Annotated in this window: 834 protein-coding genes, 3 tRNA genes, 18 pseudogenes and 3 riboswitches (2 of these 858 cut by a window edge); of the genes and pseudogenes, 354 read left to right on the plus strand and 501 right to left on the minus strand. The window is 72.2% G+C overall.

What is annotated here, in order from left to right; genetic code table 11:
• On the minus strand, nt 1-454 hold the 5' portion of the coding sequence (locus FHU36_RS01925) for an ArsB/NhaD family transporter (protein WP_312891389.1). 719 nt of this gene lie to the left of the window's left edge; the window shows 454 of its 1,173 coding nt (coding positions 1-454); its start codon is at nt 452-454; the stop codon falls past the left edge of the window.
• 57 nt (nt 455-511) lie between these two features.
• On the opposite strand from FHU36_RS01925, the gene FHU36_RS01930 reads away from it, so the two are divergent.
• The gene (locus FHU36_RS01930; protein WP_185082086.1) at nt 512-6,139 is read left to right on the plus strand and encodes a WD40 domain-containing protein; all 5,628 of its coding nucleotides are present in this window, start codon (nt 512-514) and stop codon (nt 6,137-6,139) included.
• Here the strand turns inward: FHU36_RS01930 and FHU36_RS01935 are convergent.
• The 7 genes from FHU36_RS01935 to polA form a co-directional block, all read right to left on the minus strand.
• Entirely contained in the window at nt 6,091-7,035 is a 945-nt protein-coding gene (locus tag FHU36_RS01935) for a pentapeptide repeat-containing protein (protein ID WP_185082087.1), read from the minus strand. The two genes, FHU36_RS01930 and FHU36_RS01935, sit on opposite strands and share 49 nt — an antisense overlap.
• A 190-nt stretch (nt 7,036-7,225) precedes the next feature.
• Nucleotides 7,226-7,828 (minus strand): dephospho-CoA kinase, encoded by a 603-nt coding sequence (gene coaE / locus FHU36_RS01940; RefSeq protein ID WP_185082088.1) that lies wholly within the window; start codon nt 7,826-7,828, stop codon nt 7,226-7,228.
• A 9-nt stretch (nt 7,829-7,837) separates the two neighbouring features.
• Complete coding sequence (locus tag FHU36_RS01945) at nt 7,838-8,305, minus strand: GNAT family N-acetyltransferase (RefSeq protein ID WP_376774106.1); 468 nt, start codon at nt 8,303-8,305, stop codon at nt 7,838-7,840.
• Nucleotides 8,306-8,454: 149 nt separating this feature from the next.
• Nucleotides 8,455-9,591 (minus strand): epoxide hydrolase family protein, encoded by a 1,137-nt coding sequence (locus tag FHU36_RS01950; protein WP_185082089.1) that lies wholly within the window; start codon nt 9,589-9,591, stop codon nt 8,455-8,457.
• Between the two features lie 133 nt (nt 9,592-9,724).
• Nucleotides 9,725-11,215: a 30S ribosomal protein S1 gene (gene rpsA / locus FHU36_RS01955; protein ID WP_185082090.1), complete on the minus strand. Its 1,491-nt coding sequence runs from the start codon at nt 11,213-11,215 to the stop codon at nt 9,725-9,727.
• A gap of 213 nt (nt 11,216-11,428) precedes the next feature.
• Complete coding sequence (locus FHU36_RS01960; RefSeq protein WP_312891390.1) at nt 11,429-12,550, minus strand: polysaccharide deacetylase family protein; 1,122 nt, start codon at nt 12,548-12,550, stop codon at nt 11,429-11,431.
• Between the two features lie 365 nt (nt 12,551-12,915).
• Entirely contained in the window at nt 12,916-15,606 is a 2,691-nt protein-coding gene (polA, locus tag FHU36_RS01965; RefSeq protein ID WP_185082091.1) for a DNA polymerase I, read from the minus strand.
• 131 nt (nt 15,607-15,737) lie between these two features.
• Between polA and FHU36_RS01970 the strand changes: the two genes are divergently transcribed.
• The 6 genes from FHU36_RS01970 to FHU36_RS01995 all read left to right on the plus strand — a co-directional run bounded on the left by FHU36_RS01970 (nt 15,738) and on the right by FHU36_RS01995 (nt 21,174).
• Entirely contained in the window at nt 15,738-16,082 is a 345-nt protein-coding gene (locus FHU36_RS01970) for a PaaI family thioesterase (protein ID WP_185084554.1), read from the plus strand.
• 710 nt (nt 16,083-16,792) lie between these two features.
• Nucleotides 16,793-17,944 (plus strand): branched-chain amino acid ABC transporter permease, encoded by a 1,152-nt coding sequence (locus FHU36_RS01975; RefSeq protein ID WP_312891391.1) that lies wholly within the window; start codon nt 16,793-16,795, stop codon nt 17,942-17,944.
• 11 nt (nt 17,945-17,955) lie between these two features.
• The gene (locus tag FHU36_RS01980) at nt 17,956-18,942 is read left to right on the plus strand and encodes a branched-chain amino acid ABC transporter permease (RefSeq protein WP_185082093.1); all 987 of its coding nucleotides are present in this window, start codon (nt 17,956-17,958) and stop codon (nt 18,940-18,942) included.
• Complete coding sequence (locus FHU36_RS01985) at nt 18,932-19,870, plus strand: ABC transporter ATP-binding protein (protein WP_185082094.1); 939 nt, start codon at nt 18,932-18,934, stop codon at nt 19,868-19,870. Before FHU36_RS01980 ends, FHU36_RS01985 begins: the two co-directional genes overlap by 11 nt.
• Complete coding sequence (locus tag FHU36_RS01990) at nt 19,867-20,679, plus strand: ABC transporter ATP-binding protein (RefSeq protein ID WP_185082095.1); 813 nt, start codon at nt 19,867-19,869, stop codon at nt 20,677-20,679. The genes FHU36_RS01985 and FHU36_RS01990 overlap by 4 nt, the downstream gene beginning before the upstream one ends.
• Before the next feature lie 66 nt (nt 20,680-20,745).
• The gene (locus tag FHU36_RS01995; RefSeq protein ID WP_185082096.1) at nt 20,746-21,174 is read left to right on the plus strand and encodes a hypothetical protein; all 429 of its coding nucleotides are present in this window, start codon (nt 20,746-20,748) and stop codon (nt 21,172-21,174) included.
• An 84-nt stretch (nt 21,175-21,258) separates the two neighbouring features.
• Here FHU36_RS01995 and FHU36_RS02000 read toward each other — a convergent pair whose 3' ends face one another.
• Nucleotides 21,259-22,551 carry an ABC transporter substrate-binding protein gene (locus FHU36_RS02000; RefSeq protein WP_185082097.1) on the minus strand — a complete coding sequence of 431 codons (1,293 nt, stop codon included), beginning with the start codon at nt 22,549-22,551 and terminating at the stop codon, nt 21,259-21,261.
• A 185-nt stretch (nt 22,552-22,736) separates the two neighbouring features.
• Here FHU36_RS02000 and FHU36_RS02005 point away from each other — a divergent pair, with 185 nt between their 5' ends.
• Nucleotides 22,737-23,597 (plus strand): hypothetical protein, encoded by an 861-nt coding sequence (locus FHU36_RS02005; protein ID WP_185082098.1) that lies wholly within the window; start codon nt 22,737-22,739, stop codon nt 23,595-23,597.
• Nucleotides 23,598-23,748: 151 nt separating this feature from the next.
• Here FHU36_RS02005 and FHU36_RS02010 read toward each other — a convergent pair whose 3' ends face one another.
• Entirely contained in the window at nt 23,749-24,333 is a 585-nt protein-coding gene (locus tag FHU36_RS02010; RefSeq protein ID WP_312891392.1) for an ANTAR domain-containing response regulator, read from the minus strand.
• A 91-nt stretch (nt 24,334-24,424) separates the two neighbouring features.
• Between FHU36_RS02010 and FHU36_RS02015 the strand changes: the two genes are divergently transcribed.
• The 4 genes from FHU36_RS02015 to dapD all read left to right on the plus strand — a co-directional run bounded on the left by FHU36_RS02015 (nt 24,425) and on the right by dapD (nt 27,014).
• Nucleotides 24,425-24,501 (plus strand) — tRNA-Leu (locus tag FHU36_RS02015).
• A gap of 60 nt (nt 24,502-24,561) precedes the next feature.
• Nucleotides 24,562-25,332 carry a helix-turn-helix domain-containing protein gene (locus FHU36_RS02020; RefSeq protein WP_185082099.1) on the plus strand — a complete coding sequence of 257 codons (771 nt, stop codon included), beginning with the start codon at nt 24,562-24,564 and terminating at the stop codon, nt 25,330-25,332.
• 118 nt (nt 25,333-25,450) lie between these two features.
• The gene (locus FHU36_RS02025) at nt 25,451-25,870 is read left to right on the plus strand and encodes a pyridoxamine 5'-phosphate oxidase family protein (protein ID WP_185082100.1); all 420 of its coding nucleotides are present in this window, start codon (nt 25,451-25,453) and stop codon (nt 25,868-25,870) included.
• Nucleotides 25,871-26,051: 181 nt separating this feature from the next.
• Nucleotides 26,052-27,014, plus strand: coding sequence for a 2,3,4,5-tetrahydropyridine-2,6-dicarboxylate N-succinyltransferase (dapD, locus tag FHU36_RS02030; RefSeq protein WP_185082101.1), 963 nt, complete (start codon nt 26,052-26,054; stop codon nt 27,012-27,014).
• A gap of 326 nt (nt 27,015-27,340) precedes the next feature.
• Here the strand turns inward: dapD and FHU36_RS02035 are convergent, their stop codons facing one another.
• Both FHU36_RS02035 and FHU36_RS02040 read right to left on the minus strand, forming a co-directional pair.
• A complete protein-coding gene (locus FHU36_RS02035) occupies nt 27,341-28,672 on the minus strand; it encodes a globin domain-containing protein (RefSeq protein WP_185082102.1) in 1,332 nt (443 codons plus the stop codon).
• Between the two features lie 65 nt (nt 28,673-28,737).
• Nucleotides 28,738-29,217, minus strand: coding sequence for an RrF2 family transcriptional regulator (locus tag FHU36_RS02040; RefSeq protein WP_185082103.1), 480 nt, complete (start codon nt 29,215-29,217; stop codon nt 28,738-28,740).
• 174 nt (nt 29,218-29,391) lie between these two features.
• On the opposite strand from FHU36_RS02040, the gene FHU36_RS02045 reads away from it, so the two are divergent.
• Nucleotides 29,392-30,855: a nitronate monooxygenase gene (locus FHU36_RS02045; protein ID WP_246501920.1), complete on the plus strand. Its 1,464-nt coding sequence runs from the start codon at nt 29,392-29,394 to the stop codon at nt 30,853-30,855.
• Between the two features lie 375 nt (nt 30,856-31,230).
• Here FHU36_RS02045 and FHU36_RS02050 read toward each other — a convergent pair whose 3' ends face one another.
• The 4 genes from FHU36_RS02050 to FHU36_RS02065 form a co-directional block, all read right to left on the minus strand.
• Nucleotides 31,231-33,495 carry a transglycosylase domain-containing protein gene (locus FHU36_RS02050; RefSeq protein WP_185082104.1) on the minus strand — a complete coding sequence of 755 codons (2,265 nt, stop codon included), beginning with the start codon at nt 33,493-33,495 and terminating at the stop codon, nt 31,231-31,233.
• Nucleotides 33,496-34,143: 648 nt separating this feature from the next.
• Nucleotides 34,144-35,574 carry a pyruvate kinase gene (gene pyk / locus FHU36_RS02055; protein WP_185082105.1) on the minus strand — a complete coding sequence of 477 codons (1,431 nt, stop codon included), beginning with the start codon at nt 35,572-35,574 and terminating at the stop codon, nt 34,144-34,146.
• Between the two features lie 141 nt (nt 35,575-35,715).
• Nucleotides 35,716-37,419, minus strand: coding sequence for a S8 family peptidase (locus FHU36_RS02060; protein ID WP_185082106.1), 1,704 nt, complete (start codon nt 37,417-37,419; stop codon nt 35,716-35,718).
• Nucleotides 37,420-37,508: 89 nt separating this feature from the next.
• Complete coding sequence (locus FHU36_RS02065) at nt 37,509-38,708, minus strand: cytochrome P450 (RefSeq protein ID WP_312891393.1); 1,200 nt, start codon at nt 38,706-38,708, stop codon at nt 37,509-37,511.
• Nucleotides 38,709-38,946: 238 nt separating this feature from the next.
• On the opposite strand from FHU36_RS02065, the gene FHU36_RS02070 reads away from it, so the two are divergent.
• Complete coding sequence (locus FHU36_RS02070) at nt 38,947-40,026, plus strand: pectate lyase family protein (protein ID WP_185082107.1); 1,080 nt, start codon at nt 38,947-38,949, stop codon at nt 40,024-40,026.
• A 76-nt stretch (nt 40,027-40,102) separates the two neighbouring features.
• Here the strand turns inward: FHU36_RS02070 and FHU36_RS02075 are convergent, their stop codons facing one another.
• Both FHU36_RS02075 and gltB read right to left on the minus strand, forming a co-directional pair.
• Nucleotides 40,103-41,581, minus strand: a complete 1,479-nt coding sequence (locus FHU36_RS02075; protein ID WP_185082108.1) for a glutamate synthase subunit beta — start codon at nt 41,579-41,581, stop codon at nt 40,103-40,105.
• Between the two features lie 14 nt (nt 41,582-41,595).
• A complete protein-coding gene (gene gltB, locus FHU36_RS02080; protein WP_185082109.1) occupies nt 41,596-46,104 on the minus strand; it encodes a glutamate synthase large subunit in 4,509 nt (1,502 codons plus the stop codon).
• Between the two features lie 277 nt (nt 46,105-46,381).
• Here gltB and FHU36_RS02085 point away from each other — a divergent pair, with 277 nt between their 5' ends.
• Genes FHU36_RS02085 through FHU36_RS02095 form a run of 3 tightly spaced genes read left to right on the plus strand, consistent with a single transcriptional unit; the run spans nt 46,382 to nt 49,619 of the window.
• Complete coding sequence (locus tag FHU36_RS02085) at nt 46,382-46,936, plus strand: ABC transporter ATP-binding protein (RefSeq protein WP_185082110.1); 555 nt, start codon at nt 46,382-46,384, stop codon at nt 46,934-46,936.
• An 8-nt stretch (nt 46,937-46,944) separates the two neighbouring features.
• On the plus strand, nt 46,945-49,056 hold the full coding sequence (locus FHU36_RS02090) for a YhgE/Pip family protein (RefSeq protein ID WP_246501921.1): 2,112 nt from the start codon (nt 46,945-46,947) through the stop codon (nt 49,054-49,056).
• Nucleotides 49,053-49,619, plus strand: a complete 567-nt coding sequence (locus tag FHU36_RS02095) for a TetR/AcrR family transcriptional regulator (protein WP_185082112.1) — start codon at nt 49,053-49,055, stop codon at nt 49,617-49,619. The genes FHU36_RS02090 and FHU36_RS02095 overlap by 4 nt, the downstream gene beginning before the upstream one ends.
• Here FHU36_RS02095 and FHU36_RS02100 read toward each other — a convergent pair.
• Entirely contained in the window at nt 49,612-50,304 is a 693-nt protein-coding gene (locus FHU36_RS02100; protein WP_185082113.1) for an aspartate/glutamate racemase family protein, read from the minus strand. The genes FHU36_RS02095 and FHU36_RS02100 overlap by 8 nt on opposite strands.
• Before the next feature lie 76 nt (nt 50,305-50,380).
• Here FHU36_RS02100 and FHU36_RS02105 point away from each other — a divergent pair, with 76 nt between their 5' ends.
• Nucleotides 50,381-51,352, plus strand: a complete 972-nt coding sequence (locus tag FHU36_RS02105) for a LysR family transcriptional regulator (RefSeq protein ID WP_185082114.1) — start codon at nt 50,381-50,383, stop codon at nt 51,350-51,352.
• Nucleotides 51,353-51,464: 112 nt separating this feature from the next.
• On the opposite strand, the gene FHU36_RS02110 is transcribed toward FHU36_RS02105, so the two are convergent.
• From FHU36_RS02110 to FHU36_RS02180, 15 genes are all read right to left on the minus strand, one after another.
• Complete coding sequence (locus FHU36_RS02110; RefSeq protein ID WP_185082115.1) at nt 51,465-52,058, minus strand: hypothetical protein; 594 nt, start codon at nt 52,056-52,058, stop codon at nt 51,465-51,467.
• On the minus strand, nt 52,058-52,894 hold the full coding sequence (locus tag FHU36_RS02115) for a hypothetical protein (protein WP_185082116.1): 837 nt from the start codon (nt 52,892-52,894) through the stop codon (nt 52,058-52,060). The genes FHU36_RS02110 and FHU36_RS02115 overlap by 1 nt, the downstream gene beginning before the upstream one ends.
• Nucleotides 52,891-53,595 carry a VIT1/CCC1 transporter family protein gene (locus tag FHU36_RS02120; protein ID WP_185082117.1) on the minus strand — a complete coding sequence of 235 codons (705 nt, stop codon included), beginning with the start codon at nt 53,593-53,595 and terminating at the stop codon, nt 52,891-52,893. Before FHU36_RS02120 ends, FHU36_RS02115 begins: the two co-directional genes overlap by 4 nt.
• Complete coding sequence (gene lgt, locus FHU36_RS02125) at nt 53,592-54,737, minus strand: prolipoprotein diacylglyceryl transferase (protein WP_185082118.1); 1,146 nt, start codon at nt 54,735-54,737, stop codon at nt 53,592-53,594. Before lgt ends, FHU36_RS02120 begins: the two co-directional genes overlap by 4 nt.
• Nucleotides 54,738-54,763: 26 nt before the next feature.
• Nucleotides 54,764-55,516, minus strand: coding sequence for a DsbA family protein (locus FHU36_RS02130; RefSeq protein ID WP_185082119.1), 753 nt, complete (start codon nt 55,514-55,516; stop codon nt 54,764-54,766).
• A complete protein-coding gene (locus tag FHU36_RS02135; protein WP_185082120.1) occupies nt 55,513-55,998 on the minus strand; it encodes a MauE/DoxX family redox-associated membrane protein in 486 nt (161 codons plus the stop codon). Before FHU36_RS02135 ends, FHU36_RS02130 begins: the two co-directional genes overlap by 4 nt.
• Before the next feature lie 181 nt (nt 55,999-56,179).
• Nucleotides 56,180-56,980 carry a tryptophan synthase subunit alpha gene (gene trpA, locus FHU36_RS02140; RefSeq protein WP_185082121.1) on the minus strand — a complete coding sequence of 267 codons (801 nt, stop codon included), beginning with the start codon at nt 56,978-56,980 and terminating at the stop codon, nt 56,180-56,182.
• A 210-nt stretch (nt 56,981-57,190) separates the two neighbouring features.
• On the minus strand, nt 57,191-58,414 hold the full coding sequence (trpB, locus tag FHU36_RS02145; protein WP_185084558.1) for a tryptophan synthase subunit beta: 1,224 nt from the start codon (nt 58,412-58,414) through the stop codon (nt 57,191-57,193).
• Between the two features lie 14 nt (nt 58,415-58,428).
• On the minus strand, nt 58,429-59,274 hold the full coding sequence (gene trpC / locus FHU36_RS02150; protein ID WP_185082122.1) for an indole-3-glycerol phosphate synthase TrpC: 846 nt from the start codon (nt 59,272-59,274) through the stop codon (nt 58,429-58,431).
• Between the two features lie 119 nt (nt 59,275-59,393).
• Nucleotides 59,394-59,840 (minus strand): DUF2752 domain-containing protein, encoded by a 447-nt coding sequence (locus FHU36_RS02155; RefSeq protein WP_185082123.1) that lies wholly within the window; start codon nt 59,838-59,840, stop codon nt 59,394-59,396.
• Nucleotides 59,841-59,853: 13 nt separating this feature from the next.
• Nucleotides 59,854-60,378 carry a CD225/dispanin family protein gene (locus FHU36_RS02160; protein WP_185082124.1) on the minus strand — a complete coding sequence of 175 codons (525 nt, stop codon included), beginning with the start codon at nt 60,376-60,378 and terminating at the stop codon, nt 59,854-59,856.
• A 143-nt stretch (nt 60,379-60,521) separates the two neighbouring features.
• Entirely contained in the window at nt 60,522-61,148 is a 627-nt protein-coding gene (locus FHU36_RS02165; protein WP_185082125.1) for a DUF4190 domain-containing protein, read from the minus strand.
• A 114-nt stretch (nt 61,149-61,262) separates the two neighbouring features.
• On the minus strand, nt 61,263-61,937 hold the full coding sequence (locus tag FHU36_RS02170; protein WP_185082126.1) for a Trp biosynthesis-associated membrane protein: 675 nt from the start codon (nt 61,935-61,937) through the stop codon (nt 61,263-61,265).
• A complete protein-coding gene (hisI, locus tag FHU36_RS02175; RefSeq protein WP_185082127.1) occupies nt 61,934-62,284 on the minus strand; it encodes a phosphoribosyl-AMP cyclohydrolase in 351 nt (116 codons plus the stop codon). The genes FHU36_RS02170 and hisI overlap by 4 nt, the downstream gene beginning before the upstream one ends.
• 71 nt (nt 62,285-62,355) lie before the next feature.
• Nucleotides 62,356-62,691: an STAS domain-containing protein gene (locus FHU36_RS02180; protein ID WP_185082128.1), complete on the minus strand. Its 336-nt coding sequence runs from the start codon at nt 62,689-62,691 to the stop codon at nt 62,356-62,358.
• Between the two features lie 169 nt (nt 62,692-62,860).
• Here FHU36_RS02180 and FHU36_RS02185 point away from each other — a divergent pair, with 169 nt between their 5' ends.
• Together FHU36_RS02185 and FHU36_RS02190 are read left to right on the plus strand one after the other, a co-directional pair.
• A complete protein-coding gene (locus FHU36_RS02185; protein WP_185082129.1) occupies nt 62,861-63,697 on the plus strand; it encodes an MEDS and STAS domain-containing protein in 837 nt (278 codons plus the stop codon).
• Nucleotides 63,690-64,079, plus strand: coding sequence for an ATP-binding protein (locus FHU36_RS02190; protein WP_185082130.1), 390 nt, complete (start codon nt 63,690-63,692; stop codon nt 64,077-64,079). The genes FHU36_RS02185 and FHU36_RS02190 overlap by 8 nt, the downstream gene beginning before the upstream one ends.
• 58 nt (nt 64,080-64,137) lie before the next feature.
• Here the strand turns inward: FHU36_RS02190 and FHU36_RS02195 are convergent, their stop codons facing one another.
• Nucleotides 64,138-65,925 carry an ABC transporter ATP-binding protein gene (locus FHU36_RS02195; RefSeq protein ID WP_312891394.1) on the minus strand — a complete coding sequence of 596 codons (1,788 nt, stop codon included), beginning with the start codon at nt 65,923-65,925 and terminating at the stop codon, nt 64,138-64,140.
• Nucleotides 65,922-67,724, minus strand: coding sequence for an ABC transporter ATP-binding protein (locus FHU36_RS02200; protein ID WP_246502125.1), 1,803 nt, complete (start codon nt 67,722-67,724; stop codon nt 65,922-65,924). Before FHU36_RS02200 ends, FHU36_RS02195 begins: the two co-directional genes overlap by 4 nt.
• 117 nt (nt 67,725-67,841) lie before the next feature.
• On the opposite strand from FHU36_RS02200, the gene FHU36_RS02205 reads away from it, so the two are divergent.
• Entirely contained in the window at nt 67,842-68,471 is a 630-nt protein-coding gene (locus tag FHU36_RS02205) for a TIGR03085 family metal-binding protein (RefSeq protein WP_312891395.1), read from the plus strand.
• Nucleotides 68,472-68,537: 66 nt separating this feature from the next.
• Here the strand turns inward: FHU36_RS02205 and FHU36_RS02210 are convergent, their stop codons facing one another.
• Nucleotides 68,538-69,245 (minus strand): MerR family transcriptional regulator, encoded by a 708-nt coding sequence (locus FHU36_RS02210; protein WP_185082133.1) that lies wholly within the window; start codon nt 69,243-69,245, stop codon nt 68,538-68,540.
• Between the two features lie 137 nt (nt 69,246-69,382).
• On the opposite strand from FHU36_RS02210, the gene FHU36_RS02215 reads away from it, so the two are divergent.
• The 4 genes from FHU36_RS02215 to FHU36_RS02230 all read left to right on the plus strand — a co-directional run bounded on the left by FHU36_RS02215 (nt 69,383) and on the right by FHU36_RS02230 (nt 72,536).
• The gene (locus tag FHU36_RS02215; protein ID WP_185082134.1) at nt 69,383-70,381 is read left to right on the plus strand and encodes a hypothetical protein; all 999 of its coding nucleotides are present in this window, start codon (nt 69,383-69,385) and stop codon (nt 70,379-70,381) included.
• Nucleotides 70,378-70,848 (plus strand): ABA4-like family protein, encoded by a 471-nt coding sequence (locus FHU36_RS02220; RefSeq protein WP_185082135.1) that lies wholly within the window; start codon nt 70,378-70,380, stop codon nt 70,846-70,848. The genes FHU36_RS02215 and FHU36_RS02220 overlap by 4 nt, the downstream gene beginning before the upstream one ends.
• Before the next feature lie 103 nt (nt 70,849-70,951).
• Nucleotides 70,952-71,113 (plus strand): hypothetical protein, encoded by a 162-nt coding sequence (locus tag FHU36_RS02225; RefSeq protein ID WP_180903143.1) that lies wholly within the window; start codon nt 70,952-70,954, stop codon nt 71,111-71,113.
• 61 nt (nt 71,114-71,174) lie between these two features.
• A complete protein-coding gene (locus FHU36_RS02230) occupies nt 71,175-72,536 on the plus strand; it encodes a glutamine synthetase family protein (protein ID WP_185082136.1) in 1,362 nt (453 codons plus the stop codon).
• Nucleotides 72,537-72,593: 57 nt separating this feature from the next.
• Here the strand turns inward: FHU36_RS02230 and hisF are convergent, their stop codons facing one another.
• From hisF to hisD, 9 genes are all read right to left on the minus strand, one after another.
• Entirely contained in the window at nt 72,594-73,355 is a 762-nt protein-coding gene (gene hisF / locus FHU36_RS02235) for an imidazole glycerol phosphate synthase subunit HisF (RefSeq protein ID WP_185082137.1), read from the minus strand.
• Nucleotides 73,352-73,747 (minus strand): Rid family hydrolase, encoded by a 396-nt coding sequence (locus tag FHU36_RS02240; RefSeq protein ID WP_185082138.1) that lies wholly within the window; start codon nt 73,745-73,747, stop codon nt 73,352-73,354. Before FHU36_RS02240 ends, hisF begins: the two co-directional genes overlap by 4 nt.
• Nucleotides 73,748-73,767: 20 nt before the next feature.
• A complete protein-coding gene (gene priA / locus FHU36_RS02245; RefSeq protein WP_185082139.1) occupies nt 73,768-74,496 on the minus strand; it encodes a bifunctional 1-(5-phosphoribosyl)-5-((5-phosphoribosylamino)methylideneamino)imidazole-4-carboxamide isomerase/phosphoribosylanthranilate isomerase PriA in 729 nt (242 codons plus the stop codon).
• Nucleotides 74,496-74,825: a hypothetical protein gene (locus FHU36_RS02250; protein WP_185082140.1), complete on the minus strand. Its 330-nt coding sequence runs from the start codon at nt 74,823-74,825 to the stop codon at nt 74,496-74,498. The genes priA and FHU36_RS02250 overlap by 1 nt, the downstream gene beginning before the upstream one ends.
• A gap of 67 nt (nt 74,826-74,892) precedes the next feature.
• Nucleotides 74,893-75,525, minus strand: coding sequence for an imidazole glycerol phosphate synthase subunit HisH (hisH, locus tag FHU36_RS02255; protein ID WP_312891396.1), 633 nt, complete (start codon nt 75,523-75,525; stop codon nt 74,893-74,895).
• A complete protein-coding gene (locus FHU36_RS02260; protein WP_185082142.1) occupies nt 75,519-75,674 on the minus strand; it encodes a CG2302 family histidine operon protein in 156 nt (51 codons plus the stop codon). The genes hisH and FHU36_RS02260 overlap by 7 nt, the downstream gene beginning before the upstream one ends.
• Nucleotides 75,671-76,264, minus strand: coding sequence for an imidazoleglycerol-phosphate dehydratase HisB (gene hisB / locus FHU36_RS02265; protein WP_185082143.1), 594 nt, complete (start codon nt 76,262-76,264; stop codon nt 75,671-75,673). Before hisB ends, FHU36_RS02260 begins: the two co-directional genes overlap by 4 nt.
• Entirely contained in the window at nt 76,261-77,331 is a 1,071-nt protein-coding gene (locus FHU36_RS02270) for a histidinol-phosphate transaminase (protein WP_185082144.1), read from the minus strand. Before FHU36_RS02270 ends, hisB begins: the two co-directional genes overlap by 4 nt.
• 31 nt (nt 77,332-77,362) lie before the next feature.
• Nucleotides 77,363-78,670: a histidinol dehydrogenase gene (gene hisD / locus FHU36_RS02275; protein WP_185082145.1), complete on the minus strand. Its 1,308-nt coding sequence runs from the start codon at nt 78,668-78,670 to the stop codon at nt 77,363-77,365.
• Nucleotides 78,671-78,771: 101 nt separating this feature from the next.
• On the opposite strand from hisD, the gene FHU36_RS02280 reads away from it, so the two are divergent.
• Nucleotides 78,772-79,233: a nucleoside deaminase gene (locus tag FHU36_RS02280; RefSeq protein WP_185084560.1), complete on the plus strand. Its 462-nt coding sequence runs from the start codon at nt 78,772-78,774 to the stop codon at nt 79,231-79,233.
• 50 nt (nt 79,234-79,283) lie between these two features.
• Nucleotides 79,284-79,775 (plus strand): Cys-tRNA(Pro) deacylase, encoded by a 492-nt coding sequence (ybaK, locus tag FHU36_RS02285; RefSeq protein WP_185082146.1) that lies wholly within the window; start codon nt 79,284-79,286, stop codon nt 79,773-79,775.
• 29 nt (nt 79,776-79,804) lie between these two features.
• On the opposite strand, the gene FHU36_RS02290 is transcribed toward ybaK, so the two are convergent.
• Both FHU36_RS02290 and murA read right to left on the minus strand, forming a co-directional pair.
• Complete coding sequence (locus FHU36_RS02290; protein WP_185082147.1) at nt 79,805-82,090, minus strand: transglycosylase domain-containing protein; 2,286 nt, start codon at nt 82,088-82,090, stop codon at nt 79,805-79,807.
• 77 nt (nt 82,091-82,167) lie between these two features.
• Nucleotides 82,168-83,481: a UDP-N-acetylglucosamine 1-carboxyvinyltransferase gene (gene murA / locus FHU36_RS02295; protein WP_185082148.1), complete on the minus strand. Its 1,314-nt coding sequence runs from the start codon at nt 83,479-83,481 to the stop codon at nt 82,168-82,170.
• Between the two features lie 63 nt (nt 83,482-83,544).
• Here murA and FHU36_RS02300 point away from each other — a divergent pair, with 63 nt between their 5' ends.
• Nucleotides 83,545-84,054 carry a hypothetical protein gene (locus tag FHU36_RS02300; protein ID WP_312891398.1) on the plus strand — a complete coding sequence of 170 codons (510 nt, stop codon included), beginning with the start codon at nt 83,545-83,547 and terminating at the stop codon, nt 84,052-84,054.
• On the opposite strand, the gene FHU36_RS02305 is transcribed toward FHU36_RS02300, so the two are convergent.
• A complete protein-coding gene (locus tag FHU36_RS02305; RefSeq protein WP_312891399.1) occupies nt 84,051-85,421 on the minus strand; it encodes an amidase in 1,371 nt (456 codons plus the stop codon). The genes FHU36_RS02300 and FHU36_RS02305 overlap by 4 nt on opposite strands.
• A gap of 111 nt (nt 85,422-85,532) precedes the next feature.
• Nucleotides 85,533-85,970: a MarR family winged helix-turn-helix transcriptional regulator gene (locus FHU36_RS02310; protein ID WP_185084561.1), complete on the minus strand. Its 438-nt coding sequence runs from the start codon at nt 85,968-85,970 to the stop codon at nt 85,533-85,535.
• A gap of 107 nt (nt 85,971-86,077) precedes the next feature.
• Between FHU36_RS02310 and FHU36_RS02315 the strand changes: the two genes are divergently transcribed.
• Nucleotides 86,078-87,109, plus strand: a complete 1,032-nt coding sequence (locus FHU36_RS02315; RefSeq protein ID WP_185082151.1) for an SMP-30/gluconolactonase/LRE family protein — start codon at nt 86,078-86,080, stop codon at nt 87,107-87,109.
• Between the two features lie 192 nt (nt 87,110-87,301).
• Here FHU36_RS02315 and dnaE read toward each other — a convergent pair whose 3' ends face one another.
• Nucleotides 87,302-90,829 (minus strand): DNA polymerase III subunit alpha, encoded by a 3,528-nt coding sequence (dnaE, locus tag FHU36_RS02320; RefSeq protein WP_185082152.1) that lies wholly within the window; start codon nt 90,827-90,829, stop codon nt 87,302-87,304.
• A 185-nt stretch (nt 90,830-91,014) separates the two neighbouring features.
• Nucleotides 91,015-92,019, minus strand: coding sequence for a chorismate mutase (locus FHU36_RS46170; protein ID WP_185082153.1), 1,005 nt, complete (start codon nt 92,017-92,019; stop codon nt 91,015-91,017).
• 285 nt (nt 92,020-92,304) lie between these two features.
• On the opposite strand from FHU36_RS46170, the gene FHU36_RS02330 reads away from it, so the two are divergent.
• The 6 genes from FHU36_RS02330 to FHU36_RS02355 are packed head-to-tail and all read left to right on the plus strand — an operon-like array spanning nt 92,305 to nt 99,497.
• Complete coding sequence (locus FHU36_RS02330) at nt 92,305-94,308, plus strand: serine/threonine-protein kinase (protein ID WP_185082154.1); 2,004 nt, start codon at nt 92,305-92,307, stop codon at nt 94,306-94,308.
• A 10-nt stretch (nt 94,309-94,318) separates the two neighbouring features.
• Nucleotides 94,319-96,133, plus strand: a complete 1,815-nt coding sequence (locus tag FHU36_RS45405) for a protein kinase domain-containing protein (RefSeq protein WP_185082155.1) — start codon at nt 94,319-94,321, stop codon at nt 96,131-96,133.
• A 12-nt stretch (nt 96,134-96,145) separates the two neighbouring features.
• On the plus strand, nt 96,146-97,006 hold the full coding sequence (locus FHU36_RS02340) for an AraC family transcriptional regulator (protein WP_312891400.1): 861 nt from the start codon (nt 96,146-96,148) through the stop codon (nt 97,004-97,006).
• Between the two features lie 29 nt (nt 97,007-97,035).
• On the plus strand, nt 97,036-97,698 hold the full coding sequence (locus FHU36_RS02345) for an AzlC family ABC transporter permease (RefSeq protein WP_185082156.1): 663 nt from the start codon (nt 97,036-97,038) through the stop codon (nt 97,696-97,698).
• Entirely contained in the window at nt 97,695-98,006 is a 312-nt protein-coding gene (locus FHU36_RS02350; RefSeq protein ID WP_185082157.1) for an AzlD domain-containing protein, read from the plus strand. The genes FHU36_RS02345 and FHU36_RS02350 overlap by 4 nt, the downstream gene beginning before the upstream one ends.
• Nucleotides 98,007-98,033: 27 nt before the next feature.
• Complete coding sequence (locus FHU36_RS02355) at nt 98,034-99,497, plus strand: protein kinase domain-containing protein (RefSeq protein ID WP_246501923.1); 1,464 nt, start codon at nt 98,034-98,036, stop codon at nt 99,495-99,497.
• Nucleotides 99,498-99,507: 10 nt separating this feature from the next.
• Here the strand turns inward: FHU36_RS02355 and FHU36_RS02360 are convergent, their stop codons facing one another.
• From FHU36_RS02360 to FHU36_RS02370, 3 genes are read right to left on the minus strand one after another with little or no spacing between them, the layout of a single operon-like run.
• On the minus strand, nt 99,508-100,437 hold the full coding sequence (locus tag FHU36_RS02360) for an RluA family pseudouridine synthase (protein WP_185082159.1): 930 nt from the start codon (nt 100,435-100,437) through the stop codon (nt 99,508-99,510).
• A complete protein-coding gene (locus FHU36_RS02365; protein ID WP_312891401.1) occupies nt 100,434-101,027 on the minus strand; it encodes a signal peptidase II in 594 nt (197 codons plus the stop codon). Before FHU36_RS02365 ends, FHU36_RS02360 begins: the two co-directional genes overlap by 4 nt.
• Nucleotides 100,991-101,380: a TraR/DksA family transcriptional regulator gene (locus FHU36_RS02370; RefSeq protein WP_185082160.1), complete on the minus strand. Its 390-nt coding sequence runs from the start codon at nt 101,378-101,380 to the stop codon at nt 100,991-100,993. Before FHU36_RS02370 ends, FHU36_RS02365 begins: the two co-directional genes overlap by 37 nt.
• Before the next feature lie 472 nt (nt 101,381-101,852).
• On the opposite strand from FHU36_RS02370, the gene ileS reads away from it, so the two are divergent.
• Nucleotides 101,853-104,999: an isoleucine--tRNA ligase gene (gene ileS, locus FHU36_RS02375; RefSeq protein ID WP_185082161.1), complete on the plus strand. Its 3,147-nt coding sequence runs from the start codon at nt 101,853-101,855 to the stop codon at nt 104,997-104,999.
• 138 nt (nt 105,000-105,137) lie between these two features.
• Here the strand turns inward: ileS and FHU36_RS02380 are convergent, their stop codons facing one another.
• From FHU36_RS02380 to mraZ, 18 genes are all read right to left on the minus strand, one after another.
• Nucleotides 105,138-107,243, minus strand: a complete 2,106-nt coding sequence (locus FHU36_RS02380; RefSeq protein ID WP_185082162.1) for a hypothetical protein — start codon at nt 107,241-107,243, stop codon at nt 105,138-105,140.
• A 41-nt stretch (nt 107,244-107,284) separates the two neighbouring features.
• Nucleotides 107,285-108,151, minus strand: coding sequence for a DivIVA domain-containing protein (locus FHU36_RS02385; RefSeq protein ID WP_185082163.1), 867 nt, complete (start codon nt 108,149-108,151; stop codon nt 107,285-107,287).
• Nucleotides 108,152-108,257: 106 nt separating this feature from the next.
• Nucleotides 108,258-108,548 (minus strand): YggT family protein, encoded by a 291-nt coding sequence (locus FHU36_RS02390; protein ID WP_185082164.1) that lies wholly within the window; start codon nt 108,546-108,548, stop codon nt 108,258-108,260.
• An 80-nt stretch (nt 108,549-108,628) separates the two neighbouring features.
• A complete protein-coding gene (locus FHU36_RS02395) occupies nt 108,629-109,129 on the minus strand; it encodes a cell division protein SepF (protein ID WP_185082165.1) in 501 nt (166 codons plus the stop codon).
• A gap of 142 nt (nt 109,130-109,271) precedes the next feature.
• The gene (locus FHU36_RS02400) at nt 109,272-109,964 is read right to left on the minus strand and encodes a YggS family pyridoxal phosphate-dependent enzyme (RefSeq protein ID WP_185082166.1); all 693 of its coding nucleotides are present in this window, start codon (nt 109,962-109,964) and stop codon (nt 109,272-109,274) included.
• A 534-nt stretch (nt 109,965-110,498) separates the two neighbouring features.
• Nucleotides 110,499-111,890, minus strand: a complete 1,392-nt coding sequence (gene ftsZ / locus FHU36_RS02405) for a cell division protein FtsZ (protein ID WP_185082167.1) — start codon at nt 111,888-111,890, stop codon at nt 110,499-110,501.
• A 365-nt stretch (nt 111,891-112,255) separates the two neighbouring features.
• A complete protein-coding gene (locus FHU36_RS02410) occupies nt 112,256-112,918 on the minus strand; it encodes a cell division protein FtsQ/DivIB (RefSeq protein WP_185082168.1) in 663 nt (220 codons plus the stop codon).
• 168 nt (nt 112,919-113,086) lie between these two features.
• On the minus strand, nt 113,087-114,487 hold the full coding sequence (gene murC / locus FHU36_RS02415; RefSeq protein ID WP_185082169.1) for a UDP-N-acetylmuramate--L-alanine ligase: 1,401 nt from the start codon (nt 114,485-114,487) through the stop codon (nt 113,087-113,089).
• Nucleotides 114,484-115,557 (minus strand): undecaprenyldiphospho-muramoylpentapeptide beta-N-acetylglucosaminyltransferase, encoded by a 1,074-nt coding sequence (gene murG, locus FHU36_RS02420; RefSeq protein ID WP_185082170.1) that lies wholly within the window; start codon nt 115,555-115,557, stop codon nt 114,484-114,486. Before murG ends, murC begins: the two co-directional genes overlap by 4 nt.
• Before the next feature lie 9 nt (nt 115,558-115,566).
• Entirely contained in the window at nt 115,567-116,865 is a 1,299-nt protein-coding gene (gene ftsW / locus FHU36_RS02425; protein WP_185082171.1) for a putative lipid II flippase FtsW, read from the minus strand.
• Nucleotides 116,862-118,235: a UDP-N-acetylmuramoyl-L-alanine--D-glutamate ligase gene (murD, locus tag FHU36_RS02430; RefSeq protein WP_185084564.1), complete on the minus strand. Its 1,374-nt coding sequence runs from the start codon at nt 118,233-118,235 to the stop codon at nt 116,862-116,864. The genes ftsW and murD overlap by 4 nt, the downstream gene beginning before the upstream one ends.
• Entirely contained in the window at nt 118,232-119,287 is a 1,056-nt protein-coding gene (gene mraY, locus FHU36_RS02435; RefSeq protein ID WP_185082172.1) for a phospho-N-acetylmuramoyl-pentapeptide-transferase, read from the minus strand. Before mraY ends, murD begins: the two co-directional genes overlap by 4 nt.
• Nucleotides 119,284-120,723: a UDP-N-acetylmuramoyl-tripeptide--D-alanyl-D-alanine ligase gene (locus FHU36_RS02440; protein WP_185082173.1), complete on the minus strand. Its 1,440-nt coding sequence runs from the start codon at nt 120,721-120,723 to the stop codon at nt 119,284-119,286. Before FHU36_RS02440 ends, mraY begins: the two co-directional genes overlap by 4 nt.
• Nucleotides 120,720-122,252 carry a UDP-N-acetylmuramoyl-L-alanyl-D-glutamate--2,6-diaminopimelate ligase gene (locus FHU36_RS02445; protein ID WP_185084565.1) on the minus strand — a complete coding sequence of 511 codons (1,533 nt, stop codon included), beginning with the start codon at nt 122,250-122,252 and terminating at the stop codon, nt 120,720-120,722. The genes FHU36_RS02440 and FHU36_RS02445 overlap by 4 nt, the downstream gene beginning before the upstream one ends.
• A 37-nt stretch (nt 122,253-122,289) precedes the next feature.
• Nucleotides 122,290-124,020 carry a peptidoglycan D,D-transpeptidase FtsI family protein gene (locus FHU36_RS47025; RefSeq protein WP_446685845.1) on the minus strand — a complete coding sequence of 577 codons (1,731 nt, stop codon included), beginning with the start codon at nt 124,018-124,020 and terminating at the stop codon, nt 122,290-122,292.
• A gap of 1,172 nt (nt 124,021-125,192) precedes the next feature.
• Entirely contained in the window at nt 125,193-126,185 is a 993-nt protein-coding gene (gene ftsL / locus FHU36_RS02455) for a cell division protein FtsL (protein WP_185082174.1), read from the minus strand.
• Nucleotides 126,169-127,140, minus strand: a complete 972-nt coding sequence (rsmH, locus tag FHU36_RS02460) for a 16S rRNA (cytosine(1402)-N(4))-methyltransferase RsmH (protein ID WP_185082175.1) — start codon at nt 127,138-127,140, stop codon at nt 126,169-126,171. The genes ftsL and rsmH overlap by 17 nt, the downstream gene beginning before the upstream one ends.
• 219 nt (nt 127,141-127,359) lie before the next feature.
• Nucleotides 127,360-127,791, minus strand: a complete 432-nt coding sequence (mraZ, locus tag FHU36_RS02465) for a division/cell wall cluster transcriptional repressor MraZ (RefSeq protein ID WP_185082176.1) — start codon at nt 127,789-127,791, stop codon at nt 127,360-127,362.
• Between the two features lie 463 nt (nt 127,792-128,254).
• Here mraZ and FHU36_RS02470 point away from each other — a divergent pair, with 463 nt between their 5' ends.
• Genes FHU36_RS02470 through FHU36_RS02480 form a run of 3 tightly spaced genes read left to right on the plus strand, consistent with a single transcriptional unit; the run spans nt 128,255 to nt 132,908 of the window.
• Nucleotides 128,255-129,232 carry an AAA family ATPase gene (locus FHU36_RS02470; RefSeq protein WP_185082177.1) on the plus strand — a complete coding sequence of 326 codons (978 nt, stop codon included), beginning with the start codon at nt 128,255-128,257 and terminating at the stop codon, nt 129,230-129,232.
• Nucleotides 129,229-130,488, plus strand: coding sequence for a DUF58 domain-containing protein (locus tag FHU36_RS02475; RefSeq protein ID WP_185082178.1), 1,260 nt, complete (start codon nt 129,229-129,231; stop codon nt 130,486-130,488). The genes FHU36_RS02470 and FHU36_RS02475 overlap by 4 nt, the downstream gene beginning before the upstream one ends.
• Nucleotides 130,485-132,908, plus strand: coding sequence for a transglutaminase TgpA family protein (locus FHU36_RS02480; protein WP_185082179.1), 2,424 nt, complete (start codon nt 130,485-130,487; stop codon nt 132,906-132,908). The genes FHU36_RS02475 and FHU36_RS02480 overlap by 4 nt, the downstream gene beginning before the upstream one ends.
• A 322-nt stretch (nt 132,909-133,230) precedes the next feature.
• Here the strand turns inward: FHU36_RS02480 and FHU36_RS02485 are convergent, their stop codons facing one another.
• From FHU36_RS02485 to FHU36_RS02530, 10 genes are all read right to left on the minus strand, one after another.
• Nucleotides 133,231-133,623 (minus strand): SCO2097 family morphological protein, encoded by a 393-nt coding sequence (locus FHU36_RS02485; protein WP_185082180.1) that lies wholly within the window; start codon nt 133,621-133,623, stop codon nt 133,231-133,233.
• A 204-nt stretch (nt 133,624-133,827) separates the two neighbouring features.
• On the minus strand, nt 133,828-135,069 hold the full coding sequence (locus FHU36_RS02490; protein ID WP_185082181.1) for a DNA polymerase IV: 1,242 nt from the start codon (nt 135,067-135,069) through the stop codon (nt 133,828-133,830).
• A gap of 39 nt (nt 135,070-135,108) precedes the next feature.
• Complete coding sequence (locus tag FHU36_RS02495) at nt 135,109-135,861, minus strand: methyltransferase domain-containing protein (protein WP_185082182.1); 753 nt, start codon at nt 135,859-135,861, stop codon at nt 135,109-135,111.
• A 132-nt stretch (nt 135,862-135,993) separates the two neighbouring features.
• Nucleotides 135,994-136,275: a hypothetical protein gene (locus tag FHU36_RS02500; RefSeq protein WP_185082183.1), complete on the minus strand. Its 282-nt coding sequence runs from the start codon at nt 136,273-136,275 to the stop codon at nt 135,994-135,996.
• Nucleotides 136,276-136,370: 95 nt separating this feature from the next.
• Nucleotides 136,371-136,781 (minus strand): transcription antitermination factor NusB, encoded by a 411-nt coding sequence (gene nusB / locus FHU36_RS02505; protein ID WP_185082184.1) that lies wholly within the window; start codon nt 136,779-136,781, stop codon nt 136,371-136,373.
• A 1-nt stretch (nt 136,782) separates the two neighbouring features.
• A complete protein-coding gene (efp, locus tag FHU36_RS02510) occupies nt 136,783-137,343 on the minus strand; it encodes an elongation factor P (protein WP_185082185.1) in 561 nt (186 codons plus the stop codon).
• Nucleotides 137,344-137,369: 26 nt separating this feature from the next.
• Entirely contained in the window at nt 137,370-138,410 is a 1,041-nt protein-coding gene (locus FHU36_RS02515) for a M24 family metallopeptidase (protein ID WP_185082186.1), read from the minus strand.
• Between the two features lie 58 nt (nt 138,411-138,468).
• Entirely contained in the window at nt 138,469-139,917 is a 1,449-nt protein-coding gene (locus FHU36_RS02520; protein ID WP_185082187.1) for a serine/threonine-protein kinase, read from the minus strand.
• Nucleotides 139,918-140,085: 168 nt separating this feature from the next.
• Nucleotides 140,086-141,378: a dicarboxylate/amino acid:cation symporter gene (locus tag FHU36_RS02525; protein WP_185082188.1), complete on the minus strand. Its 1,293-nt coding sequence runs from the start codon at nt 141,376-141,378 to the stop codon at nt 140,086-140,088.
• A gap of 244 nt (nt 141,379-141,622) precedes the next feature.
• Nucleotides 141,623-142,663 (minus strand): LLM class F420-dependent oxidoreductase, encoded by a 1,041-nt coding sequence (locus FHU36_RS02530; RefSeq protein ID WP_185082189.1) that lies wholly within the window; start codon nt 142,661-142,663, stop codon nt 141,623-141,625.
• Between the two features lie 105 nt (nt 142,664-142,768).
• Here FHU36_RS02530 and FHU36_RS02535 point away from each other — a divergent pair, with 105 nt between their 5' ends.
• Nucleotides 142,769-143,656, plus strand: coding sequence for an endonuclease/exonuclease/phosphatase family protein (locus FHU36_RS02535; RefSeq protein WP_185082190.1), 888 nt, complete (start codon nt 142,769-142,771; stop codon nt 143,654-143,656).
• A 69-nt stretch (nt 143,657-143,725) separates the two neighbouring features.
• Here the strand turns inward: FHU36_RS02535 and FHU36_RS02540 are convergent, their stop codons facing one another.
• The 4 genes from FHU36_RS02540 to FHU36_RS02555 are packed head-to-tail and all read right to left on the minus strand — an operon-like array spanning nt 143,726 to nt 147,423.
• Nucleotides 143,726-144,385 (minus strand): nucleotidyltransferase family protein, encoded by a 660-nt coding sequence (locus FHU36_RS02540; protein ID WP_185082191.1) that lies wholly within the window; start codon nt 144,383-144,385, stop codon nt 143,726-143,728.
• A gap of 9 nt (nt 144,386-144,394) precedes the next feature.
• Nucleotides 144,395-145,495 carry an XdhC family protein gene (locus FHU36_RS02545; RefSeq protein ID WP_185082192.1) on the minus strand — a complete coding sequence of 367 codons (1,101 nt, stop codon included), beginning with the start codon at nt 145,493-145,495 and terminating at the stop codon, nt 144,395-144,397.
• On the minus strand, nt 145,488-146,564 hold the full coding sequence (locus FHU36_RS02550; RefSeq protein WP_185082193.1) for a vWA domain-containing protein: 1,077 nt from the start codon (nt 146,562-146,564) through the stop codon (nt 145,488-145,490). The genes FHU36_RS02545 and FHU36_RS02550 overlap by 8 nt, the downstream gene beginning before the upstream one ends.
• The gene (locus FHU36_RS02555; RefSeq protein ID WP_185082194.1) at nt 146,557-147,423 is read right to left on the minus strand and encodes an AAA family ATPase; all 867 of its coding nucleotides are present in this window, start codon (nt 147,421-147,423) and stop codon (nt 146,557-146,559) included. Before FHU36_RS02555 ends, FHU36_RS02550 begins: the two co-directional genes overlap by 8 nt.
• Nucleotides 147,424-147,518: 95 nt before the next feature.
• On the opposite strand from FHU36_RS02555, the gene FHU36_RS02560 reads away from it, so the two are divergent.
• Together FHU36_RS02560 and FHU36_RS02565 are read left to right on the plus strand one after the other, a co-directional pair.
• A complete protein-coding gene (locus tag FHU36_RS02560) occupies nt 147,519-148,412 on the plus strand; it encodes a hypothetical protein (protein WP_185082195.1) in 894 nt (297 codons plus the stop codon).
• Nucleotides 148,413-148,535: 123 nt separating this feature from the next.
• Entirely contained in the window at nt 148,536-148,898 is a 363-nt protein-coding gene (locus tag FHU36_RS02565; protein WP_185082197.1) for a YybH family protein, read from the plus strand.
• Between the two features lie 255 nt (nt 148,899-149,153).
• On the opposite strand, the gene FHU36_RS02570 is transcribed toward FHU36_RS02565, so the two are convergent.
• Nucleotides 149,154-150,065, minus strand: a complete 912-nt coding sequence (locus tag FHU36_RS02570; protein WP_185082198.1) for a glutaminase — start codon at nt 150,063-150,065, stop codon at nt 149,154-149,156.
• A gap of 268 nt (nt 150,066-150,333) precedes the next feature.
• On the opposite strand from FHU36_RS02570, the gene FHU36_RS02575 reads away from it, so the two are divergent.
• The 5 genes from FHU36_RS02575 (at nt 150,334) to FHU36_RS02595 (ending at nt 154,334) form a co-directional block, all read left to right on the plus strand.
• Nucleotides 150,334-151,068 (plus strand): FadR/GntR family transcriptional regulator, encoded by a 735-nt coding sequence (locus tag FHU36_RS02575; RefSeq protein ID WP_221495743.1) that lies wholly within the window; start codon nt 150,334-150,336, stop codon nt 151,066-151,068.
• Complete coding sequence (locus FHU36_RS02580; protein ID WP_185082200.1) at nt 151,065-151,298, plus strand: hypothetical protein; 234 nt, start codon at nt 151,065-151,067, stop codon at nt 151,296-151,298. Before FHU36_RS02575 ends, FHU36_RS02580 begins: the two co-directional genes overlap by 4 nt.
• Before the next feature lie 95 nt (nt 151,299-151,393).
• Nucleotides 151,394-152,341: an asparaginase gene (locus FHU36_RS02585; RefSeq protein ID WP_312891403.1), complete on the plus strand. Its 948-nt coding sequence runs from the start codon at nt 151,394-151,396 to the stop codon at nt 152,339-152,341.
• A 16-nt stretch (nt 152,342-152,357) separates the two neighbouring features.
• The gene (locus FHU36_RS02590; protein WP_221495744.1) at nt 152,358-153,062 is read left to right on the plus strand and encodes a lyase family protein; all 705 of its coding nucleotides are present in this window, start codon (nt 152,358-152,360) and stop codon (nt 153,060-153,062) included.
• 213 nt (nt 153,063-153,275) lie between these two features.
• Nucleotides 153,276-154,334 carry an ATP-binding cassette domain-containing protein gene (locus FHU36_RS02595; protein ID WP_185082202.1) on the plus strand — a complete coding sequence of 353 codons (1,059 nt, stop codon included), beginning with the start codon at nt 153,276-153,278 and terminating at the stop codon, nt 154,332-154,334.
• A 119-nt stretch (nt 154,335-154,453) separates the two neighbouring features.
• Here FHU36_RS02595 and FHU36_RS02600 read toward each other — a convergent pair whose 3' ends face one another.
• The 14 genes from FHU36_RS02600 to FHU36_RS02665 all read right to left on the minus strand — a co-directional run bounded on the left by FHU36_RS02600 (nt 154,454) and on the right by FHU36_RS02665 (nt 166,043).
• On the minus strand, nt 154,454-154,906 hold the full coding sequence (locus tag FHU36_RS02600) for a PH domain-containing protein (protein ID WP_185082203.1): 453 nt from the start codon (nt 154,904-154,906) through the stop codon (nt 154,454-154,456).
• 20 nt (nt 154,907-154,926) lie between these two features.
• A complete protein-coding gene (ribH, locus tag FHU36_RS02605; RefSeq protein WP_185082205.1) occupies nt 154,927-155,397 on the minus strand; it encodes a 6,7-dimethyl-8-ribityllumazine synthase in 471 nt (156 codons plus the stop codon).
• Nucleotides 155,394-156,611, minus strand: a complete 1,218-nt coding sequence (locus FHU36_RS02610; RefSeq protein WP_185082206.1) for a bifunctional 3,4-dihydroxy-2-butanone-4-phosphate synthase/GTP cyclohydrolase II — start codon at nt 156,609-156,611, stop codon at nt 155,394-155,396. The genes ribH and FHU36_RS02610 overlap by 4 nt, the downstream gene beginning before the upstream one ends.
• Nucleotides 156,608-157,276 (minus strand): nicotinamide mononucleotide transporter family protein, encoded by a 669-nt coding sequence (locus FHU36_RS02615; RefSeq protein WP_185082208.1) that lies wholly within the window; start codon nt 157,274-157,276, stop codon nt 156,608-156,610. The genes FHU36_RS02610 and FHU36_RS02615 overlap by 4 nt, the downstream gene beginning before the upstream one ends.
• On the minus strand, nt 157,273-157,863 hold the full coding sequence (locus FHU36_RS02620; RefSeq protein ID WP_185082209.1) for a riboflavin synthase: 591 nt from the start codon (nt 157,861-157,863) through the stop codon (nt 157,273-157,275). Before FHU36_RS02620 ends, FHU36_RS02615 begins: the two co-directional genes overlap by 4 nt.
• Nucleotides 157,863-159,299, minus strand: coding sequence for a bifunctional diaminohydroxyphosphoribosylaminopyrimidine deaminase/5-amino-6-(5-phosphoribosylamino)uracil reductase RibD (gene ribD / locus FHU36_RS02625; protein WP_312891404.1), 1,437 nt, complete (start codon nt 159,297-159,299; stop codon nt 157,863-157,865). The genes FHU36_RS02620 and ribD overlap by 1 nt, the downstream gene beginning before the upstream one ends.
• A 102-nt stretch (nt 159,300-159,401) precedes the next feature.
• A riboswitch (FMN riboswitch) is annotated at nt 159,402-159,532 on the minus strand.
• An 89-nt stretch (nt 159,533-159,621) separates the two neighbouring features.
• Nucleotides 159,622-160,431, minus strand: coding sequence for an oxygenase MpaB family protein (locus tag FHU36_RS02630; RefSeq protein ID WP_185082211.1), 810 nt, complete (start codon nt 160,429-160,431; stop codon nt 159,622-159,624).
• A 54-nt stretch (nt 160,432-160,485) separates the two neighbouring features.
• Complete coding sequence (locus tag FHU36_RS02635) at nt 160,486-160,986, minus strand: S26 family signal peptidase (protein WP_185082212.1); 501 nt, start codon at nt 160,984-160,986, stop codon at nt 160,486-160,488.
• Nucleotides 160,983-162,815 carry an ABC transporter ATP-binding protein gene (locus tag FHU36_RS02640; RefSeq protein WP_185082213.1) on the minus strand — a complete coding sequence of 611 codons (1,833 nt, stop codon included), beginning with the start codon at nt 162,813-162,815 and terminating at the stop codon, nt 160,983-160,985. The genes FHU36_RS02635 and FHU36_RS02640 overlap by 4 nt, the downstream gene beginning before the upstream one ends.
• The gene (locus tag FHU36_RS02645; protein WP_185082214.1) at nt 162,812-163,330 is read right to left on the minus strand and encodes a peroxiredoxin family protein; all 519 of its coding nucleotides are present in this window, start codon (nt 163,328-163,330) and stop codon (nt 162,812-162,814) included. The genes FHU36_RS02640 and FHU36_RS02645 overlap by 4 nt, the downstream gene beginning before the upstream one ends.
• Nucleotides 163,330-163,836 (minus strand): MauE/DoxX family redox-associated membrane protein, encoded by a 507-nt coding sequence (locus FHU36_RS02650; protein WP_185082215.1) that lies wholly within the window; start codon nt 163,834-163,836, stop codon nt 163,330-163,332. Before FHU36_RS02650 ends, FHU36_RS02645 begins: the two co-directional genes overlap by 1 nt.
• Before the next feature lie 66 nt (nt 163,837-163,902).
• Nucleotides 163,903-164,061 (minus strand): hypothetical protein, encoded by a 159-nt coding sequence (locus FHU36_RS02655; protein WP_185082216.1) that lies wholly within the window; start codon nt 164,059-164,061, stop codon nt 163,903-163,905.
• Nucleotides 164,062-164,342: 281 nt separating this feature from the next.
• The gene (gene rpe / locus FHU36_RS02660) at nt 164,343-165,005 is read right to left on the minus strand and encodes a ribulose-phosphate 3-epimerase (protein WP_185082217.1); all 663 of its coding nucleotides are present in this window, start codon (nt 165,003-165,005) and stop codon (nt 164,343-164,345) included.
• 90 nt (nt 165,006-165,095) lie between these two features.
• Nucleotides 165,096-166,043: a helix-turn-helix transcriptional regulator gene (locus FHU36_RS02665; protein ID WP_185082218.1), complete on the minus strand. Its 948-nt coding sequence runs from the start codon at nt 166,041-166,043 to the stop codon at nt 165,096-165,098.
• 86 nt (nt 166,044-166,129) lie between these two features.
• On the opposite strand from FHU36_RS02665, the gene FHU36_RS02670 reads away from it, so the two are divergent.
• Together FHU36_RS02670 and FHU36_RS02675 are read left to right on the plus strand one after the other, a co-directional pair.
• The gene (locus FHU36_RS02670) at nt 166,130-166,828 is read left to right on the plus strand and encodes an alpha/beta fold hydrolase (RefSeq protein ID WP_185082219.1); all 699 of its coding nucleotides are present in this window, start codon (nt 166,130-166,132) and stop codon (nt 166,826-166,828) included.
• Nucleotides 166,825-167,892 carry an epoxide hydrolase family protein gene (locus FHU36_RS02675; protein ID WP_185082220.1) on the plus strand — a complete coding sequence of 356 codons (1,068 nt, stop codon included), beginning with the start codon at nt 166,825-166,827 and terminating at the stop codon, nt 167,890-167,892. Before FHU36_RS02670 ends, FHU36_RS02675 begins: the two co-directional genes overlap by 4 nt.
• A 146-nt stretch (nt 167,893-168,038) precedes the next feature.
• Here FHU36_RS02675 and FHU36_RS02680 read toward each other — a convergent pair whose 3' ends face one another.
• The 6 genes from FHU36_RS02680 to FHU36_RS02705 all read right to left on the minus strand — a co-directional run bounded on the left by FHU36_RS02680 (nt 168,039) and on the right by FHU36_RS02705 (nt 176,963).
• Nucleotides 168,039-169,541: an RsmB/NOP family class I SAM-dependent RNA methyltransferase gene (locus FHU36_RS02680; RefSeq protein WP_185082221.1), complete on the minus strand. Its 1,503-nt coding sequence runs from the start codon at nt 169,539-169,541 to the stop codon at nt 168,039-168,041.
• 178 nt (nt 169,542-169,719) lie between these two features.
• Nucleotides 169,720-170,649, minus strand: coding sequence for a methionyl-tRNA formyltransferase (gene fmt, locus FHU36_RS02685; RefSeq protein ID WP_185084570.1), 930 nt, complete (start codon nt 170,647-170,649; stop codon nt 169,720-169,722).
• Between the two features lie 2 nt (nt 170,650-170,651).
• A complete protein-coding gene (gene def, locus FHU36_RS02690) occupies nt 170,652-171,200 on the minus strand; it encodes a peptide deformylase (RefSeq protein ID WP_185082222.1) in 549 nt (182 codons plus the stop codon).
• Between the two features lie 25 nt (nt 171,201-171,225).
• Nucleotides 171,226-172,560, minus strand: coding sequence for a hypothetical protein (locus tag FHU36_RS02695; RefSeq protein WP_185082223.1), 1,335 nt, complete (start codon nt 172,558-172,560; stop codon nt 171,226-171,228).
• Between the two features lie 37 nt (nt 172,561-172,597).
• Nucleotides 172,598-174,163 (minus strand): hypothetical protein, encoded by a 1,566-nt coding sequence (locus FHU36_RS02700; RefSeq protein WP_185082224.1) that lies wholly within the window; start codon nt 174,161-174,163, stop codon nt 172,598-172,600.
• 49 nt (nt 174,164-174,212) lie between these two features.
• The gene (locus FHU36_RS02705; RefSeq protein ID WP_185082225.1) at nt 174,213-176,963 is read right to left on the minus strand and encodes a primosomal protein N'; all 2,751 of its coding nucleotides are present in this window, start codon (nt 176,961-176,963) and stop codon (nt 174,213-174,215) included.
• Nucleotides 176,964-177,153: 190 nt separating this feature from the next.
• Between FHU36_RS02705 and FHU36_RS02710 the strand changes: the two genes are divergently transcribed.
• Nucleotides 177,154-177,579 (plus strand): SRPBCC domain-containing protein, encoded by a 426-nt coding sequence (locus tag FHU36_RS02710; protein WP_185082226.1) that lies wholly within the window; start codon nt 177,154-177,156, stop codon nt 177,577-177,579.
• 60 nt (nt 177,580-177,639) lie between these two features.
• Here FHU36_RS02710 and metK read toward each other — a convergent pair whose 3' ends face one another.
• The 14 genes from metK to pyrR all read right to left on the minus strand — a co-directional run bounded on the left by metK (nt 177,640) and on the right by pyrR (nt 192,686).
• Nucleotides 177,640-178,827 (minus strand): methionine adenosyltransferase, encoded by a 1,188-nt coding sequence (gene metK, locus FHU36_RS02715; RefSeq protein ID WP_185082227.1) that lies wholly within the window; start codon nt 178,825-178,827, stop codon nt 177,640-177,642.
• Nucleotides 178,828-178,961: 134 nt separating this feature from the next.
• On the minus strand, nt 178,962-179,330 hold the full coding sequence (locus FHU36_RS02720; RefSeq protein WP_185082228.1) for a hypothetical protein: 369 nt from the start codon (nt 179,328-179,330) through the stop codon (nt 178,962-178,964).
• 96 nt (nt 179,331-179,426) lie between these two features.
• The gene (coaBC, locus tag FHU36_RS02725) at nt 179,427-180,614 is read right to left on the minus strand and encodes a bifunctional phosphopantothenoylcysteine decarboxylase/phosphopantothenate--cysteine ligase CoaBC (RefSeq protein WP_185082229.1); all 1,188 of its coding nucleotides are present in this window, start codon (nt 180,612-180,614) and stop codon (nt 179,427-179,429) included.
• A gap of 8 nt (nt 180,615-180,622) precedes the next feature.
• The gene (gene rpoZ / locus FHU36_RS02730; protein WP_101783051.1) at nt 180,623-180,892 is read right to left on the minus strand and encodes a DNA-directed RNA polymerase subunit omega; all 270 of its coding nucleotides are present in this window, start codon (nt 180,890-180,892) and stop codon (nt 180,623-180,625) included.
• 5 nt (nt 180,893-180,897) lie between these two features.
• Complete coding sequence (gene gmk / locus FHU36_RS02735; protein WP_221495985.1) at nt 180,898-181,470, minus strand: guanylate kinase; 573 nt, start codon at nt 181,468-181,470, stop codon at nt 180,898-180,900.
• Nucleotides 181,471-181,609: 139 nt separating this feature from the next.
• Entirely contained in the window at nt 181,610-181,933 is a 324-nt protein-coding gene (gene mihF, locus FHU36_RS02740) for an integration host factor, actinobacterial type (RefSeq protein ID WP_020541698.1), read from the minus strand.
• Nucleotides 181,934-182,823: 890 nt separating this feature from the next.
• The gene (gene pyrF, locus FHU36_RS02745) at nt 182,824-183,519 is read right to left on the minus strand and encodes an orotidine-5'-phosphate decarboxylase (protein ID WP_185082231.1); all 696 of its coding nucleotides are present in this window, start codon (nt 183,517-183,519) and stop codon (nt 182,824-182,826) included.
• Entirely contained in the window at nt 183,516-184,493 is a 978-nt protein-coding gene (locus FHU36_RS02750) for a dihydroorotate dehydrogenase (RefSeq protein ID WP_185082232.1), read from the minus strand. The genes pyrF and FHU36_RS02750 overlap by 4 nt, the downstream gene beginning before the upstream one ends.
• Before the next feature lie 89 nt (nt 184,494-184,582).
• Nucleotides 184,583-185,434, minus strand: coding sequence for a dihydroorotate dehydrogenase electron transfer subunit (locus tag FHU36_RS02755; RefSeq protein ID WP_185082233.1), 852 nt, complete (start codon nt 185,432-185,434; stop codon nt 184,583-184,585).
• A 37-nt stretch (nt 185,435-185,471) separates the two neighbouring features.
• Nucleotides 185,472-188,762, minus strand: coding sequence for a carbamoyl-phosphate synthase large subunit (gene carB, locus FHU36_RS02760; protein WP_185082234.1), 3,291 nt, complete (start codon nt 188,760-188,762; stop codon nt 185,472-185,474).
• Nucleotides 188,749-189,855 (minus strand): glutamine-hydrolyzing carbamoyl-phosphate synthase small subunit, encoded by a 1,107-nt coding sequence (carA, locus tag FHU36_RS02765; protein ID WP_185082235.1) that lies wholly within the window; start codon nt 189,853-189,855, stop codon nt 188,749-188,751. The genes carB and carA overlap by 14 nt, the downstream gene beginning before the upstream one ends.
• Nucleotides 189,852-191,156 (minus strand): dihydroorotase, encoded by a 1,305-nt coding sequence (locus tag FHU36_RS02770; protein ID WP_185082236.1) that lies wholly within the window; start codon nt 191,154-191,156, stop codon nt 189,852-189,854. Before FHU36_RS02770 ends, carA begins: the two co-directional genes overlap by 4 nt.
• A 67-nt stretch (nt 191,157-191,223) precedes the next feature.
• A complete protein-coding gene (locus FHU36_RS02775; protein WP_185082237.1) occupies nt 191,224-192,144 on the minus strand; it encodes an aspartate carbamoyltransferase catalytic subunit in 921 nt (306 codons plus the stop codon).
• Entirely contained in the window at nt 192,141-192,686 is a 546-nt protein-coding gene (gene pyrR, locus FHU36_RS02780; protein ID WP_185082238.1) for a bifunctional pyr operon transcriptional regulator/uracil phosphoribosyltransferase PyrR, read from the minus strand. Before pyrR ends, FHU36_RS02775 begins: the two co-directional genes overlap by 4 nt.
• A 190-nt stretch (nt 192,687-192,876) precedes the next feature.
• On the opposite strand from pyrR, the gene FHU36_RS02785 reads away from it, so the two are divergent.
• From FHU36_RS02785 to bldD, 6 genes are all read left to right on the plus strand, one after another.
• Complete coding sequence (locus FHU36_RS02785; protein WP_185082239.1) at nt 192,877-193,164, plus strand: DUF3040 domain-containing protein; 288 nt, start codon at nt 192,877-192,879, stop codon at nt 193,162-193,164.
• Between the two features lie 63 nt (nt 193,165-193,227).
• Nucleotides 193,228-194,472 carry an arginine deiminase gene (locus FHU36_RS02790; protein WP_185082240.1) on the plus strand — a complete coding sequence of 415 codons (1,245 nt, stop codon included), beginning with the start codon at nt 193,228-193,230 and terminating at the stop codon, nt 194,470-194,472.
• A 4-nt stretch (nt 194,473-194,476) separates the two neighbouring features.
• On the plus strand, nt 194,477-195,412 hold the full coding sequence (gene arcC, locus FHU36_RS02795) for a carbamate kinase (protein ID WP_185082241.1): 936 nt from the start codon (nt 194,477-194,479) through the stop codon (nt 195,410-195,412).
• A 48-nt stretch (nt 195,413-195,460) separates the two neighbouring features.
• Nucleotides 195,461-196,861, plus strand: coding sequence for an amino acid permease (locus tag FHU36_RS02800; protein ID WP_185084571.1), 1,401 nt, complete (start codon nt 195,461-195,463; stop codon nt 196,859-196,861).
• 2 nt (nt 196,862-196,863) lie between these two features.
• Complete coding sequence (locus FHU36_RS02805; RefSeq protein WP_185082242.1) at nt 196,864-197,742, plus strand: universal stress protein; 879 nt, start codon at nt 196,864-196,866, stop codon at nt 197,740-197,742.
• A gap of 291 nt (nt 197,743-198,033) precedes the next feature.
• A complete protein-coding gene (gene bldD / locus FHU36_RS02810) occupies nt 198,034-198,528 on the plus strand; it encodes a transcriptional regulator BldD (RefSeq protein WP_026214021.1) in 495 nt (164 codons plus the stop codon).
• 434 nt (nt 198,529-198,962) lie between these two features.
• Here the strand turns inward: bldD and FHU36_RS02815 are convergent, their stop codons facing one another.
• The gene (locus tag FHU36_RS02815; protein ID WP_185082243.1) at nt 198,963-199,409 is read right to left on the minus strand and encodes an SAV_6107 family HEPN domain-containing protein; all 447 of its coding nucleotides are present in this window, start codon (nt 199,407-199,409) and stop codon (nt 198,963-198,965) included.
• A gap of 479 nt (nt 199,410-199,888) precedes the next feature.
• On the opposite strand from FHU36_RS02815, the gene FHU36_RS02820 reads away from it, so the two are divergent.
• A complete protein-coding gene (locus FHU36_RS02820) occupies nt 199,889-200,443 on the plus strand; it encodes an NUDIX domain-containing protein (RefSeq protein ID WP_312891405.1) in 555 nt (184 codons plus the stop codon).
• A 313-nt stretch (nt 200,444-200,756) separates the two neighbouring features.
• Here FHU36_RS02820 and FHU36_RS02825 read toward each other — a convergent pair whose 3' ends face one another.
• Both FHU36_RS02825 and FHU36_RS02830 read right to left on the minus strand, forming a co-directional pair.
• Entirely contained in the window at nt 200,757-200,948 is a 192-nt protein-coding gene (locus FHU36_RS02825) for a ferredoxin (RefSeq protein WP_185082244.1), read from the minus strand.
• Nucleotides 200,949-200,957: 9 nt separating this feature from the next.
• Nucleotides 200,958-202,157, minus strand: a complete 1,200-nt coding sequence (locus FHU36_RS02830) for a cytochrome P450 (RefSeq protein WP_185082245.1) — start codon at nt 202,155-202,157, stop codon at nt 200,958-200,960.
• A 97-nt stretch (nt 202,158-202,254) separates the two neighbouring features.
• Here FHU36_RS02830 and FHU36_RS02835 point away from each other — a divergent pair, with 97 nt between their 5' ends.
• Nucleotides 202,255-202,866 carry a TetR/AcrR family transcriptional regulator gene (locus FHU36_RS02835; protein WP_185082246.1) on the plus strand — a complete coding sequence of 204 codons (612 nt, stop codon included), beginning with the start codon at nt 202,255-202,257 and terminating at the stop codon, nt 202,864-202,866.
• 43 nt (nt 202,867-202,909) lie between these two features.
• On the opposite strand, the gene FHU36_RS02840 is transcribed toward FHU36_RS02835, so the two are convergent.
• A complete protein-coding gene (locus FHU36_RS02840) occupies nt 202,910-204,763 on the minus strand; it encodes a hypothetical protein (protein WP_185082247.1) in 1,854 nt (617 codons plus the stop codon).
• 93 nt (nt 204,764-204,856) lie between these two features.
• Nucleotides 204,857-205,879, minus strand: a complete 1,023-nt coding sequence (locus tag FHU36_RS02845) for a LysR family transcriptional regulator (protein WP_185082248.1) — start codon at nt 205,877-205,879, stop codon at nt 204,857-204,859.
• A 73-nt stretch (nt 205,880-205,952) separates the two neighbouring features.
• Here FHU36_RS02845 and FHU36_RS02850 point away from each other — a divergent pair, with 73 nt between their 5' ends.
• Nucleotides 205,953-206,360: a RidA family protein gene (locus FHU36_RS02850; protein WP_185082249.1), complete on the plus strand. Its 408-nt coding sequence runs from the start codon at nt 205,953-205,955 to the stop codon at nt 206,358-206,360.
• An 83-nt stretch (nt 206,361-206,443) separates the two neighbouring features.
• Nucleotides 206,444-207,445 (plus strand): aldo/keto reductase, encoded by a 1,002-nt coding sequence (locus FHU36_RS02855; RefSeq protein WP_185082250.1) that lies wholly within the window; start codon nt 206,444-206,446, stop codon nt 207,443-207,445.
• Nucleotides 207,446-207,556: 111 nt separating this feature from the next.
• Here FHU36_RS02855 and FHU36_RS02860 read toward each other — a convergent pair whose 3' ends face one another.
• On the minus strand, nt 207,557-208,405 hold the full coding sequence (locus tag FHU36_RS02860) for a L,D-transpeptidase family protein (RefSeq protein ID WP_312891406.1): 849 nt from the start codon (nt 208,403-208,405) through the stop codon (nt 207,557-207,559).
• Nucleotides 208,406-208,498: 93 nt separating this feature from the next.
• Between FHU36_RS02860 and FHU36_RS02865 the strand changes: the two genes are divergently transcribed.
• Together FHU36_RS02865 and FHU36_RS02870 are read left to right on the plus strand one after the other, a co-directional pair.
• Nucleotides 208,499-208,999: a YbaK/EbsC family protein gene (locus tag FHU36_RS02865; protein WP_185082251.1), complete on the plus strand. Its 501-nt coding sequence runs from the start codon at nt 208,499-208,501 to the stop codon at nt 208,997-208,999.
• Nucleotides 209,000-209,009: 10 nt separating this feature from the next.
• Nucleotides 209,010-209,588 carry a GNAT family N-acetyltransferase gene (locus FHU36_RS02870; protein WP_312891407.1) on the plus strand — a complete coding sequence of 193 codons (579 nt, stop codon included), beginning with the start codon at nt 209,010-209,012 and terminating at the stop codon, nt 209,586-209,588.
• A gap of 211 nt (nt 209,589-209,799) precedes the next feature.
• On the opposite strand, the gene metF is transcribed toward FHU36_RS02870, so the two are convergent.
• Nucleotides 209,800-210,723, minus strand: coding sequence for a methylenetetrahydrofolate reductase [NAD(P)H] (gene metF / locus FHU36_RS02875; protein WP_185082252.1), 924 nt, complete (start codon nt 210,721-210,723; stop codon nt 209,800-209,802).
• Between the two features lie 91 nt (nt 210,724-210,814).
• On the opposite strand from metF, the gene FHU36_RS02880 reads away from it, so the two are divergent.
• Nucleotides 210,815-211,882, plus strand: a complete 1,068-nt coding sequence (locus FHU36_RS02880) for a polyprenyl synthetase family protein (RefSeq protein WP_185082253.1) — start codon at nt 210,815-210,817, stop codon at nt 211,880-211,882.
• Nucleotides 211,883-211,913: 31 nt separating this feature from the next.
• On the opposite strand, the gene thiE is transcribed toward FHU36_RS02880, so the two are convergent.
• Genes thiE through FHU36_RS02895 form a run of 3 tightly spaced genes read right to left on the minus strand, consistent with a single transcriptional unit; the run spans nt 211,914 to nt 214,095 of the window.
• Nucleotides 211,914-212,549 carry a thiamine phosphate synthase gene (gene thiE, locus FHU36_RS02885; RefSeq protein WP_185082254.1) on the minus strand — a complete coding sequence of 212 codons (636 nt, stop codon included), beginning with the start codon at nt 212,547-212,549 and terminating at the stop codon, nt 211,914-211,916.
• Nucleotides 212,527-212,901, minus strand: coding sequence for an Rv2175c family DNA-binding protein (locus FHU36_RS02890; RefSeq protein WP_185082255.1), 375 nt, complete (start codon nt 212,899-212,901; stop codon nt 212,527-212,529). The genes thiE and FHU36_RS02890 overlap by 23 nt, the downstream gene beginning before the upstream one ends.
• A 30-nt stretch (nt 212,902-212,931) precedes the next feature.
• A complete protein-coding gene (locus FHU36_RS02895; RefSeq protein WP_312891408.1) occupies nt 212,932-214,095 on the minus strand; it encodes an NAD(P)/FAD-dependent oxidoreductase in 1,164 nt (387 codons plus the stop codon).
• Nucleotides 214,096-214,152: 57 nt separating this feature from the next.
• Nucleotides 214,153-214,267: riboswitch (TPP riboswitch) on the plus strand.
• Here FHU36_RS02895 and FHU36_RS02900 point away from each other — a divergent pair.
• From FHU36_RS02900 to FHU36_RS02910, 3 genes are all read left to right on the plus strand, one after another.
• Entirely contained in the window at nt 214,257-215,411 is a 1,155-nt protein-coding gene (locus FHU36_RS02900) for an FAD-dependent oxidoreductase (protein ID WP_185082257.1), read from the plus strand. Its footprint overlaps the riboswitch before it by 11 nt.
• A 50-nt stretch (nt 215,412-215,461) precedes the next feature.
• Complete coding sequence (gene thiS / locus FHU36_RS02905; RefSeq protein WP_185082258.1) at nt 215,462-215,662, plus strand: sulfur carrier protein ThiS; 201 nt, start codon at nt 215,462-215,464, stop codon at nt 215,660-215,662.
• Nucleotides 215,655-216,410 carry a thiazole synthase gene (locus FHU36_RS02910; protein ID WP_185082259.1) on the plus strand — a complete coding sequence of 252 codons (756 nt, stop codon included), beginning with the start codon at nt 215,655-215,657 and terminating at the stop codon, nt 216,408-216,410. Before thiS ends, FHU36_RS02910 begins: the two co-directional genes overlap by 8 nt.
• 49 nt (nt 216,411-216,459) lie before the next feature.
• On the opposite strand, the gene FHU36_RS02915 is transcribed toward FHU36_RS02910, so the two are convergent.
• Nucleotides 216,460-217,650, minus strand: a complete 1,191-nt coding sequence (locus FHU36_RS02915; RefSeq protein ID WP_185082260.1) for an RNA-guided endonuclease InsQ/TnpB family protein — start codon at nt 217,648-217,650, stop codon at nt 216,460-216,462.
• Between the two features lie 22 nt (nt 217,651-217,672).
• Between FHU36_RS02915 and tnpA (FHU36_RS02920) the strand changes: the two genes are divergently transcribed.
• Together tnpA (FHU36_RS02920) and pknB are read left to right on the plus strand one after the other, a co-directional pair.
• Entirely contained in the window at nt 217,673-218,089 is a 417-nt protein-coding gene (tnpA, locus tag FHU36_RS02920; RefSeq protein ID WP_185082261.1) for an IS200/IS605 family transposase, read from the plus strand.
• A 255-nt stretch (nt 218,090-218,344) separates the two neighbouring features.
• Nucleotides 218,345-220,405, plus strand: coding sequence for a Stk1 family PASTA domain-containing Ser/Thr kinase (pknB, locus tag FHU36_RS02925; RefSeq protein ID WP_185082262.1), 2,061 nt, complete (start codon nt 218,345-218,347; stop codon nt 220,403-220,405).
• 26 nt (nt 220,406-220,431) lie between these two features.
• On the opposite strand, the gene alc is transcribed toward pknB, so the two are convergent.
• From alc to uraD, 9 genes are all read right to left on the minus strand, one after another.
• A complete protein-coding gene (gene alc, locus FHU36_RS02930; protein ID WP_185082263.1) occupies nt 220,432-221,385 on the minus strand; it encodes an allantoicase in 954 nt (317 codons plus the stop codon).
• Complete coding sequence (gene allB, locus FHU36_RS02935) at nt 221,382-222,740, minus strand: allantoinase AllB (RefSeq protein ID WP_185082264.1); 1,359 nt, start codon at nt 222,738-222,740, stop codon at nt 221,382-221,384. Before allB ends, alc begins: the two co-directional genes overlap by 4 nt.
• Nucleotides 222,737-223,930 (minus strand): glycerate kinase, encoded by a 1,194-nt coding sequence (locus tag FHU36_RS02940; protein ID WP_312891409.1) that lies wholly within the window; start codon nt 223,928-223,930, stop codon nt 222,737-222,739. Before FHU36_RS02940 ends, allB begins: the two co-directional genes overlap by 4 nt.
• A gap of 112 nt (nt 223,931-224,042) precedes the next feature.
• Complete coding sequence (locus tag FHU36_RS02945) at nt 224,043-225,446, minus strand: 8-oxoguanine deaminase (protein ID WP_312891410.1); 1,404 nt, start codon at nt 225,444-225,446, stop codon at nt 224,043-224,045.
• Nucleotides 225,443-225,913, minus strand: a complete 471-nt coding sequence (locus FHU36_RS02950) for a (2Fe-2S)-binding protein (protein WP_185082265.1) — start codon at nt 225,911-225,913, stop codon at nt 225,443-225,445. Before FHU36_RS02950 ends, FHU36_RS02945 begins: the two co-directional genes overlap by 4 nt.
• The gene (locus FHU36_RS02955; RefSeq protein ID WP_185082266.1) at nt 225,913-226,773 is read right to left on the minus strand and encodes an FAD binding domain-containing protein; all 861 of its coding nucleotides are present in this window, start codon (nt 226,771-226,773) and stop codon (nt 225,913-225,915) included. The genes FHU36_RS02950 and FHU36_RS02955 overlap by 1 nt, the downstream gene beginning before the upstream one ends.
• A gap of 4 nt (nt 226,774-226,777) precedes the next feature.
• A complete protein-coding gene (gene pucL / locus FHU36_RS02960) occupies nt 226,778-227,644 on the minus strand; it encodes a factor-independent urate hydroxylase (RefSeq protein WP_185082267.1) in 867 nt (288 codons plus the stop codon).
• Nucleotides 227,645-227,944, minus strand: a complete 300-nt coding sequence (gene uraH, locus FHU36_RS02965) for a hydroxyisourate hydrolase (protein WP_185082268.1) — start codon at nt 227,942-227,944, stop codon at nt 227,645-227,647.
• Entirely contained in the window at nt 227,941-228,486 is a 546-nt protein-coding gene (uraD, locus tag FHU36_RS02970) for a 2-oxo-4-hydroxy-4-carboxy-5-ureidoimidazoline decarboxylase (protein ID WP_185082269.1), read from the minus strand. Before uraD ends, uraH begins: the two co-directional genes overlap by 4 nt.
• Nucleotides 228,487-228,694: 208 nt before the next feature.
• Here uraD and FHU36_RS02975 point away from each other — a divergent pair, with 208 nt between their 5' ends.
• Nucleotides 228,695-229,534 carry a deoxyribonuclease IV gene (locus tag FHU36_RS02975; RefSeq protein ID WP_185082270.1) on the plus strand — a complete coding sequence of 280 codons (840 nt, stop codon included), beginning with the start codon at nt 228,695-228,697 and terminating at the stop codon, nt 229,532-229,534.
• A gap of 655 nt (nt 229,535-230,189) precedes the next feature.
• On the opposite strand, the gene FHU36_RS02980 is transcribed toward FHU36_RS02975, so the two are convergent.
• Both FHU36_RS02980 and FHU36_RS02985 read right to left on the minus strand, forming a co-directional pair.
• Nucleotides 230,190-230,933, minus strand: a complete 744-nt coding sequence (locus tag FHU36_RS02980) for a LytR/AlgR family response regulator transcription factor (RefSeq protein WP_185082271.1) — start codon at nt 230,931-230,933, stop codon at nt 230,190-230,192.
• A 108-nt stretch (nt 230,934-231,041) separates the two neighbouring features.
• Nucleotides 231,042-231,638 (minus strand): molybdopterin-dependent oxidoreductase, encoded by a 597-nt coding sequence (locus FHU36_RS02985; protein WP_312891411.1) that lies wholly within the window; start codon nt 231,636-231,638, stop codon nt 231,042-231,044.
• Between the two features lie 264 nt (nt 231,639-231,902).
• Between FHU36_RS02985 and aroF the strand changes: the two genes are divergently transcribed.
• Entirely contained in the window at nt 231,903-232,931 is a 1,029-nt protein-coding gene (gene aroF, locus FHU36_RS02990) for a 3-deoxy-7-phosphoheptulonate synthase (protein WP_185082273.1), read from the plus strand.
• 96 nt (nt 232,932-233,027) lie between these two features.
• Here aroF and thiI read toward each other — a convergent pair whose 3' ends face one another.
• Entirely contained in the window at nt 233,028-234,230 is a 1,203-nt protein-coding gene (gene thiI, locus FHU36_RS02995; protein ID WP_185082274.1) for a tRNA uracil 4-sulfurtransferase ThiI, read from the minus strand.
• Between the two features lie 206 nt (nt 234,231-234,436).
• Between thiI and FHU36_RS03000 the strand changes: the two genes are divergently transcribed.
• Entirely contained in the window at nt 234,437-235,495 is a 1,059-nt protein-coding gene (locus FHU36_RS03000) for an MHYT domain-containing protein (RefSeq protein ID WP_246501928.1), read from the plus strand.
• A gap of 351 nt (nt 235,496-235,846) precedes the next feature.
• On the opposite strand, the gene FHU36_RS03005 is transcribed toward FHU36_RS03000, so the two are convergent.
• Nucleotides 235,847-236,872, minus strand: a complete 1,026-nt coding sequence (locus tag FHU36_RS03005) for a 6-phosphofructokinase (protein ID WP_185082275.1) — start codon at nt 236,870-236,872, stop codon at nt 235,847-235,849.
• 132 nt (nt 236,873-237,004) lie between these two features.
• The gene (locus FHU36_RS03010) at nt 237,005-238,291 is read right to left on the minus strand and encodes an RNA-guided endonuclease InsQ/TnpB family protein (RefSeq protein ID WP_246501930.1); all 1,287 of its coding nucleotides are present in this window, start codon (nt 238,289-238,291) and stop codon (nt 237,005-237,007) included.
• Between the two features lie 20 nt (nt 238,292-238,311).
• Between FHU36_RS03010 and tnpA (FHU36_RS03015) the strand changes: the two genes are divergently transcribed.
• Nucleotides 238,312-238,608, plus strand: a complete 297-nt coding sequence (gene tnpA, locus FHU36_RS03015; protein WP_185082276.1) for an IS200/IS605 family transposase — start codon at nt 238,312-238,314, stop codon at nt 238,606-238,608.
• A gap of 409 nt (nt 238,609-239,017) precedes the next feature.
• On the plus strand, nt 239,018-239,695 hold the full coding sequence (locus FHU36_RS03020; RefSeq protein WP_185082277.1) for an SDR family NAD(P)-dependent oxidoreductase: 678 nt from the start codon (nt 239,018-239,020) through the stop codon (nt 239,693-239,695).
• Between the two features lie 101 nt (nt 239,696-239,796).
• On the opposite strand, the gene FHU36_RS03025 is transcribed toward FHU36_RS03020, so the two are convergent.
• Together FHU36_RS03025 and FHU36_RS03030 are read right to left on the minus strand one after the other, a co-directional pair.
• The gene (locus tag FHU36_RS03025; protein ID WP_185082278.1) at nt 239,797-241,332 is read right to left on the minus strand and encodes a N,N-dimethylformamidase beta subunit family domain-containing protein; all 1,536 of its coding nucleotides are present in this window, start codon (nt 241,330-241,332) and stop codon (nt 239,797-239,799) included.
• A 400-nt stretch (nt 241,333-241,732) separates the two neighbouring features.
• Nucleotides 241,733-242,638: a lactonase family protein gene (locus tag FHU36_RS03030; protein ID WP_185082279.1), complete on the minus strand. Its 906-nt coding sequence runs from the start codon at nt 242,636-242,638 to the stop codon at nt 241,733-241,735.
• Between the two features lie 118 nt (nt 242,639-242,756).
• On the opposite strand from FHU36_RS03030, the gene FHU36_RS03035 reads away from it, so the two are divergent.
• Nucleotides 242,757-243,581 carry a bifunctional helix-turn-helix transcriptional regulator/GNAT family N-acetyltransferase gene (locus FHU36_RS03035; protein ID WP_312891412.1) on the plus strand — a complete coding sequence of 275 codons (825 nt, stop codon included), beginning with the start codon at nt 242,757-242,759 and terminating at the stop codon, nt 243,579-243,581.
• 234 nt (nt 243,582-243,815) lie between these two features.
• On the opposite strand, the gene FHU36_RS03040 is transcribed toward FHU36_RS03035, so the two are convergent.
• Together FHU36_RS03040 and FHU36_RS03045 are read right to left on the minus strand one after the other, a co-directional pair.
• Complete coding sequence (locus FHU36_RS03040; RefSeq protein ID WP_185082281.1) at nt 243,816-244,850, minus strand: alkaline phosphatase PhoX; 1,035 nt, start codon at nt 244,848-244,850, stop codon at nt 243,816-243,818.
• Nucleotides 244,851-245,066: 216 nt separating this feature from the next.
• A complete protein-coding gene (locus FHU36_RS03045) occupies nt 245,067-245,534 on the minus strand; it encodes a Dps family protein (protein WP_185082282.1) in 468 nt (155 codons plus the stop codon).
• Between the two features lie 103 nt (nt 245,535-245,637).
• Here FHU36_RS03045 and FHU36_RS03050 point away from each other — a divergent pair, with 103 nt between their 5' ends.
• The 3 genes from FHU36_RS03050 (at nt 245,638) to mmuM (ending at nt 249,778) form a co-directional block, all read left to right on the plus strand.
• On the plus strand, nt 245,638-246,375 hold the full coding sequence (locus FHU36_RS03050; protein ID WP_185082283.1) for a helix-turn-helix domain-containing protein: 738 nt from the start codon (nt 245,638-245,640) through the stop codon (nt 246,373-246,375).
• Complete coding sequence (locus FHU36_RS03055; RefSeq protein WP_185082284.1) at nt 246,372-248,789, plus strand: VIT domain-containing protein; 2,418 nt, start codon at nt 246,372-246,374, stop codon at nt 248,787-248,789. The genes FHU36_RS03050 and FHU36_RS03055 overlap by 4 nt, the downstream gene beginning before the upstream one ends.
• Nucleotides 248,790-248,911: 122 nt before the next feature.
• Nucleotides 248,912-249,778: a homocysteine S-methyltransferase gene (mmuM, locus tag FHU36_RS03060; RefSeq protein ID WP_185082285.1), complete on the plus strand. Its 867-nt coding sequence runs from the start codon at nt 248,912-248,914 to the stop codon at nt 249,776-249,778.
• A 103-nt stretch (nt 249,779-249,881) separates the two neighbouring features.
• Here mmuM and FHU36_RS03065 read toward each other — a convergent pair whose 3' ends face one another.
• Nucleotides 249,882-250,310 (minus strand): DoxX family protein, encoded by a 429-nt coding sequence (locus tag FHU36_RS03065; RefSeq protein ID WP_185082286.1) that lies wholly within the window; start codon nt 250,308-250,310, stop codon nt 249,882-249,884.
• A gap of 83 nt (nt 250,311-250,393) precedes the next feature.
• Between FHU36_RS03065 and FHU36_RS03070 the strand changes: the two genes are divergently transcribed.
• Nucleotides 250,394-250,849, plus strand: coding sequence for a MarR family winged helix-turn-helix transcriptional regulator (locus FHU36_RS03070; RefSeq protein WP_185082287.1), 456 nt, complete (start codon nt 250,394-250,396; stop codon nt 250,847-250,849).
• Nucleotides 250,850-250,942: 93 nt separating this feature from the next.
• On the opposite strand, the gene FHU36_RS03075 is transcribed toward FHU36_RS03070, so the two are convergent.
• Entirely contained in the window at nt 250,943-251,644 is a 702-nt protein-coding gene (locus FHU36_RS03075; RefSeq protein ID WP_185082288.1) for a lysophospholipid acyltransferase family protein, read from the minus strand.
• 147 nt (nt 251,645-251,791) lie between these two features.
• Between FHU36_RS03075 and FHU36_RS03080 the strand changes: the two genes are divergently transcribed.
• Together FHU36_RS03080 and FHU36_RS03085 are read left to right on the plus strand one after the other, a co-directional pair.
• Nucleotides 251,792-252,550 (plus strand): alpha/beta hydrolase, encoded by a 759-nt coding sequence (locus FHU36_RS03080; RefSeq protein ID WP_185082289.1) that lies wholly within the window; start codon nt 251,792-251,794, stop codon nt 252,548-252,550.
• A 46-nt stretch (nt 252,551-252,596) separates the two neighbouring features.
• Nucleotides 252,597-253,052 (plus strand): hypothetical protein, encoded by a 456-nt coding sequence (locus FHU36_RS03085; protein ID WP_185082290.1) that lies wholly within the window; start codon nt 252,597-252,599, stop codon nt 253,050-253,052.
• A gap of 4 nt (nt 253,053-253,056) precedes the next feature.
• Here the strand turns inward: FHU36_RS03085 and FHU36_RS03090 are convergent, their stop codons facing one another.
• The 7 genes from FHU36_RS03090 to FHU36_RS03120 are packed head-to-tail and all read right to left on the minus strand — an operon-like array spanning nt 253,057 to nt 258,955.
• Nucleotides 253,057-254,193, minus strand: a complete 1,137-nt coding sequence (locus tag FHU36_RS03090) for a hypothetical protein (protein WP_246501932.1) — start codon at nt 254,191-254,193, stop codon at nt 253,057-253,059.
• A 38-nt stretch (nt 254,194-254,231) separates the two neighbouring features.
• A complete protein-coding gene (locus FHU36_RS03095; protein WP_185082291.1) occupies nt 254,232-255,011 on the minus strand; it encodes an endonuclease/exonuclease/phosphatase family protein in 780 nt (259 codons plus the stop codon).
• An 18-nt stretch (nt 255,012-255,029) separates the two neighbouring features.
• A complete protein-coding gene (locus tag FHU36_RS03100) occupies nt 255,030-255,962 on the minus strand; it encodes an ROK family glucokinase (RefSeq protein WP_185082292.1) in 933 nt (310 codons plus the stop codon).
• A 12-nt stretch (nt 255,963-255,974) separates the two neighbouring features.
• Entirely contained in the window at nt 255,975-256,454 is a 480-nt protein-coding gene (locus FHU36_RS03105; RefSeq protein ID WP_185082293.1) for a DUF5304 family protein, read from the minus strand.
• Nucleotides 256,455-256,488: 34 nt separating this feature from the next.
• The gene (locus tag FHU36_RS03110) at nt 256,489-257,691 is read right to left on the minus strand and encodes an ArsA family ATPase (protein WP_185082294.1); all 1,203 of its coding nucleotides are present in this window, start codon (nt 257,689-257,691) and stop codon (nt 256,489-256,491) included.
• Between the two features lies 1 nt (nt 257,692).
• Nucleotides 257,693-258,130, minus strand: a complete 438-nt coding sequence (locus FHU36_RS03115) for an SRPBCC family protein (RefSeq protein WP_185082295.1) — start codon at nt 258,128-258,130, stop codon at nt 257,693-257,695.
• A gap of 57 nt (nt 258,131-258,187) precedes the next feature.
• Nucleotides 258,188-258,955, minus strand: coding sequence for a metallophosphoesterase family protein (locus FHU36_RS03120; RefSeq protein ID WP_185082296.1), 768 nt, complete (start codon nt 258,953-258,955; stop codon nt 258,188-258,190).
• Nucleotides 258,956-259,093: 138 nt separating this feature from the next.
• Between FHU36_RS03120 and FHU36_RS03125 the strand changes: the two genes are divergently transcribed.
• A complete protein-coding gene (locus tag FHU36_RS03125) occupies nt 259,094-260,875 on the plus strand; it encodes an AMP-dependent synthetase/ligase (RefSeq protein WP_185082297.1) in 1,782 nt (593 codons plus the stop codon).
• A 24-nt stretch (nt 260,876-260,899) separates the two neighbouring features.
• Here the strand turns inward: FHU36_RS03125 and FHU36_RS03130 are convergent, their stop codons facing one another.
• From FHU36_RS03130 to FHU36_RS03165, 8 genes are all read right to left on the minus strand, one after another.
• Nucleotides 260,900-262,030 carry a glycosyltransferase family 4 protein gene (locus tag FHU36_RS03130; protein WP_312891413.1) on the minus strand — a complete coding sequence of 377 codons (1,131 nt, stop codon included), beginning with the start codon at nt 262,028-262,030 and terminating at the stop codon, nt 260,900-260,902.
• Nucleotides 262,027-263,298, minus strand: coding sequence for a M48 family metallopeptidase (locus FHU36_RS03135; protein ID WP_185082298.1), 1,272 nt, complete (start codon nt 263,296-263,298; stop codon nt 262,027-262,029). The genes FHU36_RS03130 and FHU36_RS03135 overlap by 4 nt, the downstream gene beginning before the upstream one ends.
• Nucleotides 263,299-263,310: 12 nt before the next feature.
• The gene (locus FHU36_RS03140) at nt 263,311-264,231 is read right to left on the minus strand and encodes a hypothetical protein (protein ID WP_185082299.1); all 921 of its coding nucleotides are present in this window, start codon (nt 264,229-264,231) and stop codon (nt 263,311-263,313) included.
• A gap of 134 nt (nt 264,232-264,365) precedes the next feature.
• Nucleotides 264,366-264,782, minus strand: a complete 417-nt coding sequence (locus tag FHU36_RS03145) for a C40 family peptidase (protein WP_246501933.1) — start codon at nt 264,780-264,782, stop codon at nt 264,366-264,368.
• 193 nt (nt 264,783-264,975) lie between these two features.
• Nucleotides 264,976-265,136, minus strand: a riboswitch (cyclic di-AMP (ydaO/yuaA leader).
• A gap of 336 nt (nt 265,137-265,472) precedes the next feature.
• Nucleotides 265,473-266,450 carry a C40 family peptidase gene (locus FHU36_RS03150; RefSeq protein ID WP_312891414.1) on the minus strand — a complete coding sequence of 326 codons (978 nt, stop codon included), beginning with the start codon at nt 266,448-266,450 and terminating at the stop codon, nt 265,473-265,475.
• An 82-nt stretch (nt 266,451-266,532) separates the two neighbouring features.
• Complete coding sequence (locus FHU36_RS03155; protein ID WP_185082301.1) at nt 266,533-267,855, minus strand: NYN domain-containing protein; 1,323 nt, start codon at nt 267,853-267,855, stop codon at nt 266,533-266,535.
• A 144-nt stretch (nt 267,856-267,999) separates the two neighbouring features.
• Nucleotides 268,000-268,647 (minus strand): response regulator, encoded by a 648-nt coding sequence (locus FHU36_RS03160; RefSeq protein ID WP_185082302.1) that lies wholly within the window; start codon nt 268,645-268,647, stop codon nt 268,000-268,002.
• Entirely contained in the window at nt 268,644-269,903 is a 1,260-nt protein-coding gene (locus FHU36_RS03165; RefSeq protein ID WP_185082303.1) for a sensor histidine kinase, read from the minus strand. Before FHU36_RS03165 ends, FHU36_RS03160 begins: the two co-directional genes overlap by 4 nt.
• 111 nt (nt 269,904-270,014) lie before the next feature.
• Between FHU36_RS03165 and FHU36_RS03170 the strand changes: the two genes are divergently transcribed.
• Both FHU36_RS03170 and FHU36_RS03175 read left to right on the plus strand, forming a co-directional pair.
• Nucleotides 270,015-270,545, plus strand: coding sequence for a PH domain-containing protein (locus FHU36_RS03170; RefSeq protein ID WP_185082304.1), 531 nt, complete (start codon nt 270,015-270,017; stop codon nt 270,543-270,545).
• Nucleotides 270,542-272,179 carry a PH domain-containing protein gene (locus FHU36_RS03175; protein ID WP_185082305.1) on the plus strand — a complete coding sequence of 546 codons (1,638 nt, stop codon included), beginning with the start codon at nt 270,542-270,544 and terminating at the stop codon, nt 272,177-272,179. Before FHU36_RS03170 ends, FHU36_RS03175 begins: the two co-directional genes overlap by 4 nt.
• Nucleotides 272,180-272,423: 244 nt before the next feature.
• On the opposite strand, the gene FHU36_RS03180 is transcribed toward FHU36_RS03175, so the two are convergent.
• Nucleotides 272,424-273,866, minus strand: a complete 1,443-nt coding sequence (locus FHU36_RS03180) for a hypothetical protein (protein WP_185082306.1) — start codon at nt 273,864-273,866, stop codon at nt 272,424-272,426.
• A gap of 1 nt (nt 273,867) precedes the next feature.
• Between FHU36_RS03180 and FHU36_RS03185 the strand changes: the two genes are divergently transcribed.
• Entirely contained in the window at nt 273,868-274,302 is a 435-nt protein-coding gene (locus FHU36_RS03185) for a hypothetical protein (RefSeq protein WP_185082307.1), read from the plus strand.
• A gap of 101 nt (nt 274,303-274,403) precedes the next feature.
• Here the strand turns inward: FHU36_RS03185 and FHU36_RS03190 are convergent, their stop codons facing one another.
• Together FHU36_RS03190 and FHU36_RS03195 are read right to left on the minus strand one after the other, a co-directional pair.
• On the minus strand, nt 274,404-275,843 hold the full coding sequence (locus FHU36_RS03190) for a serine/threonine-protein kinase (protein ID WP_185082308.1): 1,440 nt from the start codon (nt 275,841-275,843) through the stop codon (nt 274,404-274,406).
• Entirely contained in the window at nt 275,833-277,335 is a 1,503-nt protein-coding gene (locus FHU36_RS03195; protein ID WP_185082309.1) for a serine/threonine-protein kinase, read from the minus strand. Before FHU36_RS03195 ends, FHU36_RS03190 begins: the two co-directional genes overlap by 11 nt.
• A 73-nt stretch (nt 277,336-277,408) precedes the next feature.
• On the opposite strand from FHU36_RS03195, the gene FHU36_RS03200 reads away from it, so the two are divergent.
• Both FHU36_RS03200 and FHU36_RS03205 read left to right on the plus strand, forming a co-directional pair.
• Entirely contained in the window at nt 277,409-279,145 is a 1,737-nt protein-coding gene (locus FHU36_RS03200) for a DEDD exonuclease domain-containing protein (protein WP_221495747.1), read from the plus strand.
• 131 nt (nt 279,146-279,276) lie between these two features.
• On the plus strand, nt 279,277-279,564 hold the full coding sequence (locus FHU36_RS03205) for an Lrp/AsnC family transcriptional regulator (protein ID WP_185082311.1): 288 nt from the start codon (nt 279,277-279,279) through the stop codon (nt 279,562-279,564).
• Nucleotides 279,565-280,251: 687 nt separating this feature from the next.
• On the opposite strand, the gene qcrB is transcribed toward FHU36_RS03205, so the two are convergent.
• From qcrB to ctaE, 4 genes are read right to left on the minus strand one after another with little or no spacing between them, the layout of a single operon-like run.
• Entirely contained in the window at nt 280,252-281,913 is a 1,662-nt protein-coding gene (qcrB, locus tag FHU36_RS03210) for a cytochrome bc1 complex cytochrome b subunit (protein ID WP_185082312.1), read from the minus strand.
• Complete coding sequence (qcrA, locus tag FHU36_RS03215; RefSeq protein WP_185082313.1) at nt 281,910-283,037, minus strand: cytochrome bc1 complex Rieske iron-sulfur subunit; 1,128 nt, start codon at nt 283,035-283,037, stop codon at nt 281,910-281,912. Before qcrA ends, qcrB begins: the two co-directional genes overlap by 4 nt.
• Nucleotides 283,034-283,843, minus strand: coding sequence for a cytochrome bc1 complex diheme cytochrome c subunit (gene qcrC / locus FHU36_RS03220; protein WP_185082314.1), 810 nt, complete (start codon nt 283,841-283,843; stop codon nt 283,034-283,036). The genes qcrA and qcrC overlap by 4 nt, the downstream gene beginning before the upstream one ends.
• A gap of 14 nt (nt 283,844-283,857) precedes the next feature.
• Complete coding sequence (ctaE, locus tag FHU36_RS03225; protein WP_185082315.1) at nt 283,858-284,511, minus strand: aa3-type cytochrome oxidase subunit III; 654 nt, start codon at nt 284,509-284,511, stop codon at nt 283,858-283,860.
• Between the two features lie 197 nt (nt 284,512-284,708).
• Here ctaE and FHU36_RS03230 point away from each other — a divergent pair, with 197 nt between their 5' ends.
• Both FHU36_RS03230 and trpD read left to right on the plus strand, forming a co-directional pair.
• On the plus strand, nt 284,709-285,107 hold the full coding sequence (locus FHU36_RS03230; protein WP_185084581.1) for a response regulator transcription factor: 399 nt from the start codon (nt 284,709-284,711) through the stop codon (nt 285,105-285,107).
• A 9-nt stretch (nt 285,108-285,116) separates the two neighbouring features.
• Nucleotides 285,117-286,154 (plus strand): anthranilate phosphoribosyltransferase, encoded by a 1,038-nt coding sequence (gene trpD, locus FHU36_RS03235; protein WP_185082316.1) that lies wholly within the window; start codon nt 285,117-285,119, stop codon nt 286,152-286,154.
• 234 nt (nt 286,155-286,388) lie between these two features.
• On the opposite strand, the gene FHU36_RS03240 is transcribed toward trpD, so the two are convergent.
• From FHU36_RS03240 to ctaC, 4 genes are all read right to left on the minus strand, one after another.
• Nucleotides 286,389-287,591 carry a L,D-transpeptidase gene (locus FHU36_RS03240; RefSeq protein WP_312891415.1) on the minus strand — a complete coding sequence of 401 codons (1,203 nt, stop codon included), beginning with the start codon at nt 287,589-287,591 and terminating at the stop codon, nt 286,389-286,391.
• 137 nt (nt 287,592-287,728) lie between these two features.
• On the minus strand, nt 287,729-288,142 hold the full coding sequence (locus FHU36_RS03245; protein ID WP_185082317.1) for a cytochrome c oxidase subunit 4: 414 nt from the start codon (nt 288,140-288,142) through the stop codon (nt 287,729-287,731).
• Nucleotides 288,142-289,803 carry an aa3-type cytochrome oxidase subunit I gene (gene ctaD, locus FHU36_RS03250; RefSeq protein WP_185082318.1) on the minus strand — a complete coding sequence of 554 codons (1,662 nt, stop codon included), beginning with the start codon at nt 289,801-289,803 and terminating at the stop codon, nt 288,142-288,144. The genes FHU36_RS03245 and ctaD overlap by 1 nt, the downstream gene beginning before the upstream one ends.
• Nucleotides 289,800-290,594 carry an aa3-type cytochrome oxidase subunit II gene (gene ctaC, locus FHU36_RS03255; RefSeq protein WP_246501934.1) on the minus strand — a complete coding sequence of 265 codons (795 nt, stop codon included), beginning with the start codon at nt 290,592-290,594 and terminating at the stop codon, nt 289,800-289,802. The genes ctaD and ctaC overlap by 4 nt, the downstream gene beginning before the upstream one ends.
• A 237-nt stretch (nt 290,595-290,831) precedes the next feature.
• Between ctaC and FHU36_RS03260 the strand changes: the two genes are divergently transcribed.
• From FHU36_RS03260 to FHU36_RS03270, 3 genes are all read left to right on the plus strand, one after another.
• The gene (locus FHU36_RS03260; RefSeq protein ID WP_185082320.1) at nt 290,832-291,974 is read left to right on the plus strand and encodes a cysteine desulfurase family protein; all 1,143 of its coding nucleotides are present in this window, start codon (nt 290,832-290,834) and stop codon (nt 291,972-291,974) included.
• Nucleotides 291,971-292,216, plus strand: coding sequence for a sulfurtransferase TusA family protein (locus FHU36_RS03265; protein ID WP_185082321.1), 246 nt, complete (start codon nt 291,971-291,973; stop codon nt 292,214-292,216). The genes FHU36_RS03260 and FHU36_RS03265 overlap by 4 nt, the downstream gene beginning before the upstream one ends.
• 85 nt (nt 292,217-292,301) lie before the next feature.
• On the plus strand, nt 292,302-292,736 hold the full coding sequence (locus FHU36_RS03270; RefSeq protein WP_185082322.1) for a CBS domain-containing protein: 435 nt from the start codon (nt 292,302-292,304) through the stop codon (nt 292,734-292,736).
• 117 nt (nt 292,737-292,853) lie between these two features.
• Here FHU36_RS03270 and FHU36_RS03275 read toward each other — a convergent pair whose 3' ends face one another.
• On the minus strand, nt 292,854-293,840 hold the full coding sequence (locus FHU36_RS03275; protein ID WP_185082323.1) for a carbohydrate kinase family protein: 987 nt from the start codon (nt 293,838-293,840) through the stop codon (nt 292,854-292,856).
• A gap of 134 nt (nt 293,841-293,974) precedes the next feature.
• Nucleotides 293,975-294,328, minus strand: a complete 354-nt coding sequence (gene erpA, locus FHU36_RS03280; RefSeq protein ID WP_101783153.1) for an iron-sulfur cluster insertion protein ErpA — start codon at nt 294,326-294,328, stop codon at nt 293,975-293,977.
• Nucleotides 294,329-294,490: 162 nt separating this feature from the next.
• Here erpA and nadA point away from each other — a divergent pair, with 162 nt between their 5' ends.
• Nucleotides 294,491-295,642: a quinolinate synthase NadA gene (nadA, locus tag FHU36_RS03285; protein WP_185082324.1), complete on the plus strand. Its 1,152-nt coding sequence runs from the start codon at nt 294,491-294,493 to the stop codon at nt 295,640-295,642.
• Between the two features lie 96 nt (nt 295,643-295,738).
• On the opposite strand, the gene FHU36_RS03290 is transcribed toward nadA, so the two are convergent.
• The 7 genes from FHU36_RS03290 to FHU36_RS03320 form a co-directional block, all read right to left on the minus strand.
• Nucleotides 295,739-296,356 (minus strand): SIMPL domain-containing protein, encoded by a 618-nt coding sequence (locus FHU36_RS03290; protein WP_312891416.1) that lies wholly within the window; start codon nt 296,354-296,356, stop codon nt 295,739-295,741.
• A gap of 37 nt (nt 296,357-296,393) precedes the next feature.
• Nucleotides 296,394-298,580, minus strand: a complete 2,187-nt coding sequence (locus tag FHU36_RS03295; protein WP_185082325.1) for a serine/threonine-protein kinase — start codon at nt 298,578-298,580, stop codon at nt 296,394-296,396.
• Nucleotides 298,581-298,723: 143 nt separating this feature from the next.
• Nucleotides 298,724-300,175, minus strand: coding sequence for an alpha/beta fold hydrolase (locus tag FHU36_RS03300; protein WP_185082326.1), 1,452 nt, complete (start codon nt 300,173-300,175; stop codon nt 298,724-298,726).
• 25 nt (nt 300,176-300,200) lie between these two features.
• Nucleotides 300,201-300,761 carry a PspA-associated protein PspAB gene (gene pspAB / locus FHU36_RS03305; RefSeq protein ID WP_185082327.1) on the minus strand — a complete coding sequence of 187 codons (561 nt, stop codon included), beginning with the start codon at nt 300,759-300,761 and terminating at the stop codon, nt 300,201-300,203.
• A gap of 2 nt (nt 300,762-300,763) precedes the next feature.
• On the minus strand, nt 300,764-301,621 hold the full coding sequence (gene htpX / locus FHU36_RS03310; protein ID WP_221496011.1) for a zinc metalloprotease HtpX: 858 nt from the start codon (nt 301,619-301,621) through the stop codon (nt 300,764-300,766).
• Nucleotides 301,622-301,666: 45 nt separating this feature from the next.
• A complete protein-coding gene (gene pspAA, locus FHU36_RS03315) occupies nt 301,667-301,945 on the minus strand; it encodes a PspA-associated protein PspAA (RefSeq protein WP_185082329.1) in 279 nt (92 codons plus the stop codon).
• A complete protein-coding gene (locus FHU36_RS03320; RefSeq protein ID WP_185082330.1) occupies nt 301,942-302,760 on the minus strand; it encodes a PspA/IM30 family protein in 819 nt (272 codons plus the stop codon). The genes pspAA and FHU36_RS03320 overlap by 4 nt, the downstream gene beginning before the upstream one ends.
• 153 nt (nt 302,761-302,913) lie before the next feature.
• On the opposite strand from FHU36_RS03320, the gene FHU36_RS03325 reads away from it, so the two are divergent.
• Nucleotides 302,914-303,498, plus strand: a complete 585-nt coding sequence (locus FHU36_RS03325; protein ID WP_312891417.1) for a DUF3043 domain-containing protein — start codon at nt 302,914-302,916, stop codon at nt 303,496-303,498.
• A 52-nt stretch (nt 303,499-303,550) separates the two neighbouring features.
• On the opposite strand, the gene FHU36_RS03330 is transcribed toward FHU36_RS03325, so the two are convergent.
• A complete protein-coding gene (locus FHU36_RS03330; protein ID WP_185082331.1) occupies nt 303,551-304,753 on the minus strand; it encodes an SMI1/KNR4 family protein in 1,203 nt (400 codons plus the stop codon).
• 67 nt (nt 304,754-304,820) lie between these two features.
• On the opposite strand from FHU36_RS03330, the gene FHU36_RS03335 reads away from it, so the two are divergent.
• A complete protein-coding gene (locus FHU36_RS03335) occupies nt 304,821-305,822 on the plus strand; it encodes an aldo/keto reductase family protein (RefSeq protein ID WP_185082332.1) in 1,002 nt (333 codons plus the stop codon).
• A 43-nt stretch (nt 305,823-305,865) separates the two neighbouring features.
• On the opposite strand, the gene FHU36_RS03340 is transcribed toward FHU36_RS03335, so the two are convergent.
• Nucleotides 305,866-306,072, minus strand: a complete 207-nt coding sequence (locus FHU36_RS03340) for a hypothetical protein (RefSeq protein ID WP_185082333.1) — start codon at nt 306,070-306,072, stop codon at nt 305,866-305,868.
• A gap of 136 nt (nt 306,073-306,208) precedes the next feature.
• Between FHU36_RS03340 and FHU36_RS03345 the strand changes: the two genes are divergently transcribed.
• Nucleotides 306,209-307,201: a bifunctional adenosylcobinamide kinase/adenosylcobinamide-phosphate guanylyltransferase gene (locus FHU36_RS03345; protein WP_185082334.1), complete on the plus strand. Its 993-nt coding sequence runs from the start codon at nt 306,209-306,211 to the stop codon at nt 307,199-307,201.
• Between the two features lie 48 nt (nt 307,202-307,249).
• Here FHU36_RS03345 and FHU36_RS03350 read toward each other — a convergent pair whose 3' ends face one another.
• Nucleotides 307,250-308,050 (minus strand): ABC transporter ATP-binding protein, encoded by an 801-nt coding sequence (locus FHU36_RS03350; RefSeq protein WP_185082335.1) that lies wholly within the window; start codon nt 308,048-308,050, stop codon nt 307,250-307,252.
• A gap of 34 nt (nt 308,051-308,084) precedes the next feature.
• Here FHU36_RS03350 and FHU36_RS03355 point away from each other — a divergent pair, with 34 nt between their 5' ends.
• The gene (locus FHU36_RS03355; protein WP_185082336.1) at nt 308,085-308,828 is read left to right on the plus strand and encodes an aminoglycoside 3'-phosphotransferase; all 744 of its coding nucleotides are present in this window, start codon (nt 308,085-308,087) and stop codon (nt 308,826-308,828) included.
• Nucleotides 308,828-309,781: an adenosylcobinamide-GDP ribazoletransferase gene (locus FHU36_RS03360; protein WP_185082337.1), complete on the plus strand. Its 954-nt coding sequence runs from the start codon at nt 308,828-308,830 to the stop codon at nt 309,779-309,781. The genes FHU36_RS03355 and FHU36_RS03360 overlap by 1 nt, the downstream gene beginning before the upstream one ends.
• Nucleotides 309,782-309,811: 30 nt before the next feature.
• On the opposite strand, the gene FHU36_RS45410 is transcribed toward FHU36_RS03360, so the two are convergent.
• From FHU36_RS45410 to FHU36_RS03375, 3 genes are all read right to left on the minus strand, one after another.
• Nucleotides 309,812-309,940 carry a hypothetical protein gene (locus tag FHU36_RS45410; protein WP_281394145.1) on the minus strand — a complete coding sequence of 43 codons (129 nt, stop codon included), beginning with the start codon at nt 309,938-309,940 and terminating at the stop codon, nt 309,812-309,814.
• Complete coding sequence (locus tag FHU36_RS03365; RefSeq protein WP_376774109.1) at nt 309,937-310,335, minus strand: hypothetical protein; 399 nt, start codon at nt 310,333-310,335, stop codon at nt 309,937-309,939. The genes FHU36_RS45410 and FHU36_RS03365 overlap by 4 nt, the downstream gene beginning before the upstream one ends.
• A 330-nt stretch (nt 310,336-310,665) precedes the next feature.
• On the minus strand, nt 310,666-311,127 hold the full coding sequence (locus FHU36_RS03375; RefSeq protein ID WP_312891418.1) for a DoxX family protein: 462 nt from the start codon (nt 311,125-311,127) through the stop codon (nt 310,666-310,668).
• Nucleotides 311,128-311,209: 82 nt separating this feature from the next.
• On the opposite strand from FHU36_RS03375, the gene FHU36_RS03380 reads away from it, so the two are divergent.
• Entirely contained in the window at nt 311,210-311,791 is a 582-nt protein-coding gene (locus FHU36_RS03380; protein ID WP_185082338.1) for a TetR/AcrR family transcriptional regulator, read from the plus strand.
• Nucleotides 311,792-311,943: 152 nt separating this feature from the next.
• On the opposite strand, the gene FHU36_RS03385 is transcribed toward FHU36_RS03380, so the two are convergent.
• Both FHU36_RS03385 and FHU36_RS03390 read right to left on the minus strand, forming a co-directional pair.
• Nucleotides 311,944-312,909, minus strand: a complete 966-nt coding sequence (locus FHU36_RS03385; RefSeq protein WP_185082339.1) for an SdpI family protein — start codon at nt 312,907-312,909, stop codon at nt 311,944-311,946.
• Entirely contained in the window at nt 312,906-313,253 is a 348-nt protein-coding gene (locus FHU36_RS03390) for a GntR family transcriptional regulator (protein ID WP_185082340.1), read from the minus strand. The genes FHU36_RS03385 and FHU36_RS03390 overlap by 4 nt, the downstream gene beginning before the upstream one ends.
• A 95-nt stretch (nt 313,254-313,348) precedes the next feature.
• Between FHU36_RS03390 and FHU36_RS03395 the strand changes: the two genes are divergently transcribed.
• The 10 genes from FHU36_RS03395 (at nt 313,349) to FHU36_RS03440 (ending at nt 324,077) form a co-directional block, all read left to right on the plus strand.
• Complete coding sequence (locus FHU36_RS03395; protein ID WP_185082341.1) at nt 313,349-314,830, plus strand: leucyl aminopeptidase; 1,482 nt, start codon at nt 313,349-313,351, stop codon at nt 314,828-314,830.
• Nucleotides 314,831-314,881: 51 nt separating this feature from the next.
• Entirely contained in the window at nt 314,882-316,246 is a 1,365-nt protein-coding gene (lpdA, locus tag FHU36_RS03400) for a dihydrolipoyl dehydrogenase (protein ID WP_185082342.1), read from the plus strand.
• 32 nt (nt 316,247-316,278) lie between these two features.
• Nucleotides 316,279-317,739: a 2-oxoglutarate dehydrogenase, E2 component, dihydrolipoamide succinyltransferase gene (gene sucB, locus FHU36_RS03405; protein ID WP_185082343.1), complete on the plus strand. Its 1,461-nt coding sequence runs from the start codon at nt 316,279-316,281 to the stop codon at nt 317,737-317,739.
• A gap of 168 nt (nt 317,740-317,907) precedes the next feature.
• A complete protein-coding gene (locus FHU36_RS03410) occupies nt 317,908-318,795 on the plus strand; it encodes a TIGR01777 family oxidoreductase (protein ID WP_185082344.1) in 888 nt (295 codons plus the stop codon).
• A 41-nt stretch (nt 318,796-318,836) separates the two neighbouring features.
• On the plus strand, nt 318,837-319,574 hold the full coding sequence (locus FHU36_RS03415) for a Type 1 glutamine amidotransferase-like domain-containing protein (RefSeq protein WP_185082345.1): 738 nt from the start codon (nt 318,837-318,839) through the stop codon (nt 319,572-319,574).
• A 38-nt stretch (nt 319,575-319,612) separates the two neighbouring features.
• A complete protein-coding gene (gene lipB, locus FHU36_RS03420; protein ID WP_185082346.1) occupies nt 319,613-320,350 on the plus strand; it encodes a lipoyl(octanoyl) transferase LipB in 738 nt (245 codons plus the stop codon).
• 190 nt (nt 320,351-320,540) lie between these two features.
• Nucleotides 320,541-321,524: a M48 family metalloprotease gene (locus FHU36_RS03425; protein WP_185082347.1), complete on the plus strand. Its 984-nt coding sequence runs from the start codon at nt 320,541-320,543 to the stop codon at nt 321,522-321,524.
• A 72-nt stretch (nt 321,525-321,596) separates the two neighbouring features.
• Nucleotides 321,597-322,526, plus strand: coding sequence for a lipoyl synthase (lipA, locus tag FHU36_RS03430; protein ID WP_185082348.1), 930 nt, complete (start codon nt 321,597-321,599; stop codon nt 322,524-322,526).
• An 85-nt stretch (nt 322,527-322,611) separates the two neighbouring features.
• Entirely contained in the window at nt 322,612-323,292 is a 681-nt protein-coding gene (locus FHU36_RS03435) for a DUF4191 domain-containing protein (protein ID WP_185082349.1), read from the plus strand.
• Complete coding sequence (locus FHU36_RS03440) at nt 323,292-324,077, plus strand: class I SAM-dependent methyltransferase (RefSeq protein ID WP_185082350.1); 786 nt, start codon at nt 323,292-323,294, stop codon at nt 324,075-324,077. The genes FHU36_RS03435 and FHU36_RS03440 overlap by 1 nt, the downstream gene beginning before the upstream one ends.
• 98 nt (nt 324,078-324,175) lie before the next feature.
• On the opposite strand, the gene FHU36_RS03445 is transcribed toward FHU36_RS03440, so the two are convergent.
• Nucleotides 324,176-327,334, minus strand: coding sequence for an AfsR/SARP family transcriptional regulator (locus FHU36_RS03445; protein ID WP_185082351.1), 3,159 nt, complete (start codon nt 327,332-327,334; stop codon nt 324,176-324,178).
• Here FHU36_RS03445 and FHU36_RS03450 point away from each other — a divergent pair.
• Nucleotides 327,314-328,603, plus strand: coding sequence for a HesA/MoeB/ThiF family protein (locus FHU36_RS03450; RefSeq protein ID WP_312891419.1), 1,290 nt, complete (start codon nt 327,314-327,316; stop codon nt 328,601-328,603). The two genes, FHU36_RS03445 and FHU36_RS03450, sit on opposite strands and share 21 nt — an antisense overlap.
• 152 nt (nt 328,604-328,755) lie before the next feature.
• Nucleotides 328,756-329,961 (plus strand): hypothetical protein, encoded by a 1,206-nt coding sequence (locus FHU36_RS03455; RefSeq protein ID WP_185082352.1) that lies wholly within the window; start codon nt 328,756-328,758, stop codon nt 329,959-329,961.
• Here FHU36_RS03455 and FHU36_RS03460 read toward each other — a convergent pair.
• From FHU36_RS03460 to FHU36_RS03480, 5 genes are all read right to left on the minus strand, one after another.
• Nucleotides 329,940-330,131, minus strand: a complete 192-nt coding sequence (locus tag FHU36_RS03460) for a hypothetical protein (protein WP_185084865.1) — start codon at nt 330,129-330,131, stop codon at nt 329,940-329,942. The two genes, FHU36_RS03455 and FHU36_RS03460, sit on opposite strands and share 22 nt — an antisense overlap.
• A gap of 81 nt (nt 330,132-330,212) precedes the next feature.
• Entirely contained in the window at nt 330,213-330,926 is a 714-nt protein-coding gene (locus FHU36_RS03465; protein ID WP_246501938.1) for a glycoside hydrolase family 113 protein, read from the minus strand.
• 222 nt (nt 330,927-331,148) lie between these two features.
• Nucleotides 331,149-331,796, minus strand: a complete 648-nt coding sequence (locus FHU36_RS03470; protein ID WP_246502154.1) for a TetR/AcrR family transcriptional regulator — start codon at nt 331,794-331,796, stop codon at nt 331,149-331,151.
• 58 nt (nt 331,797-331,854) lie between these two features.
• A complete protein-coding gene (locus FHU36_RS03475; RefSeq protein ID WP_185082353.1) occupies nt 331,855-332,769 on the minus strand; it encodes an NADP-dependent oxidoreductase in 915 nt (304 codons plus the stop codon).
• 125 nt (nt 332,770-332,894) lie between these two features.
• A complete protein-coding gene (locus FHU36_RS03480) occupies nt 332,895-333,356 on the minus strand; it encodes an RDD family protein (RefSeq protein WP_185082354.1) in 462 nt (153 codons plus the stop codon).
• Between the two features lie 128 nt (nt 333,357-333,484).
• On the opposite strand from FHU36_RS03480, the gene FHU36_RS03485 reads away from it, so the two are divergent.
• Complete coding sequence (locus tag FHU36_RS03485; RefSeq protein WP_185082355.1) at nt 333,485-333,697, plus strand: hypothetical protein; 213 nt, start codon at nt 333,485-333,487, stop codon at nt 333,695-333,697.
• Nucleotides 333,698-333,814: 117 nt separating this feature from the next.
• Here the strand turns inward: FHU36_RS03485 and FHU36_RS03490 are convergent, their stop codons facing one another.
• Nucleotides 333,815-334,327 (minus strand): nuclear transport factor 2 family protein, encoded by a 513-nt coding sequence (locus tag FHU36_RS03490; protein WP_185082356.1) that lies wholly within the window; start codon nt 334,325-334,327, stop codon nt 333,815-333,817.
• Nucleotides 334,328-334,504: 177 nt separating this feature from the next.
• On the opposite strand from FHU36_RS03490, the gene glnA reads away from it, so the two are divergent.
• The 6 genes from glnA (at nt 334,505) to FHU36_RS03520 (ending at nt 340,930) form a co-directional block, all read left to right on the plus strand.
• Nucleotides 334,505-335,929 (plus strand): type I glutamate--ammonia ligase, encoded by a 1,425-nt coding sequence (gene glnA / locus FHU36_RS03495; protein WP_185082357.1) that lies wholly within the window; start codon nt 334,505-334,507, stop codon nt 335,927-335,929.
• A gap of 185 nt (nt 335,930-336,114) precedes the next feature.
• Complete coding sequence (locus FHU36_RS03500; RefSeq protein WP_185082358.1) at nt 336,115-336,666, plus strand: Pycsar system effector family protein; 552 nt, start codon at nt 336,115-336,117, stop codon at nt 336,664-336,666.
• 47 nt (nt 336,667-336,713) lie between these two features.
• Entirely contained in the window at nt 336,714-337,361 is a 648-nt protein-coding gene (locus FHU36_RS03505) for a Crp/Fnr family transcriptional regulator (RefSeq protein WP_185082359.1), read from the plus strand.
• A 102-nt stretch (nt 337,362-337,463) separates the two neighbouring features.
• Entirely contained in the window at nt 337,464-338,222 is a 759-nt protein-coding gene (locus FHU36_RS03510) for a hypothetical protein (protein ID WP_185082360.1), read from the plus strand.
• A 3-nt stretch (nt 338,223-338,225) separates the two neighbouring features.
• A complete protein-coding gene (locus FHU36_RS03515) occupies nt 338,226-340,157 on the plus strand; it encodes a hypothetical protein (protein ID WP_185082361.1) in 1,932 nt (643 codons plus the stop codon).
• Nucleotides 340,158-340,264: 107 nt separating this feature from the next.
• The gene (locus FHU36_RS03520; RefSeq protein ID WP_185082362.1) at nt 340,265-340,930 is read left to right on the plus strand and encodes a hypothetical protein; all 666 of its coding nucleotides are present in this window, start codon (nt 340,265-340,267) and stop codon (nt 340,928-340,930) included.
• A 4-nt stretch (nt 340,931-340,934) separates the two neighbouring features.
• Here the strand turns inward: FHU36_RS03520 and FHU36_RS03525 are convergent, their stop codons facing one another.
• Entirely contained in the window at nt 340,935-341,252 is a 318-nt protein-coding gene (locus FHU36_RS03525; protein ID WP_185082363.1) for an ArsR/SmtB family transcription factor, read from the minus strand.
• Nucleotides 341,253-341,342: 90 nt separating this feature from the next.
• Between FHU36_RS03525 and FHU36_RS03530 the strand changes: the two genes are divergently transcribed.
• Entirely contained in the window at nt 341,343-342,341 is a 999-nt protein-coding gene (locus FHU36_RS03530) for a zinc-dependent alcohol dehydrogenase family protein (RefSeq protein ID WP_185082364.1), read from the plus strand.
• Nucleotides 342,342-342,348: 7 nt separating this feature from the next.
• Here FHU36_RS03530 and FHU36_RS03535 read toward each other — a convergent pair whose 3' ends face one another.
• On the minus strand, nt 342,349-343,398 hold the full coding sequence (locus tag FHU36_RS03535; RefSeq protein ID WP_312891420.1) for a hypothetical protein: 1,050 nt from the start codon (nt 343,396-343,398) through the stop codon (nt 342,349-342,351).
• Nucleotides 343,399-343,466: 68 nt separating this feature from the next.
• Nucleotides 343,467-346,418, minus strand: a complete 2,952-nt coding sequence (locus FHU36_RS03540) for a bifunctional [glutamine synthetase] adenylyltransferase/[glutamine synthetase]-adenylyl-L-tyrosine phosphorylase (protein ID WP_185082365.1) — start codon at nt 346,416-346,418, stop codon at nt 343,467-343,469.
• Nucleotides 346,419-346,498: 80 nt separating this feature from the next.
• On the opposite strand from FHU36_RS03540, the gene FHU36_RS03545 reads away from it, so the two are divergent.
• On the plus strand, nt 346,499-347,098 hold the full coding sequence (locus tag FHU36_RS03545) for an HXXEE domain-containing protein (protein ID WP_185082366.1): 600 nt from the start codon (nt 346,499-346,501) through the stop codon (nt 347,096-347,098).
• Nucleotides 347,099-347,187: 89 nt separating this feature from the next.
• Here the strand turns inward: FHU36_RS03545 and FHU36_RS03550 are convergent, their stop codons facing one another.
• Entirely contained in the window at nt 347,188-347,871 is a 684-nt protein-coding gene (locus FHU36_RS03550) for a type 1 glutamine amidotransferase (protein WP_185082367.1), read from the minus strand.
• Nucleotides 347,872-347,922: 51 nt separating this feature from the next.
• On the opposite strand from FHU36_RS03550, the gene FHU36_RS03555 reads away from it, so the two are divergent.
• Both FHU36_RS03555 and FHU36_RS03560 read left to right on the plus strand, forming a co-directional pair.
• A complete protein-coding gene (locus FHU36_RS03555) occupies nt 347,923-351,471 on the plus strand; it encodes a serine/threonine-protein kinase (RefSeq protein WP_185082368.1) in 3,549 nt (1,182 codons plus the stop codon).
• A gap of 9 nt (nt 351,472-351,480) precedes the next feature.
• A complete protein-coding gene (locus FHU36_RS03560; protein ID WP_185082369.1) occupies nt 351,481-352,329 on the plus strand; it encodes an alpha/beta fold hydrolase in 849 nt (282 codons plus the stop codon).
• 69 nt (nt 352,330-352,398) lie between these two features.
• Here the strand turns inward: FHU36_RS03560 and FHU36_RS03565 are convergent, their stop codons facing one another.
• The 4 genes from FHU36_RS03565 to FHU36_RS03580 all read right to left on the minus strand — a co-directional run bounded on the left by FHU36_RS03565 (nt 352,399) and on the right by FHU36_RS03580 (nt 356,616).
• Nucleotides 352,399-353,112, minus strand: coding sequence for a PaaI family thioesterase (locus FHU36_RS03565; protein ID WP_185082370.1), 714 nt, complete (start codon nt 353,110-353,112; stop codon nt 352,399-352,401).
• A gap of 511 nt (nt 353,113-353,623) precedes the next feature.
• Nucleotides 353,624-354,796, minus strand: coding sequence for a GDSL-type esterase/lipase family protein (locus tag FHU36_RS03570; RefSeq protein WP_185082371.1), 1,173 nt, complete (start codon nt 354,794-354,796; stop codon nt 353,624-353,626).
• 41 nt (nt 354,797-354,837) lie between these two features.
• Entirely contained in the window at nt 354,838-355,407 is a 570-nt protein-coding gene (locus tag FHU36_RS03575) for a TetR/AcrR family transcriptional regulator (RefSeq protein WP_185082372.1), read from the minus strand.
• Between the two features lie 144 nt (nt 355,408-355,551).
• Nucleotides 355,552-356,616: a beta family protein gene (locus FHU36_RS03580; protein WP_185082373.1), complete on the minus strand. Its 1,065-nt coding sequence runs from the start codon at nt 356,614-356,616 to the stop codon at nt 355,552-355,554.
• A gap of 545 nt (nt 356,617-357,161) precedes the next feature.
• Between FHU36_RS03580 and FHU36_RS03585 the strand changes: the two genes are divergently transcribed.
• Nucleotides 357,162-358,043, plus strand: coding sequence for an aminoglycoside phosphotransferase family protein (locus tag FHU36_RS03585; protein ID WP_185084590.1), 882 nt, complete (start codon nt 357,162-357,164; stop codon nt 358,041-358,043).
• On the plus strand, nt 358,043-358,819 hold the full coding sequence (locus tag FHU36_RS03590; RefSeq protein ID WP_185082374.1) for an endonuclease/exonuclease/phosphatase family protein: 777 nt from the start codon (nt 358,043-358,045) through the stop codon (nt 358,817-358,819). The genes FHU36_RS03585 and FHU36_RS03590 overlap by 1 nt, the downstream gene beginning before the upstream one ends.
• A 118-nt stretch (nt 358,820-358,937) precedes the next feature.
• Here the strand turns inward: FHU36_RS03590 and glnA2 are convergent, their stop codons facing one another.
• Nucleotides 358,938-360,299, minus strand: a complete 1,362-nt coding sequence (gene glnA2 / locus FHU36_RS03595; protein WP_185082375.1) for a gamma-glutamylpolyamine synthetase GlnA2 — start codon at nt 360,297-360,299, stop codon at nt 358,938-358,940.
• 155 nt (nt 360,300-360,454) lie between these two features.
• On the opposite strand from glnA2, the gene FHU36_RS03600 reads away from it, so the two are divergent.
• Both FHU36_RS03600 and FHU36_RS03605 read left to right on the plus strand, forming a co-directional pair.
• Nucleotides 360,455-361,000 carry an EF-hand domain-containing protein gene (locus FHU36_RS03600; protein ID WP_185082376.1) on the plus strand — a complete coding sequence of 182 codons (546 nt, stop codon included), beginning with the start codon at nt 360,455-360,457 and terminating at the stop codon, nt 360,998-361,000.
• Between the two features lie 7 nt (nt 361,001-361,007).
• Nucleotides 361,008-362,051: a terpene synthase family protein gene (locus tag FHU36_RS03605; protein WP_185082377.1), complete on the plus strand. Its 1,044-nt coding sequence runs from the start codon at nt 361,008-361,010 to the stop codon at nt 362,049-362,051.
• 80 nt (nt 362,052-362,131) lie between these two features.
• On the opposite strand, the gene FHU36_RS03610 is transcribed toward FHU36_RS03605, so the two are convergent.
• A complete protein-coding gene (locus FHU36_RS03610) occupies nt 362,132-363,094 on the minus strand; it encodes a DUF5937 family protein (RefSeq protein WP_312891421.1) in 963 nt (320 codons plus the stop codon).
• 66 nt (nt 363,095-363,160) lie between these two features.
• On the opposite strand from FHU36_RS03610, the gene FHU36_RS03615 reads away from it, so the two are divergent.
• The 3 genes from FHU36_RS03615 (at nt 363,161) to FHU36_RS03625 (ending at nt 367,844) form a co-directional block, all read left to right on the plus strand.
• Nucleotides 363,161-364,396, plus strand: a complete 1,236-nt coding sequence (locus FHU36_RS03615) for an MDR family MFS transporter (protein WP_185082378.1) — start codon at nt 363,161-363,163, stop codon at nt 364,394-364,396.
• A gap of 117 nt (nt 364,397-364,513) precedes the next feature.
• Complete coding sequence (locus FHU36_RS46180; RefSeq protein WP_312891422.1) at nt 364,514-366,022, plus strand: BTAD domain-containing putative transcriptional regulator; 1,509 nt, start codon at nt 364,514-364,516, stop codon at nt 366,020-366,022.
• 52 nt (nt 366,023-366,074) lie between these two features.
• The gene (locus FHU36_RS03625) at nt 366,075-367,844 is read left to right on the plus strand and encodes an NAD+ synthase (protein WP_185082380.1); all 1,770 of its coding nucleotides are present in this window, start codon (nt 366,075-366,077) and stop codon (nt 367,842-367,844) included.
• A gap of 191 nt (nt 367,845-368,035) precedes the next feature.
• Here the strand turns inward: FHU36_RS03625 and FHU36_RS44035 are convergent.
• A pseudogene (locus FHU36_RS44035) lies at nt 368,036-368,167 on the minus strand (MBL fold metallo-hydrolase); the annotation flags it as partial.
• Between the two features lie 12 nt (nt 368,168-368,179).
• On the opposite strand from FHU36_RS44035, the gene FHU36_RS03635 reads away from it, so the two are divergent.
• Together FHU36_RS03635 and FHU36_RS03640 are read left to right on the plus strand one after the other, a co-directional pair.
• A complete protein-coding gene (locus FHU36_RS03635; RefSeq protein ID WP_185084866.1) occupies nt 368,180-368,446 on the plus strand; it encodes a hypothetical protein in 267 nt (88 codons plus the stop codon).
• Nucleotides 368,447-368,643: 197 nt separating this feature from the next.
• A complete protein-coding gene (locus FHU36_RS03640; RefSeq protein WP_185082381.1) occupies nt 368,644-369,441 on the plus strand; it encodes an SDR family oxidoreductase in 798 nt (265 codons plus the stop codon).
• Here FHU36_RS03640 and FHU36_RS03645 read toward each other — a convergent pair.
• The 9 genes from FHU36_RS03645 to FHU36_RS03685 all read right to left on the minus strand — a co-directional run bounded on the left by FHU36_RS03645 (nt 369,376) and on the right by FHU36_RS03685 (nt 379,662).
• A complete protein-coding gene (locus FHU36_RS03645) occupies nt 369,376-370,371 on the minus strand; it encodes a CDP-alcohol phosphatidyltransferase family protein (RefSeq protein WP_246501939.1) in 996 nt (331 codons plus the stop codon). The two genes, FHU36_RS03640 and FHU36_RS03645, sit on opposite strands and share 66 nt — an antisense overlap.
• 14 nt (nt 370,372-370,385) lie before the next feature.
• Nucleotides 370,386-371,633, minus strand: coding sequence for a CU044_5270 family protein (locus tag FHU36_RS03650; RefSeq protein WP_185082382.1), 1,248 nt, complete (start codon nt 371,631-371,633; stop codon nt 370,386-370,388).
• Nucleotides 371,626-372,222: an RNA polymerase sigma factor gene (locus FHU36_RS03655; protein ID WP_185082383.1), complete on the minus strand. Its 597-nt coding sequence runs from the start codon at nt 372,220-372,222 to the stop codon at nt 371,626-371,628. The genes FHU36_RS03650 and FHU36_RS03655 overlap by 8 nt, the downstream gene beginning before the upstream one ends.
• Nucleotides 372,223-372,327: 105 nt before the next feature.
• On the minus strand, nt 372,328-373,548 hold the full coding sequence (locus FHU36_RS03660; RefSeq protein WP_185082384.1) for a hypothetical protein: 1,221 nt from the start codon (nt 373,546-373,548) through the stop codon (nt 372,328-372,330).
• Complete coding sequence (locus tag FHU36_RS03665; protein WP_185082385.1) at nt 373,545-373,949, minus strand: cupredoxin domain-containing protein; 405 nt, start codon at nt 373,947-373,949, stop codon at nt 373,545-373,547. The genes FHU36_RS03660 and FHU36_RS03665 overlap by 4 nt, the downstream gene beginning before the upstream one ends.
• On the minus strand, nt 373,946-376,003 hold the full coding sequence (locus FHU36_RS45415; RefSeq protein ID WP_185082386.1) for a right-handed parallel beta-helix repeat-containing protein: 2,058 nt from the start codon (nt 376,001-376,003) through the stop codon (nt 373,946-373,948). Before FHU36_RS45415 ends, FHU36_RS03665 begins: the two co-directional genes overlap by 4 nt.
• A gap of 76 nt (nt 376,004-376,079) precedes the next feature.
• Nucleotides 376,080-376,682: a TetR/AcrR family transcriptional regulator gene (locus tag FHU36_RS03675; RefSeq protein ID WP_185082387.1), complete on the minus strand. Its 603-nt coding sequence runs from the start codon at nt 376,680-376,682 to the stop codon at nt 376,080-376,082.
• A 7-nt stretch (nt 376,683-376,689) separates the two neighbouring features.
• Nucleotides 376,690-378,240 carry an MFS transporter gene (locus FHU36_RS03680; protein WP_185082388.1) on the minus strand — a complete coding sequence of 517 codons (1,551 nt, stop codon included), beginning with the start codon at nt 378,238-378,240 and terminating at the stop codon, nt 376,690-376,692.
• Between the two features lie 204 nt (nt 378,241-378,444).
• On the minus strand, nt 378,445-379,662 hold the full coding sequence (locus FHU36_RS03685) for an MFS transporter (RefSeq protein WP_185082389.1): 1,218 nt from the start codon (nt 379,660-379,662) through the stop codon (nt 378,445-378,447).
• 133 nt (nt 379,663-379,795) lie between these two features.
• Here FHU36_RS03685 and panB point away from each other — a divergent pair, with 133 nt between their 5' ends.
• Nucleotides 379,796-380,644 carry a 3-methyl-2-oxobutanoate hydroxymethyltransferase gene (gene panB / locus FHU36_RS03690; RefSeq protein WP_185082390.1) on the plus strand — a complete coding sequence of 283 codons (849 nt, stop codon included), beginning with the start codon at nt 379,796-379,798 and terminating at the stop codon, nt 380,642-380,644.
• Between the two features lie 98 nt (nt 380,645-380,742).
• Here panB and FHU36_RS03695 read toward each other — a convergent pair whose 3' ends face one another.
• Nucleotides 380,743-381,747 carry a threonine/serine dehydratase gene (locus tag FHU36_RS03695; RefSeq protein ID WP_312891423.1) on the minus strand — a complete coding sequence of 335 codons (1,005 nt, stop codon included), beginning with the start codon at nt 381,745-381,747 and terminating at the stop codon, nt 380,743-380,745.
• A 37-nt stretch (nt 381,748-381,784) separates the two neighbouring features.
• The gene (locus FHU36_RS03700) at nt 381,785-382,957 is read right to left on the minus strand and encodes a trans-sulfuration enzyme family protein (protein WP_185082391.1); all 1,173 of its coding nucleotides are present in this window, start codon (nt 382,955-382,957) and stop codon (nt 381,785-381,787) included.
• 74 nt (nt 382,958-383,031) lie between these two features.
• On the opposite strand from FHU36_RS03700, the gene FHU36_RS03705 reads away from it, so the two are divergent.
• The 6 genes from FHU36_RS03705 (at nt 383,032) to FHU36_RS03730 (ending at nt 388,803) form a co-directional block, all read left to right on the plus strand.
• Nucleotides 383,032-384,504, plus strand: coding sequence for an aminotransferase-like domain-containing protein (locus tag FHU36_RS03705; protein ID WP_185082392.1), 1,473 nt, complete (start codon nt 383,032-383,034; stop codon nt 384,502-384,504).
• Between the two features lie 152 nt (nt 384,505-384,656).
• A complete protein-coding gene (locus FHU36_RS03710) occupies nt 384,657-385,391 on the plus strand; it encodes an alpha/beta fold hydrolase (protein WP_185082393.1) in 735 nt (244 codons plus the stop codon).
• A gap of 45 nt (nt 385,392-385,436) precedes the next feature.
• Nucleotides 385,437-386,324 carry an ABC transporter ATP-binding protein gene (locus FHU36_RS03715; RefSeq protein ID WP_185082394.1) on the plus strand — a complete coding sequence of 296 codons (888 nt, stop codon included), beginning with the start codon at nt 385,437-385,439 and terminating at the stop codon, nt 386,322-386,324.
• Nucleotides 386,321-387,046 carry an ABC transporter permease gene (locus tag FHU36_RS03720; protein ID WP_185082395.1) on the plus strand — a complete coding sequence of 242 codons (726 nt, stop codon included), beginning with the start codon at nt 386,321-386,323 and terminating at the stop codon, nt 387,044-387,046. Before FHU36_RS03715 ends, FHU36_RS03720 begins: the two co-directional genes overlap by 4 nt.
• Before the next feature lie 39 nt (nt 387,047-387,085).
• Entirely contained in the window at nt 387,086-388,201 is a 1,116-nt protein-coding gene (locus FHU36_RS03725; RefSeq protein WP_185082396.1) for a sensor histidine kinase, read from the plus strand.
• Nucleotides 388,198-388,803: a response regulator transcription factor gene (locus tag FHU36_RS03730; RefSeq protein WP_185082397.1), complete on the plus strand. Its 606-nt coding sequence runs from the start codon at nt 388,198-388,200 to the stop codon at nt 388,801-388,803. The genes FHU36_RS03725 and FHU36_RS03730 overlap by 4 nt, the downstream gene beginning before the upstream one ends.
• A gap of 166 nt (nt 388,804-388,969) precedes the next feature.
• On the opposite strand, the gene npdG is transcribed toward FHU36_RS03730, so the two are convergent.
• Nucleotides 388,970-389,623 (minus strand): NADPH-dependent F420 reductase, encoded by a 654-nt coding sequence (gene npdG / locus FHU36_RS03735; protein WP_185082398.1) that lies wholly within the window; start codon nt 389,621-389,623, stop codon nt 388,970-388,972.
• Nucleotides 389,624-389,809: 186 nt separating this feature from the next.
• Entirely contained in the window at nt 389,810-390,964 is a 1,155-nt protein-coding gene (locus tag FHU36_RS03740; RefSeq protein ID WP_185082399.1) for a lipase family protein, read from the minus strand.
• A gap of 215 nt (nt 390,965-391,179) precedes the next feature.
• On the opposite strand from FHU36_RS03740, the gene FHU36_RS03745 reads away from it, so the two are divergent.
• Entirely contained in the window at nt 391,180-391,758 is a 579-nt protein-coding gene (locus FHU36_RS03745) for a hypothetical protein (protein WP_185082400.1), read from the plus strand.
• A 25-nt stretch (nt 391,759-391,783) separates the two neighbouring features.
• Here FHU36_RS03745 and FHU36_RS03750 read toward each other — a convergent pair whose 3' ends face one another.
• The gene (locus FHU36_RS03750) at nt 391,784-392,725 is read right to left on the minus strand and encodes a LysR family transcriptional regulator (protein WP_185082401.1); all 942 of its coding nucleotides are present in this window, start codon (nt 392,723-392,725) and stop codon (nt 391,784-391,786) included.
• A 72-nt stretch (nt 392,726-392,797) separates the two neighbouring features.
• Between FHU36_RS03750 and FHU36_RS03755 the strand changes: the two genes are divergently transcribed.
• Nucleotides 392,798-393,049 carry a CBU_0592 family membrane protein gene (locus FHU36_RS03755; protein ID WP_185082402.1) on the plus strand — a complete coding sequence of 84 codons (252 nt, stop codon included), beginning with the start codon at nt 392,798-392,800 and terminating at the stop codon, nt 393,047-393,049.
• Nucleotides 393,046-393,696 carry a cyclase family protein gene (locus tag FHU36_RS03760; RefSeq protein ID WP_185082403.1) on the plus strand — a complete coding sequence of 217 codons (651 nt, stop codon included), beginning with the start codon at nt 393,046-393,048 and terminating at the stop codon, nt 393,694-393,696. The genes FHU36_RS03755 and FHU36_RS03760 overlap by 4 nt, the downstream gene beginning before the upstream one ends.
• Nucleotides 393,697-393,734: 38 nt before the next feature.
• Here FHU36_RS03760 and FHU36_RS03765 read toward each other — a convergent pair whose 3' ends face one another.
• A complete protein-coding gene (locus tag FHU36_RS03765) occupies nt 393,735-393,911 on the minus strand; it encodes a hypothetical protein (RefSeq protein ID WP_185082404.1) in 177 nt (58 codons plus the stop codon).
• A gap of 32 nt (nt 393,912-393,943) precedes the next feature.
• Between FHU36_RS03765 and map the strand changes: the two genes are divergently transcribed.
• Complete coding sequence (gene map / locus FHU36_RS03770) at nt 393,944-394,792, plus strand: type I methionyl aminopeptidase (protein WP_185082405.1); 849 nt, start codon at nt 393,944-393,946, stop codon at nt 394,790-394,792.
• A gap of 3 nt (nt 394,793-394,795) precedes the next feature.
• On the opposite strand, the gene FHU36_RS03775 is transcribed toward map, so the two are convergent.
• From FHU36_RS03775 to FHU36_RS03795, 5 genes are all read right to left on the minus strand, one after another.
• Nucleotides 394,796-395,197, minus strand: coding sequence for a sensor histidine kinase (locus FHU36_RS03775; protein ID WP_185082406.1), 402 nt, complete (start codon nt 395,195-395,197; stop codon nt 394,796-394,798).
• A 207-nt stretch (nt 395,198-395,404) separates the two neighbouring features.
• The gene (locus FHU36_RS03780) at nt 395,405-397,393 is read right to left on the minus strand and encodes a bifunctional copper resistance protein CopD/cytochrome c oxidase assembly protein (protein ID WP_185082407.1); all 1,989 of its coding nucleotides are present in this window, start codon (nt 397,391-397,393) and stop codon (nt 395,405-395,407) included.
• Nucleotides 397,390-397,992: a copper resistance CopC family protein gene (locus FHU36_RS03785; RefSeq protein ID WP_185082408.1), complete on the minus strand. Its 603-nt coding sequence runs from the start codon at nt 397,990-397,992 to the stop codon at nt 397,390-397,392. The genes FHU36_RS03780 and FHU36_RS03785 overlap by 4 nt, the downstream gene beginning before the upstream one ends.
• A 44-nt stretch (nt 397,993-398,036) precedes the next feature.
• Nucleotides 398,037-399,320, minus strand: coding sequence for a helix-turn-helix domain-containing protein (locus FHU36_RS03790; RefSeq protein WP_312891424.1), 1,284 nt, complete (start codon nt 399,318-399,320; stop codon nt 398,037-398,039).
• A 344-nt stretch (nt 399,321-399,664) separates the two neighbouring features.
• Entirely contained in the window at nt 399,665-401,302 is a 1,638-nt protein-coding gene (locus FHU36_RS03795) for a PucR family transcriptional regulator (protein WP_185082409.1), read from the minus strand.
• 93 nt (nt 401,303-401,395) lie between these two features.
• Between FHU36_RS03795 and FHU36_RS03800 the strand changes: the two genes are divergently transcribed.
• On the plus strand, nt 401,396-403,591 hold the full coding sequence (locus tag FHU36_RS03800; protein ID WP_185082410.1) for a molybdopterin cofactor-binding domain-containing protein: 2,196 nt from the start codon (nt 401,396-401,398) through the stop codon (nt 403,589-403,591).
• 141 nt (nt 403,592-403,732) lie between these two features.
• The gene (locus FHU36_RS03805; RefSeq protein ID WP_185082411.1) at nt 403,733-403,966 is read left to right on the plus strand and encodes an EF-hand domain-containing protein; all 234 of its coding nucleotides are present in this window, start codon (nt 403,733-403,735) and stop codon (nt 403,964-403,966) included.
• Nucleotides 403,967-403,996: 30 nt separating this feature from the next.
• On the opposite strand, the gene FHU36_RS43355 is transcribed toward FHU36_RS03805, so the two are convergent.
• Complete coding sequence (locus tag FHU36_RS43355) at nt 403,997-404,959, minus strand: excalibur calcium-binding domain-containing protein (protein ID WP_221495749.1); 963 nt, start codon at nt 404,957-404,959, stop codon at nt 403,997-403,999.
• 170 nt (nt 404,960-405,129) lie between these two features.
• Between FHU36_RS43355 and ald the strand changes: the two genes are divergently transcribed.
• Complete coding sequence (gene ald, locus FHU36_RS03815) at nt 405,130-406,254, plus strand: alanine dehydrogenase (RefSeq protein ID WP_185082412.1); 1,125 nt, start codon at nt 405,130-405,132, stop codon at nt 406,252-406,254.
• Between the two features lie 21 nt (nt 406,255-406,275).
• On the opposite strand, the gene FHU36_RS03820 is transcribed toward ald, so the two are convergent.
• Entirely contained in the window at nt 406,276-406,974 is a 699-nt protein-coding gene (locus FHU36_RS03820; RefSeq protein WP_185082413.1) for a thioredoxin-like domain-containing protein, read from the minus strand.
• 131 nt (nt 406,975-407,105) lie between these two features.
• Here FHU36_RS03820 and FHU36_RS03825 point away from each other — a divergent pair, with 131 nt between their 5' ends.
• Both FHU36_RS03825 and FHU36_RS03830 read left to right on the plus strand, forming a co-directional pair.
• On the plus strand, nt 407,106-407,738 hold the full coding sequence (locus tag FHU36_RS03825) for a DUF305 domain-containing protein (RefSeq protein ID WP_185082414.1): 633 nt from the start codon (nt 407,106-407,108) through the stop codon (nt 407,736-407,738).
• Nucleotide 407,739: 1 nt separating this feature from the next.
• The gene (locus tag FHU36_RS03830) at nt 407,740-409,155 is read left to right on the plus strand and encodes a phytoene desaturase family protein (protein WP_185082415.1); all 1,416 of its coding nucleotides are present in this window, start codon (nt 407,740-407,742) and stop codon (nt 409,153-409,155) included.
• On the opposite strand, the gene FHU36_RS46185 is transcribed toward FHU36_RS03830, so the two are convergent.
• From FHU36_RS46185 to FHU36_RS46190, 6 genes are all read right to left on the minus strand, one after another.
• On the minus strand, nt 409,152-410,915 hold the full coding sequence (locus FHU36_RS46185; protein WP_221495750.1) for an amylo-alpha-1,6-glucosidase: 1,764 nt from the start codon (nt 410,913-410,915) through the stop codon (nt 409,152-409,154). The genes FHU36_RS03830 and FHU36_RS46185 overlap by 4 nt on opposite strands.
• A complete protein-coding gene (locus FHU36_RS03840) occupies nt 410,879-412,858 on the minus strand; it encodes a glycoside hydrolase family 127 protein (protein ID WP_185082416.1) in 1,980 nt (659 codons plus the stop codon). The genes FHU36_RS46185 and FHU36_RS03840 overlap by 37 nt, the downstream gene beginning before the upstream one ends.
• Nucleotides 412,859-412,896: 38 nt before the next feature.
• Entirely contained in the window at nt 412,897-413,715 is an 819-nt protein-coding gene (locus FHU36_RS03845; RefSeq protein WP_185082417.1) for a carbohydrate ABC transporter permease, read from the minus strand.
• Complete coding sequence (locus FHU36_RS03850) at nt 413,712-414,701, minus strand: carbohydrate ABC transporter permease (protein WP_185082418.1); 990 nt, start codon at nt 414,699-414,701, stop codon at nt 413,712-413,714. The genes FHU36_RS03845 and FHU36_RS03850 overlap by 4 nt, the downstream gene beginning before the upstream one ends.
• Nucleotides 414,702-414,735: 34 nt before the next feature.
• Entirely contained in the window at nt 414,736-416,010 is a 1,275-nt protein-coding gene (locus tag FHU36_RS03855; RefSeq protein ID WP_185082419.1) for a sugar ABC transporter substrate-binding protein, read from the minus strand.
• Between the two features lie 66 nt (nt 416,011-416,076).
• Nucleotides 416,077-417,114 (minus strand): LacI family DNA-binding transcriptional regulator, encoded by a 1,038-nt coding sequence (locus FHU36_RS46190; protein WP_185082420.1) that lies wholly within the window; start codon nt 417,112-417,114, stop codon nt 416,077-416,079.
• Between the two features lie 518 nt (nt 417,115-417,632).
• On the opposite strand from FHU36_RS46190, the gene FHU36_RS03865 reads away from it, so the two are divergent.
• Complete coding sequence (locus FHU36_RS03865; protein WP_185082421.1) at nt 417,633-421,268, plus strand: LamG-like jellyroll fold domain-containing protein; 3,636 nt, start codon at nt 417,633-417,635, stop codon at nt 421,266-421,268.
• Between the two features lie 56 nt (nt 421,269-421,324).
• On the opposite strand, the gene FHU36_RS03870 is transcribed toward FHU36_RS03865, so the two are convergent.
• From FHU36_RS03870 to FHU36_RS03905, 8 genes are all read right to left on the minus strand, one after another.
• The gene (locus FHU36_RS03870; RefSeq protein ID WP_185082422.1) at nt 421,325-423,409 is read right to left on the minus strand and encodes a beta-galactosidase; all 2,085 of its coding nucleotides are present in this window, start codon (nt 423,407-423,409) and stop codon (nt 421,325-421,327) included.
• Between the two features lie 170 nt (nt 423,410-423,579).
• Nucleotides 423,580-424,566: a LacI family DNA-binding transcriptional regulator gene (locus FHU36_RS03875; RefSeq protein WP_185082423.1), complete on the minus strand. Its 987-nt coding sequence runs from the start codon at nt 424,564-424,566 to the stop codon at nt 423,580-423,582.
• Nucleotides 424,567-424,813: 247 nt separating this feature from the next.
• Complete coding sequence (locus tag FHU36_RS03880) at nt 424,814-425,875, minus strand: threonine aldolase family protein (protein WP_185082424.1); 1,062 nt, start codon at nt 425,873-425,875, stop codon at nt 424,814-424,816.
• Nucleotides 425,857-426,486: an SDR family NAD(P)-dependent oxidoreductase gene (locus FHU36_RS03885; RefSeq protein WP_185082425.1), complete on the minus strand. Its 630-nt coding sequence runs from the start codon at nt 426,484-426,486 to the stop codon at nt 425,857-425,859. Before FHU36_RS03885 ends, FHU36_RS03880 begins: the two co-directional genes overlap by 19 nt.
• Nucleotides 426,483-428,549 (minus strand): DUF6421 family protein, encoded by a 2,067-nt coding sequence (locus tag FHU36_RS03890; protein WP_185082426.1) that lies wholly within the window; start codon nt 428,547-428,549, stop codon nt 426,483-426,485. The genes FHU36_RS03885 and FHU36_RS03890 overlap by 4 nt, the downstream gene beginning before the upstream one ends.
• 87 nt (nt 428,550-428,636) lie before the next feature.
• Nucleotides 428,637-429,293, minus strand: a complete 657-nt coding sequence (locus FHU36_RS03895; RefSeq protein ID WP_185082427.1) for a response regulator — start codon at nt 429,291-429,293, stop codon at nt 428,637-428,639.
• A gap of 86 nt (nt 429,294-429,379) precedes the next feature.
• Entirely contained in the window at nt 429,380-430,891 is a 1,512-nt protein-coding gene (locus FHU36_RS03900) for a serine/threonine-protein kinase (RefSeq protein WP_185082428.1), read from the minus strand.
• Nucleotides 430,891-432,387, minus strand: a complete 1,497-nt coding sequence (locus FHU36_RS03905) for a zinc ribbon domain-containing protein (protein ID WP_185082429.1) — start codon at nt 432,385-432,387, stop codon at nt 430,891-430,893. Before FHU36_RS03905 ends, FHU36_RS03900 begins: the two co-directional genes overlap by 1 nt.
• Before the next feature lie 107 nt (nt 432,388-432,494).
• Between FHU36_RS03905 and FHU36_RS03910 the strand changes: the two genes are divergently transcribed.
• Both FHU36_RS03910 and FHU36_RS03915 read left to right on the plus strand, forming a co-directional pair.
• Nucleotides 432,495-434,513, plus strand: a complete 2,019-nt coding sequence (locus tag FHU36_RS03910) for a hydantoinase/oxoprolinase family protein (RefSeq protein WP_185082430.1) — start codon at nt 432,495-432,497, stop codon at nt 434,511-434,513.
• Nucleotides 434,506-436,191, plus strand: coding sequence for a hydantoinase B/oxoprolinase family protein (locus tag FHU36_RS03915; RefSeq protein ID WP_185082431.1), 1,686 nt, complete (start codon nt 434,506-434,508; stop codon nt 436,189-436,191). The genes FHU36_RS03910 and FHU36_RS03915 overlap by 8 nt, the downstream gene beginning before the upstream one ends.
• Here the strand turns inward: FHU36_RS03915 and FHU36_RS03920 are convergent.
• The 9 genes from FHU36_RS03920 to FHU36_RS03960 form a co-directional block, all read right to left on the minus strand.
• Nucleotides 436,188-436,805 (minus strand): Uma2 family endonuclease, encoded by a 618-nt coding sequence (locus FHU36_RS03920; RefSeq protein ID WP_185082432.1) that lies wholly within the window; start codon nt 436,803-436,805, stop codon nt 436,188-436,190. The genes FHU36_RS03915 and FHU36_RS03920 overlap by 4 nt on opposite strands.
• A gap of 27 nt (nt 436,806-436,832) precedes the next feature.
• Entirely contained in the window at nt 436,833-437,474 is a 642-nt protein-coding gene (locus tag FHU36_RS03925; protein WP_185082433.1) for an adenosylcobinamide amidohydrolase, read from the minus strand.
• Nucleotides 437,471-438,244, minus strand: a complete 774-nt coding sequence (locus tag FHU36_RS03930) for an ABC transporter ATP-binding protein (RefSeq protein WP_185082434.1) — start codon at nt 438,242-438,244, stop codon at nt 437,471-437,473. Before FHU36_RS03930 ends, FHU36_RS03925 begins: the two co-directional genes overlap by 4 nt.
• A complete protein-coding gene (locus tag FHU36_RS03935; protein ID WP_185084597.1) occupies nt 438,241-439,212 on the minus strand; it encodes a FecCD family ABC transporter permease in 972 nt (323 codons plus the stop codon). Before FHU36_RS03935 ends, FHU36_RS03930 begins: the two co-directional genes overlap by 4 nt.
• Before the next feature lie 62 nt (nt 439,213-439,274).
• Complete coding sequence (locus tag FHU36_RS03940) at nt 439,275-440,246, minus strand: ABC transporter substrate-binding protein (protein WP_185082435.1); 972 nt, start codon at nt 440,244-440,246, stop codon at nt 439,275-439,277.
• 213 nt (nt 440,247-440,459) lie between these two features.
• Nucleotides 440,460-441,305: a Gfo/Idh/MocA family protein gene (locus FHU36_RS03945; protein WP_312891425.1), complete on the minus strand. Its 846-nt coding sequence runs from the start codon at nt 441,303-441,305 to the stop codon at nt 440,460-440,462.
• 172 nt (nt 441,306-441,477) lie between these two features.
• Nucleotides 441,478-442,671, minus strand: a complete 1,194-nt coding sequence (locus FHU36_RS03950) for a cytochrome P450 (RefSeq protein ID WP_185082437.1) — start codon at nt 442,669-442,671, stop codon at nt 441,478-441,480.
• Nucleotides 442,668-443,624 carry a phosphotriesterase family protein gene (locus FHU36_RS03955; RefSeq protein ID WP_312891426.1) on the minus strand — a complete coding sequence of 319 codons (957 nt, stop codon included), beginning with the start codon at nt 443,622-443,624 and terminating at the stop codon, nt 442,668-442,670. Before FHU36_RS03955 ends, FHU36_RS03950 begins: the two co-directional genes overlap by 4 nt.
• Entirely contained in the window at nt 443,609-444,376 is a 768-nt protein-coding gene (locus FHU36_RS03960) for a phytanoyl-CoA dioxygenase family protein (RefSeq protein ID WP_185082438.1), read from the minus strand. The genes FHU36_RS03955 and FHU36_RS03960 overlap by 16 nt, the downstream gene beginning before the upstream one ends.
• A gap of 88 nt (nt 444,377-444,464) precedes the next feature.
• Between FHU36_RS03960 and FHU36_RS03965 the strand changes: the two genes are divergently transcribed.
• The gene (locus tag FHU36_RS03965) at nt 444,465-445,376 is read left to right on the plus strand and encodes a TIGR03621 family F420-dependent LLM class oxidoreductase (RefSeq protein ID WP_312891427.1); all 912 of its coding nucleotides are present in this window, start codon (nt 444,465-444,467) and stop codon (nt 445,374-445,376) included.
• A gap of 37 nt (nt 445,377-445,413) precedes the next feature.
• A complete protein-coding gene (locus tag FHU36_RS03970) occupies nt 445,414-446,004 on the plus strand; it encodes a histidine phosphatase family protein (protein ID WP_185082439.1) in 591 nt (196 codons plus the stop codon).
• Here FHU36_RS03970 and FHU36_RS03975 read toward each other — a convergent pair.
• The 4 genes from FHU36_RS03975 to FHU36_RS03990 all read right to left on the minus strand — a co-directional run bounded on the left by FHU36_RS03975 (nt 445,991) and on the right by FHU36_RS03990 (nt 448,222).
• Nucleotides 445,991-446,764 carry a hypothetical protein gene (locus tag FHU36_RS03975; protein ID WP_185082440.1) on the minus strand — a complete coding sequence of 258 codons (774 nt, stop codon included), beginning with the start codon at nt 446,762-446,764 and terminating at the stop codon, nt 445,991-445,993. The genes FHU36_RS03970 and FHU36_RS03975 overlap by 14 nt on opposite strands.
• A 51-nt stretch (nt 446,765-446,815) precedes the next feature.
• Complete coding sequence (locus FHU36_RS03980; protein ID WP_185082441.1) at nt 446,816-447,076, minus strand: hypothetical protein; 261 nt, start codon at nt 447,074-447,076, stop codon at nt 446,816-446,818.
• Nucleotides 447,077-447,163: 87 nt separating this feature from the next.
• A complete protein-coding gene (locus FHU36_RS03985; RefSeq protein WP_101783248.1) occupies nt 447,164-447,400 on the minus strand; it encodes a DUF397 domain-containing protein in 237 nt (78 codons plus the stop codon).
• On the minus strand, nt 447,401-448,222 hold the full coding sequence (locus tag FHU36_RS03990; protein WP_185084600.1) for a Sco1979 family transcriptional regulator: 822 nt from the start codon (nt 448,220-448,222) through the stop codon (nt 447,401-447,403).
• A gap of 230 nt (nt 448,223-448,452) precedes the next feature.
• Between FHU36_RS03990 and FHU36_RS03995 the strand changes: the two genes are divergently transcribed.
• Together FHU36_RS03995 and FHU36_RS04000 are read left to right on the plus strand one after the other, a co-directional pair.
• Entirely contained in the window at nt 448,453-448,947 is a 495-nt protein-coding gene (locus FHU36_RS03995) for an ATP-binding protein (RefSeq protein ID WP_185082442.1), read from the plus strand.
• 79 nt (nt 448,948-449,026) lie between these two features.
• Nucleotides 449,027-451,591 (plus strand): helicase-associated domain-containing protein, encoded by a 2,565-nt coding sequence (locus tag FHU36_RS04000; RefSeq protein WP_246501940.1) that lies wholly within the window; start codon nt 449,027-449,029, stop codon nt 451,589-451,591.
• On the opposite strand, the gene FHU36_RS04005 is transcribed toward FHU36_RS04000, so the two are convergent.
• Nucleotides 451,575-452,603, minus strand: coding sequence for an ABC transporter substrate-binding protein (locus FHU36_RS04005; protein ID WP_185082443.1), 1,029 nt, complete (start codon nt 452,601-452,603; stop codon nt 451,575-451,577). The two genes, FHU36_RS04000 and FHU36_RS04005, sit on opposite strands and share 17 nt — an antisense overlap.
• A gap of 86 nt (nt 452,604-452,689) precedes the next feature.
• Here FHU36_RS04005 and FHU36_RS04010 point away from each other — a divergent pair, with 86 nt between their 5' ends.
• Genes FHU36_RS04010 through FHU36_RS04020 form a run of 3 tightly spaced genes read left to right on the plus strand, consistent with a single transcriptional unit; the run spans nt 452,690 to nt 455,633 of the window.
• Entirely contained in the window at nt 452,690-453,754 is a 1,065-nt protein-coding gene (locus FHU36_RS04010; RefSeq protein ID WP_185082444.1) for a FecCD family ABC transporter permease, read from the plus strand.
• Entirely contained in the window at nt 453,751-454,815 is a 1,065-nt protein-coding gene (locus tag FHU36_RS04015) for a FecCD family ABC transporter permease (RefSeq protein WP_185082445.1), read from the plus strand. Before FHU36_RS04010 ends, FHU36_RS04015 begins: the two co-directional genes overlap by 4 nt.
• Nucleotides 454,815-455,633, plus strand: coding sequence for an ABC transporter ATP-binding protein (locus FHU36_RS04020; protein WP_185082446.1), 819 nt, complete (start codon nt 454,815-454,817; stop codon nt 455,631-455,633). Before FHU36_RS04015 ends, FHU36_RS04020 begins: the two co-directional genes overlap by 1 nt.
• 110 nt (nt 455,634-455,743) lie before the next feature.
• On the opposite strand, the gene FHU36_RS04025 is transcribed toward FHU36_RS04020, so the two are convergent.
• Entirely contained in the window at nt 455,744-456,997 is a 1,254-nt protein-coding gene (locus tag FHU36_RS04025) for an ArgE/DapE family deacylase (RefSeq protein ID WP_185082447.1), read from the minus strand.
• A 134-nt stretch (nt 456,998-457,131) separates the two neighbouring features.
• On the opposite strand from FHU36_RS04025, the gene FHU36_RS04030 reads away from it, so the two are divergent.
• On the plus strand, nt 457,132-457,452 hold the full coding sequence (locus tag FHU36_RS04030; RefSeq protein WP_185082448.1) for a GroES family chaperonin: 321 nt from the start codon (nt 457,132-457,134) through the stop codon (nt 457,450-457,452).
• On the opposite strand, the gene FHU36_RS45435 is transcribed toward FHU36_RS04030, so the two are convergent.
• A complete protein-coding gene (locus FHU36_RS45435; RefSeq protein WP_185082449.1) occupies nt 457,453-457,908 on the minus strand; it encodes a TIGR02611 family protein in 456 nt (151 codons plus the stop codon).
• Nucleotides 457,909-458,071: 163 nt separating this feature from the next.
• Here FHU36_RS45435 and FHU36_RS04040 point away from each other — a divergent pair, with 163 nt between their 5' ends.
• Both FHU36_RS04040 and FHU36_RS04045 read left to right on the plus strand, forming a co-directional pair.
• Entirely contained in the window at nt 458,072-458,968 is an 897-nt protein-coding gene (locus FHU36_RS04040; RefSeq protein WP_246501941.1) for a phosphotriesterase family protein, read from the plus strand.
• Nucleotides 458,969-458,982: 14 nt separating this feature from the next.
• Nucleotides 458,983-459,585, plus strand: coding sequence for a P-loop nucleotide/nucleoside kinase family protein (locus FHU36_RS04045; RefSeq protein ID WP_312891428.1), 603 nt, complete (start codon nt 458,983-458,985; stop codon nt 459,583-459,585).
• A 65-nt stretch (nt 459,586-459,650) separates the two neighbouring features.
• Here FHU36_RS04045 and FHU36_RS04050 read toward each other — a convergent pair whose 3' ends face one another.
• Complete coding sequence (locus FHU36_RS04050; protein WP_185082450.1) at nt 459,651-460,271, minus strand: TetR/AcrR family transcriptional regulator; 621 nt, start codon at nt 460,269-460,271, stop codon at nt 459,651-459,653.
• A 48-nt stretch (nt 460,272-460,319) separates the two neighbouring features.
• On the opposite strand from FHU36_RS04050, the gene FHU36_RS04055 reads away from it, so the two are divergent.
• Nucleotides 460,320-462,521 carry an ATP-binding cassette domain-containing protein gene (locus FHU36_RS04055; protein WP_185082451.1) on the plus strand — a complete coding sequence of 734 codons (2,202 nt, stop codon included), beginning with the start codon at nt 460,320-460,322 and terminating at the stop codon, nt 462,519-462,521.
• Here FHU36_RS04055 and FHU36_RS04060 read toward each other — a convergent pair.
• Nucleotides 462,511-462,927 (minus strand): winged helix-turn-helix transcriptional regulator, encoded by a 417-nt coding sequence (locus FHU36_RS04060; RefSeq protein ID WP_185082452.1) that lies wholly within the window; start codon nt 462,925-462,927, stop codon nt 462,511-462,513. The two genes, FHU36_RS04055 and FHU36_RS04060, sit on opposite strands and share 11 nt — an antisense overlap.
• Nucleotides 462,928-463,021: 94 nt before the next feature.
• On the opposite strand from FHU36_RS04060, the gene FHU36_RS04065 reads away from it, so the two are divergent.
• Nucleotides 463,022-463,954, plus strand: coding sequence for an NADP-dependent oxidoreductase (locus tag FHU36_RS04065; protein ID WP_185082453.1), 933 nt, complete (start codon nt 463,022-463,024; stop codon nt 463,952-463,954).
• 18 nt (nt 463,955-463,972) lie between these two features.
• Here FHU36_RS04065 and FHU36_RS04070 read toward each other — a convergent pair whose 3' ends face one another.
• Nucleotides 463,973-464,209 carry a helix-turn-helix domain-containing protein gene (locus tag FHU36_RS04070; RefSeq protein ID WP_185082454.1) on the minus strand — a complete coding sequence of 79 codons (237 nt, stop codon included), beginning with the start codon at nt 464,207-464,209 and terminating at the stop codon, nt 463,973-463,975.
• Nucleotides 464,209-464,424, minus strand: a complete 216-nt coding sequence (locus tag FHU36_RS04075; protein WP_246501942.1) for a DUF6158 family protein — start codon at nt 464,422-464,424, stop codon at nt 464,209-464,211. Before FHU36_RS04075 ends, FHU36_RS04070 begins: the two co-directional genes overlap by 1 nt.
• Nucleotides 464,425-464,530: 106 nt before the next feature.
• Here FHU36_RS04075 and FHU36_RS04080 point away from each other — a divergent pair, with 106 nt between their 5' ends.
• The gene (locus FHU36_RS04080) at nt 464,531-465,463 is read left to right on the plus strand and encodes a LysR family transcriptional regulator (protein WP_185082456.1); all 933 of its coding nucleotides are present in this window, start codon (nt 464,531-464,533) and stop codon (nt 465,461-465,463) included.
• Nucleotides 465,464-465,570: 107 nt separating this feature from the next.
• Here FHU36_RS04080 and FHU36_RS04085 read toward each other — a convergent pair whose 3' ends face one another.
• On the minus strand, nt 465,571-466,146 hold the full coding sequence (locus FHU36_RS04085) for a histidine phosphatase family protein (protein WP_185082457.1): 576 nt from the start codon (nt 466,144-466,146) through the stop codon (nt 465,571-465,573).
• Nucleotides 466,147-466,299: 153 nt separating this feature from the next.
• On the opposite strand from FHU36_RS04085, the gene FHU36_RS04090 reads away from it, so the two are divergent.
• Nucleotides 466,300-466,373 (plus strand) — tRNA-Ile (locus FHU36_RS04090).
• A gap of 201 nt (nt 466,374-466,574) precedes the next feature.
• Here the strand turns inward: FHU36_RS04090 and FHU36_RS04095 are convergent.
• Nucleotides 466,575-467,414 (minus strand): tyrosine-type recombinase/integrase, encoded by an 840-nt coding sequence (locus FHU36_RS04095; protein ID WP_281394149.1) that lies wholly within the window; start codon nt 467,412-467,414, stop codon nt 466,575-466,577.
• On the opposite strand from FHU36_RS04095, the gene FHU36_RS04100 reads away from it, so the two are divergent.
• Complete coding sequence (locus FHU36_RS04100; protein ID WP_185082458.1) at nt 467,314-468,846, plus strand: ISL3 family transposase; 1,533 nt, start codon at nt 467,314-467,316, stop codon at nt 468,844-468,846. The two genes, FHU36_RS04095 and FHU36_RS04100, sit on opposite strands and share 101 nt — an antisense overlap.
• A gap of 8 nt (nt 468,847-468,854) precedes the next feature.
• Here the strand turns inward: FHU36_RS04100 and FHU36_RS44060 are convergent.
• Nucleotides 468,855-469,604, minus strand: a pseudogene (locus tag FHU36_RS44060) (IS5 family transposase).
• Nucleotides 469,605-469,672: 68 nt separating this feature from the next.
• Here FHU36_RS44060 and FHU36_RS04110 point away from each other — a divergent pair.
• Nucleotides 469,673-469,965 (plus strand): annotated as a pseudogene (locus FHU36_RS04110) (integrase core domain-containing protein); the annotation flags it as partial.
• Nucleotides 469,966-470,243: 278 nt separating this feature from the next.
• On the opposite strand, the pseudogene FHU36_RS04115 reads toward FHU36_RS04110, so the two are convergent.
• From FHU36_RS04115 to FHU36_RS04130, 3 genes and pseudogenes are all read right to left on the minus strand, one after another.
• Nucleotides 470,244-471,125: pseudogene (locus FHU36_RS04115) on the minus strand (IS481 family transposase); the annotation flags it as partial.
• Nucleotides 471,126-471,190: 65 nt separating this feature from the next.
• On the minus strand, nt 471,191-471,973 hold the full coding sequence (locus FHU36_RS04125; RefSeq protein ID WP_185082461.1) for a transposase family protein: 783 nt from the start codon (nt 471,971-471,973) through the stop codon (nt 471,191-471,193).
• Between the two features lie 875 nt (nt 471,974-472,848).
• Entirely contained in the window at nt 472,849-473,058 is a 210-nt protein-coding gene (locus FHU36_RS04130) for a DUF397 domain-containing protein (RefSeq protein ID WP_185082462.1), read from the minus strand.
• A gap of 264 nt (nt 473,059-473,322) precedes the next feature.
• Here FHU36_RS04130 and fxsT (FHU36_RS04135) point away from each other — a divergent pair, with 264 nt between their 5' ends.
• From fxsT (FHU36_RS04135) to FHU36_RS44065, 3 genes and pseudogenes are all read left to right on the plus strand, one after another.
• Nucleotides 473,323-475,743, plus strand: coding sequence for an FxSxx-COOH system tetratricopeptide repeat protein (fxsT, locus tag FHU36_RS04135; RefSeq protein WP_185082463.1), 2,421 nt, complete (start codon nt 473,323-473,325; stop codon nt 475,741-475,743).
• A 337-nt stretch (nt 475,744-476,080) separates the two neighbouring features.
• Nucleotides 476,081-477,298: pseudogene (locus FHU36_RS04140) on the plus strand (IS3 family transposase).
• A gap of 50 nt (nt 477,299-477,348) precedes the next feature.
• Nucleotides 477,349-477,775 (plus strand): annotated as a pseudogene (locus FHU36_RS44065) (IS701 family transposase); the annotation flags it as partial.
• A gap of 558 nt (nt 477,776-478,333) precedes the next feature.
• On the opposite strand, the gene FHU36_RS04150 reads toward FHU36_RS44065, so the two are convergent.
• From FHU36_RS04150 to FHU36_RS04170, 6 genes are all read right to left on the minus strand, one after another.
• Nucleotides 478,334-478,729, minus strand: coding sequence for a peptidase inhibitor family I36 protein (locus FHU36_RS04150; protein WP_185082464.1), 396 nt, complete (start codon nt 478,727-478,729; stop codon nt 478,334-478,336).
• Between the two features lie 35 nt (nt 478,730-478,764).
• The gene (locus tag FHU36_RS04155) at nt 478,765-479,565 is read right to left on the minus strand and encodes a hypothetical protein (RefSeq protein ID WP_185082465.1); all 801 of its coding nucleotides are present in this window, start codon (nt 479,563-479,565) and stop codon (nt 478,765-478,767) included.
• 369 nt (nt 479,566-479,934) lie between these two features.
• Complete coding sequence (locus tag FHU36_RS04160; protein WP_185082466.1) at nt 479,935-480,075, minus strand: hypothetical protein; 141 nt, start codon at nt 480,073-480,075, stop codon at nt 479,935-479,937.
• Between the two features lie 1,269 nt (nt 480,076-481,344).
• On the minus strand, nt 481,345-481,839 hold the full coding sequence (locus tag FHU36_RS43380) for a helix-turn-helix domain-containing protein (protein WP_221495757.1): 495 nt from the start codon (nt 481,837-481,839) through the stop codon (nt 481,345-481,347).
• 7 nt (nt 481,840-481,846) lie between these two features.
• Entirely contained in the window at nt 481,847-482,311 is a 465-nt protein-coding gene (locus FHU36_RS43385) for an AraC-like ligand-binding domain-containing protein (RefSeq protein WP_221495758.1), read from the minus strand.
• A 442-nt stretch (nt 482,312-482,753) separates the two neighbouring features.
• Nucleotides 482,754-483,152, minus strand: a complete 399-nt coding sequence (locus tag FHU36_RS04170) for a winged helix-turn-helix transcriptional regulator (RefSeq protein ID WP_185082467.1) — start codon at nt 483,150-483,152, stop codon at nt 482,754-482,756.
• A gap of 131 nt (nt 483,153-483,283) precedes the next feature.
• Here FHU36_RS04170 and FHU36_RS04175 point away from each other — a divergent pair, with 131 nt between their 5' ends.
• On the plus strand, nt 483,284-484,060 hold the full coding sequence (locus FHU36_RS04175) for an alpha/beta fold hydrolase (protein ID WP_185082468.1): 777 nt from the start codon (nt 483,284-483,286) through the stop codon (nt 484,058-484,060).
• A gap of 84 nt (nt 484,061-484,144) precedes the next feature.
• Here the strand turns inward: FHU36_RS04175 and FHU36_RS45440 are convergent, their stop codons facing one another.
• The 20 genes and pseudogenes from FHU36_RS45440 to FHU36_RS04260 all read right to left on the minus strand — a co-directional run bounded on the left by FHU36_RS45440 (nt 484,145) and on the right by FHU36_RS04260 (nt 505,779).
• Nucleotides 484,145-484,351: an ATP-binding protein gene (locus tag FHU36_RS45440; RefSeq protein ID WP_312891429.1), complete on the minus strand. Its 207-nt coding sequence runs from the start codon at nt 484,349-484,351 to the stop codon at nt 484,145-484,147.
• A gap of 16 nt (nt 484,352-484,367) precedes the next feature.
• Nucleotides 484,368-484,937 (minus strand): annotated as a pseudogene (locus FHU36_RS45445) (ATP-binding protein); the annotation flags it as partial.
• Nucleotides 484,938-484,948: 11 nt separating this feature from the next.
• A pseudogene (istA, locus tag FHU36_RS04185) lies at nt 484,949-486,585 on the minus strand (IS21 family transposase).
• A 270-nt stretch (nt 486,586-486,855) separates the two neighbouring features.
• Nucleotides 486,856-487,374, minus strand: coding sequence for a hypothetical protein (locus FHU36_RS04190; protein WP_185082469.1), 519 nt, complete (start codon nt 487,372-487,374; stop codon nt 486,856-486,858).
• Between the two features lie 340 nt (nt 487,375-487,714).
• Nucleotides 487,715-487,987: a hypothetical protein gene (locus FHU36_RS04195; protein WP_185082470.1), complete on the minus strand. Its 273-nt coding sequence runs from the start codon at nt 487,985-487,987 to the stop codon at nt 487,715-487,717.
• Between the two features lie 59 nt (nt 487,988-488,046).
• Nucleotides 488,047-488,238 carry a hypothetical protein gene (locus FHU36_RS04200; RefSeq protein ID WP_185082471.1) on the minus strand — a complete coding sequence of 64 codons (192 nt, stop codon included), beginning with the start codon at nt 488,236-488,238 and terminating at the stop codon, nt 488,047-488,049.
• Between the two features lie 1,920 nt (nt 488,239-490,158).
• Nucleotides 490,159-490,740, minus strand: a complete 582-nt coding sequence (locus tag FHU36_RS46735) for an endonuclease domain-containing protein (RefSeq protein WP_376774135.1) — start codon at nt 490,738-490,740, stop codon at nt 490,159-490,161.
• 533 nt (nt 490,741-491,273) lie between these two features.
• Nucleotides 491,274-492,173: pseudogene (locus FHU36_RS46740) on the minus strand (phage minor head protein); the annotation flags it as partial.
• The gene (locus FHU36_RS43390) at nt 492,056-492,952 is read right to left on the minus strand and encodes a hypothetical protein (RefSeq protein ID WP_221495759.1); all 897 of its coding nucleotides are present in this window, start codon (nt 492,950-492,952) and stop codon (nt 492,056-492,058) included. The gene FHU36_RS43390 and the pseudogene FHU36_RS46740, both read right to left, overlap by 118 nt.
• Nucleotides 492,953-492,967: 15 nt before the next feature.
• The gene (locus FHU36_RS43395; protein WP_221495760.1) at nt 492,968-493,732 is read right to left on the minus strand and encodes a hypothetical protein; all 765 of its coding nucleotides are present in this window, start codon (nt 493,730-493,732) and stop codon (nt 492,968-492,970) included.
• Nucleotides 493,729-494,070: a DUF1360 domain-containing protein gene (locus tag FHU36_RS04215; protein WP_185082473.1), complete on the minus strand. Its 342-nt coding sequence runs from the start codon at nt 494,068-494,070 to the stop codon at nt 493,729-493,731. Before FHU36_RS04215 ends, FHU36_RS43395 begins: the two co-directional genes overlap by 4 nt.
• A 262-nt stretch (nt 494,071-494,332) precedes the next feature.
• The gene (locus FHU36_RS04220) at nt 494,333-494,617 is read right to left on the minus strand and encodes a YidH family protein (RefSeq protein WP_185082474.1); all 285 of its coding nucleotides are present in this window, start codon (nt 494,615-494,617) and stop codon (nt 494,333-494,335) included.
• A gap of 464 nt (nt 494,618-495,081) precedes the next feature.
• Nucleotides 495,082-495,546, minus strand: coding sequence for a hypothetical protein (locus tag FHU36_RS04225; protein ID WP_185082475.1), 465 nt, complete (start codon nt 495,544-495,546; stop codon nt 495,082-495,084).
• Nucleotides 495,547-495,643: 97 nt separating this feature from the next.
• Nucleotides 495,644-501,151, minus strand: coding sequence for an RHS repeat-associated core domain-containing protein (locus tag FHU36_RS45450; RefSeq protein ID WP_185082476.1), 5,508 nt, complete (start codon nt 501,149-501,151; stop codon nt 495,644-495,646).
• Nucleotides 501,151-501,396: a DUF6531 domain-containing protein gene (locus FHU36_RS46745; RefSeq protein ID WP_376774136.1), complete on the minus strand. Its 246-nt coding sequence runs from the start codon at nt 501,394-501,396 to the stop codon at nt 501,151-501,153. The genes FHU36_RS45450 and FHU36_RS46745 overlap by 1 nt, the downstream gene beginning before the upstream one ends.
• Nucleotides 501,397-502,523: 1,127 nt before the next feature.
• The gene (locus tag FHU36_RS04240) at nt 502,524-503,030 is read right to left on the minus strand and encodes a hypothetical protein (RefSeq protein WP_185082478.1); all 507 of its coding nucleotides are present in this window, start codon (nt 503,028-503,030) and stop codon (nt 502,524-502,526) included.
• A pseudogene (locus FHU36_RS04245) lies at nt 503,027-503,582 on the minus strand (protein-L-isoaspartate O-methyltransferase family protein). The gene FHU36_RS04240 and the pseudogene FHU36_RS04245 overlap by 4 nt, the downstream one beginning before the upstream one ends.
• Before the next feature lie 407 nt (nt 503,583-503,989).
• The gene (locus FHU36_RS04250) at nt 503,990-504,403 is read right to left on the minus strand and encodes a hypothetical protein (RefSeq protein ID WP_221495762.1); all 414 of its coding nucleotides are present in this window, start codon (nt 504,401-504,403) and stop codon (nt 503,990-503,992) included.
• A gap of 309 nt (nt 504,404-504,712) precedes the next feature.
• Nucleotides 504,713-505,090 (minus strand): tyrosine-type recombinase/integrase, encoded by a 378-nt coding sequence (locus tag FHU36_RS46195; RefSeq protein ID WP_221495763.1) that lies wholly within the window; start codon nt 505,088-505,090, stop codon nt 504,713-504,715.
• A 272-nt stretch (nt 505,091-505,362) separates the two neighbouring features.
• Nucleotides 505,363-505,779 (minus strand): carboxymuconolactone decarboxylase family protein, encoded by a 417-nt coding sequence (locus tag FHU36_RS04260; protein WP_221495764.1) that lies wholly within the window; start codon nt 505,777-505,779, stop codon nt 505,363-505,365.
• Between the two features lie 275 nt (nt 505,780-506,054).
• Between FHU36_RS04260 and FHU36_RS04265 the strand changes: the two are divergent.
• A pseudogene (locus FHU36_RS04265) lies at nt 506,055-506,171 on the plus strand (IS630 family transposase); the annotation flags it as partial.
• Between the two features lie 804 nt (nt 506,172-506,975).
• Here FHU36_RS04265 and FHU36_RS04270 read toward each other — a convergent pair.
• Nucleotides 506,976-507,434, minus strand: a complete 459-nt coding sequence (locus tag FHU36_RS04270; RefSeq protein WP_185082480.1) for a winged helix-turn-helix transcriptional regulator — start codon at nt 507,432-507,434, stop codon at nt 506,976-506,978.
• Nucleotides 507,435-507,519: 85 nt separating this feature from the next.
• Between FHU36_RS04270 and FHU36_RS04275 the strand changes: the two genes are divergently transcribed.
• Entirely contained in the window at nt 507,520-508,746 is a 1,227-nt protein-coding gene (locus FHU36_RS04275) for an MFS transporter (protein ID WP_185082481.1), read from the plus strand.
• 70 nt (nt 508,747-508,816) lie between these two features.
• Here FHU36_RS04275 and FHU36_RS04280 read toward each other — a convergent pair whose 3' ends face one another.
• A complete protein-coding gene (locus FHU36_RS04280) occupies nt 508,817-509,344 on the minus strand; it encodes a hypothetical protein (protein WP_185082482.1) in 528 nt (175 codons plus the stop codon).
• The gene (locus tag FHU36_RS04285) at nt 509,341-509,616 is read right to left on the minus strand and encodes a hypothetical protein (RefSeq protein ID WP_185082483.1); all 276 of its coding nucleotides are present in this window, start codon (nt 509,614-509,616) and stop codon (nt 509,341-509,343) included. Before FHU36_RS04285 ends, FHU36_RS04280 begins: the two co-directional genes overlap by 4 nt.
• Nucleotides 509,617-510,043: 427 nt before the next feature.
• Here FHU36_RS04285 and FHU36_RS47030 point away from each other — a divergent pair.
• Nucleotides 510,044-510,175 (plus strand): annotated as a pseudogene (locus tag FHU36_RS47030) (ISAs1 family transposase); the annotation flags it as partial.
• 126 nt (nt 510,176-510,301) lie between these two features.
• On the opposite strand, the pseudogene FHU36_RS47035 reads toward FHU36_RS47030, so the two are convergent.
• The 3 genes and pseudogenes from FHU36_RS47035 to FHU36_RS04295 form a co-directional block, all read right to left on the minus strand.
• A pseudogene (locus FHU36_RS47035) lies at nt 510,302-510,602 on the minus strand (transposase family protein); the annotation flags it as partial.
• A 301-nt stretch (nt 510,603-510,903) separates the two neighbouring features.
• Nucleotides 510,904-511,161: a hypothetical protein gene (locus FHU36_RS04290; protein WP_185082484.1), complete on the minus strand. Its 258-nt coding sequence runs from the start codon at nt 511,159-511,161 to the stop codon at nt 510,904-510,906.
• A 65-nt stretch (nt 511,162-511,226) separates the two neighbouring features.
• Nucleotides 511,227-511,898, minus strand: coding sequence for a nitroreductase family protein (locus tag FHU36_RS04295; protein ID WP_185082485.1), 672 nt, complete (start codon nt 511,896-511,898; stop codon nt 511,227-511,229).
• A gap of 68 nt (nt 511,899-511,966) precedes the next feature.
• Here FHU36_RS04295 and FHU36_RS04300 point away from each other — a divergent pair, with 68 nt between their 5' ends.
• Nucleotides 511,967-512,344 (plus strand): winged helix-turn-helix transcriptional regulator, encoded by a 378-nt coding sequence (locus tag FHU36_RS04300; protein WP_185082486.1) that lies wholly within the window; start codon nt 511,967-511,969, stop codon nt 512,342-512,344.
• Here FHU36_RS04300 and FHU36_RS04305 read toward each other — a convergent pair.
• Nucleotides 512,230-513,543: an IS630 family transposase gene (locus FHU36_RS04305; protein ID WP_312891430.1), complete on the minus strand. Its 1,314-nt coding sequence runs from the start codon at nt 513,541-513,543 to the stop codon at nt 512,230-512,232. The genes FHU36_RS04300 and FHU36_RS04305 overlap by 115 nt on opposite strands.
• Between FHU36_RS04305 and FHU36_RS45455 the strand changes: the two genes are divergently transcribed.
• A complete protein-coding gene (locus FHU36_RS45455) occupies nt 513,523-513,654 on the plus strand; it encodes a hypothetical protein (RefSeq protein ID WP_281394151.1) in 132 nt (43 codons plus the stop codon). The two genes, FHU36_RS04305 and FHU36_RS45455, sit on opposite strands and share 21 nt — an antisense overlap.
• 369 nt (nt 513,655-514,023) lie before the next feature.
• Here the strand turns inward: FHU36_RS45455 and FHU36_RS04310 are convergent, their stop codons facing one another.
• From FHU36_RS04310 to FHU36_RS04335, 6 genes are read right to left on the minus strand one after another with little or no spacing between them, the layout of a single operon-like run.
• A complete protein-coding gene (locus FHU36_RS04310; RefSeq protein WP_185082488.1) occupies nt 514,024-514,965 on the minus strand; it encodes an endonuclease/exonuclease/phosphatase family protein in 942 nt (313 codons plus the stop codon).
• Nucleotides 514,965-516,218 carry a Gfo/Idh/MocA family protein gene (locus FHU36_RS04315; protein WP_185082489.1) on the minus strand — a complete coding sequence of 418 codons (1,254 nt, stop codon included), beginning with the start codon at nt 516,216-516,218 and terminating at the stop codon, nt 514,965-514,967. Before FHU36_RS04315 ends, FHU36_RS04310 begins: the two co-directional genes overlap by 1 nt.
• Nucleotides 516,219-516,228: 10 nt before the next feature.
• Nucleotides 516,229-517,395: an ROK family transcriptional regulator gene (locus tag FHU36_RS04320; protein WP_185082490.1), complete on the minus strand. Its 1,167-nt coding sequence runs from the start codon at nt 517,393-517,395 to the stop codon at nt 516,229-516,231.
• A 43-nt stretch (nt 517,396-517,438) separates the two neighbouring features.
• Nucleotides 517,439-518,257, minus strand: a complete 819-nt coding sequence (locus FHU36_RS04325) for a carbohydrate ABC transporter permease (RefSeq protein WP_185082491.1) — start codon at nt 518,255-518,257, stop codon at nt 517,439-517,441.
• Complete coding sequence (locus tag FHU36_RS04330) at nt 518,254-519,057, minus strand: carbohydrate ABC transporter permease (RefSeq protein WP_185082492.1); 804 nt, start codon at nt 519,055-519,057, stop codon at nt 518,254-518,256. The genes FHU36_RS04325 and FHU36_RS04330 overlap by 4 nt, the downstream gene beginning before the upstream one ends.
• Nucleotides 519,058-519,098: 41 nt before the next feature.
• The gene (locus FHU36_RS04335; RefSeq protein ID WP_185082493.1) at nt 519,099-520,358 is read right to left on the minus strand and encodes an extracellular solute-binding protein; all 1,260 of its coding nucleotides are present in this window, start codon (nt 520,356-520,358) and stop codon (nt 519,099-519,101) included.
• A gap of 117 nt (nt 520,359-520,475) precedes the next feature.
• Between FHU36_RS04335 and FHU36_RS04340 the strand changes: the two genes are divergently transcribed.
• Entirely contained in the window at nt 520,476-521,993 is a 1,518-nt protein-coding gene (locus tag FHU36_RS04340; RefSeq protein ID WP_185082494.1) for a phosphodiester glycosidase family protein, read from the plus strand.
• Between the two features lie 581 nt (nt 521,994-522,574).
• Here the strand turns inward: FHU36_RS04340 and FHU36_RS04345 are convergent.
• A pseudogene (locus FHU36_RS04345) lies at nt 522,575-522,790 on the minus strand (transposase); the annotation flags it as partial.
• Nucleotides 522,791-522,893: 103 nt separating this feature from the next.
• Between FHU36_RS04345 and FHU36_RS04350 the strand changes: the two are divergent.
• Complete coding sequence (locus FHU36_RS04350; RefSeq protein ID WP_185082495.1) at nt 522,894-523,865, plus strand: helix-turn-helix domain-containing protein; 972 nt, start codon at nt 522,894-522,896, stop codon at nt 523,863-523,865.
• 203 nt (nt 523,866-524,068) lie between these two features.
• Nucleotides 524,069-524,473 (plus strand): hypothetical protein, encoded by a 405-nt coding sequence (locus FHU36_RS04355; protein WP_185082496.1) that lies wholly within the window; start codon nt 524,069-524,071, stop codon nt 524,471-524,473.
• A gap of 378 nt (nt 524,474-524,851) precedes the next feature.
• Here FHU36_RS04355 and FHU36_RS04360 read toward each other — a convergent pair whose 3' ends face one another.
• Complete coding sequence (locus FHU36_RS04360) at nt 524,852-525,607, minus strand: metallophosphoesterase (RefSeq protein ID WP_185082497.1); 756 nt, start codon at nt 525,605-525,607, stop codon at nt 524,852-524,854.
• Nucleotides 525,608-525,775: 168 nt separating this feature from the next.
• Here FHU36_RS04360 and FHU36_RS44100 point away from each other — a divergent pair.
• Together FHU36_RS44100 and FHU36_RS04365 are read left to right on the plus strand one after the other, a co-directional pair.
• Nucleotides 525,776-525,970: pseudogene (locus FHU36_RS44100) on the plus strand (GntR family transcriptional regulator); the annotation flags it as partial.
• A 74-nt stretch (nt 525,971-526,044) separates the two neighbouring features.
• Nucleotides 526,045-527,172, plus strand: coding sequence for an aminotransferase-like domain-containing protein (locus FHU36_RS04365; protein ID WP_246501944.1), 1,128 nt, complete (start codon nt 526,045-526,047; stop codon nt 527,170-527,172).
• 343 nt (nt 527,173-527,515) lie between these two features.
• Here the strand turns inward: FHU36_RS04365 and FHU36_RS46755 are convergent, their stop codons facing one another.
• The 3 genes and pseudogenes from FHU36_RS46755 to FHU36_RS04375 form a co-directional block, all read right to left on the minus strand.
• Nucleotides 527,516-528,316: a site-specific integrase gene (locus FHU36_RS46755; protein ID WP_376774137.1), complete on the minus strand. Its 801-nt coding sequence runs from the start codon at nt 528,314-528,316 to the stop codon at nt 527,516-527,518.
• 39 nt (nt 528,317-528,355) lie between these two features.
• A pseudogene (locus tag FHU36_RS46760) lies at nt 528,356-529,567 on the minus strand (RNA polymerase sigma factor); the annotation flags it as partial.
• A 17-nt stretch (nt 529,568-529,584) separates the two neighbouring features.
• Nucleotides 529,585-529,899, minus strand: coding sequence for a YciI family protein (locus FHU36_RS04375; RefSeq protein ID WP_185082499.1), 315 nt, complete (start codon nt 529,897-529,899; stop codon nt 529,585-529,587).
• Between the two features lie 93 nt (nt 529,900-529,992).
• Here FHU36_RS04375 and FHU36_RS04380 point away from each other — a divergent pair, with 93 nt between their 5' ends.
• The 4 genes from FHU36_RS04380 (at nt 529,993) to FHU36_RS04395 (ending at nt 532,315) form a co-directional block, all read left to right on the plus strand.
• A complete protein-coding gene (locus FHU36_RS04380) occupies nt 529,993-530,640 on the plus strand; it encodes a DUF998 domain-containing protein (RefSeq protein WP_185082500.1) in 648 nt (215 codons plus the stop codon).
• A gap of 32 nt (nt 530,641-530,672) precedes the next feature.
• Entirely contained in the window at nt 530,673-531,209 is a 537-nt protein-coding gene (locus FHU36_RS04385) for a dihydrofolate reductase family protein (protein WP_185082501.1), read from the plus strand.
• Between the two features lie 11 nt (nt 531,210-531,220).
• Complete coding sequence (locus tag FHU36_RS04390) at nt 531,221-531,580, plus strand: DUF1801 domain-containing protein (RefSeq protein ID WP_185082502.1); 360 nt, start codon at nt 531,221-531,223, stop codon at nt 531,578-531,580.
• A gap of 153 nt (nt 531,581-531,733) precedes the next feature.
• Nucleotides 531,734-532,315: a helix-turn-helix domain-containing protein gene (locus tag FHU36_RS04395; RefSeq protein WP_221495766.1), complete on the plus strand. Its 582-nt coding sequence runs from the start codon at nt 531,734-531,736 to the stop codon at nt 532,313-532,315.
• A 9-nt stretch (nt 532,316-532,324) separates the two neighbouring features.
• Here the strand turns inward: FHU36_RS04395 and FHU36_RS04400 are convergent, their stop codons facing one another.
• The 3 genes from FHU36_RS04400 to FHU36_RS04410 all read right to left on the minus strand — a co-directional run bounded on the left by FHU36_RS04400 (nt 532,325) and on the right by FHU36_RS04410 (nt 535,235).
• Nucleotides 532,325-533,113 carry an IclR family transcriptional regulator gene (locus FHU36_RS04400; RefSeq protein ID WP_185082504.1) on the minus strand — a complete coding sequence of 263 codons (789 nt, stop codon included), beginning with the start codon at nt 533,111-533,113 and terminating at the stop codon, nt 532,325-532,327.
• A gap of 97 nt (nt 533,114-533,210) precedes the next feature.
• On the minus strand, nt 533,211-534,521 hold the full coding sequence (locus FHU36_RS04405; protein WP_185082505.1) for an MFS transporter: 1,311 nt from the start codon (nt 534,519-534,521) through the stop codon (nt 533,211-533,213).
• Between the two features lie 138 nt (nt 534,522-534,659).
• Entirely contained in the window at nt 534,660-535,235 is a 576-nt protein-coding gene (locus FHU36_RS04410; RefSeq protein WP_221495767.1) for an XRE family transcriptional regulator, read from the minus strand.
• A 121-nt stretch (nt 535,236-535,356) separates the two neighbouring features.
• Between FHU36_RS04410 and FHU36_RS04415 the strand changes: the two genes are divergently transcribed.
• Nucleotides 535,357-536,139: an IclR family transcriptional regulator gene (locus FHU36_RS04415; RefSeq protein ID WP_185082506.1), complete on the plus strand. Its 783-nt coding sequence runs from the start codon at nt 535,357-535,359 to the stop codon at nt 536,137-536,139.
• A 5-nt stretch (nt 536,140-536,144) separates the two neighbouring features.
• Here the strand turns inward: FHU36_RS04415 and FHU36_RS04420 are convergent, their stop codons facing one another.
• From FHU36_RS04420 to FHU36_RS04455, 8 genes are all read right to left on the minus strand, one after another.
• Nucleotides 536,145-536,504 (minus strand): hypothetical protein, encoded by a 360-nt coding sequence (locus FHU36_RS04420; RefSeq protein WP_185082507.1) that lies wholly within the window; start codon nt 536,502-536,504, stop codon nt 536,145-536,147.
• 1 nt (nt 536,505) lies between these two features.
• Nucleotides 536,506-538,092 carry an acyl-CoA synthetase gene (locus FHU36_RS04425; RefSeq protein ID WP_185082508.1) on the minus strand — a complete coding sequence of 529 codons (1,587 nt, stop codon included), beginning with the start codon at nt 538,090-538,092 and terminating at the stop codon, nt 536,506-536,508.
• Nucleotides 538,093-538,103: 11 nt separating this feature from the next.
• Entirely contained in the window at nt 538,104-538,919 is an 816-nt protein-coding gene (gene hcaB / locus FHU36_RS04430) for a 3-(cis-5,6-dihydroxycyclohexa-1,3-dien-1-yl)propanoate dehydrogenase (RefSeq protein ID WP_185082509.1), read from the minus strand.
• Nucleotides 538,916-539,749: an alpha/beta fold hydrolase gene (locus FHU36_RS04435; protein ID WP_221495768.1), complete on the minus strand. Its 834-nt coding sequence runs from the start codon at nt 539,747-539,749 to the stop codon at nt 538,916-538,918. The genes hcaB and FHU36_RS04435 overlap by 4 nt, the downstream gene beginning before the upstream one ends.
• A gap of 11 nt (nt 539,750-539,760) precedes the next feature.
• Nucleotides 539,761-540,324: a 3-phenylpropionate/cinnamic acid dioxygenase subunit beta gene (locus tag FHU36_RS04440; RefSeq protein WP_185082510.1), complete on the minus strand. Its 564-nt coding sequence runs from the start codon at nt 540,322-540,324 to the stop codon at nt 539,761-539,763.
• Nucleotides 540,325-540,409: 85 nt separating this feature from the next.
• On the minus strand, nt 540,410-541,561 hold the full coding sequence (locus FHU36_RS04445) for an NAD(P)/FAD-dependent oxidoreductase (protein WP_185082511.1): 1,152 nt from the start codon (nt 541,559-541,561) through the stop codon (nt 540,410-540,412).
• A complete protein-coding gene (locus FHU36_RS04450) occupies nt 541,558-541,893 on the minus strand; it encodes a non-heme iron oxygenase ferredoxin subunit (protein WP_185082512.1) in 336 nt (111 codons plus the stop codon). The genes FHU36_RS04445 and FHU36_RS04450 overlap by 4 nt, the downstream gene beginning before the upstream one ends.
• The gene (locus FHU36_RS04455) at nt 541,890-543,212 is read right to left on the minus strand and encodes an aromatic ring-hydroxylating dioxygenase subunit alpha (protein ID WP_185082513.1); all 1,323 of its coding nucleotides are present in this window, start codon (nt 543,210-543,212) and stop codon (nt 541,890-541,892) included. Before FHU36_RS04455 ends, FHU36_RS04450 begins: the two co-directional genes overlap by 4 nt.
• Before the next feature lie 101 nt (nt 543,213-543,313).
• Between FHU36_RS04455 and FHU36_RS04460 the strand changes: the two genes are divergently transcribed.
• The 7 genes from FHU36_RS04460 (at nt 543,314) to FHU36_RS04490 (ending at nt 549,110) form a co-directional block, all read left to right on the plus strand.
• Nucleotides 543,314-544,291, plus strand: a complete 978-nt coding sequence (locus FHU36_RS04460; protein ID WP_185082514.1) for a zinc-binding dehydrogenase — start codon at nt 543,314-543,316, stop codon at nt 544,289-544,291.
• Nucleotides 544,288-545,229 (plus strand): 3-carboxyethylcatechol 2,3-dioxygenase, encoded by a 942-nt coding sequence (locus FHU36_RS04465; protein ID WP_185082515.1) that lies wholly within the window; start codon nt 544,288-544,290, stop codon nt 545,227-545,229. The genes FHU36_RS04460 and FHU36_RS04465 overlap by 4 nt, the downstream gene beginning before the upstream one ends.
• Nucleotides 545,226-545,999, plus strand: a complete 774-nt coding sequence (locus FHU36_RS04470) for a 2-keto-4-pentenoate hydratase (protein ID WP_185082516.1) — start codon at nt 545,226-545,228, stop codon at nt 545,997-545,999. The genes FHU36_RS04465 and FHU36_RS04470 overlap by 4 nt, the downstream gene beginning before the upstream one ends.
• Nucleotides 545,996-546,910 (plus strand): acetaldehyde dehydrogenase (acetylating), encoded by a 915-nt coding sequence (locus FHU36_RS04475; protein WP_185082517.1) that lies wholly within the window; start codon nt 545,996-545,998, stop codon nt 546,908-546,910. Before FHU36_RS04470 ends, FHU36_RS04475 begins: the two co-directional genes overlap by 4 nt.
• Complete coding sequence (gene dmpG, locus FHU36_RS04480) at nt 546,907-547,908, plus strand: 4-hydroxy-2-oxovalerate aldolase (RefSeq protein ID WP_185082518.1); 1,002 nt, start codon at nt 546,907-546,909, stop codon at nt 547,906-547,908. The genes FHU36_RS04475 and dmpG overlap by 4 nt, the downstream gene beginning before the upstream one ends.
• A 174-nt stretch (nt 547,909-548,082) precedes the next feature.
• Entirely contained in the window at nt 548,083-548,616 is a 534-nt protein-coding gene (locus FHU36_RS04485; RefSeq protein WP_185082519.1) for a flavoprotein, read from the plus strand.
• Between the two features lie 326 nt (nt 548,617-548,942).
• Nucleotides 548,943-549,110, plus strand: coding sequence for a hypothetical protein (locus tag FHU36_RS04490; RefSeq protein WP_185082520.1), 168 nt, complete (start codon nt 548,943-548,945; stop codon nt 549,108-549,110).
• A 221-nt stretch (nt 549,111-549,331) separates the two neighbouring features.
• Here the strand turns inward: FHU36_RS04490 and FHU36_RS04495 are convergent, their stop codons facing one another.
• A complete protein-coding gene (locus FHU36_RS04495) occupies nt 549,332-550,171 on the minus strand; it encodes a helix-turn-helix domain-containing protein (protein ID WP_185082521.1) in 840 nt (279 codons plus the stop codon).
• A gap of 121 nt (nt 550,172-550,292) precedes the next feature.
• Complete coding sequence (locus FHU36_RS45465; protein ID WP_281394152.1) at nt 550,293-550,421, minus strand: hypothetical protein; 129 nt, start codon at nt 550,419-550,421, stop codon at nt 550,293-550,295.
• A 39-nt stretch (nt 550,422-550,460) separates the two neighbouring features.
• Between FHU36_RS45465 and FHU36_RS04500 the strand changes: the two genes are divergently transcribed.
• Together FHU36_RS04500 and FHU36_RS04505 are read left to right on the plus strand one after the other, a co-directional pair.
• Nucleotides 550,461-553,046 carry a DUF7824 domain-containing protein gene (locus FHU36_RS04500; RefSeq protein ID WP_185082522.1) on the plus strand — a complete coding sequence of 862 codons (2,586 nt, stop codon included), beginning with the start codon at nt 550,461-550,463 and terminating at the stop codon, nt 553,044-553,046.
• Nucleotides 553,047-553,048: 2 nt separating this feature from the next.
• Nucleotides 553,049-553,981 carry a hypothetical protein gene (locus FHU36_RS04505; RefSeq protein WP_185082523.1) on the plus strand — a complete coding sequence of 311 codons (933 nt, stop codon included), beginning with the start codon at nt 553,049-553,051 and terminating at the stop codon, nt 553,979-553,981.
• A gap of 61 nt (nt 553,982-554,042) precedes the next feature.
• Here FHU36_RS04505 and FHU36_RS04510 read toward each other — a convergent pair whose 3' ends face one another.
• Genes FHU36_RS04510 through FHU36_RS04520 form a run of 3 tightly spaced genes read right to left on the minus strand, consistent with a single transcriptional unit; the run spans nt 554,043 to nt 557,477 of the window.
• Nucleotides 554,043-554,669: a TetR/AcrR family transcriptional regulator gene (locus FHU36_RS04510; protein WP_185082524.1), complete on the minus strand. Its 627-nt coding sequence runs from the start codon at nt 554,667-554,669 to the stop codon at nt 554,043-554,045.
• 8 nt (nt 554,670-554,677) lie between these two features.
• The gene (locus FHU36_RS04515; RefSeq protein ID WP_185082525.1) at nt 554,678-556,303 is read right to left on the minus strand and encodes a hypothetical protein; all 1,626 of its coding nucleotides are present in this window, start codon (nt 556,301-556,303) and stop codon (nt 554,678-554,680) included.
• Nucleotides 556,296-557,477, minus strand: a complete 1,182-nt coding sequence (locus FHU36_RS04520) for an FAD-dependent monooxygenase (protein ID WP_221495769.1) — start codon at nt 557,475-557,477, stop codon at nt 556,296-556,298. Before FHU36_RS04520 ends, FHU36_RS04515 begins: the two co-directional genes overlap by 8 nt.
• A 387-nt stretch (nt 557,478-557,864) precedes the next feature.
• Between FHU36_RS04520 and FHU36_RS04525 the strand changes: the two genes are divergently transcribed.
• Nucleotides 557,865-558,284, plus strand: a complete 420-nt coding sequence (locus tag FHU36_RS04525; RefSeq protein ID WP_185082527.1) for a peptidase inhibitor family I36 protein — start codon at nt 557,865-557,867, stop codon at nt 558,282-558,284.
• Nucleotides 558,285-558,347: 63 nt separating this feature from the next.
• Here FHU36_RS04525 and FHU36_RS04530 read toward each other — a convergent pair whose 3' ends face one another.
• From FHU36_RS04530 to FHU36_RS04540, 3 genes are all read right to left on the minus strand, one after another.
• The gene (locus FHU36_RS04530; protein WP_312891431.1) at nt 558,348-561,248 is read right to left on the minus strand and encodes a M36 family metallopeptidase; all 2,901 of its coding nucleotides are present in this window, start codon (nt 561,246-561,248) and stop codon (nt 558,348-558,350) included.
• A 201-nt stretch (nt 561,249-561,449) separates the two neighbouring features.
• On the minus strand, nt 561,450-562,280 hold the full coding sequence (locus tag FHU36_RS04535) for a glycerophosphodiester phosphodiesterase (protein WP_185082528.1): 831 nt from the start codon (nt 562,278-562,280) through the stop codon (nt 561,450-561,452).
• 100 nt (nt 562,281-562,380) lie between these two features.
• Nucleotides 562,381-563,184 (minus strand): NAD-dependent protein deacetylase, encoded by an 804-nt coding sequence (locus FHU36_RS04540; protein WP_221496038.1) that lies wholly within the window; start codon nt 563,182-563,184, stop codon nt 562,381-562,383.
• A 295-nt stretch (nt 563,185-563,479) separates the two neighbouring features.
• Here FHU36_RS04540 and FHU36_RS04545 point away from each other — a divergent pair, with 295 nt between their 5' ends.
• From FHU36_RS04545 to FHU36_RS04560, 4 genes are all read left to right on the plus strand, one after another.
• Complete coding sequence (locus FHU36_RS04545) at nt 563,480-564,223, plus strand: phosphatase PAP2 family protein (RefSeq protein WP_185082529.1); 744 nt, start codon at nt 563,480-563,482, stop codon at nt 564,221-564,223.
• Nucleotides 564,216-564,905 (plus strand): phosphatase PAP2 family protein, encoded by a 690-nt coding sequence (locus FHU36_RS46200; protein WP_185082530.1) that lies wholly within the window; start codon nt 564,216-564,218, stop codon nt 564,903-564,905. Before FHU36_RS04545 ends, FHU36_RS46200 begins: the two co-directional genes overlap by 8 nt.
• Before the next feature lie 76 nt (nt 564,906-564,981).
• Nucleotides 564,982-566,157, plus strand: coding sequence for a flavin-dependent oxidoreductase (locus FHU36_RS04555; RefSeq protein ID WP_185082531.1), 1,176 nt, complete (start codon nt 564,982-564,984; stop codon nt 566,155-566,157).
• Nucleotides 566,158-566,331: 174 nt separating this feature from the next.
• Complete coding sequence (locus FHU36_RS04560) at nt 566,332-566,514, plus strand: hypothetical protein (protein ID WP_185082532.1); 183 nt, start codon at nt 566,332-566,334, stop codon at nt 566,512-566,514.
• A 133-nt stretch (nt 566,515-566,647) separates the two neighbouring features.
• On the opposite strand, the gene FHU36_RS04565 is transcribed toward FHU36_RS04560, so the two are convergent.
• Complete coding sequence (locus tag FHU36_RS04565) at nt 566,648-567,175, minus strand: DoxX family membrane protein (RefSeq protein ID WP_185082533.1); 528 nt, start codon at nt 567,173-567,175, stop codon at nt 566,648-566,650.
• A gap of 280 nt (nt 567,176-567,455) precedes the next feature.
• Between FHU36_RS04565 and FHU36_RS04570 the strand changes: the two genes are divergently transcribed.
• Nucleotides 567,456-568,163: a CBS domain-containing protein gene (locus FHU36_RS04570; RefSeq protein ID WP_185082534.1), complete on the plus strand. Its 708-nt coding sequence runs from the start codon at nt 567,456-567,458 to the stop codon at nt 568,161-568,163.
• A 118-nt stretch (nt 568,164-568,281) separates the two neighbouring features.
• Complete coding sequence (locus FHU36_RS04575) at nt 568,282-570,582, plus strand: phosphoketolase family protein (protein ID WP_185082535.1); 2,301 nt, start codon at nt 568,282-568,284, stop codon at nt 570,580-570,582.
• A gap of 324 nt (nt 570,583-570,906) precedes the next feature.
• Here the strand turns inward: FHU36_RS04575 and FHU36_RS04580 are convergent, their stop codons facing one another.
• The 3 genes from FHU36_RS04580 to FHU36_RS04590 form a co-directional block, all read right to left on the minus strand.
• Nucleotides 570,907-571,563 carry a CBS domain-containing protein gene (locus FHU36_RS04580; protein ID WP_185082536.1) on the minus strand — a complete coding sequence of 219 codons (657 nt, stop codon included), beginning with the start codon at nt 571,561-571,563 and terminating at the stop codon, nt 570,907-570,909.
• A gap of 81 nt (nt 571,564-571,644) precedes the next feature.
• The gene (locus FHU36_RS04585; RefSeq protein ID WP_185082537.1) at nt 571,645-572,517 is read right to left on the minus strand and encodes a universal stress protein; all 873 of its coding nucleotides are present in this window, start codon (nt 572,515-572,517) and stop codon (nt 571,645-571,647) included.
• Nucleotides 572,518-572,607: 90 nt separating this feature from the next.
• Nucleotides 572,608-573,255: an adenylate kinase family protein gene (locus FHU36_RS04590; RefSeq protein ID WP_185082538.1), complete on the minus strand. Its 648-nt coding sequence runs from the start codon at nt 573,253-573,255 to the stop codon at nt 572,608-572,610.
• Nucleotides 573,256-573,455: 200 nt separating this feature from the next.
• On the opposite strand from FHU36_RS04590, the gene kstD reads away from it, so the two are divergent.
• Nucleotides 573,456-575,294 carry a 3-oxosteroid 1-dehydrogenase gene (gene kstD, locus FHU36_RS04595; RefSeq protein WP_185082539.1) on the plus strand — a complete coding sequence of 613 codons (1,839 nt, stop codon included), beginning with the start codon at nt 573,456-573,458 and terminating at the stop codon, nt 575,292-575,294.
• A 44-nt stretch (nt 575,295-575,338) separates the two neighbouring features.
• On the opposite strand, the gene FHU36_RS04600 is transcribed toward kstD, so the two are convergent.
• The 5 genes from FHU36_RS04600 to fxsA form a co-directional block, all read right to left on the minus strand.
• Nucleotides 575,339-575,809, minus strand: coding sequence for a PPOX class F420-dependent oxidoreductase (locus FHU36_RS04600; protein ID WP_185082540.1), 471 nt, complete (start codon nt 575,807-575,809; stop codon nt 575,339-575,341).
• Between the two features lie 83 nt (nt 575,810-575,892).
• A complete protein-coding gene (locus FHU36_RS04605) occupies nt 575,893-577,329 on the minus strand; it encodes an MFS transporter (protein WP_281394153.1) in 1,437 nt (478 codons plus the stop codon).
• Between the two features lie 96 nt (nt 577,330-577,425).
• A complete protein-coding gene (locus FHU36_RS04610) occupies nt 577,426-579,399 on the minus strand; it encodes a tetratricopeptide repeat protein (RefSeq protein WP_185082542.1) in 1,974 nt (657 codons plus the stop codon).
• On the minus strand, nt 579,392-580,324 hold the full coding sequence (locus FHU36_RS04615; RefSeq protein ID WP_185082543.1) for an SIR2 family NAD-dependent protein deacylase: 933 nt from the start codon (nt 580,322-580,324) through the stop codon (nt 579,392-579,394). The genes FHU36_RS04610 and FHU36_RS04615 overlap by 8 nt, the downstream gene beginning before the upstream one ends.
• Nucleotides 580,325-580,483: an FxSxx-COOH cyclophane-containing RiPP peptide gene (gene fxsA, locus FHU36_RS04620; protein WP_185082544.1), complete on the minus strand. Its 159-nt coding sequence runs from the start codon at nt 580,481-580,483 to the stop codon at nt 580,325-580,327.
• Between the two features lie 246 nt (nt 580,484-580,729).
• Between fxsA and fxsT (FHU36_RS04625) the strand changes: the two genes are divergently transcribed.
• Entirely contained in the window at nt 580,730-583,186 is a 2,457-nt protein-coding gene (fxsT, locus tag FHU36_RS04625) for an FxSxx-COOH system tetratricopeptide repeat protein (protein WP_246501946.1), read from the plus strand.
• An 8-nt stretch (nt 583,187-583,194) separates the two neighbouring features.
• On the opposite strand, the gene FHU36_RS04630 is transcribed toward fxsT (FHU36_RS04625), so the two are convergent.
• Together FHU36_RS04630 and FHU36_RS04635 are read right to left on the minus strand one after the other, a co-directional pair.
• Complete coding sequence (locus FHU36_RS04630) at nt 583,195-584,511, minus strand: HEXXH motif domain-containing protein (protein ID WP_185082546.1); 1,317 nt, start codon at nt 584,509-584,511, stop codon at nt 583,195-583,197.
• Nucleotides 584,512-584,576: 65 nt separating this feature from the next.
• On the minus strand, nt 584,577-585,788 hold the full coding sequence (locus tag FHU36_RS04635; RefSeq protein WP_185082547.1) for an FxsB family cyclophane-forming radical SAM/SPASM peptide maturase: 1,212 nt from the start codon (nt 585,786-585,788) through the stop codon (nt 584,577-584,579).
• Nucleotides 585,789-585,996: 208 nt separating this feature from the next.
• Between FHU36_RS04635 and FHU36_RS04640 the strand changes: the two genes are divergently transcribed.
• Nucleotides 585,997-587,124: a macro domain-containing protein gene (locus tag FHU36_RS04640; protein ID WP_185082548.1), complete on the plus strand. Its 1,128-nt coding sequence runs from the start codon at nt 585,997-585,999 to the stop codon at nt 587,122-587,124.
• Nucleotides 587,125-587,172: 48 nt separating this feature from the next.
• Here the strand turns inward: FHU36_RS04640 and FHU36_RS04645 are convergent, their stop codons facing one another.
• Nucleotides 587,173-588,036: an N-acetylmuramoyl-L-alanine amidase gene (locus FHU36_RS04645; protein ID WP_185082549.1), complete on the minus strand. Its 864-nt coding sequence runs from the start codon at nt 588,034-588,036 to the stop codon at nt 587,173-587,175.
• A gap of 121 nt (nt 588,037-588,157) precedes the next feature.
• On the opposite strand from FHU36_RS04645, the gene FHU36_RS04650 reads away from it, so the two are divergent.
• From FHU36_RS04650 to FHU36_RS04675, 6 genes are all read left to right on the plus strand, one after another.
• Nucleotides 588,158-588,562 (plus strand): GntR family transcriptional regulator, encoded by a 405-nt coding sequence (locus tag FHU36_RS04650; RefSeq protein ID WP_185082550.1) that lies wholly within the window; start codon nt 588,158-588,160, stop codon nt 588,560-588,562.
• Entirely contained in the window at nt 588,559-589,455 is an 897-nt protein-coding gene (locus FHU36_RS04655; protein ID WP_185082551.1) for an ABC transporter ATP-binding protein, read from the plus strand. Before FHU36_RS04650 ends, FHU36_RS04655 begins: the two co-directional genes overlap by 4 nt.
• On the plus strand, nt 589,452-590,471 hold the full coding sequence (locus FHU36_RS04660; protein ID WP_185082552.1) for an ABC-2 membrane transporter-related protein: 1,020 nt from the start codon (nt 589,452-589,454) through the stop codon (nt 590,469-590,471). The genes FHU36_RS04655 and FHU36_RS04660 overlap by 4 nt, the downstream gene beginning before the upstream one ends.
• Before the next feature lie 39 nt (nt 590,472-590,510).
• Nucleotides 590,511-591,764 carry an alpha/beta hydrolase family protein gene (locus FHU36_RS04665; protein ID WP_185082553.1) on the plus strand — a complete coding sequence of 418 codons (1,254 nt, stop codon included), beginning with the start codon at nt 590,511-590,513 and terminating at the stop codon, nt 591,762-591,764.
• Between the two features lie 46 nt (nt 591,765-591,810).
• The gene (locus FHU36_RS04670) at nt 591,811-592,188 is read left to right on the plus strand and encodes a hypothetical protein (RefSeq protein ID WP_185082554.1); all 378 of its coding nucleotides are present in this window, start codon (nt 591,811-591,813) and stop codon (nt 592,186-592,188) included.
• A gap of 99 nt (nt 592,189-592,287) precedes the next feature.
• The gene (locus FHU36_RS04675; protein ID WP_185082555.1) at nt 592,288-592,959 is read left to right on the plus strand and encodes a DUF6766 family protein; all 672 of its coding nucleotides are present in this window, start codon (nt 592,288-592,290) and stop codon (nt 592,957-592,959) included.
• Here the strand turns inward: FHU36_RS04675 and FHU36_RS04680 are convergent.
• A complete protein-coding gene (locus FHU36_RS04680; protein WP_185082556.1) occupies nt 592,884-593,750 on the minus strand; it encodes a 1-aminocyclopropane-1-carboxylate deaminase/D-cysteine desulfhydrase in 867 nt (288 codons plus the stop codon). The genes FHU36_RS04675 and FHU36_RS04680 overlap by 76 nt on opposite strands.
• 44 nt (nt 593,751-593,794) lie before the next feature.
• On the opposite strand from FHU36_RS04680, the gene galK reads away from it, so the two are divergent.
• Nucleotides 593,795-594,916, plus strand: a complete 1,122-nt coding sequence (gene galK / locus FHU36_RS04685; protein ID WP_185082557.1) for a galactokinase — start codon at nt 593,795-593,797, stop codon at nt 594,914-594,916.
• A gap of 18 nt (nt 594,917-594,934) precedes the next feature.
• Here the strand turns inward: galK and FHU36_RS04690 are convergent, their stop codons facing one another.
• The 4 genes from FHU36_RS04690 to FHU36_RS04705 all read right to left on the minus strand — a co-directional run bounded on the left by FHU36_RS04690 (nt 594,935) and on the right by FHU36_RS04705 (nt 598,611).
• A complete protein-coding gene (locus FHU36_RS04690; RefSeq protein WP_185082558.1) occupies nt 594,935-595,753 on the minus strand; it encodes an SAM-dependent methyltransferase in 819 nt (272 codons plus the stop codon).
• 105 nt (nt 595,754-595,858) lie between these two features.
• Nucleotides 595,859-596,632 carry an enoyl-CoA hydratase-related protein gene (locus FHU36_RS04695; RefSeq protein ID WP_185082559.1) on the minus strand — a complete coding sequence of 258 codons (774 nt, stop codon included), beginning with the start codon at nt 596,630-596,632 and terminating at the stop codon, nt 595,859-595,861.
• Nucleotides 596,633-596,672: 40 nt separating this feature from the next.
• Nucleotides 596,673-597,845, minus strand: coding sequence for a nitric oxide synthase oxygenase (locus FHU36_RS04700; protein ID WP_312891432.1), 1,173 nt, complete (start codon nt 597,843-597,845; stop codon nt 596,673-596,675).
• 691 nt (nt 597,846-598,536) lie between these two features.
• Nucleotides 598,537-598,611: transfer RNA gene (locus FHU36_RS04705), tRNA-Asn, on the minus strand.
• A 139-nt stretch (nt 598,612-598,750) separates the two neighbouring features.
• Between FHU36_RS04705 and FHU36_RS04710 the strand changes: the two genes are divergently transcribed.
• Nucleotides 598,751-599,092 (plus strand): YtxH domain-containing protein, encoded by a 342-nt coding sequence (locus FHU36_RS04710; protein ID WP_221495770.1) that lies wholly within the window; start codon nt 598,751-598,753, stop codon nt 599,090-599,092.
• Nucleotides 599,093-599,132: 40 nt separating this feature from the next.
• On the opposite strand, the gene FHU36_RS04715 is transcribed toward FHU36_RS04710, so the two are convergent.
• Genes FHU36_RS04715 through FHU36_RS04725 form a run of 3 tightly spaced genes read right to left on the minus strand, consistent with a single transcriptional unit; the run spans nt 599,133 to nt 601,068 of the window.
• Nucleotides 599,133-599,606, minus strand: a complete 474-nt coding sequence (locus FHU36_RS04715) for a hypothetical protein (RefSeq protein ID WP_185082561.1) — start codon at nt 599,604-599,606, stop codon at nt 599,133-599,135.
• Nucleotides 599,603-600,898: an amylo-alpha-1,6-glucosidase gene (locus tag FHU36_RS04720; protein ID WP_246501950.1), complete on the minus strand. Its 1,296-nt coding sequence runs from the start codon at nt 600,896-600,898 to the stop codon at nt 599,603-599,605. The genes FHU36_RS04715 and FHU36_RS04720 overlap by 4 nt, the downstream gene beginning before the upstream one ends.
• A gap of 11 nt (nt 600,899-600,909) precedes the next feature.
• The gene (locus tag FHU36_RS04725) at nt 600,910-601,068 is read right to left on the minus strand and encodes a hypothetical protein (RefSeq protein ID WP_185082562.1); all 159 of its coding nucleotides are present in this window, start codon (nt 601,066-601,068) and stop codon (nt 600,910-600,912) included.
• Between the two features lie 160 nt (nt 601,069-601,228).
• Here FHU36_RS04725 and FHU36_RS04730 point away from each other — a divergent pair, with 160 nt between their 5' ends.
• The 7 genes from FHU36_RS04730 to FHU36_RS04760 are packed head-to-tail and all read left to right on the plus strand — an operon-like array spanning nt 601,229 to nt 609,624.
• Nucleotides 601,229-602,416: a hypothetical protein gene (locus FHU36_RS04730; protein ID WP_185082563.1), complete on the plus strand. Its 1,188-nt coding sequence runs from the start codon at nt 601,229-601,231 to the stop codon at nt 602,414-602,416.
• Nucleotides 602,413-604,572 (plus strand): serine/threonine-protein kinase, encoded by a 2,160-nt coding sequence (locus FHU36_RS04735; protein WP_185082564.1) that lies wholly within the window; start codon nt 602,413-602,415, stop codon nt 604,570-604,572. The genes FHU36_RS04730 and FHU36_RS04735 overlap by 4 nt, the downstream gene beginning before the upstream one ends.
• The gene (locus FHU36_RS04740; protein ID WP_185082565.1) at nt 604,569-605,435 is read left to right on the plus strand and encodes a PP2C family protein-serine/threonine phosphatase; all 867 of its coding nucleotides are present in this window, start codon (nt 604,569-604,571) and stop codon (nt 605,433-605,435) included. Before FHU36_RS04735 ends, FHU36_RS04740 begins: the two co-directional genes overlap by 4 nt.
• Nucleotides 605,428-606,720 carry a vWA domain-containing protein gene (locus FHU36_RS04745; protein WP_185082566.1) on the plus strand — a complete coding sequence of 431 codons (1,293 nt, stop codon included), beginning with the start codon at nt 605,428-605,430 and terminating at the stop codon, nt 606,718-606,720. The genes FHU36_RS04740 and FHU36_RS04745 overlap by 8 nt, the downstream gene beginning before the upstream one ends.
• Nucleotides 606,720-607,367, plus strand: coding sequence for an FHA domain-containing protein (locus FHU36_RS04750; protein ID WP_185082567.1), 648 nt, complete (start codon nt 606,720-606,722; stop codon nt 607,365-607,367). Before FHU36_RS04745 ends, FHU36_RS04750 begins: the two co-directional genes overlap by 1 nt.
• Entirely contained in the window at nt 607,364-608,818 is a 1,455-nt protein-coding gene (locus FHU36_RS04755; protein WP_185082568.1) for a GlnX family signal transduction membrane protein, read from the plus strand. Before FHU36_RS04750 ends, FHU36_RS04755 begins: the two co-directional genes overlap by 4 nt.
• Nucleotides 608,815-609,624, plus strand: coding sequence for a transporter substrate-binding domain-containing protein (locus tag FHU36_RS04760; RefSeq protein ID WP_185082569.1), 810 nt, complete (start codon nt 608,815-608,817; stop codon nt 609,622-609,624). Before FHU36_RS04755 ends, FHU36_RS04760 begins: the two co-directional genes overlap by 4 nt.
• 86 nt (nt 609,625-609,710) lie before the next feature.
• Here the strand turns inward: FHU36_RS04760 and rpoD are convergent, their stop codons facing one another.
• Nucleotides 609,711-610,814 carry an RNA polymerase sigma factor RpoD gene (gene rpoD / locus FHU36_RS04765; protein WP_376774138.1) on the minus strand — a complete coding sequence of 368 codons (1,104 nt, stop codon included), beginning with the start codon at nt 610,812-610,814 and terminating at the stop codon, nt 609,711-609,713.
• A 352-nt stretch (nt 610,815-611,166) separates the two neighbouring features.
• Nucleotides 611,167-611,412, minus strand: a complete 246-nt coding sequence (locus FHU36_RS43405) for an ABC transporter permease family protein (protein ID WP_376774139.1) — start codon at nt 611,410-611,412, stop codon at nt 611,167-611,169.
• A gap of 299 nt (nt 611,413-611,711) precedes the next feature.
• Between FHU36_RS43405 and FHU36_RS04775 the strand changes: the two genes are divergently transcribed.
• Entirely contained in the window at nt 611,712-612,209 is a 498-nt protein-coding gene (locus tag FHU36_RS04775) for a DUF3592 domain-containing protein (protein ID WP_185082570.1), read from the plus strand.
• 257 nt (nt 612,210-612,466) lie between these two features.
• Here FHU36_RS04775 and dnaG read toward each other — a convergent pair whose 3' ends face one another.
• Nucleotides 612,467-614,308, minus strand: coding sequence for a DNA primase (dnaG, locus tag FHU36_RS04780; RefSeq protein ID WP_185082571.1), 1,842 nt, complete (start codon nt 614,306-614,308; stop codon nt 612,467-612,469).
• A gap of 202 nt (nt 614,309-614,510) precedes the next feature.
• Between dnaG and FHU36_RS04785 the strand changes: the two genes are divergently transcribed.
• Nucleotides 614,511-615,353, plus strand: a complete 843-nt coding sequence (locus tag FHU36_RS04785; RefSeq protein WP_312891433.1) for a M23 family metallopeptidase — start codon at nt 614,511-614,513, stop codon at nt 615,351-615,353.
• Between the two features lie 134 nt (nt 615,354-615,487).
• On the opposite strand, the gene FHU36_RS04790 is transcribed toward FHU36_RS04785, so the two are convergent.
• The 3 genes from FHU36_RS04790 to FHU36_RS04800 all read right to left on the minus strand — a co-directional run bounded on the left by FHU36_RS04790 (nt 615,488) and on the right by FHU36_RS04800 (nt 618,136).
• Nucleotides 615,488-616,708, minus strand: coding sequence for a deoxyguanosinetriphosphate triphosphohydrolase (locus FHU36_RS04790; protein WP_185082572.1), 1,221 nt, complete (start codon nt 616,706-616,708; stop codon nt 615,488-615,490).
• Between the two features lie 178 nt (nt 616,709-616,886).
• Nucleotides 616,887-617,570 (minus strand): RNA-guided endonuclease InsQ/TnpB family protein, encoded by a 684-nt coding sequence (locus FHU36_RS04795; protein ID WP_312891434.1) that lies wholly within the window; start codon nt 617,568-617,570, stop codon nt 616,887-616,889.
• Nucleotides 617,567-618,136, minus strand: a complete 570-nt coding sequence (locus FHU36_RS04800; protein ID WP_185082573.1) for an IS607 family transposase — start codon at nt 618,134-618,136, stop codon at nt 617,567-617,569. The genes FHU36_RS04795 and FHU36_RS04800 overlap by 4 nt, the downstream gene beginning before the upstream one ends.
• A 76-nt stretch (nt 618,137-618,212) precedes the next feature.
• Between FHU36_RS04800 and FHU36_RS04805 the strand changes: the two genes are divergently transcribed.
• A complete protein-coding gene (locus tag FHU36_RS04805; protein WP_185082574.1) occupies nt 618,213-619,718 on the plus strand; it encodes a M48 family metallopeptidase in 1,506 nt (501 codons plus the stop codon).
• A 100-nt stretch (nt 619,719-619,818) separates the two neighbouring features.
• Nucleotides 619,819-620,775: a DUF5996 family protein gene (locus FHU36_RS04810; RefSeq protein WP_185082575.1), complete on the plus strand. Its 957-nt coding sequence runs from the start codon at nt 619,819-619,821 to the stop codon at nt 620,773-620,775.
• Here FHU36_RS04810 and ppdK read toward each other — a convergent pair.
• Complete coding sequence (gene ppdK, locus FHU36_RS04815) at nt 620,772-623,465, minus strand: pyruvate, phosphate dikinase (protein ID WP_185082576.1); 2,694 nt, start codon at nt 623,463-623,465, stop codon at nt 620,772-620,774. The genes FHU36_RS04810 and ppdK overlap by 4 nt on opposite strands.
• A 334-nt stretch (nt 623,466-623,799) precedes the next feature.
• Here ppdK and FHU36_RS04820 point away from each other — a divergent pair, with 334 nt between their 5' ends.
• Both FHU36_RS04820 and FHU36_RS04825 read left to right on the plus strand, forming a co-directional pair.
• The gene (locus tag FHU36_RS04820) at nt 623,800-624,279 is read left to right on the plus strand and encodes a hypothetical protein (protein WP_185082577.1); all 480 of its coding nucleotides are present in this window, start codon (nt 623,800-623,802) and stop codon (nt 624,277-624,279) included.
• Between the two features lie 54 nt (nt 624,280-624,333).
• Nucleotides 624,334-625,242 carry a dienelactone hydrolase family protein gene (locus FHU36_RS04825; protein ID WP_185082578.1) on the plus strand — a complete coding sequence of 303 codons (909 nt, stop codon included), beginning with the start codon at nt 624,334-624,336 and terminating at the stop codon, nt 625,240-625,242.
• A gap of 66 nt (nt 625,243-625,308) precedes the next feature.
• Here the strand turns inward: FHU36_RS04825 and FHU36_RS04830 are convergent, their stop codons facing one another.
• Together FHU36_RS04830 and FHU36_RS04835 are read right to left on the minus strand one after the other, a co-directional pair.
• Nucleotides 625,309-626,694, minus strand: coding sequence for a glycine--tRNA ligase (locus FHU36_RS04830; RefSeq protein WP_185082579.1), 1,386 nt, complete (start codon nt 626,692-626,694; stop codon nt 625,309-625,311).
• A gap of 97 nt (nt 626,695-626,791) precedes the next feature.
• On the minus strand, nt 626,792-627,079 hold the full coding sequence (locus FHU36_RS04835) for an antibiotic biosynthesis monooxygenase family protein (RefSeq protein WP_185082580.1): 288 nt from the start codon (nt 627,077-627,079) through the stop codon (nt 626,792-626,794).
• Nucleotides 627,080-627,149: 70 nt separating this feature from the next.
• Between FHU36_RS04835 and FHU36_RS04840 the strand changes: the two genes are divergently transcribed.
• From FHU36_RS04840 to FHU36_RS04860, 5 genes are read left to right on the plus strand one after another with little or no spacing between them, the layout of a single operon-like run.
• A complete protein-coding gene (locus tag FHU36_RS04840; protein WP_312891435.1) occupies nt 627,150-627,554 on the plus strand; it encodes a DUF6703 family protein in 405 nt (134 codons plus the stop codon).
• Nucleotides 627,555-627,611: 57 nt separating this feature from the next.
• Nucleotides 627,612-628,574 carry a metal ABC transporter substrate-binding protein gene (locus tag FHU36_RS04845; protein WP_185084612.1) on the plus strand — a complete coding sequence of 321 codons (963 nt, stop codon included), beginning with the start codon at nt 627,612-627,614 and terminating at the stop codon, nt 628,572-628,574.
• Between the two features lie 38 nt (nt 628,575-628,612).
• Nucleotides 628,613-629,416 (plus strand): metal ABC transporter ATP-binding protein, encoded by an 804-nt coding sequence (locus tag FHU36_RS04850; protein ID WP_185082581.1) that lies wholly within the window; start codon nt 628,613-628,615, stop codon nt 629,414-629,416.
• Nucleotides 629,416-630,285, plus strand: coding sequence for a metal ABC transporter permease (locus FHU36_RS04855; RefSeq protein WP_185084613.1), 870 nt, complete (start codon nt 629,416-629,418; stop codon nt 630,283-630,285). Before FHU36_RS04850 ends, FHU36_RS04855 begins: the two co-directional genes overlap by 1 nt.
• Nucleotides 630,282-630,671 carry a Fur family transcriptional regulator gene (locus FHU36_RS04860; RefSeq protein ID WP_185082582.1) on the plus strand — a complete coding sequence of 130 codons (390 nt, stop codon included), beginning with the start codon at nt 630,282-630,284 and terminating at the stop codon, nt 630,669-630,671. The genes FHU36_RS04855 and FHU36_RS04860 overlap by 4 nt, the downstream gene beginning before the upstream one ends.
• Here FHU36_RS04860 and FHU36_RS04865 read toward each other — a convergent pair.
• Nucleotides 630,611-631,528, minus strand: coding sequence for a DMT family transporter (locus FHU36_RS04865; RefSeq protein ID WP_185082583.1), 918 nt, complete (start codon nt 631,526-631,528; stop codon nt 630,611-630,613). The two genes, FHU36_RS04860 and FHU36_RS04865, sit on opposite strands and share 61 nt — an antisense overlap.
• Nucleotides 631,529-631,601: 73 nt before the next feature.
• Here FHU36_RS04865 and FHU36_RS04870 point away from each other — a divergent pair, with 73 nt between their 5' ends.
• A complete protein-coding gene (locus FHU36_RS04870; RefSeq protein ID WP_185082584.1) occupies nt 631,602-632,150 on the plus strand; it encodes a CGNR zinc finger domain-containing protein in 549 nt (182 codons plus the stop codon).
• Nucleotides 632,151-632,208: 58 nt separating this feature from the next.
• Here the strand turns inward: FHU36_RS04870 and tsaA are convergent, their stop codons facing one another.
• Genes tsaA through recO form a run of 3 tightly spaced genes read right to left on the minus strand, consistent with a single transcriptional unit; the run spans nt 632,209 to nt 634,126 of the window.
• Complete coding sequence (gene tsaA / locus FHU36_RS04875; RefSeq protein WP_185082585.1) at nt 632,209-632,616, minus strand: tRNA (N6-threonylcarbamoyladenosine(37)-N6)-methyltransferase TrmO; 408 nt, start codon at nt 632,614-632,616, stop codon at nt 632,209-632,211.
• 5 nt (nt 632,617-632,621) lie between these two features.
• A complete protein-coding gene (locus tag FHU36_RS04880) occupies nt 632,622-633,449 on the minus strand; it encodes an isoprenyl transferase (RefSeq protein ID WP_185082586.1) in 828 nt (275 codons plus the stop codon).
• Nucleotides 633,392-634,126 carry a DNA repair protein RecO gene (recO, locus tag FHU36_RS04885; RefSeq protein ID WP_101783381.1) on the minus strand — a complete coding sequence of 245 codons (735 nt, stop codon included), beginning with the start codon at nt 634,124-634,126 and terminating at the stop codon, nt 633,392-633,394. The genes FHU36_RS04880 and recO overlap by 58 nt, the downstream gene beginning before the upstream one ends.
• 139 nt (nt 634,127-634,265) lie before the next feature.
• On the opposite strand from recO, the gene FHU36_RS45470 reads away from it, so the two are divergent.
• The 3 genes from FHU36_RS45470 (at nt 634,266) to FHU36_RS04900 (ending at nt 638,259) form a co-directional block, all read left to right on the plus strand.
• Nucleotides 634,266-635,783 carry a CDP-alcohol phosphatidyltransferase family protein gene (locus FHU36_RS45470; RefSeq protein ID WP_185082587.1) on the plus strand — a complete coding sequence of 506 codons (1,518 nt, stop codon included), beginning with the start codon at nt 634,266-634,268 and terminating at the stop codon, nt 635,781-635,783.
• On the plus strand, nt 635,780-636,499 hold the full coding sequence (locus tag FHU36_RS45475) for a DUF5941 domain-containing protein (RefSeq protein WP_185082588.1): 720 nt from the start codon (nt 635,780-635,782) through the stop codon (nt 636,497-636,499). Before FHU36_RS45470 ends, FHU36_RS45475 begins: the two co-directional genes overlap by 4 nt.
• A 359-nt stretch (nt 636,500-636,858) precedes the next feature.
• Entirely contained in the window at nt 636,859-638,259 is a 1,401-nt protein-coding gene (locus tag FHU36_RS04900; protein ID WP_185082589.1) for a glycoside hydrolase family 16 protein, read from the plus strand.
• Nucleotides 638,260-638,405: 146 nt separating this feature from the next.
• On the opposite strand, the gene FHU36_RS46205 is transcribed toward FHU36_RS04900, so the two are convergent.
• Nucleotides 638,406-640,760: a GH1 family beta-glucosidase gene (locus FHU36_RS46205; protein WP_185082590.1), complete on the minus strand. Its 2,355-nt coding sequence runs from the start codon at nt 640,758-640,760 to the stop codon at nt 638,406-638,408.
• Between the two features lie 82 nt (nt 640,761-640,842).
• Between FHU36_RS46205 and FHU36_RS04910 the strand changes: the two genes are divergently transcribed.
• The 3 genes from FHU36_RS04910 (at nt 640,843) to rocD (ending at nt 643,555) form a co-directional block, all read left to right on the plus strand.
• Nucleotides 640,843-641,328, plus strand: a complete 486-nt coding sequence (locus FHU36_RS04910; protein WP_185082591.1) for an Lrp/AsnC family transcriptional regulator — start codon at nt 640,843-640,845, stop codon at nt 641,326-641,328.
• 217 nt (nt 641,329-641,545) lie between these two features.
• Nucleotides 641,546-642,343 (plus strand): dimethylargininase, encoded by a 798-nt coding sequence (gene ddaH, locus FHU36_RS04915; protein WP_185082592.1) that lies wholly within the window; start codon nt 641,546-641,548, stop codon nt 642,341-642,343.
• Nucleotides 642,344-643,555: an ornithine--oxo-acid transaminase gene (gene rocD / locus FHU36_RS04920; protein WP_185082593.1), complete on the plus strand. Its 1,212-nt coding sequence runs from the start codon at nt 642,344-642,346 to the stop codon at nt 643,553-643,555. It begins immediately after the preceding gene.
• Nucleotides 643,556-643,669: 114 nt separating this feature from the next.
• On the opposite strand, the gene FHU36_RS04925 is transcribed toward rocD, so the two are convergent.
• From FHU36_RS04925 to FHU36_RS04940, 4 genes are read right to left on the minus strand one after another with little or no spacing between them, the layout of a single operon-like run.
• A complete protein-coding gene (locus FHU36_RS04925; RefSeq protein ID WP_185082594.1) occupies nt 643,670-644,971 on the minus strand; it encodes a CU044_5270 family protein in 1,302 nt (433 codons plus the stop codon).
• On the minus strand, nt 644,964-645,575 hold the full coding sequence (locus tag FHU36_RS04930) for an RNA polymerase sigma factor (protein ID WP_185082595.1): 612 nt from the start codon (nt 645,573-645,575) through the stop codon (nt 644,964-644,966). Before FHU36_RS04930 ends, FHU36_RS04925 begins: the two co-directional genes overlap by 8 nt.
• Before the next feature lie 43 nt (nt 645,576-645,618).
• The gene (locus FHU36_RS04935; protein ID WP_185082596.1) at nt 645,619-646,335 is read right to left on the minus strand and encodes a class I SAM-dependent methyltransferase; all 717 of its coding nucleotides are present in this window, start codon (nt 646,333-646,335) and stop codon (nt 645,619-645,621) included.
• 20 nt (nt 646,336-646,355) lie between these two features.
• Nucleotides 646,356-647,903: an alkaline phosphatase D family protein gene (locus tag FHU36_RS04940; RefSeq protein ID WP_185082597.1), complete on the minus strand. Its 1,548-nt coding sequence runs from the start codon at nt 647,901-647,903 to the stop codon at nt 646,356-646,358.
• Nucleotides 647,904-648,136: 233 nt separating this feature from the next.
• Between FHU36_RS04940 and FHU36_RS04945 the strand changes: the two genes are divergently transcribed.
• Both FHU36_RS04945 and FHU36_RS04950 read left to right on the plus strand, forming a co-directional pair.
• The gene (locus FHU36_RS04945; RefSeq protein ID WP_185082598.1) at nt 648,137-649,414 is read left to right on the plus strand and encodes a Glu/Leu/Phe/Val family dehydrogenase; all 1,278 of its coding nucleotides are present in this window, start codon (nt 648,137-648,139) and stop codon (nt 649,412-649,414) included.
• Nucleotides 649,415-649,588: 174 nt separating this feature from the next.
• Nucleotides 649,589-650,413 carry a trypsin-like serine peptidase gene (locus tag FHU36_RS04950; RefSeq protein ID WP_185082599.1) on the plus strand — a complete coding sequence of 275 codons (825 nt, stop codon included), beginning with the start codon at nt 649,589-649,591 and terminating at the stop codon, nt 650,411-650,413.
• 24 nt (nt 650,414-650,437) lie between these two features.
• On the opposite strand, the gene FHU36_RS04955 is transcribed toward FHU36_RS04950, so the two are convergent.
• The 3 genes from FHU36_RS04955 to FHU36_RS04965 are packed head-to-tail and all read right to left on the minus strand — an operon-like array spanning nt 650,438 to nt 652,589.
• A complete protein-coding gene (locus FHU36_RS04955) occupies nt 650,438-651,325 on the minus strand; it encodes a Gfo/Idh/MocA family protein (protein WP_185082600.1) in 888 nt (295 codons plus the stop codon).
• On the minus strand, nt 651,322-652,233 hold the full coding sequence (locus tag FHU36_RS04960) for an NAD-dependent epimerase/dehydratase family protein (protein ID WP_185082601.1): 912 nt from the start codon (nt 652,231-652,233) through the stop codon (nt 651,322-651,324). Before FHU36_RS04960 ends, FHU36_RS04955 begins: the two co-directional genes overlap by 4 nt.
• Nucleotides 652,234-652,235: 2 nt before the next feature.
• Nucleotides 652,236-652,589, minus strand: coding sequence for a YrdB family protein (locus tag FHU36_RS04965; RefSeq protein WP_185082602.1), 354 nt, complete (start codon nt 652,587-652,589; stop codon nt 652,236-652,238).
• A 117-nt stretch (nt 652,590-652,706) separates the two neighbouring features.
• Here FHU36_RS04965 and FHU36_RS04970 point away from each other — a divergent pair, with 117 nt between their 5' ends.
• A complete protein-coding gene (locus tag FHU36_RS04970; RefSeq protein ID WP_185082603.1) occupies nt 652,707-653,405 on the plus strand; it encodes a TetR/AcrR family transcriptional regulator in 699 nt (232 codons plus the stop codon).
• On the opposite strand, the gene FHU36_RS04975 is transcribed toward FHU36_RS04970, so the two are convergent.
• The 3 genes from FHU36_RS04975 to FHU36_RS04985 are packed head-to-tail and all read right to left on the minus strand — an operon-like array spanning nt 653,399 to nt 657,907.
• Nucleotides 653,399-653,995 (minus strand): TetR/AcrR family transcriptional regulator, encoded by a 597-nt coding sequence (locus FHU36_RS04975; RefSeq protein WP_185082604.1) that lies wholly within the window; start codon nt 653,993-653,995, stop codon nt 653,399-653,401. The two genes, FHU36_RS04970 and FHU36_RS04975, sit on opposite strands and share 7 nt — an antisense overlap.
• Nucleotides 653,996-654,005: 10 nt before the next feature.
• Nucleotides 654,006-656,513 (minus strand): PEP/pyruvate-binding domain-containing protein, encoded by a 2,508-nt coding sequence (locus tag FHU36_RS04980; RefSeq protein ID WP_185082605.1) that lies wholly within the window; start codon nt 656,511-656,513, stop codon nt 654,006-654,008.
• The gene (locus FHU36_RS04985; protein ID WP_185082606.1) at nt 656,510-657,907 is read right to left on the minus strand and encodes an MFS transporter; all 1,398 of its coding nucleotides are present in this window, start codon (nt 657,905-657,907) and stop codon (nt 656,510-656,512) included. Before FHU36_RS04985 ends, FHU36_RS04980 begins: the two co-directional genes overlap by 4 nt.
• A 176-nt stretch (nt 657,908-658,083) precedes the next feature.
• Here FHU36_RS04985 and FHU36_RS04990 point away from each other — a divergent pair, with 176 nt between their 5' ends.
• From FHU36_RS04990 to FHU36_RS05000, 3 genes are read left to right on the plus strand one after another with little or no spacing between them, the layout of a single operon-like run.
• Nucleotides 658,084-658,326, plus strand: a complete 243-nt coding sequence (locus FHU36_RS04990) for a hypothetical protein (protein WP_185082607.1) — start codon at nt 658,084-658,086, stop codon at nt 658,324-658,326.
• Nucleotides 658,323-660,527 carry a hypothetical protein gene (locus FHU36_RS04995; protein WP_185082608.1) on the plus strand — a complete coding sequence of 735 codons (2,205 nt, stop codon included), beginning with the start codon at nt 658,323-658,325 and terminating at the stop codon, nt 660,525-660,527. The genes FHU36_RS04990 and FHU36_RS04995 overlap by 4 nt, the downstream gene beginning before the upstream one ends.
• Entirely contained in the window at nt 660,524-661,114 is a 591-nt protein-coding gene (locus FHU36_RS05000; RefSeq protein WP_185082609.1) for a hypothetical protein, read from the plus strand. The genes FHU36_RS04995 and FHU36_RS05000 overlap by 4 nt, the downstream gene beginning before the upstream one ends.
• Before the next feature lie 133 nt (nt 661,115-661,247).
• Here FHU36_RS05000 and leuA read toward each other — a convergent pair whose 3' ends face one another.
• Complete coding sequence (gene leuA / locus FHU36_RS05005; RefSeq protein WP_185082610.1) at nt 661,248-662,954, minus strand: 2-isopropylmalate synthase; 1,707 nt, start codon at nt 662,952-662,954, stop codon at nt 661,248-661,250.
• A 163-nt stretch (nt 662,955-663,117) separates the two neighbouring features.
• Nucleotides 663,118-663,703, minus strand: a pseudogene (locus tag FHU36_RS05010) (N(G),N(G)-dimethylarginine dimethylaminohydrolase); the annotation flags it as partial.
• A gap of 752 nt (nt 663,704-664,455) precedes the next feature.
• Here FHU36_RS05010 and FHU36_RS45480 point away from each other — a divergent pair.
• From FHU36_RS45480 to FHU36_RS05025, 4 genes are all read left to right on the plus strand, one after another.
• Nucleotides 664,456-664,590, plus strand: coding sequence for a hypothetical protein (locus FHU36_RS45480; RefSeq protein WP_281394155.1), 135 nt, complete (start codon nt 664,456-664,458; stop codon nt 664,588-664,590).
• 572 nt (nt 664,591-665,162) lie between these two features.
• On the plus strand, nt 665,163-668,858 hold the full coding sequence (locus FHU36_RS05015) for an Ig-like domain-containing protein (RefSeq protein WP_185082612.1): 3,696 nt from the start codon (nt 665,163-665,165) through the stop codon (nt 668,856-668,858).
• Between the two features lie 98 nt (nt 668,859-668,956).
• Nucleotides 668,957-669,550 carry a hypothetical protein gene (locus FHU36_RS05020; RefSeq protein WP_185082613.1) on the plus strand — a complete coding sequence of 198 codons (594 nt, stop codon included), beginning with the start codon at nt 668,957-668,959 and terminating at the stop codon, nt 669,548-669,550.
• Nucleotides 669,551-669,617: 67 nt separating this feature from the next.
• Nucleotides 669,618-669,788 carry a hypothetical protein gene (locus FHU36_RS05025; RefSeq protein ID WP_185082614.1) on the plus strand — a complete coding sequence of 57 codons (171 nt, stop codon included), beginning with the start codon at nt 669,618-669,620 and terminating at the stop codon, nt 669,786-669,788.
• A 125-nt stretch (nt 669,789-669,913) separates the two neighbouring features.
• Here the strand turns inward: FHU36_RS05025 and FHU36_RS05030 are convergent, their stop codons facing one another.
• Nucleotides 669,914-670,195: a hypothetical protein gene (locus FHU36_RS05030; protein ID WP_185082615.1), complete on the minus strand. Its 282-nt coding sequence runs from the start codon at nt 670,193-670,195 to the stop codon at nt 669,914-669,916.
• A gap of 452 nt (nt 670,196-670,647) precedes the next feature.
• Between FHU36_RS05030 and FHU36_RS05035 the strand changes: the two genes are divergently transcribed.
• From FHU36_RS05035 to FHU36_RS05080, 10 genes are all read left to right on the plus strand, one after another.
• Nucleotides 670,648-670,866 (plus strand): hypothetical protein, encoded by a 219-nt coding sequence (locus FHU36_RS05035; protein ID WP_185082616.1) that lies wholly within the window; start codon nt 670,648-670,650, stop codon nt 670,864-670,866.
• A gap of 151 nt (nt 670,867-671,017) precedes the next feature.
• Nucleotides 671,018-671,263: a DUF2630 family protein gene (locus FHU36_RS05040; protein ID WP_185082617.1), complete on the plus strand. Its 246-nt coding sequence runs from the start codon at nt 671,018-671,020 to the stop codon at nt 671,261-671,263.
• A 37-nt stretch (nt 671,264-671,300) separates the two neighbouring features.
• Nucleotides 671,301-672,032, plus strand: a complete 732-nt coding sequence (locus FHU36_RS05045) for a Mut7-C RNAse domain-containing protein (RefSeq protein ID WP_312891436.1) — start codon at nt 671,301-671,303, stop codon at nt 672,030-672,032.
• Nucleotides 672,033-672,119: 87 nt separating this feature from the next.
• Complete coding sequence (locus FHU36_RS05050; protein WP_185082619.1) at nt 672,120-672,422, plus strand: urease subunit gamma; 303 nt, start codon at nt 672,120-672,122, stop codon at nt 672,420-672,422.
• Nucleotides 672,419-672,730 (plus strand): urease subunit beta, encoded by a 312-nt coding sequence (locus tag FHU36_RS05055; protein WP_185082620.1) that lies wholly within the window; start codon nt 672,419-672,421, stop codon nt 672,728-672,730. The genes FHU36_RS05050 and FHU36_RS05055 overlap by 4 nt, the downstream gene beginning before the upstream one ends.
• Nucleotides 672,723-674,429 (plus strand): urease subunit alpha, encoded by a 1,707-nt coding sequence (locus tag FHU36_RS05060; RefSeq protein ID WP_185082621.1) that lies wholly within the window; start codon nt 672,723-672,725, stop codon nt 674,427-674,429. Before FHU36_RS05055 ends, FHU36_RS05060 begins: the two co-directional genes overlap by 8 nt.
• A complete protein-coding gene (locus FHU36_RS05065) occupies nt 674,429-675,232 on the plus strand; it encodes an urease accessory protein UreF (protein WP_185082622.1) in 804 nt (267 codons plus the stop codon). Before FHU36_RS05060 ends, FHU36_RS05065 begins: the two co-directional genes overlap by 1 nt.
• Nucleotides 675,233-675,245: 13 nt before the next feature.
• Nucleotides 675,246-675,917: an urease accessory protein UreG gene (gene ureG, locus FHU36_RS05070; protein WP_185082623.1), complete on the plus strand. Its 672-nt coding sequence runs from the start codon at nt 675,246-675,248 to the stop codon at nt 675,915-675,917.
• A 1-nt stretch (nt 675,918) separates the two neighbouring features.
• Nucleotides 675,919-676,659, plus strand: coding sequence for an urease accessory protein UreD (locus tag FHU36_RS05075; RefSeq protein WP_185082624.1), 741 nt, complete (start codon nt 675,919-675,921; stop codon nt 676,657-676,659).
• A gap of 122 nt (nt 676,660-676,781) precedes the next feature.
• Nucleotides 676,782-677,252, plus strand: coding sequence for a hypothetical protein (locus FHU36_RS05080; protein ID WP_185082625.1), 471 nt, complete (start codon nt 676,782-676,784; stop codon nt 677,250-677,252).
• A 30-nt stretch (nt 677,253-677,282) separates the two neighbouring features.
• Here the strand turns inward: FHU36_RS05080 and era are convergent, their stop codons facing one another.
• The 8 genes from era to FHU36_RS05120 form a co-directional block, all read right to left on the minus strand.
• The gene (gene era, locus FHU36_RS05085; protein WP_312891437.1) at nt 677,283-678,191 is read right to left on the minus strand and encodes a GTPase Era; all 909 of its coding nucleotides are present in this window, start codon (nt 678,189-678,191) and stop codon (nt 677,283-677,285) included.
• Between the two features lie 17 nt (nt 678,192-678,208).
• A complete protein-coding gene (locus tag FHU36_RS05090) occupies nt 678,209-678,679 on the minus strand; it encodes an NUDIX domain-containing protein (protein ID WP_246502188.1) in 471 nt (156 codons plus the stop codon).
• A gap of 9 nt (nt 678,680-678,688) precedes the next feature.
• On the minus strand, nt 678,689-679,006 hold the full coding sequence (locus FHU36_RS05095) for a cytidine deaminase-like protein (RefSeq protein WP_185082627.1): 318 nt from the start codon (nt 679,004-679,006) through the stop codon (nt 678,689-678,691).
• 10 nt (nt 679,007-679,016) lie between these two features.
• Complete coding sequence (locus FHU36_RS05100) at nt 679,017-679,682, minus strand: hypothetical protein (RefSeq protein WP_185082628.1); 666 nt, start codon at nt 679,680-679,682, stop codon at nt 679,017-679,019.
• 315 nt (nt 679,683-679,997) lie between these two features.
• Nucleotides 679,998-681,293: a hemolysin family protein gene (locus FHU36_RS05105; RefSeq protein WP_312891438.1), complete on the minus strand. Its 1,296-nt coding sequence runs from the start codon at nt 681,291-681,293 to the stop codon at nt 679,998-680,000.
• Nucleotides 681,294-681,295: 2 nt separating this feature from the next.
• Nucleotides 681,296-681,766: an rRNA maturation RNase YbeY gene (gene ybeY, locus FHU36_RS05110; protein WP_185082630.1), complete on the minus strand. Its 471-nt coding sequence runs from the start codon at nt 681,764-681,766 to the stop codon at nt 681,296-681,298.
• Entirely contained in the window at nt 681,763-682,812 is a 1,050-nt protein-coding gene (locus FHU36_RS05115) for a PhoH family protein (RefSeq protein ID WP_185082631.1), read from the minus strand. Before FHU36_RS05115 ends, ybeY begins: the two co-directional genes overlap by 4 nt.
• Before the next feature lie 125 nt (nt 682,813-682,937).
• Complete coding sequence (locus FHU36_RS05120) at nt 682,938-683,282, minus strand: histidine triad nucleotide-binding protein (RefSeq protein ID WP_185082632.1); 345 nt, start codon at nt 683,280-683,282, stop codon at nt 682,938-682,940.
• Between the two features lie 319 nt (nt 683,283-683,601).
• On the opposite strand from FHU36_RS05120, the gene FHU36_RS05125 reads away from it, so the two are divergent.
• Nucleotides 683,602-684,081 carry a SigE family RNA polymerase sigma factor gene (locus FHU36_RS05125; protein ID WP_113704031.1) on the plus strand — a complete coding sequence of 160 codons (480 nt, stop codon included), beginning with the start codon at nt 683,602-683,604 and terminating at the stop codon, nt 684,079-684,081.
• Entirely contained in the window at nt 684,078-684,728 is a 651-nt protein-coding gene (locus FHU36_RS05130; protein WP_185084867.1) for a hypothetical protein, read from the plus strand. Before FHU36_RS05125 ends, FHU36_RS05130 begins: the two co-directional genes overlap by 4 nt.
• A 44-nt stretch (nt 684,729-684,772) precedes the next feature.
• Here the strand turns inward: FHU36_RS05130 and FHU36_RS05135 are convergent, their stop codons facing one another.
• The 3 genes from FHU36_RS05135 to hrcA are packed head-to-tail and all read right to left on the minus strand — an operon-like array spanning nt 684,773 to nt 687,673.
• Entirely contained in the window at nt 684,773-685,498 is a 726-nt protein-coding gene (locus FHU36_RS05135; protein ID WP_185082633.1) for a 16S rRNA (uracil(1498)-N(3))-methyltransferase, read from the minus strand.
• 10 nt (nt 685,499-685,508) lie between these two features.
• On the minus strand, nt 685,509-686,648 hold the full coding sequence (gene dnaJ / locus FHU36_RS05140) for a molecular chaperone DnaJ (RefSeq protein WP_185082634.1): 1,140 nt from the start codon (nt 686,646-686,648) through the stop codon (nt 685,509-685,511).
• 11 nt (nt 686,649-686,659) lie between these two features.
• A complete protein-coding gene (gene hrcA, locus FHU36_RS05145) occupies nt 686,660-687,673 on the minus strand; it encodes a heat-inducible transcriptional repressor HrcA (RefSeq protein ID WP_185082635.1) in 1,014 nt (337 codons plus the stop codon).
• Between the two features lie 146 nt (nt 687,674-687,819).
• Between hrcA and FHU36_RS44125 the strand changes: the two genes are divergently transcribed.
• From FHU36_RS44125 to FHU36_RS05160, 3 genes are read left to right on the plus strand one after another with little or no spacing between them, the layout of a single operon-like run.
• Nucleotides 687,820-689,514 (plus strand): hypothetical protein, encoded by a 1,695-nt coding sequence (locus FHU36_RS44125; RefSeq protein ID WP_246501951.1) that lies wholly within the window; start codon nt 687,820-687,822, stop codon nt 689,512-689,514.
• A 17-nt stretch (nt 689,515-689,531) separates the two neighbouring features.
• The gene (locus tag FHU36_RS05155; RefSeq protein ID WP_185082636.1) at nt 689,532-690,338 is read left to right on the plus strand and encodes a DUF3097 domain-containing protein; all 807 of its coding nucleotides are present in this window, start codon (nt 689,532-689,534) and stop codon (nt 690,336-690,338) included.
• A complete protein-coding gene (locus FHU36_RS05160; protein ID WP_185082637.1) occupies nt 690,335-691,117 on the plus strand; it encodes a DUF4870 domain-containing protein in 783 nt (260 codons plus the stop codon). Before FHU36_RS05155 ends, FHU36_RS05160 begins: the two co-directional genes overlap by 4 nt.
• Here FHU36_RS05160 and hemW read toward each other — a convergent pair.
• From hemW to lepA, 5 genes are all read right to left on the minus strand, one after another.
• Complete coding sequence (gene hemW / locus FHU36_RS05165) at nt 691,110-692,330, minus strand: radical SAM family heme chaperone HemW (protein WP_185082638.1); 1,221 nt, start codon at nt 692,328-692,330, stop codon at nt 691,110-691,112. The genes FHU36_RS05160 and hemW overlap by 8 nt on opposite strands.
• A gap of 324 nt (nt 692,331-692,654) precedes the next feature.
• Nucleotides 692,655-692,969, minus strand: a complete 315-nt coding sequence (locus tag FHU36_RS05170; protein ID WP_185082639.1) for a hypothetical protein — start codon at nt 692,967-692,969, stop codon at nt 692,655-692,657.
• A gap of 195 nt (nt 692,970-693,164) precedes the next feature.
• Entirely contained in the window at nt 693,165-693,800 is a 636-nt protein-coding gene (locus tag FHU36_RS05175) for a TetR/AcrR family transcriptional regulator (protein WP_312891439.1), read from the minus strand.
• Nucleotides 693,801-693,914: 114 nt separating this feature from the next.
• Nucleotides 693,915-695,135 (minus strand): MFS transporter, encoded by a 1,221-nt coding sequence (locus FHU36_RS05180; RefSeq protein ID WP_185082641.1) that lies wholly within the window; start codon nt 695,133-695,135, stop codon nt 693,915-693,917.
• A 523-nt stretch (nt 695,136-695,658) separates the two neighbouring features.
• A complete protein-coding gene (lepA, locus tag FHU36_RS05185) occupies nt 695,659-697,491 on the minus strand; it encodes a translation elongation factor 4 (RefSeq protein WP_312891440.1) in 1,833 nt (610 codons plus the stop codon).
• Nucleotides 697,492-697,546: 55 nt separating this feature from the next.
• On the opposite strand from lepA, the gene FHU36_RS05190 reads away from it, so the two are divergent.
• The 6 genes from FHU36_RS05190 (at nt 697,547) to FHU36_RS05215 (ending at nt 706,490) form a co-directional block, all read left to right on the plus strand.
• On the plus strand, nt 697,547-698,548 hold the full coding sequence (locus tag FHU36_RS05190) for a glycoside hydrolase family 18 protein (protein ID WP_185082643.1): 1,002 nt from the start codon (nt 697,547-697,549) through the stop codon (nt 698,546-698,548).
• Between the two features lie 129 nt (nt 698,549-698,677).
• Nucleotides 698,678-698,947 carry a 30S ribosomal protein S20 gene (rpsT, locus tag FHU36_RS05195; protein ID WP_185082644.1) on the plus strand — a complete coding sequence of 90 codons (270 nt, stop codon included), beginning with the start codon at nt 698,678-698,680 and terminating at the stop codon, nt 698,945-698,947.
• 221 nt (nt 698,948-699,168) lie between these two features.
• Nucleotides 699,169-702,255, plus strand: a complete 3,087-nt coding sequence (locus FHU36_RS05200; protein WP_185082645.1) for an FtsX-like permease family protein — start codon at nt 699,169-699,171, stop codon at nt 702,253-702,255.
• Nucleotides 702,252-704,867, plus strand: coding sequence for an FtsX-like permease family protein (locus FHU36_RS05205; protein WP_185082646.1), 2,616 nt, complete (start codon nt 702,252-702,254; stop codon nt 704,865-704,867). Before FHU36_RS05200 ends, FHU36_RS05205 begins: the two co-directional genes overlap by 4 nt.
• Entirely contained in the window at nt 704,864-705,802 is a 939-nt protein-coding gene (locus tag FHU36_RS05210; RefSeq protein WP_185082647.1) for an ABC transporter ATP-binding protein, read from the plus strand. The genes FHU36_RS05205 and FHU36_RS05210 overlap by 4 nt, the downstream gene beginning before the upstream one ends.
• Complete coding sequence (locus FHU36_RS05215; RefSeq protein WP_185082648.1) at nt 705,792-706,490, plus strand: ABC transporter ATP-binding protein; 699 nt, start codon at nt 705,792-705,794, stop codon at nt 706,488-706,490. The genes FHU36_RS05210 and FHU36_RS05215 overlap by 11 nt, the downstream gene beginning before the upstream one ends.
• 112 nt (nt 706,491-706,602) lie before the next feature.
• Here the strand turns inward: FHU36_RS05215 and FHU36_RS05220 are convergent, their stop codons facing one another.
• Entirely contained in the window at nt 706,603-707,799 is a 1,197-nt protein-coding gene (locus tag FHU36_RS05220; protein ID WP_185082649.1) for an MFS transporter, read from the minus strand.
• 67 nt (nt 707,800-707,866) lie between these two features.
• On the opposite strand from FHU36_RS05220, the gene FHU36_RS05225 reads away from it, so the two are divergent.
• Nucleotides 707,867-708,352 carry a MarR family winged helix-turn-helix transcriptional regulator gene (locus FHU36_RS05225; RefSeq protein ID WP_185082650.1) on the plus strand — a complete coding sequence of 162 codons (486 nt, stop codon included), beginning with the start codon at nt 707,867-707,869 and terminating at the stop codon, nt 708,350-708,352.
• A gap of 69 nt (nt 708,353-708,421) precedes the next feature.
• Here the strand turns inward: FHU36_RS05225 and holA are convergent, their stop codons facing one another.
• Nucleotides 708,422-709,393, minus strand: coding sequence for a DNA polymerase III subunit delta (gene holA / locus FHU36_RS05230; protein WP_246501953.1), 972 nt, complete (start codon nt 709,391-709,393; stop codon nt 708,422-708,424).
• A 101-nt stretch (nt 709,394-709,494) separates the two neighbouring features.
• A complete protein-coding gene (locus FHU36_RS44130) occupies nt 709,495-710,127 on the minus strand; it encodes a TetR/AcrR family transcriptional regulator (RefSeq protein WP_185082652.1) in 633 nt (210 codons plus the stop codon).
• Between the two features lie 66 nt (nt 710,128-710,193).
• Here FHU36_RS44130 and FHU36_RS05240 point away from each other — a divergent pair, with 66 nt between their 5' ends.
• Nucleotides 710,194-710,703 carry a DUF1453 domain-containing protein gene (locus tag FHU36_RS05240; protein ID WP_185082653.1) on the plus strand — a complete coding sequence of 170 codons (510 nt, stop codon included), beginning with the start codon at nt 710,194-710,196 and terminating at the stop codon, nt 710,701-710,703.
• 286 nt (nt 710,704-710,989) lie between these two features.
• On the opposite strand, the gene FHU36_RS05245 is transcribed toward FHU36_RS05240, so the two are convergent.
• The 6 genes from FHU36_RS05245 to FHU36_RS05270 form a co-directional block, all read right to left on the minus strand.
• Nucleotides 710,990-713,707, minus strand: coding sequence for a ComEC/Rec2 family competence protein (locus FHU36_RS05245; RefSeq protein ID WP_246501955.1), 2,718 nt, complete (start codon nt 713,705-713,707; stop codon nt 710,990-710,992).
• 1 nt (nt 713,708) lies between these two features.
• Nucleotides 713,709-714,926, minus strand: a complete 1,218-nt coding sequence (locus FHU36_RS46210) for a ComEA family DNA-binding protein (RefSeq protein WP_312891441.1) — start codon at nt 714,924-714,926, stop codon at nt 713,709-713,711.
• A gap of 105 nt (nt 714,927-715,031) precedes the next feature.
• Nucleotides 715,032-715,850, minus strand: coding sequence for a DegV family protein (locus tag FHU36_RS05255; RefSeq protein ID WP_185082654.1), 819 nt, complete (start codon nt 715,848-715,850; stop codon nt 715,032-715,034).
• 13 nt (nt 715,851-715,863) lie between these two features.
• Nucleotides 715,864-717,072 (minus strand): imidazolonepropionase, encoded by a 1,209-nt coding sequence (gene hutI / locus FHU36_RS05260; RefSeq protein ID WP_185082655.1) that lies wholly within the window; start codon nt 717,070-717,072, stop codon nt 715,864-715,866.
• 416 nt (nt 717,073-717,488) lie between these two features.
• Nucleotides 717,489-718,901 carry a GTPase HflX gene (gene hflX / locus FHU36_RS05265; RefSeq protein ID WP_185084618.1) on the minus strand — a complete coding sequence of 471 codons (1,413 nt, stop codon included), beginning with the start codon at nt 718,899-718,901 and terminating at the stop codon, nt 717,489-717,491.
• A gap of 84 nt (nt 718,902-718,985) precedes the next feature.
• Nucleotides 718,986-719,672: a DUF4097 family beta strand repeat-containing protein gene (locus FHU36_RS05270; protein WP_185082656.1), complete on the minus strand. Its 687-nt coding sequence runs from the start codon at nt 719,670-719,672 to the stop codon at nt 718,986-718,988.
• Nucleotides 719,673-719,829: 157 nt separating this feature from the next.
• Here FHU36_RS05270 and aceB point away from each other — a divergent pair, with 157 nt between their 5' ends.
• From aceB to FHU36_RS05305, 7 genes are all read left to right on the plus strand, one after another.
• Nucleotides 719,830-721,407: a malate synthase A gene (aceB, locus tag FHU36_RS05275; RefSeq protein ID WP_185082657.1), complete on the plus strand. Its 1,578-nt coding sequence runs from the start codon at nt 719,830-719,832 to the stop codon at nt 721,405-721,407.
• A 10-nt stretch (nt 721,408-721,417) separates the two neighbouring features.
• Nucleotides 721,418-722,890, plus strand: coding sequence for an FAD-linked oxidase C-terminal domain-containing protein (locus FHU36_RS05280; protein WP_246501958.1), 1,473 nt, complete (start codon nt 721,418-721,420; stop codon nt 722,888-722,890).
• Nucleotides 722,890-724,068, plus strand: a complete 1,179-nt coding sequence (locus tag FHU36_RS05285) for an FAD-binding oxidoreductase (protein ID WP_185082658.1) — start codon at nt 722,890-722,892, stop codon at nt 724,066-724,068. Before FHU36_RS05280 ends, FHU36_RS05285 begins: the two co-directional genes overlap by 1 nt.
• A 1-nt stretch (nt 724,069) precedes the next feature.
• Entirely contained in the window at nt 724,070-725,272 is a 1,203-nt protein-coding gene (locus FHU36_RS05290; RefSeq protein ID WP_185082659.1) for a (Fe-S)-binding protein, read from the plus strand.
• Nucleotides 725,273-725,274: 2 nt separating this feature from the next.
• Nucleotides 725,275-726,018: an IclR family transcriptional regulator gene (locus tag FHU36_RS05295; protein WP_376774140.1), complete on the plus strand. Its 744-nt coding sequence runs from the start codon at nt 725,275-725,277 to the stop codon at nt 726,016-726,018.
• Nucleotides 726,019-726,047: 29 nt separating this feature from the next.
• Complete coding sequence (locus tag FHU36_RS05300; protein WP_185082661.1) at nt 726,048-726,260, plus strand: DUF2277 domain-containing protein; 213 nt, start codon at nt 726,048-726,050, stop codon at nt 726,258-726,260.
• A gap of 78 nt (nt 726,261-726,338) precedes the next feature.
• Entirely contained in the window at nt 726,339-728,264 is a 1,926-nt protein-coding gene (locus FHU36_RS05305) for a hypothetical protein (protein WP_185082662.1), read from the plus strand.
• A 38-nt stretch (nt 728,265-728,302) separates the two neighbouring features.
• On the opposite strand, the gene FHU36_RS05310 is transcribed toward FHU36_RS05305, so the two are convergent.
• Complete coding sequence (locus FHU36_RS05310) at nt 728,303-728,749, minus strand: septum formation initiator (RefSeq protein WP_185082663.1); 447 nt, start codon at nt 728,747-728,749, stop codon at nt 728,303-728,305.
• Nucleotides 728,750-728,841: 92 nt separating this feature from the next.
• Between FHU36_RS05310 and FHU36_RS05315 the strand changes: the two genes are divergently transcribed.
• Together FHU36_RS05315 and FHU36_RS05320 are read left to right on the plus strand one after the other, a co-directional pair.
• A complete protein-coding gene (locus FHU36_RS05315; protein ID WP_185082664.1) occupies nt 728,842-729,519 on the plus strand; it encodes a response regulator transcription factor in 678 nt (225 codons plus the stop codon).
• Nucleotides 729,516-730,769, plus strand: coding sequence for a sensor histidine kinase (locus tag FHU36_RS05320; RefSeq protein WP_185082665.1), 1,254 nt, complete (start codon nt 729,516-729,518; stop codon nt 730,767-730,769). Before FHU36_RS05315 ends, FHU36_RS05320 begins: the two co-directional genes overlap by 4 nt.
• A gap of 117 nt (nt 730,770-730,886) precedes the next feature.
• Here the strand turns inward: FHU36_RS05320 and FHU36_RS05325 are convergent, their stop codons facing one another.
• A complete protein-coding gene (locus tag FHU36_RS05325; RefSeq protein ID WP_185082666.1) occupies nt 730,887-731,240 on the minus strand; it encodes a MerR family transcriptional regulator in 354 nt (117 codons plus the stop codon).
• A gap of 66 nt (nt 731,241-731,306) precedes the next feature.
• On the opposite strand from FHU36_RS05325, the gene FHU36_RS05330 reads away from it, so the two are divergent.
• Together FHU36_RS05330 and FHU36_RS05335 are read left to right on the plus strand one after the other, a co-directional pair.
• The gene (locus FHU36_RS05330; RefSeq protein WP_185082667.1) at nt 731,307-732,167 is read left to right on the plus strand and encodes an NmrA family NAD(P)-binding protein; all 861 of its coding nucleotides are present in this window, start codon (nt 731,307-731,309) and stop codon (nt 732,165-732,167) included.
• Between the two features lie 154 nt (nt 732,168-732,321).
• Nucleotides 732,322-732,693, plus strand: a complete 372-nt coding sequence (locus FHU36_RS05335; protein WP_185082668.1) for a PepSY domain-containing protein — start codon at nt 732,322-732,324, stop codon at nt 732,691-732,693.
• Nucleotides 732,694-732,795: 102 nt separating this feature from the next.
• On the opposite strand, the gene FHU36_RS05340 is transcribed toward FHU36_RS05335, so the two are convergent.
• Nucleotides 732,796-733,434: an HNH endonuclease family protein gene (locus tag FHU36_RS05340; RefSeq protein WP_312891442.1), complete on the minus strand. Its 639-nt coding sequence runs from the start codon at nt 733,432-733,434 to the stop codon at nt 732,796-732,798.
• Between the two features lie 284 nt (nt 733,435-733,718).
• Here FHU36_RS05340 and FHU36_RS05345 point away from each other — a divergent pair, with 284 nt between their 5' ends.
• Entirely contained in the window at nt 733,719-734,426 is a 708-nt protein-coding gene (locus FHU36_RS05345) for a hypothetical protein (protein WP_185082670.1), read from the plus strand.
• 197 nt (nt 734,427-734,623) lie between these two features.
• On the opposite strand, the gene FHU36_RS05350 is transcribed toward FHU36_RS05345, so the two are convergent.
• The 6 genes from FHU36_RS05350 to FHU36_RS05375 all read right to left on the minus strand — a co-directional run bounded on the left by FHU36_RS05350 (nt 734,624) and on the right by FHU36_RS05375 (nt 740,700).
• Nucleotides 734,624-734,986: a phosphomannose isomerase type II C-terminal cupin domain gene (locus FHU36_RS05350; RefSeq protein WP_185082671.1), complete on the minus strand. Its 363-nt coding sequence runs from the start codon at nt 734,984-734,986 to the stop codon at nt 734,624-734,626.
• Nucleotides 734,987-735,190: 204 nt separating this feature from the next.
• The gene (locus FHU36_RS05355; protein WP_185082672.1) at nt 735,191-737,467 is read right to left on the minus strand and encodes a tetratricopeptide repeat protein; all 2,277 of its coding nucleotides are present in this window, start codon (nt 737,465-737,467) and stop codon (nt 735,191-735,193) included.
• Nucleotides 737,468-737,486: 19 nt separating this feature from the next.
• Nucleotides 737,487-738,242 (minus strand): SCO6745 family protein, encoded by a 756-nt coding sequence (locus FHU36_RS05360; RefSeq protein WP_246501961.1) that lies wholly within the window; start codon nt 738,240-738,242, stop codon nt 737,487-737,489.
• Between the two features lie 51 nt (nt 738,243-738,293).
• Complete coding sequence (gene dapF / locus FHU36_RS05365; RefSeq protein ID WP_185082673.1) at nt 738,294-739,106, minus strand: diaminopimelate epimerase; 813 nt, start codon at nt 739,104-739,106, stop codon at nt 738,294-738,296.
• Nucleotides 739,107-739,115: 9 nt separating this feature from the next.
• Nucleotides 739,116-740,018 (minus strand): tRNA (adenosine(37)-N6)-dimethylallyltransferase MiaA, encoded by a 903-nt coding sequence (gene miaA, locus FHU36_RS05370; RefSeq protein WP_185082674.1) that lies wholly within the window; start codon nt 740,016-740,018, stop codon nt 739,116-739,118.
• Nucleotides 740,019-740,187: 169 nt separating this feature from the next.
• Complete coding sequence (locus FHU36_RS05375; RefSeq protein WP_185082675.1) at nt 740,188-740,700, minus strand: methylated-DNA--[protein]-cysteine S-methyltransferase; 513 nt, start codon at nt 740,698-740,700, stop codon at nt 740,188-740,190.
• Here FHU36_RS05375 and FHU36_RS05380 point away from each other — a divergent pair.
• The 4 genes from FHU36_RS05380 to FHU36_RS05395 all read left to right on the plus strand — a co-directional run bounded on the left by FHU36_RS05380 (nt 740,699) and on the right by FHU36_RS05395 (nt 743,981).
• Nucleotides 740,699-741,601 (plus strand): ribonuclease Z, encoded by a 903-nt coding sequence (locus FHU36_RS05380; protein ID WP_185082676.1) that lies wholly within the window; start codon nt 740,699-740,701, stop codon nt 741,599-741,601. The genes FHU36_RS05375 and FHU36_RS05380 overlap by 2 nt on opposite strands.
• Nucleotides 741,602-741,827: 226 nt before the next feature.
• Nucleotides 741,828-742,793 (plus strand): TIGR04222 domain-containing membrane protein, encoded by a 966-nt coding sequence (locus FHU36_RS05385; RefSeq protein ID WP_185082677.1) that lies wholly within the window; start codon nt 741,828-741,830, stop codon nt 742,791-742,793.
• On the plus strand, nt 742,790-743,602 hold the full coding sequence (locus tag FHU36_RS05390) for an MbnB/TglH/ChrH family RiPP precursor modification enzyme (RefSeq protein WP_312891443.1): 813 nt from the start codon (nt 742,790-742,792) through the stop codon (nt 743,600-743,602). Before FHU36_RS05385 ends, FHU36_RS05390 begins: the two co-directional genes overlap by 4 nt.
• A complete protein-coding gene (locus tag FHU36_RS05395; protein WP_185082679.1) occupies nt 743,595-743,981 on the plus strand; it encodes an SCO6045 C-terminal-like domain-containing protein in 387 nt (128 codons plus the stop codon). Before FHU36_RS05390 ends, FHU36_RS05395 begins: the two co-directional genes overlap by 8 nt.
• Nucleotides 743,982-743,990: 9 nt before the next feature.
• Here FHU36_RS05395 and FHU36_RS05400 read toward each other — a convergent pair whose 3' ends face one another.
• The 3 genes from FHU36_RS05400 to miaB form a co-directional block, all read right to left on the minus strand.
• Nucleotides 743,991-744,734 (minus strand): isocitrate lyase/PEP mutase family protein, encoded by a 744-nt coding sequence (locus FHU36_RS05400; RefSeq protein WP_185082680.1) that lies wholly within the window; start codon nt 744,732-744,734, stop codon nt 743,991-743,993.
• 84 nt (nt 744,735-744,818) lie between these two features.
• Nucleotides 744,819-745,388 (minus strand): hypothetical protein, encoded by a 570-nt coding sequence (locus tag FHU36_RS05405; protein ID WP_185082681.1) that lies wholly within the window; start codon nt 745,386-745,388, stop codon nt 744,819-744,821.
• Nucleotides 745,389-746,271: 883 nt separating this feature from the next.
• Nucleotides 746,272-747,765 carry a tRNA (N6-isopentenyl adenosine(37)-C2)-methylthiotransferase MiaB gene (gene miaB / locus FHU36_RS05410; protein ID WP_221495776.1) on the minus strand — a complete coding sequence of 498 codons (1,494 nt, stop codon included), beginning with the start codon at nt 747,763-747,765 and terminating at the stop codon, nt 746,272-746,274.
• A gap of 136 nt (nt 747,766-747,901) precedes the next feature.
• Between miaB and FHU36_RS05415 the strand changes: the two genes are divergently transcribed.
• From FHU36_RS05415 to FHU36_RS05435, 5 genes are all read left to right on the plus strand, one after another.
• On the plus strand, nt 747,902-748,657 hold the full coding sequence (locus FHU36_RS05415) for an amino acid ABC transporter ATP-binding protein (RefSeq protein WP_185082682.1): 756 nt from the start codon (nt 747,902-747,904) through the stop codon (nt 748,655-748,657).
• Between the two features lie 28 nt (nt 748,658-748,685).
• The gene (locus FHU36_RS05420) at nt 748,686-749,543 is read left to right on the plus strand and encodes a glutamate ABC transporter substrate-binding protein (protein WP_185082683.1); all 858 of its coding nucleotides are present in this window, start codon (nt 748,686-748,688) and stop codon (nt 749,541-749,543) included.
• Between the two features lie 61 nt (nt 749,544-749,604).
• A complete protein-coding gene (locus FHU36_RS05425; RefSeq protein ID WP_185082684.1) occupies nt 749,605-750,276 on the plus strand; it encodes an amino acid ABC transporter permease in 672 nt (223 codons plus the stop codon).
• Nucleotides 750,273-751,145 (plus strand): amino acid ABC transporter permease, encoded by an 873-nt coding sequence (locus FHU36_RS05430; protein WP_185082685.1) that lies wholly within the window; start codon nt 750,273-750,275, stop codon nt 751,143-751,145. Before FHU36_RS05425 ends, FHU36_RS05430 begins: the two co-directional genes overlap by 4 nt.
• A gap of 83 nt (nt 751,146-751,228) precedes the next feature.
• Nucleotides 751,229-753,061 carry a S9 family peptidase gene (locus FHU36_RS05435; protein WP_246501962.1) on the plus strand — a complete coding sequence of 611 codons (1,833 nt, stop codon included), beginning with the start codon at nt 751,229-751,231 and terminating at the stop codon, nt 753,059-753,061.
• Between the two features lie 2 nt (nt 753,062-753,063).
• On the opposite strand, the gene FHU36_RS05440 is transcribed toward FHU36_RS05435, so the two are convergent.
• From FHU36_RS05440 to FHU36_RS05450, 3 genes are all read right to left on the minus strand, one after another.
• Nucleotides 753,064-753,864 (minus strand): SDR family oxidoreductase, encoded by an 801-nt coding sequence (locus FHU36_RS05440; RefSeq protein ID WP_185082687.1) that lies wholly within the window; start codon nt 753,862-753,864, stop codon nt 753,064-753,066.
• A 271-nt stretch (nt 753,865-754,135) separates the two neighbouring features.
• Nucleotides 754,136-755,752: a ribonuclease Y gene (gene rny / locus FHU36_RS05445; protein ID WP_185082688.1), complete on the minus strand. Its 1,617-nt coding sequence runs from the start codon at nt 755,750-755,752 to the stop codon at nt 754,136-754,138.
• A gap of 469 nt (nt 755,753-756,221) precedes the next feature.
• Nucleotides 756,222-761,096, minus strand: coding sequence for an Lhr family helicase (locus FHU36_RS05450; protein ID WP_312891444.1), 4,875 nt, complete (start codon nt 761,094-761,096; stop codon nt 756,222-756,224).
• 88 nt (nt 761,097-761,184) lie between these two features.
• Here FHU36_RS05450 and FHU36_RS05455 point away from each other — a divergent pair, with 88 nt between their 5' ends.
• Nucleotides 761,185-761,673 carry a VOC family protein gene (locus FHU36_RS05455; RefSeq protein WP_185082690.1) on the plus strand — a complete coding sequence of 163 codons (489 nt, stop codon included), beginning with the start codon at nt 761,185-761,187 and terminating at the stop codon, nt 761,671-761,673.
• Nucleotides 761,674-761,692: 19 nt separating this feature from the next.
• Here the strand turns inward: FHU36_RS05455 and FHU36_RS05460 are convergent, their stop codons facing one another.
• Nucleotides 761,693-761,881 carry a hypothetical protein gene (locus tag FHU36_RS05460; RefSeq protein WP_185082691.1) on the minus strand — a complete coding sequence of 63 codons (189 nt, stop codon included), beginning with the start codon at nt 761,879-761,881 and terminating at the stop codon, nt 761,693-761,695.
• 43 nt (nt 761,882-761,924) lie between these two features.
• Between FHU36_RS05460 and FHU36_RS05465 the strand changes: the two genes are divergently transcribed.
• Nucleotides 761,925-762,119 carry a DUF3046 domain-containing protein gene (locus tag FHU36_RS05465; RefSeq protein ID WP_185082692.1) on the plus strand — a complete coding sequence of 65 codons (195 nt, stop codon included), beginning with the start codon at nt 761,925-761,927 and terminating at the stop codon, nt 762,117-762,119.
• Nucleotides 762,120-762,124: 5 nt separating this feature from the next.
• Here the strand turns inward: FHU36_RS05465 and FHU36_RS05470 are convergent, their stop codons facing one another.
• Entirely contained in the window at nt 762,125-762,400 is a 276-nt protein-coding gene (locus tag FHU36_RS05470; protein ID WP_185082693.1) for a hypothetical protein, read from the minus strand.
• A 500-nt stretch (nt 762,401-762,900) separates the two neighbouring features.
• Between FHU36_RS05470 and FHU36_RS05475 the strand changes: the two genes are divergently transcribed.
• From FHU36_RS05475 to FHU36_RS05490, 4 genes are all read left to right on the plus strand, one after another.
• Entirely contained in the window at nt 762,901-763,326 is a 426-nt protein-coding gene (locus FHU36_RS05475; RefSeq protein WP_221496066.1) for a VOC family protein, read from the plus strand.
• A 334-nt stretch (nt 763,327-763,660) separates the two neighbouring features.
• Nucleotides 763,661-764,752, plus strand: coding sequence for a recombinase RecA (gene recA / locus FHU36_RS05480; RefSeq protein WP_185082695.1), 1,092 nt, complete (start codon nt 763,661-763,663; stop codon nt 764,750-764,752).
• A gap of 314 nt (nt 764,753-765,066) precedes the next feature.
• Nucleotides 765,067-766,215, plus strand: coding sequence for a RecX family transcriptional regulator (locus tag FHU36_RS44140; protein WP_185084622.1), 1,149 nt, complete (start codon nt 765,067-765,069; stop codon nt 766,213-766,215).
• Nucleotides 766,216-766,824: 609 nt separating this feature from the next.
• Nucleotides 766,825-767,439 carry a GNAT family N-acetyltransferase gene (locus FHU36_RS05490; RefSeq protein ID WP_221495778.1) on the plus strand — a complete coding sequence of 205 codons (615 nt, stop codon included), beginning with the start codon at nt 766,825-766,827 and terminating at the stop codon, nt 767,437-767,439.
• 97 nt (nt 767,440-767,536) lie between these two features.
• Here FHU36_RS05490 and FHU36_RS05495 read toward each other — a convergent pair whose 3' ends face one another.
• The 6 genes from FHU36_RS05495 to FHU36_RS05520 form a co-directional block, all read right to left on the minus strand.
• Nucleotides 767,537-768,613 (minus strand): carboxylate-amine ligase, encoded by a 1,077-nt coding sequence (locus FHU36_RS05495; RefSeq protein WP_221495779.1) that lies wholly within the window; start codon nt 768,611-768,613, stop codon nt 767,537-767,539.
• Between the two features lie 632 nt (nt 768,614-769,245).
• Nucleotides 769,246-769,665 (minus strand): hypothetical protein, encoded by a 420-nt coding sequence (locus FHU36_RS05500; protein WP_185082697.1) that lies wholly within the window; start codon nt 769,663-769,665, stop codon nt 769,246-769,248.
• A gap of 118 nt (nt 769,666-769,783) precedes the next feature.
• Entirely contained in the window at nt 769,784-770,941 is a 1,158-nt protein-coding gene (locus tag FHU36_RS05505) for a cation:proton antiporter (protein ID WP_185082698.1), read from the minus strand.
• 4 nt (nt 770,942-770,945) lie between these two features.
• Nucleotides 770,946-771,422 (minus strand): cation:proton antiporter regulatory subunit, encoded by a 477-nt coding sequence (locus FHU36_RS05510; RefSeq protein ID WP_185082699.1) that lies wholly within the window; start codon nt 771,420-771,422, stop codon nt 770,946-770,948.
• 85 nt (nt 771,423-771,507) lie between these two features.
• Nucleotides 771,508-772,164 (minus strand): M15 family metallopeptidase, encoded by a 657-nt coding sequence (locus FHU36_RS05515; protein ID WP_185082700.1) that lies wholly within the window; start codon nt 772,162-772,164, stop codon nt 771,508-771,510.
• Nucleotides 772,165-772,334: 170 nt separating this feature from the next.
• The gene (locus FHU36_RS05520; protein ID WP_185082701.1) at nt 772,335-773,531 is read right to left on the minus strand and encodes an ROK family transcriptional regulator; all 1,197 of its coding nucleotides are present in this window, start codon (nt 773,529-773,531) and stop codon (nt 772,335-772,337) included.
• A 167-nt stretch (nt 773,532-773,698) separates the two neighbouring features.
• Between FHU36_RS05520 and FHU36_RS05525 the strand changes: the two genes are divergently transcribed.
• The 4 genes from FHU36_RS05525 (at nt 773,699) to FHU36_RS05540 (ending at nt 778,452) form a co-directional block, all read left to right on the plus strand.
• A complete protein-coding gene (locus tag FHU36_RS05525; RefSeq protein WP_185082702.1) occupies nt 773,699-775,012 on the plus strand; it encodes an extracellular solute-binding protein in 1,314 nt (437 codons plus the stop codon).
• 2 nt (nt 775,013-775,014) lie between these two features.
• Nucleotides 775,015-776,028 (plus strand): carbohydrate ABC transporter permease, encoded by a 1,014-nt coding sequence (locus tag FHU36_RS05530; RefSeq protein ID WP_185082703.1) that lies wholly within the window; start codon nt 775,015-775,017, stop codon nt 776,026-776,028.
• Entirely contained in the window at nt 776,025-776,876 is an 852-nt protein-coding gene (locus FHU36_RS05535; protein WP_185082704.1) for a carbohydrate ABC transporter permease, read from the plus strand. Before FHU36_RS05530 ends, FHU36_RS05535 begins: the two co-directional genes overlap by 4 nt.
• A 115-nt stretch (nt 776,877-776,991) precedes the next feature.
• Nucleotides 776,992-778,452, plus strand: a complete 1,461-nt coding sequence (locus tag FHU36_RS05540; RefSeq protein ID WP_185082705.1) for a glycoside hydrolase family 3 protein — start codon at nt 776,992-776,994, stop codon at nt 778,450-778,452.
• Here the strand turns inward: FHU36_RS05540 and FHU36_RS05545 are convergent.
• Nucleotides 778,442-779,620, minus strand: coding sequence for an ROK family transcriptional regulator (locus FHU36_RS05545; protein WP_185082706.1), 1,179 nt, complete (start codon nt 779,618-779,620; stop codon nt 778,442-778,444). The two genes, FHU36_RS05540 and FHU36_RS05545, sit on opposite strands and share 11 nt — an antisense overlap.
• A gap of 235 nt (nt 779,621-779,855) precedes the next feature.
• On the opposite strand from FHU36_RS05545, the gene FHU36_RS05550 reads away from it, so the two are divergent.
• The 4 genes from FHU36_RS05550 to FHU36_RS05565 all read left to right on the plus strand — a co-directional run bounded on the left by FHU36_RS05550 (nt 779,856) and on the right by FHU36_RS05565 (nt 783,047).
• Nucleotides 779,856-780,305 carry an RrF2 family transcriptional regulator gene (locus FHU36_RS05550; protein WP_185082707.1) on the plus strand — a complete coding sequence of 150 codons (450 nt, stop codon included), beginning with the start codon at nt 779,856-779,858 and terminating at the stop codon, nt 780,303-780,305.
• A gap of 43 nt (nt 780,306-780,348) precedes the next feature.
• Entirely contained in the window at nt 780,349-780,927 is a 579-nt protein-coding gene (locus FHU36_RS05555; RefSeq protein ID WP_185082708.1) for a TetR/AcrR family transcriptional regulator, read from the plus strand.
• Nucleotides 780,928-781,005: 78 nt separating this feature from the next.
• Nucleotides 781,006-782,190, plus strand: a complete 1,185-nt coding sequence (locus FHU36_RS05560; protein WP_185082709.1) for an MFS transporter — start codon at nt 781,006-781,008, stop codon at nt 782,188-782,190.
• A gap of 74 nt (nt 782,191-782,264) precedes the next feature.
• The gene (locus FHU36_RS05565; RefSeq protein WP_185082710.1) at nt 782,265-783,047 is read left to right on the plus strand and encodes a DNA-formamidopyrimidine glycosylase family protein; all 783 of its coding nucleotides are present in this window, start codon (nt 782,265-782,267) and stop codon (nt 783,045-783,047) included.
• Here FHU36_RS05565 and FHU36_RS05570 read toward each other — a convergent pair.
• From FHU36_RS05570 to FHU36_RS05595, 6 genes are all read right to left on the minus strand, one after another.
• Nucleotides 783,044-783,400, minus strand: a complete 357-nt coding sequence (locus FHU36_RS05570; RefSeq protein ID WP_185082711.1) for a helix-turn-helix domain-containing protein — start codon at nt 783,398-783,400, stop codon at nt 783,044-783,046. The two genes, FHU36_RS05565 and FHU36_RS05570, sit on opposite strands and share 4 nt — an antisense overlap.
• 286 nt (nt 783,401-783,686) lie before the next feature.
• Nucleotides 783,687-784,178, minus strand: a complete 492-nt coding sequence (locus tag FHU36_RS05575; protein WP_185082712.1) for a CinA family protein — start codon at nt 784,176-784,178, stop codon at nt 783,687-783,689.
• A 69-nt stretch (nt 784,179-784,247) separates the two neighbouring features.
• Nucleotides 784,248-784,820 (minus strand): CDP-diacylglycerol--glycerol-3-phosphate 3-phosphatidyltransferase, encoded by a 573-nt coding sequence (gene pgsA, locus FHU36_RS05580; protein ID WP_185082713.1) that lies wholly within the window; start codon nt 784,818-784,820, stop codon nt 784,248-784,250.
• The gene (gene rimO / locus FHU36_RS05585) at nt 784,817-786,226 is read right to left on the minus strand and encodes a 30S ribosomal protein S12 methylthiotransferase RimO (RefSeq protein WP_185082714.1); all 1,410 of its coding nucleotides are present in this window, start codon (nt 786,224-786,226) and stop codon (nt 784,817-784,819) included. The genes pgsA and rimO overlap by 4 nt, the downstream gene beginning before the upstream one ends.
• 46 nt (nt 786,227-786,272) lie before the next feature.
• Nucleotides 786,273-787,019 (minus strand): helix-turn-helix domain-containing protein, encoded by a 747-nt coding sequence (locus tag FHU36_RS05590; protein WP_185082715.1) that lies wholly within the window; start codon nt 787,017-787,019, stop codon nt 786,273-786,275.
• Between the two features lie 78 nt (nt 787,020-787,097).
• On the minus strand, nt 787,098-789,461 hold the full coding sequence (locus FHU36_RS05595; RefSeq protein ID WP_246501964.1) for a DNA translocase FtsK: 2,364 nt from the start codon (nt 789,459-789,461) through the stop codon (nt 787,098-787,100).
• Nucleotides 789,462-789,847: 386 nt separating this feature from the next.
• Between FHU36_RS05595 and FHU36_RS05600 the strand changes: the two genes are divergently transcribed.
• A complete protein-coding gene (locus FHU36_RS05600) occupies nt 789,848-793,024 on the plus strand; it encodes a SpoIIE family protein phosphatase (protein ID WP_185082717.1) in 3,177 nt (1,058 codons plus the stop codon).
• A gap of 82 nt (nt 793,025-793,106) precedes the next feature.
• Here FHU36_RS05600 and FHU36_RS05605 read toward each other — a convergent pair whose 3' ends face one another.
• On the minus strand, nt 793,107-794,048 hold the full coding sequence (locus FHU36_RS05605) for an aldose epimerase family protein (protein WP_185082718.1): 942 nt from the start codon (nt 794,046-794,048) through the stop codon (nt 793,107-793,109).
• Nucleotides 794,045-795,016 (minus strand): LacI family DNA-binding transcriptional regulator, encoded by a 972-nt coding sequence (locus tag FHU36_RS05610; protein ID WP_185082719.1) that lies wholly within the window; start codon nt 795,014-795,016, stop codon nt 794,045-794,047. Before FHU36_RS05610 ends, FHU36_RS05605 begins: the two co-directional genes overlap by 4 nt.
• 226 nt (nt 795,017-795,242) lie before the next feature.
• Here FHU36_RS05610 and FHU36_RS05615 point away from each other — a divergent pair, with 226 nt between their 5' ends.
• The 4 genes from FHU36_RS05615 to FHU36_RS05630 are packed head-to-tail and all read left to right on the plus strand — an operon-like array spanning nt 795,243 to nt 799,939.
• Nucleotides 795,243-796,130 carry an NAD-dependent epimerase/dehydratase family protein gene (locus tag FHU36_RS05615; RefSeq protein WP_185082720.1) on the plus strand — a complete coding sequence of 296 codons (888 nt, stop codon included), beginning with the start codon at nt 795,243-795,245 and terminating at the stop codon, nt 796,128-796,130.
• A complete protein-coding gene (locus FHU36_RS05620; protein WP_185082721.1) occupies nt 796,127-796,999 on the plus strand; it encodes a 5-dehydro-4-deoxyglucarate dehydratase in 873 nt (290 codons plus the stop codon). Before FHU36_RS05615 ends, FHU36_RS05620 begins: the two co-directional genes overlap by 4 nt.
• Entirely contained in the window at nt 796,996-798,045 is a 1,050-nt protein-coding gene (locus FHU36_RS05625; protein ID WP_185082722.1) for a mandelate racemase/muconate lactonizing enzyme family protein, read from the plus strand. Before FHU36_RS05620 ends, FHU36_RS05625 begins: the two co-directional genes overlap by 4 nt.
• Nucleotides 798,046-798,049: 4 nt before the next feature.
• Nucleotides 798,050-799,939: a DUF6807 family protein gene (locus tag FHU36_RS05630; protein ID WP_185082723.1), complete on the plus strand. Its 1,890-nt coding sequence runs from the start codon at nt 798,050-798,052 to the stop codon at nt 799,937-799,939.
• On the opposite strand, the gene FHU36_RS05635 is transcribed toward FHU36_RS05630, so the two are convergent.
• From FHU36_RS05635 to FHU36_RS05660, 6 genes are all read right to left on the minus strand, one after another.
• The gene (locus FHU36_RS05635; protein ID WP_185082724.1) at nt 799,929-801,059 is read right to left on the minus strand and encodes a dienelactone hydrolase family protein; all 1,131 of its coding nucleotides are present in this window, start codon (nt 801,057-801,059) and stop codon (nt 799,929-799,931) included. The two genes, FHU36_RS05630 and FHU36_RS05635, sit on opposite strands and share 11 nt — an antisense overlap.
• A complete protein-coding gene (locus FHU36_RS05640; protein WP_185082725.1) occupies nt 801,052-802,332 on the minus strand; it encodes a Gfo/Idh/MocA family protein in 1,281 nt (426 codons plus the stop codon). The genes FHU36_RS05635 and FHU36_RS05640 overlap by 8 nt, the downstream gene beginning before the upstream one ends.
• A 103-nt stretch (nt 802,333-802,435) precedes the next feature.
• Nucleotides 802,436-803,719, minus strand: a complete 1,284-nt coding sequence (locus tag FHU36_RS05645) for an ABC transporter substrate-binding protein (RefSeq protein ID WP_185082726.1) — start codon at nt 803,717-803,719, stop codon at nt 802,436-802,438.
• A gap of 42 nt (nt 803,720-803,761) precedes the next feature.
• Nucleotides 803,762-804,640 (minus strand): carbohydrate ABC transporter permease, encoded by an 879-nt coding sequence (locus tag FHU36_RS05650; RefSeq protein ID WP_185082727.1) that lies wholly within the window; start codon nt 804,638-804,640, stop codon nt 803,762-803,764.
• The gene (locus tag FHU36_RS05655; protein ID WP_185082728.1) at nt 804,624-805,601 is read right to left on the minus strand and encodes a carbohydrate ABC transporter permease; all 978 of its coding nucleotides are present in this window, start codon (nt 805,599-805,601) and stop codon (nt 804,624-804,626) included. The genes FHU36_RS05650 and FHU36_RS05655 overlap by 17 nt, the downstream gene beginning before the upstream one ends.
• A 310-nt stretch (nt 805,602-805,911) precedes the next feature.
• A complete protein-coding gene (locus tag FHU36_RS05660) occupies nt 805,912-806,733 on the minus strand; it encodes an NAD-dependent epimerase/dehydratase family protein (protein WP_246501966.1) in 822 nt (273 codons plus the stop codon).
• 107 nt (nt 806,734-806,840) lie between these two features.
• Between FHU36_RS05660 and FHU36_RS05665 the strand changes: the two genes are divergently transcribed.
• The 5 genes from FHU36_RS05665 (at nt 806,841) to FHU36_RS05685 (ending at nt 811,769) form a co-directional block, all read left to right on the plus strand.
• Nucleotides 806,841-808,151, plus strand: coding sequence for an ABC transporter substrate-binding protein (locus FHU36_RS05665; RefSeq protein WP_185082729.1), 1,311 nt, complete (start codon nt 806,841-806,843; stop codon nt 808,149-808,151).
• Between the two features lies 1 nt (nt 808,152).
• Nucleotides 808,153-809,163 carry a carbohydrate ABC transporter permease gene (locus tag FHU36_RS05670; RefSeq protein ID WP_185082730.1) on the plus strand — a complete coding sequence of 337 codons (1,011 nt, stop codon included), beginning with the start codon at nt 808,153-808,155 and terminating at the stop codon, nt 809,161-809,163.
• Nucleotides 809,160-810,023, plus strand: coding sequence for a carbohydrate ABC transporter permease (locus tag FHU36_RS05675; RefSeq protein WP_185082731.1), 864 nt, complete (start codon nt 809,160-809,162; stop codon nt 810,021-810,023). The genes FHU36_RS05670 and FHU36_RS05675 overlap by 4 nt, the downstream gene beginning before the upstream one ends.
• A 66-nt stretch (nt 810,024-810,089) precedes the next feature.
• Nucleotides 810,090-810,851, plus strand: a complete 762-nt coding sequence (locus FHU36_RS05680; protein ID WP_185082732.1) for an IclR family transcriptional regulator — start codon at nt 810,090-810,092, stop codon at nt 810,849-810,851.
• Between the two features lie 12 nt (nt 810,852-810,863).
• The gene (locus FHU36_RS05685) at nt 810,864-811,769 is read left to right on the plus strand and encodes a 5-dehydro-4-deoxyglucarate dehydratase (RefSeq protein ID WP_185082733.1); all 906 of its coding nucleotides are present in this window, start codon (nt 810,864-810,866) and stop codon (nt 811,767-811,769) included.
• An 887-nt stretch (nt 811,770-812,656) separates the two neighbouring features.
• Here the strand turns inward: FHU36_RS05685 and FHU36_RS05690 are convergent.
• Nucleotides 812,657-814,132: an aldehyde dehydrogenase (NADP(+)) gene (locus tag FHU36_RS05690; RefSeq protein ID WP_185082734.1), complete on the minus strand. Its 1,476-nt coding sequence runs from the start codon at nt 814,130-814,132 to the stop codon at nt 812,657-812,659.
• A gap of 102 nt (nt 814,133-814,234) precedes the next feature.
• Here FHU36_RS05690 and FHU36_RS05695 point away from each other — a divergent pair, with 102 nt between their 5' ends.
• Nucleotides 814,235-815,491 (plus strand): glucarate dehydratase family protein, encoded by a 1,257-nt coding sequence (locus FHU36_RS05695; RefSeq protein WP_185082735.1) that lies wholly within the window; start codon nt 814,235-814,237, stop codon nt 815,489-815,491.
• A gap of 227 nt (nt 815,492-815,718) precedes the next feature.
• On the plus strand, nt 815,719-816,996 hold the full coding sequence (locus FHU36_RS05700; RefSeq protein ID WP_185082736.1) for a hypothetical protein: 1,278 nt from the start codon (nt 815,719-815,721) through the stop codon (nt 816,994-816,996).
• A 20-nt stretch (nt 816,997-817,016) separates the two neighbouring features.
• On the opposite strand, the gene FHU36_RS05705 is transcribed toward FHU36_RS05700, so the two are convergent.
• The gene (locus FHU36_RS05705) at nt 817,017-817,658 is read right to left on the minus strand and encodes a response regulator (protein ID WP_185082737.1); all 642 of its coding nucleotides are present in this window, start codon (nt 817,656-817,658) and stop codon (nt 817,017-817,019) included.
• Complete coding sequence (locus tag FHU36_RS05710; protein ID WP_185082738.1) at nt 817,655-818,989, minus strand: sensor histidine kinase; 1,335 nt, start codon at nt 818,987-818,989, stop codon at nt 817,655-817,657. Before FHU36_RS05710 ends, FHU36_RS05705 begins: the two co-directional genes overlap by 4 nt.
• Before the next feature lie 111 nt (nt 818,990-819,100).
• On the opposite strand from FHU36_RS05710, the pseudogene FHU36_RS05715 reads away from it, so the two are divergent.
• From FHU36_RS05715 to FHU36_RS05730, 4 genes and pseudogenes are all read left to right on the plus strand, one after another.
• Nucleotides 819,101-819,754, plus strand: a pseudogene (locus FHU36_RS05715) (ABC transporter ATP-binding protein); the annotation flags it as partial.
• A gap of 65 nt (nt 819,755-819,819) precedes the next feature.
• Nucleotides 819,820-820,584: an ABC transporter permease gene (locus tag FHU36_RS05720; RefSeq protein WP_185082740.1), complete on the plus strand. Its 765-nt coding sequence runs from the start codon at nt 819,820-819,822 to the stop codon at nt 820,582-820,584.
• Between the two features lie 49 nt (nt 820,585-820,633).
• Nucleotides 820,634-821,410, plus strand: coding sequence for an ABC transporter permease (locus FHU36_RS05725; protein ID WP_185082741.1), 777 nt, complete (start codon nt 820,634-820,636; stop codon nt 821,408-821,410).
• Between the two features lie 714 nt (nt 821,411-822,124).
• Nucleotides 822,125-822,433, plus strand: a complete 309-nt coding sequence (locus FHU36_RS05730) for a GNAT family N-acetyltransferase (RefSeq protein ID WP_185082742.1) — start codon at nt 822,125-822,127, stop codon at nt 822,431-822,433.
• 241 nt (nt 822,434-822,674) lie between these two features.
• Here FHU36_RS05730 and FHU36_RS05735 read toward each other — a convergent pair whose 3' ends face one another.
• Nucleotides 822,675-824,360 (minus strand): ribonuclease J, encoded by a 1,686-nt coding sequence (locus tag FHU36_RS05735; RefSeq protein WP_185082743.1) that lies wholly within the window; start codon nt 824,358-824,360, stop codon nt 822,675-822,677.
• A 54-nt stretch (nt 824,361-824,414) separates the two neighbouring features.
• Entirely contained in the window at nt 824,415-825,332 is a 918-nt protein-coding gene (gene dapA, locus FHU36_RS05740) for a 4-hydroxy-tetrahydrodipicolinate synthase (protein ID WP_185082744.1), read from the minus strand.
• A 367-nt stretch (nt 825,333-825,699) separates the two neighbouring features.
• On the opposite strand from dapA, the gene FHU36_RS05745 reads away from it, so the two are divergent.
• Nucleotides 825,700-826,416, plus strand: a complete 717-nt coding sequence (locus FHU36_RS05745; protein ID WP_185082745.1) for a GntR family transcriptional regulator — start codon at nt 825,700-825,702, stop codon at nt 826,414-826,416.
• Nucleotides 826,417-826,437: 21 nt separating this feature from the next.
• Here FHU36_RS05745 and FHU36_RS05750 read toward each other — a convergent pair whose 3' ends face one another.
• Nucleotides 826,438-828,171, minus strand: a complete 1,734-nt coding sequence (locus FHU36_RS05750) for a pyruvate dehydrogenase (RefSeq protein ID WP_185082746.1) — start codon at nt 828,169-828,171, stop codon at nt 826,438-826,440.
• A 265-nt stretch (nt 828,172-828,436) separates the two neighbouring features.
• On the opposite strand from FHU36_RS05750, the gene FHU36_RS05755 reads away from it, so the two are divergent.
• From FHU36_RS05755 to FHU36_RS05765, 3 genes are all read left to right on the plus strand, one after another.
• Nucleotides 828,437-829,132: a JAB domain-containing protein gene (locus FHU36_RS05755; RefSeq protein WP_185082747.1), complete on the plus strand. Its 696-nt coding sequence runs from the start codon at nt 828,437-828,439 to the stop codon at nt 829,130-829,132.
• A 1,281-nt stretch (nt 829,133-830,413) separates the two neighbouring features.
• Nucleotides 830,414-830,902, plus strand: coding sequence for a GntR family transcriptional regulator (locus FHU36_RS05760; RefSeq protein WP_312891445.1), 489 nt, complete (start codon nt 830,414-830,416; stop codon nt 830,900-830,902).
• Between the two features lie 41 nt (nt 830,903-830,943).
• Nucleotides 830,944-831,423 carry a GntR family transcriptional regulator gene (locus FHU36_RS05765; protein ID WP_185082748.1) on the plus strand — a complete coding sequence of 160 codons (480 nt, stop codon included), beginning with the start codon at nt 830,944-830,946 and terminating at the stop codon, nt 831,421-831,423.
• Here FHU36_RS05765 and FHU36_RS05770 read toward each other — a convergent pair.
• Nucleotides 831,413-831,811: an ASCH domain-containing protein gene (locus FHU36_RS05770; RefSeq protein WP_185082749.1), complete on the minus strand. Its 399-nt coding sequence runs from the start codon at nt 831,809-831,811 to the stop codon at nt 831,413-831,415. The two genes, FHU36_RS05765 and FHU36_RS05770, sit on opposite strands and share 11 nt — an antisense overlap.
• A gap of 246 nt (nt 831,812-832,057) precedes the next feature.
• On the opposite strand from FHU36_RS05770, the gene FHU36_RS05775 reads away from it, so the two are divergent.
• Complete coding sequence (locus tag FHU36_RS05775) at nt 832,058-832,489, plus strand: hypothetical protein (protein ID WP_221495782.1); 432 nt, start codon at nt 832,058-832,060, stop codon at nt 832,487-832,489.
• Between the two features lie 387 nt (nt 832,490-832,876).
• Here the strand turns inward: FHU36_RS05775 and FHU36_RS45485 are convergent, their stop codons facing one another.
• Nucleotides 832,877-833,842: a DMT family transporter gene (locus FHU36_RS45485; protein WP_185082751.1), complete on the minus strand. Its 966-nt coding sequence runs from the start codon at nt 833,840-833,842 to the stop codon at nt 832,877-832,879.
• On the opposite strand from FHU36_RS45485, the gene FHU36_RS05785 reads away from it, so the two are divergent.
• Complete coding sequence (locus tag FHU36_RS05785) at nt 833,841-835,250, plus strand: aminotransferase-like domain-containing protein (RefSeq protein ID WP_185082752.1); 1,410 nt, start codon at nt 833,841-833,843, stop codon at nt 835,248-835,250. The genes FHU36_RS45485 and FHU36_RS05785 overlap by 2 nt on opposite strands.
• Here FHU36_RS05785 and FHU36_RS05790 read toward each other — a convergent pair.
• Nucleotides 835,226-835,531, minus strand: coding sequence for an ABM domain-containing protein (locus FHU36_RS05790; protein WP_185082753.1), 306 nt, complete (start codon nt 835,529-835,531; stop codon nt 835,226-835,228). The genes FHU36_RS05785 and FHU36_RS05790 overlap by 25 nt on opposite strands.
• A 44-nt stretch (nt 835,532-835,575) precedes the next feature.
• On the opposite strand from FHU36_RS05790, the gene FHU36_RS05795 reads away from it, so the two are divergent.
• Genes FHU36_RS05795 through FHU36_RS05805 form a run of 3 tightly spaced genes read left to right on the plus strand, consistent with a single transcriptional unit; the run spans nt 835,576 to nt 837,651 of the window.
• The gene (locus FHU36_RS05795) at nt 835,576-836,109 is read left to right on the plus strand and encodes a CGNR zinc finger domain-containing protein (protein WP_185082754.1); all 534 of its coding nucleotides are present in this window, start codon (nt 835,576-835,578) and stop codon (nt 836,107-836,109) included.
• 44 nt (nt 836,110-836,153) lie between these two features.
• On the plus strand, nt 836,154-836,762 hold the full coding sequence (locus FHU36_RS05800; protein WP_185082755.1) for a GNAT family N-acetyltransferase: 609 nt from the start codon (nt 836,154-836,156) through the stop codon (nt 836,760-836,762).
• 13 nt (nt 836,763-836,775) lie between these two features.
• The gene (locus FHU36_RS05805) at nt 836,776-837,651 is read left to right on the plus strand and encodes a 1,4-dihydroxy-2-naphthoate polyprenyltransferase (RefSeq protein WP_185082756.1); all 876 of its coding nucleotides are present in this window, start codon (nt 836,776-836,778) and stop codon (nt 837,649-837,651) included.
• A 17-nt stretch (nt 837,652-837,668) separates the two neighbouring features.
• Here FHU36_RS05805 and FHU36_RS05810 read toward each other — a convergent pair whose 3' ends face one another.
• The 7 genes from FHU36_RS05810 to FHU36_RS05840 all read right to left on the minus strand — a co-directional run bounded on the left by FHU36_RS05810 (nt 837,669) and on the right by FHU36_RS05840 (nt 844,822).
• Nucleotides 837,669-838,601 carry a quinone oxidoreductase family protein gene (locus FHU36_RS05810; RefSeq protein ID WP_185082757.1) on the minus strand — a complete coding sequence of 311 codons (933 nt, stop codon included), beginning with the start codon at nt 838,599-838,601 and terminating at the stop codon, nt 837,669-837,671.
• 23 nt (nt 838,602-838,624) lie between these two features.
• A complete protein-coding gene (locus FHU36_RS05815) occupies nt 838,625-839,122 on the minus strand; it encodes a GNAT family N-acetyltransferase (RefSeq protein ID WP_185082758.1) in 498 nt (165 codons plus the stop codon).
• A 138-nt stretch (nt 839,123-839,260) separates the two neighbouring features.
• The gene (gene dapB / locus FHU36_RS05820) at nt 839,261-839,998 is read right to left on the minus strand and encodes a 4-hydroxy-tetrahydrodipicolinate reductase (RefSeq protein WP_185082759.1); all 738 of its coding nucleotides are present in this window, start codon (nt 839,996-839,998) and stop codon (nt 839,261-839,263) included.
• A gap of 54 nt (nt 839,999-840,052) precedes the next feature.
• Nucleotides 840,053-841,366 carry a M16 family metallopeptidase gene (locus FHU36_RS05825; protein WP_185082760.1) on the minus strand — a complete coding sequence of 438 codons (1,314 nt, stop codon included), beginning with the start codon at nt 841,364-841,366 and terminating at the stop codon, nt 840,053-840,055.
• Nucleotides 841,363-843,693 carry a polyribonucleotide nucleotidyltransferase gene (locus tag FHU36_RS05830; RefSeq protein ID WP_185082761.1) on the minus strand — a complete coding sequence of 777 codons (2,331 nt, stop codon included), beginning with the start codon at nt 843,691-843,693 and terminating at the stop codon, nt 841,363-841,365. Before FHU36_RS05830 ends, FHU36_RS05825 begins: the two co-directional genes overlap by 4 nt.
• Before the next feature lie 275 nt (nt 843,694-843,968).
• Nucleotides 843,969-844,238, minus strand: coding sequence for a 30S ribosomal protein S15 (gene rpsO / locus FHU36_RS05835; RefSeq protein WP_185082762.1), 270 nt, complete (start codon nt 844,236-844,238; stop codon nt 843,969-843,971).
• A gap of 176 nt (nt 844,239-844,414) precedes the next feature.
• Nucleotides 844,415-844,822: a VOC family protein gene (locus tag FHU36_RS05840; protein ID WP_185082763.1), complete on the minus strand. Its 408-nt coding sequence runs from the start codon at nt 844,820-844,822 to the stop codon at nt 844,415-844,417.
• Nucleotides 844,823-844,904: 82 nt separating this feature from the next.
• On the opposite strand from FHU36_RS05840, the gene FHU36_RS05845 reads away from it, so the two are divergent.
• Nucleotides 844,905-845,498 (plus strand): TetR/AcrR family transcriptional regulator, encoded by a 594-nt coding sequence (locus tag FHU36_RS05845; protein WP_312891446.1) that lies wholly within the window; start codon nt 844,905-844,907, stop codon nt 845,496-845,498.
• Here FHU36_RS05845 and FHU36_RS05850 read toward each other — a convergent pair.
• Complete coding sequence (locus tag FHU36_RS05850) at nt 845,495-846,415, minus strand: bifunctional riboflavin kinase/FAD synthetase (protein ID WP_185082765.1); 921 nt, start codon at nt 846,413-846,415, stop codon at nt 845,495-845,497. The two genes, FHU36_RS05845 and FHU36_RS05850, sit on opposite strands and share 4 nt — an antisense overlap.
• Before the next feature lie 134 nt (nt 846,416-846,549).
• Between FHU36_RS05850 and FHU36_RS05855 the strand changes: the two genes are divergently transcribed.
• Complete coding sequence (locus FHU36_RS05855; RefSeq protein ID WP_185082766.1) at nt 846,550-847,566, plus strand: TRM11 family SAM-dependent methyltransferase; 1,017 nt, start codon at nt 846,550-846,552, stop codon at nt 847,564-847,566.
• A 32-nt stretch (nt 847,567-847,598) separates the two neighbouring features.
• Here the strand turns inward: FHU36_RS05855 and truB are convergent, their stop codons facing one another.
• From truB to rimP, 8 genes are all read right to left on the minus strand, one after another.
• Nucleotides 847,599-848,468, minus strand: coding sequence for a tRNA pseudouridine(55) synthase TruB (truB, locus tag FHU36_RS05860; protein ID WP_185082767.1), 870 nt, complete (start codon nt 848,466-848,468; stop codon nt 847,599-847,601).
• Nucleotides 848,465-849,637: a DHH family phosphoesterase gene (locus tag FHU36_RS05865; RefSeq protein WP_312891447.1), complete on the minus strand. Its 1,173-nt coding sequence runs from the start codon at nt 849,635-849,637 to the stop codon at nt 848,465-848,467. The genes truB and FHU36_RS05865 overlap by 4 nt, the downstream gene beginning before the upstream one ends.
• Nucleotides 849,634-850,083 (minus strand): 30S ribosome-binding factor RbfA, encoded by a 450-nt coding sequence (gene rbfA / locus FHU36_RS05870; RefSeq protein ID WP_185082768.1) that lies wholly within the window; start codon nt 850,081-850,083, stop codon nt 849,634-849,636. Before rbfA ends, FHU36_RS05865 begins: the two co-directional genes overlap by 4 nt.
• Before the next feature lie 41 nt (nt 850,084-850,124).
• The gene (locus FHU36_RS05875) at nt 850,125-850,421 is read right to left on the minus strand and encodes a DUF503 domain-containing protein (RefSeq protein WP_101788804.1); all 297 of its coding nucleotides are present in this window, start codon (nt 850,419-850,421) and stop codon (nt 850,125-850,127) included.
• Nucleotides 850,422-850,540: 119 nt separating this feature from the next.
• The gene (gene infB / locus FHU36_RS05880; protein ID WP_185082769.1) at nt 850,541-853,624 is read right to left on the minus strand and encodes a translation initiation factor IF-2; all 3,084 of its coding nucleotides are present in this window, start codon (nt 853,622-853,624) and stop codon (nt 850,541-850,543) included.
• A 112-nt stretch (nt 853,625-853,736) separates the two neighbouring features.
• Nucleotides 853,737-854,051: a YlxR family protein gene (locus tag FHU36_RS05885; RefSeq protein ID WP_185082770.1), complete on the minus strand. Its 315-nt coding sequence runs from the start codon at nt 854,049-854,051 to the stop codon at nt 853,737-853,739.
• Nucleotides 854,035-855,039, minus strand: a complete 1,005-nt coding sequence (nusA, locus tag FHU36_RS05890) for a transcription termination factor NusA (RefSeq protein WP_185082771.1) — start codon at nt 855,037-855,039, stop codon at nt 854,035-854,037. Before nusA ends, FHU36_RS05885 begins: the two co-directional genes overlap by 17 nt.
• Before the next feature lie 12 nt (nt 855,040-855,051).
• Nucleotides 855,052-855,555 carry a ribosome maturation factor RimP gene (gene rimP / locus FHU36_RS05895; protein WP_185082772.1) on the minus strand — a complete coding sequence of 168 codons (504 nt, stop codon included), beginning with the start codon at nt 855,553-855,555 and terminating at the stop codon, nt 855,052-855,054.
• A 1,096-nt stretch (nt 855,556-856,651) separates the two neighbouring features.
• On the opposite strand from rimP, the gene FHU36_RS05900 reads away from it, so the two are divergent.
• The gene (locus FHU36_RS05900) at nt 856,652-857,242 is read left to right on the plus strand and encodes a hypothetical protein (RefSeq protein WP_185082773.1); all 591 of its coding nucleotides are present in this window, start codon (nt 856,652-856,654) and stop codon (nt 857,240-857,242) included.
• Between the two features lie 86 nt (nt 857,243-857,328).
• Nucleotides 857,329-857,910, plus strand: a complete 582-nt coding sequence (locus FHU36_RS05905; protein WP_312891448.1) for a ferritin-like domain-containing protein — start codon at nt 857,329-857,331, stop codon at nt 857,908-857,910.
• A gap of 273 nt (nt 857,911-858,183) precedes the next feature.
• Here the strand turns inward: FHU36_RS05905 and FHU36_RS05910 are convergent, their stop codons facing one another.
• The 3 genes from FHU36_RS05910 to FHU36_RS05920 all read right to left on the minus strand — a co-directional run bounded on the left by FHU36_RS05910 (nt 858,184) and on the right by FHU36_RS05920 (nt 862,215).
• Nucleotides 858,184-858,975 (minus strand): class I SAM-dependent methyltransferase, encoded by a 792-nt coding sequence (locus FHU36_RS05910; RefSeq protein ID WP_185082774.1) that lies wholly within the window; start codon nt 858,973-858,975, stop codon nt 858,184-858,186.
• A gap of 494 nt (nt 858,976-859,469) precedes the next feature.
• Entirely contained in the window at nt 859,470-861,212 is a 1,743-nt protein-coding gene (locus FHU36_RS05915; protein ID WP_185082775.1) for a proline--tRNA ligase, read from the minus strand.
• A gap of 331 nt (nt 861,213-861,543) precedes the next feature.
• Nucleotides 861,544-862,215, minus strand: a complete 672-nt coding sequence (locus FHU36_RS05920) for a hypothetical protein (RefSeq protein WP_185082776.1) — start codon at nt 862,213-862,215, stop codon at nt 861,544-861,546.
• Nucleotides 862,216-862,345: 130 nt separating this feature from the next.
• On the opposite strand from FHU36_RS05920, the gene FHU36_RS05925 reads away from it, so the two are divergent.
• Complete coding sequence (locus FHU36_RS05925; RefSeq protein ID WP_185082777.1) at nt 862,346-863,302, plus strand: acyl-CoA dehydrogenase family protein; 957 nt, start codon at nt 862,346-862,348, stop codon at nt 863,300-863,302.
• 6 nt (nt 863,303-863,308) lie between these two features.
• Here FHU36_RS05925 and FHU36_RS05930 read toward each other — a convergent pair whose 3' ends face one another.
• On the minus strand, nt 863,309-863,782 hold the full coding sequence (locus tag FHU36_RS05930) for a hypothetical protein (RefSeq protein ID WP_185082778.1): 474 nt from the start codon (nt 863,780-863,782) through the stop codon (nt 863,309-863,311).
• Nucleotides 863,783-863,877: 95 nt separating this feature from the next.
• On the opposite strand from FHU36_RS05930, the gene FHU36_RS05935 reads away from it, so the two are divergent.
• From FHU36_RS05935 to FHU36_RS05955, 5 genes are all read left to right on the plus strand, one after another.
• The gene (locus tag FHU36_RS05935) at nt 863,878-864,945 is read left to right on the plus strand and encodes an LLM class flavin-dependent oxidoreductase (protein ID WP_185082779.1); all 1,068 of its coding nucleotides are present in this window, start codon (nt 863,878-863,880) and stop codon (nt 864,943-864,945) included.
• Nucleotides 864,942-866,030, plus strand: a complete 1,089-nt coding sequence (locus tag FHU36_RS05940) for a hypothetical protein (protein ID WP_185082780.1) — start codon at nt 864,942-864,944, stop codon at nt 866,028-866,030. The genes FHU36_RS05935 and FHU36_RS05940 overlap by 4 nt, the downstream gene beginning before the upstream one ends.
• Nucleotides 866,031-866,128: 98 nt before the next feature.
• Nucleotides 866,129-867,709, plus strand: a complete 1,581-nt coding sequence (locus FHU36_RS05945) for an AMP-binding protein (RefSeq protein WP_312891449.1) — start codon at nt 866,129-866,131, stop codon at nt 867,707-867,709.
• Nucleotides 867,710-867,765: 56 nt separating this feature from the next.
• A complete protein-coding gene (locus FHU36_RS05950; protein WP_185082781.1) occupies nt 867,766-869,073 on the plus strand; it encodes an FAD-dependent oxidoreductase in 1,308 nt (435 codons plus the stop codon).
• 9 nt (nt 869,074-869,082) lie between these two features.
• Complete coding sequence (locus tag FHU36_RS05955) at nt 869,083-870,279, plus strand: DUF6986 family protein (protein ID WP_185082782.1); 1,197 nt, start codon at nt 869,083-869,085, stop codon at nt 870,277-870,279.
• Between the two features lie 13 nt (nt 870,280-870,292).
• Here FHU36_RS05955 and FHU36_RS05960 read toward each other — a convergent pair whose 3' ends face one another.
• The 5 genes from FHU36_RS05960 to FHU36_RS05980 all read right to left on the minus strand — a co-directional run bounded on the left by FHU36_RS05960 (nt 870,293) and on the right by FHU36_RS05980 (nt 874,799).
• On the minus strand, nt 870,293-870,973 hold the full coding sequence (locus FHU36_RS05960) for a copper homeostasis protein CutC (protein ID WP_185082783.1): 681 nt from the start codon (nt 870,971-870,973) through the stop codon (nt 870,293-870,295).
• Between the two features lie 194 nt (nt 870,974-871,167).
• Complete coding sequence (locus tag FHU36_RS05965; RefSeq protein ID WP_185082784.1) at nt 871,168-871,782, minus strand: GNAT family N-acetyltransferase; 615 nt, start codon at nt 871,780-871,782, stop codon at nt 871,168-871,170.
• A 200-nt stretch (nt 871,783-871,982) separates the two neighbouring features.
• Complete coding sequence (locus FHU36_RS05970) at nt 871,983-872,720, minus strand: GntR family transcriptional regulator (RefSeq protein WP_312891450.1); 738 nt, start codon at nt 872,718-872,720, stop codon at nt 871,983-871,985.
• A gap of 507 nt (nt 872,721-873,227) precedes the next feature.
• The gene (locus FHU36_RS05975; protein ID WP_185082786.1) at nt 873,228-873,635 is read right to left on the minus strand and encodes a Zn-ribbon domain-containing OB-fold protein; all 408 of its coding nucleotides are present in this window, start codon (nt 873,633-873,635) and stop codon (nt 873,228-873,230) included.
• A gap of 6 nt (nt 873,636-873,641) precedes the next feature.
• Complete coding sequence (locus tag FHU36_RS05980; RefSeq protein ID WP_185082787.1) at nt 873,642-874,799, minus strand: thiolase C-terminal domain-containing protein; 1,158 nt, start codon at nt 874,797-874,799, stop codon at nt 873,642-873,644.
• Between the two features lie 165 nt (nt 874,800-874,964).
• Between FHU36_RS05980 and FHU36_RS05985 the strand changes: the two genes are divergently transcribed.
• From FHU36_RS05985 to FHU36_RS06010, 6 genes are all read left to right on the plus strand, one after another.
• Nucleotides 874,965-875,567, plus strand: coding sequence for a flavin reductase family protein (locus FHU36_RS05985; protein WP_435829351.1), 603 nt, complete (start codon nt 874,965-874,967; stop codon nt 875,565-875,567).
• The gene (locus FHU36_RS05990; RefSeq protein ID WP_185082788.1) at nt 875,564-876,691 is read left to right on the plus strand and encodes an acyl-CoA dehydrogenase family protein; all 1,128 of its coding nucleotides are present in this window, start codon (nt 875,564-875,566) and stop codon (nt 876,689-876,691) included. The genes FHU36_RS05985 and FHU36_RS05990 overlap by 4 nt, the downstream gene beginning before the upstream one ends.
• An 11-nt stretch (nt 876,692-876,702) precedes the next feature.
• Nucleotides 876,703-877,476: an SDR family oxidoreductase gene (locus tag FHU36_RS05995; RefSeq protein WP_185082789.1), complete on the plus strand. Its 774-nt coding sequence runs from the start codon at nt 876,703-876,705 to the stop codon at nt 877,474-877,476.
• A 38-nt stretch (nt 877,477-877,514) separates the two neighbouring features.
• Nucleotides 877,515-878,006, plus strand: a complete 492-nt coding sequence (locus FHU36_RS06000; protein ID WP_312891451.1) for a PadR family transcriptional regulator — start codon at nt 877,515-877,517, stop codon at nt 878,004-878,006.
• Nucleotides 878,003-879,001, plus strand: coding sequence for a hypothetical protein (locus FHU36_RS06005; protein ID WP_185082790.1), 999 nt, complete (start codon nt 878,003-878,005; stop codon nt 878,999-879,001). The genes FHU36_RS06000 and FHU36_RS06005 overlap by 4 nt, the downstream gene beginning before the upstream one ends.
• A 75-nt stretch (nt 879,002-879,076) precedes the next feature.
• Complete coding sequence (locus FHU36_RS06010; RefSeq protein WP_185082791.1) at nt 879,077-880,372, plus strand: DUF2252 domain-containing protein; 1,296 nt, start codon at nt 879,077-879,079, stop codon at nt 880,370-880,372.
• 4 nt (nt 880,373-880,376) lie between these two features.
• On the opposite strand, the gene FHU36_RS06015 is transcribed toward FHU36_RS06010, so the two are convergent.
• From FHU36_RS06015 to FHU36_RS06025, 3 genes are read right to left on the minus strand one after another with little or no spacing between them, the layout of a single operon-like run.
• On the minus strand, nt 880,377-881,192 hold the full coding sequence (locus FHU36_RS06015; RefSeq protein WP_185082792.1) for an ATP-grasp domain-containing protein: 816 nt from the start codon (nt 881,190-881,192) through the stop codon (nt 880,377-880,379).
• Nucleotides 881,193-881,236: 44 nt separating this feature from the next.
• Nucleotides 881,237-881,497: a hypothetical protein gene (locus FHU36_RS06020; protein ID WP_185082793.1), complete on the minus strand. Its 261-nt coding sequence runs from the start codon at nt 881,495-881,497 to the stop codon at nt 881,237-881,239.
• An 11-nt stretch (nt 881,498-881,508) separates the two neighbouring features.
• Nucleotides 881,509-881,757, minus strand: a complete 249-nt coding sequence (locus FHU36_RS06025; RefSeq protein WP_185082794.1) for a hypothetical protein — start codon at nt 881,755-881,757, stop codon at nt 881,509-881,511.
• A 115-nt stretch (nt 881,758-881,872) separates the two neighbouring features.
• Here FHU36_RS06025 and FHU36_RS06030 point away from each other — a divergent pair, with 115 nt between their 5' ends.
• Entirely contained in the window at nt 881,873-882,532 is a 660-nt protein-coding gene (locus FHU36_RS06030) for an NIPSNAP family protein (protein WP_312891452.1), read from the plus strand.
• 52 nt (nt 882,533-882,584) lie between these two features.
• Here FHU36_RS06030 and FHU36_RS06035 read toward each other — a convergent pair whose 3' ends face one another.
• From FHU36_RS06035 to FHU36_RS06045, 3 genes are all read right to left on the minus strand, one after another.
• Complete coding sequence (locus tag FHU36_RS06035; protein WP_376774113.1) at nt 882,585-883,157, minus strand: TetR/AcrR family transcriptional regulator; 573 nt, start codon at nt 883,155-883,157, stop codon at nt 882,585-882,587.
• A gap of 12 nt (nt 883,158-883,169) precedes the next feature.
• A complete protein-coding gene (locus FHU36_RS06040; RefSeq protein WP_185082796.1) occupies nt 883,170-884,711 on the minus strand; it encodes an MFS transporter in 1,542 nt (513 codons plus the stop codon).
• Nucleotides 884,712-885,019: 308 nt separating this feature from the next.
• On the minus strand, nt 885,020-885,868 hold the full coding sequence (locus FHU36_RS06045; protein WP_185082797.1) for an SDR family oxidoreductase: 849 nt from the start codon (nt 885,866-885,868) through the stop codon (nt 885,020-885,022).
• Nucleotides 885,869-885,916: 48 nt separating this feature from the next.
• Between FHU36_RS06045 and FHU36_RS06050 the strand changes: the two genes are divergently transcribed.
• Genes FHU36_RS06050 through FHU36_RS06065 form a run of 4 tightly spaced genes read left to right on the plus strand, consistent with a single transcriptional unit; the run spans nt 885,917 to nt 889,200 of the window.
• Nucleotides 885,917-886,654, plus strand: coding sequence for an enoyl-CoA hydratase family protein (locus tag FHU36_RS06050; RefSeq protein ID WP_185082798.1), 738 nt, complete (start codon nt 885,917-885,919; stop codon nt 886,652-886,654).
• 8 nt (nt 886,655-886,662) lie between these two features.
• Complete coding sequence (locus FHU36_RS06055) at nt 886,663-887,436, plus strand: CoA transferase subunit A (RefSeq protein ID WP_185084632.1); 774 nt, start codon at nt 886,663-886,665, stop codon at nt 887,434-887,436.
• Nucleotides 887,423-888,154 carry a CoA-transferase subunit beta gene (locus FHU36_RS06060; protein ID WP_185082799.1) on the plus strand — a complete coding sequence of 244 codons (732 nt, stop codon included), beginning with the start codon at nt 887,423-887,425 and terminating at the stop codon, nt 888,152-888,154. The genes FHU36_RS06055 and FHU36_RS06060 overlap by 14 nt, the downstream gene beginning before the upstream one ends.
• Nucleotides 888,151-889,200 carry an NAD(P)H-dependent flavin oxidoreductase gene (locus FHU36_RS06065; RefSeq protein WP_185082800.1) on the plus strand — a complete coding sequence of 350 codons (1,050 nt, stop codon included), beginning with the start codon at nt 888,151-888,153 and terminating at the stop codon, nt 889,198-889,200. Before FHU36_RS06060 ends, FHU36_RS06065 begins: the two co-directional genes overlap by 4 nt.
• Here FHU36_RS06065 and FHU36_RS06070 read toward each other — a convergent pair.
• The 3 genes from FHU36_RS06070 to FHU36_RS06080 are packed head-to-tail and all read right to left on the minus strand — an operon-like array spanning nt 889,187 to nt 892,590.
• Nucleotides 889,187-889,858, minus strand: coding sequence for a pentapeptide repeat-containing protein (locus tag FHU36_RS06070; RefSeq protein WP_185082801.1), 672 nt, complete (start codon nt 889,856-889,858; stop codon nt 889,187-889,189). The two genes, FHU36_RS06065 and FHU36_RS06070, sit on opposite strands and share 14 nt — an antisense overlap.
• A gap of 11 nt (nt 889,859-889,869) precedes the next feature.
• On the minus strand, nt 889,870-891,378 hold the full coding sequence (locus FHU36_RS06075) for a glycoside hydrolase family 3 N-terminal domain-containing protein (RefSeq protein WP_185082802.1): 1,509 nt from the start codon (nt 891,376-891,378) through the stop codon (nt 889,870-889,872).
• Between the two features lie 60 nt (nt 891,379-891,438).
• Nucleotides 891,439-892,590 carry an acetyl-CoA C-acetyltransferase gene (locus tag FHU36_RS06080; protein ID WP_185082803.1) on the minus strand — a complete coding sequence of 384 codons (1,152 nt, stop codon included), beginning with the start codon at nt 892,588-892,590 and terminating at the stop codon, nt 891,439-891,441.
• 89 nt (nt 892,591-892,679) lie between these two features.
• Here FHU36_RS06080 and FHU36_RS06085 point away from each other — a divergent pair, with 89 nt between their 5' ends.
• The gene (locus FHU36_RS06085) at nt 892,680-893,357 is read left to right on the plus strand and encodes a TetR/AcrR family transcriptional regulator (protein ID WP_221495785.1); all 678 of its coding nucleotides are present in this window, start codon (nt 892,680-892,682) and stop codon (nt 893,355-893,357) included.
• On the plus strand, nt 893,354-894,034 hold the full coding sequence (locus FHU36_RS06090; protein WP_185082805.1) for a DNA alkylation repair protein: 681 nt from the start codon (nt 893,354-893,356) through the stop codon (nt 894,032-894,034). The genes FHU36_RS06085 and FHU36_RS06090 overlap by 4 nt, the downstream gene beginning before the upstream one ends.
• Nucleotides 894,035-894,056: 22 nt before the next feature.
• Here FHU36_RS06090 and FHU36_RS06095 read toward each other — a convergent pair whose 3' ends face one another.
• Nucleotides 894,057-894,896, minus strand: a complete 840-nt coding sequence (locus tag FHU36_RS06095; RefSeq protein WP_246502212.1) for a LysR family transcriptional regulator — start codon at nt 894,894-894,896, stop codon at nt 894,057-894,059.
• Between the two features lie 85 nt (nt 894,897-894,981).
• Between FHU36_RS06095 and metE the strand changes: the two genes are divergently transcribed.
• Entirely contained in the window at nt 894,982-897,243 is a 2,262-nt protein-coding gene (metE, locus tag FHU36_RS06100; protein WP_185082807.1) for a 5-methyltetrahydropteroyltriglutamate--homocysteine S-methyltransferase, read from the plus strand.
• Here the strand turns inward: metE and FHU36_RS06105 are convergent.
• The 7 genes from FHU36_RS06105 to FHU36_RS46215 are packed head-to-tail and all read right to left on the minus strand — an operon-like array spanning nt 897,232 to nt 903,666.
• Nucleotides 897,232-897,831 carry a GNAT family N-acetyltransferase gene (locus FHU36_RS06105; RefSeq protein ID WP_221495786.1) on the minus strand — a complete coding sequence of 200 codons (600 nt, stop codon included), beginning with the start codon at nt 897,829-897,831 and terminating at the stop codon, nt 897,232-897,234. The genes metE and FHU36_RS06105 overlap by 12 nt on opposite strands.
• Before the next feature lie 40 nt (nt 897,832-897,871).
• Nucleotides 897,872-898,756, minus strand: a complete 885-nt coding sequence (locus FHU36_RS06110; RefSeq protein ID WP_185082808.1) for a phosphotransferase family protein — start codon at nt 898,754-898,756, stop codon at nt 897,872-897,874.
• An 18-nt stretch (nt 898,757-898,774) separates the two neighbouring features.
• Nucleotides 898,775-899,689 (minus strand): carbohydrate ABC transporter permease, encoded by a 915-nt coding sequence (locus FHU36_RS06115; protein WP_246501968.1) that lies wholly within the window; start codon nt 899,687-899,689, stop codon nt 898,775-898,777.
• Complete coding sequence (locus FHU36_RS06120) at nt 899,689-900,600, minus strand: carbohydrate ABC transporter permease (RefSeq protein WP_185082809.1); 912 nt, start codon at nt 900,598-900,600, stop codon at nt 899,689-899,691. The genes FHU36_RS06115 and FHU36_RS06120 overlap by 1 nt, the downstream gene beginning before the upstream one ends.
• A complete protein-coding gene (gene ngcE / locus FHU36_RS06125) occupies nt 900,600-902,042 on the minus strand; it encodes an N-acetylglucosamine/diacetylchitobiose ABC transporter substrate-binding protein (RefSeq protein ID WP_185082810.1) in 1,443 nt (480 codons plus the stop codon). The genes FHU36_RS06120 and ngcE overlap by 1 nt, the downstream gene beginning before the upstream one ends.
• Before the next feature lie 19 nt (nt 902,043-902,061).
• Nucleotides 902,062-902,796, minus strand: coding sequence for a sugar isomerase domain-containing protein (locus FHU36_RS06130; protein ID WP_185082811.1), 735 nt, complete (start codon nt 902,794-902,796; stop codon nt 902,062-902,064).
• Nucleotides 902,797-903,666: a MurR/RpiR family transcriptional regulator gene (locus FHU36_RS46215; RefSeq protein ID WP_185082812.1), complete on the minus strand. Its 870-nt coding sequence runs from the start codon at nt 903,664-903,666 to the stop codon at nt 902,797-902,799.
• 78 nt (nt 903,667-903,744) lie between these two features.
• On the opposite strand from FHU36_RS46215, the gene FHU36_RS06140 reads away from it, so the two are divergent.
• Nucleotides 903,745-904,833 (plus strand): N-acetylglucosamine kinase, encoded by a 1,089-nt coding sequence (locus FHU36_RS06140; protein WP_185082813.1) that lies wholly within the window; start codon nt 903,745-903,747, stop codon nt 904,831-904,833.
• Here FHU36_RS06140 and FHU36_RS06145 read toward each other — a convergent pair.
• Nucleotides 904,794-905,209, minus strand: the 3' portion of a protein-coding gene (locus FHU36_RS06145) for a hypothetical protein (protein WP_185082814.1). It continues 514 nt past the right edge of the window; 416 of the gene's 930 nt are visible here — the last part of the coding sequence; its start codon lies off the right edge, out of view — the gene reads right to left on this strand; it ends in the stop codon at nt 904,794-904,796. The genes FHU36_RS06140 and FHU36_RS06145 overlap by 40 nt on opposite strands.

Here is a 905,209-nt window from a genome sequence, read left to right on the forward strand (position 1 = left end):
TCTTCTCCATGCCCAGCAGGTTGGTCAGGTTGGAGACGGGCAGCAGCAGGCTCGCCGTGTTGGCCAGCCAGATCGTGGTCATCGCCAGCGGCAGCGCGGCGATGCGGGCCTTGGGCGCGAGGGCCAGCATGACCGGGGTGAGCAACACCGCGGTCGTGTCGAGGTTCAGAAATATCGTGACCAGGGACGCGAAGGCCGTACACAACACGAAAAGCGCGGCATAGTTGCCGCGCCCGAGCACCGCCATCCTCGCCGCCATGGCGTCGAAGACCTGCGCCTCCTTGGTCAGCTCCGCCAGCACGATGATGCCCACGAGGAACACCAGCAGCGGCGCTATGTCGCTCAGGCTCTCCTCGGCCTCCCGCACCGGCAGCAGCCCGGTCGCCACGAAGACCAGCCCGAGCACCAGCAGCCCGATCCTGATCCAGTCGAGCACGCCCAGTCGCCGCCACACGCGACGATGATCGCACATCGCCCTCCAAACCCCGATGCCACGGGGGATACTGAGCAGATGGCACGTGACGGCAGGCCGACCGACATCTTCGTCAGCTACTCCCCGGCCGACACGGCGTGGGCGACGTGGATCGCCTGGGAGCTCGAGGCCGCGGGCTACAAGACCATGATCCAGGCGTGGGACTTCGTTCCCGGCACCAACTTCATCGACTTCATGGACCGGGGCGTCAGCGAGGCGCAGATCGTCGTGGCGGTGCTCTCCCGCAACTACCTGACGTCCCGCTACGGCCGCCTGGAGTGGCAGGCCGCGCTACGGGCCGACCCCGACGACCCCGCCAACAAGCTGGTGACGATCCGGCTGGAGGACGTCCACCTCGAAGGGCTGCTGTCCACGATCACCTGGGTCGACCTGCTCGGCGTGGCCGACGCGGGCCAGGCCAGAAGCCTGCTGCTGGACCGGGTGAAGGAGGCGATGGCCGGGCGCGCCAAGCCCGTCGCCGCGCCGGCGTTCCCGGCCGGCGTCTCCCCCGGGCCCGTGGCGCCGCCGCCCGCACCCGATCTGGAGCCGCCCGTGGACCGGTCCCGCACCCGGCGCGCCCCGGTCACCGCCCCGAGGTTCCCACCCGCGGCGACGGCCGAGCGGGGGCGCGAGTCGCTGACCGTGCTGCACATCGGCGGACCGCGGTTCGGCCGGGCGCTGCCCGACCCCGGCGAGCCGTTCACGCCCGAGGACATGCAGGCGCGCATCTGGGCCGACCTGACCTCCATGTACGACCGGGGCATGCCCCGGCCCGACCTCATGCTGATCGGCGGCGACCTGACCGAGTCGGGCAGCCTCGGGCAGTTCGGGCAGGCCACCCGGTTCCTCACCGGGCTGCGGCTGCTGCTCGGGCTGGAGCCGCACCGGCTGGTCGTCGTGCCCGGCCCGCGCGACGTCACCAAGGCCGCCGCCAGCGCCTACTTCCTGACCTGCGAGGCCGACGACGTCAGCCCGCAGGCGCCCTACTGGCCGAAGTGGCGGCACTTCGCCGGCCTGTTCGGCGAGGTCTACCAGGGGCTCGACGACCGCGTGTTCGACGGCGGACAGCCGTGGACGCTGTTCGAGGTGCCCGACCTGAAGGTGGTGGTGGCCGGGCTCAACTCCACCATGGCCATGAGCCACCTGGAGCGCGACGCGTACGCGCAGCTCGGCGAGACGCAGGCCGCGTGGTTCGCCGAGCGGCTGCGCCCGTACGAGGAGCGGGCCTGGCTGCGGCTCGGCGCGATGGGCCATCCACCGGCGGCGCTGCGCGACGCGGCCGCCTACCAGCGGCTGCTGGCCCACCGCGTCAACCTGCTCTTCCACGGCAACGCCGAAACGGCCGGCGGGGCAGGCGACCGCCCGGCCGCCGGGGCCGCCGGGGCCGCCGGCGGGATCGTGGCCGCGCCCCGCGCGGGCCGCCACCAGGTCGTCGAGATCACCTCCGGCGGCGTACGGACGTGGCTGCCCGACGAGCAGCCCCGGCGCGTCTCGCACGCCTGGCGGGCCGCGCGCTCCACGTTCACCGGCGAGACGCGCCCGGCCCCACCGCCCCGGCCCGACGCGACCGGACGCGAGCCGAGCCCCGTGGAGCTGCTGCTCGACCGCATCGTGGAGGTGTGCGAGGCCCGGCACGAGCGGGCCCGGATCCGCCGGTTCCCCGCCCACCTGGTGGTGACCCATCCCGACGACGGGTTCGTCCGCCAGACGATGATCGGCGCCCACGTGGGCGAGGTGACCGCCGCCGACGCCGACGGCTTCGTCCGGCAGGCCCACGCGTCCGGCCTCGCGGCGGAGCTGGTCTACCAGGGGCCGCCCCCGGCCCGCCCGCTGCGCGACGACCTCATGCGCAGGGGCGTGCGGCTGCGCAGCTTCACGGAGTTCCAGGGGCTGCTCGACCTGTCCGGCTACGTGGCCGAGCAGACCGCCAGGCTCACCGCCGACCGCCGCTACCCGCCCAGCCTGTACGTGCCGCAGCGCTACCGCGAGCTCGACCGGCCCGGCAGCCACATCAGGGAGGGCCTGACCGACGAGCTGGTGCGGCTGCTGTCGGCCGACCACGGCAGGTTCCTGCTGCTGCTCGGCGACTTCGGCCACGGCAAGACGTTCGCCCTGCGCGAGCTGGCCCGGCGCATCCCGGCCGAGCTGCCCCACCTGACGCCGATCCTCATCGAGCTGCGCGCGCTGGACAAGGCGCACTCGGTGGACGCGCTGGTGGCGGCCCACCTGGCCGGACACGGCGAGGAGTTCATCGACCTCAAGGCGTTCCGCTACCTGCTGCGCCAGGGTCGCATCGTGTTGCTGTTCGACGGGTTCGACGAGCTGGTCACCCGGCTGACCTACGACCGGGCGGCCGACCACCTGACGACGTTACTCGCCGCCGCCGAGGACAAGGCGAAGATCGTGGTGGCCAGCCGCACCCAGCACTTCAAGTCGCACAGCCAGGTGCTGACCTCGCTCGGCGAGATGGTGGGGGTGCTGCCGCAGCGGCGGGTCCTCGCCGTCGAGAACTTCTCCCGCTCCCAGATCGGCTCCTACCTCGCCAACCGGTTCGACGACCACGGCGAGGCGGACGCGCGCATGACGCTCCTGGAGAGCCTGGAGGGCCTGTTCGATCTGGCGCAGAACCCGCGCATGCTGAGCTTCATCGCCGACCTCGACCCCGAGCGGCTGCGCACCGCCGTCCGGGCCCGCCACACGATCAGCCCGGCCCTGCTGTACGAGGAGATCCTCGGCACCTGGCTCGCCTACGAGGAGCAGCGGGCCACCATACCCGGCTCGGCCACGCCGCTGACCGCCGCCGAGTTGTGGGAGGCGGTGACGGCGCTGGCGCTGCGGCTGTGGGATGCGGGCGAGGCGCTGCTCGGCGTGGAGGAGCTGACCGAGTTCGCCGAGACGCTCACCGGGCTGGCCGGCGGCCAGCTCTCCCCCGCGCACACCGCGTACACGATGGGGTCCGGCAGCCTGCTGGTGCGCACCGACGAGGGGATGTTCGGCTTCATCCACTCCTCGGTGGGCGAGTGGCTGATCGCCCGGCACATCGCGGCCACCCTGGACAACCCCGTCATGCTCGCACGACGCCCGCTGTCGGGGCTGACCGTCGAGTTCCTGTGCGACCTGGCCGACGTGCGCGCGCTGCGGGAGTGGGTGGCCGACCCGCCCGCCGACGACCTGGCACGCGCCAACGCCGTCAAGATCGCCGCCAGGCTGCGCACTCCCGCGCGGGCCGACCTGCGCGGCGCCGACCTGAAGGGCGAGGACCTGTCGGCGCGCGACCTGCAGGAGGTCGATTTGACCGGCGCCGACCTGACCGACACCACGCTCGCCGGCACCAACCTGTCCCGGGCGATCCTGCGCGGCGCCAAGCTGGCCGGGGCGCGCCTCGACGGGGCCCGGCTGACCGGCGCCGACCTGAGCGGCGCCGACCTGTCGGGAGCGCGGCTGGCCGAGACCGACCTCAGCGACGTGTCCGTCGAGGGCGCCCGCTGGCACCGGGCCACGCTGATCAACGTGGCGGGCACCCTGCCCCACCTGCCGGGCGCGGCCGTGGTGCCCGGACGGCCGGTCGAGGTGCAACTCGCGCCCGCGGCCATCGGCGTCCCGTACGGCTACCACGACCAGACCAGCCGCCTGCCCGAGCCGCTCGCCTACAGCCCCGACGGGGCCGTCATCGCGATCGGCAGCGAGGACGGCGGCGTGCTGCTGTGCGTCGGCGGCTCGCCCGCGCGCACCCTGCAGGGCCACCGGGGCCGCGTCTACGCCGTCACCTTCGCCGGCGACCTGCTCGCCACCGGCGCGAGCGACGGCAGCGTCCTGCTGTGGAACGCCTCCACCGGCGAGCGGCTACGCGAGCTGACCGGGCATCCCGACGGCGTCTGGCCGCTGCGGCTCAGCTCCGGCGGCGACCTGGTGGCCGCCGGCGGCGGCGACGGCGTGGTCCGCCTGTGGGAGACCTCCACCGGGCGGCCGGTCCACCGGCTCGCCGGGCACCAGGCGCCGGTCTACACCGCCTCCTTCGGCCACGCGGCGCTGGTGACCGGCGACTCGGCGGGCGTGGTGCGGGTGTGGGACCTCGCCTCCGGCGAGGTGGCGGCGACCCTCGGCGGGCACCGCGGCTCCGTCTTCCGCGCCGTGCACAGCCCCGACGGGTCGCTGCTGGCCACCGGCGACGAGTCGGGCACCGTACGGGTGTGGGAGACCGCGTCGTGGACGCTGCGGCACGCACTGGCCGGCCACGCGGGCAGCGTCTACTGCGTGACCTTCTCCCCCGACGGCACGCTGCTGGCCACCGGCGACACGGCCGGCTCCGTGCGGCTGTGGGACCCGGTGGCGGGCGAGCCGCGCGGCGTGCACACCACCCACGCGGCGGCCGTCTACCAGGTGACGTTCAGCCCCGACGGGCGCACCCTGGCCAGCGGCGACTCCGGCGGGATCGTCCGCCTGCAGGAGCCCGGCAGCGCCACCCGCGTCGAGCTGACCGGGCACCGCAGCTCGGTCTGGCCGTTCGCGTTCCGGCCCGACAGCGGGCAACTCGCCACCAGCAGCAACGACGGCACGATCCGGTTGTGGGACCCGACCTCCGGCGCGTGCCAGCGGGTGCTGCGCGGCCACGGCCGGCGCATCTCGTCCGTGCGGTTCAGCGCCGACGGCTCGATGCTGGCCACCAGCGGCAACGACGGGGTCGTCCGGGTGTGGGAGCCGCGCGCCGCGCGGCGGCTGCGCGAGTTCACCGGCACCTCCGACCGGCTGCTGTCCGCCCTGTTCTCCCCGGCCGGACCGGTGCTCGCCGCCTCCAGCAACGACGGCGGCGTGCACTTCTGGAACGCCACCACCGGCGACTACGAGCGCGAGCTGAACGTCGAGACCGACCACGTGTGGGCCGAGGCGTTCAGCCCCGACGGTTCGCTGCTGGCCACCGCCAACGACGACGACAGCGTCCGGATCTGGTACCGGGCGACCGGCCGGCTGGTGAGCAACCTGGCCGACCACCGCGGCCGGGTCCGCTCGATCGCGTTCAGCCCCGACGGCCGCTACGTGGCGACCGGCTGCGACGACCGGCTGGCGCGCATCTGGCACGTCGAGTCCGGCGGCCGGATCGCCACCCTGGAAGGGCACACCGACCGGATCTACTCGGTGGTGTTCTCGCCGTCGGGCCGCCACCTGGCCAGCGCCGCCAACGACGGGCTGGCCAAGGTGTGGGAGCTGCGGCCCGGCCAGCCGTGGCAGCCGGTGCTGCGGCACACGCTCGACCGGCACACCGGGCGCCTGTGGTCGGTGGCGTTCGACTCCACCGGCACCCGGCTGGCCACCGGGGGCGACGACCTGACCGTGCGGGTGTGGGACGCCGCCACGGGCGCGGAGCTGCACACCTTGACCGGCCACTCCCGGCGGGTGTGGTCGGTGGCCTACAGCCCCGCCTCAGACCTGCTCGCGAGCGCGGGCGACGACGGCGTGGTCATCCTCTGGGAGAACGGCCAGCGCCGGGCCACGTTGCTGGGGCTGCCCGAGGGGTGGGCGGCGCTCGCCCCCGACGGCAGGTACAAGGTGCAGGGCGAGGTCGCCGGACAGTTCTGGCACGTCATCGGGATGTCCAGGTTCGAGCTGGGCGAGCTCGACCCCTACCTGCCCGGCGTCCGCCAGGTGCCCTTGGACGCGCCCTTCTTCTGACGGCCGCCCTTGGCCGCCGGCTTGCGCGGCCCCGCCTTGCCGGAGGTCCGCTCCCCCGGTGCCGCCGCCCGTGCGGCGGGCCAGTGGCCGGGGCGGGTGAGCGAGGGCGGCAGCCTGGTGGCGCCATCGCCCTTGGCGGAGTCGACCTGCGGCTGGGTGAGGAAGACGCTGCCGGTCAGGTCGGCGCCGGCCAGATCGGCGCCGCGCAGGTCCGCCCCGATGAGGTCGGCGTCCCTCAGATCCGCGCCCGCCAGGTCGGCGCCGATGAGGTAGGCGCCCCGCAGGTCGGCGCCCCGCAGGTCGGCCTTCCTGAGGCGGGCGCCGATGAGGTCGGCGCCCCGGCGGCTCCTCGCCCGGTGCGGGGCCCGTACCAGCTCGCTGGCGCGCAGCAGCAGCGGGTTGACGGCCTGCCGCCGGGCGGCCACGTCGAGCTCGGCGAGGGCGGCCGGGTCGCGGCGGGTGAGGGCCTCGGTCTCGTCGAGCGCCCGGCGCGCCTCGTCGTGGACCGGGCGGGCCTCGGTGCGGGCGAGGATCTCCGTGAGGTAGAACAGCAGCTCGTGAAGCTGCCGCATGACCGGGAACACCGCGAACATGACGCTCGCCGTCTCCCGGTCCTGCCGCCAGTCACGGCCGCCGAACGTCACCTGCGACACCTTCTGGCCGGCGCCGAAGCAGTCATAGACGGTGCAGCCGGGGAAGCCCTCCTGGCGCAGGCGGTCGTGGATGCCGCACCGGAAGTCGGCCCGCAGGTTGTGGCACGGGCTGCCGGCGGCCTTGTCGACGGCGAAGTCGGCGGAGGCCGAGAAGGGCAGCGCCACGCAGCACAGGCCGAAGCAGCTCGCGCAGTCGCCCCGCAGGTCGTGCCGCTGCTCGGCGGCCGGCCGCCCATCGCTCATGCGTCAAACCGCCACATCGCTCGCCCCCAGCAGAACCGCCGCTCATCCTACCGCCGGGGCCGGCGCGCCAAACGTCACGCATCCCGGCACGCATCACGCCGCGGATCCCGGCAGAGGTCCGGACGTGGATCTCCGGGCGCAGACGCCGGCAGAGGTCCCGCCGCGGATCCCGGCAGAGGTCCGGGCGCGGTCAGCCGCGGGCGGCGCGGGCGCGCAGGTCGTCCCACACGTCGCCGACCCGCGCCTCCAGCTCGTCCAGCGAGCCCTCGTTGGGGATCACGACGTGGGCGACCCTGAGGCGTTCGTCCCGGCCGGCCTGGGCGGCGATGCGGGCCCGCGCGTCGGGCTCGGACATGCCGCGGTGCTCGGCCAGGCGCGCGATCCGGACCTCGTCCGAGGCGTCGACGACGATGACGACGTCGTACATGGGCGCGAGGTTGTTCTCCACCAGCAGCGGCACGTCGTAGACGACGATCGCGTCGTCGGGCGCCCGCTTCTGCAGCTCGGCCACCCGCTCGCCGACGAGCGGATGGACGATCGAGTTGAGGACGGCGAGCCGGTCGGGGTCGGCGAACACGATGGCGCCGAGCCGCTCCCGGTCGAGGGACCCGTCGGGGCGCAGCACGTCGTCGCCGAACGCCGCCACCACCCGGGCGAGCCCCACCGTGCCCGGCTCGACCACCTCGCGGGCGATCCGGTCGGCGTCGATCACCACGGCGCCGCGGGCGGCGAGCCTGCGCGACACCTCGCTCTTGCCCGAGCCGATGCCGCCGGTGAGTCCGATCTTCAGCACCCGGCAAGCCTATCCAGTGGCGGGCGCACCCGGGCGGCGCAGGTGGACCAGCGTCAGGTGGTCGTCCATCCGTTCGCGGCCGGTCTCCCGGTAGCCCAGGCGCCGGTAGAGCCGCAGGTTGCCCTCCGACAGGTGGCCGGTGAACAGGTCGAACGCCGTCGCCTGCGGCACCTGCTCGTGCAGCGCGGTGAGCAGCGCCGAGCCGAGGCCGCGCCCCTGCCGGTCGGGGGCGACCACGAGCCGCCCCACCAGGCAGGTCGTGCCGGACAACCGGCCGCGCACGGAGCCGACGATCCGCCCGGCGTCGGTCGCCTTGAGCACGACGGCGCCGCCGATCGTGGCGCGGACCTGCTCCATCGACTCCACCAGGGGCGGCAGGAACGGGTCGCCGTAGAGCTGGGCCTCGGTGACGTACGCGGCGCGCTGCACGGTGAGAATCTCACCCGCGTCCGCCGGCACGGCCCGCTCGATCTCCACGGCCAGCACCCTACTTCAGGCAGGGGGCGTGCCGTCCAGCCCTTGGCGGACCCGCCACTGGCGGACGCGGTGCCGCCGCGGACCGGGGACGGGGCCCGGGCGGCGGCGGGGATCGGCCCCCGCCCCCCACCCGATCCAGCGACCCGGTCTCAGCGCACCACGGCGAAGAACTCGCGGATGCCGGCCACGACCGACTCCGGCGCCGCCATGGACACCATGTGGCTGGGGCTGTCCGCCTTCCCCCAGCAGACGATCCGGTTGCGGCGTCCGGCGAGGCGGCGGAACAGGTCCGGGCCGCCGTGCGACACCCCGGTCGGCACGCTGTCCTGGTCGATCGGCAGGCCGGCCGCCCCCTCGTAGTAGGGCCAGGAGGACGAGCCGCCCGTGCCGGTCAGCCAGTAGATCGTCGCGTTGGTGAGCAGCAGGTCGCGGTCGACGGGCTCGGCCACCTCGTCCTTGCCGCCGGGCCAGCCGTCGAACTCCTTGAACCGTTCGACCAGGTAGGCGAGCTGCATGACGGGCGAGTCGGCGAAGCCGAAGGCGAGCGTCTGCGGCCGGTTGGACAGGTAGGGGCCGTAGCCGCTGCCGCCCGCCCACATCTCGGCGATGTGAGCCGCCGTGGCCCGCTCCTCCTCGCTCGCGTCCTCCAGCTCGGCGGGGTCTCCGGTCGGTATGCCGATCCCGCCGGTGATGTGCGAGCCGATCACGTGGTCGCTGTCGAGGGCGGCGAGCTGCGGGGTGACGAGGGCGCCGGCGTCGTTGCCGTGCGCGCCGTACCGCTCATAGCCGAGGCGGCTCATCAGCTCCGCCCAGGTGCGGGCGACGCGCTCGATGCTCCACGGACGCTCGTCGGCGGGCTCGGGGAACGGCGAGAAGCCGAACCCGGGCAGCGACGGCGCCACGACGTGGAAGGCCATGGCGGGGTCGAGCCCGTGGGCGCGCGGGTCGGTGAGGGGGCCGATGACGTCGAGGAACTCTGCGAAGGAGTTCGGCCAGCTGTGCGTCATGATCAGCGGGACCGCGGCCGGTTCGGGCGAGCGGACGTGCGCGAAGTGGATGCTCTGGCCGTCGATCTCGGTCGTGTACTGGGGGAAGGCGTTGAGCTTGGCCTCCTGAGCCCGCCAGTCGAATCCGTCGGCCCAGTACGCGGCCAGCTCGCGCAGGTGCTCGACGGTCACTCCCCTGCTCCACCCGCCCGGCAGCTGCCGGGCCCAGCGGGTGCGGCGCAGCCGCTGCTTGAGGTCGTCGAGGTCGGTCTGGGGGATGGCGATGCGGAAGGACTTCATGCCTCCGACAGTAGGGAGGAATGCGGAAAATGCCGTTCCGCAATTGCCCGGGACGGACCGTATCCACGAAAAAGGCCCCGCACGATGATCGTGCGGGGCCTTTTTACGGGCTTACGGCTACAGCCGCCTCAGGTCAGCTCTGACCGCCGGCGAGCTTCTCGCGCAGAGCGGCGAGAGCCTCGTCGGAGGCGAGGGCACCGCCGGCCGGAGCAGACGAGGACGAGGACGAGCTGCTGGCCTGCGCCGGCGACTCACCGCTGTAGGACGAGGGAGCGGCCTCGCCGGCCTCCGCCTCGGCCTTGCGGGCCTCCTCGATCTGCTTGCGGTGCGCCTCGAAGCGGGTCTGGGCCTCGGCGTACTGCCGCTCCCACTCCTCGCGCTGCTTGTCGAAGCCCTCGAGCCACTCACCGGTCTCCGAGTCGAAGCCCTCGGGGTAGATGTAGTTGCCCTGGTCGTCGTAGGTCGCCGCCATGCCGTAGAGCGTGGGGTCGAACTCGACCTCGGTGCCGACACCCTCGTTGGCCTGCTTCAGCGAGAGGCTGATGCGACGGCGGTCGAGGTCGATGTCGATGATCTTGACGAAGATCTCGTCGCCGACCTGGACGACCTGCTCCGGGATCTCCACGTGACGCTCGGCCAGCTCGGAGATGTGGACCAGACCCTCGATGCCCTCCTCGACCCGGACGAACGCGCCGAACGGCACCAGCTTGGTGACGCGGCCCGGCACGACCTGGCCGATCTGGTGGGTGCGGGCGAACTGCTGCCACGGGTCTTCCTGGGTGGCCTTGAGCGACAGGGAGACGCGCTCGCGCTCCATGTCGACGTCGAGGACCTCGACCGTGACCTCCTGGCCGACCTCGACAACCTCGGAGGGGTGGTCGATGTGCTTCCAGGACAGCTCGGACACGTGGACCAGACCGTCGACGCCGCCGAGGTCCACGAACGCACCGAAGTTGACGATCGAGGAAACGACGCCCTTGCGGACCTGACCCTTCTGGAGGGTGTTGAGGAACGTCTGGCGAACCTCGGACTGCGTCTGCTCAAGCCAGGCGCGGCGCGACAGAACCACGTTGTTGCGGTTCTTGTCGAGCTCGATGATCTTCGCCTCGAGCTCGCGGCCGACGTACGGCTGCAGGTCGCGGACACGGCGCATCTCGACCAGGGACGCCGGGAGGAAGCCACGCAGGCCGATGTCGAGGATGAGACCACCCTTGACGACCTCGATGACGGTGCCCGTGACGATGCCGTCCTCGTCCTTGATCTTTTCGATCGTGCCCCAGGCGCGCTCGTACTGAGCCCGCTTCTTGGACAGGATCAGGCGACCCTCCTTGTCCTCCTTCTGGAGAACGAGGGCTTCGACGTGCTCGCCGACCTCCACGACGTCAGCAGGGTCGACATCGTGCTTGATCGAAAGCTCGCGCGAGGGGATGACACCCTCGGTCTTGTAGCCGATATCGAGAAGGACCTCGTCTCGATCGACCTTGACGACGGTGCCCTCGACGATGTCGCCGTCGTTGAAGTACTTGATGGTCTCATCGATCGCGGCGAGGAAGGCTTCCTCGGACCCGATGTCGTTGACCGCTACCTGCGGGGTGCTCGAGGTGGCCTCAGTGCTGGACGTCATGTGTGGAATTGCTCCGAACGCGGACAGGATGTCGATGTGGCGGACGCGCGGCAGGCCCTCTTCCGCATCAAGCCGAGGAGTTACGACATCGACGTGACCGAGCGCGAGCCCGCTCCGTCTGAGGCGCGCGCGAGCCCACAGCGCAGCGATCAGGATATGAGACAAGGAGCCGGGGGTCAATCCACGGTGCGTGGCAATCCGCCGAACCGCTGATCAATAAGCGTTGACAAGGGCCCCCCGCTTCGCCTCGATCTTACCCCGAAGTCGCTCCGGCACGGAGATCCGTTGCGGGTCGCCGTCGGAGACGAACCGCTCACGCGGGTGCTTGTTCAGCCATTCGAGCCAGTACTGCGAGCACCACTTGCGACACTCGCCCTTCTTGCCGTTGCTCTGGATCCGCTGGATCGCGCCACGGTCGAAATTTTTCGCGTAGGGCGAAATCGACGGCTCGGCGCCCGCGAGGAAAACTCCGGCGAAGTCGTAACGCGTGCCGTCCCAGCCTCCGGTGCGCGCCGCCTTCCGCACGCGCGGCAGGTTCCCGAACGGCAGCGCCATGGTCGTGGACGGTCCGGCGCCCAGTTTCGCCAGCAGGCGCTCCAGCCTGACGATCTGCCGGCGCACCTGCGAGGTCGGCAGCGCGCGCAGGTTGGGGTGTGCCCAGGTGTGGTTGGCCACCTCGAACCCCCGCCCGGCCAGCCACCGCACGGCCGTCTCCTGCGCCGCCCGGTCACGCAGCCCGAACGGCTCGCGGTTGACCCACAGCGTGGCGACGGGCCGGAAGCCGGGATACTTCCTGGCCACATCGAGGATGATGCCGACCGCCGTGTCCGGCCGGAGGTTGCCCGCGGCGTCGAGGCCGAAGTGGCTCGGATGCCCGTCGTCGAACGTCAGCACCACGGGGAACTTCCCGGCGGGCACCCGGATGTCGCCGGTGGCGAACTCCTTGGCGGTGATCGGCACGTACCCCTGCCGGGCCAGCTTCTCCAGTTCCTGCCGGAACTGCTTGGGGGTGCGGTCGATGGCGGCGTGCCGCTTGGCGACGATCCGGTGGTACATCAGCACCGGCACCAGGCCCGCCTCGTTCGCCTTCACCTGACGGGCGAACTCGGGCGTCGCCACCGCACCGGGAGGCTGCCCCGTCCCCTGCGAGACCGACGGCTGCGGCTCCAACGGCCGCGAGGTCTGCTGTGGGGCCTGCCGTGTCGCGGCACCGCCGCGGGGACCTGCCGGGGTCTCCCCCGAGGAGGGGACCACCATGAGACCGACCACGGCCACGGCCACCACCACCGCGTTCGCGATGCCGATGATCGGCGTGAGAGACGCTGCGGACCGCACAGAACTCCCGTGCCACTCGGGGAAACAACCTGATCAAGCCTAGTGCAGAACCACCACAGGGTGCCCCTTCACGTTATGCCGGACCTGCCCGGCCACTTCCCACCAAAACCCACGAGATCGGCCTCCCCGAAACCCGGCAGCGGCGGAACGCCCTCCGTCGCAGGACCTGGCGGGGCGCCGCAGGGCCCCGCCGCCCTCCCGCGCACCTGGAGCAGGCCCGGCGACGGCCTGCCCGCCCTCCGTGGCAGGACGCGGCAGGCGTGGCTGCCTCCTACACCCTCCGTGGCAGGGTCCGGAGGGTGTGGCGCGCACCCCGGTGGCAGGGCAGGCCGCCCATGGTCTCCCGTGGTGTCCTCGGCGGACTCTCAGTGGCCCGCGTCCTCCCACGTGCGGCCGACGCCGACCGAGACCTCCAGCGGGACGCGCAGGTGGTAGGCGGCGTTCATCTGGTCGCACACCACCTGACGCAGCCGCTCAAGCTCACCGGGCGCCACCTCGAACACCAGCTCGTCGTGCACCTGCAGCAGCATCCGGGAGGTCAGCCCCTCCTCCCGCAGCGCCTGGCGGACGTGCAGCATGGCGACCTTGATGATGTCGGCGGCCGACCCCTGGATGGGCGCGTTGAGCGCCATCCGCTCGGCCATCTCCCGGCGCTGGCGGTTGTCGCTGGTCAGGTCGGGCAGGTAGCGACGCCGGCCCATGATCGTCTCGGTGTAGCCGTCGTTGCGCGCCTGCCGGACGATGTCGTGCAGGAAGTCGCGGACGCCGCCGAACTCCTGGAAGTACTCCTCCTTCAGCGCCCGCGCCTCGGCCACCGGGATGTTGAGCTGACCCGCGAGGCCGAAGTCGGACAGGCCGTAGGCCAGGCCGTAGTTCATCGCCTTGATGCGAGCCCGCAACTCGCCGTCGATCTGCTCGGGCGGCAGGTTGAACACCCGGGCGGCCGTGGCCTGGTGGAAGTCATGGCCCGACTCGAACGCCGCGATCAGCGACTCGTCGCCCGACAGGTGGGCCATGATGCGCAGCTCGATCTGGCTGTAGTCGGCCGTCAGCAACGTCTCGTAGCCCTCGCCCACCACGAAGCCCTGCCGGATGCGGCGGCCCTCGGCGGTGCGGATCGGGATGTTCTGCAGGTTGGGCTTCTCCGACGACAGGCGGCCCGTCGCGGCGATGATCTGGTTGAAGGTGGTGTGGATGCGACCGTCGTCGGCGACCTCCTTGATCAGGCCCTCGACCGTGGTGCGCAGCTTCTGCTGGTCGCGGTGGCGCAGCATGATCGTCGGCAGCTCGTGCTCGGTCTGCGTGGCGAGCCAGGCGAGCTGGTCGGCGTCGGTGCTGTAGCCGGTCTTGATCTTCTTGGTCTTGGGCAGGTTGAGCCGGCCGAAGAGGATCTCCTGCAACTGCTTGGGCGAGCCGAGGTTGAACTGCTCGCCGACGACCCGGTGGGCCTCCTCGGTGGCGTGCTTGACCGCCGCGCCGAACTCCGACTCCAGGGCCGCGAAGTATTCGCTGTCGACGGCGATGCCGGCCCGCTCCAGCTCGGCCAGCACGGTCAGCAGCGGCAGCTCCACGTCGCTCATCAGCTGGGTGCCGCCGCGGCCCGCCAGGAAGCCCTCCAGCGACTCGGCCAGCTCGCGCACGGCGTGGGCGCGCAGCGCCAGCTCCTTGGCCGGGGCGTCCTCGTCGTCGCCGAACAGGGCGGCCTGGCCGCCGGGCGCCTCCTCGGCCCGCAGGTCGCGGTTGAGGTAGCGGCGGGCGAGGTCCTCCAGCGCGAACGTGCGCTGCCCCGGCATCGCGAGGTAGGCGGCCAGAGCGGTGTCGCACGACAGCCCCTTGAGCTCCATGCCCTGCTGCCACAGGGCGAGGATGGGCCCCTTGGCGTCGTGGACGGCCTTGGGCCGGTCGTCGTCGGCCAGCCAGGCGCGCAGCGCCGCCTCGTCGGCCTCGGTGAGCTTGGTCGGGTCGATGTGCGCGGCCGTGCCGTCGGGCGAGGCCACGGCGATGGCGTCGATGCGCCCGGTGCCGCTGCCGTAGACGCCGCGGAAGGCCAGCCCGGCGCGGCCGGCGGGCATCGCCGACAGCCAGCCGGAGACCCGGTCGGGGCCGAGGATCACGGTCTCGACCTCGAAGCCCTGGTCGGGCTCCTGCTCGCCGGTGCCGAGCACCTTGAAGACACGCTCACGCAGCTCGCCGCGGATCTGCAGCGTGTCGAACAGCTTGTTGATCTCCTCGCGCTCCCACGTGCCCTGTTTGAGGTCGCCCAGCTCGACCTCGACGGGGACGTCGCGCAGCAGCTCGGTGAGCCGGCGGTTCATCAGCACCTGGGCGACGTGCTCGCGCAGCTTGTCGCCGACCTTGCCCTTGACCTCGTCGACCCGGTCGACCAGCGCGGTCAGCGAACCGAACTCGCGCACCCACTTGGCCGCGGTCTTCTCGCCGACGCCGGGGATGCTCAGGAGGTTGTCGCTGGGATCGCCGCGCAGCGCGGCGAAGTCGGGATACTGGACCGGGGTGAGGCCGTACTTCTCCTGCACCGCCTCCGGCGTGAAACGCGTCATGTCGCTGATGCCGCGGCGGGTCATGAGCACGGTGATCTGCTCGTCGACGAGCTGCAGCGCGTCGCGGTCACCGGTGACGACCAGCACGTTCATGCCCTCGGCGGCGGCGCGGGTGGCCAGCGTGGCGATCACGTCGTCGGCCTCGAAGCCCGCCTTGGACAGGTGTGGGATGCGCAGCGTGTCGAGCAGCTCGTAGATGAGCTGCATCTGGCCGCGGAAGTCTTCGGGCGTCTCGCTCCGGTTGGCCTTGTAGTCGGCGTACTCCTCGTGCCGGAACGTCGGCTCCGACCGGTCGAAGGCGACGGCCACGTGCGACGGCTGCTCATCGCGCAGGATGTTGGTCAGCATCGAGGTGAACCCGTAGACCGCCTCGGTGTGCTGACCGTCGGTGGTCATGAGGTTGGCGTCCTTGAGCGCGTAGAACGCGCGATAGGCCAGCGAATGCCCGTCGAGCAGCAGCAGGCACGGGCGGCTGGGGGTCACTTCACTCTTCGGCACACCCGCAGCCTAGTCTGCGGGTGCGACAGAAAACCCGAGCCCGGAAGAGTGGAGGCGTCCCCTTGACGCAGACCAACCCCGACGAACTCGCCCTCTTCACCGGCGTGCACGAGGGCACCCTGGCCCACCGCATGGGGATCGAGTTCCTCGAGGCCAGCGCGGAACGGGTCGTGGCCAGGATGCCGGTGGAGGGCAACACCCAGCCGTACGGCCTGCTGCACGGCGGCGCCTCCGTCGTGCTGGCCGAGACGATCGGCTCGACGGGCGCGGCCATCCACGCCGGTCCCGAGCGCATCGCGGTCGGCATCGAGATCAACGCGACGCACCACCGCTCGGCCACCTCCGGTCACGTGACCGGCGTGGCCACCCGGCTGCACGGCGGCCGGACGCTGGCCACGTACGACATCGAGATCACCGACGACGAGGGGCGGCGCGTCTGCACGTCGCGGCTCACCTGCATGCTGCGCGACCGCTGACGCCGATGCTCCCGCCCGCACGACGGGCGGGGGCATGGCGGCCCGGAACACGACGGCCTTGGACGTGACGGCCTGTGACACGACGGCCTTGGACGTGACGGCTTGCGAAACGACGGCCTGTGACACGACGGTCTCGGACGCGACACGCCGGAGACACGCCACGCGGTCGGCGTCTCCCTTTGCACAGGGCACCCACGGGTCGCTACGGTGGTCCGAGCAGAGCCCGCGGGGGGCGACCGAGTAGATAACGTGTGAGGCCGGGGAAGCCGCACACGGCCCCAAAGGTCACCCCTCGGGCTCGTTCTCTCCCTCGGGGCCCCTCCCCCTCCGGTCAGTCCCGCATCATCACCGAGTCATGACGCGAGCGCTCCGACGTTTTCGGCAAAGTAGGCCTTGACCTGCTCTCTTGGTTGCTCACGCGAGTGACACGCCGATGTCACTAATTGGTGACGAACGATAGTGAACCGGTCGTACGAGGAATAAGCTCCCGCAACAGCATCCCAGTTGTGCCTGCGATGCCCGCGTGTCGAGATGGAGGGGCATAACCCCGCCTTGACCTATCTGAGGGAGCACCATTGCGCAGAGCCGTGATCGCGTTCACGGCCTTCCTGAGTGGACTCGTCCTCTTGCTCGCGTCACCCGCCGCTGCGGCGGCGCCGGAACAGGGCTTGAGAGGGACACTCACATTCCAAGGCCAGCCAGTGAACGGCGTGAAAATCGTCGTGACCACCGAAAGCGGACAACCCGTTGCGGAGGTTACAAGTAACGCCCAAGGCACGTGGCAGGTCCCGGTCGAGAAGCCGGGCAAATACAAGGTCACGCTGGATGCCAACACGCTGCCGCAGAACGTCGCGGTCCGGGGTGGCAACAACGTACGCACACCCACCGTGTACGACGGCAACATGTCGACCGTGCTGTTCGCCCTGCAGGCCAAGGGCGTACCCGGCCAGCCACAGGAGGAGGAGGCCGGGCAGAGCAGCTTCTGGACACAGGCGGCGCAGCTCGCCTTCGAGGGCCTGAACCTGGGCCTCATCATCGCCCTCGCCGCGCTCGGCCTGTCACTCATCTACGGCACCACCGGCCTGACCAACTTCGCCCACGGCGAGCTGGTCACCCTGGGGGCCATCCTGGCCTACGCGTTCAACGCGGGCGTCGGGCTGCACCTCATCCCCGCCGCCGTCATCGCGGTGATCCTCGCGGGCGGCTTCGGATACGCCCAGGACAGGTTCTTCTGGGGCCAGCTGCGCAAACGCGGCACCGGCATCATCGCCATGATGATCGTCTCGATCGGTGTGGCGCTCTTCCTGCGCTACCTGTTCCTCATCGTCTTCGGCGGCCAGACCGAGGTCTACACCCAGTACACCGGCCAGGCCGGCATCCAGGTCGGCCCCATCACCGCCGCCCCGAAGAACTTCGTCGCCATGGCCATCGAGCTCGCGGTCCTCGTCGTGGTCAGCATGGCGCTGCTGCGCACCCGCACCGGCAAGGCCGCCCGCGCCGTGGCCGACAACCCGGCGCTCGCCTCGTCGTCCGGGATCAACGTCGACCGGGTCATCCGCATCATCTGGACCATGGGCGGCGCCATCGCCGCGCTGGCCGGCATCATGCTCGGCGTCTCGCAGAGCCTGAAGTTCAACATGGGCCAGGACATCCTGCTGCTCATCTTCGCCGGCGTCACGCTCGGCGGGCTCGGCACCGCGTGGGGCGCGCTCGTCGGCTCGCTCATCGTCGGCCTGTTCATCCAGTTGTCCACCCTCTGGGTGCCGCCGGAGCTCAAGAGCGTCGGCGCGCTGGCCGTACTCATCATCGTGCTCCTCTTCCGGCCGCAGGGCATCCTCGGCCGCCGCGAGCGGATCGGCTGACGGGGGGAACCATGGACTGGAACACGATCATCTCCACCACCGTCAAGGCCGCCATCGGCGTCGAGACGGTGCTCTACGCGCTCGCCGCGATCGGGCTGAACGTCCACTTCGGCTACACGGGCCTGCTCAACTTCGGTCAGGCGGCGTTCATGGCCGTCGCCGGCTACGGCCTCGCCGTCACCGTCACCGTGCTGGGCCTGCCGTTCTGGGCCGGCATCGTGGTGGGCCTGCTGGCCGCGGCGCTCCTGGCGCTCCTGCTGGGCATCCCGACGCTGCGCCTGCGCGCCGACTACCTGGCCATCGTCACCATCGCCGCGGCCGAGATCATCCGGCTGATCTTCCGGTCGGTGGCGTTCAAGGACGTCTTCGGCGGTTCCGACGGCCGGCGCGGCTTCTCCGACGGCTTCTACGCGATCAACCCCTTCCCCGCGGGCGAGTACGGATTCGGCTGGTTCACCTTCAACCACCGCCTGCTGTGGGTCCTGGTCGTCGGCTGGCTTCTCATCGGCCTGTCGTGCCTGCTCGTCTACATGCTCATGAAGAGCCCCTGGGGCCGCGTGCTCAAGGCCATCCGCGAGGACGAGGACGCCGTGCGCAGCCTCGGCAAGAACGTCTTCTCGTACAAGATGCAGTCGCTGGTACTCGGCGGCGTCATCGGCGCGCTGGGCGGGTTCGTCTACGGCCTGGCGTTCGCCTCGGTCCAGCCGGACATCTTCGGCACCGAGACGACCTTCTTCGCGTACACGATCCTCATCCTCGGCGGCGCGGCCCGCGTGTTCGGACCCGTCGTCGGCTCGATGATCTTCTGGGTGCTGCTGGTGCTCGTCTACGGCGTGCTGAGCGGAGCGGTCGAAGCCGGGTACATCACCTTCATGACCTCCACTCAGGTCGGCCAGTTCCGCTTCCTTCTCGTCGGGCTGGGACTCATCCTCCTGGTCGTCTTCCGGCCACAGGGGATCTTCGGTGACAAGAGGGAGATAGCGATCGATGCACGCTGAGACCACGGCCACCGACCGCAAGGCCGCGGCGCTGGCCGCCTTCAAGGACCTGGCCCGCGACCCCGGGGTGGCCAAGCCCGACCCGATCCTCGTGGTCGACAAGGTCGTGCGCCGCTTCGGCGGCCTCACCGCGGTCGACGTCGACCACGTCGAGGTCCAGCGCGGCTCCATCACCGCGCTGATCGGCCCCAACGGCGCCGGCAAGACGACGTTCTTCAACCAGCTCACCGGCTTCGACACCGCCGACGCCGGCCAGTGGGCGTTCAACGGCCGCAACATGAACGGCGTGCCCCCGCACAAGGTGGCCCGGGCCGGCATGGTGCGCACCTTCCAGCTCACCAAGGCGCTGTCCAAGCTGACCGTCATCGAGAACATGCGGCTCGGCGCCCAGGACCAGAAGGGCGAGAGCTTCTGGCGTGCCCTCGTGCCCGGCTTCTGGCGTGAGCAGGAGGACGAGATCACCGAGCGGGCCGAGGAACTGCTGGCCCGCTTCAAGCTCGACAAGAAGCGCGACGACTTCGCCGGGTCGCTGTCCGGCGGCCAGCGCAAGCTGCTGGAGATGGCCCGCGCGCTCATGGTCCAGCCGGAGCTCGTCATGCTCGACGAGCCGATGGCCGGCGTCAACCCGGCGCTCACCCAGTCGCTGCTCGGCCACGTCAAGGACCTGCGCGAGCAGGGCATGACCGTGCTGTTCGTCGAGCACGACATGGACATGGTCCGCGACATCAGCGACTGGGTGATCGTCATGGCCCAGGGCGCCGTCATCTCCGAGGGCCCGCCGGACACGATCATGTCCGACCCGCGCGTCATCGACGCCTACCTCGGCGCGCACCACGACGCCCCCCTGTCGGAGAGCGAGCTCGAGGCGCAGCTGCACGAGGCGGAGGCGGCGCTGGAGGAAGAGATCGTAGAGGAGACGCAGAAGTGAACGCCGTCCCCGAATCCACTCCCGACGAGGCGGAGGCCGGCTCCGAGCGGGCCGTCACCGACCGCGGCGACCACCTGGCCGGCGCCGAGGGCGCCGTGCTGCGGTGCGACGAGCTGATCGCCGGCTACCTGCCGGGCGTCAACATCCTCAACGGATGCGACCTGTACGTCCAGCAGGGCGAGCTGATCGGCATCATCGGCCCCAACGGCGCCGGCAAGTCGACGCTGCTCAAGGCCATGTTCGGGCTCGTCAACATCCGCAGCGGCACGGTGAAGCTGAAGGGTGAGGACATCACGAACATGAAGGCGCACGAGTTGGTCTCCCGCGGGGTCGGCTACGTCCCGCAGACCAACAACGTCTTCCCGAGCCTCACCATCGAGGAGAACCTCGAGATGGGCGCCTTCCAGGTGCCCGCCAAGTTCAAGGAGCGCTTCGAGTTCGTCGCCGAACTGTTCCCCGCCCTGAAGGAGCGGCGCAAGCAGCGCGCCGGATCCCTGTCGGGCGGCGAGCGGCAGATGGTGGCGATGGCCCGGGCGCTCATGACCGAACCGTCGGTGCTACTGCTGGACGAGCCGTCTGCCGGCCTGTCGCCCAAGCTGCAGGACCTGGTCTTCATCCAGGCCCAGCAGATCAACAAGGCGGGCGTCACGGTCGTCATGGTCGAGCAGAACGCCCGGCGCTGCCTGCAGATCTGCCACCGCGGCTACGTGCTGGACCAGGGCCGCAACGCCTACTCCGGCACCGGCCGCCAGCTCGCCGACGACCCCAAGGTGATCGAGCTCTACCTCGGCACCCTGGCCAAGGCGTAACAGCACCACCTCCGAAACGGCGAAGGGGCCTCCCGCGGGGGCCCCTTCGCCGTTTCCATGGACGGCATGAGAGCCATCGTTCCCCCCGGCGCCGTCGCCCGGCGCCTGAGCGTGCTCGTCCTGATGCTGCCGCTGCTGACCGCCTGCCAGAACTCCCCTGCGACCGCGGGCCGGTACAGCACCGGCGGCGATCCCTCCGACGACCCGTGCGCGCGCGTCGTCTCCGCCATCGGGTACGCCGACCTCCTGCTGGAGCCCAGAGGCGCCGAGGAGGCCCAGAACTTCGAGAGCGCGGTCCTGGGTCGCCTGGCGGAGGCTCGGGGCGTCACGCTGCAGTACGGCCCCGCCCTGCCCCCCTCCCTGGCTCCGGCCGTCCGGGCGCTGGAGACCTCCACCTCGGGGCTGTCGCGGGCGGACGTGCCGCGTGAGCGCCAGGTGAGGCTGCTGCGGGAGTACCGGGCCGCGGCCGAGCAGATCAGGACCGGCTGCGCCTGAAGCCCCCGAGGCCGGGCGCGCGAAAGGGCCCGGTCCGATGGACCGGGCCCTTCTTTTGCCGCTGTCAGGTCAGGGAGCGGATCGTCAGCCGGCGATGTTGCCGGTGCGGTACTCCAGGGCCTTCGTCGGGTACTTGTTGTCGTCGCCGTACTGGTAGATGCCGATGGTGGCCACGGCGGGGTCACCGGCCTCGTTGAACTCGACCGGGCCGCTCACGCCCTCGTAGTCGATGTCCTTGCCGGCCTTGAGCAGCTCGACGCAGGTCTTGAAGTCGTTGCACTTCTCACCGGTCTTGCTGACCTCGGCCAGCTTGGCCGCGACGTCGACGCCCGCGTCGCTCTTGGCGGCCTCGGCGGCCAGCGCGAGCAGGTTGGCGGCGTCGTAGGACTCGGGAGCGTAGCTGAAGTCCTCGAGCTTGGGGTTGACGGCCAGAAGCTTCTTCTGGAACTCCTCCGGCGACGCGGCGCCGGGGATGGTGCCCTTGACGCCCGTCAGCGTGCCCTTGGGCAGCTTGACGTAGTTGGTGTTGGAGGTGTTGCCGTCGACCATGTACCACTTGTGCTTGCTGGCCGGCATGCCCTGCTTGATGAGCTCCTGGATGACCTTGGAGGTCTCCTCGAAGCCGATCAGCACGATGCCCTTCGGGTTCTTGGCCTTGAGCTTGGCCACGTCGGCCGAGAAGTCGGCGGCCTTCGGGTCGTAGTCGACCCGCTCGACGACCGTGCCGCCGCCGTCGGTGACGGTCTTGGCGACCTGGTCGGCCAGGCCGGTGCCGTACGAGTCCTGCATCGCCAGGATGCCGACCGTGTCGTTGCCGTCGGCCACGATGAGGTCGCCCAGCACGCGGCCCTGCAGCTTGTCCGGCGGCGAGGTGCGGAAGTAGAGACCCTTGTCCTCGATCGTGGTGAACTTGTCGGAGGTGTTGGCCGGCGAGAAGTGGATCACACCGGCGCCCGTGATCTTGTCGATCACGGACTCCGACACCGACGAGGACGCCGCGCCGATGATGGCGTCGGCCTTCTGCGCCAGCAGCTTGTCCACCGACTGCGAGGCGATGTTCGTGGTGGTGTCACCGGAGTCGGTGTCGAACTTGGCGACCGGCTTGCCGAGCACGCCGCCGGCGTCGTTGATCTCCTTGATCGCCGCGTCGACACCAGCGAACTCGGGCGGGCCGAGGAAGGCGAGCGAGCCCGTCTGCGGAAGCAGCGTGCCGAGCGTCAGAGTGCCGTCACCCTTCGCCGCGGGAGCCGCGGCGGATGACGCGGCCGATTCGGATGGCTGGGTAGCGGTATCGCTGCCACCACCGCAAGCTGTCAGGGCGAGGCTGGTGGCAGCCACAACAGCCAGCGCCCGCCCCACGGGAGCAATGCGGACCATGAAGTGTCTCCTTCATCTCCAGGCCGGGACCGGTCAGCGCCGACGTTCCCGATCGAATGACGGAAAGGTATAAAACCACCGCGGGTTCCAACCAGATGCCGGGATGAACTGTCGGCACTTGGATGCGGAGTCGTAATCAGTCCTCAACTTACGAGAGGGCCTCTAGCTTGCCTAATGTGCCAGAAGTGAAGCGCTTTAGGGTCCCCCTGGTCCTCTTCGTCGCCGTCGCGACCGCGCTCGCCGGCTGCGGTGCCGCCGACAAGCGCGCCGAGCCCGCGACGCGGCCCCCGGACGGCGTCTCGGTCTCGCTGGCCCAATGGCGTTCGGACGAGCCCGTGCACGCCCTGCAGATCGCCGTGCGCAATACCACCACCACGCCCGTGTATTTCGCCGACGTCCAACTGGTCACGGCCTCTTTCAAAACGCTACCGCCGCAAAGCGCGGACGCCACGATCCGCCGCACCGAGCGCACCGACCTGCCCGTCACCTACGGCGAGGCCAACTGCTTGCCGTCCGGCCTGCCCGAGGTCCGGCCGGCGACGGTCGTGGCCCGCCTCCGCACGGGCGACGAGCCCCTGCGCAAGGTCGTCTTCACCGTGCCGCACCCCGACCCGCTGCTGTCGCGGCTGCTGCGCGACGAATGCTCGGCGTTCCTGGTCAAGCAGGCCGCCGACCTGTCGTTCGGGCCCGACTGGAAGCAGGACGGCGAGGTGATGCGGGGCTCGCTGGTGCTCACCCGGCGAGGCACGGGAGCGGTGAGCGTCGCCTCCGTCGACGGCACCACCCACTACATGGTCACACCTGGCACCAAGCGCCGGCCCCTGGTGAAGCTGGAGACCGACGCCCAGCGGGCCGAGGCGCCCATCGCGCTGTCGCCCGGCCGCTGCGACCCGCACGCGTTCGCGGAGGCCAAGAAGGCGTTCCTGTTCCCCGTGCGGGCGTCGGTCGACGGGGGCGAGGAGCGGATCGTCATCGTGGAGCCGCCCAAGCCCCTCCAGGACCGCCTGATCGACTACGCCCTGCGTGTGTGCGGTCTGGGCGGGTGAGCTCATGCTGCGTCTCCGTCCGGATGGGCGAACCTGCTGCCGCCCTCAGCATGCGCGCGGACGCCCGCGCCGGAAGGCTCCGAGGCCGGTTGGATGCCCAGTCGTGACCGGACCAAGACCCGCGACCCCAAATCCGGTGATATAGGACCTTTCAGTCGGTCTTTTCCGTGTCGTCGATAACGATCTGGGCAACCTCGCGCATGCTCAGCCGCCGATCCATGGACGCCTTCTGGATCCACCGGAACGCCTGCGGCTCGGTCCAGCCGTGCGCGGCCATCAGCAGCCCCTTGGCCCGCTCGACCAGCTTGCGCGTCTCCAGCCGGTCGGACAGGTCGGACACTTCCTTGCTGAGCGCCACCATCTCCTCGTGCCTGCTGACCGCCATCTCGATCGCCGGCACCAGGTCGGCCTTGGTGAACGGCTTGACCAGATAGGCCATCGCACCCGCGTCCCTGGCCCGCTCGACCAGGTCACGCTGGGAGAACGCGGTGAGGATGAGGCACGGGGCGATCCGGTCGGCCACGATCCGCTCCGCGGCGGAGATCCCGTCGAGCACCGGCATCTTGACATCGAGGATCACCAGGTCGGGCTTCAGTTCGGCGGCCAGGCGGATGGCCTGCTCGCCGTCACCGGCCTCGCCCACGACGACGTAGCCGTCCTCCTCGAGCATCTCCTTGAGGTCGAGGCGGATCAGTGCCTCGTCTTCCGCGATCACCACTCGCCGCTGCGTACTCACGAGCAGAAGAGTACCGATGTCCGCTAGATTAGAGCCACGTCGGCGCCGTCCTGCTGCATCAGGCTGCGGGTTCGGGCACCGTACGGATGCCGCCCCGATAGACCAACCGGCAGAGTCGATGGCCTCAAAATCCATTCAGTGTGGGTTCGAATCCCACTCGGGGCACCAGCGGACGCCCGGCCTTCCCGGCCGGGCGTTTTTGTCGCACCCTCCTGCCACACTCTGCGCATGTACGATCTCACGGTCCGTCACCATGTGCTGCGCCTGCTGCGGTCCGGGCTCAGCGTGAGCGAGGCGAGTCGCCAGAGCGGCGTCAGCAGGTCCACGATCCGCGAGTGGCGCGACCGGCGGGTGCCCGACTCCCCCATGACCGGGACCTGTCCCCGCTGCGCCGACCCGCCGCACGCGCCTTCCCCGGCGCCCGCCTACGCCTACCTCCTCGGCCTCTACCTCGGTGACGGCTGTCTCAGCCGCGTCGGCGACCCGGCCAAGGATGTCTGGTCCCTGCGCATCATCTGCGCCGACGCCTGGCCCGGCCTGATCCGCGAATGCGTCGACGCGCAGCGGGCCGTCCGCCCGACCAACAAGGTGCGCGTCGTGCCCAAACAGGGCTGCCGTGAGGTCAATTCCTACTCCAAGCACTGGCCGCATCTCCTCCCCCAGCACGGGCCGGGCATGAAACACCAGAGGACGATCGCCCTTCACGGCTGGCAGCGGGAGATCGTCTCGGCGCAGCCCGGATGGTTCGTGCGGGGGCTGATCCACTCCGACGGCTACCGGGGCGACAACCATGTCCGCCGCGCCCTGCCCGGCGGCGTGCGCTGCTACTCCTATCCGCGCTACCTGTTCAAGAACGAGTCGGCCGACATCCTGGGCCTGTGCGGGGAGGCGCTCGACCTGCTCGGGGTGGCCTGGCGGCACAACAAGCGCAACGAGATCTCCGTCGCCCGCCGGGAGGCCGTCGAACTGCTGGACCTGTTCGTCGGCCCCAAGTACTGATGACCCGCCGTGGTGTCCGCTGTGGTGTCGGCTGGGGCGAAAAGTGGGCAAAGAATGCGCATCCGCGTCTGCAGGCCGCCCCGGACCGGTGATGTAACCGGTGAGGGGGGTGGGGCCGATGTCGTTGAGCGTGGCCGAGCGGGAGGCGTTCCTGGCCGACGCGCACATCGCCGCGGTTGCCGTGAACGCCGGTGCGGAGCGGGCACCGCTGAACGTGCCCGTCTGGTACGACTACCGGCCGGGCGGTGAGGTGCGGTTCCTCACCGACGGCGAGTCGCTGAAGGCGCGGCTGATCCTCAAGGCGGGCCGGTTCTCGCTGCTCGTCCAGCGGGTCAGCCCGACCTACCGCTACGTCAGCGTCGAGGGGCCCGTCGTCGGCTCCACGCCCACGACGCTGGAGGAACTGGCCCGGATCGCGGCGCGATACCTGCCGGCCGACGCCGTGCCCGGGTACGTGGACAGCTCGGACCCGCGGGCGCTGGTGACGTTCCGGATGCGGCCGGAGCGGTGGCTCTCTGCCGACCTGGGCGTGCTGTGAGCCGGCCCGGCCATCCGGCAAGCGGTCGGTGGCGGGCAGGCAGCGGGTGGCCGGTGGCTGGCGGACGAGCAGCGGATGGTCGGCGGGCAGCGGGTGGCGGGCGGGCGGCGGGTGGTCGGCGGGTGGTGCGTGGGGTGGTCGGCGGGTGGATGGTGGGCGGGGTGAGGGTATTTTGAGGGCCGTGACTGCTACAGATCCCACCGTGACCGGCGCGCATGGCCTCGGCCTGGCCACCGTCGCCGCCGACGGCACCGTTCTCGACACCTGGTTCCCCGCGCCGGAGCTGGGCGACCCGCCCGCCACGGGCACCGAGCGGATCGACGCCGCCGAGGCCGGCGAGCTGGCCGCGCTCGTCGGCGCCGACGAGGCGCGGGGCGTCGAGGTGGTGGCTGTTCGCACCGGCATCGCCAAGCTCTCCGAGCCGCCGGTGGACGCGCACGACGCCTACCTGCGGCTGCACCTGCTCTCGTCCCGCCTGGTCAGGCCGCACGGGCTGAACCTGGACGGCGTGTTCGGCCTGCTGGCGAACGTCGTGTGGACCAGCCACGGGCCGTGCGCCGTGGAGGGCTTCGAGCGGACGCGCCTGCGGATGCGCGCCCGGGGCCCGGTGGCGGTGTACGGGGTGGACAAGTTCCCCCGGATGGCCGACTACGTGATGCCGTCGGGGGTGCGCATCGCCGACGCCGACCGGGTACGGCTCGGCGCCCACCTGGCGCCCGGCACCACGGTGATGCACGAGGGCTTCGTGAACTTCAACGCCGGCACCCTCGGCGCCTCCATGGTGGAGGGCCGCATCTCGGCCGGGGTCGTGGTGGGCGACGGCTCCGACGTGGGCGGCGGGGCCTCGATCATGGGCACCCTGTCGGGCGGCGGCAAGGAGATCATCTCCATCGGCGAGCGCTGCCTGCTGGGGGCGAACGCCGGGGTGGGTGTCTCGCTGGGCGACGACTGCGTCGTGGAGGCGGGTCTGTACGTGACGGCCGGGACGAAGGTGGCCCTGCCGGACGGGCGTACGGTCAAGGCCAGGGAGCTGTCGGGCGCCGACGGGTTGCTGTTCCGCCGCAACTCGCAGACGGGCGCCGTCGAGGTCGTTCCCCGCACGGGCCGCGGCATCGAGCTCAACACCGCTCTGCACCAGAACTGAGTGTCTTTTCACGGCAGGCACGGGAGGGCCCACCCGCCGCACGTGGCCGGGCGCCCTCCAGGGTCACGCTCCTCGTGCGACCACCGTGCCCGCCGTGACGCGCGCCTTCCGGGCCACCTCCGTGGCCCGGGGTGCGCCATGGCCGCTCACGCAGGCGGGCCGCCTCCCCGTCGGCCAGAGGGCGACCCGGGCCCCCTGGCCGCCTCGAGACGACCCGCTTCGAGGTGACGTTCCCCGGAAGCGCCGGGGGCAGGCTCTGACGGGCCGCTGCAGCGGAGCGAGGGCCCGCCGGGGCCGACGCCCGGCGCCAGCCGGGTGGGGCGGGGTCAAGAGGCGTGGGCCAGCCAGAGGTCGGGGCCGAAGACCTCGTAGTGGATGTCGCGGGGTGCCACGCCCGCCTGGATGAGCTGGCCGCGCGCGTGCCGCATGAACGGCAGCGGCCCGCACAGGTAGGCCACGGCCCCAGAGGGGATCTCCAGGCCGGCCAGGTCCATCAGGCCGGTCCGGACGGCGCCCTCGGTCCCGCCGGTGACGCCCTCCGGCGCCTCCTCGTACCAGAACACCCGCGAGCCGCCCGGCAGCGCGTCGGCCAGTGCGGCCATGTCGGCGCGCAGGGCGTGGGCGGGCTCCGAGATGTCGGCGTGCAGGAGCAGGACGCGGCGGGCGGAGCCGGCGTCGGCCAGGTGCTGGAGCATCGCGGTGATGGGCGTGCAGCCGATGCCCGCGGAGACGAGGACGAGGGGCGCGTCCTCGTCAGCGCCCTCACCGGCGTCTCCCCTCGTGCTCCCGGCGGCGAGTCCCTCCGCGCTGCCGGCGGCGGCTTCCTGGGCGGTCCCGCCGGTGACGTGAGCGGTGGTGTGGGGGGTGCCGTCATCGAGGGTCACGTCGCCGAACGGGGCCGACAGCGTCAGCTCGTCGCCCTCGCTGACCGTGGCGTGCAGCAGCGTGGACACCTCCCCCTCGGGCTGCTCGCCGCCGCGTACCCGCTTGACGGTGATGCGGCGCAGGCCGTCCTCGCCGAACCCCGACAGCGTGTACTGGCGCAGTTGCCGCACCCCGTCGGGCATCTCGACGCGGACGCTGACGTACTGGCCGGGCCGGGCGGGCGGGACGGGCCCGCCGTCGACGGGCCGCAGTGTGAAGGAGACCACGTCGGCCGTCTCCTCACGCCGTTCGACGACCCGCCACTGCCGCCAGATCTCGCCCTGACGGGCTCCTGCCTCGGCGTAGAGCCGGGCCTCGGCGGCGATGAGGGCGCCGGCCATCAGCCAGTAGACCTCGTCCCACGCGGCCGCCACCTCGGGTGTCACGGCCTCGCCCAGCACTTCGGCGATCGCGGCGAACAGGTACTTGTGCACGATGACGTACTGGTCGTCGGTGATGCCGACCGCGGCGTGCTTGTGCGCGATGCGGTTGAGCAGCTCGTCGGGCCGCTCGTCGGGACGTTCGAGCAGCATGCCGGCGAAGGCGGCGATCGAGCCGGCCAGGGCCCTGCGCTGCTCGCCGCTGCGCTGGTTGCCGCGGTTGAACAGCCCGTCGAGGAGTTCGGGCCGGTCGGCGAACATCGTCTCGTAGAACCGCGCGGTGATGGTGTCCAGCGCGGCGCCGACGACGGGAAGCGTGGCTCGGACGACGGCGGCGCTCTCCACGGACAGCATGTGTACCTCCTGCTCCAGGGCAGCCCAAGACCGACCCAAGGGAAAATTGGAATCTGAGATACATATTAAAGAGCGGTCTCGGCGGTCTCCGCACGGGGAGGGGTCATCGCCTCGGGACGGGTGAGCGACAGCAGCACGGGGCCGGTGGGCGAGGCCACGAGTGAGTCGATCGGGACCGTGTCGAGCGAGGCGTAGAAGGCCTCCTGGGCCTCGCGCAGCGCCGACCGCAGCCGGCAGGCGGCCCGCAGCGGGCACGGCGGGCTGTCGTCGCAGCCGACCACGTCGCCGCCGCCCTCCAGGCTGCGCACGATGCCGCCGACCGAGGCGTGCCGGCCGGCCTCGGTGAGCTGCAACCCGCCGCCCCGCCCCCGCCTGGCCTCCACCAGGCCGAGCTCGCCGAGGCGCGCCACCGCCTTGGCCGCGTGGGTGTAGGGCACCGCGAGCAGGTCGGCGACCGCGCGGGTGGTCGTCAGCTCGTCGCGGCCGGACACGGCCAGCCGCATGACGATGCGCAGCGAGATGTCGGTGAAGGCGGTCAGCCGCATACCCCTACGGTAGGCGGTTCCGGGCTCCGGCCGGGAGCGGTGGGAAAGGGCCGGGCGCCCCTTCGATCAGGGACCTTCGTCACTACGGCCGGAGGGTGCCGCGGTGATGGACTCCTCCGGGGCCGGCCCGGACCCCAGGCACCACCGGGCCGGCCGGAGAGGGAGGTCTTCACTTTGTCCACCGCCGAGTCGATCAGCGAACCCCTGGCCGGCGACCGCCGCCACCTGCCCGAGCCGCCCGTCCTCATCCAGGGCGGGATGGGCGTCGGGGTGTCCGGGTGGCGGCTGGCCAGGGCCGTCGCCCTGGCCGGGCAGCTCGGGGTGGTGTCCGGGACGGCGCTGGACGCCACTCTGGCGCGGCGGCTCCAACTCGGCGACCCGGACGGCCGGCTGCGCCACGCGCTGGCGAGCTTCCCGGTACCCGAGGTCACCGAGCGGATCCTGCGGCGCTACTACGTGGCGGGCGGCGCCGGCGCCGGCGCGCCGTACCGGCCCGTGCCCCGGCTGGGGCTGCGGCCGAACCCGGCCCGCGACGAGCTGACGGTGGCGGCGAACTTCGCGGAGGTGTTCCTGGCCAAGGAGGGCCACGACGGCCTGGTCGGCGTCAACTACCTGGAGAAGATCCAGCTCGCCACGCCCGCCGCGGCCTACGGGGCGATGCTGGCCGGGGTGGACTACGTCCTGGTCGGCGCCGGCATCCCGGCCGAGATCCCGCGGCTGCTCGACGACCTGGCGGCGCACCGGGCGGCGGAGCTCACGGTCGCCGTGGCGGGCGAAGACGACCCGGCCCGGCGGCACACGGTCCGTCTCGACCCGGTGGCGCTGCTCGGACGCGAGGTGCCGCCCCCGGCCCGGCCGCGGTTCCTGGCGATCGTGTCCTCGCACGTGCTGGCCGCCTACCTGGCGCGGTCGGAGGCGACCCGGCCGGACGGGTTCGTGGTGGAGTCGCCGGTGGCCGGCGGCCACAGCGCGCCGCCGCGCGGGCGGCTGCGGCTGGACGAGGAGGGCGACCCGGTGTACGGGCCGCGCGACGAGGTGGACCCGGCGCGTCTGGTGGCGCTCGGACTGCCGTTCTGGCTGGCCGGCGGGTACGGCACGCCCGGCGGGGTGGCGCGGGCACGGGCGGCGGGGGCCGCGGGCGTCCAGGTGGGTTCGGCGTTCGCGCTGTGCCGGGAGTCGGGGCTGGACGCCGGGCTGCGGGAGCGGATGCTGCGGAGCGCCCGGGCGGGCACGCTGCGGGTACGCAACGACCTGCGGGCCTCCCCCACGGGCTTCCCGTTCAAGATCGCGGACGTGCCGGGGACGATGTCCGATCCCGACGTCCACGCGGAACGGTCCCGGCTGTGCGACCTGGGCTACCTGCGCACGCCGTTCGTCAAGCCGGACGGCGCGATCGGCTACCGCTGCCCGGCCGAGCCCGTCGACACCTACGTTCGCAAGGGCCGCCCGGCAGAGGAGACCGCCGGGCGGCAGTGCCTGTGCAACGGGCTGCTCGCCGCGGTCGGGCTCGGGCAGAACCGCCCGGACGGCTACCGCGAGCCGCCGCTGCTCACGCTCGGGCAGGACACGGGGTTCCTGGACGGGCTGCCCGACGACCACGGCGCCGCCGACGTGATCGCGCGCCTGCTCGCGGAGTGACCGCCGGTGTTGCCGACGTCCCAGGTCTTCGGCGGTCCCGCGCGGATCCGGCCGAGCCCGTCGCGTTGCGGCGCAGCCAGCCGATCAGCCGGGCGCGGTCGTGCGGGCCGAGCGCGTTCCCGGCCGTGACCACCCGCAGGGCATGTCCCGTCCCGGCGGGCGTCGTCCCCGTCCCCACGTGGTCCTCGGTACTGGGAGAGTGCCGGGACAGGTCGCTCGCGGTGTAGCGGCGGGACCGGGTGGTGCCGAGCGGGCGCCGGGACCGCAGGCTGGTCGGGGACGGCGCAGCCGGCACCGGCGATCATCGTCGTGGAGGCTGCGACGACGGCGCCGTGAACGCCGCGGTCCCCTGGCGCGAAGGCGCACGTGCGGGTCCTAACCTCTGGTCGTGGCGTCGTCGTCGCCCGGGACGCCCTGCGCGTCCGGGTCGGGGTCGACGTTCACGTCGTCCTGGCAGCACTCGGCGTCGTCCTCCGACGGCTCGTCAAGGGGCGCGGTGGTCGTGGGGGTAGTGGTCGTGGGGGTGGCGGCGGGGGCCGGCGTGGGGCCGGGCGTGAGGACAGGGGTGGGGACGGGGGTGGGTGTGGCCGCCGGGGCGGGTTCGGGCGCCAGGTTCTCCGTCAGACCGATGTCGGCGCGGGGCGGAAACCCCTCCACGGGCAGGTTCTTCATCGCCTTGGTCATGAACGTGCGCCAGATGGCGGCCGGGTAGGTGGCGCCCTCGAACGCGGCGCCGAGCGGCACCTCGTACGGGCGGCTGTAGGGGTTGCGGTCAGTGTGGCGCATGCTCCTGCCGTCGGTCACCGGGCAGTTGTCGTGGACCGGCGGGACGACCTTTCCGGTCCTGGTCCGGCACTCCTGCCGGAACATGCCGACGGCGGTCGAGAGCTGCGGGGTGAAGCCGACGAACCAGGCTTCCTTGTTGTCGTTGTTGGTGCCGGTCTTGCCGGCGACGGGCCGGTCGTGGAGCGCGGCGCCGCGTCCGGTGCCCGACTTGACCACGGCCTGCAGCGCGGCGGTGGCGTCGGCGGCCGCCTCGGGCGAGATGACCTTGGTGGCGGTCCTCACCTCGGGGAACTTGAGCTTCCCGTCCCGGTTCCTGACCTCGGTGATGACGTGGTTGGGGACGTGCTTGCCCTCGTTGGCGAAGATCGAGTAGCCGCCGGCCTGTTCGACGGCGGTCACCTCGCTGGAGCCGATGGTGAGCAGATAGTTCTGCTCGTCGCGGGTGCGCTCCAGCCGCTGCCTGCTCAGCCCCGCCTTGGCGGCGATCTCGATGACCTTGTCCAGGCCGACCTTCTCCCCCATCTTGGCGTACGCGGTGTTGACGGACCCCGCCGTGGCGGCGACCACGTCGACGGCCGAGGCGGCGGAGGGGTGGTCGTTCCTGATGGGGGTGGTGCCCTCCAGCTTCAGCGGGCTCCGGGCGGGGACGTAGCTGCGCAGGCTGTAGCCCTGGTCGAGCCAGGCCGCCAGGACGTACGGCTTGAAGGCCGAGGCGGCCTGCTTGCGCGACTGGAAGGCGTCGTTCCAGGCGTCCTTGGCGTAGTCGTCGCCGCCGTAGAAGGCACGGATCCGGCCGTTGCGCGGGTCGACGACGGCCAGGCTGGCCTGGATCTCCTTCAGCAGGCTCCCGGTGTGGCGCTCCACCGCGTCCCGCGCCGCCTCCATGAGCCGCTTGTTCAAGGAGGTGTGGATCCGGTAGCCGCCCTTGTCCACGTCCTCCTTGCTGACGCCACGGCTCTTCAGCTCGTCGAGGACGACCTGGACCATGTAGCCGTTCAGGCCCCGGTAGTAGTCCTTCGTGGTGTTCTTCACCCGTCTGGGGGACTTCGGCGACCTGCCGGGCAGCGAGCCATAGGTGGCGCGGTCGAGTTCGGCCATCTCGCCGATCGCGTACGTGTAGCGGAACTCCGTCGGGCCCGTGTCGCCCGAGGCCTCGGCCCGGTCGAAGGCGTCGGGGTTCTGGATGCGGCCGGCGAGGTAGGCGCCCTGTTCGGGCGTCAGGTTCGCCACCTTCCTCCCGAAGAAGGCCTCGGCCGCCGCGCCGATGCCGTGGGCGCCCCGGCCGAAGTAGATGGTGTTGAGGTACTGCTCGAGGATCTGGTCCTTGGACAGCTCCTTGTTGAGCTTGACCGCGACGAGGATCTCCTTGAGCTTGCGCTCGACGGTGCGCTCCTGGGACAGGCCGTCGTAGTAGTTGCGGGCCATCTGCTGGGTGATGGTGGAGGCGCCCTGCACCTGCCGGCCGCTGACCGTGTTCCACACCGAGCGGAGCATGCCGGAGAACGAGATGCCGGAGTCCTCGCGGAAGGAGGCGTTCTCGGCGGCGATCACGGCGTCCTGCACGTGGCGGGGGATCTGACCGATCTTCACCGGGACGCGCTTGACGCCCAGCTTGGCCAGCACCTTCCTGTCGTCGAAGTAGATGACGCTGCCCTGGTCGTCGACGTTGTCCTGCACCTGTTCCCGGGTCGGCACGGGCATCTCGGCGTAGGCCACGGCGATCATGCCGAAGACGCCGGCCCCGATCACCGCGAAACCGGCCATGACGATCTTCCAGCTCGGCAGGAAGCGGCGCGGGCCGGGCCGGTCGCTCTCGCGGGCGGTGCGGGCGCGTGGACGCCGGGACGGTCGCACAAGTCCTCCGGTTCGACGAGGGAAGGCCCCACTGGCGAGGGCGGGTCCTCGTCCGGCTGCTGAACGGTCTCCCCCAGGCCGGACATGGCGGCCATGACAGCACAGCCGCGTACATACTGTCCAAGACTGATATGTATCGCCCGCCGATACTCGAACCGATATCAGCACACGTCAGCGCGCCCTTCCAGGGCAGAACCGGTTATACCCGGGCAAGCCAGTCGGCGTGCGTGAGGCCGCGACGAGGGTCGACGCGGTGCAGGAGAGCCTGCCCGGAGGGATGTGCGGACACCCAGGCCGCGGTCGACGTGGGCGATCTCGTCGTCGCCCACACGAGGTCGCACGGCAACGCCGCCAACCGCGCCCCGTGGCGGGGGTCGATCCTGGCGAGCAGCGGGTGCGAACCCGGCGGCAGCGGCTGCGGCGCTGCCCGGTGTCGGGGTGCTCCGAACGGGATGAGCGGTCCGTCGACGTCAAGGAACAGCAAGGGGCGGTTCGCGGAACCGGGCATCGCCGAAGGACAGCCGTGGGCGCATGCGAAGGCGCCACCAGTCGACAGGGCGGGCGCGGCCCTCCGCTCGCGCCGGCCGGGCCGTGTGCCCACGGCGGAATCCTCGCCCGGCCGTGGCTGCGGCCGGGCGGGGTGGGTCGTCAGCTGGCGTGGGAGACGGCGGAGCCGATCGTGTGGACGCGCAGGGCGTTGGTGGAGCCGGGGGTGCCGGGCGGGGAGCCGGCCACGATGACCACCTTGTCGCCCTTCTCCAGGCGGCCGAGCGACAGCAGCGACGCCTCCACCTGGCGCACCATGTCGTCGGTGTGGTGCACGAACGGCACCTGGAACGTCTCCACGCCCCACGTCAGCGAGAGCTGCCCGCGCACGTGCGGGGCGGAGGTGAAGGCCAGCAGCTGGATGGGCGAGCGGTAGCGGGCCAGGCGCCGGGCCGTCTCACCGGACATGGTGAACGCCACCAGCGCCTTGGCGCCGACGATGGCGCCCACCTCGGCGGCGGCGCGGGCGATGGCGCCGCCCGTGGTCTCCGGCATGCGCTCCAGGGTGTGGGTGGCGTACAGCGAGGCCTCCTCCGCCGCACAGGCGATGCGGTCCATCGTGGAGACGGCCTCGATGGGGTAGCTGCCCACGGAGGTCTCGCCGGACAGCATGACCGCGTCGGCGCCGTCCATGACGGCGTAGGCGACGTCGGAGGCCTCGGCGCGGGTGGGGCGGGGGGCGCTCATCATCGAGTCGAGCATCTGGGTGGCGACGATGACCGGGCGGGCCTTCTCGCGGCACAGCTCGATGATGCGCCGCTGTACGATCGGCACCTGCTCCAGCGGCAGCTCGACGCCGAGGTCGCCGCGGGCGACCATGATGCCGTCGAACGCCTCGACGATCTCGGGGAGCCGCTCGACCGCCTGCGGCTTCTCGATCTTGGCGAGCAGCGGGAGGCGGACGGCCTCCTGCTCCATGATGTTGCGGACCACGTCGGCGTCGGACGGACGGCGCACGAACGACAGGGCGATCATGTCGAACCCGGTGCGCAGCGCCCAGCGCAGGTCGGCCTCGTCCTTGTCGGTGAGCGCCGGGGCGCTGACGTTGACGCCGGGCAGGTTGAGGCCCTTGTTGTCGGAGATCATGCCGCCGATGACGACGCGGGTGGTGACGCGCTGGCCGTCGACGCGGGTGACCTCCAGCACCAGGCGGCCGTCGTCGACCAGGATGGTGTCGCCGGGACGGACGTCGCCGGGCAGGCCCTTGTAGGTGGTGGAGACCTGGTCGCGGTCGCCGGGGACGTCCTCGGTGGTGATGGTGAAGACGTCGCCGAAGCCGAGCCGCACCGGGCCCTCCTCGAACCGGCCGACGCGGATCTTGGGACCCTGCAGGTCGGCCAGCACGCCTACACCGCGGCCGAGGTCGGCCGCCACCTCCCTGACCCGGTCGTAGACCTCTTTGTGCAGGTCATGGTCACCATGGCTCAGGTTGAACCGTGCCACGTCCATGCCGGCGGAGATCAACTCACGCAGGCGTTCAGGAGAGGACGTGGCGGGGCCGAGGGTGCAGACGATTTTCGCGCGACGAGTCACGAGTCCTACCTTAATTGGTACAGACCACTTGGCGTCACCGATGACGGAGAACAGCGTGGCCACGGTCCCGTCCACGGCCGCGGTCGGCGGGCCTGCGACACCGGTCGCGACGGATGGCACCGCCCAGCCTACGACGGCACGTCACCGGTTGACGGTGGCGGCCTTCCAGGCGTCGACGATGCCGTGCCCGTAGAAGCCGTTCTTCGACTTGCCGCCCTGGCAGACGTGCTTCTCGGTCTCGCCGTAGATCTTGTAGCCGTACGCGCGGGGCCTGGGGCACGCCCTGGGCGTGGCGGTGCGGTAGAGGAGGCGTTCGACGGTGGCGGGGTCGAGCGCGACGCCGCCCTTGCCGGGCTTGCCGAAGCGGCTGACCAGGATGGCGGCCACGCCGGTGGCGTGCGGGGCGGCCATGGAGGTGCCTTCCAGGTACTGGTAGTAGGAGCAGGCGCCGTCGCGGCAGTCGCGGACGACGTCGGCCGTCTTCGGCTTGCCCGACTTGTCGAGCTTGCCGCCGCGGCGCAGCGCGTCCTCCGGCACCGCGGCCAGGATGGCGCGGGTGGCGGAGGCGTCCTTGCCGTCCAGCAGGTCGCCGCCGGGCGCCGCCAGGTCGGTCTGCTCGACGCCGTAGTCGCTGTAGAGGGCCTTGCGGCCGGACGGGCCGACGGAGGAGACGGAGATGACGCCCTTGGACTCGGCGGGGACGTTCAGGCAGGCGTTGGTCACCTTGCGGACCCGTTCCTGGCCGCGCGGGTAGCCGGGGCTGTCCCGGTCGATCGTGGGCCTGCCGAGGTCGGTGGCGCCGTTGCCGAGCGCGGAGACGAGCGTGACGCCCTTCTTGCGCGCGTAGTCGAGCGCCCGCTGCATGCCGGTGATGATGGCGCGCTGTTCGAGCTGCTGCTTCTTGCTGTCGGCCGGGTTGTTCGCGCAGTTGAACAGCCACGGGTCGACGTAGTAGCTCATGTTCACCACGTCCACGCCGATGTCGGCGGCGTAGGTGAGGGCGTCGAGGCTGGGCTTGAGGAAGAAGTACCCCGAGTCCTGCCCGGCCCTGATGTTGACGAGCTGGACGCGGGGGGCGACGCCCGCGATGCCGATGCCGTTGACGGGCGAGCCGATGGTGCTGGCGACGTGGGTGCCGTGGCCGTCGTCGTCCCGGTCGACGGGGTCCTTGCAATCGCTGACCTCGCACGGGCCGTCGAGTGTGTCGCCGTCGGGGTCCTCGGGCCGGTCGGTGACGAAGTTGCGGCTCAGCTCGCGGTTGAAGTTGGGGGCGATGTCGGGGTGCCTGCCGTCGATGCCGGTGTCGATGACGCCGACGAGGACCTTCCGGGTGCCGGGCGCCTTCTTGTTGGCGCGGTCGGCGCCGATCATGCGCATGTCCCACTGGCGGCCCGCGAGCGGCTCGCCGGCCGTCTGCTCGGAGGCGAGCGCCGTCGCGTCGGGATACGCGGCGTGCCCCGTCGTGGGGTCCGCCACACCGCCGGCCGGGCCGGCCGCACGTGCGGTCCGGTCCACAGGGCGGGCGGCCGGGTGGGCGGAGGCGAAGCCGATGCGCCGGTCGGTGGAGACGCCGACGATGGACGGGGACGCGCCGAGCGCGGTCACGAAGGCGTCTCCCCCACCCCTGGCCAGCGCGTAGCCGAGCCTGAGGTCGGTGGAGACCGTGGTGCCGCCGGCGCGCTCGATGGCGGCCAGCGCCTCGCCGCGCCCGCCGTCGGCGTAGAAGACGAGGTACTCGCCGGCCGCGGCGGCGGCGGGCACCGCGGCCGGTGGCGTTGCGAGCCCGCATGCGGCCAGTGCGGCTGCCGTGGTCAGGGCCGCCAGGCCGGACGCGACTCGCCGCATTCTTCCCCCATCCGCCGCGTTTGCGCAGATTCTGCATCTTCCCGGCAGTTTTCCAATGATGCAACTCACGCCGGGCACGGGAAGATCATCTAGGCGCCGACCGGTGGCGACGGGGTGAAGCGCACCGGCATCGACTCGTACCCGGAGACGAAGTTGGCCGGCCGGCAGGCGGGCTCCCGCGCCTCCACCGGCTCCATGTCGGGCAGGCGCGCCAGCAGCCGTTCGAGCATGGTGCGCAGTTCCAGCCGGGCCAGGCTGTTGCCCAGGCAGAAGTGGCTGCCGAAGCCGAAGGCCAGGTGGTCGTTGGGGGTGCGCGTCACGTCGAAGCGGAACGGGTCGGCGAAGACGGTCTCGTCACGGTTGGCCGACGGGTAGAGCAGCAGCACCTGCTCCCCCTCGCGCAGCCGCCGGCCGCCGAGCACGGTGTCGGCCGTGACGGTGCGGGCCATGTTCTTGATGGGCGAGACCCAGCGCAGCATCTCCTCCACCGCCACCGGGATGCCGGACGGGTCCTCGATGAGCGCGTGGCGCTGCGCGGGGTGGGTGAAGAGCTGGTACGCGCCGCCGGACAGGACGTGACGGGTGGTCTCGTCGCCGCCGATGAGGATGAGCAGCGACTCGTAGACGAGGGAGTCGTGGTCGAGGCGCTCCCCCGCGACCTCCGCGTGCACGAGCGTGCTGATGAGGTCGTCGCGGGGGCATGCGCGCCGGTCGGCGACGACCCGGCCGGCGTAGGCCGCGTACTGCTCGAACGCCTCGGCGGCCCGGACCAGCAGGTCGCTGTCGGCCTGGCCGACGAGGCCGCGCAGCATGTCGTCGGACCAGCGCATGAGCGCGTCCCTGTCCTCGGGGGCGACGCCGAGGGCGTCGCCGATGACGATCAGCGGGAGCGGCGCGGCGATGTCCCAGACGAAGTCGCACGCGCCGCGCTCGCAGACCCGGTCGAGGATCCGGTCGCACAGCCGGCGGATGCGCTCGCCCTGCGCGGCGACCCGGCGCGGTGTGAACCCTCTACTGACGAGCCTGCGCCGGAGCAGGTGGGCGGGGTCGTCCATGTCGATCATCATGGGCAGGGCGGCGGCGTCCGGCCGGATGCCGCGCGCGCTGGAGAACGCCCGGGGGTGCAGGGAGACGTGGCGGACGTCGCGGTGGGAGGCGACGCCCCACACGCGGCCGTCCCAGTAGACGGGGGCGTTCTCGCGCATCCACCGCAGCTCCGCCTGCGGGTCACGGCCCCAGAACTCCCCGCTCACCAGATCGATGGCCTTGTTGACCGGCTGCTCTGTCACGTGTCCATCGAACCAAGCAAGCGATAGCTTAACAAGCGTCGGCCGTGAAAGTTTCAGCCGCCATCGGGGCGGCGTACCCGTCCTTCCACCGGTCGGCGGCAAACGGCCGGGCCGCGAAGCCCCCATGCGGGCGGCCGCAACCACGGGGGCGTTCGTCGCCGGACCGGCGCCCTCGTACGATGCAGACATCGGGAAAACGCTTTCCCATTTCCCGTTCGCGAAAGGACGGCGAGCCCCCATGCCCTGGAACCCGACGGCACTACGGCGAGCGGCGATCGTCTGCTCCCTCGCCCTCACCGCCCTGGCGGGCGCCGGCCCGGCCCTCGCCCGGCCCGCCACCGGACAAGCCGGCACGAAGCAGGTCGCCGACCAGGCCGGCACAGGGCGGGTCGGCGCCGCCGACGCGCCGATCGGCTTCGCCTCCGTCAACGCCCTCGGCCTGAACGGCACCACCGGCGGCGCCGGCGGCCGGACCGTCACCGCGCGCGACGCCGAGGAGTTCCTGGCATACATCGACAGCCTCGAACCCCTGGTCATCCAGGTCGCGGGCACCATCGCGATCACCAGCAAGCAGGGCGTGCGGCCGAACAAGACGATCGTCGGCGTGGGCGCCTCCGGCCACATCACCGGCGGCGGCCTGGACTTCTACCGCTCCTTCAACGTGATCGTGCGCAACATCCGCTTCACCGGGGCGGAGGACGACGCCATCAACATCGGCCAGCAGTCGCACCACATCTGGATCGACCACAACACCTTCTCCGGCGCGGTGGACGGCTCGATCGACGTCGTGCGCGGTGCCGACTACGTCACCGTCTCCTGGAACCACTTCGACCACGCCGACAAGAGCATGCTGATCAGCCACTCCGACGGCGCGGCGGGCACCGACGTCGGCCGGCTCAAGGTGACCATCCACCACAACTTCTTCGACCACAGCCGCCAGCGGCACCCGCGCGTCCGGTTCGCCGAGCCGGTGCACGTCTTCAACAACTACTTCCTGGGCAACGAGCTGTACGGGGTGGCCTCGACGGAGAACGCCGGGGTCGTGGTCGAGGGCAACTACTTCGAGAACGTGCCGCACCCGCTCCACTCGGCCGGCGGCTACGCCGACAGCGGGCCGGGGCGGGCCGTCCAGCGCGGCAACGTCTTCGTCGGCTCCGGCACCCCCGAGACGGCGGGCACGGTCGTGGAGCCGCGCACGTACTACCCGTACGCGATGGAGCCCGCGCAGAGCGTCCCGGCGGCGGTGCGGGCCGGCGCGGGCGCGGGGAAGATCATCACGACGGGCGAGCCCGCCTCTGACGGCACAACCCCGGCCTGAGCGGCTGCTCCCGCACACGCCGAGCGCCCGCCCGGACCAGGTCCGGACGGGCGCCGCGTGCGTGTCGGGGCGCGCGTCAGACGAGCGGGCGCGCCGTGGGCAGGATCGGGTACGGCAGCGCCGTGTCCCCCGTCAGGTAGCGGTCCACGCCGGAGGCGGCGGCCCGCCCCTCGGCGATCGCCCACACGATGAGCGACTGGCCGCGGCCCATGTCGCCCGCCACGAAGACGCCGTCCACCTTCGACATGTACGTCTTGTCGCGCGAGACGTTGCCGCGGGCGTCGTAGAAGCCGTCGCCGCCCGTCTCGGCCAGGTCCTGGAGCAGGGCGCCCTTCTCCGGGCCGACGAAGCCCATCGACAGGGTGACCAGCTCGGCCGGGATCTCCCGCTCGGTGCCCGGGACGGGCTTGAAGCCGTTCTGCGGCCCCTCGACCTCGACCAGGCGCAGCGCGCGGACGTTGCCGGCCTCGTCGCCGACGAACTCCGTCGTCGAGACGGCGTAGACCCGGTCGCCGCCGCCGTCCGCCAGCTCCTCGTGGGCGCTCTCCATCTTGAACAGGATGGGGAACGTCGGCCACGGCTGGTTGCCCGAGCGCGACGCGGGCGGGCGCGGCATGATCTCCAGCTGGGTGACGGACGCGGCGCCCTGCCGGATCGCGGTGCCGATGCAGTCGGCGCCGGTGTCGCCGCCGCCGATCACCACCACGTGCTTGCCCTCGGCCGAGAGGGGCGAGACGGCGAGGTCGCCCTCCTGCACCTTGTTGGCCGGCGGCAGGTACTCCATCGCCTGGTGGACGCCGTTCAGCTCGCGGCCGGGGACCGGCAGGTCGCGCCACTGGGTGGCGCCGCCGGACAGCACGACCGCGTCGAACTGCTCGCGGAGCTGGGCGGCGGTGATGTCGACGCCGACGTTCACGCCGGTGCGGAACTCGGTGCCCTCGGCCCGCATCTGGGCCAGCCGGCGGTCGATGTGCCGCTTCTCCATCTTGAACTCGGGGATGCCGTAGCGCAGCAGGCCGCCGATGCGGTCGGCCCGTTCGAACACCACGACGTCGTGCCCGGCGCGGGTGAGCTGCTGGGCGGCGGCCAGCCCGGCGGGGCCGGAGCCGACCACCGCGACCCGCTTGCCCGTCTTGCGGGCGGGCGGCTGGGGGGTGACCCAGCCCTCGGCGAACGCCCGGTCGATGATCTCGACCTCGACCCGCTTGATCGCCACCGGGTCGGCGTTGATGCCGAGGACGCACGCCGCCTCGCACGGAGCCGGGCAGAGCCTGCCGGTGAACTCCGGGAAGTTGTTGGTGGCGTGCAGCCGCTCGATCGCCTCGCGCCAGTCGGTGCGGAAGACCAGGTCGTTCCACTCGGGGATGAGGTTGCCGAGCGGGCAGCCGTTGTGGCAGAACGGGATGCCGCAGTCCATGCAGCGGGCGGCCTGCTTGGTCAGCTTCTCGGGTGAGAAGTCCTGGTAGACCTCACGCCAGTCGCTGATGCGGACGTCCACCGAGCGGCGCGCCGGCAGCTCGCGGTCGTAGGCGAGAAACCCCTTGGGGTCAGCCATCGGTTACGCCTCCCTTAACCCTGAACCGCGGCCGCCATGACGGCCTCGTCGATGTCACGGCCCTCGATGCGGGCGGCCTCGGCCGCCTCCAGGACCCGCTTGTAGTCGGTGGGCATGATCTTGCCGAACCGGCCGAGCGCGGCCTGCCAGTCGGCCAGCAGTTCCTTGGCCGCCGGCGATCCGGTCTCGGCGAAGTGCTGCTCGACCGTCTCGCGCAGGAACTCGGCGTCCTGCTCGGTCAGCTCCTCGATCGCGACCATCTCCCGGTTGACCCGCTCGGCCCGCAGGTCGAGCAGGTAGGCGACGCCGCCGGACATGCCGGCCGCGAAGTTGCGCCCGGTCGGGCCGAGCACGACGACCCGGCCGCCCGTCATGTACTCGCAGCCGTGGTCGCCGACGCCCTCGACGACCGCGGTGGCGCCGGAGTTGCGCACGCAGAACCGTTCGCCGACGACGCCGCGGACGAACACCTCGCCGGAGGTCGCGCCGTACAGGGCGACGTTGCCGGCGATGATGTGCCCGTCGAGCGGCGCCTCCTCGTGCGGCCGGACGGTGATGCGGCCACCGGACAGGCCCTTGCCGAGGTAGTCGTTGGCGTCGCCGGTCAGCCGCAGCGTGAGGCCGCGCGGGATGAACGCGCCGAACGAGTTGCCGGCCGAGCCGGTGAAGGAGATGTCGATCGTGTTGTCGGGCAGGCCGGCGCCGCCGTGGCGCTTGGTCACCTGGTGGCCGAGCATGGTGCCGACCGTGCGGTTGACGTTGCGGATCGGCAGCTCCAGCGTGACCGGGGTGCCGTCCTTGAGCGCGCCCTCGGCGAGCTGGATGAGCGTGTTGTCGAGGGCGTGCCGCAGGCCGTGGTCCTGCTCGCTGACCCGGCGCAGCGGCGTGCCCTCGGGCAGCTCCGGCCGGTGCAGGATCGGCGTCAGGTCGAGGCCGCCGGCCTTCCAGTGGCCCTCGGCCGCCGTGGTGTCGAGCAGCTCGACGTGCCCGATCGCCTCGTCCAGCGAGCGGAAGCCGAGCTGGGCGAGGTACTCGCGGATCTCCTCGGCGACGAACTCGAAGAAGTTGACCACGAACTCCGGCTTGCCGCTGAAGCGCTTGCGCAGCTCGGGGTTCTGCGTGGCGACGCCCACGGGGCAGGTGTCGAGGTGGCAGACCCGCATCATGACGCAGCCGGAGACGACCAGTGGAGCGGTGGCGAAGCCGAACTCCTCGGCGCCGAGCAGTGCGGCGATGATCACGTCGCGGCCGGTCTTGAGCTGGCCGTCGACCTGCACCACGATGCGGTCGCGCAGGCCGTTGAGCAGCAGCGTCTGCTGGGTCTCGGCCAGACCGAGCTCCCAGGGGGCGCCCGCGTGCTTGAGACTGGTCAGCGGGGAGGCGCCGGTGCCGCCGTCGTGCCCGGAGATGAGCACCACGTCGGCGTGGGCCTTGGACACGCCCGCCGCGACCGTGCCGACTCCGACCTCGGCGACGAGCTTGACGTGCACGCGCGCCTGCGGGTTGGAGTTCTTCAGGTCGTGGATGAGCTGCGCCAGGTCCTCGATCGAGTAGATGTCGTGGTGCGGCGGCGGCGAGATGAGGCCGACACCGGGCGTGGAGTGCCGGGTCTTGGCGATCCACGGGTAGACCTTGTGACCGGGGAGCTGGCCGCCCTCGCCGGGCTTGGCGCCCTGCGCCATCTTGATCTGCAGGTCGTCGGCGTTGACCAGGTATTCGCTGGTGACTCCGAAGCGGCCGGAGGCCACCTGCTTGATGGAGCTGCGCCGGGCCTGGTCGTAGAGGCGCTCGGGGTCCTCGCCGCCCTCGCCGGTGTTGGACTTGCCGCCGAGCCGGTTCATCGCGATGGCGAGCGTCTCGTGCGCCTCCATCGAGATCGAGCCGTACGACATGGCGCCGGTGGAGAACCGCTTGACGATCTCGGAGACCGGCTCGACCTCCTCGATCGGCACCGGGGCCCGGTCGCTCTTGAACTTGAACAGGCCGCGCAGGGTCATGAGCCGCTCGGCCTGGGAGTCCACCATGCCGGTGTACTCCTTGAAGATCTCGTAGCGGCGGGTGCGCGTGGCGTGCTGCAGCTTGAAGACGGTCTCGGGGTTGAACAGGTGCGGCTCGCCCTCGCGCCGCCACTGGTACTCGCCGCCGACCTGGAGCCTGCGGTGCGCGTTGGGCACGCGCGGGTAGGCGTGGCGGTGCCGCTCGGCGGTCTCGCGGGCCAGCACGTCGAAGCCGACGCCGCCGAGCCGGGAGGTGGTGCCGGTGAAGCAGGTGTCGATGACCTCCTGGCTCAGGCCCAGCGCCTCGAAGATCTGCGCGCCGGTGTAGGAGGCCACCGTGGAGACGCCCATCTTGGACATGACCTTGATGACGCCCTTGCCGTACGCCTTGATCAGGTTGCGTACGGCCTTGCGCTTGTCGACCTGCAGGACACCGGTGTCGACCAGGTCCTCGACGGTCTCGATCGCGAGGTAGGGGTTGACCGCGCCGGCGCCGTAGCCGATGAGCAGCGCCATGTGGTGGCACTCGCGGGCCTCGCCCGTCTCGATGACCAGGCCGATCTTGGTGCGGGTCTTCTCCTTGATGAGGTGGTGGTGCACCGCGCCGGTGAGCAGCAGCGACGGGATCGGCGCCAGTTCCTCCGAGGAGCCGCGGTCGGACAGCACGATGATGCGCGCGCCGCCGGCGATGGCCTCGGACACCTCGGCGCGGATCTCCTCCAGGCGGTGCAGCAGCGCCTCGCCGCCGCCCGACACCTGGTAGAGACCGGAGATCACGTGGGGGTGGAAGCCGGGCAGGTCGGACTCGTCGTTGATATGGATGATCTTCGCGAGCTCGTCGTTGTCGATCACCGGGTACGGCAGGACGAGTTGCCGGCAGGAGGAGGGTCCGGGGTCGAGCAGGTTGCCCTCGGGGCCGAGCACGCTGGCCAGCGAGGTGACCAGTTCCTCGCGGATGGCGTCCAGCGGCGGGTTGGTGACCTGCGCGAACAGCTGGGAGAAGTAGTCGAACAGCAGCCGGGGCTTCTCGCTGAGCACGGCGACGGGTGTGTCGGTGCCCATGGAGCCGATCGGCTCGATGCCGGTCCTGGCCATCGGCGACAGGATGATCCGCAGCTCTTCCTCGGTGTAGCCGAAGGTCTGCTGCCGCTTGACCAGCGCCTCGTGCGTGGGGATCTCGTGCTGGCGCGCCGGCAGCTCCTCGAAGCGGACCAGGCCGGCGTGCAGCCAGTCCTCGTACGGCAGCTCGGCGGCCAGCTCGGCCTTGATCTCGTCGTCCTCGATGATCTTGCCGCGGGCGGTGTCGATGAGGAACATCCGGCCGGGCTGCAGGCGGCCCTTGCGCACCACGTCGCCGGGGGCGAAGTCGAGCACGCCGGCCTCGGAGGCGAGGACCACCAGGCCGTCGGCGGTCACCCAGAACCGGCCGGGGCGCAGGCCGTTGCGGTCGAGCACGGCACCGGCGAGGGTGCCGTCGGTGAAGGTGATCGAGGCGGGGCCGTCCCAGGCCTCCATCATCGAGGAGTGGAACTCGTAGAAGGCCCGGCGGGCCGGGTCCATCTCGGTGTGGTTCTCCCACGCCTCGGGGATCATCATGAGCACGGCGTGCGGCAGGCTCCGGCCGCCGAGGTGCAGCAGTTCCAGGACCTCGTCGAAGGAGGCGGTGTCGCTGCCGTCGGGGTCGCAGATCGGGAAGAGCCGGCTCAGCTCGCCGGGGATCAGGTCGGAGGCGAGCATCGCCTCGCGGGCGCGCATCCAGTTGCGGTTGCCCTTGACCGTGTTGATCTCGCCGTTGTGCGCGACGTAGCGGTAGGGGTGGGCGAGCGGCCAGCTCGGGAAGGTGTTGGTCGAGAAGCGCGAGTGCACCAGCGCGATGGCGGTCGCGTAGCGTTCGTCGGACAGGTCGGGGAAGAACGGCTCGACCTGCTCGGGCGTGAGCATGCCCTTGTAGACGATCGTGCGCGAGCTCAGTGAGGGGAAGTAGACCTTCGCCTCGTGCTCGGCCCGCTTGCGCAGGCAGAACGCCAGGCGGTCGAGCTCCAGCCCGGACACGGCGTCAGGTCCGGCCACGAACAACTGGGCGAAGTGCGGCATGGCGGCCCGGGCGCTGGGACCGGGCAGCTCGCGGTCGACCGGCACCTCGCGCCAGCCGAGCACGGTCAGGCCCTCCTCCGCGGCGATCTCCTCGATCCGCCGCACGGCCTCCGCGCGAGCCTGCTCGCCGACCGGCAGGTAGGCCATGCCGGCCGCGTACCGGCCGGCCTCGGGCAGGTCGAAGGGCAGGCTCGCACGCAGGAAGGCGTCGGGGATCTGCGTCAGGATCCCCGCTCCGTCACCGGTGTCCGGCTCGCTACCCTTGGCCCCCCGGTGGTCCAGGTTGAGCAGCGCCGTCAGCGCCTTCACCACGATCCCGTGCCCGCGACGTCCCGCGACGTCGGCGACCATGGCGACACCGCAGGCATCGTGCTCGTTGGCGGGGTGGTAGAGGCCCTGGGGCTCGGGGAACCCGAGGTGGGCAGCAGGCATTGAATCCCTCCCGTCGTCTTCGTCTGTTCAGAACTGCTCAACAGGCGGGGACGACGTTGGCCCTGCTGCATGTTGTGCGTAGAGATTACCGCACCTACGTGGAGTGGTGCCCGCTCTGTCCGTATTGCGAACATTCCCAGCGTCTTGACATGCGGACTTCTCCGTTTCGAACAGCGGAATCACTCCCGCCATTCCCGGCCGCGACGGCTTTTCCTCCTTCCTGGCGCGTACGCTATCTTTTGCACTGACCAGTCAGTTCAAGAGAGGGAGGGGTGCCGTGATCGTCGCCAGGGGCCTGACGGTCGAGGGGGTGTTCGCGGACGTCTCGTTCACGGCCGGGCCCGGCACGCTCACCGTCGTCGCCGGCCCGGCGGGCAGCGGGCGGACGAGCCTGCTCCTCACCCTCGCCGGCCGGATGCGACCGGCGAGGGGCACGCTGAGCGTGCACGGCCACACCCGGCCGCGCGCCATCCGCAAGGTCGCCGCGCTGGCGCTGGTCGACGGGGTGACCGACCTCGACCGGTCGCTCACGGTCCGCGAGCACCTGCGCGAACGGCGGCGGGCGCCCTACCGCGAGACGCTGCGGAAGGCCGGGCTGGACGCGGCGGAGACGACCCTCGTCAGCGAGCTGGACCGGGAACGGCAGGTGCGCCTCGGCGTCGCCCTGGCGCTGCTCGACGACCCCCGAGTGATCGTCGCCGACAACGTCGACCAGGGGCTGCCGCCGGACCGGCAGCAGGCGCTGTGGACCCTGCTGGGCGGGCTGGGCCGGACCGTGGTGGCGTCCTGCGTGCTCCGGCCCGCCCGTTACGACCGGCTGGTGGAGCTGTGATGCGAGGAATGCTGCGATCCAGGCTGACCCGGATGGCGCTGGCCGCCGTCGTGCTGCTGCCGCTGCTGTACGCGGGACTGTACCTGTGGTCGTTCTGGGACCCGCAGGGCAACCTCGACCGGGTGCCCGTCGCGCTGGTCATGGAGGACCGGCCCGCCACCCTGACCGGCACAGCGTCCGGCACCGCGTCCGGCACAGCGTCCGGCACCGGCACCCGGTCCGGCCGGACCCTGCACGCGGGCCGCGACCTCGCCGCCGAGCTGCGGGAACGCCGCGTCTTCGGCTGGCACGAGGCGACGGCGCGGCAGGCGGCCGACGGCGTGCGGGACGGCAGCTACTACCTGGCCCTGACGATCCCCGCCGACTTCAGCGCCCGCCTCGCCTCGCCCTCCGACGACCGCGCCACGCCCGCGCCCGCCCATCTCGGGCTGCGCGTGGACACCGGCCGCAGCTACATCGTCGGCAGCATCTCCGACGCGGTGTTCAACGAGGTACGGGCGGCGGCCGAGCGCACGGTCATCAACGACTACTTCGACCGGGTCTTCGTCTCCATCGGCGACATCCACGACCAGACCTCCAAGGCCGCCGACGGCGCCGGCGAGCTGCACGCCGGCACGCTGCGGGCCGGCGACGGCGTCGCCAAGCTGGCCACGGGCCTCGGCACCGCCGAGGACGGCGCGCGCAGGCTCTCGGCTGGCCTGGACACCGCCGCCTCCTCCACCGAGCGGCTGCGCGCCGGCTCCGCCAAGGTCACGGGCGGCCTCACCCAGGCCAGGAAGGGCATCGGCGAGCTGAGCGACGGCCTGACCAAGCTGCGCCGCGACGGCACGGCCGAGCTGCGCAAGGGCGCCCGGCAGGCCTCCGAGCAGGTGCACGCCCAGACCGGCGCCGTCGACCGGATCGCCGACACCTACGTCCCCGTGCTCGACGAGTGGGGACCCCGGGTCGCGCAGGCGGCGGACAGGGTCGCCGAGCAGGCCGGGCGGATCGACGACCCGCAGGCCCCCGAGCTGAGCTCCGCCGCCCGCGAGCTGGCCGACGCCGCCCGCAAGGTCTCCGCCGTGGCCCCCGAGCTGGGACCCCGGCTGGACGAGGTCCGGCGTCAGGTGAACGCGCTGGACGCCGGCCTGGCCAAGCTCGCCGACGGCGCCGACACCGTCGACGCCAAGCTCGGTCAGGCCGGCCAGGGGGCCAGGAAGCTGCACCAGGGCGCCACCAGGCTGCGCGACGGCTCCGCCCAGGTCACCGGCGGCCTCACCAGGCTCGGCGGCGGCCTGGCCGAGCTGGGCGCCGGCGCCGACCGGCTCACCTCCGGCGTCGACCGGCTGCAGAACGGCGCCGGCCGGGTCGACAAGGGCCTCACCCGGCTGGCCGAGGGCTCCAAGGACCTGGCCGACGGACTCGGCGACGGGGCCGAGCAGATCCCCGACTACAACCGCCAGGAGCGCGAGGCCCGCGCCGGCATGATGAGCGACCCCGTACGCCTGGCCAAGCAGGTCGACAACGAGGTGCCCGACTACGGCACCGGCTTCGCCCCGTTCTTCCTGCCCCTGGCACTCTGGGTCGGCGCGATGATCGCGTACATGGTGCTCAGACCGCTCAACCCGCGCCGCCTGGCGGGCACCGCGGGAGCGGTGCGGATCGCGCTGTCGGGCTGGCTGCCCGCCGTGGCGCTGGGCGCGGCGCAGGTCGTCGTGCTGGTGGCGGTGATGAGGTTCGGCCTCGGCATGCGGGCCGCGCACTGGGCCGGCGTCGCGGGGCTCCTCCTGCTGACGGCGGCGGCGTTCCTCGCGGTGGTGCAGGCGGTCAACGCGCTGCTCGGCCCGCCGGGCCGGGTCGTGGCGCTGGCGCTGCTCATGCTCCAGCTCACCTCGGCCGCCGGCACCTACCCGATCGAGACCTCGCCCGGCTTCTTCCAGACCGTCTCGCCGTGGCTGCCGATGAGCTGGGTGGTCTCGGCGCTGCGCCGGCTGATCAGCGGGGGCGATCCCACCGTCGTGTGGCAGGCTTGCGGGGTGCTGATCACGTTCCTCGTCGCCGGGCTCGCGCTCACCACCCTCGCCGTCGAGCGCGGCCGCACCTGGTCGGTCAGGCGGCTGCACCCGGAGCTGTCGCTGTGAGCCGGCAGGACACCAGGGCCAAGGTGTTCGCCGCGGCGATCGACCTCATGGCCGAGCAGGGCTACACCGCCACCACGGTCGAGGCCATCGCCGAGCGGGCCGGGGTGGCCAAGGGCACCGTGTTCTACAACTTCGGCAGCAAGGAGGCGTTGTTCGCCGCACTGCTGGAGCACTCGGTCGCCAGGCTGGCCGAGGCGCTGTCGCGGGCCGCCACCGGCGACAGCGCCCTCGCCGCGCTCGACAACGTGGTGCTCGGGCAGCTGCGCTTCTTCGACGAGCACGGGCCGCTCGCGCGGGTGCTGCTGGCCGAGATGTGGCGCACGGCCTGGCAGGAGGCGGTGGCCCAGCTGCGCGAGCACGCCCTCGGCGTCTACACCCGCGTGCTGCGCGACGCCGTGGCCGCCGGGGACATCAGGCCGGACCTCGACGTGGAGACCGCGGCCACGGCCCTGTTCGGCATGGTGCTGACCGTCGCCATCGAACGCCGGGCCCTCCACCCCGACCGCCCCCTGGAACAGGCCCACGCGACGCTGCTGGAGCTGATGCACGGCCGCCTCAGGTGAGGGCCAGGTCCAGCGCGGTCTCCACGTGGACGCGGGTGGAGTCGACCACCGGGACGGGGCTGTCCTCGGGCCCCACCAGCAGCGTGATCTCGGTGCAGCCCAGCACGATCCCCTCGGCGCCACGGTCCGCCAGCCCGGCCATGATCCGCCGGTAGGCGTCGCGGGAGGAGCTCTCGACCTGGTTGCGGGTGAGCTCCTGGTAGATCACGTCGTGGACGAGCGTGCGCTCCGGCTCGTCCGGCACCACCACCTCCACGCCGTGCCGGCGCATCCGGTCGCGGTAGAAGTCCATCTCCATCGTGAACCGGGTGCCCAGCAGCCCCACCCGGGTCAGGCCGGCGGCCACCACCCGCCGCGCGGTCGCGTCGACGATGTGCACCAACGGCACACCCAGCGCCGCCTCGACGGCGTCCGCGACCTGGTGCATCGTGTTGGTGCACAAGAGCACCAGGCCGGCGCCCGCCCGCTCCACCGTCGTGGCCGCCTCGGCGAGCACCCGTCCCGCGCCGGCCCAGTCGCCCGCCCGCTGCATCGCCTCGATCTCGGCGAAGTCGACGGTCAGCAGCACGCTCCTGGCGCAGTGGTGGCCACCCAGCCGCCGCCGCGCCTCCTCGTTCAGCAGCCTGTAGTACTCGGCGGAGGACTCCCAGCTCATGCCGCCGATCAGGCCGATCGTTCGTCTCATGCGGCAAGCCTGACCTGCCGGCCGGCTCATAGGTAGCCCTGAAGGTCTTGGCGCGGACCCAAGCAATACTTATGGCATGGCCTCCGGTCTGGACGTGCAACGGCTGCTGATCTTCCGGGAGATCGCGCGGGCCGGCTCCATCGCGAGCGCCGCCCGGTCGCTCGGCTGGACCCAGCCCGCCGTCAGCCAGCACCTGCGCCACCTCGAACGTCAGGCGGGCACCCCGCTCGTGCTGCGCCGTCCGCGCGGCGTGCAGCTCACCGAGGCAGGTCGGACGCTCCTGCGCCACGCCGAGGCCATCGCCACCCGGCTGCGCCTGGCCACGGACGAGCTCGACGCGCTGGTGCGGCTCCGTGCCGGGAGCGTGCGGCTGGCCGCCTTCCCGTCGGCGGGCGCCACCATCGTGCCCGCCGCGATGGGCCTGCTCGCGGGCCGCCACCCCGGCCTCGATGTCCGGCTCCGCGAGGCCGAACCACCGCAGGCCCTCGGCCTGCTGGCGGCGGGTGAGGTGGACCTCGCCGTGACCTTCGCCCACCCCACCTCCGCCCCACATCCCCGCGCCGGCTTCCCCTCGGGCCCGGAGCCGGTGGAGGTCGGCGCCTCGGATCTGGTGCGGGTGGTGGTCGGGGCGGATCCGCTGGTGCTCGTCCTGCCCCGCGCCCACCCGTACGCGCAGCCGGCGGACGTGCCCCTCCCCCTGAACGCGCTGGCCGGCGAGAAGTGGGTCGGCGGCTGCGACCGGTGCACGGCGAACCTGCTCGCCCTGTGCGCGGACGCCGGCTTCGTCCCTGACATCCGGCACAGCTCCGACGACTACGTCCTCACCCAGGCCCTGATCGCCCGGGGCCTGGCCGTGGGGCTGCTCCCCCGGCTCGCCCTCGACGCCTCACGCGACCCGGGCATCGCCGTCCGCCCGGTCGCCGGGCTCGGACACCGGATCCTGTACGTGTCCCACCATCGCGACGCCGACCGCGTCCCCGCCGTCCGCGGTGCCATCCAGGCCCTCCTCGACACCATGGCACCCACCCTCGACCACACCCCCACGTAGGCTCCCGGCACGCCGACCGGGCCCGTGTCAGGCGGCGCGGCGAATCGGTCAGGGTCTTGTGCTGGTCAGGGTCTTGTGCTGGGGCCGGCGCTCGGACCGGGCCTCCAGGGGGTCAGGTGGCTGCCAGGACCCGGGACTGGACGACATGGCCGAGGCCGTCGAGGGCGACGAGGGTCTTGACCGGGTCGGCGCCGGGGCCGCTCGCGCCCGCCCAGGCGACCGTGACGTAGTGGCCCAGCGCCCGCGCCGCCGCCCGGCTGCGGGACGCCTCGAACGGGACCGCCTGCCGGACGAAGCCGTCCTTGGCGAGCGCGGCCACCAGCGCGTCGGCCGCGCGCCCGTCCGGGAGGTTGAAGATGACGAACTGCCCGGCATCGCCCGACGCGCTCGTGTACGTGGCGCGCAGCGCCTGGGTGCAGCCCGTCGCGGAGGCGCCCCACAGGGCGTCGTCGCAGTCGTCGAGCTGCTCGGCCGAGGCGCGGCTGAGCGTGCCGAGGGTCCGGGTGGCGGGGGTGAAGACCTCGTCCAGCCGTAGCGGCGCCGCGTCGGCCTGCCGGGAGTCGATCAGCGCGTACAGGGCCGAGGTGGGCTCGCCGCTGAAGGCGGCAGGACGGGGTTCGCCGCGGCCGAGCCACAGCCAGGCACCGGCGGCCAGAACCGCGAGCCCGGCGACGGCCGCCAGCGGGACGGTGAGCCGGCGCGCCATCAGGACGCCGGTCCGGTGATCGTGACGACGCGCCGGTAGACGGCCTTCTCGGCGCCCCTCAGCGTGATCGCCAGGGAGACGAAGTCGTCGCGGGCGGACGGCTGGGCGCCGTCGGCCCTGCCGTACCAGACGAGCCCGACGTAGTGGCCGAGCGCGTAGCCGGCCGCCTCGGTGTGCCCGTCGGCCGGGAAGGCGGCGCCCGGCGTGGTCAGGGGCCGGGTCCAGCCGCCCCGGTAGCCGGTCTTCAGCTCCTCGACGAGCTCGGCGGCGGCCTGGGCGTCGCGCAGGTTGAGCAGGGTGTACTGGCCGACGTAACGGCCGTCTGCGGTGGTGTAGAGGCCGCGGGCGGCCTGGCTGCATTCGGCGTCGGCGACGAGCTGCAGGAGGGCCTCGCCCCACAGGGCCGCCGCGCAGTCGGCGTCGAGCTGCTTGGCGGCTACTTTCAGCCTGAACTTCTTCTCGCCCGCCAGCGTCCTGGTCGCGAAGACCTCCTTCTCGGTGAGCGGCTTGGCGTCCTTGGCCCGGTCGGCGATCGGGTCGAACAGCTTGGACGCGGCCCAGCCCTGGTAGGAGGCGGGGATCCCGGTGCCGCCGGCGCCCACGGCGGCGCTGGCCCGGCGTTCGGAGACGTAGTCGCCGCCGACCGAGAGGAGGACGGCGGCCAGCCCGCAGGCTCCGGCGACGACGCCGAGGACCGAGGCGATGATGACGAGCAGCCGCTGCTGCTCCGGTCTGAGCCCCCAGTCGGTGAGCAGGGGGAACTGCCAGTCGGAGCGTGGCGTCCTGCGTCGCTTGCGCGAGGCCGTCCGGGTGGGGGGCTGTCCGGTGCCGGTCACAGGCCCGCCGCCCCGATCAGGTTGCCGAGCGCGAACGTGAGCCCGGCCGCCAGCGCGCCGACGAGGAGCTGGCGCAGGCCGGAGTACCACCAGCTACGGGCCGTCACCGTGGAGACCAGCGCACCCGCGCCGAACAGCGCGACGCACGACACCACCGCCGACACCCACAGGTCGGCCACGCCGAGCAGGTAGGGCACGAGCGGCAGGATCGCCCCCACGGCGAACGACAGGAACGACGAGACGGCGGCCAGCCTGGGCGAGGGCAGGGCGGTGGGATCGACGCCGAACTCGGTCTGGGTGTGCACGCGCAGCGCGCGTTCGGGGTTGCTGGAGATCTGGGCGGCCACCTGGGCGGCGGTGTCGGGGGCGGCCCCCTGGTCGACGAGGGCCTGGGCCAGCTCGGCCTGCTCCTCCTCAGGGTGACGCTGCAGCTCGCGCCGCTCGATGGCGATCTCGGCCAGGGCCAGCTCGCGCTGGCTGGCCACGGAGACGTACTCGCCGCCGGCCATGGAGAACGCGCCCGCCGCCAGTCCGGCGCCGCCCGCGAGCAGGATGATCTTGGTGTCGGAGGTGCCGCCGGCGACACCGGCGATGAGCGCGAAGTTGGACACCAGCCCGTCCATCGCGCCGAACACCGACGGCCGCAGCCAGCCGCCGGTGACGTCACGGTGCTGGTGGTGCTGCTCCGCGCGCCCGCTCATCGCGCGTTCTTCTCCTCCGGCACGGCGAGCCTGTCGGTCGCCGGCGGCGCCTCGGCGTCGTCGTCACTGCCGGCAATGTCGGGGTCGTCCGCGCCGGCGGCGCCCTTCGGGCTCTCGGGGCTCTTCGGACCTTCCACGCTATCCGCACCCTCGGGGTGATCAGTGCCCGAGGAGGCGCCCGAGGAGTCGTCCGAGTCGCCGGACGAGCCCGCCGACCGGCCCACCTCGTCCTCGTCGGCCCGGTCGGCCTGGTCGGCCTGGTCGGCAGGGTGGGCCGGATCGGCCGCCTGCCCGCCGTCGCCCTGCGCCGTGGCGGGGACCACGATCTCCACGGTGTCCTTGTTGCGCGTCGCCCAGAGGTAGACCAGCGCACCGGCGAACACGACGATCGACGTCCACTGGTTGAGCCGCAGCCCGAGGAACGTCACCGCATGGTCGACGCCGCCGACCGGGTCGATCCGGAGCCCCTCGATCCAGAACCGGCCCAGCGTGTAGCCGGCGACGTAGAGGGCGAACAGCCGGCCGTGCCGCAGCGTGAACCGCTTGCCGACCAGGAGCAGCGCGAAGCCGAGCGCCACGTTCCAGATCGACTCGTACAGGAAGGTCGGGTGGTAGAGGACGCCCGGCTCCCCGCCGTGCCGCGCGTCGATCTCCAGGCCCCACGGGAGCGTGGTCGGGCCGCCGTACAGCTCCTGGTTGAACCAGTTGCCCCAGCGGCCGATGGCCTGGGCGAAGGCGATGCCGGGCGCGACCGTGTCGGCCATGGCGCCCAGCGACAGGCCGCGTCGGCGGCAGGCGAGCCACACGCCCACCCCGCCCAGGGCGACGGCCCCCCAGATGCCGAGCCCGCCCTCCCAGATGAACAGCGCCTGGTAGGGCTCCTTGATCGCACGCTCGCCGAAGTAGGTCTGCCAGTCGGTGATGACGTGGTAGAGGCGGCCACCGATCAGTCCGAAGATCACCGCGGGGACCGCGATGTCGATGATCGTGCCGCTCTGGCCGCCTCGGGCGCGCCAACGGCGCTCGCTCAGCCAGACGGCGACGATGACACCGAGGACGATGCACAGGGCGTAGGCCCGGATCGGGATGAACCCGAGATACCAGACCCCCTCGGCGGGGCTGGGAATCGAGGCAAGGGGCATGTCAGGTGAGGGTAGCGGACGCAGGGCTACTTGGCCGCCCCCGTGACCTGTTCGCGCAACTCCTGCGGCGCGAAGATGACCTGGTTGTCCATGTTGATGCCGTCAAGCTTGACGGTGGGCGTGCCCTCGATCTTCGCCTCCTTGCCGGTCTTGTCGCTGAAGGAGATCTGGGCGTTGGCGTACTTCTGGTCCCTGACGCAGCTCTCGAACTCGGGCGAGGTCACCCCCGCCTCCTTCCCCCAGGCCACCAGATCGTCGATCTTGAAGCCCTCGGCGGCCTCGCTCGGCTGGTTCTCGAAGAGCAGGTCGTGGTAGGCCGCCCACTGCTTGCCGTCGGCCACGCAGCGCGCGGCGGCGCCCGCGCGGACGGAGTTGCCGCGCGTGGGCTCCTGGCTGAAGATCGTGATCGGGTGGAAGACGACCTTGGCCTTGCCCTCGGCGGCGAGGTTTCTGAACGTCTGGCCGCTGACGGCCTCCAGTTGCTTGCACGCGGGGCACTGGAAGTCTTCGTAGATGTCGATGACGGGCTTGGTCACGCCCTGCTTGGCCATCACGACCGAACCGTCGGGATCCACGGTGATCGGGGCCAGCGCGCCGGCCGCCTCCTCCGACTGCGACTGGCTGAACGACCACAGCCAACCGGCGCCGACGGCCGCCACCGCGACCACGCCCGCGGTCACGTAGGTGACGACGCGCTTGCGCTTCTCGCGTGTCCGGTCGGCCGCCTGCTGCTCCTTGATCCGCTCGCGGGCCGTCTTCTGGCGCTCGCCCTTGCTCATGAGCCTGTCTCCTCCTCGTCGTCGTGTCGTCTGGCCGCGCCGGTCAGGCCGAGGGCCGAGTCGAGCGCGAAGCGCCCCGGCGGGAACCGCACCGCCCAGACACCCGCCAGCACGAGGCCGAAGTCGCGCACGATGTCGAGCAGATAGGTCGGCTCCTGCCCGGCCCCCAGCTCGCCGCCGCCACCGAAGCAGCCGCAGTCGATCCGCAGCCCGTTGGCCCACGCCCAGGCGATGCCGAGGACGAACGCGAGCATGAGCAGCGTCGCGACGACCCCGGCCACCCTGGTCATCAGGCCGAGCACCAGCAGCACGCCGAGCACGATCTCCAGCATCGGCAGGGCGTAGCCCACCGTCGTGGCGAGGCCCTCGGGCAGCAACTGGTACGCCTTGACCGCCACGACCGAATCCCACGGTTTGTCCACCTTCAGCCCACCGGCTGCGAGCAGCACCCCGCCCAGGACCAACCGGGCGACCGTCGTCACCCAGGGTATCGTCCAACTGGCACTGGGTGACGCAGCGAAAGCTGCCACGGCTCAACTCCTTGTCCTCGGCACCCGGACGGCACAGTATCCGCAGAACATCCGATCACGGGCCGAATAAGCGTCAGCTAAGGGGGAAATCGCCAGGCCGGAGGCCGGAAACAGGGCAGACCGGGGCAGGCGCTCAGGCGCGGGTGCGGACGCCCTGAGCCATCTCACGGGCCAGCTCCCCGATCGAGGCGCGACCGGCCTGCTCGTCGGGCGCGTCGAGCATGCGGCGGATGAACGCCGAGCCGACGATGACGCCGTCGGCGTACGCGGCCACCTCGGCCGCCTGCTTGCCGGTGCCGACGCCCAGGCCCACGCACACCGGCAGGTCGGTGTGCGCCCGGGTGCGCTTGACGAGGTCACCGGCGGCCACGTTGACGCTCTCCCGGGCGCCCGTGACGCCCATCAGGGACGCCGCGTAGACGAACCCGGTGCAGCACTCCACGACGGCCTGGATGCGCTCCTCGGTAGAGCTGGGGGCCACCAGGAAGACCGTGTCGATGCCCGCGGCGGCCGACGCCTCGCGCCAGGGACCCGCCTCCTCGGGGGTGAGGTCGGGCGTGATGGTGCCGACGCCGCCCGCGTCGGCCAGGTCGCGCGCGAAGCGGTCGGCGCCGTAGCGGTCGATCGGGTTCCAGTAGGTCATGACGAGCGTCGCCGCGCCCGTGGCCGCCACGCCCTCGACCGTGCGCATGACGTCGGCGATGCGGGTGCCGTTGGTCAGCGAGCGGTGCACCGCGTCCTGGATGGTCGGGCCGTCCATGAGCGGGTCGGAGTAGGGCAGGCCGATCTCGATCACGTCGCAGCCGGCCTCGACCAGGGCGGCGGCGGCGGCGATGGCGCCGTCCTTCGACGGGAAGCCCGCGGGGAGGTAGCCGACGAGCGCCGCGCGGTTGTCCGCCTTCGCCTTGGCGAACACCGTCTGAAGAGTTGTCATGATCGTCCGTTCTCAGTGGTCGAGGCCGCTACGCCGCCGTCGCGCTCCATGGTGCCATCGGCCGCCGTGCCGCGGCCGGCGGCGCCACCGGTGTCGCCCCCGGACCGTCACCGGCGTCGCGGCCGGTGACGGCCCCGGTGGCGTTGCCGGTGTCGTCGCCGGGGCCCGCCCGGCGCCGTACGGCGGCCGCCGCGCGTCGCGGCCGAGGCGCTAGAGGTTGAAGTACTTCATCGCCGTGCCCATGTCCTTGTCACCGCGCCCGGAGAGGTTGACCAGGATGGTCGCCTCGGGGCCGAGCTCGCGGCCCAGCTCCAGCGCGCCGGCGAGGGCGTGGGACGACTCGATGGCCGGGATGATGCCCTCGGTCCTGGCCAGCAGCGAGAACGCGGCCATCGCCTGGTCGTCGGTGACGCCGTGGTAGGTGGCGCGCCCGCTGTCCTTGAGCCAGGCGTGCTCGGGGCCCACCCCGGGGTAGTCGAGCCCGGCCGAGATCGAGTGGGACTCGATCGTCTGGCCCTCGTCGTCCTGCAGCACGTACGTGCGCGCGCCGTGCAGCACGCCGACCGAGCCGGCGGTGAGCGTGAGCGCGTGCTCACCGCTCGCCAGGCCGTGGCCGCCCGCCTCGTAGCCGTGGAGCTGGACGTTCGCGTCGTCGATGAACGCGTGGAAGATGCCGATCGCGTTGCTGCCGCCGCCGACCGCCGCGCACACGGCGTCGGGCAGCCGGCCGGTCAGCTCCAGCATCTGGCGGCGCGCCTCGACGCCGATGATCCGCGCGAAGTCGCGGACGATCTCGGGGAACGGGTGCGGCCCGGCGACGGTGCCGAACAGGTAGTGGGTGCTGTCGACGTTGGTGACCCAGTCGCGGAAGGCCTCGTTGATGGCGTCCTTGAGGGTCTTGGAGCCGTTGTGCACCGGGACCACGGTGGCGCCGAGCAGCTTCATCCTGGCGACGTTGAGCGCCTGCCGCTCGCAGTCGACGGCGCCCATGTAGATGACGCACTCCAGGCCGAGCAGGGCGGCGGCGGTGGCGGTGGCCACACCGTGCTGGCCGGCGCCGGTCTCGGCGATGACCCGCTTCTTGCCCAGCCGCTTGGTGAGCAGCGCCTGCCCGATCACGTTGTTGATCTTGTGGGCGCCGGTGTGGGTGAGGTCCTCGCGCTTGAGCACGACCCGCGCGCCGCCGGCCTGCTCGCTGAAGCGCGGCACGTCGGTCAGCGTGGTCGGCCGCCCCGCGTACGTGCGCAGCAGGTGGTCGAACTCGCGCAGGAACTGCACGTCGTTGCGGGCCTGCTCGTAGACCTTGGCGACCTCGTCGAGCGCCGGGATGAGTGCCTCGGGCACGTAGCGCCCGCCGAAGACGCCGAACTTGCCGCGCAGGTCGGGATCGTCGCCGTGGGGGCCGTTGCCCGCCAGGTCGGCGGCGGTGAGGATGGAGCCGTCGTGTGTCACTGCTGTCCCTCTGCTCCGTGGTCGGGGCGCGTCGCCGGGTGGGCGCCGGCCGTCACCAGCGCCTCCACCGCCTTGCGCGGGTCCTTGCCGGTGACCAGGCTCTCGCCCACCAGCACGGCGTCCGCGCCGCACCGGGCGTAGGCGAGCAGGTCGTGCGGCCCACGGACACCCGACTCCGCGATCTTGATGACATTGTCCGGGATCTTAGGCGCGATCTTGGCGAAGACGTCGCGGTCGACCTCGAGTGTCTTCAGGTTACGCGCGTTGACCCCGATGACGCGGGCACCGGCCGCCACGGCGCGGTCGAGCTCGTCCTCGGTGTGCACCTCGACCAGCGGGGTGAGCCCGATCGACTCGGCCCGCTCGATCAGCGACACCAGCGCCTCCTGCTCCAGGCAGACGACCATGAGCAGCGCGAGGTCGGCGCCGTGGGCCCTGGCCTCCCACAGCTGGTAGGAGGTGAGGATGAAGTCCTTGCGCAGGATCGGGATGTCGACCCGCGCGCGGACCGCGGCGAGGTCGTCGAGGCTGCCACCGAACTTGCGCCGCTCGGTCAGCACGCTGATGACGTGGGCGCCGCCCTCTTCGTAGGATGCGGCCAGCGCGGCGGGGTCGGCGATCGCGGCGAGCGCGCCCTTGGACGGGCTGGACCGCTTGACCTCGGCGATCACCGAGACCCTGTCGCCGCCGAGCGCGGCCAGCGCGTCTCGGGGGCCGGGAGCCCGCTCGGCCCGCCGCTTGAGCTCGTCGAGCGAGACGGCCTGCTGACGTGCAGCGAGGTCGGCGCGCACCCCGTCGAGGATGTCGTCGAGGACACTCGGTCCTTCGGTACGCTCACTCACGCGCTTGGGATCCCTCCGGTCGGCAGTAGGGGATGGCTGAGAGTTCGCGTCGCGTCCGCTCCCGGCCTGTCCTGCGATGGTATCGGCCCCACCGGCCTCGCCCGGCCACAGGCCCCCTGCTACGGCGCCAGAAAAGCCCCGAACGGAAGATTGCGCACCACCCAGTAGACCAGTACGACGCCGAGGAACGCCCACAACCAGGCCGGATGCGCCAGCGTGGTCCTCCTGGGCCTGCCCTGCCAGGCGCGCACCAGCCAGCGGCCCCACCAGAACACCAGGAAGGGGACCATCGCCACGGCCAGTGGGTTGAGGCCGAGCGCGGCCATCGGGTCGAGATGCGCCAGCGCGTGGATGGTGCGCAGCGTCCCGCAGCCGGGGCAGTAGAGTGGCAGGCCGATCTTACGGGTGGCCCACAGGAAGGGGCACGCCGGGTAGTGGCCGGGCTCGTTGGGGTCGACGGCGCCGACGAACGCCAGCACGGCGCCGGTGCCCGCCGCGACGCCGAGCGGCGCCAGCACCGACCGCAAACGTCCGGTGCCGCGCCGCTCGATGTTGGCGATGCCCATCAGGCCTGCCCCGTCAGTAGTAGCTCGGCGTGTTCGCCGCGATGATCACGAACAGCAGGATGTAGCCGACGATGACCACCACCCACCAGATGGCACCCGCGATCAGCGAACGCTTCCACCAGGTCTTGGCCTCCTCGGAGGCCTGCACCGCGCCCTGATAGTCGCCCATCTGCCACTTCTGGTTGACCTGCGACGACTTGACGATCGACACGATGCCCAGGGGGAGACAGCAGAACAGCGTGGTCAGGATGGCCGCGACCAGGTGGTTGTCCGGCGGGGTCTGCGGGGCGCCGTAGCCGCCCGGCTGTCCGTAGCCGCCGCCACTCGGCGGCTGCTGACCATAACCGCCGCCACTCGGCGGCTGCTGGCCGTAACCACCCTGGCCGTAGCCGCCGCCACTCGGGGGCTGCTGGCCGTAACCGCCGCCGCCACTCGGGGGCTGCTGACCGTAACCACCACCGCTCGGCGGCTGCTGACCGTAACCGCCGCCGGGCGGCTGGGCGCCGTAACCTCCGTCACCCTGGTTTCCGTAGCTCATGCTCGTTGACTCCTCATGTCCTCATTGTCTGGCGAGTTGCGCGCGGCAGCCTAGCGACAAACCTTTGGCGACATGGACGAACATCCAATCTAAGGACATTTCGTGATCGGACTGCAACGGTCTGCATACTCGGCGGTGGCGCGTCAGTACGTCGGCGTCGTCGCGGCGGCGGTGAGGCCGAACAGAGCGAGCCACATGCCACCGAAGATCACCCAGAGGACCAGCCACAACACGATCGTGATGTAGGAGGTGACCAGGCCGCCCATCGCCATGCCGTGGCCCTCCTCGCCCGTCTTCTTGATCCGGTTGAGCGCGATGTGGCCGACGATGGCGCCGGGGATGCTCGTGAGACCGCAGAAGACCAGCCCGACGATGCCCAGGACCAGCGACGTCACCGCCATGCCGTTGGTCGTCCTCGGGGGTTGCGGCTGTCCGTATCCGGCATAGCCCTGCTGCCCGTAACCCGGCCCGTAGTCGGGGTTCGGCTGGCTGTATCCGCCGGACCCGTAGCCCTGCTGGCCGTAGCCCTGCTGGCCGTAACCCTGCGGCTGCTGCTGCCCGTAGCCACCGCTGGCCGGCTGACCGCCGTAGCCGCCGCCGCTGGGCGGCTGCTGGCCGTAGCCGCCGCCGCTCGGCGGCTGCTGACCGTAGCCACCCTGGCCGTAGCCGCCCTGGCCGTAGCCACCGCCGCTCGGCGGTTGCTGACCGTAACCGCCGCCGGGCGGCTGCGCGCCGTAGCCCCCGCTGCCGCCCTGGTCCCCGTACGTCATGCCTTCGGCTCCTCCGTGGTCTGGCGTGTGACGTGGCCAGCTTATTGATCTGACGCCCGGCCGGTCCGGGTTCGTGACAGACCGTCGGCCTTTCGTGACCTCCGGGGCGGGCGGTCAGGAGGTCGGGTCGTCCCCCCGGTCGAGGGCGTCCCACAGCGCGCGGTCGCCGGCGTCCGGGGAGGGCCGCCGCGCGGGGTCGCGCTCGTAGCGGTCGGACATGCCCGCCCACCGGCCGCCGCGCACGACCGCGACCACCCCGCCGGCGGCCGTCAGGGCCGCGCCGAGCCCGGACAGGGCCGGCCACAGCGCCACGGTGTCCCACTGCAGGGCGTCGGCCGCCTGGAGCACGTTGTGCTCGCGCAGCCAGCCCAGCACCGTCTGGCCGCCGGCCGCCAGCCAGGTGGCGAACCCCGCCACGAAGCCGCACAACGCCACCAGCGCGCCGATCACCCGCCGGGCGACGCCCTTGGCGGCCAGCGCCGCCACCACGCCGGCCAGCCCGGCGAGCGCCACCGGGACCAGGGCGGGGCCGAGGTCTCCCCCGGTGGGCGTGGCCGGCGCGCCACCGTGCGCTCCCGCTCCGCGCACGCCGGACACCCAGGGCCGGGTCGTCGCGAACAACACGAGGACGCACCCGAGCGCGGTGACCAGGACCCACGCGCCGAGCTCCCGCCCGCTCCCGGACCGCCGCCGCTGCCCGGCACGCTCAGCCGCGCCCCCGCCGGGCCCCGCCGCTCCCGGAGCGGGGACGCCCGCAGGAGGGGCGGTGGGCCTGTCGGGCGGGGTCATGGCGCGACCGACACCTCCAGCGGGGCGGCGTCGAAGCAGGTGCGGTCACCGGTGTGGCAGGCAGCGCCCACCTGGTCGACCTTGAGCAGCACCGTGTCGCCGTCGCAGTCGAGCGCGACGGCCCGGACGTGCTGCACATGACCGGACGTGTCGCCCTTGACCCAGTATTCGCCCCGGCTGCGCGACCAGTAGGTCGCCCGGCCGGTGGTGAGGGTGCGATGCAGGGCCTCGTCGTCCATCCAGGCGAGCATGAGGACCTCGCCCGTGTCGTGTTGCTGGACGATCGCGGGCACCAGCCCGTCGCCGTTGCGCTTCAGCCGCGAGGCGATCTTGGAATCCAGGGGCATGCCGCCATTCAACCAGCCTCACCGGCCGCCTCCCACACCGGACGCCGCCGGTCGCCTCGAGCCGCGGCGGATCAGGCGAGCGCCTGGGAGAGCGTGTCGTAGATCGGGAACAGCGGCGCCAGATTGGTCCTGCGCAGCCGCCTGAGCACCTGCCCGTCGGGGGCGACGAGGGCCATGGTGCCCTCCCGCTCGCTCAGCTCGGCCCGCAGCCGCACCAGCACGCCGAGCCCCGTCGTGTCGATGAACCTCAGGTCGCTCAGGTCGACGACGAGCCGGGAGCCGCGCGTCGCCGCGGCCTCGCCCAGGCACCGGCGCACCTTGGCCGCGTTGTCGGCGTCGACCTCGCCCGCGATGCTGACGACGACCATCTCCCCGTGCCTGCGTCGCGTCATCTCCAGCACGTCCACGCCCGCTCCTCACGGCCCGCCCCGTCATGGCCCGCGTCGGCCCCGACCGAAAAGGTACACCGGCCGGACCGATGTCACCGTGAGTTTTGCAGAGAACGCGTTACGTGACGGCGTCCCGCAGAGTACCTTCTACGCGACAGACGGCGTGGAGGGTCCATGGAGGGTCATCGTGGTTCACATCGCCGGGCCGCTGCTCGATCCGGATCTGGGCGATCACGTCTGCCTGCCGTTCCGTGGCGACGACGAGCGGATGGCCGCCGCCCGCGCGTTCACGCTGAACGGGCTGCGCCGCCGGGCCAAGGTCCTGATCGTCACGCACACCGACACGCCGGAGGCGACGCGGGGGTGGCTGGCACCGCTGGTGCCGGGGTTCGCGGCGGCGGAGGCGGCGGGGCGGGTCACGATCATGGCGAGCGCCGACACGCACCTCAGCGGCGGGCGGCTCGACGCGGCCCGGGTGCTGAGGTCGCTGTGCGCGGCGGGCGAGGAGGCCCGCCAGGAAGGGCACCACGGGGTCTACGCGCTGGTGGACGCGGCGTGGGGGGCGCACGACGCGGCGGCCCACACCGCGTTCGAGGCGGCCGCGAACACCCTGTTCGGCGAGCGGTGGCTGGCCGCGGTCTGCCAGTACGACCGGGGCCGCTTCTCCCGTGAGGCGCTGGAGCGGGCGGCCGCCGTCCACCCGATCACGCCGGAGCAGGCGCCGCTGCGGTTCGCCACCACGTGCGCGCCGCCCGGGCTGCGGCTGTCGGGCGCCATCGACCTGACCAACCGGCAGGCGTTCGCCTCGGTGCTGGCGCCGCTGGAGCAGGAGGGCGCCGAGGTCGTCATCGACGCGCGGGGGCTCGGGTTCATCGACGCCGGGTCGGCCGCGCTGCTCACGGCGACCGCCGTGGCCCGCAGGGAGCGACGCACCATCGTGGTCTGCGACGACGCGGTCGCCCGGGTGCTGCGCCTGGTGCGGGCGGACGAGTGGCTGACCGTCCACCGGGCCGGCGATGTGTAGGCGGGCGCTCGTCGCCGACTTCGCGCGGGGCCGCATCACCGTCCTGCGCAGGGCCGTCACGACGTACGCGGCGGGCATGGGGCTGACCGGGCGGAGGCTGGAGGACTTCGTGCTGGCCGTCAACGAGATCACCACGAACGCGGTGCTGCACGGTGGCGGCCGGGGGCGGCTGCGGCTGTGGGCGCGCGACGGCCGGCTGTGGTGCGAGGTCACCGACGAGGGGCCGGGGCTGCCGCCGGGGTGGATGGGGTCGGCGCGGACGCCGTCGCGGTACGACCCGGGCGGCAGGGGGCTGTGGCTGACCCGCATGCTGTGCGACCACGTGACGATCGTCTCGACGCCCGGCGGCACCAGCGTGACGTTCTCGGCCGGCACGCGCTGAGAGCCCCGGCGGCCGGGAGCGGGCGGCCGGGCGGCCGGAAGGCGTGCCGGGGGCGGCGTCAGGAGCGGGCGGCCGACACCCAGGAGGCGTGCAGGTCGGCGTAGACGCCCGGCTGCCGCACGAGCTCCGCGTGCGGCCCGCGCTGGACGAGCCGTCCGCCGTCGAACACCAGCACCTCGTCGGAGTTCTCCGCCGTGGACAGCCGGTGGGCGATGGAGACGGCGGTGCGTCCGCGCGTGACGCCCTCCAGGGCCCGCGCGAGCCGGACCTCCGTGGCCGGGTCGACGGCGGAGGTCGCCTCGTCGAGCAGCAGCAGGTCCGGGTCGGCCAGGTAGGCGCGGGCCAGCGCGACGAGCTGCCGCTCCCCCGCCGACAGCGACTCGCCGCGCTGCCCCACCGGCGTGTCGAGCCCGGCGGGCAGGCCCTCCACCCAGTCGGCCAGGCCCAGCTCGGTCATCGCGAGCGCGATCTCCTCGCGGGTGGCGGCCGGCCGGCCGTACCGGATGTTCTCCTCCAGCGTGCCGTCGAACAGGAAGCCGTCCTGCGGCACCATCACGATGCGTTCGCGCAGCGAGGAGAAGCGCACCTGGCGCAGGTCGTGCCCGTCGACGGTGACCCGGCCCGAGGCGGGGTCCATGAGCCGGGTGAGCAGCTTGGCGAACGTCGTCTTGCCGGACCCGGTCTCCCCCACGATCGCGACGCGCGAGCGCGGCGGGATCTCCAGGGACACCTCGCGCAGCACGGGCGCGCCGCCAGGGTAGGCGAAGTGGACGTTCTCGAACGCCACGGAGATCGGGCCGCGTGGCAGCTCCACACCGTCGGGGCCGGGGTCGGCCACGTCGGGCGGGGTGTCGAGGACGCCGAGGATGCGCCGCCAGCCGGCGACGGCGTTCTGGGCCTCGTTCAGCACCTCGGTGGCGGTCTGCAGCGGCGAGACGAACAGCGTGACGAGGAAGAGGAACGCCACGAGGCGGCCTTCGCTGATGTCGCCCGACAGGCCCAGCCGCACGCCCAGCAGCACGATGCCGGAGATGGCGACCGCGGCCACGATCTCGGTGAGCGGGAAGACGAACCCCACGATGGTCTGCGCCCGGACCTGGGCCGCCTTGTTGGCGTCCACGGCGGCGTCGACGCGCTCGGCGGTGCGCCGCTCGGAGGCGTACGCCCGGATGACGGTCGCGCCCACGACCGACTCGCTGACGGCCGACAGCATGTCGCCGGTGCGCTCGCGCACCCGCGTGTAGGCCCGCGACAGCCAGCGCTGGAAGCGCGGCAGCGCGACCATGAGCGGCAGGAAGCACGCCCACACCAGCAGCGTGAGCTGCCAGGAGTAGACGAGCATGAGAACGCTGGCCACGAGGAGCTGGCCGGCGGCCACGATGATCATCAGCCCGCCCCACTGCATGAACGTGCTGATCTGGTCGACGTCGTTGGTGACGCGCGAGACCAGGGCGCCGCGCCGTTCGGTGTTCTGGGTGAGCACCGACAGGTCGTGCACGTGGCGGAAGCCGCGCACGCGCAGCGAGGCGAGGGACGACTCGGTCGCCTTGTAGAGGCGGACGTTCATGACGTAGCCGGCGATCGCCGTCAGCACCACCGCAGCCGCGCACACCAGGACGGCCGTGGTGATGTACGAGACGTCGGCGCCGCCGCCCCCCAGACCGGTGTCGATGGTCTGCTGCACCGCGATCGGCACGATGATCTTTCCGGTCGTGGCGACGACGGCCAGCGCGAGCGTGCCGGCGAGACCCTTGCGGAACTCCGGCGTGAGCGACAGGCCGTGCCGGACGGTGGCCAGGGCCGACCGTTCGGCGTTGCGGCCGATGCCGCCCGAGATGACGCTCACGCGCTGACCCCTTCTTCCTCTTCGGCGTCTTGTTCCGCTTCGGCGGCGAGGGCGGCCCGCTCGGCCTCCTCGCGCTCGTAGGCGGTGACCAGGTTGCGGTAGCCGGGGCAGCGCTCCAGCAGCTCCGCGTGCGTGCCGTGGTCCTCGATCCGGCCGCGTTCGAGGTAGACGACCTCGTCGGCGAGGGCGATCGTGGCCAGCCGGTAGGCGACGACCACCACGGTCGACGCCTGGGCCGCGTCGCGCAGGCCGTGCAGGATCCTGGCCTCGACCTGCGGGTCCACGCTGGAGGTGGCGTCGTCGAGAACGAGCAGGCGCGGCCGGCGCACGACCGCGCGGGCCAGCGCGAGGCGCTGGCGCTGACCGCCCGACAGGGTCGCGCCGCGCTCGCCGACACGGGTGGCGAGGCCGTCGGGGAGCCTCGCGACGAACCCGTCGGCCTGCGCGAGCCGCAGCGCCGCCCACACGTCCTCGTCGCCCGTCTCCAGGCCGAGCGCGATGTTGCCGCGCACGGTGTCGTCGAACAGGAACGTCTGCTGTGGCACCAGCGCGACCGACTCGGCCACGCCGCCGTACGGGAGCTCGCGCAGGTCCACCCCGTCGAGGAGGACCCGGCCGGAGTCGGGGTCGACGAGCCGGGCGAGGAGCTGAACGAGCGTGGACTTGCCGGAGCCGGTCGGCCCGACCAGGGCGACCGTGCGGCCCGCCGGCACGTCGAAGCCCACCTCGTGCAGCACGTCGCCGGAGCCGTAGGAGTAGGACACGCCCTCCACCTCGAGCCGGGCGGGCGCGGTGGTGTCGGGGACGCGGGTCCCGCCGTACTCCATGGAGCCCTCGGCCTCCAGCACTGCGCGTACCCGCTCCCAGCCCACGACGCTGCGCGGAAGTTCGGCCAGCACCCAGCCGAGCGCCCGGATGGGGAAGGCGAGCAGCGTGAACAGGTAGGCCACCTGCACCAGCTCGCCGGCGTCGATGGAGCCGGACGTCAGGCGCACCGAGCCGACGGCCAGCACGGCGAGAACGCCGAGGGTGGGCAGCGCCTCCAGCATCGGGTCGAACAGGCCGCGCACCCGGCCGACGGCGATGTTGGCGTCACGCAGCTCGTGGGCGCGGCGCTGGAACCGCTCGGCCTCCAGCGCCTCGCGGCCGAGGGTCTTGACGACGAGCGCGCCGTCGAAGCTCTCGTGCGCGATCTCGCTGACCTCGGCCCGCAACTGCTGGGCGCGGGTGGCGAGCGGGCTGAGCCTGCGCTGGTAGACCAGGTTGAGCACGGCGATGGCCGGGAAGATCAGGAATCCGACCAGGGCCAGCACGGGGTCGGTGACGAGCATCGCGACGGCCGCAGTCACCAGCATGACGACCACGCCGACAGCCATCGGCAGGGGCGCGAGCGGCGCCCAGGCGGCCTCGGCGTCGGAGCTGGCGTTGGACAGCAGTTGCCCGGTCGGGTGGCGGTGGTGCCAGGCGAGCGGGAGCCGGAGGTACTGCTTGGTGACGTCACGCCGCGAACGGGCCTGCATGCGATATTGCATGAGACCGGCGAGGATGCGCCGCCCGGCGACGCCGACGGCCTTCAGCAGCGCGGCACCCACGATGAACAGGACGGCCGTCCGCAGCGCGCCCGCGCTGACGTCGCCCTGGCGGAAGGCGGGCAGCACGACGTTCTCGGTGGCCCAGCCGATGGCCCATGCCGATCCGACGGTCATGCCGCCGTAGACCGCGCTGGCCAGGACGGCCGACGTGAACACCGCCTTCTCCGCGCGAATGGCGACTCCGAGAACGCGGAGCCCCTGACGCATGACGGCCGAGGTGACCTTGCTCGCCACTCGCTGGACGTCCTTCCCTAGCGGATGAATTACTCCTATGAGCCAATCACGGTCGATCATCACGTTATTCCCCTGGGTAGGGTGGTGGACGTGACTCACGCTCGTGGCGAACGATCCGCCCTCTGTGATCTGTTCGACCGGCTCGGCCCCGACGCCCCGACCCTGTGCGCGGGGTGGACGACGTACGACCTGGCCGCCCACCTGGTGTTGCGTGAGCGCCGGCCCGACGCGCTGCCGGGCATCGCGCTCAGGCCGCTGGCCCGGCACACCACCTCGGTGCAGGAGGGGCTGAAGGCCCGCCACCCGTATCCCGAACTGGTCGGCCTCGTCCGCAAGCCGGGCGGGGTGTACGGGCTGCTGCCGTTCCTGGACGAGGCGGTCAACACGCTGGAGCTGTTCGTGCACCACGAGGACGTGCGCCGCGCGCAGCCCTCCTGGGAGCCGCGCGAGCTGCTGGAGGACTTCGAACGGCTCATGTGGAAGCGGGTGTCGGCCGGGGGGCGGCTGATGCTGCGGCGGTCGCCGGTGGGCGTGGTGCTGCACCGGCTGGGCGGCGGCGTGGCGCTCGGCGGGCCGCAGATCGGGCCGAAGGTGGAGGTCACCGGGAAGGCGGGCGAGCTGCTGCTGTTCTGCTTCGGGCGGCAGTCGCACGCCAGGGTGGAGCTGAGGGGCGACCCTGACGCGATCGAGCGTCTCAGAGGCGCCCGGCTGGGCCTCTGACCGGCCCGCCGGCCCGGCCGTGATCGGACGGCGCGGGACGCGGGCGCGGCAGGCGGGGCAGGACGGTCAACCGGACCAGGTCCCCGCGCTCGGGAACGGCCCACACGGGGCCGGTCCGCTGGGGGACGACCCGCTCGGCGACTGCCCGCTCGGCGACGGTCCGTGGATGCGTTGGGCGACGTGCGCCTGGGCCAGCCTGCGCAGCGAGGTGATGATCGTGTCGCCGAGCTGGGTGCCGAGCACCACGATCTCCAGCACCCGTTCGCGGTCGCGCAGCTCGCCGACGATCCGCAGGTCGGCCTCGGCGATCTGTTCGGCCGCCACGGCGTAGTCGTCCAGTACGTCCAGCATGTCCTCGCGGCCCAGCTCCGTTAGGCTCGTCACCAGCCCGATCATGGTCTGCCGCGACGGATGCCGTTCGAGGTCGTGCCACCCGTGGCGGGCCATGAAGTCGTCGATGATCCGCTCGGCCCTGTCCCTGCCGGGACCCGGTGGCGGGTCGTGCCGCGCGGTGACCGTGAGCTGGGCGGCCCCCAGCAGGTCGCCGCCGCTGACATCCGGGTCGTCCAGGTGCCGGACCAGGTCGCGGATGACGGCGATGCTGAGGCCGCCGTACGCGACGAGCGCGCGGACGAGCCTGAGCCTGCGGACGTGTGCCTGACTGTATTCGGCCTGGTTGCGGCCTATGGGCCGGCCGGGAGGCAGCAGCCCCTCCCGCAGGTAGTACTTGATCGTCGGGACCGGGACGCCCGTCTCCCTCGTCAGGTCCGCCATCCGCACGTTCTCGTCTCCTCCTCTTGTGGACAGTGGAGAGTTTAGCTATAGATAGTGAGAAGTGACACTATCCACTATCCGATCCGGAGGGACCCGTGCTTCGCTGGCACCGACCGTTAATGCTCGCGACGGGGATCATGACGCTCCTCGCAATGGCGCTGATCGTCACGTTCGCCGTGGACCAGCGCACCCTCGACGGCATGCCCCTGTGGGCCAAGCCGCTGAAGTTCGCGATCTCCGTCGCCGTCTACTCCTTCACCTGGGCCTGGCTGCTCTCCCTGCAACGCGAGGAGCGCCGCTGGGGCCGGTGGGCCGGCACCGTCCTCGCGGTCGCGGGGGTGACCGAGGTCGCCGTCATCGTCTTCCAGGCGGCGCGCGGGCACCGCAGCCACTTCAACGCCTCCAGCCCGCTGGACGCCGCCCTCTTCGGCGCGATGGGCCTGATGATCATGGCTCTCATGCTGGCGAACCTCGTCGCCGCGGTCGCCGTGCTGCTCGACCGCCAGGCCGACCGGCCCACCACCTGGGGCGTGCGGATCGGCCTGGTCATCTCCTCGCTCGGCCTCGCCAGCGGCGGCCTCATGCTCGGGCCTCGCCCCGGCCAGAGCGTCGCCGGCGGCGTCATCGGCGCCCACACCGTGGGCCTGCCCGACGGCGGCCCGGGTCTGCCCCTGCTGGGCTGGAGCACCGCCGGCGGCGACCTGCGGGTGGGGCACTTCGTCGGCATGCACGCCTTGCAGCTGCTCCCCCTGCTGCCGCTCGCCCTCACGGCCCTGTCCCGCCGCCTGCCCGTCCTCGCCCCCGAGTCCGTACGGCTGGGCCTGACCCTCACGGCGGGCGGCATGTACGCGGGCGTGTTCGCGCTGACCGTCTGGCAGGCCCTGCGCGGCCAGCCGCTGATCCACCCCGACGGCGTCACCCTCGCCGCCGCCGGCGCCCTCCTCCTGGCCGGGCTCGCCGGAGCGGCACTCGCCCTCCGCGGCGGCTCGCCGGCCCCTGGCGCACCGGCCGGCGACGCGCCGAGCACGTACGCGACAGGCGCGGACGCGGGCACGGGCATGACGGGCGCAGGCATGACGGGCGTGGGAGTGTCGGGGGTCAACGGGCCGGGTGCGACCGTGGGGGCCGCGCGATGAGCACCGAGACCCTGTTCGACCTGAGCTTCTACCTCGCCGCCCCGTTCTGGGCGCTGATGATCCTCACCCCCACCCGGTCCGTCACCCGCAGGGTGGCCGCCTCCCCGCTCATCGTGCTGCCCACCCTGGCCGTCAACCTCGTCCTGCTGGTCCCGTTGATCGCCGACTTCTGGCCGGTGGTCACCAGACCCTCCCTGGCCGGACTCCAGACGCTGGTCGCGAGCCCGGCGGCGCTGGCCGCGTTCTGGGCGCAGATCATCGCCTGGGACCTGTTCCTCGGCCGGTGGATGTACCTCGACAGCAGGCGGCGCGGCGTCCACCCCCTGCTCATGGCCCCGATCATGGTGCTGACGATCCTGCTCTCGCCAATCGGGCTGCCGATCTACCTCCTCGCCCGCCTGCCATACCCGGAGAAACCGGGCGCGTCTCCCGAGTCAAGCGCGGTTCAAGCCCGTACCATGGCATAGAAAAGACGCCCCCCGGTTAGGATCAAGAACATCTTCATAGAAGATGCCAGTGATCGCCCAGATCCGGGTATATACGGCTGGGAATGGACTGCAGGAGGCCCCCATGCAGGTCAAGAAGGTAGCCACGTACGTGCTCGTGGCCTTCGTGATCTTCTACCTGTTCACCCGGCCGGCCCAGGCCGCCGCAGCGGTCAACGGCGTGTTCGACGGCATCATCCAAGGAGCCAACCAACTTTCCGTCTTCTTCACCAACGTACTGACCTGACATCACCCGCTTCCTGCGTTGAGCGCTTCCCCGAGGTCGCGGATCGTGTTACGCAGGCAGGATGACCGATCGTCAGAGTGTCACCCGGCCACACCAGCCTGACCCCCACGTCCGGCGCATCCTGGAACGGGCCGAGCTCGAAGGCGTCGAGCTCATCCGCTTCCTCTACGCCGACCACGGGGGCGTGATCCGCGGCAAGGCGGTATCCCGGTCCAGGCTGGCCGAACGCCTCACCACGGGCATCGGGCACACGGTGGCCATGATGGCGATGAACATGCTCGACCAGCTCCAACCGGTCGAGCACCTGGGTCCGGTGGGCGAGGTTCGCATCGTCCCCGACCCCACGACCTACATCCCGCTCCCCCACGCACCGGGAGCCGCGGCGATGCTGTCCGATCTGCGGCGGCTCGACGGCTCCCCCTGGGACGCCTGTCCGCGCACCTTCCTCAAGGACGCCGTCGCCGCACTCGCGGCCGAGGGCTACACGATGGTGGCGGCGTTCGAGCCGGAGTTCACGCTCGGACGGCGTCTGCCCGACCACGCGGGCGGCCCGGACCGGCTGGTGCCGCTCGACGACACCCTCTGCTACGCCGGCACCGGGTTCGACACCGCCCACGACTACACGATCGCCCTCGTCAAGGCCCTGGAGAGCCAAGGACTGCGGGTCGAGCACTACCACCCCGAGCTGGGCCATGGCCAGCAGGAGCTGTCGATACGCCACGCGCCCGCGCTGCGTGCCGCCGACAACCACGTCCTCTACCGCGAGACCGTGCGCGGCGTGGCCATGCGCATGGCGCTGTGGGCCACGCTGGCCCCCAAGCCGCTGGCCGACCAGGCGGGCAACGGCACCCACCTGCACATGTCGCTGTGGGACGAGACGGGCAACATCTTCGCCCGCGACGGCGGGGTGCTGGAGAGCTTCGTCGCCGGGCTGCTCGCCCACCTGCCCGCGCTGACCGCCATCACCTGCGGCAGCGTCAACGGCTTCCGGCGGCTCGCCCCCCGTTCCTGGGCCGGCGCGTACGCCGTGCACGGCCTCGACAACCGGGAGGCGGCCGTGCGCATCTGCTCACCGCTGGGCGAGACCGGCGAACCGAACGTGGAGCTCAAACCCTCCGACTCCACGGCCAACCCCTACCTCGCGCTCGGCGCGGTCATCCACGCCGGCCTCGACGGCATCCGCCGCCGGCTGGAGCCGGGCGAGGCCGTCGACGTCGACCCCGACACCCGGCCCGGCCGCTACCCGAAGCTGCCGGCCACGCTGGACGAGGCGCTCGACGCGCTGGAGGCCGACGAGCTGCTCATGGAGGCGCTGGGCCCGCTGCGGCGTGCCGCCTACCTGGCCGTCAAGCGGTCAGAGGCGGCGGCGTTCGCCGGCATGGACGCCAGGTACGAGCTCTTCCACCACCTGCGCGTCTTCTGACACGGGTCGCCCGGAAGCCCGCCGTACGGGGCGCACGGAGATCCGCCGGACGCTCCGTCAGCGGACCGGGTAGCCCGCCTGCCGGAGGGTCTCCTTGACATCGGCGATCTTCAGGGTGCCGAAGTGGAACACCGACGCGGCCAGCACCGCGTCGGCGCCCGCCGCCACCGCCGGCGGGAAGTCCTCCAGCCGGCCCGCGCCGCCACTGGCGATCACCGGCACCCGCACCGCCGCCCGGACCGCGCGCACCATCTCCAGGTCGTAACCCTCGCGCGTGCCGTCGCCGTCCATCGAGTTGAGCAGGATCTCCCCGACGCCCAGCTCCTCGCCGCGCGCCGCCCACTCCACCGCGTCGATGCCCGTGCCGCGCCGCCCGCCGTGGGTCGTCACCTCGAAGCCGCTCGGCGTGCCCGGCGCCCGGCGCGCGTCCAGCGACAGCACCACGCACTGCGCGCCGAACCGCTGCGACGCCTCGGTCAGCAGCTCCGGCCGGGCGATGGCCGCCGTGTTGAGCGACACCTTGTCGGCGCCCGCCCGCAGCAGCCGGTCGACGTCCTCGACCGAGCGGATGCCGCCGCCCACGGTCAGCGGGATGAACACCTGCTCGGCCGTGCGCCGCACCACGTCGAGCATGGTCTCGCGCTCGCCCGAGGAGGCGGTGATGTCGAGGAAGGTCAGCTCGTCGGCCCCTTCCGCGTCGTAGCGCCTGGCCAGCTCGACGGGGTCGCCCGCGTCGCGCAGGTTGGCGAAGTTGACGCCCTTGACCACACGGCCCGCGTCCACGTCCAGACAGGGGATCACCCTGACGGCTACCGTCATGCCCGTAGTGCCTCGATTTCGATCTCGACCAGCATTCTCGGGTCGACCAGCCCGGCCACCCGTACGCCCGTGCACGCCGGCCGGACGTGCCCGAACACCTCCGCGATGGCCTGCCCCACCGGGTCGAAATGGCGCTGGTCCACCACGTAGTAGCGCACCATGACCACGTCCTCCCGCGTCAGCCCGCCCAGTTCGACGGCCTCGACGGCGATGCCCATCGCGGTCACGCTCTGCAGGTAGGGGTCTCCGACGTGGCGGACCTCGCCGTCGACCGTGGCGGTGCAGCCCGACACGATGACCCGGTCGCCCACGACGACCGCGCGGGCATAGCCGTAGCGTTCCTCCCAGATGCCGCCGGAAAACACCCGCGAACCGGTGATTCCCAAGCTCATCCCGCCCACCACGGCCCCTCCTACGATCGACCGCGCACTGCGGCCAGTGCGCTCTCGAGCGTGAACGCCTGGGCGTAGAGGGCCTTGCCGACGATGGCGCCCTCCACGCCGAGCGGCACCAGCGACGCCAGGGCCACGAGGTCGTCGAGCGAGGAGACGCCGCCGCTGGCGACGACCGGGCTGTCGGTCCGGGCGCACACCTGCTTGAGCAGGTCGAGGTTGGGTCCGCGGAGCGTGCCGTCCTTGGTGACGTCGGTGACCACGTAGCGGGGGCAGCCGTCGGCCTCCAGCCGGTCGAGCACCTCCCACAGGTCGCCGCCCTCCTCGGTCCAGCCGCGCGCCGCGAGCGTGGTGCCGCGCACGTCCAGACCGACCGCGATCCTGTCGCCGTGCTCGGCGATGATCTTGCGGCACCACTCGGGGTTCTCCAGCGCGGCCGTGCCGATGTTCACCCGGCGGCAACCGGTCGCCAGCGCCGCGGCCAGCGACTCGTCGTCGCGGATGCCGCCCGACAGCTCCACGTTCACGTCGAGCCGGCCGATCACACCGGTGATCAGCTCCCGGTTGGAGCCGCGGCCGAAGGCCGCGTCGAGGTCGACCAGATGGATCCACTCCGCGCCCGCCTCCTGCCAGGCCAGCGCCGCGGCCAGCGGCTCACCGTAGCCGGTCTCGGTGCCGGCCTCACCCTGGACCAGCCGGACGGCCTGGCCGTCGGCCACGTCAACAGCGGGGAGCAGTACGAGAGACATCAGATCCTCCGGTCGAAGGCAAGAGTCACGACAACAGGTATCAGCAGCAGGGACAGCACGACCGCGCCGAAGCTCACCAGCGCAGAGCCCCACAGCAGCCACACCAGCACCTGGACGAGCACGAAGCCCAGCGCCACCACGGCGTTCTGGGCGCGCCGGCGCCGGGCCAGCAGGCCGCCCTGCCGCGCGACGCGCACCGGGCGCGGCACCAGCCGGGCGAGCAGCGCGCGGCGCCGGGCCGTGCGCGCCTGGCGGCGCTCGTTGAGCCGGATCGCGCGCTGCCGCTCCGCCTCACGTACGGCCCGGCGGCGCGCCCGCTCCTTGCTCACGGCACCCCACCGGACGCCCGGGCCCGGCGGCCCTGCGTGGTCCCGCCGGGCGAGCCGGCGCGGCCGCTCACAGGATGCCGAGCCAGTTCTGCAACAGCGCGGCCCCCGCGTCGCCGGACTTCTCCGGGTGGAACTGGGTGGCCATGAGCGGGCCGTTCTCGGCGGCGGCCACGAACGGCACGCCGTGCTCGGCCCAGGTGACCAGCGGCTCGGCGAAACCGTCACCGGGCCGCAGCTCCCACTCGCGCACCCCGTAGGAGTGCACGAAGTAGAAGCGCGTCTCGGCGTCGAGCCCGTCGAACAGCACGCTGCCCGCCGGCGCCTTGACGGTGTTCCAGCCCATGTGCGGCAGCACCGGCGCCTCCAGCCGCTCGACCGTGCCGGGCCACTCGCCGCAGCCCTCGGTCTCGACCCCGTGCTCCACGCCCCGCGCGAACAGGATCTGCATGCCGACGCAGATGCCCAGCACCGGCCGGCCGCCGGCCAGGCGCCGCCCGACGGCGCGCTCGCCGCGCACCCGGCGCAGGCCCGCCATGCAGGCCGCGAACGCGCCGACGCCGGGCACCACGAGCCCGTCGGCCGCCATGGCCGCGTCGAGGTCGGACGTGACGGTCACGTCGGCGCCCACCCGGGCCAGGGCACGCTCCGCCGATCGGAGGTTGCCCGACCCGTAGTCGAGCACGACGACCTTCTTCACCACCACATCACCCCCGCTGTGATCGCCATCGCCGCGCCGACCGCGCAGACGACGGCGCCGATCTTGAGCCCCTGCTTGGCGAGCGAGATCACGCCGCCGATCAGGAAGAGCCCGACGAACACCATCGCGACCGCGATCATGTTCTCGGTCATAGAACGCCCTTGGTGCTGGGCACCCCCGTGGCCCGCGGGTCGAGCTCGGACGCCTCGCGCAACGCCCTGGCCAGCGCCTTGAACTGGGCCTCGACGATGTGATGGGCGTTGCGCCCGTAGGGCACGTGGACGTGCAGGCAGATCGCCGCCTGCGCGACGAGCGACTCGAGGATGTGCCGGGTCATCGTCGTGTCGTACTCGGGGCCGATCATCGGCGCCATGCCCTCGGGCTCGCTGTGCACGAGGTAGGGCCGGCCCGACAGGTCGACGGTGACCTGGGCGAGGGACTCGTCCAGCGGGCATGACGCACTACCGAAGCGCCTGATGCCCGACTTGTCGCCCAACGCCTGGCGGAAGGCCGCTCCCAGCGCGAGCGAGGTGTCCTCGATCGTGTGGTGGGAGTCGATGTGCAGGTCGCCCTCCGTCTTGACGGTCAGGTCGAACAGCCCGTGCTTGCCGAGCTGGGCCAGCATGTGGTCGAAGAAGCCGACCCCGGTCGACACGTCCACCCGGCCCGTGCCGTCGAGACCCACCTCGACCAGGACCGACGTCTCCTTCGTCGTACGCTCGACGCGGCCTACGCGACTCACAGAACTCCCTCCAGCGCGGCACGGAACGCCGCCATTTCCTCGCCGGTGCCGATCGACACCCGCAGCCACTCCGGCGGCCCCACTTCACGGACCAGCACGCCTCTCGCCAGCAGACCCTCCCAGACCTGCCGCCGCTCGGGAAACTTCCCGAAGAGTACGAAATTCGCGTCGGAGTCGGCGACCGTCAGACCCTTGCCCCGCAGCCAGGACACAGTGTCGTCACGCTCGCGGCGCAGCGCGTCGACCGTGCCCAGCAACTCCGCGCGATGCCGCAGCGCCACCCGCGCCGCCGCCTGCGTGAGCGTCGACAGATGGTACGGCAGCCGCACCAGCAGCAACGCCTGCACCACGGCCGGATGCGCGGCGAGGTAGCCCAGCCGGGTGCCGGCCATGGCGAACGCCTTGGACATGGTGCGCGTGACGATCAGCCGCGGATGAGCGGGCAACAGGCTGAGCGCCGACGGCGTGCCCTCCCGGGCGAACTCGGCGTAGGCCTCGTCGACCACCACCATGCCCCTGGCCGCCTCCAGCACCCGGGCGATGGTCTCCAGCGGCAACGCGGTGCCGGTCGGGTTGTTGGGCGAGGTCAGGAAGACGATGTCGGGCCGGTGCTCCGCCACCGCCGCCGCGGCCTTGTCCGCGTCGAGGGAGAAGTCGTCCTCGCGCACCCCGCCGATCCACTCGGTGCTGGTGCCGGTGGTGATGATCGGGTGCATGGAGTAGGACGGCTCGAACCCCAGCGCCGTGCGCCCGTGGCCGCCGAAGGCCTGCAGGATCTGCTGGAGGATCTCGTTGGAGCCGTTGGCCGCCCAGACCTGGTCGGGCGCCAGCCCGTGACCGAGATAGCCGGCCAGGTCGGCGCGCAGCGCCTCGGCGTCGCGGTCGGGGTAGCGGTTGAGCCCGGCCGTGGCCCGGCGCACCTCCTCGGCCAGGTCGTCGACCAGGGCCTTGGACGGAGCGTACGGGTTCTCGTTCGTGTTGAGCCGGACCGGGACGTCGATCTGAGGCGCGCCGTACGGCGTCTTGCCTCGCAGATCGTCGCGGATCGGCAGATCGTCCAGGTTCACGAGGACGGACTCCCCCAACGGGTCGGCGCGATCATGAGGGGATCCGCCAGTCGAAGCGGGCACGGACGGCGGCGCCGTGCGCGGGCAGGTCTTCGGCGTCGGCGAGCACCGACACGTGCGCGGCGGCGCCGGCCAGCGCCTCACGGGTGTAGTCGACCACGTGGATGCCGCGCAGGAACGACTGCACCGACAACCCGCTGGAGTGACAGGCGCAGCCGCCCGTGGGCAGCACATGGTTGGACCCGGCGAGGTAGTCGCCCAGCGAGACCGGCGCGTACGGGCCGACGAAGATCGCCCCGGCGTTGCGGATCCGGCCGGCCACCTCCGCGGCGCCCGCCGTCATGATCTCCAGGTGCTCGGCGGCGTAGGCGTTGACCACCTCGACCCCGGCGTCGAGGTCGTCGACCAGCACGATGCCCGACTGCCGGCTGGCCAGCGCCTCGGTGATGCGGGCGGTGTGCTTGGTGGCCTCCACCTGGCCCGGCAGCTCCTTGGCGACCGCCTCGGCCAGGTCCACGCTGTCGGTGACCAGCACGGCGGCGGCGATCACGTCGTGCTCGGCCTGGCTGATCAGGTCGGCGGCCACGTGCACGGGGTCGGCCGTGTCGTCGGCCAGGATCGCGATCTCGGTGGGGCCCGCCTCGGAGTCGATGCCGATCCGGCCCTTGAGCAGCCGCTTGGCCGCGGCCACCCAGATGTTGCCGGGGCCGGTGACCATGGTGGCGGCGGGGCACTCCTCGGTGCCGTAGGCGAACATGGCCACGGCCTGCGCCCCGCCCACCGAGTAGACCTCGTCGACGCCCAGCAGCGCGCAGGCGGCCAGGATCGTCGGGTGCGGCAGCCCGCCGAACTCCTTCTGCGCGGGGCTCGTCACGGCGAGCGACGGCACCCCGGCCTCCTGGGCGGGGACGACGTTCATGACCACGCTGGAGGGGTAGACGGCCCGGCCGCCCGGCACGTAGAGCCCGACGCGCTCGACCGGCACCCACCGCTCGGTGACCGTGCCGCCGGGCACGACCTGGGTCGTCACCTCGGCACGGCGCTGGTCGCGGTGCACCAGCCGGGCGCGGCGGATCGACTCCTCCAGCGCCGCGCGCACCTCGGGCCGCAGCTCGGCCAGCGCCCGCTCCAGAGCCTCCACGGGCACCCTGGCCTGCTCGATCTCGACCCCGTCAAATCTGGCGGTCAGCTCCCGCACGGCGACCGCCCCGCGATGGCGCACCTCGTCGCAGATCGGCCGCACCTTCTCCAGGGCGGCCTCGACGTCGAGCTCGGCGCGGGGCAGCACGTCGCGCAGGTCGCCCGGCAGGGACCCGCGCAAGTCAATACGGGAAATCACCCTCCCTAGTCTACGGAGTCCAGCACGTGAGTCCCGTTTCGTCCATCATCCGGACATGCGCGCGTCGCCGATAGCATGGCGCCGTGATCGACCAGAAGGACATGTCGCACCTGCGCCGCTGCGTGGAGCTGGCCGCCCGTGCCCTCACCGTGGGCGACGAGCCCTTCGGCTCGGTGCTCGTGGCCGCCGACGGCGCCGTGCTGTTCGAGGACCACAACCACGTGGCGTCCGGCGACCACACCCGGCACCCGGAGTTCGAGCTGGCCCGCTGGTCCGCGGCCCATCTGACACCCGAGGAGCGGGCCGCCGCGACCGTCTACACCTCCGGCGAGCACTGCCCCATGTGCGCGGCGGCGCACGGCTGGGTCGGGCTGGGCCGCATCGTCTACGTCAGCTCGTCGCAGCAGCTCGCCACCTGGCTGGCGGAGCTGGGCGTGCCCGCCCCGCCCGTGCGGACGCTGCCGATCAACGACGTGGTGCCGGGTGTCGTGGTGGAGGGACCCGTCCCGGGGCTGGACGACGAGGTGCGGGAGCTGCACCGCCGCTTCCACGGGCGCGACTGAGCGGGCGCCTTTACAATGTAGATTTCTTGAGTACGCGGAGGAGCGAACACGTGGGCAAGCCGAAGGCGCACGGGGGCACCCCGGCCACGGTGGCACTGACCAGGGCCAAGGCCGAGTTCACCCTCCACCCCTACGACCACGACCCCGCCGCGCAGGCCTACGGCGAGGAGGCCGCCGACGCGCTCGGCGTGCCGTACGAGCGGATCTTCAAGACGCTGGTGGCCGAGGCGGAGAGCGGGCTCGCGGTGGCCGTCGTCCCGGTCGCGGCCAAGCTCGACCTCAAGGCGCTGGCGGCGGCCCTCGGCGGCAAGCGCGCCGCGATGGCCGACGCGGCGAAGGTGGAGCGGGTCACGGGCTACGTGGTCGGCGGCATCAGCCCGCTGGGCCAGCGCAGGCAACTGCCGACCGTGGTCGACTCCTCGGCGCTCGACTTCGAGACGATCTACTTCTCGGCCGGCAGGCGCGGCCTGCAGGTCGAGACGGCCCCGGCCACCCTCGTCAGCCTCACCCGCGCCACCACCGCCGCGATCGCCAGGCGCTAGCCACGGAGCGGGGCTCCCGTCCGCCCAGGTCAGCCGGGAGAGCGGTCCGCCGGCGGGCCCGGGAGGACGTGGGTGCCGTGGCCGGCGGCCGGGTGGCGGCGGCGCGGCCAGATGTAGCGGGGCCGGTCCCCGCGCGGCCGGTCCCAGCGGGGCCGGTTCCAGCGGCGCTCCCAGCCGGGGTCCCAGCCGAGCCGTTCCCGGAGGCGGCGCCACAGGGCGCGGCGGGCCTCGGCGGCCTCCTTCTCCTTCAGGCCCGGCGTGTGGCCACCACCGAAGCGGGACATGTCCGGACCCGGGAACCCGCGTGACGGGGTGTCGCGCAGCGCCGAGCTCATCGACTGCACCCAGATCGGCCCCGGCAGCGACGCCCCCTGAACCGAGCCGTAGTAGTTCCCGCCGATGGTCACCCCGCGCAGCGGGTGGCGGTAGGAGCCGCGGATGTCGCCGACGCTGACCGCGGCGGCCAGGTCGGGCGTGTAGCCGGCGAACCAGGCCGAGGTGTAGCCGTTGTTCGTGCCGGTCTTGCCCGCCGCCGGCCGGCCGATGCCCTGCCCGCGCATGGTGCCCTTGTCGAACACGCCCTCCAGGACGTGGTTGACGGCGTCGGCCACGCCCCGGTCCAGCACCTGGCGGCAGGCGGGCGGCACGTGGGTGCGCCGTCCGTCCCCGGAGACGATCTCCACGATGGCCTGCGGGCGGCAGTACCGGCCGCGGCCGGCGAACGTCGCGAACGCCGACGCGACCGTCACCGGGTCCATCTCGTTGACGCCCAGCGTGAACGTGGGCACCTCGCGCAGCGGCTTGCCGTCGGCCCGCGCGACGCCGAGGGCCTTGGCGGTCCTGACCACGTTGCACAGGCCGACCTTGCGCTCCAGCAGCATGAAGAAGACGTTCACCGACTTCCAGGTGCCGGTCTCGATGCTGTGCGGGCCGCCCTCGCCCTCGCCGCCGGCGTTCTGCACGCGGACGTTCGGAGAGTTGACGGGCCTGCCCCGGCAGTCGCGGTAGCCCTGCGCGGGCACCATCGAGCCGGGCGTCATGAAGCCCTGGCCGAACCGCCAGCCCTGCTTGAGCGCCGTGGCCAGGGTGAACACCTTGAACGTCGAGCCGGCCTGCATCCCCATCCCGCCGCCGTGGGCCGTGTCGGCCACCAGGTTGTAGGTGGTGCGGGCGCCGTTCTTGCGGTCGCCGGGGTTGCGGCCGAACTTCTTGCTGGCCGCCATCGCCCTGATCCTGCCGGTGCGCGGCTCGACCATCGCCTCGGCGGCCACCTCGGTGTCCTCGGGGTCCACGCGGGCGCGGATGGCCTTCTCGGCCGCCTCCTGCGCCACCGGGTCGAGGCCGGTGCGGATCGTCAGCCCGCCCCGCGCCAGCCTGGCCCGCCGCTCGCGGGCGGTGTTGCCGAACGCCACGTTGGTGAGCAGCTCGCGCTGGACGTACAGGCAGAAGTACGGGTAGTCGCTCTGCGCGCAGCCGCCGGGCTCCGGCCGGAGCCTGAGGCCCAGGGGGGCGCGCTTGGCCGCCTCGGCCTGCGCCGGGGTGAGGTTCCCCAGCTCGGCCATCCGGTCGAGGACGAGGTCGCGGCGTTCCTTCAGCCGCGCCTGCCGCGCCGGGCCGAGCGAGGGGTCGGTCGAGTACGGCATGCGCACCGCCCCGGCGAGGGCGGCCGCCTGGGTGAGGGTCAGGTTCGCGGCCGTGGTGGAGAAGAAGCGCCGGGCGGCCGCCTCGACGCCGTGCGCGCCGGCGCCGAAGTAGGCGATGTTCAGGTACTTCTCCAGGATCTGGTCCTTGGTGTACTTCTTCTCCAGGGCCAGCGCCAGCCGCAGCTCGGTGATCTTGCGGGCGAGGTTGAGCGCCCGGGCCCGCTCGCGTTCCTCGTCGGTGCCGGCGCCCTCCACCAGGATGTTCTTCACCAGCTGCTGGGTGAGCGACGAGCCGCCCTGCTTGATGCCGCCCGCCTGGGTGTTGGTGAGCAGCGCCCGCAGGGTGCCCCGGACGTCGAGGCCGCCGTGCTCGTAGAAGCGGGCGTCCTCGACGGCCAGGATGGCCTGCCGCATGACGGGCGCCACCTCGGCCAGCCGCACCTGCGTCCGGTTGGCCTCGTAGAACTGCGCGAAGGGCCTGCCGTTGCGGTCCAGCAGCCTGGTGACCTCCGACAGCGGCTCCTCACGCGGCGCGGGCGGCAGGTCGAGGAACGTGGCCGCCACGTCCTTGGCGGCGAGCCCGGCGCCGGTGACGGCGGGCGCGACCAGTGCCGCTGCCAGCACTCCCCCGAGCGCCGCGGCCGTGCCGAGACCACCGATGCATCTGAGCACACTCACTCAGGTGATCTGCGACCGGCGGGCCCCCGGGAAACGCCCTGTGCCGACTCCTTTACCGTTCGCCCCGGATGTCAAGACCGATCTCTGCGGATGTCCAGACCCAGCGAGGCGAACTGCTCGAACGGCCGGTGGTAGCCGCGCTCGATGTGGTGCACGCCGCGCAGCGTGGAGACCCCGTCGGCGACGGCGGCGGCCAGCACGGCGGAGAACCCGGCCCTGATGTCGGGCAGCGTCACGTCGGCGCCCTTGAGCTTCGACACGCCGCGCACCACGGCCGAGTGCCGGGCGTTCGTGTCGTGGTAGCGGCAGGCGGGCCCGCCCAGGCACTGGTCGAACACCTCGATCTCGCAGCCCATCCGCTGCAGCGCGGGCACGTACACCAGGCGGTTCTCGAAGACCGTCTCGTGCAGCACCGACATGCCCTGGCTCTGGGTGAACAGCACCATGAGCGGCGTCTGCCAGTCGGTCATGAACCCCGGATGGGTGTCGGTCTGCACGGCGGCCGACCGCAGCCCCTCGGGCGGGGCGGTGGCGCACAGGTACTCGTCGTTGATCTCGAACCGGGCGCCCATCCGGGCCAGCGTGGTGATCGCGGTGACCAGCCGGTCCTGCGGGCAGCCGTGCACGCGCACCTCGCCGCCGGTGATCAGCCCGGCGGCCAGGTAGGAGAACGCCTCGATGCGGTCGCCGGCCAGCCAGGTGGAGGCGCCGTGCAGCCGGTCGACGCCCTCGATGACGATCCTGCGGTCGGGCGACAGCTCGATCCTGGCCCCCATGCGCTGCAGGAACAGCGCCAGCTCGACCACCTCGGGCTCCATCGCCGCGTTCTTCACCACGGTCTTGCCCTCGGCCAGCACCGCCGACATGAGGATCGTCTCGGTCGCGCCGACGCTCGGGTAGGGCAGCTCCAACCGGGTGCCGTTGAGCCGCTTGGCCTTGGCGTAGATGCCGGTCTCGCCCACCTCCACCTCGGCGCCCATCGCGCGCAGCGCCTCCACGTGGAAGTTCACCGGCCGCCGCCCGATCGGGTCGCCGCCGACGAGCGGCACGAACGCCTCGCCCGCCAGGTGCAGCAGCGGGCCGAGCATGAGGATGGGGATGCGGTTCAGGCCGGTGAACGCGTCGGGCACCCGGGGCCGGATCTCCGGGCCGGGCCCGAGGCGGATCTCCGTCCTGCTGATCTCCACGTTGATGCCGAGCGCCTCCAGCATCGCCGCGGTGATGCCCACCTCGCCCACCTCCGGGGCGTTGTGGATGGTGCTCTCGCCGCTGCCGAGCATGGCGGCGACCATGTGCTTGGACACGCCGTTCTTCGAACCGCGGACCACCACGTCCCCGCGCAGCGGACCGGACGGTTCGATCAGCCAGACCTCTTCATGATTCACGAAGTGAGCCTAACCGGGAGATAGCATCGAGCTGATCCGGACGGCGAGATGAGGGGGAGTCACGTGGCGCGGCACGTGCGGGCTTTCGCGGTGACCGTCCTGATCCTCACCGCTTCGGCGGTCCTCGCCGGGCTCGCCTGGTCGTGGGTGTCGCCGCGCGCGCCGTACCAGGTCACGGGGCGGGGACAGGTGCTGGCCGACCCGGGCACGCAGGCGCTGATCGCCGCCGACGGCTGGTTCGCGGTGATCACCGGCGGGCTGGGGCTGGCCTGCGGGGCGCTGGGCTGGTTCCTCGGGCGGCGCCACCAGATCGCCGTCCTGCTGGGGCTGGGCGCGGGCGGGGTGCTGGGGGCGTTCGTGACGTACTGGGTGGGCTCGGCGTTCACGCTGGGCGTGGTCACGGTCGAGGCCGCCGCCTCGCCCGGGGCGACGGTGGTGCCCGGCACGCTGCTGCTGACCGCCAAGGGCGTGCTGGTGTCGTGGGCGCTGTGCGCGGTGGCGTTCTTCGGGCTGCTGGAGGCCATGCACGGCTACCGCGAGTCGCCGCTGCGCAAGCCCTACGGGGTCGGCTAGAGCGGCGGGCGGCGGGTGCCGTAGCCGGTGGCCTGCTCGAACGCGCGGGCGGCGCGCAGCACCCTGGCGTCGGCGAACGGCCGTGCGACGATCTGCACGCCGACCGGCAGCCCCTCCGGGGTGAACCCCGCCGGCACGGACGCGGCGGGCGCGTGCAGCACGCTGATCCAGTACGCCGAGCGCATCCAGGCCAGGTAGTCGGGCAGCTCGACGCCGTTGATCTCGCTGACGTACGGGTGCTCGACGGGGAACGGCGGCACCTGGCTGACCGGCGCGATCAGCACGTCGTAGCCGTCGAAGAAGTCGGCCATCCGCTGGTAAAGGCCGCTGCGCAGCCGCTCGGCGCGCGCCAGGTCGGCACCGGTGACCTGGCGGCCCTGCTCGACGTTCCAGGCGGTGTTGGGGCCGAGCCCCCGCAGGTCGCCGAACGACAGGGCGTAGTGCCAGGCTCGGTAGACGCGGAAGGCCTCCTCGGCGTCGGACAGGTCCAGGTCCACCTGCTCGACATGGGCGCCGAGCCGCTCGAACACGCCGGGCGCCGTCGCCGTGACCGCCGCCGTCGCCTGATCCACCGGCAGCCCGCCGAGGTCGGGGCTCCAGGCCACGCGCAGCCCCGCCACCCCCTCCTCCGGGTCGGCGGCGAAGCGCTCCGTGATCGAGTACGGCGAGCGCGGGTCGAACCCCGAGATGACCGACATCATCAGCGTGACGTCCTCGACCGTCCGCGCCATCGGCCCGAGCACGGACAGCGTGTACCAGGCGGACGTCTCGGACGGGGCCGGCACCCGGCCGGGGGTGGGCCGCAGGCCGACCACGTTGCAGAACGACGCCGGGTTGCGCAGCGAGCCGCCCATGTCGGAGCCGTCGGCCAGCGGCACCATCCCGCTGGCCAGCGCCGCCGCCGCGCCGCCGCTGCTGCCGCCCGCCGAGCGGGACAGGTCGTAGGGGTTGCGGGTGGCGCCGAACACCTCGTTGACGGTGTGCGACCCGGTGCCGAACTCGGGGGTGTTGGTCTTGCCCAGGCTGATCGCCCCGGCGGCCTTGAGCCGCCGCACGATGGGCGCGTCCGTGCCGGGGACGTGTTCGGCGAACAGCGGCGAGCCGTACGTGGTGCGCAGGCCGGCGGTGTCCACGAGGTCCTTGTGCGCGACCGGCACCCCGTGCAGCGGTCCGGCCGGCTCGGCGGCGTCGGCGGCCTTGGCGGCGTCGAGCGCCTGCTCGGCGGCGAGCGTCACGATGGCGTTGACCCGCGGGTTGACCTGCTCGATCCGGTCGAGGCAGGCCCGCAGCAGCTCGACGGCGCTCACCTGCCGGGTCCGGACCAGGCGGGCCATCTCGGTGGCGGTCAGGTAGTGCAGTGCGGTCACGCTCCGATCCTCCCCCGGGTGCCGGTGACGGGCGACGGCGAGGGTTGCCATGCGCGCCCGGTGGCGCTGGTCAGGCCGGGCCCTTCCGCCCGCCGCTCCCGGCGTGCGCGGTCAGTCGCGCCCACGCGTGCCGTCCAGGAAGTCCGCGCAGCGGGCCAGCAGGGCGACCAGCGTCTCCCGCTCCTCGCCGGTGAACTCGGCGGCCAGGCCCCGTTCGACCCTGACGGCCGCGTCGTCCGCGGCGGCCAGCACCTGCTCGCCCTTCTCGGTCAGCCGCGTCTGCAGGATGTTCTTGTGCCACTCGTGAGGGGTGCGCGTGATGAGGCCCTGCTCCTGGAGGTTCTTCAGCACCGTGGTCATCGTGGGCGGGGTCACCCCGCACGCCCTGGCCAGCGCGGCGGCCGAGATGCCGGGGTTGTCGGCGAGGTGGAGCAGCGCGGCGTACTGGGGAACGGTCACGCCGGCCGGCCTGAGCGCGGCGTGCTTGGCCGCGTCGAGCGACTGCACCGTGCGCTTGAGGTGGGCACCCAGGCGTTCGGAGATGGGCATGGACGTCACTTCTGCATGGTAGCGGCCACGGGTGCGAAGACTTGCATTAGTGTTCTAACTATTATTAGTGTGCACACTAATAATCCCTCCATCCATCCGGAGATCTGATGCCCTCCATCCCCTTGTCCCTCGGCGTCACGGGAGCGGTCCTCGCCGCGACACTGTCCGCCCCGCCCGCGCTCGCGGCTCCAGCGGCCACACGGCCCGCCACCCTTGCCGCACATGCCGCCCGCACACCTGCCGCCACCGCACGCGTCACCACCGCGTACGCGCTGCCCGGCGAGCGCGTCTACCCGGAAGGGGTCACCGCCGACCCGCGGACCGGCGCCCTCTACGCGGGCTCCTTCACCGACGGCACGATCTACAAGACCACGCCCGGCAGGCGGATCGCCGAGGTGTTCCTGCCGGCGGGGGCCGACGGACGCGACACCGCCAACGGCCTTGAGACCGACCGGGCCGGGCGGCTCTGGGTGACCGACTCCACCAGCGGAGTCCAGGTGTACGACATGCGGACCCGCGCCCGCCTCGCCGGATTCACGGTGCCCGGCGAGGAGTCCCGCTTCGTCAACGACGTGGCCATCACGCCGGACGGCACCGCCTACCTCACCGACAGCGTGCGCGCCGTGGTCTATCGCGTGACGCCCCGCCAGCTCGCCGAGGCACGCGGCGGGACGGCGACGCTCACCCCGTACGCCGACCTCCGCGACGCCCTCGACCCGCACGCCCCCGACGGGTACACGATCAACGGGATCGCGGCCGACCCGGCGGGACGGTTCCTGCTCGTCGTGGACATGACCGGGGGCGACCTCTTCCGTCTCGATCCGGCCACCGGCGCGGTCCGCAGGGTCACGCTGCGCGGCGGTGACCTCCGGCACGCCGACGGGCTCGAACTGCGAGACGGCACCCTGTGGGCGGTGCACAACACCGTCAACACCATCAGCCGGTGGCGGGTAGCGGGAGACGGCGCCTCGGCACGCCTCGAACGCCGGCTGACCGACGAGGCGCTGCAACTGCCCACCACGCTGGTGCGCCACCGGGGGACGCTCTACGTGACACGCTCGCAGTTCGACAAGGGCGGGCCGCTGGGGCCGGGCACTCCGCGCCTGCCCTTCAGCATCGCCGCGGTCCGGGGGATCTGACGCGGGGGCGGATCATCGCGATCCCGTCTCCAGGATCGCGCCGTCGCGTGGGCGGCCCGGTCCGGGGGCGGGCTCGCGGGCTCTTCCGCGCGTCAGGGGGCGGGGCGAGCAGGACAGCCCCGGCCCGCGTAACCCCCGGGGCAGGACAGCCCCGGCCGGGGCGAGCGTCCGGCCGGGGCGAGCGGTCCGGTGTCAGCCGCCGAGGCAGGCCGGGCCGAGCAGCTCCTTGAGGTCGCCCATGAGGGCCGGCGACTGCGTCACGCGGAGCCGGTCCTCGACCCGCATGACCGTCGTCCTGGGCCCGTTGTGCACCTGCAGGTGCACCTCCGAGGTGCCCGGGTGGGTGGTGAGGATCTCCTTGAGCCGGCCGACCACCGGCGGCGTGCACCGGTTGAGCGGCAGGCTGACCAGCAGCGGGCCGCCCGCCTCCTGGGTCAGGTCGGGCGCCGCCACCTCCATGGCGATGATCTTGGCGACGTCCTCCCGCTTGTCGATGCGCCCCTTGACGAAGACGATCGCGTCCTCGGCCAGGATCGTCGAGCAGAGCTGGTAGGCGGACGGGAAGACCATCACCTCGATCGCGCCTTCGAGGTCCTCCAACTGGGTCAGCACCCAGGTGTCACCCTTTTTGGTGATCTTGCGCTGCACGCCGCTGAGGATGCCGCCCACGGTGACGATCTGCCCGTCGGGGCGGCTGTCGTCCTGCAGGGCGGCGATCGTGCAGTCGGCGCCCGAGGCGAGGATGTGCTCCACGCCGAACAGCGGGTGGTCGGAGACGTAGAGGCCGAGCATCTCCCGCTCGAACTGCAGCAGGGTGTTCTTGTCCCACTCGCCCACCGGGATCTGCACGTCGAAGGTCTGGTCCTCGCCGCCGTCGACCGCGCCGAACAGCGAGTCCTGGCCGATGGCCTCGTTCTTCTTGATGTCGATGATCGCGTCGACGGCCTGCTCGTGCACCATGACCAGGCCCTTGCGCACGTGGCCCAGGGAGTCGAACGCGCCGGCCTTGATCAGCGACTCGATCACCCGCTTGTTGCAGACGATCGCCGGCACCTTGCGCAGGAAGTCCTTGAAGTCGGCGAAGCGGCCCTTCTCCTTGCGGGCCGCGATGATGCCGTCGACGACGTTGCCGCCGACGTTGCGGACCGCCGACAGGCCGAAGCGGATGTCGGTGCCGCGCGGCGTGAAGTCGAAGTCGGAGTCGTTGACGTCCGGCGGGTAGACCTTGATGCCCATGCGCCGGCACTCGTTGAGGTAGAGGGCCGACTTGTCCTTGTCGTCCTTGACGCTGGTCAGCAGGGCCGCCATGTAGGCGGCCGGGTGGTTGGCCTTGAGGTAGGCGGTCCAGTAGGCGACGAGGCCGTAGCCGGCGGTGTGCGCCTTGTTGAAGGCGTAGTCGGAGAACGGCAGCAGGATGTCCCACAGGGCCTTGATGGCAGCGGCCGAGAAGCCGTTGTCCTTCATGCCCTTCTCGAAGAACTCGTACTGCTTGTCCAGCTCGGACTTCTTCTTCTTGCCCATGGCGCGGCGCAGCAGGTCGGCGCCGCCGAGCGAGTAGCCGGCGACCTTCTGCGCGATGGCCATGACCTGCTCCTGATAGACGATCAGGCCGTGGGTCGTGTCGAGGATCTCCCTGAGCGGCTCCTCGAGCTCGGGATGGATCGGGATGATCTCCTGCTGCCCGTTCTTGCGCAGCGCGTAGTTGGTGTGCGAGTTGGCGCCCATCGGGCCGGGCCGGTAGAGGGCGAGGGCCGCGGAGATGTCCTCGAAGTTGTCGGGCCGCATCAGCCGCATGAGCGAACGCATGCCGCCGCCGTCGAGCTGGAAGATGCCGAGCGTGTCGCCGCGCGCCAGCAGCTCGTAGGTCTTGGCGTCGTCGAGCGGCAGGTCGAGCAGCTCGATCATCTCGCCGGTGGTGGCCTCGATGGCCTTGAGGCAGTCGTCGATGATCGTGAGGTTGCGCAGGCCCAGGAAGTCCATCTTCAGCAGGCCGAGCGTCTCGCAGGTCGGGTAGTCGAACTGCGTGATGATCGCGCCGTCGGAGTCGCGGCGCATGATCGGGATGTAGTCGGTCAGCACCTCCGCCGACATGATCACACCGGCGGCGTGCACGCCGGTCTGCCGGATCAGGCCCTCCAGGCCGCGGCCGAGGTCGATCGTCGACTTGACGTCGACGTCCTCGTCGTAGAGCTTGCGCAGCTCGCCCGCCTCGTTGTAGCGCGGGTGGTCCTTGTCGAAGATGCCGGACAGCGGGATGTCCTTGCCCATGACGGCGGGCGGGAACGCCTTGGACACCCGGTCGCCGAGCGCGTAGGGATAGCCGAGGACGCGGCCGGCGTCCTTGATGGCGGCCTTCGCCTTGATGGTGCCGAACGTGGCGATCATGGCGACCTTGTCGGCGCCCCACTTCTCGGTCACGTAGCGGATCACGTCGGCGCGCCGGCGCTCGTCGAAGTCGATGTCGACGTCGGGCATGGAGACGCGCTCGGGGTTGAGGAAGCGCTCGAAGATCAGGCCGTGCGGGATGGGGTCGAGGTCGGTGATGCCCAGGGCGTAGGCCACCAGCGAGCCGGCCGCCGAGCCACGTCCGGGGCCGACGCGGATGCCGTTGTTCTTGGCCCACATGATGAAGTCGGCGACCACGAGGAAGTAGCTCGGGAACCCCATCTGGATGATGACGCCGAGCTCCTTCTCGACCCAGGCCCGGTGCTCGTCGTCCACGCCGTCGGGGAAACGGCGCTCCATGCCCTTCCAGACCTCCTGGCGGAAGAACTGCTCCTCCGTCAGGTCCTCGGGGACGGGGAAGGTGGGCATGAGGTTCTTGAACTCGAAGAACCCGGCCGGGTCGACCTTCTCCGCCACCAGCAGCGTGTTGCGGCAGCCCTCGGCCCACAGGTCGGAGGAGTCGACGGCGCGCATCTCGTCGGCGGTCTTGATGTAGTAGCCGGAGCCGTCGAACCGGAACCGGTCGGGGTCGGACAGCTGCTTGCCCGTCTGGATGCACAGCAGGGCGTCGTGGGAGGCGGCGTCGGACTCGTAGGTGTAGTGGGAGTCGTTGGTGACCAGCGGCGGGATGGCCAGGTCCTTGCTGATCCTGGTCAGCCCGTCGCGGACGCGGCGCTCGATGTCGAGCCCGTGGTCCATGATCTCGAGGAAGTAGTTGTCCTTGCCGAAGATCTCCTGGTAGCGCGCCGCCGCCTGCAGCGCCTGGTCGTACTGGCCGAGCCGCAGCCGCGTCTGCACCTCGCCCGACGGGCAGCCGGTGGTGGCCATCAGGCCCTCGGAGTGCTCGGCGAGGATCTCGGCGTCCATCCGCGCCCACTTGCGCACGAACCCCTCGGTGTAGGCGCGCGAGCTGAGCTTCATCAGGTTGTGCAGGCCCGCCTTGTTGCGCGCCCAGATCGTCATGTGGGTGTAGTAGCCGCCCGCCGAGACGTCGTCCTTCTTCTGGTGCGGCTCGCCCCACAGCACCGGCTTCTTGTTGTGCCGCAGCTCGGGCGCGACGTACGCCTCGATGCCGATGACCGGCTTGACGCCCGCGGCGGTCGCCTGCTTGTAGAAGTCGTAGGCGCCGTGCATGTTGCCGTGGTCGGTGATGGCGATCGCGGGCATGCCCAGCTCGCCGACCTGTTTGAACATCTGCTTGAGCCGTGCGGCCCCGTCGAGCATGGAGTATTCGGTGTGCACGTGCAGATGGACGAACGAGTCGCTGGACGACATGGAGCGGCGCCTCCGGGTCTGCGGGCCTGCGGGCCGGCCCGCGGTGCGGCCGGCCGATGGTGTGCTCCGACTCTAGTGCTCCGCACCGACAACCCGCGTCCGTACGAGGGGCGGCGCGTCACACGTCCACGACCTCCTGACACCCTGTCGGATCACCGGGGTGCCAGGGGCGCGCCGAGGCGCGTCTACCGGCCCGCGCGGCGTTCCTCCGCCAGGTGCAGGCCCGCCTCGATGACCGCGTTCATGACGGCGGCCAGCCGCTCCTCCCCCAGCTCGGGCGCGCGCCGGGCCATCCGCGCCACGAGCGCCCGCTCCCGTGCCGCGTCGCGCCCGGCGAATCCGCCGACGGGCTTGAGCGTCTGCACGATGCCGGCCAGCGCGGCCCGCCGCTCCAGCAGCGTGGCCAGGGCGGCGTCCACCCGGTCGATCGCCTCGCGGCACTCCCCCAGCGTGCCGGGCGTCTCCGGCCGCAGCAGCGCCCCCACGAGCGTCACCGCCTCCTCGGCGGCCCGCCGCCCGCCGTCCCTCCCGCCTGCCACACCACCGCACTCGACACCGCCGTCAACACCACGCTCGACGCCGTCCACACCACCGTCCATGCCGCCGTCCACGCCGCCGTCCATGCCGCCGACCGCGCCGCCGTGCGACCTCCCGGAGGGGACGCCGTCCGGCCCCGCGCCGCAGTGGTCCGCCACGATCAGGCCGTCGGCCCCGGCCGCCACCGCCGCGGCGGACAGCCCCGGGTCGGCGCGCACGTCGGCCACCACCGGACGGCCGGACGCCGCCCGCGCGGCCCGCAGCAGGCCGAGGTCGAGCCGCCCGCCCTCGCACAGGATCACCTGCTCGTCCGCCTCGGCCGCACAGTAGCCGGCCAGCGTGAGCCACTCCTCCAGCGACGCCGACGGGCGGCGCTCCACCACCACGGGCAGCCCCAGCCCGGCGGCGGCGCGCACCAGGGGGATGTCGCGGGTCCAGGCGGCGCCGACCACCACGCCGTCGGCCCGCTCCGCGATCAGCGGCAGGTCGCCGGCACCGGAGGGCTCCACCAGCCTCGCCCGTCCGGGCAGGGTCGCGGCCGCGTCGCCGCGGCGCTCGCGCAGGCTCACCCGGCCGCCGATCACCACGGCCGGTCCCGCGCCGACGGGCGTCCCGCCCAGGGTGACCACGCGGCGTTCCAAGGTCGATGACATCTCGGCTCCTCAGTAGGGCCGGCCCTTCGGGGAGCCGGCGGAAAACCAAAAAGGCAGAGACGGGCGTCTCTGCCTTTGCCGACTCCAGGTGGTCGCTACCCGACGACCGGCCCTCCCGGAGCCGGCTCGGTAAACGTGTAGCGACAGGTCATGTCAGAAACTCTACACCTGCCTTCCACCTGCTGGACGCCCTTCTCATATGACGGACTGTCCTTCGCGCGAGTCGCCGATGATCCCTCGCTATGGGAGTATTTCTTGGCCTAGAGGGAGGGTTTGAGGCCGTTGATGTCGGATCGCAAGCGGGACGGACGCCGCATCGCCGGCCGCTACCAGCTGCTGGAACCCATTGGCAAGGGTGGCATGGGCATCGTCTGGCGCGCCCATGACGAGCTGCTGGATCGCACGGTGGCGGTCAAGGAAGTCCGTTATGCCGCCGCTCTGGGTGACGAGGTGCAGCTGCTCAACCGGCGCACGATGCGCGAGGCGAGGGCCGCGGCCAGGTTCGAGCATCCCAACGTGATCGTCGTGCACGACGTGATCGAGGAGGACGACCGCCCCTGGATCGTGATGCAGCTCGTCCAGTCGCGCTCGCTGGGCGCGGTCATCAAGCAGGACGGGCCGCTGAAGCCCAAGCGGGTGGCCGAGATCGGCCTGGCGGTGCTCGACGCCCTGCACCGCGCGCACGAGTCGGGGGTGCTGCACCGCGACGTCAAGCCCGAGAACGTGCTGCTGGCCGACGACGGCCGGGTGGTGCTGACCGACTTCGGCATCGCCACGCTGGAGACCGAGACCCAGCTCACCGTGACGGGCCTGGCGGGCACTCCGGCGTTCATCGCGCCCGAGCGGCTCAAGGGGCTGCCCGCGCGGCGCGAGTCGGACCTGTGGTCGCTGGGCGCCACCCTCTACACCTCCGTGGAGGGCCGCTCGCCGCACGAGCGCGGCATGGCGCTGGCCACCATGCACGCGGTGCTGACCGACCCGCCGGACCCCGCGCCCAACGCGGGGCCGCTGGCCGAGGTGATCGACCTGCTGCTGGCCAAGGAGCCGGTGCAGCGTCCCTCGTACGAGGAGACCGAGCGGCTGCTGCGCGAGGCCATCGCCGCCTCCACCCCCCGGCAGGTGAGCAGGCCGTCTCCGCGGGCCACCGCGGTGATGCCCGCCCAGCGGCCGGGCGTCGAGCGGGCCCCGGTGGAGGACGACACCCCGACGGACCCCGACCTCGTGGCGCCCGGGGCGGCCGGTCCGCCCGCCTCGCAGCCCGCGCCCAAACCGGCGGCCAGGCCGTCGCGGCCCATCTCCGCGCGTCCCCTCTCCGCGCGGCCCGGTTCGGCCCGGTCCGATTCCGGGCGACCCGAGCCCGCGCGGTCCGAGTCCGCACGGTCCGCCTCCCAACGGCCCGACCCCGCGTGGCCCGAGCCCGCGCGGGCCGAGCCCGCACGATCCGCGTCGGCGGCGGAGCCGGCCGGCCCGTGGGCTCCCGAGCCCGCCCACGAGCTGCCCGAGACCGGCGCACGGCTCAGCCCGGCGACCGCGGACCCCGACGATCTCCTCCCACCGACCGCCCGATCGTCCCGGTCGGACCTGCGCGGCCGGCCCTGGCCGGTCGTCGCGGCGGCCGGCGCGGTCGTGCTGGTCGCGGCGATCGGCGGCTACCTGGGGCTCAACTCCGCCCCCGACCGCTCGTCCGGCTCCGAGCGCACCGGCGCCGTCACCACGCCGGCCACATCCGGGTCCGAGCCGTCCGACGGCGCCACGGGGTCGCCGACGGCCGAGCCGAGCCCGAGCGCGAGCCCCACCGGGTCGCCGAGCCCGAGCGCGTCACCCAGCGAGCCGGCGGACGCGCTGCCCGAGGGCTGGAAGATGTACAAGGACAAGAAGATGGGCTTCTCGGTCGGCCTGCCGAAGGGCTGGGACGTGCACACCCGCAGCGGCCGCCAGGTCACCTTCCGCGGCCCGGGGGCGGGCCCCAAGTCCTACCTGCTGATCGAGGAGGCCGCGGACCCGGGTTCCGACCCGTACAAGGACTGGATCAAGCAGGAGCCGACACTCAAGCACAACTTCGGCGGCTACAAGAAGTTGTCCATCAAGAAGGTCGACTACCAGAAGGCCGCCGCCGACTGGGACTTCACCTGGAACGCCGACTCGGGTCCGTCGCGGGTGCGCAACCGGGGCTTCGTCACCGAGAACGGCCGCGGCTACGCCATCTACTGGCACACCCTCAACAGCCGCTGGAAGAAGGACCTGCACTTCTTCGAGGGCTTCTGCGCGACCTTCAAACCCCGCAAGTAGGCTTCCCGACGTGGAAAGGCAGGTCGGCAACCGCTACCGCCTCGTCGAGCCGATCGGCGAGGGCGGCATGGGCGTGGTCTGGCGCGCCTACGACGAGCTGCTCGACCGCACGGTGGCGATCAAGGAGGTCCGCTACACCGGGATCGGCGACGACCAGCGGGCCCAGCTCAACCGCCGCACCATCAGGGAGGCCAGGGCCGCGGGCCGGCTCGACCATCCCTCGGTGGTCGTCGTGCACGACGTCGTCGAGGAGGACGGCCGCCCGTGGATCGTGATGCAACTCGTCCGGTCGCGCTCGCTGGGCCAGGTGATCCGCGAACACGGGCCGCTTCCGGTCGGGCAGGTCGCGGCGATCGGCTGGCAGGTGCTCGACGCACTGCGCGCCGCGCACGCCACCGGCGTGCTGCACCGTGACGTCAAGCCCGAGAACGTGCTGCTGGCCGACGACGGCCGGGTGGTGCTGACCGACTTCGGCATCGCCTCGCTGGAGGCGGAGGCGGGGCTGACCGCCACCGGCGGCCTGGTGGGCACGCCCGCCTACATGTCGCCCGAGCGGCTGCACGGCGATCCGGCCCGGCCCGAGTCCGACCTGTGGGCGCTGGGCGCGACGCTGTACGCGGCGGTGGAGGGCGCGCCGCCGTACAAGCGCGACTCGTGGGCGGCGACAGTCGCGGCGGTGCTGCGCGACGAGCCCGAGCCGCCCCGGCGGGCGGGCCCGCTGGCGCCGGTCGTCATGGGGCTCCTCCACCGCGACCCGGCCGCCCGGCTGCCCGCCGCCGAGGCCGCGGGCCTGCTGCGCGCCGCCGCGGGCCACGCCCTCGCTCCGGGGGCCGGGCCCGTGCCCGGTTTCCCCGCGTACCCGCCACCGGCTCCCCACCCCGCGGCTCCCGGTATCCATGCCGTTCCCGGTGTCCATGCCGCTCCCGGTGTCCATGCTCCCGGTGTCCAGGCCGCCCCCGACCACGCCGGTCGCACCGCCCCCGACCACGGCGGCCGCACCGCTCCAGGCCACGACGGCCGCACCGTCCAGGGCCGCGGCGGCCGGCCGGTTCCCGGTCCCCCGGCGGAGTCCGGCGCCGGTCACCCGGCACCGCCCGGGGGCGGGAGGCGGTGGCCCACCGCCGTGGTGCGGGTGGCCGCCGCCGTGGCCGCGGCGGCCGCGCTCGGTGTGGGCGCCGTGCTGCTGGCCGACCGTACGGACTCCCCGGCGAGCAGCGCCTCCACCGCCGACCGGCCGGGCGCGGCGACCCCCGCCGCGTCGAACGGCACCCGGCCGATCACCACGGACAACGCCACACCCGACACCACCTCCGGCGCCACACCGGGCGCCACGCCACGGTCCACGCCGTCCGCCACGAGGCGGGTCGTCCCGCCCGCCGGGTGGCGCTCCTACACCAGCGCGGCCGGACGCTTCTCGGTCGCGATCCCCCGCGGCTGGCAGGCCGTCCAGAGCGACACGCGGGCCAGCGTGACCGTCCGGGCCCCCGGCTCCCCCAGCAGGCTGATCATCGAGTGGACCGTCGCCGAGCGCCCCTGGACCGATCCTGCGCGACACTGGGCCGACCTGGAGAAGGAGATCCTGGCCAAGGGCGAGTTCACCGGCTACCGGCGCCTGTCCATCGAGCCCACCACCTACCTGGGCCGTCCCGCGGCCGACTGGGAGTTCACCCGCGCGGCCAACGGCACCGTGATCCACGTGGTCAACCGCGGCTTCCGCACCGCCGCCGGCCGCCCGTACGCGATCTACTGGGAGACCACCGAGGCCCGCTGGCCGCGCGAGCGCCGCTTCTTCGAGACGTTCGCCAAGACCTTCACCCCCCGTTGAGGTGAGCGGCGCGTGAAGGAGCAGGCGAGGTTCTGGCGGCATCCGGCGGTGCCGGGCGTCGACCTGCTCAAGGCCCGCTACGTCACCCACCGCTTCACCCGGCACGCCCACGCGGAGTTCGCGATCGGGCTGATCCTCGACGGCGTCGAGGAGTTCGATCACGGCGGCTCGCTGCGCCGGGCCGGCGCGGGCGAGATCGTGCTGGTCAACCCGGAGGTCGCGCACACCGGCCACCCCGGCACACCCGGCGGCTGGGCCTACCGGATGCTCTACCCGTCGCTGGAGTCGATGGCCGAGATCGCCGCCGACCTGGGCCGGCCGCGCGGGACCCCCTGCTTCCCCGAGCAGGTGGTGGGCGACCCGGCACTCGCCGCGCTGCTGAGCCGGGCGCACCGGGCGGCCGAGCTGGGTGACGACCTGGCGGCCTCGACGCTGACGCGCACGCTGTTCGGCCGGCTGCTGGCCCGCCACGGCGCGCCGCGCCCCCTGGCCGATCCCGTGGCCGATCCCGTGGGCGCTCCCGGGGCGGAGCTCGCGTCGGCGGGGCGGCGGGCCGTCCAGGAGGCGATCGAGCTGCTCGGCGAGAGCCTGCTCGACCCGCCGACGCTCGACCGGCTGGCGCAGAGCGTGCGGGCCAGGCCGTTCCCGCTGCTGCGGGCGTTCAAGGCCGAGACGGGGCTGCCGCCGCACGCCTACCTCATCTCGCTGCGGGTACGGCGGGCGCGCCGGCTCCTGGCGTCGGGCAGGACGCCCGCGGAGGTGGCGGCCGAGGTGGGCTTCACCGACCAGGCCCACCTGACCCGGCATTTCAAACGGATCGTGGGCGTGCCGCCCGCGGCGTACCAGCGAGCCGCAGGAACGTACAAGACCTGACATCTGCCCAGGTCATAGCCTCAGGTGGTATGGAAGAGACATCGCACCGTGCCGCCGCCATACGGGACGGGCTCGGCGTGGGCGTGGCCGTGGGGCTGGCCGGGCTCGCCTTCGGGGCCGCGGCCGTCACCGCGGGGATGAGCATCGCCCAGGCCTGCGTCCTGAGCCTGCTGGCGTTCACCGGGGCCTCGCAGTTCGCGCTGGCCGGAGCCGTGGGGGCGGGCGGCGACCTGGCCGCGTCCGCCGCCGGCGCGCTGCTGCTCGGCGGCCGCAACACCCTGTACGGCCTGCGCCTGGCCGGGCTGCTGCAGGCCCAAGGGCCACGCAAGCTGCTCGTCGCCCAGGGCGTGATCGACGAGACCACCGCGGTCGCGCTGGCCCAGCCCAGCCCGGCGGCGGCGCGGGCCGGGTTCACCGCCACGTTCGCCGCCGTGTACGTCACCTGGAACCTCACCACCCTGGGCGGCGCCGTCGGCACGTCCTTCCTGGGCGACCCGCGCATGCTGGGGCTCGACGTGGTCGGACCGGCCACGTTCCTGGCGCTGCTGTGGCCCCGGCTGGTGCGCAGTGCCGAGCTGAGGTGGCTGGCGGCGGGCGGCGCGGCGATCGCGCTGACCGCAACGCCGTTCCTGCCGCCGGGCGTGCCCGTGCTGCTGTCGGCGGTGGCCGTGCTGGTGGTGATGGTGCGATGACGCTGTGGTGGGCGATCGCCGTGGTCTGTGTGGGCTGCTACGCGTTCAAGCTGGCCGGGCTGGCGGCTCCGCGCTGGGTCCTGGAGCATCCGGTGGTGAGCCGGTTCGCCGAGCTGGTGCCGGTCGCGCTGCTCGCGGCGCTGGTGGCGGTGCAGATGTTCAGCGAGCAGGGCCGGCTCCATTTCGACCCGGCCCGTACGGCCGGCCTGGCCGCGGCGGTGGTCGCCCTGCTGCTCCGCGCCCCTTTTTTGGTGGTCCTGGCCATTGCCGCCGTTATTACTGCGCTTGTCCGGGTCTTTAGCGGGTAGTCGCCCCGCATGTCCGAATCAGCGGGGATGGTCGGTGGACGATACCGGCTGCTCAGGACCATTGGCCAGGGCGGCATGGGAACGGTGTGGCAGGCGCACGACGAGGTGCTGGGCCGCGACGTCGCGGTGAAGGAGGTGCACCCGCCGCCGGACCTGACCGGCGCGGAGCGTGAGGTGTTCAGCGTGCGCACCTTCCGCGAGGCGAGGGCGGCCGGGCGGGTGGCGCACCCGGGCGTCGCCACGGTCTACGACGTGCTGGAGGAACACGGTCACCCGTGGATCGTCATGCAGTTCGTCCGTTCGCGCACCCTGGGCGAGTTCGTGCGCGAGGAGGGGCCGCTGCCGCCCGCCAGGGCTGCGGCCGTGGGGCTGCAACTGCTGGAGGCGCTGCGCGCGGCGCACGCCGCGGGCGTTCTGCACCGCGACGTCAAGCCCGACAACGTGCTGCTGACCGACGACGGCAGGGCGGTGCTGACCGACTTCGGCATCGCCACCACCGAGGACGAGACTCCGGTCACCCGGACGGGCATCCTGCTCGGCACGCCCGCGTTCATCTCCCCCGAACGGGCCGCCGGCGCCCAGGCGAGCCCCGCCTCGGACCTGTGGTCGGTCGGGGTGACGCTGTACGTCGCCGTCGAGGGCCACTCGCCGTTCCAGCGCCCGCACGCCCTGGCCACGCTCGGCGCGGTCATGCACGACGAGCCAGCGCCGCTGGCCCGAGCGGGCGTGCTGGGGCCGGTCCTGCTGGGGTTGCTGCGCAAGAACCCCGCCGAGCGGATGACCCTGGACGAGGCGCGGCTGCGGCTGCACGCCGTCGTCTCGGGCAGCGCCCCGGAGCCGACGGCGCCGGTGGCCGTCCCGCCGATCCCGCGGCAGGCGCCGTCCGTCACCGCCACGCCCACCGCCACGCCCACCGAGCCGCCGAAGCCGCCCGCCGGGCAGCACGCGCGGCCGCCCGCCCCGCGTCGCGGGGCCCCGCTGGCCGCCCTGGCGGCCGGGGTGATCGCCGTCGGGCTGGCCGCGGGCGGCCTCGCCTGGTGGGCGCAGCGGGGCGAGGACGACCGGCCGCCGGCGACCGTACCGGCCGTCGTCAGCTCCGGCGGCCCGAAGGCGTCCACCGAGGACTCGCGGACCCCTTCGGGGACGCGCCCCACCGAACCCGCCGTCGTTCCCGACGAGCCACGCGCGGGGCGGGGCACCCCGCCCTCGGGCGGAACCCGGCAGCCCGCCCGTGACCGTTCGGGCGAGCCCACCCGCGAGCCCACCCGGGAGCCGACGGGACAACCCACGCGGGAGCCCACAGCGAAACCCACCGCGAAGCCCACCGGGAAGCCCACGAAGGAGCCGGCCAAGGAGCCCTCCTCGCGCGCCCCCGGCCAGGTCGATCCGGCCGGCGACGGCGAAAGCGACGGTAGGCAGGCGCAGGACGACAACGGCACGAAGCCGAAGCAGGTCGCCGCGAAGGGCCCCAAGAGCGGCAGGAAGTCCTGAGGGCGGCGGGTCAGGACTCGGCGCGCACCAGGTCGAGGGCCTTCTGCAGATCCTCGGGGTAGTCGGTGCCGAACGACACCCACTCCCCCGTGCTCGGGTGCTCGAACGCGAGCGACACGGCGTGCAACCACTGACGGCCGACGCCCAGCCGGGCCGCGATCGTCGGGTCGGCGCCGTACATGAGGTCGCCCACGCAGGGGTGGCGTAGCGCCGACATGTGCACGCGGATCTGGTGGGTGCGCCCGGTCTCCAGCTTGATGTCGAGCAGCGACGCCGCGCGGAAAGCCTCGATCGTGTCGTAGTGGGTGACCGACGGCTTGCCGCCCGCCACGACCGCGAAGCGGCCGTCGCCCGACGGGTGCCGGTCGATGGGCGCGTCGACCGTGCCCCGGAACGGGTCGGGATGCCCCTGCACCAGCGCGTGGTAGCGCTTGTCGACCGTGCGCTCCTTGAAGGCGCGCTTGAGCCAGGAGTAGGCGTGCTCGCTCTTGGCCACCACCATCACGCCGGTCGTGTTGGCGTCGAGCCGGTGCACGATGCCCTGGCGTTCGGCCGCGCCGCTGGTGGCGATGGTGTGGCCGGCGCCGAGCAGGCCGCCGAGGACGGTGGGCCCGGTCCAGCCGACGGTCGGGTGGGCCGCCACGCCGATGGGCTTGTCGACCACGACGATGTCGTCGTCCTCGTGGACGACGCGCATGCCGGGCACCGGCTCGGCGACCGGCACGGGGGCGCTGACCGGGGGCGGGAGCGTCACGTCGAGCCAGGCTCCGGCGTGCACCCGGTCGGACTTGGCGGGCGACCGGCCGTCGACCAGCACCTCGCCGGCCGCGATCAGCTCGGCCGCCCGGGTGCGGGAGAAGCCGAACAGCCGGGACAGGGCGGCGTCGAGGCGCTCGCCTTCGAGCCCGTCGGGCACGGGCAGGCTCCGCTGCTCGCTCATGCCTTGCCCTCCTTCGTGCCGTCGATCTGGTAGCCCCGCCAGGCCAGGATCACCGCGAGGATCCCGCCGCAGACGATCGCCGAGTCGGCGATGTTGAAGATGGGGAAGTAGTCGATCACGGGGAAGTGACCGGGCAGGACCTCGATGAAGTCGACCACGTGCCCCTGGAACTGCGTGCTCCTGCCGAATCCCGAAGGATGGCGCAGCAACCGGTCGGTCAGGTTGCCGAACGCGCCGCCCAGGAGCATGCCCAGGGTGATGGCCCACGGCCGGCTCCGCAGGCTGCGCGCCGTGCGCAGGATGGCGATCACCACGCCGGCCGCGATGAAGGTGAAGACGATCGTCATCCCGGTGCCGATGCTGAACGCGGCGCCGGAGTTGAAGATCAGCCTGAACTGCAGGACGTCCGGAACGACCACCAGAGGACCCTGGCGGTTCTCCAGAGTCGCCAGCGCCCACGTCTTGGTGAGCAGGTCGCTCACGTAGATGACCGCCGCCAGCACGCCGAGGACGACGAACAGGCGGCGGTCACGCGGCGGCGCGGCCTTCGGCGCTACCGGCGTTCCTCCTTCTGCTTGCAGGTCACGCACAGCGTCGCCCTCGGGAACGCCTGAAGGCGTTCCTTGCCGATCGGCTTGTGGCACGATTCGCACACTCCATAGGTCCCTGCGTCGATCCTGGCGATCGCACGTTCGTTCTGCGCGAGCAGGTCGCGCGCATTCAGGGTAAGGGCGATCTCGCGTTCGCGCTCGTACGTCTTCGCGCCGGCATCCGCCTGGTCGTCGCCCGCCCCCTGGGTGACGTCCCCCGAGGCGATCTCCATCTCGTGCCGCAGGATGTCGGCGTTCAGCTCGTCGGCCTCCTGCTGCAGCACGCCGCGTACCTCGGCCAGTTCCTCGTCCGACCACATCGTGGGTGTAGCGGTCTGCGTGACTGCCGTCATGGCTGCCTCCTGGTGACAAGGCCGCTGATCAAGGCCTGAATGGTGCGGGCAGCTTAGGTGCCCCCCTAACAGAGCGGCAAACGACCCACCGGCCGATTTACCTCTCCGGTACTATCCCGCCGCGCTGGTTCAACTCCTCCCGAGTCCAAGTCCATTCCCCAACTTTGTCGCCGTTTGCGAGTTGCCGACCGGAGCCAGGGCTCTCACCAGCAAAACCTGGAAGCCTTACGTCCCGCTCTGCGTTAAGGTGTGAAGCACTGCAAGGCGTCGATGGGGCCCTCACTGTGAGGGATATCACCCCGGAGCCGCCGGAAGAACGGCTCCGCGCGGAGCTCACTAGACCCGGCAGCAGGCCCGAACGAAGTGGGTCTCGGTCGCCCGAGGCCAAGAAGGGTGGTACCGCGGGGCCGCGTCAGGCTTCGTCCCTTCACGCCGATCTGTCGCCCAGTGACCGCGTGGAGGCTCGCCCGAGATGACGTCCCCTACTTTCCGCTCTCTTCCCGCGCAGGTCGACCTGCCCGCGCTCGAGCGCGAGGTCCTCGCCCGGTGGCGGGACGGGAAGGTCTTCGAGCGCTCCGTCGAGCAGAACGACGGCAACCCCGCCTGGGTGTTCTACGAGGGCCCGCCCACCGCCAACGGCCTGCCCGGCGTGCACCACGTCGAGGCCCGCGTCTTCAAGGACCTCTTCCCCCGCTACAAGTCGATGCAGGGTTTCAGCGTGCCGCGCAAGGCCGGCTGGGACTGTCACGGCCTGCCGGTCGAGGTCGGCGTCGAGAAGGAGCTCGGCCTGTCCGGCAAGAAGGACATCGAGGCGTACGGCATCGCCGAGTTCAACGCCAAGTGCCGCGACTCGGTGCTGCGGCACGTCGACGCGTTCGAGCAGATGACCGAGCGGATGGGCTACTGGATCGACCTGTCCACCGCCTACCGCACCATGGACCCGTCCTACGTCGAGTCGGTGTGGTGGTCGCTGAAGGTCATCTTCGACAAGGGCCTGCTGTTCCGTGACTTCCGCATCACGCCCTACTGCCCGCGCTGCGGCACCGGCCTGTCCGACCACGAGCTGGGCCAGCCGGGCGGCTACGAGACCGTCTCCAGCCCGTCGGTCTACGTCCGCATGCCCGCCACCTCCGGGCGGCTGGCCGAGCTGGGCGCGTCCCTGCTGATCTGGACGACGACGCCGTGGACGCTGGTGTCCAACACCGCGGTGGCCGTGCACCCCGACGTGACGTACGTGGCGGCGCGCACCGCCGACGGCGAGGTGCTGGTGGTGGCCGAGCCGCTGCTGCACGTGCTGGGCGAGGGCGCCACCGTGGCGGCCCGCTTCACCGGGCGGGAGCTGGAGCACACCACCTACACCCGGCCGTTCGAGCTGGTCGACATCCCCGACGCCCACCACGTGGTGCTCGGCGACTACGTGACGGTCGAGGACGGCACCGGCCTGGTGCACCAGGCTCCGGCGTTCGGCGCCGACGACCTGACCGTGATCAAGAAGTACGGCCTGCCGGTCGTCAACCCGATCGGCCCCGACGGGCGTTTCCACGACGACGTGCCCCTGGTCGGCGGCATGTTCTTCAAGGACGCCGACGAGCCGCTGACCGAGGCCCTGCGGGCCCGCGGGCTGCTGTTCCGCGGCGGCCACTTCGAGCACAGCTACCCGCACTGCTGGCGCTGCCACACGCCGCTGCTCTACTACGCGCTGCCGTCCTGGTACATCCGCACCACCGCGGTCAAGGACGCGATGCTGGAGGAGAACGCCAAGACCAACTGGTACCCCGAGACGATCAAGTGGGGCCGGTTCGGCGAGTGGCTGCGTAACAACGTCGACTGGTCGCTGTCACGCTCGCGCTACTGGGGCACGCCGCTGCCGCTGTGGGTGTGCTCGGCCGACGAGAGCCACGTGACGTGCGTCGGCTCGATGGAGGAGCTGGGCCGGCTCGCCGGCCGCGACGTGTCGGCGCTCGACCCGCACCGCCCGTACGTGGACGACGTCACCTTCGGCTGCCCGGAGTGCGGCGAGACGGCCGTGCGGGTGCCCGACGTGATCGACGCCTGGTACGACTCGGGGTCCATGCCGTTCGCCCAGTGGGGCGCGCGCGGCAGGCCCGAGGGCGTCTACCCGGCCCAGTTCATCTGCGAGGCGACCGACCAGACGCGCGGCTGGTTCTACTCGCTGATGGCGGTCGGCACCCTGGTGTTCGGCCAGTCGTCCTACGAGAACGTGCTCTGCCTCGGCCTCATCCTGGCCGAGGACGGCCGCAAGATGAGCAAGCATCTCGGCAACGTGCTGGAGCCCATCCCCCTGATGGACCAGCACGGCGCCGACGCGCTGCGCTGGTTCATGGCCTGCTCCGGCTCGCCGTGGGCGGCCCGCCGCGTGGGACACCACGCGCTGGAGGAGATCGTCCGCAAGGTCCTGCTGACCTACTGGAACACCGCGTCGTTCTTCACCCTCTACGCGGGCGCCGAGTCGTGGTCGCCGGCGATGCTGGCCGACGCGCCGCCCGCGGCCGAGCGCCCGCTGCTCGACCGGTGGGCGCTGGCCGAGCTGCACCGCACGGTCGCCGAGGTCACCGCGTCGCTGGACGAGTACGACACACAGCGGGCCGGCCGCAGGCTCGCCGAGTTCCTCGACGACCTGTCCAACTGGTATGTACGCCGCTCCCGCCGCCGCTTCTGGCAGGGGTCGCGCGAGGCGTTCGCCACGCTGTACGAGTGCCTGGAGACGGTGACCCGGCTGATGGCGCCGATCGCGCCGTTCGTCACCGACTACCTGTGGGACGTGCTGCGCTCCCCCGAGGCGCCGCCGTCGGTGCACCTGACGTCGTGGCCGGCGACCCGCGAGGACCTGCTCGACCCGGCGCTGTCGGAGCAGATGGCGCTGGTCCGCCGCCTGGTGGAGCTGGGCCGCTCGGCCCGCGCCTCGTCCGGCGTCAAGACGCGTCAGCCGCTGCGCCGGGCGCTCGTCGGCGCCCACGGCTGGCCGTCGCTGCCGGCGGAGCTGCGCGACCTCATCGCCGACGAGCTGAACGTGCAGGCCCTGGAGGACATGTCGGGCTTCAGCGCCGACCTGGTGTCCTACACGGTCAAGCCGAACTTCCGGGCGCTCGGCAAGCGGTTCGGCTCGCAGACGAAGCTCGTGGCCGCCGCCGTGGCCGCCGCCGACCCGGCCTCACTGGCCCCGACTCTGCGCTCCGGCGGCACGGTGACGGTCGAGGCGGGCGACCTCGGGCCGGTCTCCCTCGGCTCCGACGACGTGATCGTCACCGAGCACCCCCGTTCCGGCTGGGCGGTGGAGACGGGCGCCGTCGACACGGGCACCGGCGAGACGGTCGCGCTCGACCTGGAGCTGACCGACGAGCTGCGCCGCGCGGGGCTGCTGCGCGAGGTCATCCGCCTGGTGCAGGAGGCCCGCAAGGCCACCGGCCTGTCAATCACGGACCGGATCGACCTGTGGTGGACCACCACCAACGCCGACCTGGCGCAGGCGCTGGCCTCGGACGGCGCGCCGGTGGCGGAGGAGGTGCTGGCCGCGTCCGTCACGCAGGGTGCCCGGCCGGACCTGCCCGAGCACACGGACGCGGACCTGGGCCTGACCTTCCAGCTCCGCCGCGCCTGACCATCCGGGGCGGGACGTCTCACGACGCCCGCCCCGATCAGCCTCAGGAACGCCCCCAGGGGCGCGGCTCTCCTCAGACGCCTGGCCCCTTCTTCGGGGCCAGGCGATCTTGATGCCCGGTGGCCGGGGTGGGCCTTGCTAGGCGATGGACTCGTGGTCGTGCTGGCAGACCGAGCAGCTGGTCAGGCCCGCGTCCTCGGCCTGGGCGAGCGTCATGGTCTCGACCCCGCCATCACCGGCGCCCTGGATGAGCGGGCAGTCGGTGCTGTGGTAGCGCCGGGTGCCCACGATGACCTTGACGGTGTGGCGCCGCTCCTTGCCGACGGCGTCACCCTTCGGGCGGGCCTTCTCATCCTTCGCGGCGGCCTGGCCCTTGCCCGCCGCCGGGGTCCTGCCCGCCTCCTTGGACGGCGCCTTCCCATCGTCGGACTCCGGAGACGGGCCGCCACCGGTCGCACCACCGGGCAGCGGTCCCCGGGGCTTGGCCACCGACTCGGACGCCGACGCGGGCCGCTCCGGCACCACACGCCCGCTCGCGGGCCGCTCGCCCTTCGCTTCCCCGCCCGCTCCCTGCTCCCGGGACACGGACCCGGGCCGCGCTCCGGCCGGCCGAGGCGCGGCGGAGCCAGGCTTCCCTTCGGACGCCGAAGGCACGGCAGCCGAACCGGCCTTCCCCCCGGACGGCCGAGGCGAGGTGTCCGAACCAGGCTTCCCTTCGGACGCCGGAGGCGAGGCAGCCGAACCGGACTTCCCCCCGGACGGCCGAGGCGAGGCAGCCGAACCGGACTTCCCCTCGGCGGGGCGGGTGGGCTTGGACGAGGGCTCGATCGGCTCGCCCGACGCGGACACGGCCCGCTGGGGCCGGGTCGCCGGACCCGAGTCGTCGGCATCCTCCCCGCCGGCCCGGGACGCACCGGCTTCGGCCCGGGACGCACCTGGTGCAGGACGGGACGTGCCCGCTTCAGGGCGGGACGTGCCCTGTTCGGGGCGGGAGGGGCCGGGGCGTCCGGACGCCTTACCCGCCTCAGCCTCGGGACGCTTGCCGGAGGGCCTCCCGGTCGTGGCCGCGGCGGGAGGCGTGATGTTCAGGACCGTCTCGTTCTCGTCCTCGGCGGACGGGCTGGAGGGGCGCTTGCCGGCGCCCTCGGGACGCTTGCCGGTGCCGGTCGCCGGCCGCTTGGCCGAGCCGGGCTCGCCGGGCCTGGTGCCGCCGGCGGACGGTGGGGAGATCTTGGGGTCAGTCTCGTCCTCGCCGGCCGTGGAACCGGAAGAGGCCGGGGATGAGGAAGGGGTGCGCTCGGCCGGGCCGCCGGAAGGGGCGTCGAGGGACGCGGGACGGTCGAACCAGCTCGCGGCACCGTCCTTCTCCTCGGAGGTGGCGGGGGTGGGCCCCGAGCCGGAGGCCGGGGAACCGGGCTTCGGGCGCGCGGCGGTCTGCTTGCCCGCACCGGTGGAGGCCGGGGGGCGCAGGTCGCGCGTGGGCTCGGCGGGCTCGGCGAGGCTCGCGGCCTTGGAGGCCCCGGAGGCCGGGGAGCCCGAGGCGGCGGCTGCGTCCCTGGCGGAGCCGGTGCCGGAAACGGCCGAATCCTTGGCGGAGCCGGTGCCGGTGGCCGCGGCGCCTGAGTGCTCAGCGCCGGCGGCGGGCTCGGGGTCGGCGGCAGGGGGCAGTTGCCGTCCGCCGAGCGCGGCATCGGGCAGGCACGCCGTGCAGGGCGTGAAGCCCTCCTCGCGTGCCTCCTCGTAGGTCAGCTCCTCGTGATCCCGGCCGATCAGCTGGCGGCATCCCGGGACGTGGTAGCGCTTGCGCCCGGGGATCACCAGGACGATCGCGTCCGGGGCGATCCCCCTTGCCGGGGGACGGCGCGGGGCGGTCGCGGGCACGGTCACCGTCTGCTGCAAGGTGCGCGGACGCTGGGACGGCGGCGCTCCCACCGGGCCGGTCTGACCGGGCGGCCGGCTCTGTGGGCCGGTCGGGGCGTGCGGGCCGGATCGGCCCGTCGGGCCGGCCTGAGCGTGCGGGACGCCGGGTGGCACGAGCCCGGCCGGTGGGGTGGCCGGCCCTGCCGCCTGCCCACCACCGGGGAACAGCTCGTGACGCCGCAGGAACGCCCCGATCACCAGGAACAGCGCCGACAGCACACTGACCACGATGGACCACATGATCAGGTATGCCTTGGCCAGTACGAAGCCCGCGATCAGCAGAATGACCGCCGCGAGCACCAGACCAGCACTGATTAGGATCACAGAGGGCTCTTTCGAGTGACGGGTCCTGTTGACCCGCTACTTTACCGGCGGTCGTTGTGAGGACCGTCACCGCCGGGGAAAACGCCCTGGGGGGCCTCGCCGCCGAAGGGGTTGGGACCGCCGGGCAGAGGCGGCTGCCCGCCCTGGGGAACGGCGTGCGACATGGCCGGAGCGGAGGGACCACCCGACATCACCGGGAAGGCACCGCTGCCCTCGGCGGAGACGTTGAGCTCGGCGAGCTGGTTCTCCAGGTAGAGCTTGAGCCGGCTGCGGTATTCGCGCTCGAAGCTGCGCAGCTCCTCGACCTTGCGCTCGAGCTCGTCACGCGTCTGCACGAGGGAGCCCATGGCCTGGCGGTGGCGCTCCTGCGCGTCGCGCTCGAGCGTCTCGGCGCGGGCACGGGCGTCGCCGATGACCTGCTCGGCCTGACGGCGAGCCTTGGTCAGGATCTCGTCGGCCTCGCGGCGGGCGCGGGTGACGGTCTCGTCGGCCTCACGTCGGGCGTCGGCGATGGCCTGGTCGGCCGTCTGCTGGGCCAGGGCGAGCACGCGAGCCGCGGTGTCCATGTTGTCCTCGGCGGGCGGCATGTTCATCGCCACGGGGACCGGCTGCTGCTGCTGCGGCGGCTCGGGCGCCTTCATCGGCTCCGGCTGCGGCGGCATCATCATCTCGGGCTTGGGCTGCTCCTGCACCGGGGCGGAGGCCATGGGCATGTTCATGCCGCCCGGCACCTTCCCACGCAGGCACTCGGCCAGCTTGGCCCGCAGCTCCTCGTTCTCCTGGATCAGGCGGTCAAGCTCGGCTTCGACCTCGTCGAGGAACGCATCGACCTCTTCCTCGTCGTAGCCCGGGCGCAACCGGGTGGTACTGAACTGCTTGTTCCGCACGTCAGCGGGCGTCAGCGGCATCTTTTGGTCTCCTTGGCGCGCGTGGAGTCTGTCCGGAGGGACTGTGGACCCGAATCACTTCAGCGCGGACACGAGTTGGCTCTCGACCGGTGCCCCGCGGCCCCCGTCACCGTCCCAGCCATCCAACGATCTGGATGAGGAGGAGGACGATGATGAAGAGGACAGTGAAGCTTAGGTCAAAGGCCACCGTACCCAACCGGAGCGGAGGAATGAAACGGCGGAGGAACTTCAGGGGTGGGTCTGTTGCGGTGTAGGTGGCCTCCGCCAGCACCAGCACGACCCCGGAGGGATGCCACTGCCGGGCGAACGCCTGCACCGTCTCGAAGATCATCCTGCCGATGAGCAACACCAGATAGAGCGACAGGACTACGACCAAGATCTGACTTACGATCCCCACGGTCTGGCCGCGCCTCCACTTCCGGTGTGCCCTCCGGGCCTCGGTGAGACCTGGTTGGGTTCGATAGACATACAGAGACTCTAACTCTGGTTGAAGAACCCGCGTTCCGCGATTCGGGCCTTGTCCTCGGCGGTCACCTCGACATTGGCTGGGGACAACAGGAATACCTTGTTGGTAACACGTTCGATGCTGCCGTGTAGGCCAAAGACCAGACCTGCCGCGAAATCCACAAGGCGCTTGGCGTCGCTGTCAACCATCTCGGTCAGGTTCATGATGACCGGGGTGCCGTCGCGGAAGTGCTCGCCGATCGTGCGGGCCTCGTTGTAGGTGCGGGGGTGCAGCGTGGTGATGCGGGCCAGATCGGTCGTGCGGCGCTCCAGGACCGTCGTGGTGGGCCTGGGGGCGGGCACGCCCACCTCGGCCTCCTCCTCGCGCTCCTGGACGGCCACGGGACGCTCCTCGCCGGTGCGCGCCGGCTCGTCCTCGTAGGCGTAGTCGTCGGGGTAGGTCTCGTACCTCTCGTAGCGGTCGTCCTCCACGAGACCGAGGTAGACCGCCATCTTGCGCATCGCGCCGGCCATCGCTACGTCGTCCTCCCGCTCATGGTCGCACTCGCTCGGGCCTGTCGCGAGGGCCCGAGGCGGCAGCCGCACCCCCCTTTGAAGCTCACCGCTGATCGACCTCTACCGTTAGTGCGGGCCTGAAGGCCCACTTGAGGGGACATTACCTGACGAAGAGCTTGCGGCGGCCGAGCAACGCCGTACCGACCCGCACGTGTGTCGCGCCGTGCGCGATGGCCTCGGCCAGATCGTCGCTCATCCCCGCCGAGATCATCGTGGCGCGCGGGTGGCGCTCCCGCACGGCCAGGGACACCTCGCGCAGCCGCGCGAACGCCTTGCCCGGGTCCTCCCCCAGCGGGGCGACGGCCATGACGCCGCCCAGCCAGACGTTGCCGAGCGCGGCGATCTCGTCGGCGAGCGCCGGCACGTCGGCCGGCGCGGCGCCGCCCCTGCCGGGGTCGTCGTCCAGCGCGACCTGCACCAGGCAGCCGACCTCGCGGCCGAGCCGCCCGGCCTCCCTGCTGATCGCGGCAGCCAGCCTGAGCCGGTCCACCGAGTGGACCACGTCGGCGTAGCCGGCCACGGAGCGCGCCTTGTTGGTCTGCAACTGGCCGACGAAGTGCCAGGTGAGAGGGAGTCCGGCGAGCTCGCGCGCCTTGACGGCGGCCTCCTGGTCGCGGTTCTCGCCGACGTCGCGCACGCCCAGCTCGGACAGCAACCGCACGTCCTCGGCGGGGCGGGTCTTGGTGACGGCGATCAGCGTGACCTCGCCGCGGTCACGGCCGGCCGCCCGGCACGCCTCCGCGATCCGTCCCTCGACCTCGGCCAGCCCGGCCGCGATCTCATCCCGCCTCATCGCGCCTGTCCCCTCTCGTCCGCGCTGCCCTCATTCTGCCGCTCCTCGCCGGGCAGGGCACGCCCGGCCGCTCACCCGGGAACGTGCCACGACCGCCCGGCCGCGGTCCGCGGGAGCCCGAGTTGACACGTCCGGTCCGCCGCGGTCCGCAGGAGCCCGAGTTGACACATCCGGCCCGCCCCGGTCCGCGGGGAAGCCGGACGCCGTACGGCCACCTGGCCGCGGTCCCCAGGGAGCCGGACGCGGTACTCGCGGTCCGGCGGGCCATGGGAACCCGCGGGCCTCGCGGATCCGGCCTGACCACTTGCCCGGCACCCCGCGGGGCCCGTTGCGGCGAACGGGTCAGGCCGGGCGGCGCCGCGGTCCTGCCGTCGTGGAGTGGTGGTGTCGCGGTGTGACGGCCCTCGGCGGGTCCGTCGATGTGACCATCCTCACCCGGCGACCGGCCGGTCACGGTCCGGCCGCCGACGCCCCGCCCCACACACGGCGACGCCGCTCCGCCGTGCCCGGACGGAGCGGCGAGGGGCGGGACGGTCACTTGAGGAAGTCGGGGACGTCCAGCTCCTCCTCCTGCTCCTCGAAGACCACCGGGCGACGCTTGGTGGGCTCCGACATGCGGGAGGTGATGGGCGTGGGCGGGTTGGTCGGCTCGGGCGTCGGCCGGGGGATCGAGACGGGGCTCGGCGGCTCCTCGGCGACCGGCTCGGGGGCCGGGGCGGGCTCCGGGACGCTCTCGACGGGCCGCACCGGCTCGGGCCGGAACTCCGTGCGCGACTCCACCTGCGGCTCGGGGCGGGGCTCGGGAAGCGGCTCGGACCGGAACTCGGGCCGGGCCTCCGGACGCGACTCGGGCCTGAAGTCGGCGCGCGGCGCCGCCTCGGCCTTCACCGTCGGCTGGGCCACGCTGGGCCGCGAGGGCGAGGAGACCGGCGAGGCGGCGGGCCGGCTCTGCGGGCGCGGCATCTGCTTCTCCACCGGCGGCATGTCGTCGAAGCCCGCGGCGATGACGGTGACCCGCACCTCGTCGCCGAGCGCGTCGTCGATGACCGTGCCGAAGATGATGTTGGCGTCGGGCGCCGCGGCCATGGAGACGAGCTGGGCCGCCTCGTTGATCTCGAACAGGCCGAGGTCTGAGCCGCCCGCGATCGACAGCAGCACGCCGTGGGCGCCGTCGATGCTGGCCTCCAGCAGCGGGCTGGAGACGGCCATCTCGGCCGCCGCGACGGAGCGGTCGTCGCCCCGGGCGTGGCCGATGCCCATGAGGGCCGAGCCGGCGCCGGACATGACGGACTTGACGTCGGCGAAGTCGAGGTTGATCAGGCCGGGCGTGGTGATGAGGTCGGTGATGCCCTGCACACCGGACAGCAGCACCTGGTCGGCCGCCTTGAACGCGTCGAGCACGCTCACCTGCCGGTCGGAGATCGACAGCAGCCGGTCGTTGGGGATCACGATGAGGGTGTCGACCTCGTCGCGCAGCGTCTCGATGCCCGCCTCGGCCTGCATGGCCCGGCGGCGGCCCTCGAAGCTGAAGGGCCGGGTGACGACGCCTATGGTCAGGGCGCCCAGGGAACGTGCGATGTTGGCCACGACGGGCGCGCCACCGGTGCCGGTGCCGCCGCCCTCGCCGGCCGTGACGAAGACCATGTCGGCCCCCTTGAGGACCTCCTCGATCTCCTCGCGGTGGTCTTCGGCCGCCTTGCGCCCCACATCGGGGTTGGCGCCAGCGCCCAGTCCGCGCGTGAGCTCTCGGCCCACGTCGAGTTTGACGTCGGCGTCACTCATCAGCAGCGCCTGGGCGTCGGTGTTTATCGCGATGAACTCGACGCCCTTGAGTCCCTCCTCGATCATCCGGTTGACGGCGTTGACTCCGCCGCCGCCGATGCCGACGACCTTGATGACCGCGAGGTAGTTCTGCGGTGCTGCCACGACGAGGGGCCTTTCCGCTCGTGTACTTGCCATTTCGGTGCGGATCTCTCCGCGTTTCTCACTTCGAGTAACTCTCAACCTCAAGTTGAGATTCAGATTTATGTCAACCTGAGGATTGATACGGACAGTAGGAGTTACGCTCCGGGCGGGTCAACTAACCGCGCCGCAAGCACGTCCGGCGTGTCGCGGGCTGTCCGTTTCGCTCTGTGGTCACGCCTGGTCGGGGCACTCCTCGGCCGTACGCCCTCGTACAGGCTCTCACGCCGCGGCCCCCACCACGCACAGGCGCGCGAGACCGTGGCGCCCGGACCACGATCGCCCCTTGCGCGCCCCGAACCCCTTGCCGGCCGCCGGGTGCGCCGGGCTCAGCGCAGGGTCACCACGTCCGGGGAACTGACGTCGTAGACCTCGGCCTTGCGCCGCAGCAACCGCGTGAGGATGCGGCCCTTCTCCTCGCCCCGGTCGGTGCCGCCCCAGACGACGCTGCGGCCGTCGGAGAGCGTGAGCGACACGCCCTCGGCGGTGGTGGCCCGCACCTGCCGGATCCGGCCGACCAGCGCGTCGGGGAGGTTCTGGATCACCTGGAGCGCGGCCATGGTCGCCGGCTCGCCGGCGGCGGGCCGGTCCACGACGAGGACGGGCAGCAGCGGCGGCACCGTGTCCTTGATCTCGATGACCACGCCCTGCTTGTCGACGACCGCCGCCTTGCCGCTCACCTGGAGGGCGGCGACGGGCTCGCGCTCGACCACCTCGATCTTGAGCGTGCCCGGCCACACCCGCTCGGCCTTGGCCGTGGCGAGGCGGCGGATGCCCAGCACCCGCGACTCGACGGCGGCCAGGTCCACCGTGGCGAGCGGGTGCAGCGCGGGCACCCCCGCCTGCTGCCTGATGTTACCGGTGGGAACTGTGAGATTTCCCACGATCTCGATCGAACGGACACCGAGCACGGGCGAGAAGAACACCAGCCACGCGGCGGTGCCGACCACACCGGCGGTGAGCAGCACCAGCAGTGCCGTGCGCGCCTTCATCACTCCCCCGGGGTCGTCGCGGCGGCGCCGCCGGGGCGCCGGACATGATCGTGCCACCGACCCTACGCCGCCTCCACCCTCCACCGCCCGCGCCGCGCGCGGGCGGGTCGGGGTGGTCGCGCCGGTGCGGCACTTCGAGCCCTCGGCCCGTGGAACCGGTCGGGCCGGTCAGTGGGCGGAGAGTTCGGCCAGGATCTGCGAGCCCAGCTCGGTGACGTCGCCGGCGCCCATGGTGAGCACGATGTCGCCCGGCCGCGCCCGCGCGGCCGCCAGCGCCGGCACCGCGGCGCGGTCGGGCGCGTACGCCACCCGCTCGGCCGGCAGCGGCACCCGCTCGGCGACCATCGCGCCGGACACCCCCGGCTCCGGGTCCTCACGGGCGCCGTAGACGTCGAGTACGACGGCCTCGTCGGCCAGCCCGAGCGCCGCGCCGAACTCGTCGGCGAAGAACCTGGTGCGCGAGTAGAGGTGAGGCTGGAAGATCGCGATGACCCGGCCGGTGCCGGAGAAGGAGGCCACCACGTCGCGCGCGGCCCGCAGGTCGGCGGCCAGCTCGGTGGGGTGGTGGGCGTAGCTGTCGAAGACGGCGACCCCGCCGGCCTCGCCCTTGGCCTCGAAGCGCCGCTTGGCCCCCGTGAAGGCCGCCAGACCGTCCCTGATCTCCTCGAAGGGCAGCCCCAGCTCGTCGGCCACGGCGATCACCGCGGTGGCGTTGAGGGCGTTGTGAGCCCCGGGAACGGCCAGCCTGACGTCGCCGCGGCCCTCGACGGTGAACGTGGTGCCGAAGCCGTCGGGCCGCACGTCGGTGACCCGGACCTCGCCCGCGGCGCCGTAGGTGCGCACCCGGATGCCGCGCGAGCGCGCGATCTCGGCCAGTTCGACGGCGCCGGGGTCGTCTGCGCAGGCGATGAGCACCGACCCGACGCGGTCGGCGAAGCGGGCGAAGGTGTCGTGGACGGCCCGCGGGTCGCCGTAGTTGTCGAGGTGGTCGGCCTCGACGTTGGTGACCACGGCGATGTCGGGCGCGAGCATGAGGAACGACCCGTCGCTCTCGTCGGCCTCGGCCACGAAGACCTGGCCGGAGCCCTCGTCGGCACCGAGCCCGGTGGTGACGAGCTGGCCGCCCACGCAGTAGGACGGGTCGGCGCCGCACTTCTGCAGCGCCACGGTCAGCATGGAGGTGGTCGTGGTCTTGCCGTGGGTGCCGGCGATGGCGACGGCGGTGCGGCCGGCCATCACGGAGGCGAGGGCGGCGGCGCGCGGGATGACCCGCAGCCCCTGCCTGAGCGCCTCGCCCAGCTCGGGGTTGGAGTCGCGGATCGCGGTGGAGACGACCACGGTGTCGGCGTTCTTGACGTGGGAGGCGGCGTGGCCGATGTGCACGGTCGCGCCCAGCCGGCGCAACTCGTTGAGCAGGTCGCTGCCGCGGGCGTCGCTGCCGGAGACGCGTACGCCCCGCTTGAGCAGGATGCGCGCGATGCCCGACATGCCGGCGCCGCCGATGCCGATGAAGTGCACCCGCCCCAGGTCCTCGGCGGAGACGGGATCGACCAGCTTGACCAGACTCATCGGGCTATCTCCAAGACTTTCCTTGCCAGCATGATATCGGCGTCCTTGCGCCCCAGCCGGGAGGCGGCCTCGGACATGACGGCGACCCGCTCGGGGTCGCGCAGGATGGGCAGCACGTTACGGATGATCCAATCGGGTGACAGCTCGGCGTCGTCGCCCACCAGGCCGCCGCCGCCCGCGACGATGCGCTCGGCGTTGATCCGCTGCTCGCCGTTGCCGTGCGGCAGCGGCACGTACGCGCCGGGCAGGCCGACGGCGGTCATCTCGGCGCAGGTGAGCGCGCCGCTGCGGCACAGCGCCAGGTCGGCCGCCGCGTAGGCGAGGTCCATGCGGTCGACGTACGGCAGCAGGACGTACTGGGGATCGCCGGGTGGCGGCTCCCGCTCGGCGGAGTTGCCCGGCCCGAGCACGTGCAGCACCTGGACGCCTGCCGCGCGCAGCGCGGGCGCGGCGGCCAGGGCGGCCTGGTTGATCGACCGGGCGCCGCGAGAGCCGCCGAAGACGAGCAGGGTCGGCCGGTCGTTCTCCAGCCCGAACCAGGAACGGGCCTTGTCGCCGGTGGACAGCCGGTCGAGGGTGACGATCTCGCGGCGCAGCGGGGTGCCGATGTAGTCGCCCCTGAACGCCGCGTCGGGGAAACCGGCGAAGACGTGGTCGGTGAGCTTGGCGCCGAGCCGGTTGGCCAGGCCCGGGCGCGGGTTGGCCTCGTGGACGACGATCGGCAGGCCGCGGCGCTTGGCCGCGAGGTAGGCGGGGGTCGCCACGTAGCCGCCGAACCCGACCAGGACGTCGGCGCGGACCCGGTCGAGGACGGCGGCCACGGCGTTGACCGCCACGGCGAGCCGGCCGGGCATGGTCAGCAGCTGCGGGGTGAGGGCTCGGGGCAGCGGCACGGCCGGCACCAATTCCAGGTCGTAGCCTCTGGCCGGGACGAGACCGGTCTCCAGCCCGCGCTCGGTGCCGACGCAGGTGATGCCGATGCTCGGGTCGAGATGGCGCAGCGCGTCGGCAAGGGCGAGCGCCGGCTCGATGTGGCCGGCCGTCCCTCCCCCGGCGAGGACCACCCTCATGTCCACTCCCTAACGTCTCGCTCTGCCTCTGGTCATTCCTCCCAGGCCAAGCCAGCTTAGGGCCCGTAGGGCCGGCCCGGGGCCGCGTGCGGCCAGAGCTTCGCGTGCACCCGGCTCCCTCTTGGCGAAGGACAGGAGCATCCCGAGCGCCGCCAGGGTCGGCAGCAGCGCCGAGCCGCCGTACGACACCAGGGGCAGCGGGATGCCGGTGATCGGCAGGACGCCGAGCACGGCGCCCATGTTGACGACGGCCTGTCCGGCGATCCAGGCGACCACGGCGGCGGCGGCCAGGCGGACGAACGGGTCGTTGACCCGCGTGGCGACGCGCAACCCCGCGTAACCGAGCAGCCCGAACAGCGCCACCACGACCAGGGTGCCCATGAGGCCCAGTTCCTCGCCGAGGATGGCGAAGATGAAGTCGCTCTCGCCGTGCGGCAGCCAGTTCCACTTGGCCCGGCTGCTGCCCAGGCCGAGGCCGAACCAGCCGCCGGAGCCCATCGCGATCTGGCCCTGCACGGCCTGGTAGCCGGCGCCCTGCGCGTCGGCCCACGGGTCGAGCAGCGCGCCGACGCGGGCCATGCGGTACGGCTCGACCCTGATCATGATGACGGCGGCGAGCACGGCGAGCGCCAGGATACCGCCGAACAGCCGGATCGGCGCGCCCACCACCCACAGCAGCGCCAGGAAGATCATGAAGAGCACGAGAGTGGTGCCGAGGTCGCGGCCGAGCATGACCATGACGGCCAGGATCGCCGTGCCGGGCATGAGCGGGATGAGCATGTGGCGCCACTCGATGCGGCCCTGGCGCGCCCGCCGCGCGAGCAGGTCGGCCCCCCACAGGGCGAGGCCGAGTTTGGCGGGCTCCGACGGCTGGATCGTCAGCCCGCCCGGCAGGTAGATCCACCGCTGGGCGCCCAGCTCGGAGGAGCCGATGAACAGCACCATGACCAGCGCGATGATCGACAGCGCCATCAGCGGGTAGCCGGCCCAGCGGAAGAACTTGTGCGGCAGCCGCGCGCAGGCCCACATGACCAGCACGCCGACCGCGGCCGACAGCGACTGCTTGATGAACCACGAGTAGGGGCTGCCGGTCTTCTGCATCGACTCGATGCTGGAGGCGGACAGCACCATCATCAGCCCGAGGGCCAGCAGCAGCCCGCTGCACCCGAGGATCAGGTAGTAGGTGGTGAGCGGCTTGGCGAGGAGCTCCTTGAGCGTGCCGAGCTGCTCGCGGGCCCAGCCGGTGGGGCCCTCGACGGGGCCGCGGCGCGGGGTGTCCTCGGCGGTCGCGCCCCCGGCGCTGCTCACGGGGCCGCCTTCAGCTCGCGGACGGCTCGGGCGAACGCCTCCCCCCGGGCCGGGTAGCCGGCGAACATGTCGAGCGACGCGCTCGCCGGGGAGAGCAGCACGGTGTCCCCCGGCGAGGCCAGGCGGGCGGCTTCGGAGACGACTCGGTTCATCACTCCAGTGTCTTGGCCGGAGATGTCGACGACGGGGACATTCGGGGCGTGTCGCGCGAGTGCTTCGGCGATCGCGGCGCGGTCCGCGCCGAGGAGCACCGCGCCGCGCAGCCTGGGGGCGGCCCGGCGCACCAGGTCGTCCACGTCGGCGCCCTTGAGCTGGCCCCCGGCGATCCACACGATCGAGCGGTAGGCCGACAGCGCGGCGGCGGCCGCGTGCGGGTTGGTGGCCTTGGAGTCGTCGACGTAGTCGACCTCGCCGATCCGCTCGACGTGGGCCAGGCGGTGCGGGTCGGGTGTGAAGTCGCGCAGCCCCTGCCGTACGGCGGAGGCGGGCACGCCCAGGGAGCGGGCGAGCGCGGCGGCGGCCAGGGCGTTGGCCACGTTGTGGGGCGCGAGGGGGCGCACGTCGGCCAGGGTCGCCAGCTCCTCGGCCGCCTCGACGGGGTCGGCGACGAACGCCCGGTCGACGAGGAGGTCCTCGACCACGCCGAGCTGGCCGGGCCGGGGGACGCCGAGCGTGAAGCCGACGGCTCCGGCGTAGGGCTCGGCCAGGCGGGTGGCCTCAGGGTCGTCGGCGTTGTGCACGACGGTGCCGGCGCGTTCGTAGATGCGGCCCTTGGCCTCGGCGTAGGCCTCCATGGAGCCGTGCCAGTCGAGGTGGTCGGGCGCCACGTTGAGTATCGCCGCGGCGTGCGGGGCCAGGCTGCTCGACCAGTGGAGCTGGAAGCTCGACAGCTCGACGGCGAGCACGTCGTAGGGCTCCGTCACCGCCTGGATGACCGGGACGCCCACGTTGCCCACGGCGAGCGCCTCGCGGCCGGCGGCCCGCAGGATGGCGGTGAGCATGCGCACGGCCGTGGTCTTGCCGTTGGTGCCGGTCAGGGCCAGCCAGGGGGCGGCGTGGGCGGGCCGCAGCCGCCAGGCCAGCTCCACCTCGCCGACCACCTCGACGCCCGCGGCGAGGGCGTCGGCGATGAGCGGGTGGTGCGGCGCCCAGCCGGTGGTGACGAGGCGGGTGACGCCCTCGGGCAGCTCCATCGGCCCGAAACGCACCTCGACGTCCTGGCGGGCCAGCTCGGCGGCGGCCTCGCGCTGCCGGTCGCCCTCGACGGCCTCCACCACCACGACGCGCTCGCCACGCCCGGCGAGCGCCCGCGCCACGGCGGTGCCGGACACGCCGAGCCCGGCGACGCAGGTGCGGCCCGGCGAGGTCATCTCGGCATCCACTCGACGTAGAACAGCCCGAGCCCGAGCGCGGAGCAGAGCATCGCGATCAGCCAGAAGCGGACCACGATCGTGGTCTCGGCCCAGCCCTTGAGCTCGAAGTGGTGCTGCAGCGGCGCCATCCGGAAGACCCGTTTGCCGGTCATCTTGAAGAAGCCGACCTGGATGATGACCGACAGCGTGATGATCACGCAGAGGCCGGCCAGAATGATCAGCAGGAGCTGGGTGCGGGTGGCGATGGCCAGGCCCGCCAGCACGCCGCCGAGGGCCAGCGAGCCGGTGTCGCCCATGAAGATCCGGGCGGGCGGGGCGTTCCACCACAGGAACCCGATCAGGGCTCCGAGCACGGCCGCTGCCACCACGGCGAGGTCGAGCGGGTCGCGCACCCAGTAGCAGTTGGGGCCGAGCTGGTCGATGCAGTTGTTGCGCAGCTGCCAGTTGCCGATCAGCACGTACGCGGCGAGCACGACGCCGGTGGCGCCGCTGGCCAGGCCGTCGAGGCCGTCGGTGAGGTTCACGGCGTTGGAGAAGCCGACGATCATGATCAGGACCCAGATGGTGAACCCGATGAGGCCGATCGACGGCCCGAAGTCGCGCAGGAAGGACAGTCTGGGCTCGGCGGGGGTGATGCCGTAGACGTTGGCATGCTGGGTGACCATCACGGCGAAGACCGCGCCGACGACGAGCTGGCCGAGCGCCTTGGCGCCGCTGCGCAGGCCGAGGCTGCGCTGCTTGTAGATCTTGATGAAGTCGTCGAGGAAGCCGACCGCGCCGAGCCCGGTCATCAGGAACAGCACGAGCAGCCCGGAGACGGTCGGTGGGGTGAGCGTGGCCGCGCGGGAGCCGCCGTAGGCGAGCAGGGAGGCCAGCACGATGACGGTGCCGCCCATGGTGGGGGTGCCGCGCTTGTCGTAGTGGCCGGACGGGCCCTCCTCGCGGATCTCCTGGCCGTAGCCCCGCCGGGAGAACAGCCGGATGGCCAGGGGCGTGCCGAGCATCGACAGGATGAGCCCCACCGCGCCGGCGATGATGATGTCGGTCACTGGGGGGCACCCCCGAGCAGCAGCTCGGCCGTTCTCTCGAGACCCATCGCCCGCGGGCCCTTGACGAGCACGACGTCGCCGGGCCGGAGCCAGGCGCCGATCTGGGCCGCGGCGGCCTGCGCGTCGGGGACGTGGACGATCGGGAGTGCCTCACCGTTCCCGGGCGACAAATCGGAAATGTCCGGCGAGATGGCGGGCGGAGCCCCGGTGGCCGCGGCGGCCCCCTCCAGGACCGGGCCCGCGTCGGGACCGGCGACGACGAGACCGGCCAGGCCCGAGCCGCCCGCCAGGCGGCCCAGCTCCTCGTTGAGCGCCGCGCCGTCCTCGCCCAGCTCGCGCAGGGCGGCGATGACGGCGAAGCGCCGCCGTCCCTTGCCGAGCGCCCCCAGCGCCTCGAACGCGGCCCGCATCGAGTCGGGGTTGGCGTTGTAGGCGTCGTTGACGACCGTGACGCCGTCGGGCCGGTCGGTCACCTCCATGCGCCACCGGCTGCGCGGGGTGGCCTCCGACAGCTCCTCGGCGATGGTGGCGACGGGCAGGCCCAGCTCGTAGGCGGCGGCCGCGGCGGCCAGGGAGTTGGCGACGGCCGGGGCGCCGTACAGCTTCAGCTTGACCGGGGCGGCGCCGGAGGGGGTGTACAGCGTGAAGGAGGCGCGTCCGCGCTCGTCCACGGTCACGCCCTCGGCGCGGATGGCGGCGTCCTCGCCGAGCCCGTACAGGGTGACGCGGGCGGCGGTGCGCGAGGCCATCGCCCGCACGAGCGGGTCGTCGGCGTTGAGCACGGCGACCCCGTCGGCGGGCAGCGACTCGACCAGCTCGCCCTTGGCCCGCGCGATGGCCTCCTTGCCGCCGAACACGCCGAGGTGGGCGGTGCCGACGTTGAGGACGACGCCGATGCGCGGCGGCGCGATGCGGGTCAGCGCCTCGATGTGGCCGATGTTGCGCGCGCTGAGCTCCAGCACCATGAAACGGGTGTCGAGGTCGGCCCTGAGCACGGTCAGCGGGTGGCCGATCTCGTTGTTGAACGAGCCGACCGGCGCGATGGTCGGGCCGATGCGCGCCGTGATCCTGGCCAGCAGGTCCTTGGTGGTGGTCTTGCCGGCCGATCCGGTCACGCCGATCACGGTGGCGTCCGGCAGCGCGGCGGCCTGCACCGTGGCCAGGCCGGCGAGCGCGGCGGCCGCGTCGGGCACGATCACCGCGGGCGCCTCGACCGGCCGGCTCGCCAGCACCGCGACGGCTCCGGCCCGGATCGCCTGGGCGGCGTAGTCGTGGCCGTCCACCCGCGCGCCCTTGAAGGCGACGAACAGGGATCCCGGCCGGACGTCGCGCGAGTCGATCACGACGGGACCGCGGACCACCGCCCGGGGGTCGGCCATGCCTGACAGGGCGCCCGAGGTGATCTCGGCGATCCTGGCCAGAGGCAACGGGATCATGCGTGCTTCCTGCTTTCCTTGCGTGCGGCGATCGCCTCGGCGACGACCTCACGGTCGTCGAAGGGGATCACTTCGCCTGAGATGTACTGGCCCTGCTCGTGGCCCTTGCCTGCCACGACCACCACGTCGCCGCGCTCGGCCCGGCCGATCGCCAGGTCGATCGCGGCCGCGCGGTCAGGCTCAATGATCACATGAGCGCGGTCGTGCTGCGGAACGCGGAGCGCTCCCTCCATCATCGCGGCCAGGATGGACAGCGGGTCCTCGGAGCGTGGATTGTCGCTGGTGAAAATCGCCACATCGGCCAGCCGCGCCGCGGCCTCGCCCATCAGCGGGCGTTTGCCGGTGTCGCGGTCGCCGCCGCAGCCCAGCACGACGGTGAGGCTCCCCGCTGTCACCTCGCGCAGTGAGCGCAGCACCGACTCGACCGCGCCCGGCTTGTGGGAGTAGTCGACGACGGCCTGGAAGTCCTCGCCGGGCCCGGTCACCCGCTCCATCCGGCCGGGCACGCCGGTCAGGGAGGCGATGCCGTGGACGGCCGTCTGCAGCGTCACCCCGGCCTCGACCAGCGTGACGACCGCGCCGAGCGCGTTGGCGACGTTGAACGGGCCGGGCAGCGCGATCTGCGCGTCGGCCTCGACCCCGCCGGGGCCGACCACGCGGAAGGTGCTGCCGTCGGCGCCCAGCCGGGTGTCGAGCGCCCGCCAGTCGGCCGCCGGATCGCCCAGCGCGGAGAAGGTGGTCATCGGCACCTTGGCCCGCGACAGCAGCTCGCGGCCGTACGGGTCGTCGAAGTTGGTCACGCCCACGCGGCTCATCTCCGGCTGGAACAGCCGCGCCTTGGTCGCGAAGTAGTCGTCGAGGTCCTTGTGGAAGTCGAGGTGGTCCTGCGACAGGTTGGTGAACAGGGCCACGTCGTAGAAGACGCCATCGACCCGGCCGAGCGCCAGGGCGTGGCTGGAGACCTCCATGGCGGCGGCGGTCACGCCGCGCTCGCGCATGAGAGCGAACAGGCCGTGCAGGTCCGACGCCTCGGGCGTCGTCAGCCGGGCCGGGAAGCGGTCGTCGCCCACGCGGATCTCGACGCCGCCGACCACGCCCGCCGTGTGCCCGGCCGCGCGCAGGCCCGCCTCCAGCAGGAACGTGGTGGTCGACTTGCCGCTGGTGCCGGTGACACCGAGCACCTGGACGTCGTGCGCCGGCTGGCCGTACACCCAGGAGGCGACCTGCCCGAGGAGGGCGCGCGGGTCGGGCACGACCAGCACCGGCAGCCCGGTCGCGGCCGCCTCCTCGCGGCCGGCGGGGTCGGTGAGCACGGCGACGGCGCCGCGCGACAGCGCCTCGCGCGCGAAGCTCGCGCCGTGCACCTGCTGGCCGCGCACGGCCACGTAGAGGTCTCCGCGCGTGACCTGGCGGGAGTCGATGGTGACGCCGGTCAGCGCGGCGTGGGGCGACCTGGCCGAGCCCGGCTCGGCGTCGAGCATGGTCGCGAGCCCCGTCAGCGGACGGGGCGGGGTGGTCGTGGGACGCATGGACGGGGGACGCACGGCGGCAGCGTACCTTTCCCTGTCACTGTCCCGCGCGTGTCCGCGCTGGAAGCGCGGCCGAACCGGTCGGCGGGATCTTCTCGCTCTTGATGGCGAACGTCATCACATCCTTGAACACGGGCGCGGCGACCTGCCCGCCGAAATGACCGTTCTTCGGGTTCTGCAGCACCGACAGCACCACCAGCCGGGGCGCGTCGGCGGGGCTGAAGCCCGCGAAGGAGGCCGTGTAGCCGTCGTAGCGGCCTAGTTGCTGATCGTAGCGGTCGGCTGTGCCGGTCTTGCCCGCGACCCGGTAACCCGGGATGGCGGCCAGCTCGCCGGTGCCCTGGGCGCTCACCGCGGCCTCGAGCATGGTCGTGATCTCCTTGGCGGTCTTCTCGCTCACCACCCTGGTCTGCTTACCGGGAGGCGCGGCGACGAACCTGCCGCTCGGGTCGGTGGTGCCGGCCACGATCTGGGGCTCCACCTTGACGCCGCCGTTGGCGATGGTCTGGTAGACGCTGGCCATCTGCAACGCGGTCACCGACACGCCCTGGCCGTAGGCGACCGTGCAGCTCTGGCTGCCCGACCAGTTCTTGTGATCGGGCAGCAGGCCCGCGCCGGCGCCGGGCACGCCGCCGCCCGGCCGGCTGCCGAAGCCGAACGCCCTGAGCATGTCGTAGAGGCGCTGGTCGCCGATCTTGCGGGCGGCCATGATGGTGGCGACGTTGCTGGACTGGGCCATCGCCTCCTGGAACGTCATGGCCTGAGCCGGATGCGCGTGCGCGTCGCGCAGCACCCGGTCGGCGCACTTGATGTTGTCCTTGACCTGGAAGACCGTGCCGGGCGTGACCGCGCCCGCCTCCAGGGCCGCCGCCGCGGTGATCACCTTGTTGGTGCTCCCGGGCTCGAACACGTCGGAGGCGGCCCGGTTGACGTACAGGCTGGGGGACGACTGGCGCCAGTTGTCCAGGTCCAGCTCGGGGGCGTTGGCCATGGCGAGGATCTGGGCGGTGCGGACGTCCATGACGATGACGGTGCCGCTGCTCGCGCCCGACTTGTCGACCTGCTCGGCGAGGGTGCGCTGGGCGGCCCACTGGATGTCGCGGTCGATGGTCAGCCGCACGTCGCGGCCGTCGACGGGGGCCGTGCGCTGGCTGCTGGTCATGGGGATGCGCTGCCCGTCGCGGCCGGTCTCGGCACGCAGCTCGCCGTCGCGGCCGGCCAGCAGGGAGTTCTTGGCGGCCTCGATGCCGCCGAGGCCCTTGCCCTCGTCGCCGACGAACCCGACGAGGCTGCCGGCCAGGTCGCCCGCCGGGTAGAGACGCCGGTAGGTCCTCTTCTCGGTCAGCGCGGGCACGCCGGCCTTCAGCAGGCGGCCGGCCACGACCGGGTCCACGTCCCGGGCCAGGAGCTGGTAGCGGGTGTCGACCCTGGCGAGCTTGGCGGTCATCTCCGCCTCGGACTTGCCGAGGTGCCTGGCCAGGATCGCCGCGACCTTGGGGCGGACGTCCGCGGGCACCTTGCTGGGGTCGACGGCGATCTCGCGCGCCTCGACGGTCACGGCCAGGTCGTGGCCGCCGGCGTCGGTGATCGTGCCGCGCTTGGCCGGGATGACCTCCTTCTGCAGGCGCTGCCCCGCGGCGGCCGCCTCGTAGACCTTGGAATCGAGGCCCTGCATCTGGATGAGCCGCCCGGCGAAGATCGACAGGATGAAGGTCATGCCGATCAGGCCGATGTTGATGCGCCGACGGGGGTTGCCGAGGCGCAGCACGAGCGGCGGCTTGGGCGGGCGCGGGGGCGCCGGGGGCCTGCGGGGCGGCCGGAGGCCGTCGCCGCCGCGCCCCGGCCGACGCTCGTCGCCGCCCGCCCACGCGCGCCAGGCGTTCCAGCCGCGGCGGGCACCGTCCTGCGCCCGCCTCTCCCGGCCGAGGGGGTCGTCGGAGCGGGCCCGCCCGGCGCGGGCGTCGTCCGATCGGGCCCGCCCGTCGCCGGCCCGTCCGTCGCCGGGCCTGGTGCGCGTGCCGCGGGACCGCCCGGCCTCGTCGTCCGGCCGCGCGCGGCCGTCACGGGGCCGGCCCGAGGCGCCTTCCGACCGCAGGCGGCTGTCACGGGACCGGCCCGAAGCACCGTCGCGGGCGCCGTCCGCGCGCTCCGGCGCGTCGTCGGGGTGCGTGGCGCGGGTGCGGGATCGTGCCTCGCCCTGGCGGGCGCGGGCGCGCGGGCCGTCGGCGTCCTCGCGCAGGGCACGCTCGCGCCCGCGGTCGTGCCCGTCCTCGCGGCCTCGTCCGTCCCGGCCTGCACGACCGCGGGAGCCGTCGCCGCTCTCCTGCCGGGAGCGCCCGCGCGGCCCGGCGTCGTCGATCCTGGGCAGCCCGCGCGGGCCGCCGTCGTCGCCCTGCCGGGAACGCCCGTCCCTGGTGCGGCCCGGGGCGTCGTCCTGCCTGACCCGGCCACGGGCGCGCTCGTCGCGCGTCTGCGGGGTGCGCGCCCCCGGCCGGCCCGCCTCGCCGCCCCTGCGGGCGCCCTCGGGGCCGTCCTGGCGCGGGCGCCCGCCGGAGGAACCCTGCGCGTCGTCGTCTCCCGAGCGGGGCCGCCGCCCGGACGCACCTGGCGGCTCGTCGCCGGCGCCGGGCCGCCGGCCGCCGGCCGCGCGTGGCTCGTCGTCCTCGTCCGGGCTCCGGCGCCCGCCCTGGGACGGCCGGAGGCGCTGGGCGTCGGCCGCGGGGCCGCTGCCGAAGGGCAGGTCGAACGGGTCGGGCTGTTTCCTCGGATTGCGGGGGTCGCGCCGCTCCTCGGACGGCGGCCGGCCCGTGCCCTCCGAGCGTGCCGAACCGCCCTGCCGCCCGGGACCGCCCGGCCGACGACGAACGGCGCCGGCCCCTCCTTGAGAGCCGGCGCCGCCAGCGCCGCGGCCGGGCCCCGGGCCCCTGCCGCCTGTCTCCCTCACCGCGTCCGGCCCACCGAACCGGACTCCGTGCCGGACTCCGTGGTCGCGGCCGTGCCGGTCTCTGTGCCGGACTCGGTGCCGCCCGACGTGCCGGACTCGGTGCCGGATTCCGCGCGGGGCTCGGCGGCCGAGCCGGGCAGCGGCGCGTCGTCGTTCAGGGGCAACGGGTTGATGCCCGTGTCACGGGTCAGGCCCTGCTGCTCGGCCTGCGTGGCGATGGCGTCGGGCTGCGTGGCCCGCTCGTTCTCCTGGCGCAGGTACTCGTTGTGCCGGTGCGCGTTGGCGATGTCCTCGCGCAGCTCGCCCGCGGTGATCGAGTCGCGCGCGAGCACGGTGTTGAGCAGCAGCAGGCTCATCAGGCCGCCGCACAGCAGGCCGACGACGAGCAGCACGAACGGCGCCCGCTGACGCCGCCGCGCGGGACGGCGCTGGGCCGCCGGACGGGTGGCGCGCACCCGCGCGGCACCGGTCCCGCCGCGGGCGGCGGTGTCGGCGGCCGGTCGCGGCGGCGGCACGGGACGCGACCCGGCGCCCGTTCCGGGCCCCTGCGCGGGACGCGTGTCCGGCTTCTGGGCCGGACGCGTGCCGGAACCCGACGCGGGACGCGTGCCGGAAGGGGTGCGCCTGCCCGACGCCGCGGGCGTGCCCGACTCCGGTGCTGTCCGCGAACCGGATGCGGAACGCGTGCCGGACGCGGTGCGCGTGCCGGACGCGGTGCGCGAGCCGGAGACCGAGGTGGGGCGCGTGCCCGGCGCGGGGCGGGCGCCGGCCTCAGGGGCGGGACGCGCGGTGGACTCCGGGGCGGGGCCGGTGACCGGGTTGGGCGTGGCCTGGTGCGGCGCGGCGGGCCGGCGCCGGCCGGTCCGGGGCGTGGCCGCGGGGCCGGGCTTGGTCCCGCCGCCGCCGGGCCCGGGCTTGAGACCGGTCTTGGGCAGGCCGCCGCGGGCGGGCGTGTCCCGCCCGGTCTCCTGCTCAGTCGTGGTGGTCAACACGGATCCTCTCTGCCGCCCGTAGCCGGGCCGAGGCGGCCCGCGGGTTACGGGCCACCTCCTCTTCGCTCGGGAGCTCGGCTCCCCTCGTCAGCAGGCGGAACCGCGGCTGGTGAGCCGGCAGCGGGACGGGCAGCCCGGGCGGGCTGGTGTCCTTGGTTCGCGCCGTGAGGACCTGCTTGGTCAGCCGGTCCTCGAGGGAGTGGTAGGAAAGCACGACGACTCGCCCACCGAGCGCGAGCGCGTCGAGGGCCGCGGGAAGCGCCGCCTCCAGGGCGGCGAGCTCCGCGTTCACCTCGATGCGCAGCGCCTGGAAAGTCCTCTTGGCGGGGTTGCCCCCGGTGCGCCGGGTCGCGGCCGGGATCGCGTCACGAACGATCTCCGCGAGCCGCTTAGTCGACGTTATGGCCTCCTTGGCCCGTTCCCTGACAATGAAGCCCGCGACACGCGGTGCGAACCGTTCCTCCCCGTAATCGCGGAGGATGCGCGTTAGGTCCCCTGCGGAGTAGGTATTGACGACCTTTTCCGCGGTCAGCTCCTGGCTGGTGTCCATCCGCATGTCGAGGGGGGCGTCGTAGGAGTAGGCGAAGCCGCGCCCGGCCTCGTCGAGCTGCGGCGAGGACACGCCCAGGTCGAACAGAGCGCCGTCGATCGCCGGACGGCCCGCCTCGGCGAGCACGTCGGCCAGCCGGTCGGAGGTGGCGTGCACCAGGGTGGTCCGGCCGGCGTAGGGCGCGAGCCTGCGCGTGGAGAACTCGATCGCGAACGGGTCGCGGTCGATGCCGATGAGATGAAGTGACGGGTGGGCCGCGAGCAGGGCCTCCGAGTGGCCACCGAGGCCGAGGTTGGCGTCGACGACGACCGGGCTCGCGCCCGTCAGTGCCGGGGCCAGCAGTTCCAGTACGCGGTCGAGCATGACCGGAACGTGACCGCCCGTGCCTGTGGTGTCGTGCATCTCCAACCCCCCCTCTCGCGTCCTTGCTCGCGGATGACGCGTCCGGCGATCGATCGGACCTTCCTGGGTCCCCACCCGGCGCCGCCCGGCCAGGTCCCCATCCGCACCCTCTTCGTGAACGCCCTCCATCTGACACCGGGGAAGGTGCATCAGCCGGCGGGCAGTGGTTGCGGGTGGAGACCTCGCCGAACGACTTATCCGACGGATCGACCGTGGCTACTACAAGATCCCTGGCAGCACCTCCTCCGACAGATCGGCGAACGCCTGCTCCTGCGCTTGGAGATAGGTGTCCCAGGCCTGTGCGTCCCAGATCTCCAGCCGGGTGTTGGCCCCGATGACCACGCAGTCACGCTGCAGGCCGGCGTACTGGCGCAGGCTCTGCGGGATCGTGATGCGTCCCTGTTTGTCGGGAGTCTCGTCGGACGCGCTGGCGAAGAAGACGCGGCTGTAGTCACGCACCGCCTTGGCGGTGACCGGGGCGGTGCTGAGAGCCTCGGTAATGCGCTGGAACTCCTCCACGGGAAAGACGTAGAGGCATCGCTCCTGGCCTTTGGTGATCACAAGACCCTCCGCCAGCTCCTCACGGTACTTAGCCGGCAGGAACAGCCGTCCCTTGTCGTCGAGGCGCGGCTGATGGGTGCCGAGGAACATCGGCCCCACCTCCCGTGCCTAGCGAAGCGCCCAGCGCTGACGCACCGTGCCCTCCACTGCGCACCACCATACTCCACTTCTCCCCACCGTCAACTAATTCAACAGCATGTCGCCGCCTGTTCGGCGAACGTTTTCGCAGGTCAGAGCGGTGGAGCGGAGAGGGGGGCGCGGAGGGGCACGCGGGCGGTCACGGGCGTGTCGAGGATCGCGGAGGCCGCCGGATCCGGCGGCGGGCGGCGCGGGTGGAGGAAGGTGGAGCGGACGAAGCGGGGTGTGTGACCGCATCGGCACGCGTACGCCACAAGAACCGGACACTGACCAGATTCTGTGGGAAATCCTCAAAAGTCGCCCAAGAACCCGCAGCGTCGTAGGGTCGTACAGACAATGGAAAAGGAAAGGCATGGCTCCCGCAATGGCACCCACGCCGCCGGGACACCCGTAGCACTTCTCTCATGGAGGCCTGGTGGCAGTTACCCATGACGTCCCTCACCGGCTCGACGAGCTGGTCTCCACCGCACACCGGATCCGCGAGGCGGTCGAGTCTGTGGTCGAGGGCAAGAGCGACGCCGTGCGTCTCACCCTCACCGTATTGCTCGCCGAGGGCCACCTGTTGATCGAGGACGTACCCGGGGTCGGCAAGACCATGCTCGCCAAGGCGCTCGCACGGTCCATCGACTGCCCGGTCCGCAGGGTGCAGTTCACGCCCGACCTGCTGCCCAGCGACATCACCGGGGTCAGCGCCTACAACCAGCAGACGCGGGAGTTCGAGTTCAAGCCCGGGCCGGTGTTCGCGAACATCGTGGTGGGCGACGAGATCAACCGTGCCTCCCCCAAGACCCAGTCGGCGCTGCTGGAGTGCATGGAGGAGCACCAGGTCACCGTCGACGGCGTGACGTACCAGCTCGACATGCCCTTCATGGTCATCGCCACCCAGAACCCCATCGAGATGGAGGGCACCTACCCCCTCCCCGAGGCGCAGCGCGACCGCTTCACCGCGCGCGTCGCGATGGGCTACCCGGAGCCGTCCGCCGAACTGGAGATGCTGGACGTCCACGGCGGCGCCTCCCCCCTGGACAAGCTGCAGCCGGTGGCGACGACCGCAGAGGTGCGCGCGCTCATCGAGGCGGTACGCGGCGTCTACGTCGCGCAGCCGGTCAAGAAGTACGCCATCGACCTGGTGGTCGCCACCCGCCACTCCCCCGACCTGCGGCTGGGCGCCTCCCCGCGCTCGACGCTGCAACTCGTCCGCGCGGCCAGGGCGCACGCGGCGCTGTCCGGGCGCGACTACGTCATCCCCGACGACCTGCAGGACCTGGCGGTGCCCGTGCTCGCCCACCGGCTGCTGCCGAGCGTCGAGGCGCAGGGGCAGCGCCGCCTGCCCGAGCAGGTGGTGACCGACCTGCTCAGGCGCGTGCCCGTCCCGGAGACGCGGGCGTCGTGAGGGACGGGCTTCGGGCGCTCACCTCCCGGGGCAGGTCGTTCCTGGCCTCCGGGATCGCGGCGCTGCTGATGGCGCTGCTGCTGGGAGAGAACGACCTGTTCAGGATCGGCGTGCTCGTGACGGCGCTGCCGCTGCTGGCGGCGATGGTCGTGGCGCGCACCCGCTACCGGCTGAGCTGCGCCCGTCGGCTCGACCCGGCCAGGAGCGAGGTGGGCGGGGAGGCCACCGTGACCCTGCGCCTGGAGAACGTCACCCGGCTGCCGACCGGTCTGCTGCTCATCGAGGACACCGTGCCGTACGCGCTGGGCGTGCGACCCCGGTTCGTGCTGGACCGGGTGGAGCCTCGGGGCATCCGCGAGATCGACTACCGGGTCCGCTCCGACCTGCGGGGCCGCTTCACGATCGGCCCGCTGTCGGTGCGCATCGCCGACCCGTTCGGGCTGGTGGAGCTGACCCGGTCGTTCACGATCAGCGACACCCTCGTGGTGACGCCGCAGGTGGTGGCGCTGCCCCACGTACGGCTGTCGGGTGAGTGGACGGGCGGCGGCGACAGCCGCACCCGCAGCGTGGCCGCGGCGGGCGACGACGACGTGGCGCCGCGCGAGTACCGGCAGGGCGACGACCTGCGCCGGGTGCACTGGCGCTCGACCGCCCGGCGCGGCGAGCTGATGGTGCGGCGCGAGGAGCAGCAGTGGCAGAGCCGCGGCGCTCTGCTGCTGGACACCCGCCGGCACGCGCACCGGGGCGAGGGCCCGCGCTCGTCGTTCGAGGTGGGCGTCTCGGCGGCGGCGTCGATCGGCGTGCATCTCTCGCGCGAGGGGCTCGGCCTGCGCCTGGTCACCGACCAGGGCTCCGAGCACCTGACGGACACGGGGGCGAGCCACTCGCTGCTCGACACGCTGTCCGTCATCCGTCACAGCCCCGCCCGCTCGCTGGAGATCGGCGTCGCGGCGCTGCGTCAGGGCGGCGGCGACGGCCTCGTCGTGGCGGTCCTCGGGGCGCTCGACCCGGAGGAGGCCAGGGAACTGGCCCGGGTGCGGCACACCGGCATCACCGGGGTGGCCGTGCTGCTCGACGTGGAGACGTGGGACGGCGCCGAGCCCGGCGCGTCGGACGACTACCGGGCGGTGCAGGGCGTGCTCGCCGGCTATGGCTGGCGCATCGTGCGTCTGCCCGCCGGCACGTCCATCGCCTCGGTGTGGCAGGACGCCGCCAACCGCGGCAGGTACGCACTCGGCCAGGGAGGGGCGGCATGAGACTGTCCGTCGCCGCCGCGGCGGCCACGATGTCCGCGGCCATCCTGCTCTACGCGCTCTTCGACGCGGCCTCGTGGTTCTGGGGGTCGGCGGGGGCGGTGCTCGCGGTGCTGGCGGCGAGCCTGCTGTCCGGCCGTCTGTCGCTGCCCGCCTGGGCGGCGCCGCCGGTCGCGCTGGTCGCCCTGTGGGTCTACCTGACCGCCTCGTACGCCTCGCAGGAGGCGTGGGCGTACGTCGTGCCGACCAAGGGGTCGGTGGTGGAGCTGGCGCGGCTGGTGGCGGCGGCCTGGACCGACATCCAGCGGTTCGCCGCCCCGGTGCCGGCCAACGAGGGCATCTCGCTGCTGACCGCGGGCGGTGTGGGGCTCATCGCGGTCCTGGTGGACCTGTTCGCCGTGCGGCTGCGGCGGGCGGCGCTGGCCGGGCTGCCGATGCTGGCGCTGGCCACGGTGCCGGCCACGATCCTGGCCGAGCCGATCAGCTGGCCGGCGTTCATCATCGCCGCGCTCGGCTTCACCGGCCTGCTGGTCGCCGACGGCCGCGAGCGGCTGGGCCACTGGGGCCGGGCCGTGCTGGTGCGCCGGACCCGGATGGCCGCCACCCCCGACCGGCCGGGCGGCTCGCGCCCGGCGATGGACACCCGGGGGCTGCGCCTGTCGGGCAAGCGCATCGGGTTCGCCGCGATCGCGCTGGCCGTGCTGCTGCCGGCCGCGCTGCCCGCGATGGAGCCGGTGTCGTTCTTCACGTTCGGCGTGGGCGGCCGGGGGTCGGGCACGGGCAACTCGATCAGCATCCCCAACCCGATCGCCAACCTGAAGGGCCAGCTGGAGCTGCCCGAGCGGCGGACCGTGCTGACCTACACCAACAGCGACGACCAGCCGCGCTACCTGCGGATCTACGCGCTCGACACGTTCGACGGCGAGCAGTTCGGCATGACCGAGCCGAAGGGCTCGCCGGACAACCGCACCGACAACGGCCCGCTGCCGCAGCCTCCGGGGCTGGGCGGCGAGGTCAAGGTCGGCAACGTGGTGACCAACATCCAGATCAGCGAGGAGATCGCCAAGCTGTCGTTCCTGCCGTTGCCGTACCCGCCGCGGCAGGTCCGCGTCGACGGCGACTGGCGCGCGGACGTGGACACGCTGATGGTCTTCTCCACCCGTGACGAGGCCGCCGGGCTGGAGTACGAGGTCGCCACGAGCGAGCCCGCCGCCACCGGCGAGCTGCTGGAGTCGCTGCCGCAGAGCAGGAGCGGGGCAGACCCGCGCTTCCTCAGGCTGCCCGACGACCTGCCCCCGGAGATCGAGGAGCTGGCCTCCCGGATCACGGCCGACGCGGACACCACCTACGACGCGGCGGTGAAGCTGCAGGAGTTCTTCACCAAGACCGGCAACTTCACCTACAGCCTCAAGACGCAGGGCCACGGCAACAACGCGCTGAAGGACTTCCTGCTGCGCAGCCGGGCGGGTTACTGCGAGCAGTTCGCGGCGTCGATGGCGGTGCTGGCCAGGATCGCGGGCATCCCGTCGCGGGTGGTGATCGGCTACACGGGCGGCACGAAGATCGCCGACCGGTGGATGGTGGGGACGAACGACTCCCACTCCTGGCCCGAGCTGTACTTCGAGGGCGTGGGCTGGCTGCCGTTCGAGCCGACCCCGGCCGGTTCGCTGGGCCAGGGCAGCGCCCGCGTCCCGGCGTACACGGTGCCGCCGCTCGACCCGGTCGAGGGCGACTCCTCGACCCCGACGCCGGGGGCGACCAGCAACTCCGCCGACGAGCCGGTGGATCCGCAGGCCCGGGTCAACCCGCGCGAGCTGGACCGCGAGGCGAGCCTGGCGACCGGCGGGCTGCCGCCGGACGACTCGATGCCGGCGGCCGGCAAGGTCGGCATCGGGGCCGGCGTGCTCCTGCTGCTTCTGCTCGTGCCGGCCGGGCTGCGGCTGGCGACCCGGGGCCGGCGGGTCCGGGCCCTCGGCAGGGAGTCCGGTCAGACGTCCGCCCGGGCCGGTGGCGGCACGTCCCGGCCGCCCGTGGGCGCCGCGTGGGCGGAGCTGGACGACGTGCTGGTCGACTACGGGATGGCCCGTCACACCAGCGAGACGCCGCGGGCGCTGGCACGGCGGCTGGCCCAGCAGTACGAGCTGGGCCCCGAGGCGGCGACGGCCCTGGCGAAGATCGCCTCGGCGGTGGAGCGGTCGCTGTTCGCGCGGGATCCGGGCGAGATCGGGCCGATGCGCAAGGACCTGCGCACGGTGCGGCAGGCTCTGGCGGCGACGGTGTCGCGCGGGAGGCGGGTGCGGGCGGTGCTGCTGCCCGCGTCGACGTTGCGCAGGATACGGCTCGTGGGTGAGCGGCTGCTGGACGGTTTCGACCGGCTGGAGAACCTGCGGCTGCGCCGGACGGCGGCCCCGAAAGGATCGTGAGGCGCCGAACGCCATCGTGCGGCCGTCCCCGTCGGGGGCGGCCGCACGGTCGTTCGTCAGGTGCCGTCGGTTCCGGTGGGTGCCGCCGCGTCGCAGGGGCGGCGTCTGGGGCGGCCGGCAAGGCGCCGGCGGAGGCGGGCGTCGGGGTGGATCAAAGGGCGATCAGATCGGCCTGCCGTCGGGGCGGGACTCGTCCGGGCAGCTCGGCCGTCCGAATGGCCGGGCCGGCGCCCGGGTGGGGCGACCGGCTGAGCCGGGCGGCCGGTCGGGCCCGGGTGGCCGGCGTCCGAGGAAGCCGGCCGGGCCGTCCGGAGTGGTGTGGTCAGCGCTCGTCGTGCCGACGGCGCCAGCGCTCTTCCATCCGCTCCATGAAGCTGCCGCGCTGACGGCGTACCTGCTTGCCCGCAGGGGGCGCCCCGGGGGCCGGGGACGAGTCACCGAACCCGTTCATACGTTTCCAGCTGGACAGGCCCCACAGACACGCGGCGAGCATGACCACGAAACCGCCGACGCCGAGCGGAATCAGGTTGATCACCACGCCGACCATCAGCAGGACGACGCCGAGAGCAAAGCCGATGGAGGCCTTGATCAGGCGACGCTTGTAATGGCTGCGTGGGTCACTGATCCTTACGGTGTTGGCCCACTTCGGGTCCTCGGCGTAGAGGGCCTGCTCGATCTGGTCGAGCAAGCGCTGCTCGTGCTCAGAGAGCGGCACGGCGCCTCCCAAGGACAGCCCCAGGACGGGGAAGACGGCAACGGACGACACGGGGTGTCCGAACCTCGCGGTCGGTTATCCCCAGAATACGAGGCTGTAGACGTAGGCGAAAGCAAACGTCCAACGCAGACCAAACCGGAGGTGACGTCATGGCTCCATTGTGGGGCATCACCGCACCACTCCCCCCAAGTCGCGACATCCGCGTCATGCCTCCATTTCATCAAGTCTGCCGCGTACAAGCGACGCCGGGAGCACCGCATCGGGCCCGAATCTCCGGATGGCCTTGTCCATGGCGCGTTCGGCCTCCCGCCATCCCGTCTCGCGCTCACCGAGAGCGAGCTGATGTGACGCCGAGTCGGCGGCACGCAGGTTTTCCATCCTGACGCCGACGAGGCGCAACCGCACCCGCTCCAGCCCGGCCGCCTCGAACAGCCCGCAGGCGGTGGCGTAGATCTCCTGGGCGACGTCGGTCGGCTCCTTGAGGGTGCGCGACCTGGTGATGGTGGAGAAGTCGGCACGGCGGAGCTTCACACTCACCGTCCTGCCCACGTGGCCGCCTTTACGCAGCCTGGCGGCCACCTTTTCCGACAGGCGCAGCAACTCGCGCCTGATCACCTCGGGGTCGTCGACGTCGACGGCGAACGTCTCCTCGTTGCCGATGCTCTTGTCGGGGGCGTGGGCGGTCACCGGCCGCTCGTCGCGCCCCCAGGCCAGCGCGGCCAGGTGGGTGCCCACGGCCTGCCCCAGCTCGCGCTGGAGGGTCGCGGGCGGGACCCTGGCCAGGTCGCCCACGGTGCGGATGCCGAGGCGCACCAGGGCCTGCTCGGTGCGCTCGCCGACGCCCCACAGCGCCGAGACGGGCAGCGGGTGCAGGAAGGCCACGACCTCGTCGGCGGGCACCACCAGCAGGCCGTCGGGCTTGCACTGCTTGGAGGCGAGCTTTGCCACGAATTTGCTGCTCGCCACCCCCACCGAACAGGTGATGCCGAAGCGATCGAGCACCTGCGCCCTGATCAGCGCGGCGATCGCGCCGGCCGGGCCGAGCCGGCGCCGGGCGCCGCCCACGTCGAGGAACGCCTCGTCGGAGGCGATCGGCTCGACCAGCGGCGTGATCGCGTGGAAGATCTCCATCACGCCCCGGGAGACCTCGGCGTACTTGCCGTGGCTGGGCGGGATGACGGCCGCCTGCGGGCACAGCCGGCGCGCCCGGGACATGGGCATCGCCGAGTGCACACCGTAGGCCCTGGCCTCGTAGGTGGCGCTGAGCACCACGCCGCGCCCCGCCGGCGAGCCCACGATCATCGGCCGGCCCCTCAGCTCCGGCCGGTCGAGCAGCTCGACGCTGGCGAAGAAGGCGTCCATGTCGACGTGGAGGATCGGGCAGCCGCTGTCATCGACCCCGGTCCGCGGAGCGGGGCCGATGCCTGTGATCTGCTTGCGGGACACGTCGTCGATTCTATCCGAACACGCGTTCTATGGCAGGAGTCAGTCTCGGTGGCCGAAGACGTGCAGCTGGGTCGCGACGTCGCGCAGCACCGGGTGGGCGGCGGCGGCCTTCTCCAGCGCCACCAGCGCCTCGGCCGCGCCGGGCTCGCCGTCGACCAGCCGGCTGGGCACCAGGTCGGCGAAGACCCGCACGCCGTGGACGGCGCCCACCGCGAAGCCGGTCGCCCCCAGCAGCTCGGCGAGGGTCTCGGCGGTGTAGCGGCGCGGGGTGGGGTCGCGGTCGCCCCAGGTGCCCCTGGGGTCGGTCAGGGCGGTCCTGGCCTCGTCGAAGTGGCCGGCGAGCGCGCGGTGGATGGCGCTGGCGACGGGGTTGGCGGCGAGCACGCTCACCGCGCCGCCCCGGCGCAGCAGCCCGGCGACGGCGGTCATCGCGCTGATCGGGTCCTCGACGTACTCCAGCACGCTGTGGCAGAGCACCAGGTCGGCGCTGTCGCCGTCGAGCAGCTCGGCGAGGTCGGCGGCGTCGCCCTGCAGCGCGCGCACGCTCACGCCCTTCTCCTTGGCGCGGCGCTCCAGCGCGGCCAGCGAGTCGGGGCTCGGGTCGACCACGGTGACGGTGTGGCCCCGCTCGGCCAGCGGCACGGCGAACCCTCCGGTGCCGCCGCCGGCGTCGACGATGTCGAGCCGGTCACGCCCGGTGGCCGCGGCCAGCTCGGTCAGCTGGGCCAGCAGCGCGTCCCAGACGACGGCGGTCCGCACCGCCGGGGTCCTCGTGACGCCTTCAGCACGCAACGTGGGCTCGCCTCCTTCTTGCTCCTCGAACGCGCCCCAGCCTACGCCGTCGGGGCCTCCCCCACGTCTGCCGAGGGGTGCCCGCGCCCCGGTTGCCGCGCGGGCCGCCGGCGGGCGAGGATGAGGAGGTGATCATCGAGGCCGACGTCCGGCGGGCCGGCGGCGCACCAGCGGGGGCACCAGGTGGGCGACCGTCGCCGACAGCGCCGCGCGCCGTCCGGCACCGCCTCGCCGTCCGGCTCGGAACAGCCGACGGGCGACCAGCAGCTCCAGCGTGAGCACGGTGGCCGCCGCCGCCTCGGCCGCCACCGGCATCGGGGCAGGCAGCGGCACGCCGGCAGCGAGCACGACGAGGAGCAGGAGTTCGAGGGGTGGCACGACGGAGAGGACGGCACGGGCCGTCCTGAGCGGCACGGTGTCTCCCTGGGGGCCGAAGTGGTGACGGTCCCCCTGAGACACGTTGACGTCGCGTCAAGGTCAAGCGAGTGGCTGCCGCCGCCCGCGCCCGTTCAGAGCGTCAGGCTGGGCTTGAGCTGCTTGAAGCGGGCCAGCAGCCCGTTGACGAACTGCGGCGACTCGTCCGTGGACAGCTCGCCGGCCAGGTGCACCCACTCGCTGATGACGACGCCCTCGGGCACGTCGGGCATCCACAGCAGCTCGTAGGTGCCGCCGCGCAGGAGGTTGCGGTCGACGGCCGGCATGCGGTCGAGACTCCAGCCCTCGGAGTAGGTGGTGATCAGCTCGTCGATGCGGGCCTGGTGCCGGGCGACGCCCTCGACGAGGGCCGAGGTGTATTCGTTGACCGGCGGCTCCTTGCGCTCGACGCGCTCGGCGAGGATCCGCAACGGATCCTCGCCGCGGAGCTCGGACTCGAAGAGGATGTCGAGCGCGCGCCTGCGTGCTTTGCCCCGGGCCGACACCTCAGGCCCGGCCGAGGTACTCGCCGCTGCGCGTGTCGACCTTGACCCGCTCACCGGTCGTGATGAACAGCGGCACCTTGATCTCGGCGCCGGTCTCCAGCGTGGCGGGCTTGGTGCCACCGGTGGAGCGGTCGCCCTGCAGGCCCGGCTCGGTGGTCGCGATGGTCAGCTCGACGGCCGCCGGCAGGTCGACGTAGAGCGCCGCGCCCTCGTTGAAGGCGATGGTGGCCAGAGTGTTCTCCAGCATGTAGTTGGCGGCGTCGCCCACGGTGGCGGCGGGCACGTTGACCATGTCGTAGGTCTCGGTGTCCATGAAGACGAAGTCGTCGCCGTCACGGTAGGAATACTGCATCTCGCGCTTGTCGACGTTGGCCACGTCGACCTTCACGCCGGCGTTGAAGGTCTTGTCGACGACTTTGCCGGACAGCACGTTCTTGAGCTTGGTGCGGACGAACGCGCCGCCCTTGCCCGGCTTGACGTGCTGGAACTCCACAACGGCCCACAGCTCACCGCCGTCGAGCCTCAGCACTATGCCGTTCTTGAGGTCGTTGGTCGTCGCCACTCGATACTCTCCCGCGTGCGGCCGCTCTAAAGGACGAGCAGCTCCTTGGTCGTCTTCGTGAGGAGTTCCGGCCCGCCCTCACGTGTCACGAGGGTGTCCTCGATGCGAACCCCGCCCTGCCCGGGAAGATAGACCCCCGGCTCGACGGTGATCGGAACTCGATCCTCTAGTTTACCGGTCCGCGAAGGGCCCAGGAACGGGTCTTCGTGGATCTCCAGGCCGACGCCGTGTCCGAGGCCGTGCCGGAAGTGGTCGCCGTGCCCGGCGGCCTCGATGACGGAGCGCGCGGCGGCGTCCACCTCCTTGGCCTCGGCGCCCGGCGCGAGCGCCTCCCGGCCCGCGCGCTGGGCCGTGGCGACGAGGTCGTAGATCTCCCGCTGCCAGGCCGCGGGCTCGCCCAGGCTGACGGTGCGGGTCATGTCGGAGTGGTAGCCCCGATGGCGGGCGCCGAAGTCGAGGGTGACCAGGTCACCGGCGCGCAACGGCCTGGCGGTGGGCGCGTGGTGCGGGACTGCGCCGTTCTCCCCCGCCGCGACGATGCTGTCGAACGCGGGCCCGTCGGCGCCCAGCTCGGCCATGCGCGACTCCAGGAGGCGGGCGACGTCGCGTTCGGTCGCGCCGGGCCTGATGCCGCCCCGGCCGACCAGATCGGCGAACGCCTGGTCGGCGATCGCGCAGGCGGTGCGGAGGTGCTCCAGCTCCTCGTCGTCCTTCACCTCACGCAGCCGTTCCACCAGCGGGGGCAGCGGCACCAGCCCCTGTCCCAGCCGCTGGAACGTCGCCACGGTCATGTGCGCGGCCTCGATGCCGGCACCGGGGACGGCGAGCCGGGCGGCCACGTCGGACGCCTCGACGGCCTCCAGGCCGAGGGCACGCGTCTTGTCGATGTAGCGGTTGTCGGTGGCCAGCAGCGCCGAGCCGTCGGCCCTGACCAGGACGGCCGCGTTGGAGCTGTCCAGGCCGGTGAGGTAGCGCACGTTGACGCGGGAGGTGACGAGCAGGGCCTCGACGTGGTGGGCGGCCAGCAGCGCCGCCAGCCGGGCCCGCCGCTCGGGGAGGATGGTCATGGCGCCAATGTACGCGCCCGCCCACCGGGCCGGGCGGCGGCCGGACCGGACGGCGGAGCTACAGGCGCCAGTCCCGCATGAAGTCGGCCAGCGGGCCGGTGGTGGGCACCTCGCCCCTCCGCTGCCCCTTCTCCAGGTCGCGCAGGACGTCGCGGATCTGGTCGCGACCCGCGTCCTCCTTGCCCTCCAGGAACTTGCGCGCGGCTTTCCTGATCTTGTCGTGGGCCTTGGCCGCCGTCCTCGGCTCGATCTGGCCCATGCCCTCGGCGGCCGTCACGTTCTCGTCGAACACGCGCAGCCATGTCGCCCACCCGCCACGCGGGACGGAGTCGCTGAGCGTGGCCTTGGGCGGGGGCACGGTGGTCTCGACCAGGCGGGTGGGCGAGGGCGAGGGCGACGGTGAGGGCTCGGCGGGGGGCGCCGTCGTGGTGGCCGGGGAGGGCGTGGGCGCGGCGACCGGCTCGTCGCGCGACCCGCCCCACAGCACCAGGCCGACGGTCACGGCCGCGATCACCACCAGGGCGGCGCCCAGTTGCAGGAACAGCCGCCGGTTCGAGGCGGCCTTGGGGTCGTCCGGTGGGAGGTCGAAGACGGCGGTGTCGCCGGCCCGCGGATGCGCTTGCGGCGGGCCGGCCTGCTGGAACCTCGCACCCGTCACGGGAACGGCCGCCACCGGGCCCTGGGGGGCCGTGGCAGCGCCCCCTGCAGCGCCCCCTGAAGCGCCCCCGGGGACCGGGCCGGGAGCCGGCCGGGGCCGGGCGATGGCGGCCAGGGTGCGGCGTACCGACTCCCCGCTGGAGGGGCGGGCGGCGGGGTCCTTGGCGAGCAGGGTGAGCACCAGCCTGTCCAGCTCGGCGGGGACCTCCGGACGGTGCCTGCTGGGCGGCGCGGGCTCGGCGGTCCGGTGCCCCTCGGCGATCTCCTCGGGGGTTCCCTGGAACGGCGGCCGCCCGCACAGCAGTTCGTAGCAGACGCACCCGAGCGCGTACATGTCGGCGGGGGCCTCGGCGGCGCGCCCGGCCAGCCGTTCGGGGGCGGTGTAGGCGATGCGGCCGGGCGACGGCGGCCGGCCGGCCGGGCCGAATCCCACGACCTTCAGCACGCCGCTGGCCGCCCGCCGGAAGCTGCCGGGCTCCACCTCGCCGTGCGCGACCCCGGCCCGGTGGGCCGCGTCGAGCCCTGCGGCGGCCTGTCCCACCAGGTCGCACGCCTCCACGATCGACAGCGGGCCGCGGGCCGCCTCCTCCTCCAGGCTCTCCCCGGTGAGGAACTCGGTCACCAGGTACGGCGTGCCGTCCTGGTCGCCCACGTCGAGCACCATGGCGACGTTCGGGTGGATGACCCGGGCCACGGCCTGGGCGTGCCGTTCCAGCACGTCGCGGGCGGCGCCGGCCCCGAGCACCCGCACGGCCACGGTCCAGTCGGCCCGCGTGTCGTAGCCCCGCCACACTTCTCCCATCGGCCCGCTGCCGATGCGCTCATCGAGCCGGTAGCGGCCAGCGATCATGGACGGCGCTTGGTCCGACATATCTCCGCCAATAACTCCAGAAACGGCATTTCGATCAACCATAGGGCCCAGGACCACCCGGCATGCCCACATCGGCCGCCCGGCATGGCCGAACACACGTGAGGACGGGGGCGCCGGGCGCTCCCCGTCCTCACCGGTGGCGGGCCGTCAGGCCGTCGCGGGCTCCGGCGCCCGCGGCGTCGCGGCCCGCGCACCGTCCAGCGGGCGCGGCGGCGCGTTGAAGGTCGCCACGTCCAGGCGGCCCTCCGAGCGGGCCACCAGCACGGGGACGACCATCTGCCCCGCCACGTTCGTCGCGGTCCTGATCATGTCGAGGATCGGGTCGATGGCCAGCAGCAGGCCGACGCCCTCCAGCGGCAGCCCGAGCGTGCTCAGGGTCAGCGTGAGCATGACGGTCGCGCCCGTCAGCCCGGCGGTGGCGGCGGAGCCGACGACCGAGACGAAGGCGATGAGCAGGTAGTCGCCCACCCCGAGCGGCACCCCGAAGACCTGCGCGACGAAGATCGCGGCCAGGGCCGGGTAGACCGACGCGCAGCCGTCCATCTTGGTGGTGGCGCCGAACGGCACGGCGAAGGAGGCGTAGTCGCGGTCCACGCCGTTGCGCTCGACCGTGACCCGCTGCGTCAGCGGCAGCGTGCCGACCGACGACCGGGAGACGAACGCCAGCTCGATCGCCGGCCAGGCGTTGCGGTAGAAGGTGACCGGGTTGACCTTGCCCCAGAACGCGAGCAGCGCCGGGTAGACCGCCAGCAGCACGACGAAGCAGCCGGCGTAGACGGCGACGCTGAACTTGGCGAGCGGCGCCAGCAGGTCCCAGCCGTAGGTGGACACGGCCTTGCCGATGAGACCGGCGGTGCCGATGGGCGCGAGGCGGATGACCCACCACAGCGCCTTCTGCACCAGCTCCAGCACGGAACGGGCGAGGTCGAGGAACGGCCGGGCCGGCTCGCCCACCGCGAGGGCCGCGGCGCCGAGCACCGCGCCGAGGAAGACGATCTGCAGGACGTTGACCTCGGTGAAGGCCGTCACGACGTTGGTCGGCAGGATGCCGGTGACGAAGTCGAGCCAGGTTCCGGCACCCTCGGTGTCGACGGCCTTGGCCGCGCCGGTGTCGATCGTGACGCCGCGGCCGGGGTCGACGAGGAGGCCGATGCCGATGGCGATGGCCACCGCGAGGGCGGCGGTGCCGAGGAACCACAGCAGCGTCTTGGTGGCCAGCCGGGCGGCGCCGCTGACGTTGCTCAGGTTGGCCACGCTGACCAGCACGGCGGTGAAGACGAGCGGCGGCACGGCGAGCTTGAGGAGCTGGACGAAGATCTGGCCGACCCGGGTCAGGGTCTCGGTGAGCCAGGCCACGTCCCAGATCCGGGCGGCGAATCCGAGGGCCACGCCGGCGGCGAGGCCCAGCAGCAACTGCAGGGAGAAACTGAATCTCTTCACGGGAGAGAGAACCTTCGTGAGGTACGGCACGACTCGGCGTGCGGTGACGGGGAGGGCGATCGGGCGCGTCAGCGCGCGATCAGCGACAGAGGGACCCCAGCACGCGGCACAGGTCGATGTGCAGCCGCTCCACGAGCCGCACGATGATCACCGAAAACCTCACGAGTGTGTGCAACATCCCGTGCGGACCGTTGTATTCCCGTATCGGGCGATCGTTCCTCCGGGCCCAGGAGGGCTCCTGAGGTCAGGACGCGATGTCCTTGATCAGCTCGATGAGCCTGATCCGCTCCTCGTGCGTCCTGCCGAGCGGGGCGACGTTCAGGGTCGTCACGCCCGACTCCTTCATGGCCCGCACCCGGTCTCGCACGAAGCCCTCGCTGCCGATGAGCGACATCTTCTCCAGCAGCTCGTACGGCACCAGCGCCGCCGCCTCGTCCTTCTTGCCGTCGAGGTAGAGCTCCTGGATCCGCTCGGCCTCCTTCTCGTAGCCGTAGCGGCGGGCGAGGTCGTTGTAGAAGTTCTTGCCCTTGGCGCCCATGCCGCCGATGTAGAGCGCCGCGATGGGGCGGCCCAGCTCCAGCAGGCCGGCCACGTCGTCGCCGACGGCGAGCGAGGCCTGCGCGATGACGTCCAGCCCGCCCAGCTCGGGATCGCGCCTGGCCTTGCCGGCGGCCAGCGAGGCGCCCCACACGTCGGCGGCCTTCTCGGGCATGTAGAAGATCGGCTCCCAGCCCTCGGCCAGCTCGGCGGCCAACTCGACGTTCTTCGGCCCGATGGCGGCCACCACGATCGGGATGCGCGGCCGTACCGGGTGGTTGATGAGCTTGAGCGGCTTGCCGAGGCCGGTGCCCTGGTCTGCGGGCAGCGGCAGCGTGTAGTGCCTGCCCTGGTGCTCCACCTTCTCGCGCCGCCACACCTTGCGGCAGATCTCGATGACCTCCCGCGTCCGGCCCAGCGGAGCGGTGTACGGCACGCCGTGGAAGCCCTCGATCACCTGCGGGCCGGAGGCGCCCAGCCCGAGTGTGAAGCGGCCGTCGGAGACGTAGTCCATGCCCGCGGCGGTCATCGCGAGCAGGGTCGGCGTGCGCGAGTAGATCGGCAGGATGCCGGAGGCGATCTCCAGCCGCTCGGTCCTGGCCGCGATGTAGCCCATCTGGCTGACGGCGTCGAAGCTGTAGGCCTCGGCCACGAAGACGATGTCCAGCCCGGCCCTCTCGTAGTCGGCGAGCTCGGCGACCGTCTCCTTGAAGCCGCCCGAGTAGTTGAGTGCCATACCGATGCGCATGCCGGGCTCCCGAGACCGCGTAGTGAAACCGAATGTTATTCCGTTCGTGGGCGGCTCCAGGTTAGCGCGTCGGTGGACGGACCCGCGACCGGCTAGCCTTTGGGGATGCTGAGGGGGAGCGTGATCGTCTTGTCCGCGGTGGTGGCCGCGGTCCTGGCCGGGCACCGGCTGATCCCCGCGTTAGGCGGCTTCACGCCGGTGCTGGAGAGCCTGCTGCCGTGGCTGGGGGTCGCGGTGCCGTTCCTGCTGGCGCTGGCGGCGCTGGCCCGCTCGCGCTCCGCCGCGGTGGCGGCGCTGGTGCCCGGGCTGGTGTGGGCCGCCATGTTCGGCTCGGCAGCGCTGGCCGAGCCGCCCGGCGGGAGCAGCGACCTGTCGGTCGGCACGGTGAACGTCGGCGTCACCAACGACGCCTCGGGCGAGGCGGTGCGCGTCGTGGCCGAGGACCTCGACCTGCTGGCGGCGCAGGAGCTCACGCCGGGTGGCCCGGCGGCCAAGCAGCTCAACAAGATGTTCAAGCACCGCTACACGGTGAGCACGGTCGGCCTGTGGAGCCGCCACCCCATCCGCGACCCACGGCCGGTCGACGTGGGCCTCGGCTGGCCCCGGGCCCTGCGGGCGGTGGTGGCCACGCCGGAGGGCGACGTCACCGTGTACGTGATGCACCTGGCCTCGGCCCGTCCCGGTCACACCGCCTCCCGCGACGACTCCTTCGCCCACGCGCGCAGGCTCGTCGACGGCGACCGCAGCCGGCGCATCCTGCTGCTCGGCGACCTCAACACCGCCACCACCGACCGGGTCATGGACGGCCTGATCCCGCCGCTGGCCGACGCCCAGCGGGAGGCCGGTGACGGGTTCGGGTTCACCTGGCCGTCGTCGTTCCCGATCACCCGGCCGGACCACATCCTGTACAAGGGGATGACGGCGACCGAGGCGCGGGTGGCACCGGCGACGGGCAGCGATCACCGCGCCGCCGTCGCCTCGTTCCGCCTGTAGTCCTCACTCGCGGTTGCCTGTAGTCATCGCCGCGGTGTCCTCACGACGGCCGCGCGACGGCGCCGTGCCTCAACCGGCCCCGCGGGCGCCCGCCTCGGAGCCGGAGCCCGGGTGCGCCGCGTCGTCGCCCCGCGGGCCGGTCCCGGCCGCCGCCGCGGAGTGGCCGCCCGGGGCGAGCAGCGCCAGGTCTTCGGGCGTGTCGATGTCGGCCGGGTCGCCGAGCCCGTCGCACGGCACCTCGGTCACCAGCTCGGGACGCGCCCGCATGAACGCGCGGGCCCCCACGTCGCCCACCGCCAGCTCGGCCACCTCGGCGAAGTCGCGGCGCGACACCAGGACGGGGTTGCGGCGCCGCCCGCCGTACGTGGCGACGGCCAGCCGCGCCCGCGAGGCGATCAGCTCGCGCACCGCCTCGGGCCGGACGAACGGCTGGTCCACCAGGGCGATCACCACCGCCTCGGCCTCCGGCGGCAGCGCCGCCAGACCCACCCGCAGGGACGAGCCCATCCCCGACGCCCAGCCGGGGTTGCGCACCGCGACCGCTCCGCGCACCTGCACGGTGGCCGCGCCCAACACGACCACCACGGGATGGCAGCCGCCCTCCTCCAGCAGCCGCACCCCCCGTTCGACCAGCCGCTCGCCCTCGTACTCGATCAGCGCCTTCGGCGTGCCCAGCCTGGCCCCCTGCCCCGCCGCCAGCAGCAGCCCAGCCACCCGTGATCCCTTCATCGCCGGCCGCTACCCGTCGTGGTGGATGCGTCCGCTGGTCCGCGTCAGCGGCTGCCCGGAGCCGCCCCAGCGGAGCTGGATCAGCTCGGCGGCGATGGACACCGCGGTCTCCTCCGGCGTGCGGGCGCCCAGGTCGAGGCCGATCGGCGAGCGCAGCCGGGCCAGCTCCCCCTCCGACAGGCCGGCCTCGCGCAGCCGGGCCAGCCGGTCGTCGTGGGTGCGGCGCGAACCCATCGCGCCCACGTAGCCGGCGCCGGTGCGCAGCGCCACCTCCAGCAGCGGCACGTCGAACTTCGGATCGTGGGTCAGCACGCAGATCACCGTGCGCTCGTCCACCGGCACCGACGACAGGTAGTCGTGCGGCCACCTGACCACGACCTCGTCGGCGTCCGGGAAGCGCTTGGCGGTGGCGAAGACGGGCCGGGCGTCGCACACGGTCACGTGGTAGCCGAGGAACTTGCCCAGCCGCGCCACCGCGGCGGCGAAGTCGATCGCGCCGAACACCAGCATGCGCGGCGGCGGCGCGAAGGAGTGGACGAACACCGCCAGGTCGTCCAGCCGCCGCTCCCCCTCGGGGCCGTAGCGCCTGATGCCGGTCACGCCCTGCGCCAGCATGCCGCGGGCGTCGTCGTCCACCGCCTCGTCGAGACGGTCCGGGCCGAGCGTGCCCGACGACCGGCCGGTCCAGATGACCCGGCGGGCGCCCACCCGGCCGGGCCCGGAGACGATCGTGGCCACGGCGACGGGCTCGTGCTCCTCGACGGAACGGGCGATGTCGCCGAGCTCCGGGAACGTCTCGGCGGAGACCGGTTCGACGAGGATGTCGATGATGCCGCCGCAGGTCAGGCCCACGGCGAACGCGTCGTCGTCCGTCACGCCGTACCTCTGCAGGACGGGCGTGCCGGTCACCGTGGCCACCTCCGTGGCCAGCTCGAACACCGCGCCCTCGACGCAGCCGCCGGACACGCTGCCGGCCACCTCGCCGCCGTGCACCGCCATCGACGCGCCCGGGGGCCGGGGCGCGCTGCTGAACGTGCTCACCACCGTCGCCAGGCCGAACCTGTCCCCCGACCTCCACCAGCGCACGATCTCCGGCAGCACGTCACGCATGGGCGAGCCTTTCGCTGAGCTCCTGGTAGGCGGCCAGGCTGTGCCCGGCCACCAGGTCGTCGAGATGGGGCAGGGCGGCCCGCATGCCGCCGGTCAGCGGCTGGTAATCCGCGTAGCCCTTGTGGGGGTTGACCCAGATGACCCGGTACGCCTGCCGGGCCAGCCGGGCGAGCTGGGCGCCGAGCAGGCTCGGGTCGCCGCGTTCCCACCCGTCGGAGGCGATCACCACGACGGCGCCGCGCGCGCTGTGCCTGATCAGGAACTCGCGCAGCTCCTCGCCGAGCCTGGTGCCCCCGCTCCAGTCGGGGATGGCCCGCGACACCGCCTCCAGCGCGGTGCCGGGGTCGCGGTGGCGCAGCTCGCGGGTGATCGAGGTGAGCCGGGTGCCGATCGAGTAGACGCGGGTGGCGCGCGGCTCGGTCCTGACGAGCGCGTGGGCGAACCTCAGCAGCGTCTCGGCGTACGGCGCCATCGAGCCGCTGACGTCGACGAACAGCACGACCGGGCGCGGTTTCGTGGTGTGGGCCCGGCGCCGCAGCCGGGCCACCTCGCCCTTCCTGAGCGCCTCGCGGATGGTGCGCCGCTGGTCGAGCCCGCCCCTGGCCGCGGGTGCGAAGCGCCGGGAGCGCCGCTGCGCCCGCCTGCCCCTGAGCATGGCCAACAGGCGGTGCACCTCGTCCCGCTCGGCCGCGGTCAGCCGGGCCACGTCGCGGTGCCTGAGCAGCTCGGCGCGGCTGGCGGTGGCGGGCGCCGCCTCGCCTTCCTCACCGCCGTCGCCGCCGTCCTCCGGGGTGGCGGTGTGCCGGGTGACGGCCGACGCGCCGGATCGCGGAGCGGCGACGGCTCTGCGCCCGCCGAAGTAGGCGGCGAAGCACCGGTCGTAGCGGGGCAGGTCGTCGGGCGTGGCGCACAGCGTGAGCCGGCCCGCCCAGTAGACCTCGCGCGGGTCGGTCACGTCGAGGTGGTCGAGGGCCCGGAGGAGGTTGGCGGTGCGCTCGTGGTCGGCCCCGACGCCCGCGGCCCGCAGCGTCCTGGCGAAACCGGTGACGGTGGCGGCCAGCTCATCCATCGCGCAGCAGCCCCTTGGCCAGCACGTTCTCGACGTCCTCCCGGTACTTCAGCGCGGCGCCCAGGGTGAGCGCGGCCCGGTCGGGGTCCAGCTCGCGCACGCCGAGCGTGAGCAGCGCCTGTGTCCAGTCGAGCGTCTCGGCCACGCCGGGTGGCTTGACCAGATCGGCCTGCCGCAGCCGCTCGGCGGCTCTGGCCACCTGGGCGGCCAGCGTCTCGGTGCACGCGGGCAGGCGGCGCAGCAGGATCGCCACCTCGCGGTCGAAGCTCGGGTGCTCCAGCCAGTGGTAGAGGCAGCGGCGCTTGAGCGCGTCGTGCACCTCGCGCGTGCGGTTGGAGGTCACCACGACCACCGGCGGCGTCTCGGCCCTGATGGTGCCGAGCTCCGGGATGGAGATGGTGAAGTCGGACAGCACCTCCAGCAGGAACGCCTCGAACTCGTCGTCGGCCCGGTCGATCTCGTCCACGAGCAGCACGCTCGGCTGCGTCTCCAGGGCTTTGAGCAGCGGCCGGGCGATGAGGAACCGCCGGTCGTAGATCTCGCCCTCCAGCCGCCCCACGTCGGTGACCCCGGCCGCCTCGGCCGCCTTGAGATGCAGGAGCTGCCGGGCGAAGTCCCAGTCGTAGAGCGCCTGCGCAGCGTCCAGCCCCTCGTAGCACTGCAGCCGGATCAGCGGCGCGTCCAGCAGCGCGGCCAGCGTCTTGGCCAGCTCGGTCTTGCCGACGCCCGCCTCCCCTTCGAGGAACAGCGGCCGCCCCATCCGCAACGCCAGGAACGCGGCCGTGGCCAGCCCCTCGTCGGCCAGGTAGGCATGCCGGTCGAGGAGTTCGACCAGCTTCTGCGGCGATTCGACCAGCACGCCTTCAGGCTACGCGCCCTCCGCTCCGGGCGAAATCAAGGTCCACACCCCATTACGGACGGTAGTCTTTCGATCGCACACCGAAAGGAAGGTTCATGCCCCCCAGCCTTCAACACGAGATGCCCCTGGAGATGATCTCCCGCAGACCGGCGTTCGCGCTGGAACTGCTGGCATGGGGCCTGCGTGCCGACGCGGACGGCTACCACGACCCGCGCCACGAGTCCGTGGAGCTCAACGAACGACTGCCCGCCGAGTACATGGCCGACGCGGTCATCTCCATCAAGGGACCGGACGGCCGCAAGCGCTACGTGATCGTGGAGATCCAGCGCCAGTACGACAAGCGCAAGGTCTGGTCCTGGGCCGCCTACGTCGGCGGCCTCATGGGGCGCTACCAGTGCGCCGTCATGCTGGTCACCGTCTGCACCAACAGGGCCACCGCCGACCGCTACCGGCGCCCCATCGCGCCCCCGGACAACTGCCTGATCCTGTGTCCGGTGGTCGTCGGGCCCGACGAGTTGCCGATCTTGCGCGAGCGCGAGGACGTCCTCAGCTCTCCGGAGATCGCCACACTGAGCGCCATCGCCCATCAGGACGACTTCGACACCGTCGTCTCGGTGGCTACCGCACTGGCCACTTTCGACGATGACCGAAGCCTCGTTTACTACGATTACCTGCGCGGCCAGCTCTCCGAAGAGCTCCGCGCCAAGCTGGAGGACATCATGATCGAGACAGCTCCCCGCCTGCCGGACCGTTTCACCCTCCCCATCGAGCAGGAGGCTGAGGCCCGGGGGGAGGCCCGAGGAGAGGCCCGAGGTGAGACCCGGGGGGAGGCCAAGGCGCTGCTCACCCTCCTGGCGGCGCGAAATCTGACACTCACCCCGGACCTGAGGGAGACCGTCGAGTCCTGCACGGACGAGGAGGTGCTCCTGCGCTGGACGACCAGGGCGGCCACGGCGTCGAGCGCCCAAGAGGTGTTCGGCGAGGGTTAGGGGCCCGTCCCAGAAGTCGATCAGCGGCTTGGCTCTCGGTCGCGCCGGTTTTGTCGTACCCGCCTGGCATGATCGCCTGCTGTCGAGGGCAACCTGGCCCGACCTGATGGGGAGTTGCAGGCAATGAGCAGTGATGATGTCCGGGAGCGTGCTGCCCGACCGGAGGATCTCGGCCGGTTCATCCTGGAGCGGCTCAACGCGGGCGACGTCGAAGGGCTGGTGGCGCTGTACGAACCGGACGCGATACTGGCATTGCCGAACGGCCAGGTCGCCACGGGCAGTGAGGAGATCCGCCAAGCGTACGCACACATAGTCGCTGACAGACCCACTTTCGCGCCTGGACAGCAGCAGCCCACGCTGCAGAACGGCGATCTGGCGCTCACGTCGGCGCGCTTGGTCGATGGCGGTGCCACCGTCGAGGTGGCTCGCCGTCAGGCCGACGGCACCTGGTTGTGGGTCATCGACCAGCCCAGCCTTCTGGGGTAGCCACGCCACGGCGCACCGGTCCGGTGATCCGCTTCTGCAGCAGACCCTCCAGCTCCGAGGGATAGAGTCTGCGCCGCCGAATGAGCGTGCGGGGCACACGCGGTCGGCGGCGCACCTCGCTCCCATGGAAAGACGCCACCTGTGCCTCGGCTGATGGTTCGGGGACGGAATTCCGGCGAGCTACCGGGCACGGACGGCCCCCTCCTCTTCGGTCACTGTTGATGCTCGCCAAGCCCGGTCGAGCGGCGATGGGCGTCAAAACACCGACCAGCCGGTGCTCGTGGTGAATGCGTCCAGCGCGGCGATCCCGGCCACCGAATTCCCGCTGTCATCCAGGCCCGGTCCCCACACCGCCAGCGCGCACCGGTTCGGCACCACGGCCAGGATCGCCCCTCCAACCCCGCTCTTGGCCGGGAGTCCGACCCGGTAGGCGACCTCTCCCGCGCTGTCGTAGGTGCCGCAGGTCAGCAGGGCGGCATTCAGCCGCTTGGCGTCGCTGCGGGACAGCAACCGAGACCCATCACTGGCCACCCCGTGCCGCACCAGGAACAAACCGGCCTGCGCCAACTCTGCACAGGTCATCATGATCGAGCACTGCCACTGGTAGTGCTCGAGGACTGCCTCGACCGTGTTCTCCAGGTTGCCGTAGTCAGCGATCAAGTGGGCCAGCGCGGCGTTGCGGTGTCCGTGCTCGGCCTCCGAGGCGGCGACCGCCGGGGCGAAGTCCACAGACTTGCTGGCGGTCTCAGCTTGAAGGAAACCCAGGACCGCGCCTCTGGCATCCCCCGTCAGGGTGAGCAGCCGGTCGGTCACCACCAGGGCGCCGGCGTTCACGAACGGATTGCGCGGAATCCCGCGATCGTGCTCAAGCTGGAGCAGCGAGTTGAACGGATCACCGGACGGCTCGCGGCCGACCCGGCGCCAAATCCGCTCCCCCTCCCGTTCCAGCACCAAGGCCAGGCTGAACACCTTCGACACGCTCTGGATGGACATTGGCGTCTGCCAGTCACCGACTCCGTAGAGCCCTCCCTCGGCGGTGGCCACCGCCATGCCGAACAGGCCCGGATCAACCTCGGCCAAGGCCGGAATATAGTCGGCCACCCGTCCAGCGCCGATGCTGGGGGCGATCTCGGCCACGATCCGGTGCAGCAGTCGCTCGTAGTTCACTGGACCATTCTGGCCTGAGCCTGCCAACCACCTGGCGGCCAACTCCCGCTCTCGCTGCGGGGCGAACTGGCCGCCGAACAGCGGAGCCTCAGCGGTGGACCCGGCCGCTCCAGCCGAGGGCGGTCGTCGCCCGGCCAGCGCCCGGTGGGTCTTGCGAACGCCGTGTGCGCCGGCGATTGGGAGGGTTTGCCGCTATCCCACAGCAGCGCCCGCACACTCTTCGGACCCCCCCTTGACAGCTCTGCCGTGCGCGTTCGACAATCCCCGGGTGAACCTGTCAGACAGGCAGACAGCTGATGGTATGCCCAGGCGGGTCAGCGCGATGGAAGCGGTGCTGACCTACCTACGCGGCGCTATCGAGCGAGGTGAGTATGCGATAGGGGAGAAGCTGCCCTCGGAGGCGGAGCTCTGCCGCCGCCTGGAGGTGAGCAGGCCCGTGCTCCGTGAGGCCCTGCGCGCTCTTCAGACGATGGGGCTCACGGTCTCTCGCACCGGCAAAGGCACTTTTGTCGTCTCCAACGGCCCGGTGGAAGACCCGACCTTCGGCGACTACTCCGCGAGCGACCTCCTCGAGGTGCGCCGTCATGTGGAGATCCCGGTGGCCGGCTACGCGGCCCTGCGCCGGACTCCCGAGGATCTCGACCAACTCTCCCACCTGCTGGAGCGGATGGAACAGGAGAGCGACACCACCGCGTGGGTGGCAATGGACACCCTCTTCCATCTCACCATCGCCCAAGCGGCCCAGAACCCGGTCTTCCGGAGGGTCATCGAGGAGATCCGCGATGCACTGGCCCGCCAGTCGGCGTTCCTCAACGAACTCGGCGGACGGCGCGAGCAGTCAAACAGGGAGCATCGCGCGATCGTCGAGGCCCTCATCGACCAATCCGATCACGATGCCATGGAAGCGATAGAGGACCATCTCAAACGAGTCGAGACGACCCTGACCTCCATCGTGCGGCCCCACCGCACGGATCCCCCCATGGAAGGCAGAAACCAGAGGTGAGCCGATCCCTCCAGACAGAACAGAGACAGCAGCAATCCGAGATCGTCACGCTTGCCTTCCCGGCCTCAATGCTGGTCCCGATGTGGGCCGATGAGGGAGCCGGACGCATCCCGGTCATGACACTCCCCGCTATCGCGGCGGCGCTCGTTGCCGGCTGGTTCCTGATGCGCCGCCGGGTCAGCGTCGTACGAGACGTCGCGGAATCCAAGCGCGCCGAGGGCGAGAACTGAGCATGAGTCGCACCACCAGGGCGGGCGGCAGCATGGGCCCTCCTCTGGGAGGCCCGCCCACCATTCGCGAACCGGCCCACGTCCCGCTCGCCCACGTGGTGCGCGAAGGCGTGATCGAGAGCGTCCACCACGGCTCGGTCGTGGTGCTGGCCGCGGATGGCGGTGTGGAATTCCAGGCAGGCGATATCGAGGCCGCGTTCTATCCCCGCTCGGCGCTCAAGCCCGTCCAGGCGGTCGGCCTGCTGCGCGCCGGCCTGCCGCTGGACGGCGAACTGCTCGCCCTGGCCGCGGCCAGCCACTCGGGACAGGAAAGGCATCTCACCGCGGCGCGGCGCATCCTGCACGCCGCCGGGCTGACAGAGGCGGACCTGCGCAACATCCCCGACTTGCCCTACGACCCAGCGGTACGCGAAGCGTGGATCCGCCGCGGCCTCGGACCCACCCGGCTCGTCCAGAACTGCTCGGGCAAGCACGCCGCCATGCTGATGACGGCCCAGATCCGAAACTGGCCACTCACGAGTTACCTCGACCCGGAGCACCCGCTGCAGCGGACGGTCGCCGCGACCGTGGAGGATCTCACCGGACAGGGAGTCGCCCGGGTTGCGGTCGATGGATGCGGCGCACCACTGTTGTCCGTGTCCCTGCTCGGGCTCACCCGGGCCGTAGCGCGGTTGACGACGGCCGCGCCGGACACCCACGAGGGCCGGGTCGCGCACGCCATGCGCGAGCACCCGGAGATGGCCTCCGGCACGAGGCGGGACGTCGCCCGGCTGATGCGCGCGGTGCCGGGTCTGCTCGCCAAGGACGGATTCGAAGGCGTTCAGGTAGCGGCGCTGCCGGATGGGCGGGCAGTCGGCGTGAAGGTGGCCGACGGCGCCGACCGCGCCCGGATGCCCGTGGCAGCGGCGGCCCTCGCCCGGTGCGGGGTCGACCCCGAGATCCTCGCCGGATTCGCCAGTACGCCGGTGATGGGCGGTAGCTCCGCTGTCGGAAGCCTACGGGCCGTCGGCGCGCTCGCCCCCAACTCTCCCGTTGTCACGTGAAGGAGCACCTGCGCCCATGACTGCCGGCCACCACCGCGAACACGACCTGCTCGGCTACCGGGACGTACCCACCAGCGCGTACTGGGGCGTGCACACTCTGCGCGCCGCGGAGAACTTCCCGATCACCGGCACGGCGATATCCGCCTACCCGCACCTGATCAACGCGCTCGCCGCGGTGAAGGAAGCCGCGGCTCGCGCCAACGAAGGGCTCGGTCTGCTCGCCACTGACAAGGCCTCGGCCATCGCCATCGCCTGCCAGGAGATCCGAGGGTCAACCCGGTCATCCCCGAAGTCGTCAACCAGGTCGCCTTCGAGGTCATCGGTAACGACATCACCATCACCAAGGCCGCCGAGGCAGGACAGCTGCAGCTCAACGCCTTCGAACCGATCATCCTGCACTCCCTCGCGAAGAGCATCACTTCACCTGCGGGCCGCCTGCCTCACCCCCGCCGGACGCTGCGTGTCCGGCATAACGGCCAATACCGAGACTCTGCGCGCGACGGTGGAGAACTCCATCGGGCTCGTCACCGCCCTCAACCCGCACAACGGCTACACCGCCGCCACCGCCATCGCCATCGCCATCGCCAAGGAAGCACTCTCCACCGGCCGCGGCGTCGCCGAACTCGTCCTGGAAAAGGGCCTTCTTCCGGCCGACCGGCTGGCTGCGCTGTCGCGCCCGGAGGAGGTGGTCGGCGCAGGGGCCAGGAGCGGGCCCGAGTAGCGGCCGGCCTGGTCTTCTGGGTGTACAGCGCCGTCGCGACCGTGAGTTGTGCGCCGACGGGTCTGGGTCCGGGTGGATGTGCGCGGCGACGTGCCGCCAGGCCTCGGCGAGCGCCGTAGGCCTCCCACCCAGCAGCCAGGTCACGGAAGACGCTGGTGGGCGCGCGGCTCGCTTTATCTCACGACTGCTGTTCCCCACGACTCTGGAGGTTGCATGTCCCTGCTCAATTTGCGTGATGTCACCATGCGGTTCCGCGGGCAAAAGGTGGTCGATCGGGTCAGCCTCACCCTCGAGGAAGGCGAGCGATGCGCGCTCGTCGGCCCTCCGGGTTCCGGCAAGTCGACGCTGCTCGCGTTGATCTCCGGCGCGCTCACGCCGACGCTCGGCACCGTGGAGTTCGACGGTGAGGCCATCACCGGGCTACCGGAGGCGCGCAGGACCATGCTTGGTATCGTCAGAGTCCTTCAGCACAGCACCCCGTTCGTGGGGCTGACCTGCTGTGACAATGTTGAGCTCGCGGTGCGCACGCGACGCGGCGGAGGGTCGAGCGGCTGGCTTCCCGCGCGCACGCGCATAGAGATCGCAGGAGAAGCGGGCGCATGTCTGGAGCGGGTGGATCTGGCCCCGCTGGCGGAGGAGCCGACCAGCGCACTCTCCTTGGGCGAGGAGCGCAGGCTGGCGCTGGCGATGGCATTGGCCGCCCGTCCTCGTCTGCTGCTGCTGGACGCGTTCACGGCAGGGCTCACTGCCGCTGAGGGAGCCGGTCTTGCCAGGATGATCCGTGGTCTGCCGAACTCCATCGCGGTACTCCTCGTCGAGCGCGACCCCGAGAGGCTACTGCCGGTAGCCTCTCGCATGACCGTCCTGACCGCCGGCGTGGTGACCAACCTGGCGAGCAAGACGTCCCTGGCCGCGCCCGGCCCTGCCCTGCCTCAGGGAACGTGCATCCGCCGCTATCCCGTCGAGACGCGCGACCTCATCAAGGCCGACCTGATCCAGCCGGGTGCGACGCTGACCGCCCGCCGCTGCGGCAAGACGTTCTCAGCCACGGTCAAGGAGGACGGGTGCATCGAGGTCGCGTCCGGTGAGACGTTCACCGCGCCATCGACCGCCGGGGGGTTCGTGTTGGGCGGGCAAGTGGTTAACGGGTGGGAGTTCTGGAAGGTGGAGACCCCTACGGGCCCTGTGGCGCTCAAAGACATCAGGGACCTGGCGCTCGCCAGCGGGTTCGCCAGGAAGACACGCCCCCAGCGGACCGGAGAGGATCATTGAGGTGGGGTGTGGGCGCGTTCGCCTTTCTCGTTGCGGACGCGGGCGTGATCACAGCGCCGGGCGGCCAGCACATCAGGGGTGCCGGCGTGGGCGTTGCGGTAGATGGCAGGCAACCGCTCCTAGTCCTCGCGGGCCTCGCCGCGTTCGTGGATGAGGGCGGCGAGCTCGGCCGTGGCGCGGCGGGCGAGGGCCTTCTCGGAGCCCTGGATGCCCATCGCGCCGATCGTGCGGCCGTCGGAGAAGTCGATCCGGGGCCACGGGTCGCCGACGAGGAAGGTGACGTCCAGCACCTCCGGCCAGGTGTAGTGGTGGGTGCGGACCGCGTTGACGAGGGTGACGCCCTCCTCGTCGGCCTCCACCCGCACCCGGCCCAGCAGGTGCAGGACGAAGGCGACGAGGCAGCCGAAGGCCACGATGGCGATCCGGTCGGGCAGCATGAACGGCTCCGCGATGAAGATCGCCATTATGACCGACCCGAGCACGATGAGCACGGCGAAGCCGTACGCGATGATTCTTCCCCGGCGCGGACGCCAGGTGACGGGCAACGGAGGGGCAGGCACGTGCTCAGGCATGATCGGCAATTTATCGCAGGTCAGCGGAGGTCTCTCAACAGGAGTGCGGTCTCCAGGGCGGCGATCGCCGACTCGTAGCCCTTGTCCTCCTTGCTGCCCGGCAGTCCGGAGCGGTCCAGTGCCTGGTCGAGGGTCTCGCAGGTGAGCACCCCGTTGCCGACCGGGGTCGACTCGTCGAGCGAGATCCGGGTGAGCCCGGCGGTGACCGAGTCGCAGACGTAGTCGAAGTGCGCCGTCTCGCCGCGGACGACCGCGCCGAGGGCGACGACCGCGTCGCAGCGGCGGGCCAGCGCCTGGGCGACCACCGGGATCTCCAGCGAGCCCGGCACCCGCACGACGGTGGCCGTGGCGCCGCTGTCGTCACACGCCTGCAGGGCGCGCGCCACCAACTGGTCAGTGATCTTGGGGTGCCAGCTCGCCGCGACGACGCCGACCGTCAGGCCGGCCGCGTCCGGCACCAGCTGTGCCGCGGGACGTCCCTCCGCGCTCATGAGGCCTCCGAGATGTCGTGGCCGAGCCGGTCGCGCTTGGCCTTGAGGTAACGCTCGTTGTGGGGGTTCATGGCGACGGGCATGGGCTCGCGGCCGAGGACCTTGATGCCGTAGCCGTCCATGCCCCTCAGCTTGGCCGGGTTGTTGGTGAGCAGCCGCACCGACTTGACGCCGAGGTCGGCCAGGATCTGCCCGGCGTTGGAGAACTCCCGCGCGTCGACGGGCAGTCCGAGCTCCAGGTTGGCCTCGACGGTGTCGCTGCCGCTGTCCTGCAGGCTGTACGCCCTCAGCTTGGCCAGCAGGCCGATGCCGCGTCCCTCGTGGCCGCGCAGGTAGACGACCACGCCGCGGCCCTCCTCGGCGATCGCGGCCATCGCGTGGTCGAGCTGGGGGCCGCAGTCGCAGCGCAGCGAGCCGAACACGTCGCCGGTCAGGCACTCGGAGTGGGCGCGGACGAGGACGTTCTCGCCGCCGGTGAGGTCGCCGTAGACGAGGGCGACGTGCTCGCCGCCGTCGAGCGCGCTGGCGTAGCCGTAGGCCCGCCAGGTGCCGTACACGGTGGGCACGTTCGTCTCGGCGACCCGGGTGACCATGCTCTCGGTACGGCGGCGGTGCTCGACGAGCTGCTCGATGGAGATGAGCGCCAGGTCGTGCTCGTCGGCGAAGGCCCGCAGCTCCGGGAGCCGGGCCATGGTCCCGTCGTCGTTGACGACCTCGGCCAGCACACCGGCGGGCGACAGGCCGGCGAGCCGCGCCAGGTCGACGGCCGCCTCGGTGTGACCGCGCCGGGCCAGCACGCCGCCGTCGTGGTAGCGCAGCGGGAAGATGTGGCCGGGCCGTACCAGCTCGTTCGGCTCGGTGGCGGAGTCGGCGAGCGCGCGGATCGTCCGGGCACGGTCGGCGGCCGAGATGCCCGTGGTGACGCCGTCGCGGGCGTCCACGCTGATCGTGTACGCCGTGCGCATGCGCTCCTTGTTCTCGAAGACCATGAGCGGCAGGCCCAGCCGGTCGAGCTCCTCGCCCACCATGGGCACGCAGATGACGCCGCTGGTGTGCCTGATGGTGAACGTCAGCAGCTCGGGAGTGGCCCTGGAGGCGGCGAAGATGATGTCGCCCTCGTTCTCGCGGTCGGCGTCGTCGACCACCACCACGGGCCGGCCGGCGCGGATGTCGGCGATGGCCCGCTCGACCGCGTCGAACCTGATCTCGGTCACGACGCCACCGCCAGCGAGCCGGGCACGTCCTGCCGGGAACGGTACTCCTTGAGCCACTTGACGAACCCGACGACGACGAGCACGAAGAACACGCCGTACACGGCGCCCGACACGACCAGCCCCGAGCTGAACGCCAGCGGCACGCCGACGAGGTCGACGGCCACCCAGACGACCCAGAAGTCGACCAGCGCCCGGCCCTGGGCCCAGGTGGCGGCGGCGCTGCCGACGAAGATGTAGGCATCGGCCGCCACCAGGAAGGCGCCCTTGGGCAGCGGCACCTCCGCGCCCCACGACCACTTCGTGACGTAGAACAGCAGGCCGACCAGAACCGTCCCGGCCAGCATGGCGCCGACCAGCGCGGCCCGCTCCCACGACTGCGCGGGCCGCACGGCGAGCCGGGCGCCGCCCTCGGTGCCGCGTCGCCAGGCCCACCAGCCGTAGACCGCGAGCACGCCGAACATGACCTGCTTGAGCGCGTTGCCGGTGAGACCGGCGTTGACGGAGGCGACGAACAGCAGCACCGAACCGGTGAACTGCACCGGCCAGGTCCAGATGGACCTGCGCATCGCCAGCAGGACGGTGGACAGGGCGGCGATGTTGCCGATCAGGTCCGTCCAGAGCACGTGGGTGCCGAACACGTTGAATCCGGCATCGGCCCAGTTCACTGCCTGACCACCAACCTCTCGACATACTTCGCGATCACGTCGACCTCGATGTTGACGACGTCGCCGACCTGGCGCCCGCCCATCGTGGTCAGCTGCAGCGTGGTGGGGATGAGGCTCACGCCGAAGCTGTCGTCGTCAACCGTCGTGACCGTCAAACTGATTCCGTCGATCGCGATCGAGCCCTTCTCGGCCACGTACCGGGCGAGGGCGGGCGGCAGCGAGAAGCGCAGGTCGTCCCAGCGTTCGCCGCTCTCGCGCGACAGCACCACGGCGGTGCCGTCGACGTGCCCCTGCACGATGTGGCCGCCGAGCCGCTGGTCGGCGCGTACGGCCCGCTCCAGGTTCACCGGCGAGCCCGCCTGGAGCGCGCCGAGAGAGCTGCGGTCGAGCGACTCCCTGATCACGTCCACCGTGAACACGTCGCCGTCGACGTCCACGACGGTCAGGCAGACGCCGTTGACGGCGATGGAGTCTCCGTGGGCGGCGTCCGAGGTGACGAGCGGGCCGCGCACGGACATCCGCGCGGAGTCTCCGGCCGGCTCGATCGCGACGACCTGGCCTTTTTCCTCGATGATTCCGGTGAACATCACACTTCCTCGCTGGGGTGGGGCGGGTTGGAGGGGGACGGGCCGGGGCGGGACGGGCCGCGGGCCGGCAGGGGGCGGGCGGTCAGGCGCAGGTCCGGGCCGACCAGGCGGACGTCGTCGAAGGCGAGCCGGTGGGCACCGGCGATGGTGGCGACGCCGGCCTCGCCGAGCGCGGCGGCGCCGGAGCCGAGGAGCGCGGGGGCCACGTAGGCGACGACCCGGTCGATGAGACCCTGCGCCAGGAACGAGCCGGCCAGGGTCGGGCCGCCTTCGAGGAACACGCTGACGACGTCGCGGCGGGCCAGCTCGCCCAGCAGGACGCACAGGTCCAGGCCGCCACGGGGGTCGCGGGGGACGCGCAGCAGCTCCACCCCGGGACGGCCCGCGATGCCGGCGGCCCCGGAGTCGGCGGGCCCGGAGTCGGCGGCGACCGCGATCAGGGTCGGGGCCTCGCCGTCCAGGACCCTGGCGGTGGGCGGCGTCCTGGCACCGGAGTCCACCACGACCCGCAGCACGGCAGCCGGAGCGGCGGCCGGGCGGGCGCCCGGCTCCGTGGCGGGCACGGCGGAGAGCACTGGGGCGGGCTCGGCGAAGGGCACTGGGGCGGGCTCGGTGGCGGGCTCGGTGGCGGGCACAGCGGCGGGCACAGCGGCGGGCTCGGCGGAGGGGTGGGCGGCCGGGGCGGGGCGGGCGGTGAGGCGGGGGTCGTCGGCCAGGACGGTCCCGATGCCCGCCATCACGGCGTCGGCTCGGGCCCGCAGCCGGTGCACGTCGGCGCGGGCCTCGGGCGAGGTGATCCACTGGCTGGTGCCGTCGGCGGCGGCCGACCGGCCGTCCAGGGTGGCGGCGAACTTCCAGGTCACGTGCGGCCTGCCGAGCCGGGCGAAGGTGAGCCATTCGGCGTTGACGCGCTCGGCCTCGGCGGCGAGGACGCCCGTCTCCACGGCGACCCCGTGCGCGCGCAACCGCTCGGCGCCCCCTGCGGCCTCGGGGTTCGGGTCGGGCACGGCGATCACCACGCGGGCGACGCCGGCGTCTAGCAGCGCCAGGCTGCAGGGGCCGGTGCGTCCGGTGTGGTCGCACGGCTCCAGCGTCACGTAGGCGGTGCCGCCGCGCGCCCGCTCTCCGGCCTGCCGCAGCGCGGCGACCTCGGCGTGCGGGCCTCCGGCGTAGGCGTGGAAGCCCTCCCCGGCCACCCGCCCGGCCGCGTCGAGCACGACGCAGCCCACGACGGGGTTGGGGCTGGTGGTGCCCTGCCCGAGCGCGGCCAGCTCGACGGCCCGCGCCATGTACGCGGCATCCCTCTCACCCGCGCCAACGCCACCCACGGACGTCACGGACCGCACGTCGGCCGTCTTGCGCGTCTCGGGTGTCTCGGGCTGGGCGCGCGTCGCGGGCGCGGTGCCGGCCGGCTGTCCTGCGGCGGGTGTCTCCACCCCGGGCCTCCTCGTCGCCATCGGCTTCGAGCGATGACGGGCCCCGGGGATGGTACGACGCGCGCGTACGCGTCACAGAGGCGCCCGGCCGACGCCGGACACCCGCGCGCTTCCTCCCATCCGGACTTTCACCGTCGGTCCCGGAATTTCACCGGATCAACCGGCCGATGGCATCGGCCGGGTCGCGGACTGTCACCGCCGGTTCGGAATTTCACCGACCCCGGAGCACGCTAGCTCTGTTCGCCTACCAGTCTGCCATGTCCGTAAAGGCACATGCCAGCGACCCCCACCATGGCACCCAAGCGGCCGCTTGGTCAAATGGTCAGGCGGCGGTGATGCGGCGGGCCTCACGGGCCGCCGGCGAATAGCGGACCTGGGCCGGGACCAGCCCGATGCCGGTGTGCAGCGCCCGCAGGGTCGCGGTCGCCCACAGGTCGCCGACCGGGGTGGCGGGCAGCCCGTACAGCCGTCTGGCCCAGCGCGGCAGCGTGGCGAACGCGAGCAGCGTGATCGCCGGCACCGCCGGCTTGAGCGGCGTCAGGATCAGCGGCAGCGGCGCGTTCAGCGACTGGCGCAGCGGATGGGCCGCCTCGGGGACGAAGCGCAGGACGGGCCGCTGGGCCTCGATGTAGTCGCGCATCTCCCCCACCGTGCCGGGAACCCCGGCCGGGTCGAGGCCGACCACCTCCGCGGCGCGCCGTTGCTCGGCGACGAACGTGTCGGCCTCGGCGTCGGTCAGCCGGACGCCGCTGCGGCGGGCGACCGACAGGTAGGAGTCGACCTCGCCGATGTGCACCCACAGCAGCGCGTCGGGCTCGTCGAGGCGGAAGTCCTCGCCGGTGTCGGGGTCATGGGCGGTCAGCGTGGCGTGGATCTTGCGGACGCGGCGGCCGGCGCGCTCCACCTCGGCTTGGGTGCCGTAGGTCCGGACGCGGACGAACTCGGTGGTCCGCACGAACCGCGACCACGCCTCGCCGGAGTCCATCAGGGCGGAGTTCTGCAGCACACCGCGCATGGCCCGGGGGTGCAGGCCCTGCATGAGAAGCGCACGCAGGCCACCGACCAGGAGGATCGGCTCTCCCATGACGCGCCAGGTCACCGAGCCGGGGCCGAAGATCCCGTGGTCCGTCATAAGTACCTGATTACCCATCCGGGGCGGGGTTCATGTCCAGGTGCCCCCACCCGGTCAGCGCGCCGGCATGCGGCGCACCATGACGCCGACCAGCTCGTCACCCCGGACGAATCCGAAGTCACGGGAGTCCCAGCTGGATGCGGAGTTGTCGCCCCGCACGACCAGCGCGCCTCGGGGCACCACCCGGTCGGGCACGTCGCGCAGCGCCGGGAAGTCCTGCCTGGGCACGGGGTCGCCGGGCACGGCGACCGCCCGCTTGACGAGCAGGCGCCAGCCGGGATGGTCCGGCTTCTCCGGCACCTCCCCCTCACGGCCCGGTTCGACCTCCGGCGGGAGCCCGTCCTGCGCCGGAGGATCCGTGATCTTGACGACCACGATCTGGCCGGCGCGGACCCGGCCGGTCCTGCGGACGAGAAGCCTGTCCCCGGGCCGCAGCGCGGGCTGCATGCTCGGGCCGTCCACCGTGGCGACCAGGTAGCTTCGACGGACCCACCACAGCGAGAGCGCCGCGGCCAGCACACCGCCCGCCGGCACGAGCCACACGCGCCTCTTCACCGCGCCTCCTGGTACCCGGCGGCCTGGAGCCGGAACAGGCGGGCGTAGTGACCGTCGGCGGCCAGCAGCGCCTCGTGCGGGCCCGACTCGGCGATCCGCCCCTCGTGCAGCACGGCCACGAGGTCGGCCTCCCGCACGGCGCTGAGCCGGTGCGAGATCAACAGGCTGGTACGGCCCGCCCGGTATTCCCTGATCCTGGTGTGCACCTCGTGCTCCGCCTCCGGGTCCAGACCGGAGCTGGGCTCGTCGAGGATCATCAGATCCCTGCCGTCGCGCACCAGCGCCCTGGCCAGCGCGAGGCGCTGCCACTGCCCGCCGGACAGGACCACGCCGGTCTCCGGGTCGCCCTTGTCCGCCTCGGAGAAGAACATGCGGGTGAGCAGCGTGCCGTAGCCGCGCGGCAGCCCGGCGAGGGTGTCGTGCACGCCCGCCCGGACAGCCGCCTGTGTGATCCTGGCGGAGTCGTCCAGGGCGGACAGGTCGCCGAGCCCGATGTTCTCGGTGGCGGTCATGTCGAAGTTCATGTGGTCCTGGAACACCGCGCTGATCCGCTCGCGCAGGGCCGCCGGGGGGATGTCGCGCAGGTCCACGCCGTCCCACAGGATCCGGCCCCGGGTCGGGTCGTACATCCGGCACAGCAGCTTGATCAGGGTGCTCTTGCCGGCGCCGTTCAGGCCCACGAGGGCGACCGATCGGCCGTGCCGGATCGTCAGGTCGACCCCGCGCAGGACCCATGGGTGGTCGTCGCTGTAGCGGAACCAGACATCGCGCAGCTCGATGCCCCGGCGCAGCGCCGGAGCCTCGCCCCCCTCGACCGCGGGCAGGTCGGGAGCTGTCCGGATCACGGCGACGTAGTGCGAGAAGACGAGCAGTCGCTGGTGGGCCGACGCCGCGGAGGAGACCAGCGTGTCGAGTGCCGCCTGCACCCCGCCGACGGCGGCCACGAACATGGCGACGTCGCCGACGCTGAGCGAGCCCGCCCGGGCTCCCGTGATCGCCCACCAGAGCCCGGCTCCGGCCACGGCCGCGCTCAACACGGTCAGGCCGCCGTGGGTCGCCAGCTCCCGCCGGTCCAGCCGCTTCTCGGCGGCGTCGGCCTGGTGCCGCTCGGCCATCATCCGGACGCGCAGGAACGCGCCGATGCCGAACAGCCGGATCTCCGTGGCGGCCTGGACGCCGGTGAGGAGCCTGCTGTAGAAGAACTCCCGGCGGTGGATCGGCTCGGTCTCCCACTGCACGGCGGCCCGCCGGCGCGACAGCAGGAGTTGGGCGACGAGCGCCGGGACGGCGGCCAGGAGCACCAGCGTGGTCATCGCGGGGCTGAGGATCAGCAGCGAGCCGACGAAGCCCAGAAGCGACAGCGATCCCTGCAGCGTGCCGCAGACCGCGTTGACCAGGTCCCCGGTGGTGCCCGCTCCCTCCTGCGCCAGACGCAGCCGGTCCAGGTACACCGGGTCCTCGAAGCGCCGCAGCCCGACCTGTCCCTCGGCCGCCGCGAACAGCCGGTCGGTGGCGTCGGCCCGCGCCAGGCGGGCGGTCTGGGCGCGCAGGTAGCGGCCGATGCCCGGGAGCCCGGCGGCGGCCAGGCCGGCGGCGGCCAGACCCAGGGCGAGTCCCGCCACCTCACCGTGGGGAGTCGCCAGCCGGTCGAGGACCGTCTTGGTGAGCCAGGCGGTGGCGATCGGCGCCGCCGCCTCGGCAAGGGTGAGGAAGACGTAGGCGACCAGCCCTCCCGGGGCTGACCGCCAGGTCAGTGACATGGCCTCCGCGGCGGCTGCGGCCAGTTCCCGCGTCCCGGTCCGCCGGGCGGGCCCGGGAATGGCGCTCATGCCCGCGGTGCGGCGGCGAAGACGTCCTCCATGCGGCCACCGGCGGCGACGACACGGCGGTCGTCGCCGAGCAGGTAGACCGCGGGGGTCCAGGTGTTCTGGAAGGCGCCGGCCACCGGGCCGTCGTAGTCCTCCACGACCACCCGGGCCACCGGCGCCAGCGCCTCGACGGCCTGCGGGTCGTCGCCGGCGACCACCGCCAGCGCGCTCTCCCGGCCGAGGACGCGGGCGTGCTCGGCGAAGCGGGGAAGCAGCTTGTGGCAGGGTTCGCAGCCGGCGGAGAAGAAGCCGACCAGGCCGGTGACCGATTCATGGGACACCGTCTCGCCGTCGAGCGTCACGGCGGTGAACTCGCCGGTGGACGAGCCTGGCCGCAGGGCGAGGGGAGGTCCGGAGTGCCCGGCGCCCGCAGCCCCCTCCACCTGGCGAAGCCGGCGGATGAGGCCGAGGGTGAGCAGGAGGTTGAACCCGCTCAGCAGCGCGACGAGCACGACGGCGGCGGTCAGGTAGGGCATCAGGAGTTCCTCGCGAAGAGATCGACGATGTCGTCGTAGGAGGCGATCAGAATCGCCCCGATCAGTGCCGCGCCGGCCGCCACGACCGTTCCGCCGGTCGCACCCTGGCCGCCCGGCAGCAGGAGGGCCAGCACCGTGGCGAGGCCGAGCAGGCCGTTGCGGACCAGATGGCGGGCGCCGAGCGGAGCGGCGGACACGCCGAAGCAGCGGCAGGGAGCCTTGCGTCCCCGGGCCAGCGCCACGGCGATCGCCGCGGTGAACGCCGCCAGCAGAGTGAGGGCGACCCCGAGGCCGTACGGCATGGCGGCCGGCACGGCGACGAGGACCGGCACCAGCACCTCCAGTGCGACCACCGCGGCCGCGAGCGGGCGGACGAGGGCGTGGCCTACCGGAACGAGTTCGGGCAGCGAGCGCGCGAAGCCGCCGAAGTCCCGCAGCTTCGACACCGCCGTGAACGCGAAGACCAGGCCGACCAGGCAGGCGCAACCGATCCGCACGTGCTCCATCCACGCTCCTCCCCCGCCGTGCGGGCGGCGGCTGCCCGCCGCCCGCGTGAAGCTATTTCAAGCGTGTCAGCAGGTGCCGACCCTGACCGTGGTGCAGCCCTCGTTCAGGCAGCACTGGCGCAGGTACTTGACCCCGCCGGAGCAGTAGTAGTAGTTGCTGCAGCCCGCCTCCACGGTCGCCTTGTGGGCGACCCGTGCCAGCAAGCGATCAACGAGACCGATCATGGTGTCTCCTCTCCGGCCTCTCGGCCGAGTTGATGGCGATCATGATGATCCGGCCCCCCGAATTACGGCGCAACGGTCAAGCTAAACTCGCGAAAATCTGGTGATCCGCCCTGGTTTCCCCCTTTTCGGACAGTGGGTATTACAGGCAGCAAAGATCCAAAATAGGGCACCAAAAGGCCCGGCCCGTCCGGATGCCCGTCTGGGCTCGTTCCGGACGCACCGGGCGATGGAGCGTTCCATCAGGACCGGAGGACAGCCGCCCTGTCCTCCGGCGCAGGAGCTCAGCCGGTGGCGGCGGCGGCCTGGGCGCGCAGGGCGTCCACGGCCGCGGCGGGGTCGTCGGCGCCGTAGACGGCGCTGCCCGCCACGAACACGTCGGCCCCCGCCTCGGCGCAGCGCTCGATGGTGGTGGTGTCGACGCCGCCGTCCACCTGGATCCAGACCTGGCCGCCGTGCCGCCGGACGAGCGAACGGGCGGTGCGGATCTTGGGCAGCACCATGTCGAGGAACTTCTGCCCGCCGAACCCCGGCTCGACCGTCATGAGCAACAGCATGTCGACCTCGCCGAGCAGCCCCTCGTACGGCTCGACGGCCGTGCCGGGGTTGAGCGCCAGCGCGGCGCGGGCGCCGAGGGAGCGGATCTGGCGCAGCGTGCGCACCGGCGCACGGGTCGCCTCGGCGTGGATGGTGACGCTGCCCGCTCCCGCCTCGGCGTAGGCGGGCGCCCAGCGGTCGGGGTCGGCGATCATGAGGTGGCAGTCGAGCGGCAGCGACGTGGCCTTGTGCAGGGACTCGACCACGGGCAGCCCGAGTGTGAGGTTGGGCACGAAGTGGTAGTCCATGACGTCGACGTGCAGCCAGTCGGCGTTGGGCACCGCGGCGGCCTCGTCGGCGAGCCGCGCGAAGTCGGCGGAGAGGATGCTGGGCGAGATCTGTACGGCCATGATGAGCCGAGTCTAGTCAGCCACGTGATCCGTCACACCAGGGCCGTCGTCCCGGACGGAACGTCAAGCCAGGCACGACCTCAGGGATGATCACGATGCGGGTTGGGAGCGGGCGACGGCTCGGGTGAGGGCGGCGACGTGCTCAGCGAGCGCCGCGACCAGGGCGGGCGGACTTCTCACGGTAAAAGGCCAGGGCAGGCCGGTGAGGATGCGCGCCATGGCGGGCAGGTCTTCTGCTCCGCCGACCATGAGCACACCGCCGCCGGGGCAGGGATACAGGTCGCCGAAGGTGACCGGCAGGTGGTCGCGGGCGATCTCCAGATCGGCGTCGAGCCATACCTCGGTGCGGTGGGTCCAGGCACCGAGCGTCAAGGCGTGCAGGACGTGGGTGACGGGGTCGAAACCCTCGGGCGGGGTGAATGTCCCGGGCACTTCGGCGGCGTCGCCGATCCTGTCCAGGCGGTACATGCGGATGGCGGCGCGGAGATGGTCGTGTCCGACCAGGTACCAGCGGCGTGCGTGCACGACGAGCCCGTACGGGTCCACCTCGCGTGCGCCACGGGTGTGCTCGATCCGGACGGTGTGCCGCGCGTGGACGGCCGCGGCCAGCGTCAGCGCCAGGTGTGGTTCGGGGGTCAGCGGGCCTGCCGTCGCCGAGGTGGCGGCGATCAACGCGGTGACGCGCCGGCGCAGCGGCGCGGGCAGGACGCGGTTGAGTTTGACCAGCGCCCGGTCGGAGGGGCCGGGCTCTCCCACCTGTTCGTGCTGCTTGCCGGTGGCCAGCGCGGCCGCGACGGCGACCGCTTCGTCGTCGGCGAACATCAGGGGCGGCAGGCGCACGCCGCGGGCCAGCCGGTAGCCGCCGTAGCGTCCGCGGACGGACTCGACGGGGATGTCCATGTCGCGCAGGGCGATGATGTAGCGGCGGACGGCGCGGGCGTCGACGTCCAGGCGCCGGGCCAGTTCGTCGGCGGGCACCAGGCCGCGGTCTTGCAGGATCTCCAGCAGTGCCAGGACACGGGTCGCGGGACGGGACACGGTCGCGATCCTAATGAGGGCAGAAAGCGTCCACAATCCTCCCTAGCCTTGCGCCGGTAGGAGATCGATCGAAGGGAGTCGACCCGGTGTCGACCATCGTTCTAGTCGGCGGTTCGTTCCTCGGCGCATGGGCCTGGGAGCGCGTCACGCCGCTGCTGACCGCGTACGGCCAGCAGGTGCATCCGCTGACGCTCACCGGTTTCGGCGACCGCGCGCATCTGGGCTCGGCGGACACGACGCTCACCACGCATGCCCGGGACATCACGGCCGCGATCGAGTACGCCGGACTGCGCGAGGTGGTGCTCGTGGCGCACTCCTACGGCGGAGCCCCGGCCACGATCGCCGCCACCACGATTCCTGGACGGATCGCCCGCGTGGTCTACCTCGCCGCGCTCCTGCCCGAGCCGGGCAAGAGCCTGTTCGACCTCACTCCAGCGCCCGTCGTCGAGGCGATCATGGAAACCGTCCGGGACGGGCGGATCCCGGTGATGAGCGACGAGATCATCGACGCCGGCTTCGGCGAGCACGGGCTCACCCCCAAGGACCGGGCTTGGCTGCGGGCGCGTGGCGTCGGCCAGCCGATCGGCACCTACCGGGATCCGGCACCGGCCGATCTCGGCGCGGCGCAGAGGCTGCCCCGCACCTACATCGCCTGCGCGGCCGACCCGGGCGGCCCGCCGCGCCTGCCGGACCTCGACGTGATCACGCTGGATGCCGGACACTGGCCGATGATCACCGAACCGGAGTCGCTGGCCCGGCTGCTGGACGAGGTGGCCCGGTCATGATGCGGCCGTACCGCGTGGAGATCCCGCAAGAGAGCCTGGACGACCTTGCCGCCCGCCTGGCCGCGACCCGCTTCACCCACCCGCTGCCCGGCCACGGGCTCGGCGTGCCCGTCGACCGCGTCCGGCACCTGGTCGAGTACTGGCGCGACGGCTACGACTGGCGCGCCTGGGAACGGCGGATCAATGCCCATCCGCAGTTCATCACCAAAGTCGACGGGCTCGACGTGCACTTCCTGCACATCCGTTGCGCCCGGCCGGACGCCCTGCCGCTCATCCTCACCCACGGCTGGCCCATGTCGGTAGCAGAGTACCTGCCACTGATCGAGCGGCTGAGCGACGCCTTCCATCTCGTCATCCCCTCGGTGCCCGGCTTCGGGTTCTCCGGCCCACCGCGAGAGCCGGGCTGGAACCGCCGCCGCGTCGCCGCGGCGTGGGCAGAGCTGATGCGCCGGCTCGGCTACGAGCGTTACGGCGCTCACGGCAACGACGTCGGCTCCCTGATCTCCATCGAGCTCGGACGCCTGGATCCGCACCGCGTCGTCGGGGTGCACGTCACCCAGATCTTCTCGCTGCCCTCCGGCGATCCGGCGGAGCGCGCCACACTGGGACCGGACGACCTGGCGAAACTGGCCGCCCTGGAAGCCTTCATGGCCAACCGGGGCGCCTACCTCACCCTCCACTCCACCCAGCCGCAGACCCTCGCGCACGCGCTCGCCGACTCCCCTGCCGGCCAACTGGCCTGGAACCTGCAGCTCTTCAGCGAAGCGGTGAGCGACGACTACATCATCACCAACGCCGCCATCCACTGGTTGACCGACACCGCCGGCAGCTCCGCCCTGATCGGCTATCACGGCAACCGGCCGCCCGCCGGACCGTCGACGGTCCCCCTGGGCCTGGCCCGCTTCGCAGACGACTTCTTCCCTTCCATCCGTCCACTCGCCGAACGCGACCACAGCGCCATCATGCACTGGAACACCTACGACAAAGGCGGACACCATGCCGCGCAGGAGGAGCCGCAGCTCCTCGCCGACGACATCCGCGCGTTCTTCGCCGGCCGCCGATGACCTCACCGGGAAGCGCGGACGACCACGGCACCGTGGCCCACGACAAGACCTGAGGCACTTCGCGGCCTTTCCGCCAGGTCAGGCGCGTACGGTGGCGGTGGAGAGCTCCGGACGCACCGCGAGCGCCCCCGGTCGCCTGTACGTCCCTACGCGCGCTTGCGCAGCAGGGCCAGGAACATCGCGTCGGTGCCGTGGCGGTGCGGCCAGAACTGCGCGTAGGGGCCGTCGCCCAGCCCGTCGACCTCGGGCAGGTAGTGGCGGGCGTCGAGCGGGTCCACGTCGCCCCGCGCGGCCGTCACGTCCCCCACCACGACCCTGGTCTCGGCCAGGTGCGGCGAGCACGTCACGTACGCGACGACGCCGCCGGGGCGCACGGCGTCGAGGGCCGCGTCGAGCAGGTGGCGCTGCAGGCGGCCCAGCTCGGCGACGCCGCCCGGATCGCGCCGCCAGCGCGCCTCCGGCCGGCGGCGCAGCGCGCCGAGGCCGGTGCAGGGGGCGTCGAGCATGACCCGGTCGAACGTGCCCGGCCGCCACGCCGGCGCCGTGCCGTCGGCCGTGATCACGGCGGCGTCCGTCGTGGTCTGCCGGACCAGCCGGGCCCGGTGGTGCTGCACGTCGGACGCCACCAGCCGGGCCCCGCCCCGGAACGGCTCCGGCCGCTCCCCCGCGTCGCCGGGCCCGGCGGGCGCGGCAGGACCGGCGCCGGCGGCTCCGGGCTCCTGCCGGGTCTGGAGGGCGGCGAGGTCGCCGTGGACGGCGATGGCATCGAGGAGTCCGGCCTTGCCGCCCGGTCCGGCGCACATGTCGAGCCACAGCTCGTCGCGCCCGTCCAGCGGCACGCGGGTCAGGGCGAGCGCCACGAGCTGGCTGGCCTCGTCCTGGACGGCGGCGCGGGTCTCGGCGACCGCGGGGATGCGGCCGGGGTCGCCCTCCGGCAGGTAGGCGGCGTACGGGGAGAACCGGCCCGACTCGGCGCCGGCGTCGGCCAGCTCCGCCACCGAGGCGCGGCCCGGCCGGGCCACCAGCGTGACGAGAGGGCGTTCGTTGTCGGCGGCGAGCAGCTCGGCGGTCTCCTCCATGCCGCCGCCGAGGGCGTCGCGGAAGGCGCTGACGATCCAGCGGGGATGGCTGTGGGCGACCGCCAGGTGGCCCGACAGGTCGTCGGCGGGGTCGGGGGCCACGATGGGGATCCACTCGTCGAGCGTCCTGGAGGCGATCTTGCGCAGGACCGCGTTGACGAACTTGGCGGCGCCCGCGCCGATCCGCAGGCGCACCAGGTCGACGGTGGTGCCGACGGCGGCGTGCGGCGGCACGCGCATCCTGAGCAGCTGGTGGGCGCCCAGGCGCAGCGCGTCGAGCACGTCGGGGTCGGGCCGGCGGTCGCTGCACAGCTCGATGACGGCGTCGTAGGTGCCGAGCCCGCGCAGGGTGCCGTAGGCCAGCTCGGTCGCCAGCGCCGCGTCGCGCCCCTTGAGGCCGCGTTCGCGCAGCAGCCGGGGGGCGAGCAGGTTGGCGTACGCGTCGCGCTCGTCGACGGCCCGCATGATGTCGAAGGCGGCGTTGCGTGCCTGGTCGCGCGCCGGTCTGCGGGGCCTGCCCGGCTGCCCGCCGCCGCGGCCCGCGGGCCCCCGGCCTCCCCGTGTCTTCATCGTCTCCGGCTCTCGCTCGTGTTCTCGTTCGCGCCGCCCCGTCGGAAGCCGCGCTCGTCCATCCCGGCCCTGCCGGGGTCGCCCTGCCCGTACAACCCTGCCCGCACACCCGGGCCGCGCTCGGCCGGGTCACCGCCGCCCGGCGTCCGGCCGGCGGGCCGGCCCGGGCCCGGGGTGGTCAGGCGAACCGGTCGTCGCCGCCGACCCGCGCGCCGCGGGCCCAGTCGCCCGCGGTCATCAGTCTCTTGCCCTGCGGCTGGACCTCGCCCAGCTCGACGGGGTGGGTGGCCGTGCCGACCAGGACGGTGTCCTTGCCCGCGGCGATCGCCCCGGGCGGGAGCGGCTCGGCGGACGGCACGGGGCGGACCGGGCCCAGCTTGACCCGCTGCCCGCGGAAGGTGCTCCACGCGCCGGGACCGGGGGTGCAGGCGCGCACCAGCCGGTCGACGCGCATGGCGGGCGCCGACCAGTCGACCTGCGCGTCGGCCACGTTGACCTTGGGGGCGACGCTCACCCCGTCGAGGGGCTGCGGGCGGGCCTCCAGGGTGCCGTCCGCGACGCCGTCGAGGGTGGCGGCCAGCAGCTCGGCGCCGGAGACGGCGAGCCGGTCGAGGAGGGTGCCGCTGGTGTCGTCGGGCCGGATCGGCTCGGTGACCACGCCGTAGACGGGCCCGGCGTCGAGCTCCTTGACGATCTGGAACGTCGAGGCGCCGGTGATCTCGTCACCGTGCAGGATCGCGTGCTGGACCGGGGCGGCTCCGCGCCAGGCGGGCAGGATCGAGAAGTGGAGGTTGATCCAGCCGAGCCGGGGCACGTCGAGCGTGGCCTGCGGCAGCAGCGCCCCGTAGGCGACCACGGGGCAGCAGTCGGGCGCCAGCTCCGCCAGCCGGTCGAGGAACTCGGGAGCGCCGGCCTTCTCCGGGCGCAGCACCTCGATCCCCGCCTCCTCCGCCAGCTCGGCCACCGGCGAGGGGTGGACCTTGCGGCCGCGGCCGGACTGGGCGTCGGGCCGGGTGACGACCGCGACGACCTCGTGCCGGGGGGAGTCGATCAGGGTGCGCAGGGACGGCAGCGCCGTCTCGGGTGTGCCCGCGAAGACCAGGCGCATCGTCACAGCGCCTTTCCGCCGGTGGCGTGCGGCGAGAACCGCACCGTGGGGGCCGACAGGCCGCTCCACTCCGCCTCGCGGATCGCCTTCATGGCGAGCTTGCGCTGCTTGGGGTCCATCCGGTCGATGAACAGGATGCCGTCGAGGTGGTCGGTCTCGTGCTGGAAGCACCGGGCCATCAGGTCGGTGCCCTCGAGGACGACGGGCTCGCCGTGCATGGTGAAGCCCTTGGCGACGGCGCGGATGGCCCGCGGCGTCGGGAACGACAGGCCGGGGAAGGACAGGCAGCCCTCCTCGCCCTCCTCGTCGAGCTCGGCCGACAGGTCGAGGTCGGGGTTGATCAGGTGGCCGAGCTGGTCGTCCACGTAGTAGGTGAACACCCGCAGCCCGACTCCGATCTGCGGGGCGGCCAGGCCGGCCCCCGGCGCGTCGATCATCGTGTCGGTGAGGTCTTTGACCAGCTTGCGGAGCTCCTTGTCGAAGTCGACGACCGGTGCCGCCGGGGTGGTCAGCACCGGGTCTCCGAACAGCCGGATCGACTGGATCGCCAAAGGGTCACTCCGTTTCGTCGGTGGGTCAGCCCAGTTTAGTGTGCGCGAGGGAGCGCGCCTTCATCGCGGCTTTACGGGCTGCCTTGACGACGGCCGGATCGTCGTGGGCGGTGGCGAGCATGTCGAGGACGGCGATCGTGTCGGGGTGGCCGACGGCCGGCATGTCGTCGATGAGCCGGATCAGGTCCTCGCCGGGCTCCGGGGTGTCGAGCCGCCCGGCCGCCTGCCCCGACAGGTGCATGAGGGCGGCGAGCGAGTCGACCGCGAGCCAGGTGTGGTCCTCGGCGCTGAGCGCGGGGGCGTCGAGGTCGCGGATGTGCAGCCAGGACGCGGCGTAGCGGCGGGTCAGCGGCAGGCCGAGCGCCTCGCGCAACGGCGCCTCGGCCTCGGGGCCGAGCTCCTCGAGGATGGCGCCGACCGCTCCCCGCTGGCCGGCGGTGCCGTCGGCGGCGATCCGGACGAGGTCGCGGGCGGCCTGCTCGGGCGGGCGGCGTTCGAGCCAGCCCGCGACGGCGCTCTGACTGGCCGTGCCCTTCACCAGGGCCTCGACCAGCTCGGCGGCCGACAGGTCGGCGAAGACCTCGACCTCGGCGGTGGTGGGCGCGTCGTGGCCCTCGCGCAGCAGGTCACGGCGGATGGCCCACACGCCGAGCGGGGTGAGCGCGGTGCGGCCGGAGCCGGTCTGCTCGACCAGCCCGCAGTAGCCGAGCAGGGACAGCGCCTCCAGCAGCTCGGCGGGCAGCGAGGCGGCGAGCCGGCGCATCGGGACGGCGCCGGGCTCGCAGGCGACCTCGTGGGACTGCAGGATGCCGCGGGCGAGGTTGGCGACGGCGACGCCGGAGCGCACGGAGTAGACGGTGGCGAGCATCTCGGCGAGGTGCTCGTCGACCACGGCGGAGCCGGTCAGCCCCTCGTCGGCCCGGTCGAGCACGTCCATGACGACGCCGTCCCAGAACTCCAGGGTGGCCTCGGCCGTGAGCCGCAGCGACAGCGGGCCGCGCGACGCCTGGCCGCGCATGATCCGGAGCAGGCCGGTGTTGACGGCGACGATCCACACCAGGCGCAGCCGCGCGGGGTCGAGGCCGAGCTCCGCGGCCGCCGCGGCCGCGTCGGGCTCGGTGAGCAGCCCCTCGGGTGTCACGGCGCGGCTGCCGGTCCAGCTCGTCAGCCGGATGGCGTCGGCGACCAGCGGCACGGTGGGGACCTGCGCGGCCAGCTCGGCGTCCGGCGCGAGCAGGACCGGAGGGAACGTCAGCGCCTCATGGTCGGCGCGCGTCTCCTGCGGCGGCCGGGCGGGCACCACGGCCTGCTCATCGATCAGCTTGCGCAGCTCGGCGAGGTCGTAGACGTTGTTGGCCACCCACGAAACTTACTGCACACCGGTCACAGGGGCGTACTCATCTGATGGCCCGGGAGCGGGCTTTGAAGGCGGCCTTGCGCGCGGCCTTGGCGACGGTGGCGTCGGCGAGGGAGCGTCCCAGCAGCTCCAGGACCTCGACCACGTCGGGGTGGTCGACCTGCCACATCTCCTCGATGAGATGGGCGGGCGGTCCGGAGGCCGCCATGTTCTCCGAGAAGACGTCGGGATCCTCCTCGGCGGCCGGCAGGGCGAGCGCCAGCATGTCGACGCTGACCCAGAGCAACTCCTCCTGGGTGAGCGAGGGGGCAGGCAGCCCGCGGGCCGCCAGCCAGTGGATGGCGTGCGGCCGCAGCTCGGGCTCGTCGAGGCCGCCGCGCACCGCGGTCTCGGCCTCGACGCCGAGTTGGTCGACGATGGTGACCGCGATGCCGCGGGCCACGGCGGGCGCGCCCGAGGCGGCGCCGAGCAGCTCGGCGGCGGCCTCGGCCGGGCTACGGCGGCCGAGCCAGCGGGCGATGTCGTCCTCGGCCACCTCGGCCGGCACGCCGTCGAGCAGCCCCTCGATGAGGCCGGTGGCGTCGGCCTCGGCCAGGTCCGGGGCCTGGGGGGCGTCGATGCCGAGGGTGAGGTAGTGCTCGCGCAGCGCCCACACGGCGAGCGGGGTGAGCCCGGCGTCGTCGCCGGTCACCTCGACCAGGCCGCACCAGGCGAGCCGGTCGAGCGTGGCGGTGACGTCGGTCTCGCCGCCGTCGGCGGCCTCCTCCAGGTATTCGCCGACCACGGCGATGGGCACGCGGGTGCGGACCCGGTAGAGCATGTCGAACAGGTCGTACAGCTCGTGGTCGGTGTCGGCGCTGCCGGTGACCGCGCCGCCGGTGTCGTGCTCGACGAGATGGGCCACGATCCGGGCCCACTGGCGCAGCGTCCCGCCGGGCTCGTCCGGCCCGCCATGCCCGTCCGGCCCGCCCTGCTCGTCCGGCGGCTCGGCGTCGAGGAGCCGGCGCAGGTCGGCGACCAGGTCGTAGTGCGGGCCCGGTCCGCGCAGCTCGGCCCAGAGCGGGACGTCCGCGAGGCCGGCCAGCAACTCCTCGGGCGAGGCGGTGCGTACGGCGGGCAGCGGCGAGCAGCCGGGGCACTCGCAGGGTGCCTCCCCCAGATCGGGCACCTCGCCGGACGGGATCGTGATCGACTGCTCCAGCGACTCCGGCCCGATCGAGCTGAACAGGCTCTTGGCCATGCCGAAGTTGGCCTCGTCGGCGAGCGCCTCCGGCAGCCGCGGCTCGATGTCGGCGATCCGCTCGCGCATGGCGGCCGCGGTGCGGCCGCAGACCTGGCCTGTGTCCTCCAGGTGGTCGACCAGCGTACGCGCGGCGGCCACGGTCTGCGGGGCGCTCTCGGGCGGGGCGATGACCTTGCGGGGATAGATGGACAGCAACAGTTCGTCGAAGGTCTCGGGAGTGAAGTCGCCCGGTTCGTCGACGTTCAGGTAGTCGCTGGCGTAGTCGCAGAGCAGCCGGACCTCGTCCGCGTCCACCTCGACGCCCCGCGCCCGGCCCCAAGCACGCAGGTCGTCGATGGCCTGGTTCACCCATTCGATCGACACAGAGGCACGCTAACGGCTGGCTTACAGATGAGCGAATCGGGGATCTCGGCTAGATCAGGTCGAGAGGGTCAACACTCACCTTCACCACATCGGGTGCCTTGCGCGCCGTGCGGACGCCGACGGCGCCCTTGAGCGCCGCCGCCAGGGCCGCTCCCTCGGCGCGGGGGACGCGGATCATGGCGCGTTCCTGCCCGCCGTCGTCGACCGGCACGGGCCCGAGCACCTGGGCGGCGGCCGGCAGCCGCGCCTCGTCGAGCATCTGCCGGACCGCGGCGGGCAGGCCGGTGAGCGTCGCCATCCGCACGGCGGGCGGGAAGCCCAGCTCGGCGCGGTCGGCCAGCTCGCGTTCGGCGTAGGTGACCGGGTCCCAGCGCAGCAGGGCCTGTACGGCGGGCACCGCGGCGTCGGCGAGCACGACCAGCTCGGCGGCGGGCCGCAGCAGGGCCGCGGCGTTCATCCAGCGGCGCAGCGCCTCCTCGGCCGCCCGCAGGTCGGCCCGGCCGAGCAGGGCCCACCCGTCGAGCAGCACGGCCGCCGCGTACCCGCCCTCGGCCACCGGCTCGGCTCCCGGCGTGGCCACGACCAGCGCCCGGGTGGCGGGCACGGTGGCGAGCACGCCGTCACGGCCGGAGGTGCGCACCGGGACGGACGGGAAGGCGCGGCCCAGTTCCTCGGCGGTGCGGCGGGCGCCGACGACCACGGCACGCAGCCTGGGACTGCCGCACCGCGCGCAGCGCCAGCCGGGATCCACCCGGCCGCACCAGCGGCAGTAGGGGGCCGCGTGCCCGGCCCGCAGCGCGAGCGGTCCGTGGCAGCTTCCCGGCGGCCCGGCCCCCTCCGTCCCACCGGGTGCCGGGACGGCCGCCTCCGGCACGACGAGGCCTTCCCGGGGGCTTCCGCTCCTGGGCGGCGTCTCGGGCGCGAGCAGACCCTCCTGAGGGCTTCTCCTCCCCGAGAAGGGAAGCGCCTCGGGCACGGCGAGCCGGCCGGACCCGCCGGCCGTGTCCGGCCCGTTGCCGGCGCCCGGCCCGGCGTACCGGCCGCCGGACCCGACCGCGGCGCCCGGCCCGTCGCCCCCGCCGTCCGCCGTGCCACGGGCACCGGACGCGTCCCCCGCACCGGGCACCGTACCTTGAGCGCCGCGCGCACTCCCCGGACCGGCCGACGGCCCTTGAGCGCCGCGCGTGCTCGCCGGGACGAGGGCGGCACCACGGGCGTCTTGCGCCTTCCCCCCGCCGGGTGTTGTGCCCTGCGGGTCTTCGGACCCGTGGCCGGGGTACGGGACCCCGGAGCGGGTGGGCGGGAGCGCGCACCTGGCCGGTGCGCGGCAGTGCTGGCAGGCCACGGCGGGCAGATAGCCGCGCCGGGGCACCTGGACGAGCACCGGGCCGGTCTCCAGCCCCTGGCGCAGGGCCCGCCAGGCCACGCTGGGCAGCCGCGCCGCCCTGGCCGCCTGGTCCTTGGCCAGCTCGGCGTCCTCTCCGGCGGGCCGCACGCGCGGCGCCCGGCTCCTGATCGTCTGCCGGGCGGCGACGATGGGCCGCGCCCAGCGGGTGGCGATGAGCTGGGTGGCCTCGGCGGTGCGCGTGTAGCCGCCGACGAGCACGGCCGCCCCGGACCGGTGCGCACGCAGCGCCAGCACCTCGCGGGCGTGCGGGTAGGGCGCGAGGCGTTCGGCGTGCAGGTCGTCGCCGTCGTCCCAGATCGCCACCAGCCCGAGGTCCGCCACCGGCGCGAACATCGCGGCCCGGGTCCCGACGACCGCCTTCACCTGGCCGCGCAGCAGACGTAGCCACCGGCGGTAGCGTTCGGCGGGGCCGAGGTCGGCGGTGAGCGCCACGTGGGCGCCCGGGCCGAGCACCCGGGTCAGCGCGGCGTCGGCCAGCGCCACGTCCTTGCCGTCGGGGACCACGACGACCGCTCCCCTGCCGCCCTCCAGGGTCGCCCGCACCGCCTCGGCCACCGGCCCGGGCCACCCTCCGGCACCGGGCAACGCCTGCCAGACGGCGCGGGGCGCCCTGCCGTTACGCAGCGCGTCCAGGAAGGAGGCCCCCATCGGGTACGCACCCCACTCCCCCGCGTCAGGCGGACCGCCGGCGGGAGCCGGACCGCCGGGGCCTGCCGCGCCGTCCTCGGCCGTGGTGTGGCCGCCTCCCCGGCCGGCCACCCCGGGATCGGCCCCCTCACCCTCGGCCGCGGCCTCCCTGGCCACCCCCTCGTCGGCCGGACCGGTTCCCGGATGACCGGGCGCCGTCGCAGTGTGCGCCGTCACAGTGTGCGCCGTCACAGTGTGCGCCGCCGCGGTGGGCGCCGCCGCGGTGGGCGCCGCCGCGGCCTCGCCGGGATGATCCGTGGGGGTGGCCGCCGGCGTCTCCGCCTCGGCCTTGGCGTGGCGCGGGGGCACGGCCAGGCGCAGCACGTCGGCGAGCGTGCCGGCGTAGCGGTCGGCGACCGCCCTGGCCAGCCCGGCGATCTCGGGCGTCAGCACCCGTTCGGGCGAGGTCACCCGCTCCAGAGTCGCGAGCCTGCCGGGATGGTCGCTCTGCTCGACGCGCTCCAGGAGGAACCCGTCGACCAGCTTGCCCGCGAAGCGCACCCGCACCCGCACTCCCGGCTGGGCGCTCTCGTGCATCGAGGCGGGCACCAGGTAGTCGAACGGCCGGTCGAGATGGGGCAGGGGGTTGTCCACCGCCACCCGGGCCACCGGCAGCGCCGGCGCAGGCTCCGGGGCCCCCTTGAACGGCGCCGCCGCGGGCCGCACGGCGTCGAGCGGCAGGAGGGCGTCGTCGGGGTGGGTCACGCCCTAGGTCTACCAGAAGCCGTCACCACGCCATGCCCGCGCACCGGCGTTCGCCGAGGTGGCGACCACAGGTCCCGCCACCGGCGCCGCTTTGAATCATGCGACCGCGCAGCCGTATCCTTGGCTCGCCTCGCCTCGCCTCGGGCCGACCGCCCGGCGGCCGGAGCCGTCCCCCTCGAACAGGACCCCCATGCCGCGCATCAGCACCTCCATCGACATCCAGGCCGCGCCCGAGCGGGTCTGGGCCGTGCTCACCGACTTCGGCGCCTACTCCGGGTGGAATCCGTTCATCAGGGAGGGCTCGGGGCAGGCCATCGTGGGCAGCACGCTCACGCTGCGCATGTTCCCCAAGAACGGCAAGCCGATGACCTTCCGGCCGACGGTGCTCACCGCGGAGCCGGGCCGTTCGCTGCGCTGGAAGGGCAGGCTCATCGTGCCGGGCGTGTTCGACGGCATCCACGAGTTCGAGCTGACGCCGGCGGGCACGGGCACCCGTCTCGTGCAGAGCGAGGACTTCTCCGGCATCCTCGTTCCGTTCCTCGGCAAGATGATCAAGGACACCGAGGACGACTTCAGGGCCCTGAACGAGGCGCTCAAGAAGCACCTGGAGAGCTGAGCGCCCGGACGCGCGGATGCCGCAGCCCCGGACGGGGTGCGGCATCCTGCGGCGACAGGCTCAGAGACCGGCGGCGGTACGCAGCGCCTCGGCACGGTCGGTCGACTCCCAGGAGAAGCCCTCGCGGCCGAAGTGACCGTAGGCGGCCGTCTCGGAGTAGATCGGGCGCAGCAGGTCGAGATCGCGGATGATCGCGGCCGGGCGCAGGTCGAACACCTGCAGCACCGCGTCCTGGATCTTCTCCACCGGCATCCGCTCGGTGCCGAAGCACTCGACGAACAGGCCGACCGGCTGGGCCTTGCCGATGGCGTAGGCGACCTGGACCTCACAGCGATCGGCCAGCCCGGCGGCCACGACGTTCTTGGCGACCCAGCGCATGGCGTAGGCGGCCGAACGGTCGACCTTGGACGGGTCCTTGCCGGAGAAGGCGCCGCCACCGTGGCGGGCCATGCCGCCGTAGGTGTCGATGATGATCTTACGGCCGGTGAGGCCGGCGTCGCCCATGGGACCGCCGATCTCGAAGCGGCCGGTCGGGTTGACCAGCAGCCGGTAGCCCTCGATGTCGAGGTCGAGGCCCGCGAGCACCGGGTCGACCACGTGCTCCTTGATGTCGGGCGTCAGCATCTCGCGCAGGTCGATCTCGGCGGCGTGCTGGGTGGAGACCACCACGGTGTCGAGGCGGACGGGCTTGTCGCCGTCGTACTCGATCGTGACCTGCGTCTTGCCGTCGGGACGGAGGTAGGGCACCGTGCCGGACTTGCGGACGTCCGCCAGGCGCTGCGCCAGACGGTGGGCCAGCATGATCGGCAGCGGCATCAGCTCGGGCGTGTCACGGCAGGCGTAGCCGAACATCAGGCCCTGGTCGCCGGCGCCCTGCCGGTCGAGCTCGTCGGCGTCGCCACCGACGCGGTGCTCGTAGGCGTCGTCCACGCCCTGCGCGATGTCGGGCGACTGCGCGCCGATGGACACCGAGACGCCACAGGAGGCGCCGTCGAAGCCCTTGTGGGAGGCGTCGTAGCCGATCTCCAGGATCTTCTCGCGGATGACGCCCGGAATGTCGACGTAGGTCTCGGTGGTCACCTCGCCTGCGACGTGAACCTGGCCGGTAGTGATCAGCGTCTCGACGGCGACCCGGCTCTTGGGGTCGTCCTTGAGCATGGTGTCGAGAATCGCGTCACTGATCTGGTCGGCGATCTTGTCCGGGTGGCCCTCGGTGACCGACTCGGAGGTGAACAGGCGACGTGACAACTCAGTGGCTCCTCATGCAGCGGCTGCTGACGGATGTGCGGCTCCGGCTGGTGGTCAGGCCAGGGCCTCGCCGAAGTCTAGCCCTACCCGGCGGTCCATCGCGAAACCGCCACACCCTACGGACATTGTGGGTCTCACAGGTGGGGCAGGGGATCCGGGGGAAGCGTCTCGGGCGCGAAGACCTCCGCGTCGGCCGCCGCGACCACGGCGGCGTACTCCTCGTCGAACTCCAGCGCCATCGAGCCGAGCTCGATGATCGGCCCGGGGCCCCTGATGATCGGGCCGAGCCTGGTCTGGCGCGGGAAGCTCGCGTGGACCGACACGGGTCTGTCGCTGCGCAGCACCCTGGTGGCCAGCACCGAGATGCCGCCACCGGTCACCACGACGAGGAAGCCGGCCCCTCGGGGCGGGCCGGCCGAGACGGCGGGGAAGACGTAGCGGATCTCCTCCCGCGTGCCCAGCAACGTCCTGCAGCGATCCCTGACAGCGGAACTCACCGGCATTGGTCCCCCTTCGTGCCCAGTATCCGCAGGCATCCGGGGGGCTGCAACAGCCGGCGACGCCGGTGTTCGCGGCGAGGGGCGGCGGGAGGTGACCGGTCAGGCGAGGCGGGCGGCGACGAGGTCCCAGACGGCGTCGGCGACGTCCTCCTTGGGACCGCGCGGCACCTCGACCGGCTCGCCGCCGGCGACGAGGACGGTGGCGGCGTTGTCGGCGGTGCCGAACGCCAGGCCGGGGCCCACCTGATTGACGACGAGCAGGTCGCAGCCCTTGCGGGCGAGCTTGGCCTGGCCGTTGGCGAGCACGTCGTCGGTCTCGGCCGCGAACCCGACGATCACCTGCGACGGGGTGCTGCGGCGCGCGCCCAGCTCGGCCAGGATGTCGGGGTTGGTCACCAGGTGGATGGGCTCGGGCCCGCCGGCGTCCGACTTCTTGATCTTGGAGTCGGAACGGGTGGCGGGCCGGAAGTCGGCGACTGCCGCGGCCATCACGACCACGTCGGCGCCGCCCGAGGCGGTGAGCACGGCTTCGCGCAGCTCGGCCGTGGACTCCACGCGGACGACCGTGGCCCCGGCGGGGTCGGGCAGCGCGACGTTGGCGGCGACCAGGGTCACTTCGGCGCCGCGGGCGGCGGCGGTGCGGGCCAGCGCGTAGCCCTGCAGGCCGGAGGAGCGGTTGCCGATGTAGCGGACCGGGTCGATGGCCTCGCGGGTGCCGCCGGCGGAGATGACCACCTTGCGCCCGGCCAGGTCGCGCGGGCGGCCGCTCAGCACGCGCAGGCAGACCTGGAAGATCTCGGCGGGGTCGGGCAGCCGGCCCGGACCGGTGTCGGCGCCGGTGAGCCGCCCGACGGCGGGGTCGAGCACGATGGAGCCGCGTTCGCGCAGCGTCGCGACGTTGGCCCGGGTCGCGGCGTGCTGCCACATCTCGGTGTGCATCGCGGGAGCGAACACCACGGGGCACCGGGCGGTCAGCAGCGTGTTGGTCAGCAGGTCTCCGGCCAGGCCGTGGGCGGCCTTGGCCAGCACGTCGGCGGTGGCGGGCGCGACCACGACGAGATCGGCGCCCTGGCCGATGCGCACGTGGGGCACCTCGTGCACGTCGTCCCACACGTCGGTCGTCACCGGACGGCCCGACAGGGCGGCCCAGGTGGGCTCGCCCACGAACCGCAGGGCGTCGCGGGTCGGCACGACCCGCACCTCGTGCCCGGACTCGGTGAACAGGCGCAGCAGCTCGCACGCCTTGTAGGCCGCGATGCCCCCGCTGACGCCAAGGACGACCTTCATCGAAGGGGTCAGACCGCGCCTTCGATGGGCTCGGCGTTGAGCAGACCTTCGGAGACCTCGCGCAGCGCGATGGACAGCGGCTTCTCCTGGGCATGCGTCTCGACCAGCGGCCCGACGTACTCCAGCAGGCCCTCGCCGAGCTGGGAGTAGTAGGCGTTGATCTGGCGGGCACGCTTGGCGCCCATGATCACCAGGGAGTACTTGCTGTCGACGATGTCGAGCAGCGCGTCGATCGGCGGGTTGGTGATGCCCTCCGCGACCGGGGCAATGCCTGCCACGATTGTCAGACCTCTCGGTTGGTGGTTGTCGTGACCCCCAGAGGGTCAGTCATCAAGGCTATCAGCCGATGGCACACGTCTTGGACGTTCGTGTTGACCAGGGTGAGGTCGAACTCTTTCTCGGCCGCCATCTCGATCCGCCCCGCGTCCAGGCGGCGGGCGATGACGTCCTCGGGCTCGGTGCCGCGGCCACGCAGCCGCTTCTCCAGCTCCTCCCACGAGGGCGGGGCGAGGAACACCAGCAGCGCCTCGGGCATGCTGCGCCGCACCTGCCTGGCGCCTTCGAGGTCGATCTCCAGCAGGGTGGGCACGCCCGCTTCGAGCTTCTCCATGACGGCGCGGCGCGGAGTGCCGTATCTGTTGCCGGCGAACTCCGCCCACTCGAGCAGCTCACCGGCCGCCACGAGCCGGTCGAACTCCTCGCCGTCGACGAAGAAGTAGTGGACCCCGTTCGTCTCGCCGGGCCGGGGTCGCCTGGTGGTCACCGAGACCGACAGCCACACCTCGGGGTGCGCCCGCCGGATCTCGGCGACGACCGTGGACTTGCCGACGCCCGACGGTCCCGACAGGACCGTCAGGCGCCTGCCCTCGGAGGGGAGGAAGTCGCCGACCTTCGTCCCGGCACGGACCGTCTCATGAACCCTTGCACCGCCGGACCGGGACCTGTCGGTCACTTCCTACCCCCCTGCTGAACCCGCGCTTCGTGTGGCTACGAGATTAGCTCTCGTTGCCACCGAACTCGCGCTCGAGGGAGGCCCTCTGGTTCGCGCCGAGGCCCCGCACGCGGCGGGACTCGGCGATGGCGAGCCGTTCCATCAACTGCTTGGCGCGGACCTTGCCCACGCCGGGGAGCGACTCCAGCAGAGCCGACACCTTCATCTTGCCGATGACGTCGTCGGTCTGCCCATCCTTGAGCACCTCAGCCAGAGAAACCGCGCCATGCTTGAGCCGGTTCTTGACCTCGGCACGCTCTTTACGGGCCTTTGCAGCCTTCTCCAGGGCTGCGGCGCGCTGCTCAGGGGTCAGGGGAGGAAGAGCCACGCCGGGTCACCTCGAATTTCTGTCGATGTACTCGGACGGGAAGGGAAACTAGCTGGTCATCGCCCCCTAAGCAACGTCAAAGGCGGTTTCTCCCGCTACAAAATCAACTTCATCACTTTCTGTGAAGGTAAAACTACGGTCAGGTGACCGAATCGCCCTCACTTCCCCGTTCCGGGCCGGGTGAACGGAGGTCCGGGCGAATGGGACGATGATCACATTCCCGCCGATCACTCCCGTCCGAAACCCCGCTCCCACCTGCGTCCCAAACCTTGTGGCATCATGATCGAAGTCGCGTCCGGGCGGCGGCTGTGCCATGATTTGATCTTGTACGCGGGGCGTCCCGGCGTGCTGTCCGCGATCTTGTCGTCGGACCGCCGCGCGCGGGCGGCGGAGACCTTGGGCGGGGGTCCGGCCGTCGTCCGTCCGGGCGTGCCGCGGCTCGGTGTGGGGTGAGCGCGGCGGGCCCGGCCCGCGCACCGGCCCCGCCCCTTCGCGAACGTCACGGGGGTACGGGCGCTGACAGCACGGAGGCGGGCTTCACACCGGCCCGGCGTGAGCGATCACAAGGCCGTGCTCGGGCCGTGGCCGGTCCACCCCGTCCACCGACGGCGGGTGGCGACGCCGACGCCCGCGGGGACGTCCAGAGAGCCAGGCCCACAGGACAGCCCGAAGCAGCGTCGGCGCTCATGGAGGACCTGGTGGCCGTCCTCGGACGGGTGGCCGACCCCGCACGGGCGACCTACCCCGGACGGGGTGGTCGGGTCAGGACGAGCGACCGGCCCCGCACGGGTGGCCGACCCCGCACGGGCGACCGACTCCGGACGGGGTGGTCGGGTCAGGACGGGTGGCCGACCCCGCACGGGCGACCGACTCCGCACGGGGTGGTCGGGTCAGGACGTGGTGCGGCGGAGGGCGGCGGCGATCGAGGCGGCCGCCGCGCCCGGGTCCGGGGCGCCGGTGATGGGCCTGCCGATGACCAGCAGGTCGGCGCCGTCCGCGAGCGCCTGCTCCGGCGTGGCCACGCGCGCCTGGTCCTGCGTGTCGGCCCCCGCCGGCCGGACCCCCGGCGTGATGAGCGTGATGTCCGGCCCCACCTCGGCGCGGACCGCCGCGACCTCGTGGGGGCTGCAGACGAGCGCCGTGGCCCCCGCCTCCACCGACATGGCGGCCAGCCGGCGCACGGCGTCGGCGGCGGGCCCCTGGAGGCCGATGCGGCCGAGATCGGCCTCCGTGAGCGACGTCAGGACCGTGACCGAGGCGATCTGCGTGTGCGGCGCCGCCTCCACCGCCGCCCTGATCATCTTCGGCCCTCCGGTGGCGTGCACGGTGAGGATGGCGGGCCGGAGCCGGGCGACGGCCCTGGCGGCGCCCGCGACGGTGTTGGGGATGTCGTGCAGCTTCAGGTCGAGGAAGACGCGCACGCCGCTGGCCCCCCGTACGGAGGCGATCACGTCGGGGCCGTAGCGCAGGTAGAGCTCCAGGCCCACCTTGACCGTGCTGACATGCGGGGTCACCAGCCCGGCCCACCGGGCAGCGGTCTCCAGGTCGGGTGCGTCGAGGGCGACGGCGATGGGTGCGGGCGTCACGGGGAGCTCTCCTCGGAGTCGACGAGCAGGTGCCGGGGGGCGCTCCCCGGCGGGCGGTGGGCCAGGCCGACGGCGTCGGCCAGCCGCTGGAAGCCGCGCGTCTGCAGCAGGTCCTCGAGCTCGCGCTCGATGCGCAGGCACGCGTACGGGTCGTGGAACAGCGCCGTCCCGACCCCGACCGCGCAGGCGCCGGCCAGGATGAGCTGGAAGGCGTCCGCGCCGGTCATGACGCCGCCGACGCCGATCAGCGGCACCCCGGGCAGCGCGGCGTGCACCTGCCACACGCACCGTACGGCGATGGGCAGGACGGCGGGCCCGGACAGCCCACCGGTCACGGCGGCGAGCGAGGGCCGCAGCGCCTCGGTGTCGATGGCCATGCCGAGCGGATTGTTGATCATGGACAGGGCGTCGGCCCCGGCGTCCACGCAGGCGCGGGCCACGGCGACGATGTCGGCCACGTCGGGGGCGAGCTTGGCGACGACCGGCACGTCGTAGCGCATGATGGACCGCACCGAGGCGATCACCTCGGCGGCGGCGCTGCCCTCGCGGGCGAAGACCCGGCCCCGGTCCTCGATGTTCGGGCAGGACAGGTTGACCTCCAGCGCGGTCACGCCGGGGGCGTCGGCGAGCCTGCGGGCCAGCTCGGAGTATTCGGCGACCGTGCCGCCGCCGATGGAGACGATGGTCCTGATGCCGCGCTGGGCCAGCCAGGGCAGCTCGCGTTCGAGGAAGGCGTCGATGCCGGGGCCCTGCAGGCCGACGGCGTTGAGCATGCCGGAGGGGGTCTCGGCCATGCGCGGCGTGGGGCGGCCGGCGCGCGGGGCCATGGTGATGGACCGGGTGGCCAGCGCGCCCAGCCGGTGCAGGTCGAAGAACTGGGCGAGCTCGCGCCCGGACGCGGCGCAGCCGGCGGCCGTGGTGATGGGGTTGGCGAGCTCCACGTGTGCGAGGAACGTCCGCATGTCCACCGCCATGTCACGCCACCGCCGCACACGCCGCGGCGCCGTACGGGACCGGGGAGGCGGGGGTGCGGGTGGTGCGCGTCACGGACGGCCGGTACGGCTCAGCCCGCATGGCGAGCACCGCCCCCGGGCGCGCCGAGGGCGTCGAACGGGATGGTCCCGACGTCCTCGAACCGCACCCGCTCCCCCCGGAACACCGGCCCCTCGGCGCAGGCGCGCACCATCCTGGTCGCCCCGTCGTCGCCGATGACCGGGATGACGCACGTCATGCACACCCCGATCCCGCAGGCCATCGACTCCTCCACCGCCACCTGCACCGGGATGTCGAACTCGATCGCCACGGCGGTGACCGCCCGCAGCGTCTCCATCGGCCCGCAGGCGTAGACGGCGTCGGCCCGGGTGTCCGCGATCACCGACGGCAGCGCGTCGGCGACCTTGCCGCGCAGGCCGAGCGAGCCGTCCTCGGTGGTGAGCGTGGTGGTCTCGGCCATCCGGCGGGCCCGCATCGCCCCGAACACCCGGTCGGCGCTGGCGCCGCCCAGCAGGAAGTCCACCCGGCAGCCGCGTTCCATGAGCGCGTCGGCCACCGGGAACAGCACGGCCGAGCCGTACTCGGCGCCGACGAGCACGCAGTGCACGGGGTCGCGCGGCAGCGGGAACGGCCGCCCCAGCGGCCCGACCAGGTCGAGCGTGTCGCGGGCGCGGCGCTCGGCCAGCCAGGCGGTGCCGGGGCCGCGCACGGTGAAGACGAGCTCCACCGTGCCGCCGTAGTCGGGCTTGACGTCGTGGACGGTGAGTGCGCGCCGGGTGATCATCGACGTGTGCGCTCCCCCGACCGCGACCGACACGAAGTGGCCGGGACGGTAGCGCTCGGCGATGCCGGGCGCCACCACGGTCAGCGCATGGTAGGCGTCGACCCGGCGCGTCGTCAGCACCGTGCCCGTCACCTGCACCGGTGTGCCGGCCAGTCTCCTTCACCTCCCGCGGGAGCTATCCCCGAAGCGCCCGTGCGTGCTCCTGGAGAGACCGTACGCCGACGTCGCCTCGCATGATGGCCTGGATGCCCGCGGCGGCCGCGGCGAGTCCTGAGACCGTGGTGATGCACGGGACGCCGCGCAGCACCGCGGCGGTGCGGATCTCGTAGCCGTCGAGCCGGGGGCCCGACTGGCCGGGGCTGCCGAACGGCGTGTTGACGATCAGGTCGATCTCGCCGTCCAGGATGCACTGCACGACCGTCGGCTCACCTCCGGGTCCGGGTCCCTCGCTGTGCTTGCGCACGATCTTGGCATGGACGCCGTTGCGGCGCAGCACCTCGGCCGTGCCCTCGGTGGCCAGGATCTCGAAGCCGAGGTCGGCCAGCGCCCGCACCGGGAAGATCATGGCCCGCTTGTCGCGGTTGGCCACCGACACGAACGCCCGGCCCTTGGTGGGCAGCTCGCCGTAGGCGCCGGCCTGCGACTTGGCGAAGGCGATGCCGAAGAACTCGTCGATGCCCATGACCTCGCCGGTCGAGCGCATCTCGGGCCCGAGCACGATGTCGACGCCGCGGAACCGGTTGAACGGCAGCACCGCCTCCTTCACCGCGATCGACGCCTCCAGCGGCAGCGTGCCGCCGTCGCCGGTGGCGGGCAGCATGCCCTCCTCGCGCAGCGAGGCGATCGACGCGCCGAGCATCACGCGGGCAGCCGCCTTGGCGAGCGGCACCGCCGTCGCCTTGGACACGAACGGCACGGTACGGCTGGCGCGGGGGTTGGCCTCCAGGACGTACAGGACGCCGGCCGACATCGCGTACTGGACGTTGAGCAGCCCGCGCACGCCGACGCCGCGGGCGATGTCCTCGGTGGCGGCGCGGATGCGCTTGATGTCGTGACCGCCGAGCGTGATGGGCGGCAGCGCGCACGCCGAGTCGCCGGAGTGGATGCCGGCCTCCTCGATGTGCTCCATGACGCCGCCCAGGTAGAGCTCGGTGCCGTCGTAGAGCGCGTCGACGTCGATCTCGATGGCCTCGTCGAGGAACTTGTCGACCAGGACCGGGTGGCCGCCCTCCTGGCCCGCCATGTAGCGGGCGAGGGTCTCGTCGTCGTAGACGATCGCCATGCCGGCGCCGCCCAGCACGTAGGAGGGGCGCACGAGCACCGGGTAGCCGATGTCCTGGGCGACGGCCAGCGCCTCGGCGACGGTGGTGGCGGTGCCGTGGCGTGGAGCGGGCAGCCCGGCCTCGGCCAGCACCCGGCCGAACGCGCCGCGCTCCTCGGCGAGGTGGATCGACTCGGGCGAGGTGCCGACGACGGGCACGCCCGCGTCCTTGAGCGCCTGCGCCAGGCCGAGCGGCGTCTGCCCGCCGAGCTGCACGATGACGCCCGCGACGGGGCCGGTCTGCTGCTCGGCGTGCACGACCTCCAGGACGTCCTCCAGGGTGAGCGGCTCGAAGTAGAGCCGGTCGGAGGTGTCGTAGTCGGTCGAGACGGTCTCGGGGTTGCAGTTGACCATGACGGTCTCGAACCCGGCCCGCGACAGCTCGAAGGAGGCGTGCACGCAGGCGTAGTCGAACTCGATGCCCTGGCCGATGCGGTTGGGCCCGGAGCCGAGGATGATGACCTTGGGCCGCTCCCCGAGGGGGACCTCGGTCTCCTCGTCGTAGGTGGAGTAGAGGTAGGGCGTCTTGGCGGCGAACTCGGCGGCGCAGGTGTCGACCGTGTTGTAGACGGGCCGCACGCCGAGCGCGTGGCGCAGGTCACGCACGCGGGCCTCGTCGAGGCCGCGGATCTCGGCGATCTGCGCGTCGCTGAAGCCGTGCCGCTTGGCCCGCTCCAGCACGGCCTGGGTGAGCTCGGCGGCCTCGCCGAGGGCGCCGGCCTCCTCGTGCAGGAGGAAGAGCTGGTCGAGGAACCACGGGTCGATGCTGGTCGCCTCGAACAGTTCCTCGGCGGTGGCGCCCGCCCGGATGGCCTGCTGCATGGTGCGCAGCCGCCCGTCGTGCGGGGTGCGGCAGGCGGCGAGCAACTCGTCCTTGGCGAGCTCCTCGCCGGGCGCCCAGGAGAACGACGAGTCTGACTTCTCCAGCGACCGCAGCGCCTTCTGCAGCGCCTCGGGGAAGGACCGGCCGATGGCCATCGCCTCGCCGACCGACTTCATGTGGGTGGTGAGCGTGCGGTCGGCGCCGCGGAACTTCTCGAAGGCGAAGCGCGGCACCTTGACGACGATGTAGTCGAGGGTCGGCTCGAAGGAGGCCGGGGTCTCCTTGGTGATGTCGTTGGGGATCTCGTCGAGGGTGTAGCCGACGGCCAGTTTGGCGGCGATCTTGGCGATCGGGAAGCCGGTGGCCTTCGACGCCAGGGCCGACGAGCGCGACACCCGCGGGTTCATCTCGATGACGATCATGCGGCCGGTGCGCGGGTCGACGGCGAACTGGATGTTGCAGCCGCCGGTGTCGACGCCGACCTCGCGGATGACCGCGATGGCCACGTCGCGCATGTTCTGGTATTCGCGGTCGGTCAGCGTGAGCGCGGGGGCCACGGTGACGCTGTCGCCGGTGTGCACGCCCATCGGGTCGATGTTCTCGATGGAGCAGACGATGACGACGTTGTCGGCCTTGTCGCGCATGACCTCCAGTTCGTACTCCTTCCAGCCGAGGATCGACTCCTCCAGGAGCACCTCGGTGGTCGGGGAGGCGTCGAGCCCGGCCCCGGCGATGCGCCGCAGGCCCTCCTCGTCGTAGGCGAACCCGGAGCCGACGCCGCCCATGGTGAACGACGGCCGCACGACCAGCGGGTAGCCGAGCTCGCCCGCGGCGGCCAGGACCTCGTCCATGGAGTGGCAGATGACCGAACGGGCCGACTCGGCGTTGAGACCGTGCTCGCGGGCGACCTTGGCGACGATCTCCTTGAAGCGCTCGCGGTTCTCGCCCGCCTGGATGGCGTCGAAGTCGGCGCCGATCAGCTCGACCTCGTAGCGGTCGAGGACGCCCGACTCGTGCAGGGCGACCGCGGTGTTGAGCGCGGTCTGCCCGCCCAGGGTGGGCAGCAGCGCGTCGGGCCGCTCCTTGGCGATGATCTTCTCGACGTACTCGGAGGTGATGGGCTCGACGTAGGTGGCGTCGGCGAACTCGGGGTCCGTCATGATCGTCGCCGGGTTGCTGTTGACGAGGATCACGCGGAATCCCTCGGCGCGCAGCACGCGGCAGGCCTGGGTGCCGGAGTAGTCGAACTCGCACGCCTGCCCGATCACGATCGGCCCGGAGCCGATCACCAGGACCGACCTGATGTCCTCACGCTTGGGCACGGCTCATGACCTCACAGAACTCGTCGAAAAGGTAGGCGGCGTCGTGCGGCCCGGCCGCGGCCTCGGGGTGGTATTGGACGCTGAACGCCCGCCCGTCGAGCAGCCGCAGGCCCTCCACGCAGCGGTCGTTGAGGTTGACGTGGCTGACCTCGGCCGGGCCGAACGGGGTGTCGAACGGCCCGTCGAGCGGCGCCTCGACGGCGAACCCGTGGTTGTGGGCGGAGATCTCGACCTTGCCGGTGCGCACGTCCTGGACGGGCTGGTTGACCCCGCGGTGGCCGTAGCGCAGCTTGTAGGTCGACAGGCCGAGGGCGCGGCCGAAGAGCTGGTTGCCGAAGCAGATGCCGAAGAACGGCACCTTCGCCTCCAGGACACTCCGCAGCGCCGAGACGTCGGCGGTGGCCGGGTCGCCGGGCCCGTTGGAGAAGAACACGCCGTCCGGCCGGACCGCCATGATCTGTTCGTACGTGGCGGTGGCGGGCAGCACGTGCACCTCGCAGCCGCGCTCGGCCATGCGGTGCGGGGTCATGCCCTTGATGCCGAGGTCGACGGCCGCGACCGTGAAGCGCCTGGCGCCGATGGCGGGCACGACGTACGGCTCGGTGGTGGCGACCTCGGCGGCCAGGTCGGCGCCGGCCATCGCGGGCGCCTGGCGGACGCGCTCGACGAGGGCCTCCACCGGCTCGGCGGGCGCGCTGAAGATGCCGGCGCGCATGGCGCCGCGCTCGCGCAGGTGGCGGGTCAGGGCGCGGGTGCCGGGCATGGCGATGCCGACGACGCCCTGCTCCTTGAGGTAGTCGTCGAGCGAGCGGTCGGCCCGCCAGTTGGAGACGATCCGGGACGGCTCACGCACGACGTAGCCGGCGACCCAGACACGGCCGGACTCGGGGTCCTCGTCGTTGACGCCGGTGTTGCCGATGTGCGGGGCGGTCATGGCGACGATCTGGCGGTGGTAGGACGGGTCGGTGAGGGTCTCCTGGTAGCCGGTCATGCCGGTGTTGAAGACCATCTCGCCGAACGTCTCGCCCGCGGCGCCGTACGGGGTGCCGCGGAACACCCGCCCGTCTTCGAGCACGAGCAGCGCGTCGGTCACGTGAGCTTCCCTTCGAGAACGGTGGCCCTGCCGCGCAGGAAGGTCGCGACCACCCGGCCGGGCAGCGTCATGCCCTCGTACGGGGTGTTGCGGCTCTTGGAGGCGAAGGCGGCGGGGTCGACCGGCGTGCGGCCGGAGGGGTCGTAGAGGGTGAGGTTGGCCGGGGCGCCCACCGCGATGGGCTGCCCGTGCCCGGGCAGGCGGCCGATGCTCGCCGGGGCGGCGGACATGCGGTCGGCGACGCCCGCCCAGTCGAGCAGGCCGGTGTCGACCATGGCCTCCTGGACCACGCTGAGCGCGGTCTCCAGGCCGACCATGCCCATGGCCGCGGCCGACCACTCGGTCTCCTTGTCCTCGACCGGGTGGGGGGCGTGGTCGGTGGCGACGATGTCGATCGTGCCGTCGGCCAGCGCGGCGCGCAGCGCCTCGACGTCGGCGCGGGTGCGCAGCGGCGGGTTGACCTTGTAGATGGGGTTGTAGGCGCCGACCGGGGAGTCGGCGACCAGCTCGTCGGTCAGCAGCAGGTGGTGCGGGGTGACCTCGGCCGTGACGTTCCAGCCCTTGGACTTGGCCCAGCGGATGATCTCGACGGAGCCGGCGGTGGAGACGTGGCAGACGTGCAGCCGGGAGCCGACGTGCGCGGCGAGCAGGCAGTCGCGGGCGATGATCGCCTCCTCGGCGACCGCGGGCCAGCCGGTCAGGCCGAGCCGGCCGGAGACGACGCCCTCGTTCATCTGGGCGCCTTCGGTGAGTCTGGGCTCCTGGGCGTGCTGGGCGACGACGCCGTCGAACGCCTTGACGTACTCCAGGGCGCGGCGCATGAGCACGGCGTCGCTGACGCACTTGCCGTCGTCGGAGAAGACCCGGACCCGGGCGGCGGAGTCGGCCATCGCGCCGAGCTCGGCGAGCTGCCGGCCCTCCAGGCCGACGGTGACGGCGCCGACCGGCTGCACGTCGCAGTGGCCGTACTCGCGGCCGAGCCGCCACACCTGCTCGACCACCCCGGCGGTGTCGGCGACGGGCGAGGTGTTGGCCATGGCGTGCACGGCGGTGTAGCCGCCGCGGGCGGCCGACTGGGTGCCGGTCTGCACGGTCTCGGCGTCCTCGCGGCCGGGCTCGCGCAGGTGGGTGTGCAGGTCGACCAGGCCGGGCAGGGCGACGGCGCCGCCGCCGTCGACCACGTCGCCGGCGCCGCCGGTGTCGCTGCCGGCCAGGCCGGGCGCGATCTCGGCGATGAGGCCGTCCTGGACGCGGATGTCCACCGGTTCGCCGCCGAGAACCCGCACGTTCTTGATGATCATCGAGCCTCCTTCGTCGGCACGACGATCATGATGATGCTGTGCCCATTGGTGCGTTGGCTGCGCTCACTCACGCTACGGTCTCTCCCCCGAGCAGCAGGTACAGGACGGCCATGCGGATGGTCACGCCGTTGGCCACCTGCTCGACGATGGTCGAGCGGGGCGAGTCGGCCACCTCGGCGGCGATCTCCATGCCGCGGTTCATCGGGCCGGGGTGCATGACGATGGCGTCGTCGGGCATCTTGGCGAAGCGGTCGCGGTCGAGGCCGTAGCGGCGGGAGTATTCGCGCTCGCTCGGGAAGTAGGCGGCGTTCATCCGCTCCTTCTGCACCCGCAGCATCATCACCGCGTCGGACTTGGGCAGCACCGCGTCGAGGTCGTAGGACACCTCGCACGGCCAGGTGCCGACGGCGACGGGCAGCAGCGTGGGCGGGGCCACCAGGGTGACCTCGGCGCCGAGCGTGGCGAGCAGCAGCACGTTGGAGCGGGCCACCCGGCTGTGCAGCACGTCGCCGACGATCGTGATGCGGCGGCCGTCGAGGGCGCCCAGCCTGCGGCGCATGGAGAAGGCGTCGAGCAGGGCCTGCGTGGGGTGCTCGTGGGTGCCGTCGCCGGCGTTGACGACGCTGCCGCGCACCCAGGTGGCCAGGCGGTGCGGCGCGCCGGAGGCGCCGTGGCGGATGACGACCGCGTCGGCGCCCATGGCCTCCAGGGTCAGCGCGGTGTCCTTGAGCGACTCGCCCTTGGAGACGCTGGAGCCCTTGGCCGAGAAGTTGATCACGTCGGCGGACAGCCGCTTGGCCGCCGCCTCGAAGGAGATGCGGGTGCGGGTGGAGTCCTCGAAGAAGAGGTTGACCACCGTGCGGCCGCGCAGCGTGGGAAGTTTCTTGATGGACCGTTCCGAGACCCTGGCCAGCTCCTCGGCGGTGTCGAGGATGAGCAGGGCGTCGTCCCTGGCGAGGTCGCCGGCGGAGATGAGGTGACGGTTCACTTGGCGGCCTCCTTGACGAGCAGCACGGCCTCGCGTCCGTCGGTCTCCTGGAGGTAGACCTTGACCTTCTCGCTCTTGGCGGTGGGGAGGTTCTTGCCCACGTAGTCGGCGCGGATGGGCAGCTCGCGGTGGCCGCGGTCGACCAGGGTGGCGAGCTGCACGGCCGTGGGACGGCCGAGGTCGTTGAGCGCGTCGAGCGCGGCACGGACGGTGCGGCCGGAGTAGAGGACGTCGTCGACGAGGACGACGATCTTGCCGTCGACGCCGTCGGCCGGCAGCTCCGTGCGGCCGAGCGGACGGGCGGGCTTGAGCCGCAGGTCGTCGCGGTACATCGTGATGTCGATCGAGCCGACGGGGATCTTGACGCCCTCGAACTGCTCGATGCGCTCGCCGAGCCGGCGGGCCAGTGTGGCGCCGCGGGTGGGGATGCCGAGCAGGACGACCTCGTCGGCGCCCTTGGTGCGTTCGAGGATCTCGTGGGCGATGCGCGTCAGCGCCCGATGGATGTCCGGGCCCTCGAGAACGGCCCTGGATTCGGACATGGGGAGTCACCACCTTTCCCGCCTCACGGGACGGGGCTTAAAGGGTGTTGGTCGGCCCCCACAGTACCAGGGGCCACCAGCCACGATGGGAGGGGCCGCGGGTACGGGGCGATCGGGCCCCTGACTTGGCAAAAAGCGGATGAAAAGGTATAAAACATCCTCAAAGTATCCCTGTGGAAGGTTTAGCGCCATGACGCTGTCCGCACGTCAGCGACTGGTCCTCAAGGACATCACCCGCCAGATCCAGGCCGAGGACCCCGATCTGGTCAGGAACCTGTCGCGGCTCGGCACCGGCCCGGTGACCGCCGAGCGCATCGCCCCGGTCGCCCCCGTGCGCTCCCGCCGCGCCGCGCACCGCCCCGCCGGGCACGGCGGGGACCGCAAGATCGAGTACGGCAAGACCATCGGCCTCGTCGCGGCCGGCCTGGCGGTGCTCGCCGTGGCCATGCTCTTCGCCCCCGAACCCCGCGACGGATAGAGCACGAACAAGGGCGTCACCGCCCAGACGTGACGGTCGGGTCCGGGAGGGGATATAGCACCAATGACCTTCCACGTCGATTCGGAGGTAGGCCGGCTCCACCAGGTGCTCCTGCACCGGCCGGACCTCGCGCTCAAGCGGCTCACCCCCACCAACAAGGACGAGTTCCTCTTCGACGACGTGCTGTGGGTGCAGCGCGCCGTGGAGGAGCACGAAGAGTTCCAGCAGGTGCTGCGCGAGCGCGGCGTCACCGTCCACATCCTCGGCGACCTGCTGCGGGAGACCGTCGAGATCCCCGAGGCACGCAAGCACATCCTCGACGCGATCGTGGACGAGCGGTTCCTTGGCCCGCTGGCCGTCGACGACATCCGCAACACGCTCGACGCCCTCGACTCGGCGTCCCTGCAGACCTACCTGACCGGCGGCATCACCAGGCGCGAGCTGGTCGAGCTGGGCTGCGCGCCGAAGTCGGTGGCCTTCCACGCCCTGCACGACGACGGCTTCGTGCTGCCGCCGCTGCCCAACCACCTGTTCACGCGCGACCCGTCGTGCTGGATCTACGACGGCGTCTCGGTCAACGCCATGCGCAAGAAGGCCCGCATGCGCGAGACGGTGAACATGGAGGCCGTCTACCAGTTCCACCCGACCTTCGCCGAGGGCTTCGACCGGCCGCAGAAGGACGGCTACCACGTCTGGCTGCCCGGCCACACGATCGCGCCCGCCACGCTGGAGGGCGGCGACGTGCTCGTCATCGGCCGCGGCGCGGTGCTCGTCGGGATGAGCGAGCGCACCCAGCCGCAGGCGGTGGAGATGCTGGCCCAGCACCTGTTCCAGTCGGGCTCGGTGCGGCGGATCGTGGCCCTGGACATGCCGAAGGCGCGCGCCTTCATGCACCTCGACACCGTCATGACCATGGTCGACGTGGGCGTGTTCACCAAGTACGCCGGGCTCGGCATGCTGCCCTCGTACACGATCGAGCCGGGCGACACCGAGAAGGAGCTCAGGGTCAGCGACCACCCGCCCGAGGACATGCACCGGGCCATCGCCCGGGCGCTGGACCTGGACGACATCAAGGTCCTGACGCCCACCCAGGACGTCTACGCGGCCGAACGCGAGCAGTGGGACGACGGCTGCAACGCGCTGGCCGTCGAGCCGGGCGTGGTGATCGCCTACGAGCGCAACACCACCACCAACAACTTCCTGCGCGCCAACGGCGTCGAGGTGATCACGATCCGCGGCAGCGAGCTCGGCAGGGGACGCGGCGGGCCCCGGTGCATGAGCTGCCCGCTCGAGCGCGACGGCATCTGACGCCGTGCGCGTCATCGTCGCGCTCGGCGGCAACGCCGTGCTCCGGCGCGAGCAGCAGCCGGACGCCGAACCGCAGATCGCCAACGTCGCCGCCTCGGTCAAGCAGCTGGCCAGGCTGGCCGAACGGCACGAGCTGATCATCACGCACGGGAACGGCCCGCAGATCGGCCTGCTCGCCCTGCAGAGCGCCGCCGACCCCCGTCTGAGCCGGCCGTACCCGCTCGACACGCTGGGCGCGCAGACCCAGGGCATGATCGGCTACTGGATGCAGCAGGCCCTGCAGAACGCCCTGCCCGGCAGGCAGGTGATCGCCATGGTCACCCAGACGCTCGTGTCCGCCGTCGATCCGGCCTTCGACGACCCGACCAAGTTCGTCGGCCAGGTCTACGACCGCGAGGAGGCCGAGAAGCTGGCCGGCGAGTACGGCTGGACGATCCGGCCCGACGGCGACCACTGGCGGCGCGTCGTCCCCTCCCCCGTGCCGCGGCGCGTGGTGGAGACCCGGCTGATCCGCCGGCTGCTGCGCGACCGGGTCGTGGTCGTCTGCGCGGGCGGCGGCGGCGTCCCCGTCATCCGCGACGAGCACGGCCGCCTGTCCGGCGTCGAGGCGGTGGTCGACAAGGATCTGACCGCGTCGGTGCTGGCCGAGGCGCTGGAGTGCGACGCGTTCCTCATCCTCACCGACGTGCCGCGGGTCATGCGCGACTTCGGCACGCCCCGGCAGGGCGAGATCGCCCACACCACGCCGCACGAGCTGCGCGCCCTCGACTTCCCGGCCGGGTCCATGGGGCCGAAGGTCGACGCGGTGTGCCGGTTCGTCGAGACGACCGGCGACATGGCGGCCATCGGCCGGCTGGACCAGGCCGAACACATCCTGGAGGGCTCCGCCGGCACCATCGTCACCCCCAACGCCCGCTGGCCCCTCACGAGCACGCTGTAGCACCCGCTGCCCATCTGGGAGGTCCTCGTGTCACTGGCTCAACGGCTTATGCGGACCAAGCCGGCCGACCTGATCGTGGCCGAGGGCGGCCGGGGCGAAGGCGGGGAGCTGCGCCGCACGATGTCGCTGTGGCAGCTCACGTTGTTCAGCGTCGGCGCCACGCTCGGCACCGGCATCTTCGTCATCCTCGGCCAGGCGGTGCCCAAGGCGGGGCCCGCGGTGATCGTGGCGTTCCTGCTGGCCGCCGTCACCGCGCTGTTCTCCGCGCTGTCGTACGCCGAACTGGCCGGGACGATCCCGGTGTCCGGCTCCTCCTACTCCTACGCCTACGCGACGCTCGGCGAGCTGGTCGCCTGGGTCGCCGGCTGGTGTCTCATGCTGGAGTACGCCGTGTCGGTCGCCGCGGTGGCCGTCGGCTGGGGCCAGTACCTCAACTCGTTCCTGCGGAGCCTGTTCGGCTGGGAGCTGCCCGCGGCGATCATCGGCTCGCCCGGCCAGGACGGCGGCGTGGTCAACCTCATGGCGATCCTCATCGTCGTGCTGGCCACCTGGCTGCTGCTGCGCGGCGCCTCGGAGAGCGCCACGGCCAACGTCGTGTTCGTGCTCATCAAGGTGGTGGTGCTGCTGTTCTTCTGCGTGGTGGCCTTCACGGCCCTGCGGGCCGGGAACTTCACGCCGTTCGCGCCGATGGGCGTCGCCGGCATCACCGCGGCGGCCTCCCAGGTGTTCTTCTCCTACATCGGCTTCGACGCCGCCTCCACCGCCGGCGAGGAGGCGAAGAACCCCAAGCGGGACCTGCCGCTGGCGATCATGCTGTCGCTGGCGATCGTGACCGTCCTGTACGTGCTCGTCGCGATGGCGGCCGTCGGCGCGATGCCGTGGAGCGACTTCGACCCGGAGAGCACCGAGGCCGGCCTCGCGCAGATCGCCGACCTGGCCACCGGCTCGACGTGGGCGGGGCTCATCGTCTCCTTCGGTGCGTCCATCGCCATCGCCAGCGTCGTGCTGACCGTCATGTACGGCCAGACCCGCATCCTGTTCGCCATGTCGCGCGACGGGCTGATCCCGCGGGTGTTCCAGAAGGTGAACCCGCGCCGCCAGGTGCCCGTGGCCAACACGCTCATCGTGGCGGCGTTCATCTCGGTACTGGCCGGGCTGGTGCCGCTCGGGCAGCTCGCCGAGGCCACCAGCATCGGCACGCTGTTCGCGTTCGCCATCGTCAACGTCGGCGTCCTGGTGCTGCGCCACCGCCGGCCCGACCTGCCGCGCAGCTTCCGCACCCCGCTGTTCCCCGCCACACCGGTGCTCGGCGCCATCATGTGCGGCGTGGTGATGGCCGGGCTCGCCGGGGTGACCTGGGTGGCGTTCGGGCTGTGGATGCTGCTGGGGTTCGCCTGCTACTTCCTGTACGGCTACCGCAACTCGCGGCTGAACGCCGAGGTGGTCTGACCATGAGGTTCGACAACGTCCTGACCGGGTTCATCGCCGAGCCGCGGGGCCGTGACGGGCTCCTGCTGGCCGCCCTGCTCGCCCGCCAGGCCGGCGGCCATCTCACGGTGGCGACCGTGCAGCCGCCCGCCTGGTCCGCCCCCGGCCCCGCCCGCGCCGAGGAGAGCGCCTGGCGCGCCTACCTGGACGAGCAGGCCGAGGCGACCCTGGCCAAGGCGCGCGAGCTGGCCGACGAACTGGCGGGCGGCGACGTCGACTATGTCGTCCACTCCCACAAGGGCAGCGGGCGCGGGCTGGTGGAGCTGGCGCGCAAGCTCGACGCCGACGTCGTCGTGATCGGCTCGGCGTCGGGCGGCGGCAAGGGGCGCATCTCGGTCGGCAGCACCGCCGACCAGCTCCTGCACGCCTCGTCGGTGCCCGTGCTGCTGGCCCCCCGCGGTTACGCCGACGCTCCGCCCGAGGCGTTCGAGCGGATCACGCTCGCCTATCGGCGCGGCCCGCGCGCCGAGGCCGCCGTCGCCTCCGCCGCGCAGGCCGCCGTCCGGCTGGACGTGCCGCTGCGGCTGATGACGCTGCTGGTCAGCAGTGGCCGCCGGGTCAAGGTCGAGGAGGACATGCTCGAACGGCTGCGCGACCTGGCCTCGGCCGACCTCGCCGCCGCCGCCGAGGGGCACCGGCGCCGCGTCCCGGTGGAGGTGGAGGTGCCGGAGGGCCGCACCGTCGCCCAGGCCCTCGCAGCGGCCTCCTGGCTGCCCGGCGAGCTGCTCGTCTGCGCGTCGAGCGGGAGCGGGCCGCTGCGGCGGGTCTTCCTCGGGGACACCTCCGTAAAGATCGTCCGCGCCGCCACCCGTCCCGTGATGATCCTCACTCGTCAGCAGTGAAACATCCGGCAAACTATGACGAACTGCCGTTATTTGTGGGACATGTGGGGCTTTTGCGGCGTAGTCTCCCGGATCGGATTCGGCATCTTTTTTCCAATCAGCTTGACCTTGGGCGTCCTCCCCTTTACCGTCACTGTGCGTAACCAGCACCGCGCGGCGAATTGGGGTAAACCCATGGCCACCGCCACCGATGGAGCCTCGCACGGCACCAGACCCCCGGTGGCTCGGGCATTCGCCGCAAGGGAGCACAATCTACTGAGAGCAACACATAGAGAGCCGGGGGGCCACACGATGCCGTCTGAGTACGCAAAGTCGCTGGGTGCACGACTGCGCGCCATCCGCACCCAGCAGGGTCTGTCCCTGCACGGGGTCGAGGAGAAGTCGCGCGGCAGGTGGAAGGCCGTCGTCGTGGGCTCGTACGAGCGTGGCGACCGCGCGGTCACAGTGCAGAAGCTTGCCGAGCTTGCCGACTTCTACGGGGTTCCCGTCTCCGAGCTGCTGCCCGGCGGCGCCGCGCCCAGCCCGCTCGGGCCCACGCCGAAGCTTGTGATCGACCTGGAGCGGCTGGCGACGCTGCCGAAGGAGAAGGCGGGCGCCCTGGCCCGCTACGCCGCCACGATCCAGAGCCAGCGTGGCGACTACAACGGCAAGGTGTTGTCGATCCGCCAGGAGGACCTGCGCTCCCTGGCCGTGATCTACGACAAGTCGCCGAGCGAGCTGACCGAGGAGCTCATCAGCTGGGGCGTCCTCGACGCCGAGGCCCGCCGGGCCGTCGAGTCGTTCTGACGGACACCGTGGCTCCCAGGAGCCGACCGGGTCTCTCGAGGGGCGCGCCACCGCACGGGCGCGCCCCTCACCCATGCCCGGCCCTTCGTCGGCGCTGCGACGCGTGAGGCACGGCCGTCGAGGGCGACGATGAGCCCGAGGCGGCGGCAGCGGCAGCGGCAGCGGCAGCGGCAGCGGCAGCGGCAGCGGCAGCGGCAGCGGCAGCGGCAGCGGCAGCGGCAGCGGCAGCGGCAGCGGCAGGATGATCACACAGGTCGCCCCGCCACTCCGGTGAGGACACCCGCCCCCGAGCGACCGGAAAGCGGCAGGACGGCCCGGTCGGTGGACCCGGCGGCCCGGCCGGTGAACCCGGAGGCCCGGGCAGTGGACCCGGGGGCCGCCCGGCCGAGAACGGCGAGCCTGCCCTCGGGCGGGCCTGCGCGGTCGGGGCGAGGTCAGCCGGCCAGGGGGACGGTGACCGGGAGCTGGGGCTGGGTGGGGACGCCGAGGAGGCTCTCCACGGCGATGACGAACTTCTCCGCCTCGGTCAGCAGCTCGTCGGCGTCGGCGGCCGAGACGGAACGGACCATGCCGGCCTCGGCCCTGGCCCGCTTGGCGGCGCTCACGGCGAAGTAGGCGGCCCACTCCGCGAGCTGGGGCTCAACCTCGGGCAGGAGCTCCCACGCGCTGCGCAGGCGGCGCCTGCGGCCTTCCATGGGGCGTGGACGGGCGGCCAGGACCGCGGCCGCGGCGCGCAGCGCGGCCAGGTGCGCCGCCACATATCGGGATGCCGGGGTGCGAGCCGTCGTCGCCTCCGCCAGGCAGGAACGTGAATCCGTCAGGTGCGCCCGAACAGCAGGCGACAGCCCGGGACCCTGCGGGTCTCTAGACCGTGGTGCCATGTGCACGCCTCCTTGGGGTCGTGGCGGCTCCCGGCGTCGCCGCCGGTGAAGCCAACGATCGCAGACGCCACCGACATTTCCGCCGGGCCGGCCGGACGAGAAGCTTCCCCTCTCCCCGTCCGGCCAGGAACACGCCCACTCGTCTCCGCCGACGACGAGGACGCGCCCTTCGCCCGTGGAGCCTGATCGCGGGTCTCGCTTGGGGGAAGCGTGGCCCGCGATCAGGTCCTCGACGTGAGCCGCGAGCCTCACGTCACTACGTCGAACATAATTTCGATCACGGTCGGTGTCAACCTGTTCCAGAACACAGGTTCGATCGACAGGCGCAACCCGCCCGTCCTCCTGGGGCGGCACCGACTTCGAGGACGGACGTGCGCCGCGCCGCCGACATACGGGAAGCTGGGGCAGGTCGTCGCCGCCCGGGGTGCCGCGAGCCCCGGCGCCGAGCGACCCGTACGAGCAGCCCAGGGGAGCAGCCAGTGACGCAGCAGGAGCAGGGGCAGGTCATCGAGCAGGTGTCCACCGAGGTCGTGTACGAGAACGCGTACATGCGCCTGCGGGAGGACATCATCCGCCGCCCCGACGGCTCGCCCGGCGTCTACACCTACGTCGACAAGCCGGACTTCGCGCTGGTGATCGCCGTCGAGGAAGGCGGGTTCCACCTGGTCGAGCAGTACCGCTACCCGGTCCGGGCCAGGTCGTGGGAGTTCCCGCAGGGCACCTTCCCCCAGCTCGCGACCGGCGACCCGGAGTCGCTGGCCCGCGAGGAGCTGCGCCAGGAGACCGGCATCACGGCCGGCCGGATCCGCCACCTGGGACGGCTGGACTCGGCCAAGGGCATGTCGGCGCAGGGGTTCGACGTGTTCCTGGCCTCGGATCTCACCCACGGGGAGGCCGAGCTCGAGCCGGAGGAGCAGGACCTGCGGCACCAGTGGTTCCCCCGGGCGCAGGTCGAGGCCATGATCCGAAGTGGCGGCATCACGGACGCCGCCACGCTGGCCGCCTACACGCTCCTGCTGCTCATCGGTGAGTGATCCCGGCCCGCTTCTCATCGGTGAGTGATCCCGGCCGGCGGTCCGGCCGGGAGGGGGCGCGCAGGGCGACGTCGCGGCGCCGTGCCCGCGCGCCCGAGAGGCGTGGAAAAGACGGGCGGTCGTGACGGCGGCGGGCGGTGGCCGGCCCATGCTGGCCGTAAAAATCCCCCTAAATGGCGACAGGGAGGAAAAAGCGCCCGCCTGACCATCTACGACCCCATAAAAGCAACCCCGTAGTAAACCCGCACAACCGCGCCGGAACCGGCCGGAGAGCCGTTAGCGCCGTTGGCGCGGGCGAAACCCCCGCGGTTACTCAGGACACCGACAGCGCGCCCGACGGGCAGAGGGTCACGGCGCGGCGGACGGCGTCCTCCAGCTCCGCCGGCGGCGACGGGTCGAGCAGCACCACGGTCCCGTCCTCCTCGCTCTGGTCGAACACCTTCGGCACCGTCAGCGCGCACATGCCCGCCCCGATGCACACCGTCGTATCCGCTTCGATCTTCATGCTGACGACCTACCAGGTGACAGGGAGGCGGTGCACGCCGTAGATGCTCATGTCCGTGCGCATCGGCACCTCCTCCGGTGGTACGGCCAAGCGTAGGCCCGGCAGGCGGCGCAGCAGCGCCGCGTAGCCGACCCGCATCTCGATCCTGGCGAGCTGCTGGCCGAGGCACTGGTGGATGCCGTGACCGAAGGCCAGGTGGCCGGTCGCGGGCCTGGTGACGTCGAGGCGCCCGCCGCCGGGGAAGCGCTCGGGGTCGCGGTTGGCCACAGGGAGGTGGAGGGTGACCGCCTCCCCCTTCGCGATCACGGTGCCCTCGACCTCGACGTCCTCCAGCGCGGTCCTGACGGGCCCCAGGTGGATGATCGTGAGGTGGCGCAGCAGTTCCTCGACCGCGTTGTCCATCAGCGAGGGGTCGTCGCGCAGCACGGCGAGCTGCCCGGGGTCGGTCAGCAGCGCGTACGTGCCGAGGCCGAGCATGTTGGCGGTGGTCTCGTGACCGGCCACGAGCAGTAGGAACGCGACCCCGGTGAGCTCCTCGTCGGTCAGCTCGCCGCCCGCGACGAGACCGCTGAGCAGGTCGTCGCCGGGCTCGGCGCGCTTGTGCTGGATGAGGCCGTACAGGTACGTGGAGATGCTCGTCATCGCGGCGATGACGTCCGCGCCCTCGCTGTCGAGGCCGAAGAGCACCTTGGAGTCGGCCTGGAACCGCTCGCGGTCGGCGTACGGGACGCCGAGCAGTTCGCAGATCACCAGCGACGGGATCGGCAGCGCGAACGCCTCCACCAGGTCCGCCGGCCGCTCCCCCGCCTCCATCCGGTCGAGGCAGGCTTCGGCGATCTCCTCGATCCGGGGTTCGAGCTGGTTCATCCTGCGCACGGTGAACTGGCCGGCCAGCAGCTTGCGGTAGCGGGTGTGCTCGGGCGCGTCCATCCGCAGGAAGAACCCCGGAGGCACCCGGAACTGCTGCTCCTGCATCTCCTTCAGCAGCTCCAGCCGGGCCGCGACGGGCGGGTGGGCCAGCTCCGGCCGGTTGCTGAAGCGCGGGTCGGCGAGCACGGCACGGGCGGCGGCGTAGCCGGTGACGAGCCAGCCTTGGTGGCCGTCGGCGTAGGCCATGCGGTGCAGGTGTGCTCGTTCTCCCAGCTCCGTGAACCTGTCCGGCGGGTCGAGGGGTCGCTCGCGCCGGGTGGTCAGGGTGAGGTCGGACATGCCATGGACTCCTTCCGTTCGGTACCGTCCACAAAACCTCATCCAATGCAAAACTTCAATGAATGAAAAGCATAAGCCTGTGCAGTATAGTTCCGACATGGTGGGTATGCGGGAGCGCAAGAAGCAGCGCACGCGCCGGGCGCTGATCGAGGCCGCGCTCCGGCTGTTCGCCGAGAAGGGGTACGAGGAGACGACGCTCGCGGAGATCGCGGCCGAGGCCGACGTGTCGACGCGCACGTTCTTCAGCTACTTCGCCAGCAAGGAGGACGTGGTCTTCTTCGACTCCAACACGCGGATGGAGCGCCTCCTCGACCGGGTGACGACCAGGAAGTCCGACGAGCCGCTGCCCGCGCTGCTGCTGGGCATCGTCCGGGAGAGCGTGTCGCAGGCGACCGAGGACGAGGGCCTGCCCCTGCGTGACGCGCCGCTGCGCATGCACCTCATCATGAACGTCCCCGCCCTGCAGGCCCGGGCGCTGCACCTGCTGTTCGACAGCCAGCTACGGCTGGCGCGGGCGCTGCACGACGCCTACCCCGACCAGCTCGACGCGGTCGAGGCGGCGGCGGCCGTGGGGGCGCTGACCGGCGCGGCCAAGCTCGCCGTCATGGCGTCCATCGAGCGGGGCGACCCGATGGAGCGAGCCATGGAGGCGGCCGTGCGCGCGGCCGAGGTCGCCCTGCGCGGCCTCGACCGCCTCGGCGACACCTGAGCGCTCGGGCGGGCGCCCGGACGGGACAGACCGGCCGGACAGGTCAGTGGCCGGGGCCTGCTCCGCAGCCCCGCCCCGTCCATGACGTCCAGCCCTTCGACGGGTCGCCGTCGCCCGTGGCGGCCCAGCCCGCCGGAGGCGGACCGGCCGTGGGGGGCACGATCGCCGTGCAGGCGCCCGCCGGCGGGGCCTGGCGCGCGCCGTCGTACATCTCCAGGCGCGTCCACCAGACGCGGTGGGTGAGCGGGAGCCAGACGTTCCACTTCACCCTGGTGTCCACCGCGACCCGGCCGGGCCCCGGGGCGGGCAGCCAGTCGCGGCCGGGCGCGGGGGCCGACCTGGGAGCCAGATGCGCGACGAACGCGATGGTGACCGCGGCCAGCCCCGCCGCCGGCGGTACCACCCGCGCCCACCCCGAGGCAGGCAACCCGAGGCGCCCGGGGAGCACGGGGAGCACGGCAAGCACGGTGAGCCCCGCGAGCAGGGCCAGGGCCGTCAGTGAGGCGGCGGCCATGTCCAGCCGGTCGGGCACCCCGCTCAGGAAGATCACCTCGGGGAAGTCGAAGGCGATGAAGGCATACCGGTCGAGCCGGTCACCGGCGTACCACGCGGCCACACCCCCCGTCCCGGCGCCCAGAGCCGCCGCGGCGGCCGCCAGAGCGGGGATCGACCGCCGCCGGGCGCGGACCAGCGCGGCCACCCCGGCCAGCGTCCACGCCACGGCGACGCACGACAGGTAACGGCCGTAGGCGTAGTTGCCGACCCGGTGCTCGTCGGGCAGCGCGGCTGAGGACGCGTACGCGATGCCCAGGGTGACGGCGAGCAGCGCCGCCGCCGTGACGCGATGCGCGAAGGACACCGCGAGCCCGCCGTCCCCCACGCGGCGGGAGGTCCGGCCCGCTCCCCGCAGGGTGACGGTCGCGGCGGCGACCAGCCCGATGCCGGCCAGCCCCCACGTGCCCACGATCAGGTACCAGAGCTGCCCGGCCGCCCCGGCCAGCGCCCATGCCTGCCCGTCAAGACCGGTCAGCCGCGAGACCAGGAGGCCGGCCAGGTCCCGCGTGCCGCCCGGGTAGAGCGCCGCGGCCAGCGCCCGGTTGAGCACCGTGCCCGCCACGGCCACGCCCGCCGCCGTGGCCAGCGCCGCCAGCCCGGCCCGGCGCGGCACCCGCCGGGCGACCAGCAGCGCGCCGACCACGATGACCGTCACGGCCAGCACGACCATGCCGCGCATGTGCACCGTCATCGCGAACCCCGCCAGCCCACCGGCGACCACCCCGGCCCACACGTCCGCACCCCCCACGATGCCGCGCCGCACGGTCCCGTGCCGCACGGTCCCGCGCCGCCGCGAGCCGCTCCGCCCGGCGCCGGCGCGTACCAGGTCGTGGATCGCCAGCAGCCACCCGAGCAGCAGCGTCGGCAGGATCGCGTCGGCCAGCGCCAGCCCGGAGAACAGCAGCAGCGCCGGCGACGCCCCCACCACGAACGCCAGGAGCAGCGCCCCGCGCCGCCCCACGGCCAGCCGCCGCAGCACCAGGTACGCCAGCGGGAACGCCGTGGCCGACACCATGGACCCCACCGCCACCGCCAGCCGGTAGACCGTGGCCGGGTCGGCGCTCACCCAGTGGATCGGCGCCAGCAGCAGCGCGTACCCGCTCTGGTAGAACGTGGACCCGGTGAAGTCCGCCCCGGGCCCGCCGGCCAGCCAGCGGGCGGCGGCGAGGTAGCCCGTCTCGTCGGGGTTGGCCACCGGCCCCGCGTGATACCTGAACAGCCACAGCCGCAGCAGCACGTGCGCGACCCATCCTCCGGCCAGGGCCCACCACCACCGGCGGTCCGCCATGGCAGGACGGGCGGCCGGCGGCGGCCGTAAGCGGGCGACGGGCGTGGACAGCATGCTTCTCCCCCTGGTGGTCCGGGCCGGACCTGTCCCGGCCACAGGCCAGGGAGTTCAGCAGGCGGCCCATAACCCGCCCGTTACCAGAAGGCGTTATCCGGACGTTAGGCCGCCCGCCGGGGCGGTATCGGGTCGCCCGCCCGGCCCCGCCGGACGCGGGGCCGCCCGGCGGAGCCCGCCCGAGCCCGTCCGCCGGACGGCAGGCCCCGCCCCCTCCAGCCCCCGCGCGGCCTCCAGGAATCCCGCCACCAGCGGGGAGCGGTCGTCGCGGCGGTGGCACAGGGCGACGGTCGTGCGCGCGGTGCCGGGCGTGACCCGCCGGTACGCCACGCCCGCCAGCCGGACGCGGCGGATGCCCGCCGGGGCGAGGGACACCCCGAGGCCCGCCTCGACCAGCGCCGAGACCGTCTGCCACTCCACCGCCCGCTGCGCCACACGCGGCTCGAACCCCGCCGCACGGCACACGGCGACGATCCGGTCGTGGAAGGCCGGCCCGGCGGCCCGCGGCAACAGCACGAACGGCTCGCCGGCCAGCGCGGCGACGGGGACGACGCGCCGGGCGGCGAGCGGGTGGCCGGCGGGCAGCACGGCGACGAACGGCTCCGTCAGGACCGGCTCGGCCACCAGGTCGGCGTCGTCCGGCGGCTCACGCAGCAGCCCGAGGTCGATGGCGTCCTCGCGCAGCGCGGCCAGCTGCGGCGCGCCGGTCATCTCGCGGATCTCCAGCTCGACGCCCGGGTGGCGGTCACCGTAGGCGCGCACGATCCGGGGCAGGACGGTGAGCGCCAGCGACGCCGCGAACCCGATCCGCAACCTCCCGGCCTGCCCGCTGCCGGTGCGGCGGGCCGCGTCGAGCCCGGCGGCCACCTCCTCCAGCGCACGCCGCGCGGCCGGCAGCAGTTCCCGCCCGGCCGGGGTGAGGGCGACCCGGCCGCCCGGCCCGCGCCGGCCGCGCTCGAACAGCGGGTGCCCGACGCGGCGCTCCAGGCGGCCGATCTGCTGGCTCAGCGGCGGCTGGGCGATGCCCAGCCGTTCGGCGGCGCGCCCGAAGTGGAGCTCCTCCGCGAGCACGGCGAAGGCGTGGAGCTGGTGCAGGGCGAGCTCGGGCCGGTCCATACGCCGAGAGATATCACACCATCCCCTAACACGTCTTGGACGTATCGTCGCCGCTCCCCTACCGTTCACAGACGTGACGGAACGACGTGCGATCATGAGCGGCTCCCTCTTCGAGGAGCAGATCGGATACGCCCGGGCGGTCGTGGACGGCGACCGCGTCCACGTGTCGGGGACGACCGGGTTCGACTACGCGACCATGACCATCTCGGATGACGTGGTCGAGCAGGCCGAGCAGTGCCTGCGCACCATCGGGACCGCGCTGGAGGCGGCCGGCTGCACGTTCGCCGACGTGGTGCGGGTCCGCTACCTGCTGCCCGACCGCGACGACTTCGAGCCGTGCTGGCCGGTCCTGCGCCGCGTCTTCGGTCAGGTGCGGCCGGCCGCGACGATGCTGATGTGCGGGCTGGCCGACCCGCGCATGAAGATCGAGATCGAGGTGGACGCGCGGCGACCGGCCGACCCGGGCGCGGGCGCCGGCTGATCCACCGATAACCTCCGTGCCGGGCGGCGAACCCCGGCACGCGGCCGATGGCCCCGTCGTCCCGCTGTCCCGTACGACGACGAATGGGCGAGGATCCCCCCGTGAACTACGAACGCCAGCCGTACCGGCGCTGCGGCAGGAGCGGCCTCCGGCTGCCCGCGATCTCCCTCGGGCTGTGGCACAACTTCGGCGCCGACAAGCCGCTCGACGGCCAGCGGGCCATCATCCGCAAGGCACTCGACCTGGGCATCACCCACTTCGACATCGCCGACCGCTACGGCCCGCCGTTCGGCGCGGCCGAGTCGGCGTTCGGCGCCGTCTTCCGGCAGGATCTGCGCGGCCTGCGCGACGAGATCGTGGTCACCACCAAGGGCCGCAACCCCATGTGGGACGGCCCGTACGGCACGGGCAACAACCGCAAGCATCTGCTGGCCACGCTCGACCGGTCGTTGCAGCGGCTCGGCCTCGACTTCGTGGACATCTTCTACCTGCACCGCGACGACGACGAGACGTCGCTGGAGGAGCAGGCCGGGACTCTCGACCACATCGTGCGCAGCGGCCGCGCCCTGTACGTCGGCGTCTCCAACTTCTCGCCGGAGCGCACCGCCCAGGTGTCGCGGATGCTGCGCGGGCTGGGCACCCCGCTGCTGGTGCACCAGCCGCCCTACTCCCTGCTCAACCGGGGCATCGAGCAGTCGCTGCTGGGCGTGCTGGATCAGGAGGGCGCGGGCTGCGTGGTCTACTCCCCGCTCGCGCAGGGCCTGCTGACCGACCGCTACCTGGACGGCATCCCGGCGGACTCGCGGGCGGCCGAGGGCCGCTTCCTCACCCCCGACCGGGTCACCCAGGAGGTGCTGGCGTTCGTCCGCGCGCTCGGCGCGATCGCCGGCGCGCGGGGCCAGTCGGTCGCCCAGCTCGCGCTGGCGTGGGCGCTGCGCGACCCGCGGGTCACCTCGGTGCTCGTCGGCGCGTCCGGCCCGGCCCAGCTGGAGGCGAACGTGGCGGCCGTGGACCGCCTCGACTTCACCGCCGACGAGCTGGCCGCCATCGACGCGGCGGCCAAGGAGGCCGGCATCACGGCCTGACCCCGCACGCGGGACGCCGAGTGCCGGTCGCCGAAGGGCTCACGCCCCCCGGCGGCCGGCATTCGGCCGACGCGCCTCGGCGGGCGCCGCCCCGGCGGCGGGCACTCGCCGCTACGTCCTCTTGAAGCTCCCGCGGACGTGCACCGGCACGCCCGTGCCGAGCATGCCGGGCAGCGCCTCCGCCACGTTCATCGGCAGCCGGACGCACCCGTGGGAGGCCGGGTACAGCGGCACCGACAGCGCCCCGTGGAAGGCGATCCCACCGTTGAAGAAGATCGGGTTGTACAGCTGCCCGAGGTACGACTTGTGCCAGCCCGACCTGCGCCACGTCGTCCTGTAGTCGCCCGTGGGCGTGCGGGCCGAGCCGCAGAAGCGCTGCTGCTTGCCCTGCCAGACGCTGGTCTCGCAGTACGGCACGCCGCTGCCGGAGGAGATGTGGCTGATCAGCTTCGGCCGCCCGGCCACGTACAGGACCATGATCTGCGTGCTCAGGTTCACCTCGGCGCGGGTGGCCTTGCCGTTGCGGACCAGCACCTTGGGGGTCCTGGGATTCTCCAGTGCCCGCCACGTGGCCGTGGCGACCGTGCTGGTCGGCCTGATCCCGTTCACCTTCTGGAAGGCCCACACGGCCATGAGCGTCGTCCCGCCGTACCGGCCGTCGGCCTTGCCCGGCCGGTAGCCCAGTTCGGTCAGGCGCCGCTGCAGCGCCTCGACCGCCCCGCCCTTGGCACCGAGCTTCAGCCGCTTCGGCGCTCCCAGCGGGGCCGACCAGGCCGCCGCGGCGCTCTGACCGGCCGCGACGCCCAGGGTGCCGCCGGTGGCGGGCCGGACAGCGGTGGCGAGCGGCGCGGCCTGCGCGGCCCCCGCTCCGGCTCCGGCCGCGAAGCCCGTCCCGACGCCTGCTCCGGCGAGCACGACGGCGCCCGCGGTCGCCAGCGCGGCCAGACGTGGTGCGCCCACCCGAATCACCTCTCACCTCAACGATCAAGTCAAAGGACCCTATACCAACACCTTGCGCGGTAAAGCCGCGTTCAATCGCTTTAGAGTGTGCGCATGTCCGAGAAGTTCTCCCGCGCGGGCGGGGTTCCGCTGCCCTCCAACGCCGTCGTGGTCCAGTCCGCCCTGCGCGAGCTGGGGGCGGCCGGCGAGATCATCGTCCTGGCCGAGAAGGCCCCCACCGCCGCCACGGCCGCGGCCCAGCTCGGCTGCGAGGTCGGGGCGATCGCCAACAGCCTCGTCTTCGACGCCGACGGCTCGCCGCTGCTCGTGCTCACGAGCGGCGCGCACCGCGTGGACGTCGAACTGGTCGCCCGTACGGCGGGCGTCGGCACGGTACGGCGGGCCACCCCCGAGTTCGTCCGGCAGGCGACGGGCCAGCCGATCGGCGGGGTCGCCCCCGTCGGGCACCCGGTCCGGGTCAGGACGCTGGTCGACAACTGGCTGAGCAAGCACGAGGTCGTCTGGGCCGCGGGCGGACACCCGCACACGGTGTTCCCCACCACCTTCGACGAGCTCGTGCGGATCACCGGGGGCACTCCCGTGGACGTCGAGTAGTGTGCGCCGGGTGATCGAGTTTCGCGGCGGCGGGCCCGCCGAGTTCGGCGAGCGGCTGGACACGGTGATGGACATCTACACCGCCGCCATGCGCCCACCGCCGGAACAGATCACCGGTCGAACCACCATCATGCTTAATCACGCTACTTATCCCCGTTTTCAGTGCTTTTTCGCCGAACTGCAGGAGATTTCTGACATAGCGGGCGAGTCGCGTCCGGTGCCGCGCGTCGTGGGGTTCGCGTACGGGTTCCACGGCGCGCGCGGGCAGTGGTGGCACGACGTGGTGTCCCGGGCTCTGGAGGACCAGGCCGGGTGCGAGGTGGCGGACGCCTGGATGGGCGACGCGTTCGAGCTGGCCGAGGTCCACGTGCACCCCGGCTACCAGGGCAAGGGCATCGGCCGGGCGATGATCACCACACTCTGCGCCGGCCGGCCCGAGCGCTCCGCGGTGCTGTCCACGCACGACCGGCCGACCGCCGCCCGCCACCTCTACGCCGCCATGGGCTTCACGGACCTGCTGAGCCGGTACGTCTTCCCGGGCGGTTACGAGGAGTACGCGATCGTCGGCCGCCCGCTGCCGCTGACGTGACCCCGGCGAGCACCCAGGACGTCATGGTAAAGCCTTGACCTGCGAGTTTGGCGTCCGTGGCGTACGGGCATGACTGAACACGCAAGGTAACGGGCGCTTTACCCCGCGTCTACCCACCCCAGCCCGCCACCCGCCGGGTCCCCCTGCGGGCGGGTGGCGGGACCCCTCCACGAGAGGGAGCAGGCCTTCGCCGCCGCCGAGCGGCGGCCGGTCAGACGGTCACGGCCGGCGCGTGCGACAGCCGCTGGAAGACCTCGCGCGAGGCGCTCGACCGGTTGAAGGTGATGAAGTGGATGCCGGGCGCCCCCTCGTCGAGCAGCCGCTGGCACAGCTCGGCCCCGTGGTCGATGCCCAGCGCGCGCACCGCGGCCGGGTCGTCGGCCACGGCCTCGAAGCGGGCAGCCACGCCGGGCGGGAACGGGGCGCCTGACAACTGCTCCGACCGCGCGATCGTGCTCATCTGCGTGACCGGCATGATGCACGGGATGATCGGCGTGTCACAGCCCTCGGCCGCCACCCGGTCGCGCAGCCGGAGATAGTCCTCCGCCTGGAAGAACATCTGCGTGATCGCGAAGTCGGCCCCGGCCCGGCACTTGCGCACGAAGTATTCGGTGTCGGACTCGATGGACGGCGAGCGCGGGTGCTTGTAGGGGAACGCGGCCACGCCCACGCAGAAGTCGCCCGCCTGGCGGATCAGCCGCACCAGCTCCTCGGCGTAGAGGACGCCCTCGGGGTGCCTGACCCACTCGCCGGCCGGGTCGCCGGGCGGGTCGCCGCGCACGGCCAGGATGTTGCGCACCCCCGCGTCGGCGAAGCGGCCCACCAGGTGGCGCAGCTCGCGGACGGAGTGGTCGACCGCCGTGAAGTGGGCCACCGGCGTCAGCGTGGTGCCATGGGCCAGCCGCTCCACGATGTCGACCGTGCGGTCACGGGTGGAGCCGCCGGCGCCGTAGGTCACCGAGACGAACGTGGGACGAAGGGCCTCCAGCTCCCTGATCGCCCGCCACAGCTGGCGCTCTCCCTCGTCGGTCTTCGGGGGGAAGAACTCGAAGGAGAACGAACGGCCACCGGCGGCGAGGAGCTCACGGACGGTGGGGACGCGATCGGGCAGGACAGAGGGTCGACCAAGGGCCATGAGATCAGGGTACCGTGACCGGCCGCGCACCAGCGGTCCCAGGGGAACCTGGAGATCCTGCACCAGTCGTGCGACCACTAGTCTCATGCACATGAGCACTGAGGCCGCGAGCATGGACACCCTCCGCGACCAGGTTGACCGTTCCCTGCGGGCGTTCGTCGACCGCCAGCTGCCCGCCATGGGGTCCGAGGAGCTGGAGCCGCTGCGCCTCGCCGCCAGCGAGCTGCTGGCGGGCGGCAAGCGGCTCCGTCCGGCGTTCTGCTACTGGGGCTGGCGCGGCGCGGGCGGCGCCGAGCTGCCGGAGATCTTCACCGCGGCGGCGTCGCTGGAGCTGCTGCAGGCCAGCGCGCTGGTGCACGACGACGTGATGGACAGGAGCGACCTGCGCCGGGGCATGCCGTCCGCGCACCGGCGCTTCGAGAAGATCCACGCCGAGGCCGGCTGGCAGGGGGCGCCGGAGCAGTTCGGCGTGGGCGCGGCGATCCTGCTGGGCAACCTGCTGCTGATCTGGTCGGGCGAGATGTGGCGCACCAGCGGCCTGCCGCCCGCGTCGCTGGCCGCCGCCCAGCCGGTGCACGACCACATGCGCACCGAGCTGATGTGCGGCCAGTACCTCGACCTGCTGGAGCAGGCACACGGGGAGAACACGTTCGAGTCGGCCCTGCGCGTCGCCCTGTACAAGAGCGGCAAGTACTCCGTGGAGCAGCCGCTGCGGCTCGGCCTGGTGCTGGCCGCCGGTGAGCGGCTGCCGTGGATGGACGAGCTGTGCACCACGTTCGGCACGCGGGTCGGCATCGCCTTCCAGCTTCGCGACGACATCCTCGGCGTGTTCGGCGACCCGGCGCGCACCGGCAAGCCGGCCGGCGACGACCTGCGCGAGGGCAAGCGGACGATGCTCGTGGCCCGCGCCCTGGCCGCCGCCTCGCCGCAGCAGGCCGCGGCCGTGCGCCGCCTGCTGGGCGACCCGGGCCTCGACGACGAGGGCGTGGCCGTGCTGCGCGGCGTCATCGAGGACACGGGCGCGCTGCGCGAGTGCGAGGAGCTGATCACCGACTACCTCGGCGAGGCGCTGGCCTGCCTCGACAAGGCCCCGCTCACGCCGGAGGCGCGTGCGGCGCTGGCCGAGCTCGCCGTGGCCGCCACCTCGCGCAAGACCTGACGCGACCCGGCTCGCTCAGCCGCCGGTCGGCTCAGCGGGCCAGGCGCTTGGCGAACTCGGCCGCCGCGGCGCCCGGGTCGTCGGCCTCGGTGATCGCCCGCACCACGACGACCCGCGTGACCCCGTGGGACATGACCTCGTCCAGGTTGGCCAGGTCGATGCCGCCGATGCCGAACCACGGCCGGTCGGTGCCGAGCGATGCCGCGTGCCGCAGCAGCGCGGGCCCCGGCGCGGACCGGCCGGGCTTGGTGGGCGTGGGCCAGATCGGGCCGCAGCAGAAGTAGTCGACGCCCTCCTCCACCGCGGCGGCGGACGCCTCGGCGGTGGAGTGGGTGGACCTGCCGATGAGGACGTCGTCGCCGAGTATCTCTCGCGCGACCCTCACGGGCAGGTCGTCCTGCCCCAGGTGGAGCACGTCGGGCCGGGCGGCGTGGGCCACGTCCGCCCGGTCGTTGACCGCCAGCAGCCTGCCGTGCCGGTCGCACGCGTCGCGGAACACCTCCAGCAGCGCGAGCTCCTCGCGCGCCTCCAGCCCCTTCTCGCGGAGCTGGACGATGTCCACGCCGGCCGCCAGCACGGCGTCGAGGAACTCGGCCAGGTCGCCGCGTTCGCGACGGCCGTCGGTGCAGAGGTAGAGCCGGGCGTCAGAAAGCGAGGGCCTGGGCACGCCGCTTGACCTCGGTATGACGACCGGCCTTGATCGCCTGGACGGGCGACCCCGGCAGCGAGTCGTCGGGGGTGAAGAGCCAGCGCAGCGCCTCGACGTCGTCGTATCCGGCGTCCTGCAGCACGGTCAGCGTGCCCGGCAGGCCCTTCATCACGTCCTTCTCGTCGATGAAGACCGCGGGCACCTGCGGCCCACCGCCGCCGCGGCGGACGCCGAGCAGCTTGTGGTCCTTGAGGAGTTGCTTGGCCCTGCCCAGGGACAGCCCCAGGCGCTCGGCCACTTCGGGAAGAGTGAGCCACTCGTCGACGAGCTGGTCGGTCTCCCGGTCGATCTGTGCAACAGAAAGCGTCACGGAACCACAACTACCACATGCCACGCTGGCTCAAACAACACAATCTCGTAGCGAAATATCGGGATCTACCAGGCGGTTCGCGTCGAGCCGCCGTCCGGCCTCCATGAGGCGGCGCCCCTGGACCAGGTCGCGCGGCCGGTCGACGGTCAGCACGGCGGCGAGCGTGTCGTCGCCGGTCAGCCAGACGGCCGACCACTTGCCAGCGGGCTCGCCCCGGTACAGCAGCCGGTCGGCGGCCTCGCGGTGACCGGCGTACTGGAGCATGTGGCCGAACTGCTCCGACCAGAAGTACGGCACCGGGTCGTAGACGGCCTCCTCGCCGAGCAGGGAGGCGGCGGCCACCTCGGGCGCGCCGAGCGCGGTGTCCCAGTGCTCGACCCGCAGCCGGGCCTGGTAGCGGCGCGACCACCAGGCGGCGCAGTCGCCGACGGCGACCACCCCCGGCAGCGAGGCACGCAGGTGCTCGTCGGTGACGACGCCGTTGTGCAGGTCGATGTCGGCCCCGGCCAGCCACTCGACGGCCGGGCGGACGCCGATGCCGGTGACGACCACGTGCGCCGGCACGAACTCCCCGCCGACCAGCTCGACGCCGCCCTCCTCGACCGAGGAGACCATCGTCTCCAGCCGCAGGTCGATGCCGTCGTACCAGCTCAGGGTGCGGGCGCCGACCTCGGCGCCGACGGCGTGCGCGAGCGGCGCGGGGCCGGCCTCGATCACGGTCACCTCGCAGCCGACCCGGCGGGCGGCGGTGGCCACCTCGGCGCCGATCCAGCCGGCGCCGATGACCACCACGCGGGCGCCGGGCACGAGCCTCGCGCGCAGCTCCAGCGCGTCGTCGAGGGTGCGCAGGACGTGCTGCGGACCGTCGCCCGGCACCGTGATGGGCTCGGCGCCGGTGGCGATGACCAGGCCGTCGTAGGCCAGCTCGCCCTCGGTGGTCTCCACGACGCCCGGCCGCAGCGCCTTCGCGCCGACGCCCGGCCGGAAGTCCACCCGCAGCGCGGCCGCGTCGAAGTCGACGAAGCTGGAGTCACTGGCGCCCAGCAGGACGGCCTTGGACAGCGGGGGGCGGTCGTAGGGGCGGTGGCGCTCCTCGCCCACGAGGGTGATCGCGCCGTCGAACCCGCCCGCCCGCAGCGCCTCGATGCTCCGCACACCCGCCAGGCCCGATCCGACCACCACGACATGGTTCACGGTCAAGACCATAACGGGCCGGTGCCGGCGTGTCGCAGCGAGGGCTTAGGGTGGAGGCGTACGACGCGCGGGAGTCCGGCCGCACCGGGCTGAGAGGAAGGCTGCACGGGCCTTCGACCGCAAGACACCTGATCCGGATCATGCCGGCGAAGGGAGCGCGCATGGAAGTGATCGTGGGCGGCGGGATCGTCGGGCTGACGATCGCCTGGCGGCTGTCCCGGGCGGGACGCGCGGTGACCGTGGTGGACCCTGCTCCCGGCACGGGCGCCTCGCACGCGGCGGCGGGCATGCTGGCGCCGGTCAGCGAGGTCACCTACACCGAGGAGCCGCTGCTGCGGCTCGGCGTCGCCTCGCTGGGCAGGTGGCCGTCCTTCGTCGCCGAGCTGACCGCCGACGCCGGTCTGGACGCCGCTTCGCACGCCGGCGGCGGTCCGGGCGTCCCGGCGGCCGGGCGGGCCGGGCTCGGTGTGGACCTGCGGCACGACGGCACGCTGGACGTGGCGTTCGGGGCCGACGACCTGGCGGCGCTGGACGAGCTGGCGGAGTTCATGGCCAAGCTGGGGCTCGCGGTGGAGCGGCTGACCGGCCGCGAGTGCCGCCGTCTGGAGCCCATGCTGGCGCCGTCGGTGCGCGGCGGGCTGCTCGCGGCCGAAGACGCGTGGGTGGACCCGCGCCGGGTCACGGCGGCGTTGCTGGCCGCCCTGGAGCGGCGCGGCGTCCCGCTGGTGCGCGCCCGGGTGACGGGACTGCTGCGCGAGGGCGGCGCGGTCCGCGGGGTGCTGCTGGACCGCGCTCCGGACGAGCTGCGGGCGGACGGCGTGGTGCTGGCGGCCGGCGCGTGGAGCGCCGAGCTGGCCGACGTCCCGGTGCGGCCGGTCAAGGGGCAGATCATGCGGCTGCGCTCCCCCGAGCCGCTCCTGAGCCGGTGCGTGCGCGGCACGGTGCACGGCGCGTACGTCTACCTGGTGCCGCGCGGCGACGGCGAGCTCGTGGTGGGGGCGACGCAGGAGGAGCTGGGGTTCGACACGCGGGTGACGGCCGGCGGCCTGTACGAGCTGCTGCGCGACGCCCGCGAGCTGGTGCCCGGGGTGACGGAGCTGGAGGTCGCCGACGTGGTGGCCGGGCTGCGTCCCGGCACGCCGGACAACATCCCGTACATCGGCCCGAGCGGCACCCCGGGGCTCACCCTGGCCACCGGGCACCACCGGGGCGGCGTCCTGCTGGCCCCGCTCACGGCGGCCATCCTGCTGGGCGAGGAGCCCGAGCTGGCGGCCCTGTGCTCCCCGTCGCGGACCACGGCCCGGCCCGCCGGGTGACCCTGTGCCCCCCGGGCCGGGGCCCGGGGCTCCACCCTCAAGGAGTTGGGATGAAAGTGACGATCAACGGCGACGCCCGCGAGGTGCCCGACGGCACGACCGTGGCGCAGGCCGTACGGATCCTGACCGGCGCCACCAGCGGGGTGGCGGTGGCCCTGAACGACGAGGTGGTGACGCGCGGCACCTGGGACTCCACGCGGCTGCGCGACAGCGACCGCGTCGAGGTGCTGACGGCGGTGCAAGGTGGATGACCTGATCATCGCGGGCGAGAAGTTCTCCTCGCGGCTCATCATGGGCACGGGCGGCGCCCCCTCGCTGGAGGTGCTGGACCAGGCGCTGGTCGCCTCCGGCACCGAGCTGACCACGGTCGCGATGCGACGGCTCGACCCGGCGGCGCGCGGGTCGGTGCTGGACGTGCTGCGGCGGCGCGACATCAAGGTGCTGCCCAACACGGCGGGCTGCTTCACCGCGGGCGAGGCCGTGCTGACCGCCCGGCTGGCCCGCGAGGCGCTCGGCACCGACTGGGTCAAGCTGGAGGTGATCGCCGACGAGCGGACGCTGTTGCCCGACCCCATCGAGACGTTCGACGCGGCGGAGCGGCTGGTCGCCGACGGGTTCGTCGTGCTGCCGTACATCGGCGACGACCCGGCCCTCGCGCGCCGCCTGGAGCAGGCGGGCTGCGCGGCGGTCATGCCGCTCGGCGCACCGATCGGCTCCGGGCTCGGCATCCGCAACCCGCACAGCATCGAGCTGATCGTCGAGGCGGCCTCCGTGCCGGTGGTCCTGGACGCGGGCATCGGCACGGCCAGCGACGCCGCGCTCGCGATGGAGCTGGGCTGCGACGCGGTGCTCCTCGCCACGGCGGTCACCCGGGCGCAGCGGCCCGACCTCATGGCGACGGCCATGCGCGGCGCCGTGCAGGCGGGGCGGCTCGCCCGCCTGGCCGGGCGCATCCCCCGCCGCCGCCACGCGGAGGCGTCCTCACCGATGACCCCTTGACGCGCTCCCCGGGATGAATCCCGGGGATTCTCGCCCGTGCCGCGTGGGCTCACGCGGCACCTGGAAGGCTTCCTCGTTCACCGGGCCGCGCCACCGCACGCGGTGGTCCTACCTGCCCTCCGGAGGCGTTTAGCCTCTCCGCCCGTCCGTCGGCGAGAATGTTGATCGCTGCGTTGACGTCCCGGTCGTGGACCGTCCCGCAGACACAAGCCCATTCCCGGACACCGAGCGGCATCGCCTCAGCGATCGCGCCGCACTCCGAGCAGAGCTTGGAGGACGGGAAGAACCGGCCGATCCTCGCGAAGTCCCGCCCATACAGCTTCGCCTTGTACTCCAGCATGGCCACAAAAGACGACCAGCCCGCATCGTGGACGCTCTTGGCCAGCTTCGTGCGCGCGAGCCCGTTGACCGCCAGGTCCTCCACGAACACCGCTTGGTTGTCGCGGATGATCTGTGTGGAGGCCTGGTGGTGGAACTCACGGCGCGCGTCGGCGACCTTCGCGTGCTGGCGAGCGACCTGGAGCCGCGCCTTGGCCCGGTTCTTCGATCCCTTCTCCTTACGCGACAGCCTCTTCTGAAGTTTGCGGAGCTTCTTCTCCGCGTGGCGCAGGAAGCGGGGCGAGCCGATCTTCCGCCCGTCGGCCAGAACCGCGAAATGCCCCAGCCCCAGATCGATCCCCGTCTCGGCCTCGGCCTCGGGCAACTCCTGCTCGGCGATCTCGACCACGAACGAGGCGAAATACCTGCCTGCCGCGTCCTTGATCACGGTCACGCTGGACGGCTCGGACGGCAACGCCCGCGACCAGCGCACCGCAACATCGCCGATCTTCGGCAGGGACAGCTTCTCCCCCACCTTGAACCGGGCGTTCCTGGTGAACCGGATCGCCTGCCGCAGGTCCTTGCGCGACCGGAACCGGGGCGGGGCGGCCTTGGGACCCTTGCGCCTGCCGCTGATGCCGGCGAAGAAGTTGCGATACGCCATGCAGGCGTCCGCGAGGGCCTGCTGGAGCACCACTGCCGACACCTCGCCCAGCCACGCCCGCTCCGGGTGCTGCTTGGCGTGGGTGATGACACGCTTGGACAACTCTCCGTCACTGATGAACGGCAGTCCCTCGGCGTGGGCGTGGCGGCGCAACGCGAGCGCGTCGTTGAACACCACCCGCGCGCACCCGAACGCCTTCGCCAGCGCGATGCGCTGGCCGGGGGACGGGTCCAGGCGGAAGGAATAGCGCAACTGCACGACCACATCCTAGGGTTGGCTTATGGCCGGACACAGCGATATCAGAACCGGAAGACATTGCGTATTCCTGCTTCATGCCCACTTGGTTTTCGTGACGAAATTCCGGCATCCGGTCTTCACCGACACTCATCTGACTCGCCTGGAAGAGATCACGCGGTCGGTGTGCGCGGACTTCGAGACCGAGTTGGCCGAGTTCGACGGCGGGGACGATCACGTCCACCTGCTGGTGAACTTCCCTCCCAAGGTCGCCCTGTCGAAGCTGGTCAACAGCCTCAAGGGCGTCTCCTCACGCAGACTGCGCCAGGAGTTCCCCGAACTGGCCGCCCACTACTACCGGGCCAACAAGCTATGGTCGGGCTCGTACTTCGCCGGGAGCGTCGGCGGCGCCCCGCTCTCGATCGTGCGCCAGTACATCGAGCAGCAGAACCGGCCGGTCTGACCGTGGTGACCCCGGTCCGCCTGGCGGCGAATCGACTGTTCCTGCCCCGCTCCGTGGGAGAGTCCGTTTCACCCCCGGCCTGAAGGCCGGAGCACTACGGACGAATCCGGTAGCGGGCGGCACGCCGGGCCTGCGCGGGGCCTGCCCCGCCGGGGTCGCGGGCGTTCCAGGCCCGGGTCGGACGAGGGCCACGGCTCGGCATCGTTTGGGATGGTCAGGACGTGCCGGGCCTCAATCGCCCGTAAACTCGGCGACGTGGACACGACGACTGCGGACGCCCTCGTCGGGCGGCTCCTCGATGGGCGCTACCGCATCGAGTCCCGCATCGCGCGGGGCGGCATGGCGACCGTCTACCTCGCGCTCGACGTCCGGCTCGACCGCACCGTGGCCCTGAAGGTCATGCACCGGTCGCTGGCCGAGGACCCGTCGTTCGTGCGCAGGTTCATCGGCGAGGCCAAGTCCGTGGCCAGCCTGTCCCACCCCAACGTGGTGGCCGTCTTCGACCAGGGGACCGACGGCGACGTGGTCTACCTGTCGATGGAGTACGTGCCGGGCAGGACGCTGCGCGACATCCTGCGCGAGCGGGGCAGGCTGCCGGCGCGCGAGGCGCTGGAGATGGTGATCCCGGTGCTCGCGGCGCTGGGCGCGGCCCACCAGGCCGGGATGGTGCACCGCGACGTCAAGCCGGAGAACGTCCTGCTGACCGCCGACGGCCGGGTCAAGGTCGTGGACTTCGGCCTGGCCCGCGCGATCGAGGCCTCCGGTCAGACCCGCACCGGCATGATGATCGGCACGATCGGCTACATGTCGCCCGAGCAGGTGACGACGGGCGCGGCCGACGCGCGCAGCGACGTCTACTCGACGGGCATCATGCTGTTCGAGCTGGTGACCGGCCAGCCGCCCTACGACGGCCAGACGCCGATGTCGGTGGCCTACCGGCACGTCCACGACACCGTTCCGGCGCCGTCGTCGCTGGTCCCAGAGGTGCCGCCGCAGGTCGACGCGCTGGTCGCGCAGGCCACCGCCCGCGAGCCCGGCGACCGTCCCGCCGACGCGACCGCGATGCTGGTGGCGGCCGTCGAGACGCACCGCCTGCTGCCCCGGCTGACCGACCCCGCCGCGTCCCGCACGCAGCACTCGCAGCCCTACCGGCAGCAGCCCCCCTCGTCCCCGTCACAGGCGTCCCCGTCACAGCCGTACCCGTCGCAGCCGCACTCGGCGCCGCAGTACCCGTCGCAGCCGCACTCCGGCGCGCACTCGCTGCCGCAGCAGGCTCCCCAGCCGACGCGGACGATGCCGGCGACCGGGGCCGGCCCGGCTGCCGGCCTGCCCGGTCACACGCTCGTCCAGCCGCGCGCCGAGGCCCCGGCGCCGCAGGGGCGCCGGAGGGTGCTCCGCTCGACGTGGGTCCTGGTCGCGCTGGCCGCGGTGATGGTGGTGGCGATCGCGGCGACGGGCGTCTACTTCTCGCAGACCCGTTCGGTGACCGTGCCGAGCGGGCTGGTCGGCAAGAACGTCGTCGTGGCCGAGCAGAACCTCACCTCCCGCGGTTTCAAGGTGCGCCAGGCGCCCGGCCAGTACGACGAGAACGTCGCCGAGGGCCTCGTGCTCAGCACCGACCCGGTCTCCGGCAAGGAGGTCGACACCGGCACCACGGTCACGCTGGTGCCGTCGCTGGGCCCCAAGCGGGTGCTGGTGCCCAAGGTGCAGGGCCTGACCGAGAGCGACGCCCGGCTGGCGATCGCCAAGGCCGGCCTCACCGTGGGCACGGTCAGGCGGCTGCCCAGCCAGCAGGTCGAGCGCGGCGCGGTGATCCGCACCTCGCCGCAGGTGGGCGAGAAGGTCAGGGAGGGCTCGAAGGTCGGCGTCTTCGTCAGCGCCGGCCTGGTGATGCCCGACGTGGCCGGCATGACCAAGAACGAGGCCGCCGCCTACCTGCAGGAACAGGGCTTCCAGGTGCAGGTCAACGAGGTGGACGACGACGCCGAGCCGTGCACGGTCATCGCGCAGTCGCCCACGGCCAAGACCGAGGTCGACAAGGGCTCGATGGCGATGGTCACGGTGGCGCGCTGCACCGACGACTTCTGGGGCTGGTTCAACCGCGGCGACGAGGACGACGAGGCGCGTGACGACCAGCAGTTCGCGCTGGTGCCGCAGGTGATGGGCAAGAACGTCAACGACGCCAAGCAGGAGCTGGAGCAGCTCGGCTTCAAGGTCAAGATCCGCCGGCTGGGCAACGGCGGCGTGGTGCGCTTCCAGCGTCCGCTGCCCAACAGCGAGCGCCCGCCGGGTTCGCTCGTCATCCTCTGGCACTAGGCCGGTCAAGGCGGGGTGGCCGCGCCTCAGGCGAGGTGGCCGTGCAGCCGCACCCTGGCCAGCCCGCCGTCGGGGAAGATGTCGACCCGTACGTGCGTGACCGGCTCCGCGGGTGGCAGGCGGAAGCGGTGGGGGGTGTCGGGCTGGAGCCTCGTCCGGGACAGCAGCTCGATCTCGCGGTCGCCGTCGCCGGCGGGCCGGCCGGTCAGCGACACGGCGGCCGGGGCGTTGAAGATCAGGTTGGTGGTGTCGATCTCGGCCAGCCGGACGACACCGGGCCCGGCCAGCCGGATGACGAGCCAGTCGTTGCCGTCGTCGCGGCGGCGGGCGGTCTCCCAGCCCTCCGCCTGGTGGCGGGCCAGGCCGGGGGCGATGACGTTGTTGGGCGAGGAGTAGAACTCGTCGGAGCAGGCGGTGACCAGGCCGCCGTTCTGCAGTGCGGCCAGGTCGAGGCTGAGGCCGTCGTACAGCGACAGGTCGGGACGCGCCTCGCCGTGGACGCGCAGCCGGGCGACGCCGCCGTCGGGGTAGGCGTTCAGCCGCACGTGGGTGTAGCGGCCCGGGTCGGTCACGGGCAGGTGGTGCTCGGCGTCGCCCCGCAGGGCGGTGCGGGGCACGATCTCGGTCCAGACGGCCCGTTCGAGCTCCGCCGGTGACGGGTGGCCGTCGGCGGCCGTGGCGTCCACCGACGCGTACGGCGGGTAGTTGCCTTTGAACCAGGCCGTGTCGATGACCACGCCGTGGACGACGCCGGGCAGGCCCAGCCGGACGATCGCCCAGTCGTGGCCGGGTTCGCGGCGGCGCCGGGTCTCCCAGCCGTCGTACACCTGGCCCTTGCCGCCGAACGTCTCGGCCTGGAAGCCGGGCCGTCCGGGGCGGATGAGGCTCTCCTTCTCGGCGAACGACTCGTCGCTGGCGGCCACGACCGAGCCGCCGAGGGTGCGCAGGGCCAGGTCGGGCAGGGACGTGAAGGCGGTCATCTCCGGCTCTCCGAACACTGCTCGCCGAACAGGAACACGCCGTGCGGCTCGCCGTCCACCGGCCTGCCGCGCAGCCAGGTGGTGAGGACGGCGCCCCGGAGGGTGCGGCCGTGGTAGGGCGTGACGGGGTTGCGGTGGTGGAGCCGGCGGGCGTCCACGGACACGGTGGCGCCGGGGTCGAAGGCGACCAGGTCGGCGTCGGCGCCCGGCACGATGGCCCCCTTACCGGGGACGCGGGCCAGGGCGGCGGGGCCGGCCGCCATCCAGCGCGCCACGGCGGCCAGGCCGTGGCCGCGGCGGGACGCCTCGGTCCAGACCGCGGCCAGCCCGAGCTGGAGGGAGGCGACGCCGCCCCAGGCGGCGGCGAAGTCGGGCACCTTCAGGTCGGGGGTCGAGGGTGAGTGGTCGGAGACGACGCAGCTCAGCACGCCGCGGGCCAGGCCGTCCCAGAGGAGGTCGCGGTTGGCCGCGGAGCGGATCGGCGGGCAGCACTTGAAGCTGGTGTCGCTCTCGGGCACCTCCTCGGCCGTCAGGGTCAGGTAGTGCGGGCACGTCTCGGCGCTGAGGCGCACCCCGTCGGCCTGGGCGGCGGCCAGGGGTTCCAGGCAGTCGGCGCTGGAGACGTGCAGGATGTGCGTCCGCGCGCCGGTCTCGCGGGCGAGCCCGATCACCCGCTCGACCGCGCGCCGCTCGGCCGCTCCCGGCCGCGAGTCCAAGAAGTGCCGGTACGTGGGGCCGCCCGGCTCGCCGAGCAGCGCCGGGTCCTCGGCGTGCACGATCAGGAGCCCGTCGAACGCGGCGATCTCCTCCATCGCCCGGCGCACCTCGGGCGGCCGCAGCGGCGGGAACTCCTCGACGCCCGACGGCGACAGGAAGCACTTGAACCCGAAGACGCCGCGGTCGTGCAGCGGCCGCAGGTCCTTGACGTTGCCCGGCACCGCGCCGCCCCAGAAGCCGACGTCCACGTGGCACTGCCCGCCGGCGGCGCGCAGCTTGGCGTCCAGGGCGGGCACGTCCACGGTGGGCGGCAGCGAGTTGAGCGGCATGTCCACGATCGTGGTGACGCCGCCGGCCGCGGCCGCCCGGGTGGCCGTGGCGAACCCCTCCCAGTGGGCCCGGCCCGGCTCGTTCACGTGCACGTGGGTGTCGACCAGGCCCGGCAGGAGGGCCAGGTCGCGCAGGTCGACGTCCTCGGCCGCGGCGAGGGGGGCGGCGTAGTCGTGCAGCGCGGCGATCCTGCCCCCGCTCACGGCCACGGCGGCGGCGCGCTCGCCGTCGGGCGTGACCGTGCGCCGGGAACGGACGACGAGGTCGAAGCCCGCCGTCCCGGGGCCGGCGGGACCGGGGGCCGTCATGTGAGCCCGCGGTCGGCGGCCAGCCGGGCGGCGAGCCGTTCGAGGAGCGGTCCGGCGTCGGCCATGCACCGGGCCGGGTCGGGCTCCAGGTCGGTCAGGGCGTAGGCGGCCTCGATGCCGGCGGCCTTCAGCTCGGCGTCGGTGAGGGTGCGCCGGCCGCAGACGGCGACCACCGGGACGCCCGCCTCGGCGGCGGCCTGCGCGACGCCGACGGGGGCCTTGCCGCGCAGCGACTGCTCGTCCAGCGACCCCTCCCCCGTGATCACCAGCCGCGCCCCGCGCACGAGGTCGCCGAAGCCGAGCAGGTCGAGCAGGTAGTCGATGCCCGGCCGGATCTCGGCGTGCAGGAAGGCCAGCGCCGCGAACCCGACTCCGCCGGCGGCGCCCGCTCCGGGCGCCCCCGCGACGCCCATGGGGCGCGGCCTGTCGTCGTGCTCCACCGCGCCGGCCAGGCCGTGGGTCCGGGTCGCCACGGCGGCCAGCCTGCCGAGGGCGGCGTCGAGCATCCTGACGTCGTCGGGGGTGGCGCCCTTCTGCGGGCCGTAGACGGCCGCGGCGCCGTGCGGGCCGAGGAGGGGGTTGTCGACGTCGCTGGCCACCACGAACTCCACACCCGAGACGTCGGCGAGGTTCGCAATGTCGATGCGGTCGAGGGTGGTGAGGGCGGCGCCGCCGGGACCGAGCTCGTCGCCGTTCGCGTCGAGCAGGCGCGCGCCGAGGGCCTGAACCATGCCCGCGCCCCCGTCGGTGCACGCGCTGCCGCCCAGCCCGAGGACGATCCGCCGGGCGCCCCTGCCGAGGGCGTGGGCGATCAGCTCGCCGGTGCCGCGGCTGGTGGCGGTGAGGGGCTCCAGCCCGCCGGGCAGGCGGCGCAGCCCGGACGCCTCCGCCAGCTCGACCACGGCCGTGGGCCGCCCGGCCGGGCCGTCGCCGGCGGGCGTGCCGGTGGGCGTGCCGGTGGGGTGCCAGGCGTACGACGCCTGGACGGGCTGCCCGGTCGGGCCCGTCACCTCGACGGTGACCCGGGTGAAGCCGCAGGCGACGACCGCGTCCACCGTGCCGTCACCTCCGTCGGCGACCGGCAGGCGGACCGCCGGCACCCCGAGACCGGCCGACACCCTGTCGGCGACCTCTGCGGCCGTCAGCGACCCCTTGAACTTGTCGGGGGCGACAAGCACGTGCTCAACCACTACGAACTCCCACGCGACGACGGACGGTGGCCGCACGCCCGTCCGGGCCCGGGTCGGGCGGCGGGGCGTGCCGGCGTCGACTCATCATCACACCTGCCTCGCGGCGGCCGCGTCACGGGTGGACCTCGGCGGAGACGGCGACCCCCTGCTCCCCGGCCACCCGGATGAGCCGGCGGTGCGCCCGTACCCCGGCCGCGCCCGCCGCGTCGTGCGGGACCGTGCGCAGCTCGTCGTCCTCCACCACCGTCTCCCCGCCGACCAGCAGCCGCGCCAGCGGCGGCTGCCGGGTGGCGAAGACCAGCGCGCACACCGGGTCGTCCAGCGCGGCGGCGAAGGCGCCGTCCGTCCGCCACAGCGCGATGTCGGCGAGCTTGCCCGGCTCCAGCGTGCCGAGCTCCCGCTCGCGGCCGAGGTTGCGCGCCCCGCCGAGCGTGGCCAGCTCCAGCGCCTGCCTGGCGGTCAGCGCCGTGGGCCCGTACCTGGCCCGCTGGAACAGCAGCGCCTGCCGCATCTCCCCCGCCAGGCCGGTCAGCTCGGCCGAGGCGCTGCCGTCGACGCCGAGGCCGACGTTCGCGCCGCGTCGCAGCATGTCCGACACGCGGGCGATGCCGGCGCCGAGCCGGCCGTTGGAGGACGGGCAGTGCGCCGAGCCGGTGCCGGTCGCGGCGAACACGCCGATGTCGGAGTCGCTCAGGTGCACCGCGTGCGCCACCCACACGTCGGAGCCGAGCCAGCCCAGCTTCTCCATGTACGCGACCGGGCGCATGCCCGTCTGGCGCAGGCAGAGCTCCTCCTCGTCGAGCGTCTCGGCGAGGTGGGTGTGCAGGCGGACGCCCTTGGACCTGGCCAGCTCGGCCGCCTGGGTCATCAGCTCGGCGCTGACGGAGAACGGCGAGCAGGGGGCGACGGCGACCCGCAGCTTGGAGGAGAACGACGGGTCGTGGTGGGCGTCCACGGCCTCGGCCGTGGCGTCGAGGATCTCGTCGAGCCGTTCGACGACCTCGTCGGGCGGCAGCCCGCCCTGCGACCGGCCTCGGTCCATCGAGCCGCGCGCCGGGTGGAAACGCAGGCCCACCGCGCGGGCGGCCTCGATCTCGGCGGCGAACAGGTCGCCCCGGCCCTTGGGGAAGAGGTAGTGGTGGTCGCTGGAGGTCGTGCAGCCGGACAGCGCCAGGTGGGCCAGCCCCGCGGTGGCGGCGCCCTCGACGACCTCGGCGTCCATGGCGGCCCACACCCGGTAGAGCGCCACCAGCCACTCGAACAGCGTCGCGTCCTGGGCCAGGCCCTGCGAGGCCCACTGGTACAGGTGGTGGTGGGTGTTGACCAGGCCGGGCGTGGCCAGGCAGCCGGACCCGTCGATCCTGGCGGCGCCGGGCGCGGTGGGCGCCTCGGCCATGGGGCCGAGCGCGGCGATCCGGTCGCCGGTGACCAGGATGTACCCGGAGGCGATCTCGGGGCCGGCGACGGGCGCGAGGTAGGCGTTCTCGATCAGCGTCGAGGTCCCGGCCGGTGTCACGGCGCCGCCTTGCGCGCCGCCGCGAGCCGCACGGCGTCGAGGATCTTCTCGTAGCCCGTGCACCGGCACAGGTTGCCGGCCAGCGCCTCGCGGATCTCCGCGTCGCAGGGCCGCGCGACCCGCTCGATCAGGTCGTGTGCCTGCACGATCAGGCCGGGCGTGCAGAAGCCGCACTGGACGGCCCCGCACTCGACGAACGCCTCCTGCACCGGGTCGAGCCGGTCGCCGTCGGCGAGTCCTTCGACGGTGCGCACCCGGCGGCCCTCGGCCTGCCCGGCGGCGACCAGGCAGGCGCAGACGGGCGTGCCGTCCAGGTAGACCGTGCAGGAGCCGCACTCGCCCTGCTCGCAGGCGTTCTTCGAGCCGGGCAGCCCGACCCGCTCGCGCAGCACGTACAGCAGGCTCTCGCCCTCCCACACGTCGTCCACGGTCTCCTCGCGGCCGTTGACGGTGAACGTGACCCGCATCAGGCGGCCCTCCTTCCCAGGTGGTCGTCCCACGCCCAGGTGAGCGTGCGGCGGGCCAGCACGTCGATGGCGTGCCTGCGGTAGGCGGCGGTGCCGCGCACGTCGTCGATCGGCGCGGCGGCCGCCGCGCACAGCTCGCCGAAGCGTCGCAGCAGCGCCGGATCCAGCGGCCCGGCCCAGTCGAGCTCCGCGCGCAGGAACTCCTCGGCCTCCGGCGCCCGCAGCGGGGTCGGCGCGGCGGAGCCGATGCCGGTGCCGACCCGCCGCTCGTGCGGGTGCAGCGCGACGGCGAACGAGCACACCGCGATCACCATGGCGTTGCGGGTGCCGACCTTGGAGAAGTACTGCGGGCCGGCGGCGCCGGCGACCCTGACGGCCCTGATCAGCTCGTCGGGCAGCAGCGCCGAGCGTTTCACGCCGAGGTAGAACTCGGCGGCCGGGATCAGCCTGACGCCCCGCTCGCGCGATTCCACCTCGACGACCGCGCCGGCCGCGAGCAGCGGCGGATGGCTGTCGCCGGCGGGTGAGGCGGCGCCGAGGTTGCCGCCGACGGTGCCGCGGTTGCGGATCTGCGGCGAGCCGACCGTCCGCGACGCCTGCGCCAGGCCCGGCAGCGCGCCGCCCAGCTCCTCGATGACCGTCGCGTACGGCACGCCCGCGCCCACCCGGTACGTGCCGTCCGTCACGCTCCAGGAGCGCAGCTCGGCCACCCGCGTGAGGTCGAGCAGGGCGGCGGGCCTGCGCACGCCGAAGTTGATCTCGACCATCACGTCGGTGCCGCCCTGCAGGGGCACCGCCTCGGGCAGGTCCGCCTTGGCGGCCAGCGCCTCCTCCCACGTCGTGGGGCGCAAGAAGTCCATCGCTCTACTCCCAGGCGAACGCGGCGTCGGGGGCGTCCTGGCGCAGCACCGCGCCTTCGATCAGGCCGTACGGGCGGTCGGCGGCGTGGTACACCTCGCCGTCGTTGTCGAGGCCGAACGGTGTCAGGTCCACGAGGAAGTGGTGCCTGTTGGGCAGAGTCAGCCGCACCTCGCAGATCTCCTCGCAGGTCTGGAGGGCCCGCTCTCCCATCGCGTAGAGCGTCTGCTGCAACGACAGGCTGTACGTGCCGGCGAACGCCTCCAGCAGGCTCTGCCGCACCCGCGCGTAGGAGGAGGCGTGGGAGGGGGTCTCGCCGGTGTGCCGCCAGCGGGCCGTGACGGCGGTGGCGAGGACGCGGTCGGTGGCCGGGGCGAGGGTGGTGTACTCGTCGACGACGAAGCCGTGGAACTCCGAGCCGGTCGTGTTCAGCACGACGAGGTCCGTCAGGCCGGACACGACGGTGGTGCGCCCGTCGCGGTCGTGGTGCACGACGCAGGTGCGCACCTCGCCCGCGTCGCGCACGAACGAGTGCCGGGTGACGGGGAGGCGGTTCCAGGCGTACTCCTCGATCTCGACCCTGGCGTGGTGGATCGTCGGCTGGGAGCCGACGAAGTGCCGGGCCAGCAGCAGCGCGAAGTCCTCGATCTGGTCCACGCCGTGCTTCCTGGCGAAGGCGTAGACGGTGTTCTTCTGCGTGTCGGTGGGCAGCACGGCCGAGTTGTCGCCGGTCAGGTGGACGGGCTCCATGGCGCCGGACAGCGAGGTGCTGACGTTCAGGTCCTTGAGGTGGTGGGTGGCGCCGTCCCGGGTGACGCGGACGAGCCTGGTCTCCGCCTTGCCGTAGCGGTTGGGCCCCAGGATGATCGGCATCTAGCTCCCTCGGTAGGTGGAGTAGGCGTACGGGCTGAGCAGCAGCGGCACGTGGTGGTGCGCCGAGGGGTCGCTGACGGTGAAGGCGATGACGACCTCGGGGTAGAAGGTGTCGTCGAGGTAGCCGCCGGTGTCGAAGACGACGCGGTTGACGCCGGGGCCGGCCTTCCAGCCCTTGATGCGGCCGTCGCCGTCGGTGCGACCCTCGGCCACGACCCGGCCGCCGTGCTCCAGCCGGACGAGGAGGCCGGCGGCGGGGCGGCCGGTGACCGCGTCGAGCACGTGGGTCGAGAAGCTCACGGGGCCTCCCCGAGGAGTTTGGCGATCCGCAGCCGGGTGATCCGGGCCAGGTGGTCGCGGACGACGCCGCGCTCGGTGTCGTCGTCGTTGCCGAGGCGCTCGCGCAGCCCGGCGAGCATCTCGGTGCCGGTCAGGCCGGTGGCGCAGACCAGGTGGACGTGGCCGAAGCGGTCCTCGTAGGCCCGGTTGCCGTCGGCGAGGGCCTGGCGCAGCCCGTCCTCCCCGCCGTCCGCCCCGCTGCCGGCCGCACCGGCCCCCAAGCCTGCCTGCTCCTGCCGGGACCAGGCCGCCTCCCTGCCGGCGCCGCCGGGGCGGGCGCCGATGCGGGGGTGGGCCTCGAGCGCTTCGAGCACGTCCGGCCAGCCCAGGGCGCGCACGGCCGCCTCGGCGGCGTCGGCCAGCGCCCCGGGGCCGGGGTACGGGCGGCCGGCCGTGACGGCCGCCGCGAAGGCGCGGGAGGCGCAGCAGGCCAGCAGGTCCCGCTCCGCGTCCTCGGGCGCCAGGGCGTTGAACCGGTCGAGGCCGGCGCGCGTGTGGGGCATGCCAGCAGTACACACATGTCCGTCGTGCCCGGTCCATCCGTAAGAACTCTCAACTGTCCAACCGGTTGTCCAGGACTTTTCGTGGCATGCTCCAAGCGCACGAGGCGGGCGGCGGCGGGCCGCCCGGCGGTCGCCCGACCGGCGCGCGGCGGGCCGCCGGTCGGCGCCCGGACGGGGGTGCCGGGCGGGCCTCTAAACTGGTCCCACCATGACCCCACGCTCTCTCATCGGCGGGCACGTGTCCGTCACCGGCGGCCTGGCCACAGGCGGCCTGAAGTACATGGCCGAGATCGGCGCCGAGATGATCCAGGTGTTCGTCACCAACCCGCGCGGGTGGGCGCTGGCCGAAGGCAAGCCGGAGCAGGACACCAGGCTGGCCGAGTCGGGCGTCGACACCTTCGTCCACGTGCCCTACCTGGCCAACTTCGGCTCACCCAGCCCCGAGACGCTCGCCAACTCCATCGCGCTGGTCCGCCACACGCTGCGGCGCGGCGTCGCCACCGGGGCCAAGGGGGTCGTCGTCCACACGGGCTCGGCCGTGACCCAGCCGCGCGACGCGGCGATGCGCCAGCTCCACGAGCACCTGCTGCCGCTGCTCGACGAGATCCCCGACGGCGGGCCCGACCTGCTGCTGGAGCCGATGGCCGGACAGGGCGCGATGCTGTGCGCCACCGTCCAGGACCTGGAGCCCTATCTCGAGGCGCTCGACTGGCACCCGCGGGCCGGCGTCTGCTTCGACACCTGCCACGCCTTCGCCGCCGGTCACGATCTGACGACCGCCGACGGGGTGCGGGAGACGTTCGACGCCCTGCACAAGATCGCTCCAGGGCGGCTGAAGCTGATCCACGCCAACGATTCCAAGGACGACTGCGGCTCCAAGAAGGACCGCCACGAGAACATCGGGGCCGGCCGCATCGGCACCCAGGCCTTCGCCGACCTGATGCGCCACCCGGCGGCCGCCGGCGTGCCGATCTGCATCGAGACCCCGGGCAAGGTCGACCAGCACCGCGCCGACATCGAGCTGCTCAAGCGCCTGCGCGACGGCTGATTATCCAGACGGGCGGGTCGCGTGGGGGGCGGGTCGTGTTGGGGCGCCCGCTCGCGACCCGGCGCCCCCGTTCGGCCGGCTCGCGCTCTGCCCGCAAGTGGAGCGGGCGCCCCTTCACGTACCCGGCGGGCGGGCCCCTACCCCCGGTCAAGGGCCCGACAGCCGTGGTGACCAGTCGCGGTCACCGGTGAGTCCAGCGCATCAGGCCGACGGGTGAGCCCCCCGGCTCGTCCACCCGATGCGCCGGAGTGGCTTGTCCGATGCGCAAACACTACGAGTGCGATCTTGTGGCTGACACCCCGTTCCCGCACAGCGCGGCGAACGGTCTGTAGTCATCGACATACGGAGCGTGTTTGTGGGTCGAGCGGTCGTTCCGGCGCGACGAGCGGTCATTCAAGGGGCTCGTACGCGCACAATGCCCCTCCGGGCGGCGGGCCGGTGACGGTGGCGGGCGGAGCCGGCCAGGGGGTGGCCGGGCATGACCAGGGACATCGCCCCGGCGCCGCGCGAGCCACCCGTCCCCGCCGCACACCGGCAGGCGTGCGCGCACACCTCTCCCCTTCACACCCACTCCCCCCCCGGCGGGTGCGGGGCACGAGCGGCGGGGAGAGGGCGGGCAGGGACGGGAGTGGGTCCGGATACGGGCGGGACGGGGTCAGGAGAGGGCGGTGCGGTGCTGGTGGACCAGTTGTTCGCGGACCTGGCGGGTGTGGCGGCGGCTGACCTGGAGCGTCTCGGTGCCGACCGTCAGCGTCACCCGGCCGCCCTCGAACCTGAGCTCGCTGACATGCCGGCTGGACACCAGCGTGCTCCGGTGCACCCGGATGAAGCCCGCCTCCGCCCAGCGGCGTTCGAGGGCGGCCAGCGACATGCGCACCAGGTAGCTGCCGTCCACCGTGTGCAGCCGCACGTAGTCACCCTTGGCCACGGCGAACCACACCGACTGCTGCGGCACGAACCTGGTGCGCCCGCCCAGTTCGACCGGGATGACGTCCTCCTGGCCGGGTTCGGCGGCGGCGGGTGAGGCGGCCACCTGGAGCCTGCGGACGGCCTCGGCCAGGCGGGCGGCCCTGACGGGCTTGAGGAGGTAGTCGACGGCCTCCAGTTCGAACGCCTGCACGGCGCACTCCTCGTGTGCCGTCACGAAGACGAGCTTGGGCGGACTGGGGAAGCCGCCGACGAGGCGGGCCAGGTCGAGACCACTGAGGCCCGGCATCTGGATGTCGAGGAACACCCCGTCGAGCCGCTCACCGGTGCCGATCATCTGCACCATGTCCTGTAATGCCGTGACACCGTCGCAGGCGGTGGTCACGTGCTCGACCCGGGAGTCCTGGCGGAGCAGGTATGCCAGCTCCTCCAGTGCGGGCTGTTCGTCGTCGACGGCCAGGAGACGCAGCATGCCACCTACGCTGACGCAAGAACGCCAAGGTCACAAGCGATACGCAAACCCTGAGTAAAGATTTGGCTACAATGAGCTGATTGCGGGCGCGGGAAAGTGCGCGAGGTCCTAGGGCGGACCCTCGCCCGGCTCCTCCTGGTAGGAGTAGCGCTGCTCGCCCCATGGGTCGGCCACGTTGTGGTAGCCGCGGTCCTCCCAGAAGCCGCGACGGTCTTCGAGAAGATACTCCACGGCACGCACCCATTTCACGCTCTTCCACGCGTACAGGTGCGGGACGACGGCGCGCACCGGGAAGCCGCGGTCGGGGTTGAGCGGTTTGTCGTCGAGCTCCAGGGCGAACAGCGTGCCGGGGGCGGTGAAGTCGGTCATCCGCACGTTGGCGCTGTAACCGTACTCCGCCCAGATCATCACGTGCCGCACGCCGGGACCGGGCGGCGCGGCCTCCAGGAGGGTGGACGGGCTGACGCCACGCCACTCGTTGCCCATGATCGAGAACTTGGTGACGCAGTGGAAGTCGGCGAGCACGCTCGTCCGGGGCAGACTCTCGAACTCCGGCCAGGTGAAGCAGTGCTCCTCACCCGAGGCGGTCGCCCCGAAGACGCGCAGGTCCCAGCTCGCCGGCCGGAACGAGGGCACCCTGCCGTAGTGGATCACTGGCCGGCCGCGCGGGATGTACTGTCCCGGAGGCAGGCGCGGCTGCTCCACGATCACTCCCCTCGCATGGCGTCGCGGTCGTGAGCCATCCTCCCACCGGCCTTCGGGTGCCTCGCGATCGGGTGGGTGCGCTAGCATGACAGGACTATGCGCACCGCGATCCAGTTTTGGTATGGCGACGGACCCGAGTCCGTTCGCCATCTGACGCTGCGCTAGCAGACAGGCGAACACCAGGCCCCGGGTCCTCATGGACCCGGGGCCTGCTGTGTTTTCCGGCACTTTCCCTCATCAGCTTTACGGACAAGGAGACAGGACATGGTCATCGTGATGGGCCCGGAGGCCACCGCGGACGATCTCACGTCGATCGTCGCGGTCGTTCAGGCGGCCGGGGTCGAGGCTTTCGTCAGCAAGGGCGTGCAGCGCACGATCGTCGGGCTGGTCGGCGACGTCACCCAGCTCGACGCGGCGGCCCTGCGTGGCATGGGCGGGGTGGCCGAGGTGATGCGGGTGTCGGCCCCGTACAAGCTGGTGAGCCGGGACAACCACCCGGACCGCTCGACCGTCCGCGTGGGCGGGGTGCCGATCGGCCCGGACACGGTGACGCTGATAGCGGGGCCGTGCGCGGTGGAGACACCGCGGCAGACCCTGGAGGCGGCCCTGATGGCCAAGGCGGCGGGCGCGACCCTGCTGCGCGGCGGCGCCTTCAAGCCGCGCACGTCGCCGTACGCGTTCCAGGGGCTCGGCGAGGAGGGGCTGCGCATCCTGGCCGGCGTGCGCGAGGAGACGGGCCTGCCGGTGGTGACGGAGGTGGTCGACGCGCAGGACGTGGACCTCGTCGCCTCGTACGCCGACATGCTGCAGGTCGGCACGCGCAACGCGCAGAACTTCGCGCTGCTGCAGGCCGTCGGGGCCGCCGGCAAGCCGGTCATGCTCAAGCGCGGCATGAACGCCACGATCGAGGAGTGGCTGATGGCGGCCGAGTACATCGCGCAGCGCGGCAACCTCGACATCGTGCTGTGCGAGCGCGGCATCCGGACGTTCGAGACGGCCACGCGTAACACGCTGGACGTCTCGGCGGTGCCGGTGGCGCAGCGGCTGTCGCACCTGCCGGTGATCGTGGACCCGTCGCACTCCGGCGGCCGCCGCGACCTGGTGCTGCCGCTCACCCGGGCGGCCATCGCGGTCGGCGCCGACGGCGTGATCATCGATGTGCACCCGCAGCCTGAGCTGGCGCTGTGCGACGGTCCGCAGGCTCTCGTCGACGGTGACCTGGAGGAGCTCGCGGGCGTGCTGCGCGACCTGCCGCCGCTGCTCGGCAAGACGGCGGCGGCGCTGACCGCCTGACCCGGCGCTCCGGGCCGGTGCGTGACGGCACCGGCCCGGAACCCCGCGGCGCGGCGGTGAGGTGTCAGGCTCCCGCCGTGCCGCGGCCGGGCACGGTCACGACTCCAGGGTGTACTCCTGGATCGAGTCGGCGAGCTGGACGACGAGTTCCTCGGCGTCCAGCCGCTTCTCGATCTGCTTCAGGTCCTCGATCTTGGCGCGGGTCTCGGCGCGCTTGGGGGCCAGCAGGCTGCAGCAGTCTTCGTCGGGCAGCTCGGAGATCTCCAGCGTGCCGATGCGCCGCGCCTCGGCCATGATCTCCGTCTTGTCCCAGCCCACCAGGGGGCGCAGGATCGGCAGGTCCACCGCGTGGTCCTGGGCGGTGATGTTGGCCAGCGTCTGGGACGACACCTGGCCGAGCGCGTCGCCGGTGACCAGCGCGGCGGCGCGGATGCGATGGGCGACCTCCTCGGCCGTCTTGAGCATGAGCCGCCGCTGCGCGATGACCGCCAGGCGGTCCTCGCCCGAGGTGCGGATCGACTGCTGGGCCTTGCCGAACGGCACCACCCACAGCCGCGACCCGCCCTGGAACCGGTCGAGCTTCCTGACCAGCGCGTAGGCCTTGTAGATGGACTCGGACGTGGTGAACGGGATGCCCGAGAAGTGCAGGAAGTCGACGTGGAGGCCGCGCCGCATCATGCGGTAGGCCGCCACGGGCGAGTCGATGCCGCCCGACATGAGCACCAGCGCCCGGCCGCTGCTGCCGACCGGGAGGCCGCCCTGCCCGGGCAGGCCGCCGGTGAAGACGAACACCTCGTCGCGGTCGACCTCGATGAACAGGGTCAGCTCGGGCTTGCGCAGGTCGACGGGCAGGCCGTACTCGTCGTTGATGGCGCCGCCGACCAGCCGGTCGAGCTCGTTGGAGCGCAGCGGGAAGCGCTTGTCGCGGCGGCGGGAGCGGACGGCGAACGGCGCGCCGCGCTTGACCTCGTCGCGGTCGCGCAGCAGCTCCAGCCCGGCCTTGAGCACCGTGTCGGGGTCCTTGGCGACCCGCCAGGCGGGGTGGATCCACACCAGGCCGGGCACGTCGGCCACCCGCTCGGCGACGATCTGGGCCTGCTCGGCGGTGGCGCCCGTGGGCAGGAACATGGCGATGACGCCGTGCCGGCGGCGTACGTCCGCCTTGATGTCGAGATCTCTGATGGCGGCGCGGATGTTGGCGATGAGGCGTCGCTCGAACAGCTCGCGGTTCTTGCCCTTGAGGACGATCTCGCCCAGCTTGAGCAGAACGCACGGCTCGCCCAGGGCGGACATCGTCATGGTGGGACCTCCGGAGGAAGACGGGACGGCGCGGTGCGGAAACGCCGCGACCCATCGAGTTTAGTCCGCGTCCGGCGGGCAACCAGCAGCCCGAGGATCTCTCACGTTTCCCGACACGCCCGATTGACAGATAGTCCGGATATCCATGCAAATGGGACAAGGCTGCTGCGACAATCCGGAGACCCCTAATGCAAGGAACTTGAATCATGTCCTCCGCTGTTACCCATTTCGCCCATGGCTTCATCACGCCGCTGCTGGCGTACGTGATGTCGTGCATGGGGTCGATGCTCGGACTGCGGCTGACCGCTCAGGCCCACGCCTCACGGGGCGGCGCGCGGGTGAGATGGCTGCTCGGCGCGGCCGTCTCCATCGGCGGCACCGGCATCTGGGTCATGCACTTCATCGCCATGATGGGCTTCCAGGTCGAAGGCACCCAGATTCGCTACGACGTCCCGCTGACGGCCGTGTCCGCGCTGGTGGCCGTCGTGGTGGTCGGCACCGGCCTGTTCCTGGTCTCCTACGGCGGCGGCCGCCTGCTCGCGCTGCTCGGCGGCGGCCTGCTGACCGGCCTCGGCGTGGCGAGCATGCACTACCTCGGCATGTACGCGATGAACATGTCGGCGCACGTCTCCTACGACCGCACGATCGTGGCCGCCTCCGTGGTCATCGCCGTGGTCGCCGCCACCACCGCCCTCTGGTTCACCCTGCGGGTCAAGCGCCCGATCTGGATCACCCTCGCCGCCCTCGTCATGGGCGTGGCCGTCGCCGGCATGCACTACACGGGCATGTTCGCGATGGAGGTCACGGTCGACCACGAGGCGGGCGTCGTGGCGGGCGCCGACGCGCTGGACTTCCTGGTGCCCCTGATGACCGTGATCAGCCTCATCACGCTGACCATGCTGCTGATGGTCATCCTGTCGCCGTCGGAGGAGGAACTGCACGAGGACGCCCAGCTGGTGGCCCGGCTGGAGCGGCGCCGCCGCACCTCCGCGCAGCCGATCACCGCGACGCCGGTGGCGCAGTCGTCGTTCGCCGCGCCCGCCGAGCGGCGGCCCGCCCAGCAGCCGGTCTTCGCGGCGCCGGTCCCCGGCGCGCACCACGCCGCGCACCAGGCGGCGCAGCACCCCGCCGCACAGCACCCTGGCGCGCAGCAGCCGTATCCGGGTGCGAACGGCCGGCAGCCGCCCTACCCGCCGGAGGCCGCCACGGCGCAGGACCGGCTTCCGGGCCAGTCGCGGGGCGGCAGGTCGCGGCGCGGCCGATGACCGTGCCGACGACCGCACGACAACTGCAACCGACGATCGCACTGACGACCGCGCTGACAACTGCGCCGACGACTGCGCCGACGACGACTGCGCTGACGACCAGGGCGGTGACCGCCGTCCTGTGACGGGCCGCGGCCGCGGCGGGCTCGCCGTCCACGGGCATACGACAGGGGCGTGCCGGAGATGGGGTTCTCCGGCACGCCCCTGTGTTCTGACCACGTCCTGGGTGCGGCTCGCGGCGCGTGGTGGGCCGCCGACTCTGCGCGGTGCGGGCCGTACCCGTCGGACGAGGTCGTGGCGGTGACCCCGCTGGACAGAACGTACGGCCCGCCGCTTGCAAGCCGCTTTCACTCAGCCGAAGAAGACCTCCGCCTCGGCGTAGCGGGAGTCGGGCACGGTCTTGAGCTCGGCCGTCGCCTCGCCCAGGCCGACGCGGACGATGTCGGTGCCGCGCAGCGCCACCATCGTGCCGAAGTCGCCCTCGTGCGCGGCGTCGATCGCCTGCAGGCCGAACCTGGTGGCGAGCACCCTGTCGTACGCGGAGGGCGTGCCGCCGCGCTGGATGTGGCCGAGCACGGTGGTGCGGGCCTCCTTGCCGGTGCGCTTCTCGATCTCCCTGGCCAGCACCTCGCCGATGCCGCCGAGCCGGACGTGGCCGAACGCGTCGAGCTCGCCCGCCTGGAGCGCCATCTGGCCCTCGATCGGGTGGGCGCCCTCGGCGACCACGATGATCGGCGAGTAGCGGGTGCGGAAGCGTGACTCGACGTACTCGCAGACGCGGTCGATGTCGAACGGCTTCTCCGGGATGAGGATGACGTTGGCCCCGCCCGCCATGCCGGCGTGCAGCGCGATCCATCCGGCGTGCCGGCCCATGACCTCGCAGATCAGCGCCCGGTGGTGGGACTCGGCGGTCGTGTGGAGCCGGTCGATGGCCTCCACGGCGATGTTGACGGCCGTGTCGAAGCCGAAGGTGTAGTCGGTGCCCGACAGGTCGTTGTCGATGGTCTTGGGCACGCCCACCACATGGACACCACGGTCGTAGAGCTGCTTGGCGACGCCCAGGGTGTCCTCGCCGCCGATGGCGATCAGGGCGTCGACGCCGGTGGCCGCGAGGTTCTCCTTGATCCTTTCGACACCACCGTCGATCTTCATGGGGTTGGTGCGCGACGAGCCGAGGATCGTGCCGCCGCGCGGCAGGATGCCCCGTACGGCCTGGATGTCGAGCGGCATGGTGTCGCCTTCGAGCGGCCCTCGCCACCCGTCGCGGAAACCGACGAACTCGTGACCGTAGACGCCGACTCCCTTCCGCACGACAGCCCTGATCACGGCGTTGAGACCGGGGCAGTCGCCGCCCCCGGTCAGCACTCCAATACGCATGACGGGTTCCTCCCGATGAGCTTCAGGACCAGAATCGCATTGTGCCCGCCCGGCAGGCGAGTGGTCTAGACCAAATCGTGAGCTTGACCTCCTCCCCGGTCTGAAGGCCGGGGATTCTTCCCATCGCACCACTTACGCGGCGCGTGGGGGTTGACGCTTCGCAGACCGGGCAGTCCCGAGGTCTCCACGTCCTGACACCGCTGGTCCAGCGGCGTTGCCGATGTTGATGGCAGCGTTGATGTCGGCGTGGCCGACCCACCCGCACGTGGGGCTGGTGCACGCGAACACGGTCCCGGCACGGGCTGCCGGGTCGCGGTGCCCGCACCGATGGCAGGTCTGTGACGTGCCAGGCGCGGGAACCCTCACCACCTGACCACCCCGATCGCGGGTCTTGTACTCCAACAGGGTGACGGTCCGGCCCCAGGCCTGTCCGGCGATCGCCCGGTTCAATCCGGCTTTCTGAGCGACGTTCCTGCCGGGTGCTTCGATGGTGCCTTTCGCAGAGGCGAGCATGTTGGTGATCTTCAGGTCTTCCACCGCGATCATGCCGAAGGCATCGGCGAGGTGCGTGGTGATCTGATGCTGCCAGTCGGTGGCCCGGCGCTTGGCTTTCGCGCGCAGTCCCGCGATCTGGTCGTAGGTGTGGCTTTCCCGGTGGGAAGGGCGGGTCTTCTTCGGCCGGGTCGCGCGTTGGCGGGCGCTGGTCTTCTCCAGGCGGCGCAAACGCTCCCGTTCGCCGCTGGTGAGCCAGGGGCCGTGTTCACGTGTAGTGCCGTCCGACAGGGCCAGGGCGACGTTGACACCCCGGTCGATTCCCACGCTCGGGCCCGGGTGCGGAGCGGGGGCCGTGACCTGAGTTTCGGTGCGGAACACCAGGTGCCAGCCGTTGGCCTCCTTGACCAGTCGTGCCCCCGTGATCCTCCCGGTGGGAGAGTTCTTCCCGATGCCGGGAAGGTCCTTGGTCCACCGGAACGTGATCCTTCCGATCATCGGGATGGTGGCCGCGCCCCACCCGGCCGACAGGCGGCAGATCCGCATGTTCCGGACCTGCGGCACGTCAACCGCCAGTCGTGCCCGTTTCGTCGATTTGAACGTTGGCCGCTCGGCGGGGTGGTCAGGGTTGAAGAAGTTCTCCCACGCTTGGCGGTAGGTCTTCAGAACCGCCTGGGCGGCCTGAGCGGGGAGCGCAGCCAGGAACGGCAAGTCGGCGCGTGCTTGGCGGATCGCCTGATCGGCCTGGGCCAGGCTCGGGCGCCGACCGGGGAAATGCGTCCAGTAGGCGTGCAGGCAGTTCCACACGGTGATCGCGGCGGACGCCTGCTCGTCCAGCAGCGTGGACTGGGCGCGGGACAGGTCCAGGCGGGTTTTGTGCCCACGCCGCCGCTTGACCACCTCCTGCCCGCCCATGACCGCCATCATGCCTGATCCTGAATTGGGTTATGGCCGAATACAGCGATATCAGGACCGGCAGACACTGTGTTCTCCTGCTTCACGCCCATCTGGTTGTGACGAAGTTCCTCCTGGTCAACTTCCCGCCCACGGTCGCCCTGTCGAAACTGGTCAACAGCCTCAAAGGCGTCTCCTCGCGGCGGATGCGCCAGGAGTTTCCCGAGCTGGCCGCCCACTACTACCGGGCCAGCAAGCTATGGTCGGGCTCGTACTTCGCCGGGAGCGTCGGCGGCGCACCGCTCTCGATCGTGCGCCAGTACATCGAGCAGCAGAACCGGCCGGTCTGACCGTGGTGACCCCGGTCCGCCTGGCGGCGAATCGACTGTTCCTGCCCCGCTCCGCGGGAGAGTCCGCTTCACCCCCGGCCCGAAGGCCGGAGCACTACAGACGAATCCGGTAGCGAGCCGAACGCCGGTACGGCAGGCGAATCGCGCCCCTGCCGTCATGTGGCTCCCTGAGTTGAGTGTCACCCACATCCATCGCGTCCAGGACCTCGGCACCCCTCCCCCAGCGGCTGTTGCCAGGGCCGACCGTCACCGGCGAAGAGCTGCTTGAGGCTACTGTCACCATGATCGATCAGCGGGTTCGGCGGACAGGCAGGGGCGCGGAGCCAGGTAGGGGCAGAGGCACACGATGTCGTGTGCCGCTTCCCCGGGAGCGACGATCAGGTGCTGCGCCCGGGAAAAGGGAGTCGTCATGGGAAACGTGCTGGTGACCGGCGCGACCGGGGGGATCGGAACGGCGCTGGTCAGCGCGCTCGTTGCGGCCGGGCATCGGGTGATTGCCGTGGGGCGTGACGTCGGGCGGCTGAGCGTGCGGGGGATCGAGGCGGATCTGGCCGAACCAGGGACGCTGGCCACCGCCGTGAGGGCACTGGAGGATGCGGGGGATCTTGGGGATGTGCAGGCGCTGGTGCACTGCGCGGGAATCTCGCCCGTCGAAGCCGTCGCCGAGGCCGGCCCCGAGACGTGGCGGCGGACGATGGCCGTGAACGTGGCCTCCGCCGCCGAGCTGGTGCGGCTGACACTGCCCGCGTTGCGGCGGTCCAAGGGCCATGTGATCTTCGTCAACGCCTCCCCCGGAATGACCGGTGTCCCCCGCTGGTCGGCGTTCGTCGCCAGCAAGGCGGCGCTGCGGGAGTTGGCCGATTCACTGCGTGAGGAGGAGGCTGCCCAGGGGATACGCGTCACCACGGTCTATCCCGCAGCGACGGCGACCGACCTGCTGGGTGAGGTCAGGAGCGCCTTCGGGCGCCCGTACGATCCCGGGGCGTGCATCCAGCCGCGGACGCTGGCGGCGATGATCGTCTGGGTGCTGAGCGCGCCGGCGGACGCCTACGCCTGCGAGCTGTCCGTACTGCCGTCGCCGCGCTGAGCCTCTTGCCCGTCGGCACCGAGCACGTGTTGCCGGCCGTGCTCGCGCTGGCGAGAGCGGCGACGCGGCGGCCCCGCGGCTCCCGGACCCCGCCGCCGCGCTCAAGAGGCTGGGCGTGACCGGGCAGGCGGCCGAGCGGGAGATCGCCCGAGCCCGTGACGGACGGCGGGGCCCTGGGCGAAGCGGGTGAGCAGGTTGCGGGTGGCGCGGCGGGTGAAGGCGGCGGCGGCTCCGGTGACTCCGTGACCGCACCGCCGGCCGCGCATCCCGCACACCCAGCGCGTCGTCCCCGCGGCGAACACTCCGGCCCCGCTTGGCGCGGTGTAGTACGTGGTGGTGCCCTCGCTCGCCCGGCCTCCGCAGTCGACGGGCGAGCGGGCAAGCACCTGGACGGCCGACGGCGATCGCGGTGACACCCGGTCGGTCTCGACGCCCGCCAACCCCGGGAAGCGCCTGCCGCGCGTGCCCTCGAAGATCCAGTGTCCGGGCCTGCGCACCATGTAGGCGGCCTCGGCCGGATAGCAGTCGAATCCCTGCCCGACCAGCGCGCTCTCCGGCTCGGACGCCTGCCAGGGCAGGCACCGGTTCTCCTTGTCACACATGATCATCCGGCCGTACAGGGCGATCCGCCAGAAGACGGCGCCGGCGCCGAGGAAGGCCAGATTCACGCCGCGGTCCCGGGCACGGGTCAGCGCCGCCCGCATGCCGGGCGAGTAGTACTCGTCGTGGCCCGGCGACACGACGGCGCGGGCCCCGTCCAGCGCGCCGGGCCGCAGGTCGAGGCTCGTCAGGTACGCCAGCGGCACGCCGCTGCGCTCGGCCACCGCGATGGCGTCGCGCTCGAAGGCCAGGAAGTGCCGGGCACCCGTCCCGTCGTACGGGCGGTCGAAGGTGATCTTGCGTGACCGGCCGGCGAACCCGCCGGGCCCCTGGTAGAGGCTCCGCCCACCCCAGCCGTTGTACGCCTGCCAGGTGGTGACGGCGTTGACCAGCACCACCCGGCCACGGGTCGAGGCCGAGCGGACGGTGACGGGGACGTACCGCTGGGCCCCGGTCGAGGCGTCCAGCCGCACCAGGTAGGCGCCCTCGGGCCAGCCGGTGGTGTCGACCGTGACGGAGGGCTTCCAGTGGGCGGCGGTCACCATGTCCTCGACCAGCTGCGCGGGCGGCTGCCGCACCCCGGGCAGCGGGCCGGAGCGCCACACCTGCGTGGGCCGCGCACCCATCCGGAAGGCGCGCGCGGTGAACGCGGGCGCGGTCGTGGAGACCAGCAGCCGGAACCGCTCGCCCGGCAGCACGCTGACGCGGTCGGCGTAGCCCTCGATCTCGTGCTCGGCGCCGAGGCGGGTGATCCGCCACGACGCCCGCGCCCCTGGCTCGCGTACCGGAACCGCCGCACCGGAAGCGGCCGCTCGGGGGCCGGGCCGTCCGACGGGCGTGGCCTCCGCCCGAGGTGACGCCGCCGCCGGGGGTGACGCGGCCGCTCGGGCGCCGACCGCTCCAACTGGCGCGACGGCCTCCCGGGGCCACGGGGCCGCCCAGGGCGACGCGACCGCGTGGGGTGCGGCGACCGCGTGGGGTGCGGCGGCGCCGCAGCCGAGGGCGAGCAGGGCGAGGGCGGCGATGGGCTTGCGCACGGGGCCCATCGAAGACGACCGCGCCCGCCCGGCGCGCCCGCTTGGCCCACACCTGACGCGCCCCTTGCCCACCCTTACCGGACCACGACCGCCCCGCGCACCGAACCGGCGTTGCCCGGCCCTACCGGACCACAACCGCCCATCGCACCGAACCGGCGTTGCCCCGCCTTACCGGACCACAACCGCCCATCGCACCGAACCGGCGTTGCCCCGCCTTACCGGACCACAACCGCCCATCGCACCGAACCGGCGTTGCCCCGCCTTACCGGACCACAACCGCCCATCGCACCGAACCGGCGTTGCCCCGCCTTACCGGACCACAACCGCCCATCGCACCGAACCGGCGTTGCCCCGCCTTACCGGACCATGACCGCCCGGCTCGCGCCGGACCGTCCCGCCCCTACCGGATGAGGACGCAGGCCGGGCTCTCCACCTCGTACGCCTGTCCGGTCGGGGCCGGCACCCCCGCCTCCAGCGCGAACACGGCGACCGTCCCCGAGTGCTGGTTGGCCACATACATGAACTCGCCACCGATCGCGAAGTGGCGCGGCCACCGGCCGCCCGAGGGGACCTCGGCCACGTGCGTGAGGTCGTCGGCCCGCAGCACCGAGACGGTGTCGGGCCCCCGGTTGCCCACGTACAGCAGCCCGCCGGCGAGGTCGAGGTGGGAGGGCTGGTTGGGGCCATCGGCTCGCGAGGCGGGGGCCGAGGCGGTGCGGTCGTCACCCTCCAGGACGTGCACGGCGCCGTCCAGCTCGCCCACCACGTACAGGCGCGAGTCGTCGACGACCATGTGGCGCGGCCCGGTGCCCGGCGGCAGGGTGATCGGTTCGAGCGGCGTGCCGTCGAGCGCGTAGCGGCGGATCTCGTCGGTGCCGAGGTCGGTGACGTGCAGCACGTCCTCGTGGAAGACGGCCTGGTGCGCGTGCGAGCACTCCTGGCGGTCGGCGACCGGACCCGTCCCCTCGTGGCGCAGCACGATCGGCTCGCCGGTGAAGGCCCCTCGCGGGTCGAGGTGGTGCACGCTGGCCGTGCCGTCACCGTAGTTGGCCACGGCGAGCAGCTCGCCCGACGGGTGCACGGCCACGTGGCAGGGGCTGTGACCCTCGCTGGAGCGCTCGGCGAGCGGCCGCAGCCCGCCCTCGGCGATGGACAGCGCCGTGAGCCAGCCGCGGGCCAGCTCCCCGACGGCGTACAGCACCGGGAGCGTGGGGTGGGCGGCCAGGAACGACGGGGAGGCGAGACGGGTCAGCTCGCCGCCGGGCGTGACGATGCCCGGGCCGTACCCGCCGATGTAGAGGTTCACAGCATCGGTCCTCTCATGGTTGACTAAAGCAATGAATTCATTGACCAAAGCAAGGGTCTCTGAGATCAGAGCGTTCAACCGGTTCTATACGAAGGTCATCGGGGTTCTCCAGGCAGGCGTGCACGACTCGCCCTACTCGCTGACGGAGGCGAGGGTGCTGTTCGAGCTGGCGCACGCCGAGCCGATGGAGACGGGCGAACTGCGCGGCCTGCTCGACCTGGACGCGGGCTACCTCAGCAGGATCCTCACCCGGTTCGAGGCGGACGGCCTCATCGTCCGCGAGCGCTCGGCCGCCGACGCGCGCAAGCAGGTGGTACGGCTGAGCGAGGCGGGTGTGACCGTGTTCCGCGCGCTGGACGCCCGCTCGGCCGAGCAGGTCGAGCGGCTGCTCGCCGGGCTGGGCGAGGGCGGGCAGGAGCGGCTGGTGGCCGGGATGGCCGCCATCAGGCAGGCCCTGGGCGAGCCCGGGCGGCCGGAGCCGTACGTGATCCGGGCGCCGCGCACCGGTGACCTCGCCTGGGTCGCCTACCGGCACGCCGAGCTCTACAACCGCGACTACGGCTGGGGCACGGAGTTCGAGCAACTCGTGTGCAGGATCGTGGGCGGGCTGGACCTGTCGCGCGACCGGGGCTGGATCGCGGAGGCGGGCGGCGAGCGGGTCGGCAGCGTGTTCTGCGAGCACGGCGACGGCGTCACGGCGAAGCTGCGGCTGCTGCTGGTCGAGCCGTCCGCCCGAGGACTGGGCCTGGGACGGCGGCTCGTCGAGGAGTGCGTGCGCCACGCGAAGGACACCGGCCATCGGCGGATCACGTTGTGGACCCGCGACTGCCTGGTGAGCGCGCGGCGCATCTACGCGGGCGCCGGGTTCGCGCTGGAGTCCGGGGAGAAGGGGACGGAGAACGGAATCGAGGTGATCGACGAGATGTGGACGCTCGACCTGTGACGGCCGCGCGGCCCGTCCCCTGATGGCGGGGCCACCAGTTGCTCCGGCGGCGCTCGCCGGACCTGGACCCGGCGCGGGCGCTCACCCAGGGCACGATGACGGTGGCCACGGCCAAAGCCGTCATGCCGCTGGTCTCCACCGCCCCGCCGGACCGCCCCGCCGAACGGCCCCGCCGAACTGGTGGCCGAGCTCAAGACCCTGCTGCTGCGTCATCTCACCCGAGCCGGGGGCGGGTCACGGACGGAAGGGGCCCGCGACCTCGAAGGTGTGGCCGTCGGAGGGGTCGCCGGCCGTGCCGAGCTGCGAGGAGAAGTAGAGCCGGCTCCCGTCGGGCGAGAACGCCGGTCCCTTGAGCGCCGACCGGTCGTGACCGTCGAGGGCCAGGAAGGGCGTGATCGTCCGGTCGGGCGTGATGACGTCGATCCGCATCGCGTCCCTGGCCACGTACAGGTCGCCGGACGGGCTCGCGGTGATGGCGCGCACCCCGTCGCAGACCCGTTCGAGGGTGGAGGTCTGCGCGTCGTAGGCCCACAGGCCGCTGTCGCCCTTGGTGGTGAAGTAGCAGACGCCGTCGGCGAAGTGGCAGCCCTCGCCGCCGTCGAAGTGGCGGGCGTCGTCGACCTGGTGGCGGGCGGCGTGCAGCAGCGCGGCGGGCGAGGGCACCGGGCGCCAGCGGCCGGACTCGCACAGCACCTCCAGGACGCCCTCGGTCAGGTCGCCCCAGTCACCTGGCCGGAACCGGTAGAAGCAGCCGTCGGCCTCGCCCTCGGTCAGGTAGACGACCTGCCGGTCGGGGTCGCAGGCGGCCGCCTCGTGCCGGAAGCGGCCCATGGCCAGCCGGGGGCGGGCGGCCCGCCGGCCGTACGGGTCGCACTCGAAGACGCGCCCACGATGGCCCAGCTCGCACGACAGCCAGGTGTGCCACGGCGTCGCGCCGCCCGCGCGGTTGAGGTCGGTGCCGGACAGGATGCGGTAGGCGTCGGCGACCGAGCCGTCGGCGCCGAACCTGAGCGCGGAGGCCCCGCCGAGCAACGGCAGCTCGGAGTTGGAGACGTAGATCCAGCCCGCGCCGTCGGGGAAGCACGCGCCGCCGTCGGGTGCGGCGTGCCAGGTCAACCCGGCCACCTTGTGGCCGGAGCGCGCCACCACCCGGCCGGCGAAGCCCGCGGGCAGGGCCAGGCCGTCGGAGCCCGCCGGCTCCAGCGGGCCGTACGGGCCCACCGCCCCCTGCCACAGCGGGCCCGCGCGGAGGAGAGTCTTGTGGGACATGTCAGGCGCCTCCCTCTGGTGCCACGCTAGTCGACCGCACCGACGTGAATGGGAGGGATCCGGAACGTCGAACACCGCGCGAACCCGGGACCACCAGACACCCGCAATCCCCCATTCCGCGACACTTCCCCCTGGGCGTCCGGTCACGCGTTCCCCCACGGACATCCCGGGCATGCGGGAGCCCGGGGCCCCCGGGGCTCCCGGGCTCGGGCGGGGTCAGCGCTGGGCCTGGAACATCCAGCGCTCCTTGTCGATGTCCTGGGCGATGCGGACGAACAGGTCCTGGGTGGACTTGTCCGGCTCCTCCGTGGCCTCGATCCGCTCGCGCATCCGCCGGCCGACTCCCTCGAGGATGTCGGTCATGGTCGCCACGACCTTGCCGTCCTCGATCCACCCGCTTTCAGGCTGGGCGATCTTGGTGGAGCGGCCGAGCGTGGCGGAGCGGCCGTCGGGGTTGATGCCGAGCGCCGCCGCCCGTTCGGCGATGGTGTCGGCGTGCTCCCGGGCGAGCGAGACGAGCTCGTCCAGTTGGAGATGGATCGGCCGGAAGTTGTGGCCGACGATGTTCCAGTGCATCTGCTTCGCGACCAGCGACAGATCGATGAGATCGACCAGGGCGCCCTGCAGGGCCTCGGCGACCGTGTTCTTCGCGTCGCCCGAGAGCGGACCGGTGATCGTACCCATGATGTTTTCCTCCCCGTTGTACGACATCTCATCTCTTATGAGCGAAATCGGGTGCTTTAATCCTCTGTTGACACTGCAATAGTGACAGTGTCACTGTGAGGGTATGAGCGAGACCTGGACCATCGGCGAGCTGGCGGAGCGCGCGGCCGGCCTGCTGCGCACCGACGCCCAGCGCGGCAACGGCCGGGTGCGCGACGTGCCGGGCGAGCGCCTGATCAGGTGGTATACGACGATCGGCCTGGTGGACCCGCCGCTGTCCAGACGCGGCAGGATCGCCCGGTACGGCAGGCGGCACCTGCTGCAGCTCGTGGCGGTCAAGCGCCTGCAGGCCACGGGCCACTCGATCGCGGACATCCAGGCGGCCCTCGCGGGTGCCACCGACACGATGCTGGAGGCGTTCGCCGAAACGCTCGACGGTTCCGGCCGCGACGGTTCCGGTGGCGGCGGTTCCGGTGGCGACGCTGGGGGCCGCGAGACCGCGGGCCGCGGCGACGGTGAAGCGGCACCGGAGCAGGCACGCTTCTGGGCGCGCGCTCCGCTCGATCACCTCACCGGCGCGGACCGTACGGCACCTGACCGTCCGGTGCGAGACAGCGCGGCAGGAGACCGTGCGGCGACAGACCGTGCGGCGGGTGAGACGGTGACGGCGGGCGAGGGCCCGGCCACGGGCGGTCCGGTGGCCGGGACCCCGCCCGGCCCGGTCACGGGCGTGCGGATCGCGCCCGGCGTGACGCTCGTGCTCGACCGCGCGGGCCGTACCCCCACTCCAGACGACGTCCATGCGGTGCTGGCCGCGGCGGAGCCGCTGCTGGCGGTGCTCGAAGAGAGGAATCTCGCATGAAGATCACTTCACTCGAGCCGGCTCGGTGCCTGCCGGTTCCGGACGCCGGATTCGGCGCACTGCGGACCGAGCGGGGCAACCTGCCGCTCGAGAGCGTGGACGTGGCCGCCTCCGTCTCCGGGCTCATCGCCGGGGTGGAGGTCACGCAGGGCTTCCGCAACCCGTTCGACGTCACGCTGGAGGCCACCTACGTCTTCCCGCTGCCCGACCGCGCGGCGGTCACGGCGTTCCGGATGGAGGCGGGCGGCCGGGTGGTCGAGGGCGTGCTCAAGGAGCGCGGCCAGGCCAGGGCCGACTACGACCAGGCGCTGCGCGAGGGCCGGCGGGCGGCGATCGCCGAGGAGGACCGGCCGGACGTGTTCACCATCAGGGTGGGCAACATCCTGCCCGGCGAGCGCGTCACGGTCCGGCTGTCCCTGAGTCAGCCGCTGCCGTACGAGGACGGGGCCGCGACGTTCCGCTTCCCGCTGGTCGTCGCCCCCCGCTACGTGCCGGGCGTCCCCCTCGACGGGCCGCCGGCGGGCGACGGCGTCGCGCCCGACACGGACGCGGTGCCCGACGCGTCGCGGATCGCGCCGCCGGTGCTGCTGCCCGGCTTCCCCGACCCGGTGCGCCTGTCGCTGTCGGCACGGATCGACGCGGCCGGGCTCGACCTGCGCGAGCTGGCGTCCAGCCTGCACGTGGTCGAGGAGGAGGGCGACACCGTACGGCTGCGTCCCGGTGAGCGGCTCGACCGCGACTTCATCCTGCGGCTGGCGTTCGAGGCGTCCACGGCGTTGCAGCTCGACAGGGCGGGCACGTTCGCGCTGACCGTCATGCCGCCGCCGGTGCGTGAGGCGCGCACGCCGCGCGACCTGGTGCTCCTGCTGGACCGGTCGGGCAGCATGGGCGGCTGGAAGATGGTCGCCGCCCGCCGCGCCGCGGCCCGCATCGTCGACACGCTCGCCTCGGACGACCGGTTCGCGGTGCTGACGTTCGACTCGGTAGTGGAGCAGGCGTTCGAGGGGATGGTGGAGGCGTCCGACCGCAACCGCTACCGGGCCGTCGAACACCTAGCCCGGGTGGACGCCCGGGGCGGCACCGAGCTGCTGGAGCCGCTGCGCCAGGCGGTGTCGCTGCTGGGCGGCGCCGGTTCCGGGGACCGCGAGCGGATCGTGGTGCTCGTCACCGACGGCCAGGTGGCCAACGAGGACCAGATCCTGGAGCAGGCGGGCGGCGCGCTGTCGGCCATGCGGGTCCACGCGGTCGGCATCGACCGGGCGGTGAACGCCGGGTTCCTGGGGCGCCTGGCCGGGCTGGGCGCCGGGCGGTGCGAGCTGGTGGAGTCGGAGGACCGGCTGGACGCGGCCATGGACCAGATCCACCGCCGCATCGGCGCGCCCCTGGTGACGGACCTGTCGCTCAAGGGCCTCGACGTGGAGCGGGGCACGCTCACCCACCTGGGCTCGATCTTCCCGGGGGTGCCGTTGCGGGTGTACGGCCGCCTCCGGGGCGCCGACACCGGGGCCGAGACGGCGACCGGCACAGGGACAGGCACGGGGACAGGCACAGTGACAGGCACGGAGACAGGCACGGTGACGGTGCGCGGGCTGGCGGCGGGGGCTCCGTGGGAGGAGCAGGTCGCCGCGACGGTCGTGGACAACCCGGCGATCCGCGCCGTATGGGCGCGTGCGCACCTGCGCGAGCTGGAGGACCGTTACGCGATGGGCGAGCGGGAACTGGAGGCGGAGATCGTCCGGGTCTCGCTGGAGTACGGAGTGCTGTGCCGGTTCACGGCGTACGTGGCGGTGGACACCAGCCAGGTCGCCGAGGGCGGGCCGGAGCACCGGGTCATCCAGCCGGTCGAGCCGCCGAGCGGGTGGGAGATGCCGTCGCCGCCCCCGGCGATGCCGGGCTTCATGGGGCAGGCGGCGGTGATGTCGGCACCACGCGCGTTCCGGGCCGCGGCGGCCCCCGCCTTCGAGTCCGCGCTCGACGAGACTCCCTTCGCGAGCGGCCCCCAAAGCACGCCCGCCGCCCCCGCCGGTGCGCCGGGCGGTGCGGGTCCCGGCGGTGCCGGGGGCTGGACGCAGCGGGGGCGGACGTTCGGCAGGCCCATGCCGGCTCCCGCCCGCCGGTCGCCGCACGGCCTGGAGGCCATCCGGCCCCAGCTCGTGGCGGAGCTCGACCGGCTGAAGGCGCCGCGGGCGGCCGACCCGCTCTTCCTCGCCGACCTGGGCTCCCGGCTGGCTGCGCTGTCGGCGTACCTGGGCGGTCACGCCGAGCTGTCCGACCTGGCCCGAGCGCTGGAGACCGCCGAGCAGCCGGGCACGGACCTGGAGGCGCTGCGCGGGCGCGCCGTCGAGGTCCTGACCGCGCTCACCGGCGGCGGCCCGGCCCCGGAGCAGCGCCGCCCCTTCTGGAAGCGCGGCTGAACCACCGGCCCCTTCCCGTCCCGGCCGGGGCGGGAAGGGGCCGGCTGGTCGCACCGCTCGCTGTGTCATCCGGGCCGGGCAGGTGGGTCGTAGCTGTGGGGTGGGGCCCATAGTCTGGGGCCGTGAGCACTCTTGTCCTGGACGGCGGCCTGGCCACCCATCTCGAAGCGCTCGGCGCCGATCTGAGCGACGAGCTGTGGTCCGCACGGCTCCTGCTGGAGGACCCCGACCTGATCCGCCGCGTCCACGCCGACTACTTCGCGGCCGGGGCCCAGGTGGCCACGACCGCCAGCTACCAGGCGTCCCTGCCCGGGTTCGTCCGGCGTGGGCTGGACGTGGCGCAGGCCGAGCGCCTCATCAGGCGTTCGGTCGAGCTGGCCGCGCAGGCACGGGACGAGGCGGGCGGCGGGCTGGTGGCCGCCTCGGTCGGCCCGTACGGCGCCTACCTGGCCAACGGTGCCGAGTACACCGGCGACTACGACCTCGACGAGGAGGGTCTGCTGGCCTGGCACCGGCCCCGCTGGGAGATCCTCGCCTCCTCCGGCGCCGACCTGCTGGCCTGCGAGACGATCCCCTCCTACCCGGAGGCGCGGGCGCTGGGCCGGTTGCTGCGCGAGACGCCCTCGGTCAAGGCGTGGGTGAGCTTCTCCTGCCGCGACGGGGAGCACCTCAACGACGGCACGCCGATCCGCGAGGCCGCCGCGCTGTTCGCGAGCGACGCGCAGGTGGTGGCCGTGGGCGTCAACTGCACCGCGCCACGGCACGTCCCGTCCCTGCTCGCCGCCCTCTCCGGCGGGCTGCCCGTCGTCGTCTACCCCAACTCGGGCGAGACGTGGGACGCCGGGCGTCGCCGGTGGCTGGGGCTGGCCGATCCGGCCGAGTACGGGCAGGCGGCCAAGGAGTGGGAGCGGGCGGGCGCCTCGCTGATCGGCGGCTGCTGCCGCACCACGCCCGACCACGTCAAGCAGATCCGGGCCCACCTGGCCTGAGCCCCGCTGCCCGGCCGGCACGCGTCGCCGCGGAGGTGCCGTCCACGCATCCCCGTTCGCGCGGCCGGCGAGTTCTCGCCCGCTCGGGACGGACCCGGCGCGGTCAGGCCAAGGTGGTGGCCGGGGTCTTGCGGCGCTGCAGGGCTCCGTCGACGGAGAGGGCGCCGCCCCCGGTGAAGCCCACGGCCAGCGCACCGGCGGCGAGCGCCAGCACGAACTCGTAGCCACCCTTGTCCGCGGCGAACCCGTTGGCCAGGTGCACGAACACGATCGCGCCCACCATGTTGAGCGCCAGCAGCGTGCCGGCGATCGGCAGCGCCGCGCCGGCGATCAGCGCGAGCCCGCCGACGACCTCCAGCAGCGCGACCGCCGGAGCGGCGAGGCCGGCGAGCGGGATGCCGACCGACTCGAAGAACTTGGTCGTGCCCGAGATGCCCATGGTGGCGAACTTCTGGTAGCCGTGCACGAGGAAGATCACGCCGATGGCCACGCGGGCGATCAGCAGCGCGACGGGACGGGCCTGGGCGATCATGTGGTCTCCTTGTGGTCGTTCAGTTTTTAACGACCGCCACTCTAGCCGGTCGTTCAAATCTGAACAACAAGTACACTTGGGACGTGACGCACACCCGGTGGCTCGACGAGACGGAGATGGCGGCCTGGCGCGCCTTCCTGTCCACTTCTCACCTGCTGGAACGGCGCATCGAGGAGCAGCTCAAGACGGCGGCGGGCCTGACCCACGCGCAGTACGAGATCCTCGTGCGGCTGTCCGGCGCCCCCGGCCGGCGGATGCGCATGACAGAGCTGGCCAGGGGGGTGGTGGCGTCCAAGAGCGCGCTGACGTATCAGATCACCCAGTTGGAGAAGGCGGGCCTGGTCGAGCGCACCACGTGCCCGTCGGACGACAGGGGGGTGCTGGCGGTCCTCACCGAGGAGGGGATGCGCTGTCTGGAACGGGTCGCGCCGGGCCACCTGGAGGTCGTGCGGCGCTACCTGATCGACCGGCTGAGCCGCGACGAGCTGGAGGTCGTGACAGCGGCCATGCGCAGGACGGAGGAGGCGCTGCGCGCCTGACGGGCCGCAGGCGGGTCGTCGCGGCGCGGGCCGCAGGCGGGTCATCCGGCGGCGCGGGCCGCCGGCGCGCGGCCCTGGGCGGCGCGAGACAGGTCAGTCGTTGGCGGCGCGGGCCATCCGCTCCATCTCGACCTTGGCGCTGGCGGCGTACTTGTCCACGTACTCCTGCTCCGACAGCTCCATCAGCGCGTACATGATCTCGTCCGTGACGGCGCGCAGCACGAGGCGATCGTCCTCCATGCCGTAGTAGCGCGAGAAGTCGAGCGGCTTGCCGAACCTGATGCCCGGCCGGATGCCGAGCCTGGGCAGGGGACGCCCGGGCGGCATCATCTCGAACGTGTTGACCATGGCCCAGGGGATGACGGGCGCGCGCGACTCCAGCGCCAGCCGGGCGACGCCGGTCTTGCCCTTGTAGAGGCGGCCGTCGGGCGAGCGGGTGCCCTCGGGGTAGATGCCGAGCACGTGGCCCTCGCGCAGGATGCGCAGACCGGTGCGCAGGGCCGCCTCACTGGCCTTGCCGCCGGAGCGGTCGATCGGCACGGTGCCGACCCCGCTGAAGAACAGCCTCGTGAAGAAGCCCTTGATCCCGCGGCCGGTGAAGTAGTCGGACTTGCCGAGGGAGATGACCTTACGGCGCAGGTGCAGCGGGCCGAAGAAGTGGTCGGCGAAGGACAGGTGGTTGCCGGCGAGAATCGCGGGACCGTGCTTGGGCACGTTGTCCACGCCTTCGGCCCACGGCCGGAAGATGACGTGGAGGAGCGGCCCCAAGATGGCCTTGACGACCCAGTAGAACACCCGGCCACCTCTTCCCAGCGCTATGTCGGCAAGCGTACGTCATCTTCGCATCTCAGACCCGATGCTCCTACACCAGCTCTCGCACAAAGCCCTGCGATCGTGCGACGATCGGGCAATTCCGGGATGAAATTCCTAGGAGGCGCTGTTATGCCGCTCATGCCAGGTGCGGAACCCTACCACCACGAAGCAGGCCAGATCGGCGTGCTGCTGTGCCATGGGTTCACCGGCACGCCACAGTCGCTGCGCCCGTGGGGCGAGTACCTGGCCGGACACGGCCTGAGCGTCTCGCTGCCGCGCCAGCCGGGTCACGGCACGACCTGGCAGGAGATGAACCGCACCCGCTGGGAGGACTGGTACACCGAGGTGGACAAGGCCTTCGAGGACCTCCGCGGCCGGTGCGCCGAGGTGTTCGTGGCGGGGCTGTCGCTGGGCGGCTGCCTCGCGCTGCGGCTGGCCGAGGTGCACGGCGCCGCGATCAGGGGTCTGGTGCTGGTCAACCCGTCGATCGCGAACGACGTGCCGTTGCTGAAGCTCGCTCCGCTGCTCAAGTGGTTCCTGCCGTCGGTGCCCGGGGTGGCAGGCGACGTGAAGAAACCCGGGGCGATCGAGCTGGCCTACGCGCGCACCCCGGTGCGGGCGGCCGCCACCCTGCCCGGGCTGTGGTCGCTGGTGCAGGCCGACCTGGCGAAGGTGGCGCAACCGCTGCTGGTCTTCCACAGCGCCGACGACCACGTCGTGAAACCGACAAGCGTGGCGATCATTCGCCAGAGGGTGCCGCAGGCCACGATCGAGGAGCTCACCGATAGCTACCATGTTGCGACGCTGGACAACGATGCCGACAGGATCTTTGCCGGAAGCCTCGACTTCATCCGGACACATGCCTCGGTACCCTTGCAGAGGGACTGATCGCACCCAGGGGGAAGTCGCGATCGCTGCGGAGAGGCCGATCTAGGTGACGCCCCAGAGTGACGAGGACGAGGTCTGGCGGCAGATCGTCGCGTCCTTCAACGACACGGCCGAGCGCGACTCGGCCGACCAGCCATGGCCGGACAGCGAGAACGTCCCGGCCGAGCAGCAGGCCCGGCGGGTGGTCAGACCGGCGGAGGTGGATCGCGACGACGACGACCACGAGCCCCGGCCGGACCGCGATGACGAGGACGAGGGCCACTTCGAGCCCCCGCCCCCTCCCCCGCTGCCCAAACTCGACCTCGTGACCAAGGTCGCCTGGGTGGCGCTGTTCGGCGGTCCCGCCTACCTGCTGGTGGCGGCCATGGCCAACTGGCAGATGGAGGGCTGGGCGCTGTTCACCGCCGTGGCCGCGTTCATCGGCGGTTTCGTGGCGCTGGTGGTGCGCATGGGCGACGGCCCGCCCGGCGACTCCGGTTGGGACGACGGCGCCGTGCTCTGAGCCGCTAGGAGTCCTTCGGCGGCGGGCTGCCCGCCCCGAAGGACTCGACGACGTCGGTGTAGCGCTCGGCGGTGTCGACGGCGTGGCCGACGGCCCACACCGCGCCCTTGCCCGGGAGATAGGTGACGGCCTGCAGCCGCACGCTGTCCCGGCCGCGGGCCGCGCCGCCCCGGATGATCTCCCAGTCGCCCTTCTCGTAGCGCAGCATGAACGGCTCCACGGGCTGTGCCGGGTCGTAGCCGGCGGCCCAGTAGCGGCCCTTGCCGTCGCCGGTCACCCCGTACAGGCGTGAGGCGGTGGCGGGCAGCTTCTCCCGCTTCCAGCGCTTGCCGTTCCAGGACAGCACCAGCGGCTCCACGTCGCCCGGACCGTGGTAGACCCCGCCGACGGCCATGGCCCGCTTGGAGTTGTCGACCTGCACGTCACGCAGGTAGCCGCCGGGGATGTCGGGCACCGGCACGGCCTTCCAGGTGTCACCCGACTCGTGCACGATCAGCGGCCCGGTGCCGGTGTCGCCGACGGCGATCCCCTCGGCCACCGCGTAGAGGGCGCCCTCCGCGTCGGTGTCGCGGACCGTCCACCGGCCGTCCTCGCCGACGACGACGAGGCCGACCATCTTGTTGCTCCGCTGGTCGCGGCTCTTGCCGCTGCCGACGGCCACCACCCGGCCGGTGCGGGCGTCGACGCCGCCGAGCCAGTCACCCGCCCACAGGCCCTCGACCCGCACCCGGGAGAACCCGCCGGTGTCGCCATGGGCGAGGTAGGGCAGGCCGTCGACGCCGTCGCCGACGGCCCACACGTCGGAGGCGGAGGCGGCGGCCACGCCGCGCAGGTTGACCGTGCCGGCGGTGTCGCGGATCGCGACCTCGGCCCAGCGGGTGCCGTCCCAGTGGCGGATCGTGCCGCGGTTCTTCCACACGTCCCAGATCTGCTGCTGGCCGACCGCCCACACGTTTGTCGCGGAGAGCGCGAGAACGTCGGACAGCGAGCCGTCGGCGACGAGGCGCGCGCTCGTCGACTTCTCCCACGCCTCCACGGAGGCGGGGCGCGGATCGGCATGCGCGGCGGGCGTGACCTGCGACCAGGCCACGGACGTCGCCAGGATCAAGGAGAGCGCACGCCGCTGAAAGCGACGGGTCATGAGCAAATGCTACGGCGTCGCGTCCGGTCTCCCCGACCTCAGCCCCCGACTCCCAGCTCGGCGACCACCGGAAGGTGGTCGGACGCGGCGGCCGGGTCGTCGCCGGACACACCGGCTCCACCTGCGCCGACGCATGATACGACGCGCGTGCCGGGCCCGGCGAACAGCGCGTCGATGCGCATCCGCGGATTGCGCGCCGGGAACGTGTGCCCGTCGCCGGGCGCCCCCACCGGGTGCCCGTCACCCGAATCCGCGGGGTGGGCGCCGGCCGGCGCGGGCACCGGGCCGCCTCGCGCCGCGGCCGGGTGGCAGTCGAGGAGCTGCGCGGCGAGGTAACGCCAGGTGGGCTGGTGCGGCTGCTCGTTGATGTCGCCGCCGAGCACGACCGCCGCGTCGTGGGCCGCCGACACGCGCCTCATCACGGCCATGATCTCGCTCGCGTGCCGCAGCCGGGCGGCGCCGTGCAGGTCGAGGTGGACGGAGCCGACGGCGAGCCGCGCCCCGCCCGCCTCCACGACGGCGACCGCCAGGGCGCGCACCTGCAGTCCGGCGAAGAACCGCAGCACGTGCCCCTCGGCGTGCAGCACCCGGCAGCGCGGCCCGGCCAGCACGGCCACACCGCCCAGCCGCGCGGCGGCGGCGACGCGCATGCCGCACGCCCGCGCGAGCGCCGCGCGCCCGCCCCGGAGGTGGAGCGGGCCGGGCGCCTCCTGAAGGCAGAGCACGTCGGCGCGCAGCGCGGTGATGACGCGCACCAGCGCCGGCACGCTGTCCTTCATGCCCCGCACGTTGTAGGTGGCGACCCTGACGACCGTCACGGACGGACCGTACTCCCGTCAGCGATGCCTGGCGAGGTCGGCGGCGCCCACGACACCGGCGGAGGCGCCCAGCTCGGCCAGGCGGATGTCGGCGAGCGGGCGGTGGCCCCTGCCGGTCAGCCGCTGCTCGAACGTCTCACGGACCCGGTCGAGGAAGAGGTCGGAGGCCCGCGACACCCCGCCGCCGAGGATGAAGCACCCCGGGTCGAGGATCGCGGCCAGGTCGGCCAGGCCCTGGCCGAGCCAGTCGGCGAGGGTGGCGAACGCCTGCAGCGCGGCCTCGTCACCCCGCCGCGCGGCCTCGGTGACCTCCTCGCCCTCGATCGTGCCGCCGGCCAGGCCGAGCAGGATCTCGGCGCGCTCGGGGTGGGCGGCGGCGATCTCCCGGGCTTCGAGGACGAGCGCGTTGCCGCTGGCGTACTGCTCCCAGCAGCCGTGCTGGCCGCACCCGCACAGCCGGCCGCCGGGCACGACCTGCATGTGGCCGAGCTCGGCGCCCATCCCCCAGTGGCCGCGGAACAGCCGGCCGTCGAAGACCAGGCCGCCGCCGATGCCGGTGCCGATGGTGATGCAGACGACGTGGGACTGCCCGCGCCCCGCCCCGAACCTGGTCTCGCCCCAGGCCATCGCGTTGGCGTCGTTCTCGACGACGACGGGCAGGCCGACCAGCCCGCTGATCTTCTTCTGCAGGGGCTCCTCGCGCCAGGCGAGGTTGGGCGCGAACCGCACGACCGAGCGCGTCTCGTCGACGAACCCGGCCGCGCCGACGCCGACGGCCTCGATCTCCCTGCCCTCGGCGAGCTCACGGACCACGTCCGCGACCGTCTCGGCGACCAGGTCGGGCCGGTCGGCGGGGGTGGGCCTCAGGAGCTGGGCGACGATCGTGCCGTCGTCGTCCACCACGCCCGCGCCGACCTTCGTCCCGCCGATGTCCACGCCGATCGTGAGCATTGCCCTCGTCCCCTATCCCAGGTCGATGTGTTGCACGCTGTCGCGCCCGTGCTGATCATGCCCGGTGCCGGGGCCGTCATCACGGGGCGGGCCGCTCGACTCGCCGCCGTCCCCGCCGCCTTCGGTGCGCGGCCCGCGGGGCGCGGGCCGGCTCAGCACGTCGATGGTCTGGCGGAACGCGGCGAACAGCTCGCCGCCTGCCGCGACCAGGTGAGAGGTCACGTCGTTGCCCGACTCGCGCTGCGCCGCGATGGCCCGGCACACCGGGCAGGCGCGGCAGATGTACTCCTCCTCGGGCTCGGCGACCGCCTCGCCCCACACGTCGCGCTCGCGGCTGCCTCCGCCACCACCGCCGGTGAACGAGTTGAGCACGGTGCGGCCGACGTGGCGGGTGGCACGCCCCTGGAGGGCGTCGAACAGCTTGCGCGCCTCGTCGGCCACGGTGCCGATCGGGTCGGCCGCCGGGTCTCTTCGGTCTTGGGTCTCGCTCATGTGGCCCTCCCTGCCTCTGGGACGCCCGCTGTGCTCACGTCGCCGCCGACCTCGCGCCTCGGTCGTCCGGGTTGGGCGTCGTGCCGGGTTCGTCCCTTGAGCTGAACCGTACCCGGAGCACGCCGTCGCGGAGCACCGCCCCGCTGATGTCGCGGCGGGCCAGCGCCACCGGGAGCGCCAGGATGCGGCGGTAGGGCCCCGCGGTGACGATCAGCTCGTCGCCCTTGCGGGCCAGGTCGACGTCGGCGCGGTCGGCGCCGGGCAGGTCGAGGGCCAGTTCGTCGGCCGACAGCCGCAGCGGCGGCCGCACCGACGGCGGCGCGAACGGGTCGGCCGTCCCGTACAGCGCCTCGCCGACCGCGGCCAGGGCGTCCTCGCCGACGGGCTCGGCGGGCAGGTAGGGGACGACGTGGACGGGCAGCGGCGCGAAGGACTCCTCGGCCTCGGCCAGGAGGCGGGACTGGGCGGCCACCCACTGGGCCCGCCACTCGTCGGCCCCGCCGGACGGGAAGACCCGGTTGGCGACGACGGCGTCGACGCGGTAGCCGTACAGGTTGAGCGAGGTGAGCGTGCGCCTGGCCTCGGCGAGCACCACGGACTCCGGGGTGAGCACGAGCCGCACGGACGCCCGGTCGCCGGTGAGTAGCTCGCGCACCTCCATCAGGCCGCGGTGCAGCCGCTCGCCGGCGCCCATGACCTCGTCACCGGGCGCGCTGACACGGGCGACGCCCCGCACGAACGGCGACGCGAGCTTCATGATCCGGCGGCCGATCGGCATGAGCCTGCTCATGTGCCAGTCGAGCGCCTCGGGCAGCGCCAGCAGCCGCAGGGTCTCGGCGGTGGGCGCGCAGTCGACCACGATGACGTCCCACCGGCCGGCGCGGGCGTGCTCGCGCAGCTCCAGCAGGGCGATGATCTCCTCGGCGCCCGGCAGGACCGTGATCTCCTCGGAGGTGACCTCGTCCAGGCCCAGCTCCGACAGCAGGCCGCGGGCGTAGTCGCGCAGCTCGCCCCAGTGGTGTTCCATCGACTTCTGCGTGTCGACCTGGTGCAGGTGCAGGCCGGGGGCGATCTCCCCCGGCGCGGCCGCCAGCGCGTCGGCCAGCGAGTGAGCGGTGTCGGTGGAGACGACCAGCGTCTTCAGGCCCCGGCGGGCGGCGAGCGTCGCCGTCGCCGCCGCGGCGGTCGTCTTGCCGACGCCGCCCTTGCCGGTGAAGAGCAGGACCCGCGGGCTCACCTCAGCGTCCTTCGACGCGCTTCTTGAGACCCTTGAGCGCGGTGTCCACGATGACCTTCTCGGCCTTGCGCTTGAGCATGCCGATCATCGGGACCTTGACGTCGACGGCCAGCTCGTAGGTCACCTCGGTGCCGCCGTCCGTCTCGGCCAGCCGGTAGCTGCCGTCGAGCTCGGCGACCATCTTGCCCTGCTCGACCACGTGCCAGGTGACGCTCTCGTCGTCGTGCCAGGTGTAGCCGAGGGTGTAGGTGTCGCTGATCACGCCGGCGTCGAGGACGAACCGCACCGTCTCCGGCCTGCCGTCGGCCCCGGTGCCGAGGACCTCGGCGCTCTTGACCTGCCCGGCCCATTCGGGATAGGCGGGGAAGTCCGCGATGACCGCCATCACGCGCGCGCGGTCGGCGTCGATGGTGATGCTCGAACTGGTGCGATCAGCCATGCGACCACCGTAGTGCACAACCCGCTACTTGCGGCGGACCGCTGAACGCGGCCCCGGTCACCATTCGAGGACGTGGGGGACGCCTCTGCCACGGAAGTGGCCGACGTTGACGCACTCCGTGCGGCCGACGCGGGTGCGCCGGCACAGCGGCTGGTGCACGTGGCCGAAAAGCGCGTAGCGGGGCTGGGTCCGCCTGATCGCCTCCAGCGTCGCCTCGCTGCCGCGTTCCAGGCGCCGCGCGACCACGTCGTACAGCAGCTCGGGCACCGCGGGCGGGATGTGCGTGCACAGCACGTCCACCTCGCCCAGCGCCTCCACCTTGGCGGCGTACTCCTCGTCGTCGATCTCGTTCGGCGTGCGGTAGTCGGTCCGCAGCCCCCCGCCGACGAACCCGAAGCGCCACCCGCCGATCTCCACGACCTCCCCGTCGAGCACCCGGTGGCCGGGGCGCACGTAGTCGGGCCACAGGCGCGGGATGTCCACGTTGCCGTAAGTGAGGTAGGCGGGCTCCGGCATCGCGGTGAAGAGCCGCTCGTACTGCGCCCGCACGCCGCGCTCGATGTGCTCGCGCGGGTCGCCGCCGAGGGTGGCCCACAGCCGGGCCGACATGGCCCTGGCCTCGTCGAACCGCTTGGCGGTGCGCAACGCGACGAACTGCGCCGCCTGCTCCGCGCCGAACAGGTCGGCGAAGATCCCCTGCGCGTTGTCGGCGTAGTCGACGAACAGGATCAGGTCGCCCAGGCACACGAGCGCGTCGGCCCCGTCGCCCGCCCGTGCCAGCGCGTCGGCCCGGCCGTGCACATCGCTGACGACGTGAACCCTCATGCGGGGAATCCTACGCACGACGGCTGCTAGCGTGAGGAATGCCCTTGATAACGCCTGGATGTCGGGGCTACCGGCGCGTAACTTATCGCGGTAACGTCCAGGCCGTTCCCCGAAGCGTGCACCCGGAGGAGTTGGTCCGTGCGCGAGTACAGCGTTCCCGTGCTGGTGGATGTTCCTGCCACCGCGAGCCTGCCCGACACGATCTTCACCCGGGGGGAGCGGGAGCCGGGCACCGTGGTCATGCGCCGCAAGGACGGCGCCGCCTGGGCCGCCGTGACCGCCGCCGAGCTGCGCGACCAGGTCGCCGCGCTGGCCAGGGGGCTGATCGCGGCGGGCGTGGAGCACGGCGACCGGGTCGCGCTCATGTCGCGTACCCGCTACGAGTGGACGCTGATCGACTACGCCGTCTGGTCGGTGGGCGCGGTCACCGTGCCGATCTACGAGACGTCCTCCGCCGAGCAGGTGCGGTGGATCCTGTCCGACAGCGCCGCCAAGGCGGTCTTCGTCGAGACGGACCTGCACGAGGAGACGGTGCGCGAGGCCGCGCCCGGCCTGAAGGACGTCTGGCGGGTCGAGGCCGCGCTCGACGGGTCGATCGACGGCTCCGAGGTGCCGGAGGAGGCGCTGCGCGAGCGCAGGGAACACCTGGTAGGGGCCGATCTGGCGACGCTCGTCTACACCTCCGGCACCACCGGCCGGCCCAAGGGCTGCCGCCTCACCCACGACAACCTGCTCTACACCGCGCGCAACGTGCTGGCGGGGCCGCTGGAGCCGTTGTTCACCGTCAAGGACCCGGCGGCGCTGCTGTTCCTGCCGCTGGCGCACATCTTCGCCCGCGTCATCCAGGTGGTGTTCGTCGAGGCGGGGGCCGTGCTGGCCCACACTCCGAACATGAAGAACGTGGCCCCCGACCTGGTGGAGTTCCGGCCGACGTTCCTGCTGGGGGTGCCGCGGGTCTTCGAGAAGGTCTACAACGGCGCCGAGCAGAAGGCGATCGCCGGCGGCAAGGGCGCGATCTTCGCCCGCGCGGTCGACGTGGCGGTGGCCTGGAGCCGGGCCGAGGGCTCGGGCGGGGCCGGCATGGGGCTGCGCCTGCGCCGGGCGCTGTTCGACCGGCTCGTGTACGGCAAGCTGCGGGCGGCCACGGGCGGCCGCCTGTCGGCGGCGGTCTGCGGCGGCTCGGCCCTGGGCGAGCGGCTCGGCCACTTCTTCCGGGGTGTCGGGATCGAGGTGTTCGAGGGGTACGGCCTGACGGAGACCTCGGCCCCGTCCACGGTCAACATGCCCGGCGCCAACAAGATCGGCACGGTCGGCAAGCCGCTGCCCGGCGTGACGGTGGCCATCGCCGACGACGGCGAGATCCTGGTCAAGGGCCGGCACGTCTTCGCCGGCTACTGGAACAACGACGAGGCCACGGCCGTGGCGATCGACGCCGACGGCTGGTACCACACGGGCGACATCGGGCGGCTCGACGCCGACGGCTACCTGACCATCACGGGCCGCAAGAAGGAGATCCTCGTCACCGCCGCAGGCAAGAACGTCGCGCCGGGGCCGCTGGAGGACTCCCTGCGCGCCCATCCGCTGATCTCCCAGGCGGTGATCGTGGGCGACGACCGGCCGTTCGTGGGCTCGCTGATCACCCTGGACCCGGAGGCGCTGGAGCCGTGGGCGGCGGCCAACGGCCGGGCGGGGGCGGGCGTGGCCGAGCTGCGCACCGACCCGCGGATCCTGGCCGAGGTGCAAGGGGCCGTGGACCGGGCCAACACGCTGGTGTCGAAGGCCGAGCAGATCAAGAAGTTCGCGATCCTGGACGCCGACATCACCGAGGAGAGCGGACACCTGACCCCCACGCTGAAGATCAAGCGCAACGTCGTGATGCGTGACTTCGCCGGCGACGTCGAGGCGCTTTACCACTCCTGACAGCGAGCGGTCACTCCGGCGCCCTCACTCCAGCAGGGTGTGGAAGCGGGCGGCGACCTGGTCCCAGGTCCATTCGCCGGTGATCCAGTCGCGGCCGCCCGCACCGAGCTTGCGCGCCCGGTCCGGGTTCGCGAGCAGCTCCACCAGGGCGGCGGCCACCTGCGCCGGGTCGGTCCCGTCGACGACGAGGCCGGTCTCGCCGGGCCGTACGGCGTCGGGCGCCCCGCCGGAGGCCCCCGCGACCACGGGCAGGCCGGTGGCCGAGGCCTCCAGGAAGACGATCCCGAGCCCCTCGACGTCGATCCCGCGCAGGCGGGTGCGGCACGGCATGGCGAACACGTCGCCCGCCGCGTAGTAGCCGGGCAGGCCGTCCGCCGGGACGGTGCCGGTGAAGCGGACCGACCGCAGGCCGCGGGCCAGCCGCTCCAGCGTGCGGCGGTACGGGCCGCCGCCGACCAGCAGCAGCACCGCGTCGGGGACCGCCCGCAGCACCTCCGGCCAGGCCCGGATGAGCTGGTCCTGGCCCTTGCGCGGCACGAGCCTGGAGACGCACACCACCACGGGCCTGCCCGCCAGGCCGAGCCGGGCCTTGGCCGCCTCCGGGTCGGTCGCCGGCCGGAAGGTGTCCGTGTCGACGCCCGGGGCGAGCCGGACGAGCTTGCCGGGGTCGATGACGGCTGCCAGCCGGCTGCGCGTGTACTCGCCGAGGTAGGTGACGACGTCGGCGTGACCGCCGATGCGGCGCAGCACCTCGCGGAACCCGGGCGTGCCCGCCCAGGCCGCCTCGTGCCCGTGGGTCAGCATGACGACGCGCCGCGCGCCCGCCGCCCGTACGGCGGGGGCGAGCAGCCCGAGCGGGGCCGCCGCGCCGAACACGACGGTCCGCGCGCCGTGCCCGGCCACCAGCCGGGCCGCCGTCCGCGCGACGGCGCGGGTGGGCAGCATGAGCGAGGTGGGGTGGCGCACGACGGGGTACGGCTGGCGGCGGTCGAACGCGGCGCAGCCCGTCCAGGCCGGCGCGTAGACGGCCACGCCGGGGGTGCGCAGGGCGAGGCCGTGCACGAACGACTGGATGCCGCCGGGGCGGGGCGGGAAGTCGTTGGTCACGACGACCACCCGGATCTCGCCCCCGGCGCCCGCTGCCGGTGCGGTCACGGCTCCGGTACGCCGTTCAGCCGCGCCCAGGCGCGGGCCAGGGCGATGCGCTCGGGCGCGGTCGGATGGGATGCATAGAGGACATACTCCACGACATCCGGCGACAGGTCGGACAGGTTGGCGCTGGCCAGGCGGTTCTGCATGGCGACGAACGTCGCCGGGGCCCTGGTGAGGTCGAGCGCGTGCACGTCGGCGCGGGCCTCGACGTGGCGGCTGACGACGTTCTGGGCGGGTCCGGACAGCACGCCGGCCAGGCTGACGAGGCCCAGGAGCACGCCGGCCGCCCTCGGGTCGGCCATGGAGGCGATCCCGGTGCGCCGGCGTACCAGGCCGGACAGAGCGAACAGCAGGACGGCGCCGGTCGCCGCGCCCAGCGCGCCGACGAGCGTGCCGCTGAGCACGTCGTCGTGGGCGGCGTGGCCGAGCTCGTGGGCCACGACCAGCTCGACCTCCGGCCGCGGGGTCGTCAGCAGCGTGTCGTACACGACGATCCGGCGGGTCGCGCCGAAACCGGAGACGTAGGCGTTGAGCGCGGTGGTGCGCCGGGAGGCGTCGGCGACCAGCACGTCGTCGACCGGGACCCCGTCGCGCTCGGCCATCGCCAGCAGAGCGGTCCGCAGCGGGCCGTCGGGCATGGGACGGAAGTCGTTGAACAGCGGCTCGAACACCACCGGGTAGACGAACGACGCCGCCACGGTCAGCGCGAACGCCCCGGCGGCGGCCGGGATCCACCACCGCCTCACCCTGCGGGCCAGCGCCACGACCGCGAGGACCATGATGGAGGTCAGGACGACGCTCACGCCGAGGCCCTTGAGCCGGTCGCCGGTCCACGCCGCCCAGTCCTGCGTGGACAGGCCCCACTCGCGCAGCCGGATCTCGTACCAGACGCCGAGCGGCCACCGCACGGCCTGCAGGATCGCGGTCAGCAGCAGCACGCCCGCCAGGACCCGCAGCCACCACGGGCCGCGCAGCCGGCCGAGCAGCCGGGCGCCGAACGGGGTGAGCACGAGCAGCCCGGCGAACAGCAGGCCGAGACCGTACGACAGGTAGCCGGGCGGGCCGGTCGCGGCGTCGAACGCGGCGGCCCTGGCGAGCTGGAGGGGGGTGAAGTCGCGGGCGGGGTCGGGTGCGGGGACGGTGCCCGGCGGCAGGGCCCGCCAGGGGGTGGTGAACGCCACCACGGCGAGGACCACGACGCCCAGCACGACCAGTGCCACCCCGGCTTCCCGCCGCTCCCGCACCCCCGCCTCCTGGCGACGGTCGTCCATCGTGGGTGCCCCCTACCTCAGCTCGTCGCGCACGTACGTACGCCACAGTGCCGTCAACGTCGCGACCGGGAGCCCCAGCGCCGACAGCGCCCGTTCGGCGCCCACCGCGCGGGCCTCACGGTAGAGACTCACCAGCCTCGCCTCCCCCGACCGCTCGGCGATGAACCGACACGCGAGCCACGCCTCCTGGTAGGCCGCGGCCAGCCGGGCCGCCCCGGGCGCGAACGCGGCGGGGCCGGGCAGCTCTCGGGGCTCCCGGCCGGACCGCACCTCGGCGGCCAGCTCGGCGGCGGCCACCGGGACGGCCAGGCCGGCGTCACGGTAGGCGACGTAGTCGGCGAAGCCCTCGTACAGCCAGACCGGCAGCCCGCCGGTGCCGGCGGCGACGTGGGTGAGCTCGTGGGCGAGCACGACGTCGCGCCCGGTGGGGGTGAGCCGGTCGAACCCTCCGGGGACCACGATCACCCGGCAGCCGTCGGCCACGGCCGCCAGGCCGTCGAGCGGGCCCGTCCCGGCCAGCCGCGCCGACTCGGCCGCGGAGGCGGGCACGAGGACGACGGGACGGACCGTGCGGCGCAGGACCGCGCCGACCCGCCCGGCGGCGAGGTCGGCCCGCCGCGCCAGCTCACGCAGCGCCTCCGGAGACGTGGCGGTGAGCGAGCCCTCCGGCCCGGGCCGCGGGGTGGGACGGCCGCCCGGCGTGCCGGGCCCCGGGGCAGCCTCCGGCGACGAGCCGAGGCGGTCATCGCCCCGGGTGCGGGCGGGCTGATGGTGGGCGGGCGGACGCTGGGCGAGGATCAGGGAACGGGTGCCGCGCACCAGGAGAGTCTCACCGGGCCACGGCTCGGGGGGCCCGGGCGGGGCGTCGGCGGCGGCCAGCGCGAGAGGCAGCAGGCAGGCCAGCGCGGCACGACGGTTCACCTGCACGGACACGCTACCCGATGGTAGTCGTCCCGTCCGGTGTGGCCGCCCGCTTCCAGGATGTGGCGGGGCGAGAAGGGGGCGGGCACACGAAGACCCCGTTCGCGCCTGTGGGTCGAGGGCGCCAACGGGGTCTTCGTGACGGCTCACGCGCCGGGACGTACCGCGCCCACGAACGACGCCTTGCGCCATCCGCTGAGCTTCTCGACCCGCACGGTCTGCCCGGTGCGCGGCGAGTGGATCATCTTGCCCTTGCCGACGTACATGCCGACATGGCCGAGCCCGCGGAAGAACAACAGGTCACCAGGCTTGAGACTGCTGAAGGAGACCTTCTTCCTGATGCCCGCGTACTGGGCGTTCGTCACACGGGGGATGCGCACCCCGGCCTTCTTCCAGGCGTACTGGACGAGGCCGGAGCAGTCGAACGAGCCGGGGCCGGTGCCGCCGAAGCGGTAGGGGTCACCGATCTGGTCCTTGGCCACGTCGACGGCCGTACGCGCCTTCGCCGCCTGGCGGGCGGCCCGGGACTTCTTGACGGCCTTGTTCACCGACGTGGCGGACATGACCGCTGTCGTCGTGGAAGCCGTGACCGTTCCGGTCGCCGTGGTGCTTGTCGTGGTGCTTGTCGTCGCCGCCTGCGCCGCCGGAGCGTGGACGGCCATACCTCCGGCCGTCACGGTCATGGTGAGCGCTGCGCCACCCAGGGCGAGTCGGGACAGACGGGGGTTCTGCGGGGAGGTAGACAGGATTTCTCCTTGACTCTTCCACGAACGCCTACCGGGTTAGCTGACGGGTTCGGGCCTGGAAGTAGCCCTACGGCGCGTGAGGCGCCGATTCACCCCTGATCCCTCGGGGAAGGGATCGCTGGGTCCCCGGCTCCGTGCCTCCTGGCTGCACGGATTCGGCAGGTCACCGCCTGAAAGGGGTCGATCGGGCGGCGGTGACCGCTGGATGTCCATCGCGTCATCGGCTGGCCGATGTCGTTCGCGGCGCCATGGCGTGGCGTCGCGTCGCCAGAAGTTACGCGCCGGGTCACGATCCGGCAAAGGCCCGGTCAAGCTGTAAAGATCGGATAAGGACCTCAGTAAGGTCACGAATCGCAGCTCGACACGATGATCCGTTACGCAAATGTGACAGTACTCACACTTGACGGAACACCGGCCTGTCAGGGCTCAACCGTCACTTCTTCCCAGCCGTCGACCGCGGTCCGTCAGAGACCGCGCACCCGCCGGACGCGCGCCCGCGGAACCCGCTCAGGGGCGGATGGCGCCCACGATGTTGCGGCCGTACGCGGTGAGCTTGACGATCTTGACCACGTCGCCCGTCTGCGGCGCGTGCACGATCTGGCCGTTGCCGGCGTAGATGCTGACGTGCCCCAGGCCCTCGCTGAAGATGAGGTCGCCCGGCTGCAGGCCCTGGGGGAAGTCCACCTTGCGGCTCGCGCCCCAGGCCCACTGCTGCCACGTGGTGCGCGGCAGCGACACCCCGGCCGCCCGCCAGGACGCCTGGGTGAGGCCCGAGCAGTCCCAGCCGCCCGGCCCGGTCCCGCCGAACACGTACGGCTTGCCGACCTGCGCGTAGGCGAACCTGAGCACCGCGGCGGCGTTGCCGGAGGCGGCGCCCGTGTACTTCAGACCCGTGCTGTTGGGATTGCCGGTCTTGTAGGCGCCCAGCCGGTCCAGCAGCTTCTTCTGCTGGGCGATGAGCTTGAGCACCTCGGCGCGTTCCTTCTGGACGGCGTCGCGCTCCTTGTCGGCCGCCGCCAGGGCGTCCTCGGCCTTGTCGCGCTGGCCCTTCAGTCCGCGGTTCTCGCGGTCGAAGGCGGCCAGCTTCGCGGCCCGCTCCTCGGCGAGCTGCCCGGCCAGGGCCACGTTGTTGAGCAGGTTGGCCGGGTCGCCGCCGCTGATCAGCGCGGGCAGGCTGGTGACGTCGGCGCCCGCCTGGTAGGTGTCGACCGCCATGTTCACCAGCTCCTCGCGCAGGCCGGCCACGGTGGCCAGTTTGCGCTTGTAGATGTCGTTGAGCTTGGTGTACGTGGACTGGGCCTTCTTGAGGTTCTCCGTCGCCGTGTTGTACCTGTCGACGACCTTGTCGGCCTTGTCGTTGAGCTTGGCCAGCCTGGCCTTCGCCTGGGGGATGGTGGGTTTCGGCTCGGCGTGGGCCCCGCCTGTCGGGGACAGCAGCAGCCCGATGGTGATTCCCGCGGCCACCGGCACCCGGCCTAACCTCACAGTGTCGCCTCCCAGGATCAGTTCTGGGGCGAATAGTACTGAAGTGACGGGTGAGATCTCACCTAAACGTCAGATTCGTAATCTATGCGCGCCCGAGCCGGCGCAGCAGCAGTCCAGACGGAACGGGTCTGGCTCCCATCCGGCGCACCGACTCGGCCACCTCGCGGTCGGAGGAGACCACCGCGATGGCCCGGCCGGGGGGCTCGGCGCGGACGAGCTGGCGGATCAGGTCGTCGGCGATCTCGCCGGGCGCGCTGAACAGCACCCGCACGCCGCGCGGCGCCACCACCTGGACGGGCGCGATGAGCTCGGCGCCGTCGAAGACGACGGTCACCTCGACGCGGGTCTGCGCGACCAGCCCGCCGAGGCCGGTCATCAGGCGGTTGCGCTGGTCGGCCAGCGTGAGCGTGCCGTAGCCGGACTTGGTGACGTTGTAGCCGTCGATGATGAGGTGCACCTGCGGCAGCGCGAGCAACTGGTCGAGAAGCTGCGGGTCGTCGTCGGCCAGCGCGCGGGCGGGCACGCCGCGCACGCCCGGCCGCTCGCCGGTGACGGCCGCGACGGAGTCGGCCGGCCTGCTGATCATGGTGGGCAGGGCCAGCTCCCTGCGCAGCCCGGCGGAGGCGTCCTGGAGGGCGTCGAGCAGCACCCTGATGCGGGCGTCCTCGATGCTGCGCCCCTCGCGGGCGGCCCGGCGCGAGGCCTCGAGCTGCTTCTCGACGTCGGCCAGGCGCTCGCGCAGGCGGCGCAGCTCGGACTCGCCGGCGCTGCCCGCCGCCGTGGCGGCCGTGCGGGCCTCCTCGGCGACCGTCTCCATCTCCTCGGCCCGCCGCACGGCGGCCTTGGCCCGCTCGCGGGCCTCGTGCAGCCGGCGGCGCAGGTCGGAGTTCTCGGCGCGGGCGGCCTTGAGCTGCTCGCGCAGCCGGTCGGCCTCCTCCTTGGCCGCGCTCTTCTGGGCGGCGAGTTGCTCGCGCAGCCGGGTGACGACCTCCTCGCGCTCCGACCCCTCGGCCGCGGCCGCGGACTGCTGGAGGTCGGCGCGGGCCACCTCGACCATCTCGGCCCAGCCGGGCGGGCGGACGAGGTAGGCGGCCGCGGCCACCAGGACCGGGTCGGCGGCGGGCGGCACGTGGCCGTCGACGAGCGAGGCGACCAGCTCCGGCCAGCCCGCGGTCACCGACTCGGCGACCGCCTCGCGGAACTCCTTGTCGTTCTCCAGCTGGGCCGCGATGGGCGCGCCGCCCAGCTTGGCGCGCTTGCGCGGGTCGAACTTGGCGATGCCGCGCAGCGGCGGGGGCACCGCGACAGCGGGCATCGAACCGAGAACCTGGGCCGCCAGGTCGACCACGTTGAGCCGCACCTGCTCGGGAAGCGGGCGAGACAGGCCTTCACCCGCTGAGCTCATCCCCACTGTCCCTTCGTGACATGCCCTTTCAGACAAGGGTACGGCTGCCGCGTACCTGACCGTAACCGCTCGATCCGCATAAACAAGCGTTAGTTCGAGAAGTGCGGTCGTCCGGAGCGGGCGCGGACGGCCCCGGCCGGCGGCTCAGAGGTCGGCGTCGTGGACCAGCAGCGCGATCTGCACCCGGTTGTTCAGCGACAGCTTGGTGAGGATGCGCGAGACGTGTGCCTTGACCGTGGCCACGCTCATGTACAGCTCGCGGCCGATCTCGGCGTTGCTCCAGCCCCGGCCGATGGCCAGGGCCACCTCCCGCTCGCGCTCGCTGAGGCCGGCGAGCTGCGCGCGGGCCCGGTCGGCGCGGCTGCGGGCGGCTCCGGAGACGTGCGAGATGAGCTGCCGCGTCACGGCGGGCGACAGGATCGGCTCGCCGGCCGCCACCTTCCTGATCGCCTCGACCAGCTCACGCGGCGGGATGTCCTTCAGCAGGAAGCCCGCCGCGCCGGCCCGCAGGGCGCGCAGCACCTGCGCGTCGGCGTGGAACGTGGTCAGCACGACGACCTCCGGCGGCTCCTTGCCGGCGCGCAGCGCCTCGGTGGCGGTCAGGCCGTCGACGTCCGGCATGCGGATGTCCATCAGCACCACGTCGGGCCGGTGCTCGGCCACCATCGGCGGCACCTGCGACCCGTCGCCGGCCTCCCCGACGATCTCGATGTCGCCCGCCCCGCCCAGGATCATCGACAGCCCGGCACGGACGAGCGCGTCGTCGTCCACGATGAGTACCTTGATCGTCATGGCGACCACGGTAGCCAGGCCCGCAACCGGAAGTCTCCATCGGGTTCGGGTCCGTACGCGAGGGTGCCGCCGGCCAGTTCGACGCGCTCGGTGAGCCCGATCAGCCCGGCGCCGGCGCCGGGGATGCGCCGGCCGTGGTGCGCCCAGCGTGGATTGCGCACCTCGGCCGTCAGCCCCTCGCCGGGTCCGCCGCGGACCGTCACCGTGACGGGCGCGTCGGGCGCGTGCTTGCGCGCGTTGGTGAGCGCCTCCTGGACGACGCGGTAGACGGTGCGGCCGAGCCCCTGCGGCACGTCGCCCTCGGCGATCCCGGACGCCGCCGTGGGCACCACGGTGTCCACGTCTTCGGCTTCCGGCGTGAGTTGCGCCGTGTACGAGACCTTCATGCCGGCCTGGCGACACTCCTCGACCAGCGAGCGCAGGTCGGCCAGGGTCGGCTGGGGCGGGTCGGGGACCGGCCCGTCGCCGCCGGCGGAGGACGCGTGGCGCAGCACGCCGATCACCTCGCGCAGATCCTGGAGCGCCAGGTGGGCGTTGTCTCTGATGGCGCTCGCGGCCCTGGCGATGTCCTCGGCGGGGGCGTCCGGCCGGAACTCCAGCGCGCCCGCGTGCAGGCTCAGCATGGAGATGCGGTGGGCCAGCACGTCGTGCATCTCACGGGCGATCCGCTCCCGTTCCAGCCGCTTGGCGTCCTCGGCGGCGATGACCGCGCGCTGCCTGAGCGACCAGACGAGCTGCCGCCTGGCCCGCACCACGATGCCCCAGGCGAACGCCGTCGCCACGATCGCCACCCCGAGCACGACCATCCCGCCGGGCCCGAGGCTCGGGTCGGGCCTGAGCACGCCGAGCGGCACCAGGGCGACGATGTTGAACGCCGCGACCGGCCCCGAGATCTTGAACGGCCGGTGCACCGCCACCGTGAACAGGCCGACGACCGACGCCCCGCCGACCAGCTCCAGGTAGGACGACATGGCCGCGCTGACGAGCGCCAGCGTGACCGGCCACCTGCGGCGCAGCCACACGGCGGCGCACGACAGCGCCCCGGTGACCTGCTCGGCCAGCACCAGCCCGTCGGGCTCGCCGTCCAGCTCGGTGGCGCCGAGCAGGGCCAGCAGGCACGCCGCGAGGAACATGACGATGTCGACGATCCAGTCGCGGGTCGAGCGCCGCACCGGCCGCCTGCCGTCGCCGTCGCCGAGCAGCACCGAGGGCAGGACCCAGCGGTACTCGGGGACGTGTTCGCGCGGCTCGCTCACAGATCACGAGCGTACGACGTCCCCGGATCAGTGGACAGCAGACCAAAGTCGATGCGCCGCGAGACCGACGGCCGACGCGGGAGAGACGGCGCGGCCGCCAGGCTGCCGGGTATGCAAGGGGATACACGCACATCCGGCCCGGCGTCCCAGGAGGGCGCGCTCACGCTGCGCCCGCCGCGCCACCGGGCCGACCCGCGGGCCGTGTGGTGGTGGACCGCCCAGGGCCTGCTCCTCGCGGTGCCGCTCGCGGGGGCCGCGGTGGCGGCCTTCTGGGTGTTCACCGATCGTCCGGGCTGGCTCGGCGCCCTGGTGGGCGCGTTCGCGGCGGGCCTGCTGCTGCTGGCGGTGGTCAGCCCGCACGCCGGCTACCGGGTGGAACGCTGGGAGGTCACGGACGAGGCCGTCTACACGCGCAAGGGCCTGCTGACCCACACCTGGCGGGTGGCGCCGATGTCGCGCATCCAGACCGTCGACACGGCGCGCGGGCCCGTCCAGCGCATGTTCGGGCTGGCCGACGTGACCGTCACGACGGCCAGCGCCGCTGGAGCGCTCAAGATCGAGGGGCTGGACCACGAGCTGGCCGCCGAGCTGGCGTCCCGCCTGACCGCCGTCACCCAGGCCACGCCCGGTGACGCCACATGAGCTGGCGGCCGTTGTCGGCGCGGAGCCTGGGGGCGTCGTCGATCCAGTCGCTGGCGATCGCGGTGCCCGTGGTGGTCGTCCTCGCTCGGGTGCTGTCCGGGCTGGGCTGGCGGACGGCGGCGACGGCCGGGGCGTGCGCGGGGGCCGCCCTGCTCGCGGTCGCCGCCGTGCTGGTCCACGACGCGCTGCGCCTGCGCGCCACCCGCTGGCGGCTCACCGAGGACCGGCTCGAACTGCGCACCGGGATCGCCGTGCGGCAGCACCGGTCGGTGCCGCGCGACCGGGTGCGCAGCGTGGACCTGCGGGCCGATCCCGTCCGGCGGGTGCTGGGCCTGACCGTCGTCAAGATCGGCACCGGCGAGCACGCGGGCGAGCAGGCCGAGCTGACCCTCAACCCGCTCACCAGGCGCGACGGCGAGGCGCTGCGCCGCGCCCTGCTGCCGGGCGCGGCCGCCGGCGCGGCGGCGCACGACGGCGGCGTGCTGGCCGAGCTGCGCTGGTCGTGGATCAGGTACGCGCCGCTGTCGGTGTGGGCGTTCACCGGTGGGGCGCTGGTGCTGGGCGCGCTCTACAAGCCGCTGGACGCGCTCGGGCTGGAGGCGTTCTCGAAGGAGACGGCGCTGGCGGTGTGGCAGTGGGTGAGCGGGCGGCCGTGGGTGGCGGTGCCGCTCGTCGTGGTGGGCAACGTGGCGGTCGGCGTGCTGGGGGCCGCGCTGCTGTTCGCCGAGTCGTGGGCCCGCTACCGGCTGGAGCGTGAGCCCGGCCGGCTGCGGCTGAGCAGGGGGCTGCTGACCAGCCGGTCGCTGACGCTGGAGGAGCGCCGGCTGCGCGGTGTGGAGATCCGCGAACCGCTGCTGCTGCGGCTCGGCGGCGGGGCGCGGGTCACGGCGGTGGCGACCGGGCTCGGCAAGGCCGCGGAGGGCGAGACCGAGGACGTCGCCGCCCTCACCCCGCCGCTCCCCCGCGCCGAGGCGGCCCGCCTCGCCGCCCGGATCGCGGCCCTCCCCGCCCCGGCCACCCCTGCCGCGCCGCCCGTATGGGAACCGCACGGGCAGCACGTGCATGAGCGGCACGTACGGGAGCCGCACGGGCAGCACGTGCGGGAGCCGCACACCGGCGCGTGGGTGCCGGAGCCCGTCCCGCATCCCGGAGCGGCGCGGCGCAGGCGGCTGGTCCGCGCGGTGACGACGGTGGCGGTGCTCGCCGCGGCCTGCTGGGGATGGGTGCTGTGGGCGGGTGGCCGCGGGTGGGACGCCTGGACGGGCGGCTGGGTCTGGCTCCTCCCGGCGCTCGCGCTGCCCGCCGCCCTGTGGCTGGCCGTGGACGCCTACCGGGGTCTCGGGCACGCGCTGGGCGCGCGGCACCTGGTCACCCGGCACGGCGCCGTGACGCGCCGCACGGTCGCGCTCGACCGCGCCGGCATCGTGGGCTGGACGATCACGCAGTCGTACTTCCAGCGCCGGGCGGGCCTGCTGACGGTCTCGGCGACGACAGCCGCGGGCGCCGGGCACTACGACGTGCTGGACGTGGGCCGCGACGACGGCCTGCGCCTGGCCGCCCAAGCCGTGCCGGGGCTGCTCGACCCGTTCCTCGTCCCCGTGGGCGACCGCCCGCTCGTGGACGCCGGCCGCTGACCCGCGCGCCGGCCGGGTGACGCACGGTGGCGGGCCGCGGGCGCCGCCTGCCCATGCCCCTGAAGTGGGCAGGCGGGACGCCGCGCGGCCCACCTGCGTGCGGGACCGAGGCTATTCATCCCACTTTCAAGGCACTTGCAGCCATGTAAACCGTTGACGTCAGAAGTCCCGCGGATGATCCGCGACGCCGGCCGGGCTCGCCCCGGTGTTCCAGTCGTCCGGGCTGCTCGGGCTGCTTGAGGGCTCAGCCGCCCCCCGGTTGCTTGGCCAGCTCGGCGATGTAGGCCCGGGCCACCTCCAGCGCGCCGGCGCGCGCCTCCTTCTCCGGCATGAGCCGCACCTTGCCGGAGTCGGCGGGCACGCCCTTCGGCCGTTCGGCGCCGGAGTAGTCGACGCTGGCCACGATGGAGCCCTGCCGCACGACCACGGAGGCGCTGCCGTTGTGCACCTCCATGCGCCTGTACTCGATGTAGCGGTCGAACGCCGCCTGGCCCAGGTCCTTGATGTCGGTCACCTTGCCCCAGACGATGCCGCCGAGCTCGCTGCCCACCATGCCCTTGTCGCCGCCGCGTTGCTTGGCGTAGAACCCCTTGGCGGCGCCCACGTCGGGCGCGCCCGCGCGGTTGGTGAACCGGTGCGTGGTGATCAGCACGCTGCGGATCTTCGTGACGTCGTCGCCCGCGGGCACGTCCAGGTTGAGCCAGCGGCACTCCGTCTGCACGTCGCCGCCCGCCTGGCTGGAGCGCGCCCGGGGCGTCGGGCCGGGCACCAGGCGGGTCGCCACCGGTTCGACGGCCTTGCAGGCCGGCGGGAACGCGATGACGTGGGGCGAGGTCGTCGGCTGTGCGCTGGGCGAGCTGGTGACCGCCTTGCGGGGCTGGGCCAGCACGCCGGGGTGCTGGGCCTTCCAGGCGGCGATCCCCTTGCTGACCTCGCCGACCAGGGCGCTCACCTCGCGGATGGCGTTGGCCTCGCTGACGGACTGGGTGGCCTTGTTGGTGAAGACGGCGGCGTCCTTGCGTTGCTGGGAGGCCTGGTACTTGACCTCGATCGTCATGTCGCCGACGCGGGCGTGTGCCAGGCCGTAGGAGTACCACAGGACGGTGCCCGAGCGGCGCCAGACGTACTTGGCGAAGGCGCCGTCACCGACCCCCGGGATGTCCTTGGGAGGGGAGTTGTAGTCCTTCTCTCCGGGCGTGGGGGTGGGCTTGGCCGTCTCCGCGAACTTGGCGCCACCGTAGTCGATCTCGTAGGAGTTCTGTGCCATGGACCGGCCGGTCTTCGCGCCCTGGCCCTTGTGCTGGCGCACCTTGACGTCGATCTCGCGGCTGCGCCAGTACTCGCCGAACGAGATGCGGCGGTTCGTCCAGTTGCAGTCGAAGTTGACGGTGTACTCGGTGTCCCTCGACGTGCCGGCCACCGTCGCGCCGGGCACCAGCCGGTCCGTCGTCGCGCCGGAGAGCAGCGAGCAGACATCAGGCCCCTGGACGGCGGCCGCCGGGGCGGAGGAGGGCGGCTTGGCGGAGGCGCCCGTTCCGCCGGGCTCCCCGGTGGACGTCCTGCCGTACACGAGGTAGGCCCCGGCGGCGCCGGCGAGCGCGAGCACGATGGTGACGGCCACCGCGGGCAGCACCCACCCACGCCGTCCCGGGGGCGGCGTTCCGGGGGCCGGCAGACCCTGCGGCATCGTGGGCGGCATGGTAGGCGGCATCGTGGACGGCACGGTGGACGGCACGGTGGGCGGCATCGTGGGTGGCCCCTGGGGATGCTGGACCGGCGGGCCCTGGGGAGGCCGGCCGGGAGGCGCCGTGGGCGGCTGGCCGGGAGGCGCCGTGGGCGGCTGGCCGGGAGGCGCCGGGTACTGCGGGCCGGAGCCGGGCGGATGCTGCGGCCAGGGGCCCGAGGGCTGGTGCGGGCCGCCTGCGGGGTGCTGCGGGCCGGGGCCCGGCGGGTACTGCGGGCCGGGAGCGTGGTGGGGGCCCTGGCCGGGAGGCTGGTGGGGGCCGGGGTTCGGCGGAGGTGTGGCCGGCCACGCGGGCGACGGCGGGTACTGCCTGCCGGGCTCCGGCCCGGGCGGGTTCGGCGGCTCGTACTCGCTACCGGGATTCACGGGGGACTCCTGATGTTCGCCATGACGTGCGGGTGCACATGCTAGTGAATGCGCTTGACGGGCACGTGGGGGTCGGTGCTCCCGCCCCGGGCCGCGGGGCCCGGCCGGACGGCCTCACTGCCCGAGCGCCGCCGACACCAGGCGGGCGGCGGCGGCCGCCGTGTCCCGCCCGCCGGCGGCGTCGTCCGCCGGCACGTCCGCGCGGTGCAGCACCACCTCTCCGATGAGGTTGCTCAGGCGGAAGAGCACCACGCTGTCCGACTGCCCCCGCTCGGTGGAGTCCATGAACAGCTTGAAGACGTTTTGGGTGAACGCCTTCTCGCCGACCCCGGGCACGTCGGCCACCGGGCCCCTGACCGTGCGGAACACCTTGCCCCGCGCCCCCGCCCGGGCGACGCGCTCGCCGGCGAACCTCATCTCGGCCATGGCCGCCCCGCCGAGGTCGCCGTTGGGCCGCTCGGCCCGGACCCGCACGGTGATCCGGCCGTCGGGGGAGGAGCCCTGGTCGAGCGTCCACTGGCACTCGCCCGGCTTGGTCGCCGCGCGGCGGACCGGGCCCCTGAGCAGTTCGGCCGCCTGCGCGTCGCCGAGCAGCCGGCACGGGTCGGGCGCCGTGACGAAGGTGCCGGTGTCGGGCTCGCCCCGCAGGGCGGCGACGCCGTACCAGCCGGCCACCCCCACCACCACCACGGCGGCGGCGACCGCGACAGGGGCGAGCCACCAGCGGCTCCGGCGGCGGGCGGGCTGGGCGACGGCGGTCAGCCGCTCGCGCACCTGCGCGGCCGGTGGCCGCACAGCCGGGTCCTTGGCCAGCATCGCCATGATGAGGTCGCCGAGGACCCGGCCCGCCCGTTCGGGGTACGGCGGGGCGTGCAGCAGCACCGCGGCCGCCACGGCCGCGGGCATGGGCCGCTCGAACGGCGGGCGCCCCTCCGCCGCCGCGTAGAGGGCGGCGCCCAACGACCACAGGTCGGAGGCCGGACCGGCGGCCTGCTGGTTGAGCCGTTCGGGAGCCATGTAGCCGAGCGAGCCGCCGGCCGGCCCGCCGCCGTCCTGGCCGTACAGCGGCACCGCGATCCCGAAGTCGGTGAGCATGGCCGAGCCGTCGCCGTCGAGGAGGATGTTGGCCGGTTTGACGTCGTGGTGCAGCATGCCGTGCATGTGGGCCGTCTCCAGCGCGGACAGCACCCGCAGCCCGATCCGGGCCACCTCGTGGGGCGGCAGCGGCCCGCCGTCCTTGATGACCTTGTCCAGCGAGCGGCCTGTGACCAGGTCCATGATGATCCACGGCTGGTCGCCGTCGAGCACCACGTCGTGCACCAGGACGATCGCGGGGTCGCGCAGCCGCCCCGCCGAGCGGGCCTCGTGGATGGCCCGGCCGGTGAACGCGGACCGCTCCTGCGGGGTGAGGCCGGCCGGCACGCGCACCTGCTTGACCGCCACCTGCCGGTCGAGCACCTGGTCGACACCCCGCCAGACGGTGCCTGCGCCGCCCTCGCCGAGCCGCTCGACGAGGAGGTAGCGGCCGGCGAGCAGGTAGTGCTCAGTCCGCACGGCGCAACGCCCCCTCGACCGCCCGCGCCGCCGACAGCGCGTTCTGCCTGATGTCCTCGTCGCTCGGCCGGTCCGCCAGCGTCGAGTAGTGCACCCGTACGACGAGGTTGGCGAGCCGGTAGTAGACGTAGGCGGAGTGCGTCATGTTCGTCGGGCCCTTCAGCTCGTGGGCGAACGCCTCCTCCCCCAGGCCGCCGACCGGCCTGATCGACGTGAGCGTCGCCGGGTTGCGGCCCTCGGCCCCGATCTCGGGCCAGGTCCAGTCGATCTGCTTGCCGGCGAACTTGCCCCAGTAGCGCTTCTGGTTCTCGAACAGGGTGTGCGCCGTGGCCGGTGTCATCGACCAGGGGTCAGGGGTGTCGGAGTCCTTCTGCACCTGCAGGCCCACCCCCTGCTCGACCGCCGGCCAGTCGCAGGCCGGGCCCTCCTCGTCGGACCCAGGCTGCCCCTTGGGCGGCTTCTGGGTGCGCAGGAGACGGCCTACCTCCTCCTGCGTCAGCAGGGAGCACACGTCCATCGGCACGGCGAACGCCTCGGGCGGCGCGTCGTCCCGGCCGCGTACCACGACGAACGCGACCGCCACCGCGACGGCGGCGAGCGTCACGGCGGCCGCCGCCCACAGCCAGGACCTGCCGCGGCGCCGGACCCTGGTCGGCACCGTGGCGTCGTGGTGCGGCAACTGGGGCGCCTGGCCTGCGGCGACCTGCCTGAGCGCGTTGCGGGCGCTCCAGGCGTCGGGCCGGGCGACGGGGTGACGCGCCGTCATGGCGGCCACGACCTCGCCGACCGGGCCGGCGGCGCGGGGCGGCGGCACGGTGAGCGTGGCGGTGATCCGCTCGCCCGGCGCGCCGTCGTACATCGGCCGGCCCTCCACCGCGACGTACAGCGTGGCTCCGAGCGACCACACGTCGCTGGCCGGCCCGCCGGGGTCGCCCTCCAGCCGCTCCGGCGCGATGAACCCGGGCGAGCCGATCATGACGCCCTGCTCGGTGAGCGCCGCCTGGCCCTCCTGCCTGGCGATGCCGAAGTCGGTGAGCACCACGCGGCCGCCGTCGGTGAGGAACACGTTGCCCGGCTTGACGTCGCGGTGCTGCAGCCCTTGGGCGTGAGCGGCGGACAGCGCCTCCAGGACGTCGGCGCCGATGCGCGCGGCGTGCTCCTGCGGCATCGGCCCGTGCCGTTGGACGGCCTCTCCCAGCGTGCTGCCGCGCAGCAGTTCCATGACCAGCCACGGCCGGTCGTGCTCGACGATGACGTCGTGCAGCGCCACGATGCCGGGGTGGCGCAGCCGCGCGGTGGCCTGCGCCTCGCGCACGGCACGCGTGACGAGCTCGGCCCGCTCGGCGGCCGGCAGGCCCTCGGGCAGGGTGAGCTCCTTGACCGCCACCTCGCGATCGAGCATCTCGTCCCTGGCCAGCCACACCCGCCCCATGCCGCCGCTGCCGAGCGGCCGCACCAGGGCATAGCGGTTGGCGAGTTTTCCCCCGGACATAAACGGAAGAGTAACGAAGTCTTCAAGGCGACGGATATCGGTCCACGATGCCCGACTGTCGGTCGCCCTCTCTATGGTCTTGGTCGTGGACGCGGTTCAAGGCACTCTCGACGAGTTCGGCACCCCGCTGAGTGACGTCACGTTCGTCGTGTTCGACCTCGAGACGACCGGCGGCTCACCGGCCGACCACGCGATCACCGAGATCGGCGCGGTCAAGGTGCGGGCCGGCGAGGTGCTGGGTGAGTTCTCCACGCTGGTCGATCCGGGTGGGCCGATCCCGCCGTTCATCTCCGTGCTGACCGGCATCACCGACGCCATGGTGGTGGCCGCGCCGCGCATCGAGGCGGTGCTGCCGAGCTTCCTGGAGTTCATCCACGGCACCACGCTGGTGGCGCACAACGCGGGCTTCGACACCCGGTTCGTCAAGGCGGCCTGCGCCGCCCACGGCTATCCGCCGCCGGCCAACCCGGTCGTCGACACCGTCGACCTGGCCCGCCGGGTGCTGACCCGCGACGAGACGCCCAACAGCAAGCTGGCCACGCTGGCCAGGTTCTTCCGCAGCCCGGCCGAGCCGTGCCACCGCGCCCTGCAGGACGCCAGGGCCACCGTCCACGTGCTCCACGGGCTGATCGAGCGGGCCGGCTCGTTCCAGGTGCACACGCTGGAGGAGCTCAAGTCGTTCGTCCGCGCCCCCACGCCCGAGCAGCAGCGCAAGCGCCACCTGGCCGAGTCGGTGCCCCACTCCCCCGGCGTCTACCTGTTCGAGGACGAGCGCGGCGAGGTCCTCTACATCGGCAAGTCCACCAATCTCCGCAACCGCGTCCGCTCCTACTTCACCGCCAGCGAGACCCGGCCGCGCATCCGCGAGATGATCGGCATCGCCGAGCGGGTCCGCCACATCGTCTGCGCGACGGCGCTGGAGGCCGAGGTGCGCGAGCTGCGCCTCATCGGCGGCGCCAAACCCCGCTACAACCGCCGCTCCCGCTTCCCCGAGAAGGTCGTCTGGCTCAAGCTCACCCAGGAGCCGTTCCCCCGCCTGTCGATCGTGCGCGAGCTCAAGGACGACGGAGCCGCCTATCTCGGCCCGTTCGGCAGCAGCCGCGCCGCCGAAGACGCCCGTGTCGCCTTGCACGAGGCGGTGCCGCTGCGCCAGTGCACCCAGCCCATCAGCCTGCGCACCCGCCGCTCCGCCTGCGTGCTGCACGAGATGGGCCGGTGCGGCGCCCCCTGCGAGGGCAAGGAGGCCCCCGCCGACTACGCCGTCCACGCCGCCAACGCCCGCCGGGCGATGACCGACGACGCCTCCCTGGTCTTCGCCGCGGTGACGGCCCGGATGGAGCGGCTGTCGGTGGAGCAGCGCTACGAGGAGGCGAGCGTCGACCGCGACCGGCTGGCCGCGTTCGTCCGCGCGGCCGCCCGGATGCAGCGCCTGTCGGCCATCACCCGCATCCCGCAACTCGTCGCGGCCAGCCCGGCGTTCGACGGCGGCTGGGACATCCACGTCGTCCGCTACGGCCGGCTGGCGGCGGCCGGCGTCATGCCTCGGGGCGCCCATCCGACGCCGTTCGTCGAGTCGCTGGTCGCCATGGCCGAGGCGGTCATCCCCGGCCCGGGGCCCGTCCACGCGGCCAGTGCCGAGGAGACCGAGTGCATCCTGCGGTGGCTGGAGTCGCCGGGGGTGCGGCTGGTGGAGGTCGACGGCGTGTGGAGCCTGCCCGCCCACGGCGCGGCCCGCCACAAGGCCCGCATCGACCTCGCCTACCGCCCCCTCACCCGGCCCGGCTCCCGCGAGGGCCGCCCCCTGAGCTGACCCCTGCGGTGCCCGCGCGACTCGTCCCCACGCGCCCGCCCCGCCCGAGGTGGCGCGGCCAGGCCGAGGCGGCGGAGCCAGGCCGGAGTGCGCGATGGGCGGCCCGCGAGGTGACCCGCTAGAGTTGGGCCATGGTCACGGCTATCGTTCACATCAACGCCGAGGTGGACCGGATTCCGGAGGTCGCCCAGACGATCGCCGAGATCGACGGGGTCAGCGAGGTCTACTCCATCACCGGCGAGTTCGACCTGCTGGCCATGGTCCGGGTCGCCGCCTACGAGGAGATCGCCGAGGTCATCCCGGGCCGCATCAACAAGGTCCCCGGCGTGCTGCACACCGAGACCCACATCGCCTTCCGCGCCTACTCCCGCCACGACCTCGACGCGGCCTTCTCGATCGGCTTCACCGAGGCCGACTGAGCGTGGGGGGCTCGCCACGCCCGGCCCTCTCGGGCGCCTGGACGGGGACGACGGACGCGGTCGAGATCGTCAGGATCCCGCCGGTCACCGATCTCCCCTCCGAAAGCGTCCCGTGGCCACGCATTCCCGGCTCGTCCGGGTCTTCGGCGCGGACGGCACGCTCGACCGGGCCGCTCTCGGGTCCCCATGGTCCTCGGCGGGAATCCCGGTGGACGCCGACGTCCCATGTGGGGTGGACGGCCCGTGCGACGCCCCTGACGACGCCGGGACGCCGGACCGGCCGGCGCCCATCCTGACCCTCGGCAAGAAGGCGCGCACCGACGACCCGCCGAGGAGGCGCACCCGTACACCGAGCAGCTCGTCGCCGAGCCGACCTCCCTGGAACAAGCGGCCACGCGCTCCCGGCACCCTGTGGGGCGGGGTGCGCGAGATGCTCCTCCGGACGGGAGCCCCCGAGATCCACGAGGGCACCCGGACGGCGATCGTCGCCACCCTGGGAACGCACCTGCCCGAGGGACGGCCGCTGCGCTGGGCCACGGGGGCGTCGCCGGGCACCGGATGGGGGTGCCCGTCACCCGCTGAGATCGCCGTGTCCGGCAGCGGTGCCCGGGACACAACGGCCGTGGCCCGGACGGAGAGATCCGTCCGGGCCACGGTCAGGCTGTCGGCCGGTGCGGCCGGGGAACGTCAGCGCGTCAGCGACCGGTCCTCGTCACCCGAGCCCGACGCGACGGCGGCGTGCTCCTCCTCGTGCTCGTGGCCGTGCGGCTCCTCGAGCGCGATCTTCTCGCCTCCGTACGCCTTCGACATGCGGGCGCGCAGCTTGCCGAGCGGACCGCGCATCCCCTTGGGCGGGATGCCGGCGCGGTCCTCCTCGACCGGCAGCATGGGCACCGGCTTCTTGCCGCGCACGTGAGCCTCGATGTCGTCCGCCGGAGCGGTGTGGACCTCGATGAACTCACCGTGCGGCAGCCGCTTGATGACGCCGGACTCGACACCGTGCGAGATGACCGCCGCGTCGGAACGCTGCAGGCCGAGGCAGATCCGGTAGGTGACCAGGTAGGCGATCGCCGGACCGGCGAAGACCAGCACCCGGCCGGCGTAGGTCGTCCAGTTGAGGTTGATCTGGAAGAACGCCGAGAGCTCGTCGTTGGCGCCGAGCAGCCACAGCACACCGTAGAACGTCATCGCGGAGACGCCGATCGAGGTGCGGTGCGGGTTGTTGCGCGGACGGTCGACGACGTGGTGCTCGCGGCGGTCGCCCGTCACCCACTGTTCGAGGAACGGGTAGAGCGCCAGGCCCGTCATGACGATGCCCATCGGCACCAGCGCCGGGATGATCACGCTCAGCGGCAGCGTGCCCGCGTGGGCCGTGCCGAACATGTTGATCTCCCAGGCCGGCATGAGCCGCAGCGAGCCTTCGAGGAAGCCCATGTACCAGTCGGGCTGCGAACCGGCCGACACGTCGGCCGGCGTGTAGGGCCCGAAGATCCAGATCGGGTTGATCTGGGTGAAGGTCGCCAGGCCCGCGATGACCGCGAACGTGAACATGAAGTACGCGCCCGCCTTGGCCATGAAGGCCGGGTAGAACGGCGCGCCCACCACGTTCTTGTCGGTGCGGCCCTTACCGGGCATCTGGGTGTGCTTCTGCACCCACATGAGCACCATGTGGGCCGAGATCAGCGCCAGCAGGATGCCTGGGATGAGCAGGATGTGCAGCGAGTAGAACCGGGCGATGACATCGTTGCCCGGGAACTCCCCGCCGAACAGGAAGAACGTGATGTACGTGCCGACCAGCGGCAGCGAGATCGCCACACCCTCGGTGATCCGCAGGCCCGCGCCGGAGAGCAGGTCGTCGGGCAGCGAGTAGCCGGTCAGGCCCTCGGCGAGCGCCAGCGTCAGCAGCAGCACGCCGATGATCCAGTTGAGCTCGCGCGGCTTGCGGTAGGCGCCGGTGAAGAACACCCGCAGCATGTGCACGACCATGCCCGCCACGAACAGCAGGGCGGCCCAGTGGTGCATCTGCCGCATGAGCAGACCGCCGCGCACCTCGAAGCTGATCTCCAGCGACGAGGCGTACGCCTCGGACATCATGACGCCCTTGAGCGGCGCGTACGGGCCGTCGTAGGCGACCTCCATCATGCTGGGCTTGAACCACAGCGTCAGGAACGTGCCGGTCAGCAGCAGGATGATGAACGAGTAGAGGGCGATCTCACCGAGCAGGAACGACCAGTGGTCGGGAAAGACCTTGCGCAGGTTGCGCTTGAGGAAGTTGCCGGCGCCGATGCGGTCGTCGAGGTACGACGACGGACCCGCGATGGCCTTGGGAACGGTTGTCAGCTCGCTCATGCCTGGCCTCCCTTGGACCTGGCCTCGGCCTCGGCGTCGCCGCGCTCCCAGTAGCTGGGACCGACGGGAACGTTGAAGTCGCCCGTTGCGATCAGGTAGCCCTGGTCGTCGACCGTGATCGGCAGCTGCGGCAGCGGCCGGGCGGCCGGACCGAAGATGACCTTGGCACCGTCGGCCGCGTCGAACGTCGACTGGTGGCAGGGGCAGAGGATGTGGTGGGTGGTCTGCTCGTACAGGGCCGCCGGGCAGCCCACGTGCGTGCAGATCTTGGAGTAGGCCACGATGCCGTCGTGGGTCCAGTTCTTGTTCGTGCCCGACTTGATCTCTTCGGGGCGGAACTTGATCAGGATCAGGGTGGCCTTGGCGAGCGCGGTGAGGTCGTGCTCGTAGCCCTCGGGCACGACCGACAGGATGCCGCCCGGCGAGTTGAAGTCGGCGGCGCGGATCGGCTGGCCGGTGCCCTCGACGACGAGGCGCAGCGGCTTGCCCTCCTTGTTCTTCTCGCCCCAGACGGTGTGGCGCAGCGTCTCGTTGAACTTGGAGGCCGGCATCTTGGAGTTGTCGAGGTCGCGCAGCAGCACGATCGGCAGCAGCCCGAGCGGGGCGGCGGCCAGCAGCATCGTGCGGCGCAGCAGCGGCCGCTTGACGAACCCGCTCTCGTTGGCTCCCTGGACGAACGTCTCGGCGACGACCTCACGGGTGTCGTCGTCGGAGGCCATCAGGTGGCGCTCCTGGATCAACGAGTACTTCGGCATGATCTGGCGGACCCAGACCACGATGCCGATCGCCAGCCCCAGCAACGCGACCGTCAGCGAACCGCCGAGCGCGAGGTTGGAGAGCCCGGTCGCGTCCAGGCTGCCGACCTGGAACACCACGTAGGAGATGATGAAGACGATGGCCGCGACGAACGTGACCGTGAAGCAGAGCGCCACGATCTTCTCGGCCTTGCGCGCCTTGTGCTCGTCCTGGAACGTCACGCCGGAGACCTCGGCCTCGTGCGGGCCGTGCCCGCCGGTCGCGGACTCCCCGTCGCCGAGCAACGAGGTGCCCGGTGCGGGGGTGCCGATGACGCGCTTGGGAACGCGCTCGTCGACCTGCTCGATCTCGTGCTCGTTGTCTGTCATGACTTCTGTCGCTTCTTCGCGGTGATCCAGATGGCGGCCAGTGCAAGGGCGGCGATGCCCACGATGAACGCTACAAGGCCCTCGGTCACGGGGCCGATGCGACCCAGCCCGAAGCCTCCCGGGTCCTTCTGCGCACGGACCTCGGTGACATAGGCGATCATGTCACGCTTCTCTTCGGGCGTGATCGTCGTGTCGTTGAAGACCGGCATGGCCTGCGGGCCGGTGACCATCGCCTCGTAGATCTGCTCGGGCGTGGCCTCGTTGAGGTTGGGGGCGTACTTGCCCCGCGTGAGCGCGCCGCCGGCGCCCGCCCAGTTGTGGCACTGGATGCAGTTGGCGCGGAACAGCTGGCCGCCCTTGCCTGCGTCACCCTTCGCGGGGTCGACCTGATCCTTGGTGGGCACCGTCGGGCCGCCGCCGAGCGACTGCACGTAGGCCGAGAGCTGCCTGATCTTGTCCTGGGTGACCCAGCCGGCCATCGGCTTGCGCGGCATCTGCGCCCCCGGGTTGGCCGCGGGCATGCGGCCCGTGCTCACCTGGAAGTCGACCGCCGCCGCGCCCACGCCGATCAGCGTGGGACCGGTCGTGGTGCCCTCCGCGTTCAGGCCGTGGCAGCTCGCGCAGTGAACCTGGAACAGGCTCTTACCGGCCGCGACGTCGTCCACCTTGCCGGACGCGAGGGCCGCGTCGGCAGGCCTGCTCGCCTGCACGAAGGCCGCGTATACCATCCCGACCAGCGCCAACGCCAAAATCAGGACGGCGTATCTCGCGAGGGGATGCCGCCGCCACGCGGTGGTCCTAATCACAGAGATCCCGTTCCTTAACGAATGATGTAGATGGTCGCGAAAAGACCGATCCAGACGACGTCGACGAAGTGCCAGTAGTAGGACACGACGATCGCGCTGGTGGCCTGCTCATGCGTGAAGCGCTTCGCGGCGTACGTGCGTCCCAGCATGAACAGGAACGCGATCAGGCCACCGGTCACGTGCAGGCCGTGGAAGCCCGTCGTCAGGTAGAACACCGAGGTGTAGGCGTTGGCGGACAGGGTCGCGCCCTCGCTGGCCAGCTCCATGTACTCGTAGAGCTGACCGGCGACGAAGACCGCGCCCATCAGGAAGCTGACGACGTACCAGAAGCGCAGCTTGCCGACCTGCCCCTTCTCTGCGGCCCACACGCCGAGCTGGCACGTCACACTCGACAGCACCAGGATGATCGTGTTGACCGTCGCGAACGGGATGTTCAGGTGAGCGGCCTGCTCGGCGGAGGCGCCCGCGCGCAGCATGGCGGGGCCCCACTCGAAGCCGTTGCCAATGCTCACCGACCGGATGGTGAAGTACATCGCGAACAGCGCCGCGAAGAACATGAGCTCAGAGGACAGCCAGACGATCGTCCCGACGCTGACCAGGTTGGGTCTGCGGGACGAGTGTGCTGTCGTCGTCGAAGTTATTGCGGATGCTGTCGCCACGGGCAGCATTATTGCGGCTCTGGTGGTCGGTCCGGCGCACGACCCCCCGTTAGCGGCCCGCGGTGCGGCGCCGACCTGCGATAATCGGGATGAAAGCCCTGCTGGAGACGGTGACCTGGGACTCCGCTCCACCGCCCGGGTACGATCCCATGTTGACCATACCGCTTCGACCGATAGCGAGCGCGACCGTGAGCACCGACGACACGATGAGGGTCCTCGTCTACAGCGACGACGCCGCCACCCGTGAGGAGGTACGCCTGGCGCTCGGCCGGCGCCCCGCGGCCGACCTCCCCCTCGTGGAGATCGTCGAATGCGCCACCGAGCCCAAGGCCCACCAGTGGCTCGGCTCCGGCGAGATCGACGTGGCCGTGCTCGACGGCGAGACCCAGCCCGCCGGCGGCATGGGCGTGTGCCGCCAGGCCAAGGACGAGGTCTACGACTGCCCGCCCGTCCTGCTGATCATCGCCCGGCGCGACGACCGCTGGCTGGCCGAGTGGTCCAAGGCCGACGCCGTCGTCCCGCAGCCGCTGGAGCCGATGGTGCTGGCCGACGCCGTCGCCGACCTGATGCGCCGCCGCTCCTCGACCCGTCTCAACGCGAAGTAGGTGCCTTCCGTGGATGCCCGGACGACCTGGCCTGCCCTCCTGTCGGCGCTCCTCGCCGGCGAGCATCTCACCGCCGACGAGACCGCCTGGGCGATGCGGGAGATCATGTCCGGCTCCGCGACACCCGCGCAGATCTCCGGCTTCGCCGTCGCGCTGCGCGCCAAGGGCGAGACCGTGGCCGAGGTGGTGGGCCTGGCCCGCACCATGCTGGATCTGGCCACGCCGCTGAGCGTGGAGGGCCCGGTGGTCGACGTGGTCGGCACCGGCGGCGACCGCGCGCACACGGTCAACGTCTCCACCATGGCCGCCATCGTGGCCGCGGCGGCGGGCGCGCGCGTGGTCAAGCACGGCAACCGGGCGGCCTCCTCCTCGTGCGGCGCCGCCGACGTCCTGGAGCACCTGGGCATCCGCCTCGACCTCACGCCCGAGCAGACGGCGCGCGTGGCGCGGGAGGCGGGCATCGCGTTCTGCTTCGCCCCCGTCTACCACCCGGCGCTGCGCTTCGCCGGGCCGCCGCGCAAGGAGATCGGCGTTCCGACGGTCTTCAACTTCCTCGGCCCGCTCACCAACCCGGCCCGCCCCGCCGCCCAGGCCATCGGCGTCTACGACTCCGCCATGCTGCCGGTGCTCGCGGGCGTCTTCGCCGAGCGCGGGGTCTCGGCCCTGGTCTTCCGCGGCGACGACGGCCTCGACGAGCTCACGATCGCCACCACCTCCACGGTGTGGACGGTCAGGGACGGCGCCGCCACCCAGACCGTCTTCGACCCGGCAGTGCTCGGCATCCCCCGCGCCGACGCGGGCGCCCTGCGCGGCGGCGACGTCGCCTTCAACGCGCAGGCGGTGCGCGACCTGGTGGGCGGCCGGACCGGGCCGGTGCGCGACGCGGTCCTGCTCAACGCCGCGGCCGCCCTGGTCGCCCTCGACGGCCCGTCCGACGACCTCGACTCCGCCATGATCGACGCGTACGCGCGGGCGGTCCAGGCCGTCGACTCCGGGCGCGCCGCCGCCACCCTCGACCGCTGGATCGAGGTCAGCAGCGCCGTCTGACGTCCGGCGCTCCCCCGGCTGGGCCGACCGGCCGCGCGGCGAGCGACGACTCCACGGCCGGTGGCGGCTCCAGGAGCACCTGAGACGGCCGCACACCACCCCCGCGCACCCCGTTGGGCGGCCCGGCCGCCGGAGGCCGTGAGGAGGCGTCCTCGCAGCCGCCACGGGCATGCGGCCCTCGTAGCCGGTCGTGCCTCTTCGCGCAGGTCCTGCCCGGAGCGGCGCGGTCGTCGATCAGATGTCCAGGGGCAGGGTGGGGCCGTCCTTGGTGGAGCTCCACTGGAGCCACTGCTTCCAGTTCTCCTGCCAGTGGCCCCACCCGTTGGTCGGCTCCAGCTTCCGGGGCGAGCCCGTGATGATGATCGGGTCGCCGATCAGCGTGTTGTCGATGAACCACTTGGCGTTCGCCGGGCTGACGTTCACGCAGCCGTGACTGACGTTGGAGTTGCCCTGCGACCCCACCGACCAGGGCGCGCTGTGCACGTACTCGCCGCTGTTGGAGATGCGGACCGTGTTGTACACCGTCAGCCGGTAGTAGCCGGACTGGCCGGGCCCGATGCCGGGCGAGGTCATGATGGTGACGGGTTCGCGTGACATGGCCAGGTGCACGCCGGAGGTCGTGTAGTACTTCCAGACGCCGCCCTTGCCGGCGCTCATCGGCATGGAGCGGACCCTCTTGCCGTCGCGGACGACGTGCAGGACGTGCTCCTGGGTGCTGCCCTTGGTGATCTGCGAGCGGCCGATCTTGAAGTCGAGCGTCACGTCGCGCTTGCCGTACAGGCCCTCGCCGCCGCGCACGCCCGCCAGGCGGGCCTCCAGGCGGACCCTGGTGTGGGCGGGCCAGTACTCGTCCGGCCGGAAGTCCACGTGCTGGTCGTCGAACCAGTGCCAGGCGCCGTGGACCGGCTTGGAGGTGCGGACGGTGAGGTTGCGCTCGATGGAGACGCGGTCGGTGACGGGCTGGTCGAAGGCGATCATGATGGGCATGCCGACGCCGACCGTCAGGCCGGTGTAGTCCTTGCTCGGGGTGAGCTGCGCGATGTCGAACGTCTTGGCCGCCTTCACGGTCGAGAACGTGCTGGTGGTCCGCTTCTCCCTGCCCGCGGCGTTCACGGCGAGCGAGGTGACCGTGTAGGTGGTGCCGGGCCTGGCGGTGCGGTTGCTGCGCCAGCGGGTGCCGTCGGCGCTGATCACGCCGGGCAGCTCGCCCTGCTTGCCGGCCACGCGGACGTTCTTGAGCGTGCCGCCGTGCGCGGCGACGACCACCGTCTTGTCCGTGGGGACGTTGCCGGACCTGTCGAGAGGCGTGACGGCCACGACGACGTCCGGCGCGGACGTTGACCCGGCGGCGCGCTGGGGTACCTTCTCCTCGGTGGAGCACGCCATCAGCAGAGACAGGGCCAGCAGGCCGGCAGATCCAACAGCAAGGCGCCCCACGAGTACTCCCCCGTCCCGTTCGGTCCCTTCGCCTGCCTATTACCCAGCGTGATGCTTTCGTCACATCCGTGTCCTGTAAAGGCAGGCAAAAAAGCGGGCGCCCTCCCGTGGGAGGACGCCCGCTCGGCAGCCGTACGTCAGTGCGAGAAGTTGCCCCGGTAGTACTGGAACACGAACCCGATCATGGCCATGATCACCATGAACACGCCGATCAGGAACATCCACAGACCGATCACGAACCCGGCGAAGGCGAAGGCGGCCGCCAGGCACAGGAACAGCGGCCACCAGCTGCTCGGGCTGAAGAAGCCGATCTCACCGGCGCCGTCGCTGATCTCGGCCTGCTTGTCGTCCTCCGGCTGGTTGCCGATGCGCCGGGCCGTGAACATCAGGTAGTAGCCCACCATGAAGGCGAAGCCGACCGAGATGGCCATGGCCGTGGTGCCGACGGGCTCGCCGACACCGGACTCGGCCTTGGTCCAGAACCAGTACGCGATGTCGACCGCGGCGAAGAACAGGCCGCACAGCAGGAAGAGCCAACCCTGGACCTTCATCAGGCCTCGACCTCCTGGGCGGACTTGGCGGACATGTGCGGGTAGTGCAGGTCGAACGCGGGGCGCTCAGACCGGATGCGCGGCAGCGAGGTGAAGTTGTGCCGCGGCGGGGGGCAGGAGGTCGCCCACTCGAGCGAGCCGCCGAAGCCCCACGGGTCGTCGACGGTGACCTTGGGCGCGGTGCGCCAGGTCTTCCAGACGTTGTAGAAGAACGGCAGCGTCGAGGCGCCGAGGACGAACGCGCCCACCGAGGAGATCATGTTGAGGTCGGTGAACCCGTCGATCGCGCTGTAGTCGGCATAGCGGCGCGGGAAGCCCAGCACGCCCAGCCAGTGCTGCACCAGGAACGTGCTGTGGAAGCCGATGAACAGCAGCCAGAACTGGATCTTGCCGAGCCGGTCGTCGAGCATCTTGCCGGTGAACTTGGGCCACCAGAAGTAGAAGCCCGCGAACATCGCGAACACCACGGTGCCGAAGACCACGTAGTGGAAGTGGGCGACGACGAAGTAGGTGTCGCTGATGTGGAAGTCGAGCGGCGGCGAGGCCAGGATGACGCCGGTGAGACCACCCAGGAGGAACGTGATCAGGAAGCCGATCGAGTAGAGCATCGGCGACTCGAAGCTCAGGTGGCCGCGCCACATGGTGCCGATCCAGTTGAAGAACTTCACGCCCGTCGGCACCGCGATGAGGAACGTCATGAACGAGAAGAACGGCAGCAGCACCTGGCCGGTGGGGAACATGTGGTGCGCCCACACCGTGATCGACAGACCGGCGATGGAGATCGTCGCGCCGACGAGGCTGATGTAACCGAAGATCGGCTTACGGCTGAAGACCGGCAGGATCTCGGTGACGATGCCGAAGAACGGCAACGCGATGATGTAGACCTCGGGATGGCCGAAGAACCAGAACAGGTGCTGCCAGAGCATCGGCCCGCCGTTGTCCATGGCGAAGATCTGTGTGCCCAGCTTGCGGTCGGCCTCCAGGGCGAGCAGCGCGGCGGCCAGCACGGGGAAGGCCATCAGCACGAGCATGCTGGTGAGCAGGATGTTCCAGGTGAAGATCGGCATCCGGAACATCGTCATGCCCGGCGCGCGCATGCAGATGATCGTGGTGATGAAGTTGACCGAGCCGAGGATCGTGCCCAGGCCGGACAGCGTCAGACCCATGATCCACAGGTCGGGGCCGATGCCGGGCGAGTAGATCGCGTTGGACAGCGGCGTGTAGGCGAACCAGCCGAACGAGGCCGCGCCGCCCGGGGTGAAGAAGCCCGCCACCGCGATGGTGCTGCCGAACAGGTAGAGCCAGTAGCTCACCATGTTCAGCCGGGGGAAGGCGACGTCGGGGGCGCCGATCTGCAGCGGCATCAGCTCGTTGGCGAAGCCGGCGAACAGCGGCGTGGCGAACATCAGCAGCATGATCGTGCCGTGCATGGTGAACAGCTGGTTGAACTGCTCGTTGGTGGTGAACTGCAGTTCGGGCTGCATCAGCTCGGCCCGCATCACCAGCGCCATGACGCCGCCGATGAGGAAGAAGGCGAACGACGTGATCAGGTAGAGGTGTCCGATGATCTTGTGATCGGTGGAGGACAGCCACTTGGCGATCACCCGGCCCTTGGGAGTGGGCCGGACTGTCGTCGCGAGGGGTTCTTGGATGGCGGTCACTGGGCACTCCCAGCCTGGGTCGCGATGTACTGGTCGTACTCACCCTGTGGTACGAGCTTGACGTTGAAGAGCATGCGGCTGTGGTCGACGCCGCACAGCTCGGCGCAGCGGCCGGCGTAGACGCCCTCCGTGTCGAGCGTGGTGACCTGGAACCTGCGCCCCTTGTTGCCCTCGCGGATGCCCGGGATGACGTCACGCTTGAAGTTGAAGGCCGGCACCCAGAAGGAGTGGATGACGTCCGGCGACTCCAGGTCGAACTCGATGCGCTTGCCCGCCGGGAGCACGAGCTGCGGCCCCTCGCGGTAGTCGCTGACCGGCTTGCCGACGACCGGCGGGAGGGTCTTGCCGTTGACCGTCGTCGTGAAGCGCCAGCTCCACTGGAACGCCTCGACCTTGACCTTCACGTCCGGGTTGGGGGGCAGCGCCTCCAGGGTCCGGCTGTCACGCGCGGTGAAGAAGAAGAACACCGACACCATGACGAGCGGGACGAGGGTGTAGAAGATCTCGATCGGCAGGTTGTAGCGCACCTGTGGCGGGAGCTCGGCCTTGGCCCGGCTCTTGCGGTGGAACAGGCACGCCCACACGATCAGGACGATGACCACGGCACCCGTGGCGAGCGCCGCGATCCAGGCCCCGTTCCAGAGGCTCGCGATCGTGTCGCTCTGCGAGGTGATGCCCTCCGGCAGGAGGCCACGAGACCAGTCGGCCTTGGGAACGTCATTAGCACACGCCGTAGCGGAGGCCAGCAGCAACGCCAAAACGGCGGCGCGCGGCACCCCGCGCCGGGCCAACGAACGCCGTGTCGAACGGCGAGTCGGACTCACGGATCGCCTACCCCACAGATAGAGCCCAAGAGCCACTCTTGGGCGCTCGTATTTCCATATGCACAGCTGATTGCAGACACATTAGCGTGCAGGGGCCTCGCCCTCCCGCGCGCCCCCTCGGTGCGTCTGCCGGTGCGTCTCCCCGTGCGTGCCGAGGTTCGTGCGCCGGCGCCGCGCCGCGAGCGCCACGCCCCGGGTGGGACGATGGGTCACGTGGCGTACTTCGACGCGGCCTCCACCGAGCCGCTGCACCCCCAGGCGCGCGAGGCGCTCCTGACGGCGATCGACGCCGGCTGGGCCGACCCCGCGAGGCTCTACAACCAGGCCCGCCGCGCCCACCTGCTGCTGGAGCAGGCCCGCGCGGAGGTGGCCGAGGCGCTCGGCGCGCGGCCCGACGAGGTGTCGTTCGCCTCCTCGGGGACGCAGGCCGTGCATCTCGGCATGCTCGGCACCCTACACGGCAGGCGGAGGGCCGGACGCCATCTGGTGACGAGCGCCGTCGAGCACTCCAGCGTGCTGCACGCCGCGCAGGCCCACGAACGCGACGGCGGCACCGCCGAGACGGTGGGCGTGAGCCTGACCGGACGGGTCGATCTCGACGCCTTCAGGGCCGCCGTGGCGCGGGAGGGCACGGCGCTGGCCTGCCTGCAGACCGCCAACCACGAGGTGGGCACGCTGCAGCCGGTGGCGGAGGCGGCCGAGGCCTGCCGGCGGCACGGTGTCCCCCTGTTCGTGGACGCGGCGCAGACGGCGGGCCGGCTGCCCGTCCCCGCCGGCTGGTCGGTGCTGGCGGCCAGCGCCCACAAGTGGGGCGGACCGGCCGGGGTGGGCGTGCTGGCGGTGCGCAAGGGCACCCGGTTCCGCTCGTTCCTGCCGGAGGACGAGCGGGAGCGCCGGCGCGTCCCCGGCTTCGAGAACGTGCCCGCCGTCGTGGCGGCCGCCGCCGCGCTGCGCGCCGTGACGGCCGAGGCCGAGTCGGAGCGGGCGCGCCTGTCGGCGCTGGTCGACCGGATCAGGGAGACGGTGCCGCAGGTGGTCCCGGACGTGGAGGTGATCGGCGAGCCCGTCGAGCGGGCCCCGCACATCGTGACGTTCTCCTGCCTGTACGTCGACGGCGAGGCGCTGCTCACCGAGCTGGACAGGGCCGGGTTCGCCGTCTCGTCCGGAAGTTCGTGCACCGCTAGTACGCTTCGTCCATCACACGTCCTGGAGGCGATGGGCGTGCTGACGCATGGGAATGTCCGGGTCTCGCTGCCCAGGGGCGCCTCTGCGGCGGAGGTCGACAGGTTTCTCGCCGTGCTGCCCGACGCGGTGCGCCGGATCCGCCAGGACGCAGGAGTCGCATGACCGACGTTACTCAGCCCGCGCTGACGATCGACGCGCTCGGGAAGAAGTGCCCGATCCCGATCATCATGCTCGCCGAGCAGATCAACTACGTGCCGCTCAACGCCGTGGTGGCCGTGCTGGCCGACGACCCGGCCGCCTACACCGACGTGCCGGCCTGGTGCCGGCTGAAGTCGCACCGCCACGTGGGCTCGTACGAGCTGCCGGGGGGCGGGTGGGCGATCCACGTCCGGCGCAACTACTGACGAGCGATTTGTCGGGGCATGTGGCATTTTGTCCGGTATGGGTAAGGCGTTCTGCGGACCATCGCCAACCTTCGGGGAGACAGAGATGACCGCAGGACACCCGCACGAGACCGCCCGTGACGTCATGCATCCGGGCGCCGAGTGCCTCTCGCTGCACGAGACCCTTGACAGGGCCGCGCAGATGATGCGCGACCGCGGCGTCGGCGCGCTGCCCGTCTGCGGGCCGGACGACCGCGTCGTGGGCATCATCACCGACCGCGACATCGTGATCAAGTGCGTGGCCCAGGGCCACGACCCCGCCTCGGTACGCGCGGCCGACCTCGCGACCGGCCTGGTTTCGGTGACACCCGACACCCCGATCCACGAGGCGCTCGACCAGATGGAGCGGCACCAGATCAAGCGGCTGCCCGTCGTCGAGTCCGAGCACATCGTGGGCATGATCACCGAGGCGGACCTCGCCAGGCACCTGCCCGACGACCAGCTCGCCGAGTTCGTCCACCGCGTCTACGCGCGCGACTGACGCGCCCGTCCGGCCGGGCCGCACGCCGGCCGGTGGCCGCACGCCAGAAGACCGTCCCCGCCGCGCGGAAGCGCACGGCGGGGACGCTCGCGTTCGGGGCCGGCCGAGAGGGGCGGGTCAGGCGTGGTGGCAGCGGACGTGCGCGCCGACCTCGGCGGCGGCGTCGGCCCCGTACGCGGCGGCGAACCGCTCCAGGAAGACCTTCTGCCCCAGCTCGTACTCCTGGCCGCCGACGCGCTCCAGCACGTGGGTGGCGGTGAGGTTGCCGATCTGGCCGCAGCGCTCCGGCGACAGCCCCCACGCGAGCCCGGCGAGGAACCCGGCGCGGAAGGCGTCGCCGACGCCGGTGGGGTCGGCCTTGCCCAGCTCGGGGGCGGGCGCCACGTGGATGGACGGCTCACCCTTGCGGTCGATGACGGCGCCCTTGGGGCCGAGCGTGGTGACGCGTACGCCGACCCGGTCGAGGATCTGCTCGTCGGACCAGCCGGTCTTCTGCTCGATGAGCCCCTTCTCGTAGTCGTTGGAGAACAGGTAGGCGGCGCCGTCGACCAGCTCGCGGATCTGCTCGTCGGCCATGCGCGCGAGCTGCTGCGACGGGTCGGCGGCGAACGGGATGCCGCGCTGGCGGCACTCATCGGTGTGGCGCAGCATCGCGTCGGGGTCGTTGGGGCTGATCAGCACCAGGTCGAGGCCGCCCACGCGGTCGGCGACGGGCTGCAGCTCGATGAGCCGCGCCTCGGCCATCGCGCCGGTGTAGAAGGAGGCGATCTGGTTGTGGTGCTCGTCGGTGGTGCACAGGAAACGGGCCGTGTGATGGGTCTGCGAGACGTGCACGGACGCGCAGTCGACACCGTGGCGCTCCAGCCAGGAGCGGTAGTCGGCGAAGTCGTCGCCCACCGCCCCGACGAGGATCGGCGCCAGGCCTAGACATCCCATCCCGAACGAGATGTTGGCCGCGCACCCCCCGCGACGGATCTGCAGGTCGTCGACCAGGAACGAGAGCGACACCCGGTCGAGCTGCTCGGCGAGGAGCTGATCGCCGAAACTGCCTGGGAAGGTCATCAGTTGGTCTGTCGCGATGGAGCCGGTGACGGCGATGCGCACGGGATTCTTCTTCCTCGTTGTCAGCAAGCCAAATGGGCCCCACGAGGATACGCGAAGGTCCCGCACGCACAAAGGCGAGCGGGACCGTCCGGCACCGTGTCCGACACCGTTTCCGGTGACGACCTGTCAGAGGCCTAGTTGAAGGAGTCTCCGCAGGCGCACGAACCGGTGGCGTTGGGGTTGTCGATGGTGAACCCCTGCTTCTCGATCGTGTCGACGAAGTCGATGGAGGCGCCCATGAGATAGGGGGCGCTCATCCTGTCGGTCACGACGCTCACGCCGTCGAAGTCCGACACCACGTCGCCGTCCATCGAGCGGTCGTCGAAGAAGAGCTGGTAGCGCAGGCCGGAGCAGCCACCCGGCTGCACGGCCACGCGCAGCTGCAGGCCCTCCTCGCCCTGCTGCTCGAGCAGGCTCTTGACCTTGGCGGCGGCCGCGTCAGTCAGGATCAGGCCCTGCGCTGTGGTCTCGCTGCTCTCAACCGTCATCTGCTGACTCCCTAACCCGGCTGTCTGTTTCTGACGTCCTACCTAGACGCTACCAACTCCCGCCGGGTGCGTAACATTCCCCGCCCCCTCACCCCCGGGCGGAACACCGCGAACCGTGTGCCATGATGGGTATCGTCACTTAGACGATAAGGGGGTGTGGCCATGGCCACCCAGACTGGGCTGCCGCTCTTCGTCCTCGGCCAGGAGGCCGATCCGCACGCCGAGCGGGGTGTCGACTGTCCGGGCGAACTGCCGCCCGCCTCCGACCCCGACCTGGTCGAACGGGCCCGCAAGGCCAAGGAGGCGCTCGGCGACCGGCTGTTCGTGTTGGGCCACCACTATCAGCGCGACGAGGTCATCCAGTTCGCCGACGTGACGGGCGACTCGTTCAAGCTGGCGCGGCTGGCCGCGGCCCGGCCGGAGGCGGAGTACATCGTCTTCTGCGGCGTGCACTTCATGGCCGAGTCGGCCGACATCCTGACCGGCGACTCCCAGAAGGTGGTGCTCCCGGACCTGGCGGCCGGCTGCTCGATGGCCGACATGGCCACGTTCGACCAGGTCGAGGAGTGCTGGGAGGCGCTGGAGGACGCGGGCCTGGCCGGCCAGGTGATTCCCGTCACATACATGAACTCCAGCGCCGACATCAAGGCGTTCTGCGGCAGGAACGGCGGCGTGGTCTGCACCTCCTCCAACGCCAGGCGCGCCCTGGACTGGGCCTTCGAGCAGGGCGAGAAGGTGCTGTTCCTGCCCGACCAGCACCTGGGCCGCAACACGGCGGTGCTGGAGATGGGCCTGTCGCTCGACGACTGCGTCGTGTGGAACCCGCACCGGCCCAACGGCGGACTGACCCGCGAGCAGTTGGAGCGGGCGAAGATGATCCTGTGGAAGGGCCACTGCTCGGTGCACGGTCGATTCACCGCCGAGTCGGTCGACGACGTGCGGCGGCGCATCCCGGGCGTGAACGTGCTCGTCCACCCCGAGTGCCGGCACGAGGTGGTGCTGAAGGCCGACCAGGTCGGCTCCACCGAGTACATCATCAAGGCGCTGGAGGCGGCGCCCGCCGGGTCGAGCTGGGCCGTCGGCACCGAGCTCAACCTGGTCAAGCGGCTCGCGCAGATGTTCCCGGACAAGAACGTGTCGTTCCTCGACCGCACGGTCTGCTACTGCTCCACCATGAACCGGATCGACCTGCCGCACCTGGTGTGGGCGCTGGAGTCGCTGGCGCTGGGCGAGGTGGTCAACCAGATCACGGTGGACGACGACACCTCCCACTGGGCCCGCGTCGCCCTCGACCGCATGCTGGCGCTGCCGTAACGGCGGGCTCTTGTGGCGGCCCCGCCGAGCCGCCGCGACGGCGCGGCGGCGCGGCGGGGCGGCCCGGGGCGGCTTCGGGGGCGGCCCGGCGGCGGTTCAGTCGCCGAAGGCGTAGACCACCCGGACGCCGACCGTGAGGGCCTGGCGTCCGGGGCTGACCGATCCGCTGTCGGCCGCGGCCATGGTGGCGTACTCCAGCGGCCGCGGCCCGCCCACCGCCTCCTCCGAGACGGAGACGACCCGGCCGAGGGGCCGCCCGGCGAGCCCGGCGTACTGCTCGGCCTTGGCGGCGGCGTCGGCGAACGCCCTGGCGCGGGCGGCGGCGAGCGCCCCGGCCGGGTCCGACAGCTCGAACGCCACCCCGCCGAGCCGCGCCTCCTCCCCCACCCCGGCCACCGCGTCGATGACCCTGTCGGCCCGCGTCAGGTCGCGGACCACGGCCTCGACGCCCTGGGCCGCCCGGTAGGCCGCCACCTTGGGATAGGCGTCGTACTCCGGGCCCAGCGACAACTCCGTGGTGCGCAGGTCCCGCTCGGCGACGCCCGCCTGCCGCAGCACGCCGGCCAGGCGCGCCGCGGCGGCCCTGACCTCGGCGAACGCCTCGGCCGCCGAGGCCCTGCGTACCTCGACGCCCGCGCTCAGCCGCATGACGTCGGGGACCGCGTCCACCGATCCCTCACCGGCGACGGCGATCTGCTCGTGTTCGATGCTCACGTGCACCCCTTCGGTCGTGGATCGGCCAACTGGTCGGCTACGGTGTGCCCCGGCTGAAGCGCAACCCCATGTCGTCGAACTCGGCCTTGCTGCGCGCCGTGGCCAGCACCCGGGTCACCTGCCCGCGCATGTCCACCACCACCGCCTCGTACCCGCCGCCCTTGGGTCGCCAGCCGGCCAGATGCTCCTCGTCCCACCAGCCGATGAGGCGCGTGCCCGCGAACGGGACCACGCGGGGCTCGGCGTCGCCGTCCGTGGTGGGGTAGGCGCAGATCATGCGGCCACCGGAGGAGCAGGAGGCGAGGAACAACCCGCCGGACGGCGAGACGTCCTCGCCCTCCACCCAGATGGGCACGCCCCGGCCGGCCAGCTTGCGCACGGGCTCGCCGGCCAGGTCGTAGAACGTCATCGTGTCGCCCACCCAGGTGCCCACGGCACGGCCGCCGGCGTCCCAGAAGAAGCGCCACTCGCCCGCGCCCTTCTGCTTGACCCGGAAGGTCCGGCCCGTACCGCGCTCGACGTCGATGATGCCGTAGCCGTACTCGACGCTCTCGCCGCTCGTGGCCCGGTAGAGCGTGACGAGCCCGAGCCTGCCGTCGGGCGACCATCGGGGGGTGGTGGGGAAGACGGGCGCGCGGCTGAGCTTGACGGGCCGGCGGGCGCCGGTGCGGTGGTCGACGATCGACACCTGGGCGTAGTGGTCACCGGTGTAGTCCACGTCGGTGGCCAGGGCCCGGGTGCCGGTGGAGTCGAGGGCGTACTCGAAGTAGCGGGAGTCGCGGGTGAAGCGGTCGGAGCCGGGGCGGCGGAGGTACATCCGCTTGCCGCCGTCGACGCTGTAGGAGGCGAGCTTGAGCGGGTCGGCGGCGTCCTCGCGGAGCTCGACGGAGGTGCCGGGCAGCGCGATCGCCTTGCCGGTGGCGGGCGCGGTGCCGGTGGGCGTCGCCGTCGGGGAGCTCGCTGACGTGGTGGGTGCCGTGGTCGGCGTGGTGGCGGGTGTGGTGGCGGGCTTCGTGGTCGGTCCGGGCTGGGCGGCCAGGCGTACGGCGGCGAAGGCGCCCGCGCCGGCCAGCGCGACCACGACCGCGACGGCCGCCGCGATGATCCACCCCACGCCGCGCCCGCCGGGCCCGGGCGGTCCCCCGGGCCGGGTGGGTGGCGACGCGAACGGCTGGGGGGCCGCCGCGTGCGGAGGCCGCTGCCCGTACGGGCCGGCCTCCGGCGGTCGGTGTCCGTAGGGGCCGCCCGGTGGCGGTTGGTGCCCGGACGGGCCGGCGGAGGGAGCTCGGTGTCCGTACGGACTGCCGGGTGATGGCCGGTGGGCGTACGGACCGCCGTCGACGGGCGGCTGCCGGTGCGGCCCGGCATATGCGCCGGGGCCGGGGGCGTGACCGGGAATGTGGCCTGAGGTGTCCGAGGCCGCGGCGGTGCCCTCCTGGAGGAGGGCCGGGGAGGGGCCGTGGCCGAGCAGCCGCATGAGGGCGTCGCCAGCGCCCGGCCGGCGCGCCGGGTCCTTGGCCAGGCAGTCCGTCACCAGCGCCCGCAGCGCCGGGTCGTCCACGCACCGCACGTCGGGCTCGGCGTGCGCGATCCGGTTGACGACGGCGGCCAGGCTGTCGTGCCCGAACGGCGGCTGCCCCGACGCCGCGTACAGGAGCGTGCACGCCCAGGCGAACATGTCGGTCGCCGGGCCGGGAGTGGCGTCGGTGAGCTGCTCGGGCGCCATGAACGACGGCGTCCCGATGGCGCTGGCGGTGAGCGAGGAGGTCAGGTCGAGTGCCCGCGCGATGCCGAAGTCGATGACGCGGGGACCGTCGGAGCCGAGCAGCACGTTCGACGGCTTGAAGTCGCGGTGCACGATGCCGGCCTGGTGGATGGCGAGCAGCGCGGTGATCGTGCCGACGGCCAGGCGGTGCAGCGACGTCCCCGAGCGGGGTCCCTCCGCCCGCACCACCTCGGCGAGCGTCGGGCCGTCGATGTACTCGCTCACGATGTACGGCCGGTCGCCGAACAGCCCCGTCTCGACGACCTGGGCCGTGCAGAACGCCGCCACCCGCCCGGCCAGTGCCACCTCGCGGACGAACCGCACGGACGCCTCGGTGTCCCCGGCGAGGTCGGAACGCATCAGCTTGACCGCGACCCGCGACCCGTCGGGAGCGGTGGCGAGGTAGACGGTGCCCTGGCCGCCCTCGCCGAGCCTCCCGTGCACGGTGTAGTGACCCACCGAGGGGGGATCCCCTGGCCTCAGGGCCGCGAGGTCCGGCATTCCCACCCCCACTTTCGGCTTCTTTGCCGCCATTCTGGTGGTTCGCGGGCCCACGCGTCAGCCCTTCGCCGGGGCGGCGCCGCCCGATCACCTCGCGGCCGTCAGACGGCGTCGGTGATCGCGCCCGGGTCGTCGAGGTGGACGTGCCGGCCGCAGCCGGGCAGGCGGACCAGCTTGGCGTCCAGGAGGCCCGCCACCCGCGCCCGGCAGCGGCTCCCCCTGCCCGAACTGATCACGGTGACCGGCACGTCGGGCAGCGGATGGGCGGCCCGGATGCGCCGCAGGTCGGCGGCCATCTCGCGGCGGGCCAGCCACTCCCCCGCCACGGCGGCCAGCACCCGGCCGCGCCGGTAGACGCCGTACCCGTCGGCCAGGCCGGTGAGCATCCGGTGGGCGGCCGGACCGGTCAGCCGCGCCAGCGCGGTGGCGCCCCAGGTGCCGCCCAGGGCGGGCATCCACGGCCCGACCGCCCGCCCGAACGCGGACCCCCCGGGCACCCGCCCGCCGAGCACACGCCCCGCGGACACAGCACCTCGGGGCGCGGGCCCGCCGACGCGGAGGCGGAGGCGGCCCAGGGCGTACCCGCACGGGCGCCGGCCCCGCTCGCAGGCGGGGTTGACCAGGACGAGCTTGGACACGCGCAACGGGTGCAGCCGGGCGAACGCCTCCGCGTGCCAGGCGGCGACCGAGCCGGCCACGACGGTCACCTGCGACGGGTGGGGCGGGGCCAGGGCCGCCAGGCGGGCCGCCTCGCCGTACAGGGTGGGCGGGACGGGCGAGGCGGGGCTGAGCCCGAGGCCGGGTCGGTCGAAGCGGGTCACCCGGTGCCCGCGCGCCAGTTCGCGGGCGACCAGCTCCCAGTGGAACCACGCGCCCGCGGGCCCCGCGCTGACCAGCACGGCCGGGCCGGCGCCGGCGGCGAGCACGTGCTGCCGGCGCGGCCGGCGCGACGGCGGCTCGGCGATGAGCAGCCGCAGCGCGAGGTACACCAGCCAGCACGCGACGAGCAGCACCTGCACGCGCTGGACGGCTCCGGCCAGCCGGCCGGAGGCGACGGCGGCGAGCGTGAGCGCGGTGACGCCGAACGTGGCGCCCGTGATCAGGGAGGCCCCCCAGGCGTGCCAGCGCCGGGTCAGCAGCGCCATCGCGGCCAGGACGGCGGCGGCGGACAGCACCGCGGCGGCCACGTGCGCGTGGTGCGCCGGCGACAGCGGCCCGCGCCCGCAGCCGGCGTCGCTGAGCACGGCGCAGTCGTACGGGAACACGCTCCCGGCGATCGTGAACGCGCCGAAGACGGCCATCGCCAGCCAGCCGGCCCACTGCCGCCGCGCCCTGGGCACCAGCGCCACGCCCGCCAGGCACGCCAGGCCCGCCAGCGCGTCGGTCGTCCGGAACAGCCGGGTCCACGGCTGGTCGCGGGCGGCCAGCTCGCCGACGTAACCGCCGGTCCGGTCCACGGCCGGCGTGGTGAACTGTCCCGTCACCCACGCGCAGGACAGCACGGCCGCCACGATGAACGCGGAGGCCGCGAGCACCACGAGTCTTCGCTCCACGTGGTCATTAGACCACTTAACGTGATCAGAGCCCTGGAGCGCCCCAGACCGGGAACCATCTGCCGAGATCCGGCTCGATGCGGAGCTCTCCTTCGAGGACGCCGCGCGCCTGGAGTTCGAGGGCGTTGTCGCGCCGCCGGTCGGGAAGGGGGGCGAACGGGTAGAAGGTGCCCCGCTTGTAGAGGTAGACGACGGCCAGCCGCCGCCCCTCGGCCGGGTCGGCGAAGGACACCAGGGAGCACAGCAGCGACGGCCCGAACCCGGCGCCCTCCAGGGTGGAGTTGATCGCGTGCAGCTCGGTCACCAGGTCGGCGGTCGCGTCGGGCGGGCGGCGCACCAGCAGCCAGGTGTAGCCGTAGTCGTCGGCCGACTCCTCCACCCGGTCGCCGAGCAGCGCCTTGGCGTCGCGCTCGGCGGCGGCGAACGCGACGCCCTCGGCCTCGCGGTAGGCGACCGAGCCCAGCCCCGTCGGCTCCAAACCGGTGGCGGCGCGCAGCGTCACGGCGGCCGACGGGAGCGCGAACAGCGCGTCGAGGTCGGGCGGGGCCGGCTTCGACCGGCCCAGGATCGCGTCCAGCCAGCCCATCGTCAGCCCCTCCCGAGCTGCGCGGAGATCTCCGCGAGCTGCTGCAGCCGCCGTTCCAGCGGCGGGTGGGTGGCGAACAGGGCGGCCAGGCCGGCGCCCGAGGCGAGCGCCGGAGCGAAGTAGAAGGCGTTGAACGGCTCGGCCTCGCGCAGGTCGCGCGTCGGGATCCGGGCCATCTCGCCGCTGATCTTGGTCAGTGCGCCGGCCAGCACCGACGGCTGCTGGGTGAGCAGGGCTCCCGCCCGGTCGGCGGCCAGCTCGCGGTAGCGCGACAGGGCCCGGGTGAGCACGAAGCTGACCGCGTACACCAGGACGGACACCAGCATGATGACCAGCCCGATCGGCAACCCGCCCTGGCCGTCGGAGCGACGCCCGCCGAACCCCGTGTAGAGGGCGACCCGCGTCATCAGCCCGGCGACGACGCCGAGGAAGGAGGCGATCGTCATGACGGCCACGTCGCGGTGGGCGACGTGCGAGAGCTCGTGGGCCAGCACTCCCTCGAGCTCACGCCGGTCGAGGCGGCGCAGGAGGCCGGTCGTCACGCAGACGACGGCGTGCCTTCGGTCGCGGCCGGTGGCGAAGGCGTTGGGGACGTCGGAGTCGGCGATCGCCACCCGCGGCTTGGGCATGTCGGCCATGGCGCACAGCCGGTCGACGAGCCCGTGGAGTTCGGGAGCCTCCTGTGGCGACACCTCCCGGCCGCCCATCCCGTACAGGGCGATGCGGTCGGACAGGAAGTACTGCGCCAGCAGCAGGCCCCCGGCGATCAGCAGCACGGTCAGCGCCCGTACGCCCAGGGCGACGAGGACGCCGACGAACACCACGTAGAGGAGCCCGAGCAGGAACATCGTCACGACCATGCGGCGGGTCAGGCCGCGGTCGGGCGCGAACCGCGTGGCCACGCCTCAGCCCGGGATGAGGCCCTGGTCGCCCAGCATCTCCCGGACTTCCTCGATCGAGGCGTCCGCGGGGGGAAGGATCAGCTCTGACGGCTCAAGGCTGTCGTCGGGAAGCGCCTTGCCCACGTGGCGCACCTTGTCGAGCAGCGCGTGCAGCTTGACGCGGAAGTCGGCCTCGTTGTCGGCCTCGATGGCCGACTCGAGCTCGCTGTCGAGCTCGTTGAGCACGGCGATGTCGTCGGGCGAGATCTGCACCTGGCCCTCGCCCATGATCCTGATGATCACGCGCCCTCCCCCGGCTGGCGCAGTTGCTGCGTCTGGGACTGCTGCTGGGGCTGCTGCTGGGGCTGGGCCTGCGGCGGCTGCTGGCCCGGCTCGATGGCGCCCTGCGGGGCCGGGCCCTGGCCGAGCTCGGCCTTCATGCGGGCCAGCTCCAGCTCCACGTCCATGCCGCCGCCCATGCGGTCGAGCTCGGCCTGGATGTCGTCACCACGGGTGCCGCTGTAGTCGTCGAGCGCGCCGCTGGCGAGCAGCTCGTCGATGGCCCCGGCACGCGCCTGCATCTGCGCGGTCTTGTCCTCGGCGCGCTGGATGGCCAGGCCGACGTCGCCCATCTCCTCGGAGATGCCGGAGAAGGCCTCGTTGATGCGCGTCTGGGCCTCGGCGGCGGTGTAGGTGGCCTTGATGGTCTCCTTCTTGGTGCGGAAGGCGTCAACCTTGGCCTGCAGCCGCTGGGAGGCGGTGGTGAGCTTCTCCTCCTCGGCCTGCAGGTTGTCGTGCTGCGTCCTGAGGTCTGCCATCTGGGTCTGCAGGTTGGAGCGGCGCTGCAGCGCCTCACGGGCGAGGTCCTCGCGGCCCACCGACAACGCCTTGCGGCCCTGTTCCTCATAACGCCTGGACTGCTGCTCCAGGCCGTTGATCTGCAGCTCGACCCGCTTGCGGGAGGTGGCGACGTCGGCCACGCCCCTGCGCACCTTCTGCAGCAGCTCCAGTTGCCGCTGGTAGGAATAGTCGAGGGTCTCGCGTGGATCCTCCATCTTGTCCAGGGCCTTGTTGGCCTTGGACTTGAAGATCATCGAAAGTCTCTTCATCACGCTCATGCGCGTCGGCCGTCCCCTTCTTAGGTCGTGCTGGTGTGAACCCAGTGCAGCGCAGCCGCCTTGGGATTACCCTACGCATAACGCACGGGGGCGTCACTAAGTTGCAGTCCAGGTAGGGTTGACGACGTGTTGCGACGCCGTTCCCCATCATCCGTGGACGACACCCCCGTCCCCGTTGACGATCCTAAGCCCCAGGGTAAGGGTCGTCCCACACCCAAGCGCCGAGACGCCGAAGGCAGGCGGCGCCAGCCCGTGAGCGCGCCGAAGGACCGCAAGGAGGCCTATCGGCAGATGCGGGCCAAGCAGGCGGCCGAGCGCGAGCGGGCCCGCAAGGGCATGCTCGCGGGCGACGAGCGCTACTACCCCGCCCGCGACAAGGGGCCGGCGCGCAAGTTCGCGCGTGACTGGGTCGACTCCCGGCGGCTGCCGAGCCAGTACTTCCTGCCGTTCTCGCTGTTCATCCTGCTGGTGACGTGGATTCCGTGGCCGCCCGCCATCCAGCCGGTGGTGATCGGTTACGTGATCACGATCGGCTGGCCGCTCATGATGTTCGGCGTGCTGTTCACCTCGATCTTCGTGGCCTGGAAGGTCAAGAAGCAGGTGGCCGAGAAGTACCCCGACGAGAGCCTGCGCGGCGTCGGCTTCTACGCGGCCATGCGCGCGCTGCAGATCCGCAGGCTGCGTTTCCCGCCGCCCACGGTGCTGCCGGGCGGCAAGCCGGTCCCGCCGAAGAAGTAGGCCGCCCCCACGTCCCGCCGGCGCCCGACGCGGCCGGCGGCGTGGCCGGCGATCAGCCCCCCGACGTGGCCGGAGTCCGGCTCGGCGAGGTCCGGCCGGGCGGGGTCCGGTTCGGCGAGACCCGGTTCGGCGGCGTCCAGCGCAGGAAGCCGCGGACGACCCGCGGCTTCCGCCCCTGCACCAGCCCGCCCTCTTCCAGGGCGTCGGCGGTCGCGCGCAGCAGCGCGTAGTGCTCGTACGTGCGCCGCGCGGTGCGTCGCTCGTCCCGCGCCGTTGGTTGCGGGCCCTGCGTGTACGGCCTGCTCTGCCCCTCCGGCATGGCCTGCCCCTCCGGCATGGTCTGCGCGTCCCGCGTCCCCTGCGCGTCCGGCATGGCCTGTGAGTCCGGCGTGGCCGGTCGACGGGCGGCGTCGCCGGTGCGCGCCCGCAGCACGCTCCACCCGCCGTCCGCGCGCCGCTGTACCGGGATCAGGCCGCCGTGCCACTGCCCGCCGGGGACGGTCGCCCGGCGCAGGCCCTCCTCGCGGCACAGGGCCCGCCAGGCGTCACGGATCTCCCGGACCCCGAGGTGCGCCGGCTGCCCGAACCCGAACGCGGCCGACCCGTCGTGCCGCAGCAGCGAGGCGCGCAGGTCGTCGGGGAAGTCGACGCCCATCTGCGACTCGGCGACAGCGATCGTCGCGGCCCGGCCCGGCCTGTCGAGCGCGGCGTACGTCCGGGGCGCGCGGGTCCTGAGCCAGCGCTCGATGCGCCGCCACTGCCGGTCCACGGCCCGCCTGACCTTCGGGTCCAGCGGGCGCACCACCACGGGACGGGGTCGCGGGCCGCACCCGGAGACCGCCTGCCCCGCCGTCTCGGCGGCCGGCGTGGCGTGCCCGGCGGTCTGCTCGGCGGAGTGCTCGGTGGCTTGTTCGGTGGCCTGCGCCGTCGTCTGCTCGATGGTCCTGGTCACGGCCGGCCCGGTGGCCTCCGGTTGCCGCACGCGGCCGAACTTCTCCGGCACCACCAGGTACGCGGCCAGCGTCAGCGCCGCCACCACCACCGCGCTCGCGCCGAACACCAGGGGAACGACCCGCCGCGGCCGCCGCGCCCCGAAGCGGGTGGGCCGCGGCGCCGCGGAACCGGCCGGAGCGGCGCGACCGCGGCCTGCCGCCTCCTCGGGCTCGGGGACGCGCAGGCGCGCGCGGCGGCGCAGCCGCACCGCCAGCGCGGCGAGGACGGCCGCGGTCAGCGCCGCGCGAACGAGCTTCAGCACGTCGCGCACCCTATCCCGAAACGGACCCGGATCAGATCATGTGAGGACACGGCCTAAGGTCGGTGATATGGAATTCAGGCACCTCGGCCGTAGCGGTCTCAAAGTCAGCGAGATCAGCTACGGCAACTGGCTCACCCATGGTTCCCAGGTCGAGGAGGACGCCGCCAAGCAGTGCGTGCAGGCGGCGCTCGACGAGGGCATCACCACCTTCGACACCGCCGACGTCTACGCCGGCACCAAGGCCGAGGACGTGCTCGGCCGGGCGCTGAAGGGTGTGCGCCGGGAGTCACTGGAGATCTTCACCAAGGTCTACTGGCCCACCGGCCCGGGACAGAACGACCGTGGCCTGTCACGCAAGCACATCACCGAGTCGATCCATGGTTCGCTGCGCCGCCTGCAGACCGACTACGTCGACCTCTACCAGGCCCACCGGTTCGACGTCGAGACGCCGCTGGAGGAGACGCTCAAGACGTTCGACGACCTCGTACGGCAGGGCAAGGTCCTCTACGTCGGCGTCAGCGAGTGGACGGCCGACCAGATCGCCCAGGCGCTGAAGATCGCCGACGAGATGGGCTTCGACCGGATCGTCTCCAGCCAGCCGCAGTACTCGATGCTCTGGCGCGTCATCGAGTCGGAGGTCGTGCCGCTGTGCGAGCGGGAGGGCATCGGCCAGATCGTCTGGTCGCCCATCGCGCAGGGCGTCCTCACCGGGAAGTATCTGCCGGGGCAGCAGCCCCCCGCGGGCTCCAGGGCCACCGACGAGAACGGCGGCAGCGGCATGATCGCCCGGTTCATGAAGGACGACGTGCTCACCAGGGTGCAGGAGCTCAAGCCGATCGCCGCGGACCTCGGGCTCAGCATGGCCCAGCTCGCGGTGGCGTGGGTGCTGCAGAACCCGAACGTCTCCAGCGCGATCGTCGGCGCCTCCCGCCCCGACCAGGTGCGCGACAACGTCAAGGCGGCGGGCGTCAAGCTCGACACCGACGTGCTGAAGCGGATCGACGACGTGCTCGGCCCGATCATCGAGCGTGACCCGGCCAGGACGCAGAGCCCCAGCGCGCGCCCGTAGCCCCCGCGGCCGCGGGCTCCCCGACCGGGAGCCCGCGAGCCGGTCACTCCTCGCGCAGCGACAGCCGCGTGTACTCGACGCGGTCCTCCTCCAGCAGGGCCACCTGCTCGACGCCGGACTCGAGCAGCTCACGCCAGTTCTCGCCGATCCATGACTCGGCGTCGGCCTGACTCGGGAAGACCTCTCGCGGCAACGGGCGGTCGGTCACCTCGCCGCCGTTCGCGTTCTCGTAGCGCCACCGCCATGTCATGCCACACGCTCCTTCTCAGCGGGTTCGCCGGCGCACGTCCGGCGGCACTGGAACCCTACTGCGGGGGGCTGACGTTCTTCGACGTCCGCCGGGCCGGTGAGCCGCCCGTGTCGCGGGCCTCTGTACGCTCGTCGCGGTGAAGGTCCTTCTCACCGGCACGGCGGGCGGCGCCGGCTGGCCGGAGCCCGGCTGCCGGTGCGCCTCCTGCTCCGTCCTGCCCGCCGGGCGCCGCCGGCCGTTCGAGCCCGTCGTGGACGGCGCGGTCAGGTTCCCGTTCGACGCGCCGCCCGCCGGCTACCGGCCGTTCGCGGGCGGGCACGGCCTGGCCGGGCCCGACGGCTCGCGCCTGCTGCACATCCCCGAGGGGCCCGTTCCCGACGTCCGGTGCGACCTGGTGCTCATCGACCTGCTCGACCGCCCCGAACGGCTCGGCCTGCTGCGGCGCGACGGGGTGGTGGACCGCGACACCGAGGTGGTGGCCGTGGGGCTGGACCACCGGATCAGGTCGGAGGAGGAGCTGGCGCGGCGGCTTGCGCTGTGGGGCGCGCGGGCGGTGCCCGACGGGACCACGCTCGACACCCTCAGGCCCGTCGCCACGCCACCCGTGCCCGCCGGGCGCAGGGAGCTGCTGCTGGGCGGGTCGCGATCGGGCAAGTCGGCCGAGGCCGAACTGCGACTGGCCGGCGAACCGCACGTCACCTACCTGGCGACCGGACCGGGCGGCGAGGGCGACGGCGAGTGGGCCGCGCGGGTGCGCGCCCACCGGGAGCGCCGGCCCGCGCACTGGACGACGGTGGAGACGACGGACCTCGCCGGGGCCGTCCGCGGCGCCACGTCCCCGCTGCTGGTGGACGGGCTCGGCACGTGGCTGGCGGCGGTGTTCGACGAGCACGGCGCCTGGGAGGGCGACCGGTCGGCGGTGTGGCGGCGCTGCGACGAGCTGGTGGCCGCGTGGCGCGACACGGCGTGGCGGATCGTCGCCGTGTCGGACGAGGTGGGCATGGGCGTGGTGCCGGCCACCTCCAGCGGGCGGGCTTTCAGGGACGCGCTCGGACGGCTCAACGAGCGGCTGGCCGCCGAGTCGGAGGACGTGACGCTCGTCGTGGCGGGGCGATCGTGCCGGCTGTGACCCCCGAGGCGTACCGGCTGTGACCCCCGGGGCGTGGGGAGGGGGCCGTCAGGGACGGGCCGCGCGGGCGTACCAGCGGCCGTCGAGGTGGTCCACGTGCAGGGGTCGGCCGAAGCACTCCGACAGGCGGGCGGGGGTGAGGACGTCCGTCACCGGCCCGGCCGCGAGCACGCGGGCGTCACGCAACAGCATGGCGTGGGTGGTGGTGGCCGGCAGCTCCTCCAGGTGGTGCGTCACCGTGATCGTCGTCAGCACCGGCCGGGTCGAGGCCAGCCCCTCCACCGCCGCGACGAGGTCCTCGCGGGCGGGCAGGTCGAGCCCCGCGAACGGCTCGTCCAGCAGCAGCACGGCGGGATCGGCCATGAGGGCCCGCGCCACCCGGATCCTGGCCCGCTCCCCTTGCGAGCACACCCGGAACGGCCGGTCGGCCAGGTCCTTGCAGCCCAGGTCGGCCAGCAGCCGCAGCGCCCGCTCGCGCTCCGCCTCGCCGTACCTGTCCCACAGCGGGGCGCTGGTGCCGGTGTGGCCGGTGAGCACCACGGTCTGCGCGGTCGCCCCCTCCTCCTCCATCAGCTCCTCGTCGATCAGCCGCTGACTGGCCGCGACCAGGCCGAGGTGGCGGCGCAGTGTCCGCAGATCGACCCGGCCGAGCCGGTGGCCGAGCACGGTGACCGCGCCCTCGCTGGGATGCCGGACGGCGGCGGCCAGCGACAGGAGCGTCGTCTTGCCGGCGCCGTTGGGGCCGAGGATCGCCCAGTGCTCGCCGTACTCCACCCGCCAGTCGACCCCGCTCAGCAGTGTCTTGCCGACGACCCGGACCGCCACGCCTTCGAGTTCAACCACGTGCATCCGAACTACCTTAGTGGGCCTAGGATCGGCCTTTATGCGGCTTCCAGGACGGATCTTGGACCTGTTCGGCGACGACGCGGTGTGGTCCGACGACCATGAGGGCATGAGCGGCGAGACGCTGCGGGTCACCGCGCCGGCGGGCGTCTTCTACGTCAAGGCGGGCCCGGTGGCGCAGCAGGAGCACGACCGGCTGCTGTGGCTCAAGCGCTGGATGAACGTGCCCGACGTGGTGGCGTTCGAGGGCGATGTGCTGGTGCTGGCCGACGCGGGCTGGCGCAGCCTCGAACGCGTCCCCACGAACGCCGGCACGGTGATGGGCCGGGTGCTGCGCGCGCTGCACGACATCCCGGTGGACGAGTGCCCGTTCGACGAGCGGCTGGACCTCCGGCTCACCCGGGCCCGCGAGCGCGTGGCGGCCGGGCTGGTCGATCCGGGCGACTTCGACGACGACCACGCGGGGATGACGGCCGAGCAGGTCTACGAGCGGCTGGTGGCCGAGCGGCCGGCGGACGAGGACCTTGTCGTGACGCACGGCGACTTCACGCCGGCCAACGTGCTCGCCCCGCCCGCCACGGGGCTGCGCGAGGGCGGTGCCGCCGCCGAGCCGGTGCTGGTGGACGTGGGCGCGTTGGGGATCGCCGACCGGTACGTGGACCTGGCCATCGTGCTGCGCGAGCTGGAGGGGCAGGCCGCGGCCGACTTCCTGGAGGCGTACGGGCCGGTGGAGCCCGACCGGGCCAAGCTCGCCTACTACCGGTTGATGGACGAGCTGTTCTGATGGACGCCGCCCGCCTGGCGATCGGCACGCTGACGATCTTCCGGGTCCGGGTGCACCGGGTCGATCGCCGGGTCGCCGGGCGGGCCATGCTGCTGGCCCCGGCCGTAGGCGTCCTGGTGGGCGTGCCGGCGAGCCTGCCGCTGGTGGTTCCGGGGATGCCGCCGTTGCCGGCGGCGGCGCTCGCGATGGGCGTGCTGGCGGTGCTGACGCGCGGGCTGCACCTGGACGGGCTGGCCGACCTCGCTGACGGGCTGGGCAGCGGCCGGCCCGCCGACCGGGCGCTCGACATCATGAAGAAGTCGGACATCGGGCCGTTCGGCGTGATGACACTGGTGCTGACGCTTCTCGTCCAGGTGTCCGCCCTGTCGGCCCTGTCCCCCGGTCCGGCGTTGCTGCCGGAGTCCGTGCCGGAGTCCTGGCCCGGCGTGCCGCTTCCGGCGGACGCGCCGCTGACGGCGCCGTACGCGCTGGTGACGGCCTGCGTGGCCGGGCGCCTGGCGCTGACCTGGGCCTGCCGGGCCGGGGTCCCCGCGGCCCGGCCCGACGGGCTCGGCGCGATGGTCGCGGGCACGGTACGACCGGCCGCCGTCTGGCCGGCGACCCTGGCGGCGCTCGCTGTGACCGCGCTCCTCGGCCTGGCCGCCGCGGGGTTCCCGCTCACGCCGGACACCCTCACGGCCCTCATGGCGCCGGACGCGTCCGGCTCCACGCCGGCGGGCGGGGCGGTCGTCCGCGGGCTGGACGTTCTCTACTGGTCCGAGGAGCCGTCACCGGCGCTCGCCCTGCAGCCGGCGCTGGTGCTGCCGGTGAGCCTGCTCGTGGGGCTGGGGGCGGCGCTGCTGCTGCTGGCGCGGGCCGGGCGGCGGCTCGGCGGGATCACGGGCGACGTGCTGGGCGCCCTGGTCGAGACGGCCACCGCCGCCACCCTCGTGACCTGCGCGCTCCTCGCCTGACACCCCGTACGCCGCTGGAGGGCGGCGCCGTCAGCCCCGCGTGAAGGCGAGCGGAACGCCGCAGGCGTCCTCGGCGGCGACGTAGAAACCGCCGGGAGTGGGGCGGGTGGCGATGGCGTTCGCCTCGATGAGCCGCCGGGCGGCGGTCAGGTCCGTCACGGCGACGGTGTGGGCGGCCAGGAGGGGCAGGGCCTCAGGGGTGTGCCCGGGCAGCAGCTCGCCGATCGCGGAAGCCGGGACGATCTCCACGCGGCCGTGCCGGAGCGGCAGCACGCGCCTGGGCCGTCGATCCACACGTCGGCGTCCAGCATGCGGGCGTAGCGTTCCTCGTGGGCGTCCACCTCGCCGTCGGGCACGACCAGCAGCACACTGTGCAGCCCGACCGCGCCGTTGGGGTGGTCGAGATACCGCGGCTGGTGGACGTACTGCGGGGTGTGGTGCTGCGTGGCCTGGAGCGCGCCCTCCGGGGTGTGGGCGGCGTCGACGCGGACGCTGTCGGCGCGGACGGTCCGCCGTCCCTGCGGGGTGGACACCTCCCGCTCCAGCGCGCGCACTCCGGTGGAGGCGAGTCCCTTGGCGCGCAGCCGCTCGGCGGTGCCCGCACGTCGCGGGACCCAGGGTCAGCAGGCCGCGGTGGGTCTCGCGCAGTTGGTGCACACCCCAGGGGTCAGGGGCGGCAGGGTCGACGACGCCGAGCAGTTCGATGAACGACCGGCCGAAGGAGGCGCACCGGTTGGCGGTGCAGGTCGGCAGCAGCGGGCCGCCGGGCCGCTCGGCCAGCAGATGCGGCGAGGTCGGTGGTGATGAGCACGGTGTGGTCGATGGAGTCGATGTCCGGAGTTCCGCCGGAAACGTTCATGGTCGTCGCCTTTCGGGTCGATCGGCTACGCGGCCGCGGCGACGGCCGCGGCGACGAAGAGCACCTGCAGGGCGGTGCGGGCGGGCAGCGAGGTCACCGGCCTGCCGGCCAGGGTGAGGCCTCGCCGGGCCGCCGAGACGTTGGCCGGGAACATGGCGACCATCAGCAGCGCGAGCCCGATCGCCGCGAAGGGCGCCACGGGCGGGAGCAGCAGTCCTGCCGCGCCGGCCAGTTCCAGCACCCCGGTGACGGTGACCAGCAGGGCCGGCTGCGGGAACGCCGGGGGGATCATCGCGACGAAGTCGCGGCGCCATGAGGGCAGGAAGTGCGGCACGCCGGTGACGACGAACATCAGCGCGAGCGCCGCCCGCAGTGCGGGCTGCCAGCCGTCGAGCGCGTCGACGCCGACCAGGCCGAGCAACCGCGCGACGACGAAGCCCCCGGTCAGGGCGATGAACGGAACCATCCCGTCCTCCAATCTTGTCACCGGACAGATTGGAGGAGGCTCACCATCTTGTCAACGCCAAGATAAGGTGAGGTCGATACCGGAGGCTCTCGGAGCACGGAGGATGAGGCAGATCAAGCAACCGGCCTACCACCACGGCAATCTGCGGCGCGCCATCATGGACGCCGCCCTCGACGCCATCACCGAATCCGGCCCGGCCGGATGGAGCCTGCGCGAGCTGGCCCGGCGCGCGGGCGTCTCGCACGCGGCCCCCGCCCACCACTTCGGCGACAAGACGGGGCTGCTGACGGCCGTGGCCATCGAGGGGTTCGAGAGGTTCGCCGACACCCTGGAGCAGGCGGCCGGAGACGTGCTGGAGGTCGGGGTCGCTTATGTCCGCTTCGCCATCGGCCACCGGCCCTACTTCGAGGTGATGTTCCGGCCGGAGCTGTATCGCGTGGACGACCCCGGCCTGGAGAGCCCTCGTGAGCGCGCGGCCCGCGTCCTCGTCACCAGCACCGGCAGACTGTCCCGGGACCCGGCCGAAGATCGCCTGACCACCATCGCCGCGTGGTCGCTGGCCCACGGCTTCGCCGGCCTCTGGCTGAGCGGCGCCCTGCCCGAAGCCGCCGACGGCGACCCGGAAGCCATCGCCCGCTCGATGATCCGGCTCTTCGTCGGGCGGCGCGAGCCCGGCACCGCCTGAGATGACCCATGACCTCCGTGCACGGCCTCCGTGCGCGGCATGTCCGGCAGCGGGCGGCGTCCGGCCTCGGAGGGGCTGACGGGCCGAACGCCGAACGGGCCGCCGGGGGCGGCCGGGCGGTCAGGTGGACGGGCGGTCAGGTGGACGGGCGGTCAGGTGGTGGCGCGTTCGGCGATGAGGGCGTTGAGCAGGGCCGCGCCGCGCTCGGCGTCGTCGATGCTGACGGCCAGGGTGCCGCCCTCGCGGTAGCCGATGACGAGGCATTCGCCGCCGCGCAGCATGATCGTGGCGCTTCCGGGCACGCCGCGCACCCCCCAGCCTCCGACGTCGACGGGCCGGCGCGTCTGCGCCCAGGCTCGGTCGATGCGGGACAGGGCGATCCGGCGCAGCGGCCACCCGAACGGCCCGAATCCCAGCACGAGCCCGTCGGCGGTGATCCTGGCCGTCACCGAGGAGGTGAGCAGTCCGAGCACCAGGACGACCACGGCGCCCGGGAGCGCGCTCCCGGCGGCGACTCCGCTGACCAGGCCGGACATCCGGAGCACCAGCAGGACGGCCAGCAGGGCGGCCGACCCCACGGAGAGCATCACGAGCCACGGGTTGCTGACGCGGCTCACCCACACGACCCGCTCGCCGGCGCGCAGGCGCAGGGTCGGCGGCTCGGCGTGCGGAGGCGCCGGCAGGTCGGGGGCGCCCCGGCCGAGGTAACCACCGGCCAGCCCCGCCGCCACGCCCGCGGCGATCACGGCCGGCACACTCCAGCCGCCGAGGACGGCCTCACGCCAGGTCGGCGCGTCGAGGTTGGCCAGCAGGGTCGTGACGCCCATGCCGACCGTGAACACGCTCAAGCCGGCGAGCAGGCCCCACCAGGTGACGCGCGACACCCTGCTCTCCAGGCCGCGCAGCGCGACGGCGACGAGCGCCAGCCAGAGCACGGCCCACACCGCCACCTGCATCGCCACGGCCACGGGGAACGCCATCGACCCGTCGGGCACGCTCCCCGGTGCCCAGTGCGTCGCCATCGGGTCGGGCAGCCGGTCGTGAAGGGTCAGGGGCAACGCCACGAGGACGGCGGTGACGGCCAGGCCCACGATCGGGCCTGCGTGTCTGGGGGTCATGACAGCTCCTTCAACATCGCGATGAGGTCGTCGCGGCCGTAGCCGTGTCTCCTGGCCTCCTCCAGCAGCTCGCGCGCCCGCGCCACCAGCAGCGCGCGCCCGTCGGCCCGCCCGGCGACGCTCACGCCGCGGCCCCGCCGGAATTCCAGCAGCCCCTCGTCGCGCAGGTCGCGCAACGCGCGCAGCACGGTGTTGGCGTTGATGCCGAGCGCCTGCGCGAGGTCACGCGCGGGCGGCAGCCGGTCGCCGGGAGTGTAGGAGCCCTCGGCGATGGCCCTGCGGATCGAGGCGGCCACCTGCTCATGCAGGGGCCGGGCGTCGTTCAGGTCGAGTGCGAGCAACATGGTGCTAATGAATCTAGCACCAATCGGTCATAGCTGAATCATGGGATGAACCCCTGTTTGTGAGTACCTCGTAACCCTCGATAGCATCGGTTTACGTGACCACTGTGCGGCTGAACTCAGCAGATCCCGTCTCCTTCGACGCCGACGCATTGATCGTCGGGTTCCGATCCGGCCCCGACGGCCCCCGGCCCGCCACGGGCGCCGAGGCGCTCGACACGGCCTTCGGCGGCAAGCTCGCCGCCTCCCTCGCCGCCATGGGATTCACCGCCAAGCCGGGTGAGGTCGCCAAGGTCCCGGCGTTCGGCGCCATCACCGCTCCGCTGCTGGTCGCGGTGGGTCTGGGTGAGACCTCCGACACCGAGGGCCTGCGCCGCGCGGCGGGCGCCGCCGTGCGCTCCCTCGACGGCACCACCCGCGCCGCCCTCGCCCTGCCCGCCGACTCGGCGGCCGACGCCGAGGCCGTCGCGCTCGGCGCGCTGCTGGGCGCCTACTCCTTCTCCCGCTACCGCACCGGCGGCGACCGCAAGGACCCCGTCGCCGAGCTGACCGTGCTCTCCCCGCTCCCCTCCGGCGACGCCGGCCAGGCCGCCGAGCGGGCCACCGTGCTGAGCGAGTCCGTCGCGCTGGTCCGCGACCTGGTCAACACCCCGCCGTCCGACCTGTGGCCGGCCAGGTTCGCCGAGATCGCCGAGCAGACCGGCGGCGAGGCCGGACTGTCGGTCGAGGTGCTCGACGACAAGCGGCTCAAGGACGGCGGCTACGGCGGCCTCGTCGGCGTCGGCCAGGGCTCGGTCAACCCGCCGCGCCTGGTCCGCCTGTCCTACACCCACCCCGACGCCACCAAGACGCTGGCGTTCGTGGGCAAGGGCATCACGTTCGACTCCGGCGGCCTGTCGCTCAAGCCGTCCGCCTCGATGGACTGGATGAAGTCCGACATGGGCGGCGCCGGCGCGGTCTTCGGCGCCCTGGTCGGCATCGCCCGGCTCGGCCTGCCGGTCAACGTCGTCGGCTACCTCTGCCTGGCCGAGAACCTGCCGAGCGGCACCGCCCAGCGCCCTTCCGACGTCATCCACAGCTACAGCGGCAAGACCGTCGAGGTGCTCGATACCGACGCCGAGGGCCGCCTGGTGCTCATGGACGGCATCGCGCGCGCCGCCGAGGACGGCCCCGACCTCATCGTCGACGTGGCCACCCTGACCGGCGCGCAGATCGTCGCCCTCGGCTGGCGCACCGCCGGCGTCATGGCCAACGACGACGCGATCCGCGAGCTCGTGGTCGACGTGGCCACGCAGGCCGGTGAGGGCGCGTGGGGCATGCCGCTGCCCGAGGAGCTGCGCAAGGGTCTCGACTCGCCGATCGCCGACATCGCCAACCTCCAGCCCGAGCGCTGGGGCAGCATGCTGGCCGCCGGCATCTTCCTCAAGGAGTTCGTGCCCGACGGGGTGCGCTGGGCGCACATCGACATGGCCGGACCCGCCTTCAACAAGAGCGAGCCCCACGGCTACACCCCCAAGGGCGGCACGGGCGCCATCACCCGTACCCTCATCGGACTGGCCGAGCGGCACGCGAGCATCTGAAACAAATGAAAAGATGACGGCATCACGAACACCCCGACAAGGAGCCTTCCTGTGGCCTACGACATCGTCGTCCTAGGTGGCGGCAGCGGCGGCTATGCCTGCGCGCTGCGGGCGGCCGAGCTCGGCAAGTCCGTCGCCCTGATCGAGAAAGACAAGATCGGCGGCACCTGCCTCCACCGGGGATGCATCCCCACCAAGGCTCTGCTGCACTCCGCCGAGGTCGCCGACGAGACCCGCGAGAGCGAGGCGTTCGGCGTCAAGGCACGTTTCGACGGCATCGACGTCGCCGGCGTCCACGCGTTCAAGGACAAGATCGTCAACCGCGCCTGGAAGGGCGTGCAGGGCCTGCTCAAGGGCGCGGGCGTGACGATCGTCGAGGGCGAGGGCCGCCTCGTCGGGGAGCGCGCGATCCAGGTCGGCTCCGAGGTCTACGAGGGCGCCGCCGTCGTGCTGGCCACCGGCTCGGCCCCCAGGTCGCTGCCCGGCCTGGAGATCGACGGCGAGCGCGTCATCACCAGCGAGCACACCCTGACCATGGACCGCGTGCCGGCCTCCGTGATCGTGCTGGGCGGCGGCGTGATCGGCGTCGAGCTGGCCAGCGTCTACCGCTCGTTCGGCGCCGAGGTGACGATCGTCGAGGCGCTGCCGCACCTGCTGCCGCTGGAGGAGGAGTCGAGCTCCAAGCTGCTGGAGCGCGCCTTCCGCCGCCGCGGGATCAAGTACGAGCTGGGCGTCTTCTTCGAGAGCGTCAAGACCACCGACACCGGCGTGGTGGTCACCCTGGCCAACGGCAAGACCCTCGACGCAGAGTTGCTGCTGGTCGCGGTCGGCCGCGGCGCCGTCTCGGCGGGCCTGGGCTTCGAGGAGGCCGGCATCACGATCGAGCGTGGCGCCGTCGTCGTCGACGAGCACTGCCAGACCTCGGTCCCCGGCGTCTACGCCATCGGCGACCTCATTCCCACGCTGCAGCTCGCCCACGCCGGCTTCGCCGAGGGCATCATGGTGGCCGAGCACATCGCCGGGCTCAACCCGCCGCCCATCGACTACGCGGGCGTGCCGCGCATCACCTACTCCGACCCCGAGGTCGCCTCGGTCGGCCTGACCTCCGCGCAGGCCGCCGAGCGGGGCATCGAGATCGTCGAGCAGGTCTACGACCTCGCCGGCAACCCCAAGAGCCAGATCCTCGGCACCGCCGGTGCGGTCAAGGTCATCGCCCAGAAGGACGGGCCCGTCGTCGGCGTCCACATGGTGGGCCGCCGCATCGGCGAGCTGGTGACCGAGGGGCAGCTGATCTACAACTGGGAGGCCCTGCCCGCAGAGGTCGCCCAGCTCATCCACGCACACCCGACCCAGTCCGAGGCCGTCGGTGAGGCCATGCTGGCGCTGGCCGGCAAGCCGCTGCACGTACACAACTAGTCCAGCCCTCGACAAGAACGCGAGAGAAGATAATGCCGGTCTCCGTACAGATGCCCCAGCTCGGCGAGAGCGTCACCGAGGGCACGGTAACCCGTTGGCTGAAGAAGGAGGGCGAGCGCGTCGAGGCCGACGAGCCGCTCCTCGAAGTCTCGACCGACAAGGTCGACACCGAGATCCCGTCGCCCTCGGCGGGCGTGATCACCAAGATCGTCGTCGCTGAGGACGAGACGGTCGAGGTCGGCGCCGAGCTTGCGATCATCGACGAGAACGGCCAGGCGGGCGCCGCCGCTCCCGCGCGGGAGGAGGCTCCCGCCCCCGCCGCGCAGCCCGAGCCGGAGCCCGCCCCGGCCTCCTCGATCCCGCAGCCGGCGCCCGCCCAGCAGGCCCCGGCCCCGCAGGCTCCTCCGGCTCCGGCTCCCGCGCCCGCTCCGGCCCCCGCGCCGCAGGCTCAGGCGCCCGCTCCGGCTCCGCAGGCGCCCGTCGCCGAGCCCGCGTCCGCGCCGTCGGGTGAGAGCCCCTACGTGACGCCGCTGGTGCGCAAGCTCGCCAACGAGCACGGCGTCGACCTGGAGTCGATCAACGGCACCGGCGTCGGCGGCCGCATCCGCAAGCAGGACGTGCTGGAGGCCGCCAAGGCGGAGCGCGACAAGGCCACCGCGGCCCAGGCCCCGGCCGCCCAGCCCGCCGCCGCTCCGGCCGCCGCCGCCCAGGCCGCGCCCGCCGCCCAGGCTCCGGCCGCCGCGCCCGAGCCGGTCGAGGTCGACACCACGCTGCGCGGCCGTACCGAGAAGATGACGCGCCTGCGGCAGACCGTCTCCAAGCGGATGGTGGAGTCGCTGCAGACCGCGGCGCAGCTCACCACGGTCGTCGAGGTCGACGTCACCAAGGTGGCGCGCCTGCGTGACCAGGCCAAGGGCGAGTTCCTGCGCCGCGAGGGCGTCAAGCTGTCGTTCATGCCGTTCTTCGAGCTGGCGACGATCGAGGCGCTCAAGCAGCACCCCAAGCTCAACGCCACGATCAACAACGAGACCATGGAGGTCACCTACTTCGATGTCGAGCACCTCGGCATCGCAGTGGACACCGAGCGCGGCCTGATCGTCCCGGTCCTCAAGAACGCCGGCGACCTCAACCTGGCCGGGCTCGCCCGCAAGACCGCCGACCTGGCCGAGCGCACCCGTGCCAACAAGGTGACGCCCGACGAGATCACCGGCGGCACGTTCACGCTGACCAACACCGGCAGCCGCGGCGCCCTGTTCGACACGCCGATCCTCAACCAGCCGCAGGTCGGCATGCTGGGCACCGGCGCCGTCGTCAAGCGTCCCGTGGTGGTCGACACGCCGGAGGGCGAGGTCATCGCGGTCCGCTCGATGGTCTACCTGGCGCTGACCTACGACCACCGCCTGGTGGACGGCGCCGACGCGGCCCGCTTCCTGACGACGATCAAGCGTCGTCTCGAGGAAGGCCGCTTCGAGGCGCAGCTCGGTCTCGCCTGACGCAGTGAGCCGCGGCGCCCGGGGGTCCTCCCCGGGCGCCGCGCGCGTTTCCGGGCGGGTGCCACGGCCTCGCGCCCGCCCTCGCCACGACGCCCGTAGCCGGCGCGGGTGCGGGGCCGTGGGCGTGGGATGGGTGACAAAGGGGCCGGGAGGTGCTGGGCTAGGGGGATGATCGTCGTGACGGGGGCGTCCGGCCTGCTGGGCGGGGCGCTGGTGCGGAGGCTGCGGGACCGGGGCGAGCAGGTGGTGACGCTGGTGCGGCGGGCGCCGCGGGGCCCCGACGAGCGATTCTGGCAGCCCGCCGAGGGTGTGCTGGACCCGCAGGCCCTCGACGGCGCCCGCGGCGTGGTGCACCTGGCCGGGGCGCCCATCGCCGAACGACGCTGGAGCGAGGCGTACAAGCGGGAGCTCGTCGGCAGCCGGGTGGACAGCACCCGGACGCTGGTCGGCGCGCTGCGCGAGCTGCCGCGGCGCCCCGAGGTGCTGGTGTCGGCCTCCGGCGTGGACTTCTACGGCGACACCGGCGACCGGGTGGTCGACGAGGGCGCCGGCAAGGGCCGGGGGTTCCTGGCCGACCTGTGCGGGCGCTGGGAGGGCGAGGCCCGCGAGGCGGAGACGCTCGGCATGCGCACCGCGCAACTCCGCACCGGCCTGGTGCTGAGCGGCCAGGGCGGCTCGCTCGGGCGGATGCTGCCGCTGTTCCGGATGGGGCTGGGCGCGCCGCTGGGAACGGGCAGGCAGTACTGGTCGTGGATCTCCGAGGACGACTGGGTCGGCGCGACGTTGCACGTCCTGGAACGTCCCGAGCTGTCCGGCCCGGTGAACCTCACCTCTCCATCCCCCGTGACCAACGCCGAGTTCACCAGGACGCTCGGCAAGGTGCTGCGCAAGGGCACCCTGCCGATGCCGGTCCCGGGGTTCGCGCTGGGGCTCGGACTCGGCGAGTTCGCCCGGGCGCTGCTGGCCGGCCACCGGGTGCTGCCGCGCAAGCTGGAGGACAGCGGGTACGGCTTCGCCCATACCGATCTCGACACGGCGTTGCGGGCCGTACTCTAGGGTGTTGTCCGTCACGGAGGAGACGCGGGGAGAGCAACGGCATGACGAGGTCCGGGCAGTCGCACATCCTTGCCATCGGCGGCGGTTCGTTCCGCCAGACCGAACGCTTCGGCTTCTTCGAGGCGAGCCCGCTGCTGCGTTACGCCCTCGACCTGACCGGCCAGGACCGGCCCAAACTGGGCCTGCTCGCCACGGCCACCGGTGACGACTCCGACTGGCTGCTCAAGATGTACGGGGCGTTCGCCGGGTGGGACGTCGAGGTGAGCCACCTGACCGTCTTCCCGATGCCCAACGTCGCCGACCCGCGGGCCTGGCTGCTGGAGCAGGACGTGATCTACGTCTCCGGCGGCAGCGTGGCCAACCTCATGGCGCTGTGGCGGCTGCACGGCCTGGACGAGGCGCTTGAGGAGGCGTGGCGGTCCGGGGTGGTGCTGTCCGGGCAGAGTGCCGGCGCGCTGTGCTGGCACGTCGGCGGCAACACCGACTCCTTCGGTCCCGAGCTGCGGGTGTGGGCCGACGGGATGGCGCTGCTGCCCTACTCGTGCGGCGTGCACTACGACTCCGAACCACAGCGCCGGCCGCTGCTGCAGCAGTCGGTGTCCAGCGGCGAACTGCCCGGCGGCTACGCCGCCGACGAGGGCGTCGCCCTGCACTACGTGGGCACCGAGTTCATCCAGGCGGTGGCGGTCAAGTCCGGCTCGTACGCCTATCGGCTGGAGCACGACGGGACCGGCGGCGTCAAGGAGTTCAGGATCGAACCTCGGTTGCTGACCTCCTGAATTACCCTTCAGGGGTGACGGAACGGCACAATGGTCCCATGCGCCCCAAGCACGGGGTCGATCCCCACGCGCTCGCCATCGTCCGCCTTGGTGTCGACGTCCCCTACGAGCAGGCTTGGGCGCTTCAGCGCCAGGTGCACGGCCGGCGGGTCGCCGGTGAGCTGACCGACACCGTCCTCATGCTGGAGCACGCGCCGGTCTACACCGCGGGCCGACGCACAGCGGCCCACGAGCGGCCGGCCGACGGCACGCCCGTGATCGACGTCGACCGGGGCGGCCGCGTCACCTGGCACGGTCCCGGGCAGCTCGTCGCCTACCCGATCGTGGCGGTCGGCGACGTCACCACGTACGTGTGCCGCGTCGAGGAGGCGATGATCCAGATCTGTGCCGACTTCGGCGTCTCGGCGCGGCGCGTGCCGGGGCGGGCGGGGGTGTGGGCCGTGGGCGACGCCGCTCTCGGGCTGCCCGACCGGCTGCTGGGCGCGGTGGGCATCCGGGTCGCGCGCGGGGTCACCATGCACGGGTTCGCGCTCAACTGCGCCAACGACCCGCGCTGGTTCAGCCGGATCGTGCCGTGCGGCATCCCCGGCGTGGGCGTCTCCACGCTGTCGGCGGAGACCGGCCGGCGGATCGTGGTCGAGGAGGTCCTGCCGATCGCCGAGAAGCGACTGGCGGAGGCGCTCGGCCTACGGGCGTTCGACCTGCACGAGGAGGACCTGCTGCGCGGCCACCAGGGCCCCGGCCCAGGCGGGGAGGACCTGCCGCGCGGCCGCTGAGCCCACCCGGCCGGAAGCACGACCCGCCACGCGGCCATCGCCGGCCCAGCCGGAAACACGCCTGCCAGGCGGCCGCCGAGGCCCGACCCGGTCGGGGAGAGCCGGCCGCGCGGCCGGCTGTGTCCCGGCCCGCGTGAGGAGGGCCGCCTGAGGGGTGGGCGGGCGTCGCGGCGCGTCCTAAGATCGGCTCGTGAAGCGCCTCCCCGCCCTGGCACTCGCCCTCCTGGTGCACGCGCTGACGCTCGCGTTCGTCGGCCTCGGCGTGTGGACGACCGTCGTCAACTCCGGGTTGTTCGTCGGCTGGCTGTTCGGCGGGCTGCTCGTCGCGATCGGCTGGATGCTGCGGCCCCGCCTGGACGCCGGGCTGCCCGCCGACGCCGAGATGCTCGACCGGTCCGCCGCCCCGGAGCTGTACGGGGTGGTCGAGCGGGTGGCCGACCGGGTCGGGGTGCCGCGACCGCACCGGGTCGCGGTCAGGGACCTGGACCCGGGGGCGCGCTACGTGCGTACCGGCCTGCGGCGCACGCCCGTGCTGGCCGTGGGGTTGCCGCTGTGGCTGGCCCTGTCGCCGGGGCAGCGGGTGACGATGCTGGCCGTGGCCTGTGCCGAGACCCCGTCCCTGGAGGAGGTCGTGGTGGACGGCGCGCTGGCGACGCTGGCGGAGTGGCGTGCGGCGCTGCTCGGCGCGGCGCCGCTGCGGGTGCGGGAGGAGGCCCAGACCAAGGTCGTCGCCGCCTCCCTGACCGCCGACCATCCGGGCACCGGCTACGAGGTGGCGGGGATGCTCGGCCGGGCCGTCGGCAGAGTGCTGGGCGGGCCGCTGCTGCTGGTGGAGTACACGCTGACACGGCTGGTCCGTTCGGACGAGAGCCGCAGGAGGCGGCGGCGCGAGGAGCGGGCGCTGCGGGTGGTCACCGCGTCGGCCCTCGGCGAGCTGGAGGCGCTGGCGGAGAGCGGGCGCTACCTGGCCCCCATGCGGGCGGCGGCGCTGCGGGGCGAGGGCATCGCGTCGATCAGGGCCGGGGCGCTGGCACGCGCCCGGCTCACCGACGACGGGGTGCTCACCGCGGCCCCCGGTTCGCACCTGCTCCACGCGGACCAGTCCGACCGGATCGACGAGGAACTGCTGCGGCACTACACCCGGGCGGTGCGCGGTTTCGGCCTGATCAGCTGACCCCGAAGCCGGTCGGCCGCCGCGGGCCGACCCTCGGCCGGGGCGCCCGGCCGGGAGACGTAAGCTGGGTTCGTGACCGTTGCTCCTGAAGGCCGAAAGCTCCTCCGCCTGGAGGTGCGCAACGCCGAAACCCCCATCGAGCGCAAGCCCCCGTGGATCAAGACCAAGCTGAAGACGGGCCCCGAATACACCGAGCTCAAATCGCTCGTGCGCCGGGAGGGCCTGCACACGGTCTGCGAAGAGGCGGGCTGCCCCAACATCTACGAGTGCTGGGAGGACCGCGAGGCGACGTTCCTCATCGGCGGTGACCAGTGCACGCGGCGCTGCGACTTCTGCCAGATCGACACGGGCAAGCCCAAGGAGTACGACAAGGACGAGCCGCGCCGGGTCGCCGAGTCGGTCCAGCAGATGGGCCTGCGCTACGCGACGGTGACCGGTGTCGCCCGTGACGACCTGCCCGACGGCGGCGCCTGGCTCTACGCCGAGACCGCGCGGCAGATCCACTCCCTGCTGCCCGGCTGCGGCGTCGAGCTGCTCGTGCCCGACTTCAACGGCAACCGCGAGCAGCTGGAGGAGGTCTTCTCCGCCAAGCCCGAGGTGTTCGCGCACAACGTCGAGACGGTGCCGCGCATCTTCAAGCGCATCCGGCCGGCGTTCCGCTACGAGCGCTCCCTGGGCGTGATCACGACGGCCCGCGAGGCCGGCCTGGTCACCAAGTCCAACCTCATCCTCGGCATGGGCGAGACCCGGGAGGAGGTCGTGGCGGCGATGCGCGACCTGCACGCCGCCGGCACCGACCTGCTCACGATCACCCAGTACCTCCGTCCCACTCCGCGGCACCACCCGGTCGAGCGGTGGGTCAAGCCCGAGGAGTTCGTGGAGCTCCAGGCGGAGGCCGAGGCGATCGGCTTCGCCGGGGTGCTGTCCGGGCCGCTGGTCCGCTCGTCCTACCGGGCGGGCAGGCTCTACCAGCAGGCCATCGCCGCGCGCCAGAGCAGCTGACGCCGGGGCGGCCGCCTGCGGCCCGGTGACCGGGCCGCAGGTCACGTTTTCCTTTCGTCACCACTTGCTTTGTATCCTTGCGAGCATGGCGAAGTCCGTGGACCCAGAGAAGCCGGGGCGCATCAAGCAGCTCCGCATGATCGCGCAGATCATCAAGCAGGCAAATCCCAAGGGGATGCCGATCGTCTTCCTGTCGGCGGTCGGTACGCTGGCTGTGATCGTCGTGATCGGCCTGGTCACGGACTACCTGTGGTATTCGGTGTTCCTCGGCGTCCTCGCCGCGCTCACCGTGGGCCTGGTGGTGTTCGGCCAGCTGGCGCAGCGCGCCCAGTATTCGATCCTCGACGGTCAGACCGGCGCGGCCGCGGCCGTGCTGCAGGGCATGCGCGGCAACTGGCAGGTGACCCCGGCGATCGCGGTCAACCGTGACCAGGACCTCATCCACATGGTGGTCGGCCACCCCGGGGTGATCCTCGTCTCGGAGGGCCCGGGCAACCGGGTCGCGAGGATGCTGGCGGCCGAGAAGAAGCGCGTCGCGCGGGTGGTGCTGGGCGTCGAGATCTACGACATCCAGTGCGGTGACGGCGAGGGCCAGGTGCCGCTGGGCAAGCTGCAGCGCCACATCATGAAGCTGCCGCGCAACCTGAAGAAGCCCTCGATCAACGAGGTGAAGGACCGCCTGCGGTCGCTGCCGAAGAACGTGCCGATGCCCAAGGGCCCGATGCCCAAGGGCGCGCGCATGCCGCGCGGCCCCAAGATGCGCTAGTGCTTCACGACGACGCGCCCGGCTCGGCGCTCTCCTCGCGGGCCAACCGCGGCTGGTGGGACGGCAACGCCGACGACTACCAGGTCGAGCACGGCGCGTTCCTGCGTGACGCGGGCTTCGTGTGGTGCCCGGAGGGTGTCGACGAGGCCGAGGCCCGTCTGCTCGGCGAGGTGCGCGGGCGGCGGGTGCTGGAGATCGGCTGCGGCGCGGCCCAGTGCGCCCGGTGGCTGGTGGGCCAGGGGGCCGAGGTGGCGGCGTTCGACCTGTCGCACCGCCAGCTCCGCCACGCGCGACGCCTCGACGAGGAGACCGGGCTGCGGGTGCCCGTGGTGCAGGCCGACGCCGAGGCGCTGCCGTTCGTGAGCGGCGGCTTCGACCTGGCGTGCTCGGCGTTCGGCGCGCTGCCGTTCGTGGCCGACCCGCTCGCGGTGCTGCGCGAGGTGCGCAGGGTGCTCCGGCCGGGCGGCCGGTTCGTCTTCTCGGTCAGCCATCCGATCCGCTGGGCGTTCCCGGACGATCCGGGGCCGCGCGGGCTGACGTCCGACCGTTCCTACTTCGACCGGTCCCCGTACGTGGAGCGCGACGAGGACGGCGCGGTCACCTACGTCGAGCACCATCGCACGATGGGCGACTGGGTGGGCCTGGTGGCCGCCTCCGGCCTGGTCCTGACGGGCCTGCTGGAGCCGGAGTGGCCGCCGGGGCACGAGCGGGTGTGGGGCGGCTGGAGCCCGCTGCGCGGCAGGCAGCTCCCCGGCACCGCGATCTTCAGTTGCGCCCGCCCCTGACGCCGGACCGGCCGGGCCTCCGGCCTTGAGCACCCGAAACCACGGCCGGCCGTGCGCGGTTCCCCAGTGCCGGCTCGAAGCCGAGCGCCTCGGGCACCCTAGGAGTTCAACAGCGCCTCGCTCGCCAGCCGCTCCGGCGCGCCGATGGCCGAGAACAGTTCGTGGGCCCGGGCCCAGTATTGCCGTGCCCTCCGGTCGTCGGCAGGCCTGCTGGCATGGCCCAGTGTCATGAGGGCGCGGGCGCACTCCAGCCGCTGCCCGGAGCGGCGGGCGTGCCGAAGCGCCTGCTCGCAGGCCTGAGCAGCATGTTCGGTGTCACCCACCGCGAGGTGGATGTCGCCGAGAATCCTGTGCAGGCGCGCCACGTTCAGCGGGTTGGAGATGACGGCCAGCTTCAACGCGCGCTGCGCCGCCTCCTGCGCGTCGGCGTACCGGCCCATGCTGTGGTGGGCCTGGGCGAAGCCGAGCAACACGTGGTCCAGGTCGGTGCCCGTGCGCTCCGCCAGCTCCAGCGCGGCGTCGAGATGCGCGAGTGCCTCCTCCGTCCGGCCGAGCGCCAGTTTCGACTGCGCCATCCCGGTCAGGGAGGCGATCTGGCAAGGCCGGTTCTCCACTTCCCGGGCGAGGCCGAGCGCCCGGTCGAAGGCGTTCACGGCCCGCTCGTACCGTCCGGCGTCGCAGTGCACCCAGCCGTATGTCTCGTGCGTCACCCCCTCGGCGTAGCGTAGGCCCGCCGCGCCCGCCACGGCGTGCGCGTCGTCGAGGAAGGTGAGGGCCTCGTCGAAGCGCGCCTGTTGCTGGCAGACAAGGGCCAGGTTGACCAGGGTCAGCACGCGCATGTGCCGGTCGCCGGACTCCGCGGTCAACGGCAGGTTGGCGAGCAGGCTCTGCTCCGCGCGGTCGAGCCGGCCGAGGATGAGGTAGCCCGAGGCCAGGTTGTTCAGGGCGCGCGACTCGCCGCCCCTGAGCCCCAGCCGGCGGTGGATCTCCAGGGCTTGCCGGTAGCGTGGGATGGCCAGGTCCGGCCTCCCGAACTGCTTGAGTGCCACCCCGCAGCCCTGCAGCGCCTTGGCCTCGCCCTGCGCCCATCCGACGCGTCGTGCCAGGGACAGGGCACGTTCGTGGTCTCGCAGCGAGCCGGCCGGGTCAGTCATGCGCCACCGGACCAGGCCCATGAAGTGGTGCATCGCGGCCTGCCCCCGTAGATCGCCCTCGCGCTCGGCGGCCTGCAGGCCGATCCCGGCCAGCCGCAGCCGTTCCCCGTGGGTACGACGGTGATGCATCAGGTCTGTCATGGCCTCGACCATCAGCCAGGCGTAGGGAGACGGTCCGTGCGCGGCCGCGTACGACACGGCGGCCACGAGGTTGTCCCATTCGGTGTCGAACCAGTCGGTCGCCTCCGCCATGCTGTCGAAGGTCGTCGCGTTCACGCCGGGAGCGGACGCGTGGCTGGGCTGCTCGGGGGCTTGGAAGCCGGACGCGGCGACGGCCTCGCCGACGGTGCGCAGGTAGTACTCGAGCACACGGTGAACGGCAGCGCGCCGCTCCGCCGGGGTGTCCTCGGCGAGGCTGCGCTGCCTGGCGTACTCCAGCACCAAGTCATGAGCGGCGTAGCGACCCGGGCCGATCTCCTCCAGCAGGTGGATGCGGGCCGCGGCGCCGAGCAGGTCCTCGGCCTGCTCGGCGCTGGTCCGCGCGAGGGCCGCCGCCGCGGCGGCGGAGATCTCGACGCCCTGAGCCAGGCTGATCAGGCGGAACATCCGCTGCGCCGCGGCTGGTAGCGCCCGGTGCGACAGGTCGAGGGCTGCCTGCACCGCGGTACTCTCGTCGCCTTCGGCGCGCAGCCGCATGAGTCGCCCCCGGTCCTCCAGGCGGCGGACGTAGTGGCTGATCATCCGGTGTTCGTGGTCGCCGATCCACGAGATGGCGATGGACAGAGCGAGCGGCAGCCTCCCGCAGAGCCTCAGGAGCTCGGCGGCGGCCTCCGGCTCCCTGCGCAGGCGTTCCTCCCCGACGCCTTGGGCCACCAGTCGCAACGCGTCATCGTGAGCGAGCACGTCCAGCGTGAGGCGTTCGACGCCGTCCAGCGCCACCAGGCTGCCCAGCCTGGCGCGGCTGGTGATGACGACCCGGCAGCCGGGGGCGCCGGGCAGCAACGGCCTCACCTGATCCGGCCCGGCGACGTCGTCCAGGATCAGCAGCGACCGCCGGTCCGCCATGAGGGAGCGGTACATGGCGGCCTGCGCGTCCGGCTCGACCGGGATGTCCCGCGCCGCCACGCCGAGACCGTGCAACAGCAACTGCAGCGCCTCGGACGGTGACATCGGCTCGCGCTGGTCGAAGCCCCGCATGTTCAGGAAGAGCTGCCCGCCGGGGAAGTCGCCGGCCGAACGGTGGGCCCAGTGGAGTGCCAGCGCGGTCTTCCCGACGCCTGCGGGGCCGGCCACGAGCGTCACATGACCGGTGTCCATGTGGCGCAGCTCGGCCGCCCGGCCGACGAAGCGGCTGGTGACCGCGGGCAACTGGCGTGGTACGGGTGCCGTGGCCGCCGTCGCCACCACCGGTTCGCCGTCCAGCATGTCCTGGTGCAGTCGCTGGAGCTCCTTGCCGGGTTCGACCCCGAGTTCACGGACGAGGCGGGCTCGGAAGTCCCGGTACACCTCCAGAGCATCGGGCAACCGCCCACCCCCGTACAGTGCGCGCATGAGCAGGCCATGCGGCCGCTCCCGCAGCGGCTGCTCAGCGACGAGCCGCATCAGCTGGGCCACGGCCGCCTGGCCACGGCCGAGCTCCAGCAAGGCCGCGGCCCGGCCCTCCACGACCTCCCATCTGCGCTCCTCCAGCCGGTGCCGTTCGGCGTGTGCCGTCGCACCCGAGAGGTCGGTGAACGGTTCGCCGCGCCACAGGCGTAAGGCCGCGTCGTAGCCGGCGATGGCATCCGCGTGCCTGCCGAGCTCGGCTGCTCGGTGTGCCTCATCCACCAGGAAGACGAACTCGTCGGCGTCCACGGAGAGGGCTCCGGTGTCGGCCCGGTAGCCGGGACTGCGGGTGACGATCACTTGGGGCCCGTGGGACCCGAGCGCCCGGCGTAGCTCCGCGATGAGCGCCCGCAATCTGGCCGCGGCGGAGGGCGGCGGGTTCTCATCCCAGAGCCGGTCTGCCAGCCGCTCGACGGAAACCACTCGACCGGCATCGAGCACCAAGGCTGCCAGCAGTGCCCGCTGCCGGCTGGTCAGGTGGATGGTCTGGCCGTCCACGGCGATCTCCAAGGGGCCGAGTACCAGGAGTCGGACGCCGGCGGATCTCACGGTCAGACCGTAATCCAGTTTCTGCAGACAGATCAATTTGCGTGCGCCATCCATGCGCCATCCATGCGCGCAGGTGCCAGAGTCCTGGCGATCCGCAACCAGAGGAGGGGTGACGCACAGATGAGGCCACGGCTCAAGGGCATCGCCTGGGAACGGGTCGGGGATCAGCTGCGCCTGGTGTATGACCCACGCGACCAGTGGTTGCTCTCCGATCCTGACGGGACGGTGGAGAAGCTTCTCGGCCTGCTCAGCGAGGGTGGGCGCACCATCGCCGAGCTGGCGGCCGAGCTGTCCTTGGACGAGGGCGACGTGCGTGGCGCGGTCGAGGCGTTCGACGCCGAGCGCATGCTCGAGGACGGCGACCGCCTCGACCGGCTGGAGCCTGACCAGGCCGAGCGTTACTTCAGCAACCTGGCATTCTTCGAGTCGTTCGGCAGCCTCGATCGAAGCCGCGAGGACCTGCAGCGGCGCCTGCGCGAGTCGCACGTGCTGGTGCTGGGCACCGGCGGCCTGAACTCCAACACCATTCCGCACCTGGCAGGGCTGGGCGTCGGCAAGATGACGCTCCTCGACCGGGACACCGTGGACCCACGCAACTTCGCGCGCCAGTACCTCTACCGGTGGGACGACATCGGCGCACGCAAGGTTCAGCGAGCCGCGAACTGGGTCAAGGAGTTCGACCCCGCCGTCGAGGTCGAGGCCATCGACGCGGGGATCGAGGGATGCGAGCAGCTCGCCGACCTCGTCGGGCGCATCAGGCCCGACGTGGTGGCCTCCGGCATCGACCGGCCCAACACCATCGACCTCTGGGTCAACGAGGCCTGTGTGCGCAACGGCGTACCCTTCGTCCGCGGTGGCATCTCCGTCACCCTGGGGACCGTCTGGTCGGTGCAGCCTGGTGTCAGCGCCTGCCGCGCCTGCGTGCCCGCCGACCCGTCGAACCCGGACGACTTCCCCGATCCGGACGAGCCTGCCGTCGCCCAGGCCATCGCCGCCACCCGCCTGTTCGTCGGCAAACCGCAGCCCAACCGTGGCATCGGTCCGGTCGCCGGCCTGCTGGGCGCTTACGGCGCCTTTGAAGTGCTGCGCTACCTGACAGATTTCGAGCCACCGGCATACGCCGGCCGCCCACTCGCCATCGACTTCGCGCGCGGCTGTGCGACGAGTCAGACCGAGTGGTTGCGAGACCCCGCCTGCGAAGTATGCGGAGGGAGGTGACCACTGTGAAGATCGAGATCGTGCGAGTCGAGAACACCCGGCTGACCCAGCTGATCCACCCCGATTCCTGAGAATCGACGAGGGGCCGCACCCTGGCTGATCGAGGGTGCGGCCCTTCGTGCTCCTGACCCGAACGAGAGATCGGAGAGACGATGGCGGCGTCCGTGGAGGAGAACCTGCGGGAGCGAGCTGCGCGGTTGACCGTCGCCTTCGACGGCGAGGCATGGATCCTCGGGCGTCCGGAGCTGGGTGTCTTCGTCGCGGTGCCGGAACCCGGGGCCGCTTTCGTCACCACGCTGCAGCAGACGGGCTCGGTGGCTGAGGCCGCTGAACGGGCCGGCGAGGTCGCGGGCGAGGAGGTGGACGGGGCCGACTTCCTGGAGGGGCTGACCGCCGCCGGCCTGCTCGACCCGCCCGGCGAGATGGCCGCGGGCACGGTCGGGCACGGGCAGATCAGGTGGATCGAGGGGGTCAGCCCCCGTATGGCGGGCCGGCTGTTCGGCCCTGTGGCCTGGTTCTGTTACGCGGCCGCCGCGGTGTTCGTCGTGACCCTGATGCTGCTGAACCCCCGGCTGCGCCCCTCCTGGGAGGACGCCTGGTTCCTGCCCAGCCCGGGATTGTCCGCGTTCGGCTGGCTGTTGCTCGTCATCGTCTTCGGTGCCCTGCATGAGGCCTGGCACTGGCTGGCCGGGCGGGCCATCGGCGTGCCGGCGATCTTCCGGGTGAGCTACCGGGGGATCTACATCGTCTTCGAGACCGACCTGACCCAGATCGTCGCAGTTCCGCGCCACCGTCGCTACGGGGTCTACCTGGCCGGGATGGCCGTCGACATCGTGGTCCTGGCCCTGGCGCTGGGACTGCGTACGCTCGTGCCTCCCCCGTTCGTCGACGACGTGCTGGCCGCCACGGTGCTGCTCCTCAGCTACACGATCATCTGGCAGTGGGCCGCCCTGCCGCTGCGCAGCGACTCCTACGCCCTGCTCGCCAACGCGCTCCGCTGCCACAACCTGTACCGGACGACCTGGCTGACCGCCAAGGCCAGGCTGTTCCGGCTCACCGACGCCGAGACGGCCGAGCTGACAGCGGCGGGCGAACGCGATCGGCAGGTCGCCCGCTGGTTCATGCTGCTGTATCTGGCAGGTGTCGCCGGAATGGCATGGACGTTCATCGCGGTTGTGCTGCCGTTGATGGCCTCGCTGGGCCGATGGGCTGCGACGCAGCTCGGCGGCGGCGCGATCGACTCGGCGGGTTTCTGGGAGGCGGTGGCGGTGGTGCTCTACATCGCCGTCCAGCTCAGCCTGCCGCCACTGCTGGCGCTGCGCGAGCGGCGGCTGCGTCACGCTCGCAGGTTGCTCTGACGAGTATCGCTCGCCGGGTGCCGGTGTTCATGGTCGTGGAGAACCCCCATCGGCCCGCCGGGGATCGCGAGCGCATCGAGCTGCGATACGCCCTCCCGATCGAACACGTCGAGCAGCTCGGTGAGGTAGCGGACCTGCTCCCCCTCGTCGGGCCGCGCGCCCTCGGGCACCGTCCGGGCGTGGCCGCCGCGCCCGGCGCGGCACCCTGGTGGGCGCAGGTGCCGAACTCGGTCACCGCGACCCCTGACGCCTCACCCGCGGCCGTATCTCGCGGCCATGGCGTGGAAGACCTCCTTGGGCTCCCACGTGGTCGCGCCGAGCATCCGGACCACGCCGTACGAGCCGAGGTCGGCCGGGCCGGTGCGGGTGTAGCCGGCGAAGGTGAACCACAGGGCGGTCTCCACGCCCTCCTCCTCGAACACGTCGAGCAGCTCGGTGAGGTAGCGGACCTGCTCCCCCTCGTCGGGCCGCGCGCCCTCGGGCACCATCCAGGCGTGGCCGCCGCGCCCGGCGGCGCCCTGGTAGGCGCAGGTGCCGAACTCGGTCACGGCGACCGGCTTGCCGTGCCCGAAGTGGGCGCGCAGCTCCTCGCGGAAGTGGCCGGCATTGTAGGCGGCGCGGTAGGCGTCGACGCCGACCACGTCGAACGGGGTCCAGTCGATGAACTCCCACGGCCCGGCGGCGTACGTCACCCTGCCGCCGAACAGGGGGCGCACGGTCTCGGCCGCCTCGGCGAGGAAGGCGTTGAACCGCGGGATGACCTCCCCGATCGACTGCCACCACTCCAGGTCGGCGGCGGCCATGGCGGAGAGCCGGTCGCCGTAGGTGTCGCCGGGGATGAAGCCGGGGCCGAAAGCGCTCGTCTCGCAGCCGGTGACGAGCACCACCTCGACACCGCCGCGCCGCAGCTTCTCGGCCCGGCGGGCGCAGTCGGCGTACAGGGCGAGCATGTCGTCGTGCGGCACGTCCACGGGGAAGGGCGCGAACCAGACCTCCAGCCCGGCGGCGGCGGCGAGCTCGGCGGCCAGGGCGAGCCGGTCGGTGGTCGCGGCCGGAGACGCGGACGACCTGGCAGTGCAGCTCCTCGGCGATCACCCGCATCTCGCTGCGCACGGTGGCGGCGTCGAACGCCGTGCGCGACAGGTGCGCTCCCGGCAGGAAGCCGGTGTCATAGTTGATCCCCCTTTTCATGCCCTGTCCTCTGGTTCGTGGGCCGTGGCTCCGTGTTCGAGCAGGTCGAACGCCACCTCGACGTCCTCCGCGAGCCGCCGCGACGCCTGCGCCAGCGGGGTCCCGGTGGCCAGCCGCTGGAAGAACGCCTCCTGGAGCGTGGTGACCGAGGCGGTGATCTGCGCCGCGACGAGCGATGCGACCAGGCCGGGCGTCACGCAGTCCGCGCCGGTGGTGCCGCGGGTGCGCGGGGAGAGGGCGGCGGCCAGCTCGTGGCGCTGCCGCGCGTAGGACTGGTGGAGGGCGGACATCAGCGCCGGGCTGGCCGAGACGACGCCGACGCGGGCCGTCAGCGCCGCCACATCCGGCTCGCCGAGCTCCTGTGCCGCCATCGACCGGTAGTGCTCGCGGAGGGCGGCGAGCGGCGTCTGGCCGGGCAGCCGCCCGGTCACGACGCGCGCCATGTCCTGCTCGACGCCGTCGAGGGCGAGACACTCCTTGCTGGGGAAGTAGCTGAACAGCGTCACCTTGGCCACCCCGGCCGCCTCGGCGACCTCGGCCACGGTGACCGCGTCGTAGCCCCGCTCGGCGAACAGGCGCAGCGCCACCTCGGCGATCCGCTGCCGCGTCTGCTCCTTCTTGCGCTCCCTGAGCCCTGCCATCATCACGGGACCACCATAACCGTACCGGGTTCAAAAATGAACCCGGTACGGTTATTTACGCTCAGACGCTCAGGACGACCTTGCCCGGGACGCCGCGTCGCTTGGCGGCGAACGCCTTCGCGGCCTCGGCCAGCGGATGGACGGCGCCGACGTGGGCGCGCACCGCGCCGCTGCCGGCCAGACCGGCGAGTTCGGCGAGTTGCGCGCGGTCGGGTTCGACGATGAAGAAGACGGCGCGCCCGGCGGCGGGGGTCACCGGTGGCGGCGCGGTGATGGAGACGAGTGCGCCACCCGGCTTGACCAGACCGGCGGAGCGGGCGAGCAGGTCGCCGCCGATGGTGTCGAAGACCAGGTCCACCTGGCCCACGGCCTGCTCCAGCGGTTGCCGTTCGAGGTCGACGAAGGTGTGGGCGCCCAGTCGCGTGGCCGTCTCGGCGGCGTTGCCGCGGCCGGTGGCGATGACGCGGGCCCCCGCGTGCCGGGCGAGCTGGACGGCCAGGGTGCCCGTCCCTCCCGCCGCGCCGTGGACGACGACGCTCTGCCCGGCCCGCAGGCCGCCGTGGGTGAACAGGCCCTGCCAGGCGGTCAGGCCCGCCAGGGGCAGGGCGGCGGCCTGCTCGAAGTCGAGGGAGGCGGGCATCGGCGTGAGGTTGCGTGCCTCCACGGCGACGTACTCGGCGGCGGCGCCGTCGCGGTGCCAGTCGGTGAGGCCGAAGACCCGGTCGCCGGGCGCCAGGACGCTGGTGCCGTACCTGACCTCGGCGACGACCCCGGCCAGCTCGTGGCAGGGGACGGACGGAGTGCGGTCCCGCCCGGCGCGGTCCACCCAGGTGCCGGGCCAGCTCAGCTCGTCGGGGACGAAACCGGCGGCGTGCACCCTGACCAGCACGTCACCGGTCGCGGCGTAGGGGTGCGGGGCGTCCTCGTACACCAGATCCTCGTGGTCGCCCCGCTGGTGGATGCGGACTGCTTTCATGCGCTTCCCTCCGTACGGTGCCGGGCCCGTCAGGCGTGAACCTGAAGGCCCGCGGCACCGGCCTGTTCATCCGTCAGGAGGGAGACGGCGCACCACGCCGAAACGTGACAACCCTTCAGGCCCGGTCACATGCGGACGACCATGGTGTTGGACACCCGGTCGTGCACGCCGCGGTGGTCGCGGTCGAAGATCAACGGCGGGAGGGCCAGGATGAGCAGCACGGACCGCACCACCACGGGCAGCAGCCGCGGGTCGCCGCCGTCCATCGCGGCCACCCTGATGCCGGCCAGCCGGTGACCGAACGTCTGCCCCATGAACGCCACCAGCACGAGGTACTGCACGGCGAACACCACGGCGGGCACCCACGGCGAGGTGGCGGGGTCGATGCCGAGCAGCAGCCGGGTGATCGCCCACGTGCAGATCATCCAGTCGATGACCAGGGCCGCGATACGCCTGCCCCAGCCGGCGATGGCTCCGCTGCCCTCCTCCGGCAGGCCCAGGCGCTCGCCGGGATAGCCGAGGTCCACCCCGGCCGCTCGCACGCCGCCCAGCCAGGTCTGCGTCCAGCGCGGCTCCTTGCTGCTCATGCACCCCACGGTATCCGGCGGTGCGGGCGGTCCGCCCCGTGACCCGGTGGCGCGGCGGGCCCGCGTCCCGGCCGTGTCATGGCGGTTTCGTGACCTGGTCGCGTCATGACGGGATCATCATGGACGTCATGCCATACGGGGACGAGCTGGACGCGCGTTTCGAGGCGCTGGTCGCCCAGATCGACGAGAAGGAACTGCGGCGGATGCGGGCCGCGGCGGGCCGGGGCGCGCGGCCCTCGGCGAGACCGCGACGGCTGCTGCTGCTGGCCGTCGCCGCGGTCATCGCGGTGGTCGCCGCCGCCGTCGCCGTGCTGGCTTCACAGCCCGGCCTGCTGCCCTGACACCCGTCCCTGCGACGCCTGACTGGACATCCGTCCCCGCCCTGACGCCTGACTGACGTCCGTCCCTGCCCTGACGCCCGTCCTGCCCTGACGCCCGTCCTGGCACGGCTGCTCCCGTCAGACGTAGCGGCCGACACAGTCGGTGAAGCGGCCGCCCGACACCGCGCAGTCGTAGGTGAAGTGCTCCTTGCCGCCGTGGCCGGTGTCGTAGTCGAACTCGGCCACCACTCGCCCAGCCCCACCCGGCGCGACCCGCAGCAGCGAGTACCTGCCGCCCGCCCGGATCACCTCCGGCTCCAGGAAGCGGCCCATGATCTCCGCGCGGCCCCGGTAGATCCGGCCGACGCTGTCGAAGGTGGCGTCCTCGGCGAAGACGTCCGCGACCCGGCGGGTCTCCCCCCGGTTGATCGCCTCGACGAAGCGGCCGACCAGTTCCCGGTGGCCCGCCGGCACCGACGCACCCGAGCCGGGCGGGGACGGGGACGGGGACGAGGACGGGGACGAGGGCGTCGAGGCGGACGAGGAGGGCAGGGCGGACGGCTCCCCGAGCCTGGGCGCACCCTGCCCGGCCGAGCACGCCGTGACGGCGACCAGCGCGCACAGCAGCGCCGCGAGAGATCGGGAGATCATGCCTTCATGCTGGCCGGGCGCCCCTCCGCCGGTCCAATTCCGGTTGTCATATCCCCTGGTTATGCGGTCGCCCGCCCTGACGGGCCGCTTAACATGTGCGAAACAATCGGGACACCGATCGGAAACGGCCTCGGCCTAGCTTCAGTGTGGAGAGTCATTTCCCAGGGAGGTTCGAGAGTGTTCAACTCCGCCGACGACGTCCTGAAGTACATCAGCGACGAAGGGGTGCAGTTCGTCGATGTCAGGTTCACCGACCTGCCGGGCACGACTCACCACTTCACCTTCCCGGTCGAGAACTTCAGCGGCAACGTCTTCACCGACGGTCTCATGTTCGACGGCTCGTCCATCCGTGGTTTCCAGGCGATCCACGAATCCGACATGCTGTTGCTGCCCGACCCGACGAGCGCGGTCCTCGATCCGTTCCGCCAGCACAAGACGCTCAACATCAACTTCTTCGTGCACGACCCGCTGACGGGCGAGGCCTACAGCCGCGACCCGCGCAACGTCGCGCGCAAGGCCGAGGAGTACCTCAAGGGCACCGGCATCGCCGACACGGTCTACTTCGGCCCGGAGGCGGAGTTCTACATCTTCGACGACGTCCGCTTCGAGACGAAGCAGAACGCCGGCTACTACTACATCGACTCCATCGAGGGCGCCTGGAACACCGGCAAGGCCACCGAGGGCGGCAACCTCGGCTACAAGCCGCGCTACAAGGGCGGCTACTTCCCGGTGCCGCCGATGGACCACTTCACCGACCTGCGCTCGGAGATGGTGCGCAACCTCATCGAGTGCGGCATCGACGTGGAGATGCAGCACCACGAGGTCGGCACGGCCGGCCAGGCGGAGATCGACTTCAGGTTCGGCACGCTGCTCAAGACGGCCGACAACCTGATGCTCTACAAGTACATCATCAAGAGCACGGCCATGGAGTACGGCCACACGGTCACCTTCATGCCCAAGCCGATCTTCGGTGACAACGGCTCTGGCATGCACTGCCACCAGTCGCTGTGGAAGGACGGCTCGCCGCTGTTCTACGACGAGGTCGGCTACGCGGGCCTGTCCGACACCGCCCGCTACTACATCGGCGGCCTGCTCAAGCACGCCCCGTCGCTGCTGGCCTTCACCAACCCGACGGTCAACTCCTACCACCGCCTGGTGCCCGGCTACGAGGCCCCCGTCAACCTGGTCTACAGCCAGCGCAACCGGTCGGCCTGCGTGCGCATCCCGATCACGGGCTCCAACCCCAAGGCCAAGCGCATCGAGTTCCGGGTGCCCGACCCGTCGTGCAACCCGTACTTCGCGTTCGCCGCCATGCTGATGGCCGGCATCGACGGCATCCGCAACAAGATCGAGCCGCCGGAGCCGGTGGACAAGGACCTCTACGAGCTCCCGCCGGAGGAGGCCCGCCAGGTCCCGCAGGTCCCGGGCTCGCTGCCCGAGGTGCTCAGCGCCCTGGAGGCAGACCACGACTACCTCCTCGAGGGCGGCGTCTTCACGCCCGACCTGATCGAGACGTGGATCTCCTACAAGCGCGAGAACGAGGTCGACCCGATCCGCCTGCGCCCCCACCCGCACGAGTTCGAGCTGTACTACGACGTCTGAGCGGCTGAGGCCGCGACCTGCGAAAACCTCGGCAGGTGAGCTGCCGGGCACTCGGGCATCCCACGTGAGGCCGTCGAGCGACCGTCCGTCCAGGACACGCTCGGCGGCCTTTCGCATGCGCTCTTCTCCCACTGGAAGACGCTCAGGTCCTTTCGCGTGCGGCCACCGCCGGGTGGAATGGCTGCATGCCGATGCCACGGTGGTTAAGTAGGAAGGCCGCGCGCGCCGCCGCCGAGGACCAGGACGTCCTGGCGCGTGCCCACGGCGCTCGGATGTTCGCCGAGGCCCGCGAGGAGCTCAACCGAGCGGATATGAAGGCTCAGGTCCTCCTTGGCATCGCCGGGGTGGGCATCGGAGCGGTTGCCGGCGGGCTGCTCGCCGGCAACTGGTCGCCTGTACGGCTTCACCCGGGCCTGCAGTGGCTATGGTGGGTGGGTGCCGCGTGCGCTCTCGGAGCGCTGGCCTGTCTGGCGGGGGCGGTGTACCCGCGCCTCACGAAACGGGCACTCGGGCTGGCGTACTTCGGTGACGTCCGGCGGTACCGCTCGGCGCGAGAGATCGCCGAGGCGCTCCACAGGCATGGCGAAGATGATGATTTGACCAGGCTCGCGGAGCAGATTCAGGCCGTCAGCGTGATCGTCGGGCGGAAGTACCGGCTGATCCGATGGGGATTCTGGCTGTTGCTCGCGTCTGTCGGGACCACGAGCGGCTCCACGGTGCTCCAGTTGGTGCTCTGAGTCGCTGAGCGGTTGCCAAAGCGGCCCGCCGGACGTACGGATGAACCATGCGCCCGCTCCCCCAGGCTGCCTGGAATGCTCTGATCGAGTGTGGGTTCCCCCGGCGCTTCGCGTCAGGGGACACACTCCTTCGACAGGGTGACCGTGGCACGGGCGTCCTGGTGCTGATCCGGGGTCAGGTGAAGGTGGTCCGCGTGGAGCCGGACGGAAGCGAGTTGTTGCTGGCCGTACGGGGAGCCCAGGACCTGCTGGGTGAGCTGGCCGTTCTCGATGGCGAAGAGCGGTCGGCGACGGTGTCCGCGCTGACGTCTTGTCTGGCTTATGCGGTGACGGCCGAGCGGTTCCATCGGGTCGTCCACGAGTTCGAACTGCACGGCCTGCTGATCCGGCGGGCGATCCGGAGCCTCCGGGAAGGCGAGGGCATCCGGGCCGAACTGGCGGGACTGTCCGCCGTGATGCGCGTGGCCCGGACCCTGCTGCGGCTGGCGGTCGGCCTAGAGGTGCCGCTGACGCAGAGCGAGGTGGCGGCGGCGACGGGCCTGTCCCGGTCCGCGGTGGCCGGCGAGTTGGCCGCGTTGCGGCGGTCGCACATCATCACCACCGCGCGGCGCCGGATGGTCATCCGGGACCTCGACGCGCTCCGTGCTCTGGCATGGCATGAACGTCCAGTTCTGGACACTCGCCCGGAGGGCTGAGTGTCATCGTGTAGCCAACCTTTCGGATCGGACCTGGAGGCTGTCACCATGATCCCCGACGGGACGAGCCACCCCCTACCGCCCTATCGCGGACTGCTGGCCGTGGACATCGTCAAGTACTCCCGCAACCAAGACCGCTACCTGCCCGAGCTGAGCGGGATGCTCCCTCAGGTGCTGGAGGAAGCATTCACCCGGTGCGAGCTCGACCACGTCTGGCATGAGAGGCGCTTCCCCGATCATCCTGGAGACGGCTATGTCTTCGGCATGTCGCCCAGCCATCTGCCGTTTCTGATCCATCCCTTCCTGGGCGCTCTCCAGACCACGCTGTGGGAACGCGCGGCCTCCCTGCGTGCCCGTGACCGTGCCCTGACGTTGCGGTTGCGAGCGGCCTTGCATGTGGGGCCGGTACCCGACGTGGGCGACACTCTGCACGATCGCAAGGCGAAAGCCACCAACGACGCCTTCCGGATGCTCGACTCCGTCGCGCTGAGGCAGGTGATGGACCGGACGGAGCCCGACGTCACCCTCGTGGCGGCCATCGTCTCGGGCCGGGTGTTCCAGGATGTGGTGGAGAGCGGCTACACGGCCGTGCATGCCAGGCAGTTTCACCACGTCACGGCCGAGGTTCCGGAGAAGGACTTCGCGCAGGACGCCTGGATCTATGTCCCACGACCGACGTTCGCCGAGACGAGGCAGGAGGAGACCGCCCAGGAACCTCGCGAACCCGACACGGGCACAGACTCGGGCGCGGATGCCGGCGCAGGGGGTGCGGCGGGGGCTTCGGCAGTGTTCCATGACCGGGTCGGCCAGGCTTTCACCGGGGGAACGTTCCACGGTGGCATCCACTACCGGGAGTCGTGACCCATGCAGCCGACTGCCGAGTTCTACGACAGGGTCGGGATGGCTCTGGTGGGAAGCGTCGTCCATGGCGGCATCACGCTGGTCGGCAAGCTCGTCGCCACGCGACGGCTGGACCCGCAGGACGTCGCCAGGTTGCGGGCCCTGTACGTGCCGGACAGCGACACGCTGGAGCGAGCCGTCATCGCCGCCCGCGATAGAGGCGCGGTCGTGCTCTGCGCGGAGCCCGGAAGCGGTCGCCGCATCACCGCAGTCAGTGTTGCGGCCGATCTCGGCCTGGTCCCCGAGTGGCTGACCATCGACCAGATCGACCAGGACGACGTACGTGCCGGAATGCAGCGCGAAGCGGGCAAGGCATACCTGCTGAACCTGCAGGAGAGCGATCCCGACGTGTTGCCAGCGGTGGGCCGGGAGTTGGGAGACTACATCACGCGTTTGCGTGAGGTGGGGTCTTGCCTGGTGGTCCTGGCCACGGGACAGGAACTCGGTGCGCTGGACCTCGCCGTCGTCCCCGAGGTCGTCAAGCTGCGCCCGAGTGACAGACGGCGGGTGTTCCTGGCACACCTGGAGCAGTGGTTCTCTCCAGACGAGGCGTCGGCTTGGGTTCATGACCAGCGGATCGGCGCCGCGCTGGACGACGCCTCCACCCAGGACGCCGTCACGCTGGCTGAGCACGTCCACGAATCAGGTCACCGCGCCCCGCACCTGGGCGCCGACGAGGTGCTCGCGGCCTATCACCACTGGGAAACGGAGCTCAAAGGCTGGTTCAGTGCCACACAGGAGCCGAGTCACGGATATCGGCGGGCACTGCTGTTGGCCGTGGCGGCGCTGGAGGGCGCACCGGTGGGCAGGGTGTTCAGCGCCACCGACCGCTTGTGCGAGGCCGTCGGTATCGACCATCCTCCTGGCCGGGGTCTGATCGGTCCGGGCATCAGGACGCACCTGCAACAGGTGAACGCGACGTGCGTGGACGGCACGGCGGTGTTCGAGCGCCCGCGGTACGGCTCCGCCGTGCTGGACCACGTGTGGGCTGACCGGCCGAACTTTCAGGAGCATCTGACCACCTGGCTCAGAGGGCTGGACGACGACCGTCCAGCCGAGATCCTGCTGCGCCTGGCCATGGACAACCGCCTGCCCGACCTGGTGGTGGGCACGGTCGAGGAGTGGGCCGGCCGAAATCCGGACCGCGCGGCCGGCATGCTCACGGCGGCGGCGATGAGCGACGAACTCGGCCGGGCACTCCGCGGCAAGATGTACCAGTGGGCTAAGACCGGGCCGAACGAGGCACTGCTCGTGGTGGTCGCGATGGTGTGCGGTGGCCCATTGGCCGACACGTTCGACCGGATCGCGTTCACCCGGCTCAGGCATTTGGCCGGACGCAGGCTGCAGCGGGTCGACGCCGCCGTGCTGGCCGTCCTGGCCGAGCTGGTCACTCGACCGCAGTTGCGCGCCCGGACCATCGCAGAGGTGGTGAAGTGGGCCGAGTCCGGCGGGCGCGCCCAGGCCGCGGCTACGGAGGCCTTCCTCCATCTGAGCGGTCTGCGCTCCGCCAACGGTTCTTTGGTCCTGGTGCCGGAATCGACACGCGAAGCTCCGTTGATCACCGCATTGGCCGATGGATGGCGGGCGGTCCTGCGTGCGCCCGAACGGACCGCCGAGGCCAAGAGAGTGGCGGTGGAGTGGCTGGAGGACGTGGCGCAGGGGCGCGCCAACGGTGACGTGATCTGCCAGATCTTCCCTCGCGCCTGCCGCTCCAGCATGGACACCGGCCTGCTCACCCGACTCGTCTGGCACTGGTCCCAGTCCGCGCCAGACGACGGTGTCGACCGCGAGGGCCTGTGCGTCCAGCTCATGCGCCGGATCGGGGAATCCGATCGGCTCACGCCGGGGCTGTCCCCCGCGTACGACGTGGAAGGGACTCCCGGATGGGATTCCTAGAGCGAATGGAGGCGCGCTTCACCCATCGACGTCACGGCGAGTGGGTCGCACACTCCACCCGTCACGCGGTCCTCTTGCGCAGCGCGCCAGAGGACCTGGACGTCCGCGTGCAGCTCGAACTGTCCTGGCTCCTACCTCCAGGGTCGGAACCGGCCAGGGACGTCGAGGCCGATGCATGCAAAGGCCTCACCTCGACAGTGACCGAGGTGATCAAGCCGTTCTCGGTCCTGCATCGGGAGGAGGCGGAGAGCGCAGCGAATCTGGCCTTAGCCCGGTCTTGGTCATTCCAGCACCTCGCGCGGGCCCGTGCCGCCCTCAGCGTCGAACCGGAGGCGATCGAGTTCGCTCGCGAGCGGATGCTGCGGGACCTGGAAACCCGGCGGCGGCGAGATATCCAGCGCGCGGAGCTGGACCGGCTGGAGTCACTGAGAGAGACGATGCTGCGCGATGCTGCCACAGCGCGCCTGTGGTGGACCGGCGGAGACCCTGCGAAGCTGCTGCAGCTCACCGAGCACGGGGACAAGTTCGAACGTGCCCTCAGCCTGCTCGCTTCCAGCCCGGGAGGCGCCGGCGCCTCACGGGAGGAGGCCGTGGTGGCCGAGACCGTACGGGACTTTCTCACCGGCCTCCAGCCGGAGCATCGTGTCTTCCTGCTCCACCAGCTCGTCAAGGTGTTCTCCGGCTACGAACGACCGGACCTGGCCGCCCGGCTGAACGGCCAGGCCGGGGAGAGCCCGCCCGGCGCGGCCAGTCCGCCGGGTTCCGGCCGGTGAGGGGTCAGTGGCCCACGGCCTGGCGGGAGGTGAGGGCGTCGAGGAGGCCGGGGAAGGCGTGGTCCATCTCGGCGCGGCGCAGGGCGTTCATCCGCGAGGTCCCGACGTAGTACTGCCGGATCAGGCCCGCCTCGCGCAGCACCTTGAAGTGGTGGGTGGCGGTGGACTTGCTGACCGGCATGTCGAAGGTGCCGCAGGCGAGGTCGTGGCCGGCGGCGTCGAGCTGCGTGACGATGCTCCGGCGTACCGGATCCACCAGGGCCTCCAGCACCTGTTGCAGGTCGAACTCGGACACCTCGGGATGCGGCGGCGTGCGTTCCATGAGCCCATAGTACGACAGTGGTCGAAGTTTGACAGCCATCGTACTTGTGGGGCACAGTGGTCGCGTCGGCGATGAGCGAAGGAGTGCGGCGTGGCAAGGACTGTGCGTTTCCATGAGATCGGCGGGCCCGAGGTGATGCGGCTGGAGGACGTGGAGCCAGGCGAGCCGGGACCCGGTGAGGTGCGGATCCGGGTGGACGCGATCGGCGTCAACCGGGCCGAGGCGTTGTTCCGGCTGGGGGTGTACATCGAGCAGGTCAAGCAGTTCCCCGCCCGGCTCGGCACCGAGGGCGCCGGGGTGATCGAGGCGGTCGGGCCGGGGGTGACGGGGTTCGCGGTGGGGCAGGCGATCAGCATCGTGCCGGCCTTCTCACAGAACGACTACGGCGTGTACGCCGAGCGGGCCATCGTGCCGGCGAGCGCGCTCCTGCCCCGTCCGGACGGGGTGGACGCGGTGTCCGGGGCCGCCGTCTGGATGCCGTACCTCACGGCGTACGGCGCGATGGTGGAGGTGGGCCGGATCCGGCCGGGCGACGTGGCGGTGGTGAACGCGGCCTCCAGCAGCGTCGGGCTGGCCGCCATCCACACGGCCGACCGGCTGGGCGCCACGCCGATCGCCGTCACCCGGACGCGCGACAAGCGGCAGCGGCTGATCGAGGAGGGCGCGGCCGAGGTGATCGTCTCGGAGGAGGAGGACGTGACGGCCCGCGTGCTGGCGCTGACCGGCGGCAGGGGCGCCGAGTACGTGTTCGACGCCGTCGCCGGGCCGGGCGTGGCGGAGCTGGCCCGAGCCGTGGCCCCCGGCGGGACGCTGTTCCTGTGGGGCATGCTGAGCGGGCAGCCGACGCCCTACCCGGGGTTCGACCTGGGCATGCCGGCGCTCAACATGCGCACGTACACGGTGCACGAGATCACCAGGGACCCGGAGCGGCTGCGCCGCGGCGCGGCGTTCGTCTCCTCGGGCCTGCGCTCCGGCGCCTTCCGCCCGGTGGTGGACCGCGTGTTCCCGCTGGAGGAGATCGCGGCGGCGCACCGGCACATGGAGTCCGGCACCCAGGTCGGCAAGATCGTGGTCAGCGTGGCCCACTGAAGGGGCCTCATCCGTGGTGGCGGGAGCGGATGCCGGTGATGCGGCGCAGCACGTCCCACCAGAACGGCGCGCCGAACATCAGCGCCACGTACGTCAGCAGGTAGCCGGGCCAGTGGCTGGGGGTGGTGAGGCGGTCCCACCAGGCGGCGCCGTTCCAGTGGACGGCCGGGTCGCCCTCGGCCGGGACGGACACGCTGACGATCGCGTGGTCGAACACCTTGACCAGGGCGGGCTGGCTGAGCGTCTCGGTGATGCACGGCACCGGGTCGGACCGCTCGCAGCGCGCCCGCAGCTCGTCGTAGGCGTCGGGCCCGGCCTCGGTGACGGCGGTCACGGAGGCGCGGAAGGCGTTGTCGCGCAGCAGCGTCTTGCCGTACTCCAGGCCGTCCATGGTGAACAAGAGCGTCACCACCAGGCCCAGGGCGGCCAGCACCCACTTGACGTACCTCTTGTACAGCATCGACAGGCGGTGCATCTCGCCGTCGAACCAGCTCTCCACGCCCTGCCGGAACCGGTCGAGGTCGCGCTGCGCGCTCTCCCAGACGCCCTTGAGGTGGCCGTGGAGGGGGCTGCCCATCGACTTGAGCTTGGCCAGCAGCCCGTCGACGCCGCCCTCCTCGGCCGCCGCCATCTCCAGCACGGCCCCGGCGAAGCGCCCCGGCGGGAGGTTCGCGATGCTGGTGCGGCCCCGCGTGGGGTGGTCGATCTCGCGGACCCGCTGGTAGAGCAGGTTGGTGACGGCGTCCTGCGCCTTGGTCTCCTGGGCGGGCACCGTGGCCGCCTCGGCGGGAGCCGGCTGGTCGCTGTGGGGCGGGCGGGGGTCGCGGGCGAACGGCAGCGCCGCGAACACGTCGCGCACTCCGGCGGGCAGCCACGAGCGGCCCTGGGCGTCGCTGCCGTCGAGGGTGTCGCGCAGGAAGGCCCACAGGAACTTGCTGCGGATGGCCAGCAATCGTACGAACGCCTCGTTCACGCCGCTGACCAGCAACGACAGCAGCAGGAACGCCAGCACCACGCCTAAGGCGAGATCCACGTAGACCGACAGCAAAGTGATCACCCCGCGCCTTGATACACCCCCGCGGCGGCCCGCGCAACGCGAAATGGCGGAATCAGGACCCGCGGACGTCAGGACTCGTAGAAGACGCGCTCCACGACCTGTCGGGCGCGGCGGGTGACGCGGCGGTAGTCGTCGAGGAAGTCCTGCGAGCCGTCCGGCGGATAGCCGAGGATACGGGCCAGCAGCAGGCGTTCGCGCGCGTCGGCGGGGACGCTGTCGCCCGGCCGGCCCCGTACCAGCATGATGGCGTCGCGGATGCGGGAGGCGAAGCGCCACGCCTCCTCCAGCACCACCTCGTCGGCCCGCGCGAGCAGGCGGGCCTCCACCGCCGCGCGCAGCGTCTGCAGGGTGCGGGTGGTGCGCAGGGCCGGGACGGCGCCGGCGTGGCGGAGTTGCAGGAGCTGGGCCACCCACTCCACGTCGGACAGCCCGCCGGGCCCCAGCTTGGTGTGCAGGGCGGGGTCGGCGCCGCGGGGCAGGCGTTCGGCCTCCATGCGGGCCTTGAGCCGGCGGATCTCACGGGCGGCGTCCTCCGGCAGGCCGCCGGGCGGGTAGCGCAGCTCGTCGATCATGGCGGTGAACGCCGCGCCGAGCGCGGGGTCGCCGGCGGAGAACCGGGCGCGCAGCAGCGCCTGCGCCTCCCAGGGGGACGACCAGCGGGCGTAGTAGGCGGCGTACGAGGCGAGCGTGCGGGCCAGGGGGCCCTGCCTGCCCTCCGGCCGCAGGTCGGGGTCGATGAGCAGGGGCGGGTCGGGGGCGGGGAGGCTGAGCAGGCGGCGCAGCTCGTTGGCGATGGCGAAGGCCGCGTCGGTGGCCTCCCGCTCGGCGGCGCCGGGCTCGGGAGAGTGGACGAACATGACGTCCGCGTCGCTGGCGTAGGACGACTCCATGCCGCCGAGGCGTCCCATGGCGATGACGGCGAACCTGGTGGGCGGCTCGGCGCCCCGGTCGGCGCGCACCTTGCCGGTGGCGGCGTCGAGGGCGGCCTGGATCGTCACGTCGTTCAGCGCTGACAGCGCCACGCCGACCTGCTCGATGTCGACGAGCCCGAAGATGTCGGCGACGGCCGTGCGGAACAGCTCCCTGCGCCGCAGCGCCCGCACGGCCGTGACCGCGCTCTCGGGGTTGCCGGCGTGACGGGAGACGGCCGCGGCGGCCTCGGCCCGCAGCGACTCGGGCGGGCGGACGGCGAGGTCGTCGTCGGAGCCGAGCAGCGCGACGGCGTCGGGAGCGTGCGTGAGCAGGCCGGTGGCGTAGCGGCTGGTGCCGAGGACCCGCGCCATGCGGGCGGCCACGGCGGTCTCGTCGCGCAGCAGCCGCAGGTACCACGGCGTGGCGCCGAGCTTGTCGCTCACCTGGCGGAAGCCGAGCAGCCCGGCGTCGGGGTCGGGGGTGTCGGCGAACCAGCCGAGCATGACCGGCAGCAGCGTCCGCTGGATGGCCGCGCGCCGTGACACGCCCGCCGTGAGGGCGGCGATGTGGCGCAGCGCGCCGTCGGGATCGACGTAGCCGAGCGCCCGCAGCCGCGCGGAGGCCGCCGTGGGCGACAGCCGGGCCTCCTTCTCCGGCAGGCGGGCCACGGCCTGCAGCAGCGGGCGGTAGAACAGCTTCTCGTGCAGCCGCCGCGCCTCCCTGGCGTGCCGCCGCCAGCGGGCAGTGAACTCCCCCACCGGGTCGGCCTGCATGCCGAGCGCCCGCCCGAGCCGGCGCAGGGCGCCGGGGTCCTCCGGCAGGACGTGGGTGCGGCGCAGCCGGTGCAGCTGGAGCAGGTGCTCGACCTGGCGCAGGAACGTGTACGCCTCGGCCAGGCCGCGGGAGTCGTCGCGGCCGACGTAGCCGCCCCGGGACAGGGCGGCCAGGGCGGGCAGCGTGGCGCGGCGGCGCAGCAGCGGGTCGAGCCGCCCGTGGACGAGTTGCAGGAGCTGCACCGCGAACTCGATGTCGCGCAGCCCGCCCGGCCCGAGCTTGAGCTGGCGGTCGCCCTCGGCGCGCACGTGGGCCTCGACCCTGCGGCGCATGGCCTGGACGTCCTCGACGAAGTTGTCGCGGGTGGCCGCCGACCACACCAGCTCGTTGACCGCCTCGACGTAGGCGGCGCCGAGCTCCAGGTCGCCGGCCATCGGCCGGGCCTTCAGCAGCGCCTGGAACTCCCACGTCTTGGCCCAGCGGCGGTAGTAGGCCAGGTGGCTGGCCAGCGTGCGCACCAGCGGCCCCGACCGGCCCTCGGGTCGCAGCCCGGCGTCGACCTCCCACAGCGAGCCCTCGGGCGTGGCGGCCGAGCAGGCCCGCATCATGGCCTGGGCGAGCCTGGTCGCGGCGCGCAGCGCCTTGGTCTCGTCGGCGCCTTCGCGGGGCTCCGCCACGAAGATCACATCGACGTCGCTGATGTAGTTGAGCTCGCGGGCGCCGGCCTTGCCCATGCCGATCACCGCGAGGCGTACGTCGTCGCAGTCGTCGCCGGCCGGCAGTTCGGACCGGGCGATGGCCAGGGCGGCCTCCAGAGCGGCGCCGGCCAGGTCGGACAGCTCGCCGGTGACCTCGCCCAGCGTGGCCTCGCCGGTGAGGTCGCGGGCGGCCACGCGCGTCAGCCGGCCCCGGTAGGCGACGCGCAGCGCGGCGAGCGCGGCGGGCTCCGCGGCGCGGGGGCTCGGGTCCGCCGGGTCGCCGCCGACGGCGCGCAGCAGCTCGTCGCGGGCGTGGCCGGGTCCTGGCTCGCGGAGCAGGGCGAGCTGCTCCGGGTGGCGGGCCAGGTGGTCGCCGAGGGCGGCGCTCACGCCGAGGACGGCGAGGGTACGGGCGCGGAGCCGGTCGTCACCGCGCAGCGCGTCGAGGGCGTCGGGCGCCTGCTCGGCCAGCCGGGCCAGCGCGGCGAGCGCGAGGTCGGGGTCGGCGACGTCGACCAGCCCGTCGAGCAGGTCGTCGAACGCCGCTCCGCCCTGCTGGACGAGCCGGGCGGCGGTCGCTCCGTCGGCGAAGCCGAGCTTGGCCAGCCTCGCGGCGGTGGACTCGATCCTGGGCACCCCTCCATCTTGACAGGCGGCCGGGCGACCCGGCTTGAATAGAACGCAACGTTGCGTTGCATTTCGATGGAGGAGGCGGCATGGGTCCGGGGGGAAGCGGCAGGGACGTGCGAGGAGACGGCGGGGAGGCGCGGGGGGACGGCCTGGGACGGGTTCCGGCGGGGGTGACGTGGGGGCTGCTCGCGGCCTGGGCGGTCCACGACGCCGAGGAACTGGCGACGATGGCCCGCTGGATGCGCGAGGCACGGCCGTGGCTGGCCGAGCGCTACCCGCGGGTGCCGTGGGAGCGGCTGGAGGTGTCCCAGCGGCACGCGAGCGTGGCCATCGCGCTGATGGGCGGGGTCGTGGCGGGCGCCGCCGCCGTAGGGGCGCGCACCGGCGGGCGGAGCCGGGCGTTCCAGGCGGTGCTGGCGGGGTTCGGGGCACACGGGGTCATGCACCTGGCGCAGGCCGCGGCCGTCCGCGGTTACACGCCGGGCTCGGTGACGGCGCCCCTGGTGGTGCTCCCGTTCACGGCGTGGGCGTGGCGGCGGTTGCGCGCGGCCGGCGTGCCGGTACGCGGCGGGGCCTCCACGTGGGCGGGCCTGGCGGCGCTGCCGCTCGTCCTGGGCGGCGTCCACGCCCTGGCCCACGTCCTCACCCGCCCGCGCCGCCCCGCGACTCCGCTTGCCCGCCCCTGACGCCGAGCGGCGCCGGGGCGGGCGCGTCAGGGCCGGGGGCGTCAGTGGCGGGCGCGTGAGGGCGGGGCGTCAGGGCGGGGGCGGGGGCGTCAGGCTGAGGTGGAGGCGCGGACCACGGCTGCGAACGCCTCGGCGACGGGGCGCCAGGCGGCGACCAGCTTGTCCTCGGCGGCGCGGACCCGGGCGATGTGCTCCTCGCCGGACGCCAGCGCGGAGCCCGTCGCCCAGGTGGCGAAGATGTCCGGCGTCGCCTCCGGGTGGAACTGGACGGCCCACGCCGTGGAGCCCAGCCGGTACGCCTGGTGGGGGTAGAGGGGGCCGGTCATGAGCGGCACCGCCCCGTCGGGCAGCCGCGACATCACGTCCCGGTGGTACTGGATCGCCACCGCCGCGCCGACGCCCGACAGGAGCCGGTCGGACGCGGCCTCGGGCAGGGCGGTCACCTCGCACAGCCCCACCTCCAGCCCTTCGCCGCCCCGCTCCACGGTGCCGCCGCAGGCCATCGTCATGAGCTGCGCGCCGAGGCAGACGCCCAGCGTGGGCGTGCCGTCGGACACGGCGCGCGCCAGCAGGTCGCGCGTGGCGGGCAGCCAGGGGTAGGTGTCGTCCTCCCAGGCGGCCGGCTCGCCACCGAGCACGATCAGCCCGTCGGCGGCCCGGTCCGGCACCGGCTCGCCCCGGTACGGCCGGACGACCTCGCACGCGACGTCGAGCCAGCCGTCGAGGAAGCCCGGCCCCGCGTCCGCCTCATGCTCGATGACAGTGATCCGCATATCAGGTAATTTATCCGGAACTTTCACCGGAAAGCACACGTCAAACGGGTCATGTTGATCGACGGAGACCCCCAGACGCTGGGCGGATACTGGCTCGCCGGCCGGATCGGCGCGGGCGGCCAGGGCGTCGTCTACGAGGGGTACGCCGAGGACGGCCGCCGGGTGGCGATCAAGGTTCTGCACCGGGACCAGGCCGCCGCGCTCGCCCGGGAGGCGGCGGCCGCGCGCCGGGTGGCCTCGTTCTGCACGGCCGCCGTGCTGGAGGTGGACCTGGACGGACCCAGGCCGTACGTCGTCAGCGAGTACGTGCCGGGCCCCAGCCTGCGCCAGTCCGTCGCGGACGGCCGCACGTTCGACGACGGCGAGTTGCACCGGCTGGCCACGGCGATCGCCACCGCGCTGACCGCGATCCACGACGCCGGGGTGGTCCACCGCGACCTGAAGCCCGACAACGTGCTGCTCGGCCCCGACGGCCCCCGGGTCATCGACTTCGGCATCGCCAGGACCGCGGAGATGTCGCTCACCACCACCGGCCTGGTGACGGGCACGCCCACGTACATGGCGCCCGAGGTGTTCGGCGGCGAGCGGGCTGGGACGCCGGCGGACGTGTTCGCCTGGGGATGCATCATGGTGTTCGCGGCGAGCGGGACGGACCCGTTCCAGTCGGACACCCTCGGCGGGGTCATGCACCGCGTGCTGTCGGCCAGCCCGGACCTCGGCGTCCTGCCGGACTCCCTGCGGCCCCTGGTGGCGGCCGCGCTCAGCAAGGAACCGCTGGAGCGGCCCGCCGCGCGCAACCTGCTGCTCTCCCTGATCAGCGCCGATGCCCGGACCGCGGGACTGGACACCGGCCGCCTGCTCGGCGAGGCGGGCAGGCGGACCTCGCTGGCGGGCGGCGGGGGCGACCCGGCGCTGGGGTCGCTGGCCGAGGAGTGCTTCGAGCTGCTCGGCCCCGACGAGCGGGAACTGGCTCCGGAGGTGTTCCTCCGGCTCGTCACGATGGGTGAGCAGGGCGGTCTGTCGGCTCGCCGGGCCGCCCTGACCGAACTGCTGGACAGCCGGCCGCTGCCGGAGGTCGCGGCGATCACCCGGATCCTGGAGGTCTTCGGCTACCTGGTCGGCCGGGACGAGGAGGAGGTCTGGCTGGCCCGGCCCGCCCTGCCGTACGCCTGGCCGCGTCTGCGTCGCTGGATCGAGGCCAACCGCGACGGCCTCGCCGTGCACCGCGACATCCTCGCCGCCGCCCTGCGGTGGGACCGGGCCGGGCGCAGGGAGGGCGACCTGCTGCAGGGCAGCAGCCTGGAGAACGCGCTGCAGTGGGCGGCCACGGCCCGCAGGAACATCACCCTGTCCCGTGCGGAACGCGACTTCCTGGACGCGGGCGCCGGGCTGACCAGGCGGCGCGCCAGAAGGGACCGCCTCGTCTCGCTCACCCTGGCCGGGCTGCTGGTGATCGCCCTGGTCGCGGGCGGGCTGGCGGTGCACCAGGGCGGGCTGGCCGACGAGCGGGCGGCACGCATCGCCGTGCAGCGTGACCAGGCGGAGGCGGCGCGGCTGGCCCTGGCGGCGGACTCGCTGCGCGGCACCGACCCGCGGGCGGCGATGCTGCTCAGCGTGGCGGCCTGGCGGCTGGACCGCACGCCGCGCAGCCGGGCGGCGCTCACCGCCTCGCTGGCGCGGCGGGAGGTCGCCGCGTTCCGGGATCCCGCCACCGCGAGCGGCACGGTCCGCGCGCTCAGCCGCGACGGCCGGACCCTGGCCAGTGTGGGCGACGGCGCGCTGCGGCTGTGGGACGTGCGGACCGGAAGGCGGAGCGGCGGCATCGCCGCACTGGGCCTGGCGCGCGACGACGGCGCCGGGCCTGAGACGCCGCTGGACGCGACGTTCGCGCCCAGCGGGCGGCAGGTGCTGGTGGTCACCAACAGGCGCGCCCGCGTGTGGGACCTGCGCACCGGCGAGGTGGTGGGCTCCTGGAGGTTCCGTACGGACGTGGGCGACGACACCGGCATCCCGGTCGGCGTCCACTACGGGACGGTGGACCGGTACGCGCTGGTCACCGTCGACGACGACACCTACGTCTGGGACCTGGAGCGCGGCACCCGGGTGCGGACCTCCGACGCGCTCGGCCCGATGACGCCGGCCGGCGACGCGATCTACGCGGTGGCCGGCGACGGGCGGATCGAGCGGCGGTCCCTGCCCGGGCTCGTCCGCACGGGGTCGCGTGCCCCCGCGGCCCGCTGCGACGACTGCGGCCAGCCGCTCGCTCTCACCCCGGACGGCCGCTCGCTGCTGGAGCCGCTGGGCAACGCCCTGCAGGTGACCGACCTGCGCGACGGCTCCATCGGCACCATCGGCGAGCAGGGTGACGTCTGGAACCGCGGTGGGCTCGTCTACGCCGCCGACGGCCGGCGGTTCGCCTCGGTCACCAGCGAGCAGGTCCAGGTCTGGGACGCCGACGGCGACCTGCTGACCACGCTGGACGTGCCGGACGGCTCGAACTACGACGGGACACCACCGCCGCTGGTCGCCTTCGACGGCCCCGTGCTCCGCTACCTCGTCGAGAACCGGGTCGTCACCGTCGAGCTGAGCGACCTGACCGTCCCCGCGCGGCGGCCGTCGTGGTCGTGGGCGCGGATGGACTCCGGCGCGCGGCGGATGCTGGCGTCCGAGACCGGCGAGCGCATCCACCTGGCCCGCCCGGGCGGCCCGCTGGGCGGGCCCCTGCTCGTCAGGACGAATCCCCGGCTGCTGGGCACGGGCGCCTTCAGCCACGACGGGCGGCTGGCCGCACTGGGCGGGTACGGCGAGGTCGTGCTGGTCGACACCACCACGCGGCGCACGCTCGCGACGTTCACCCCTCGGGGGAAGCTGGCGGGGTTCCACCCCCGGAAGGTGGCGGTCAGCCCGGACGGCGCACTGGTGGCCGCCGGACTGGAGTACACCGACGGCGGCGCCTCCCGTCGCCACGCGGTCGGGGTGTGGGACAGCGGGTCGGGGCGCCTGCTGTGGTCGGCGCGGGTGGGCGGCGCCGAGGACGTGGAGTTCTCGCCCGACGGGCGGCTGCTGGCCGTCGCGGGCGGCGAGCAGCACCTGTTCGAGGCGGCGTCGGGCAGGCGCGCCGGCGGGCCGTTCGGCACGGGCCGGGGCACGACGGTCGAGGACATGGTGTTCAGCCGCGACGGCCGCTCCGTGGCCGCCGTCGACTTTCGCGGGCGGGTGACCGTCCACCACACCGCCACCCGCCGGCTCCTGCGCGAGACCCCAGGCACGGCGCCGGGTCAGGGCGACGCCGCCCGGTCGCCGCGCGAGGACGTCATCGCGGTGATCACCAACGCGGGCGAGGTCGAGCTGCACGATCTGGCGACCGGCACGGCCCTGGGCGGGCTCGGTGACGCCGGTCTCGGCGTGCCGCACGCGGTGACGTTCTCGGCCGACGGCGCCAAGGTGGTCGTCCTGGACGGGGCGGGGGTCGTCCGCGAGCGGGTGGTCGAGCCGGGGGCGATGGCGGCGGCGGTGTGCGCCCGGGCCGGGACGCCGCTGAGCGTGGCCGAGTGGCGGCGTCACGTCACCGGCGTACCGTATCGGAGCGTTTGTCCCTAGGATCCGAGCATGAGACTGGACGACGTCGACGGCCTGCGCATCGCCACGTTCGGCGACGGGCCGCGGGTGATCCTCGCGGTGCACGGGATCACCGCCTCGCTGATGGCCTGGGCCGCGGTGGGGCGGCGGGTGCCGCAGGGCTGGTCCCTGGTGGCGATGGACCTGCGCGGGCGCGGTCACAGCGCCGGCCTGCCCGGCCCGTACGGCCTGCCCCGCCACGCCGAGGACGTGCTGCGCGTCGCCGACCACGTGGGGGCGGGACCGGAGGCCGTGCTGACGGGACACTCGATGGGCGCCTACGTCGCCGCGCTGGCCGCCGCCGGGCGGGACTTCGCCCGGGTCGTGCTGGTGGACGGCGGCCTGCCCCTGCCGCTCCCCGACGGCGTCGACCCCGCGCAGGCGCTGGCGGCCACGCTCGGGCCGGCGTTGGCGCGGCTGTCGATGACGTACGCGACGGCGGAGGAGTACGTGGCCTTCTTCCGGGCGCATCCGGCGTTCGCCGGCCGATGGAACGACGACGCGGAGGCCTACGTCCGCTACGACCTGACCGGGCCGGCCGGCGCGCTCCGCTCGCGGGTGGCCCCGGAGGCGGCGCGCGAGGACGGCCGGTGGCTGCTCACCGAGCCGGGCCGGATCGGCGCCGCGCTGGAGTCGATCAAGTCGCCGCTGTCGCTGCTGCGGGCGCCGCGCGGGCTGCTCGACCAGGAGACCGGCATGCTGCCCGATGCCCTCGTCGCCGCCTGGACGGCCCGGTTGCCCGGTCTGTCCGACGAGGTGCTGCCGGACTGCAACCACTACACGATCCTGTTCGACGAGCGCTGCGCGTCGCTGGTGGCCGACCGGCTCACCCGGCCCTGACGGACGTACGCGAACGGCCCCGGAACGGGAAGTTCCGGGGCCGTCTCAGGTCATCTGAGACGCGGGACGTCAGCGCGGCGCGATCCAGGTCGCCCGGGCCGCCGCCACCAGCGTGCCGTCCACCTCGTAGATCGCGCTCTCGCCGAACAGCTTGCGCCCCTCGCGGCCGGTGGCGCGGGCCACGACCGAGTAGGCGCCGCCCGGGTAGACGCGCCGGTGCACCTGGACGGCCAGCCGCCCGAGCAGCGCCGACTCGCCGGGCCGGAAGTGGGCCCAGCCCGTGACGCAGTCGAGCACGGCGCCCACGACGGAGCGGGGCACGCCGTCCTCGTCGGCCACGGTGAACGGCACCCGCCAGCCTGCGGCCACCAGGTCCGTGCCCTCGACCGGGCCGGGGAAGACACGCAGCCCGTCGCCCGGCTCGCGCAGCCCGCAGGCGAAGCACTCGGGGAAGGCGTGCCCGTGCCAGCCGGCGAACCCGGCCTCGGCCCGCGCCGCCTCGGTGAACGGGACGAACTCCGGAGCCTGCACATCCTCCGCGACGGGGATGGCCTCGACGAGCAGCCGGTCGGCGTGGGAAAGGGTGGCGGTGTTGGCGACGTGCTCCAAGCGCAGCTCGGTTTCGAGGGGGGTGGGGGCGTGCAGCGTGACCTCGACGGCTGATCGGTTGTCGCTGAGCGCCTCGGCCATGGTGCCGGCTATCCAGCCGCCGTTGGCGACTCCCGCCGGTCCCCGGAAACGCTCGGGAACGGTCAACACGGTCTGCAGGGCAGCCGTCGTCATGTCTCACCCTCCCACATCGCCCAAGGGGCGAAACTTCAAAAATCCAGATTAAGCAGGCCGATATTACCGAAGATCCGGTCGACCGAAGCCCGAAGTGCTGCGACCAGATCTACCTACACCGGCCATAACACTGCAGAGCCGTCCAGAACTTCCCGTCCAGGTGGGCCTGAAACACCGCAGCCCGCGGGTTCCGGATCCCCGAGCCCGCCGGGAAGGCGCGCACCGCACCCGTAAGATACGGGTCCCTCGTTGCACGCAGGTGACGCGGGGGTAAGAAGTGATGTTGCTCACGTACGGGAGCGCGGGCCCCGCAGGCGCTTCTGCTCGGCGATGGCCGCGCCGGAGCCGCCCTGGCGGCGAGTAGGGCGAGCCCCGGCGCGGTGCCTGGTGCCGCCGCCTGCCTCATGTTCGACCTTCCCCCGGTCGGGAGAAGGCCACCACACTTCACTGGAAAACGGTGCAAAACGTACGTATATCGCTGTTTTCCCGCCCGCCGCCGCGGACGCCCGCCCTACCTGAAGGCGCCGTCGCCGGTGAAGGCCAGCTCGGCGAAACGTTCACCGATGCGGCGGTGGGTGGCGGCGTCCGGGTGGAGCCGGTCGGGCAGCGGCAGCTCGGCGGCGTCCGCCTCACCGTAGAGGTCACGCCCGTCGAGGTGGTGCAGGTCGGGGTCCTGGGCCGCGCGCTGCGCCACGATCCGGGCGAGCTCGTCGCGGATCACGCCCAGGGTCAGTTTCCCGCTCGCCCGTTCCGCCGGATCGCCTGCGGCGCGGAACCGCAGCCGCCCGGCGCCGAGGGCGGTGAGGTCGGGGGCGCTGGGACCGGGCGTGTTCTCGTGGATGGGGCACAGGATGGGCGAGACGACCAGCAGCGGTGTGGTGGGGTGGCCTTCGCGGATGGTGTCGAGGAAGCCGTGGACCGCGGGGGCGAAGGCGCGCAGGCGCATCAGGTCGGTGTTGACCAGGTTGATGCCGATCTTGACGCTGATCAGGTCGGCGGGGGTGTCCCGCATGGTGCGAGCGGTGAACGGGTCGAGCAGGGCGCTGCCGCCCAGGCCCAGATTGACCAGTTCCACGCCGCCGAGGGAGGCGGCGAGCGCGGGCCAGGTGGTGGTGGGACTGGCGGCGTCGGAGCCGTGGCTGATCGAACTGCCGTGGTGCAGCCACACCCTGCGGCCCCGGTCCGGCGCGGGCTCGACGGGGGCGTCGGTGCGCAGGGCGACGAGCTCGGTGGTCTCGTTGTGCGGCAGCCAGATCTCGACGTCCTTGACGCCGTCGGGCAGGCCGGCGAAGTGCAGGGTACCGGGCGGGCCGGGCCGCTGCTCGGCGGTGCCGGCGGCCATGTCGATGGTCAGCGTGTTGCCGCCCGGCACACTGGCCTGGCCGGCCAGGCGGCCGTCGACGAGCAGGTCGTACACGCCGTCCGGGCGGGGCGGGGCGCCCGTGTAGACCCGCTTGGTGGGCAGGGTCTCCAGCTCGACGGCGGTGGCCCGGGTGCGGAAGACCAGCCGTACGCCTGAGGGCTGGGACTCGGCCATGGCCAGTTGCCCGTCGGCGCACTGGGCGCGGGCCCAGGCGGGCAGCCGGTGCGGCAGCACGCCGTGCTCGGTGCGCTCCAGATCGAGCGCGCCGCGCAGCAGTTCCGCGGTGACGGGGGTGGTGATCCAGGTGTCCTCGGTGTACATGGCTTCGATCTCTCCGGGTCGTTCGTGGGCGCCGGCCGCGGTCACTTCTCGGGCCAGTTGCGCAGCAGGGCGTCGAGTGCGTCCAGGACGCGCGACCAGGTCTCCTGGGTGTCGGGGGCGCTGTGACTGAACCCGCCGCCCAGCTCCAGGCTGACGTAGCCGTGGAAGACGCTGCCCAGCAGCCGGACCGCGTGTGTCTGGTCCGGCTCGTCCAGGTCATAGCCGCGCAGGATCGCCCGCGTCATCTGCGCGTGCCGGCCGCCCGCGCTGGCGGCCGCCGTCGCCGGGTCCAGCCTGAACTGGGCCGCGGCGTAGCGGCCGGGATGCTCCCGGGCGTAGTCGCGGTAGACGTTCGCCAGAGCGGCCAGGGCGTCCTTGCCGGCCCGCCCGGCCAGCGCGGCGGAACCCCTGTCGGCGAGCTCCTCCAGGGCGAGCAGGGCGATCCTGGTCTTGAGGTCGTGGGAGCTCTTCACGTGCGAGTACAGGCTCGCGACCTTGACCTCGAACCGCCGGGCGAGCGCCGAGACGGTCACCTGCTCGAAGCCGACCTCGTCGGCCAGCTCGGCGCCCGCCAGGGCCAGGCGTTCGGAGGTCAACCCCACGCGAGCCATAACCCTCCCCCCTTTCAGCAGAACCCATCATGCAGCTACCTAAAGGGTTTAGGCAAATACGAAAACGTTGATGGAAGTGCTGGGCGAGCAGGAGAGGGGCGGCGCGCCCGGGTCCGGCCCTTCAGCGCTTCTCAACCCCTGCCTCTACCGCACATCTGCTGCCGAAGCGGTGCCCGGCAGCACCCGATCCAGTACCGCCACGATGACCGCGAAGTGGTGCGACATCGAATAGGCCTTCCACTGTGTTCCTGATCCGGGGCCGATGGCCTCGCACGCTGCCAGCGCGATCTGTTGATCTCCCCAGGAGAATGCGGGGCCCTCCAGCGGCCAGTCGCCGGATTTGAGCAGACTCCTGCAGAGGCGGTGGAAGCTACCGTGCCCGCCCTTGACGTCCTTCGGCTGCCGATGGAACCGCCAGTCCCCGGCTGACGTGTATCGCAGGTTGGGATCGGGACGCAGCCCATCCGACGGCGGGCCGGGATGGTCGACTCCGTAGTCTCCGTATCCGAGCCCCGGCCAGCGCCGGCACACATGGGTCCACAGGGCGGCTTCCTTCCTGGGGATCGACAGGACCCTCTCACGCGGACGGCCGTCGAAGAACTCGGGGCCAGGGAACGAGCCTGCCGCGATGGTCAGCGAGTGCCAATCATGATCCCGCAGATGCCGCAACGGTCCTGTCAGGCCGGCCAGCGCCTCTCGAACGTCGCGAAGGCGGCCACAGTCGAGTACGAGATCTGCCCGATCGACTGGCAAGCCGACGGCATCGAGTTGCTCAAGGAGCGTGCGCGAATCGCTGAGGCTGTAGACATAGGGCTCATCCACGCGAAGACATACGCCGAGGTGATGGGTTCCCACCAGGTGCCGCACTTCCTCAAGGTCATGCGGATCGTCGTCAAGATGAAGGACCGGACGGAAGGCGAGGTGTGAAGCACCGAGTTCTGCGTCGAGGAGATGTAGCGCTTCCATCGAAGCCGATCCTCCGAAACGCTGACCAAGTGGGGCCGCATCAAATGCCAGGTCTAAATCACGAAGGCCGTGTCTTCGCACCTGCCTTGCCAGTCTCCGCACAACGGCCTTGATATCATCGTCACCATCTCCGGGCACGACCTCAATGATCGGGCGGATGCTACATCTGACCGGCTCGCTCGCGTTCTCCAGTGCCAGAAAGCTGGGCAAACGGCCTTTTAGTATAGGCGCGTACACCGACATGACCCGGTTCTCCGTGCGGTTGGCGAACCTGCATCCGGGCAGCCTCGATCCAGCGGCCAAGGGCCGACTGCCCGGTTATTCCTGACGGTGAAGCCAGGCGATGCGGCCGTCAACCTTCGGGAGAATGTTTCTTGCGAGCTCGCCGAACCAGGGGTGCAGGTGAGCCTGGACTGACACCCCAACGCTCCAGAGAGCAACGGGACAGCCTTGAGGAGATCCGCAGGCCTCAAATGCCGGACCCGATGAGACGAACCTCGTCTGCTGCCCGATCACTGCCCTTCCGCCGGTCTGCAATGCGTCGAGGATACGAACAGCGAAAGCCTCCATACACAGCGAAGAGACCTCCTCCGTCTCGGCGAGTTCACCACCAATGACATGGTCCTGCACGTGGACCGACTCCCGTCGCCATTGTCAACGGCCACCTATTGTGAGCCTCTTCGAGCACGATAGGGTTATCGATGCGGCAAGCCGGTGTCCTGGCCGCACACTCACGTCCATTGCCGGACAGGGAGGTATCGTTGAGCGGTTTACCCGATCTTGGCCCGATGCCCCGGCGCATCACGGTCAATGCGGAGCAGGTCCATCGACTCATTGCCGAGCAGTTCCCCCAGTGGACGGATTTCCCGATTGAACCCGTGGCCAACGGTGGCTGGGACAACTGGACCTTCCGCCTCGGCAGCGGAATGCTCGTGCGTTTGCCCAGCGCATCCGAGTACGCCTTGGCGGTCGAAAAGGAACATCGGTGGCTGCCGCCGCTCGCCTCGCAGCTTCCGCTGCCCATTCCTGCCCCGCTGGCGAAGGGCGAGCCAGGTGCGGGCTACCCCTTCTCGTGGTCGATCTACCAGTGGCTCGACGGAGAGCCCGCGAGCGCCGACCGGATCGCTGATCCGGTCCGATTCGCGGTCGACCTGGCCGGCTTCGTCGCGGCCTTGCAGAGCCTCGACACTGCCGACGGTCCCCGGCCGGGAAAACACAACTGGTTCCGGGGCGCCACACTGCGCACCTATGAGGGGCAACTCGAGAGCGCGCTAGAGAAACTGGACCGTCACGTCGACGTCAGCCTGGCGCGCGAGATCTGGAAGACCGCACTGGACGCATGCTGGGACGGTGTGGACAGTTGGTTCCACGGTGACCTTGCCCAGGGGAATCTCCTGCTCAAAGACGGCCAGTTGGCAGCTGTCATCGACTTCGGCACGTGCGGCGTCGGCGACCCGGCCTGCGACCTGGCAATCGCATGGACATTGCTGACCGCTGACGGCCGCCAGGCGTTCCGCGAGCGACTGTCCGTTGACGATGCAAGCTGGGCACGCGGGCGTGGCTGGGCTCTCTGGAAGACGATGGCCACCTGCTCTTACACTCTGGGCGATACTGACGAGCCGGCGCTGAACGCACGGCGCGTCCTCACCGAGATCTTCAATCACCGGTGATGATCAGATATCTCGTGATCGCCGGGCTGTTGTCCCACAACCTGGTCGTGCAGGCCCCCGTCCGCCACGTGATGACGTGGAACGTCTGCGCGGGCACGAACAGCGGTTGCCCGCTCTTCCGCCGCTCAACCACCGAGGTGGCCTGGCACGTCGCCGTACTGGCGACCAAGGCGGACGTGGTCTTCCTCCAGGAGTTCTGCACGGGCGCGGACGCCGACCTGGAGCGCGAGCTGGAGGCACGCACCGGCCGGGCGTGGAGCGTCAAGTCGGCCGGGCTCACGCACCCGGACGGATCCTCGTACCTGTGCCACCCCGACTGGAACGGCAGGCCGCGCGGGGTGCAGAGCGTCACACTGGCCGTGGCCGAGCAGGACGCCCGCTTCGACGTGCATGCGCTGACCTCGCCGCCGTGGAGCGCCCGCAGGTACGCGGTCTGCACGGCTGACCGGGCGTTCTGCACCTCGCACTTCTCGTCGGGCGCGGAATCCGACGACAGGCAGAAGGGCGCGCCCTACCGGCACGCCCAGCTTCATGAGCTGTTCACGCTCGGCCGAGGTGTGGTCGGCGGCGACCTCAACCTGGTGCCGCGCGATGCCGCCAGCGCCTACAAGGGCCGCGACGAATGCGACCCACGCAACCGCTGGACCTACGTCACACGCAAGCGGAAGATTGATTACCTGTTCGCCGGCGACGGCCGCATACGGGGTTGCTTCGTCGACTACGGCAGGAGTGGGTGGTCCGACCACGTCCCGATGCACGTGTGGGTGGCGCGGTAGGAAGAGGTGCGCGTGGTGGCCGGGTGCGGGGATAAAAGGCCCGCGAGGGCGGACTCGCCTGGCCGTGGACAAGGTCTACGAGGCCGTCGAATCGCAGTCCGACGGCCCACACGTGCGCTTACAGCACCGGCAGGTAGCGGCCGAGCTCGAACTCGGTCACATGGCGGCGGTACTCTCGCCACTCCGCCCGCTTGTTGCGCAGGAAGAAGTCGAAGACGTGCTCGCCCAGCGTCTCGGCCACCAGCTCGCTCTGCTCCATGACGGCGATGGCCTCGTCGAGGGACTGCGGCAGCGGCCGGATGCCGAGGGCGCGGCGCTCGGCGCTGGTGAGCGTCCAGACGTTGTCCTCGGCGGCGGGCGGTAGTTCGTAGCCGTGCTCGATGCCGCGCAGCCCGGCGGCGAGGATGAGCGCGAACGCCAGGTAGGGGTTGCAGGCCGAGTCGAGCGAGCGGAACTCGATGCGGGTCGAGCCGCCCTTGTGCGGCTTGTACATGGGCACCCGGACCAGGGCCGACCGGTTGTTGTGGCCCCAGCAGATGTAGGACGGCGCCTCGCCGCCCTGGCCGGCGATGGCCTCGGCCCCGCCCCACAGGCGCTTGTAGGAGTTGACCCACTGGTTGGTGATCGCGGTGATCTCGGCGGCGTGCCGGAGCAGCCCCGCGATGAACGACCGGCCGGTCTTGGAGAGCTGGTAGTCGGCGCCGGCCTCGTAGAAGGCGTTGCGGTCGCCCTCGAACAGCGACATGTGGGTGTGCATGCCGGAGCCGGGGTGCTCGGTGAACGGCTTGGGCATGAACGAGGCCCAGATGCCCTGCTCCAGCGCGACCTCCTTCATGACCAGGCGGAAGGTCATGATGTTGTCGGCCGTGGTGAGGGCGTCGGCGTAGCGCAGGTCGATCTCCTGCTGGCCGGGGGCGCCCTCGTGGTGGCTGAACTCCACCGAGATGCCCATCGACTCCAGCATCATGATCGCCTGGCGCCGGAAGTCGTGGCCCGAGCTGTGCGGGGTGTGGTCGAAGTAGCCGCCGGAGTCGATCGGCTCGGGCCGCTGCCCCGGCTCGGGCCGCTGCTTCAGCAGGAAGAACTCGATCTCCGGGTGGGTGTAGAAGGTGAAGCCCATGTCGGCGCACTTGGCGAGCGTGCGCTTGAGCACCCAGCGCGGATCGGCGTGCGACGGCGAGCCGTCGGGCATGAGGATGTCGCAGAAGATGCGCCCGGCGCCCGGGATCTCGCTGCGCCACGGCAGGATCTGGAACGTCGCCGGGTCGGGCTTGGCGAGCATGTCGGCCTCGTAGACGCGGGCGAAGCCCTCGATGGCCGACCCGTCGAAGCCGATCCCCTCGGCGAAGGCGCCCTCGAGCTCGGCAGGCGCGATGGCCACCGACTTGAGGAAGCCGAGCACGTCCGTGAACCACAGCCGGATGAACCGGATGTCGCGTTCCTCAAGTGTGCGGAGCACGAACTCCTGCTGGCGGTCCAAGGCATCCCCTCGCGCGTGTACGGTACGGCTCTTCTTACCAGAATGCCGTGTCGTTGTTTCGCACAGGTTACGGGGAACGCCGGTGCGAGCCTCACTGACAAACAGTCCGCCCCGACCTACTGTGATCTTCGCAGTCAGTCTCGGGGGAGGCACGGGTGGCCATCGACCTGCTCAATCACAAGCTCGATCGAGCGTTCGACCACATCGACGCGGCCGGCCGGGAGGTCGTGGACCGCGAGGACCTGCTGGGGCTCGGGGCCCGCATCCTGGTCGGTTTCGGTGAGTCTCCGACCTCGCTCGCAGGGAGCGGCCTGGTGGGCGGCTTCGGCGGGATCTGGTCGGCCCTGTCCGGGGCGCTCGGCCGTGACGGCGACTGCCGGCTGACGCGGGAGGAGTTCCGTACGGCGATGACGAAGGCGTTCGTCGTCGGCGAGGAGTACGAGCCGGTGTTCCGCCCGGCGACGGTGGCCGTGGCGCAGATCTGCGACGGCGACGGGGACGGCCTGGTCGGGATGCGGGAGTTCCGGACGCTGCTCAGCGCGTACGGCACCGCCTACGACGACGTGGACGCGGCGTTCGACCGGCTGGACCACACCGGCAGGGGTGTGCTGACCGTGGCGGAGCTGGTGGCGGCCGCGCGGCAGTACTACGCGGGCACCGACCCGAACGCGGCGGGCAACTGGCTCTTCGGGCCCCTGTGAGCGCGCGGTGAGCCTCTTTCTGAACGGCCCGGTGAACGGCCCGGTGAACGGCCCGGTGAATGGCTCCGCGCACGACTCGGCGGCCGGTGTGATGACGACCGTGCGGACGGCGCTGCGGTCCGTGCTGCAGTGGCGGCCGCCCGCGCCTCGCCGGGGCGGCCCGGCCGCGCTGGCACTGCTGCGGCTGACCGATCGGGTGCCCGCGCTCGCGGCTCCGTGCCGCATGCATCCCGCCGTGTACGCCATCGAGGCCGCCGTGATCGACTGGGCGCGGCGGACCGGCCTGCGCGCTGACCCGGGCGTCGGGTTCCACCGGATCGCCGGGCGGGCGTTCGCCGAGTTCGACGCCGCGGCGGCGGCGCTGTTCGCGCAGTGGCTGACGTGGCTGTTCCACCTGGACGACGAGATGGACGAGGGACCGGCCCGGCTGGAGATCTTCCACGGCATGCTGGCGGGCGGCGCCTCCCATCCGCTGGAGGCGGCCTTCGCCGACCTGTGGCGGGTGACGAGCGCGCGGATGAGCGACCAGTGGCGGGCCAGGTTCGCGGTGAACCTGCGCCGCCAGCTCGACGCCTGCCGGATCGAGGCGGCCAACCGGGCGGCGGGCCGCATCCCGTCGCTGGAGCAGTATCCGGCGCTGCGCAGGGGTACCGTCGGCCCGTACCTGTACGACCTGGTGGAGCCGTGCCTGCGGGTGGAGGCCCCGGCGTGGCTGCACGGCTGCGAGCCGTGGCGGGAGCTGGTGGACGCCTGCAACGACGTGACGGCCTGGTGCAACGACGTGGCTTCGCGGCCGAAGGAGCGCGGCGACGGCCACAACCTGGTCGTGGTCGCCATGCACGAGTTGCGCCTGGACGAGCGGCAGGCCGTCGGGTGGGTGCTCGACCGGATCGCCGAGCGCTGCGAGGACATGCGCCGGGCGGCCGGGCGGCTGCCGCTGGACGAGCTGGGGCCGCGCGCCGCCAGGGACGTCAGCAAGGTGGCGTGCGCCTACCTGGCGGCGCCGCGCGCCCACATCGACTGGCTGGTGGAGTCGGCCCGGTACGCCTGACCCGGGTGTGCGGAAGGACGCGCTCGCTCCGGATCATCGGTGTGCGGCCCGGGTGGGCCGAACCCCTCGGCATCAACCGGCTAGCTCGTGGGGCAGGCCAGCGCGTCGCCCGTCGGGGTGCGGCGGTAGACGACGTCCTTGCCCACGCGCATCCCCACGGCCAGACCGCTGCCCCTGAGCACTCCGAGGTGCTGGCTGACCGCGCCGGGGGTGAGCGCCATCCGGCGGGCCAGCGACGAGGTGGTGCTCGGTTCGGCCAGCGCGAGCAGGATCTGCGCCCGGCTGCGGCCGATCAGGGCGGCGAGCGCGCCCGGCGCGGGCGGCGGTCCCTCCTCCCACAGCGTGCCGACCCCCTGCACGGGATAGATGAGCGTCGACTGGTAGGGGGCGGACAGGACGGCCGTGGACGGCCAGTAGAAGGCGGTCGGCACCAGCAGCAGCCCGTCGCCGTGCAGCCCGTCGACCGAGCAGATCCACGGCCGTTCGACGACGAGCCGCTCCCCCGTCCAGCTGACCGACGGGTCCAGCCCGGCGAACAGCTCCCGTGCCCCGCCTCGCGCGAGCTGCCGCGACTTGCGCAGCACGTCGCGTTCCAGCAGGGCGTAGACGCGCGGCCAGAACTCGGCGAAGCACGCCTCCCAGTACGCCAGCAGCGCCCCGGCCATCCGGGCGACACCGGCCGCCGGGTCGCTCCTGAACCGTTCGACGGCCGCCGGGTCCTCGCTGACCACGCGCCCGGCCTCGTCGGCGGCCTGTGCGGGCGGCGTGCGCCGGACGCGCTCCAGCTCCTCGGCGAAGTCGGCCAGCGGCGTCTCGGGCGGCGGGGTGAGGAAGTCGGGCAGGTAGCCGGTCGGCGGGACGAGCGCGAACAGCTCGGCCAGGCCGAGATCGGCCAGGCGGGGCCGGACGGCCTTGACCCACGGCAGGTGGACCGACTGCCTGGCCGGGTCGCGCAGCGTGCGCAGGCTGGCCACCAACTCCCACATCGGCGAGAACGCGAACCTGATCCGCGCCACGTCCTCCGGCTTCATCACCCAGGTCACGGCCACACCTTTTAGTCTGCACTAAAGCGATCGCCCGCCGCGCGGGGGACCGCCACCCTTGGTCGGGTGAGCACGTCATTCGCCGAGAGGCTCGGTTTCCTGCGTTCCGCGGTCGGCGGGCTGCCCCGCCCGTTCTGGGCCCTGTGGAGCGGCACGCTGGTGAACCGCCTGGGCACCATGGTCATGCCGTTCACCGGCGTCTACCTGACCCAGGCACGCGGCATGTCCGTCGCCGCGGCCGGGCTGGTGATGGCGGTGTTCGGGGCCGGTTCGCTGCTCTCGCAGCTGCTGGCGGGGGTGCTGGCCGACCGGATCGGCCGCCGGGCGACGCTGGCGGGCAGCATGGTGGCCACGGCGGTGACGATGCTGGCGTTGGGGTACAGCACGTCGCTGTTCGCCGTCACCGCGGCCATGTTCGTGCTGGGGCTGGTGATCGACGCCTACCGGCCGGCGTCGAACGCGCTGGTCGCCGACCTGGTGTCGCCGGCGGAGCGGCCCCGCGCCTACGGGCTGCTGTTCTGGGCGATCAACCTCGGGTACGCGGTCGGCATGACCGCGGGCGGCTGGCTGGCCGGGGTCGGATTCCTCTGGCTGTTCTGGATCGACGCGGTCAGTTGCGTGGCGTTCGCGGTCCTGGTCTGGCGGGCGGTGCCGGAGACCCGGCCGGCCGTGCGCGAGACGCCGGGCGGGTTCGGGCTGGTGTTGAGGGACCGGGTCATGCTCGGCTTCACGCTCACCGTGCTGGGCAACGCGTTCATGTACGCGCAGACGGTGACGATGCTGCCGGTCGCGATGACCAAGGTGGTGGGGCTGCCCACGGGCGAGTTCGGGGTGGTCATGGCGCTGAACGGGGTGCTGATCGTGATCGTCCAGCCGCTGGTGTCGAGCCGGCTCGGCCGTTTCGACCCCTCATGGGTGCTGGCGCTGGGCATGACCGTCATGGGGGTGGGCTTCGCGCTGACGGCGTTCGTCACCTCCGCGGCGGGGCTGGCGGCCACCATCGTGGTGTGGACGGCCGGGGAGATCGCCACCGCCGGCCTGGCGGGCGCGATCGTCGCCTTGCTCGCCCCCGCCCACCTGCGGGGCCGTTACTCGGGCCTGTTCGGGTTCGCCTGGTCGGCCGCCACCGTGCTCGCGCCGTTGACCGGTGGCGCGCTGCTCGAAGCCGGGCCGCGGGCGCTGTGGTTCACGGTCGGCGGGGTCGGGGTCGTCTCGGCGGTGGGGATGCTCGCGCTCGCGCCGGCGATCAGGCGCCGCTCGGCCACCGCTGCGGAGGAGCCGGCGGCTCTGAGCACCGCCTGACGCCGTCGGTGCCGCCGGCACGGTGGACAGCCGAGGGCCCGGCACTGTGGACATACGCCATATGCCTGCACAGCATTCGGCTCTACGCTTGCCCCTGCCATGCTGACATTCACCGCATTGGGACCGTTTCAGGCCTGGGCCGGCGGTGCCCCCCTCGACCTCGGCGGCCAGCGCCAGCGGGCGGTGCTCGCGCGCCTGCTCGTCGCCGGCGGCCGCGCCGTGCCCGTGACCACCCTCATCGACGAGCTCTGGCCGGGCCGCCCGCCCGCGCAGGCGCTGTCCACCGTCCAGGGGTACGTCTCCCGGCTGCGGCGCGCGCTCGAACCCGGGCGGGCGCCCCGCGAGGAGGCGGCCGTCCTGGTGTCGGCCGCGCCCGGCTACGCGCTGCGCGCCACGGTGGAGCAGGTGGACGCCTGGCGGTTCGAGAGCCTGGTCCGCTCCGACGGCGATCCGGCCGGGGTGTGGGCGGCCCTGGACGCCGCGCTGGGCTTGTGGCGCGGGCCGGCGCTGGCCGAGTTCGCCGACCTGACGTGGGCGCTCACGGAGGCGGGGCGGCTGGAGGAGCTCCGGCTGGTCGCCGTGGAACGCCGGGCCGACGCGGGACTGGCGCTCGGCCGGGCGACCGCGCTGGTGGCCGACCTGGAGGCGCACGCCTCGGCGCACCCGCTGCGCGAGGAGGCGTGGCGGCTGCTGGCGCTGGCGCTCTACCGGACCGGACGGCAGGGCGACGCGCTGGGCGCGCTGCGCCGGGCGCGGAAGGTGTGGCGGGACGAGCTGGGGCTGGACCTGACGAGCGGGCTGCGCCGGCTGGAGGGCGACATGCTGGCCCAGCGGCTGGAGGAGCCTGCGGCGCCGCCCTCGGCCGGCAGCTCAGGAGGTCGCCCCGGTGGCGCTTCCAGCGGCGGGGGTCGCGGGGCGGTGGCCGGGGCCGCCGGGACGGGCGGTGCGCCGGGCGGTGCGGCCCCGGTGCGGGTGCTGGTGGCCGACGACCAGGCGCTGGTGCGGGCCGGGCTGCGGACCGTCCTGAGCGACGAGGAGGGCCTGGAGCCGGCCGGGGAGGCGGCCGACGGCGAGGAGGCCATCGCGGCCGTGCGCGCGAGCCGCCCCGACGTCGTGCTGCTCGACATCCAGATGCCACGCCTGGACGGCCTGGCCGCCGCCCGGCGGATCCTGGCCGAGGACCGCCCGCCCAAGGTGATCGTGATGACCACGTTCGGCAGCGACGAGAACCTCTACGCGGCGCTGCGGGCCGGGGTGAGCGGGTTCGTGCTGAAGACCTCGCCGCCCGAGCAGCTCGTGGCCGCCATCCGGGCCGCCTCCGCGGGCGACGCGCTGATCGACCCGGCCGTGACGACCCGGCTGATCGCGGGCTTCGCGGGCACGCCGGACCCGGCCGGTCCCCCGGGTCTGGCCGGGCTGTCCGACGACCGGATCGACGTGCTGAAGCTCGTCGCCCGCGGCCTGACGAACCAGCAGATAGCGCAGACCCTCTGCCTGCCCGGTCCGGCCGTCGCCGAGGAGGTGGGGGCGCTGCTGGCCCACCTCGGGCTGTTCGACCGGGCGCAGCTCGTCGTGGCGGCCTACGAGTCGGGGCTGGTGACCCCCGGAGCCGCAGGTGTGAAATAGTCCACTTTTCGTCGTTTGGACGATAAAAATCACCACGTACTAGGCTGGTCGCGTGGCACACCTGCGCATTGCCCTGGCCCAGACCAACCCGACCGTGGGCGACCTCACCGGCAACGCCGGCAAGCTCGTCGCCTGGACACGCGAGGCCGCCGACCGCGGCGCGCATCTGGTGGTCTTCACCGAGATGTTCCTCACCGGCTACCCGGTGGAGGACCTCGTGCTGCGTACCTCGTTCGTGGACGCCAGCATCAGGACTCTCGAGGAGACCGCGGTCCGGCTGCGGGAGGAGGGCCTCGGCGAGCTGCCTGTGGTCGTCGGCTACGTCGACCGGGCCGGCCTGGCGCCGCGCGTGGGGCAGCCGAAGGGCGCGCCGCTCGACGCGGCCGCGGTGCTGTGGCGCGGCGAGGTGGTCACCCGTACGGCCAAGCACCACCTGCCCAACTACGGCGTGTTCGACGAGTACCGCTACTTCGTCCGCGGCGACCGGCTGCCGATCTTCCGGCTGCACGGGGTGGACGTGGCCGTCGCCGTCTGCGAGGACCTGTGGCAGGACGGCGGGCCGGTGGCCGTCGTCGGGCAGGCGGGCGCCGGGCTGCTCGTGGCGCCGAACGCCTCGCCGTACGAGAAGGAGAAGGACGACGTCCGCCTGGAGCTGTGCGCCCGCCGGGCCCGTGAGGCCGGATGCGCGCTCGTGTACGTCAACCAGGTCGGCGGGCAGGACGAGCTGGTGTTCGACGGCGACTCGATCGTGGTCGACGCCTCCGGCGAGCTGGTGGCGCGGGCCGGCCAGTTCCGCGAGGAGCTGCTGACCGTCGACCTCGACCTGCCGGAGTCCGCGGCCGAGCCGGGCCGGTTCCCCTACGACGCGGGCGACGGCTCCACCATCACCGTGGACCGGATCGTGCTGTCCTCCGAGCCCGTCGCCCCCTACCCGGTGCGGCCTGCTACCGTCGCCGACCGGCCCGAGCTGCCCGCCGAGGTCTACTCGGCGCTGGTGCTGGCCGTGCGCGACTACGTGGCCAAGAACGGGTTCCAGTCGGTGATCCTCGGCCTGTCGGGCGGCATCGACTCGGCGCTGACCGCCACCATCGCCGCCGACGCGATCGGGCCCGAGCGGGTGCACGTCGTGCTGATGCCGTCGCGCTACTCCTCCGACCACTCCGTCGGCGACGCCGAGGAGCTCGTCCGCCGCCAGGGCCTCAACGCGCGGACCGTGCCGATCGCCGACATCGTCGACGCCTTCGAGAAGGAGATCGACCTGTCCGGCCTCGCCGCCGAGAACCTCCAGGCCCGCGTCCGCGGCATGATCCTCATGGGCCTGTCGAACGAGCACGGCCACCTCGTGCTGACCACGGGCAACAAGAGCGAGCTGGCCACCGGCTACTCCACCCTGTACGGCGACTCGGCCGGCGGCTTCGCGCCGATCAAGGACGTGCCGAAGACGATGGTGTGGGAGCTGTCGCGGTGGCGCAACGCGCACACCGACCCGTCGTTCCTGCTGCGGGCCGAGCGGCCGATCCCGGAGAACTCGATCACCAAGGAGCCGAGCGCCGAGCTGCGGCCCGACCAGCGCGACACCGACTCGCTGCCGCCGTACGAGGTGCTCGACCGGCTGCTGGACGACTACGTCGAGAAGGACATGGGCTCGGCCGAGCTGATCGCCGCCGGCCACGACCCCGACCTGGTCACGCGCGTCATCCGGCTGGTGGACCTGGCCGAGTACAAGCGCAGGCAGTACCCGCCGGGCCCGAAGATCACGCCGAAGAACTTCGGCCGCGACCGGCGGCTGCCCATCACCAACCGCTGGCGCGAGAGCACCTGAGGCCGGCCCGGCGCCCTGGAGGTGCCGGCGATCCGGGCGACTCTCCTGGCGGGCGGGCTCTCACGGGGTGAGGGCGGCCGCGACCGCGCGCAGCGCCGTCCCCGCGTCCAGGACGGGCCCGCCGTGGCCGACGCACACGCGATCCGCGCGTCGAGCTCGGCCAGCCTGCCGAACGAGCGCAGCATCTCGGCCCGGTCGAGGTTGAACACCCCGGGCGTGACCTGCCCGTTCACGTGCGCCACGGTGTCGCCGGTGAACAGGACGCCCGGTCCCGGCAGGTGGAGGGCGATGCTGCCGTCGGTGTGCCCCGGTGTGGCGATCACGCGGGCGCCGCCATGGCGCTGCCCGCGCTGCGGCGGCAGGGCATCGCGATGCCCGACCCGGCGGGCGCCGCCGAGTGGCGCGGCTACCTGACGCGGCTCGCGGACCGGTTCGGCATCCCGCTGCGGTTCAACGCGCCCGCCATCGGCCAGAGTCACCTGGTCGAGCAGTTCCTGCGGGAGAAGACCGCCGTCGGCCTGGGCGAGATGAGCATCGACGCCGCGGGGAGCGGCCTGCGTCGCATCCCCATCGTGGAGCCGGCGATCCTCCTGCCGTGGTGAGTCGTCTGGCACCGGCGCAACCCGCGCCCCCTCCTGCGGACGCTGCTGCGCCACCTGCCCTCGGCCGCCTTCCCTCCCCCGCCGATCCCGGGCGGTGGGTGCCCGAGACGGACCTGCGGCCCGTGGAGCCCTGACGGGCCGGGCCCCCTGGCGGAATCCGGTTGCCAGACGCGGTTCCATCGCCGACGATCACTCTGATGAGCACTGAGCAGATCCCTGAGACCCCCGAGACTCCCGCCCGGCAGGCCCGCCCGGTGGCGCTCGTCACCGGCGTGGGCCGCACGGCCGGCATCGGCGCGGGGATCGCGCGGAGCCTGGCGGCGTCGGGATGGGACGTCGCGTTCACCTACTGGACCGCCTACGACGAGCGCATGGCCTGGGGCAGCGAGCCGGAGGCGGCCGCCACGACCCGGGAGACGCTCGCCGGGCACGGCGCGGCGAGCGTGGCGATCGAGGCGGATCTGGCGGAGGTCGACGCCGCCGCCCGGATCTTCGACGAGGCCGAGCGGGCCCTGGGGGCCGTCACGGCACTGGTGATGTGCCACTGCGAGTCGGTCGACTCCGGCCTGCTCGACACCACGGTCGCGAGCTTCGACCGGCACTTCGCCGTCAACGCGCGCGCCACCTGGCTGCTGATCCGCGAGTACGGGCGGCGCTTTCGCGGCTGGCCCGGCACGGGCCGGATCATCGGCCTCACCAGCGACCACACGGTGGGCAACGTCCCCTACGGAGCGAGCAAGGGCGCCATGGACCGCGTCATCCTCGCGGCGGCCCGCGAGCTGGCCCACCTCGGCGTCAGCGCCAACGTGGTCAACCCCGGCCCGATCGACACCGGCTGGATGTCCGACGAGGTGCGCGCCGCCTGCCTGAGCCGGACACCGCTCGGCCGGCTGGGCACCCCGCAGGACACCGCCCACCTGGTCGGCTTCCTATGCTCGCCGGAGGGGCAGTGGGTCAACGGGCAGCTCCTCATGAGCGACGGCGGTTTCTCCTGACCCGGGCGCGGCCGTCGCGCGGATCCGCGCCAGCGCCCGGGTGAGGTCGCGGGAGGACAACCAGAGCTTGAACATGATCGCGGCCTCGAAGACCAGCAGCAGCGCGGCCGCGCCGAGTGTCACCGGGACGATCGCCCCGGTGATCGGGCCGACGATGAACACCGCCATCTGGAACTCGATGCCGCTGATCAGGTGGGCACGGACGCGGTGGTCGCGCAGCCAGTCGCGGATGCGGATGTACCAGGCGAAGTGCGCGCGGAAGTTCCGCTGCAGGTCCACCGCGTCCACCGAGGAGATCTCGCCCGGTTCCGGTTCGGCCTCCTCCGGGCCGCCGCCGGCAGTGACACCGGCGGCAGTGACATCGGCGGTGGTGACATCGCCGGCCGGGGCGCCGCCGGCCTCCTCGATGGCCTCGCTGAGCCGGCGGCGCATCTGGCGGCGTACCTTCGCCACCTGGAGCGCGTCCACATAGCGCAGCATGTCGAGGAAGACGATCAGGACACCGAGCAGCAGGTAGGACTCCTCACCCGTGGCCGCGAACCGGCCCCACGTGAGCGCCAGCGCGCAGGCCAGCACCCGGATCCGGTCGAAGACGTAGTCGAGCCAGCCGCCCATCACGGTGCCGGTCCCCTTGAGCCGCGCGATCTTGCCGTCCACGCAGTCCAGCACGAAGCTCAGGTGATACAGGACGGCGCCGGCGACCAGCCACTCCCAGCCGGGCATCAGGAAGCAGGCGGCCGAGCCGAGCCCGAGGGCGAACGCGCCCCAGGTGATCTGGTTCGGGGTGACGGAGGTGCGGTTGGCCAGGACGGTCACCAACCGGCCGGCCAGAGGATCCACCAGGAACACCGTCCACCAGGCGTCACGCGGCTTGTAGGTCCGCGCCCGCACCTCGTCCAGGGTGAATCCGGGCATGCCGAATAGAGCCATCGTCGAACTCCGTCTCAGTGCATGGGTTCTTCGTCGGTCCAGCCGATCGCCTCGAAGGCGACGAAGGAGCCGACCTGGGTGTCCTGGCCGCCCGCGAGCGTGGCGGCGCTGCTGGTCTCCTCGGCCAGCGGCAGCCCGCTCGCCGGGTCGATCACCAGCCGCCGGTCGCTCAGCCGGCCGTCCTCGACGACCTGGTAGGTCAGGGCCTGGCCGGTACGGCCGAGCGGGTCGGTGACCTGGCCCTCGGCCGTCATGCCGGGCAGCGAGGCCAGGATCCGGTACGCCGCGGCGCGCAGCTCGGGCGAGACCGGCAACCGGGAGATGATCTCCAGGCAGGTCTTCCGGAGTTCGGCCTCCATCTCCCGGCCCACGTACGCGCCGTTCTCCCGGGCGATGCGGGCCACCAGGTAGGCGCGCAGCCGCGCGGGGTCGTCCGGGATCGTGCCCAGCGCCTTCCAGCCGGTGAGCTGCTTGGTCAGGATCCCGTCCGCGTCACGCCATCCGACGCGGTGCGGGCCGCTGCGGGGCTCGCCCGGCGCGGCCTCCACCAGCGCCTCCGGGGTGACGCGGCCGAGCCCGGTCACGTCGGCCGGGTAGCGCCAGGTGCCCGGCGAGCCGGCCGCCCGCCAGGCCGCCTCGTCGCGGGGCGTCGCCGGTCCGGCGCCGAGGTAGCGGCCGGCCCACCGGTCCTGCCGGCCGTCCTGCCGGGTGAGCCAGGTCTCGCGGGTGGAGCGGCGCGCGATGACGTAGCGGCGGTCCGGGGACAGGATCCGCTGCCCGGTGACGACCCTGGTGCGCCAGTAGGCGCCGCCGGCCGGTTCGCCGGCCGTGGCGCTCGCCGCGGCCAGCAGGATCTGCCGGGCGTCGGGCCGGTCGGAGCCGGGCGTCGCGGGAGCGGTCCCCGCCTGGTCGGGCGCGAGGCGGATCGGCGCGTCGGAGGGCAGGGTCATCGCGAGCGCCAGCGCCGCGGCCGCCGCCACACCGGCCAGCCCCCTGCCGGCCGGCGCCCACCGCCGCACCCGGCTCCCCGCCGGGTCACGCCTGCCCGGCCACCGCCCGGAAGCCACCGCGTCCTCCGGTGTCCGGGTCCCGGCGGCGGGCCGCCGCCCCGGGCGCTCCGGTGGAGCGATGGGCACGGCGGCCGCCTCCGCCAGGAGCCTGTCACGGCCCGCCGCGACAGCCTCGGGTGACGGGCCGGGCCTGGAGAAGACGGCGCGTACGGCGTCCAGCTCGTCGGCGGGGTGGCCGTTCCGCTCATCCATCGGATCCTCCGATCATGGGGTTGACGCCGCCCAGCCCTCTGCGGAGCTTCCTGCGCACCCTGTTGAGCCGGGAACCGACGGTCCCGAACGGAATGCCGAGCGTCTGCGCGACCTCCTCGTAGCTCAGCTCGGCGAGCACCACGAGGAACAGGACGTCACGGTCGCCGGGGGACAGCCTCCGGATCGCGGCCGCGAGCCGCCCCTGTACGCTCGCGGCCGTCACCCGTGCCGTCACCCTCTCCTCGTGCCCGCCGTCGGTCACCTCGCCCGCGGGCGCCCGCTGCAGGGCCTCCAGCCCGCGCGTCTCCCTGCGTCTGTGGTCGGCGACCAGGTTGGTGGCGATCCCGTAGAGCCACGGCCGCACGGCCCCCCGGGCGGGGTCGAACGTCCGCCGCTTCCGGAACGCCACCAGGAACGTCTCGGCGGCCAGGTCGTCGGCCAGGTGGGTGCCGAGCCGGGCGGCGACGTAGCGGTGGATCTCGCCGAAGTAGCGGTCGTAGAGCACGGCGAACGAGTCCGGGTCGTGCCACGACCGCTCGATGAGTGCGGCGTCATCGGCTGCCACCGGCGCGTCCGGGGGAGCGGCCATGCGCGAGATGTCCCTTCTGTGGAGTACACCTCTATTCCGTCGCAACCCCCGTCTCACTTCACACTTTTTTCCCGCCGTTCCGCCCCGCCCGGCCCGGACGCCCGATCAGGCCGCGAACAGCAAGGTCAGGCCGCCGAGGGTGTAGGCCAGCATGAGGACGAACAGCGGGATCTGACCGGCCACGGCCCTGGCCGGGGGCAGCAGGCGCACGGACCGGTCGTGGGCGGCGACCACGCCGGCGACGTGCCCGGCCACGATGGCCAGCACCTGCACGGTGGCGATCGTGGCCGGGCCGACCGCGTTCTGGTCCACCTCGAGGTCGAGGCGGAGGGCCAGGATGAGCGTGCGCTGCCCCTCGATGACGAACAGCGAGAAGTAGTGGGCGACCAGGTAGCCGAGCGCGATCGGGACCAGCGCGTGGGCGAAGCGGGGCGCCAGGCCGCGGGCGCCGCCGATCAGCCCGGCCAGGCCGAGGCAGGCCGCGTACAACAGGGCCACCGCGGCGACGGCCGCCAGCAGCCCGAGCGTGCCGAGGCCCGTGCGGCCGAGCGGGCCGGACTGCAGGGCGTTCACCCAGGCGGGCGACGTCGAGAAGCCGTCGTAGCCGGTGCCGCCGAGCAGCACGCACACGGTGGCGACCAGGCCGGGCGCGGGTGCGACGGCGTCCAGGCCGTCGAACGGGTTGCGCAGCACCCGCGTGCCGTCGGCCCGCCTGCCGAACGGCGACAGGTGGCCGACCAGCGTCGAGTACGCCTCGAACGGGTCGCCGCGGTCCAGCCAGGCGTGGCCGTACACGAAGGTGCCGGCGAGCTGGACGGTGGCGTACCCGGCGCAGAAGACCAGCAGGGTGAGCGGGGCGGCCGGCTCCGGCGCGACCAGCTCCATCCAGGTGAACGCCAGCAGTCCCACGGCGGCCGGCCAGTAGCCGAGCCGGGCGGGCAGCGGGCGGCGCGGCCGGTCGGGGAGCAGCCGGAACGGGCTCAGCGATCGCCACACCGGCCCGAACAGCAGCGACGCCGGCACCAGGCCCACCCAGAACAGCACGTACACCAGGTACGGCCCGGCGTTGCCGGCGGCGGGCCCCACCAGCAGCCAGCCCACGGTGTAGGCGGCCAGGAGGAGCGTGACGACCCGCGCCGGCCGGTCCGGCCAGCGGAGCGCGACCGCCCGGCCGGCACGGTCGCCGCGGAAGCGGGAGTCCGCCCACAGCAGCCCGAGCGCCAGGAACGACGCCACGAGCGCCGCGAAGGCGCCGGCGTAGGCGTAGAACAGCGGGATCGGCAGGTCGCCCCGCTCCCCCACGCCGTGCGCCAGCACTCCCGTCATCGCACCGCCAGCTGGGTCAGCACCAGCCCGCTCCGGTGCGTCTCCACCTCGAAGACCCCGGTCAGGTCGGCGCGGAACCGCACCGTCACCGGCTCCCCCGGCCGCAGCGCGGCCGTGCGGTCGTAGCCGTGCACGTGCAGCTCGTCGGCGACGTCGCTGGTCACCGTGAGGGCCACCTGCTGGCCGCGCGCGGCCTCCAGCCAGCCCGGCGGCGGGCTGACCCGGCCCGCCCGTACGGTGATCTCCGCGCGCGCCTCCGCGCCGGTCGGGCCGGGCGCCGTGGTGGCCACCTCGTGGCTGTTGCCGGGGTCGCGGTGCGTCCCCGACAGCGGCCCGCATCCCGCCGCCACCGCCACCAGCGCGGCGAGCGCGACCAGCCGGGTGCGCTCGGGCGCGCTCACGCGGGGACCTCGGCCTCGCTCGGGGTCTCCTCGCCGGTACGGCGGCGCGGCGCGAGGACGACGACCGCCCACAGCACCCACACCCCGGTCAGCAGCCCGCGGACCCAGCCCGGCCCCAGCGGCACGACGGGGATGAGCTGCACCATCCGGTCGTAGGCGTCGGCGGCGGCCAGCACCCCGAGCACGATCGTGAACCAGCCGAACACCGGCCGCTCCGGACGCAGCGCCACCCCCAGCGACAGCCACCAGCCGGCCATGAGCAGCAGCGCCACGGCGGCCGGCAGCGTCCCGTCCACCGCGGCCGCCACCACGTCGAGCACCAGGCCCGCCAGCCCGGCCACGGTTGCGGCGACGACGAGCCGGCGCCCGGGCCGCGCGTCCGCGCCGGCGCCCGGCGGGCGGCGTGACCGGGACCAGAACAGGACCGCGAGCAGCCCCAGCACCGCCGAGCCACCCAGCGCGAGCTGGGCCTCCACCTTGCCCAGCCCCGACGCGCCGAACCAGTCGCAGCCCGCCGGCAGCCTCGCGTCCTGGGCGCTGAAGTCGGCGCACAGGTACAGCTTGATCACCTTGACCGGCTCGGCCAGCAGCCGGCTCGCGCCGCCCGTCAGCCCGGGCGCCCGCGCCGCGCAGACCGGCAGCACGGCGGGCGTGGAGGCGGTCGTGCCGGCCTGCCAGCAGTTGCCCGTGCCCTGGCCGTCCCACCACACGTCGAGGCCGTTCGGCAGGTGCTCGCCCGTGGGGCCGACGCCGAGTTCGTTGCCCTCGAACCGGTTGAAGCCGGAGGTGTCGAACTGCCTGTCGAGGCGGTTCTCGCCGCGCACGAAGGCGGGCACGCCGAACAGCTGGAACGCGGCCCGCTCGTGGCCCCACACCTGGTTGTCCCGGAAGACGTTGTAGTTGCCCCCGGCGACGATCACGCCGGTGCCCGGCGGCACGCCCACCTGGGAGCAGACCACGCCCCGCTCGTAGCCGCGCTCGGCGGGCGGCTTGGCGCAGGTGCCGTCGCGGGTGTGGCGGTAGTAGTCCCTGTTGTTGTCGTAGATCTTGTTGTTCTCGAACAGGGCGTGGTTCTGCGGCAGGCCGGGGTGGCCGGGCCAGAGACTGTCCATCGTGGCGCCGACCATGTTGTCGTAGAACTCGTTGTCGTGGACCCACACCGAGTCGCCGGCCGTGCCCGAGTAGCCGAGGGCGTTGTCGTGGCTCTTGCAGCGGCGGATCTCGATGGCGTAGCGGGGCACCTCGTGGCCGCGGCCGTCGTTGATGTTGGAGGCGCTGCCCGGGTACAGGCCGCCGTCGCCGTTGCCGTAGGCCTCGCAGTCAGTGTAGAGGCCGTGGTCGCTGGCGAAGGTGAGGAAGCCGTACTCGTCGTTCCAGCGGGTGAGGACCCGGTCGATGACGAAGCCGTCGGTCTCCAGGATGTACAGCGAGTTGAACGTGGTGCGCTGGGCGGTGAGGTTGCGGAAGTAGACGCCGTCGGCGCGGTCGGCGCGGATGGCGTTGAGCTTGCGGTACTCGGCGTCCACGATCACGTCGAGCGGGCCGGCGCCGGTGCCCTCGATCTGGAGGTCCTTCTTGCCGAGGACGGCCACCAGGTTCTGGTTGTGGGGGCACTGCCGCTGCTGCTCGAAGGACAGGATCTGGTAGCCCCAGGTGGACCAGCGGGCCGGGAGGCCGGCGCACGCTCCGGTGGGAGGGGCCTGGCTGGGCTCCTCGCGGTAGAGGCCGGGCAGGATCGCGATCGTCATCCCCGGCCGGTCGACCTGGTCGACGGCTTCCTGGAGATGCCTGACCCCCTTGTCCTGACATTTCTTGAAGAGGGTGAGGTTGCGCTGCTTGAGGTCCGGCGGGAAGGCCGCGACGCGCCGCTCGAAGTCTGCCCGGTCGGTCTTGCAGACCAGCAGGTCGGGCTCCTCGGTACGCAACACCGGCACGCTGCCCGACCCGTCGGGGAAGGTCACCGGCCGCTCCTCGTGGGCCAGGGCGGCCCCGGCCGGCAGCAGCAGTCCGAGGGTCAGGGCGAGCGCGATCGCGATCCGGCGTAAGGGGGGCATGGCCGCGAGACTAGAACAGTGCTCACGTTCTGCCTAGGGGTGGATCTTGTCGTTCCCCGTGCGGCGGGGTGGCGGGTCAGGCGGCGAAGCCCGGCAGGACGTGGTCGACGATCCGCTCGGGAAGGTCGGCGGGGAGATCGCCCGGCGGGGCCCACTTGGTGTACCAGATCATGGTGCCCGACAGGATGGCCAACCCCATCTCGACCTCCAGGTCGGCGCGCAGCTCGCCGGTGCGGATGCCGCGCCGGAGCACCTCGCGCATGGCCTCCTTGCGCGGCTCGATCGCCACCTTCTGGAAGCGCTCCATCAGCGCCGGGTAGCGGTCGGCGTCGCTCATCATGACGTTCATCACGCAGCGTGTCCGGGACCGGCCCTTGTCCTCGCGCATCGCGCGGAGCAAGGTGATCAGGTCGTCGCGCACCGACTCCCCGCCGAGCGGCGGGAGCGGCGCCTTGAGCGTGGCGAGCGCGTCGGCGACCAGCTCCTCCTTGTTGGACCAGCGCCGGTAGATGGTGGTCTTGCCGACGCCGGCCCTCGAGGCGATCGCCTCGATCGACAGCTCGGCGACGCCCATGCCGTCGCCGACCAGGTCGAGGGTCGCCTCGATGATCGCCCTTTCGGCCTTCTCACTGCGGGGACGGCCCGCCGGGCGGGCCGTGACCGGTTCCTGGATCGTCATCGCGGCCTCACACTACCGCTGGTTCCTTGACCTCGGACTGCGGGACGGGCCGGGGCTTGCCCGGCATCCACTTCGCGACCACGGCGACACCGGCCAGCGCGATCACCGCGGAGACCAGGGCCGTGACGTGCATGCCGTCGATGAAGGCGGCGAACGCCGGCTTGAGGATGGCCTGGCCCTGCTCGCCGAGGCTCCCGGCCGCGCCGACCGTCGCCATGATCGACTCACCGGCGGCGTGCCGGGCGTCCGCGGGCAGCGCCGACAGCGCGGGGGCGACCTCGCCGCGGTAGGTCGAGGACAGCACCGAGCCGAGCACGGCGACGCCGAGGGCACCGGCGACCTGGCGGACGGTGTTGCTCATGGCCGAGCCGACGCCGGCCTTCTCCCGAGGCAGCGACTCCATGATCGCGGTCGTGGCGGGCGGCATGATGTTGGCCATCGCGGCGCCCTGGACGAAGAAGACGACCTCGATGAGGAGGACCGGGGTGTTCGCGTCGAAGAGCGCGTAGCTCGCCAGCACCACCGCGATGACCGCCATGCTGACCGTGGAGGCCAGCTTGGCCCCGAACTTCTGGTTCACCCGCTGGCTGAGCGGCGCGAAGATGAGCTGCGCCGCGGCGAACGGGATCATCAGGGCACCCGCCTCGATCGGGCTGAACCCGAGCACGATCTGCAGGTAGAAGGTCAGGAAGAACATCCCGCCCATCATCGCGAAGAAGACGATGCCCATCATGCCGATGGCCGAGGAGAAGCGGACGTTGGCGAAGCTGCGCACGTCGAAGATGGGGTGGTCGATGCGCCGCTCCCACCAGACGAACAGGCCGAGCACCGCGACGCCGATCAGCGACGGGACGTACACCTCGGGACTGGTCACGGTGGCCAGCTCGCCGCCGCGGATGATGCCGTAGACCACGGCCACCAGACCGACGATCGACAACAGCACGCCGACGGGGTCGAGCCGGGACGGCCTCGGGTCACGCGACTCGGGCACGATTGTGGCGATGAGCACCATGCTGATCAGCACGATCGGCACGTTGATCAGGAAGACCGAGCCCCACCAGAAGTTCTCGATCAGCAGGCCGCCGGTGATCGGGCCGATCGCCACGGCCAGGCCGACGCCGCCCGCCCAGATGCCGATCGCCTTGCCGCGCTCGGCGGGCGGGAAGATGTTGGAGATGATCGCCAACGTGGCCGGCATGATGGCCGCACCGCCGATGCCCATCGCCGCCCTGGCCAGGATCAGCTGGGTGGGGTCCTGGGCGTAGGCGCTGGCCAGCGACGACAGCCCGAACAGCGCCATGCCGACGAAGAGCATGCGCTTGCGGCCCGTGCGGTCGCCGATCACCCCGAAGGTGAACAGCAGGCCGGCGAACACCAGCGTGTAGGAGTTGATCGCCCACTCCAGCTCGCTCTGCGTCGCGCCCAAGCCCTGGACGGGGTCGGCGATGGTCTTCATCGCCACGTTGAGGATGGTGTTGTCGAGCACGACCGCCAGCAGGCTGAACACCAGCACGCCGAGGATGGTCCACCGGCGTGGGTGGCCTGTGTCCGTGTTCATGGGGGACCCTTCAATTTCGATACGTCAAAGTTTCGCAACAGGACCGTATCGCATGTTATTCCGATACGCAACAGTGTCGTTTCGCAATCCCGCCAGAGGGCGCGAACCCCCCGACCGGCCGCCCCCGCCGCCCGGCCGGACGGGGCTACCGGGGCGGGACCGCGGCACCACCGGCCGGACCACCGGCGAGACCACTGGGCGGGGTCAGCCAGCCGTCACCTTCGCCGGCGGCTCGGCGGGCACGTGGATCGGCTCGGCGAGGGGGCGCCGGCCCAGGAACGGCAGCGCGACCAGCGCCATGGCGACGCTGACAGTCCCCGCCACCGCGAACGCCCAGCCGGGCCCGTGGGAGTCGATGATCAGCCCGGCGATGGGCGCGGAGGCCGCCCCGCCGACGAGCAGGGCCGTGCCGTGCAACCCCATCGCCTCGCCCCGCGCGGCCGCGGGCACCCGGCGGCTCACCATGTCGACCGTGGACGACAGCGCCGGCGCACACAGCACCCCGGCGGGCAGCAGCGCCAGCACCAGCCAGCGCCAGTCGCCGCCGGCCAGACCCACCGGCACCGTCAGCAACCCCATCGACGTGATGAGGACGAGCGGCGACACACCCCGGCTCAGCCCGCCGTAGACGAACCCGCCGAGCAGGGAGTAGGCGCACCAAATGCCTACGGCGAGACCCACCCACTCGGTCCGCCCGGCCTGCTTCATGGTGCCGACCAGCGCCAGCTCACTCGCCGTGAGCACGAACGTGGCCGAGGCCGCGATGCCCAGGACCGCGACGAAGCCGGGCGTCAGCCACCGGCGCCGCGGCACCCGCGCAGCGGGCCGCTCCAGCTCCTCGGCGGAGCGGACCGGCGGGTCGAGCACGATCAGCGCGAGCCCCGCCGCCGTCGTGCCGGCCGCGATGACACCCAGCGTCGGACCGCTGCCCAGCGCGGTCATCCCGGCCACGGCCAGCGCCGGCCCGGTCATGTAGGACAGCTCGACCAGCATCGAGTCGAGGGAGAAGCCCATGCGGCGCTGCTCCAGCGGCACCATGGCGGCCAGGCACTGCCTGATCACGCTGAACACCGGCAGCGCCAGCAGCCCGGCGACCGCCGCCGCGACGACCAGCACCGGATAGGGCAGCGCCCAGGCGCACGACCAGAAGACCGCCTGCGCGGCGGTCGTGACGGCGAGCACGGGCCGCAGGCCGTGGCGGTCGACGAACCTTCCCGACAGCGGTGAGCCCACCGCCATGCCGACGGTGCTCGCCGCGGTGACGAGCCCCGCCCTGCCGAAACCCAGCCCCAGGCCGTGGACGACGTGCAGCGTGAGCGCCATCCCCATCGCGGTGGACGGGATGCGGGCCAGCAGCCCCACGAGCAGCAGGGTCCGCACGCCAGGAAGCCTGAGCAGACGCCGGTAAGGTTCGATGGACATGTTGATTGCTTACCTCCCCACCTATTGTGGCAAGGAGCACCGACACTTTCCCACCGGGTTTCGGCGGTGGCATCATCGAAGGAGTCCGGGGACGCCGCTGGGGCGCCTCGAGACCTTTCCTGGAGGGTCGATCATGTCCTCTTCCGCCATCCCCCCGAACACGGGCGCGCTCTACGGCGGCATCGCGGGTCGCAGGGTGACCGTCCGCGACATCGCCGCCGCCAAGGAGCGCCACGAGAAGTGGCCCGTGCTCACGGCCTACGACGCGATGACCGCGCGCGTGTTCGACGAGGCGGGCATCCCCGTCCTGCTCGTCGGAGACTCCGCCGCCATGGTCGTCTACGGCCACGACTCCACGGTGCCCGTCACCGTCGACGACCTGCTGCCGCTGACCGCCGCCGTGGTGCGGGGCTCCTCGCGCGCCCTCGTGGTGGCCGACCTGCCGTTCGGCTCCTACCAGTCGTCGCCGGAACAGGCGCTCGGGTCGGCCGTCCGCTTCATGAAGGAGGCCGGCGCGCACGCGGTCAAGCTGGAGGGCGGTCGCCGGGTCCTGCCCCAGGTGGAGGCCCTGGTCTCGGCCGGCGTGCCCGTCATGGGCCACCTCGGCCTCACGCCGCAGTCGGTGAACGTCCTCGGCGGCTACCGCGTCCAGGGGCGTGGCGAGTCGGGCGAGGAGCTGATGAAGGACGCCAAGGACCTCGAACGCGCCGGGGCGTTCGCGGTGGTGCTCGAGTGCGTGCCCGCCGAACTGGCCGAACGGGTCACCACGTCGCTGTCGATCCCGACGATCGGCATCGGCGCCGGGCCCGGCACGGACGCGCAGGTGCTGGTCTGGCAGGACTTCATGGGCCTCACGCCGCGCCCGGCCAGGTTCGTCAAGCGGTACGGCGACCTCGCCGGCGACCTGGACCGCGCGGCCCGCGCCTTCGCCGCCGACGTCGCCACGGGCGCCTTCCCCGCCCCGGAACACACCTACACCTGACCCCGGCCCCTGACCCCGGCACGCGCGGCCGCCCTCTCAAGGGGGGCCGCGTGCCGGCGCGTGACCGTCCTGGACGGGCGCCCCGTGTGGCCGGGTGGTCAGTCCGTGACGAGGGTGGCCGGGTCGGTGTTGGAGCCGCAGACCACGACCACGACCCGCTCCCCCGGCTCGGGCGCGTACGCGCCCGACAGCAGCGCCGCGTACGCGGTGGCGCCCGCGTGCTCGGCCACCACGCGGTGCCGCTGCCACAGGGCTCGGCGGGCCGCCACGATGGCGTCGTCCGTGACGAGCAGGCTGCGCACCCCGGCGCGGGAGCAGATGTCGTAGGCCGTCTCGCCGAGCCGGGTGGCGCCGAGCGCGTCGGCCGCGACCCCGCTCACCTCCACCGGCACCGGTCCGCCCGCCCGCAGGGCCGCGTGCAGCGTGGGGATGCGCTCCGGCTCGACGGCGACGATCCGGGGCACGGGCCGAGGCACGGGCCTGGGCACGGGCCGCCCACCGGCCCCAGGTTCGGAGGCGGGTGCGGCGGGCGAGGTGGCCGCGTCCAGGGCCCCGGTGCCGACGGTGATGCCGGCGATGAAGCCGCCACCGCCCACCGCGACCAGAACCGTGTCCACCCCGCCGGTCTGCGCGACGATCTCCAGGCCCGTGGTGCCCTGCCCGGCGATCACCTCCGGCTGGTCGTAGGCGTGCACCTGCAGCGCCCCGGTCGAGGCGGCCCGCTCGGCCGCCGCCTGCGCCGCCTGCGCGTAGATGGCACCCGTCTGGCGGATCTCGGCGCCGAGGGCGCGCAGGCCGGCGACCTTCACCGGGCTCGTCACCTCGGGCACGAAGATCTCGGCGCGGACGCCGAGCGCGCGGGCCGCGTAGGCGACGGCGAGCCCGTGGTTGCCGCCGCTGGCGGCGATCACACCGCTGTCCGGCAGCCGCCCGGCCGACAGGATCCGGTTGAACGCCCCGCGCGCCTTGAACGACCCCGAGTGCTGCAACTGCTCCAGCTTGAGAAACAGCCCCGGCGAGATCTCCAGGACCGGCGTGCGCAGCACGTGCCCGGCGATCCGCCCGGCCGCGCCCGTCACATCCTCGTACGTCACCGTCTCCACGTGCGCCCCCCGAATCGTCCGGCCGAGGGCATGAATGCTATGCCAGCGCCTGTTCGATGTCGGCCCAGAGGTCCTCGGGGTGCTCGATGCCCACGGCGATGCGGACGGTGCCCTCGCCGATGCCGTGCCTGGCCAGTTCGTCGGCGTTGAGCGCGCGGTGCGAGGTGGTCGCCGGGTGCAGGGTGAGCGTCTCGACGCCGCCGAGCGAGGGGGCGAGCAGTGCCAGCCGTACCCTGCTCATGAACCTCTCCCCCGCGGCGCGCCCGCCCGCCAGGTCGAACGAGAACACCCCGCCGAAGTCCGGCAACAGCTTGCCGGCGATCTCGTACGACGGGTGCGACGGCAGTCCGGGCCAGTGCACGGCCGAGACGGCCGGGTGCTCGGCGAGCCGGGTGGCGAGCAGGCGGGCGTTGGAGCAGTGGCGCTCCATCCGCAGCGCCAGCGTCTGCAGGCCGCGCAGCGTGAGCCAGGCGGCGAACGGGTCGGCCGAGGCGCCCAGCTCGATCGCGTAGTGCCACACCTTCTTGTACAGCTCGTCGGTGGCGAAGACGGCCAGCCCGCCGACCACGTCGGTGTGCCCGGACAGGTACTTGGTCGTCGAGTGGACGACGACGTCGGCGCCGTGCTCGATGGGACGGCAGAGCAGGGGCGAGGCGAAGGTGTTGTCCACCACCGACACCAGCCCCAGCTCGCGGGCCGCCGCGCACATGGCGGGCAGGTCGGCGACCAGGGTCATCGGGTTGGAGATGGTCTCCAGGTAGACGAGCCTGGTCTCGGGCCGCACGGCGGCGCGCAGCGCGTCGGGGTCGTGCTCGGGGACGTGGGTGACGGTGACGCCGAACCTGGCGACCAGGTCGTTGAGCATCGCGGCCGTGCCGCCGTACAGCGACTTCTGCGCGATGAGGTGGTCGCCCGGCTTGAGCAGGCCGAGCAGCACGGTGTTGATCGCGCCCATGCCGGATCCGGTGGCGACGGCGCCGGCGCCCCCCTCCAGGTCCGACACGGCCTGCTCGAGGGAACGCACGGTGGGGTTGCTGTAGCGGCCGTACACGAACGGACCGTCGGGGCGCCCCATCGCCTCCGCCATCACCGCGGGGTCGTCGAAGACGAACCCGGAGGTCTGGTAGAGCGGCATGGTGATCGGGCGGCTGTGCTCGACCGGCGGCTGGGGCAGGTGGACGGTCCGGGTTTCGGGACGGAGTGGGGTCATGCCACCAGGATGTCCGGAAAAAGTGCCGGATGTCAGATCCAATGACGCACAATTGGTTCATGAATGGGGCCAATATGGATGACCTTGTCGACCTGCTCGGGCGGTGGGCGTCCGGACGGGGGCCGCTCTATCTGCTGCTGGCGGCCCGGTTCCGGGCGCTGATCGACGACGGGGTGCTGGCTTCGGGCATGCCGCTGCCGCCCGACAGGACGCTGGCGCGGCGGCTGGCCGTGGGCCGGGGCACGGTGGTGGCCGCGTACGACCTGCTGCAGCAGGAGGGCCGGGTCACGCGCCGCCAGGGCAGCGGCACCAGGGTGGCCCCGATGGAGCTGCCCGCCACCCGGACGGCCGACGGCGTGGTGGCCAACCCGCTGTTGCAACACATCCTGCACCCGCCGGACGGCGTGCGGCTGCTGACCTGCGCCGCGCCGGACGGCCCCCCGCCGGAGCTGCTGGAGGCCTACCAGGAGGGCGCCGGACGGCTCTCGACCGTGCGCGACATGGGCTACCACCCGGCGGGCCTCGCGGAGCTGCGCGAGGAGCTGGCCGCCTACTACCGAGGCCGTGGGCTGCCCACGACCGCGTCGGAGATCCTGGTCACGACGGGGGCGCAGCAGGCGCTCACGCTGCTGGCGGGGCTGCTGGTGTCGCCCGGCGACACGGTGCTCACCCAGTCGCCGACGTACCCGGGGGCGCTGGAGGTGTTCCGGCACGCCGCCGCGGTGGTCCGGCCCGTGTCCCTGGCCGGCCCGGCCGGACCCGGCGGGTCGCCCGTCCCGGCCGGCGTGGCGCGCGAACGGCCCGCGCCGGCGGAGGCGCCGCGCGAGCGGCCCGCGCTGGTCTACGCGGTGCCGACCGCGAGCAACCCCACCGGGTCCGTCATGGGAGCCGGCGACCGCAGGCGGCTGGCGCGGCTGGCCGCCGGGCACGACATCCCGCTGGTCGACGACGAGGCGTGCGCCGAGCTGTGCTTCTCCGGCGACACCCCTCCGCCGGTGGCCTCCTACGCCACCGGCGAGCACGTGATCACGATCGGGTCGATGAGCAAGCTGGTGTGGGGCGGGCTGCGGGTCGGCTGGATCCGCGCCTCGGCCCCGCTGATCTCCCGGCTGGCGCGGCTGCGCGCCGTGCACGACCTGGGCGGCGAGGCGCTGAGCCAGCTCGCCGCCGCGGCGCTGCTGCGGCGGCTGGCGGAGATCCGGCCGGTACGGGTCCGGGCGCTGAGCGAGAGCCACGACCACCTGTGCGAGCTGCTGCGCACGCACCTGCCGTCGTGGTCGTTCGAGCCGGCGCTCGGCGGTCAGACGCTCTGGGTACGGGTGCCGCGCGGCGACGTGGACTCCTTCTCCCAGGTGGCGCTGCGCCACGGGGTGGCGGTGCCGCCCGGACGGGCGTTCGACCCGCTCGGCGGGCACGCCGACCACATGCGGCTGCACTTCCTGTTCCCCCGCGAGGAACTGTCGGCGGCGGTGCGCGACCTGGCCGCCGCCTGGCACGCCTACGACGGAACCCGGCGAGGGAACTCGCGCCACGCCCTCATCGTCTGACGCTCCACCTGACGCCTCCCGGCCGCCGACGCTCCACGAGCGGCCGGGGCACCGCGCGGGCGCCGGGGGGGTTGGTGCTCCACCCTGCGCCGGAGCTCCGCCCTGAGCTGACACGGCCGTCGGCGCCGGACCGGTTGCGCCAGCCTTGAGGCATGACGACGACCTTCCTCCTCCTGCACAGCCCGGCCGTGGGGCCGGCGACCTGGGCGCCGGTGGCCGCGGCCCTGGAGCGCCGGGGCCACGCCGCCGTGGTGCCCGACCTGACCCGGGTGACCTCGGACGGCCCGCCCTACTGGCCGCGCGTGGTGGAGGCGGTGCGGGCCACCCTTCGGGAAACCGCGCCGGAGGCGGCGCCCGGGACGCCGCCCGCGAAGGCGCCCGGCACCCCGATCGTGCTGGTCGCGCACAGCAACGCGGGGCTGTTCGCGCCGGTGGTGAAGGAAGGGCTGGGCGACCGGGTGGTGGCGTGCGTCTTCGCCGAGGCCCGCCTGCCGCCCTCGGCCGGCCTCGTGCCGACGGCCGAGGCGGGATTCCTGCCGTTCCTGCGCGAGCTGGCCGGCGAGAGCGGGGTGCTGCCCCGGTGGACCGACTGGTGGAGCGACGCGGACGTCGCGGCCCTGCTGCCCGACCCGGCCGTGCGGGCCGTGGTGGTGGCCGAGCAGCCGCGGTTGCCGCTCGGCTACTACACGCAGCCCGTTCCGGTGCCGGCGGGCTGGGACGAGGTGCGGTGTTCGTGCCTGTGGTACGGCCCGCCGTACGAGGAGGTGGCGCGGGAGGCGCAGCGGCGCGGCTGGCCCGTGACCAGGGTGCCCGGCTCCCACCTGCACCAGCTCGTCGATCCGGAGGCGGTCACCGACGCGCTGCTCACGCTGTCGCGCAGGTCGTGAATTCTTCACTGTCCACCGCGGACTCGACCCGGAAGAGTCGTGGGCATGACAGCCATTCGGGTGGACGGGCTCAGGAAGAGCCATGGCGGGTTCGAGGCGGTGCGGGGCGTCTCGTTCGAGGTGGCCGCCGGAGAGATCTTCGCCCTGCTGGGCCGCAACGGCGCGGGCAAGACCACGACGGTCGAGGTGCTGGCGGGCTTCCAGCGGCCCGACGCGGGCACGGTGCGAGTGCTCGGCCTCGACCCGGTGGCCGACCGCGCGGCCGTGCGGGAGCGTCTGGGCGTCATGCTGCAGGAGGCCGGGTTCTTCCCCGACCTGACGGTGGCCCAGACCGTCGACACCTGGCGTGACTTCACCGCGGCCGCCCGGCCCCGCGAGGAGGCCCTGGAGCTGGTCGGCCTGGCGGACCGGGCCCGCACCAGGGTCCGCCAGCTCTCCGGAGGCGAGAAGCGGCGCCTCGACCTGGCGCTGGCGCTGCTGGGCCGTCCCGACGTGCTGTTCCTGGACGAGCCGACCGCCGGGATGGACCCGGAGGCCCGGCGCGACACCTGGGAGACGGTGCGCGGCCTGGCGGGGCAGGGCACCGCGGTCCTGTTGACCACCCACTACCTCGACGAGGCCCAGCGGCTGGCCTCCAGCATGGCGATCATGGACGCGGGCGAGATCGTCGCCTCCGGCGGGATGGCCGAGACCCTCGCCGCGAGCAGCGGCCGGGTCGCCTTCCGGCTGCCGCCCGGCGTGCATCCCGCCGAGCTGCCGCTGGCCGTGACGATGGAGGGCGACCACGCCGTGTGCCGGGCCGAGGACCCCGACCTGGCGGCGCAGACGCTGCTCGGCTGGGCCGCCGAACACGGCCTGCGGCTGGCGGGCCTGGAGGTCCGCACGGCCACGCTCGAAGACCTCTTCCTCGACCTGCCCAGGAGCGCCCGATGAGCCTCGCCGCCACCTACCGTCTCGGCACCCGGCTGTTCTGGCGCGACCGCGCCATGCTGGTCGCCTCCGTCGTGACTCCCCTGGGCATCGGCATCGGGCTGCCGCTGCTCATGCGCCACGTACGACCCGAGGGGGCGGCGGCGGCCGCCCAGTTCTACCCCGGCACGATCGCGATCATGCTGGCGATCACCGCGTTCATGAACATCAACGTCGCGCTGACCACGCGGCGCGACCAGCTCGTGCTCAAGCGCCTGCGGACGACCATGCTGACCGACGGGCAGATCCTGGCGGGTCAGATCGCCAGCACGGTCACCCAGACCGTCGTCGTGATCGTCGTGTGCACCGTGACGGTGCGGTTCGCCGCCGACGTGCCCTTCCCGGCCGATCCGCTGCTGTTCGCCGGGGCCGCCGTGGCGGGCTCCGCCGTGATGGCGACGCTCGGCGCCGCCTACACGGCCGCGGTCCCGCGCGCCGAGCTGTCGGCCCCCGCCTGCGTGCCGGTGTTCCTGCTGTGCGGCGTCGGGGCGGGCGCGATGGGGCCGATCCTCGAGGTGCTGCCCTCGTGGGCGGGTACGCTGTTCGGCCTGTTGCCCACCGCGGCCGTGGTGGACGCCATGCGGAGCGGGGCGGTGGCCGCTCCCGTCCTGAACCTGGCGGTCTGGGCGGTGGTCGGGCTGGTCGGGCTGCGGCTGTGGTTCCGGTGGGAACCGCGCAGGTCATAGGGGGCGTATCCCGGGCATCTCCGCCATACTGGCCTGGCCATGACCTCCTCCTCCGCTCAGCGGCTCGCCCGCGTGCTGATCACCGCGGTTTCCGTCGCGTACACCTTCATCGGGCTGCTCTACTTCGCGGTCAGCCCGCGCAACGGCCTGCTGGCGACCGGTGCGATCCTCGGCGTGGTGGCGACCCACTCGCTCAACATGCGGGCGGGGCTGCGCGACGAGCGGCCCCCGCTGTTCCCGCTGACGCTCGTGCTGCAGGCCGTCGCCACGTACCTGCCCGACCTGCTGCTGCCCGGCGGCTGGTCGGGAGTCGCGGCCCCCATGCTCGCCGGGACCGTGCTGGTGGCGCTGCCGCTGCGGTTCGCCGGGCCGATCGTCGGGCTCATGACGCTGTACAGCACGTCCGGGGTCCTGGCCGTCTCGGCGAACGCGGTGGTCGCGCTCTTCTACGGCCTCACCGTGCCCGTCACCGGCGGCATGATCTACGCCCTGGTCCGGCTGGTGCGCGTGACGTACGAGCTGGAGCGGGCCAGGGCCGGACTGGCGGAGGCGGCGGTGCTGAAGGAGCGGCTGCGCATCTCGCGCGACCTGCACGACGGGCTCGGCCGCAGCCTCACCGCCATCGCGCTGAAGGGCGACCTGGCCCGCCGCCTCGTGGACCGCGACCCCGAGGCGGCCGGCGCGGAGGTGGGCGAGCTGGTGGAGGTCGCCAGGGAGGCGGTGCAGGACGTCCGGCGGGTGGCCCGCGGCTACCGGGAGCTGTCCCTGGCGGGCGAGACGGACCGGGCCGTGGCGCTGCTGGAGTCGGCGGGCGTGGCGTGCCAGGCGCACCTGGCCGGCGTCCCGCTGCCCAGGCGTTCGGAGGAGGCCCTCGCCTGGGCCGTGCGCGAGGCCGTCACGAACCTGCTGCGCCACAGCGACGCCACCACCTGCACGATCAGCACGTCCGTCCGCGACGGCACGGCGCGGCTGCTCGTGGTCAACGACGGCACCACCCCGAACGGCCCCTCGTCCGACGTGGGCGTGAACGGGTCGGTGCGCCGCGGGGGCGGACTGACGGGGCTGGCCGAACGCGCCGCCCAGGCCGGCGGCACGCTGGAGGCGGCGCCCACCGGCACCGGCGGATTCCGGCTGGTGGTGGAGGTGCCGGCATGATCAAGGTACTGCTCGCCGAGGACATGCACATGATCAGGGCCGCGTTGTCGGCCCTGCTGCGCCTGGAGCCCGACATCGAGGTGGTCGCGGAGGTGACGCGAGGGGACGAGATCGTCCCGGCTGCGCTCTCCGCCCGGCCCGACGTCGCGATCGTGGACATCGACCTGCCGGTGATGGACGGCATCACCGCGGCGGCCGCGCTCCGCCCCCGGCTGCCGTCGTGCCGGATCCTCGTGCTCACCGCCCTGGGACGGCCCGGGCAGGTGCGCCGGGCGCTGGAAGCGGGCATCGAGGCGTTCCTGGTGAAGGACGCGCCGGGCGAGCGGCTCGCCGACGCCGTCAGGCGGACCGCCGCCGGGCTGCGGGTGCTGGACGGCAAGCTGGTGTCCGCGGCCCTGGAGTACGGCGAGAGCCCGCTGACCCCTCGCGAGACGACGGTCCTGCGGGAGGCCGCGCGAGGGGCGTCGGCCGAGGAGATCGCCGCCCGGCTGCACCTGTCGGCGGGGACGGTGCGCAACTACCTGACGGGCGCGATCACCAAGACCGGCGCGCGCAACAGGCTCGACGCCGTCCGCATCGCCGAGGACGCCGGCTGGCTCTGACCGCCCCACCCCCACCCCCACCGGCTCCCGTGCGGCGGACGACCGCGAAGGGGACGACCGCGAAGGGGACGACCGCGAGGGAGACGACCGGAAGGGGACGACCCCGCCGCCAGGCAGGCGGCGAGTGACAGGCGACGGCGGATGGGCGGGTGGGTGACCCGGCGGGTCAGATGTCGGTGACGCGGATACCGGCGTGCGCCTTGTAGCGGCGGTTGACCGAGATGATGTTGGCCGTCAGCGCCTCCACCTGGAAGGCGTTGCGCAGCCGCCCGCCGTAGACACCCCGCACGCCCGGGATGACCGACGCCAGGGCCTGCACCAGATCGGTCGCCTCCCGGTCGTCGCCCAGCACGAGCACGTCCAGGTCCACCTTGTCCACCGACGGGTCCATGAGCACCACGGCCGACACGTGGTGGAACGCCGCCACCACCCGGCTGTCGGGCAGCACGGCGGCGGCCTGCTGGGCGGCGCTGCCCTCCTCGACGGGCAGCGCGTAGGCGCCCTGCTTGTCGAAGCCGAGCGGGTTCACGCAGTCGACCACGATCTTCCCGGCCAGCTCCGCGCGCACCGACTCCAGCAGCGCCTTGTGCCCCTCGTACGGCACCGCGACGATCACGATGTCGGCCTCGGCGGCGACCACGGCGTTCTCCGCCCCCCGTGCGCCGGATCCGATGGAGTCGGCCGCCTCCTGGGCCCGCTGGGCGTTGCGCGACCCGATCAGGACGGGGTGGCCGGCCACCGCGAAACGCCGCGCGAGGCCCTTGCCCTGGTCTCCGGTGCCGCCGAGGATGCCGATGGTAAGCCCGTTAACGTCAGTCATATCCCCGATGATGCCAGCCGCCTACCCCACCACCCTCCGCAGGGACACCCGGGCGGGTGCGAAGCCGGCGCCAGGGCGTCCCTGCGGCGGGCTTCGGCGCTCTCCGGTGATCTTCCAGGGTTCCGGGCGCCGTCACACCGCGTCGGGCCCGTCGGTCACCCGCCGGGCCCGATGGTCGCGTGGCGATCAGCAGTTGCCGAACGCGGGCAGGCCGAGCAGGCGGAGCGTCAGCCATTCGACGGCCAGCGGCCCGCCTTCCACGGCGCCCGTCACGTGGTCGGGTGCCGGCAGCGACACCCACCGCGTGTTCACGCCCGCCTGGCAGTACTCCGAGCGCAGCGTCTGCCCCACCGCGTACGGGATGATCTGGTCGCCCCGTCCGTGGTAGAGGAAGACCGGGACCCGAGGCGTCAGCGTGCCGAGCCGGTTCTCGATGAGGCGGGCCTGCCACTTGGGCTGGTTGAGCAGGTCCACCGGGCTCAGGTCGGAGAAGCGCAACCCGGCGAGCTTGTCCAGGTCGCCCACGCAGTCGTCGGCGGCGTCCGCCATGAGTGCACGGCCCCGCTCGTTGAGGTCGGCCTCCAGGTCCAGTTCGGGGTAGGCGGCGTCCAGCCCGACACCCGCCGCGGCGGCCAGGCCGAAGTCGGGCCCGCCCTCCAGGTGGGCGGCGACGGCCCGCAGGTCGGCGGGCACGCCGCCGGCGGCCGCGCCCTTGAGCCGGAGTTCGGGCGCGTACGAGGGCTGGAGCTGCGCCGCCCAGCCCGCCGACGCGCCGCCCTGCGAGTAGCCCATGACGGCGACGGGCGCGGCGGCGGACAGGCCGGAGCCGGGGACCCGGACGGCGGCCCTGATGGAGTCGAGCACGGCGTGGCCCTGCGACACGCCCGCCATGTAGGTGTGGGTGCCGGGCGTGCCGAGGCCCTCGTAGTCGGTGACGGCCACGGCGAAGCCCTTGAGCAGCAGGAGGCTGACGAATGCCAGCTCCGCCTCGCGGCCCTCGCGCATGCTGGCCGACGGGGCGCACTGGTCGCCGAGCCCATGGGTGCCGGTGGCGTAGCCGACGATGGGCCGCTTGCCGAGGGCGTAGGACGCCTTGGGCACGAGCACGGTGCCGGACACCGTGTTCAGCGCTCCGGTGGCGGAGGTGGAGCGGTAGAGCACGTGCCAGGCGTTGACCGGGACCTCCAGCAGCTTGCCGGGCAGGAGGTAGACGGTGGTGGGCCGGGCGGAGACGACGTCTCCCGCCGTCACCGCGCGGGCCGGCGTCGCGCCGACGGACACGGCGAGCGACGCGAGGAGTAAGAGGATCGAGAACACGCTGACGCGGACACGAAGGGTCATGTGCCGCCCCTCTCCGGGGGGATCGCTCATGGGGGACCGGCGGCGCCGCGCCCCGATCGTTACCCGGCGGTAACCTGCTGTCAAGGCCCGAAATGACAGCGAATCCCGCCGCGAGTCAGGCGGGTAGCGAAAACGCCGCCGGCGCGGCGCCCGTCGTGCAGTATGGGTCAGTGGCTCCCTCCGGCCAGGGCTGGCCGGTCGACGCAGGAGGTTGCATGGACGCCGGCTCGGTCGCCTTCCTCCGCGAGGTCCTCGCCGACACCGGCTGGCTCGAACGCACCCGCGAGTTCGGCCGGGCGTTGCGGGCCACCCGCTCCGCAGGCGGGCTGCTGCTGGTGGGCACGCCCGACGACGAGCCGTGGCACCTGACCGCGCACCTCGGCGACGAGGCCCGGCTGTCCGGCCTGCCGCAGCTCGCCCCCACGCTGGTCCGCTGGCAGCCGCCCGCCGGCGCGCCCGCCCACCTGCGCGTCGGGCTCGACCGCATCCAGCGTGCGGGGCGCGGGGAGACGCTGTTCGTGGTGGCCGAGTGTCAGGCGCCGGTGCCGCTGCTCGAACGGGTGGACGACGCCCGCCGTACGGGGGCGACGATCCTGGCCCTGAAGGGCGGCGACACGGAGCTCGCGGGGCTGGCGCACGACGCCATCGCCGTGCCGTCCGGCGGGCCGCTGACCTTCGACGGCGCCCAGCACCTGGTCAGCGCCGCCGCGGGTGAGCTGCCACGGCAGCCGGGCCTGCGCGAGCGCCTCGCCGTCCTCCTCGAACGGCTCACCGGCCCCCGGGTGCACGACTGACCTGTGCGACGGGGCGGGCGGGCGGTCAGGTGGGCTCCAGGTGGCCCTTCAGCGAGGCCTCCAGGGCGGCGGTGGCGTCCTCGATCGCGCCGATCACGACCGCCTGCACCGGGTCGGGCTCACCCGACCTGGTACGGCTGACCCGGGTCACGGCGTCGAGACTGCGCGCCCCCACGTCGCGCAGCTCGCTCACCCGTACCTCACCCTCGGGCACGTCGAGCAGGGCCAGCGTGGGCACGATCGCCACGCCGTGCCCCGCCGCCACCAGCGCCAGCGTCGGGCCGAACTCCGTGATGACGTGCACCTTGCGCGGCTCGAAACCGTGCAGCCCGGCGAGCCGGTCCAGCGCCTGGCCGCACGCCTGCTCGGGCTCGCCGGCCACCCACGGCACGTCGGCCAGGTCCGCCACGGAGCGGGGCGGGTCGGGCCAGTCGGGAGGCACCACGATGCGGTACTCGTCGACGTACAGGGGGCGGGTGGCCAGCGACGGCTGCGACAGCACGGGAAGGCTCATGTCCCGCTCGGTGATGAGCACGTCCACGGCGCCGAGCCGCAGCTCCTGGAGGGCGGGCTGGCCGTAGACCTCGTGGATGACGGGGATGATCTTCGGGTGTCGCGTGGCGAGGTCGCGCAGGGCGGGCACCAGCATGTGCGTGATCACCGTGGGGAAGGCGGCGATCCGCACGGGGCCGGCCAGCCGTTCGGTGAAGCGGGTGAGCTCGCGCCGGGCCTCGGCCAGCTCCTCCTCGACCCGCTCGGCGTAGCCCGCCAGGACCCGGCCCGCCGGGGTGAGGGAGACGCGGCGCTGGGAGCGGTCGATGAGGGCGAGCCCGACCTCGCGCTCCAGCTGGGCGAGCTGCTGGGAGACAGCGGAGGGGGTGAGGAAGAGCGCCTCGGCCGCGCGCATGACCCCGCCGCGGCGGGCGACCTCGTGCAGCACCCGCAGCCGCCTTGGGTCGATGTCCATACAGGCGAGCTTACGCCATGGTTTAGATGTCTTTAATTGCGCTTTAGCGCGAGAAATTCGGACAATAGGTGCATGGATCTCCTCCTCGACGCCATCGGCTGGATCGGCGCGGGTCTGCTCGTGGTGGGCTACGGCATGGTCTCCGCCGCGCGCATGTCCGGCGACAGCGCGTCGTACCAGGCCCTCAACCTCGTGGGCTCGGCAGCCCTCATGGTCAACAGCGCCCACAACGACGCCTGGCCGTCGGCGGGCCTCAACCTGATCTGGGCCGCGATCGGCGCCGTGTCGCTGGTGAAGCTCGCCCGGCTGGGAGCCGCCCGATGATCGTGGAGCTGAGCCACCGCATCGTGGCGGGGATGGTCACCTACCCGGGCGTGCCGGGACCGGTGCTCGGCACGCACCTGAGCCGTGAGGATTCGCGGCAGGTGTACGCGCCGGGCACGGAGTTCGAGATCGGCACGATCACCCTGGCGGCCAACACCGGCACCTATCTGGACACGCCCCACCACCGCTACGCGAGCGGGGCCGACCTGTCACAGGTGCCGATCGACAGGCTCGCCGACCTGCCGGGCCTCGTCGTGCGGGCGCCGGAACGGGACGGCAGGCGGGTGCTGATCGACGACCGGCTCGACGTGCGCGGCCGGGCCGTGCTCATCCACACGGGATGGGACCGCCACTTCGGCACCGAGGAGTATCTGCACGGCCACCCCTACCTCGCGCCCGAGTCGGCGCGGTGGCTGGCCGAGCAGGGCGCGGCGCTCGTCGGCATCGACTCGCTGAACATCGACGACACGCCGCCGCGCGGCGAGCGACCCGCGCACACGATCCTGCTCGGCGCCGGCATCCCGCTGGTCGAGCACCTGACGGGGCTGGCCGCGCTGCCCGACGAGGGCTTCCGGTTTCACGCCGCCCCGCCGATGGTGGCGGGCATGGGCACCTTCCCGGTGCGGGCGTACGCCGTCGTCGCCTGAGCGGCACCGGGTCAGGCTCGGCCGAGGCCGGGCGCGCGTCACTCGTCGTCGGCGTCGGCCTCCTCCCACGCCTTGTTGCGGTCGGCCGCCCGCTGCAGGGCGCCGGCGGCCTCCTGCTCGGTCGGATAGGGGCCCATACGGTCCTTGTTGGGGCAGCCCTGTTCGGGCTCGACGCGCATGTGCTTGAGGCAGAACCACCACTGGCCATCGCTCACGGGCCTTATTCTGCCCCGTACACTCGTGTTTCATGACGACACTGCTCCAGCCAGGGCGAGTCTCGCCCGTGCGCAAGGTCCCGGCCCACATCGAGCGGCCGGAGTACGTCGGAAAGAAGCGCCCCAAGACCGGCGAGTCCGACGTCAAGACCCCGGAGACGATCGAGCGGATGCGCGTCGCCGGCAGGATCGCCGCCCAGGCCCTCGAAGAGGTCGGCAGGCACGTCCGGCCGGGCATCACCACCGACGAGCTCGACCGGATCGGCCACGAGTTCCTCCTCGACCACAAGGCCTACCCGAGCACGCTCGGCTACAAGGGCTACCCCAAGTCGCTGTGCACCTCGATCAACGAGGTCATCTGCCACGGCATCCCCGACGACACCGTCCTGCGCGACGGCGACATCGTCAACGTCGACATCACCGCCTACATCGGCGGCGTGCACGGCGACACCGACGCCACGTTCTGCGTGGGCGACGTCGACGAGGAGTCGCGGCTGCTGGTCGAGCGCACCCGCGAGGCGACGATGCGCGCCATCAAGGCGGTCGCGCCGGGCCGCCAGCTCAACGTGGTGGGCCGGGTCATCGAGGCCTACGCCAAGCGCTTCGGCTACGGGGTGGTGCGCGACTTCACCGGGCACGGCATCGGCACGACGTTCCACTCGGGGCTGATGGTGCCGCACTACGACGACCCGTCGCTGCGGGTGGAGCTGGTGCCCGGCATGACGTTCACGATCGAGCCGATGCTGACCCTCGGCACGATCGAGTACGAGATCTGGCCCGACAACTGGACGGCCGTCACCAAGGACCGCAAGCGCACGGCCCAGTTCGAGCACACGATCGTGGTGACCGAGAACGGCAGCGAGATCCTCACCCTGCCGTGAGCGTCACCTCTCCCGATCACCCCGTCTGGGCACCACCCCGGTCACGGTGGTGCCCTCACCGAGGACGCTGTTGACCGACACGGTGCCGCCGACGGCGGCGAACGCGGCCCGCATCCGGTCGATGCCCGGCCCCGTCGGGCCCAGGTTGAATCCCTGTCCGTGGTCGCTCACCGTCATGCGCAACCCGCCGCGGCCGACGGTCACCGCGATCGACACGGTGCCGGCGCCGCTGTGCCGCTCGACGTTGGCCAGGGCGTCGTCCAGCACGGCGAGCACCGCCCGGGCGATGGGCGCGGGCGCGTCGGAGGAGGGCAGCGCCCAGATCTCGACACGGATGCCGGTGCGCCCCGACCATTGGGCGAGCCTGCTCTCGAGTGTCTCGGCGAGGCTTCCCCCCTCGCGCATGCGGGTCTCCTCCGCCAACTGATCCCGCCTTCCCGGGCACCCCGGATCCCCGCCGCTCCCCAGCCGGCGCTCCCGCGAGCGCTGCGCGCAACCCCCCTCAGGTCATGCGCACACCACTGCGGGGGTGATGCCCTTCTCCCCTTGCGGCAAGGCTACCCGCCGGGTTCGAGCCATGCGGTGGGAAGACAGATTGCCGTGACCGAACGGCTACTCGGCCTGGTCGGCCTTGTCGGCGCGGTTGAGGCGGGCCAGGTAGGCGTTGTAGGAGTCGAGCTCGACGTCGCCGCCCGAGCCGCGGTCGGCCTTGCGGTCGGCGCGCCGGGCCGTGCGGTCCTCGTCCTGGTACCACTGCACGGCGATGGCCAGCAGCACCATCAGGGTCGGGATCTCGCCGAACCCCCACGCGATCGCCCCGCCGTTCTGCTGCTCCTCCAGCAGCGGCCCGCCCCAGGTGCGGCCGAGCTGGTCGTACCAGTCGGCCGCGATGACGGTGCCGGTCATCATGAGCGCGACGCCGAAGAAGGCGTGGAACGGCATGGTGACGAAGAGGACCAGCAGCTTGCCCACGTACGGCAGGCGGTGCGGCCCCGGGTCGACACCGATGATCACCCAGAAGAACAGCGAGCCGCTGATGAGGAAGTGCAGCGTCATCCAGATGTGGCCGAGGTGCTCCTGCATCGCGGAGGCGAACAGCGGCGTGAAGTACAGCGCGTACGTCGACGCGATGAAGATCGCGGTGGCGATGGCGGGATGGCCGGCGATCCGGACGAACCTGCTGTGCAGGATGGTCGTCAGCCACTCGCGCGGCCCCCTGTCGCCGCGCCGGGCGGCGGGCTTCAGCGCCCGCAGCGCGAGCGTGACCGGGCCGCCCAGCACCAGGAGGATCGGCACGATCATGGCCAGCGTCATGTGCTCGATCATGTGGACGTCGAACATGACCTTCGCGTAGCGGGCCAGGCCGCTCTGGGTGGCGAAGACGAGGATGACCACGCCGGCGAACCAGGAGGCGGTGCGGCCCCACGACCAGGAGTCGCCCCGGCGCCGGAGCCTGATCACCCCGGCCGCGTACAGGCCGCCCAGGAGAGCGGCGACCAGGGCGAAGAACAGGTCGAGCCACCACAGGGAGAAGATGTTGGCCAGCGAGATCGGCGGCGGCACCGGGTAGCCGAGCAGCTCGAAGGCGCGGTCGGCGGGCAGGCTGGAGGGCGGCGGCGGGGTGCGCGACAGCGCGACCGCCAGGCCGACGGTGGCGAGCATGAGCAGCGCCTCGCCGCCCGCCAGCCGGGTGAACGCGCCCGACCCGCCCTTGGCGAGCGCGCCGAGCGTGCGCTCCCGGTGCCACCACCCGGCGTAGCCGAGCAGCACGAACGCGATGACCTTGGCCACGATGAGGACGCCGTAGGCCGACGTCCACAGGTCGGACAGGGCGGTCAGCCGGGCCAGCACGCTGAACACCCCGGAGGCGCCCACGGCCACGTAGCACCACAGGGCGAACCGGGAGAAGCGGGCGGCGGCGAGGTCGAGCTGCGGCGCGCCGCGCACGGCGTGCAGCGCCAGCACGACGAGCCCGCCGACCCACAGGGACAGCGAGACCACGTGCAGCGACAGGGCGGTGGTGGCCAGGCCGTGGTTGGGGGAGGAGGAGGCGTGGCCGGTGAGCGTGGGCGGTAGCAGCGTCGCCAGCGCGAACACCAGCAGCCCGAGCGCCGCGCCCGCCGTGATGGAGCCGCGCGCGAACAGCGCGATCGCCAGGCCGAACAGCACCACGAGCGTCAGCGCGACGCCCTGGCTGGTCTGGGTGGCGTAGCTGTTGAGGTAGGCGCCGTTGAGCAGCACCTCGCCGACCGGCATGGCGGCGGTCTCGGCCATGCCGAACACCAGCGTCGCGAACGCCGCGGCCGACCAGGCGAGGCCGGTCCACGAGGCGGCCCGGACGTAGCCGGTCGCGGCCTTGCCGAGCACGCCCTTGTCGCCGGGCAGCAGGGTGGCGGCCATGAGCAGCAGGCCGACGGTGAGCACGCCGGCCACGTCCATGGTCAGCTGGGACAACGGCAGGCCCCAGCGGGTGACCGCGCCGGCGTCGGGCAGGCCGGGGATGATGCGGGGGAAGGCCGCGCCACCGGCGATCATGGCGATGACCAGACCGGCGATCGCCGCTCCGGCCGCGGCGAGCGCCAGACGCGCGGCCCTGGTCACGTGCGCTTCTTCCGCATGCTGAGGACGAGGCCGATGCCGATGCCGGCCAGGGCTCCGACGACGACGAGCAGCCAGACGGGGAAGGTCGCACCCGTGCTCCGCTCCTCCATCGCGGCCTCCGTCGGCGCGACCGCGCTGCCCTGCGCGGTCGGGGCCGAGGGCGCCGCAGTGGGCGCCGCGGTCGGGTCGGCGGCGGGGGCCGCGCCGTCGGCGACGGACGGGGTGGCCGACGGGGTGGCGCCCTTGACGGTGAACGGGATCTCACCCTCGATCGGGTGTCCGTCGGAGGAGACGACCCGGTAGGCGATCGTGTACGCGCCGTCGGGCAGAGCGCCCTTGAGTTCCTGGGTCACCACGGACCCGTCGAGCTCCGGCTTGCCGAGATGGTGCTGCTCGTCCCCGGGGCCGCGCACGACGACGATCGGCATGCGGACCCGGGCGGTGAACTCCAGCGTCACCTTCTCCACCTTCTTGACGGTGGAGTCCTTGGCCGGGTCGCTGCTCTTGAGCGCGTCGTGTGCGAGGGCCGGCCCGGCCGTGCCGAGCAGGAACAGGGCGGCGAGGATCGCGGTGAGCGCCGCGAGAGGGGATCTCTTCATGACACCCCCAAGGCTACCCACGCCACCGCCCGGTCCCTCCCCCGCTACAGCCCCACGCAGGCGAGGGCGCGCTGGTAGGCCTCCGTGGCGCCGTCGGCGTCGCCGAGCTGCTCCATGGTCTCGGCCGCGGCGTACCAGGTGCCCGCCTCGCGGCGGGAGTCGGGCAGCGGCGTCAGCCAGTCGCGGACCGCGGCCAGCTCGCGCTCGGCGTCGTGCGGCCTGCTCAGCCCGGCGTAGGCGCGGCTCAGCAGCAGGTGGGCCTCGGCCTCCTGCGCCCGGGCCGTGCCCGGCAGCAGGTCCTGGGCGGCGCGGCCGTGGCCGACGGCCCGCTCGAAGTCGCCCGCCACCAGCTCGGCACGGGCCAGCTCCACCCGGGTGTTGGCCCTGTCGAGGGTGCTCGCGGACGTCTGCGCCAGCTCCTCCTCAGCCCGCAGCAGCAGGCCGCGCACCTCGTCGACGGCCTCGGGGCGGACGCGCAGCTTCAGGCTCGCGTACGCGACGCGGGTGCGGGCGAGGCCGCGGGGCTGGCCGTTCTCCGACTGGATGGCCAGGGCGCGCTCGGCGAAGGTCAGCGACTCCTCGCCGTGGCCGGTGCTCTCAGCGACGGCGGCGGCGTTCCAGCAGGCGGCGACGATCGCCCTGGGCGTGCCCAGCATGTCGGCCGCGTTGAGCAGCTCGGCCGCGAACTGCCGGGCGCGCAGCAGGTCGCCGCTGAGCAGGTAGGCGCCGAGGAGGGTCGCGCCCAGCTCGACCAGCCCGTCGGTCCAGGTGGGCCGCGCCGAGCCGCCGAGGATGGCCTCGCCGACCTTGATGGCGTCGCTGAGCCGGTCACTGAGCCGGTAGACGCGGCACAGGGCGATGGCGAGGTCGATCTGCCGGTCGGGGCCGAGGTCCTCGGCCTGCAGCCGGCGCAGCATGGAGATCGCCTCGCCGAGCTCTCCGCACGCCTCCATCGCCAGCGCCAGCCCGTACTGGGTGTCTTGACGTAGAGATGTCAAACCTGCCAGGTTATGGTTCGCCAGCAGTTCGGCGAAACGGGTGCGGGCCTCCTGGACCTCACCGTTCTCCAGGGCCATCCTCGCGTAGCCGAGCGACAGCTCGATGTCCTCCATCTGCTCGGCGGTCACGCCGTTGAGGAGGTAGGAGAGCGAGCAGTCCAGCTTCTGGGCCAGCAGTTCGAGAACGGCGGGGGTCGGAGTACGCTTGCCACTCTCGATCAAGGAGACGTAGCTGTCCGACAACTCCGGGTGTGCCAGCTGTGCCTGCGAAAGGCCCCGTTGCCGCCTTACCGTCTTGATGCGGAGTCCGATCAGGTCAGATGTGGTCACAGCTCCCGCTCCCTGAGATGATGATGTCCGAGCAACCCATAGGCGAGGGAGAACCCCCATGCGCAGGCGCATCGCCCTGTCCCTACTTGCTGCCTTGCTGACGGCAAGTGTGACCGTCGCAGGCCATGCTACGGCGGCGGCAGCCGACTCGTCTCCATCCGGTTCAAGTGGAATCATGGCGACTTACGACATTCCTCTCTGCTGCTAGCCGCACCACCGCCGGCCGTCTGACGAGCGCGGGCGTCCGCACGAACCTCCGGGCCGGTGCCACCGCCTCCGCACACCGGCGGCACCGGTGCCCGGCGTCGCGGCCCGTTCGGTGTCCCCGCTCTCCCTCGCCTGGCTCACCCGGCCCGCAACGCCAGGAAGAAGTCGACCCGGTCCGCCATGGACGACAGGTCGCGGCCGGTCAGCTCCTCGACCCGCCTGATCCGATAGCGCACCGTGTTGACGTGCACGTGCAGCAGCGCCGCGCAGGAGTTCCACGAGCCGGCGCAGTCGAGATACGTGCCCAGCGTCCGCACCAGGTCCGACTGGTGGCGCCGGTCGTAGTCGAGCAGCGGCGCGAGCAGCCGGTCGGCGAACGAGCGGCGCACGTCGCCCGGCACCGTGGCGAGCAGCAGCGCGTGCGTGTAGATCTCGTCACTGGTGACCACGAGGTCCGCCCCACCGGCGTCGGCGCGGGCATCGGCCACCCGCCTGGCGTGGCCCGCCTCCTCGATGCCGCCCCTGAGCGCCGCCGCGCCGGTCAGCGCGCCGCTGAGCCCCACCCGCAGGCGGGCGTCCGGCAGCGCCGCCAGCGCGCCGGCTCCCCGCCGCAGTCGCTCCGCCAGGCCGCCGGCCGTCAGGCCGCGCAGCGGCACCAGCGCGATCGCGCCGTCGGCGCCGTCGGCGCCCGCCGCCACGACCTCGCCGTCCAGCAGTTCCTCCAGCGCCTGCCCTCCGAGCGTCGCCGGATCCGGCCCGCGCGTGACGTCCGGCCTCGGCCCGGTCACCCTCTCCCCCGCGCTTCTTACCGCGTTCACGGCCACCTGGCTCTTCCCCGCGTTTGTCACCGCGTTGACCGCCGGGTTCGCCCTCGCGCTTCTCGCCGCGTCGGCCACCGGGCTCGCCACCGCGCTGACCACCGCGTACGGCTCGGTGGCGTCGATGCCGCAGGTGCGCAGGCGGGCGTTCAGCTCGGCCGGGTCGGTGTCCGCGAGCGCGGCCGCGACGAGTTCGCCGGCCAGCCGCCGCTCCACCCGGCGCCCCTCCTCCATGCGGCTGCGTTCGAGCGTCACGCAGGCGGCCAGCTCGTAGCCGAGGTCGGCCCGGCCCATCAGGTCACCGTCGCAGGCCAGCACCCAGCCCGCGGCGCGGTGACCGCGGCCGACGCCGAAGAGCGTGTGCCGCCCGGCGCGGCAGGGCAGCCGGGGGGCGGTCAGGTAGGCGCGGGCCAGCCGCGCCGGATCGTCGGCGGCGCCCACGATCACCCGGCCGGTGGCCGACAGCACCGCGCCCGTGACGCCGAGCTCGGCGGCGGTCGTCGCGAACAGCTCCGGCAGGCCGCCGCCCTCGGCGACGGCGGCGACGAGGCGGCGGTGCCGGCCGAGCGCGTCGCGGACGTCGCCCGGCAGGTGTCCCGACGGGCGGCGCCCGGCCAGGTCGGCGAGGGTGCGGAAGGACACCTCGGTGGGCACCTCCAGCAGCGTCAGCCCGGCGCTCTCGCAGGCGGCCACCAGGTCGCCGGGGACGTGACCGAGCCAGGCCTGGCCGGCGCCGAGGGCGGACACCCCGGCCGCGGCGAGCGCGCCGACGAACCCGGCCGAGTCGGCGGGCCCGTGCCGCCACAGCAGCCCGGTCAGCACCAGCTCGCCACCCGACAGGTAGCGTCCGGGATCGGGCAGGTCGGTGATGTGGACGGTGTCGAACTCCCCGCGGGGGTCGCCGGTGAGGAGCCGCAGACCCAGCTCCTCGATGGCCAGCAGGTCACTGATGCGCACTTGGAGGAATATACAAGTTCGCAGGTCGAGTGCGGACGGTGATTTCACTTCTCACGCATAGGAGGGCCCGGGCGGCGGTGCTCTACTCGAAGGGTGACGGAGACGGCGAGGGGGACGGCGCGTGAGACGCGGCCGCTCGGGACACCGGGCGTCGGCGAGAGCGCGCGGCGCCCCGACGCGACGCTGAAGGTGACGGGCGAGTTCGCCTACGCCTCCGACCTGTGGCTCGACGACATGGTGTGGGGCGTGACGCTGCGCAGCCCGCACCCGTCGGCGTGGATCAGGTCGATCGACATCGGGCCGGCGCTCGCCGTGCCCGGCGTGCTGGCCGTGCTGACGCACGAGGACGTGCCGGGCGAGAAGTACTACGGCCTGGAGCTGAAGGACCAGCCGGTGCTGGCCGTCGACGAGGTGCGCTACCAGGGTGAGCCGGTGGCGCTGGTGGCGGCCGACCATCCGGAGACGGCGCGCCGGGCCGCGGCGGCGATCGTGGTGGACTACGAGCCGCGGGACGCGGTGACCGACCCCCGCAAGTCCCGAAATGTCGTCAGATATCAGCCGGTGCGGGTGGGCGACACCTTCGAGGCCGACGTCGTGGTGACCGGCGAGTACGAGGTCGGCATGCAGGACCAGGCGTTCCTGGGGCCGGAGTCGGGGCTGGCGGTCCCTGCCGAGGACGGCGGCGTCGACCTGTTCATCGCCACCCAGTGGCTGCACGTGGACCGCGACCAGCTCGCGCCCTGCCTCGGGCTGCCACCGGAGAAGGTGCGGCTGACGCTGTCCGGCGTGGGCGGCGCGTTCGGCGCCCGCGAGGACCTGTCCATGCAGGCGCACGCCTGCATGCTGGCGCTGCGCCTGAACCGCCCCGTCAAGATCGTCTATGGCCGCGAGGAGTCGTTCTTCGGCCACGTGCACCGGCACCCGGCGCGGATGCGCTACGAGCACGGCGCCACCCGCGACGGGCGGCTCGTCTACGTCAAGGCCGACATCCTGCTCGACGGCGGCGCATACTGCTCCTCCTCCCCCGCCGTCGTGGGCAACGCCGCCTCGCTGGGCGTCGGCCCGTACGTGGTGCCGAACGTGCGGGTGGACGCGACCGGCGTCTACACCAACAACCCGCCGTGCGGGGCCATGCGCGGCTTCGGCGCGGTGCAGGCGTGTTACGCGTACGAGTCGCAGATGGACCGGCTGGCCGAGGCGTGCGGTCTGTCGCCCGTGGAGATCCGCGTCCGCAACGCCGTCTCCCAGGGCTCGTCGCTCATCACCGGGCAGGTCATCGACTCGCCCGCGCCGCTCGCCGGCATGCTGCGCGAGCTGGAGGCCATGCCCCTGCCCTCGCCCCTGCCCCCGCCCCGCTCCGGTGCCGACCTGCGGTCGCTGCCCGGCGGGCTCTCGCAGACCACCCACGGCGAGTCCGTCCGGCGCGGCGTCGGCTACGGCGTCGGCATCAAGAACATCTGCTTCTCCGAGGGCTTCGACGACTACTCGACCGCCAGGGTCCGGGCCGAGCTGGTCGCCGGCGAGCCGCACGTCACCGTGCACACCGCGGCCGCCGAGGTGGGCCAGGGCCTGGTGACCGTGCAGGCGCAGATCGCCCGGACCGAGCTGGGCGTCGAGCACGTGACCGTGGCGACGGCCGACACCTCGGTCGGCTCGGCGGGCTCGTCGTCGGCGTCCCGCCAGTCGTACGTCACGGGCGGCGCGGTGAAGGCCGCGTGCGAGGCCGTACGGGCCCGTTTCGAGGGGATGCCGGCCCGGGAGGCGCTGGAGAAGTTCGGGCCGATCGAGGAGACCCGGGAGTACCGGCACCGGCCCACCCGCCCGATGCACCCCGAGACCGGGCAGGGCGACTCCCACACCCAGCTCGCCCTGTGCGTGCACCGGGCCGTGGTCGACGTGGACGTGGAGCTGGGCCTGGTCAAGGTGGTCGAGCTGGCGGCCGTCCAGGACGTCGGCCGGATCCTGAACCCTCAGCAGCTCGAAGGCCAGATCCACGGCGGCTCGGCGCAGGGGCTCGGGCTGGCGCTGATGGAGGAGATCCAGGTGCGCGACGGCCGGGTGCTGAACCCGTCGTTCACCGACTACCTGATCCCCACCGTCCTCGACATGCCGCCCATGACGCTGAAGATCTTGGAGAATCCGGACCCGGCGGCCCCGTACGGGCTGCGCGGCGCGGGCGAGCCACCCACTCTGTCGTCCACGCCCGCCATCGCCGCGGCGGTGCGGGCGGCGACCGGCCGCGAGTTGACGCGCGTTCCGATCAGACCAGAAGATATCGCCTTGGCGTGACACGTCCGGTCCGGCGGGCCGCGACCTGCGCGCCCGACACTGACCAGACCCGTCCGACGATCCGCGTACCGGATCGCGGGCGAGGGGCGAGCGGGCCGGGGAGCCCGGTCCGGTGAGCCCGCGACCAGGGGGAGGCATCCGATGACGGACGCGCGCGAAGCGGCCAAGGCGGAGTTCGAGCGGTTCGACAGCGACGGCGACGGGCTGCTGTCCGCGTCGGAGATCAGGCAGGTGAACCAGGCGCTCGGCGGCCGGGGCGTGACGGACGCGGAGATCGAGGCGTTCATCGCGGCGGCCGACAGTGACGGCGACGGCCGGATCGGGCTGGAGGAGTTCGTCGCCCTGGTGGGCGGCGGCAAGCACGAGCGCGGCTGACGCGGTCCCGCGCCGGCCGGGCGCGGCGCGTCAGCGGACGTCGGCGGTGTTGCAGGCGACGCCGTTGCCGTCGACGTCGACGTACCAGGCGTACTCCGGGTGGCGTCCTCTGGTGTACGGACCGTAGCCGGCGGCCACGGCCTCCTTGCACGAGGAGAACCTCCGGTCGCCGCCCACCGCGGATCCCGGTCCGCCCGTCGCGGGGGACGTGCCCGGCACACCCGTGGCCGGCTGGCCCGTGGTCGGCACACCCGTGGCCGGCTGGCCCGTGCCGGGCCCGCTCGTGGGATCCAGCGGGTTGGGCGCGCCCGTCGGATTCAGCGGGTCGGGGGCGCCGGTGGCGGGGCCGGTCGGAGCCGGGTCGCCGGTGGCGGGGCCCGTCGGAGCCGGGTCGCCGGTCGGCTGGCCGGTGCCCGCGGCGGAGCCCAGCAGGCGGCTGACGAGCACCTCGGCCTCCTGGCGGGTGAAGCCCGCGATGCTGAGGCTGTCGCCGTCCATGCCCTGCGTGACGACCGGAGTCGCGACCACGGTCTTGGGCACCAGGACGACCGCGAGCTGCCGCTGGTCCTGCACCATCTCGTCGATGAGCTGCACGACCTTCTCCTTGAACGCCGGCGCGATGGCGATGCGCACGGAGTAGGTGCCGTCGTGCTCGCGTACGGGCTCGATCCGTTGCACGGCGCCGACCGTGGCCCCGTCCTCCAGCAGGTAGCAGGTGGTCTGCTGCTCGTCCAGCACGGCCTCGGCGCCGGGGCAGGGCGCGGGCCTGCTCTCCCTGATCGGCGCGAAGTGGATGGCCGTGGGCAGCCGCTGCGGCGGGACGCCGCCTAACAGCGGGGTGTCGGGGCTGCGTGTCATCAGAACGGCGATGGTGCCGAGGACACCGGCCACGACGACCACCGTGACGAGCGAGACGATCAGCACGATGGTGGTGAGCCTGCTGGCCCGAGGCTTTCCCGGTGCGGCAGGGGGCTGCTCCTCCGGCTTGTCCATCCTTGACGACCCCATCCTGACGTTCGGGCTGCCGGTGAGCTTATCGAGGACGGGGCTTGGCGAGGTAATCAGCCGAACAATCCTCACCTTCCCGCGATACAGGAGCAGGATTGGAGGAAGAAGGACGGCATGACGACAGTTCCGTCCGCCCGTCGAACGGGGAGTAAATCATGAAGGTCGGCGTTCCGCGAGAGGTCAAGGACAACGAATATCGGGTCGCGCTCACCCCGGCGGGCGTCCTCGAACTGGTGCGCCACGGCCACCAGGTCTTCGTCGAACGGGACGCGGGCACCGGCTCGTCCATCCCCGACCACGACTTCGAGGCGGCCGGCGCCGTCATCGTCGACGAGGCCGACGAGGTCTGGGGCGTGGGCGACCTGGTCCTGAAGGTGAAGGAGCCGGTGGCGGAGGAGTACCACCGGATGCGCAAGGGCCAGGTGCTGTTCACCTACCTGCACCTGGCCGCCTCCCAGCCGTGCACGGCGGCCATGCTCGACGCGGGGGTCACCGGGATCGCCTACGAGACCGTCCAGACCGGGAGCGGCGCGCTGCCGCTGCTGGCGCCCATGTCGGAGGTGGCGGGCCGGCTGGCGCCGCAGGTGGGCGCGTACCATCTGATGCGCTCCGGCGGGGGCCGGGGCGTGCTGATGGGCGGCGTGTCCGGCGTGCGGGCCGCGAACGTGGTGGTGATCGGCGCGGGCGTGTCCGGGATGAACGCGGCGGCCATCGCCCTCGGCATGCAGGCCGAGGTGCTGCTGCTCGACCGCAACATCGACAAGCTGCGCCAGGCGGACCTCGTCTACCAGGGCCACTGCCAGACGCTCGCCTCCAACACGCTGGAGATCGAGCGCGCGGTGCTGGAGGCCGACCTGGTCATCGGCGCGGTGCTGGTGCCGGGCGCGCGGGCGCCCAAGCTGGTCACCAACGACCTGGTGAGCCGGATGAAGCCGGGCTCGGTGCTGGTGGACGTCTCCATCGACCAGGGTGGCTGCTTCGAGGACTCCCGTCCCACCACGCACGCCGATCCGACCTACCAGGTGCACGAGTCGGTGTTCTACTGCGTGGCCAACATGCCGGGCGCCGTGCCGCACACCTCGACGTACGCGCTGACCAACGTCACGCTGCCGTACGCGCTGGCCATCGCCGACCTCGGGTGGCGGCGGGCGCTGGTTGCGGACACGGCGCTGGCGCGCGGGCTGAACACCCACGAGGGCCACCTCACCAGCCGGCCGGTCGCCGAGGCGCACCTGCTGGAGTGGGTGCCGATCGAGGAGGTGCTCGCCCGCGCCGCCTGACGGACCCGCCGCGGGACCGGCCTACTGCTGGGACTGGCTGGGAGCCGGGGTGGCGCTCTCCATCGGCTGGTTGGTCGGCTCGGGCGGCAGCGGCGCCTGGTCGGCCGTGGTGACGATGGCGTCCTGACCGCCGCAGGTGGCGCCGAGCTCGGGGGTGTCCTTGCCGTTCTGGTACTTCTTGATGAAGGCGCCCAGCTTGGGGTCCTCGGGGTTGTCGAGCTTGAGCTGGTGCCCCCACGAGGAGACCACGATGGGCGAGGTCAGGCCCGGGAACGGGCTCACCAGCATGTAGTCCTGCTGGCCGGTGGAGGTGGCCACCTTCTTCAGCGCGTCGATCTGCGGCTTGGGCAGGTCGGGCCGGTAGGTGATCCAGATGGCGCCGTGCTCCAGCGAGTGCACCGCGTGCTCGCTGTGGATGGGCTTGTCGTAGACGGAGCACTGCTGCCAGTAGTTGTTGTGCTCGCCGCCCACGGGCGGGGCCTCCTTGTACGACACCTGCTTCCAGACGTGCTGGCCGGCCTCGTAGGAGTAGTTGGACACGGCGTCCAGAGAGGTCTCACGGGACTGCTTGACCAGGTAGAAGCCGACCAGGCCGACGAGCAGGACGATGACGAGACCGCCGGCTCCCCACATGAGGAATGCCAGGCGACGCTCCTTGCGCTTCTGCTCGGCGCGCATCTTCTGCAGGTGCTCGCGCCGCGCCTGCGCCTTCTCCTTCATCGTTCCTCCATCGGCGGTATAACTCCGGTCACCCTATGCCTTCCGGGCGTATGCGGAGAATAAGACGTCAAACAGGAAAGATCACGGCTTTGCATGGGATGGGCACCCGGGGTGGGTACCCTGGACTTGCCATGGAAAAGCCCCGGAACCTCGCCAAGCCGTTCGCCGCGGCGGCCGTCGTGGTCGTCGTCGCCGCGGCGCTCTTCCTCGTGTTCGGCCGCGGCGGCGCGCCGGGTGACGCCTCGCCGGAGGCGGGATTCGCCCGTGACATGGCCACGCACCACGCGCAGGCCGTCGAGATGTCGTTCGTCATCAGGGACAAGAGCGAGACGCGGGAGATCCGCAGCCTGGCGTTCGACATCATCAACACGCAGGCCAACCAGCGGGGCATGTTCCTCGGCTGGCTGCAGCAGTGGGGGCTCTCCCCGGTGGGCGAGCAGCGGCCGATGGCCTGGATGGCCGGCCACGGCCACGGCGGCGCCCCCGTCCAGCCCGGCGTGATGCCGGGCATGGCGACGCCCGCCGAGCTGACCAGGCTCAAGGAGCTGCGGGGCACCGAGGCCGAGGTGCTGTTCCTGCAACTGATGATCCGCCACCACGAGGGCGGCGTGCAGATGGCCGAGGGGCTGCTGAAGCTGTCCGACCGCGAGGAGGTGGCCGGCATGGCCCGCAAGATCGTCACCGGCCAGGCGGGAGAGATCAAGCTGATGACGGACATGCTTCGGCACCGCGCCGCGCAGCCGTTGCCGTCCCTGCTCAAGTGAGGTGAGCGCCGACGCGGTGGTCGTCGGGTCGGGCCCGAACGGGCTCGTCGCGGCGGTCCTGCTGGCCGAGGCCGGCCTGCGGGTGACCCTGCTGGAGGCGGGCGAGCGGTTCGGCGGCGGCCTGCGCTCGGCGGAGCTGACGCTGCCGGGCCGGGTGCACGACATGGGCGCGACCGTGATGGCGCTCGCCCTGGCCTCGCCGGCGTTCCGGGAGCTGGGCGTCGAACGGCTGGTGGAGTTCGCGCATCCCGCCGTGGCCGCCGCCCATCCGCTCGACGACCGGCCCGCCGTGCTCGTGCACCGCGACCCGGCCCGCACCGCCGCGGGGCTGGGCGCCGACGGCGCGGCGTGGCTGCGCGGGCCCGGCGCCACGGCACGGGCCGGATCGCCGCTGGTGGATCTGCTGCTGAAGCCGCTCGGCCCGTGGGAGGCGGACCCCCGCGCGTTCGCCGCGGCCGCCAGGTTCGGTCTGGGCGGGGCGCTGCCCGCCACCACCTACGCCAGGCGGGCGTTCCGCACGGTGGAGGGCCGCGCGGTGTTCGCGGGCATGGCCGCGCACTCGCTGCTCGACCTGCGCTCCCCCATCACCGCCGGGTACGGCCTGCTGCTGTCGGCGCTGGCGCACCTGGTGGGCTGGCCGCTGGTCAGGGGCGGCTCGCAGGTGCTGGCCGACGCCCTGGTGGCCAGGCTGCGCGTGCTGGGCGGCGAGGCGGTGAGCGGTCACCGGGTGCGCGAGCTGAAGGAGCTCGACGCGCCGACCGTGGTCCTGGACGTGACGCCGCGGCAGTTCCTGGAGCTGGCGGAGCTGCCGGCCGGCTACCGCGACCGGCTGCGGCGCTTCCGCTACGGGCCCGGGGTGTTCAAGATGGACTGGGCGCTCGACGGGCCGGTGCCGTGGCGCGATCCCGCCGTGGCCGGCGCCGGGACCGTGCACCTCGGGGGCACGCTGGAGGAGATCGCGCTCAGCGAGGCGGAGACGGCGCGGGGGCGGCACTCGCCCCGCCCGTACGTGCTGCTCGTGCAGCCGTACGCGGCCGACCCGACGCGCGGCGGCCACACGCTGTGGGCCTACTGCCACGTCCCGAACGGCTCCCCGGTGGACATGACGGGCGCGATCGAGGACCAGATCGAACGGTACGCGCCGGGGTTCCGCGACCGGGTGCTGGCCCGGCACGCGATGGGGCCGGCCGCGCTGGAGGCGGACAACCCCAACCTGGTCGGCGGCGACATCGGGGGCGGGCTGGCCGCGCTGTCGCAGTTCGTCCGGCGGCCGGTGTGGTCGCCCGCCCCGTGGCGTACGCCGCTGCCGGGAGTCTTCCTGTGCTCGGCGTCGACCCCGCCGGGGGCGGGCGCGCACGGCATGGGCGGCTGGCAGGCCGCCCGCCTCGCCCTGGAGCACCGCCGCTCCCGCGCCTAGGCTCCTTCCCCGGCCCGCCGGCTCTCGTGCTCCCCGGCCTGCCGGTTCTCGTGGGCGGCGGCCAGGACGAGATAGGCCGCGGCCGTCCAGGTGTAGGCGCGGTCGCGCAGGCCGGCGCCGGTGCGGGCGTCGAAGTTCTCGGCGAACCCCGACGTCTCGCACAGGCGGCGGAAGCGGGCGCTGACCTCGTCGGCGAGCCGGGTGTGCCCGGCGCGGCGCAACCCGTCCTCGATGAGCACGGTCGAGGGCGCCCAGATGGGGCCGCGCCAGTAGCCGTCGTCCCGGTAGTGCTCCGACGTGGGCAGCTCGGTGGCGGGCCCGTACGCGGTCAGGTGCCGCTCGATCCCCGCCGCGAGCCGCTCCCGCACCTGCCCGGGCAGTTCCGCCCCCAGCACGATCGGCATCAGGTCGAGCAGGCTGGAGCTGGACCAGGTCTTCCCCGAGTGCACGCCGCGGGCGACGAACCGGTCACCCGTCCACAGCTCCGACAGCAGCGCGTCGCGCATCCGGTCGGCCGCCGCCGTCCAGCGGGCCGCCGCGTCCGGGTCGGCGAGGCCGCCGGCCATCCGGGCGAGCTGGCGCATCTGCAGGACGAGCAGGGCGGCCAGGTCCGCGGTCTCGACGACCCGTTCGGGGTCGAAGGTGGTGGCGTTGTCCCAGCCGCTGTCGTTGCCGTGCTGGTAGTGCGGCAGCTCCCGGCCGGGCGCCCGCCGGTGGGTCAGCCAGAACTCGGTCCAGCGCTCCAGCGCCCGGTACGTCCGGGCCTGCTCGCCGCCGGGCGCCGGGCCCAGCCGCCGCAGCGCCCAGCCGTGCACGGGCGGTTTGACGAAGTTGTGCAGCACCTCGGAATGGGTGACGGAGTCGGGCAGCGCCCCCGCGGCGTCCTGGTGGTCGAAGACCAGCCGGATCTGGTCCCAGGCCAGGCCGGGCAGCCCCGGGGCCAGCGCGAGGGCGTTGAAGCAGTGGTCCCAGCTCCACACCTTGTCCATCCAGTGCTTGGACATGAGCACGGCGGGCCGGGTGACGAACCCCGCCGGGCGGACCGTGGCCGACCACAGCACGTAGGCGGCCAGCTCGGCGGCGGGCGTGCGCGGGCCGCGCCAGGGCGCCACGGCCTCGGCGAACGCGTCGAACTCGGCCCGGGCCGCCTTGACCACCTGCTCGAAGGAGGTCTCGGCCCGGTACGGGGCGCGGGCGGTCTCGTACTCCTCGATCGCGATCTCCCACGGCTCGCCCTCGTCCGGCAGCACCACACCACGCTCGGCGGCGCCGAGCAGCTCCCCGCCGAGCCGGTCGGCGTGTCCGCTCAGCAGCGTGATCCGGTAGCGGCGCCCGGTCTGGTAGACGGTCAGCACCGACGAGCCGTCGACGGGGTCGAGGTAGAAGTACGGGCCGCTGAACGGGGTCAGCACGGGGTCGGCGGCCAGCAGTCGCAGCCCGAGGCCGTGGCCGCGCAGCCGCACCGTGTCGGGCGTCTCGTACGCCAGGTCGATCCGGCCGCCGTCGCAGGTCCAGGTGAGCCGGTGCGGCACCGCGGTGAGCGCGGCCCCGGCGGGCGCGCCGCCCCTGGTGGGGACGAACCGCAGCACCGGGTGCATGCCGGTCTGGTGCGACACGAGGTGGATGTCGTCGGCGTAGGTGTGCAGCGCCACCACCGGCGAGAAGCAGAACCATGACCCGTGGTGGCTGAACGGGATCTCCCGCAGGGAGAACGCCGGCCCGGTCACGAGGACGTCCCGGATGCGGACGCCGGCAGCCACACGCGCATGCTCGTCGGCCCGCGCCGGGCCCACTCGTGGTAGGGCCGCAGCGGCACGTCGAACCACTCCCCCTCGGCGTCGGCCGGGTGGGCGGCGGCGTATGCCCAGGGCCGGTCGGGGCGGGCGGGCAGCCGGCCGCGCACCCGCGCGCCGGCCGCGTCGGGCAGCGGCTCGGACAGGGGGTCGACGACCAGGGCGTCCAGGTCGCCGGGAGCGGGCAGGTCGAGGCCCTCCACGCACAGCACCTCCGGGCCGCGCTCGACGGCGACGCAGCCGCGCACGGCGTCGATGCGCGGGTCGGGCCAGGTGAAGCGGGGCCGCATCGGCAGCTCCAGGGTGATCACCTCGCCGGCGCGGAAGGACCGCCGGATCGCGAGCATGCCCGGCGAGACCGGCCGGGTCCCGCCGTCCTCGGTCACCGTGGCCCCGTCCGCCCAGGCGGGCACCCGCAGCGACAGGGTCCACGGCGACCTCGTGCCGGCCGCCACCCGGACCCGGATCGTGCCGGTCTCGGGGTAACCGGTCTCGACGTCCACGGCCACCCGCCGCCCGTCCGGCAGCTCGGCGCGGACGGCGCACGGGGCGTACTGGTGGATCTGCAGGCCGTCGTCGTCGGTGGTGGCGAGGTAGCCGCCCAGGCTGGCCAGGGTGCGGGCGACGTTCGTGGGGCAGCACGACACCTCGAACCAGGCGGCGCGGGTGCCCCCCTCGGCGCGCGGGCTCACCTCGCCGGGGCCGGCCGGCTTGCCGGGCGTGCGCTGGTGGAGGGGGTTGGCGTAGAAGAACGCCGTGCCGTCCGTGCTCGGGGAGGCCGCGATGACGTTGTAGAGCGTCCGCTCGATCAGGTCGGTGTAGCGGACGTCGCCGGTGGCGAGGTGCAGCCGCCAGGAGACCATGATCGAGGCGACCCCGGCGCACGTCTCGCAGTAGGCCCGGTCCGGCGGCAGCTCCCAGTCCTCGCCGAAACCCTCGTCCTGGTGGCGCGAGCCCATGCCGCCGGTGATGTAGGTGCGGCGGGCCACCGAGCGCTCCCACTGGCGTTCCACGGCGCGCAGCAGCTCGGCGTCGCCCAGGTCGACGGCGACGTCCACGGCCGCGGCGGCCAGGTAGAGGGCGCGCACGGCGTGGCCCCGCCAAGCGTCGGCCTGCCGGATCGGGATGTCGTCCTGGAAGTAGGCGCGGCCCAGCGGGATGTCGCGGAGCGTGCCGTGGCCGCGCCGGTCGAGGAACAGGCGGGCCTGTTCGACGTAGCGCTCCTCCCCCAGGGCCCGGCCGAACTCGGCCAGGCCGACCTCGATCTCCGGATGGCCGCAGATCCCGCGCAGCCCGTCCTCGCCGAAGGTGCGGCACACGTGGTCGGCCGCCCGGCGCGCGACGCGCACCAGGTCGTCCTCGCCCGCCGTGCGCAGGCGCGCCACCGCCGCCTGCAGGAGGTGGCCGGTGTTGTACAGCTCGTGGCCCATCTCCAGGTCGCTGTAGCGGGGCGGCTGGTCCCCGTGCCCGTAGCAGGTGTTGAGGTAGCCGTCGGGGTCCTGCGCGCGGGCGATGCGCGCGGTGAGCCGCTTGATCGCGGCCTGCGCGCCCGGGTCGCCGGTGCGGCCGGTCTCCCAGGCCAGGGCCTCCAGCAGCTTGTAGACCTCCGAGTCGGAGAACGACCAGCCGGGCCGGTCGGGCGAGGTGGTCCCGTCGGCGACGCGGTCGAAGTTGGCCAGCCAGCCGAGGCGCTCCATCCACGCCTCGCAGTGGGCCGGCGTGGCCGCGGCGTTCGCGTGCTGGCGGCCGCCCCAGAATCCGCCGGAGAGGGACACCTGGGCCAGGCCGAGGGGACGCACCCGGCCGTGCGGCGGCAGCACGGGGCGGCCGCCCGCCGGATCGGGGACCGGGGCCGTGCGGGCCTCGGCCGGCGAGCCGTCCGGCACGGGGTCCGTCGTGCCTGTGGTCATGTCGTGGGCCTTTCGCAGAGAGGTCGTCACGGAGGTGTTCAGTCCTTCACGGCGCCGGCGGTGACGCCGGCCGCGATGTAGCGCTGCGCGATGACGAGGAGGAATGCGGCGGGCAGGGACGCGATCACCGCCGTCGCCATGATCGAGTTCCATTCCGTGGTGTTGTTGCCGATGTAGCGGTAGATGCCGAGGGTGATCGGGATCACGTCGCTGCTGCGGTTGAGCGTGGAGGCGAAGATGAAGTCCGACCACGACCACAGGAACGCGAAGAGCGAGACGGTGATCACCGAGTTCCGGCTCAGCGGCAGGATGACGGACCGGAACGTGCGCCAGGTGCCCGCGCCGTCGATCTGGGCGGCGGCCATGAGCTCGCCGGGGATGGTCGCCATGAACGACCGGAAGAGCAGCACCGCGAACGGCACGGCCAGCGTCGAGTCGGCGACGATGAGGCCGCCGATGCTGTTGAGCATGCCGAGCCTGATGTAGATGGCGTAGAAGCCCATGGCCATGACGACGCCGGGGATCATCTGCGCCACCAGGAGCGTGAAGTCGATCGTGCGCGCGCCGCGCGGCCGCAGCCTGGCCAGCGAGTACCCGGCGGGCAGCGCCACCACCAGGGTGATCGCGACGGTGCCCAGGCCGATGAACACGCTGGTGGCCAGGGCCGGCAGCTGCTGGGTGAGCGCGGCGGCGTACCCCTCGAACGTCGGGTTCCAGGGGAACCAGTGCGGCGGGTCGGCCCGCATGTCGCCCGTGCGGGTGAGCGAGACGTTGAACATCCAGTAGACGGGGAAGAGCATGAGCGCCACCAGCACGACGCCCAGGACGGTCCTCCACCAGGTGCGCTGCCCGGTCATGCGTGCTCCTCCCTGCGCTGCAGACGCACGTGCGCGAGTCCGGCGGCGAACGCGATGAGGATGAGCAGGTTGCCGACGGCCGCCGCCGGGGAGAAGTCGGGCTGGCCGGTGCCGAACGCCTCGCGGTACGACCAGATGGCCAGCGTGGTCGACGCGTCCGCCGGCCCGCCCTTCGTCATGATCCAGATGATGTCGACGACCTTGAGCGTGTAGATGAGGCCGAGCAGCAGCGTGATCGCCGAGACCGGCCGCAGCAGCGGCAGCGTGATGCGCCGCAACCGCTGCCAGGCGTTCGCCCCGTCGAGCCCGGCGGCCTCGTACAGGCTGGCGGGGATGTTCTGCAGGCCGGCGTAGAGGATCACCAGGTTGAACGGGACGCCGAGCCAGATGTTGGCGATGGTGACCGACAGCAGCGCGGTGTCCGGTGAGGTGAGCCAGTTGATCTGGCCGACGCCGAACGCCCCCAGGGCGGAGTTGACGATGCCGTTGTCGCTGTTGAGCATCCACGACCAGGTGGAGGCGGAGACGATCAGCGGCAGCAGCCACGGCACGAGGAACATCGCGCGCAGCACCGCGGACAGGCGGAAGGTGCGGTGGAAGAACACCGCGAGCGCCAGGCCGATGGCGTACTGGGCGGCGATGGAGCCGAGCGTGAACACGGCGGTGTTGCGCAGCGCCCGCAGGAAGGCGTCGTCGGAGACGATGCGCAGGTAGTTGTCCAGCCCGGTGAACTCCGGGTCGCCCTGCACGAACGCGCGCGGCGTGTAGTCGTGCACGCTCAGCTCGATGTTGCGGTAGAGCGGGTAGGTGTAGAAGACGATCAGGTAGACGACCAGCGGCGTGAGGAAGGCGTAGGCCGTCCACTGCCGGGAACGCGGCGCGCCGGGCGGGCGCCCGTGCCCCCGGCGGGAGGCGGGCTCGCCGCCCCCCGCCGGCCGTCCCGCGCCGTGGAGTGCGGCGAGCGCTTCGGTACGTGGGGATGTCATCGGTTGGTCCTCGTCGTCCGCCGGTGGGGGGCGCTCAGCTGCCGGTCGCCTGCTTGGCCTGGGCCTGGGCTTCCTTGAGCGCGTCGGCGGGACTGGCGGAGCCGCTCAGCGCCTTCTGCACCGCGGTCCACATCGCCTCGGAGATCTTCGGGTACGTGGTGCCGAGGTTGTCGCTGGTGCGGCCCTTGGCGGTGCGGACGGCCTCGACCCACGGCTTCAGGCCCGGCTCCTTGGCCAGGATGGCCTGCTGGCCCTCGGCGGTGGAGGGGATGTAGTAGGCGAACGTGGTGCCGGTCTCCACCAGGCCCTCGGGGGTCGTCATGCACTCGACGATCTTCTTGGTGGCCGTGTAACGCTGGGTGTCCTTCTGCATCGGCACGGTGATGAACTCGCCGCCGGTGGGTGTTGGAGCGTTCCCGCCGGCCTTGGCCGGGATCTGGACGACGCCGGTGGGGAAGTCCGCCTTGGCGGCGCTGTTGATCTGCCAGGTGCCGTTCTCGGCGAAGCCGAACTCGCCGGTGAGGAACTCCTCCCAGGTGGTGTTCTGGGAGTTGCTGATCACCGAGTTGGGGGCGAGGCCGTCCTTGAGCCAGGAGTTCCACAGGTTCAGCGCCTCGACGGCCTGGGGTGAGTCGAGCTGGGTGAGCTGCGCGCCGGCGCCCCAGAACCAGGGCAGGAACTGGAAGGAGCCCTCCTCGGTGCCGATGGCGGCGAACGTGATCGCCTTCTTGCCGGCGGCCTTGACCTTCTTCAGCGCCGCGTTGAGCGAGTCCCAGTCCTTGATGGAGGCGGGGTCGACGCCGGCGTCGTCGAGGATCTTCTTGTTGTAGTACAGGGCGAGGGTGTTGGCGCCGATGGGGATGCCGTAGGTCTTGCCGTCCAGCTCGCCGGCGGCGATGAGGTTCTTGTCGAAGCGCGAGGCGTCGAGGCCGAACTCGTCCATCGTGGCGAGCATCCCGGCGTCGGCGAGGGTGGAGACGGCGGGGTTGTCGAGCAGGATGACGTCGGGCGCGTTGCCCTCCTGCCCGGCGAGCAGGGCCTGGTTGGTCAGCGCGGTGGTGTCGTAGGCGGTGCGCTTGATGGTGACGCCGGCCTGCTTGCCGCAGGCCTCCACCCGCTTGGCCCAGGCGGACGACGCGTCGTGCTGCGGGTAGGGGTCCCACCAGGTGTAGGCGCCCGCGCCGGCTGTGGCACCGGTGGACGCTGCGCCGCCGCTGACGGGCGCGGACGCGCAGGCGGCGAGGGTGGAAAGCCCCAGGATGGCGGTTCCGAAGACGGCCGCTCGGGCGGAGAACGACGTACGGTTCACCCGATTCCTCCAAAGTTAGCGCTCACATAGGCGCTGTCGTACAGGGTGCGGACTCTTGCGCGTCCGCTAGCGGGCGTGCGGGGCGGGATCCCGCGGGGGCGTGGTGCTTCCGCGGGAGACCAGTTCGGGGGAGATGAAGCGCACGACGAACGGCTCGCCGCGGGCCGCGGCGGATTCCACGCGGCGCACCAGCTGGCGCACCGCCATGGAGCCGAGGCGGTCGGGTGCGCTCTCGATGAACGAATAGGGCAGGGAGAAGGTCGCGGCGAACTCGTCGGAGTACCGGCCGATGACCGACAGGTCCTCGGGCACCCGCAGCCCCCGTTCGTAGGTGACGGACGGCAGGGCCGCGGCGGCCGCCTCGTTGTTGATCAGCAGGCCGGTCGCCGAGGGGTGGGTGTCCAGCAGGTGGTGGAGCATGCGGCCGACGGCAGGCTGCCGTGACTCGCCGTACACGCTGTGCAGGGTGATGCCGTGGCGGCGGGCTCGTTCCAGCGCGGCGTCGCGGAGCCGCCACACATAGGCGCCGCCCCGCTCGACCACATGCTCGGGATGCGAGATGAGGATGAGCTCGCGGTGGCCGAGCCGGTGGAGGTGGTCCACCATGACCCGCCCGGCCTCCTCGAAGTCGAGGTCGAACACGTCGAGCCCCGAGCAGTCGCCCGGCAGGCCGACGAGGGCGCCGGGCTGCGGCGCCGCCCGCAGGATGGGCAGCCTCGGGTCGTCCTCCGCGATGTTCATCAGGATGACGCCGTCGACCATCCGCGAGTCGGTGACGCGGCGCAGCGCCCGCGCGCCGTCCGCCTCGGTGACCAGCAGGGTGTCGTAGCCCAGGTCGCGGGCGGTGTCGGTGACGCCCCGGATGTACTGCATCATCGCGGGGGCGAACTCGTCGCTGTGGAACTGGGCGAGCAGACCGAGGACCTTGGTCTGGGAGGTGGCCAGCGCCCGGGCGCCCGCGTTGGGCGTGTAGGCGAGCGCCTCGGCAGCCCGCAGGACGCGCCGGCGGACCTCCTCCGAGATGGGCCGCTTGCCCGACAGCGCGTAGGACGCCGTGCTGCGGCTCACCCCGGCCTCCCGGGCCACGTCTCCGATCGTCGCCACTCTCACCTCCTGTGTCTCGTCGAACCGGTTCGATATTGTGCGCTGCCGGTTTTCTCATCGCGCCGTCCGGGCCGCTGGGCGGCAACCGCCCGCTCCTCCGGGTTCGTAGAAGAGGGCGGCCATGCCGGAGCGCGGCACCGTCCCGGCCGGCGGCCATCCACGAACCGGTAGATTGGCGAACCGGTTCAACGATGTGCACGACTGTCACTCCGGGACCACGCCCGCGTCAAGAGCCCGTTATCGGCGATATCGATTTGTAACACAGTCGTCAACGACGTACGCGCCGGGCATTGACGACCCGGTCGCCGCTACGTAACCTACGCGAAACCCTCGTTGCGTTGCCGATCCACTCACGACACGTATCTGTTAACGCTCACATCAGCGGTGAACAGGGACGGCACTCCCTCCACACCAGGTGACCGCGGGCTCCGGCACGCCCGCGCGGCGCTGTCGCGCGGCTGTGCCCGCAGCCGGAAGCACCCCCCTTGCACGCAGGACGATCACCTAGGGATTTCGTGATGACATCGACGAGCATCACCAAGGCCGCGAGAGCCGGGCTGCTCCCCGCCGCCCTCGCCCTCGCGCTGACCACCGGCGTCCCGGACGGCCGGGCGGCGGTCAACCCGCCGGCGCCCGACCTCGTCTACGAGTTCGACGCCGACGACGTCTCCACCGGCTCCATCACCGACTCCTCCGGCCACAACCTGCACGGGACGCTGGTCAACGGCGCCACGGCGGCCCTGGTGGCCGACGCGGACGGCGGCCACGCCCTGAGCCTGCCCGGCGGAGCCGCCGACTCGACCGGCGCCTACGTGCGGCTGCCCCTGGACGTGCTCCAGGGCAAGACCGACCTGACCGTGTCGGCGCGGGTGAAGTGGGACGGCACCACCGCCCCCTGGCAGTGGATCTACGCGCTGGGCAAGGACACCAGCCGCTACCTCTTCACCACCCCGCACAACAACGACGGGCGGCTGCGCACCGCCGTCACCGCCACCGCGGCGGGAGGCGAGGCGCAGGTCTCCGGCTACGCGGCGCTGCCGGCGAACGCCTGGAAGACGCTGACGGTCACCCTGGACACGCAGGCCAAGCGCGTCACCACCTACCTCGACGGGACCGCCGTCGCCTCCGCCGCCACCTCCGTGACGGCCGCGCAGCTGATCGACGCCGCCACCACCAGCGCCGGCTTCATCGGCCGCTCGTTCTACCCGGACCCGCTGTTCGACGGCGCGATCGACGACTTCCGGGTCTACGGGTCCGCGCTGACGGCCGAGCAGGTCGCCGCCCTCGCCGGCGGCCAGACCCCCACGCCGACGGGCCTCACCCGCGACGGCTTCACCGTGCGGACGACCATCGGCACCGCGCCGAGCCTGCCGGCCGCGGTCCGCGCGACGTTCTCCGACGGCTACGACCGCGACCTGCCCATCACCTGGTCCGCCGTGGACCCCGGCGACTACGACGCCCGGGGCACCTTCACGGTGACCGGGACGGCGGGCGGCCGGCCCGTCACCGCCGAGGTGACCGTGGTCCGCGAGGGCGAGCTGATTATCGACCTGGCCGAGGACACCGGCGCCTTCCACGGCGGCGCCTCCGGCACCCTCTACGGCCTGTACGGGCCGGGGGTTCCGACGGACAACCTCATCGAGGGCATGCGGCTGCGCACCGTCTCGACCAAGGCCCAGGACGGCCCGCAGCACCCCGGCGCCGACGCGCTGGAGGTGGTCAAGCCGCTCGCCGACAGCACCGACGGCGATGTCTACATCTACATGACCGACATCCACCGCGGCTTCCCGTACGAGTGGCCGGGCAGCACGCCGGATGAGAAGCTCGACCTGTTCAAGGAGAAGATCGCCAAGCAGGTCGACCAGGTACTGCAGCTTGACTCGAAATATCAGGACAACATCGTCTTCGTGCCGTTCAACGAGCCCGAGGGCAACATGTTCGGCACCGGCGAGTGGAGCTACAACCGGGTGAGCTGGCTCAACGACCCGAGCCACTACTTCCGGGCGTGGGACGACGTCCACAAGCTCATCAAGGGCAAGATGCCGCAGGCGCGCATCGCCGGCCCCAACACCAGCGTCCTGTACAACCAGGTGAAGGGCTTCCTGGAGCACACGGTCAAGGCGGGCACCGTGCCCGAGGTGATGACCTGGCACGAGCTCAGCCACCCCGAGCAGGTCCGCACCAGCGTCAAGCGCTACCGGGAGTGGGAGGCAGCCGTCTTCGCCGGCACCTCCTACGAGGGCAAGCGGCTGCCGATCAACGTCAACGAGTACGCCTTCAACTACCACACCTCGGTGCCGGGCCAGATGATCCAGTGGATGTCGGCCATCGAGGAGTCGAAGATCGACGCCGACATCGCGTACTGGAACATCGACGGCAACCTGTCCGACTCGGCCGTCCAGGCCAACCGGGGCAACGGCCAGTGGTGGCTGTACAACGCCTACGGCAGCATGACCGGCCACACTGTGCAGGTCACACCGCCCTTCCCGGGCCAGAACTACACCCTGCAGGGCGTCGCGACGCTCGACACCGGCAAGAGGCAGGCCCGTGCGATCTTCGGCGGGGCCGACGGCGCCGGGCACATCCGCTTCGAGAACGTGCCGACCGGCGTCTTCGGCGGCGCCGTGCACGCCTGGGTGCGGGAGATCCCGTGGACCGGGCAGATCGGCGACTCCAAGCAGCCGGAGATCGTCGCCGAGCGCGACGTCGCCGTCGAGAACGGGGCCGTGGCCTTCGACTTCGGCGACGACCTGCCCAAGCTGAAGGAGGCGTCGGCGTACGAGATCGTCCTCACCCCCGCCGGCACGGGCACCGAGACGGCGGCCGCGCCCGAGCTGTGGGAGCGCTCGTACGAGGCGGAGGACGCCGAGTACACCGGCTCCGGCTACAGCCGCAACGGGCCCGAGGGCTCCCCGTCGAACGTGTCGAAGTTCTACACCTCCGGCCAGTACAACGTCGGCGGCCTGCGCACCGGCTCCGACGGCGTGCTGGACTTCACCGTCGAGGTGCCGAAGGACGGCCGCTACGACCTGGGCGTCTTCGCCAACTCGCTCAACACCTTCGACAGGGTGCGCGAGCAGGGGCCGACGAACGTCTTCGTCCGCGTCGACGGAGGCGCCGAGCAGGAGCTGGTCCTGCCGCTCGGATACAAGTGGGTGGTGTGGGACCACGCGGACACCACCGTGGAGCTCACCGCCGGCAAGCACGTCATCTCGCTCGCGGCGCGCAGCCTCGACGGCTCCAAAGCCACCAAGGGTGACGCGATCATCGACCGGATCCACCTGGCGCTGCCGAACCCGGCGGCGCGGGCGTCGGTCTACGAGGCGGAGCTGGCCGACCTGCGCGGCGGCCGTCCGGCCTACGACGTGCGCGGCGACCGCGTCTCCGGCGCCGGCGCCGCCTCGGTCCTCCGGGGCCAGTCGGTCACCTTCTGGGTCTACTCGGCCCGGGACACCGCGGCCACGCTGGACCTCGGGCTGCTCGGCGGCGGCCGGGCGTCGCTGGCCGTCAACGGCCTGCGGGTGATGGACGCCCGGCGGGGCGCCTCGACCGCGGTGGTGTCGCTGTCCGGCGGCGTCAACAAGGTCACGGTCACCGGCGGGTCGGGCACCGCGCTGGTGGACCGCCTGACCGTGCGGGAGACCCCGGACGCGCTGCCGGCCACGGCCTACGAGGCCGAGGCAGCGCAGCTCGCCGGGACGGCGAAGGCGGCCCAGCTCTCCCTGGCCAGCGGATCGGCCGCGGTGAGCGGGGTCGGCGGCGCGCCGGGGAACGCCAACACGCTCACGTTCACGGTCCAGGCGAGCCAGGCGGGCACGTACGCGATGCGGGTGCGCTACTCCAACCCGGAGCAGTCGCCCGCGACGCACTACAACCCGGACCCGCTGGCCAGGCACGCCGACATCTCGGTGAACGGCGGGGAGTCGCAGCGCGTGCTGTTCCCGCACAGCTTCCACGACAACAACTTCTGGGAGCTGACGGCCCCGGTGACACTGCGGGCGGGCCAGAACACGCTGCGGTTCTCCTCGGCGGAGCTGCCGAACTTCGACGGCACCACCTACGCCTCGGAGACGTTCCCGGGAGTGCTCCTCCGCTCGCAGTACGCCCCGCTGATCGACAAGATCACGCTGGCGCCGTTCAGCGCGCGGCCCTGAGGCGGCCGTCCCCCTCGACCGCCGCGCCGGGGCCCGCGCGGGCCCCGGCGCGGGCGCTACGGGGTGGTGGCGCGCAGGACGGTGACACCCCACGGCGGGAGGGTGACGGCGCGGACGGGCCCGTCCGCCGGCTCCAGCGCGGGCGTCCAGTCTCCGTCGAGCGTGACGTCCTGCTTGCCGTCGGTGTGGTTGAGCAGGATGAGGAAGGAACGCCCGGCGCCGGTGCGCAGGCTCGCCTGGACGCCCGCCGGCAGCCCCTCGACGACCGGCCGCACCCCGGCCTCGGCCAGCGCCCGGCCGAGCAGCGCCCGCATGGTCGCCTCGTCCACCCGGGTCGGCAGGTAGCGGGCGACGCCCGAGCCGTAGGCGTGCCGGGTGGCCGCGGGCCGCCCCGACCAGCCGGGGGCGTCGAAGACCAGCTCGGCCTCGGCCCCGGTCAGCCGCAGGTCCTCCCGCCACAGGTCGGCGACCCCGGCCACGCCGTCGAGCGCACCGTGTCCCCGTACCGGGAACGTCTCGTGCTCGGCGGCCGGGCAGAACTCCTCGGCCCGCACCCCGAGCACCTCGCGCAGCGGGGCCGGGTAGCCGCCCAGGTGGACCCGGTCGTGCTCGTCCACGATGCCGCTGAAGAAGGAGACGACCAGCGCCCCGCCCCCGCGCACGTAGGAGGTGATCCGCTCGGCGTCCTCCTCGCGCAGGAGGTAGAGGTTGGGGACGACGACCAGGGAGTAGCCGCTCAGGTCGGCCGACGGCGGCACCACGTCCACGCCCGCGCCGAGGTCGAACAGCGGGCCGTAGTGGTCGAGCAGCCGGTCCTTCTGCCGCACCGCGTCGGAGGGGTGGGAGTCGAGCTCCAGGGCCCACCAGCTGTTCCAGTCGAGCAGCAGCGCCACCTGGTTGCGCACCCGGGTGCCCGCCAGGTCGGGCAGCGCGGCCAGCTCCCGGCCGAGCTCGGTGATCTCGCGGTGCACCCGGCTGTCGGTGCCGGCGTGCGGCACCATGCCCGAGTGGAACTTCTCCGCGCCGCCGCGTGACTGCCGCCACTGGAAGTACAGCACGGCGTCGGCGCCGTGGGCCACCGCCTGCCAGCTCCACAGCCGCATCCGGCCCGGCTCCTTGACGGCGTTCCTGGAGCGCCAGTTGACGGCGCTCGGGGCCTGCTCCATGAGGATCCACGGCTCGCCGCCGCGGGAGCCCCGCATGGTGTCGTACGTCAGGCCCGGGTACAGGTGGGGGCGCTCGTCGTGCGGGTCGGGGTAGGAGTCGACCGCGACGACGTCCAGCCGGGGAGCCCAGTCGAAGACGTCGACGGCCTTGAGGCCGAGCAGGAAGTTCGTGGTGATCGGCACCTCGGGCGTGACCCGGCGCAGGATGGCGGCCTCGGTCTCGAAGCAGCCGCGCAGCGCCTCGTTGCCGAAGCGCAGGTAGTCGAGCTGCTGGGCCGGGTTGGGGTAGGTGGGGGCGACGCGGGGCGGCCGGATGTGGTCGAAGGTGGCGTAGCGCTGCGACCAGAAGTCGGTGGACCAGGCGTCGTTGAGCGCGTCGATGTCGCCCGCGTACCGCTCGCGCAGCCAGCGGCGGAAGTCGGCGGCGGAGACGTCGCAGTAGCAGGCGGGGATGTGGCAGCCGTACTCGTTGCCGACGTGCCACAGCCCGAGGGCGGGGTGGCCGCGGTAGTGTGCGGCCAGCCGCTCGACCAGCGCGGCGGCGCGCTCGCGGTAGACGGGGCTGGACGGGCAGAAGTGCTGCCGGCCGCCGGGGCCGAGCACGGTGCCCTCGGCGGTGACCGGCAGGATCTCGGGGTGCTCGTGGGCCAGCCACGGCGGCGGCGAGGCGGTCATGGTGGCGAGGTCGGCGGTGATCCCGTGGGCGTGCAGGTCGTCCATGACCCGGTCGAAGAAGGAGAAGTCGTAGGCGTCGCGGGCCGGCTCGACGCGGGCCCAGGCGAAGACGCCGATGGTGACGAGGTTGACGCCGGCCGCGCCCATGAGGCGCAGGTCCTCGGCCCGGGTCTCGGCGGGCCACTGCTCGGGGTTGTAGTCGCCGCCGAAGGCCACGCCGCCGAGCCGGCTCCAGAGCCGGCCGGCCGTTGACGCCGCCGTAGTGGACGCCGCTGTGGACGCCGCCGTGGATGCTGTCATGTCTACCGCCGCGGGTGCTGCGGGTGCTGCGGGTGCTGCGGGTGAGGCCGGTGCGGGGTGCTGGGGTGCGGCGTTCATCGTCGGCGCGGCCGGCCCGGGGCGTGCGCGGGCGGGCCGCTCCTCCTTTCGCTGGTCTGTCCGGTCTGTCAGGTGGCGCGGGTACGGGCTGGTCAGCGGGGCGGTGGCGCGCCGGTGCTGTCGCGGACGACGAGTCGCGGCGGCACGAGGACGGCGGTGGCCGGCGTGCGCCCGGTCTCGATCTGGCCGACCAGGAGGGCGACGATCCGCTCCGCCACCACGTCGAAGTCCTGGCGGACGGTGGTGAGCGGCGGGGAGAAGAACGCGGCCTCGTCGAGGTCGTCGAACCCGGCGACGCTCACGTCGCCGGGGATGCGCCGCCCGGCCTCGGCGAGCGCGCGCGTCACGCCGAGGGCCATCTGGTCGTTGGCGGCGAGGACGGCCGTCACGCCGGGCCGTCGGGCCAGGTGGCGGCCGGCCTCGTAGCCGCCGGCGGCGCTCCAGTCGCCGAACAGCACCGGCGGCACCGTGGCTCCGGCCTCCGTCAGCGTGGCGTGCCAGGACTCGGCGCGACGCCGGGCGGCGTGGGAGTCTTCGGGACCGGCGACGTGCCAGACGGTGTCGTGGCCCAGGTCGAGCAGGTGTCGGGTGACGAGCCGGGCGCCGAGGGCCTGGTCGGTGTCGACCGTGGCGTGGCGGTGGCCGGCGTCGCCGTCAGCCGTCACGACGGGCACGCCGCTCGGCAGGCGCAGCGCCGGGGTGTCGAGGATCTGCGCCTCGATGAGCACGATGCCGTCGACCGCCTGCATGGTGAGCCGGTCGAACGCCGCGTGCACGGCCTGCTCGGTCTGCGCCTCGATGGCGACCATGTTGACGGTGTAGTCGGCGCGCTGGGCCGCCCTGACGACGGCGTCGACGGTGCGGGCGTTGCCGAAGTTGCCGAGACCGAAACTGATCAGCCCCAGGGTGCGGAACTGGCCGGTGACCAGCGCGCGGGCGGCGGTGTTGGGCCGGTAGCCGAGCACCCGCATGGCCGACAGGACCCGCTGCCGGGTCTCCTCCTCGACGTTGCTGCGGTGGTTGGCGACCCGGGAGACGGTCTGACTGGACACGCCCGCCAGCGCCGCGACGTCGGCCATGGAGGGCCGCCTCGGCGAGCGCCGCGCGCCTGCCGGTGGCGCCCCGTCTGCTGTCACCCGCCTGATGTTCACGTAAACATGGCCGCTCGTCAACAGTCTCCGACGGTTGGGGTATTTTATGCCGGTTCTATCGCTCGCACGTTAGCTGACGCAGCAGCCATCCGTGTTCACGTGAACATCCAACGGCCCGGAGACGACGGAGCGGCCGGCCCGGGGCGGTGTCACCCGGGGCGGCCGCTCCGCTCGGTCAGGCCAGCTCCTCCGCGACGGCGGCGGCGAAGGCGTCGACGTCCTCCTCGGTGGTGTCGAAGGCGCACATCCAGCGCACCTCGCCCGTCGCCTCGTTCCAGGTGTAGAAGCGGAAGCGCTTCTGCAGCCGCTCGGTGACGTCGCGGGGCAGGATCGCGAAGACCGCGTTGGCCTGCACCGGGCGCGGCACCTCGACGCCGGGCAGGCCGCTCACCGCCTCGGCCAGCCGCCGGCCCATGGCGTTGGCCCGCCGGGCGTTGCGCAGCCACAGGTCGCCCGACAGCAGCGCCTCGAACTGGGCCGAGACGAACCTCATCTTCGACGAGAGCTGCATGAACGTCTTGCGCAGGTAGTCGACGCCGGTCGCCGCCTCGGGGTTGAGCACCACGACGGCCTCGCCGTACAGCATGCCGATCTTGGTGCCGCCGAACGAGAGCACGTCAACGCCCGCGTCGGTGGTCAGCGCCCGCATCGGCACGTCGAGGGCGGCGGCGGCGTTGGTCAGCCGCGAGCCGTCGAGGTGGACGAGCAGGCCCAGGCCGTGGGCGTGGGCGCAGATCGCGGCCACCTCCTCCGGCGTGTAGACGGTGCCCAGCTCGGTGGTGTTGGAGATCGACACCACGCGCGGCTGGGCCCGGTGCACGTCGCCGAAGCCCCATGCCTGGCGGTCGATCAGCTCGGGGGTGAGCTTGCCGTCGGGTGTGGGGACGGTCAGCAGCTTGATGCCGCCCGTCACCTCGGGCGCGCCGCCCTCGTCGGTGTGGATGTGGGCGGTCTCGGCGCAGATGACCGCCTCCCAGTGGGCGGTCATGGCGCGCAGCGAGACGACGTTGGCGGCGGTGCCGTTGAACACCGGCCAGGCGTGCGCCCGCTCGCCGAAGTGCCGCCGGAAGACGTCCTGCAGCGCCTCGGTGTAGACGTCGTCGCCGTAGGCGATCTGGTGGCCGCCGTTGGCCTCGGCGATGGCGGCCAGGATCTCGGGGTGCACGCCGGCGTAGTTGTCGCTGGCGAACGCCTTGAGCGCGGGGTCGTGCCGGACGGTCACTGGGTGAGGTCCCATCGGATGCCGTTGACGTCGCCTGCCGGTCGCTCGTACAGCTCGCCGATCGCTCGGGCCAGGTCGCGCACGTCGGTGAACCCGGGGAAGCGCCCCTCGGGGTTGGCCGCCCGCATGGCGTCGTTGACCAGGGCCTTGACGACGAGGATGGTGGCGGCGCTGCCGGTGCCGCGCAGGGCGTCGGCCAGCGACAGTGTCCACGCCTCGGCCGCGGCCTTGGCGGCGGAGTAGGCGGCCCCGCCCGCCGTGGGCCGCTCGGCGGCCTTGGCGGAGACGATCACGAAGCGGCCGTCGGGGCTGCGCCGCAGGTGCGGCTCGAAGGCCAGTGACACGTGCTGGAGCGTGCGGATCAGCAGGTCGTGGAGCAGGTCCCAGTCGTCCAGGCTGGTTTCGGCGAAGGACTTGCCGCCGCGCCAGCCGCCGACCAGGTGCACCACGCCGTCGACGCCGCCGTGCTCCTTCTCGATGCGCGCGGCGAGGTCCTGGACGGCCGCGCGGTCGAGCAGATCAACGTCGTCCCGGTCGACCGCGATGACCGTGTGGCCCCGCTCGCGGAAGTGTTCGGACACGGCCTGGCCGGTGGGACCGCCGCCGCCCGTCACCAGAATGATCATCCGCGGATCCCCTTCGTCGACTCGACCACGTCGGCCAGCTTACGGCGCAGCGCCTCGTAGAACATGCTCAGGGGGAACTCGTCCGGCAGGACCGCGTCCACCTTGGCCTTCTGCTCCTCCGGCAGCGCCTCGACGCCCTTGGCCCAGGTCGAGGCCGGGTGCGGCTCGACATAGGCGCTGACCAGCTCGTAGGCGGCCAGCCAGTGGGCCAGCTTGGAGCGGTCGATGCTGTCGCGGTAGAGCTTCTCGACCTCGCCGCGCAGGTCGGCCACGCCGTCGGCGGCCCGCTCCCAGTCGATGGTGAGCCGGTTGTCGGTCCAGCGGACGATGTCGTTGCGGTGCAGGTAGGCGAACAGGAGCTGGCCGCCGAGCCCGTCGTAGTTGCGCACCCGCTCACCGGTGATGGGGAAGCGGAACAGCCGGTCGAACAGGATCGCGTGCTGGACGTGGCGGGCGTACGGCACGCCCTGCTCCTCCAGCTTGACGGCCTCGCCGAACGCGGTCAGGTCGCAGCGCAGTTCCTCCAGCGAGTACAGCCAGTACGGCATCCGCTGCTTGATCATGAACGGGTCGAACGGCAGGTCGCCGTGGCTGTGGGTGCGGTCGTGCACCAGGTCCCACAGCACGAAGGTGTCCTGGGCGAGCCGCTGCGACTCCAGCAGCCGGGCGGCGTCCGGCGGCAGGTCGAGGCGCAGGGTGGCCGTGGCCGCCGTGGAGACGGCCCGGAACCTGGCGGCCTCGCGGTCGGCGAAGATGCCGCCCCAGGTGAAGCGCTCGGGGGCCTGCCGCACGGCGACGGTCTCGGGGAACAGCACGGCCGAGTGGGTGTCGTAGCCGGAGGTGAAGTCCTCGAACGCGACCGGCACGAACATGGGGTTGTCGTAGCCGCCCGCCTCCACCTCGGCCAGCCAGCCGGGCCAGATGGTGCGCAGCCAGACCGCCTCCAGGTTGCGGTTGGGGTTGCCGTTCTGGGTGTACATGGGGAACACCACCAGGTGCTCCAGGCCGTCGACCCGTTGGGTGTCGGGGTGGAAGAGGTTCAGCGAGTCGAGGAAGTCGGGCACGTCGAGGTCGCGGCCGGCCCACGCGGCGAGGTCGGCGCGCACGGCCTCCAGGTAGGCGGCGTCGTGCGGGAAGTGCGGCGCCAGCTCGCCCACCTTGGCGGCGATCACGCCGACGAGCTCCTTGGCCCGTTCCTTGCCCTCGGGCACCGAGCCGTCCTTGACCTGCAGCGGGCGCAGCTCCTCGACGGCCGCCTTGAGCTCGGCGAACAGCGCGGCCTTGACGCCGTCGCCGCCGCCCGGCGCGGCGGCGGCCGGGTCGGGGACGCGGGCGGCCCAGGTGACGACGTTCCCCCAGAGCCTGCGGTGGTCGTGGTCGTCGAGGGAGTCGTCGCCGAACAGGTCGGAGTCGGCGAAGACGACGACGCGGCCCCGGCTGTGGCGCACGGAGACGGCCAGCGGGGCGGCCGCCGGGGCGGCGGACGGCCCGGTGGCGAACAGGACGGTCGCGTCCTCGCCGGGGACCAGCACGCCGGAGCGGTAGAAGCAGGCGCTCTTGACGCCGGCCAGCAGCCCGTCGGTGGTGGCCGGCCGGGCGACGACCCAGGTGGCGACGTCGCGGTGGGCGTTGCGGGGGTCGCGGACGGTGGTGTGCCCGATGCCGACGCCGAACGGGGCGAGCAGTTCGGCCAGGTTGTTGCCGTACTTGTCCTGCTCCTCCTCGGCCAGCACGACGAGCCCGCCGCCGCCGGCCACGAAGTCGCGGACGGCGTCGATCTCCGCGGCGGAGAAGACGGGGCTGCCGAGCCCGGTGGTGCGCTCCCAGTGCTCTCCCGCCGGGTGCGCGATGACCAGGACGTCGTGCCCGGCGAGCGTCTCGGCGGTGAGCGGGCCGGCCGTGTGGGCGGTCACCGTGTGCCCCAGGTGCCGCAGCAGCGCGGCGGCCCGGGCGTAGCTGTTGTCGTCGGGGTGGGCGGGGTTGATGGCCTCGGCCACCTCGCGCCGGATCGTCCACGACTCGCTGTGCGCCTCGTCGAACAGGACCCTCGGGAAAGCCTGCATGAAAGATCTCCTGTGTCTCCCGCGTTCTAACGGAAAATATACACACAGGTCAGCCGAAAACCCCAAAAAAGGTCCACAGGATGAGACTCAGGTCACGCCGGGCCGCACCACCCCCGTCTCGTAGGCGAACACGACGGCCTGCGCCCGGTCGCGCAGGCCGAGCTTCATCAGCACCCGGGCCACGTGCGTCTTGACCGTCGCCTCGCCGACGTACAGCTCCCCCGCGATCTCGGCGTTGGTGATGCCACGCGCCAGCAGCCGGAGCACCTCCAGCTCGCGCGGGGTCAGCTCCGCCAGCCGGGGCGACGGCGCCGGCTCGCGCCGGCTGGCGAAGGTGGCGATCACCCGGCTGGTCACGGCCGGGTCGAGCAGCGCGTCGCCCGCGTGCACCACCCTGATCGCCTCGATGAGCTGCTCCGGCGGCGACACCTTCAGCAGGAAGCCGCTGGTGCCCGCCTGCAGCGCCGCGTAGAGGTTCTCGTCGCTGTCGAACGTGGTCAGCGTGATCACCTTCGGCGGCGAGGGGGCGTCGAGCAGCTCCCTGGCCGCCGACAGCCCGTCGAGGCGCGGCATCGAGATGTCCATGAGGACGATGTCCGGCCGGGTCCGCCTGGCCACGGCGATCGCCTCACGCCCGTCGGCCGCCTCGCCGACCACCTCCATGCCGGGCTCGGTCTCGACGATCATGCGCAGCCCGGCCCTGATCATCGCCTGGTCGTCCACGATGACGATGCGTATTCCCACAGGCGGAGCGTAGACAACGCCACGGGCGTTGAACACCCAGGTCAAGCCGTACGCAAGTCACTTACAAGCTCGTCGTCAGTCGCGGCTCACGACAGCCGCACGCTCTGCCTCACCCGGGCCTGGGTGGTGTCGTCACAGGTGTTCCTGGCGCAGAAGTACAGCAGCAGCAGCGGCTTGGGCTCGCGTTCGACGACGTAGCCGACGAAGCCCAGCCGGGCGCCGCTCTCACGGTCGGTCAGCGAGCCGAGGTAGCGCGTGGCCGGGGCGTCGCCCGCCTGCTCGGGCACCGGGCCGCTGACGTCGATCTTGCCGGGCAGCAGCCCTTCGAGCATCGCCTTCATCTGGACGTCGGTGGCGGTGGTGCTGAGCGTGTCGGAGAGCTGCACGTACACGCCCGTGGCGCTGTCGGGCTCCTCGGTGATGATCGGCGCCACGTTCGTCCAGTCGGCGCCCGCCCCGGAGACGAACAGCGACTCGAAGTCGGCGGCCCGCGGCGAGGCCAGCGCGAACAGGTCCTCGTGCGTGCGCACGGTCCAGCCCTCCGGGTACTCGAAGCTCAGCGGCGCTGCCGGGGTGCTCTGGTAGCGGGCCCACGACTCGCCCCGCTGGCTGACCACGACCAGCACCACGAGGACGAGAGCCGCGACGGCGGCGGTGATCGTGGCGGCGATGACGGGCAGCCGGCTCCCGCGCCCCGTACGGCCCGTGCCGCGGCGGCGGGCCGGGAAGGCCGCCGCCACGGGGACGGCCTCCGGCAACCCGCCGCTGATCGCGTCGCGCAGCGCGGTGACGAACGCCGAGCAGTTCGGGTAGCGCCGCTCGGGCGACTTGGCCAGCGCCCGGGCCATCACCGCGTCCACCTGCGGCGGCAGCTCCGGCCTCATCTGCGACAGCGGCGTGGGCTGCTCGGCCAGGTGCGCCCACAGCAGCGCGATGTCGTTGTCGCGCTGAAAGGGCAGCCTCCCGGCCAGCGCCTCGTAGACGACACAGGCCAGGGCGTACTGGTCTGCCCGGCCGTCGATGTGCTCCTTGTTGATCTGCTCGGGCGACATGTAGCGGGGCGTGCCGATGAACTGGTCGGTCTGGGTCAGCCCGGAGATGGACGTGCGGTGCTTGGTGATGCCGAAGTCGGTGAGGTACACGTGGTCGCCCGCCAGCAGGATGTTGGCCGGCTTGACGTCGCGGTGGATCAGGTCGTGCGCGTGGGCGGCGTCGAGCGCGGCGGCCACCTGGGCAAAGATCTGGTTGGCCTGCCCGAGCGGCAACGGGCCCCGGTCGTTGATGAGGCGGCGCAGGTCGAGCCCGTCCACGTAGCGCATCGCGATGTAGAGCACGCCGTCGGCGTCGGTGTTGGCCTCGTAGATCGGGATGATGTTGGGGTGCTCGATGCTGGCGACCGTCCTGGACTCCAGGATGAACCTCTGCCGGAAGCGGTCGTCGACGCTGAGCACCGGGTTGAGGATCTTCAGGGCCACGCGGCGGCTGAGCCGGGGGTCGAGCGCCAGGTAGACGACGGCCATGCCACCCTTGCCGACGATGTCCTCGATGAAGTAGCCGGCCACCTCCTGGCCCACGAGCGATCGGTCGTTGGCGTGCATCACGTCTCGCTGGGGTGACCGCAGTAGCCGCAGAACCGGTGGGCCGGCCCCAGCCGCATCCCGCACGCCGTGCAGTAGACGACCGGGCTCTCCGGCGGGGAGTCGGGGGCGGTCAGCACCTGCTTCTGCTGCGGGATCACCGCGAACGGCTGGGAGCGGCGCACGACCACCGTCTGGCTGGCGCCCTCGTCGGGAGGCGGCGAGGGCTGCGTGGCGACCGGCGGTGGGAGCTCCTGCTCCGGCTCGGGCGTGCGGCCTCGCCGCCAGAGCAGGATCGCCCCGAGGGCCGCCACCACGAACAGCACCCCGGCTGCCACGATGAACGGCCACAGCGGCATCGAGCCGCCCGACGGCGCGACGGCCCGCCGGGCGCCCAGGTCCTCGGGGCCGCCGCGCCTGGCCAGCGACTCCTTCAGCAGCGCGGCGGCCACCACGTTGCCCGGGTAGAGCTCCAGCACGCGCTGGAAGCCCGGCGCGGCCTCGGTGAAGTACTTGGTGTGGTAGCGGGTCAGGGCCGCCTCGAACGCCGCGTCGATCGCACCCCGGCGCGGGGCGACCCCGGCCTTGGTCAGCGCGCCGGTGACCTCGCGGACGCCGATCATCCTGGCGTCCTTGCCGCCGCCGATCAGTATGCCGATCACGTGGCCGTCCTTGTCGCCGATGACGGGGGCGCCGCGCATGCCGCGGTCGGCCAGGCCGCCCAGCTTGACGGGCTCGTCCACCTTCTTGTCGGGGTCGAGGAACGGCCTGCCGGTCTCGCCCGTCCCGCCGCCCCTGCCCAGGTGGGCGATCTCCACCGTGTACGGCACGTCCGCCCCGGGCCGGCCGAGGAAGCCGGCCACGCCGACCGGCGAGCCCTGCGCCTCGGGCACCTTGTCGGCGAGCGGCGCGGTGGGCAGGCCGACGCTGCCGACGACCCGGCTTGACGTCATCAGCACGGCCGGGCTGTCGGGCCGCGGCCCGGCCTTGACCAGGTCGGCCTTGAGTCCCTTGGGGTCGGCGGGCGAGACGTTGGGGAAGACCGTGATGTCGGTGGTGACGTCGATGATGCAGGTGGCCCGCGACGACAGGGGCGGGTAGCACTGCTTGAGGTGCCGGTCGAGCACGTCGTCCTTGAGCGAGTGCCGCTCGAAGTCGGCCGGGATCTTCACGTCGTGGTGCTCGGCGAAGATCTTGTTGGCCGCGTAGACCGCCACGTCCTGCTCGCTCTTGACGGTCCGGGTGAGCGTGACGATGGCGCCCTCGGGACTGACGACGGTGCCGGTGCCGGCGCCGATGGGCACGTCGTAGGAGCGCTCGACGTGGACGAGATCGCCGATGTGGTCGAGGAGCGTGATGTCCACGTGCGCCGTGGCCTCGACGCGCACCACGGCGGGGGTCACCAGGTCGGTGATGCCGCTCGGGTGGTCGTGCGCCATCGCGGGCAGGGCGGCGGGCAGCACCGCCATCGCCAGGGCGAGCGCCGCTCCACCGGCCAGAGCTGTGAGACGCGCCATCGCCGCTCCCGGTTTCGCAAGGGATATCACAAGGGTCCCCATCAGCTGCCGTAAGTCAAGAGACAGCAAAATAGACAAGCGCTTGCTTGACTGGCTACCGTACGGAGATGGGGTACGCGATCGGCGTGGACGTCGGCGGCACCTTCACCGACGTGGTCCTGCGCAGCCCCGCGGGGGCGGTCACGGTGGCCAAGTGTTTGAGCACCCACGACGACCCCATCGTGGGGATCGCAACGGGCGTTACGCGGGTGCTCGGCGACCTCGACCCCGCTCTCGTCACCCGCGTCGTCCACGCCACCACGCTGGCCACGAACGCGGTGCTCGAACGCAGAGGCGCGCGGGTGGCCTTCGTCACCACCCGCGGGTTCCGGTCGGTCGTCCCGCTGGGGCGCTACGCCCGGGTCGAGGAGGACCGCTACGACCTGCGCTTCACGCCGCCGCCCCCGCCGGTGGACCCGGCCGACTGCTTCGAGGTGGTGGAACGGGTCTCGGCGCGCGGGGAGGTCATGACGCCGCTCGACCCCGGCTCCGTACGGCGGGCGGCCCGCGAGATCGCCCGCCGCGGCATCACCTCGGCGGCCGTCTGCCTGCTGCACTCCTACGCCAACCCGGCGCACGAGCGGCAGGTGGCGGCGATCCTGCGCGAGTCGGTGCCGGACGTCGTCGCCTCGTCGCAGGTGTGGCCGGAGATGCGCGAGTACGAGCGGGCCACCACGACCATCATGTCCGCCTACATCGGGCCGCTCATGGCCTCGTACCTGTCGCGGCTGCGCGACCGGCTGGCCGAGCTGGGGGTGCGGGCGCCGGTGCACGTCATGGAGTCCGGCGGCGGCGTCGTCTCCGCCGAACTGGCCGCCCGGCGGGCGGTCGCGACGATCGAGTCGGGGCCCGCGGCGGGGGTGCTGGCGGCGGCGGGCGCCGGGTTCCCGGACGTGATCTCGTTCGACATGGGCGGCACCACGGCCAAGGCGTGCGCGGTGCGCGGCGGCCGGCCGGAGGTCACGCACGAGTTCCACGTGGGCGGCACGGGCAGCTTCGGCGGCCGGCGGGCCGGCACCGGGGTGCCGATCAAGACGCCCGCCATCGACCTGGCGGAGGTGGGCGCGGGCGGCGGCAGCATCGCCTGGCTGGACGCGGCCGGGGCGCTGCGCGTCGGCCCGCGCTCGGCCGGCTCCTCCCCCGGCCCGGCCTGCTACGGCCTCGGCGGCGCCGACCCGACCGTGACCGACGCGAACCTCGTGCTCGGCTACCTCGGCTCGGCGACCATCCCGCTGTCGCCGCCGCTCGCCGAGAAAGCCCTGGACCGGCTGGCCGGGCCGCTCGGCGTCTCCCGGGCGGAGGCGGCGCTCGCGGTGCACACGATCGTCAGCGCCGCGATGGCCTCGGCCGTGCACGTGGTGACCGTGCAGCGCGGGATCGACCCGCGGGGGTTCGCGCTGGTGGCCTCCGGCGGGGCGGGCCCGATGCACGCGGCGCGGGTGGCCGGGCGGTTCGGCATCGGGCGGGTCGTCGTGCCGGCGCACTGCGGGGTGGCGTCGGCGGCGGGGCTGCTGGCGGGCGCGCTGTCGACCGACCGGGTGCTGTCGCGGCTCGACGCCGCCGACCCGGCCGGGCTCCTGGACGCGCTGGCGCGGGAGGCGGCCGGCGACCTGGGCGTGTCACCGGCCGATCCGGGGGTGCGGGTGGAGCGGTCGGTGGACGTCCGGTTCCGGGGGCAGTCGCACGAGCTGACGGTGCCGTGGAGCCCGTCGCCGGAGGTGCTGGAGTCGGGGTTCTTCGCGCGGTACGCCCAGGTGTACGGGATCGAGCAGCGGGGCGAGGTGGATCTCGTCGGCTACCGCGTCCGTGTCACCCTCCCCCCGCCCCCCGCCCCGCCGCCGGCCGCCGCGACCCCGACGACCCCGACGACCGCGCCGCCCCCGGGCACGCGGGCGGCGTACTTCCCCGAGCTGGGCGGCTACACCGCCGTCCCCGTGCACACCCGCGCCGGCCTGCCGGCCGCGCTGCCCGGCCCGGCCGTCGTCGAGGACCCGGAGTCCACGATCGTCGTGCCGCCCGGCTGGACCGCTTCCCCCGGCTCGGCCGGAGCCGTCCACCTGCTGCGCGAGGAGGCCCCGGATGCGTGACACGCTGACCGCCGAGGTGCTGCGCAACGCGCTCATGGTCGCCGCCGAGGAGGCCAGCATCGTCGTGGTCCGTTCGGCGTACTCCACGTTCATCGTCGAGGGCTCCGACGCCTCCGCCGCCATCCTGGACGCGCGCGGGCGGCTGGTCGCGCAGTCCGTGGCGACCACGCTCATGAACAGCATGGCGCTGCGGGCCGCCCTGCCCGAGCTGCTGAAGGACGTCCCGCCCGGCACGATGTCGCCCGGCGAGGTGTACGTGCTCAACGACGCCTACCGCGGCGGCGTGCACACCAACGACCTGCTGGTCTACCGGCCCGTCTTCGCCGGCGGCGCCCCGGCCTACTTCACCGCCACCATGATCCACGTCTCGGACCTGGGCGGGCTGTCCGCCGGCGGCATGGCGCCGCTGGCCACGGACGTCTTCCTCGAAGGGCTCCAGCTCCCGCCGGTCCGCCTGGCCACCGCCGCCGGCCTGGAACCCGCCGTCGAGGCGATCCTGCGGGCCAACAGCCGAACCCCGGACAAGGTCATGGGCGACGTGCGGGCGCTCGTCGCCGGCACGGCCGTGGCCGCCGCCCGGCTGGGCGCCCTCATCGGCGAGTATGGCGAGGCCGGCCTCGCCGCGGGGATCGACGACTACCTGGACCACACCGAGGCGATGACCCGGGCGGCGCTGGCCGAGCTGCCCCGGGGCCGGTTCGAGGCGGCGTACCCGATCGACGACGACGGGATCACGCCCGGCGTGGCGCACCACGTGCGGGTGGCGGTGACGGTCGGCGACGGCGGCGTGGTGGTGGACTTCGCCGGGACCGGCCCGCAGGTGCCGGCGGCGATCAACGCCTCGGCGTCCCAGTCGCTGGCGGCGGCCGTGTTCGCCGTGCGCTGCTTCCTCGACCCGGCGCTGCCCATGAACGACGGCTGCCTGCGCGCGCTCGACGTGCGACTGCCGGAGGGGTCGCTGCTCAACGCCCGCTCCCCCCACCCGTGCGGCGGCCGGTACGTGCCCATCTACGCGGCCATGGAGGCCGTCTTCCAGGCGCTGTCGGACGCCGTGCCGGAGCGGGCCATCGCGGCCAGCGGCATCCTGCAGCCGTTCTCGATCGCTGCCGTGGGCGCGCCGTACTGGATCCACCTCGCCTACGACTTCGGCGGCGTCGGTGCGCGGCAGGGGCTCGACGGGCCGGACGCGACGGGCGTGCACTTCGGCATCGGCCGCAACTCGGTGCCCCAGGCCGAGCCGGTGGAGAGCCGCTGCCCGCTCGTGGTGGAGTCGATCGAGACGATCCCCGACTCGGGCGGACCCGGCCGGTGGCGGGGCGGGCTCGGCTCGCGCACCGTCTACCGGTTCCTGGCCGAGTGCCACGTCACCACACGGGGCGACCGCCTGCGGCTGCCCCCGCCGGGCCGCGACGGCGGCCTGCCGGGACGGGTGGGCGGCTTCCTGCGACGCGGCCGGGACGGGCGGCTGGAACGGCTCGCGGCCAAGGTGAACAACGTCCGCTTCGCGGCGGGCGAGGCGTTCGTGGTGGAGACGACGGGCGGCGGCGGCATCGGCCCGCCCGGGGAGCGCGATCCCGGGGCGGTGGCGGCCGACCTGGCGTCGGGCCGCGTCACCCGGCGGGGCGCCGAGGAGGACTACGGGGTCCGGGTCACGGCGGACGGCTCGCTCAGCCGCTAGGCGATCAGATCGGCGGGGTCGAAGCTGATGGTGTACGGCTGCTGCAGGGTGACGACGGTTCCGGCCTTGTACGCGACCGGCGGTCCGTAGGTCTTGCCGTCGAGCTCGTAGACGTAGAGGGCGGGGCCTTCGGCAAGCTCGATCCGCCAGTAGGAGGGGATGCCGACCGCCGCGTAGGCACTCGCCTTGAGGGCCCGGTCGCGCCCCTGCGTGCTGGGGCTCACCACCTCTATCGCCAGCCGGACATCGCTGGGGGAGAACATCAGCGGAACAGACTCCACCGATGCCTTCGGCACCACCACGATGTCGGGGATGTAGTAGTCCTTGTCACTCACCCGCAGATTCACGGTCGTGAGCGGCACCAGGTCCGGGGGGCTCGCTCGTCTCAGCACATAGAGCATCTCGGTGATGGCGAGCTGGTGCAGGGGGGTGGGGGCAGGGCTCACCAGAAGGCTCCCGTTGAAGAGCTCATAGCGGTTCCCGTCGTCGGGGAACTTGAGCAGGTCGTCGACAGTGAAGGGTGGCACGCCGGGAAGGACCGTGCGCCCGGTGGTCGGTTCGGTCGTCGCCATCGCGGTCACCTGCTCATTGTCGCGGATCTCGCCTTCGCCCACATGCTACTTCCCCATTTTCCGTGACCGTCAGTCACGGCCGTGCCACTCTTCGGCGCCGCGGCGGACGGCGGCGTGGACGGCGCGGGCGAGGCGGGCGCCCCAGGTCGAGCGGGGCCCGGCGAACGGCTCCTGGGGCCCGTCCGCGCGGACCGCTACGCAGACCGCGTCCGAGGCGGTGCCCGTGCCCGGGTAGCCCACCTCCACCAGGGCCTGGGTCTTGGCCTCCGTCACCGTCATGACGGCGTTGACCAGGGCGGCGTCGGTCATCGCGACCGGTAAGGCGGCGATGATGTTGATCGTGCCCGGGCGGGGCGACAGCATGGGCGCGAGCTCCGGGTCGGCGGCGCCCTCGGGGGCGGCGGCCCAGGTGGGGACGCGCAGCCCGACCGTGGCCACCGCGCGCACCCCGGCGTCCTCCGCCACGACGTGCCGGCCGACCTCGGCGGCCGTCATCATGCCGACGCCCTCCCCGGGGGGCGCCAGCGAGGCGAGGTGGTCGGCCGGGTCCATGCGCGCGTAGCCGGCCACGACCTGGGCGTTCAGCACCCAGGCGCGCCGCCCGATGCCGCCGCCGAGGATGGCCGAGGAGATCATCCGCCAGCCCGGCCCGAACTCCCACAGCAGCGCCCCCAGCCGCGCGCCGTCCTCGACGCGATGGGTGAGCTTCACGGTCCTCCCCTGACGAGATGGACGACGGGCCGCCCGTCGGGGCCCGGCTCGATCGTGACATGGGCGCCGAAGTGCGCGCCGACGAGGGTTTCGGTGAGCACCTGGCCGGGTTCGCCGACGGCCACGGCGCGGCCCGCGGCGAGCAGGAGCAGCCGGTCGGCGTACAGGCCGGCGACGGTCAGGTCGTGCAGGGTGGTGACGACGGTCAGGCCGTCGGCGAGCCGCAGGCGGTCGACGAGTTCGAGCACCTGCTGCTGGTGTCCGAGGTCGAGGGCGGTGGTGGGCTCGTCGAGGAGCAGCACGGGCGCCTGCTGGGCGAGCGCCCTGGCCAGCACGACGCGCTGGCGTTCGCCGCCGGACAGCTCGCCGGCGCGCCGCGCCGCCAGGCCGGTCAGGTCGAGCCGGTCGAGCACGGAGGCCGTGATCTCCTTGTCGCGGCGGCTCTCCCGGCCCAGGTACGGGATGTACGGGGTGCGGCCCAGCAGCGCGTACTCGAACACGGTCATGTCGGGCGGCAGGGCGGGGGTCTGCGGCGCGTACGCCACGAGGCGGGCCCGCTCGCGCGGCCGGAGGGCATCGCCCGGCCGGCCGTCGAGGATGACCTCGCCCCGGTGGGCGACGAGGCCCATCACGGCCTTGACGAGGGTGGACTTGCCGGCGCCGTTCGGGCCGATCACGGCCAGCCACTCGCCGCGCCGCACCCGCAGCCCGACCTCGGTGAGCACCTCGCGCTCGCCGAGGCGCACCGACAGGGCGTCGGTCTCGATCATGTGGCGGCCTGCCGGGTCATGCGAAGCACGGCGACGAAGAACGGCGCGCCGACGAACATCGTCACGACCCCGATGGGCAGCTCGGCCGGGGCGATGACGGTGCGCGCGATGAGGTCGGCGACGACGAGGAACGCCGCGCCGCCGACCAGCGACAGCGGCAGCACCCTCCGGTACGAGCCGCCGGCCAGCCGCCTGACCACATGCGGCACGACGATGCCGACGAACCCGATCAGCCCGCTGACGGCGACGGCCGCGGCCGTGGCCAGCGAGGCGGCGAGCAGGACCACGAACCGGACCCGGCCCGCGCGTACGCCGAGACTGGTGGCCTCCTCGTCGCCCACGGACAGCACGTCCAGCATCCGCCCGTGCAGCAGCAGCAGGACGGAGGAGACCGCGGCGTACGGCAGGACCAGCCAGAACTGCGCCCAGCCGCCGCCCACGTCGCCGAGGATCCAGGCGTAGATCCGCTGCAGCTCCTCGACCTTGAACTGCTGCACGAACGTCTGGATCGCGGTCAGGAACGAGGTGACGGCCACCCCGGCGAGGACCAGCGTGGCCGTGCCGCCCGCCGTGCCGCCCGTTCGGCCGGCGGTGTTGCCCAGCGTGTACGCCAGCAGCACCCCGCCGACGGCTCCGGCGAACGCGGCCACCGGGATGGTGGCGGCCGGGGCCGGCAGGAGCACGATGGTCACCGTGGCCGCCAGACCCGCGCCGGCGGCGGCGCCCAGCAGGTAGGGGTCGGCCAGCGGGTTGCGGAACACGCCCTGGTATCCGGCCCCGGCCAGCGCCAGCAGCCCGCCGACCACGGCCGCGACGAGCACGCGGGGCAGCCGGATCTCGTACAGCAGGCCCTGCTCGACGGGGGCCAGGCCGGAGTCGGCGTGCACGAGCGGCAGCCAGTCGACGACCTGGAGCACCACCTGCCAGGGCGAGATGTCGGCGGCGCCGCCGAGCAGGCCGGCGACCATGGAGCAGGCCAGCACCGCCAGCGCCCCGGCCCCCCACAGCGGCCCGGCCCCCGAACGGCGCACTACGAGCCGGCGGCCTTGGTGACGGCCGCGCCGATCGACTCGGCGAGGTCCACGACGCGCGGCCCCCAGCGCGAGGCGATGTCGTCGTCGAGCTGCACCACCTGGTCGTCCTCGATGGCCGACAGCTTCTGCCAGCCGGGCCGCTTGGCCAGGGTGTCCTTGCTCTGCCCGCAGCACTTGACGTCGGCCAGGAAGATCAGGTCGGGGTCGGCCTGGGCGACGAACTCCGCCGACAGCTTGGGGTATCCGCCGGCCGCGTCGGGTGCCTTGTCGGCGATGTTGGTCAGCCCGAACAGGCCGTAGATCTGGCCGATGAACGTGCCGGACGTCGCCGCGTACGGCGTCTGGTCGAGCTCGTGGTAGTAGGTGAGCTTGGGGCCCTTGGGCGCGGCGGCGGCCAGCTCACCCAGTTTCGCCTTCATGCCGGCCACGATCTCCTCGGCCTTGGCCTGGTTGCCGGTGGCGGCGCCGAGGTCGGCGATCTCGTCGTAGGCGTCCTCCAGCTTGGCCGGGGCCGGCTCCTGCAGGACGGGCACGTTGAGCTTGCCCAGCTCTCCGACGATCTTGTCGATGTCGTCGGAGACGATGACCAGGTCGGGCTTCTGGGCGACGATGGCCTCGACGTTCGGCTTGAAGCCGGACAGGGCGGTCTTGGGCGCCTGCGGCGGGTGGTTGGACTGGTCGTCCACGGCGATGACCTGGGGGCCGGCGCCGATCGCGAACAGGGTCTCGGTGTGGGTGGCCGAGAGGGAGACGATCCGCTCGGGCTTCTTGGCCAGGGTGACCTTGCCGTTGGCGGCCTCGACGGTGACCGGGAACCCGGCCTGCGAGGCGGTGGACGAAGCGTCGGCGGAACGGGCGGAGGAGGGGGCGGGAGACGAGGGCGCCGAGGAGCCGCTCTGGCCGCATCCGGCCAGGACGGCGAGCGTTCCCAGCAGCGCGCCCGCGAAGGCCGTGCGTACGGGCCTCACGAGAAGTCCTTTCACACTGTCGGAACCGAGAGACCCGCAAAATCGCGACGGATCACCCTTTTCCACGAGGGTTGATGACGTCGGCGCAGAGGCAGGCGACCTGGCTATGACAGTTGCGGGACAGCGCCGGACTCGCACCGGACTTCGCTGCAGCACTGCGCGTCGGACAAACGCTATCAATCCCCCGTACGCGCCCGGCGTCAAGGGTCGGGGTCACCGGGATCGCAGTTGCTCCTCCGCGTCGGCGATGATCCGCTGCAGCCGCAGGCCGCGGGCGGCGTCGAGGGGGTGGCCGCCGCCCTGCCGCACCGTGCGGGCGAACTCCTCGGCGACGGTGGCCAGCGCGTCGTCGTCGGACGGCCGGAGCACCGCGCTGCCGCCGCGGCCGTGGACCGCGAACGACGACGGCGGCGTGTCGCCCGGGACGGTCATGCACAGCGACGCCTCGCTGACGGCGCCTCCCTCGTGGTCGAGCAGCAGGCCGGTCCAGCCGAGCGGGTGGCCGTGCGCGCGCACGCCCGTCACGGGGCCGAGGGCGGCGTCGAGCAGGTCCACCACGTGCGGCCCCACGTCGAGCAGCGCGCCGCGCTCCAGCCGCCACGGCGTGGCGAACGGATGGTCGCCCAGCAGCACGCCCGAGATGTTGGCGGCGTGGCCGCCGAACGGCTCGATCTCGGCGCAGCGGGCCAGGAACTCCCGGGTGCCGGCGGCGTAGCGGAGGGTCAGCACCATCTGCGAGGCCACCCCGGCCTCGGCGATGGCCGCGACCAGCCGTTCGGCGTTCGCCAGGGAGTCGGCGAGCGGCTTCTCCAGCAGCAGCGCCTTGCCCGCCCGCGCCGCGCGGACGCCGATCTCGGCCTGGACCGCGGGCGGCACGCAGAACGCCACGGCCTCGCAGGCGTCGAACAGCTCCTCGACCCGCTCGAACACGGGCGCGCCGAGCCGGGCGGCGGCCTCGGGGCGGCGCGCCCAGACTCCGGCCAGCCGGGTGTGCGGGCCGGCGGCCAGCATGGGGGCGTGCGCCAACTCCGCCCACGGTCCCGCTCCGACCAGTCCCACCGCCACAGGTTCCACGTGTCCCCCTCGGTTCATCACCATCGGGGAAAGCTTGCGCCTTCTGTGACGAATGACGCAAATGGGGCGGACGCGTGCCCTCGGCGGGCCGCGCGGGCCGCGCCGATGCCGGGCCCGGCGCCGGTGACGGGCGCGGCCCGCCCGTCGAGCCTGCCCGTCACCATTCCACCGCCAGCGCCGCCAGGCCGCGGCCGACGATCGAGCGACGGTAGGCGATCGGCTCGCCGGGCACCAGCCGCAGGGTGGGCAGGCGGCGCCCGAGCACCTCCAGGGCGGTGCGCAGTTGCAGCCGGCCGAGCGCGGCGCCGACGCAGAAGTGGATGCCGTAGCCGAAGACCAGGTGCGCGTCGGCGTTCGGCCGGTCGATCACGAACCGTTCGGGGTCGGGGAAGACGGTCTCGTCGTGGGCGGCGGAGTCGGTGGACAGCAGCACCAGGGCGCCCGCCGGGATCGTCACGCCGTGCAGGGTGACGTCGGTGGTGACGTACCTGAAGGAGCCGAGGGAGGCCCCGTCGATGCGCATGCACTCCTCGGCCGCGTTCCGGATCCGCGCGGGGTCGACCGGCCAGGCGTTCTCGCGCAGCAGCCGCAGGACCGTGTTGCCGAGCTGGTTGGGCACGGTGTCGTTGCCACCGAGCAGGATCGTGGAGATCAGCTCCACCACCTCGCGGTGGGTCAGCTCGGTGCCGATGAGCGAGGTCATCAGCGAGGTGAAGTCGTCGCGCGGTTCCTTGGCGCGGGCGGCGACCAGCCGGTCCACGTAGTCGAGGTAGTCGAGGAAGCTGCCGGCCAGCTCCAGTTGCCGGCCGGGCGGCTGCGGCGACAGGAAGAGCTGGAACCAGTCCTTGACGTGCGCCTGCACGAAGTCCTCGTCGGCCTCGGGCACGCCGATGAAGCGGGCGGTCAGCTTGATCGACGGCTCGTGCCCGATGTCGCGGACGAAGTCGGCCGCGCGGCGCGGCCCGATCCGGTCGAGCAGGTCCTCGTTGAGCCGCCGGAAGCGCTCCTCCATCGCCGCGACGGCCCGGGGCGTGAACGCCCGCGACACCGAGCGGCGCAGCCGGGTGTGGTCGGGCGGGTCGACGTTGGCCACGAAGCTCGACAGGAACGAGCCGTGCTCGCCCAGCCGGTCGCGCGTCTCCCGGGTGAGGCTGCGGGAGATCGTCAGCGATCCCTTCGAGGAGAAGCGCCGGGGATCGCCGTAGGCCGCGCGCACGTCGGCGTGCCGGGTGAGCACGTACGCGCCGAGATGCTCGCTGCGGAAGACCGGCCGCTCCGCGCGCAGCCTGGCCAGGAAGGGGTAGGGCGAGGCAACGTGCCAGTCGGAGCCGACGTCGAAGTCCTCGATCATGCGAAAACCCTCCGGGGGTTGTCCACGAGCATCTGGTGGATCTGCTCCTCGGTGACGCCCCGCCTGCGCAGCTCGGGCAGGACGTCGCGGGAGACGTGCAGCAGGTGGTAGTCCGGGTGGCGGCGGCGCACCACCTCGGCGTCGAACCGGTCGTTGAAGCAGTAGGAGTCGTGACCCAGCACCATCCGCCCGGCGTGCCCGCGCGCGCACATCTCGGCCACGACCGCCACCCGGTCCTCGAACGGGCTGATGGTGTCGATGCCGAAGCGGTCCATGCCGAGATACGAGCCGCCCGCGACCAGCTCCTCCAGGTAGGCGACGTCGGTGGAGTCGCCCGCGTGCCCGATGACCACCCTGGTCAGGTCCACGCCCAGCGAGGCCAGCAGCCGCTGCTGCGCCAGCCCGCCCCGGGTGCCGCTGTGCGAGTGAGTGGTGATCGGCGCTCCGGTCTGCAGGTGGGCCTCGGCGACGGCGCGGAAGACCCGTTCGCAGCCGGGCGTCATGCCGGCGCGGTCGGTGGCGCACTTGAGCATGGCGGCCTTGACGCCTGTCCTGCCGATGCCCTCGGCGATGTCGCGGACGAAGAACTCCGCCAGCCGGTCGGGCCCGCCGAACAGCGAGCCGGGGCCCCGGTTGGCGAAGTACGGCGGCAGCGCGTCGTAGGTGTACAGGCCGGTGGCGGCCACGATGTTCACGCTGGTCAGCTCGGCCACCCGCTGCACCGCCGGCACGTACCTGCCGAGGCCGACGACGGTGAGGTCCACGATGGTGTCGACGCCCTCGGCCCGCAACGCCTCCAGCTTGGCCGCCGCCTCCCGGGCCCTGGCCTCCTCGTCCCAACCCTCCGGGATGTCGGGCCAGTTCCACAGGATCTCCGGGCTCAGGCCGAAGACGTGCTCGTGCATGAGCGTCGCGCCGAGATCGGCGACGGGCCCTCTCACGGTCTCGGGCACGGGAACCTCGGGTGCTCGAACGGCTCGTTCACCCGCAGGCCGAGCCCGTCGGTCTGCCGGTACGGGGTGCCGGTGTAGAGCGCGTCGGCGTCGAAGTAGGTCACGGTGAACGACAGGCGGGGCGTGTCGCGGTGGTTGGCGGGCGCGCCGTGCACGGTCAGCGCGTGGTGGACGGTGGCGTCCCCGGCAGCGAGGTCGAGTGGCGGCGACAGCTCCAGTTCCTTGAGCCACGGGTGCTGGGTGAGCTGGTCGTCGCCGGTGCGGGTGAAGCTGCGCCCGAGCAGCCCGTGGCGGTGCGAGCCGCTGTAGAAGCGCAGCGAGCCCATGTCCGCCGGCACGTCGGCCAGGGCCAGCCAGACCGTCAGCATGGCCGAGCGGTCCATCGGCATCCACGGGAAGTCCTGGTGGAACTCCGTCGCGCCGTGCTCACCCGGCTCCTTGACCAGCAGGTTCGTCACCTGGACGCGCACCGCGCGCACGCCGCGCAGCAGCCGGGCGGCATTGCCGCCCATCCGCCCGTGCAGGGCCAGCGCGCGGAACGCCGCGTCGGTCTCGGCGATGTCGCGTGACTGGCCGAACGCCTGGTCGACCAGCGTGGCGCGGGCCCGTTCCCGCTCGCTCAGGTGGTCGGCCGCCCGCTCGCGCAGCGCGGTCACCGCCTCGGGCGCGACCAGCCCGGGAAGCCGGGCCCAGCCGTGGTCGTGGAAGAAGGCCACCTCGTCGTCGGTGACCTGGCGCACCGGGATGTCCATGGCGCCAGTGTGGCATTTCAACCAAGCGCTTGGTAAGCCTCGCAGGCGTACACTTTGCCCAAGCGCTTGGTCGAGTGGGAGGTCTCTGGTGCGGCGGTTCAGGTTCGGCGCGGTGGTCCGGCACGCGGAGTCCGGCAAGGAGTGGGCCGAGAAGGCCAGGCGGCTGGAGGACGCCGGGTTCGACGTGCTGCTGGTGCCCGACCACCTCGTCGGCACGCGCTTCGCGCCCGTGGCGGCGCTGACGGCGGCGGCGTGCGCGACGAGCCGGCTCCGGGTGGGCACGATGGTGTTCGCCAACGACTTCCGGCACCCTGCCGTGCTCGCCAAGGAGGCGGCCACGCTCGACCTGCTGTCCGGCGGGCGGCTGGAGCTCGGCATCGGCACGGGCTGGATGGCGGCCGACTACGCCTCGGCCGGGCTGGCGCTGGACCCGCCCGGGGTGCGGGTCGGGCGGCTGGCCGAGGCGCTGGCCGTGCTGAAGGGGCTCTGGGGAGACGGGCCGTTCACCTTCGACGGCGCCCACTATCGCGTACGCGACCTGGACCAGCGGCCCCGGCCCGCGCAGCGGCCGCATCCCCCTCTGCTGCTGGGCGGGGGCGGCCCCCGGATGCTGCGCCTGGCGGCGCGCGAGGCGGACATCGTCCACCTGACGATGCGGACGAAGAGGGACGGCAGCGGCCCCGACGAGCGCGACGGCGGCCTGGAGGCGTTCCTCGGCAAGCTCCGCACGGTCAGGGAGGCGGCCGGCGACCGCTACGACCGGCTGGAACTCGGCACGAGCGTCATGCAGGCCGGCGAGCTCAGGGCCGACGAGACGTGGAGCGCCGCCGACAGCGCCCGCCTGAACGGCACCCCCCAGGTGCTCCTCGGCACCCGCCGCGACATGCTGGACCGGCTCCGGCACTGGCGTGACGAGCACGACGTCTCCTACTTCGTCATGCACTACGAACGCGACCTGGCCACCTTCGCCCCCCTCGTCGAGGAGCTCGCCGCCCCCTGAGCCGCCGCGTCACCGGGCCTGCCGGGATGATGGGGGCATGGACGAGATGATGCTCCTCAGGCACGGCGAGACCGAATGGAGCCGTACGGGCCGGCACACCGGGCGCACCGACGTGCCGCTGACCGCCCACGGCGAGGAGCAGGCGCGCGCGCTCGCGCCGCTCGTCAAGGGCGTCACGTTCGACCTGGTGCTCGCCTCGCCCGCGCAGCGCGCCCGCCGCACGGCGGAGCTGGCCGGGTTGCCGGACCACGAGGTGGACCCCGACCTGTGGGAGTGGGACTACGGCGGCTACGAGGGCGTCACCACGCCCGACATCCGCCGGACCAGACCCGGCTGGTACCTGTGGCGCGACGGCGTCACCCCGGGCGACGAGCAGCACCCCGGCGAGGCGGCGGCGCAGGTGGGCGCGCGCGCCGACCGGGTGATCGCCCGTGCCCGCGCGGTCCCCGGCCGGGTGGCGCTGGTCGCGCACGGGCACCTGCTGCGGGTCCTCACGGCGCGCTGGCTCGGGCTGCCGCCGGAGGACGGGCGGCTGTTCAGGCTGGAGACGGGCACCTACTCCCGGCTCGGCTTCGAGCACGGCGAGCCGGTCATCCTCACCTGGAACGCCCTCGTCAACGGTCCATGACATCGCCGTCGAGGCCGCGGGGGGCGAGGCGGCTGCCGGGGAAGGGGGCGAGGAGGGTCTCGCGCCAGGGCCCGTCGAGGAACGCGCGGGCCCGCCCGTCCCAGGCGAGCAGCCGCCCGTCCGGCTCGACCTCGTCGTCCAGCCCCAGCGCGGCGTCCCGGGCGCGCCGGGTGGCCAGGTGGTCGTCCAGGGAGACCGCCCACAGGGTGACGGCCTCGGTGTCGCAGTACAGCACCTCGTACAGGCCCGCCAGGCGGTGGCCGTGCTCGGCGAGGACGGGCGCGCGTTCGGCGCGCACCGCCTCCAGATAGTCGGACGCGGCGCCGGGCCGCACCCGGGCGCTCTCGAAGAGGTAGAACTCCGCGGGCGTGACCTCGTCCAGCGGCGGGGTGCCGCGCACGGCGCCGAGCGGCCGGGAGAAGGCCGAGAAGCGCAGGTCGTCGATGTCCGACAGGAACAGCCGGTCGTCCACGCCCCGGTAGATGTCCATCATCTGCCGCCAGCCGCCGTCCCAGCCGCCGTGGCACTCCCACAGCGTGACGGCCTTGAACTGCGGATGGCCGGTGATGCCGACGGCGTAGAAGGCGCCGGCGAGGTCGATGTCCCGGGACCTGATCGACATGCCGGACGTCAGTGCGGGCGTCTCGCGGGTCTCGTCCTCGCGCTTGTAGCGGGTCAGCCAGGTCAGGTACTCCAGGGGGCGGCGGGAGTTCATGGGCCGGAAGTCGACCTCTTCGAGAAGGAATATGCCGCGCCGCACCGCGCCTCCCTAAACCAAGCGATTGCTCGGTTCAGCAGCGTAGCACAGCGGTCACGCCATCGCCTCGGCCGGCTGCGGACCCCGGCCGGTCAGCCATTCCAGCACCCGGCGGTGACCGGACGCGGCGTCCTCGAAGTGGCCCCAGTGCCAGTAGCGCGGCTGGTCGCGCACACCCGTCACCCAGGTGCGGTAGGAGACCGAGCCGCCGGCGCCGGTGGCGGGCGCGACGCCGTACGTGCGGATCACGACCTTGCCGCCCGGCGCGAAGAGCACGTCGTCGGCGATCGGATAGAGAGTCATCTGGTCGAGCATGGGCCGATCATGCCGCCCCGGCGAGGCGGCGCCATTACGCCTCCGGCGCGCCCCCGTTAAGGGGACGCGCCGGAGGTTAACAGGCTGTTACACCATCAGGCCGTCGAACTCCCCGTCCTTGACCCCGAGCACCAGGGCCCGGATCTCGTCGCGGGTGTAGATCAGGGCCGGGCCGTCGGGGAATCGGGAGTTGCGCACCGCCACCCCGCCGTCGGGGAGCTCGGCGAGCTCCACGCAGTTGCCCTGCGAGTTGCTGTAGCGGCTCTTGCGCCAGGCGACCTGCTTGAGGTCGGTCGCGGGCATGCCGTTGTAGGTCTGCTTCATCTACATCTTTCTGAGAAGACCGCCGACGAGCTCGACGGTGCCCCCGGGCGTGGTGCTCTCCACGCATAACTGCTCCATGGCCGTGAGGTACGGGTCGACGTCCTCACGCTTGTCCAGGTACAGGGCACCCCAGAGCTGCTCGACATAGACAACGTCCGACAGGTCGGACTCCGGAAACCGCAAGATGCTGAACGCGCCCCCTTCAGCGGCGTGCATGCCGAACCTGAAGGGCATCACCTGCAGGGTGATGTTGGGCAGGGCAGCGACCTCCAGCAGGTGCTGGAGCTGCCGGTACATGACCTCTCGCCCGCCGATGGTCCGCTTGAGCGTCGCCTCGTCGATGACCGCCCACAGGCGCGGGCCGTCCTTCTGGGTGAGGCGCTCCTGGCGCTGCATGCGCAGATGCACACGGCGCTCGATCTCCTCCGGAGCGTCATCGGGATTGCCGAGCTGGAACACCGCGCGCGCGTAGTCCGCCGTCTGCAGCAGGCCGGGCACGAACTGCACCTCATAGGTGCGGATCAGGCTCGCGGCCTCCTCCAACCCCACGTACGTGCTGAACCACGACGGCAGCACGGCGGAATACTTGTGCCACCACCCGGGGGTGTTGGCCTCACGGACCATCTCCAGGAGGGCTCGGCGCTCGGCGTCGTCGCTGACGCCGTACAGGGTGAGCAGGTCCTCCACGTCACGTGTCTTGAACCCGACACGGCCGAGCTCCATACGGCTGATCTTGGACTCGGACGCCCGGATGTGGAATCCGGCCTGGTCGCGGGTGAGACGCTTGGCCTCACGCAGACGCCTGAGGCTGGCGCCGAGCATGATGCGCCGAACGGTCGAACCAGAACCGGGCGGATCGAGGGACACGCGCTGCTCCTTGGTTGTTTCCTTAACTCATAGTCTGTCACTTCACGGCCGAAAGATCATGGGCCGCGGACAAGATCCCCTTTCCCGCCACTTTGACCAATTGAGCAAACCGTAGCGGTTGCACGCATCCTCTGCACGTGCATTCGCCCTTGCACCTGCACGAGAGTGTGTCGCAGAATGATCTAGTGCAATCCACCCTGGCGCCCGGCCAATGGACCACGTTCGACTGGTGGCCCCCTCTCGGCTGGTGGCCGGAGGCGGCACGAGACCTGCTGGTCCCCGGCCCGTCAGCGAGCGCCACGTTCGCCCTCCCTCCCACGCCCGCGTCCGTGCACGCCGCACGCGGCTTCGCCGCCGGGGCGCTGACCGCCTGGAAGCTGGCGGAGGTGGCCGAGAACATGGAACTCGTCATCTCCGAGCTCGCCACCAACGCCCTGCGGCACGGCCTGCACGCGACGGAGCCGGGCTGGCGACCCTCGGTGCACCTGTCGCTGGTCCGCCGGGGCCCGCTGGTCACCTGTGCCTTCACCGACCCCGCCTCCGCGGTGCCGGCGCTGCGCTATCCGGGGCCGCTCGACGCCGGAGGGCTCGGCCTGCACATCGTCGAGTCGCTCAGCCTGCGCTGGGGCTGGTCGGCGCTCGCTCCCCGAGGGAAGATCGTCTGGGCAGTCCTCTCCTGAGGGTCGGTGATCTGCACTACCGTGGATGGCCATGGCTCACGGTGAGTCCCCCGCGCGACCCCCATGAGAGTGCTGACCGATGGATGATCACCTGCTCGGCTGGCTGCGGACACTTGACGAAGACAGGCTCGGACGGATCCTCGCCAACCGGCCTGACGCCATCGCGGCGCCGTGGCCGCGGCGGCTCGACACGCTCGCCCAGCGGCTGAGCAGCGGTTTCGCCGTGATGGAGGCCCTGCGCAGGCTCCCGTTGCCCTGCCTGGAGCTGGCGCAGGCGTGCCTGGTCGTGCGGCCCGCCACCCACGCACGGGTGGCGGAGCTGCTCGGGGTGCCCCTCGACGAGGTGACCCCGTGGCTGGACCGGCTCTGCGACCACGCGCTGGCCTGGCCGGACGCCGACGGCGTGCTCCATCTGGCGGAGGCCGTGTCGCGCTGGTGGTCGGCGCCGCTCGGCCTCGGCGAGCCGCTCGACCGCCACCTCAACTCCTGGACGGTCAGCAACGACACGGTGCGGGCGCTGGCCCGCGGGCTCGGCATCCCGACGCAGGGCAACAAGCGGCGCGTCCTGGCCCGGGCCGCCGAGGTGCTCGCCGACCCAGGTCACCTGACCGCGCTGCTGCGCCACGCCCCCGAGGGCACCCGCGAGCTGCTCGACCTGTTCGCCTGGGACGGCCCCGTCCGCGACGTCGACGGCGGCAGGTTCGTCCTCCCCGGCACCCCGGAGAAGTGGAGCTCCGACCACGGGCTGCTCTACCGGCCGAGCTGGCACGTGGCCGAGATGCCGCGCGAGGTCGCCCTGGCCCTGCGCGGACCCGGCTACCACCCGCCCTTCACTCCCGAGGCGCCCGAGGTCGCCACGATCCCCGTCGACCCCGAGGAGGTCGACCACCTGATGACGCTGGCGGCCCCGCACGCGGTCGAACGGTGCGCGGCGATCCTCGACAACACCTCCAAGACGCCGCTGCCCCTGCTCAAGACCGGCGGCGTGGGCGTGCGCGAGGTGCGCCGCGTGGCCAAGGAGACCGGCTGCGACGAGGACGAGACGCGGCTGCTGCTGGAGCTCTGCGCGGTGGCCCGCCTGCTGGCCTGGGACGAGGAGTCGGGCGGCATGGTGCCGACCGAGCGGTTCGACCGCTGGCGGCTCGACGAGGGCTCGGCCCGGCTGCGCGTGCTGCTGTCGGCGTGGTGGCGGATGGAGCGCTCGTCGCTGCGGCGGATCGACGGCAAGTACGGAACGGTGCTGGGCGACGACCGCGGCGGCGCCGACGTGGCCCGGGTCCGCCGGGCCGTGGTGTCGGTGCTCGCGCACCTGCCGGCCGGCACGGCCCTGTCCCCCGACGCCGCCGACCGCGACAGCCTGGTGCGCAACGTCCACTGGCACGCCCCGATGCTCGACCGGGCGCTGCTCGACGAGTGCGCCTCGGCGGTGCTGGAGGAGGCGCGGCTGCTGGGGCTGCTCGCCAACGACACGCTCACCGACCTCGGCCGGGCCCTGGCCGGGCTGGCCGACCGGGCGGGCGACGAGAACGACGACCACGTGCCGGCGGTGGAGCACGACCCGGTGCTGGTGGAGGCGTCCACCCGGGCGCTGGCCAGCGTCCGCAGGAGCGCGCTGTTCGGCCCGGATCTGACCGCCGTGGTCACCGGGCCGCCTTCGGCCGAGCTGGCGGCGCTGCTCGACCGGGTGGCCGAACGGGAGTCGCGGGGCGCGGCGTCGGTGTGGCGGTTCACCCCCGACAGCGTGCGCGGCGCGCTCGACCTCGGTCACGAGGCCGGCGAGCTGCTGGAGGAGCTGGCCGCGGTCGGCACGATCCCGCAAACCCTCGAATACCTCGTGCACGACGTGGCCCGGCGGCACGGCGAGGTCACGGTGACCACCGTCGGCTGCGTCGTGCAGGCGTCCGACCCGGCGCTGCTCGCCGAGATCGCCGGGCACCGGCGGCTGGCCCGGCTGGGCCTGCGGTTGCTCGCGCCCACGGTGCTGGTGAGCGCGGCGGGCGCCGAGCGCACCCTGGCCGCGCTGCGCGAGAACGGCTTCTCCCCGGTGGCCGTGGCCGACACCGGGCGGATCGCGATCCGGCGCACCCGGCCCGAGGAGCCTCGGGGCAGCGCGGGCAGCGCGGGCAGCGCGGGCAGCGCGGGCAGCGCGGGCAGCGCGGGCAGCGCGGGCAGCGCGGGCAGCGCGGGCAGCGCGGGCAGCGCGGGCAGCGCGGGCAGCGCGGGCGGCGCGGGCAGCGCGGGCGGCAGGCTTGTGCTGCTGCCCGGCGGGCAGGTGGCCCAGCTGGCGGAGCCGGGTGATGCTCTGGGCGACGGCAAGGCACACCTGGTCGCCGAGCCGGTGCCCGACCCGTACGAGCACGCCCGCCGCCTGGTCGCCGCCGGCCGGTCCGCGGAGCCCGGCGGCGGCCGCACCTGGGCCGTCATCGGGCGGATGGCGACCCGGCTGCCCACGGCCCAGCAGTCGCTGCTGGGCTTCGTCGTCGACCGGGGCGTGCGTGCCGGCATCACGCTGACCGGTGGCCTGACCGCCACGATCAGCCACGGCGAGCTGCGCGGCGCCGCGCTCGACGCGTGGTGCGAGGAGGCGGGCGACTACCTGGAGTTCCCGCTGGCGGAGATCGTCGAGGTCAGGGGAGCTTACTAGCCTTCTTCAGGTTGGCCACCAGCTCCTCCAGGTAGGCCGCGTAGCCCTGGTAGCTGAACGGCGCCTCGGCGCGCCACGGGTAGAGCTGGCCGGCCCTGACCGCGGGCAGCTTGGCGAACGTCGGCTTCTTCTTCATCTCCTCGGGCGTCAGCGACTGGGTCCGCGTGTCGTAGAGGATGACGTCGGCCTCGTAGGTGTCGGCGTTCTCCCAGCTCAGCGACTGGAAGAAGCCGCCTTCGTCGACCTTGGAGGGGGTGACGACGGTCAGGCCGCTCTTGGTCAGGTGGGTGATGTCCGGGTACTCGGGCGGGTTGACCACCCACATCGTGTCGGGGCCGCCCGACATCATGAGGACCTTGAGGTCCTTGAACGACGCCAGCTCCTTGGTCGCGGCCTCGAACCTCGCCTTGGCCTCGGGCACACCCCGCATGTCGGCGCCGAGTGACCTGGCCAGTTCCTCGTACCTGCCGATCACGTCGGTGGCGCTCTTGCCGGTGAGCATGATGCCGAGGGTCGGGGCGACCTGCTCGATCGTGGCCTTCGACTTCTCCGGGACGTACCAGAGCGTGTCCTTCAGGTACATGTTGCTCACCAGCAGGTCGGGCTGGAGGGAGATGTACTTCTCCACGTTGAACTCGTCCCAGACGTTGCCGAGACCCTCGACCTTGGTGATGTCGACGTTGCCGACCTGGGGGTCCTTGCTGCCGTCCTTCAGCTTGTGGGGGCCGAACACCGCGATCGGGCGCACGCCGAAGTCCCAAAGGGCTGCCGCGGAGCCGACCTGGGCCACCACCCTGGACGGGGCCTTGGGCTGCTCGATCTTCTTGCCGCGGTCGTCCGTGTACGTCCACGCGGTCCCGGCGGCCGCGCTCTGCGAGGCCGAGCCGCCCGCGTCACCGGTCGTGGTCACGCCGGTCCCGGATCCCGACCCGCACGCCGCCAGGGCCAGCGCCGCGGCCAGGCCCGCCGCCGCGCCGAGGAAGCCCCTGCGAGCCAGTACCGGTTCCGTCATGTCGATCTCCTAAGGTTAGGCTTGCCTTCATGGTCAGGCATGAGATTAGCCTTACCTTACTTTGACGATGACGAGAGGGGTCCCAGGTGCGACCGGACGCGCAGGCCGTGCACCGGCCAGCCGAGGCCGGCGAGGAGCGAGCGCCCGGACGGGGTCGGCCGGCCGCGCTGGCGGTCGGGCTCGTCGTCGCGCTCGGCGTGCTGGCGCTGGCCGCGCTGGCGAGCGTCGCGCTGGGGGCGCGCGCCGTACCGCCGGCCACGGTGCTGGACGCGTTCGTGGCGCCCGACGGCTCCAGCGACCACACCGTGGTGCGTGAGCTGCGGGTGCCGCGCACCCTGCTCGGCATCGGCGTGGGCGCGGCGCTGGGCCTGGCGGGGGCGCTCATGCAGAGCCTGACCCGCAACCCGCTGGCCGACCCGGGCCTGCTCGGCATCAACCAGGGGGCCGCGCTCGGCGTCACCGTGGCCCTCGGGCTGCTCGGGGTGTCCGACCCGGCCGGCTACGTGTGGTTCGCCTTCGGAGGCGCGGCACTCACCTCCGTCGTGATCTTCTCTCTCGGCTCGGCGGGCCGCTCGGGCGCCGGGCCGGTCCGGCTGGCGCTCGCGGGCATCGCCGTCGGCATGGTGCTCACCGCGGCGTCGTCGGCGATCCTGCGGATGGACACGCAGACCTTCGACCGCATGCGGTTCTGGCTGACCGGCTCGCTGGCCGGGCAGGACGCGAACACGCTGATGAGGCTGGCGCCGTTCATGGCCGCCGGTCTCGCCGTGGGGCTGCTGCTGGGAAGGCCGCTCAACATGCTGTCGCTGGGCGACGACGCGGGCCGGGCGCTCGGGGTGGCGGTGACCCGCACCCGGGTGCTCGCCGCCGTCGCGGTGACCCTGCTGTGCGGGGCGGCGACGGCCGCCGCCGGGCCGCTGTGGTTCGTCGGGCTGGCCGTGCCGCACGCCGTGCGTGCCATGGTCGGGCAGGACCAGCGATGGGTGCTCCCCTACTCCGCGGTCGTCGCGCCCGTGCTGCTGCTCGCGGCCGACGTGACCGGGCGGCTCGTCGCCCGGCCCGGAGAGGTGCAGGTGGGCATCATGTGCGCGCTGCTCGGCGCGCCCGTCTTCATCCTCATGGCCCGCCGCAGGAGGATCGCCGCGCTATGACCCGCACCGAGACCCCGCGGTCCGCCGCCGGACCCGGCCGCGTGCGGCCGCGCGGCGCGCTCCGGGTCGGCCCCTGGTCGCTGCGGCCGGCGCCGCGTGCCCTGGTCACCGGAGTGGCGCTCGTGCTCGTCGCCTTCGCCGTGGCCGTGGCGGCGATCTCGACCGGCGAGTTCACCGTGCCGGTGCCCGACGTCCTGACCGCGCTGTTCGGCCAGGGCACGCCCGTGGCCGAGCTGATCGTCGGCAAACTGCGCGCGCCCCGCGTGGTCACCGGGTTGCTGGTGGGGGCGGCGTTCGGGCTGAGCGGCGCGCTGTTCCAGAGCGTGACCCGCAACCCGCTCGGCAGCCCCGACTTCATCGGCTTCACCGCCGGCGCCTCCACCGGCGGCATCCTCGCCGTCGTCACCGGCGGCACCGCGGTGCAGGTCGCGGGCGGCTCCATGGTGGGCTGCGTGCTGACGGCGGCCCTGGTGTACGGCCTGGCCTTCCGGCGGGGCGTGCAGGGCTACCGGCTGGTGCTCGTCGGCATCGGCGCGAACGCGCTGCTGATCTCGGTCAACTCCTACCTGCTGACCCGGGCCAACATCAACGACGCCGCGACCGCCGGCGCGTGGCTGACCGGCAGCCTCGGCGGGCGCGGCTGGGACCACGCCGTCCCCGTGGGGCTGGCGCTGGCCGCCCTGCTGCCCGTCTGCGCGTACGTGTCGAGGCCGATGCGCATGATCGAGATGGGCGACGACACGGCCCGCTCGATGGGCATCGACGTCGAGGTGGTGCGGGCGGCGGCCGTCACGGCCGGCGTGCTGCTGTGCGGGGTGGCCACGGCCGCCGCCGGGCCGGTCGCGTTCGTCGCGCTGGCCGCGCCGCAGCTCGCCCGCCGGCTCACCCGCTCGCCCGGCGTCACCCTGACGGCGTCGGCTCTCGTGGGAGCCGTGCTGCTCACCCTGTCCGACCTGGTCGCCCAGCGGTTGATCGCGCCCCAGCAGCTTCCCGTCGGCGTGGTGACCGCCGCGATCGGCGGCGTCTACCTGGCCCTGCTCCTGCGAAAGGACCGCCACTGATGTCCCGTCCCGACCCCCGCGGGAGCCGCCTGTCGGGCAGCGACCTGACCCTCGCCTACGACCAGCGCGTCGTGGCCGACGGCCTGGACGTGGTGATCCCCGACGAGTCGTTCACCGTGATCATCGGGCCGAACGCGTGCGGCAAGTCCACCCTCCTGCGCGCCCTGGCCCGCATGCTCAAGCCCCGCAAGGGGGCCGTGCACCTCGACGGCGGCGTCATCACCTCGCTGCCGTCGAAGCAGGTGGCGCGGCGGCTCGGGCTGCTGCCGCAGAGCTCGATCGTGCCCGACGGCATCACCGTGACCGACCTGGTGGCGCGCGGCCGCTATCCGCACCAGCGGCTGATGCGCCAGTGGTCGCGTGCCGACGAGGCGGCGGTGGCCGAGGCGATGCGCGCCACCGACGTGACCGGGCTGGCCGACCGGATCGTGGACGAGCTGTCGGGCGGTCAGCGGCAGCGCGTGTGGCTGGCCATGGCGCTGGCCCAGGAGACGCCGATCCTGCTGCTGGACGAGCCGACGACGTTCCTCGACATCTCGCACCAGATCGAGGTGCTCGACCTGTGCGCCGACCTGCACGAGGCGGGCCGCACCATGGTCGCCGTGCTGCACGACCTCAACCAGGCGTGCCGCTACGCCACCCACCTCATCGTCATGCGCGAGGGGCGGATCGTCGCCGAGGGCGAGCCGGCCGAGGTCGTCACGCCGGAGCTCGTGGAGCAGGTGTTCGAGCTGCGCTGCGAGATCATCCCCGACCCGCAGACGGGCACCCCGCTCATCGTCCCGGAGGCCCGCCGCCGCGTCGCCGCCGACGCCTGACACCCCGCCCGCGCGCATCCCGCCCGCGCACGCCCGGCCCGCCCGGACGCGAGCCGCCCGGAGACGGTCTGTGCGGGGACGGTCTGTGCGGGGACGGTCTGTGCGGTTGCTCAGTGGGCGCCGCAGCGGCGCACCGCGAGGAGAGCCAGGGCGCGGGTGACCTCGCGCAGTTCGCTCAGGTCCACCTGCTCGCGCGGAGCGTGCGCGTACCGCACGTCGCCCGGCCCGTAGTGCAGCGTCGGGATGCCGCCCGCCGCGTACAGCCGCAGGTCGCTCCCGTACGGCGCGGCGGCCTCGCGCGGCGAGGTGCCGCAGACGTCGGCGACGGCCCGGTTCACCTCCCCGAGCAGCGGATGGCCCGCGGGCAGCCGCCCGCTGGCGAACTGCCCGCCCGGCCAGGTCACGACCGGCGGGTGGTCGCGCAGCCACGGGCTGGGCACGCCCAGCACCGCCTCCTCGAACGCGGCCCGTGCCTCGGCCGGGTCCTCGTCCAGCCGGACGCCCATCCGTCCCTCGGCCACGAGCAGGTCGGGGACGGTGCTCGCCCAGTCGCCCGCCCGCACGGTGCCGATCTCGATCGGGTACGGCAGGACGTTGTCGCCGAACACGGTCGGCACGTCGCGGTTGCGCTCCTCCTCCAGCCGCCTGATCTCCTCGAACACCGGCCAGAACACCTCGACGGCGTTGACCCCCTCCAGCCGGGCCCCGCCGTGCGCGGCCAGCCCCTCGATCTCCAGCCGGAACGTCAGCGCCCCCGCGTTGGCGGTGATCACGGCGCCGCTGGTCGGCTCGGTGATCACGGCGGCGTCGGCGGTGTGGCCCCGGGCCAGCGTGGCGTAGGCGCCCAGCCCGCCGTCCTCCTCGCTGACCACGCAGTGCACGGCGAGCGGCCGGGCGAGCCGTACCCCGGAGCGCTTGATCGCGCGCACCACAGCGAGGTTGGCGGCGAGGCCGGCCTTCATGTCGCAGGCGCCCCTGCCGTGCAGGGTGTCGCCGGTGATCCGCGCGGCGAACGGATCGCCGCCCTCCCACTTGGCCAGGTCGCCGACCGGCACGACGTCCACGTGGCCCTGCAGCGCCAGCGCGGGTGCGCCCGTTCCCCCGGTCACCCCGACGACGCCGTACGCCTCGGTGCGGGGCGCCTCGGTGGCGGGGCAGTCGTCGCGCCGCCTGAGGCCGTCGATGTCGATCTTCCAGACGTCCACGTCCAGGTCGGCCTCGGTGAGCAGCCGACCCAGGCGGTGCTGGAGCTCGGACTCGGCGTCGGTGCCGGTGATGCTGGGCACCCGGACGGTCTCGGCCAGCAGGGCGACGGTGTCGGCGTCGTCGATGGCGTCGAGGACCCTGGCTTCCACCTCGTGCATGGGGCCAGCCTCTCACGGCGTGAACCTTTGTGGTGGTCGGTGGTGATACAGGAGGGATGCGCTCGATACGGCGTCGCGCGGCACGGGCGCGTCCGGCTGGGCGACGGCGTCGCGGCGGAACGTAAACTTGGCCCGTGGAACAGCCCAAGTTCGAGATTCAGATGCTGCACGACCGCGTGATGATCCGCCTGGAGCAGAAGGCCGAGGAGCGGCGCAGCGGCTCGGGGATCGTCATCCCGGCGACGGTCAAGCTGGCCAACCGGCTGGCCTGGGGCGAGGTCTGCGGCGTCGGATCCAACGTGCGTTCGGTCAAGGTCGGCGACAAGGTGCTGCTCAACCCCGAGGACCAGTACGAGGTGGAGCTGCACGCGCAGACCTACCTCGTGATGCGCGAGCGCGACCTGCACGCCGTCGCCACCCAGGAGACCGACCACGGCACCGGCCTCTACCTGTGATCAGACGAACCGCTGGGCGTACATGAGCAGGTCGATGCCGAGGGTCCTCATCCCGAAGTAGACGATGACGGTCGCCGCGGCCACCGTGACGATGAGCACGATGATGCGCACCGTCCAGCCCTGCCGCTTGTACCACTCGGTCCAGGCGTGCAGCACGCGCTTGCCGAACTCCAGCAGCCGGTGCGCCCAGTGGAACTCGGTGGACAGCACGGCGAGCCCGGCGAAGACCACGAGCCAGCCCGGGCCGGGGAACGGGACCATGATGAGCCCGCCGACCACCATGATCGCGCCGATCACGCCGATCACGATCTTGAGGGTGAGCGCGCCCGTGCGGGTCGATCTGATGCCGTCGAGCCAGCCGTGCAGGCCGGTGCGGCGTTCGGGGATGCCGGACCGCCGCGCGGCGTCGTCCTTGACCACGTCGGCGTCCCCAGCGTCGGAGTCTTGGATCGGCACGGTACCCCCGGGCGTTCGGTGTGCCTCCCAAGAATACGGCCCTTCCGCCGGGACCAGACGCCACAGAAGGGTCATGACCCATAAACTCGGACAAAGGTAAAATCTCATGCCTGAAACCGCAGGTACCTCCCATCATCGGTTAATGTCTCCTATGCCCGAGGTCATGCTTCGCACCGTCACCGGCCCCGTCCGCGCCGCCTCCATCGACGGTGCCGTCCTCCCCCACGAGCACCTGCGCACCGACATGCGCTGGGCGGTCGGCATCGACTCCGACCCGCACCGCTGGCTCGACGAGGAACACACCGTCACAGCCGAGCTCCACGAGGCGCGCCAGTCCGACGGGCTGAACCTGGTCGTCGATCTGACCTCCATGGGGATGGGCCGCGACGCCGCCACGCTGGCCCGCGTCGCCGCGGCGAGCCGCGTGCCGGTGATCGCCGGGACGGGTCTGTTCGCCGGGCCGTTCACGCAGATCCGCGACGCGGACGTGGACACGCTCACCGGCACGCTCATGCGGGAGATCTCCGACGGTCTCGACGGGACCGGGGTGTTCCCCGGCGTGATCGGCGAGGTCGGCTGCTGGGGCGACACGCCGACGCCCGCCGAGGAGCGCGCGCTCGTCGCCGCCGCCCGCGCGTCGGTCCTCACCCGCCTGCCGGTCGCCACCTACGGTCGCGACGGCCTGGGCATCCTGGAGCTCCTGCTGGGGAACGGGGTGCCGGGCTCGCGCGTGAGCGTCGGCTACGCGGGCGCGGACGTCCCCACCGCACGCAAGATCGCCGAAGCGGGCGCGTACGTGAGCGTGACCGCGCTCGGCGCGGGCCTGGAGCAGGCGGTCCGGATCGCGCTCGACCTCGTCGAGGAGGGCCACGCCGAGCGGCTGCTGCTCAGCACCGGCCTCAGCCGGATCGCCCAGGTCACCAAGTACGGCGGGCCGGGCTACGGGCTGCTGTTCCGCGAGCTGCTACCCCGCCTGCGGGAGGCGGGCACCGGCGAGGACGTCATCCGGCTGATCACCCACGACAACCCGCTGCGCTGGCTGACCAGCGGCTACGCCTGACGCGCACCGGCTCCGTGAACGCCCGCGCCAGCACGGACATCGGCACGGTGTGGGTGGTCTGCGGGCCGCCTGGCGCGGGCAAGTCGACGGTCGCGGCCGAGCTGCTCGACCGCCTGTCGCCGGTGCCCGCCCTGCTCGACAAGGACACCGTCTACGGCGACTTCGTCGCGGCGGTCCTGGAGGGGCACGGCAGGCCGTACGGCGAGCGTGAAGGCCCCTGGTACGACGAGCACGTGAAGCGCTTCGAGTACGCCGGGCTGACGCGGCTGGCCCGGCAGATCCGCGGCCATGGTTGCCCGGTGCTGCTCGACGGCCCGTTCACCGGGCAGGTCCACTCGGCGCAGCGGTGGACCGGATGGGTGGCGGAGCTGGGCGGCCCGCCGGTGCGCCTGCTCTGGGTGCGCTCGGACGGCGAGACGCTGCGTGAGCGGCTGCTGGAGCGCGGGCTCGGCAGGGACGCGGGCAAGCTGGCGGGGTTCGACGCGTTCCTGAAGGCGATCATGGTGGACGAGCCGCCCGCCGTGCCGTACCTGGAGATCGACAACCGGCGCGGCGCGCCGCCCGCGGGCGCCCAGCTCACCGCCGCCGGCATCCCCCCGCGCGCCCACGACTGCTGAGGCGCCGCACGCCCACTCCTGCTCAGGCGCAGCGCGCTGACGGCGGCGGGTAACTGCCCGCCGGCTCACGGTGGCGGGTAGATCGCCGCGAACATCGCGGACAGTCGCGGGACCTGGCGGGTGAAGCGTCCCTCCTCGTAGGTGGCGCCCGGCTCGTTGGCGAGTTGCTGCGAGACGAGCCCGGCGATGAGAGCGGCCGCCAGGGCCAGGCCGTCCTCCCCCGCCGCGTCCGGATGCAACTCGCCGCGCTCGACCGCCGCCCGGATCAGCGCGGCGAAGTGCTCGTGGACGGCCAGCGCGGGCGCGTACGCCTCGGGTGACAGCTGGAAGCCCGGCACCGGCCGCCAGAACAGGAGCTGGGCCGTCACCTGGTTGGCCATGATCCAGCGGGCACCGGCCTCCAGACAGGCTCCCATCGTGGCCAGGCCCGGCTCCCGCCCCCCGGCCGCCTGTCGTACCGCATCGAGGTAGCCCTCCTGACCACGCCTGAACAGCGCGTCGTACACCGCGTGCCGCGAGGCGAAGTACTTGTACAGCGACGGCGGCCGGACGCCGAGCCGCCGGGCGACGGCGGCCAGGCTCAGCCCGGCGACCCCCTCCTCGGCCATCACGTCCAGCGCGATGTCCAGGATCTCGGCGATCGTCTCGGCCCGGCGGCGCGCTCTGCGATCGGAAATGTCAGCCACGCCATATAGCTTAGGCTAATAGCGTTAGCCAGAGCTACGGAGGACAGCGTGTCACGCGACATCATGCTCACCGGCCTGCGGCAGAACAACCTGAAGGGCATCTCGCTGCGGCTGCCCAAGGAGCGGCTGACCGTCTTCACCGGCGTCTCGGGATCGGGCAAGTCGTCGGTGGTGTTCGGCACGATCGCCGCGGAGTCGCAGCGCCAGCTCGCCGAGACGTTCAGCGCGTTCGCCCGGCACCGGCTCACCAAGCACGAGCGTCCGCGCGCCGACCGGCTGACCGGGCTGACGGCCGCCGTCGTCGTGGACCAGCTGCAGGTCACCGGCAACGCCCGCTCGACGGTCGGCACGATGACCGACATCCACGCCCTGCTGCGGGTGCTGTTCTCGCGCCGGGGCGAGCCGTCGGCGGGCCCGGCCACCGCCTACTCCTTCAACGACCCACAGGGCATGTGCCCCGGGTGCGACGGCCTCGGCAAGAAGATCCAGGTGGACCTCGACCGGCTCCTCGACCGCGACCTGTCGCTCGACGAGGGCGCGATCCGCATGTTCAAGGTCGGGGGCTACGCCCACCGGCTGTACGCGGACTCGGGGCTGTTCGACCCCGGCAAGCCGCTGCGCGACTTCACCGAGCAGGAGCTCGACCTGCTGCTGTACGGCGGCGGCTGCACGATCGGCCGGGGCGACCGCGTCAACGACTACGAGGGCGTCGTCACCCGCTTCAACCGGATCCACCTCCACCGCGACCTCGAAGGGCTCGACAAGGCGGCCCGCGCCATGGTGCGCGAGGCCGGCTGCCCCGCCTGCGGCGGCCGGCGGCTGAACGCGGCCGCGCTCGCCTCGCGCATCGACGGGCTGAGCATCGCCGACCACTGCGCGATGGAGGTGGCCGACCTGATCGGCGTGCTGGAACGGCTCGACGACCCGGTCGCCGAGGCGGCCGTGACGTCGCTGCGGCGGATCGACGCGATCGGGCTCGGCTACCTCAGCCTCGACCGGGAGACGCCGACGCTGTCGGGCGGCGAGGCCCAGCGGCTCAGGACCGTGCGCCACCTGGGCAGCGGGTTGACCGGCATGACGTACATCTTCGACGAGCCCAGCGTCGGCCTGCACCCGCGCGACGTGCACCGGCTCGGCGACCTGCTGCTGGAGCTGCGCGACGCCGGCAACACGGTGCTCGTCGTCGAGCACGACCGCGACGTGATCGCGCTGGCCGACCACGTGGTGGACATGGGGCCGGGCGCGGGCGTGGCCGGCGGGCGGGTGGTGTTCGAGGGGAGCGTCGCCGGGCTGCGCGACAGCGGCACCCTCACCGGCCGCATGCTCGGCCACGCCACCCCGCCCAAGGACGCCGTCCGCGCCCCCGCCGGGTGGCTGACCATCGCGGGCGCCTCCTCGTGCAACCTGAAGGACGTGACGGTCGGCGTCCCGCTCGGCGTGCTGACCGCCGTCACGGGCGTGGCCGGGTCCGGCAAGAGCACGCTGATGCGGCACGAACTGCCCGCGCGGCATCCCGGCACGGTCGTCGTCGACCAGTCGCCGATCGCCGCCTCGCCGCGCTCCACCCCCGCCACCTACCTGAACGCCATGGAGCCGCTGCGCAGGCTGTTCGCCGAGGTGTCGGGGGCCGGACCGGCCCTGTTCAGCTTCAACTCGGCCGGCGCCTGCCCGTCCTGCAAGGGCCGTGGGGAGATCAAGACCGACCTGGCCTTCATGGACCCCGTCACCCGTGTCTGCGACGGGTGCGGCGGCACCCGCTACAGCGCCGAGGCGCTCTCCCACACCGTCGCCGGGCGGAACATCGCCGACGTGCTCGCCTTGACCGCCGACGAGGCGGCGGCCGTGTTCGACCTGCCGGGGATCGCGCGGCTGGGCGAGCTGGGGCTCGGCCACCTGACGCTCGGCCGGTCGCTCAGCACCCTGTCGGGCGGCGAGCGTCAGCGGCTCAAGCTGGTCCACCGGCTGGGCGAGACCGGCAACGTGTACGTCTTCGACGAGCCGACCACCGGGTTGCACCCTGCCGACGTCGGCACGCTGCTGGCGCTGCTCGACCGGCTGGTGGACGCCGGCAACACGGTCGTCGTGGTCGAGCACGACCTCGACGTGGTCAAGCACGCCGACTGGGTGATCGACCTCGGGCCGGAGGCGGGCCGGCACGGCGGCGCGGTCGTCTTCGAGGGCACCCCCGCCGAGCTGGCCCGCGCCTCCACCTACACGGCGAAGTACCTGGTCAGGTCGCTCACGCCCTGACCGGCTCGACCGGACGGGCGGCCCGCTCGTCGTAGGCCCGCCGGGCGGCGATCATCTCGTCCGCGTGCTCGCCGGACCACTCGCCGATCGCCCGGAGCATCGCGGAGGCGCTGCGCCCCAGCTCGGTCAGCTCGTACTCCACCCGGGGCGGGATCGTCGGGTAGACGGTGCGCGTCACCAGGCCGTCGCGTTCGAGCGCCCGCAGGGTCTGGGCCAGCATCTTCTGGGTGACGCCGTCGAGCATCCGGCGCAGCTCGTTGAACCGCCGGGGGCCGCCGAGCAGCGCGCCCATCGCCAGCCCGGCCCACTTGTTGGTGAACATGTCGAAGACGATGCGCGCCTGGCACTCCCGGAGGAACGCGTCGGCGCCGCCGTACTGCCGCAGATCAGGAAACGTAGTATCCATCGGGTACCTCACTACCGAAAAGGTGCCTTCTTCACAAGCGATATCTCCGGGCGCCAGCATGGCGGCATCCCCACGACAACCAAGGAGATGTCGCATGCGTGCGATCGTTTACCGTTCCTTCGGCGAGCCTGACGTGCTGGAGGTCGCCGACGTCCCGCGGCCGGTGCCGGACCGGCACGAGATCCTGGTCCGGGTCCGCGCCGCGGGCGTGAACCCGCCCGACTGGAAGCTACGGCGCGTGCCGTTCCCCCCGCACTACACCGAGCCGCCGATGATCCCCGGCTGGGACGTGTCGGGGGTCGTCGAGGAGATCGGCGAGTACACCGGCCGCTTCCGGCCGGGCGACGAGGTCTTCGGCATGCTGAACTTCCCGATCCCGGCCTCCGCGTACGCCGAGTACGTGATCGCCAGGCCGCGGCAGTTCGCCCGCAAGCCGGCCGGCGTGGACCACGTGCGGGCGGCGGCGCTGCCGATGGCCGCGCTGACCGCCTGGCAGGCGTTCGAGGACATCGGCCCGGTACGGCCCGGGGACCGCGTGCTCGTCCACGCGGCCGCGGGCGGCGTCGGGCATTTGGCCGTCCAGCTCGCCAAGCAGCGCGGCGCGTACGTCATCGGCACCTCCCGGGCGGCCAAGCACGACTTCGTGCTCGGGCTGGGAGCCGACGAGATGATCGACTACACCCGGGTCGACTTCGCCGAGGCGGTGTCGGACGTGGACGTCGTGCTCGACATGGTGGGCGGCGAGTACCCGCGCAGGTCGGTGCCGGTGCTGCGGCCGGGCGGGGTGTTCATCGGCGGGGCGGGCATGACGCCCGAGGACGAGGCGGCCTGTGAGCAGGCGGGCCTGCGATGGGGCCGCTTCAGTGTCGAGCCGGACCACGCCGCGCTGGAGCAGGTGGCCCGGCTGGCGGCCGAAGGGACGCTGAACGCGCACGTGGACCGCGTCTTCCCGCTGGCCGACGCCGCCAAGGCACACGAGCTCATGGAGAGCGGCGCCTTCGTCGGCAAGCTCGTCCTCGACGTCTAGCAGCGGTCCAGGCGGTCCTCAGTAGTCGAGGCCGAAGGTGTGCGCGCCCAGGCCGAACCCGTCGCCCTTGGGGACCACGTACCCCTGCTCGACGAGCGTGGCCAGGCTCCGCCGTACGTCGTCCTCCTCCAGCCCGGTGGCGTGGGCCAGGGCGCCCAGCTCGGCGGGGTCGCCGCCGAGCGCCTGCGAGGCGACCGCCTCGTACACGTGGATGTCGACGTCCGACAGGGCCTGCACGTCGTGGTCACGAGCCATCAGCGCATCCTCGCTCCCTCGCGCAGCCGGCCCGGGTCCACGTCACGCTCGGGACAGCGGCGCAGGTACTCGCTCTCCAGCTCGTTCGTCCGCGAGGTGTGCCGCGCCAGCGCGTCGTCGGAGCCGTGCAACAGGGTGTCGGTCCGCGTGGTGTGCAGTTGCCGCAGCTCACGCATCAGGTCGTCGTCGTCCAGGTCTCTCGGATCAATGCCCATCGTCGTCATGGGAACCCCCCTACCCCGGAAGGAGCTCAACAATATCTGTCACATTTCCTGACATAAGGCATTGTCGGGAGGGGACGGCCGTCTTACCTTCCCGTTTATGGACCTTGAGCTCAGGCACCTCAGAATCGTCCGCGCCATCGCGGACGCGGGAAGTGTGAGCAAGGCCGCCGCTCTGCTCGGGCTGGCCCAGCCGGCCCTGACCGCCCAGCTCAAGCGCATCGAGAGGGCCCTCGGCGGCACCCTGTTCGAGCGCGACCGGCACGGCGCCCGGCCCACCCGCCTCGGCGAGCTGGTCATCGCCAGGGCCCGGGTGCTGCTACCCGCCGCGCAGGAACTCCAGGACGAGGCGGCCCGGTTCGCCCACGCCCCCTCCCCGGGGTTCCGGATAGGCGCCACCCACGGGCCCATCCTCGGCGGCCTCGTCGACCGGCTGGCCACCGGACGCCCGGTCACCACGTACACGAGCTGGTCGGCGCACGAGCTGATCACCCGGGTGGAGCTCGGCCGCCTCGACTTCGCGCTCATCGGCGCCTGCGGCGACAGCGGCGCCCCGGCCGGCAGGCTGCCGTGGGAGACCATCAGCGTCGACCCCGTGTTCGTCCTGGTCAGCGAGCAGCACCCGGCGGCCGCCGAGAAGGAGGTGGAGCTGGCCGACCTCGCGCACGAACAGTGGGCGGTCACCCCCTGCGACGGCTGCTTCGCCGACTGCTTCGCCATCGCCTGCGCCCGCGCCGGGTTCACGCCGGGCACCATCTACGAGACGGACGTGTCCACCTGCATCCACCTCGTCCAGGTCGGCCGGGCCGTCGCACTCTGCCAGGCCACCCACCAGCCCGCGCCGGGGCTGGTCATGCTGCCGCTCGCGGGCACGCCGCTCCGCTGGCGGCACCTCCTCGGCCGCCACCCCTCCGCCCCCGACGCCGCCTGGGTGCTCGCCCAGGCCCGCCAGGCCCACACCGACACGGTACGGCGCAGTCTCATCTACAGCGACTGGCTGGTCAGAAACACCGGCTACGGCACGGTGTCGTAACCCCCACCCCAGACCCTCCACCCCGGACCCCGGACCCCCACCCCAGACCCTGCACCCCAGACCCTGCACCCCGGACCCCCACCGCAGGAGACCCTCACCCCCGGACCTCACGCCAACTCGAACTCCCACCCCGGCCGCCACGCGAACGGCGCGTCCACCAGCTCCTCCAGCGGCACCCCGTCGAGCAGGTGCTGCAACGCCCACCGGTTGGCCGAGTGCGCGATCACGAGCACGGTGCGCCCTTGCCACTCTGCCCGCACGTCCTCCAGGAACGCCGCCGTCGCCGCCACCACGTCCCGGTAGCTCTGCCCACCCGGCCACGGCTCGTCGACGTACCGCCGGCGCAACCACGCCACCTCACGCACCGGCCGCCCGTTGTAGACCCCGTAATCACACTCCCGCAACCGCGCGTCGAGCCTGACCTCCCTGGTGCCGCGCGAGCCGCCCCCGCCCGTCCCACCGCCACCCCCGACCGCCCCGGCCCCGAAGGCGATCTCCGCCGTCTGCACAGCACGCCGCAGGTCCGAGGCGTACACCACGTCCACGTCCCACCGCCGCACCCCCAGCTCGACGGCCAATTCCCGCCCCGCCCGCGACAACTCCCCAGGCAGCCACCCGGTGGCGACCCCCTCCTCGTTGTCCACGGCGACGGAATGGGTCTCGTAGACCAGCCGCACGCCCATCCCCCGAAGCTACCCCGCTATGCCCTCGGCGTACGGAGACCGGCTCGATCAACCCCCGCGACCGTGGAATGATGTGCGAGGCGGCACGGCGGGACCCCATGCTCTAGCCTTAGCGTGCGCGTGGGCATCGCCTCACCCGTACAACTGAATCCAGGGGCGGTAGCTCAGCCGGTCAGAGCATCGGACTCATAATCCGTGGGTCGTGGGTTCAAGTCCCACCCGCCCTACTCTCTTCACCACCGCATACCTGGTTTGAGCAGGGGTTTCGCGGGATCGCGGGTTACGCGGACAGGCAGGCGGAAGCAGCGGAGAGCAGCCGTATGCCACCCGTCGCGGAACATACGCGGAATGGATCTTGGGGTGTTTTCCCAGGTCGCACATAGCAAAAGACCCCGGATGGCGTCCGGGGTCTGTTGCGTTCCGCGTGATCACTGCGACAGGGCTTCCAAGATTCGGCCGTTGGCTACCTCGCGCTGTCCGTCGATGCACTTGGCGTAGACCTTGAGCAGCACGTCCACCCCGTGGCCTGCGCGCTCGGCGGCTTCCGGGGCATGGACGCCGGCGTTGAGCCAGAGTGAGACGGCCGCGTGCCGCAGGTCGTACGGCCGGGCAGCGAGCGGGGACGCGACCTGGTCGGGGGTGAGGGCGAAGGCCCGCGCTTCCTTCCAGCCCTTGGAGATGGTCGAGCCCGAGAAGACAGCGCCGGTTCGCGTGCGGAACAGCCGGCCGTCTTCGGCCACGCCGTGCTGTTCGATGTGCTCGCGGAGGATGGCCACCAGCTCTGGAGGGATCGGCACGACGCGGGTCGTCTTAACATCGCGGTGTTTCAGGCCCCGTTCGTCGTGCCTCTCCCCCGAGTCCGTGTAGCGCTTGATGCTCTCCGAGCGCGTCTTCTGAAGGGTGAGCAAGCCCCACCCCTTGTTCGGGAGCAAGCAGTCGTCGTGTCGGAGACCTGCCGCCTCTCCCGGTCGAAGGCCACCGAAGTACATGCAGGCGAACAGCGCCCGCAGCATCGGACCACGCGAACGCCCGACGTAGGTCACCACCGTCAGCAGCTCCCGCGCCTGTCCGGGGTTTACGACAGAGCGCCGATCGAGGGCGTGTCCAGTAAACGGCTCTGTCGCAGAAACGGTGGTGACTGATCGTCTGTGGATGTCACAGTGAGCGATGATCGATGCCACGGTACTGGTGAGCACGGTGTTTGCAGGGCTGTCGCCGTTGATCGTCCAGGATGTAGCCGATGAGGACCGTGCGATACGGCTACGCATGCGAACCCCAGATCATCCAGGTGCCTGCCCGGACTGTGGCACCACGACGAGCAGAGTGCACGGCTATCACCAGCGCATCGTTGCCGACGTCCCTGTTGACGCCCGCCCCGTCGTTCTTGAGGTGCGCGTGCGTCGCCTGGTGTGCGCCACCGCAGGCTGCAGGAGAACCTTTCGCGAGCAGATTCCCGGACTGCTGCGGCGCTACCAACGTCGAACCGTCCGCTTGGCCACGCAGGTCGCCGCGGTGGTCAAGGAGTTAGCCGGGCGGGCCGCCGCGCGCACGCTGCAGGTGATGGCCATCCCGGTCACACGGTTCACGGCGCTGCGCATGCTGCTGGCGTTGCCTCTGCCGTTGGCCGCCGCACCGCGGGTCCTGGGCGTTGACGACTTCGCCCTGCGTAAGGGCGACGTCTACGCAACAATCTTGATCGACGTTGAGACGAATCAGCGGATCGACGTGCTGCCCGGCCGCAAGGCCGAGACCTTGACCGACTGGCTGCGTGCCCATCCCGGGGTGGAGGTCGTGTGCCGGGACGGCTCGACGACCTACGCCCAGGCCATCCGTGACGCGCTCCCGGACGCGGTGCAGGTCAGTGATCGCTGGCATCTGTGGAACGGCCTGGGCGAAGCGGTCCGCAAGGAGGTCGGTGCTCACAGCTCCTGCTGGGCCCAACACGGGCCGCCGCTGCAGGACGGCAAGCGCGCGGCCACCACGCTGGAGCGGTGGAGGCAGGTCCATGAGCTGATCGATGCCGGCGTCGGCCTGCTGGAGACCGCCCGCCGCCTGCAACTGGCGCTGAACACGGTCAAACGCTACGCCCGAGCCAGCGAACCCGAGCGCATGCGGCGCGCCCCGCAATACCGCCCCACCCTGGTCGACCCCTACCGCGACCACCTACGCGCTCGGCGTGCCGAGGAACCGGCCATCCCGGTGCAGACGCTCCTGACCGAGATCAAGGAACTCGGGTATACCGGCAGCCAGAACCTCCTCTACCGCTACATCAACCAGGGCCGAGTAGAGGCCGACCGGCCCACGATCTCCGCCAAGCGGGTCACCCGGCTGCTGCTCAGCAACCCCGACAAGCTCACCGACGCCGACCGTGAGCTGGCCGAACGGCTCAGCTCCAGCTGCGTGGAGATGACCGTCCTCGTCACCGCTATCCGCGACTTCGCCGCCCTGCTCAAACCCGACCCCAAGAACGACGAACGCCTCGACACCTGGATCCTCATGGTCCGCGCCGCGGACCTGCCGCACCTGCATAGCTTCTGCACCGGCCTCGACCAGGACCGGGCCGCCGTCGAGGCCGGACTCACCCTCCCGCATCACAACGGCGGCACCGAAGGCGTCAACAACAAGACCAAGATGATCAAGCGCCAGATGTACGGTCGGGCCGGCTTCCGGCTGCTACGCCATCGGATCCTGCTCGGGTGACATCACGATCAGTCACCACCGTTTCTGCGACAGAGCCGAAGACCGTACAGTCCCTGCAGGAGTGCGAAGGCCTGCTCCACCACCCAGCGTTGTTTGCCCAGGCCAGAGCCGTGTTCGGTGCCGCGTCGGGCGATCAACGGGCGGATCTGCAGTGCGCGGACCAGCCGCCGGTACTTGTCGTGGTCGTAGCCTCGATCGGCGAGCACGGCGTCGGGGCGCTGGCGTGGGCGGCCGCGCTTGCCGCGCACCTTGGGGATGGCGTGCAGCAGTGGCATGAGCTGGGTGACGTCGCCCGCGGTTGCCGCCGGTCACGATGACGGCGAGGGGGATGCCGGTGGCGTCAGTGATCAGATGGTGCTTGCTGCCGGCCCGTCCCCGATCGACCGGGGACGGCCCGGTCTGCGCCCCCCTTTTAGAGCTCTGACGTGGGAAGAGTCCACCACAGCGCGGGAGAAGTCGAGGGCATCGGCGGCTCGCAGCCGATCCAGGAGTACTTCGTGCAGGCGCTGCCAGACGCCGGCGGCGTTCCACTCGGCCAGGCGCCGCCAGCAGGTCATGCCGGAGCCGTAGCCCAGTTCCTGCGGCAGGTGCTCCCACGCGATTCCGGTGTGCAGCACGAACAAGATGCCCTGCAACGCCAGCCGATCATCCAGCCGCTTGCGTCCCGGATGCCGGAACCGACGCTCACGTTTGGGTAGCAACGGCTCGATGGTCTGCCATAACTCGTCGCTGACCTCCCAGGGCTTCAGTCGCGCCATCCCCGCTCCTCTCGCCACCACTACAGCGAGAGATCAAAGCACAACAGAGATCATTCTGTTAGCCCCTATTAGTGGCCGACGCCCTGCGCGCCGCCGCCCGCGACCGCGGCGGGCTGAACGGAGCAATCTTTCACTCCGATCACGGAGCGCAATACAGCACTGCGCTGAGCTGGGCGTTGTCCAGTCCATGGGCGCGGTCGGCTCCAGCGCCGACAACGCGGCGGCCGAGTCATTCAATGCCACGTTGAAGCGCGAGACACTCCAAGGCAGGACCAACTGGCCGACCGCCCGCCACGCCCGTCTGGAGGTGTTCCGCTGGGTCAGCCACTACAACACCCGACGCCGCCACTCCACGCTCGGGGCCGAGCCACACCTGCTGTCTGCCGATCGACAGGTTGCCCGAGGCGGGCACGACTCGCTTCACCTCGACCACACGGGTGGCCAGTGGGTCGAGCAGCGGATCGGACACGACGGGCTCGCCCGAAGCCGGCTCAGTAGCCGGCTCAGTGGGGCCGGTGTCGGGCAGCGCGTCACCGGGCAGCGAGGTCAGGCTGGGCGGCAAGTGCAGCGGGATCTCCTGCTCACCCGGCGAGCACGCTTCGTCTGGCCGGCCGGCGAAGAACCTGCCGGCGGGGCAGGCAGCGCTTGATGAGGTCGGGCGGTGTTGTAGTAGTCGGCGAAGCCATCCACCGACTCCTGCGCCTGCTCGATCGAGTCGAACGGCAGTGCCTCATCCAGCAGCTCCCGGCGAACTGTTTGATGGAAACGCTCGATCTTGCCTGTGGTGGTCGGGGATCGCGGCTGGGTATGCCGCAACGTGACGCCGTTCTCCCGGCAGATGCGCTCGAACAACACCTCGCCGGCCCTGGGCCCGCCCAACCGGCCGGTGAACTGCTTGCCGTTGTCGGTCAGCACCTCCAGCGGCACCCCATAGGCGCGCATCGCCTGAGCGAACGCGGCGCACACCATCCGCCCGGTCGGTCGCGCCACCACCGAAGCGATCACGCAGAACCGCGAGTGATCGTCCACCCCAGTGATCAGCTTGGCCTCGCCGCCGTCGGCCAGGCGCAGCCCGCCCATGATGTCCAGCTGCCACAACTGCATCGGCCCCGGCCGCTCCCAGCGCACGTAATCCTCGCGCTTGCGCCGGCGCGCCACCGGCTCGATCAACGCGTTGCGCACCAGCGCCCGATAGACGGCCGCCCGCGACGGCAGTGGTTCCACTCCACGCCGTCCCAGTTCCCACAGCAGAGTGCGCGGCCCCCACCGCGGATGCGCCCGCCGCAACTCACAGATCAATGCCTCCACCGCGGCCGGCATCTGCATCGGATGGGAGCGGACCCGATGCGAACGATCAGCCAGCCCGGCCAGCCCGCCCTCCTGATACCGGCGCACCTACGTATGCACCGACTGCCGCGAGACCCCATATCGGGCGGCCACCTCGGTGACCTTCACCCCGGACAGCACCTCGATCACCGCGTGATAGCGCTGCTCCACGACGCTCAACTCCACCAACGCCATCCCGGCCTCCCCCGAAGCGTCGATAACGCCGCGAGAAGGCACAGAAGACGATCAAGGAGCACTTTTCATCCTGAGTGGCGGCCTTCTTCGATGAGCTGTAGGACGAGGATGGCCTGCACGATCGTGGTGGCGCGGTGCGGGCAGCAGCGCAGCCGGGTCAGGACCTTCCAGGTCTTCAAGGTGGCAACGGCGCGTTCTCCGCAGGCGCGGATGCGGGCGTGTGCGCGGTTGACCGAGCGCTGATGGCGCGACAGCGGCGGCCGCAGCCGATGACCTTTGAACGGCGTGCGGATGCTGCCGCCCGCGCCTTGATAGCCCTTGTCGGCGAAGGTCTTGACCCCTGCGGCGGTCAGCGCGTCGATCAGGCCGGTGGCGCGTGCCGCGGTCAGGTCATGCGTGGCGCCGGGCAGCGCGGGTGAGGCCCAGACGATCCGGCCGGATGGGTCGGCCAGGACCTGCACGTTCACGCCGTGGCGTCGGTGTTTGCCGGAGTAGTACGGCCGTTCGTCGGCCAGCCTGTCGATCGGGATCAAGGTGCCGTCCAGGATGGTGTAGGCCAGCCGGTCGGCGCGTATGACGGCGGCGTGGACGTCGTCGGCGAGCATGGAGAGCAGGTCGACCGCTTCGCGGACGTAGCGCCAGGCGGTGCTGGTGCCGATGGCGAAGCCCGCAGCCAGACGCGCGTAGGTGTCGCCGTTGCGCAGGTGGGCGAGGACGAGCAGGGCCTGCCGGGACGCATCCAGGCGCCGCCATCGGCAGCGGCGCTCGGCACGCCGGGTACGGATGAGCTCGGCCAGGCGGATCAGGGTGTGATTGGACAGCGGAATCGCGGCGCGGTAAGACAGCAACGAGGCTCTCCGGTAGAGGCATCGGATCTTGGTCGACTGCTGTCTTACCGGGAGCCTCTTCTCATGCCAACTCGTCCCGGCGCCGCCCCTGCTGACCAGCGCGATCAGGTTGGAAAAGCCTCAAGGTGTCAAGCATCAAGCGAGGCCAGAGTGTCAACCATCAAGCGAGACCGGACATCATAGCGACCGAACCACTTGCCGAATTGTTCTCATAGGGATCAAGCGGCGGCGCGGCGCGCCGCCGCGCCTCCGGCCCTCCGCCCGCCCGCCGTCCCAGCGTGCGGCCTGGGGGCCGGTCCCGAACGGCGGCGGGACACCGGGCCGAGCGCCGCACGCCGGACCCGCCGTACCGACCTGAACGCACCGGCCGGGGTTGCCACGCCCCCGGCACAGATGCAGCCCAACGATCGCCACGCCGTGGCTGGCAGCTGTAAGTGTATGGGGGCGATCGCCGATCCAGGGCTCGTTCCTCACCCCGGCTCACCGTGGAGCGTGGCTGATCACCACGTTGTTGTGGGCAGTCCAGTGACGTTGAGTACGAACTGAAGGTGGTTGACCGCGACGGAACAGGCCGTAGACCGTGAACTATCGGCCGTAGCAGACCGGTACGTCACGACACGGCGCCCGGTCCGGACCCCTTTGATCAACTGCCGGCCTGCCCCACTTCGGCGGACGTCCCTTGCATGATGCAGCAGGCAGATGCGGCTCCAGCGCTGCCCACACGCGCGTCAGTGAGGTCGTGCCGCCGCCTCACCGCTACGCTGGGCACGAGATCTCAGTTTTCGTTCTTCTTGGTTGTTGAACCAAGTATCGGAGGCCTCTTCATCTCACGACCACTGACACACCGAACATGTCGTGATCTCTTGAAATACGATCTAGTCGAACTCGCCGTCTTTTACTCCTTCAATAAACGCTTTCCATTCGCTAGACGTAAAGACTAGCACTGGACCGGTACGGTTCCTGCTGTTGCGGACACCGCGGCGCCCACTGGATAGATCGGCAACCTCAACGCAGTTATCGGTTGTCTGCGACGGAGTCGCCTTGCGCCACTCAGCTGTCGCCAGTTCCCAGGAGAGGCTATCCATCGGCTCGTGTCTCCTTGCCGTCGGCGTCTCAGTTAGAGGAAGAGCATCGGCCTGTACTGCTCTAGATCAAAGCACGCAGAGAAGCGCCTGTCCACATCCCCCATGTCAGAAAGGGTCGACTCTAGATCATACGGCGCAGCCTCAGGGATTTCGGCCTGCCGATATACAGCGAAGAATTTCTTGAGCAGAATGGGAAGGGTGACAGCTTCCCCCTCCTCGCAGCCTTCCGCTACCCCCCCGAGCAGGCCACGTAAGAGTCGGACGATGGTTGCTTTAGGGGTGGCGATTTCTTCGACTTTGCTGGTCGCCGGGGCGCTCGGGCTCTTCACCGATCTGCTGTGGACGCCCGTCGACGTGCTGGATGTCTTGGACAAGCGCGCCAGCGTGATCAGTATGTTTGTCGGCCTTGCGGGCCTGTTCATAGCCGGTGCGGCCCTACTGGCGCAACTGCGTTCGTCTTCGTCGGCTCAGCACCTGCCTGCTCCGCCAAGGGAGCCCACCAAGGGAGGGCTATCTCTGCTCCCCGAACAAGCCAGCAGCACGCAGGGGATGGCAAGGGCGGCACTCACCGTAATACACGCGTTGCCTCCCGTGGCTGATGTACCCCCGATAGGGATTACAGGTATGCCACGTCGCCCATCAACAGTGTTCGTTGGCCGGGAGCGCGACCTGGATCTACTCAACCAAGCGTTGACAGTAGATCCCAAGGCGATCATCCAGGCGGTGGTCGGGCTCGGAGGCATCGGTAAGAGTGAGCTGGCACTGCAGTACTCCATCCGCCATCGAGGCGCCTATAAACAACTATGGTGGATAGAAGCTGAAACTCCCGAAAATATCCAAGCGGGATTCGCCAGGCTGTGCCGAGTCCTGTGCTCAGCTATTTCATCAGTTGCCGCTGCGCAGGCCCCCACCGAGGAGGCCGCAGCTTGGGCATTAGCTTGGCTAGCCACTCGTTCGGACTGGCTGGTGATCTTTGACAACGTTGAAGAGATCGATCATCTGCAATACTACCTTGGGCAGCTGCAGGCTGGGCATGTAATTATTACGAGTAGACGGGACGTTGGTTGGCAGGAGATAGCCACCGTGGTCCATCTCGGTGTCCTGTCACAGGTTGATGCGGTCGGACTGCTGTCGCAGACTATCAGCGGCTCGGCCATTTGGGTCCCGAACCTGGCTGACGAACTGGCCGAGGAACTCGGCTACCTCCCGCTCGCACTTAAGCAGGCTGGCGCCTACATCGCTGCTACCCCCGGAATGGATTTGCCTCGATATCTGCGTCTGCTGCGTACGGCTCCCCGCCGCGTGCTGACCGCTGACGGCTATCGGGGTCGAGGGGCCGAACAAGTCATCGCTCGCACCTGGGCCGTAACTCAAGGCCGTATTGCAGAGACGGACCCACTGGCGGTTCGTCTCCTGCAATTGCTGGCTTGCTACGCCCCAGATCATCTGCCCTGCCAAGTGCTGTATGGCGTTGACGGCGCCGATGAGATGGCGGTGGCTGAAGCCTTGGGCGCGTTGGCTTCCTACAGCATGATCAACAGGTCGCCGGATGGGCAATATATCAATGTGCATCGCCTAGTCCAATCTGTCACGCTTGCCGACCTGTCTGATGATGAACTCACGGCTGTCCGCACCAACGCGGCCCAACGGCTTGAGGCCGTGCTTCCCAATGAACCGGAGAACAGTTCCTTCTGGCCGCTATACGCTCGTTTGCTGCCGCACGTACGCGCCGTTCTGGCCCCGGACTCTTCTGCCATGGCAAACATCATCGAGTACCTGGACGCCAGCGGTGACGATCGCACCGCCCAAATCCTGCAGCAGCACCGCGTGAAAGCTCTATCCGATAGGTTGGGTGCCGAACACGTTGAGACGCTGACTGCCCGCAACAATCTCGCCCGATGGACGGGGCTCGGCGGAGATAGGGAAGCTGCACGGGACCAATACATGGCCTTGCTCCCGGTGATGGAGCGCGTGCTGGGGCCGAAGCATCCGGATACGCTGAGTGCCCGGGCCAACTTCGCCTTCTTCACCGGATGGGCAGGCGATCAACTCGCAGCACGAGAACAGTACGAGATACTACTGCCGATGATGGAGCAGGTGTTGGGCTCGAGACATCCGAGCACGTTGAGTGCCCGCGCCAACCTCGCTCGCTGGACCGGGTTCGTTGGGGATGTCTGTGAAGCGCGAGACCAATACGGGGCACTGCTGCCGGTAGTTGAGCAGGCGTTGGGCCCGGAACATCCAACCACGTTGAGTGCCCGCGCCAACTTCGCCTATTGGTTAGGGATGGCGGGAGATGCTGGCACGGCGCGAGACCAATGCCTGGCGCTTTTACCGGTTATCAAGCGGGTATTGGGCCCGGAGCACCGAACGACGCTGGGTGTCTGGAGTGGTCTCATTTACCTGACAGGTAAGGCCGGCGACGTGATCGCGGCGCGGGATCATTACATTGCACTGTTGCAGGTGATGGAGCGGGTACGCGGGCCACAGCATCCAGATACGCTAGCTGAACGCGCGAATTATGCTCACTTCACAGGGTTAGCGGGTGATGCGCTCGCGGCAAAGGAGCAGTACGCAGCTTTGCTTCCATTGATGGAACGGATTCTAGGCCCGAAGCATCCTCAGTCCTTGAAAGTCCGCATGGAACTCGCGCATTGGACGGAGCGCGCCGAGGGGCATCCCTGAGACGGCGGACTTTCTACGGGATGTGGAGCGTCTCGAGTGTTATGGTACTTAGCTTTGTTGCGAGCCAGTGGCCCACGTTATCGAGAGTGCAGCAGCCGCCCCGATTTTCCATGGCAGCCATCTTGGATGAGCTGGCGTGCCCGATGGGGCGGCGAAGCGGAGGGAACCGCGGGTAGTCACGGGGAATGCAACCTGGTTGCTGAGCTGCGTCATCGCAGGTTGAGCGAGATCGGCGTGCGTCTTTGCAAGCAAGGTGTCAGGGGCGGATGGGGCCTGCCCCTGAAGTGTGGACACCTTGAGTACCGGATGATGGAAATCCGGAGGCAAGGAGTTCCACGTGGCGATGAAGTCGTACCCGCCGGAGTTCAAGGCGGACGCCGTCGCGTTGTACCTGTCCGATCCGGCTCGGACGCTGGCGTCGGTGGCTCAGGACTTGGGCATCAGCCGGGAAACCTTGCGTAACTGGGTGCGTCAGGCCCAGGCAGACGGGACCGCTGGGGCGAAGCAGACGGGCCCGGTGAAGAAGCCGGCGAGCGGCCCGCTATCGTCCGACGACGTGCTGGAAGAGGAGAACAAGCAGCTCAAGGCGCGGATCCGGGAGCTGGAGATGGAGCGCGACATCCTGCGCCGGGCGGCGAAGTATTTCGCGGGCGAGACGAACTGGTGAGCCGTTTCCAGTTCGTCGCCGACCACCGGGACGCCTTCGGGGTGAAGCGGCTGTGCCGGGTGCTGGCGGTGTCTCGATCCGGCTTCTACCGGTGGCTGAAGGCGGCGCCGGCTCGGGCGGAGCGGGCCGCGGCCGATGCCGCACTGGCGGAGGAGATCAAGCGGATTCACGGTGAGTTCGACGGCACCTATGGCAGCCCCCGCGTCACCGCCGAGCTGCGTGCTGCGGGGCGGCGGGTCAACCGCAAGCGGGTGGCGCGGGTGATGCGCGTTTCATCGTATCGCCGGGCTGCGGCTGCGCAGGAAGGTGCGCACCACCGTGGCCGAGCCGTCGCATCAGAAGGTGCCCGACCTGCTCGGCCGGGACTTCACCGCGCCCGCGCCCGGTCGGCGCTATGTCGGCGACATCACCTACCTGCCACTGGCCGACGGCCGCTTCCTGTATCTGGCGACCGTGCTGGACCTGCACTCACGCCGGCTGGTGGGCTGGTCGATCGCCGATCACATGCGCACCGAGCTGGTCACCGACGCGCTACGGGCCGCCGCGGCGACGCGCGGCAGCCTGGCCGGGGCGATCTTTCACTCCGATCATGGGGCGCAATACAGCTCCGCCGAGTTCGCCACCCTGTGCGACCGGCTGGGAGTGAGGCAGTCGATGGGCGCGGTGGGCAGCAGCGCCGACAACGCCGCGGCCGAGGCGCTCAACGCAACCCTCAAGCGCGAGACCCTGCAGGGCGCCCGGCACTGGCCTGACGCCCACGCCGCCCGCCTGGCCGTCTTCCGATGGATCACCCGCTACAACACCCGCAGGAGACACTCCACCCTCGGCTACCTCAACCCCACCGAGTACGAGCAGCGCTCCGCCGATAAGGTGCTGCTCGCTGCATAACCACCCGTGTCCACATTCCGGGGTTGAGCCCCGTCATCTTCAACGAGCTGATGGCCCGGATCGCCGGCCGGTTCGGCCGCGTCGAACCGCGTCGCGTCGCGACCGCGTACGTGCGCGGGCTGCTGGCCGACATCGACCGTAAGAACTGCTGGAATCTGGCCGAACACGCCGGGCTGAGCGGGCCACAGAGGTTGCAGCGGTTGCTGCGCACCGCCCGCTGGGACGCCGATCAGATGCGCGATGATGTTCGGGACATCGTCGTCGACCGGATCGGCCCCGGCGGGCGTGCTGATCGTGGATGAGACCGGCTTCGTCAAGAAGGGCACCGCCTCGGCCGGGGTGCAGCGGCAATACACCGGCACCGCAGGCCGCATCGAGAACTCCCAGATCGGCGTGTTCCTGGCCTACGCCACCCCGGCCGGGCGGGCGCTGCTGGACCGGCGACTCTACCTGCCCGAGCACACCTGGCTGGCCGACCCCGGCTTCACCGCCTTCGGTGTGCCGTAGGCGGTGAGGGCCGCCGCGCAGAGCAGTACGGCCACGGTATGACGCATGAGGGGTGACTCCATGACGAAGAGGCATAGTGAGGCATAAAGGCCGCGATGGGCCGGACATGTCTATCAGGGCCAGGCCGCAAGCGGTGCACCGCCCCTGCGCTACGCCGCAGGTCAGCGGCTCATGCCAGGTTCCATCGCGAGCGATGCCGTCGTACTCCGGACGGGAGGTGAGCCGGTCGGCGTGGATGGGTGCGCCAGAGCCGGGCCCCTGCGCCGCGGGGCTCGGGGCGTCGTTGGCTGCTCGCGTCTGGATGGGCCGATGTGGGTCCCGCATGACGACGATGGCCCGCGCGGCGCGCGGGCCATCGTCCGGAGTGATTCCCCTGGGTACTGGTTGCAGCGAGCGGGCCGGAAAGGCGGGGTCTGCGCCGTCGTGGTGGCGTTTCGCCGCTGCCGTTCGCTGGGCCCAGGACCCTATCCGCCGGGCTCGGCGGGGGCGCCGGCGGCGGGTAGGGCCTGGCTTGCCCGGCGTCAGAGGTCAGGCGCAGTCGCTGACCCATCGGTGGGAGTCGTAGTCGTTGTCGTCCATCCCGCCGTCGTAATACTCGCCCGGCAGGACGCAGAGATCCGCGCGTCCGTAGTTGACGTCGAGGAAGAGCACGACGTTGTCCGGCACGCTGGGATCTTGATACGACGGGGAGTGGTTGTAGACGGACTCGGCGTTGTCGTGCAAACCGTTGTTGTACCAGCTCGCGTCATTCGTTCCTCTGGGCCATCGGGCCGTCGGGAGGCCCGCCCACGCGTCACCGGCCCAGGCGCAGAAGTAGCCTGAGGCGCAGTCGCCGCGGGCGGCGCTGGCGGTGCCGGAGGTCAGGGCCAACGTCATCATCGCGAGGGGCAGGCCGATGGCCAGGCCCTTGACAGCCTTGATCATGAAAGTTCCCTTCGATAGGTCGCGATGTCGCGGTTTCAGGAGTCGGCCAAAGCCCTTCTGGCTCGGGGCGTGGCCTGCAGTTCGTAAGACTTCAGCGCGGTGAGCTCGCGCGCGAACCTCCTTTCGGTCTGTGTCTGGTATCGGTGCTTCAGGGTGCGCAGGGTCCGGGAGAAGCCGGTGGAGGTGGTGCACTCGGCTTCGGTCACGGCTGCGGCGATCTCTGCTGCCGGCGGCCGTACGCTGGTGGACGCCGGTTCGGTGCGGGCGACCAGTTCGCGTAGTTCGTCCGGTGAGGACGCGATGTACCCGTGCTTGTGCACGCATCCGGCCCAGGCGGTGAGGCCGGCCCGGTAGCCGGGATCGGCGGTGACCAGGGTGAGGGTGTAGCTGCCGAAGTGATCGACGGTCCGTCGTGCCCGGTACCAGCCGGCGAGGTCGCCGTAGAGAGCACGTCGCGCCTCCGCGGTGCAGCCGTCGTCGGATGTCGTGAGCCGGCCTCGCTCGGGGAGGTCCACCACGAGTGCGCGATCCGACCCCATGAGCGTGCGGTACCAGGCTTCCCGCTGCTCGGGTGTCAGGTTCCGCACCTCGTCGGGGTCGGGGTCCGAAGCGGCTGCGCGGGATCCGGCCAGCAGGGTTCCGTAACCGTGCCGGCGAGCCCAGCCGACGTCGTCGAGCGGATAGCGCAAGTCCGGTTCCGTCGTCGGAGGGGGTGGCCGCTGCTCGGTGTAGGCGAAGCCGTGCCGGGCCATGCAGCGGGCGATCAGCCGTTCCGCGGCCTGGTGGAGCAGCTTCTCGTCGACCGCCGTGGCCGGACGGTCGCTGGGGACCGGCACCTGTCGGGCGGCTCCGCCATGGCTGGACAGGACCGCCCACCCGGCCGTGAGGGTGACGGCGAGGACGCAGGTGGCCGTGAGTGCACCCCGTCTCGGCCTCCTGGATCCGGGACTGGTCATTCTTCGTGCGGGCCCGGGATCGTGCCGGTCTTGTCCAGTCATGCGCCCGTACTCCTTGTTCGGGTTGGTCGTCCTGTCGGTGACGGAACAGGGCCGTCACCAGGTGGCTGGACCGATGGGCGGAGCCTCCCGCCGTGCCACGATCGGTGTCCTTGAGCTGCAAGAGGGACGATGCCTGCCGCGGTCGGCGCCGGGCTGGTGAACCCTCACCGGGCCGCGGGCGCGTGAATCGGAAGTGGCTCGGCAAGGTCACGCCGGCACTGCTTCATACGGAGCTCGCGGAACCAGCCGGTCACGGTGCCCCTCGGCGCGGAACAGCTTGTTCAGGGAGGTACGGTGCGCCGCCGCCTCGCCCAGGTTGTGCCGGATGAAGGCGTGGATCTGGGCCATCAGCGCTCGTCCCCTGATATGGGCCGGCACAACACTCTGCGCGTCCAGCGCGTTGGACAAAACCGCGCATGCAGGTGACCGGCCAACTGCAGTATGAACTGAGACGACAACGCGCCCACGCCCTCGGCGCCAGGGATCCGTACGGCATGCGATAGATCACGGGGCGGCGGCGGCATCGAGATGATCAGCGTCTGAGCGGGAGGATGCCCGGGCTCAACGGGTCAGTATCCTCTCACCCACAACTCAACGGTGCGCCACTCACCCGGACCTGGGACCGTGGTCCAGCAGTTGTACGTACGCCATGCTCCGTCGCGGATGCCCGCGATACCCGTATTGACGCACCTACGGCAGGAGTCGGTTCCTACGAACGCACCGGCATAGACCATTCCTTCCCCTGGAGCGCGCGTACATTCAACCGATAGGGCGGAGACGGCCTGCTGGGAGTTTGGCGTGCGTTCTTGTGCCGCTGCCGGCATGGTGGCTGCCAGTCCGGTACCTACGACGGTTAGGGTTGCCGCCGCCGTGATAACGAGCTGGGACAGTTTCATACGCATGTAATTTCTCCTTCGCCATCAATGGTTCTGGTGCCTGAATGACTTGACGATGTGCTGCCGGAGGCCGCCTTCGGCGCGCTCGCGAAAGCCGATGCCGCGAGCCGCCGACGGACCGGCACTCTGCGCAGGGCGAGGGCGCTACGACGCCTGCCGTCTCCCGTGGGACCCGGGAGCGCCACAGTCCCGCGGCGCGACGTACAGGCTCGCGGCGCGGATCAAGCCGGGCCGACGTCACAAAGCAGAAGCCTCAGAACTCCATCCACAGGTGGTACGGGCTGGCTGCGTTGCAGCGGGCCATGAAGACACCTGTTGGGCTGTCCGTTACACGGGGCCGTCCACGCGCTCGTGGTGCCGGCGGTCAGGCAGCGCCCCCGTCCCAGTGTTGACATACGGCCACCCCCGACGTCGTCGATTGGTTAACCCCCGTGTCGCACCTGCCAGTGAATGTGCCGCTGATGGAGCCGCCAGTGTTGATCAGACAGCGCCCGCTGCCGCTGTTTGAAAGGCGGAACGATGCAGTCTGCGCTGCGATACCGGCGGATGCTGGGGCCGAGCCGAACAGGCGAACTTCCGAAAGGGTTGCTGCGGCTGTTCCAGCGAGCTTGCTCATCGGTCTCCTTTGCCTGGGCTCCCCGTTGGCCTTCCTTTCCCAGGTTGCTGGCCATCGCCGGACTTGTCCTTACGGCAGAGCGCACACCTGTTTAGTCTGCGGGCACTATCTCGTGCACTGCTGGCGGAACTCGCGTGGCGAAAGCCCGTAGGCGCTGCGGAACGCCTGGCTGAAATGCGCCGGGCTGGTGAACCCCCACCGGGCCGCGATCGCGTTGATCGGGTAACCGGCCAAATGCGGCTCGGCGAGGTCACGCCGGCACCGTTCCAAGCGGCGTTCGCGGATCCATGCGGCCACGGTGTGCCCCTCGGCGCGGAACAGCTTGTTCAGATACCGCAGGGAGATGTGGTGCGCCGCGGCGATCGCGGCCGGGGTCAGGTCCGCCTCGCCCAGGTTCGCTTGTATGAAGGCGTGGATCTGGGCGAGCAACGCGCGTCGTCGGCTGTTCGGCGGCACCGCGCTGTGGGCGTCCAGTGCGCCGGCCAGCGCGGCGGTCAGGACGTCGGTGGTCAGGGTGGAGACCCGCATCGCCTCGGCCGGGCTGAACTCCTCCAGATGCCGGGCCAACTGGAGCAGGAACTGCGAGGCCAGCGCACCCATGCCCCGCTCACCCCGGATCGGCACCGAGTTGAGCTCGCGCAGGCCCCGTTCGGGCAGTGGCCGCAAGGAGCGCGGAAACTGCAGCGACAGCACCTGCCCGTCCCCGGGGCCCCCTCGACTCGAAGGTGGTCAGATAGGGCTGCGAACTGTCCCGGAGCATCAGATCCCCGACACGCAGATCCGCCTGCCGACCGGCTTGTTCTCCGATGGCGTGGCCACGGACGGTGCAGGTCACGAAGAAGGTTTCGGGGTCGGAGCGGCGGATCAGGTGGGGCGTACGCCGGATCGTCAGCGACGGCGCGGTCAGCAAGGTCGCTTGCACGAGGCCGAGGCCGCTGAGGGCGACGTGAGCTTGGAACGCGCCTTCCAGACCTGGTTCGCAGTGCGCGTCCAGCGGCATCCACATCTTCGAGCTCATCTCGCGCCAGAAGCTGAGCCGCTCATGCGCCGGGACAGCGGCGAAGCTGACCACGTCCGTGGCTCTCCACATCGAAGAATCCCTCCGGGGCCGACCCAGCATCACCGATCCAGCTCTCGCACACAACCCGCACGGCCCCGACACTCGTTGACACAGCAACGGTTCACACCGGCACTACGTGGAGTGCGAGCAAGATCGCGTCACCTGACCGAACGAGCAGCTTGCCGGGAGCGGCGGGCCGGAGACGAGCCGGGACGACATCACCCAATGGCTTCGAACGAGTCTTCTGGCCCCAAGGGAACAAGTCCTCTGGCCCCAGTACGCGATCTTAAGCACGGACGGCGAACGACTATTTTGGCCCCACCTGGCCTAGCCAAATTCGATCCGAAGATCCCGACGTCATGGAGGATCGACGACGGGGAAGGCGGCGAGCCCCGATGCTGCTGCGCGGTTACGGCGGAGCCGGTGCGGTCGTGCCCGCCGGGCGAGCGAGGGGTTAATGGCGATTGTCGTAGGCGTGGCGGGCTGCGGCAATGACGGGGCTGGCGTAGCGGGCCCATGCCGCGAGAGCCTCCAGTGGAGCGCGTATGTCCTCGACCAGAGCTGTGGTGGCGTATTCCACCCGGGGTGGGGAGTCGGGGTAGACGGTGCGGGTGATCAGCCCGTTGCGTTCCAGGTTGCGCAGGCTCACGGTCAGCATCCGCCGGCTGATGCCCTCGATCGCCCGTTCCAGTTGGGTGAACCGGTGCGGGCCCTCACCCAGTTGGACCAGTACCTGAGCGCTCCACTTGTCCCCGATCAGGGCCAGGACCTCAGGCAGTGGGCAGTCCTCGGGCGAGGACGCATCGGTGGGGGCTGTGAGCTGGTCTGTTACTGCGGTGTTCCGTTGCGACAAGAAAGTGCCTCCTTCCGGACGGTCCAATGATCCTGAAGGATGAAGCCTGTTACAAGTCGTAACGTTCCTGGGTAAAGGCCCTTCATCGGTCGTTTGCTCAGCGACTCTTGCTTGAGGACAAGGAGCGACACGTGCCCACCGCACGCAGCCATGGTTTCAAGATCTCCTACGAGGTGTTCGGGGACGGCCCGCCGGTCGTGCTGCATCCGGGCATGTTCCAGGACGGCGCGCACTGGGCCCACAGCGGATACACCCCGGCCCTGACCGCCGCCCACACGGTGATCGCCATCGATCCACTGGGACTGGGCGCAAGCGACGCCCCGCGCGAGATCGAGGCATATTCCTTGCAGCATCGGGTCGACTACGTCACCGCCGTGCTCGACGATGTCGGCGCTGACCGGGCCGCGTTCTGGGGCTACTCGCTGGGCGCCATGACCGGCTATGCGGTCGCGGCGCACGCGCCCGAACGCCTGACCCGGCTGATCGCTGGCGCCTACGATCCCATCAACGGCTTTCGCTCCGCGGTCGACCAGGCGATTCGGGAGCTCGGCTTGCCCGCCGACATCGATGCCTACGAGATCGTGAAACAGGGGGCTTCGGCTGATCCGTATCAGGCCGTCCTGATCGGCGCCGGGGACCTGGGCGCCTTCCGCGCCAATTACGATGCGTTCTCACGCGAGCCCGGCCTGGCCACCGAGCTGGCGGCCTGCGGGGTGCCCATCTTGATGTACGTGGGCACGGCCGATCCCTGGCACGACCCGATGCGGGCGTTCGCCGAACGCGCCGGCGCGGGTTTCTTCTCCCTGCCGGCCGCTGACCACAAGGGCGGCTGGGACAGATCCGCCGATGTGCTCCCCCACGTACTGCCGTTCCTGGCCGAGGACAGGCCCTCACATCTCAGGCCGTGATAGCCCCTTCGCGGCCCAACGTCGGTGAGAATGACAGCGCCCACCTCCAGACTTCCGCGCGGAGATGGGCGCGCAGATTGATGATCAGCCCGTGCTGCGCTGTTCAGTGCGGGCGCGGGTTTGGGCCAGACGGTAGGAGTCGGTACCGGTCTCGATGATGTTGCCGCCAAAGGTGAGTCGATCGACGGTGGCGGCGCAGAGGCGGGGGTCGGTGAAGGTCTTGGTCCAGGAGGAGAAGGACTCGTTGGAGGCAATGGCCACGCTGTTCTTCTCCTCGCGCTCGGTGAGCACCTGGAAACAGCAGTTCCGCGCCGCGCCGGTCGAGTTCCATATATCCGAGTTCGTCGATGCATAGCGGGTCGACGCGGCCGTAGCGGGCGATGGTCTTGGTCAGGAGCTTGTCGTCAGCGGCTTCGACCAGTTCATTGACCAGCTTGGTGGCCAGCACGTACTTGACCCGGAACCCCGCCATCGCAGCCTCGGTGCCCAGCGCGATCAGCAGGTGCGACTTGCCGGTGCCCGAGTCGCCGATCAGGCAGAGCGGCAGGCCCTTCTTCACCCATTCGCAGGTGGCGAGGGTATGGATGGCGGCTGGGTCGATGTGCGGGTTGGCCTCGAAATCGAAGGTGCGCAGCGCCTTGTCGCGGGGAAAACCCGCGGCTTTGATCCTGCGTTCGGATCGGCGGCGGTTGCGGTCGTCGCATTCGGCCATCAACAGCTCGGCCAGGAACCCCCGATAGGTCATCTGGTCACGGGCGGCAGAGTCGGCGAGTTCGGAGAACTGGCCGCGCATGGTGGGAAGGCGCAGGTTACGGCAGGCGGCGTCGATAGCCGCGTCAGCGGCCGGTTCGGTCAGACCGCGGTGACGACTGGTCATGGCTGGACTCCCTAGGTGGTGGAGCCCTCGGCCGGCGGCCGGGGGTGACGCAGCAGCTGGTCGTAGGCGGCAACCGACGGCAGCGGCCGGTTATCTGGGGGCAGCGCGGCCAGCCGCCGCCGGGTCAGCGAGATCACCCGGCCGGGCCTGCGCTCATCGGCGGAGGGCCGATCGGGCTGCTCAGCTGGTGGCTCAGCTTCGGCTGCCCGGCGTGCTTCCAGTGCAACAGCGTCGGCGGTCAGAGCACCGGCACGCAGGGCAGCGGCAATCCCGGCGACAACCTGCTCATGGGTCATGTGCCGGTGCAGCAACAGCACTTCGATCAGCGAGCGGGTGCCGGCCGCGTCGCCGTCCGCTCGCCGGGCCGCCTCCCACCACGCCTCATGCACCGGGGTGAATTTGCCCGTCGCTCGGGCCTGCTCCAGCGCGGTCGCGCCAGGCAGGGCGCCTGGTTTACGCAGCAGGCCCTCCAGGTAGTGATCCAGATCTAGGCGTACCTGGCCGCGTGAGCCGAGCCGCTCGTGCCGGGCGACCTCGGTGCGGCCGTCGTAGACCACCAGCTCACATGCGTGCAGCAGAACCCGGACCTGGCGGCCGATCAGACGCACCGGCACTGAATAGCGGTTCATCCGCACCGTGATCTGGCTGTAGCGGTCCACCCGCGGGGAGAATAGCCGACCCGTCTCGAAATGATCATCCGGCAGTGGCTGCAGGAACGGCTTTTCGATGGCGAAATACTCGCCGACGGTGCGTGCCCGCTCGCCGATCCGCCGCTGTTCGTCTTCCTCATCCCATAAGTCGACTTGCGCGTTCAGCTCCGCCAATGTGGCGACGACAGGCACGGGGACCAGCCTGTTGCGACGGAAGCGACCAACCTCTCCCTCCACTCCGCCTTTCTCATGAGCGCCGTCGATGCCGGGCCGGCAGTAGAAGACCTCTAGCCCCGCCCATGACCTGAAGGCGGTCCATCGGTCGGTCTCGACCCAGGCCCGTGTGAAACCGAGCACCTGGGCGACGGCGGAGCTGAGGTTGTCATAGCGCACCTTGCCTCGTGGCACGCCGCCCAGTCGTTGGAAGGCGTGCACGTGACCTTCGAAAAAGGCCTCCTGTGCTTGGGAAAGGAAGATGCGGTGGATGGCCTTGCCGGAGAAGGAGAGCCGGAAGACGAATAGGTAGCACAGCGTACGCACCCCGCCGAGCATGATGTAGACGTCCCCGAAGTCGACCTCGCTTCCTCGCCTGGACGATGGGTCTGCGCAACGAACACCGTAGGCGGCCCGCGCCCCTCCTCGATGAGGATCTCCGGCTTTCGACGCTTGATATAGTCCCTGATCCGGCCGTAGGAGACGTTGTCCATGCCATGCTCGGCGACGAGCCGGTCGAAGACACGTTTGGCGGTGTGCCGCTGCTTTCGTGGGGCGTCCAGGTCCGTGCGCAGGATCGCATCGATGATCGGTTTGTAGGGGTCAACCACCGAGCGGCGGGGTGGCATCGCCTTGCGCCCTGCAGGCCACGGTGAGGTCAACGCCTCCCGTACCAGCCGCCGATGAACGCCGTAACGGCGAGAGAGTTCGTGGATCGACAACTTCTCGATGCGGGCGTCCCTGCGGATCGCTGCGAAAAGCTCGACCTTGGACCTCGGCTGCATGCGGGTCACCTGACTCTCAGAGCACACTGATGCTCTCACCGCAAGACAGCCGCTGGGGCCACTTCTCACGAACACGCGCCCACCCGATTCATCAGGTAGGGCCAGAGATCTCGTTCAACTGGGGCCAACGCTGCCGTTCATAGCCAGTCACCCTGCGAACCGGCAAGGGCCGGCCCCCTTCTGTGTCTTACCCAAGGTCAAAGGACGACCGGCCCGGCCGATCGACGGCGGGCAGCTAGGTAGCGGCCACGAGACGCCTCAGCCGGGACGTCAGCTCGCACTGCGCCAGTAGGAAAGTTGATGGCTCGTGCTCTTGACCACACGTGGTGTGGACACACTCTGCGGCCAGATTTGCAGCAGATAGCGGTCGACCACAACATCCATCGAACTGTTTACTTCCGCCCCCGTGTCCATGTTCACGGCGTGGTAGCGCAACCGATACCACCCCGGACCCGAGGACAATTCCGGTAGTTCGTGAACTCGTTCGCCTGCCCACTCGCATAGCCAGACTCGTCCTATCTGAGACCGGAAACTGATCTCCACGATGTCCTCATACCCGTCGGTGTCCGCTCCCGGGTCGTGGTCGGTCACCGCCACCGAGAAGCCGACCTTACCCGTATGCAGGCCCGTGACCAGGAGAGCTTTATCATCCTTCACCCGAATGATCCCCACGGGGTGCTCCGGATGGTCATTGGGAAAGGCTTCTGGGACCATCGTGCCGACGTCGATGAGGTATGCCTGCCGGTAGCTGACACGGAGATCGAACGACACGGTCTCGATTGTGGTCATGGGCGCCAGGCTACGATCATGGCCGACACTTCCGGTCGATCCGACGCCGAGTCCAAGGGGCCCGTCTCACCTGGGCCCCGAAGTTGTCCTGGCCGAAAGTTGCCGACGGAGCCCTGCAGGATGTCTGATCTCCGACCCGTCAGGCACAGGAGCGAGCGCTCCTCATTGGCGGCGCTCACGCTGCCAGACCCGCACGCCGGCTCCTGCAGCGCCTGGCCTCAGTTGGAGCGGCGACATTCCGAGCCGGCGCGCGCGGGAGGCACCCCGGGCATGAGGCGCGGCCACCGGCGAGCGCGTCCCACGCGTCCGCCGGGTGCTCCTTCTCCGTCGATCAGGCGGGTCACGGGGCCGACTCGGCGAGGCGCGGCAAGCCCAGACGCCGCACCTCATCCGCGTCGTGGGTGTCGACCGTCATCGCGACGACCTCGCGGGCGGACCATGGGTCGGCGTACCGGCCCACGGCCTGGACCGTGTCGGGCACGATGGCGACCGCGCGAGTGCCGACGTCGCCCCCAAAGCGGTTCGGCTGCTCGGCGAAGTGCTCGGCCACATCGTCGCCGCCCTCGTCGGCGATGAGGGCGAACAGCTCCTCGACATGGTCGCCTATGACCACATGCGGGAGAGGAAGGATCGCGACACGCACCCTGGATCACCCGTCCACCGAGACGCGCATCAGGCTCCGGCCCGTGGCCCGGCCGACGTCTGCTGCCGCTTCGTGCGGACGGTGCTGCCGGGGTACCGCCGAGCCACCGCCGTGGCCGTCGGCTCGCTCGTCGAGGTGTAGACGACCTTGTCGTCGCCCTTCTCATCCGTGGTGACAACCTCGAACTGCTGCCGGTTTCCGCCCTTGCAGCCACACCCCATGATCAGACTCCTTCCGTGGTTGGTGCCGCCGTGGTGGCGGCAAGCTCTGCACGCACCGACTCCAGCTCGGCCGCCATCCGCTCGATCTCCTCACGTGCTGCCTGCCGCCGCTCCATCTCGTCCACCACTGCCGGGGCGAGCGCGGCCGCGAGCGTCGCCAGATCGACGGGGCTGGCCGCATCGGCCTGGCCAGCCATCAGGACGGGCTGCTTGCCACCGGCACGGTCGACCCGCCCTTGGCGTGCGAGCGCGGCGGACGCCGTCAGCGCGAGGTTCGCACGTTCGACCACCGCCGAGGCGAGCAGCGGAGACGAGTGGCCGGGCACAGGAACCGACAGGACAGCGCGCAGCTGCCAGCGGCCGTCGCGGCCCTGCTTCATGTGGTAGCTGGGCTGGCAGGCCCGAAGAACCATGACGTCGGTCTGTGCCAGCCACGGCATGGCGGCGCCGGAGAACCACATGCCGCGGTCGTTCATCCCGACGGTGATCACCGCGGCGACCGTGCGGGTGTCGTCGAACTGGCAGCTGGTGGTCTCGCACTCGGCGCCGTCGCGGTGGTGGCCCACGTTCATCGTCATCGCGCCGGCCCGGACTTCGCTGCTGTCGTCCAGTTGGAACCGGGCGCGTAGGAAGTGCGTCAGGTCGATGTCGCCGAGCGACTCGATCGTCAGGTTCCGGCCCGGCATGCCGACGTGGGGCTCCCCGGCTTGGGCGACCCAGCCGTAGAGTCTGCCGTTCCTGTAGTGAACGCCGCCGGAGTCGGGCGGCAGTTCCTCCGCGCTGGGCTCGCGGAACCAGGCGGCCGGCATCGGCGGTAGTTCCCGCATCGCGGTCCACGCGGACGCCTCCAGCTCGTCCACATCGTCGTCTTCGGGGTCCTGGTCGTCTGCCCAGGGCGCTGTCAGGGTGGGGTCGTCGAACGCTTCGGCGAGCCGCGCGTACAGGCGTTCGACGCGTTCGCGGATGGCGGTCTGTTCGGCGGCGGGGATGTCCGCCCCTCCCCGGCCGCCCTGCAGAACGGCGGCGACGGCGAACACAGTGGCCGGGACGATCTCCAGCCGCTCGTTGCCGTCACGGTCGAATACCGCGGCGATGCCGAGCTTGTAGGCGGCCAAGGTCTCCGGGTCGGCGTCCGGGTCACGCCACAGGAACGCGGCGGCGAGACGCTCGGCGTCGACCTGGCCGTCGCTGCCGGTCGCCCACTCCAGTACGCGGGACGCTGCGGCGTCGCCGTCCCATTCGGCGTCCCGGTCGTCGTGGATCGGCAATTCGAGGTCGCCTGACATGGCGGCGACCAGGTCAGGACGAGCTTCCGGCAGCGTCGCGGCGGCGACGTACAGGCCGCGCGCGAGCCGGGTGATCCGCCCGGCAAGGGCGGCGCGGGCCAGGTATTCGCGGGCGGCGACGGTGGTGATGCTGAGCGCGTCCGCGACCTGCGTGGCATTGACCGGGGTGGGGCTGGAGGCCACGAACATGATGACGTCCCGCATCCGGCCGCCGGGCGGGGTGTCGCCGCACGCGGCAGCCAACTCGTCGGCGTCGAGGACGATCCGTGCAGCTGCGAACGCTGGCATGGAGACGAGCGTGGCGCCGCGGACTCGGGCTCGGGTGATGCGCATGACCATGTCGCCAGTCCGCTCGGCCTTCAGAACTTGGCCGGTGTCGGTGTCGGCGTCTCCTGCGGCGGCGGTCATCACCCCTGCGGCGGTGAGCGCCGCTTGCAGGTCGGCCGCGGCCACCCGGCTGTCGGCGTCCACGGTCCACTCCACCGCGTGCGTCGCCCGTACCGGCCGACCAGCCGCGGTCCACTCGGTGACGTGGGTGGCGCGCACCGCGTGGCCGCCGTCGGGCAGCGCAAGCACGCTCGCCGCGGCGAGGGAGGCGAGCAGGATCACCTCGCCGTCGTCATCGTCACTCTCGTCAGCCTTGGTGCAGGCGCAGGTACGCAGCTGCGCGTTCCAGGAGTTCAGGGTCGTCCCGGAAGTCTCCGAGCCCTGAGTTGCAGGGCTGGCAGAGGAACGCTCGGTTGCGTTTGTTTGTATGGCAGTGGTCGAAGTAGGCAGTATCTCTGCTGTCGCCGTCGAAGAGAGTGATTCCTGCGTAGCAGATTGCGCACTTGCCGCCTTGCTCGGCGAAGATCCGTTCGGCTTCTGATGCTTTGATCCCGTAGGTGCGGGTGAAGTGGTAGCGGCGTCGCTGCGCTCGGTCTGAGTGTGGCCCGCTGTAGCTTCCGCAGTCGTCGCAAAGCCGCGCTTGCCGCCGGTCGAGTTCCGTTCCACAGTTACGGCATGTGTTGGCGGGGAGTAGCCCGCGGCGGTTGAACCATGCGTAGCAGGCGTGATGTATCCACCCCTGGTCACGGAACCGGAACTGCTTCTGTTGCTTATGTTCCAGTTTCCGGCCGCATCCGCAGACGCAGTGTTCGGTGTCTGGCTGGTCGCGGTGAACGGTGAACCCACTGCCGCGCTTGCTGTTGTCGTACCTCCCTTGCATGCAGAACATACTACCTGCTCAGAGGCTATTTGTTTACCTTGAAACTGGACGATTTCTAGGTCCACGTCATCCAGGTCGACGCTCACGCCGAGAGGGGCGCCCTCTTCAAGCAGCCGGATCGCAGCGGCGCCCGACGCCTGGCTCGGGTACAGCACCCCTGTCGCGGGGATCCGGTCGCCGTCGCGGCCGAGCGTCTCGATCGCGCCGGCGAGTTCGGCGCCTTCGTGGCCGGTGAGCATTTCGTCGGCGTACTGCAGCGGCCATGGCCCGCCATCCCAGTACAGGGCGCCGGCCGCGAACACGCGGCCGTCGCCGGTCTCCTGGTTCTCGAACGCGAGCGCGGCAGGACCGGGGGTCGACCAGCGGCGCGGCGGCGCGGGCTCGGTGGCGTCGGCGGTCACATCCGACGGCTGGTGGGCGTCTCGCACGATTCCCTGCTCCTCGAAATAGCGGATGACCCGGGCGATCTCGTCGTCGTCCAAGAACTGCCGGCCCGCGTCGGCAGCCGGCCGGTCCCCGTAGCCGAAGGTGGCCGTGCAGCGGCACTGGATGATGTTGCTCGGGGAGCCGGTCGGGTCGCCCGGGAACATCAACGCCTCGCCGCCGACGTCGAATGTCGTCTGGATCGGCACGGTCTGGCCGTCGGCCTGCCAGTGCGCGGGGCGCGTCCGTTCATCGACGGTGGCGAGCCAGCTCTTGTACGGCGGGCGCGCATCGGCTGGCACCAGTTGGGCGGCGTCGAGGCTCGCCTGATTCCACACGCTGATGACCTCGGTGCGGGCGATCCGCTCCGCCCGGGTCCGGCCGAGCTGGACACTGTCCTGGGCGAACATCTGCTGGAGGCGGCGGCGTAGCTGGTCGATGCCCTCCCCGGCGTCGTTGCCGGCGGCGAGCGCCTCGCGGGCGGCTTCCCACAGCCGGTCGCCGACACCGACGAGCCGGTTGTTGGCGGTCGTCAGGTACATGCGGACCTGCTCCGGCACGGAGAAAGGATCCTCGAGCCACTTCTCGGCGAGGTCCTCCATCTCCGGCGGCATCGGCACGCTGAACCGGCGCAGCACCGCGCGCACCGCGGCCTCGAACACCGCGAGCAGCGCGGCCAGGATGGGAGGCAGCCGCTCGGCCCAGAGTTCGGCGATCCGCCGCAGCTCGGTGCCGTCGAGCGCTGCCTGCACGTCTTCGCGGCCGGCCTCGCGCAGGAAGCGCGCGTAGTCGGCGGCGACTTCGTCGAGAGCACGCTGGACGACGACCTGCACCAGGGCTTCCAGCGTGGCGAGAGTCCGGTCGGCGGCGTCGCGCTGGTCCCGGAGCGGGTCGGTCTCGGTCACGCCGCCCCCATCACGCAGGGGGCACGAAGCACGCCGCTGGTCTGCTCGTACCGGTGCTCCACCCCGGCGGCGATCAGCTCGCGGCAGTAGGAGTCGAGCGTCGCGGTGAGGCATTCCGCGTCGAGCCCGTACCGGGCGGCGATCTCCGGGACGCGCGCCCACGCGCCCTCGAGCAGCCGCCACTGCTCGACCTGGACGGCCTCGACGGGCAGGATCGTGTGCAGCGCGGCTGACAGCATCTCCTTGGCGCGGGCCCGTTCCGAGCGGGGGCAGGCGGGGGTGCGGCGGAGTTTCTCGCCTGCGGCGGACAGGGCGCCCCAGATGAGCCCGTCTGCAGCGGCGAGCAGCCCTTCCGGCATGGCGGAGGCGGGCAGGGTGTCGGGTGGGGTGGTGGTCTCGTCCACCGGCAGGCGCGTTTCTCTGGCGCGGACGTTCTGGCCCAGGCGCGGGGCGTCAGAGTCGTCGAACCCGGTCTCCCGGCGCAGCGCCTCCGCGCTGATGGCGCCGCGGTCATACACCTCCAACGCGGTCTGGCTGCGGTTCTGTCGGACGCGCAGCGGCGAGGTGTCGTACCAGACCAGCCACTGACCGGCGTCGTTGACGCCCTGGTCCTCCAGCAACGGGCGCAGCCACTGGGTGGTGAGCGCGTGCGCGACAGTGGCCAGTCGCGGTTCGATGCCGAGCCGGATCGCCTCAGCTTGCAACGCCCAGGCTCCCCAGTGGTTGATGTCGCCCATGCCGAGCAGCACCTCGCCGGGGATCTCCAGGCCGGTGGCGAAGCGCCGGATGGCCTCTTCGCGAAGCTTCAACGCGAGCTGGTCGAAGTCGGACTCGAAGGTCAGCACCTTCATCTCGCTGATCACCTCGGGCGGCACTTCGAGGATGATCGGCACGGTGGCTGCGGCCGACTAGGGCTCCTTGTAGGCGGTTTCGGCGACCTGCATGAACACCTCGAGCAGGTCGTCCTCTGCATCACCCTGGGCCGGGCTGGTCGGGAAGCGTGCGCCCTTGGGGACGAGCAGCACCCCGCGGCCCGTCAGCCGGGAGCGAGCGATGGCGGCCACCGCGGCGTTCAACAGGTGCAGTTCCTCCAGCAGGCCGAGACTGGAGCGGACCGGCGAGTCGGCCTCGAGGTGCCGGCGCGGGTGGGGCTCCCAGACACGGATCGCGACCGGCGCCGCCGAGTCGGTCGGCTGGTCCGGGTCGTGCGCGGGGATGGTGACGGGGATGCCGTCGATCTCGGCGACCAGCTTGCCGCCCTGCTGCGTCACCTCCGCCACCGACAGCACCCGCCATTCCTCGCCGCTCACATGCCCTTGGGCGATGCTGGGGCGGATGACGATCCATCCCTCGCCGGCGACGACCAGGTGCGGCCCGAAGTCTCCCAGGAGCTGTGCTTGGCCTTCGGGTCCTCCAGCAATGCCGGTGACGAGTTCGGTGGCGCGGTGCCCGTCGGGGGCCGGCTCGATGGTGCCGTCTTCGGCGCGGCGGCCGGCGACCAGGCGGGCACCGGACATGGCGTTGGCCACCCACTGGGCGGCGAAACGCACTTCTGGGACGTTGTCGTAGAAGGCCCAGGCGCGCTCCTGCCAGGACTGGTCGACCGGGCGGACGCGCAGGCGACGCTCGGTGAACCGGGCTGCGGCGGCCGTGAGGTCGACGGCCCGGCTCACGTTGCGGCCTCGGCGAGGGTGTCGTCAGCGCGGTTGAGCAGCGCCTGCACGCCGGCGACTGCGAACCATTCGATGCCGTGCACGAGCAGCGGGGTGTCGCCGAAGCGGCCGGTGGTGAGCAGGTAGGTGAGCAGGACCGCGAGGGACAGCCAGGCGCCGATGCAGTAGGGGCAGCTGAACAGGGTGACGACGAAGTCGCGCATTCTGGAGGCGGGGTTGCGGGCGTGCCAGTCGAACATCCGGTCTCGGATGCCGTCGAGGAGGGTGTCGTGGACGACGAGCTGGGTGCATCTGTAGCTGGCGAAGCCCAGCAGCGCGAGTTCGGCGAGGTTGATCACTGCGCGGCCCCTTGGCGACGGAAGATCTTCGGGACGTGTCGCCATCATAGAGCCGTATCAGGAAATTTTTTGTCACAGATCGCCTTGACAGGAAATTCTCCTGTATTGCTGGCGTAGGGTCGCCCTGGCGAGGGTGATGGCCCCGGGGAAGGGTCGTCACGAGAGGGGTGGACCGCAGGTCCGCCCCTCTTCGCCTTCAGGGAGAGGACGCCCTCACTGCGCGGCCATTCTCGCACCCACCACAATTACGCTTCACTGCAGATCACTGCGCTGAGTAGCTGGAGTTGTTCGTGCGCTTCCCCCCGGTCCGCGTGCTTCTCGCCGCCGCCCCGCTCGCGTTCGCCCCCGTAGCCGAACACGGCCGCGAGGGCGGGCGGAGGAGCGGCGCCTGGTCGCGCAGTGCCCGCTGGATGTTGCGCCAGCGGGGGTAGGCCATGCCGTCCGCCAGCGCGGACAGAGTGATCAGGATGACGGCCAGGGCGGTGCGGGCCCACGGGACGAACACGCCTTCGGGCACCGCCGCCATGGCCACGCCGCCGCCGCGCACAGAGGCGACGCCTTCGACACCACACCCGCGCCTACCGGGGCCTCGCTCATTGCTTGCACCCCGCCTGCCACCATCAGCAGCCCACTCATGGGCCGGCCCCGAGTTCGCCGGCCTGGTTGTGGACGGCCCAAGTCCCTGCGCCGGCAGCCACTCCAACGACGGTGTGACCACTTGCCAGCCGGCACCCGTCATGACACTCAGATCATCGCGCCGCGAGATCCGCCGCACGAAGATCTGCGCCGTCCCCCGCACCTGCCTCCCCGCGCCGTCCAGGGCTTCCATGCCCAACGCCGCCGACCACTGCCCCACTCATCGACGAACGGCAAGACCACCATCGTCACGATCTACGCCATCGCCGGTCTCCCGCCAGGCCGGATGACACACGCCTGGCAAGGTGCCGTGGGTTAACTCGGCGAGCCTCGGGATCGAGCACTGCTCACCGGACACCATTCGCTTACGACTTGCTACTCTCCCATATAAGCCTCGACATTTATAATCACAGATGCTTCGGTTTTCGCAGACTTTTCCTTGAGCGTCTTCAATATGTCCGGATGACTCGCCAAATGTGTGGGCTGGAACGAATCGATCGCCAAAAAGGCATCCCACTTAGTGGATTTCATCGTAACAAACCACGGACGCTCCTTGCCGATTATCTCCCATCCTCGCTCGCGGAGAAGCCTGGCCGCTTTTGCGGTCGCCGCATTGGCACTCGCGGCACCAACGTCGATGACGAACGTATTCGTGACCTGAGTCGAGTCGTCTATGTCTACTTCTACACTTCCCTCTGCCTGCACCAGCCCAATTCTCCGCACATCATCGAGAGCGGTAGGAGCCGCCTGATAGGTAGCAGCAGTCATCCGATAGGCAGTCGGATTATTCGCTCCGCATCCGCCGAAGAAGGAGAGCGCTCCGACGAGCAGAGCAGCCACCCTTCGCGCTCTGCCTCGCGACACCTGATTTTTCGCATCTTGACGGCAATTTTCTCCACTGGTGAAACCGACTGCAACCAAAGCCTCCTCCTCCGTCTTATCGCATGAACTTCCATGCATCACCAGTGAGTGGCTTCCACATGGCGTCGAGATCTTTCTTACGCTGGATCGCGTTGCTTGCCGACGTGCTGTTGAGGCGTCGATAGCCACTCTGCACCCAGATGCGGAAATTATCATATTTCGGAACCGGATAGTTGACCGACCCGTCCTTGTTCCTGAAGACCACTCCGGAGCATCCACAATAAGCGTAAGCAGCCTCTTCGTCGGTGATAGGACGATTGACTCCCGTATCCGCGTCTGTGACTTTGATGTTTTCCTTAAGATGCTTCATCCAGGCAGCAGTTAGATGGATGGCTCTAATTGGATTGTGTAGCTGGTCTGCAACATCTCTCAATTTTGCTTTCGACCAGTCTCTTTCGTGGCTGTAGTACTTGATGAGCATCCATCGAGCCTTATATGCCTCCAGTTGGCCAACGCCGAGCGACGCGTTCCATCCCTCCTCAGCTATTGATGCGATGACACCTATTCCTAATCCTTCTGTCGCATGGGTGCTCTCCCACATAAGCACTGATGCGAGAACATATTTGCTGATCCCGTGATTCTGGGCAGCCTTTTCGATGTCACGGCGATATTTGACGATCGCCTTATACTTGTCATAGACGGACTGCTTGCTCCCAGCAGACACTCCGCCAATTTGTCCAGCAGATGCAGGCCGGACAATGCCGAGCAACTCTTCCTCCGTGATAGAAGGATTGATGAAGTTGGTCCATGAGATGAAATCTGTGACTGCGGCGCGCTCCTCGGCAGACATTTCCCAGAAGCCGGGCGGGGCCGTCATTCCGTTCGGCATCACGCCAGATCGTTTCGCCCACTCGTCGTTCATCAGCGGGTTGTCCCGCAGTACATAGTTTTCGAAGTACCACTCAAGTGCGCCGTCTTCGGAGAAGTCCCAATACGCTTGGCCTGCACCGATACAGGCAATGCACATATCCGCTGTGGCGCCGCCGCCGATGTCGCTCCTTGAACATGCGGTTCCCATGCAGAGCCCGCTGCCTCCGCCCCCTCCACTGAGGATGCCGGCGCGGGCGTAGGATTCGGCGACTTCCTCATGGTCTCGGCTGAGGTCATACTCAGGGCCGCCGGTTCTGCTGAGGTGATCGGTGTAGTGGCCGGTGGGGTCGATGCCGATGAGGGGGGAGGCGTTGGCGTAGGTGTAGCGGTTGGCCTGGACGGACGGGTTGGGGGTGAGGGTGGCGGTGTCGCGGCTGGTGAAGGTGCCGGTACCGGGCTGGTACCAGCGGGCGTGCATGTTCACCTTGCCGGTGTCCGGGTCGGTGTATTCACCCTGGTAACCGAGATTGGTCTTGGCTCCGGTCTGGGCGGTGACCGTGCCGAAGGGGTCGTAGGCGGTGCTGGTGGCCAGCGCGGTGCCGGTGAAGGTAGCGACCAGGTCGCCGTGCAGGTCGGTCAGGGTGGCGAGGGCGGGGTTGGTGCCTTCCTGCTGGCCGAGCAGGCCACCGAACGGGTCGCGGCCGTACTTGGCCTGGACACCACCCGCGGTATCGGTGATGGCGGCGAGGTCGTTGCCGAGCCCGGAGTAGGCGAACAGGTGCTTGGTGGTGCCGCGGGTGCGGGTGGTGACGCGGTCGAGGGCGTCGTAGCTGTAGAGGCTGTCGCCGTCGGCGATGAGGCGGTCGAAGGCGTCGAAGGTGAGCTGGGTGGTGGTGCCGTTCTTGGTCTGGGTGGCGAGGGTGCCGCGGGGGGTGTAGGTGTAGTCGGTTCCGTCGCCGCTGGTGAGGCGGTTGCGTTCGTCGTAGGTGTAGGTCTTGTCGCCGGCTTTGGTGCGGTTGCCGGAGGCGTCCCACTCGTAGGCGGTGGTGGTGCCGCTGGGGGCTTGCCAGGAGGTGAGGCGGCCGGCGTGGTCGTAGGTGTAGGTGTTGGTGCCTGCTGCGGCGGTGCCGGCGGTGGTCTTGGTGGTGAGGTTGTCGTCCTTGTCCCAGCCGTAGGTGATCTTGGCGAGCTGGGCGCCGGTGCCGTTCTTGAGGGTGTGGGTTTCCACCCGGTCCAGGTCGTCGTAGGTGAAGATCTGGCTGTCGGCGGCCGTGGTGCCCATGGCGGCGTTCATGGACTTCAACCGGCTGGCCGCGTCGTAGCCGTAGGTGAGCTTGCGGGTGGTGACCGGGTCGGTGGCGGTTTCCAGGCGGCCCGCGGTGTCCCAGGTGAAGGTGGCGGTGCCGGCCGCATCTGTGCGCTGGGTGGGGTTGCCGAGGCCGTCGTAGGCGTAGCTCGTCTGGGCCGACTCGCCGCGCTTGACGGCCAAGGGGAGGGTGCGGTCGTTGTAGTCGACGGTCAGGTCGCCGATCGTGGTCTGGCGGCTGGCCAGGTCGTAGCCGAAGGTGCGTTCGGCGCTGGCGGCATCGCCTCCGCCGCCGGTCTCCTTGGTGAGGCGACCGAGATGGTCGAAGGTGCGGTCGATCCGTACCCCGCCCGGCTGGATGAGCGCCGTGGGGTTGCCGGCGGCGTCGTAGGCGGCGGTCCAGGTGCGGTCGGCGGCGTTGGGGTGGGCGGTGGTGGCCGGTTCGACGACGGTTTCGGGCAGGCCGAGGGTGTTGTAGGTGGTCCAGGTGGCGTTGCCGCGGCCGTCGGTCAGCCGGGTGCGGGCGCCGGCGGCGTCGTAGCCGAAGCGAGCAGACGGGCGGACGTCGTTGGAACTGCCGGCCTTATCCACCTTGACCTGCGGGCCGGTTGCCTCGATCAGGCGGCCGAGCGCGTCGTAGCGCATGGTGGAGGTGAAGGCGTCCTTGTCGGCTCCGGTGGCGTTGCCGCGTGGATCGGTGGTGGCGACGGCCAGGCCGCGGTCGTCGTAGGTGGAGGTGGTGACGATGTCGACGTCGCCGTTCTCCACGGTGGTCCTGGTGACCTGGTTGACCTTGTCGTAGGCGTACTCGGTCACCTCGGAACGGGTGGTGCCCGCGCCGGTCAGCGTCGTCTTCAGCACGTTGCCGTTGGCGTCGTAGACGAACGCCGTGACCCGCTCCAAAGTAGCGGGGTCGAAAATTGTCGCGGTCAGCCGGCTGGCCACGTCGTAATCAAACACCGTGGTGACAGGGGTCGCACCACCGGTGATCTGCGTGATCAGATTGCCGGCTGGATCGTACTCGTGGCTCTCCAGCACCACATCGCGAGGCGTGGTGGAGCCGTTGAGCTTGGCATCATCGGCGATCTTCTGAGAGAGCCGGTTGTCGTCCCAATAGGTATAGGTGGTCTTGCGGCTCATACTGTCCACCTCGGCCGCCAAGCGGCCGGCGGGATCGTAGGCGAACGCCTCCAGGACCACGTCCTTGGCGGGTTGCGGGTTGACCGGACTGCCGGTCCATCCCTTCAGCGCGCGGGTGGTCAGCTCACCCCGCTTGCTGTAGCCGTTCTCGATCACTGTGCTACGGGGGTCGGTGACGTGGACGAGTTGGCCGAGGTTGTTCCACGCCTGGCGGACGACACCGCCTTCGGGGTCGGTGATGGTTTCCACCCGGCCGAGCGGGTCGTAGGTGTAGACGGTGGCCCGTTCGGCGTCTCCGCCGGTCAGGTCGGAGATCTTCTCACTGCGCTTGTTGCCGTCGGCGTCGTAGGTGAGGGTGGTCCGCTTGGTGTGCGTGACATCGGTGATCTCGTTCTTCACGCCGGGCTCGGTCTGCGTCACCGGCCGACTCAGACCGTCGTAGGTGAACGTCGTCTTCACCCCGTCGGGGTGCGCGTCCGACACCTGGGTCGAGGCGACCAGACGGCCGAGCGTGTCGTAGTCCAGCTTGGTGACCAGACCCTCGGGGTCGGTCTGCTCGGCCAGATCACCGGACGCGGTGTAGCGGTAGGTCCAGGCGTGCCCCCGCGCGTCGGTCTTCGAGGCCACCAGCCCCGGCGGAGTGGTGCCGCCCCCGATCGCGGGCTCGCTGCCATCGGTGTACGTTATCCCAGTCGAGCGGCCGTCGGGGAAGTCCGACGTTGCCGGGCTGGTTTCCTTCGTCTGCTCGCCGTAGGAGTTGTACTCCCACTTGGTGGCGAAGGTGTTGTCCGTTTCGCTCGCTGAGCGGCCGTCGCGATGGGCGACCATGCGATCGTTGCGCGGGTCGAACGGGTCGTTGGCGTTGTGGTAGTAGCTCCAGAACTCGACGGCGCACTCGTCGCGGGCTCGGCAGTACCAGCGGGCGATCCGGTTTCCCCGCTCGTCGTGATAGACGCGGGTGTCGATGCCGTTGCGGTTGGTGACGGTCTGGAGGAAGCCTGCCTGGTCGTAGTTGTACCACTCGGTATGGTTCAGCTGGTCGACCTCGCCGGCTGGGCGGTAGCCGCGCCAGGCGTCGTAGTAGTACTTCAACGTCTCGTTGGCCGGGTCGGTTACGACCACGGTTGCCTCGCCGGACTCGACCTCGACGCCGAGCGGGCCGATCTTCCAGGTGCCGCCATGTTGGTCGGTGTGTGTGGCGTGCCGGTCGGTGGTCGGGTCGTAGGTGTTGGCAGCCCAGACACGGCCTGACGGCAGCTTGATCTCAGTCAGCTTGTGCGCCGTCTGTGCGCGGGCGGCATAGTGATCGGCGATTTCCGTCTCGGTCAGCGGCTGCCCGTACAGTGCGACCTCGTCGATCGCGCCTTGCAGAGGGAATGCCTGCTTGGTGGCGGGGACGGCCGGAGAGACGGCCGGATCCGTGACCCCGTTACCGACACTCGCCAGTTGGCGCCAGGCAGTCACCGATCCCGATAGCGTCCCGACGCGCTGTCCATCGAGGTAGAGCGCTTGATCGGTGCCGGACACGGTGAGCACCGCGTGGTGCCAGGTGCCATCGTTGACCGGTCCCGCGGAGGTGATCGGGTTGTTGACCGTGCCCAGCGAGCCCCGCAGCCGGCCGTCGGTGCCGACATACAGCATCGGCCCGTGCGCCGCCCCGTTCGTCTGCTGAGCTCCGGCGGCCGCCAGCACACCGGAAGCGCTGGTCTTGAACCACAGCTCCAGCGACAGCTGATCGCCCAGGTGCGGGATGATGTTGGTCGGGAGCTTCAGCGCCGAACCGGCGGCGAACTTCGCCGCCGTGTCCGGGTTGCCGGTCAGAGCACCCGGCTCATTGAGCGTCACAGACTGGTAGGTGGCGTGCCGCTCGGCAGGAGTCTGGTCTGCTGCCACCGTGCCGGAATTCTCGCCAAGGCGCCAGTAGGCGAACGGGTCGGCATCCAGCACCCGGCTGCGGTACTGCGAACCTGTCCCGTATCCGTAGGTGGCGCAGTTCGGCGCGGGTGCGGGTGTACATACTCCCACCAGGCGGTCGTCCTCGTAGGTGTAGGTCCACTTCAGCGGGGCGCCGTCGATCGCGTCGGTGGAAGCTTCCGCCACTCGAGAGCCGGACCACGTGATGTGCAGGGACCGCCTCCCAGTGGCGGTGACCGTGGCCAGCTTGCCATCAGTGCCGTAGGACAGGTCCTGCGTCCGACCCCGACTGTCGATCACCTTCCGCAGCCGGCCCTGGTCATCGAATACATACTTGGTGGCCGACTTGTCCATCAGATGCCACCACGTCGGAGTGCCACCGGCGGCGCAAGCCACGCCGGGCGGCGTGTAGCACAACGGGGCACCAGCGACAGAGTGGCCTGCATACCCGGCGGCGGCTGGAACACTCCGCTACCATCCCGAGCGGCGAAGCGAACCTTTCGCCCATCCGGGCGGGTCCACAGCGCAAACGCTCGACCGGCCCGCTCCTCGCGGACGATCTTCATGTCCCACGACGAGGACCAGCCGGCGCCGAACATCCCGTCGCGGCGCGGATCCAAGCTGTTGTAGGTGCGGGCTCACCGACAGCGGCAATCCCGCCGTGGGCACGCTCACATCCGTCACAGTGGTGGTGTAGTTACCGGTCCTCGGGTCGTACTCCTGCCCCTGCTTGGCCTGAGCAGCCAGCAGAGACGTTACGAGCGGCTGGCGGACGCCCGTGGTGAAGGTGAGCTTCGGAGACGTCACCGTGGTGAGGGTGGCCGAGTCACGTACGGTGACGGTCCACCAGTACTGCCGGCCCCATGCCAGCTTGCCATCCGGCACCTGCCATGCGTTCTTGCTGCTCGCCAGATATCCGGAGCTTGTGCATCCCGTTCCGGACATCGCTTCAACGTCACACAGCCGGAACTGGTACGACAGCGCCGAATCACCCTGCGCCCACGCCCGCAGTGTCGGCCTCAACGAATCCACCAGCAGGCCAGACAGCGGGTATACGTCCACCAACGCCGGCGCCGCCGCAAGCGCATCAGCCGCCTCGGCCCGCGCCACACCCGAAGGCAGGTCGCCCTGATCTGGCGTGTCCTGCTGTGCGGTTGTCGTGGGTGTGTCACGTCGTTCCGTCGGCACCGCGTCCTTCGGTGGCTGCGGATCCGGCCTCCATCTGCCCTTCGGCTCCGACTCAACGGATGTCGTCGTGGCTTCACGGGTCACCAATGACGGGAGTCCGGAGGCACTTCCACGCATCTGCACTGGAGTATCCGGCACACCGCCGGCCCATAGGCCGGAACTCAAAGCGACCGCTGCCGCCGGGCTGGGCTGAACCACCAGCAAGCTGGACACCAGAGTCCCGGCTATCCCGATCATTGACGCACGCGAACGAGCCCATGACGACAACCGGCGCAGGCGCCACCACACTCCGAACCACGAAGGGCGCCCTCAGACGCCGGACGAAGCTCCACCCACCCAGTGCAGAAACAACGTCCCTGACCGGCGCAGCTCGGAGCATGTTGCCAAACGGGAAGAGCGTAACTTCGCGGATCAATGTGGACAAGATCGATTCGAGTCACATAAAGAGGACGTAAAGTGATCAGGCGGTGGGCGTGGCCAGCCCGGCCAGCTGGGCGGCCGGAGCGCTCCCGGCCTGAGCCATGGCGACCCGGTAGCTTCAGAGTCCTCCCTCGCCGAGCCGATCCGTCGCGGCCCGCAGGGGCTGCGTTGCGATGCCGGTGCACACCGATCCAGACACGACGAGAGGGGCAGCGCGCCTGTCGGCGTCCTCCCACGCCTGCAGGTAGTCGCGCAGCTTGGCCAAGGCGGGCGAGTTCGCGGTGTTGGCTCGGATCTGCCACGAGTCGAGGAGCATGGCGGTGTTGCGGCCGCTGGTGAACCCGAACCCGGAGTCCCAGTCAGGGGCGCCGCTGCCCCACGTGCTGAACGAGGCGGCGCCGAGGGCGTGGTCGCGGGCGGCGAAGTAGGCGCGGGCGTCCCGCCACGCGGCTGCTGCCGCCGCATCGTCCAGGCCCACGTCGTACGTCTCGATGTGGCCCGGGTGGTTGAGCAGAGCCAGGGCGGCGGTGGGATCGTCTTCGCGGTCGCGCCACGCCACCGACACGTAGCTGTCGCCGTCGACGGCGTCGACGTAGAACAGCAGCGCTCCGAGCGTCTCGTTCACCTCGCTGCCATGTCGACGTAGGTGGCACTGCCGAGCGTAGGGTCGGCCAGGGCCGCCTGGTCGGTGACGGTGGCGCGCAGGTGGCCGACCGTGCGGGCGACCGGCGCCACGTAGATCGGGGTCGAGATGACGCCGCCCGGCCGGACCTGCTTCAGCCATGTGCCGGGGAGGTAGGTCGGCGTGCACCAGCCGACGATCACGTCGTACGGCGCGTGGTCAGGAGCGCCCTCGTGCCCGTCACCGAATAGGACCGTCACCGGGCAGTTCCGCTCGGCGTGCAGGGCCGGCGCCCGCTCCACCAGCCGCCCGTCGATGTCCACCGACACGACCTTCCCGCCCAGGCCAACGAGTTCGGCGAGCAGCGCTGTAGCCGGTGCCGGTGCCGATCTCCAGCACCCGCGTTCCGGCCAGGTCGACCCCAATCCGGGCCAAGTCCCGCTGGATCACCTTGGGGGCGGTCGTCTGCGGCGGCCGGCCCCGCTCGGGGTGGTCGGTGTAGTGCTCGCGAGGCACTGCGGCGACGGCTGCGGATAGAGCGTCAGCGATCATCATTCCCCGGAGTCACAGGTCAGCAAGCGTCGACCGTCACGGTAGCGCGTTGCCGACTGCCCGAGCTGGCAATTCGACGGCGTGTACAGCAATCGTCAGCGGGCTCTGCTTTGGACCTCATTCCCACCTTGCCTTCGGGGGAAGGCCGACGGCCTGGATCGCGGCAGCCGCGGAGCCGCCGCCCAGCACGGCCGCAAGTCGCACTCCCAACCTCTCCGGGCTCAGCAAGCGCCGTGCTACGTCAGTGCGGCTTCTCGCAAGTCGGACGCCGCCTTGGGTCAGGAGTGCGTCGGCTTGCGAGCGCAGGAAGTCGGCCCAGGTGGTGGACGCCCGCTCGGGTGCCGGGTCCAGACCCTCCTGCTTGAGGATCTCCCAGACCGTGGACGCGGCGACCTTGAGGCCGAGAGTCGTCAGCTCGCCGTGCCCCCGCCGATACTCCAGGACGGGTTCTCCCGAACCAGGCGCGCAATGACTATGCGGATGGAGCGGACAGTGGGCGGGCGGCCACGCCGCTTCGGCCGGCAGGTACGGGCGTGCCGCTGCCTCACCAGATCGCGATGCCAGCGCAGGACAGTATCGGGGCGGACGACAAGCCGCAGCCGGTGAAGAACTTCGCGAGGCAGCGATGTCAGGAGGGCGGCCAGGAAGACACGGCCTTCGGGGGCGAATCTCACCCTGGCATCGGCGCCGAGCTGTCGTTTCAGGACCATGATCTGGTGACGCAGCGCGAGAATCTCGGCGTCCTTGTCCCGATCACTCATCGGCAGTAGCCGTAGCGCCGCGAAAGCGTTCGTGACGGTCAGATAGGCCAGGCGAAGGAGCACGGCCGATCATCATGCCGCACGCGGATTCCCTCCCCTGATGGTCGGAGACCGGCCACGCCACTCGGAGCTCTACAAGGCCATGACCTGGCCGGATGGCATGTCGGCAGGCGCGCTGGTCGCCGTGGTGCCCGTTCACCGTCACCTCGTGACGGTGCCGGTACGGCTCGCGCCGCAGCTGTGGGCGCGAGCCGTACCGGAGCGTGTCAGGCTGGACCACCGGCCAGTCGCTGGTCGCTTCGAGTGGGCGCTCATGCATCACGTAGCGGCAACCGCCTCCAAAGTGCGAGGTTCATGCAGGTCGACGACCCGTTAGGTGCGGGACTTGCCGCGCGCGCCCGGGGGATGGTCATCGCGCTTACGGACCGTCACCCGGCGCCGGCCGTAGGAGATGTCCGCCAGATGGAGCGACAAGACCTCGCCCGGGCGGAACCCGCCGTCCAGCATGAGCAGCAGCATCGCCAGGTCCCGCAACCGCTTCAGCCCCGAAAGCAGTGCTTCCAGATCCGGCTCGTTCATCGGCCGGGGCAGTCTGCGCGGCCGTTTCACCTGCACCACCCACCGGACCGGCTGTTGACGACTGGCCTTGCCCATATACGGCTGATGCCGGTCAGGCCCCCGGGCAGCCGCCGGATCAGGGCGCACCAGCACCGGAGAGACACCGTGGTCGTACCCCTCGGCGACGATCACGGCAGCTACCCGTTCACCCAGCCGGAGGCGCCGGGGGACCTGCGGCCGCTACGCGATGCGACGGCCGAAGACGACGAACAGGATTGACCACGATAGGGATGCTGGGGCCGGACGCAACGAAGGCCCCGTACGGTGCGCGGGCCCTCGCTTGGGCCCCACTCGGGTCGGGGCGACCACGCCAGTCCCCGTTCGACATGCGCATCCTACAGCCCTCATTTGCTACGCGACTCGGCAAATGAGGCCCGACATCTCCGCTTCCGCATGCACTTCACTCACGCTCTCCCTTTGCCAAGGGTCGGAAGTTCCTCCATGAAGGAGATGGCTCGGCGAAGGAGCGGAATGGTGACCGACCCGCCTCCTACAAGGGCGATCTGCAGCGCCTCAAGCACCTGTTCACGAGCGACCCGCTCTTCGTCACATCGTTCGAGGTGGTAGTAGACGCATTCCTCGCAGTCCTTCATCACGGACACCACGAGGCCGAGCAGTTCCTTGACCGAGACGGGCAGGGCGCCGGCCCCGTACGCTGCTCCGTCCAACGAAAAGAAGGATTCGAACAGCGACCCGCTGCTGCGCAGGCGCTCATTTCCGTCGGCTCTGGCCATGCGGAAAGCTTCCGGAGAAGGCGTCACAGTCAGATGTTCGCGGGGATGACAGGTGGTGTCGGCCTGAGGACCTGTGGAACTAGACATGTGGACATTATGATCTGCCGATCAGGTTCACCACCAACGATGATTTCTGTCCGGGCTATCAGGGATGCTTATCGTGTAGAGCGCCGAGGTGTCGAAGTCACGTCCACGGCGAGACGTCACCCGCCCGGGGCTCACGTCCACGGGGATGGTGTACGGGTGATCTAGTGTCATCCGCCCGAAATTCGCCAGCTAAATCCGTATGGTGCTGGTTGTGGCGTATCCAGGACCGTCCGCAGTGGAGATCCACTTATCGGAGCGTGAACAGGCTCGGCTATCCCCGCTTCCACATGCATTTCACTCCGACCGGCTCCTCTTGGATCAACCAGGTTCAGCGCTGGTTCGGCTACCTCACCGACCAGCTCATCCGCCGAGGCGTGCACAAGAGTGTCCAGTTCGACCCGTATGCGTGCGCTGCCAACAATGCCGTCGACCACCGGGGCAACCTCGCATTGCGTCAGGTTGCCCGGCCCAGAACCAGCGGCCCTATCAGCCTCTCCGGTGCCTGGGCGGGAGCTGAGGCGCGCGTCCTCCGCCGCGATCTCGGCCATCATCGCCAACGCCTGAGAGCGCGTCATCCCGCCGCCCGGAGTCGGCCCGCCCGATGAGGCAGCCCCGGCAGGCGACGCTGGGGCGCCGGCCGGTCGTCGGCGCCGCCCGGCCGCGAACGCCTCCGGCGGGGCATACACCCGCGCCCGGGTCCGCTGATAGTCGGCCTCGTCCTTCGCGGCCCGGGCCATCAGGACCTCGGCAGCGTTCAGGAGGCGCGAGAGCGTCCACGTGCGGGGGTCGATGCCCGCGCACGCGAGCTGGCCATCGATGTCGTTTTTCAGGAGGCGGCGATGAACAGCCGCACCGCTTGGCTGGCCGCCTTCAACTTGTCGGCGGGCGCGGCCTTGAGGTTGGACTGGTCGAGATCGATCCGGCGGTAGGTCTCCTGCAGCCGCTCCTACCCGTCGAGGTACTCGTCGCCCATGACTTCCGGCTTGAACAGCAGCTCGACGTCGTCGTCGATCTCCGCGACGTGGGGGACGGTGTTGAGTTGGAAGATTCTACGGGCCATGGGCACAGCTCTCCTGCGAGAGGAAGGATGCCCGGCCCATAACCAGCGGCGATGGGCCAGAGCTTACCGGGACAGCAGGAGCTCCGTTCGCGCTCGTCATCGTCCGTCCCGGGCCGGCGGTGCTGACACCAGGAGATCAGGTGTGCCGTCGTACCGAGGTCGTATCGCTCGTCAGTGGCGATCCGTTCGCTGCCACGGGCAGGAGGTCGGGCACGCGGGCACCGTCGCCGTCGACCAGGACCGAGTGCGGCTCGCCCGCATCGAAGGCGTGGCGTTCGCCCCACTGTCGCAGCGTGACGATCACGGGGAAGAGGTCCTTGCCCGCCTCGGTGAGCGCGTACCGCCTGCGTTTGCCTGAAGGGGCGTCGACCTGGGCGAGCAGGCCGTGGGTGATGAGCCTACGGAGCCGGTCGGTGAGGATGTTGCGGGCGATGCCGGTGCGCTGCTGGAAGTCGGTGAACGAGCGGGCGCCGTCCATCGCGTCGCGAATGATGAGCAGGCTCCACCGATCGCCGACCAGGTCGACCGTGCGGGCGACCGGGCAGCTCGGATCCGTCCACGCGGGGCCCCGCCCATCGGTGTCGTCGGCTGCCATCACCCCTCCAATGAGTTGCGTATTGAAACTATTCTGGCCTACCCTCCAATCAGTTGCAAAACGAAACCTAACGGAGGGTGTGCCCGTGAACGGGAGGACGAGGCTGCTGCTGGCGGTGGTGTGCGGGGTCGCGGTGGCGAGCGTCTACGCCGGACAACCAGTGCTGGGCCCGATGGGGCACGACCTGGGCGTTCCGGCCGACTCGCTCGGCTGGTTCGTGGCCACCGGTCAGCTCGGCTACCTGGCCGGACTGGTGCTGCTGGTGCCGTTGGGCGACCTACTCGACCGCAGGCGCCTGATCGCCGCGCACCTCGCCCTGGTGGCCGCGGGAACGGCGATCACCGCGGCCGCCCCGGTGGCCTGGGCGGCATTCTCCGGACTGGCCGCGGCCGGCGTGTTCGCGGTGGTGGTGCAGACCACCGTCGCGTACACGGCATCGATCTCGCCGCCCGCCGAGCGCGGACGCAACCTCGGCATCGTGACCTCGGGCGTGGTGATCGGCATCCTCGGCGCGCGCGTCATCGCGGGGGTCCTCGCCGACCTGTGGGGATGGCGGAGCGTCTACCTGGCCCTAGCGCTCCTCGCCGCCGTCCTCGCGCTGCTCACCCTCACCCTGCTGCCCGCCGACGTCCGCCCGGACCCGGCACGGTACGGGCAGGTCCTTCGGTCCTTCGGCGGGCTGTTCGCCCAACCGGTGTTCCTCGGCCGCGGGCTGATCGCGTTCTTCCTGTTCGCCTCGTTCGGCACCCTGTGGAGCGGCATGGCCCTGCCGCTGGCCGGTGCCCCGTGGCACCTCAGCGAAGCGCAGATCGGGCTCTTCGGTGTCGCCGGGCTTGCCGGAGCCCTCGGTGCCGCCCGGTCCGGGCGCTGGGGCGATGCCGGGCACGCGCGCCTGGTCACCGGCCTCGCGCTCGCACTCCTGCTCGCCTCCTGGCTCGCGGTCGGGCAGCTCTCGTGGTCGCTACCGCTGCTGGTCCTTGGCGTGATCCTGCTCGACTTCGCCGTTCAAGCCGTGCACGTGAGCAACCAGCACACGCTCACCGCGGCCATCCCCGACCGCACCAGCACCACCATCGGCGCCTACATGGTCTTCTACTCCCTCGGTTCCGCCCTGGGTGCAGCCGCGACCACGGCCCTGTTCGACGCCGCCGGCTGGATCGGCCCCACCGTCCTCGGCGCGACGCTCGCGCTCTGCGCACTCGCCACCTGGGCGTTCAGCGCCGAAGTCGAACGGAATCGGTGCCAACCACCTGCGGGTCGGCGAGTGAGGGGGAGGCTGGCGGCTCGCTTCGGTTCGTCACACAGCACCTGAAAAGCAGGCCGTTGTGTTGTTCGTGACGCGCAGGTCGAGCCTTATGCCCGGCCAGCGCGTTCGCGTCGCGCTATTCGGCCTGGCCGAGTGGGCGCGGCGGCCGCGACACGTCCGTGGACAGCCCGTCGGCGGTACTGCTCTCAGCGTAGGCACGAGTGGATGGGTTGCATGACATGCGGTACAGCACGATGACGTACAGGGCCCGGTTAGCCTGCCGGTCGCCGCCATGGTTGAAGCCGGGCGGCCCTGTCAGCCGAAGGCTTGCCGCAGCGCCAACAGCAGGAACGGGCGCGGGCCCGCGTGAGCTCTGACGATGCGGCCGGTGCCGTGCCGATACTCCCGCTCCCCCTTGTGGATCCACATCGCGTACGCCACCACCGCCACGATGTCCCAGCCGGTCGTCGACTCGCCGCGCCGAGGCCCGTCGATTGTGGATCCGCAAGCGCGGGTTGCCGGTGTCGACCGGCGCGAACCCTACCGCCAGCGCCTCGGTCCGCAGCAACCGTGCGTGGACCTGGCGGCCGATGTCCGCGGTCGAGTCCAGGGCGAGCGGCTTGAGCGCCCGATCGTCGATGCGAACGGTGACGCGCATGCTCACGAGGAGTCTCTGGGGCACGGCGCGCATCCGGGCAACGCCACGATGACCCGCTGCTCGATGCCGACGCAGCCGCCTTGCGGGTCGAGAATCCGTTGCTGGCCGAGCACGAACCGTCTGCCGCGCGGGCCGGCCGTGGTGGGCAGGCAGCACTGGATGGCGTTGTAGACGGTGACCGCGTCGACGTGCACCATCCGCGCTGCCGCCTCCAGTTCGTCGCAGGTGGGTGGGCAGCCGCGCTCGTCCACCGGGGGCGCGCACCGCAGGAGGGTCACGACCATCTCCCCTGCGGTGGTGGGTGGCGGTTGGCAGCCGCGCAGGCGCGGACGTCGGTGTCCGACGCCCTGCGCACCCAGCGCGAGCATGCCGCCTTCCTCATCCAGCAGAAACAGGCGCACTACGTGCTCATCGTCAAGACGAATCAGCCCAGCCTGTACGCCCAGGTCAAACGGCTGTCATGGAAACAGATCCCCGTCCAGCACCGCGAACGTGACCGCGGGCACGGACGACAGGAGCGCCGCACCCTCAAGGTCGTCACCGTCACCACCGGCCTGCCATCCCCCACGCAGTCCAGGCGACGCAGATCAAACGCCAGGTCAGGGACGGCAGCACGGGCAGATGGCGGACCGTCACCGTCTACGCGATCACTGATCTGCCGGCCTGGCAAGCATCTCCCGCCGACCTGGCCACCTAGGATCCGGGCACTGGAGCATCGAGAACCAGCTGCATTACGTCCGCGACGTCACCTACGCCGAAGACCACAGCCGAGTCCGTACCGGCAACGCACCCCGAGCCATGGCCACCCTGCGAAACCTCGCCATCGGAGCCCTACGCCTGACCGGCGCCGGCAACATCACCCAAGCCATCCGCCACGTCTCGCGCCACGCCACCCGCACGCTCACCGTCCTCGACCTCACGTGATCGAGAAACGGGACAAAACTCCACTACGCCGGAGCCCTGCAGCCCGCCCGGAGTGCACAGCAGGTGCAGCCACAACCCCCAGAAGTACCCGTGAGTGCCTGGCGCAGTAGTCGTACTGCGCCCATCCGGCAAGCTCGGAACGCCGGGCGGTATCGCGCGAGCGGCCGCACTCCACAGGGGTGGAGTCGGCAACCCAGACATCGTCACTCCACAGTGAGGTGTCGGCCGCCAGCATCCTGTTCATGCGCGCCACCAGGCCGGGCGCCTGCCGCAGCCGCCGGTTGTATCCAGGCTGGCCCGGGATATACGGAAACATCCCGCTCAGCTCGGCGCGGGCGTGACTGCACGGATGAAGTTTTCGGCAGGCGCAAAGTCGCAGGCGAGCAGCCCTTTCGCTTGCAGCCGCAGAAACGTCCGCCAAGAGGTGTCGTGGCTTCGTGGTGCCGGACGGTGTCGGCGCGAACGCAGGACCGGTCGCACGGTCGCTTCACCGACCTGCAGGCCGAGGCTGACCAGTTCGCCGTGCACCCGCCGATATCCCCACCTCGGGTTCTCGCGGGCCAGACGGAGGACCAAGTCCCGGACCTCTTTGTTTGTTCCGAGACGGCCAGGGCGGCGGGGGTAGGTCCACGAGCGTTTGATCAAACGGCGATGCCAAGCCAATAGGGTGCCTGGGTGACCAGCCGATGAGCTCGCAGCACCGCAGGTAGGAAGCGGCCCAAAGCCGCCAGGAGGGCCCGATCGGCCCAGTCCGGCCTCGGCCGGGTGACCTGACGCTTCAGCACTGCCACCTCATGGCGGAGGACCATGATCTCGACGTCCTTGGACGCCTGATCATCCCCCAACACCAGCCAGCCAGACACTCGAATCAAGGTCAGATACAGCAGACGAACCGGCACAGACAGCCATCTTGCCCGCGAGGCCTCTGGAGGTCAAAGCCGCAGATCAGGTACCACCCGACGAGTTATGAAGAGGTACAGGTATTCCCGGGCGATCCGTAGGACTCGTGGAACACGTTGCGTTCCTGGGCCCGACGACCGGGATGGCGTCGTTCCTCTGCCGGATAGCCGACGGACATGAGCAGCGCGATGGCCAAATCGTCGCGATCGCCGATGCCGATCGTCTTCTTCACCTTGGTCTCGTCCCAGCCGTTCATCGGCGAGGTGGCAAGCCCCATCTCCGTGGCGGCGAGCATCACGTAACTGGCCGCGATCATCGCGTCCTTGACCGCGTACTCCCGCAGCAGGCCACGCTCCTCGAGATCCGTCTGGAACGCCTGCGACGCTGCGGAGAACATCGTGACGAACTCCTCGTTCCACGCTCCACTACGGCGGGCCTGGTCGTAGACGTCGCTGTGGTCGTCGCGCCAGGACAGTGGCTCGGCCACGAAGACCAGCATGAGCGGCGCTTCCTGTGGTTGGGGCTGGCCGCCGGTGGCCCAGGCCAGAGCCTCACGACCTTCGTCGCTGGTGACGGCGACGATGGACCGGTCCTGGAGGTTCCAACTGGTGGGCGCCTCGATGGCGAGAGCGAGGAGTGTGTCGAGGGTAGCTGCGGGGATCGGGTCGGGGCGGTAGTGGCGGACGGTGCGGCGGGTGCGGATGGCTTCGGCGACAGACATGGTGTGAGGCGTCATGTCACTCACTATGAGAGAGTGACTCTCCATATGGAAGAGGGTACTAATTTGTGCGTTACTCTCCCTTCATGGAGACCATTGTGGAGTCCTCCGGGCTGCCGGCCGACGCCTTCTCGGCGAAGTGCCCGACCCGCCAGGTGCTCGACCACATCGCAGGCAAGTGGACGGTCCTCGTCGTGGACGCCCTCCTCGAGGGCACCATGCGCTACACCGACCTGAGCCGCCGCATCGAGGGCGTCTCGCAGAAGATGCTCACCCAGACCCTGCGCAGCCTCGAAGCCGACGGATTCGTCACCCGCACCGTCCACCCCACCATCCCGCCCCGGGTCGACTACGACCTCACTTCTCTTGGCCGCAGCCTGGCCGAGCCCATCACGGCGCTCCGCCGGTGGACGGAGAACCACATCAACGAGATCGAACAGGCCCGGAGCCGAGCACGTGACTGACCCGGCATCGGGAGTTGCACCCCGCGCAGTTGGTCGGTGAGGTAGCCGAACAAGCGCTCGACCTGGTTGATCCAGGAGGAGCCGGTCGGGGTGAAATGCATGTGGAAGCGGGGATGCCGGGCCAGCCACGCCTTGATCGCCGCGGTCTTGTGGGTGCCGTAGTTGTCGCAGATCAGGTGGACATCGAGCTCGGCCGGCACGGTCTTGTCGAAGATGGCGAGGAATTTCTTGAACTCAGCGGCGCGGTACTGGCGGTGCAGTTCACCGATGACGGTCCCGTCGGCGACGTTGAAGGCGGCGAACAGGCCGGTGATGCCGTGGCGGACGTAGTCGTGGGTGCGCCGCTCGGGCATGCCCGGCATCATCGGCAGCACCGGCTGCGACCGATCCAGCGCCTGGATCTGCGACTTCTCATCCACGCACAGCACCACCGCGCGTTCCGGCGGATCGTGATACCAGCCCACCACATCGACGACCTTCTCCACGAACAACGGGTCGGCCGACAGCTTGAACGTTGCGGTGCGGTGCGGCTTGAGGTCGAAGGCCCGCCGGATCCGGCCGATGGTCGACTCCGACAGCCCGCTACGCCGCGCCATCGAGGCGCGGGTCCAGTGCGGGGCACCGGCCGGTGTCTCCCCCAGCGTGGCCACCACCACCCGCTCGACCTGGTCCAGGCTGATCGACGGCGGGCGGCCCGGGCGCGGCTCATCGATCAGCCCGTCCAGCCGCAGGCGCAGGAACCGATGACGCCATTTGGACACCGTGTCGGGTCGCACCCGCAACTGCTCGGCGATCTGCTTGTTGTCCTTGCCCTCCGCGCATCCCAGCACGATCTTCGCGCACATCGCCAGGACCTGAGCGGACTTGGCCCGCCGCGCCCACCGCTGCAACACCGCCCGCTCGGCCTCCGACACCGTCAACTCCGCCTTGGGCCGGCCGGTGCGCGCGTCGTCGGCCAGCGCCTCCAACCCGCCCCGGGCAAAAGCCGCACGCCACTTGCGCACCGTGCTCTCGGCAAGGCCAAGATCCCGTGCCACCTGCGCAGTGCTGATCCCCGGCCCTGCACACGCCAGCACGATCCTCGCCCGGACCGCCACCCTCGACGACTCCGCCGACATGCCGATCAGCCGAGCCCGTTCACGCTCCGATAACCGGATCTCCACCGCAGACGGATCTGGATGCGCCACAACCAGCACCATACGGACTTACCTGGCGATTTCCAGGCGGATGACACTAGCGACCTGCGGGACGTCGCCGTCTTCCACCACCGCCGCATCCGCCACCTGTACGCCTTCTTCGACAAGGCGTGATCCTCGCGCACGATCGGGTGGCACCCAGCCAGACGGCCTGCCCGGGTGCCGCCCCTTTGCCGGTCAAGAGCCCTCGGTAGGTCGACAGAAGGTCACGCTGCCGCGCCCAGATCGAGGTGGACCTCCATATCTCCAGTGGCACGTTCAGCTCGTAGATGTAGTCGCCGAAGCGGCGGACGTTGTCCTCCTGGTAGGGCGACATGATGGCCACGTCGGCGCGCTGCACCTGGCCTCCGCCCCGCCGGTCGCCGGGTTCGCGATCATCGAGGCGGACACGGGGGGAAGAGGCCGTCGAGCTGGCCACGGGTGCCTCCTGCGCGGTTGCGCAGAGGGTGGTGGAGGTGTGGCCGTTGACGTCGTGACGCCGGGTCAGTGCTCCCAGGCGGCGGCGCCTCGCAGAAGGCGGTGGTCGGAGACGGTGTCGGCGCAGGCCGCCGCGTCGCCGCGTACGTTGGTGAACCAGTAGTAGCTCAGGAAGATGTAGTCGATCTTCACGGGTGTCTCCAGGTCGGTCGCGCACGTCGGCACGGCCGTGGGCTCTCCGCTCCTGCATCGGTCGGCGCTCTGGTCGCAGGTGGGGCCGAAGAACGCCGTGTCGTTCTCGTCCACCTCCTGGAACACCCCCTTGCCGCCGTTGTGGTCGTAGAGTGCGTTGAGGATGGAGTCGGTGGGCGCAAGGTTGAAGTCGCCGCCCAGCACGACCGGGTCGCCCTCGGCGGCGTATGACCTGGTGACCTCGGCGACCTTGTCCACCTGGGGGCCGCCCTGACCGGTTTCTGGGGCGATGTGGGTGTTGCAGGCGCGGACGGGGCGGCCAGTGACGGGCACGCGGCCGCACAGCAGGATGCGGTTCTCGATCGCGCCGTCGCTCTCGTCCTCGGGGAGGGGGACGACCGTCCTGGTGCCCTCTTCGAAGGTGCCCTTCGCGAAGGTGGCCAGGCCGAAGCGCTGGTCGGAGCCCCAGTCGAGGCAGCCGGACGAGGTGCGGGTCGCTCCCCAGACGCTGTCGTAGCGCGGGCCGTCGGTGCGGGTGTTCAGGTGGTCACGCAAAAGCGTCCACTGCCCGTAACACACCTCCTGGAGGAACACGAGGTCGGCATCCCAGTGGTCGATGGCCGACACCATCGCCGCTTGAAAGGCCTTACGGTCCACGGGCGGGCACTGCTTCGCCGCGCCGCAGATGTTGTAGGTGATGAAGCGCGGCCGGGGCCAGTTGGCGGCGTCCGGCATGTCGGCTTGGGCGGGTCCTATCGGCAGGACCAGACCTAAGAACAGCAGAGCGGTCACGAACGTGCGAAAAGCTGCCCGCATCAGCGAGCTCCTTCCATGAGGGAGATGACCTGCTGGGTGAGCCTCGCCCGCTCGGCGGCGAAGACCGCCAGGTGGGAGGCGAGTGACTCGGCGGGACCCGATCGGATCAGGTCGCGCTCGCCGGTCGCCACCGCGCGCACGAACGCCTCCATGAGCCGTTCGTCGCCACCGGCGTGGCCACCTCCGGCTGTGGGGTCGCCCGTCGCGGCGACCGTGATGGTGGAGACGTCGCCCGTGCGGAAGTCGTGGACGCGCACGTGCTCGCCGTCGCACTCCAGTTCGCCGTGGGTGCCGAAGATCCTCGTACGGCGGTGTCCACCGGCGTTGAAGGCGGTCATGGTGAAGACGCCGCTCGCGCCGCCGTCGAACTCCATAGCCACGACCTGGTGGTCGACGACGTCGTTGTCGCAGTCGTAGACGCACCTGCCGTACGGCCCGTGCCGCAGTGCGCTGGTGAGGGCTTCCTCGGTGAACTCCCTGGTGACGACGCTCAGCGGCCAGCCATGCTGCCCTTCGCGCAGGCGCCCGCCGTACAGTCTGGGCGCTGAGTAGGGGCATGTCGGTTCGACGGCGCAGTCGAGGCACCTCAACGCCGATCCTGGCGGCCGGTTGTCGCGCGTGAAGTGCTTGAGCCCGCCGAAGCTGGAGACCCGTGCGATCGGCCTGCCGACGACGTACTGCAGCCAGTCGAGGTCGTGGGAGGACTTGGCGAGCAGCATGAACGTGGACTGGTCGGTGCGGCGCCAGTTGCCGCGCACGTAGGAGTGCGCCTGGTGCCAGAAGCCCACGGGTTCGAGATGCTGGACGGAGACGATCTCGCCGATCTGCCCGGAGCGCACGACGGATCTGACCGTGTCGGTGTAGGGCGCGTAGCGCAGCACGTGGCAGACAGCGAAAATCACGCCCGCGCGCTCGGCCGCCGCGACGATCTCGCGGCACTCGGCTTCTGTCGGCGCGAGCGGCTTCTCAATCAGGATGTGGTAGCCGAGTTCTGCGAAGGTCCTGGCGGGCTCGGCGTGGTCGCCGTCCTGGGTGGCGATGACGACGGCGTCGGCGATCCTGCCTTCGGCGGCGAGGTCGCGCCAGCCGGCGAAGATCCGGGCGCCGCCCGCGTCGGCCAGGTGACGTGCCCGCTCCGCGACCGGGTCGGCGACGGCCGCGATTCGCGCCAGGTGAGGGTGTGCGAGCGCCCAGCGGGCGTATCCGCTGCCGCGGTCTCCGGCTCCGACGATGGCCAGCGACACCGGGGTCATACTGCTCCGTTCAGGCATTCAGGTTGTCCAGCAGGGAACTCTCGACGGAGTCGAGCGCGGTTCTGAGCGCGCCGACGGTGACGGCCTTGTCTCCCAGGGCCGACACCTCCAGGCGCGGCGGCAGGGAGGTCATCTGCGGCAGCCTGCGCCTGATCGGCTCAGCGATCTGCTCACCCGCGGCCGCGACGCCGCCTCCAATGACGATCAGTTCGGGGTTCAGGAGCAGGGCCATCGTGCCGATCGCTCTGGCGATGCGGGCGAGGATCTCCTCCAGCACCTGCTGGGCCTCGGTGTCACCGTCGCGGGCGGCAGCGAGCAGCAGCGCGGCGTCGCCGGTCAGCGAGCTGGTGTGCTCGCGCAGCCTGGCGACGACCTCTTTGCCGATATGGCTGGCGAGCGCGCCTATGCCCTCGGCGCCCGGCGTGTGTTCGAGCAGGCTGAGGAAGGCCATTTCGCCCGCGCCCCCGTCGTGGCCGCGGAAGACCTGGCCGCCGGAGACGATCCCGGCGCCGAGCCGTTCACCTGCGAGCACGTAGATGACGTCCTCGCTGGTCGAGGCCACGCCGCGCCAGCGCTCTCCGACGACGGCGAGGTTGGCGTCGTTGTCGGAGAGGACGGGCGCGCCGAAGGAGCGGCCGAGTTCGGCCCGCAGGTTCAGCCCCTTCCAGTCGGGCAGGACGTCGCAGGTGAGCACCACCCCGGTGCGTGGATCGACGATGCCAGGCGTGGCCGCGCAGGCCGCGAGCACGGCCGATCTTTCGACCCGCGCCTGCTTCAGCGCCTCACGCACGGCCTTGCGCACCCCATCGAGCCGCTCCTTGCGGCCGAGCTCCTGCCCGAGCGACCTCACCTGGGTCGTCAGTACGACACCGCGCAGGTCGGCCACGGACACCATGCATTTGTGCACGCCGATGTCGATGCCGACGACATGCCCGCGCTCGGCCCTGAAGCGCACCAGCCGGGCGGGCCTGCCACGGCGACCGGGCGTGTCGTCCTCGACCTCGGCGATGAGGCCGATGCGCCGAAGGTCCTCGATCACGGCGTCGACGGTCGGCCTGGAGAGCCCGGCGGCGTCGGCGAGCTCGGTGTGCCTGATCGCCTCGACGTCCCGCAGCACGTTCAGCACGGTCTCCGCGTTGAGCCGGCGGAGCAGAGGAGCGGTCGCTGCAGAGGTCATGGCAACACCCTCGTGGTCGTTGGATCGTGGTGGATCATCCCGGTCATCCCTTCACCGCGCCGGAGGTGAGCCCTGCGACGATGCGGCGCTGGGAGAGAAGGACCAGGATGACCACGGGAACGGTCACCATCAAGGCCGCCGCCGCGATGGCGCCGTAGGGTTGCTGGAACTCCGACTCCCCGGTGAAGAAGGCCAGAGCGGCGGGGACCGTACGCGACTGGTCGGTCGAGGTGAGCGAGATCGCGAACAGGAACTCGCCCCAGCACGCCAGGAAGGTCAGCAGGAACGTCGTGACCACGCCGGGCGCGGCAACCGGGATGATCACCCGGAGCAGCGCCTGGAGCCTGGTGGCCCCGTCCATCTGGGCGGATTCCTCCAGATCCCAGGGAATCGTGCGGAAGAAGGCGGTCATCAGCCAGATCGCCAGCGGCAGCGAGAACGACACGTAAGGAATGATCAGCCCGAGCCAGGTGTCGAAGAGCCCAAGGTCGGTCCACAGTGTGAACAGCGGCCCCACCAGGGCGATCGCGGGAAACATGGTCAGACCGAGCGCGAGCCCTAGCACCGCGCCGTTGCCGCGGAAGCGCAGCCTCGCGATCGCGTACGCGGCGAACACCGCGACGATCACCGAGACGGTCGTGGCGATCAGTGAGATGCCCACGGAGTTGCGCAGCGCGGTGGTGAACATCGGGTTGGTGAACAACCCCGTGTAGTTCTCCAGCGTGGGCGAGGCGGGCAGGAAACGGCCGTCGTTCTGCAGGGAGGCCGGTTTGAGCGACAGGCTGACGACCCACACGATCGGGGCGAGCGTCCAGACGGCGACCGTCGCGGTGACCAGCAGGTCGGCGATCCTGCGCTTCATGACTCACCCCTGAACGCTCGGACGAACCCGACCGCGATCATCGCGACGCAGACGAACAGCAGCACCGAAACAGCCGAGCCGAGACCGACCTCCAGGTCCCTGATGAGGAAGCGGTAGCTCAGGAACGACAGCGTCTCCGTGCCGACCGCGCCCTGCGTCTGGATGTAGACGGTGTCGAAGACGCGAAAGGCGTCGAGGGTGCGGAACAGCAGCGCGACCACGATCGCGGGCCGCACACACGGGCCGGTCACCCGCCAGAACCGCTGCCACGCCCCGGCCCCGTCCACCTTGGCCGCCTCGTACACCTCGCCCGGCACGGTCACCAGCCCGGCGAGCAGCATCAGCGCCATGAACGGCGTCGTCTTCCATACTTCGGTCAGCACGATTACCGAGTAGGCCGACCAGGTCTCGCCGAGCCAGTTGAAGTCGCCGCCGACGAAGCCGACCGACGGCTGGAAGGCGAAGCGGAAGGCGAACGCCGAGACGACCGTCAGCACCGCGTACGGCACGAGCACTACGGTCCGCAGGAGCTGCCGCCCCCACAGCACCTTGTGCATGGCCATCGCGAGCGCGAAACCCAGCACGAACTCCAAGCCCACGCTGGTCACCGTCAGAACGACGGTCGCGGCGAGGTCCTGCCACCAGGTCTCGCTGGTGAGTATGCGACCGTAGTTGTCCAGCCCGGCGAAGGCTCGCTCACTCGGCGCGCTCAGTGAGTAGCTCTCCAGGGAAAGCGCCGCCGTACGCAGGACAGGTACGACCGTGACCGCGACCATGAGCAGCAGGGCAGGGGCGGCCATGAGCCACCCGAGCCGCTGCTCACGTGCTTGAGGAATCTGGCTCACTGCTTGACGGCCTCGCTGACGGCGGCGTTGGCCTTCGATGAGGTCTCGGCGGTGACGGAGGCGGGTGGGTGGAAGGCCGTCTGGATGGCGGTGGACAGCGCGTTGTACTTGCGCGCCATCGGACGCGGGGCCGCCTCGGCGATCGAGTCGCGCATGACGTCGGCGAAGGGGAACTTCGCCCGCACCTCGGGGTCGTCGTAGACCGAGGAGCGGGCGGCGGGGATGCCCGACTGGAGCATGAAAGTCTTCTGCGACTGCGTCGAGGTCAGGCAGGCGAGCGCGGCGAAGGCGCTCTCGCGCTGGTCCTCCGGCGTGCCCACGCCGACGGCGACGTTGGAGCCGCCGAGCGGCGGCGCGCTGGGCGAGCCCTGGACGACCCTGGGGTAGCGTGCCCAGCCGTAGTCTTCAAAGACCTTCTTGAACTCGGGCTCCTTCTGGGCGCGATCGGCCGCGGCGGCGTAGCCCCAGTTCGTCATGAAGGATGCCTCGCCGTTCTCGAAGGCGGCGCGCATGGTCTCCTCGTCGAGTGTGCTCATCCCCTTCAGCGCCGAGGGGCCGGAGGCCAGCGACGAGATGACCGTGGCGGCGGCCCTGCCCGCGTCGGTGTCGAGTCCGGGGTTGCCGTCGGGGTCGACGATCTGGCCGCCGGCGGAGGCGACGAGGGCGTTGATGAAGACGGTGTAGCCCTCGTAGCGGTTGCCCGGTGTAGCGACGCCGCGCTCGCCGTCGGGCAGGCTTCCCGCGGCGGTGAGGAGCTGCTCCCAGGTCAGCTCGCCCTTGGCTGGGTCGATGCCCGCCTGCTGGGCGCGCGACTTGCGGTACCACAGCAGCTGCGAGCCGGACAGCAGCGGCGCGGCGTAGACCTTGCCCTTCCACGTCGCCGACTTCATGGCTCCGCCGAGCGTGCCCTCGGAGACGGTCCTCGTCGTGGTCTCGGGCAGCGGCAGGATCCAGCCCGCCTCGGCGAACTCCGCCGTCCAGACGACGTCAAGGGTGATGAGGTTGACCGCGCGGTCCTTCGCCGACAGACGGCGGACGAGTTGCTCGCGCTGCTTGTCGGAGCCTTCGGGGAGAGTCTCGACCTTGATCGTGTACTTGCCCTCGCGGTTGCAGGCGGCCACGGCGGCCTGGGTGGGCGTGTCGGCGTTGGGTCCCTGCCACCAGGTGAGCGCGGCGGGACCTTCGCTCTCGGAGGCGCAGGCGGCCAGGGGGAGGGCGGTGAGCGCGGCCACGGCCAGCCGAAGCAGATTCTTCATGAGGGGGTTCTCCCAGGCGGAGGAGGCTTGCTTTTTGTGAGAGTCATTTATTAAATGCATCAGCAGAATAGGAGGCGCTCAGAACGCCGTCAAGCTGCTCCTCACCAAAGGACTCACATGCACCGCACCGCCTTAACATCCCTGGTCGCGGCCCTGGCCCTGGCGCTTCCCGCCTCGGCGGCAGTGGCGAGCACGCCACAGCTCCCGCCGGGCGTCACCCTCACCACGCTCTCGCCGGGAGCCCAGGACGCCGACGACTTCTGGACCGTCCACGTCTACCTGCCCGCCCTCCTCGACGGCCCGTTGAAGACGGCGGGCACGGCGATCGGGTCGAAGGAGATCGCCAACCGGGTCGTCGCCGCACTGACCGAGAAGGGCTTCGAGCCCCGCCTGGAGCGGGTCGACGCCCCGGCCTTCGCCGACCGCCCGGCCGGGCCGCTCGGCTGGACCGTACGGCTCGGCCGCTACGCCACCGGCGACGAGGCCGCCACGGCCCTCGCCAAGGTCAGGGCGGCGGGCTTCGCGGGAGGCACCCGTTACACCGCGCAGGACGGCACCGACGAGAACGCGCCGCAGAAGGTGCACGTGCTCCGCGTCGACTTCCGCGACTTCCGCGGCACCGTCGCCACCGGCTTCGGGCCGACGCTCTACGACCCGGAGATCCTCACCGACCAGATCGCCTCCAGCGGGGCCGTAGCGGGGATCAACGCCCAGTGGTTCTTCAACCGTGGTCCCGGCGGCCTGTACGTCAAGGACGGCAGGCTCCTCGGCAACGCCACCCAGGGACGCGGTGGCATCAAGATCACGAATGGCGGCAGGCGCGTGGACGTCGACGCCTACACCGCCCACGTCACCCTCCACGGGGGCGCGGAGTCGGTCGAGATCGACGGGGTCAACCGGCTGCCCGGCGAGATCTGGAACTGCGGTGGCGTCGGAGGCGACCTGCCCACCGAGAAGCCGCAGCATGACCTGAAGTGCACCGACGACAGCGAACTCGTGCGCTTCACGCCCGAGTGGGGTCAGCCGCCGTCGGGCGAGGGCGCGGAGGCTGTCGTGGACGCTCGGGGGTTCGTCGTCGCGGTCAACCGTAGCCGTGGCTCCGCCGTACCTGCTGGGGGGTGGACCGTGCAGGCGATCGGCGACAGCGCCGAGTGGCTGTTCGCCAACGCTAGGCCGGGGAGCAGGCTGCGCGTTTCCGAGCGGGTCGAGGACAGCAGGGGCCACCGGGTGCCGCTCACGCCCGACACGACGATCCTGCAGGTCGGGCCCACGCTCGTCCGTGACGGGGAGATCTCGGTCAACGCCGAGGCCGACGGCCTGATCAGGCAGGGCGGCGACCAGACCTTCACCTACAACTGGACCCTGCGCGCCAACCCGCGCTCCATGATCGGCGTGGACGAGCAGGGCCGGTTGATGCTCGTGGTCGTGGACGGTAGGCAGGCCGGCTACAGCGAGGGCCTCGGTATCGCGCAGACGGCCGAACTGATGAAGCGGCTCGGGGCCGTGGAGGCGATGAACCTCGACGGCGGCGGCTCCAGCGTCCTGGCGACCGCGGAGGGCGGCATCGTCAACCGCCCCTCCGACGCCACGGGCCAGCGTTCCCTGGGCAACGCCATCCTGATCAACGCCGGATAAGCGCTCCCAGCAGGAGGTCGAGGAAGCCGTCCGCCCGCGCCGGGCTCCCGGCGCGGGCCACCGCCGTAGTAAGCGACACCAGTTCGACCACGTCGAGGGCCAGGTCGAGCCTTTACCGCAATTATGCAAGATCACAATCCGGGAAGCGATCTTCGACCGGCGGGGAAGCGATCTCCTGTTCGGGGGCTCCGGACCAGGTCGTACATACTCGCGAACACTGCGGATGCCGACTATTCATCCGTCCAGGTCAAGCTGCAGGCTCGTACTCCCCGAGGATGCCGCCAAGCCGATCATTTCGACGGATGTCCAGGCGGGTGATCTCGGCGGAGATGGTGCTCGGCTCAGGTACCCCCGCCAAAATGGACAGAGGTAGCAAATATGCATGAAACTCTGTCCCGAGGACGGGGAAGCAAATGGCACATAATGGCGACGGTCAAGAACGCACGGTTGCTCGGTGGATGCTCGCGTATACGCGACACAGCCCGGCATCCATCACCATCTCCCGGCACGATGATCGCGGGCAGGGCCGCGCCCAAGATCGTGGTATATGAGAATAAGCCACTCTGCGAACTGATACCTATTTAAGCAGCAATAGTATCAACTGTCACATTAACGTCATTGCTGTCTTCTGGTTCCGTTTTCTCGGCGGCTTTACGGCACTCGGCCAGCACCTCCAGCCCGAGATTACGGCGGCCCTCGGTCCACTCGTCGTGCTGCTTGGCCAGCACCGCCCCGACCAGGCGGATGATCGCGTCCCGGTGCGGGAAGATCCCGGCGACGTCGGTCCGCCGCGAAACTGGTCATGCGTTGACGAGCATCGGGCCCGTGCGGGTTGCGTGCGAGAACTTGATCGGGTGATGCTGGGGCGGCCCCGGAGCGATACTTCGATGTGGAGAAGCCATGGACGTGGTCAGCTTCGCCGAGGTCCCGACGCAAGAGCGGTTCGCCTTCTGGCGCGAGATGAGCTCGAAGATGTGGATGCCGCTGGATGCGCACTGCGAACCACGCCTGGAAAGCGCGTTTCAAGCTCACGTCGCTCTCAGCGGCCTCGGCCTCGTGCAGGCGACCTTGCTGACCGCGCCGTCGCTGACGATCCGGCGTACGCCCCACCTGATCCGCCGCTCCGACCCCGAAACCTTCTTCGTGACCTGCACCGTCCGGGGTCACGCCATCGGAGAACAAGCCGGCCGGCAGGCGGATCTGCGTGTCGGGGATCTGATGCTTCGCAACAGTTCGCAGCCCTATCTGACCACCTTCGAGTCGAGGGGCCCCGCGGACGGGCAGGTGCTGTCGCTGCAGTTCCCGCGCTCCTTGCTGCCACTGCCCGAGCGGGGCCTGCGGGAGCTCAACTCGGTGCCGATCCGGGGTGCCCGGGGCATGGCTGCGCTGGCCTCGCAGTTCCTGCTCCAACTGGCCCGGCATCTGGAGGAGTTCAGCCCGGCCGAGGCGACGCGGGTCTCCCCCCTGACCCTCGACGTCCTGACCGCCGCGCTGGCCGGCGCACTGGACGCCCGGAGCGCGGTACCGCCGAGCAGCCGACAACGCGCGTTGCTCGCCCAGATCCACGCCTTCGTCCAAGCGAACCTGGGCGATGCAAACCTGACCCCGGCCGCGATTGCCGCGGCACACCATATCTCCCTGCGGTATCTGAACAAGCTGTTCCACGCCGAAGGACACACCGTGGCCGGCTGGATCCGCGAGCGCCGCTTGAAGCAGTGCCGGCGCGATCTCGCCGAGCCGCATCTGGCCGGCTACCCGATTAACGCGATCGCGGCCCGGTGGGGGTTCACCAGCCCGGCGCATTTCAGCCAGGCGTTCCGCCGCGCCTACGGGCTTTCGCCACGCGAGTTCCGCCAGCAGTGCACGAGATAGTGCACGCAGACTAAACATCCGTGCACGCAGCTGCAACGACAGCCCCAGCCCGCCGCGGGCATCATTTTGCCTTGGCGGGGTCAGGGAGGCCGAAGCCTCCGATCGCGTCACTTGGGGACGGACACGTGAATCGACCGCACAACTCCGTCATCAGAAGTAGGCAGCAACGTCACGGAATCCCCATGAGCAAAGGAGAAACTCTCATGGAAACAGCAGGAAAGTTCAGGAAGGCCCGCCTTCTGGGTGCCTTCCTGACGATGGCGACCGCTCTCACGGTCACCGCGACGGTGGCAATATCACCCGCTTCAGCCAAAGTCACCGATCTCAAGAAGGTGGCCGGGATCAGCAGGTGCCTCGGGCTCTGGGCCCAGGATGGCAGGATCAAACTCCAGCACCAGAGCCGCTGCGGCCCCAACGGTTCCTACCACATCCACGTCTGGAGCCCTGGGCGCGACACCAACAGCGGCACCTACACCTACGGCGGCGTCGCACTGACGTTCAACAACCCTTGGCCGGTGCCTGCGGGCACCAACATCTGTGCCGAACTCTGGCACCATGAGCCCGGTGGCGGCTATTCGAGCTGGGGCCTTCCCTGCGACACGATGTAACGCCGGAATTGGGAGAGAACCAACGCGCGAGAGGCGGCCGCTTCGGTGACCGCCCCCGCTACTGAACCACGCTGGTTTGAGCAGGGTTTTCGCGGATCGCGGGTTACGCGGACAGGCAGCCGGAAGCAGCGGAGAGCGCCGTATGCCACCGGTCGCGGAACATTCGCGGAATGAATCTTGGGGCGTTTCCCCAGGTCGCATAGAGAAAGGACCCCGGATGGCGTCCGGGGTCCGTTGCGTTCCGCGCAATCGCTGCGACAGGGCTTCCAAGATCCGGCCGTTGACGACCTCGCTGTCGGTCGATGCACTTGGCGTACCGGCTCCTGCGACCTCGTCGTCGATCTTTACGTACAGCGAGGTCTGCAGGGTTTCACGTGATCAGTCGTTGACGCAGCGGTAATGGGTGGTCAGCCGTCCCTCGTCGTCCAGGACGTGGAAGGCGAGCGCGGGCGGCTGGTCGAGATGGACGTAGTCCTCGGGGTGGGCGTGGCGCTCCCAGGGGAGCCGGAGCGTGGAGACCACCCCCGGCGCCACCAGCAGCGGGCGTCCGGCGAAGGTGGTCGCCGCCGCTGTGTGCGCGTGGCCGGCCAGGAAGGCCGTGAGGTTGGGGTGGCGGTCCGCGAGCGCGGAGAGCCGCTCTGCTCCGAACTGACGGATGCCGTCGATGAAGGGGACGTGCAGCGGGGCCGGCGGGTGGTGGAAGCCGACCAGTACGGGCACGTCGTCCGGGGCCTGGGCCAGGATGTCCTCCAGCCACGCCAGCGTCTGGTCCTCGAGGAAGCCCTCGTCCTTGCCCGGAACCGAGGAGTCGCACAATGCGATGACGACTCCGGCAGCGTGGTGCACCTGGTTGATCGGTGCCGCCGATCCCGGCTGCTTCAGCAGGTACTGCCGAAATGCGGCGCGCTCGTCGTGGTTGCCGGGGCAGACCATGACCGGGTGCCGGGACGTCAGCAGGCGTCGAGCCTGCTCGTACTCCTCGGGCAGGGCGTGGTCGGTGATGTCTCCGGTGACCAGGATCGCGTCCAGGTCGTACGGGAGTTCTTCGAGGTAGTGCATGACGGTCCGGGTGCGCTGGGCACTGCGCTGGGCGCCGTCGAGGTGGGTGTCGCTGAGGTGGGCGATCACGATCATCGCTGGGGTCCCTTCGTCGCGGTGTGCGGGATGTGGGCGAGGACGGCCGAGTAGTCCTGGTGGGCGCGGCCGGCGCGCTCGGCGTCGCTGAGCCAGTCCCCGGCCGCTGCGGTCAGGCCTCGGTCTCGACCGTAGAGGGTTACCGGACCAACATTAAGATCCAGTTCTATGGTGAATTCTTGGTCCAGTTCCCGGCTTGACCTGCATATCGCGCTTGATGCCACAGGCGGACGGCGCTCCGGCCTGGAATCCGCGCTGCGGGCGGCGATTCGCCAGGGGCGGCTGGCCGCGGGGACGCTCCTGCCGTCGACCCGTGGGCTGGCCCAGGAACTCGGACTCTCGCGCGGCACGGTCAGCGCCGCCTACGGCCAGCTTGTCGAGGAGGGCTATCTGACCACGCGGCCGGGGTCGGGCACCACCGTGGTCGAGGTACCGCCATGCGACCCCGTCCCCGCACGCCCCATGCCGCGCCGACGATTCCTCGCCACGACCTTCGCCCCGGGCTTCCCGACGTCAGCGCCTTCCCCACCCGAGCCTGGCTCGCCTCCACCCGCCGGGTCCTCACCCACGCCCGCCCCGAGGTCTTCGGCGCCGGAGATCCGCAGGGCCGGATCGAGCTGCGCAACGCGCTCGCCGACTACCTGGGCCGCACCCGCGGCGTGATCACGACCCCGGACCGAATCGTGATCACCTCCGGCTACTACCAGGGTCTGGGCCTGCTCTGCGGCGCGTTGACCGCAGGCGGCACCGGCACCGCAGCCGTTGAGGACCCGGGCCACAACGTCTTTCGCGACGTCATCCAACGCGCCGGGTTCACCACCCTCGCCCTGCCCGTTGATCTCCACGGCGCCCGCGTGCAGGCCCTGACGCAGGAGGTGGGAGCCGTGTTCCTGACCCCCTCACATCAGTACCCGACCGGCGTTCCGCTGCATCCGAGTCGCCGTCAGACCCTGTGCGCATGGGCGCGCTCCACGGGCGGCGTGATCGTCGAGGACGACTACGACGGCGAGTACCGGTACGACCGCCAACCGGTCGGCGCTCTCCAGGGCCTCGCTCCCGACCAGGTCGTCTACTGTGGCACCGCGTCCAAGACCCTCGGCCCTGCCCTCCGCCTGGCCTGGATGGTCCTACCGCCCCACTTGGTGCCACCGGTGGTGCGGGCCAAACAGGAAGCAGACCTGTACACCGAGACCCTGGGCCAGCTCATCCTCGCCGACCTGATCACCACCCACGCATACGACCGCCACACCCGTGCCGCCCGCCTGCGCTACCGCCGCCGTCGCGAACTCCTCCTTGACCGCGTGGCCGCCATCCCCGGTCTCACCCCCCACGGAGTCCCCGCCGGCCTGCACACGCTCATCACCCTCCCCCCTGACGGCCCCGCAGAACAGCAACTCCTGACCCGTTGCGCTCGCCACGGCCTCGCCCTACGCGGTCTCACCGAACTCCACCACGACCCTGCCGGCCGCCCTCAGGGCCTGCTGATCGGCTTCGCCGCCTCGTCAGAACACGCCTACCCGGCCGCCCTCGACACCTTGTTCACCACCTTGACCCCGACCGACTAGGTGCTCCTACCAGTGAAGGCGCCTGCGTCAGCGCGACGTCCTCCCAACCGCAGTAGGACTTACACGTCTGGGAAACATGACCGGCCTCGCCGAACCGGTCGGTGAACTGCTTGCCGTTCTCGGTGAGCACCTCATCCGGCACCCCGAAAGCGCGAGCACCCGCGCCGCCCCGCCCCCGGCCCTCCGCCCGCCCGCCGTCCGGGCGTGCGGCCTGGGAGCCGGTTACCAACAAGATCACCTGGGTCCAGCGGGACGGCCTCCCCTCCGTCCTCTTCTGACGGCCGCGGTCCGCAGGAGCCGGGCCTGGGCAGGAGCGTGTCAGGAGCGTGAAGGGAGTCCTGGCTCACCGAACACACTGTCCGGCATGTGTGTCCGGTCCAGAACGACCTGCTCCGTCGCGGCTTTCCGGCTGCTGTTCGCCCGGTGCGCTCAGGATGGGGTGCTTCGTTCTGGAGGCTAGCTGGTGGAGGGTGTAGCCCGCGGCCTTCTTGAAGAGGTACTCGGCTCGTTCGTACGAAAGCCGTCCCCGTCCCGTGTCCGGGCACAGGTCGGCGGGCTTGGGCGGGCGGGCCGGGGCGGGTCTGCGGTCGGCCAGGAACAGGGGGCCCCGGGTACGGCCCGCCACCAGTTCGGACAGCAGGGCGGCCGTGCCGTATCCCCAGGAGATCCAGACCGGCCCGGTCCTGGTGGTGACCCGGCCGCGGCGGGCGGTCAGGTCGAGGTCCTCGATGTTGAGTGACAAGGCCGCTCTCGCGGACGCTCCCGACTCGTGCAGGAGCCGCCACAGCGCCCGTTCGCGCACGGACGGATGCCGCCACAGGGCCTCCAGGTCCGGCCCGTGGACGGCGGGGCGTCGTTCGCGGCTTTCCGGTTTCCTGCCCAGCTCGGCCGACAGGTCCTCGATGGCGGCCCATGCCGAGAACGAGCGTACGGCCGCACGGTGCCGGTTCCAGGTCCTGGGGGCCGCCGTCCCCCAGGCGACGGCGAAGATCCTGGCCACCTTCCCGGCGGTCACGTCGGCCAGCGGGGTGCCGGGGCCGAGGTCCAGGCGCAGGCGGCGCAGGGTCTGGCCGTAGGAGCGGATCGTCTCGGCGTTCAGGTCGCCGCGGGCGAGGAAGCCCTCCGCGGCCTCACCCAGCGTGATGCCCGGCTGCCTGGAGGGGGCCTGGGCCGCGCCGGTGGCGGCGCGCCTGAGGAGGAACGCGCGTTCCACGGCGTTGCCGGTGAGTGCGGCCGCGCGTTCGAAGTCCTTGGCGGCCTCGTCGTGGCGGCCGAGCCTGGCCAGCAGGTCGCCGCGCACCACCGACAGCAGGTGGTAGTCCTTGAGAGCCGGATCGGCGGCCACCGTCTCGACGAGGTCCAGACCTGCCTGGGGGCCGTGGGCCATGCCGAGGGCCACGGCCCGGTTGAGCTGGATCACCGGCGACGGCGTCAGCCGTCCCAGCGTCTCGTAGAGGGTCGCGATCTGCGCCCAGTTCGTATCCTCCGCGGTTGCCGCCTGCGCGTGGGAGACGGCGATCGCGGCCTGCAGCACGTAGGGACCGAGTGGGCCGCCGGCCTCCCTCGCCCGCAACATCGCGGCGAAGCCGCGGGTGATCAGGAGCTGGTCCCAGAGCCCGCGGTCCTGCTCGTGCAGCTGGATGGGCTCACCCGAAGGCCCGGTGCGCGCGGTCGCGCGTGACGCCTGGATCTCCATCAAGGCGACCAGGCCGTGCACCTCGGCCTCGCGGGGTGCCAGCTCGGCCAGCAGTCTGCCCAGGCGCAGCGCCTCCAGGGCGAGTGACGGGCGCATCAGGTCGTCGCCGGAGGTTGCCGAGTAGCCCTCGTTGAAGATCAGGTAGATGACGTCGAGTACGGACGTCAGCCGGCCGGCGAGCTGCGGTCCCGGCGGCAGTTCGAACGGGACCCGCTCCTCGGCGAGGGTGCGCTTGGCCTTGGCGATGCGCTGGGAGACGGTCTGCTCCGGCACCAGGAACGCCCGCGCGATCTCCGGGGCGCCCAGGCCGCCGAGCAGCCGGAGTGTCAACGCGACCCGTTCCTCGGCGGGCAGCACGGGATGGCAGGAGATGAACATCAGGCGCAGCACGTCGTCGTCGGGTTCGGGATCCTGCCGATCGAGCGTGCGGGCGATCTCCTCGTGCTTGCGTCCCATCCGCTCGTTGCGGCGGATGTGGTCGATCGCGCGACGCTTGGCCGCGGTCATGAGCCATGCGCCGGGGTTGTCCGGGACGCCCTGCTCGGGCCACTGCTCCAGCGCGGCCACCAGCGCGTCCTGGGCGAGCTCCTCGGCCAGGCCGACGTCGCGGACCATCCTGGTCAGGCCCGCGATGATCCGCGCGGACTCGAGCTTCCAGACCGCGTCGACCGCCCCGTGGGCGTCCCGGGCGGCACTCATCAGGAGATCTGCCGAATTCAGTAGATCTGCTGGATCCGGCCCTCACCATCACCGATGATCTTGAAGAATCGGCGGGACAGCTCGAGCGCCTCCTCCTTGGACCCCACCTCGATCAGCGCGAACCCGCCCGCCAACTCCTTGGCCTCGGCGAAGGGTCCGTCGGTCACCGTGAGCTCGCCGCCGACGGACTTGAGCACGCTGCCTCCCAGCTCCATCCCGCCGGTTGCCAGCAGGACCCCGGCCTGGGTCAGCTCCTGGATGAACTTGCCCATCTCGATCTGCAGCGTCTCGTCCGCCTTCTGCTCGCCCACGCTCGTCAAGAGAAATCGCATCCCGTACTCCTTTTTGAGCAACCCTAGCTTCCTGCGTTCCCTGTCACATCGCTTGGACGACGCGTTGGCAGAACCACGAAGGGAACCGGGAACATGACCACCACCATCACCCGCGGCCGCGCCTCCACCCGCACGCTGCTCACCGCCGCTGCGGCCGCCATGCCCGTCTGGACCGTGATCGCCCTGACGCAGGCGTTCACCCGCGAGGGCTTCGACCTGGTCCGCCACCCCCTCAGCCAGCTCGCCACCGGCTCGCTCGGCTGGATCCAGATCTCCAACTTCCTGATCGTCGGCTCGTTGCTCATCGCCGGTTCCTTCGGGTTCGGCAAGGCCCTGTACGGCAAGCCCGGCGGCACCTGGGTGCCGCGCCTGACGCGGGTCGCCGGCATCGGAATGATCGGAGCGGGCGTCTTCGTCATGGATCCGGCCGACGGCTTCCCCGTGGGCACGCCTGCCGGGCCGCCGGCGGCGATGAGCTGGCACAGCATCATGCACATGGTGGCAGGGTCGGTGACGTTCATCGCTTTCGCCGCGGCCTGCTTCGTCCTCGGCCGGCACTTCACCCGCACCGGCGCACGCGGCATGGCCGTCGGCTCCCACCTGGCCGGCGTGGCCCTGATCGTGGGTGACGGCTGGGCGATCACCGGCGGGCAGGCCGGCTCGGTGACGCTCGCCACGGGGGTCATGATCGCGATGGGCTGGGTCTCCCTGGTCGCCGCCCGCTTCCGTACGTCCGTCTGAATCACACACCAGTGCATCCCCGAGGAGAAACCATGCGGAAGATCGTTGCCGGGCTGTTCGTCTCGCTGGACGGCGTCGTGGAGTCGCCCGAGACGTGGCACTTCCCCTACCTGAACGAGGAGATGGGCGCGGCGGTCATGGCGATCCAGGCCGAGGCGGACACGCTCCTGCTGGGCCGGGCCACCTACGAGTCCTTCGCCGCGGTCTGGCCCCACCAGACCGGCGAGATGGCCGACCGGCTGAACAACATCCGCAAGCTGGTCGTCTCCAGCACCATGCGGACGGCGGAGTGGAACAACTCCACCGTGATCAGCGGAGACGTGATCGACGAGCTGGAGAGGATCAAGAAGCTGCCCGGCAAGAACATCAGCGTCACCGGCAGCATCACGCTGACCAGGGCGCTGCTGCGGGCGGGCCTCATCGACGAACTCCACCTGATGGTCCACCCGATCGTGCTCGGCGCCGGAACCCGGCTGTTCGACGAGAGCACCGGCCGCCTGCCGCTCAAGCTGGTCGATTCGACCACGTTCAGGTCCGGTGTCCTGAACCTCCACTACCAGCCCGCCTAAAGGAGCCAGAGATGACCAAGCCCGCCACCGTCACCGAGTACACCGCGGCCCTCGACCAGCCCCTGCGCGAGATCGCCGAGAAGCTGCAGACCATCGTCGACGCCACGCTCCCCCAGCCGGGGGCGGTCTGGCACGGGCACCCGGTCTGGAGTCTCGGTGGGGCTCCGGGCAAGACCCCGGTGGCCTACTTCAAGGCCTACCCCTCCTACGTGACGTTCGGTCTGTGGCGGGGCCAGGAGATCTCCGACCCCTCCGGCCGGCTGGAGCCGGCCGCCCGGCAGATGGCCGCCGTCAAGCTCCGCACTCCGGCCGACATCGACCCCGACCTCTTCGCCACGTGGCTGCGCCTGGCCCATGACCTGGAAGGCTGACCGAGGCCCCCGAGCCCCGCCCGGAGCATCCGGGCGGGGCTTCGCCTTGTGCCGGTCTGCGGCACGGCCACGAGATCATGGGAATGCGATGGACGGTGCGTTCCACCTACAGTGGGTGCCGTGTCGTCGGGAAACGCCGTTGTGGCGCGCAATGTGCGCCTACTGAGGGAACAGCGGGGCATGTCGCTGGCCGAGCTGGCCCGGCAGGCGGGGCTGGCCAAGCAGACCTTGTCCACGATCGAGCAGGGGGTGGGCAATCCCACCGTGGACACGCTGTTCTCCGTGGCGAACGCGCTCGGGGTCCCGGTCACCCGGCTGGTGGCCGAGCGCGAGCAGGTGATGGTGGTGCAGCGCCGCGACGAGGTGGTGTGGCAGCGGCACGGCGGCTACGAGTCCCGCTCGCTCGACCACGTCTACGGTTCCGGCGTGATCGAGAACTACCTCCTGCGCATCGCCCCGGTGGCCGCTGACGGCTCGGCCGATCCCTCCGCTCCCCACCCGGTGGGCACGCTGGAGCACCTGTACGTGATCAGCGGCCGTGTCCGGGTGGGCCCGGTCGACTCGGCGGTCGAGCTGGGGCCCGGCGACTTCGTGCGCTATCCGGGCGACCGACCACACGTCTACGAGTCGCTGGACGGCGAGAGCGTGGTGCACGTCGTGGTCAGCGTGCCGCGAGTCCAGCCGGGCACCGGGGCCGTGCGGGTGCCCCGCACCCACGGTGAGCGCGCCCGCTGAAGCGCCCGCTCACCCCCGCTGCACGGCGCGGGACGCCTCGTAGGCGACCCGGCGCAGCGCGGGGGCGAAACGCATCGGGTCGAAGCGGCGCTGGGAGCCGGCCACGGACAGGGCTGCCACCGGCCGTCCCGCCGGACCCATGATCGGCACGGCGACGCACACCAGCCCGGGGGTCGCCTCCTGCCGGTCGAAGGCGATGCCGTCCTGGCGGATGCGACGCAGCTCGGCGCGGAAGCGGCCGGGGTCGCTCAGGGTGTGGTCGGTGCGCGCGGGCAGCCCCGCCGCGATCGCCGCCTCGGCCGCGTCGTGGTCGAAGGCGAGCAGCGCCTTGCCGACGGCGGTGCAGTAGGCGGGCAGCCGGGCCCCGATCTGGGAGGGACAGCGGGCCGGGCGGTGGCCGTGGATCTTGTTGACGTACATGATGTCGGTGTCGTGCAGGACTGCCAGGTGCACGGTCTCGTGGGTCAGCTCGTACAGGTCCGCGAGGTGGGGAAGCAGCCGCTCGCGCAGCACGAGTGACGTCGGGCCGTACACCTTGGCCCCGATGTCGGACAGGCGGGGGCCGAGCCGGTAGTCGCTGCCGACCCGCTCGATGACGTCGTTGCGCTGCAGGATGCCGAGCAGCCGGAACGTTGTGGACTTGGTCAGCCCGGTGCGCCGCGCCAGCTCACTGACGCCTATCTCGCGGTCGTGCTCGGCGAGCGACTTCAGCAGGGTCAGCGCCTTGTCGACGGCTGTCTGCTGGTCCGGCCCCGCTTCGCGGGCGGCGGGACCGGGGTCGAGGTAGGGCGTGGCCATGGAGGTCTCCACCATCCTTCGTGCGACCACCACAATGGACGCTGGTCCAGCGTAAAGGACCATTTCGTCCATGTAAACGCCCTACCAGGCGACACCGTCAGGACGAGAACTCCTGCTCGCGGGTCTCGGGCAGGACAAGCACGCAGACGAGGCTCACCAGGCAGAGCGTGCCCGCGTAGACGCCGAGCACCAGCGGGGAGGCCCACTGCGTGTTCAGCCAGGTGGCGACGACCGGCGCGAAGCCGCCGCCCAGGGTGTTGGCCAGGATGAAGGTGGTCGAGGCGCCGGTGTAGCGGAGCCGGGCGGGGAACAGTTCCGGCAGGAACGCGGCGATCGGCGCGAAGCTGAGCGTGAACAACAGCAGCCCGATGGCGAAGGCACCGGTGATCAGCAGGCCGTTCCCAGTCCGCAGAGAGCCGAACATGGGAAGCACCCACAGCACGCAGCCGATGAGACCGGCGAGCATGACCGGACGCCGGCCCACCCGGTCGGCCAGGCGGGCGATGGGCACGGTGGCCAGGGCGCCGGCGGTCGCGGCGATGCTGGCGGCGACGAGCACCGTGTTCTGCGGGACGCCGAGCACGGCGGGGCCGTACTGCAGGCTGTAGACGGTGGTCAGGTAGTAGACGGACGAGCCGCCGATCGCCGCGCCGATGCCGAGAACCAGCCGGCCGGGGTGCTCCTTGAGCAGAATGCCGAGCGGGAAGCGGGACGTGGCCTGGCGGGGCGTCGTGGCGAAGACCGGCGACTCCTCGACCCGGCTGCGCACCCAGATGCCGATGACGATGAGCACGGCGCTGAGCAGGAACGGGATGCGCCACGCCCCGGCGGCGAAGCCGTCCCGCCCGGCGATGGCCAGGGTCGGCAGGATCGCCGCGCTGGACAGCAGGAAGCCCAGCGGAGGGCCGGCCTGCGGAATGGAGGCGTACATCGCGCGCCGCCGGGGAGGCGCGTGCTCGGCCGCGAGCAGCACCGCGCCGCCCCATTCGCCGCCCATGCTCACGCCCTGGAGCAGGCGGAGCATCACGAGCAGCACCGGCGCCAGCAGTCCGGCGCTCGCGTACGTCGGCAGCAGGCCGACTCCGACGGTCGCCGCGCCCATCAGCAGCAGCGACAAGACCAGTGCGGGCTTGCGGCCGAGCCGGTCGCCGAGGGTGCCGAACAGCACCACGCCCACGGGCCTGGCCAGGAAGGCGCCCGCGAAGGTGAGGAAGGCGGCCAGGGTCTGCGCCGCCGGGGTGCCGGTCGGGAAGAAGGCCGGGCCCAGGACGAGGGCGGCGGCGGTGCCGTACACGGCGAAGTCGTAGTACTCGATGGTGGTGCCGATGAGGCTGGCGGCGGCGACGCGCGAGACGCTGCGGCTCGGTTCGGCCGCGATTGTCCCGGACGGTACGGCGGTCTCGGACATGGAAGGGACTCCTCCGCTGAGGACTGGGGGTACAAGAGCATGGAAGAGCCGGCGGAGGAGGAGGGCACGTTCCCGTGCCGCACCGTGGCACGTCACCGCGTGCCTGACCGATGGTCAGGGCCCGCTTGCCGCTCGATGTCAGCCCGCGGGCGGGCCGAACTGCCCGGCCTGCGGGATCGTCATGACGACGTGGGCGAGCATCCGGCCGGCCAGGCAGGTGTGCCGGTAGGGGATGTCGCCGGGGAAGCGGACGAAGTCGCCGGTCGCGAGGTCCACCTGCTCTTCGAGGGGGCCGGTCCGCAGCGCGCCGGCGATGACGTACAGGTGGATCAGGGTGCCGAGCGAGTGGCCGGGGAAGGAGCGCACGCGACCCTCCCCCTCCAAGGTCAGGAGGCTTGTGTGCACGTAACCCGAGCCGTAGACCTGGTCGAGGACGCGCTCGGCGGAACCGTCGTCCTGCCGCTGCCAGGTCTCGGTGGCCTCGCGCTGGACGTAGACGGCGCTGCCCCACACGGTCAACAGGCGCCTGGGCGAGACGTCGAGGGCGTCGCCCAGCGCGGACAGCGTGTCGACCGTGGGGTTGCCGATGCCCTGCTCGACCTTCGAGAGCGTCTGTTTGGACAGTCCTGAGCGGCGCGACAGCTCGCCGAGGGACAGGCCGCGTTCCCGCCGGAACCTGCGGACATTGCGCGCGACCAGCTCGTTGTAGTCCACCAGGCCCCCATGTCACTTATAACTGACGCCACGTCCATCTTGACAGACATGCGTCGGCCGCCGCATTCTGTCCACTGTAATGTCCAGGTCGTCACTCATAAGTGACACAAGGAGGTTGACCATGGGCACGGCCGTCATCCGCGATGACCGCGCGGCCATCGACAAGGCGGTCAGTCTCCTGATCTCGTTCGGTGACCAAGCCGGCACCGGGCTCGGCGTCAGCGAGCTGGCCCGCCGCGCCGAGCTGAGCAAGAGCACCGCGTTCCGCGTGCTCGGCATGCTGGAGCGCAACGGCGTCGTGGAGAAGATCGCGGGCAAGTACCGGCTGGGCCAGCGGCTGCACGAGCTCGGCCGGCACGTCTACGTCCCCGACCACGACCGCATCCGCGACCTGCTCATCCCCTTCCTCACCGACCTGTACGAGCTGACGCACGAGACCGTGCACCTCGCCGCCCTGCACGACACCGACGTGGTCTACCTGTCCAAGCTCTACGGCCACCGCCAGGTCCGCTCGCCCTCGCGCATCGGCGGCCGGGTCCCCGCCCACTGCACCGCGGTCGGCAAGGTGCTGCTGGCCTACGACCATGACGCCCTCGACCGGGTGCTCGCCTCCGGCCTGCGGGCGTTCACGCCCAAGACCATCACCGACCCCGGCAGGCTGGCGGCCTCGATCGCCGAGACCCGCCGCACCGGCGTCGCCTTCGACGACGAGGAGTCCACCGTCGGGCTGCACTGCATCGCCGTCCCCGTCATGGGCCGGGGCGGCACGGCCGTGGCCGCGATGTCGGTGTCGGGCCCCATCGGCAGGCTGGACACCCGGGCACGGGAGCCGGCGCTGCGGCGGGTGAGCGCGGCGGCCTCCCAGGCCCTGTCCCGCGCCCACCGCCTGCGCGCCACCGCGTGAGGTGATCAGCTGCCCGGCACGTGGCCGAGGTCCATGTCGGTCCTGGTCACCCAGTCCGGCTCGTGGACCAGCAGGCTGAGCTGCTCGCCGGGCAGATCGACGTCGACGACATAGCGGTAGCCGGCGGACTCCGCCGCCGCCATCCGGTCCAGGTCGCCTTCCGGCACCGGGCAGACCAGGCGGCGGCAGGCGGGATCGGCCCTGGCCACGGCGTCGGTGGTGTCCTGGAGCAGCCGGGTCATGGCCTCTCCCGTCACGGCCGGGGAGACCCGTACCTCCACGTCGTGTGCACCCGCGGGATACGCCTCGCGCAGGTGGCCGGTCGCGCATCGCTCCAGCCGGACGCCGTCGATCGCCGGCAACATCTCAGCCCTCCTCCTCGGCCAGCCGGCGGATGACGGTCTTGTCCAGCTTGCCGGAGGCGTTCCTGGGCAGGTCCTGGACGATCTTCAGTTTTCGGGGCAGCTTGTAGCGGGCCAGCTGGGTGGCGGCGTACTCGCGGACGTCGTCGAGGGTGACCGTGGTCCCCTCGACCGGGGACACCACCGCCACGACCGTCTCGCCCCACTGCTCGTCGGGGCTGCCCACGACCGCGACGTCCACCACGCCGGGCATGGCGGACAGGGCCCGTTCCACCTCGGCCGGGTAGACGTTCTCCCCACCACTGATGATCATGTCTTTGAGGCGGTCGACGATGAACAGGCAGCCGTCCTCGTCCAGGTAGCCGACGTCGCCGGAGTGGAACCAGCCCTCGTCGTCGAACGCCGCCGCGGTGGCCTCGGGGTTCTCCCAGTAGCCGGGGGTGACGTTGGGGCCGCGGACGACGATCTCACCCGCCTCACCGGGCTTGAGCGGCTGGTTGGTGGTGGCGTCCACGACCCGGACCTGGGTGTGGGGCATGGGGATGCCGGCGGAGCCGAGCTTGCGCAGGGTGTGCTCGGCGGGCAGGTGGGTGGCGAACGGCGCGGTCTCGGTGAGTCCCCATGCCTGCTGCAGCAGGATGCCGTGTGAGGCGTACAGCTCGATCAGGGACGGCGGCACCGGCGCGCCCGCCACGACGACCGAGCGCAGGTGGGACAGGTCGGCGTCGAAGACGCCGGGGACGCGGCTGAGCGCGGCGAGCATGGCGGGCACGGCGAACATCGAGTTCACCCGGTGGGTGACGAGGTCGTCGAGGAACCTGACCGGGTCGAACTGACGGCGCACGACCACGGTGCCGCCGCGCACGAGGGTGCGCAGCGCGAAGCTGTTGAGGGCGCCGATGTGGAACAGCGGGGCGGCGGCGTAGGTCACGTCACCCCGGCGGGTGTCGAGCATGGCGTCCACGTTGACCGAGTTCCACCAGGCGTTGCCGTAGGTGAGGATGACGCCCTTGGGCAGGCCGGTGGTGCCGGAGGTGAACATCAGGATCGCCGGGTCGTCGAAGGTCCTGGCCGCCACCGAGGGGAACGGCTGGGCCGCGGCGATCGGGCCGGACCAGAGCTCCCATCCGGTGACGCCTTCGGTGGCGGGCACGTCCGGGTCGTCGTCGATGAGGAGGAAGCGGCTGAGCGGGGTCGCGGCACGCACGTGCTCGGCGCTCGCCCGGTGTCCCTCCTCGCACACGAGCACGGTGGCGCCGCTCCGCTGGAGCACGCTGTGCAGCTCGGGTTCGGCGAGCCGGAAGTTGACGGGGACGAAGACGGCGCCCAGGCGGAACGACGCCAGCATCGTCACCAGGAAGGAGGCGCTGTTGAGCCCCAGGTAGGCGACCCGGTCGCCGTCGCCGACCCCGCCGTCGGCGAGGACCGTCGCCAGCCGGGCCGCCTTCAGGTCGAGCTGGGCGTAGGTGAGGTCGCCGCCGGCGTAGCTGATCACGGTGGAGTCGCCGAAATGGCGGGCGTTGCGCGCGACGGCCGCGGCGGGGTTGACATCGACGCCGGATCCCGAGTTCGGCGGATGGGGGTGGGTCATCGGTCGGCTCCTCAGAGGTGGTCGCCGCCGGCGGCGCGGGCGAACCCCCGAACGCCGATGCCGCCGTCGGCCGAGATGGCGTGTCCGGTGATGGTGCCGCTCTGCTCGCGGGCGGCGAGCAGGACGTAGGGCGCGGTGAAGTCGCGCGGGTCGGTGCTGGAGTCGTGCAGCGGGATGGGCGGGGCCGCACGTCTCCTGGCGAAGGAGGCCGCGATCGAGCGGTCGCCGAGCGCCAGCGTCTCGGGGCCGCGCAGGTCGGTGTTCATGCCGCCGCAGGCGACGCCGTTCACCCGGACCTTGGGGGCCAGCTCGTAGGCGAGCTCGCGCATGAGACCCAGGCAGGCGTGCTTGCTGGCGGTGTAGAGGGGCCCGCCGCCGTTGACGTGGAAGGAGGAGTTGGACAGCGTCATGACGATGCTGCCGCGCGTCCTGACCAGTTCGGGCCAGGCGGCCTCGGCGGCCAGCAGGTAGCCCTTGACGTTGATCGAGAAGACCTCGTCGAAGGCGGCGTCGATCTCCGTGCCGGACAGGCGGGTGAGCTGGCGCTGGTAGTCCCACACGCCGGCGTTGGCGACCAGGGTGTCCAGCTTGCCGAAGCGTTCGACGGTCTCGGCGACGGCGACGTGCAGCGCGTCGGAGTCGCGCACGTCGGCGGTGACCGCGTGCATCCTGTCCGGGTCGCTGATCGCCTGGCCGAGCTGGTCGGGGTCGCGGCCCAGGATGGTCACGGACGCGCCCTCGGCGACGAAGCGTTCGGCGACGGCGCGGCCGATGCCGGAGCCGCCGCCGGTGATCAGGGCGACGTGGCCCTCGAGCCAGCCGCTCACGTCAGGAATCCCGTCACGAGGTCCTCGAACTCGCGCTGCCGCTCCAGCTGCACCCAGTGCCCGCACCGGCCGAACACGTGCAACTGCACGTCGCGGATCTGCTTGAGCATGAGCTGGGCGCCGTCGAGGGTGATCGTGCGGTCGTCGCGCCCCCAGAGCAGCAGGGTCGGGGCCTTGATCCTGTGCAGGTCCCTCCACAGCGGGTCCATGCCGCCGCGCTCGGCGAAGGCGGCGTTGTAGCGGTGGTAGAAGGCGATGTGGCTCTCGTCGAGGGAGGCCTCGTAGCGGGCCTGGACGACGTCCTCGCCGAACTGCCTGTGGTCGAAGACCATGGTGCGGATGAACGCGGCCATCTTCTTCTCGCTCGGCCCGCCGCCGTTGTAGTAGCGGAACATCTCCTTCTGCCCCTCGGTGGGAGTGGGCCCGAACGGCAGCCAGCCGCCGCCGGGGGCCATCAGCACGAGCCTGGTGACGCGGTCGGTGCGCTCCTGGGCCATGGCGATCGCGGCGGCGCCGCCGAGGCTGTTGCCCAGCAGGTGGAAGGTGTCGATGCCGAGGGCGTCGAGCGCCTGGAAGAGGGCGTCCACGGTGATCTCGGTGATGGAGCGCTTGTCCAGGTCCTCTTCCGTGGGGCGGTAGCTGCCGCCGAAGCCGGGCTGGTCGGGCAGCACGACGCGGAAGTGGCGCGACAGCGAGGGCAGGTTCTGGTGGTAGTTGCCGACGCCGGAGGCGCCCGGGCCGCCGCCGTGCAGCATCACCAGGACGGGGCCCTCGCCGGTCTCGGCGACGGCGATCTCGCCGAGCGTGGTGGTCACGCTGTGGTGCTTCACAGAGGCTCCGATCAGAAGAAGGTCGAGATGTTCTTGGCCAGCAGGATGTTCTGGTCGAGCAGGATGGTCCGGCGGGCGACCTGGAGGCCGTTCCCGGTACGGCGCAGGATGTCGGTACGGCTGCCGGCGAAGACGTTCTCCTCGCGTTCCATGCGGTTGCGGTAGACCAGGAACACCGAGCGGACGAGCAGGTCGTCGGCGGTGAAGCCGGGGTGCTCGGCGGGGTCGACGTGGCGGGCCAGCACGTTGCTGATGAGGTGGCGGGTCCGCGAGGGCGGGTCCTCGGCCCAGGCCATGCCGGAGTCGAAGCGGCGGACGCGCCAGGCCAGGCTCTCCTTGCTCTCGTCGTAGAAGGCGGCCTCGCCCCGGGCCGCGACGGACAGCGCCTGCTGGCGGCGCAGCCGGTTGGTACGGGTGGGCATCCAGTAGTCGAGATCGTCGGCGAGCAGGTCGAGCCAGTCGGCGTAGCGACCGGCGTCGAGGAGGTCGGCCTCCTCGTAGTAGAACTGCTCGACCTCGAAGTGGGTGTCGCGGTCGGCACGCGTCCCGGCCCGCGACTCGGTGGCGGTGCTCACGATGTCATTCGATCCCTTCTCAGGGCGGATGGGAATGAGATGTGCCGCAGAGCGGCACGTCCGGAATGTGCCGCAGAGCGGCACGTCAGGGGCGCAGCAGCGTGCGCAGGTTCACGGCGGGGTCCCCCAGCCGGGCCGGATCGGCCGGGATCCGGCGGTCGATCATGCGGCGGGCGGCCCGCACGGCGTTGGGGTCGTCCACGGCCGCGGCCGCCACGACCAGCCCGTCGCGCAGGCCGAACACCGAGAACGCGGGGTCGGCGAAGGAGCCGCGGAGCACGGTCCGGTCGGCCTGCGCCATGTGGCCGACGGCCTCGACGTGGCGGCCGTGCCGGTCGGTCCAGAACCAGGGGGCGGCGGGCGGCGGAGGCGGTGCCCCGAGGATGGTGGCCGCCGCCCGTGCGCCGTCGTGCTGGGCGGCTTCCCAGTGCCCGTCGCGGCTGCGCGCGGAGTCACCGACCGCGAGGATCGCCGGATTCGAGGTGACCTGTCCGGTGTTCACGACGATGCGGCGATCGACCCTCAGCCCGGCCGCCTCGGCGAGCGCGGTCTCGGGCACCATGCCGACACCGAGCACCACCGCGTCGAACTCCTCGCGTCCTCCGGCGAGTACGGCTCCGTCCTCGAACGACTCCACCCCGGCCTGGACGGTGGTGATGCCGCGGACCGCATGCCGTTCGTGCAGCCAGGCGGCCAGCTCGGCGCCGACCGCGGCGGCCAGCGGCCTGGCCACCGGGTCCGCGAGCACGACCTCGCAGCCGAGATCGACGGCACTCGACGCCACCTCTGCGCCGATCAGGCCCGCGCCGACCACCAGCACACGGGCACCCGGCCGCAGAACGGCGCGCAACCGGTCGGCGTCCTCGGCCGTGCGCAGCACGTGCGCGCGCTCGCAGCCCGGGATGGGCGGGCGCGCCGCTCCCCCGCCGGTGGCCAGGACCACCCGGTCGGCGGGCAGCAGGGTGCCGTCCTGCAGCTCGACGCCGCCTGGTCGCAGCCCGGTCACGCGCGTTCGGTTGATCAGCCGGACGGCCTGCTCGTCGTACCACTGCGGAGGCTGCAGGGCGATCCGCCCGAGGTCCTTGGCCCCGGTCAGGTAGTCCTTCGACAGGGGCGGGCGGTCGTAGGGGAACTCGCCGGCGTCGACCAGCGTGAGGTCGCCGTCGAAGCCGCCGGCGCGCAGGGCCGCGGCCGTGCTGACCCCGGCGATCCCGCCGCCGACGATCACGACGTTCATGGCGTCTGGTTCGGGAAGAGGTAGACCTCGCCGTCGCGCACCTCGACCCGGTGCGGGCAGGTGTCGCGGGTGGCGGGCAGGCCCTGGACCTCGCCGTTCTTCAGGCAGAACTTGCTGGAGTGCAGGGGGCACTCGACGTAGCCGTCCTCGACCCAGCCGTCGGCCAGGGAGGCGTCCTCGTGCGTGCAGGTGTCGTTCAGCGCCCAGAGGCCGCCGTCGGTGTCGCGCAGCAGCGCCACGTTGTCCTCGGTGCCGATGATCGCCTTGTCGATGGCGATGCCCTCGCCCTCGGGGACGTCGTCCAGCGCGGCGACCCGGATGCCGTCGGTCATTTGCCCTCCTCGTGCCAGGCGGGGGTGGTCATCAGCTCGCGCCAGCGCGCGTAGAAGGCCCGGCCGGCGGCGTCGCTGTACAGCTCGCTGGTCTGGCCGGGGTGGCGGCCGTCGTCGCGTTCGGAGCCGAGGCCCATCTGGTAGTTGAGCGGCACGCTGTTGGTGACGAAGCCGTGCGCGACGGCCTGCACCTCGCTCCAGTTCTCGCCGTCGTCCTGTTCGAAGATGCCGCTCGGGCCGAACGTGCGCAGGTTGTACAGCCGCTGCGCCTCGCGCACCTCGGGCGGCATGGACCTGTCCACGATCGTCCAGGCCCACACCTCCATCCGGTCCGGGCCTTTCGGATGCCAGACGCGGATGGAGCCGTTGACGGGCAGGTAGGAGAAGTTCGGGAAGACGGTGGCGTGGCCGTTGGTGAGCGGGCCCTCGACGCGCGCCTCGCCGAGGCGTTCGCGCAGCGCGGCGTAGTCCGTCCACTGGTGCACGGTCTTGGCGTCGAAGCGGTTCTTCGGGTGCACGGGGAAGCCGGCGCCGTGGCCGTTCGGGCTGCCGTACTGGCGGCCGGTGCGGTGCACGATCTCGTCCTTGGGGCCCTTGCCCGTGGGCGAGAGGACCATGAGCGCCGAGGCGTGGCTCATGTTGACGTGGTACCAGTCGGTGGCGAACTGCTCGGCGGCCAGCTTCCAGTTGCCCTCCAGCACCCACTTGTGCACGCCGCCCACGACCACCGTGCCCTCGTCGTCGTGGTCGAGCATCGCGTCCATGTACCAGGCCATGTCGCCCAGCGACTCGCGCAGCGGCACCGGGTCGGGGTTCCAGGTGCCGAAGATCAGGCCGCGGTGGCTGTCGATGTGGGGCACCTCGACCAGGCCCCACTCCCTCGTGTCGAACGACTCCGGGTAGCCGGCCTTGTTCGGGACGCTGACCAGCTTGCCTTCCAGGTCGAAGGACCATCCGTGGTAAGTGCAGGTGAAGTTGCGGGTGGCGCCGTAGTCGGCGCGGCACACGCGGGCGCCGCGGTGGCGGCAGGAGTTGAGGTACGCCCGGACCCGCCGGTTGCGGTCGAGGGTGACGATGACCGGGTCCTCGCCCATGTAGGTGGTGAAGAAGTCGCCGGGCTTGTGGAACTGGTCGGCGTGCGCCAGGAACAGCCAGCTCGGCGCGAACACGCGGCGCAGCTCCTGCCGGTAGATCTCCTGGTCGGTGAAGATGACGCGATCCACCAGCCCGCCCTCGGCGTCCACCAGGCCGGAGACGTCGATGGTCCGCGCCAGCTCGGCCGGGCGCCGCAGAGCCCCGTGCGGGGTTTCGATGGTCATGAGCACAGGTAACAGCCAGGGACGCGCCGCCTTCCAACGGTCGTTCCGTACGACGGCACACGAGCTGTCCCGTGCCGGTCATCGTCGGACACCGTGAGGGCATGCTTGCCGCCACCGCCGTCTCCCAGAGCGCGACCGACCCGCTGGCCGGGCTCGTCCTGGGCGACGTTCCCAAGCCCGAACCCCGGCCGGGCTGGTCGATCGTCCGGGTCGTCTCGTCCTCACTCAACATGCACGACCTGTGGACGCTGCGTGGTGTCGGCCACCCGCCCGAACGGCTGCCGATCATCCTCGGCTGCGACGCCGCCGGCTACGACGAGGACGGCAACGAGGTCATCGTGCACCCCGTCATCGCCGATCCCGACGCCGGACGTGGTGACGAGACGCTGGACCCGAACCGGGCACTGCTGTCCGAGCAGCACAACGGCGCCTTCGCCGAGTACCTGACCGTGCCGGCCCGTAACCTGATCCCCAAGCCGTCGTGGTTGTCGTTCGACGAGGCCGCGTGCCTGCCGGTCGCGTGGACGACCGCGTACCGGATGCTGTTCACCCAGGCGCGGATCAAGGCCGGCGACCGGGTGCTGGTGCAGGGCGCGGGCGGCGGTGTCGCCTCGGCCGCGATCAAGCTGGCCGTCGCCGCCGGCACCGTCGTCTACGCGACCAGCCGCAGCGAGGACAAGCGCGCCCAGGCCGTCGCCTGGGGCGCGCGGGCGGCCGTGCCGACCGGGGAGCGGCTGCCCGAGCGCGTCGACGTGGTGATCGAGACGGTCGGCGAGGCCACCTGGTCGCACTCGCTGAAGTCGTTGCGTCCCGGCGGCACCGTCGTCATCGCCGGCGCCACCAGCGGCACCAACCCGCCCGCCGACCTCGGCCGGGTCTTCTACCTGCAGCAGCGCATCCTCGGCTCCACCGGCTGCACCCGCGGCGAGCTGGTCGCGCTGCTGAACATGATGGACGCCACGGGCCTGCGCCCGGTGATCGACCGCACGCTCCCGCTGGACGAGATCCACAAGGGTTTCCAGCTCATGATCGACGGGCGGCTCACCGGCAAACTCGTCATCAAGGAGATCTCCTCATGAGTGCCGTAGCCGTCGGCCTGTCCCACTCCCCGCTCATCGGCAAGAACGACCCCGCGCCCGGCGTGATCGCGGCCGTGGACGCCGCCGTGGACGAGGCCCGGGCCTTCGTCCGCGCCTTCGATCCCGAGCTGGTCGTGCTGTACGCGCCCGACCACTACAACGGCTTCTTCTACAAGGAGATGCCGCCGTTCTGCCTGGCGACGCAGGCCCACGCGGTCGGGGACTTCAGCTCGGCCGCCGGACCCCTGTCGGTGGACACCGAGGCCGCCCGCGCCATCGCCCGCGGCGTGCTGGGGCGGGGCGTCGATCTGACGATCTCGGCGCGGATGACCGTGGACCACGGCTTCGTGCAGCCACTGGAGGTGCTGTTCGGCGGCATCGACCAGGTCCCTGTCGTGCCGGTCTTCGTCAACGGGGTCGCCACCCCGCTCGGCCCGGTCCGCCGCGTCCGCGCACTCGGCACCGCCGTCGGCGCGGCAGCCGCCGAGCTGGACCGGCGGGTGCTGTTCCTCGGCTCCGGCGGGCTGTCGCACGACCCGCCCGTCCCCGTGCTGGACGGCGCGCCGCCCCGCGTCGCCGACGCCCTCATCGAGGGCCACCCGCCCACCCCGGAGCAGCGGGCACGAGGCGAGCAGCGCGTGATCCAGGCCGGTCGTGACTACGCCGCCGGTTCGACCGCGATGACCCCCATCAACCCGGCCTGGGACAACCTGGTCCTCGACACCCTCGCGAGCGGCCGGCTGGAGGACGTGGACGGCTGGAGCGTGGAGTGGATGGGCGCCGAGGGCGGCGGTTCGGCGCACGAGGTCCGGACGTGGATCGCCGCGTTCGCCTCGCTCGCCGCCACCGGCGAGTACCGGCTCACCTCTCGCTTCTACCGCGCCATCCCCGAGTGGATCGCGGGCTTCGCGGTCGCCACCGCGGAGGGTGCGCGATGACCGGCGTGGACGAGGCCGTGGACGAGGCCGTGGACCGGCTGGCGGACGCGGCTCTCACCGGCAGGCCGTGCCGGCCGGTCCGCGACCTCATCACCGACGTCGCGGACGCCTACGAGGTCCAGCGCCGCCTGAACGCCCGCCGCACCGCCCCCGTGACGGGCCGGAAGATCGGCCTCACCTCCCCCGCCGTGCAGCAGCAGCTCGGCGTGGACCAGCCGGACTTCGGCGTGCTCTTCGCGGACATGGAAGTGACCGGCACGGCCCCCACCGGGCGGCTCCTGCAGCCGAAGGTCGAGGCCGAGATCGCCTTCATGCTCTCCTGCGACCTGTCGGGCGATCTCGACCTGGCGGCGGTGCGGGCAGCCGTCGAGTACGCCGTCCCCGCCTTGGAGATCGTGGACAGCCGCATCGCCGGCTGGGACATCACGATCACCGACACCGTCGCCGACAACGCCTCCAGCGGCCTGTACGCGCTCGGCTCGGAGCGGCTGCCGCTGAGCGCGTTCGAGCCCGTCGAAACCACCATGCGGATGTACGCCGGCGACCAGGTCGTCTCCCAGGGCAGCGGCGCCGCCTGCCTCGGCGACCCGCTCACCGCGCTGCTCTGGCTGGCCCGCACCGCACGCGACTTCGGCGACCCGCTGCGCGCGGGCCAGGTGATCCTGTCCGGCGCTCTGGGCCCGATGGTCCCCGTCTCCCCCGGCCTCACCGTAAAGGCCGACATTTCCGGACTCGGCACGGTGGCCGTGACCTTCGAGGACAACGCATGAACAAGACCAAGGTGGCCGTGATCGGCTCCGGCAACATCGGCACCGACCTGATGATCAAGGTGCTCCGCCGCTCCGGCCCCCTGGAGATGGGCGCCATGGTCGGCATCGACCCCGACTCCGACGGCCTGGCCCGCGCTCGCCGCCTCAAGGTGCCCACCACCCACGAGGGCGTGGACGGCCTGATCGCCATGGACGGCTTCGCCGACCTCGACATCGTCTTCGACGCCACCTCCGCCAAGGCCCACATCGCCAACGCCGCCAAGCTGGAGCCGTACGGCAAGACTCTGATCGACCTCACCCCTGCGGCGATCGGCCCGTTCGTCGTCCCCCCGGTCAACCTCGACGCCCACCTCGGCACGAACAACCTCAACATGGTCACCTGCGGCGGCCAGGCCACCATCCCCATCGTGCACGCCGTCTCCCGCATCACCTCCGTCGCGTACGCCGAGATCGTCGCCTCCATCGCCTCGAAGTCGGCCGGCCCCGGCACCCGGGCCAACATCGACGAGTTCACCGAGACCACCTCGGCCGCCATCGAGAGCGTCGGCGGCGCCGCCCGCGGGAAGGCGATCATCGTCCTCAACCCGGCCGACCCGCCGCTCATCATGCGCGACACCGTCTTCTGCCTCATCGGTGACGCCGGCCACGACGCCATCCGGGCCTCCGTCGAGGAGATGGTGGCCGAGGTCGCCACGTACGTCCCCGGCTATCGCCTCAAGCAGGACGTGCAGTTCACCCCGATCGACGAGCCCGTCACGACGCTCACCCCCGAGCCGGTCACCACCCGCGTGTCGGTGTTCCTGGAGGTGGAGGGCGCCGCCCACTACCTGCCCGCCTACGCCGGCAACCTCGACATCATGACCTCGGCCGCGCTGCGCGTCGCCGAGCGCATCGCAGGAGCCACCGCATGACCCTCTACATCCAGGACGTCACCCTCAGAGACGGCATGCACGCCGTACGACACCGCATCTCCCCCGCCGACGTCGGCCGCATCGTCACCGCCCTCGACGCCGCCGGCGTGGACGCCATCGAGGTCGCCCACGGCGACGGCCTCGCCGGAGCCTCCATCAACTACGGCCCCGGCAGCAACACCGACTGGGAATGGATCGAGGCGGCCGCCGCCCACATCGAGCAGGCCAAACTCACCACCCTCCTGCTGCCCGGCATCGGCACCATCGCCGAGCTCAAGCACGCCTACTCCCTCGGCGTGCGCTCCATCCGCATCGCCACCCACTGCACCGAGGCGGACGTCGCCGCCCAGCACATCGCCACCGCCCGCGAGATCGGCATGGACGTGGCCGGCTTCCTCATGCTCAGCCACATGGCGCCCCCCGCCGAACTGGCGCGACAGGCCAAGCTCATGGAGTCCTACGGCGCTCACTGCGTCTACGTCACCGACTCCGGCGGCCGCCTCACCATGGACGGCGTCCGCGACCGCGTCCGCGCCTACCGCGACGTCCTCGACCCCGGCACCCAGCTCGGCATCCACGCCCACCAGAACCTCTCCCTGGCCGTGGCCAACTCCGTCGTCGCCGTCGAGGAGGGCGTGACCCGCGTGGACGCCTCCCTGGCCGGACACGGCGCGGGCGCCGGCAACTGCCCCATCGAACCCTTCGTGGCCGTCGCCAACCTCAACGAGTGGAAACACGGCTGCGACCTGTTCGCCCTCCAGGACGCCGCCGACGACATCGTCCGCCCTCTCCAGGACCGCCCCGTCCAGGTGGACCGCGAAACCCTCACCCTCGGCTACGCCGGCGCGTACTCCAGCTTCCTGCGCCACGCCGAGGCGGCCTCCCGCCAGTACGGCATCGACGTGCGGACCATCCTGCTCGAAGTCGGCAGGCGCCGCCTCGTCGGCGGCCAGGAAGACATGATCGTCGACATCGCCCTCGACCTGCTCGACACGTGACACCCACGGGGAACCGGCACGACAAGGCCCTCCACGCGTTGCGGGCGTACGCGCCCCCGAGGAGATCACGGGCCGCCCCGCGGCCCTCCGGCCTCTACGTGACATCCTGGCAACCGCCCCGATCAGCGTCCGCCGCGAAGCCAGCGAGTACGCGGCAACCCTGGAAGTGATCGCGTGACCCAACCCGGCAAGGTCCTCTACATCATCGTCTGTGCCGCCGGCCCCGCCCCCGACGTCGGCCGCCTCGTCACCCTCGCCCAAGACGCCGGCTGGACCGTCCAGATCATCGCCACCCCATCGGCACTCGACTTCATCGACGTCGCCGGACTGGAGAAGCAGACCAGCCGTCCCGTCCGCAGCAGGTACCGCAAGCCGGACGAGCCCAAGTCACCCCGTGCCGGCGCCATCATCGTCGCCCCGGCCACCTACAACACCATCAACAAGTTCGCCCACGGCATCGCCGACACCTACGCCCTCGGCCTGCTCTCCGAAGCACCCGGACTCGGCATCCCGGTGGTGATCCTGCCCTTCGTCAACACGGCACTGGCCTCACGCACCCCGTTCCGGCACAGCGTCGACCGGCTCCGCGCCGAAGGCGTCCGCATCCTGCTCGGCCCCGGCCAGTTCGAGCCACACCCGCCAAGCTCCGGAGCCGAACGCGTCGACAGCTACCCCTGGTCACTGACCCTGGAGAACCTGCCGAACTGATCCCTTCGGGATCAAGCGGCGGCGCAAGGAGATCATCCGCTGCCTCAAGCGGTCCATCGCCCGAGAAGCCTCCCCGATCATTGACCAACCCGGCTCTGGAAAACCTGATCCGCAACCTGAAACGCCCCGGCGGCCCGCCACCGGCCTATGCCGGGGCAGGCGGCCGGGTTCCCGTCGGGCGAGGGCCCTCGATGGAAGGTCCCGCACCTCGCGGCGGCCAGCGTCTGGAGGCCAGAGGCTGGTTCGGCCGAGGAGGCTCCGCGGACAATGCGCCGCCTCCCAAGGCACAGAAGGCGGCGGAGGAGAGCGCACAGCATCAAGCGAACGTGAACGGGTCTCGGCTGCGTGAACTCGGCGTCCAGGACAGGTTCGCGGAGAAGGCCATCAGAGACGCCGAGAGGGACGGCAGGACCACCAGCGCGGAGGCGCTCAAGGCCGCACGTGAAGAGGTGCAGAAGGAACAGCGGAGCAGAGGGTGGGGACGGCACAACTGACCGCGCGAGGCCCGCTCCTACGATGGCCCGCTCGGCGCTACCGGGCGGCGCTGGCAAATCCTGCCCCTCTTCCTCGACGTGGGGCGAACGTTCTCCATCGGGACGGTCATCTTGGCGTCGGAGCGCTCGTCGGCGGGAACGCCGCCCACGGATGCGACACTTCGCCGTCTGACCGGACCTCAAGTGACCATGATGCGGGGATCCAACGGCGGCCCGCCGGGTCAGCGGGGTGCGGCGCACGAGGGACGTACCAAGGAATCCAGCGCCGCCGCCGTGGCGTCGTCGGCGGCCAGGTAGACGACCAGGCGCTGCTCGTCGGTCTCCGCCAGCTCCATGCTCTCGTAGGCCAGCGCCAGCTCCCCTGCCTCGGGGTGCGCCCACCGCTCGGCGCCCGCGCGCGACGGCAGCGCCGCCGACGCCTCGAACCTGCCGCGGAACCGGGCGCCCGCCACGGCGGTCAGCTCGTCGGCCAGGTGCCGGGCGTGGACGTCGCCGAGGGAGGCCGCGGCCCGCAGCTCGGCGGCGCGCTCGTCGGCCACCCTGTCCCATTCGGGGAAGGCGGACAGCGCTCGGGCATCGGTGAAGACGAAACGGGGAAGGCTGGGAGGACTACTCTCCAGCAGCCCCGCGGGGCCCGCGAGCCGCTCGAAGCCTGCCGTCCACGCCAGCAGTTCGCCGAGCCGGTCGACCACCATCGCCGGCGCGGGTTCCAGCCGGTCGAGCAGCGCCCGCACGGTGGGGCGCACCTCGCGGACGGGCCGCGCGGCCGCCTGGCAGCCGCCGCCGCTGCCCGCCTTGACCAGCCGGTGCAGATGGACCCGCTCCTCGGTGGTCAGCCGCAGCGCGTCGCCGAGCGCGGCGAGGATCTCGGGGGACGGGCGGCGGTCGCGTCCCTGCTCCAGCCGCGTGAGGTACTCCACGCTGACCCCGGCGAGCGTGGCCAGCTCGGCACGCCGCAGTCCGGGTGTGCGGCGGCGCGGGCCGTCGGGGAGCCCCACGTTGCCGGGCGTGACGCTCTCGCGCCTGGCGCGCAGGAACGCGCCCAGTTCGTTGTCTCCCACGCTCGGAGTCTAGTTCGGACGGGGTGAGACCGGCCCCGCGCGGGCAGGTCTCACGTCGTGCCGGCGGGATCCGCGCCTGCCGACAGCCGAGGCGAGACACCGACGGGACACACGGAGCTACTCACGCCTGCCGCTCTGTCTGCTGGTTGACCTCCTGGACGCGTTGCTCACGCGGTCGGCACGCGCCGCCCTCGGCGACGACGACCACGGCCAGATGCACCGGCGGGAGTGCGCCGGGGGCGGCGGCCATGACCGGAAAGTGTCGTCGGGGCTCGTTAGCGTCCCCGCCATGGATCACTGGGGTACGGTCAGGGAGCTGATCGAGGCACGGCGCGCCGATCGGCTCGCCGAGGTCGTCAGGGCGCTGGACGACGAGGGGCGCAAGGAGGTCGCGGCGCGGCTGCCGGCGTTGCTGAAGGAGTTGCGGGGCCGGTTCGACCGGTGGGACGACGGGCTGGTCGCCTACGCGGGGGTGTTGCGGGTCGCGGGCGCGGGCGCCCTGGGCGGCGCGGCGGCCGTGGCGTCCTGGCTGTACCGGCGTGACTTCGCCCCACAATGGGCGGGTCCCGACGACGACGTGGACCTCGTCTCGGCGGTGCTCGCCGACCGGCCGGCGGCCTGGCGCGCCGACCTGGCCGAGCGGCTGGTGCTGCGGATGCGCGTCTCCGACGACCGCGGCACGGCGCTGGCCCTGGCGCTGCTGCGCGAGACAGGCGTGGCGCCGCCGCCGCACGACCCGCTGGTGGCCGGGTGGGTGAACCGCAGGCCGTCGCGGCTCCGCAACGACCCGCTGCTCGACCACCTGCTGCCGCGGCTGTTCGAGGCCGAAGGTGTGGGCCGGGTGCTCCAGTGGGAGAGCGATCCGCGCGCGGGCTGGCTGGGGGCGCTGCTGGAGCTGGCGAAGGCCGACCGGGCGAAGCGGGAGGCGCTGGCCGAAGGCTGCGTGCGCCGCTTCCTGCTCGGCGGGACGGTCAACGAGCTGCGGTTCTTCGTCCGTCTGCACGAGGCGCTGGACCCGTCGCCGGCCGAGTCCGCCGCCCACGCCCGCGACTACCTGCGGCTGCTGCCCGCGTCGCCCGGCCCGGTCGCCGAGCTGGCCATGAAGCGCCTGCGCGGCTGCGCCGGCCTCCCCGACGCCCGCCTGACAGCCGACGACCTCGCCGAGGCGTGGGAGTCGCTGCTGTTCCGCCCGGAGCGCAAGCTGGTGCGTGCGGGGCTGGCGTGGCTCGACCGGTCCGTACGGCACACGCCCGCGCTGGCCGGTCTGGTCGCCGCGCCGCTGGCCCGCGCGTTCGCCGCCGACTCCGCCGAGTTGCAGGAGAAGGCCGTCGAGCTGGCTCTCGCCCACCATGACGGCATGGACGAGGAGGGGCGCGCCACGGTGCGGGAGGCGATCGAGCTGCTCCCGTCCCGGCTAGGCCGCCTGGCCGCCGAGGCGTTCGCGGGCGGCTCGGTCGCCGAGGCCGAGCCCGCCTTCGCGCCGCCGCCGCTGCCCGCCGCGCCCGAACGCGCCCGCCTCGTCGCGCCGCCGATCGAGTCCGCCGAGGAGCTCGGCGGGCTCATGAGGGAGGGAACGAGCTCCTGGCAGGAGTGGGAACGGGTGCTCGCCGGGTTCGTCACGCTCACCGGTCGTGACCGGACGGGCGTGGCCGCGGAGCTGTACTCCTGGCTGATCGAGGCACACACCTGGCAGTACAACGCGGGCACCTGGGAGGAGCCTGGTCAGTGGCTGCACGGCGCCGCCCGTTCCCTGACCGCCACCGCGCCCGTCCGCCACGCCTGGCGGCGCTTGCTGCCGCAGGAGAGCCTGGCCCCGCCGCACCGGCTGCTGCTGCACCGCGCGGCCGAGGTCCTGCGGGCCGTCGAGGAGGACACCCTCCCGCCGCTGCTGCTGGCCACGCCCACGCACAGCACCGGGCACGTGGCGGCGGGCGAGCTGGTCCGGCGGCTGGAGGTCATCGAGGCGGCCGGGGCCAGGCCGCTGGCCGCCGACCTCCAGCAGGCGCTGCTGCGCCTCCCGCGCACCCCTGACCCCGAGGCGGCGGAGCGGGCGGCCCGCCTGACGTCGGCCGCGGGCGCGATGCTCGCCGCGTGGACGTGCCCCGAGGTCGGGATCGAGCTGGAGTGGACCTGCGGCAACGCCGGCGGCGACCACGACTGGCACGACCGGAGCCACCACCACACCATCGGGCTGGTGCCGACGGCCACGGCCACCCCCACCGGGCTCCCGCTGGTCGACCTGATGCTGGGCGTCGCCCCGCACAGGGCCGAGGCCGGCCACCTCGCGTGGTGGCCCTCGATGCTGCCGTCGCACCGTGAGGTCGCCGCCGCGCACCTCATGCCGTACGTGCTGAGGCGCGTCTGGAACGAGGTCCCCGTCGGGCCGCGGGAGGCGCGCGAGCTCGCCCGGGCCGAAGGGCCGGCGGGAGCGGCGTTCTCGGCGGTCCTCGCCCGCGTCCTGGGCGATCCGAAGATGCCCGAGTCGGTCGACGTGCTGCTGGAGGTCGCCGCGCGGGATGAGCTGCCCGCGGCGGCGCTGGGCCGTCAGGCCGGGCTCCTCATGGCCGCCGGCCAGGTCAGGATGACCGACCTGATCGCCGCGCTCGACGCCGCGGCCGCGCGGGGCGGCCACGCGCACGTGTGGGAGGTCGCCGCCGCCGCGCTGCCCGTCCTGCTGCCCGCGCCCGGTGAGCGGCCGCGCAACGGCCTGACCGGGTTCGTCACGCTCGCCGGCACGGTCGCCGAGTGGTGCGGGGCACGCGGCGAGATCCCCGAGGTACGCGACATGGCCGCCCGCAAGGGCGACAGCGGGCTGCTCCGCGCGGTCCGCAGGCTGCACGACCAGCTCGCCGGCGGCGCCGGCCAGAAAGGATGATCATGGTTTCCCGGCTGTCCACGCGCTCCGGGCGCTGGCGCTCCAGGCAGGACGAGAGCCACGGCATGCGGCTGGCGATCGGCGATCTCGCCCGGGCCGCCGCCGCGCCGGGCTGGTCGCGGCTCACCGTCCACCACGCCCAGGTCGGCTCGCACGGGCTGACCACCGTCGTCCGCGACGGCCACGAGATCGGCGCCGAGGGCCTGGACGAGCCGTTCCGGCGCCTGCGCGAGCTGTCCTACCAGGGGGGCGCCGGCACCTGGTTCTCCTGCGAGCTGGCGTTCTCGCCCGGCACCAGGGGTTATGCCTGCCGCGTCGACTCCGCCGCAGCGCCGTTCGATGACGTGCCGGCGCCGGCGGCGCTGGCGGAGCTGACCGCGTTCCCCCGCGACGAGCCGCCCGGCTGGCTGCTGGCCGCGCTGCCGACCGCCGCGCCCATCGGGCTGCCCACCACGTACGGCGAGCGCTACGACTGGCTCTGGAAGCACACCGGCGAGCGCCCGCCTCCATCGCCGGCCATCAGCGGGGAGTCGGCCTACCTCCCGGCCACGACCATGACCGCCCGCGCCTTCGCCCATGGCCAGAAGCACGGCCGGCACCTGGTGCAGTTGGCGGGTCAGGCCGACGAGCCCGAGGCGGAGCAGTTCATGGTGATGTGCTCGGGGGAGAGCTACCACGTGGGGCGCCGGAGCGTGCGCGGCACCGGCGGCGGCACCGGCAGGGATTTCGGCATCGACATGGGCCTGCGCTCCATCATGCTGGACGGCGCGACGCTCCGGCTGGACCTGACCCCTGAGGCCGCCGACACGCTGGAGACCGAGACCTCCTTCGAGATACGCCTCGACCTGGACCCCGGATCGCTCGGCGAGGTGCGGGCCGTCCTGCCCGGCATGCTCAGGACCGTCGTCCGGGCGCCGCGGCTGATCGGCTTCTGAAGGTGGGGGAACAGCGCGCCGCCGGCCGATCGGCTGACGCGCCCGGGGACCGAGCCGGGGATCAGGCGGTGGATCTGCGGAGCTTGGCGCGCAGGGCGCGGCGGGCGACCGGGCCGAGGTCGTCGACCACCTCGGCCAGCAGCGCCAGCCGGTCGAGCGCGTCGAGCGCCGCCTGCCCGCCCGCCGGGTCGACGCCCTCGAACAGCTCCAGGCCGATGAACGCGGCGGCGACCGCGCGGGCCAGGCCGGGGATGTCGGCCAGTTCGGCGACGGGCGAGCCGGCCAGCAGCCGGTCCAGGGTGCGCTCCAGCGCGTCGATCCACAGGTGCAGCGCGGCCGAGGTGGCCTCGGCCAGCGCCGGGTCGGTCTGCGCGCCGGCGAGGAACTGGGCCAGCACGGTGACGTTGCCGGTGGCGCGCTCCTCGGCGTGCAGGTGGCGGCCCAGGTCGAGCAGCTCGCGCAGGCTCCTCACCTGCTCCATGCGGGCCTGGAACGGCCGGACCCTGGCCTCGGTGGCCGCCAGGCACGCCTGTTTGAGCAGCTCGGGCACGCTGCCGAAGTGGTAGAACACCAGCGCCTGGTTGACGCCCGCGGTGGCGGCGATCGTCCGCGCGGAGGTGCCGGTGATGCCACGTTCGCGCAGCGTCTCGATGGCGCCGTCGATCAGACGCTGTCGGGTGTCGGCCATGCCGACCATCATCGGGCACACAGGTACGGGCGGGAGAGCGCGAGGGCCGTCGCCGTGAGGATCACCCCTGCCAGGACGGGCGCGAGATGCCCCAGGTGGACGTACCCGATGGCCAGGTGGGCGGCAAGGGCGGGCGCGAACCCGGCGACGGCGGCGAGCGCCAGCGTCCACCACACCCACGACTCGCCGCGCCGCCATCCCCACGCGCCGAGCAGGGTGATCGCCGCGGCGGCCGCCATCAGCACCCCGCCGAACCCCGCCCTGTCGTGCGCGATGAACGGCAGCAGCCGGGCGTTGGCCGCCCGCAGCGTCTCCGGCCCGGTCCCCAGGTACTCCAGGTCGCTCAGGACGAAGACGCCGGTGAGGCCGACGGCCGACACGGCCACGCCGCCGGCGAACAGCCCGGCCCCGATGATGACCATGAGGAGCTGGCCGGTGAGCGCGCGGCGGCGTTCGCGTTGCGGGCCTTCCGGGCGCACCGTCCACCGGGGGCGGCCCGCCGGCCGCCGGATCGCGGCCGTGAACAGGGGGAGCACGATGACGGTCAGCGTCATGTGCAGCGGCTCCACGTACCCGTGGACGAAGAGGTAGAGCACGGCGGCGAACCCGACGCACCCGGAGGCCAGGTACGCCTCGCGCGCCCACGGCCACCCGCGGCGCATGCCCCCGGCGGCCAGGCCCGCGTAGAGGATGCCGACGGCCACCATCGTGCCCGCCAGCGTGATCCGGTCGTGGCGCAGGAAGTGGATCAGATGGTGGTTGACCGCGTGCAGCGCCTCGCGGTCCATGCCGAGGTAGGCGCGGTCGTACCAGAGGAGCACCGGCCCGAGCGAGACCGCGGCGGCGACGAGCCCGGCCACCGCGATGACCGCCCCCGCCAGCAGCCCCCACCACCAGGCGGGCCACCGGCGGGGATCACGGCCGACATCGCGCGGCGAGAGGGCGGGCGCGGTCGGCGTCGCGGCCTCCGTCACCCGCGCGAACCAGCCCGGCCCCGCCTCGATCAGCAGGGCCGGTGTGGCGAGCACGGCCCTGCCGGGATGCGCGAGGGCGCGGGCCGCCGCCTCGACGGACGGGGAGGCGGGCCGCACGAGGTGCGGGCCGCCGCCCGCGGCGAGGACCGCGTCCACGTACGGCGCCAGGGCGGCGGCCACGGCCGGATCGGCCGTGGCCGCCAGCACCGGGACGCGGCTGCCCGCCGCCGCCTGCCGGACCGCCGGCACGTCGGCGGGCCCGACGGGCTCCACGAGGATCAGCCCCGCGCCGAGCGGCGGCAGCGCCCGCACGGCGTCGCGTGCCGCCGCCGGCGGCACCACCGCCCCCAGCCGGCTGCGCACCGCGACCCCGCCGACCGTGCCACCGCCCACCGTGCCGCCGTCCACCATGTCGCCGTCCACCATGTCGCCGCCCACCGTGCCGCCGTCCACCATGTCGCCGCCAGCCGTGCCCCCGCCGACCGTGCCCGCCAGGTGCGCCGGCGGATGCCGGTGCCCGAGCAGCCGCGCGATCGCCCGCCCGCCGCCGGGCAGCGACCCCGTCCAGGCCAGCACCCGCAGCGCGGCCCGCTGCGATCGCCGCACGCCCAGCAGCGCCCCCGCGATCCCCCGCAGCGGCTGGTACGTCCAGTCAGGCATCGGTTCCCGCCCTTCCACCCGGCCTGCCCCGTTCCGCCGCCTCCGGCGGGACCCAGGACAGCACGGGATCCATCGACCGCAGCAGGAGCCGCGACGGGACCAGCCGGGCGGCCGAGTCCCGTAACCAGGCAGCCGGCGGCCAGGCGGCCAGGCCGACCGCCCCCAGCCGGGCCGAGCGGCGCGCGATCGCCCGGGTGCGCGGCCGTCGCAGCCGGTCGTAGCGGGCCAGTGCCGTGTCCGGGTCCGGGTCCGTCCGCAGGCACGCGGCGAGCGTGACCGCGTCCTCCAGGGCCGTGCCCGCCCCCTGCCCCAGCGTCGGCTCCATCGCGTGCGCGGCGTCCCCCAGCAGCGCCACCCTGCCGCGGACGTACGAGGCGAGCGGCGGCGTCTCGTAGACGTCGTGCCGCAGGACGGCGGCCTCGGGCACGGCCGCCAGCAGCTCCGGGACGGGATCCGGCCAGCCGCCGAACCTGCGCACGAGCCCCGCGTGCGGGTCCTCCGGGCTCGCTTCGGGCATCCGGGCCGCCGCGAAGCAGTAGAAGCGCCCGCCGGGCAGTGCGGCGAACCCGATCCGCTCGCCCCGCCCCCAGAACAGCGCCCCGTCGGTCCCTCTCCCGGCCAGCGGCCCGGTCACCGTCCGCCACGCGGTGCACCCGCCGTACCGGGGTGGCCCCGCCTCCGGCCAGAGCTGATCCCGGATCCGGCTGCGCAGCCCGTCGGCCCCGACCACCAGGTCGGCCCGCACCCGCCCGCCCGCGTGCTCGACCACTGCCCCGGCGCCGTCCGGCCGGACCGCCCGCACCTCGCCGCCCGCCCGCAGCAGCTCCGCCGGCAGCGCCGTCAGCAGCACTCTCAGCAGCTCGGCCCGGTGCACCATGAGCAGCGGCCACCCGTGCCGCCGCGCCACGTCGCCGTTGTCCGTCCGCGACAGCCAGCGCCCCGCCCGGTCGCGGACCCCGCCCCGGGTCTCCACCCCGGCGACGGCCGCCGTCGGCTCGGCCAGGCCGAGGGCGGCCAGCGCCCGCATGGCGTTCGGCCAGATCGCCAGCCCCGCCCCGATCTCGCCGAACGCTCCGGCCCGCTCCAGCACGGTGACCCGCCACCCGATCCGGTGCAGCGCGACCGCCGCCGCGAGCCCGCCGATCCCGCCACCGACCACGACCGCAGCAGGCATGCGCATCCTCCCCCATCACCGTTTGAGCGACTGCTCAAATCGCACGATAGACCGATTTGAGCAGTCGCTCAACCAGCGGGGCGGCCCAGGTGGATCTCCTTGCGGCTTGCGAAGACGTCGCGGTTGTCGCGCAGGCACCCCGTCGATTCGCCTGGACGGCGGCGGCCGGGATGCTCTCTCGACCAGCCCCTCGCCGCCCTCACTCAGCACGACGACCGGCGGCGCGGCGCGACGGCAAGGGGGCGCGTTGGCGCGCCGCGCCGCCTCTGGCCGCGTTCTTCGCGCGCGGCGGCCGCCGTGACGCGACGGCCCGGCCCCTTCCCCAGCAAGATCGAAGCGTGTATGTTCGGCTCATCGCCGAAGAAAAGTTTCACCCTTGGAGAGGCTATGGGCAAGAAGCTTCAGATGCTGGCGTTACCGACGGTGGCCTTCGCGCTCGCGCTCGCACCGGCCATCCCGGCGCAGGCGGCGGACGGCTACGACCGTTGCCGCGCAGGCTACTACTGCATGTTCTCCGGGCTGGACGGCACCGGTGACATGATCGAGATCCAGGCCAGTACCCCCGACCTGGCAGCGCTGAACATGGCCGACCGGGCCAAGTCCGACTGGAACCGGACCGGATCCCTCATCCACCTCTACTCCGAGGCCGGCTACCAGGGCTGCTCGGCCGTCACGTCGCCCGGCGGGAAGGGCAACTTCTTCATCACCTACCGCGACTTCTTCGACTCCGTGCGCGTCGGGGGGCCGAACGGCCCCTCGTGCGGCACTCCCCCGGGGGAGGACCTGCTGGTCAAGGCTCACGCCTGATCTCGCACGAGGCGCGCCCCCTCTCGCACGGCGGGAGGGGGCGCGCCGGTGTCCGGCGGAGGATCAGTGCGAGTACGCCTGGAACTCCGCGGCCCGGACCTGGTCCCGCTGCGGGCTGGCCGTGGCGCAGTCCGTCGCGGAGTTCGGGTCGTTGTCCTGCTCACCGGCGTACAGCGGGTTGCCGGTGCACTGGGTGGTCACCGCACGCAGCATCAGGTGCGTCGCGGTGGTGGTGGGGACGCGGAACGACCTGATCAGCAGGTCGGCGCCCCGCGGACGGGGCAACGCGGCCTTGAAGGCGTCCTTCGGGCTGGTGTAGACCTTCGTGAAGTTCGCCGGGTCGGAGCAGCCGGAGCTGCAGGCCAGCACCTCGAACGAGCGCAGCGCCGAGAAACGGTTCTGGCCACCCGGATCGGCCGGGTCGCCCGTGTTCGGCCGGAGCATGGCGCTCACCTGCACCCTGCGGATCTTGACGGGCTCGTCTCCCGCCAGGTCCACGGTGACCGACTTGCCGGCCGGGGCGCCGGTGAGCGAGGCCCAGTTGGTGGCCTCGGTCTCGTCGATCAGCTTGGCGTGGTTGACGCCGTCGCCGGAGGCCGCCGCGCCGGCCGTGGCCGAGGCGTGGTTGCGGGTCAGCGGCAGCGGGAGCGGCAGCTTGACCCCGGGCGCCACCGCGAACTTCAGCCGCGTGTGGCCGAAGCCGTTGCCCGCGACGACGAAGTCGTACAGGCCGGGCGTCATCTCCACGGTGTCGCCCAGGTCCGTCGCCGGGTCGGTGTCGGCGACCGGGACCACGCGCCCCTCGTAGTCGCCCACGTACAGCCGCAGCGCCGCGCCCTTGGCCTCGCCGAGCGGCTTGAGCTGCAGCGAGCCGTTCTTGCCGGCCGGGTTGACGAAGCTGGGCGCCGGGTCGGGGTCGTTCGGGCCGTTGCTGGCCGCGCCCTCCCCGAGGCCGTGCTCGGCGAACGCCCGCCACATGATGCCCTGGTTCGCCCCGCCGAAGCGGATCACGTCAGCGGCGAGCAGCGCGTCGCGGTGGTCGACGTAGCTCACCGCGCCCGAGGCCATCAGGAGCAGCGCGTCGAACGACAGCTGCGCCCAGCGCCGGTTGCCCGGGCAGTCGGCGACCGGCGTCTGGCCGTCGGCGCAGGCCTTCTGCTGCTTGGCCGTGCCCTTGCCGTACTTCTTGACGAACGCCTGCCGCACGTCGAACTGCGTGGCCGACCAGATCTCACCGTCGGCGTGGACCTGCTGGCCGACGATGTCGTAGGCGATGTCGCTGTAGTTCAGCGGCGACCTGGACATGTCGTAGTTGCGGATGCCGCGCTCGTGGTCGCCGGTGACGTAGCCCCCGGTCACGTACGGGGTGACGCCGGCCGGGCGGAAACCGTACTCGCCCAGGTACTCCATGGCGAACAGGTCGGAGGTGCTCTCGTTCATGGCCCCGGCCTGGGCGCCGCTCCAGCCGGCGTTCGGGCCGCCGATCATGCGGCCGGAGATGGCGTGGGTGTACTCGTGGCCGATGACCGACATGTCGTAGTCGCCGTCCACGCACGGGGAGTAGAACGCGCCCGCGATCGGCTGCCACAGGTACATGTTGGTGATCGGCGCGACCCCGTCGGGGCCGGTGATCTGGTTGGCGTTGTCGCGGACGGACAGCACGCGGGCGCCGGCCTGCGCGTTGCCCTGCTCGGGGTCGCCCCCGAGACCGCCCCGGTCGCCGTTGTCGGCCTGCATGTTCCAGGCCGTCTCGGTGAAGCCGAGCCGGTACGACCAGTCGTGCATGCGGTTGTGCATGGCGTGCAGGTTGGTGATCGCCGCCTCCAGGTCCGCCTCGCCCTCCTGGTCGAAGGTCGCGGGGTCGCACTTGGACGTGTGCCAGATGTTGCGCCACGGGTAGGCGTAGTCGCGGCTGGGCGTGAGCACGTTGCTGCGGGTGCCGACCGTGAACGGGTCTCCGCTGGCCCGGTTCTCGAACGTGCGCGCCGCGTTGCCGAGGCTGGTGTGCGTGGACACGCCGGTGGCGTGGTCCACGTCCCAGGCCTTGCCGGTGGCCGGGTCGCCGCCGACCACGTAGTCGCAGCCGGGGCCGGCGGTGGCGCACCACGTCCTGCGGGTGTCAGCCGAGGAGTAGTCGGCCGGCGGGTTGGCCGGGAACGCCTCCCAGTGCGGGTTGTCCGGGTCGAAGTGGTCGACGAGGTTCTCGCGGACCAGGATGGCGCCGCTGACGGCGTCCACGTGCGTGGTGTAGCCGGCGGCCGCGCCGTCCTCGCCGCCGATGACGACCACCTGGTACGCGCTGTGCACGCCGTCGGGCGCGGGCACGGCCACGGCGGTGACCTTCTTGGTGACGGCCTTGGCGAGGTCGATGCCGCCGTCGCGGGCCGCGACCTCCAGGGCCTGCTGCTCGGTGAGCCGGGCGGCCGGAGGCGCGCCGGTCTCGCGGGACAGCGACGAGGTGACGTGCCGGACCGTGCCGCCGAGCACGCCGACGCTGACGAGCCCGTCCACGCCGGCCGGCAGGTCGCCGAAGCGCTGGCGCAGCAGGACGGCGTGGCCGTCGCCGATGGGGTTGACGGCGACCCGCTCCAGGGCGTCCACGGCCTGGGCGGACAGGCCGAACAGGGTCTCGTGGGCCTTGAGGTAGGCCCTGGCCGCCTGCTCCGGATCGGCGCCCAGGCCCTCGGCCAGGGGCTCGGCGCCGGTGACGACGGCGGGGGTGCCGAGAGCGTTCCAACGGACGCGGGCGGCCGGTCCCGCGCTGCGCGCGTTGATCCCGGCGGGCGGCGGGACGCTGCCCCGCCGGTTGTCCAGATCGGGCTTGCCGTGCTCCTCGGCCTGGAAGTCGTGGACCACCGGGGCCGTCCCGCCGGGCTCGGCCTGGGCGGCGCCGGTGATGGGCAGAACCGCCGCCGTCATGGCGACGGCGATGACAGCGCTGCGTAACCAGGGTTTGGTCGACACCTGTCCTCCTGCTCAGGGGGTGCGCGCGGGTCCCGCGCGGTACCCGCAAGAGGTAACACCGCCACCAGGGCATGACAAGATCTTGTAAAGGGCGCACAGTCGGCGTATAGGGGGTCACGCCGGTCCAGGGCGGTCAGGGTCGGGGACTGCGGCGGGCCAGGCACGGCGCCGGGTCAGGAGCGGCGGGTCAGAAGCGGCGGGTCAGGTGCACTTGCCGTTCAACCACCGCCGGTAGTCCCGGGTGTAGTTGGTCATGATGCTCGGCGGCGACTCGGTGAGGACGCTCTCCCACCGGGTCGCGTTGGCGCTCCACGCCGGAGGCGGCTCGTCCCAGGCCGCGCTGTCGGCCCACCTGGCGGCCGAGCCCTTGAGCATCGACGGATGGCGCCTGCCCAGCTCGGCCTGGATCCAGGGGTCGGTCGAGTAGACGAGGATCCGCTGCGAGCCCTGCCGCTCGCGGATCGGGTCGGAGATCTCCTTCCAGGCCCGCGCCCCATGGGCGGAGGAGGCGAGGATGCTCTTCGTCTGGGGCTTGATCTCCAGGAGGGCGATCAGACCGGTGGAGCCGACGTGCTTCAGCCAGGCGCGCAGCGTGTGGACCTTCTCGCCCTGGTACGGACCGCGGTCGATGCGCCGCGCCTTGAGCGCGCCCGCCCCCCTGGCCCACCACAGCTCGGTGATCTTCTTCTTGGCGCCGGTCAGGCCGTTGCTGGTGACGTTGTGCCACATCACGGCCTTGGTGCCGTCCCTGGTGAGCTGGACGTCGGCTTCGACGCCGTCAGCGCCCCAGGACTTCATGTCGTCGACGGCGCTGGGGTTGTTGGCCTGGCGGATCTGGTCCTTGGCGGTGGCGTCGGGCTGGGCCGGGTAGCCGCCGTGCCCGAACACCAGCGGGCACGACGCCGCCACGGCGCGCCGCTCGACCTCGGCGGCGTGGGAGGCGTGGGAGGCCGAAGCGGGCGAGGAGACGGCCAGGCCGCCGGCGGCGGCAACGGCCAGCGTGAGCGGGAACCTGCTCGGCGTGCACGCCATGGATCCTCCCCGTCTCGGACATTCTCAGCACAACGGGATCACCCGCGAGAAGAGGCTATGGCCGTACCGGAGCATGATCAAGGATCACGAGGCGATGTGCTCAGCGGCCGGTCAGCCGCGCGGCGAGAGCCCCGAGAGTGTCGCCGAGCGGGGCGTCCAGCGTGACCGCCGCGTCGGCGTCTCCGCGTGTCGGCCCCTGGTTGACGATGCCGATCGGGATGCCGAGCGCGGCCGCCCTGGTCACGAAGCGCAGCCCCGACCGCACCGCCAGCGACGACCCGAGCACGAGCAGCGCCCGCGCGCCGCCGACCAGCGCGAAGCACTCGTCGACCCGGTCGCGCGGCACGTTCTCGCCGAAGAACACCACGTCGGGCTTGAGCAGCCCGCCGCACGCGGTGCAGTCGACCACCCGGAACCCCTCGACCTGCTCGTCGGTGAGGACGGCGTCGCCGTCGGGGTTGATCCGCCCGCTCGCCTCCCAGCCGGGGTTGGCCTCGCGCAGGCGGTGGTCCAGCTCGGTGCGGGAGGTGCGCCGCCGGCACGACAGGCAGGCGACCCGGTCGAGGCCGCCGTGCAGCTCGATCACCCGCCGGGCGCCGGCCGCCTGGTGCAGGCCGTCGACGTTCTGGGTGACGATCCCGGCGAGCAGGCCGTGCCGCTCCAGCTCGGCCACCGCGTGGTGCCCGGTGTTGGGCCGGGCCTGGCCGATCTGCCGCCACCCGACGTGGCTGCGCGCCCAGTAGCGCCGCCGCGCCTGCGCGCTGCCCACGAACCGCTGGTACGTCATCGGCTCCGCCCGCCGGGCCCGGCCGGTGGGGCCCCGGTAGTCGGGGATGCCGGACTCCGTGGACAGGCCCGCCCCGCTGAGGACCGCCACGCCTCCCCCGGCGACCAGCTCGACCAGCGACGCGAACGACACGGACTGCGCGGGCTGCTCGGGTTGCGCGGGCTGCGGGGTCGGCGCGGGCCGAGGGGGCGGCGCGAGACCCCGGGACACGCCGGCGGCGTGCGCGCTTCCCGTCACCCTTCGCTGCTTCCCGTCACCCTTCCATGGTGCCCGACGCGGCGCCCGGCGCGCGACGCGCCCGGCGCCGGTGCGCTCCCCGTGACGGACCGGAGAGGGATGATCGCCTCTCCCCCGGGTAGCCGGTTCCAGATCCACGACCGGTCCGCACGAGGAGAAAGGGCGCGCCCCACGCATGATCACCACTCGCTGGACGAGCACACACCCCGACCGGGACCGCGGCCTGGGACTGCGGCTGGCCCTCGCGTCCTTCGCGGTGGCCCTCGTGATGATCCCGTTCACGCTGCTGCTCGTCGTCGCCAGGATGCCGCTGAACGACCTGGACGCCGGCGTCGCGCGTGCGCTGCACGCCTACGCGCTGGCCAACCCCGACGTCACGGCGGTGATGATCGTCTGGACGGACGTGTTCGGGCCGTGGCCGTGGCGCATCGCCGTGGCCGTGCTCGCCGGCTGGCTCGCCTGCCGGGGAGCGCCCAGGCTCGCCCTGTGGGCGATCACCACGATCACCGTGGGCGGGCTGCTCGGTGCGGGACTCAAGCTCGTCGTGGACCGGGCCAGGCCCCACCTGCCCGACCCCGTCGCGCTGGCGCCGGGTGAGGCGTTCCCCTCGGGTCACGCCCTGACCGTCACGCTCGGCGCCGGCGTGATCGTGCTGGCCCTGCTGCCGATGCTGCCGCGGTGGGGCAGGCGGCCGGCCTGGACCGTGGCCGCGTTCCTCGTCGTGACGGTGTCCTTCACCCGGGTAGCCCTCGCCGTGCACTGGGTGAGCGACGTGCTCGGCGGGATCGTGCTGGGCATGGCGGTGATCGCCGCCACGACCGCGGCGTTCGAGACCTGGCGCCGGCACGCGGGCCGCAGACCGGCCGCGCCGCCGCGCGACGGCGTCGAGCCGGAGTCGGTGCGGGTGATCCGTGACTGACCACCTGAGGTACTACGCCTCCGCCCTGCTGTTACCGCTCGTCGCGCTCACCGCGGTGACCTACGGCGCCGGTGAGCTGATCACGTCGCTGCCCACCGGCGAGGCGGCGGTGAACACCGGCCTGGCCGCCGGGCGCACCGGCCTGTGGAACACGCTGACCGACATCGGCACCAGCCTGTCCGACACCCCGTACGTCGTGGCCCTGACGGCCGTGACCGCGGTGTTCCTCGGCCTGGTCCGCCGGCGCTGGTACGAGGCGGCGTTCCTGGTGGCGGCCGTCTGGAGCCAGTCGCTCATCTTCCTGGCGACGAGCGCCCTGGTGGCCCGCCACCGGCCGCCGGTGCATCACCTCGACCCGGCCCCGCCCACCTCCTCCTTCCCCTCGGGACACGTCAGCGCCGCCGTCGGCTTCTACTGCGCGGTCGCGCTGCTGCTCGCCCTGCGCCTGCGTCGCCCGGCCCCGCGGGCCCTGGTGTGGACGCTGGGCGTGGCGGTGCCGTTGATCGTCGCCTTCTCCCGCCTGTACCGGGGCATGCACTTCCTGTCGGACGTGCTGTGGGGGCTGCTGCTCGGGGCGTGCTGCGTCGCGGTGGCCGCCCGCGCCATCCTGGCCCGCCACCGGCGACGCGAACACCCCCGCCTCCCGGCCCGGTCCCCCGAGCCCGACCGGCACGCAGTGTGATCGTTCCGCTCCCTGCGCGGTCTTGAAGATCGAGGCGGGAGCGTGCAGGATCTTCATGCCGTCTAGGAGGTCTGCATTGCGCGTAGTCATCGCCGGAGCCGGGATCGGGGGCCTCACCACGGCTCTCAGCCTGCACGCCGCCGGCATCACCGATGTGGTCGTGCACGAGGCGACCAAGGAGATCCGGCCGCTCGGGGTGGGGATCAACATCCTGCCGCACGCCGTGCGCGAGCTGACCGAGCTCGGGCTGGGTGACCGGCTGGCGCGGATCGGCGTGCCGACGGCGGACCTGACGTACGCCAACCGGTACGGCCGGCTCATCTGGTCGGAGCCGCGTGGCGTGGCCGCGGGCTACAACTGGCCGCAGTACTCGATCCACCGGGGCCGCCTGCAGTTCATGCTGCTGGAGGCGGTGCGCGAGCGGCTCGGCCCCGACTCGGTGGTGACGGGCTCGCCCATCACGACCCTCGACCACGACGCCGACCTGCTGGTGGGCGCCGACGGCATCCGCTCCAGCGTGCGCGCCGCGCTCTTCCCGGAGGAGGGCGATCCGCTGTGGAGCGGGCAGGTGCTCTGGCGCGGCACCACGTACGCCAAGCCGTTCATGACGGGCCGGTCCATGCTGATGGCCGGTGACGACACCCAGCGGGTCGTCATCTACCCCATCGCCCCGCCGGAGCCCGACGGCCGCGTGCTGATCAACTGGGCGATCCAGCGCAAGGCGCCCGAGACCGTGCCGCGGGGCGACTGGAACCGGCGGGTGGAGGTGGAGAAATTCTTCCACCATGTGGCCGACTGGCACTTCGACTGGTTGGACGTGCCCGCCCTGATCTCAGATGCGGAGGCGGTCTACGAGTATCCGATGGTGGACCGCGACCCGCTGCCCTACTGGTCGACGGACCGGGTCACGCTGCTGGGCGACGCGGCGCACCCCATGTACCCGACCGGCTCCAACGGCGGCACGCAGGCCGTCATCGACGCCCGGGTCCTGGCCTACGCCCTGGCGACCGGCAAGGGGCTGGAGTTCTACGAGAGCCTGCGCCGGCCCACGACGACCGAGATCGTGAAGTCCAATCGCAAGGACGGCCCCGAGGTGGTCCTGGCGCTGGCGCACCAGCGCGCCCCGCAGGGCTTCCAGCAGATCGAGGACGTCGTCCCCCGGGAGGAGCTGGAGGAGATCGCGCTCCGGTACAAGCAGACGGCCGGTTTCGTCCCGTCGGCGCTGAACGAGCGGGCGTCCTGGTCGGTGTGAGCGGGCCCGTCCCGACATTGGTCGCCACCGGCGCACGGGTAACCAGTCATCAAGCGGTGTGCAATTCCACCTGAATACCACTGCTCCCAACCTTTTATGGTCAAAGGTGCCGCCGGCGAGGCGGAGAGCCGGTGGAGGGCCGCGGTGGGTGCGGGAAGCGGAATCCTGATGGCGGTGGCGATCACGGATGGGACGATGCTCGTCCTGGCGGGCGTGGGCCTGCCGTTCCTGATCAACGCGAAGAAGGCGCAGCGGCTGCTGGCCGTCGGGTTGCCCGCGCGGGCGGTGGTGGACTCGATGGCCGACACCGGGATGACGGTCAACGGCCGGCCCGTGGTCAGCTTCCGTGCCGCCTGACCCGCGCCACCTGACGCGCGCCACCTGACCCGCCCGGTGCCGGCCGGCCCGCGCCGGTGGTGGAGTGCCTCGGACATGGCGATGCCCACCCCGCGGGAGCGGGGTGGGGGCGCCGGCGGCCGCACGGTGGCGGCTACTTCAGCAGGGCGTGGCGCTGGACGATCGGCAGGTTGCCGAGTCCGAGAGTGGCGCCCGCGTTGGCCATGGCCAGCCCGACCAGCACGATCGCGTAGACGATGTGGTCGTCCATGAAGGGGTTGGTGGTGAGGGGCAGTTCGGCCGCCCACATGAGGAGCAGCATCAGACCGCCGGCCGCGGCGGCGACGCGGGTGCCGACGCCCAGGACGAGGGCGGCTCCGACGCCGAGCAGACCGGCCATGAACAGCCAGTCCACCCAGGCCTGTCCGGCCAGGGCGCCGAAGAACCCGCCGAGGGCGTTCTCGCCCGTGCCCTTGAGGAAGCCGGTGGTGGGGCTGCCGCCTTCGAGCCAGGCCCGCTTCGCCGGAGTGGCGAAACCCCAGCCGAAGGTCTTGTCGAGGAAGGCCCACAGGAAGATCCAGCCGATCGCGATCCGGGTGAGGGCCCAGACGTAGTCGACGGGACGGCGGGTCGCTGCGGCGGCGTGCATGCGGATGGCGGGCTTGTTGATCGTGGCGGCCATGACGGCCCCCTCTCCTCGCGGTGTCACTGTCCTTGTCACACCTCAAGCAAACCTTTACCAGCCCTTGGTGCAGCAGTGCCGTACGACCCGCCCCGGTGGGACCTAAGGCCCCGGCCCGGCGCCCTGGAGGGCCCGTTCCCGGCACGGCACCCGGTCGCGGCGGCGGCCCGCACCTGTCGCCGACCGGACAAAAGACCAGGTCAGCAGGGGACTTACGGCCCTACGGCCCGGAGCCGCCGCGAGGTGCGATGGGAGTGTCGGCGAGGAGGAGGGCAGCCACATGAGCATGACCATCCGGGACGTGATGACGACGGACGTGACGGCGGTCGAGCAGGACGCCTCCTTCCACGCGGTCGCCCAGCTCCTGATCGACAAGGGCGTCAGCGGTCTGCCGGTCGTGGACTCCGACGGCCATGTCAAGGGCGTCGTGTCCGAGGCCGACCTGCTGGCCAAGGAGGAGTTCAGGGCGCGCTTCCGCGGCGACGACTACCGGCCGTCGCTCCGGGCGCGGATCCGCCACTCGATGAGCAGCGAGGGCAGCGGCCACCGCAAGGCCATGGGCGAGACCGCGGGCGAGCTCATGACCCACCCGGCGTACGTGACGACGCCCGACTCCCCCGTCGTGCTGGCCGCCCGGCTGATGGACCGGCACGGCATCAAGCGACTGCCCGTCGTCGACGCCGGCGGCCGGCTGGTCGGCATCGTCAGCCGTCGCGACCTGCTCAAGGTGTTCGTCCGCGCCGACGAGGACATCAGGCGCGAGCTGGTGGGGAGCATCCCGCTCACCGCCCCCTGGACCGATCCCGCATCGCTGGACGTCACGGTGGCCGACGGGGTCGTGACCCTGGCCGGGACCGTGACCCGGCACAGCGAGGCCATCACGCTCGCCCGGGTGGCCCGCGGCGTCGACGGCGTCGTGACGGTGCGCGACACGCTCACCTGGAAGCACGACGACGTCGTCGACGTGCCCGTCTGGGGCGGCGCCTGAACGCCGGACGCGACCGCGGGGACTTTCGGCCCTGCCGGCGATGACCTCTGCCGGCAGCGTGGAATCCGGGGTAGGGGGACAGTAGGGAGCTGAGCACCCAACCACGGGAGGACATCGCATGGGCGTCGTCGACCACATAGACGCGTACTGGCGGGCGGCGAACTACTTGTCGGTCGGCCAGATCTACCTGCTGGACAACCCGCTGCTGACGGAGCCGCTCCGGCCCGAGCACGTCAAGCCGCGCCTGCTGGGCCACTGGGGCACCACGCCGGGCCTGAACTTCTGCTTCGCCCATCTCAACCGGGTCATCCGCGAACGCGACCAGGACATGATCTACATCGCCGGTCCCGGCCACGGCGGCCCCGCCGCGGTGGCGCACGCCTGGCTTGAGGGCTCCTACTCCGAGAAGTACCCCGAGGTCTCGCAGGACAGGGCCGGGATGCAGCGGCTGTTCCGCCAGTTCTCCTTCCCCGGCGGCATCCCCAGCCACGTCGCGCCGGAGACGCCCGGCTCCATCCACGAGGGCGGCGAGCTCGGCTATTCGCTGGCGCACGCCTTCGGCGCCGCCTTCGACAACCCGGACCTGGTGGTGGCCTGCGTCGTCGGCGACGGCGAGGCGGAGACCGGGCCGCTGGCCGCGAGCTGGCACTCCAACAAGCTGCTCGACCACCGCCGCGACGGCGTGGTGCTGCCGATCCTGCACCTGAACGGCTACAAGATCGCCAACCCGACCGTGCTGGCCCGCATCCCCGAGGAAGAGCTGCTCAAGCTCATGGAGGGGTACGGCTACCGCCCCCACATCGTCGGCCCCGACCACGGCGAGATGCTGACGACCCTGGACGAGACGTTCGAGGAGATCGCCGCCTACCGCGCCGGGCGCGCCGACCGCCTTCCAATGATCATCCTGCGGACGCCGAAGGGCTGGACCGGGCCGCACGAGGTGGACGGGGTGCTGGTCGAGGGCACCTGGCGGGCCCACCAGGTGCCGCTGTCGGGCGTCCGCGACAACCCCGAGCACCTGGCGATGCTGGAGCAGTGGATGCGCTCCTACCGGCCCGAGGAGCTGTTCGACGCCGACGGCAGGCCCGTGTCCGCCGTGCTGGAGACGGTGCCGGAGGGGCCGCGCCGGATGAGCGCCAACCCGCACGCCAACGGCGGCGAGCTGCTCGCCCCGCTGCGCATGCCCGACTTCCGCACGCACGCCGTGGAGATCAAGACGCCCGCGACGCAGACCAGCGAGCCCACCCGCGTGCTCGGCGGCCTGCTGCGCGACGTGGTCGTGGCCAACCCGCGCACGTTCCGGCTGATGGGCCCCGACGAGACCGCCTCCAACCGGCTGTCGGACGTCTTCTCCGTGACCGACCGCGCCTGGAACGCCCGCATCGAGCCCACAGACGAGCACCTCGCCCCCGGCGGGCGGGTCATGGAGGTGCTGTCGGAGCACCTGTGCCAGGGCTGGCTGGAGGGCTACCTGCTGACCGGCCGGCACGGCCTGTTCAACTGCTACGAGGCGTTCATCCACATCATCGACGCCATGTTCAACCAGCACGCCAAGTGGCTGGAGTCGGCCCAGAAGATCCCGTGGCGGCGGCCGGTCGCCTCGCTCAACTATCTGCTGTCGTCGCACGTGTGGCGGCAGGACCACAACGGGTTCAGCCACCAGGACCCCGGCTTCCTCGACGTGGTGGTGAACAAGAAGGCCTCGGTGGTGCGGGTCTACCTGCCGCCGGACGCCAACACCCTGCTGTCGGTGGCCGACCACTGCCTGCGCTCGCACGACTACGTCAACGTCATCGTCGCCGGCAAGCAGCCCGTGCTCGACTTGTTCCCCATGGACGAGGCCATCGCGCACTGCACCCGCGGCGTGGGCATCCTGCCCTGGGCCAGCACCGACGAAGGAGGCGAGCCCGACGTGGTGCTCGCCTGTGCCGGTGACGTGCCCACCCTGGAGACCCTCGCGGCCGCCGCGCTGCTGCGCGAGCACCTGCCCGAGCTGAAGGTGCGCGTCGTCAACGTGGTCGACCTGATGCGCCTGCAGCCGCCGTCCGAGCACCCGCACGGCATGTCCGACGCCGAGTTCGACGCGCTGTTCACCACCGACAAGCCGATCATCTTCAACTTCCACGGCTACCCCTGGCTGATCCACCGACTCACCTACCGCCGCCACGGCCACGACAACCTGCACGTGCGCGGCTACAAGGAGGAGGGCACCACCACCACACCGTTCGACATGGCGATGCTCAACGACATCGACCGCTACCACCTGGTCATGGACGTCATCGACCGGGTGCCCGGCCTCGGCACCGCCCAGGCGCACCTGCGCCAGCGGATGAGCGACGCCCGGCTGCACGCGCGGGCCCACACCCGCGAGTTCGGCGAGGACGTCCCGGAGATCAGCGACTGGTCCTGGCCGCACTGATCGCCGCAGCGCGCGAACGCCCGGGCCTTCCGGCCCGGGCGTTCGGCATGCCCGCGCACCCGGCACCCGGCCCCAGGCAGATCACCAGGCAGATGGGAAGGCTGGGACGCCACCGGCGGAGACGGCGCGGGTGAGGACGGCGCAGGCGGAGACGGCGCAGCCGAGGACGGCGCGGGTGAGGACGGCGAAAAGCCGGCCACGTCGGACGTGGCCGGCCGGCCGGCGGCGGGACCTTCGGGGATGGGCCTCTCGGTGGTCCCACCGCCGACGAGGTGGCCGGTGCCCCGCGGGTTGGCCCGCCGGGCACCGGAGCCCGGGCGGGGCTCACAGCAGCGGCGGCACGATCAGCAGGTCCTCCTTGTCGTAGGACAGGTCCGTGACGACGTCCACGACGCCCTCGATCCGGCGGATGGCCTCGGCCAGGTCGACGACCTGGGAGCTCCACTCGACGGTGCCGCGGATGCTCACGACGCCCCCGTCGATCTCGACCCAGAACGCGGCCGGATCCGGCAGCAGGGCGTTGATCTCGGCCTCCAGCTCGGCCGCCGGCCGGGCGAAGACGCGCAGCACGTCGCGCTGGTGCAGCGTCCCGCTGGCACGCCCGGTCACCGGGTCGATGACGGGGAGCTGCTTGATCCGCCTGTCGCGCATCAGCTCGGCGGCGTCGCGGACCGACGTGCCGGGGGTGACGGTGATCGCCGGAGCGGTCATCAGCTCGGCCGCGGTCACGCCCGCCGCCTTCCGGTGCTCCTGGCGCCGCCTGCGCGACTCGAAGACCGGGACGCTGCGCCGGGCCGGAAGGGTCTCCTTCAGCAGCAGGTCCTCCTCCGACACGATGCCCACCGGGCGGCGGTCCGCGTCGATCACGGTGACCGCGCCGACGGCATACCGCTTCATCGCCGCCACGATGTCGGCGAACGACGCGTTCTTCGTGACGGTGATCGCCACCCGCCCCATGACGTCCTTGACCTGGATTGACATTGCCGCCACCTTCCTCTCGCCCTCAACGATGCCGCTGCCGCCACGGGTGCGGCAGCGGCGAACGTCACCGCCCGCAGGGCCCTAGGTCCCCGCGTCCTGCGGGCCTTCGGGCCGGGAGCGGACGACGGCGACCGGGCAGTGGGCGTGGTGCAGCACGCCGCGGCTGACCGAGCCGAGCAGCATCGCGCCGAGCCCGCCGCGCCCGTGGGAGCCCACGACGACCAGGTCGCCGTCGGCCGACGCCCTGGTCAACGCCTCCACGGGGTGCCCGGACTGGATGTCCTCGACCACGGTGACCTGCGGATACTCCTTCTCGAACCGTTCGAGCGCGGCCCGGACGATCTGGTACTGGGCGGTCCGGATGTCGTCCATGTCGTAGGCGATCTCCGGCGCGAACGCGTGCACGGGGAGCTGCCAGGCGTGGATCGCCCGCAGCGTCGCGCCGCGCAGCATCGCCTGCTCGAAGGCGTAGCGGAGCGCGGGCTCGGACTCCTGCGAGTCGTCCACACCCACCACGACCTGACCGCGGGCCTGCTGCGGGGCGCCTCGCACGACCACGACGGGGCAGCGGGCCCGGCCCGCGACGTGGCCGCTGACGGAGCCGAGCAGCGCGCCGGCGAACCCGCCGTGGCCGCGGCTGCCGACCACGATCTCGGTGGCCGCCGCGTCCTGCCCGGTGAGCACGAGGGCCGGCGCGCCGTCCTCCAGCTTCGTGGTGACGTCCACGGACGGCTGGCGGTCGCGCGCGACGGCCAGCGCCTCGTCCAGGATCTTCTGCCCGGCCTTGACGAGGGCGTCCGGCCACTCGGCACCGGGGAACTTCGCGATCTGGTAGGGGGAGCGGTCCACCGCGTGCACGATGCGCAACGGCTTGTGCGTACGCAGAGCATCGTCGACCGCCCATTCGACCGCGGCCCGCGAGGGTACCGACCCGTCGACACCGACAACGATCATGGTTCCTCCTTTGTCCCGCCTCCATCGGACCGCGGGCCGCCGCCGGAGGACAGGGCCGGAAGTCCTGACCCCCGAGGCCGAAGGGCCGTCTCAGGGCGTGTAGGGCGGCAGGCCGAGCCGGTCGCGGACGGTCCGCTGGATGCTCGCCTTGTCGCCGCGGGCGTCGATCGTCGTCACATACTCCTTGCCGCGGAACAGCTCCAGCACCGGGTCGGTCTTGTCGTGGTAGTCGCGCAACCGCCTTGCCAGCGCCTCCGGGGTGTCGTCGGCCCGGGTGACGAGCTCGCCCCCGCACACGTCGCAGCGTCCCTCGACCTCGGGGCGGTGCGCGATGAGGTTGTAGTCCATGCCGCACCGCGAGCACAGCCGCCGGGCCAGCACGCGCCGCCGCACCTCGTCGTCGGGCAGGTCCAGGTGGATGACGCCGTCGATGTCGTAGCTCTCCAGGAAGAACTCCGCCTGGCGCCGGTTGCGCGGGAAGCCGTCGATGACGAAGCCGTAGTTCCAGTCGTGCTGCCGCAGCCGCTCGCCGACCACCTCCTCCACCAGGTCGTCGCCGACCAGCTCACCGGCCGCGACCAGCCGCCTGACCTGGGCTCCCAGCTTGGTGTGCTGTTTGACGTGCCAGCGGAAGATGTCACCGACGCTGATGTGGGTCAGGTCCAGGTCGCCGGCGAGCAGTGTCGCCTGCGTGCCCTTGCCGCTCCCCTGCACCCCCATGATCACGTATTTACGCATGCCTCCCATTGTCCGCCGTGCGGCCGGGCGGTGTGTTGACAGTTAAACCAACCAAGCGCATGCTTGCGATCAGTCAGGGGTCGGCATCGGCCCCGTCCGTGGCCGTCGCACCCGGCGCGAGGTGCCGGCGCGATCGTTCCTCCGGCTGCCGCCGGTGGGGTGCCCGCCGTCGCAGCGCACGCACGCGAAGGGATGCCAGCATGGCCGACGCACCTGCCCTCCCCCCGCCACCCCCTCGGACGGTCCCGCCCGCCGCCCCACCCGCCGGGGAGACCGGTGCGGGGCACAGCCGCCGGGCCGTCATCAAGGGGGCCGCGCTGGCGGGCGGCGCGCTCGTCGCGGGCGCGACGCTCGGCCACCGGCCCGCCCACGCGGCCCGCACCCGCTCCGCCGAGGCCGAGTACGACGTGGTCGTGGCGGGGTCAGGGGCCGCCGGGATGACCGCCGCGCTCACCGCCGCCAGGCGCGGACTGCGCACCCTCGTCATCGAGAAGGCCCCCACGTTCGGCGGCTCGGCAGCCCGATCCGGGGCCGGCATCTGGATCCCGTGCAACGAGGTGATCCTCGCCGCCGGCGTGCCCGACACCCCCGCCAAGGCCGCCGCCTACCTGGCCCGCGTGGTCGGCGACACGGTGCCCGCCGACCGGCAGCGGGCCTTCCTCGCCAACGGCCCGGCCATGCTGTCGTTCGTCATGCGCAACAGCCCGCTGCGGTTCCGCTTCATGGAGGGCTACTCCGACTACTATCCGGAGTTCCCCGGCGGCATGCCGGACGGCCGCAGCATCGAGCCCGACCAGCTCGACGGCCGGATGCTCGGCGACGAGCTGGCCCGCCTCAACCCCGCCTACATCCCCACCCCCGCCGGGATGGTCGTCTTCAGCGCCGACTACAAGTGGCTGACGCTGACCGCGGTGAACCCCAAGGGCCTGGAGGTCAGCGCCGCCTGCCTGGCCCGGGGCACCGCGGCCGCGCTGCGCGGCGAGAAGCCGCTGACCATGGGCCAGGCCCTGGCCGCGGGACTGCGCGCCGGGCTGCTGGCGGCCGGCGTGCCGGTCTGGCTGGACACCCCGCTCCTCGACCTGCACGTCGAGTCCGGCCGCGTCACCGGCGTGACGGCGGACCGCGACGGCGCCCGGACCCTGGTCCGGGCCCGGCGCGGCGTCGTCGTCGGCTCCGGCGGGTTCGAGCACAGCGCCGCCATGCGCGCGGAGTTCCAGCGCCAGCCCATCGGCACGAGCTGGACCGTCGGCGCCAAGGAGAACACCGGCGACGGCATCGAGGCGGGCGAGCGGGCCGGCGCGGCCCTGGACCTGATGGACGACGCCTGGTGGGGCCCGGCCATCCCGCTGCCCGGCGAGCCGTACTTCTGCCTGGCCGAGCGCACCCTGCCCGGCTGCATCCTGGTCAACGGCAACGGCGCGCGCTTCGTCAACGAGGGCGCGCCCTACAGCGACGTGGTGCACGTCATGTACGACCGCAACACGCCGTCGGCGCCGCACATCCCGTGCTGGCTGATCGTCGACCAGAACTACCGCAACCGCTACCTGTTCAAGGACGTCGCCCCGCTGCTCCCGCTGCCCGACTCCTGGTACGACGCCGGAGCCGTGTTCCGGGCGGCGACGGTCGAGCAGCTCGCGCAGAAGATCGGCGTCCCGTCGGCGGCCCTGCGCGCCACCGTCAACCGCTTCAACGGCTTCGCGCTGAAGGGGCGCGACGACGACTTCCACCGGGGCGACAGCGTCTACGACCGCTACTACGCCGACCCGTACGTCAAACCGAACCCCTGCCTGGCCCCCCTCTGGCTGCCGCCGTTCTACGCGTTCAGGATCGTCCCCGGCGACCTGGGCACCAAGGGTGGCATGCGCACGGACGCGCGGGCGCGCGTGCTGCGGGCGGACGGCTCGGTCATCCCCGGCCTGTACGCGGCGGGCAACGCCAGCGGCGCCGTGATGGGCCACAGCTACGCCGGGGCCGGCTCGACCCTCGGCCCCGCCATGACGTTCGGCTACGTGGCCGCCAACCACATCGCGGACACCTGAGCCGGCCCGCTCACCCGGTCACGGGACCCGCCGGGACCGGCGGGTCACCCGCCGTCCGTCAGCCGGGCCGGGAACCCACCGGTCGCGATGGGCCCCCACCGCTCGACGTGGATCCGGATCAGCGACTTGCCCTGGCGGCGCATGGCGGCCCGGTACTCGTCCCAGTCGGGGTGCTCCCCGGCGATGCACCGGTAGTACTCGACGAGCGCGTCGGCGGCCTCGGGCATGTCGAGCACCTCGGCGCGCCCGTCGACCTGGACGTACGGGCCGTCCCAGTCGTCGGAAAGCACGCAGATCGAGGCCCGCTCGTCGCGGCGGGCGTTGCGCGTCTTGGCGCGGTCGGGGTAGGTGGAGACCACGATCCGCCCGCCCTCGTCGACGCCGCAGGTGACCGGCGAGAGCTGCGGCCGCCCGTCGGCGCGGGCGGTCGCCAGCAGGCCCCGGTGCCGGAGCCGCAGGAACTCCAGCAACTCGGGCAGCTCCACCCGCCGCGCGGTCGCGATCTTCGGCGCCATGCCCCGGCCCCTCCCTGTCCGTACGCTCACCGGCGCCCCCAGGCTACCGGCCGCCGTCCGGTCTGATCACGGCACCCGGCCGGTCAGGCGGTGGCCTGCCTCGGCGTCTGGAACGGCACCTCGCCCAGCCCGTCGCCCGCACCGGACTCGACCGGCGCGGCGGACTCAGGCTGGCCGGCGGCGAAGGGGGCCCCGGCCACGCGCAGCTCGCCCTCGCCCACGGCCGCCCGTCCGGGCGACAGGCTGGCGCGCACCCCCGGCAGCCACGTGACCACCACCGCGATGACCAGGGTCAGCCCCATGAGCACGAAGACCGCCGCCCGCACGCCGAACGTCATGATGAGGGCGGTGCCGACGAGCGGGCCGAGCGCCGAGGCGCCGTGGGTCACCAGCCGGTGGACACCCGTGACCCGGGCGACGAGGGAGTGTTCGAGCCGGCCGATCACCGTTCGGATCGTCACGTTGCTCAGCCCGCCGCCCAGGCCCATGAGCATCAGCGCGGCGAAGAAGGACACCGGCGTGCTCATGCTCGCGGCGAGGACGAACGCCGACACCCACAGCCACGTGTGCAGGACGAGCGTCGAGCGTGCCCCGCCGGTCAGTCCCGCCGCGTCGGCGAGCCGTTCGACCACCGGCACGCCGGACGTCTTGCCGGCGATCCAGGCGGACAGGCGTTCCCTGCCCGGTGCCGCCATCGAGCCGATCATCCCGCCGACGCCGCTGGCGGCCAGCACCAGCCCGGTGAGCAGGGGCGGCACGCCCTCCACCAGGGCGGCGGCGATGACGACGATGAGCAGGGCCTGCACGATGAGGTTGAGCGCGGCGACGAGCCAGGTGGCCACCCGGATGAACTGGTGGTCGTGCGCCTCCCGCAGCCCGCTGTGGATCTCGGCGAGCAGCGACCGGTCCGACCGGGACGTGTCGGGCCGTTTCAGTCTGCGCAGCGCGTAGAGGAAGCCGGCGGTGAGGGCGAGATGGGCGAGGACCGGGGCGGCGGGCCCGAGCCCGAAGAGCAGCCCGCCGATCGGGCGGCCGGCGAGCACGGCCACGTGCACGCTGCTCTCGTGCACGGCCATTGCGCCCCCGATATCCTTTTTGTCGACTATTGCGGAAATAAGGGTAGTTTCCGCCAGCGACGAAAAGACGGCGAGGGCCGCTTCACAAAAGGCGACGAGGAGAAGGTGCCATATCTGGAGCTCCCACCACACCAGCGCGACACCGATACTCGCTATCGAAAGGGCCCGGATGCTCTCCGTCCACAGCAGGACCCGCCGGGGATTCCATCGGGCGACCATGGCACCGGCCGGGACATAGAGCAACATAGGCACCGACCAGGCGAAAACCACCCATCCCGCCCAGGCGACGGACTCCGTCACCAGGACGGCGAGCAGAGGGTAGACGACGCCCAGCGCCCGCGTGCCGACCATCGACGCGGCCGAACCTGCCGATATCCAGCGAAATCCCGCGTATGCCGAGAGGACCTCTAGAGGCCCTCGCTCCTGAGGACCGGCAGGGTGCATGAAGCGAGTCTCGGGTAGCTCCGGCGATAAGCGGCACTCAACCACCGGGGCAACAGTAGTGCATCATCAAGATTTGAAACGCGCGAACCCGGTTGATTAGAAGCCGCCCAATCGGCCGGCTTCCGCGGCCAGGTGGACGGGCAGCGGCAGCCGGCTCTCCCGCGCCCTGCGGGCCAGGACGGCCGCCTCCTCCGTCCGCCCGGCGGCCTCGTGGACCCGGGCGATCCGCAGCAGCACGACGGCGCTCGTCTCGCCCTCCGCCGCGGGCACGCACTCCATCGCCTCGGCGATCCGTCCGGCCAGCGCGAGCGCCAGCGCGTAGGCCGCCCGCGCCGAGGGCGAGGACAGCGGTCCCACCTGGCCGAGATCCCGCAACGCCGCCTCGGACCGCCCGAGGTCGGCCAGGATCTCGCCGCGCGCGCGCAACGCCTCGCCCCGGTCCCCCTCGCGGCCGAGGACCTCGTCGAGCAGGTCCAGGGCTCCGTTGGCCGATCCGCCCGCCCACAGGGCGAGCGCGAGCTGGGTCTGGACCGCGGGGTCGCCGGGGCGGCGCCGGGCGGCGGCCTCCAGCTCGTTCAGGGCCAGTTCGAGATGTCCCTGGCGGATCCTGATGCGCCCGATGGCCAGGAGCTGTGCGGCCAGTTCGGCGTCGGCGCCGGCGACGCCCTGCAGGAGGGCCGCCGCCCGGCTGTGGTGCTCCACGGCTCCGGCGAGCCGGTCGTCGCGGTAGGCGATGTCCCCGAGCAGGGACTCGATCTCGGCACGCCGGCGCATGTTCGGCCCGCAGTGGCGCAGCGCCACCTCGGCGTAGGTCGCGGCCCGCTGGAAGTCGCCCTCGCGCAGCGCCAGCTCGGCGCGCCGCCGGTGCTCCGCCAGGTCGGGAGGGGCGTCGGCGTGCTTGCCCGCCCCGCCCCGCATGAGGGCGCGCACGAGGTGGTCGTGGGACAGCAGGCACTGGCCGCCCGCCGGATACTCCTCCAGCCGCAGGATGTGCCGGTCGACCAGGGCCCTGATCACCGTGTTCGGCAGGCCGGCCGTCTCCGTCGCGCCCAGCCCGACCGGCCTGCGACGGCCTCGCCCGGTGACGAACGCGCCACGCAGCGCCGTCCGCAGCAGGTCGGTCTCGCCGTGGAAGACCTCGTGGGCCGCCTCCTCGATCATCCGGTCGCAGAAACCGGCGAGGGCGCGGCCGGTGTCACCGAGCTCGCTCACCTGCTCGACCGTGATGACCCGCTCGCCGGCCGGCAGCGCGGCCCACAGGGCGGAACAGACCACCTGCAGGTGGAGCGGCTCGACCAGGGCCAGCCGCTGGGTCTCCTCGCCGTCGGGCGTGTCGAGCCGCACGGTGAGCAGGTCGTCCACCAGCCTGCGGGCGGCGCCGGCCGCGAACGTGCGGCCGGTGCCCAGCAGCGGGCCGTCGACCGCCGCGAGCGCGGCGTCCGCGTCGAGCGCCGTCAGCCGGTACTCCAGAGCCTGTTTGAAGGGCTTGCCCCGATGGCTCAGCATCGGGAGCTGGTCCTCGTGGAGGGTCAGCAGCACGCGGAGGTCAGGACACGTCTCCAGGGCGTCGCCCAACTGGTGCAGGAAGTCGTCGCCGGCGGCGTGCTCGCCGCCGGGCGCGGTCAGCAGGTCCTCGGCCTGGTCGACGGCGACCAGCGTGAGCTGCGGATCACCGTAGCGGTTGTAGCCGGCGGGACGCCGCTCCAGGAACGCGCGGATGGTCAGCCCGGCGAGACCGGACGGCGGCTCGTGCGGTGACCACGACGCCAGCACCGCCAGGACGTGCGGATTGTGGCCCTCGCCGAGGGCCGCCGCGGGGACGCCCGCCACGTGCGCCAGGCTGCCGACCGGCAGCACGTCGATGAAGTCGGGGTCGAGGAGCGGCAGCACCCCGGCGTGGATCAGGGAGGTCTTGCCGACGCCGGACGGGCCGCAGAGGATCGTCACCGGGTTGGCCTGCCAGTGGTTGGCCAGCTCGTGCGCCTGGCGGTCGCGGCCGTGGAACCTGTGGCGGTCCTGGACGCCGAACGGGTGTGGCCCGACGTACGGGTCTCCCCGCTGTTCAACCATGCCGGTGGGTCTCATGATCCAGTCCCATTCGCCGCCGTAGCTCGCCGATGAATTCGTCGATCGTCCCCCAGTAGATGGAAATGCGCCATTTCCGGTCGAAGCGGCCCGTGAGATAACGCATGGTCTGCGCTCCGCCCCCGCCGAGCGAATGATCGCACAAAGGCCGCTGCACGCTCACATGACTACGTCGGACGATCCCGGGCAGGACGCGCTGCAAACCGGTGAAGATCGTACGAAATGTCATATCTCTCATACCGTAGCCGATGAACAGCAACGATCTCGTCGTGAGCGCCCCGCGAATGACGGGCGGGATGATGCTCTGGTCGGCCACCAGACTCGTGATGAACTCCTCGTAGTCCTCGCCGGTGAGCACGATCGACTGCGGCTGCCGCAGGCTGCCGTGCAGATGGTAGATGAGCGGGGTCTCGGGGCGCGGATTCCAGCCCGCCTCGCTGCTGAGGAGTTCCTCGCTGTGGTCTATCCCCTGATGCCAGGGACAAATAGCGACACTCGGCGATTTACCCGCACGAACCAGTGCGCGATAGAGGAAATCATCATAATTAGTGGTGATGTAGATCGGCAGCGGGAGGGCGGCCAGCAGGCTGTGCGGTTCGAGCGGGTCGTCCAGATCGGGCTCGCCCTGCCGCAGTTCGTCGCAGACCAGCGACTTGACGTAGGGCACGTCGTCGCTGAAGTGCCAGACCAGGTAGTCGGTGACCTCCATGAGATCCTCGGGCCGATCGAGGGGGTACTTGTGCTTCTCGGCGAGCCGCTTGCTGAGCTCTCTGCCGTCGGGAAGGCTTCCGGTGCACGCGCCCGCTCCGATGAAGGGCACGCAGTGGCCGCGGCTCAGCTGGTCGATGAGCCGATCCCACTCACCGGCCCGCCAGACGAAATCCGCACATCTTTGGGGACATGCGTCCATTCAGGCCGCGGAATTGAAACCGGCGACAGGTTCGCCGTTCCCTCCGAGCAGGCATTCGAGCACGCGTCGCAGCGGGGCGCTGTCGAGATTGCGGAGATCTTCGAGAGGCAGGTCGGAGACGTCGATCAAGGCGGTGGTCCGGGTCGGCTCTTCGCTCATGCGTTTCTCCCCATCAAGGGCCGGAGCTGGTATTCGGTCGCCCCATATCCGAATATGCGGCTGGGCAGTTCGGGATCGTTTTTGCTGTCCGCCCACTATGCGATTCTGTGACGGGACGCCATGCTAATCAAGCTTTAGGATGCGATAGCGGGGATTCAATCTGCTGTGCACGGGAGGTCCCAGGTTATGGCGGCGGAGAGCATAGACGCGCGAGGAAGGACCCCTTCGGTCTGGGGCCGCGTACCGTTGCGCAACACGAACTTCACCGGCCGCGAAGAACTCCTCGCGCAACTTCGCCGGAGCATGGGCGGCGCGGTGACCGCGGTCGTCCCGCTGCCGCAGGCGCTCCACGGCCTGGGCGGCGTGGGCAAGACCCAGCTCGCCGTCGAGTACGCCTGGCGCTACCGGAGCGAGTACGACGTGGTCTGGTGGATCACGGCCGACCAGCGGGTCCTGGTGCCTCCCGCGCTGGCGGCGCTGGCCCCGCACCTCGGCGTCGCCCACGCCGACACCGTCGGCACCGAGGAGTCGGCGGAGGCCGTCCGCGAGGCGCTCCAGCGCGGCGACCCGTACAACCGGTGGTTGCTGGTCTTCGACAACGCCGACCAGCCCGAGTCCATCACGGGCTACATCCCGGCCAACGGGCACGTCCTGATCACCTCGCGCAACACCCGGTGGGACACCGCCGCCGAGACCGTGTCGGTGGACGTCTTCGCCCGGACGGAGAGCGTGGGGTTCCTTCGCAAGCGGGTGCCGGGGCTCGGCGCGGACGAGGCCTACCTGCTGGCCGAGGCACTGGGCGACCTCCCGCTCGCCCTCGAACAGGCGGGCGCGCTGATGGCGCAGACCGCCATGTCCGTCGGCGAGTACCTCGACGCCCTGGAGAAGAGCACCCGCGAGCTCCTCGGCGCCAACAAGTCGACCGAGTACCCGCTGTCCATGACCGCCGCGTGGCGGCTGTCGGTGACGCAACTGGAGCGGCGCAGTCCCGAGGCCGTGGACATCCTGCGCTACTGCGCGTTCTTCGGCCCCGAGCCCATTCCCCGTGACATGTTCCGCCAGGGCAAGTTCCCGCTGTCGTCGCGGCTGACGCAGTTGCTGGGCAAACCGATCAAGGTGACCAAGGCGATCGGCGAGCTCAACCGCTTCGCCCTGGCCCGGATCGACTCCGAGACCCGCACGATCCAGGTGCACCGGCTGGTGCAGGCCCTCGTCCGTGACGATCTTCCGCCCGACAAGCAGGCGGAGACGCGGCACGAGGTCCACGGCCTGCTGGCCAACGGGGCGCCCCGCGACCCCAACGACGCCGCGACCTGGCGCACCTGGGCCGACCTGGTGGCCCACCTGCGGCCGGCGCTGGTGTCCGACTGCGACGACCCGGGCGTCCGGCAGTTCGCCGTCAAGGTGATGCGCTACCTCTACCGCCGGGGCGACTATCGCACCGCGCGGGAGATCGCCGAAGAACTCCTGACCAAGTGGACCGGGAAGGCCGGCCCGATCGACCCCGACGTGCTCATCGTGCGCCGGCATCTCGGCAACGTGCTGTGGCAGCTCGGCCAGTACGACCGCTCGTACACGCTCAACCGGGAGACGCTCGCGATGATGCGCGAGCATCTCGGCCCGGAGCATGAGGAGACCCTCGGCGTCATCAACAACTTCGGCGCCAACCTGCGGGCCCGCGGCGAGTTCGCCGCCGCCAGGAAGACCGACCTCGAGTCGCGCAAGCTGCACGAGAAGGTCTTCGGCGTGACGGACCAGCGGACCCTGCGCGTGATCAACAATCTGGCCCTGGACTACGCGCTGGTCAGCGAGTTCGAGGCGGCCTTCCGCGAGTACGAGTACGCCTACCTGGAGCAGAGCACCGGCGCCGGCAGCGCGAGCGCGTGGGACATCCTCAACACGATGAACGGCCTGGCCCGCGTGGCCCGGCTGCGCGGCGACTTCGCCGACGCGTGCGACCTGGGCGCCGACGCCTACGACTACGGCCGCACGGAGCTGCGGATCGACCACCCGCTGACGCTCATGGCGGCCAAGGACCTGTCGATCGCCAAGCGGATGTCCGGTGACGTGCGCGAGGCGCTCGAACTGGCGGAGTTCACCTACGCCAAGCTCAAGGCGCAGTTCGGCATGGCGCATCCCGACACCCTGGCCGCCGCCGTGAACCTGGCCAACGCGCAGCGCAAGTCCGGAGATCTGCAGTCCGCCTTCGAGCTGACCCGCGACGCGGTGCCCCGCTACAGCGAGATCTACGGCGAACACCACCCCTACACGCTGGGCTGCCGGTCCAACCTCGCCCTGGTCTACCGGCTCCGCGGCCACCCCGCCGAGGCATGCAAGATCAACGAGGAGATCGGCTCCATCATGCGGGCGCGGCCCGGGCCCGAGCACAACTATCTGCTCGCCTATGCCGTCAACCTGGCGAGCGACCACGCCGCCCTGGGCGACCACACGGCCGCCAGGGACATCGGCGTCACCACCCTGGAGGCGCTGCGCGACCGGTTCGACGAGGGCCACTACATCACGTTCTGCGCGAAGGCCAACCTCGTGCTCGACCTGCGGGCCGTCGGGGAGCAGGAGGAGGCCGACCGGCTGCTGGCGGACATGCGCGAACGCCTGGACATGGACAACCCGTCGGGTGACCACCGGGAGGCGATCCTGGCCGGCGGGCGCGTCGACATGGACTTCGACCCGCCCCCGCTCTGACCGGCGCCTCAGGCGGCGGGGTGGCCGTGGGCCTTGGTCCACCTGCGCCGGTGGAGCTCGGACTGGTGGCGGGCGGCGGCGGTGGCCGCGCGGGAGGCGGGCTCCTTCAGCCACGGCTCCAGCGTGCCGCGCATCGCCGCCACGAACGTCTCCCCCGCCTGCGTCAGCCGCCCGCTCGCCGCGAGCGTCCCGGTCACGTGGTGGGCCGACTCCCGCCAGCGGGCGAACTCCACCTCGGCCCGGAACCGGTCGTCACCGGGCGGGAGCAGTGACCGCTGCCGTCGCCAGAAGCCCGTCACCCCCAGGTAGGCGTAGGCGCCCTGCAGCAGCCCGTGCGCCGGCCGCGGGTCCTCGCGCCAGGGAGCGTAGAACCGCCGCCCGTCGTCGGGCAGCACGAGTTCGGTGACCGACAGCAGCGCGGACAGCTTGGCGTGCTGGATCTCGTGGGCCAGCGTGCCGGCGAGCCAGAGCCCGTCCGGCGGCCGGGAGAGCGCGACGGTGCCGAAGAGGTCGGCCGAGGAGGCGCTGTTCTGCCCGTGCTCGGGCCCGAGGATCGGGGTGAGCACGGCGACGACGGCGGCGGCCTCCTGGGCGATCGTCCAGTGGCCGGTCACCAGGACACGCCAGGCGTCGCGCAGGTGGCCGGCCAGGGCGCGGCGCTCGCCGTCCGCCATCCTGACGGGGGTGGCGGTGCGCGCGGGCCACCGGTACGGGTCGAGGTCGTCGAGCAGCACGCTGAGCCGCTGTCCGCCGGCCTCGGCGGTCAGCCGGTGCAGGCCCTGCCACCCGGCCGACTCCAGGCCCTCCCCCGCCGCGGCCTCACGTCCGGCGGCCGCCACCCGGCCGTGGCCGTCGGTTCGCAGGCGGACGAGCCCGTCCGGCGCGGGGACGGCGAGCGCGCCCAGCGAGGGGAGCACGACCCGGCCGTCCGTGACGGGGACGTCCCCCTCGTACGGGACGCCCGCCACGACGGCGGCCGCGGCGGCCACGGCTCCGAGGCCCGCCGGGTCGTGCGCGCCGTCCTGCCGGCCGAGAAGCGCGGAGACGGTGTGCCTGGCCCACGCGCCGACGGCCGGATGGCGGATCAGCCGGTCCACCGCCGTCGGCGCCCGCCTCTCCAGCGCGGCCAGCGCGTCGTAGGCTCCCGCGGCCACTCCCGCGTGCGGGTGACCCGCCTGCCGGGCCGTGTCCACCACTCCGAGGATCAGCAGCAGGTGCCTGCTGCGTTCGGCGGCGCGCAGGTGCCGGACCGCGGCCGCCCCTCCCCCGCCCCTCGCCAGGGCGGAGAACGCCTCGCCGGGTAGCCGGTGCGGGTTGCGCTGCATCACGATGTCCTTCCCACGATGTCCTTCGCACGATGTCCTTCGCACGAAGCGGACGTGTCCGGCGCTCACGGGCCGCGCAGGTCGGCGACGAGCCGCGAGCGGATGTGGCCGATCAGCCGGTAGAGGTCGGCGCAGTAGACCGACGGGCTGCGGAACCCGGTGCCGCGCCGGTAGCGGTGCGGGTAGAGCCCGGCGCCGCACACCCGCCCGTAGCGGCAGGCGCGGCACTCCTCGCCGAGCGCCGCCCAGCCGAGCTGCCGCGCCACCACGCCCGCATGCCGCAGCGCCTCGTCGAAGGGGTGGTCGGCGATGTTGAGGCCCGTGGCGGCGGCCCCGTGACCGACGGCCTTGAGCGAGTCGGTCTGCTCGATCGTGCCGTCGGTCTCCACGACCACCAGGCTCGTCGGGGTGAGCCCCACCGCCTCGCTGGCCGACGCGCCGCCGAGGAGCAGCCGGATGATCTCGTGGAACAGCCTGACGACCGTCTCGTCGCGGTCGGAGCCGTACCAGCGGTCGAACACCTGGATCAGCCAGTCGGCGTACGGGGTCCGGGACGGGTCGGGGGTGCGGCCCGGCGGCGGAGACTCCCAGGTGCCGTGCGGCAGCAGCAGGTCGATCATCGGCGGGTCGAACGCGATGAGCGCCTCGTAGGTCTCCAAGGGGTCGTTGGCCAGGTCGATGGTGCACAGCAGCCCGCCGTACAGGTCGCGGAACCTGCCGCCCATGAGCAGGCGCAGTGCGGCGGCCACGGCCTCGTGGCTGCCCCGGCCGTCGGCGTAGCGGCGGTTGCGGTCGTGCGCCCGCGGACTGCCGTCGAGACTGACCCCGACCTTCAGGTCGAGCTCGTGGAAGGCGCGCAGGGCCTTCTCGTCGAGCAGCACGGCGTTGGTCTGGACGACGGCCTCGACGCGGACGTCCGGCGCCGCCTCGGCGCGGATGGTCCTGATCGCGTCGCTGAGGTAGGCGTGGCCGGCCAGCAGCGGCTCGCCGCCGTGCAGGATGACCCGCAGCGAGCGCAGGTGGTGGGTCCGGGCGTGCTCGGCGATCCGGCGGGCGGCCACCGCCACCACGGCCGGCGACATGATCATCGGCTGTGACCGCCAGCTCTGGTCGGTCAGCGTGTAGACGTAGCAGTAGTCGCAGGCGAGGTTGCACCGGCTGTGCACCTTGAGCAGGAACTGGCGGAAGGGCCGGGGGCGCCAGCCGTCCGCGACGAGGCCGTCGACGTCGAGGGTGTCGGGCCACTCACGCCTTGGCTCCGCCGCTTCGGAATTCATCCGCGAGACCACTCCCGTGTCCGCCGGAAAAGCATGAGCAAATACCGATGGTAACCGCGTGGCGGATGAATGGGGAGCGCCGCGGTAAAGGAGGGGAGATATCGGTTCGGTGCGAATGGCGGAACCGCGGGACGCCGGCCGGAGAACCGTCTGGATACCGGCCGCGGGAAAGGATTAATGTCGTCCTCTGAGACCGTTGGGAGATCGCATGAATGCCGAACCCGTTGTCCTGGCCATGGCGGTGTTCAGTCTCGTGGTCGGCCTCGGCGCGCACGTGTGGCAGTGGCGCGTGGACGACGAGAGCGGCTCCGAGCGGGTGCACCTGATCGCGTGGTTGCTGCTGGCGCTCTTCCCGGTGTTGCTGATCTTCTCGTTCTTCCCGCAGAGCGACTTCTCGGCCGGGGTGAAGGGCGCCACCATGACGGGGGCGGCGGGGATGTTCGTCTTCATCTGGTGGTACGGCTCGCGGAGCTCGCGCGAGGCCGCCGTGGTGGACCGGTTACGGCGCCTGCTCACGGCCCGCACCAGGGAGGCCGACCGGCTGCGGGCGCGGCTCGGCGCGGGCGGAGGGCAGGGCCCGCCCGCGCCGATCGAGGAGACCCGGGTCCTGCCCTACCGGCTGGCGGGCGCTCCCGACCGGCGGATCGTCGTGGTCACCGGCGACCTGAGCGAGGTGAAGGGCGTCGACGTCTGGGTGAACTCGGAGAACACCGACATGCAGATGTCCCGGTTCCACGAGCGTTCGGTCTCGGCGGTGATCCGGTACGGCGGCGCGCGGTGCGATCCGGTGACGGGGCGGGTGACCGAGGACCTGGTGGCCGACGAGCTGAGGAGCCGCCTGGGCGCGCACCCGTCCGTGGAGCCGGGCACCGCCATCGTGACCGGCCCCCACGCGCTGGCCGAGCGCAACGGCGTGCTGGGCATCGTGCACGCCGCCGCCGTGCACGGCACCGCGGGCGCCGGTTACCGCCAGGTGGACAATCTGGCCAGGTGCGTGCGCAACGCGCTGGCGCGGGCCGAGGAGGTCACCGGCGACGGGCGGGCCGCCACCTCGGCGATCCTGCCGATCTTCGGCACCGGCGCGGGAGGGGCGGAGATCGAGCCGACGGTCCGCACGATGGTCCACGCCGTCCTCGGCCACCTGTCGGGCGAGCCCGCGCCGCGGGTGCGCGACGTCCGGTTGCTGGCCTACACCGAGGCCGAACTGGCCGCCTGCGAAAAGGTGCTGGACGCGTGCGAGGAGCTGGTCCCCGCTTTTGTCCGCCCCGGCGGGAAACCGGCGAGACGGACCCGTACGGGCGCCGGTAAACCGCCGAAAAAGCGGGCCGAATCGTAGCCGGGATATTCCGCCGCCGGGAAAACCCGCGTCATTGCGGCGGGAAAGTCATCCGGTCCGCAGGTACGTCGTCAGGCCGGTGGCCAGGGAGGCGGCGATGCGTTCGCGGAAGGCGGGGTCGGTCATCTTGGCGGCGTCGCCGCGATTGCGCATGTTGCCGCATTCGACGAACACCGCCGGCCGGGTCGACAGGTTGAGCCCGCCGAGGTCGGTGCGGGTCTCCAGGCCGTCGCGGCCGGCGTAGGTGGCGTACGGCAGGCCGGTGCCGCGGCGGTAGGCGTCGCGGACGGCCAGCCCGAGCTTGCGCGACGGCGCGACGACGGCGTCGTTGTGCCCGGCCACCAGCCCCGGCAGCAGCACGTGGAACCCGCGCCCGCCCGGGGCGGCCCCGTCACCGTGGATGGACAGCACGGCGTCGGCCCGCGCCTTGTTGCCGACGGCGGCCCGCTCGGTGATGCACGGCCCGACGCCCCGGTCGTTCGGCCGGGTCAGCACCACCTCGGCGCCCTGCTTCTCCAGGAGCGGCCGGAGCCTGCGTGCCACGTCCCAGGCGAAGGCGTGCTCGGGGTAGCCGGAGGCGGTCGAGGTGCCGGTGGTGTTGCACGGTTTGCGCTGGGTGATGATGTCGACCGGCCGGTTGATCTCCTCCGGGTGGGCGGCGTTGCCGCCGTTGTGGCCGGGGTCGAGCACGACGACCTTCCCCGCGAGGGCCATGCCCGCCGGGGCCTGTCCCGGCGTCCCGGCGGGGGTGCCTTCCGGGGTGCCTCCGGGGGCCGACGAGGTCGCCCGGACGGGGGCGGCACCGGAGGGCGGCGAGGTGGTCGCGTCACGCGGGCCTGCTCCGCCGCCTCCGCACCCCGTGGCCAGTGCCACGAGCGCGGCGAGCATCAGTGCCGTCCTGTCGGCGCGCATGTCTCGTACGGTACCGGGCCGCGCGACGGGCGCCGGTCTGCAATCGGCCTGTTGACGGCCCCGATTAGGGAGATCCGTATACTGTTCACCTAATGCTCTATAGTGCTAGTACATTAGACCTATGGGAGGCGCAGTGATCGAGTTCCATCTGGACGGCCGGTCGGGTGTCTCGCCGTACCTGCAGATCGTCCGGCAGGTGCGGCACGCGCTGCGGCTCGGCCTGCTGGCCGAGGGGGATCGGCTTCCGACGGTCAAGGAGGTGGTGGCCCGGTTGGCGATCAACCCCAACACCGTGCTCAAGGCCTATCGAGAGCTCGAACACGAGGGGCTCGTCGCCGCCCGCCCCGGTGTCGGGACGTTCGTCACCCGGACGCTGGCCGACGCCTCGCTCGCCGCGCATGCCCCGCTGCGCCAGGAGCTGCGGCGCTGGCTGGCCAAGGCCCGCCGGGCCGGGCTCGACGACGAGAGCATCGAGGCCCTGTTCATGACCACCTTCTGGACGACCGCGCGGGAGGACATCGCGTGACCGCAGTCCTGCGGGCCCGGCACCTGGGCAAGAAGTACAGGCAGCGCTGGGCGCTCTCCGACTGCACGCTGGAGGTGCCGGCCGGGCACGTGACCGGCCTCGTCGGCCCCAACGGAGCGGGGAAGTCGACGCTGCTGAACCTGGCGGCCGGCATGCTGACGCCGACGTCCGGCACGATCGAGGTGTGCGGCGGCGTGCCCGGAGACGGACCCACGCAGCTGGCCAAGGTCGGCTTCGTCGCCCAGGAAACCCCCGTCTACGCCGCCCTGACCGTCGCCGACCACCTGCGTCTGGGTGCCCGGCTCAACCCTGGCTGGGACGACGCCCTGGCACGCCGCCGGATCGAACGGCTCGGCCTGAACCCGGACCAGCGGGCCGGGAGGCTCTCAGGTGGTCAGCGCGCCCAGCTCGCCCTGACGCTGGGCATCGCCAAGCGGCCCGAGCTGCTGATCCTCGACGAGCCGGTCGCCGCCCTGGATCCGCTCGCCCGGCGGGAGTTCCTGCAGGACCTCATGGAGGCCGTCGCCGAACACGGGCTCAGCGTCGTGCTGTCCTCCCATCTGGTCGCCGACCTGGAACGGGTCTGCGACCACCTGATCGTGCTGGTCGCCTCGCAGGTGCGGTTGGCGGGAGAGCTGGATGAGCTGCTGGCCACGCATCACCTGCTGAGCGGGCCCCGCCGCGATGTCGCCACGCTGCCCGCGGACCAGGAGGTCATCTCCGCCAGCCACACCGACCGGCAGACGACGCTCATCGTCCGCACCGAGGCGCCGATCCTCGACCCGGCCTGGACCGTGAGCGGCCTCAGCCTCGAAGACCTCGTCCTGGCCTACCTGGCCCGTCCCGCCGACGCCGGCTCCGCCGATCGCCCCGCCCTGACGGTGCTGCGATGATCTGGCTGACCTGGCGCCAGTTCCGCGTCCAGGCCGCGGCGGCGTACAGCCTGCTCGCGGTGGCCGCCGCCGTCCTCCTGGTCGCCGGCCGGCCGCTGCCGGGCTCCGGCGTCACGAGGCTCGCCCCGGCCGACGGCACGCTGTACTCCGCCGGCATCGTGGCGGTGTACGGCCTGCCCGCCCTCGTCGGCGTCTTCTGGGGCGCGCCGCTCGTCAGCCGCGAGCTGGAGGCCGGCACCCACCGCCTGGTGTGGAACCAGGGCGTCACCCGGACCCGGTGGCTGGTCACCAAAGTCGCCGTCACCGGCCTGGCCGCGACGGCCGCGGCCGGCCTGCTCAGCCTCGCGGTGACCTGGTGGGCCGGTCCCCTCGACGCCGCCAGCCGGCCGGACACGATCCGGCCGGCGGGCCCCACCTTGCCCGACGCCGTGTCCTTCGCCGCGCGGATCTCGCCGCTCGTGTTCGGCGCGCGCGGGATCGTGCCCGTCGGCCATGCCGCCTTCGCCTTCGTCCTCGGTGTCGCCGCCGGGATCCTGCTGCGCCGCGCCGTGCCCGCGATGGCGGTCACGCTCACCGTGTTCGCCGCCGTCCAGGTCGTCGTGCCGTTCGCGGTGCGCCCGCACATGGTCCCGGCAGACCGGCAGACCGTCACGATCACCATGGCGAACATCTCGAAGCTGGGCGTGAACGGCACCGGGGGGCTGGAGGAACTCGCCGTGGCCGAACCACCGGGCTCCTGGGGCCTGGCCAACGAGACCGTCGACACCGCCGGACGAGCGGTCACGGCGCCGTCCTGGGTGGCGGACTGCGCGCGTCCACCGGGTCAGGCGGCCGACCCCGAGGCCGACGAGGCTTGCTTCGCCAGGCTCGCCGGCCTCGGCTACCGGCAACGGGTGACCTACCATCCCGCCGACCGTTTCTGGGCCCTGCAGGGCATCGAGACGGCGCTCTTCCTCGCCCTCGCCGCCCTGCTGACCTGGCTCTGCGTCCGGTGGACCCGCACCCGCCTTCCCTGACCATCCCTCCCCCATCCCTCGGAAAGGACTGACATCTCCATGAGTCATGTGATCGACCAGCGCCACCCGGCCGGACGGCACGGCGTCGGCAGGACGACGGGGAGCCGCATCCGGCAGCGCGGCCTGGCCGCCGCCGCCGGGCTGCTCACCGTGGTGGCCGCCGCCGCCTTGGCGTCCGCGCCCGCCTCCGCCTCCGCCGCTGCCGCTGCCGCTGCCACGCCCACGCCGTACCTGCCCAAGCCGACCGGCGCGCAGCCCGTCGGCACCACGTCCTTGTACCTCAAAGACACCTCCCGTCCCGACCCGTGGGTCCCCACGGTGAAGTTCAGGGAGCTCATGGTCTCCCTGTGGTATCCGGCGAAGGCGCCGGGCCGCCACCGGGCGCGGTACATGACGCCCAAGGAGTCGGAGCTGCTGCTCAAGGACGGGAAGATCACGAGCCTGCCGGCCGACGTGCTGAGCCGGACGCGGACCAACGCCTTCACCGACGCCAGGCCCGCCGGACGCAAGCACGCCCTGCCCCTCGTCGTGCTCTCTCCGGGCCACTCCAAGCCCCGGGCCGAGCTCACCTCGCTCGCCGAGGACCTGGCGAGCCGAGGGTACGTGGTCGCCGCGGTCGACCACACCTACGAGAACGTCGCCACGACCTTCCCGGACGGACGGGTCACCACCTGCGTCACCTGCGAGATCGACAAGAACCCCGCGTGGTGGGAGCAGCTGGGCCGCAGCCGGGCGTTGGACGTCTCCTTCGTGCTCGACCAGCTGACCGGGTCGCGCCCGAAGTGGAAGGGAGCCCGGCTGATCGACCCGTCCAGGATCGCGATGGCCGGCCACTCCGTGGGAGGAGCGAGCGCCATCCCGGCCATGCTCAAGGACTCCCGGATCCGCGCCGGCGTCGACGTGGACGGCACCACAGACGTCCCGATCCCGGGCAGCGGCCTGTCGCGGCCGTTCCTGTTCCTCGGCAGGCAGTCCGCGTACACCCCCGGAAGCGGTGAGGCCGCCGCTACCTGGGAGCGCGACTGGAAGCAGCTCACCGGATGGAAGCGCTGGCTCCTGGTGACCGGGGCGGAGCACGTGTCCTTCACCGACCTCGGCCTGCTCACCGACCAGCTCGGCATCGACGACGGCGCCGACATCGCCGGGGCGCGCGCCATGGAGATCACCCGCAGGTACGTCGCTGCATTCCTCGACCAGCACCTGCGCGGCAAGCCGCAGCCCCTGCTGGACGAGCCGTCGGCCCGCTACCCCGAGGTCCTGCACTGCACGGTCGAGACGAAGACCTGCAGATAGCCGGCCCATGCGGAGTGCCCGGATCACCAGCGGGTAACAGAGGCGCATGAGACTGCCGCTCGCGCTGCTCGCGTTGGTGCTGGTCACGGGCTGCTCCGTCGACACCGGCGCGCCCGCCCGTACGGCGGAACGTTTCCACGAGGCGGTGGCGGAGCGGCGGGACGATACCGCCTGCGCGCTGCTGTCCCCCCGCGCGGCCGAGAAGCTGCCCGACCCCGGGCAGACGTGCGCCGAGGCACTGCGCGCCCTGGAGCTGGAGGCCGGCGGGCCGATCACCGGTGTGCAGGTCTGGGGTGACGCGGCCCAGGTGCGCATGGCCGGCGACACGGTGTTCCTGCACCGCTTCAGCGACGGCTGGCGGGTCAAGGCCGCGGGCTGCGAGCCGCAGGGCGACCTCCCCTACGACTGCGAGGTGGAGGGCTGATGAGGGTCATCTTCACGCTGACGCTGGTCATCATCGTGGCCGGGCTGGTGTGGTTCGTCGTGATCGGGTTGTCGCACCTGTGAGCCGGAGGAGGCGCGGATGAGGCGGGTCAAGGACAACGCCCTGTCGCTGACGTTCCTGGCGCTGTTCGTGCTGGCGCTGGGCGGGCAGGCGGTGGCGGGCACCTTCCAGTACAACGACGAGCAGCTCGCGAGCGGCGGGGAGCCGGTGTCGCCGCTGGAGTACGTGACCTCCTCCTCCTTCGCCGTCGACGTGGCGGAGAACTGGCAGTCGGAGTACCTGCAGTTCCTGCTCTTCATCGTGCTCACGGTCTGGCTGGTGCAGCGCGGCTCGCCCGAGTCGAAGGAGCCGGGCCAGGAGGGAGTCGAGTCCGACCGGGAGCAGCTCGTCGGCACGTACGCGAAGGACGACTCCCCCGCCTGGGCCCGGGCGAAGGGGCTGCGGCTGTGGCTGTTCGGCAACTCGCTCGGGCTGGTCATGGGCGCGGTGTTCCTCGGGTCGTGGCTGGCGCAGTCGGTGGCGGGCCTGGCCCGGTTCAACTCCGACCGGCTGGCCGACCTGCGTGACCCCGTCTCGTGGGGCGGTTACCTCGCCTCGCCGGAGTTCTGGAACCGGTCGCTGCAGAACTGGCAGTCGGAGCTGCTGGCGGTGCTGTCGATGGTGGTGCTGTCGATCTACCTGCGCCAGCGGGGGTCGCCCGAGTCCAAGCCGGTCGGGGCGCCGCACGCGGCGACGGGCGTGCAGGGCTGAGTCACCGGCGGGAAGGGCCGGCCGGTGATCACGGCGACGACGCGGGTGCCGCCGGGGAAGGCGCCCTGCCTGATCCGGTCGAGCAGGCCGTACAGCATCTTCGCCACGTACACCTCCTCCACCCCGTGCTCGGCGGCGAACGCGGCCAGGGCGGGGGTCGAGCGGGCGTAGCCGCCGAAGTGGTGGTCGAGGTCGATCGACCAGTTGGACCACACCCGCCCGTACGCCTCCCGCTGCAGCCGCGCCACCTCCCCGGCCAGGAAGCCGGCCCCCTTCAGCACCGCGAACCCGAGGGCCCGCCGGCCCGGCGGCAGCCCCGCCGAGATCCCGGCCAGCGTGCCGCCGGTGCCGACCGGGCAGCAGATCACGTCGTAGTCCTCGGCGATCTCCGCGGGCAGCTCGGCGCAGCCGCGCACGGCCGCCGCGTTGCTGCCGCCCTCGGGCAGGATCGTCACCTCTCCCCACCGCTCGCGTAGCCGGGCCTGCATCTCGGGCGTGTGCTTGAGCCGGTAGGCCGCCCGGTCGAGGTAGGTGAGCGTCATCCCGAGGGAGGCCGCGTAGGCGAGCGACGGGTTGAGCGGCAGCCTTTCCTCGCCGCGGATCACGCCGATCGTCTCGAACCCGTGCCGCGCCCCGGCCGCGGCGGCCGCCCGGATGTGGCCGGAGTAGGCCCCGCCGAAGGTGAGCACGCGCGGATGGCCGAGGTTGTAGGCGAGCTTGCGCGCCTTGTTGTCGTCATGTTTGACGAAGACCCGGACCGAACCCAGGCCAGGCGCCAGGAACTCCTCCACGCGCGCTAGTCTACGCACGGACCTTTGTTGAGGAGTGTTGGGTTATGCGCGTTGTTGAAGCTTTCCGTGCGGCGTTCGGCGCGGACCCCGAGACGGTCTGGCACGCACCCGGCCGCGTCAACCTGATCGGCGAGCACACCGACTACAACGACGGCTTCGTCCTGCCGTTCGCGGTGCCGTGGGGCGTCACGGCGGCGATCAGCCCGCGCGGCGACCGGACGATCCGCCTCCTCTCCCTCCAGTCGCCGTCGGCGGAGCCCATCACGATCTCCCGGCACGAGGACTCCGAGGGCTGGACCCGCTACGTCGTGGGCGTGCTCGCGATGCTGGGCGACCAGGTGCCCGGAGCCGACATCGCGATCGACGGCGACGTGCCGCAGGGCGCCGGGCTGAGCTCCAGCGCCGCCCTGGAGGTGTCGGTCGCCGGCGCGCTCAACGACCTGCACGGCCTCGGCATGAGCCCGATGGAGCTGGCCCTGCTCGGCCAGCGCGCCGAGAACGACTTCGTGGGCATGCCGTGCGGCATCATGGACCAGGCCGCCTCGGCCCTGTGCGAGGAGGGGGCGGCGCTCTTCCTCGACTGCCGCTCCCTGTCCTCCCGCACCATCCCGCTCGACCTGGCCGCGCACGGCCTGCGCATCCTCATCATCGACACGCAGGTCCACCACGAGCACGCGGGCGGCGAGTACGCCAAGCGCCGCGCCGAGTGCGAGTCGGCGGCCCGCAAGCTCGGCGTGGCCGCGCTGCGCGACGTCACCGACCTGGCCGGCGCGCTGGAGCGGCTGCAGGGCGACGAGCGCAAGCGCACCATGCACGTCGTCACCGAGAACCACCGCGTCGAGGCCCTGATCGGCCTGCTCCGCGCGGGCGCGATCACGGAGATCGGCGCGCTGCTGAACGCCTCGCACCTGTCGCTGCGCGACCAGTACGAGGTGTCGTCGCCGGAACTGGACGTGGCCGTGGAGGCCTCGCTGCGCGGCGGTGCCCGCGGCGCCCGGATGACGGGCGGCGGCTTCGGCGGCTCGGCGATCGCCCTGGTGGCCGAGGACCGGCTCGACAGCGTCAAGGAGTCGGTCGCGGCGGCCTACGCCGAGCGCTCCTGGAAGGCGCCCCGCTTCCTGCCCGCCGTCCCCGGCCCCGGCGCGCGGCGGCTCAGCGTCTCCTGAACCGCGTCGACCCGGCGGTCAGCCCTGCTGCCTGCCCGGCTGCGGATCCGCGCCGGGCAGGGGCCGGAGCAGGAGGGTGACGAACCCCAGGACGTCTCGGTAGCAGCTCAGCCACAGGTCGCGATGGTCGCCTACGGCCGCGAGCGCCGCCTCGCCGTCGGGGCCGGGGTGGTCGAGCGCCCAGCGCGTGAGCGTCCCGGTCCAGGACCACTCGTAGTCGTCCCACTCACCTCGGGTGCTGGTGTGGGCGTAGACGGTGGCGTATCCGGCCTTCTCCGCCCGCTCCACCGTGCCCGCGAGGTCGGCGTAGTCGTCCGGTCCGGCCTCGAACCTGTCCAGCACCTGCGGCGTCGGACTCACCTCCCAGAAGCCCTCCCCGACCAGCGCCAGCCCTCCGGGGCTCAGGTGCCGCCGCACCTCGTCCAGGGTCTCGGTCAGGCCGCCGAAGGCGTGCGTGGAGCCCACGCACAGCACCAGGTCGTACAGCCCGTCGGCGGAGGATTCGGACGCGGAGGATCCGGACGCGGATCCGGTGGGGGAGAATTCGGCGGCGGGGAACCGGTGCAGCCGCAGGCGCGCGGACAGTCCGCGGCGATCGGCCTGCTCGCGGGCCGCGTCGAGGGCGACGTCGGAGAGGTCCACCCCGTCGGCGGTCGCGTCTGGGTAGAGGGTCAGTGCCCGCATGAGCCACTCGCCCTGTCCGCATCCGAGGTCGAGGATGCGGGCTCCCGGTGCCAGGTCCGCCCGCCTGAGCAGGCGTTCGACGTTCGCATCGTCGATGGGGGCGGCTACGGGATGGTCTGCGTGGGCGAGGTGGCTGATCAGCTGGCGGTTCATTACGGACACTATTCCGAAATCGCCGCATGCCGCGCCACCCGATTCATCCCGCGCCCCTGGGGCGTGACGCCCCCAGGGCCCGAGCGGTCCTGGCGGGTGGGGTGGTCAGAGGGGCGGGAAGTTCGGGGGGCGGCGTTCGAGGAAGCTCGCCACCCCCTCGGCGAAGTCGGGCCGGCCGAACGAGGCGAGCATCTCACCGGTGGCGGTCCGGGCCGACTCGGCGAGCGTCACCTCCCAGTCGTGCCACACCTGCCGCTTGATCACCGCCATCGACGCGGGCGAGCTGTGCGCCGCCAGCTCCCGGGCGTACGCCTGGGCCTCGGGGAGCAGGCGGTCGGCGGGCACCGCCCGGTTGACCAGGCCCAGCTCGTACGCCTCGGCCCCGCTGAGGACGCGGCCCGACAGCAGCAGGTCCATCGCCCGCTGCTGCCCGATGAGGCGGGGCAGCACCCACGACAGCCCGTACTCCGCGATGAGGCCGCGCCGGGCGAACGCGGTGGTCCACTTGGCGTCGTCGGCGGTGAACACCAGGTCGCAGACGAGCGCGTGCACCATGCCCAGCCCGGCGCAGGCGCCGTTGACCGCGGCGACGACCGGCTTGCCGACGGTCGTCGGGTAGGTGTTGGGTCTCGGGTCCGGCTCCGCGTCGTAGGCGCCGCTCTGGATGGCGCCCAGCGTCTCGAAGTCGGCGCCCGCGCAGAAGCCCTTGCCGGCCCCGGTCACCACCACGGCCCGCACGCCGGGGTCCTTGCCGGCCTCCTCCAGCAGGTCGAAGTAACGCCGTCCCAGCGCGTCCGTCCAGGCGTTGAGCCGGTGGGGACGGTTGAAGGTCAACGTCAGCACGCCCTGGTCGAGCGAGGAGAGCACGAGTTCGTCCATACGCCAACCGAACCATGTTCTAGGCAGTGGCGGCAAGCGGTCACTTGTGGCGGACGAAGGCGGGCGTGAGGTGGGGATTGTCGTAGTAGCGGTGGAAGACCGGCGTGAGCCCGCCCGAGATCGGCGGAACGATCCACGACCAGTCCGCCGGGCAGACCCGGCCCGCCTTCTCCTCCCGCTCCAGGTGGGTGAGGAAGCGGGTGGACTCGGTGTGGTGGTCGGCCATCGTGACCCCCGCCCGCTCGAACGAGTGCAGCACCGCCACGTTCAGCTCCACCAGCGCGTGGTCGCGCCACAGCGACCGCTCGGTGGAGGTGTCGAGTCCCAGCTGCCGGGCCACCACGGGGAGCTGGGCGTAGCGGTCGGCGTCGGCGAGGTTGCGTGCCCCGATCTCGGCCCCCATGTACCAGCCGTTGAACGGCGCGCACGGATAGCAGATGCCGCCGATCTCCAGGCACAGGTCGGAGATCGCGGGCACGGCGTGCCAGCGCAGCCCCAGGTCCTCGAACCACGGGTAGTGCGGATGGACCAGCGGCACCTCCAGCACGGCGTCGCCGGGCAGCGTGCACAGCAGCGGCTCGCCGTCGCCGGGGCCGCCGCCCCGGCCACGGCCGGGCGCGCCGCCGGACCGGATCACCAGGGGCAGCACGTCGAACCGGCCGCCCTGCCCGCCGGGCCAGCCGAGCGCGCGGACCATGTCCGTGAAGTCCGCGTAGCGGGGGTCTCCGGTGACCGACCCGTCGGCCCCGCGATACCCGGCGTAGCGGATGAGCTGCTCGTTCAGCACCCTGGGGGCGGGCCGGCCGGGCGCGTCGGGGGCGAAGACGGTGATCGTGGGCCGGATCCGGCCGCCGTTCGTCGCCTCGCGCAGGTGGTTCACGCACTCGATGGCCACGCCCTCGGCGCCGGTCACCTGCCGCAGGTCGCGCACCTTGAGCGAGCGCCAGTAGAGCCGCCCGATGCACCGGTTGCTGTTGCGCCAGGCGACCCGGGCGCCGAACTGCAGTTCCTCGAAGGTGTGGACGTAGGTGCCGAAGCGCGAGACGTCGCGGGCGACCTCGCGCAACCGGGCGTGCGGGTCGCCGGCGGAGGGATTCTCCTCGTGGAACAGCCGGATGAAGCGCTCGGCCTCGCGGATGTCGATGGTGCGCTCGATGAGCGTCTGCACGGCGATGGAGTCGAAGGGACGCAGGGACCTGATCCAGGTACGCACGCAGAAACCGCCACTTTGCGATCGCGGAGCGTCCCACCGGTTCCGGGCCGGCGGCACCCTCCTGCCGGCGGCGCCCTCTCCTCGCCACCTTCGGCACACCCGCGGCTGCCGCACCGGCCAGGCCGGCACGACATCCCCCATCTTCGCTCGCGATCCGCCTCCTGTCCCGTCAAATCCATAACCGTGTGACCTTACGGTTACAAGCTGTGAAAATCAGGTACGGAAGCGACGCGCCATGCCGCGGCCCATCGCCGCCGGCACGGCCGAGGCGCGGTCCGGCACGCCGAGCCTGGCGTACACGCGTGCGCCCTGGCCGTGGCCTCGCCGACGACCTCGATGTCGGGTTCGGTGTCGGGTTCGGCGGTCGGCATCCCGCGCAACCCCTTTCGACGACCATCAACGGTGAGCACGGCCCCTCCACGGTGACCGTGGCGCCCCGACCGGGCTCCATGGAGACGCCAGCCATGAACCGCGGTGTTCCTCGCGGAGATGTTCGTCCTGGCCGCGCTCTTCGGCATCCTGGCGTTGCCGGGCAGCGACGTCGTCGGCCTGGTGGCGGCGATCGGCGGGTCATCGTGGTCTCGGCCGGGCGTTCCACGGCGTCGTGGGCGGCGGCCGGAACGCGGGAGCCGGGTGAGGCGGACACACGGAAAAGGCCCCGCACCGGATCCGGTGCGGGGCCCCTTTCGGCTGGCTCCCGCGATAGGACTCGAACCTATAACCTGCCGGTTAACAGCCGGCTGCTCTGCCGTTGAGCTACGCGGGATCGAACGTCTGCCCCGGTCGGGCCGGGCTTTTGGGCCTTCCCGTTCGGCGCAGGACTAGATTAGCGCACTCCTGGAGTGCGTGTCGCATCGTCATCGGGGTAGGCCCGGAGACAGCGGAGGTGCAAGATGCGATATCGAATGACATTCGCGATCGGACTGGCTGTCGGATACGTACTGGGCAGCAAGGCCGGCCGCGAACGCTACGAACAGATCAAGAAGACGGCCCAGCGTGTCGCCGACAACCCGAGGTTCCAGCAGACCGCGGGCGTGGTGGGCGCGCGGGTGACGAAGGTCGCCGACATGGCCAGGCACCGGGTGGGCGACACGCTGCAGCAGCGGATCCCCTTCCTGCACGGCGACGAGCGCCACCCCGACACGGGCACCGGCTGGCCGGACGAGACGACGACGGATCGGCCCGGTCAGACCGGTCAGACCGGGGTCGGCCAGAAGAAGGCCGACGAGACCGGCATCCCCTACTGACGGCCGCCCGGCCGGCGGGGCATGGGCCCGGCGACCCGCATCACACGCCCATGCTCCGCCGCACTCCTTCGAGAGCCTGTTCGGCCAGCGCACGCAGGCCGGGGTCGTCGGGGTCGAGGCCGTCGTCGAAGACGAGCGTCCAGCCGAGCATCTCGCCGCCGGGCCTGCGCCGGGCGACGAGCCGGACGCCGCCACGGCCGGGCAGCGCGACGTGCTTGTTGACCACGATGGTCGCGTTGACGCGCTCGCGCACGGTCTCGGGCAGCAGCCGCGGCTCGGGCACCCGCTCGCGGCGCCGCTCGCCGTCCGTGGTGAGCAGGCGCAGCCCCTCCTCGTCCCACGAGGCCTTGTCGATCGTCTCGTACGGCACCCGCGTCCCGTCGGACAGGAACAGCGCCAGGTTGGTCGCCACCACGTAGCCCTCGTCGGCCCCGGCGAACGTCAGCACCCGCTCCCCCCGTTCGGTGGGCAGGGACTTGCGGACGTCGGCGGGCAGGCGGCGCAGGAAGCTCATGACCCCACGCTATCGGCGAGCAGGTCGAGGGTGAGCGCGGCGCTCCACGAGAAGTCCCGGCAGCCCCGGCCGCTGCCGTCGAAGGGGTCGAAGCACTCGCGGAAGCCGGCCTGCCGCACCAGCCGCAGCGTGCAGATGGTGAGCTGTTCGCGCAGCGCCGGCAGGCCGTGGACGGCGGCGGCCTGGCGCAGCAGCCAGTTGGTGTTCACCCAGGAGGGCCCCCGCCAGTAGCGGGTGCGGTCGAACTGGGCGGCGCGGATCTCGCAGCTCGGCACGGGGTAGCCCGTCGCGCCCATGAACCTGGCCGACTCCAGCACCTCGACGCTCGCGGCCACCCGGTCGGCGGGCAGGCCGGGGTCGAGCAGCGGGCCGAAGGCGCCGACCGTGCAGATCGGAATGAGCCGGCCGGCCCGCAGGTCGCGGGCGTAGAAGCAGCCGTCCCACAGGCGTTCCAGCAGCGCGTGCCGGATGCGCTCGGCCTGCTCCAGGTGGGGCACGGGATCGGCGCCGGCGACCGGGGCCAGCTCGGCGAGCGCCTGGCAGGAGGCGAGCCAGATCCCGTTGAACAGCGGGCACTCGACGGCGAAGGGGTGCTCGTCGCGCAGGTACTCGGGCCGGTATCCGGCGTTGCGGTAGCGCAGGGCGAGCCACACGTAGCGGTCGTGGTCGCTGTCGGGGTGGCGTTCGGCCAGCTCGACGTTGCGGTAGCCGTACCGGACCTCGGGCAGCGCGGCGAGCGGCGGGTCCCAGGCGGGGCTGTCGTCCATGCCCGACTCCCACGGGTGGACGATCGCCGCCAGGCCGTGCCCGCCGAGGTCACGGGCGGTGGCGAGGTAACGGTGCTGGGCGGCCAGCGCGGGGTAGGCGCGCCGGACGAAGCCGGCGTCGCCGGTGTGGCGGTGGATCCACCACAGGGCGAGGCCGTGCAGCGGCGGCGCGGTCAGGCCGGAGGTGGGCACCCGGGGCGCCGCCTCGTGGTCGTGGGAGCGCCAGACCGGCGGCCCAGGGAAGTACGCCTCAGGGGTGTGGAAGACGATGTGCGGCAGCATGCCGGTGGCCCACTGCCCGTCGAGGAGGCTGAGCAGTTCGGCGCGGGAGCGGTCGGGGCGGTGCCGCGCCAGGCCCATCGCGACGAAGGCGGAGTCCCAGCTCCACTGGTGGGGATAGAGGCCGGGGGCGGGCACGGTGGCCGAGCCCGTCCAGTTCGCCTCGAGCACCGCCAACGCCTCGTGCCCGAGCGCGGCGTCGTCGACCGCGGGCCGCGCCTCCATCCACCCACTATGCGCTGCCATGCGTTCGGACGCTATGTCCTCTTCGCCCACTTTGCGACAAACATGATGCCGACGGCGACCGCGCCGATGATGAGCCCCCACTTCAGCAGGGTGAGCGCGAGGCCCACGAGGGGGCCGAGCAGGAGGAGCGCGGCGACGACCGCCGCGATGATCAGAAGTGTGCGTCCCATGCCCATGACAGTAGGCGGCGATTTAAGCGGATTGCAGGCGACCTGGGGTTGAATCAGGGTCACGTCAGGGATCTCCCTACCCCGGCCGGAACCAACCCGCCGCGCCTGCCGTTGAGCGGGTAGAAACGGGGCATCGGGGGCCCTCTTCACGGGGAGCGTGATGAGCCTGGGACCACCCATGAGCCGGGAGGGCGTCGACCACGCGCTCCATGCCCGCGCAGTGGAGCGCGACCGCATCTCCGGCGACCTGCTCGACCTGGAGTCGCACACCACCTACCAGGTGCTCAAGGACGCCGTGCTGAGCGGCGCCACGCAGCGGCGCTGGGCGGGCGTCCAGGCGGCCCTGTCCCGGCTGTGGGTGCTGCACGACGCCTACCGGGGCGTCCTGCGCGAGGCCGAGCGGATCAGGGCCGTTCGCGGCCGGCCGAGCTCCGACCAGCTCGCCGAGCTGACCACGCTGCTCACCGGCCCGTCGGTGGTCCTCCAGGCCGCGGTCAGGCCCGTCGAGCAGCGCTCGCTGTTACCCGAGTCCGACACCCGGCTCACCCTGGACGAGACCGTGCTGCGCATGGACGCCTCCTTCCGCGAGGTCACCGGCGCGCTCTCGGAGATCGACGCCGTCTGGTCCGCGCTGCTGCCCCGCCTCGACGCCGCCGACGCGCTGCTGCGCAGGGTCACCGAGCTGCGGGACCGGCTCGGCGAGCCCGTCGACCTGGCGTGGCCGGCTGACGCGCTCCTCCGCACGCGCGACGGCGTCGTCGCCGACCCGCTCGGCGCCGCGCCCGCCGACGGCGAGCTGGCGCGCGTCACACAGATCCTGGAGGACCGCCGGACGGACCTGGAGGAGGCGCTCCGGGCCAGGGACGAGTACGGCAGGCGCCGCGAGGACCTTTTGGCGGCGCTGGACCGGGTGCGCGCGGCCGAGAGCGAGGCGCGCCTGGCGCACGGCGCCGTCGTCGTGAAGATCGCCCTGCCGCCCGCCGCCACGCCGCGGAGCAGGGCCGAGACGCTGTCCGGCGGGCTGGACGCGCTGGACCTCTCGGCCGACGGCTGGCTGTCCAGGGCCGGCCGGCTGGCGGCGCTGGAGCAGGCGACGCGGGAGGCCGAGAGCCGCGCGCAGGCCACCGCCAAGGCCCTGTACGGCCTCGTCGGCAGGCGCGACGAGCTGCGCGGCCGGTTGGGCGCCTGCCAGGCGATGGCCGTGCGCAAGGGCATGGCGGAGGACCCGGCCGCGGCCGGGCTGTACGAGCGGGCGCGGCTGCTGCTGTGGACCGCCCCGTGCGACCTGACGAAGGCGGCCGAGGCCGTCGAGCTCTACCAGCGCGCTATCCATGGAGGTGGCCGATGAGCACGTGCCGGCAGCCCGGCTGCACCGGGGCCATCGAGGAGGGCTACTGCGACCTGTGCGGCCACGCGGCGGCCCCCGCTGGGCCACCGGCGCACGCGGCCGGGAGCGGCGGCTCGCCCTCGGTCCCGACGTCCCCCTCGGGCGGCAGGCCGGTGACGGGCCCGGTGAGCAGCGGCCGGTCGCGGGCCGGGGTGCTCGCCGAGCTGGCCGACCTGCCGTCGGTGCCGTACCGCGACCCGCAGCACGCCGTCATGGCCGACCCGGAGGTGCCGGAGGACAAGCGCTACTGCTCCAACCCGGCGTGCGGGCAGCCCATCGGCCGGTCGCGCCAGGGCCGGCCGGGGCTGACCGACGGGTTCTGCCCCCACTGCCGCACCCAGTTCTCCTTCACCCCCAAGCTCGGCAAGGACGACCTGGTGGCCGGGCAGTACCGGGTGCTGGGCTGCCTGGCCCACGGCGGGCTGGGCTGGATCTACCTGGCCGCCGACGAGAACCTCGACGGCCGCTGGGTGGTGCTCAAGGGCCTGCTCAACACCGCCGACGCCGAGGCGCTGGCGGCGGCGGAGGCCGAGCGCAGGTTCCTCACCACGGTCGACCATCCGAACATCGTCAAGATCTTCAACTTCCAGCGGTCGGCCGGGCTCGGCTACATCGTCATGGAGTACGTGGGCGGCCAGTCGCTGCACGAGCTGCGCCGCCAGGGGACGCTGCCGCTGCGCGAGGTCCTCATGTACGGGCGGGAGATCCTGCGGGCCTTCGCCTACCTGCACGAGCACGGCCTGGTCTACTGCGATCTCAAGCCGGCCAACGTGATCAGGGTCGGCAGGCGGCTCAAGCTCATCGACCTGGGCGCCGTGCAGCGCATCGGCTCGCCGCCCGGCTCGGGCTGGGCCACCGCCGGTTACCACGCCCCCGAGCTGGACACCCGGCCGTCGTCGGTGGCCTCCGACCTCTACACCGTGGCCAGGACGCTCGCCGTGCTCGCCATCCCGGGGTTCAGCCCGGTCCGCAACGGCGTCGAGGCGCCCCTGCCGGACGACTGCGGCAACGAGTCCTTCGCCCGGCTGCTGCGCCGCGCCACCGCCGCCGACCCGGCCGCCAGGTTCCAGAGCGCCGAGGAGATGGAGGCCCAGCTCGTCGGGGTGCTGCGCGAGGTCAGCGCGCTGGCCGACGGCGTGCCGTACCCGGCCCCGTCGGCGCTGTTCGGCCCCGAGCGGATCGCGGCGGGGGTCGCGCTGAGCGACGACCCGGCGCAGGTGTTCGACGTGCTCGACCCGCGCGCCGCGGCGGCGGCGCTGCCGGTGCCGCTCGCCGATCCGGCAGACCCGGCGGCGGGAGCGCTGGCCGGCCTGGTGGGCCGTGATCCGGCGCAGCTCGTCGCCCAGGTGACGGCGATGCCGACCACCCCCGAGACGCTGCTGACCAAGGCCCGGCTGCTGGCCGAGCAGGCTCTGGAGGGCGCCGGCACGGCGCTCGACGAGGCCCGCCGGGCGCTGCCGGGCGACTGGCGGGTGACCTGGTACGAGGCGGTGCACGCGCTGGCGCGGGGCTTCACGGGCCAGGCGGTCCCCCTGTTCGACCGGTGCGTGAGCCTGCTGCCCGGCGAGTGCGCGCCGAAGCTGGCGCTCGCGTTCGCGCTGGAGTCGGCCGGCCAGGACCCGGTGCGCTGGTACGAGAGCGTGTGGCGCACCGACCACGCGTTCGTCAGCGCCGCGTTCGGGCTGGCCAGGGCGGGCCGGGTGGAGGTGCTCGACGAGGTCCCGGCCAGCTCCAGCCACTGGGTCGCCGCGCAGCTCGCGCTGGTGGGGTCCGTCGCCCGGCCGGCGCTGCGGCCGGGCCTGCAGGCCCGGCCGGGCGCGCTGACGCCCACGGAGCTGTCGGCCGCGGCCGACCGGCTGGACCACCTGACCGACCTCGACCCGCGCCGCCGCGACGCGATGACCGCCGAGGTGCTGCGAGCGGCGCTCACCTGGCTGGATTCCATGAGCGGCCCCCCGCGGGGGGTGCGGGTGGCCGGCGCCGACTTCACCGAGCCCGCCGTCCGCCGGCGCCTGGAGGAGATCTACCGCCGGCTCGCGGCCGGGGCAGAGTCCCGGCGGGAACGGCGCGCGCTCATCGACCGGGCCAACGCCGTGCGCCCGTGGACGTGGGTATGAGCTGCCCCGTGTGCGAGGCGCCGGTGGTGGCCGGCGACTCCTTCTGCGAGGCGTGCGGGCACCCGCTGCACGCGCCCCGGTGCGCGGCCTGCGACGCCCCGGCCGTGGACGCCGAGGGCTACTGCGAGCGGTGCGGCCTGCGCCAGCCCACCGTTCGCGACGAGGCCGAGACCGTGCTCGACGGCGGCGCGGCCGGGGTCACCCACAAGGGTCTGCGCCGGGCCCGCAACGAGGACGCGATGGCGCTGCTCGACGGCGGCCCGGCCACCCCTTCGCACGCCTTTCCGCGCACGCCGTCGCACACCGTGGCCGTGGTGTGCGACGGGGTGGGCAGCTCGCCGCGCGCCGACGAGGCGTCGGCCGTGGCGGCGCGGACGGCCGCCGACGCGCTGGCCCGCGGCCTCGGGCAGGCCGAGGCGTTCGAGCTGGCGAGCCGGGCCGTGGCGAAGCTGGCGACCTCGCTGGACGACGCCCCCGCCTGCACGTACGTGTCGGCGGTGGTCACCGCGGAGGGGGCCAGCCTCGCCTGGGCGGGCGACAGCCGGGCGTACTGGCTGCCCGGCGGGTCCACCGGGTGCGTCCCGCTGACCGAGGACCACGCGATCCCGACCGGCGAGATCACCGCCTGGCTCGGCGCCGACGCGGCCGGTGTCGAGCCGCACCTGCGCGCGTTCGCCCCGGACGGGCCGGGGCTGCTGCTGGTGTGCACCGACGGCCTGTGGCGCTACCTCGACGGCTACGCCTTCCCGCCCGCCCGTACCCCGCTCGACCTGGCCCGCGAGCTGCTGCGGCACGCCCTCGACTCGGGCGGCCACGACAACGTGACCATCGTCCTGATCCCCCTAGGAGGACAGCATGGGTGACCAGCCCACGTTCACGCTCCACATCGACCAGAACAAACACCTCCCCCTCGACGGCCGCGAGGTCCACGCCATCCTGACCGTCTCCTCGACCGGCGCCGTCACCACGGCGGCCGCCGCGCCGGCCGAGGCCGCCGAGGTGATCATCGTGGACACGTCGGGGTCCATGAGCGGCGGCAAGATCCGCGAGGCCCGGCAGGCCGCGGCCACCGCCGTGGAGACGCTGCGCGACGGCGTGCACTTCGCGGTCATCTCCGGCACCGACAAGGCGCAGGTGGTCTATCCCCGCGGGCAGACGCTCGTGCGGGCCTCGCCCGCCACCCGCAAGGAGGCCCAGAACGCCATCGCCCGGATGTCCGCCAACGGCGGCACGTCCATCGGCGAGTGGCTGCTGCTGGCCGACCGGCTGCTGTCGGCGCACCCCGACGCGATCAGGCACGCCATCCTGATGACCGACGGGCAGAACAACGAGGGCGCCGACCGGTTCGCCGACACGCTGGCCCGCTGCTCGGGCCGGTTCGTCTGCGACAGCCTCGGCGTGGGCTCCGACTGGGTCCCGGCCGAGCTGCGCAAGGTGGCCGAGGCGCTGATCGGCGAGTTCCACTTCGCCCGCGACCAGGGCGACCTGACCGAGTTCTTCCGCCGGATCACCCAGACCTCGATGAGCAAGACCGTGGCCGAGCTGGCGATGCGGGTCTGGGTGCCGCAGACCGCGACGCTGAAGTTCGTCAAACAGGTCTCCCCCACCCTCATCGACCTGACCGGCAAGCGGACCGACGTCAACCCGCTGACCGGCGACTACCCGACCGGCTCGTGGGGCGCCGAGGAGCGCGAGTACCACCTGTGCGTCGAGGTGCCGCCCGGCCGGATCGGCAGCGAGATCCGGGCCGGATGGGTCAAGCTGCTGCGCCCCGACACCCAGGAGGTGCTCGCCAGCGGCAACGTGCTGGCCCAGTGGACCGACGACCTGGCCCAGTCCACCCGCATCAACGGCAAGGTCGCGCACTACACGGGGCAGGCGGAGCTGCACGAGCTGATCCAGGAGGGGCTGAGCGCCCGCGCCGCCGGCGCGGTGGACGTCGCCACGGCCCGGCTGGCCAGGGCCAGGCAGCTCGCCACCGAATCGGGGCGCGCCGACACCGCGCGGCTGCTGGACAAGGTGGTCGAGGTCGATCCGCACAGCGGCACGGCCCGGCTGCGCTCCCAGGTGGACAGGGCCGACGAGATCGAGCTCGACACCGGCTCGGTCCGCACCAGCCGGCTGCGCCAGGGCGGGGAGGGCGGCTGATGACGACGTGCCCCCAGGGCCACCCGTCGGGCACCGACGACTACTGCGACGTGTGCGGCGCCCAGCTCGCCGGCGCCGCCGTGGCCCCCTCCCCGTCGGCCGCCGCGCCGGCTCCGGCCGCGCAGGCGGGCCCGCCCGGCGAGGACTGCCCGGTCTGCCAGACCCCTCGGGCCGGGCAGTTCTGCGAGGTGTGCGGGCACGACTACTCCGGCACCGCCCCCGCCCGCGTGGCGGTGACCGGCGCCCGGTGGGAGGCGGTCACCGGCGCCGACCGGGCCTACTACGACCAGGTCATCGCCCAGAACGGCCCCGACGCCCACACCATCGCCTTCCCGCCCTACTGCCCGGAACGCTCGTTCGCCCTCGCCGGCGAGCAGGTGCGGATCGGCCGGCGCAGCAGGACGCGCGGCTCCGATCCGGAGATCGACCTGTCGGGCCCGCCGGAGGACCCGGGCGTCTCGCACCTGCACGCCGTCCTGCTCGCGCAGGGCAACGACTCGTGGGCGCTCGTCGACCCGGGCTCCGCCAACGGCACCCGGGTCAACGGCAAACCCGTCACGGTCAACGTGCCCGTGCCCGTGGGCGCGGGCGACCGCATCCACCTCGGCGCGTGGACGGTCATCACCCTCCGGGAGGGCACGCCATGACCGGGCCGCCCGCGCGGGTTCCCGCACCGGTTCCCGTGCCGGCTCCCGCCCCGGCGGGGCCCGCGCCGACGCCCGCGCAGGTCGCCGGCGCCCAGCTCGCCCCGTCCCCCGCGCACCCGGTCCGGCCGGTCCCGCTCGGCGTGCCCGGCCGGATCCGCGTCATCACGGCCGCCACGGTGACCGCCCTCGGGGTGCTGCTCGCCGCGCTGGCCGTGGGCGGCGGCACGGCGGGCGACGGCCTGCGCGTCATCGGGCGCGACGCCGGCCCGCAGGTCGTCGCGACGGCCGGGCTGTACTTCGGGCTGAGCGACATGGACGCGCAGGTCGCCGACGCGCTGCTGATGGGCAAGGAGTACGGCGAGCGCCGCCGGGCCGCCCTGACCCGCTACGATCAGCGGCGCGCGGAGGCCAACGCGGCGCTGCTGAAGGCGTTCGAGCTGTCGGGCGACAACGCGGCCGAGCGGCGGACCGTCCAGTCGGTGCTCGACGGGCTCGGCCGCTACGAGCGGCTGGCGGGGCAGGCGCTGCTGCTCGACGCGCGGTCCGGTCACCCGGCCGGTTCGCCGCCGGAGGACGTCGTCGGGCTCTACCGGCAGGCGACCGACCTGATGCGGCAGGTGCTGCTGCCGCAGGCGTACAACCTGACGCTGGAGAGCGGCACGATCGTGCGCGCCACCCACGACGACAAGAGCGCGAGCGTGCCGACCCTGCGCGCGGTCGTGGTCGTCACCGGGCTGGTGGCGCTGGCGTGCCTGGTCTGGCTGCAGTTCTCCCTGGCGCGGCGGTTCCGCCGGCTGCTGGCTCCCGCGCTGCTGGCCGCGACCGCGGTGACGATCGCCGCCGTGTTCGGCGGGGTGAGCGTCCTCGGGCGCAACCAGCTCGATCTGCGCACCGCCAAGGCTGAGGGGTTCGACCCGGTGCTGACCGTGGCCAGGGCCCGCGCCATCAGCAACAGCATGCAGGGCGACCAGAGCCGCTACCTGCTGGACAAGGACCGGGCCGACACCTACGAGCACACCTTCCTCGACAAGTCGCAGACCGTGTTCTACCTGCCGGCCGGCAACCTCGGCGCCTACCACGCCAGGGTCGCCGGGGGCGCGACCGACTACCTCGGCCTGATGGGCGTCCAGGTCGCCGGGGCCGAAGGGCAGCGCGTGGTGGCGGCGTACCGGAAGTTCCAGGAGGCCGACACGGCCCTGCGCGCAATGGTGCGCGACGGGCGCACCGGCGACGCCGTCGCCGCCCGGCTCGGGCCGGTCCGGGAGGCGTTCGACGCCTACGACCGGACGCTGCTGGCGCTGTCCCAGCGACACCAGGCCGCCTTCGAGCGGGCCATCGGCTCGGGCGAGCGCGCCCTCGACACCCTGTGGCGGCTGCTGCCCTTCGCGATCGGCGGGCTCGGCCTGCTGGTCGTGGCGGGGGTGTGGCCCCGGCTCAAGGAGTACAGGTGAGACGTCTGCTCGCGGTGGCGCTGACCCTGGCGGCGCTGGCCGCCGCCGGCTGCGCCGCCGACCGGCCCGAGTCGGTCGTGGACCAGGACGAGATCGTCATCGCGGTACGCCCCGACCTGCCCTCGATCGGCCACCGCCGGTCCGACGGGACCCTGGAGGGGTTCGACGTGGACGTCGGCCGCTACATCGCGGGCCGGCTCGGCAAGAAGGCGACGTTCGTGCCGGTGTACGCCGCCGAGCGCGAGCAGGTGGTCACCTCCGGCCGGGCCGACCTGGTGCTGGCCACGTACACGATCAGCATGGACCGCAAGCAGCGGGTGCTGTTCGCCGGGCCGTACCACGTGTCCTACCAGGACATCCTGGTGCGCCGGGACGAGACGGCGATCCGCGGGGTGCGCGATCTGAAGGGCCGGCGCATCTGCGAGGTACAGGGCGCGAACGCCGCCGAGCGCGTCGTGGAGGAGCGCGGGGTGGCGGCCGAGGTGGTGCCGGTGCGCGACTACGCGGCGTGCGTGGCCGCCCTGAAGGGCGGCCGGCTCGACGCCATCACCACCAACGACGTCATCCTGGCCGGGCTCGCCATCCAGGACGGCTCCGGGCTGCGCCTGGTGAACGCCCAGTTCAACGAGCAGCGGACCGGGGTCGGCATGCGCAAGGGCGACGTCGAGGGCTGCGAGGCGGTCAACCGGGCGATCACCGCCATGTACCAGGACGGCACCGCCGCCCGGCTGCTCAGCCGGTGGTTCGGCAAGTCGGGGCTGAACCTGTCGACGGTCGCGGTGCCCCAGTTCGAGGGTTGTTCCTGAAGCGCGGCTCCTGAAGGGGGTGCCGCCTCGGTGGGACGCACGACGGGCCCGGGAGATCCCGGGCCCGTGTCGTACGGCGGTGCGGGTCAGTCGAGATAGTCGCGCAGCATCTGCGCCCGCGTCGGATGGCGGAGCTTGGCCAGGGTCTTCGACTCGATCTGCCTGATGCGCTCCCTGGTGACGCCGAACTCCCTGCCCACTTCCTCCAGCGTGCGCGGATGCCCGTCGGCCAGCCCGAACCGGAGCTGGATGATGCGCTGCTCGCGGTCCGACAGCGTGGCCAGGATGTCGTCGAGCTGGTCCTGCAGCATGATGAACGCCGCCGCCTCCATGGGCACGACGGCGTCGGCGTCCTCGATGAAGTCACCGAGGTCGGAGTCCTCCTCGCCGATGGGCGACTGCAGGGACACCGGCTCCTGGGCGATGCGCTGGATCTCCACCACGCGCTCGACCGGCAGGTCCATCTCCTTGGCGATCTCCTCGGGGATGGGCTCGCGGCCGAGGTCCTGGTGGAGCTGGCGTTGCACGCGGACGAGTTTGTTGATCGTCTCCACCATGTGCACCGGAATGCGAATGGTGCGGGCCTGGTCGGCTATCGCCCTGGTGATCGCCTGGCGGATCCACCAGGTGGCGTACGTGGAGAACTTGTAGCCCTTGGTGTAGTCGAATTTCTCGACCGCGCGGATGAGGCCGAGGTTGCCCTCCTGGATGAGGTCCAGGAACAGCATTCCGCGCCCCACGTACCGTTTGGCGATCGACACCACGAGCCGCAGGTTGGCCTCGATGAGGCGCTGCTTGGCCCGGGTGCCCTGCCAGACGAGCTCCCTGAACTCCGGGAAGGCCAGGCGCGACACCCCGTTGGCCAGCTTGTCCTCGGCGAACAGGCCGGCTTCGATCGACTTGGCGAGCTCCACCTCCTCTTCGGCCGTCAGCAGGGGCACCCGGCCGATCTCCCGCAGGTAGATGCGGACCAGATCGCTGGTCGGGGCCCGCTTGCCCACGTCCTCTTCGTCGGCGCGGGTGGTCTCCTCCTCGCCCTGCGGCTCGAGGACCTCCACACCGTTCTCGGCGAGCATCCGCACGACGCGTTCCAGCGCGTCGGACGGCAGCTCGGATCGGTCAAGCGCGGCTGCGACGTCATCGACGGTTACGCTTCCGCGCTCCCTTCCCTTCGCGACGAGGTCCGCCACCTGGTCGACAGATGGCGGTCCGCTTGGCAGCACCGATGCACCCACGGGAGACAGTCTGCAGTATTGCTTCCATAAAATGGCAGACCCATTTTTGTCACCGAAGGTAAGGCCACGGTCTTACCGAATTGAGATCCATTAAAGGTTTAGCCGGAGTTTGATCAGGAAAGAAAAGTCCATTACGCGAATGGGGATCGGCGCGAACCGGCGCGCCCGCCGACGCGCGCGGCCGGTCGCAGGCCGCCGCCTGCCCGGACCGCGTGACGACGCGTGGCGAACGGGCCCATGACCCTCGCGAATAACATTTCGCGATCTCGGGTGCCGCCGCGGCGCCGAAATGGCGCCGGGACCGGTGTCACGACAGGCGCTGGGCCTTGCCGAGCACCCGCTGCGCCACCACCACCAGGGCCAGGACGGCGCCGCTGACCACCGGCTGGACGGCCGGGGTCAGGTTGCCCACCTGGTTGATGAGGCTCTGGATCACACCCGGCAGCAGCACTCCGGTGACGGTGCCGGTGATGCCGCCCGCTCCCCCGGTCAGCAGGGTGCCGCCGATCACCACGGCGGCGATGGCGTCGAGATCGAGGCCGATGCCGAGGATGGTGACGCCGGAGGGTCATCGGCTCGCACGCTCCCTCATGGCGTAGACCGTGGCCAGCAGCCCGGAGACCACGTAGACGGCCAGCAGCACCCGCCGCGCCGGAGCCCGGACAGCTCGCTGGCCGAGCGGTTGCCGCCGACCGCCACGCCGGCCGAAATCCCGCCTCGGTCGGCGTGATCACTTGAGGCTGCAAAGGTGGCGAACTGGTTCGTGGACGGAAGCCCACCGCTATGCCGACAACGGGAACCTATGGTCCACCGAAACGTTCTAACATGCAGACCGACACGAGGAGATCTGCGTTGACAGACCTGTTCCAGTACCTCCCGCTGCTGTTCGTGGCGTTTGGATTAGTGATCATTCTGGTCTCGATCAGAGGAATCATCAACGGAAGGCGGTTCGTACGGCAGGCGCAGCGGGTGCAAGGCGTGGTCAGCGATGTCCGGACCAGGTTCGCGGGACAGGGCGAGCACTTGAGGGCGAACCAGTGGCCGATCCTGACCTTCACGACCCTGGCGGGGCAGGAGATCACCACCGAGGCGGCGACCGCCTCCCGCCTTGGCATCGGCCATGAGACCGAGGTGCTCTACGACCCGCAGGACCCGACCACGGCCGTGTCCGCGGAGAACGCAGGCGGCAGCTACGGCGGCATAATCGTCGGGCTCATCGCGGTCGTGATCGGCGTGGTCTTCTTCTTCGGCTTCTGGGACGGCGGCAGTGAAAGCGGGTGCGAGATCCAGCGCCCCGATGGCTCCTTCGAGAGCGTCGCCTGCCCGCCCGGCATCGGAATCGGCGGATGACTTGCCTCCAGCCGCGGACTGAGTGCCGCCTCAGGCCACGATTGTCCTTTCGACGATCCTGCACAGGCGCTCGTCTTCGGCGTGGCGGTTGCGCCAGTCGATGTAACGGCGAATGCCGATCTGGGGCGCATACAGACTGCGCAGGTAGTGGCAGAACTTCAGGAGCTCGCCGTGTCGCTTGCGCTTCTTGATGTGCCCGTAGATCTTGCTCAGTTGGCGTAGCGCACGAAACAGGGCGCACCCGAACCGCTGCGGCGCTAGCTGCCCGCGGCGCGCTCGCGGAGGACCTTGCGCTGCTGCTCGAGACCCAGCAGCTCGCCGAACAGCCTCCGGTGCTCCTGCGGCTCCTCCACCGGGTTGAGCCGCTGCAGCCTCGACTTGATCTGCGCGATGGCCCGGTCGACCGCGACGGCCTCGATCGCGGCGAGCATGGCCGCGCCGTAGCGCTCCTCGACATGCGACTCGGCCTGGATCGCCTCCACCGCGAACCGCGTCACCAGCACCCGCGTCGCCTCGTCGGGGGCGTGCTCCAGCAGCCGATCGACCCACTCGCGCCCGCCGTGCCCGGCCGCCGCCGTGCCGCCCGCCTCGGCGATCACCTTGTGCAGCGTAACGTGGTCGGGCACGGTGAAGGCCTGCGGGTCGAGCGCGTCGAAGCGCGGCCCGAGCAGCGCCGGCCGCTGCACGGCGAGCTTGAGCAGCTCACCCTCGACCCGCACGTTGGGGTCCACCGGCGCGGCCCGCGGGGCGCGCTGGGGCCGGCCCTGCTGGGTGTTGGCCACGTCGGCGATGCGCTGCATGACGAACCGCTCGTCCATGAACCCGAGCCACCGGTCGAGGTCGACGGCGTAGCGCTTGCGCAGGCCGGCGTCCTTGATGCCGGCCACGATCGGCGCCGCCGCGTCGAGCGCCGCGATCTTGCCTTCGTTGCTGCGCAGGTCGTAGCGGTTGATCGTGCTGCGGATGGCGAACTGGAACAGCGGCTCGCGGCTGGCGATGAGGTCGCGCACGGCCGCGTCGCCCTGCTTGATCCGCAGGTCGCACGGGTCGAGCCCGTCTCCCTGCACCGCCACGTAGGTCTGGGTGACGAACTTCTGCTCGTCGGCGAAGGCCCGCAGGGCCGCCTTCTGGCCGGCCGCGTCGCCGTCGAAGGTGAAGATCACCTCGCCCCGGAACTCGGCCTGGTCGAGCAGGAAGCGCCGCAGGATCTTGATGTGCTCCTCGCCGAACGAGGTGCCGCACGTGGCCACCGCCGTCGGCACGCCCGCGAGGTGGCACGCCATCACGTCCGTGTAGCCCTCGACGATCACCGCCTGGGAGCGCCGGGAGATCTCGCGCTTGGCCAGGTCGATGCCGTAGAGCACCTGGCTCTTCTTGTAGAGCGGCGAATCCGGCGTGTTGAGGTATTTGGGGCCGTCGTCGGAGTCGAGCAGCTTGCGCGCCCCGAAGCCGATCACGTCGCCCGTGGCGTCACGGATCGGCCAGATCAGCCGCCCGCGGAACCGGTCGATCGGCCCCCGCCGGCCCTCCCTGACCAGCCCGCCCTTGATCAGCTCCTCGGCGGTGAACCCGCGGCCCATGAGGTGGCGGGCCAGCACCTCCCACTCGGCCGGGGCGTAGCCCACCCCGAACGCCTCGGCGTCGGCCCGCTCGAAACCCCGCTCGGACAGGAACCGGCGCCCGGCCGCGGCGTCGGGCTTCATCAGCCGGTCGGCGTAGAACTCGGCGGCCACCCGGTGCGCCTCGATCAGCCGGGCCCGCTCGCCGTGGTCGCGCCGCGGCACGTAGCCGCCCTGCTCGTACTGGAGCTGGATGCCCGCCCGCTGTGCCAGCCGCTCGACGGCCTCGCCGAACGACAGGTGCTCGATCTTCTCGACGAACGTGATCACGTCGCCGCCCTCGGAGCAGCCGAAGCAGAAGTACATCCCCCGCTCGGGCGTGACGTTGAAGGACGGGCTCTTCTCGTCGTGGAAGGGGCACAGGCCCTTGAGGTTTCCGCCGCCGGCGTTGCGCAGCTGGATGTGCTCGCCGATGACCTCGGCGATGGGGGATCGCTCGCGTACGAGCGCGATGTCGACGTCACGGATGCGGCCAGCCACGCCGTGAGTCTATTGCGGCGGACCGACACTCCCCACCCCGTCGCCCCGCACCCTCGGGAAAGGGTGATATCACCTCAGTCGCGCGAAACCGGGAAAACGTGTCCAGCCTGTTGCCCGGTCGGCTACAAAGGTAAAGCCTGCGGTGGATACGGTGACACGGGTGGAGATCATGCGATCGGGGCCTTGGGGACGACGGGCTGCCGTGGCGTGCGCGCTTGCGCTGACCAGCGCCTGCTCGCAACAGGTCGGGGCGGCGGGGGTCAGCGCCGAGTCGCCGGTGTCCGGCCCGCCGACCGGCGCCACGCCCGTCGTCACGGCGACGATCCCCGAGCCCGGCGCCTCGGGGCAGGACCACGCCGAGGAGGCGCCCGCGGAGAAGGTCGAGGCGCCCGAGGGCGGCTCGCCGGTCAAGGTGCCGCCGCCGAAACTGTCGGCTTACACCTACACCTTCCCGGTGCAGGGGTGCCGGGTCAGCTACCAGCGCAGGCTGCTGGTGCTGCCCAAGACGACGATCTGGGCCGGCAAGGGGTGCGCGTTCGTGGCGCCCGTCAGCGGCGTGGTGGACGAGGTCAACACCGGCAACAAGTGGCTGCCGTCCACCGATGCGGGTCCCGATCGCGAGGGCAGGTTCGTCACGATCATCGGTGACGACGGCGTGCGCTACCTGGGCGGCCACCTCGACTCGGTCGCCGACGGCGTCAAGCCGGGCGCGCGGGTCGCCGGGGGGCAGCTCCTCGGCCGGGTGGGGACGTCCGGCAACGCCCGCAGCACCGGCCCCAACCTCTACTTCGCGATCTCGTGGAAGACGGGGTCGCGCTACTGGTGGGTACGCCGCGGCATGGTGAACCCGTGGAGCTACCTCGACGCGTGGCTGTCGGGCAACCGGACCCTGTCCCCGCGCGAGGAGACGCTGGCGCTGCGCGCCCGGGTGGGCGAGACGCCGCGCTGCACGGTCCAGTGCTCGGCGAAGAAGAAGCCGGTCCAGCCACGGGAGGAGCCCGAGCAGGAGGACCCGCCGGTGGTGATCACCCTCACCCCGTCCTGACCGCCCTCCGCGCCCCCGGTCCCGACCCCGCCCGACCTCGACCGCCCCCGGTCCCGACCCCGCCCGACCTCGACCGCCCCCGGCTTCCCCGGTCTGACGTCCGCCGTCCTGGACCGGGCCTGCGCCGGGCGCGGTCAGCCGGACAGGCGGCGGTGCCAGGCGACTGCCGAGGTGTCGGTCAGCGAGGCGATCTGGTCGATGACGACCCGGACCCGGGCCGCGTCGCCGGCCGCCTCCAGGTAGGCCGGCCGGAAGGCCGGCTCCAGCGTGTCCGGCGCGCCGAGGGTGATCAGGGAGGCCAGCTCGGTGATGAGCTCCCGCTGTCTGGCCTGTTTGGCGTGGTGGTGGTCGGTGGTCATGACGAAGTGGGCCGTGATGCCCTTGAGCACCGCGCACTCCATCTTGGTCGAGCGGGGCACGACCAGGTCGACACGGTGGCGCGGCCCGTAGGCGTCCTTGGTGGCGGTCTGCGCCGACCGGCAGAACCGGCCGATGAGGCCGCTGGTGAGGGCCTTGACGGCGGCGAGGTCCGCGAGCGTGGCCCCGTAGGCGCGCGGCCACAGCGGGTCGGCGACCAGCCGGGCGAAGGCCTCCTCCAGCTCGGCGGGGGCGGCGTCGGAGGCGTACCAGACACGGGCCAGCTCGCACACCTGCCTGCGCTCGTCCGGCGAGCGCAGCGCCTCGGGGGTGACCTGACCGGTGTGGAAGGCGTCCTCCAGGTCGTGCACCGAGTAGGCCACGTCGTCGGCCCAGTCCATGATCTGCGCCTCGAAGCTGACCCGGCCGGGCGGCGCGCCGTCCCTGATCCACGCGAAGACGGGCAGGTCGTCGTCGTACACACCGAACTTGGGCGACGTCTCGCAGGTCCAGGGGTACTTGATGGAGGCGTCGAGGGCGGCGCGGGTGAGGTTGAGCCCCGCGCTGCGGCCGTCCTCGGTGATCACCTTGGCCTCGAGCCGGGTGAGCAGCCGCAGGCTCTGCGCGTTGCCCTCGAAGCCGCCGCAGGTGCCGGCCAGCTCGTTGAGGGCGACCTCGCCGTTGTGCCCGAACGGCGGGTGTCCCAGGTCGTGGGCCAGGCAGGCCGTCTCGACCAGGTCGGGGTCGACGCCGAGGGTGGCGCCCATCTCGCGGCCGACCTGGGCGCACTCGAGGGAGTGGGTGAGCCGGGTGCGCGGGATGTGCTGGCCGCCGCCCAGCGTCTCGCCGGGGCCGACGACCTGCGTCTTGGCGGCGAGCCGGCGCAGGGCGGCGCTGTGCAGGACCCGGGCGCGGTCACGCTCGAAGGCGCCCCGCTCGGGGTTGCCCGGGGGCTCCGGCACCCATCGTGCCTCGTCGTGATCGTCATAGCGGGCCATAAGTGCACTGATTTTATCCACTTTCCGGTCTCCGCTAGTGTCAAGTGCCGCGAGAACCGTTCGGAGAATCTCAGTGATCCTCTTGCCTGATTCATCGGCATCTGCCTCGATTGCTCGAGGTCCTACGTCGCCTCCACAGGCGTTTAGCGTCTCCGGGGAACTGCCCGGCGACGTGGAGTTAGGCCGCTTCCTGCTCGAGGTTCATGGCGTTGAGCAGGTTGCGGGCGGCGTTGACGTCGCGGTCGTGCTCGAGACCGCACCCGCACGTCCATGTCCGGTCGGCAAGGGTCAACTCCCGGTTGATGGTTCCGCAGCCGCCGCACAGTCTCGAGGAGGGGAACCAGCGGTCGGCCGCCCACACGCTCGATCCGTACCACTCCGTCTTGTACGCGAGTCGGCGGAAGAGCTCGCCGAACCCGAGATCGGAGATGGCGGGGCTGCGGTTGGCGACCATGCCGGTGACGTTCAGGGTTTCGACGGCGATGGCCCGCTTGGATCTCGCGAGCATCGTCGTCGTCTTGTGCAGGAAGTCGGCCCGCTGGTTGGCCACCTCGAGATGCACTTCGGCCAGACGCCGGACGGCTTTGGCCCGGTTGCTCGAGCCGAGATGCTTCCTCGAGACCGCCTTGCCCGCCTTGCGCAGCTTACGGAGCGCGGCCTTGAGCGGCTTCGGGGCGTGCAGTTCGGGGACGGTGCCGTCGTCGTCCACGATCGTCGCGGACGTCTTGACCCCGACGTCGATCCCGCACGAAGGAGCGTCGCTCGAGACCGCACGGCCCGACAAGCCCGCGTGCTGAGCGAGACGGGCCCGCTGCTCGAGCGTCGGAGCCAACTCGACGCGGTAGCCCTGCCGGTCGGTCACGTGACCTCCTGTGCGGCGCGCAGGGCGGCTTTGGCGCGACGTGTGGCCGATCGCCGACCGTACAGGCGGGCGCAGAACGAGGTGAGGACTTCGGTCATGTCCCGCACAAGGTCAGCGTCCACTTCGGCGTCGTCAATGACGACGATGCGGCGTCCATTCGCCTCGAGCGCGGCCGACAGCTGCTCGAGCCCGAACCGGGCAAGCCGGTCACGGTGCTCGACCACGATCACCGACACGGACGGGTCACGCAACAGTCGGGCCAGTTTCGGCCGCCTGCCGTTCAACCCGGACCCGACCTCGGTGACCACTTCGGCGACGGTCAGTCCTATGCCGGTGGCGGCGGTGACGACCCGACCGGCCTGCCGCTCGAGATCGGCCTTCTGGTCGGCGCTGGAGACGCGGCAGTACGCCACCATCCGGCCGCTTGGTTCGGCGGACTGCTCGAGCACCAGGTATCGACCGGTCGCGGTTTTGCTGACCGGGACCGGCATCGTCCCGTCCCGCGCCCACTTCCAGGCGGTCTGGTAGTGGACGCCGTTCCGCTTGGCCCACTCGGAGAGCTTCACACGGGCAGATGAAAATTGAGAAACACTGATGATTTCGGTAGCAGCTGACAACCCCCTTCCCCGGGAGCCCTCCTCCATGACGACAGCGTTGCGCGCCGTGCTGGCTTTCGCGTTGCTGGCCGGTTTCTACGTGCTGGTGGCCCTGGTCGTCTGCGCGGCGATCCTGCTGGACGTGCTGATGGTCGTCGACTTCCACGCGAACGCGGTGAAGGCGGCGACCTCGCTCACCCTGGCGGCCGTGGCCCTGGTGTACGCCCTGATCATGGTCAGCAGGCGCCGGGGCGGCGAGGAGCCGGGCGTGCCGGTCACCCGCGAGCAGGAGCCCGTGCTCTGGCAGACGGTCGAGGACCTGGCCCGGCGGGTGCGCACGGCCCCGCCGGACGAGATCCGCCTGGTCGCGGAGGTGAACGCGGCCGTCGCGGAGGACACCCGCTTCCTCGGGCTGAAGGCCACCCGGCGGCGCATGTTCATCGGCCTGCCGCTGCTGCAGACGCTCACCATGGACGAGATGCGGGCGGTCCTCGGCCACGAGCTGGGCCACTACAGCGGCGCGCACACCCGCCTGGGCGCGCCGGTCTACCGGGGCCGGGTGGCGCTCGTCGCGACCGTCCAGAGCCTCGGCGGCCACGCGTTCGTCCGCCTGCTGTTCACCTGGTACGCCAAGCTCTACCTACGAGTCTCCCAGGCCGTGTCGCGCCGGCAGGAGCTGGAGGCGGACGCGCTCGCCGTCGCCATCGGCGGCCGGCAGGCCACGGCCCAGGCGCTCCGCAAGATCAACGACACGGCGATCGCCTGGGCCCTGTACGTCCAGAACTACCTGGCACTGGCCGGTGCCGACGGGTGCCGCCCCGCGACCGTCTTCAACGGCTTCCACGCGCTGCTGAACGACCCGGCCCGGCAGGCGGAGATCGCCCGGCTGGCCGGCGAGCCGGACGAGTCCTCGCCGTACGACTCGCATCCGGCCCTGGCCGACCGGCTCGCCGCGATCGAGGTGCTGCCGGAGCCCGCGCAGGTGCCCGACCCGCGCCCGGCGCAGACGCTGCTGCGCGACCCGGCCCAGGCGGCCCAGGCGGTGGAGAGGTCGATGTGGACGCCGGAGGCGCTGACGAAGCTGCGGCCGGCGCCGTGGGAGCACATCGTGGCCACGGCCATGTACACCGCGCGCAACGCCGAGCCGCTGCGCGACCTGGCCCTTGCGGGGCAGCGGGTGGTGGGCGCGAGCAGGCCGTACCTGGACGCGGCCTTCGAGGCGATCGCCCGGGGCCGGCAGGCGGAGCTGGCCGCGCGGCTGGCCGAGCTGGGCTGGAGCGCCTCCGACGACCTGCTGGCCGGGGTGCTGGGCCGGGCGCTGGAGGGGGTGCTGATCGAGCACGGGCAGGCCCGGTGGACCCTGTCCTGGTCGGGGCCGGCGCGGCTGCTGTTCGACGACGGGGAGGAGGTCGCGCTGGCCGAGTACGCCGCCCAGGTGGCGGCCAACCCGCCGGCCGTGCCGGGGCTGCGCAACTGGCTGGGCGACCTGGGCGTGCGCCACGACTACGTGCCGGTTCCCGAGGAGGACCGGCGCGCCTCCCCCGTCGGCTGACACGGGCGTCGCGCGGCTGCCGGGCTCCCGGAGACCGCCGGGGGTCCGCGGATGCGTGCCTGCCGAGGTAGCGGCGTCGCCCACGGGGAACGGTGCTGCCATGGACCTGTTTCCCGTCATGGCGCTGTCCGAGTGGCAGGGCACCAAGGCGACCCTGCACCGCTTCTGCCAGATCGTCGGCAAGATCCGGCTGGAGTCGGCGGTCCGGCGCAACCACTGGTGGAACGCGCCGTTCCACCTCACCGGGCGCGGCATCACCACGCGCCCGATGGGTCAGGCCGACGGCAACCCGATCTTCACCATCGATTTCGACTTCGTCGCCCACCGGCTGGTCGTGACCAGGCTGGACGGGCGGGAGGTGTCGTTCCCGCTGTACGGCCTGTCGGTCGCCGCCTTCTTCGACGCCACCATGCGGGCGCTGGCCGACCTGGGCATCCGGGTGGAGCTGCCCGTGCCGCGGCCGTTCGACCTGCCCGACGCCGACCGGCCGTTCGCCGACGACACCGAGCACGCGGCCTACGACCCGGTCCTGGTCACCCGCTACTGGCAGGTGCTCAGCCAGGTCAACCTGCTGCTGGAGGAGTTCGCCGCGGAGTTCGCCGGCAAGATCAGCCCGGTGCACCACTTCTGGCACACCTTCGACATCGCCTGCACCCGCTTCGGCGAACGCCGGATCGACCAGCCGCCGGAGGCCGACCCGGTGACGCGGGAGGCCTACTCGCGCGAGGTGATCAGCTCCGGCTTCTGGTTCGGCGACGACGCCTTCCCCGAGCCGGCGTTCTACTCCTACACCGCTCCCGAGCCGGCCGGCCTCGACCGCGAGCCGCTGGAACCGGCGGCGGCGCGGTGGATCACGCAGCGGGGCGGCCACCTGGCCGTGCTGCGCCACGCCGACGCGCGCGCGGCGGCCGACCCGCGGGCCGCCGTGCTCGCCTTCTACGACAGCGCCTACCGGGCCGGGGCCGGGCTCGCCGGCTGGGACGTCGCGCGGCTCGCCTGCCCCGGCGGGGTCACCGACCCCCTGGCCGCGTCACCGGCCGCCGGAGAGCGCGTCTAGCGGGTGTCGCACTCGTTGTCGCTGAGGGCCGCCCGCGCCGCCTCCAGACGGGCGACGGGGATGCGGAACGGCGAGCAGGAGACGTAGTCGAGCCCCGCGTCGTGGCAGAAGTGCACCGAGTCGGGGTCGCCGCCGTGCTCGCCGCAGATGCCCACCTTGAGGTCGGGACGTACCGCGCGTCCCTCGTCGGTGGCGAGCCGGACCAGGCGGCCGACGCCGTCGCGGTCGAGCGTCTCGAACGGCGAGACGCCGAAGATGCCCAGCTCCAGGTAGCGGGAGAAGAACGCGGCCTCGACGTCGTCGCGGGAGAAGCCCCACGCCATCTGGGTCAGGTCGTTGGTGCCGAAGGAGAAGAACTGGGCGGCCTCGGCGACCTGGCCGGCGGTGACCGCCGCCCGGGGCGTCTCGATCATGGTGCCGATGAGGGCGTCCACGCCCACCTCGGCCAGGATCGCGGCGGCCTCCTCGCGGACGACCTCCAGCTCCTGGACCGCGGCCACCAGCGGGATCATGATCTCGGGCCTGGCGCCGGGCACCTCCTTGGCGGCCTGGGCGATGGCCCGTACCTGCATGGCGAACAGACCGGGGATCACCAGGCCGAGCCGTACGCCGCGCAGGCCGAGCATGGGGTTCTGCTCGTGCAGCCGCTTGACGGCGGCCAGCAGCCTGCGGTCCTTGTCCGACACCTCGCCGGAGCCGGCCTCGGCCAGCGCGACCTTGACGGACAGGTCGGTCAGGTCGGGCAGGAACTCGTGCAGCGGCGGGTCGATGAGGCGCACCGTGACCGGCCGGCCGTCCATCGCCTGGAAGATGCCGACGAAGTCGGCCTTCTGCAGCGGCTCCAGCGCGTCCAGCGCCGCCTGCCGCTCGGCGTCGCCGGAGGCGAGCACAAGGTCCTCGACGAGCTGGCGGCGCTCGCCCAGGAACATGTGCTCGGTACGGCACAGCCCGATCCCCTCGGCGCCGAACCGGCGGGCCCTGGCCGCGTCCTCGGGGTTGTCGGCGTTGGCCCGCACCCTGAGGCGGCGCACCTCGTCGGCGTGGCGCATGATCCGGTCGACCGCCTTGACGAGGTTGTCGTCGTGCGAGGCGCCCTGCCGCTCGCCCGTCTCCACCACCGCTCCGGCGGAGGTCCCGCGCTCGAAGTACTCGACCACGGGGGAGTCTGCCACCTGCACCTCGCCGAGGAACACCTCGCCGGTCGTGCCGTCGATGGAGATCACGTCGCCCTCGCCGACGACGACGCCGCCGGGCGCGGTGAACGTGCGTTCGCCGATCGAGACCTCCAGCTCCTCGGCGCCGCAGACGCAGGTCTTGCCCATGCCGCGGGCGACGACGGCCGCGTGCGAGGTCTTGCCGCCGCGGCTGGTGAGGATGCCGCGGGCGGCGATCATGCCGGACAGGTCGTCGGGGTTGGTCTCGCGGCGCACCAGGATGACGTCCTCGCCCCGCGCGGCCAGCTCGACGGCCCGCTCGGAGGAGAAGACGACCTTGCCGACGGCCGCGCCGGGCGAGGCGTTCATCCCCTTGGCGATCTTGCGCTTGGCCGCGCCGGCGTCGAAGCGGGGGAACATGAGGTGGGCGAGCTGGTCGCCGGTCACCCGGGTGACCGCCTCGTCGAGCGTGATGAGGCCCTGGTCGACGAGTTGGGTGGCGATGCGGAACGCGGCGGCGGCGGTGCGCTTGCCCACGCGGGTCTGCAGCATCCACAGCTTGCCGCGCTCGATGGTGAACTCGATGTCGCACAGGTCGCGGTAGTGGTTCTCGAGCTTCTCCATGATCTGCAGGAGCTCGTCGTAGCAGTGCTTGTCGAGGCCCTCCAGGTCCTGCAGCGGGATCGTGTTGCGGATGCCGGCGACGACGTCCTCGCCCTGGGCGTTCTGGAGGTAGTCGCCGTAGATGCCCTGCTGGCCGGAGCCGGGGTCGCGGGTGAAGGCGACGCCGGTGCCGGAGTCGTTGCCGCAGTTGCCGAAGACCATGGCGACGACGTTGACGGCGGTGCCGAGGTCGGCGGGGATGCGTTCCTGGCGGCGGTAGAGGATGGCGCGCGGGGCGTTCCAGGAGTCGAAGACGGCCGTGATGGCCAGGCGCATCTGCTCGCGCGGGTCCGCGGGGAAGTCCTTGCCGGTCTGCTCGCGGACGATGCCCTTGTACGTCTCGACGAGGCTCTGCAGCTCGCCGGCGCCGAGGTCGGTGTCCTGCCGATGGCCCTTGATGTCGTCGAGCGCCTGCTCGAAGTGGTCGCCGTCGATGCCGAGCACGGTCTTGCCGAACATCTGGATGAGCCGCCGGTAGGAGTCCCAGGCGAAACGCTCGTTGCCGCCGGACTGCTTGGCCAGGCCGTGCACGGACTCGTCGTTGAGCCCGATGTTGAGGACGGTCTCCATCATGCCGGGCATGGAGAACTTCGCGCCGGAGCGGACGCTGACGAGCAGCGGGTCGTCGGTCTGGCCGAGGGTCCGGCCCATCGTCGTCTCCAGGGCGCTCAGGTGCCGCGCGATCTCCTCGTCGAGCCCGCCGGGCAGCGCGCCTTCTACCAGGTAGTGCCGGCACGCCTCCGTCGTGATCGTGAACCCCGGAGGAACGGGCAGCCCCAGGTTCGTCATCTCGGCGAGGTTCGCGCCCTTGCCTCCGAGTAGGTCCTTCAGATTCCGGTTGCCCTCGGTGAAGTCGTAAACGTACTTGGCCACCACAGCTCCAATCAACGCCTCTGTCCCGGACTCTACCGGCGAGAATGATGAAGAAACTGCACCCAACGGTTAAGTCATCGTTTTCCCAGGTAAACCGGCATGCAGCGGTCTAATCCAATTTGTTTTACCTTGACCATGAAATTGGTTTATACCAATTGGTATACACCAATTGCAGGGGCGGGTGAGTGGACCTTGATTCCGTCTTGACGGGCCGCTTTCGAGTCACCGCGACCCCCTTGCCGGGCGCCCGGAAGGGCGTCGCGCGGCGGGGCGTAACGGATCGGTCGCCCGTTTCGCAACCGCACGGTAATCGGGGGCTGTCACGCTCTGGTGCATGCCACCCCCCTTACGGCGGCGCCTGACCGTGGCCGCCTGCCTGGCCTGGGCCGTCGCCGGCTGCTCCCCCGGCGCCACGCTCGTCTCGGCCGGCGAGGCACCGGCGGTCACGCCCGAGAACACCTCCACGCCGGGGCTCTACCTGCAGCGGCTCCACGCGACCTACCTGCGGCCCGGTGACTGCCTGCTCGAACTGCCGCGCGACCTCATCGCGACGCTGGTGTCCTGCGAGATGCCGCACGCGGCGGAGTACGCGTTCATCTACGTGCTGCCGGAAGGGCCGTGGCCGGGCGAGGCCGCGGCGATGCGCAGGGCCGTCGACTGGTGCGGCCCGCGGCTGCGGGTGAAGGCGTCACGGCGGCAGGAGGTCAGGGCGGGGGCGCTGCTGCCGCTGGAGCGCGAGTGGCCGGCCCAGCGGACGGCGTACTGCCTCGCCGTGCCGCGCGGGGCCGAGCTGGTGGGACGGGTCCTGAAGTAGCCGCACGCGGGGACGCGCGGGAAGGGTTTCGGTGCGAGCGGGTACACCCCGGCTATGACATCTTTCCAGCGCTATCTCGCGGAAGAGGTGGCGCTCGACCACGTCGACGGGCTCATCACGCGGCGCGAGGCGCTGCGCCGACTCGGCCTGCTCGGCCTGGGCCTGCCCGCCGCGGTCGCGCTGCTGTCCGCGTGCGGCGCGGCACCGGAGGCGGCGGCCGGCTCTCCGCCCCCGGCCTCGCCCACGAGCCCGAAGACGCCCATGCCGGCGGGCCCGTCGCCGCTGCGGACGGAGGCGATCACCTTCCCCGGCCCCGAGGGGGTGACGCTCCAGGGCGCCTGGGCGGCGGCCGCGGACCCGAGGGGTGCGGTGCTGGTGATCCACGAGAACCGCGGCCTGACCGACCACATCCGTTCCGTGGCGGGCCGGCTCGCGGCGAGCGGCTACTCGTCGCTGGCGCTCGACCTGCTCTCCCGTGAGGGCGGCACGGCGTCGTTCGCGGACCCGGCGCAGGTCACGGCCAAGCTCGGGGAGATCGCGCCGGACCGGTTCGTCGCCGACATGAAGGCGGCGGTGGACGAGTTGGGCGGGCGGGCTCCCGACGCCGAGATCGGCGTGGTGGGCTTCTGCTTCGGGGGCGGGATGACGTGGCTGCTGCTGGCATCGGGCGAGCCCCGGCTGGCCGCCGCCGCGCCGTTCTACGGGCCGCTGCCGGAGGGCGCCGACTTCGGCGGCAGCCGGGCGGCGGTCCTCGCGGTGTACGCCGAGCGGGACGACCGGGTGAACGCCTCCCGCCCCGCCGCCGAGGCCGCGCTGAAGAAGGCCGGGCTCACGTACGAGATCGTGACGTTCCCGGGGGTGCAGCACGCCTTCTTCAACGACACGGGGCAGAGGTACGACGCCGGCGCGGCGGCGCAGGCCTACGACCGGCTCGTCGACTGGTACGACCGCTATCTGTCGTGACCGGCGCGGGAGATGACGGCGGCGCCCCGGCCCGTCGCGCAAGGCGGGACGGGCCGGGGCGGCCGGTCAGTCGTTGAGGTGCTGGCGCAGGTAGGAGTCGACCTGGTCGAGCGCGATGCGCTCCTGGCGCATCGAGTCGCGCTCGCGGATCGTGACGGCCTGGTCGTCCAGGGTGTCGAAGTCGACCGTGACGCAGAACGGCGTGCCGATCTCGTCCTGGCGGCGGTAGCGGCGGCCGATGGCACCGGCGTCGTCGAACTCGACGTTCCACCGGCGGCGCAGCTGCGCCGCCAGGTCGCGGGCCTTGGGCGACAGGTCGGCGTTGCGCGACAGCGGCAGCACCGCGACCTTGACCGGGGCGAGCCGGTGGTCGAGCCGCATGACGGTGCGCTTCTCCATGACGCCCTTGGCGTTGGGCGCCTCGTCCTCGCTGTAGGCGTCGAGCAGGAACGTCAGCGCCGCCCGGTCGACACCGGCCGCCGGCTCGATGACATAGGGAACGTAGCGCTCCTGGGTGTCCTGCTCGAAGAAGCTGAGATCGACGCCGGAGGCCTTGGAGTGGGCGGTCAGGTCGAAGTCGGTGCGGTTGGCGATGCCCTCGAGCTCACCCCACTCGCTGCCGGCGAAGTTGAAGCGGTACTCGATGTCGACGGTGCGCTTGGAGTAGTGGGACAGCTTGTCCGCGGGGTGCTCGTAGAGCCGGAGGTTGTCCTTGTTGATGCCGAGGTCGGAGTACCAGCGGTAGCGCTCGTCGATCCAGAACTGGTGCCACTCCTCGTCGGTGCCGGGCTTGACGAAGAACTCCATCTCCATCTGCTCGAACTCGCGGGTGCGGAAGATGAAGTTGCCCGGGGTGATCTCGTTGCGGAACGACTTGCCGATCTGGCCGATGCCGAACGGGATCTTCTTGCGCGCCGACTGCTGCACGTTGAGGTAGTTGATGAAGATGCCCTGCGCGGTCTCCGGCCGCAGGTAGGCCAGGCCCGACTCGTCCTCGACCGGGCCGAGGAAGGTCTTGAGCAGGCCGCTGAACTGGCGGGGCTCGGTGAAGGAGCCCTTGTTGCCGCAGTTCGGGCAGGTGACGTCGGCCAGGCCGTGCTCGGGGGCGCGGCCGTTCTTCTCCTCGTACGCCTCGATCAGGTGATCGGCGCGGAAGCGCTTGTGGCACGACTGGCACTCGGTCAGCGGGTCGCTGAACGTCTCGACGTGGCCGCTGGCCTGCCAGACCTCGCGGGCCAGGATGACGCAGGAGTCGAGGCCGACGACGTCGTCGCGCGCCTGGACCATCGACTGCCACCACTGGCGCTTGACGTTGTTCTTCAGCTCGACGCCCAGCGGGCCGTAGTCCCACGACGCCCGCAGCCCCCCGTAGATCTCGCTCGACGGGTAGACGAGCCCGCGGCGCTTGGCGAGGCTGACGATGGTGTCCATGACGTCTGTACGGCGTGCCATGTGGTTGGGTCTCTTTCCGGCTGGAGGTCGGCGAGGGGAACGAACGAATGAACTCTCAGCTTAGGGGACGTGGGACGGCCCTCGCGCGGGAGTATTGCTACACCCGGTCTTGTGTGTAAACGTCCTCGAAAGCGCTGGGTTCGTTGACCATGAGAATCATGAGCGGATACATCGCCATCCGGGCGGCGGACAGCGCCCTGCGGTAGAACCCGGCGCCCTCCCACTCGCTGACCAGGGCCCACAGGTTGGGCTCGTCGACCGACCGGGCCAGCCTGCCGCGCAGGAAGCCGGGCTGGAGGGCGAGTGTGTCGAGGATGGCGTGGCCCTGCTTGACGAAGTCCTGGGACTGGGCCTCGGGGACGGTGTAACGGATCACGGCGAGCACGCCTACCAGGATGTCAGACGTTGTCGCACGGCTGCGCGATTCCGGCGGGCCCGGGGGCTAGGCTCGGGCCGTGGCCACTGACCGAGACCGCCGCAACGACCCCCGCAGCGACCCCCGCGACCCGGCGCGCGGCGCCCGGGGCGCCCGGCGCCCGCTGCCCCGGGGCGAGCAGTTCTTCACACCGGGCGCGACCGGCCTGCGCAAGGCCGTGGAGGCGCGCAGCGCGACCCCCATGACGTTCCTGTTCACCCAGGTGCCCCGGTGGGTGACCCCGGCCGTGCTGGTGGCGCTGCTGCTGGCGGGGTTCGCGGTGTCCCACTGGCTCGGCGCGGTGGCGGTGCTGCCCGTGCTGGCGTTCGTGGGGTGGCTGGCCTACCTGTCATGGCCGTCGCTGGGCGCGGGCGGCCGGGTGCTGCGGGTGGCGATGCTGGTGTTCCTGCTGGTCCTGGCGGCTGACCGGTTCGGGGCGTTCTAGGCGATAGCCATCCGGATTTTGACAATCGTTTTCATTTTCCACATACTTGATGGCGTGATGTCCAGAACGCCCCGAATGCTGGCCGGCCTCGTGACGGGGAGCGCCCTGCTCGCCGCCGCGGCGTGCGGCTCCACCTCCGGTTCCACGCAGTCGTCGTCGCAGTCGCCGTCCGGTCCGGACGGCAAGCCGGCCGTGGTCGCCGCCATCTACCCCCTCCAGTGGCTCACCGAGCAGGTGGGCGGCTCCGACGCCGCCGTGTCGGTGCTGACCGCGCCGGGCGTCGAGCCCCACGACCTGGAGATCGGCGCGCAGCAGATGGCGCAGTTGCAGGACGCCGCGCTGACCGTCTACATCAAGGGCGTGCAGCCCGCCGTGGACGAGGCGGTCACCCCGGAGACGTCGTTCGACGCCGCGACAGCCGTCACGACGCTGCCCGCCGGCGAGGACCCGCACGAGGAGGAGGGCCAGGCCCACGAGGGCGAGGAGGCGCACGCCGACGAGGAGGGCGCGTCCTACGACCCGCACATCTGGCTCGACCCCACGCGCCTGGCCACCGTCGCGACCAAGCTCGGCGAGCGGCTGGCGGCGGCCGACCCGGCGCACGCGCAGGGCTACAAGGACCGCGCCACCCGCACGGCGAGCGCCCTGACCGCCCTGGACCAGGAGTTCGCCAAGGGCCTGGCCACCTGCACGACCAGGACGATGGTGACCGCCCACGCGGCGTTCGGCTACCTCGCCGACCGCTACAAGCTCCAGCAGGTGGGCATCACGCTCGACCCCGAGCAGGAGCCGTCGCCGGCCCGGGTCGCCGAGGTCGCCGCGATCGCCAAGAACGCCAAGGTCACCACGATCTTCACCGAGACGCTGGTCAGCCCCAAGGTCGCCGAGGTGCTGGCCCAGGAGGTCGGCGCCAAGACCGCGGTGCTCGACCCGCTGGAGAGCAAGCCGTCGGGCGATTACCTGTCGGCGATGAGGGACAATCTCAAAAGCCTGCAAACCGCGCTGGGGTGCACGGCTTGACCAAGGGAACGGCCAGGGGATGACCAGGGGATGAACGCATGAGCGAGACCGCCTTCGCGATGACCGGCGGCCGGGTCACCCTCGACCGGCGGCCCATCCTCCGGGGTGTCGACCTGACGGTGCGCCCGGGCGAGGTGGTCGCCCTGCTCGGCGCCAACGGCTCCGGCAAGTCGACGCTGGTGCGCGCCCTGCTCGGCCTCATCCCCCTGTCGGGCGGCCAGACCCTCGTGTACGGCAGGCCGCCCGCGCGCTTTCGCGACTGGTGGCGCATCGGCTACGTGCCGCAGCGCCTCCAGGTCGGCGGCGGCGTGCCCGCCACCGTCCGTGAGGTGGTCGCCTCCGGGCGCATCGCGCGGCAGCGCCGGCTGCGCCGGACGAGCCCCGCCGACCGGGCCGCGGTGGCGAGCGCGCTGGAGGCCGTCGGGCTGGCCGGCCGGGCGGGCGACCCGGTGCAGGAGCTGTCCGGCGGGCAGCAGCAGCGGGTGCTGATCGCCCGCGCGCTGGCCGGGGAGCCCGACGCGTACGTCATGGACGAGCCCACCGCGGGCGTCGACGCCGAGACCCAGCAGTTGCTCGCCGACACCCTCGCCACGCTGGTGCTCGACGGCAAGACCATCGTGCTGGTCGCCCACGAGCTGGGCCCGCTGGAGCCGCTGGTCACCCGCGGCGTCGTCGTCCGCGAGGGGCGCATCGCCCATGACGGCCGGCCGCCGCGCCCCGAGGGCGACTGCGCCAGGCCCGGACACGAGCACGTCCATCCGCACGCCCCCGAGACGCTGGGCCGCACGGTCGGCGGCGGGGCGTCGGTGGGGCCGCTGACCGGCTGGCAGGGAGAGGCATGATCGTCGATTTGCTGGACAAGGAGTTCTTCCAGCTCGCGCTGGCCGCGGCGCTGCTGGTGGGGCTCTGCGCGCCCGCCGTCGGCACCTTCATCGTGCAGCGGCGGCTCGCGCTGCTCGGCGACGGCATCGGGCACGTGGCGCTGACCGGCGTCGCGCTCGGCTTCCTGACCGACACCGCGCCGATCATCACGGCCGTCCTGGTGTCCGTGGCCGGCTCCGTGGCCATCGAGCTGGTCAGGGCGCGCGGCCGCACCAGCGGCGACGTGGCCCTGGCGCTGATGTTCTACGGCGGCATCGCCGGCGGCGTCATGCTCATGGGCATCGCGCCCGGCGGCAGCAGCACCAAGCTCAACTCGTTCCTGTTCGGCGCCATCGCCAGCGTGACGCGCGAGGACATCTGGGTCATCGGCGGGCTGGCGGTCGCGGTGGTCGGCGTGGTCGCGGTGTTCGGCAGGGAGCTGTTCGTGCTCTGCCAGGACGAGGAGATGGCCAAGGCCAGCGGCCTGCCGGTGCGCTTCCTCAGCCTGCTGATCGCCGTGACGGCGGCGCTGACCGTGGTCATCGCCATGCGCGTGGTGGGCCTGCTGCTCGTCAGCGCGCTCATGGTGATCCCGGTGGCGACCAGCCAGCAGATCACCCGGGGCTTCCGCTCGACGATGGCGCTGGCCATGGTGCTGGGCGTGGTCGCCTCGGTGGGCGGCCTGCTGGGCTCCAGCATGTCGGCCCGCGTGCCGCCGGGGGCGGCCATCGTGCTCCTCGCCCTCGCCGGGTTCGTCCTGGCGCTGGGTGTCGGTAGATTCGTACGCCGAGGCCGACCCCGGGAGTCCACGGTGAGCGAGCACCCCACCCGCGTCGAGGAGGTTGCATGACGACGAGGCGCGATGCCGTCCACGACACCCTGCGCCGGAGCGAGGGTTTCCGCAGCGCGCAGGATGTCTACGCCGAGATGCGCCAGCACGGCGCCAAGATCGGCCTGACCACGGTCTACCGCGCCCTGCAGGCGCTGGCCGACGGCGGCCAGGTCGACGTGCTGCGCACCGACGAGGGCGAGTCGGTCTACCGCGCGTGCGCGAGCGGCGACCACCACCACCATCTGGTCTGCCGCCGCTGCGGCCACACGGTCGAGGTGGCCGGTCCGGCTGTCGAGCGCTGGGCCGAGATGATCGGCGGTGAGCACGGCTTCACCGAGATCACTCACACGGTCGAGGTCTTCGGCACCTGCTCGTCCTGTTCGGCGTCGGTCCGGGCGGGCTGAGCCCGGCGCGAGCCGTACAGCACGCCGGCGACGATCACCAGGCACCCGGCGAGCTGCAGGAGCGACGGGTTCTCGGCCAGCGTCACCTTCGCCAGCACCACGGTGGTCAGGGGCTGCACGAGCAGCAGCAGCGCGGTGAGCGCGGCGGGCTGCCTGGGCAGCGTGTACGTGATCAGCGACCAGCCGAGCACCTGGGGGCCGAGCGCGAGCAGCAGCAGCCACCCGTGCGCGGGCCAGTCGGGCGTGAAGTCGGCGCCGCCGAACAGGGGGCTCATGGCCGCGATCGCGACGGTGGCGACGGCCGTCGCGTGCGCGAGCGGGCCCGCGCTGCGTTGCGATCCGGCCTTCATCAGCAGCAGGAAGGCCGCGTACGCCACCGACGTGGCCACCCCGGCCAGCACGCCGAGCATCGGGTCGGCGCCGTAGGCGTCGGCGTCGAAGACGCCCGAGATGAGCACGACGCCGGCGAACACCACCGGCGTTGCGATCATGAGCTGGTTAGACGGCCGTTCGCGGAAGACCGCCCAGGCGGCGAACGCGACGATGAACACCTGCAGGTTGCCCAACACGGTCGCCAGGCCGGCACCGACGTAGTCGATCGCGTGGTGCCAGAAGAGCAGGTCCAGCGCGAACAGCAGGCCCGCCGCCCAGGCCAGCATCAGCGGCCTGCCGCGCAGCGGGCCGAGCCGGCGACGTTCGAGCCAGGCCAGCACGATCATCGGCGGGACGGCGTACGCGCACCGGAACAGCGCCGAGGTGGCGGGCGAGACCTCGGACAGCCGCACGAGCGGCCCGGAGGTGGAGATGATCAGTGCGCCGGCTATCGCGATCAGCACGATACGGCGATGTGCACTCACAGACCAACCCCCGAGACCTCTGACAAGAGATACGCTGCGACCACGCTAGAACCCGGTCCAGACAGGAGTCAACATGCCGTTTGGCCATGACACGGTCTATTCGCTGGCCACCGTCGTCGAACTGGTCAACACCTCTCCCTCGACCGGTGGTGACGACGAGCTGACCGGCCTGGCCGACCTGCAGGCCTTCGTGCAGGCGCGGCAGGTCAGCGGCATCAGCACGCTGACGACGCGCGACCTCGGCCAGGTGCGGCTGGTGCGGGAGGCGTTCCACCGGGTGTTCACCGCGCCCGACCAGCCGACCGCGGTGCGCCTGCTCAACGTGCTGCTCGCCGAGACGCGCATCACGCCCCGGCTGACCGAGCACGACGGGCATCCGCTGCACATGCACTACTTCGCGCCCGACGCGACGCTGGCCGAGCACCTGGCGGCCGACTGCGGCGTGGCGCTGGCCCACCTGCTGGTGGAGGGCGAGTGGGAGCGCCTGCGCACGTGCGCGGCCCCCGACTGCGACCGGGTGTTCGTCGACGAGTCGCGCAACCGGTCGCGCGTCTACTGCGACAGCCGCACCTGCGGCAACCGCATGCACGTCGCCGCCTACCGCGCCCGCCGTCGCGCCTGACACCAGCCGTCCGGCCGCCGGGCGGGCGCGGCGTGGGCTTCGTCCCGGCCGCGTCGCGCTAGCGTTCGGTGTCGCGGTCGAGGACCGGCTTGACGTCCACGATCGGCGTGCCGTCCAGCGCCTCCAGGTCGCTCACCCGCACCCGCGTGCCGTCGATCGCCAGGACGCGCACGCGGTGCAGGCCCACCGGGTTGGGCCGGTCGGGCGATCGGGTGCTGAACACGCCCGTGACCGGCCGGGCGCGGTCGCCGCGCGGATGGACCGCGAGCACGTCGCGCCGGGCCCGGTCGAGCCAGGTGAGCACGATGACGTCGGCACCCGGCCGCAGATCGCGCAGGCCCTCGCGGACCCGCTCGTCGAACACCAGCCACGCCGCGGGAGCGCCCTCGTCGCCCTGCCGGGGCGCCTGGGCGAGGTCGCTCAGCGGCGACTCGACCCGGCCGATCGGCCGCACCATGAAGTCCATGCGGCTCAGACCTTGTTGGGCACGGCACCGCCGTAGCGTCTGTCGCGCTTGGCGTAGGTCTCGCACGCCTCCCACAGGTCGCGGCGGTCGAAGTCGGGCCAGAGCCGGTCGAGGAAGACCATCTCGGCGTAGGCCGACTGCCACAGCAGGAAGTTGGAGAAGCGCTGCTCCCCCGACGAGCGGACGAACAGGTCGACCTCGGGGATGTCGGGCTCGTCGAGGTAGCGGGCGAACACCTTCTCGTCGACCTTCGACGGCTTGACCCGGCCGGCCGCGATGTCGCCCGCCAGCTTGACCGCGGCGTCGGCGATCTCGGCCCGGCCGCCGTAGTTGACGCAGAACTGCAGAGTCAGCGTGCGGTTGCCGACGGTCATCTCCTCGGCCGCCCGCAGCTCGTCGATGACGCTCTTCCACAGCCGGCCCGGCCGGCCCGCCCAGCGCACCCGCACGCCCATGGCGTTGAGCTCGTCGCGGCGGCGGCGGATGACGTCGCGGTTGAAGCCCATGAGGAAGCGCACCTCGTCGGGCGAGCGCTTCCAGTTCTCCGTGGAGAAGGCGTAGGCGCTCAGGTAGGGGATGCCCAGCTCCAGCGCGCCCTCGATGACGTCGAACAGGGACGCCTCGCCCGCCTTGTGCCCCTCGGTGCGCGGCAGGCCACGCGCCTTGGCCCAGCGGCCGTTGCCGTCCATGACGATGGCCACGTGCCGCGGCACCAGGTCGCGCGGGATGGGCGGCGGGGTGGCACCGGACGGGTGCGGGGACGGCGGTCGGACGTTCAAACTGGCTCCCTCTCTACGTGTCGAAGAGAGCGTATTCCGTGTTCGAGGTGCCATTGCAGGTATGCGGCGACCAGGCCGCTGCACTCGCTGCGGTGACGCTGCTCGGAGGCGTCGGCCACCGCCCAGTCGCCGCGCAGCAGGGCCGTCATCAGCCCGATCGTCTCGGCGGCCGGCACCGCCGCGCCCGCCGGCTTGCAGGCGCCGCACACCACCCCGCCCGCCACGATGGCGAACGCCCTGACCGCGGGCGCCTGGCACTTGGCGCACGCCTCCAGCGCGGGCGCGTAGCCGGCCACCGCCAGCGAGCGCAGGAAGTAGGCGTCGAGCACCAGCCGGGCCTCGTGGCTGCCGTCGGCCAGCGTGCGCAGCCCGCCCACCAGCAGCAGGAACTGCCGCAGGGCCGGCTCCTTCTCCCCGTGGGTGAGCCGGTCGGCGGTCTCCAGCATGGCGCTGCCCGCCGTGTAGCGCGGGTAGTCGGCCGCCAGCGCCTCGCCGTACGGCCTGATGGTCTCCGCCTGCGTGACGACGTCGAGCGTGCGGCCCGTGTGGAACTGCACGTCGACGTGCGTGAACGGCTCCAGCCGGGCGCCGAAGCGCGAGGTGGTGCGGCGCACGCCCTTGGCCACGGCCCGGACCTTGCCGGTGCGCCGGGCCAGGACGGTGACGATGCGGTCGGCCTCGCCGAGTTTCTGCGTGCGCAGAACCACGCCTTCGTCACGGTAGAGACTCACTCGCCCATCTTAGGGCCGCACAGCCGTTGTGTTACGGACTTGCTTCGGTGACGCGACTCTGTGCAACTCTCACTAGACTCAGACGCCTGTCCCGCATTGTCTGTTGTTCAACCCCCCGCAACCGCCTCGAAAGGGAGTCATGACCCGCGTGGTCCTGCTGGGCTCTTCGCCCGGCCCTGACACCGCTCCGACCGGCCTGAGGCTCGCCGTGTTGCCCGGCGCACCCACCGTGGCCGAGCGGCTACGCAGCCAGATCCTCTCCCTGGATCCGCGACCCGCCGCCATCGCGTCCGGCGACCTGGCCGCCGCCCTGCGCGACCTCGCCGACGTCGCGGAGTCCGCGACGGAGAGCCTCTTCGTCATCCCCGGCGACTCCGTGATCCACGACGAGCTGATCTACCAGATCACCAAGTCGAAGCGCGGCGTGCTGGCGCTCATCGCCAAGGAGCCCCGCCCGGAGCTCACCGAGGAGGAGGCGGAGCGGGAAGAGCACATCCCGATCGACGAGGCCGAGCCCGAGATCAGCGACCGCAGGCACGAGGGGCTGCCCGTGCGCGCCCGCGCCGGCAAGTCCAGGATCGTCTCGGTCGGCACCGCCCACCACGCCGTGACCAGGCCCAACGCGGTGGTCCTCGGCCCGCTGCACGTCAGCGCGCGCAACGCCCCCGTGCTGGCCGAGACCTGCCGCGAGCTGGCCGCCATGGCCGACGCGTTCGGCCCCGACGACGACCTCATGCAGCTCGTCGTGTTCGGCCTGGTGCGCAAGGGCGTGTCGGTCGGCATCCGGGGCCGCCGCGACCTCTACTACCGCCGGGTCACCTCCCAGGCCGACCTCGACGAGGCCGTCGCCGTGATGAGCGGCATCGACGAGGACCGCGCCCGGCTCGACAACGCGGTGAAGGGCGCCGACGGCTTCTTCACCACCTACTTCGTCTCCACCTACTCCCGTTTCATCGCCCGGTGGGCGGCCCGCCGCGGGCTGACGCCCAACCAGGTGACGCTCATCTCGATCACGCTGGGCGTGCTCGCCGCCGCCTGCTTCGCGACCGGTGACCGGCCGTGGATGGTGCTGGGCGGCGTGCTGATCTACTTCGCGTTCGTGTTCGACTGCGTCGACGGGCAGGTCGCCCGCTACGCCCGCAAGTTCGGCGTGCTGGGCGCGTGGCTGGACGCGACGTTCGACCGGTTCAAGGAGTACGTCGTCTTCGCCGGCCTGGCGGTCGGCTGGGTGGTGTCGGGCAACGGCGACGACATCTGGATCCTCGCCCTGGCGGCGATCGGCCTGCAGTCGGTACGCCACCTGCTCGACTTCTCCTTCGGCATCGCCAACCGCCGCAGCAAGCCGCCGGCCCAGCTGCCCACGCTGCCGCTGGCCGCGCCCGACGACCGCGACCTGCGCAAGGCCCTGGAGCGCCGCAAGGTCGAGCGCAGCCAGGGCATCCGCGGCCTGCTGAAGATGTGGAGCAAGGCCGGCCGGTACCGAGCGGTCCACTGGGCGCGTAAGATGATCGTCTTCCCCATCGGCGAGCGGTTCGCGGCCATCGCGATCACCGCCGCCCTCTTCGACGCCCGCATCACCTTCCTCACGCTGGTGGTCTGGGGCACCGTCGCCGCCGCCTACACCCTCACCGGACGCCTCATGAGGTCGCTCGCATGATCACCTACCCGCAGGCCGCCGCCACCCCCACGCCGGACCCCGACGAGGAACGCCGCCGCATCCAGACCGCCCGTCTGCTGGCCTACCGCGACGACGGCCCGCTCGTCCACGCGCTGGCCGGCCGGCTCGGCAAGGGCCTGCCGCCGGTCCCGGCGACGCTGGCCGCCCTCGTCGCGATCGTCGCCGTGACCGCCTCGGGCCTGCTGGAGCCGGGGCCGACGCTGCTCGTCCCGGTGCTCATCGCGATCGTGCTCGTCGTGCCGACCGCGCCCCGCGACCACCTGGGCCGCCTCGACTGGCTCACCCCGCCGCTGCTGCGCGGCACCGAGTTCCTGACCATCGTCGTGGTGGGGTTGGCTGCCGACGCGCCCAAGTGGCTGCTGTTCGTGCTCGTCTACGTGGTCGGCTACCACACCTACGACACCGTCTACCGGACGCGGCAGAGCATCTGGCCGCCCGCCTGGGTGTTCCACGCGGGGCTCGGCTGGGAGCTGCGGCTGCTCATCATCGGCGTGGGCGCGGCGCTCGGCTGGCTGACGGTCGTGCTCGCGGTGCTGACGGCGTACCTGTTCGTGCTCTTCGCGGTGGAGAGCGTGACGAGCTGGGTGCGCCTGGACAAGGCGTCGGCGCAGGCCGGCGCGGACGCCGAGCAGGATCTGGAGGCCTCCCCCGAGGACGCTTTGGAGCAGGCCACCGGCGAGGCCGAGAAGGGCTGACCCGCTCTTCGCCCGACGAGAGGCGCCCGCCCCCGCACGGGGGCGGGCGCCTCTCGCGCTTCGTGCCGTCAGGGGCTCGTGGCCTCCGGGGGGCGGCCGCCGACCGGCGCGCGGCGGACCGCCGACCGGCGCGGGGCGGGCCGCCGTGACGGCGCCTCTCCTGGCCGGTGTCCGGGGCGCGGGACACCACGGCGGCATGCACCGGTCACCGCTTCCGAGAGCGCTCTCCAGCGTGGGTCCACGACACTTACCGGCCCTTCCACGCATCGGTGAACGCTTATTGACACAAAGTTGACCCTGTGTTTACCTCGGGCCAGAGAGCGCTCTCACGCCCCGCCTCCGCATCCCCAGGAGAAGCGATGACCCCCCGCACCTCCGCCCCCCGCAGCCGCCTGGCGGCCCTGGCCGTGGCACTGGCCACGATGGCCGCCCTCCTCGTGCACGCCGCCGTGAGCGCCTCCGCGGCCGTGCCGCCCACCCCGTCCGGCTGGTCGCTCGTGTGGTCCGACGACTTCGACGGCTCCGCCGGCTCCCCGCCCTCCTCCGCCAACTGGATCGTTGACACCGGCCACAACTACCCCGGCGGCCCCGCCAACTGGGGCACCGGGGAGATCCAGAACTACACGGCGAACCCCGCCAACCTCGGCCTCGACGGCTCCGGCAACCTGCGCATCACCCCGCAGCGCAGCGGCTCCGGCGAGTGGACGTCCGCGCGCATCGAGACCAGGCGGGGCGACTTCAAGCCCGCCGACGGCCGCGTGCTGCGCATCGAGGGCCGCATCCAGATGCCGAACGTGACCGGCGAGGCCGCCCTCGGCTACTGGCCGGCGTTCTGGGCGCTCGGCTCCCCGTACCGGGGGAACTACTGGAACTGGCCGGGCATCGGCGAGTTCGACATCATGGAGAACGTCAACGGCCTCAACTCCGTCTGGGCCGTGCTCCACTGCGGCGTCAACCCCGGCGGCCCGTGCAACGAGACCAACGGCCTCGGCGCCAGCCGCGCCTGCCCCGGCTCCACCTGCCAGTCGGCCTTCCACACCTACCGCTTCGAGTGGGACCGCAGCGTCAGTCCCAACCAGCTCCGCTGGTACGTCGACGGCCAGCAGTTCCACAGCCTCAACCAGTCGCAGTTCGACGCGACCACCTGGTCCGACATGACCGGCCACGCCGGCTACTTCCTGCTGCTGAACGTGGCCGTGGGCGGGGCCTTCCCCAACGGTGTGGCCGGGTTCGGCACACCCACCGCCGCCACCGTGCCCGGTCGGCCGATGGTGGTCGACTACGTCGCGGTGTGGCAGAGCGGCGGCTCCGGGCCGACGCCCACGGTCACGCCCACCGTTCCCGGCGGGGTGGACGCCCGCTCCACCATCCAGGCCGAACGCCACCAGGCGCAGTCGGGCACCATCGTGGAGGCCACCACCGACACGGGCGGCGGGCAGAACGTCGGAGCCATCGGCAACGGCGACTGGCTCCGCTTCGACGGGGTCGACTTCGGCAGCCGGCCGGCCGGGCAGTTCCGCGCCCGGGTGGCGTCGGGGGCCGGAGGCGGGGTCAGCGGGCTCGTCCAGGTGCGGCTCGGCAGCCCGACGGCCCCGCCGATCGGCGACTTCGCGCTGGCCAACACCGGCGGCTGGCAGAGCTGGCGGACGGTGCCGGCCAACATCTCACCGGTGACGGGCACGCACACGGTCTACCTGACCTTCTCCAGCGGGCAGCCGGCCGACTTCGTCAACGTCAACTGGTTCACCTTCGCCGACTAGCGCGGTGGCCGACGCGGGGGGCCGAGCCCCCCGCATCACCTGGGCATGGGCCGTTCCGGGATGGACCGGGGCCGCGTTCGCCGGCACGAGCGCGGCGCCGCCGGCGACGGCGGCGCCATCCCGTGACGTCGGCGTTCACGGGTGCGTCACGACGAGTCGCGCACCACGAGCCGGGTGGGGAGCACCACCGGGGCGGCGTGGCGGCCGTCGAGGCGGGACAGCAGGAGGCGGGCCAGGGCGAGCGCCTGGTCCGTCACCGGCACCCGGACCGTGGTGAGCGGCGGCGCGGTGCAGGAGGCCGCGTCGATGTCGTCGAAGCCCACGACCGCCAGGTCGTCCGGCACCCGGCGCCCCGCGGCGCGCGCCGCGCTCAGGGCGCCGATCGCCAGGTCGTCGGAGGTGGCGAAGACGGCGTCCAGCCCCGGATGGTCGGCGAGGAGCTGCCGGGCGGCCTGCTCCCCCGAGCCGCGGTCGTGTCCGGCCGGCGCCGGCAGGGGCCGCAGCCCCGCCTCCTGCAGCGTGGCACGGTGGCCGGTGAGGCGGTCCTGGACGGCGACGACCTCCGTCGGCCCGCAGACCACGCCGATGCGGCGGCGGCCGCGCTCCAGCAGGTGCGCGGTGGCGGCGGCGGCGCCGGCGACGTGGTCGACGTCCACGTACGGCACGAGCGAGGCGATGGCGGGCTTGCCCAGCAGGACGACGGGCACCCCGGTGCGGGCCAGGCGTTCGGCGAGCGGGCCGTGGCCGTCGGGCGGCAGCAGCACCACCCCGTCCACCTGCCGCGCCTCGACGTGCTGCACGACGCGCCGCCGGCTCTCGGCGGTGTCGGCGAGCATGAGCGTGATCTGCTTGCCGGCCCCTTCGAGCACGCTGGTGGCGTAGCGGACGACGGCGGCGACGAGCGCGTCGCCCTGGGGCGCGGCCGTGGACAGCACCAGGGCGACAGAGTCGGTGCGGCGGGTGACGAGGCTGCGGGCGGCGGCGTTCGGCACGTAGCCGAGCTCCTGCACGGCCCGCAGCACGGCGGCGCGGACCTCGGGGCTGACCGACGCCTCGCCGTTGACGACGCGCGAGACGGTGGCGCGGGAGACGTTCGCGCGGGCGGCGACGGTCTCCAGGGTGGGCCGTTTGGGCCGTTCGTCGCCGAGCCCGTTGCGGCTGACGACGTCGCGGAACCACAGGGCGCTGTCCTTGAGCCGCCGCCGCTGGGTGACGAAGTCGACGTGCACGATGCCGAACTTGCGCCGGTAGCCGTCGGCCCACTCGACGCAATCGAGCAGCGACCACAGCAGGTAGCCGCGCACCCGGGCGCCCTCGTCGAGGGACGTGCGCAGGGCGCGCAGGTGTTCCTCGACGAAGCCGATCCGGTCGACGTCGTGGATGCCGTCGGCGGTCACGACGTCCACGAAGTCGGCGCCGTTCTCGGTGATCATCAGTTCGGTGCCGGGGTAGTCGGCGGTCAGCCGCCGCAGGACCAGGGACAGGCCGCTCGGCACGATGGGCCAGCCCATGGCGGTCACCGCGGTCGGCACGCTGCAGAACAGGACGCCTTCGCTGCCCGGGAAGTCGGGCTGGGCCGGGGCCCCGGGCTGGGCCTGCACCGCGATGGGCGTGTAGTAGTTGACGCCGAGCAGGTCGATCGGCCGGCCGATGACGTCGAGGTCGCCGTCGTGGACGTGCCCCAGCCCGGCGGTGCGCGCCACGAGTGGCAGCAGGTCCTCGGGGTAGCGGCCGCGCAGGACGGGCTCCAGGAACTGCCGGTTGTGCAGGGCGTCGATCCTGGCCACCGCCTCGGCGTCCTCCTCGGGCGGGCGCAGGGAGAAGTCGGCGAGCTGGGCGGGGGTGAGCACGGGTGACAGGTTGAGCACGATGCCGGCCCTGGCGACGCCTCCCTCGCGCAGCGCCTCCAGCGCGAGCCCGTGGGCGAGCAGCATGTGGTGGGCGCTGACGAACGCGTCGGCCGCCGACCTCCTGCCGGGGGCGTGCACGCCGGAGGCGTGGCCGACGAAGGCCGCCACCCACGGCTCGTTGAGGGTGAACCAGGTGTCGACGCGGTCGCCGAGCCGGTCGTGGACGGTCCGCGCGTAGTCGGCGAAGCGGCTCGCCGTGTCGCGCGAGGTCCAGCCGCCCAGGTCCTCCAGCGCCTGCGGCAGGTCCCAGTGGTAGAGCGTGGCGTACGGCGCGATGCCGGCGGCCAGCAGCTCGTCCACCAGCCGGTCGTAGAAGTCGAGGCCCTTGTCGTTGAGCCGGCCGTGCCCCTCGGGCAGCACGCGGGGCCAGCTCACCGAGAACCGGTAGGCCGCGAGGCCCAGGTCCTTCATCAGCCGGACGTCCTCGGGGTAGCGCCGGTAGTGGTCGCAGGCCGGGTCGCCGTTGCGTCCGCCGGCGAAGGAGTCCCAGATGGACGGGCCGCGGCCGTCCTCGGCGGTGGCGCCCTCGATCTGGTAGGCGGACGTGGACACTCCCCACACGAACCCCTCGGGGAACCGTGCCGTGCTCATCGTGTGACAACCCTCCGGCGATATGGCGGGCGCCCAGTCTGCCTCGTCGCGTCTCGGCGTGGCTAGGCGATATACAGGGCGCGTGGAACTGGACCAGCTTGATCGTGACATCATCGCGGCACTCGTCGAGGACGCCCGCGCGACCTACGCGGAGATCGGCCACCAGGTGGGCCTGAGCGCGTCGGCCGTCAAGCGCCGCGTCGACCGCCTGCGCGAGACGGGGGCGATCACCGGCTTCAGCGCCAGGGTGGCGCCCCGGGCGCTGGGCTGGACCACCGAGGCGTATGTCGAGCTGTTCTGCCAGGGCAAGACCAAGCCGTCCGACATCGCCGTGGCGGTGGCGAAGTTCCCGGAGGTGGTCGCGGCGGCGACGATCACGGGCGAGGCCGACGCGCTGCTGCACATCCGGGCCACGGACGTGCGCCACGTGGAGCGGGTGATCGAGCGCATCGCGGCCGAGACGTTCGTGGTGCGGACGAAGAGCTCCATCGTGCTGTCGCGGCTGGTCGACCTGCCGCCGGGGGCGGCCCTGCCGGACGCCCGTACGGGCTCGCAGGCGGCCCGCTGACCTGCTCCGGGGCACGGGTCCGGAGCACGTCCGGAGCACGTCCGGACGGGTTTCGGGCGAGGCGCGCAACGGATCGCACGCGCCTGCGCGAAATGCGCAACGGACCCGCGCCAAGACGCAATGTCAACCGCTTGGCCTGCGCAAACATGAATTCCTAGGCTGTGTCCGTCACCCTCCGTGGAACCCCCACCCCTGAACGACGACGACGGAGTCCCGCATGCCCAAACACTTCCTCATGTGCCGCCCGGACCACTTCACGGTCGAGTACGCGATCAACCCGTGGATGGATCCGTCGGCGGGCGCCGACCGCGACGTCGCGATCCGGCAGTGGGAGGGCCTGAAGTCGGCCTACGAGGAGCTCGGGCACCGTGTCAGCCTGATCGACCCGGTCGAGGGGCTGCCCGACATGGTCTTCGCCGCCAACGGCGCGCTGGTGGTGGACCGGCGCGTGTACGGGGCGCGGTTCGCCTTCCCGCAGCGTGGCCCGGAGGGCCCGGCCTACCTGCGCTGGTTCGCCGAGCGGGGGTTCGAGGTGATGGATCCCTCGCACGTCAACGAGGGCGAGGGCGACTTCCTCACGCTCGAGGACGTCGTGCTGGCCGGCACGGGCTTCCGCACGGACGTGACGGCGCACCTGGAGGCCCAGGAGTTCGTCGGCCGGCCGGTCATCTCGCTGAGGCTGGTGGACCCGCGGTTCTACCACCTCGACACGGCGCTGTTCCCGCTGGACGGCCGTAACGTCTGCTACTACCCGGACGCCTTCTCCGCGGGCAGCCAGGCGCTGCTGCGCCGGATGTTCCCCGACGCGGTGCTCGCCGGCGCGCGTGACGCCGAGGTGCTCGGCCTCAACGCGGTCAGCGACGGCACCCACGTGGTGATCAATGCTGAGGCCTCCGACCTGCAGTTGGAGCTGAAGCGGCGCGGCTACGAGCCGATCCCGGTGGACCTGTCCGAGCTGCGCAAGGCCGGCGGCGGTCCGAAGTGCTGCACACTGGAAATCAGGGGGGAAGAGTAGATGAGCACCAGCGCACAGCTGATCGACGTCATCGAGCGCCGCAGCGCGCACAACTATCACCCGCTGCCCGTGGTGATCCACGAGGCGGAGGGCGCCTGGGTGACCGACGTGGAAGGGCGGCGGTTCCTCGACTGCCTGTCCGGTTACTCGTCGCTCAACTTCGGCCACGGCAACCCGAAGATCGTCCAGGCGGCCCAGAAGCAGCTGCAGAACCTCACGCTGACCAGCCGGGCGTTCTACCATGACCAGTTCGCGGCGTTCTGCGCCGGGCTGGGCGACCTCACCGGCAAGGACATGATCCTGCCGATGAACACCGGCGCCGAGGCCGTGGAGACCGCCATCAAGGTGGCGCGCAAGTGGGGCTACGAGGTCAAGGGCGTCGAGCCGGAGCAGGCCACCATCATCGTGATGGAGGACAACTTCCACGGCCGCACGACCACGATCGTCAGCTTCTCCACCGACCCCGACGCGCACGACGGCTTCGGCCCGTACACGCCCGGATTCAAGATCGTCAAGTACGGGTCGGTCGAGGCGATCCGCGAGGCGATCGACGCCAACACCGTGGCCGTGCTGCTGGAGCCCATCCAGGGCGAGGCCGGCGTGCTGGTGCCGCCGGACGGCTACCTCACCCAGGTGCGCGAGCTGTGCACCGCCGAGGGCATCCTGATGATCGCCGACGAGATCCAGTCGGGGCTGGGCCGCACGGGCGAGACGTTCGCGTGCGACCACGAGGGCGTGGTGCCCGACATGTACGTTCTCGGCAAGGCCCTGGGCGGCGGCGTCGTGCCGGTGTCGGCGATCGCCGCGAACACCGACGTGCTGGGCGTGATCAAGCCGGGCCAGCACGGGTCCACCTTCGGCGGCAACCCGCTGGCCTGCGCCGTGGGCAACGCCGTCATCGAGATCCTCAACACCGGCGAGTACCAGGAGCGGGCCGCCCGGCTCGGCGAGGTGCTGCACGCGCGGCTGCGCGAGATGGTCGGCGAGGGCGTGGTGACCGTGCGCGGGCGCGGCCTGTGGGCGGGCGTCGACATCGACCCGTCGCTGGCCACCGGCCGCGAGGTGTCGGAGGCGCTGATGGAGCGCGGGGTGCTGGCCAAGGACACGCACGGCTCCACGATCCGGCTCGCGCCGCCGATCGTGATCTCCGAGGAGGACCTCCTCTGGGCCGTGGACCGGCTGGCGGACGCCATCGCGTCGTTCCGCCGCTGACGCGGGCGGCCCGCGCCACCGACCTGCCGGCGGCGCGGGCCGTTCCGCTGCCCGGACCCTCTCGCGCGAAGCGCTCCCTCCAGGCGGACGGCCCTCGCCGAGGGTGCCCGCCCGTCAGGAGGCCGGCACGCTGGACGGCGTGGCGCGCTGGACCGGGCCGTCCGTGACTCCCGGGGTGGGAGCGATCGAGGCCGGGCCCTGCGTGACGTCCGGGGTCGGCGCGGCCGGTGACGGGCCGTCCGGCGTTCCCGTGGCGTCCGCGGGCAGGGTGGTGGGGCGGGCGGCGTCCGGGGCGTCCGGCAGCGGCGTGCTGGGCCGGACGGCGGCCGGCGTGTCCGACGGGGCGGTGGGCTGCGCCGACGGGGCCTTGCTCGGCGAGGGCATGCACTCGCTGCGCGGGGTCCCGGCCGGAGGCTCGGGCACCTCCTCCACGACCGAGACCTTCAGCTGGGCCGTGTGGGCCACGACGCCGCCCTTCGGGGCCTTGGCGACCGACTCGTCCACGACCGTCGCCCGCTCGCCCAGCATCATGCGCGTCACCGGATCGAAGATGATCTCCTCCCGGACGCCCAGCCGCGCCTCGGTCAGGCCGAGTGCCACGCCGCGCCGCCCGGCGGAGTCCGCGACCCCCTCCACCTCGGTCACCCCGTCGATCGTCCTGACCGCCTCGTACAGGGCCTCACGTTGCGCCCTGGGCAGGTAGCCCTCGCGGAGCATCTCGGCGGCGACCCTGAAGGCCCGCAGGTCGGACTCTTCCTCGGTGGACGGTCGCGACTGTTCCCGGTAGAGCTGCTCGCGCATCGCGGCGGGCTCGGCGGGCAGCGTGCTCAGGTAGGCGAAGGAGTCCCTGTACACCGCCTCGACCCGCGGGCAGAAGGCCAGCGTGACCCAGTCGGAGCCGCGCCAGTTCGTGGCGTCCTTCGGCAGTTCCGTCTCGCCTGGGTAGGGCTTCGGCTCGCGGCCCTCGATCACCAGGAGGCCGTCGGCGCTCCCGTCCACCGACTGCCAGATCTTGCGGTGCGAGCGGCGGAGGTGGCGGGTCTCGCCGCCCTCGTGGATCGTGAGCGACGCGTACATGGTGTCCGACTCCACCAGGACGAACTGGCCCGGTCTAGGGTGCAGTTCGGGAAAGGCGTCGTCGGCCCGGGTCACGGACGTGGCCGCGTCGGGACCTGTGCGCTGCCCCGACAGGGCCACGGCCACGCCCCCGACCAGGGTGACCGTGATCCCGAACGCGGCCACGGCCTGCCAGCCCGGCCGGAACCGGCCCAGCCGTGGCCGGCGCAGGCCGCCCTGCCCGCGCGCCTGCCCGCGCGCCTCGCGCAGCAGCCGGTCGCGGGCCCGCGCGCGTGCTTCGTCGGAGTACGGCGGAGCGGCGGGCCGGCCGGCCGCGAAGACGCGGATCTCGTCATCCATGCTGGGACTCCTCTGCGAAGGGGTTGGCGGCGCCGAGGGCTCTGCGTAGCTTCACGCGGAGCCGGTGCAGCCGGGACCGGACCGTGCCGACGGGCACGCCCAGCGCGACGGCCGCCTCCTCGTAGGTGAGGTCGGCCCAGGCGACCAGGAGCAGCAGGTCGCGCTCGGCCGCGCTCAGCCTGGTCAGCGCCCTGGCCAGCTTCGGCTGGAGCTGCTCGGCGGTGACCCGGTCGGCGCTGCGCTCGTCGAACGTGCCGGGCCGTTCGGCGCTCACCTTGGACAGCGCGTGGTTGCGCCGCCGTTCGGCCCGGCGGTGCTGGGCGACGACCTTGGTGGCGATCCCGTACAGCCACGGCCGGGAGTCCGGCCAGGAGCGGTCGTAGCGCGCCCGGCCCCGGAAGGCGGCGAGGAACACCTCCCCCGTCACGTCGTCGGCCAGCTCCGCTCCGAGGCGCCGGGCGGCGTACCGGTGGATCTCCTCGGCGTGCCGGTCGAACAGCGACGCGAAACTCTCCGGGTCGCTCAGTGAACGCTCGATCAGCACCGAGTCGTCCAGCGTTTCAGGTAATGCCCGAACACTCACCACGTGCCGGTCCTCTCTCATGCGGTCACCCTGTTGTTGGCCGCACGGGCAGGACCGGTTCCGCCTATTTCGCCAGCCGCCAGGCCCGCATGCCGTCGGGGGCGGTGTCCGGGACGAACCCGGCGGCCTCCAGCTCCGCCTCGAGCCGGGCGGCCGGGACGCGGTGGGACTCGGTGACGACCTCGTCCTCGCTGATCAGGTGGTCCCCCTGCCTGATCCGGTAGCGGAAACGGGACGTGACCCGTTCGCCGCCGGCCTCCAGCACCTGACCGAGGATCTCGTAGTGGTGCCGGCCGACCCGGTAGGAACCCATGAGCTCCGGTTCGCCGGGGACGGGCATCGGCCGGTCACGGTGGTTGAGCAGCAGCAGGCCGCCCGGCCGGAGCCGGCGGGCGAGCGCGGGCCAGAGCCGCTCGCGGTCCTGCGGGGTGAAGCCGTTCAGCACGGCGATCATCACGACGACCTCGACGGGCTCGGCGAGGTCCACGCTCAGCGCGTCCTGCGGCAGCACGGTCACCCGGGCGAGCAGGTCGGGGCGGGCGGCCAGGCGGGACAGCAGCACCGAGCGCATGCCGGGTGACGGCTCCACGGCGAAGATCTCACCGCGCGTCTCCCGCGCGATGAGCTCGGTGATCAGGCCGGTGCCCGCGCCGATCTCCAGGACGGCGCCCCGCACGCCGTGGAGCAGCGGCGGGAGCAGCTCGCGGATCTCACGCACGTGGCCGTCCTCGTGCCACAGGTCGTAGAACGGGACGGCGACGGAATACTGGTCGTTGGTCACAACTGCCGCACGATAGCGGGTCAGGTGAGGCGGATCGTATCGATTTGTTTGAGTTGGCCGCTCGACGATTCGTACCAGGTGGCGCCGTCGGGGAAGGTGAGCTTCGCCACGGCGTTCTGGAACCACGGCCCGTGCGTCACCCGCCAGCGGAACGGGGGTCTGGGCAGCCTGGCCAGCCGGGCCAGCAGCCCGCCGACGACGGTGGCCACGCCGAACTGGGTGAGGACGTTGGCCCAGCGCAGCACCGGGCTGAGCGGGTTGCGGATCGGCGAGCAGACCACCTGCCAGACCTCGCTGCCGCGGGCCTTTGCCACGTAGGAGTAGTGGACATCGCCCGACAGCAGCACCACCGGCTTGCCGAGCCCGGCGAGCAGCCGGGCCAGATCGTCGAACGAGCGCCGGAAGGCCGCCCAGTGCTCCAGGTCGACGGCCTGCCTGAACGTCTCCGACAACCGCTGCACGAGCCTGCCCCAGGCGCCGTCGCACAGGGCCTCGTTCCAGTTCTGCACGTAGTGGACGCCCTCGGGCAGCATGAACGGGATCGAGGAGCCGATCACGAGCCGTTCGGCGGGCTTGGAGACCTCCTCGACCAGCCACTCCCACTCCCCCGCGTCCAGCATCCGCCGGTCGCCGGGGGTGAGCTGGCGGGCGCAGCGGGTGTCTACCACGATGAGGCGGGTGTGGCCGAGGTCGCGGGAGTAGCTCCACCGGTTGCTGCTGGGGTCGGCGTCGGCCTTCTCGGCGAAGTTGTCGAGCGCGTCGGCGCCGCCGCCCTGCATCAGCGTGCGCAGCAGCGGGTCGTCCGCGCGCTCGGCCGGCGACAGGTTGCCCAGGTGCTGGTAGACCCAGTACGCGCCGAGCCCCGAGATCACCCGGCGGCGCCACCAGCTCGTCGCGGCCATCTGCTCGCGCCAGCTCTGGGAGGTGTTCCAGTCGTCGCGCAGGTCGTGGTCGTCGAAGATCATCGCCGTGGGCACGGTGGACAGCAGCCACCTGATCTCGGGGTCGGTCCACGCCCGCCGGTAGAGCTCGGCGTACTCCTCGTAGTCGGCGATCTCGTTGCGCGGCTCGGTGTCGCGGCGCTGGTGGATGAACTCCAGCATCTCGGGGGACGGGTTGTCGGCGTACACCTGGTCGCCGAGCAGGAGCAGCAGGTCGGGCCACTCCTCGTCGCCCGCCGTCATGAGGTGGGCGCCGTAGGTGCGCAGCACGTCCTCGCCGTGGGTCAGCACGTGGGGGGTGTCGTGGGGCACGCTGGTCCGGCACGAGCCGAACGCCATCGTGCGCGGCCCGTCGGCGGGCAGCAGGCGGATGCGGCTCGGAGGGCGGTCCGGCAGCGGCCACACCTGCTCGCCGTCCAGCTCCACCGCGTACGCGGCGACGTCCTCCGTCAGGCCGGTCAGGTCGACCACGGCGTAGTGGTGCCCGTGCACGGTGAACGTGCGCGACTCGCACCTGCGCCCGTCGGCCACCACGGCGACGGTGCACGGCTCGCCCGTCTCCACCCAGACGGAGGCGCTCGATGTGTCGACGTAGCGCAGCATGGGCCCGATCACCAGTGCGGGCATCCGCACCTCCAGATTCGACAGTTCGGCACACTCCGGATCTCAAGCCTGCCAGAGTGGCACGTAGCCAAGCGCATCGGTCACCGGGTTGGATCGATGACAGCAGATCCTTTTCACGAAATCCATCGGTGCCACAAAACACCTCGTAATAGGATCATCGTGACAAGACGCCCGAAGGGGTAGGCAATGGCGCCTATCTCGTTTGCCGGGCGTTCATACCAGGAGGAATTCCTTCCATGACCATCATGGTGCCGTCAAAGACGCCGGCCCTGATCCCCCCGGGCCGCCAGGCCCTCGATTCCGCCCTGCACCAGCTCCACCAGGCCGCCGGGTACCTCGGGCTCGACGACGGGCTGCGCGCGATGCTCGCCACGCCGCGCCGGTCGCTGACCGTGTCCGTGCCCGTCCGCCGTGAGAACGGCCGGCTCGACGTCGTCCAGGGCTTCCGGGTGCAGCACAACATCTCGCGCGGCCCCGCCAAGGGCGGCATCCGCTTCCATCCGAGCACCGACCTGGACGAGGTCACCGCGCTCGCGATGTGGATGACGTGGAAGTGCGCGCTGGTCGGCATCCCGTACGGCGGCGCCAAGGGCGGCGTCGCCGTGGACCCGGCCACGCTGACCACCCGCGAGCTCGAACGGCTGACCCGCCGCTACGTCAACGAGATCCTGCCGCTGATCGGCCCGGAGAAGGACATCCCGGCCCCCGACGTCGGCACCGACGAGCAGACCATGGCCTGGATCATGGACACCTACAGCGTCAACGCCGGCTACTCGGTGCCCGGCGTGGTCACCGGCAAGCCGATGACGCTGGGCGGCTCGCTCGGCCGCGCCGGCGCCACCTCGCGCGGCGTCCAGATCGCCGCCCTGGCCGCGCTCGGCCGCTCGCCCGAGGGCGTGACCGTCGCGGTGCAGGGCTTCGGCAAGGTGGGCGCGCTCGCCGCGCAGTACCTCGCCGACGCGGGCTGCACGGTGGTCGCCGTCTCCGACGCCACCGGCGCGGTGCACGCCTCCAGCGGCCTCGACGTCGCCGCGCTGCGCGCGTGGGTCACCGAGTCGGGCGGCGTGCACGGCTACCGCGACGCCGACGCCATGGAGCGCGACGAGCTGGTCGAGCAGGACGTCGACCTGCTCGTGCCTGCCGCCCTGGAGAACGTGATCACCGAGGCGAACGCGCCCCGGGTGCGCGCCCGGCTGATCGTGGAGGGCGCCAACGGCCCCACCACGCCGGAGGCGGACGAGATCCTGGCCGCGAACGGCGCGACGGTCGTGCCCGACATCCTGGCCAACGCCGGCGGGGTGATCGTGTCCTACCTGGAGTGGGTGCAGAACATGCAGGCCTACTCCTGGAGCGCCCAGGAGGTCGAGCTGAAGCTGCGCGACCTGATGCAGAGCGCCTACGACGAGGTGCGGTCGCTCGCGACGGACCGCGGCCTCACGCTGCGGCAGGCGGCCCACGCCATCGGGGTCGGCCGGGTGGCCGACGCGCACCGCATGCGCGGCCTCTACCCGTGACCGCCCGCCGGGGCGTACTCCGCAGGGGGTACGCCCCGGCGGGCGGAACGGCGAGTCGCGTCGCCGACCGCCGGCGCGAGCGCCGCTGACGTCCGGCGAACCACCCGCGCACAAGTTGGGTAAACGAAGGTGTCGCAGGTCAGGGCGGTGATCTTGGGCATCTAGAGTGGCAGCGTGCTCAGGTTGGTGCTGTCCCTCACCCTGCTCTCCCCGTCCGGCCTCACCGGGCTGGCCGAGCGTTCCGTACCCGAGCACCGGGTGCTGACGCCCGGCGGCGACCGGCTGGGATACGCGCCGGTCCCCCGCCCGCACACCCAGGAGCAGCGGCTGACCGGGGTGCTCATGGCCCACGACCCGGTCAGCGGCGACGTGGTGATGTGCGGCGGCACGGTGATCGGGTCGCGCAGCCGGAGCCTGGTGCTGACGGCGGCCCACTGCCTGCACGACAAGGGCAGATGGCTGCGGCAGGTGGTGTTCCTGCCCGGGTTCGACCGGGGGCGGACGCCGCTCGGTGTCTGGCCGGCCGTGCGGACCTGGGTGCCCCCGCGCTGGCGCGACCGGCCGTACTCCGCCGACCTGCTCCCGTACGACATCGGCCTGGTGGGGGTGGCCCCGCGCGAGGAGCCGCTGGAGGCGGCGACCGGACCGGGGCTGCGGCCGCTGCGCACGGCGCGCGGCACCTCGCTGCGCGGCCTGGAACTGCTGGGATACCCGGCCGGCAAGCGGTATCCGGGGACGCGGCTCTACCGCTGCCTCGGCGACGCGGACGAGGCGGTCGGCCGGGGGCCCGGGCTGCTGGTCACCCGCAACTGCCATGCCCCGGCCGGCGGCAGCGGCGGGCCCGCCCTGCACGAGGGGGCGGTGGCCGGGGTGGTGTCCTCGTCCAGCCCGCTGGGCGACCGGCGGGGGTTCACCGTGCTGACGCGGCTCAGCGGGCGGGTGTTCGGCCGGATGCTGGCCGCCTCGGACCGCTGGATGCGGCTCAGGTCGCCCCTCTGACGGGCCGTCGGCGCCCTGCGCCGGTCAGGACGCCCCGGCGACGATGTCCTCGCAGATCGCGTGGGTGACCAGCGCGTCGTCGGCGCCGAGCAGCCGGTCCTCGCGCACGGCGTCGAGGAACTCCAGGCAGATCTGCTCGATGCCGCGCTGCCGGGCGACCGGCACCCAGTCGGGGCGCCGGGTGAAGGTCTCGCCGCCCGCGTAGTCGACGACGTCGCCGAGGTTGACCACGCGGCGCTTGACGCCGTCGCCCATGGCCTCGCAGCTCTCCTCGCTCGCGCCGCTCATCCGGTTCATCACGCCGATCGCGGTGAAGCCGTCACCCGACAGCTCCAGCACGACGTGCTCCAGCAGGCCGTCGCGGACGCGGGTGCGGAACCGGACGCCGGTGACCTCACCCGGAGCGAGGAAGCGCAACGTGTCGACCACGTGGATGAAGTCGTCGAACACCACCCGGCGGGCCCGCTCGGGGTGGCCGGCGCGGTTCTTCTGCATGAGCAGGAGGTGGCGGGGCAGGGCGGCCAGGCCCACGTAGCCGGGGGCGTAGCGGCGGTTGAAGCCCACCATGAGCGACCTGCGCTCGGCCCGGGCCAGCCGGACGAGGTGCTCGCTGTCGGCCAGGTTGTCGGCGATCGGCTTGTCGATGTAGACGTGCACGCCCGCCCTGAGCAGCGGCTCGACCACCTCGCGGTGGGCGGAGGTGGCGGCGTGCACGAACGCGGCCTCGACCCCGGCCTTGACGACCTCCTCCACCGAGGTGGACCGGCCGGCCACCCGGTAGGCGTCGGCGAGCCGGTCGAGCCTGGCGCGGTCACGGGTGCACAGGTGCAGGTCGAGCCCTGGCTGGGCGGCGAGCACGGGAAGGTATGCCTTCTCCGCGATGTCGCCCAGGCCGATCACGGCGATCCTCATGAGGCGAGCGTAGCCTTCAGCGCCACGTCCAGGGGCGTCGGCCGGACGCCGAACGTCTCCTGGAACTCCGACGAGTCGAGCACGTACGGCGCGACGAACTGGTAGCGGACGTGCCTCAGTTCCCCGAGCATCGGCGAGAACAGTCCGAGCGTGCGCACCAGCGGCCAGGGAAGCTGCACCATCCGGGGCGCCGGCTTGCCGAGGATCGCCGCCATCCGCTCGCCGAGTTGCCGGAAGCTGACCGGGTCGGTGGTGGGCACGTGCCACGGCCGTCCCCAGGCCCGCTCGTCCGCGCCGGCGACGATGAGCGCGTCGGCGACGTCCGGCAGGTACGTCCAGCTGTGCGGCATGTCGGTGGGCCACGGGACCTGGATCGTCTTCCCGGCGCGCAGCGGCGCGAGGAAGCGGTCGCCGAGGTAGGACTGATCGGTGGCGCCGGGGCCGAAGTAGTCGGAGCCGCGCACCTCGGTCACCCTGATCCGCCCGGCCTCGTGCGCGGCCAGCGCGTCGACCCATATCTTCGCCCGGACCTGGGCCTTGGGGCTGGTGGAGGCGAGCGGCAGGTCCTCGGTCATGGGGCCGGTGACCGGGCCGTACGGGTAGAGGTTGCCCAGGATGACCAGCACGGCGCCGGTCGCCTCGGCGGTGGCCAGGAACGACTCGGCCATCGGCGGCCAGTCGGTGAGCCAGCGGTGGTACTGCGGGTTGACGCAGTTGTAGAGGGTGTCGGCGCCCGCGGTGATCTCGGTCAGCCGGCGCCGGTCGGCGACGTCCGCCGCCACCCGGGTGGCCCCGGCGGGGCCGTTGCCGGACCTGGTCACGACGGTGACCTCGTGGCCCTGGGCGAGGAGCTTGGTGGCCAGGTGCGTACCGACCTGGCCGGAACCCACGACGACGTGCTTACCCATGATCAGACCTGCTTCCAGACGATGCGGAGGACCGCGTTGACGACGAAGGCGACGGCGAGTACGGCGGCCGGGAACGCGCTGCCGGCGGCGTAGAGGGCGAGCGCCCCGCCGCCGAACCAGACGATCTCCAGCGCGGCTCGGGCCAGGCCGGTCAGCGGGAAGACGGCGTTCGCGCCGCCGCCGGCGCCGAACAGCGCCCAGGCGGCCACGAACAGCGCCGGCGCGCCCAGCCCGGCCAGCAGCTTGATCGCCCAGTGGGGGCTCACCGTGAATCCCCAGTAGCCCGCTGAGGCCAGCACGCTCAGCTCCAGGACGAACATCAGGGCCATGTTGGCCCCCTTGGCGATGCCGAGCATTACCGACCTCCAGTAGTGACTGCCGTTCGCTTACGAGAGCAATGCTCTCCCAAGAGAGCGGTTCTCGTCAAGAGCGGTGCTCTCGATTCTTTTCACCGCTCTGGTAGCGTGCTGGGCATGACAGCGAGCCGTACCGCGAGAGAACGAGTCAGAGCCGAGCTGACCAGGGAGATCGCCGACATCGCCCGGCGGCAGCTCGCCACGGAGGGCGCGGGCGGCCTGTCGCTGCGGGCCGTGGCCCGCGAGATGGGCATGGTCTCCTCGGCCATCTACCGCTACTTCCCGAGCCGTGACGACCTGCTGACCACACTGATCATCGACGGCTACAACGCGCTCGGCGAGGCCGTCGAGCGGGCCGACGCCGCCGGCGCTTCGGATGACTTCACGCGCAGGTGGTCGGCCGTCTGCCACGCGGTGCGCGACTGGGCGCTGGCGCATCCGCACGAGTACACGCTGCTGTACGGCTCCCCGGTGCCCGGCTACCAGGCGCCGCAGGACACGGTGGCGGCCCGGCTGCGCGACGTCGCGGTGTTCGGCCGCCTGGTGACTGATGCCTTCCACGCCGGCGCGCTGGCCCCGCCGGATGTGGCCCCGCCGCCCTCACCGGCCGCAGCCGCCGAGGCGGCGCGGCTGTCCAAGCTCATGCCGGGCGTGCCCGAGGACCTGGTGCTGCGCGGGCTCACCGCGTGGACCTGGCTCTACGGGTGGGTCAACTTCGAGGTGTTCGGCCAGTTCGAGAACACGATCGAGGACAGGAAGGCCGCCTTCGACCACTCCGTGCGCATGCTGGCGGGCCTGCTCGGCCTCGCTCAGTGAGCCGCGGACTTCAGCAGCGGGACGACGACCTCATCGACGATCTCGACCAGCAGGTCGTCCGGGATGGGCGGGCCCGAGAACAGGAAATGCTGCCTGAGCAGCGCCTGCCCGGCGTCGAGGCGGCGCGGCGTCACCGCGCCCGCCTCGATCTCGCCGCGCTCGACCGCGCGGCGGGCGATCTCCTCCATCATCTTGCGGCCCAGCCCGTGTGAACGCTGCCGGAACGTGGCCGCCCGCGCCTCGTCGGCCAGCGCCTCGCTGAGCAGCCCGCGCAGCGCCTCGCCCGCCGGCCCCGCGAGCGCCCGGGCCGTCCCGCGCAGCGTCGCCAGGACGTCACCGCGCAGCGTTCCCGTGTCGGGCACCGAGGACAGGGCCGGGAGCACGTGGTAGACGGCGTCCATGACCAGCTCGGCGCGGGTGGGCCAGCGCCGGTAGAGGGACGCCTTGCCGGCCCGGGCCCGCTCGGCCACCCCCTCCATGGTGAGCCGGGCGTAGCCGGTCTCGGCCAGCTCGTCGAGCGTCGCCTGGAAGATCGCGGCGTTGAGCGCGTCGCCCCGGCGGCGGGGCAGCTTGCGGTGGTCGGTGACCATGCCAGGAATCCTACGGAGCCTTCGGCCCGGCCTGCCCCGCGGCCGCGGCGCGGGTCCGGTGGTCGTCCCCCGATGCGGCGAACACGTGGCCCGTGTCGCCGTCCACGGCCACCAGCAGGCCGTCCGCCAGGACCGAGGTGCCGCCGCCGGTGCCCATGACGGCGGGGATGCCGTACTCCCTGGCCACGATCGCGGCGTGCGAGGCGCTGCCGCCCGTGTCCACCACCACGGCGGCGGCCCGCTGGAACAGCGGCGTCCACGACGGGTTGGTGTAGGGGCAGACGAGCACGTCGCCGGGGGCGAGGTCGCCGAACCGGGCAGGGTCGCGGATGACCTTCACCGGCCCGGTGGCCCGCCCGCCGCTCGCGGGCGTCCCGGACACCAGCGCCCCCTCAGCCGGGCGCGGCGGGAACACGGCCGCCGGGTCGATCAGCCGCACGCCCGCCAGTTCCTCCCGCTTGGCCGCCCTGGCCAGCGCCGTCGCCCGCAACCGGTCGAGGTGCTCCCGGCCGGCCGTGGCCAGGTCGCCGACCGCTTCGAGCTCCTCCAGCCGCAGGTGGAAGACGTCCTCGGGCTCGTCGAGCACGCCCGCGTCCCGCAGCCTGCGGCCTAGTTCGAGCAGCGACCGGCGCAGGACGGGCAGCGGCATGGTGAAGAAGAAGTGGCTGTCCTCCCGGAAGGCGACCCCCGCGCGGGCCGCCTCGACCCGGCGCAACATCCTGGCCCGCCTGGCGGGCGAGCGGCGCAACCGGGGACGCGCCAGCAACCGGTCGAGCGCGCCGGCGGTCCCGGTCTGCGCACCGGCGGGGGGCCCGGCCGCCAGCATCCTGATCATGCCGAGCACCGTCTCCGGGGCGTCGGCCCAGGTCGGCGGGGTGACGAGGAGCGGGCTCGCGGTCTCGCGGTGGCCGTACTCGGCGAGGAACGCCTCCAGCCGGGCGGCGAAGGAGGCGGGCAGCGGGTCGGCGTCGAGTGCGCCGGTCCGCCTCGCCTCCTCCGCCAGCTCCTCCAGCGCCCTGTTGGCGTCGCCGGTGCGGGTGCGGGCGCCGGAGATCAGCTCACCGAACAGCGGCACGGCGCCGAGCAGGGCGAGCGACACCCGCAGCCGCAGCAGCGCGACTCCGGCGCCCGGCAGATAGTCGGAGCGCAACCCGGCCACCGGCCGCACCACGTCGAGCACCCGCCTCGGCATGCGGACCAGCTCGGGCCACGGCATGGCGGCCAGGTCGCGCCCGGCCAGCTCCCGGGTGCCGGCCATGACGCGTCGAAAGCGGGCGTCGCCGGTCCAGCGAGCCGGGTCGTACCTCCGGGCCCTGGCGGCGATCCGGAACGGCGCGGCGAGCAGGCCGGCCGAGGGCCGCGGACGCGGCGGCACCAGCCCGTAGACGACGCCGTCCTCCTCCCGCAGGAAGCCCTCGAAGGCGCCGTGGATGCCGAACGTCGCCACCACCTGGGCCATCAGCCCCGCCGGGCCGTACGGGAGCCAGGTGCTGGCGTCGATCGGGTAGGGCCGGACGGGCACGTACTCGGTGAGCACCGAGCCGAGGCGGCGCCGCACCGGGCCGAGCCGCCCGACCGGGGGCGGCGGCAGGGCGGTCATGGGGCGGGCCTGCAGCAGCCACACCCGGCCGCCCGCGCACGCCCACTCGATGTCCTGGGGCCGGCCGAAGTGGGCCGCGACCTCGGCGCCCAGCCGGGCCAGCTCACGCAGCACCGCGCCCGGCAGGGCTCCCCCGTCCGCCGGCGCCCTCCCGTCCGCCGAAGCTCCCCCGTCCGGCAGGGCGGAGTCCGCGGCCGGCGGGGTGGCGCCCGTGGCGACCCGGCCGCTCTCGCGGATGACGCCGCCACCGGGAGCGGAGCGGATGACCACCTCACGGCGGCCCGGCGTGTGGGAGACGGTGTCGCCCCCGGTGTCCAGGACGTAGTGGTCGGGGGTGACGAGACCCGAGACGACCGCCTCCCCGAGGCCGGTGCTCGCGTCGACCACGATCCGCGAGCGGTCACCGCTGACCGGGTCGGCGGTGAACATCACCCCTGCCGTCTCCGCCTCCACCATGCGCTGCACGACCACCGCGATGCGGACGTCCGCGTCGGCGATTCCGAGCCTGCGCCGGTAGGCGACGGCGCGCTCGTTCCCCAGCGACGCCCAGCACCGGCGCACGGCGTCGGCCAGTGCCTCCTCCCCCACGACGTTGAGATAGGTGTCCTGCTGCCCGGCGAACGCGGCGCCCGGCAGGTCCTCGGCGGTGGCGCTGGACCGCACGGCGACCGGCCCGCCGCCGAGCGCGGCGTAGGCGGCGGCGACGGCCGCGCGCAGCTCGTCACGGAGCGGCGCCCGCGCCAGGTGGCCGGGGTCGCCGTGCTCGGCGACGGCCCGCTCGTAGGCGGCGGTGGTGACGACGAAGCCGTCCGGGACGGGGAAGCCGTTGCGCGCGAGCTCGCCCAGATTGGCGGCCTTGCCGCCGGCCTCGGCGAGGTCGGCCCGGCCGAAGGCGGGCAGGGGGGCGACGAGTGTCATGCGTGCTCCTCGACGTACGCGGTGGTGCGGAGTGGACGCGCCGGCAGGGCCAGCGCGAGGACGAAGGCGACGGCCATCAGCGGCGCCATGGCCCCGAGGACGGGCGGGACGGCCTCGGCGAAGGCGGCCCGCACCCCGTCCGGCAGCCCGGCGGCAGGGTCCGCCGCGGAGACGTCGCCGGCCGTCCTCCAGGTGATCAGCGCGCCGGTGAGCGCCACCCCGGCGGAGGCGCCCACCTGCCGCAGGAACGTCACCGTCGACGTCGCGGTGCCCAGGTCGGCGTGGCCGACGGCGTTCTGCGCGGCCGTGACCACGACCTGCATGACGAGCCCCACACCGAGGCCGATCAGCAGCATCACGCCCGCGATGGCCGCCGCCCCGGCGCCGTCGGCGAAGGCCAGCAGCCCGAGGCCCGCCGTGGCGAGCGCGGTGCCGGCGACCGGGTAGGGCTTGTAGCGGCCGGTGCGGGTGATGAGCCGGCCGGAGACGACCGTGGTGACCAGCACGCCCGCCATCAGCGCGGTCACCAGCAGCCCCGCCTGCGTGGCGGACGAGCCCAGCGCGATCTGCAGGTAAGCGGGCAGGTACGTGATGGTGCCGAACAGCGCGAACCCGATGAGCAGGCTGATCGCCACCGGCACGGCGAAGGCCCGGTCGCGGAAGAGGCGCAGCGGCAGGATCGGGTCGGCCGCGCGGCGCGCGCTCACCAGCCAGGCGAGCGCGCCGGCGGCGGCCACGGCGAGGAAGGCCGGCTCCCGCGTCTGCCCCAGCAGCACGATCCCCACCACGGCGACGGCCAGGGTGAGCGCCCCCAGGTAGTCGACCGGCGCGCGGCCCCGCTCGGCGGATGGCGCGGGCAACCGCAGGGTGACCGTGAGCAGGACCAGCGCCACCAGGCCGAGCGGCGGGTACACGGCGAAGATCCACCGCCAGTCGAGCCGGTCGACGGCGAGCCCGCCCCACAGCGGCCCGCCGACCGCGGCGACGACGTAGGCGGCGCCTATGAGGCCCAGGTAGCGGCCCCGCTCGCGGGGGCTCACCAGCTCCCCGATGATCGCCTGTGCCCCGATCATCAGCCCGCCGCCGCCGACGCCCTGCACCGCACGGAACGCCACGAACTGCCCCATGTCGCCCGCCAGTCCGCACAGCACGGCACCGGCCACGAAGATCACGATCGCCGCCTGCATCACCGGTTTGCGGCCGAACCGGTCGCCGAGCTTGCCGTACACCGGCATCACGACGGTGGCGGCCACCAGATAGGCGGTGACCACGGCGGACATCTGGTCGAGCCCGCCCAGATCGCCGGCCGCCGCGGGCAGCGCCGGCGCCATGACCGTCTGGTCGAGCGCGCCCAGCAGCATCGCCAGCAGCAGCCCCGGCAGGACCGCCCGCATCGCCCACCTCCCTTAGAGAACGATTCGTTCTCTAAGCAGAGTACGCTTCACCTCTTAGAAACGCAACGTTCACTATCGTGGAGGAAACTCATGCCGTCACCGGCATCAAGCTTGTTCTGTCACCGTGATCGTGATTACCGTGGGGACGCCGCCATCTGATCTACGAGGGGATCGTTGTGGCTGACCTCGATCGCGAAGCGATGCGGGCCGTGGCGGAGCGTATCCGGCGGCTGTCGGACGAGCACCGGTGGGCGCTCGACACGTCCTGCCGCCTGATGGACGACGACGTGTGGGTGGGACCGGCGGGCGCCCGATTCGGCGCCCGGCTCCGTGCCGACCAGCGCGAGCTGCGCGACCTGCTCACGCAGGCCGTCCACAGCGCCGACCGGAGGCTGGCGTCGCTCCCGGAGCGGCCATGACCGAGTTCACCGGGGTGAGGCAGCCCGCCTTCGACGCGATGGCCGGCAAACACGCCGAGGCGGCCAGGCGGCTGGAGGAGCTGGCGCGGGCCCTGCACGGCGAGCTGCGCAGCGCCGGGCTCGACACCTCCCCGGCGGTACGGCTGCGCGAACTGGCCGGACGGGTCACCACCCAGGCCGAGGACCTGCGGCGGCGGCAGAAGCTCGTCCACGAGCTCCAGCGGCAGCAGGTCACCTTCGGCCGGAGCACGCCCGCCGGCAGCTTCCTGGAGGCGCCCGACGGCCTGGACGCCGCCCAGGGCCTGCTGGACGGCACCCTGGCGGGCCGCGCCGCCGGCAAGGCCGCGGACGGGGACGCGAAGGCGCTGGCCGAGCTGGAGAAGTACACCTCGCGGACCGGCGACGCCGAGTTCGTCAAGGCGTTCCTGGGCACGCTGGGCGCGCAGGGTGTGACGCGCCTGCCCGGCTCACTGGCGGCACACCTGCGCGAGGCCAGATCTCATGGCGACTCCGACCGCGTGGCCCTGCTCTCGGCCGCGGGCGGGCGGGCCCTGCGCCTGCTGAGCACGGCCCTGGCGAACGGGACCGACCCCAGGAGCCCCGCCTACAGGGGCGACGCCTTCCTCAAGGACCTGGCACACCAGGGCCGGGCCCAGCACCGGGCCGGCGACACGACGTACTCCGGCTACCAGGCCCAGGCTCTCATCTGGCGCGCCCACGACGGGAAGACGCCGTACTCCGAGGAGTTCATGGAAGTCGTCGGGCGCGACGTGATCGCCTACGAGCACGAGCAGCGCAAGGACGCATGGGCGGCGACCAAGGACCCGCTGGGCCGGGTCTTCAAGGCGGATCAGATCCCGATCATGGACCTGGCCGGCTCCCTCGGCCTCGGCACCCTCCTGAGACCGGGAACCCACGCGGGCGCTCCCGGCACCCAGGGCAGGTCATCCCTGGTGGACGACCTCTTCCACGCGGCCAGGTCCAGCCGGGAGGCCTCCCACGCCCTGCTGGCCCACACCCCGGCCGGGTGGAAGGAGTCCGTGCTCGACTACCTGCTGACGACCCGCTGGGGCGCCTCCCGCTACCTGGACGACTACGCACCTTTCAACGACCTGCTGGTCACCGCGACGGCCGGCCAGGACGCGACCTCCAAGCGACTCGCCGCCGAGCTGACGAAGATCCTCGCCGACGAGGTCCGCGGCGCCTTCGGCAGATCCGCAGACGGCAACCTGGAGATCAAGAACAGAGACCGGTTCGACCGGTACACCCCCCTCAGCTACCCCCTGGCCCGCGCCATCTCCGCCAACATCGACGAGCTCTCCCGGCTCCTCCTGAACCACGCCACCTTCGGCAAGGCCGCAGCCGAGGACATGTCCTACGCCCTGGCACTGGCCACCTCCCACGACGCCGGCTTCGAGTCGCTGATGAGGGCGCAGACCGAACACATGCGAGCGGCGCTCGACACCGTCCCTCCAGTGGGCCTCGACGCCTCCAACGCAGCGCGGCTCGGCTTCACCAAGGCCGACGTCAAAAGGTTCGACATGGATGGCGATGGGCGGGTCAGCAAGGATGACGTCATGACGTTCCTCGAGGACCGCACCTCGGTGGAAGCCCGCCCCTTCAGTCACATCGTGGAGATCCGTCGCCAGGTGCTCATCGCTCAAGGACTGGACGACAAGAAGGCGGACGAGTCGTTGAAGAACATGGTGGGCAACGCGCTGGGCCTCCTCCCCATGCCGGGAGCCAGGCAGGTGGGCGAACTGGCCACCGGAGCCTTCGGTGAGTTGATCAGCACCGGGTACGACAAGCTCGCCGGGGCCGCGTACGACGAGATCGCCAGGCAGACCGCGCAGCGGATATCACACGGGCGGTACTTGGACACGAGCTCCCGAATGCTGGCGGACAATCGGCTGGCCGTGGACCGGCTGGCAGAGCAGATGCTCGCCACTGCCATGCTGAACAAGGGCATGCTCGACGACCTGAGTCTGGACCAGCAGCCATTCGCACAAGGGACCCCGCCGACCCTGAAGCCCTTCGTCGAGATGACTCCGCAGGAATACAGCAAGTTCCTCGAATGGACCCGTAGAGCAGGTGGAAGCAACGCACTGTTCAACGAATTCAGAAAGACCTTCCGCACAACCAGTGACGTGAACGACTATCTCGGCCTCGAAGTCCCCTCCTCTTCTGAAGGTGGCAGATGAGACGAGCCCGTCTCCCCAAAGCTCTGGCCGCCGTCGGCTTGCTGACCGTGGCCTGCACAGTGGAGCCTGGCATCATCTCCACACCGAGCCCCGTTCTCCAGCCCGTCGTGGATTCCGCACCATACGTTTGCTCGCTCATCCCGGAGCAGGCGTTCCGCCTCGTCAGTGGCGTGACCGGACCACTCGCCGGGGAGACCGACGGCGATGAAAGGAACGGTGACTGCCGAACTTCTGACACGACTTCGCTGTCCTTGGAGGTGTGGTGGATGCAGGAGGGCTCTGGGATGACTCGCGAGCACCTGAGTTTCCTTCTGAACGACAGGCGCGAGGTCTACAGCCGTCACGATGGCGTCGTGCTTCCCACCGAGCTCGGTGAGGGCATGGCCGCCCACCTATCGGACCCACCATCCGGCGACCAGCCCTACCAAGTGAGTGCCAAGTTCCAGTGCGGAGGCAAAGAACGACTGATCGACATTTTCCTGCCCCAGGTGGCCATGGGTCGAGACGCCATCAAGGATCTGATCGCGCTCATGCGTATCGCCCAGAAACGCTACGGCGAGCTGTACGACTGCACGCCCGGCCCGTAGAAACCGCACGACCGCGCCTCCGCCGGGTCGCGGAGCGCGGTCGAGTGGGTGGCGGGCGGCCTTGTGGGCGAGCGCCGGGTGGCCGGAGTCCGGCAGGTCGTGCCGGGCCGGCCGGAGGGGCTGGCTGTGCGGGTCAGCGGGAGGCGCGGTTGACCGCCGAGATGACGGCCTTGAGTGAGGCCGTGGTGGTGTTGGCGTCGACGCCCACGCCCCACAGCACCTGCCCGTCGATCTCGCACTCCAGGTAGGAGGCGGCCCGGGCGTCGGCGCCCGTGCTCATCGCGTGCTCCACGTAGTCGAGCACGCGGACCGGGAAGCCGAGCCGGGAGATCGCGTCGACGAACGCGGAGATCGGGCCGTTGCCGGTGCCGGTGATCTCGCGGATCTCGCCGTCGACGCGGACGTCGGCGCTGATGCGGTCCTGGTCGTCGGCCACGGACTCGTGGCGGTGGGCCATGAGGCTGAGGCGGCCCCAGCGGTTGGCCGGGTTGGGGAGGTACTCGTCGCGGAAGATCTCGTACATCCGCGCCGGGCTGATCTCGCCGCCCTCGGCGTCGGTGTGGGCCTGGACGGCCTTGGAGAACTCGATCTGCAGCCGGCGCGGCAGGTCGAGCTGGTGGTCGGCCTTCATGATGTAGGCGACGCCACCCTTGCCCGACTGGCTGTTGACCCGGATGACGGCCTCGTAGCTGCGGCCGATGTCCTTGGGGTCGATCGGCAGGTAGGGCACCGCCCAGCGGAAGTCGTCCACCGGAACACCGGCCTCGGCGGCGTCGCGCTCCAGGTGCTCGAAGCCCTTCTTGATGGCGTCCTGGTGGGAACCGGAGAAGGCGGTGTAGACCAGCTCGCCGCCCCACGGGTGGCGCGGGTGCACGGGCAGTTGGTTGCAGTATTCGGTGACGCGGCGGATCTCGTCGATGTCACTGAGGTCGAGCTCGGGGTCGATGCCCTGGGAGAACAGGTTCATGCCCAGGGTGACCAGGCAGACGTTGCCGGTGCGCTCGCCGTTGCCGAACAGGCAGCCCTCGATGCGGTCGGCCCCGGCCATGTAGCCCAGCTCGGCGGCGGCCACGGCGCTGCCCCGGTCGTTGTGCGGGTGCAGCGACAGGATGATCGAGTCGCGGTGGCGCAGGTTGCGGTGCATCCACTCGATCTGGTCGGCGTAGATGTTGGGCGTGGCCATCTCGACCGTGGCCGGCAGGTTGACGATGACCTTGCGGTCGGGGGTGGGCTGCCACACCTCGTTGACGGCGTCGCACACCTCGACGGCGTACTCCAGCTCGGTGCCGGTGAAGGACTCCGGGGAGTACTGGAAGCGGATGTCCACGTCGCTGGCGTCGGCGAGCTTCTTGACCAGCTTGGCGCCCTCGACGGCGATCGCCGTGATGCCCTCCTTGTCCTGGCCGAACACGACGCGCCGCTGCAGGGTGGAGGTGGAGTTGTAGAGATGGACGATGGCCTGCTTGGCGCCGTCCAGCGACTCGAAGGTGCGCTCGATCAGCTCGGGCCGGGCCTGGGTCAGCACCTGGATGACCACGTCGTCGGGGATGCGGTTCTCTTCGATGATCTGGCGGACGAAGTCGTAGTCGGTCTGGCTGGCCGCCGGGAAGCCGACCTCGATCTCCTTGAAGCCCATCCGTACCAGCAGGTCGAACATCTGGAGCTTGCGGTGGGAGTCCATCGGGTCGATCAGCGCCTGGTTGCCGTCGCGCAGGTCCACGGCGCACCAGCGCGGCGCCCTGGTGATGACCTGGTCGGGCCAGGTGCGGTCGGTCAACCGGATGGGCTCGAACGGCTGGTAGCGATGAAAGGGCATCGAACTGGGCTGCTGAGCGGTCATGGTCTGTGACTCCTCGTCGGTCTCAGGAAAAGCGGCCGACGCGCATGACTTCGCCCCGCGGCGAGGGAGCCGGCCTTACAGGCCCCCGCCGCGGCGGCTAAGGAGGAGTCCGCGCAGCACCCTTGCACGCTACCAGACGTCTCGCGCCACCCCGTTCCAGGTCTCACATGATGAGAACCGACAGGCAGGTGACACAGCCTTCCAGCTTCTCGAACTCCGAGATGTCCACCGCGGTCACGTCGAGCCCGCGCTCGCGGAGCATCGCGGCGGTCGCGGGAGCGGAGGCCGCCATCAGCACGCGGTCGCCGCCGAGCGGCACGACGTGCGCCCCGGCCTCCTCGGCGGGCGCGAACAGGCCGGGCAGGTCCACCCGGGACGGGTCGCCGATGAGCGTGCCGTCGGGCAGGGCGGTGACGGCCGACTTCAGGTGCAGCACGCCGTCGAGGCCGACGGGGACGACCTCCCGCTCGGGCAGCAGCACGGCGAGCTGGGCGATGCCCTCGTCGTTGGTCCGCGACGACCGCCCCACGTACACGGTGGGGCCCGTCTGCAACACGTCCGTCGAGCGTGCCCGGAGCGGCGATCCGCACCGCCGTCAGCCCGAGCTCCCGCACCGCCCGCTCGACCGAGTCCACCTCCGGCCGCCGCTCGGGCGCGCCGGGCCTGGTCAGTACGGCCAGCCGCCCGCACACCACGACCGCGTCCTCGACGAACGGCGCGTCCGGCAGGTCGTCGGCCGGATCGGCGTCCCGTCGTACGTCCACGCCTCGATCACATCGCCGTGGCCGTGGCCGGCCGAATACGAACAGGCGTTGCCCGCGCTTGAGGAACATGGTGGCGAGCGGGGTCGGGGTGCCGTCCGCGGCCGGGTCGAGGAGGGGTGGCCGAGCCACGGGTGCGACTGCGTGAACTCCAACGCCTCGACCCGCTCGGCCGCCGGCTCGGCGCGCTCGATCGGCTCGGCGGGCTCGGCCGGAGGCCCGCAACCCCTCGCGCTCGCCACTCCGGGTCGGGCGGCACCCCAACCGTCCGGGTCTGGGCGGCGGCATGCGGCACATGGGCGGCATGCGGCACGTGGGGTAGCCCGTACGGGATGATGATGGGCCCGAACATGCAGAGGTTCGGGGACGTGATCGAGGAGGCTGAGACCCCGAGGAGGCGGCCGAGCCGGGGCGCGGCTGGGTCAAGGTCTGCCCGGTGTGCGACGGCATCGACCCGCCCGTCACCACGCTCGGGAACAGCGAAGGCGCGACCGTCACGGATTGCTGCCACGCGGACGTGTCGCACCTCATCTGAGCAGGCAAGGCGGGTGGGGTGGCCGGATGACGGCATGTCCCGAAAACCGCCCCGGTCAAGCCAGGCCCACGGGGGCGCGGTGAGCGCCCATTCCCGCCCCACCCACTTGCCAATAGTAAAGGTGACCTACGACTTTACATGTGAGTAGGGGGCCTGTGACGCCTCGGCTCACACCGAAACCGCAGGCAAGCCCCCAGGAGACAACATGCCCAAGTACCGCCGCACCATCTCGATCGAAGGCCTCGCCGAAGACCTCCAGGTTGCCATCGCGACCGGCGAGTACACCACGAGCGCAGCGGTCGAGCTGCTCATGTCTTTCGGCCCGGAGCTCCCTCTCTGACCAGTGCGGGCCGTGCGACCGGCCCGCCCCAGCCGCCCCCGCCCTGCTCGCCGTCGTCCTCGGCCCTAACTCCACCGCCCCCAGCGCGCACAGCAGCGAATGCCCCAGTGTACGACTTCTTCATCCCCGCCCAGCCCGGCGAACCCGGCGACTGGTCCGGCAGCGTCACCGACCTCAGCATCTTGACGATGCGCTAGCCGAACGTCATCCCTCGCCATTACGGAGCGCATCCTTTCCGTTGCATGATCGATCTTGCTCTATCTTCTTCTTATGTAATGATCATTCTGTTTCGTCCACCCGCTACCGGAATGGACCATGTGAACACACCTTTACCTCCAGTGAGAAAGCTTCGCCGAGGGCGTCCCCGTGCTGCGCTCGCCGTGGCACTCAGCCTGACAGCCTCACTTCTGGTGGCGTTACCCGGCGCCGCTTCTGCCGCCGCCCCGACACCGGCCCCAAGTTCGCCTCTATCCGGCCCTGCCGCTCCGCCCCCCGGTTACCTTGACGCCGCCAAAACGCAGGCGAGGAAACAGGGAAAGCAGGTCGAGATCCCGAGTATGCACACCGAGAACATGACCACCGTCGCCAATCCGGACGGAAAGACGGTCGGCACGTATGTCCATCCAGCCCCCATCCGATTCAAGGGAGCCAATAGAAGCTGGCAGGCGATCGACACTACTTTAGTCCGGCACGGAAACATCATCAAACCGAAGGCGCTCAAGGACGAGGTGCGACTGGCCGGCGGCGGCGAGTCCGGCCTGTTACGGGTCAGAACGGCGAAGGGCCAAGCACAGATCGCGGTCGACGCCGAACTGCCCGCACCGGCACTATCCGGCAACAAGGCGACCTACGCCGACGCCTACGGCGAAGGCATCGACCTCGTGATGGAGGTGACGAGTACCGGTATTCGGCAGAAGATAGTCATCAAGCAGCGACCGTCCTCGGAACTCGTCCTCCGGCTTTCCATCGATGGTAATGCGGGGCTCAAATACCGCGCCAAGTCGAATAATACCGCCGAGGTGCTGCTCGACGGCGAAAAGGTCGCCGACATCACACCGGCTCTGCTGCTGGACGCGACAGCGACGACCTCGGTCACGAGCGGCAACATCAGCAACGTGGAAACCAAGCTGGAGGGCACCGACCTTGTCTATCGGCCCGACGGCGAGTTTCTGGCTGATCCAGGGACCACCTATCCGGTGACATTGCTGGCCAATCCCACCCCTTGGTACGGGGCAGGATTCCCGACGGACACCTTCGTCAGCAACGACCCGCGTTACAAGACCGGCAGCGCCCAGCAGTACATGGACGCTTTCGTGGCCGGCCGCAACAATTTCGACGGCGAGAGCGCGTACTACATCTACCGCTCCTACCTGAAGTACGACCTCAGTAACGCGCCGTGGTACGGCAGGCCCATCATCAATGCCGACGTACGGCCCTGGAACTACATCACCACGCACTGCGGCGGGCCAGAAACGCCGCAGATAGCGGTCCGGCGGGTCACCAGCAACTGGACGCTGAGCTCCACGAGTTCCGTCAATCTGCGCTGGGACCAGCAGCCTTCCGTCACCACCGACGGCCAGGCCGTCAAAGGTGGCGGAGTCGGCCGCATCCGGAAAGCAGGCGACACCTACGTGTACTGCCCGAACCTGTCCCAGGAGCTGTACTACAGCATCGAGGACATCGTGCGCGAATGGGCCGGCGGCGCCCCCAACTACGGTCTGCAGATCGCCGCATACGGCGACAGCAGCGGCCCTTCGAACTACCGTGAGTACCTGAGCAGCGAATGGGCCGGGACCGACGGCCGGGGGCCTGTGCTGTTCGTCGAATACGATGCGCCCGATCCGGAGGTCGGCGCCGTGGGCTGGTTCACGCCGGACGAGCCGGGAATCACGGACCGGACTGCCGCCGAGGCGATAGTGGCCGATCCGGACCTGGGCCGGGCCAGCGAAACTCAGCCGGTAGCGGAGGACGTGTCCGACGAGCAGGCTGTCGAGGAGAAGGATGCCTCTTCGGATGTCCATGACATCACGATGGAGGGAGCCATCGAAGGTGACCCCGTCGTGGACAATCCGTCTCCGGACACCACGCCTCCGGCGGTCGTCAGAACCGATCCGGAGAAGGATGCCACCGACGGCTCCGCCTCTGCCGTGTCCGTGCTCTTCAACGAGGGAGTGACCGACGTCCAGCTCACCGTGAAGGACGCGGCGGGAACTCCGGTGCCGGGGACGGTGTCGGATGGCCACACGCCCGCAGGCTGGACTTTCACGCCCGGCCAGCGGCTGGACCCTCAGGAGTCCTACACGGCTGAGGTCAGCGGCGCCAAAGATGCCGCGGGCAACGTGATGACGGCCCCTTATTCATGGACGTTCACCACCGCGGCGGACGTTCCTGCCTGCACGGCGCCTCCGTACGAGGACACGTCGTACGACTACGGTGACAGGGTGACCTACGAAGGACACACCTGGGAGGCTCAGGCCTCCGGCTGGCTCGGCGAGCCGGGGAGCGAACTGGGCTTCTGGCTGGATCTCGGCCCCTGCGGTGGCGAGCCCGATCCGGACCCGGTGCCCGCGTGCACCGCAAAAGCATGGAACCCCGCTCTGGGGTACTCGTACGGAGACGAGGTCACCTATCTCGGCCACACCTGGCGGGTGATCGCCGACTGGGTCGACGAAGGCGTCGAGCCGACGGCGGGCGAGTTCTGGGAAGACCTCGGCGCGTGCTCCGGGCAGCCGCCCACTGATCCTCCGTGCACCGCCTACGAGTGGAGCATGTTCGCTCCTTACTACGTCGGCGAACAGGTCACGTGGAACGGCCACATGTGGGAGGCCACGCAGGACTCCCGTGGGCAGGAACCCGGGGTCCATGCCGCGTGGGAGGATCTAGGGGCCTGTAGCGGCGAACCTCCCTTGAGCGCCAAGCGGGGGCAGACGAGGTCGGCGGCAGCTCTGCCGGACATGCCGAACGTCCCCCCGAAGGCTTCCGGAATGTTCGACCGCATGACGCCGGCGAGGTGCGCGGAAAGGGCCAATCTGGCCGGGCGGCCCCAAGGTTGGGTGATGAACCGCTTCAGCTGGTGCCAGATGGGCAAACTCGATGCTTACTACTCGTCCGGGAAATGTCTGGGGAACACGACTCCCTGCATCCCGGAGCCGGCGGAATACTACAAGGCCGATGTCATGCTCATCGGATACACGTTCAACGGTGTCGAAGGCCGTGACCAGCCCAAGGGCGACACGGCTCGCGATATCGTGGTCGAAGCCTTCGTCTATAACCAAAGCACGTACGGGAATATGCCGCCCGGCAAGAAGCTGACCCTGGGCATGGACATCGGCAACAAGACCAGATGCGAGCACATCACTTCCCGGGGCGGCCAGGCGGTCCAGAATCACCGTACGGCGCTCATCAGCAGCTGGATCACCGACGGCCGGGCGACCTTCCGCTTCAGATGTCCGCATGGCAAGGCGTCCACGAAGCGCATCACCGAATGGCTGGACGGAGCCAACGGCGTCAAGGAATACGTCGCAAATGACGAGCTGGTGAGTTTCACCAGCATCAAGCCGTACGCCAACTTCCCGGACTGGCCCGTCAAGGCCCTTGGCATCTCGCGCCACACCAAGTACATCACCGGCACCGACAAGTGGCTCGTGGGCAACATCATCCGCTGCGACAGCGCGGTGGAGTCCGACTATAAGGCCGGCGGCTGTGTCTTCTACAAGACCAAGCCCGCCGTCCACTGGAAACCCCTGGTCACGAACAAGGCCGGCACCAAGACGTGGGACATCACCCAGGCGTACCAGCACTATTGGAACGCGTGCCTGGACCCTGACGCGCAGACCTGGCCGGACAACCCCGTGAAGGACATCGCTGGGTGTGACATCCCGCCCTCTCGTGATACCGGTTACCTGCATAGGGAGAAGGAGAAGCAGGCAGGCTCGAACCAGGACGCCACGTATGTGAAGTGCAGCAGGATGTGGCCCGGGTACCCGTCGTCAGGCGACTATCCGAAGCAGTGCGACGAGTATCCATTCGCATCGACTCGCCAGCGCACCCTCGCCCCCGACGGGACTTCACACTTCTATGGCGAATGGTCCTTCTGCCCGATCCGGGCCAACGACAATGAGAAGGCCGGCCTGTATCTCAAGCGCTATTACCATGCCGACAGAGTGCTGTACAGCGATAAGTTCCGTAACAGGTTCGCCTCTCCGCCGTCCGGCGACCCGGTTCCCGCGCGGGCGCAGCTCTGCGGGACTCCATCAGTCGCCAACTAGTTAGTCGCCCCGAAAGCCGCCCGGGCTGGTATACGCTGGATCCCCGGCGTCCCCTCCCCGGGCGGCCTCCCTTTCCCTTCGGACGGAGCAGACGGGCCATGACCATGCCTCTTCAGGCGATCAGTCATTATGAGCGGCTTTTGAACGAGCACCCATGGATGCGCGACGGTTTCCACTGGACGGTGGTTCGGACCTCGGCTGCTCCTCCGTCCATCGAGGAAATCGGCGAGAGACTGTCGAGTTCTGCCGAGGCCGGTGTCGAGGAAGAGGTCGACGTCGCGTCGGGGGCCGACCTTTACCTTCCGCGCACCGTGGTGTCGGTGGACAGGCAAGAGGGAGGGTATTTTCTCTTCCAGTCCCAGGACGGCGGTATTGATGATCCTGCCGTCCTGTGCGAACTGAGCGAGAGAGATGGACCGGTTTGGAGCATCACCTCCATACTTCACAAGCACAAATACACGTATGTCACCGACGGTGAAATACGCTGGACCTGGCGCGAGTTCCCGCGCGGCGAACGGCCGAACGTGGATGAGAATGTCGTGTTCGTCGAGAAGGCATGCGAAGACATGGGTCTCCCGTTCGGCCTCGCCGCGCTCATGGCCGTCGTCGAACTGGGCAGCGGCGTGAGCATGGACCTCAACTGGCCACACGCACCGAGACCTGCCGTCGTTTTGGACGATCCCCTCTGGTGATCTGCCTGGCACGGATCATCCTGGTTGGGCGTGGCTGATGTCTCTCGCGGGCGTCGCTTTGGTACTCGTGGTCAGCGTTCGTCTGGTTGGCGGTGGCGAGCAGGCGGGCGCGGGCCGATCCGTCCACGTCTTCACCGACAAGGGGGAGCTGGAAGCCGAAGCCCCACAGCGCGGCCTCACCGCCGTCAGGCGCGGCCGGCTCACCTCCGAGGCCGAACTCGCCCAACGCCCGTACTGACCGGCCCCGACCGAAGGGCGCCCACCAGACCGGTGGGCGCCCTTCCGCTGTCTGCCACCGCTACGCCGCAGGCTCCTCGACGGCCTTCAACCCGGCCAGATTCCGAGTCAACGCGAGCCACCCCTTCAGGCGATCCAGAATCGCCAGCGCGGTCCGCCCAGCACCACGGCCATCTGCCGCACCTGCGCGCACTGCTCTGACCGCGTACGCTCCGACAGGAGCACCCCGCGCTGAACGAACAGGTAGTCGCCGATGAGCGTCCGCGCCGGCCCCGCGAACGTGGGCAGGTAGCGGCCAGCGTCATCGGCCAGCCCCCGCACTTCGCCCTCAAGCCGCTCGAACTGACGCGCCTGCTCGGCCCGCAGCTTCTCCAGCCTCTCGACTCGCCTCGGCGGGCAGCTCGGCACTCGCCGCCGTGGCCGCCAGCCCGACGATCCCGGCGGGCTTTCGCATGCCTGAAGCCGGTCAACCAAGGCTGGTGACCACGATAGACGATGGCCACCCAGCTCTGCCAGTCGTGCCCGAAAGCGGCTTGTCGCATTCGGGTGAAACCGGCATTGCTGGTCCGCACCAACCTCATACCCGCCCCACGTGGGGGCGAACCGGGCGCCCGGGTCATGTCGTGGGTAGCGCTGCGCACCGAGGCCGCCAAGACGTGGGCCGCTCTCGCGCGGCTGCTCGCGCAGGCCCCGCGCGTCCGCTACTCGGCGGACGGCGGGCTGACGTTCCCCGCGCGCTATGAGCGGCCGTTGACCGAGCGCCACCCGAACCGGCCCACCACCGTCGTCGTCTACGACCGGCGCGCCGGGACGGGCCGCCTCCTGGTCCTCGACCACGACATCAGCCGGGCCCGCGCCCCGTGCTCAACAGCCTCGCCGCGGCGGGCTGGAGGTACGGCGAGGTGGTCGAGGAGATGGAGCGCGGCATCTACGGCGGCCTGGCCGCCCTGCTCGAAAAGCGGACCGCCCGCGACCGGGACCGGGTGCTGCGAAACGACTGGCAGGAGGCAGTCAACAGCGTCGCGACCTACGCAGCGTACACGGGCCGCCAGCCGGCGGCGTCGAGCGCGGCGACGTAGGCGTCGTGCTGCCGCAGCGCCAGCCCGGGGTCGACCGGATCACGCCGCAGGTACGTGACGAGGCCGTCGGCGACACGGGGTCCGGGCTTCCTTACCAGCGCGATACCAGACATAGCGCGTGTTCTATCACGTACTCAGTAGAGTCTCCGGCATGCGGGACAACGAGATACTCACCAGGATCAGCGCTCTGGTCGCCGAGGAGCACGAGCTGCGCGGCAGGCTGTCGGCCGGCGAGCTCACCTCCGAGGAGGAGAACGCGCGGGTCAGGGAGCTGGAGGAGGCGCTCGACCAGTGCTGGGACCTGCTGCGGCGGCGGCGGGCCATGCGCAGCGTGGGTGAGAACCCCGACGACGCCGCCGCCCGCCCGGCCTCCGAGGTGGAGGACTACCAGCAGTAGCGATCGGCCAGGGAACCGATCGCGCAGAATGGGAGACGTGACGGAACGGGACGCGCGCCTTCGCATCGCCGCCGAGCTGAGGATGTTCCTGCCGGTGAGCCGCCGCCACGAGTGGCAGCGGGTCAGCCCTGACGGCACCTCGACGCTCGGCCACCACGTCGAGTCGGCCGGCATCCCGCTGACGGAGGTCGGCCCGATGACCGTCGGCGGGCGCGGCGTCGGGCCCTCCTACCACCTCGCGCCGGGCGACGTCGTCGAGGTGCGGGCGGTGCCCCGGCCGCAGCCGCTGCCGAACGAGCCGCGATTCCTGCTGGACGTGCACCTGGGCACGCTGTCGCGGCGGCTGCGGCTGCTCGGCGTCGACGCCGCCTACCACAACGACATGGACGACCCGGCGCTGGTGGAGCAGGCCAACGCCGAGCGCCGGGTGCTGCTGACGCAGGACCGGGGCCTGCTGCGCCGCCGGGCGCTGTGGCTGGGCGCGTACGTGCGCGGCTCGCGCCCGCAGGACCAGCTCCGCGACCTGCTCGAACGGTTCTCGCCGCCGCTGCGCCCCTGGACCAGGTGCACCGCGTGCAACGGCGAGCTGGTGCCGGCCGCCAAGCGGGAGGTGGCGCCGCTGCTGGAGGCGGGCACCCGGCGCAGTTTCGACGCCTACGGCCAGTGCCGCGGCTGCGGGCAGGTCTACTGGCACGGCGCGCACAGCGGCCACCTGGAGGAGATCGTCAGGTCCGCGCGGCAGTGGGCCGCCGGCGCACCGCGGTCCTGAAACGGACACGACACTCCCTGGCAACGCCGGGGAAACGGCCGGCTCCTAGGGTCCGGCCATGCGCCCAACCCCCCACGAGGTCCGGCCATGCGGCTGACCCCACACGAGCAGGAGCGCCTGCTCATCCACGTCGCCGCCGGTGTGGCGCGGGAGCGCCGGGCCAGGGGCCTGCGGCTCAACCATCCCGAGGCCACCGCGGTCATCGCGGCGTTCCTGATGGAGGGGGCCAGGGACGGGCGTACCGTGGCCGAGCTCATGCGGGCCGGGCGGACGGTGCTGACCCGCGCCGACGTCATGGAGGGCGTGCCCGAGATGCTGGACAGCGTCCAGATCGAGGCGACCTTTCCCGACGGCACCAAGCTGGTCACCGTGCACAGGCCGATCCCGTGATCCCCGGCGAGTACGCGCACCCGACCGGCGACCTGCCGCTGAACCCCGGGCGCGAGCGGGTGACCGTCCGGGTCGTCAACACGGCCGACCGCCCCGTGCAGGTCGGCTCCCACTACCACTTCGCCGCGGCCAACCCGGGCCTGGACTTCGACCGCGAGGCCGCCTGGGGGACGCGGCTGGACGTGCCGGCGGGCACCGCGGTCAGGTTCGAGCCGGGCGTCGAGCGTGAGGTGACCCTCGTCCCCATCGCCGGGCGCCGCGTGGTGCCCGGCCTGCGTCCGGAATGGGCGGGCCCCCTCGATGGCTGACATCTCCCGCGCCCGCTACGCCGCCCTGTACGGGCCGACCGCCGGCGACCGGATCAGGCTGGCCGACACCGACCTGTTCGTCGAGGTCACCGAGGACCTGGCGATGGGCCCGGCCGGGGCGGGCGACGAGGCGGTGTTCGGCGGCGGGAAGGTGATCCGCGAGTCGATGGGCCAGGCCAGGACCACCCGCGCCGAGGGCGCGCCCGACCTGGTCGTCACCGGGGTGGTGATCCTCGACCACTGGGGCGTGGTCAAGGCCGACGTGGGCGTCACCGGCGGCCGGATCAGCGGCATCGGCAAGGCCGGCAACCCCGACACCATGGACGGCGTGGACATCGTCATCGGACCGTCCACCGAGATCCTCAGCGGCAACGGCAAGATCCTCACCGCCGGGGCGGTGGACTCACACGTGCACCTCATCTGCCCGCAACTGCTGGACGAGGCCCTCGGCGCCGGCGTCACCACGATCGTCGGCGGCGGCACCGGCCCCGTCGAGGGCACCAAGGCCACCACGGTCACCGGCACCTGGTACCTGGGCCGGATGCTGGAGTCGCTGGACGCCTACCCGCTGAACTTCGCGCTGCTCGGCAAGGGCAACACGGTCAACCCCGACGGCCTGCTGGAGCAGTTGCGGGCGGGCGCGTCGGGATTCAAGCTGCACGAGGACTGGGGCTCCACGCCCGCCGCCATCGACACCTGCCTGACCGTGGCCGACGCGACCGGCGTGCAGGTGACCATCCACACCGACACGCTGAACGAGGCCGGGTTCGTCGAGTCGACGCTGGCCGCCATCGGCGACCGCGTGATCCACGCGTACCACACCGAGGGCGCGGGCGGCGGGCACGCGCCCGACATCATCCGGATGGCGTCCTACCCGAACGTGCTGCCCTCCTCCACCAACCCCACCCGGCCGCACACCGTCAACACGCTCGACGAGCACCTCGACATGCTGATGGTCTGCCACCACCTCAACCCGTCGATCCCGGAGGACCTGGCCTTCGCCGAGTCGCGGATCCGGCCCACGACGATGGCGGCCGAGGACGTGCTGCACGACCTGGGCGCCATCTCCATGATCGGCTCCGACTCTCAGGCGATGGGCCGCATCGGTGAGACGGTCATCCGGACCTGGCAGACGGCCCACGTCATGAAGGGCCGCCGCGGCCCGCTGGGCGGCCCGGCCGACAACCTGCGGGCCCGCCGCTACGTCGCCAAGTACACCATCTGCCCCGCCGTCGCCCACGGCCTCGACGCCGAGGTGGGGTCGGTGGAGGTGGGCAAGCTGGCCGACCTGGTGCTGTGGGATCCGGCGTTCTTCGGGGTCAAGCCCACGCTCGTGCTCAAGGGCGGGGTGGTGGCCTGGGCGCAGATGGGCGACGCCAACGCCTCCATCCCGACGCCGCAGCCGGTGCTGCCCCGGCCCATGTTCGGCGCCGCCCCGGTGACGGCCGCGGCCACGTCGCTGCACTTCGTCTCGCCGCCGGCTCTGGAGGACGGGCTCGCGGACCGTCTCGCCGTACGGCGCCGCCTGGCGGCGGTGGCGGACGTGCGCGGACGCGGCAAGGCGGCGATGCCGCTGAACGACGCGATGCCGCGGATCGAGGTGGCGCCGGACACGTTCGAGGTACGCGTCGACGGCGACCTGGTCGAGCCGGCGCCGGCGCCGGTCCTGCCCATGGCCCAGCGCTACTTCCTGTTCTGATGCCCGTGAACCCGGCGCTGCTGCTCCTGACCGACTCCCGCCTGCCGGCCGGGGGGCACGCCCACTCCGGGGGCGCGGAGCAGGCCGTCGCCTCGGGTGCCGTGCGCGACGTGGCGTCGCTGGCGGGGTTCCTGCGGGGCCGCCTGCACACCTCGGGCCGGGTCGCGGCCGCCCTCGCCGCCGCCGCCTGCTCCCACGCGGCCGCCCTCGCCGCCGCCTGCTCCCACGCGGCCGCCACAGCCGCGCCGGGCGAAGCGTCCCGTGAAGTCCATCCGGCCGCATCGGACGGTTCGCCCCGCCAAGTCCGTCCGGTGGGGCCGGACGGACCGCACCGCGACGAGACGTGGGGGTGGGGGGAGCTCGACGCCGAAGCGGACGTCAGGACCGTCTCGCCCGCCCAGCGGGAGGCGTCCAGGACCCAGGGCAGGCTCCTGGTGCGGGTGGCCCGCCGGGTGTGGCCCTCCCCTGCCCTCGACGACCTGGCGCTCCGGCTCCGTGACCCGCACCATCCGCTGGCCCTGGGCGTGACGGCGCACGCGGCCGGCGCGTCATCTCGGGACGCCGCGCTGGCGGCCGCCTACCACGCCGTCACCGGCCCGGCCACCGCAGCGGTGCGGCTCCTCGGCCTCGACCCGGTGGAGGTGCACCGCCTGCTCGCCGAACTGGCCCCCGACCTCGCGGCCACCGCCGGCGACCTGCCCACCGGCGGGACGTGGGCGGACCTGCCCGCCTGCTCGGCACCCGCACTCGACCTGCTGGCCGAGAGCCACGCGCGGGCCGCGACCCGGCTGTTCGTCTCCTAGGAAGGACCCCGTCATGGGCGCTCACCACGAGGACCACCACCACGCACCCGACAGCCGGGGACGGGCGCTGCGCCTCGGCGTCGGCGGCCCGGTGGGCAGCGGCAAGACGGCCCTGGTCGCGGCGCTGTGCCGGGAGCTCGGCCCGGCGCTGAGCCTCGGCGTGGTGACCAACGACATCTACACCACCGAGGACGCCGACTTCCTGCGCCGGGCGGGCGTGCTCGACGAGGAACGCATCCTGGCCGTGCAGACGGGCTGCTGCCCGCACACGGCGATCCGCGACGACATCGCCGCCAACCTCGACGCCGTCGAGACCCTGGAACACCGCTTCGGCCCGCTTGACCTGGTCATCGTGGAGAGCGGCGGCGACAACCTGACGGCGACGTTCAGCCGCGGGCTGGCCGACCGGCAGGTGTTCGTGCTGGACGTGTCGGGCGGCGACAAGGTGCCGCGCAAGGGCGGTCCCGGCGTGACCACGGCCGACCTGCTGGTGGTCAACAAGACGGACCTGGCGCCCCTCGTCGGCGCCGACCTCGGCGTCATGGACCGCGACGCGGCTGCCGTGCGCGGCGGCAGGCCCGTCGTGTTCACCTCGGTCAGGAGGGAGCCGTCGGTACCCGAGGTGGCCACCTGGGTCTCGCACCAGGTGCGCGACTGGTCGAACCGGCCGGCCCGGCTCGGCTGACATGCCGCCCACCATCCCCGCCCTGCGGGCCCGCGCCACCGTGGCGACGGCCCTGGTGGCGGGCCGCACGGCCATCCCGGTGCTCGGCTCGGCGCCGCCGCTGACGCTCCGGCAGACCGGGCCGCACACCGTGCACCTCGTCTCGACCGCCGCCGCGCCCCTCGGCGGCGACGTCCTGGAGCTCGACGTGGACGTCGCCGCCGGCACCACGCTGGAGGTCGGCTCGGTCGCCGCCACCGTGGTGCTGCCCGGCCACGGCGAGTCGGCCATGCTCGTCACCGCGCGGGTGAGGGCCGGCGCCACCCTCCGCTTCACCCCCGAACCCACGGTGCTGGCCGCCGGCTGCTCGCACCGCACGGGGGTCCGGCTGGTGCTGGAAGAGGACGCGCGCGTGTTCTGGCGCGAGGAGATCGTCTTCGGCCGGTACGGCGAGGCGCCCGGCCGCTGCCGTGGCCGCTTCGACGCCACCAGCGGCGGGCGTCCGCTGCTGCGGCAGGAGTTCGCCGTGGGCGACCCGGCCCTCGACGCCTCCCCGGCCGTCTTCGCCGGGGCGCGCTGCGTCGGCACCACCCTCATGACCCCGGACCCGGCGGTGGGCCGCCGCGAGGCGGTGGTGGGCGAGGGCGTCGCCGTGCTGCCGCTGGCGGGGCCGGGCGTCCTCGTGTCGGCGCTGGCCGCCGACGCCGTCGAGCTGCGCCGCCGCCTGGCGTGGGGCGAGTCCGCGGCCCGCACCCCGCTCTGACCGCCCCTTTCCACCCGGCAGGACGGCCGAAAGCCCCCAAACCATCCGGCATGGCGGTCAGGCCGGGACCGGACCGCACGGGTGGCCTGGCCGGGGCGGCGTGGCCCGCCTATGGTGATCGTGTGGCCGACTCTCTCATGCCAGGCCCCGCGAGACGCCGGGCACGGCGCGGCTACGCGCTGGCCGTGGCCGCCGCCGGGGCGCTGCTGGCGGTCAGCGCGATCCTGCCGTGGGCGGGCATCGAGGCCCGCAGTGACCTGCTCGGCGCCGGCGTCACCCAGGACGTCCGCGGCGCCGATGACAGCCTCGGCGTGTTCACCCTGGTCGCGGGACTGGTCGCGCTGGCCCTGGGGACCGCCGGGCTGCTGGCCCGCCCGTGGATCGCCACCCTGGCCGCCGTGCCCGGCGGGCTGGCGGCCGCGCTCCTGGTGGTCTTCGTGACCGACCCCGGCGGCGCCGGCGACCGGATCGCGTTCGACCTGGGCGGGGTCCTGTCAGTGGCGCCGGTGATCCGCTATGGCTGGTTCGCCGCCCTGGCGGCCGCGCTGGCGGTGGTGCTCTGTGCAGTCCTCACCCTGACCCGCCGTTCCTGACCGCGCCACGGGTGCTCGGGGCGGGCCCCGTCAGTCGTAGAAGCCGAGGCGGCGCAGCTGCTTCGGGTCGCGCTGCCAGTCCTTGGCGACGCTGATCCGCAGGTCGAGGTAGACCCGGGTGCCGAGCAGCGCCTCGATCTGCTTGCGCGCCCGGGTGCCCACGTCGCGCAGCCGCTCGCCCTTGTGCCCGATCACGATGGCCTTCTGCGAGGGACGTTCGACGAACATGTGCGCGTAGATGTCGAGCAGGTCGTCGCGCCCCTCGCGCGGCAGCATCTCGTCCACCACCACGGCGATCGAGTGGGGCAGCTCGTCGCGGACCCCTTCCAGCGCCGCCTCCCTGATCAGCTCGCCCACCAGCACCTGCTCGGGCTCGTCGGTGAGCTGGCCGCCCTCGTACAGGGGCGGCGACTCGGGCAGGTGCTCGATCAGCACGCCGGCCAGCACGTCGAGCTGGTCGCCCCGCTCCGCCGACACCGGGACGATCGCGGCGAACTCGGCGATCTGCGAGACGGCCAGCAACTGCGCCGCGATCTGCTCCTTGCTCGCCAGGTCGCACTTGGTGACGACCGCGACGACGGGCGTCTTCTTCACCGCCGCGAGCTTGTCGGCGATGAAGCGGTCGCCCTTGCCGATCGGCTCGTTGGCGGGCAGGCAGAAGCCGATCACGTCCACCTCGGTCAGCGTGGACAGCACGAGACTGTCGAGCCGCTCGCCGAGCAGCGTGCGAGGCCGGTGCAGGCCCGGTGTGTCGACGATGACGATCTGGGCCTCCGGCCGGTGCACGATGCCCCGGATGACGCGCCTGGTGGTCTGCGGCTTGGAGGAGGTGATCGCCACCTTCGTGCCGACCAGGGCGTTCATCAGGGTCGACTTGCCGACGTTCGGCCTCCCGACGAAGCAGGCGAATCCGGCGCGATGGCTGTCTGGCGAAGTCACCTGTGCATTGTCGCCCATCATGGCCGCTGCCCGCGCCACCAGGCGAACACCTCGGGCAGCACGCGGGGTGACCACGGCGTCATCCGCAGCTCCGGCAGCTCCGCCTCGGTCACCCAGCGGACGTCGGTGATCTCGTCGCCGTCGGGGGTGGGCGTGCCGGAGGCGATCACGCAGCCGTACACCGCGATCATGTACATGCACTCGTGGCCGTTGGGGTAGACGGCGTGGAACTCGGGCCCGCTGTGGACGCCGATCAGGCCGCGTACGGTGACGTCGACGTCGATCTCCTCGCGCAGCTCCCTGACCACCGCCTCCTCGGGCCGTTCGCCGGGGTCGAGGCCGCCGCCGGGCGCCGCCCACAGGTCCACGTCGCCGTGCCGCGCCACCAGCAGCCGCCCGTCGGCGTCGAACACGCACCCGCACACCGACGGCAGCATGAGCAGGTCGGAGCCCACCTTGGCGCGCAGTCCGGCGAGATAGGGGGACATCGCCACGGGTCAGCTCCGGGGTGTGCCGTCGGGGCCGGCCACGAGGAGCGCCCCGGCGCCGAGCTCGCGGGCGACCTCCTCGTCGGCGCTGCCCGGGTCGCCCTCGCTCACCAGCGCCGCGGCCTCCAGGGAACGCGCGCCGCTGGAGACGGCCATCGCCACGGCGACCTGCACCGCCGACAGCGTGAGCGAGGAGAGCGTGACGTCGGTGGCGGAGTAGGTGCGGCCGGTCTCGTCGCGCACGGCGGCACCCTCGGCGGAGCCGTTGCGGGCCCGCGCCGCCCGGGCCAGGGTGATGAGCTTGCTGTCTTCAGGATCGAGAGTCACGGGCACTAGGTTAGGCCGTGGCCATCTTCAGCACCGCTCCGAGGAGCTGTCTGGTGCGTTCGGGATCGACCCCGGCCAGGCCGGTGTGCACGACCGACACGAGCGTGTCACCGGAGCGGACCAGCACCACGTCCATCACGTACGGGTATCCCTTCAGCTTGCCGCGCAGCTCGGCGCCGACCATCTCGTCGCCCACCTCGTCGCCCATCTCGCGCAGCGGTGCGGGCAGCGGCCGCAGCCTGAGCCGGGTGCCGCCCGGCGAGCGCATCGCCCGGCACTCCGCCATGGCCTCGGCGAGGTCGCCGAGGTGTTCCTCCGCCTCGGAGCCGGCGTAGCGGGCCAGGCCCACCGCGGCCTGCTCGCCCAGCTCGTCGCCCCGGTAGCTGACGGCCGCCTGCGCGGTCAGGGCCCTGGCGGGCGCCCGGCCGGCGGCGGGTTCGAGCACGGTCAGGCAGTCGGTGTTCTTCGGTTCGAACGGCGCCCGCCAGGGCCGCTCCGCCCTGGGCGAGAAGCCGTCGGGCAGCCGTGGCCGGTCGTTCAGCACCTCGTGCAGCCGGGCCGTCGCGCGGGCGTCGGGGCGGACCTCCTCGTGGGCACCGCCGCCGCAGCCCGCCAGGCTTCCGGCCAGGAGGCCGCCGGTGGCGACCAGGCCGAGCATCCGCAGTCCGCATTCCATGATTTCCCCCGAACGCGGATCTCCCCGGGCACGGAGGACGACAATCCACCAGACACACCAATAAAGGATCAAACGCTAAAAGGGTGCTCTCGCCCGGCTTAACGGACGAGAGCACCCTTTTACGCCGAGCAACGTCACGATCGGCTAGCAGATCGAGACGTTGCCGCCCCCCGGAAGCGCCCCTCCACCGCGAACCCCATCCGGCGAATCGGGCGCTTCCCTGTCGGCGCCCTCCGCACTGGGCGCCGGGACCAAGACTGCGGCACAGCACTTGCAGACCGCTTGGAGAACACTTGCCGGCTCCCCGCGAGGCCGTCAGTCCTGCTCTGCGGCGGCCGGCACCACGTCGTTGGACGGAGCGGCGACCCTGCGGACCACCACCGTGCTGATGCGGTTGCGCCGCCCGGCCAGGCTCTCGGCGGTGAGCCGGAGACCGGCGACCTCCGCCTGCGAGCCGGCGATCGGCACCCGGCCGAGGGCGTGCGCGAGCAGGCCGCCGACCGTCTCGACGTCGTCCACCTCGATCTCGGTGTCGAACAGCTCGCCCAGCTCGTCGACCGGCATCCGGGCCGTCACCCGCAGCCCGCCGTCGGGCACGGGCTCAACACGTGGGGCCTCCTGGTCGTACTCGTCGGTGATCTCACCGACGATCTCCTCCAGCACGTCCTCGATGGTGACCAGCCCGGCCGTGCCGCCGTACTCGTCGATGACGATGGCCAGGTGGGTCTGCCGCGCCTGCATCTCGCGCAGCAACTGGTCGATGGGCTTGCTCTCGGGCACGTACGTGGCCGGGCGCATGATCGAGTCGATCCGCTCGCCGCCGCCGTCCTGCCCGGCCTCGTGGACCCGGCGGATGATGTCCTTGAGGTAGGCGATGCCGACGACGTCGTCCTCGTTCTCGCCCACGACGGGAATGCGCGAGAAGCCGCTGCGCAGCGCCAGCGACAGCGCCTGGCTGAGCGTCTTGCCGCGCTCGATGAAGACCATGTCGGTGCGCGGCACCATCACCTCGCGCACGAGCGTGTCGCCCAGCTCGAACACCGAGTGGATCATCTCGCGCTCGTCCGGCTCGATCACCCGGCGCTCCTCGGCCAGGTCGACCAGGTCGCGCAGCTCGGCCTCGGAGGTGAACGGGCCCTCGCGGAAGCCCTTGCCGGGGGTGAGCGCGTTGCCGAGCAGGATGAGCAGCTTGGGCAGCGGGCCGAAGATCCGGGTCAGCCCGTAGACGATCGGCGCGCTCGCCAGCGCGATGGGCTCGGCGTGCTGGCGGCCGAGCGTCCGCGGCGAGACGCCGACGATCACGTAGCTGACCAGGATCATGATGACGGCGGCCGTCACGTACGCCCAGCCCTGGTCGCCCAGGTGGTCGATGGACAGCAGCGTCACGATGACCGTCGCGACCAGCTCGCAGCTCAGCCGGAGCAGGAGCAGGAGGTTGAGATAGCGCGGCGCGTCGGTGACGATGGCCTGCAGGCGCGCGGCCCCGCGCCTGCCCTCGCGGACGAACTCCTCCGCGCGCACCCGGGAGATCCGCGTCAGCGCCGTCTCCGCACTGGCGATCAGGCCACCGATCACCACGAGGGTGACGGCCAGGGGCAACCAGGCGTCCACCGCTAGCCGCGCACCTCCTGCCACGACTCCAGGAGCCGGGCCTGTAGGCCGAACATCTCCTTGTGCTCCTCCGGCTCGGCGTGGTCATAGCCGAGAAGATGGAGGATGCCGTGCGTGCACAGCAGCTCCAGCTCGTCACGCGTGCTGTGCCCGGCATCGGCCGCCTGCCTGGCGGCCACCTGCGGGCAGAGCACCACGTCGCCGAGCAGGGCCGGGTCGGCGGGGGCGTCGCCGTCGCCACGCGCGCCGCCGCCGGGCCGCAGCTCGTCCATGGGGAAGGCGAGCACGTCGGTGGGGCCGGGCTCGCCCATCCACTTCTCGTGCAGCTCGGCCATGGCGTTCTCGTCGATGACCATGATCGACATCTCGGCGAGCGGGTTGACGCCCATCTCGCCGAGGACGTGGGCGGCCAGGCGGACGATGCTCTCCTCGTCGACCTGGACGCCCGACTCGTTGTTGATCTCTATGCTCATCGCCGCTTGCTCCGCTGCTGGATCGGCTTGGCCGCGCCGCCCGACACCGCCGGGTCGCGCTGGGCGTCGTAGCGGCCGTAGGCGTCGACGATATCGCTGACCAGCTTGTGGCGGACCACGTCGGAGCTGGTCAGCCGGGAGAAGTGGATGTCGGGGATGCCGTCGAGGATCTCCTGGACGACGCGCAGGCCGCTGGTCGTGCCCGACGGCAGGTCGACCTGCGTGACGTCACCCGTCACCACGATCTTGGAGTTGAAGCCGAGCCGCGTCAGGAACATCTTCATCTGCTCGGCCGAGGAGTTCTGGGCCTCGTCGAGGATGATGAAGGCGTCATTGAGTGTCCGGCCCCGCATGTAGGCGAGCGGCGCGACCTCGATCGTGCCCGCGGCCATCAGCTTGGGGATGGAGTCGGGGTCGACCATGTCGTGCAGCGCGTCGTACAGCGGGCGCAGGTAGGGGTCGATCTTCTCGTAGAGCGTGCCGGGCAGGAAGCCCAGCCGCTCGCCGGCCTCGACGGCGGGCCGGGTGAGAATGATCCGGTTGACTCGCTTCTCCTGCAGCGCGCGCACGGCCTTGGCCATCGCGAGGTAGGTCTTGCCGGTGCCGGCGGGACCGATGCCGAACACGATCGTGTGCTGGTCGATCGCGTCGACGTAGCGCTTCTGGTTGACCGTCTTGGGCCTGATCGTGCGACCGCGGGAGGAGAGGATGTCGAGCGAGAGCACCTCGGCGGGGCGGTCGGAGGTCATGCGCAGCATGGCGATGCTGCGTTCGACCGCGTCGGGCGTGAGCTCGCCGCCGTTGTTGAGCACCTCCACCAGCTCCTCGAAGAGCCGCACCACGGCACCGCTCTCGTCGGGACTGCCGGTGACGGTGATCTCGTTGCCTCGTACGTGGATGTCGGCCTTGAAGGCGCCCTCGATGACGCGCAGCAGCTCGTCACGGGAGCCCAGGAGGCTGACCATCGAGTATTCGTCCGGAATCAGCACCTTGGCTTGTGTGCGCGTCGGAGGTGCGGTCCGTCGGGATTCGTGTAGTTCGGACATGGGCAGGCCAGCGGCCTGATGCCTCCCGGTCTCTCTGGATGTGCTTCTCCGCCCATGGTAGCCGGGCGGGGGCCGCAGGCTCTCGCCAATATCGGCCCGCCCGCCGCCCGGGCCGGGAGCGCCTGTCAGCCGGGCGGCCAGCCCAGGTCACGCCCGCCCACGACGTGGGCGTGGACGTGGAAGACGGTCTGGCCCGCGGCGGGGCCGGTGTTGAAGACCACCCGGTAGCCGGCCTCGGCCACGCCCTCCTGGACGGCCACGGCGTGGGCGGCCTTGAGCACGTCGTCGGCGAGCCCGTCGTCGGCCCCGGCCAGCGCCGCCGCGTCGGCGTGGTGCTCCTTCGGTATGACCAGCACGTGGGTGGGGGCCTGCGGGTTGACGTCGCGGAACGCCAGGGCCCGGTCGGTCTCGAGGACGATCGCGGCCGGGATCTCCTTGGCCGCGATCTTGCAGAAGAGGCAGTCGCTCACGGGGGCAGCCTATCGAGACCGCGGCCTCGGGGCCGGGCCGATGGTACGCTGCGACTCTCAGCACCCTGTTGCGAATCGGTGATCGGCTGTGTCGTGCGCGGGAAGATCCTCGCGGTTAGGGTGAGGTGCGACACTTCAGCACTAAAGACGATTCAGGGCCGGGTAGGCCGCCTGGCGAGGACACGACTGGGTAATGCCCCCTAAGGAACCGCAAGAGCGTAAACCATCTGGGAAGGCCGCGCGTCCTCAAGAGGTGACCACCGAAACCCTCCTGGCCGACCGGTCGTTAGGGTCCGCGCCGGTCGGGTGGGACGCCGACATGGCCGTGACCGCGCTCTACAGCGCGCACTTCCGGTCGCTGGTGCGTCTCGCCGTGCTGCTGGTCCGCGACATGGCCACCGCCGAGGAGGTCGTGCAGGACGCGTTCGTCGCCATCCACGGTGCCTGGCGTAGACTGCGCGACCCCGACAAGGCCCTCGCCTACCTGCGCCAGTCCGTCGTCAACAGGTCCCGTTCGGTGCTGCGTCACCGTGCGGTCGTCGAGAAGTATGCTCCCAAGGGTCTGCCCGACGCCCCGAGCGCCGAGAACGGCGCGATCGGGGAGCTGGAACGCTCCGCCGTGATCGAGGCGTTGCGGGCCCTGCCGACGCGTCAGAGAGAGGCACTCGTCCTTCGTTACTACGGTGATCTGTCCGAGGCTGAGATCGCCCACGCCATGGGCATCAGCAAGGGAGCGGTCAAGAGCCACACCGCACGTGGCATGGCCGCCTTGCGATCCGTCCTGGAGAAAATGTCATGACCCAGCCCCCCGACGAGTACGGCGACGTACTACGCGGTGTGCTGCGTGCGGAGGCGGACACGGTCGTGCCCTCGCCGGAAGGACTGGAGATCATCCGCGCCCGCATCGAGCGGCGCGGCATGCGCAACCTGTTCTGGTGGCGGGCCGGCGCCGCCGCCGCCAGCGCCGTCCTGGTCGCCGGCACGATCGTGATGGTCGTCCCCGAGCTGCGCCACCAGGTCCTGCGGGACACCGTGCAGGACATCAAGAGCACCTCCACTCCCCCCGCGGCCGACTCGACCAACCGGGCCGTCTCGCCGGATCCGCCCATCCGCAGCCAGCCGACCGAGGTGGTGGTCGTCCCCGACCCGTCGACCCGGCCGCCGAGGCAGCAGCCGTCGGAGACGGCGAAGTCCACCAGCAAGCCGACGCCGAGCTCCACCCCGTGCCCGACGGCCGCCAAGCAGCAGGACGCGCAGCGCGACGACTGCCCCACGGGCACGCCGACCCCCACGCCGACTCCGACGCCGACCGTGACCCCGACGCCCACCCAGCCGGACCCGGTGCCGACGTGCCCGGCCGACGAGTGCCCACCGCCCGATCCCGAGCCCATCCCGACCGCGGTGCCCAGCCCGCTGCTCAACGGCACCCCGTACTCGATCCCGTGAGCCCGCACCGCCCGTAGCGGGAGCGCTTGCCTGTTCGAGCGGCCCTACCAGCGGCCGGTGCGCGCCAGCAGGACGGCCGCAGCCGCCACCCCGGCCGTGGACGTCCGCAGCACCGTGGGCCCGAGCAGCACCGGCACCGCCTTCACCGCCCTGAACCGGCCCAGCTCCTCATCGCCGACCCCGCCCTCGGGTCCCACCACGACGACGATGTCGCCGCCCGCCGGCAGCTCCACGCCGGACAGCGGCTCAGCCGCCTCCTCGTGCAGCACCAGCCCCAGCGCCGCACCTGCGAGCAGTTGCTCGACCCGCGCCGTGGACGCGGGCTCGGTCACTTCCGGCAGATGGAACCTGCGGGCCTGCTTGCCGGCCTCGCGCGCCGTGGAACGCCACCGGCCGAGCGCCTTGGCGGCCCGCTCGCCCTTCCACTGGGTGATGCTGCGCGAGGCGGCCCAGGGCACGATGACGTCGACGCCGGCCTCGGTCATCATCTCGACGGCCAGCTCGCCCCGGTCGCCCTTCGGCAGCCCCTGGACGACCACGAGCCGCGGCTGCGGCGCCGCCATCTCGTAGCGGCTCGTCACGTCGAGCCGGAGCGCGTCTTTGAGCACCTCGCGCACGACGCACTCGGCGACCGCGCCGGCCCCGTCGGTCAGGTCCACCCGCTCGCCGGCGCGCAACCGGCGCACGGCGGCCGCGTGCCGCCCCTCCGCGCCGCCGAGCACCAGCTCGGGCCCGTCGAGCACGTCGGACAGGAAGACGGGGACGGTCACGGCCGGCGGCTCATCGGCCGTTGAACGCGTCGCGCAGCCGCGAGAAGAATCCCTGCTGCCCCGGCGCGAACTTGCCCGGCGGCCGCTCCTCGCCCCGCTGCCTGGCCAGCTCGCGCAGCAGCTCCTCCTGCGCCGGGTCGAGGCGCATCGGGGTCTCCACGTTGACGTGGATGAGCAGGTCGCCGCGGCCGGTCTCGTTGAGCCGCTGCACGCCCCTGCCGTACATCGTGATGACCTGCCCCGCCTGGGTGCCCGGCCGGACGTCGATCTCCTCCGCCCCGTCGAGGGTCTCCACGGTCAGCACCGTGCCGAGGGCCGCGGCCGTCATCGGGATCTGCACCGTGCAGTGCAGGTCGTCGCCGCGCCGCTCGAAGATCTCGTGAGGGCGTTCGACGATCTCGAGGAACAGGTCTCCGGGCGGGCCGCCGCCGGGGCCGACCTCGCCCTCGCCGGCGAGCTGGATGTGGGTGCCGTCCTCGACGCCCGCCGGGATGCGGACCTTGATCGTACGGCGGGTGCGCACGCGGCCGTCACCCGAGCACTCCTGGCACGGGTGGCGGATGATCGAGCCGAAGCCACCGCACTGGGGGCACGGCCGCGAGGTCATCACCTGGCCCAGGAACGACCGCGTCACCTGGGAGATCTCGCCACGCCCGCTGCACATGTCGCAGGTGTCGGGGTGGGTGCCCGGCGCGGCCCCGGCGCCCTGACACACCTCGCACAGCACGGCCGTGTCGACGACCAGCTCACGGGTGGTGCCGAACGCGGTCTCGCGCAGGTCGAGCTCGACGCGGATCGTGGCGTTGCGCCCCCGGCGCGCCCGCGAGCGCGGCCCGCGCGCGCCGCCCGCCGAGCCGAAGAAGGCGTCCATGATGTCGCTGAACGGGAACCCGGCGCCGAAGCCGCCCGCCCCGGCACCGGCGCCCGCACCGCCGAACGGGTCGGCGCCCAGGTCGTACATCTGGCGCTTGTTGGGATCGGACAGGACCTCGTAGGCCTGCGTGATCTCCTTGAACCGTTCCTGGGTCTCAGGATCCGGGTTCACGTCGGGGTGCAGCTCCCGGGCCAGTCTCCGGTACGCCTTCTTGATCTCGTCCTGACTGGCGTCACGGCGCACCCCGAGGGTGGCGTAGTAGTCGCTGTTTGCCACTTATCGACCTCTTATGATGCAGCCAGGATCTGGCTGACGTAGCGTGCCACCGCGCGCACGGCGCCCATCGTCACGGGGTAGTCCATCCTCGTGGGACCCAGCACGCCGAGCCGGGCCAGTTGGTTGTCGCCAGAACCGTATCCGGTGGCGACGACGGATGTGCCGCGAAGGTAGGGGTTTTCGGAGCCGATGCGCACGGTGAGCGCGGACGGGGTGTCTGTGGAAGTCTCGCCGAGCAGCCGCATGAGCACGACCTGCTCCTCCAGCGCCTCGAGCACGTCACGCAGGCCCGTGGCGAAGTCGGCGCCCGCGAGGTTGGCGGCCCCGGCGAAGACGAGCTTCTCGTCGTGCCGTTCGACGAGCGTCTCGAGCAGCACCGACAGGATCGTCGCCACCGCGGGACGGTCCTCGACCGGCAGCCGCTCGGGCAGGTCGGCGACCCGGTCGGGCACGGTGCTGAGACCGCAGCCGTCGAGACACGCGTTGAGCACGGCGCGCAGGTGGGCGATGCGCTGGTCCTCCACGACCTCGGGCAGCTCGATCACCCGCTGCTCGACGCGGCCGGTGTTGGTGATCAGCACGAGCATGACGCGCCGCTCGCTGAGCGGCACCAGCTCGACGTGCCGGACCGTCGAACGGGTCAACGTCGGGTACTGCACGACGGCGACCTGCCTGGTGAGCTGCGCGAGCAGGCGTACGGTGCGCATGACCACGTCGTCGAGGTCGACCGCGCCCGCGAGGAACGTCTCGATCGCCCGCCGTTCCGCCGAGGAGAGCGGCTTGACCTGCGACAACCTGTCGACGAACAGGCGGTAGCCCTTGTCCGTCGGCACGCGGCCGGCGCTGGTGTGCGGCTGGGTGATGTAGCCCTCCTCCTCCAGCGCGGCCATGTCGTTGCGCACGGTGGCCGGGGAGACCTTCAGGTTGTGGCGCTCGGCCAGCGCCTTGGAGCCCACCGGTTCGTTGGTGGACACGTAGTCTTCGACAATGGCGCGGAGCACCGCCAGTTTACGATCGTCGAGCACGTGCACACCTCCTGCCTCTGCTGGGAACCGCCTAGCACTCGGTGTTCCCGAGTGCCAAGTGTACGGCCGTTGCCTGGAAGGTGCGATAACGACCGGCCACCGGGGTGCCTGGCGTGCCCGAACCCGCAGGCATCAGACTGATCGGCATGACCGACGATTCCCCGTCCCAGCCGAACGGCCCGCAGCCCGGGTCCGGTCCGCGGCCCGGTCAGGCCTCCTCACCCTCCGGTGCCCCGTCCTCCGATCCGCAACCTCCGGCCGCCTCCTCACCTGCGCCGGCGCCCGCGGCGGAGCCGTCCGACGCCTCCGCCGACGCCCCGCCGGACCCGCCTCAGGGCGGCCCCTCCGACGCGCCCGCCGAAGCCGCTTCGGACCCGCGGGCGAGCACCCCTTCCGACGCCTCCTCCGACGCCCCTCCCGACACCCCGTCCGGGCCGCCCTCTGGCGCGCAGCCCAGCGCGCCGTCCGGGTCGACCTCCGGGCCGCAGCCGGGTGCGCCGTCCGGACCGCCCTCCGGGCCGCAGCCGGGTGCGCCGTCCGGACCGCCCTCCGGGCCGCAGCCGGGTACGCCGTCCGGACCGTCATTCGCGTCGCCGTCCGGGCCGCCGCCGCCCGCTGCCGGGTACAGTCGCGCCCCGGGTTACGGGCCGCAGCCTCCGAGCGGGCCGCCGTCGCACGACTATCCGCCGCCCGGCGGCCCGTCCCACGGCCAGGCGGCGCCTCCCGGCGGTCACCCGTACGGACCCCAGCCGTCCAGCACCCCGGGCTACGGGCCACCCGGCGCCTTCGGCGGCTACGGCCAGCAGCCCCCCGGCACCCCCAGCTACGACCGGCAATCACCGAGCGCGCCCGGCTATGGACAACAACCGCCCAGCGCGCCCGGATACGGCTACCAGGCTCCCGGCGGCCCGCCCTACGGTCAGGCGCCGCCTCCCGGCGGGCCCGCGTACGGACAGGCGCCCGCATTCGGCGACCCCTCCTACGGGCAGGGGCAGACGCCCGGCGGGCCCGGCTTCGGCCAGGCTCCCCCGCCGGGCGAGTCCGCGTACGGGCAGGCACCCCCCTCGGGCGGCCCGGCGTTCGGGCAGGCCGCGCCTCCGGGCGGTCAGCCCTACGGACAGCCCGGCGCGTACGGCCCTGGACAGCCGGGCGCGTACGGCCCCGGACAGCCCGGACCGTACGGCCCCGACCAACCCGGACCGTACGGCCCTGGACAGCCGGGCGTGTACGGCCCCGACCAACCCGGCGTGTACGGCGGCGGGGGCCGGTTCGGCGCGCGGCCGGATTCCCGGCCGGTCAAGCCGTCGCTGTGGTGGATCGCGGGTGGCTGGGCGGTCGCCGTGGTGTGCGCGGTGGCGGGCGTCGCCCTGTTCACGGGGGGCGTGTTCAGCACGGCGAGCGACATGGCGCCGTCGAAGACGTTCGCGGCGGGCGAGAGCGTCACCGTCGCCCTCGACCCGGACGACCGGCCCGCCCTCTACATCGCCAGCTCCACCCGGGTGCACTACACGTGCATGATCTCCGGCGGCCCCGGGCAGGCCAGGCTCGTCAACACGACCACGAACCAGACCGTCAACCAGGGCTCCATCCGCTGGCAGCTCATCCTGCTGGTCAACGCCCCCTCGGCCGGCGACTACCGGCTCACCTGCGCGACCCAGGAGCCGGGCGACGCGCGCTTCGGGGTTGGTCGTGACCTCGCCTCCTCGGCGGGCGGCCTGGCCGGCGGGGTGGCGGCGCTGCTGCTCATCCCGGGTGCGGGCGTCCTGATCGGGATCGTCGTCACCGCCGTGGTCCTCGTCCGGCGCAGCCGCGGCCGCAAGCGCCTCGCGATGGGCGGGTGATTTGCTACGGTCCCCGTGTGTACGAGGGTGATGTTCTCGCGGGCAACTGGCGGCGGCCGGGCAAGGGCACGATCCCCAAGGTGCCCGCCGAACCGGACCTCGTCGTGGAGGACGCCGAGAGCGGCTTCTGCGGCGCGGTGGTGGCCTGCGACAAGGAGGCCGTCACGCTGGAGGACCGGTTCGGCAGGCGCAGGCTGTTCCCGCTGGCGCCGGCCGCGTTCCTGCTGGAGGGCAAGGTCGTGACGCTCGTACGGCCCGCGCCGGGCCCGCGCGCGCCGAGGCGGAGCGCGTCGGGTTCGCTCGCCGTGGAGGGGCTGCGGGCCAAGGTCGCCCGGGAGAGCCGCATCTACGTGGAGGGCGTGCACGACGCCGCGCTGGTGGAGAAGATCTGGGGCCACGACCTGCGGGTCGAGGGCGTGGTGGTCGAGTACCTGGAGGGGGTCGACGACCTGCCCGCGATCGTCGAGGAGTTCGGCCCCGGGCCGGGACGCAGGCTGGGCGTGCTGGTCGACCATCTCGTGCCCGGTTCCAAGGAGAGCCGCATCGCCGCCCGGGTGACCTCGCCCGAGGTGCTGGTGGTGGGGCATCCGTTCGTGGACGTCTGGCAGGCGGTCAAGCCGTCCGTGCTGCGCATCCCGGCCTGGCCGGAGGTGCCGCGAGGGATACCGTGGAAGGAGGGTGTGATCGCGGCGCTGGGCTGGCGTCTGGAGCCGGCCGAGGCTTGGCGGCGCATCCTCGGCGCCGTCTCGACCTTCGCCGACCTGGAGCCCGAGCTGTTGGGCCGGGTCGAGGAACTGATCGACTTCGTTACGGAGGCACCATGAGCCAGGACCCACCCCATCCTCAGCCCGACGACGACGCCACGCGGCGCGTCACCCGTTCCGACCTCCCCGACCAGAGCGCCGCCGCGCCCCACCCCGGCCCTGACCCGCACCCCGGCTCAGGCCCCCAGCCCGGTTCGGACGCCCACCCCGACGCGGCCCACCCCGAACCCGGCGCTTCAGGTCCGCACCCCGGCTCGGGTCCGCACCCCGGCTCAGGTCCGCACCCCGGCTCAGGTCCGCACCCCGGCTCGGGCGCCCAGCCCGGTTACGCGTACGGGCAGCCGCACACCCCGCCCGCCGGCTACCCGCCGCCCGCGCAGGGCTACCAGCAGCAGGGCCACCTGCCTCCCGGGTACCTCTACCTGCCCCCCGGCCAGGCCCATCAGCAGCCCGGCGGGTACGGCTACGGGGCCCCGCAACAGCTCCCGCCGCACGTCCCCGGCACGTACGGCCCGCGACCCGGCAGCGACGACACCACCATGGCGATGCTCTCCCACCTGCTGGGCCTGCTCGTCTCCTGGGTCGGCCCGTTGATCATCTACCTGATGAAGAAGGACGAGGCCCCGTACGTCCGCGACCAGTCGGCCGAGGCCCTGAACTTCCAGATCACGATGTTCATCGGCTACCTGGTCGCCGGCCTGTTGTCGATCATCATCATCGGCCTGTTCCTGCTGCCGATCATCTGGATCGTCTCGTTGATCTTCCACATCCAGGCCGCGATCGCCGCCAACCGCGGCGAGAACTACCGCTACCCGATCTCCATCCGCCTGGTCAGCTGACGAGGTCGCGCACCAGCGCGTCGGCCAGCAGCCGTCCCTCGAGCGTGAGCACCATCCGGCCCGCCCGGAACGGCTCGACCTCCAGCAGCCCGCCTCCGAGCGCCGCCGCCACGGCCGTGCGCGCTCGGGGGGCCACCTCGGCGAGCGGGTAGCCGGACGAGAGCCGGAGCTCCAGCATCAGCCGTTCGGTCTCGCGGTCCTCGTCCGCCAGCACCTCGCGCGCGTGGGCGGGCGAGACGCCGGCGGCCAGCCGCTGGGCGTAGGCGGCGGGATGCTTGACGTTCCACCAGCGGGTGCCGCCGACGTGGCTGTGCGCGCCGGGGCCGACGGCCCACCAGTCGCCGCCGGTCCAGTAGAGCAGGTTGTGGCGGCACCGGGCGTCGTCGGAGGTGGCCCAGTTGGACACCTCGTACCAGCCGAACCCCGCCTCGGCCAGCATCGCGTCGGCGATCAGGTAGCGGTCGGCGGCCACGTCGTCGTCGGGCATAGGCAGCTCGCCCCGCCTGATCCGCGCGGCCAGCCGCGTGCCCTCCTCCACGATGAGCGAGTACGCCGAGACGTGGTCGGGCTCGGCCTCGATCGCGGCCGCCAGCGAGGCGCGCCAGTCGTCGTCGGACTCGCCGGGCGTGCTGTAGATCAGGTCGAGGTTGACGTGCTCGAACCCGGCCTTCCGCGCCTCCTGCACGGCCTGGGCGGCCCGGCCGGGGGTGTGGTGGCGGTCGAGGACCTTCAGAACGTGCTCGCGGGCGCTCTGCATGCCGAAGCTGACCCTGGTGAAGCCGCCTTCGCGCAGCCGTTCGAGCGAGGCGGGATCGACGGACTCAGGGTTGGCCTCGGTGGTCACCTCGGCGCCCGGCCGCAGCCCGAACTCCGCGTCGACGGCGGCCAGGATCCGCGCCAGGTCGCCCGGCGGCAGCAGGGTGGGTGTGCCGCCGCCGAAGAACACCGTCTCGACCGGCAGCTCGGCGTCGCCGAGGACGCGTCGTGCCAGCCTCACCTCGGCGATGGCCGTGTCGGCGTAGTCGCGGTGGGAGGCGCCGGGGCCCAGCTCGGCGGCGGTGTAGGTGTTGAAGTCGCAGTAGCCGCAGCGCGTCACGCAGAACGGCACGTGCACGTAGAAGCCGAACGGCCGCTCGCCGAGGCCGCGCAGCGCGCTGTCGGGCAGCTCGCCGGAGGCGGGGGCGGCGTCGCCGTCGGGCAGGGTGGATGGCACGCCTTACAGTCTGCCCGCCGCCATTGACTGCCTGGTCCATCGGGCCTACAAGTACCGCTTCTACCCGACTATTCCCGGGCATAGGCGTACACCGCCTGACTCGGCGCGCCATGATGCACCTTGTCAGCCCGCTCGTCACCGGCCAGCCCGTTGGCCCGCACCTCCACCCGATGGGACACCCCACCGTCACCCTCCCGGTCTCACTTCAGGGACCGGCGGACATCCGAACGAAACGGCGTCACCAGGGACGCCCGGCACAGCCGGACCGACCACAGCGGGACAGCTCTCACGACCGGCACTGACAGTGCCACGAACGGGAACGTGTCACGAGCGGGCGAGGGAGCCTGGCGAGGCGACTTGCAACTGCGACTCGGCGTCGAACCCGGCCAGTTGTAAGAGCGTCGTCAGGGCGGCCTGCCGGGTCTCCTCGACGGTGGCACCGCGCTCACCGAAACACTCTGCCGCCACGTCCAGCACGGCGACGACCACGGCCGCGTCGGGATAGGGCACGTCGACCAGCACCATGCCCTCCACGGCGTCACCTGTTGCGACCGCGTGCCGACGCAGCAGCCGGCGCAGCTCCTCGGCCATCGCCACACCCAGCACGGCCGCCCGCTCGAACCTCTCAGCAGCAATCACGACATACCCTCCAGTCGCACGCGTGTTCGATTTCCTCAAGGTAGCCTGTGCCACCGACAAAATCGTGAGCCCCGGCTTCGACCGCGTCGCGAAGGAGTGAGGTGCAGGTCGCGGAGGGGGAACGAGTGGCGTTGATGGGAGACGAGCCCGTCCTACATCCAGGACGCGGCCCCCGGAAAGCGCCAGGCCTCCTCTTTACGACAGAGATTCCCCGTTCGTCGCGCCCGCATGGCTGTGATCGTCCTGAGCGGCTCTGGCGGCCATGTCGAGAACGAGGCGAGCAGTGGCGTCCAGCATGGCCGGGTCGGCCGCGCGGTCGCTGACGAGAGTGCGGTAGTAGAGCGGGCCGAGCAGGAGATCCAGCAGGCAGTCGACGAACTCGTCGTCCATGTGGCGGCAGGTGTGGCGCTCAAGGACGGCGCGCAGCCCGGCCCGGTCTCGTTCCCGCTGTTCGCGCAGGAACCCCTCACGCAACGCCCGGGCGGTGGCCGGGCTGGTCTGCGCGTGGCCGAGCAGCGCCTGGAGCACCTGGCCGGCGGGTTCGTGGAAGAAGTCGTCGATGCGCCGCAGCTGCCGCTGAAGCTCTTCCTCGGCGGGACCGGAACCGAGCTGCCAGGTCAGCCCCTCCTGGGCGTCACCGGAGAGAGTGTCCAGGAGAATGTCGACCTTGGATTTCCACCAGCGGTAGAGGGTCTGCTTGGCGACGCCGGCCCGGGCGGCGATGCCTTCGATCGTGACGCCGTCGAACCCGCGTTCGACCAGAAGGTCGTCGGCGGCGTTGAGCACGGCGAGCCGAATGCTCTCGCTGCGCTTGGGCCCTGTCCGGCTCACCACGGCCGATCCGCCCGTGGCGGGCTGGGGCGCGTGATCGACAGGGATGGTCGTGCTCCTTCTCGGATTCGTCCCGGCGGCCCCATTCTGGCACAGGCGCATCGCCGTCAGCGGTCAGCGCTTCGTCCGGGCACCCCTGAGGCTGAGCAGCACGCCCATGGCCAGCACCCCCACCACCAGGCTGAAGATCTGTCCTGTGGGAGCCAGGCTCCAGAGGTGGATCAGCACCCCCACCCCGATCGCCGGCACCGCCAGCATCGCGTACAGGATCGCGAAGAAGGTCGACACGGAGGCCCCCCGGTACTGCGGTGCGGAGCGGGTGGTGATGGCCCCGACGCCGTGCCCGAGGGCCACGCCGGTGGCCAGCCCGTTGACGGCGGCACCGGCCAGCAGCGGGAGGAGCGAGGTCGTGGCCAGGGCGGCTGCGATCAGAGCGGCGGCGGTGGTCAAGCCAAGACAGGCCGCGGGCAGGGCGACCGCGGACTTGACGGCACGGACCAGCAGCTGGCCCAGGGCCGTGCAGGCGAACGCGATGAAGACCACCAGACCGGTCAGCGCATGGCTCGACTGGTGCAGCAACGTGCTCAGGAACAGCCCGGTCACCGCCGTCAGAACGCCCAGCACGGCGAAGCCGGCTCCCGCCGCCATCCCCGAGCGCAGGAACTCCGCCCGGATCTCGCCGGGGATGTGCAGCGGCTGAACCTGCCAGGTGAAGCCGGAGCGATGCGTGGCGCTCTCCCGGGAAGTCGCCACACCCAGCAGCCCCAGCAACGCCAGGACGCCGATGACCCACCAGGGGGTACGCAGTGGCGCGGGCGCCAGATCGGCCAGGATCCCGGCTAGGAGGGTCCCGCAGGCCAGGCCGCCCATGTTGGCGAACAACGCGATGGTGGCGGGGCGAACCCGGGCGTCCGGTCCGATCAACTCGGCGAGCGCGGCCGTGGCGGCGCCCGTGACCAGCGCCGCCGAGAATCCCGACACCACGCGAGCCAGGAGCAGCACCGTGACGCTCTGCGCCAGCAGGAAGATCGCGGCCGCGACCAGCGACAGGGCTGTGGCGATCAGGAGCGTGGGACGCCGGCCGATCTGATCGGACAGCCGCCCGAACAGCAGCAGGCCGGCCACCACTCCGACGGCGTAGACGGCGAACACCACTGTGACGGTGATCGGCGAGAAGGCGAACGCCCGCCCGTACAGCGGGTACAGCGGCGTCGGTGCGGTCGTCCCCGCCATGGTGATCCAGAAGGCGAAGGCCACCGCCACCGCGGCTCCGCCCGTGGGGCGGCGGCGTGCGGCGGCCTTCGCCGCGGCGATGTCGACAGGAAATTCAGGCATGAAACGGCCTCACTCGCTCTCCAGGATTCGTACGTGCTGACATCCAAGAGAGTAGACTCAACGTTGCGTCTATTCAACAGGACGGCCCTCTGCACGGCGAGAAGGACGGGATGACGCCAGGACTGGAGGCACCAGCCGCGTGGACCGCGGTACGGGAAGAGGCGACAGGCCCTGCTGACGGCCAGCCTGCGGAGGTGCACGCTCGTGCGAGAGTGCTGGCGGTCCGGCGACGGCGGCGGCCGTCCGGGGACGGTCGCGGTGGCGTCCCGGGGCGGTCACGGTCCCGGCGGCCCGCACAACGACACAGGCCGGAAACGGCGGTGCGCGGCGGGACGGCGGCGGTCCCGCCCTGGCCCTACTCGCCGGGAGGAGAGCGTGCGGCACCGTTACGGCGCAGCCCGGCGTGGCCTCGCGGACCTCGCCGGACCACGTGCCGCGTGCCGACAGGCCCGGCACGCCGCCGGGTGCGCTCTCGCGACCTGGCGGGCCGTACGGCGCGAAAGGCAGGGCCCGTCTGGACCCGCTACTTCTTGGACTTGTCGACGGCGCCGGAGTCGGTGGACAGGGCGGCGACGAACGCCTCCTGCGGCACCTCGACCCGGCCCACCATCTTCATCCGCTTCTTGCCTTCCTTCTGCTTCTCCAGCAGCTTGCGCTTACGCGAGATGTCGCCGCCGTAGCACTTGGCGAGGACGTCCTTGCGGATGGCGCGGATGTTCTCGCGGGCGATGACGCGGGCGCCGATGGCGGCCTGGATCGGCACCTCGAACTGCTGCCGCGGGATCAGCTCGCGCAGTTTCTTGGCCATGTCGACCCCGTAGGCGTACGCCTTGTCCTTGTGCACGATCGCGCTGAAGGCGTCGACCGCCTCGCCCTGCAGGAGGATGTCGACCTTGACCAGGTCGGCCTCGGCCTCGCCGGCGGGCTCGTAGTCGAGCGAGGCGTAGCCGCGGGTGCGCGACTTGAGCTGGTCGAAGAAGTCGAAGATGATCTCGCCGAGGGGCAGCGTGTAGCGGATCTCGACGCGGTCCTCCGACAGGTAGTCCATGCCCTGGAGCTGGCCGCGCCGCCCCTGGCAGATCTCCATGATCGCGCCGATGAACTCGGCCGGGGCGAGGATCGTCGACTTGGTGACCGGCTCGAAGACCTGGGCGATCTTGCCGCCCGTCGGGAACTCCGACGGGTTGGTGACGGTCAGCTCGCTGCCGTCCTCCATGACGACGCGGTAGACGACGTTGGGCGCGGTCGAGATCAGCGACAGGCCGAACTCCCGCTCCAGCCGCTCGCGGACGATCTCCATGTGCAGCAGGCCCAGGAAGCCCACCCGGAACCCGAAGCCGAGCGCGGCGGAGGTCTCCGGCTCGTAGACCAGCGCGGCGTCGTTGAGCTGGAGCTTGTCGAGCGCCTCGCGCAGCTCGGGGTACTCGTCGCCGTCGATGGGATACAGGCCGGAGAACACCATGGGCTTGGGGTGCTCGTAGCCCGCCAGCATCTCGCGGGCCGACTTGGCGGCCGAGGTGACGGTGTCACCGACCCGGGACTGGCGCACGTCCTTCACGCCGGTGATCAGGTAGCCCACCTCGCCGACGCCGAGCCCGCGCTCGGACGGCTTGGGCTCGGGCGAGATGACGCCGATCTCCAGCGTCTCGTGGGTGGCGCTGGTGGACATCATGAGGATGCGCTCGCGCTTGCTCAGGTGCCCGTCGATCACCCGGACGTACGTCACGACGCCCCGGTAGGTGTCGTACACCGAGTCGAAGATCAGCGCCCGGGCGGCGGCGTCGGCGTCGCCGACGGGCGGCGGCACGGAGGCGACCACGTGGTCGAGCAGCTCGCGCACGCCCTCGCCGGTCTTGCCGGAGACGCGCAGCACGTCGGACGGCTCGCAGCCGATGAGGCCGGCGAGCTCCTCGGCGAACTTCTCCGGCTGCGCGGCGGGCAGGTCGATCTTGTTGAGGACGGGGATGATGTGCAGGTCGGCGTTCATGGCCAGGTAGAGGTTGGCCAGCGTCTGCGCCTCGATGCCCTGGGCGGCGTCGACCAGCAGGATCGCGCCCTCACAGGCCTGCAGCGACCGTGACACCTCGTAGGTGAAGTCGACGTGGCCGGGCGTGTCGATCATGTTGAGCACGTGGCCGTCCCACGGGAGGCGGACGGCCTGGGACTTGATCGTGATGCCGCGCTCGCGCTCGATGTCCATCCGGTCGAGATACTGGGCGCGCATGGAGCGGTCGTCGACCACGCCGGTGATCTGCAGCATCCGGTCGGCAAGGGTCGACTTGCCGTGGTCGATGTGCGCGATGATGCAGAAGTTGCGGATCACCGCGGGGTCGGTCTGGCCAGGCTGAGTGCGCACCGAAGTCCGTTTCGACAGGGTTGAGGTCAAGCGTCTTTCATGGTGACATGCCCGGGTGATCTCCCGAACCGTCATCCGCCGCGGCCTGCGCCTGCTCGCGCTTGCCTTGGTCGTCGTGGTCGCGCTGGTCGGCCTACTGGTCGGCCTGGTGGCCGGCGCGTTCCGTGCCCAGTTTACCGGCGCGCCCGCGGAGTGGGCGAAGAGCACGGGGAACGACGCCCTCTGGATGGGGCACATGTGGGTGGACGGGCGCCGCACGGAGCCGGATGTGGAGGCTCTGGCGGTCCGGTTGCGCGACACCGGGATCAGGGACCTGTACGTCCATGCGGGGCCGTTCGAGGCCGATGGCCGGTTGGATCCCGCCAAGTATCCCAACGCCCGCGATTTCCTTGCGTGGGTGCGTGAGCACCTGCCCGGGGTCCGCGTCTCCGCCTGGCTCGGCCAGAAGGTGGACGGCACGCTCGACCTCGACGACGCCCGGTCCCGGGCGAATGTGCTCGACGGGGTAGGCGAGATCGCGAAGACGGGCTTCGACGGCGTCCACTACAACTTCGAGCCCATCGGCAGCGGCGACGAGGAGTTCCTCGACCTGCTCGACCGCACCCGGCCGCTGACCCGGCTGCTGTCCACCTCGACACCGCAGATCGAGCCGTACCCGCTCATGCGCCCGGGCACCCGCGCGGTGCTCGACCACGACAAGTACTGGTCACAGGACTACTTCAGGAGTGTGGCCGGCCGCGTCGACCAGATCGCGGTGATGGCCTACGACTCCGGCATGCCGCTGGAGTCGCTCTACGGCGGGCACGTCGTGCGCCAGGCCGGACTGGCGCTCGACCTGGTGCCCGAGGGCAAGCACCTGTTCGTCGGCGCCCCCGCCTACCACGACCACGGCCTCCCGCTGGGCGACCACGCCGAGAGCGTGGCCGTCACGGCGCGGGCCGCCAAGCTGGCCCTGTCGGAGCACGGGAGGCGCGAGAGATTCGGCCTTGCGCTGTACGTGGACTTCGCCGCGACGGAGGAGGACTGGAGGGAGTACGCTACCCACTGGCTCATCTGACGGAGCTCACCCGGGTCGTTGATTTGAGCAGCCACCTGGGTTATTGGTAATCTGTTCAACTGCGTGTGGCGCGCCCTCTCTCGAGCCCGCGCGCCCCATCCATCACCAGACCTTCACCGAGGCTTCTTCGTGGCGAACATCAAGTCCCAGATCAAGCGTAACAAGCAGAACGAGAAGGCTCGCCTGCGCAACAAGGCGGTCAAGTCGTCCCTGAAGACGGCGGTCCGCAAGTTCCGCGAGGCCGCCGAGCAGGGCGACGTCGAGCAGGCCGTCGCGCTCCAGCGCGTCGCGGCCCGCCAGCTCGACAAGGCCGTCAGCAAGGGCGTCATCCACAAGAACCAGGCCGCCAACCGCAAGTCGGCGATCGCCAAGCAGGCCTCCGAGCTGGCCGCCAAGTAGTCACGGCGTCCCGCCTGGTTCGGCCTGAGCGCCGCACTCCCGCTTCCGGAGTGCGGCGTTTTCGTTTCCCCGGCCGAGCCGGCCGCCGGGGCGTTTGTAACAGTTTCGATATCACATCGGCGTCGCCGCGACATATCGGCTCCGTCACCCCTTGCCAAGATCCCTTGCCCGCCTCACCGGCATGTTCAAAGGTGCACTCAACGGGGTGAAGGGGGACACATATGCGAGGGCCATGGGTGGTCAAACGCGCGCTCAGCGAGCCTCTGCTGCTGCTGGCCGCCCTGGGATCGGTCCTCCTCGCGACGACCACGCTCGTCGCGCTGACCATGTACGCCTCCTCGATCGCCGAAGTGGGCGTGCGCCGCACGATGGAGACGGCCTCGCTGCGCCAGGTGGCAGCCACCGTCTCCGCCCCCGTCACCGCCGACACCTTCCCCCGGCTCGACCAGGCCGTGCGGGCCCGGCTCGGCCACGCGTACGGCGGGGCGCCGGCCACCGTCACGACCAGCTTCCGGTCCGACTCGTACGTGCTGCCCGGGCAGGAGCGCCGCAAGCGGCCCGGCCTGCTCCGCTTCGGCGCCTACGACGACCTCGACCGGCACGCCAAGCTGGTCTCCGGCTCCTGGCCCCGGCCGTCCGGCGCGGGCGAGGTCGTGGAGGCGGCGGTCTCGCTGCCGGCGGCCTCGGCGGCGGGCTGGGAGGCCGGCCAGGAGTTCGCCACCGAGGGCCGCCTGGACCGCGAGCCCGTCACGGTGCGCGTCGTGGGCGTCTTCCAGCTCAGTGACCCGTTCGGCGACCGCTGGGCGGGCGAGCACCTCCTCGCCCGCGGCGTCGAGGTGGGGGAGTTCGCCACGTACGGGCCGCTGATGGTGCCCCGCGAGACGTTCCTCGCCCGCTTCGCCACGAACGTCAACGCCACCTGGACCGCCGTGCCCGACCTGCGGGCGCTCACGCCCGAGGAGCTGCGCCCGTTCGCCGCCCGGGTGGCCGCGCTGCGCGCCGAGCTGAAGGGGAACGGCTGCGCCTCCTGCACCGCCGACAGCCGCCTGCCGGACATGCTGTCACAGCTCGGCACGGCCTCGCTCGTCGCGCGGTCCACCATGCTCATCCCGGTGCTCCAGCTTGTGCTGCTGGCGGCGTACGCGCTCATGCTGACCGCGCGGCTGCTCGCCGACCACCGCCGCATGGAGGTGGCGCTGCTGCGCTCGCGCGGCGCCGGAACGCTGCGCCTGGCGGCGCTCGCCGGCGGGGAGGCCCTGCTCGTGGCGATCCCGTGCGCGCTCGTCGCGCCGTTCCTCGGGCCGCCGCTGCTCTCGCTGGTCAACTCGCTGCCGTGGATCGAGGCGTCCGGGGTGCGGCTGGAGCCGGCGGTCGACCTGGGGGCGTTCCTGGTGTCGATCGGCGTGGCGCTGGCCTCGGCCGTGCTGCTGACGCTGCCCGCGCTGGCGGGCGCGCGCCGCACGTACGTGGAGGAGCAGTCGGCGCGCGGCCGGAGCGGCGGGCGCGGCCTGGTGGAGCGGGCAGGCGCGGACCTCGCGCTGCTGGCCGTGGCGGCGCTGGCCATCTGGCAGCTCCGGCACTACGGGTCGCCGGTCACCGCCACCGCCTCCGGCGAGCTCGGCATCGACCCGCTGATCGTCTCCGGCCCGGCGCTGGCGTTGCTCACCGGCGGCATGCTGGGGCTGCGCCTGGTGCCCCGGGTCTCCCGGCTGGCCGAGCGGATCACCTCCCGCCGCCCCTCGCTGGCCCCGGCCCTCGGCGCCTGGCAGGTCAGCCGGCGACCGCTCAAGTACGCGGGGCCCGCGCTGCTGCTGACCATGGCCGTGGCGATCGGCATCGTGTCGATGGCGACGGCCGCCACCTGGCGCGCCTCCCAGGAGGACCAGGCCCGCCACCAGGCTGGGGCCGACCTGCGAATCTCCGGGCCGCCGGACGGTCCCGAGCTGGGCGCGTTCGGCCGGGGCACGGCGTTGGCCGCGCTGCCGGGCGTCACGGCGATCTCCCCGGCCTTCCGTGGCCAGGTCGACTTCGGCGGCGACGACGCGGTCCTGGTCGGGCTGGACGCCGCCGAGCTGGGCTCGCTGCTCCACCTGCGCTCCGACCTGTCGGCGCGCAGCGTCGAGGAGCTGTCGCGGGCGCTGCGCCCGGCCGGGACCGCCGGTGGCGCCCTGGAACTGCCCGGCAGCCCGGCGGCGCTGACGGTGCGGGCGCGCGCCGACACGGGAACCTCCCTGCGGCTGATGATCTCCGACGGGCTCGGCGTGTGGCGCGACCTGTCCCTGGGGACGCTGCGCGCGGGCGACAACCGGATCGACGTGGACCTGTCCGCGCTGGCCGGCCGGAGCGGGAGGATCACCTACCCGGTGTCGCTGCGCGGCGTCGTCGCCGACCCGCCCGAGAGCGGCACCGCGAACGTCACGGTGACCGGCGTGACCGCCGGCGGCCGGCAGGCGCTCCCCTCGCCGCTGACCCTGCGGGCCGAGGGTGCGGACCCGGTCGCCGCCGCCTTCACGCGGTCGCGGGCGTCCGGGCCGCTGCCCGTGGTGGTCACGGCCGCGCTGGCCGCCTCGCTGGACCTCTCGCAGGGCCAGGTCACCCGGATCAGCATGGACCGCCGGCCCGTCGAGGTGGAGGTGGCGGGCATCGTCGAGCGGATGCCGACCACGGCCGCCGACCAGCAGGCCGTACTCACCGACTGGGCCACGCTGCAGGAACACGGCCTGGCGACCGGACAGCTCCCCCGGCCCGCGACCGAATGGTGGCTCGCCGCCAGGGGCGGCGACACCGGGCCCGCGCTGGCGGCGCTGGCGCGGCAGCCCGCATGGGACGTCACCACCGTGGACCGGAACGAGCTGGCCTCCCGGCTGCGTGACGACCCGCTGGCCGGCGGCCTGCAGGGGGCGCTCATCCTGGGGTTCCTGGCGGCGCTGGTGTTCGCGGTGCTCGGGTTCCTGGTGAACGCCACGGTCGCCGCCCGGGAGCGGGTGGCGGAGTTCACGATCCTGCGGGCGCTCGGCGTGAGCTCGCGGCAGGTGTTCGGGCTGCTCGCCGTGGAGCAGGCGTTCGTCATCGGGCTGTCCCTGGCCGCGGGCACCGCGCTCGCCGTCGTGGTGGGGGTGCTGGTCGTGCCGCACATCGTGCTGACCGGGCAGGCGTCGGCGGTGACGCCGGACGTGGTGCTGGCCATCCCGTGGGCGGCGACCGCCGCGCTGCCGGCGGGGCTGGCGGCCGTGCTGTTCGCCGTGGTCGCTGGCCTGGCCCGGCGGCTGCGGGGGCAGGAGCTGATCGGCATCGGGGAGCTCCAGTGAAGATCCTTCCGCTGGCGCGGGTGCAGTTCGGCGCCATGGTCGTGCTCGCCCTGCTCACGCTGAGCGCGTGCGCGCTGCTCGCGGGGCTGCCGCGGCTGGTCCAGGGCTCGTTCGACGCCAACCTGCATCAGTCGTTGCGCGCGGCGATGGCGAGCCAGGTCGATCTGGCCGTACGCGTGGAGTCGCGGTCACGCCAGGAGGACCTGCGCGAACCCTCCCAGTTCGCCGCACGCGACCAGCGTTTCCGCTCGATCCTGCCCGCGGCGCTGCGCCCGGTGGTGGGCCCCGTCGGCACGGGCACCGGCCACATGAGCGCCAAGACGTGGGGCACTCCCGTGCAGGGGTCGGGCGGGATGACCTTCGTGAACCTCGGCTGGCTGTCCGACGCCGAACGGCGGGTCCGCTGGAGCGAGGGCAGGGCGCCGGGCGCGCCGGGCACCATGACGTACCAGGGCGCGACGATCACGGTGTTCGAGGCGGCCGTCGTCGAGGAGGCCCGCGACAAGATGGGGCTCCGGGTCGGCGACGTCCGCGTCCTCGGTGAGAGCGACCACGTCGCCGTCCGGATCGTCGGCCTGTTCGCCCCGAAGGACCCCGCCGACCGCTACTGGAGCCACCACCCCGACGTGCTGCGCGTCACCGAGGTGCAGCCGCCGGGCAAGCTGGACCTGGAGCGGCACACGACCGCGCTGCTCTCCGACGGCGGGCTGACCGCGCTCAGCGGCGAGGGCCGCAACCTCGTCTACAGCTGGGTCCTTCCCGTCGACCCGGCCGCGCCCACCTCCCTCGGCGTCCCGGACGTGACCCGGGCGATCACCGCCTACGGGCGGGTGGTGGGGCTCCAGCCGGGCGGCGGCAGCCAGTACCGGCTGGAGACCGGCCTGCCGCAGTTGCTGAACGGCTACCTCGCGGCGCTGTCCACCGCCAGGACCGTGATGTTCCTGGTGCTGGGCGGCCTGCTGGCCGTGGCGGTGGGCGTCATCGTGCTCGCCGTGCACCTGCTGGCCGACCGGGCCGACGAGGCGCTCGCCCTCGCGCGGGCGCGCGGCGGGTCGCTGCGCCAGGTCGCCGGCGCCGGCACGGCCCTGGTCGCGCTCGCCGTGGTGCCCGCCACGCTGGCCGGGTACGCGCTGTCGTGGCTGGTGCCCGGTCCGGTGCTGCCGCTCGTGCACGCCGGACCGGCGCTGGTGTGCGGCGCGGCCGTGGGGTTCGCCGCCGTGCGGATGGCGCTCGCGCACCGGGCACCGCTGCGCGAGCGGCGTGACGACGTGGCCGCCTCCCGCCCGTCGGCCAGGCGGGTCACCCTGGAGGTGCTGGTCGTGGGGCTCGCCCTGGGCGGGGCGTACCTGCTGCGCACCCGCGGCCTGGCGGCGGGGACCGCCGGTGACGACCCGTTCCTGCTCCTCGTGCCGATCGCGCTGACGGTGGCCGCGGCGCTGATCACCATCCGCTGCTACCCCTACCCCCTCCGCCTGTTCGTCCGGCTGGCGGCCCGCGGGCCGCGTGCCGTGCCGTTCCTGGGGCTGACCCGGGCGGCACGCGCCCGGTCCGGCAGCGTGCTGCCGGTGCTCATCCTGCTGCCGGCGCTGGCCGTGTCGGTGTTCGCCTCGGTCATCGCCGGCGGCATCGCCGAGACCCAGCGGCTGGCGTCCTGGCAGGACGTCGGGGCGTCCCTGCGGGTGAGTTCGCCCATCGAGCTGCCCGCCGACGCCGTCGCGCGGGTGCGGGCGGTGCCGGGCGTGGAGCTGGTGGTGCCCGCGCAGACCGCTTCGGTGCAGCTCGGGTTCGGCGGCGAGCGGGCGGACGTCATCGCGGTCGACCTGGGCCAGTGGCGGCGGGTGCTCGACGGCGCCCCGATCTCGGTGCCCGCCATGCCGGCCGCCGGCGCCGGTGTCCCGGCGCTGGTCTCACCCGAGCTGCGCGGGCGGGGCACGATGGACGTGGGCTGGCAGACCCGCGTCAAGGTCGCCGAGCGGGGCGTCGTCCCCTCGGTGCCGGGGTTCTTCGCCCGTGGCAAGTTCCTCGTCGTGCCGTACGAGATCAACGAGCGGCCCACGGCGAACACCCTGCTCATCAAGGGCGACGCCGACGCCGAGGCGGTCGCGCGGGCGGTCGGCCGGCCGCGCGCCCAGGTGTCGTCGCAGGCGGAGTCGCTGGCCGCGATCGAGAGCGCCCCGCTCACCGGGACCGTGCGGGTGGTGCTGCTCGTCACGACCGTGGCGCTGGCGGCGTACGCGCTCGTCGCGGTCGTCGTCACCCTCGTCATCGGCGCGGCCGACCGGGCGCGGGCGCTGGCGTTCCTGCGGCCGCTCGGGCTGACCGAACGGCAGGCCCAGGGCCTGACCGTGCTGGAGATCCTGCCGATGATCCTCGTCACCGCGCTGGTCGGGCTGGCGCTCGGGCTCGGCCTGCCCGCCGCGCTCGGGCCGGGCGTCGACCTGTCCGCCTACGCCGGCGGCGTCGCCGTCGCCGGCTACAGCCCCGGCCTGGCCACACCCGCCCTGCTCGCCGCCGGGCTGGCCGTCGTCGCCGTGCTCGGCGCGTACGCGCACACCGCCATCAGCCGCCGCCGCGCCCCCGGTGCGGCCCTCCGAGCAGGGGAGCTCGCGTGAACCCGACCCTGTCCGAGCTGGAAGCCCAGGCGACCGCGTCGAAGGCCGCCTTCGGCGGCGACGCGCACATCGTCTGCGACAACCTCGTCCGCATCTACAAGACCGAAGGCGTCGAGGTGGTGGCCCTGCAGGGCCTCGACCTGGTCATCCAGGAAGGCGAGCTGGTCGCGATCGTCGGCGCGTCCGGGTCGGGCAAGTCGACGTTGCTGAACGTCCTGTCGGGGCTGGACGTACCCACCGCGGGCGTGGCCAAGGTGGCGGGCATGGACCTGCTGTCCATGACGGCCAAGGACCGGCTGCGCTATCGGCGGGAGGTCGTCGGGTTCATCTGGCAGCAGACCGCGCGCAACCTGCTGCCGTACCTGACGGCGCAGGAGAACGTCGAGCTGCCGATCAAGCTGGCGGGCCGCGCCTCCGGGCGGGCGGCCCGGCGCGAACGCGCGGCGCGGCTGCTGGACCTGCTCGGCGTCGGGTCCCGCGCCGGCCGCAAGCCGGCCGAGCTGTCCGGCGGCGAGCAGCAGCGGGTGGCCATCGCCGTCGCCCTCGCCAACGAACCCCGGCTCATCCTGGCCGACGAACCGACCGGCGAGCTCGACAGCGACACCTCGAAGGAGGTGTTCGACGCGCTGCGCAAGGCCAACCGCGAGCTGGGCGTCACCGTGGTCATCGTCACCCACGACCCGCTCGTGTCGGAGCAGGTGGACCGCACGGTCGGCATCCGTGACGGGCGCACCAGCAGCGAGACGCTGCGCCGCGAGGGGGCCGAGGGGCAGATCGTCGCCGAGGAGTACGCGGTGCTCGACCGCGTGGGCCGTCTGCAGCTTCCGCGCGATTTCATGAACGTCCTCGACATGGAGCGCCGCGTCCGCCTCGAACTCGAATCCGACCACATCGGCGTCTGGCCGGTCCGAGAGGAGCCCATCGATGAGCAGTGAGCCGTTGGTCGTCGTCGAGGGGTTGCGCAAGGTCTACCGCAGCGGTCCGAAGGAGGTGGTCGCGCTGCGGGAGGTGACGTTCGAGGCCTACCCCGGCGAGCTGGTCGCCGTCCGCGGCCGGTCCGGCTCGGGCAAGACGACGCTGCTCAACCAGATCGGCGGCCTCGACCGGCCGGACGCCGGCCGGGTCGTGGTGGCCGGTCAGGAGGTCACCGCCCTGGCCGAGGACGCCCTGGTGGCGCTGCGCCGGGACGTGGTGGGGTTCGTGTTCCAGTCGTTCGGGCTGATCCCGGTACTGTCGGCGGCCGAGAACGTCGGCGTGCCGATGCGGCTCACCCGCACGCCGTCGGGTGCGCGGGAGGAGCGGGTACGCATGCTGCTCGCCCTCGTCGGGCTGGAGCAGCACGCCAACCAGCGGCCGTACGAGCTGTCGGGCGGGCAGCGCCAGCGCGTGGCCATCGCCCGAGCCCTGGCCAACCGGCCCCGGCTGCTCGTGGCCGACGAGCCGACCGGGCAGCTCGACTCGCAGACGGGCCGCCAGATCATGCAGTTGCTGCGTGCCCTGGTCCGCAGCGAGGGTGTCACGGCGCTGGTCGCCACGCACGACCCCGGCCTCATGACGCTGGCGGACCGCGTCCTGGAGATCAGCGACGGCGTCCTGCGCGAGGTCGCACTCCAGCAGTCCTGACGAACGCACCCTGACGAACGCACCCTGACGAACACTGCCTGACGAACACTGCCTGACGAACACTGCCTGACGAACACTGCCTGACGAACGCAGCCCGGGTCGCCGGCACCGGTCACGTGGGGGTCGTCGCCCGGTCGCCGGCCGCTGGGTCCGCCACCGCCGCCAGGTTGATCATCGCCGCCAGGTTGGCGACCGCGACCAGGGCGCCGGCGGCCAGCAGCAGCCCTGTCGCGCCGGTCACGCCCGCCAGCGGCGCCGCCACGGCCAGGCCCAACGGCCGTGCCGCGAACGAGATGAGCTGGTCGAACGAGCGCACCCGCCCCAGCGCGTCCTCCGGCACCTCCTGAGCGACGACCGTCTCCCACAACGGGCTGAGCAGGCCGAGACCGAACATCGCCACGGCGTACGCGCCCGCGATCACCCAGGCCGGGGCCGGCACGGCCAGCGCCGCCATCGGCGCCAGGTAGAGGGCCGCGGCGACCTGCACCACGACGATCGGCCTGCGGATCGGCAGCCGGGGCGCGGCGAGGACGCCCGCGACGAGGCCCACCGTGCCGCACTGCGTGATCAGCACCCACGCGGGCTCGCCGCCGAGCCGCTGGACGACGGTGAGCGGGCCGAGCGTCAGGAACAGGCCGGCCGCGAAGTGCCAGACGCCGTGGCCGAGGACGCTCCGGAGGAACCACGGGCGGCTCCTGACCTCCCGCCAGCCGTCGGCCAGGTCCCGTCCGAACGTTCCCCGGCGGCTCCGTCCGGACTGCCCGGCCGTACGGATCCCGCCCAGAGTGAGAGCGGAGCAGGCGTACACCATCCCGGTCAGCAGCGCGGCCCAGCCCGGCCCCGCCGCCAGCGTGATCGCCCCCGCCAGTGCCGGGGCGATCACGCTCGACAGGCTGGTGACCACGCCGATGCGCGTGTTCACCAGCAGCCGGTCGGGTCCCGGGACCGCCCCCGCCACCAGCCGGGGCACGGCGGGCATGCCGAACGCGATCGCCACCCCGGTCACCGCGGACAGAACCGCCAGGTCGACCACCCGTGGCGCGCCCGCGAGCAGTTCCACGCCGATGGCCGTCTGGGCCAGGCAGCGCACCAGGTCGGCGAGCAGCACGACGCGCTCCGGCCGGAGCCGGTCGGCCAGCACCCCGCCGACGGGCAGGAACAACAGCAGGGGCACCAGCTCGCAGGCCAGCACCAGCCCGAGCGCCTCGGCGCTGCCCGGCGCGCGGAGGACCGCCAGGGTGAGGGTGGTGGGAATCAGGGCCGTGGCGAGAGCCGCGAGGGCGCGCCCGATCAGGAGGCGGGTCGTCATGCCGGGAGAGATTATTTGCCAACGAATATTTCGTCAACAAAATACACTGTGCCGTATGATCTGCCGGATGGAGGACTCCGTCGATCGTCACCTGGCCCGCTGGCGCGGCAAAGCCCCCTTCGACGAGGTGGTGGAGGGCATCGTCACCCGCATGCAGCTCCTGATGAAGCACCTGGCCCACACCAAGGAGGCGGTGCTGGCGGAGGTCGGCCTGCAGGAGTTCGCGTTCGAGACGATCCACCGGCTGGTGGCCCGGGGCGGCTCGGCCACTCCCTCGGAGCTGGCCGCCGAGCTGCTCCTGTCGCCCGCGGGCATGACGGGGCGCCTGGACACTCTGGAGCGGGCGCAGCTCGTCAGGCGAGTGCGCGGCACGGACGACCGGCGCCGGGTGGACGTGGAGCTCACCGGCAAGGGGCACGACCTGTGGACGGCGGCGATGACGGTACGGGCCGAGGCCGAGGCCGAGATGGTGGCCGCCCTCGCCCCGGCCGACCAGGCACTGCTCAACGGGCTGCTGAAGCAGATGCTCACCCGCGTCGAATCGCCCTCCTGACCCACCGCCCCCGCCCCCGAGCGCCTCGGACGGCGGCACCGCGTGGGCGACTCGAACGGCGGGGTGGGATCAGCGTCCCGTCCGGCTGGCCACGATGACCTGGACCGCGTGCTCCAGGGCGTACGCCGGGTCGGCGCCGCCGCCCTTGACCTGCTCGTCGGCGTCGGCGATCGCCTGGATCGCGCGGGAAAGCCCCTCCGGACCCCAGCCGTTCAGCTGCCGCTTGACCCGGTCGATCTTCCACGGCGGCATGCCCAGATGACTGGCGAGCTGCCCGCCGCGAAGGTTGCGCGGCGCCCCGCCGACCTTGGCGATGGACCGCAGCCCGCCCGCCAGCGCGCTCACCAGGAGCACGGGGGCGACCCCGGTGCCGAGCGCCCACCGCAACTGCTCCAGGGCCTCGGCGAGCCGCCCCTCGATCGCCGCGTCCGCCACGTTGAACCCGGTGACCTCCGCCCGCCCCTTGTGATAGCGGGCCACGGCCGCCACGCCCACCGTCTTGTCCTCGGTGTCGAACATCAACTGGCTGCACGCGGCCGCCAGCTCCCGCAGGTCGTTGCCCACCGCGTCGAGCAGCGCCTGGGCCGCGTCCGGCGCGATGGACCGCCCGGCCCGCTTGAACTCGCTCCTGACGAAGTCGAGCCGCTCCCCCGCCTTGGTCACCTTGCTGACGGTGACGACGTGCGCCTTGGCCTTCTTCAACCCGTCGACGAGCGCCTTGCCCTTCACCCCGCCGGGATGCGCGAGCACGAGGACCGCGTCTTCGGACGGGCGCCCGGCATAGGCGACCACCTCGGCGATGACCTCCTTGGCCAGGTCCTGCGCGGACCGGATCACCACCACCGAGCGGTCACCGAACAGGGACGGCGAGGTCAGCTGGGTCAGCTCCCCCTGCCCCACCTTCCCACCGACGAGGTCGTGCACCTCCGCCCCCGCGTCGGCCGCCCGCGCCGCCTCGACGACGCCACGGACTGCCCGTTCGGCCAGCAGTTCCTCGTCACCCATGACCAAGGTCACGAGCGCTGGTTCGGTTCCCGCCATGCCGAGCAGCATGCCATGCCCACCCCGCGACCGCGTACTCGAACGCCGCGACTCCGCGACTCCGCGACTCCGCGACTCCGCGACTGCCGCGGCACGGTCATTCAGTCTTCCGCCGCGCGCGTCAGCGCGGTCAAGTGGGTTCGGAGCACGGCGAGCATGGTGTCGGCGTCCAGTCGGCCGGGGTGGAACGCGGCCTCCAGGGACAGGCCGTCGAGCAGCGCGCAGAGCCGGCGCGCCTCCAGAGCGACGTCGGCCTGCGGGCGGAGTCGCCCTGCCCGGCGGGCGCCTTCCAGGGTCCGGGTGGTGAGCGCGAGCAGGCCGTCGTAGAGCTCGTCGGCATGCGGGCGCAGTTCGGGGCGGGTGCGGGCGGCGGCGGCGAAGGACAGCCAGACGATGACCTCGGTCCGGCGCTCGTCATCCAGCGGCAGCACCTCAGCGAGCATGCCGACGACGATCTCGCGTTGCTCAGCCGGAGTGAGCGGCGCGGAGGTGTCCAGCAGGCGGTCGGCGTGGGCGGTCAGCCGGGTGATCACCCGCGCGGACATCTCGCGCATCGCGAACACCATCAGCTCGGTGTGCCCGTCGAAGTAGTGCCGGACCGAGCCGATGGCCAGCCCGGCCTCGGCAGCGACGTTGCGCAGCGAGGCCTGCTCCAACCCGTCACGACAGACCACGCGGAACACCGCCTCCGCCACCGCTCGCCGCCGCTCCTCCGGGTCCACGATTTTCGGCACCCCGCCTTTATAGCACTTCCATGCTATCTTCTTATTTAGCATGCACATGCTATTAACGGAGGTGTCATGAGCGCAGCCCTGATCACGCTGGTAGTGGTCGCCCTGGTCGTCGCCGTGGTGATCCGGCGGTTCCGGGGGGAGCCGCTGCGTGCCCGCGATCTGTTCGGCCCGCCCGCCATGCTCGTCGGCATCGGCGTGTACGGCCTCGTGAAGGACGTAGAGCTCGGCGGGGCCGACCTTGCCTGGCTGCTGGCCGGCGCCGTGGCGGGACTGCTGATGGGCGCGTTGCGCGGCCTGACCCCGCGCCTGTTCGTCCGCCACGGCCACCTCTGGCAGCGCTACACGGGCTGGACCCTGGTGGTGTGGGTCGTCTCGGTCGCGGTCAACGCCGGCCTCGGCGCCCTGGCCACCGCGGCGGGCATCCCCGAGCAGGTGCGCCCGACCACCCTGTCCATCGGCGTCAGCCTCCTCGGCGAGGCCATGACGCTGGCCCTGCGCGCCCGCAGCACCGGCGCTCCCTTCGCCCCCGAAGGGGAGGACTCCCTTCTCGACCGTCTGACCAGCCGAGACCGCTGACCGGCGGAGCTCATCGCTGCGGGTCGGCGCATTCCTCCTGATCCGGGCCGCTGCCGTTGAACCGGTGCGCTGGCGGCGTCGGCTTTGCGAGGTCGCCGCAGATCGCCGCAAGTGAAGGTCGGAGCCGACAACTGGCTTTGCGCCGCACTTGTGCTGAGACCCGATGGCCGCACAGGGCCCGTCAACGGCGGCGGAGAGGTCGAGTGTGCCGTAATTCGGTCACAGGACCCGGGAGGAACGACGCGCGTTCAGGGAACTGGAGAGGCAAAGGGAGATCGAAGAGGCGCTACCGTCCGCGGGTGAGCACGGCGAGGCGGCCCTCGTGCTCGACCACCGCCAGGTCGCCCGAGCGGTCCGTACGGTAGACGCGGGCGCCGAGGCGGTGGAGGATCGCGACCGTGAGCTCCGCCGGGTGACCGTAGTCGTTGTCGGCGCCCACGCTGATCAGAGCGGCGCGGGGTGCGACGGCCGAGAAGAAGGCGGGGTCCTGCCTCGGTGAGCCGTGGTGCGGGACCTTGAGGATGTCGGCTCGCGGGAGGTTGCCGCCGAGCAGGGCGCGCTGGGCCTCCGTTTCGATGTCACCGCTGAGGAGGGCGGAGCCGGCTCGCCAGCGTACGTGGACCACGACGCTGGAGTTGTTGATCCCACTCCCCTCTCCCTGGCCGTGCATGTCGCCCTTCGAGAGGCCGGGGGCCAGAACCGTCACCTCGGACGGCCCGAGCCGCCATTGGCTGCCCGGGGAGGCGGTCCACTGGGGGATGCGGCGCCGGGCCAGGTCCACGGACAGGCGTGAGCGATGGTGGGGGCCGGAGGCATGGCGGGTGGCGGAGGGGCGCGGGCTGACGACGACCCCGCCCACGCGCCTGCCCTGGAAGACGCCCGGGAGCCCGTCCACGTGGTCTGCGTGCGGGTGGGTGAGGATCACCAACGGCACGTCGGCGATCCCGAGACGCCGCAGGCAGCGGTCCATCGTGACAGGATCCGGCCCGGCATCGACCACCACTCCCCGGCCTGGGCCCGCCGCTATCACCAGGCCGTCGCCCTGACCGACGTCGCACGCCACCATCAGCCACGCCTTCGGCGGCCAGGACGTCACGATGGGGCGTACGAGCAACACCGCCACCAGCGCCCCGCCCGCCAGGGTCAGCACCACGGCCCTTGGAGCGCGGCGTCTCAGCACGACCACGGTCACCGCCACTACCACGGCGAGCAAGGCCAGCCCCGCGATGCCGCCCTGCCACGGGACGATCGCGAGCGGAAGGCTCACGGCCCACCGGGCGACCATGATGATCCATCCCACCGCGTAGCCGGCCGGGACGACGATCGCCTGCGCCGCCTCGGGCCAGAACGGAGCCACCAGGGCGGCGCCGAACCCGAGCAGGGTCGCCGGTGCCACGGCCGGCCCCGCGAGCAGGTTCGCCGGAACGGCCACCAGGGAGAGCTCCCCGGACATCAGCACCAGGAGCGGGGTCACCGCTGCCTGGGCCGCGGCCGGCACCGCCACCGCCTCCGCCACCCACCGAGGCAACGGGACACGCCGTCGCCTCTGTGGCAGGGGCGGGTCGGGGGCGGCAAGACGCGCGTGGGCGGTGGTGGAGGCGTTCGGGGTCGCGAGGGCGTTCGGGGTCGCGAGGGCGTTCGGGGTCGCGAGGGCGTTCGGGGTCGCGAGGGCGTTCGTGGTGGCGGAGATGTTCCTGGTGGCGAGGGTGGTCGGGCCTTCTGGGGAGGACGAGAGAGCGTTGGAAGGCGTGGGTGGGGTGGCTGCGAGGCGGTCTCGCCAGCGGGGGGCGAGGAGGAGGATGCCGGCTGTCGCGAAGACGGACAGGGCGAAGCCGTACGAGCGAGCCAGTTCGGGCGCGAAGAGGATCAGCAGGAGGATCGCGACGGAGAGTGCGGCGACGCCGTCCCGGGCGCGGCCGGTGCCCAGGGCGATGGCGGCGACCAGCCCCATGAGGAGGGCGCGGAGGACGCTCGGGGAGGGTCTGGCCACCACGGCGAAGCCGATCATGGCGATGGCGGCCAGGAGGGCTCGGACCGCCAGGGGCAGACCCGCCAGACGGGCGAGGGCCAGGGCCGCGCCGGCGACGATGGACAGGTTGGTGCCGCTGACGGCGTTGAGGTGGCTGAGTCCTGCTTCCTGGAGGTCTGTGCTGACCTGGGGGTCCATCCGGGAGACGTCGCCGACGACCAGGCCGGGCAGCAGGCCGCGCTGGTCGGCGGGAAGCACGTCGGCCGCCGTGCGCAGCCCGGCCCTGAGGGTGCCGGCGATGGTCTGGAGGCGGCTCGGGGCGGTCAGGACCTTGGGCGCGCCCCGGACCAGCAGGACGGCGCTGATCAGCTCGCCGGGGACGGGCCGGGCCAGGCGGGCGGTCACCTCGACCTGCTGGCTCGGCAGGAGACTGCGCCACTGGTCTCCTTGGGCGAGAACCAGGACAGCGGCTCGCACGGTCTGACGGCGGCGGGTTGTCTGGTAATGCTCCAAGGTGGCGGGGACGATGACCCGTTGCTGCCCGAAACGGCCAGGTTTGAGCTTAGGGTCGTCCGTGAGGGTGATCCGGGCGGTGATGGTCGCCCCCTTGGCCGCCAGGTCGGACACCGGGCCGGTGCTGACGGCGTGCACGCGAAGGGCCACCGATGCCGAGGCGGCGGCGGTGCATACGAGGGCGGCGACGGTCATGTTGCGCCAGGCCCACCGGCGCGGACGGGGCGGCCTGCGCCGGTGGGCCAGGCCCCCGCCCGATTTCCTGGCCTGCTTCCTGTCCTGCGTCGCGCCGGGGTTTCCGGTCGGCGCGTCGGTCGTGCAGCGGGCTGTGCCGAGGGCGGCGAGAAGGGCGAGCGCGGAGACGGTCAGGCCGGCGAGGGGCGGGCAGCCGACGAGGATGACCGTGACGGCCCAGGCGAACAGGGCGGGCGTGGCGAGGATCCATGAGTGTCCGGCCGGTGGGGTGTCCAGGAGGGTGCCCGGTGATGTGCCTCGGGACGGCTCGGGTGGAGGGCTGCTCATGTCAGACGCGGACCCTTGCCTTGATCTCCGCATATTTCTTGGCTCCGATGCCGGGCACTTCCTGGAGTTGGTCGACGCTGGCGAAGCCGCCGTTGGCGGTGCGGAACTCCGCGATCCGGGCGGCCAGGACCTCTCCGACGCCGGGAAGCTCCTCCAACTGCTCCGCCGTCGCCGTGTTGAGGTCGAGCACCATCGCCGCCGGGTCGGAGCCCGGGACCGGAGCGGGGCCGGGGGGCGCGGCGCCGGGAGGGGCGCCGATGAGGATCTGCTCCCCGTCGAGCAGGCGGCGGGCGAGGTTGACGGAGGCCGTGGCCGTGGCGGGGCGGGCTCCACCGGCTGCCGTGACCGCGTCGGCCACCCGGGCGCCCGGCGGGAGCGTGTAGATGCCGGGCTTGCGGACCTTGCCCGTGACGTGGACGGTCACGCCGGCCGTCGGGGACGGGGTCGCGGGGACGTGCCGGTGTGGGACCGGCGCCGGTGGAGGCGGGGTGGGCAGGGGTTCTGGGAGCGGCTGGGAACGCCACAGGTAGATCCCGGCCACGAGGGCGGCCAGCACGGCCAGGGCCGCCAGCGCCTTGAGGGCGGGGCCACCAGGGTCCAGGCCGGGGGCTTTCGCCGCCAGTGCCGCACGGAAGGCCTGGAGGGAGGCGGGCGCGACCGTGGGTGTCTCCTCGCGCCTCGGGGCCGGGGCGTCGCGGTGGCTCGTCGAGAGGGCGGGGGCTTGGTGGAAGGAAGCGGACGAGGCCCTGAGACGGGAGGGGGGTGGGGGCGGTCCGCCGGGGGTGGCGTGCGCGGGTGGAGTGTCGCGCCGGTAGGGGTGACGGAGGTGCGGGGCTCTGGGGGAACCGCTGTGGTGCGGGCCTGGTGGTCCGCTGCCGTCCTGCTGCCCCTGCGCGTCACGGAGGGTCACACGGCCCGGCCGGTCCGGGCGCGGGGAGGGGATGGCGCCGCCGGCCGGCCCGGCCGAAGGCGGGGCGGGGAGGGGCCCGCTGCCTGGATGACCCACGTGCGGGCCGGCGAGGGGCCTGTCGACCGGGAGGGCGGGTGGCGGGTCGGGGAGGAGGTCGGTCGGGTGCTGGTCCGAGAAGGGGTCGCCGGTGGGCGGGCCGGGGTCCTGGAGATGGGGGACGGGGCGGGCCAGGCGGCGGCCGGGCGTGGTGAGGGACCGGAGCCGCGACTCGGCTATGGCCCGTTCGGCGGTCGCATCCTGGGTGAGCACGCCGGAGAATGTACGGCCGGGTCCGGCGGCGGCGGCCGGCCGAGCGACGTTCTGGGGATGACCGCACGGCCGCGCAGGAGCCTGTGGACAACCGCCCCGGGCGGGTCAGTCGCCCGGCAGGCACACGGTCAGGCCGAGCATCCCGGGCCCCACGTGCACGCCGATGACGGCCCCGACCTCGACCACCCGTAACTCCGTGAGCCGCGGCAGCCGCGCCGACAGCCGTTCGGCCAGCGCCTCGGCCCGTGATGGCGCCCCGAGGTGCTGCACCGCCACCTCCACCGGCCCGCCGCCCCGCTCGGCCGCCCCTACCGCCAGGTCCTCCAGGCGGGCGATGGCGCGGGTGGCGGTGCGCACCTTCTCCAGCAGTTCGACGCGCCCGTCGATGACGTGCAGCAGGGGTTTGATGGCAAGCGCGGACCCGACGAGCGAGGCCGCCGTCCCGACGCGCCCGCCCCGCCGGAGGTGGTCCAGGGAATCGGCGTAGAAGTACGTACGGGTACGGCCCGCGCACCGCGCCGCCTCCCCCGCCACCTCCTCCATCCCGGCCCCGCGGGACGCGGCACGCGCGGCGGCCAGGACCGGATAGCCGACACCCAGGGCGATCGACCCGCTGTCGACGACCTCGACGGGGACGGGCGCCTCCTTGGCCGCCAGCAGGGCGGACTCCGACGTGCCCGAGAGCGACGACGACAGGTGGACGGACACCACCGCCGACGCCCCTTCGGCCGCGAGGGCGGCGTAGCACGCGGCGAACCTCGACGGAGCGGGCCGGGAGGTGGTGGCCGACGCCAGGTCACCGGTGAAGGACCCCTCGTCGTACGGCACGCCGTGGGAGATCACCTGGACGGGAACCACCGAGACGCCCGGTGTCGGCGGCAGGTAGGCGGTGGAGTCGGTGACGACGGCGACCGATCGCGGCATACCCCGAGACTAACTACTGGACCGGGGTGCCACCCCGCCACACCCGGCGCGGCTTGAGTCCGAACGACCAGGCGAAGGCGCCCTCGTGGTCGGCGTCCCACTGCACGATGTCGGCCAGGCGGCCCGGGGCGAGGACGCCGCGGTCGGGCGCGCCGAGGACGGTGGCGCCGCCCAGGGTGGCGGCCCGCAGCGCGTCGTTGACGCTCATCCCGAACGCCGACACGGCCATCGCGATGACCAGCGACATCGAGGTGATGCCGCAGTAGCCGGGGTTGTGGTCGCTGCCGAGCGCGATCTGCACCCCATGCTTGATCATCTGGCGGACGGGCGGCAGCTTGCCGCGCTGCAACGCGGTCGCCGGGCAGACGACGGCGGGCACCCCGTAGCGGGACATGATCGCGATGTCCTCGTCGGACATGTTGTGCAGCCCGTCGGCGGAGGCGCAGCCCAGCTCGGCGGCGAGCTGAACGGCTCCGCGCCGGCTGAACAGGCCCGCGTGGATGCGCGGCAGCAGGCCGACGTTGCGGCCCGAGGCGAGCACCCAGCGGGACTCCTCGGTGGTGAAGTGGCCGTCGTCGCAGTAGACGTCGACGCTGTCGGCGCCGGCCGCGGCGGCGTCGGCGCACCAGGCGCCCACGGCCTCGACGTATTCGCGCTGGCGGCCGAAGTATTCGGGCGGCACGACGTGCGCGGCGAGGAACGTGACGTGCACCCGCGGCATCATCGGCTCCTTCTCCAGCTCGCGCAGGAGCCGCACGTCGGAGAGCTCGCCGTCGCGGGTCAGGTGGTAGCCGGTCTTGGCCTCGACGGTCGTGGTGCCGTTGAGCAGCCAGCCGCGCAGCCGCTCGCGCACGCCGTTGCACAGGGTCCACGGGTCGGTGCCGCGGGTCACGGTGACGGTGGAGCCCACGCCGCCGCCGGCCGCGGTGATGGAGGCGGCGCTGGAGCCGCCGGTGCGGATGGCCAGCTCGGCGTAGCGGTTGCCGGCGTAGACCGGGTGGGTGTGGGCGTCGATGAGGCCGGGCGTGACGAGGGCGCCGCCCAGGTTTTCGACGTGGTCGACGTCGACGATGTCGTCGACGACGCCCGGCACGCTCTGCGGCAGGTCGGGAGCCCGGCCGACCCACGCGATGCGGTCGTTGTGCACGAGGAGGGCCGCGTTGCTGAGGACTTCGTTGCCGGTCCAGAGGCGGCCGATGTTGGTCAGAAGCCGAACGGTCACCGCATCACCACCCCGCAGGAGCGAGGCACCCGGCCCGCGGCACGGGACGTGCCCGCTGAGTCGGCTCCGGGTCGGGACGACATGGGGGGTCTCCTGCTCTCATCCGCGTAAGACTGTGCGGTGACCGTATCGCTGGACTCATGATCCGCGCGATTTCAGTTCAGTTACGTTATTTCACAGGCTGGCTCGGTGTACAGGGTTATTCGGAAGATAGCCCAATCTTCCCAACCGCCCCCCGGCTCCAACCGTGCGCTCCGGCCCCCGCTGTCCACGCCTCTCGCAGCAGCCATCATCTGAAACCCGCGACAATAGAGTATGTAAGGTTCGGCATATCCTAGCAATCTCGCGGTTGCGGGACCACTGTCGGCTTTGGCAGCTCCGTGGTCCTTCAGGGTCAGAGCCGCCCAGCCGTCACGTCAAGAGACCCGTTCGACGGGCTTGCCGACCCGCTCCAGCTCGTGGAAGAGGCTGGGCAGCACGCGGGCGTGCAGCACGGTGCCGTCCTCGACGTGGTCCACCGAGAGCACCTCGCCCTCCTTGTGGGCCCGGGAGATCAGGTCTCCCCTGTCGTACGGCACGAGCAGCGTGACCTCGTGGTCAAGCCTGGGCAGGCGGCGCTCGACGAGCGCCATGAGCTCGTCGATGCCGGCGCCGGTGCGGGCCGAGACGACGATGCTGTCACGCTCGGCGCGCGCGATGCGGTCGAGCACGTCCTGATCGGCGGCGTCGGCCTTGTTGATCACCACGATCTCGGGCACGTCCGTCGCGCCCTCGATGTCGGCGAACACCTCGCGCACGGCGGCCAGCTGTCCCTCGGGGTCGGGGTGCGAGCCGTCGACCACGTGCAGGATCAGGTCGGCGTCGGCGACCTCCTCCAGCGTGGAGCGGAACGCCTCGACGAGCTGGTGGGGCAGGTGGCGGACGAACCCGACGGTGTCGGCGATCGTGAACAGCCTGCCCTCGGGGGTGCGCGCCTTGCGCACCGTCGGGTCGAGGGTGGCGAACAGCGCGTCCTCCACCAGCACGCCCGCGCCGGTGACGCGGTTGAGCAGCGAGGACTTGCCGGCGTTGGTGTAGCCGGCGATGGCGACCGCCGGGACCTCGCGCTGGGAGCGCCGCTGGCGCATGGTCTCGCGCGAGGTGGACATGCCGCTGATCTGGCGCCGCAGCTTGGCCATCCGCTCGCGGATGCGGCGGCGGTCCAGCTCGATCTTGGTCTCACCGGGGCCGCGGCCGCCGATGCCGACGCCGCCGGCGGCGCGACCGCCGACCTGCCGGGACAGGTTGCCGCCCCAGCCGCGCAGACGCGGCAGGAAGTACTGGAGCTGGGCCAGCTCGACCTGGGCCTTGCCCTCGCGGCTCTTGGCGTGCTGGGCGAAGATGTCGAGGATCAGCGCGGTGCGGTCGATGACCTTCACCTTGACCGTGTCCTCGAGCTGGCGGAGCTGGCCGGGGGTCAGCTCACCGTCGCAGATCACGGTGTCGGCGCCGGTCGACTCGACCACGTCGCGCAGCTCGAGCGCCTTGCCCGAGCCGATGTAGGTGGCGGGGTCGGGCTTCTGGCGGCGCTGGATGAGACCCTCGAGGACCTCGGATCCGGCGGTCTCGGCCAGGAGCTTCAGCTCGAGGAGTGAGTTTTCGGCGTCGACGGCCGTGCCGGAGGTCCAGACGCCCACCAGGACCACCCGCTCGAGCCGCAGCTGCCGGTATTCGACCTCGGAGACGTCCTGGAGCTCCGTGGACAGGCCGGCCACGCGGCGCAGCGCCTGGCGCTCCTCAAGATCCATGTCGCCGGTCTCGAACTCGTCGAGCGCGGAGTATTCGTGCATTCGTGTCATCTCTATTAGGCAACGTCTGGACACCGTGGTGTCTTCCCCCGATGGTGGCACGACATCCCCGGGACGGGCATCCGGTTATCCCGGCAGCACGCTCACGTCACCGGAGCCGGCCTTGATGGTCATCTTGTGCGGCGAGGCGTTGTCGCGCTTGACCGAGATGCTCTCGTCGCCCGACCCCATGTCGGTGGTCACGGCGTAGGAGCCGTCGGGCACGCGCAGCATGATGTCACCGGAGCCGGTCTCGAGCCGGGCGTCGTCGGGCGCGGCGGCGTACTTCAGCTCCATGCTGCCCGACCCGAGGTCCGCGGTCAGCCGCTTGCCCGTCAGCCCGTTGCCGTCCACGTCGCCGGACCCCATGGAGAGCTTGACGGTGCCCGACAGCGACCGCAGCGTGACGTCGCCCGAACCGCTCTCGACGTCCACCGTCAGCCCCTTGGGCACCTGGATCCTGTAGTTGACGTGGCAGCTCGGCCCGTCGTGGCAGGTGTAGCTCAGCCGCAGGGTGTCGCCCTCGACGACGTGCTCGGCCTCGGGCTTGGTCCCGCGCCAGCCGAGCGTCTCGGTGACGTGGACGGCCCTCCCGTCGTACTCGCTGATCACGGCGTCGCCGGAGCCGGGCTCGACGCGCAGCGCGGTCACCTTGTCGGTGACGTCGTAGGTGGCGGTGTCCTGGTTGGTGGGCCCGGCCAGGCCCTGCAGCCCGCAGCCCGTCAGCAGTGCGGCCGACGCCAGCAGCCCGCCCGCGATCGCGATCCTCTTCATACGACGATCTTCTCGCCGGCCCGCGTCACGCGCATCGGGGATGCCCCGGACGAGGGCCCCAGGGTACCCCCGCCTTTGACCGTCGATCGGGGCATGAGTTAGCTTCTTTCCATAATTCAGAAGAGGTTTTCCACATAGCGGAAAAGAGGAGTGCGAGATGGAGATCACCGGCCCGATCCTCGACCGGTTCGACGAGATCCTCACCCCGGAGGCGCTCGGCTTCGTGGCGGCGCTCCAGCGCGAGTTCGGCGCCCGGCGCCTGGAGCTCCTGGAGCTCCGCCAGGCGAAGCAGGCGGAGCTGTCCGCCGGAGGCCTGTTCGACTTCCTGCCCGAGACCAAGGGCGTCCGCGAGGCCGAATGGAGCGTCGCCGCGCCCGCCCCCGGCCTGGAGGACCGGCGTGTCGAGATCACCGGTCCGGTGGACCGCAAGATGACCATCAACGCGCTCAACTCCGGCGCCAAGGTCTGGCTGGCCGACTTCGAGGACGCCAACTCCCCTCTCTGGGTCAACTGCGTCGCCGGCCACCTCAACCTGCGCGACGCGCTCGACCGGACCATCGACTTCGAGTCGGGCGGCAAGGCGTACGCGCTGCGCCCCGACGAGGAGCTGGCCACCGTCGTGGTGCGCCCGCGCGGCTGGCACCTGGACGAGAAGCACGCCAGGGTGGACGGCCGGCCCGTCTCCGGCTCGCTGTTCGACTTCGGCCTCTACTTCTTCCACTGCGCGCAGCGGCAGATCGACAAGGGCAAGGGCCCCTACTTCTACCTGCCGAAGCTGGAGTCCCACCTGGAGGCGCGGCTGTGGAACGACGTGTTCGTCCGCGCCCAGGAACTGCTCGGCATCCCGCGGGGGACGATCCGGGCGACCGTCCTCATCGAGACGTACCCGGCCGCCTTCGAGATGGAGGAGATCCTCTACGAGCTGCGCGAGCACTCCGCCGGGCTCAACGCGGGCCGCTGGGACTACCTGTTCAGCGTGATCAAGAAGTTCCGGACCCGGGGCCGGGAGTTCCTGCTGCCGGAGCGCAACGCGGTGACGATGACCGCGCCGTTCATGCGCGCCTACACCGAGCTGCTGGTGCGCACCTGCCACAAGCGCGGCGCGCACGCCATCGGCGGCATGGCCGCGTTCATCCCGTCGCGCCGCGACCCCGAGGTCAACGCCGTCGCCCTGGAGAAGGTCCGCGCCGACAAGACCCGCGAGTCCGGCGACGGCTTCGACGGCTCCTGGGTGGCGCACCCCGACCTGGTGCCGATCTGCCGCGAGGTGTTCGACGGGGTGCTCGGCGACAAGCCCCACCAGATCGACCGCAAGCGCGAGGACGTCAGCGTCTCGGCCGCCGACCTGCTGGCGGTGTCGCAGACGCCCGGCGAGATCACCGAGGCGGGGCTGCGCGGCAACGTGGACGTGGCGCTGCGCTACCTGGCCGCCTGGATGGGCGGGCTGGGCGCGGTGGCCATCCACAATCTCATGGAGGACGCGGCCACGGCCGAGATCTCCCGCTCGCAGATCTGGCAGTGGATCCACAACGACATCACGCTCGCCGACACCGGGAGCCAGGTGACGAAGGAGCTCGTCGAGCGGATCATCGGCGAGGAACTTGCCAAGATCGCCGCCGAGCCGGGCCACGACGAGGAGCTGTACGCTCAGGCCACGGCTCTGTTCAAGGAGGTCGCGCTGGACGACGATTTCGCCGAGTTCCTCACGCTCCCCGCGTACGCGCGCATGCCGTAGGAGGAGCCACATGACCTCGAGCACGCCCCCCGCGACCGGCCCCGTGATCGGCCCGCTGACGGCGGCCCTGCTCTCGGCGCTGCCCGCCGGCGCGGTGATCACCGATCCCGTACGGCTGCGCACCTACGAGTGCGACGGCCTGACCTACCACCGCGCCACCCCGGCCGTGGCCGTGCTGCCGGAGACGGCCGAGCAGGTGGCGCTGGTGGTGCGGCTGTGCAACGAGGCCGGGGTGCCGTTCGTGGCCCGCGGCTCCGGCACGGGCCTGTCCGGCGGCGCGCTGCCGCGCGAGGACGGCGTGCTCATCGTCACCTCCAGGATGCGCCGCGTCCTGGAGATCGACCTGGCCGACCGCAGGGCCGTGGTCGAGCCCGGCGTCACCAACCTCGCCATCACCGAGGCCGTGCGCGAGCAGGGCCGCTACTACGCGCCCGACCCGTCGAGCCAGCAGGTCTGCTCGATCGGCGGCAACGTGGCGGAGAACTCCGGCGGCGCCCACTGCCTCAAGTACGGCTTCACCGTCAACCACGTCGAGGCCTGCGAGATCGTCACCCCCGACGGCGACCTCGTCACGCTCGACCGCATGGACCCGGGCTACGACCTGCTGGGCGCGTTCGTCGGCTCGGAGGGCACGCTCGGCATCGCCACCAAGATCACCGTACGGCTGAGCCGCGCCCCCGAGGCGGTCACCACGGTCCTGGCGGCGTTCGAGAACATCGAGCAGGGCGGCCGGGCCGTCTCGGCGATCATCGGGGCGGGCATCGTGCCGGCCGCGATCGAGATGATGGACGCCCTGTCGATCGCGGCGGCCGAGGCGGCGGTCGCCTGCGCCTACCCGGCGGGCGCCGGCGCGGTGCTGATCGTGGAGCTCGACGGGCCGGCCGCCGAGGTGGAGCGGCAGTTCGAGCGGCTGCGTGAGATCTGCTCGGGAGCGTTCGAGCTGCGGGTGGCCGCCGGTCCGGCCGAGCGGGCCGCGATCTGGAAGGGCCGCAAGTCGGCGTTCGCGGCCGTGGGCCGGATCAGTCCCGCCTACATCGTGCAGGACGGCGTCGTGCCGCGCACGTCGCTGCCCCGGGTGCTGGCCGCCATCGACCGGCTGTCGGCCGAGCACGACATCAGGGTGGCCAACGTCTTCCACGCCGGCGACGGCAACCTGCACCCGCTGGTGCTGTTCGACGACGCCGAGCCGGGCGCGGGCGAGCGGGCCGAGGTGGTCTCCGGCGCGATCCTCGACCTGTGCATCGAGCACGGCGGCTCGATCACCGGCGAGCACGGGGTGGGCGTGGACAAGGCCCGCTACATGCCGAAGATGTTCTCCGCCGCCGACCTCGACACGATGCAGCTCGTGCGGTGCGCGTTCGACCCGCGGGGCCTGTCCAACCCGGGCAAGGTGTTCCCCACGCCGCGGCTGTGCGGCGAGGTGCCGGGGGTGCGCAGGGGCGTGCACCCGCTGGTGGAGTCGGGCCGGGCGGAGCAGTTCTGATGCCGCGTGAGCTGCTGGAGAAGACCGGCGTGACCGTCCGCGACGCCGTTCCCGGTGACGCCGTGGCCGGGGTCGAACCGCGCCGGGTGGCCCTGCCGGAGACCGTCGGGGAGGTCGCGGCGGTGCTGCGGGCCTGCGCCGCGCACGACCTGGCCGTGACCCCCGTCGGCGGCGGCACCAAACTCCACTGGGGCGCCCCGCCCGAGCGGTGCGACGTGCTGCTCGACCTGTGCTGCCTGAACGAGATCGTCGAGCACGCGGCGGGCGACCTGGTGGTCCGCGCACAGGCCGGGGTGACGATGGGCGCGCTGGCCGAGACGCTCCGACTGCAGGGGCAGGAACTGGCGCTGGACGCCCCGCCGGACGCCACGGTGGGCGGCACGCTGGCCACCGCCGCGTGCGGGCCGCGCGCCTTCCGCTACGGCGCGCCGCGCGACCTGCTCATCGGCGTCACGGTGGTGCTGGCCGACGGCACGGTGGCCCGGTCGGGCGGCAAGGTGGTCAAGAACGTCGCGGGCTACGACCTGGGCAAGCTCTTCACCGGCTCCTACGGCACGCTGGGCGTGATCGCCGAGGCGACGTTCCGCCTGCACCCGCTGCCCGCCGACCGGCGCTGGCTGGTCGCGGAGCTCCCGCCGGCGCACGTGAGTGAGGTGGCCGAGGCGCTCGCGGCCTCGCAGGCCGAGCCCAGCGCGGTGGAGATCGACCGGCCGGACGCGTCGGCGCCGGTGGCGCTGGCCGCGCTGGTCGAGGGCACGGCTGCCGAGCCGCGGGCGCACGCGCTGCGCGAGACCGCCGGCGGCGGCGAGGTGAGCGAGCGGCCACCGCCGTGGTGGGGCCTCCTGCCCGGCGCCGAGACGCTGGTGGAGGCCCGGTTCGTGCCGACGGCGCTGGACGGGGTGCTGGAGGCGGCGCGCGAGCACGGGTTCCGGCTGCGCGGCTCGGCGGTGTCCGGACGGCTGCACCTTGCGCCCGTGGGTGAGGTCAGCGCCGCGCGGGTGGCGGACGCGGTGGCCGGGTTCCGCGAGCGTACCCACGCGGCGGTTCTGCTGGCCTCGCCGTACGAGGGCGTCGACCGGTGGGGCCGCACCGGCGCGCTGCCGCTGATGCGGCGGGTCAAGACACGGTTCGACCCCGGCCGGAGGATGTCTCCCGGACGGTTCGTGGGAGGGATCTGACATGGACCCCGAGTTGATCGACGACTGCGTGCACTGCGGGTTCTGCCTGCCGAGCTGCCCCACGTACGTGCTGTGGGGCGAGGAGATGGACTCGCCCCGCGGCCGGATCCACCTGATGGGGCAGCACGTCGGGGGCACCCCGGTGACGCCCGAGATGGCCGGCCACTTCGACGCCTGCCTGGGCTGCATGGCGTGCGTGACCGCCTGCCCGTCGGGGGTGCGCTACGACCGGCTGATCGAGCAGACCAGGGCGGAGGTCGAACGGGTCCACGTGCGCGAGCCGCGGGAGCGGGCGGTGCGCGGGCTGGTGTTCTCCCTGTTCCCCTACCCGCGCCGGCTGCGGCTGCTGCGCCCTGGGCTCGGGCTGGCCGAGCGGATGCGGCCGTTCCTGGAACGGGTGCATCCGAGCCTGGGCGCGATGGCCGCGCTCGCGCCGCGCCCGGGTCCCCGGCAGCGGCTGCCGCGCCTGGTGCGGGCCCGGGGGCCGCGCCGGGCCGTGGTGGGGATGCTCACCGGGTGCGTGCAGGGTGAGTTCTTCCCGCAGGTGAACGCGGCCACGGCGCGGGTGCTGGCGCTGGAGGGCTGCGACGTGGTGATCCCCGCGGGCCAGGGCTGCTGCGGGGCGCTCAGCGTGCACTCCGGCCGCGCCGACCAGGCCAGGCGGCTGGCCCGCCGGACCGTCGCCGTCTTCCGCCGGGCGGGGGTCCGGACGGTCGTGGTGAACGCGGCCGGATGCGGGTCGTCGATGAAGGAGTACGGCGAGCTGCTCGGCGCCGACCCCGGGTTCAGGGTGGTGGACCTGTCGGAGTTCCTGGCCGAGCTGGGCCCGGCCGCCACCCGGCACCCGCTGCCGCTGACCGTGGCCTACCACGACGCCTGCCACCTGGCCCACGCGCAGGGCGTCCGGGCGCAGCCGCGCGCGCTGCTGGCCCAGATCCCGGAGCTGGAGGTGCGTGAGGTGCCCGAGGCGGCCATCTGCTGCGGTTCGGCGGGTACGTACAACATCTTCCAGCCGGAGGCGGCGCGCGACCTCGGCGACCGGAAGGCCGAGGGCGTCGCCGCGACGGGCGCCGAGGTGCTCGTGTCGGCCAACCCGGGCTGCACGATGCAGATCGCCGCCGCGATGCGGCGCGCGGGCGGGAGCATCAGGGTGGCGCACACGGCCGAGGTGCTGGACGCCTCCCTGCGCGGAGTGTCCCTGTGAGCGTGCAGTCGGTCGAGCGGGCGCTCGACGTGCTGGAGGCGCTGGCCGAGCACGGCGGCGAGGCGGCGCTGTCGGAGATCGCCGCCAGGACCGGCCTGCCGTACGGGACCATCCATCGGCTGCTGCAGACGCTGCTGACGCGCGGCTACGTGCGCCAGGAGTCCGACCGCCGCTACGCGCTGGGCGCCGGGCTGGTGCGCCTGGGCGGCGTGGCCGAGGGCATGGTGGGCACGTGGGCGCGGCCCCACCTGGCCAAGATGGTGGAGCTGTCGGGCGAGACGGCCAACCTGGCCGTGCTGGAGGGCGACTTCATCGTCTACGTGGCGCAGGTGCCGTCGCCGCGCCGGCTGCGGATGTTCGCGGAGGTGGGCAGGCGGGTGCTGCCGCACAGCACCGCCGTGGGCAAGGTGCTGCTGGCCGGCCGGGCCGCCGAGGAGGCCGTGACTCTGCTGGAGCGCACCGGCATGCCGCGACGCACCCCCAACACGATCACCGAGACCCGCGCCATGCTCGCCGAGCTGGCCCTGGTCAGGGACCGCGGCTACGCCCTCGACCTCGGCGAGGAGGAGCTGGGCGTGCACTGCCTCGCCGTACCCGTGCACGACGGCGAGCGGGTGGTGGCCGCGATGTCGGTGTCGGGGCCGGCCGAGCGGATCGACGCGGTGGACCGGGACGAGCTGGCCGAGGGCATGCGGAAGATCGCCCATGCCTTCGGCACCGAGCTGGGGCCGCCCGCCGGGCGCTGAAGGATGCGGCTCGCGGTTACGGTGGGGGCATGTGCCGAAGCATCAAGACGCTGCGCCCGCCGTACACGGAGGACGTGACCGAGGACGACGTGCGGGCGGCGGCCCTGCAGTACGTCCGCAAGATCTCCGGGTTCCGCGCGCCCGCCGCGCACAACGCCGAGGCGTTCGACCGGGCGGTGGAGACGATCGCCCGCGCGTCGGAGGAGTTGCTCGGCGCGCTGCAGGTGCGCGGAGGGCGTTGACGCGCGCGGGCCGTTGACAGGGCGGCCCGGCGGGAGAAGTCTCCGGGGTGACCGGATCTCCATCCGCAGGGGGCCGCCATGATCAGCGGGCTGTACCAGGGGCAGGACGGCGACACGCGGCTGGAGCTGCGGATCGACGTGGACGGCGGGCGGCCGACGGGCCGGGTGAGCGGCGACCTGTTCTCCGTGGCGGGGGCCACCACCGCGTACACCGGCTCGTTCGTCGTGCACGCCCCGGCCGTGCTGGCCGAGGGGAGCCGCACGCGCGTCACGGGGCGTGGCGCGTTCACCTTCGACGCCGGCACGAGTGATGTGAGCGTCACGCTCACCGCCGGGTCCGGCACCGCGAAGGTGGCCGGCCGCACCTACCGGGTGGCGTTCGTCTCGCCGCACTTCCGCCAGGTGCTGCTGGAGCAGGACGCGGTGGCGGGCACCGTGCCGTTCACCGCCTACCACACCGGCACGCTGCCCGGCCCGTCCGGCTCCGCGCCGCGGGAGCTGGGCGTGGCGGCCGCGTTCGCCGAGGCGGGGGTCGGGCTGACCGTGGCCGAGCCGGGCGTGATCCCGGTCGAGGGCGCGGGCGCCGACCTGACGTGGGACGACGCCGAGCTGCACCACGCGATGACGCAGCAGTTCAGCCGGTTCGGCGACGCGGCGGCCTGGCGGGTGTGGCTGCTGGTGGCCAGTCGGCACGTGGGCGGCTACCGGGGCATCATGTTCGACCACAACGGCGCCCACCAGCGGCAGGGCGCCGCCGTGTTCTACGACGCGATCAAGGGGGACACGCCGCAGGCGCGGCGGGCGCAGTTACGCACGTACGTGCACGAGCTCGGGCACGCCTTCAACCTGCTGCACTCCTGGCAGAAGCACCTGGCCAGGCCGCCGCAGCCGCTCGGCCCCGACGGCGGCTTCGGCGACCTGTCGTGGATGAACTACGCGCACCACTACCGGCCCGGCGGCGAGGCGGGCTACTGGGCGGCGTTCCCCTTCGCGTTCACCGAGGCCGAGCTGGTGCACCTGCGGCACGGCTTCTTCCACGACGTGGCGATGGGCGCCCACGCCTTCGGCACGGGCGCGGCCGAGGTAGAGCCGTTCGAGCCGCCGGTGGAGGACCACTCGGGGCTGCGGCTGGAGGTGCGGGCCAAGGACTGGTTCGGCTTCGGCGAGCCGGTCGTGGTCGAGCTGAAACTGTCGGTCACGGGAGAGCCGCGCACCACGCACGGCCACCTGCATCCCGACACCGAATTCACGCAGGTGGCCGTCACCCGGCCGGACGGCCGGACCGTGCTGTACCGGCCGATGCTGCGCCACTGCGCCGACTCCGCCGGCGAGGTGCGGCTCGACGCGGCGAACCCGGCCCTGTACCGCAGCGCCTACATCGGGCACGGCCGTGACGGCCACCACTTCCAGCAGCCGGGCGAGTACCACGTGCGCGCCCAGTACGCCGCCGCCGACGGCTCGCGCATCGTCTCGGCCCCGTGTCTGGTCCGGGTCCGCTACCCGGCGGGCGTCGACGACCACCGGGTGGCCGAGCTGATGCTCGGCGAGGAGCAGGGCGTGCTGTTCTCGCTGCTCGGCTCCGACTCGCCGCGGCTGCGCTCCGGCAACGAGGCGCTGGACGAGCTGATCGACCGGTACGGCGGGCACCCGCTGTCGGTGTACGCCCGGATGGTCAAGGGGCTCAACGCCGAGCGGGGCTTCAAGGCGCTCACCGTGGACCGGCGGTTGCGGGTCAGGCCGCCGGACCCCGCGCAGGGCGTCGAACTGCTCACGGCGGTGACCCGCGAGGCCGGCGCCGGCAGCCTGGTCGACAACATCACCCTGAACATGGTGCTACGCCGCCTGGCCAGGGCCGAGGCACGGCGGGGCGCCCCGGATCGGGCCCGGGCGGTGCTGGACCGGATGGTGACGCTGTTCGAGGGCAGAGGGATCAACCCGATCGTGCTCGGGCGGATCAAGCGGCAGGCGGAGCAGGCGAAGGCCGCCCTCACCGGCCCGGAGTGAGCTGCAGTGGAGCCGGAGAGAGCTTGGCGCGAACCCGGCTACCGCCCGCGCGTGACCGGGCGCCCGCCCTGGCAGGTGATGGTGACCTCGACCTCCTCGCCCTCGCCGCCCGGCTCGAACTCCACCGACGCCTCCAGGCCCGGCCCCGCCTCGACGCCGTCCACGGAGTAGCCCTGGGCGGGGCTCCACGAGCGCAGCGTCACCCGGGCTCCCTCACAGGAGGCGATCACGGTGCCGCCGGGCGTCTGGACCAGCCTGTCCACGCGCGTGACGGACGGGGTGGGGGTGGCCGGACCCGGCGAGGTCGTGCCCCGCGTGGCGGTGGGGGCCGGGGTGATCGAGGCCAGGGCGGCCCGCACCTCCTCCCCGCTGAGCACGCGGCCGGAGGTGCCGGTGAGCGCGCCGCCGAGCAGCCCGAGCACCGCCACGGCGGCGCCCGTCGCGGCGACGGCGGTGGCTGCCCAGGCCAGGACGAGTCGCTTCACCGCCCCAGCTTCCCCCATCCCGGACTAAGCCCCGGTTAAGGCGACGATAAGAACGCCGGCGCAGCCGTCGGCACCGTCTACCGTTTCCGTATATGGCTGACATCCTGCTCATCGAGGACGACGTGACGATCCGCACGGCGCTGAGCCGTGGCCTGGGCGACCTGGGCCACGCGGTGTCCTCCTCCCCCACGGCGTTCGACGGGCTGCGGCTGGCGGTCGACGGCCGTCCCGACCTCATTGTGCTGGACCTCGGCCTGCCCGATCTGGACGGCGTGGAGCTGCTGCGCATGCTGCGCGCGGTGAGCCGGGTGCCGGTGATCGTCGCGACCGCCCGCGACGGGGACGCCGAGATGGTGCCGGTGCTCGACGCCGGCGCCGACGACTACGTGGTCAAGCCGTTCAGCGCCGCGCAGCTCGACGCGCGCATCCGCGCGGTGCTGCGGCGGGCCGGCGAACCGGCCCCCGAGCAGCTGAAGGTGGGCGGGCTGCGGATCGACCCCCGGGCTCGCTCGGCCGCGCTCGACGGCACGACGCTGGACCTCACGCCGCGCGAGTTCGACGTGCTGCACTACCTCGCGGCCCGGCCGGGCGAGGTGGTGACCAAGCGGGAGCTGCTCACGGAGGTCTGGCAGCTCCCGTACGGCGGGGCCGACAAGACGGTGGACGTGCACCTGTCGTGGCTGCGCCGCAAGCTCGGTGAGACCGCCTCGGAGCCCCGCTACCTGCACACCGTCCGAGGGGTCGGCGTGAAGCTGGTCGAGCCGGCATGAGGCACTGGCTGGCGCTGCTGGTGGCGGCCACCACCTCCGTGGTGCTGATCGCGCTGCTGGTGCCGATGGCGCTGCTGATCAGGGCCGTGGCCGAGAACGGCGCGATGAGCCGCGCCACGGCGGCGGCGGAGTCCGTGAACGTCGCCGTCGGCACTCCGGACCTGGAGCTGGCGGTGCAGCACGTGGCGCGCCCGGTGACGGTGTTCCTGCCGGACGGGCGGACGCTCGGCGCCCCGGCTCCCCGTTCGGACGCGGTACGGCTGGCGGCTACGGGCCGCAGCGTGACCGCGGAGGCGCCCGGCGGCAGGGAGGTGCTGTCGTCGGCCCAGTCCGCCGACGGCACCGTGGTGATCCGCGTGTTCGTCGGTGACGCCGAGCTGGCCCGCGGCGTGCGGGAGGCGTGGGGGGCGCTGCTGGCGCTCGGGCTCGCGCTGGTGGTGCTCGGCATCCTGCTGGCCGACCGGCTCGCGCTGGCCGTGACCAGGCCCGTCGACGGGCTGGCCCGCGTCTCGCACCGGCTGGCGGGCGGCGACCTCGCCGCGCGGGCGGAGCCGGGCGGGCCGCCCGAGGTGCGTTCGGTGGCACTGGCCCTGAACCATCTCGCCGGCCGGATCGGCGACCTGCTCGCCGCCGAGCGCGAGTCGGCGGCGGACCTGTCGCACCGGCTGCGCACGCCGCTGACCGGGTTGCGGCTGGACGCCGAGTCGCTGCGCGACCCCGAGGAGGCGGCCCGCGTGGGCGCTCGGGTGGACGCGCTCGAACGGGCCGTGAGCGCCGTCATCACCGACGCCCGCCGCCGCACGGCTGACCGGGCGAGCTGCGACGCCGCCGCGGTCGTGCGGGACCGGGTGCGCTTCTGGTCGGTGCTGGCCGAGGACCAGGGCCGGGAGGTCACCGTCTCCCTGCCCGCCGGGGAGTTGCCCGTGGCCGTGGGCGAGGGCGACCTGGCGGCGTGCGTGGACGCGCTGCTGGGCAACGTCTTCGCGCACACGCCCGAGGAGGTGCCGTTCTCCGTGCGGCTGGAGCGGCGGCCCGGCGGCGCGGGGCTGACCGTGAGCGACGCGGGGCCGGGGTTCGACGCGACCCTGCTGCGGAGGGGCGGCAGCGGCGGCGGCTCGACGGGCCTCGGCCTGGACATCGCCCGCCGTACCGCCGAGTCGTCGGGCGGCTCCCTGACCGTCTCCAGCGCCCCGGAAGGCGGCGCGGTCGTGGAGCTCGTGCTCTGCGTGCCGGAGGCGGACGGCTCTTAGAAGGCATCTGACCCAGCTTCTGGCCCGCCTGCCGCTCCGATACGGACAGATCATGACGTAACAAGGGCAGATGCGCTCCAAGCTGTCCGTCCCCCACGTTCGAGCGTCGAGACGGCGTCAAGCGTCACGGACGAAGTTCGCGCAATCCGGACATTCGTCGAGATACCGGTGTCGGCACTCGACGGCGTGCCGCAGGAAAGTGATGGCCTGCTGTCTGCTGAGGATCTCGTTCTCGAGTGCAGCGATCTTCGCCCGTACAACGGCCTGCGCCGTCGACTTCTTCGGCGCCATGGCGGCGACGACTTCCGGCAACGACAGTCCGACGCGCCGCAGTTTCAGCACGGTGCGTGCCTGTTCCACAGCATTGTCGTCGTAGAGGCGGTAGCCGTTGTCATCACGACGCACGGTGAGCGCCCCCTCATGTTCCCAGTGCCGAAGGACGTGGGCTTCGATACCGAGCTCCGCAGCCACCTCTCCGATCGTCCTCACCACAGACGCCTTGCCTTCATGTCGACCTGAACCCTTACCCTCTCGACCATGTCCGAAGCCACCCGTCCCACCATTCTGGTCACCGGCGCGGCCGGCAACCTCGGCAGTGAGGTCGTCGACCGACTTCTGGCACGCGGTGCTCGCGTGCGCCGCTTGGTGCGCCGGCAAGCCGGTGCGCGCGCCGGAGCTGAGCAGGTGGTCGGCGACCTCACAGATCCCCAGGTCGTCCGTGCCGCGCTCGTGGGGGTCGACGCCGTCCTTCTCGTCTGGCCGCGGCTCGACGCAGCCTCCGCGCACGGCCCGGTCGCGGAACTCGCCGCAGCGGCACCCCGTGTCGTCTACGTGTCCTCGTCAGCCGTGGACGACCAGGCTGTGCGTCAGAGTGATCCAATCGTCCAGGTGCACTCGGACATGGAAGCACTCCTGCACGATGCCGGCCTGCGATCGGTGGTGCTGCGCAGCGACACGTTGGCCTCCAACGCCCGTGGCTGGGCGGCGCAGTTGCGAGCGGGTGACGGGGTGGCGGGTCCGGATATGGCCCGCACGGCTGTCGTCGACGAGCGCGATGTCGCCGATGCGGCTGTCGCCGTGTTGCTCGCGGGCCGCGGTCAACCGGAGCACGGCCCGTACGTGCTGACGGGACCCGAAGTGCTCAGCCGCGCCGACCAGGTCGAACGCCTGGGCGTCGCGCTCCGGCGCCGTCTCCGCTTCGAAGCACTCCCCGCCGACCTGGCGCGGTCGCGCATGCTCGCCGACGGCCGTCCCGAGCGGCTGGTGGAAGCGCTGATCGCCGCCTCGGCGCGACGACCGGAGTCCGACCTCATCACCGATCACGTCGAGCGCCTTACCGGCCACCCCGCCGGCACCTTCGCGCAGTGGGCCGTCGACCACGCGGTCGAGTTCAGCTGACGCGGTGACCCCGATCGGCTTCGTGCCCGTCCCGCATGCGACGCCAGCGGGTCGTTCCCGACCCGAACCGGCCCACGACTCCGGGCCAGGACTCTAAGACATCGCTAACCATGCCTTAGCGCCGGCTTACCGCCGGTCGCGGTTGTGTGGAGACATGCAGATCACGAAGAAGTTCATCATCGCCGGGACCGGAGCCGTCTTCCTCATCGCCGGCGGCAGCGCGGCCGTCGCCGCGACGGTCACCTCGGGCGAGCCCCCCAAGATCGGCGCCGAGCGAGCCCTTGAGATCGCAGGTGGTGCGGTGTCCGGCGGCTGGGTCGAGGACCTGTCGTTCGACCGGCGCGGCGCCAAGGCCGACGTGTGGGAGGTCAGCGTGGTCAAGGGCGAGGTGGAGCACGAGCTCGACATCGACGCCGCGTCCGGCAAGGTCCTGAGCAACACGATCGACCGCGACGACGACAAGACCGACGGCAAGGACGACGGGAAGGACGACGACCGGGGCGGCGACGACCGGGACGACGACTGATCCCTCCGGGGGGACAGGGCGCGGGGCCGGCGGAACGCCCCCGCGCCCTCGCGCGTTCGCGGGAGTTTCGACCCCGGGGGTGCGGCCCGGGTTCCGGACGGCTCAGCAGGAGTCCAGGACGCGGTCCATGGCGTCCTTCTCGGCCGCGGTGACCCACAGGTCGTACTTGGCCTTCACGTCGATCTGCCTGGCGACGTAGGCACACCGGTACGCCCGGCGCGGCGGCAGCCAGGTGGCGGCGTCGGAGTCGCTCTTCTGGCCGTTCAGCGGGCCGTCCACGGCCAGCAGGTTGAGCGGGTCGTTGGCGAACTCCTTGCGCTTGGTGGCCGTCCACTGCTGCGCGCCCTTCTGCCAGGCGTCCGACAGCGGTATCAGGTGGTCGATCTGGACCTGCGAGCTGGTGTCCTGGCCGCGTCGGAAAGCGATGGTCTTGCCGCTGTACGGGTCCTGGAGGACGCCGCTGACCACCACGCAGTCGTGGGTGCCCGCCTTGAACTTCTCGTCGCGCAGGTCGCGCTTGAGCACGTCGTTGCGGGTGTCGCAGCCGTTGCGGTCCACGTCGGCCCAGGGGGAGCCGAACTTGTCGCGCTCGAAGCCGGTGCGCGGCGCGCGGCCCTTGACGGCCAGCTTGGCGAGCTTGTCGCGGGCCTCGCCTACGTCCGCCGTGGCCGAGGTGCCCTTCCCCTCGTCGTCCACGCCCGTCCGCGCGTCGAGCCCGCCGCAGCCGGTGAGCGCCACCACCGCGGATAGCCCAGCCAAACCCACCCGAACTCGCACGACCGCTCCCAAGCTTCAGTTTTCGTAAAGTTTAGGTAGAGCACGTACCCCAGATCGGTCAAATCTCCCCTGCGGCCGTCTAACATCCCTTGGAACAAACGGGATACATCCCGGCTGGGCGGTGGCCGGAAGCGACGGAACGCCCGTTCTCCGCGCCCTTCCGGGCCCGTGCTCCGGGCTGAAGAAGCGTTTTAACCAGCGACGCGCCATCTCCGGCGCGCTCGTGTCGACTCCCTAGGCTGGGGGCGATGGACCACGTCTTAGACCTCGACGAAGCGCTGCTCGACACGCTCTCCGGCGAGGGCCCGGGCCAGCCGGGTCTCGCCGACGCGGTCGAGTGCTTCCTCATGCGGGTCGCCACCGAGGTGCCCGTCGGCGAACGTCTCGCCGGCGAATTCGACCGCGCCTGGTCAACGCGCTGGGCCGTGCCGCGACAGGGCCCGTGGGGGGAGGGAACGCCGCCCCACGCCATTCCACCAGCCGAGCCGCCCCAGCAGCCCGGATCGCCGGAGACCGGTTCACCCGAGACCGGGTGGACGGATTCCTGGTGGACCGAGACCGGGTGCACCGAGACCGGGTGCACGGAGACCTGGCGGACCGAGACCTGGCGGACCGAGACCGGGTGGACGGAGACGGGACCACCGGAGATCGGGGTGCCCGAGGTCTGGGTGCCCGAGACCGGGTCTCCCGATGACGCCGGGTCGTTGCCCGCCGGAAGTCCGCCGCGGGAGACCGGACAGCAGCAGGATGCCGCGCCGCCGGCGCGCCCACAGGCGACGCCCGCCGAGGGCGAGCCCGCCGTGCTCGCGCACGCCCTACCGCCGTCGTCCGGCCGGCCCGCGCAGCAGGTGACGCCCCGCGAGGCCGGTTCCGGCCTGCACCACGCCCGGCCGGACCACCACGCACGCTCCGAGTACTTATTACGCAGCCGGTGGCCGTCGGACGACCACCAGTGACGCCGCGCCCACGACCTGGGCCGGCCACGACCGCCGCGGCCGGCACCCGGCCGACCCCCGCCGCGGTGCGGCGTCCGTTCGGCGGTGCGCCGCGACCTGCGCCACGCCCTGTCGCCGGCTCGACCCGGCCCGGGCGGCGCCTGGATACAGACATCACAGACCGCCCCTCCTCAGGGACGGCCTGCACGGCGGGAAGGTCAGGAACGCCCGTAGGCGTCTTCGAGCCGCTCGATGTCGTCCTCGTCGAAGTGCCCGAAGGCGATCTCCAGGATGCGGGCGGCCGGGCCCGAGGAGCTGAGGCGGTGGGTCTGGCCACGCCGGATGAGGATCCTGTCGCCCACCTCGGGCTCGATGCGCCGGTCGGCCACCTCGAAGACGAGGCCCGGGTCCAGGGCCACCCACAGCTCGTCGCGGTGCTCGTGGCGCTGCAGGCTGAGGCGCTGCCCCGGCAGGACGTCGATGATCTTGACTGTGGACGTCTCGTTGAGCGTGAACCGCTCGAAACCGCCCCACGGCCGCTCGTCGCGGATCACAGCGGCCAGCCTGTCGATGTCCTGCATCGTCCCCTCCACGTCTGTCCTGCCGGTCTGTCTGCTGCGTGCCTGTCTGATGCGTTGACACGCGGACGAACCCGGGCAAGGTCACGGTCAACGCCGCAAGCTATCAGGTGATCGGCACCCGGCTCCCACGGGGAGCGGCACTCCGGTCACGCGCACGACCGGAACGGGGCCGGGACGGTATCGCCCCGGCCGCTCCCACCCGTGCTACAGGCCGTACTCCTTGACGATGCGCTCGTGCCGCTCGACCTCGACGTCCACCTCGCGGGCCAGGTCGAGCCAGGCCAGCGGGTGTGACCACCGCTCGGTGGCGTCGTCGAGCAGGGCGTCGACCTCGACCGCCGAGACGTCGGGCGGCACCGCGACCCAGCCGAACACGCCCGGCAGCGGCTCGCCCGTCGTCGGGTGGGTGATCTGGTAGTTCTCGTCGCTGTAGACCCACATGGGCCACCCGCGCTCGGCCATCACCTCGGTGAACTCGGCCCAGTCGGACTCGTTCGGCGCGGCGCCGTCGAAGAAGTAGCTGGTGTAGCCGCCTGGCCGCAGGATGCGCACCGCGGCGAACGGCGGCACGAAGCTCTGCTGCTCCTGCGGGTCGTCGGGCACCGGCTCCAGGAGCTGCGGGTCGAAGACGACGAGGTCGCCGGCGTTGTAGTCCATGCCGCGCGGCTGCGGCAGGGCCAGCCGGGCGGTGGCGGGGCCGGTGCGGATGGACAGCACCTGACGCTGGCCGCCGTCGGGCGCGGGCAGGATGACCCGGATGAGGCCCATCTCCTCCTCGATCGGGCCCTCGGTCGACTTGATCGGCATGCCGATCTTGGCGGCGCCCTTGCGCACGGTGTCCCAGTCCTCGGCCGAGGTGGCCATGACGATCATGCGCCAGACGTCCTCCTCGGTGAGCTCGTCGATGATCTCGGCGAGCACCTGGGCGCCCCTGGCGTTGTCGTCGAGCTGCTGGGCGGCGCCGGAGACCAGGCGGCGGGCGTCGAGGCCGGCCCCGGCCGCCAGCGCGTGCTCGGCCTCGTCCAGCGCCTGCTGCCAGCGCTCACGGGCGCTGTGCAGGCGGGCCAGCGCGAGATGCTGCTGGTCGTGCGGCAGCATCGCGGCGAACTGCTCCAGCCGCTCGTCCTGGCGGGCCTCGACCAGCAGCGTGGTCAGGTAGGCCAGGTCCTCGGGGGCGGCGGAGGCCACCTCGCCGGAGTCGACCAGCAGCTTCCAGTAGAGGTCGACGCCGGTCGCCGGGTAGCCGAGGTAGCCGAGCGTCGTGGTGTGGCGGCGCGTGGTCTCCAGGTCCTGGCCCGACAGGGGGGCCAGCCAGCCGGCCCACCGCTCGGGGTCGGCGTTGTGGCCGTCGGCGGCGTCGAAGTAGGCGACACGCTCCTCGACCGGCCCGGGGGCCTCGGGCTCGGGGGTGGCGTCGGCCGCGGCGCGCAGGGCGGCGATCTGCTCGGCCACACCGGAGGCGTCGCGCAGCTCGGCGGTGCCGGACTCGGCCAGGTCGGCCAGCAGCCTGGCCTGCCAGATGCCCTGGCGGGCGAGGGCGAGCTCGCCGGCGACCAGGGCCAGCTCGACCCGGGCGCGGTAGCCGCCCATGGTGGCGAAGTAGTCGATCCACTGGCGCAGCACACGGCCGAGCTGCCAGGTGTTGGTGATCTGGGAGGAGCCCGCCAGCAGGCGGACGGCCTGCGACCACTCCACCCAGGAGCGGGGGTGCTCACCCACCACGTCGAGGTCGGGCAGCGCGTCGACGGCCTCGGCGACGCGGCCGAGAGTGGCGAGGATGAGCGCCCTGCGCACGCCGTCGCGGCGGGCCTTGGCCACCGGGTCGTCGGCCTGGAAGTCGGCCGCCGCCTGCAGCGCGCTCAGCGCGTCCTCGGCGCGGCCCGCGGCGAGCAGCGCGCGGGCGCTCTCGGCGCCGAGCTCCCAGCTCGCCTGGCGGCCGGCACCGGTGAGCGCCTCGACGGCGGACTCGGCGTAGGCGACGGCGTCGCCGGGCCGGCCCGCGTCGACGAGGGCGGCGACGTGCTGGGTGACGAGGCCGGTGTAGGCGGGATCGGCCGGCGTGAGGCCCTCGATGACGGCGGCCAGCGTCTCCAGCCGCTCCGTGGCGTAGCCGGAGCCGTCGGTGTTGGCCCAGGCCAGGGCGAGCGTCTCGACGGCGGCCGGAGCGGCCGGGCAGTCGCGCACGTCTTCGCGCTGGGCGAACGCCAGGAGCTGCTCGGCGTCGTCGATGGCGACGGCGCCCTGGGCGCGGTCGCCGACGCGGCCGACCAGGTGCCAGTAGCGGGCGTAGAACTCGAGCCAGGGCAGCTCCAGCGCCTCCGCCTGCTGGGCGATGGCGGGGGCCATCACGTCCAACTGCGGGTAACGACCCTCGTAGGCCTGCGCGGGAAGGTCTCCCAGCGCCATGGCGAGGCCCACGTTGCCCGCCTCAGAAAGCTGCTGCTGGGTTTCGCCGACCCAGGCCCAGATGTCCACGTCCATGGCACGCCAGTCTGCCAGGTCAATGAGCCTGCCCAAAACGCAGAAGCTCGATGAGCTCGTCCGATTCGTGGTCGTTAAGCACCGAAAACACCTCTGCCGAGAGATCGTCCGTAGTCTCCTCCACGGCCGCGCGGCGCGCGATCATCTCGGGGCCGGGCCGTTCGTACGGCTGCGGCCACTGGAAGAACCTGGCGATCGTCTCACCGGCGGCATCGCCGAACGGGGTGCCGCTGTGGTCGGCCGCGAGAATGGCCTCCAGCGGCCGGAGCCCGGCGGCCACCACCGCGTTGGCGTGCAGCCCGCCGCGCAGCTCGCGCAGGACGTGCATGAGCTGTGTGGCCCGGGCGGGCGGGTCATCGGGCAGGGGAACGGCCCGCCAGCCGGCGAACAGCGGCGCTCCGACGGAGGAGGCTCGCCGGACGACCGGTTCGAGCAGCTCGGCGAGCCGGGCGCAGCCCTCGTGGCCGCCGAGCCTGCGCCGCCCCCACTCGTGGCAGGCCCCGGCGTACAGCTCGACGGCCTGCTCCACGGGCAGCTTGCGCCCGCCGTTCCAGCTCTCCTCGACGTGCGCGGGCGGGAAGAAGACGGCGGCCGAGACGACCACGTCGGCGTCACACTCGCCGAGCACGCCGCACCTACCGCGGAAGTACAGCTCGCGGGGGCCGAGACCGTGCCGCTCGCACAGCGCCTTGGCCTCCCGCGAGACCATGAAGCCGCCGCCGTAGCGGCCGATCGGCCCCTTGGCCAGGCGTGCGGTGGTGCGTGGGTCTGCCATGTCCAACCCCTCTCGGTTCGGAAAGCAGACCCAGAATCCCTCAGGAGAACATCATTCTGCAAGCCTCAGTTCGCCGTCCGCGACGATGACCGCCGGGCCGGACAGGTAGCTGGTGCGCTCGTCCAGCGTGACGCCGAGCGTGCCGCCCGGCACCTCGATGGTCCAGGTGCCCGTCGTCTCCTCGCACAGGGCGGCGGCGGCCACGGCCGTCGCGATGGCGCCGGTGCCGCACGAGCGGGTCTCGCCGGAGCCCCGCTCGTACACGCGCATGACCGCCCGGGCGGGGCCGACCGCGTTGAACAGCTCGATGTTGACGCCCCCCGGGAAGATCCCCGGGTCGAAGCCGGGCTGGTGGGTGAGGTCGAGTTGGGTGACCGGGTCGCCGATGGCACAGGCGAGGTGGGGGTTGCCCATGTCGACGTGCAGGCCCTCGTAGTCCTGGCCGGCGACGGTGGTGAGGCTGCGGCCGTGCACGACCGGCTTGCCCATGTCGACGGTCACGTCGCCCGAGACGTCGAGGCGCACCCTGCGCAGGCCGCCCCTGGTCGCCACGGCGAACTCGCCCGGCTCGGCCAGGCCCGCCTCGACGAGGTAGCGGGCGAAGACCCGCATGCCGTTGCCGCACATCTCGGCCATGCTGCCGTCGGCGTTGCGGTAGTCCATGAACCACTCGGCCTCGCCGGCCTGCTCGGAGACCTCCGGACTCAGCTTGGCGCGTACGACGCGCAGCACGCCGTCGGCGCCGATGCCGGCCCTCCTGTCGCAGATCCGGGCGACGATCGAGCCGGACAGGTCCAGCTCGCCGTCGGGGTCGGGGAGGATGACGAAGTCGTTCTCGGTGCCGTGGCCCTTCAAAAACCGCATCTTCGCATGCTATCCACCCGCTCGGCCGGCAATCTCCGCGAGGGAGCGCTCCAGCAGGTCCGGGGCGTCGTACGGCAGCCAGCGCACCCGCGGATCACGGCGGAACCACGACTCCTGGCGGCGGGCGAAGCGCCGGGTCGCCCTGACGGTCTCCTCGACCGCCTGCTCCTCCGTCCACTCCCCCGCCAGGAAGCGCAGCACCTGGGCGTACCCCAGGGCGCGGGAGGCCGTGCGGCCCTCGGCCAGCCCCTGCCCGAGCAGCGACCGCACCTCCTCGACCAGCCCCGCCGCCCACATCCGCTCGACCCGGACGGCGATCCGCTCGTCCAGCTCCGGCCGCGGCACCCGCAGCCCGATCTGGACGCTCGGACAGACCGCCTCGTAGGAGGGCATGGTCGCCGAGAACGGCCGCCCGGACAGCTCGATGACCTCCAGGGCGCGCACGATGCGCCGGCCGTTGCTGGGCAGGATCGCCGCGGCGGCGGCCGGATCGCGCTCTCGCAGCCGCTCGTACAGGGGGGCCGGACCGGTCTCCGCCAGCTCGGTCTCCAGCCGCTCCCTGATCGCGGGGTCGGTGCCGGGGAACTCCAGGTCGTCGATGGCCGCCCGGACGTACAGGCCGCTCCCCCCGACGAGCACGGGCACGGCGACGGCGTCGAGCAGCGGCCTGACCAGCTTCTGGTACTCGGCCACGCTGGCCGTCACCGTGACGTCCCAGATGTCGAGCAGATGGTGGGGCACCCCGCGCCGCTCGGCGAGGGTCAGCTTGGCCGTGCCGATGTCCATGCCCCGGTAGAGCTGCATGGAGTCGGCGTTGACGCATTCGCCCCCCAGGCGGAGGGCGAGGTCCACGGCGAGGTCGGACTTTCCGGCCGCGGTGGGCCCCACGACGGCGATGACTGGCTGGCGCACACCGACAAGTGTGTCAACACTCCGGGTATGGATGGACGCACGGCACCCCTGGCGCCGGTCGGGGGCGCCGGTCGGGGGCGCCGAGAGAGGGCATGCGCGGGCGTGCCCGGGACCGCGTCGACGGCCACGACGGCCGGCCACCGGCTGACCGCCGCCGGTCGACCGGTGGTCACAGATCGAGAAGCGTCGGCTGCAGGTAGCCCTCGTGGGTGAGCAGCCAGCGCTTCGTCTCGACACCCTCGCCGCCGCTGAAGCCGCCCAGGCCGTTGCCCGCGATCACGCGGTGGCAGGGCACCACGATCGGGATGGGGTTGGAGCCCATGATGGAGCCGATCCCGCGCGCCGGGACGGTGGAGCCGCTGCGGGTGGCCAGCTCGCCGTAGGTGACGGCCGTGCCGTACGGGACCCGGTGCAAAGCCTGGAGCACCAGGCGCCGGGTGCCCGAGGTGAGCCGCCAGTCGATGGGCGTCTCGAACACCCGCAGCTCGCCCGCGAAATAATCGTCGAGCTCGGCGACGACCGAAGCCGTACGATCCGGGTCATGAACCTCTGCCAGGCCGAGGCGCCCGCCCAGGCGCTCCCGGGACCCCCACCCGGAGGCCACCAGCCCCTCCTCGGTGACGGCCAGCGTGAACGGCCCCACCGGCGTCGGCACCTCGGCGTACGCGACCGTGGTCATCATGTCCTCTCGTGAGCTCGTTGTGCTCGGCACCGCCAGCGCGGTCCCCACCCGCCACCGTAACCACAACGGCTACCTCCTGCGCTGGGACGGTCAGGGGTTCCTGTTCGATCCGGGCGAGGGGACGCAGCGGCAGATGGCGCACGCCGGGGTCAGCGCCAACGACGTGCACTGGCTGTGCGTGACGCACTTCCACGGCGACCACTGCCTGGGAGTGCCGGGCGTCGTGCAGCGCATCGCCCGCGACAGGGTGCGGCACCCGGTCAACGCCGTCTTCCCGGCCTCCGGCGAGACCTACTGGCGCAGGCTGCGGCACGCGGCCGTCTTCGCCGACACCTCCGTCATCGCCGAGCACCCGCTCTCCGGCGACGTCGCCGAGGTGGGCGCGCTGACGGCGCGCCGCCTGTCGCACCCCGTGGAGTCGTACGGCTACCGCGTCCAGGAGCCGGCCGGTCGGCGAATGCTGCCCGAACGCCTGGCCGCCCACGGCATCCGCGGCGCGGAGATCGGCGAACTGCAGCGCACCGGCTCGGTGCGGGGGGTGAGCCTCGCGGAGTGCAGCGCGCCGAGGCCGGGGCAGAGCGCCGCCTTCGTCATGGACACCCGCCTGTGCGACGCCGTGTTCGAGCTGGCCGCGGGCGCCGACCTGCTGGTGATCGAGGCGACGTTCCTGTCGGGCGAGTCGGCGCTGGCCAAGGAGTACGGCCATCTGACGGCGGCCGAGGCGGGGCAGGTCGCGGCGGAGGCCGGGGTACGGCGGCTGGTGCTCACCCACTTCTCCGAGCGCTACGGTTTCGCCGACGAGCCCGCCTTCCTGGAGGACGTGCGGCGCAGTTACGACGGCGAGGTGTTCGTGGCCCGCGACTTCATGACCGTCCCGGTGCCCACGCGCGCGACGACCTGACCGAGGCGACCGGGCCGAGGCGACCGGGCCACCGCAGGACAGCTGTCACCACCGCATCCTACGAAATTTCATCAAACGTCCAAGCTTTTCGTGCTCCGCAGGAAACTCTCCTTCACGGCGGATCGTCCTACGTGGTGATCAGACCTATCGGGACGAGGTGTGCACACCGACTTCCCAAGGGAGGCACATGGACGGGGCTCTCCACACAGCCGCAATAGCGTTGCTCGTGTTCGTCTCAGTCGCCGTCATCAGGATCCGGGCGCCGCTGGCCCGGGCCCGCTCGCGCGCCGTCCCCAGCGGGCCGCCGCAGCTGGAGCTCTACGAGGCGGCCTACCTGGCCGGCGGGCCACGCCGGGTCGTCAACACCGCGCTGGCGTCGCTGGTCGCCCAGCACGGACTCCGGGTGTCCAGCGAGGGGACCGTCACGCCGGTGCACGGGTTCCGGCCCGCCAAGCGCGCACCCGTGGAGCGCGTGGTGCACCGGCACGTCGCGAGCACTCCCGGAGGCTCGGCCACGGCCGAGATCCGGCACGCCGTCGCCGGCCACGAAGTGCTCCGCCGGCTCGCGATCACGCTGTCGAGGCGGGGGCTGCTGGTCCCGCCACCGGTCAGGGCCCGGGCACACCGCCGGTCGCGCTGGCTGCTCGGCCTCGCCGCCCTGGCGGTGGTCGTGGCCGTCGCCGGCGCGTTCCCCGTCTTCCGCGCGGGCGCGGCGGCGATCGCGACGCTCGCCGCCGCCGCCGGTGTGGCCTGCTTCTTCTGGGTGCGTCGGCTCATGGCCGATCCGCTGACAAAGGCAGGCCGCGCGGCGCTGGACACCGTCGACGTCAACTCCCTGACAGCCGGTGCTGCCGACGGCACGTGGCGGGCCTCGGACGATCTCGGAGTGCTCGCGGTGAACGGGCTGACCGAGCTGCCCGACCGCCGCCTGGCCGACGCCCTGGCCCGCGACAACCGTGCCCGGGACAGGGTCTACACCACGTGCTGCGCCCCGGGCCACTGCGGCGCGTACAGCACGGGCGGCTTCTCCACCACGTGGCACGGCGGCAGCCCGGGCGGGGGCTGGGGCGAGTCCGGCGGTCCGGGCGGGGGCTGGGGCGACTCAGGCGCTGACTTCGGCGGGAGCCTGTCGACCGTGGACGGCGGCGGTTCGAGCTGCGGCAGCGGCGGATGCGGTGGGGGCGGCACGTGACCCGCGGCCCGGACCCCCTGGGCGTCGGCATCGGCTGGCGGCCGGAGATCGATCTGACCGTCGAACGGCTCGGGGTGGACTTCGTGGAGGTCATCGCGGAGACCGTCCGTCCGTCGGACCTGCCCGAGTCACTCCGGGCGCTCCGCGCCGGGGGTACGCCGGTGATCCCGCACGGCGTCGGGCTCGGCATCGGCGGCGCCGAGCAGCCCGATCCCCAGCGCCTCGCCCATCTCGCGGCGTGCGCGGAGGCCCTCGGGGCGCCGCTGGTCAGCGAGCATCTCGCGTTCGTCAGGGCCGGCGACCTGGACGCCGGCCACCTGCTCCCCGTACCGCGTACCCGGGACGCCCTGTCGGTGATCGTCCAGAACGTCCGGCAGGCGCAGGAGGCCCTGCCGGTGCCTCTCGCCCTGGAGAACGTGGCGGCGGTGTTCGGCTGGCCCGACGACGAGATGACCGAGGCGGAGTTCCTCGGCGAACTGGTCGAGCGGACCGGGGTCGGGCTGCTCGTCGACGTGGCCAACCTCTACACCAACCAGGTCAACCTGGGCCTGGACGCCCGCGCCGCGCTCGACGTGCTCCCCCTGGACAGGCTGGCCTACGTGCACGTCGCCGGCGGGTACGCGCACGACGGCGTCTGGCACGACACGCACACCACCACCGTGCCCCCCGACGTGCTGGACCTGCTCGCCGAGTTGTGCGCCCGCGCGCGTCCGCCGGGGGTGCTGCTGGAGTGGGACGCCGACTACCCGAGCGACACCGTGCTCGCCGACGAGCTCGGCCGGGTCAGAGGGGCGATGTCCGGTGCCTGACCGGCAGGACGACCAGCGGGGTCAGGACGAGCAGCAGGGCGAACGCCGTGCGCGGTTGGCGCGCGCCCAGCGCGAGCTGCTGACGGCGCTCGTCGCGGCGGGGCCGCACCCGGACGGCTTCGACCCGGAACGGCTCCGCGTCCAGGCGGCCGGGCTGATCGCCAAACGGCGCAGCCTCGTGGCCAGGTCGGCTCCCCACCTGGTGGCCCGGCTCGGCCCTCGCTTCACCGGGATCTTCGCCGAGTACGCCGGGGCCCGGCCCAAGCCTCCCGGCGGCTCGCGGGCCGACGCGCTGGCCTTCGCCGCGTGGCTCGGCGTGCCTCCGGAGGCGCCGCGGCCGGGCCGGCTGGCCCGGCTCCTCCGCCGCCGATCCGGCTGACGCGGCCGCCTACCGGTAGGGGTCGCGTCCCTCGGCGATGGCCTGGATCAGGGTGCGGGCGTGCTCGTACGCGGCCTGGTGCAGGCCGTGGCCGAAGCTCACCCTGGCCACGCCCAGCTCGGCGAGCCTGGCCAGGGACGGGACGCCGGGCCGGAACAGGATGTTCACCGGCGCCGCCACCTCCGCGACGAGGCGTTCGATCTCCTTCTCGTCGCCGAGCCCGATGGGGTAGACGCAGTCGGCTCCCGCGTCCAGGTAGCGGCGGGCCCGGTCCACGGCCGCCTCCCGGGTGCCGCCGCCCTGGATGTAGGTGTCGATCCGCGCGTTGATCACCAGGTCGGGGCCGGCGGCCTCGCGGACGGCCGCCAGGAAGCCGGCCTGTTCACCGGGGGCAACCAGCTCGCCGGTGCGCGGGTCGGAGTCCTCCAGGTTGCAGCCGACGGCCCCCGCCTCGCGCAGCCGGCCGGCCAGCTCGGCGGGGTCCAGCCCGTAACCCCGTTCCACGTCGGCCGTGACCGGGACGTCGACGGAGCGGGCGATGCGGGAGATCGCGGCCATCATCTCGGCGACCGGGGTCGCCTCCCCGTCGTCGTGGCCGAGGACCCTGGCGACCGCCGCGCTCCCCGTGGCGACCACCGGGAACCCGGCCGCCACCACGGCGCGGGCCGAGGCGGCGTCCCAGACGTTCGGCAGGATCACGGGGGCGCCCGGCACGTGCAGGGCGCGCAGGCGGGCGGCGCTGTCAGTCGTCATGCGGACGACCCTAGGCAGGAAGTGGCCCGGTCCACAGGTCCAGTCGGCCGTCGAACCGCTGAGCCACTTGCGGACGCCGTGCACTCAGCAGCCGCTCTTGGCGCACTGGCCGGCGACCTCGCCGGAGGGGCCGTCGGCCGCGCCGTCCGCGGTGGTGCCGGCGGGGTCCTCGGCGGGGGCCGTGGTGGGCTGCCTGTCCTTGTTGACGTTCGTGTTCTTGGACTCGGACGTGCCCTTGCTGTCGCTGCCGGCGGCGCCGGTGGAGGTGTCGTCCGTGCCGCCGTCGTCGGCCACGCCGCCCGTCTCGTCGCCGACGGACGCGGTGTCGTCCTCGCCGCCGCCCTCGGCGCGGGTGCCGTCGCCGGGCTCCTCGGTCGTGACGTCGCCCATGGTGGCATCGCCGTCGTCGCCCAGGTCCTCGCCGGGGCCCTCGGCGGTGCCGGGGCTCTGGCTCTGGGTGGGCCGGTCCGGCTGCGCGGGGTCTCCGCCCGCGAGCGAGAAGCCGATGCCTCCGGCCGCGAGCAGGCCCACGAGCGCCGAGGCGGCGATGAGGACGGTCCTGTTGCCTGCCTGCCTTCGCTTCCGGGGGGCGCGGGACTCCTCGCCCGGCCCGGTGAGGATCTCCTGGCGATCCGGCTCGGTCGGATCTTGCATGGTGTGACAGCTCCCTGCGGTCGTATCGGGAAAGCTCGCCGGCTTCCGCGGGTGATGGACCACACTAGCCGCAACAGCGGAATGCTCGCGCACCTATCACAAAGGAATCACGACTTGTCCCCCCTTAGGTCCATCTGCCCAGGTCGGTGGGACCGGCTGGCTCCCCTGGCGGGCGTAACCGGCGTCCTCATGATCGCCGGGGCCGGCGTTTTTCTGGCGTTCGCCGGAACCCCGAGGCCGGAGCGGGAAAAGGCACCGGCATTCGATCAGGTAAGCCGACTTACCCATCGCTCGGACCTGCCGTCGCCGCCGCCCGGCACGCTGCCGGCCGGTCCAGGTGAGCTGTCGTCCGGGGAACCGCCCGACCGGGTGGCCGAAGAGCCGGTGGACGGGCCGTCGGGAGGGCGGTCCGGCTGGCGGCAGCGCGTTGCCCCGCCGCGCATCCCCGAGGGTGTGGACGGGGGCCGGCCGAACGGCATCACAGAGGGCCGGGTGGGACGGCACCCGGCCACCGGCATGCCGGGGCACCGTGGGCAGGATGCGCGGCCCGAGCAACCGGGCCCGCGGCCGGCGGCCACAGCCCCACGGGCGGGCACCGGCCGAGGGCGCGCGAGCACCGCCCCGAGGAACACGGCCACCGCCCAGGCCGAACCCGACCGGTCCGACACCAGGGCCGCCGAAGCCGCGCGCCGAGGCGATCCCGGGCGACGGAGCGGCTCAGGTCACCCCGCGGGCGCACGCCCGTCGCTGACCCCGCCTCCCGGCGACGTCCTGTCGGAGAGGCGCGCCGGGCCGCCCGCCCACGTCGGCGCGAACCCGTGCGCCACCTTCCACGACCTGCGCCGCCAGTACTGCGAACGCCTGCTGGGACGGTGACCGACCGTCAGGCCGGGCAGCCCCCCGCCGCCGGAGCGGGCTCGGGAGCCGGGCGGCCGATCGCGGGCATGCCGAGCAGCACGCCCTTGCCGGCCGACGGAGCCCCCTGCCGCGCCTCCCAGGCGTCGCCCGCCCGGGTGCGGCGCAGCCCGCGCAGCGCCCCGTCGGCCACCAGGTGGTGCGGCGCCGCGTACGTGACCTCGACCGTCACCATGTCGCCGGGCCGCGGCCGCTCGTCGCCCACCGCGAAGTGCACGAGCCGGTTGTCCGGGGCGCGGCCCGACAGGCGCCGGGTGGCGTCGTCCTTGCGGCCCTCGCCCTCGGCGACCAGCACCTCCAGCGTGCGGCCGACCTGCCTCTTGTTCTCCGCCCAGGAGATCTCCTCCTGCAGCGCGACCAGGCGCTCGTAGCGCTCCTGGACGACCTCCTTGGGCACCTGGTCGTCCATGGTGGCCGCGGGCGTGCCCGGGCGGATGGAGTACTGGAAGGTGAAGGCGTTGGCGAAGCGGCTCTGCCGGACGACGTCGAGCGTGGCCTGGAAGTCCTCCTCGGTCTCACCGGGGAAGCCGACGATGATGTCGGTGGAGATGGCCGCGTCGGGCATGGCGGCGCGGACCCGCTCGATGATGCCGAGATAGCGCTCGGCCCGGTAGGAGCGGCGCATCGCCTTGAGCACCCGGTCGGAGCCCGACTGCAGCGGCATGTGGAGCTGGTGCATGACGTTGGGCGTCTCGGCCATGGCGGCGATCACGTCGTCGGTGAAGGCCGCCGGGTGCGGCGAGGTGAAGCGCACCCGCTCCAGCCCCTCGACCGAGCCGCAGGCGCGCAGCAGCTTGCCGAACGCCAGTCGGTCGCCGAACTCGACGCCGTAGGTGTTGACGTTCTGGCCGAGCAGGGTGACCTCGAGGACGCCCTGGTCGACCATGGCCCGCACCTCGGCCAGGACGTCGCCGGGGCGGCGGTCCTTCTCCTTGCCGCGCAGCGACGGCACGATGCAGAAGGTGCAGGTGTTGTTGCAGCCGACCGAGATGGCCACCCACGCGGCGTAGGCCGACTCGCGCTTGGTGGGCAGTGTGGAGGGGAAGACCTCCAGCGACTCCTTCAGCTCCACCTGGGCCTCGCCCTGCACGCGGGCCCGCTCCAGCAGCACCGGCAGCGCGCCGATGTTGTGGGTGCCGAACACGACGTCCACCCACGGCGCCCGGCGGACGATCTCGCCCTGGTCCTTTTGCGCCAGGCAGCCGCCCACGGCGATCTGCATGCGCGGGTTGCCCGCCTTTGCGGGACGCAGGTGGCCGAGGTTGCCGTAGAGGCGGTTGTCGGCGTTCTCCCGCACGGCGCACGTGTTGAACACGACCACGTCGGCGTTCTCGCCGTCGGCCGCGCGGACGTAGCCGGCGTCCTCCAGCAGGCCGGACAGCCGCTCGGAGTCGTGCACGTTCATCTGGCACCCGTACGTGCGCACCTCATACGTGCGGGGGCTCTCCTGGGTCACAGTCATCGCACGTTCCAGGGTAGTCGTTGCCCGGCGCGGCTCGGCCTTACAGTGGTGAAACACCAGCTTGACGGCCGGATGTGATCGGATCGGTACCGCTCGGTTAGTGACCAGCGCCCTAACGCCCCCTAGGTTTTGACGCATGACGGACAACGGGGACGCCGCTCCGCTGGTTCAGCTGGAGCACGTCAACAAATACTTCGGGGCGCTGCACGTCCTGAAGGACATCAATCTGACCGTCTCCCGTGGCGAGGTGCTGGTCGTGATCGGCCCGTCGGGCGGCGGCAAGTCGACGCTGTGCCGGACGATCAACCGGCTGGAGACCATCGACGACGGCAAGATCATCTTCGATGGTCAGCCGTTGCCGGAGGAGGGCAAGGCGCTGGCGCGGCTCCGCTCCGAGGTCGGCATGGTGTTCCAGTCGTTCAACCTGTTCGCGCACAAGACGATCAGGGAGAACGTCACGCTGGGGCCGGTCAAGGTGCGCGGCCAGGGTCGTGACGCCGCGGACAAGCGAGCCATGGAGCTGCTGGAGCGGGTGGGGATCGCCGCACAGGCGGACAAGTACCCCGCGCAGCTGTCAGGCGGTCAGCAGCAGCGTGTCGCGATCGCCAGGGCGCTGGCCATGGACCCGAAGATGATCCTGTTCGACGAGCCGACGTCGGCGCTGGACCCCGAGATGGTCCAGGAGGTGCTCGACGTGATGATCGGGCTCGCTCGTGACGGGATGACGATGATGGTGGTCACGCACGAGATGGGGTTCGCCAGGAGAGCCGCCAACCGGGTGGTCTTCATGGCAGAAGGCCAGGTCGTCGAGGAGAACACCCCCGACGAGTTCTTCACCAACGCCCAGACCGACCGGGCGAAGGATTTCCTTTCGAAGATCCTCACCCACTGAAGCCCGCAGGAAGATTGAGGTAAGCACCATGCAGATACGCCGAACGGGGGCCGTGTTCGCCATGGCGGCCATGGCGGCAGGCCTGGCCGCCTGTGGAGGCGGCGACAGCTACACCAACGCGCTGGAGAAGGTCAAGGGCGCCAAGGAGATCACTGTCGGCACCAAGTGGGACCAGCCCAGCATCGGTCTCAAGAAGGGCACCGCCGACCCCGAGGGCTTCGACGTCGACGTCGCCAAGTACGTCGTCAAGGAGCTCGCCGGTGGCCAGGACGTGAAGATCACCTGGAAGGAGGCGCCCTCGTCCAACCGCGAGGCACTGCTCCAGAACGGCACCGTGGACATCATCTTCGCCACCTACTCCATCACCGAGGCGCGCAAGCCCAAGGTGACCTTCGGCGGGCCGTACATCATCGCCCACCAGGACACGATGGTGCGCGCGGACGCCGCCGGCATCGCCAAGGCGACCGACCTCAAGGACAAGAGGATCTGCCAGGCGCAGGGCTCCAACTCCTACAAGCGGATCACCGACCCGCCGCCGGACGGCAAGCTGGGCCTGCCCGCCAAGCTGGTCGGCGCGAGCAACTACTCCGAGTGCGTGCAGAAGCTCAGCGGCGGCAACCTCGACGCCGTGACCACGGACAACCTGATCCTGGCCGGCTTCTCCGCGCAGGAGCCGGGCAAGTACAAGCTCCTCAACGACCCGTTCACCGACGAAAAGTACGGCGTGGGCCTGAAGAAGGGCGACAAGGCCACCTGCGAGGCGGTCAACGCCGCCATCACGAAGATGTGGCAGGACGGCACCGCCAAGCAGCTGCTCGAGAAGTGGTATGGCAAGACGGGGATGGAGTTCCCCACGTCCGCACCACCGGCCGAGGGTTGCGCCTGATCCTCACGAGTGCGGCGGCCGGTGATCCGGCCGCCGCCGCCGTTCTCACTGGTGGAGCACAATGGACGAACTAATCCAGTACGGGCCGGAGCTGTTCTCCGGCTTCCTGAAGAACCTGCTGCTCTCGGTCCTCATCGGGTTCTTCTCGCTGGTCGTGGGCACGATCCTGGCGGCCATGCGGGTCTCCCCCACGCCGGTGCTGCGCGCGGCGGGCACGACGTACGTCAACGTGCTGCGCAACACGCCGCTGACGCTGGTGCTGGCCTTCTGCTACCTCGGGCTCAGTGACACGCTGGGGCTGATCTTCTCGACCGAGGTGCCGCTGTACAACTCGTTCTGGCTGGCGGTGCTGGGCATGTCGGCCTACACCTCGGCGTTCGTGTGCGAGGCGCTGCGCTCGGGCGTCAACACGGTGCCGATGGGGCAGGCCGAGGCGGCGCGGGCGATCGGGCTGACGTTCTTCCAGTCGGTCCGGCTGATCATCTTCCCGCAGGCGTTCCGGGCCGTCATCGCGCCGCTCGGCAGCGTGCTGATCGCGATGATCAAGAACACCACGGTGGTGGCCGCGGCCGGCTACACCGTGGACGTGGCCGCCGTGATGAGGGAGACCTTCGACACCACCGGCGTGTCGATCCCGATCTTCATCGGCATCGTGCTCGCCTTCCTGGTGGTGGTCCTGCCCATCGGCTGGTACACCGGGTGGCTGTCGAGGAGATTGGCGGTGGCGCGATGAGCGCGGTGAACGTCCTGTTCGACGCGCCGGGCCGGCGCGGGCGGCTGCGCAACAACCTGCTCACCGCCGTCTCCGGGCTCGCGCTGCTGGCCGTCCTCGTCTGGACGGTGCTCAAGCTCGACGAGAAGGGGCAGTTCAACTGGGAGATCTGGGAGCCGTTCCTCACCGCCGAGGTGTGGCAGGGCTACCTCATCCCCGGCCTGATGGGCACCCTCGCGGCCGCCGCGCTGGGCGCGGTGTTCGCTCTGGTGTTCGGCGCGGTCTTCGGCATCGCGCGGCTGTCGGACCACCGGTGGATCAGGATGCCCGCCGGGGTGATCGTGGAGCTGTTCCGGGCCATCCCGCTGCTGCTGCTCATCTTCTTCATCTGGTTCCTGGCGCCCAACGTGCTCGGCGGCGGCGACTACGCGCTGTTCGCGATCGTGCTGGCGCTGACGCTCTACAACGGCTCGGTGCTGGCCGAGGTGGTGCGGGCGGGCATCCTGTCGATCCCGAAGGGCCAGTCGGAGGCCGGTTACGCGATCGGCCTGCGCAAGGGCGGCGTGATGCGGCTCATCCTGCTGCCGCAGGGGATCACCGCGATGATGCCGGCCGTGGTCAGCCAGCTCGTGGTGCTGCTCAAGGACACCGCGCTCGGCTACTTCATCGTGTACACCGACCTGCTCAACATGGGCTTCAAGACCCTGCCGTCGGCGTACCCGGGCACGAAGCTGACCGCGGCGGTCGTCATCGGCGTCATCTACATCGCGATGGCCATGGCGCTCAGCGCGTTCGCCACGTGGCTGGAGAAGCGCAGCCGCCGCAGCCGCAGGACGACGGCCAAGCCGGTGGCGGTCTCCGCCGTCGAAGGACCGGCCGGCGGCGCCTGACCTGACAGCTCGGCACGGAGGGCGGTCACCCGACTCTGGGTGACCGCCCTCCGCTCATGCCGATCTTCCGGCAGGATTCGACTATGTCCTTCTGGCCGTCCCCCATCTCCACGACCGACGTCGCCCGTTCCGGCCTCCGCCTGGGCTGGCCCACCGCGCTCGACGGCCAGGTGTGGTGGACGGAGGACCGGCCCGAGGAAGGCGGCCGCACCACGATCATGCGCCGCGCCGCCGACGGCACCCGCGGCGAGCTGCTGGCCGCCCCGTGGAGCGCCCGCACCCGCGTCCACGAGTACGGCGGGCGCCCCTACACGGTGACCCCCGCCGGGGAGGTCGTCTTCGCCAACCTCGCCGACCAGCGCCTCTACCTGCTGGGCGACGCGGCGCCCGGCCCGCTCACCCCCGACGACGGCTCCCGCTACGCCGACCTGCTCGTCCGCGACGGCCACGTGTGGTGCGTGCGCGAGCACCACCACGACGACGGCAAGGTGTCACGCTCCGTCGTCTCCATCCCGCTCGACGGCGGCGAGCCGCGCGAGCACGCCACCGGCTCCGACTTCTACGCCTCTCCCACGCTCTCGCCCGACGGGCGACACCTCGCCTACGTCTGCTGGAGCCATCCGCGCATGCCGTGGAACGGCACCGAGCTGCGCGTCACCCGCCTCGCCGACGGCGCGTCGTGGACGGTCAAGGGCGGCACGGCCGAGTCGGTCCTCGCACCGCAGTGGAAGGACGACGGCCACCTCTATCTGATCTCCGACTGGTCCGGCTGGTGGAACCTCTACCAGATCGGCCTCTACGGCACCTCCTCCCAGGCGCTCTTCCCCGCCGAGGAGGAGTTCGCCGGGCCGCTCTGGCACCTGGGCGGCCGGCCCTACATCGTGCTGCCGGACGGGCGGCTCGCGGTGCTCCACGGGCGCGGCGACCTGCGCCTCGGGCTGCTCGACCCGGTCTCCGGCGAGCTGACCGGCCTCGACGTGCCCTACGAGGGCTGGGACCCCGCGCTGGCCGCCGACGGCGCCACGCTGGTCGGGGTGGGGTACGGCCCGTCGGTGCCGCGGTCGGTCGTCCGGATCGACACCGTGACGGGCCGGGTGGAGGGGCTGCGGCGCGACGTCGACGAACTGCCCGACATCGCCTACCTGCCCACGCCGCGACCGGTGGAGCTGTCCGGCCGGTTCGGACGCCACGTGCACGCCCACCTCTACCCGCCGGCCAACCCGGCCGTGAGCCCGTCGGCGCCACCGCCTTACGTGATCTTCGTGCACGGCGGGCCCACCTCGCACGCGACCGTGGCGCTCGACCTGGGCAAGGCGCTGCTCACCTCACGCGGCATCGGCGTGCTCAGCGTCGACTACGGCGGCTCCAGCGGCTACGGCCGGGCCTACCGCGAACGCCTCAAGGGGCAGTGGGGCGTCGTGGACGTCGAGGACACGATCGCGGCGGCCGAGTGGCTCGCGGCCGAGGGCCTGGCCGACCCGGCCCGCATCGCGGTGCGCGGCGGCAGCGCCGGCGGCTGGACCGTGATGGCGGCCTGCTGCCGGTCCGGCGCGTTCGCGGGCGGCGTCTCCTACTACGGCGTCAGCGCGCTCGCGCCGCTCAACGCCCACACCCACGACTTCGAGTCACGCTACGTGGAGTGGCTCGTCGGGCCGGAGGACCCGCACCTCTACGCCACCCGCGAGCCGCTCGCCCTGGTCGACGGGGTGTCGTGCCCGATGCTGCTGCTGCAGGGGCTGGACGATCCGATCGTGCCGCCCGAGCAGTCGGCCGCCTTCGCCGACGCCCTGTCGGAGCGCGGCGTGCCGTGCACGTACCTGACGTTCGAGGGCGAGTCGCACGGGTTCCGGCGCGCCGAGACCCGGGCCACCGCCCTCGCCGCCGAGCTGGCCTTCTACCAGCAGATCTTCACCTGAGCCTAGCCCTTGCGCCATTCGCCGGAGCTGAGCGCGCCCGCCGCCTGGGGCCCCATCAGTCCGAGACCGCCGTCCACGAACAGCGACGCCCCCGTCACGTACGAGGCGCCCGAACCGGCCAGGAACGCCACCACCGCCGCCACCTCACGGGCGTCACCGGCGCGGGCGATCGGATAGCCGGGCCGGGTGCCGGTCTGCGGCTGCACGTCCGCCTGCCCCGTCATCGGCGTGGCGATCTCCCCCGGCGCCACGGTGTTGACCGTGATCCCGAACTCCGCCAGCTCCAGCGCCAGGACCCGGCTCAGCATCCGCAGCCCGCCCTTGGCCGCGCAGTACGACCCGGACCCCACCCGCGGGTACTCCTCGTGCACGCTGGTGACGTTGACGATGCGGCCACCCCGGCCCGAATCGATCATGCGCCGGGCGGCCCGCTGCGCGCACAGGAACGGCCCGTCGAGGTCCACCGCGACGACCTCCCGCCAGCGCTCGTAGCTCATGTCCAGCACCGGCTCGGCGCTGCCGGTGCCCGCGTTGTTGACCAGCACGCCCAGCCCGCCCAGTTCCTCGGCCAGGTCGTCGACCACCGCGGCGGCGCGTTCGGGATCGGTCAGGTCGTGGCGGCGCAGCGCGGCGGCCTTGCCCAGGTCGCGTACCGCGGCGGCGGTGTCCTCGGCGCCGTCGCTGTCCTCGTGGAACGTGATGCCCACGTCGAACCCCTGCTCGGCCAGCGCCACGGCGCTCGCCTTGCCGATGCCGGAGTCGGCGCCCGTGACGATCGCGACCCGGTCGTACCCCTCGCTCATGCTTCCCCCTTCGGAACGGACGGTCGGCTGCGGGGCTCCTGCCCCGCAAGCGACCCTCCACCCGTACGGTGGGGCGTCCCGACTCTCGTGGCGCGGACTCGGGGGGAGCAGCGGGCGGCTCGGCGGAACTCACGGCGCTTCAGCGGGCCTCACCCGGCGGAACTCACGGCGCTTCTGCGGACCTCACCCGGCGGAACTCACGGCGCGCCGACGGGCAACCCAGCGGCGCTTCCGGCGCGCGGCGGGCGAACCCGGCGAGGATTCCGGCGCGTCAGCGGGCGAACTCGGTGGCGCGGGACTCGCGGACCACGGTGATGCGGATCTGGCCCGGGTAGGTCAGCTCCTCCTCGACCTGCTTGGCCACATCACGGGCGATGACCTGGGCCTGGATGTCGTCGATCGCGTCGGGCTTGACCATGACCCGGATCTCCCGCCCGGCCTGCATGGCGAAGACCTTGTCCACGCCGTCGTACGACTGCGCGATCTGCTCCAGCCGCTCCAGCCGCTTGACGTAGGCCTCCAGTGACTCACGCCGGGCGCCGGGACGGCTGCCGCTGACGGCGTCGGCCGCCTGGGTGAGCACCGCCTCGACGGTGCGGACCTCCACCTCGTTGTGATGCGCCTCGATGGCGTGCACCACGTCCTCCGACTCGCCGTACCGGCGGGCGATCTCCGCGCCGATCAGCGCGTGACTGCCCTCGACCTCGTGGGTGAGCGCCTTGCCGATGTCGTGCAGGAGCGCGCAGCGCTTCATCAGGCGCTGGTCCAGCTTGAGCTCGGCCGCCATGATCCCGGCGATGTGGGCCGACTCGATGAGGTGCTTGAGGACGTTCTGCCCGTAGGAGGTGCGGTACCGGAGCTGGCCGAGCAGCAGGGTCAGCTCGGGATGCATGTCGGTGATGCCCAGCTCGACCAGGGCGTCCTCGCCCGCGCGGGCGCACAGGTCCTGCACCTCGGCCCGGCTGCGCTCGTGGGCCTCCTCGATGCGCTGCGGGTGGATGCGGCCGTCGAGCACGAGCTTCTCCAGGGTCAGCCTGGCGGTCTCCCGGCGTACCGGGTCGAAGCAGGACAGCAGCACCGCTTCGGGGGTGTCGTCGATGATCAGGTTGACGCCGGTGGTCGACTCGAACGCCCGGATGTTGCGCCCCTCGCGGCCGATGATGCGGCCCTTCATCTCGTCGCCCGGCAGGTGGAGCACGCTCACCACCGACTCGGCCGTCTGCTCGGCCGCCAGCCGCTGCACCGCCAACGTCACGATCTTGGTGGCGCGCTTCTCGCCCTCCCGGCGGGCCTCGCCCTCGATCTCCCGGATGATGAGGGCGGCCTCGCGCTTGGCCTGGTTCGCGATCTCCATCACCAGCTCGGCCTTGGCCTGCTCGGCCGTGAGCCCGGCGACCCGTTCGAGGATGGCCCGCCGCTCGTCCTCCACCTGCAGCAGCTCGGCCCGCCGGTCGGCCAGCTCGATCTCGGTCTCGGCCAGCTTGCGTTCGCGTTCGGCCTGTCTGCGGGCCTCCTCGTCGAGCCGCTGCTCGCGTTCGGCCAGGCGGCCCTCACGACGTTCGAGGTCGGCGCGCAGTTCCTTGAGCTCGGACTTGAGTGTCCGGCTCTCCTCCTCGACCTCGCGCCGCATCTGCACGGCGCTCTCGGCCGCCGCCTCCGACCTGCGCAGGATCTCCTCGGCGTCCGTCCTGGCCTTGCCGCGGATCTCACCGGCCTCCTGCCGGGCCTGCTCCAGTTCGTCGTTGACGGCCTGCACCTGCTCGGAGGTGGGCTGGGACGCCTGCGGAACGCTGCCGGACGTGCGCCGCACCACGATCAGCAGCGCACCGATCATCCCGAACGTGAGCAGGAGCACCGCCACCGACAGCACCACGACAAGCGGCCCCATGTGCGCCCTGCCCTCCTCGCCTCGTCACACCACAAAGGCAGTGGTCAATTGCGGGAGGGGTCACCTGCGCAGCACGGAAAGCCTGTCGGCGTCATCGCCGTGACCGCACCACGACGTGTGTCGTGCGCACGCCAAGGCTGACCGGGCACCGGCCTGGGCAGCCGGCACCTGGCCTGTCTCGATCGACCAAGCTCGTTCGTCCGTTGTTCACCGGTATGGCAATCCGCTGCGCGGAGTAACTCCCTCACTGCCGTCGAGGTTATGCGTCGAACAGGTCACGAGCAAGCAAACGCGTTATCAAGCGTGTCTTATGGGTCATCATCTCTTCGGTCGGCAACATATTCCCGTTCCACGAGAATTTCCCCACATTCGCTCCGCCGCTCCCCAACGACCTCCTGTGCCCTGTTTCGCCGAAAGCCCCAGAACCGACATCAGGTCCACCCGACCCCGGCGCACCCCCCACCCCCTGTCAGGCCCGCAGCCGCAGCCCTCGAGGTGTCGGATGGAAGCCCGCCTCCTCCAGCGCGGCCGCCAGCGGGGACTCCACGATCGAGGCACCGTCGGCCCGCTCGACCGTCAGCTTGCCCAGCGCCCCGTCGCGCACGGCCAGCGCGAGCGCGTCCACGGCCGGTTGCAGCCGTTCGTCGTCGGTGAACGACAGCAGCGTCTTGCCACCCCGCTCCACATAGAGCACCAGGAACCCATCGACCAGCACCACGAGCGCCCCCGCCTTCCGGCCGGGCTTGTGCGAGACGTCGCCGGGATGCGCCGGCCACGACAGCGCGGCCCCGTACGGGTTGGCGGGGTCGGCGGCGGCGAGCACCACGGCCCTGCGCGTCCCACCGGCGCCCGCACCGAGACCGCCGTCGCCGCGACCACCTATCCCTCGATCACCCACGCCATGACCACCACGACCACCTACCCCGCGATCACCCACACCACGACCGGCACCAGGTCCCTCACCGCGACCACCCACGAGGTGATCACCCTCACCACGGCCGCCCACATCTCCGGGCAGCGACGGCAGGCCATCCCCGCCGGCCGGGCCCTCCGGCGCACCCGCGCCGCCACGCGCCCCCGGCGCGATCCCCGGAGCCATGGCACGCATGCGATCCACCGCACCCGGCAGCGCGAACTGCGCACCCCCGAGCCCTTCCACGAAGTAGCCCCGACGGCACCGCCCGCTCTCCTCGTAGGCGCGCAGCACCTGGTAGACCGGCGCGAACCCACCGGGCAGCCGCTCGGACGTCACCGCCCCCCGGGTCACCACGCCGTGCCGTTCGAGCAGCGCCTCGGCCTGTGCCTGGGCGCGCACGGTCGCGTCGGCGGCAGGCGCGGGCAGCAGCCACCACCGCCCGCCCACGGTCGGCGGCCCGCTCCTGGTGGGCAGCACGGCCCGGCGGCGCCGCGTCGTCGCCGGGCGGTGCGCGGGACGCCCGGAGCCCAGCGTGGCCCGCAGCGGCGCCAGCGTGTCGCCCGACACCCGCCCCGCCCACACCAGGTCCCACAACGCCGTGGCCAGCGCAGCGTCGTCGAGGGAACCGAGCCGGTCGGACAGCCCGCGGAAGAACAGCGCCCCTCCCCCGCCGAGCGCCTCCAGCACCTGTTCGTGCAGCGGCGTCATGGTGATCTCGCCGGGCTCGGGCAGCAGCAGCGGCGCGGTGTCGGCGAAGTAGAGGCACACCCAGCCGTCGCCGCCCGGCAGCGACCCCTGCCCTGCCCACATCACCTCGCCGGACGAGGTCAGCTCGTCGAGCAGCGCCGGATGGTAGCCGGGCACCCGCGACGGCAGCACCAGCGTCTCCAGCGCCGAGGCGGGCACGGCGGCACCCTGGAGTTGCTCGATCGCGTGCACCAGCGCGTCCATCGCCCGGGCCGTCCCGACGCCCCCGGCACCACGTGACCCGCCGGGAAGGGTCGAGCCACCCGCGCCGGACCCACCGGTGACGCCGTGCCAGGCGGACAGGAAGACGGCGAGCGTCTCCGGCGCTACCGGCTCCACCTCCTTGCGCAGCCGGGCCAGCGACCTGCGCCGCAGCATGCGCAGCACCCCGGCGTCGCACCACTCCTCACCCCGGCCGCCCGGCCGGAACTCGCCGGCGACCACGCGCCCCGAGCCGGCCAGCCGGTGCAGCGCGTCGCCGACCACCGCCACGCCGAGCCCGAATCTGGCCGCCGCCGAGCCCGCCTCGAACGGCCCCCGCGTACGGGCATGCCGGGCGAGCAGGTCGGCCAGCGGGTCGGGCACGGGCTCAAGGAACGCGTGCGGGACCCCGACCGGCGGTGGCACGCCCAGCGCGTCGCGCATCCTGGCGGCGTCCTCGATGGCCGCCCAGTGCTCCTCGCCCGCGATCCGCACCCGGATGGCGCGGCGGGCCCGTTCGAGCTCCTCCAGCCAGGCCGGGTCGCCGCCGCGCACGCTCACGTCGGGAGACAGCAGCGGGCCGTGCGAGCGCAGCAGGTCGGCGAGGTCCTCCACGTCGCGCAGCGGCCGGTCGAGCCGGGCCAGCTCGCGCTCGGCATCGGAGATCACGTCGGGGTCGAGCAGCTCGCGCAGGTCGGCCTGGCCGAGCAGCTCGGCCAGCAGCGTGGTGTCGAGCGCGAGGGCCTGCGCCCGCCGTTCGGCCAGCGGCGCGTCGCCCTCGTACATGAACGCGCCCACGTAGTGGAACAGCAGGGACGCCGCGAACGGAGACGCCTGCGAGGTCTCCACCTCGACGACGCGCACGCTGCGAGCGGCGATGTCGCGCATGAGCCGCACGAGCCCCGGCACGTCGAACACGTCCTGCAGGCACTCGCGCATCGTCTCCAGCACGATCGGGAACGAGGCGTAGCGCGAGGCCACCCCCAGCAGGTGGGCAGCCCGCTGGCGCTGCTGCCAGAGCGGGCTGCGCCGCCCGGGGATGCGGCGGGGCAGCAGCAACGCCCGGCCGGCGCACTCCCGGAACCGCGACGCGAACATCGCCGACCCGCCCAGCTCCTCGGTGACGATCTGCTCGATCTCCTCCGGGTCGAACGCCGCCACGTCGGACGGCGGCTCGGCCAGCGTGTCGGGGATGCGCAGCACGATGCCGTCGTCGGAGTGCACGGCCTGCACGTCGACGCCGTAGCGCTCACGCAGCCGCCGGTTGACGGCCAGCGCCCAGGGGGCGTGCACCCGAGCGCCGTACGGCGAGTGGATGACCACGCGCCAGTCGCCCAGCTCGTCGTGGAAGCGCTCGACCAGCAGCGTGCGGTCGTCGGGCACGTAGCCGGTGGCCTCGCGCTGCTCCGCCAGGTAGGACAGCAGGTTGGCCGCGGCGTACTCGTCCAGGCCGGCCGCGCGCAGCCGCTCGGTGGAGCCGCCGCCCGCGTGCTCGCGCAGGAAGGAGCCGATGGCCCGGCCCAGCTCGGCGGGCCGGCCGGGGGCGTCGCCGTGCCAGAACGGCAACTTGCCCGGCTGGCCGGGAGCGGGCGAGACGAGCACCCGGTCGGCCGTGATGTCCTCGATGCGCCAGGACGTCGCACCGAGCACGAACACGTCGCCGACGCGCGACTCGTAGACCATCTCCTCGTCCAGCTCGCCGACCCGGGAGGACTTCTCCCCGACGAGGAACACGCCGAACATGCCGCGGTCGGGGATCGTGCCGCCATTGGTCACCGCGAGCCGCTGCGCGCCGGGCCGGCCGCGCAGCGTGCCCGTCACCCGGTCCCACACCACGCGCGGCCGCAGCTCGGCGAACTCCTCGCTCGGATAGCGCCCGGCCAGCATGTCGAGGGTGGCCTCCAGCGCCGAGCGGGGCAGCGTCGCGTAGGGGGCGGCCCGTTTGACCAGGCCCTCCAGCTCGTCGACGGTCCACTCGTCGAGCGCGGTCATCGCCACGATCTGCTGGGCCAGCACGTCGAGCGGGTTGCGCGGGTAGCGCAACTCCTCGATCTCGCCGCTCTTCATCCGCTCGGCCACCACGGCCGTCTGCACCAGATCGCCCCGGTACTTCGGGAAGATGACGCCCTTGGACACGGCACCCACCTGGTGACCGGCGCGACCGATGCGTTGCAGCCCGCTGGCCACGCTCGGCGGTGCCTCGACGCAGGCGACCAGGTCGACCGCGCCCATGTCGATGCCGAGTTCCAGGCTGGAGGTGGCGACCACGGCGGGCAGCCGGCCGGACTTGAGCGCCTCCTCGATCTGGGCCCGCTCCTCCTTGGACACCGAACCGTGGTGGGCGCGGACGATCTCGGAGATCGCCCCCTTGCTCGCCCCGGCCTGCGCCATCATCTCGGCGGGCATGCGCCGCACGGGCTCGGGCATCGCCCGGCCGCCGCCCGGGCTCGCGTCGGGCGTGCGCCCGGTCTGCGGGCCCGTGCGCCCCGCAGGCCCGTCCGCGGCGGTCTCCCAGATCGACAGGTCCACCGGCTCCGCCCCGCCGCGCGCCCGGTCGTGGGCCAGCTCGTTGAGTCGGGTGCACAGCCGTTCGGCCAGCCGCCTGGAGTTGGCGAACACGATCGTCGAGTCGTGGGCCGCGATCAGATCGAACAGGTGCTCCTCGACATGCGGCCAGATCGACCGGTTGGCCGGCTCGGCGGCGAACTCCTCACCGCCCGCCGGGCGCGGCGCCGCCTCGGTCTGCGTCATGTCCTCGACCGGGACGACCACCTCGACCTCGATGCGCTTGTCGGAGGGCGGCTGCACCACGGTCGCCGGCCGGGATCCGCCCAGGAACGCGGCCACCTCGCTCACCGGGCGGACGGTCGCCGACAACCCGATGCGCTGCGCCGGCCGGTCGAGCAGCGCGTCGAGCCGCTCCAGGCTCAACGCCAGATGGGCGCCGCGTTTGGTGGCGGCCACCGCGTGCACCTCGTCCACGATGACCGTGCGCACGCCGCGCAGCGCCTCGCGAGCCTGGCTCGTGAGCAGCAGGAACAGCGACTCCGGCGTCGTGATGAGGATGTCGGACGGCTTGGCGGCGAAGCGCCTGCGGTCGTCGGCGGGCGTGTCACCGGAGCGGATCGCCACCGAGATCGCCGGCACGGGCAGCCCCAGCCGTCTGGCCGTCTGCTCCAGACCGGCCAGCGGGGCGCGCAGGTTGCGCTCGACGTCGACGGCCAGCGCCTTGAGCGGCGAGACGTAGAGCACCTTGGTGCGCTTCTTACCGGCGTCGTCGTCGGCCGGCCCGGCCGCCAGCCGGTCGAGCGACCACAGAAACGCCGCCAGCGTCTTGCCCGAGCCGGTCGGCGCCACGACCAAGGTGTTGTCACCGCGGGCGATGGAGGCCCAGGCGCCCTCCTGCGCGGCGGTGGGCGCGGCGAAGGCTCCGGTGAACCATTGCCTGGTCACCTGGCTGAAGTGGTCGAACGAGCTCACCCAGCCATAGTGCCTCGCCGTACCGACAAAAAGGCACCGTGGCCCCGGCGGGCGGTTGAGCGGGGGCACAGGCGGACATAGAGCCACCGTGGGCATCGACTACGCAGCCATAGAAGCTCGCCGCGAAGGCATCAAGGAGCGCCATCTCTTACCGCGCCGGCCTCCGAGCAGTGCCCGCGGCCTGCACCACTTCGCCCTGATCTCGTCGGACGTGGAGCGGACGATCAGGTTCTACCAGGAGCTCCTCGAGTTCCCGCTCACGGAGATCTTCGAGAACCGCGACTACAAGGGTTCCAGCCACTTCTTCTTCGACATCGGCAACGGCAACCTGCTCGCCTTCTTCGACTTCCCCGGGCTCGACCTCGGCCCGTACCAGGAGGTGCTCGGCGGGCTGCACCACATCGCGATCTCCGTCGACCCCGTCACCTGGGAGCGGCTGCGCGGGAAGCTGGAGGTGGCCGGCGTGCCGCACCGGATCGAGAGCGGCGCCTCCATCTACTTCCGCGATCCCGACGGCGCCCGTCTGGAGTTGCTCGCCGACCACCTGGGAGAGATGTACGGCGCACGCGTGCTGTGACCCCGCCGCAGCGGGCCGGCTAGCGCCGCGACGCCCTGCGCGTCCTCGGCATGCCCGCCCGTGGCGTGCTGTCGACGGCCGCGTGCCGTTCGGACCTTTCCGCTCTCTCCTTCCGTACGGCGAGGCGCTGCGCGAGCCGCAGGACGCGGCGCCTGGCGCGGTTGGCCTTGGTCTTGGCTGTCTTCGGGGGTGAAGGCTTCTTGGCCATGCGGGTGTCCTACCCACGCCCGTCGCCGTTCCATACTTGAGTGATGCGCCTGACCGAGTTCTGGAGACGGATGCGCGCCCATTTCGGCGACGCTTATGCCGATTCGTGGGCCCGCGACTACGTGCTGGCCCCGCTCGACGGCCGCACGGTGATGCAGGCGCTGGCCGAGGGCGAGAGCGCCAAGTCGGTCTGGCGGGCGGTCTGCCAGGTGGAGGACGTCCCGCCCCGCCTGCGATAGCGGGCTCACCCGGGCGGCGGCGGGTCGAGGGTGTCCCTCAGCGCGCGGGCGGTGCGGTCGAGGTCGTCGGTCCGTCCCTGGCCGCCCGGCGACCACAGGAAGACCCACCCGTCGGGGGTGAGCGCGGCGAAGACGATCGTCTGACGGCCGGTCCCCGGATGCCAGACCCGCAGCATCGGATCATCGCCGCCCATCATGCGGCCCACCAATCCGTGCGCGGGCAGCATCTCGGCGAGAGCCCGCAGATGGGTGCGCCGTTCCCCGGTGTACGTGCTCGACACGTCGCCGCCTCCAACCCTCAACGGAGAATCTCCCCGCCTTGCGACGCCCGCGATCCTGTACGGCGAAATAGCCCGAAATTTCGTGACTTCAGGCTGTACGAGAGCCGGCCGACCCCGTCACCACCACCCCCTCCCACCGGCGCGCCCGACGCTCCACCATGAGCCCCACTCCCCTGATCGCGCGGCACCCTCGCCCCCGCCGCCCCGGGCACCACCCATCGTCCGCGCCGCCCCTCGACCAGAACCCGCCCTCGGCGGTCTGCTCGGACCCGCACCCTGCCTCGCTCTCCTCGTGCCTCTCCCTGGGCTTCTTCGCCGTCATCCCGCCGTGGGGGCTGTGGCTCTTGCGCACTCCCTGCGGTCCGGGCACTGCCGCGTCAAGAGGTTCTCGAAGGTGTGGGCAGAGGATGTCGAGAACGGCCTGGCGGCTCCGTCTCCGGGGCGGACGCGGCCACCGTGGCGGCACCACACCAGGGAGACCCAGCATGACGATCCATCGGATGGACAACGTCCTCATCGTTGTCGACGACCTTGACGCTGTTATTTCGTTCTTCGTCGAACTAGGCATGGAGCTGGAGGGCAAGGCGCCGATCGAGGGACGTTGGGTGGAGCGTGTCATCGGGCTCGACGACGTCCGACAGGACATCGCCATGCTGCGGACCCCGGACGGCCACGGCCGAATCGAGCTGGCGATGTTCCACACGCCGAAGGTGATCAGCGCCGAGCCGAAGGACGCGCCGGCGAACACGCTGGGCATTCGTCGCATCATGTTCGCCGTCGACGACATCGAGGACGTCGTCGCCCGCCTGCGCACCCACGGCGCCGAACTCGTCGGCGAGCTGGCGCGGTACGAGGACAGCTATCGGCTCTGCTACGTCCGCGGCCCCGAGGGCATCATCGTCGGACTGGCCGAGCAACTCGGCTGAAGGCCGCCGAAGGTACCGGGAGAACCATCCGGGCACCCGCGCCCGGACCGCCGGTCGCGTACGCGCCCCCGAGCCCACCGCCACCCCTGACGACCTGGTACCCCGTGCCAGGCGAGCGCCGGTGACACGAACCTGATGATCGTCAAGGTTCGGTGGCACAGGACGACTCCGAACGGACTCCCGTGCAGCAGCGTGTTCGCGGTGTGATCGAACAGTCGTTCGGCTACCATGGGACCTGCCGGGCCACGTCTTCCCCGGCATCAGCAGAAAATGTCGGTGGCAGGCCGTAGCTTTCACTCGACCGACCGACCACGACCCTGCAGGGGGAGTTCCCATGGCTATCAACGACCGCGAGAAGGCCCTCGAGACCGCCCTCGCACAGATCGAGAGGCAGTTCGGCAAGGGCTCCGTCATGCGCCTCGGCGATGACGCGCGAGCCCCCATCGAGGTGATCCCCACGGGGTCGATCTCCCTTGACGTCGCGCTGGGCATCGGCGGCCTGCCTCGCGGCAGGATCGTCGAGATCTACGGCCCGGAGTCCTCGGGTAAGACCACGGTCGCGCTGCACGCCGTGGCCAACGCACAGCGTGCGGGCGGCATCGCGGCGTTCATCGACGCCGAGCACGCCCTCGACCCCGAGTACGCCAAGAAGCTCGGCGTCGACACCGACGCGCTGCTGGTCTCGCAGCCCGACACCGGTGAGCAGGCGCTCGAGATCGCCGACATGCTGATCAGGTCGGGCGCCGTCGACATCATCGTCATCGACTCCGTCGCCGCGCTGGTGCCCAAGGCCGAGATCGAGGGCGAGATGGGCGACAGCCACGTCGGCCTCCAGGCCCGCCTGATGTCCCAGGCATTGCGCAAGGTCGCCGGCGCGCTCAGCAGCACCGGCACCACCGCCATCTTCATCAACCAGCTGCGCGAGAAGATCGGCGTCATGTTCGGCTCGCCGGAGACCACGACGGGCGGCAAGGCACTCAAGTTCTACGCCTCGGTCCGGATGGACATCCGCCGCATCGAGACGCTCAAGGACGGCACGGAGGCGGTCGGCAACCGCACCCGCGTCAAGGTCGTGAAGAACAAGATGGCCCCGCCCTTCCGGGTCGCCGACTTCGACATCCTCTACGGCGTGGGCATCTCCCGCGAGGGCGGCCTGATCGACATGGGCGTCGAGCACGGCTTCGTCCGCAAGTCCGGTGCCTGGTACACCTACGAGGGCGACCAGCTCGGCCAGGGCAAGGAGAACGCCCGCAACTTCCTGAAGAACCACCCCGACATGGCCAACGAGATCGAGAAGAAGATCAAGGACAAGCTGGGCGTGGGCCCGCGTCTCGACGCTCCGGCCGAAGCCCCCGCCCCCGCTCCGGCCGCAGCCCCGTCCGGCCGCGGTTCCAAGGCCGCCACGCCGAAGCCCGGTGACGTCTGATCGGTCGCCACATGAGTGACACCGATCCGGCGAAGGCGCCTCAAGCTCGCGACTGGGGCGCCTGGCCCGACTCCCCTCCCTCATCCGCCGGGGGCTCCCGTTCGTCCCACGCCAGGAGCCGCCGCGACCTCCCCTCCCCGGACGACGACCCCGTCGGCTCGAAGGGCGCTCCCCCCTCGTCCGACCGGGGCGGGTCCGCATCGTCATCCGGGGGCGGCTGGCCGTCGGTGACCGAGTGGCGCGAACGCAAACGCCGCCCAGCGGACTCCGCCGCCTCCCCCCAGGAGCACGACGCGAGCCCCGCTCCAAGCGGCATGACCGTCCAGGGGGCTTCCCGAGGCACCACGACACCAGACCACGAAGCATCTCAGGACAGCGCGGCCGCAGATCACGAAGCACCCCAGGTCGGAGCACCATCAGATCGCGCAACACCCCAGGGCGGCGTGGCCCTGGATCACGGGGCCCTCGCAGCCGACCTCACCGCGGGATTCGCGGCCCCGGGAGCCGGTGGTGTGCCGGGGTCCAAGCTCCCCACCGCCAGTGACGGCCGAGGCACCGGCGACGTCGCCGACGGCGCTCGGGACGCGGGTGCCGGTCCAGGTGTCGGTGACGCTCCGGCCTCTGGTGACGGTCGGGACGCCGGTGGTGTTGCGGGTGCCAACGACTCAGGAGCGGGTGGGTCCGCAACCCGCAGGTCCGAGGCGGGTGGATCCGAAGCCGGTGGGCTCGGGGCCGGGTGGTCGGGAGCTGGTGGAGGGCCCCGGGCCGGGGACGAGGCCACCTCCTGGTGGTCACCCGCCCCCTTGCTGCCCCCCGAGGAGGGGAGCGAGCCGGAGAACGCGCGTAAACCTCGTCGTGGCCGGCGGACGGGCGGCCGGGCCGGTGGGCGGCGCGGTCGTGCTGCGAGTGCGAACGAAGGATGGCTGCCCGACGGACCCGATGACGGCCCGAAAGCCGCCACCGCACCGGACGCCGATCCCGAGGCGGTGGCCCGGGCCATCTGCCTCCGGCTGCTGACGATGGCCCCCAAGACCCGCGCCCAGCTCGCGCAGGCCCTGCGCAAGCGCGACGTGCCGGAAGAGGCTGCGGAGGCGGTGCTCGACCGCTTCTCCGAGCTGGGGCTGATCAACGACGAGGCATTCGCCGAGGCGTGGGTCGACTCCCGCCATCACGGCCGCGGCCTGGCCAAACGCGCCCTGGCCGCCGAGCTTCGCCACCGCGGGGTCGACTCCGACACGGTCAACGAGGCCGTTGAGCGGCTCGACCCCGACCAGGAGCTCGAGACGGCCCGTCGCCTCGTGGAGCGTAAGCTCGCCTCCACCCGCACCCTCGACACCCAGACCCGCACCCGCCGGCTCGCCGGCATGCTCGCCCGCAAGGGCTACCCTCCGGGCCTCGCCTTCCGGGTCGTCAAGGAGGCGTTGGAGCAGGAGGGCCTGGAGATCGACGACGACTTCCCCTAGCTCAGGCCACTCCGACTCGCCGATCAAGCCAGAAGACCAGGCCCGAAGACCAGGCCCGGGGGCTCGGCCCTGAGGCCGGGCAGCCGAAAGCCCTGTCCGAAGGCCAGGCCTGGAGGGTGGCCAGCGGTTCGGCAGCCGAAAGCCCTGTCCGAAGGCCGGGCCCAGAGCTTGGGCCAGAAGCTTGGACAGCTGGGACAGGAGGCCAGGTCCGGAGTAGATCCGCGGGTCGGGTTCGACGGTTGGGTCCGACGGTTGGGTCCGACCGGGGTCCGCGGGTCGGATCCGCGGGTTGGGTTCGCGGATTGGGTTCGGAGGTAGAAGGCGGAAGCCTGGGTTCGGAGCCGGGACCCGAAGGTGGGTTCGGAAGCCGGGGTCCGGAAGCTGAGGCCGAAGCGGAAAGCGGGTCTGGGGACCGGTCCCAGAGCCACATCCACAGGCCGGGTCGAAGATCATCCTGGAGACCCGGTGCGAGAACCCGGTTGGAGGCGGCGACTGGGCGAAAGGCCTGGTATCCGTCGCCGAGCGGACCGGTGAGGACGCTCACGGCACTGCCGGCTGCCGAGCGGACACCTTCACCTGCTGGCCGGACCACATCTTCGAAGAGGACCGATGGACCATACCTCCACACAGGCAGCGGACCCGTCGCCGGGCGGCCCGAGCGCCCGGTCGATGATGGGCGTGCGCGGCGACGGCCTCGTCACGCTCCGCCAGTACACCCGGCCGGACGAGATCACCGGCGAGTCGGTCAGGGACCTGGTCGACTGCTGGATCGCGGTCACCAACACCGGAGGGGCGGCCGGGTTCCCGTTCCCGCCTGTCGACACCGCGCAGGTGACCCCCGTGGCCGACCGCATCATCGCGACCCTCGACCCCGAACGCAGCCGCCTGCTCGTGGCCTCCCTGGATGACATGCTCGCCGGCTGGATGCACATCCGCCGTGACCTCGACCCGCTGGTCGCGCACTGGGGAAGCGTCCACCACGTCCAGTCCCATCCCCTGCGCCGCGGCCGTGGCATCGGGTCGGCGCTCATGGAGGAGGCACGGCGGATCGCCCGCGAGGAGATGCGCCTCGAACAACTCCGCCTCACCGCCCGAGCCGGAGTCGGCCTGGAGGCTTTCTACACCCGGCTCGGCTGGCAGGAGATCGGCCGCTGGCCGAAGGCGCTACGCCTGTCAGCCGATGACGACCGCGACGAGATCCTCATGGTGCTGGCGCCCCTGTGACTCCGCGGCGCGCTTCCGGACCCGGTGACCCGGCCCCGCGGGTCGCGCTTCCGGACCCGGTGACCCGGCCCCGCGCCCTTGCCCGGGGCACGGGGTGTCAGGCCACGGTGGCCTCGATGAGGTCGTCCACCACGCCGGCCAGGTGGCCGTGGCGGGCGTGCATCTGACGCTGGCGCATCGCCCCCGACCCTCTGCCGAGCAGCCGGCCCAGGCCCTCCTCCACGAACGCTAGGTCACCCGCCTCCGCGAGCGCCCGCCGTACGTGGTGGAGGAGGCGGCCCGCCATCACCGGCGCCGGCACGAGCGTGCCCGCCCGGACGTCCAGGCTGTCGCCCGCGAGCCCGTCACGGGCGGCACGCCAGTAGGCCGCCCGCAGCACCTCTGACGGGATGGGGAGCCCTCGGTCGCCCCTGGTCACGTCCGCCAGCGCCGTCACCACCAGGGCGCGGATCAGCCCGATGAGGGTGAGGCTGTCGCTGACGTCCAGCGGCACGTCGGCGACCCGTACCTCAACAGTCGGCAGCCTCGATGACGGGCGCGCGTCCCAGTACACGGTCTTCGCGTCCATCAGCGCGCCCGACTCTGACAGCGCCCGCAGCGCTCCCTCGTAGGAGGCGAACGACGGGAAGTACGGCGGCGCGCCCGCCACGGGCCACCGGCCCCAGCTGATCACCCGCCATGACGCGTAGCCGGTGTCACGGCCGACGAAGAACGGAGAGTTGGCCGCGAGCGCGATCAGGGTGGGCAGCCAGGGGCGCAGGTGGTTGCCGACGTAGACGGCGTGTTCCTCGTCGGGCACGTCGACGTGCACGTGGAGGGCGCAGATGCTGATCTCGTCCTGGAGGGCACGGTAGAGCACCCGCCCCTGCTCGTAGCGGACGTCGTCGCTGAGCGGCGGCCGCATGACGTCGCCGAGGACGGGGATGCCGCTCGCCACCACGGCCAGCCCGCACGAGCGGGCCGCGCCCGCCACCTCCTTGCGGGCCACCCTCAGCCTCGCGCCCAGCTCGCTCAGGTCCGGGGAGGGCGCCGTACGGGCTTCGACCTGGAAACGCGTCACCTCCTGCTCCACGTCCAGAACGTCGGTCGCCGCGGCCAGCACCTCGGCCGCCCGGGGGACGACGTGGCGAGTGCGGGGATCGACGACGAAGTACTCCTCTTCAATCCCGATCATCGCAACCACGAACCACCTCGCAGGGTAGCCAGGGAGCCTCCGTACGATTTGTGCCCCTCATCACGTCTGGGGGAACTGTCCCTCCCCGCGCACAACCTGCTCTCCGCAGGGCATCAAAACCCGCCGTTTACGGAAGCTGCCGGACCGCGCTCTCTCACCCGTCTGTGTCTTACGCCCCTCCATGACGGCCGGCACGGGAGGGCCCACCCGCCGCACGGGGCCCCCTCTGTCCAGGGGAACGCTCCTCCGGCTCCCCGGCGGGCCGCCGTGACGTGCGCCTTGTCGGCCAGCTGGGTGACCGAGACCTACGCCCAGTTCCACCGGACACAGTGAGGCCACCGGTGCCGGAGCCGCGGGACCGCGCCGGCCCCTGAGCCTCAGGGCCGCATGGCCAGCCACAGAATCGCGTGTCGCGGGCGGGTGAGGCGGGCGGGTGAGGCGGAGGTCAACGCCACGAGAACAGGGCTGGGGCCGAAGCCGCACGGATCGGGGGGACACGCTGCCCGGCGGGCATCCGGCTCTTCGGCGTGAGGACGGCCGCCATCTGTGGATTCGCAGGGCATCGACGATGGTCACCCAGCCGCCGATCGCCTTTACGTTGTAGATCACACGCTGGGAGGCGCGGCCGACGGTCACCCCGCGTGGTGCGAGGCGTGGCAGAGGGTCGCTCGACCTTCTTGACCACCGAGCCGGCAGCCGGCTCCGGCAGCTTCGGATCCGAGTTGGGCCGCCGGTTCCCCCCGCGTGAAGATGCGGTTGAGCTGATGATCGATCAGAGCCACGGCCTCTTCAAGGGTCCGCTGTCCGAGCAGGACGCTCGGCTGGATGCCGTCGGCCTCCGCCACCAGGAGGGCGGGCCTCGGCGTTCGCCACCAGGAGGACGGGCCTCCGCGTTCGCCACCAGGAATGCGAGCCTCGGCATCCGCCTCGTCAGGACCGGTGACCCCCAGCGGCGCGAACGGCAGCGCCTGGCCCCGCGCCGATGCCGCGAACGGCGCGCTCAGCCTCGCCCCCGAGGACGCACACCCGATCGACATGAAGACCAGTCCCACCGACCGTCCTCACAGACCGTCCCACCAACCGGCCCCACCGACCGTCCCCACCGACCACCCACCAACCGGCCCCACCGACCGGCCACCCCTGCGGCCTCTGGTTCTGACGATCCACTCATCACCGGACGGCTCCCGCTGGCCGGAGCCGGGTCAGGCCGATGAAGCGGGTGATGAACGGCCCGGCGACGGCCAGCAGGAACACGTAGGCCGCCACGAGGGGTGCCAGGACGGGATGCCCCACCCCGACCAGGCCGACGATGACGATGGAGAACTCGCCCCGCGCGATCAGGGCGGTCCCGGCCCGGAGCCGGCCGCGGCGGCCGACTCCGTCGAGGGAGGCGGCGTAACCGCCGGTGAGCACCTTGGTGAAGCCCGTGACCACGGCCAGCGCGAGGGCGGCGGGCAGCACCGGCGGCAGCGCGGCCGGGTCGACCGACACGCCGATGGCGACGAAGAACACCGCGGCGAACAGGTCCCGCAGCGGCGCGATGACGGCCCGTCCCCGCTCGGCCGTCTCCCCGGTGAGGGTGAGCCCGACGAGGAAGGCGCCGACCGCGGCCGAGGCGTGCACGTACTCGGCCAGGGCCGCCACGACGAGGGTGATGCCGAGGATGCGCAGCATGAGCAGTTCGGCGTCGGGGTGGGAGACGATCCGGCCGATGTGGTGTCCCCACCGGTAGGAGGCGGCGAAGGCGGCCAGCACCGCGCCGACCGCGACGAGCACGCCGGCGACCGCCTGCCACCAGGTGCCCCCCGAGGCCAGCACGGCCAGGACCGGCAGGAAGGCGGCCATCGCGAAGTCCTCCAGGACCAGGACCGACAGGACGGCGGGGGTCTCCCGGTTGCCCAGCCGCCGCAGGTCGGTGAGCACCCGCGCGACGATTCCGGAGGAGGAGATGAACGTGGCGCCGGCCAGGGCGAGGACGCCGACGGTGTCCAGGCCGAGCAGCAGGCCCACCACCGCGCCGGGCGGTGCGTTGAGTGCCAGGTCCACGCCCGCCGACGGGACGTGGCGGCGCAGCCCGGCGGCGAACTCGGCGATGGAGAACTCCAGCCCGAGCGCCAGCAGCAGCAGGACGAGGCCGATGGTGGCCGCGGCGCGGATGAACTCCCCCGCGGCGGGCAACGGCAGGAAGGACCCCTCGCCGAGGGCCAGTCCGGCGAGCAGGTAGAGGGGAATGGGCGAGAGCGTGAGGCGACGGGCCAACGTGCCCAGCGTGCCGAGGACGACCAGGATGAGGCCGAGTTCCAGCAGCAGGGCGACGGAGACGTGCACGCGGTCAGCCCTGCAGGATCCGGTTCACGCCGGCGATGCCCTCGTCGGTGCCGATCACCACGAGGACGTCACCGGGACGCAGGAGTTGTCCGGGACCGGGAGAGGCGACGACCTCGTCGTCGCGGACGATCGCCACCACGGACGCGCCGGTGCGGGTGCGGGCCCGCGTCTCCCCCAGCGGGCGGCCGGCGAAGGTCGAGCTCTCGGGGACCCGCACCCAGCCCGAGCTCAGCCCGGGCACCTCCCTGCTCAGGTCGGCGAACCGTTCGGCGATCCGGGGGGCGCCGAGGATCTGGGCCAGCGTCTCGGCCTCGTCCTCGTTGAGCCGGAACACCGGCCTGCCCTCGTCGGGGTCGTCATCGTAGACCACCACCTCGAACTCGCCCGAGCGCAAGGCGACGACGCCGATGTGGTCGCCTTCGTGGTTGGTGAACTCGTAGCGCAGCCCGACACCGGGCAGGAGCACCTCGTTGACGTCCATCCGCCCATCATCGCGCCGGGCTGTCACCCGGGACGAATTCCGCGGACCAACCCGGCGTAACCGGGTGGTCCGCTGTTTCCCACGGCTACCGCCCGGGGGTGGCCGGGCCGTAGACGGCGTGGGGGGCGCTGGTGGTGAAGGCCCAGTAGCGGTCGCCGTAGGACCAGTGCCACCACTCCGTCGGGTAGTTGACCAGGCCGGCGGGTTCGAGGGCGGAGGCGAGGATCTTGCGGTGCTCGCGGGCGGTGTCGGAGATGCCGGGCGCGGCGGTGTAGCAGGCGCCCTCGCTCTGTTCCGGGGTGTCGTCGACGGCGGTGCCCATGTCGTACTCGGTGCCGTCGGGCGCGCAGAGGGTGAGGTCCACGGCGGCGCCGGCGGTGTGCGGCGCGATCTCGACGGGCGAGACGTAGCGGCTGGTGGCGGCGGCGAGCTCGTCGGCGTCCAGGTCGGGGAAGCGGGCGGCCAGCTCGGCCCGGTAGCCGTCGAAGATCGCGCGCTGGACGGCGATCGAGCGGTAGCCCTCCACGATGAGCAGGTGGTAGCCGTCGGGCAGGCTGCGCTCGGCACGTTCGAGGCGGGTAAGCAGCCCGGCGCGCAGGTGGCCGTGCACGCCGGCCGGGTCGCCGGGCCGCACCCGGAGCCTTCCTCGCGCGTCGACCAGGGGCTCGCCGCTCTCGTGGACGGGGATCGTCGTCACGCGCGGGTCGGAGATCAGCACGATGTCGCCGGGAGGGTGCCACATGTGCAGATATCCTCCCACAGCCGTCCCAGGTTCCCGGAACTCGCGTCCGCCCTCGGACGGCCCCGAGAACCGCCGGCGCTCCCGGCCGGGGCGCCCGCCGCGGCATCAGACAGCCGTATCAGACAGCGGCATCAGACGGCAGCATCAGATGGCAGGGTCAGGCGGCAGGGTCAGACGGTGTCGGAGAACACCTGTTCCCGGGCCTGCTCCAGGGCCGCGACGAGGGCTCCGCGCAGGACGGCGTTGCCCGTCAGGCCCGTGGTGACGACACTCGGCCTGCCGGGGCACACCTTGGCCACCGAACGCTCCACCCGATCGGCCAGGTCGGGGCCGCCGGCCCGGCCGATGTCGCCCGCGAGGACGATGAGGCCGGGGTCGAGGACGACGGTGACGGCGGCCACCGCCACGGCGAGGCGGGCGGCGAGCGCGTCGAGGAACCCCGCACGGCCCCCGGCGACGGCCGCCCCGACCAGCTCGGCAGCCGAGGAGCGGGCCGGCCCACGCTCGCCGCCCGAGGAGCCGACGGTGCTCAGGCCGTGCTCGCTCGCCAGTCGCAGCACCGCCTCGTGGCCGATGAGTCGCTGGTACGAGCCGGACTGGGGCCGGCTGACGTCGGCGGGGAGCGGCTCGCCGGGCACGGGCAGCCAGCCGATCTCGCCGGCGCCGCCGCTGATGCCGCGGTGCAGCCGGCCGCCGAGCATGACGCCGAGCCCCTGGCCGACACCGGCCCAGACGACCACGAAGTCGTCCTGGCCGGCGGCGGCGCCGTAGCGGTGCTCGGCCAGCGCGACGAGGTTGACGTCGTTCTCGATGGTGACGGAGGCGCCGAGCGCCCGCCGCAGGCTGGCGAGCACGCCGGTGTGCCAGGCGGGCAGGTCGTAGGAGAAGCGCACGTCGCCGGTGGCCGGGTCGACCACGCCGCGCGTGCCGATGACGAACGACCGCAGCCGCGCCAGGGTGATGTCGGCCGAGGCGCATGCCCGGCGCACGGCCTCGTGCACGGCGGCGACCGGGTCCTCGTGTCCGGCCGGGTCGACGACGATCTCGACGACCACCCGACCGGTGATGTCGGCGACGCCCACGGTGATCGCGTCGGGCAGCACCTCCAGGCCGGCGACGTGCGCGCTGGAGGGCACGACCCCGTACAGGGCGGCGTTGGGGCCGCGTCCGCCGGCCCGTTCGCCGGCCACCTCGACGAGGCCGCGTTCCTCCAGCCGGGACAGGAGCTGGCCCGCGGTCACCTTGGACAGCCCGGTGCGCGCCCCCAGCTCGGCGCGGGTGAGCGGTCCCTCGGACAGCAGCAGCTCCAGTGCCGAGCGGTCGTTCAACCGGCGCAGCAGCCTCGGGACACCCGGGTTCCGTGTCACGGGCGCTCTCCCCTCTCGTCACGATCCGCTAACGCCAGTTTCTTTTAAGAAAGTTTCTTGTTAGTTTAGCACCATTCAACCCTGACGATCAGCCTGGTGCGGACCACAGGCCTTGCACCCGACGAGCGCAACCCCCCACGCTTTACAGCCGGGAAGGGAGAACCCCAGTGAGGATCGCGACGATCACGGTCACCACGGCCGCCTTGGCCCTGGGCCTGGCCGCCTGCGGCTCCAGCGAGCCGGACACGAGCAACCCGCAGGCGTCCACCGCGGCCTCCGGGCCCAAGTACGCGGGCCAGAGCCTGACCGTCTGGCGGCTCGGCGACCCCAACGAGCCGTCCCAGAAGTACATGGACGACCTCGTCGCCGACTTCAAGACGCAGACCGGCGCCGACGCCAAGGTCGAGTGGATCCCGTGGCCGCAGGTCAACGACAAGTTCACGGCCGCCGCCGCGGGCGGCGAGGGTCCCGACGTGACGGAGATCGGCAACGACCAGGTGCCGCTCTGGCAGAGCCAGGACGCCCTCGCCCCGGTCACCACGATCACCACGGGCGGCGAGCACGCCCAGATCCCGAAGAACCTCTTCGGCCTGGAGACCATCGACGGCGAGATCTACGCCATGCCGTGGGGCGCCGGCACCCGCGCGGTCATGTACCGCAAGGACTGGTTCGAGGACCTCAAGATCGAGGTGCCGAAGACCTGGGACGAGGTGCTGGCCGCCGCCAAGAAGATCCAGGACGAGAAGGGCAAGGACGTCGACGGGTTCGCCTTCAACGGCGGCTCCGACGCCAACCACCTGCTCGGCGCGCTCGCCTGGTCCGAGGGCGGCGAGTACGCGGTCAAGGAGGGCGACAAGTGGGTCGGCAAGCTCACCGACCCGACCTTCAAGGGCGGCTTCGAGACGTACACGGGCATCGTGACCTCGGGCGCGTCCAGCAAGTCGCGCCTCACGCAGAACACCACCGACATCCGCACCCGCTTCTCCAACGGCAAGGTCGGCATGTACCTCACCGCGTCGTGGGACATCGCCACCATCAAGGAGGAGAGCAAGGGCAAGATCAAGGACGACGCGATGGCGTTCTTCCCGCTGCCCTCCAAGGCGGGCGGTGAGACCCCGGCGTTCTTCGGCGGCAATGACATCGCGGTCTGGAACGACGCCAAGAACAAGGAGCTCGCGACCGAGTTCGTGAAGCTGGCCACCACCAAGAAGTGGGCCGACCGGTACGCTCTGGACGGCGGCCTGCTGCCCGTCTACCCGGACACGCTCATGGAGCTGGCCAAGGACCCGGCGCAGGCGCCGTTCGCCGCCGCCTTCGCCAAGGCCAAGGCGTTCCCGGCCGACCCGCAGTGGACCGAGGCCAACGAGACCAAGGCGGTCCTGCAGAACGCGGCCCGTTCGGTGATCGAGGGCAAGGCCACGGCGGACGAGGCACTCGCCAAGGCCAACAAGGAACTCGAAGACATCCTCAACCAGTCGTGACCATGACGAACACCCCAACGCTGGCCAGGGGCGGAGGCGACACCTCCGCCCCCCGGCGGCGCCGTGGCTCCCGCCGGCCCGGCCGGGGCAGCGGACTGCCGCCCTGGGCTCTGCCCTACCTGCTGCTCGTGCCGGGGATCGTGGTCATCGCGGGCCTGCTGCTCTACCCGATGATCCAGATGTTCGTGATGTCGTTCCAGAAGATCAACCTCCGGGTGATCCGCGGCGTCGCGGAGCCGGAGTGGGTGGGGCTGGACAACTACACCCAGCTGTTCGGCAACGACATCTTCTGGTCCTCGCTGCGCAACACGCTCGTCTTCGCCGCCGTCACCGTGTCGCTCACGCTCGCGCTCGGCACCGCGGTCGGCGTGCTGCTGCACCGGCTCGGCAGGGGCATGTCCACCTTCGTGATCGTCGGGATCATGTGCGCGTGGGCCGTCCCGCCGGTGGCGCAGGGCACGATCTGGCGCTGGCTCTTCGACGCCGAGGCCGGCATCATCAACTGGGCGCTCAACCTACTGCCCGACGGGCTGTCCACGCTGCTCTTCGGCCGGGCCGACTGGACGGGCGAGCCGTGGCTCAACGACGCCTGGTCGGTCTACCTGGTGCTCGTGCTCACGGTGGTCTGGGCGTCGTTCCCGTTCGTCGCGGTGTCGGTGCTCGCGGGCCTGAAGGGCATTCCGGCCGAGCTGTACGAGGCGGCGCGGGTGGACGGCTCGACCGCCTGGCGCACGTTCCGGAAGATCACCTTCCCGCTGCTCAAGCCGGTCTTCGCCGTGCTGACCATCCTGTCGATCATCTGGGACTTCAAGGTGTTCAGCCAGCTCTACGTGCTCCTCAACGGGCCGACCAACCGCGACGCGTTCAACCTGTCGCTCTTCTCCTTCGCCGAGGCGTTCAAGGCGCCGCCCAAGATGGGGACGGGCGCGGCGATCGCGGTGGTGCTGACGGTCATCCTGCTCCTCGTCACCGCCGTCTACACCCGCCAGATGGTCAAGCAGGAGGACCTCACATGACCCCCCTGGCCCGCAAGCGGTTCACCAGGATCGCGCTGAACTCGGCCGGTGTGCTGGTCTTCCTGTTCGCGATCTTCCCGGTCTACTGGATGGTCTCGACCTCGTTCAAGGCCAACGACCAGATCTTCACCACGGACTTCATCCCGTTCCCCACCCACTTCACCTTCGAGCACGTCTCCCAGGTGCTCACCGAGGGCGTGGCGGGCAACTCCATCTGGGTCTACATGCGCAACAGCGCCGTCGTGGCACTCGGCACCGTGCTCGTCGGGTCGCTGTTCGCGCTGCTGGCGGCGACGGCGGTGGCGCGCTTCCGGTTCAAGGGGCGCACCAGCTTCCTGATCACGCTGCTGGTCGTGCAGATGATCCCCTGCGAGGCGCTGCTGATCCCGCTGTTCCTGAACGTCCGGCGGCTCGGCCTGTACGACCAGTTGCTCGGCCTCATCGTGATCCAGGTCGGCCTCACCCTGCCGTTCGGCATCTGGATGCTGCGCACGTTCGTCGCCGCGGTGCCCAAGTCGCTGGAGGAGGCCGCCTGGATAGACGGGGCGAGCCGGTTCACCACGTTCTGGAAGGTGCTCTTCCCGCTGGTTGCGCCCGGCCTGGTGGCGACGAGCATCTTCTCGTTCATCACCGCCTGGAACGATCTGATCTTCGCCCTGGTGCTGATGAAGGACACCGCCGGCTACACCATGCCGGTGGCGTTGCAGTTCTTCTTCGGTCAGCGCGGCACCGACTGGGGCGCCATCATGGCCACCTCGACGCTGATGACGCTGCCGGTCATCGCGTTCTTCCTGGTGGTGCAGCGCCGCATGGTCTCCGGCCTGGTGGCCGGGGCCGTCAAGGGCTGACCTCTTTTCCGCACGCGGGCCCGTACGGCCCGCTCCTTCCTCGCGGGCCCTGCCACGGCCGGCGCCTCCTGCGCGCCGGTCGTGCTCCGGCCTGCCCTTCACGTGATGAGGAGCCATGAGTCACAGCGATCGGGGGCTGCGGCGTCTCGCGGCCGGCACGCTGCTCGTCGCCTTCGACGGGACGAGCACGCCGGACTGGGTGCTGAGAATGCTGGCCGACGGCCTCGGCGGCGTCACGCTCTTCGGCTTCAACGTCGGCGAGCCGGCCGCCCTGGGCGGGCTGACCGCGGCGCTGCGGGCGGCCGGCGACCCCGTCATCTCCCTGGACGAGGAGGGCGGCGACGTCACCCGGCTAGCCTACCACGTGGGCAGCCCCTATCCGGGCAACGCCGCCCTCGGCGCCGTGGACGACACCGGCCTGACCCGCCGCGTCTACCGGGCGATCGGGTCGGAGCTGGCCGCCTGCGGCGTCACCCTGGACATGGCGCCGGACGCCGACGTCAACACCGCCGCGGACAACCCCGTGATCGGCACCCGGGCGTTCGGCGACGACCCGGCCCTGGTCGCCCGGCACACGATGGCCGCGGTCGAGGGGCTGCAGTCGACGGGCGTGGCGGCCTGCGTCAAGCACTTCCCCGGGCACGGCGCCACCACGGTCGACTCCCACCTGGCCGTCCCCGTCGTGGACGTGCCGCTGGAGGTGCTGCGGGCGCGGGAGCTCGTGCCGTTCGAGGCGGCCATCACCGCCGGGACGAAGTCGATCATGACGGCGCACGTGGCGGTTCCGGTGCTGACCGGCGACCGTCCGGCCACGCTCTCCCCCGCCGCGATCACCGGGCTGCTGCGCGACGACCTCGGCTACAACGGGGTGGTGATCTCCGACGCGCTCGACATGCAGGCCATCACCGACGGTGTCGGCCTGGCGGGCGGCGCCGTGCTGTCGCTGGCGGCCGGGTCCGACCTGCTGTGCCTGGGGCCGAAGCCCGGCCCGGACGACGTCGAGCGGATCATCGCCGGGATCGTGGCCGCGGTGCGCGACGGCAGGCTGGCGGCCTCCCGCCTGGAGGAGGCCGCGGCCCGGAAGCACGCTCTGCGCGTGTGGTCGGACTCGCGGGCGAGCGTGCCCGCCGAGCCGGCGACGGTCGGCCTGGACGCCGCCCGGCGCGCGGTCCGGCTGGACGGGGCGCCGGGCCCGCTGAAGGACCCGCTGGTCGTCGAGGTGGACACGCCGCCCACGATCGCGGTCGGCGACGTGCCGTGGGGGGTCGCGCCGTGGCTGCCGCAGGCGGAGGTCGTCCGGGTCCGGCCGGCGGAGGTGAGCTCCGCCGAGCTGCTGGGCCGGTCCGCCGAGCGTTCGCTGCTGGTGGTGGTCAAGGACGCGCACCGCTACGCCGACAGCCGGGCGCTCGTCTCGGAGCTGGTCGCCGCCCGGCCGGACGCCATCGTCATCGAGATGGGCCTGCCGGTCTGGCGGCCGGGCGGCGCGGCCTACATCGCCACCTACGGCGCGGCCCGGGCCAACGCCCAGGCCGCGATGGAGCTCCTGACCGACGGGGCGGCGCAGGTCAGGAGCTGAAGAGCTCCTCCCGCGCCTCGTGGAGGGCGGCCAGCACGGCGCCGCGGAGCACCGGGTTGCCCTCCACGGTGCTGGTGGCCACCTCGGGCCGCACCGGGGAGATGCGGGCCACGGCCTCCTCCACCCGGGAGGTGAGCGCCCGACCGCCCGCGTGGCCCACCTCGCCGCCGAGCACGACGAGGCCGGGGTCGAGGATCACGCACACCGCCGCCACGCCCAGGGCCAGCCGCTGGGCCAGCTCGTCGAGCATCGGCTCACCCCGCTCGCCGGCGGCGACGGCGAGCTGCACGCACTCCCCCGCGGTGGCGGCGCCGAAGCCGTGGCCGCGGGCGAGCTCGGTCACGGCCTCGGCGCTGACCAGCGACTGCAGGCCGCCCGCCAGGGAGGGCAGGCGGCCGGGCGCGGTGCGGATCTCCTCGGGCAGCGGCACGCCCGGCACCGCCAGGTAGCCGATCTCCCCCGCGCTGCCGGACCGCCCGCGGTGCAGCTTGCCGCCGAGCATGACCGCGAGGCCGAGGCCGCGGCTGGCCCACAGCAGCACGAAGTCGTCGAGGCCCTTGGCGGCCCCGTCGGCCCGCTCGGCGACGGCGGCCAGGTTGACGTCGTTCTCGATGGTCACCTCGCGCTTGAGGTCACCGGCCAGCGCCTCGTGGCTGCCCTCGTGCCAGCCGGGCAGGTCGAAGGCGTAGCGGACGTCACCGGTGCGGGGGTCGACCACGCCGGGCGTGCCGATCACCACGCCGCGCAGCCTGGCGACGCTGAGCTTGGCGCTGCGGCACGCCTTCATGATCGCGGCGTGGATGACGGGGACGAGGTCGTCGTGGCCGTTGGGGTCGAACGTCACCTCCGCCACCGTGCGCCCGTTGATGTCGGCGATCGCCGCCGAGACCAGCCCGGGCCCCACCTCCAGCCCCGCCACGTAGGCGCTGGACGGGACGACCGAGTAGAGGGCGGCGCTGGGACCGCGCCCGCCCGCCTGCGTGCCGACCACCTGGACCAGCCCGCGCTCCTCCAACCGGGCGAGCGTCTGGGAGGCGGTGACCTTGGACAGCCCCGTCAGGTCGCCGATCTGGCCGCGCGTCATCGGGCCGGTGGAGAGCAGCAGCTCCAGGGCGGCCCGGTCGTTGATCTCCCTGAGCAGTCTGGGCACACCAGGGCGTCGCTCCACGCTGAATCCCACCGTCTGATCGAAAAGGTTGTTGGCAGTTTAGCGCCCCTCCGCCCGTTGATCAGAGCCGGATATCGCCAGCGTACCGGGCTTGGTATCGCTCCCATCGGCCGCCCGGCGACGAACCGGGGCGAAACGACTCCGGCGCCCGTCCTCGCAGGCCGCGGGCGGATCATGCCCTCGACGCGCCGGCCGGGAGCCGAACCACTGTTGACCAGGAGGGATAATCGACAACATGCGCCTTTCCGCTCGTGTCGACTACGCCCTCCGTGCCGCCGCCGAACTCGCCGCAGCAGGTGTCGGCCCGACCACCGTGGGCGAGCTCGCCAAGGAGCAGGACATGCCGCCCAAGTACCTCGAGAACATCCTGCTGCAGATGCGCCGCGCCGGCCTCGTGCGCGGCCAGCGGGGCCCCGAGGGGGGCTACGTGCTCGCCAGGCCGGCCGGCGAGATCTCCCTGGCAGACGTGATCAGGGCCGTCGACGGACCGCTGGCCAACGTCCGCGGCGAGCGCCCCGAGCACGTCGGTTATCGCGGCCCGGCCGAGTCACTGCAGCAGGTGTGGATCGCGTTGCGGGCCACCGAGCGGGCCATCCTGGAGGAGGTCACGCTGGAGCAGGTCGCGAGCGGCGAGCTGCCTGAGCGCGTCCGCCAGCTCGCCGCCGACCCCGCCGCGTGGGACTGACCTGTTCTTGACCGATCCATACAAAACCGGCTAGCTTCACCTCATGGGCAGGCCGCGCGAGTTCGACGAGCAGGCCGTGCTGGACGCCGCCATGGACGTGTTCTGGGCGAAGGGCTACGAGGCCACCACGACCGAGGACCTGTGCAACGGCACGGGGCTCGGCCGCGGCAGCCTCTACAACGCCTTCGGCAGCAAGCACCGCCTGTACCAGGAGTCGATCCGCCGCTACGCCGCGACGAAGGCGAGCGCGCAGCTCGCGATGCTCGCCGAGGACCGGCCGATCCGGGAGCGGCTGCGGGCCCTGATGCTGGGCGTCATCGACGCCGACATGGCCGATCCCGGCCGGCGTGGTTGCCTCGCGCTCAACGCCGCGACCGAGGCGGCCGGGCGCAGCGAGGAGGTCACGGCGCTGGTGCGCCGGCAGTTCGCCGATCTCGAACAGGCGATCTGTGACCTGGTGGCCATCGGCCAGAGCACGGGCGAGCTGCCCACCGGCCGCCCGGCCCGCCAGGTGGCGCGCACGTTCCAGAGCACCTACTACGGCCTGCGGACGCTGGCCAAGGTCACCGACGACCGGGGCGCCCTGCTGGACGTCGTGGAAGGAGCGATCTCGGCCCTGTGACCGGCGGCGCCACGTGCCCGCCGGTCTTTTTCCGCTCTGGTTTTGTACTGATCCATCAAGAATCTGGGGGTGAGCTTCATGCGCACGAGTGGTTCGGGTAGCGTGCCGGCCCTGATGCTGTGCGTCTTCGGCATCACGACAGGCGAGTTCGTCGTGGCGGGGATCCTGCCGGACGTCGCCGGCGACCTCACCGTCTCGATCCCGGCGGCGGGGCTGCTGGTGACGGCCTACGCGCTCGGGATGATCGTGGGCGGGCCGGCGGTGACCGCGCTCACGGCCCGTTTCCCGCGCCGGCCGCTCATCCTGGCGCTGCTCGGCATCGCGATCCTGGGCAACGTGGCCTCGGCCGTCGCGCCGGCCTACCCCGTGCTCTTCGCGGCACGGGTGGTCACCGCTCTGGTGACGTCCACGTTCTTCGCCAACGCGATCGTCATCGCGGCCTCGACGGCGCCGCCGGGCAGGCAGGCGTCCACGGTGTCCAAGCTGGCGTTCGGGATGAACCTGTCGATGATCCTCGGCGCCCCCCTCGGCACCCTCATCGGCAACGAGCTCGGCTGGCGGGCCACCTTCGCCGCCGTCGCCGGGTGCTGCGCCCTGGGCTTCGCGCTGGTGCTGCGCCTCGTTCCGGACGTCCGGGACGCGGCTCCGGCCACCTCCGCCGTGGCGGAGCTGCGGGTGTTCCGCGACCGGGACGTGCAGATCGCCATCGCGGTCACCGCCGTCGGCAACGCGGGGCTGCTCATGGTGTTCACCTACTTCGCGCCGCTGCTCACCGGCGTCTCCGGGTTCGCCCCCGACGCGGTCGCCGTGCTGCTGCTGGTGTACGGCGTGGGCGCCGCCGTGGGCAACCTCGCCGGGGGGCGGCTGGCCGACCGGGCCCTGATGCCGTCGCAGGTGGGCCTGCTGGGGCTGCTGGCCGGGGCGCTGCTGCTGATGGGCGTGGCCGGTGGCGGCACGGTGCTCGGGGCGGTCATGGTGTTCGCGCTCGGCGCGCTGGGGTTCTCGGTCATCCCCGGCATGCAGATCCGGGTGCTCACCACCGCCGCGGCGGCGCCGACGCTGGCCATGGCCGTGAACGCCTCCGCCTACCAGCTCGCGGCGGCCTTCGCGGCCTGGCTCGGCGGCCGGATCATCGACGGCGGGCTCGGGCTGCCGGCCGTCTACCTCACCGGCGTCGCGGTGACCGTGGCGGGCATCGGGGTGAGCTGCCTCGCCTGGCTCCGGGACCACAGGACGCAGGGCCGCCCGGTGACGACGACCTGAGCAGCCCGGCGCTCAGCGGCGCACGCGGCCGGGCCCTGCCGGCCGGGGACCGGAGCGGTTCCTAGACTGGACGCATGCCCGAAGGAGACGCCGTCTACCGCACCGCCCGGCGCCTGCGGGAGGCGCTCGACGGGCGCGTGCTGACGCGCTCCGACTTCCGGGTGCCCCGCCACGCCACCGCCGACCTGTCCGGCCGGACCGTCCTGACGACGCTCTCGCGGGGCAAGCACCTGCTCACGCGCGTGGAGGGCGGGCTGACCGTGCACACGCACCTGCGCATGGACGGGAGCTGGCGCGTCGGCCCGGCCGGGCGCGGCCCGCGTGGCGGCGGCGACATGGTCCGGCTGGTGCTGGCCAACGCCGAGTGGGAGGCCGTGGGGATCAGGCTGGGGATGGTCGACCTGCTGAGGACGGCAGAGGAGGCACGCGTCGTGGGGCACCTCGGGCCCGACCTGCTCGGCGCCGACTGGGACCCGGCCGAGGCCGTGCGCCGGCTGCGGGAGGGGCCCGGCAGGACGATCGGGGAGGCGCTGCTCGACCAGCGCAACCTGGCCGGCATCGGCACGATCTATCGCGCCGAGACGCTGTTTCTGCGCGGCGTCTGGCCATGGCGCGCGGTCGGGGACATCGAGGACGTGGAAGGGATCGTGACGCTGGCGCACCGGCTGCTGGACGCCAACAAGATCCACGCGGGCACCGTGACCACGGGAGACCGCCGTCCGGCCGCGCAGACCTGGGTCTACGGCAGGGCAGGACGGCCGTGCCGCCGATGCGGGACGCGCATCAGGCGTGGGGAGATGGGGGCGCAGGCACAGGAACGGCTGATCCTGTGGTGCCCGGGCTGCCAACCGCCTTAGGCAGCCACCATGTCCTTGACTTCGGGGAAGACCGTGTCGGAGATCGAGCCGGGCACCGACTCGGCCATCGGGATGCGCTCGTGCTCCGGCACGTCGGCGAGCACAGGGGCAGCCTGCAGCTCGGCCAGCGCGAACTGGTCGGAGACCTCACGCAGCACCTGCGAAAGCGGCACCCCGAGGGCGCCGCAGATGGATGCCAGCAGCTCGGAGGACGCCTCCTTCTGGCCACGCTCCACCTCGGACAGGTAACCAAGTGAGACACGCGCCAACGTGGACACCTCACGGAGAGTGCGCCCCTGCCGCACGCGCAACCGCCTCAGCACGTCACCGAGCAGCTGACGCAGCAAAATCATCTGTCGCTCCCTCCCCGGCGTGGATGTCTTCACCACGCCCCGCGCGATCGGGTCGTGCCGCCCGTCCTTCTTCTTAGCTTCGTACATGCTCCTCGCCGTCATCATCGGGCGCTGCCGCCCATGGCCCGCAACACGTGGCTCGTCGCGTGACACATCAGGCCCGCCTGCCGGGCGCTCGCTGCTTGCAGTTGGCTCACGGACCTCACTCACAGCTCCACCGTACCCGCATCCACCGACACGGCGTCAGACCGTGCCTGGCATGTTCGCTCGGGACGTAACACGGTAATCACCCGGAATGTTCCCCCTTGCTCGTCTTCAGCACACCTGTCAGGAGATCGACTGCCTCGTCCACCGTCTTTACCCTGATACGTTCACGCGACCCCTGGAGTCTCAGATCACGGGACCATATTTCTCCGCCGGGACCGCACACCGCCACGTGCACGGTGCCGACCGGCTTGCCGTCCTGCGGCTCCGGCCCGGCCACCCCCGTCACGGCCAGCCCGTACGTGGCCCCGCACAGCCGCGCGACCCCCGTCGCCATCGCCGCCGCCACCCGCGGGTGCACGGCCCCCTCCCGCCGCAGCAGGTCGTCGGGCACGGCCAGCAGCGCGTGCTTGAGATCGGTGGCGTAGGAGATGACCCCGCCCCGGAACGCCTTCGACGAGCCGGGCACCGCGGTGAAGGTCGCGCCGATCAGCCCGCCCGTCAGCGACTCGGCCACGGCCACCGTCGCCGACCGCCCGATCAGCAGGGAGATCGCCTCGTCGGCTCCTGCCATGCCCTTCCCCCCACCGGTGCCGGAAGTGTGTCAGGTCTCTCAGTCCGGTCTCTCTGGTCTACGGTCTCTCTAGTCTCCGCGCGCCCGCCGCGCCACCTTGCGCAGCTTGACGGCGCGGACCACGTAGTCGACGCCGGTGGCGACGGTCACGACGAGGGCGGCGCCCATCACGACCCAGCGCAGCGGATCGTAGCCGACCGGAAGGATGTAGAGGACGATGGCCGCGATCTGCAGCACGGTCTTGACCTTGCCGCCGTAGCTCGCCGGGATGACCGCCCGCCGGATCAGTACGAGCCGCAGCACCGTGATGCCGAGCTCGCGCCCCAGAATCACCAGCGTCACCCACCACGGCAGCTCGCCGAGGACCGACAGCGACACCAGGGCCGCGCCGGTGAGCGCCTTGTCGGCGATCGGATCGGCGATCTTGCCGAAGTCGGTGATCAGCCCGTAGCGCCTGGCCAGCTCGCCGTCGAGGTGGTCGGTGATCGACGCCACCGTGAAGACGGCCAGGGCGCCCAGGCGCCAGCCCGTGCCCGGCAGGAACAGGCAGACGACGAAAAAGGGGACGAGCGCCAACCGGAGAACCGTGAGGATGTTGGCGATGTTCCACGGGCTCACCACGCGGCGCTCGTCCCTGGTCATGGACCGGCCTTGATGCGCGCGATCAGGTCGACCCCCTCGGCGTCGACCACGACGGCGCGCACGATCTGCCCCCGGACCAGGCCGATGCCCTGGACCGTGACGGACCCGTCGACCTCGGGACCCTGGTGTGCGGCCCGTCCCTCATAGCCGCCGTCGCCCAGGTCGTCGTCGATGAGCACGTCCACCTCGGTGCCGATGCGCTCCTCGGCACGCTGCGAGGTCAGCTCCTCGGCCAGCTCCGTCAGGACGCGCACCCGTTCGTCGACCACGTCCTGGTCGAGCTTGCCGTCGAAGCCGGCCGCCTCGGTGCCGTCCTCGTCGGAGTAGCCGAACACGCCGATCACGTCGAGCCTGGCCCGCTCCAGGAAGCCCACCAGCTCGCCGAACTCCTCCTCGGTCTCCCCGGGGAAGCCCACGATGAAGTTGGAGCGCACACCCGCCTCGGGGGCGCGCTCGCGGATCGACTCCAGCAGCCCGAGGAAGCGCTCCGGGTCGCCGAAGCGGCGCATCCGGCGCAGCACGGTGCCGCTGGCGTGCTGGAACGACAGGTCGAAGTAGGGGACGACGCCCTCGGTGCCCGCGAGCACGTCGATCAGGCCGGGCCGCAGCTCGGCCGGCTGGAGGTAGCTGGCCCGCACCCGCTCGATGCCCTCGACGCCGGCCAGCCGGGGCAGCAGCTTCTCCAGCGCCCTGAGGTCGCCGAGGTCCTTGCCGTAGGAGGTGGAGTTCTCGCTCACCAGGACCAGCTCGCGGACGCCGCGGTGGGCCAGCCAGTCGGCCTCGGCCAGCAGCTCCTCGGGGTCGCGCGAGACGTAGGCGCCGCGGAAGGCGGGGATGGCGCAGAACGTGCAGCGCCGGTCGCAGCCGGAGGCCAGCTTGAGCGAGGCCACGGGACTCTCGTCGAGCCGCTTGCGCAGCACGCGCGGGCCGCTCGCGGGCGCGAGGCCGGCGGGCAGGTCTCCGTGGCCGGGAATGGCCGCCTTGGGGGCGCTGGCACGATCCACCGGCGAGATGGGCAGCAAGGTGCGGCGGTCACGTGGCGTGTGCGGCGTGAGGGGCCGGCCCGCGAGCACGTCGTCGAGACGGCCCCCGATCTCGGCGTAGTCGTCGAAGGAGATCACCGCGCTGGCCTCGGGCAGCGCCTCGGCCAGTTCGTTGCCGTAGCGCTCGGCCATGCAGCCGGCGGCGACCACCTTGGCGCCGGAGTCGGCCGCGGCGAGCAGCGTGTCGATGGAGTCCTTCTTCGCCGAGTCGATGAAGCCGCACGTGTTGACGACGACGACGTCGGGGTCGTCGTCGCCGAGCTGCCAACCGGCAGCCTCAAGTCGCGCGGCCAGCTCCTCGGAGTCGACCTCGTTGCGGGCGCAGCCCAGCGTGATCAGCGATGCGGTTCGGCGGGATGACATGGTGAACACTACGGTATCGGGAGTTGGCCACCGCCTGATGCACCGGCTACCGGGCTCGCGACTTGGGCGGCCCGAACGAGCGCCGCACGGCCTCGCCGCTCGCGCCGGCCGGGCCGAGGTCCTTGCCGTTGACCTGCAGTGTCACGGCACCGCCGTCGCCCAGGAGCAGACTGATCCGCTTCGGGGCACGCCAGGTGACCGTCTTGCCGGCCGCCAAGGTGCCGGCGAAGAGCCTGCGGCCCTCGGCGTCGCGGACGTCGACGTAGGAGGAGCGGCCGGCCTTGGCCTCGACGACGACCTGCCCCTTGACGGCCGCCGCCCGCTTGCCGCGGCCGGCTCCCCGCGTGGCGGGCGCGGTGGGCGTCGCCGAGATCCGGACGCCGGCCGAGCGCACCTTCTCCGGCTCGCCGCCCATCACCCTGACCACGCCGAAGACGACGACGATGGCCAGCGCCACCCCGAGCGCGGTGGTCCAGTTGGGTCCGCGCCGCTCGACCAGCTTGATCCGGCGGTCGGCCTGGAACACGGCGGCGGCCCGGACAGGGGCGGGCGCCCCGCCGTGCTGGTCGTCGAAGAGGTGGACCATCGCCTCGGGATCGAGCCCGACGGCCCGCGCGAGGGCCTTGACGTGCCCGCGCTCGTAGAAGTCGCCTCCACACTGTGAGAAGTCGTCACGCTCGATCGCGTAGATGATGGCCTCGCGGATGCGGGTGGCGGCGCTCAGCTGCGCGACCGTCATCCCCGCCGCCGCCCTGGCCGCCGCCAGCCTGGCTCCTATGCTCTGATCCTCCACGACACGCGCCTCCCAGCCCCCGACGATGCGTAGTTAGTCATATTCAACCAGTAATCATCGGGCAGGCGTGCATCGGGGTCATTCGCCACGCAAGTCGGCCAGCAGCGCGGCCAGGTCGTCGGGCTTCACGAGCACCTCGCGGGCCTTGGAACCCTCGCTGGGGCCGACCACCTCGCGGCTCTCCAGCAGGTCCATCAGCCGGCCGGCCTTGGCGAAGCCGACCCGCAGCTTGCGCTGCAGCATCGAGGTGGAGCCGAACTGGGTCGTCACGATCAGCTCGGCCGCCTGGACGAGCAGGTCGAGGTCGTCGCCGATGTCCTCGTCGATCTCGCGCTTGGTGGAGACCGCCGCCGTCACGTCGGGCCGGTACTCGGCCTGCATCTGCGTCTTGCAGTGCGTGACGATCTCGCCGATCTCCTTCTCGGACACGAACGCGTTCTGGATGCGGATGGGCTTGCTGGCGCCCATCGGCAGGAACAGCGCGTCACCCTGGCCGACGAGCTTGTCGGCGCCGGGCTGGTCGAGGATGACCCGCGAGTCGGTGAGCGAGGACACGGCGAACGCCAGCCGGGACGGCACGTTGGCCTTGATGAGGCCGGTGACGACGTCCACGCTGGGCCGCTGGGTGGCGATGACGAGGTGGATGCCGGCGGCGCGGGCGAGCTGCGTGATGCGCACGATCGAGTCTTCGACGTCGCGCGGCGCGACCATCATCAGGTCGGCCAGCTCGTCGACGATGACGAGCAGGTAGGGGTAGGGCTGGTAGACCCGCTCGCTGCCCGGTGGCGGCTGCAGCTTGCCGGCCCGCACGGCCTTGTTGAACTCGTCGACGTGCCGGAACCCGCTGGCCGCCAGGTCGTCGTAGCGGCGGTCCATCTCGCCCACCACCCACTCGAGGGCTTCGGCGGCCTTCTTGGGGTTGGTGATGATGGGCGTGATCAGGTGCGGGATGCCCTCGTAGACCGACAGCTCCACGCGCTTGGGGTCGACCAGCACCATCCGCACCTCGTCGGGCGTGGCCCGCATGAGGATGGAGGTGATGAGGCCGTTGACGCAGACCGACTTGCCCGCGCCCGTCGCGCCCGCGATCAGCAGGTGGGGCATCTTGGCGAGGTTGGCGACGATGGTGCGGCCCTCGACGTCCTTGCCGAGCCCCACGATCATCGGGTGGTGGTCTGCCTGCGCCACCTGTGCCCTGAGCACGTCGCCCAGCGCCACGAGGTCCTTGTCGGCGTTGGGGATCTCCACGCCGATGGCCGACTTGCCGGGGATCGGCGACAGGATGCGGACGTCCGCGGACTTGACGGCGTAGGCGATGTTCTTGGTGAGGGCGGTGACCTTCTCCACCTTGACGGCCGGTCCGAGCTCGATCTCGTAGCGGGTCACGGTCGGCCCACGGGTGAACCCGATCACCTGCGCGTCGATGGCGAACTGCTCCAGCACGCTGGTCAGCGCGTTGACCACGACGGTGTTGGCCTTGGTCTGCGGCTTGGGCGGGCTGCCGGGCTTGAGGAACTGCAGGTCGGGCAGGCTGTACGGCCCGGCCTGCGGCGACAGCACGAGCTGCTCGACCTTGCGCGGCGCGGGAGTCGGCTCGGGCGGCTCCGGAGGCTCCGGCCTGCGCTGCGCCGGCGCGGCCGCCTGCGGCTCCCGCTCCTCCTCGACCAGTCCGGGGACGATCTCCGGAGAGTGGCCGTCGCGCTTGTCCTGGTCGGACAGCACCGGCGTGTCGTACGGCTTGACCAGGTCACCGGTCTCCGGGTCGGTCTGCTTCTTCGGCCGGGACCGCTTCCTGGCCGGGTGCCGCCCCGGCTCGCCCGCGGGCGCCTGCCGTTCGAAGAGCATGTGCCTGAGCTCGGCCAGCCGTTCGGGGATGCGGTGCACCGGTGTCGCGGTGATCACCAGCACGCCGAACCCGGACAGCAGGAGCAGCAGCGGGATCGTGATCCACGACGGCAGGATGCTCATCGGCGGGGCCGAGACGATGAACCCGACGAGGCCGCCCGCCTGGGAGACCCGGTCCATGCCGTCGTTGGCGGTGCCGGCGGGGTTGGGGTAGGGCACGTCGTTGGCCACGTGGATGACGCCGAGCACGCCGACGAGCAGCGCGCTCCAGCCGATCGACATGCGGCCGGTGTCGGCGTTCTGGTCGGGGTGGCGCAGATAGCGCCAGGCCAGCAGGCCGAGCAGCAGCGGCAGGGCCCACGCCAGCGAGCCGAACACGCCGCGCACGACGGTGTTGACCACGGTGGCGACGGCGCCGTCGGAGGCGCGCCAGGTCATCGCGGCCAGCACGATCGCGCCCGCGAGGACCGTCAGGCCCACGCCGTCGCGCCGGTGGGCCGGGTCCAGCTCGCGGGCGTTCTTGCCCAGCGCCCGCGCCATGCTGCCGACGCCGCCCGCGAGCAGCATCCAGAGCCCCACGACCAGCTTGCCGATCATGGTGAAGACCCAGGTGATCGGATCCGGATGGGTCAGGCCCGGCTTGCGTGACGACGTGGAGCCCCTGGCCGATCCCTTGGCCCTCGGTCGCGCCGGCGACGCGGATCCCCGTTTGGCAGAGGTCGTACGAGGCGAGGCCGACCGCTTCGCCGGCCCCTTCGGTGCGCTTTTCGGCGGACGGGTGGCCATGATGCCAAAGGTACGTCGGAGACACGGCGGACGCACTGAGGCTCGCCGGTGTCGCGGCCGAACCGTGAGACCGGGAGCCCCAGCCCGGCTCTTCTCGGCAACCCTGGGGTGCCGGACGGCCACGTTCTGTCACCCTGAGAGTAACCGCATTACGACGCCGAGTGATGTTTGTGGGACGCATAGTGGATCCGACCCGCGTGTCGAGCAGGGCCTTCGACGGCACCCCGCACGCCCCGGCCGCCGCCCGGAGGTTCGTCCGCCGGGTGCTGGCCGACTGGCGCCTCGGCGACCTGGCCGACGACGCCGTGCTGCTGACCAGCGAGCTCGTCACCAACGCGGTGGTGCACGCGGGCACCGGCGTCGAGCTGACCTGCCGTCTCGTCCCGCACGCCGACCCGCCCGTGCTGGAGATCGAGGTGGGCGACCACCGGCCGGCGCTGACGGTCGCCGCGCCCGGGCGTGGGCTCACCCTGGCCGGCATGCTCGCCGACGGATGGGGCGTCACCTACACCGGCACCCGCAAGAGGGTCTGGGTGCGCCTGGAGCTGCCCGGCGGCGCGGACGCCCGCCACGCGGAGCCGGAGCCGTCAGCGTCCCTGGAGACGCTGCACGTGGGCGTGGTCGTGACGGGGCCGGACGGCCGCGTGCTGTCCTGGAGCCCGGAGGCGCGGGCCCTGCTCGGCTGGTGGCCGGAGCAGGTGACGGGCCGGCCCCTGGCGTGGCTCCTGGCCCGCGACCGCACCTCGCTCCCGCCCCGCCACCACCTCTCCCCCACCCCGCCCACAGCACCGCCGGACGGCCCCTCCCCCACAGTGCCGCCGGACGACCGCTCCCCCACATCGCCCACAACGCCTCCGGACGGCCGCTCCCCCAGCTCGCCCGCGGCGGCCGGGGGCGTCGGGTCCTCCGCATCGCTCCCGCCCCCTCCGGGCGGGCGATCGCCCGACGTCTCACCTTCAGGCCCTCCGCCGCGGGACGGCTCACCGCCGGCCGGGGCGTTCGCGGGCGGGCCGTCGCCTCTCGACCCGTCGCGGGTGGGGCGGTGGCGGGGGGAGGCGTGGATGCGACACGCCGACGGCCGGCCGGTGCCCGTCTACGTCTCCCACGTACGGGCCCGCGCGGGCTGCTCGGTGTGGATGGTGGCGCCGCAGGAGCACCGCTACGTCCTGGCCACCCCGGCGGCGCCGCTCAGGCGCGAGACGGCGAGCCGGATCAAGGACGTCCTCGGTCACGACCGGCCCCTGGCCGACCTGCTCGACACCGTCGCCCAGATCGTCCACTCGGCCGGCGGGGGCGACGCCTCCTACGTCCTGCTGCGTGATGACGACAACCGCTTGCCAGCCAGGGGTGGCGATCACGTCCGATCCGTGGACGCCCGCCACCCGCACGGCCGTGCAGCGGACGGGCGTGCGGGTGGCGGCCCTGGAGCTGACCGCCCTGGAGCGGTGCGCGGGACGGACGGACGCGGGACGGACGGACGCGGGACGGACGGACGCGGGACGGACGGACGCGGGACGGACGGACGCGGGACGGTGCGGAAGGGGGCTCGGGCCGGGCAGGGCGGCAAGGGGTTCGGGGTGGCGGCGGGCACCGGGGCGACGGCCGGGCTGGTGGGGGTGCTGACCACGGGGGTGTTCGGCACCGACCATCGCTCGCCGGTGGTCGTGGGAGACGTGCTCACGGCGGATGTGGAGCTGGCGCAGCGGTTGCGGGCCAGGTCGCTGGCGTGCGCCCCGCTCGTGGTGGCGGACGAGGTGATCGGCCATCTGGTGGTGACGGCCGCCGAGCCGTTCCGGTTCGACGACGAGCTCGCGGAGGTGCTCGGGCACATAGCCGGCCAGGTGGCCGCGACCGTGCACCGGGAACGGGCGGCCGAGCGGGAGCGGGCCAGGCACGGGCGGCTGTCGTTCCTGGCGGAGGCCGGCGAGCTGCTGGCGGGCGCGCGGGACGAGGAGCTGATCGCCGCGCTGACGGCGCAGCTCGTGGTGCCCAAGATCGCCACCTGGGCCGCCGTCTATCTCACGGACCTCGCGGGCATGACGCGGCTCGCCCACGTCTGGCACAGCGACGAGCGGCTCAATGCCGACCTGCGCCTCTCGCTGCCCGCCATCCCGGGCGCCCACGCGGCCCCGTCGGGCACGTCACGGCCGGACCCGGGGCCGAGCCCGGACCTTGCGGGGAGACCCCTGGAGCACGCCCGTCCGGCCGCGGACGACCTGCCGGCGGGGGCGGGGACGGACGACCCGCAGAAGCGCCAGGGCGCCCCTCGGGAAGGGCACGGCGTCCCCCGCACGGGCGAGGACGTCCTGCGGGAAGGACGGGGCATCTCGCGCACGGGGCAGGGCGTCGCTCGTGCCGGGCGGGACGCGGGGCGGGGCGCGGGGCAGGGCTCGGGGCGGGGCGAGGGGCAGGGCGCGGAGGGGGTGTGGCCGATCGGGGAGGAGACCGTGCTGTCGTTCCCGCTGCTGACGCAGGGGCGGTCGTACGGGGCGCTGGTGATCGGGCGGGCGGAGCCCACGCTGCCGCTGGAGCTGGCCGGGCTGCTGACCGACCTGTGCCGCCTGGTGGCGCTCAACCTGCACACGGCGATGCTGTACGCCCGCCAGGCCACCACGTCGCGGGCGTTGCAGCGCGGGCTGCTGCCGGGCGGTGTGGCGAGCATGCCGGGGGTGGAGTCGGCGGTCGTCTATCAGCCGGCGGAGGAGGGTGCCGACGTGGGCGGCGACTTCTACGACCTGTTCGTGGTGGGCGACCACTGGTGCTTCGCGCTGGGTGACGTGTGCGGTTCGGGGCCGGAGGCCGCGGCGGCGACGGGGCTGGCCCGTCACGCCGTACGCCTGCTGGCCAAGGAGCGCTACACGGTGGCCGACATCCTGCACCGGCTCAACCGGACGTTGCTGGAGGACGGCGAGGAGGGGCGGTTCCTCAGCCTGCTGTGCGGCGAGCTGGCGCCGCTGCCGCGCGGCGGGGCGTTGTGCACGGTCGCGTGCGCCGGGCATCCGCCGCCGCTGCTGCTGCGCGTGGACGGCACGGTCGAGACGGTGGCGACGCCGCAACTCCTTCTCGGCATCGAGCACGAGGTGCGGTTCTTCACGGAGACGTTCGAGCTGGCGCCGGGTGAGGTGCTGCTGTGCGTCACCGACGGGGTGACGGAGCGGCGCTCGGGCGGCCGGCTGCTGGACGACGACGACGGGCTGGCGCGGCTGCTGGCGGGGTGCGCGGGGCTCAGCGCCCACGCCGTCGCCGAACGGGTGCGGCAGGCGGTCGAGGAGTTCGCCGCCGAGCCGTCGGGGGACGACGTGGCGCTGCTGGTGCTGAAGGCGACGCCCCCGGCTGGGGTGCGGGCGGGCGCCCGGCGCGCCCCGACGTGCTGACGGGGCGGACACGGTGGCGGGCGGTCGGGGGCGTGCTCGGGGGCGCCGGTGCGGCAGGACGCCGTGCGGGTCCGCCGGTGGGCTAGGCGGGGAAGCGGTAGGTGGTGGTGGAGGTGTGGCGCTCGCCCGGCCGCAGCACCGTGGAGGGGAAGTGCGGCTGATTGGGCGAGTCGGGGAAGCGCTGGGTCTCCAGGCAGAATCCCGCGTGCGGCCCGTACGGCGTGGCGACGCCGTCGAGCATGCCGCCCGCGTAGAACTGCACGCCCGGCTCGCTGGTGGTGACCTCCATGGTGAGCCCGCCCACGGGCTCGGTCACCGTGATGCCGCCGTCGAGGACGAAGCAGTGGTCGTAGGCGCCGTCGTAGCGGGCGCCGATGGCGTGGGGGGTGGTGAAGTCGAACGGCGTGCCGGTGACCTTGGCCAGCTCCCCGGTCGGGATCTTGTCCGCGTCGACGGGCAGGTAGTGCTCGGCGTCCATCCGCACCACGTGGCCGAGCACGTCGCCGCCGCCGGCGAGGTTGAAGTAGGAGTGGTTGGTCAGGTTGAGCACGGTCGGCGCGTCGGTCTCGGCGGTGTAGTCGAGGCGCAGCGCGTCGCCGTCGAGGGTGTAGGTGACCCTGGCGCGCAGCGTGCCGGGGTAGCCCTGGTCGCCGTCGGGGCTGGTCAGGCCGAGGGTGACGGAGGAGTCGCTCGCGTCCTCGACGGTCCAGACCTTGCTGTCGAAGCCCTGGACGCCGCCGTGCAGGCTGTTGGGCCCGTTGTTGGCGGGCAGGGTGTGGGTGACGCCGTCGAGGGTGAAGGCGGCGCCGGCGATGCGGTTGCCGAACCTGCCGACGACCGCGCCGAAGTAGCGGCTGCGCGTGCGGTAGTCGTCCAGCGTGTCCAGCCCGAGCACCACGTTCACCCCGGACACCTCCAGCGACTGGAGCACGGCGCCGTAGCTGAGCACGGCCGCCCGCAGCCGCCCGGAGGACAGCTCGAAGCGCTCGACGCGCTCCCCCGACGGCAGCGTTCCGAACATCATGTGTGTGCCTCTCCCGTGGAGTCGCGGACGATCAGGGTGGTCTCCAGCATCGTGACGCCCGTGGCCGCCTGGGAGTCGACCGACTGCAGGAGCATGTCGACGGCGATGCGCCCGGCGGCGGCGGTGGGCATGGCGATGGTGGTCAGCTTGGGGCGGCTCAGCCGGCCGGCCACGATGTCGTCGACGCCGATGACGCTGATGTCGCCCGGCACGTCCACGCCCCGCTCGGCGAGCCCTTCGATGAGGCCGATGGCGACCAGGTCGTTGTAGGCGAGGACGCCGGTCGCGCCGGAGGCGATCACGTCGGCGGCGGCGGCCAGGCCGCCCAGCTCCGTCGGCTGGTTGGGGCCGAGGAAGACGACGTCGACCTCGTGCGTCGCGGCGGCGGCCTCCTGCATCTCCTTGCTGGTCCACGACCCGCTGGGCCCGGTCACCAGGGCGAGCCTGCGGTGCCCGAGGGCGGTCAGGTGCTCGAAGGCGAGCCGGGCGCCGCGCGCCACGTCCATCAGGACCGTGGCCATGCCCTTGACCCTGCGGTTGACCAGGACGAACGGCACCTCCTCGCGGAGCCGCTCGATGGTGCGGTTGGTCAGGCGCGGGCTGCACAGCAGCACGCCGTCGACCTGCTTGGTGAGGGTCTGGATCAGATCCTCCTCGACCTTGGGGTCCTCGTCGGTGTCGGCGACGAAGACGTGGTAGTCGCGGAGTCTCGCCTGCTCCTGCGCAGCCTTGATCAGCGGCGGGAAGAACGGGTTGGAGATGTCCGCGACGATGAGACCGAGGTTGTGGGTGCGGCCGGTGGTCAGCGCGCGGGCGGCCCGGTTGGGCCGGTAGCCGAGGTCGTCGGCGACGGCCAGGACGCGGGTGCGGGTCTCCGGGTTGACCAGGTGGGGGGCCGAGAAGGCCCGCGACACCGTGGAGACGTGCACGCCGGACGCCCGTGCCACGTCGCGAATCGTCACCGCCACGCTTGGCCTCCTCCGACCATGGCTTGTACTTTAGTGCAAGCGTTTGTATCGCTGTCAATGAACCGGCGCCGGGGCCCCGGACATCGCGGTGCCCACCCTATCCCTCATCAGTTCGGTGGTAGATGCCCCGAGCCACGCGACCATGGCTTGACGTTGCCGGAACCGAACCTCAATACTTTTTGCAACCGGTTGCCGAACCCGAACCCCAGGAGTGGTGAAAGATCCGATGACGCGAACACTGGTGACCGGGAGCGCCGGCCGGCTCGGGCGCAGCGTGGTCACCGCATTGGCGCAGGCAGGTCACGAGGTGATCGGGGTCGACGTCGTGCCCGGCACCCCCGAGGAGGCCGCGCACACGCTGCCGGCCGACCTGACGGACCTGGGCGAGGCGTACGACGTCATGGCGCACTTCCGCCCCGACGTGGTGGTGCACCTCGCCGCGATCGCGACCCCGTTCAGCCGGACCGAGGGCCACATCTTCCGTACCAACACCCAGCTCGCCTTCAACGTGTGCGAGGCGGCGGCCAACACCGGCGTCGGCAGGGTGGTCGTCGCGAGCAGCCCGACGGTCATCGGGTACGGCGCGCCGCACGGCTGGGCGCCCCGCTACCTGCCGATCGACGAGGACCACCCCGCCGAGCCGTGGAACGCCTACAGCCTGTCGAAGCTCGTGGCCGAGCAGACGATGGCCGCGTTCGCGCGCAACTCGGAGACGAAGTTCGCGGCCGTGCGGCCGTGCTTCGTCGTCGCCCCCGAGGAGTGGGCGGGCGCTCCCACCCAGTCCGGCCACACCATCGCCGAGCGGCTGGACCGGCCCGAGATCGCGGGCGTGTCCCTGTTCAACTACATCGACGCCAGGGACGCCTCCGACATGATCGGCGTCCTCATCGAGCGTCTGTGGGACCTGCCCAGCGGCGAGGTCTTCTTCGCCGGCGCCGCCGACGCGCTGGCCCGCGAGCCCCTGGCGGAGTTGCTGCCCGCCGTCAACCCCGCCACCGCGGCGACCGCGGCGACCCTCACCGGCACCTCGCCGGCCTTCAGCTCCGCCAAGGCGGAGCGGATGCTCGGCTGGACGGCGAAGCGCGACTGGCGAAGCGAACTGGAGATCGGATGAACCTCAGCGGGATCCTCTTCTTCCCGATAACGCCGTTCGGCGCCGACGGCGAGCTGGCCGAGGGGGTGCTGGCCGAGCACATCGGGCGCGGGCTGGCGCACCGGCCCGGCGGGGTGTTCGTGGCCTGCGGCACGGGCGAGTTCTCCGCGCTGTCGGAGGACGAGCACCGGCGCGCGGTCACGGTGGCCGTCGAGACCGTCGCGGGCGCCGTGCCGGTGCTGGCGGGCGCGGGCGGGCCGCTCGGCTCGGCCCTGTGCCAGGCTCGCGGCGCCCGTGAGGCGGGCGCCGACGGGCTGCTGCTGATGCCGCCGTACCTGGCCAGGGGTCCGCACGAGGGGTTCGTCGGCTACGTGCGGGCGATCGCCGAGGTGCTGCCGGTCATCATCTACATGCGCGGTTCGGTGGTGCTCACCCCGGAGCAGGTCGTGGAGCTGGCCGGCGTCCCCGGCGTGATCGGCCTCAAGGACGGCCTGGGCGACATCGACCTCATCCAGCGCATCGTCCTGGCGGTGCGGCGGGAGCACGGCGACCGCTTCCAGTTCTTCAACGGGCTGCCGACGGCCGAGCTCACCATGGGCGCCTACCGCGGCCTCGGCGTCGAGCTCTACTCCTCGGCGGCGTTCGCCTTCGCCCCGGACATCGCCACCGCCTACCTCGACGGCGCCTACCGGCTCCTCACCGAGTTCTACGAGCCCCTGGTGCGGCTGCGGTCGAAGGTGCCGGGCTACGCGGTCTCCCTGGTCAAGGCCGGGGTGCGGCTGAGCGGGCTGGAGCCGGGCCCGGTGCGCCCGCCGCTGGTGAACGCCTCGCCCGAGCACGTGGCCGAGCTGGAGGCGCTGATCAAGCACGGACGGTCGCTGATCTCATGATCCGTGACCTCTCGGTCAGCGCCCGCACGGCGGCCCTGCCGCGCCCGTGGGGGCCCGACGTGCCTTCCAACCACGTCGTCGTCGTCACGATCACGCTCGACGACGGCCGGACCGGCACCGGGTTCTCCTGGACCCCGCAGATCGGGGCGCGGGCCGTGCAGGCGCTGCTGGAGAACGACATCCGCGAGGCCGTGATCGGGCTGGACCCGCACCCCGAGGTGGTGTGGGACCGGCTCTGGCGGCACCTGCGCGAGGCCGGCCCGGGCGGGATCACCACGGTCGCGCTCGCCGGCGTGGACCTGGCGCTGTGGGACCTGCGCTGCGGTGACCGCGGGCTGGTCGACGTGCTGGGCCGGCGCCGGGACACCGTGCCGGTGTACGGCAGCGGCGTGAACCTGCACTACCCGCTGGACGAGCTGGTCGCGCAGGCCGAGCGGTGGAAGGCCGCCGGCTACCCCGCGGTCAAGATGAAGGTGGGCCGGCCCGACCTGCGCGAGGACGTGGAGCGGGTGGCGGCCGTGCGCGAGGTCGTCGGGCCGGACACGCTGCTGATGATCGACGCCAACCAGCGCTGGGACCTGCACCGGGCCCGCCGCGCCGTCGACGCGCTGGCCCCGTACGGGCTGCACTGGCTGGAGGAGCCGCTGCCGGCCGACGACGTCGCCGCGCACGTCGAGCTGCGGCGATCGGTGGACGTGCCCATCGCGGTCGGCGAGAACGTCTACACCGTCTACGGCTTCCGCGACCTGCTGACGGCGGGCGCCTGCGACGTCGTGCAGCCGAACGTGGTGCGGGTGGGCGGGCTCACGCCGTTCCTGCGCATCACGGAGCTGGCACGGGCGTTCGACGTACCGGTCTACCCGCACCTGCTGCCCGACCTGTCGGCGCAGCTCGCGCTCACGCTGCCGGTGCCGTGCATGGCCGAGGAGGTCGAGGACGCCTCGTTCGCCGCGCTGGGGCTGCTGGCCGAGCCGTACCCTGTCAACGTCGCCGGCGGCCGGCTGAGCGTCGGCGAGCACCGGGGCCTCGGGCTCCTCTGGAGGTAAGAGCATGCGTGTGGTGCTGGCGGGCACCCGGGGATTCGGCGCCCACTATCTCGACCGGCTGCGCCGGCTGACCGGCGTGGTGGAGCTCGTGGGCGTCTGCGACACCTCGCCGCCGGGGCCGGGGGCGCTGGACGGGCTGGGCGAGCCGGAGTTCTCCACCGATCTGGCGAGTCTGGTCAAGCGGACCGGGGCGGAGATCGTCATCCTGGCCACGCCCATCCCGACGCACGCCGAGCTGACCCTGTCCGCGCTCGGCGCGGGGGCGCACGTGCTGGTGGAGAAGCCGACGGCGGCCACACTGGCCGACTTCGACCGGATGGAGCGGGCCGCGGCCGAGGCGGGGCTGGCCTGCCAGGTCGGGTTCCAGAGCCTCGGCTCGGCGGCGATCCCGGCGGTGCGCGAGCTGGTCGCCTCGGGCGTGATCGGCCGGGTCACCGGCATCGGGGTGGCCGGGTCGTGGCCGCGCCCGGCGTCCTACTTCACCCGCAGCGCCTGGTCCGGCCGGCGCCGGCTGGACGGCGTGGACGTGGTGGACGGGGTGCTGACCAACCCGTTCGCGCACGCCGTGGCCACCGCGCTGGCGGTCGCCGGGGCCGAGGAGCGCGACGCGGTCGTCTCGGTGGAGACGGAGCTGTTCCACGCCAACGCGATCGAATCGGACGACACGTCGGCCATCCGGGTGACGACGGCCGGCGGCCCGCCCATCGTGGCGGCCGCGACGCTGTGCGCGGCCGAGCGGGACGAGCCCTACGTGGTCGTCCACGGCGAGCGGGGGCGGATCAGGCTGACGTACACGATGGACGAGGTCCAGGTGAACGACGAGCCGGTGCGGCGCTTCCCGCGGACCGACCTGCTGGTGAACCTGGTCGAGCACATCCGTTCGGGCGCCGCGCTGCTGGTGCCGATCGCCAGGACCGGAGCGTTCATGCGGGTCATGGAGGCGATCCGGGTGGCGCCCGACCCGCTGCCGATCTCCGCCGCGCACCAGGACCGCTCCGGTGACGGCGTCGTGCTGCCGGGCATCGCCGAGGTGGTCGAGACGTGCGCCGAGCGGCTGGCGCTGTTCTCGGAGCTGGGTGTGGGCTGGGCCGTGCCGCTCGTCGCGGCGGGCGAGGTCGTGGCCGAGTACGTGACGCGGCCTGATCTGCCGCTCACCGAGTCCCCCCGGCCCTACCTGCACCCGGTGCGCACGCTCGGCGGCACGGTGGTGACCGAGGTGCGTCCCGACGACCACCCACACCATCTGGGCGCCGGGGTGGCCGTCACGGACCTGGGCGGCCGCAACTTCTGGGGCGGGCGCACCTACGTCCGCGACCACGGGCCGGCGTGGCTGGACGACCACGGCACGCAGCGGCACGTGGCGTTCACCGGACGCGACGGCTCCGGGTTCACCGAGACGCTGCTGTGGCAGCGGCCGGGCGAGGACCCCCTGGTCAGCGAGGAGCGGGTGGTGCGGGCCCGCGCGCTGTCGCGGGGCTGGGCGCTGCGGTTCGCCTTCACGCTGCGCAACCTCACCGGCGGCCCGCTGACCGTGCGCAGCTCGGCCACCAAGGGCCGGGCCGGCGCGGGCTACGGCGGCTTCTTCTGGCGGGCGCCGGCCGGCTCTCCGGAGCTGCGGGTCTTCACCGCGTCCGCAGAGGGCGAGCAGGAGGTGCACGGCTCGCGGGCGCCGTGGCTGGCGCTGTCGTCGCAGGCGTGGACGCTGGTGTTCGCGCAGGAGGACGACCCGTGGTTCGTCAGGGTCGCCGAGTATCCCGGGGTGGGCACCGCGCTGGCCTGGGACACGCCGCTGACGTTCGAGGACGTGCTGGCCCGCGAGGTGACCGTGCTGGTCGCCGACGGGCGCCTGTCCGCCGGCGAGGTCGCCGCCCTGGTCGCGGAGGCTACCGGCTGAGCCGCCGGGCCAGCCAGCCGAAGGCGTGCTCCTGCATGGGCAGGTCGAAGGCGTGCGGGGCGTCGAAGAAGGCGCCCTCGTAGCCGCCGTCCGGGTAGCGGCGGCCGATCGCCTCGTGCGCCCTGCGCATCCCGGCGGGCGGGAACAGCTCGTCCCGCTCGCCGTACAGCACCAGGAGGGGGTCGGGGGCACGGGCGGCGACCAGCGCGGGATAGTCGCAGACCCGTGACAGGCCCGGCGGGTAGAGCATCCAGGTGTGCCGGGTGACGTAGCCGTCCAGCATGTCCCGGTACGACGAGACCATCGCGGCGATCGCGACGGCCCGGATGCCCGGGTCGAACGCGCCGAGCAGCGCCGCCCGCAGTCCTCCGCCCGACAGGCCGACGCAGCCCACGGGCCCGACGTCGGGGCGGCGTCGCAGGTAGGCGGCGGCGGCCAGGTCCTCGCCGGCCACGGCGCCGGCCAGCGACGTGCCGAGCAGCGTGCAGTACTTCTCCAGCAGGTGCTCGTGCTGCGCCGCCGCGCGGTCGTAGCGGTCGGCCTCTGACAGATGCCGGGGCAGGCTCTCCTCGCGGGCCAGGGCGGCGATCGGCTCCGGCATGTCGTCGAGCGGGAAGCGCCTGCTGCCCCAGCCCAGCACGTCGGGCACGAGGACGGCGAAGCCGCGCCGGGCCAGCTCGCCCGCGTAGGCGCGCCCGCCGTAGATGTCGCGGCGCAGCCGCAGCACCTCGGGCGTGGGCGGCTCGGGGCCGTCGGCGATCTTGTCCTTGCCGGCCCACTTCATGCCCGCGTGGCAGTGCAGCGCGACCACGCCCGGCAGCACGCCGGTGACGCCGCGCGGCCGGAGCAGGTAGGCGCGGGTGCGCGGGCCGTACCCGACCGACCATGACAGTTCCTCGCCGCTGATGTCGCCCGCCGTCCAGGCGCGTTCCACCCGGACGTCCTCGGCGGCGAGGTCGAGCACGCCGACGGCCTCCCGGGCGGCCCGCCGGAGCGCGGGGCCCGGAGCCGCGTCGGGGAAGACGCCGCGCTGCCGTCCGGCCAGCTCGGCCAGCCCGGAGAACTCCCCCAGGTGGCGCAGCACGGACGGCGGCGCGAACGGTCCGGACGCCTCAGGCATCGGCCAGGCGGGTGCCGTCGCCGGCGAGGGTGACGGGCAGGCCGGTGGCGGCTGAGCGGTTGGCGGCGACGCCCACGAGCACGCTGCGGATGCCGTCACGGTAGCCGGCCGGCCGGCCGAGCGGGTCGTCGGCCGGGCCGCGAAAGACATCGTTCAGCAGCAGCCGGTCGCCGCCGCCGTGGCCGCCGACGCCCTGCTCGATGGGGATCTCCTCGGCCTGCCGCCAGTGGCGGTGCAGGACGAGCTTCTCCCAGGCGCCGGTCGCGTGCTCCTTCTTGGCGACGCTCGGGTCGATCGCCGCCTGCGGCGGCGTCCAGGCCCGCTCGCACACGTCCAGCTCGATGCGGCCCTCGGTGCCGTTGAAGACGACCCGGTAACCCTCGTACGGGGCGTGTGCCGTCAGGGAGTAGGTGAGCATGGCCCGGTTCGCGTAGCGCACGAGCACCGACATGTTGTCGTCGATGGTGACGCCCTCGGCGAAGACGTCCTGGTCGCGGATGTAGCCGTCCTCGTGCTCGGCGTCCAGGTAGAGCCGCTTGAGCCGCGGGTCGGCGGAGATGTCGAGCAGGTACGGGTCGGTGCCGAGGCCGGGCGCGCCGTGGGAGCGCGCGGGACGCTCGCCCCGAGGCTGGGCGGTGCCGTAGAAGCGCAGGTCGGCCTGGGCGAAGACGAGCTGCGGCGCGGCGGCGAGCCACCAGTTGACCAGGTCGAAGTGGTGGGTCGACTTGTGCACCAGCAGGCCGCCCGAGTGGGCGCGGTCGCGGTGCCAGCGGCGGAAGTAGTCGGCGCCGTGGATGGTGTCGAGCGCCCAGTCGAAGTGCACGGAGGTGACCTCGCCGATGGCGCCCTCGCTGATCAGGCGCTTCACGGCGGAGTTGCGCGGCGAGTAGCGGTAGTTGAAGGTCACCACCAGCTTGCCGGTGCTGCGCTCGGCGGCGGCGGCGATGGCGGCGCAGCTCTCGGCGTCGACCGTGAGCGGCTTCTCCACGATGACGTCCTTGCCCGCGTCCAGGGCGGTGACGACGTACTGGGCGTGGGTGGCGTCGACCGTGCAGACGACGACGGCGTCGGCCAGGTCGAGGAGCTTGCCGAACTCGTCGGGGGCGAAGCACGGCACGTCCCGGCCGATGCGCTCGACGTAGTAGGCCATGCGGGTCCGATTGGTGTCGCAGAGCCCGGCGATCGTGCCGGTGTCGCTCCAGTCGCCGAGCAGCGCGTCCACGTACATCTGGGCGCGGTGGCCGAGGCCGACGAAGGCGTACCTGGTGCTCAACTTCTCTCCCCGGGTGTCGAGATGGGTCGGCTGGGGGCCACCTGGCCCCCAGCCGGGTCTGGCGCGGCCCGGTCGTCCCGGGCCGTCGGGTGCGGTGTGCGGCTCAGCCGGCGAGGGCGGCGTTCGCCTCGGTCAGGAACTTCTGGGCGCCCGCGTCGGGCGTGGTCTTGCCGAACAGGACCTCCTCAGTGTTGCGCTTGAGGATGTCCTCCATCTGCATGGCGCCCTTCGGCGGGGCCTCGATGGGGCTCAGCTCGCCCTTGACCTCGTCGATGAAGACCAGGGTCTTCTGGTCGACGGCCGGCAGCTTGTCCTTCACCACGGCGAGCACCTTGGAGTTGGTCGGCAGGCCGCGGTCGCTCAACAGGATGGAGGCGGCGTCGGGGTCGTTGACGAGGAAGTCGATGAACTTCTGCGCCTCGGCGGCGTGCTCGCTCTTGGCCGAGGCGGTGTAGAACATCGCCGGCTGCAGGAACATCCCGCTGGCGCTCGCCCCTTCAGCCTTCGGCATGCGCAGCAGGGTCAGCTCCTGGCCCGACGCCTTGGACAGGGCGTTGAGCTGGTTGCTCCACCACATGCCCATCGCGCCGGCGTTGGTGGCCAGCAGCGACTGCTCGGGGCCGGCCGTGAGCAGTTCGGAGCTCTTGGCCGCCTCGGGTGCCGCCTTGGCCTGGATGAGCTGCTGGTGGATGGCCCACCATTCCTTCAGCGTCCCGGGCGAGACGCCGATCTTGGCGCCGTCGTAGAACTTCTCGCCCTTCTGCGCGGCGAAGATCTGCAGCCAGGCGGGGTTGTAGTTGTACTCGGCGCCCGTCGTGCCGTCGCCGGAGGCGCTGATCTGCTTGGCCAGCTCGATCCACTGGGGCCAGGTCCAGCTCTTGTCGTCGGGCACCTTCTGCTTGGCCTTCTCCAGCACGGAGGGGTTGGCCACCATGGAGAAGGTGTTGACGCCGGTGGGGATGGCGTACTGCTTGCCCTCGATCTGGCCGCTGGTGAGCACCTGCTGGTCGAGGTCGCCGGTGGTGACCTTGCCCGACAGGTCGGCCAGCGCGCCGCGGCCGGCGTACTCGGCCAGGCCGCGGATCTCGATGCTCATCACGTCGGGCGCGTCGTTGGCGGCGACCTTGGTGGCGAGCTTCTCGTAGTAGCTGTCCCAGTTGGAGAAGTCGCCCTCGACGTCGATCGTCGGGTTCTTCTGCTCGAACTTCTTGATGACCTCCTCGGTCAGCTTCTGCCGGGCGTCGCTGCCCCAGTAGGCGAAGGTAATCGACACCTTGTCGCCGCCACCGCCCTCACCGCCGCTGTCGCCGCAGGCGCCGGCCGCCAGCACCACGGCCGCGGTGGCCGCTGCCATGGTCCACTTCTTGTTGCGAGAGCCGAGATTCACAGCTCTACCTCCTCTTGGATGAGTTGCGGGGGGTGAAGAGGGCTACTTCAGACCGGTGGTAGCCACACCGCGGATCAGGTACTTCTGGCCGGCCAGGAAGAAGCCGAAGATCGGGCCGAGCGACACGATCGACATCGCGAACATCGGGCCCCACGACGACTCTCCGCTGGAGTCCAGGAACTGGCGCAGCGCGACGGCCACCGTGAGGTTGTCACTGTTGGTCAGGTACAGGTTCTGGCTGAAGAAGTCGTTCCACGTCCAGATGAAGGTGAAGATGCCGGTGGTGGCGAGGGCGGGCATGCACAGCGGCAGGATCACCTGGAGGAAGACCCGCCAGTAGCCCGCGCCGTCGATGGCGGCGGCCTCGTCCAGCTCCCGCGGCAGGGTGCGGATGAACTGCACCATGAGGAAGATGAAGAAGGCGTCCGTCGCCAGGAACTTGGGCACGACCAGCGGCCAGATCGTGTTGATCCAGTCGAGGTTGGAGAACACGATGTACTGCGGCACGACGGTCACGTGGTGCGGCAGCATGATCGAGCCCAGCATGATCGCGAACCACAGCTTCTTCAGCGGGAAGTTGAGCCGCGCGAAGGCGTAGGCGGCCAGCGAGCAGGCGACCAGGTTGGCCACCACGCTCAGTCCCGTGATCACCGCGGAGTTCCACAGGTAGTAGCCGAAGGAGTGCTTCAGCGCGGTCCAGCCCTCGGCGTAGTTCTCCAGGGTGACCTCGCTCGGCCACAGGCCCGGCTCGCGGAAGATGATCTCCTCCGGCTTGATCGAGCTCGACACCATCCACAGCAGCGGGTAGAGCATCAGCAGGCCGAAGCCCAGCAGGAGGACGTGCTTCAGCAGCCTGCCGCCGCGCCTCGGGCGGAACAGGAACGGCACGGTGTCGCCGCCCGCGTTACTTCGTGTCGCCATAGAAGACCCAATACTTCGACGCGAGGAAATTCACGCCGGTCAGACCGGCGATGATGAGCAGGAGGACCCAGGCCATGGCGGCCGCGTAGCCCATCTCGTAGCTCTTGAAGCCCTTGAGGTAGAGGTAGAGCGTGTAGAAGAGCGTGGAGTCGACCGGCCCGCCGTTGCCGCCGCTCACGATGAACGACTGCGTGAACGACTGGAAGGACTTGATCACTTCGAGCACGAGGTTGAAGAAGATGATCGGCGTCAGCAGCGGCAGGGTGATCGAGCGGAACTGGCGCCAGCGGGTGGCCCCGTCGACCGACGCGGCCTCGTAGTAGCTCTGCGGGATCTGCCGCAGGCCGGCGAGGAAGATGACCATGGGCGCGCCGAACGTCCACACGTGCAGGAGGATCAGTGTGCCGAGCGCGGTGTCGGGGTCGGAGACCCAGCCGGGGCCGTCGATGCCGACCAGGGCCAGCAACGAGTTGACCAGGCCGTCGGCGCCGAAGAGCTTGCGCCACAGGATGGCGATGGCCACGCTGCCGCCGAGCAGCGAGGGCAGGTAGTAGACCGAGCGGTAGAACGGCAGCCCGCGCAGTCCCCGGTCCAGCGCCAGGGCGAGGCCCAGGGCGAAGGCGAGCTGCAGCGGCACCGACACGACCACGTAGATCGTCGTCACCTTCAGCGAGGTGATGAACCTCGTGTCCTCGGTGAACATCTTCGTGTAGTTGTCGAGCCCGACCCAGCTGCCCTCCTCCAGGAGGCTGAAGTCGGTGAACGACAGGTACAGCGAGGCCAGGATGGGCCCCACGGTGATCGCGAACAGCCCCAGGAACCAGGGCGCGAGAAAGACGTAGGCCGTACGGGCCTCACGCTTCCGGTGAGGGCTCACGCGCGACGCGCGACGGCGGCCTCCCGGCTGCGGCGGGATGCTCGCGAGCACCCGCTCCGGGGTTACGGAAACCGAATCAGACATGGATTCATGCATCCCTCATTCCAGGGCCTCCCCGGCACGGCGGGATTGGATAGCGCCTTCCTATAGGGACGCCAAAAGTTTCGTCAACCCTTTGCAGGCGTTACAAACCCGTTACCGATATATCGTTAACTGCAAAACCGCAGCTCACCGGGGGTTGGACGAACGAAGCCGTTCGTTAACATTTTGATGCTGGCCAGGGAAGCACTACAACCGGTTGCATTTCTGATCATGCGTGGCCATGCTGTCTACCAGCGGTCGCCCGGGGCCGTGCGGCAGGGAGCCGTGCCCCCTGCCCGGCCGGTCGCCGGCCCTACCAGATGCCGCCCAGCTCGTTGAGTGTGAACACGCCTCCGGCGCGGTCGTGCAGCGGCTCGCTCAGGTCGGGTTCGCCCTGCTCGGCGATGATCCGGGCGGCGTACGACTCGGAGTCGTCGCGCGAGACGTAGCCGATGGCCCGCGCCTCGTCGAGCGACCACCAGCGGCGCCGGTTGTCGGAGACGCCCCAGACGACGTGGTAGCCGGGCGCGACGAGCGCCGCCTCCAGCAGGCGGGCGCAGTCGGCGGGCGAGATCCAGGTGGCCAGGCCGCGCGTGTCCGCTGAGGCCTCGTTGCAGGTGCCCAGGCGGACCACGGTCACGTTCATGCCGAACCGGTCGTGGTAGAGGCTGCCCAGCGCCTCCATCACGACCTTGCTCACGCCGTAGTAGGAGTCGGGCCGGGGGAAGGCGTAGTCGGGCAGGTCCGCACCATCGGAGGGCCGGGTGTGGAAGCCCGCGGCGTGGTGGCTGCCCATCAGCACGACCTGCCGCACCCCCTCCCTGCGGGCCGCCTCCAGCAGGACCTGGGTGCCGTTGATGTTGGCGTGGACGATGTCGGCCCACGGGCGTTCCCGGCTCTGGCCGCCGAGGTGGATCACCGCGTCGACACCCTTCATCGCCTCGGCCATGGCCGCCTCGTCGGCGACGTCGGCCGTCACGGCCTCCTCGCCGGGACCCGGGTCCAGCGGCACGAGGTCGGACAGGCGAAGCGTGCGGCCCTCGCGAGCGAGGCGGGGACGCATGAGCGTGCCGACCTTGCCGGCGGCACCTGTCATGAGAATGCGCATGGTCCCCTTGTACACAAAGCTGTCCAAGATTCACATCCTTGAATATTGACCGTGATCTGTGTCACTCGTTACGTTCACATGAACCGATGACAGGTGCGCGATTGCTGTCCAAGGATGTGAACAGGAGGCGGTCTATGTCACGCCAGCTGCTGGGAGCCGCGCTCACCGCGGCCCTCGCCGTCACGCTGACGGGCTGCGGCTCCGGGGGATCAGGATCGAGTGACGACGCGTTGGAGATCTGGATCAGGCAGGCGCCTGAGTCCGCCTCCGCCAAGACGGCCGTGAAACTGGCCGAGGGATTCACCAAGGCCAGCGGGATCAAGACCAAGGTGGTCGCGATCTTCGACGACTTCGAGACCAAACTGCAGCAGCAGGCCGCACAGCGCCGGCTGCCCGACATCGTCATCAACGACACCGCCCAGCTCGGCAACATGAACACCCAGGGCTGGATCCGCGAGGTCGACAAGGCCAAGGTCGCCGGCGGCGACCAGCTCTCGGAGCTGGCCTGGAAGGCCGCGCAGGGCGGCGACGGCAAGTACTACGCCGTCCCGTTCTCCGCGCAGGCCTTCGCGCTCGTCGTCCGCAGGGACTGGCGCGAGAAGGTCGGCATGGAGCCGCCCGCCACCTGGGACGACCTGACCAAGCTGGCCCAGGCGTTCACCGACAAGGACCCCGACGGCAACGGCGAGAAGGACACCGCCGGCTTCGTCATCCCGGCCGGCACCAAGCGCGGGTACGCCTCTTGGTACGCGTCCTCGATGATCTACGCCAACGGCGGCGACTTCGTCACGGCAGGCGGCGGCGGGACGTTCACCTCCACGGTCGGCGACCCGAAGACCGTCGAGGCCGTCCAGTACCTGCAGGACCAGTTCTGCACGACCAAGACGGTCAACCCGGGCGCGGTCAGCAACGACACGACCGTCACCCACGAGGTGTTCGAGAAGGGCCAGGGCGGCATCTACCTCGTGGGCCCGTACGTGCTGGCGAGGTTCGTCAAGAGCGTCGGGACCGACAAGATCGAGGTCCTCCCGGTGCCCAAGGGCCCGTCCGGCGGCCCCGGCACCCTCGGGGAGGGCGAGAACGTCTACCTGATGGCCGGCTCGGACAACGAGGCGGGCCAGCAGAAGTTCGCCGAGTATGCCGCCTCCCCCGACGGCCAGCGGATCGGCATGAACAAGGACGCCGACGGCGCCATCGTCCGGCTGCCGGTCAACAGCCAGGTCGACATGGCCGCCGAGCGGACGGACCCACGCTGGAAGGTGTTCCAGGAATCCTACGACCACGCGGTGTACTCGCCGCCGGTGCCCAACTGGGCGCCGATCCGCCAGACCTCCGCCGACACCATCAACGCCGTGTGGGCCGACTGCTCCGCCGACGTCAAGGCGGCGATGGCGGATCTCCACACGAAGCTGACGGCGGAGCTCCAGTCGCAGAAGGCCTCCTGACATGGCGGCCGGCAGCGCACGGGAAGGAGGCACGGGAGGCAGGCACGGCCTGACCGCGGCGCCGGCCCCCACCCCGTCCCCCTCCCCGGCTGCCGCACGGACGCGGGAGAGCGCCGCCCCGGCGCCCACCGGCCGCCGCCCCCGCCGGGCGCGGCGGCGGGGGACGCTGATCGCCTGGGCGTTCCTCGCCCCGGCCCTGGTGCTGTTCCTGTACTTCAAGTTCATCCCCATGTTCGAGGGCCTGCGGATGAGCTTCCTCGAGGTCCGCTACGCCGGCGACCGGTTCGTGGGCCTGGACAACTACAGCCGGATCCTCACCGACGAGGCCTTCACCGAGGCGATCTGGCACAGCGTCGTGCTGGCCGTCGGCACCACGCTCGGCTCGATCGTGCTGGGCCTGTTGCTCGCGCTGCTCATCGAGGGCCCGGCCCGCTACCTGTGGTTCGTCAGGACGGCGGCGTTCCTGCCGGTCGTGACCACGATGGCGGTCGTCGCCGAGGTGTGGCGGATCATGTACCACCCCGCCGACAGCGGCATGATCAACTCGATCCTGGGCTGGGCGGGCGTCGCCCCGCAGCCCTTCCTGGCCAGCGAGGACTCCTCGCTGCTGTCGATCATGGGAATGAGCATCTGGCGCGGCACCCCGTACGACATGATGATCTTCCTGGCGGGGCTGGTCGGCGTGGACCGCACGCTGTACGAGGCGGCCGCCGTGGACGGCGCGTCCACCTGGCACCGGCTGCGGCACATCACGCTGCCCGCGCTGCGGCCGGTGTTCTGGATCCTGTTCACCCTGGCCGCCATCCGGGGGCTGCGGGTGTTCGTCGAGGTGTACGTGCTCACCAACGGCGGGCCGAACGGCTCGTCCGAGGTGCTGATGACGCTGATCTACAAGCTCGGGTTCCAGAAGGGAGAGCTGGGCATCGCGGCCGCCGGCGGGATCGTGCTGTTCGTGGCGACCCTGCTGCTCACCCTGCTGGTCCAGGTCATGCGCAGGAGGCAGGCGGCATGAGGAGATTCGACAGCGCGCTCGGGCTGGAGGCCAGGCGCGGGCCGGTGGCGACCGCGCTCAAGGTCCTGGTCTACACGGCCATGATCGTGGTCTTCACCGGCCCGCTCATCGGGCTGCTGGTCAGCGCCTTCGGCAAGACACTCGACCCGACGAGCTTCACGCTGTGGCCGGACGCCTTCACCCTCACCAACTTCGTCCAGGCCGCCGACAAGAACGTCTACACCTATCTGCTCAACTCCTTCGTGGTGGTCGGCTTCGGGCTGCTGCTGCAGATGCTGGTGAGCGTCTTCGCCGCCTACGCGCTGGCGCGCAAGAAGTTCCGGGGCATGACGGTCGTGATGCTGATCATGCTGGCGACCATGATGCTGCCCGAGGAGATCATCGCCATCCCGCTCTCCCTGGTGCTCGCCGACCTGCCCCTGCTCAACCTCGACCTGATCGGCACGTACGCGGGCATGATCCTGCCCGTGGGCGCCTGGGGGTTCTCGATCCTCGTCATGACCGAGTTCATGAAGGAGGTGCCGGTCGAGCTGGAGGAGGCGGCACGCATCGACGGAGCGGGCGAGCTGCGCACGTTCTTCACCATCATCCTGCCGCTGTGCCGGCCGGCGCTCGGCGTGATCGGCGTCTTCGGCTTCACCATGATCTGGGACCAGTACCTGCTGCCCCTCATCGTGGCCACCGAGCCGGACATGTGGACCCTGCCCATCGCCCTGCGCTCGCTGCGCTCGGACGAGGAGGTCGGGATCGGCGTGCTGCTCGCCGCCTCGCTGCTGGCGCTCCTGCCGTCGATCATCGCGTTCCTGGCCTTCCAGCGGCAGTTCATGCGCGGGCTCACGAGCGGTGCGGTCAAGGGATAAGCGTTCATGTACGTGGACGTGATCCCATATGCTGACACCCCGAGCACTCGTCGAGAGGGGATGGGCATGGAGCCGCAGCTGGTCAAGTCCGCCGAGCGGACGGTTCGCATCCTCGAGGCCCTGGCCGCCTCCCCGGAGGCGCTGACGCTGTCACAGCTGCAACAGCGCACGGGCTTCCCGCGCAGCAGCCTGCACGCCCTGATGCGCACGCTGGTCGAGCTCAAGTGGGTGGAGACCGACTCCGCCAAGGGCGGGTTCGGCATCGGACCGCACGCCCTGCTGACCGGCACCGCCTACCTGGACAAGGACCGCGCCCTGCCGTTCGCGCAGCAGGCCCTGGAGGACCTGCGCGACGAGATCGGGCACACCGTCCACTTCGCCCGCCGCGACGAGGGCCACGTCCTCTACCTGGCCACGCGGGAGTCACGCGACGCGCACCACGTCATCCCGCGGGTGGGCAGGCGGCTGCCCGCGCACGTCACCGCGCTCGGGCAGGCGCTGCTCGCGCAGCTCACCGACGACGAGGTGGCGGCCGTGCTGCCCGGCCCGCTGGCGGCCATGACCGAGCACACGATCACCGACCTGGTGAAGCTCACCGGCGAGCTCGACCAGGTCCGCACCCGCGGCTGGGCCTACGAACGCGAGCAGGGCACCCCCGGCGTCTCCTGCGTGGCCGTGGCCGTCGACTACCGGATCCCCGCCACCGACGCGATCAGCTGCTCGATGCCGGCCGAGCTCGGTCCCGCCCACGTCCAGCAGATCACCGAAGCGATGGTCACCCACACCCGCAAGCTCGCTGCCGTCCTCCGGCGGGAGGGCATCCGCTAGAAAGGACTGTTCATGCGCCTGGACGGCGTTCTCTTCTTCCCCGTGACCCCCTTCGGCCTCGACGGGGCCGTCGCCGGCGAGGTGCTCGCCGAACACGTCGCCCGCGGGGTCGCGGCCGGGGCCGGAGGGGTGTTCACCGCGTGCGGCACGGGCGAGTTCAACGCCCTCGACCTCGACGACTACACCGAGGCCGTGACCGCGAGCGTCGCCGCCACGGCAGGACGGGTGCCGGTCTTCGCCGGGGCGGGCGGCACGCTGCCCGCCGCCCGCGCCGTCGCCCGCGCCGCCGCCGCCAACGGCGCCGACGGGCTGCTGCTCATGCCGCCCTACCTGGTCACCGCCCCCGCCGGCGGGCTGGTCCGCTATGTGCTGGAGGTGAGCGAGGCGGGCGGCCTGCCCGTCATCATCTACCAGCGGGGCACCGCCCGCTTCTCCCCCGCCGCGGTCGCCGAGCTGGCGCAGGCGCAGAACGTGATCGGGTTCAAGGACGGGCTGGGCGACTTCGACCTGCTCCAGCGCATCATCCTCACCGTGCGGCAGGCCACGGACCGGCCGTTCACGTTCTTCAACGGGCTGCCGACGGCTGAGCTCACCGTGCCCGCCTACCGGGGGCTCGGGGTGCGCCTCTACTCCAGCGCCGCCTTCGCCTTCGCCCCGGAGGTCGCGCTCGCCTTCCACCGGGCGGTGACGGGCGGGGACGAGGAGCTGACGCGGCGGCTGCTCACCGGGTTCTTCATGCCGCTGGTGGAGCTGCGGGACCTGGTGCCGGGGTACGCGGTGTCGCTGGTGAAGGCGGGGGTGCGGTTACGCGGGCTGGAGGTGGGCGGGGTACGGCCGCCGCTGCTCGACCCGTCACCCGAGCACGTGGCCCGCCTGGAGAAGATCATCACAGCGGGCCTGGAAATCGCCGTCTCCTGAAACCCGGAGACCCGGGCCGGCCGAACACCAGCGACCGACCACCCCCACCGCGACCTTCCATCCCCGCGCCGGGACCTTCCAGCCCCAGCACATCGAAACATCCAGCCCCTCCCCGCCCGCCCTCAGCACACCCAACCCCCAGCCCCCACGGCCAACCCCGCCATCCCAAGCACCCGGACAGTTCACCCAGCTCCCGGCCCCTCCCATCGGCCCCGTCCGTCCCTGGGCAGGACACACCTGGGCAGTCCGTACGTGACTCCCAGCCGTGTCCGTCCCGGGCGCTGGGCAGGCCACCTATGAGCCCTCCCAGTCCCCAGGCGCTCCCTCCCAGGCGTTCCATCCCAGACGGCCCCACACCCCCGCAGCTCGCCTCCCGTGGCCGCGCCCCGCCCTGATCTCTCCCAGCCCACAGTCTCGCCCCCAGAGCGCCGGCAGCCCCCGTTCCCAACGCCGCGCCCGCTTCCGCCTCCCACCGCCCCGCCCCGGCACCCGCCCTGGCCACCTGCCGTGCCCCGCGCGGCACCCACCGCCCCCCAACCCACAATGACTTACGCCAGCCCGACAGCTCCCCTTACTCACAACCGGCACCCGTCCCGCTCTCCACCGGTCCCCACCACCCGCGCCCGCCCCGACCTTTACCGCCCCCACAACCCACAACCCGCGCCCGCCCGGCCTTCACCGCCCCCACAACCCCGCGCCGCGCGAGGCGACCCCATCGACACCCGGCGCCAGCCCTGGCATCCCCAACAGTCGACAGCCCCACTGCCCTCGCGCCCTCGCGCCCTCCCGCGGCAACCACCAGTTCCCAAGCCGTGCCGCGCCCTTCCCACGACACGACCCCCGCCGCAAAGCTCGCGGCGGGGGTCGTAGGAGCGGTCAGGGCCTGCTCAGGACAGGGTCAGAGTCCCGTCGACGCGCTGCGGGACGCCCAGCGGGTTGGCGTCCTTCAGCGCGTCCGGCAGCAGTTCCTCCGGCCAGTCCTGGTAGGCCCGCGGCGCCAGCCAACGGTCGATGGCCGTCGCCCCCACGGACGTGTGCGCAGGCGCGGTGGACGCGGGCCACGGCCCGCCGTGGTGCATAGCCCAGCACACGGCCACTCCGGTCGGCCACCCGTTCCAGATCAGCCGCCCGGCCTTGCGCCCGAGCACGTCAGCCACCTGCTCCGCCTCACGCGGGTCGGCCGAGTGGACGGTCGCCGTCAGCGACCCTTCCAGCCGCTCCAGCACGGCCGGCAGGTCCGCGACGTCCTGGTAGGTCACCACGATGGACGCGGGCCCGAAGCACTCCTCGGCGATCCGCGGCAGCCCCCGCTCGAACGACTCCAGGTCCGTGGTGAACACCTTGGGCGTCACCGCCCAGCTGCCCTCCCCCGGCTTGCCCTCGGCCAGCACGGTGAGCTCCCCGAGCCGGTCCAGCCCGCCCAGGTAGCCGTCGCGGATCCGCTCGGCGAGCATCGGGCCGCCCGTGGTGCCCTCGACCGCCGCGGTCAGCGCCTTGCGCAGCTCGTCGTCGTCCGGCACGAACATCAGGCCGGGGTTCGTGCAGAACTGCCCCACCCCGAGCGTCAGCGATCCGGCGAACCCCGCCGCCACCTCGGCTTTCGGCGCGGACGGCAGCACGACGACCGGGTTGACGCTGCCCAGCTCGCCGAAGAACGGGATCGGCACCTCCCGCTGGTCGATCAGCGCCTGGATCGCCTTGCCGCCCGCCACGGAACCGGTGAACCCTGCCGCCACCACCGTGGGGTGCTGCACCAGGTCGACCCCGGCCTGCATGCCCTGCACCAGCCCGAGCAGTTCCGGCTGCGGCAGGGCGCCGCGGACGATCTGGGCGACACGCTCGGAGGTGTTGGGGTGACCTGGGTGGGCCTTGACCACCACGGGGCAGCCTGCGGCCAGCGCGGAGGCCGTGTCGCCGCCGGCCACGGAGAACGCGAACGGGAAGTTGCTCGCCGAGAAGACCGCGACGACCCCCTGCAGCGCGTGCTTCATCCGGCGCACGTCGGGCCTCGGCGGGGTGGCCGAAGGGTCGGCGTGGTCGACGATGGCGTCGAGGTAGCCGCCGTCCCTGATCACCTGCGCGAAGAGCCTGAACTGGCCGGCCGTGCGGGCCACCTCACCGCGCAGCCGTACCTCACCGAGGGCGGTCTCCTGGTCGGCGATCCGCCACAGCTCGTCCACGTGCGCCGCCAACGCGTCGGCGACGGCCTCCAGCGCGACCGCCCGCTCTGCGGCGGGGGTGGCACGCCAGACGGCGCCGGCGGCGGCCGCGGCTGAGACGATCTTGTCGACCCCGTCGTGATCGGTCTCGGGCAGCGCGGCGCCCACGGTCTCACCGGTCCTGGGATCGTATCCGTAGATCATGGATTGGCCCTTCGGAGTCTTGACACCTTCACCACCGATTCTTACAGTTGCCGCACTTGTCTACAAATCTGGCCTTAGTTCACATATATGGACGGCGATCACATGATCATCCGGCAGATCGAGGTCACCCCCGTCGCGTTCCGCGACCCGCCCCTGCTGAACGCGGCCGGCGTCCACGAGCCGTGGGCGCTGCGCACGGTCGTCGAAGTGATCACAGACGAGGGGCTCAGCGGGCTCGGCGAGACCTACGGCGACCTTGAGCACCTCACCAAGGTCCGCGAGTGCGCGCAGGTCCTCGTCGGCCTGGACGTGCACGCCACCAACGAGATGTACGCCCGGATCAGCGCCGTCGTCGGCGACGTGGTCACCGACATGCACGGCCTCACCGGTATGGCAACCCAGGAGAAGAGCGTCGACCGGGTGTTCGCGGCGTTCGAGGTGGCCTGCCTCGACATCCGCGGCAAGGCGGCCGGGGTTCCGGTGGTCGACCTGCTCGGCGGACGGGTGCGCGACGCCGTGCCGTACAGCGCGTACCTCTTCTACAAGTGGGCCGCCCACCCCGGCGCGGAGCCCGACCGGTTCGGCGAGGCGCTCGACCCGGCCGGCGTGGTCGCGCAGGCCGCGCTGCTGATCAAGGAGTACGGCTTCACCTCGATCAAGCTGAAGGGCGGCGTCTTCCCGCCCGAGCAGGAGATCGAGGCGATCGAGGCCCTGCACGAGGCGTTCCCCGGCCTGCCACTGCGCCTCGACCCGAACGCCGCCTGGACCCCCGAGACCTCCATCCGGGTCGGGCGCGAACTCGAAGGCAAGCTGGAGTACCTGGAGGACCCCACCCCGGACATCCCGGGCATGGCGCGGGTGGCCGCCGAGGTCCCGATGCCACTGGCGACCAACATGTGCGTGGTCACCCGCGAGCACCTGCCGCCGGCCATCGCCCAGCAGGCCATCCGGGTGCTCCTGCTGGACCACCACTACTGGGGCGGACTGGTCCGCTCGGCACACGTCGCCTCCCTCTGCGCCACGTTCGGCCTCGAACTGTCCATGCACTCCAACTCCCACCTCGGCATCAGCCTGGCCGCGATGACGCACCTGGCCGCCGCCACCCCGAACCTCACCCACGCCTGCGACACGCACACCCCCTGGCAGAACGGCCAGGACGTCGTCGCTCCCGGCAGCCTGCGCTTCGTCGACGGCGCGGTGCCCGTGCCGTCCGGCCACGGCCTGGGCGTGGAGCTCGACCGCGACGCCCTCGCCGTGATGCACGAGCAGTACCTGACCTGCGGGATCACCAGCCGCGACGACACCACCTACATGCGACGCTTCGACCCCGCCTTCACCACGAGACGAGCCTCCTGGTGACCGCCTCCCTTCCCTGACCCAACCCCGGGCACCCCCACACCGAGCACCCCGGCACCGCAGCACCCCACACGAGCACCCCAGCACCCCAGCACCACCGGCGCCACTGGCACCACCGGCGCCTACCACGCCCTACGGTCCCCGAACGCGGAACACCCCGCCATCGGGTCCCTGAACCCCAACACCGCACCAACGGCAAGCTTCCCTCCACCCGCAAGGAGACCGTCCCGTTGAACGTCGCCTACGCCTACCCCTGGGACATCGTCGGCGATCCCGCGGCCCCTCAGCGCCTCGCCGATCTGGGAGTCGAGGCGGTGGCGCTGGCCGCCAGCTACCACTCCACCCGGGCGGCTACCCCCTTCCACCCGTCCCACCGGGTGCTTGACGTCCCGCATGCGGCTTTCTACCTTCCCGTCCGCCCCTCAGCCTGGGGCCGGCTGGCGCCGCTCACCCCCACCTGGACCGCCCCTGACGCGTACCTGCGGGCCAGTGAGGCGCTGCGCTCGGCAGGCCTGCAGGTCCACGCCTGGACGGTGCTCACCCACAACTCCGCCCTCGGCGCCGCCCATCCCGACCTGGTGGTGCGTAACGCCTTCGGCGACCCCTACCCGCACGCCCTCTGCCCGGCCTTCGACGACGTCGTCGACTACTGCGAGCGACTGGTGCGCGAGGTGCTCACCGTGGGCCGGCCGGACGCGCTGATCCTCGAGGCTTGCGGGCCCATGGGGTTCGGCCACCAGAGCATCCACGAGAAGACGTCCGGCGCCGACTGGACGGCCACCGACGCCGACCTGCTGTCGCTCTGCTTCTGCTCGGCCTGCGCCGACCGCTACCCGTCCGGCACCAGGGACCGCGTCCGAGCCGCCATCGACTCCGCCCGCGCCGAAGCCGACCCCCGCCCCGACGCCGCGGCCACGGCCCCCGTCACCGAAACGACAACCCCTGCCAGCGCCCAAGCGACAGCCCCCATCTCTGGCAACGCCCAATCCTCTGCGCCTGCCGACGCCCGAGCCTCCACCGCTACCGACGTCCTGGCGGCGCCTTCCGTCTCCATCGAGGACGCCCTCGGGCCTCTCGCCGACGAGGTGCGCGCCGCCCGTGTCGGCCTGTCGGCCTCCCTGCGCAGCCACCTCATCGCCGTTGCCCGCGACACCGCACCCCGCGTCCCCATCACCGTGCACGCCAACCCGGACCCATGGGCCGTGGGCGCCTTCGCACCGCTGCCGGACGGCGAACCCGGCGCCGAGGTGCTGGTGGCCAACTGCTGGGGAGACCCCGCCGCCGACTCCGCCCGCCTGGCCCGCCTCGCCGAACTCTGCGCCCCCGGCCAGCGCGTGGGCGCCTACGTCCTGGGCCTCCCCCCGCGCCCGGCCGACGCCCCCGCCCTCGCCGACCTCCTCAACACGTACGCCAAGGCAGGCGCGGCGGAGTTCCACCTGTACCACGCCGGCCTGGCCTCCCCGCGCCGCCTGACGGTCATGGCCGAAGCCCTCCGGCTCACCCGCTGACAGTGCCCAAGCAGGCAGGGTCACCGCGCCGGACAGACCAACCCGCCCTCGTATGCGGCGATCACCAACTGGGCCCTGTCCCTGGCCTCCAGCTTGGCCAGCAGGCGGCTGATGTGAGTCTTGACCGTCGCCAGACTCAGCTGCAGGTGGACGGAGATCTCAGCGTTGGACAGCCCACGAGCGATCAAGGTGAGAACCTCACGCTCCCGCTCCGTCACTCCGTCGAGTCCTCGTATCGCCGGCGTGGCCGGAGTGCGGGCGAACTCCTCGATCAGCCTGCGCGTCACCGTGGGAGCCAGCAACGCCTCTCCTTGGGCCACCACCCGGATCCCGGCCAACAGGTCCGCCGGCGGAGTGTCCTTGAGCAGGAACCCGCTGGCCCCCGCGCGGAGGGCGTCGTAGACGTAGGCGTCGAGGTCGAACATGGTCACGATGAGGACGCGCGACGCCATGCCGATGCGTCTGGTGGCCTCGATCCCGTCCATCTCCGGCATCCGGACGTCCATGAGCACCACGTCGGGACGCACCTCCAAGGCGATGTCCACCGCCTCGGCGCCCGTCCCGGCCTCGCCGACGACCGTCAGATCGGGCTCGGAGTCGACCAGCACCCTGAAGCTCCCTCTGAGTAATGCCTGGTCGTCCACGACGAGCACCCGGATCACGAGACGCCCCTGTAGGGAAGCGTCGCCGACACCCGAAATCCCCTACCCGGCAGGGCGCCGGCCTCGAAGACGCCGCCGAACGTCATGACCCGTTCGCGCATCCCGATCAACCCGTGGCCCGCGCCGGTGGCAGGCGTCGTACGCCGTCCCGGCCCGTCGTCGGTCACCTCGATCCGCACCTCCCGCGCATCGGTCACCACGGACACCCGGCACCGTGCCGGTGCCGCGTGTTTGACCACATTGGTGAGCGCCTCCTGCACGATCCGATACACCGAAAGCTCCAGTCCCTCAGGCAGCCTCTCCCCTGCCCGCCGCCCGCGCCCCGTGCCTTCTCCCTCGGGCCGCCCGCGCTCCCGCTCTCCGCTCCCCGTCCCGCGTGGGCCGTCTCCATCTGGCCCAGGACCAGCCTTCACGCCCCCATCCCGTACTCCAGCCTTCACGGCCCCATCCTGTACTCCAGTTCGGCCGTCATTGTCAGGGGTGAGCCTGACGTCGAGCTCCACCTTCACCCCCGCCAGCCGGGCCCGCTCAGCCAGTTGCCAGATCCCGTCGAGGTCGGGTGCCGGCCCTCGGTCAGGGGTATCGGCAGAACGCAGCACACCAAGCAGTTGGCGCATTTCCACGAGCGCGCTTCGACTCACCGTTTCGATGACCCTCAGGGCGTCGTGCGCCTCCTCCGGTCTGGTGCGCAGAACGTGGTTGGCCACGCCCGCCTTGACGGCGATCATCCCCACACTGTGCGCGACCACGTCGTGGAGCTCGCGGGCAATGCGTAACCGTTCCTCCGTCACTGCCTGCTCGGCCAGCCGGTCGGCGTCGCGTGCGGCGTAGAGCCGTCGTTCGCGGACGGCCCGCCCGATCGTCCATGCGCCTCCCAGCGCGGCGATGCCGAGAAGTGGCACATCCAGGTCCGCCATCCAGACGGGAGCGCCACCCTGAGGGGAGCCACCCATGGTCACCAGGCCGATCACGGTGATGAGAGTTAGCCCCGCGATAGCCGTGGTCGGCACCCAGGCGCCTCTCCCGTCCGCCAGGGCGACGATGTAGAGCGCGTATGCGGGCGCCACATAGGCGAAGGTGACCGAGCCGAGCACCACGGCGGCAATCGAGGCCACCAGCGTGACGCAGAAGATCGGAACAGGCCACAGCCTGCGCAGAGCCAGCGGCAGGCCCAGGCCGAGGGAGATGACCAGACTTCCCAGCGGCAGCCCCGCCACGGGCCTGACCGCGGTGAGTATCAGCAGCGAGAACACCAGCCCCGCCAGCACGTCCAAGGCGACCAGCTGGCCACGACTGAGATGCCTGGCGAAGAGGGGGTACGGCTCGTTCACGCGTAGACCGTAACCAATGATGCGGGGCCGGCACGTCAGCCCACGGTCTGACCTTGAGGTTCGGACCGTGGTCCGATGCGCCGGTGGCCCGCCATGCCGCATCTTTTCAACGTGATCGAACTCCACCGCCTGACCAAGCGCTACGGCGACACTCGCGCCGTGCACGACCTGTCCTTCACCGTGGCGCCGGGGCATGTGACCGGATTTCTGGGGCCCAACGGCGCCGGCAAGTCCACCACCATGCGCCTCATCCTCGGCCTCGACGCCCCCACCTCCGGCACGGCACTGGTCAACGGCCGGCCGTACACGTCGCTGGCCAGGCCCATGCGTGAGGTGGGCGCGCTACTCGACGCCAATGCCGTGCACGGCGGGCGCAGCGCGTACGACCATCTCCTCTGCCTGGCCCGCACCAACGACATCGGCCCGCGGCGGGTCGCCGAGGTGCTCGAGCAGGTCGGCCTGGCGGGCGTGGCGCGCAAGCGTGTGGGCGGCTTCTCCCTCGGCATGAAACAGCGCCTCGGCATCGCCGCCGCGTTGCTGGGCGACCCCAAGGTGCTGATGTTCGACGAGCCGGTCAACGGCTTAGATCCCGACGGTGTGCGCTGGATCCGCGATCTCATGCGCTCACTCGCCGCAGAGGGCCGGACGATCCTGCTGTCCAGCCACCTGATGAGCGAGATGGCCCTGACGGCCGAGCGTATCGTCATCGTGGGCCGCGGCAGGCTGATCATCGAGGCCACCGTCGCCGAGCTGACCACGCGCTATCCCACCCTCGAAGACGCCTACATGGCGCTCACCGCGAGCAGCGTGCAGTTCGGGGTGTCGTCGTGATGAGAGCCGTCGTGTCCTCCGAATGGCTGAAGCTGCGCTCCGTCACCTCGACTTATCGCGCGGTGGGCGTGGCCGCGCTCATGGTGGTCCTCGGCGCCGTATGGACGCTGTACGTGGGCGGGCTGGCCGACGAACGCGGTTCGATACGTGCGGCGGCGCCCGAGGAGGGATTCCTGCCGCTCCTCCAGACGAGCCTGGCGCTGATAGGCGTGCTGGCGATCACCTCGGAGCAGGCCACCGGCATGGTGCGCTCCAGCCTCGTCGTCGTCCCCAGAAGAGGCGTGCTCTTCGCGGCCAAGGCTGCGGTCGTGGGTGCGGTCACCTTCGCCGGAGCGGTGGCCATCCTCCTGATCACGTACGTGACGAGTCGCCTGATCGCGGGTGACCGGCTTCTCGGGTTCAACCAGTCCTCGCTTGCTGCCGACCTGCCGACGCTGCTGGCCTCCGGGCTGTCGGTGGCGGTCCTGGCGCTGGTGGGGCTGGGGCTGGGATGCGCCACCCGCTCGACGGCGGCAGGGATCGTGTCGGTGGTTTCGTTGCTGTTCGTGCTCCCTGGCATCGCCAACTATCTCCCGGCTCCGTGGAACACCCGAGTGGCCACCTTCATGCTGCCCAACCTGGTGCCGCAGATCGCCGACGAGCGACTATCCCGGCGGCTGGGCGACGGCCTCCTGCCACCCTGGGTCGCCTTGGCGGTGCTGATCTCCTACGCCGCCGTGGCCCTGCCCGTCGCCCTCTACCTGTTCAAAAAACGTGACGCGTGACCGTGGCCGGTCTGCAATGGCTGGAGGTCCGTGTCAGAAAGCGGGACGCATGAACATCCTTGCCTCGGAGTGGTTGAAGGTCCGTACGGTTCGCTCCACCTACCTCAACCTTGCCCTCAGCCTGGGCGGCATCCTCCTCGGCCTGGCGATCGCGTGGACGGCCGCCGACATGTACGACAGCGCGCCACCCCATCAGCGCGCGCGAGCGGCTGTCGCGGAGCTCGAGGAGGTGGTGGTGATCGTGCCGCAGCTCTGCATGGGCATCCTGGGCGCCCTGGCCATCACCTCCGAACACGCCACCGGAATGCTCAGGACCAGCTTCACCGTCGTGCCCCGGCGATGGCCGGTCCTCACGGCGAAATCCGTCCTCGTGGGGCTGCTCGGTCTGCTGGCGGGCACGGTCACCGTGTTCGGCACCTACACCCTGAGTCGCTTTGTGATCGGTGACCGGTTCTCGGGCGTCTACGCGACGCCGTTTCTCGAAAGGCTCCCGACGCTCGTCACCACCAGTCTCTCGGTGCCGGTCTTCGCGCTGCTGGGCCTTGGCGTTGGCGCGATCCTGCGGTCCACGGCCGGCGCCGTCGCGACCCTCGTCGGGCTTGCCTACGTGATCCCGATGATCTGCGGCAACCTGCCCGAGCCGTGGAGCGAGCGCCTCGGCTCGGTCATGATCGGAGCACTCCCCCGCCAGATCACGGGAGCGGATCTCACGAACTCCGTGTACGGCTCGCTGCTGTCCCCTTCAGCGGCGGCCGCCGTCCTGACCGCCTACGCGGCGGTACCGGTGTTCGTCGGAACGTTACTTCTGCGGCGGAGAGCCGCGTGAGCCGACTGCCGGCGCCTCTGGCCCAGGCGGTCCTTCAGGGTGGCCCATCAGTCGCTCACCATCGGCCCATCAGCGACGGCCCAGTAGAGTGACCCGTTCTCGCCCTGCAGGCTCGGGCCGCTGTGCGGCACGGGGTGCGGCAGCAGCAGGGGTGCGGCAGCGGCAGGATGTGCGGCACCGAGCACCGATTCCTCCCGGGGTGCCACCGAATGACGACGCTCAGCGGGGATGCCGCTCGGAACAACCTCGCCGTCATCCGGCGAAATCCCTGGCCACAACCGGGACCGTTTCCCTCAGCGAGCCCTCAAGTTCTCTCAGCGAGCCCTCAAGCCGCAGGTATCTTCCGTCAGGGCACTGCTCAGGCCTCGCCGGACGTCAAGCCGACCGGGCAGACGACGCCCGTGCCACCGACACCCCAGTCCCTGTTAGGAACTCATTCGCCAATACTGCTGGTGGCAGACCCCCTCTTGCCATCCTCTCCGTGACTGTCCCGGGCGGGTTCTCCAGCGACGCTCTTCCGGCGGGCTGCCCAACGGAACTCGTCGGAGGCTCCCCAGCCAGGGTTCTTCCTGCGAGATCTCCTGACAGTCCTCTGCCCTCTCCACCGATGATCTTCCCTCCAGGCAGGCCCTGCCCGCAGGTCTCCTGCCATCTCGGCAGGGCCTCCGCCATCCCGCGCTCGTAAGGACACTACGATCAGGCCAGGGAGGGCACATGACGGTACATATCACCAACGCGTCCGAGGCGCGCCGCTACGAAGCCCGGCTGGACGGCCAGGACGAGGTGGCTGGCTTCGCGGAGTACATCCTCACCTCGGAGCTGATCGCTTTCGTGCACACCGAAGTCAGGCCCGCCCACGAAGGCAAGGGCGTCGGCTCGGCCTTGGTGCGCACCTCGCTGGACGCCGCACGTAAGTCGGGGCTGCGGGTGTTGGCCACCTGCCCCTTCTACGCGGCCTGGATCGAGCGTCACCCCGAATACGCCGACCTTCTCTACCAGAGCAGGAGCCAGGTCACCGACTGAGACGCCGGGGCCCACCGACGCCCTCGGGCGCGGGCGGCACGGCAGACGGGAAGGCCTGCCGTACTGATGGGCGGGCCCGGGTGCCTGCCGTACTGATGGGCGGGCCCGGGTGCCTGCCGTGCTGATGTGTGAACCGGCAGGCGAGGGTGCCTGCCGTGCTGATGGGCGGACCGGCAGGCCAGGTGTCTGGCACACCGGTGGGTACGGCAGGCAGGAGTGCCTGCCGTACCGTGCGCGGGACTCAGACCTCGACCACCACTGGGATGATCATCGGGCGGCGGCGGTACGTGTCGCTGACCCAGCGCCCGACCGTGCGGCGGACCACCCGCCGGATCTCCTGCATGTCGACCACCCCGTCGGCCGCCTTGGCCTCCAGGGCCTTCTCGATCTGCGGGATGAACTCGTCGAACTGCGCAGGGTCGATCCCGGAGCCCCGGGCGTGGATCTCCGGCCCTGCGGTGAGCTTGCCGGTGTTGGAGTCGACCACGATGACGACGGAGATGAAGCCCTCGTCGCCGAGGATCCTTCGGTCCTTCAGCGACGTGTCGGTGATCTCACCGACCGACGAACCGTCAACGTAGACGTAGCCGGCGTGGACGGCACCGACGATCTTGGCTCGGCCGTCCACCAGGTCGACCACGACCCCATCCTCGGCGATGACGATGTGATCCTGCGGCACGCCGGTGAGCGCGGCGAGCTTGGCGTGCGCCCGCAGGTGCCGCCATTCCCCGTGTACCGGCATGAAGTTGGACGGACGCGTCAGGTTGAGGACGTACAGCAGCTCTCCCGCCGCCGCGTGACCGGAGACGTGCACCTTGGCGTTGCCCTTGTGCACGACCCGGGCGCCCCAGCGGGTCAGGCCGTTGATCACCTTGTTGACGGCGGTCTCGTTGCCGGGCACCAGCGACGAGGCCAGCAGCACGGTGTCGCCCTCGGCGATCCGGATGGGGTGGTCGCGGTTGGCCATCCGTGACAGCGCGGCCATCGGCTCACCCTGGGAGCCGGTGCAGACGAGCACCACGTCCTGGGGCGGCCACTCCTCGATGTCTCGGGAGTCTACGAGCAGCCCCGGCGGCACCTTGAGGTAGCCGAGGTCGCGTGCCACACCCATGTTGCGCACCATCGAGCGGCCCACCAGGGCGACCTTGCGGCCGTGCCGGGCCGCCGCGTCCATGACCTGCTGGATGCGGTGCACGTGCGAGGCGAAGCTGGCCACGATGACCCGCTGCTCCGAGGTCCGGACGACCTCGTCGATGACCGGCCCGATCTCGCGTTCGCTGGTGACGAAGCCCGGCACCTCGGCGTTGGTGGAGTCGGACATGAGCAGGTCGACGCCCTCGCTGCCGAGCCTGGCGAACCCGCCCAGGTCGGTGAGACGCCCGTCGCTCGGCAACTGGTCCATCCGGAAGTCACCGGTGTGCAGCACGATGCCGGCGGGTGTCCGGATCGCCACCGCCAGCGCGTCGGGGATCGAGTGGTTGACTGCGAAGAACTCACATTCGAACGGCCCGAAGCTGTGCCGCTCCCCCTCGACCACCTGGAGCTTGGTGGGCTGGATCCGGTGCTCGGTGAGCTTGGCCTCGATGAGTGCGAGGGTGAGCTTGGAGCCGACGAGCGGTATGTTGCGCCGCTCACGCAGCAGGTAGGGGACCGCGCCGATGTGGTCCTCGTGCGCATGTGTCAGGACCACGGCCTCGACGTCGTCGAGGCGGTCCCTGATGTACTCGAAGTCGGGCAGGATCAGGTCGACGCCCGGCTGGTCCGGCTCGGGGAACAGAACCCCGCAGTCGACGATCAGCAGGCGGCCGTCGTACTCGAAGACGGCCATGTTCCTGCCGATTTCGCCAAGTCCGCCCAGCGCGACGATGCGCAGGCCGCCCTCAGGAAGTGTCGGCGGGGGACCCAGTTCAGGATGTGGATGGCTCATGCCCGCCCCCCGTGGTCAAATCGTGTTCTCAAAACTCCCGGTTCCTCCCCGTTCCTATACGTCTGACAACTTCACCCCGCCGGCTACCAGGCAGGCACGCAGCTCGGCGTTTTGCTTATCTGTCGCGGCCACCAGCGGCAGCCGCACCGGTCCGACGGGCATGCCCACCATGCCCAGCGCGGCCTTCGCCATGATCGCGCCCCCCGCGCTCATCATGATCCCTTCGACCACGGGCGCGAGCTGACGGTGTACGGCGAGGGCCTGAGCCACGTCGCCGTCCCGGTACAGGTCGATCATGCGGGCCAGCTCGCCGCCGACCACGTGGCCGACGACGCTGACGAACCCCGCCGCCCCGATCGAGAGCCAGGGCAGGTTGAGCAGGTCGTCGCCGGAATAGAAGGCGAGGCCGGTCGCCGACATGACCTGGCTGCCGGCGAACAGGTCGCCCTTGGCGTCCTTCACGGCCACGACCCGCTCGTGCTGGGCCAGCCGGATCAGGGTCGTGGTCGAGATCGGCACGCCACTGCGGCCGGGGATGTCGTAGAGCATCACCGGCAGGTCGGTCGCGTCGGCCACCGCCGTGAAGTGCTGGTAAAGCCCCTCCTGCGGGGGCTTGTTGTAGTAAGGCGTCACCACGAGCAGCCCGTGCGCCCCGGCCCTGGCAGCCGCCTTGGCGAGCCGGACACTGTGGTGGGTGTCGTTGGATCCGGCACCGGCCACCACGGTCGCGCGGTCGCCGACCGCTTCGAGCACCGCGCCGAGGATGCGCTCCTTCTCCTCATCGGAGGTGGTGGGCGACTCGCCGGTCGTCCCACTCACGACAAGGCCGTCGTTGCGCTGCTCGTCCACGAGGTAGGCGGCGAGCCGGCGTACGGCGGGATAGTCGACCGCGCCATCGGAGGTGAAGGGCGTGACCATCGCGGTCAGCATGCGGCCGAAGGGTGCGTCCGTGGTTCCAGTTGGCGGTGCCATAGTGCGAACGCTACCTGGATTCCGCAAACCGGTGGACGCCGCCACCCCGCTTTGCCAGCTTGGGGCTGTCCTATGTCACACCGTTCCATGCCATCTGAGGGCATGTCCGGCCTTGTCGGGAAGGGCGCTTCAGAGAGTGACCGGTCGGGGGCGCATGGGAAGAGGCCGCCGATATGTGCTCGGGGGTACACACATCGACGACCTCTACCGGCTAATCGGTGCCCCTTACGTCGGCGTTACAGGGTTTCTCGGATGATTTTCCCGGTCCGCAAAGTTGGGGCTCCAAGCGTGCTCGATGACGGTCGGTTACCTGTCGAATACGGCAACATGGGGCAACGCCTCACACGAACCCCCCAGGGATGGACTAGTGGCCACCTCAGATCCGGTCTACCTGCGCGTCGTCGAAGACATCCGGCGGCAGATCATCGACGGCACCCTTCCCCCCGGCGCGCCCATCCCCTCCCGGGCGCAGCTGACCCGCAAGTACCAGGTCGGCGAGACCGCGGCGCGGCACGCCCTGCGCGTCCTGGCGGGCGAGGGCCTCATCATCGGCCGCGTCGGGTCCGGCCACTACGTCAGGGACCGGCCCGTCCTCGCGCCTCTGCACCGGTGGCGGTTCCTCGACCATCCCGCCCCGTTCGCCGCCGACCTGCAGGCGCAGGGCAGGCGTGTGACATGGGACTGGCACAGCGAGCCCGTCGAGGCGGGCCCTGACCTCGGCAGACGGCTGAAGGTCGACGGCTCGGCCACGCTGACCAGGACCCACTACATCTTCCGCGGCGACGGCAAACCCCTCCAGCTCGCCACCTCGTACGAGCCGCTGGAGTTCGCCGCGCACGGAGAGGACGAGCGGCGCGGTCTGGTCGCGCGGATGCACACGCTCGGCATCAAGATCACCGAGGTCGTCGAGAGCGTCCACACCCGGCCGCCGCGCCCGGCGGAGATCGACGCGCTGCACCTGGCGGCGGGGGTGCACGTCCTGCACATCGAACGCACGCACTGGGCGGGCGACCGGCCGGTCGAGACGAGCGACATCGTCATCCCGGGAGATCGTTTCCGGGTCACGTACAGCATGCCCCTGTGAGACGACCCCGCCGGGCGACGCTCACGGAAGGGGGATGTTGCGCAGGTTGCTGCGTGCCATGAGCGCCATCTTGCCGACGCCTCCGTCCAGGACCGTCCGGCCCATCGCCCGGGCGAAGCCGCGCACCTGCGCCACCGTCACCTTGGGCGGCATGGACAGCGCGTTCGGATCGGTGACGAGCTCCGCCAGAGCCGGCCCGGAACGTGCGAACGCCTCGGCCAGCCCGGCACGTACTTCGGCCGGCTTCTCCACCCGCACCGAGGGGATGCCGCACGCTGCGGCGATCGCGCTGTAGTCGACGTGGGAGTTGTCGGTGCCGAAGTCCGGGAACCCGGCGACCAGCATCTCCAGCTTGACCATGCCGAGCGAGGCGTTGTTGAACACCACGACTTTCACCGGGATCCGCGACACCGCGAGCGTGAGCAGGTCGCCCATGAGCATGGACAGCCCGCCGTCACCTGAGATCGAGACCACCTGCCGGCCGGGCGCGGCAAGCTGCGCCCCGATGGCGTGCGGCAGGGCGTTCGCCATGCTGCCGTGGCGGAACGAGCCGATCACCCGGCGCCGGCCGTTCGGGGTGAGGTAGCGCGCCGCCCACACGTTCCCCATGCCGGTGTCCACCGTGAACACCGCGTCCTCGGCCGCGACGTCGTCGAGCACCGCGGCGGCGTACTCGGGGTGGATCGGCGTGCGGTTCTCGATGTCGGTCGTGTAGGCGGAGACCACGCGCTCCAGCTTGCGCGCGTGTTCCCGCAGCATGCGGTCGAGGTACGAGCGGTCGGTCCGGCTGCGCAGCAGCGGCGTGACCGCGCGGATCGTCGCCGCCACGTCTCCGTGGACGGCCACGTCGAGCGGGGTGCGCCGGCCCAGCCGGGCCGGGTCGATGTCCACCTGAACGGTGCGCGCCTGCGGCAGGAAGTTGTCGTACGGGAAGTCGGTGCCCAGCAGCACGATCCGGTCGGCCTCGTGCATCGCCTCGTAGCAGGCGCCGTAGCCGAGCAGCCCGCTCATGCCGACGTCGTACGGATTGTCGTACTGGATCCACTCCTTGCCCCCGAGCGAGTGCCCGACGGGCGCCCGCAACCGGGAGGCCAGCTCCATGACCTCGGCATGTGCCTCACGGCAGCCCGCGCCGCAGAACAGCATGACCTTCTCGGCGTCGTTCAGCGCGTGGGCCAGCGCCTCGACCTGCTCGGCCCGGGGCACCACCGGCGACGGTTGGACGAGCTGGACGGGAGCGACGGCGGGCCCGTCCGTCTCCTCCTCGGCGACGTCCCCCGGCACGACCATGACCGACACTCCCCCGCGTCCCACCGCGGTCTGCATGGCCATGCGCAGCATGCGGGGCATCTGCTCGGGTCCGGACAGCAGCTCGCAGAAGTGGCTGCACTCCAGGAACAGCCGGTCGGGGTGGGTCTCCTGGAAGTAGCCGGTGCCGATCTGCTCGGAGGGGATGTGTGAGGCGATGGCGAGCACCGGGGCGCCGCTGCGGTGTGCGTCGTACAGGCCGTTGATCAGGTGCAGGTTGCCGGGGCCGCAGCTTCCGGCGCATACGGCGAGCCGCCCGGTGATCTGGGCCTCCGCCGCCGCGGCGAAGGCAGCGGTCTCCTCGTGCCGTACGTGCACCCAGCCGATGCCGTCGGTGCGGCGGATCGCGTCGACGACGGGATTGAGACTGTCGCCCACCACCCCGTAGATCCGCTGGACACCGGCCTCGCGCAGGGTGCGGACCAGCTGCTCGGCGACTGTCGTCATGACGCAGACCCCCCTCGGTCTCGGTCGTGATACCTCGTCCGTGTGCCCAGCCTCGGCCCGCCCCAACTCATCCAGCAGCACGAATCGCCCGTCACAAACCACACCGCCACAAACCACACCGTCACGAATCGCACCGGGATGAGTCCCCCGTCGCCGGCCCACGTGCGCGGCGGTCGCTGCGGCAGCCACTGCGACCGCACATCCCGTACGGCCTCGACTCCGCTGCGTGAGCACGGTTGTCGGTCCTCGTTGATACAACCGTGGTGTGCGAGTCAAAGACCTGCCCAGAGGCCAGCGCCCGCGTGAGCGGCTCATGACGAGCGGCGCCGCGGCGCTCGCCGACCGCGAGCTGCTGGCCGTGCTGCTCGGTTCGGGGTTCCGCGGCACGAGCGCCATGGACCTGGCGGCCCAGGTGATCGACCACTGCGGCGATCTCGACGGCCTGGCCCGTTCGGAGCCGCACCGACTGCTCGCCGTGCCGGGCGTGGGCCCGGCCAAGGCCGCGCGGGTGGCAGCGGCCTTCCATCTCGTACGGCGGTCGCAGGCGGAGCCCGAACGCCCCCGGGTGACGGGCAGCGCCGACCTGGCCGCCGTGGCCGCCCCGCTGCTGCGCGGCCACTCGCGCGAGCGGCTGGTGCTGGTCGTGTGCGACCCGCGCGGCGCGGTGCTGAGACGCACGGTCCTCACCGAGGGCGGCGCCGATCACACCACGGTGCCGGTCCGGGAGATCATCGCCTCGGTCCTCACCTCGGGCGGCACGGCGTTCGGCGTCGCCCACAACCATCCGAGCGGCTCGCTCGACCCGAGCGACGACGACCTGACCGCCACGGCCCGCGTCGCCGAGGCCGCCCAGACGGTCGGGCTGCGCTTCCTGGACCACCTGATCATCACCGACACGGCCTGGCGTCGCATCCCCCTCATGTCCGGGACCACCATCGCCTCTCGGGAGCAACCACCATGATCCCGCCGAAAGCGCTGAACGGCAGCGTCACGCCGGAGCACCGTGCCATCCTGTTGCCGCGGGTCGGTCATGGTGGAGGTTCCGGGCCGACACGCACACCCGGGCGTGGTCCCGCGCCTCCCGGAGAGCGCGGGGCCACGTCCCCTCCTGCCTTCGCAGCCCTTCGCCGGCCCCCGGGGAGCGTATCCGGGGGCCGGCGAAGGGCCGCTGCTCCGGCTCTCCCAGCGGCAGACGAAAGGCCGGAGCGGCTTCAAGGCACCAGGGCCCCGGGTAGCGCCCTCTGGGCATGCCGTCACGCGTCGGCGGAGCGTGACGGCATGCCCAGAGCCCTGGAGCGACTCTCTGGGCGGCTTCTGCCTACACGCCGCGCCTCGGGTGACACCCGAGCAGGCCGGGTCGGCGCCGTGCCGTGGCTGCCGGGTTCTCGGGCTGGGCCACGACGAGGTGCCCGGCTGGCATGCCTGAACGCGGGCTCCTGCACCCGCCTCGAACAGGATCTTGGCCTGCGCCCACTCACCAGATCGCGGAGGACCTGGGCCGTTGCGCTACGACTGAACGAGCAGGCTCTGGCACGAGGCAGCGCGGCATCCCCGCAGGCGAAAACTCGACCTGCGGGTAAACGAGGGATCCGAAGAGAGTGGGCCTGGCAGGCGGTGATGTTGCAGGATGACACCTGCCGGGGCAAGGACAAGCCAGAGCCACTGCTTGCCCAGGTGAGCGGACGCGCACGGATGCGACGCCCGTCGATCGAGGCTCAGGAGTGTATAGGCGCTCTGCGCGCACGTGAGCGGGGATGCCCACTCGCTTCTCGGGCCAAAGGCGTCACCGGAGCATCAGCGAGTGTCATGGGGCTGGCAGGCACAGGACGAGCCCGACATCAGCGATCATCGTGCTCTTCCGGTCAGCAACAACTCCCACAGGCAGTCAACCGCCGCAGCTTGGGCTCGGGGGGACTCCATGGTTTTCATGCGTCCACGTCGCACAGTGGTCCTCCTGATGAAGCGCAATCCGCCCGCCTGGCACAACTCGTAGAAGATCGGCCGACAGGCACAGGTGTGGGCACGCACGCGCACCCGTTCGGTACGAGGCCGTTCGCGGTCCCAGTCGATCGCCAAGGGTGTGTCACGGGGTTCCGCCACGTGAGGGCTGAGACAGTCGTGAGATCCCCAAAGCACTCGATAAATATAGACCATACATCTCTAAGGGTCTACCTACGTATCCGTACGCTCGAATGAGTGTCTGCTTTGTACATCGCTGTACGGTTTCGTCTATACTCCCAACGTGCTTGATCGCGAAGGTCCTGTGCCCCTCTACAAGCAGCTCGCCGACCTCATCCGCGAGCAGATCGAGCGCGGCGAGCTCAAAGCGGGAGACCCCGTGCCCAGCGAGGCCAAGCTGGAGCGGGACTACGACATCGCCCGCACCACTGCGAGGCGCGTCGCCCGAGAGCTGCGCGAACAGGGCATGGCGTACACGATCCAGGGTGAGGGCACGTTCGTCGGCGAGCCCGGCAACCCGCGCGCGCCGAGAAAGATCCCCGTCTACCAGCGCATCGCCGAGGAGGTCGCGGAGCGCATAAGGCGCGGCGAGATCCCGCCGAACAGGGCGATCCCCGGCGAGAAGGTCATGATGCGGGAGTACGGTGTCGCCAAGGTGACGGCCCGACAGGCTGTCGCCCACCTGAGGGATCAAGGCTGGGTGTTCACCGTCCCCTATAGAGGCACGTACGTCGCCAGCCCCGACAAGTGGCCTGACGCGGAGAGTCCCTGACCGCACACGCTCCGGCGCCGCGCTCCCATAGTCTGAGGCGCATGCTCGATCGCGAGGGTGACACCCATCTCTACCTGCAGATCAGTCGGATCGTTCGCACACGAATCGCCGACGGCCTTCCACCGGGCGCGCCCGTTCCGAGCGAGGCGCAGCTCCAGCAGGAGTTCGGAGTGGCCCGCACCACCGCGCGCCGAGCGATCGGAGTGCTGCGCGACGAGGGGATCGTCCACGCGGTACCAGGCCAAGGTGTGTTCGTCGGAGCCCCGGGGCAGGCACCGCGTTCTCCTCGCAAGATGCCCCTCTATCAGCAGATAGCGACCGAGCTCAGCGCCGCCATCCTGACCGGCGGGTTACGCCCACGTCGGCCCATTCCAGGCGAGACCGCCCTGGCACAGCGGTACGACGTGGCCCGCGAGACCGTACGGCGGGCCATGGCGCTCCTTCGGGAGGAGGGGTGGATTTACACCGTCCCCCAGCGCGGCAGCTACGTCTCGCCCGAGGAGCACTGGCCTAGTCGCTGACCAGGCGGTAGTGGAGGCAGACCACCGTCGTGGAGGCGTCCACCTCGTGACCTTCGGCGGCCCAGTAGCGGCGGTGGGCGTCGCGCCAGTGGTCGACGGAGCGGAACCCCTCTCCCTCCGCCTCGGCGAACTCCCAGGTGACCTCGGCGAACGGCACGAGCTGGACGTCGACGACCTCGAGCTCGGCCACCTTGGCCCCCGAATCGTCCACCAGCGCCAGGCGTTCGCCGACGTGCTCCAGCGGCTCGTTCTCCGCGTGGTAGTCGAGCTCCAGCAGCCCGGCCGTGGCCCGCTTGACGCCCGCGAGCGTCAGGTCGGTCAGTTGCCTGCGCATCTCCCCCGGCGCGCCCAGTTCGAGTACGCGCAGCCCGTCGATTCGTCCCCACATGTCGTTGATCGTAGGGTTTGGCGGCGAGGTCACGGTCCGAGGGCCGCCGAACGTGTCGATCCGGCCCATGGTCCTGAGGCGAGGTCATGGGTGATCGGGGCGGATCCTCCGGCGTTCTCCCCTGTCCGGGGGAAGGGGCTCGCCCGGCGGGGGGAGGTGCGGACGAGGGCGTCGCGGCAGATTCGGCGTGTGAGCGGAATGAACGGTAGGACGCCCTCGACGGTCGCGTGGGGTGGAGTCGCCGCCTTGGTCCCGTACGCGGTGATGAAGACCTACTGGGCGTTGGGCGGGACGGCGGGCAGGCCGGCCGGTGATCTCGCCGCCCAGTTCGCGGCGAACGGCGCGCCCGCGGTGGTCGTGTGGATGGAGCGCCATGGTCTCGACTTCACCGCCGTGGGGGCACTGGCGGGGATGATGCTCCTGGCGGCGCTGGTGACGTCCTGGGGCACGAAGGTGCCACGCTCGGCGCTGCTGGTGCCCGGCTGGGCCGGGGCCGCGATGCTGACGCCGTACGGGCTCGGCACCATTCTGGCCGCGTCGTTCGGGTTCACGGTCGGCGACGCGGAGGGATGGTCCCCCTGGGTGGGGGTGGTGGGCGGCCTCGCGTTCACCGGCCTCGGCGCGGCGCTCGGCGTGTGCAGCCTGGCCCACCAGCGGCGGACCAGGCCCGGGCCCTGAGATGCGATCTCCCGCAGTGGCGCCTGAGGGCTGTTCCCACCGACCGGTCCCGCTCGTTGTCACCGCCGGACGCACGTCCACGAGACCTCCGCCCCGCGTACGGCCCGCCGCACCGCCCCGCGTAGGACCCGCCGGCCCTCCCCTCGTCCGGCCCGCCCCCCGCGTACGGCCCGCCCCCCGCGTACGGCCCGCCGCACCGCCCCGCGTAGGACCCGCCGGCCCTCCCCTCGTCCGGCCCGCCCCCCGCGTACGGCCCGCCGCCCGTGTACGACCCGCCGCCCGCGTACGGCCCGTTGTGTTCGGCGCCGGGTCCCGTCGGCGGGTTGGGGAGGCTTTGCCGATGGCGCTTCAGGAACGCCGGCGGGTTCGGCGCGGGCCTGCCGCGGTTCAGGCGCGGGTGCGCTGCGTCACGGCGACGCAGGCCAGGACGGCCAGGGCGCCGGCCACGGTGGCCGGGCCGAACCGCTCCCCCAGCAGGAACCAGGCCCACACCAGGGTGAGCAGCGGCTGGGTGAGCTGGGTCTGGCCCGCCCTGGCGATGCCGCCCCGGGCCAGGCCGGCGTACCAGGGCAGGAAGCCCAGGAACATCGACACCACCCCCACGTACGCGAACCCGGCCAGCGCCTCGGCGGACGGTCGAAGGGGCGTGGTGGCGGCGAGCACCGCCGTCACCGGGACGGTGAGGGGCAGCGACAGCACGAGGGCGTGGGAGATCACCTGCCAGCCGGGGGTGACACGGGCGAGCCTGCCGCCCTCGGTGTAGCCGACGGCGGCCGACAGCAGGGCGCCGACCAGGAGCAGGTCGGCCCAGGCCGCGTTCGCCACGCCCTGGTCGCGGGTGAAGGTGAAGGCGGTGATGGCGGCGGCGCCGGCCGTGCAGGCGGCCCAGAACAGCGGGCGGGGACGTTCGCCGGCCCGCAGCACGGCGCAGGCGGCTGTGGCGGCGGGCAGCAGGCCGATCACGACGGCGGAGTGGGCGGTCGTGGCGCCGAGGTCGAGGGCCAGGCCGCTGAAGACGGGGAAGCCGAAGACGACGCCGAGGGAGATCAGCGCGTAGGAGGGCCAGCGGTCGCGGGGCGGTAGCAGTGGCACGCGGGCGGCCTTGAGACAGACAAGTGCTATCGCCCCGGCGAGCACGGCCCGGCCGACGGCGACGAGCCACGGGTCGAACCCGCGCATCGCGTGGACGGTGGCCGGGAACGACCCCGAGAACGCGAGGACACCGAGGAAGGCCAGCGCGGTTCCGGTCCTGCCGGCCCGCGCGGCGGAGGAGCCGGAGGGCGTGGGGACGGGGGTGCCCGGTGTGGATACTGCTATCCGCTCCGAGGCGATAGCGCTATTATGTTCCCTCATGGATAACGATAGCAGTATCGCTCAGATCGCCGCGATACTGCGCGACGAGGTCACCCGGCTGCGCCCCGGCGACCGTCTCCCGTCCAGCCGCGAGATCATGCGGCGCCACAACGTCGGCCCCGTGACCGTCTCGCGCGCCATCGGCCGGCTGGCCGCGGAGGGCCGGGTGGTCACCAGGCCGGGCAGCGGCGCCTTCGTCGCGCACCCGCCGGAGCGCCCCGCCGAGGCGGCCGACCTTTCGTGGCAGACCGTCGCCCTGGGCGACCGCGTCGTGGACGAGTCGGCCGTGGTCAACCTGCTCAGCGGCGCCCCCGAGGGCGTGGTGCCGCTCACCGGCGGCTACCTGCATCCCGGGTTGCGGCCCGACAGGCAGCTCGCCGCCGCGGCGGCACGGGCCGTGCGCCGGCCGGACGCCTGGGCGATGCCGCCGCTGAACGGGCTGGCAGAGCTGCGCCGGTGGTTCGCGGCGGAGGCCGGCGGCGACGTGACGGCGGGCGACGCCCTCATCGTCTCCGGCGGCCAGGCCGCGCTGACGCACGCCTTCCGCGCGCTGGCGGCCCCGGGGACGCGAATCCTCGTGGAGACGCCGACCTATCCGGGGGCGCTGGCCGCGGCGAAGGCGGCGGGCCTGCGGGCGGCGGCCGTGCCGATGGACCGCGACGGCGTCCGGCCCGACCTGCTCGCCGAGGCGTTCGCGGTGACGGGCGCGCGGGTGTTCCTCACCCAGCCGACGCTGCACAACCCGACGGGCGCGACGCTGCCACCTGAACGCCGCCGCCAGGTGCTCCAGGTGGCCCGGGAGGCGGGCGCGTTCGTCATCGAGGACGATTTCGCCCGATACCTGACCGGCCAGGCTCCTCCGCCGATGGTCTCGATGGATCCGCACGGCACGGTCGTCTACATCGCCTCGCTCACCAAGATCCTGTCACCGAGCATGCGAGTGGCGGCGGTGATCGCGCGCGGGCCCGCCGCGCACCGGTTGCGGGCCAGCCAGCTCGTGGAGTCGTTCTTCGTGGCCAGGCCGTTGCAGGAGACGGCGTTGGAGTTCCTCGGCTCGCCCGGCTGGCGGCGGCATCTGGAGGCCGTGCAGGCGGAGATCATGGTCCGCCGCGACACCCTGGCGGCCGAGCTGGCGATCCGGATGCCCGCGGCCGAGCTGCACCTGCTGCCGCGGGGCGGCATGCACCTGTGGCTCCGGCTTCCGCCTGAGGTGGACGAGGGCGCGCTGGTCGAGGCGGCCAAGCGCAACGGCGCGCTGGTCAGCCCCGGCCGGATGTACTACCCGTCGGAGCCGCCCGGGCCCCGCGTCCGGGTGACGCACATCGCGGCCACCCACCTGCGCGAGCTGGCGGAGGGCGCCCGGCGGCTCGGGCAGGCGCTCGATCAGGTGCTGGCGAAGACGTCGTAGTGGTCCACGGTGACCTCTTTGTCGACGAGGAACGCGTCGTCCTCGGGGTAGAACACGGCCCGGCCCGGCTCGTCCCCCGCGAACGCCCTGACCGCCTCCCACGACTCCCAGAGCGTGATCAGGAAGAACTCGGTCCGCTCTCCCGCGTCGCGCCGGGTGAAGTACGCCCCCTTGTTGCCGGGGGTCGCGGTGTACTCGGCGAACCCCGTACGCATCAGGTAGTCCTCGTAGGCGGCGGCGTCGGCCGGGCGAGTCCAGCCCCGCCAGGTGCGAACGATCATAGGAGCCATCATCCTGCAACCGGCCATTGCCGTACAGTGGTGGCATGCTGGCGCCCGCGGAGACCGTGCGCGACTTCCTCAACACCTATGACGTGGAGTCCGACACCGACGAGCTGGCCTCGCCGGCGGAGCTGGCGGTGTGGCTGCGCGAGCGCGGCCTGACGGGGCCGGGCGACCGCGCCGGCGACGACGACCTGGCCACGGCGGTCGCGCTGCGCGAAGGGCTGCGCGCCGCACTGCGGGGCGAGCCGGCCGACCTGCCCGTCCTCCCGCTGCGGGTGACCGTGGGTGACGGGCCGCGGGTGACCGCGGGTGGCAGGCCACGGCTGGCCCCGATGAACGGCGGTGTCCGGGGCGCGTTGGCGGCGATCGCCGCCTCCGTCACCGGCGCCTCGTGGAACCGGCTGAAGGTCTGCGCCGAGGACACCTGTCAGTGGGCGTTCGTCGACGCCTCCAGGAATCGATCACGCTCGTGGTGTTCCATGCGGGTTTGCGGCAACCGCACCAAAACACGCGCTTACCGGGCAAGGAAGCAGGGTTCGCGTCCTCCCCAAGGTCGAAACACCGATACGGTGTAACACGTGCCTTGTGGCATGGACGGCAGGCGAAGGAGCGGGCCGAGATGGCAGACGTAGGCGTCCGGGCGGCCCGGCGCGAGGATGTGCTTCAGGTGGCGAATGTTCAGATCCGCGCCTGGCGCTACGGCTATCGGGATTTCCTCCCCGAGGGCCCTCTGGAGCAGATGACCGGCCCGGCGGCGGAGAAGATGTGGCTGCGGCAGTGGGATGAGGCGATCGTCGCCCCGCCCACGTCGAGGCACCGGGTGCTGGTCGCGGTGGAGACCATCCTCGACACCGAGGGCTTCCCCGCGCTCGGGGCGGGCGGCAGCGCCGCCCTGGCGACCCCACGCGGCGGTGAGCGGGTGGTCGGGCTGGCCTCCCACGCTCCCGCCGAGGATCCCGATCTCGACCCGACCGAGGTCGCCGAGATGCTGACGCTGCTGGTCGACCCCGACTTCGTCCGGCGCGGGCACGGCAGCCGCCTGCTCAACGCCACGGTCGACCACCTGCGCGAGGACGGCTACCGGCAGATCGTCACCTGGACGTTCGCCGACAACTACGCCGTGCTCGGCTTCCTGGAGTCGGCGGGTTGGGGCGAGGACATGGCCGAGCGGGTGCTCGACATGGGCCGCCCGATCCGCATGGTCAGGCTCACCACCGACATCAGTTAAGGACTGCTTCGAGATGGCAACCCCCGGCCAGTGGATCGCCGGCGCACGCCCGCGGACCCTGCCGAACGCCGTCGTGCCGGTCATGGTCGGCACCGGCGTGGCGATCGGCGAGGGCGGCTTCGTGTGGTGGCGGGCGCTCGTCGCCCTGCTCGTCGCGCTGCTGCTGCAGATCGGCGTCAACTACGCCAACGACTACAGCGACGGTGTCCGCGGCACCGACGACCAGCGGGTGGGCCCGATGCGTCTGGTCGGGTCACGGGTCGCCGCGCCGCGGCAGGTGCTGGCGGCGGCGCTGGGCTGCTTCGCCGCCGCCGCCGTGCTGGGCCTCACGCTCGTGCTGGCCACGCGCGCCTGGTGGATCCTCCTGGTGGGCGCCGCGGCGATCGCCGCCGCGTGGTTCTACACGGGCGGCAAGAGCCCGTACGGCTACCGCGCGCTGGGCGAGGCGGCGGTGTTCGTCTTCTTCGGGATCGTGCCCGTGACCGGCACGGCGTACGTGCAGACCGAGCAGCTCTCCTGGGCGGCGTTGGTGGCGTCGGTCCCGGTCGGGCTGCTGTCGTGCTCGATGCTCGTGGTCAACAACCTGCGTGACGTGGACACCGACGGGCAGTCGGGCAAGCGGACGCTGGCGGTCGTGCTGGGCGCCGAGCGCACCCGGCGGCTGTACGCGGCGTGCCTGGTCGTGCCGTTGGCGATCGCCGTGGCGATGACCCCGCTGGCGCCGCTGGCCGCGCTGGCGGTGCTCTCGGGGCCGCTGGCGATCCTGCCGGTCAAGACGGTGCTGCACGGCGCCGTGGGGCCCGCGCTGATCGGTGTCCTGCAGCAGACGGGCAAGCTGCAGCTCGTCTACGGGCTGCTCCTCACCATCGGCCTCGCCGTCAGCCTCTAGCGGCCCCTCGGCGCCCGTCAGGGGCGGAGCACCAGCTTGCCGGTGGTGCGGCGGGCCGCCAGGTCCTCCAGGGCACGCCCGGCCTCCGCCAGCGGGTAGTCGCCGCCGGCCATGGGCCGCAGCCGGCCCGCGGCGGTGAGCTCCAGCAGGTCGCGCAGCGGGTCCATGGTGCCCGGCAGGTGCAGCGAGCCGCCGAGCCAGTAGCCCGCCACCGCGATGTTGCGCTGGGCGAGCAGCCCGGGGTCGACCGGAGCCGGCGGTTGCCCGGACGAGCTGCCGTAGGTGACCAGTCGCCCGAACGGGGCCAGCGCGCCCAGGGCCGCCTCGAACACGGCGCCGCCCACGGCGTCCAGCACCACGTCGGCCGGGCGGCCCTCGTTGGCCTCGGCCACCCGCTCGGCGTAGCCGTCGGCCTCGCCGTCCACCGCCGCGTCGGCGCCCAGCTCCATCACCAGGGCCCGCTTGCCGGCCGTCGAGGCGGTGCCGATCACCCGGCCCGCGCCGAACTCGCGGGCAAGCTGCACCGCCAGGTGGCCGACGCCGCCGGCGGCCGCGTTGACCACCACCGTCTCCCCCGGCGCCAGCCGGGCGGCCGTGCGCAGCAGGTGCCAGGCCGAAAGGCCCTGGACGAGCAGCGCGAGCGCCGCCCCGGCGCCCAGACTCTCCGGCACCTCCACCGGGTGGTCGAGGACCGCCTTGGACGCGTACGCCTGCCCCGCGAAGCCCATCACCCGCCGCCCGTCCTCGGTCCGGCCGATCACCTCGGAGCCGGGCACGAACGGTGTCGGTGACGGGTTGTAGCTGCCCTCCAGCCGCTTGAGGTCGGCGAAGTTGACGCCGGCCGCCTCCACGTCCACCAGAGTCTGGCCGGGCCCCGGCACCGGGTCCGGCATCTCGGCCTCGGCCAGCACCTCGGGGCCGCCATGACGGGTCGCTTGCATCGCTCTCATGGCGTCCAGGCTACGCACCGCCGTCAGCGGGACGGGCGGGGGCCCGTCACCGCGCTCATCACCACACGCGGGGCCACCTCGATGCCCAGCTCGCGCTCGTGCTCCACCAGCGCCCGCAGCTCGGGCCCCCACTGCTCCTCCGGCAGCACCGTGAAGCCGTGCCGGGTGTACCAGGGCGCGTTCCACGGCACGTCGCGGAAGGTCGTCAGCGTCACCGCCGGAGCGCCGCTCGCCGCCGCGTGGTCGAGCACCGCCGTGACGAGCCGGCCGCCGACGCCCTGCCGCATCCGGCCGGGGTGGACGGCGAGCTGGTCGAGGTGCACGTTTCCGTCGACCCACCCCACCAGGGCGAACCCGGCGGGCGGCTCGCCCTCGACCAGCACCGAGGCGGGGTCGGTCACCTCCTCGACCTGTGTCGTGCCCGGCGGGAAGGTGATGCCCACCTGCTCGAACAACCCGTCGGCCGCCAGCTCGATCGGCACCAGACCCGCGAGCTCGCCGTGTTCGGCCCATCGCACCATGGCGACACGTTCTCATGCCGGGCTCGGCGGGCGCATCTGGATTAGTGTGCAGATCGTGCGGCTCGGCCGTGCGGCGCCGAGAGCCCCTCCTCACTTCGTGCCCACCACCTCACACCGGGGTCGTGGGCACGTCGTGTCTCAGAGGTCGAGCAGGGCCTCCAGGCCGACGGTCAGGCCGGGCCGCTCGCGCACCCGCCGCACGCCGAGCAGCACGCCCGGGGTGAACGCGGCGCGGCTCATCGTGTCGTGCCTGATCGTGAGGATCTCGCCGTCGCCGCCGAGCAGCACCTCCTGGTGGGCGATCAGCCCGGCCAGCCGTACGGCGTGCACGCGGACCCCGTCGACGTCGGCGCCGCGCGCGCCGTCGAGGGCGGTGCTGGTGGCGTCGGGCATGGCGCCCATGCCGGCCTTGGCGCGGGCCTCGGCGACCAGCTCGGCCGTGTGGCGGGCGGTGCCGGAGGGGGCGTCGGCCTTGTTCGGGTGGTGCAGCTCGACGATCTCGGCGGACTCGAAGTAGCGGGCCGCCTGCTGCGCGAAGTGCATCATGAGCACGGCCGCGATGCCGAAGTTGGGGGCGATCAGGGCGCCGGTGCCGGGTGCGGCGGCCAGCCATTCGCGCACCGTGTCGAGCCGGGCGGCGTCGAAGCCGGTGGTGCCGACCACCGGGTGGATGCCGTGCTCGATGGCCCACTGGAGATTGCCCATCACCACGTCGGGATGGGTGAAGTCGACGACCACCTCGGCGCCCGCGAGGCCCTCGATGCTGTCGTCCTTGTCGAGTGCGGCCACCAGCTCCATGTCGGAAGCCGCCTCGACCGCCTTGCACACCTCGACGCCCACGCGACCGCGGGCGCCGAGCACACCTACCTTGATCACACGGTCAACCCTATACGGCGGCGGCGCGCGGGCCCACGTGAGGGCCCGCGCGTGTCAGGAGATGGCGTCGGAGAAGTCCTTGTCGCCGTACGGGCCGATCACGGCGAGCGTGAGCGGCCGGTTGAGCACGTCGGCGGCCACCTCGGCGATCTCGCCGGGGGTGACCGCCTCGATGCGGGCGAGCACGTCGTCCACCGACAGCAGCTCGTCGTAGACCAGCTCGTTCTTGCCGATCCGCGACATGCGCGAGCCGGTGTCCTCCAGGCCGAGGACGAGCCCGCCGCGCATCTGCCCCTTGCCCCGCGTGATCTCGTCGGCCGACAGGCCCTCGCTCACCACGCGGGCCACCTCGTCACGGCAGATCTTGAGCACGTCGTCGATCTTCGACGGCAGGCAGCCGACGTAGATGCCGAACTGCCCGGTGTCGGCGTAGGCCGAGGTGTAGCTGTAGGCGGAGTAGGCCAGGCCGCGTTTCTCGCGGATCTCCTGGAACAGCCGCGACGACATGCCGCCGCCGAGCGCGGCGTTGAGCACGCTGAGCGCGAAGCGGCGGTCGTCGGTGCGGGCCATGCCGGTGGTGCCGAGCACCAGGTTGGCCTGCTCGGTGGGCCGGTCGAGGACCCGGACCCTGGAGTGGGTCTCGGCGCCGGGGCCGCTCGTGCGGGGCAGCTCCGACTCGTCCGGCCCGCCGAGCGCGCCGGCCCGTTCGTAGGCCCGCGCGACCAGCTCCACGACCTCCTCGTGGCGGATGTTGCCCGCCACCGAGACGACCGTGCGACGCGGCTCGTAGTAGCGGCGGTAGTACTCGGCGATCCGCTCGCGGCCGAGCGCGTTGATCGACTCGACGGTGCCGAGGATGGGCCGCCCGATCGGCGAGTCGCCGTAGAGGGCGGCGGCGAACTGCTCGTGCACGACGTCGGACGGGTCGTCGTCGTGCATGGCGATCTCCTCCAGGATCACGCCCCGCTCCGACTCGACGTCGTCGTCGGTGACGAGCGAGCTGGTCACCACATCGGCGAGCACGTCGACCGCGACCTTGAGGTCCTCGTCCAGCACCCGCGCGTAGTAGCAGGTGTATTCCTTGGCGGTGAAGGCGTTGATCTCCCCGCCGATGCCCTCGATGGACGCCGAGATCTCCATGGCGTCGCGCGTGGGGGTGCCTTTGAACAGCAGGTGTTCGAGGAAGTGGGTGGCCCCCATGTGCTCGGGGGCCTCGTCACGCGAGCCGATGCCGACCCACATGCCGACCGCGACGCTGCGCACGGTCGGCATGGTCTCGGTCACCACGCGCAGCCCACCGGGGAGGACGGTGCGCTGGACGACCCCGGCCCCGTCGCGGCCGGGGTGCAGCGTAGTTGTCGTGGTCACGAGTTGCGGTCGTCCCCACCCTCGTTGCGGGGCGCGCGCACCCGGGTGCGGGTGCGGCGCGGACGCTCCTCGCGCGGCTTGTCGTCGGCGGCCGGGGCGTCACCGGCGGCGTCGGAGTCGTCCGCCCGCTCGGGGGTGTCCCCCTTCTCGGCGGCCTCCTTCTCGATGACCTCGACCGGCACCAGCGACAGCTTGCCGCGCTGGTCGATCTCGGCGATCTCGACCTGGATCTTCTCGCCGACGCTCATGACGTCCTCGACGTTCTCGATGCGCTTGCCGCCGTGCAGCTTGCGGATCTGCGAGACGTGCAGCAGGCCGTCCTTGCCGGGCATGAGCGAGACGAACGCGCCGAACGCGGCGATCTTGACGACCGTGCCGAGGTAGCGCTCGCCGACCTCGGGCATGTGCGGGTTGGCGATGGCGTTGATCGCCGACCGGGCGGCCTCGGCCGCCGGGCCGTCGGTCGCGCCGATGTAGATCGTGCCGTCGTCCTCGATGGTGATCTCGGCGCCGGTGTCGTCCTGAATCTGGTTGATCATCTTGCCCTTCGGGCCGATGACCTCGCCGATCTTGTCGACCGGGACCTTGATCGTGATGATGCGCGGCGCGGTCGGGTTCATCTCCGCCGGGGAGTCGATCGCCTCCTGCATCACCTCGAGGATCGCCAGGCGGGCGCCCTTGGCCTGCTTGAGCGCGCCGGCCAGCACGGAGGCCGGGATGCCGTCGAGCTTGGTGTCGAGCTGCAGGGCGGTGATGACGTCCTTGGTGCCGGCGACCTTGAAGTCCATGTCGCCCATGGCGTCCTCGGCGCCCAGGATGTCGGTCAGCGTGACGTAGTCGTCACCCTCGCCGATCAGGCCCATCGCGATGCCGGCGACCATCTCCTTGAGCGGCACACCGGCGTCCAGCAGCGACATCGTGGACGCGCAGACCGAGCCCATCGAGGTGGAGCCGTTGGAGCTGAGCGCCTCGGAGACCTGGCGGATCGCGTACGGGAACTCCTCGCGCGTCGGCAGCACCGGGATGAGCGCCCGCTCGGCGAGCGCGCCGTGGCCGATCTCGCGGCGCTTGGGCGAGCCCACCCGGCCGGTCTCACCGGTGGAGTAGGGCGGGAAGTTGTAGTTGTGCATGTAGCGCTTGGTCCGCTCGGGGTTGAGCGTGTCGATGACCTGCTCCATGCGCAGCATGTTGAGCGTGGTGATGCCCAGGATCTGGGTCTCGCCACGCTCGAACAGGGCCGAGCCGTGCACCCGGGGCACCACGTGGACCTCGGCGAACAGCTCGCGGATGTCCTTGGTGCCGCGCCCGTCGATGCGGACGCCCTCCTTGATGACCCGCTCGCGCATGAGCTTCTTCATCACCGAGCGGAAGGCGGCGCTGATCTCCTTCTCGCGCCCCTCGAACTCGGGCAGCAGCTTCTCGGCGGCCAGCGCCTTGACCTTCTCCAGCTCCGCCTCGCGCTCCTGCTTGGCGGCGACGGTGAGGGCGGCGGCCAGCTCGGTCTTCACGGCCGCCTCGACGGCGTTGTAGACGTCTTCCTGGTAGTCGAGGAAGACGGCGTACTCGGCGGTCTCCTTGGCCGCGACCTGCGCGATGCGCGACTGCGCCTCGCACAGCACCTTGATGAACGGCTTGGCCGCCTCGAGGCCCTGGGCCACGGTCTCCTCGGTGGGCGCGACGGCGCCCTCGGCGACCAGCTTGAGCGTGTCCTTGGTGGACTCGGCCTCGACCATCATGATGGCGACGTCGCCGTCGGCCAGCACCCGGCCGGCCACGACCATGTCGAACGTGGCCCGCTCCAGCTCGGAGTGGGTCGGGAAGGCGACCCACTGGCCGTCGATCAGTGCGACGCGCACGCCGCCGATCGGGCCGGAGAACGGCAGCCCGGCGAGCTGCGTGGACAGCGACGCGGCGTTGATGGCCACGACGTCGTAGAGGTGGTCGGGGTTGAGCGACATGATCGTCGCGACGACCTGGACCTCGTTGCGCAGGCCCTTGACGAACGACGGGCGCAGCGGCCGGTCGATCAGCCGGCAGGTGAGGATGGCGTCCTCGGAGGGACGGCCCTCACGCCGGAAGAACGAGCCGGGGATGCGGCCCGCGGCGTACATGCGCTCCTCGACGTCGACCGTGAGCGGGAAGAAGTCGAGGTTTTCCTTGGGCTGCCTGGACGCGGTGGTCGCGGACAGCACCATCGTGTCGTTGTCGAGGTAGGCGACGGCCGAACCGGCCGCCTGCCTCGCGAGACGACCCGTCTCGAACCGGATCGTGCGCGAGCCGAACGAGCCGTTGTCGATGACGGCTTCGGCGGTGTGGACACCCTCCACGGGGGACCTCCTTTTGGTCGGTCACCCGCGCCCTTTTTCTCACCGGCACCCTCGTTAGGTGCAGCGCCGGTCTTCGATCGAAGCGCCCGGTCTTGGTTACCGGAAGCCACTACCGAGGACCGGCCCGCAGGCGTCGCGGGTCGCATGGTGCTGAACGGACGCGGGGGCTGTAAGTGTCTCTGATCTTCAGTTGTATGCCAGGCGCGCGCCGGTCCAAACCGGCCGCGCCGGGCTATATGAGAAGGGAGCGGCGCGAGCGCCGCTCCCTTTCCATGCTATCGGCGCAGGCCGAGTCGCTCGATGAGCGAACGGTAACGCTCGATGTCGACCTTCTGCAGGTACTTCAGCAGGCGGCGCCGGCGCCCGACGAGCAGCAGCAGACCACGACGGCTGTGGTGGTCGTGCTTGTGCGTCTTCAGGTGCTCGGTCAGCTCGCTGATGCGCTTGCTCAGCAGCGCGATCTGCACCTCGGGCGACCCGGTGTCACCCTCGGTCGTCGCGTAGTCGGCGATGATGGACTTCTTGGCAGCGGTGTCGAGGGACACGGCTCTCCTTCTATCTACGGGCACGCGGATGTGTGTACTGGGAAGCGAACGACCGTGCGTGCCTACAGTCGCCGCAGCGAAGGCCCTCAGGGCAGCGCGCGGCGGCGCCGTCACCGAGCCGACATGTCAGCGTACCACCCTCGCCGCGTGCCCGCGTTACTCCGCGTGATTGCGCCTCACGGGGTGACGTACTGGGCGGCGAACTCCTCCGACGGGGCGATGGGCGTGATGACATCGATCAGCACGCCGTTGGGGTCGGCCACGATGAAGTGCCGCTGGCCGAAGTCCTCGCTGCGCAGCTCCAGCTCGGGCCGCAGCCCCTCGCCGGTGACGAGCCGCTCCCACTCGGCGTCGACGTCCGCCACCTCGAAGTTGAGCAGCAGACCGCCGACGGGCCTGCGGTAGGCCGCGGGCAGCGTGGGGTGGGCGTGGTCGAGCAGGGCCAGCTCGTACGGCCCGCGGCGCAGGCTCACGTACCAGTCGGCCTCGAACGTCACCTCGAACCCCATCAGCCGGACATAGAAGTCGCGCGACTCGGGGAGCCTCTCCGTGCAGATGACCGGGTAGAAGCTGCTGAGCTCCATGCTCTCTCCTTGATTTCACATACCGATGGTATGTCGAGGTACGGTATTGGCGTACCATCGGTATGTCAATGTGGGGGGCGCGGTGACGACCAGGGCCGAGCAGCGGGAGCGCACCAGGCGGACACTGATCGCCGAGAGCAGGCGGCTGTTCGCGGCCAGGGGCTACGCCGCGGTGGGCCTGGCCGCGATCGTCCGCGAGTCGGGCGTGACGAAGGGGGCGCTCTACCACCACTTCGAGGGCAAGGCCGACCTGTTCCGCGCGGTGCTGGCGCAGGTGCAGGAGGAGGTGGCGGCCCGGGTGGCGGCCGCGGCCGAGGCGGCCGGCGACCCTTGGGCACAGCTCAAGGCGGGGTGCGCGGCCTTCGTGACGGCCGGCGCCGACCCGGAGGTGCAGCGGATCATGCTGATCGACGGGCCCGCGGTGCTGGGCTGGAACGAGTGGCGGGCCATCGACGAGGCCACCTCCGCCAGACACCTGGCCGAGGCGCTGGCCACGCTCGCCGAGGACGGCACGATCCCCGCCCAGCCGGTGGCGCCGCTGGCCCACCTGCTGTCGGGCGCGATGAACGAGGCGGTGCTGTGGCTCGCCCAGTCGGCCGGGCCCGACGACCTGGCCGACACGCTGGCGGCCCTGTCGCGCCTGCTGGACTCGCTCCGGGCGCCCGCCGGGCGTTAGGGGGCGGAGGTCAGGCGGCGGGTGTCGGCGACGTCGGCGTGGATCTGGTCGATCAGGGCCTCGATCGAGTCGAACCGCGTGTTGCCGCGCAGCCTGGCCGCGAAGTCCACCGCGACGTGCACGCCGTACAGCTCCAGGTCGTCGCGGTCGAGCGCGTACGCCTCGACCGTGCGCGGCACGCCCTCGAACGTCGGGTTGGTGCCGACCGAGATGGCCGCCGGCCACCGCTCGCCCGCGTAGACGACGGGCAGGTTGGCCACCGGCACGCACTCCAGCCAGCCCGCGTAAACGCCGTCGGCGGGGATCGCCGTGTGCGGCGGGGTCTCCACGTTGGCCGTGGGGAAGCCGAGCTGCCGGCCGCGCTGATAGCCGCGCACCACCACGCCCTCGACCCGGTGTGGCCGTCCGAGGCCGGCGGCGGCGCCCTCGACGTCACCCGCCACCAGCCGCTCCCTGATCTGGCTGCTGGAGACGCCGTCGAGCAGCGGCACGGCCTCGACCGCGAAGTCGTACTTGTCGCCGAGCGCGCGCAGCGTCTCGACGTCGCCGGCCGCCCGGTGGCCGAACGTGAAGTCCTCCCCCACCACGACCACCGACGCGTGCAGCCGGTCGGCGAGGACGGCCTGCGCGAAGTCGCCGGGGCTCATCCGCGACAGCTCCAGCGAGAAGTCCAGCACGCGCACCTCGTCCATGCCCAGCCCGGTCAGCAGCTCGGCGCGGCGCCTCGACGTGGTGAGCCGGGCCGGGTGCGAGCCGGGCAGCACCACCTCGGCCGGATGCGGCTCGAACGTGACGGCCACGCTGCGCGTTCCCCGCGCCCGGGCGGCCTCGACGGTGCGCTCGACCACCCGCCGGTGGCCGAGGTGCACGCCGTCGAACACCCCGATCGTGACCGCGGACCTCTCCGAACCCTGCACGCCGGCCCCATTCGCTCGTCGTCGATCGCTGACTGCGGATCACTTGCTGCGGATCGATCCACTCAAGCGTGCCATGCGGCCGGGTATTCCCTCCAACCGAGGGGGCCTTGCGGGAGGGATAGCATCGTCACACCATGCCTCGATACGTACTGCTGATCCTGCCCGCCTTCAACCGGGTCTACGGCGAGAGCGCCGCCCGGCTGACCCGCTCCGAGCTGGCCGTCTTCAGCGACCGGGCGCTGCGGGCCGAGGTGTCCGGCATCGAGGAGACCGTCATCGGCGGCCTGCCGTACGTGGGCTTCGACACCGCCGAGCCGCTGTCGGCCGCCGACGTGGCGCTGCTGTCCAACCTGTCGTCGGTCTACGCCGTGTTCGGGCGGGAGGGCGAGCTGCTGCGCCCGCTGCCCATGCGGCCGCTCGACCGGCTGAGCAGCGACCTGATCACCATCCAGAAGTACGCCGGCAAGACCAACGAGCACTTCACCAAGCTGCTGCTGAACGTCACGGTGCTCGCCTCGGGCCGACCGCTCGACGGGCGGCTGACCGTGTTCGACCCGATGTGCGGGCGCGGCACCACGCTCAACCAGGCCCTCATGTACGGCTACGACGCCTTCGGCGTGGACGTGGACGGCAAGGACTTCGAGGCCTACTCGGGGTTCATGCGCACCTGGCTGCGGAACAAGCGGCTCAAGCACACGGCCGAGACCGTCCCGGTGCGGCGCGAGCGAGCCCTGGTCGGGCGGCGGCTCGACGTGACGTTCGCGCTGTCGAAGGAGGCGTACAAGGCAGGCGACGTGCAGCGCGTCAGCGTGGTCAACACCGACACGCTGCGCAGCAGGGAGGTGTTCAAACCGCGCTCGTTCGACGTGATCGCCACCGACGCCCCCTACGGCGTTCAGCACGGCAGCAAGGGCGGGCGGGGGCTGTCGCGCAGCCCGCTGGAGCTGCTCCGGCAGGCCGTGCCGGTCTGGGCCGAGTTGCTGCGGCCGGGCGGCGCGCTCGGCATCGCCTGGAACACCTACGGAGGCGACCGCGACGACCTGGCCGCCGTGCTCGGCGCGGCCGGACTGGACGTGGTCGCCTACCCCGACTTCGAGCACTGGGTGGACCAGGCGATCGTGCGCGACATCATGGTGGCGCGCAAACCGTAGCCCGCCACACGAAGCCCGCTGCACGAAGCCCGCTAAACGAAGACCGCCAGCGCCTTGGCCGACCGGCCCCGCTCCTCCATGAGCGCGAGCAGCTCCCCATCGGGGCCGAACACCCCGATCGGTCCCGCGCCGAGCCCGGTCGCGGGCAGCGGCCCGCCGTGCCGAACCGTGCGGGCCTCCTCGGCCGTCACGTCGCGCCGCGGGAACGCCGCCGCCACGGCCTCGCCGATGGGCAGGATCACGCACTCGGCCGCCAGCTCGTCGAGCGTGCGAGCCGTGCTCAGGTCGTACGGGCCGACCCGGGTGCGGCGCAGCCGCGTCAGGTGGCCGCCCACGCCGAGGCCGGCTCCGAGGTCACGGGCCAGTGCCCGGATGTAGGTGCCGCTGGAACAGGTGATGACCGCGTCCACGTCGATCACGTCGTCGTGCGGGCGGACGTCGAGCACCTCGAAGGCGTGCACGGTGATCGGACGGGCCGCGAGCGCCACCTCCTCGCCCGCGCGGGCGAGCTTGTAGGCCCGCTTGCCGTCCACCTTGATCGCGCTGACCTGGGGTGGCACCTGCATGATGTCACCGGTGAGCGCCGCGACGCCCTTGTGGATCTCGGCCGGGTCGACCGCCGCCGCCGAAGCGGTCGCGGTGACCTCGCCCTCGGCGTCGTCGGTGTTGGTGGTGACGCCGAGCCGCATGGTGGCGGTGTAGACCTTCTCGGTGAGGGCCAGGTGGCCGAGCAGCCGGGTGGCCTTCTCCACGCCGACCACCAGCACACCGGTCGCCATCGGGTCGAGGGTGCCCGCGTGGCCGACCCGGCGGGTGCCGGCCAGGCGGCGCATCCGCGCCACCACGTCGTGTGACGTCCACTCGGCCGGCTTGTCGACGATGATCAGGCCGCTCTCGGTCATCGCACCTTCCCCAGCAGCTCCAGGAACTTGGCCATGGTCGCCTCGACGCTGTCGTGCGAGGTGAACCCCGCCGCGGTGTGGTGGCCGCCGCCGCCCAGCTCCGCGCAGAGCGCGCCCACGTCGACCGCGCCCTTGGAACGGGTGGACACCTGCCAGGCGCCCTCGTCGTCCTCTTTCAGCACCGCCGCCACCTCGGCCTCGTCGGTGCGCCGGACGATGTCGATGATGCCTTCGAGCTCCGCGTACGGCAGCCCGTAGGCGGCCCGGTCCACCCGCGTCACGTACGTCCACACGAGGGCGCCGTCGAGCACCACCCGGTCGAACGCGGCGGCCAGCACCTTGAGGTAGCCGAACGGCGAGCGGTCCCACAGCTCCCGCGCGATCTCGTCGGTGCGCAGGCCGGTGGCGACCAGCCGGGCGGCCATCTGGTGGGCCGCCGGCGTGGTCGAGGAGTGGCGGAACGAGCCGGTGTCGGTCACCAGCCCGGCGTACAGGCAGATGGCGATGTCACGGTCCAGCGTGCCGCCGAGCCGGTAGATGAGCTGCTCGACGAGCATGGCGGTCGCAGACGCCTTCGGGTCGACCAGGCCGAGCGTGCCGAAGCCGGAGCTGGAGGGGTGGTGGTCGACCACGATGACCTCGCGGGCCGCCGCGACGTTCGAGCGGAGCAGGCCGAGCCGGTCGGGCGACGCCGAGTCGAACGTGATCATCAGCTCGGGCGCCGCCGGGAAGTCGCCGGGAGGGGTCAGCATCTCCTGGCCCGGCAGGAAACGCAGCAGCCGCGGCACCGCGAAGTACCGGTCTCCGAACGAGGCGACCACCCGCTTGCCGAGGGAGCGCAGCACGAACGCGGTCGCCAGCATGGAGCCGAGGGCGTCGCCGTCGGGTGACACGTGGCAGGCCAGGGCGATCTCGTCGGCCCCGGAGATCAGCTCCAGGGCGCGCGCCCACGTGGACTCGGGTACGCGGCCGGCACCGGTCACCGCGCCGTCCGCGGCACCGCCACCCGCACCGCCGCTCGGTCCGCCACCAGGACCGCCACTCGGGCCGCCACCGGGGCCGCCGATCGGGCCGCCGCCCGGCGCGCCCACGGTGGCCCTCGCCGTCCCGCCCGGCGGGCGGGCGGCGCGGGACTGCCGTTCGACGCGGTCGCGTACGTCGGGCGTCACGGTGCCTCGGGTCCCGCCTGCTCGTCCTCGTCGGGCTTCTTGTACGGGTCGGCCTCGCCGGCGTAGGCGGCGCCCGCGGCCTGGCGCGCCACCTCCTCGTCCTTCGCCCTGGCGGCGTTGATCAGGTCGTCGAGCTGGCGGGCGCTGTCGGGCAGCGGGTCGTGCTTGAAGGTCAGTGTCGGGGTGAAGCGCACGCCGGTCTGCCTGCCCACCTCCGAGCGGATGATGCCCGTGGCGCTCTCCAGGGCGGCGGCGCTGTCGGCCCGCTCGGCGTCGGAGCCGAACACCGTGTAGAACACCGTGGCCTCACGCAGGTCAGCCGTGATGCGCGTGTCGGTCACGGTGACGAAGCCCAAACGCGGGTCCTTGATCCGGCGCTCCAGCATCTCGGCGACGATCTGCTGGATGCGGTCGGCGAGCTTGCGCGCTCGTGCTGCGTCCACCATGTTCGCTCCCCCTCACACACGACGGGCCGTCGTGCAGTCGTTCAGTCTTCGTCGTTGTAGAGCCGCTGCCTTGCCGACAGCAACTCGATCTCAGGGCGGAAGGCCACCATCCGCTCGCAGGCGTCCATGACCTCTTTGCAGTTGCCCGCTGAGGCGGAGACCACCGCGATGCCGACCTCCGCCCTGCGATGCAGGTCGAGATGGCCGGTCTCGGCCACGGCGACGCCGGGAAAGCGCCGGTGCAGCTCGGCGACCAGAGGCCGCACGACGGAGCGCTTCTGCTTCAGCGAGTGAACGTCGCCGAGCAGGATGTCCAGGGTCAGAGCACCCACATACATCGTTGGCAACCACCGCTTGTGCTGGTGAGTCGAGCGCACGCCGGTCCTGCTGCGGTGGGGACCAGGCCAGGCGTGCGAGAGGCGCCCGGCGGATGGTCCGCCGGGCGCCCGGCCGCGTGCTATGCGCGCGGCTTCTCCCGCATCTCGAACGTCTCGATGACGTCGTCGATCCTGATGTCGTTGTAGCCGACCCCGATGCCGCACTCGAAGCCCTCGCGGACCTCGGTCGCGTCATCCTTGAAGCGGCGCAGCGACGAGACGGTCAGGTTGTCGGCCACGACGACGCCGTCGCGGATGATCCTGGCCTTGCTGTTGCGGACGATCACACCCGAGCGGACCAGCGAACCGGCGACGTTGCCGATCTTCGGCACCTTGAAGACCTCGCGGACCTCCGCCGTGCCCATCTGGACCTCTTCGAACTCGGGCTTGAGCATGCCCTTGAGCGCCGCCTCGATCTCCTCGATCGCCTGGTAGATGACCGAGTAGTAGCGGATGTCGACGCCCTCGCGCTCGGCCAGGTCGCGCGCCCGAGGCTCGGGGCGGACGTTGAAGCCGATGATGACCGCGTTGTCGTCGGCGACGGCCAGGTTGACGTCGTACTCGGTGATCGCACCGACGGCGCGGTGCAGCACCCGAAGGCTGACCTCGTCGCCGACGTCGATCTTGAGCAGGGCGTCTTCCAGGGCCTCGACCGAACCGGACACGTCACCCTTGATGATGAGCTTGAGCTCGTCGACGCGGCCCTTCTCCAGGTCGCTGAACAGCTCCTCGAGGGTGCGCCGGCGGCTCGACTTCGCCATGTCGGCGCTGCGCTTGCGCGCTGCGCGCTGCTGGGCGATCTGCCGGGCCATGCGGTCGTCGGTGACGACGATGAAGTTGTCACCGGCGCTCGGCACGGCCGTCAGACCCATCACCAGGACCGGACGCGACGGGGTGGCCTCGTCGACCGCCTCGCCGTTGTCGTCGAGCAGCGCCCGGACGCGGCCGAAGGCCTCGCCACAGACGATGGAGTCGCCGACGCGGAGCGTGCCGCGCTGGACCAGGACGGTCGCCACGGGGCCGCGGCCCTTGTCGAGGTGGGCCTCGATGGCGATGCCCTGCGCGTCCATCGTCGGGTTGGCCCGCAGGTCGAGCTCGGCGTCCGCGGTGAGCACGATCGCCTCGAGGAGGTTCTCGATGCCCGTGCCGTTCTTCGCCGAGATGTCGACGAACAGCGTCGAGCCGCCGTACTCCTCGGCCACCAGGCCGTACTCGGTGAGCTGGGCCCTGACCTTGTTGGGGTCGGCGCCCTCCTTGTCGACCTTGTTGACCGCGACCACGATCGGCACGTCGGCCGCCTGGGCGTGGTTGAGCGCCTCGATCGTCTGCGGCTTCACGCCGTCGTCGGCCGCGACCACCAGCACCGCGATGTCCGTGGACTTCGCGCCTCGGGCACGCATGGCGGTGAACGCCTCGTGACCCGGGGTGTCGATGAAGGTGATCTTGCGCTCTTCGCCCTCGTGCTCGGCAGAGACCTGGTAGGCGCCGATGTGCTGGGTGATGCCACCCGCCTCGCGCGCCACCACGTTGGTCTTGCGGATGGCGTCGAGCAGCTTCGTCTTACCGTGGTCGACGTGGCCCATGACGGTCACGACCGGCGGACGCGGAGCCAGGTCGGCCTCGTCGCCCTCGTCCTCGCCGAACTCGATGTCGAAGGCCTCGAGAAGCTCGCGGTCCTCCTCCTCCGGGCTGACGACCTGGATGTTGTAGTCGAGCTCGGCGCCGAGGAGCTGCAGCGTCTCCTCGTTGACCGACTGAGTCGCCGTCACCATCTCGCCGAGGTGCAGCATGATCTGCACCAGCGCGGCGGGGTTGGCGCCGATCCGGTCGGCGAAGTCGGACAGCGAGGCGCCGCGCGGCAGGCGGATCGTCGCGCCGTTGCCGCGAGCGACCTGCACGCCGCCGATCGCCGGCGCCGACATGTTGTCGAACTCCTGGCGCCTCTGGCGCTTGGACTTGCGGCCACGCGCCGGACGGCCACCGGGCCGGCCGAACGCACCCGCGGTGCCGCCGCCACGACCACGGCCACCGCCGCCCGGACGGCCGGCGAAGCCACCGCCACCGGGACCGCCGGTGCTCGTGCCGGGACGGCCACCGCCGCCACCGGGACGGCCGGCGAACCCGCCGCCGCCACCGCCACCGGGACGACCGCCGCCGCCACCCGGACGGCCACCGCCGCCACCGGGACGGCCCGCGCCGCCACCGGGGCGACCGGGACCGCCGCCGGGACCGGCGGGACGGCCCTGGGGCATCATCATCGGGTTGGGACGCGGACCACCGGGACGGGGACCGCCCGCACCGGGACCGGGACGCGGCCCCGCCGCGCCGGGCGGACCCGGACGCGGGCCCGGAGCCGGCCGGTCGCCGCCACGGCCCTGCGGCGGGCGCGGGATCGCGCCGTCGCGCGGCGGGCCGTCACGACGCTCGCGCTGGCCGGGGCCACCGCCGTCGCGCTGGCCGCCGGGACGCGGCGGCCGGGACTGGCCCATGCCGCTGGCGTTGGACGAGAACGGGTTGTTGCCCGGACGCGGGCCACGCGGGCCCGGCTTGGGTCCGGGACGGGGCGCGCCGCCACCGGCCGGAGCGCCGGGACGCGGAGCGCCGCCGTCACGCTGACCGCCGTCACGCTGGCCCCCGTCACGCTGGCCACCGGGAGCACCCGGACGGGCCGCGGGACCGGGCTTGGGACCCGGACGAGCCGCGGGGCCCGGACGGGGACCCGGAGTCGGTCGCGTGCCGCTGTCGAAGCGCGCCTGCGGAGCCGCGGACGTCTCGCCGCGCGGCGCCTCGGGCTGCTGCTGCTGAGGCATGGGCACCGGCGGGCGGGGTGTGCCGCCGCCGGCGGGACCCGGACGCGGACCGGGCTTGGGACCCGGACCCGGACGCGGGCCCGAGGGGATCGGCGCCTGGGCGCCATTGCCGGCCTGGCTGTCCGCCGGCCGGGGAGCAGCCTTCGGCGGCTGCGGCTTGGACGACGAACCGCCGCCCCTGGAGGGCCCACCCTTGGATGCGCCCAGAGCTTCGGTGAGCCTGCGGACCACCGGCGCCTCGATGGTGGAGGACGCCGAACGGACGAACTCCCCCATTTCTTGGAGCTTGGCCATGACGACCTTGCTCTCTACGCCGAACTCCTTAGCGAGCTCGTATACCCGGACCTTCGCCACTGCACTCCCTTACTCGGCCCGGGAGGCTGGCTGTGCCGTCCGGACCGTCGTTACCTTGACGTCTTCATCGCCGCGTGCTCATCAGGCGCTCATAGCAATCTGACTCCGCCCATCAACTCGGCGTCCTACATGACATGTCGTGATTCTCCTCTTCCAGGTGCGCCCGCACATGCGAGACGTCAAGCGGACCCGGCACACGGAACGCGCGCGGGAACGCTCGGCGACGCTCGGCAAGCTCCAGACACCTCACGGACGGGTGCAACGATGCACCACGGCCGGCAAGCCGTCTTCGCAGGTCGGGGACCACATGATCCTCGACCAGCACCAGGCGGAGCAGCTCGGACCTAGCCGCACGAACCCTGCAGCCCACACAGGTGCGCTGCGGGGTCGCTTGGCCACCATATTCCAGCTTACCGCGTTGACGCATCTACGGAACCGGCGGCATCTTCGGCCTGGGTGTCAGGGCGGATGTCAATCCGCCATCCGGTGAGCCTGGCGGCGAGCCTCGCGTTCTGCCCTTCCTTGCCGATCGCCAGCGAAAGCTGGTAGTCAGGCACGGTGACCCGGGCCACACGCCCGTCGAGATCGAGAACCTCGACATGTGAAACGCGGGCCGGCGAAAGGGCATTCCCGACGAACTCTCCGGGATCCTCGGACCAGTCGATGATGTCGATCTTCTCGCCGTGCAGCTCGGTCATCACGTTGCGCACCCGCGCCCCCATCGGGCCGATGCAGGCGCCCTTGGCGTTGACGCCGGGCTTGCGCGACCTGACGGCGATCTTGGTCCGGTGACCGGCCTCCCGCGCCACGGCGGCGATCTCCACCGTGCCGTCGGCGATCTCCGGGACCTCCAGCGCGAACAGCTTCTTCACCAGGCCCGGGTGGGTGCGCGACAGCGTGACGGACGGGCCCTTGTGGCCCTTCTTCACCTGCACCACGTAGGCGCGGATGCGCTCGCCGTGCACGTAGTCCTCGCCGGGCACCTGCTCGTTGTGCGGCAGCACGGCCTCGATCTTGCCGAGGTCGACCAGCACCACGCGCGGGTCCTTGCCCTGCTGGATCACGCCGGAGACCAGCTCGCCCTCGCGGCTGGCGAACTCGCCGAAGTTGATCTCGTCCTCGGCGTCGCGCAGCTGCTGCAGGATGACCTGCTTGGCGGTGGTCGCGGCGATCCTGCTGAAGTTGCCAGGCGTGTCGTCGTACTCCCGGACGATCTCGCCGTCCTCGTCCAGCTCGGCCGCCAAGATCGTCACGTGCCCGCTCGACCGGTCGAGCTCGGCACGCGCCTTGGGCGCGGCGCCCTCGGTGCGGAAGTACGCGATCAGCAGCGCGTCCTCGATGGCCTTGACCACCAGGTCGAAGGAGATGTCCTTCTCCCGCTCCAGGCTGCGCAGGACGCTCATGTCGATGTCCACGAGGCTTCCCCCTTAGCCCTCGTCGCCGTCGACGTCCGCGCCGTCCGCGTCGTCGTCGATCCGGCGGAACTCCACCTGCACCCGTCCGCGGGCCAGGTCCTGATAGTCGAGCCGGCGGCACGCGCCGTCGACGTCGAGCTCGACGCCGCTCTCGTCGGCGGAGCGCACCCGGCCCTCCACCACGCCGCCGTCACGCAGCTCCGCCTTCACCAGCCGCCTGGCGGCGCGCCGCCAGTGCCGCGGCTCCGTCAGCGGGCGGTCGACACCCGGCGAGGACACCTCGAGAGTGTAGGCCGAGGGCCCCATCGTGTCGTGCTCGTCGAGAACCGTGGAGACGGCCTGGCTCACGTCGGCGACGTCGTCGAGGCTCACCCCTCCGTCACGGTCCACGATCACCCGCAGCAACCGCCGCCGGCCGGCCTGGGTGACCGTGACGTCCTCCAAGTCGAGGCCCTCCGCGCTGACGACGGGCTCCAGGAGCTTCATCAGGTGGTCGCGGGGTGATGCGCTGCCCATATCGACCTCCCCTATTGTCATGTCTCAGCCGGGCGGACCTCGCCTTCGGCTCCCATCGCCGCTCAGCCGCACAGCCAGCGACGACAGTTGACACCTTATCTGTAGGAGGGCGCGGAAAGAGCGCCACTCGGCGCCTACCGACGGCGAGCCTCGCCTTACCGCGATCGCGGGCGCGAACCCTTACGATGCTTCTTGCGCCCGCGCTTCCCTGGGCCACCCGCGCCCCGGCGCGGGCGTGGCCGAGGGAACGCTCGCACCACTCCTGTCCACGGCCCCGAGGCCGCTCGGGTCCACGGCCCCCGAACGGGTCCGCGGTCCTGGGCGTGCACTCCGGCTGGGCCACGGGCCCGAGGACCGCACTCCGGCGGCCGTCACCCGGGAGGCGACTTCCGGCTCGGTGCCCGAGGGTGGCCTTGGGTCGCAGCCTGGGCGGCCACGGGTCGCGGCCCCGAGGGCCACGACCTGGGGCACGATCCGCACGCGCCTTGGGTCGCTGGGCGGAGGCCGCGGCCGTCGGAGGCGGGGCCCGGAGGCCGAGTCCTCGGGGTCGCTGAGCTCTCGCGCTCTCGGGTCGTGACCCGGGATCGCGGCCCTGGGACGCAACCAGCAGGTACGGGGTGTGGCCCTGGGCGCAGCCCGCAGGTGTCGGGGGGTCCGGTCTCGGGGCACAACCTGGGGGCACGGCCTGGGGGCACAACCTTGGGGCATGGCCTTGGGGCGCGGCCTTGGGGCGCGGCCTTGGGGCACGGCCTTGGGGCACGGCCTTGGGTCACGGCCTTGGGGCACGGCCTTGGGGCACGACCCGCGGGTGTCGGGCAACCTGGAGGCGTGGCTCCGGGCCGCTCGGAAGCGTGGCCTTGGGTCGCGGTCCGGGGAGTGCCGCCTTGGGCGCGGTTCGGGGTCGCGGCGCCCGGGTCGCGAGTCCGAGGTGTGATCCTTTCCGCGTCGCCGGTCTTGCGGTCGCCGACTCGGGGGAGACCCCCCTAGGGTCGCTCGTACGACCCGGTTCGCAGTCCCAGGGCTGCGCACCCTGGGTGGCAGCCCCGGGGCGCAGGCGTGGGGCTGATACCGGCCGATAGTCATGGAGGTCCGTTCCGTGAGCTCATCCCTCTCCCGGCGAGCCGTGCTGGCGGGCGGCACGGCCATGGCCCTCGCGGGTTCCGCGGTGACCCTGGCGGGATGCAGCGGCCCGGCGGACGCCCCCGAGTCCCCGGCCACCCGGGCGGAGCCGCCGGAGCACGCCCTGGCCCGCCAGCTGATGGCCGACAAGGAGCGGACCATCGGCCTCTACTCCGCACTGATCGCGAAGGACGGCGCCACGTTGACCCCCTTCCGGGACCGCCACCAGGCCCACCTGACCGAACTGCGCCGCCGCTTTCCCGGCGTGACGCCCGCGCCCGGCGGACCCGCGACCCCCTCATCCGGCTCACCGCCTGCGGCGGGCTCGCCGTCCGGGTCACCACCGCCGACGGCGGGCTCGCCGCAGTCCGCCGCTCCCAGTCCCGGTTCCTCGCACCGGGCGGCGACGGCCCCCGTGTCACTGTCCAGGCTCCGGGACCTGGAGCGCAGGTCCGCCGCCCTGCGGGCGCGCCAGGTCGCGGGCGTCTCTCCGGCCTTCGCCCAGCTCATCGCGAGCATCGGTGCCTGCGAGGCCGCCCATGCCGTTGCCCTTCCGAGGTCCCTGTGAGTACGCAACCGAACGCACCACGCCTCCACCCTGGGGAGGTCCCGACGGGCTCTGCCCACGGCGACGCGCGGGGGGAGCGCGGCCGCGTGTCGCCGCACAGTGCCGCCGCCCTGGCGCGCCACAACCACGCCGCCGGGGCCCAGGACCACCTGGCGACCGCCGCGAGCCAGGGACGTGTCGTCGGCCTCGGCCGGACGTCCGGGCAGGACGGCGACGTCGAGAGGCTGGGCAAGGCGCTGGCGGGCGAGCACGCGGCCGTCTTCGCGTACGGCCTGATCGGCGCCCGCACCACGGGAGCTCTGCGCGCCAGGGCCACCCGGGCCTTCGACGCCCACCGCGCCCGTCGTGACCAGCTCCGCGGCTTCATCTCCGGCCGCGGCGGCAAGCCGGCCGAGCCCGAGGCGTCCTACTCCCTTCCGGTCGTCCCCTCCACGCAAGCGGAGGCCGTCCGCCTCGCCGTACACGTGGAGACGGGCATGACGGCCGCCTACCTGGAGCTCGCCGCCTCCGAGGACGCGGCGCTGCGCAAGTACGCGGCGCTGGCCATGCAGGAGTCGGTGACGCGGTCCTACTCCTTCCAGCCGTCGATCAGCACGCCCCTCCCAGGCATGCCGTCGCCACCTCCTGCCTCCTCCCCCGCGCCGTCACCGGCCCAGGACGGCGAGTAGGGCAGCCGCGCGGGCGCCTTCAGCCCGGCGGCGGCCATGCGGCCGACAGCCGTAAGGGTGGGACCGAGCCGATGTGGCATGCAGCCGAAGGCCATGAGGGTGGGACCGTGCGGGTGAGGCCCTGCGGGCGCCTTCGGGTGGCCAGGGCCGTGCGGCCCGGGACCGTGTGGGTGGGGTCAGGTGAAGGGGCGTGTGGGTGCCGCTGGGGGCTGTTCTCGGGCAATGCCGTCGGGCGCCGGGTGCAGCGGCGCCGGGATCCGGCGGGGTGGCGGGCTAGCGACGGCGGCAGATCATGAGCTCGGTGGTGGGGCTTTCGCGCAGGGCGCGGACCAGACGCCGCTCCAGCGGGTAGAGCAGCGCTCCGGCCAGCCAGCCGGTGACCTCCGTGAGCGTGACGGCGCGCAGGAGGCCGCCCCAGAGCTTGCGCCAGACCGGGTGGGCGTCGACCTGCGCGTTCATCAGCACGAGCATGGGGACGCGGCGCACCACGTCGAAGCCGGCCTCGTCGAGGGCCGCGGTGATCCATGGGAGGGTGTGGTTGACCTGGTGGTCGCCGCGCTGCTCCGGCCGGTGCAGGAAGTTCTCCGACAGCACGAAGACGCCGCCCGGTCGGACCGCCTCGCCGATCGAACGCAGGGCCGCCCGGTAGCGGGAGTCGTCGGTGATGTGGAAGAGCATGTCCATGGCGGAGACCACGTCGAACGACGCGGGATCGAGGGCTCCGCGGGGGTCGGCGATGTCGAGCTGGAGGAAGTGGGCGCTCGGGAAGCGGTCGCGCAGACGGCGCACTGCCGCCTCGGTGAGGTCGCAACCGAGGATCGACTTGGCGCCGAGCTCCTGCCAGCGGCGGACGTAGAAGCCGGTGCCGGAGCCGACGTCGAGGACCCGGGCGTCGCGCAGGTCGAGGCCGAGCGTGGCTACCTCGCGGCGGAAGCCCTCGGCGCGCACGCGGTACATCCAGATGTTGAACGCGCGGCCGAGCTGCTTGTATCCGACACCGCTCTCGGTCCAGTCGGACTGGAGGCGGCTTTCCCAGAACTCCTTGAGCTGCGTGTGTTCCTTCATCGCACCGACCCTTGCAGGCGGGTGACTCGGCGTCAATCGACCTGTCCGGGGCCGGTGCGGGAAAGTCGGCTCACGCGTGTGGCACGGGGGTGCCTCCAGGCGCACCGCTCTGGCCGGTGAGGCAGCGGAGCCTGTGAGGCAGTGAGACCGGTGAGGCGGCGGAGCCGGTGAGGCAGTGAGACCGGTGAGGCGGCGGAGCCGGTGAGGCAGTGAGACCGGTGAGGCGGCGGAGCCGGTGAGGCAGTGAGACCGGTGAGGCCTTCGTCGGGGTGGCGACATGCGAGCCGGCGGGCGAACCCGGCGCGCCACCCCCGGCGGGCGGGGGCGGCGCGGTGGGCCGGCGCGCTGCCCCAGCGCGCCGCATGGTGTGCGGGTCCGGGTGCGAGCTCCGGCGCCCCGGATGCGTGCGGGCCCAAGCGCACGGGCCCAGGTGCACGAACCCAGGTGCGTGGGCCCAGGTGCACGGGCCCAGGTGCGTGGGCCCAGGTGCGTGGTCAGGCTGTCGCGGCCACGATGCGGTCGGCGGCCTCAGCGAGCGGGATCTCCGACTTCTCGCCCGTGACCCGGTCACGCAGCTCGACCACGCCCTGGGACAGGCCGCGGCCCACCACGACGATGGTCGGCAGGCCCAGCAGCTCGGCGTCCTTGAACTTGACCCCGGGCGAGACCCCGGCCCGGTCGTCCACGAGGACGCGCACGCCGCGGGACTCCAGCTCGGCGCCGAGCTCCAGTGCGGCCTCCACCTGGTTTTCCTTGCCGGTGCCGACGATGTGGACGTCGGCGGGGGCGACCTCGCGCGGCCACACCAGGCCGAGCTGGTCGTGGCGCTGCTCGGCGATGACGGCGACGGCGCGGGAGACGCCGACGCCGTAGGAGCCCATGGTGATGCGGATGGGCTTGCCGTCGGGGCCGAGGGCGTCGAGGCCGGCGGCATCGGCGTACTTGCGGCCGAGCTGGAAGATGTGGCCGATCTCGATGCCGCGGTCGATCGACAGCGGGGCGGCACAGCGGGGGCAGGGGTCGCCGGTGCGCACCTCGGCGGCCTCGATGGTGCCGTCGGGGACGAAGTCGCGGCCCGCCACGACGTGAGCGGCGTGCTTGCCGGGCTCGTTGGCGCCGGTGACCCAGGAGCTGCCCGTGACGACGCGGGGGTCGACGAGGTAGCGGATGCCGAGGTCGCCCAGCACCTGCGGGCCGATGTAGCCGCGCACCAGGCCGGGGTGCTTGGCGAAGTCCTCGGCCTCGAAGATGGCGGGCTCGCCGGGGGCCAGGGACGCCTCCAGGCGCTTGAAGTCGACCTCACGGTCGCCCGGCACGCCGATCACCAGTGTCTCGACCTTGTCGGAACCGGGGGTGGAGACCTTGACGACGACGTTCTTCAGCGTGTCGGCGGCGGTGATGGACAGGCCGTGGTGCTCGTTGACGTAGGAGACCAGCGTGTCGATCGTCGGGGTGTCGGGGGTGTCGAGGACGCGCACCGCCTCCTGGCCCTCCAGCTCGCGCGCGGGGGGCGGCGTCGTGGTGACGGCCTCGGCGTTGGCGGCGTAGCCGCACGAGTGGCAGGCGACGAAGGTGTCCTCGCCGGTGGGGGTCGGCGCCAGGAACTCCTCGGAGGCCGAGCCGCCCATCGCGCCCGACGTGGCGAACACGATCTTGTAGGTGATGCCGAGCCGGTCGAAGGTGCGGATGTAGGTCTCGCGGTGCTGCTCGTAGGAGCGCTTGAGACCGTCGTCGTCGAGGTCGAAGGAGTAGGAGTCCTTCATGAGGAACTCGCGCCCGCGCAGGATGCCGGCCCGGGGCCTGGCCTCGTCGCGGTATTTGGTCTGGATCTGGTAGAGCGTGACCGGATAGTCCTTGTAGGAGCTGTATTCGCCCTTGACCATGTCGGTGAAGAGCTCCTCATGGGTGGGCCCGAGGAGGTAGTCGGCGCCCTTGCGGTCCTTCAGGCGGAACAGGGTGTCGCCGTATTCGGTCCAGCGGCCGGTCGCCTCGTAGTATTCGCGGGGCAGCAGGGCCGGGAAGAGGACCTCCTGGCCGCCCATGCGGTCCATCTCCTGGCGGACGATGCGCGCGACGTTCTCGAGCACCATCTTGCCGAGGGGCAGCCACGAGTAGATGCCGGGCGCCACCCGTCGGACGTAGCCGGCGCGGACGAGGAGCTTGTGGCTCGGCACTTCCGCGTCTGCCGGGTCGTCCCGCAGGGTGCGAAGAAACAACGACGACATGCGCAGCAACACGGCTACTCCTTGCTCGGGCCTTGATGTGGAGGGTTACAGGCTATCGAGTCGGGAGGGCGGGGCGCGCTGGGTTAACGGTCTCCTGTGGACAAAGGCCCCGGCCGGCGCCCTCCTGTGGACGAAGCCTCTCTGGAGAGCGCGCCCGGCGGGCCAGGCGGGCTCGGCCAAACGGGCTCAGTCGTACAGACTCGGTCGACCGGGTTCAGTCAAGCGGACTCGGCCGCACAGGCTCGGTCGACCGGGCTCAGTCAAGCGGGCTCAGTAAGGCAGGGTCGGTCGACCAGGCTCGGTCAGGCGGGCTCGGTCAAGCGGGCTCGGTCCGGGGGAGACGTCAGGGGTCGAGCGGGAACGACAGGCCCAGGGAGCCCGCCAGGACGGCCGCGAACAGGGTGGCGAGCACGACCGTCACCGCGAGCGCGCACATCCGGGAGCCGGTTGACCTGCGCAGGGCGAGCACCAGTCCGACGGACAGGCTGCCGATCACCAGGGCGGGACCGGGCCAGAACGCCTCCTCGGTCTCGATGAAGCCTGGTGTGGCCCGGTCGACCACGTCGGCGAGCAGCACGCCTCCCACGACGCCCGCCGAGATGTCGCCCCAGTGGTCCTCCCTGCGGGTCACGTACGCGAGCAGGCCGAGGCCGACGAGCACGGCGAGCATCCAGTTGAGCCCGGCCGCGCCGCCGTCCATGACGTCGAAGGTGAACCGCCCGCGCAGCGCGCTCGCGCCCATGGCGGACACCAGCGAGGTGACGGCGGCCAGGAACGTGGCGAGCAGCGCCCAGCCCAGCCCCGAGGCGGTCACTCCGACGAGGAGGGCGAGGACGAAGTAGGCGTAGGGGTCGTAGACCCGGTCGAGCCAGGCGGGACCGAAGCCGGACAGGAGCATGCCGGCGAGCCCGACGACCAGTCCCCCGAGGAAGGCCACGAGCACATGACGTTCGATGGAGCGCTGCCGCCGGTCGTACTCGGCGAAGTCCGCGTAGTCGATCGTTCTCTCGTCCATTTTCATCCCAGGTCTTTTCCTCCCCCTACCTACGGAGAGCAATGACCAGATGGACGCCATGTAACCGTACAAAAAGGACAAGTCTGCACCAGTGTATGACTATCAAGCAATCGCTTGGTAGGCTATCGGCGTGACGGTCACCGACGAGCTGCGCGACGTGGTCCGCTCCTTCCTGTCCGGCCGTCCCGGCGCGCCGTGGGCCGCGTTCGCCGGCGAGCTGGGCGTCGCCGGGCTGGCCGTGCCCGAGGAGTACGGCGGCGCGGGATGCGGAGCGCGGGAGGTGGCCGCGGTCGCCGAGGAGCTCGGCCGGACGCTGTCGCCGCATCCGTTCCTGCAGACGGCCGTCCTCGCCGTGGAGGCGCTCAGGGCCGGGGGCGACGAGGCGGCCATGGCACGGCTGCTGCCCGCCCTGGCCTCCGGGGAGGTGACGGCCACCGTGCTGCTGCCGGGCGAGGCGGAGCTGCGCCTGCGGGACGGCCTGCTCACGGGTTCGGCGCCGTACGCGCTGGAGGGCGAGCTGGTGCTCGCGTACGCCGGCGGACTGCTGGTGGAGGCGGCGCCCACGCGGCGGGTGCCGTACCGGACGATGGACGAGAGCCGGCCGCTGGCCGGGCTGAGCTTCGACCGGGTCCCGGTCCGGCCGGCGGGCAGCGGCGCGGCGTGGGAGCGGGTGCGCGACCTCGGGATCGCCGCCCTGGCGGCGGAGCAGGTCGGCGGCGCTGCGCGCTGCCTGGAGATGGCGACCGGCCACGCCAGGAGTCGCCACCAGTTCGGCCGGCCGATCGGGTCCTTCCAGGCGATCAAGCACAAGCTGGCCGACCTGCTGCTGCTCGTGGAGTCGGCCCACTCGGCGGCGCTCGCCGCGGCGGAGCCGGGCGACGAACTGGCGACCTACGCCGCGATCGCGGGCTCCTACTGCTCCGAGGCGTACCTGGCGGCGGCGGGCGAGAACATCCAGGTCCACGGCGGGATCGGAGTGACCTGGGAGCACCCCGCGCACCGCTACTTCAAGCGGGCGACCTCCGACGCGCAGCTCTTCGGGCCGCCGCGGGCCCATCGCGTGCGACTGGAGGCACGCGTCCTCTGACCGCGCTCAGCCGCCGAGCAGGGTCTCCCACGGGTGGCGGGTGTTGGTGCGGCGGGTGGTGTCGAGCGCCTCGGCCAGGCGCCAGAAGGAGTCGGGCCGCTGGCGCACGCGGGCCCTGCCCATGGGGTCGATGGCGCGCAGTTCGACGCGCACGCCCATCACCTCCAGCACGGCGCAGGCGTCGTTGCCGGGCGCGGCCGCCGTGACGAGGCCGGCCTCCTCCAGGTGCTCCCGCAGCAGGGCCGCCACCTCGGAGGCGAAGGGACCGTCGCGCCATTCGAGGTGCCAGCTGTCGTAGCCGCGCCACCAGGTGAGGTCGCGGCACGACTCGATGAAGTCCGCCTCGCCGGACAGCACGGCCATCACCCGGCCCAGGGCCTCGTAGCGGCGGGCGGCCTCGACCGAGAGGTCGTCGTCCCGGGTTCGCGGGACCGGGGCGTCTCGGGACGGCCGTAGCGCGTGCTTTCGCCTCACGAGCATCCACTTTGATCGCGACGGCGCCCTTCCCGCAAGTGGTGGCGGCTGATACGCTCTACCAAGCGAGCGCTTGGTTTACTACTTTCGCCGGAGGCGCGATGACGTCCCTACGGATCAGCCTGGGATACGAACTGGAGGTCCGCGGGCGGACCCGCGAGGTGGAGCAGCAGGCGTTCCAGAACGTGATCGACCAGGTCGTGCTGGGCGATCGGCTGGGTTTCGACACCGCGTGGTTCGTGGAGCACCACTTCACCCGCGGCTTCTCCCACTCCTCCGCACCCGACCTGGTGCTCGCGGCCGCCTCCCAGCGGACCGAACGCATCCACCTGGGGCTCGGCGTGGTGCTGCTGCCGTTCCAGTCGCCGATCCGCACCGCCGAGCGGGTCGCCACGCTGGACGTGATCAGCGGCGGCCGGGTGGAGTTCGGCACCGGGCGGGGCGCATCACCGCTGGAGTACCAGGCGTTCCAGCGGCCGTTCGAGAAGTCGCGGCAGATCTGGGAGGACTCGCTGGAGGCGACGCTGGCCATCTGGCAGGCCGACGGCGAGCCGGTCAGCCGCTCGAACGAGTTCTTCGAGATCCCCGACGTGGCCGTCTACCCCCGCCCGGCGCAACGGCCGCACCCGCCCGTGTGGGTGGCGTCCACCTCGCTGGAGGGCTACCTCGCGGCGGCCCGGCACGGCTACAACCTGCTCGGCATGACGATGCTCAAGGGCATCGACGACGTGGCGTCCGACATCGCCCGCTACCGTCAGGCGCTGGCCGAGGCCGGCTTCGATCCGGCCACCCGGCGGGTGGCGCTGATGATCCCGTGGTTCGTCGCGCCCACCCGGGAGGAGGCCACCGCGACGGCCGCCGACGCCGTCCTGTGGTACATCCGCCGCCAGGTCAACCTGGTCACCCCGCCCGACTACTACGACGCCCGGCACGCCACCCACCGGGTGCTGGGCCAGCTCGCGGCCGGCATGCCGCCGGAGGAGGCGATGGCGACGCTGCGCGAGCACCTGATGGTCGTGGTGGACGACGTGGCGGGCTCGCGCAAGGCGCTGGCCCGCATCGCGGAGGCGGGGGCCACGGACCTGATCCTGCAGTGCCAGGTGGGCGGGCTGGCGCACCAGCGGGTGTGCGCGTCGATGGAGCTGTTCATGGCCGAGGTCGCGGCGTGAGCGGCCCTGCCGGCGGGTGGGGCGGGCGCTGGCTCACCCGGGACGACCTCGGCGCCGCCGCGGGCTCGGCCACCGGACTGCTGGCGGTCTCCGCCGACGCCTCATGCGCCTTCCCGCTCGCCCCGGCCGACCGGGCCGCCGCGGAGGAGCTGACCGCTGCCGCGCTGCGGACGGCGGGCGTGGGCGGTCGCGACCGGGTGGTCGTGGCGCTGGCCGAGCCGGCTGGCGCGCTGTGGGCCTCGGCCGCCGCCGGCGTCGCCGCGGCCGCCGCGTCGGTGGGCCCGCGCGGCCGGATGCGCCTGCACCACGCGCTGACCACCCTGCGGGCCACGACCCTGGTCGCGACGCCGACCGGGGCGATGGACTTCCTGGCCCGGCTGCACCTGGAGTTCCTGCTGGACCCGCTGGACCTGGGGTTGCGGCACATCGTGCTGACCGGCGAGATCGCCTCGCAGCGGACGCCGGCCCACCTGTCGGGCGAGTTCGAGGCGGCCGTGCACGAGGTGTACGCCAGCCCGTTCAGCGGCGCGGCGCTGGCCTGGCGCGCGTCGCAGGACGACCCGCTCACGCCGCTGGCGGACGGCCTGCTGGGGCTGGCGGCCCTGGACAAGGACGGGCCGGCCGGCGCGGGCGGCCCGGCCGAGCTGGTGATCACGCCGTCCGGGCACGCGACGCTCGGCGACGCCGTCCTGCGCACCGGTCAGGTGGCGCGCACCGGGAAGAGCGTGGACGCCCTGCCGGCGCCCGCCCACACCGTCGGCGAGCACGTGCTGGTGCGCGGCGTGTGGCTGTCGCTGCCCCGGCTCGACAGGACGCTGGCCAAGATCGACGGGGTGTCCCGCTGGGAGCTGACGGTGGCCAGGCAGGGGACGCTCGACTCGGCCGTGCTGACGGTCACGTTCAACCGCGACAGCCTCGTCTCGAACCCCATGTGGCGCTCCCGCATCCAGCAGGCGCTGCGGGCGCTGACCCCGATCACGATCGGCCTGGAGATCGCGCCGGAGGCCGCCGAGGCGCCCGCGCCGGGGACGCTGAACGATCTGCGCGGCCACCACCTCGGCCGCGACCGGGCGCTCGTCACCTGACGGGGGGCCTGTCCCGCTCCCGGCACGACACAGCGCGTCCCAGCACGATCCAGCACGACGCAGCACGACGCAGCGCGACCCAGCACGACGGAGGAGGCGTGAGAGCCGTGGACCCGGTGCCGGACTGGGGGACGCTCCCCCGCATGCTGCTCGACCAGGCCGCACGGCACCCCGAGGCGGTCGTGATCGACGACGACGGCGCCCGCACGACCCTGCGCGACCTGCTGGCCGCCGCCAGACGGACGGCGGCCGGGCTCGTCGCGCTGGGCGTCGCCCCCGGCGACCGGGTGGCGATCTGGGGCGTGAACGACCCGACATGGGTGGTCCGCGCCTTCGGCGTCTGGCTCGCCGGCGGCATCGTGGTGCCGCTGTCGGCCCGCTGCAAGGGTCTTGAGGCCGCCGGCGTGCTCGGCAGGACCGGTGTGGAGGTGCTGCTCACCGGCGACGGGCCGCCGGACGCCGTGCTCGCGGACCTGCTGCCGCCGGTGCCGGGGCTGCGCCACGTGGTCGTCCCCGGCCACGTCGGCTCCGGCGGCCCGCGCCTGGCAGCCTCGGAGCTCCTGGCGGCGGGGGCGGCGGCCGCCGGAGCCGTCGAGGAGCGGGCCCTCGCCGTACGGCCGGACGACCTGTGCGAGATCATGTCCACCTCCGGCACCACCGGCACGCCCAAGGGCGTCATGCTGGACCACGCCCAGGTGCTGCGCGGCTACTGGGACTGGGCCGAGATCGTCACCCTCGGCGAGGGCGACCGCTATCCGGTCATCGCGCCGTTCAGCCACGGGTTCGGGCTGAACGCCGGGCTCGTCGCCTGCGTGCTGCGGCGGGCCACCATGCTGCCCGTCCGGGTGTTCTCGCCCGGCACGCTGATGGCGCTCGTCTCCGCCGGCGGGGCGAGCGTGCTGGCCGGGCCGCCCACGCTGTTCCACCGGCTGCTGGAGGAGCTGGACCGGGGCGCGCCGGAGGTGACCTCGCTGCGCGTGGCCATCTGCGGCGCCGCCGCCGTGCCGCCGTCGCTGATCACCAGGCTGGTGGAACGGGTCGGCCTGGAACGGATGATCAATGCGTACGGCCTGATGGAGGGCACGGTCGTCGCCATGACCAGGGCCGGCGACCCCGTCGAGGTGGTGGCCGCCACGGCCGGCAGGCCGGTGCCGGGCATCGAGGTGCGGATCGTGGACGACGACGGCAAGGACGTGCCGGCCGGGGAGCGGGGCGAGATCCTGCAGCGCGGCTACGGGGTGATGCGCGGCTACTGGGACGAACCCGGCAGGACGGCCGAGGTCGTCGACGAGGACGGGTGGCTGCACACGGGCGACGTCGGCGTTCTCGACGAGGCCGGGAACCTCGCCGTCGTGGACCGCAAGAAGGACCTGTACATCGTCAACGGCTTCAACGTCTCCCCCGCCGAGGTGGAGGCCCTGCTGCTGCGCGAGGGCTCGCTCGCCCAGGTCGCGGTCGTGGGGGTGCCCGACGCGGTCTCCGGCGAGGCCGGGTGGGCGTACGTGGTGCCGGGGGAAGGGGCGAGCGTGGCCGTGCCGGGGCTGCTGGCCTGGGCGAGGGCCAACATGTCCGGCTTCAAGGTGCCCAAGCGCGTCGTGGTGGTGGACGCGCTGCCCGTGAACGCCAACGGCAAGGTCGACAAGCCGGCTCTGCGCGCCGCCGCGATGGGCGAGACATAAGCCGTCCCGCAGGGAAGAATCATCTCGAAGCGGCAATCACGAGGCCTGGAGGCGACGTGGGTCTGCGCGTGGCGGTGATCGGGTCGGGTCCTGCCGGGATCTACACGGCCGAGGCTCTGGTCAAGCAGTCGCCCGAGCCGGTCGAGGTGGACGTGCTCGAACGCCTGCCCACCCCGTACGGGCTGGTCAGATACGGTGTGGCGCCCGACCACACGTCGATCAAGTCCATCGCCAACTACCTGCGCCGCGTGCTGGAGCTGCCCCAGGTGCGCTTCCTCGGCGGCGTCACGCTCGGCGAGCACGTGTCGGCCGCTGAGCTGCTGGGCGCCTACGACGCCGTCGTCTACGCCACGGGCGCGATGGTGGACCGCAGGCTCGGCATCCCCGGCGAGGACCTGCCGGGCAGCGTGGCGGCGACCGACTTCGTCAACTGGTACTGCGGCCACCCCGACGTGGAGCCGTCCCGGTTCGTGCTCGACAGCCCCGAGGTCGCGGTCATCGGGGTCGGCAACGTGGCCGTCGACGTGGTGCGGGTGCTGGCCAAGACGGCCGAGGAGCTGAGCGCCACCGACGTGCCGCACGACGTGCTCGAACGGCTCGGCCAGAGCCAGGTCAAGGCCATCCACATGATCGGCCGCCGGGGGCCGCAGCACGCCAAGTTCACCCTGAAGGAACTGCGTGAGCTGGGCGAGCTGGCCAACGCCGACGTCTGCGTGCGCCCGGAGGAGGCCGTCGTGCTCGGCGGCGACTATCCGCGGCAGGTGCGCGGCAACCTGGACGTGCTGCGGTCGTGGGCGCAGCGCGCCCCGTCCGGCCGGCCGCGCCGCCTGGACGTGCGCTTCTGGCTGCGCCCGGTGGAGATCATCGGCGCCGAGCGGGTGGAGGGCCTGCGCCTCGAACGCACCCGCCTGACCCCCGAGGGGCGCGTGGCCGGCACCGGCGAGTTCGAGACGCTGCCGGTCGGGATGGTGCTGCGATCGGTGGGCTACCAGAGCGTTCCGCTGCCGGGCGTGCCGTTCTCGCGGGAGACGATGACGGTGCCGAACGAGGCGGGCCGGGTGCGCGAGCGCGAGTACGTCGCCGGCTGGCTCAAGCGCGGGCCCACCGGCGTGATCGGCACCAACAAGTCCGACGCGGCGGAGACGGTCCGCACGCTGCTGTCCGACCTCGCCGGCCGGGAGCCGGCCCGGCACGCGGACCTCGACGAGCTGCTGGCCCGGCGCGGGGTGCGGCCGGTGACCTACGACGACTGGCTGGCGATCGAGGCGGCCGAGGCGGAGCTGGCCAGGTCGCTGGGCCGGGGCGAACGGGTCAAGCTGACCGGCCTGGAGGCCATGCTGCGCGCCTGCCGTCCCCGCCCCTAGGGTGGCCCCATGCGTGTGACCGTGGGGGACGTTCCGCCTGCCGGGTTCGAGGAGGCGTACCGGGCGCAGCGGGCGCGCTGGCCCGGCGGGGCCGCGGCCTGGCAGCCGGTGCACACCGTGTACGTGCCCGCCGACCGGTTCTCCGCCGCCACCGTCGCCGACTGGGGCGGTGAGGCGCTGGCCCTGGCCGAGGCGCACCTGGCCGGTCCCGACGAGGTGGCCGAGGTCTTCGGCCTCACGGGAGGGGTCGCGGGAGGGGTCGCGCAAGGAGTCACGGAGGAGCTCGCGCCGGGCGTGCGCGAACGGGTGCTGCGCAAGCTCGCCCGCGAGCCCGTCGAGGACCTGCGGATCGACTTCGAGGACGGCTACGGCGTGCGGTCCGCCGCCGAGGAGGACGCGCACGTGGAGGCGGCGGCGGAGGCGGTGGCCGCGATGCGGGCCGCCGGGACGCTGCCGCGGCGGTGGGGGCCGCGGGTCAAGTCGTTCGCCGACGGCGACGCGGGGCGGGCGGTGCGGACGCTCGACGGGTTCGTCACGGAGGTGGTGGCGCGGGCCGGCGAGCTGCCGCCGGGCTTCGTGGTGACGTTCCCGAAGGTGCTGATGGCCGGCTACCTGGGGCAGTTCGCGGCGGTCCTCGACCGGCTGGAGGCGCGGCTCGGCGTGGCGGGGCTGCGGTTCGAGATGCAGGTGGAGGCGCCGCAGACGCTGGGGTTCCTGCGCGGCGACCTGGCGGAGTCGCTCGGCGGGCGGCTGTCGGCCGCGCACTTCGGGGTGTTCGACTACACGGCGGCGATCGGGCTGCCGCCGCACGAGCAGCGGCTCGACCATCCGGCCTGCGACCACGCCCGGCACGTGATGCAGGTGGCGTTCGCGGGCACCGGTGTGGAGCTGTCGGACGGGTCGCTGGCCGCGTCGCCGGCCTCCGGCTCGGCCGCCGACGTGCGGGCCCTGTGGGCCCGGCACGCGGAGCTGGTCAGGCACTCGCTGCGGCACGGCTTCCACCAGGGGTGGGACATGCACCCGTCGCACCTGGTGAGCCGCTTCGCCACCGTCTACGCCTTCCACCTGGCCACCTACGACGGCTACCGCGACCGGGTGCGGGCGTGGGAGGAGCGGCGGGCGGCCGGGGGCGGCGTCATGGACGAGCCGGCCACGGTCAGGACCCTGGCGGCCGCGCTGCGCCGCGCCGACGCCGCCTTGGGCTGACGTCCGCCGGTCGTCAATCGCGGTCGACGAGGGTGCGCCAGCGGCGGACGAGGCCCCAGTCGACCGGCTCCGACCAGCTCGTACGGACGGCCGAGCCGACGTGGAAGGCCCGGACCCCGTAGTCGAGCAGGGCGGGCACGTACTGCGGCAGGAGCCCGCCGCCCGCCAGGATGATCGACGCGTCCCCGGCCTCGGCGCGGGTCTTGAGCACGGGCAGGCCGTCGCCGACGCCGGTGGGCGCGCCCGCGGTGAGGACGGTGGCCAGGTTGGGCAGCAGGCGCACGGCGCGCCAGGCCGCCTGGACGTCGCCCGCGTGGTCGACGGCCCGGTGGAACGTCCACGGCAGCGGCGACACGGCGTGGATGAGCGCCTCGGTGGCGGCCAGGTCGACCGTGCCGGCCCCGTCGAGGAACCCGAAGACGAACCCCGCCGCCCCGGCCTGCGCGAGCGCCTTCGCCTCGCGGCTCAGCCGGTCGAGCACGGCGGCGTCGGCGGTGAACGAGACGTCGATGCGGAGCATCACCATCTGCGGCAGCGGGCACTCGGCGGCGATCGCGGCGACCGTTTCCGGCGTGGGGGACAGCCCGTCGGCCGCCATGTCGGTGACGACCTCCAGGCGGTCGGCGCCGCCCTGTTCGGCGGCCACGGCGTCGCGCACGTCCAGCGCGATCACCTCAAGGAGGGAACCGGTCATAGAGAGAGGTTATAGGGTGCTCTGCCCGGTTCCGCTGCGATAGGCCCCAAAAGTCCGTGCGGCCCGAGTCGCACGTGCGCGACGGCCACCCTGGCGCACGGGTACGCACCAGGACGGTCCTGCCTTCAGCGCCGGGGGCCACCACGCCATCGAGCAGCAGGACGTCCTCGAGCGGCACCCCCTGGAGGGCTGCGTCAGGCGCCGATGAGGGCGGGGACGGTGAGGTCGCGGAAGGCGGTGACGAGGGTGTCGTCGGCGGGGCGCTCGAAGAGGGCGCCGGAGGCGCGGTGCGGGAGGTCGACCGTGCGGACGTGCCGGAAACCGCGGCGGCGGTAGTAGGCCTGCAGGCCCCGGTTGTCCTTGGCGCAGTCGAGGCGGAGCCACGGGCGGCCGGTGGCGTAGGCGGTGCCGCCCGCCCAGTCGAGCAGGGCGTCCCCCAGACCGTGACCGGCCCAGGGGCGGGCGACGGCGAGCTTGTGGACGTACAGGGCGGCGTCGGGACTGTCGCCGGGGGTCCAGAACTCGGGGTCGGCGTGGCCGTCGATGGCGATGGTCGCGATGGGCCGGCGCCAGTTCGCGGCGTCCACGTCGGGGTCGAGGTGGGCGAGCTCGTCGTCGAGCAGGTAGAGCACGCGCTCCTCGATGAGCGGCTCGATGCGCTCGGGGCCGAAGCCGCCCCGGGGCCACTGGCGGACGCCCCGGCCGTGCAGCCATTCGGCGGCCTCGGCGAGGAGGGTGAGGACGCCCGGCAGGTCGGCGGGCTCGGCGCGGCGGAGTGCGAGCGGGTGGAGGAGGGTGTCGAGGTGCATGGTGTCGCCCTTTCGGTGCGGTGAGTGTCCGAGCGATCACAGAACGTGATCTCGCTGCGGCGCGTCGGCTCGAACTAGGGACTAAAGGCGATATATACGCATAAATCGGGATTCGGGGGAGTATGCACGACTCCCCCAGCCCTGCGAGGCCGGATTACTCGCGGCGGGCCGGCGGCGGGATCACCCCCAACCGAGCTCGATCAGCGGCGGTCGAGCTCGTATCTGATCAAGTGCTTGTCCGCGGGGAGCACCGACACCGCGACGCGCACCGGCATATCAGCCCTGTCGTAACCAACTCGGACATACACGACAACAGGCGTGCCGAGTTCCAATTGAAGCCGCTCAGCTTCCTCTTGGTTGGGCATTCGCGCCCAAATGTCATCAACTACCCGAACTTGTTCGTGCCCGAGCTCCTCCAGAACCCGGTTCGCACCGCGCGCGATGTCGCCTGGCCTGGCGATTTCCGAGTTGGCCACCAAATCGCGCGGGAAGTACGAGTCGTTGGTGTTGTACGGCTGGCCGTCCACGAAGCGAAGCCGCCGCCGCACCACGGCGAGCTCACCCTCGGACAGCTCCAGCCGGCTCGCGATCTCCTCGACCGGCGTGACGGTCAGCACCTCGATGAGCTGGCTCGGCTCGCGGCCCTCCTGGGCCACCGCGAAGGCGAACGCCTCACGCAGCTCTTCCGTCGGCTGCGGCTCCAGCTCGCGTTGCGGGTAGATGAGCAGCGGCCGCCGGTCCCGGACCACCGTGCCGCGACGGGGGGTGCGCGTCACCAGCCCCTCGTTGACCAGCTCACCCAGGGCCAGCCGGACGGTGTTGCGGCTCACGCCATGGTCTTCCATGAGCTGAGCCTCGGTCGGCAGCTGCGCTCCGGGACCGAGCTCACCGGAGTAGATGGCCTTCCGCAGTTCCGAAGCCACCTGCTGATACAGCACCGACCTTGCCACTTTCACCCCTTTTGTTCCAACAATTTAGACGATCTGGTTCTAGCAGGCCACAACCCCTTGACCAAAGCGCCTCGACGGCAGCATCATCCATTCGTTGGTACAAATCCATCGAAAGGCCGGAGGGGGTGACAGCCGGTGTTGCCGGTCCACGCGGGTAGGCCATACCCGTCCTGGCAAGACCCACGCGATGCAACACGTTTACTGCGTTACGGGTTGCCTCGCCAGGGTTTCGGTCACACCAGCCAGAGCACCGGCGATATCGTGTCCATGCCGTTCCTGCCGGCAGGGCACCACCGGCGACCGGAGTCTCCACACTCCCCCACCGACTCCATGCGCGACCAAGCGGCTTAGGACTCCATCCCTCGCCGGAGTCCTGACGCCGCCGCACATGGGGCAGGAAGCGCGTCCTGGCGGGTCCCCCACGCCCGCCAGGGCGCGCGTTCCTCTTCCGGGGCCGGGCCTGACGGCACGCTGACCGGCGGCACGGCCTGCGCTTCATCGCACGACCGGCTCCCAACCGATCAGCGCCGGTCCGTCGCGCACCGGCACGAAGACGCCTCGCACCCGTTCACCGCCCACCGGCTCGCGGGCGGCGTGCCAGCTCCCGTGCAGCAGGCAGCCGGGCACCGCGTCCGGCCGGACCATGACCACCACGTACGGCACCGCCATCCCCGGCGCGAACGCCCGGCGGTTGACGATCCAGCTCTCCACCGTCCCCACCGGCTCGGCCGCCTCCCAGTGCCAGCCCTCCGTACGGCAGGCCGGGCAGAACGCCCGGGCGGGCAGGCGGGGCGTCCCGCAGGCGTCGCACCGCTGGACGGCGAACTCCCCGCGCCCGGCCCGCTCCCACCACGGGGCCGAGTCGCGGTCGGGCGTCCAGGCTCCGGGAGACGGGTCGGGCATGGCGGTTCAGCCCCTTCTGAGGATCAGCGCCGAGGTGGCGGGCAGGACGTAGCCGGGCTGCGCCGTCGAGAGGGCGACCTCGGCGCCGTGCACCTGCCGGTCGCCCGCGTCGCCACGCAGTTGCGAGACGGCCTCGGCGATGTGGTTCACGCCGTGGACGTAGCCCTCGGACAGAAAGCCTCCGTGGGTGTTGACCGGCAGCGTCCCGTCCAGGGCGGTGGCGCCGGAGGCCACGAACGGGCCGCCCTCGCCCTTGGGACAGAAGCCGTAGTCCTCCACCTGCACGATCACCGAGTAGGTGAAGCAGTCGTAGAGCTGCGCCACGTCGATGTCGGCGGGACCGAGCCCGGCCTGGCCGTACAGGCGGGGGGCCAGGGCGGCGGCGGCCGTGGTCGTCGGGTCGGACGGCCCGCCCGACAGGTGCGACTGCCCGCCGCCCCAGGCGGCGGCCGAGACGAGCACCGGCGGGCGGCGCAGGTCGCGGGCGCGCTCGGCGGAGGTGATGACGAGCGCGCACGCGCCGTCCGTCTCCAGGCAGCAGTCGAGCAGCCGGAACGGCTCGGCGATCCACCTGCTGGCGAGGTAGTCGTCCAGGGTGATGGGGGTGCGCATGAGGGCGCGGGGGTTCTTCGCGGCGTTCGCGCGCTGGGTCACCGCGAGCTGTCCGAAATGCTCGGCTTTCGTCCCATATTTCAGCATGTGCGCGCGGGCGTACATCGCGAACTGCTGCGGGGGCGCCACGTACCCGTACGGGGCCTGGTACTGCACCTCCGGGCTCACCGGCAGGGCCCGGCCGGTGCCGCCCATCCGGAACTCCGAGCGCGCGTTGATCGCCCGGTAGCAGACGACCGTCTCCGCCATGCCCGTCGCGACCGCCAGCGCCGCCTGGGCGACGACGGCGTGCGAGACGCTGCCCCCGCCGAACTGGTCCAGGTGCCAGTGCGGGTCGTCGATGCCCAGGGCGGGGCCGACCAGGGAGGGGGCCGCCGAGTCGCCGACCCGGTGGGTGGCCAGGCCGTCCACGTCGTCCGGGCCCAGCCCGGCGTCGTCCAGGGCCGCCATGACGGCCCGGCAGGCCAGCGTCAGCGTGCTCACGCCGGAGTCCTTGCCGAACGGGGTGTAGCCCACGCCGGCGATCGCCGTACGATCCCTGAATTCAAGCAAGCGCTTGACCACAACCGCCACGCTAGGCCCGAAATTCCCGGCATGTCAACGCACCGGCACCTCCAGGACCCCCGATCCGCTTGACAGGTTTCCGCCCGCACGCCTACCGTCCAAGCAAGCGCTTGGTAAGATAATGAGGACGGCGGAACCCGAGGAGGCCACGAGATGAGCACACACGCTGCCCGGCTGATCGCGCCGGACGGCTGTGCGGGCCGCCCGACGCCCCACCAGCGCAAAGCCCTCCACGGAGCCGCCATGCCCAACGGCCAACCCCCCGAGAGCGCGAACGGCCATCTCGACAGCCGGCGCTTCAGGCAGGTGCTCGGGAGGTTCGCCACCGGAGTGGTGGCGATCACCGCGCTCGACCCGGTGAGCGGCGAGCCGTGCGGCCTGGCCGCCAACTCCTTCACCTCCGTCTCCCTGGACCCGCCGCTGGTGGCGTTCTGCGTGGCGCACACCAGCACGAGCTGGCCGCGGGTGCGCGGCGCCAAGGCGCTGACCGTGAACGTCCTGGCCGAGCACCAGCAGCCGGTGTGCACGCAGCTCGCGACGCGGGGCGGCGACAAGTTCGCCGGGGTGGGCTGGACCGGCTCGCCCGGCGGCAACCCGGTGCTGGACGGGGCACTGGCCTGGATGGACTGCGCCGTCGAGGCCGAGCATCCCGCAGGCGACCACGTGATCGTGGTCGCGCGGGTGCTCCAGCTCGACACGCACGCCGACGGCGGGCCGCTGGTGTTCTTCCGGGGCGGCTACGGGGGCTTCCGTTGAGCCTGCGCGAACAGGCGCGGGCATGGCTGGCGGAGAACCTGACGGGCGAGTTCGCCGGTGCCCGCGGCCTGGGCGGGCCCGGCCGCGAGCACGAAGGACACGAGCTCCGGCTGGCCTGGGAGCGCCACCTCGGCAAGGCGGGCTGGACCTGCCTGGCCTGGCCCGAGCGGTACGGCGGGCGCGCCGCCTCCCTGGAGGACCAGGTGGCCTTCCACGAGGAGTACGCCCGGGCCGACGCCCCCGCCCGGGTGGGCCACATCGGCGAGGGACTGGTCGGGCCGACGATCCTGGAGTTCGGCACCGAGGAGCAGCGGGCCCGCTTCCTGCCGCCGATCCAGCGGGGCGAGGAGCTGTGGTGCCAGGGCTACTCCGAGCCGGACGCCGGGTCCGACCTGGCCGCGGTGCGCACCAGGGCGCACCTGGAGGGCGGCCGGTGGGTGGTCACCGGACAGAAGGTGTGGACGTCCCTCGCCCACCTGGCCGACTGGTGCTTCGTGCTGTGCCGGACCGAGCCGGGCTCCCAGCGGCACCGGGGCCTGTCCTACCTGCTGGTGCCGATGCGGCAGCCCGGCGTCGAGGTGCGGCCGATCGTGCAGATGACCGGCACCTCGGAGTTCAACGAGGTGTTCTTCGACGGCGCCGTCACCGCCGCCGGCGACATCCTGGGCGAGCCGGGCGACGGGTGGCGGGTGGCGATGGCCACGCTCGGCCACGAGCGGGGCGCGTCCACGCTCGGCCAGCAGATCGGCTTCCGCCGCGAGCTGGACAGGGTGATCGAGACGGCCCGGCGCACCGGCGCCGTGAGCGACCCCGTGCTGCGCGACCGGCTGGTCAGGGCGTGGCTGGAGCTGGAGATCATGCGGCTGAACGCGCTGCGCGCCCTGCGGCCCGACCCCGGCCCCGAGGCGTCGATCGGCAAGCTCTACTGGTCGGAGTGGCATCGCCGGCTCGGCGAGCTGGCCCAGGCCGTCCAGGGCCGGGCCGGGCTGGTCGCCCGGGACGGCGAGCTGGACGACCTGCAGCGCCTCTACCTCTTCAGCCGCGCGGACACGATCTACGCCGGGTCGAGCGAGATCCAGCGCAACATCATCGCCGAACGCACGCTGGGGCTGCCCCGGCAGTGAGGGGGACCATCATGGCACCGGCCTACCCGCGTGGACACGGCCTGCTCGACGGCAGGGTCACGCTGGTGACGGCCGCGGCGGGCGCCGGCATCGGTTACGCGACGGCCCGGCGCTGCGCCGAGGAGGGGGCCGTGGTCGTCCTGTCCGACCGGCACGAGCGCCGCCTGGCCGAGGCCGCCGAGGCGCTGGCGGAGCTGACCGGCGTCAAGCCGCTCGCGGTGCCGTGCGACGTGACGTCGGAGGCGCAGGTGGTGGCGCTGTTCGACGCGGTGGTGTCGGCGCACGGCAGGCTGGACGTGGTGGTCAACAACGCGGGGCTGGGCGGCACGGCCGAGCTGGCGGGCATGGCGGACGAGCAGTGGCACGCCGTCCTCGACGTGACGCTGAACGGCACGATGCGCTGCACCCGGGCCGCCGTGCGGCTGATGATCGGCCAGGGGTCGGGCGTCATCGTCAACAACGCCTCGGTGGTGGGCTGGCGGGCGCAGCGGGGGCAGGCGCACTACGCCGCGGCCAAGGCCGGGGTCATGGCGCTGACCAGGTGCGTGGCGATGGAGGTCGCCGAGCACGGCATCCGGGTGAACGCGGTGGCGCCGTCGCTGGCGGTGCATCCGTTCCTGGCCCGGGTGACCAGCGAGGAGCTGCTGGCGGAGCTGGCGGCGCGCGAGGCGTTCGGCCGCTCGGCGGAGCCGTGGGAGGTGGCCAACGTGATCGTGTTCCTGGCCAGCGACTACGCCTCGTACATGACCGGGGAGGTCGTCTCGGTCTCCGCTCAGCACCCCTGAGACAGCCCATATCCTGCCTCACAGGATATAGTGAGGCCGTGAACATAACGGAGCCCATGTTCCTCGCGCTCACCGCACTGGTGGACGAGCCCCGGCATGGCTACGGGATCGTCCAGGAGGTCGACCGGCTGTCCGGGGGGCGGGTCCAGCTCAAGATCGGCTCCCTGTACGGCGTGCTCGACCGGCTCGCCGCCGACGGGCTGGTGGAGCTCGACCGCGAGGAGGTGCAGCAGGGGCGGCTGCGGCGCTACTACCGGCTGACCGACGAGGGCGCCGAGGCCCTGGCCGGCGAGGCCACCCGGCTGGCCGCCAACGCCGAGGCCGCGACGGCCCGCCTGCGCGCCCGCCGCGCGGGGCCCGGATCCACCGCGCCCGAATCCACTGTGCCCGGATCCACCGTGCCCGAGCCCCGCCGGTCCCCGACCGGCCGGGGTCCCATCACACGGCCGGCCACCGCTCTGGTGGCGCTCGCCGGTTCTGCCCTGACCGCTCTCGCCGCGCGTGCGGCGGTCAACGGAGGTGTCGCGTGACCGAACCCTGCCCGGTGCTGCTGGAGCAGCGCTACCGTGCCGTCCTCCGGCTCCTGCCGGCCTCCTACCGGGCGGAGCGGGAGGACGAGATGGTGGCGGCGTTCATGGAGATGTCCGGGGAGGTGCCGGACGAGCGCGGCCCCCGCCCGCGCTGGGGCGAGATCGCCAGCGTGGTCGCGCTCGCGGTGCGGGTGCGGCTCGGCGGGGCGGGCGCCGAGCCCAGGTTCGTCGCCTGGGGCGAGGCCGTCCGGCTCCTCGCGCTGCTGGGCGTGGGCTTCCAGGCGCTGGTCAGCCTCTACTCTCTGCTGTCGCACGGCCTGTCCACGCTGCTCGTCGCGCCTCCCGGTGCTCGCCAGGTCGCCCTGACGCTGGTGGACTGCGCCTGGGTCGCCGCGTACGTGGCCGTCATGCGGGGGCACGTCCGGCCGGCGAAGGCGGCGGCGCTGGTGGGTGGCGGGTCGTCGCTCTACGCACTCGCCACCGGCCTGCCCGTCGAGCTCCTGGGCTGGTCGGAGGGAACCGCCGCGCTGATCGTCGTGACGACGCTGCTCGCCCTGCTGGTGGGGTTCCACCGCGACGCGCGGCCGGCACCCCGCCCGTGGGACCGCGTCGTCCCGCCCCTGGCCCTCGCCGCCCTGCCTCTGGCGCTCGAACTCCCGCTGGTCGCCCTGGAGAGCGCTATGCCGGGGCCCGAGGCCGAGCCCCTCCTGTGGGTGGCGTTCTGGCTCAGTCCCGACGGGCTCGCGATCGTGGCCGTGCTGGTGGCCGGAGCAATCGCGCTCGCCCGGCGCCGGTCGCCCTCCGTGCTGCTGGCCCTGGCGACGGGCGGCATGCTGCTGGCGGCCTACCGGCTGCCGGTGGGCCTGCCGCTGGAGTTCAACCAGCCTCTGTGGGTGACGGGTGTCGTCCAGTGCGCCATGCTCGCGGTGATGGTGTCACTGCTGCTGGTCGCCGGGGTGCGGGCCCTGCCCGCCGCGCGGCAGGTATCCGCCTGACCTGTCGCATGACACTTCGCCGGGATCGGTGGGAAAGGATGGGCGGCAGGAGGCGGGGGAGCTTACCGTCCGGGTATGAGCCCACGCTCCTCCTTCCTGCTCGACGTCCTCATGGCCGAGTTCGGCGCGTCCATGAGGCGCGAGCCTGCCGCCTTCCGGCGCAAGTTCCGCAAGATGGCCGCCTCCCCGTTCGCCTTCTACCGGGGCAGCGCGTGCCTGTTCTACGCCGACCTGGCCGGCACGTACGCCGACGACTCCTTCCTCGACGAGCCGACCCGCCGGGTGTGGATCCACGGCGACCTGCATGCCGAGAACTTCGGCACCTATATGAACGCCTCCGGCGTGCTGGTGTTCAACGTCAACGACTTCGACGAGGCGTACGTCGGGCCGTACACCTGGGACCTCAAGCGCTTCGCGGCCAGCGTGGCGCTGCTCGGGTACGCCAAGGCGCTGTCGGACGAGGCGATCGGCGCGCTGGTGACCGGCTTCGCCGCCGCCTACCTCGACGAGCTGACCGCCATCGCCCACGGCGGCGACGACGCCATCGGCTCACTCACCCTCGACACCACCACCGGCGTGCTGCACCGGGTGCTGCAGACGGCGCGGCTGAACACGCGGGTGTCGCTGCTGGACGCCGAGACCGTGATCGACGACTACGAGCGGCGATTCGCGATCATGGACGGGCGGGAGGCCGTCGATCCGGCGACCCGGGAGGCGGTGCTGGCGGCGTTCGGCGACTACCTGACCACGCTCCCCGCGCAGACCGGTTCGGTGGAGCACGTGATCAAGGACGTGGCGCTGCGCAAGGGCGTGGGCATCGGCTCGGCGGGGCTCCCCTCGTACAACCTGCTGCTGGAGGGGCGCTCGCAGGCGCTGGAGAACGACGTCATCCTCTACATGAAGCAGGCGCAGGTGCCCGCGGTGGCCCGGCACGTCGCCGACGAGAAGGTGGCCGGCCACTTCCGGCACCAGGGGCATCGCACCGCCGAGTCACAGCGGGCGCTGCAGGCCTACGCCGACCCGTGGCTGGGCTACACCGTGCTGCACGGCGTGGGACAGCTCGTGGCCGAGGTCTCGCCGTACTCGGCCGACCTCGACTGGGACGACGTGAACGAGCCGGACGAGCTCGCCTCGATCATGCGCGACCTGGGGCGGGCGGTGGCGCGGATGCACGCGGTGGCGGACGACGAGTCGAGCCACGACCTGGTGGACTTCTCGACCGAGGAGGCGATCGTGGCGGTGGCCGGCGGCGACGGACCCGGGTTCGGGGCGATGCTGGTGGACTTCGCGCACCGGTACGGGGCGCAGGTGCGCGCCGACCACCAGACGTTCGTCGACCTGTTCCGCAACGGTCGTCTGCCCGGGGTGTGAGGCGCTACAGCAACTCGCGCAGGGCCCTGGCGAGGCCGGCCGCCGCGCCCGGGTCGTAGCGCAGGAACAGGTAGGGCTCGGTCAGCTCCACCTCGATCACCACGGGGGTGCCGTCAGGGAGCCGGACCAGGTCGATCCGCGCGTAAAGGAGTGCCTCGGGGATGGCGGCAAGCACCTTCTCGGCGAGCTCGACCTGGTCCGGGGCCGGGATGCGCGGCTGCGCCCTGACCTGGTCGGCGCCCGCCACACCCGGGCTGAGCATGGGGGTGCGGCGGACGGCGTGGCTGAAGCGGCGGTTGAAGTGGAGCAGGGAGGTCTCGCCCTCCGCCTCGACCATGTCGAGGTACGGCTGGACCATGGGGGTGCGGCCGGTCTCCTCCAGCCAGGCCGCGTGGGCGCGGGCGCGGCCGGGATCGGTGGTCCTGACGGTGTCGCGGGCGCCCGCCGAGACGGCGGGCTTGACGACGTACTCGTCCCAGGCGGGCAGGTCGCGCGACGACCAGTGGGTGGGCACGACCGGCACGCCCAGCTCACGCAGGTAGGTCTTGTCGGTGTTGCGCTCCAGCACCTGGGCGGGGTTGAGCAGCCTGGTGGTGGCCTCGACGCGGCGGGCCCAGGCGAGGAACTCCTCGCGGCGGGCGAGATAGTCCCAGACCGACCGGACGACGACGGCGTCGTAGGACTCCCAGCGGACCTCGGGGTCGTCCCACCGCTCGGCCCGCCCCGTGATGCCGGCCTCCCGCCAGGCGGCCAGGGCGAGCTCGCGCTCGTCGTCGTGCTGATCCGGGTCGTCGAACGTCACATAGGCACAGGTGAACACGGTGCCGATGGTATGCGCGTCACGTGCCCGGGCCCGCCGCCGGGTCAGTCGACCTCGGAGACCAGGACGGCGCGGCCGCCCCGGGCGGCGGTCACGGTGTTGGCGTTGACGGACGTGACGTTGGTCGCCGAGCCGCTGCCGGAGGCGCGGGTGAGGACGTCGCCGAAGACGTTGCCCGACTGCGCGGACTCGCGGACGGAGCTGGAGTTCTTCGTGGTGGTGTCGGCGAGCGCCGGGGCGGCGGGCGCGGCGAGGCCGGCCACGGCGGCCAGGGACACGGCGGCGAGGCGGAAGGTGCTGATCATGGTGGGCCCTTTCAGTAGAAGACGTAGGTGACCACGGTGCCGCCGTGGGTGGCGGTCGTGGCCGTGCCGTTGACGTTGGTCACGTTGGTGGACCAGCCCCAGGCGCGGTGGGTGGCGGCGATGTCGCCGAAGACGTTGCCCGACTGGGCGGAGTCCGCGACGCGGCTCTGGTTGCCCGTCCAGGTGTCGGCCTGGGCGGGCAGGGCGGGCAGAGCGGCTCCGGCCGTGGCCGCCGCGATGACGCACAGCTTTTTGATCACGCGGACGATCCTATAACTCTCCGTTGACATCACGTGACCGATAGTTACTGAAAGATTGTTCGGCCATGGGGACGCTGACAGAGGATGTCAGCGACGCGGTCGTACCGTGCGGTGCGTGATCTACGAGTTCAGGCGCTACACGCTGCGTCCCGGCCGCCGGGACGAGCTGATCGAGCTGTTCGAGCGGGAGTTCGTCGAGTCGCAGGAGGCGGCCGGGATGGGGGTGGTCGGCCAGTTCCGAGACGTGGACAAGCCGGACGTCTTCTGCTGGATGAGGAAATTTCCTGACATGGAGGCTCGACGGGCGGCGCTGACGGCCTTCTACGGCGGGCCCGTCTGGCGGGCCCACCGCGACGCCGCCAACGCCACGATGATCGACTCCGACGACGTCCTCCTGCTCCGCCCGGCGTTCCCCGGCGATCCCCTCCCTGCGACCGGACGGCCTCCCACCGGCGCCACCGAGATGCCCGAGGCCCGGTACGTGGCCCACGTCTGGCCCGTCGGAGCGGGGTTCGCCGGGTTCTTCGCCGACCGGGTGGCGCCCGCGCTGGCCTCGGCCGGGGTGCCGCCGGTGGCCTGCTTCGAGACCGAGGACGCCGAGAACACCTTCCCCGCCCTGCCCGTCCGCACCGACCAGACGGTCTTCGTGTGGCTCGCCAGGCTCGGCGGCCCGGCGGAGGCATGCCCGGCCGAGCCGCCCGGGGTGGACGCGTGGCTGACGGCCCCGCCGCGGCGTTTCCGCCTCTCCCCCACTCCTCGCTCGGCCCTGCGGTGACGGGGACGAGCGGGCCGACCGGGCCTCAGGACGCGCTGACGTCGACGACAGGCTACGGGCGGGTTCGCTGGAGTGCTCTGCCGAGGACCGCGCGGATGTGGTCCGGGTCGGCCTCGTCGTCGTCGAGGAGGATGGCCGCGCACAGGCCGTCGGACAGGGCGACGAAGGCTTCGATCGCATCGGGCTCGTCGGTCTGTGTCCGGGCGAGTTCGGCGACGTTGTCGCGCCAGCGTCGTGCGGCTGGCCGTAGGGCTGGCCGGCGAGCCGCCAGGGTCGACAGCTCGCGTTCGGCAAGGGCGCGTTCCCTGCCCGCGCCGGCGGATTCGGCGATGAGGTGGGCGAGACCGCCGACCGGGTCGTCATCGGACTCGATGAGTCGACGGATGCGGTGGGTGTACTCGTCCGTGACGCTGGTCAGGGCGGCGACCAGTAGGTCGTCCAAGGTCGCGAAGTAGTAGAGGGTCAGGCTTGTGGTGATCCCCGCCTCCTTGGCCACGGTGCGGTGGGTGACACCGGTGGCGCCGTCGCGGCGAACGATCGCGAGCGTCGCCTCGATGATCTGGGCCCGGCGGCGCTGACCGCGCACTTTGCGCCCATCGACAGGGTCGTGTTCAGCCACCATCATCCTGCTCACTCTTCATCGCCGCTCCTGCGTGTCGCAGGCTACCGGCTCCGCCTCGGGGCCGGTGTGGCCGAGAGGCCGGAGGTGTCGCAGCGTCGCGAAGCAGGCGAGCGCAGCAGCCGCCACGGCGAGGCCCGCTACCGTGGCGGCGGTGTTGAGTCCACTGGTGAACGCGGTTCGTGCGTGGTCGAGAGCCCGGGCCGGCAGTTGGTTCGCGAGGAGCAAGGCTCCGGAGAGACTGTCGCCGTACGTCTCCGCCGCGGACGGGGACAGCCCGGCGGGAGGCTCGACCCCGCTCCGGTAGATCACCGTGGTGAGGCTTCCCAGGAGTGCGACCCCTGCCGCGATGCCGAGCTCCTGCACGGTCTCCGAGAGCGCGGCCGCCGACCCGGACTTCTCCGAGGGTGCCGCCCCCACGACGATGTCGGTGCCGAGCGCGGCGATGACCCCGAGTCCCAGGTAGACGAAGGCGAATCCGGCGACCACGCTCAACGTGCTGCCGGCCCCCGCGAGGCCCAGCAGCGCGTATCCGGCCAACGACAACACCAGCGTGACCGACATGACGACCCCCGGGGATACCCGACCGGCCACAAGAGGGGCGCCGATGGCCCCGACGAGCATGGCCAGGGCCGGCGGACCCATCCACAGCCCGGCCGCCGTCGGCGAAAGACCCTCGACGAGCTGCAGGTACTGGGTGACCAGGAACATCACCCCGCCGAAGCCGACCAGGCCGATCAACAGGACGCCCAGAGCCGCGGAGAAGGCCCGGCTGGTGAAGAGCTTCATGTCCAGCAGCGGTTCGCTCAGGCGCAGCTGACGGCGGACGAACGCGACGGCGCTGGCAGCCCCGACGAGGACGGCGGCCAATGCCTGGACGTCGATGCCGTGGGCGGCCGCATGTTTGATCGCGTAGATGATCGGCAGCATCGCCGCCAGGGACAACCCGACGCTCGGCAGGTCGAGACGACCGGCGCGGCTCTGATACTCCGGCAGCAGCGCCGGCGCGCCGACCAGCACCAGCACAGCGACCGGCACCGCGACGAGGAAGGCCGCGCCCCACCAGAACGCGGCGACCATCGCCCCGCCCACCACCGGGCCGGCGGCCATCCCCAGCGCGAACATCGTGGCCCACACGCCGATCGCCAACGCCCGTTGCCGGACGTCGGTGAACATGTTGCTGATCAGCGACAGCGTGGAGGGCATGAGTGTCGCTCCGGCCACTCCGAGCAGCGCCCGCGCCACGATCAACCACAAGGCGCTGGGGGCGAACGCCGCGAAGATCGAGGCCGCCCCGAACGCGGCCATTCCGATCATCAGCATCCGGCGCCGGCCGATCCGATCACCCAGCGTACCCATCGCGATCAGGAATCCCGCGATGAGGAAGCCGTAAGCGTCCATGATCCACAACGTCTCCGTCGCGCTCGGATGCAGGTCAGCGGCCAGGCTCGGGACGACCAGGTAGAGCGCCGTCACATCGAGCCCCAGCAGCACGGTCGGTAGCGCCAACAGCGCAAGACCGCCCCACTCACTCCACCCAGCCCGCGCCGACTGTTCCATGCGCGTCACACCTCGCCATCGATAGTTGAACCAACGTACTACTTGTACCATAGTTCAACTTTGCCAGCGAAAGTCGCGACAGGTGAAGAGGTGCGGGTCTCGGCCGATCGCTCGCGTCACTGCGCCCGCCATGGCACCCGGACCCCAGTGCGGCGCGCACGGCGTCCAATCCGCGCGCGGTGTCCCGCCCGGCACGCGCGGCTTCCCGTCCGACGCGTACGGCGTCCCGCCCGGCGCGTGCGGCTTCCCGTCAGGCACCCACACCGGGACTTTCCTTCCGCACGCCGGGCGTTCCCCTCCTGCGCCGGTCAGGGGTCCTGCGGCGGATGGCCGGCCAGGCGGCTCCAGGCCGGGACCTCGCCGCCGCCGTGCACGTGCACCTCGGCCCCGGTGACGTACCCGGGGGCGGCCAGCCACAGGCAGGCGGCGGCCACGTCGGCCGGGGTGGCCATTCGTCCGGCGGGGATGGTGGCGTCCACGGCGGCCCGGTCGGGGCCGTAGTGGGAGGCGGCGTTCTCGGTGGACGCCAGGCCGACCACGACCGTGTTGACCCGCACTTCGGGCGCCCACTCCGCCGCCAGGCAGCGGGCCAGGTGGTGCAGTCCCGCCTTGGCGGCGCCGTAGGCGGAGGTGCCCGGCGACGGCCGGGTCCCGCTGGCGCTGCCGATCATCACGATCGCCCCGCCCACCTCCCTGAGGAGCGGGTACGCCTGCCGCGCCACGAGGAGCGGCGCGAGGAGGTTGAGCTCGACGACCCGGGCGTGCAGCCTGGGCGAGGTGTCCGCCAGCGGCGCGTACGGTGACCCGCCGGCGTTGTTGACGACCACGTCCAGCCGGTCCAGACCCCGGACGAGCCGCTCCACGTCCTCGGGGTCCCGCACGTCGGCCTGGACGAAACGGATGTCCGGCGCGAGACCGGGCGACGCGGAGCCGCCCGGCACAGAACCGGCCTGCACAGAACCGGCCTGCGCCGAGCCGGGTGGCGCCGAGCCGGGCGGCGCCGAGCCGGGCGGCGGGGGCCCGGGTGGCGAGGTGCGGGCGCAGACGACGACGTGCGCCCCGGCGGCGGCGAAGGCGGCGGCGACGCCCGCGCCGATCCCCTTGGTCCCGCCTGTCACGAGGACGGTCCTGCCCGTGTAGTCGTAAGTCACGGTCACGGGTGCTACCGTACCAAGCAAGCGTTAGGTGCACACCTGGGGAGCGGGATGGGGATCACGCTGCGAGCCGGTCCGATCGCCGAGGTCGTCATGGACGTCCCGCCGGTCAACGCCCTGGCCGTCCGGCACTGGCACGACCTGGCGCGGGCCGTGCGCGAGGCCGGGGAGGACCCGGCGACCCGGGTCGTCGTCCTGCGGGCCGAGGGGCGCGGCTTCAACGCGGGCGTGGACATCAAGGAGATGCAGGCCACCGCGGGCCATCGGGCGCTGGTCGGGGCCAACCGCGGCTGCTACGCGGCCTTCGCCGCCGTCTACGACTGCGCGGTGCCGGTGATCGCGGCGGTGCACGGGTTCTGCCTGGGCGGCGGCGTCGGGCTGGCGGGCAACGCCGACATCGTGGTGGCCTCCGACGACGCCTACTTCGGCCTGCCCGAGGTGGACCGCGGGGCGCTCGGGGCGGCCACCCACCTGTCCAGGCTGGTGCCCCAGCACCTGATGCGCGCCATGGTCTACACCTGCCGGAACGTGACGGCCGCCGAGCTGCGCGCGTTCGGCTCGGTGCTGGAGGTCGCGCCGCGAGACAAGTTGCGCGAGGTGGCCCTGGAGGTGGCGGGCGGCATCGCCGCCAAGGACCCGTACGTGATCCGCCGGGCCAAGGAGTCGCTGAACGGCATCGACCCGGTGGACGTCAAGCGCGGCTACCGGTTCGAGCAGGGCTTCACCTTCGAGCTGAACCTGATGGGCGCCGGCGACGAGCACCGCGACCGCTTCGTGGAGGGCATGTGAGCAAGGTGATGACCGCCGAGGAGGTGGCGGGCCGGATCCGGAGCGGGATGACCGTGGGCATCGGTGGCTGGGGGTCGCGCCGCAAGCCGATGGCGCTGGTGGGCGCCCTGCTGCGCACGCCGGTCAGGGACCTCACGCTCGTCTCGTACGGCGGGCCGGACGTGGGCATGCTGTGCGCCGCGGGCAAGGTGCGCAGGGTGGTGGCCCCGTTCGTGACCCTCGACTCGATCCCGCTGGAGCCGCACTTCAGGAGGGCGCGGCAGAGCGGCACGGTGGAGTTCACCGAGTACGACGAGGGGATGTTCATGTTCGGGTTGCTGGCGGCGGCGCACCGGCTGCCGTTCCTGCCGACGCGGGCGGGGCTCGGCTCGGACGTCATGCGGGTCAACCCGCACCTGCGGACCGTGCGGTCGCCGTACGGGGACGGCGAGGAGCTGGTGGCCGTCCCCGCGCTGACCCTGGACGTGGCGCTGGTGCACCTCAACCGGGCCGATCGGCGGGGCAACGCCCAGTACCTGGGGCCCGACCCGTACCTCGACGACCTGTACGCCAAGGCGGCGGCGAGCGCGTACGTATCGTGCGAGCGGCTGGTGGACACCGGCGACCTGCTGAAGGCGGGGCCGGTGCAGTCGCTGCTGATCAGCCGGTCGCTGGTGGCCGGCGTGGTGGAGGCGCCGGGCGGGGCCGGGTTCACCTCGTGCGAGCCCGACTACGGCCGGGACGAGGAGCTGCAGCGGCGCTACGCGGAGACCCCGTGGGAGGAGTTCCATGAGCAGGGCTGATGTGTGCGTGGTGGCGTGCGCGGAGGCGTTCAGGGGCGACGGGGAGATCCTCGCGGCCGGCATCGGCGGGGCGGTCACCGTCCTCGGGGCGCGGCTGGCCCGGCTCACCTTCGAGCCGGACCTGCTCACCCACGACGGCGGCTGCCTGCTCACGGGGGACGTGCCGGCGCTGGGCGAGACGCCGCAGGTGGTGGAGGGGTGGCTGCCGTTCCGCGACCACCTGTGGCTGGTGCTCAACGGGCGGCGGCACGTGATGCTCGGCGCGAGCCAGATCGACCGGTTCGGCAACACGAACATCTCCTGCATCGGCGACTGGGCGCGGCCCCGGGCGCAGTTGCTGGGCGTGCGGGGGGCGCCTGGGAACACGCGGTGCGACCCGACGAGCTACTGGATCCCGCGGCACTCCCCCCGGGTGTTCGTCCCGCGGGTGGACATGGTCAGCGGGCTCGGCACCGACCGGGGGGCGTTCGAGCTGCGGCGGGTGGTGACCGACCTCGCTGTGCTGGACCTCGGCGGGCCGGACGGGACGATGCGGCTGGTGTCGGTGCATCCGGGGGTGAGCGTGGCCGACGTGGTGGCGGCCACCGGTTTCGAGCTGGACGTGCCCGGCGACGTGCCGCAGACGCGACGGCCCAGTCCGGACGAGCTGAGGCTGCTGGACGAGGTGCTGGACCCGCGGGGCCTGCGCGGGCGCGAGGTGCCGGAGCGGGCGGCGTGAGGACCGCGCTGACCGAGCTGACGGGCTGCCGGCATCCGATCGTGCAGACCGGGATGGGGTACGTCGCGGGGGCGCGGCTGGCGGCGGCGACCTCGGCGGCGGGCGGGCTCGGCGTCATCGCGGCGGCCACCCTGTCGGTCGCGGAGATGACCGTCGCGATCAGGAACGTGAAGGAACGGACGGACGCGCCGTTCGGGGTGAACCTCCGCTCCGACGCCGCCGACGCCGCCGAACGGGTCGAGACGCTGATCCGGGAGGGGGTGCGGGTCGCGTCGTTCGCGCTGGCGCCGCGGCGCGAGCTGATCGCCCGGCTGAGGGACGCCGGGGTGGTGACGATCCCGTCGGTGGGCGCGCGCCGGCACGCCGAGAAGGTGGCCGCCTGGGGCGCGGACGCGGTGATCGTGCAGGGCGGCGAGGGCGGCGGGCACACCGGCCCGGTGGCCACCACACTGCTGCTGCCCCAGGTGGTGGACGCGGTGGACATCCCGGTGATCGCCGCGGGCGGCTTCTTCGACGGGCGCGGGCTGGTGGCGGCGCTGGCGTACGGCGCGTGCGGCGTCGCGATGGGTACCCGGTTCCTGCTGACGAGCGACTCACCGGTGCCCGACGCGGTCAAGCGGGTCTACCTGGACGCGCGGGACACGGCGCGGGACACGGTGGTCACCACCAAGGTGGACGGGGTGCCGCACCGGGTGCTGCGCACGCCGTTCGTGGAGTCGCTGGAACGTTCGCGGCTGCTGCGCGCGCTCGTCAACGGCGCCCGATTCAGGCGGCTGTCCGGGCTGTCGTGGGGGGAACTGATCCGGGAGGGCCGCCGGATGCGGCACGGGCGCGAGCTGACCTGGGCCCAGGTGCTCCAGGCGGCCAACACGCCGGTGCTGCTGCGGGCCGCCATGGTCGAGGGGCGGGCCGATCTGGGGGTGATGGCCTCCGGCCAGGTGGTCGGCGTGATCGACGACCTGCCGTCGTGCCGGGAGCTCATCGAGCGGATCATGGCCGAGGCGGAGAACGCGCTGCTGGCGCTGGAGGCCGTCAGACGACGGTGATGCCGCGGGCGGCCAGGATGGCGGCGGCCTGGGCCTGGTTGATCGTCGCGCCGGTGAAGGCGCGCAGCCGGGCGTCATCGGGCTCGCCCAGGTCGGCTCCGCGCAGGTCGGCGTCGGCGAAGACCGTCCTGATCAGCTTGGCGCCGCGCAGCCGGCAGTCGCTGAACGTCGCCCCGGTGAAGTCGCATCCCGACAGGTCGGCGTCGTCGAAGCGGACCCCTTCGACGACCTCGCCGCGCAGCGAGCAGCCGCCGAGGTTGGCCAGCGTGAGGTTGGACCGGGCGACCTTGAACCCGGTGCCGCGCGACGCCGTCAGCGACGCGCCGATCATGCGGCAGCCGGTGAACACGACGTCGGTGAGCAGCGCGCCCCCGAACCGCGCGGAGGACAGGTCGACGTCGGTGAACGTCGCGTCGACCAGGTCGGCGTCGTCGAACCTGATCCGCATCCCGCCGCCGCCCTTGAACACGGCGCCGTCGAGGTCGGCCTTGCGCAGGTCGGCCCCGTCGAGCACGCACGACTCGAACCGCGCCCCGCCCAGCGCCGCGCCGCCGAGGTCGGCCTCGGTGAGGTCGCACTCGCGGAAGACGTGCGTCGCGCCCGGTTCCAGCCGGTCGGCCAGGAGGGTGTGGGACAGGTCTTCGCCGGTGACGTTCACGGTGCCCGAGCCTATCCCGTGACGGCGCGCCCGATGATCAGTTCGGCGGCGGCCCGGCCGCACACCTCGGCTGAGCCGTACGTGGCGATGTGCACCGCGCCCAGGTCGGAGCGCGCGGGCAGGCCCATCTCGACCACCACGGCGTCGGGGCGGGCGCTGAGCAGGTGGCGCACCGCCTCCTGCTGCCAGGCGTGGCGGTGCACGTCGCGGACCACGACCACGAGGGGGCGGCCGTCGCTCGCGCGGACCAGGCGCTCGATCGCCGGCCCGGTGGCCTCGGCCGCCGCCAGCCTCGTCACGGCGGTGCCGGGCAGCAGGGCGGCGAGCGGCGCCCCGACGCCCCACGGGGTGCCCTTGTCGATGGCGAGGTTCATCTCGGGGGCCAGCTCGACGACGTGGGGGGCGGTGGTGACGGGCAGCACGGGGTCGGCGGACCTGCGGGTGACCCGGACGGCCCGCCGGGCCGCGACGAGCCCGACGGGGCCGTCCGCCGGGGCGGGGCGGTCGGGGCGCGTGGTGGTGCTGCCCGAGGAGGTGGTCCAGACGGCCAGCTCGCGGACCCGTCGAGCGGCGTCGGCCAGGCGCTCCTCGGGCAGCACGCCTTCGGTGACGGCGGCCGCGATCGCGTCGCGCACCTCGACGGCCGTCGCCTCGTCGGAGCGTTCCCCGCCGACGCAGACGGCGTCGGCGCCGGCGGCCACCGCCCGGGCCGCGGCGCCGCCGGCGCCGTACGCCGCGGAGACGCCGGCCATCTCGATGGCGTCGGTCACGATCACGCCGTCGAAGCCCAGTTCCTCCCGCAGCAGCCCGGTCAGCAGCTTGGGGCTGAGCGTGGCGGGCAGGCCCGGGTCGTAGGTGGGTACGAGGAGGTGGCCCGTCATGACGGTCCGCACCCCTTCGGCGATCGCCTCGCGGAAGGGGCGCAGGGCCGCCTCCATGCCGTCGAGCGCCACCACCGGCACCCCGTGGTGCGAGTCGACCGAGGTGTCGCCGTGGCCCGGGAAGTGCTTGACGCAGGCCGCCACGCCCGCCGACTGCATTCCGCGGACGAACGCCCTGGCGTGCCGGGCGACGAGGTCCGGGGCGGCGCCGAAGGCGCGCAGGCCGATGACGGGGTTGTCCGGGTTGGAGTTGACGTCGGCGGACGGCGCGAAGTCGAGGGTGATCCCGGCGGCGGCCAGCTCGCGGCCGAGGTCGCGGGCCAGTTCCTCGGTCAGCGTGACGTCGTCGACGACGCCGAGCGCGTACGCGCCGGGCCTGCTGCTGCCGGTGGCCGCCTCCAGCCGGGTGACCTCGCCTGACTCCTCGTCGGTGGCGACGAGCGCGGCGGGGTTCTCGGCGCGCAGAGCGGTCGTCAGGAGGGCGACCTGGTCCGGGGCGGCGATGTTGCGGGAGAACAGCACCACCCCGGCGAGCCCCTGGCCGAGCCGCCGCCGGATCCAGTCGGGAGGGGTCCGGCCCGCGAATCCCGGCAGGAGGACGGCGTCGGCCAGGCGAAGCAGGTCACCGCTGAGGCGCATGACCTGCAATCTAATAGGAAAGTTTCCTATTTGCTAGAGGCATTTTCTGACGTCAACGGCTCACAGGCGCTCCAGCACGGTGACGTTGGCCTGGCCGCCACCCTCGCACATCGTCTGCAGGCCGTATCTGCCGCCGGTGCGCTCCAGCTCGTGCAGCAGCTTGACGGCGAGGACGGCGCCGGTCGCGCCGAGCGGGTGACCGAGGGCGATGGCGCCGCCGTTGGGGTTGACGCGAGCGGGGTCGGCGCCGGTCTCCTTGAGCCAGGCCAGCACGACCGGGGCGAACGCCTCGTTGATCTCCACGGTGTCGATGTCGCCGATCGCCATCCCGGTCCTGCCCAGCGCGTACGCCGTGGCGGGGATCGGGGCCGACAGCATCTCGACGGGGTCGCCGCCGCGCGCCGACAGGTGGTGGACGCGGGCGCGCGGGGTCAGCCCGTGCTCGCGGACGGCCCGGGGCGAGGCGACGAGCAGGGCGGCGGCGCCGTCGGAGATCTGGGAGGCCAGCGCGGCGGTGAGCCGGCCGCCGTCGACCAGCGTCCGGAGCCCGGCCATCTTCGCCGGCCCGGTGTCGCGGCGCGGCCCCTCGTCGGCGGTGACGCCCTCGTACGGGGTGATCTCGCGGGCGAAGCGCCCGGTGTCCACGGCGGCGGCGGCCCGGCGATGGGACTCGCAGGCGTAGGCCTCCATCTCCTCCCGTGACAGGTCCCAGCGGGCGGCGATCTGCTCGGCGCCGGCGAACTGGGAGATCTCCCGCGTGCCGTACCTCTCGCTCCACCCCTTGGAGCCCGAGAACGGGGTGTCGTGGCCGAGCGGGCGGCCCGCCAGCATCGCCGAGGAGATGGGCACCATGCTCATGTTCTGCACGCCGCCCGCCACGACGAGGTCGGCGGTGCCCGACAGCACGGCCTGGGCGGCGAAGTGCAGGGCCTGCTGCGACGAGCCGCACTGGCGGTCCACGGTGACGCCGGGCACCTCCTCGGGCAGGCCGGCCGCGAGCCAGCAGGTGCGCGCGACGTCGCCGGCCTGCGGTCCGATCGTGTCGACGCAGCCGAAGATCACGTCCTCCACGGCCGCCGGGTCGGCGCCGGTACGCGCCATCAGCTCCTTCAGCACGTGGGCGCCGAGATCCGCCGGGTGGGCGCGGGCCAGGCCCCCGTTCCTGCGCCCGACGGGGGTGCGGACCGCGCCGACGATGTACGCCTCGTTCATCCATGAATCGTAGCAAGCGCTTGGTCGCGCACATAATGCCGGATGAGCAGCGGGAGTTCGGTGAACAAGCGATTGTGAAAGGGCTCATAATGGGAGGCGTGACAACGCGTAAGAGCTCGGGCTCCACCACGGCCACCCCGGCGAAGCGCCAGCGCGCGACCTCCGGGTCGGCGTCCGAGCGCCGGGACCACCTCGTCAAGCTCGCCGCGGAGATCTTCGCGCGCAAGGGCTTCCAGGCCACGACCGTGCGCGAGATCGCCACCGAGGCCGGGATCCTGTCCGGGAGCCTCTACCACCACTTCGACTCCAAGGAGACGATCGTCGACGAGGTGCTCTCGACCTTCCTCGATGATCTCATCGCGCGTTACCGCGCGGCGCTCGAATCCGGGTCCGACCCGCGCACGGTGCTGTCGGAGATGGTGCGCATCGGCTTCGGCACGCTGGAGCCGCACCGCGCCGCGATCACCGTCATGCAGAACGACTGGAACTACCTGCGCCAGTTCGAGCGGTTCAACTACCTCGTCAAGGCCGAGGACGAGGTCGAGCAGATGTGGGTGACGCAGATCAAGGCGGGCCAGGCGGCCGGCCAGTTCCGCACCGACGTCGACCCCAAGCTGACCTACCGGATGATCCGCGACACGATCTGGGTGGCCGTCCGCTGGTTCCGCCCGGGCGGGCGGCTCAACCCGGCCGGGCTGGCCGAGCACTACATCACCGTGCTCTTCGACGGCCTGGCGACAGGCGAGCGGACCAGCCAGCGCGCATGAGCCTCGGCAAGGCGGTGCGCGAGGCACTGCGAGAGGCGGCGGAGCCCGCCAAGGCCGAGGCGATGCGGGCCTACATGAAGTCCGCGATGCCGTTCCTCGGCGTCCAGGCGGGGCCGCGCCGGGCGGCGCTCCGGCAGGTGTTCGCCGACCACCGCATCGCCACGGCTCCGGAGTGGCGGCGGGCCGCGCTGGAGCTGTGGCGCGAGGCCGAGTATCGCGAGGAGCGCTACGCGGCGGTCGAGCTGACCGGTCACCGGTTCTACCGGGAGTTCCAGACCCTCTACACGGTGCCGATGTACGAGGAGATGATCGTCACCGGCGCCTGGTGGGACCTGGTCGACGAGCTGGCCACGCACCGGATGGGCGGCCTGCTCGCCGCGTTCCCCGACTCGATGCGGCCGCTCATGCTGGAGTGGGCGCACGACGCCGACCTGTGGAAGCGCCGCACCGCGATCCTGTGCCAGAACCGGTTCAAGGACCGCACCGACACCGCGCTGCTGTACGCCTGCATCGAGCCGAGCCTGTCCGACAACGACTTCTTCGCCCGCAAGGCGATCGGGTGGGCGCTGCGCGAGTACGCCAAGGTCAACCCGCGCGAGGTGGTCCGCTACGTGCAGGCCAAGGGCATCTCGGGCCTGAGCCGCCGCGAGGCGCTGAAGAACGTCCCGGCCCCGTAGGCCGCTCCCCTGATCGACGCCGTCATCTGGTCCAGAGGGCGTCCTGCACGGCCTGCACGAGCGCCATCAACTCCGGGGTGACGTGCTCCTTCGACCAGGCCAGCGCGTACGTGACGCGCAGACCCTCCGTCTCCAGCGGCACGAAGCCGACGTCGTCCCTGCGGATGCCCCTCACCAGGAGTTGCGGCGTCGGCAGCAGCCCGGCGCCGGCCGCCACCAGGTCGAGCGCGGCGGCGAAGTCGTCGTCGGCCACCAGGCGCGGGCGGCCCGGCAGCCCCGGCCACGGCCGACCGCCCGGCGCGAGCACCACCTGACCCGCCAGGTCGGCCGCGCCGGCGCGGGACCGGCCGGCCAGCGGATGCCCGGCGGGGACGGCCAGGTGGTCCACGGAGACGTGGAACCTCGCGGCGGTGACGAACCTCGCCGGCGCCGGGGTCGCCAGGATCGCGGCCGACACCTCGCCCCGGTCCAGCGCCGCCGACGCCGCGCTCCGCCCGGCCACCGTGAGCTCCACGCCGATGGCGGGCGTCCGGCCGGCCAGCCTCCGGGCGACGCGGGCCGCGAGCGCGCCGACGAGCGGAGGATAAGCCAGGTGAATGGTCGGCCGGGCCAGCCGGGCCGCCTCGGCGGTGAACGCGGCGGCCGACTCCAGCACCTGCTCGGCGTACGGCAGCAGCGCCCTGCCCTCGGCCGTGAGCCGGACGGCGCGGGCCGTGCGCTCGAACACCCTGACCCCGGCCGCCCGCTCCAGCCTGGTGATCGCCTGGCTCATCGCCGGCTGGGACATGCCCAGGTCGGCCGCGGCGCGGGAGAAGCTGAGCCGCGCCGCCACCCTGGTGAAGCACTGGATCTCGCGAAGCATAAGCGTCACGAATAGATAATGCACGAGGCGAGGCGGGCCGGGCACGATGCCCCCGTTGATCCGCCACCTGTGTGAGGAGCCCGCCATGCCCGCCGTTCAGCCCGCCTTTCCCCGTTCCACCGTGCTCGGATACCCGCGGATCGGCCCGCGCCGGGAGCTGAAGCGGGCCCTGGAGTCCTACTGGGAGGGCCGCTCCAGCCGGCAGGAACTCGACCGGGTGGGCGCCGGCCTGCGGGAGCGGACCTGGCGGCGGCTGGCCGAGCTGGGGCTGGAGGGGTTGCCGTCCAACACGTTCTCGCTCTACGACCACGTGCTGGACACGGCGGTGCTGCTGGGGGCGGTGCCGGAGAGGTACCGGCGGGCCGAGGACCCCTACTTCGCCATGGCCCGGGGCACGCAGGGGCTCGCGCCGCTGCGGATGACCAAGTGGTTCGACACGAACTACCACTACATCGTGCCGGAGGTCGGGCCCGAGACGGTGTTCGCGCTGGACGCGGCCAAGCCGCTGGCGGAGGTGCGGCAGGCCCGGGCGCTGGGTTTCGAGACGCGGCCCGTCGTGGTGGGGCCGGTGACGTTCCTGCTGCTGTCCGAGCGGGGCGCCGCGGCGCTGGACCGGCTGGACGACGTGCTGGACTGCTACGCGGAGCTGCTCGGCGTGCTGGCCGCCGAGGGGGTGGCGTGGGTGCAGCTCGACGAGCCCGCGCTGGTGGCCGACCGGACGGCCGGGGAGCTGGCCGCGGTGCGGCGCGCGTACGAGCGGCTGGGGGCGGTGGCGGAGCGGCCGGGGCTGTTCGTCGCGGCGCCCTACGGCGACCTGGGCGAGGCGCTGCCGGTGCTGGCGGCGACCCCGGTGGAGGCGATCGGCCTGGACCTGGTGCGCGGTGGCCTCGACGGGCTCGCCGCCCTGGCCGGAGCCGGGTCGGCGGACGGCGGCCCCGCGGGTGAGAGGTCGGCGGGTGAGGGCCCGGCGGGCCGCGGGCCGCTGGCCGGGAAGACCGTGGTGGCGGGCGTGGTGTCCGGGCGTGAGGTGTGGCGGACCGAGCCGGGGCGGGCCGCGTACGCGCTGCGGGTGGTCCGCGAGCACACCGGCGACGTGGCCGTGAGCACCTCCTGCTCGCTGCTGCACGTGCCGTACGACGTGGCGGCCGAGCCGGACCTGGTCCCGGAGCTGCGGGCGCGGCTGGCCTTCGCCGAGCAGAAGGTCGCCGAGGTCGTCGAGCTGGCCCACGCCGCCCCCAGCGGGCCCGCCGTCGCCCCCGAGCCGGTCGGGGCACCCGCCCCGGTGGCGGCCGGGGAGCGTGGCCCGTACGAGGTGCGGGCGGCGGCGCAGGCCGAGCGGCTGCGGCTGCCGCTGCTGCCGACCACCACGATCGGGTCGTTCCCGCAGACCGGCGAGCTGCGCGCGGCCCGCGCGGCGCTGGCGGCGGGCACGCTGACCGAGGCCGCGTACGAGGACCTGGTGCGGGCCGAGATCGAGCGGGCGATCCGCACCCAGGAGCGGCTCGGCCTCGACGTGCTGGTGCACGGCGAGCCGGAGCGCAACGACATGGTCCAGTACTTCGCCGAGCACCTGGACGGCTTCGCGGTGACCCGCAACGGCTGGGTCCAGTCGTACGGCTCGCGCTGCACCCGCCCGCCGATCCTGCACGGCGACGTGAGCCGCCCGGGGCCCATCACGGTCCGCTGGGCCCGCCACGCGCAGTCGCTCACGGACAAGCCGGTCAAGGGCATGCTGACCGGGCCCGTCACGATCGTGGCGTGGTCGTTCGTCCGCGCCGACCTGCCGCTGCGCGACGTGGTGTTCCAGGTGGCGGACGCGGTGCGGGAGGAGGTGCGCGACCTGGAGGCCGCGGGCGTGCCGATCATCCAGGTGGACGAGCCGGCGCTGCGGGAGCTGCTGCCGCTGCGGCGGGCCGGGCAGGCGGGCTACCTGGAGTGGGCCGTGGCGGCGTACCGGCGGGCCACCTCGGGCGCGGCCGACGGCACGCAGATCCACACGCACCTGTGCTACTCGGACGCCGACCAGATCCTGGCCGCGATCGACGGCCTGGACGCCGACGTCACGACGATCGAGTCGGCCCGGTCGGGCGGGCGCATCCTGGGGGCGGTCGGCGGGTTCGGGCGCGGTCTCGGGCCGGGCGTGTACGACATCCACTCGCCGCGGGTGCCGGGCACCGACGAGATCGAGGAGCTGCTGCGCGAGACGCTGAAGGCGCTGCCCGCCGGCCGGGTGTGGGTCAACCCGGACTGCGGGCTGAAGACGCGCACGTACGAGCAGGTGGAGGCGGCGCTGGGCGCCATGGTGGCCGGCGCGCGCCGCCTGCGCGCCGAACCATCACCCGCCTGAGACGCGGCGGCGGTCACCGCCCCCCGAGGTGCCCTGGAGGCCGTGGAGGCCGGCGAACTCCTCGACAGTCATGCCGAACAGCACCTCGTCGTCCCACCGGCCGCCGCTGTAGTGGCTGCGCCGGCGGCGGCCCTCCTCCACGAACCCGAGCCGCCGGTGCAGCGCCAGCGAGGGCGCGTTGGAGGCGTAGACCCACGCCTCGGCCTTCTGGAAACGGCGTTCGGCGAACAGGTAGCGCAGCAGCAGCACGACGGCCTCACCGCCGTAGCCCTGGCGGTGGTGCCGGGAGCCGAGGGAGACGCCGTAGGCGAAGGTGCCGTTGAGCCGGTCGACCTGGTGGGCGTTGATCATGCCGAGCGGCGCGTCGCCGTCCCGGGCCGCGACGACGAGGCGCGGCTCGTCCGGGTCGGCGTCCCGGGCCGCCAGGTCGGCCGCCCACTGCCTGGCGCGTTCGGCGGAGCGGGGCGGGTGGATGCTCTCGCCGGCGCGTACGACGTCCGCCTCCTGGGAGAAGGAGTGCAGGGCGGCCCAGTCGTCCGGCTCGACGGCGCGCAGGCGGACGCGCTCGCCTTCCCATGCTGAGGTCATGATCCGCAGCCAACCAGATCATGGCGGGCTCGGCGAGGGGTCAGCCGGTGAAGGTCCGCACGAGGTGGGCGAGGGCGGCGTCGGCGTAGTGGCGCGGGCCGGGGCCCAGGCCGTGGGCGAGGTCCTCGACCAGGGCGCAGCGGGCCAGGAAGCGGACCCGGCCGGTGGCCGCGTCGTCGAGACGGCCGTCGTAGTGGGCCAGGGTCAGCTCGTACACCTCGGGGCCGAGGTCGCGGTAGAGGCGGGCGAAGTCGCGGGCCGGGTCGGTCAGGGCGGCGTCGGTCCAGTCGATGACGCCGGTGAGGGTGCCGGTGCCGGGGTCGGCGAGCAGGTGCTCGGCGCCCAGGTCGTTGTGGCACAGGCGCGCACCGGCCGTCCCTGCCGCTGCCTCCTCCGGCGACTCCGCGAGCGGGTCGGCGGGCGGATCGGCGGCGAGGAAGTCCTCGACCAGGCGGCGGTGCTCCGGCGGGACGTGGGCGGCCACGGCCTCGTACTCCTGCGCGGCCTCCTCGCGCAGGTCGGCCAGGGGGTAGCGGTCGAGCGGGACCAGCTCGCCCAGCGAGGCGGGCGGGACGGCGTGCAGGGCGCCGAGGAACGCGCCCAGCGGCTCGGCCAGCCGCCGGGGATCGGCCACGGGGTGCCGGTGCAGCGGCCGGCCCGGGAGCCGGCGGTAGGCGATCACGCCCGCCGAGGGGTCGCTGAAGACGACCTCCGGCACGGGCAGCGGGGAGATCGGCGCGACGGCGGCCAGCACCGCGACCTCCGCCCGCGTGGCCTCGGGGTCGGGCTCCCTCGCGCACCGGACGATCAGCTCGCCGTCGATCTCGTACGCGACGTTGTCGAGCCCCTGCCCGACCGGGACCAGGGAGCGCGCCTCGCGGCCGGGCAGGTGGCGCGCCAGCAGGGCGCGAACGTCAGAGGGCACGGCGGTCACCCGGACACGCTACTTCAGCGCGCCCGCCGTCAGGCCCGACTGGATCTGCCGCTGGAAGATCGTGTAGATCACCAGCATGGGCAGGATCGCCAGTGTCAGCGCGGCGAACAGCGCCGACCAGTCCTGGTCGTAGCCGGCCGCCGTGGAGATGTCGGCGATACCCTGCGGCAGCACCCACGTGTCACGCTCCTGCAGCAGCACGAGCGGCAACTGGTACTGGTTCCACTGGCCCAGCACGTTGAAGATCGTGACGCTGATGATGCCGGGCCGGGCCATCGGCAGCATGATCTGGAAGAAGACCCGCGTGTGGGACGCCCCGTCGACCAGGGCCGCCTCCGCCACCGCCGTGGGCAGCGTGCGGAAGAACGCCGCCAGGAAGAACACGGTGAACGGCATCGAGTAGGCGATGTAGACCAGCACCAGCCCCGCGTGGGTGTTGAGCCCGATGAACGGCCCGATCAGCGGCACGTTGCCCATGTTCTGCACCACGAAGAACAGCGGCGTCAGCGCCAGGTAGACGGGGAAGGCCAGCCCGGAGACGAACAGCAGGTAGCAGGCCCGGTTGCCGCGGAAGGGGTAGCGGGCCAGCACGTAGGCGGCCATCGACCCGAGCAGCATCGTGCCGAACGTGCTGAACGCCACCACGATGACGCTGTTGAGCATGTACTGCCCGATGTGCGCCTGTTCCCAGGCGCGGGCGAAGTTGTCCCAGCGCAGCGAGGCGGGCAGCGACCACGCGTCGCCGAAGATCTCGTCCTCGCTCTTGACCGAGGCGAGGAACGTCCACAGGATCGGCACCACGGTCAGCACCGTCCACAGCAGCAGCGCGGCGTGCGACAGGGCGCTCAGCGGGCCCAGCCGCCGGCGTTCCTGCCGGACGGCCCGGCGCGAGGTCTCCACGGCGGGCGAGGTCATCGTCGGCATCAGTACTCGATCCGTTCGCGACGGGACAGCCGCAGCGACAGCACGGCGAAGCCCACGGTGAAGAAGAACATCACCACGCCCAGCGCGGAGGCGTAGCCGAAGCGGAAGTAGGTGAAGGCGTTGCGGTAGATCTCGGTCGCCATGACCGTGGTGGAGAAGTCGGGGCCGCCGTGCTGGTCGGTCATCACCCACACGATCGCGAACACGTCCAGCGCCAGGATGCCGAGGTAGACCCAGGCCACCTGGACGGTGTCCCACAGCAGCGGCAGCGTGATCCGGAAGAACAGGCTGACCCGCCCGGCCCCGTCGATCTGCGCCGCCTCGAACATGTCGCGCGGGATGGAGGCGAGCCCCGCCGAGAACAGCACCACGTAGAACCCGACGGCCTGCCACACCATGACCCCGAGCACCGACCAGAAGGCGATGCCCGGGTCCGACAGGAACCCGACCGGCCGCAGCCCCAGCGCCATCAGCGGCCCGTTGAGCATGCCGCTGCCGTCGGGCCGGAACACCTGCTGGAACAGCACCGCCACCACCGTGACGGCGAGCACCTGCGGGAAGAAGAACAGCACCCGGTAGAACCGCGACCCGGGGACCCCGGCGGCGCCCCGCCCTCCGCCGCCCACGTTGAGCAGGAAGGCGAAGAACAGGGCGATGACGATCGTCAGCAGCGGCAGCAGCAGCAGGAGCGCCGCGTTGTGCGTGACCGCCTTCCAGAAGATCGAGTCGGCGAAGAGCCGGACGAAGTTGTCGAGCCCGATGAAGTTCGGCGTGGCGGTGACGCCGCGCCAGTCGGTCATCGCGATGTAGAACGCCTGCGTGTACGGCGAGATCACGTACACGAGGTAGAGCGTCACCGGGGCCGCCAGGAAGGCGGTGATGAACAGCCCGCGGCGATACCTGTTGATCATCAGCGCCGGTACTTCTTGATCGAGGAGTCGCCCTTGATCTCGTCGGCCTTCTTCTGCAGCCGCTCCAGGTACTTCTCGGGCGTCAGGCCGCCGCTCATCAGCTCGCCGGTGGCGGCCACGGCCTCGTCGTGGAGCTGGGCGTACCAGTTGCGCCAGCGGAAGTAGACGGTGTTGTCGCCGGCGGCGGCCAGCGCCGCGGTGGCACTCTTGGCGCCGGGCGACAGCGGCCGGCCCTCTCCGGCGCCCTTGACCACCGACACGGTCCTGACCAGCTCGCTGAAGTCACCGGCCGCCTTCTTCGACAGCATGGCGCGCAGGTACTCCGTGCCGCCCTGCGGGTTGGCGGCCTTGGCCGGCACGAGGAACGTCTCGCCGGGGCGGGAGTGCAGGGTGCCGTACGGCAGCTTGTCGGAGGAGGTGAAGTCGGGGATCGGGAACATGCCGTACTCGAAGTCGGCGGGTGTAGTCGTTTTCTGTTCGTTCTCGAGCCAGGAGCCGGACGGCAGCATGGCCACCTTGTACTTGTTCTGGGCGGTCTGGGTCTGCACGTGGTCGAGCCCGGCCGTGCCCTCCATGAGGTACTTGGCGCCGATCTCGGCCCAGGCGGCGGCCGACTGGCGCATCGGCTCGGCCGTCCAGGCGCCGTCCTCCAGGTTGTCGAGGTTGACCAGCACCTCCTTGCCGCCGATCTTCGCGGCCATGGTCATCAGCGGCTCGTAGAGGTACTGCGGGTGCTTGCCGGCGTAGGTGAACGGCGCCATCTTCCCGGACTTCTTGATCGTCTCGCAGAGCTTGACGAACTCGTCCCAGGTCTTGGGGACCTGCCAGCCGTTGTCGCGGAAGACCTTCTGGGAGTACCAGATGCCGTGGATGTAGTTGACGTAGCCGAGGACGTGGAACGTGCCGTCGTAGGTGCCGAAGTCGATGACGGCCGGGTCGAGGGTGTCGCGGACCTTGGTGTTCGGGTCGTCCCAGCTCGGCGCGTCGAGCAGCGGCCCGAGGTCCTGGAGCTGGCCGTCCTGGGCCAGGGCGCCCATGTCCATGGCGCCGGCGCCGGAGTTGTCGATGACGTCGGGCGGGTTGCCGCCGGCGAAGCGCGGCTGGAGGACCTTGGTGATCTCCTTGGTGGAGTTGTGCTTGACCTCCACCTTCGGGTACTTCACCTTGAACAGCGGCTGGTGGATGTCCTTGGCGTACGCGTCGCCGAAGCCGCCGTCGAAGATCCAGACCTCGAGGGGCCGGTCGGCGGCCACGCCGAACGGGTTAGCGGCGCTCGTGGCGACGGGCGCCGCGGACTGCGCGGGCGCCTTGCTCGCCGGGGTGGCGCACGCGGCGAGCGCGCCCGCCACGGGCATCAGCGCCGCGCCGCGCAGCAGCTCACGTCGCGACAGGCGGGACGGGCCGCCGTGCGGGACGCTGGGGGGGTCGATGGGGTTCGGCATGGTGACGCCTCCTGGTTGGTCAAGCTCCACGTCTGATGCGCCCTGCGTAGCGGCTCTCCAGGGCCTTGTTGTGCTCGTCGCCGCCGGTCACGTTGACCGAGAGGTAGATCGGGGGTGTCTCGCCGAGCGCCACCAGCGCGGACACCGTCTCGGCGACCGTCATCTGTGCGAGCAGCGCCGAGGTGATGGTGGAGACGGCGCCGTACGAGCCGCCGCCGGGCAGGTCGAGGATGGCGTCGCCGTACGGCGAGCCGTTGTCGAGCACCACGTCGGCCAGGTCGAGCAGCTTGCGGCCGGACGGGTGGCGCGAGGTCATCCGGGTGCTGTGGCGCACCGAGGTGATCGCGATCAGGGGATGGCCCCGGTCCTTGACGAGCGCGGCCAGCTCCACGACGGCGCCGTTCACGCCCGAGCTGGAGACCAGCACGAACACGTCCTGCGACGCGACCGGGGCGAGGGCGTAGATCTGGTGGGCGACGGCCGGGTCGCGCTCGAGTTCGGGGGTGAGGACGCTCGGCGGCTGCCCGCCGTACAGGACGAGGTCGCGGGGCGAGAGCCGGTTGCTCGGCACGAGACCGCCCGCCCGGCCGGCGATCTCCATGGCGATCGCCTCGGAGTGGCCCGAGCCGAACGCGTTGACCACGCCGCCGGCGCGCAGCGACGCGACCAGCAGGGCCGCCGCCCGCCGCACCGGCTCCGCCTGCGTCTCGGCGACGTGGTGCGCCAGCTTCAGGGCCTCGGTCGCGTACGTCATTCAGCCTCTTTCCACCCGGTGGCTCTCCACCGCGCTGATCGTGCGTTCGAAGGCCTCGTTGGTGCGTTCGTAGGTACGCTGGGCGACCGCCACGTAGACGGCGTCGAGCACGAAGAGCTGCGAGTGGACCGCGGCCAGGCCGCCGAGCCGGAACGTGGTCTCCCTGCTCGCCGTGGTCAGCACGAGGTCGGCCAGCTCGGCCAGCGGCGAACGGGCGAACGAGGTGACCGCGACCGTGGTGGCGCCGTGGCTGCCCGCCTCGGCGAGCGCCTCCATCACCTCGCGGGTGCGGCCCCGGTGGCTGATGCCGATCGCGACGTCGCCCGTGCCGAGCAGCGCGGCGTCCGACAGCGCGACGTGGGCGTCGCCCGCGCTCCAGCCCGGGATGCCGATGCGGCGCAGCCGGCCCTCCAGCATGGTGGCCACGTTACCGCTGGTCGAGACGCCGACGAGGAGCACGCGCGCGGCGGCCACGATCGCGTCGGCCACCCGGGCGACGACGGCGGAGTCGAGCTGGGCGGCGGTGTCCTGGATGAGCCGGGCGTCCGCCGCGGCCATCACCTCGATGGCGGAGTCGAGCGGGTCGTCGGGGCCGATCTCGTGGCCGACGCCGGCGCCCCAGCCGGCCTGCGCGGCCCGGCCGGTCTCGGTGGCGAGCGCCACCCGCAGCTCGGCGTAGCCGGAGAAGCCGAACGCGCGGCAGAACCTCGTCACGGTCGCGGGCGAGCTGCCCGCGCGCTCCGCGAGCGCGATGATCGTGGAACGGGCGGCCTCGGCCGGGTCACCGAGGATCACCTCTCCCACGCGGCGCAGCGCCTCCGGCAGACCCGGAAGCTCCGTGCCGATGCGCCCGAGGGCTCCTGACGTCACAAATATTCCTTCCGAATCCCTGGCTTTCGGCGAAAATTATTCTTGCTTCGGTGTCGCGTCAAGACCCAGAATCAAAGCGTGACTGAGTCGTTCGCTGGGTCGTCCCCCGGATCGTCGGCTGATTCGGCCGCTGCGTCGTCCGCCGGGTCGTTCGTGGTCGGGGTGGATGCCGGCGCGACCTCCACCCGGGTGGCGGTGCACGCGCTCGACGGGACGCGCGCCGGCTACGGCACGGCGGGGGCGGGCAATCCGAGCGCCCACGGCCTGGCCCCGGCGGTGGCGGCGATCGGCACGGCCCTGGAGCGGGCGCTGCGCGACGTGGACCCCTCACGCGTGGTGGCGTCGCTGGCGGGCGTGGCCGGCAGGGTCGACGCGCTGGAGCCGGAGCTGGCCAAGGTGTGGGCGGAGCTGGGCGTTCCCGAGGGGCCGCGGGTGGTCCGTGACGTGCTCATCGCGTACGTGGCGGGCACGCCGGAGCCGTCGGGGTCGCTGCTGCTGTCGGGCACCGGCGCGGTCGCGGCCCGGGTCGAGGACCACGAGCTGGCCGCGATCGCCGACGGGCTGGGCTGGTTGCTCGGCGACGCCGGGTCCGGGTTCTGGATCGGCCGCGCCGCCGCCCGTGCGGTCGTGGCGGCGCTCGACCGCGGGTCCCGGAACGGCCTGCTGGTGGCACTGGTGGCCGCCGAGTTCCTGGGCACCGGGTCCCCGGACGCCGGATCGCCGGGCGCTGGCGATGTGGCGTGGGGGGTGTCGCCGCGCGCGGACGCCGACCGGATCGTCCGGCTGGCGCAGGCGGACCACATGCGGCTGGCCACGCTGTCCCGGCTGGTCAGCCGGGCCGCCGGCGAGGGCGACCCGATGGCCGTGACCATCGTCCGCGAGGCGGCCGGCCACCTGGTGGCCACGGCGCGGCGGGTGCACGTGTCAGGCCCGGTGGTGCTGGCGGGCAGCGTGCTGACCAGCGAGGGGCCGGTCAGGAACGCGGTGCGCGAGCTGCTGATGGGCGAGGATCCGGTCGAGAGCGTGGCGACGGCGCGGGACGCGGCGGGGGCGGCGGCGTGGCTCGCGGCCCGCGCCGGTGGGCTGCTGTCACCGGAACGGGCCCGCGAGCTGCACCCCGTGTTCACTCAGCCGCTGGTCAGCACCGGGGGCTTGGGACCGCCGTAGACGGGGTTTCTCGGCAGGCGCTCCTCCGTCACCAGCAGGCGGACGACGCCGGGCCGGTCGGCCTCGGCCTCCCAGACGATCCAGCCGTCTCCCACCGCCCGCGGGCGCGCATCGGGGTCGACGCTGTAGCCCCTGCCGCTCTTCTGCGGCTCGATGATCTGGAAGACGACCTCCAGCCCGCGCCGGCGCGCCTCCGCGACGACCTCACCGACCGGGCGCTCGTCCACCCGGAAGCCCGCCAGCATCTCGCCTTTCCGGGTCGCCGTGCCGGCCGACTGGTACCTCTCCCCCGGCCGGGCCATCCGCCCCAGGTACAGGATGCCCTTGCCGGTGAAGTCGCGGCCCACCGTCACCTTGAGCAAGCAGTCCTCCTGCC

Source organism: Nonomuraea muscovyensis (genome assembly GCF_014207745.1).
GTDB lineage: Bacteria > Actinomycetota > Actinomycetes > Streptosporangiales > Streptosporangiaceae > Nonomuraea > Nonomuraea muscovyensis.

Bases quoted from the DNA above. Each gene is read 5' to 3' on its own strand.
- FHU36_RS01930 (WP_185082086.1), top strand. From the start codon at position 512: ATGGCACGTGACGGCAGGCCGACCGACATCTTCGTCAGCTACTCCCCG.
- FHU36_RS01935 (WP_185082087.1), bottom strand. From the start codon at position 7,035: ATGAGCGATGGGCGGCCGGCCGCCGAGCAGCGGCACGACCTGCGGGGC.
- FHU36_RS01950 (WP_185082089.1), bottom strand. From the start codon at position 9,591: ATGAAGTCCTTCCGCATCGCCATCCCCCAGACCGACCTCGACGACCTC.
- rpsA (WP_185082090.1), bottom strand. From the start codon at position 11,215: ATGACGTCCAGCACTGAGGCCACCTCGAGCACCCCGCAGGTAGCGGTC.
- FHU36_RS01970 (WP_185084554.1), top strand. From the start codon at position 15,738: ATGGGGATCGAGTTCCTCGAGGCCAGCGCGGAACGGGTCGTGGCCAGG.
- FHU36_RS01980 (WP_185082093.1), top strand. From the start codon at position 17,956: ATGGACTGGAACACGATCATCTCCACCACCGTCAAGGCCGCCATCGGC.
- FHU36_RS01985 (WP_185082094.1), top strand. From the start codon at position 18,932: ATGCACGCTGAGACCACGGCCACCGACCGCAAGGCCGCGGCGCTGGCC.
- FHU36_RS01995 (WP_185082096.1), top strand. From the start codon at position 20,746: ATGAGAGCCATCGTTCCCCCCGGCGCCGTCGCCCGGCGCCTGAGCGTG.
- FHU36_RS02000 (WP_185082097.1), bottom strand. From the start codon at position 22,551: ATGGTCCGCATTGCTCCCGTGGGGCGGGCGCTGGCTGTTGTGGCTGCC.
- FHU36_RS02020 (WP_185082099.1), top strand. From the start codon at position 24,562: ATGTACGATCTCACGGTCCGTCACCATGTGCTGCGCCTGCTGCGGTCC.
- FHU36_RS02025 (WP_185082100.1), top strand. From the start codon at position 25,451: ATGTCGTTGAGCGTGGCCGAGCGGGAGGCGTTCCTGGCCGACGCGCAC.
- FHU36_RS02035 (WP_185082102.1), bottom strand. From the start codon at position 28,672: ATGCTGTCCGTGGAGAGCGCCGCCGTCGTCCGAGCCACGCTTCCCGTC.
- FHU36_RS02040 (WP_185082103.1), bottom strand. From the start codon at position 29,217: ATGCGGCTGACCGCCTTCACCGACATCTCGCTGCGCATCGTCATGCGG.
- FHU36_RS02060 (WP_185082106.1), bottom strand. From the start codon at position 37,419: ATGCGGCGAGTCGCGTCCGGCCTGGCGGCCCTGACCACGGCAGCCGCA.
- FHU36_RS02070 (WP_185082107.1), top strand. From the start codon at position 38,947: ATGCCCTGGAACCCGACGGCACTACGGCGAGCGGCGATCGTCTGCTCC.
- FHU36_RS02075 (WP_185082108.1), bottom strand. From the start codon at position 41,581: ATGGCTGACCCCAAGGGGTTTCTCGCCTACGACCGCGAGCTGCCGGCG.
- gltB (WP_185082109.1), bottom strand. From the start codon at position 46,104: ATGCCTGCTGCCCACCTCGGGTTCCCCGAGCCCCAGGGCCTCTACCAC.
- FHU36_RS02090 (WP_246501921.1), top strand. From the start codon at position 46,945: ATGCTGCGATCCAGGCTGACCCGGATGGCGCTGGCCGCCGTCGTGCTG.
- FHU36_RS02100 (WP_185082113.1), bottom strand. From the start codon at position 50,304: ATGAGACGAACGATCGGCCTGATCGGCGGCATGAGCTGGGAGTCCTCC.
- FHU36_RS02105 (WP_185082114.1), top strand. From the start codon at position 50,381: ATGGCCTCCGGTCTGGACGTGCAACGGCTGCTGATCTTCCGGGAGATC.
- FHU36_RS02110 (WP_185082115.1), bottom strand. From the start codon at position 52,058: ATGGCGCGCCGGCTCACCGTCCCGCTGGCGGCCGTCGCCGGGCTCGCG.
- FHU36_RS02120 (WP_185082117.1), bottom strand. From the start codon at position 53,595: ATGAGCGGGCGCGCGGAGCAGCACCACCAGCACCGTGACGTCACCGGC.
- lgt (WP_185082118.1), bottom strand. From the start codon at position 54,737: ATGCCCCTTGCCTCGATTCCCAGCCCCGCCGAGGGGGTCTGGTATCTC.
- FHU36_RS02130 (WP_185082119.1), bottom strand. From the start codon at position 55,516: ATGAGCAAGGGCGAGCGCCAGAAGACGGCCCGCGAGCGGATCAAGGAG.
- trpA (WP_185082121.1), bottom strand. From the start codon at position 56,980: ATGACAACTCTTCAGACGGTGTTCGCCAAGGCGAAGGCGGACAACCGC.
- FHU36_RS02155 (WP_185082123.1), bottom strand. From the start codon at position 59,840: ATGGGCATCGCCAACATCGAGCGGCGCGGCACCGGACGTTTGCGGTCG.
- FHU36_RS02160 (WP_185082124.1), bottom strand. From the start codon at position 60,378: ATGAGCTACGGAAACCAGGGTGACGGAGGTTACGGCGCCCAGCCGCCC.
- FHU36_RS02165 (WP_185082125.1), bottom strand. From the start codon at position 61,148: ATGACGTACGGGGACCAGGGCGGCAGCGGGGGCTACGGCGCGCAGCCG.
- FHU36_RS02170 (WP_185082126.1), bottom strand. From the start codon at position 61,937: ATGACCCCGCCCGACAGGCCCACCGCCCCTCCTGCGGGCGTCCCCGCT.
- hisI (WP_185082127.1), bottom strand. From the start codon at position 62,284: ATGCCCCTGGATTCCAAGATCGCCTCGCGGCTGAAGCGCAACGGCGAC.
- FHU36_RS02190 (WP_185082130.1), top strand. From the start codon at position 63,690: ATGTGTAGGCGGGCGCTCGTCGCCGACTTCGCGCGGGGCCGCATCACC.
- FHU36_RS02200 (WP_246502125.1), bottom strand. From the start codon at position 67,724: ATGCGTCAGGGGCTCCGCGTTCTCGGAGTCGCCATTCGCGCGGAGAAG.
- FHU36_RS02210 (WP_185082133.1), bottom strand. From the start codon at position 69,245: ATGGCGGACCTGACGAGGGAGACGGGCGTCCCGGTCCCGACGATCAAG.
- FHU36_RS02215 (WP_185082134.1), top strand. From the start codon at position 69,383: ATGACGCTCCTCGCAATGGCGCTGATCGTCACGTTCGCCGTGGACCAG.
- FHU36_RS02220 (WP_185082135.1), top strand. From the start codon at position 70,378: ATGAGCACCGAGACCCTGTTCGACCTGAGCTTCTACCTCGCCGCCCCG.
- FHU36_RS02225 (WP_180903143.1), top strand. From the start codon at position 70,952: ATGCAGGTCAAGAAGGTAGCCACGTACGTGCTCGTGGCCTTCGTGATC.
- FHU36_RS02230 (WP_185082136.1), top strand. From the start codon at position 71,175: ATGACCGATCGTCAGAGTGTCACCCGGCCACACCAGCCTGACCCCCAC.
- hisF (WP_185082137.1), bottom strand. From the start codon at position 73,355: ATGACGGTAGCCGTCAGGGTGATCCCCTGTCTGGACGTGGACGCGGGC.
- FHU36_RS02240 (WP_185082138.1), bottom strand. From the start codon at position 73,747: ATGAGCTTGGGAATCACCGGTTCGCGGGTGTTTTCCGGCGGCATCTGG.
- priA (WP_185082139.1), bottom strand. From the start codon at position 74,496: ATGTCTCTCGTACTGCTCCCCGCTGTTGACGTGGCCGACGGCCAGGCC.
- FHU36_RS02260 (WP_185082142.1), bottom strand. From the start codon at position 75,674: ATGACCGAGAACATGATCGCGGTCGCGATGGTGTTCGTCGGGCTCTTC.
- FHU36_RS02280 (WP_185084560.1), top strand. From the start codon at position 78,772: ATGTCGCACCTGCGCCGCTGCGTGGAGCTGGCCGCCCGTGCCCTCACC.
- FHU36_RS02310 (WP_185084561.1), bottom strand. From the start codon at position 85,970: ATGCCCATCTCCGAACGCCTGGGTGCCCACCTCAAGCGCACGGTGCAG.
- FHU36_RS02315 (WP_185082151.1), top strand. From the start codon at position 86,078: ATGCCCTCCATCCCCTTGTCCCTCGGCGTCACGGGAGCGGTCCTCGCC.
- dnaE (WP_185082152.1), bottom strand. From the start codon at position 90,829: ATGTCGTCCAGCGACTCGTTCGTCCATCTGCACGTGCACACCGAATAC.
- FHU36_RS46170 (WP_185082153.1), bottom strand. From the start codon at position 92,019: ATGTCATCGACCTTGGAACGCCGCGTGGTCACCCTGGGCGGGACGCCC.
- FHU36_RS02330 (WP_185082154.1), top strand. From the start codon at position 92,305: ATGTCGGATCGCAAGCGGGACGGACGCCGCATCGCCGGCCGCTACCAG.
- FHU36_RS02345 (WP_185082156.1), top strand. From the start codon at position 97,036: ATGGAAGAGACATCGCACCGTGCCGCCGCCATACGGGACGGGCTCGGC.
- FHU36_RS02350 (WP_185082157.1), top strand. From the start codon at position 97,695: ATGACGCTGTGGTGGGCGATCGCCGTGGTCTGTGTGGGCTGCTACGCG.
- FHU36_RS02355 (WP_246501923.1), top strand. From the start codon at position 98,034: ATGGTCGGTGGACGATACCGGCTGCTCAGGACCATTGGCCAGGGCGGC.
- FHU36_RS02360 (WP_185082159.1), bottom strand. From the start codon at position 100,437: ATGAGCGAGCAGCGGAGCCTGCCCGTGCCCGACGGGCTCGAAGGCGAG.
- FHU36_RS02370 (WP_185082160.1), bottom strand. From the start codon at position 101,380: ATGACGGCAGTCACGCAGACCGCTACACCCACGATGTGGTCGGACGAG.
- ileS (WP_185082161.1), top strand. From the start codon at position 101,853: ATGACGTCCCCTACTTTCCGCTCTCTTCCCGCGCAGGTCGACCTGCCC.
- FHU36_RS02385 (WP_185082163.1), bottom strand. From the start codon at position 108,151: ATGCCGCTGACGCCCGCTGACGTGCGGAACAAGCAGTTCAGTACCACC.
- FHU36_RS02395 (WP_185082165.1), bottom strand. From the start codon at position 109,129: ATGGCCGGCGCGATGCGCAAGATGGCGGTCTACCTCGGTCTCGTGGAG.
- FHU36_RS02400 (WP_185082166.1), bottom strand. From the start codon at position 109,964: ATGAGGCGGGATGAGATCGCGGCCGGGCTGGCCGAGGTCGAGGGACGG.
- FHU36_RS02410 (WP_185082168.1), bottom strand. From the start codon at position 112,918: ATGAAGGCGCGCACGGCACTGCTGGTGCTGCTCACCGCCGGTGTGGTC.
- murC (WP_185082169.1), bottom strand. From the start codon at position 114,487: ATGAGTCTGGTCAAGCTGGTCGATCCCGTCTCCGCCGAGGACCTGGGG.
- murG (WP_185082170.1), bottom strand. From the start codon at position 115,557: ATGAGGGTGGTCCTCGCCGGGGGAGGGACGGCCGGCCACATCGAGCCG.
- murD (WP_185084564.1), bottom strand. From the start codon at position 118,235: ATGACCTCGCCGGGCCGCACCTGCGTCGCCGGGCTCGGCGTGTCCGGC.
- FHU36_RS02440 (WP_185082173.1), bottom strand. From the start codon at position 120,723: ATGATCCCGTTGCCTCTGGCCAGGATCGCCGAGATCACCTCGGGCGCC.
- FHU36_RS02445 (WP_185084565.1), bottom strand. From the start codon at position 122,252: ATGCGTCCCACGACCACCCCGCCCCGTCCGCTGACGGGGCTCGCGACC.
- rsmH (WP_185082175.1), bottom strand. From the start codon at position 127,140: ATGCACGACACCACAGGCACGGGCGGTCACGTTCCGGTCATGCTCGAC.
- mraZ (WP_185082176.1), bottom strand. From the start codon at position 127,791: ATGTTCCTCGGCACCCATCAGCCGCGCCTCGACGACAAGGGACGGCTG.
- FHU36_RS02480 (WP_185082179.1), top strand. From the start codon at position 130,485: ATGAGACTGTCCGTCGCCGCCGCGGCGGCCACGATGTCCGCGGCCATC.
- FHU36_RS02515 (WP_185082186.1), bottom strand. From the start codon at position 138,410: ATGACCATCCTCCCCGAGCGGCGGGCCCGGCTGGCGGCGCTGCTGGCC.
- FHU36_RS02520 (WP_185082187.1), bottom strand. From the start codon at position 139,917: ATGATCGCTGGCCGCTACCGGCTCGATGAGCGCATCGGCAGCGGGCCG.
- FHU36_RS02530 (WP_185082189.1), bottom strand. From the start codon at position 142,663: ATGCGCATCGGTATGGCACTCAACTACTCGGGCGGCTTCAAGGAGACG.
- FHU36_RS02535 (WP_185082190.1), top strand. From the start codon at position 142,769: ATGCTGAGGGGGAGCGTGATCGTCTTGTCCGCGGTGGTGGCCGCGGTC.
- FHU36_RS02540 (WP_185082191.1), bottom strand. From the start codon at position 144,385: ATGAAGGGATCACGGGTGGCTGGGCTGCTGCTGGCGGCGGGGCAGGGG.
- FHU36_RS02545 (WP_185082192.1), bottom strand. From the start codon at position 145,495: ATGCGTGACGTGCTGCCGGAGATCGTGCGCTGGTGGAGGTCGGGGGAC.
- FHU36_RS02550 (WP_185082193.1), bottom strand. From the start codon at position 146,564: ATGGATGAGCTGGCCGCCACCGTCACCGGTTTCGCCAGGACGCTGCGG.
- FHU36_RS02560 (WP_185082195.1), top strand. From the start codon at position 147,519: ATGCCCCCCAGCCTTCAACACGAGATGCCCCTGGAGATGATCTCCCGC.
- FHU36_RS02565 (WP_185082197.1), top strand. From the start codon at position 148,536: ATGAGCAGTGATGATGTCCGGGAGCGTGCTGCCCGACCGGAGGATCTC.
- FHU36_RS02590 (WP_221495744.1), top strand. From the start codon at position 152,358: ATGACTGCCGGCCACCACCGCGAACACGACCTGCTCGGCTACCGGGAC.
- FHU36_RS02595 (WP_185082202.1), top strand. From the start codon at position 153,276: ATGTCCCTGCTCAATTTGCGTGATGTCACCATGCGGTTCCGCGGGCAA.
- FHU36_RS02600 (WP_185082203.1), bottom strand. From the start codon at position 154,906: ATGCCTGAGCACGTGCCTGCCCCTCCGTTGCCCGTCACCTGGCGTCCG.
- ribH (WP_185082205.1), bottom strand. From the start codon at position 155,397: ATGAGCGCGGAGGGACGTCCCGCGGCACAGCTGGTGCCGGACGCGGCC.
- FHU36_RS02620 (WP_185082209.1), bottom strand. From the start codon at position 157,863: ATGTTCACCGGAATCATCGAGGAAAAAGGCCAGGTCGTCGCGATCGAG.
- FHU36_RS02630 (WP_185082211.1), bottom strand. From the start codon at position 160,431: ATGACGGACCACGGGATCTTCGGCCCCGGCTCGGTGACCTGGCGCGTC.
- FHU36_RS02640 (WP_185082213.1), bottom strand. From the start codon at position 162,815: ATGAGCGCCATTCCCGGGCCCGCCCGGCGGACCGGGACGCGGGAACTG.
- FHU36_RS02645 (WP_185082214.1), bottom strand. From the start codon at position 163,330: ATGCCCTACCTGACCGCCGCCGTCGTGCTCGTCGCGCTGCTGAGCGGG.
- FHU36_RS02650 (WP_185082215.1), bottom strand. From the start codon at position 163,836: ATGGAGCACGTGCGGATCGGTTGCGCCTGCCTGGTCGGCCTGGTCTTC.
- FHU36_RS02655 (WP_185082216.1), bottom strand. From the start codon at position 164,061: ATGATCGGTCTCGTTGATCGCTTGCTGGCACGGGTCGCCCACAAGGCG.
- rpe (WP_185082217.1), bottom strand. From the start codon at position 165,005: ATGGCCGTACAGATCTCGCCCAGCATCCTCTCCGCCGACTTCGCGCGG.
- FHU36_RS02675 (WP_185082220.1), top strand. From the start codon at position 166,825: ATGATGCGGCCGTACCGCGTGGAGATCCCGCAAGAGAGCCTGGACGAC.
- FHU36_RS02680 (WP_185082221.1), bottom strand. From the start codon at position 169,541: ATGAAGACACGGGGAGGCCGGGGGCCCGCGGGCCGCGGCGGCGGGCAG.
- fmt (WP_185084570.1), bottom strand. From the start codon at position 170,649: ATGCGCCTGGTCTTCGCGGGCACACCCGAGACGGCGCTGCCGTCCCTG.
- FHU36_RS02710 (WP_185082226.1), top strand. From the start codon at position 177,154: ATGCCGCGCATCAGCACCTCCATCGACATCCAGGCCGCGCCCGAGCGG.
- FHU36_RS02720 (WP_185082228.1), bottom strand. From the start codon at position 179,330: ATGCCGGTGAGTTCCGCTGTCAGGGATCGCTGCAGGACGTTGCTGGGC.
- coaBC (WP_185082229.1), bottom strand. From the start codon at position 180,614: ATGAAGGTCGTCCTTGGCGTCAGCGGGGGCATCGCGGCCTACAAGGCG.
- FHU36_RS02750 (WP_185082232.1), bottom strand. From the start codon at position 184,493: ATGGCGGTGGACATGCGGACGTTCCTCGCACACGTGGAGCTCGCCAAC.
- FHU36_RS02770 (WP_185082236.1), bottom strand. From the start codon at position 191,156: ATGATCATCAAGAACGTGCGGGTTCTCGGCGGCGAACCGGTGGACATC.
- pyrR (WP_185082238.1), bottom strand. From the start codon at position 192,686: ATGTCCGAATCCAGGGCCGTTCTCGAGGGCCCGGACATCCATCGGGCG.
- FHU36_RS02785 (WP_185082239.1), top strand. From the start codon at position 192,877: ATGACGCTGTCCGCACGTCAGCGACTGGTCCTCAAGGACATCACCCGC.
- FHU36_RS02790 (WP_185082240.1), top strand. From the start codon at position 193,228: ATGACCTTCCACGTCGATTCGGAGGTAGGCCGGCTCCACCAGGTGCTC.
- FHU36_RS02800 (WP_185084571.1), top strand. From the start codon at position 195,461: ATGCGGACCAAGCCGGCCGACCTGATCGTGGCCGAGGGCGGCCGGGGC.
- FHU36_RS02805 (WP_185082242.1), top strand. From the start codon at position 196,864: ATGAGGTTCGACAACGTCCTGACCGGGTTCATCGCCGAGCCGCGGGGC.
- bldD (WP_026214021.1), top strand. From the start codon at position 198,034: ATGCCGTCTGAGTACGCAAAGTCGCTGGGTGCACGACTGCGCGCCATC.
- FHU36_RS02815 (WP_185082243.1), bottom strand. From the start codon at position 199,409: ATGGCACCACGGTCTAGAGACCCGCAGGGTCCCGGGCTGTCGCCTGCT.
- FHU36_RS02825 (WP_185082244.1), bottom strand. From the start codon at position 200,948: ATGAAGATCGAAGCGGATACGACGGTGTGCATCGGGGCGGGCATGTGC.
- FHU36_RS02830 (WP_185082245.1), bottom strand. From the start codon at position 202,157: ATGTCCGACCTCACCCTGACCACCCGGCGCGAGCGACCCCTCGACCCG.
- FHU36_RS02835 (WP_185082246.1), top strand. From the start codon at position 202,255: ATGGTGGGTATGCGGGAGCGCAAGAAGCAGCGCACGCGCCGGGCGCTG.
- FHU36_RS02840 (WP_185082247.1), bottom strand. From the start codon at position 204,763: ATGCTGTCCACGCCCGTCGCCCGCTTACGGCCGCCGCCGGCCGCCCGT.
- FHU36_RS02845 (WP_185082248.1), bottom strand. From the start codon at position 205,879: ATGGACCGGCCCGAGCTCGCCCTGCACCAGCTCCACGCCTTCGCCGTG.
- FHU36_RS02855 (WP_185082250.1), top strand. From the start codon at position 206,444: ATGGGCGAGGATCCCCCCGTGAACTACGAACGCCAGCCGTACCGGCGC.
- FHU36_RS02865 (WP_185082251.1), top strand. From the start codon at position 208,499: ATGTCCGAGAAGTTCTCCCGCGCGGGCGGGGTTCCGCTGCCCTCCAAC.
- metF (WP_185082252.1), bottom strand. From the start codon at position 210,723: ATGGCCCTTGGTCGACCCTCTGTCCTGCCCGATCGCGTCCCCACCGTC.
- FHU36_RS02880 (WP_185082253.1), top strand. From the start codon at position 210,815: ATGAGCACTGAGGCCGCGAGCATGGACACCCTCCGCGACCAGGTTGAC.
- FHU36_RS02900 (WP_185082257.1), top strand. From the start codon at position 214,257: ATGGAAGTGATCGTGGGCGGCGGGATCGTCGGGCTGACGATCGCCTGG.
- thiS (WP_185082258.1), top strand. From the start codon at position 215,462: ATGAAAGTGACGATCAACGGCGACGCCCGCGAGGTGCCCGACGGCACG.
- tnpA (WP_185082261.1), top strand. From the start codon at position 217,673: ATGGCCGGACACAGCGATATCAGAACCGGAAGACATTGCGTATTCCTG.
- alc (WP_185082263.1), bottom strand. From the start codon at position 221,385: ATGACCGCCTTCACGTCCCTGCCCGACCTGGCCCTGCGCACCCTCGGC.
- allB (WP_185082264.1), bottom strand. From the start codon at position 222,740: ATGACGGCCCCCGGTCCCGCCGGCCCCGGGACGGCGGGCTTCGACCTC.
- FHU36_RS02950 (WP_185082265.1), bottom strand. From the start codon at position 225,913: ATGCGGGTCACGTTCACCGTCAACGGCCGCGAGGAGACCGTGGACGAC.
- FHU36_RS02955 (WP_185082266.1), bottom strand. From the start codon at position 226,773: ATGGACTTCTTGCGCCCCACGACGTGGGAGGAGGCGCTGGCCGCCAAG.
- pucL (WP_185082267.1), bottom strand. From the start codon at position 227,644: ATGCCGATCATCCTGGGGCCCAACCGCTACGGCAAGGCGGAGACCAGG.
- uraD (WP_185082269.1), bottom strand. From the start codon at position 228,486: ATGCCCCACACGCGCGCCGGCCTCGACCGGTTCAACGCCCTGGCGCCC.
- FHU36_RS02975 (WP_185082270.1), top strand. From the start codon at position 228,695: ATGACCCCACGCTCTCTCATCGGCGGGCACGTGTCCGTCACCGGCGGC.
- FHU36_RS02980 (WP_185082271.1), bottom strand. From the start codon at position 230,933: ATGCTGCGTCTCCTGGCCGTCGACGACGAACAGCCCGCACTGGAGGAG.
- aroF (WP_185082273.1), top strand. From the start codon at position 231,903: ATGGTCATCGTGATGGGCCCGGAGGCCACCGCGGACGATCTCACGTCG.
- thiI (WP_185082274.1), bottom strand. From the start codon at position 234,230: ATGACGATGTCCGCCCTGGGCGAGCCGTGCGTTCTGCTCAAGCTGGGC.
- FHU36_RS03000 (WP_246501928.1), top strand. From the start codon at position 234,437: ATGTCCTCCGCTGTTACCCATTTCGCCCATGGCTTCATCACGCCGCTG.
- FHU36_RS03005 (WP_185082275.1), bottom strand. From the start codon at position 236,872: ATGCGTATTGGAGTGCTGACCGGGGGCGGCGACTGCCCCGGTCTCAAC.
- FHU36_RS03010 (WP_246501930.1), bottom strand. From the start codon at position 238,291: ATGATGGCGGTCATGGGCGGGCAGGAGGTGGTCAAGCGGCGGCGTGGG.
- tnpA (WP_185082276.1), top strand. From the start codon at position 238,312: ATGGCCGAATACAGCGATATCAGGACCGGCAGACACTGTGTTCTCCTG.
- FHU36_RS03020 (WP_185082277.1), top strand. From the start codon at position 239,018: ATGGGAAACGTGCTGGTGACCGGCGCGACCGGGGGGATCGGAACGGCG.
- FHU36_RS03040 (WP_185082281.1), bottom strand. From the start codon at position 244,850: ATGTCCCACAAGACTCTCCTCCGCGCGGGCCCGCTGTGGCAGGGGGCG.
- FHU36_RS03045 (WP_185082282.1), bottom strand. From the start codon at position 245,534: ATGGGTACGATCACCGGTCCGCTCTCGGGCGACGCGAAGAACACGGTC.
- FHU36_RS03050 (WP_185082283.1), top strand. From the start codon at position 245,638: ATGAGCGAGACCTGGACCATCGGCGAGCTGGCGGAGCGCGCGGCCGGC.
- FHU36_RS03055 (WP_185082284.1), top strand. From the start codon at position 246,372: ATGAAGATCACTTCACTCGAGCCGGCTCGGTGCCTGCCGGTTCCGGAC.
- FHU36_RS03065 (WP_185082286.1), bottom strand. From the start codon at position 250,310: ATGATCGCCCAGGCCCGTCCCGTCGCGCTGCTGATCGCCCGCGTGGCC.
- FHU36_RS03080 (WP_185082289.1), top strand. From the start codon at position 251,792: ATGCCGCTCATGCCAGGTGCGGAACCCTACCACCACGAAGCAGGCCAG.
- FHU36_RS03090 (WP_246501932.1), bottom strand. From the start codon at position 254,193: ATGACCCGTCGCTTTCAGCGGCGTGCGCTCTCCTTGATCCTGGCGACG.
- FHU36_RS03100 (WP_185082292.1), bottom strand. From the start codon at position 255,962: ATGCTCACGATCGGCGTGGACATCGGCGGGACGAAGGTCGGCGCGGGC.
- FHU36_RS03105 (WP_185082293.1), bottom strand. From the start codon at position 256,454: ATGAGCGAGACCCAAGACCGAAGAGACCCGGCGGCCGACCCGATCGGC.
- FHU36_RS03115 (WP_185082295.1), bottom strand. From the start codon at position 258,130: ATGGCTGATCGCACCAGTTCGAGCATCACCATCGACGCCGACCGCGCG.
- FHU36_RS03120 (WP_185082296.1), bottom strand. From the start codon at position 258,955: ATGAGGGTTCACGTCGTCAGCGATGTGCACGGCCGGGCCGACGCGCTG.
- FHU36_RS03135 (WP_185082298.1), bottom strand. From the start codon at position 263,298: ATGGACGACCGTCGCCAGGAGGCGGGGGTGCGGGAGCGGCGGGAAGCC.
- FHU36_RS03145 (WP_246501933.1), bottom strand. From the start codon at position 264,782: ATGTCCGCCACGTCGGTGAACAAGGCCGTCAAGAAGTCCCGGGCCGCC.
- FHU36_RS03155 (WP_185082301.1), bottom strand. From the start codon at position 267,855: ATGAGCTCAGCGGGTGAAGGCCTGTCTCGCCCGCTTCCCGAGCAGGTG.
- FHU36_RS03160 (WP_185082302.1), bottom strand. From the start codon at position 268,647: ATGACGATCAAGGTACTCATCGTGGACGACGACGCGCTCGTCCGTGCC.
- FHU36_RS03170 (WP_185082304.1), top strand. From the start codon at position 270,015: ATGCAAGGGGATACACGCACATCCGGCCCGGCGTCCCAGGAGGGCGCG.
- FHU36_RS03175 (WP_185082305.1), top strand. From the start codon at position 270,542: ATGAGCTGGCGGCCGTTGTCGGCGCGGAGCCTGGGGGCGTCGTCGATC.
- FHU36_RS03180 (WP_185082306.1), bottom strand. From the start codon at position 273,866: ATGCCGCAGGGTCTGCCGGCCCCCGGAACGCCGCCCCCGGGACGGCGT.
- FHU36_RS03195 (WP_185082309.1), bottom strand. From the start codon at position 277,335: ATGTCCGGGGGAAAACTCGCCAACCGCTATGCCCTGGTGCGGCCGCTC.
- FHU36_RS03200 (WP_221495747.1), top strand. From the start codon at position 277,409: ATGGTCTTGGTCGTGGACGCGGTTCAAGGCACTCTCGACGAGTTCGGC.
- FHU36_RS03205 (WP_185082311.1), top strand. From the start codon at position 279,277: ATGGTCACGGCTATCGTTCACATCAACGCCGAGGTGGACCGGATTCCG.
- qcrB (WP_185082312.1), bottom strand. From the start codon at position 281,913: ATGAGCGAGCTGACAACCGTTCCCAAGGCCATCGCGGGTCCGTCGTCG.
- qcrA (WP_185082313.1), bottom strand. From the start codon at position 283,037: ATGACAGACAACGAGCACGAGATCGAGCAGGTCGACGAGCGCGTTCCC.
- ctaE (WP_185082315.1), bottom strand. From the start codon at position 284,511: ATGCTGCCCGTGGCGACAGCATCCGCAATAACTTCGACGACGACAGCA.
- FHU36_RS03230 (WP_185084581.1), top strand. From the start codon at position 284,709: ATGAGGGTCCTCGTCTACAGCGACGACGCCGCCACCCGTGAGGAGGTA.
- FHU36_RS03245 (WP_185082317.1), bottom strand. From the start codon at position 288,142: ATGAAGGTCCAGGGTTGGCTCTTCCTGCTGTGCGGCCTGTTCTTCGCC.
- FHU36_RS03260 (WP_185082320.1), top strand. From the start codon at position 290,832: ATGGGTCACGTGGCGTACTTCGACGCGGCCTCCACCGAGCCGCTGCAC.
- FHU36_RS03265 (WP_185082321.1), top strand. From the start codon at position 291,971: ATGACCGACGTTACTCAGCCCGCGCTGACGATCGACGCGCTCGGGAAG.
- FHU36_RS03270 (WP_185082322.1), top strand. From the start codon at position 292,302: ATGACCGCAGGACACCCGCACGAGACCGCCCGTGACGTCATGCATCCG.
- erpA (WP_101783153.1), bottom strand. From the start codon at position 294,328: ATGACGGTTGAGAGCAGCGAGACCACAGCGCAGGGCCTGATCCTGACT.
- nadA (WP_185082324.1), top strand. From the start codon at position 294,491: ATGGCCACCCAGACTGGGCTGCCGCTCTTCGTCCTCGGCCAGGAGGCC.
- pspAB (WP_185082327.1), bottom strand. From the start codon at position 300,761: ATGGGCTGGCTGGACGCGATCCTGGGCCGGTCGAAGCCGGCCCCGCCC.
- htpX (WP_221496011.1), bottom strand. From the start codon at position 301,621: ATGGTCGTGACGATGTTCCTGCTCGGGCTCCTCTACGTGGTGTTCGTC.
- FHU36_RS03320 (WP_185082330.1), bottom strand. From the start codon at position 302,760: ATGAGCGTGATGAAGAGACTTTCGATGATCTTCAAGTCCAAGGCCAAC.
- FHU36_RS03335 (WP_185082332.1), top strand. From the start codon at position 304,821: ATGGAATTCAGGCACCTCGGCCGTAGCGGTCTCAAAGTCAGCGAGATC.
- FHU36_RS03340 (WP_185082333.1), bottom strand. From the start codon at position 306,072: ATGACATGGCGGTGGCGCTACGAGAACGCGAACGGCGGCGAGGTGACC.
- FHU36_RS03350 (WP_185082335.1), bottom strand. From the start codon at position 308,050: ATGCACGTGGTTGAACTCGAAGGCGTGGCGGTCCGGGTCGTCGGCAAG.
- FHU36_RS03355 (WP_185082336.1), top strand. From the start codon at position 308,085: ATGCGGCTTCCAGGACGGATCTTGGACCTGTTCGGCGACGACGCGGTG.
- FHU36_RS03360 (WP_185082337.1), top strand. From the start codon at position 308,828: ATGGACGCCGCCCGCCTGGCGATCGGCACGCTGACGATCTTCCGGGTC.
- FHU36_RS03380 (WP_185082338.1), top strand. From the start codon at position 311,210: ATGAGGCAGATCAAGCAACCGGCCTACCACCACGGCAATCTGCGGCGC.
- FHU36_RS03385 (WP_185082339.1), bottom strand. From the start codon at position 312,909: ATGACCCCCAGACACGCAGGCCCGATCGTGGGCCTGGCCGTCACCGCC.
- FHU36_RS03390 (WP_185082340.1), bottom strand. From the start codon at position 313,253: ATGTTGCTCGCACTCGACCTGAACGACGCCCGGCCCCTGCATGAGCAG.
- sucB (WP_185082343.1), top strand. From the start codon at position 316,279: ATGCCGGTCTCCGTACAGATGCCCCAGCTCGGCGAGAGCGTCACCGAG.
- FHU36_RS03410 (WP_185082344.1), top strand. From the start codon at position 317,908: ATGATCGTCGTGACGGGGGCGTCCGGCCTGCTGGGCGGGGCGCTGGTG.
- FHU36_RS03415 (WP_185082345.1), top strand. From the start codon at position 318,837: ATGACGAGGTCCGGGCAGTCGCACATCCTTGCCATCGGCGGCGGTTCG.
- lipB (WP_185082346.1), top strand. From the start codon at position 319,613: ATGCGCCCCAAGCACGGGGTCGATCCCCACGCGCTCGCCATCGTCCGC.
- FHU36_RS03435 (WP_185082349.1), top strand. From the start codon at position 322,612: ATGGCGAAGTCCGTGGACCCAGAGAAGCCGGGGCGCATCAAGCAGCTC.
- FHU36_RS03455 (WP_185082352.1), top strand. From the start codon at position 328,756: ATGGCGGCGTCCGTGGAGGAGAACCTGCGGGAGCGAGCTGCGCGGTTG.
- FHU36_RS03470 (WP_246502154.1), bottom strand. From the start codon at position 331,796: ATGATGGCAGGGCTCAGGGAGCGCAAGAAGGAGCAGACGCGGCAGCGG.
- FHU36_RS03475 (WP_185082353.1), bottom strand. From the start codon at position 332,769: ATGAAAGCAGTCCGCATCCACCAGCGGGGCGACCACGAGGATCTGGTG.
- FHU36_RS03480 (WP_185082354.1), bottom strand. From the start codon at position 333,356: ATGAGCAGCAAGGAGCCGCGCTGGACGCAGACCTGGCTGGGCGGCGTG.
- FHU36_RS03485 (WP_185082355.1), top strand. From the start codon at position 333,485: ATGCCATACGGGGACGAGCTGGACGCGCGTTTCGAGGCGCTGGTCGCC.
- FHU36_RS03490 (WP_185082356.1), bottom strand. From the start codon at position 334,327: ATGATCTCCCGATCTCTCGCGGCGCTGCTGTGCGCGCTGGTCGCCGTC.
- FHU36_RS03500 (WP_185082358.1), top strand. From the start codon at position 336,115: ATGCCGATGCCACGGTGGTTAAGTAGGAAGGCCGCGCGCGCCGCCGCC.
- FHU36_RS03505 (WP_185082359.1), top strand. From the start codon at position 336,714: ATGCGCCCGCTCCCCCAGGCTGCCTGGAATGCTCTGATCGAGTGTGGG.
- FHU36_RS03515 (WP_185082361.1), top strand. From the start codon at position 338,226: ATGCAGCCGACTGCCGAGTTCTACGACAGGGTCGGGATGGCTCTGGTG.
- FHU36_RS03525 (WP_185082363.1), bottom strand. From the start codon at position 341,252: ATGGAACGCACGCCGCCGCATCCCGAGGTGTCCGAGTTCGACCTGCAA.
- FHU36_RS03545 (WP_185082366.1), top strand. From the start codon at position 346,499: ATGGGTCCGGGGGGAAGCGGCAGGGACGTGCGAGGAGACGGCGGGGAG.
- FHU36_RS03550 (WP_185082367.1), bottom strand. From the start codon at position 347,871: ATGCGGATCACTGTCATCGAGCATGAGGCGGACGCGGGGCCGGGCTTC.
- FHU36_RS03555 (WP_185082368.1), top strand. From the start codon at position 347,923: ATGTTGATCGACGGAGACCCCCAGACGCTGGGCGGATACTGGCTCGCC.
- FHU36_RS03560 (WP_185082369.1), top strand. From the start codon at position 351,481: ATGAGACTGGACGACGTCGACGGCCTGCGCATCGCCACGTTCGGCGAC.
- FHU36_RS03565 (WP_185082370.1), bottom strand. From the start codon at position 353,112: ATGACGACGGCTGCCCTGCAGACCGTGTTGACCGTTCCCGAGCGTTTC.
- FHU36_RS03570 (WP_185082371.1), bottom strand. From the start codon at position 354,796: ATGTACACCGAGGACACCTGGATCACCACCCCCGTCACCGCGGAACTG.
- FHU36_RS03575 (WP_185082372.1), bottom strand. From the start codon at position 355,407: ATGGCTCGCGTGGGGTTGACCTCCGAACGCCTGGCCCTGGCGGGCGCC.
- FHU36_RS03580 (WP_185082373.1), bottom strand. From the start codon at position 356,616: ATGTCGGTGTACGCGCCTATACTAAAAGGCCGTTTGCCCAGCTTTCTG.
- FHU36_RS03585 (WP_185084590.1), top strand. From the start codon at position 357,162: ATGCCCCGGCGCATCACGGTCAATGCGGAGCAGGTCCATCGACTCATT.
- FHU36_RS03590 (WP_185082374.1), top strand. From the start codon at position 358,043: ATGATCAGATATCTCGTGATCGCCGGGCTGTTGTCCCACAACCTGGTC.
- FHU36_RS03635 (WP_185084866.1), top strand. From the start codon at position 368,180: ATGGCGCTGCCCGCGCTGCGGCGGCAGGGCATCGCGATGCCCGACCCG.
- FHU36_RS03640 (WP_185082381.1), top strand. From the start codon at position 368,644: ATGAGCACTGAGCAGATCCCTGAGACCCCCGAGACTCCCGCCCGGCAG.
- FHU36_RS03645 (WP_246501939.1), bottom strand. From the start codon at position 370,371: ATGGCTCTATTCGGCATGCCCGGATTCACCCTGGACGAGGTGCGGGCG.
- FHU36_RS03650 (WP_185082382.1), bottom strand. From the start codon at position 371,633: ATGGATGAGCGGAACGGCCACCCCGCCGACGAGCTGGACGCCGTACGC.
- FHU36_RS03655 (WP_185082383.1), bottom strand. From the start codon at position 372,222: ATGGCCGCTCCCCCGGACGCGCCGGTGGCAGCCGATGACGCCGCACTC.
- FHU36_RS03660 (WP_185082384.1), bottom strand. From the start codon at position 373,548: ATGACGGGAGTGCTGGCGCACGGCGTGGGGGAGCGGGGCGACCTGCCG.
- FHU36_RS45415 (WP_185082386.1), bottom strand. From the start codon at position 376,003: ATGCCCCCCTTACGCCGGATCGCGATCGCGCTCGCCCTGACCCTCGGA.
- FHU36_RS03675 (WP_185082387.1), bottom strand. From the start codon at position 376,682: ATGACGATCCAGGAACCGGTCACGGCCCGCCCGGCGGGCCGTCCCCGC.
- FHU36_RS03680 (WP_185082388.1), bottom strand. From the start codon at position 378,240: ATGAACACGGACACAGGCCACCCACGCCGGTGGACCATCCTCGGCGTG.
- FHU36_RS03685 (WP_185082389.1), bottom strand. From the start codon at position 379,662: ATGTCCATCGAACCTTACCGGCGTCTGCTCAGGCTTCCTGGCGTGCGG.
- panB (WP_185082390.1), top strand. From the start codon at position 379,796: ATGTCCTCTTCCGCCATCCCCCCGAACACGGGCGCGCTCTACGGCGGC.
- FHU36_RS03700 (WP_185082391.1), bottom strand. From the start codon at position 382,957: ATGACCCCACTCCGTCCCGAAACCCGGACCGTCCACCTGCCCCAGCCG.
- FHU36_RS03705 (WP_185082392.1), top strand. From the start codon at position 383,032: ATGGATGACCTTGTCGACCTGCTCGGGCGGTGGGCGTCCGGACGGGGG.
- FHU36_RS03710 (WP_185082393.1), top strand. From the start codon at position 384,657: ATGACGACGACCTTCCTCCTCCTGCACAGCCCGGCCGTGGGGCCGGCG.
- FHU36_RS03715 (WP_185082394.1), top strand. From the start codon at position 385,437: ATGACAGCCATTCGGGTGGACGGGCTCAGGAAGAGCCATGGCGGGTTC.
- FHU36_RS03720 (WP_185082395.1), top strand. From the start codon at position 386,321: ATGAGCCTCGCCGCCACCTACCGTCTCGGCACCCGGCTGTTCTGGCGC.
- FHU36_RS03725 (WP_185082396.1), top strand. From the start codon at position 387,086: ATGACCTCCTCCTCCGCTCAGCGGCTCGCCCGCGTGCTGATCACCGCG.
- FHU36_RS03730 (WP_185082397.1), top strand. From the start codon at position 388,198: ATGATCAAGGTACTGCTCGCCGAGGACATGCACATGATCAGGGCCGCG.
- npdG (WP_185082398.1), bottom strand. From the start codon at position 389,623: ATGACTGACGTTAACGGGCTTACCATCGGCATCCTCGGCGGCACCGGA.
- FHU36_RS03740 (WP_185082399.1), bottom strand. From the start codon at position 390,964: ATGACCCTTCGTGTCCGCGTCAGCGTGTTCTCGATCCTCTTACTCCTC.
- FHU36_RS03745 (WP_185082400.1), top strand. From the start codon at position 391,180: ATGGACGCCGGCTCGGTCGCCTTCCTCCGCGAGGTCCTCGCCGACACC.
- FHU36_RS03750 (WP_185082401.1), bottom strand. From the start codon at position 392,725: ATGGACATCGACCCAAGGCGGCTGCGGGTGCTGCACGAGGTCGCCCGC.
- FHU36_RS03755 (WP_185082402.1), top strand. From the start codon at position 392,798: ATGGATCTCCTCCTCGACGCCATCGGCTGGATCGGCGCGGGTCTGCTC.
- FHU36_RS03760 (WP_185082403.1), top strand. From the start codon at position 393,046: ATGATCGTGGAGCTGAGCCACCGCATCGTGGCGGGGATGGTCACCTAC.
- map (WP_185082405.1), top strand. From the start codon at position 393,944: ATGACGACACTGCTCCAGCCAGGGCGAGTCTCGCCCGTGCGCAAGGTC.
- FHU36_RS03775 (WP_185082406.1), bottom strand. From the start codon at position 395,197: ATGCGCGAGGGGGGAAGCCTCGCCGAGACACTCGAGAGCAGGCTCGCC.
- FHU36_RS03785 (WP_185082408.1), bottom strand. From the start codon at position 397,992: ATGAAGAGATCCCCTCTCGCGGCGCTCACCGCGATCCTCGCCGCCCTG.
- FHU36_RS03805 (WP_185082411.1), top strand. From the start codon at position 403,733: ATGACGGACGCGCGCGAAGCGGCCAAGGCGGAGTTCGAGCGGTTCGAC.
- FHU36_RS43355 (WP_221495749.1), bottom strand. From the start codon at position 404,959: ATGGACAAGCCGGAGGAGCAGCCCCCTGCCGCACCGGGAAAGCCTCGG.
- ald (WP_185082412.1), top strand. From the start codon at position 405,130: ATGAAGGTCGGCGTTCCGCGAGAGGTCAAGGACAACGAATATCGGGTC.
- FHU36_RS03820 (WP_185082413.1), bottom strand. From the start codon at position 406,974: ATGAAGGAGAAGGCGCAGGCGCGGCGCGAGCACCTGCAGAAGATGCGC.
- FHU36_RS03825 (WP_185082414.1), top strand. From the start codon at position 407,106: ATGGAAAAGCCCCGGAACCTCGCCAAGCCGTTCGCCGCGGCGGCCGTC.
- FHU36_RS03840 (WP_185082416.1), bottom strand. From the start codon at position 412,858: ATGACCACAGGCACGACGGACCCCGTGCCGGACGGCTCGCCGGCCGAG.
- FHU36_RS03845 (WP_185082417.1), bottom strand. From the start codon at position 413,715: ATGACCGGGCAGCGCACCTGGTGGAGGACCGTCCTGGGCGTCGTGCTG.
- FHU36_RS03850 (WP_185082418.1), bottom strand. From the start codon at position 414,701: ATGACATCCCCACGTACCGAAGCGCTCGCCGCACTCCACGGCGCGGGA.
- FHU36_RS03865 (WP_185082421.1), top strand. From the start codon at position 417,633: ATGACATCGACGAGCATCACCAAGGCCGCGAGAGCCGGGCTGCTCCCC.
- FHU36_RS03870 (WP_185082422.1), bottom strand. From the start codon at position 423,409: ATGACAGCATCCACGGCGGCGTCCACAGCGGCGTCCACTACGGCGGCG.
- FHU36_RS03875 (WP_185082423.1), bottom strand. From the start codon at position 424,566: ATGGCCGACGTCGCGGCGCTGGCGGGCGTGTCCAGTCAGACCGTCTCC.
- FHU36_RS03880 (WP_185082424.1), bottom strand. From the start codon at position 425,875: ATGGGACCTCACCCAGTGACCGTCCGGCACGACCCCGCGCTCAAGGCG.
- FHU36_RS03885 (WP_185082425.1), bottom strand. From the start codon at position 426,486: ATGATCATTCTGGTGACGGGCGGCGGCGGTCCCACCGGCCAGGCCGTG.
- FHU36_RS03890 (WP_185082426.1), bottom strand. From the start codon at position 428,549: ATGCAGGCTTTCCCGAGGGTCCTGTTCGACGAGGCGCACAGCGAGTCG.
- FHU36_RS03900 (WP_185082428.1), bottom strand. From the start codon at position 430,891: ATGCACGCCAACGACCGATCGCTCGTGGGCCAGGAGGTGGCCGGCTAC.
- FHU36_RS03905 (WP_185082429.1), bottom strand. From the start codon at position 432,387: ATGGCGCGTCTCACAGCTCTGGCCGGTGGAGCGGCGCTCGCCCTGGCG.
- FHU36_RS03910 (WP_185082430.1), top strand. From the start codon at position 432,495: ATGGGGTACGCGATCGGCGTGGACGTCGGCGGCACCTTCACCGACGTG.
- FHU36_RS03915 (WP_185082431.1), top strand. From the start codon at position 434,506: ATGCGTGACACGCTGACCGCCGAGGTGCTGCGCAACGCGCTCATGGTC.
- FHU36_RS03930 (WP_185082434.1), bottom strand. From the start codon at position 438,244: ATGATCGAGACCGACGCCCTGTCGGTGCGCCTCGGCGAGCGCGAGGTG.
- FHU36_RS03935 (WP_185084597.1), bottom strand. From the start codon at position 439,212: ATGGTCGCCGGCCTGCTCGGCGGCGCCGCCGACATCTCGCCCTGGCAG.
- FHU36_RS03950 (WP_185082437.1), bottom strand. From the start codon at position 442,671: ATGATCGAGGACTTCGACGTCGGCTCCGACTGGCACGTTGCCTCGCCC.
- FHU36_RS03960 (WP_185082438.1), bottom strand. From the start codon at position 444,376: ATGGACATCCCGGTGCGCCAGGTCACCGACGACGAGGTGGCCTTCTTC.
- FHU36_RS03970 (WP_185082439.1), top strand. From the start codon at position 445,414: ATGGACGAGATGATGCTCCTCAGGCACGGCGAGACCGAATGGAGCCGT.
- FHU36_RS03980 (WP_185082441.1), bottom strand. From the start codon at position 447,076: ATGCTCGACCAGATGACTCTCTATCCGATCGCCGACGACGTGCTCTTC.
- FHU36_RS03985 (WP_101783248.1), bottom strand. From the start codon at position 447,400: ATGAAGCAGACCTACAACGGCATGCCCGCGACCGACCTCAAGCAGGTC.
- FHU36_RS03990 (WP_185084600.1), bottom strand. From the start codon at position 448,222: ATGCTCGGCGCCAGCCTCAGGCGTCTGCGTGAGGCCAAGCGTCTCACC.
- FHU36_RS04000 (WP_246501940.1), top strand. From the start codon at position 449,027: ATGGATGATCACCTGCTCGGCTGGCTGCGGACACTTGACGAAGACAGG.
- FHU36_RS04005 (WP_185082443.1), bottom strand. From the start codon at position 452,603: ATGACGGAACCGGTACTGGCTCGCAGGGGCTTCCTCGGCGCGGCGGCG.
- FHU36_RS04015 (WP_185082445.1), top strand. From the start codon at position 453,751: ATGACCCGCACCGAGACCCCGCGGTCCGCCGCCGGACCCGGCCGCGTG.
- FHU36_RS04020 (WP_185082446.1), top strand. From the start codon at position 454,815: ATGTCCCGTCCCGACCCCCGCGGGAGCCGCCTGTCGGGCAGCGACCTG.
- FHU36_RS04025 (WP_185082447.1), bottom strand. From the start codon at position 456,997: ATGCACGAGGTGGAAGCCAGGGTCCTCGACGCCATCGACGACGCCGAC.
- FHU36_RS04040 (WP_246501941.1), top strand. From the start codon at position 458,072: ATGCTTCGCACCGTCACCGGCCCCGTCCGCGCCGCCTCCATCGACGGT.
- FHU36_RS04060 (WP_185082452.1), bottom strand. From the start codon at position 462,927: ATGGATACTACGTTTCCTGATCTGCGGCAGTACGGCGGCGCCGACGCG.
- FHU36_RS04065 (WP_185082453.1), top strand. From the start codon at position 463,022: ATGCGTGCGATCGTTTACCGTTCCTTCGGCGAGCCTGACGTGCTGGAG.
- FHU36_RS04070 (WP_185082454.1), bottom strand. From the start codon at position 464,209: ATGGCTCGTGACCACGACGTGCAGGCCCTGTCGGACGTCGACATCCAC.
- FHU36_RS04075 (WP_246501942.1), bottom strand. From the start codon at position 464,424: ATGGGCATTGATCCGAGAGACCTGGACGACGACGACCTGATGCGTGAG.
- FHU36_RS04080 (WP_185082456.1), top strand. From the start codon at position 464,531: ATGGACCTTGAGCTCAGGCACCTCAGAATCGTCCGCGCCATCGCGGAC.
- FHU36_RS04085 (WP_185082457.1), bottom strand. From the start codon at position 466,146: ATGGGCGTGCGGCTGGTCTACGAGACCCATTCCGTCGCCGTGGACAAC.
- FHU36_RS04100 (WP_185082458.1), top strand. From the start codon at position 467,314: ATGATCGATGCCACGGTACTGGTGAGCACGGTGTTTGCAGGGCTGTCG.
- FHU36_RS04095 (WP_281394149.1), bottom strand. From the start codon at position 467,414: ATGCGTAGCCGTATCGCACGGTCCTCATCGGCTACATCCTGGACGATC.
- FHU36_RS04130 (WP_185082462.1), bottom strand. From the start codon at position 473,058: ATGGATAGCCTCTCCTGGGAACTGGCGACAGCTGAGTGGCGCAAGGCG.
- fxsT (WP_185082463.1), top strand. From the start codon at position 473,323: ATGGTTGCTTTAGGGGTGGCGATTTCTTCGACTTTGCTGGTCGCCGGG.
- FHU36_RS04150 (WP_185082464.1), bottom strand. From the start codon at position 478,729: ATGATCAAGGCTGTCAAGGGCCTGGCCATCGGCCTGCCCCTCGCGATG.
- FHU36_RS04160 (WP_185082466.1), bottom strand. From the start codon at position 480,075: ATGGCCCAGATCCACGCCTTCATCCGGCACAACCTGGGCGAGGCGGCG.
- FHU36_RS43380 (WP_221495757.1), bottom strand. From the start codon at position 481,839: ATGGGTGCGCTGGCCTCGCAGTTCCTGCTCCAGTTGGCCCGGCATCTG.
- FHU36_RS04190 (WP_185082469.1), bottom strand. From the start codon at position 487,374: ATGACCACAATCGAGACCGTGTCGTTCGATCTCCGTGTCAGCTACCGG.
- FHU36_RS04200 (WP_185082471.1), bottom strand. From the start codon at position 488,238: ATGGGGTGTGGCTGCAAGGGCGGAAACCGGCAGCAGTTCGAGGTTGTC.
- FHU36_RS46735 (WP_376774135.1), bottom strand. From the start codon at position 490,740: ATGTTCTGCATGCAAGGGAGGTACGACAACAGCAAGCGCGGCAGTGGG.
- FHU36_RS45450 (WP_185082476.1), bottom strand. From the start codon at position 501,151: ATGGACAAGTCGGCCACCAAGTATGTATTCGATGACCAGGGCCGGCTG.
- FHU36_RS46745 (WP_376774136.1), bottom strand. From the start codon at position 501,396: ATGTTCGGCGCCGGCTGGTCCTCGTCGTGGGACATGAAGATCGTCCGC.
- FHU36_RS04260 (WP_221495764.1), bottom strand. From the start codon at position 505,779: ATGTCTAGTTCCACAGGTCCTCAGGCCGACACCACCTGTCATCCCCGC.
- FHU36_RS04270 (WP_185082480.1), bottom strand. From the start codon at position 507,434: ATGGCAGCCGACGACACCGATGGGCGGGGCCCCGCGTGGACGGATCCG.
- FHU36_RS04295 (WP_185082485.1), bottom strand. From the start codon at position 511,898: ATGACGCCTCACACCATGTCTGTCGCCGAAGCCATCCGCACCCGCCGC.
- FHU36_RS04300 (WP_185082486.1), top strand. From the start codon at position 511,967: ATGGAGACCATTGTGGAGTCCTCCGGGCTGCCGGCCGACGCCTTCTCG.
- FHU36_RS45455 (WP_281394151.1), top strand. From the start codon at position 513,523: ATGCGCCACAACCAGCACCATACGGACTTACCTGGCGATTTCCAGGCG.
- FHU36_RS04305 (WP_312891430.1), bottom strand. From the start codon at position 513,543: ATGGTGCTGGTTGTGGCGCATCCAGATCCGTCTGCGGTGGAGATCCGG.
- FHU36_RS04310 (WP_185082488.1), bottom strand. From the start codon at position 514,965: ATGCGGGCAGCTTTTCGCACGTTCGTGACCGCTCTGCTGTTCTTAGGT.
- FHU36_RS04315 (WP_185082489.1), bottom strand. From the start codon at position 516,218: ATGACCCCGGTGTCGCTGGCCATCGTCGGAGCCGGAGACCGCGGCAGC.
- FHU36_RS04320 (WP_185082490.1), bottom strand. From the start codon at position 517,395: ATGACCTCTGCAGCGACCGCTCCTCTGCTCCGCCGGCTCAACGCGGAG.
- FHU36_RS04325 (WP_185082491.1), bottom strand. From the start codon at position 518,257: ATGAAGCGCAGGATCGCCGACCTGCTGGTCACCGCGACGGTCGCCGTC.
- FHU36_RS04330 (WP_185082492.1), bottom strand. From the start codon at position 519,057: ATGGCCGCCCCTGCCCTGCTGCTCATGGTCGCGGTCACGGTCGTACCT.
- FHU36_RS04335 (WP_185082493.1), bottom strand. From the start codon at position 520,358: ATGAAGAATCTGCTTCGGCTGGCCGTGGCCGCGCTCACCGCCCTCCCC.
- FHU36_RS04340 (WP_185082494.1), top strand. From the start codon at position 520,476: ATGCACCGCACCGCCTTAACATCCCTGGTCGCGGCCCTGGCCCTGGCG.
- FHU36_RS04350 (WP_185082495.1), top strand. From the start codon at position 522,894: ATGGACGTGGTCAGCTTCGCCGAGGTCCCGACGCAAGAGCGGTTCGCC.
- FHU36_RS04355 (WP_185082496.1), top strand. From the start codon at position 524,069: ATGGAAACAGCAGGAAAGTTCAGGAAGGCCCGCCTTCTGGGTGCCTTC.
- FHU36_RS04360 (WP_185082497.1), bottom strand. From the start codon at position 525,607: ATGATCGTGATCGCCCACCTCAGCGACACCCACCTCGACGGCGCCCAG.
- FHU36_RS04365 (WP_246501944.1), top strand. From the start codon at position 526,045: ATGCGACCCCGTCCCCGCACGCCCCATGCCGCGCCGACGATTCCTCGC.
- FHU36_RS04375 (WP_185082499.1), bottom strand. From the start codon at position 529,899: ATGCGATTTCTCTTGACGAGCGTGGGCGAGCAGAAGGCGGACGAGACG.
- FHU36_RS04380 (WP_185082500.1), top strand. From the start codon at position 529,993: ATGACCACCACCATCACCCGCGGCCGCGCCTCCACCCGCACGCTGCTC.
- FHU36_RS04385 (WP_185082501.1), top strand. From the start codon at position 530,673: ATGCGGAAGATCGTTGCCGGGCTGTTCGTCTCGCTGGACGGCGTCGTG.
- FHU36_RS04390 (WP_185082502.1), top strand. From the start codon at position 531,221: ATGACCAAGCCCGCCACCGTCACCGAGTACACCGCGGCCCTCGACCAG.
- FHU36_RS04400 (WP_185082504.1), bottom strand. From the start codon at position 533,113: ATGGCCACGCCCTACCTCGACCCCGGTCCCGCCGCCCGCGAAGCGGGG.
- FHU36_RS04405 (WP_185082505.1), bottom strand. From the start codon at position 534,521: ATGTCCGAGACCGCCGTACCGTCCGGGACAATCGCGGCCGAACCGAGC.
- FHU36_RS04415 (WP_185082506.1), top strand. From the start codon at position 535,357: ATGGGCACGGCCGTCATCCGCGATGACCGCGCGGCCATCGACAAGGCG.
- FHU36_RS04420 (WP_185082507.1), bottom strand. From the start codon at position 536,504: ATGTTGCCGGCGATCGACGGCGTCCGGCTGGAGCGATGCGCGACCGGC.
- FHU36_RS04425 (WP_185082508.1), bottom strand. From the start codon at position 538,092: ATGACCCACCCCCATCCGCCGAACTCGGGATCCGGCGTCGATGTCAAC.
- FHU36_RS04445 (WP_185082511.1), bottom strand. From the start codon at position 541,561: ATGAACGTCGTGATCGTCGGCGGCGGGATCGCCGGGGTCAGCACGGCC.
- FHU36_RS04450 (WP_185082512.1), bottom strand. From the start codon at position 541,893: ATGACCGACGGCATCCGGGTCGCCGCGCTGGACGACGTCCCCGAGGGC.
- FHU36_RS04455 (WP_185082513.1), bottom strand. From the start codon at position 543,212: ATGACCATCGAAACCCCGCACGGGGCTCTGCGGCGCCCGGCCGAGCTG.
- FHU36_RS04460 (WP_185082514.1), top strand. From the start codon at position 543,314: ATGCTTGCCGCCACCGCCGTCTCCCAGAGCGCGACCGACCCGCTGGCC.
- FHU36_RS04465 (WP_185082515.1), top strand. From the start codon at position 544,288: ATGAGTGCCGTAGCCGTCGGCCTGTCCCACTCCCCGCTCATCGGCAAG.
- FHU36_RS04470 (WP_185082516.1), top strand. From the start codon at position 545,226: ATGACCGGCGTGGACGAGGCCGTGGACGAGGCCGTGGACCGGCTGGCG.
- FHU36_RS04475 (WP_185082517.1), top strand. From the start codon at position 545,996: ATGAACAAGACCAAGGTGGCCGTGATCGGCTCCGGCAACATCGGCACC.
- dmpG (WP_185082518.1), top strand. From the start codon at position 546,907: ATGACCCTCTACATCCAGGACGTCACCCTCAGAGACGGCATGCACGCC.
- FHU36_RS45465 (WP_281394152.1), bottom strand. From the start codon at position 550,421: ATGGCCGCCGCCCCCGGCGCACTCCCGCCGGTGCATCTGGCCGTGGTC.
- FHU36_RS04500 (WP_185082522.1), top strand. From the start codon at position 550,461: ATGGATCACTGGGGTACGGTCAGGGAGCTGATCGAGGCACGGCGCGCC.
- FHU36_RS04505 (WP_185082523.1), top strand. From the start codon at position 553,049: ATGGTTTCCCGGCTGTCCACGCGCTCCGGGCGCTGGCGCTCCAGGCAG.
- FHU36_RS04510 (WP_185082524.1), bottom strand. From the start codon at position 554,669: ATGGCCGACACCCGACAGCGTCTGATCGACGGCGCCATCGAGACGCTG.
- FHU36_RS04515 (WP_185082525.1), bottom strand. From the start codon at position 556,303: ATGCCTGACTGGACGTACCAGCCGCTGCGGGGGATCGCGGGGGCGCTG.
- FHU36_RS04520 (WP_221495769.1), bottom strand. From the start codon at position 557,477: ATGCCTGCTGCGGTCGTGGTCGGTGGCGGGATCGGCGGGCTCGCGGCG.
- FHU36_RS04525 (WP_185082527.1), top strand. From the start codon at position 557,865: ATGGGCAAGAAGCTTCAGATGCTGGCGTTACCGACGGTGGCCTTCGCG.
- FHU36_RS04535 (WP_185082528.1), bottom strand. From the start codon at position 562,280: ATGGCGTGCACGCCGAGCAGGTTCCCGCTCACGCTGGCCGTTGCCGCC.
- FHU36_RS04545 (WP_185082529.1), top strand. From the start codon at position 563,480: ATGATCACCACTCGCTGGACGAGCACACACCCCGACCGGGACCGCGGC.
- FHU36_RS04565 (WP_185082533.1), bottom strand. From the start codon at position 567,175: ATGGCCGCCACGATCAACAAGCCCGCCATCCGCATGCACGCCGCCGCA.
- FHU36_RS04570 (WP_185082534.1), top strand. From the start codon at position 567,456: ATGAGCATGACCATCCGGGACGTGATGACGACGGACGTGACGGCGGTC.
- FHU36_RS04575 (WP_185082535.1), top strand. From the start codon at position 568,282: ATGGGCGTCGTCGACCACATAGACGCGTACTGGCGGGCGGCGAACTAC.
- FHU36_RS04580 (WP_185082536.1), bottom strand. From the start codon at position 571,563: ATGTCAATCCAGGTCAAGGACGTCATGGGGCGGGTGGCGATCACCGTC.
- FHU36_RS04585 (WP_185082537.1), bottom strand. From the start codon at position 572,517: ATGATCGTTGTCGGTGTCGACGGGTCGGTACCCTCGCGGGCCGCGGTC.
- FHU36_RS04590 (WP_185082538.1), bottom strand. From the start codon at position 573,255: ATGCGTAAATACGTGATCATGGGGGTGCAGGGGAGCGGCAAGGGCACG.
- kstD (WP_185082539.1), top strand. From the start codon at position 573,456: ATGGCCGACGCACCTGCCCTCCCCCCGCCACCCCCTCGGACGGTCCCG.
- FHU36_RS04600 (WP_185082540.1), bottom strand. From the start codon at position 575,809: ATGGCGCCGAAGATCGCGACCGCGCGGCGGGTGGAGCTGCCCGAGTTG.
- FHU36_RS04605 (WP_281394153.1), bottom strand. From the start codon at position 577,329: ATGCACCCTGCCGGTCCTCAGGAGCGAGGGCCTCTAGAGGTCCTCTCG.
- FHU36_RS04610 (WP_185082542.1), bottom strand. From the start codon at position 579,399: ATGGTTGAACAGCGGGGAGACCCGTACGTCGGGCCACACCCGTTCGGC.
- FHU36_RS04615 (WP_185082543.1), bottom strand. From the start codon at position 580,324: ATGGACGCATGTCCCCAAAGATGTGCGGATTTCGTCTGGCGGGCCGGT.
- fxsA (WP_185082544.1), bottom strand. From the start codon at position 580,483: ATGAGCGAAGAGCCGACCCGGACCACCGCCTTGATCGACGTCTCCGAC.
- FHU36_RS04630 (WP_185082546.1), bottom strand. From the start codon at position 584,511: ATGCAGCGCAACCCGCACCGGCTACCCGGCGAGGCGTTCTCCGCCCTG.
- FHU36_RS04635 (WP_185082547.1), bottom strand. From the start codon at position 585,788: ATGAATTCCGAAGCGGCGGAGCCAAGGCGTGAGTGGCCCGACACCCTC.
- FHU36_RS04640 (WP_185082548.1), top strand. From the start codon at position 585,997: ATGAATGCCGAACCCGTTGTCCTGGCCATGGCGGTGTTCAGTCTCGTG.
- FHU36_RS04645 (WP_185082549.1), bottom strand. From the start codon at position 588,036: ATGCGCGCCGACAGGACGGCACTGATGCTCGCCGCGCTCGTGGCACTG.
- FHU36_RS04650 (WP_185082550.1), top strand. From the start codon at position 588,158: ATGGGAGGCGCAGTGATCGAGTTCCATCTGGACGGCCGGTCGGGTGTC.
- FHU36_RS04660 (WP_185082552.1), top strand. From the start codon at position 589,452: ATGATCTGGCTGACCTGGCGCCAGTTCCGCGTCCAGGCCGCGGCGGCG.
- FHU36_RS04665 (WP_185082553.1), top strand. From the start codon at position 590,511: ATGAGTCATGTGATCGACCAGCGCCACCCGGCCGGACGGCACGGCGTC.
- FHU36_RS04670 (WP_185082554.1), top strand. From the start codon at position 591,811: ATGAGACTGCCGCTCGCGCTGCTCGCGTTGGTGCTGGTCACGGGCTGC.
- FHU36_RS04675 (WP_185082555.1), top strand. From the start codon at position 592,288: ATGAGGCGGGTCAAGGACAACGCCCTGTCGCTGACGTTCCTGGCGCTG.
- galK (WP_185082557.1), top strand. From the start codon at position 593,795: ATGCGCGTTGTTGAAGCTTTCCGTGCGGCGTTCGGCGCGGACCCCGAG.
- FHU36_RS04690 (WP_185082558.1), bottom strand. From the start codon at position 595,753: ATGAACCGCCAGCTGATCAGCCACCTCGCCCACGCAGACCATCCCGTA.
- FHU36_RS04695 (WP_185082559.1), bottom strand. From the start codon at position 596,632: ATGGACGAACTCGTGCTCTCCTCGCTCGACCAGGGCGTGCTGACGTTG.
- FHU36_RS04710 (WP_221495770.1), top strand. From the start codon at position 598,751: ATGACATTCGCGATCGGACTGGCTGTCGGATACGTACTGGGCAGCAAG.
- FHU36_RS04715 (WP_185082561.1), bottom strand. From the start codon at position 599,606: ATGAGCTTCCTGCGCCGCCTGCCCGCCGACGTCCGCAAGTCCCTGCCC.
- FHU36_RS04720 (WP_246501950.1), bottom strand. From the start codon at position 600,898: ATGGCAGCGCATAGTGGGTGGATGGAGGCGCGGCCCGCGGTCGACGAC.
- FHU36_RS04725 (WP_185082562.1), bottom strand. From the start codon at position 601,068: ATGGGACGCACACTTCTGATCATCGCGGCGGTCGTCGCCGCGCTCCTC.
- FHU36_RS04730 (WP_185082563.1), top strand. From the start codon at position 601,229: ATGAGCCTGGGACCACCCATGAGCCGGGAGGGCGTCGACCACGCGCTC.
- FHU36_RS04735 (WP_185082564.1), top strand. From the start codon at position 602,413: ATGAGCACGTGCCGGCAGCCCGGCTGCACCGGGGCCATCGAGGAGGGC.
- FHU36_RS04740 (WP_185082565.1), top strand. From the start codon at position 604,569: ATGAGCTGCCCCGTGTGCGAGGCGCCGGTGGTGGCCGGCGACTCCTTC.
- FHU36_RS04745 (WP_185082566.1), top strand. From the start codon at position 605,428: ATGGGTGACCAGCCCACGTTCACGCTCCACATCGACCAGAACAAACAC.
- FHU36_RS04750 (WP_185082567.1), top strand. From the start codon at position 606,720: ATGACGACGTGCCCCCAGGGCCACCCGTCGGGCACCGACGACTACTGC.
- FHU36_RS04755 (WP_185082568.1), top strand. From the start codon at position 607,364: ATGACCGGGCCGCCCGCGCGGGTTCCCGCACCGGTTCCCGTGCCGGCT.
- FHU36_RS04790 (WP_185082572.1), bottom strand. From the start codon at position 616,708: ATGGCCCGCTATGACGATCACGACGAGGCACGATGGGTGCCGGAGCCC.
- FHU36_RS04805 (WP_185082574.1), top strand. From the start codon at position 618,213: ATGACGACAGCGTTGCGCGCCGTGCTGGCTTTCGCGTTGCTGGCCGGT.
- FHU36_RS04810 (WP_185082575.1), top strand. From the start codon at position 619,819: ATGGACCTGTTTCCCGTCATGGCGCTGTCCGAGTGGCAGGGCACCAAG.
- FHU36_RS04820 (WP_185082577.1), top strand. From the start codon at position 623,800: ATGCCACCCCCCTTACGGCGGCGCCTGACCGTGGCCGCCTGCCTGGCC.
- FHU36_RS04825 (WP_185082578.1), top strand. From the start codon at position 624,334: ATGACATCTTTCCAGCGCTATCTCGCGGAAGAGGTGGCGCTCGACCAC.
- FHU36_RS04830 (WP_185082579.1), bottom strand. From the start codon at position 626,694: ATGGCACGCCGTACAGACGTCATGGACACCATCGTCAGCCTCGCCAAG.
- FHU36_RS04845 (WP_185084612.1), top strand. From the start codon at position 627,612: ATGTCCAGAACGCCCCGAATGCTGGCCGGCCTCGTGACGGGGAGCGCC.
- FHU36_RS04850 (WP_185082581.1), top strand. From the start codon at position 628,613: ATGAGCGAGACCGCCTTCGCGATGACCGGCGGCCGGGTCACCCTCGAC.
- FHU36_RS04860 (WP_185082582.1), top strand. From the start codon at position 630,282: ATGACGACGAGGCGCGATGCCGTCCACGACACCCTGCGCCGGAGCGAG.
- FHU36_RS04870 (WP_185082584.1), top strand. From the start codon at position 631,602: ATGCCGTTTGGCCATGACACGGTCTATTCGCTGGCCACCGTCGTCGAA.
- tsaA (WP_185082585.1), bottom strand. From the start codon at position 632,616: ATGGACTTCATGGTGCGGCCGATCGGCCGGGTCGAGTCGCCGCTGAGC.
- FHU36_RS04880 (WP_185082586.1), bottom strand. From the start codon at position 633,449: ATGGCACCTCGAACACGGAATACGCTCTCTTCGACACGTAGAGAGGGA.
- FHU36_RS45470 (WP_185082587.1), top strand. From the start codon at position 634,266: ATGACCCGCGTGGTCCTGCTGGGCTCTTCGCCCGGCCCTGACACCGCT.
- FHU36_RS45475 (WP_185082588.1), top strand. From the start codon at position 635,780: ATGATCACCTACCCGCAGGCCGCCGCCACCCCCACGCCGGACCCCGAC.
- FHU36_RS04900 (WP_185082589.1), top strand. From the start codon at position 636,859: ATGACCCCCCGCACCTCCGCCCCCCGCAGCCGCCTGGCGGCCCTGGCC.
- FHU36_RS46205 (WP_185082590.1), bottom strand. From the start codon at position 640,760: ATGAGCACGGCACGGTTCCCCGAGGGGTTCGTGTGGGGAGTGTCCACG.
- ddaH (WP_185082592.1), top strand. From the start codon at position 641,546: ATGCCCAAACACTTCCTCATGTGCCGCCCGGACCACTTCACGGTCGAG.
- rocD (WP_185082593.1), top strand. From the start codon at position 642,344: ATGAGCACCAGCGCACAGCTGATCGACGTCATCGAGCGCCGCAGCGCG.
- FHU36_RS04925 (WP_185082594.1), bottom strand. From the start codon at position 644,971: ATGGATGACGAGATCCGCGTCTTCGCGGCCGGCCGGCCCGCCGCTCCG.
- FHU36_RS04930 (WP_185082595.1), bottom strand. From the start codon at position 645,575: ATGAGAGAGGACCGGCACGTGGTGAGTGTTCGGGCATTACCTGAAACG.
- FHU36_RS04940 (WP_185082597.1), bottom strand. From the start codon at position 647,903: ATGCCCGCACTGGTGATCGGGCCCATGCTGCGCTACGTCGACACATCG.
- FHU36_RS04945 (WP_185082598.1), top strand. From the start codon at position 648,137: ATGACCATCATGGTGCCGTCAAAGACGCCGGCCCTGATCCCCCCGGGC.
- FHU36_RS04955 (WP_185082600.1), bottom strand. From the start codon at position 651,325: ATGAGGATCGCCGTGATCGGCCTGGGCGACATCGCGGAGAAGGCATAC.
- FHU36_RS04960 (WP_185082601.1), bottom strand. From the start codon at position 652,233: ATGGGTAAGCACGTCGTCGTGGGTTCCGGCCAGGTCGGTACGCACCTG.
- FHU36_RS04965 (WP_185082602.1), bottom strand. From the start codon at position 652,589: ATGCTCGGCATCGCCAAGGGGGCCAACATGGCCCTGATGTTCGTCCTG.
- FHU36_RS04970 (WP_185082603.1), top strand. From the start codon at position 652,707: ATGACAGCGAGCCGTACCGCGAGAGAACGAGTCAGAGCCGAGCTGACC.
- FHU36_RS04975 (WP_185082604.1), bottom strand. From the start codon at position 653,995: ATGGTCACCGACCACCGCAAGCTGCCCCGCCGCCGGGGCGACGCGCTC.
- FHU36_RS04980 (WP_185082605.1), bottom strand. From the start codon at position 656,513: ATGACACTCGTCGCCCCCCTGCCCGCCTTCGGCCGGGCCGACCTCGCC.
- FHU36_RS04985 (WP_185082606.1), bottom strand. From the start codon at position 657,907: ATGCGGGCGGTCCTGCCGGGGCTGCTGCTGGCGATGCTGCTGGGCGCG.
- FHU36_RS04995 (WP_185082608.1), top strand. From the start codon at position 658,323: ATGACCGAGTTCACCGGGGTGAGGCAGCCCGCCTTCGACGCGATGGCC.
- FHU36_RS05000 (WP_185082609.1), top strand. From the start codon at position 660,524: ATGAGACGAGCCCGTCTCCCCAAAGCTCTGGCCGCCGTCGGCTTGCTG.
- leuA (WP_185082610.1), bottom strand. From the start codon at position 662,954: ATGACCGCTCAGCAGCCCAGTTCGATGCCCTTTCATCGCTACCAGCCG.
- FHU36_RS45480 (WP_281394155.1), top strand. From the start codon at position 664,456: ATGCCCAAGTACCGCCGCACCATCTCGATCGAAGGCCTCGCCGAAGAC.
- FHU36_RS05015 (WP_185082612.1), top strand. From the start codon at position 665,163: ATGACCACCGTCGCCAATCCGGACGGAAAGACGGTCGGCACGTATGTC.
- FHU36_RS05020 (WP_185082613.1), top strand. From the start codon at position 668,957: ATGACCATGCCTCTTCAGGCGATCAGTCATTATGAGCGGCTTTTGAAC.
- FHU36_RS05040 (WP_185082617.1), top strand. From the start codon at position 671,018: ATGCGGGACAACGAGATACTCACCAGGATCAGCGCTCTGGTCGCCGAG.
- FHU36_RS05050 (WP_185082619.1), top strand. From the start codon at position 672,120: ATGCGGCTGACCCCACACGAGCAGGAGCGCCTGCTCATCCACGTCGCC.
- FHU36_RS05060 (WP_185082621.1), top strand. From the start codon at position 672,723: ATGGCTGACATCTCCCGCGCCCGCTACGCCGCCCTGTACGGGCCGACC.
- FHU36_RS05065 (WP_185082622.1), top strand. From the start codon at position 674,429: ATGCCCGTGAACCCGGCGCTGCTGCTCCTGACCGACTCCCGCCTGCCG.
- ureG (WP_185082623.1), top strand. From the start codon at position 675,246: ATGGGCGCTCACCACGAGGACCACCACCACGCACCCGACAGCCGGGGA.
- FHU36_RS05075 (WP_185082624.1), top strand. From the start codon at position 675,919: ATGCCGCCCACCATCCCCGCCCTGCGGGCCCGCGCCACCGTGGCGACG.
- FHU36_RS05090 (WP_246502188.1), bottom strand. From the start codon at position 678,679: ATGTCCCCCTATCTCGCCGGACTGCGCGCCAAGGTGGGCTCCGACCTG.
- FHU36_RS05100 (WP_185082628.1), bottom strand. From the start codon at position 679,682: ATGGAATGCGGACTGCGGATGCTCGGCCTGGTCGCCACCGGCGGCCTC.
- ybeY (WP_185082630.1), bottom strand. From the start codon at position 681,766: ATGAGCATAGAGATCAACAACGAGTCGGGCGTCCAGGTCGACGAGGAG.
- FHU36_RS05115 (WP_185082631.1), bottom strand. From the start codon at position 682,812: ATGTCCGAACTACACGAATCCCGACGGACCGCACCTCCGACGCGCACA.
- FHU36_RS05125 (WP_113704031.1), top strand. From the start codon at position 683,602: ATGGCCGTGACCGCGCTCTACAGCGCGCACTTCCGGTCGCTGGTGCGT.
- FHU36_RS05130 (WP_185084867.1), top strand. From the start codon at position 684,078: ATGACCCAGCCCCCCGACGAGTACGGCGACGTACTACGCGGTGTGCTG.
- FHU36_RS44125 (WP_246501951.1), top strand. From the start codon at position 687,820: ATGACCGACGATTCCCCGTCCCAGCCGAACGGCCCGCAGCCCGGGTCC.
- FHU36_RS05160 (WP_185082637.1), top strand. From the start codon at position 690,335: ATGAGCCAGGACCCACCCCATCCTCAGCCCGACGACGACGCCACGCGG.
- FHU36_RS05180 (WP_185082641.1), bottom strand. From the start codon at position 695,135: ATGCCTGAATTTCCTGTCGACATCGCCGCGGCGAAGGCCGCCGCACGC.
- FHU36_RS05200 (WP_185082645.1), top strand. From the start codon at position 699,169: ATGCGAGGGCCATGGGTGGTCAAACGCGCGCTCAGCGAGCCTCTGCTG.
- FHU36_RS05215 (WP_185082648.1), top strand. From the start codon at position 705,792: ATGAGCAGTGAGCCGTTGGTCGTCGTCGAGGGGTTGCGCAAGGTCTAC.
- FHU36_RS05220 (WP_185082649.1), bottom strand. From the start codon at position 707,799: ATGACGACCCGCCTCCTGATCGGGCGCGCCCTCGCGGCTCTCGCCACG.
- FHU36_RS05225 (WP_185082650.1), top strand. From the start codon at position 707,867: ATGGAGGACTCCGTCGATCGTCACCTGGCCCGCTGGCGCGGCAAAGCC.
- holA (WP_246501953.1), bottom strand. From the start codon at position 709,393: ATGGCGGGAACCGAACCAGCGCTCGTGACCTTGGTCATGGGTGACGAG.
- FHU36_RS05240 (WP_185082653.1), top strand. From the start codon at position 710,194: ATGAGCGCAGCCCTGATCACGCTGGTAGTGGTCGCCCTGGTCGTCGCC.
- FHU36_RS05245 (WP_246501955.1), bottom strand. From the start codon at position 713,707: ATGAGCAGCCCTCCACCCGAGCCGTCCCGAGGCACATCACCGGGCACC.
- FHU36_RS05255 (WP_185082654.1), bottom strand. From the start codon at position 715,850: ATGCCGCGATCGGTCGCCGTCGTCACCGACTCCACCGCCTACCTGCCG.
- hflX (WP_185084618.1), bottom strand. From the start codon at position 718,901: ATGCACGAATACTCCGCGCTCGACGAGTTCGAGACCGGCGACATGGAT.
- FHU36_RS05270 (WP_185082656.1), bottom strand. From the start codon at position 719,672: ATGAAGAGGATCGCGATCGCGGGCGGGCTGCTGGCGTCGGCCGCACTG.
- aceB (WP_185082657.1), top strand. From the start codon at position 719,830: ATGGAGATCACCGGCCCGATCCTCGACCGGTTCGACGAGATCCTCACC.
- FHU36_RS05280 (WP_246501958.1), top strand. From the start codon at position 721,418: ATGACCTCGAGCACGCCCCCCGCGACCGGCCCCGTGATCGGCCCGCTG.
- FHU36_RS05285 (WP_185082658.1), top strand. From the start codon at position 722,890: ATGCCGCGTGAGCTGCTGGAGAAGACCGGCGTGACCGTCCGCGACGCC.
- FHU36_RS05290 (WP_185082659.1), top strand. From the start codon at position 724,070: ATGGACCCCGAGTTGATCGACGACTGCGTGCACTGCGGGTTCTGCCTG.
- FHU36_RS05300 (WP_185082661.1), top strand. From the start codon at position 726,048: ATGTGCCGAAGCATCAAGACGCTGCGCCCGCCGTACACGGAGGACGTG.
- FHU36_RS05305 (WP_185082662.1), top strand. From the start codon at position 726,339: ATGATCAGCGGGCTGTACCAGGGGCAGGACGGCGACACGCGGCTGGAG.
- FHU36_RS05315 (WP_185082664.1), top strand. From the start codon at position 728,842: ATGGCTGACATCCTGCTCATCGAGGACGACGTGACGATCCGCACGGCG.
- FHU36_RS05320 (WP_185082665.1), top strand. From the start codon at position 729,516: ATGAGGCACTGGCTGGCGCTGCTGGTGGCGGCCACCACCTCCGTGGTG.
- FHU36_RS05330 (WP_185082667.1), top strand. From the start codon at position 731,307: ATGTCCGAAGCCACCCGTCCCACCATTCTGGTCACCGGCGCGGCCGGC.
- FHU36_RS05335 (WP_185082668.1), top strand. From the start codon at position 732,322: ATGCAGATCACGAAGAAGTTCATCATCGCCGGGACCGGAGCCGTCTTC.
- FHU36_RS05345 (WP_185082670.1), top strand. From the start codon at position 733,719: ATGGACCACGTCTTAGACCTCGACGAAGCGCTGCTCGACACGCTCTCC.
- FHU36_RS05350 (WP_185082671.1), bottom strand. From the start codon at position 734,986: ATGCAGGACATCGACAGGCTGGCCGCTGTGATCCGCGACGAGCGGCCG.
- FHU36_RS05355 (WP_185082672.1), bottom strand. From the start codon at position 737,467: ATGGACGTGGACATCTGGGCCTGGGTCGGCGAAACCCAGCAGCAGCTT.
- FHU36_RS05360 (WP_246501961.1), bottom strand. From the start codon at position 738,242: ATGGCAGACCCACGCACCACCGCACGCCTGGCCAAGGGGCCGATCGGC.
- dapF (WP_185082673.1), bottom strand. From the start codon at position 739,106: ATGCGGTTTTTGAAGGGCCACGGCACCGAGAACGACTTCGTCATCCTC.
- FHU36_RS05380 (WP_185082676.1), top strand. From the start codon at position 740,699: ATGTCCTCTCGTGAGCTCGTTGTGCTCGGCACCGCCAGCGCGGTCCCC.
- FHU36_RS05375 (WP_185082675.1), bottom strand. From the start codon at position 740,700: ATGATGACCACGGTCGCGTACGCCGAGGTGCCGACGCCGGTGGGGCCG.
- FHU36_RS05400 (WP_185082680.1), bottom strand. From the start codon at position 744,734: ATGACGACTGACAGCGCCGCCCGCCTGCGCGCCCTGCACGTGCCGGGC.
- FHU36_RS05405 (WP_185082681.1), bottom strand. From the start codon at position 745,388: ATGCAAGATCCGACCGAGCCGGATCGCCAGGAGATCCTCACCGGGCCG.
- miaB (WP_221495776.1), bottom strand. From the start codon at position 747,765: ATGACTGTGACCCAGGAGAGCCCCCGCACGTATGAGGTGCGCACGTAC.
- FHU36_RS05415 (WP_185082682.1), top strand. From the start codon at position 747,902: ATGACGGACAACGGGGACGCCGCTCCGCTGGTTCAGCTGGAGCACGTC.
- FHU36_RS05420 (WP_185082683.1), top strand. From the start codon at position 748,686: ATGCAGATACGCCGAACGGGGGCCGTGTTCGCCATGGCGGCCATGGCG.
- FHU36_RS05425 (WP_185082684.1), top strand. From the start codon at position 749,605: ATGGACGAACTAATCCAGTACGGGCCGGAGCTGTTCTCCGGCTTCCTG.
- FHU36_RS05430 (WP_185082685.1), top strand. From the start codon at position 750,273: ATGAGCGCGGTGAACGTCCTGTTCGACGCGCCGGGCCGGCGCGGGCGG.
- FHU36_RS05435 (WP_246501962.1), top strand. From the start codon at position 751,229: ATGTCCTTCTGGCCGTCCCCCATCTCCACGACCGACGTCGCCCGTTCC.
- FHU36_RS05440 (WP_185082687.1), bottom strand. From the start codon at position 753,864: ATGAGCGAGGGGTACGACCGGGTCGCGATCGTCACGGGCGCCGACTCC.
- rny (WP_185082688.1), bottom strand. From the start codon at position 755,752: ATGGGGCCGCTTGTCGTGGTGCTGTCGGTGGCGGTGCTCCTGCTCACG.
- FHU36_RS05460 (WP_185082691.1), bottom strand. From the start codon at position 761,881: ATGGCCAAGAAGCCTTCACCCCCGAAGACAGCCAAGACCAAGGCCAAC.
- FHU36_RS05465 (WP_185082692.1), top strand. From the start codon at position 761,925: ATGCGCCTGACCGAGTTCTGGAGACGGATGCGCGCCCATTTCGGCGAC.
- FHU36_RS05475 (WP_221496066.1), top strand. From the start codon at position 762,901: ATGGACAACGTCCTCATCGTTGTCGACGACCTTGACGCTGTTATTTCG.
- recA (WP_185082695.1), top strand. From the start codon at position 763,661: ATGGCTATCAACGACCGCGAGAAGGCCCTCGAGACCGCCCTCGCACAG.
- FHU36_RS44140 (WP_185084622.1), top strand. From the start codon at position 765,067: ATGACCGTCCAGGGGGCTTCCCGAGGCACCACGACACCAGACCACGAA.
- FHU36_RS05490 (WP_221495778.1), top strand. From the start codon at position 766,825: ATGGACCATACCTCCACACAGGCAGCGGACCCGTCGCCGGGCGGCCCG.
- FHU36_RS05495 (WP_221495779.1), bottom strand. From the start codon at position 768,613: ATGATCGGGATTGAAGAGGAGTACTTCGTCGTCGATCCCCGCACTCGC.
- FHU36_RS05510 (WP_185082699.1), bottom strand. From the start codon at position 771,422: ATGGACGTCAACGAGGTGCTCCTGCCCGGTGTCGGGCTGCGCTACGAG.
- FHU36_RS05515 (WP_185082700.1), bottom strand. From the start codon at position 772,164: ATGTGGCACCCTCCCGGCGACATCGTGCTGATCTCCGACCCGCGCGTG.
- FHU36_RS05530 (WP_185082703.1), top strand. From the start codon at position 775,015: ATGACGAACACCCCAACGCTGGCCAGGGGCGGAGGCGACACCTCCGCC.
- FHU36_RS05535 (WP_185082704.1), top strand. From the start codon at position 776,025: ATGACCCCCCTGGCCCGCAAGCGGTTCACCAGGATCGCGCTGAACTCG.
- FHU36_RS05540 (WP_185082705.1), top strand. From the start codon at position 776,992: ATGAGTCACAGCGATCGGGGGCTGCGGCGTCTCGCGGCCGGCACGCTG.
- FHU36_RS05550 (WP_185082707.1), top strand. From the start codon at position 779,856: ATGCGCCTTTCCGCTCGTGTCGACTACGCCCTCCGTGCCGCCGCCGAA.
- FHU36_RS05555 (WP_185082708.1), top strand. From the start codon at position 780,349: ATGGGCAGGCCGCGCGAGTTCGACGAGCAGGCCGTGCTGGACGCCGCC.
- FHU36_RS05560 (WP_185082709.1), top strand. From the start codon at position 781,006: ATGCGCACGAGTGGTTCGGGTAGCGTGCCGGCCCTGATGCTGTGCGTC.
- FHU36_RS05565 (WP_185082710.1), top strand. From the start codon at position 782,265: ATGCCCGAAGGAGACGCCGTCTACCGCACCGCCCGGCGCCTGCGGGAG.
- FHU36_RS05570 (WP_185082711.1), bottom strand. From the start codon at position 783,400: ATGATTTTGCTGCGTCAGCTGCTCGGTGACGTGCTGAGGCGGTTGCGC.
- FHU36_RS05575 (WP_185082712.1), bottom strand. From the start codon at position 784,178: ATGGCAGGAGCCGACGAGGCGATCTCCCTGCTGATCGGGCGGTCGGCG.
- pgsA (WP_185082713.1), bottom strand. From the start codon at position 784,820: ATGACCAGGGACGAGCGCCGCGTGGTGAGCCCGTGGAACATCGCCAAC.
- rimO (WP_185082714.1), bottom strand. From the start codon at position 786,226: ATGTCATCCCGCCGAACCGCATCGCTGATCACGCTGGGCTGCGCCCGC.
- FHU36_RS05595 (WP_246501964.1), bottom strand. From the start codon at position 789,461: ATGATCGGCAAGCTGGTCGTGGGGCTCTGGATGCTGCTCGCGGGCGGC.
- FHU36_RS05605 (WP_185082718.1), bottom strand. From the start codon at position 794,048: ATGATGTTCGGAACGCTGCCGTCGGGGGAGCGCGTCGAGCGCTTCGAG.
- FHU36_RS05615 (WP_185082720.1), top strand. From the start codon at position 795,243: ATGACGCGAACACTGGTGACCGGGAGCGCCGGCCGGCTCGGGCGCAGC.
- FHU36_RS05620 (WP_185082721.1), top strand. From the start codon at position 796,127: ATGAACCTCAGCGGGATCCTCTTCTTCCCGATAACGCCGTTCGGCGCC.
- FHU36_RS05625 (WP_185082722.1), top strand. From the start codon at position 796,996: ATGATCCGTGACCTCTCGGTCAGCGCCCGCACGGCGGCCCTGCCGCGC.
- FHU36_RS05630 (WP_185082723.1), top strand. From the start codon at position 798,050: ATGCGTGTGGTGCTGGCGGGCACCCGGGGATTCGGCGCCCACTATCTC.
- FHU36_RS05635 (WP_185082724.1), bottom strand. From the start codon at position 801,059: ATGCCTGAGGCGTCCGGACCGTTCGCGCCGCCGTCCGTGCTGCGCCAC.
- FHU36_RS05650 (WP_185082727.1), bottom strand. From the start codon at position 804,640: ATGGCGACACGAAGTAACGCGGGCGGCGACACCGTGCCGTTCCTGTTC.
- FHU36_RS05655 (WP_185082728.1), bottom strand. From the start codon at position 805,601: ATGTCTGATTCGGTTTCCGTAACCCCGGAGCGGGTGCTCGCGAGCATC.
- FHU36_RS05665 (WP_185082729.1), top strand. From the start codon at position 806,841: ATGTCACGCCAGCTGCTGGGAGCCGCGCTCACCGCGGCCCTCGCCGTC.
- FHU36_RS05670 (WP_185082730.1), top strand. From the start codon at position 808,153: ATGGCGGCCGGCAGCGCACGGGAAGGAGGCACGGGAGGCAGGCACGGC.
- FHU36_RS05675 (WP_185082731.1), top strand. From the start codon at position 809,160: ATGAGGAGATTCGACAGCGCGCTCGGGCTGGAGGCCAGGCGCGGGCCG.
- FHU36_RS05680 (WP_185082732.1), top strand. From the start codon at position 810,090: ATGGAGCCGCAGCTGGTCAAGTCCGCCGAGCGGACGGTTCGCATCCTC.
- FHU36_RS05685 (WP_185082733.1), top strand. From the start codon at position 810,864: ATGCGCCTGGACGGCGTTCTCTTCTTCCCCGTGACCCCCTTCGGCCTC.
- FHU36_RS05690 (WP_185082734.1), bottom strand. From the start codon at position 814,132: ATGATCTACGGATACGATCCCAGGACCGGTGAGACCGTGGGCGCCGCG.
- FHU36_RS05695 (WP_185082735.1), top strand. From the start codon at position 814,235: ATGATCATCCGGCAGATCGAGGTCACCCCCGTCGCGTTCCGCGACCCG.
- FHU36_RS05720 (WP_185082740.1), top strand. From the start codon at position 819,820: ATGAGAGCCGTCGTGTCCTCCGAATGGCTGAAGCTGCGCTCCGTCACC.
- FHU36_RS05725 (WP_185082741.1), top strand. From the start codon at position 820,634: ATGAACATCCTTGCCTCGGAGTGGTTGAAGGTCCGTACGGTTCGCTCC.
- FHU36_RS05730 (WP_185082742.1), top strand. From the start codon at position 822,125: ATGACGGTACATATCACCAACGCGTCCGAGGCGCGCCGCTACGAAGCC.
- FHU36_RS05735 (WP_185082743.1), bottom strand. From the start codon at position 824,360: ATGAGCCATCCACATCCTGAACTGGGTCCCCCGCCGACACTTCCTGAG.
- dapA (WP_185082744.1), bottom strand. From the start codon at position 825,332: ATGGCACCGCCAACTGGAACCACGGACGCACCCTTCGGCCGCATGCTG.
- FHU36_RS05750 (WP_185082746.1), bottom strand. From the start codon at position 828,171: ATGACGACAGTCGCCGAGCAGCTGGTCCGCACCCTGCGCGAGGCCGGT.
- FHU36_RS05765 (WP_185082748.1), top strand. From the start codon at position 830,944: ATGCTCGATCGCGAGGGTGACACCCATCTCTACCTGCAGATCAGTCGG.
- FHU36_RS05770 (WP_185082749.1), bottom strand. From the start codon at position 831,811: ATGTGGGGACGAATCGACGGGCTGCGCGTACTCGAACTGGGCGCGCCG.
- FHU36_RS05785 (WP_185082752.1), top strand. From the start codon at position 833,841: ATGGATAACGATAGCAGTATCGCTCAGATCGCCGCGATACTGCGCGAC.
- FHU36_RS45485 (WP_185082751.1), bottom strand. From the start codon at position 833,842: ATGAGGGAACATAATAGCGCTATCGCCTCGGAGCGGATAGCAGTATCC.
- FHU36_RS05790 (WP_185082753.1), bottom strand. From the start codon at position 835,531: ATGATCGTTCGCACCTGGCGGGGCTGGACTCGCCCGGCCGACGCCGCC.
- FHU36_RS05795 (WP_185082754.1), top strand. From the start codon at position 835,576: ATGCTGGCGCCCGCGGAGACCGTGCGCGACTTCCTCAACACCTATGAC.
- FHU36_RS05800 (WP_185082755.1), top strand. From the start codon at position 836,154: ATGGCAGACGTAGGCGTCCGGGCGGCCCGGCGCGAGGATGTGCTTCAG.
- FHU36_RS05805 (WP_185082756.1), top strand. From the start codon at position 836,776: ATGGCAACCCCCGGCCAGTGGATCGCCGGCGCACGCCCGCGGACCCTG.
- FHU36_RS05810 (WP_185082757.1), bottom strand. From the start codon at position 838,601: ATGAGAGCGATGCAAGCGACCCGTCATGGCGGCCCCGAGGTGCTGGCC.
- FHU36_RS05815 (WP_185082758.1), bottom strand. From the start codon at position 839,122: ATGGTGCGATGGGCCGAACACGGCGAGCTCGCGGGTCTGGTGCCGATC.
- FHU36_RS05840 (WP_185082763.1), bottom strand. From the start codon at position 844,822: ATGGAGCTCAGCAGCTTCTACCCGGTCATCTGCACGGAGAGGCTCCCC.
- FHU36_RS05855 (WP_185082766.1), top strand. From the start codon at position 846,550: ATGCCTCGATACGTACTGCTGATCCTGCCCGCCTTCAACCGGGTCTAC.
- truB (WP_185082767.1), bottom strand. From the start codon at position 848,468: ATGACCGAGAGCGGCCTGATCATCGTCGACAAGCCGGCCGAGTGGACG.
- rbfA (WP_185082768.1), bottom strand. From the start codon at position 850,083: ATGGTGGACGCAGCACGAGCGCGCAAGCTCGCCGACCGCATCCAGCAG.
- FHU36_RS05875 (WP_101788804.1), bottom strand. From the start codon at position 850,421: ATGTATGTGGGTGCTCTGACCCTGGACATCCTGCTCGGCGACGTTCAC.
- FHU36_RS05885 (WP_185082770.1), bottom strand. From the start codon at position 854,051: ATGCGTCAACGCGGTAAGCTGGAATATGGTGGCCAAGCGACCCCGCAG.
- rimP (WP_185082772.1), bottom strand. From the start codon at position 855,555: ATGGGCAGCGCATCACCCCGCGACCACCTGATGAAGCTCCTGGAGCCC.
- FHU36_RS05910 (WP_185082774.1), bottom strand. From the start codon at position 858,975: ATGAAGGAACACACGCAGCTCAAGGAGTTCTGGGAAAGCCGCCTCCAG.
- FHU36_RS05920 (WP_185082776.1), bottom strand. From the start codon at position 862,215: ATGGACGAGAGAACGATCGACTACGCGGACTTCGCCGAGTACGACCGG.
- FHU36_RS05930 (WP_185082778.1), bottom strand. From the start codon at position 863,782: ATGCTCGTGAGGCGAAAGCACGCGCTACGGCCGTCCCGAGACGCCCCG.
- FHU36_RS05935 (WP_185082779.1), top strand. From the start codon at position 863,878: ATGACGTCCCTACGGATCAGCCTGGGATACGAACTGGAGGTCCGCGGG.
- FHU36_RS05955 (WP_185082782.1), top strand. From the start codon at position 869,083: ATGCGTGTGACCGTGGGGGACGTTCCGCCTGCCGGGTTCGAGGAGGCG.
- FHU36_RS05960 (WP_185082783.1), bottom strand. From the start codon at position 870,973: ATGACCGGTTCCCTCCTTGAGGTGATCGCGCTGGACGTGCGCGACGCC.
- FHU36_RS05965 (WP_185082784.1), bottom strand. From the start codon at position 871,782: ATGCACCTCGACACCCTCCTCCACCCGCTCGCACTCCGCCGCGCCGAG.
- FHU36_RS05975 (WP_185082786.1), bottom strand. From the start codon at position 873,635: ATGCCCGACCCGTCTCCCGGAGCCTGGACGCCCGACCGCGACTCGGCC.
- FHU36_RS05985 (WP_435829351.1), top strand. From the start codon at position 874,965: ATGAGCACACACGCTGCCCGGCTGATCGCGCCGGACGGCTGTGCGGGC.
- FHU36_RS05995 (WP_185082789.1), top strand. From the start codon at position 876,703: ATGGCACCGGCCTACCCGCGTGGACACGGCCTGCTCGACGGCAGGGTC.
- FHU36_RS06010 (WP_185082791.1), top strand. From the start codon at position 879,077: ATGAGCCCACGCTCCTCCTTCCTGCTCGACGTCCTCATGGCCGAGTTC.
- FHU36_RS06020 (WP_185082793.1), bottom strand. From the start codon at position 881,497: ATGATCAGCACCTTCCGCCTCGCCGCCGTGTCCCTGGCCGCCGTGGCC.
- FHU36_RS06035 (WP_376774113.1), bottom strand. From the start codon at position 883,157: ATGATGGTGGCTGAACACGACCCTGTCGATGGGCGCAAAGTGCGCGGT.
- FHU36_RS06040 (WP_185082796.1), bottom strand. From the start codon at position 884,711: ATGGAACAGTCGGCGCGGGCTGGGTGGAGTGAGTGGGGCGGTCTTGCG.
- FHU36_RS06050 (WP_185082798.1), top strand. From the start codon at position 885,917: ATGGGGATCACGCTGCGAGCCGGTCCGATCGCCGAGGTCGTCATGGAC.
- FHU36_RS06055 (WP_185084632.1), top strand. From the start codon at position 886,663: ATGACCGCCGAGGAGGTGGCGGGCCGGATCCGGAGCGGGATGACCGTG.
- FHU36_RS06060 (WP_185082799.1), top strand. From the start codon at position 887,423: ATGAGCAGGGCTGATGTGTGCGTGGTGGCGTGCGCGGAGGCGTTCAGG.
- FHU36_RS06075 (WP_185082802.1), bottom strand. From the start codon at position 891,378: ATGCGCCTCAGCGGTGACCTGCTTCGCCTGGCCGACGCCGTCCTCCTG.
- FHU36_RS06080 (WP_185082803.1), bottom strand. From the start codon at position 892,590: ATGAACGAGGCGTACATCGTCGGCGCGGTCCGCACCCCCGTCGGGCGC.
- FHU36_RS06085 (WP_221495785.1), top strand. From the start codon at position 892,680: ATGGGAGGCGTGACAACGCGTAAGAGCTCGGGCTCCACCACGGCCACC.
- FHU36_RS06090 (WP_185082805.1), top strand. From the start codon at position 893,354: ATGAGCCTCGGCAAGGCGGTGCGCGAGGCACTGCGAGAGGCGGCGGAG.
- FHU36_RS06095 (WP_246502212.1), bottom strand. From the start codon at position 894,896: ATGCTTCGCGAGATCCAGTGCTTCACCAGGGTGGCGGCGCGGCTCAGC.
- metE (WP_185082807.1), top strand. From the start codon at position 894,982: ATGCCCGCCGTTCAGCCCGCCTTTCCCCGTTCCACCGTGCTCGGATAC.
- FHU36_RS06105 (WP_221495786.1), bottom strand. From the start codon at position 897,831: ATGACCTCAGCATGGGAAGGCGAGCGCGTCCGCCTGCGCGCCGTCGAG.
- FHU36_RS06115 (WP_246501968.1), bottom strand. From the start codon at position 899,689: ATGCCGACGATGACCTCGCCCGCCGTGGAGACCTCGCGCCGGGCCGTC.
- FHU36_RS06120 (WP_185082809.1), bottom strand. From the start codon at position 900,600: ATGATCAACAGGTATCGCCGCGGGCTGTTCATCACCGCCTTCCTGGCG.
- ngcE (WP_185082810.1), bottom strand. From the start codon at position 902,042: ATGCCGAACCCCATCGACCCCCCCAGCGTCCCGCACGGCGGCCCGTCC.
- FHU36_RS06130 (WP_185082811.1), bottom strand. From the start codon at position 902,796: ATGACGTACGCGACCGAGGCCCTGAAGCTGGCGCACCACGTCGCCGAG.